The organism is Ferrimonas lipolytica, assembly GCF_012295575.1.
GTDB classification, from domain to species: Bacteria; Pseudomonadota; Gammaproteobacteria; order Enterobacterales; family Shewanellaceae; genus Ferrimonas; species Ferrimonas lipolytica.
Genome location: NZ_CP051180.1, coordinates 2,998,243 through 3,920,988, shown reverse-complemented (window position 1 = coordinate 3,920,988; position 922,746 = coordinate 2,998,243). Strand labels below are relative to the sequence as shown.

770 protein-coding genes, 13 tRNA genes, 25 rRNA genes, 1 other RNA gene, 4 pseudogenes and 3 riboswitches (1 of these 816 only partly in view) are annotated in these 922,746 nt (G+C 49.7%); of the genes and pseudogenes, 383 read left to right on the top strand and 430 right to left on the bottom strand.

Annotation, left to right across the window (positions count from 1 at the left end):
* The first annotated feature begins 52 nt into the window (after positions 1-52).
* A complete protein-coding gene (locus tag HER31_RS17780; protein WP_168662694.1) occupies positions 53-709 on the top strand; it encodes a YiaD family glycine zipper/OmpA-like lipoprotein in 657 nt (218 codons plus the stop codon).
* Between the two features lie 174 nt (positions 710-883).
* On the opposite strand, the gene HER31_RS17775 is transcribed toward HER31_RS17780, so the two are convergent.
* Positions 884-2,224 (bottom strand): DEAD/DEAH box helicase, encoded by a 1,341-nt coding sequence (locus HER31_RS17775; RefSeq protein WP_168662692.1) that lies wholly within the window; start codon positions 2,222-2,224, stop codon positions 884-886.
* A 225-nt stretch (positions 2,225-2,449) separates the two neighbouring features.
* Between HER31_RS17775 and HER31_RS17770 the strand changes: the two genes are divergently transcribed.
* Positions 2,450-2,647 carry a TIGR02922 family protein gene (locus HER31_RS17770; protein WP_168662690.1) on the top strand — a complete coding sequence of 66 codons (198 nt, stop codon included), beginning with the start codon at positions 2,450-2,452 and terminating at the stop codon, positions 2,645-2,647.
* Positions 2,648-2,666: 19 nt separating this feature from the next.
* On the opposite strand, the gene HER31_RS17765 is transcribed toward HER31_RS17770, so the two are convergent.
* Positions 2,667-3,017, bottom strand: a complete 351-nt coding sequence (locus HER31_RS17765) for a glutaredoxin family protein (RefSeq protein WP_168662689.1) — start codon at positions 3,015-3,017, stop codon at positions 2,667-2,669.
* An 82-nt stretch (positions 3,018-3,099) separates the two neighbouring features.
* Here HER31_RS17765 and HER31_RS17760 point away from each other — a divergent pair, with 82 nt between their 5' ends.
* Positions 3,100-3,993 carry a LysO family transporter gene (locus tag HER31_RS17760; RefSeq protein WP_168662687.1) on the top strand — a complete coding sequence of 298 codons (894 nt, stop codon included), beginning with the start codon at positions 3,100-3,102 and terminating at the stop codon, positions 3,991-3,993.
* A gap of 24 nt (positions 3,994-4,017) precedes the next feature.
* Here HER31_RS17760 and HER31_RS17755 read toward each other — a convergent pair whose 3' ends face one another.
* The 3 genes from HER31_RS17755 to zntR form a co-directional block, all read right to left on the bottom strand.
* Positions 4,018-4,332 carry a hypothetical protein gene (locus HER31_RS17755; protein WP_168662685.1) on the bottom strand — a complete coding sequence of 105 codons (315 nt, stop codon included), beginning with the start codon at positions 4,330-4,332 and terminating at the stop codon, positions 4,018-4,020.
* A gap of 324 nt (positions 4,333-4,656) precedes the next feature.
* On the bottom strand, positions 4,657-5,976 hold the full coding sequence (locus HER31_RS17750) for an SO_0444 family Cu/Zn efflux transporter (protein WP_168662683.1): 1,320 nt from the start codon (positions 5,974-5,976) through the stop codon (positions 4,657-4,659).
* The gene (gene zntR / locus HER31_RS17745) at positions 5,973-6,377 is read right to left on the bottom strand and encodes a Zn(2+)-responsive transcriptional regulator (protein ID WP_168662681.1); all 405 of its coding nucleotides are present in this window, start codon (positions 6,375-6,377) and stop codon (positions 5,973-5,975) included. Before zntR ends, HER31_RS17750 begins: the two co-directional genes overlap by 4 nt.
* A 290-nt stretch (positions 6,378-6,667) precedes the next feature.
* Here zntR and purH point away from each other — a divergent pair, with 290 nt between their 5' ends.
* Complete coding sequence (gene purH / locus HER31_RS17740) at positions 6,668-8,260, top strand: bifunctional phosphoribosylaminoimidazolecarboxamide formyltransferase/IMP cyclohydrolase (RefSeq protein ID WP_168662678.1); 1,593 nt, start codon at positions 6,668-6,670, stop codon at positions 8,258-8,260.
* A 266-nt stretch (positions 8,261-8,526) separates the two neighbouring features.
* Positions 8,527-9,807: a phosphoribosylamine--glycine ligase gene (gene purD / locus HER31_RS17735; RefSeq protein ID WP_168662676.1), complete on the top strand. Its 1,281-nt coding sequence runs from the start codon at positions 8,527-8,529 to the stop codon at positions 9,805-9,807.
* Positions 9,808-9,880: 73 nt separating this feature from the next.
* Here the strand turns inward: purD and HER31_RS17730 are convergent, their stop codons facing one another.
* Positions 9,881-10,408 carry a hypothetical protein gene (locus tag HER31_RS17730; protein WP_168662674.1) on the bottom strand — a complete coding sequence of 176 codons (528 nt, stop codon included), beginning with the start codon at positions 10,406-10,408 and terminating at the stop codon, positions 9,881-9,883.
* A 459-nt stretch (positions 10,409-10,867) separates the two neighbouring features.
* Here HER31_RS17730 and HER31_RS17725 point away from each other — a divergent pair, with 459 nt between their 5' ends.
* Complete coding sequence (locus HER31_RS17725) at positions 10,868-11,113, top strand: DUF2960 family protein (RefSeq protein ID WP_168662672.1); 246 nt, start codon at positions 10,868-10,870, stop codon at positions 11,111-11,113.
* Positions 11,114-11,128: 15 nt separating this feature from the next.
* On the opposite strand, the gene HER31_RS17720 is transcribed toward HER31_RS17725, so the two are convergent.
* Positions 11,129-11,290: a hypothetical protein gene (locus HER31_RS17720; RefSeq protein ID WP_168662670.1), complete on the bottom strand. Its 162-nt coding sequence runs from the start codon at positions 11,288-11,290 to the stop codon at positions 11,129-11,131.
* A gap of 74 nt (positions 11,291-11,364) precedes the next feature.
* The gene (locus HER31_RS17715; protein ID WP_168662668.1) at positions 11,365-12,234 is read right to left on the bottom strand and encodes a DUF1684 domain-containing protein; all 870 of its coding nucleotides are present in this window, start codon (positions 12,232-12,234) and stop codon (positions 11,365-11,367) included.
* 162 nt (positions 12,235-12,396) lie between these two features.
* Here HER31_RS17715 and HER31_RS17710 point away from each other — a divergent pair, with 162 nt between their 5' ends.
* On the top strand, positions 12,397-12,942 hold the full coding sequence (locus tag HER31_RS17710) for a DUF4136 domain-containing protein (protein ID WP_168662666.1): 546 nt from the start codon (positions 12,397-12,399) through the stop codon (positions 12,940-12,942).
* Here the strand turns inward: HER31_RS17710 and HER31_RS17705 are convergent.
* Positions 12,939-15,320 (bottom strand): helicase-related protein, encoded by a 2,382-nt coding sequence (locus HER31_RS17705; protein ID WP_238786860.1) that lies wholly within the window; start codon positions 15,318-15,320, stop codon positions 12,939-12,941. The genes HER31_RS17710 and HER31_RS17705 overlap by 4 nt on opposite strands.
* 135 nt (positions 15,321-15,455) lie before the next feature.
* On the opposite strand from HER31_RS17705, the gene HER31_RS17700 reads away from it, so the two are divergent.
* The gene (locus tag HER31_RS17700; RefSeq protein ID WP_168662664.1) at positions 15,456-16,526 is read left to right on the top strand and encodes an HAD hydrolase-like protein; all 1,071 of its coding nucleotides are present in this window, start codon (positions 15,456-15,458) and stop codon (positions 16,524-16,526) included.
* A gap of 382 nt (positions 16,527-16,908) precedes the next feature.
* Here HER31_RS17700 and arsJ read toward each other — a convergent pair whose 3' ends face one another.
* The 3 genes from arsJ to HER31_RS17685 all read right to left on the bottom strand — a co-directional run bounded on the left by arsJ (position 16,909) and on the right by HER31_RS17685 (position 22,294).
* Positions 16,909-18,147 (bottom strand): organoarsenical effux MFS transporter ArsJ, encoded by a 1,239-nt coding sequence (gene arsJ, locus HER31_RS17695; RefSeq protein WP_168662662.1) that lies wholly within the window; start codon positions 18,145-18,147, stop codon positions 16,909-16,911.
* 259 nt (positions 18,148-18,406) lie between these two features.
* Positions 18,407-19,414, bottom strand: a complete 1,008-nt coding sequence (locus HER31_RS17690; RefSeq protein ID WP_168662660.1) for an ArsJ-associated glyceraldehyde-3-phosphate dehydrogenase — start codon at positions 19,412-19,414, stop codon at positions 18,407-18,409.
* 579 nt (positions 19,415-19,993) lie between these two features.
* Complete coding sequence (locus tag HER31_RS17685; protein WP_168662658.1) at positions 19,994-22,294, bottom strand: YgiQ family radical SAM protein; 2,301 nt, start codon at positions 22,292-22,294, stop codon at positions 19,994-19,996.
* A 232-nt stretch (positions 22,295-22,526) separates the two neighbouring features.
* On the opposite strand from HER31_RS17685, the gene HER31_RS17680 reads away from it, so the two are divergent.
* Positions 22,527-23,378: a patatin-like phospholipase family protein gene (locus HER31_RS17680; protein WP_168662656.1), complete on the top strand. Its 852-nt coding sequence runs from the start codon at positions 22,527-22,529 to the stop codon at positions 23,376-23,378.
* Between the two features lie 302 nt (positions 23,379-23,680).
* Here the strand turns inward: HER31_RS17680 and HER31_RS17675 are convergent, their stop codons facing one another.
* Positions 23,681-26,266: a putative bifunctional diguanylate cyclase/phosphodiesterase gene (locus HER31_RS17675; RefSeq protein ID WP_168662655.1), complete on the bottom strand. Its 2,586-nt coding sequence runs from the start codon at positions 26,264-26,266 to the stop codon at positions 23,681-23,683.
* A 127-nt stretch (positions 26,267-26,393) separates the two neighbouring features.
* Between HER31_RS17675 and HER31_RS17670 the strand changes: the two genes are divergently transcribed.
* Entirely contained in the window at positions 26,394-26,948 is a 555-nt protein-coding gene (locus HER31_RS17670) for a uracil-DNA glycosylase family protein (RefSeq protein ID WP_168662653.1), read from the top strand.
* A 3-nt stretch (positions 26,949-26,951) separates the two neighbouring features.
* On the opposite strand, the gene HER31_RS17665 is transcribed toward HER31_RS17670, so the two are convergent.
* The 4 genes from HER31_RS17665 to hemE form a co-directional block, all read right to left on the bottom strand.
* Positions 26,952-27,866, bottom strand: a complete 915-nt coding sequence (locus tag HER31_RS17665) for a pseudouridine-5'-phosphate glycosidase (RefSeq protein WP_168662651.1) — start codon at positions 27,864-27,866, stop codon at positions 26,952-26,954.
* On the bottom strand, positions 27,860-28,966 hold the full coding sequence (locus HER31_RS17660) for a PfkB family carbohydrate kinase (protein WP_168662649.1): 1,107 nt from the start codon (positions 28,964-28,966) through the stop codon (positions 27,860-27,862). The genes HER31_RS17665 and HER31_RS17660 overlap by 7 nt, the downstream gene beginning before the upstream one ends.
* Positions 28,967-29,148: 182 nt before the next feature.
* Positions 29,149-29,748, bottom strand: coding sequence for a chromophore lyase CpcT/CpeT (locus HER31_RS17655; protein WP_168662648.1), 600 nt, complete (start codon positions 29,746-29,748; stop codon positions 29,149-29,151).
* A 111-nt stretch (positions 29,749-29,859) separates the two neighbouring features.
* The gene (gene hemE / locus HER31_RS17650) at positions 29,860-30,924 is read right to left on the bottom strand and encodes a uroporphyrinogen decarboxylase (protein WP_168662646.1); all 1,065 of its coding nucleotides are present in this window, start codon (positions 30,922-30,924) and stop codon (positions 29,860-29,862) included.
* A 432-nt stretch (positions 30,925-31,356) separates the two neighbouring features.
* On the opposite strand from hemE, the gene rsd reads away from it, so the two are divergent.
* Positions 31,357-31,836, top strand: a complete 480-nt coding sequence (gene rsd / locus HER31_RS17645) for a sigma D regulator (protein WP_168662644.1) — start codon at positions 31,357-31,359, stop codon at positions 31,834-31,836.
* Between the two features lie 187 nt (positions 31,837-32,023).
* Here the strand turns inward: rsd and acnB are convergent, their stop codons facing one another.
* The gene (gene acnB / locus HER31_RS17640; RefSeq protein ID WP_168662642.1) at positions 32,024-34,618 is read right to left on the bottom strand and encodes a bifunctional aconitate hydratase 2/2-methylisocitrate dehydratase; all 2,595 of its coding nucleotides are present in this window, start codon (positions 34,616-34,618) and stop codon (positions 32,024-32,026) included.
* Between the two features lie 271 nt (positions 34,619-34,889).
* Here acnB and hxpB point away from each other — a divergent pair, with 271 nt between their 5' ends.
* Complete coding sequence (gene hxpB / locus HER31_RS17635; protein WP_168662640.1) at positions 34,890-35,573, top strand: hexitol phosphatase HxpB; 684 nt, start codon at positions 34,890-34,892, stop codon at positions 35,571-35,573.
* Positions 35,574-35,582: 9 nt separating this feature from the next.
* Here hxpB and HER31_RS17630 read toward each other — a convergent pair whose 3' ends face one another.
* The 7 genes from HER31_RS17630 to ampD form a co-directional block, all read right to left on the bottom strand.
* Complete coding sequence (locus HER31_RS17630) at positions 35,583-39,974, bottom strand: EAL domain-containing protein (protein ID WP_168662638.1); 4,392 nt, start codon at positions 39,972-39,974, stop codon at positions 35,583-35,585.
* Between the two features lie 116 nt (positions 39,975-40,090).
* Complete coding sequence (gene lpdA, locus HER31_RS17625) at positions 40,091-41,518, bottom strand: dihydrolipoyl dehydrogenase (RefSeq protein WP_168662636.1); 1,428 nt, start codon at positions 41,516-41,518, stop codon at positions 40,091-40,093.
* 104 nt (positions 41,519-41,622) lie between these two features.
* The gene (gene aceF, locus HER31_RS17620) at positions 41,623-43,200 is read right to left on the bottom strand and encodes a pyruvate dehydrogenase complex dihydrolipoyllysine-residue acetyltransferase (RefSeq protein WP_168662634.1); all 1,578 of its coding nucleotides are present in this window, start codon (positions 43,198-43,200) and stop codon (positions 41,623-41,625) included.
* A gap of 13 nt (positions 43,201-43,213) precedes the next feature.
* Complete coding sequence (gene aceE, locus HER31_RS17615) at positions 43,214-45,880, bottom strand: pyruvate dehydrogenase (acetyl-transferring), homodimeric type (protein ID WP_168662632.1); 2,667 nt, start codon at positions 45,878-45,880, stop codon at positions 43,214-43,216.
* Between the two features lie 60 nt (positions 45,881-45,940).
* A complete protein-coding gene (pdhR, locus tag HER31_RS17610) occupies positions 45,941-46,699 on the bottom strand; it encodes a pyruvate dehydrogenase complex transcriptional repressor PdhR (RefSeq protein WP_168662630.1) in 759 nt (252 codons plus the stop codon).
* Between the two features lie 288 nt (positions 46,700-46,987).
* Positions 46,988-47,827: a beta-lactamase regulator AmpE gene (ampE, locus tag HER31_RS17605; protein ID WP_168662628.1), complete on the bottom strand. Its 840-nt coding sequence runs from the start codon at positions 47,825-47,827 to the stop codon at positions 46,988-46,990.
* Entirely contained in the window at positions 47,824-48,390 is a 567-nt protein-coding gene (gene ampD / locus HER31_RS17600) for a 1,6-anhydro-N-acetylmuramyl-L-alanine amidase AmpD (RefSeq protein ID WP_168662626.1), read from the bottom strand. The genes ampE and ampD overlap by 4 nt, the downstream gene beginning before the upstream one ends.
* Positions 48,391-48,451: 61 nt before the next feature.
* Between ampD and HER31_RS17595 the strand changes: the two genes are divergently transcribed.
* From HER31_RS17595 to HER31_RS17550, 10 genes and pseudogenes are all read left to right on the top strand, one after another.
* The gene (locus tag HER31_RS17595; protein WP_168662624.1) at positions 48,452-48,961 is read left to right on the top strand and encodes a retropepsin-like aspartic protease family protein; all 510 of its coding nucleotides are present in this window, start codon (positions 48,452-48,454) and stop codon (positions 48,959-48,961) included.
* 4 nt (positions 48,962-48,965) lie between these two features.
* A complete protein-coding gene (nadC, locus tag HER31_RS17590; protein WP_168662622.1) occupies positions 48,966-49,814 on the top strand; it encodes a carboxylating nicotinate-nucleotide diphosphorylase in 849 nt (282 codons plus the stop codon).
* Between the two features lie 277 nt (positions 49,815-50,091).
* Positions 50,092-50,511 (top strand): pilin, encoded by a 420-nt coding sequence (locus HER31_RS18945; protein WP_168662620.1) that lies wholly within the window; start codon positions 50,092-50,094, stop codon positions 50,509-50,511.
* 68 nt (positions 50,512-50,579) lie between these two features.
* Positions 50,580-52,100, top strand: a pseudogene (gene pilB, locus HER31_RS17580) (type IV-A pilus assembly ATPase PilB); the annotation flags it as partial.
* 23 nt (positions 52,101-52,123) lie between these two features.
* Positions 52,124-53,407: a type II secretion system F family protein gene (locus tag HER31_RS17575; protein ID WP_168662616.1), complete on the top strand. Its 1,284-nt coding sequence runs from the start codon at positions 52,124-52,126 to the stop codon at positions 53,405-53,407.
* Positions 53,408-53,440: 33 nt separating this feature from the next.
* Positions 53,441-54,322, top strand: a complete 882-nt coding sequence (locus HER31_RS17570; RefSeq protein WP_168662614.1) for a prepilin peptidase — start codon at positions 53,441-53,443, stop codon at positions 54,320-54,322.
* Positions 54,319-54,921 carry a dephospho-CoA kinase gene (gene coaE, locus HER31_RS17565; RefSeq protein ID WP_168662612.1) on the top strand — a complete coding sequence of 201 codons (603 nt, stop codon included), beginning with the start codon at positions 54,319-54,321 and terminating at the stop codon, positions 54,919-54,921. Before HER31_RS17570 ends, coaE begins: the two co-directional genes overlap by 4 nt.
* Before the next feature lie 4 nt (positions 54,922-54,925).
* On the top strand, positions 54,926-55,675 hold the full coding sequence (gene zapD, locus HER31_RS17560) for a cell division protein ZapD (protein WP_168662610.1): 750 nt from the start codon (positions 54,926-54,928) through the stop codon (positions 55,673-55,675).
* A complete protein-coding gene (yacG, locus tag HER31_RS17555) occupies positions 55,672-55,881 on the top strand; it encodes a DNA gyrase inhibitor YacG (protein ID WP_168662608.1) in 210 nt (69 codons plus the stop codon). The genes zapD and yacG overlap by 4 nt, the downstream gene beginning before the upstream one ends.
* Before the next feature lie 5 nt (positions 55,882-55,886).
* Positions 55,887-57,554, top strand: coding sequence for a PglL family O-oligosaccharyltransferase (locus HER31_RS17550; protein ID WP_168662606.1), 1,668 nt, complete (start codon positions 55,887-55,889; stop codon positions 57,552-57,554).
* On the opposite strand, the gene HER31_RS17545 is transcribed toward HER31_RS17550, so the two are convergent.
* The 3 genes from HER31_RS17545 to HER31_RS17535 form a co-directional block, all read right to left on the bottom strand.
* Complete coding sequence (locus tag HER31_RS17545; RefSeq protein WP_168662604.1) at positions 57,493-57,879, bottom strand: (deoxy)nucleoside triphosphate pyrophosphohydrolase; 387 nt, start codon at positions 57,877-57,879, stop codon at positions 57,493-57,495. The genes HER31_RS17550 and HER31_RS17545 overlap by 62 nt on opposite strands.
* A gap of 390 nt (positions 57,880-58,269) precedes the next feature.
* Positions 58,270-61,014 carry a preprotein translocase subunit SecA gene (gene secA, locus HER31_RS17540; protein WP_168662602.1) on the bottom strand — a complete coding sequence of 915 codons (2,745 nt, stop codon included), beginning with the start codon at positions 61,012-61,014 and terminating at the stop codon, positions 58,270-58,272.
* Between the two features lie 64 nt (positions 61,015-61,078).
* Complete coding sequence (locus tag HER31_RS17535) at positions 61,079-61,987, bottom strand: M23 family metallopeptidase (protein ID WP_168662600.1); 909 nt, start codon at positions 61,985-61,987, stop codon at positions 61,079-61,081.
* A 30-nt stretch (positions 61,988-62,017) separates the two neighbouring features.
* Here HER31_RS17535 and HER31_RS17530 point away from each other — a divergent pair, with 30 nt between their 5' ends.
* Positions 62,018-62,455, top strand: coding sequence for a DUF721 domain-containing protein (locus HER31_RS17530; RefSeq protein ID WP_168662598.1), 438 nt, complete (start codon positions 62,018-62,020; stop codon positions 62,453-62,455).
* A 27-nt stretch (positions 62,456-62,482) separates the two neighbouring features.
* On the opposite strand, the gene lpxC is transcribed toward HER31_RS17530, so the two are convergent.
* The 19 genes from lpxC to rsmI all read right to left on the bottom strand — a co-directional run bounded on the left by lpxC (position 62,483) and on the right by rsmI (position 83,006).
* Positions 62,483-63,394, bottom strand: a complete 912-nt coding sequence (lpxC, locus tag HER31_RS17525; RefSeq protein WP_168662596.1) for a UDP-3-O-acyl-N-acetylglucosamine deacetylase — start codon at positions 63,392-63,394, stop codon at positions 62,483-62,485.
* Positions 63,395-63,506: 112 nt separating this feature from the next.
* Positions 63,507-64,727 carry a cell division protein FtsZ gene (gene ftsZ / locus HER31_RS17520; protein WP_168662594.1) on the bottom strand — a complete coding sequence of 407 codons (1,221 nt, stop codon included), beginning with the start codon at positions 64,725-64,727 and terminating at the stop codon, positions 63,507-63,509.
* Between the two features lie 30 nt (positions 64,728-64,757).
* The gene (gene ftsA / locus HER31_RS17515) at positions 64,758-65,993 is read right to left on the bottom strand and encodes a cell division protein FtsA (RefSeq protein WP_168662592.1); all 1,236 of its coding nucleotides are present in this window, start codon (positions 65,991-65,993) and stop codon (positions 64,758-64,760) included.
* Positions 65,990-66,718: a cell division protein FtsQ/DivIB gene (locus tag HER31_RS17510; protein WP_168662590.1), complete on the bottom strand. Its 729-nt coding sequence runs from the start codon at positions 66,716-66,718 to the stop codon at positions 65,990-65,992. Before HER31_RS17510 ends, ftsA begins: the two co-directional genes overlap by 4 nt.
* 13 nt (positions 66,719-66,731) lie before the next feature.
* Positions 66,732-67,649, bottom strand: a complete 918-nt coding sequence (locus tag HER31_RS17505) for a D-alanine--D-alanine ligase (protein WP_168662588.1) — start codon at positions 67,647-67,649, stop codon at positions 66,732-66,734.
* Positions 67,639-69,105, bottom strand: coding sequence for a UDP-N-acetylmuramate--L-alanine ligase (murC, locus tag HER31_RS17500; RefSeq protein WP_168662586.1), 1,467 nt, complete (start codon positions 69,103-69,105; stop codon positions 67,639-67,641). The genes HER31_RS17505 and murC overlap by 11 nt, the downstream gene beginning before the upstream one ends.
* Entirely contained in the window at positions 69,102-70,184 is a 1,083-nt protein-coding gene (gene murG / locus HER31_RS17495) for an undecaprenyldiphospho-muramoylpentapeptide beta-N-acetylglucosaminyltransferase (protein WP_168662584.1), read from the bottom strand. Before murG ends, murC begins: the two co-directional genes overlap by 4 nt.
* A complete protein-coding gene (gene ftsW, locus HER31_RS17490; protein WP_168662582.1) occupies positions 70,174-71,400 on the bottom strand; it encodes a putative lipid II flippase FtsW in 1,227 nt (408 codons plus the stop codon). Before ftsW ends, murG begins: the two co-directional genes overlap by 11 nt.
* On the bottom strand, positions 71,394-72,680 hold the full coding sequence (gene murD, locus HER31_RS17485) for a UDP-N-acetylmuramoyl-L-alanine--D-glutamate ligase (RefSeq protein WP_168663438.1): 1,287 nt from the start codon (positions 72,678-72,680) through the stop codon (positions 71,394-71,396). The genes ftsW and murD overlap by 7 nt, the downstream gene beginning before the upstream one ends.
* Positions 72,681-72,699: 19 nt before the next feature.
* Positions 72,700-73,779, bottom strand: coding sequence for a phospho-N-acetylmuramoyl-pentapeptide-transferase (gene mraY, locus HER31_RS17480; protein WP_168662580.1), 1,080 nt, complete (start codon positions 73,777-73,779; stop codon positions 72,700-72,702).
* Positions 73,779-75,149, bottom strand: coding sequence for a UDP-N-acetylmuramoyl-tripeptide--D-alanyl-D-alanine ligase (locus HER31_RS17475; RefSeq protein WP_168662578.1), 1,371 nt, complete (start codon positions 75,147-75,149; stop codon positions 73,779-73,781). Before HER31_RS17475 ends, mraY begins: the two co-directional genes overlap by 1 nt.
* Positions 75,146-76,612 (bottom strand): UDP-N-acetylmuramoyl-L-alanyl-D-glutamate--2,6-diaminopimelate ligase, encoded by a 1,467-nt coding sequence (gene murE / locus HER31_RS17470; protein ID WP_168662576.1) that lies wholly within the window; start codon positions 76,610-76,612, stop codon positions 75,146-75,148. Before murE ends, HER31_RS17475 begins: the two co-directional genes overlap by 4 nt.
* On the bottom strand, positions 76,599-78,335 hold the full coding sequence (locus HER31_RS17465; RefSeq protein WP_168662574.1) for a peptidoglycan D,D-transpeptidase FtsI family protein: 1,737 nt from the start codon (positions 78,333-78,335) through the stop codon (positions 76,599-76,601). Before HER31_RS17465 ends, murE begins: the two co-directional genes overlap by 14 nt.
* Positions 78,332-78,640 (bottom strand): cell division protein FtsL, encoded by a 309-nt coding sequence (ftsL, locus tag HER31_RS17460; RefSeq protein WP_168662572.1) that lies wholly within the window; start codon positions 78,638-78,640, stop codon positions 78,332-78,334. Before ftsL ends, HER31_RS17465 begins: the two co-directional genes overlap by 4 nt.
* A 3-nt stretch (positions 78,641-78,643) precedes the next feature.
* Positions 78,644-79,591: a 16S rRNA (cytosine(1402)-N(4))-methyltransferase RsmH gene (gene rsmH / locus HER31_RS17455; RefSeq protein WP_168662570.1), complete on the bottom strand. Its 948-nt coding sequence runs from the start codon at positions 79,589-79,591 to the stop codon at positions 78,644-78,646.
* Entirely contained in the window at positions 79,591-80,049 is a 459-nt protein-coding gene (mraZ, locus tag HER31_RS17450; RefSeq protein ID WP_168662568.1) for a division/cell wall cluster transcriptional repressor MraZ, read from the bottom strand. Before mraZ ends, rsmH begins: the two co-directional genes overlap by 1 nt.
* Positions 80,050-80,406: 357 nt before the next feature.
* On the bottom strand, positions 80,407-81,105 hold the full coding sequence (locus tag HER31_RS17445) for a hypothetical protein (RefSeq protein WP_168662566.1): 699 nt from the start codon (positions 81,103-81,105) through the stop codon (positions 80,407-80,409).
* 640 nt (positions 81,106-81,745) lie between these two features.
* Positions 81,746-82,134: RNase P RNA component class A (gene rnpB, locus HER31_RS17440), an RNA gene on the bottom strand.
* A gap of 32 nt (positions 82,135-82,166) precedes the next feature.
* The gene (gene rsmI / locus HER31_RS17435) at positions 82,167-83,006 is read right to left on the bottom strand and encodes a 16S rRNA (cytidine(1402)-2'-O)-methyltransferase (RefSeq protein ID WP_168662564.1); all 840 of its coding nucleotides are present in this window, start codon (positions 83,004-83,006) and stop codon (positions 82,167-82,169) included.
* Between the two features lie 90 nt (positions 83,007-83,096).
* Here rsmI and HER31_RS17430 point away from each other — a divergent pair, with 90 nt between their 5' ends.
* The 4 genes from HER31_RS17430 to dolP are packed head-to-tail and all read left to right on the top strand — an operon-like array spanning position 83,097 to position 86,421.
* Complete coding sequence (locus tag HER31_RS17430) at positions 83,097-84,917, top strand: penicillin-binding protein activator (protein WP_168662562.1); 1,821 nt, start codon at positions 83,097-83,099, stop codon at positions 84,915-84,917.
* The gene (locus HER31_RS17425; RefSeq protein WP_168662560.1) at positions 84,918-85,250 is read left to right on the top strand and encodes a YraN family protein; all 333 of its coding nucleotides are present in this window, start codon (positions 84,918-84,920) and stop codon (positions 85,248-85,250) included.
* 16 nt (positions 85,251-85,266) lie between these two features.
* Positions 85,267-85,854 (top strand): phosphoheptose isomerase, encoded by a 588-nt coding sequence (locus HER31_RS17420; RefSeq protein ID WP_168662558.1) that lies wholly within the window; start codon positions 85,267-85,269, stop codon positions 85,852-85,854.
* A gap of 3 nt (positions 85,855-85,857) precedes the next feature.
* Positions 85,858-86,421, top strand: a complete 564-nt coding sequence (gene dolP / locus HER31_RS17415; RefSeq protein WP_168662556.1) for a division/outer membrane stress-associated lipid-binding lipoprotein — start codon at positions 85,858-85,860, stop codon at positions 86,419-86,421.
* A gap of 73 nt (positions 86,422-86,494) precedes the next feature.
* Here dolP and trpS read toward each other — a convergent pair whose 3' ends face one another.
* From trpS to rpe, 3 genes are read right to left on the bottom strand one after another with little or no spacing between them, the layout of a single operon-like run.
* Positions 86,495-87,502, bottom strand: coding sequence for a tryptophan--tRNA ligase (gene trpS / locus HER31_RS17410; RefSeq protein ID WP_168662554.1), 1,008 nt, complete (start codon positions 87,500-87,502; stop codon positions 86,495-86,497).
* Positions 87,502-88,200, bottom strand: a complete 699-nt coding sequence (locus HER31_RS17405) for a phosphoglycolate phosphatase (RefSeq protein ID WP_168662552.1) — start codon at positions 88,198-88,200, stop codon at positions 87,502-87,504. The genes trpS and HER31_RS17405 overlap by 1 nt, the downstream gene beginning before the upstream one ends.
* Entirely contained in the window at positions 88,200-88,868 is a 669-nt protein-coding gene (rpe, locus tag HER31_RS17400; RefSeq protein ID WP_168662550.1) for a ribulose-phosphate 3-epimerase, read from the bottom strand. The genes HER31_RS17405 and rpe overlap by 1 nt, the downstream gene beginning before the upstream one ends.
* 190 nt (positions 88,869-89,058) lie before the next feature.
* On the opposite strand from rpe, the gene HER31_RS17395 reads away from it, so the two are divergent.
* On the top strand, positions 89,059-89,703 hold the full coding sequence (locus HER31_RS17395) for a TorF family putative porin (protein WP_168662548.1): 645 nt from the start codon (positions 89,059-89,061) through the stop codon (positions 89,701-89,703).
* A gap of 313 nt (positions 89,704-90,016) precedes the next feature.
* Complete coding sequence (locus HER31_RS17390; protein WP_168662546.1) at positions 90,017-90,187, top strand: DUF2970 domain-containing protein; 171 nt, start codon at positions 90,017-90,019, stop codon at positions 90,185-90,187.
* A 30-nt stretch (positions 90,188-90,217) separates the two neighbouring features.
* Here HER31_RS17390 and HER31_RS17385 read toward each other — a convergent pair whose 3' ends face one another.
* The 9 genes from HER31_RS17385 to HER31_RS17345 all read right to left on the bottom strand — a co-directional run bounded on the left by HER31_RS17385 (position 90,218) and on the right by HER31_RS17345 (position 99,127).
* Positions 90,218-91,027 carry a Dam family site-specific DNA-(adenine-N6)-methyltransferase gene (locus HER31_RS17385; RefSeq protein ID WP_168662544.1) on the bottom strand — a complete coding sequence of 270 codons (810 nt, stop codon included), beginning with the start codon at positions 91,025-91,027 and terminating at the stop codon, positions 90,218-90,220.
* A 34-nt stretch (positions 91,028-91,061) separates the two neighbouring features.
* Positions 91,062-92,522: an SPOR domain-containing protein gene (locus HER31_RS17380; protein WP_168662542.1), complete on the bottom strand. Its 1,461-nt coding sequence runs from the start codon at positions 92,520-92,522 to the stop codon at positions 91,062-91,064.
* Positions 92,519-93,598: a 3-dehydroquinate synthase gene (gene aroB / locus HER31_RS17375; RefSeq protein ID WP_168662540.1), complete on the bottom strand. Its 1,080-nt coding sequence runs from the start codon at positions 93,596-93,598 to the stop codon at positions 92,519-92,521. The genes HER31_RS17380 and aroB overlap by 4 nt, the downstream gene beginning before the upstream one ends.
* Positions 93,599-93,619: 21 nt before the next feature.
* Positions 93,620-94,135 carry a shikimate kinase AroK gene (aroK, locus tag HER31_RS17370; protein ID WP_168662538.1) on the bottom strand — a complete coding sequence of 172 codons (516 nt, stop codon included), beginning with the start codon at positions 94,133-94,135 and terminating at the stop codon, positions 93,620-93,622.
* 154 nt (positions 94,136-94,289) lie between these two features.
* On the bottom strand, positions 94,290-96,326 hold the full coding sequence (locus tag HER31_RS17365; protein ID WP_168662536.1) for a type IV pilus secretin PilQ: 2,037 nt from the start codon (positions 96,324-96,326) through the stop codon (positions 94,290-94,292).
* A 23-nt stretch (positions 96,327-96,349) separates the two neighbouring features.
* Positions 96,350-96,865 (bottom strand): pilus assembly protein PilP, encoded by a 516-nt coding sequence (locus tag HER31_RS17360; protein ID WP_168662534.1) that lies wholly within the window; start codon positions 96,863-96,865, stop codon positions 96,350-96,352.
* Positions 96,862-97,464, bottom strand: coding sequence for a type IV pilus inner membrane component PilO (locus HER31_RS17355; protein ID WP_168662532.1), 603 nt, complete (start codon positions 97,462-97,464; stop codon positions 96,862-96,864). Before HER31_RS17355 ends, HER31_RS17360 begins: the two co-directional genes overlap by 4 nt.
* Positions 97,465-97,466: 2 nt before the next feature.
* Complete coding sequence (locus tag HER31_RS17350; protein ID WP_168662530.1) at positions 97,467-98,063, bottom strand: PilN domain-containing protein; 597 nt, start codon at positions 98,061-98,063, stop codon at positions 97,467-97,469.
* A complete protein-coding gene (locus HER31_RS17345; protein WP_168662528.1) occupies positions 98,051-99,127 on the bottom strand; it encodes a pilus assembly protein PilM in 1,077 nt (358 codons plus the stop codon). Before HER31_RS17345 ends, HER31_RS17350 begins: the two co-directional genes overlap by 13 nt.
* Positions 99,128-99,299: 172 nt before the next feature.
* On the opposite strand from HER31_RS17345, the gene HER31_RS17340 reads away from it, so the two are divergent.
* The gene (locus tag HER31_RS17340) at positions 99,300-101,837 is read left to right on the top strand and encodes a penicillin-binding protein 1A (protein ID WP_168662526.1); all 2,538 of its coding nucleotides are present in this window, start codon (positions 99,300-99,302) and stop codon (positions 101,835-101,837) included.
* A gap of 233 nt (positions 101,838-102,070) precedes the next feature.
* Here HER31_RS17340 and argH read toward each other — a convergent pair whose 3' ends face one another.
* The 5 genes from argH to argC are packed head-to-tail and all read right to left on the bottom strand — an operon-like array spanning position 102,071 to position 107,861.
* On the bottom strand, positions 102,071-103,957 hold the full coding sequence (argH, locus tag HER31_RS17335) for an argininosuccinate lyase (RefSeq protein WP_168662524.1): 1,887 nt from the start codon (positions 103,955-103,957) through the stop codon (positions 102,071-102,073).
* A 4-nt stretch (positions 103,958-103,961) separates the two neighbouring features.
* Positions 103,962-105,164, bottom strand: a complete 1,203-nt coding sequence (locus HER31_RS17330; protein ID WP_168662523.1) for an argininosuccinate synthase — start codon at positions 105,162-105,164, stop codon at positions 103,962-103,964.
* A gap of 3 nt (positions 105,165-105,167) precedes the next feature.
* The gene (locus HER31_RS17325) at positions 105,168-106,076 is read right to left on the bottom strand and encodes an ornithine carbamoyltransferase (protein ID WP_168662521.1); all 909 of its coding nucleotides are present in this window, start codon (positions 106,074-106,076) and stop codon (positions 105,168-105,170) included.
* 10 nt (positions 106,077-106,086) lie between these two features.
* Entirely contained in the window at positions 106,087-106,857 is a 771-nt protein-coding gene (argB, locus tag HER31_RS17320; RefSeq protein ID WP_168662519.1) for an acetylglutamate kinase, read from the bottom strand.
* Entirely contained in the window at positions 106,854-107,861 is a 1,008-nt protein-coding gene (gene argC, locus HER31_RS17315; protein ID WP_168662517.1) for an N-acetyl-gamma-glutamyl-phosphate reductase, read from the bottom strand. The genes argB and argC overlap by 4 nt, the downstream gene beginning before the upstream one ends.
* Before the next feature lie 368 nt (positions 107,862-108,229).
* Between argC and ppc the strand changes: the two genes are divergently transcribed.
* Both ppc and HER31_RS17305 read left to right on the top strand, forming a co-directional pair.
* Positions 108,230-110,869, top strand: coding sequence for a phosphoenolpyruvate carboxylase (ppc, locus tag HER31_RS17310; RefSeq protein WP_168662515.1), 2,640 nt, complete (start codon positions 108,230-108,232; stop codon positions 110,867-110,869).
* Positions 110,870-110,871: 2 nt separating this feature from the next.
* Positions 110,872-111,417: a YceB family lipoprotein gene (locus HER31_RS17305; protein WP_168662513.1), complete on the top strand. Its 546-nt coding sequence runs from the start codon at positions 110,872-110,874 to the stop codon at positions 111,415-111,417.
* On the opposite strand, the gene HER31_RS17300 is transcribed toward HER31_RS17305, so the two are convergent.
* The 11 genes from HER31_RS17300 to HER31_RS17250 form a co-directional block, all read right to left on the bottom strand.
* Positions 111,408-112,697 carry a CinA family nicotinamide mononucleotide deamidase-related protein gene (locus tag HER31_RS17300; RefSeq protein WP_168662511.1) on the bottom strand — a complete coding sequence of 430 codons (1,290 nt, stop codon included), beginning with the start codon at positions 112,695-112,697 and terminating at the stop codon, positions 111,408-111,410. The genes HER31_RS17305 and HER31_RS17300 overlap by 10 nt on opposite strands.
* A 227-nt stretch (positions 112,698-112,924) precedes the next feature.
* A 5S ribosomal RNA gene (rrf, locus tag HER31_RS17295) occupies positions 112,925-113,039 on the bottom strand.
* An 81-nt stretch (positions 113,040-113,120) separates the two neighbouring features.
* Positions 113,121-116,009 (bottom strand): 23S ribosomal RNA (locus HER31_RS17290).
* Between the two features lie 316 nt (positions 116,010-116,325).
* Positions 116,326-117,881, bottom strand: a 16S ribosomal RNA gene (locus tag HER31_RS17285).
* Between the two features lie 1,103 nt (positions 117,882-118,984).
* A 5S ribosomal RNA gene (rrf, locus tag HER31_RS17280) occupies positions 118,985-119,099 on the bottom strand.
* An 81-nt stretch (positions 119,100-119,180) separates the two neighbouring features.
* Positions 119,181-122,069 (bottom strand): 23S ribosomal RNA (locus HER31_RS17275).
* Between the two features lie 423 nt (positions 122,070-122,492).
* Positions 122,493-124,049, bottom strand: a 16S ribosomal RNA gene (locus HER31_RS17270).
* A gap of 517 nt (positions 124,050-124,566) precedes the next feature.
* Positions 124,567-125,112 (bottom strand): TlpA family protein disulfide reductase, encoded by a 546-nt coding sequence (locus tag HER31_RS17265; protein WP_168662509.1) that lies wholly within the window; start codon positions 125,110-125,112, stop codon positions 124,567-124,569.
* Complete coding sequence (locus tag HER31_RS17260; RefSeq protein WP_168662507.1) at positions 125,109-125,576, bottom strand: cytochrome c-type biogenesis protein; 468 nt, start codon at positions 125,574-125,576, stop codon at positions 125,109-125,111. Before HER31_RS17260 ends, HER31_RS17265 begins: the two co-directional genes overlap by 4 nt.
* Complete coding sequence (locus HER31_RS17255; protein WP_168662506.1) at positions 125,576-126,124, bottom strand: DsbE family thiol:disulfide interchange protein; 549 nt, start codon at positions 126,122-126,124, stop codon at positions 125,576-125,578. The genes HER31_RS17260 and HER31_RS17255 overlap by 1 nt, the downstream gene beginning before the upstream one ends.
* Before the next feature lie 13 nt (positions 126,125-126,137).
* Entirely contained in the window at positions 126,138-128,102 is a 1,965-nt protein-coding gene (locus HER31_RS17250; protein WP_168662504.1) for a heme lyase CcmF/NrfE family subunit, read from the bottom strand.
* Positions 128,103-128,523: 421 nt separating this feature from the next.
* Between HER31_RS17250 and ccmI the strand changes: the two genes are divergently transcribed.
* Positions 128,524-129,762 carry a c-type cytochrome biogenesis protein CcmI gene (gene ccmI, locus HER31_RS17245; protein ID WP_168662502.1) on the top strand — a complete coding sequence of 413 codons (1,239 nt, stop codon included), beginning with the start codon at positions 128,524-128,526 and terminating at the stop codon, positions 129,760-129,762.
* Positions 129,763-129,827: 65 nt separating this feature from the next.
* Here the strand turns inward: ccmI and HER31_RS17240 are convergent, their stop codons facing one another.
* The gene (locus HER31_RS17240) at positions 129,828-130,124 is read right to left on the bottom strand and encodes a c-type cytochrome (protein ID WP_168662500.1); all 297 of its coding nucleotides are present in this window, start codon (positions 130,122-130,124) and stop codon (positions 129,828-129,830) included.
* A 327-nt stretch (positions 130,125-130,451) separates the two neighbouring features.
* Between HER31_RS17240 and ccmA the strand changes: the two genes are divergently transcribed.
* The 5 genes from ccmA to ccmE are packed head-to-tail and all read left to right on the top strand — an operon-like array spanning position 130,452 to position 133,228.
* Positions 130,452-131,108, top strand: coding sequence for a cytochrome c biogenesis heme-transporting ATPase CcmA (ccmA, locus tag HER31_RS17235; RefSeq protein WP_168662498.1), 657 nt, complete (start codon positions 130,452-130,454; stop codon positions 131,106-131,108).
* Between the two features lie 3 nt (positions 131,109-131,111).
* Entirely contained in the window at positions 131,112-131,795 is a 684-nt protein-coding gene (ccmB, locus tag HER31_RS17230) for a heme exporter protein CcmB (protein WP_168662496.1), read from the top strand.
* 1 nt (position 131,796) lies between these two features.
* Entirely contained in the window at positions 131,797-132,540 is a 744-nt protein-coding gene (locus HER31_RS17225; protein WP_168662494.1) for a heme ABC transporter permease, read from the top strand.
* Entirely contained in the window at positions 132,540-132,752 is a 213-nt protein-coding gene (ccmD, locus tag HER31_RS17220) for a heme exporter protein CcmD (protein WP_168662492.1), read from the top strand. Before HER31_RS17225 ends, ccmD begins: the two co-directional genes overlap by 1 nt.
* A complete protein-coding gene (gene ccmE, locus HER31_RS17215) occupies positions 132,749-133,228 on the top strand; it encodes a cytochrome c maturation protein CcmE (RefSeq protein ID WP_168662490.1) in 480 nt (159 codons plus the stop codon). Before ccmD ends, ccmE begins: the two co-directional genes overlap by 4 nt.
* A 474-nt stretch (positions 133,229-133,702) precedes the next feature.
* Here the strand turns inward: ccmE and HER31_RS17210 are convergent, their stop codons facing one another.
* The 35 genes from HER31_RS17210 to HER31_RS17040 all read right to left on the bottom strand — a co-directional run bounded on the left by HER31_RS17210 (position 133,703) and on the right by HER31_RS17040 (position 157,803).
* A complete protein-coding gene (locus tag HER31_RS17210) occupies positions 133,703-133,852 on the bottom strand; it encodes a hypothetical protein (RefSeq protein ID WP_168662488.1) in 150 nt (49 codons plus the stop codon).
* Between the two features lie 1,713 nt (positions 133,853-135,565).
* Positions 135,566-135,955 carry a 50S ribosomal protein L17 gene (rplQ, locus tag HER31_RS17205; RefSeq protein WP_168662486.1) on the bottom strand — a complete coding sequence of 130 codons (390 nt, stop codon included), beginning with the start codon at positions 135,953-135,955 and terminating at the stop codon, positions 135,566-135,568.
* Positions 135,956-135,992: 37 nt separating this feature from the next.
* A complete protein-coding gene (locus HER31_RS17200) occupies positions 135,993-136,985 on the bottom strand; it encodes a DNA-directed RNA polymerase subunit alpha (protein ID WP_168662484.1) in 993 nt (330 codons plus the stop codon).
* A 25-nt stretch (positions 136,986-137,010) separates the two neighbouring features.
* Positions 137,011-137,631 (bottom strand): 30S ribosomal protein S4, encoded by a 621-nt coding sequence (rpsD, locus tag HER31_RS17195; RefSeq protein ID WP_168662482.1) that lies wholly within the window; start codon positions 137,629-137,631, stop codon positions 137,011-137,013.
* A gap of 25 nt (positions 137,632-137,656) precedes the next feature.
* On the bottom strand, positions 137,657-138,046 hold the full coding sequence (rpsK, locus tag HER31_RS17190) for a 30S ribosomal protein S11 (protein WP_028117124.1): 390 nt from the start codon (positions 138,044-138,046) through the stop codon (positions 137,657-137,659).
* A 14-nt stretch (positions 138,047-138,060) separates the two neighbouring features.
* The gene (gene rpsM, locus HER31_RS17185; protein WP_168662480.1) at positions 138,061-138,417 is read right to left on the bottom strand and encodes a 30S ribosomal protein S13; all 357 of its coding nucleotides are present in this window, start codon (positions 138,415-138,417) and stop codon (positions 138,061-138,063) included.
* Between the two features lie 137 nt (positions 138,418-138,554).
* Complete coding sequence (rpmJ, locus tag HER31_RS17180) at positions 138,555-138,668, bottom strand: 50S ribosomal protein L36 (RefSeq protein ID WP_073326189.1); 114 nt, start codon at positions 138,666-138,668, stop codon at positions 138,555-138,557.
* Between the two features lie 25 nt (positions 138,669-138,693).
* Complete coding sequence (gene secY, locus HER31_RS17175) at positions 138,694-140,013, bottom strand: preprotein translocase subunit SecY (RefSeq protein WP_168662478.1); 1,320 nt, start codon at positions 140,011-140,013, stop codon at positions 138,694-138,696.
* Between the two features lie 16 nt (positions 140,014-140,029).
* Positions 140,030-140,464, bottom strand: coding sequence for a 50S ribosomal protein L15 (gene rplO / locus HER31_RS17170; protein ID WP_168662476.1), 435 nt, complete (start codon positions 140,462-140,464; stop codon positions 140,030-140,032).
* A gap of 3 nt (positions 140,465-140,467) precedes the next feature.
* Complete coding sequence (gene rpmD / locus HER31_RS17165) at positions 140,468-140,647, bottom strand: 50S ribosomal protein L30 (protein ID WP_168662475.1); 180 nt, start codon at positions 140,645-140,647, stop codon at positions 140,468-140,470.
* A 5-nt stretch (positions 140,648-140,652) separates the two neighbouring features.
* Complete coding sequence (gene rpsE / locus HER31_RS17160; RefSeq protein ID WP_168662473.1) at positions 140,653-141,153, bottom strand: 30S ribosomal protein S5; 501 nt, start codon at positions 141,151-141,153, stop codon at positions 140,653-140,655.
* Positions 141,154-141,167: 14 nt separating this feature from the next.
* Complete coding sequence (rplR, locus tag HER31_RS17155; protein ID WP_168662471.1) at positions 141,168-141,518, bottom strand: 50S ribosomal protein L18; 351 nt, start codon at positions 141,516-141,518, stop codon at positions 141,168-141,170.
* Positions 141,519-141,527: 9 nt separating this feature from the next.
* Entirely contained in the window at positions 141,528-142,061 is a 534-nt protein-coding gene (rplF, locus tag HER31_RS17150) for a 50S ribosomal protein L6 (RefSeq protein WP_168662469.1), read from the bottom strand.
* Between the two features lie 13 nt (positions 142,062-142,074).
* Positions 142,075-142,467 (bottom strand): 30S ribosomal protein S8, encoded by a 393-nt coding sequence (rpsH, locus tag HER31_RS17145; protein WP_168662467.1) that lies wholly within the window; start codon positions 142,465-142,467, stop codon positions 142,075-142,077.
* Positions 142,468-142,487: 20 nt separating this feature from the next.
* Complete coding sequence (rpsN, locus tag HER31_RS17140) at positions 142,488-142,793, bottom strand: 30S ribosomal protein S14 (protein ID WP_168662465.1); 306 nt, start codon at positions 142,791-142,793, stop codon at positions 142,488-142,490.
* Positions 142,794-142,804: 11 nt separating this feature from the next.
* Complete coding sequence (gene rplE, locus HER31_RS17135; protein WP_168662463.1) at positions 142,805-143,344, bottom strand: 50S ribosomal protein L5; 540 nt, start codon at positions 143,342-143,344, stop codon at positions 142,805-142,807.
* 11 nt (positions 143,345-143,355) lie between these two features.
* A complete protein-coding gene (gene rplX / locus HER31_RS17130) occupies positions 143,356-143,670 on the bottom strand; it encodes a 50S ribosomal protein L24 (RefSeq protein ID WP_168662461.1) in 315 nt (104 codons plus the stop codon).
* A gap of 10 nt (positions 143,671-143,680) precedes the next feature.
* On the bottom strand, positions 143,681-144,049 hold the full coding sequence (gene rplN, locus HER31_RS17125; RefSeq protein ID WP_168662459.1) for a 50S ribosomal protein L14: 369 nt from the start codon (positions 144,047-144,049) through the stop codon (positions 143,681-143,683).
* A 172-nt stretch (positions 144,050-144,221) separates the two neighbouring features.
* Complete coding sequence (rpsQ, locus tag HER31_RS17120; protein ID WP_168662457.1) at positions 144,222-144,470, bottom strand: 30S ribosomal protein S17; 249 nt, start codon at positions 144,468-144,470, stop codon at positions 144,222-144,224.
* The gene (gene rpmC / locus HER31_RS17115; RefSeq protein ID WP_168662455.1) at positions 144,470-144,661 is read right to left on the bottom strand and encodes a 50S ribosomal protein L29; all 192 of its coding nucleotides are present in this window, start codon (positions 144,659-144,661) and stop codon (positions 144,470-144,472) included. Before rpmC ends, rpsQ begins: the two co-directional genes overlap by 1 nt.
* A complete protein-coding gene (gene rplP / locus HER31_RS17110; RefSeq protein WP_168662453.1) occupies positions 144,661-145,074 on the bottom strand; it encodes a 50S ribosomal protein L16 in 414 nt (137 codons plus the stop codon). The genes rpmC and rplP overlap by 1 nt, the downstream gene beginning before the upstream one ends.
* Before the next feature lie 11 nt (positions 145,075-145,085).
* Positions 145,086-145,775 carry a 30S ribosomal protein S3 gene (gene rpsC, locus HER31_RS17105; protein ID WP_168662451.1) on the bottom strand — a complete coding sequence of 230 codons (690 nt, stop codon included), beginning with the start codon at positions 145,773-145,775 and terminating at the stop codon, positions 145,086-145,088.
* A gap of 11 nt (positions 145,776-145,786) precedes the next feature.
* The gene (gene rplV, locus HER31_RS17100; RefSeq protein WP_168662449.1) at positions 145,787-146,119 is read right to left on the bottom strand and encodes a 50S ribosomal protein L22; all 333 of its coding nucleotides are present in this window, start codon (positions 146,117-146,119) and stop codon (positions 145,787-145,789) included.
* Between the two features lie 10 nt (positions 146,120-146,129).
* Positions 146,130-146,408 (bottom strand): 30S ribosomal protein S19, encoded by a 279-nt coding sequence (rpsS, locus tag HER31_RS17095; protein ID WP_168662447.1) that lies wholly within the window; start codon positions 146,406-146,408, stop codon positions 146,130-146,132.
* Positions 146,409-146,423: 15 nt separating this feature from the next.
* Positions 146,424-147,248: a 50S ribosomal protein L2 gene (rplB, locus tag HER31_RS17090; RefSeq protein WP_168662445.1), complete on the bottom strand. Its 825-nt coding sequence runs from the start codon at positions 147,246-147,248 to the stop codon at positions 146,424-146,426.
* 17 nt (positions 147,249-147,265) lie between these two features.
* Positions 147,266-147,568, bottom strand: a complete 303-nt coding sequence (gene rplW / locus HER31_RS17085; RefSeq protein WP_168662443.1) for a 50S ribosomal protein L23 — start codon at positions 147,566-147,568, stop codon at positions 147,266-147,268.
* Positions 147,565-148,170, bottom strand: a complete 606-nt coding sequence (gene rplD, locus HER31_RS17080; RefSeq protein ID WP_168662441.1) for a 50S ribosomal protein L4 — start codon at positions 148,168-148,170, stop codon at positions 147,565-147,567. Before rplD ends, rplW begins: the two co-directional genes overlap by 4 nt.
* A 17-nt stretch (positions 148,171-148,187) precedes the next feature.
* Positions 148,188-148,826 (bottom strand): 50S ribosomal protein L3, encoded by a 639-nt coding sequence (rplC, locus tag HER31_RS17075; RefSeq protein WP_168662439.1) that lies wholly within the window; start codon positions 148,824-148,826, stop codon positions 148,188-148,190.
* Positions 148,827-148,857: 31 nt separating this feature from the next.
* Complete coding sequence (gene rpsJ / locus HER31_RS17070) at positions 148,858-149,169, bottom strand: 30S ribosomal protein S10 (RefSeq protein WP_013343788.1); 312 nt, start codon at positions 149,167-149,169, stop codon at positions 148,858-148,860.
* Between the two features lie 336 nt (positions 149,170-149,505).
* The gene (locus tag HER31_RS17065) at positions 149,506-151,752 is read right to left on the bottom strand and encodes a GumC family protein (RefSeq protein ID WP_168662437.1); all 2,247 of its coding nucleotides are present in this window, start codon (positions 151,750-151,752) and stop codon (positions 149,506-149,508) included.
* Between the two features lie 9 nt (positions 151,753-151,761).
* Complete coding sequence (locus tag HER31_RS17060) at positions 151,762-152,316, bottom strand: polysaccharide biosynthesis/export family protein (RefSeq protein WP_168662435.1); 555 nt, start codon at positions 152,314-152,316, stop codon at positions 151,762-151,764.
* Positions 152,273-153,460, bottom strand: coding sequence for an outer membrane beta-barrel protein (locus HER31_RS17055; RefSeq protein WP_168662433.1), 1,188 nt, complete (start codon positions 153,458-153,460; stop codon positions 152,273-152,275). Before HER31_RS17055 ends, HER31_RS17060 begins: the two co-directional genes overlap by 44 nt.
* A gap of 15 nt (positions 153,461-153,475) precedes the next feature.
* Positions 153,476-154,897: an undecaprenyl-phosphate glucose phosphotransferase gene (locus HER31_RS17050; RefSeq protein WP_168662431.1), complete on the bottom strand. Its 1,422-nt coding sequence runs from the start codon at positions 154,895-154,897 to the stop codon at positions 153,476-153,478.
* Positions 154,898-155,023: 126 nt separating this feature from the next.
* On the bottom strand, positions 155,024-156,397 hold the full coding sequence (locus HER31_RS17045) for a phosphohexomutase domain-containing protein (protein WP_168663436.1): 1,374 nt from the start codon (positions 156,395-156,397) through the stop codon (positions 155,024-155,026).
* Positions 156,397-157,803, bottom strand: coding sequence for a mannose-1-phosphate guanylyltransferase/mannose-6-phosphate isomerase (locus HER31_RS17040; RefSeq protein WP_168662429.1), 1,407 nt, complete (start codon positions 157,801-157,803; stop codon positions 156,397-156,399). Before HER31_RS17040 ends, HER31_RS17045 begins: the two co-directional genes overlap by 1 nt.
* 162 nt (positions 157,804-157,965) lie before the next feature.
* Between HER31_RS17040 and HER31_RS17035 the strand changes: the two genes are divergently transcribed.
* Genes HER31_RS17035 through HER31_RS17015 form a run of 5 tightly spaced genes read left to right on the top strand, consistent with a single transcriptional unit; the run spans position 157,966 to position 164,413 of the window.
* The gene (locus HER31_RS17035; protein WP_168662427.1) at positions 157,966-159,213 is read left to right on the top strand and encodes a lipopolysaccharide biosynthesis protein; all 1,248 of its coding nucleotides are present in this window, start codon (positions 157,966-157,968) and stop codon (positions 159,211-159,213) included.
* Complete coding sequence (locus tag HER31_RS17030; protein WP_168662425.1) at positions 159,207-160,532, top strand: O-antigen ligase family protein; 1,326 nt, start codon at positions 159,207-159,209, stop codon at positions 160,530-160,532. Before HER31_RS17035 ends, HER31_RS17030 begins: the two co-directional genes overlap by 7 nt.
* A complete protein-coding gene (locus HER31_RS17025) occupies positions 160,517-161,419 on the top strand; it encodes a glycosyltransferase family 2 protein (protein WP_168662423.1) in 903 nt (300 codons plus the stop codon). Before HER31_RS17030 ends, HER31_RS17025 begins: the two co-directional genes overlap by 16 nt.
* A 10-nt stretch (positions 161,420-161,429) precedes the next feature.
* The gene (locus tag HER31_RS17020; RefSeq protein ID WP_168662421.1) at positions 161,430-163,253 is read left to right on the top strand and encodes a WecB/TagA/CpsF family glycosyltransferase; all 1,824 of its coding nucleotides are present in this window, start codon (positions 161,430-161,432) and stop codon (positions 163,251-163,253) included.
* The gene (locus HER31_RS17015; RefSeq protein WP_168662419.1) at positions 163,250-164,413 is read left to right on the top strand and encodes a glycosyltransferase; all 1,164 of its coding nucleotides are present in this window, start codon (positions 163,250-163,252) and stop codon (positions 164,411-164,413) included. The genes HER31_RS17020 and HER31_RS17015 overlap by 4 nt, the downstream gene beginning before the upstream one ends.
* Positions 164,414-164,511: 98 nt before the next feature.
* Here the strand turns inward: HER31_RS17015 and HER31_RS17010 are convergent, their stop codons facing one another.
* On the bottom strand, positions 164,512-165,648 hold the full coding sequence (locus tag HER31_RS17010) for an acyltransferase family protein (RefSeq protein WP_168662416.1): 1,137 nt from the start codon (positions 165,646-165,648) through the stop codon (positions 164,512-164,514).
* 596 nt (positions 165,649-166,244) lie between these two features.
* Positions 166,245-166,329: riboswitch (cyclic di-GMP riboswitch) on the top strand.
* Between the two features lie 103 nt (positions 166,330-166,432).
* Here HER31_RS17010 and HER31_RS18940 point away from each other — a divergent pair.
* From HER31_RS18940 to HER31_RS16995, 3 genes are all read left to right on the top strand, one after another.
* Entirely contained in the window at positions 166,433-170,395 is a 3,963-nt protein-coding gene (locus HER31_RS18940) for a hypothetical protein (RefSeq protein WP_202983573.1), read from the top strand.
* Positions 170,396-170,957: 562 nt separating this feature from the next.
* Positions 170,958-171,048: riboswitch (cyclic di-GMP riboswitch) on the top strand.
* 54 nt (positions 171,049-171,102) lie between these two features.
* Positions 171,103-173,085: a hypothetical protein gene (locus HER31_RS18755; RefSeq protein WP_202983572.1), complete on the top strand. Its 1,983-nt coding sequence runs from the start codon at positions 171,103-171,105 to the stop codon at positions 173,083-173,085.
* Positions 173,086-173,654: 569 nt separating this feature from the next.
* Entirely contained in the window at positions 173,655-174,725 is a 1,071-nt protein-coding gene (locus HER31_RS16995) for an acyltransferase family protein (RefSeq protein WP_168662414.1), read from the top strand.
* Between the two features lie 67 nt (positions 174,726-174,792).
* Here HER31_RS16995 and tuf (HER31_RS16990) read toward each other — a convergent pair whose 3' ends face one another.
* The 17 genes from tuf (HER31_RS16990) to HER31_RS16910 all read right to left on the bottom strand — a co-directional run bounded on the left by tuf (HER31_RS16990) (position 174,793) and on the right by HER31_RS16910 (position 193,316).
* Complete coding sequence (gene tuf, locus HER31_RS16990; protein ID WP_168662391.1) at positions 174,793-175,977, bottom strand: elongation factor Tu; 1,185 nt, start codon at positions 175,975-175,977, stop codon at positions 174,793-174,795.
* A 67-nt stretch (positions 175,978-176,044) separates the two neighbouring features.
* A complete protein-coding gene (fusA, locus tag HER31_RS16985; RefSeq protein WP_168662412.1) occupies positions 176,045-178,144 on the bottom strand; it encodes an elongation factor G in 2,100 nt (699 codons plus the stop codon).
* A gap of 135 nt (positions 178,145-178,279) precedes the next feature.
* Positions 178,280-178,750, bottom strand: coding sequence for a 30S ribosomal protein S7 (gene rpsG, locus HER31_RS16980; RefSeq protein ID WP_168662410.1), 471 nt, complete (start codon positions 178,748-178,750; stop codon positions 178,280-178,282).
* 82 nt (positions 178,751-178,832) lie between these two features.
* Positions 178,833-179,207, bottom strand: coding sequence for a 30S ribosomal protein S12 (rpsL, locus tag HER31_RS16975; RefSeq protein ID WP_067666107.1), 375 nt, complete (start codon positions 179,205-179,207; stop codon positions 178,833-178,835).
* Positions 179,208-179,421: 214 nt separating this feature from the next.
* Positions 179,422-183,633: a DNA-directed RNA polymerase subunit beta' gene (gene rpoC, locus HER31_RS16970; protein WP_168662407.1), complete on the bottom strand. Its 4,212-nt coding sequence runs from the start codon at positions 183,631-183,633 to the stop codon at positions 179,422-179,424.
* Between the two features lie 87 nt (positions 183,634-183,720).
* On the bottom strand, positions 183,721-187,746 hold the full coding sequence (gene rpoB, locus HER31_RS16965) for a DNA-directed RNA polymerase subunit beta (protein ID WP_168662405.1): 4,026 nt from the start codon (positions 187,744-187,746) through the stop codon (positions 183,721-183,723).
* A gap of 225 nt (positions 187,747-187,971) precedes the next feature.
* The gene (gene rplL, locus HER31_RS16960) at positions 187,972-188,337 is read right to left on the bottom strand and encodes a 50S ribosomal protein L7/L12 (protein WP_168662403.1); all 366 of its coding nucleotides are present in this window, start codon (positions 188,335-188,337) and stop codon (positions 187,972-187,974) included.
* A gap of 50 nt (positions 188,338-188,387) precedes the next feature.
* Positions 188,388-188,891, bottom strand: a complete 504-nt coding sequence (rplJ, locus tag HER31_RS16955; protein ID WP_168662401.1) for a 50S ribosomal protein L10 — start codon at positions 188,889-188,891, stop codon at positions 188,388-188,390.
* A 247-nt stretch (positions 188,892-189,138) separates the two neighbouring features.
* Positions 189,139-189,840 (bottom strand): 50S ribosomal protein L1, encoded by a 702-nt coding sequence (gene rplA / locus HER31_RS16950; RefSeq protein WP_168662399.1) that lies wholly within the window; start codon positions 189,838-189,840, stop codon positions 189,139-189,141.
* Positions 189,841-189,845: 5 nt separating this feature from the next.
* On the bottom strand, positions 189,846-190,274 hold the full coding sequence (gene rplK / locus HER31_RS16945; RefSeq protein WP_168662397.1) for a 50S ribosomal protein L11: 429 nt from the start codon (positions 190,272-190,274) through the stop codon (positions 189,846-189,848).
* 125 nt (positions 190,275-190,399) lie between these two features.
* Complete coding sequence (gene nusG / locus HER31_RS16940; RefSeq protein WP_168662395.1) at positions 190,400-190,945, bottom strand: transcription termination/antitermination protein NusG; 546 nt, start codon at positions 190,943-190,945, stop codon at positions 190,400-190,402.
* Between the two features lie 4 nt (positions 190,946-190,949).
* The gene (secE, locus tag HER31_RS16935; RefSeq protein ID WP_168662393.1) at positions 190,950-191,321 is read right to left on the bottom strand and encodes a preprotein translocase subunit SecE; all 372 of its coding nucleotides are present in this window, start codon (positions 191,319-191,321) and stop codon (positions 190,950-190,952) included.
* Between the two features lie 217 nt (positions 191,322-191,538).
* On the bottom strand, positions 191,539-192,723 hold the full coding sequence (tuf, locus tag HER31_RS16930; RefSeq protein ID WP_168662391.1) for an elongation factor Tu: 1,185 nt from the start codon (positions 192,721-192,723) through the stop codon (positions 191,539-191,541).
* A gap of 232 nt (positions 192,724-192,955) precedes the next feature.
* A tRNA-Thr gene (locus HER31_RS16925) sits at positions 192,956-193,031 on the bottom strand.
* A gap of 9 nt (positions 193,032-193,040) precedes the next feature.
* Positions 193,041-193,115, bottom strand: a tRNA-Gly gene (locus HER31_RS16920).
* A 35-nt stretch (positions 193,116-193,150) separates the two neighbouring features.
* A tRNA-Tyr gene (locus HER31_RS16915) sits at positions 193,151-193,235 on the bottom strand.
* 5 nt (positions 193,236-193,240) lie between these two features.
* Positions 193,241-193,316, bottom strand: a tRNA-Thr gene (locus tag HER31_RS16910).
* A gap of 216 nt (positions 193,317-193,532) precedes the next feature.
* Between HER31_RS16910 and coaA the strand changes: the two genes are divergently transcribed.
* Entirely contained in the window at positions 193,533-194,477 is a 945-nt protein-coding gene (gene coaA / locus HER31_RS16905; RefSeq protein ID WP_168663434.1) for a type I pantothenate kinase, read from the top strand.
* On the opposite strand, the gene birA is transcribed toward coaA, so the two are convergent.
* The 7 genes from birA to murI all read right to left on the bottom strand — a co-directional run bounded on the left by birA (position 194,474) and on the right by murI (position 203,690).
* Entirely contained in the window at positions 194,474-195,430 is a 957-nt protein-coding gene (birA, locus tag HER31_RS16900) for a bifunctional biotin--[acetyl-CoA-carboxylase] ligase/biotin operon repressor BirA (RefSeq protein WP_168662389.1), read from the bottom strand. The two genes, coaA and birA, sit on opposite strands and share 4 nt — an antisense overlap.
* Positions 195,427-196,455, bottom strand: coding sequence for a UDP-N-acetylmuramate dehydrogenase (gene murB / locus HER31_RS16895; RefSeq protein WP_202983570.1), 1,029 nt, complete (start codon positions 196,453-196,455; stop codon positions 195,427-195,429). The genes birA and murB overlap by 4 nt, the downstream gene beginning before the upstream one ends.
* Positions 196,456-197,201: 746 nt before the next feature.
* Positions 197,202-197,278: transfer RNA gene (locus tag HER31_RS16890), tRNA-Asp, on the bottom strand.
* 47 nt (positions 197,279-197,325) lie between these two features.
* Positions 197,326-197,440: ribosomal RNA gene (rrf, locus tag HER31_RS16885) — 5S ribosomal RNA — on the bottom strand.
* An 81-nt stretch (positions 197,441-197,521) separates the two neighbouring features.
* Positions 197,522-200,407, bottom strand: a 23S ribosomal RNA gene (locus tag HER31_RS16880).
* A 422-nt stretch (positions 200,408-200,829) separates the two neighbouring features.
* Positions 200,830-202,386: ribosomal RNA gene (locus HER31_RS16875) — 16S ribosomal RNA — on the bottom strand.
* A gap of 515 nt (positions 202,387-202,901) precedes the next feature.
* A complete protein-coding gene (gene murI, locus HER31_RS16870; RefSeq protein WP_168662387.1) occupies positions 202,902-203,690 on the bottom strand; it encodes a glutamate racemase in 789 nt (262 codons plus the stop codon).
* Between the two features lie 178 nt (positions 203,691-203,868).
* Between murI and trmA the strand changes: the two genes are divergently transcribed.
* Both trmA and HER31_RS16860 read left to right on the top strand, forming a co-directional pair.
* Positions 203,869-204,960, top strand: a complete 1,092-nt coding sequence (trmA, locus tag HER31_RS16865) for a tRNA (uridine(54)-C5)-methyltransferase TrmA (RefSeq protein WP_168662386.1) — start codon at positions 203,869-203,871, stop codon at positions 204,958-204,960.
* A 176-nt stretch (positions 204,961-205,136) separates the two neighbouring features.
* Positions 205,137-206,528 (top strand): cytochrome C biosynthesis protein, encoded by a 1,392-nt coding sequence (locus tag HER31_RS16860; protein ID WP_168662383.1) that lies wholly within the window; start codon positions 205,137-205,139, stop codon positions 206,526-206,528.
* Positions 206,529-206,606: 78 nt separating this feature from the next.
* On the opposite strand, the gene HER31_RS16855 is transcribed toward HER31_RS16860, so the two are convergent.
* Together HER31_RS16855 and fabR are read right to left on the bottom strand one after the other, a co-directional pair.
* Positions 206,607-207,818: an NnrS family protein gene (locus tag HER31_RS16855; RefSeq protein ID WP_168662381.1), complete on the bottom strand. Its 1,212-nt coding sequence runs from the start codon at positions 207,816-207,818 to the stop codon at positions 206,607-206,609.
* 168 nt (positions 207,819-207,986) lie between these two features.
* On the bottom strand, positions 207,987-208,622 hold the full coding sequence (gene fabR / locus HER31_RS16850) for an HTH-type transcriptional repressor FabR (RefSeq protein WP_168662379.1): 636 nt from the start codon (positions 208,620-208,622) through the stop codon (positions 207,987-207,989).
* Between the two features lie 137 nt (positions 208,623-208,759).
* Here fabR and HER31_RS16845 point away from each other — a divergent pair, with 137 nt between their 5' ends.
* Positions 208,760-209,872 carry an acyl-CoA desaturase gene (locus tag HER31_RS16845; RefSeq protein WP_168662377.1) on the top strand — a complete coding sequence of 371 codons (1,113 nt, stop codon included), beginning with the start codon at positions 208,760-208,762 and terminating at the stop codon, positions 209,870-209,872.
* A gap of 85 nt (positions 209,873-209,957) precedes the next feature.
* The gene (gene mnmH / locus HER31_RS16840; RefSeq protein ID WP_168663431.1) at positions 209,958-211,058 is read left to right on the top strand and encodes a tRNA 2-selenouridine(34) synthase MnmH; all 1,101 of its coding nucleotides are present in this window, start codon (positions 209,958-209,960) and stop codon (positions 211,056-211,058) included.
* Between the two features lie 288 nt (positions 211,059-211,346).
* On the opposite strand, the gene cysQ is transcribed toward mnmH, so the two are convergent.
* The 14 genes from cysQ to gspC are packed head-to-tail and all read right to left on the bottom strand — an operon-like array spanning position 211,347 to position 224,144.
* Positions 211,347-212,156: a 3'(2'),5'-bisphosphate nucleotidase CysQ gene (gene cysQ, locus HER31_RS16835; protein ID WP_168662375.1), complete on the bottom strand. Its 810-nt coding sequence runs from the start codon at positions 212,154-212,156 to the stop codon at positions 211,347-211,349.
* A gap of 29 nt (positions 212,157-212,185) precedes the next feature.
* On the bottom strand, positions 212,186-212,731 hold the full coding sequence (nudE, locus tag HER31_RS16830) for an ADP compounds hydrolase NudE (protein WP_168662373.1): 546 nt from the start codon (positions 212,729-212,731) through the stop codon (positions 212,186-212,188).
* A 23-nt stretch (positions 212,732-212,754) separates the two neighbouring features.
* The gene (locus HER31_RS16825) at positions 212,755-213,516 is read right to left on the bottom strand and encodes a type II secretion system protein N (protein WP_238786859.1); all 762 of its coding nucleotides are present in this window, start codon (positions 213,514-213,516) and stop codon (positions 212,755-212,757) included.
* A 12-nt stretch (positions 213,517-213,528) separates the two neighbouring features.
* A complete protein-coding gene (locus HER31_RS16820; protein WP_168662371.1) occupies positions 213,529-214,017 on the bottom strand; it encodes a type II secretion system protein M in 489 nt (162 codons plus the stop codon).
* Positions 214,014-215,204 carry a type II secretion system protein GspL gene (gene gspL / locus HER31_RS16815; RefSeq protein ID WP_168662369.1) on the bottom strand — a complete coding sequence of 397 codons (1,191 nt, stop codon included), beginning with the start codon at positions 215,202-215,204 and terminating at the stop codon, positions 214,014-214,016. The genes HER31_RS16820 and gspL overlap by 4 nt, the downstream gene beginning before the upstream one ends.
* Positions 215,201-216,196 (bottom strand): type II secretion system minor pseudopilin GspK, encoded by a 996-nt coding sequence (gspK, locus tag HER31_RS16810; protein WP_168662367.1) that lies wholly within the window; start codon positions 216,194-216,196, stop codon positions 215,201-215,203. Before gspK ends, gspL begins: the two co-directional genes overlap by 4 nt.
* Entirely contained in the window at positions 216,193-216,903 is a 711-nt protein-coding gene (gene gspJ, locus HER31_RS16805) for a type II secretion system minor pseudopilin GspJ (protein ID WP_168662365.1), read from the bottom strand. The genes gspK and gspJ overlap by 4 nt, the downstream gene beginning before the upstream one ends.
* Positions 216,884-217,252, bottom strand: a complete 369-nt coding sequence (gene gspI / locus HER31_RS16800; protein ID WP_168662363.1) for a type II secretion system minor pseudopilin GspI — start codon at positions 217,250-217,252, stop codon at positions 216,884-216,886. The genes gspJ and gspI overlap by 20 nt, the downstream gene beginning before the upstream one ends.
* Positions 217,252-217,857, bottom strand: coding sequence for a type II secretion system minor pseudopilin GspH (gene gspH, locus HER31_RS16795; RefSeq protein WP_168662361.1), 606 nt, complete (start codon positions 217,855-217,857; stop codon positions 217,252-217,254). Before gspH ends, gspI begins: the two co-directional genes overlap by 1 nt.
* A complete protein-coding gene (gspG, locus tag HER31_RS16790) occupies positions 217,857-218,300 on the bottom strand; it encodes a type II secretion system major pseudopilin GspG (protein ID WP_168662359.1) in 444 nt (147 codons plus the stop codon). Before gspG ends, gspH begins: the two co-directional genes overlap by 1 nt.
* A gap of 28 nt (positions 218,301-218,328) precedes the next feature.
* Complete coding sequence (gene gspF / locus HER31_RS16785; protein WP_168662357.1) at positions 218,329-219,549, bottom strand: type II secretion system inner membrane protein GspF; 1,221 nt, start codon at positions 219,547-219,549, stop codon at positions 218,329-218,331.
* A 3-nt stretch (positions 219,550-219,552) separates the two neighbouring features.
* Positions 219,553-221,079, bottom strand: coding sequence for a type II secretion system ATPase GspE (gene gspE / locus HER31_RS16780; protein WP_202983569.1), 1,527 nt, complete (start codon positions 221,077-221,079; stop codon positions 219,553-219,555).
* Entirely contained in the window at positions 221,072-223,195 is a 2,124-nt protein-coding gene (gene gspD / locus HER31_RS16775) for a type II secretion system secretin GspD (protein ID WP_168662353.1), read from the bottom strand. Before gspD ends, gspE begins: the two co-directional genes overlap by 8 nt.
* Positions 223,196-223,220: 25 nt before the next feature.
* A complete protein-coding gene (gene gspC / locus HER31_RS16770) occupies positions 223,221-224,144 on the bottom strand; it encodes a type II secretion system protein GspC (protein ID WP_168662351.1) in 924 nt (307 codons plus the stop codon).
* A 220-nt stretch (positions 224,145-224,364) separates the two neighbouring features.
* Here gspC and hslR point away from each other — a divergent pair, with 220 nt between their 5' ends.
* From hslR to HER31_RS16755, 3 genes are all read left to right on the top strand, one after another.
* The gene (hslR, locus tag HER31_RS16765) at positions 224,365-224,775 is read left to right on the top strand and encodes a ribosome-associated heat shock protein Hsp15 (protein WP_168662349.1); all 411 of its coding nucleotides are present in this window, start codon (positions 224,365-224,367) and stop codon (positions 224,773-224,775) included.
* Between the two features lie 4 nt (positions 224,776-224,779).
* Positions 224,780-225,643 carry an Hsp33 family molecular chaperone HslO gene (hslO, locus tag HER31_RS16760; protein WP_238786858.1) on the top strand — a complete coding sequence of 288 codons (864 nt, stop codon included), beginning with the start codon at positions 224,780-224,782 and terminating at the stop codon, positions 225,641-225,643.
* A 222-nt stretch (positions 225,644-225,865) separates the two neighbouring features.
* The gene (locus HER31_RS16755) at positions 225,866-227,395 is read left to right on the top strand and encodes a phosphoenolpyruvate carboxykinase (RefSeq protein WP_168662345.1); all 1,530 of its coding nucleotides are present in this window, start codon (positions 225,866-225,868) and stop codon (positions 227,393-227,395) included.
* Here HER31_RS16755 and envZ read toward each other — a convergent pair.
* From envZ to greB, 3 genes are all read right to left on the bottom strand, one after another.
* Positions 227,392-228,717: a two-component system sensor histidine kinase EnvZ gene (gene envZ / locus HER31_RS16750; protein WP_168662343.1), complete on the bottom strand. Its 1,326-nt coding sequence runs from the start codon at positions 228,715-228,717 to the stop codon at positions 227,392-227,394. The genes HER31_RS16755 and envZ overlap by 4 nt on opposite strands.
* The gene (gene ompR / locus HER31_RS16745) at positions 228,717-229,439 is read right to left on the bottom strand and encodes an osmolarity response regulator transcription factor OmpR (RefSeq protein WP_168662341.1); all 723 of its coding nucleotides are present in this window, start codon (positions 229,437-229,439) and stop codon (positions 228,717-228,719) included. Before ompR ends, envZ begins: the two co-directional genes overlap by 1 nt.
* A gap of 96 nt (positions 229,440-229,535) precedes the next feature.
* On the bottom strand, positions 229,536-230,021 hold the full coding sequence (gene greB / locus HER31_RS16740) for a transcription elongation factor GreB (protein WP_168662339.1): 486 nt from the start codon (positions 230,019-230,021) through the stop codon (positions 229,536-229,538).
* Positions 230,022-230,110: 89 nt separating this feature from the next.
* Here greB and HER31_RS16735 point away from each other — a divergent pair, with 89 nt between their 5' ends.
* Positions 230,111-232,417, top strand: coding sequence for a Tex family protein (locus HER31_RS16735; RefSeq protein WP_168662337.1), 2,307 nt, complete (start codon positions 230,111-230,113; stop codon positions 232,415-232,417).
* Here the strand turns inward: HER31_RS16735 and HER31_RS16730 are convergent.
* Positions 232,414-232,878 (bottom strand): hypothetical protein, encoded by a 465-nt coding sequence (locus HER31_RS16730; RefSeq protein WP_168662335.1) that lies wholly within the window; start codon positions 232,876-232,878, stop codon positions 232,414-232,416. The two genes, HER31_RS16735 and HER31_RS16730, sit on opposite strands and share 4 nt — an antisense overlap.
* A 121-nt stretch (positions 232,879-232,999) precedes the next feature.
* A complete protein-coding gene (gene bioH / locus HER31_RS16725) occupies positions 233,000-233,782 on the bottom strand; it encodes a pimeloyl-ACP methyl ester esterase BioH (RefSeq protein WP_168662333.1) in 783 nt (260 codons plus the stop codon).
* Between bioH and HER31_RS16720 the strand changes: the two genes are divergently transcribed.
* Positions 233,781-234,503, top strand: coding sequence for a ComF family protein (locus HER31_RS16720; RefSeq protein WP_168662331.1), 723 nt, complete (start codon positions 233,781-233,783; stop codon positions 234,501-234,503). The genes bioH and HER31_RS16720 overlap by 2 nt on opposite strands.
* 446 nt (positions 234,504-234,949) lie before the next feature.
* A complete protein-coding gene (nfuA, locus tag HER31_RS16715) occupies positions 234,950-235,528 on the top strand; it encodes a Fe-S biogenesis protein NfuA (RefSeq protein WP_168662329.1) in 579 nt (192 codons plus the stop codon).
* A 372-nt stretch (positions 235,529-235,900) separates the two neighbouring features.
* Here nfuA and HER31_RS16710 read toward each other — a convergent pair whose 3' ends face one another.
* Both HER31_RS16710 and dinF read right to left on the bottom strand, forming a co-directional pair.
* Positions 235,901-237,151 (bottom strand): sensor domain-containing diguanylate cyclase, encoded by a 1,251-nt coding sequence (locus tag HER31_RS16710; RefSeq protein ID WP_168662327.1) that lies wholly within the window; start codon positions 237,149-237,151, stop codon positions 235,901-235,903.
* 46 nt (positions 237,152-237,197) lie between these two features.
* Positions 237,198-238,523, bottom strand: a complete 1,326-nt coding sequence (dinF, locus tag HER31_RS16705) for an MATE family efflux transporter DinF (protein WP_168662325.1) — start codon at positions 238,521-238,523, stop codon at positions 237,198-237,200.
* 19 nt (positions 238,524-238,542) lie between these two features.
* Here dinF and HER31_RS16700 point away from each other — a divergent pair, with 19 nt between their 5' ends.
* Entirely contained in the window at positions 238,543-239,595 is a 1,053-nt protein-coding gene (locus HER31_RS16700; RefSeq protein ID WP_168662323.1) for a polysaccharide deacetylase family protein, read from the top strand.
* Between the two features lie 34 nt (positions 239,596-239,629).
* Here HER31_RS16700 and HER31_RS16695 read toward each other — a convergent pair whose 3' ends face one another.
* The 5 genes from HER31_RS16695 to HER31_RS16675 form a co-directional block, all read right to left on the bottom strand.
* The gene (locus tag HER31_RS16695; protein WP_168662321.1) at positions 239,630-240,271 is read right to left on the bottom strand and encodes an SCO family protein; all 642 of its coding nucleotides are present in this window, start codon (positions 240,269-240,271) and stop codon (positions 239,630-239,632) included.
* Entirely contained in the window at positions 240,268-241,167 is a 900-nt protein-coding gene (gene cyoE / locus HER31_RS16690; protein ID WP_168662319.1) for a heme o synthase, read from the bottom strand. Before cyoE ends, HER31_RS16695 begins: the two co-directional genes overlap by 4 nt.
* Positions 241,160-242,122: a COX15/CtaA family protein gene (locus tag HER31_RS16685; protein WP_168662316.1), complete on the bottom strand. Its 963-nt coding sequence runs from the start codon at positions 242,120-242,122 to the stop codon at positions 241,160-241,162. The genes cyoE and HER31_RS16685 overlap by 8 nt, the downstream gene beginning before the upstream one ends.
* Before the next feature lie 7 nt (positions 242,123-242,129).
* On the bottom strand, positions 242,130-242,639 hold the full coding sequence (locus HER31_RS16680; protein ID WP_168662314.1) for a hypothetical protein: 510 nt from the start codon (positions 242,637-242,639) through the stop codon (positions 242,130-242,132).
* 84 nt (positions 242,640-242,723) lie between these two features.
* A complete protein-coding gene (locus HER31_RS16675; RefSeq protein ID WP_168662312.1) occupies positions 242,724-243,446 on the bottom strand; it encodes an SURF1 family protein in 723 nt (240 codons plus the stop codon).
* Between the two features lie 15 nt (positions 243,447-243,461).
* Between HER31_RS16675 and HER31_RS16670 the strand changes: the two genes are divergently transcribed.
* Positions 243,462-243,668, top strand: coding sequence for a DUF2909 domain-containing protein (locus HER31_RS16670; RefSeq protein WP_168662310.1), 207 nt, complete (start codon positions 243,462-243,464; stop codon positions 243,666-243,668).
* 14 nt (positions 243,669-243,682) lie between these two features.
* On the opposite strand, the gene HER31_RS16665 is transcribed toward HER31_RS16670, so the two are convergent.
* The 6 genes from HER31_RS16665 to lexA all read right to left on the bottom strand — a co-directional run bounded on the left by HER31_RS16665 (position 243,683) and on the right by lexA (position 249,152).
* Positions 243,683-244,558, bottom strand: coding sequence for a cytochrome c oxidase subunit 3 (locus tag HER31_RS16665; RefSeq protein ID WP_168662308.1), 876 nt, complete (start codon positions 244,556-244,558; stop codon positions 243,683-243,685).
* A gap of 13 nt (positions 244,559-244,571) precedes the next feature.
* A complete protein-coding gene (locus tag HER31_RS16660; protein ID WP_168662306.1) occupies positions 244,572-245,102 on the bottom strand; it encodes a cytochrome c oxidase assembly protein in 531 nt (176 codons plus the stop codon).
* A gap of 3 nt (positions 245,103-245,105) precedes the next feature.
* Positions 245,106-246,734, bottom strand: a complete 1,629-nt coding sequence (ctaD, locus tag HER31_RS16655) for a cytochrome c oxidase subunit I (RefSeq protein WP_168662304.1) — start codon at positions 246,732-246,734, stop codon at positions 245,106-245,108.
* On the bottom strand, positions 246,734-247,864 hold the full coding sequence (coxB, locus tag HER31_RS16650; protein WP_420811004.1) for a cytochrome c oxidase subunit II: 1,131 nt from the start codon (positions 247,862-247,864) through the stop codon (positions 246,734-246,736). Before coxB ends, ctaD begins: the two co-directional genes overlap by 1 nt.
* A gap of 215 nt (positions 247,865-248,079) precedes the next feature.
* Positions 248,080-248,529, bottom strand: coding sequence for a SulA-like leucine-rich domain-containing protein (locus tag HER31_RS16645; protein ID WP_168662302.1), 450 nt, complete (start codon positions 248,527-248,529; stop codon positions 248,080-248,082).
* Positions 248,529-249,152: a transcriptional repressor LexA gene (gene lexA, locus HER31_RS16640; RefSeq protein WP_168662300.1), complete on the bottom strand. Its 624-nt coding sequence runs from the start codon at positions 249,150-249,152 to the stop codon at positions 248,529-248,531. The genes HER31_RS16645 and lexA overlap by 1 nt, the downstream gene beginning before the upstream one ends.
* A 247-nt stretch (positions 249,153-249,399) precedes the next feature.
* Between lexA and plsB the strand changes: the two genes are divergently transcribed.
* A complete protein-coding gene (gene plsB, locus HER31_RS16635) occupies positions 249,400-251,811 on the top strand; it encodes a glycerol-3-phosphate 1-O-acyltransferase PlsB (protein WP_238786856.1) in 2,412 nt (803 codons plus the stop codon).
* Between the two features lie 52 nt (positions 251,812-251,863).
* Positions 251,864-252,589, top strand: a complete 726-nt coding sequence (locus tag HER31_RS16630; RefSeq protein WP_168662299.1) for a tRNA-uridine aminocarboxypropyltransferase — start codon at positions 251,864-251,866, stop codon at positions 252,587-252,589.
* Here the strand turns inward: HER31_RS16630 and HER31_RS16625 are convergent.
* The 5 genes from HER31_RS16625 to HER31_RS16605 are packed head-to-tail and all read right to left on the bottom strand — an operon-like array spanning position 252,584 to position 257,161.
* Positions 252,584-253,171, bottom strand: a complete 588-nt coding sequence (locus tag HER31_RS16625) for a hypothetical protein (RefSeq protein WP_168662297.1) — start codon at positions 253,169-253,171, stop codon at positions 252,584-252,586. The two genes, HER31_RS16630 and HER31_RS16625, sit on opposite strands and share 6 nt — an antisense overlap.
* 30 nt (positions 253,172-253,201) lie before the next feature.
* Positions 253,202-254,503, bottom strand: a complete 1,302-nt coding sequence (locus HER31_RS16620) for a hypothetical protein (RefSeq protein WP_168662295.1) — start codon at positions 254,501-254,503, stop codon at positions 253,202-253,204.
* A complete protein-coding gene (locus HER31_RS16615; protein ID WP_168662293.1) occupies positions 254,503-255,621 on the bottom strand; it encodes a hypothetical protein in 1,119 nt (372 codons plus the stop codon). The genes HER31_RS16620 and HER31_RS16615 overlap by 1 nt, the downstream gene beginning before the upstream one ends.
* An 11-nt stretch (positions 255,622-255,632) precedes the next feature.
* A complete protein-coding gene (locus HER31_RS16610; protein WP_168662291.1) occupies positions 255,633-256,316 on the bottom strand; it encodes a hypothetical protein in 684 nt (227 codons plus the stop codon).
* Between the two features lie 26 nt (positions 256,317-256,342).
* Entirely contained in the window at positions 256,343-257,161 is an 819-nt protein-coding gene (locus HER31_RS16605; RefSeq protein WP_168662289.1) for a hypothetical protein, read from the bottom strand.
* Between the two features lie 383 nt (positions 257,162-257,544).
* Here HER31_RS16605 and HER31_RS16600 point away from each other — a divergent pair, with 383 nt between their 5' ends.
* Complete coding sequence (locus HER31_RS16600; protein WP_168662287.1) at positions 257,545-258,321, top strand: ETEC_3214 domain-containing protein; 777 nt, start codon at positions 257,545-257,547, stop codon at positions 258,319-258,321.
* A 25-nt stretch (positions 258,322-258,346) separates the two neighbouring features.
* Positions 258,347-259,678 carry a transglycosylase SLT domain-containing protein gene (locus tag HER31_RS16595; RefSeq protein WP_168662285.1) on the top strand — a complete coding sequence of 444 codons (1,332 nt, stop codon included), beginning with the start codon at positions 258,347-258,349 and terminating at the stop codon, positions 259,676-259,678.
* Here the strand turns inward: HER31_RS16595 and HER31_RS16590 are convergent.
* Together HER31_RS16590 and HER31_RS16585 are read right to left on the bottom strand one after the other, a co-directional pair.
* Positions 259,668-260,123, bottom strand: a complete 456-nt coding sequence (locus HER31_RS16590; RefSeq protein WP_168662283.1) for an NfeD family protein — start codon at positions 260,121-260,123, stop codon at positions 259,668-259,670. The genes HER31_RS16595 and HER31_RS16590 overlap by 11 nt on opposite strands.
* Positions 260,123-261,040, bottom strand: a complete 918-nt coding sequence (locus HER31_RS16585; RefSeq protein ID WP_168662281.1) for an SPFH domain-containing protein — start codon at positions 261,038-261,040, stop codon at positions 260,123-260,125. The genes HER31_RS16590 and HER31_RS16585 overlap by 1 nt, the downstream gene beginning before the upstream one ends.
* Before the next feature lie 232 nt (positions 261,041-261,272).
* Here HER31_RS16585 and HER31_RS16580 point away from each other — a divergent pair, with 232 nt between their 5' ends.
* A complete protein-coding gene (locus HER31_RS16580; RefSeq protein ID WP_168662279.1) occupies positions 261,273-261,785 on the top strand; it encodes a hypothetical protein in 513 nt (170 codons plus the stop codon).
* 67 nt (positions 261,786-261,852) lie between these two features.
* Here the strand turns inward: HER31_RS16580 and HER31_RS16575 are convergent, their stop codons facing one another.
* The 6 genes from HER31_RS16575 to HER31_RS16550 form a co-directional block, all read right to left on the bottom strand.
* Positions 261,853-262,542 carry a glutathione binding-like protein gene (locus tag HER31_RS16575; RefSeq protein ID WP_168662277.1) on the bottom strand — a complete coding sequence of 230 codons (690 nt, stop codon included), beginning with the start codon at positions 262,540-262,542 and terminating at the stop codon, positions 261,853-261,855.
* 364 nt (positions 262,543-262,906) lie between these two features.
* Positions 262,907-266,041 (bottom strand): efflux RND transporter permease subunit, encoded by a 3,135-nt coding sequence (locus HER31_RS16570; protein ID WP_168662275.1) that lies wholly within the window; start codon positions 266,039-266,041, stop codon positions 262,907-262,909.
* Positions 266,042-266,051: 10 nt separating this feature from the next.
* Entirely contained in the window at positions 266,052-267,653 is a 1,602-nt protein-coding gene (locus HER31_RS16565) for an efflux RND transporter periplasmic adaptor subunit (protein ID WP_168662273.1), read from the bottom strand.
* A 37-nt stretch (positions 267,654-267,690) separates the two neighbouring features.
* Positions 267,691-268,182 (bottom strand): heavy metal-binding domain-containing protein, encoded by a 492-nt coding sequence (locus HER31_RS16560; RefSeq protein ID WP_168662272.1) that lies wholly within the window; start codon positions 268,180-268,182, stop codon positions 267,691-267,693.
* A gap of 84 nt (positions 268,183-268,266) precedes the next feature.
* Positions 268,267-268,575: a hypothetical protein gene (locus HER31_RS16555; protein WP_168662270.1), complete on the bottom strand. Its 309-nt coding sequence runs from the start codon at positions 268,573-268,575 to the stop codon at positions 268,267-268,269.
* 107 nt (positions 268,576-268,682) lie between these two features.
* Entirely contained in the window at positions 268,683-269,204 is a 522-nt protein-coding gene (locus tag HER31_RS16550; protein WP_168662267.1) for a chorismate--pyruvate lyase family protein, read from the bottom strand.
* 126 nt (positions 269,205-269,330) lie between these two features.
* On the opposite strand from HER31_RS16550, the gene HER31_RS16545 reads away from it, so the two are divergent.
* Positions 269,331-269,732, top strand: a complete 402-nt coding sequence (locus tag HER31_RS16545) for a flagellar basal body-associated protein FliL (protein WP_168662265.1) — start codon at positions 269,331-269,333, stop codon at positions 269,730-269,732.
* A gap of 20 nt (positions 269,733-269,752) precedes the next feature.
* Here the strand turns inward: HER31_RS16545 and glpG are convergent, their stop codons facing one another.
* From glpG to HER31_RS16520, 5 genes are all read right to left on the bottom strand, one after another.
* Positions 269,753-270,580: a rhomboid family intramembrane serine protease GlpG gene (gene glpG / locus HER31_RS16540; protein ID WP_168662263.1), complete on the bottom strand. Its 828-nt coding sequence runs from the start codon at positions 270,578-270,580 to the stop codon at positions 269,753-269,755.
* On the bottom strand, positions 270,577-270,894 hold the full coding sequence (glpE, locus tag HER31_RS16535; RefSeq protein WP_168662261.1) for a thiosulfate sulfurtransferase GlpE: 318 nt from the start codon (positions 270,892-270,894) through the stop codon (positions 270,577-270,579). Before glpE ends, glpG begins: the two co-directional genes overlap by 4 nt.
* Before the next feature lie 97 nt (positions 270,895-270,991).
* Positions 270,992-272,017 (bottom strand): L-threonine 3-dehydrogenase, encoded by a 1,026-nt coding sequence (gene tdh, locus HER31_RS16530; protein WP_168662259.1) that lies wholly within the window; start codon positions 272,015-272,017, stop codon positions 270,992-270,994.
* A gap of 8 nt (positions 272,018-272,025) precedes the next feature.
* The gene (locus HER31_RS16525; protein WP_168662257.1) at positions 272,026-273,222 is read right to left on the bottom strand and encodes a glycine C-acetyltransferase; all 1,197 of its coding nucleotides are present in this window, start codon (positions 273,220-273,222) and stop codon (positions 272,026-272,028) included.
* 137 nt (positions 273,223-273,359) lie between these two features.
* Positions 273,360-274,010, bottom strand: a complete 651-nt coding sequence (locus HER31_RS16520; protein ID WP_168662255.1) for a TetR/AcrR family transcriptional regulator — start codon at positions 274,008-274,010, stop codon at positions 273,360-273,362.
* Positions 274,011-274,386: 376 nt separating this feature from the next.
* Here HER31_RS16520 and HER31_RS16515 point away from each other — a divergent pair, with 376 nt between their 5' ends.
* On the top strand, positions 274,387-275,376 hold the full coding sequence (locus HER31_RS16515; RefSeq protein WP_168662253.1) for an NAD-dependent epimerase: 990 nt from the start codon (positions 274,387-274,389) through the stop codon (positions 275,374-275,376).
* A 54-nt stretch (positions 275,377-275,430) separates the two neighbouring features.
* Positions 275,431-276,687 (top strand): lipid IV(A) 3-deoxy-D-manno-octulosonic acid transferase, encoded by a 1,257-nt coding sequence (gene waaA / locus HER31_RS16510; protein ID WP_168662251.1) that lies wholly within the window; start codon positions 275,431-275,433, stop codon positions 276,685-276,687.
* 48 nt (positions 276,688-276,735) lie between these two features.
* Here waaA and HER31_RS16505 read toward each other — a convergent pair whose 3' ends face one another.
* On the bottom strand, positions 276,736-277,449 hold the full coding sequence (locus HER31_RS16505; RefSeq protein ID WP_168662249.1) for a 3-deoxy-D-manno-octulosonic acid kinase: 714 nt from the start codon (positions 277,447-277,449) through the stop codon (positions 276,736-276,738).
* 136 nt (positions 277,450-277,585) lie between these two features.
* Between HER31_RS16505 and HER31_RS16500 the strand changes: the two genes are divergently transcribed.
* Both HER31_RS16500 and HER31_RS16495 read left to right on the top strand, forming a co-directional pair.
* Positions 277,586-278,638, top strand: a complete 1,053-nt coding sequence (locus tag HER31_RS16500) for a glycosyltransferase family 9 protein (RefSeq protein ID WP_168662247.1) — start codon at positions 277,586-277,588, stop codon at positions 278,636-278,638.
* On the top strand, positions 278,628-279,410 hold the full coding sequence (locus HER31_RS16495) for a lipopolysaccharide kinase InaA family protein (RefSeq protein ID WP_168662245.1): 783 nt from the start codon (positions 278,628-278,630) through the stop codon (positions 279,408-279,410). Before HER31_RS16500 ends, HER31_RS16495 begins: the two co-directional genes overlap by 11 nt.
* Positions 279,411-279,443: 33 nt before the next feature.
* Here HER31_RS16495 and lpcA read toward each other — a convergent pair whose 3' ends face one another.
* Together lpcA and HER31_RS16485 are read right to left on the bottom strand one after the other, a co-directional pair.
* The gene (lpcA, locus tag HER31_RS16490; RefSeq protein WP_168662243.1) at positions 279,444-280,016 is read right to left on the bottom strand and encodes a D-sedoheptulose 7-phosphate isomerase; all 573 of its coding nucleotides are present in this window, start codon (positions 280,014-280,016) and stop codon (positions 279,444-279,446) included.
* Positions 280,017-280,091: 75 nt separating this feature from the next.
* Entirely contained in the window at positions 280,092-281,123 is a 1,032-nt protein-coding gene (locus tag HER31_RS16485) for a glycosyltransferase family 4 protein (RefSeq protein ID WP_168662241.1), read from the bottom strand.
* 193 nt (positions 281,124-281,316) lie between these two features.
* Between HER31_RS16485 and HER31_RS16480 the strand changes: the two genes are divergently transcribed.
* Together HER31_RS16480 and HER31_RS16475 are read left to right on the top strand one after the other, a co-directional pair.
* Positions 281,317-282,414 carry a glycosyltransferase family 4 protein gene (locus tag HER31_RS16480; RefSeq protein ID WP_168662239.1) on the top strand — a complete coding sequence of 366 codons (1,098 nt, stop codon included), beginning with the start codon at positions 281,317-281,319 and terminating at the stop codon, positions 282,412-282,414.
* 54 nt (positions 282,415-282,468) lie between these two features.
* Positions 282,469-283,422, top strand: a pseudogene (locus HER31_RS16475) (IS1595 family transposase).
* Between the two features lie 36 nt (positions 283,423-283,458).
* Here HER31_RS16475 and HER31_RS16470 read toward each other — a convergent pair.
* On the bottom strand, positions 283,459-284,334 hold the full coding sequence (locus tag HER31_RS16470) for a glycosyltransferase family 2 protein (RefSeq protein WP_238786855.1): 876 nt from the start codon (positions 284,332-284,334) through the stop codon (positions 283,459-283,461).
* Between the two features lie 193 nt (positions 284,335-284,527).
* On the opposite strand from HER31_RS16470, the gene HER31_RS16465 reads away from it, so the two are divergent.
* From HER31_RS16465 to HER31_RS16455, 3 genes are read left to right on the top strand one after another with little or no spacing between them, the layout of a single operon-like run.
* Positions 284,528-285,670, top strand: a complete 1,143-nt coding sequence (locus HER31_RS16465; RefSeq protein ID WP_168662237.1) for a glycosyltransferase family 4 protein — start codon at positions 284,528-284,530, stop codon at positions 285,668-285,670.
* The gene (locus tag HER31_RS16460) at positions 285,667-286,758 is read left to right on the top strand and encodes a glycosyltransferase (protein ID WP_168662235.1); all 1,092 of its coding nucleotides are present in this window, start codon (positions 285,667-285,669) and stop codon (positions 286,756-286,758) included. Before HER31_RS16465 ends, HER31_RS16460 begins: the two co-directional genes overlap by 4 nt.
* A gap of 18 nt (positions 286,759-286,776) precedes the next feature.
* Positions 286,777-287,592: a lipopolysaccharide kinase InaA family protein gene (locus tag HER31_RS16455; RefSeq protein ID WP_168662233.1), complete on the top strand. Its 816-nt coding sequence runs from the start codon at positions 286,777-286,779 to the stop codon at positions 287,590-287,592.
* 17 nt (positions 287,593-287,609) lie between these two features.
* Here the strand turns inward: HER31_RS16455 and waaF are convergent, their stop codons facing one another.
* Positions 287,610-288,623: a lipopolysaccharide heptosyltransferase II gene (waaF, locus tag HER31_RS16450; RefSeq protein ID WP_168662231.1), complete on the bottom strand. Its 1,014-nt coding sequence runs from the start codon at positions 288,621-288,623 to the stop codon at positions 287,610-287,612.
* Complete coding sequence (gene rfaD, locus HER31_RS16445; protein ID WP_168662229.1) at positions 288,624-289,574, bottom strand: ADP-glyceromanno-heptose 6-epimerase; 951 nt, start codon at positions 289,572-289,574, stop codon at positions 288,624-288,626.
* A gap of 184 nt (positions 289,575-289,758) precedes the next feature.
* Between rfaD and coaD the strand changes: the two genes are divergently transcribed.
* On the top strand, positions 289,759-290,241 hold the full coding sequence (coaD, locus tag HER31_RS16440; RefSeq protein ID WP_168662227.1) for a pantetheine-phosphate adenylyltransferase: 483 nt from the start codon (positions 289,759-289,761) through the stop codon (positions 290,239-290,241).
* On the opposite strand, the gene mutM is transcribed toward coaD, so the two are convergent.
* The 6 genes from mutM to radC all read right to left on the bottom strand — a co-directional run bounded on the left by mutM (position 290,242) and on the right by radC (position 294,888).
* Positions 290,242-291,054, bottom strand: a complete 813-nt coding sequence (gene mutM, locus HER31_RS16435) for a bifunctional DNA-formamidopyrimidine glycosylase/DNA-(apurinic or apyrimidinic site) lyase (protein ID WP_168662224.1) — start codon at positions 291,052-291,054, stop codon at positions 290,242-290,244. It lies immediately after the preceding gene.
* 11 nt (positions 291,055-291,065) lie between these two features.
* Positions 291,066-291,500: a hypothetical protein gene (locus tag HER31_RS16430; RefSeq protein WP_168662222.1), complete on the bottom strand. Its 435-nt coding sequence runs from the start codon at positions 291,498-291,500 to the stop codon at positions 291,066-291,068.
* A gap of 59 nt (positions 291,501-291,559) precedes the next feature.
* Positions 291,560-293,518 carry an acyltransferase family protein gene (locus tag HER31_RS16425; protein ID WP_168662220.1) on the bottom strand — a complete coding sequence of 653 codons (1,959 nt, stop codon included), beginning with the start codon at positions 293,516-293,518 and terminating at the stop codon, positions 291,560-291,562.
* A gap of 142 nt (positions 293,519-293,660) precedes the next feature.
* Positions 293,661-293,831, bottom strand: coding sequence for a 50S ribosomal protein L33 (gene rpmG / locus HER31_RS16420; protein WP_168662218.1), 171 nt, complete (start codon positions 293,829-293,831; stop codon positions 293,661-293,663).
* A gap of 11 nt (positions 293,832-293,842) precedes the next feature.
* Positions 293,843-294,079: a 50S ribosomal protein L28 gene (gene rpmB / locus HER31_RS16415; RefSeq protein WP_168662216.1), complete on the bottom strand. Its 237-nt coding sequence runs from the start codon at positions 294,077-294,079 to the stop codon at positions 293,843-293,845.
* Positions 294,080-294,213: 134 nt separating this feature from the next.
* The gene (radC, locus tag HER31_RS16410; protein WP_168662214.1) at positions 294,214-294,888 is read right to left on the bottom strand and encodes a RadC family protein; all 675 of its coding nucleotides are present in this window, start codon (positions 294,886-294,888) and stop codon (positions 294,214-294,216) included.
* An 81-nt stretch (positions 294,889-294,969) separates the two neighbouring features.
* Here radC and coaBC point away from each other — a divergent pair, with 81 nt between their 5' ends.
* From coaBC to slmA, 3 genes are read left to right on the top strand one after another with little or no spacing between them, the layout of a single operon-like run.
* Positions 294,970-296,178 carry a bifunctional phosphopantothenoylcysteine decarboxylase/phosphopantothenate--cysteine ligase CoaBC gene (gene coaBC / locus HER31_RS16405; RefSeq protein WP_168662212.1) on the top strand — a complete coding sequence of 403 codons (1,209 nt, stop codon included), beginning with the start codon at positions 294,970-294,972 and terminating at the stop codon, positions 296,176-296,178.
* Positions 296,162-296,620 carry a dUTP diphosphatase gene (gene dut / locus HER31_RS16400; protein ID WP_168662210.1) on the top strand — a complete coding sequence of 153 codons (459 nt, stop codon included), beginning with the start codon at positions 296,162-296,164 and terminating at the stop codon, positions 296,618-296,620. The genes coaBC and dut overlap by 17 nt, the downstream gene beginning before the upstream one ends.
* Before the next feature lie 14 nt (positions 296,621-296,634).
* Positions 296,635-297,228 carry a nucleoid occlusion factor SlmA gene (gene slmA / locus HER31_RS16395; RefSeq protein ID WP_168662208.1) on the top strand — a complete coding sequence of 198 codons (594 nt, stop codon included), beginning with the start codon at positions 296,635-296,637 and terminating at the stop codon, positions 297,226-297,228.
* Between the two features lie 72 nt (positions 297,229-297,300).
* On the opposite strand, the gene pyrE is transcribed toward slmA, so the two are convergent.
* Together pyrE and rph are read right to left on the bottom strand one after the other, a co-directional pair.
* Positions 297,301-297,945, bottom strand: a complete 645-nt coding sequence (gene pyrE / locus HER31_RS16390) for an orotate phosphoribosyltransferase (RefSeq protein ID WP_168662206.1) — start codon at positions 297,943-297,945, stop codon at positions 297,301-297,303.
* A gap of 69 nt (positions 297,946-298,014) precedes the next feature.
* Positions 298,015-298,734, bottom strand: coding sequence for a ribonuclease PH (gene rph / locus HER31_RS16385; protein ID WP_168662204.1), 720 nt, complete (start codon positions 298,732-298,734; stop codon positions 298,015-298,017).
* 196 nt (positions 298,735-298,930) lie between these two features.
* Between rph and HER31_RS16380 the strand changes: the two genes are divergently transcribed.
* Positions 298,931-299,791, top strand: a complete 861-nt coding sequence (locus HER31_RS16380; protein WP_168662201.1) for a YicC/YloC family endoribonuclease — start codon at positions 298,931-298,933, stop codon at positions 299,789-299,791.
* A 440-nt stretch (positions 299,792-300,231) separates the two neighbouring features.
* On the opposite strand, the gene HER31_RS16375 is transcribed toward HER31_RS16380, so the two are convergent.
* The 3 genes from HER31_RS16375 to HER31_RS16365 form a co-directional block, all read right to left on the bottom strand.
* Entirely contained in the window at positions 300,232-300,489 is a 258-nt protein-coding gene (locus HER31_RS16375; RefSeq protein ID WP_168662199.1) for a hypothetical protein, read from the bottom strand.
* A 20-nt stretch (positions 300,490-300,509) separates the two neighbouring features.
* On the bottom strand, positions 300,510-300,644 hold the full coding sequence (locus HER31_RS16370; RefSeq protein WP_168662197.1) for a precorrin-8X methylmutase: 135 nt from the start codon (positions 300,642-300,644) through the stop codon (positions 300,510-300,512).
* A 134-nt stretch (positions 300,645-300,778) separates the two neighbouring features.
* Positions 300,779-301,015, bottom strand: coding sequence for a hypothetical protein (locus HER31_RS16365; RefSeq protein ID WP_168662195.1), 237 nt, complete (start codon positions 301,013-301,015; stop codon positions 300,779-300,781).
* Between the two features lie 154 nt (positions 301,016-301,169).
* Here HER31_RS16365 and HER31_RS16360 point away from each other — a divergent pair, with 154 nt between their 5' ends.
* Entirely contained in the window at positions 301,170-303,059 is a 1,890-nt protein-coding gene (locus HER31_RS16360) for a hypothetical protein (RefSeq protein WP_168662193.1), read from the top strand.
* Positions 303,060-303,430: 371 nt separating this feature from the next.
* Here the strand turns inward: HER31_RS16360 and HER31_RS16355 are convergent, their stop codons facing one another.
* Positions 303,431-305,485, bottom strand: coding sequence for a hypothetical protein (locus HER31_RS16355; RefSeq protein WP_168662191.1), 2,055 nt, complete (start codon positions 305,483-305,485; stop codon positions 303,431-303,433).
* A gap of 293 nt (positions 305,486-305,778) precedes the next feature.
* Between HER31_RS16355 and HER31_RS16350 the strand changes: the two genes are divergently transcribed.
* The 3 genes from HER31_RS16350 (at position 305,779) to arsB (ending at position 308,595) form a co-directional block, all read left to right on the top strand.
* Entirely contained in the window at positions 305,779-306,495 is a 717-nt protein-coding gene (locus HER31_RS16350) for a hypothetical protein (RefSeq protein WP_168662189.1), read from the top strand.
* A 629-nt stretch (positions 306,496-307,124) separates the two neighbouring features.
* Complete coding sequence (locus HER31_RS16345; protein WP_168662188.1) at positions 307,125-307,466, top strand: ArsR/SmtB family transcription factor; 342 nt, start codon at positions 307,125-307,127, stop codon at positions 307,464-307,466.
* Positions 307,467-307,545: 79 nt separating this feature from the next.
* A complete protein-coding gene (gene arsB, locus HER31_RS16340) occupies positions 307,546-308,595 on the top strand; it encodes an ACR3 family arsenite efflux transporter (protein ID WP_168662186.1) in 1,050 nt (349 codons plus the stop codon).
* A gap of 62 nt (positions 308,596-308,657) precedes the next feature.
* On the opposite strand, the gene rihA is transcribed toward arsB, so the two are convergent.
* Positions 308,658-309,593, bottom strand: coding sequence for a pyrimidine-specific ribonucleoside hydrolase RihA (rihA, locus tag HER31_RS16335; RefSeq protein WP_168662184.1), 936 nt, complete (start codon positions 309,591-309,593; stop codon positions 308,658-308,660).
* A 294-nt stretch (positions 309,594-309,887) separates the two neighbouring features.
* Here rihA and HER31_RS16330 point away from each other — a divergent pair, with 294 nt between their 5' ends.
* The 9 genes from HER31_RS16330 to HER31_RS16290 all read left to right on the top strand — a co-directional run bounded on the left by HER31_RS16330 (position 309,888) and on the right by HER31_RS16290 (position 321,368).
* Positions 309,888-311,594 (top strand): DNA recombination protein RmuC, encoded by a 1,707-nt coding sequence (locus HER31_RS16330; protein ID WP_238786854.1) that lies wholly within the window; start codon positions 309,888-309,890, stop codon positions 311,592-311,594.
* A gap of 421 nt (positions 311,595-312,015) precedes the next feature.
* The gene (gene gmk / locus HER31_RS16325) at positions 312,016-312,639 is read left to right on the top strand and encodes a guanylate kinase (protein WP_168662182.1); all 624 of its coding nucleotides are present in this window, start codon (positions 312,016-312,018) and stop codon (positions 312,637-312,639) included.
* Positions 312,640-312,703: 64 nt separating this feature from the next.
* Positions 312,704-312,982, top strand: coding sequence for a DNA-directed RNA polymerase subunit omega (gene rpoZ, locus HER31_RS16320; RefSeq protein ID WP_168662180.1), 279 nt, complete (start codon positions 312,704-312,706; stop codon positions 312,980-312,982).
* A gap of 16 nt (positions 312,983-312,998) precedes the next feature.
* A complete protein-coding gene (gene spoT, locus HER31_RS16315; RefSeq protein WP_168662178.1) occupies positions 312,999-315,110 on the top strand; it encodes a bifunctional GTP diphosphokinase/guanosine-3',5'-bis pyrophosphate 3'-pyrophosphohydrolase in 2,112 nt (703 codons plus the stop codon).
* Positions 315,111-315,120: 10 nt separating this feature from the next.
* The gene (locus tag HER31_RS16310) at positions 315,121-315,504 is read left to right on the top strand and encodes a RidA family protein (protein ID WP_168662176.1); all 384 of its coding nucleotides are present in this window, start codon (positions 315,121-315,123) and stop codon (positions 315,502-315,504) included.
* A 64-nt stretch (positions 315,505-315,568) separates the two neighbouring features.
* Positions 315,569-316,279 carry a tRNA (guanosine(18)-2'-O)-methyltransferase TrmH gene (gene trmH / locus HER31_RS16305; RefSeq protein WP_168662174.1) on the top strand — a complete coding sequence of 237 codons (711 nt, stop codon included), beginning with the start codon at positions 315,569-315,571 and terminating at the stop codon, positions 316,277-316,279.
* A gap of 288 nt (positions 316,280-316,567) precedes the next feature.
* Entirely contained in the window at positions 316,568-318,217 is a 1,650-nt protein-coding gene (locus HER31_RS16300) for an AMP-binding protein (protein WP_238786853.1), read from the top strand.
* 72 nt (positions 318,218-318,289) lie between these two features.
* Positions 318,290-320,377 carry an ATP-dependent DNA helicase RecG gene (recG, locus tag HER31_RS16295; RefSeq protein WP_202983568.1) on the top strand — a complete coding sequence of 696 codons (2,088 nt, stop codon included), beginning with the start codon at positions 318,290-318,292 and terminating at the stop codon, positions 320,375-320,377.
* Positions 320,378-320,465: 88 nt separating this feature from the next.
* On the top strand, positions 320,466-321,368 hold the full coding sequence (locus HER31_RS16290; protein WP_168662170.1) for a DUF3014 domain-containing protein: 903 nt from the start codon (positions 320,466-320,468) through the stop codon (positions 321,366-321,368).
* Between the two features lie 396 nt (positions 321,369-321,764).
* On the opposite strand, the gene dtd is transcribed toward HER31_RS16290, so the two are convergent.
* Both dtd and HER31_RS16280 read right to left on the bottom strand, forming a co-directional pair.
* Entirely contained in the window at positions 321,765-322,202 is a 438-nt protein-coding gene (dtd, locus tag HER31_RS16285; protein WP_168662168.1) for a D-aminoacyl-tRNA deacylase, read from the bottom strand.
* Between the two features lie 37 nt (positions 322,203-322,239).
* A complete protein-coding gene (locus HER31_RS16280) occupies positions 322,240-323,133 on the bottom strand; it encodes a virulence factor BrkB family protein (RefSeq protein ID WP_168662166.1) in 894 nt (297 codons plus the stop codon).
* A 126-nt stretch (positions 323,134-323,259) separates the two neighbouring features.
* On the opposite strand from HER31_RS16280, the gene HER31_RS16275 reads away from it, so the two are divergent.
* The 4 genes from HER31_RS16275 to HER31_RS16260 all read left to right on the top strand — a co-directional run bounded on the left by HER31_RS16275 (position 323,260) and on the right by HER31_RS16260 (position 326,601).
* Positions 323,260-323,484 carry a hypothetical protein gene (locus tag HER31_RS16275; protein WP_168662164.1) on the top strand — a complete coding sequence of 75 codons (225 nt, stop codon included), beginning with the start codon at positions 323,260-323,262 and terminating at the stop codon, positions 323,482-323,484.
* A gap of 11 nt (positions 323,485-323,495) precedes the next feature.
* Entirely contained in the window at positions 323,496-324,125 is a 630-nt protein-coding gene (locus HER31_RS16270) for a DUF2959 domain-containing protein (RefSeq protein ID WP_168662162.1), read from the top strand.
* Between the two features lie 109 nt (positions 324,126-324,234).
* A complete protein-coding gene (rluF, locus tag HER31_RS16265; RefSeq protein ID WP_168662160.1) occupies positions 324,235-325,242 on the top strand; it encodes a 23S rRNA pseudouridine(2604) synthase RluF in 1,008 nt (335 codons plus the stop codon).
* A gap of 294 nt (positions 325,243-325,536) precedes the next feature.
* A complete protein-coding gene (locus HER31_RS16260) occupies positions 325,537-326,601 on the top strand; it encodes a class I SAM-dependent methyltransferase (RefSeq protein ID WP_168662158.1) in 1,065 nt (354 codons plus the stop codon).
* Between the two features lie 68 nt (positions 326,602-326,669).
* Here the strand turns inward: HER31_RS16260 and typA are convergent, their stop codons facing one another.
* On the bottom strand, positions 326,670-328,493 hold the full coding sequence (gene typA / locus HER31_RS16255; RefSeq protein WP_168662157.1) for a translational GTPase TypA: 1,824 nt from the start codon (positions 328,491-328,493) through the stop codon (positions 326,670-326,672).
* A 513-nt stretch (positions 328,494-329,006) separates the two neighbouring features.
* Between typA and glnA the strand changes: the two genes are divergently transcribed.
* From glnA to HER31_RS16175, 16 genes are all read left to right on the top strand, one after another.
* Positions 329,007-330,416: a glutamate--ammonia ligase gene (gene glnA / locus HER31_RS16250; protein WP_168662155.1), complete on the top strand. Its 1,410-nt coding sequence runs from the start codon at positions 329,007-329,009 to the stop codon at positions 330,414-330,416.
* 150 nt (positions 330,417-330,566) lie between these two features.
* Positions 330,567-331,121: a DUF4124 domain-containing protein gene (locus HER31_RS16245; protein WP_168662153.1), complete on the top strand. Its 555-nt coding sequence runs from the start codon at positions 330,567-330,569 to the stop codon at positions 331,119-331,121.
* A 69-nt stretch (positions 331,122-331,190) separates the two neighbouring features.
* On the top strand, positions 331,191-332,240 hold the full coding sequence (gene glnL / locus HER31_RS16240) for a nitrogen regulation protein NR(II) (protein ID WP_168662151.1): 1,050 nt from the start codon (positions 331,191-331,193) through the stop codon (positions 332,238-332,240).
* Complete coding sequence (gene glnG / locus HER31_RS16235) at positions 332,237-333,637, top strand: nitrogen regulation protein NR(I) (RefSeq protein ID WP_168662149.1); 1,401 nt, start codon at positions 332,237-332,239, stop codon at positions 333,635-333,637. Before glnL ends, glnG begins: the two co-directional genes overlap by 4 nt.
* Before the next feature lie 559 nt (positions 333,638-334,196).
* Positions 334,197-334,388 carry a formate dehydrogenase gene (locus tag HER31_RS16230; RefSeq protein ID WP_168662147.1) on the top strand — a complete coding sequence of 64 codons (192 nt, stop codon included), beginning with the start codon at positions 334,197-334,199 and terminating at the stop codon, positions 334,386-334,388.
* 15 nt (positions 334,389-334,403) lie between these two features.
* Positions 334,404-337,262 carry a formate dehydrogenase subunit alpha gene (locus tag HER31_RS16225; RefSeq protein ID WP_168662146.1) on the top strand — a complete coding sequence of 953 codons (2,859 nt, stop codon included), beginning with the start codon at positions 334,404-334,406 and terminating at the stop codon, positions 337,260-337,262.
* Positions 337,263-337,284: 22 nt separating this feature from the next.
* Entirely contained in the window at positions 337,285-337,860 is a 576-nt protein-coding gene (gene fdh3B / locus HER31_RS16220) for a formate dehydrogenase FDH3 subunit beta (protein ID WP_168662144.1), read from the top strand.
* A 51-nt stretch (positions 337,861-337,911) separates the two neighbouring features.
* On the top strand, positions 337,912-338,898 hold the full coding sequence (locus tag HER31_RS16215; RefSeq protein ID WP_168662142.1) for a formate dehydrogenase subunit gamma: 987 nt from the start codon (positions 337,912-337,914) through the stop codon (positions 338,896-338,898).
* Positions 338,899-339,161: 263 nt separating this feature from the next.
* Positions 339,162-339,311 carry a hypothetical protein gene (locus HER31_RS16210; RefSeq protein ID WP_168662140.1) on the top strand — a complete coding sequence of 50 codons (150 nt, stop codon included), beginning with the start codon at positions 339,162-339,164 and terminating at the stop codon, positions 339,309-339,311.
* Between the two features lie 298 nt (positions 339,312-339,609).
* Complete coding sequence (locus tag HER31_RS16205; RefSeq protein WP_168662138.1) at positions 339,610-340,962, top strand: coproporphyrinogen III oxidase family protein; 1,353 nt, start codon at positions 339,610-339,612, stop codon at positions 340,960-340,962.
* A 97-nt stretch (positions 340,963-341,059) separates the two neighbouring features.
* Positions 341,060-341,902, top strand: coding sequence for a PfkB family carbohydrate kinase (locus HER31_RS16200; RefSeq protein ID WP_168662136.1), 843 nt, complete (start codon positions 341,060-341,062; stop codon positions 341,900-341,902).
* 36 nt (positions 341,903-341,938) lie between these two features.
* On the top strand, positions 341,939-342,928 hold the full coding sequence (locus HER31_RS16195) for a GGDEF domain-containing protein (RefSeq protein WP_168662134.1): 990 nt from the start codon (positions 341,939-341,941) through the stop codon (positions 342,926-342,928).
* Between the two features lie 300 nt (positions 342,929-343,228).
* Positions 343,229-343,831: a thiol:disulfide interchange protein DsbA/DsbL gene (locus HER31_RS16190; protein ID WP_168662132.1), complete on the top strand. Its 603-nt coding sequence runs from the start codon at positions 343,229-343,231 to the stop codon at positions 343,829-343,831.
* 10 nt (positions 343,832-343,841) lie between these two features.
* Positions 343,842-344,456, top strand: coding sequence for a disulfide bond formation protein B (locus HER31_RS16185; RefSeq protein ID WP_168662131.1), 615 nt, complete (start codon positions 343,842-343,844; stop codon positions 344,454-344,456).
* A 449-nt stretch (positions 344,457-344,905) separates the two neighbouring features.
* Positions 344,906-346,696: an aryl-sulfate sulfotransferase gene (locus HER31_RS16180; RefSeq protein ID WP_168662129.1), complete on the top strand. Its 1,791-nt coding sequence runs from the start codon at positions 344,906-344,908 to the stop codon at positions 346,694-346,696.
* Between the two features lie 249 nt (positions 346,697-346,945).
* A complete protein-coding gene (locus HER31_RS16175; RefSeq protein ID WP_168662127.1) occupies positions 346,946-347,929 on the top strand; it encodes a LysR family transcriptional regulator in 984 nt (327 codons plus the stop codon).
* Positions 347,930-347,978: 49 nt separating this feature from the next.
* Here HER31_RS16175 and HER31_RS16170 read toward each other — a convergent pair whose 3' ends face one another.
* Positions 347,979-349,616 carry an electron transfer flavoprotein-ubiquinone oxidoreductase gene (locus HER31_RS16170; protein WP_168662125.1) on the bottom strand — a complete coding sequence of 546 codons (1,638 nt, stop codon included), beginning with the start codon at positions 349,614-349,616 and terminating at the stop codon, positions 347,979-347,981.
* Between the two features lie 207 nt (positions 349,617-349,823).
* Positions 349,824-349,962, top strand: a riboswitch (molybdenum cofactor riboswitch).
* Between HER31_RS16170 and moaA (HER31_RS16165) the strand changes: the two genes are divergently transcribed.
* The 7 genes from moaA (HER31_RS16165) (at position 349,951) to HER31_RS16135 (ending at position 353,947) form a co-directional block, all read left to right on the top strand.
* Complete coding sequence (gene moaA / locus HER31_RS16165; protein WP_168662123.1) at positions 349,951-350,931, top strand: GTP 3',8-cyclase MoaA; 981 nt, start codon at positions 349,951-349,953, stop codon at positions 350,929-350,931. It overlaps the preceding riboswitch by 12 nt.
* A gap of 29 nt (positions 350,932-350,960) precedes the next feature.
* Positions 350,961-351,485 carry a molybdenum cofactor biosynthesis protein B gene (gene moaB / locus HER31_RS16160; RefSeq protein WP_168662121.1) on the top strand — a complete coding sequence of 175 codons (525 nt, stop codon included), beginning with the start codon at positions 350,961-350,963 and terminating at the stop codon, positions 351,483-351,485.
* A complete protein-coding gene (gene moaC / locus HER31_RS16155; protein WP_168662119.1) occupies positions 351,482-351,955 on the top strand; it encodes a cyclic pyranopterin monophosphate synthase MoaC in 474 nt (157 codons plus the stop codon). The genes moaB and moaC overlap by 4 nt, the downstream gene beginning before the upstream one ends.
* A 3-nt stretch (positions 351,956-351,958) precedes the next feature.
* Entirely contained in the window at positions 351,959-352,207 is a 249-nt protein-coding gene (gene moaD, locus HER31_RS16150) for a molybdopterin synthase sulfur carrier subunit (RefSeq protein ID WP_168662117.1), read from the top strand.
* A 2-nt stretch (positions 352,208-352,209) separates the two neighbouring features.
* Positions 352,210-352,656 carry a molybdopterin synthase catalytic subunit MoaE gene (gene moaE, locus HER31_RS16145; RefSeq protein ID WP_168662115.1) on the top strand — a complete coding sequence of 149 codons (447 nt, stop codon included), beginning with the start codon at positions 352,210-352,212 and terminating at the stop codon, positions 352,654-352,656.
* A 53-nt stretch (positions 352,657-352,709) separates the two neighbouring features.
* A complete protein-coding gene (locus HER31_RS16140) occupies positions 352,710-353,384 on the top strand; it encodes a TIGR01621 family pseudouridine synthase (RefSeq protein ID WP_168662113.1) in 675 nt (224 codons plus the stop codon).
* Between the two features lie 26 nt (positions 353,385-353,410).
* The gene (locus HER31_RS16135) at positions 353,411-353,947 is read left to right on the top strand and encodes a GNAT family N-acetyltransferase (RefSeq protein WP_168662111.1); all 537 of its coding nucleotides are present in this window, start codon (positions 353,411-353,413) and stop codon (positions 353,945-353,947) included.
* A 363-nt stretch (positions 353,948-354,310) separates the two neighbouring features.
* On the opposite strand, the gene HER31_RS16130 is transcribed toward HER31_RS16135, so the two are convergent.
* The 3 genes from HER31_RS16130 to moeA all read right to left on the bottom strand — a co-directional run bounded on the left by HER31_RS16130 (position 354,311) and on the right by moeA (position 356,627).
* Positions 354,311-354,559 (bottom strand): GlsB/YeaQ/YmgE family stress response membrane protein, encoded by a 249-nt coding sequence (locus HER31_RS16130; RefSeq protein ID WP_168662109.1) that lies wholly within the window; start codon positions 354,557-354,559, stop codon positions 354,311-354,313.
* A 104-nt stretch (positions 354,560-354,663) separates the two neighbouring features.
* Positions 354,664-355,416: a molybdopterin-synthase adenylyltransferase MoeB gene (gene moeB / locus HER31_RS16125; RefSeq protein WP_168662107.1), complete on the bottom strand. Its 753-nt coding sequence runs from the start codon at positions 355,414-355,416 to the stop codon at positions 354,664-354,666.
* Positions 355,416-356,627, bottom strand: coding sequence for a molybdopterin molybdotransferase MoeA (gene moeA / locus HER31_RS16120; protein WP_168663417.1), 1,212 nt, complete (start codon positions 356,625-356,627; stop codon positions 355,416-355,418). Before moeA ends, moeB begins: the two co-directional genes overlap by 1 nt.
* A gap of 224 nt (positions 356,628-356,851) precedes the next feature.
* Here moeA and HER31_RS16115 point away from each other — a divergent pair, with 224 nt between their 5' ends.
* From HER31_RS16115 to HER31_RS16105, 3 genes are read left to right on the top strand one after another with little or no spacing between them, the layout of a single operon-like run.
* The gene (locus tag HER31_RS16115; protein WP_168662105.1) at positions 356,852-357,514 is read left to right on the top strand and encodes a 7-cyano-7-deazaguanine/7-aminomethyl-7-deazaguanine transporter; all 663 of its coding nucleotides are present in this window, start codon (positions 356,852-356,854) and stop codon (positions 357,512-357,514) included.
* The gene (locus tag HER31_RS16110; protein ID WP_168662103.1) at positions 357,514-358,158 is read left to right on the top strand and encodes an HD domain-containing protein; all 645 of its coding nucleotides are present in this window, start codon (positions 357,514-357,516) and stop codon (positions 358,156-358,158) included. The genes HER31_RS16115 and HER31_RS16110 overlap by 1 nt, the downstream gene beginning before the upstream one ends.
* On the top strand, positions 358,151-358,597 hold the full coding sequence (locus HER31_RS16105; protein ID WP_168662101.1) for a GNAT family N-acetyltransferase: 447 nt from the start codon (positions 358,151-358,153) through the stop codon (positions 358,595-358,597). The genes HER31_RS16110 and HER31_RS16105 overlap by 8 nt, the downstream gene beginning before the upstream one ends.
* Before the next feature lie 316 nt (positions 358,598-358,913).
* On the opposite strand, the gene elbB is transcribed toward HER31_RS16105, so the two are convergent.
* Positions 358,914-359,564, bottom strand: a complete 651-nt coding sequence (elbB, locus tag HER31_RS16100) for an isoprenoid biosynthesis glyoxalase ElbB (protein ID WP_168662099.1) — start codon at positions 359,562-359,564, stop codon at positions 358,914-358,916.
* Between the two features lie 418 nt (positions 359,565-359,982).
* Between elbB and polA the strand changes: the two genes are divergently transcribed.
* Positions 359,983-362,733 (top strand): DNA polymerase I, encoded by a 2,751-nt coding sequence (gene polA / locus HER31_RS16095; RefSeq protein WP_168662097.1) that lies wholly within the window; start codon positions 359,983-359,985, stop codon positions 362,731-362,733.
* A gap of 490 nt (positions 362,734-363,223) precedes the next feature.
* Here polA and yihA read toward each other — a convergent pair whose 3' ends face one another.
* Positions 363,224-363,859, bottom strand: coding sequence for a ribosome biogenesis GTP-binding protein YihA/YsxC (yihA, locus tag HER31_RS16090; RefSeq protein WP_168662095.1), 636 nt, complete (start codon positions 363,857-363,859; stop codon positions 363,224-363,226).
* A 175-nt stretch (positions 363,860-364,034) separates the two neighbouring features.
* Here yihA and HER31_RS16085 point away from each other — a divergent pair, with 175 nt between their 5' ends.
* The 8 genes from HER31_RS16085 (at position 364,035) to HER31_RS16050 (ending at position 372,049) form a co-directional block, all read left to right on the top strand.
* Positions 364,035-364,661 carry a c-type cytochrome gene (locus tag HER31_RS16085; protein ID WP_168662093.1) on the top strand — a complete coding sequence of 209 codons (627 nt, stop codon included), beginning with the start codon at positions 364,035-364,037 and terminating at the stop codon, positions 364,659-364,661.
* A gap of 1,012 nt (positions 364,662-365,673) precedes the next feature.
* Positions 365,674-366,360, top strand: coding sequence for a class I SAM-dependent methyltransferase (locus HER31_RS16080; protein ID WP_338030605.1), 687 nt, complete (start codon positions 365,674-365,676; stop codon positions 366,358-366,360).
* A 37-nt stretch (positions 366,361-366,397) separates the two neighbouring features.
* Complete coding sequence (gene yihI, locus HER31_RS16075; RefSeq protein ID WP_168662091.1) at positions 366,398-366,934, top strand: Der GTPase-activating protein YihI; 537 nt, start codon at positions 366,398-366,400, stop codon at positions 366,932-366,934.
* 28 nt (positions 366,935-366,962) lie between these two features.
* On the top strand, positions 366,963-367,430 hold the full coding sequence (locus HER31_RS16070; RefSeq protein ID WP_168662089.1) for a DUF2489 domain-containing protein: 468 nt from the start codon (positions 366,963-366,965) through the stop codon (positions 367,428-367,430).
* A gap of 131 nt (positions 367,431-367,561) precedes the next feature.
* On the top strand, positions 367,562-368,932 hold the full coding sequence (gene hemN / locus HER31_RS16065) for an oxygen-independent coproporphyrinogen III oxidase (RefSeq protein WP_168662087.1): 1,371 nt from the start codon (positions 367,562-367,564) through the stop codon (positions 368,930-368,932).
* A 122-nt stretch (positions 368,933-369,054) separates the two neighbouring features.
* Positions 369,055-370,788, top strand: coding sequence for a DUF885 domain-containing protein (locus HER31_RS16060; RefSeq protein WP_168662085.1), 1,734 nt, complete (start codon positions 369,055-369,057; stop codon positions 370,786-370,788).
* Between the two features lie 2 nt (positions 370,789-370,790).
* Positions 370,791-371,087 (top strand): DUF1244 domain-containing protein, encoded by a 297-nt coding sequence (locus HER31_RS16055; protein WP_168662083.1) that lies wholly within the window; start codon positions 370,791-370,793, stop codon positions 371,085-371,087.
* On the top strand, positions 371,084-372,049 hold the full coding sequence (locus HER31_RS16050; RefSeq protein ID WP_168662081.1) for an alpha/beta fold hydrolase: 966 nt from the start codon (positions 371,084-371,086) through the stop codon (positions 372,047-372,049). The genes HER31_RS16055 and HER31_RS16050 overlap by 4 nt, the downstream gene beginning before the upstream one ends.
* On the opposite strand, the gene HER31_RS16045 is transcribed toward HER31_RS16050, so the two are convergent.
* Both HER31_RS16045 and focA read right to left on the bottom strand, forming a co-directional pair.
* On the bottom strand, positions 371,955-374,444 hold the full coding sequence (locus tag HER31_RS16045) for a bifunctional diguanylate cyclase/phosphodiesterase (RefSeq protein WP_168662079.1): 2,490 nt from the start codon (positions 374,442-374,444) through the stop codon (positions 371,955-371,957). The two genes, HER31_RS16050 and HER31_RS16045, sit on opposite strands and share 95 nt — an antisense overlap.
* Positions 374,445-374,590: 146 nt before the next feature.
* Positions 374,591-376,027 (bottom strand): formate transporter FocA, encoded by a 1,437-nt coding sequence (focA, locus tag HER31_RS16040; RefSeq protein WP_168662077.1) that lies wholly within the window; start codon positions 376,025-376,027, stop codon positions 374,591-374,593.
* A gap of 179 nt (positions 376,028-376,206) precedes the next feature.
* Between focA and HER31_RS16035 the strand changes: the two genes are divergently transcribed.
* Positions 376,207-377,121, top strand: coding sequence for a LysR substrate-binding domain-containing protein (locus HER31_RS16035; RefSeq protein WP_168662075.1), 915 nt, complete (start codon positions 376,207-376,209; stop codon positions 377,119-377,121).
* Between the two features lie 59 nt (positions 377,122-377,180).
* Here the strand turns inward: HER31_RS16035 and HER31_RS16030 are convergent, their stop codons facing one another.
* Positions 377,181-377,723, bottom strand: a complete 543-nt coding sequence (locus HER31_RS16030; protein WP_168662073.1) for a CBS domain-containing protein — start codon at positions 377,721-377,723, stop codon at positions 377,181-377,183.
* Between the two features lie 221 nt (positions 377,724-377,944).
* Between HER31_RS16030 and HER31_RS16025 the strand changes: the two genes are divergently transcribed.
* Positions 377,945-378,850, top strand: a complete 906-nt coding sequence (locus HER31_RS16025; RefSeq protein ID WP_168662071.1) for a LysR substrate-binding domain-containing protein — start codon at positions 377,945-377,947, stop codon at positions 378,848-378,850.
* Between the two features lie 38 nt (positions 378,851-378,888).
* Here the strand turns inward: HER31_RS16025 and HER31_RS16020 are convergent, their stop codons facing one another.
* The 5 genes from HER31_RS16020 to HER31_RS16000 all read right to left on the bottom strand — a co-directional run bounded on the left by HER31_RS16020 (position 378,889) and on the right by HER31_RS16000 (position 383,315).
* Positions 378,889-379,932 carry a murein transglycosylase domain-containing protein gene (locus HER31_RS16020; RefSeq protein ID WP_168662069.1) on the bottom strand — a complete coding sequence of 348 codons (1,044 nt, stop codon included), beginning with the start codon at positions 379,930-379,932 and terminating at the stop codon, positions 378,889-378,891.
* 21 nt (positions 379,933-379,953) lie between these two features.
* Positions 379,954-381,135: a BaiN/RdsA family NAD(P)/FAD-dependent oxidoreductase gene (locus HER31_RS16015; RefSeq protein ID WP_168662067.1), complete on the bottom strand. Its 1,182-nt coding sequence runs from the start codon at positions 381,133-381,135 to the stop codon at positions 379,954-379,956.
* Positions 381,136-381,245: 110 nt separating this feature from the next.
* Positions 381,246-382,250, bottom strand: coding sequence for an NAD(P)H-dependent glycerol-3-phosphate dehydrogenase (gene gpsA, locus HER31_RS16010; RefSeq protein ID WP_168662065.1), 1,005 nt, complete (start codon positions 382,248-382,250; stop codon positions 381,246-381,248).
* Positions 382,251-382,267: 17 nt separating this feature from the next.
* Positions 382,268-382,744 (bottom strand): protein-export chaperone SecB, encoded by a 477-nt coding sequence (gene secB, locus HER31_RS16005; protein ID WP_168662063.1) that lies wholly within the window; start codon positions 382,742-382,744, stop codon positions 382,268-382,270.
* A 136-nt stretch (positions 382,745-382,880) separates the two neighbouring features.
* Positions 382,881-383,315, bottom strand: coding sequence for a rhodanese-like domain-containing protein (locus HER31_RS16000; protein WP_168662061.1), 435 nt, complete (start codon positions 383,313-383,315; stop codon positions 382,881-382,883).
* A 239-nt stretch (positions 383,316-383,554) separates the two neighbouring features.
* On the opposite strand from HER31_RS16000, the gene gpmI reads away from it, so the two are divergent.
* Genes gpmI through HER31_RS15980 form a run of 4 tightly spaced genes read left to right on the top strand, consistent with a single transcriptional unit; the run spans position 383,555 to position 388,195 of the window.
* On the top strand, positions 383,555-385,090 hold the full coding sequence (gpmI, locus tag HER31_RS15995) for a 2,3-bisphosphoglycerate-independent phosphoglycerate mutase (protein ID WP_168662059.1): 1,536 nt from the start codon (positions 383,555-383,557) through the stop codon (positions 385,088-385,090).
* Positions 385,090-386,223 carry a murein hydrolase activator EnvC family protein gene (locus HER31_RS15990; RefSeq protein ID WP_168662057.1) on the top strand — a complete coding sequence of 378 codons (1,134 nt, stop codon included), beginning with the start codon at positions 385,090-385,092 and terminating at the stop codon, positions 386,221-386,223. Before gpmI ends, HER31_RS15990 begins: the two co-directional genes overlap by 1 nt.
* 39 nt (positions 386,224-386,262) lie before the next feature.
* The gene (locus HER31_RS15985) at positions 386,263-387,462 is read left to right on the top strand and encodes a S41 family peptidase (RefSeq protein ID WP_168662055.1); all 1,200 of its coding nucleotides are present in this window, start codon (positions 386,263-386,265) and stop codon (positions 387,460-387,462) included.
* Positions 387,407-388,195, top strand: a complete 789-nt coding sequence (locus HER31_RS15980; RefSeq protein WP_168662053.1) for a divergent polysaccharide deacetylase family protein — start codon at positions 387,407-387,409, stop codon at positions 388,193-388,195. Before HER31_RS15985 ends, HER31_RS15980 begins: the two co-directional genes overlap by 56 nt.
* Positions 388,196-388,239: 44 nt before the next feature.
* Here the strand turns inward: HER31_RS15980 and HER31_RS15975 are convergent, their stop codons facing one another.
* The 10 genes from HER31_RS15975 to ftsY form a co-directional block, all read right to left on the bottom strand.
* Positions 388,240-388,860 carry a TorD/DmsD family molecular chaperone gene (locus HER31_RS15975; protein ID WP_168662051.1) on the bottom strand — a complete coding sequence of 207 codons (621 nt, stop codon included), beginning with the start codon at positions 388,858-388,860 and terminating at the stop codon, positions 388,240-388,242.
* An 80-nt stretch (positions 388,861-388,940) separates the two neighbouring features.
* The gene (locus HER31_RS15970) at positions 388,941-389,645 is read right to left on the bottom strand and encodes a 4Fe-4S dicluster domain-containing protein (protein WP_168662049.1); all 705 of its coding nucleotides are present in this window, start codon (positions 389,643-389,645) and stop codon (positions 388,941-388,943) included.
* Between the two features lie 19 nt (positions 389,646-389,664).
* The gene (locus HER31_RS15965; RefSeq protein ID WP_168662047.1) at positions 389,665-392,301 is read right to left on the bottom strand and encodes a DMSO/selenate family reductase complex A subunit; all 2,637 of its coding nucleotides are present in this window, start codon (positions 392,299-392,301) and stop codon (positions 389,665-389,667) included.
* A 20-nt stretch (positions 392,302-392,321) separates the two neighbouring features.
* Positions 392,322-394,310 carry an MtrB/PioB family decaheme-associated outer membrane protein gene (locus HER31_RS15960; RefSeq protein WP_168662045.1) on the bottom strand — a complete coding sequence of 663 codons (1,989 nt, stop codon included), beginning with the start codon at positions 394,308-394,310 and terminating at the stop codon, positions 392,322-392,324.
* A gap of 12 nt (positions 394,311-394,322) precedes the next feature.
* Positions 394,323-395,267 (bottom strand): DmsE family decaheme c-type cytochrome, encoded by a 945-nt coding sequence (locus HER31_RS15955; protein WP_168662043.1) that lies wholly within the window; start codon positions 395,265-395,267, stop codon positions 394,323-394,325.
* Positions 395,268-395,685: 418 nt separating this feature from the next.
* Entirely contained in the window at positions 395,686-395,934 is a 249-nt protein-coding gene (locus HER31_RS15950; RefSeq protein ID WP_168662041.1) for a YkgJ family cysteine cluster protein, read from the bottom strand.
* 4 nt (positions 395,935-395,938) lie between these two features.
* The gene (rpoH, locus tag HER31_RS15945; protein ID WP_168662039.1) at positions 395,939-396,799 is read right to left on the bottom strand and encodes an RNA polymerase sigma factor RpoH; all 861 of its coding nucleotides are present in this window, start codon (positions 396,797-396,799) and stop codon (positions 395,939-395,941) included.
* A gap of 140 nt (positions 396,800-396,939) precedes the next feature.
* Entirely contained in the window at positions 396,940-397,893 is a 954-nt protein-coding gene (gene ftsX, locus HER31_RS15940) for a permease-like cell division protein FtsX (RefSeq protein ID WP_168662037.1), read from the bottom strand.
* On the bottom strand, positions 397,890-398,558 hold the full coding sequence (ftsE, locus tag HER31_RS15935) for a cell division ATP-binding protein FtsE (RefSeq protein ID WP_168662035.1): 669 nt from the start codon (positions 398,556-398,558) through the stop codon (positions 397,890-397,892). Before ftsE ends, ftsX begins: the two co-directional genes overlap by 4 nt.
* 8 nt (positions 398,559-398,566) lie before the next feature.
* Complete coding sequence (gene ftsY / locus HER31_RS15930; RefSeq protein ID WP_168662033.1) at positions 398,567-400,342, bottom strand: signal recognition particle-docking protein FtsY; 1,776 nt, start codon at positions 400,340-400,342, stop codon at positions 398,567-398,569.
* Between the two features lie 115 nt (positions 400,343-400,457).
* Here ftsY and rsmD point away from each other — a divergent pair, with 115 nt between their 5' ends.
* Both rsmD and HER31_RS15920 read left to right on the top strand, forming a co-directional pair.
* On the top strand, positions 400,458-401,063 hold the full coding sequence (gene rsmD, locus HER31_RS15925; protein ID WP_168662031.1) for a 16S rRNA (guanine(966)-N(2))-methyltransferase RsmD: 606 nt from the start codon (positions 400,458-400,460) through the stop codon (positions 401,061-401,063).
* A 155-nt stretch (positions 401,064-401,218) separates the two neighbouring features.
* Complete coding sequence (locus HER31_RS15920) at positions 401,219-401,485, top strand: DUF1145 domain-containing protein (protein ID WP_168662029.1); 267 nt, start codon at positions 401,219-401,221, stop codon at positions 401,483-401,485.
* A 75-nt stretch (positions 401,486-401,560) separates the two neighbouring features.
* Here HER31_RS15920 and HER31_RS15915 read toward each other — a convergent pair whose 3' ends face one another.
* Entirely contained in the window at positions 401,561-402,145 is a 585-nt protein-coding gene (locus HER31_RS15915) for a YhgN family NAAT transporter (protein WP_168662027.1), read from the bottom strand.
* A gap of 406 nt (positions 402,146-402,551) precedes the next feature.
* On the opposite strand from HER31_RS15915, the gene HER31_RS15910 reads away from it, so the two are divergent.
* Together HER31_RS15910 and HER31_RS15905 are read left to right on the top strand one after the other, a co-directional pair.
* A complete protein-coding gene (locus HER31_RS15910; RefSeq protein WP_168662025.1) occupies positions 402,552-403,709 on the top strand; it encodes an HD-GYP domain-containing protein in 1,158 nt (385 codons plus the stop codon).
* A 4-nt stretch (positions 403,710-403,713) separates the two neighbouring features.
* Positions 403,714-404,508, top strand: coding sequence for a ZIP family metal transporter (locus HER31_RS15905; protein ID WP_168662023.1), 795 nt, complete (start codon positions 403,714-403,716; stop codon positions 404,506-404,508).
* A 43-nt stretch (positions 404,509-404,551) separates the two neighbouring features.
* Here the strand turns inward: HER31_RS15905 and HER31_RS15900 are convergent, their stop codons facing one another.
* Positions 404,552-405,817, bottom strand: a complete 1,266-nt coding sequence (locus HER31_RS15900; protein ID WP_168662021.1) for a mechanosensitive ion channel family protein — start codon at positions 405,815-405,817, stop codon at positions 404,552-404,554.
* A 289-nt stretch (positions 405,818-406,106) separates the two neighbouring features.
* Here HER31_RS15900 and mtnC point away from each other — a divergent pair, with 289 nt between their 5' ends.
* Complete coding sequence (gene mtnC / locus HER31_RS15895; protein WP_168662019.1) at positions 406,107-406,784, top strand: acireductone synthase; 678 nt, start codon at positions 406,107-406,109, stop codon at positions 406,782-406,784.
* A gap of 56 nt (positions 406,785-406,840) precedes the next feature.
* Here mtnC and HER31_RS15890 read toward each other — a convergent pair whose 3' ends face one another.
* The 10 genes from HER31_RS15890 to ccoG form a co-directional block, all read right to left on the bottom strand.
* Positions 406,841-407,236 carry an acyl-CoA thioesterase gene (locus HER31_RS15890; RefSeq protein ID WP_168662017.1) on the bottom strand — a complete coding sequence of 132 codons (396 nt, stop codon included), beginning with the start codon at positions 407,234-407,236 and terminating at the stop codon, positions 406,841-406,843.
* An 88-nt stretch (positions 407,237-407,324) separates the two neighbouring features.
* On the bottom strand, positions 407,325-409,091 hold the full coding sequence (locus HER31_RS15885; RefSeq protein WP_168663413.1) for an AMP-dependent synthetase/ligase: 1,767 nt from the start codon (positions 409,089-409,091) through the stop codon (positions 407,325-407,327).
* A gap of 547 nt (positions 409,092-409,638) precedes the next feature.
* Positions 409,639-409,753 (bottom strand): 5S ribosomal RNA (gene rrf / locus HER31_RS15880).
* A gap of 81 nt (positions 409,754-409,834) precedes the next feature.
* Positions 409,835-412,723, bottom strand: a 23S ribosomal RNA gene (locus tag HER31_RS15875).
* A 316-nt stretch (positions 412,724-413,039) separates the two neighbouring features.
* Positions 413,040-414,596 (bottom strand): 16S ribosomal RNA (locus HER31_RS15870).
* 947 nt (positions 414,597-415,543) lie between these two features.
* A 5S ribosomal RNA gene (gene rrf, locus HER31_RS15865) occupies positions 415,544-415,658 on the bottom strand.
* A 60-nt stretch (positions 415,659-415,718) separates the two neighbouring features.
* Positions 415,719-415,833, bottom strand: a 5S ribosomal RNA gene (gene rrf / locus HER31_RS15860).
* Between the two features lie 81 nt (positions 415,834-415,914).
* Positions 415,915-418,801 (bottom strand): 23S ribosomal RNA (locus HER31_RS15855).
* 316 nt (positions 418,802-419,117) lie between these two features.
* Positions 419,118-420,674, bottom strand: a 16S ribosomal RNA gene (locus tag HER31_RS15850).
* A gap of 402 nt (positions 420,675-421,076) precedes the next feature.
* Positions 421,077-422,495: a cytochrome c oxidase accessory protein CcoG gene (ccoG, locus tag HER31_RS15845; protein ID WP_168662015.1), complete on the bottom strand. Its 1,419-nt coding sequence runs from the start codon at positions 422,493-422,495 to the stop codon at positions 421,077-421,079.
* 305 nt (positions 422,496-422,800) lie between these two features.
* Here ccoG and HER31_RS15840 point away from each other — a divergent pair, with 305 nt between their 5' ends.
* Entirely contained in the window at positions 422,801-423,490 is a 690-nt protein-coding gene (locus HER31_RS15840) for a DUF3313 domain-containing protein (RefSeq protein ID WP_168662012.1), read from the top strand.
* A 132-nt stretch (positions 423,491-423,622) separates the two neighbouring features.
* On the opposite strand, the gene glmS is transcribed toward HER31_RS15840, so the two are convergent.
* Both glmS and HER31_RS15830 read right to left on the bottom strand, forming a co-directional pair.
* Entirely contained in the window at positions 423,623-425,455 is a 1,833-nt protein-coding gene (gene glmS, locus HER31_RS15835) for a glutamine--fructose-6-phosphate transaminase (isomerizing) (protein ID WP_168662010.1), read from the bottom strand.
* A 13-nt stretch (positions 425,456-425,468) separates the two neighbouring features.
* The gene (locus tag HER31_RS15830; RefSeq protein ID WP_168662008.1) at positions 425,469-426,242 is read right to left on the bottom strand and encodes a DeoR/GlpR family DNA-binding transcription regulator; all 774 of its coding nucleotides are present in this window, start codon (positions 426,240-426,242) and stop codon (positions 425,469-425,471) included.
* Positions 426,243-426,604: 362 nt separating this feature from the next.
* Between HER31_RS15830 and HER31_RS15825 the strand changes: the two genes are divergently transcribed.
* A complete protein-coding gene (locus HER31_RS15825; RefSeq protein ID WP_168662006.1) occupies positions 426,605-427,219 on the top strand; it encodes a YitT family protein in 615 nt (204 codons plus the stop codon).
* Between the two features lie 62 nt (positions 427,220-427,281).
* Here HER31_RS15825 and glmU read toward each other — a convergent pair whose 3' ends face one another.
* Positions 427,282-428,640 (bottom strand): bifunctional UDP-N-acetylglucosamine diphosphorylase/glucosamine-1-phosphate N-acetyltransferase GlmU, encoded by a 1,359-nt coding sequence (glmU, locus tag HER31_RS15820; RefSeq protein ID WP_168662004.1) that lies wholly within the window; start codon positions 428,638-428,640, stop codon positions 427,282-427,284.
* Positions 428,641-428,795: 155 nt separating this feature from the next.
* Between glmU and HER31_RS15815 the strand changes: the two genes are divergently transcribed.
* Positions 428,796-429,683: a DMT family transporter gene (locus tag HER31_RS15815; protein WP_168662002.1), complete on the top strand. Its 888-nt coding sequence runs from the start codon at positions 428,796-428,798 to the stop codon at positions 429,681-429,683.
* Positions 429,684-429,938: 255 nt separating this feature from the next.
* On the opposite strand, the gene HER31_RS15810 is transcribed toward HER31_RS15815, so the two are convergent.
* The 19 genes from HER31_RS15810 to rpmH form a co-directional block, all read right to left on the bottom strand.
* Positions 429,939-430,364: a F0F1 ATP synthase subunit epsilon gene (locus HER31_RS15810; protein ID WP_168662000.1), complete on the bottom strand. Its 426-nt coding sequence runs from the start codon at positions 430,362-430,364 to the stop codon at positions 429,939-429,941.
* 14 nt (positions 430,365-430,378) lie between these two features.
* Positions 430,379-431,782, bottom strand: a complete 1,404-nt coding sequence (gene atpD, locus HER31_RS15805) for a F0F1 ATP synthase subunit beta (protein WP_168661998.1) — start codon at positions 431,780-431,782, stop codon at positions 430,379-430,381.
* A 33-nt stretch (positions 431,783-431,815) separates the two neighbouring features.
* On the bottom strand, positions 431,816-432,679 hold the full coding sequence (gene atpG, locus HER31_RS15800; RefSeq protein ID WP_168661996.1) for a F0F1 ATP synthase subunit gamma: 864 nt from the start codon (positions 432,677-432,679) through the stop codon (positions 431,816-431,818).
* 19 nt (positions 432,680-432,698) lie between these two features.
* Positions 432,699-434,240, bottom strand: a complete 1,542-nt coding sequence (gene atpA, locus HER31_RS15795; protein WP_168661994.1) for a F0F1 ATP synthase subunit alpha — start codon at positions 434,238-434,240, stop codon at positions 432,699-432,701.
* Positions 434,241-434,254: 14 nt separating this feature from the next.
* A complete protein-coding gene (atpH, locus tag HER31_RS15790; protein WP_168661992.1) occupies positions 434,255-434,788 on the bottom strand; it encodes a F0F1 ATP synthase subunit delta in 534 nt (177 codons plus the stop codon).
* An 18-nt stretch (positions 434,789-434,806) separates the two neighbouring features.
* Positions 434,807-435,277, bottom strand: coding sequence for a F0F1 ATP synthase subunit B (gene atpF / locus HER31_RS15785; protein ID WP_168661990.1), 471 nt, complete (start codon positions 435,275-435,277; stop codon positions 434,807-434,809).
* Between the two features lie 61 nt (positions 435,278-435,338).
* Positions 435,339-435,554, bottom strand: a complete 216-nt coding sequence (gene atpE, locus HER31_RS15780; protein WP_168661988.1) for a F0F1 ATP synthase subunit C — start codon at positions 435,552-435,554, stop codon at positions 435,339-435,341.
* Positions 435,555-435,609: 55 nt separating this feature from the next.
* Positions 435,610-436,419, bottom strand: coding sequence for a F0F1 ATP synthase subunit A (atpB, locus tag HER31_RS15775; RefSeq protein WP_168661986.1), 810 nt, complete (start codon positions 436,417-436,419; stop codon positions 435,610-435,612).
* A 3-nt stretch (positions 436,420-436,422) separates the two neighbouring features.
* Complete coding sequence (locus HER31_RS15770) at positions 436,423-436,815, bottom strand: ATP synthase subunit I (protein ID WP_168661984.1); 393 nt, start codon at positions 436,813-436,815, stop codon at positions 436,423-436,425.
* Between the two features lie 712 nt (positions 436,816-437,527).
* On the bottom strand, positions 437,528-438,442 hold the full coding sequence (locus HER31_RS15765; RefSeq protein ID WP_168661982.1) for a ParB/RepB/Spo0J family partition protein: 915 nt from the start codon (positions 438,440-438,442) through the stop codon (positions 437,528-437,530).
* A gap of 16 nt (positions 438,443-438,458) precedes the next feature.
* Positions 438,459-439,253: a ParA family protein gene (locus HER31_RS15760; protein WP_168661980.1), complete on the bottom strand. Its 795-nt coding sequence runs from the start codon at positions 439,251-439,253 to the stop codon at positions 438,459-438,461.
* Between the two features lie 21 nt (positions 439,254-439,274).
* A complete protein-coding gene (rsmG, locus tag HER31_RS15755; RefSeq protein WP_238786852.1) occupies positions 439,275-439,895 on the bottom strand; it encodes a 16S rRNA (guanine(527)-N(7))-methyltransferase RsmG in 621 nt (206 codons plus the stop codon).
* 269 nt (positions 439,896-440,164) lie between these two features.
* Positions 440,165-442,054, bottom strand: coding sequence for a tRNA uridine-5-carboxymethylaminomethyl(34) synthesis enzyme MnmG (mnmG, locus tag HER31_RS15750; RefSeq protein ID WP_168661978.1), 1,890 nt, complete (start codon positions 442,052-442,054; stop codon positions 440,165-440,167).
* 437 nt (positions 442,055-442,491) lie between these two features.
* A complete protein-coding gene (gene mioC / locus HER31_RS15745) occupies positions 442,492-442,935 on the bottom strand; it encodes an FMN-binding protein MioC (protein ID WP_168661975.1) in 444 nt (147 codons plus the stop codon).
* Positions 442,936-443,022: 87 nt separating this feature from the next.
* Positions 443,023-444,390, bottom strand: coding sequence for a tRNA uridine-5-carboxymethylaminomethyl(34) synthesis GTPase MnmE (gene mnmE, locus HER31_RS15740; RefSeq protein ID WP_168661974.1), 1,368 nt, complete (start codon positions 444,388-444,390; stop codon positions 443,023-443,025).
* Between the two features lie 515 nt (positions 444,391-444,905).
* Positions 444,906-446,510, bottom strand: a complete 1,605-nt coding sequence (yidC, locus tag HER31_RS15735) for a membrane protein insertase YidC (protein WP_168661972.1) — start codon at positions 446,508-446,510, stop codon at positions 444,906-444,908.
* Positions 446,511-446,513: 3 nt separating this feature from the next.
* Positions 446,514-446,768, bottom strand: coding sequence for a membrane protein insertion efficiency factor YidD (gene yidD, locus HER31_RS15730; RefSeq protein WP_168661970.1), 255 nt, complete (start codon positions 446,766-446,768; stop codon positions 446,514-446,516).
* Entirely contained in the window at positions 446,732-447,109 is a 378-nt protein-coding gene (gene rnpA, locus HER31_RS15725) for a ribonuclease P protein component (RefSeq protein WP_168661968.1), read from the bottom strand. Before rnpA ends, yidD begins: the two co-directional genes overlap by 37 nt.
* Before the next feature lie 6 nt (positions 447,110-447,115).
* Positions 447,116-447,250: a 50S ribosomal protein L34 gene (rpmH, locus tag HER31_RS15720; RefSeq protein WP_013347301.1), complete on the bottom strand. Its 135-nt coding sequence runs from the start codon at positions 447,248-447,250 to the stop codon at positions 447,116-447,118.
* Positions 447,251-447,698: 448 nt separating this feature from the next.
* On the opposite strand from rpmH, the gene dnaA reads away from it, so the two are divergent.
* From dnaA to gyrB, 4 genes are read left to right on the top strand one after another with little or no spacing between them, the layout of a single operon-like run.
* The gene (gene dnaA / locus HER31_RS15715) at positions 447,699-449,093 is read left to right on the top strand and encodes a chromosomal replication initiator protein DnaA (RefSeq protein WP_168661966.1); all 1,395 of its coding nucleotides are present in this window, start codon (positions 447,699-447,701) and stop codon (positions 449,091-449,093) included.
* A gap of 11 nt (positions 449,094-449,104) precedes the next feature.
* Positions 449,105-450,205, top strand: coding sequence for a DNA polymerase III subunit beta (dnaN, locus tag HER31_RS15710; RefSeq protein ID WP_168661964.1), 1,101 nt, complete (start codon positions 449,105-449,107; stop codon positions 450,203-450,205).
* On the top strand, positions 450,202-451,269 hold the full coding sequence (gene recF, locus HER31_RS15705) for a DNA replication/repair protein RecF (protein ID WP_168663409.1): 1,068 nt from the start codon (positions 450,202-450,204) through the stop codon (positions 451,267-451,269). The genes dnaN and recF overlap by 4 nt, the downstream gene beginning before the upstream one ends.
* 13 nt (positions 451,270-451,282) lie before the next feature.
* Positions 451,283-453,700, top strand: coding sequence for a DNA topoisomerase (ATP-hydrolyzing) subunit B (gene gyrB, locus HER31_RS15700; RefSeq protein WP_168661962.1), 2,418 nt, complete (start codon positions 451,283-451,285; stop codon positions 453,698-453,700).
* Positions 453,701-453,821: 121 nt separating this feature from the next.
* Here gyrB and HER31_RS15695 read toward each other — a convergent pair whose 3' ends face one another.
* From HER31_RS15695 to glyQ, 4 genes are all read right to left on the bottom strand, one after another.
* A complete protein-coding gene (locus HER31_RS15695; RefSeq protein WP_168661960.1) occupies positions 453,822-454,898 on the bottom strand; it encodes a YbjQ family protein in 1,077 nt (358 codons plus the stop codon).
* Positions 454,899-455,194: 296 nt separating this feature from the next.
* Positions 455,195-456,229, bottom strand: a complete 1,035-nt coding sequence (locus tag HER31_RS15690) for a GMP reductase (RefSeq protein WP_168661959.1) — start codon at positions 456,227-456,229, stop codon at positions 455,195-455,197.
* Positions 456,230-456,461: 232 nt separating this feature from the next.
* Complete coding sequence (gene glyS, locus HER31_RS15685; protein WP_168661957.1) at positions 456,462-458,546, bottom strand: glycine--tRNA ligase subunit beta; 2,085 nt, start codon at positions 458,544-458,546, stop codon at positions 456,462-456,464.
* 8 nt (positions 458,547-458,554) lie between these two features.
* Positions 458,555-459,463, bottom strand: a complete 909-nt coding sequence (glyQ, locus tag HER31_RS15680; protein ID WP_168661955.1) for a glycine--tRNA ligase subunit alpha — start codon at positions 459,461-459,463, stop codon at positions 458,555-458,557.
* A 120-nt stretch (positions 459,464-459,583) separates the two neighbouring features.
* On the opposite strand from glyQ, the gene HER31_RS15675 reads away from it, so the two are divergent.
* Complete coding sequence (locus HER31_RS15675; protein WP_168661953.1) at positions 459,584-460,162, top strand: DNA-3-methyladenine glycosylase I; 579 nt, start codon at positions 459,584-459,586, stop codon at positions 460,160-460,162.
* Positions 460,163-460,548: 386 nt separating this feature from the next.
* Here HER31_RS15675 and HER31_RS15670 read toward each other — a convergent pair whose 3' ends face one another.
* The 4 genes from HER31_RS15670 to fadB form a co-directional block, all read right to left on the bottom strand.
* Positions 460,549-463,734 (bottom strand): amidohydrolase family protein, encoded by a 3,186-nt coding sequence (locus HER31_RS15670; protein WP_420811022.1) that lies wholly within the window; start codon positions 463,732-463,734, stop codon positions 460,549-460,551.
* A gap of 123 nt (positions 463,735-463,857) precedes the next feature.
* The gene (gene tusA, locus HER31_RS15665) at positions 463,858-464,100 is read right to left on the bottom strand and encodes a sulfurtransferase TusA (RefSeq protein WP_168661949.1); all 243 of its coding nucleotides are present in this window, start codon (positions 464,098-464,100) and stop codon (positions 463,858-463,860) included.
* Positions 464,101-464,267: 167 nt separating this feature from the next.
* Positions 464,268-465,431: an acetyl-CoA C-acyltransferase FadA gene (fadA, locus tag HER31_RS15660; protein WP_168663407.1), complete on the bottom strand. Its 1,164-nt coding sequence runs from the start codon at positions 465,429-465,431 to the stop codon at positions 464,268-464,270.
* Between the two features lie 9 nt (positions 465,432-465,440).
* Positions 465,441-467,591, bottom strand: a complete 2,151-nt coding sequence (gene fadB / locus HER31_RS15655) for a fatty acid oxidation complex subunit alpha FadB (protein WP_168661947.1) — start codon at positions 467,589-467,591, stop codon at positions 465,441-465,443.
* 270 nt (positions 467,592-467,861) lie between these two features.
* Between fadB and pepQ the strand changes: the two genes are divergently transcribed.
* The 4 genes from pepQ to hemG (HER31_RS15635) all read left to right on the top strand — a co-directional run bounded on the left by pepQ (position 467,862) and on the right by hemG (HER31_RS15635) (position 471,875).
* The gene (gene pepQ / locus HER31_RS15650; RefSeq protein WP_168661945.1) at positions 467,862-469,178 is read left to right on the top strand and encodes a Xaa-Pro dipeptidase; all 1,317 of its coding nucleotides are present in this window, start codon (positions 467,862-467,864) and stop codon (positions 469,176-469,178) included.
* Complete coding sequence (locus HER31_RS15645) at positions 469,178-469,792, top strand: YigZ family protein (protein WP_168661943.1); 615 nt, start codon at positions 469,178-469,180, stop codon at positions 469,790-469,792. The genes pepQ and HER31_RS15645 overlap by 1 nt, the downstream gene beginning before the upstream one ends.
* A gap of 72 nt (positions 469,793-469,864) precedes the next feature.
* The gene (locus HER31_RS15640) at positions 469,865-471,322 is read left to right on the top strand and encodes a TrkH family potassium uptake protein (protein WP_168661941.1); all 1,458 of its coding nucleotides are present in this window, start codon (positions 469,865-469,867) and stop codon (positions 471,320-471,322) included.
* 10 nt (positions 471,323-471,332) lie between these two features.
* The gene (gene hemG / locus HER31_RS15635; RefSeq protein ID WP_168661939.1) at positions 471,333-471,875 is read left to right on the top strand and encodes a menaquinone-dependent protoporphyrinogen IX dehydrogenase; all 543 of its coding nucleotides are present in this window, start codon (positions 471,333-471,335) and stop codon (positions 471,873-471,875) included.
* Here the strand turns inward: hemG (HER31_RS15635) and HER31_RS15630 are convergent.
* Entirely contained in the window at positions 471,839-472,150 is a 312-nt protein-coding gene (locus HER31_RS15630; RefSeq protein WP_420811021.1) for an ArsR/SmtB family transcription factor, read from the bottom strand. The genes hemG (HER31_RS15635) and HER31_RS15630 overlap by 37 nt on opposite strands.
* Positions 472,151-472,355: 205 nt before the next feature.
* Between HER31_RS15630 and hemG (HER31_RS15625) the strand changes: the two genes are divergently transcribed.
* Together hemG (HER31_RS15625) and HER31_RS15620 are read left to right on the top strand one after the other, a co-directional pair.
* Positions 472,356-472,904 (top strand): menaquinone-dependent protoporphyrinogen IX dehydrogenase, encoded by a 549-nt coding sequence (gene hemG / locus HER31_RS15625; protein ID WP_168661937.1) that lies wholly within the window; start codon positions 472,356-472,358, stop codon positions 472,902-472,904.
* A 202-nt stretch (positions 472,905-473,106) separates the two neighbouring features.
* Positions 473,107-473,685: a hypothetical protein gene (locus HER31_RS15620; RefSeq protein WP_168661935.1), complete on the top strand. Its 579-nt coding sequence runs from the start codon at positions 473,107-473,109 to the stop codon at positions 473,683-473,685.
* 320 nt (positions 473,686-474,005) lie between these two features.
* Here the strand turns inward: HER31_RS15620 and trkA are convergent, their stop codons facing one another.
* From trkA to def, 4 genes are read right to left on the bottom strand one after another with little or no spacing between them, the layout of a single operon-like run.
* Positions 474,006-475,406 carry a Trk system potassium transporter TrkA gene (gene trkA, locus HER31_RS15615; RefSeq protein ID WP_168661933.1) on the bottom strand — a complete coding sequence of 467 codons (1,401 nt, stop codon included), beginning with the start codon at positions 475,404-475,406 and terminating at the stop codon, positions 474,006-474,008.
* A 10-nt stretch (positions 475,407-475,416) separates the two neighbouring features.
* A complete protein-coding gene (rsmB, locus tag HER31_RS15610; protein ID WP_168661931.1) occupies positions 475,417-476,721 on the bottom strand; it encodes a 16S rRNA (cytosine(967)-C(5))-methyltransferase RsmB in 1,305 nt (434 codons plus the stop codon).
* Positions 476,718-477,662 carry a methionyl-tRNA formyltransferase gene (gene fmt, locus HER31_RS15605; protein WP_168661929.1) on the bottom strand — a complete coding sequence of 315 codons (945 nt, stop codon included), beginning with the start codon at positions 477,660-477,662 and terminating at the stop codon, positions 476,718-476,720. Before fmt ends, rsmB begins: the two co-directional genes overlap by 4 nt.
* A gap of 8 nt (positions 477,663-477,670) precedes the next feature.
* The gene (gene def / locus HER31_RS15600; RefSeq protein WP_168661927.1) at positions 477,671-478,183 is read right to left on the bottom strand and encodes a peptide deformylase; all 513 of its coding nucleotides are present in this window, start codon (positions 478,181-478,183) and stop codon (positions 477,671-477,673) included.
* A gap of 134 nt (positions 478,184-478,317) precedes the next feature.
* Between def and HER31_RS15595 the strand changes: the two genes are divergently transcribed.
* The 9 genes from HER31_RS15595 to HER31_RS15555 all read left to right on the top strand — a co-directional run bounded on the left by HER31_RS15595 (position 478,318) and on the right by HER31_RS15555 (position 485,394).
* Complete coding sequence (locus HER31_RS15595; protein WP_168661925.1) at positions 478,318-479,433, top strand: LysM peptidoglycan-binding domain-containing protein; 1,116 nt, start codon at positions 478,318-478,320, stop codon at positions 479,431-479,433.
* Entirely contained in the window at positions 479,426-480,493 is a 1,068-nt protein-coding gene (dprA, locus tag HER31_RS15590) for a DNA-processing protein DprA (RefSeq protein WP_238786851.1), read from the top strand. The genes HER31_RS15595 and dprA overlap by 8 nt, the downstream gene beginning before the upstream one ends.
* Positions 480,494-480,495: 2 nt before the next feature.
* Positions 480,496-480,969, top strand: a complete 474-nt coding sequence (locus HER31_RS15585) for a DUF494 family protein (RefSeq protein ID WP_168661923.1) — start codon at positions 480,496-480,498, stop codon at positions 480,967-480,969.
* A gap of 402 nt (positions 480,970-481,371) precedes the next feature.
* A complete protein-coding gene (locus HER31_RS15580) occupies positions 481,372-481,941 on the top strand; it encodes a DNA topoisomerase family protein (RefSeq protein ID WP_168661921.1) in 570 nt (189 codons plus the stop codon).
* A 54-nt stretch (positions 481,942-481,995) separates the two neighbouring features.
* Positions 481,996-482,502 carry a 5-(carboxyamino)imidazole ribonucleotide mutase gene (gene purE, locus HER31_RS15575; RefSeq protein ID WP_168661919.1) on the top strand — a complete coding sequence of 169 codons (507 nt, stop codon included), beginning with the start codon at positions 481,996-481,998 and terminating at the stop codon, positions 482,500-482,502.
* 4 nt (positions 482,503-482,506) lie between these two features.
* A complete protein-coding gene (gene tsaC, locus HER31_RS15570; protein WP_168661917.1) occupies positions 482,507-483,070 on the top strand; it encodes an L-threonylcarbamoyladenylate synthase type 1 TsaC in 564 nt (187 codons plus the stop codon).
* 25 nt (positions 483,071-483,095) lie between these two features.
* Positions 483,096-484,010 (top strand): oxygen-dependent coproporphyrinogen oxidase, encoded by a 915-nt coding sequence (hemF, locus tag HER31_RS15565; protein ID WP_168661915.1) that lies wholly within the window; start codon positions 483,096-483,098, stop codon positions 484,008-484,010.
* Positions 484,011-484,297: 287 nt separating this feature from the next.
* The gene (gene aroE, locus HER31_RS15560) at positions 484,298-485,122 is read left to right on the top strand and encodes a shikimate dehydrogenase (RefSeq protein ID WP_168661913.1); all 825 of its coding nucleotides are present in this window, start codon (positions 484,298-484,300) and stop codon (positions 485,120-485,122) included.
* Positions 485,119-485,394: a DUF1488 family protein gene (locus HER31_RS15555; protein WP_168661911.1), complete on the top strand. Its 276-nt coding sequence runs from the start codon at positions 485,119-485,121 to the stop codon at positions 485,392-485,394. Before aroE ends, HER31_RS15555 begins: the two co-directional genes overlap by 4 nt.
* Here HER31_RS15555 and HER31_RS15550 read toward each other — a convergent pair.
* Positions 485,391-485,927 carry a gamma carbonic anhydrase family protein gene (locus tag HER31_RS15550; RefSeq protein WP_168661909.1) on the bottom strand — a complete coding sequence of 179 codons (537 nt, stop codon included), beginning with the start codon at positions 485,925-485,927 and terminating at the stop codon, positions 485,391-485,393. The genes HER31_RS15555 and HER31_RS15550 overlap by 4 nt on opposite strands.
* Positions 485,928-486,442: 515 nt before the next feature.
* On the opposite strand from HER31_RS15550, the gene HER31_RS15545 reads away from it, so the two are divergent.
* From HER31_RS15545 to HER31_RS15520, 6 genes are all read left to right on the top strand, one after another.
* Positions 486,443-487,999: ribosomal RNA gene (locus HER31_RS15545) — 16S ribosomal RNA — on the top strand.
* 95 nt (positions 488,000-488,094) lie between these two features.
* Positions 488,095-488,171 (top strand) — tRNA-Ile (locus tag HER31_RS15540).
* A 34-nt stretch (positions 488,172-488,205) separates the two neighbouring features.
* A tRNA-Ala gene (locus HER31_RS15535) sits at positions 488,206-488,281 on the top strand.
* Between the two features lie 422 nt (positions 488,282-488,703).
* Positions 488,704-491,591 (top strand): 23S ribosomal RNA (locus tag HER31_RS15530).
* An 81-nt stretch (positions 491,592-491,672) separates the two neighbouring features.
* Positions 491,673-491,787 (top strand): 5S ribosomal RNA (gene rrf / locus HER31_RS15525).
* Between the two features lie 56 nt (positions 491,788-491,843).
* Positions 491,844-491,919, top strand: a tRNA-Thr gene (locus HER31_RS15520).
* Positions 491,920-492,066: 147 nt separating this feature from the next.
* On the opposite strand, the gene menE is transcribed toward HER31_RS15520, so the two are convergent.
* The 7 genes from menE to glpK form a co-directional block, all read right to left on the bottom strand.
* Positions 492,067-493,434 (bottom strand): o-succinylbenzoate--CoA ligase, encoded by a 1,368-nt coding sequence (gene menE, locus HER31_RS15515; RefSeq protein ID WP_168661907.1) that lies wholly within the window; start codon positions 493,432-493,434, stop codon positions 492,067-492,069.
* On the bottom strand, positions 493,425-494,372 hold the full coding sequence (gene menC, locus HER31_RS15510; protein WP_168661905.1) for an o-succinylbenzoate synthase: 948 nt from the start codon (positions 494,370-494,372) through the stop codon (positions 493,425-493,427). The genes menE and menC overlap by 10 nt, the downstream gene beginning before the upstream one ends.
* A complete protein-coding gene (locus HER31_RS15505) occupies positions 494,369-494,617 on the bottom strand; it encodes a DUF2164 domain-containing protein (RefSeq protein WP_168661903.1) in 249 nt (82 codons plus the stop codon). The genes menC and HER31_RS15505 overlap by 4 nt, the downstream gene beginning before the upstream one ends.
* 24 nt (positions 494,618-494,641) lie before the next feature.
* Entirely contained in the window at positions 494,642-495,400 is a 759-nt protein-coding gene (gene menH, locus HER31_RS15500) for a 2-succinyl-6-hydroxy-2,4-cyclohexadiene-1-carboxylate synthase (RefSeq protein ID WP_168661901.1), read from the bottom strand.
* Complete coding sequence (gene menD / locus HER31_RS15495) at positions 495,393-497,090, bottom strand: 2-succinyl-5-enolpyruvyl-6-hydroxy-3-cyclohexene-1-carboxylic-acid synthase (RefSeq protein WP_168661899.1); 1,698 nt, start codon at positions 497,088-497,090, stop codon at positions 495,393-495,395. The genes menH and menD overlap by 8 nt, the downstream gene beginning before the upstream one ends.
* Entirely contained in the window at positions 497,087-498,442 is a 1,356-nt protein-coding gene (locus HER31_RS15490; protein ID WP_168661897.1) for an isochorismate synthase, read from the bottom strand. The genes menD and HER31_RS15490 overlap by 4 nt, the downstream gene beginning before the upstream one ends.
* A gap of 240 nt (positions 498,443-498,682) precedes the next feature.
* Positions 498,683-500,167, bottom strand: coding sequence for a glycerol kinase GlpK (gene glpK / locus HER31_RS15485; protein ID WP_168661895.1), 1,485 nt, complete (start codon positions 500,165-500,167; stop codon positions 498,683-498,685).
* 149 nt (positions 500,168-500,316) lie between these two features.
* On the opposite strand from glpK, the gene HER31_RS15480 reads away from it, so the two are divergent.
* Positions 500,317-501,063 carry a S1C family serine protease gene (locus HER31_RS15480; RefSeq protein ID WP_168661893.1) on the top strand — a complete coding sequence of 249 codons (747 nt, stop codon included), beginning with the start codon at positions 500,317-500,319 and terminating at the stop codon, positions 501,061-501,063.
* Positions 501,064-501,142: 79 nt separating this feature from the next.
* On the opposite strand, the gene HER31_RS15475 is transcribed toward HER31_RS15480, so the two are convergent.
* Positions 501,143-501,607: an Lrp/AsnC family transcriptional regulator gene (locus HER31_RS15475; RefSeq protein WP_168661891.1), complete on the bottom strand. Its 465-nt coding sequence runs from the start codon at positions 501,605-501,607 to the stop codon at positions 501,143-501,145.
* A 155-nt stretch (positions 501,608-501,762) separates the two neighbouring features.
* On the opposite strand from HER31_RS15475, the gene HER31_RS15470 reads away from it, so the two are divergent.
* Positions 501,763-502,725, top strand: coding sequence for a nucleoside recognition domain-containing protein (locus HER31_RS15470; RefSeq protein ID WP_168661889.1), 963 nt, complete (start codon positions 501,763-501,765; stop codon positions 502,723-502,725).
* Between the two features lie 90 nt (positions 502,726-502,815).
* Here the strand turns inward: HER31_RS15470 and HER31_RS15465 are convergent, their stop codons facing one another.
* The 4 genes from HER31_RS15465 to HER31_RS15450 form a co-directional block, all read right to left on the bottom strand.
* Complete coding sequence (locus HER31_RS15465; protein ID WP_168661887.1) at positions 502,816-503,334, bottom strand: protein tyrosine phosphatase family protein; 519 nt, start codon at positions 503,332-503,334, stop codon at positions 502,816-502,818.
* 169 nt (positions 503,335-503,503) lie between these two features.
* The gene (locus HER31_RS15460; RefSeq protein WP_168661886.1) at positions 503,504-504,235 is read right to left on the bottom strand and encodes a cupin domain-containing protein; all 732 of its coding nucleotides are present in this window, start codon (positions 504,233-504,235) and stop codon (positions 503,504-503,506) included.
* A 124-nt stretch (positions 504,236-504,359) separates the two neighbouring features.
* A complete protein-coding gene (locus HER31_RS15455; RefSeq protein WP_168661884.1) occupies positions 504,360-504,722 on the bottom strand; it encodes a cytochrome c3 family protein in 363 nt (120 codons plus the stop codon).
* A gap of 13 nt (positions 504,723-504,735) precedes the next feature.
* On the bottom strand, positions 504,736-506,250 hold the full coding sequence (locus HER31_RS15450) for a flavocytochrome c (RefSeq protein ID WP_168661882.1): 1,515 nt from the start codon (positions 506,248-506,250) through the stop codon (positions 504,736-504,738).
* A gap of 359 nt (positions 506,251-506,609) precedes the next feature.
* Here HER31_RS15450 and HER31_RS15445 point away from each other — a divergent pair, with 359 nt between their 5' ends.
* Positions 506,610-507,353 carry a TetR/AcrR family transcriptional regulator gene (locus tag HER31_RS15445; protein WP_168661880.1) on the top strand — a complete coding sequence of 248 codons (744 nt, stop codon included), beginning with the start codon at positions 506,610-506,612 and terminating at the stop codon, positions 507,351-507,353.
* 90 nt (positions 507,354-507,443) lie between these two features.
* Entirely contained in the window at positions 507,444-508,229 is a 786-nt protein-coding gene (locus tag HER31_RS15440; protein WP_238786850.1) for an MBL fold metallo-hydrolase, read from the top strand.
* A gap of 45 nt (positions 508,230-508,274) precedes the next feature.
* On the opposite strand, the gene HER31_RS15435 is transcribed toward HER31_RS15440, so the two are convergent.
* The 4 genes from HER31_RS15435 to arrA all read right to left on the bottom strand — a co-directional run bounded on the left by HER31_RS15435 (position 508,275) and on the right by arrA (position 513,826).
* Positions 508,275-508,850, bottom strand: coding sequence for a hypothetical protein (locus tag HER31_RS15435; protein WP_168661878.1), 576 nt, complete (start codon positions 508,848-508,850; stop codon positions 508,275-508,277).
* 755 nt (positions 508,851-509,605) lie between these two features.
* The gene (locus HER31_RS15430) at positions 509,606-510,319 is read right to left on the bottom strand and encodes a metalloregulator ArsR/SmtB family transcription factor (protein ID WP_168661876.1); all 714 of its coding nucleotides are present in this window, start codon (positions 510,317-510,319) and stop codon (positions 509,606-509,608) included.
* A gap of 235 nt (positions 510,320-510,554) precedes the next feature.
* The gene (arrB, locus tag HER31_RS15425; protein ID WP_168661873.1) at positions 510,555-511,256 is read right to left on the bottom strand and encodes an arsenate respiratory reductase iron-sulfur subunit ArrB; all 702 of its coding nucleotides are present in this window, start codon (positions 511,254-511,256) and stop codon (positions 510,555-510,557) included.
* Positions 511,257-511,261: 5 nt separating this feature from the next.
* A complete protein-coding gene (gene arrA / locus HER31_RS15420) occupies positions 511,262-513,826 on the bottom strand; it encodes an arsenate respiratory reductase molybdopterin-containing subunit ArrA (protein ID WP_168661871.1) in 2,565 nt (854 codons plus the stop codon).
* 521 nt (positions 513,827-514,347) lie between these two features.
* Between arrA and HER31_RS15415 the strand changes: the two genes are divergently transcribed.
* On the top strand, positions 514,348-514,743 hold the full coding sequence (locus HER31_RS15415) for a MoaF N-terminal domain-containing protein (protein ID WP_168661869.1): 396 nt from the start codon (positions 514,348-514,350) through the stop codon (positions 514,741-514,743).
* A gap of 105 nt (positions 514,744-514,848) precedes the next feature.
* On the opposite strand, the gene gorA is transcribed toward HER31_RS15415, so the two are convergent.
* Positions 514,849-516,204 (bottom strand): glutathione-disulfide reductase, encoded by a 1,356-nt coding sequence (gorA, locus tag HER31_RS15410; RefSeq protein ID WP_168661867.1) that lies wholly within the window; start codon positions 516,202-516,204, stop codon positions 514,849-514,851.
* A 275-nt stretch (positions 516,205-516,479) separates the two neighbouring features.
* Between gorA and HER31_RS15405 the strand changes: the two genes are divergently transcribed.
* The 7 genes from HER31_RS15405 (at position 516,480) to HER31_RS15375 (ending at position 523,701) form a co-directional block, all read left to right on the top strand.
* On the top strand, positions 516,480-517,190 hold the full coding sequence (locus HER31_RS15405) for a hypothetical protein (RefSeq protein WP_168661865.1): 711 nt from the start codon (positions 516,480-516,482) through the stop codon (positions 517,188-517,190).
* 152 nt (positions 517,191-517,342) lie between these two features.
* Positions 517,343-519,385, top strand: a complete 2,043-nt coding sequence (gene prlC, locus HER31_RS15400) for an oligopeptidase A (protein WP_168661863.1) — start codon at positions 517,343-517,345, stop codon at positions 519,383-519,385.
* Between the two features lie 245 nt (positions 519,386-519,630).
* On the top strand, positions 519,631-520,407 hold the full coding sequence (locus HER31_RS15395; protein ID WP_168661861.1) for a TetR/AcrR family transcriptional regulator: 777 nt from the start codon (positions 519,631-519,633) through the stop codon (positions 520,405-520,407).
* Positions 520,408-520,531: 124 nt separating this feature from the next.
* Positions 520,532-521,287, top strand: coding sequence for a class I SAM-dependent methyltransferase (locus tag HER31_RS15390; RefSeq protein ID WP_168661859.1), 756 nt, complete (start codon positions 520,532-520,534; stop codon positions 521,285-521,287).
* A gap of 13 nt (positions 521,288-521,300) precedes the next feature.
* The gene (locus tag HER31_RS15385; protein ID WP_168661857.1) at positions 521,301-521,708 is read left to right on the top strand and encodes a GNAT family N-acetyltransferase; all 408 of its coding nucleotides are present in this window, start codon (positions 521,301-521,303) and stop codon (positions 521,706-521,708) included.
* A gap of 53 nt (positions 521,709-521,761) precedes the next feature.
* On the top strand, positions 521,762-522,292 hold the full coding sequence (gene ftnA / locus HER31_RS15380) for a non-heme ferritin (protein WP_168661855.1): 531 nt from the start codon (positions 521,762-521,764) through the stop codon (positions 522,290-522,292).
* A gap of 86 nt (positions 522,293-522,378) precedes the next feature.
* Positions 522,379-523,701 carry an MFS transporter gene (locus HER31_RS15375; protein WP_168661853.1) on the top strand — a complete coding sequence of 441 codons (1,323 nt, stop codon included), beginning with the start codon at positions 522,379-522,381 and terminating at the stop codon, positions 523,699-523,701.
* A 246-nt stretch (positions 523,702-523,947) separates the two neighbouring features.
* Here the strand turns inward: HER31_RS15375 and HER31_RS15370 are convergent, their stop codons facing one another.
* Positions 523,948-524,817, bottom strand: a complete 870-nt coding sequence (locus HER31_RS15370) for a nuclear transport factor 2 family protein (RefSeq protein WP_168661851.1) — start codon at positions 524,815-524,817, stop codon at positions 523,948-523,950.
* A 356-nt stretch (positions 524,818-525,173) separates the two neighbouring features.
* Between HER31_RS15370 and HER31_RS15365 the strand changes: the two genes are divergently transcribed.
* The 4 genes from HER31_RS15365 to HER31_RS15350 all read left to right on the top strand — a co-directional run bounded on the left by HER31_RS15365 (position 525,174) and on the right by HER31_RS15350 (position 530,038).
* On the top strand, positions 525,174-526,610 hold the full coding sequence (locus tag HER31_RS15365; RefSeq protein WP_168661850.1) for a tetratricopeptide repeat protein: 1,437 nt from the start codon (positions 525,174-525,176) through the stop codon (positions 526,608-526,610).
* Positions 526,611-526,620: 10 nt separating this feature from the next.
* Positions 526,621-527,151, top strand: coding sequence for a GNAT family N-acetyltransferase (locus HER31_RS15360; RefSeq protein ID WP_168661848.1), 531 nt, complete (start codon positions 526,621-526,623; stop codon positions 527,149-527,151).
* Positions 527,152-527,252: 101 nt separating this feature from the next.
* Positions 527,253-528,575: a M16 family metallopeptidase gene (locus HER31_RS15355; protein WP_168661846.1), complete on the top strand. Its 1,323-nt coding sequence runs from the start codon at positions 527,253-527,255 to the stop codon at positions 528,573-528,575.
* Positions 528,572-530,038 carry a M16 family metallopeptidase gene (locus HER31_RS15350; protein ID WP_168661844.1) on the top strand — a complete coding sequence of 489 codons (1,467 nt, stop codon included), beginning with the start codon at positions 528,572-528,574 and terminating at the stop codon, positions 530,036-530,038. The genes HER31_RS15355 and HER31_RS15350 overlap by 4 nt, the downstream gene beginning before the upstream one ends.
* Positions 530,039-530,442: 404 nt before the next feature.
* Here HER31_RS15350 and HER31_RS15345 read toward each other — a convergent pair whose 3' ends face one another.
* The gene (locus HER31_RS15345; RefSeq protein WP_168661842.1) at positions 530,443-531,351 is read right to left on the bottom strand and encodes a LysR family transcriptional regulator; all 909 of its coding nucleotides are present in this window, start codon (positions 531,349-531,351) and stop codon (positions 530,443-530,445) included.
* A 276-nt stretch (positions 531,352-531,627) separates the two neighbouring features.
* Here HER31_RS15345 and HER31_RS15340 point away from each other — a divergent pair, with 276 nt between their 5' ends.
* The 4 genes from HER31_RS15340 to HER31_RS15325 all read left to right on the top strand — a co-directional run bounded on the left by HER31_RS15340 (position 531,628) and on the right by HER31_RS15325 (position 535,496).
* Entirely contained in the window at positions 531,628-533,403 is a 1,776-nt protein-coding gene (locus HER31_RS15340) for an aryl-sulfate sulfotransferase (protein ID WP_238786848.1), read from the top strand.
* A gap of 51 nt (positions 533,404-533,454) precedes the next feature.
* Entirely contained in the window at positions 533,455-534,207 is a 753-nt protein-coding gene (locus HER31_RS15335) for a nucleoside-specific channel-forming Tsx family protein (RefSeq protein WP_168661841.1), read from the top strand.
* Between the two features lie 62 nt (positions 534,208-534,269).
* Positions 534,270-534,872 (top strand): thiol:disulfide interchange protein DsbA/DsbL, encoded by a 603-nt coding sequence (locus HER31_RS15330; RefSeq protein WP_168661839.1) that lies wholly within the window; start codon positions 534,270-534,272, stop codon positions 534,870-534,872.
* Between the two features lie 9 nt (positions 534,873-534,881).
* Positions 534,882-535,496 (top strand): disulfide bond formation protein B, encoded by a 615-nt coding sequence (locus HER31_RS15325; protein WP_168661837.1) that lies wholly within the window; start codon positions 534,882-534,884, stop codon positions 535,494-535,496.
* Positions 535,497-536,529: 1,033 nt separating this feature from the next.
* On the opposite strand, the gene HER31_RS15320 is transcribed toward HER31_RS15325, so the two are convergent.
* Together HER31_RS15320 and HER31_RS19020 are read right to left on the bottom strand one after the other, a co-directional pair.
* Entirely contained in the window at positions 536,530-546,834 is a 10,305-nt protein-coding gene (locus tag HER31_RS15320) for an Ig-like domain-containing protein (RefSeq protein WP_168661835.1), read from the bottom strand.
* A gap of 540 nt (positions 546,835-547,374) precedes the next feature.
* Positions 547,375-547,639, bottom strand: a pseudogene (locus HER31_RS19020) (transposase); the annotation flags it as partial.
* 412 nt (positions 547,640-548,051) lie between these two features.
* On the opposite strand from HER31_RS19020, the gene HER31_RS15315 reads away from it, so the two are divergent.
* The 4 genes from HER31_RS15315 (at position 548,052) to HER31_RS15300 (ending at position 552,078) form a co-directional block, all read left to right on the top strand.
* Positions 548,052-548,957 carry an SDR family oxidoreductase gene (locus HER31_RS15315; protein ID WP_238786847.1) on the top strand — a complete coding sequence of 302 codons (906 nt, stop codon included), beginning with the start codon at positions 548,052-548,054 and terminating at the stop codon, positions 548,955-548,957.
* Positions 548,958-549,046: 89 nt separating this feature from the next.
* Positions 549,047-550,561: a BCCT family transporter gene (locus HER31_RS15310; RefSeq protein WP_238786846.1), complete on the top strand. Its 1,515-nt coding sequence runs from the start codon at positions 549,047-549,049 to the stop codon at positions 550,559-550,561.
* Positions 550,562-550,847: 286 nt separating this feature from the next.
* A complete protein-coding gene (locus tag HER31_RS15305) occupies positions 550,848-551,453 on the top strand; it encodes a thiol:disulfide interchange protein DsbA/DsbL (protein ID WP_238786845.1) in 606 nt (201 codons plus the stop codon).
* A 10-nt stretch (positions 551,454-551,463) separates the two neighbouring features.
* Positions 551,464-552,078, top strand: a complete 615-nt coding sequence (locus tag HER31_RS15300) for a disulfide bond formation protein B (RefSeq protein WP_168661833.1) — start codon at positions 551,464-551,466, stop codon at positions 552,076-552,078.
* Positions 552,079-552,109: 31 nt separating this feature from the next.
* Here the strand turns inward: HER31_RS15300 and HER31_RS15295 are convergent, their stop codons facing one another.
* On the bottom strand, positions 552,110-552,886 hold the full coding sequence (locus HER31_RS15295; protein ID WP_168661831.1) for a TetR family transcriptional regulator: 777 nt from the start codon (positions 552,884-552,886) through the stop codon (positions 552,110-552,112).
* A gap of 285 nt (positions 552,887-553,171) precedes the next feature.
* Here HER31_RS15295 and HER31_RS15290 point away from each other — a divergent pair, with 285 nt between their 5' ends.
* The 4 genes from HER31_RS15290 (at position 553,172) to HER31_RS15275 (ending at position 557,401) form a co-directional block, all read left to right on the top strand.
* Entirely contained in the window at positions 553,172-554,977 is a 1,806-nt protein-coding gene (locus HER31_RS15290) for an aryl-sulfate sulfotransferase (RefSeq protein ID WP_238786844.1), read from the top strand.
* 199 nt (positions 554,978-555,176) lie between these two features.
* Positions 555,177-555,779 carry a thiol:disulfide interchange protein DsbA/DsbL gene (locus HER31_RS15285; protein WP_168661829.1) on the top strand — a complete coding sequence of 201 codons (603 nt, stop codon included), beginning with the start codon at positions 555,177-555,179 and terminating at the stop codon, positions 555,777-555,779.
* A 9-nt stretch (positions 555,780-555,788) separates the two neighbouring features.
* Entirely contained in the window at positions 555,789-556,403 is a 615-nt protein-coding gene (locus HER31_RS15280) for a disulfide bond formation protein B (RefSeq protein ID WP_168661827.1), read from the top strand.
* A gap of 215 nt (positions 556,404-556,618) precedes the next feature.
* On the top strand, positions 556,619-557,401 hold the full coding sequence (locus HER31_RS15275; RefSeq protein ID WP_168661825.1) for an MBL fold metallo-hydrolase: 783 nt from the start codon (positions 556,619-556,621) through the stop codon (positions 557,399-557,401).
* 75 nt (positions 557,402-557,476) lie between these two features.
* Here the strand turns inward: HER31_RS15275 and HER31_RS15270 are convergent, their stop codons facing one another.
* From HER31_RS15270 to HER31_RS15260, 3 genes are all read right to left on the bottom strand, one after another.
* A complete protein-coding gene (locus tag HER31_RS15270) occupies positions 557,477-558,667 on the bottom strand; it encodes an aromatic amino acid transport family protein (protein ID WP_168661822.1) in 1,191 nt (396 codons plus the stop codon).
* Positions 558,668-558,990: 323 nt separating this feature from the next.
* Positions 558,991-560,700, bottom strand: a complete 1,710-nt coding sequence (locus HER31_RS15265) for an aryl-sulfate sulfotransferase (protein WP_168661820.1) — start codon at positions 560,698-560,700, stop codon at positions 558,991-558,993.
* 27 nt (positions 560,701-560,727) lie between these two features.
* Positions 560,728-561,456, bottom strand: a complete 729-nt coding sequence (locus HER31_RS15260) for a nucleoside-specific channel-forming Tsx family protein (protein ID WP_168661818.1) — start codon at positions 561,454-561,456, stop codon at positions 560,728-560,730.
* A gap of 397 nt (positions 561,457-561,853) precedes the next feature.
* Here HER31_RS15260 and HER31_RS15255 point away from each other — a divergent pair, with 397 nt between their 5' ends.
* The gene (locus HER31_RS15255; protein WP_168661816.1) at positions 561,854-562,594 is read left to right on the top strand and encodes a TetR/AcrR family transcriptional regulator; all 741 of its coding nucleotides are present in this window, start codon (positions 561,854-561,856) and stop codon (positions 562,592-562,594) included.
* 322 nt (positions 562,595-562,916) lie between these two features.
* Here HER31_RS15255 and HER31_RS15250 read toward each other — a convergent pair whose 3' ends face one another.
* The gene (locus HER31_RS15250) at positions 562,917-564,626 is read right to left on the bottom strand and encodes an aryl-sulfate sulfotransferase (RefSeq protein ID WP_168661814.1); all 1,710 of its coding nucleotides are present in this window, start codon (positions 564,624-564,626) and stop codon (positions 562,917-562,919) included.
* 47 nt (positions 564,627-564,673) lie between these two features.
* On the bottom strand, positions 564,674-565,417 hold the full coding sequence (locus HER31_RS15245) for a nucleoside-specific channel-forming Tsx family protein (RefSeq protein WP_168661812.1): 744 nt from the start codon (positions 565,415-565,417) through the stop codon (positions 564,674-564,676).
* 364 nt (positions 565,418-565,781) lie between these two features.
* Here HER31_RS15245 and HER31_RS15240 point away from each other — a divergent pair, with 364 nt between their 5' ends.
* The 4 genes from HER31_RS15240 (at position 565,782) to HER31_RS19015 (ending at position 569,581) form a co-directional block, all read left to right on the top strand.
* Positions 565,782-566,567, top strand: coding sequence for a TetR/AcrR family transcriptional regulator (locus HER31_RS15240; protein WP_238786843.1), 786 nt, complete (start codon positions 565,782-565,784; stop codon positions 566,565-566,567).
* Positions 566,568-566,990: 423 nt separating this feature from the next.
* Entirely contained in the window at positions 566,991-567,503 is a 513-nt protein-coding gene (locus HER31_RS15235; protein WP_168661808.1) for a hypothetical protein, read from the top strand.
* Between the two features lie 251 nt (positions 567,504-567,754).
* A complete protein-coding gene (locus tag HER31_RS15230; RefSeq protein WP_168661806.1) occupies positions 567,755-568,708 on the top strand; it encodes a LysR family transcriptional regulator in 954 nt (317 codons plus the stop codon).
* 603 nt (positions 568,709-569,311) lie between these two features.
* Positions 569,312-569,581, top strand: coding sequence for a hypothetical protein (locus tag HER31_RS19015; protein WP_168661804.1), 270 nt, complete (start codon positions 569,312-569,314; stop codon positions 569,579-569,581).
* Here HER31_RS19015 and HER31_RS18860 read toward each other — a convergent pair.
* Together HER31_RS18860 and HER31_RS15220 are read right to left on the bottom strand one after the other, a co-directional pair.
* Positions 569,504-569,692 (bottom strand): annotated as a pseudogene (locus tag HER31_RS18860) (IS1595 family transposase); the annotation flags it as partial. The gene HER31_RS19015 and the pseudogene HER31_RS18860 overlap by 78 nt on opposite strands.
* Positions 569,604-569,867 (bottom strand): hypothetical protein, encoded by a 264-nt coding sequence (locus HER31_RS15220; protein WP_168661802.1) that lies wholly within the window; start codon positions 569,865-569,867, stop codon positions 569,604-569,606. The gene HER31_RS15220 and the pseudogene HER31_RS18860, both read right to left, overlap by 89 nt.
* A 415-nt stretch (positions 569,868-570,282) precedes the next feature.
* Here HER31_RS15220 and HER31_RS15215 point away from each other — a divergent pair, with 415 nt between their 5' ends.
* Both HER31_RS15215 and HER31_RS15210 read left to right on the top strand, forming a co-directional pair.
* Complete coding sequence (locus tag HER31_RS15215; protein ID WP_168661800.1) at positions 570,283-572,073, top strand: aryl-sulfate sulfotransferase; 1,791 nt, start codon at positions 570,283-570,285, stop codon at positions 572,071-572,073.
* 83 nt (positions 572,074-572,156) lie between these two features.
* Positions 572,157-572,555, top strand: coding sequence for a hypothetical protein (locus HER31_RS15210; RefSeq protein ID WP_168661799.1), 399 nt, complete (start codon positions 572,157-572,159; stop codon positions 572,553-572,555).
* An 11-nt stretch (positions 572,556-572,566) separates the two neighbouring features.
* Here the strand turns inward: HER31_RS15210 and HER31_RS15205 are convergent, their stop codons facing one another.
* From HER31_RS15205 to fusA (HER31_RS15195), 3 genes are all read right to left on the bottom strand, one after another.
* On the bottom strand, positions 572,567-573,046 hold the full coding sequence (locus tag HER31_RS15205) for a hypothetical protein (RefSeq protein WP_168661797.1): 480 nt from the start codon (positions 573,044-573,046) through the stop codon (positions 572,567-572,569).
* A gap of 96 nt (positions 573,047-573,142) precedes the next feature.
* Positions 573,143-574,162, bottom strand: coding sequence for a P1 family peptidase (locus HER31_RS15200; protein WP_168661795.1), 1,020 nt, complete (start codon positions 574,160-574,162; stop codon positions 573,143-573,145).
* A 103-nt stretch (positions 574,163-574,265) separates the two neighbouring features.
* Positions 574,266-576,287, bottom strand: coding sequence for an elongation factor G (gene fusA / locus HER31_RS15195; protein ID WP_168661794.1), 2,022 nt, complete (start codon positions 576,285-576,287; stop codon positions 574,266-574,268).
* A 375-nt stretch (positions 576,288-576,662) separates the two neighbouring features.
* Between fusA (HER31_RS15195) and HER31_RS15190 the strand changes: the two genes are divergently transcribed.
* Complete coding sequence (locus HER31_RS15190; RefSeq protein WP_168661792.1) at positions 576,663-577,022, top strand: YbaY family lipoprotein; 360 nt, start codon at positions 576,663-576,665, stop codon at positions 577,020-577,022.
* Positions 577,023-577,371: 349 nt separating this feature from the next.
* On the opposite strand, the gene HER31_RS15185 is transcribed toward HER31_RS15190, so the two are convergent.
* Complete coding sequence (locus tag HER31_RS15185) at positions 577,372-577,899, bottom strand: DUF2058 domain-containing protein (RefSeq protein ID WP_168661790.1); 528 nt, start codon at positions 577,897-577,899, stop codon at positions 577,372-577,374.
* 121 nt (positions 577,900-578,020) lie between these two features.
* Between HER31_RS15185 and HER31_RS15180 the strand changes: the two genes are divergently transcribed.
* The 3 genes from HER31_RS15180 (at position 578,021) to HER31_RS15170 (ending at position 581,396) form a co-directional block, all read left to right on the top strand.
* Positions 578,021-578,485: a tRNA (cytidine(34)-2'-O)-methyltransferase gene (locus HER31_RS15180; RefSeq protein WP_168661788.1), complete on the top strand. Its 465-nt coding sequence runs from the start codon at positions 578,021-578,023 to the stop codon at positions 578,483-578,485.
* Between the two features lie 28 nt (positions 578,486-578,513).
* Positions 578,514-579,368: a sulfurtransferase gene (locus HER31_RS15175; protein ID WP_168661787.1), complete on the top strand. Its 855-nt coding sequence runs from the start codon at positions 578,514-578,516 to the stop codon at positions 579,366-579,368.
* A 567-nt stretch (positions 579,369-579,935) separates the two neighbouring features.
* Positions 579,936-581,396: a glutathione synthase gene (locus tag HER31_RS15170; RefSeq protein WP_168661785.1), complete on the top strand. Its 1,461-nt coding sequence runs from the start codon at positions 579,936-579,938 to the stop codon at positions 581,394-581,396.
* 53 nt (positions 581,397-581,449) lie between these two features.
* Here HER31_RS15170 and HER31_RS15165 read toward each other — a convergent pair whose 3' ends face one another.
* The gene (locus tag HER31_RS15165; RefSeq protein ID WP_168661783.1) at positions 581,450-582,760 is read right to left on the bottom strand and encodes a BamA/TamA family outer membrane protein; all 1,311 of its coding nucleotides are present in this window, start codon (positions 582,758-582,760) and stop codon (positions 581,450-581,452) included.
* Positions 582,761-582,960: 200 nt separating this feature from the next.
* On the opposite strand from HER31_RS15165, the gene HER31_RS15160 reads away from it, so the two are divergent.
* Positions 582,961-583,116 (top strand): hypothetical protein, encoded by a 156-nt coding sequence (locus HER31_RS15160; RefSeq protein ID WP_168661781.1) that lies wholly within the window; start codon positions 582,961-582,963, stop codon positions 583,114-583,116.
* A 19-nt stretch (positions 583,117-583,135) separates the two neighbouring features.
* On the opposite strand, the gene HER31_RS15155 is transcribed toward HER31_RS15160, so the two are convergent.
* Positions 583,136-584,554, bottom strand: a complete 1,419-nt coding sequence (locus HER31_RS15155; RefSeq protein ID WP_168661779.1) for an ATP-binding protein — start codon at positions 584,552-584,554, stop codon at positions 583,136-583,138.
* Positions 584,542-585,231, bottom strand: a complete 690-nt coding sequence (locus HER31_RS15150; RefSeq protein WP_168661776.1) for a response regulator — start codon at positions 585,229-585,231, stop codon at positions 584,542-584,544. Before HER31_RS15150 ends, HER31_RS15155 begins: the two co-directional genes overlap by 13 nt.
* A gap of 149 nt (positions 585,232-585,380) precedes the next feature.
* Between HER31_RS15150 and HER31_RS15145 the strand changes: the two genes are divergently transcribed.
* Both HER31_RS15145 and HER31_RS15140 read left to right on the top strand, forming a co-directional pair.
* Positions 585,381-585,866 carry a Spy/CpxP family protein refolding chaperone gene (locus HER31_RS15145; protein WP_168661774.1) on the top strand — a complete coding sequence of 162 codons (486 nt, stop codon included), beginning with the start codon at positions 585,381-585,383 and terminating at the stop codon, positions 585,864-585,866.
* Between the two features lie 55 nt (positions 585,867-585,921).
* Positions 585,922-586,809: a cation diffusion facilitator family transporter gene (locus tag HER31_RS15140; protein WP_168661772.1), complete on the top strand. Its 888-nt coding sequence runs from the start codon at positions 585,922-585,924 to the stop codon at positions 586,807-586,809.
* Between the two features lie 279 nt (positions 586,810-587,088).
* Here the strand turns inward: HER31_RS15140 and uvrD are convergent, their stop codons facing one another.
* The 3 genes from uvrD to HER31_RS15125 all read right to left on the bottom strand — a co-directional run bounded on the left by uvrD (position 587,089) and on the right by HER31_RS15125 (position 593,986).
* Positions 587,089-589,263, bottom strand: a complete 2,175-nt coding sequence (gene uvrD / locus HER31_RS15135; protein ID WP_168661771.1) for a DNA helicase II — start codon at positions 589,261-589,263, stop codon at positions 587,089-587,091.
* A 28-nt stretch (positions 589,264-589,291) separates the two neighbouring features.
* Positions 589,292-589,999: an HAD-IA family hydrolase gene (locus HER31_RS15130; RefSeq protein WP_168661769.1), complete on the bottom strand. Its 708-nt coding sequence runs from the start codon at positions 589,997-589,999 to the stop codon at positions 589,292-589,294.
* A gap of 84 nt (positions 590,000-590,083) precedes the next feature.
* Positions 590,084-593,986 carry an EAL domain-containing protein gene (locus tag HER31_RS15125; RefSeq protein ID WP_168661767.1) on the bottom strand — a complete coding sequence of 1,301 codons (3,903 nt, stop codon included), beginning with the start codon at positions 593,984-593,986 and terminating at the stop codon, positions 590,084-590,086.
* 209 nt (positions 593,987-594,195) lie between these two features.
* On the opposite strand from HER31_RS15125, the gene HER31_RS15120 reads away from it, so the two are divergent.
* The gene (locus HER31_RS15120) at positions 594,196-594,474 is read left to right on the top strand and encodes a DUF2956 family protein (RefSeq protein ID WP_168663389.1); all 279 of its coding nucleotides are present in this window, start codon (positions 594,196-594,198) and stop codon (positions 594,472-594,474) included.
* Here the strand turns inward: HER31_RS15120 and HER31_RS15115 are convergent.
* The 8 genes from HER31_RS15115 to lptM all read right to left on the bottom strand — a co-directional run bounded on the left by HER31_RS15115 (position 594,467) and on the right by lptM (position 605,096).
* A complete protein-coding gene (locus HER31_RS15115) occupies positions 594,467-598,333 on the bottom strand; it encodes an EAL domain-containing protein (protein ID WP_168661765.1) in 3,867 nt (1,288 codons plus the stop codon). The two genes, HER31_RS15120 and HER31_RS15115, sit on opposite strands and share 8 nt — an antisense overlap.
* A 428-nt stretch (positions 598,334-598,761) precedes the next feature.
* Positions 598,762-599,979, bottom strand: coding sequence for a hypothetical protein (locus HER31_RS15110; RefSeq protein WP_168661763.1), 1,218 nt, complete (start codon positions 599,977-599,979; stop codon positions 598,762-598,764).
* 43 nt (positions 599,980-600,022) lie between these two features.
* Positions 600,023-601,042, bottom strand: a complete 1,020-nt coding sequence (locus HER31_RS15105; protein ID WP_168661761.1) for an FAD:protein FMN transferase — start codon at positions 601,040-601,042, stop codon at positions 600,023-600,025.
* 275 nt (positions 601,043-601,317) lie between these two features.
* Positions 601,318-602,229, bottom strand: a complete 912-nt coding sequence (gene xerC / locus HER31_RS15100) for a tyrosine recombinase XerC (protein ID WP_420811020.1) — start codon at positions 602,227-602,229, stop codon at positions 601,318-601,320.
* Positions 602,210-602,854 (bottom strand): DUF484 family protein, encoded by a 645-nt coding sequence (locus tag HER31_RS15095; RefSeq protein ID WP_168661757.1) that lies wholly within the window; start codon positions 602,852-602,854, stop codon positions 602,210-602,212. The genes xerC and HER31_RS15095 overlap by 20 nt, the downstream gene beginning before the upstream one ends.
* Positions 602,851-603,678 (bottom strand): diaminopimelate epimerase, encoded by an 828-nt coding sequence (gene dapF, locus HER31_RS15090; RefSeq protein ID WP_338030604.1) that lies wholly within the window; start codon positions 603,676-603,678, stop codon positions 602,851-602,853. The genes HER31_RS15095 and dapF overlap by 4 nt, the downstream gene beginning before the upstream one ends.
* A gap of 33 nt (positions 603,679-603,711) precedes the next feature.
* The gene (gene lysA, locus HER31_RS15085) at positions 603,712-604,956 is read right to left on the bottom strand and encodes a diaminopimelate decarboxylase (protein WP_168661755.1); all 1,245 of its coding nucleotides are present in this window, start codon (positions 604,954-604,956) and stop codon (positions 603,712-603,714) included.
* Between the two features lie 29 nt (positions 604,957-604,985).
* Entirely contained in the window at positions 604,986-605,096 is a 111-nt protein-coding gene (gene lptM / locus HER31_RS15080; RefSeq protein ID WP_168661753.1) for an LPS translocon maturation chaperone LptM, read from the bottom strand.
* Between the two features lie 142 nt (positions 605,097-605,238).
* On the opposite strand from lptM, the gene cyaY reads away from it, so the two are divergent.
* Positions 605,239-605,559 (top strand): iron donor protein CyaY, encoded by a 321-nt coding sequence (cyaY, locus tag HER31_RS15075; RefSeq protein ID WP_168661751.1) that lies wholly within the window; start codon positions 605,239-605,241, stop codon positions 605,557-605,559.
* 6 nt (positions 605,560-605,565) lie between these two features.
* Here cyaY and HER31_RS15070 read toward each other — a convergent pair whose 3' ends face one another.
* A complete protein-coding gene (locus tag HER31_RS15070; protein WP_168661749.1) occupies positions 605,566-607,887 on the bottom strand; it encodes a class I adenylate cyclase in 2,322 nt (773 codons plus the stop codon).
* Between the two features lie 226 nt (positions 607,888-608,113).
* On the opposite strand from HER31_RS15070, the gene hemC reads away from it, so the two are divergent.
* Genes hemC through HER31_RS15050 form a run of 4 tightly spaced genes read left to right on the top strand, consistent with a single transcriptional unit; the run spans position 608,114 to position 612,237 of the window.
* Positions 608,114-609,046 (top strand): hydroxymethylbilane synthase, encoded by a 933-nt coding sequence (gene hemC, locus HER31_RS15065; RefSeq protein WP_168661747.1) that lies wholly within the window; start codon positions 608,114-608,116, stop codon positions 609,044-609,046.
* Positions 609,046-609,801 carry a uroporphyrinogen-III synthase gene (locus HER31_RS15060; protein ID WP_168661745.1) on the top strand — a complete coding sequence of 252 codons (756 nt, stop codon included), beginning with the start codon at positions 609,046-609,048 and terminating at the stop codon, positions 609,799-609,801. The genes hemC and HER31_RS15060 overlap by 1 nt, the downstream gene beginning before the upstream one ends.
* Positions 609,764-611,071 carry a uroporphyrinogen-III C-methyltransferase gene (locus HER31_RS15055; RefSeq protein ID WP_168661743.1) on the top strand — a complete coding sequence of 436 codons (1,308 nt, stop codon included), beginning with the start codon at positions 609,764-609,766 and terminating at the stop codon, positions 611,069-611,071. Before HER31_RS15060 ends, HER31_RS15055 begins: the two co-directional genes overlap by 38 nt.
* Positions 611,068-612,237, top strand: coding sequence for a heme biosynthesis HemY N-terminal domain-containing protein (locus HER31_RS15050; RefSeq protein ID WP_168661741.1), 1,170 nt, complete (start codon positions 611,068-611,070; stop codon positions 612,235-612,237). Before HER31_RS15055 ends, HER31_RS15050 begins: the two co-directional genes overlap by 4 nt.
* Here the strand turns inward: HER31_RS15050 and rarD (HER31_RS15045) are convergent.
* Both rarD (HER31_RS15045) and HER31_RS15040 read right to left on the bottom strand, forming a co-directional pair.
* The gene (rarD, locus tag HER31_RS15045) at positions 612,234-613,142 is read right to left on the bottom strand and encodes an EamA family transporter RarD (RefSeq protein WP_168661739.1); all 909 of its coding nucleotides are present in this window, start codon (positions 613,140-613,142) and stop codon (positions 612,234-612,236) included. The two genes, HER31_RS15050 and rarD (HER31_RS15045), sit on opposite strands and share 4 nt — an antisense overlap.
* Before the next feature lie 64 nt (positions 613,143-613,206).
* Positions 613,207-613,677 carry a thioesterase family protein gene (locus HER31_RS15040; RefSeq protein WP_168661737.1) on the bottom strand — a complete coding sequence of 157 codons (471 nt, stop codon included), beginning with the start codon at positions 613,675-613,677 and terminating at the stop codon, positions 613,207-613,209.
* A 226-nt stretch (positions 613,678-613,903) separates the two neighbouring features.
* Between HER31_RS15040 and recQ the strand changes: the two genes are divergently transcribed.
* The gene (gene recQ, locus HER31_RS15035) at positions 613,904-615,733 is read left to right on the top strand and encodes a DNA helicase RecQ (protein ID WP_168661735.1); all 1,830 of its coding nucleotides are present in this window, start codon (positions 613,904-613,906) and stop codon (positions 615,731-615,733) included.
* Here the strand turns inward: recQ and HER31_RS15030 are convergent.
* Positions 615,715-617,421, bottom strand: coding sequence for a hypothetical protein (locus HER31_RS15030; protein WP_238786842.1), 1,707 nt, complete (start codon positions 617,419-617,421; stop codon positions 615,715-615,717). The genes recQ and HER31_RS15030 overlap by 19 nt on opposite strands.
* Positions 617,422-617,778: 357 nt before the next feature.
* Between HER31_RS15030 and leuA the strand changes: the two genes are divergently transcribed.
* The 5 genes from leuA to HER31_RS15005 all read left to right on the top strand — a co-directional run bounded on the left by leuA (position 617,779) and on the right by HER31_RS15005 (position 624,347).
* Positions 617,779-619,329: a 2-isopropylmalate synthase gene (gene leuA / locus HER31_RS15025; protein ID WP_168663385.1), complete on the top strand. Its 1,551-nt coding sequence runs from the start codon at positions 617,779-617,781 to the stop codon at positions 619,327-619,329.
* Entirely contained in the window at positions 619,326-620,420 is a 1,095-nt protein-coding gene (gene leuB / locus HER31_RS15020; protein ID WP_168661732.1) for a 3-isopropylmalate dehydrogenase, read from the top strand. Before leuA ends, leuB begins: the two co-directional genes overlap by 4 nt.
* Positions 620,420-621,844, top strand: coding sequence for a 3-isopropylmalate dehydratase large subunit (gene leuC / locus HER31_RS15015; protein ID WP_168661730.1), 1,425 nt, complete (start codon positions 620,420-620,422; stop codon positions 621,842-621,844). Before leuB ends, leuC begins: the two co-directional genes overlap by 1 nt.
* Positions 621,844-622,431, top strand: coding sequence for a 3-isopropylmalate dehydratase small subunit (gene leuD, locus HER31_RS15010; protein ID WP_168661728.1), 588 nt, complete (start codon positions 621,844-621,846; stop codon positions 622,429-622,431). Before leuC ends, leuD begins: the two co-directional genes overlap by 1 nt.
* Before the next feature lie 611 nt (positions 622,432-623,042).
* Positions 623,043-624,347 carry an outer membrane protein transport protein gene (locus tag HER31_RS15005; RefSeq protein ID WP_168661726.1) on the top strand — a complete coding sequence of 435 codons (1,305 nt, stop codon included), beginning with the start codon at positions 623,043-623,045 and terminating at the stop codon, positions 624,345-624,347.
* Between the two features lie 58 nt (positions 624,348-624,405).
* On the opposite strand, the gene HER31_RS15000 is transcribed toward HER31_RS15005, so the two are convergent.
* Positions 624,406-626,457, bottom strand: coding sequence for a S9 family peptidase (locus tag HER31_RS15000; RefSeq protein ID WP_168661724.1), 2,052 nt, complete (start codon positions 626,455-626,457; stop codon positions 624,406-624,408).
* Between the two features lie 111 nt (positions 626,458-626,568).
* Here HER31_RS15000 and HER31_RS14995 point away from each other — a divergent pair, with 111 nt between their 5' ends.
* The 5 genes from HER31_RS14995 (at position 626,569) to HER31_RS14975 (ending at position 630,241) form a co-directional block, all read left to right on the top strand.
* Positions 626,569-627,975: a protein adenylyltransferase SelO gene (locus HER31_RS14995; RefSeq protein ID WP_168661722.1), complete on the top strand. Its 1,407-nt coding sequence runs from the start codon at positions 626,569-626,571 to the stop codon at positions 627,973-627,975.
* Positions 627,939-628,244 carry a DUF3630 family protein gene (locus HER31_RS14990; protein WP_168661720.1) on the top strand — a complete coding sequence of 102 codons (306 nt, stop codon included), beginning with the start codon at positions 627,939-627,941 and terminating at the stop codon, positions 628,242-628,244. The genes HER31_RS14995 and HER31_RS14990 overlap by 37 nt, the downstream gene beginning before the upstream one ends.
* A complete protein-coding gene (locus HER31_RS14985) occupies positions 628,241-629,236 on the top strand; it encodes a serine/threonine protein kinase (RefSeq protein ID WP_168661718.1) in 996 nt (331 codons plus the stop codon). Before HER31_RS14990 ends, HER31_RS14985 begins: the two co-directional genes overlap by 4 nt.
* Positions 629,237-629,301: 65 nt before the next feature.
* Positions 629,302-629,919, top strand: coding sequence for a thiol:disulfide interchange protein DsbA/DsbL (locus HER31_RS14980; RefSeq protein ID WP_168661716.1), 618 nt, complete (start codon positions 629,302-629,304; stop codon positions 629,917-629,919).
* A 115-nt stretch (positions 629,920-630,034) separates the two neighbouring features.
* Positions 630,035-630,241, top strand: a complete 207-nt coding sequence (locus HER31_RS14975; RefSeq protein WP_168661714.1) for a DUF1107 family protein — start codon at positions 630,035-630,037, stop codon at positions 630,239-630,241.
* A 90-nt stretch (positions 630,242-630,331) separates the two neighbouring features.
* Here HER31_RS14975 and HER31_RS14970 read toward each other — a convergent pair whose 3' ends face one another.
* On the bottom strand, positions 630,332-630,556 hold the full coding sequence (locus HER31_RS14970; protein ID WP_168661712.1) for a cell division protein ZapB: 225 nt from the start codon (positions 630,554-630,556) through the stop codon (positions 630,332-630,334).
* Between the two features lie 528 nt (positions 630,557-631,084).
* On the opposite strand from HER31_RS14970, the gene HER31_RS14965 reads away from it, so the two are divergent.
* Together HER31_RS14965 and HER31_RS14960 are read left to right on the top strand one after the other, a co-directional pair.
* The gene (locus tag HER31_RS14965) at positions 631,085-631,738 is read left to right on the top strand and encodes a glutathione S-transferase family protein (protein ID WP_168661710.1); all 654 of its coding nucleotides are present in this window, start codon (positions 631,085-631,087) and stop codon (positions 631,736-631,738) included.
* 61 nt (positions 631,739-631,799) lie between these two features.
* Positions 631,800-632,201 (top strand): hypothetical protein, encoded by a 402-nt coding sequence (locus HER31_RS14960; RefSeq protein WP_168661708.1) that lies wholly within the window; start codon positions 631,800-631,802, stop codon positions 632,199-632,201.
* A 23-nt stretch (positions 632,202-632,224) separates the two neighbouring features.
* On the opposite strand, the gene HER31_RS18935 is transcribed toward HER31_RS14960, so the two are convergent.
* The 8 genes from HER31_RS18935 to HER31_RS14920 all read right to left on the bottom strand — a co-directional run bounded on the left by HER31_RS18935 (position 632,225) and on the right by HER31_RS14920 (position 642,021).
* Entirely contained in the window at positions 632,225-632,734 is a 510-nt protein-coding gene (locus HER31_RS18935; protein WP_168661706.1) for a type II secretion system protein, read from the bottom strand.
* Between the two features lie 122 nt (positions 632,735-632,856).
* Complete coding sequence (gene prpF / locus HER31_RS14950) at positions 632,857-634,023, bottom strand: 2-methylaconitate cis-trans isomerase PrpF (protein WP_168661704.1); 1,167 nt, start codon at positions 634,021-634,023, stop codon at positions 632,857-632,859.
* Positions 634,024-634,104: 81 nt separating this feature from the next.
* The gene (gene acnD / locus HER31_RS14945) at positions 634,105-636,711 is read right to left on the bottom strand and encodes a Fe/S-dependent 2-methylisocitrate dehydratase AcnD (RefSeq protein WP_168661703.1); all 2,607 of its coding nucleotides are present in this window, start codon (positions 636,709-636,711) and stop codon (positions 634,105-634,107) included.
* Between the two features lie 34 nt (positions 636,712-636,745).
* Positions 636,746-637,867: a bifunctional 2-methylcitrate synthase/citrate synthase gene (prpC, locus tag HER31_RS14940; RefSeq protein WP_168661700.1), complete on the bottom strand. Its 1,122-nt coding sequence runs from the start codon at positions 637,865-637,867 to the stop codon at positions 636,746-636,748.
* 166 nt (positions 637,868-638,033) lie between these two features.
* The gene (prpB, locus tag HER31_RS14935) at positions 638,034-638,915 is read right to left on the bottom strand and encodes a methylisocitrate lyase (protein ID WP_168661697.1); all 882 of its coding nucleotides are present in this window, start codon (positions 638,913-638,915) and stop codon (positions 638,034-638,036) included.
* Positions 638,912-639,574, bottom strand: a complete 663-nt coding sequence (locus tag HER31_RS14930; protein WP_168661695.1) for a GntR family transcriptional regulator — start codon at positions 639,572-639,574, stop codon at positions 638,912-638,914. The genes prpB and HER31_RS14930 overlap by 4 nt, the downstream gene beginning before the upstream one ends.
* Before the next feature lie 602 nt (positions 639,575-640,176).
* Complete coding sequence (locus HER31_RS14925) at positions 640,177-641,118, bottom strand: acyltransferase (RefSeq protein WP_168661693.1); 942 nt, start codon at positions 641,116-641,118, stop codon at positions 640,177-640,179.
* A gap of 15 nt (positions 641,119-641,133) precedes the next feature.
* Positions 641,134-642,021 carry an acyltransferase gene (locus tag HER31_RS14920; RefSeq protein ID WP_168661691.1) on the bottom strand — a complete coding sequence of 296 codons (888 nt, stop codon included), beginning with the start codon at positions 642,019-642,021 and terminating at the stop codon, positions 641,134-641,136.
* Positions 642,022-642,351: 330 nt separating this feature from the next.
* On the opposite strand from HER31_RS14920, the gene HER31_RS14915 reads away from it, so the two are divergent.
* Complete coding sequence (locus HER31_RS14915) at positions 642,352-643,674, top strand: hypothetical protein (RefSeq protein WP_168661689.1); 1,323 nt, start codon at positions 642,352-642,354, stop codon at positions 643,672-643,674.
* 314 nt (positions 643,675-643,988) lie between these two features.
* Here the strand turns inward: HER31_RS14915 and HER31_RS14910 are convergent, their stop codons facing one another.
* Together HER31_RS14910 and HER31_RS14905 are read right to left on the bottom strand one after the other, a co-directional pair.
* Entirely contained in the window at positions 643,989-644,864 is an 876-nt protein-coding gene (locus tag HER31_RS14910; protein WP_275060715.1) for a YifB family Mg chelatase-like AAA ATPase, read from the bottom strand.
* 304 nt (positions 644,865-645,168) lie between these two features.
* Positions 645,169-645,570, bottom strand: coding sequence for a hypothetical protein (locus HER31_RS14905; protein WP_168661685.1), 402 nt, complete (start codon positions 645,568-645,570; stop codon positions 645,169-645,171).
* 337 nt (positions 645,571-645,907) lie between these two features.
* Here HER31_RS14905 and HER31_RS14900 point away from each other — a divergent pair, with 337 nt between their 5' ends.
* From HER31_RS14900 to HER31_RS14870, 7 genes are all read left to right on the top strand, one after another.
* Positions 645,908-646,216, top strand: coding sequence for a hypothetical protein (locus tag HER31_RS14900; protein ID WP_168661683.1), 309 nt, complete (start codon positions 645,908-645,910; stop codon positions 646,214-646,216).
* Complete coding sequence (locus tag HER31_RS14895; protein WP_168661681.1) at positions 646,213-647,184, top strand: hypothetical protein; 972 nt, start codon at positions 646,213-646,215, stop codon at positions 647,182-647,184. Before HER31_RS14900 ends, HER31_RS14895 begins: the two co-directional genes overlap by 4 nt.
* A gap of 163 nt (positions 647,185-647,347) precedes the next feature.
* The gene (locus HER31_RS14890; protein WP_168661679.1) at positions 647,348-648,655 is read left to right on the top strand and encodes a hypothetical protein; all 1,308 of its coding nucleotides are present in this window, start codon (positions 647,348-647,350) and stop codon (positions 648,653-648,655) included.
* Positions 648,655-649,356 carry a hypothetical protein gene (locus HER31_RS14885; protein WP_168661677.1) on the top strand — a complete coding sequence of 234 codons (702 nt, stop codon included), beginning with the start codon at positions 648,655-648,657 and terminating at the stop codon, positions 649,354-649,356. Before HER31_RS14890 ends, HER31_RS14885 begins: the two co-directional genes overlap by 1 nt.
* 271 nt (positions 649,357-649,627) lie before the next feature.
* Entirely contained in the window at positions 649,628-649,825 is a 198-nt protein-coding gene (locus HER31_RS14880) for a hypothetical protein (RefSeq protein WP_168661675.1), read from the top strand.
* Positions 649,800-651,728 carry a hypothetical protein gene (locus tag HER31_RS14875; protein ID WP_168661673.1) on the top strand — a complete coding sequence of 643 codons (1,929 nt, stop codon included), beginning with the start codon at positions 649,800-649,802 and terminating at the stop codon, positions 651,726-651,728. The genes HER31_RS14880 and HER31_RS14875 overlap by 26 nt, the downstream gene beginning before the upstream one ends.
* A gap of 802 nt (positions 651,729-652,530) precedes the next feature.
* The gene (locus HER31_RS14870; protein ID WP_168661671.1) at positions 652,531-654,957 is read left to right on the top strand and encodes a DNA methyltransferase; all 2,427 of its coding nucleotides are present in this window, start codon (positions 652,531-652,533) and stop codon (positions 654,955-654,957) included.
* A gap of 39 nt (positions 654,958-654,996) precedes the next feature.
* On the opposite strand, the gene HER31_RS14865 is transcribed toward HER31_RS14870, so the two are convergent.
* Positions 654,997-656,427 carry an HNH endonuclease gene (locus tag HER31_RS14865; RefSeq protein ID WP_168661669.1) on the bottom strand — a complete coding sequence of 477 codons (1,431 nt, stop codon included), beginning with the start codon at positions 656,425-656,427 and terminating at the stop codon, positions 654,997-654,999.
* A gap of 158 nt (positions 656,428-656,585) precedes the next feature.
* Between HER31_RS14865 and HER31_RS14860 the strand changes: the two genes are divergently transcribed.
* The 6 genes from HER31_RS14860 (at position 656,586) to HER31_RS14835 (ending at position 660,884) form a co-directional block, all read left to right on the top strand.
* Complete coding sequence (locus HER31_RS14860) at positions 656,586-656,786, top strand: hypothetical protein (protein ID WP_168661667.1); 201 nt, start codon at positions 656,586-656,588, stop codon at positions 656,784-656,786.
* Positions 656,779-657,156: a hypothetical protein gene (locus tag HER31_RS14855; RefSeq protein ID WP_168661665.1), complete on the top strand. Its 378-nt coding sequence runs from the start codon at positions 656,779-656,781 to the stop codon at positions 657,154-657,156. The genes HER31_RS14860 and HER31_RS14855 overlap by 8 nt, the downstream gene beginning before the upstream one ends.
* A gap of 112 nt (positions 657,157-657,268) precedes the next feature.
* Positions 657,269-657,772 carry a hypothetical protein gene (locus tag HER31_RS14850; RefSeq protein ID WP_168661663.1) on the top strand — a complete coding sequence of 168 codons (504 nt, stop codon included), beginning with the start codon at positions 657,269-657,271 and terminating at the stop codon, positions 657,770-657,772.
* Between the two features lie 673 nt (positions 657,773-658,445).
* Complete coding sequence (locus HER31_RS14845; protein ID WP_168661661.1) at positions 658,446-659,015, top strand: hypothetical protein; 570 nt, start codon at positions 658,446-658,448, stop codon at positions 659,013-659,015.
* A 416-nt stretch (positions 659,016-659,431) separates the two neighbouring features.
* A complete protein-coding gene (locus HER31_RS14840; protein WP_168661659.1) occupies positions 659,432-660,136 on the top strand; it encodes a recombinase family protein in 705 nt (234 codons plus the stop codon).
* A 346-nt stretch (positions 660,137-660,482) separates the two neighbouring features.
* The gene (locus tag HER31_RS14835; RefSeq protein ID WP_202983566.1) at positions 660,483-660,884 is read left to right on the top strand and encodes a thermonuclease family protein; all 402 of its coding nucleotides are present in this window, start codon (positions 660,483-660,485) and stop codon (positions 660,882-660,884) included.
* Positions 660,885-661,248: 364 nt separating this feature from the next.
* Here HER31_RS14835 and HER31_RS14830 read toward each other — a convergent pair whose 3' ends face one another.
* Positions 661,249-662,793 carry a recombinase family protein gene (locus tag HER31_RS14830; protein WP_168661655.1) on the bottom strand — a complete coding sequence of 515 codons (1,545 nt, stop codon included), beginning with the start codon at positions 662,791-662,793 and terminating at the stop codon, positions 661,249-661,251.
* Positions 662,794-662,852: 59 nt separating this feature from the next.
* Positions 662,853-663,524, bottom strand: a complete 672-nt coding sequence (locus tag HER31_RS14825; protein ID WP_168661653.1) for a magnesium chelatase domain-containing protein — start codon at positions 663,522-663,524, stop codon at positions 662,853-662,855.
* A 407-nt stretch (positions 663,525-663,931) separates the two neighbouring features.
* Here HER31_RS14825 and ilvC point away from each other — a divergent pair, with 407 nt between their 5' ends.
* Genes ilvC through ilvA form a run of 6 tightly spaced genes read left to right on the top strand, consistent with a single transcriptional unit; the run spans position 663,932 to position 671,270 of the window.
* On the top strand, positions 663,932-664,930 hold the full coding sequence (gene ilvC / locus HER31_RS14820; RefSeq protein ID WP_168661651.1) for a ketol-acid reductoisomerase: 999 nt from the start codon (positions 663,932-663,934) through the stop codon (positions 664,928-664,930).
* Between the two features lie 4 nt (positions 664,931-664,934).
* Positions 664,935-666,587, top strand: a complete 1,653-nt coding sequence (gene ilvG / locus HER31_RS14815) for an acetolactate synthase 2 catalytic subunit (RefSeq protein WP_168661649.1) — start codon at positions 664,935-664,937, stop codon at positions 666,585-666,587.
* On the top strand, positions 666,584-666,850 hold the full coding sequence (ilvM, locus tag HER31_RS14810) for an acetolactate synthase 2 small subunit (RefSeq protein WP_168661647.1): 267 nt from the start codon (positions 666,584-666,586) through the stop codon (positions 666,848-666,850). The genes ilvG and ilvM overlap by 4 nt, the downstream gene beginning before the upstream one ends.
* Positions 666,851-666,874: 24 nt before the next feature.
* The gene (locus tag HER31_RS14805) at positions 666,875-667,849 is read left to right on the top strand and encodes a branched-chain amino acid transaminase (protein WP_168661645.1); all 975 of its coding nucleotides are present in this window, start codon (positions 666,875-666,877) and stop codon (positions 667,847-667,849) included.
* 38 nt (positions 667,850-667,887) lie between these two features.
* Positions 667,888-669,708 carry a dihydroxy-acid dehydratase gene (gene ilvD / locus HER31_RS14800; RefSeq protein WP_168661643.1) on the top strand — a complete coding sequence of 607 codons (1,821 nt, stop codon included), beginning with the start codon at positions 667,888-667,890 and terminating at the stop codon, positions 669,706-669,708.
* The gene (gene ilvA, locus HER31_RS14795; protein WP_168661641.1) at positions 669,705-671,270 is read left to right on the top strand and encodes a threonine ammonia-lyase, biosynthetic; all 1,566 of its coding nucleotides are present in this window, start codon (positions 669,705-669,707) and stop codon (positions 671,268-671,270) included. Before ilvD ends, ilvA begins: the two co-directional genes overlap by 4 nt.
* A gap of 1,902 nt (positions 671,271-673,172) precedes the next feature.
* Here ilvA and HER31_RS14790 read toward each other — a convergent pair.
* On the bottom strand, positions 673,173-674,768 hold the full coding sequence (locus HER31_RS14790) for a cation:proton antiporter family protein (protein ID WP_168661639.1): 1,596 nt from the start codon (positions 674,766-674,768) through the stop codon (positions 673,173-673,175).
* A 757-nt stretch (positions 674,769-675,525) separates the two neighbouring features.
* Between HER31_RS14790 and HER31_RS14785 the strand changes: the two genes are divergently transcribed.
* On the top strand, positions 675,526-676,608 hold the full coding sequence (locus HER31_RS14785; protein WP_168661637.1) for an efflux RND transporter periplasmic adaptor subunit: 1,083 nt from the start codon (positions 675,526-675,528) through the stop codon (positions 676,606-676,608).
* A gap of 8 nt (positions 676,609-676,616) precedes the next feature.
* Positions 676,617-679,688 carry an efflux RND transporter permease subunit gene (locus HER31_RS14780; RefSeq protein WP_168661635.1) on the top strand — a complete coding sequence of 1,024 codons (3,072 nt, stop codon included), beginning with the start codon at positions 676,617-676,619 and terminating at the stop codon, positions 679,686-679,688.
* 573 nt (positions 679,689-680,261) lie between these two features.
* Here HER31_RS14780 and HER31_RS14775 read toward each other — a convergent pair.
* Positions 680,262-681,290: a hypothetical protein gene (locus tag HER31_RS14775; protein ID WP_168661633.1), complete on the bottom strand. Its 1,029-nt coding sequence runs from the start codon at positions 681,288-681,290 to the stop codon at positions 680,262-680,264.
* 582 nt (positions 681,291-681,872) lie between these two features.
* Here HER31_RS14775 and ardA point away from each other — a divergent pair.
* The gene (gene ardA / locus HER31_RS14770) at positions 681,873-683,402 is read left to right on the top strand and encodes an acrylate reductase flavoprotein subunit ArdA (protein ID WP_168661631.1); all 1,530 of its coding nucleotides are present in this window, start codon (positions 681,873-681,875) and stop codon (positions 683,400-683,402) included.
* Between the two features lie 114 nt (positions 683,403-683,516).
* Entirely contained in the window at positions 683,517-683,813 is a 297-nt protein-coding gene (locus tag HER31_RS14765) for a cytochrome c3 family protein (protein WP_168663383.1), read from the top strand.
* Between the two features lie 121 nt (positions 683,814-683,934).
* Here HER31_RS14765 and HER31_RS14760 read toward each other — a convergent pair whose 3' ends face one another.
* Complete coding sequence (locus tag HER31_RS14760; RefSeq protein WP_168661629.1) at positions 683,935-684,795, bottom strand: LysR family transcriptional regulator; 861 nt, start codon at positions 684,793-684,795, stop codon at positions 683,935-683,937.
* A gap of 104 nt (positions 684,796-684,899) precedes the next feature.
* Between HER31_RS14760 and HER31_RS14755 the strand changes: the two genes are divergently transcribed.
* The 3 genes from HER31_RS14755 (at position 684,900) to modA (ending at position 687,968) form a co-directional block, all read left to right on the top strand.
* On the top strand, positions 684,900-685,529 hold the full coding sequence (locus HER31_RS14755) for a TetR/AcrR family transcriptional regulator (RefSeq protein WP_238786841.1): 630 nt from the start codon (positions 684,900-684,902) through the stop codon (positions 685,527-685,529).
* A 143-nt stretch (positions 685,530-685,672) separates the two neighbouring features.
* A complete protein-coding gene (locus HER31_RS14750; RefSeq protein ID WP_168661627.1) occupies positions 685,673-686,791 on the top strand; it encodes a pyridoxal-phosphate-dependent aminotransferase family protein in 1,119 nt (372 codons plus the stop codon).
* 400 nt (positions 686,792-687,191) lie between these two features.
* Complete coding sequence (gene modA, locus HER31_RS14745) at positions 687,192-687,968, top strand: molybdate ABC transporter substrate-binding protein (RefSeq protein WP_168661625.1); 777 nt, start codon at positions 687,192-687,194, stop codon at positions 687,966-687,968.
* 9 nt (positions 687,969-687,977) lie between these two features.
* On the opposite strand, the gene HER31_RS14740 is transcribed toward modA, so the two are convergent.
* Positions 687,978-688,433, bottom strand: coding sequence for a hypothetical protein (locus tag HER31_RS14740; RefSeq protein WP_168661623.1), 456 nt, complete (start codon positions 688,431-688,433; stop codon positions 687,978-687,980).
* Positions 688,434-689,357: 924 nt separating this feature from the next.
* Here HER31_RS14740 and HER31_RS19010 point away from each other — a divergent pair.
* The 4 genes from HER31_RS19010 (at position 689,358) to HER31_RS14720 (ending at position 693,902) form a co-directional block, all read left to right on the top strand.
* Entirely contained in the window at positions 689,358-689,444 is an 87-nt protein-coding gene (locus tag HER31_RS19010; protein ID WP_168663379.1) for a cytochrome c3 family protein, read from the top strand.
* Positions 689,445-689,993: 549 nt separating this feature from the next.
* Entirely contained in the window at positions 689,994-691,772 is a 1,779-nt protein-coding gene (locus HER31_RS14730; RefSeq protein ID WP_168661621.1) for an aryl-sulfate sulfotransferase, read from the top strand.
* Positions 691,773-691,877: 105 nt separating this feature from the next.
* A complete protein-coding gene (locus HER31_RS14725) occupies positions 691,878-692,639 on the top strand; it encodes a hypothetical protein (protein ID WP_168661619.1) in 762 nt (253 codons plus the stop codon).
* Between the two features lie 234 nt (positions 692,640-692,873).
* A complete protein-coding gene (locus HER31_RS14720; protein ID WP_168661617.1) occupies positions 692,874-693,902 on the top strand; it encodes a LysR family transcriptional regulator in 1,029 nt (342 codons plus the stop codon).
* Positions 693,903-694,019: 117 nt separating this feature from the next.
* On the opposite strand, the gene HER31_RS14715 is transcribed toward HER31_RS14720, so the two are convergent.
* A complete protein-coding gene (locus HER31_RS14715; protein WP_168661615.1) occupies positions 694,020-694,751 on the bottom strand; it encodes a Crp/Fnr family transcriptional regulator in 732 nt (243 codons plus the stop codon).
* Between the two features lie 536 nt (positions 694,752-695,287).
* On the opposite strand from HER31_RS14715, the gene HER31_RS14710 reads away from it, so the two are divergent.
* The 11 genes from HER31_RS14710 to HER31_RS14660 all read left to right on the top strand — a co-directional run bounded on the left by HER31_RS14710 (position 695,288) and on the right by HER31_RS14660 (position 710,820).
* On the top strand, positions 695,288-697,885 hold the full coding sequence (locus tag HER31_RS14710; protein WP_168661612.1) for a DMSO/selenate family reductase complex A subunit: 2,598 nt from the start codon (positions 695,288-695,290) through the stop codon (positions 697,883-697,885).
* Between the two features lie 13 nt (positions 697,886-697,898).
* A complete protein-coding gene (locus HER31_RS14705) occupies positions 697,899-698,597 on the top strand; it encodes a 4Fe-4S dicluster domain-containing protein (RefSeq protein WP_168661610.1) in 699 nt (232 codons plus the stop codon).
* 1,098 nt (positions 698,598-699,695) lie between these two features.
* Complete coding sequence (locus HER31_RS14700) at positions 699,696-700,553, top strand: DmsE family decaheme c-type cytochrome (RefSeq protein WP_238786942.1); 858 nt, start codon at positions 699,696-699,698, stop codon at positions 700,551-700,553.
* Positions 700,554-700,566: 13 nt separating this feature from the next.
* Positions 700,567-702,558, top strand: a complete 1,992-nt coding sequence (locus HER31_RS14695; protein ID WP_168661607.1) for an MtrB/PioB family decaheme-associated outer membrane protein — start codon at positions 700,567-700,569, stop codon at positions 702,556-702,558.
* A gap of 21 nt (positions 702,559-702,579) precedes the next feature.
* A complete protein-coding gene (locus HER31_RS14690) occupies positions 702,580-704,961 on the top strand; it encodes a DMSO/selenate family reductase complex A subunit (RefSeq protein WP_168661605.1) in 2,382 nt (793 codons plus the stop codon).
* A 21-nt stretch (positions 704,962-704,982) separates the two neighbouring features.
* Positions 704,983-705,600 (top strand): DMSO/selenate family reductase complex B subunit, encoded by a 618-nt coding sequence (locus tag HER31_RS14685; protein WP_168661603.1) that lies wholly within the window; start codon positions 704,983-704,985, stop codon positions 705,598-705,600.
* A 72-nt stretch (positions 705,601-705,672) separates the two neighbouring features.
* Positions 705,673-706,293 carry a TorD/DmsD family molecular chaperone gene (locus HER31_RS14680; protein WP_168661601.1) on the top strand — a complete coding sequence of 207 codons (621 nt, stop codon included), beginning with the start codon at positions 705,673-705,675 and terminating at the stop codon, positions 706,291-706,293.
* 51 nt (positions 706,294-706,344) lie between these two features.
* Positions 706,345-707,118: a molybdate ABC transporter permease subunit gene (gene modB, locus HER31_RS14675; RefSeq protein WP_420811003.1), complete on the top strand. Its 774-nt coding sequence runs from the start codon at positions 706,345-706,347 to the stop codon at positions 707,116-707,118.
* Positions 707,115-707,927, top strand: coding sequence for an ATP-binding cassette domain-containing protein (locus HER31_RS14670; protein WP_168661599.1), 813 nt, complete (start codon positions 707,115-707,117; stop codon positions 707,925-707,927). The genes modB and HER31_RS14670 overlap by 4 nt, the downstream gene beginning before the upstream one ends.
* 290 nt (positions 707,928-708,217) lie before the next feature.
* Positions 708,218-710,104 (top strand): DUF294 nucleotidyltransferase-like domain-containing protein, encoded by a 1,887-nt coding sequence (locus HER31_RS14665; RefSeq protein WP_168661596.1) that lies wholly within the window; start codon positions 708,218-708,220, stop codon positions 710,102-710,104.
* On the top strand, positions 710,104-710,820 hold the full coding sequence (locus HER31_RS14660) for a 3'-5' exonuclease (protein ID WP_168663374.1): 717 nt from the start codon (positions 710,104-710,106) through the stop codon (positions 710,818-710,820). The genes HER31_RS14665 and HER31_RS14660 overlap by 1 nt, the downstream gene beginning before the upstream one ends.
* 205 nt (positions 710,821-711,025) lie before the next feature.
* Here the strand turns inward: HER31_RS14660 and HER31_RS14655 are convergent, their stop codons facing one another.
* Positions 711,026-712,603, bottom strand: coding sequence for a BCCT family transporter (locus HER31_RS14655; protein WP_168661594.1), 1,578 nt, complete (start codon positions 712,601-712,603; stop codon positions 711,026-711,028).
* 220 nt (positions 712,604-712,823) lie between these two features.
* Here HER31_RS14655 and HER31_RS14650 point away from each other — a divergent pair, with 220 nt between their 5' ends.
* Positions 712,824-714,806: a BCCT family transporter gene (locus HER31_RS14650; RefSeq protein ID WP_168661592.1), complete on the top strand. Its 1,983-nt coding sequence runs from the start codon at positions 712,824-712,826 to the stop codon at positions 714,804-714,806.
* 69 nt (positions 714,807-714,875) lie between these two features.
* Here the strand turns inward: HER31_RS14650 and HER31_RS14645 are convergent, their stop codons facing one another.
* The gene (locus tag HER31_RS14645; protein WP_168661590.1) at positions 714,876-715,115 is read right to left on the bottom strand and encodes an accessory factor UbiK family protein; all 240 of its coding nucleotides are present in this window, start codon (positions 715,113-715,115) and stop codon (positions 714,876-714,878) included.
* Positions 715,116-715,236: 121 nt separating this feature from the next.
* On the opposite strand from HER31_RS14645, the gene rep reads away from it, so the two are divergent.
* The 3 genes from rep to HER31_RS14630 all read left to right on the top strand — a co-directional run bounded on the left by rep (position 715,237) and on the right by HER31_RS14630 (position 717,595).
* Positions 715,237-717,249, top strand: a complete 2,013-nt coding sequence (gene rep, locus HER31_RS14640; RefSeq protein ID WP_168661588.1) for a DNA helicase Rep — start codon at positions 715,237-715,239, stop codon at positions 717,247-717,249.
* 158 nt (positions 717,250-717,407) lie between these two features.
* A tRNA-Arg gene (locus HER31_RS14635) sits at positions 717,408-717,484 on the top strand.
* Between the two features lie 35 nt (positions 717,485-717,519).
* Positions 717,520-717,595, top strand: a tRNA-His gene (locus tag HER31_RS14630).
* A 153-nt stretch (positions 717,596-717,748) separates the two neighbouring features.
* On the opposite strand, the gene HER31_RS14625 is transcribed toward HER31_RS14630, so the two are convergent.
* The 13 genes from HER31_RS14625 to HER31_RS14565 form a co-directional block, all read right to left on the bottom strand.
* Positions 717,749-719,677: a bifunctional diguanylate cyclase/phosphodiesterase gene (locus HER31_RS14625; protein WP_168661586.1), complete on the bottom strand. Its 1,929-nt coding sequence runs from the start codon at positions 719,675-719,677 to the stop codon at positions 717,749-717,751.
* 1 nt (position 719,678) lies between these two features.
* Entirely contained in the window at positions 719,679-720,302 is a 624-nt protein-coding gene (locus tag HER31_RS14620) for a transglutaminase-like cysteine peptidase (RefSeq protein WP_168661584.1), read from the bottom strand.
* A gap of 71 nt (positions 720,303-720,373) precedes the next feature.
* Entirely contained in the window at positions 720,374-720,967 is a 594-nt protein-coding gene (locus HER31_RS14615) for an OmpA family protein (RefSeq protein ID WP_168661582.1), read from the bottom strand.
* A gap of 12 nt (positions 720,968-720,979) precedes the next feature.
* On the bottom strand, positions 720,980-722,302 hold the full coding sequence (locus tag HER31_RS14610) for a TolC family outer membrane protein (protein ID WP_168661580.1): 1,323 nt from the start codon (positions 722,300-722,302) through the stop codon (positions 720,980-720,982).
* A 31-nt stretch (positions 722,303-722,333) separates the two neighbouring features.
* Positions 722,334-723,704, bottom strand: coding sequence for an HlyD family type I secretion periplasmic adaptor subunit (locus HER31_RS14605; protein WP_238786840.1), 1,371 nt, complete (start codon positions 723,702-723,704; stop codon positions 722,334-722,336).
* Complete coding sequence (locus HER31_RS14600) at positions 723,701-725,842, bottom strand: type I secretion system permease/ATPase (protein WP_168661577.1); 2,142 nt, start codon at positions 725,840-725,842, stop codon at positions 723,701-723,703. Before HER31_RS14600 ends, HER31_RS14605 begins: the two co-directional genes overlap by 4 nt.
* A gap of 10 nt (positions 725,843-725,852) precedes the next feature.
* Positions 725,853-738,419, bottom strand: a complete 12,567-nt coding sequence (locus tag HER31_RS14595) for an Ig-like domain-containing protein (RefSeq protein ID WP_168661575.1) — start codon at positions 738,417-738,419, stop codon at positions 725,853-725,855.
* A 444-nt stretch (positions 738,420-738,863) separates the two neighbouring features.
* Positions 738,864-739,850: a GTP 3',8-cyclase MoaA gene (moaA, locus tag HER31_RS14590; RefSeq protein ID WP_168661573.1), complete on the bottom strand. Its 987-nt coding sequence runs from the start codon at positions 739,848-739,850 to the stop codon at positions 738,864-738,866.
* A gap of 14 nt (positions 739,851-739,864) precedes the next feature.
* Positions 739,865-741,661: a bifunctional molybdopterin-guanine dinucleotide biosynthesis adaptor protein MobB/molybdopterin molybdotransferase MoeA gene (locus HER31_RS14585; RefSeq protein ID WP_168661571.1), complete on the bottom strand. Its 1,797-nt coding sequence runs from the start codon at positions 741,659-741,661 to the stop codon at positions 739,865-739,867.
* A 12-nt stretch (positions 741,662-741,673) separates the two neighbouring features.
* The gene (mobA, locus tag HER31_RS14580) at positions 741,674-742,276 is read right to left on the bottom strand and encodes a molybdenum cofactor guanylyltransferase MobA (RefSeq protein WP_168661569.1); all 603 of its coding nucleotides are present in this window, start codon (positions 742,274-742,276) and stop codon (positions 741,674-741,676) included.
* A 17-nt stretch (positions 742,277-742,293) separates the two neighbouring features.
* Positions 742,294-742,917: an ATP-binding cassette domain-containing protein gene (locus HER31_RS14575; protein ID WP_168661567.1), complete on the bottom strand. Its 624-nt coding sequence runs from the start codon at positions 742,915-742,917 to the stop codon at positions 742,294-742,296.
* Positions 742,918-742,920: 3 nt separating this feature from the next.
* On the bottom strand, positions 742,921-743,631 hold the full coding sequence (locus tag HER31_RS14570) for an ABC transporter permease (protein ID WP_168661565.1): 711 nt from the start codon (positions 743,629-743,631) through the stop codon (positions 742,921-742,923).
* Entirely contained in the window at positions 743,628-744,443 is an 816-nt protein-coding gene (locus HER31_RS14565; protein WP_168661563.1) for an ABC transporter substrate-binding protein, read from the bottom strand. The genes HER31_RS14570 and HER31_RS14565 overlap by 4 nt, the downstream gene beginning before the upstream one ends.
* A gap of 248 nt (positions 744,444-744,691) precedes the next feature.
* Here HER31_RS14565 and HER31_RS14560 point away from each other — a divergent pair, with 248 nt between their 5' ends.
* A complete protein-coding gene (locus tag HER31_RS14560) occupies positions 744,692-746,050 on the top strand; it encodes a sigma-54-dependent transcriptional regulator (RefSeq protein ID WP_238786839.1) in 1,359 nt (452 codons plus the stop codon).
* Positions 746,051-746,052: 2 nt separating this feature from the next.
* Entirely contained in the window at positions 746,053-748,110 is a 2,058-nt protein-coding gene (locus HER31_RS14555) for a sensor histidine kinase (RefSeq protein ID WP_168661559.1), read from the top strand.
* Positions 748,111-748,158: 48 nt separating this feature from the next.
* On the opposite strand, the gene HER31_RS14550 is transcribed toward HER31_RS14555, so the two are convergent.
* Together HER31_RS14550 and HER31_RS14545 are read right to left on the bottom strand one after the other, a co-directional pair.
* Positions 748,159-749,058 (bottom strand): helix-turn-helix transcriptional regulator, encoded by a 900-nt coding sequence (locus HER31_RS14550; RefSeq protein WP_168661557.1) that lies wholly within the window; start codon positions 749,056-749,058, stop codon positions 748,159-748,161.
* Entirely contained in the window at positions 749,058-749,888 is an 831-nt protein-coding gene (locus HER31_RS14545; protein ID WP_168661555.1) for a formate dehydrogenase accessory sulfurtransferase FdhD, read from the bottom strand. The genes HER31_RS14550 and HER31_RS14545 overlap by 1 nt, the downstream gene beginning before the upstream one ends.
* 296 nt (positions 749,889-750,184) lie before the next feature.
* Here HER31_RS14545 and HER31_RS14540 point away from each other — a divergent pair, with 296 nt between their 5' ends.
* From HER31_RS14540 to ubiA, 9 genes are all read left to right on the top strand, one after another.
* The gene (locus HER31_RS14540) at positions 750,185-750,640 is read left to right on the top strand and encodes a DUF3305 domain-containing protein (protein WP_168661553.1); all 456 of its coding nucleotides are present in this window, start codon (positions 750,185-750,187) and stop codon (positions 750,638-750,640) included.
* A complete protein-coding gene (locus HER31_RS14535) occupies positions 750,637-751,173 on the top strand; it encodes a DUF3306 domain-containing protein (protein WP_168661551.1) in 537 nt (178 codons plus the stop codon). The genes HER31_RS14540 and HER31_RS14535 overlap by 4 nt, the downstream gene beginning before the upstream one ends.
* Positions 751,174-751,187: 14 nt before the next feature.
* Positions 751,188-752,879: a 4Fe-4S binding protein gene (locus HER31_RS14530; RefSeq protein WP_168661549.1), complete on the top strand. Its 1,692-nt coding sequence runs from the start codon at positions 751,188-751,190 to the stop codon at positions 752,877-752,879.
* 2 nt (positions 752,880-752,881) lie between these two features.
* Positions 752,882-753,505 (top strand): TorD/DmsD family molecular chaperone, encoded by a 624-nt coding sequence (locus tag HER31_RS14525; RefSeq protein WP_168661547.1) that lies wholly within the window; start codon positions 752,882-752,884, stop codon positions 753,503-753,505.
* Between the two features lie 155 nt (positions 753,506-753,660).
* A complete protein-coding gene (locus HER31_RS14520; RefSeq protein ID WP_168661545.1) occupies positions 753,661-753,864 on the top strand; it encodes a twin-arginine translocation signal domain-containing protein in 204 nt (67 codons plus the stop codon).
* Position 753,865: 1 nt separating this feature from the next.
* Entirely contained in the window at positions 753,866-756,727 is a 2,862-nt protein-coding gene (locus HER31_RS14515) for a formate dehydrogenase subunit alpha (protein WP_168661543.1), read from the top strand.
* Between the two features lie 12 nt (positions 756,728-756,739).
* Complete coding sequence (gene fdh3B / locus HER31_RS14510) at positions 756,740-757,318, top strand: formate dehydrogenase FDH3 subunit beta (protein WP_168661541.1); 579 nt, start codon at positions 756,740-756,742, stop codon at positions 757,316-757,318.
* 8 nt (positions 757,319-757,326) lie between these two features.
* Positions 757,327-758,382: a formate dehydrogenase subunit gamma gene (locus tag HER31_RS14505; RefSeq protein ID WP_168661539.1), complete on the top strand. Its 1,056-nt coding sequence runs from the start codon at positions 757,327-757,329 to the stop codon at positions 758,380-758,382.
* A 402-nt stretch (positions 758,383-758,784) separates the two neighbouring features.
* Complete coding sequence (ubiA, locus tag HER31_RS14500) at positions 758,785-759,657, top strand: 4-hydroxybenzoate octaprenyltransferase (protein WP_168661537.1); 873 nt, start codon at positions 758,785-758,787, stop codon at positions 759,655-759,657.
* Here the strand turns inward: ubiA and HER31_RS14495 are convergent.
* From HER31_RS14495 to trxA, 7 genes are all read right to left on the bottom strand, one after another.
* A complete protein-coding gene (locus HER31_RS14495; protein ID WP_168661535.1) occupies positions 759,654-760,238 on the bottom strand; it encodes a GNAT family N-acetyltransferase in 585 nt (194 codons plus the stop codon). The genes ubiA and HER31_RS14495 overlap by 4 nt on opposite strands.
* Positions 760,239-760,366: 128 nt before the next feature.
* On the bottom strand, positions 760,367-761,059 hold the full coding sequence (gene fre, locus HER31_RS14490) for an NAD(P)H-flavin reductase (RefSeq protein WP_168661533.1): 693 nt from the start codon (positions 761,057-761,059) through the stop codon (positions 760,367-760,369).
* 23 nt (positions 761,060-761,082) lie between these two features.
* Complete coding sequence (gene ubiD / locus HER31_RS14485) at positions 761,083-762,555, bottom strand: 4-hydroxy-3-polyprenylbenzoate decarboxylase (protein WP_168661531.1); 1,473 nt, start codon at positions 762,553-762,555, stop codon at positions 761,083-761,085.
* A 514-nt stretch (positions 762,556-763,069) separates the two neighbouring features.
* On the bottom strand, positions 763,070-763,534 hold the full coding sequence (locus HER31_RS14480; protein ID WP_168661529.1) for a hypothetical protein: 465 nt from the start codon (positions 763,532-763,534) through the stop codon (positions 763,070-763,072).
* A 152-nt stretch (positions 763,535-763,686) separates the two neighbouring features.
* Positions 763,687-763,977 (bottom strand): putative quinol monooxygenase, encoded by a 291-nt coding sequence (locus HER31_RS14475; RefSeq protein WP_168661527.1) that lies wholly within the window; start codon positions 763,975-763,977, stop codon positions 763,687-763,689.
* A gap of 291 nt (positions 763,978-764,268) precedes the next feature.
* A complete protein-coding gene (gene rho / locus HER31_RS14470) occupies positions 764,269-765,537 on the bottom strand; it encodes a transcription termination factor Rho (protein ID WP_168661525.1) in 1,269 nt (422 codons plus the stop codon).
* 204 nt (positions 765,538-765,741) lie between these two features.
* A complete protein-coding gene (gene trxA, locus HER31_RS14465; RefSeq protein ID WP_168661523.1) occupies positions 765,742-766,068 on the bottom strand; it encodes a thioredoxin TrxA in 327 nt (108 codons plus the stop codon).
* Between the two features lie 212 nt (positions 766,069-766,280).
* Between trxA and rhlB the strand changes: the two genes are divergently transcribed.
* From rhlB to HER31_RS14450, 3 genes are all read left to right on the top strand, one after another.
* A complete protein-coding gene (rhlB, locus tag HER31_RS14460; RefSeq protein ID WP_168661520.1) occupies positions 766,281-767,549 on the top strand; it encodes an ATP-dependent RNA helicase RhlB in 1,269 nt (422 codons plus the stop codon).
* Positions 767,518-768,471 carry a Ppx/GppA phosphatase family protein gene (locus HER31_RS14455; RefSeq protein ID WP_168661518.1) on the top strand — a complete coding sequence of 318 codons (954 nt, stop codon included), beginning with the start codon at positions 767,518-767,520 and terminating at the stop codon, positions 768,469-768,471. Before rhlB ends, HER31_RS14455 begins: the two co-directional genes overlap by 32 nt.
* Positions 768,472-768,935: 464 nt before the next feature.
* Positions 768,936-770,333 (top strand): L-cystine transporter, encoded by a 1,398-nt coding sequence (locus HER31_RS14450; protein ID WP_168661516.1) that lies wholly within the window; start codon positions 768,936-768,938, stop codon positions 770,331-770,333.
* A gap of 81 nt (positions 770,334-770,414) precedes the next feature.
* On the opposite strand, the gene HER31_RS14445 is transcribed toward HER31_RS14450, so the two are convergent.
* Positions 770,415-770,765 (bottom strand): hypothetical protein, encoded by a 351-nt coding sequence (locus HER31_RS14445; RefSeq protein WP_168661514.1) that lies wholly within the window; start codon positions 770,763-770,765, stop codon positions 770,415-770,417.
* A gap of 32 nt (positions 770,766-770,797) precedes the next feature.
* Here HER31_RS14445 and HER31_RS14440 point away from each other — a divergent pair, with 32 nt between their 5' ends.
* Positions 770,798-772,132 carry a CoA-disulfide reductase gene (locus tag HER31_RS14440; RefSeq protein WP_168661512.1) on the top strand — a complete coding sequence of 445 codons (1,335 nt, stop codon included), beginning with the start codon at positions 770,798-770,800 and terminating at the stop codon, positions 772,130-772,132.
* A 51-nt stretch (positions 772,133-772,183) separates the two neighbouring features.
* On the opposite strand, the gene rarD (HER31_RS14435) is transcribed toward HER31_RS14440, so the two are convergent.
* From rarD (HER31_RS14435) to ubiE, 11 genes are all read right to left on the bottom strand, one after another.
* Complete coding sequence (gene rarD / locus HER31_RS14435; protein ID WP_168661510.1) at positions 772,184-773,035, bottom strand: EamA family transporter RarD; 852 nt, start codon at positions 773,033-773,035, stop codon at positions 772,184-772,186.
* Positions 773,036-773,132: 97 nt separating this feature from the next.
* Complete coding sequence (locus tag HER31_RS14430; RefSeq protein WP_168661508.1) at positions 773,133-773,672, bottom strand: thioredoxin family protein; 540 nt, start codon at positions 773,670-773,672, stop codon at positions 773,133-773,135.
* 426 nt (positions 773,673-774,098) lie between these two features.
* Positions 774,099-775,109, bottom strand: a complete 1,011-nt coding sequence (hemB, locus tag HER31_RS14425) for a porphobilinogen synthase (RefSeq protein WP_168661506.1) — start codon at positions 775,107-775,109, stop codon at positions 774,099-774,101.
* Between the two features lie 109 nt (positions 775,110-775,218).
* The gene (locus tag HER31_RS14420) at positions 775,219-776,025 is read right to left on the bottom strand and encodes a TatD family hydrolase (protein WP_168661504.1); all 807 of its coding nucleotides are present in this window, start codon (positions 776,023-776,025) and stop codon (positions 775,219-775,221) included.
* Positions 776,025-776,612, bottom strand: a complete 588-nt coding sequence (locus HER31_RS14415; protein ID WP_168661502.1) for a hypothetical protein — start codon at positions 776,610-776,612, stop codon at positions 776,025-776,027. The genes HER31_RS14420 and HER31_RS14415 overlap by 1 nt, the downstream gene beginning before the upstream one ends.
* A 34-nt stretch (positions 776,613-776,646) precedes the next feature.
* Entirely contained in the window at positions 776,647-777,387 is a 741-nt protein-coding gene (tatC, locus tag HER31_RS14410; RefSeq protein ID WP_168661500.1) for a twin-arginine translocase subunit TatC, read from the bottom strand.
* Between the two features lie 3 nt (positions 777,388-777,390).
* On the bottom strand, positions 777,391-777,798 hold the full coding sequence (tatB, locus tag HER31_RS14405; protein WP_168661498.1) for a Sec-independent protein translocase protein TatB: 408 nt from the start codon (positions 777,796-777,798) through the stop codon (positions 777,391-777,393).
* Positions 777,799-777,803: 5 nt separating this feature from the next.
* Complete coding sequence (tatA, locus tag HER31_RS14400) at positions 777,804-778,058, bottom strand: Sec-independent protein translocase subunit TatA (protein ID WP_168661496.1); 255 nt, start codon at positions 778,056-778,058, stop codon at positions 777,804-777,806.
* Between the two features lie 75 nt (positions 778,059-778,133).
* The gene (ubiB, locus tag HER31_RS14395) at positions 778,134-779,768 is read right to left on the bottom strand and encodes a 2-polyprenylphenol 6-hydroxylase (RefSeq protein WP_168661494.1); all 1,635 of its coding nucleotides are present in this window, start codon (positions 779,766-779,768) and stop codon (positions 778,134-778,136) included.
* Positions 779,765-780,367 (bottom strand): ubiquinone biosynthesis accessory factor UbiJ, encoded by a 603-nt coding sequence (locus HER31_RS14390; RefSeq protein ID WP_168661492.1) that lies wholly within the window; start codon positions 780,365-780,367, stop codon positions 779,765-779,767. Before HER31_RS14390 ends, ubiB begins: the two co-directional genes overlap by 4 nt.
* Before the next feature lie 25 nt (positions 780,368-780,392).
* Positions 780,393-781,148: a bifunctional demethylmenaquinone methyltransferase/2-methoxy-6-polyprenyl-1,4-benzoquinol methylase UbiE gene (gene ubiE / locus HER31_RS14385; RefSeq protein WP_168661490.1), complete on the bottom strand. Its 756-nt coding sequence runs from the start codon at positions 781,146-781,148 to the stop codon at positions 780,393-780,395.
* 150 nt (positions 781,149-781,298) lie between these two features.
* Here ubiE and HER31_RS14380 point away from each other — a divergent pair, with 150 nt between their 5' ends.
* Together HER31_RS14380 and HER31_RS14375 are read left to right on the top strand one after the other, a co-directional pair.
* Positions 781,299-781,943, top strand: coding sequence for a transglutaminase-like cysteine peptidase (locus HER31_RS14380; protein ID WP_168661488.1), 645 nt, complete (start codon positions 781,299-781,301; stop codon positions 781,941-781,943).
* Entirely contained in the window at positions 781,940-783,847 is a 1,908-nt protein-coding gene (locus HER31_RS14375) for an EAL domain-containing protein (RefSeq protein ID WP_168661486.1), read from the top strand. The genes HER31_RS14380 and HER31_RS14375 overlap by 4 nt, the downstream gene beginning before the upstream one ends.
* 1 nt (position 783,848) lies before the next feature.
* On the opposite strand, the gene rraA is transcribed toward HER31_RS14375, so the two are convergent.
* The gene (gene rraA / locus HER31_RS14370; protein ID WP_168661484.1) at positions 783,849-784,334 is read right to left on the bottom strand and encodes a ribonuclease E activity regulator RraA; all 486 of its coding nucleotides are present in this window, start codon (positions 784,332-784,334) and stop codon (positions 783,849-783,851) included.
* A 244-nt stretch (positions 784,335-784,578) separates the two neighbouring features.
* Here rraA and HER31_RS14365 point away from each other — a divergent pair, with 244 nt between their 5' ends.
* From HER31_RS14365 to HER31_RS14345, 5 genes are all read left to right on the top strand, one after another.
* Positions 784,579-784,824, top strand: a complete 246-nt coding sequence (locus tag HER31_RS14365) for a YgjV family protein (protein WP_168663372.1) — start codon at positions 784,579-784,581, stop codon at positions 784,822-784,824.
* A 420-nt stretch (positions 784,825-785,244) separates the two neighbouring features.
* Positions 785,245-785,850, top strand: a complete 606-nt coding sequence (locus tag HER31_RS14360; RefSeq protein ID WP_238786838.1) for a phosphatase PAP2 family protein — start codon at positions 785,245-785,247, stop codon at positions 785,848-785,850.
* Between the two features lie 24 nt (positions 785,851-785,874).
* Positions 785,875-786,933, top strand: coding sequence for an MJ1255/VC2487 family glycosyltransferase (locus HER31_RS14355; protein WP_168661482.1), 1,059 nt, complete (start codon positions 785,875-785,877; stop codon positions 786,931-786,933).
* Between the two features lie 54 nt (positions 786,934-786,987).
* The gene (locus HER31_RS14350) at positions 786,988-788,445 is read left to right on the top strand and encodes a DUF2867 domain-containing protein (RefSeq protein ID WP_168661480.1); all 1,458 of its coding nucleotides are present in this window, start codon (positions 786,988-786,990) and stop codon (positions 788,443-788,445) included.
* A gap of 77 nt (positions 788,446-788,522) precedes the next feature.
* A complete protein-coding gene (locus tag HER31_RS14345; protein WP_168661478.1) occupies positions 788,523-789,221 on the top strand; it encodes a rhomboid family intramembrane serine protease in 699 nt (232 codons plus the stop codon).
* Between the two features lie 363 nt (positions 789,222-789,584).
* On the opposite strand, the gene HER31_RS14340 is transcribed toward HER31_RS14345, so the two are convergent.
* The 9 genes from HER31_RS14340 to priA form a co-directional block, all read right to left on the bottom strand.
* Positions 789,585-789,977, bottom strand: coding sequence for a gamma-butyrobetaine hydroxylase family protein (locus HER31_RS14340; protein WP_168661476.1), 393 nt, complete (start codon positions 789,975-789,977; stop codon positions 789,585-789,587).
* A gap of 35 nt (positions 789,978-790,012) precedes the next feature.
* Positions 790,013-791,341: an HslU--HslV peptidase ATPase subunit gene (hslU, locus tag HER31_RS14335; protein WP_168661474.1), complete on the bottom strand. Its 1,329-nt coding sequence runs from the start codon at positions 791,339-791,341 to the stop codon at positions 790,013-790,015.
* On the bottom strand, positions 791,341-791,883 hold the full coding sequence (gene hslV / locus HER31_RS14330) for an ATP-dependent protease subunit HslV (protein WP_168661472.1): 543 nt from the start codon (positions 791,881-791,883) through the stop codon (positions 791,341-791,343). The genes hslU and hslV overlap by 1 nt, the downstream gene beginning before the upstream one ends.
* A 105-nt stretch (positions 791,884-791,988) precedes the next feature.
* Entirely contained in the window at positions 791,989-794,013 is a 2,025-nt protein-coding gene (locus HER31_RS14325; protein ID WP_168661470.1) for a methyl-accepting chemotaxis protein, read from the bottom strand.
* 149 nt (positions 794,014-794,162) lie between these two features.
* Entirely contained in the window at positions 794,163-794,387 is a 225-nt protein-coding gene (locus tag HER31_RS14320; protein WP_168661468.1) for a hypothetical protein, read from the bottom strand.
* 80 nt (positions 794,388-794,467) lie between these two features.
* Positions 794,468-795,064, bottom strand: a complete 597-nt coding sequence (locus HER31_RS14315; protein WP_168661465.1) for a tRNA-uridine aminocarboxypropyltransferase — start codon at positions 795,062-795,064, stop codon at positions 794,468-794,470.
* Between the two features lie 62 nt (positions 795,065-795,126).
* Positions 795,127-795,693, bottom strand: a complete 567-nt coding sequence (locus tag HER31_RS14310) for an SPOR domain-containing protein (RefSeq protein WP_168661463.1) — start codon at positions 795,691-795,693, stop codon at positions 795,127-795,129.
* A 3-nt stretch (positions 795,694-795,696) separates the two neighbouring features.
* A complete protein-coding gene (gene argS / locus HER31_RS14305) occupies positions 795,697-797,445 on the bottom strand; it encodes an arginine--tRNA ligase (RefSeq protein WP_168661461.1) in 1,749 nt (582 codons plus the stop codon).
* 87 nt (positions 797,446-797,532) lie between these two features.
* The gene (gene priA, locus HER31_RS14300) at positions 797,533-799,719 is read right to left on the bottom strand and encodes a primosomal protein N' (RefSeq protein ID WP_168661459.1); all 2,187 of its coding nucleotides are present in this window, start codon (positions 799,717-799,719) and stop codon (positions 797,533-797,535) included.
* A gap of 256 nt (positions 799,720-799,975) precedes the next feature.
* Here priA and rpmE point away from each other — a divergent pair, with 256 nt between their 5' ends.
* Positions 799,976-800,188 (top strand): 50S ribosomal protein L31, encoded by a 213-nt coding sequence (rpmE, locus tag HER31_RS14295; RefSeq protein WP_168661457.1) that lies wholly within the window; start codon positions 799,976-799,978, stop codon positions 800,186-800,188.
* Positions 800,189-800,604: 416 nt separating this feature from the next.
* On the opposite strand, the gene HER31_RS14290 is transcribed toward rpmE, so the two are convergent.
* A complete protein-coding gene (locus HER31_RS14290) occupies positions 800,605-801,612 on the bottom strand; it encodes an OmpA family protein (RefSeq protein WP_168661455.1) in 1,008 nt (335 codons plus the stop codon).
* Between the two features lie 333 nt (positions 801,613-801,945).
* Between HER31_RS14290 and HER31_RS14285 the strand changes: the two genes are divergently transcribed.
* On the top strand, positions 801,946-803,193 hold the full coding sequence (locus HER31_RS14285) for a malic enzyme-like NAD(P)-binding protein (protein ID WP_168661453.1): 1,248 nt from the start codon (positions 801,946-801,948) through the stop codon (positions 803,191-803,193).
* Positions 803,194-803,517: 324 nt separating this feature from the next.
* On the opposite strand, the gene HER31_RS14280 is transcribed toward HER31_RS14285, so the two are convergent.
* Complete coding sequence (locus HER31_RS14280) at positions 803,518-805,308, bottom strand: aryl-sulfate sulfotransferase (RefSeq protein WP_168661451.1); 1,791 nt, start codon at positions 805,306-805,308, stop codon at positions 803,518-803,520.
* Positions 805,309-805,426: 118 nt separating this feature from the next.
* Between HER31_RS14280 and HER31_RS14275 the strand changes: the two genes are divergently transcribed.
* Both HER31_RS14275 and HER31_RS14270 read left to right on the top strand, forming a co-directional pair.
* Positions 805,427-806,020 (top strand): YeeE/YedE family protein, encoded by a 594-nt coding sequence (locus tag HER31_RS14275; RefSeq protein WP_238786837.1) that lies wholly within the window; start codon positions 805,427-805,429, stop codon positions 806,018-806,020.
* A 1-nt stretch (position 806,021) separates the two neighbouring features.
* Positions 806,022-806,495 (top strand): YeeE/YedE family protein, encoded by a 474-nt coding sequence (locus tag HER31_RS14270; RefSeq protein WP_202983565.1) that lies wholly within the window; start codon positions 806,022-806,024, stop codon positions 806,493-806,495.
* Between the two features lie 7 nt (positions 806,496-806,502).
* Here the strand turns inward: HER31_RS14270 and metJ are convergent, their stop codons facing one another.
* Positions 806,503-806,823 (bottom strand): met regulon transcriptional regulator MetJ, encoded by a 321-nt coding sequence (metJ, locus tag HER31_RS14265; protein ID WP_168661449.1) that lies wholly within the window; start codon positions 806,821-806,823, stop codon positions 806,503-806,505.
* A 180-nt stretch (positions 806,824-807,003) separates the two neighbouring features.
* Between metJ and metB the strand changes: the two genes are divergently transcribed.
* The 9 genes from metB to HER31_RS14220 all read left to right on the top strand — a co-directional run bounded on the left by metB (position 807,004) and on the right by HER31_RS14220 (position 818,462).
* Entirely contained in the window at positions 807,004-808,149 is a 1,146-nt protein-coding gene (gene metB / locus HER31_RS14260; protein ID WP_168661447.1) for a cystathionine gamma-synthase, read from the top strand.
* 13 nt (positions 808,150-808,162) lie between these two features.
* A complete protein-coding gene (gene metL, locus HER31_RS14255) occupies positions 808,163-810,520 on the top strand; it encodes a bifunctional aspartate kinase/homoserine dehydrogenase II (protein WP_168661445.1) in 2,358 nt (785 codons plus the stop codon).
* Between the two features lie 12 nt (positions 810,521-810,532).
* Positions 810,533-811,423 carry a methylenetetrahydrofolate reductase gene (gene metF, locus HER31_RS14250; protein WP_168661443.1) on the top strand — a complete coding sequence of 297 codons (891 nt, stop codon included), beginning with the start codon at positions 810,533-810,535 and terminating at the stop codon, positions 811,421-811,423.
* Between the two features lie 105 nt (positions 811,424-811,528).
* On the top strand, positions 811,529-813,118 hold the full coding sequence (locus HER31_RS14245; protein WP_168661441.1) for a methyl-accepting chemotaxis protein: 1,590 nt from the start codon (positions 811,529-811,531) through the stop codon (positions 813,116-813,118).
* 76 nt (positions 813,119-813,194) lie between these two features.
* Complete coding sequence (locus HER31_RS14240; RefSeq protein WP_168661439.1) at positions 813,195-813,686, top strand: DUF6515 family protein; 492 nt, start codon at positions 813,195-813,197, stop codon at positions 813,684-813,686.
* A 132-nt stretch (positions 813,687-813,818) separates the two neighbouring features.
* On the top strand, positions 813,819-814,997 hold the full coding sequence (locus tag HER31_RS14235) for a PrnB family protein (RefSeq protein ID WP_168661437.1): 1,179 nt from the start codon (positions 813,819-813,821) through the stop codon (positions 814,995-814,997).
* Positions 814,997-816,106, top strand: a complete 1,110-nt coding sequence (locus HER31_RS14230; RefSeq protein WP_168661435.1) for an aminotransferase class V-fold PLP-dependent enzyme — start codon at positions 814,997-814,999, stop codon at positions 816,104-816,106. Before HER31_RS14235 ends, HER31_RS14230 begins: the two co-directional genes overlap by 1 nt.
* A 53-nt stretch (positions 816,107-816,159) precedes the next feature.
* Complete coding sequence (locus tag HER31_RS14225; protein ID WP_168661433.1) at positions 816,160-817,728, top strand: phospholipase D family protein; 1,569 nt, start codon at positions 816,160-816,162, stop codon at positions 817,726-817,728.
* 128 nt (positions 817,729-817,856) lie between these two features.
* A complete protein-coding gene (locus HER31_RS14220; RefSeq protein ID WP_168661431.1) occupies positions 817,857-818,462 on the top strand; it encodes a LysE family translocator in 606 nt (201 codons plus the stop codon).
* 72 nt (positions 818,463-818,534) lie between these two features.
* Here HER31_RS14220 and HER31_RS14215 read toward each other — a convergent pair whose 3' ends face one another.
* Entirely contained in the window at positions 818,535-818,882 is a 348-nt protein-coding gene (locus tag HER31_RS14215; RefSeq protein ID WP_168661429.1) for a cytochrome c3 family protein, read from the bottom strand.
* A gap of 2 nt (positions 818,883-818,884) precedes the next feature.
* Positions 818,885-820,387 (bottom strand): flavocytochrome c, encoded by a 1,503-nt coding sequence (locus HER31_RS14210; RefSeq protein ID WP_168661427.1) that lies wholly within the window; start codon positions 820,385-820,387, stop codon positions 818,885-818,887.
* A gap of 208 nt (positions 820,388-820,595) precedes the next feature.
* Here HER31_RS14210 and HER31_RS14205 point away from each other — a divergent pair, with 208 nt between their 5' ends.
* A complete protein-coding gene (locus tag HER31_RS14205; RefSeq protein ID WP_168661425.1) occupies positions 820,596-821,378 on the top strand; it encodes a TetR/AcrR family transcriptional regulator in 783 nt (260 codons plus the stop codon).
* A 115-nt stretch (positions 821,379-821,493) separates the two neighbouring features.
* Here the strand turns inward: HER31_RS14205 and uvrA are convergent, their stop codons facing one another.
* On the bottom strand, positions 821,494-824,322 hold the full coding sequence (gene uvrA, locus HER31_RS14200; protein ID WP_168661423.1) for an excinuclease ABC subunit UvrA: 2,829 nt from the start codon (positions 824,320-824,322) through the stop codon (positions 821,494-821,496).
* 209 nt (positions 824,323-824,531) lie between these two features.
* Between uvrA and HER31_RS14195 the strand changes: the two genes are divergently transcribed.
* The 3 genes from HER31_RS14195 (at position 824,532) to ssb (ending at position 827,442) form a co-directional block, all read left to right on the top strand.
* The gene (locus HER31_RS14195; RefSeq protein ID WP_238786836.1) at positions 824,532-825,911 is read left to right on the top strand and encodes an MFS transporter; all 1,380 of its coding nucleotides are present in this window, start codon (positions 824,532-824,534) and stop codon (positions 825,909-825,911) included.
* Between the two features lie 113 nt (positions 825,912-826,024).
* Positions 826,025-826,711, top strand: a complete 687-nt coding sequence (locus tag HER31_RS14190) for a type IV pilus assembly protein FimV (protein WP_168661421.1) — start codon at positions 826,025-826,027, stop codon at positions 826,709-826,711.
* Positions 826,712-826,770: 59 nt separating this feature from the next.
* Positions 826,771-827,442, top strand: a complete 672-nt coding sequence (gene ssb, locus HER31_RS14185) for a single-stranded DNA-binding protein (protein ID WP_168661419.1) — start codon at positions 826,771-826,773, stop codon at positions 827,440-827,442.
* Positions 827,443-827,845: 403 nt separating this feature from the next.
* Here the strand turns inward: ssb and HER31_RS14180 are convergent, their stop codons facing one another.
* Entirely contained in the window at positions 827,846-828,571 is a 726-nt protein-coding gene (locus HER31_RS14180; protein ID WP_168661417.1) for a helix-turn-helix transcriptional regulator, read from the bottom strand.
* Positions 828,572-828,821: 250 nt separating this feature from the next.
* Here HER31_RS14180 and HER31_RS14175 point away from each other — a divergent pair, with 250 nt between their 5' ends.
* Entirely contained in the window at positions 828,822-830,936 is a 2,115-nt protein-coding gene (locus HER31_RS14175) for a hypothetical protein (RefSeq protein WP_168661415.1), read from the top strand.
* Between the two features lie 107 nt (positions 830,937-831,043).
* On the opposite strand, the gene HER31_RS14170 is transcribed toward HER31_RS14175, so the two are convergent.
* From HER31_RS14170 to HER31_RS14135, 8 genes are all read right to left on the bottom strand, one after another.
* Positions 831,044-831,682, bottom strand: a complete 639-nt coding sequence (locus tag HER31_RS14170) for a GntR family transcriptional regulator (protein WP_202983564.1) — start codon at positions 831,680-831,682, stop codon at positions 831,044-831,046.
* A 233-nt stretch (positions 831,683-831,915) separates the two neighbouring features.
* Complete coding sequence (locus tag HER31_RS14165) at positions 831,916-832,212, bottom strand: CBU_0592 family membrane protein (RefSeq protein WP_168661413.1); 297 nt, start codon at positions 832,210-832,212, stop codon at positions 831,916-831,918.
* Positions 832,213-832,286: 74 nt separating this feature from the next.
* Complete coding sequence (locus tag HER31_RS14160; RefSeq protein WP_168661411.1) at positions 832,287-833,903, bottom strand: BCCT family transporter; 1,617 nt, start codon at positions 833,901-833,903, stop codon at positions 832,287-832,289.
* Positions 833,904-833,981: 78 nt separating this feature from the next.
* Complete coding sequence (locus HER31_RS14155; RefSeq protein ID WP_168661409.1) at positions 833,982-835,109, bottom strand: mandelate racemase/muconate lactonizing enzyme family protein; 1,128 nt, start codon at positions 835,107-835,109, stop codon at positions 833,982-833,984.
* A gap of 59 nt (positions 835,110-835,168) precedes the next feature.
* On the bottom strand, positions 835,169-836,527 hold the full coding sequence (locus HER31_RS14150) for an FAD-dependent oxidoreductase (protein ID WP_168661407.1): 1,359 nt from the start codon (positions 836,525-836,527) through the stop codon (positions 835,169-835,171).
* A gap of 324 nt (positions 836,528-836,851) precedes the next feature.
* Positions 836,852-837,142, bottom strand: coding sequence for a hypothetical protein (locus HER31_RS14145; RefSeq protein WP_168661405.1), 291 nt, complete (start codon positions 837,140-837,142; stop codon positions 836,852-836,854).
* Positions 837,139-837,609, bottom strand: a complete 471-nt coding sequence (locus HER31_RS14140; protein ID WP_168661403.1) for a DUF4405 domain-containing protein — start codon at positions 837,607-837,609, stop codon at positions 837,139-837,141. The genes HER31_RS14145 and HER31_RS14140 overlap by 4 nt, the downstream gene beginning before the upstream one ends.
* Before the next feature lie 149 nt (positions 837,610-837,758).
* A complete protein-coding gene (locus tag HER31_RS14135) occupies positions 837,759-839,786 on the bottom strand; it encodes a TonB-dependent receptor domain-containing protein (RefSeq protein ID WP_168661401.1) in 2,028 nt (675 codons plus the stop codon).
* A 666-nt stretch (positions 839,787-840,452) separates the two neighbouring features.
* On the opposite strand from HER31_RS14135, the gene HER31_RS14130 reads away from it, so the two are divergent.
* The 35 genes from HER31_RS14130 to HER31_RS13960 all read left to right on the top strand — a co-directional run bounded on the left by HER31_RS14130 (position 840,453) and on the right by HER31_RS13960 (position 881,824).
* Complete coding sequence (locus HER31_RS14130) at positions 840,453-840,815, top strand: RidA family protein (RefSeq protein ID WP_202983647.1); 363 nt, start codon at positions 840,453-840,455, stop codon at positions 840,813-840,815.
* 700 nt (positions 840,816-841,515) lie between these two features.
* Complete coding sequence (locus tag HER31_RS14125) at positions 841,516-841,845, top strand: c-type cytochrome (protein ID WP_168661398.1); 330 nt, start codon at positions 841,516-841,518, stop codon at positions 841,843-841,845.
* 33 nt (positions 841,846-841,878) lie between these two features.
* Positions 841,879-843,588 carry a DUF3373 family protein gene (locus HER31_RS14120; RefSeq protein ID WP_168661396.1) on the top strand — a complete coding sequence of 570 codons (1,710 nt, stop codon included), beginning with the start codon at positions 841,879-841,881 and terminating at the stop codon, positions 843,586-843,588.
* Between the two features lie 41 nt (positions 843,589-843,629).
* Complete coding sequence (locus tag HER31_RS14115; protein WP_168661394.1) at positions 843,630-845,060, top strand: tetrathionate reductase family octaheme c-type cytochrome; 1,431 nt, start codon at positions 843,630-843,632, stop codon at positions 845,058-845,060.
* 402 nt (positions 845,061-845,462) lie between these two features.
* A complete protein-coding gene (locus tag HER31_RS14110; protein WP_168661392.1) occupies positions 845,463-846,365 on the top strand; it encodes a LysR family transcriptional regulator in 903 nt (300 codons plus the stop codon).
* Positions 846,366-846,881: 516 nt separating this feature from the next.
* The gene (locus HER31_RS14105) at positions 846,882-848,768 is read left to right on the top strand and encodes an EAL domain-containing protein (protein WP_168661390.1); all 1,887 of its coding nucleotides are present in this window, start codon (positions 846,882-846,884) and stop codon (positions 848,766-848,768) included.
* Between the two features lie 127 nt (positions 848,769-848,895).
* Positions 848,896-849,753, top strand: a complete 858-nt coding sequence (locus tag HER31_RS14100) for a hypothetical protein (RefSeq protein WP_168661388.1) — start codon at positions 848,896-848,898, stop codon at positions 849,751-849,753.
* Positions 849,737-850,345, top strand: a complete 609-nt coding sequence (locus HER31_RS14095; protein ID WP_168661386.1) for a PilN domain-containing protein — start codon at positions 849,737-849,739, stop codon at positions 850,343-850,345. Before HER31_RS14100 ends, HER31_RS14095 begins: the two co-directional genes overlap by 17 nt.
* On the top strand, positions 850,342-851,022 hold the full coding sequence (gene gspM / locus HER31_RS14090; protein ID WP_168661384.1) for a type II secretion system protein GspM: 681 nt from the start codon (positions 850,342-850,344) through the stop codon (positions 851,020-851,022). Before HER31_RS14095 ends, gspM begins: the two co-directional genes overlap by 4 nt.
* Complete coding sequence (locus tag HER31_RS14085) at positions 850,967-851,275, top strand: general secretion pathway protein GspB (protein WP_168661382.1); 309 nt, start codon at positions 850,967-850,969, stop codon at positions 851,273-851,275. The genes gspM and HER31_RS14085 overlap by 56 nt, the downstream gene beginning before the upstream one ends.
* Positions 851,275-852,912 carry a pilus (MSHA type) biogenesis protein MshL gene (gene mshL / locus HER31_RS14080; RefSeq protein WP_238786835.1) on the top strand — a complete coding sequence of 546 codons (1,638 nt, stop codon included), beginning with the start codon at positions 851,275-851,277 and terminating at the stop codon, positions 852,910-852,912. The genes HER31_RS14085 and mshL overlap by 1 nt, the downstream gene beginning before the upstream one ends.
* 7 nt (positions 852,913-852,919) lie before the next feature.
* Positions 852,920-853,834 carry an ExeA family protein gene (locus tag HER31_RS14075; RefSeq protein WP_168661380.1) on the top strand — a complete coding sequence of 305 codons (915 nt, stop codon included), beginning with the start codon at positions 852,920-852,922 and terminating at the stop codon, positions 853,832-853,834.
* Entirely contained in the window at positions 853,831-854,985 is a 1,155-nt protein-coding gene (locus tag HER31_RS18850; protein WP_238786834.1) for a tetratricopeptide repeat protein, read from the top strand. The genes HER31_RS14075 and HER31_RS18850 overlap by 4 nt, the downstream gene beginning before the upstream one ends.
* On the top strand, positions 854,982-856,727 hold the full coding sequence (locus HER31_RS14065) for a GspE/PulE family protein (RefSeq protein WP_168661378.1): 1,746 nt from the start codon (positions 854,982-854,984) through the stop codon (positions 856,725-856,727). Before HER31_RS18850 ends, HER31_RS14065 begins: the two co-directional genes overlap by 4 nt.
* Position 856,728: 1 nt before the next feature.
* A complete protein-coding gene (locus tag HER31_RS14060) occupies positions 856,729-857,946 on the top strand; it encodes a type II secretion system F family protein (RefSeq protein ID WP_168661376.1) in 1,218 nt (405 codons plus the stop codon).
* Positions 857,946-858,383 (top strand): hypothetical protein, encoded by a 438-nt coding sequence (locus HER31_RS14055; RefSeq protein WP_168661374.1) that lies wholly within the window; start codon positions 857,946-857,948, stop codon positions 858,381-858,383. The genes HER31_RS14060 and HER31_RS14055 overlap by 1 nt, the downstream gene beginning before the upstream one ends.
* Positions 858,384-858,496: 113 nt before the next feature.
* Complete coding sequence (locus HER31_RS14050; RefSeq protein ID WP_168661372.1) at positions 858,497-859,102, top strand: prepilin-type N-terminal cleavage/methylation domain-containing protein; 606 nt, start codon at positions 858,497-858,499, stop codon at positions 859,100-859,102.
* Positions 859,103-859,140: 38 nt separating this feature from the next.
* On the top strand, positions 859,141-859,629 hold the full coding sequence (locus HER31_RS18930) for a prepilin-type N-terminal cleavage/methylation domain-containing protein (RefSeq protein ID WP_168661370.1): 489 nt from the start codon (positions 859,141-859,143) through the stop codon (positions 859,627-859,629).
* A gap of 13 nt (positions 859,630-859,642) precedes the next feature.
* On the top strand, positions 859,643-860,080 hold the full coding sequence (locus tag HER31_RS14040) for a type II secretion system protein (protein WP_168661368.1): 438 nt from the start codon (positions 859,643-859,645) through the stop codon (positions 860,078-860,080).
* Complete coding sequence (locus HER31_RS14035) at positions 860,070-860,561, top strand: type IV pilus modification PilV family protein (protein ID WP_168661366.1); 492 nt, start codon at positions 860,070-860,072, stop codon at positions 860,559-860,561. The genes HER31_RS14040 and HER31_RS14035 overlap by 11 nt, the downstream gene beginning before the upstream one ends.
* Positions 860,561-861,355 (top strand): PulJ/GspJ family protein, encoded by a 795-nt coding sequence (locus tag HER31_RS14030; protein ID WP_168661364.1) that lies wholly within the window; start codon positions 860,561-860,563, stop codon positions 861,353-861,355. The genes HER31_RS14035 and HER31_RS14030 overlap by 1 nt, the downstream gene beginning before the upstream one ends.
* Positions 861,345-861,800, top strand: coding sequence for a hypothetical protein (locus HER31_RS14025; RefSeq protein ID WP_168661362.1), 456 nt, complete (start codon positions 861,345-861,347; stop codon positions 861,798-861,800). The genes HER31_RS14030 and HER31_RS14025 overlap by 11 nt, the downstream gene beginning before the upstream one ends.
* A 211-nt stretch (positions 861,801-862,011) precedes the next feature.
* Positions 862,012-865,980, top strand: a complete 3,969-nt coding sequence (locus HER31_RS14020; RefSeq protein WP_202983563.1) for a DUF6701 domain-containing protein — start codon at positions 862,012-862,014, stop codon at positions 865,978-865,980.
* Positions 865,981-866,108: 128 nt separating this feature from the next.
* A complete protein-coding gene (locus HER31_RS14015) occupies positions 866,109-867,152 on the top strand; it encodes a rod shape-determining protein (RefSeq protein WP_168661358.1) in 1,044 nt (347 codons plus the stop codon).
* A gap of 14 nt (positions 867,153-867,166) precedes the next feature.
* Complete coding sequence (gene mreC, locus HER31_RS14010) at positions 867,167-867,997, top strand: rod shape-determining protein MreC (RefSeq protein WP_168661356.1); 831 nt, start codon at positions 867,167-867,169, stop codon at positions 867,995-867,997.
* Positions 867,987-868,484 carry a rod shape-determining protein MreD gene (gene mreD / locus HER31_RS14005; RefSeq protein WP_168661354.1) on the top strand — a complete coding sequence of 166 codons (498 nt, stop codon included), beginning with the start codon at positions 867,987-867,989 and terminating at the stop codon, positions 868,482-868,484. Before mreC ends, mreD begins: the two co-directional genes overlap by 11 nt.
* A gap of 2 nt (positions 868,485-868,486) precedes the next feature.
* The gene (locus tag HER31_RS14000; protein WP_168661352.1) at positions 868,487-869,065 is read left to right on the top strand and encodes a Maf family protein; all 579 of its coding nucleotides are present in this window, start codon (positions 868,487-868,489) and stop codon (positions 869,063-869,065) included.
* An 18-nt stretch (positions 869,066-869,083) separates the two neighbouring features.
* Positions 869,084-870,589, top strand: a complete 1,506-nt coding sequence (rng, locus tag HER31_RS13995) for a ribonuclease G (protein WP_168661350.1) — start codon at positions 869,084-869,086, stop codon at positions 870,587-870,589.
* Positions 870,586-874,701, top strand: a complete 4,116-nt coding sequence (locus tag HER31_RS13990) for a YhdP family protein (RefSeq protein ID WP_168661348.1) — start codon at positions 870,586-870,588, stop codon at positions 874,699-874,701. The genes rng and HER31_RS13990 overlap by 4 nt, the downstream gene beginning before the upstream one ends.
* Positions 874,598-875,431 (top strand): carbon-nitrogen hydrolase family protein, encoded by an 834-nt coding sequence (locus tag HER31_RS13985; protein ID WP_238786833.1) that lies wholly within the window; start codon positions 874,598-874,600, stop codon positions 875,429-875,431. Before HER31_RS13990 ends, HER31_RS13985 begins: the two co-directional genes overlap by 104 nt.
* A complete protein-coding gene (gene tldD / locus HER31_RS13980) occupies positions 875,428-876,876 on the top strand; it encodes a metalloprotease TldD (protein ID WP_168661346.1) in 1,449 nt (482 codons plus the stop codon). Before HER31_RS13985 ends, tldD begins: the two co-directional genes overlap by 4 nt.
* A 457-nt stretch (positions 876,877-877,333) precedes the next feature.
* Positions 877,334-878,668 (top strand): TolC family protein, encoded by a 1,335-nt coding sequence (locus HER31_RS13975; RefSeq protein WP_168661344.1) that lies wholly within the window; start codon positions 877,334-877,336, stop codon positions 878,666-878,668.
* Positions 878,665-879,642, top strand: coding sequence for an HlyD family secretion protein (locus HER31_RS13970; protein ID WP_420811002.1), 978 nt, complete (start codon positions 878,665-878,667; stop codon positions 879,640-879,642). Before HER31_RS13975 ends, HER31_RS13970 begins: the two co-directional genes overlap by 4 nt.
* Complete coding sequence (locus HER31_RS13965) at positions 879,642-880,685, top strand: ABC transporter permease (RefSeq protein WP_168661342.1); 1,044 nt, start codon at positions 879,642-879,644, stop codon at positions 880,683-880,685. Before HER31_RS13970 ends, HER31_RS13965 begins: the two co-directional genes overlap by 1 nt.
* Positions 880,667-881,824 (top strand): ABC transporter permease, encoded by a 1,158-nt coding sequence (locus HER31_RS13960; protein WP_168661340.1) that lies wholly within the window; start codon positions 880,667-880,669, stop codon positions 881,822-881,824. Before HER31_RS13965 ends, HER31_RS13960 begins: the two co-directional genes overlap by 19 nt.
* Here HER31_RS13960 and yjgA read toward each other — a convergent pair.
* A complete protein-coding gene (gene yjgA, locus HER31_RS13955; protein ID WP_168661338.1) occupies positions 881,793-882,305 on the bottom strand; it encodes a ribosome biogenesis factor YjgA in 513 nt (170 codons plus the stop codon). The two genes, HER31_RS13960 and yjgA, sit on opposite strands and share 32 nt — an antisense overlap.
* Before the next feature lie 176 nt (positions 882,306-882,481).
* Here yjgA and pmbA point away from each other — a divergent pair, with 176 nt between their 5' ends.
* Both pmbA and HER31_RS13945 read left to right on the top strand, forming a co-directional pair.
* Positions 882,482-883,822, top strand: coding sequence for a metalloprotease PmbA (gene pmbA, locus HER31_RS13950; RefSeq protein WP_420811019.1), 1,341 nt, complete (start codon positions 882,482-882,484; stop codon positions 883,820-883,822).
* Positions 883,822-884,319 (top strand): hypothetical protein, encoded by a 498-nt coding sequence (locus tag HER31_RS13945; protein WP_168661334.1) that lies wholly within the window; start codon positions 883,822-883,824, stop codon positions 884,317-884,319. Before pmbA ends, HER31_RS13945 begins: the two co-directional genes overlap by 1 nt.
* A 20-nt stretch (positions 884,320-884,339) precedes the next feature.
* Here HER31_RS13945 and HER31_RS13940 read toward each other — a convergent pair whose 3' ends face one another.
* Positions 884,340-885,341 carry an adenosine deaminase gene (locus HER31_RS13940; protein ID WP_168661332.1) on the bottom strand — a complete coding sequence of 334 codons (1,002 nt, stop codon included), beginning with the start codon at positions 885,339-885,341 and terminating at the stop codon, positions 884,340-884,342.
* A gap of 229 nt (positions 885,342-885,570) precedes the next feature.
* Here HER31_RS13940 and HER31_RS13935 point away from each other — a divergent pair, with 229 nt between their 5' ends.
* A complete protein-coding gene (locus tag HER31_RS13935; RefSeq protein WP_168661330.1) occupies positions 885,571-886,053 on the top strand; it encodes a DM13 domain-containing protein in 483 nt (160 codons plus the stop codon).
* On the opposite strand, the gene HER31_RS13930 is transcribed toward HER31_RS13935, so the two are convergent.
* From HER31_RS13930 to HER31_RS13880, 11 genes are read right to left on the bottom strand one after another with little or no spacing between them, the layout of a single operon-like run.
* On the bottom strand, positions 886,028-886,312 hold the full coding sequence (locus HER31_RS13930) for an HPr family phosphocarrier protein (protein WP_168661328.1): 285 nt from the start codon (positions 886,310-886,312) through the stop codon (positions 886,028-886,030). The genes HER31_RS13935 and HER31_RS13930 overlap by 26 nt on opposite strands.
* A complete protein-coding gene (gene rapZ / locus HER31_RS13925; RefSeq protein WP_168661326.1) occupies positions 886,302-887,150 on the bottom strand; it encodes an RNase adapter RapZ in 849 nt (282 codons plus the stop codon). Before rapZ ends, HER31_RS13930 begins: the two co-directional genes overlap by 11 nt.
* Positions 887,147-887,593, bottom strand: coding sequence for a PTS IIA-like nitrogen regulatory protein PtsN (gene ptsN / locus HER31_RS13920; RefSeq protein WP_168661324.1), 447 nt, complete (start codon positions 887,591-887,593; stop codon positions 887,147-887,149). Before ptsN ends, rapZ begins: the two co-directional genes overlap by 4 nt.
* The gene (hpf, locus tag HER31_RS13915; protein WP_168661322.1) at positions 887,593-887,880 is read right to left on the bottom strand and encodes a ribosome hibernation promoting factor; all 288 of its coding nucleotides are present in this window, start codon (positions 887,878-887,880) and stop codon (positions 887,593-887,595) included. Before hpf ends, ptsN begins: the two co-directional genes overlap by 1 nt.
* Positions 887,881-887,902: 22 nt before the next feature.
* On the bottom strand, positions 887,903-889,363 hold the full coding sequence (locus HER31_RS13910; protein ID WP_168661320.1) for an RNA polymerase factor sigma-54: 1,461 nt from the start codon (positions 889,361-889,363) through the stop codon (positions 887,903-887,905).
* Positions 889,364-889,403: 40 nt separating this feature from the next.
* The gene (gene lptB, locus HER31_RS13905; RefSeq protein ID WP_168661318.1) at positions 889,404-890,135 is read right to left on the bottom strand and encodes an LPS export ABC transporter ATP-binding protein; all 732 of its coding nucleotides are present in this window, start codon (positions 890,133-890,135) and stop codon (positions 889,404-889,406) included.
* The gene (gene lptA, locus HER31_RS13900; protein WP_168661315.1) at positions 890,132-890,698 is read right to left on the bottom strand and encodes a lipopolysaccharide transport periplasmic protein LptA; all 567 of its coding nucleotides are present in this window, start codon (positions 890,696-890,698) and stop codon (positions 890,132-890,134) included. Before lptA ends, lptB begins: the two co-directional genes overlap by 4 nt.
* The gene (gene lptC, locus HER31_RS13895) at positions 890,685-891,236 is read right to left on the bottom strand and encodes an LPS export ABC transporter periplasmic protein LptC (RefSeq protein ID WP_168661313.1); all 552 of its coding nucleotides are present in this window, start codon (positions 891,234-891,236) and stop codon (positions 890,685-890,687) included. The genes lptA and lptC overlap by 14 nt, the downstream gene beginning before the upstream one ends.
* The gene (gene kdsC, locus HER31_RS13890; protein WP_168661310.1) at positions 891,233-891,787 is read right to left on the bottom strand and encodes a 3-deoxy-manno-octulosonate-8-phosphatase KdsC; all 555 of its coding nucleotides are present in this window, start codon (positions 891,785-891,787) and stop codon (positions 891,233-891,235) included. Before kdsC ends, lptC begins: the two co-directional genes overlap by 4 nt.
* Positions 891,787-892,761 (bottom strand): KpsF/GutQ family sugar-phosphate isomerase, encoded by a 975-nt coding sequence (locus HER31_RS13885; protein WP_202983562.1) that lies wholly within the window; start codon positions 892,759-892,761, stop codon positions 891,787-891,789. Before HER31_RS13885 ends, kdsC begins: the two co-directional genes overlap by 1 nt.
* A gap of 17 nt (positions 892,762-892,778) precedes the next feature.
* Complete coding sequence (locus HER31_RS13880; RefSeq protein ID WP_168661308.1) at positions 892,779-893,738, bottom strand: calcium/sodium antiporter; 960 nt, start codon at positions 893,736-893,738, stop codon at positions 892,779-892,781.
* A gap of 151 nt (positions 893,739-893,889) precedes the next feature.
* Between HER31_RS13880 and HER31_RS13875 the strand changes: the two genes are divergently transcribed.
* Genes HER31_RS13875 through murA form a run of 7 tightly spaced genes read left to right on the top strand, consistent with a single transcriptional unit; the run spans position 893,890 to position 898,444 of the window.
* Positions 893,890-894,705, top strand: coding sequence for an ATP-binding cassette domain-containing protein (locus HER31_RS13875; protein ID WP_168661306.1), 816 nt, complete (start codon positions 893,890-893,892; stop codon positions 894,703-894,705).
* Complete coding sequence (mlaE, locus tag HER31_RS13870; protein ID WP_168661304.1) at positions 894,705-895,481, top strand: lipid asymmetry maintenance ABC transporter permease subunit MlaE; 777 nt, start codon at positions 894,705-894,707, stop codon at positions 895,479-895,481. The genes HER31_RS13875 and mlaE overlap by 1 nt, the downstream gene beginning before the upstream one ends.
* A gap of 1 nt (position 895,482) precedes the next feature.
* Positions 895,483-895,953 (top strand): outer membrane lipid asymmetry maintenance protein MlaD, encoded by a 471-nt coding sequence (gene mlaD / locus HER31_RS13865; RefSeq protein WP_168661302.1) that lies wholly within the window; start codon positions 895,483-895,485, stop codon positions 895,951-895,953.
* A gap of 4 nt (positions 895,954-895,957) precedes the next feature.
* On the top strand, positions 895,958-896,599 hold the full coding sequence (locus HER31_RS13860) for an MlaC/ttg2D family ABC transporter substrate-binding protein (protein WP_168661300.1): 642 nt from the start codon (positions 895,958-895,960) through the stop codon (positions 896,597-896,599).
* Positions 896,596-896,904, top strand: coding sequence for an STAS domain-containing protein (locus tag HER31_RS13855; RefSeq protein WP_168661298.1), 309 nt, complete (start codon positions 896,596-896,598; stop codon positions 896,902-896,904). The genes HER31_RS13860 and HER31_RS13855 overlap by 4 nt, the downstream gene beginning before the upstream one ends.
* 10 nt (positions 896,905-896,914) lie before the next feature.
* Positions 896,915-897,163 carry a BolA family protein gene (locus HER31_RS13850; RefSeq protein WP_168661297.1) on the top strand — a complete coding sequence of 83 codons (249 nt, stop codon included), beginning with the start codon at positions 896,915-896,917 and terminating at the stop codon, positions 897,161-897,163.
* Between the two features lie 21 nt (positions 897,164-897,184).
* Positions 897,185-898,444: a UDP-N-acetylglucosamine 1-carboxyvinyltransferase gene (gene murA, locus HER31_RS13845; RefSeq protein ID WP_168661295.1), complete on the top strand. Its 1,260-nt coding sequence runs from the start codon at positions 897,185-897,187 to the stop codon at positions 898,442-898,444.
* Positions 898,445-898,524: 80 nt separating this feature from the next.
* Here the strand turns inward: murA and degS are convergent, their stop codons facing one another.
* The 3 genes from degS to HER31_RS13830 form a co-directional block, all read right to left on the bottom strand.
* A complete protein-coding gene (degS, locus tag HER31_RS13840; protein WP_168661293.1) occupies positions 898,525-899,580 on the bottom strand; it encodes an outer membrane-stress sensor serine endopeptidase DegS in 1,056 nt (351 codons plus the stop codon).
* 99 nt (positions 899,581-899,679) lie between these two features.
* Positions 899,680-901,053, bottom strand: coding sequence for a DegQ family serine endoprotease (locus HER31_RS13835; RefSeq protein WP_420811018.1), 1,374 nt, complete (start codon positions 901,051-901,053; stop codon positions 899,680-899,682).
* Between the two features lie 197 nt (positions 901,054-901,250).
* Positions 901,251-901,637 carry a ZapG family protein gene (locus HER31_RS13830; RefSeq protein ID WP_168661289.1) on the bottom strand — a complete coding sequence of 129 codons (387 nt, stop codon included), beginning with the start codon at positions 901,635-901,637 and terminating at the stop codon, positions 901,251-901,253.
* A gap of 212 nt (positions 901,638-901,849) precedes the next feature.
* Between HER31_RS13830 and zapE the strand changes: the two genes are divergently transcribed.
* From zapE to HER31_RS13730, 20 genes are all read left to right on the top strand, one after another.
* On the top strand, positions 901,850-902,956 hold the full coding sequence (gene zapE / locus HER31_RS13825) for a cell division protein ZapE (RefSeq protein WP_168661287.1): 1,107 nt from the start codon (positions 901,850-901,852) through the stop codon (positions 902,954-902,956).
* 206 nt (positions 902,957-903,162) lie between these two features.
* Complete coding sequence (rplM, locus tag HER31_RS13820; RefSeq protein ID WP_168661285.1) at positions 903,163-903,591, top strand: 50S ribosomal protein L13; 429 nt, start codon at positions 903,163-903,165, stop codon at positions 903,589-903,591.
* Positions 903,592-903,605: 14 nt separating this feature from the next.
* Entirely contained in the window at positions 903,606-903,992 is a 387-nt protein-coding gene (gene rpsI, locus HER31_RS13815; RefSeq protein WP_168661283.1) for a 30S ribosomal protein S9, read from the top strand.
* Positions 903,993-904,299: 307 nt separating this feature from the next.
* Positions 904,300-904,890: a ubiquinol-cytochrome c reductase iron-sulfur subunit gene (petA, locus tag HER31_RS13810; RefSeq protein ID WP_168661281.1), complete on the top strand. Its 591-nt coding sequence runs from the start codon at positions 904,300-904,302 to the stop codon at positions 904,888-904,890.
* 1 nt (position 904,891) lies between these two features.
* Complete coding sequence (locus HER31_RS13805) at positions 904,892-906,103, top strand: cytochrome b (protein WP_168661279.1); 1,212 nt, start codon at positions 904,892-904,894, stop codon at positions 906,101-906,103.
* Positions 906,103-906,798 (top strand): cytochrome c1, encoded by a 696-nt coding sequence (locus HER31_RS13800; protein WP_168661277.1) that lies wholly within the window; start codon positions 906,103-906,105, stop codon positions 906,796-906,798. The genes HER31_RS13805 and HER31_RS13800 overlap by 1 nt, the downstream gene beginning before the upstream one ends.
* A gap of 96 nt (positions 906,799-906,894) precedes the next feature.
* On the top strand, positions 906,895-907,524 hold the full coding sequence (gene sspA, locus HER31_RS13795; RefSeq protein WP_168661275.1) for a stringent starvation protein SspA: 630 nt from the start codon (positions 906,895-906,897) through the stop codon (positions 907,522-907,524).
* Entirely contained in the window at positions 907,521-907,922 is a 402-nt protein-coding gene (locus HER31_RS13790; protein WP_168661273.1) for a ClpXP protease specificity-enhancing factor, read from the top strand. Before sspA ends, HER31_RS13790 begins: the two co-directional genes overlap by 4 nt.
* A gap of 249 nt (positions 907,923-908,171) precedes the next feature.
* Positions 908,172-908,600: an autonomous glycyl radical cofactor GrcA gene (locus tag HER31_RS13785; protein ID WP_168661271.1), complete on the top strand. Its 429-nt coding sequence runs from the start codon at positions 908,172-908,174 to the stop codon at positions 908,598-908,600.
* 536 nt (positions 908,601-909,136) lie between these two features.
* Positions 909,137-910,693, top strand: a 16S ribosomal RNA gene (locus tag HER31_RS13780).
* Between the two features lie 95 nt (positions 910,694-910,788).
* Positions 910,789-910,865, top strand: a tRNA-Ile gene (locus HER31_RS13775).
* Between the two features lie 34 nt (positions 910,866-910,899).
* A tRNA-Ala gene (locus HER31_RS13770) sits at positions 910,900-910,975 on the top strand.
* 422 nt (positions 910,976-911,397) lie between these two features.
* Positions 911,398-914,284: ribosomal RNA gene (locus HER31_RS13765) — 23S ribosomal RNA — on the top strand.
* 81 nt (positions 914,285-914,365) lie between these two features.
* Positions 914,366-914,480: ribosomal RNA gene (gene rrf, locus HER31_RS13760) — 5S ribosomal RNA — on the top strand.
* Between the two features lie 1,103 nt (positions 914,481-915,583).
* Positions 915,584-917,139 (top strand): 16S ribosomal RNA (locus HER31_RS13755).
* A 316-nt stretch (positions 917,140-917,455) separates the two neighbouring features.
* Positions 917,456-920,344, top strand: a 23S ribosomal RNA gene (locus HER31_RS13750).
* A gap of 81 nt (positions 920,345-920,425) precedes the next feature.
* Positions 920,426-920,540: ribosomal RNA gene (gene rrf / locus HER31_RS13745) — 5S ribosomal RNA — on the top strand.
* Between the two features lie 131 nt (positions 920,541-920,671).
* Positions 920,672-920,747, top strand: a tRNA-Thr gene (locus tag HER31_RS13740).
* 235 nt (positions 920,748-920,982) lie between these two features.
* Positions 920,983-921,981: a phosphotransferase gene (locus HER31_RS13735; protein WP_168661269.1), complete on the top strand. Its 999-nt coding sequence runs from the start codon at positions 920,983-920,985 to the stop codon at positions 921,979-921,981.
* A protein-coding gene (locus tag HER31_RS13730) for an AraC family transcriptional regulator (RefSeq protein WP_168661267.1) crosses the window boundary here: on the top strand, positions 921,974-922,746 show its 5' portion. It continues 265 nt past the right edge of the window; only the first 773 of its 1,038 coding nucleotides appear in the window; it begins with the start codon at positions 921,974-921,976; the stop codon falls past the right edge of the window. The genes HER31_RS13735 and HER31_RS13730 overlap by 8 nt, the downstream gene beginning before the upstream one ends.

Below are 922,746 nucleotides of genomic sequence, written 5' to 3'. Positions count from 1 at the left end.
TTTTTGTGTTCGCTGGCACAATGCATTTTTGTTCAATTAGGGTTACCTACCAATGAAGTTACGTACTACTGCAGCCATGTTATGTGTGGCGATGCTGGCCGGTTGTGCCACTACCGATCCATACACTGGCGAACAGAAAACATCGAATACCACTAAAGGAGCCGTTGGTGGCGCTCTGGCCGGTGCGGTAATTGGCATGGCAACCTCATCTAAAAGCGACCGTGGTAAAGGCGCTTTGATTGGTGCAGTAGCCGGTGGCGCTATTGGTGGCGGTGTCGGCAATTACATGGATAAGCAAGAAACCGAGCTACGGAATAAGCTGGCAGGCACTGGTGTAAGCGTTAAGCGTACCGGTGACAACATCCAGTTGGTGCTGCCAAACACCCTCACCTTCGCTTCTGGCCAATCGGATCTACAGTACGCCGCAGTTAACACTCTGTCTGGGGTTGCTATGGTACTGGCGGAATACGACAAGACTCGTTTAGAGATCTCTGGTCACACCGACAGCACCGGTGGCGCCGATCTAAACCAGCGGTTGTCTATCGCACGCGCTGAATCAGTCGCTGCTGAGCTCACTCGCCAAGGCGTTGCAAGCTATCGTGTAAGCACTGCTGGTTACGGCCCACTACGCCCAGTAGCAACTAATGACACTACAGCCGGTCGCGCTGCTAACCGTCGTGTTGAGATCCTGTTGATCCCAACGCCATAATCGCTTTTAGCGAAACCCAAAAGGCGAGCTAAGGCTCGCCTTTGCTGTCTCTGTTCTAGGTAAATTGCAGCTACAAAAACGCCACCTCGCGGTGGCGTTGTCTTTATCGCTGTTGCGAACATCATTGTTCGCTATCGGCTTACGCTTCGTTAACCACAATCGTCAGCCATAAGCTTAATCGTCGAGATCTTTACTGGTATCCAGATCTGGCTTCATTGGGCGTTTGCGTACCATCATTGGCGCATCCCCCACCTCTTTCAAGATCTTCTTCTGCACCTTCTTCGGCCCAGTCTTCACTTTCGCCATCGCTTTTGCTTTTGGTGCAGCCTTTGCTTTCGGAGCCGCTTTCTCTTTTTTGATCTTAAAGCCTTTAAACTTGGCCTGCAGATCTGGGATAGCTTCAAATGCTAAGGTTTGGCTCAAGAAGCCTTCCAATGCCTTAAAGTTAAGCCAATCTTTTGGGCCCACCAAAGACAGCGCGTCACCTTTAGCACCGGCACGACCGGTACGACCAACACGGTGAACGTACTCTTCAGAGTGCTTTGGCAAATCAAAGTTAATGACATGCGATACCCGCGCGATATCTAAACCACGACTAGCAACATCAGTGGTGATCAGGATCTGGGCTTTACCAGCAGCAAAGTCCTGCATGATACCGTTACGTTGGCCCTGATTCAGATCACCTGAAAGCGCTAAGGTAGTGTAACCCCACTCCGCAATTTTGGTTGCCAAGCGATCGGTATCACCGCGTGTGGCAGTAAATACGATCAACTGAGTGAAGTCTTGCCGCTCAAACAACGCTTTTAACTGCGCTTCTTTATGATCGAGGTGATCGGAGAAGATAAAGCGATGGTTGATGTCTGCGTGCACCTGCGCTTCGTTATCAATACGGATCCGCAGCGGCGAATCAAGCATATCAGCGGCGAAGTTGTTTACTTGGGCATGATCCAAGGTCGCTGAAAACAACAAGGTTTGGCGCTTACGGTGATCAGCGGCTTTGCTAATCGCTTTAAGCTGCTTGTCAAAACCCAGGTCCAGCATTCGATCTGCTTCATCGAGAATCAGCAGTTCGAGTCCTTTTAGGTACAGGTGACCGTGCTCAAGGTGATCAGCTAAACGGCCAGGAGTCGCTACCACAAAGTGAGGGTCTCGAGCTAACGCTTTGCTCTGCAGGTTGAAATCCTCACCGCCAAGGATGAGCTCAGATTTGTACGGGGTGTTCGACACCACCAAGCGCAACTGACCATAAACCTGCTTCGCCAGCTCTCGCGTCGGCGCGAGGATCAACACTCGCGGGTCTTTCTTTGATAGCGCTCTGGACTTAATAACCCGTTGCAACGCCGGCAGTAAGTACGCCAACGTTTTACCGGAGCCGGTACGAGATGAGGCCAGCAGATCTTTACCTGCAACAGCGGCAGGAATGGCTTTTTGCTGAATTTCAGTCGCCTGAGTAAAACCCAAGTGCTCAACGGTAGTTAACAGGCGTTTGTCTAACGCCAGCTCAGAAAAGTGCAAGGCAGGCTCCAATGCGGGAATAAAAAACAATTATACCTCGAAAAGATCGTTTCAAGGCATCGATAAGTTCGATTAAAGTGCGTCAATATTTTGACAAAAAGGGTGCTAGACTTCACTTTAACAAAGCTGGTTAATGTTTTAAGCGAAAACAATACGTTAAGAGAAAAAAACAGTAACGAGTACGACCAGCTAAAGCTGAAGCCCGAAGTAATGGAGTGCAACAATATGAATTCAGTTGATGTAAGTGTGCTGTATTACAACGAAAACTCCCTAGTTATGGAGAAAGCGCTGCTGAAAGACTTAGCCATGGGACCATCAGGACGAGTCTCTATTCCCAATGCATTTCGGCGTGGTAAGTCGATCATTGCGGTACTTGGCGGTGACGTCGATGTACTCAATCTGGTTGGTGAACGTCAGGCTTAACACCGCAGTAAGGGCCGGCTTAATTCGGCTCCGACACCCACTCGCTAATTCGATTGGGTTCAAACCCTCGCATTACTTTGCCTTTAACCACAATAAGTGGCACGCCCAAGCCACCGAGTTGACGAAACTCATCATTATTGCTGGTATCCGTTTCCACATCGATCTCAACGTAATCGATGTCGTTACGCGCAAAGTATCGTCGAGCGGAGGCACAGACCGAACACCAGCTAGCGCTATATAACAACACTTCGGAGTCGTATTTGGCTTGCATCTGGTTAGCGTAGCGCCCCGCTGCCGACAACTGATAACCAGCAAAGCCAAATAACACCACCACCACCGCAAACACCGACCACTTAACTCGCTTATTCAATTATTAACTCCTACTTGTTGCTAGCTATAGCGACTGTTAGCCTGTCCAACCTAGATTTTAGCCTAGTCCGTTGGAGCGCCGCTTGGACACCCTGATAATTCTGTCGCCATTAGCCGTCGGCTATCTGATAAAACTGTCGAAACCTCAATGGTTACAGCAGATTGACCGCAGTTTAACCGCTTTGGTTTATCTTATTTTAGCCATAATGGGCATGAACTTAGCGGGGATAGACAACCTCAGTGATGAACTTAACACCATCACTGCCGTGGTCGCGACCTTAGTTGGTCTAACTCTCGTTGCGAACCTCGCCCTATTGCCATTAATTGACAGAATCTGGCCGCTGCCAATTAAGACCAACAACACTGTAGGCCACCCGCTTAAAATGGCGGCGGAATCATTGCAGTTAGCATTAGTTGTGCTGGCAGGCTTCGTCTTGGGGTTGTTCGTTAAGATGAGTCCTACCCACCTCGACCAAATCGCCATGAGTATCTTGATGCTGTTACTGCTGTTGATCGGTATTCAAATGCGCGCCAGCGGCATGAGCTGGCGGCAAATCCTACTTAACCCTCGAGGCTTAGCCATTGCTGCCATTGTGCTGCTGACCAGTTTGCTCGCCGGTGCCATAACCGCGCTATGCTATTCGATGCCGATCCACCACGGTTTGGCGCTAGCCGCCGGAGTGGGTTGGTACTCGCTTTCTGGTGCCATGATAAGTCAGGAGCTTGGGCCAATAATGGGCTCAATTGCCTTCCTGTCGGATCTGGCTCGAGAGCTGATAGCAATTATTTTAATTCCGGTGCTGATGCAACGCAGTCCTGCCAGCGCCATTGGTTACGGCGGCGCCACTGCTATGGACTTTACCCTACCCGTAATCCAGCGCAGTGGTGGCCCAAACACTGTGCCAGTAGCCATTGTTGCAGGCTTTTTATTGTCTCTGGCGGGGCCAATTTTAATTCCACTGTTCTTAAACTGGTAGAGTCGTTGTAACTGCGTTCGGTGACTATTGGGTCACCGAATGAGCCGCTTTGATCTCAACCTCAGCAGCTTGCTGTTCGCACTGCCACCCCCAGCCTCGGTGCTTCTCAACCAACTCTAACGCCCGCACAAAACAATAACCCTCAGTATTGTGAGCGGTCCATAGGGTTTCAACACCGCCATACTTTTGATAACTCACTTCACAAGGCAAGCTCTCACCACTGGGGTATTGCACCTCAATCCGTCGCTCTTCACCACCTTTGCTGCAAACAAAGGTGTCGGGCTCAACCGCCACTGCAGCGGTTGCCGTAAGTGCCAATAACGCGATTATCGATTTCATTATCTACTCCATATAAAAAAGGCTGTGTCGTAGTTAAGTGTCGAGGTTTATATCAAGCCTTCGGCTTAACCGATTTCGGTGCTTTAGGGGAGGATGTCGCGGTGGCGACGGCCCCCAAAGGGGGAGCTCCCTTGCCTTAGGTCGCAGTCCAAAACGCTTCGCTGGACTGCTCCAATGCGGCAGAAGATCAACGGCGGTAGTGCTTTGCCCCTAGTATTGGGACTCACCTAGCCGGTGCTTTAACAGCATTGGAGAGAACAACACTTAGTTGCTACACAGCCATAAAAAAGGCGACCCACGGCCGCCTTATTATTCCTATCTCGATTAATGTGCGGTTGCGCCTAACCGCGCAGGAAGCTTAGTAAGCATCCCTTTGATCATCAACACGGCCAGTAACATTCCGCTACCGTATACCAGCGGGCCAGGCAACATACGGTGCTCTTCACCCACCATCGGCATGACTTCGAAGCCAAATTGCAGTACTGCCCAGTCAACGGCAAAACCAAACACCATGGCGGTACCGATAACACCACCAAGATAAGCCCACAGAGCACGTTTACCTAACTCGTTGCGAACAACACCCAAGGTTGCGATATTAGTAGCAGGACCCGCCATCATAAACACCAGCACCGCCCCTGGAGACACACCAGCGAGCAGCAGGCCCGCTGCAATTGGGGTTGATGCGGTGGCACAGATATACATCGGAATAGAAACCAACACCATCACCAACATCGCTACGATGCCAGTACCCCATTGGGCCAAAAAAGTCGCCGGCACAAAGGTATTCACCAGAGCGGCGAAGAACAGGCCAACCATCAACCAGAGGGTTGTATCTTTAACCAGATCATCAGCAGCGTACTTAATGCCCGCCACCAATTTTTGCACCACGTTTAATCCCTTTGGAACCTCTTTCTTACTGCCACAGCAGCCACCGGCTTTCTTTACCTTCGTATCGGCAGCCGTACTTGCGCAGCAACTGCTGGTTTTAGCTTTAGTTGGTTTTGGTGATGGTGCTGGTGCTGGTGCTGGTGCCACCATAGCCATTGGCGCTAATGATGGCTCCTTCGCCGCCATCGGCGTAAACGTAGGCTTAGCTTTGCTGGAGCAACAGCTGCTTTGTTCAGGCTTTGAGGCTTCAGCTTTGCTCGCGCAGCAGCCACTTGATTTTTCAACCGTTGCCGCTTCGGTTTTACTCGAACAGCAGCTTTTAGGAGCCGGTCCAGATTTTGGTGGTTCGTCGTCACGACCAACCAGCAGTCCTGCCACAATCGCAGAGGTCACCGCTGCAACTGGCCGTACTACTGCCATAAAAGGCCCAAGCAGTACGTATGAAACCGACACCGAATCAACGCCGGTTTCCGGGGTGGCCACTAAGAACGAGGTGGTGGCACTTTTGGATGCGCCGGAGCGACGTAATCCAACAGCGGCTGGGATAACGCCACAGGAGCACAATGGCAATGGCGCACCAAACAGCGCTGCTTTAATGGTTGGCTTAAAGCCGTTACCACCAAGCTGTTTTTCCATCCAACTCATCGGTACGAACATCTTGATCATGCCGGCCATAAACAGACCCAGCAGCAACCAAGGGGCTGAGTCTAGAAACAGATCAAGGAAGTTACTGGCTAATGCCAAGAGGGTGTTCATACGTTTGCCTCCAAGGCATCAAGAATAGAGCAGTGCTCAGCACTCTCTGAACCACCACAACAAGCCTTAGCTAATCCCTGCAGCGAGTCTCTAAATTGAATCAATTCATCAATCTTGGATTGAATAACATCGGCCTTCAATTCGACCATCCCTTTCACATCCTGACAAGCCCACTGCGAGCGGTTGTGGTCAATATTTATCAATTCTTGGATCTCGGTTAAAGAAAATCCGACCGACTTAGCACGAAGGATAAAACGCAGCTGTTTAGCGTCCTCTTCATTGTAAGAACGATAACCACTGTCGCTGCGACTGCTCGGCACCAGCAAACCATTTTTTTCGTAGTAACGAAGCGTATCGGTGTTGATCTGGTACTGCTTCGCTAACTCGCCAATTCGATACATAACCGACTCTCAACTCTAGTAATGGCTGAATTATAAACCTTAGAGTTAGGTCTAAGGTCAATAGCCATTGCGCCAATAACTAGAACAAACTGTTTTATAAATGATTTAGCCCAGATTTTGGTGACGCTATTGAGTAGAATACGCGCGCATCAGCACAGGGAGATTTTGTGAGGGTATTTCGCCAAACGCCGCTTGTAACAACGGCCGTTGCCGAAATGTCTTCCTTGCTCATAAAGCGTCACTAAGAGCGCCGTAATGAGCACCACCTTTAACAAGGATTCTGTACCCCTATGAACGCACCTCGTCCAATCCGCCGCGCCCTGCTGAGCGTGTCTGATAAAACTGGCATCAAAGAGTTTGCCCAAGCGCTAAGCGCACGTGGCGTTGAACTGCTTTCCACTGGTGGTACCGCCCGCCTGCTGGCTGATGCAGGCCTGCCTGTCACCGAAGTCTCTGACTACACCGGTTTCCCAGAGATGATGGATGGCCGCGTTAAAACCCTGCACCCAAAAGTTCATGGTGGCATTTTAGGCCGTCGTGACCAAGACGATGCCATCATGGCAGAGCACGGCATCAAGCCTATCGATATGGTCGTAGTTAACCTCTATCCGTTTGCCCAAACCGTTGCTAAGCCTGATTGCAGCCGCGAAGACGCCATCGAAAATATCGATATCGGCGGTCCAACCATGGTGCGCTCCGCTGCCAAAAACCATAAAGACGTTGCCATCGTAGTTAATGCTAACGATTACGACCGCGTTATTGCAGAGATGGACGCTGGCGAAGGCTCGCTGAGCTACAACACCCGTTTCGATCTGGCTATCGCAGCCTTTGAACATACCTCTGGCTACGACGGCATGATAGCCAACTACTTTGGTACCATGGTGCCAAGTTACGGCGATAATAAAGAGGGCGACGCTGAGTCGGTATTCCCGCGCACCGTTAACATGCAGTTCGAAAAGAAGCAGGATATGCGTTACGGTGAAAACAGCCACCAACGTGCTGCTTTCTATGTCGAAAACAATGTACAGGAAGCATCGGTAGCAACCGCGATCCAGCTGCAAGGTAAAGCGCTGTCTTACAATAACATCGCCGATACTGATGCCGCCCTTGAGTGCGTAAAAGAGTTCACCGCCCCAGCTTGCGTTATCGTTAAGCATGCCAATCCTTGTGGCGTTGCCTTAGGCGAAAACCTGCTTGAAGCCTACGACCGTGCCTTTAAGACCGATCCAACCTCAGCCTTCGGAGGCATCATCGCCTTTAACCGCGAGCTTGATGCAGCAACCGCCAGCGCCATTGTTGCACGTCAATTTGTCGAGGTGATTATCGCCCCAAGCATCGCTGACGAAGCCAAAGCCATTGTCGCCGAGAAGAAAAACGTGCGTTTGCTTGAGTGTGGCCAGTGGGACAACAGAACCACCGAATTTGATATCAAGCGCGTTAACGGTGGCTTGCTGGTGCAAGACCGCGACCAAGGTATGGTTGAACTGGATGACGTTAAGGTTGTATCCAAGCGCCAACCAACCGCCGAACAACTAACCGATCTGATGTTCTGCTGGAAGGTTGCTAAATACGTTAAATCAAATGCCATCGTCTACGCCAAAGGTGGCATGACCGTCGGTGTTGGTGCCGGCCAAATGAGCCGCGTTTACTCCGCTAAGATCGCTGGCATTAAAGCTGCCGACGAAGGCCTGACTGTACCGGGTTCAGTAATGGCATCGGACGCCTTCTTCCCATTCCGTGATGGCATTGATGCGGCCGCTGAGGCCGGCATTAGCTGCGTGATTCAGCCTGGTGGTTCAATGCGCGACGAAGAAGTGATTGCGGCAGCGGATGAACATGACATGGTTATGGTGTTCACTGGCATGCGCCACTTTAAACACTAAGGCCTTGGCTAGTCGATTGGACGCTGTGCTCAGATAAATAATTGGCTTCGCGTAGGGGCGGACACGTCCGACCGATTATGGCGACACGTCCGACCGGTTGTGGCAACACGTCCGACCGATTATGAGCGACACGTCCGACCGATTGTGAGCGACACGTCCGACCGGTTGTGGCGACGTTTATTGCAACATTGGCGAAGGTCACTCATGAGTGCCCCTACAAACAGAAAACTTCACGGCATGATGCCGCGATTTAAAGGATATCGAACATGAACGTGTTAATTATTGGCAGTGGCGGTCGTGAGCACGCACTGGGCTGGAAAGCGGCGCAGAATCCAGCGGTTGAAACCGTGTTTATCGCCCCGGGTAACGCCGGTACAGCAACTGAGCCAAAGCTTAAAAATGTCGCACTAAGCGGCAATGATGCCTTGGTTGCGTTTGCCCAACAGAACAACATTGAGCTGACTATTGTCGGCCCAGAGCAGCCGCTGGTTGATGGCGTAGTAGATGCCTTTCAAGCAGCGGGATTAACTATCTTTGGCCCGACGGCGGCAGCAGCGCAACTGGAGGGTTCAAAGGCCTTTACCAAAGACTTCTTAGCTCGTCATCAGATCCCAACTGGCGCTTACCAGAACTTTACCGAAATCGAACCGGCACTGGCTTATCTCCAGCAAATGGGCGCACCTATTGTAGTTAAAGCCGATGGCTTAGCGGCAGGCAAAGGGGTGATCGTGGCGATGACCTTGGCTGAAGCGGAAGCGGCCGTGCGCGACATGCTAGCTGGTAATGCCTTTGGCGATGCTGGCCACCGTGTTGTGATTGAAGAGTTTCTTGAAGGCGAAGAAGCCTCCTTTATCGTCATGGTAGATGGCGACAACATTGTGCCGATGGCCACCAGCCAGGATCACAAACGTGTCGGCGACGGCGATACCGGCCCAAACACCGGTGGCATGGGGGCCTACTCCCCAGCTCCAGTGGTAACCAGCGCGATCCACAACCGTATTATGGCCGAAGTGATTCGCCCAACCGTAACAGGCATGAAAGCGGAAGGTCACGCCTACACCGGCTTCCTCTACGCGGGCTTAATGATTGCTGCCGATGGCACCCCGAAGGTAATTGAATACAACTGTCGCTTTGGTGACCCTGAGACCCAGCCAATCATGTTACGGATGCAATCAGACTTAGTTGAGCTGTGCCTCGCTGGTGCTAACGGTGAGCTGGCTGGCAAAGAGGCCAAGTTTGACCCCCGCGCAGCGGTTGGGGTGGTATTGGCTTCCGGCGGTTACCCAGCAAGTTACGACAAAGGCTTTGCCATTTCCGGTTTGCGGAGCAACTATGTTGAAGGTGAAAAGGTGTTCCACGCTGGAACCGCCACACAAGATGACACCATCGTTAACGTTGGTGGTCGGGTACTGTGTGCAACCGCATTAGGTAGCAGCGTAACCGCAGCCCAGCAACGGGCGTACCTATTGGCTGATGAGATCAGCTGGAATGGCATGTTCACCCGCCGTGATATCGCTTACCGCGCTATCGCCCGAGAGCAAAGTTAACGTTGTTGCACACCTCAGATAGCAAAAACGGGCCAATCGGCCCGTTTTTCTTTAGCGGTTTAAACCCAACGAGTTATGCCGACGCGTGGTTTAACTCAGCATTTTGTTTCACAATCAGGTTGGCTTTGCTGTTGTGGTACAAACCAATTAGCAGCAGTTTAATACCAACAATCACACCAACAACGGTAGGTGTTGCTTCGCCCCATTGCCACAGCGCCACCACACCTAGGAGCAATGTACAGATGCCGTTAAAGCGCAACCAAGCGCTCTCTTCGTTGCCTTCGCTCTTCTTGTAAGCGGTAAAGCCAGAGTAAGCAAAGTACAAGCCCAACGCCAAGGTTAAGATCGCCATGCCAGCGCCGCCGTTAACCAGCAAGTTACCACCTGCTAGCGCTAGCAGAATCCCGCCAATGACCTTCAAAGCACCGCTAGAGGTGGTCATCAAGTAAACGCCGCCCCCCATCAACCCAAGCGCAAATGCCTTTTCCAGCAGCATGCTACTAAACAGCGGGAATAACATAGAAATGCCGCCGAGCACCAACAGTGCAACCCCAGCAAAACGATCAAACGAATGGTCCTGACGACCAGCCGGCTTATTCATATCACACTCCACATCCACAGTGTAAAAACAGATGTTACTGCCACCAGCAGATCATAACTGCGACGACAGCGGCGGCCAGTGCTACCGGCTCGCGCTTCAATACCCTGTTCCATTCGAGTTAGTTTTTAGCGCTAAGTTCCAAGGTAGGCAGAGATCATTATCGCCGCTGGAGCCTGCGTCATTGTCACACTTTCAGTTTATACCACCGGAGTCGTCATCGACAGAACCCCTTACAATTGTGATTGCTCACAAAAAAGTGAATTAACCGAATTTATTTCAATCAATTGAAAAAAAACAGCCATTGCTGCTAGCTGGCAACCAATTCACCAACTGCCCGCTAATATTGTGGTACAGCAAACGCTAAGCGGTTGATGAGGCCTGTCGATTTTTATGGCATCATTCGCCGCCGCTATAAAGATAGCACCACCTTTTGTTCCCTTGGATCCACCGGAGGCCTTCGTGGCACTGAAACTGCAATACACCTTTAAGGGTGAAACCAAAACCACCGGCTATGCCAACGACAAACACTTCAGCATGTTTGAGGCTGCCGCCAAGGCTGAAGGCTTTGATATTCGTCAGTATCAAGAGATGGAACACCAAGTACAGATGAGCACCCGCGATAAAAAGTCCCATCGCGATTTTCGTGACAACTATTTTAAAAATCTTGGCTTCAGCGAAGTTAAAGTAGTCCGCGAAGAAGACTAACCGCTATGGCGCGGCTCAGTGGTGTGCTTTTTTGTGGCGCTTACGCTTATGCCGCGTTTTGGTCGCACTGTTGGCGTGCCGTTTAACCGTGGATGGTTTGTTCGAAAACAATAGATAGGCGATCACGGCTAAGCCGATAATGATCAATAACGGGAACGCGAGTGACGAACTGGTCATGTTTCTTCCTTCAACACGAGAGCCAATACTGAGCTTGCCAGCAGTAGTAGCGACAAACCTTAGTTGAGATCACGTTATTGATGTTTCTCATAGGTTTCGCCAGCAGTGATGGCCACCGTTAGGGTGGGGTCTCGTAGTATTGGGCAATTCCAAAAGGTCGAACGGGCGCAATAGAAATTGCCACTGTAGTTAAAGTCCAACGCAAACGGTTTATCTAGCCCTTGGGGTACCTCAACATAAAGCTCTCGCCCACCACCATAGGTTTGTTCGCCATTGGTTTGATCTTTAAAGAATAGCATCAGTGATTGGTACGGCGGCTCAGCTTCACTATGATAAGCCGGCATCGACACCTGCGTCCCTTGCCATTTGAAACTGACCTGACCAATACGATAGAAGCGATTCTTCAGCCCTTGCACGGTTTGAAACATCACCGCTTCTGGTGTCGCCGCGGTAAAGTTGGCATCGACCTTAGCGTCTGGGTTGTAAGGGAAGAAATCATAGCCATCAAAACTGGCTACCTTGGGGTGCTGATTATCTCGAATAAAGGCGCGCATGCCGCCTTGGTACAACTCACCAACGGTAACCGATAAGCGCTCACTCAGCGCTAACTCTCCACCGGGGTTGAGGGTGTGACTGCTATGGTTCCAGACAATCTCGGCATGATCACCACTGTGGGTTAAACCAAAATCCAAACCAACCATCTTGTCACGCCAGCGGATCTCCTCGGGGCTTTGTTGACTCTGCAACCAAGTCGATTCGCCAACAGCTAGATATTTGGCATCTCGAATATTCAAAAACGATTTGTGCGGATCTCGCGCATGCTGATCGTTATCAGCACGCCAATCTAGCCACTGTTGTTTATCTTGTTGTTGGCTTTCACTTAAACCGCCTAGGCAACCACCTAGCAACAGCACTGACGCCACTATCCCTGCTACTCGCATCATGTTCTCCCTCAACGATGATTGCTACCAACGGCACTAAGTGTCTGCTGCTATTGATATTAACATCCACTCTAGCCTAAACCGACTAAGCCGCGCTACTGTATTGGTACGCACTCTATCCCTGAACCGTATCCAGCGACTTAACGCTGACGCCGAGGAGATTATATGAATCACATTACACGGTTGGCCCTGTTGCTCGCCCCACTTATTATTGCTGGTTGCAGCAGCAATAAGATCGACATCGACTATCAAACCGATGTCGACTTCAATCAACTTAACAGCTTTGTCGTTGCCTCCAGCGGTGACGCTCAAGAACCATTAATGATGGCGCGGTTGATTGAAGCTGCTACTGCTAACTTGGCGAACCGCGGTTGGCAACAAACCGACAGCGAACAAAGTAATGGCGTTACCGTCTACATCAGTACCAACAAAGAGTTACGCGCTAAAGATCCGGATATGAAGATTGGTGTTGGCGGCGGCAGTTTTGGCAGTAGTGGCGGAGTCAGCGGTGGCGTAAACATCCCCATTGGCGCCAGTGAAGAGCAGATTTTACTGCTCCGTCTGGACCTCGTTCAACAGGGAGAATTGCTCTGGCGTGGTAACAACGAGATGCGGCTAAGAGGTAATGACTCACCACAGAAGCGCAATAGCAAACTAACCACACTGGTCGAGCAGCTACTTGGTCAGTTTCCGCCGCAGCCAGTCAACTAACGAACGTCTACCACGCGGCTAGCTTTACGGTATTTCACCCGCCAGCCGCTCCATTTGGGTAGCTCCCATCGCTTTGGATCCATTTTGCGTCGGCCACTCGCGTATACCACGGTTACCAGCTTGCCTCGAGGTTGATACTCCACCGTCAGCTTTAACTCTGCCAAAGTGAGTTGCTGCGGAAAACGCTGCTCAAACTCCGCTCGCTGCCACTCAGGCACTCCGTCAAATTTGAGATCGTCCACCTCCAACAGCAACAGATCTTCCGCGCTTTCTACCCCTAAGTCTTGCAGCTGCTGCAGTAACCATTGCTGTGGCTCGATCGGCTCACCATCAGCCTCGCCTAATGCAAGATAGAGCGCCCACGCCTGAGCATCGGCCTGTAGTCGTGCTCCAACCGGAGTCATCTTTTTACCGGTCAGGATTTGCTCCACCAGTAACTCAATACCAAGCTCGCCCTCGACCGTTCGCCACTGCGAGCCAATAACCCGGCCAGCGTAGATGCGCTCATGCAATCGCTGCCCCTGTTCATCGGCACGGCGCTCACTTAGTTGTTCATGTCCAAGTTGAGCTTCGCATAATTGTGCTAACGAAATTGGCATCATACAGGTGGCTAAATTAAGGGTTTGGCGTACGCCCCGACCGGGCAATGCGAATTGGTCCAGCACCAACGCCGCTTCAGCCTCGTCATTAAAGCGGGTATCGCGACTGGGGCTAACCTCAACGCTGCCATTACCCAATGCCTCCCGCCTTTTAGTACGGCGAACAAAGGCCAACTCAGGCATCGCCGCAAGGATCGCGGCCAACCATGACGGCCTATCTAAATAGGATGCCGCCTGCAATTGCGGCAAATTTAATGTGGAGCGGATCTGCTGCGCCATCTGCCGCGCTTCGGCGCGCATATTAGCATCAACCGTTAATGCCTCTGGTGCCGATTCGCGGACGATCTTAACCAAGGTGGTGGCATCGCAAGGTATTGGTTGCCATTGCTGCAACGCCTTCATTGCTTCTTCACCTTTGGGCGCCTGCCATAAGCGCTGACCAATAGATAACGCCGCCACCAAATCAACCATCGCCTCTTGGTTGGTTTTGTTCTCCATCGCGCTAATAAGATGGGCAAACTGAGTATCTATAGGCAACCGATAGAGCCGACGACCATGCGCCGTTACCTTGCCATCAACATCGATTGCCTGCATCTGCTGCAGCTTTGCTGCCGCCAGCTGCAGCGATTTGGGCGGCAGGGTGTCGACAAAGGTAAGCTGGCCGAGCGCTTGCTCAGCGCAGGCAGCAGCTAGCATCGGCTCAACCAACTCTTCTCGCTGTAACTCCGGTGGCGTTAACGCCTCAAGCGGCGCAAATTGGCCCCACAGTCGCACACAACGTCCGGCGGCAATACGGCCAGCACGACCCGCGCGCTGCTGAGCCGACGCTTTGGAGATACGAGTCAACCCGAGCACGGTGCGGCCATTGCGCTGGCTGGTACGACGCTCCAAACCGGAATCAATCACTAAGGTCACTCCAGGGATGGTTAGTGAAGTCTCCGCCACGTTGGTCGCCAATACGATTCGCCGTTGTTTGTTTGGCGCGAGCGCCAGCTGCTGTTCGGCCTTAGTTACACCTGCATGCAGTGCCAACAACAAACAATTAGGTAGGGCCGACGTTAAACTTGCTTGGGCTTGGGTTATCTCTTTGCGCCCCGGCAGAAACACCAACACATCACCGTGGTCGTTATCGATGTGACTGAGCAGCGCAGACTTCAACCGTGATACTAAGTCGCGGTCACTTGGCAGGCTTTGGCTATCTTTAGCCTGATAGCTAATATCTACATCGAAACGACGCCCCTCGGCGTATAAGCGCTCGCCACCAAGATAGTTCGCCAAGCGCTCACCATCGACCGTGGCTGACGTCAGTACCAAACGATGCCCAGCCCCCTTTTGCAGCAATGCCAACAGCAGATCAGTATCCCAGCGCCGCTCATGAAACTCATCAATAATGACGGTGGTGAAATCCGCTAAACGATTCTCGTTGTACCACGATAGCGCTACCCCTGGAGTGACAAAGGCGACCCGAGTGTTGTCGTCCACCTGATTATCAAAACGAATCGAATAACCGACATCGGCTCGCCCTTGCCCCACGAACTCGGCGAGGGCGGTACAAGCAATTCGTCGCGGCTCAACCACCAATACTTTGCCCTGCTCTGCCGCCCACAGCGGTAATCGAGTTGATTTGCCCGAGCCGGTTTCCGCTTCAACCACCAAATGGTTTTGCGTTAATGCGGTAACAAAGTGAGAGTGAAGTGAATCGATAGGTAACAACAGCGACATAACAACAACGATAGATGAGCAGTGCCACCATTGTGGCAGAGCCAGTACCTGAGGCAACCTTAAACCCTGCTAAATACACGCTATTGCGCTAGTTAACTAAGCGGTCTGGCTCACGTCAGCACCGGTTGGTTTAGACCAAGGCCAGCTGCAATGGTATAACTTCAGCTCTTTGTTTGCCGACAGACCAACTCTATGCAACTCTCCTTCTCCGCGTGGCCAGCACCAAGCCACTCCTCATTGAAATACGTTGTTGTAATGGCACGTTATCAAGGGCAATGGATCCTAAGTCGGCATCACCAACGCCAGAGCTGGGATATTCCCGGTGGCAAAATTGACGCTGGCGAAACGGCAGAGCAAGCTGCCGCTAGAGAGTTAGTAGAGGAAACCGGCGCCAGCCAATTTACCCTAGAGCCGATTGAGCTATACCACGTGACCGACAATGCCGGTCACAGCGCGTCTGGGCTGCTTTGTGTTGCTGAAATTAGCGAGCTGGGGCCATTGCCAATCGGCAGCGAGATGGCAGAAATACAACAGGTTGGTGCTGCCCCCAATGCGACACAATTCACCCATCCATTGATCCAACCGCACCTGTTTGCCCAAGTAGAACTGCGCATGGCGTTATTACAACGGTTAAAGAGCTATAAACATGTAGTGTGGGATTGGAACGGAACCCTAGTCGATGATGCGCCACTGGCGGTGGATATCGTTAATCAGATGCTCACTAAGCAGCAACTGCCCACCACCACCCTAGAACATTATCGCGACCAGTTCTGCCATCCGGTCAGCGACTATTACGCCGCAGCCGGTTTCGACTTTGACCGCATTAGTTTTGATGAAATCTGTAGCTACTTTGGCAAGGCCTATCAGGCCAACCGCGATAAGCTTCAGCTCCACCCTGGCTGTTTGTTTTTGCTGCGGCAGCTAGCGACGGATCATCGTCAATCGATCCTATCGGCGGCGTCACAGTCGAGCCTTGAACATTGCCTTGAACATCATCAGATAACGCCATTGTTCGATTCGGTTTTTGGCCTCGATAACCATCATGCCGTCAGTAAAGTTGAACGAGGGCACGAGCTGTTAACACTGGCCAAGATAGCCAAATCCGACACCATTATGATCGGCGATACCGATCATGATCTCGAGGTTGCCCACGCACTCGGTATAGATTGTTTGTTGATTGCTTGTGGCCATCAATCAACCGCAACACTGCGCCAATTACATACGCAGGTGTTGCCTAACTGGCATGCACAGATCCACAACTAAAGGTTGGTGATAGGCAAACAAAAAGGCTGTGTAGCAACTAAGTGTTGTTCTTGCCAATGCTGTTAAAGCACCGGCTAGGCGCGTTTTGATACAAGGGGATAACACTACCGCTGTTGATCTTTTGCCGCATTGAAGCAGTCCAGCGAAGCGTTTGGGACTGCGTTCTAAGGCAAGGGGAGTTCCAAAGGGGGCGAAGCTCCCCCTTAATGCATACAAGAATGTGCTGTCGCCACCGCGACATAACCCTTTAAGAGTTCTGCAATCGGTAGAGCCGAAGGCTTGATATAAACCTAACCACTTAACTGTGACACAGCCAACAAATAAGCAGAGCCGCTGACCTATCATCAGCGGCTCTGCTTATTTCAACGTTACAGTTTAGCGATTAAGCCACTGCAGAAAGCCGCTTATTGCGCGGTAAGCCAATAGAGATGAGTACTGTCAGCGCTAAAAAGGCCACCGAGATCCACAAACACGCCGCCAAGCCAGCCATTTGGTAAACCCAGCCAGATAAGACTGTGCCAACCAAGCGTCCCATGGCATTGGCCATGTAATAGAAGCCGACATCCATCGACACTCCATCTTCGCCAGCGTAATGGACAATAAGAAAGGAGTGCAGACTGGAGTTAATGGCAAAAACTACCCCAAACAACATTAACCCGCCAACAATGGTGAACTGTTGCTGCCACTGATGGTGAATGCCCAACGCAACGGTTGCAGTAACTATCACCAGCGCACCGGCCCACAGCATGGCTGTACGACCATCCGGTGTATGTGCTTTACCAGCCGCACCAGTACCGGTGATTTTCGGGGCAAACCCCTGCACAATGCCGTAGCCAATCACCCACAATGCCAAGAAGCCGCCAACCCAGAGATGATCCCAGCCGAAGGTGCTACCAAGAAATACCGGTAGCGCCACCACAAACCACACATCGCGTGCGGCGAACAGAAACATACGCGCCGCCGATAGAATGTTAACGCTGCCGGATTTGGAGAAAATCTCAGTAAACTTTGGCTTGGTTTTAGCCTTACCAATATCACTACCAAGCAAACGAGCGCTCAGTACCAATACCAACGCCAGTAGCGCCGCCATAATAATCATCGATTGTTGGAAACCCACCGCCATCAGCAACAAGCCGCCAAGGAAGAAGCCCGCCCCTTTCAGGGCGTTCTTTGAGCCGGTGAGAATCGCCACCCACTTGTACAGGGTGCCGCTCTCGCCGCTAGGAACCAGCGTCTTAATGGCGCTTTTGGCGCTCATCTTGTTTAGATCTTTAGCGATACCAGACAGAGCTTGCGCCGCCATCACGTAGGGTACACTCAACATTGATGAAGGCACCGCCAGCATCAGCAGTGCCAACACTTGCATGCCAAGGCCAACATTCATGGTTTTGTTCAACCCCAGCCTGGCCCCCAAATAGCCGCCAACCAAGTTGGTGATAACCCCAAAGATCTCGTAAAACAGGAACAGCATCGCAATCGCCAACGGCGTATAACCAAGCTGATGAAAGTGCAGAACCACCAACATGCGCAAGGCACCATCGGTTAGGGTGAAGTTCCAATAATTGAACGTCACCAACAGGTATTGTTTTAGCTCACGACTGAGGTTAGCAAAGGCGTTCACAGTGGCTCTCTTTCCGGTAAATAGTGGTAATAATAAAATGGTTGGGAGCAGCGCTCAGGCGATAATCGCAGCTGCCTGAGCCAACGCTGCTTAGAGCACACCGCAAAAACGCCGTAGAATTACGCCATGGTTACCAAAACGTAGGGGAAACCGATAAGATGCTAGCAACCATTTGCACCGAGCCCTTGGGTTTGCCGCTCCAAATGATGGGCTCAAGGAATTAGCCACGCCCCCAGCTCACGGTTTCCACAAACGCCGTTTATAACCCTTGGGCGCAGACGTACTTGGCTAGCTCCATCGTACGATTAACATAACCCCATTCATTGTCATACCACAGGTACATCTTCACCTGAGTGTCGTTAACCACCATGGTCGATGGTGCATCAACAATGGAACTGCGCGGATCAGTGCGGTAATCGATGGACACCAACGGGCGCTCTTCAAAACCAAGTACGCCTTTCAGTTCGCCTTCAGATGCCTCTTTCAGCAGTGCATTAACTTCGGCTACCGAGGTTGGGCGTTCTACTTCAAATACACAGTCAGTTAACGAAGCATTACACAACGGTACTCGAACTGCATGGCCATTCAAACGCCCCTTCAGATCCGGAAAAATATGAGTAATGGCCGTGGCTGAACCAGTGGTTGTTGGAATCAAGCTTTCACCACAGGCGCGAGAGCGACGAAGATCTTTATGCGGTGCATCAAGAATGGTCTGGGTGTTAGTGATGGAGTGGATGGTGGTCATCGAGCCATGCTTGATGCCTAACTTCTCGTGGATAACTTTAACCGCTGGCGCCAGACAGTTGGTGGTACAAGAAGCAGCAGTCACAATATCGTGCTCGAATTTGTCGTACCAATCGTGGTTAACGCCAAACACCGCATCCAATACGCCCGCTTGCTTAACCGGCGCAGTCACGATGACCTTCTTAACGCCTTGATCAAGGTAAGCTTGCAGCTTCTCTTTGGTCTTAAATTTACCAGAAGCCTCAATCACGATGTCACAACCTGACCAATCGGTTTGCTCTAATTTTTTGTTAGCCGTAACCACAATTTTTTTATCGCCGATAGCGATACCATCGCCGTCGACACGGGCGTCGTAAGCCCAACGGCCATGAACAGAGTCAAAGGTCAGTAAATGCGCAGCTGTTTCAGCGTTACCAGCTGGATCGTTGATCTGCACAAACTCAAACTCTGGCCAGTCCCAGGCCGCACGCAATACCAATCTTCCCATCCGGCCAAAGCCATTAATGCCAACTTTTACAGTCATCGTTGCTCTCTCGCTTGTTCAATTGCCGCCACTATCAAATGCAAATATTACAGTTTGATGAAAGTGAAAAAATAAAACATACACTTTTTGATATATATTAAGTTTAGCCGCTTTCATCGACAAATAAAATCACTTTGGCAAAAAATACAATCACTACCGTAAACGGTAGCAAGGAGGGTGGCCTAAAACACTGACTACAACTATCGGTAAACACAAAAAAGGCTGCGTACCAACTAAGTGTTGTTGTTTCCAATGCTGTTAAAGCACCGGCTAGGCTAGTTTTGGTACAAGGGGATAGCACTACCGCCGTTGATCTTCTGCCGCATTGGAGCAGTCCAGCGAAGCGTTTTGGACGGCGACCTAAGGCAAGGGGGGGCTCCAAAGGGGGCGGAGCCTCCCCTAATGCATACAAGAATGTGCCGTCGCTACCGCAACATAACCCCTTAAGAGTACTGCAATAGGTAGAGCCGAAGGCTTGATATCAACTTCAACATTTAACTACGACACAGCCCCAAAAAAAGCGAGCGCGGTGGCTACCGGGCTCGCCTAGGGGTAGGGTAGTGCGAAACCTCTAACTGTTTACGCTTTGGCGCGTTTAGGCCGGATTGGTTTGGCCGGTTTGCCATTCCAATTGCCTTGAGACTTAGCTTTCTGTCCCGGCCGGCCTCGCCCCTGCTCCGAGCGATTATCGCCTTTTCGACCGTCACCTCGTTCATCACTGCGGCCTTTATCGCCACGGCTAGACTCAGCTGCTGCACGTTTGGTCTTATCAAACTGCTTCAGGCCAGTATGCCGACTTAATGCCGGTTTTCCTTTGCCACCGGAGCGCGCCCCATGACGGCCGCCACTGCTGCCTTCAGCAGGAACTAAGCAATTAGGTCCGTTACCAATCAACTTCCCCAAACCGGCTTTCTTCAAGCCTTCACGCACAATTGGCCAGCCCTCGGGATCATGGTAGCGCAGAATCGCTTTGTGGATGCGTCGCTCACGCCCCCCCTTCGCTACCGCTACTTTCTCCTTAATCGAAGACTTGGTGACGTTACGCAACGAATCGAACTCGGTATGCCAGATAGTGGTGGCATTGGCGAGCGGCGACGGGTAGAAATTCTGGACCTGGTCCAACTTGAAGTCGTTCTCTTTCAACCACAGCGCTAGGTTAGCCATATCTTTGATGGTGGTGCCTGGGTGCGCCGAGATGAAGTACGGGATCAAGTATTGTTTCTTTCCAGCTTCCTTCGAGTACTTATCAAACAGCTGCTTGAACTTGTGATAACTGCCCATACCCGGTTTCATCATCTTCGATAGTGGGCCCTCTTCGGTGTGCTCAGGCGCAATCTTCAAGTAACCGCCAACGTGATGGCTGGCTAGCTCTTTAACGTAGCGAGGATCTTCCACCGCTAAGTCGTAGCGCACCCCCGAGGCGATAAGCACCTTCTTAATGCCCGGCACTGCACGCGCCTTGCGATACAGATCGATGGTTGGGGTGTGATCGGTATCCATGTGGCCACAGATATCTGGGTAGATACAGCTGTAACGACGACAAGTCGCTTCCGCCTTCGGGCTCTTACAGCGCAACTTATACATATTGGCTGTAGGTCCGCCCAGATCGGAGATCACCCCGGTAAAACCAGGCACCTTATCTTTAATATCTTCGATCTCACTGATGATCGATTCATGCGAGCGACTTTGGATGATCCGCCCTTCGTGCTCGGTAATGGAGCAGAAGGTACAGCCGCCATAACAGCCACGCATGATGTTGATCGAGGTTTTGATCATGTCATATGCTGGGATCTTCTTTCCGGTGTATTTCGGGTGTGGTACCCGCGCATACGGCAAACCGAAGACCCAATCCATCTCGTCGGTTTCCAGCGGGATCGCAGGCGGCGTTAACCACACAAAACGGTCACCATGACGTTGCATTAACGCCCGCGCACAACCGGGATTGGTCTCTTGGTGGAACACTCGTGAACTGTGAGCGTAGAGGATCTTATCTGCCTTCACCTGATCATAGGCCGGTAGCAAGATGTACTGCTTATCCCATGGCTTTGGCTTCGGTGGCTGCACCGTAATAGCACCCTCTGCCGGACTGTTATCAAACTTACTGCCCAGCTCACAGCCCATATCATCGGCACCGTAAGGGTTTGGAATAGGGTCGATTTTGCCCGGGCTATCCAAAGTGGTGGAATCAAGCCCAGACCATTCTGGCAATGCATCTTTAGTTAAGAAGCCGGTACCCCGGATATCATGCATATCCTTGATGTTTTCACCAGCTGCGGCCCGATGTGCCACCTCAATAATTGGTCGTTCAGCATTACCGTATATCAACAGATCCGCTTTGGCATCAAACAATATGGAGCGACGAACCTTGTCCTGCCAATAATCATAATGAGCAATACGGCGCAAACTCGCTTCGATAGAACCGATGGTTACCGGCACATCTTTGTAGGCTTCTTTACAACGCTGGGTGTAAACCACCACCGCCCGATCGGGCCGTTTGCCGTGCAGGTTATCTGGGGTGTAGGCATCGTCGTGACGCAAGCGACGATCAGCCGTGTAATGGTTGATCATTGAGTCCATGTTGCCAGCGCCAACCGCAAAGAATAGGTTGGGTTTACCCAACGCCATAAAATCCTCTTTGCTGTGCCAGTCTGGCTGATCGATGATGCCAACACGGAAGCCTTGCGCTTCCAACATACGACCAACAATCCCCATACCAAAGGAGGGATGATCCACATAGGCATCGCCAGTAACGACAATAATATCGCAGCTGTCCCAACCCAGCTTACGCATCTCTTTGCGGCTGGTTGGTAAAAACGGGGCCGGCTTTTCGTCACGATACTTCGGATAACTGAAAAGCTTATTTTTAGGGGTTTGGATCATCGGGTTTCCTCAGGCTCAGTCCCCCCACGGCGGTAGCCGGGGCGAATGGACGCGCGATTGTAGCAAAGCCAAGGCTTAGGTGCGACGGTTAAGTTTTAACCATAAATTTACTATGGGATTAATCCACAACTCGCCCCATCAGTTTAGCGTGGCCCAACTGAAGCGCCGCTTTGGCGTTGCTCCGGTAGCGATAAATTGGCTACATTGAGGCCGACAATAACAAGGAGTCGTTATGGATCAGCAACAAACCGCACTAGTGGTCGAAGGCGGCGCTCTGCGCGCGGTATTTTCCTGTGGCGTGTTAGATGGCTTTATGGACGCCAACTTTAAGCCGTTTGATAGCCTCTGGGGGGTTTCTGCGGGGGCAACAAATGTGGCGGCCTATCAAGCTCAGATGCGCGGCCGTAATCAGAAAATCTACACCGACTTAGCGCAGCGGCCACAATTTATGCAGCCTTTGGCGCTGTTGCGTGGTGGTGATGTCATGGATCTCGACTGGTTATGGCAGGTCAGCATGGCTGAGCTAGGGTTTGATAACGACACCTTCGCCCAGCAGCCGCAACCGGTATTTGTGGCCGTCACCCACCGCGACCAAGGCACACCGCACTATCTACGCGCGAACACCAGCAACATCGTCGAACTGATTAAGGCCTCCAGCGCCTTACCGCTATTATATCGGGCTGGGGTCGAACTCGAGGGTGAGCGCTATGTTGATGGCGGTGTGGCTGATTCAATCCCAGTTCAAGCGGCCATCGCCCACGGCGCTACCAAGATCATGGTGTTGCGCAGCCGCAGCGCCAACTATCGCAAACCCGCGCCTAACGCCCCTCGATTACTCAAGCGCTTGTTACGGAACACGCCGGGATTGATAGAGCCAATGCTCAGCCGAGCTCAACATTATAACTTCAGTGTTGAGCTGATCCGCAATCCACCGGCAGGGATTGAGATAATAGAAATTTGCCCACCAAAATCGTTCCAGCCGAGTCGCTTTAGCCGCCAAACCAAACTAATGGAACAGGGTTACCAGCTCGGCTTAGATGCGGCTGCTAGTGCGATGCAACGCTGGCAAACCAATGCCAAATAGCCGCAAATATTGGCTCTGTCGTAGTTAGCTGTTGAAGTTTACCTTAAGCCTTCGGCTTCACCGATTTCGGTGCTTTGGGGGGGGGAGGATGTCGCGGTGGCGACGGCACCCAAAGGGGAGCTTCGCCCCCTTTGGAATCCCCCTTTGCCTTAGATCGCAGTCCAAAGCGCTTCGCTGAACTGCTCCAATGCGGCAGAAGATCGACGACGGCAGTGCTTAACCCTTTGTATCGGGGCTCGCCTAGCCGAGCTGTAACTGTATTAGAAAGAACAACAACACTTAGCTGGTAGACAGCTCAAAAATTACCCTTCGAGAGCTCCGAGTAATGCATCCTCTTCGCTCTCTTCCGATTGGTAAGTGGCTAGATCCTGTGGCCGCGCAATACCATAGCCTTGAGCATAGGTAATGCCAATTTCGCGCAAACGCTGCAAGATCTCTTGGTCTTCAACAAACTCAGCAACAGTCTGAATGCCCATCACTTCACAGACGTCATAGATCGATTTCACAATGGCGTAATCTTTACTGTTGGTGGCGAGGTTCTTAACGAAAATGCCATCGATTTTAACGTAGTCAACGGGCAATCGACGCAGATAGCCATAGGAAGCAAAGCCAGAGCCAAAATCATCCAACGCAAAGGAGAAGCCCCGCTGACGGAGCTCATGTAAGATCTCCAAGGCGTGGTTTTCGTTGGTCAACGCTGCGGTTTCAGTAACTTCAAAACAGACCGTATGGGTTGGTACTCGATAGATGCTGCACATCTGATCGACATAGCGCACCAAACCATCGCTATTAAGAGTGGTACCTGAAAGGTTAATCGAAACGACTAAACGTCCCCACAACTGCTGGTTGCGAGCCAACCATTCGAAACTCTTACGAATAACCGCCCTATCGACCTGTGGCATCAAGTTAAAGCGTTCAGCGGCAGCAATAAACTGGCCCGGCGCAATGATGCGGCCATCCTCTTCCTTGATCCGCAATAGGATCTCGAACTTATGCTTACCACGCGTATCGCCGTTGCAAGGCTCAATCGGCTGGTAGAACAACACCAAGTCATCGTTGACGATGGCGTCGTTAATCCTCATTGCCCACAGCGGCGCATTACGCTGATTGGCCAGATCCTGATCCAGCGAGTCAAAGAAGCTGATCTGCCCTTCTCCGCCCTGGGAGCGGGTCATGGTGCAAGCAATCTCGGCATCTTTAAAGGTTTCATAGGGGGTTTGTTCGCCCCTAAAGAATGCCACCCCGATGCTGATACCAATCTTGTAACTGCCGCTGTCCCAGTACAAAGTAATGCCTTGGACTCGGTCGCTCAGCTCCTTCAATAGCTTGGAGATCTCCATTGCAGAGCTGTCTTTCATTATCAACCCAAACTCGTCCCCACCAATCCGTGCCAGCATATCTTGCGAGCGGATCGTTGCACTCATTTCGGTTGCAACATCAAGCAGCATGCGGTCGCCAGCGGCATGGCCACAGCTGTCATTGATAAGCTTAAAGCGGTTGAGGTTCATGTAACAGATCGCATGCTGGCCAGGTTTGTTGCCCAGCTCCTCCAGCGCTTGTTCAAACACCTGCCGATTAAACAAATTGGTGGTGCGGTCGCGTTGCGAACGTTGCCGTAACTGCTGTTTGAGCAGCAGCGAATTGGTCAAGTCTGATAGCACCATCACCGCCCCCAAGGTATTGCCTTGGCCGTCGAGGGTGCGCATTACGCTGTAGCGAAGGGTTTCTTGGCTCTGGTGCAACACCACTTCGCCATCATGACTTACTCGGCTGGAGTTAAACAACAATTGCAGCGCATCGTTTAGCTGTTCGCCGGCTTCATCGGTAATCAGATCAACCAACGAACAACGTTGCACCGGCCCATGCTCTAATCGCAGTAACCGTTCTGCCGCTGGGTTAACCAGTTCAACCCGCGTATCAGTATCCACCACTACCACGGCGTCATCTACCGCTCGCAGCAGAGAGTCTCGAAGCTGACGTTGATGGTGGTTTTTCAGCAACAGGACGTTGCAGTTTTGGGCAATGTAGCTCAGCTCATTAACTCGAGGAAACTTGAGCGGGTGGTGCAGCTCATGTTGCTCCGATTGCTGCAGTAATTTCGACATTTCGCGAATCGGGCTAAGCACAAAGTGATGCTGTAACAGGAATAAGCCAATTAAGATCACCGCCGCCAACACAACGAATATTGCAAACAGCGTGACCACCTGGCCGCCGAAAGAGTCGACCGATTTGCTATTAAAGGTAATATCGAGCATCAACGGTTTACCAAACAGCATCGGTAAGGTTGGTGCGCTCGAGTGCATCGGAGCACGGACGATAGCGGCACCAACGACCTCATCATAGGTTTGCGACAGCAGTTGCACCCGTTTATTACTGAGGTTGTTTACCTGCATGACGGCACGCCATTGCGGGTGTTTCAGCGGTAAGATAACCGCTAAGAAGTTCTGTTGCTCCAACTGGAAAAAGCCATTGCGTTCGAGCTGGTAGGTTTCATTGGCTAGGGGGCGTTGCAACTGCTCTAAAAGCCGCGCTAGGGTGCCATCCACCTGACGGTTACGCGCGAGCAACGGCCGCAATTCGCCATAATGATTGACCACCATCAGATGCGCACCCTGTTGCCGAGCATTGCGTAGCAAATACTGCAGTAGATCGTCTTGGGAAGATTCAAGGGCGGCACGAACCTGCTGGGTTTGGTCACCCAGGTTCGCTAAGCTCTTCTCCAACCGGAGCTGAGCACGGTTAAATTTAGCACTTTGTTGTTGTTTCGTTAGACCATCTAGATGCCATTCCAGTTGCATTAAAGACAGTCCTGACACTACCACCATGGCTGGTAGCGCGAACACAAACACCAAAAGCATCAAACGGCGAGATAAACTGATTGCTGGCACTGCACCCTAACCCTGTTGTTGGCCTATATTGGCAGCGATATTGCCACCTGAGTTCCTTCTCAAGAAGACCGCTTCAGACGTCTACATTGATAGCGTTATTGAATAGCGCACAACATAAAGGACAATTATGCTGAGCTCTCCTAGGTTATGTCGGCACTGCGACGATAAACTTGAGCCCAATCCCGTGCTGCAGTTTTCCGCTAACGCGACCCTATTAATTATTGGCCAAGCCCCTGGTCTGGCGGCACATCAAAGCGGTATCGCTTTTAATGATCCCAGTGGGCGTCGGTTAAGGCAATGGCTTGGGATCACTAACGGCTGTTTTTATGATCCGCAACAGGTTGCCATCGTACCGATGGGCTTCTGTTATCCAGGCAAGGGAAAGAGTGGCGATAATCCGCCGGATCCACGCTGTGCACCGCGGTGGCACCATCAGCTGCTCGAACAGATGTCGCAGTTGAAGTTGACGATATTGTTAGGCCAGCATGCTCAGCGTCATTATTTACAGGGGTTTAGCACTACAACTGCGGCGGTGCAGCAATGGCAGCAACATTTAGCCGTTGGGGTGATGCCATTGCCGCACCCATCGCCACGCAATAACATCTGGCTTAAGCGTAACCCTTGGTTTGAGCAACAGCTGTTACCACCGCTGCAACAAGCTGTTGCAGCGGCATTAGGCTAACGCTTATTGGCAGTAAGCCTTAGCGATCTGAGCGCCTAAACGGGCGTTATTCAGTACCAGTTGGATGTTGGAGTCCAAGCTGTTACCACCGGTCAGTTCACATACTCGAGCTAACAGGAATGGGGTAGAAGCCTTGCCAGCAATACCCTGTTCATCCGCTTCAGTCAGTGCTTGCTCGACCGCATTAGTAATGGTTTCAAGTGGCATAGCGTATTCCGCTGGAATTGGATTAGCCACAACCACACCACCGTTCAACTCTAATGCCCACTTGGCCTGCAGTGCAGTCGCAATCTGCTCTGGCGTATCCAAACGGTAATCGATGCTGTGTTCGCTTTCACGGGTGTAGAACGCTGGCAGAGTGTCAGTCTGGTAACCAATCACTGGTACACCTTGAGTTTCTAAATACTCGCGGGTCAGTGCCAAATCCAGAATTGACTTAGCGCCAGCACAAACAACCGCAACATTGGTGTTTGCCAGCTCTTGCAGATCAGCAGAGATATCCATGGTTTGCTGGGCGCCGCGGTGAACACCACCGATACCGCCTGTCGCAAAGACCTTGATGTCAGCCATAGCCGCTAGGATCATCGTTGCAGCAACTGTAGTCGCGCCGTCTTTCTCAGCTGCAACCACAAACGGAATATCACGACGGCTTACCTTAGTTACCGCTTGACCCGCTTGACCTAAGTGGCGGATTTGCGCTTCATCTAAACCCACCTTTAGACGGCCACCAATAATGGCGATAGTTGCTGGTACTGCACCTTGATCACGGATGGTTTGCTCAACCAATAATGCCGTCTCAACGTTACGTGGATAAGGCATGCCGTGGGAGATGATGGTGGATTCCAATGCAACTACCGGCTTGTTCGCTGCTAATGCTGCGGCGACTTCTGGTTGGATATCTAAGTACTGCTCTAACATGATGTTTCCTCTTGCTGGCTTAGCTCTAACTGACGTAGAACCGACAGCTCTGACATGGTTGAATTAATGGTGTTGGCAGCGGCAAGCGCTAAGCGAGCGGCTCCCAACGCAAAATCGACGCAGTGAGCCCAATCCCACTGACTTAGATGACCGTGTACCAAACCTGCCATTAAGGCATCGCCAGCACCGGTTACGTTGTTAACGCAGGTCGCCGAAGCTGGGATAAAGCGTTGTCCCTGCTCATCGCTGGCAAAGGCCCCTTCATGACCCAAGCTGATCAGCAACCGCGTAATGCCCTGCTGATGCAGTGCCATGGCAACTTTAGGCAAATCGTCACGATCATTGATGGTTAGCCCGCTCAATAGCTCAGCTTCCAACTTATTCGGTTTTAATGTGTGAATATGGCGCAGGTAAGGTTTGAGCTTTACCGCCTTTACGCTGGAGACGGGATCGACAAATATTGGCTTATCGCTGTGACAATGGAACAGATATTCCAAGGCACTGGCACTCAGGTTGGCATCAATCACTAATACTGAGGCTCGGTTTAACACCCCTTCCCGCTGAGCTAATTGCTCCGCGTTAAGTTGTTCCAGCAACGCCATATCGTTGAGCGCCAATTGCAGCTCGCCACTGGCGTCATGAATCGAGAGGTAGCTGGACGAGGTAGCACCACTAACACAAAGGCAATGTTCAACCTCAACGCCAGCTTCGCGACAACACTGTTTGAGCTGCTCGCCCCAGCTATCGTCACCAATGGCACCGATAAACTGCACTGAACTGCCAAGGCGGGCGAGGTTGTCAGCGATGTTACGACCAACACCGCCTGCACTGCTGCGCAACTGCCCTGGGTTGGAGTCGGCACTGATCAGCTCACCATCAGCACGGCCGCATAGATCCATGTTGGCACCACCAATTACTGCGGCATAGCGATGGGCTGCCAAGATATAGCCCTTGCCTTGGATCTCGCCTTTACGGGTGAGATTCATTATGTGGCCAGCAGCAGCACTGCGGCTGATCCCAAGCAGATCAGCCAACTGTTGTTGCTGTATCATTGGATCTTGGCGCAGCAGCGCCAGTATTTGTTGTTCTCGATCAGTCATAAACTTTTGTTTGCCCCACAAACATTTGTTTGATGATTGATCGTAATCGTGAATTTGCAAAGCTTTTTCTCACGATTTCTCAGCCACTTTGTGACTCACTGTGATTCAGCACAACAATCCCGCCTGTTAAAATGAAAAATGGCACCCACAAAGGTGCCATTAAGCAGCGTTTATCCCTGAGTTTAGTAACCAAGTTTATCGAAACGATAACCGCCTTTAGTGGCGCCCCACTTGTGCTTACCCTCACTATCAAAGCCACGATCCCAACTGACCAGCTGGTTAGCGGTTATTACGGTAGTAGCGGTGGCATAACTCGCGCCATAGAGTTTACTTTTGCAGTTATCGTCCTCGGTTGCACCAGTAAAGCGCTGTTGCTGTGGTTGCCACAACAAGGTAATTTCGCAACCAGCTTTCAGGTTGATCTGCGCAAACTCCAGTTGCTGTAGCTGCGCTTCATCTTCCCAAGCACCAACCATACGACTGGGTTCATCAATGGTGTATACCGCACTGATAAAGTGCCCGTCGGAGGTCTCAGTGAGCTGGTATACCCGTTGTCGATAGGGAGTTTTGCTCTTTAACGCTTGCTCGACATACAGCCACAAACCGTCTTTACGCTCAGTCCAGATAGGGGCCATATGCAATAAGATAGGGTGATAATCATCGTCTCGTTGTGCTTGCGTTTCACTACTGAAAGATCCTTGCATCCATTGATATAGGGTTGGTAAGTCCTGCGCCAATGCCAAGCTTGGTAGCAAGCAGATCGCAGCGAGTAATGGCTTCATCGTTAATCCTTTAACTGGTTAGGTTGGTATCGACCGTTGCTTATGCTAGCAAAGAGTGCATAAAAACAAAAAAGGCCACCCGAAGGTGGCCTTTTCAACAAGTAGCTAAGCTTACTTGTGGTATTTGGCAGACTGAGCGTGAACAGCCTTGATGAACGCGCCCGCGTGCTCAGGGTCAGCAAACTGGTGAATGCCGTGGCCCAAGTTGAAGACGTGGCCTTCACCGTGACCGAACTCACCCAAGATACGCTCAACTTCTTCCTCAATGCGAGGAACCGGTGCGTATAACATCGATGGGTCCATGTTGCCCTGCAGAGCAACCTTATGACCAACGCGCTGACGAGCTTCGTGCATGTTGGTGGTCCAATCCAGACCCAGTGCATCACAGCCGGTGTCTGCAATAGCTTCTAACCACTGACCGCCACCTTTGGTGAACAGCACTACTGGTACTTTCTTACCTTCGTAGGTGCGGATTAGGCCATCAACGATTTTGTGCATGTAACGCAGCGAGAACTCTTCGTAAGCTGGGCCAGACAGTACACCGCCCCAAGAATCAAAGATCTGGACCGCTTGTGCGCCCGCTTTGATCTGGGCGTTCAGGTACAGGATTACTGAATCAGCAAGCTTGTCCAACAACATGTGCAGCATCTGTGGTTCAGCAAAGGCCATTTTCTTGGTCTTAGCGAAATCTTTCGAGCTGCCGCCCTCAACCATGTAGGTAGCCAAAGTCCATGGAGAACCAGAGAAACCGATCAGTGGTACTTCACCTTTCAGTTCACGACGGATAGTGCGAACCGCATCCATCACGTAACCCAGCTCTTGTTCTGGATCTGGGATTGGCAGAGCTTCGATTGCTTCTTTGTTGTCAGCCAGCTTCTTGAAACGTGGGCCTTCGCCGGTTTCGAAGTACAGGCCCAGACCCATAGCATCAGGGATGGTCAGGATGTCAGAGAACAGGATAGCCGCATCCAGCTCGTAACGACGCAGAGGTTGCAGTGTTACTTCACAAGCCAATTCTGGGTTTTTACACAGGCTCATGAAATCGCCAGCTTCGGCGCGAGTAGCACGGTACTCAGGTAGGTAACGGCCAGCTTGGCGCATCATCCATACAGGGGTTACATCAACAGGCTGACGCAACAAGGCGCGCAGGTAGCGATCATTCTTCAGTTCTGACATCTGTATCTTCCAAAAACAGCAAACGAATCAAAATAAGTGGCAACATTGTAGCACCGCAAAGTTGAATTGATACGAGCGGGGCGTGAACCACTGCACAATTTGGCAACAGGAAAACCATATTCATCAACTGATAACAATTTGCAGTGAAAATTGCTCATTGTTCCGACAACATTCGTATTTCGTTAGTATCAAACGTTTAAAAAGCCAAGAACAATATTCACTATGCATATAGAAAAATCTTTTGATTCATTAATTTAGTCGCGAACAGTCGCCACTGCATGCAAATCGCTTATATAACATACCTGTTTAACCGTAACTGATCGGAACAGCACACTGATTTTCACAGATAAGCAACAAAACCATTGATCCAACCCACAACTCCGACTTAAATTGGAATATCAGAGGGCCGAGCGAAAATAAGAGGACAGTTGCATGCTGACCAAATTAGAAAAAGCCATAGACACTTGGGGTGGTTCGAGCAAGATTGTGGACCAGTGGTTGGACAATAGACGGCAGTTGCTCATTAACTACTGTCAGTTGGCTGGTTTACCGCCTTACAGCAACGACACCGGTACCCTACCGGAAGAGGCACACATCAAACATTTCTGCGGTTTACTGATGGATTATGTTTCTGCTGGCCATTTCGAGGTGTACGACCAAGTAGCCAGCGCCTGTGAAAAAAGCGGTGAAAAGAGCCGTCAGCTGGCCAAGGAGCTGCTGCCCAAAATCAATCTCAGTACCGATTTAGCGCTCGACTTTAATGACCAATACACCAATGGCATTGATGACGAGCAGATGTTGAGACTGGATCAAGACCTATCCAAACTTGGCCAGGCGATGGAAGAACGCTTTGAACTTGAGGACCGGCTACTCGATACGCTTCACCAAGGTTTAGAAACCACCGCAACATAAGCTTATTGTTATACCGGCCCTATTGGTTGTTGCTATCGTGCCGGCAAGTCGCATTAACCTAGGCATCGGGTGCCACTGTTCGTCGCTCAAGCAGTAGCTCCGATAACGCAACAACACTAAACAGCTCTACTCCTCAACAAAAAAGGCCCTGCTCATTGAGCAGGGCCTTTTAGTTTACTGCGCCAACTTACGCTGGCTGCTGTAAAATCACCTCACCAGCTGGCTTGGTATATTGCTCCATCAAATGGAAATTCAAGTAACGGTAGGTGTCCGCAGCTTGCGCATCGATGGTTTTAGCGTATTCCAGATACTCAGCAACCGTTGGCAACTTACCGATAATAGAAGCCACTGCAGCTAGCTCTGCCGATGCCAGGTAGACGTTCGCGCCGGTACCCAAACGGTTCGGGAAGTTACGGGTTGAGGTTGACACCACGGTGGAGTTGTCCGCGACCCGGGCTTGGTTACCCATACACAGTGAACAACCCGGCATCTCAGTGCGTGCACCAACCTTACCAAAGATGCCGTAATAGCCCTCGTCAGTTAGCTGCTGCGCGTCCATCTTGGTTGGTGGCGCAACCCATAGCCGAGTCGGTAACGCGCCCTTGTGTTGATCCAGTAACTTACCTGCGGCACGGAAGTGACCGATGTTGGTCATACAAGAGCCGATAAACACTTCGTCGATGGTTTCGCCTTGCACCTCTGACAGCAAGCGAGCGTCGTCAGGATCATTCGGGGCGCATAGGATTGGCTGGTTGATCTCGGCCAGATCGATTTCGATCACTTCACAGTACTCGGCATCCGCATCAGCTTTCATTAACTGTGGGTTATCCAGCCAGTCTTGCATCGCTTGAATACGACGCTCGATGGTACGACGATCGCCATAGCCTTCAGCAATCATCCACTTCAGCATAACGATGTTGGACTCAAGATATTCGGCGATAGGTTCTTGGCCTAAGTTAATGGTACAACCCGCAGCGGATCGCTCGGCCGACGCATCGGATAACTCGAACGCCTGTTCAACGGTCAAGCTTTCCAACCCTTCAATTTCTAGCACGCGACCGGAGAAGATGTTCTTCTTGCCCTTCTTCTCCACCGTCAGCAAACCTTGCTGAATCGCGTAATACGGAATGGCATGAACCAAATCGCGCAAGGTAATACCCGGCTGCATCTCGCCTTTAAAGCGAACTAGTACTGACTCGGGCATATCCAGCGGCATTACGCCAGTTGCGGCGGCAAAGGCCACTAAACCAGAACCCGCAGGGAAGGAGATCCCTAATGGGAAACGGGTATGCGAGTCACCGCCGGTACCAACGGTATCTGGCAGCAACATGCGGTTCAGCCAAGAGTGAATAACACCATCACCAGGGCGAAGTGATACACCACCGCGGTTCATGATGAAATCAGGCAAGGTCGCATGCGTGTTCACATCCACTGGCTTAGGATAAGCGGCGGTGTGACAGAACGACTGCATGGTTAAATCGGCAGAGAAGCCCAAACAAGCCAGATCTTTGAGCTCATCACGGGTCATTGGGCCAGTCGTATCTTGCGAGCCTACGGTGGTCATCTTCGGCTCGCAGTATTGACCAGGGCGAACCCCATCAACACCACAGGCTTTACCAACCATCTTCTGCGCCAAGGTGAAACCGTTGCTACTCGCAGCAACATCTTGTGGGCGACGGAACACATCCGACGGTGCCAGAGATAGGGTCTCACGAGCGCGGTCGGTCAAGCCTCGTCCAATGATCAATGGAATACGGCCGCCAGCACGCACTTCATCAAGCAGTACGTCGGTTTTGAGGCTGAACTCTGAGATAACTTCGCCAGCGTCGTTCTTTACTACGCCTTCGTATGGGTGGACGTGAATAACATCACCCATCGCCATCGCATCAACCGGCATCTCAATTGGCAGCGCGCCGGCATCTTCCATGGTGTTGAAGAAGATAGGCGCAATCTTGCCACCGAAACAGAAACCACCAGCACGCTTATTAGGTACGTTGGGGATATCATCGCCCATAAACCACAGCACCGAGTTGGTGGCAGATTTACGGGAAGAGCCGGTGCCGACAACGTCGCCAACATAAACCACTGGGTGGCCTTTGGCTTTCAGTTCTTCAATCAGTTTTACTGGGCCAACTTCACCGGCCACATCTGGCACAATGCCATCACGAGCGTTCTTCAGCATCGCTAAGGCATGTAATGGGATATCTGGGCGTGACCACGCGTCCGGTGCCGGCGACAGATCATCGGTGTTGGTTTCGCCGGTAACCTTAAAGACGGTAAGGGTGATCTTTTCCGCCAAGGTTGGCTTGGAGGTGAACCATTCGGCTTCTGCCCAAGATTCAACAACCTGCTTAGCAAAGGCATTACCGCTATTGCTCAACTCAACCACATCGTGGAAGGAATCAAACATCAATAGCGTATGCGACAGAGCCTTGGCAGCGATTGGCGCCAAGGTGTCGTTAGTCAGTGCAGCGATCAGCGGCTCAATGTTGTAGCCACCCTGCATGGTGCCAAGCAGTTCTACCGCTTTCTCTGCACTTACTAATGGGCTTGCGATGTCGCCTTTGGCGATAGCCGCTAAAAAGCTGGCTTTAACGTAAGCCGCTTCATCCACACCAGGTGGAATGCGATTTTCGAGTAGGTCTAGCAGGACGGCTTCTTCGCCTGCTGGTGGGGTTTTGATGAGCTCAATAAGCTCGGCAGTTTGTTGCGCATCGAGGGGTTTAGCAACGATACCCTGGGCGGCACGCTCTGCGACGTGTTCACGATAGGCTTTTAACACAACGTAATTCCTCTTCATCCTGGCAAGCTCACGACAAGCTGCACATCCTGTGAACCGATTGGCATAATCACTCGATTTGTGAGTTATGCCACATCTTGCTTAGGTGCGGGCAGTATAGCGAGGTTATGTTCAGTTTTAAATCGATTCACAACCTGCTAACGATAATGTTTATAGATATTTAATTATTTACACTAACCATACTCACAAGCGGCTTTTCCCTGCACGTTTGCTGCATTACCATCTCGTTTCTATTCCAATCAAATAAGCAGTCATGACTCAACAACAGCAAGCGCTCGCTTTGGCCGCAGTGATCTTCGATATGGACGGCGTTTTAGTCGATTCCGAACCGATGTGGCAAAGAGCTGAGCTCGCCGTCTTACCTCGCTATGGTGTGCCGTTAACCCTTGCAGACACGGTTGCGACCAAGGGTCTGCGTATCGACCAGGTGGTGGCGCTATGGTATAGCCGCCACCCATGGCAAGGCGCTAGCATTGACCAAGTTGCCGCCGAGATTGTCGATCAGGTGGCTGCATTGGTGCGAACCGAAGGACAACCCTTACCCGGTGTAGAGCAAGCATTTGCGGTTATCAAAGCAAACGGCTTACCTATCGCTCTAGCAACCTCCTCGCCGACGCAACTGATTAACGCTACCCTCGAGCGATTGCAGCTAACCGAGCATTTTCAGGCAATCTGCTCCGCCGAAGCCTTGGCTTACGGTAAACCGCACCCTCAGGTTTATCTCAATGCTGCCACAGCACTCGGGGTTGCTCCAGAGCAATGCCTCGCCATTGAAGATTCGGTCAATGGTGTTATCGCGGCTAAGGCTGCCAATATGGCTGTGGTCGCCATCCCTGAAGTCGCGCAACAACAAGACCCTCGTTTTAGTATCGCTAACTTCAACCTAGCCACGTTGCATGAATTAAACCAAGATTGGTGGCGCCAACACTGCTGCTAAGCGGTGGCGTTAGTAATCCTCAGCAGGAACACCTTGCCATTGCTGAATAAAGCTAAGGCACAATGGCGCACTCATCGGCCGCGCATAACGAAAACCCTGTACAAGGCTGCAGCCTTGCTCTTGTAAAAACTGTTGTTGGGTAGCGGTTTCTACCCCCTCAGCCAGTACTTCAAGGTTAAGGTTGCGACCCAAGTCGATAATGGTGCGGATAATGGCAGCATTAACCTCAGACTGCGGTAACGACAAGACAAAGGAGCGGTCAATCTTAACTTGATCAACCGCAAATTGGCTTAGGTAGGCCAAGCTGGAGTAACCGGTACCAAAGTCATCAATGGCAACCCGTACGCCTAATTGTTGCAGGGCATGCAGATGGTGTTGTACCAATTTAACTTCATGCATCAACACCCCTTCAGTGATCTCGATACACAATGATTGCGGTTTCATCTGCGTTTGTTGCAGCACCTGCTCGACGTAATCGACAAACTCCGCTTGGCGAAAGTTGGTGGCTGACACGTTAACCGATAGCACCAAGTTTGCATCCACCCCATCCCAGCGCACAAACTCACGACACGCCTGTTTCAAAGCCCACCGATCCAACTGAATGATAAAACCATTCGACTCGGCAATGGCGATAAACTCCTCGGGGTGAATGGCACCACCGGCAACATCAAACCAGCGCAGTAGTGCTTCAATCCCAAGAATACGGCCGCTATCAAGATCAATCTGCGGCTGGTAGTACAGCTGCAACCGCTCATTCAATAGCGCCTCCCGCAGGGCACTATCGAGGGCCAGTTGGTGGTGCATCTGATCGTTGCGTTGCTTGGTATAAAAACAGAAGCGCCCGCGCCCCTCCTCTTTAGCTTGATACATCGCTAAATCGGCGTTCTTAACCAGAAACTCCAGTTGTTCGCCATCCTCAGGACAACGTGAAATGCCAATACTGGTACTGATGTAAAACACCTGCGAGCCCACTTCAAACGGTTGGCTAAATGCATGCAGCAACCGATCTGCCAATTGCTCCAGCTTTTTAGTGCTCAGCGCATCCGGCACAAACACCACAAACTCATCGCCACCAAAACGACACAACATATCGGCAGGGCCGATGTACTGTTGCAAGCGCCGAGCCGCCTCCACCAGCAGCTCATCACCACTTGAGTGACCAAAGCTGTCATTGATGTTCTTAAATCGATCAAGATCTAAGAACAACAACGCTGACGGCTGTGACAACAGCGCATTTTTTTCCAGTAGCTGCGCTACCTGTTTATTAAAATTGGAGCGATTTAGCAGCCCTGTAAGAGGATCAAAATTAGCGAGTCGCTGCAGCTCGGCTTCGGTCTGCTTGCGGATTGAGATATCACTGAACAGGAAGATCCAGCGCTGTTCTGAGCCGCTGTGCATGGTGCTCAAGCTCACCTGCATCGGCAAAGCATTGCCTTGCCGATTGAATAGGAAGACTTCCCCTTGCCATGGTGTCGGTTGCTGCAGCAGCTCATTGACCGACATCGATTGCTCATGCAGCCAAAAGTGCATCAATTCACCGTTGTGCAGATCCGTTGGGCTGCAGCCCAATATGCTGGCCGCCGCAGGGTTGGCACCAACGATCTGAAGATCGCGATCGAGAATGAACACCCCCTCTGCTGCATGCTCAAACGCTAACGCGTAGAGTGTGTGTTCCTGTTCTAAGCGGCGGTTCTCGGTGATATCGGTGTAGATCCCAGCGATCGAGATCGGTTTGTTGGTATTGGGCTCACGGGTAACAACCTTCCCCATGGTGTGGATCCAGCGCCACTGCCCACTGTAATCGGTTTGTCGGTAGATCACATCGTAGCGATCGTTGGTGTTACTGATATGATTTTGCCACGCAGTTTTCACCCGCAAGCGGTCATCCGGATGGATACTATTGGTATCAGGTTCGGCAATCAGTACGTCCCCACTGGCACTGAAAATCTTCTTACGATCGCTGATCCGAATTAGATTATCTTCTCGGTGCCACTCCCAGCTATCTGAATCACTGGCATCCAGCGCAATATGCAACCGCTGTTGGCTACTAGATAACTGCTTTAACGCCTTATTACCACGGCGGAGCTTAGAGCGGAGCAACAGTATTAACAGCACTAACAGAATTACAGCGAGGGTGAGGGTAGCAAACTGGGCTGCACTGTATTGCCACCAAGCTTGATTAACCGTAAAGCGAACTCGACTGGGAATACTTTGCCAAGAGGCGTTACTGCTGCCGAACAGCAGTAGCTCATAATCGCCGGCTTTGAGGTGGCTAAAAGTGAGTCGGTCAGAGGCGTTAATGGTAATCAGCTCCCCTTCGTTACCGTTGTAATTCAACTTGTAACGATAGCGCTTGGGGTTCGGATCCAGTAGGCGATTGCTGGCAAACTGAAAGGTAACTAATTGGGCTGAAGCATCCAATTCAATCTTGCTGAGTTCAGGTCGGAGCCACACCTGGCTAGTGCCATCATTCAGCTGCAGCTCGAGTGATTCAAACAGTGCCCGTTGACGCCGCTCTACCACAAACATCTGGTCGGGCTGCAACACCGCCATGCCGTTACTGCTACCCACCATGAATCCCAAAGACTCATCGTAAAACATCGCGCCTTCATTGAAGTTCGCGATCGGTAAGCCATCGTAACGGTCGATACCGATCACCTCATCTACGGCAGGATCAATTCGATATAAGCTGCGATCACATCCCAATAGGATCGATTGATTATGGGTTGTGGCAAAATTGGGATTATCACAATTCAACCCTAGATGTTCCGAGATCGATACCACCTCATTCCAGCGGCTGTCATATTGCCACAAGCCATGGCCATAGTTGCCAAACCATAAACGTTGTTCGGAGATAGGCAGCAGCATGCTGAAGCTATTCAGGCGATATTGTTGCGGCAGCAATGGCAGCAATGAATGATATTGATCGCTATGATCCAGATAGCCCAGTACTCCTTCCCCCGCCAACCACAATCGTTGCTGTTCATCCTCATGGGCATTACGCACTCCAATCACCGCTTCACCGTCGATCAACAGGTGTTCGATATCCCGCCCCGGTTTCCAGCGGAAGGTCTGCAAATCGGTGATCAGCAATAACGCATCGCCACTAGGAACAATCACATAGATACTGCGTTTTGCGAGCTCTGGCGCACCTACGGGGATCAGCGGTTTCGCTTGCAGTGTGGTTCGGTCAACTTCATATAAACCATTACTGCTACCAATTAACCATCGTTGTGGGTCCAAAGGCCAAATCGCCCATGCCGCACCACTGTCATCCAAGCCGGGTAGCTCGATGTGGCGATAGCTATTAGTGGCTACATCGAACCACTGCAAGCCACCATCAGTGGCCAACAGCCGTTGTTCGTCATCGGCCCAGATATGCCAAACCGCCCCTGCTGGCATCTGCGGGTAGTGCTTAGGGGTATAGGACTCCGCCACAAAGTTCATCGGTGGTCGCATGCCCACCAAGCCATGGTAGCCACTCATAAACCACAACCGTTGATTAGAATCGAGCATCAGCTTTAGCACCAACACCGGATCAAAGTTTTCAACGGTTGGCATCGGTACTTCAGTAGGGGCAACAGCGCCTATCGACCAAAGCCAAAGTTTGCCTCTGCCTAACAGCCAAACATTGCCACGGGGATCCATCTCAAGATCCCGAATTGAGGCAGTTAACAGGGTCTTAAACGAGTCTTTACCGACATGGACATCCATCGACACCAACCCTTGGGTGCTGGCTATCCAAAGGGTATCGCGGTCAACATCCAACAACGTAGTGAGTTCGCCGCCGGCGTCATCCCACACCTCGCTATCCAGCACCACACCTTGCTCATTAAGATGCCAAAGTTGGTGCGGTGCCATGACCCAGATGCCACCATCAGCATGGTGGTAGATCTGCCGATAACGTTGCCCAGCTGGGAGCTTTCCAACCAAGGTTAATGCGTTCAGGTCGGAGCGCAGTTTGTAGATGTGGCCATTGTTGGTAATAAACCAAATGTCACGCTGGTGATCTTGATAAAAGAAGCCGGTGCTGCTGTTGGCATCGAGATTTGGGAAACGCTCGGATAGCGGCAAAAATTGATTGTTAGCGATATCGAATAACGCAATCTGGCCTGCGGTACTAAGTAACAGTTGTTGATCTGGCAGGCGCTGTAATGCACGAAATACACTGTTGCTGAGCTGCCCAGCAACATTCAGGTCATCCACACGTCGAACCACCCTATCGCTCATGCGATAGAGTCCATCCTCAGTGCCTATCCATAACAAGCCCTCTTGATCCTCAAGCGTGCTCAGTACGATTTGGCTTTGTAGACCCTGCTCAAACCCAACCACCCGAACTGCTTCGGCAACGCTACTATTGGTCCACAGCAATAATGCGAAGCACCACAATCTCAGCCACATAAACTCTACTGTACGTTATTCATTTTTATGGCAGCCAAGCTACGCTAATTTATTGCAGAATTCATCCATAAAAAAGGCAGCCATAAAGGCTGCCTTTTATAATTAACTATTGAATTTTATTTCTTTTTTGCCTTGGCGTTGGGCAAATCAGTAATGCTACCTTCATACACTTCCGCAGCTAGACCAACGGATTCATGCAGAGTTGGGTGAGCGTGAATGGTGAGCGCGAGATCCTCAGCATCACAACCCATTTCAATCGCCAAGCCTAGCTCACCAAGCAGTTCACCACCGTTAGAACCAGCGACAGCGCCACCAATAATACGGTTGCTCTCTTTATCAAAGATAAGCTTGGTCATACCATCGGAGGCACCTTGAGCAATAGCACGGCCGGAAGCGCCCCATGGGAACACCGCGGTCTCGTAACTGATGCCCTGCTCTTTGGCTTCTTTCTCGGTTAAGCCAACCCAAGCGATCTCAGGATCGGTGTAAGCGATGGATGGAATCACCTTAGGATCGAAATAGTGCTTCTTACCGGCAATCACCTCAGCGGCAACATGGCCTTCATGCACACCTTTGTGCGCTAACATCGGTTGACCCACGATGTCGCCAATCGCGCTAATGTGCGGCACGTTCGTGCGCATCTGCTTATCAACATTGATAAAGCCGCGCTCATCAACGGCGATGCCGGCTGCTTCAGCGTTAATTAGCTTACCGTTTGGTAGACGACCAATAGCCACCAGTACCGCATCGTAACGCTGTGGCTCTGCTGGGGCTTTCTTACCTTCCATGGAGACGTAAATGCCATCTTCTTTGGCTTCAACAGCAGTCACCTTGGTTTGCAGCATAAACTTAAATTTCTTGCTCATGCGCTTAGTAAACACCCGCACCACATCTTTATCCGCGGCAGGGATCACTTGATCGAGCATCTCAACCACTTCAACGTTAGAACCAAGCGCGTCATAGACTGTGCCCATCTCTAAACCGATGATGCCGCCGCCCATAATCAATAGCTTCTCTGGAATACTCTTCAGCTCTAGCGCGTCTGTAGAATCCCAGATACGAGGATCTTCATGAGGAATAAATGGCAGTTCAATTGGACGAGAGCCCGCTGCAACGATGGCGTTATCAAAGGTGATGGTAGTGACCTGTCCATCATCGCCAGTTACGTCAATACTGTTGGCACCGGTGAATTGGGCGTGGCCGTTAACCACGTTGACCTTACGCATCTTGGCCATGCCACCCAGACCACCGGTAAGCTGACCGACCACCTTCTCTTTATGAGCGCGGATCTTATCTAAGTCGATGGTTGGTGCGCAGAAGCTAACGCCATGGCTATCCATCTGTTTGGCTTCGTCGATAACCTTCGCTACGTGTAGCAACGCTTTGGAAGGGATACAACCTACGTTCAAGCATACTCCACCGAGACTGCTGTAACGTTCAATCATAACGGTTTCCAGACCTAAGTCAGCGGCGCGAAACGCTGCAGAATAACCGGCTGGTCCTGCACCCAAGACAACAACTTGGGTTTTGATCTGTTGGCTCATGATGTTCCTCTGATTCTAATGCATTCCATTGAGAGCACGGCCATTGTACGTGGCCGCACTCAGGAACAGAAGCCAGATCACAAAGTTCTGGCTTACTGCGACCTTTACAGTACGAGTTTGCGAATATCGCCTAAGTAACTCGCCAAGGTTGAGCTAAAGCGAGCACCGTCGGCGCCATCGATAACCCGGTGGTCATAAGACAACGACAGCGGCAGCATCAGCCGTGGCTCAAACTCGCTGCCATTCCATTTGGGCTTCATCTCAGATTTGGATACGCCCAAGATGGCCACTTCCGGAGCGTTCACGATTGGTGTAAACGCGGTTCCACCAATACCACCGAGACTAGAGATAGTGAAACAACCGCCCTGCATATCAGCGGAGCTCAGCTTGCCTGCTCGGGCTTTCTTAGAGATTGCCATCAACTCTTGCGACAACTCATAGATGCCCTTCTTATCAACATCGCGCACTACTGGAACCACCAACCCGTTTGGTGTATCAACAGCAACACCGATGTGGATGTACTTTTTCAACACCACACTTTCGCCATCTTCACCGATACTGGCGCAGAATTGCGGCAAATCCGCGAGGGTTTTGGCCACGGCTTTAAGGATGAACACCAGCGGGGTGATCTTGAAACCAAGATCTTGCTTGGCCACATCAACGTTCTGCGCCTTGCGGAACGCCTCGACTTCGGTGATATCGGCTTCATCGAACTGGGTTACGTGCGGAATGACCGCCCAATTACGGGCGAGGTTCGCGCCGGAGATCTTCTTGATCTTCGACATTTTCTGCACTTCAATTTCACCAAACTTAGCAAAATCGACTTTCGGCCACGGTAGCAGCTCCAAGCCGTTGCCAGAGCTGACTTGGCCAGATTGAACCTTAGCCAAAGCGCCCTTAACGTAGCTTTGCACATCCTCTTTAATGATGCGCTTCTTACGGCCAGTACCAGTCACCTTACTCAGGTCGACACCAAACTCACGCGCCAAACGGCGGATCAGCGGCGTCGCGTAGGCATAAGCGCTGTTTTCCGAGAAGTCGCTGGCTGGCGCGTTAGCCACTGGAACCACAGCCGTAGGCTGAGCCGGAGCAGCTGTTGGCGCTTCAACCGATGCGACAGGGGCTTGCGTAGGAGCTGCTGGAGCAGCACCAGCCACTTCAAACACCATAATATCGGCACCGGTGGTGACTGAATCACCCAGATTAACACTGATGGATTTAACCACACCGGCAACCGGTGCCGGTACTTCCATAGAAGCCTTGTCACCCTCTACCGTTAATAACGATTGCTCTTCGGTAACGCTATCGCCAACCTTAACCAAGATCTCGGTAACCTCTACCGCATCGCCGCCAATATCTGGTACTGCAATAACCTGCTCGCTGGTAACAGCGGGAGCAGCTGTAGTGATTGCTTCAGCTTCGGCACTTGCTGGGGCAACAGGCGTTGCTGCAACGTCGTCAAAGAGCATAATTAAGCTGCCGGTAGTGACGTTATCGCCGACGGTTACTTTTATCTCTTTAACAACACCAGCACTTGCTGCTGGCACTTCCATTGAAGCCTTATCACCTTCAACGGTCAGCAGTGATTGTTCCAGCTCAACGGTATCACCCACTTGAACTAGGATTTCAGTCACTTCGACTTCATCTGCACCGATATCCGGTACGGTAATTTCAATAGTCATGTGATGATTTCCCTTAAGCAAACAGTGGGTTGGTTTTATCTGGGTTGATGCCAAACTTGGCAATCGCATCGGCAACTACCTGCTTATCTATCTGGCCCTGTTTAGCCAGCTCAGTCAGGGTTGCTACGACGACGTAATCAGCATTGACTTCGAAATGGCGGCGCAAGTTAACGCGACTGTCTGAACGACCAAAGCCGTCGGTACCAAGCACGCGGTAGCTTGAGGTCGGTAGGAAGGCACGAACCTGCTCTGCGTAGTTTTTCATGTAATCCGTTGCAGCGATGGTAGGCAGATCGCCCAACACCTGCGCCACATAAGGGGTTTTCGCCTCAGCGGTTGGGTGGAGCATGTTCCAACGTTCAACATCTTGACCGTCTCGGGTCAGTTCGTTGAACGAGGTAACGGAGAAGATATCTGAACCGATGCCGTATTGTTCTGATAGCACCTTAGCGGCCTGTTGCACCTGCAGCATAATGGTGCCGGATGACAACAGCTGTACCTTGGCTTTATCGCCAGAGTAGCTTTCTAAACCGTAGATGCCACGGCGAATACCCTCTTCGCTTCCTTCAGGCATTGCTGGCTGAGCGTAGTTCTCGTTGAGCAACGTTAGGTAGTAGTAGATGTTCTCTTGCTCTGGACCGTACATACGCTTAATGCCGTCTTGCAGAATAACCGCAACTTCATAGGCGTAGGTAGGATCGTAAGAGACACAGTTTGGCACGGTGTTAGCCAAGATATGGCTGTGACCATCTTCGTGCTGTAACCCTTCACCATTCAATGTGGTACGGCCTGCAGTGGCGCCGAGCAAGAAGCCACGGGCTTGTTGATCTCCGGCCATGTAAGCCATATCACCAACACGCTGAAAACCAAACATCGAGTAGTAGATATAGAATGGGATCATCGGCAGATCGTTGGTGCTGTATGAGGTTGCTGCTGCAACCCAAGATGACATAGCACCAAGTTCGTTAATGCCTTCCTGGAGAACCTGACCGGAGGTCGATTCTTTGTAGTAGGACACCACGTCACGGTCTTGGGGGGTGTACGTTTGGCCGTGCGGGTTGTAGATGCCGATTTGACGGAATAAGCCTTCCATACCAAAGGTACGTGCTTCATCAGCAACAATTGGCACCACGTTTTTACCGATCCCTTGGTCTTTCAGCAGCACATTTAATGCACGAACGAACGCCATGGTGGTGGAGATCTCGCGCTTTTGCTCATCTAACAAGCCACGGAATGTTTCTAAGGTCGGAACTTGCAACTTTTCAGTGAAGTTAGGCAAACGCTGCGGGGTATAACCATGCAAAGCCTGACGACGCTCGTGCAGATACTTGTGTTCCGCAGTGCCTTCTTCCAGCTTCAAATAAGGCAATTCGTTTACCTGTTCATCGCTGAGTAAATCGCTCAAACCTAAGCGGTTACGCAACTGTAAGATGGTGCTCATGTCCATCTTTTTAACTTGGTGGGCAATGTTCTTACCCTCTGCTGCATCACCCATGCCGTAACCTTTGACGGTTTTAGCAAGGATAACTGTTGGCTTATCGGTGCACTGCATCGCATTTTGATAAGCAGCATACAACTTCGATGGGCTGTGGCCGCCACGTTGCAGAGCAAAGATCTCAGCGTCAGTCATGTCAGCCACCAACGCTGCGGTTTCTGGGTAGCGACCAAAGAAGTGCTCACGCACGTAAGCGCCATTCTTGGATTTGTAGGTTTGGTAATCGCCGTCGACGGTTTCATTCATCAATTGCAGCAGTTTACCGCTGGTGTCTTTCGCCAACAGTTTGTCCCAACCGTTCCCCCAGATCACCTTAACTACGTTCCAGCCAGCGCCCTTAAATAGGCCTTCTAGCTCTTGAATGATCTTGCCGTTACCCATTACTGGGCCATCTAAACGCTGCAGGTTACAGTTAATCAAGAAACACAGGTTGTGCAGTTTCTCACGAGCCGCAAAGGAGATAGCACCGCGGGATTCTGGCTCGTCCATTTCGCCATCGCCAAGATAGGCGTATACCCGCTGCTCGGAGGTGTCTTTCAGACCACGGCCATTGAGGTACTTAAGGAAACGAGCCTGATAGATGGCGCTGATTGGGCCAAGACCCATAGAAACCGTTGGGAACTGCCAAAACTCTGGCATTAGCTTAGGGTGTGGGTAGGAGGAGATACCTTCACCATCAACCTCTTGGCGGAAGTTATCTAATTGCTGTTCGGTTAGGCGGCCTTCCATAAAGGCGCGAGCGTAAATGCCGGGAGAGATATGGCCTTGGTAATAGACCAAGTCGCCACCGTCTTTAGCATTCTTGGCGCGGAACAGGTGGTTAAAGCCCACTTCGTAAAACGCCGCAGCGGATTGATAAGAAGCCATGTGACCGCCAAGATCCAACCCTTTTTTTGAGGCGCGCAACACGATCATAATCGCGTTCCAACGTACGATAGAGCGAATTCGGCGCTCAAGGCTGATGTCGCCGGGATAAGCCGGCTCACTCTGTGGGTCAATCGTGTTCAGGTAGTTAGTGGTGATCCCTGTTGGTAGTTCAACACCAGAACTGCGCGCTTTGGTGATCATCTCGTCCAAAAGAAACTTCGCGCGTTCAATACCGTCTTCCTGCATCACCGCTTCAAGGGCTTGTAGCCACTCGTTGGTTTCCTGCTGGTCAACATCCTGCACAATAGAACCTGACATTTACACTCCTAACTCTCTGTAGTTGCACACCCTAGTAATTGAGGGTGATACCGCATGCAATTAAATAAGTTCGTTTCTCATTCGACGCAGGCTACGCTGCTGTCGGCTGTCTTCCCTACGAACCTCTAACGTCACCTCTTCAATGTAAGCGAGGTGGTCGTTTGAGGCGCGGCGAGCCATCTCTGGATCGCGCTTTAAAATGGCGTCTAACAGCGCTTCACGGTGGATATTTGCCACATCTGATGAGCCCTCTCGACGGTAGAGCAGCTGCAGGTTTTCCGCCACGTTGCGTTCCAGCAACGGCGCGAGACTTAGGACTAGGTGCAACATCGCAACATTATGACAAGCCTCTGCCACACTGCGATGGAACTCGACAATAGCCTGCGCTTCGCGTTTTGGATCTCCTTGAACCTGTTTGATGTAATCCATCTGGGTTCGAAGCTGTTCTTGATCAGAATCGGTGCCACGTAACGCGGCGTAATAAGCCATCATGCCTTCAGTTGCATGACGAAATTCCAATAAGTCGTACTGTGATTCTGGATTATTGGCGAGCAACTCAACCAGCGGATCAGACAAGCTATTCCACAGCTGATCCTTCACATAAGTACCACCGCCCTGTCGGCGATTTAACACCCCTTTAGCTTCGAGCTTTTGAATCGCTTCTCGCAACGACGGTCGTGAAACCTCAAAGCGGACTGCCAACTCTCGTTCTGGCGGCAGTTTTTGCCCAGGTTTCAAGCTGCCCTCAAGAATCATCTTCTCGAGTTCCTTCATGATTACGTCGGACAATTTAGGCTGGTTAATTCGTCGATAAGACATGTCGTGTCACATCCATTGATATTTCGGGATTGTAAATTGGTATTACCAATATCCGTTGCCGCAGGATACTACAAGTATCAGATGCTCAGTGCAATTTATTTGATGCCGATCACATCATGCGGGGGAAATTTGAATAAGGGCTAGTTCATGCTCAACTTTAGCTTGATGCAGCTCTCAGCTTGAGCCCCATCGAATCAAGTTCGAGATAAAGTCACCCACAGAGTACTAAGAAAAGGTCGAAACAGAGTAATGCTGGTAAGGCATATTTTCATCTTTGTCAGTGTGTTATTACTGTAAAAAGCCAAAAATGGTCAAAAAAGAAACCACTACTAAAAGCAGTACCAAATTGCGCTTTACCAACTTTAGCATTGCCAAGGTTGAGAGGATGCAGATCGGTTGCTTAGTTTGCGATGGCATCTCCTCGGCGGCGATGGCTACATCAACCACAACCTTTCGAGCAGGAACGCGAAGATTGATAAGGTTTGGCAGCAGTACTTGCATCGATTGTTGAAAGTGGCCAGCAAAGGCAAAACTGACGCTGACAATACGTGCAGGTAACCAGTCAAGCAGATGTAAGGTTGTCGATAACCGTGGCCGACCTAGACGGGAGTGATGGTCGTGTAGATCTCGCACCAATGAATAAAACATGGCAAAAGCTGGCCCAAGCACCACAAAATAGAGTGCCACGGCGGCGTAATAGCGAAAGTTGATCCACGCCGCCAGCTCCCCCATATGCTGCCCGAGTGAATATTCATCCGCATCTTTTCGATGGCAGGCGTCCATTTGCTGCACTAACTGATGGCAGGCGTCGATATCGTCACTGCTCGCAAAGTGCAAAAACTGCCGAAAGCGCTGGCGAATTGAGCTGTGGCCAAACAGCAGTAAGCCGATAACCAACCACACAATGAGATTGGGCACACCAAACCACCAGCCACTTAGCCGCTCGGTCGCTGTGCCAACGACCAGCGCAGGGAGCAAGGCCGCTACCAGTAAAATAATACTGGGTCGACCTCTATCTACGCCAACCAAAGCGAAATAACGGCGACTGAACGATTCAAACTGAAATGTCTGCTGCCACAGTTTTAAGCGCTCCGCCAACATCACCAAGAGAAGAGAGAACAGTGTCATAATCTGATGGACTCCAGTTCTGTGGTCAATCGTTGCCAGTCAAAGGCTGGGCCAGGATCAGTCTTGCGGCCGGGAGCTATATCACTGTGGCCAACGATTCGTGCCGGTGTAATTAATGGGTACACTGCCATTATGGCGCTAATTACTGCCGCCAAACTTTGATACTGGTTATCGCTATAAGGAATATTGTCCGCTCCCTCCAGCTCAATCCCAATCGAATAGTCGTTGCAGTTTGCTTCGTTTGCAAAGCAGCTTACCCCGGCATGCCATGCCCTGCGATCAAACGGAACATATTGCACTACGCCACCATTTCGGCGGATCAACAAGTGCGCTGATACCTCAACCTGATGCAGCTGCTTCAGCACCTCGTAATCCGATTGAACACAACCCAAAAACAGCTGGTCTATATAGGGTGCGCCGAATAACCCAGACGGCAGACTAATATTGTGGATAACCACCATCGAAATAGGCTTTGGCCGCACCCCGTGAAAGCTGCAAAAGCGATGTTGAACGGACTCAAGCCAGCGCCCTTTCGGTTCAACATGATATTGCAGTTTAGTCATGGTAATTCCTTGTTTACTAGCAAATAATAGTAATAATTATTCGAAGAGTGTATCAAACCTTATGCCCTCAACAGCGACTTCTCAGACCCGAACCGGCAAGCTGATGTTTGTGATGGCATGGCTGATCCTAGCCGCTCTGCTGTACTTTTACTTCGATCAAAAAATAGAACGGCAATACAATCCAAATCAAAACGTTAGCACTGATGCGGCCAACACCATTACGCTGCAGCAGAATCGACAAGGCCACTATGTCACTTCAGCGCTACTCAACGAACAAGCGGTAGTGATGCTGTTGGATACCGGTGCCACTGAAATATCTATCCCCGCCGCTGTGGCTGACAAATTACAATTACCCCGAGGTAGGCCGTTTCAAGTAAATACCGCAAATGGCAGCATTAGAGTGTGGCAAACCCACATTGAATCGCTCTCCATTGGCGGACTTACCCTATATAATCTGTCTGCACACATTAATCCCGGCTTGGACGGCCACACCATTTTGCTCGGCATGAACGCCTTACGCGATCTGGAGCTGGTTCAACGGGGCAAAAGATTGACGCTAAGGAAGTACTAAGCCAATGCTGGAAAATGATATTCGCCTGTCGGTTGCGACAGCGTTGCATGAAGATTTAGGCGGACTATCCGCAAACGATGGCGACATTACCGCCCAACTGATCCCCGCCGAACGTTATGCCGAAGCCACCATCATTACCCGTGAAGACGCGGTATTCTGCGGCAAGGCATGGGTGGAGCAGGTGTTTAACCAACTTGGTGGCGAAGTTGCACTGCACTGGCACGTCGATGACGGAGACCTGATTGTGGCTGGGCAAACCCTAGTCGAGTTGGCTGGTCCAGCACGACTTCTGCTTACCGGCGAACGTACCGCCCTTAATTTTGTGCAGACCCTGTCTGGCGTGGCCACCATTGTGCACCACTACACAGCCAAGCTGGAAGGCACCCATTGTCGCCTGCTCGATACCCGTAAAACCTTACCGGGGTTACGTACCGCACAAAAGTACGCGGTGACCTGTGGTGGTGGGAAGAACCACCGTATTGGCCTATTCGATGCGTTTTTGATTAAAGAGAATCACATTGCTGCTTGTGGTGGCATCGACGCCGCTATCAGCTCCGCCCGAACACTCAAGCCAGAAGCACCGGTTGAGGTTGAGGTTGAGTCAATTGAAGAGTTAACGGCGGCACTGCAAGCTGGTGCCGACATTATCATGCTCGATAACTTCGACATCACCATGATGGTTCAGGCAGTGCAGCTTAACCAAGCGCTTCCGTCACCCGCCAAGCTCGAGGTGTCTGGTAATGTCACCATCGATACCATCGCCGATTTCGCCCGCACTGGAGTCGATTTCATCTCAGTTGGCGCACTGACCAAGCATGTTCGAGCACTTGATTTATCAATGCGCTTTAACTAATAGCTAACAACTCGGAGCTTCACCGCTCCGAGCCTCAACCCTCTATGATTCACAAGATCAACACCAGCCGTACACTCACCAGCCACACTGCCTCAATAACGTACTATTTTATCTATAGCGTTCCAAAGAAATTACAGTAAGTAGCTATTGTGTTAGCGATTCTTGTTGCTTAGACTGCGATTAGCACTACTTTTCTACGGAGTAGCTGTCGGTAGCCAGGAGGGCCACCCGGCCTGCCGCTTTCGGGCTGATATTATTGTTTTTGGGAGATACACGGATGAAACGGAACTTACAACAAGGCTTTACCCTGATTGAATTGATGATCGTGGTAGCCATTATCGGTATTTTGGCAGCAATCGCGATTCCTGCTTATCAGGATTACACAGTGAAGTCGCAAGTTAATGCTGCGCTTGCTGAAGTCACTCCATATAAAACTGCATATGAAATTGCAGTAAATGAGGGTGAAACTGTAACCACCACTCTTGGAAACACTATTAGTGGAACCTACTGCACAATTACAGTCGCTGCTCCTAGTACAACAAGTGCCGCAGCAAACTCGTTAGATTGTAAGCTAGATTCAGGAACTGTGAACGCTTTAGTTAAAGATAAAAATATCACTCTAACTAGAGATGGCGATGGTGTTTGGGATTGCACTTCTACAATCCCAGCTGAATTTAAGCCAAAAAATTGTAGTTGATAGTAGAAAGTACAGCTCCTTGAAGAGGAGCTGTACTTCATCTCACGATGTCTAATATAGCAGGTACATTTGGCCTTCCGTCTCTTGATATATCATGGCTTGATATATCTACAATTCCTGACGATATAAAAAACTCAAAACTAATAGAAAAACATCGTTGCCTGCCTCTTTGTAAACGTAACAATCGGCTTATTCTGGCCACCTCAAATCCCAACAATTTAGTTGCCCTTGAAGAGTTTCAATTCAGCTTAGGGCTGCACGTTGAGCCGATCATCGTGGTTCAGCAGGCGCTCGATAAGATTATCGATAAGGTGCTAGAGGCTGACCTAGATCAACTTGATATCAGCGAAGACGATGAAAATCGCCTCGCTGGCATTGATACCGATAACAGTGACGATAGCGACCATACTGACGTCAGCGCCGATGACGCCCCCGTAGTAGTATTTATCAACAAGCTGATGACCGAAGCGATCCGTAAAGGCGCCTCGGATCTGCACTTTGAGCCCTACGAGAACCAATACCGGGTTCGTTTTCGTATTGATGGCATGCTCAGCACCATCACCGCGCCGCCTCAGGGCTTAGGGCCACGTATCTCCGCCCGCATCAAGGTAATGGCCAAACTGGATATCGCCGAGCGCCGTTTACCGCAAGATGGTCGAATCAAGTTGCGGGTTGGCAATAAAAAGATGGTCGATTTTCGCGTATCGGTATTGCCAACGCTGTTTGGCGAAAAGGTGGTAATGCGGATCTTGGACTCCTCCGCTGCCAACTTAAATATCGATATCCTCGGTTTTAGCGAACAACAAAAAGCGCTGTACCAACAAAACCTGCAGCGACCACAGGGGATGATCTTAGTAACCGGCCCTACCGGTTCTGGCAAGACGGTATCGCTATATACTGGCCTTAATATCCTTAATACCGAAGAGCGTAATATCTCCACCGCTGAAGATCCGGTTGAAATCAACCTTCCTGGCATCAACCAAGTACAGATCCACCCAAAGGCCGGCCTTACCTTTGCTGGCGCGCTACGATCTTTCCTTCGGCAGGATCCCGATATTGTTATGGTTGGTGAGATCCGCGATCTAGAAACCGCTGAGATTGCAGTAAAGGCAGCGCAAACCGGGCATATGGTGATGAGCACGTTGCACACCAACTCGGCGCCAGAAACACTTACTCGTTTGCTCAACATGGGCGTTCCAGCCTACAACATCGCCAGCTCGGTAAGCCTAATTATTGCCCAACGTTTAGGCCGTAAGTTGTGCCCTAACTGCAAGCAACCGGAGCAGATCCCGTCGATTGAGTTGCTGCAAGCAGGCTTTAGCCACCAACAGATTGACGCTGGCATTACCCTGTTTAAACCTAAGGGGTGCGATAACTGCAATGGTGGCTATAAAGGGCGAATAGGTCTGTATGAGATGTTAACCATGACCACCGAGATGGCGGCGCTGATCATGGATGGTGGCAGCGCCTTGGATCTGGCCAAACAGGCTAAAAAAGATGGCATGGTAACGTTAAGACAGTCAGCACTGGAAAAAGTGATTGACGGAACCACTTCACTAGCGGAAGTTAACCGAGTAACCAGTCACTAACATAAAGCATAAGGATTTGCTCGATGGCTAAGGTTTTTCAGGCGCGCAGCAGTGCCGATCAACGGCAACAAAAAAAAGCAAAACTGGATAAGTCGAAGAAAGCCGAAGTCAGCGATTTCGTATGGTCTGGCAAAAACCAAAAGGGCAATCCGCTCAAAGGCGAGCTGCGCGGCGCCTCCATTAATGAAGTTAAAGCGATATTACGCTCCCAAGGCGTCACTCCGCTCAAGGTCGCCCGCAAACCCCGTTCGCTATTTCAAAAAAAATCTAAGATCACCTCTAAAGATATCGCCGTAGTTACCCGCCAGATAGCAACCATGTTGATGGCCGGTGTACCACTGGTTACCGGCCTCGATATGGTCGCCAAAGGCCATGAAAATGAAGCGATGCGGAAACTGCTGGGCAAGATTTTAGAAGAGATCCAAGCGGGCACTCCAGTTGCGCAAGCATTGCGGCCCCACCGCGAGCACTTTGATGAGCTTTACTGTGACTTAGTTTCGGCCGGTGAACAGTCCGGTACCTTGGACAGCGTATTTGACCGTATCGCCACCTATCGAGAAAAGTCGGAAGCGCTCAAATCCAAAATTAAAAAGGCGATGTTTTATCCGGTTGCGGTGGTTACCGTTGCCATTATCGTTACCTTAATCCTATTGATATTTGTGGTACCTCAATTTGAGGCGATATTTAACGACTTTGGTGCTGAGCTGCCTGCCTTTACCCAGATGGTTATCGGTTTATCCAAATTCATTCAAAGCAGTTGGTATTACTTCCTTGGGGTAGCAATGATCATCGTATGGCTCTACAAACGGGCCTATCATAACTCGCCAGAGTTTCGCGATAAGGTCGATGTGGTGCTATTAAAAATTCCAGTGGTTGGTAATATTTTACATAAAGGGGCAATGGCAAAGTTTGCCCGAACTCTGGCGACTACCTTTGCTGCTGGTGTCCCTCTAGTAGAAGGTTTAGACGCCTCTGCTGGTGCCTCGGGTAATGCGGTCTACCGCAAAGGGATCCTCAAAATGAAAGAGGAAGTAGTCTCCGGCTTACAAATGAACATTGCCATGCGTACCGTAAACCTGTTCCCCGATATGGTTACTCAGATGGTGATGATTGGTGAAGAGTCTGGTGCCTTAGACGATATGCTCAATAAGGTCGCTAACATATTTGAAATGGAAGTAGATGATGCTGTTGATGGCTTATCAACCTTGATCGAACCGCTATTAATGGTTGTCCTGGGAGTATTGGTCGGCGGCCTTATTATCGCTATGTACCTGCCGATATTCGAATTAGGTAACGTAGTCGGTTAACATCCCGCATAAATCATTTAATCGGCGGTAGTAATGGCGATGTGGCTAGAGCTTTTTGCTCAATACAATTGGCTCTTTTTAGGTGTAATTGGCACCGTTAGTTTGCTTATTGGCAGTTTTCTCAATGTGGTTATCCATCGTTTACCTATTATGATGGAGCGACAATGGCTACAAGAGTGCGCCGAAGGGCTTGCAACCACCCCTGCCAAAGATGAATGGCCAGAGCGATACAATCTCATCACTCCAGGTAGTAATTGCCCTAAATGCCAAGCTGACATACCAGCTTGGCGTAACATCCCCTTAATCAGCTACCTATCGCAACGGGGCAAATGCCACAATTGCCATAGCCCAATCTCGATTCGCTACCCGTTAGTAGAACTTCTCACGGCACTGCTGTGTGTTGCTGTTGCCGCGAAACTTGGCCCAACGGGACTGTTTCTAGGTACTTGGTTACTGTGCTTTGGCTTGATTGCTGCTGCTGCCATCGACTTTGACAAGATGTTGCTTCCAGACAGCATCACCTTGCCACTGCTTTGGCTGGGGTTGTTGCTCAATATAGACACGGGCTTTGTAACACTCGCTGATGCGGTATTAGGGGCTGCATTTGGTTACCTATCGCTCTGGTCTATCTTTCAAGGCTTTAAACTACTCACTGGCAAAGAGGGCATGGGATATGGCGACTTTAAGCTATTAGCCTTGTTCGGCGCCTGGTTTGGCTGGCAGGCACTATTACCGATTATTCTGATTTCATCCATCGGCGGTGCTGTTGTTGGAATTGCTCTAACCGTAACCAGCAAACTTGACCAAGGTAAGCCGATGCCGTTTGGACCATGGATTATTATTGGCGGATTAAGTTACCTATTTTACGGCCCAGAGTTGGTTAACTGGTATCTGCATAGCGTGGTTGGCTTATGAACAAACTGCTCGTCGGCCTAACCGGTGGTATCGGCGCAGGTAAAACTCAGGTAAGTGACCGCTTTGCGGACTTAGGGGTAACCATTGTCGATACCGATGTGATTGCGCGTCATGTCGTAGCCAAAGGCAGTGATGGGCTTGCTGCCATCACTGAACATTTCGGCACCAAGGTATTAACAGCAGATGGTCAACTTGACCGAGCACAGCTGCGTGAGCTGGTTTTTAACCAACCTGAGCAGCGACAGTGGCTTAATCGATTAACCCACCCTATGATCCGCGCCGAGATGTTAGTTCAGTGCCAGCAGGCTGCCTCTGCTTATGTGGTAGTAGTGGTGCCATTGCTGCTCGAGGGCGACATGCACCAGCTGGTTGATCGTATTTTAGTGGTTGATGTTGATGAACAAACACAGCTCAAACGTACCATTGCCCGAGACAACAATAACCCCGAGCTGGTAAAAAAGATCATTGCCAGCCAAATTGATCGCCCGAGCCGCCTAGCTAAAGCGGACGATATCATCGACAATAGTGCTCAGCTTTGCGACTTACAGCATCAAGTAGTAAAGCTTCACCAGTATTACCTCAGTCTTACCGAGAAATAACCCCATGTGGCTGCTGTTCGAACAACCGCTTAACGAAAAAGTCCGCAGTTACTTGCGGGTTGAAGCGGTTTTTAATCAAGTTAACTCACATCAGCAATTTCAATTGCCCCATGGCGAACTGGCATTTTTTCACTGCTTGTTTGAATTAATGGAGCTTATCGATAGAGCGGATCTGCGCTCAGAGTTACTTAAAGATATTGATAGACAACTCTCAAATATTGAGCGCTGGCGCCAATACCCCAACGTCGATCAGCAACAACTGGATCTATTAGCCAACGATTTTAAACGCTGGCAACAACAGCTGTATAAACTCACTAAGCCCACCTCAGAGTTGAAAGCCGATCGCTTTTTAGCAGCGGTCAGGCAACGGTTAACGATTCCTGGCGGTTGCGGTAGCTTTGATCTGCCACAGCTGCACTTTTGGTTAGCTCGTCCGCTAGAATGGCGACAACAGCAAGCTCAGCAATGGCTGGCGCTGCTCACGCCATTTACCGCCAGTATCGAGCAGCTACTGGCGATACTGCGTGGCAGTAGCCAATGGCAAGACTCCATTGCAATGGCTGGAAGCTATCAAGCCGCTTCTGAGAAGACTATTGACCTGCTGCGTTTGCGCATCAAGCAGGAACATGGGGTCTATCCAGCAATCAGCGCCCACCGCAACCGTTTTACTATTCATCTGGTTAATAACGACACCGGCAAAGCCGATCATCGTAACTTACCACTGCAACTGTGTTTATCCATGGAACAACAATGACCCTATCCGTACAATGCCCAACCTGCTCAACCCCAGTTGAATGGACTGAACAAGCCACATTCCGCCCATTTTGCAGTGAACGCTGCAAACTTATCGATTTAGGCGAATGGGCCGAAGAGCGGCACGCTATTCCCGGCAAGATTGAACTTCCAGATGAGTTTGATATTAGCGAACCGGATTTCTTTCTAAACGACGACCAAGAGTAAAGCCATTGAATCTAGCCAAGGATGGTTACGCGAATAAGGCGATGGTGTTTTTCTGCGGCAGTTTGTTTCTGTTCTCGATGCACTACTTTCAGCCCAATGCCGGTGGTTCGGGCTTATCTGTTGCCAACAATAATATGGTCTGGATCTCCATTGCCCTGATCTGTGCCACAGGATTTAGCAAAATAATCCAAAATGAACAGATCCACTGGAGCCCGATACTGACCGGACTGGCCACTGTTATCGGCTTATTGCTGTTGCCCTATTGCTGGTCTTCGCAACCCTGGGTGGGTGAGGCTAGCGCCCGTGCCTGTGGGTTAATCGCTTGGCTATTGCTCGCCATTGCAATCACTCAAATCCGCTGTAAGTCTGCGCTAGATAACACCTTGTGGTTGGTTGTTATCGGCTCGATGATTCAAGCACTGATATGCCTTGCGCAATTCCTACAACCTGACTGGTTTATTGGCATTCGTAACCACCGCCCCGTTGGTAGTTTTTATCAGCCTAATGTGGTCTCCAGCCTCCTTTCCACCGCATTAGCATTGGCCATCTGGTTACATCACAATGCTAAGCCTGCGATAAGGTTGGTACTGCTAGCCTGCATGGCGCTTATTGCCTGCGTTTCTATCCTCATTATGTCCCGTACTGGGGTTTTGGCAGCCATTGCAATAACTGTGGCAATGCTTTGCCTGCTAAAGAATCGCAACAACGCCATTAAAATCGTCTTTGCACTTATCCTCGGTGCCGTATTAGCGCCACTGTTACAAAGCACCCTCGACACTGAAGGTCGACAAGGCCTAAGTAACCCCGGCTATCGCACCACTCTTTACGGACAGTCACTGCAGCTTATTACTGAAAAGCCAGTACTTGGGCATGGTATCGGCTCCTTCAGTAAGGTCTACACCGAACGCCTAGCGCAGCTATATCAGCAGGACAGTTCCGTGCCAATGTTGACTACGTCAACCACTCATCCACATAACGAATTGCTTTTCTGGTGGGTTGAAGGTGGTGCTATTCCGGTACTTGCCATTATCCTATTCGCGCTTTTCTTCTCCATTGCAGTCTGGCGTAGGGGCAATTTGTTTAATAAGGCGATGTGGATTAGCACCATCCCTATTATTCTTCACACTCAAACCGAATATCCGCTTTATCATTCCGCCACGCATCTGGCGTTATTAACGCTACTGATCATCGCCGCAGTGCCAACAACATCAATTACAGCAAAACGGTTCAAAAACAAATTAGAGATTTTACCCAAATTTTTTATTGGGCTCGGCGTAGTTGCAACCTGCTTTTTAATGCTAACCAATCTGCACACTACCTCACTAATTCATGATTACGTTAAAAGCGCTAAACATGAATATCTACAGCAGGTCGTTAATCCATTTCTGCAGACGAAGTTGATCAATATGCAGCTTGGTACTGCCTTGCTCCGAAGCCAAGACCCAGAAGCACTAAAAATGGTCGATATCATGATGGAAGAGGAAGCGACTGTTCGCCCATCAGTCGGTGCTTATCTGCTGTGGTATCACGCTAATCTCGCGATGAAAGATAACATCAAGGCTGCCACTATCCTTGCTCAAGCAGCCTACCTTTTCCCTAAATCTAAGCAATTTATGCCGAAGCCAGCTGAAGATTTAACGGCTGATTCGCCGCCGGCATCGGCAACGCCATAAGTTGGTCAAGGGCAACCCATTGGGTCTGGTTGCCCTCTTTGCTTACTGCAGTTCCATGCCACTTGATCACCTTAAACGCCTTTAAGTTGATAATACGGTCGCCGTAGTCGTGCTGAGTCTGCCAAAACAGCTCTGCAGCAGTAGCATGTACGTCAACCTCCTCAGCAAGCTCCCTAATAAGCGCCTCATCAAAGGTTTCGTTCAATTCCACCTTGCCACCTGGATATTCCCACAAGCCACCCTGGTGTTGATTCTGCTGCCTTAGAGCAACCAGTACTTTGTCATCATGCAATACTAAACCTATCGCGACATTGATTACTTTCACGGCCTAACCTCTTTGGGGAACAAGGATCTTTGCAGCGTACATTATTGCAATAACGGCCAGTTCTCCAGCGATAAAAAAGGCTGTGTACCAACTAAGTGTTGTTCTTTCCAATGCTGTTAAAGCACCGGCTAGGCAAGTTTTGATACAAAGGGTAAAGCAGTACCGTCGTTGATCTGCTGCCGCTTTTAACTGTGACCTAAGACAAAGCGGATTCCAGAGGTGGCGAAGCTCCCCGCTAATGCATACAAGAATATGCCGTCGCCACGGCGACATACCCCCTTAAGAGTACTGCAACCGATAGAGCCGAAGGCTTGATATAAACCTCAACACTTGACTGTGACACAGCCATAAAAAAGGCGACCCTAAGGTCGCCTCTATATGCACTGCCAGTTAGCTTAACTTGCCGTGACACTGTTTAAACTTCTTACCTGAACCACAAGGGCATGGATCGTTACGACCGACCTTTGGTCCTTCACGGGTTTGAGTTTCTTGACCCAACTGACCTTCAGTAGCTAAGTGCTCTTGCGCTTGCTGATGCTCAAAGGCACGTTGACGAGCCAACGCTTCCTCTTCACGACGGCGCTTGGCTTCCATCTCATCAACGTCGGCTTGGGCTTGAACTTGGATCTTAGACAACAAACTGATCACATCAGTTTTCAGGCTTTCCAACATCGACTGGAACAGCTCAAATGACTCACGCTTATACTCTTGCTTCGGGTTCTTCTGAGCATAGCCACGCAAATGGATACCTTGACGCAGGTGATCCATCGCCGCTAAATGCTCTTTCCACAGGTTGTCGAGAGTCTGTAACATCACCATCTTCTCGAACTGACGCAGCACACTGGCGCCAACCTGCTCCTCTTTCAACTTATAGGCTTCATCCCACGCAGTCACGATGCGTTCTCGCAGCGTTTCTTCGTGCAACTCTTCCTCTTCCTCAAGCCACTTAGCTACTGGCAGCTTCAGATCAAAATCTGCGGCCAAGCGATCTTCAAGGCCCGAGACGTCCCACATCTCTTCCAGAGACTGTGGTGGGATGTATTGCGATACAATGTCATCCAATACGCTGCTACGAACCGCTTCAATGGTTTCAAAGATGTCATCGCCATCCATCAACTCGTTACGCTGAGCGTATACAACCTGACGTTGATCGTTAGCTACATCATCATACTCAAGCAGCTGCTTACGAATATCAAAGTTACGTGCTTCTACTTTACGCTGGGCGTTTTCAATAGCACGGTTAACCCAAGGATGCTCAATCGCTTCACCACGCTCCATACCCAGCTTTTTCATCATGCCTGAAACACGGTCAGAGGCGAAGATACGCATCAAGCTGTCTTCCATCGACAGGTAGAAACGGGTTGAACCGGCATCACCCTGACGGCCAGAACGACCACGCAGCTGGTTATCAATACGACGAGATTCATGACGCTCGGTTGCAATGATGTGCAACCCGCCGGACTCCAGTACGGTTTCGTGACGCTGCTGCCAATCGGCTTTAATTGCTGCAATTTTATCTTCAGCAGTGCCCTCTGGCAGTGCATCCAACTCAGCCTGCAACGAGCCGCCCAAAACGATATCGGTACCACGACCCGCCATGTTGGTAGCGATGGTTACCGCACCAGTGCGGCCGGCATCGGCAACAATCTGTGCTTCTTGCTCGTGGAACTTGGCGTTTAGGACGTTGTGCTTAATCTTTTCTTTGCGCAGCAACGCCGACAGGAACTCGGAAGTCTCAATTGAGATGGTACCCACCAATGCTGGCTGGCCACGCTCCATACAATCGCGGATATCAGCGATAATGGCTTCGTATTTCTCTTCAGCAGTTAAGAAGACTAAATCGGCGTTGTCTTTACGGATCATTGGCCGGTTAGTTGGGATAACCACCGTATCTAGGCCGTAGATGCTTTGGAATTCAAATGCTTCTGTATCAGCAGTACCGGTCATACCAGCAAGGCTTGAGTACATACGGAAGTAGTTCTGGAAGGTGATCGAGGCCAGTGTCTGGTTCTCGTTCTGGATCTTCACTCCCTCTTTGGCTTCCACCGCTTGGTGTAAACCATCGGACCAACGACGACCAGGCATGGTACGGCCGGTATGTTCATCAACAATCACTACCTGACCTTCGTCATCGATAATGTAGTCAACGTCGCGCTCAAACAATTTATGGGCACGTAGTGCCGCTGTTACGTGGTGCAGTAGCGAGATATTACCAGCATTGTAGAGCGAGTCGCCCTCTTGCAGCAGCTCGATATCAACCAACAGTTGTTCGATTTTTTCTTGGCCACGCTCAGTTAGGTGAACCTGCTTGCCCTTTTCGTCGACGGTGTAATCACCATCGCCAATCTCTTCTTCGGTGTCTTCTTTATCCTGCTTAACCAGCTTAGGAATAAGGGTGTTGACGCGGATGTAGTGATCAGAACCGTCTTCAGCGGCGCCAGAGATAATCAGCGGGGTGCGGGCTTCATCGATTAGAATCGAGTCGACTTCATCAATTACGGCGTAGTTTAGTTCACGTTGAACACGCTCAGGCGCAGAGAACGCCATATTGTCACGCAAGTAATCGAAACCAAACTCGTTATTGGTGCCGTAGGTGATATCACAGCCGTAGGCGTCTTTCTTATCTTGTGGGCTCATGCCGGACAAGTTGATGCCAACGGTCATGCCAAGGAATTCAAACAGAGGGCGGTTCCACTCAGCATCACGGCGAGCCAAGTAGTCGTTCACGGTAATAACGTGTACGCCTTTGCCACTCAAGGCATTCAAGTAAGCTGGCAAGGTACCCGTTAAGGTTTTACCTTCACCAGTACGCATCTCCGCGATGCGGCCAGACTGCAACACCATGCCGCCAACCAGCTGCACGTCAAAGTGACGCATGCCAAATACGCGCTTAGAAGCTTCGCGAACGGTAGCGAACGCTTCCGGCAGAATAGCATCTAAGGACTCACCCTTACCGCCATCTTCTTGAGCAGCAACACGTTGTTTTAGCTCCTCAGTGATTTGACGCAACTGTTCATCTGACAGTGCCTCCCACTCAGCTTCCATGTTGTTGATGCTAACCGCGGTTTTCTGCAGTTGCTTTAGGGTTCTGTCGTTCTTGCTGCCAAATACTTTTGTGAGGAGTTTCGTTAACATTGTCTTACATCGCTACTGAACACATGAGCGCCATCATTGGCTCCCAAAATAAATCGTTAAGATCCTATTCGCTACGTGGTTGTCGATATACGTAACGGGCCGGATCCACCTGTTTGTCGTTTTGCAGTACCTCATAGTGAACGTGAGGGCCGGTCGAACGACCGGTATTGCCAATCAATGCGATCAGCTCTCCCTTCTTCACTAATTGGCCTAACTCCACCAAATTCTCTTTATTATGCCCATATCGGGTTTTTAAACCGTTGCCATGATCAATCTCTACCAGATTGCCATAACCAGACAGTTTGCCAGAATAGGAGATAACTCCTGCCCCAGTAGCAATCACTTCTCCCCCTTCGCTACCCGCGAAGTCCAAACCACGGTGTTTTGCACGCCGACCGGTAAATGGATCATTCCGATAACCGTAAGAGGAAGATTGCCAACCATTAACCAGTGGGCGGCCACTTAAATAACGGTCTAAATCGATATGGTGATTGCGATCGAGGCTTTCAAGTAGGGGCAATTGATTATCTGCACGATCGAGCCGCTTTACTAACTGATCCATCTGTTCAATGAGCAAACTGAGATCAATCTCTTGTTGGCTTGGACTTGCAACGCCCCCCAGGCCCACTTCTGATTCAAAATCGAACTGTTCAGATAGGTCGGCCTGTGCAGCCATCGTCGCCGCAACGGCCTCGACACGATTCATCCGAGCTTGAATACGGCCAACCTTAGAAGCTAACAGTGATAACTGGACATCGGTTTGATCGCGCAGCTGAGAAAACTGCTGCTGTTGCTGCTGTAATAACTCATTGGCTTGCGATACCTGCAGCTGTTGTTGCGCCGAGTTCTGCAACTGCCCATGCCACCATGTGGCACCAATAGCGGCAATAAAGAGTGGCAACGATAACCAACGTTTACCGGGTTCCCAGCGCCGCATTCCGTGTTTTGTACGGATAAAGACTGATACACTCATAAGGTTGGTTTTTCTTAGACACTCTTAATAATGAAATCGAAACCGCAAGACCTCGCTCAGTTGGCGGGACAACGATTTGCTCAACTACAACAGCAGACCAGCCAAACTAGCGAACTGCAACAAGCGGTGTTAAATGCTACCGATCCCGCCATCCACTCTCAAATTCGAGTGGCAAACATGCGCGGAGGAACGCTGGTTATTGAGATCGCATCTGCAACCTGGGTGACGCGATTGCAATATCAGCGATTAGAATTACTGTCTCAGCTCCGCCGAGATGGGTTTCCTATGCTGTCCAGTATCGAATTTAAAGTCAACCCGAAGCTGGCCCAGATAACCAGAGAAAAACCAAAAGCAACCAAACAGTTAAGCGCTAACGCTAGTGACCACATCAACGCTCTAGCAGAGCGTTTAGATGGCGAATTAGCCGCGAAGCTCAAAAAGTTGGCCGCCCATAGGGGCGGCCAATAACGTTATTTTTGCAAAGCAGCGAGACGCTTACGCCAAGCTGGGTGCCAAGTAATCCATCGGCACTTGCTGTGGTTTGTCAAAGCTGACCAACTCATAACTTTCTGCCTCTGCCAGTACCGCTCGAACTAACATGTTGTTCAAAGCATGGCCCGACTTATGGGCACGAAACTCACCTAAAATGGCATGACCAGCAAGGTAAAGATCGCCAACAGCATCCAAAATTTTGTGCTTAACAAACTCATCTGGGTCACGCAGGCCATCTGGATTGAGGATGCGGTATTCATCCAATACAATCGCATTTTCCATGCTGCCACCTAAACATAGGTTGTTGGCACGCAGGAATTCGATGTCCTTCATAAAACCAAAGGTACGAGCGCGGCTGATTTGACGATTGAAGTTTTCCGCCGAGAAATCCAACACCATGCGCTGGGCGCTACGGCTGATCTCAGGGTGTTGGAAATCGATTGAGAAATCCAAACGGAAACCATGGTGTGGACGAAACTCAGCCCACTTGTCGCCATCCTCTACTCGAATCGTTTTGCGGATACGCAGATATTTTTTGGACGCGGACTGTTCCGCAATACCGGCACTTTGCAATAAAAACAAGTAAGGGGTGGCACTACCGTCCATGATTGGCACTTCAGGCGCATCCACTTCAATGTAGGCGTTGTCGACACCCAAGCTGGCTAATGCCGCCATTAGGTGCTCAATGGTCAACACTTTTACGCCCTGATCATTGCTCAGGCCGGTACAAAGCGTGGTTTCTTTAACCAATTCCGCATGGGCAGGCAGTTCCACCACCGGATCAAGGTCGACCCGACGGAAGATAATCCCAGTATTTACTGGGGCGGGCTTAATCGCCATCGTCACCTTGTTGCCTGAGTGTAAACCTACACCAGACGACTGGATCGGACGCTGAAGAGTCATTTGTTTACTCATTTTGCCAGCTCCTCCTGCTACCACTTCGTTAATTAGGGCGCACATACTACCACAAAGTCACCAGTGACCAAAGTCCGTACGATCACAAACTCCGATCAAGGTAACGATTATGTTAATCGGCTTGACGACGCAAGAACGCAGGCACATCCAGAATGTTCTCTGGCGCAGTCTGTTGTTGTTGCTGTTGTGCCGCCGCACCGGTTGGGCTTGCTGGCGTTGTCGGGCGATTAACATCACTCGTTGCCGCACCAAACGCAGGCATATTCTCGACTGCTTGTTTAGCTGCGCTGTAACCAGCGGGCTCTACATCTTGGCGAGGTGCCGGTTCTGCTTGCTTAACCGCAGGTTTGCTAACCAACTGAATGTCAGGCTTCTTCTCTGCACCGATACCGGTCGCAACCACGGTTACTCGAATCTCATCAGTCATCTCTGGGTCGCAGGCGATACCAACAACAACGTTCGCGTTGTCAGAAGCATAGGCGCGAACGTGGTGACCAACAGTTTCGAACTCTTCAATCGTCAAATCCAAACCGGCAGTAACGTTGACTAGCACACCACGGGCACCTGACAGATCGATATCTTCAAGCAACGGACTAGCTACCGCCGCTTCTGCAGCTTCTTCAGCGCGGTCTTCACCACGAGCCACACCTGTCCCCATCATGGCGTTGCCCATTTCAGACATAACGGTTTTGACATCGGCGAAATCGACGTTCATCAGGCCAGGGCGAGTGATCAGCTCTGCGATCCCTTGTACTGCACCTAACAATACATTGTTAGCCGCTTTAAAGGCGTCCAGTAAGGTGGTACGACCGCCCAATACCTTCATTAGCTTGTCGTTCGGTACGGTAATCAAAGAATCAACATGTTGTGCCAGTTGATCGATACCTTGCTCAGCGTAGAAGCTACGCTTCTTGCCTTCAAAGGAGAACGGCTTAGTAACCACCGCAACGGTCAGAATACCTTCTTCTTTAGCAACCTCGGCCACAACTGGTGCCGCACCGGTACCGGTACCGCCACCCATGCCTGCTGCAATAAAGACCATGTCGGAACCGGTGATAGCGGCGCGAATAGCTTCACGATCCTCTAGCGCGGCTTCACGACCAACCTCTGGGTTGGCGCCAGCGCCAAGACCTTTGGTCACGTCCTGTCCTAGCTGAATGGTGGTTTGCGCTGACGATTTTCGTAACGCCTGCAGATCAGTGTTGGTACAGATAAAATCTACACCTTCAATGGTTTGCTCTACCATGTGCTCAACCGCGTTACCGCCGCCACCGCCTACTCCGACAACCTTAATGACAGCATCGCCGTTATTACTGTCTAATATCTCGAACATCTCTTATCTCCGTTCAGCCCGCGTCCAAAATTAAAATGCTTCCTTAAACCAGTTCCGCATCCTGCGGATCGACTGGCCGATTCCGTTTTCTGACGCTTTCGCCTCAACTTTTTTGTCGAGTTGTGCCACGCCAAAATGAAGTAACCCGACCGCAGTTGCGAATCCAGGTTCCTCCACGTATTGATGTAATCCCTTAAGCGGCAATGGCGGTGCTAAACGCACCGGCATGCCAAAAATTTCTTCGGCGACGGTTTCCGCCCCCTCAATTTGAGCCGTTCCGCCGGTCAATACGATTCCCGCTGGTACCTGACCATCAAAGCCGCTGTTACGCAGTGCTTCAGCGACGAGCTCAAACAGCTCTTGATAGCGAGGTTCAACCACCTCAGCTAACGTTTGTCGTGACATAGTCCGAGCAGGGCGACCACCAACCGATGGTACCTCTATGCTCTCTTCTTTACCGACCAACGCCGCTCGAGCACAAGCAAAGTCGACCTTGATCTGCTCAGCATGGCTTAGTGGCGTGCGGAAGATCTTCGCGATATCGCTGGTTACCTGATTACCGGCCACTGGCAATACCGCACAGTGGCGTAATGAACCACCTGCGTATACGGCTATATCTGTAGTTCCTGCACCGATATCAACCAAACAGACACCGAGGTCTTTCTCATCTTCAGTCAGTACCGCTTCCGCCGACGCAATGCCAGAGAACACTAAGCTATCCACTCGGACATCGCAGCGTTCAACACACTTGGTGATATTACGAGCCCAATCAGCGGAACACGTTACCATATGCACATTCGCTTCCATCCGTACCCCCGACATGCCGACCGGACTTTTTATCCCTTCCAGCTCATCAATGATGTAATCCTGAGGTAGCACATGCAGCGTTTGACGCTCGGTTGGGATCTTAACCGAGCGGGCGGTATGGATAACGTGGTCGACATCTTCTTGAGTTACCTCATGGCCGTCAATCGATACCATCCCTTTTTCGTTCTGACTGTGGATATGACGACCGGATATGCTCAGATAGACCGAAGAAACGTCACATTCGGCTATGGTGGCGGCTTGGTTCAGGGCCAGCTTGACGCTACGCATCACCGAGTCCAGATCGTTCACGCCACCTTTATCCATGCCACGAGACGGCTGGTTAGCAACACCAATGATGCTGATTTCGCCGTTAGGTAAGGTTTCACCAATTACTGCTGTGGTTTGAGCGGTGCCCACATCCAAGCCAACAATCAGGTTTGCCTCATGGCCGTTTGTCATTGTTCTAATCCCTGCCATTGCACGGCCAATCCCGTGTCATATCGTAAATCTACTCGCGCTACTGCGCGTTCTGTTTGTTGTAATCGTGGCCACACATCAATAAAGCGCTGCACCCGTTGAACGGTATTATTACGTCCTAATACCAGCTCGAGGCCATTATTCAGCACTAACGTCCATGCGTGCCGAGTACTTAACACTAAAGATTGCCCTTGATGTCCATTTAACACCAGTAATTCCGAGAGTTGTTGCCACATTTGCCACACCTTCTGCTCACTGGCTTGCGGCCCGCGCAGTAGTGGCAAAGAGTTCAACTCTTGTCGTTTGGGCGCGCTGAATGATTCAGCCCGGTCATTCAGCCAACCGTAGTCACCCCACTGGGCAACTGGATTTTGCTCCAAGACAAACACCCGCATGCGATTCGGCCATTCACGGCGAACCAGTGCTCTATCCACCCAAGGCAGTGCCGACAGGGTATCACTGACAGCAGCGACATCAGCACTAAACAGTGAATAACTCGAAAATTGTTTCACCGCCTGCTGGACATCGGTATCGCTGGTGAATCGTCTTTCGCCAAGCAGCGCCAACTCTTCAATCGGCACCTGATCGGCATCATTACCTAACTCAAACAGCCAGTAACCCAGGCGACTAAGACCAGTTAGGGTAAACAGCAAAAAGCCGATCCCTAACCACATCTCCCATCTCACCTCGCGCCACGCCACAGCCATCTATAGTTATCCGTTATTTCGCCATCGATAAGACATTAACTACCAGCTCATCAAAACTGTAACCAGCAACCTTCGCTGCCTTGGGCACCAAACTGGTTTCGGTCATGCCTGGTACCGTGTTGACCTCAAGCAATTGCCACTGGCCGTGACTGTCGCGCATTACGTCCACACGGCCCCAGCCTTGGCAACCCAATGATTTAAATGCCCGCAGGGCCAACTGCCGCAACTCGTTTTCATCTTGTTCCGATAGCGCACACGGGCAGTGATAGCGAGTTGTACTCGACTGGTACTTGGCTTGGTAATCGTAAAATTCGTTGTCGGTTTCCATTTGGATCGCCGGCATCACTTCATCACCAATAATGGCAACGGTGTATTCTGGGCCGTCAATCCACGCCTCAATCAAGATGCTATCGTCAAACTGCAATGCATTAGTTATCGCCGCCAGCAAAGATTCAGAATCAGTGGCCTTAGCCATGCCGACTGAAGAACCTTCATTGGCTGGTTTTACCATCAGCGGTAGCCCGAGGCTGTTAACGATGTTGTCACAGTCGCTGGGTTGAAACTGTGACTTATCCACCACCGCAAATGGCGCAGTAGGCAAACCAACGCCGGCCCACATCCATTTGGTACGCACCTTGTCCATGGCTACAGCGCACGCCAATACACCACTGCCGGTGTAGGGCAGTTGCAGCTGCTGCAACGCCCCCTGCATGCTGCCATCTTCGCCACCGCGACCGTGCAACACGATAAAAGCACGATCGTAATTAGCTAATGCAGTTAACGGCTGCTCAGCAGGATCAAACTTATGGGCATCAACGCCGCTGCGACGCAGCCCTGCCAATACCGCAGCGCCGGAGTTTAATGAGACTTCTCGTTCGGCACTGGTGCCACCAAACAATACCGCCACCTTGCCAAAGCGACTACTGCTCATGCTTTGGTTCCTGCTTCATTAGTTCAACGGACAGTTGCAGCTGCGCTAATTGCTTAGCCAAGACACCTACGTTACCAGCCCCTTGGGTCAGCACCACGTCGCCATCTTGCAGCTGCTCCGCCAGCAAGGCTGGCAACTCTGCTGGACCTGGGACGTAAACCGGATCAATCCCTCGTTGACGCAGCGAGCGACACAAGGCGCGGCTGTCGGCTCCAGGGATCGGATCCTCTCCAGCGCTGTATACCTCCATCAGCAACAGGCAATCTACCTCCGCCAATACCGAGCAGAAATCCTCATACAAATCACGAGTTCGACTGTAGCGATGTGGCTGGTAAATCATTACCAAGCGACGCTCTGGCCAGCTAGCTCTTGCCGCTTTGATGGTGCAAGCTACTTCGGACGGGTGATGACCGTAATCATCAACCAAGAGTACCTTGCCCACTTCAGTGTTAAACTCACCGTACTGCTGAAAACGGCGGCCGATGCCTTCAAACTGCAGCAGCGCCTTATAGATCTCTTCGTCAGCTACACCTTCTTCGACCGCAGTTGCGATCGCCGCCAATGCATTTTGGACGTTATGACGTCCAGGTAGATTTAATACCAATGGCAATGGCGCGTGACCAGCACGCACTAGGGTAAATTCAGTTTGAGTACCTATTTGACGATAATCTTCGGCACGGATATCCGCTTCTGGGTGGAAGCCGTAGGTCACCATACGGCGCGCTACCCGCGGCATAATCGCCTGAACCCCTTCGTCGTCCAGACACATTACCGCAGTTCCGTAAAACGGTAGGTTATGGAGGAAATCGACAAAGGTGTCGTATAACTTGTTCAGATCACCACCGTAGGTATCCATGTGATCCGGTTCGATGTTGGTTACCACAGCCAACATCGGTTGCAGATGCAAGAAGCTCGCATCGGACTCATCCGCTTCCGCGACTAGGTAATGGCTTTGTCCTAACCGCGCATTAGTGCCAGCGCTATTTAGCTTGCCACCAATCACAAAAGTTGGGTCTAAGCCCGCCCCCGCGAACAAGCTGGCAGCTAAGCTCGTGGTGGTGGTTTTACCGTGAGTGCCAGCCACCGCGATGCCATGGCGAAAACGCATCAACTCCGCCAACATCTCTGCGCGGCGTACAACCGGAATACGCGCCTTCTGCGCAGCGACCAATTCCGGGTTTTTGGCGGCAATAGCAGTAGAGACCACCACTACATCAACACCATCAACCCAGTCGGCATGATGGCCCTTGTGCACCACTGCACCCAGTTCACTGAGACGCTGGGTTACCGCATTGCTGCCCAAGTCAGAACCGCTGACTTGATAGCCTTCATTGGCCAATACTTCCGCGATGCCGCCCATACCGGCGCCACCGATGCCCACAAAGTGGATTCGTTTAACTCGCCCCATTACGCCATGAGGAATCGGCTTAGACCCAGAGGGTTGTGTCGGCTTCATTGACCGCGTCTCCGTGTCAGTTGGTCACAGATGGATGCAACCTTGTTGGTTGCATCCGGCACCGCGGCAGCTCGAGCCGCTTGTGCCATCGTATTAATTCGCTGTGGGTCTTGGCTTAAGCCCAACAGTAATTCAGCTAGCCCAGCAGCAGTTAACTCACTCTGCTGGATCAACACCGCCGCACCACCATCCACCAACGCTTGCGCGTTCTGAGTTTGATGGTCGTCCACCGCGTGGGGGAATGGCACTAAGATGGCCGGTCGGCCGGTAGCGGCTAGCTCAGCAACGGTCAGCGCACCAGCACGACTGATAACCACATCAGCCCAGGCGTAAGCCGCTGCCATATCGTCAATAAACTCGGTAACCTGAGCGCCCACACCCGGGGCCTTCTGCTGCCACAACTGTTCGGTTGTTGCACTGTTATTGCGGCCAACCTGGTGCCAAACGGTGATACTGGTTTCTGCGGCAATCCGCCCTACAGCAGCAGGAACAGTATCGTTCAGTGCCTTTGCACCTAAACTTCCACCAACCACCAGAACCTTCATCTGCTCGCCGGCTTGTACTGGTTGCGCCGCGCCGATATCGATCAACTCTTGTCGAACTGGGTTGCCAACGCGCTGTTCATTAGGTAATACATCGGCAAAAGCCACCAGTACTTTACTAGCAAACTTGGCTAATATTCTGTTGGTTGCCCCTGCTACTGCATTTTGTTCGTGCAAAACCAGCGGTGTCCGACGTAACCACGCCGCAATACCGCCAGGACCTGAGGCATAACCTCCCATCCCTAACACCACATCTGGCTTAAACTGACGTTGAATCTGCAGCGCTTGCCATACGGCCTTAGTGATCTGCCACGGTGCCATTAACTTACGTAACAAGCCGTTACCACGGACACCTTTAATATCGATAAATTGGATCTCAAAACCGTGCTGTGGCACCAGTCGAGACTCCATCCGTTCGGCGGTGCCAAGCCATTGCACTTGCCAACCTTGCTCACGCAATTGACGGGCTACCGCAAGGGCTGGAAAAACATGACCGCCGGTACCTCCGGCCATCACAAGAAGTCGTTTATTCGTCATCGCTGTTCCTTTTGGTCGCACGCGATCGACGCGGTTTGGCTTGCTCTTGCTGAGCCACCCGTCGTTCGTGATCGATACGCACCAATACTGCGGCGGCTGCACTCATAACCCACAAGCTACTGCCACCATAGGATACCAGCGGTAGAGTCAGCCCTTTGGTGGGTAAAGCGCCCACGCTAGCACCGATATTTACCGCGGTTTGAAAACTAAACCAGATACCGATGCTGTAAGCCCAGTATCCTGCAAAAGGTTGCTGTTGTTTCAGCGCTAGGTGACCAATCCACAGCGCCCGCAAGGCCAAGCCCAGCTGCAAGCACAGCAATGAGGCAATACCAATAAAACCAAGCTCTTCACCAACCACCGCAGCAATAAAGTCGGTGTGTGCTTCTGGTAAGTAATCCAACTTTTGGATGCTGTTGCCAAGGCCTTCGCCGAACCAATCTCCACGGCCATATGCCATCAAGCTCTGGGTCAATTGATAGCCGTTACCGAACGGGTCTTGCCATGGATCAAGAAAGTTCTGCACCCGTGCCAGTCGATATGGTGAGCCCGCCACTAGTGCAACAACCCCCACAAGAGCGGCAATGATCAACACCGCAAACTCAACCAGCCGCGCACCGGCCAAAAATAGCATGCCGGCGGTGGTCACCAGCATCACCACCACAGTACCGAAATCAGGCTGCATCAGCAGCAACAGCGCGAATAAGGCAAACACTAAGCCTGCTTTAAAGAAGCCAAGCCAGTGCTCTCGCACCTCTTGGTTTCGGCGCACCAGATAACCAGACAGAAATACAAATAGGGCAAATTTGGCGACCTCAGCCACCTGCAGGTTAAAGATCCCTAAGGGGATCCAACGCTGAGCACCATTTACCGTTTTACCGACAAACAGCACCGCAATAAGCATTAACAGCGCCACCACGGCAATGGGCAAACTCATTTTGCTCCATACTTCGATGCGGATGGTCATCACCACCGTCATGATCATCAACGCCACTGTTACAAAGAACCCTTGGCGCCAAATAAAGTGCATCGGATTGCCAGTGAGACGAGTGGCCTCCGGCATCGATGCCGAGGTCACCATCATCAAACCAAACAACAGCAAGGTGCCAATCAACACCAGCAGCAAGCGATCATGCAGTGGTTCATCTACTGTCGGTTTTGCGGCAGCAAAGCCCGGAAACTTAAATGAGATCCGCTGTTTGATGGCCGTTAACATGGCAACGCCTCAACTGCAGCAATAAAGTGATCGCCCCGTTGTTCGAAGTTACGAAACATATCGAGACTGGCACAGGCTGGCGATAGCAACACGATATCGCCATGCTTGGCTTGCTCTGCAGCTAACTGGACAGCTTCGTCGATGGAAGTAACGGCGATAGCATCAGTAACTAACGCCTGAATTTCAGGGCCATCTTTGCCTAGGGTAAACACTCCAGCCAAAGGCTGTAACAACGGCTTTAGCTCGGTTAAATCGGCACCTTTGGCATCGCCGCCGGCGATCAAAAAAACCTGACCTTTTTCATCAGTTAATCCAGCTAAGGCCGCAACAGTTGCACCGACATTGGTGGCTTTAGAGTCATTGACGTACCGAACACCAGCTTTGGTTGCCACTAACTGGCAGCGGTGCGCCAAGCCAACAAAGTCAATTAGTGCTTGTTTACTAGCAGCGGCAGGAATATCCGCCGCATCCGCCAAAGCCAGTGCAGCAAGCGCATTGGCGTAGTTATGGCTACCAACCAGTGGCAGCTGTGTTAACTCAAGACGTTTGTGCTCACCACAGCACAGGGCCTGTTGATACAAACCATAATGGCCAGCATTGGGTTTAGCCAATCCAAACCGAATCGCGTTATCGCACCCACTATAAGTGAGCGGATTGTCGCTATTCTCAATACAACATTGAGTCTGTTGATATAAAGCGAGTTTGGTCTGACGATAGCCTTCAAAACCGTCGTAACGATCAAGGTGATCGGCGCTAATATTGAGCACAGTCGCCGCCACCGCATTGAGACTGCGCGTAGTCTCAAGCTGGAAGCTAGATAACTCCAACACATACAACTGATGGCCTTGTTCAAGCAGATCAAGCGCCGGTAAACCAATGTTGCCACCAACCCCTACGGACCAACCAGCGGCACGCGCCATGTCACCAACCATGGTGGTAACCGTCGATTTGCCGTTAGAGCCAGTAATGGCCACCACAGGAGCATCAACGTGACGGGCAAACAATTCGATATCACCAATCACCTCAACACCTGCTGCAATTGCCGCTGCGACCGCTGGGGTCGACAGTGCAATGCCAGGAGAGATCACGATGGTACTCACTTGCGCTAATTGCTCCGCATCAAGCGGGCCGGTACGAAGTTGCACCTGAGGAAACTGTTGGCTAAGCAGCTCAGCGCCTGGCGGTGTAGTGCGAGTATCCCATACTGAAACGGCTACCCCGTGACGACGAAGAAAACGCACACAGGATAAGCCAGTTAGGCCTAACCCGAGGATTAACATATCCGCCAACGGCTTCACGCTAGCGCACCTTCAAGGTCGCAAGACCCAGCAGGACTAGACACACAGAGATAATCCAAAAACGCACGATAACTCGTGGTTCTGGCCAGCCTTTCAATTCAAAGTGGTGATGGATGGGCGCCATGCGGAAGATGCGTTTTTTACGCAGCTTAAATGAGCCAACCTGTAGGATCACCGATACCGTTTCGAGCACGAAGATCCCACCCATGATAACCAGTAGGAACTCTTGCCGAGTAAGTACTGCCATGGCACCAAGACCTGCACCTAAGGCCAATGAGCCAACATCGCCCATAAATACTTGAGCTGGGTAGGTGTTAAACCATAAGAACCCTAGGCCAGCACCCACCATCGCAGTACAGACCACGGCCATCTCACCAACACCTGGTAGGTATGGAATATGCAGATAGTCGGCGAAGTTCACGTTACCGGACAGATAAGCCACAATTGCAAAAGCGGCGGAAACCAGAACCGTCGGCACAATGGCCAAACCGTCTAAGCCGTCGGTTAGGTTAACCGCATTTGAGGCGCCGACAATAGTGAAATAAGCCAGTACAATGAACATCAAGCCTAGCTGAGGCATCACCTCTTTGAAGAACGGCACCACCAGTACCTGCCCTTCCGGCTGGCCTTGCCAGTACAGATAAACGGCAACAATCAACGCTGCAGCGGATTGCCAGAAGTACTTCCAGCGCGCAATCAGCCCTTTAGGATCCTTACGAATCACTTTACGGTAATCGTCAATGTAACCAATGAGGCCAAAGGCCCCTAAAACAAACAGCAATACCAACACATAATGGTTGGTCAAATCACCCCACAACAAGGTAGCGACAAAGATCCCCGCAAGGATCATCAGCCCCCCCATGGTCGGGGTACCTCGCTTACTAAAGTGGGACTCTGGGCCATCGTTTCGAACTACCTGACCAATCTGCATGCGCTGCAACTGGCGAATCAGTTTCGGCCCTGCCCATAGGCAGAATACCAGCGCAGTCAGCAAGCTGATGATGGCCCGAAAAGTAAGGTATGACACCACATTAAAGGCGCTGAAATACTGAGTTAGGTATTCCGCGAGCAGAACTAACATTAGGGAGTAACCTCAAATTGCTGGCGCAGAGCATCGACGACGTTTTCCATTCGCGCGCTGCGTGAGCCTTTAACTAATATGGTCACCGGTGGTGGCAACTGCCCCAACCAAGTGAACAGGTGATCAACCATCGCCGGTTGATCAGCAAAATGTACCCCGGAGCCAAAGGCTTCCGCGGTAAGGGCGCTTACTGTACCGACTGAAATCAGGTGGTCAATCCCTTTATCTAGGGCATATTGACCAACTGCGCGATGATGCGCCGCTGCGCTATCCCCTAACTCCCCCATATCCGCAAACAACAATACTGAAGTACCGCTTATTTCAGCCAGCAGATCGATACCCGCCTTGGTTGAAGCCAAGTTGGCGTTGTAGCTGTCGTCAATCACCGTCAACTGTGGGGTAAGGCGATAATATTGGGTTCGGCCTGGGACACTTGGCGCCTGTGATAAGCCTTTGGCAATAAGCGCTAAAGACAGTTCCGCACAATGCGCTAAGCTAGCCGCAGCTAAAGCATTATCAACCTGGTGACGTCCTGGCAGTGGCAGTGTTACCAGCGCTCGATGTTCACCACAACACAGCTGGAATTGGTAGCATCCATTGCTCAGGCGTGTGAGCTGCTCCGCCCAAATATCAGCGATCTGACGACTGGAAAAGCGCAATACCGGCTGCTGCTCTAACTTGGCCAACATAAACTCGGCGTAATCATCGTCGAGATTAACCACCGCAATGCCCTGCGGTTGCAGCGCTTCGAAGATTTCACTTTTCGCTTCGGCGACACCATCTATGCCACCAAAACCCTCTAAATGAGCCGGTTGCACGTTATTAATTAACGCCGCATCTGCCTGCACTAAGCTGCTGGTATAGCGGATCTCACCAGGAGCATTGGCACCGAGTTCCAGTACCGCGTATTGCTCATCACCACTAAGATCTAACAGTGTTAATGGTACACCTATGGTGTTATTCAAGTTGCCCTTAGTCGCTAAAGTCGTGCCCGCCAAGCTAAAGATCGCCGCGGTCATCTCTTTTACTGAAGTCTTACCAACCGAACCGGTTAAGGCCACACTATATGGGGTTACTTGCCGCTTAAGCCATGCAGCCAACTGCCCGAGTCCGAGCGTGGTGTCTTGCACCAGCAGTTGTGGCAACGAAGTGTCCAGCTGGCGGCTAACCATTACCGCAGCCGCACCAGCTTGTTCTGCTTGTTCGATAAAGTCATGAGCATCAAAACGTTCGCCCACCAATGCCACGAACAGATCTCCGCTTGCAAGTTCACGACTGTTGGTGCTTACCCGAGTGATGGTGACATCCTGCCTGCCGTGAATCTCAGCCCCTAAGGCAGAGGCGATAGTGTCCAATGATGCACTGATCATGATGACTCCTGACACAGTTGTTGCGCCAAGGCGCGTTCATTGTAATTGAGCCGCTCACCCGCCACGATTTGATAATCTTCATGACCCTTGCCCGCCAGCAAAATCACATCATTGGCAGACGCCATGGTAAAGGTCTGTCGCACGGCACTGGCTCGATCCGCTTCAATCAACCGTGGGGTTACATCAACACCACGTTGCATATCGGTCGAGATATCGTCGAACTGTTCGCTACGGGGATTGTCAGCGGTGATAACCAAGTAATCGGCAGATCGTGCAGCGGCGGCGGTCATTAGCGGGCGTTTACCCTTATCCCGTTCACCACCGCAGCCAAATAGGCACCAAAGCTTGCCGCTGCAATGGCGGCGAAGCGCTGTGAGCGCTTGTTCTATCGCATCTGGAGTATGAGCGTAATCAACCACTAGAGTAGGTTTTCCGACAGCGGTAAAGCACTCCATCCGACCATCTGCAGGCTTTAAGCTTGTGACCGCACTCAACACTGTAGCGAGTTGATGCCCTTGGGCGAGCAAAGCCGCAACCGCCGCAAGTACGTTGGCTAGATTGAACTGACCGAGTAGCGGGCTGTGTAACTGGCCATCACCGAAACTGCTGTGTATTGTCGCGTTGACGCCGTTGGCGTGGTATTGGATAGCTGTTGCTTGGACAAAGTCACCACGACATTGAGCTCCATCAATACTGTAACCAATGGTGTTCACCTTATCCTGTAACTGCCGATGCCACAGCGCACCATACTGATCATCAAGATTAAGCACCGCATGGGTTACCCCAGTGTGGTTAAACAGCGCCCGCTTGGCCGCTGCATAGCTTTCCATATCGCCGTGATAATCCAAATGATCGCGGCTCAGATTGGTGTACACCGCTACATCTATTGGTAACGCCTTAATTCGATGCTGACTTAAACCATGGCTGGAGACCTCCAGCGCCACCGTTTGCGCGCCGCTCAGTGCTTGCTGAGCAACGGTTTTACTTACGGTAAAGGCATCGGAGGTGGTATTAATCGATGGTTTGAGCTCACCCCACAAACCATTGCCTACCGTCCCCATAACGCCGGCACGCAGGCCGATGGTGGTAAGTAATTGGGCGCACAGTTGGCTAACCGTAGTTTTGCCGTTGGTGCCGGTTACCCCAATCACGCTAGGAGTAGCCGCCGCAGGATAAACCCGCATAGCAATATGAGACAGCTTGTCGTTCAGTTGCGGTAGCCCAATCACTACAACACCATCTCGACTCGGTAGTTGCTTAGCGGTTTCCGCTTCAGTCAGTACCGCTACGGCACCATTAGCAATGGCACTATCAATAAACTTACGGCCATCAAGCTGATGGCCAACCACAGCCACAAAAAGAGCGCCTGCAGTTACACTGCGGCTGTCTAATGTCGCTTGGTTAAATTCAATCTGAGTATCAAGGTTTATCCAAGGGGATAGCACCTGATCAATTAACGGCATTGTCGCTCCCGAAAAGCCCTGCCAATTTAGGGGGTTGTGTGGTTGGCTCGACGTTAAGCAACTGCAGCGCACCGGCCATCACTTCTGCAAACACCGGCGCTGCAACGGTACCACCGTAGTAGCTTTCACCTTTAGGTTCGTTCACTACCACTGCCATCGCTAAGCGTGGGTTGTCTGCAGGAGCCAATCCCGCAAACAGGGTAACGTAATCTTCACCGTAACCACCGGCTACGGCTTTCCGACTGGTACCAGTTTTACCGGCAACCTCATAGCCATCAATGGCCGCTTGTAACGCAGTACCGCCCTTCTTGGTTACCCCAGTAAGCATCTGTACTACCGCATCGGCGGTTTTCTCTGACAAGACTCGGGTGCCCTCTGGCACCTGTTTACGCTTTAGAATGGAGGCAGGACGACTGATCCCACCTGCCCCCAAAATAGCGTAAACCCGGGCTAACTGCAGTGGCGTGGCCGTTAGGCCATAACCAAATGCTAAGGTCGCACGTTCATGTTCAGACCAGCGGCTGCGATTAGGCACATTACCGGTATATTCACCGTCCATACTGATGCCACTGTATGTACCCAACCCAAAGTCGGCGTAGAAGGCCAACAACTCATCTACTTCCATCTGCAATGCCATCTTGGTCATACCGATGTTGGACGATTTAACCAACAATGTGCCGATATCTTTAGTACCAAGGTTTTTGCCGTCACGGACGGTTCCACCGCGAACGCGCATATAGCCCGGTGAGGTATTGATGGTGTCATGTTCGCTCACGATGCCTTTATCTAAGGCCGCCGCAACGACCAACGGTTTCACCACTGAGCCCGGCTCGTAGGCATCGGTAATCGCACGGTTACGCATTTGGTAAGGCTTAATACCACGCCGTTGGTTCGGGTTAAAACTCGGGGTATTGGCCATGGTTAGGATCTCCCCTGTAGGGATATCGATGATCACCAACGATGCCGAGGTAGCCATGTGGTATGCGGTTGCTTCTTTCAATGCGGTGTATGCCAAGCTCTGCAAACGCATATCGAGGCTCAACACCAGATCATTAGGGTTCTCCCCCTCTTCAATCACCGACAGATTCTCAACCACTTCACCACGGCGATCCTTACGCACCTTATATTTGGCTGGGCTACCAGTTAACCAATCATGATAGTTGCGTTCTAAGCCCTCAATACCATGATCATCAATATTGGTAATGCCCACCAGTTGAGCCGAAATCTCCCCCGCTGGATAGTAGCGACGAGACTCGGGCTTCAGTGCGATCCCTGGGATCTTTAGCTTACGAATATACTCGGCAACCGCAGGAGTCACTTGCCGCTTTAGATAGACAAAGCGGCCTTTGTTATCGCGGACACGACTGACTAACTTGTCTTCATTGACCTCAAGCACATTAGCTAAAGCGCTCCAGCGGCGAATGTCATCAAAACCATTACCGTCACGCACCATCTTCGGGTCCGCGTAGGCGGCCATCACCGGTACACTGACCGCCAGCATCTCACCGTTACGATCGGTCACCATTCCACGCTGCACATCCGTGGTCGTGGTGCGCAAGGTGCGCATATCCGCCTCATAGCGTAATCGCTCAGGTTCAATGACCTGAATCCAAGCGGCGCGGCTGGTGATAACCCCGAAAACCAATAAAATCAAAAACACAGCGATTTTTAGGCGCCAGTCATTGGCTTCCGGTTTAAGCTTCTTCTTTCCTTGACGGCTCATGGTAATTTCACCACTTGTTCTTGTGCTGGTTTAGGGCGTTGCATCTGCAATTGTTTTCGGGCCAGACGGTCGATGCGGCTGTGCTCAGCCAGCGTCTGCTCCTCTAATAGCAAGTGACGCCACTGCACATCCAGTTGGTCTCGTTGTTGTAAAAGCCCGTTGTATTGGGCGGTCAACTTTCGCGCATCCTGCGCAGTAAAGATCACCCAAAAGGCACTGCCTATCGCTAACCAAGCTACAAACAGCACTAGCCAATATCGGCGTAGATCGCTGCCTATCAGTTTGAGCAACTCAAGGCCAAGCATAACTTAGCGTTTCTCAGCCACGCGCAGTACTGAACTGCGAGAGCGAGTGTTATCACCAACTTCAACATCGCTAGGTTTTAGCGCTTTACCAATCAACTTTAGGGTGCGGGTTTTATCCAGCTCCGCTTCGGTCATTGGTAAGCCACGAGGGGCTTCAACCCCTTGGCTCATCTTACGCATAAAGCGTTTAACCATGCGATCCTCCAGCGAGTGGAAGCTGATGATCGACAACCGCCCCTCTGGGGCCAATACTTCAGTACCGCCTTTTAAGGCAGCTTCGATCTCATCCAATTCACTATTGATGTAGATCCGAATCGCTTGGAAACTACGCGTGGCAGGGTGCTTACCCATGTCACGCTTATGCTGTGGGGTCATGTCATTGATTAACCCTGCAAGATGCACGGTGCGATCCATCGGTTCGCCCGCGGCAATATGCTCTTTAATCTTGCGCGCGATCGGACGGGAAAACTTCTCTTCGCCAAAGGTTTTCAATACCCAAGCGATGTCATTGGCTTCAGCCCGCTCTAACCACTGCGCCGCGGTTTCACCGGTGCTGTTGTCCATACGCATATCAAGCGGCCCGTCACGCAGGAAGCTAAAGCCTCGTTCGGCGTCGTCCAACTGTGGCGACGATACGCCAAGATCCAACAACACACCGTCGATTTTACCCATCAAGCCCAGATCAGCGATGTACTCGGCAATGCCAGAAAATGGCCCGTGTACGATCTGAAAACGTGGGTCTTGTTGTTGCAATTCTTTAGCAACGGCGATCGCTTGCGGATCACGATCGATGCCGATCAAGCGGCCATTGGGCCCTAGTTTGGACAAGATATGGCGGGAGTGGCCACCACGACCAAAGGTACCGTCGACATAGATACCATCTGGCTTAAGGTTCAGCCCATCTACCGCTTCATCCAACAGTACGGTGATATGACGAAATTGCTCGCTCATCAGAGTGTGAGTTCCTGTAGCCGGAGGTGATTATCGAAATTGTTTTGGCTCGTTTGTTCACGCGCCAGTTCGATCTGCTGTTGCCAATTGGCCTCAGACCAGACCTCAAATTTGTTCAATTGGCCGACTAGCATGAGTGACTTCTCCAATTGCGCAAATTCCCGCAATGGGCCACTCAATAGCAGTCGTCCCGCTTTATCCATTTCGCCTTCAGTGGCATAACCCAGGAGCAGGCGCTTCACTTGTCGCTCCGCCGGCACGGTATCGGACAAGGTCAGTAATTTTTTTTCAACCTGTTCCCATTCTGGCAAGGGATAGAGCAAAAGGCAGGGGGATCTTAGATCCACGGTGCAGATCATCTGGCAATCACAACGCGTACGAAGACCGTCACGGTACCTTGTTGGCATCGTTATACGGCCTTTACTATCGAGTGATATCGCATTGGCACCACGGAACATGCCTGGTTATCCTTGCCTCAGAGATCCATTTTGATCCACAAAAATACACTTTATCCCACAAGAGAGCCAGTTTATGAACAGGGCACAAACCTTGTCAAGGACAGTCGCGTGTGGATGGGCGCAGTACACCAATGGATATCGCTCGATATCCACATTGAGCTAATTCAATGAGGAAAACGTTTGCTCAACGGGATAAATGCTTAAAGAGCAAGCAATGCGGAGGGTCAGCCTAGAATCGTGACCAGATCATATATCGCCGAAACGATCCAATTCGATCCAACGACAGCTATTGCAGCTGTCGTTGGCTAAAATAATAAATTTAGGAATCTGTGTTTTGATCGTTGCTCAAAAAGTGTGCTAGTTACCTTTGGCCAGATATTGGCATAACGGTCGGTAAGCGTTATGCAATTTGGCCCACTTCTCTTGTTGGGTATTTATCAGCAATTCCGAGTTGAAGCCATTGAGCAGTTTCAACAGCGCATCAATATGATCATTCTGATCGGATTTCCAGCGGCCACTCAACGCTTGCAGTTGTCGCAACTGCAATGCCACTCCCTCCATAATTGCGACGTGCTTGGCAAAGTTATCAGCCATATCGATACGAATCGGAAGCGATAGTTTACCGGCTGTCGATGGTATCTGAGGTTGATTATCGACAAACGGTGCTTCAGCTATGTTGTCTAACATCATCCCATAACAAACCTTTGGGTTTTGTGGGTGTTGCGAGTCCAGCAACAATAACGACTCCAGCAGCTGTTCTAAGCGGTAGACGCTAAGCTGCAACTGCTTACTCACCAATGAATCGAAGCGGATCTTCTGACTCATACGGGCCAAAATATGGAATACATAGCCGATACAAATACTGCCACCTAAAGTTAGTGCTGTTGAGAGGACTTCACCCTGTTGCCAAAAATCAGATTGCCATGGCCGATCAGCCGAAGAAGACAGTATGACGTCGATGACAGCAACAGAGAATATAAAAAGAGAAACTGAAAAAAAGATAAAAAATAGCTTTTCCAACCGGCTGTGGCTTAATTGTCGAATAAAGTGACTCATATATTCATCCTTGGCAGTTTAGCTAAGTGATTCGAGTTGACGTTATTACATCCATGTAGATACAGAAACAACACCAATAATCTCTAGTGATAACAGTTTTAGACAAAAAATAAAATATAACTTTGGTTGAGTAAACCTAAGTCGGTCTAACCATCTGGGCTAAAAGTGCGGAGACTATAGAGCGTGGCAGCGACAACACCCATCTCATCGAAATTTATGTTCCACCTGCATTATTTAAGATGCACAGATGCCACCGAACTGGACGCCGAATAAATAACTGCATAAATCCAAATAACCACAACGATACATCAAGTAACGGTATATTTATGGCGGTATCGATTAACATCTAGTTTATCAAGCAATGGAATAAGCTAGATCTATTCTGGGCAGACGAGCAACAGGGTAATTAGTAAAAATGAAACAAATCGGATCCGCCCTCACAACACTTATCTCTGTGAGGGTGGTAATAACGATTGAGCTCTAACGGGCTATGTCGTGCGGGCGACGGTAGCTAAAGGAAAGCTTCGCCTCTGGGTAATCCAGCTAGCCGCTGCTTTAACAATATTGGAAACCACAATTAGTAATGCTTAGACAAAGAAAAGCCCGCAGTATCAACAGATACTGCGGGCTTCCTAAAATAGGTTGGAGTCGGCCGATAAGCCGGGTTTTGTCGTGGACAATCATTCCTCTAGGCCTAGGATCGCTCCTAGGCTCCAGCAACCTACCCGCCCCCAACGCGGGCCGCGCCAATGGGGGCCTATTTGGTCTTGCTCCGGGTGGAGTTTACCGTGCCACGAACTATTACTAGCCGCGCGGTGCGCTCTTACCGCACCCTTTCACCCTTACCTGTGCCAATCCGAAGACGGCCATCGGCGGTATACTCTCTGCTGCACTGGTCGTAAGCTTTCGCTCCCCAGGCGTTACCTGGCACCCTGCCCTATGGAGCCCGGACTTTCCTCCCCTCCGCCCGTCTGCTTACTCCGAAAAGTCACAGCACTACGACGAAGCAGCGATTGCCTAGCCAACTCCAAGGCGCGGAGTATAGCGATTGTTTGCCCACTCTACCAGCCCTGTTCGAGCCCATGCTTGTAGAGTGCGTTCTTTTTAACCCCATGGATCTGAGCAGCCAATGCCGATGCCTTCTTCAGTGGCAACTCTTGGCACAATAATTCTGTTGTTCGCAACGCATCCGCAGGGATGGTTTCACCATCGGCACGAAACGGGGCGATCATCATCACCATCTCTCCGCGGGTGCGATTATCATCCTCTTTTAACCACTCAATTAACTCCCCTACCGGCAAGCCTTTAATGGTTTCAAAGCTTTTAGTGATCTCCCGTGCCAACACAACCTTACGCTCAGCACCCATTACCTCAGCTACACTGGCTAAGCTATCGAGTACTCGTCGAGGCGATTCATAAAAAATCATGGTACGTGGCTCTTGTACCAACGCCTGCAATACATCAGTACGACCTTTGGCCTTAGCGGGTAAGAAGCCTTCAAAGGTAAATCGGTCGGACGGCAGGCCTGAAGCACACAATGCTGTGGTTGCCGCACATGGGCCAGGCAGTGGCACCACAGTAAAGCCCGCATCACGAACCTGGCTAACTAAGTGGTAACCGGGATCGGAGATCAACGGAGTACCCGCATCAGATACTAATGCGATAGCTTCACCCGCTTGTAGCTTGTTGATAATGGTACCAGCACGCTGACGTTCATTATGATCATGTACCGACATAGTGCGAGTAGTAATGCCAAAATGGCTAAATAATTTACCGCTGTGACGAGTGTCTTCGCAGCAAATCAGACTGACTTGCTCCAGTACTTGTAGCGCCCGGTGAGTGATGTCGGCTAAGTTACCGATAGGGGTTGGCACGATATAAAGTGCAACTTCCAGAGACATAAAGGGGAATACCTTAGGGCAAGCCAATTGGTTTACGACAGACAGAGAGTTAAACTAAGCCTAATTAGTTTATCAGAGTGGATCCCACTGGTGAAAAGCCTTTCTGTACAGACCGGACGTCATCTTTTACTTACCTTAGCGATTTGTGGCTTGGTGAGCTGCTCATCCGCACCCACAACTCAGCCAGAATCCTCCTTACCTGCGCTGGTCTTGGGCACGGCACCGGAGACTGCTAATGTGTACCTGCAGCAAGCAGAAACCGCTGAGGGCGAGCGCCAGCTAAGTTACCTATTATTGGCCGCCAGAGCTTATCTGAATCAAAATCAGCCGTTGCAAGCACAGCAATTATTGGCTGGGTTAGAGGATCGGCTTCCAAACACTGGTACCTTGGCGGCAGAGCACCGACTGTTGCAGGCGAAACTCGCGTTACGACAGGCAGACCGCCAAACGGCAAAAGCGTTGTTAGATTGGCCACGCTCTTGGATCTTACCCGCTGCCCAATGGCGGGATGCTCTGGTCACCGAAATCAACTTGCATCAGCAAACCGGTGACAAACTCAACGAAGCCTTTACTCACTATCGCTTAGCGCAATACCTGCCGCAGGATCTGCAGCAATCGAATTGGAATGCCTTATGGCAGGCTCTAAGCTCAGTTGAACTAGAGCAGCTACAAGCACAACAAGGCGGCAGCTCCGATTTCGTCTGGAATGGCTGGCTAGAGCTGGCAATCGTTGCTCAACGTTACTCGATGGACCCACCGACGATGCTACAGCAGTTGGCGTTTTGGCAGCAGCAAAATGCCACTCACCCAGCAGCTCGTCAGCTACCATCGGCATTAGAGCGAATCATCAATGTCCAACCTTACCGCCCCGGCAAGATCTCGATATTGTTGCCATTAACCGGTCGCATTAGTCAGCAAGCGCAGGCGTTGCAGGATGGGATCTTAACCAATGCGTTGGCTAAGACGGATCCACGTACTATTGAATTTATCGATACCAATAAAATTGATGCCGCCACCGCTTATGTCCAAGCAGTAGAGCAAGGCAGCGAATTTATTATCGGCCCTCTGTTAAAGCAGAACGTTGAACAGGTTCTGGCAATTTACGAGGGCGAAGTACCGTTACTGGCGCTAAACCAAGGAGAGCAAGAGAACAGCAACGCCGATCTCTACTTCTTCTCACTCGATCCGGAAGATGAGGCCAAACAAGCAGCCATTCAGATGCAACAGCGAGGATTGCAGCAGCCATTAGTTTTGGCTTCGGGCAACGCCATCGGCAAACGCATGGCAGAGAGCTTTACAGAGCAATGGCTGGAGCTCACTGAAGAGGAAGCTGAGATCCACTTCTTTGCATCCAATACGCAGATGCGTCAGTCAGTAAAACAAGCGCTACATGTTGATCAAAGTGAGGCTCGAATCAAAGCGATGAAGCGCCTGTTTGGTGCCAAGATGGAAGCCGATTTCCGCTCTCGTCGTGACATCGACAGCATCTACGTCGTTGCAACACCAAGCGAAGTCCGTTTGCTTAAACCCTTTATCGACGTAAGCCAAGCTGTGTTTGCCGATCCACTTACGCTCTACACCAGCAGCCGCGCTCACGCTGATCTAAAATCCGATCAACAATCCGCAGAGCTACAAGGGTTGCACCTTAGTGACATGCCTTGGCTGTTGGGCGACAATGAGCAGTTACAGCAAGCGACGACACTGTGGCCAGAGCGCAGCCTGGCACAACAACGATTGTTTGCCATGGGTTACGACAGCTGGGATCTGATCGATCGCTTAGCGCAAATGCGAGCCTTTACCGGTTACCGTATGCCTGGCCTGTCAGGCCAACTGACGGTTGCTCCGAACGGCAACCTGCAGCGTGCGTTAGACTGGGCCCAATATGGCCGTGCTGGTCTTGTTGAGCAGTAGATGCGCTGGCTAGGCAATAAAGCAGAAGACCAAGCCCGCCGCTATCTGCAACGGCAGGGGCTGCGCTTTGTTGCCGCCAACGTACAGTGTCGTTTCGGTGAAATTGACCTGATAATGCAGCAGCAAGATATCTTGGTGTTTGTCGAGGTCAAGTTTCGTCAACGCGATGACTTTGGTGGTGCACTGGCAGCGATTACCGCCGGTAAACAACAGAAATTGCGGCGCACCGCCCAATGGTATTTACAGCAACAGGGGTCATTAGAATGCCCCTGTCGCTTCGATGTTGTCGCCATTACTGGCGCTGACATCCAATGGATAGAAAACGCATTTTAAGAGGATTGTCCCCCCCATGCTTGAGCGGATCAAAGAGAGTTTTACTGAGAGCATTCAAACCAAGATTGATGCTCTTGAAGCCTTACCAGAGCCTCTAGAAAAAGCCTCAATGACGATGGTGCAGTGCTTGCTAGGTGGCAACAAAATTTTAGCCTGTGGTAATGGCGGTAGTGCCGGTGACGCCCAGCATTTTTCCTCAGAACTGTTAAACCGATTTGAGACCGAACGCCCAAGCTTACCGGCCATCGCGCTGACGACCGATACCTCCACCATCACCTCTATTGCCAACGACTACAGCTACGACGAGATCTTTTCCAAGCAGGTTCGTGCCTTAGGTCAACCTGGTGATGTGCTGTTGGCTATCTCCACCAGTGGTAACTCCAACAATGTAATTAAAGCGATGGAAGCTGCGGTAAACCGGGATATGTCGATCATCGCCTTAACTGGCAAAGATGGCGGCGCTATGGCGGGGTTGCTCAGCGATAACGATGTCGAGATCCGCGTACCAAGCAATCGTACTGCCCGGATCCAAGAGGTACACCTGTTGGCCGTTCATTGTTTGTGCGATAGCATCGACAGAACCTTATTCCCGCAAGAGGATTAAGTGATGACTCGAATTATTCTTGCCTGCCTGCTGGTTAGCCAATTGGCCGGCTGTGCCGGTGCATTACTGGTAGGTACAGTTGGCACCGCGGTAATGGTAAATGATCGTCGCAGTATGGGCAGCCAGATTGACGACAACACCATTGAAGTCGAGATCATGGCGGCATTGGCAAAGCACGAAGATCTGAGTAATCAAACCCGGATCAGTGCTGTAAGCATGAACCAACAGGTACTGTTGGTTGGCCAAGTGCCAAACCAAATGCTGCACGACAAAGCCCTTAAGGCAATCCGTGAGATCAATGGCATCGAACGCCTGCATGATCAGCTTCGTACTGGCAACCCTCTGGGGTTTACCAGCCGCTCTAATGACAGCTGGATCACCACTAAAGTTAAGTCACGTATGGTGTCTGATGACGATCTCAGTGCGATTCGAATCAAGGTGGTTACGGAAAACAAAGAGGTGTTTTTACTCGGCGTAGTAAGCCAAGCAGAAGCTGCAGCGGCAGTTGAAGTAGCACGAAATACCGATGGGGTTAACAAGGTAGTTAAGGTATTTGAGTACCAATAACCTGCATATTTTACCCATAAAAAAACCGGCTTAAGCCGGTTTTTTTATGTATTGGTATGCCCAATCAAATGACTTAGCGTGGCATCGCTGGCAAACCAAGTACATCATGCACCCGAGCTAGGGTTTTAGCTGCACGCTCACGAGCACCTTCTGCGCCGGCTTTCATTACTTGATCTAAGTAACCTTGATCGGCACGAAGCTGCTTGTAGCGCTGCTGCATTGGCTCCAGCATGGCACAAACAGACTCGGCAGTGGCTACCTTCAAGTGACCATACATCTTGCCTTCGAACTCCGCTTCCAACTGCGCGACAGTCTTGCCACTGGTGGCAGACATAATGCTCAATAAGTTAGACACGCCAGCTTTGTTTTCCCAATCAAAGCGGATTTCCGCTGGATCATCAGAGTCGGTCAACGCCTTCTTAAACTTCTTGGTGATCACCTTAGGATCTTCCAATAAGCCAATGCGGTTGTTAGCGTTGTCATCCGACTTAGACATCTTCTTGTTCGGTTCTTGCAGGCTCATTACCCGCGCCCCTTGTTGAGGGATGTGCGGCTCTGGGATAGCAAAGGTTTGCCCGTAAACGTTGTTAAAGCGATTACCGATGTCGCGGCTTAACTCTAAGTGTTGTTTCTGATCTTCACCAACTGGCACTTCGTTGGTTTGATACAACAGGATGTCAGCGGCCATAAGTACCGGGTAGTCATACAAGCCAACGTTAATGTTAGAGGCATGACGCTGAGATTTATCTTTAAACTGGGTCATTCGATTTAGCTCACCCATCTGGGTGTAGCAGTTTAGGATCCAGCTTAACTGTGAATGCTCAGGTACGTGAGACTGAACAAAGATGGTGCTCTTAGCAGGATCAATTCCCAAGGCTAAGTATAGCGCTAGGGTATCCATGCAGGCTTCACGCAGTTTGGCTGGGTCTTGGCGCACGGTAATGGCGTGCAGATCGACCACACAATAAAGGGCATCATGAGTCTCTTGTAAGTTTACCCATTGACGCAACGCCCCCATGTAGTTGCCCAGCGTTAGGCCACCCGAAGGTTGGGCGCCACTAAATACAATCGGTTTACTCATTATGCACAGGTCTCTGTTTGTGCCGGCAAAGCTGCCAGCAGATGTTGAAAATGGTCGAGCACTAAGTCAGGGTTTAGCTCAGAAATATTTTGGCCATAGTTATAGCCATAACTTAAACCAACGCAACGACAGCCTGCGGCCTTGGCCGCCAAAACGTCGTTACGTGAATCACCAACCATCAATAGTTGCTGAGGTTCAAGCTGCCAATGTTGCAACAATGTATGCAGTGGCAATGGGCTCGGCTTTTTCTCCGCCAAACAGTCGCCACCAAACCACAACTCAAAATAGGCAGCGATACCAGCGCCTTCAAGAATATCAGCAACGAATTCGCTTGGTTTATTGGTCACCAATGCAATCTTATAACCGCGCTGGTGTAATGATTTAAGGGTTGCCGCAACATTGGGGTAAAGCAGGTCTGGGCCTGGTTGGTGCTTGGCATAGGCACTAGCAAAGTGAGCTAATGTTTGCTCAACCAACGCGGCCGATAAGTTTGGATCTGGCTCAACGCTGTTGCTGAGCGCCCGCTTAACCAACATTGGCGCACCGTTGCCAATCCAACCAAGGGCGTCGGTCAACTGACAAGGCGGGTGACCGACTGCAACTAAAGCCTCGGCAACAGCTGTGGCGAGGCTTGGGCCAGAATCGACTAAAGTACCATCAAGATCGAAGGCGATCGCTTGAACGTCAGAAAATACCATTACGCTTGCGCCAATTCAGCACGCATCTGATCAATCACCGCTTTGTAGTCCGGTTGATTGAAGATGGCAGAGCCGGCCACAAACATGTCAGCACCGGCAGCGGCGATCTCTCGAATGTTATCGACTTTAACCCCACCGTCGATCTCTAAACGGATATCGCGACCACTAGCGTCGATGCGTTTACGCACCTCTCGGGTCTTGTCTAAGGTGTTCGGAATAAACGACTGGCCACCAAAGCCCGGGTTAACCGACATCAACAAAATGACATCAAGTTTATCCATTACGTAATCGAGATAGTGCAATGGGGTGGCCGGGTTAAACACCAAGCCAGCCTGACAACCGTGGTCTTTGATCAATTGGATGGTTCTATCCAAGTGTTCACTGGCTTCTGGGTGGAAGGTAATAATGGATGCGCCAGCTTTAGCAAAATCAGGGATCAGTCGGTCCACAGGTTTAACCATCAAATGCACATCGATGGGTGCGGTAATGCCGTAATCACGTAACGCTTGGCACACCATAGGACCAATGGTGAGATTGGGAACATAATGGTTATCCATCACATCAAAGTGAACTACATCGGCACCACTGGCGAGTACCTGCGCTACGTCTTCGCCTAAACGAGCGAAGTCTGCAGACAAAATGGATGGAGCAATTAAGTGCTTAGTCATTTCCCAGTCTCTAATCCTTTTCTGAAAGTGGAGATATTCTATCGCTTTGAGTTATCAGACCCCAATAGCTTTTTATGGTTACTTTGCACCCAGAGCAAAACTTGAGTAACTTTATAACCACTCCCCCAGTTTCATCCCCACTATTGGACGATATAACGGGCCGAAGCCCATATAACCAACAAAGGGATTGATGATGAAAAACTATATAAACTCTGGCCTTGCAGCCGTTTTACTCGCTAGTACTGGCTCTGTTGCCGCAGTGGAATTGGGCAATGGCACCAGCCTTAGTTTCAATGCCGCCTTAGTTAGCAACTACCTATTCCGTGGCGTGACTCTGTCTGATGATGACTTCGCTGGTCAGGCCGGTGCCGATCTTGAACACGAATCTGGTCTTTACGCCGGCATTTGGGGTTCAAGCTATGACAACGGCGGTGACACCGAGTACGAGATTGACTGGTGGGCCGGTTACGGTTTCGACGTTAACGAAAATGTCTCTCTCGACTTTGGCGTGACTCGCTACTACTACGCTGATGTAGGTGGTCACACTACCGAGTACTACGCTGGCGCTGGTGTGTACGGTTTAGGCTTAGGCGTGTTCTACGATGAAACCTTAGAGTCATGGTACTTCGAAGGTAACTATGACTTTGATATTGCAGAAAATACTACCCTTAGCACTCACGCCGGTTATGCCGAACCAGACGAAGGCGATGGCGCCTATGATCTTGGCGTAACGGTGGCATACAGCTTTAACGATTACGCCGAAGCCTTTGGCGGTGTGGTTTATCATGAAGATGAAGATGAAGCCTTCGTTATTGGCGTAAACTTCTACTACTAATAAACCCCTACTGGTCGTTTTATAGTCAAACAAATAACGAACTGTTATAATCGCCTCTATGCTCACGCAGGAGGCGATTTTGTCTATTCTAGGATCGAAAAAAGCTTGGTTGGTAACACTCGTTGTAACCGCCCTAATCATTGGGTCGGTGGTAACGACTCGCGAGTCATGCCTGTTCAATAATCAATGCGAAATGCAAAAAAACCAAGTTGGCTGGATCAGCTGGTTGGTAAATGGTGGCAATGGGCAGCTGCACTTCTTTAACCTGCTTGAGCTGTTCCACAATCCAAGTCAAGACAACCATTTCTAACTGATGCAAACGCTGCTGAGCGTTCTTGCGGCCCTATTTGGGGTTCAAACAGAAGCCAACCGCCAGCGGGATTTCAAACGAGTCTCACCACTACCGTTTATCGCTACTGGTATCATCGCCATCATCATCTTTGTAATTAGCCTGATCGCGCTCGTACAGTGGGTATTGTCCTAATATCTGCAGCTTAAATTACGGCTCACAATGTTACCGATACAGCGCAAATAACTCATCCACCTTTTTACGACCAGTCGCCGTTTGGCTAATCGAGCGTTGCACCTGAATGGTTTCCATCTTTGACTCATGATAAAGCTTACGAGCCAACGGCGTATCATGATTACTGATCAGCACCGGTACACCGCGAGTTGCTGCATCCGCGGCACAGTCCGCCAGCAACGCCTGATCATCCAGCGAAAATCCACCGGTGGCATAACTGGTGAAGTTGGCAGTGGTTGAAAGTGGCAAATACGGTGGATCGCAATAAACCACATCACCCGCTTTGGCACGTGCAAATGACTGTGCGTAGCCTTCACAAACAAAGTTGGCGCGTTGAGCTTTCTCAGCAAAGAAGTACAACTCTTTCTCTGGGAAGTATGGCTTTTTATAGGAACCAAACGGTACGTTAAAGCCGCCCTTCTTGTTGTAACGGCATAGGCCGTTATAACCAAATCGGTTCATATAGAGAAACAGCAACGAACGTTCCCACACATCGGTAGTTTGATTAAACTCCGAGCGTAGGTGGTAATACACCTGTTTATCATTGTTTTCTGGGACAAAGAACTTGCGGGCATCATCGATGAAGGCATCTGGGCGCTGCTTCAACGAGTTATAAAGGCCAATCAGATCCGGGTTAATGTCGCTCAACTGATAGGAGTCAAAATCGGTATTTAGGAACACCGAACCCGCCCCAACAAACGGCTCAACCAAGCGCGTAGCAGCAGGCAAACGAGTGGCAATCTGGTCCACTAGCTTGTATTTACCCCCTGCCCATTTCAAAAACGCTCTGGATTTGGTCATCTACTGATCTTCATTTGCCGTAAAGGCGGTGATTTTACCCGTGTTTGCGCAGGAACTCAGCCAATTGTTGCTCTTCGACTAACTCTTTTTTCACTGCAGATATTGGCTTTGCATAAGGTTTTATCTGTTGCAGCGCTTGCGGCAACGCTTTTACCCCAGCTAAGGCGCTGGCTTTGTCGGAATAACCACCAATAACAACAATAAACCACGGTTTAGGCTGACGGCTGTTGCGATAAACGCGGACGTCATTACGCTGCAGTTGGTGGGCATTTATAAAGCTGGTAACTAAGTTAGGCTCAGAATATACCGCTAATTGCAGCACATAACTGCTGTTAGGGCGAGCCTTGAGCGGCTGTTGCATCAGCGTCAACGGCTCTGGCTCTGGCTCTGGCTCTGGCTCTGGCTCTGGCTCTGGCTCTGGCTCTGGCTCTGGCTCTGGCTCTGGCTCTGGCTCTGGCTCTGGCAGGGATGATGGCACATCTTCAAGCGAACCAACTTCGATAATCTGAACGGGGGTGGGAGTCGCTATTACGATTGGCTCAAGCTGTTGTTGAGTTTTAGTCTTGGCTGGCCATTCACCAGCCAACTCGGTCGTTACGGTTTCAACCGGCTGCTCAATCACCAGCGGTCGAGGTTGTTGCGCTACCGCAGGTTTCGCTATTGAAGCTTGCTGTTGCGGTAATGCCACCTCTATCCGTTCACCGGGGCGGTTTACCGCTTCGCTTGGTTGATCTAGCCACCACCACAGCAACAGCAGCACCATCATTATCGCAATAGTACCTATTGCCCGTTGGTGCAAAGTACTCAAACCATAATAACTTTCAGCGTCGGCGACTTGCTCACTGGCAATTTCAACCACAGCAGCGGCGGTACCGTCGCTATCACGCAACTGTTGCTCGATACCTTGCTCATTGCTTAGGCGCCTTTTAGCGACACTTCCGGTAAGCTGGTTGTAGAGCAGTTGCCGCTCTCGGTTGGATAAGCCTAGCACCTCAATCGGCAACAGTCGCTCAGTGTAGTGCTCAGGAAGTTCATGGTGGAGGCGGTCGACAAGATCGGTTTGGGTGGCAATCACCAGGGTGATAGACAATTCAGGCAGGCGTAGGTCATCGATCAGACTTAGTAATTCAGCTAAGAGCGTATCCGCTAAATTATGGCCATTATCTACCACCAGCAGCACACGCCCCTGCGAGCCTGCAAACAGCCTTTCTAGGGTATCGGGTAAGGGCTCTTTACTATCAAAAACCGGGTTTTGGACCAATTGAGCAATGACATCGCTGCGCAATTGAGCTGGATCGGTCTCGAGTGAGACTTCAACGTAAGCCTGATTAAACTCTTCACAGCCTTCGAGCATCGTTTGTGCGAGTAGAGTTTTCCCCACGCCAGAGCAACCGTGCAACAGAATAAGGTGATCACCGTATTCAATCAGGTAGCGTAACCGTTCGAGTAAACTGCGTTGGCTTGGAAGAAGGGCGAAGGATGAGCCCTTGGTCATAACGTATCGAACAACTGGCGCAATTGGTCTTCGGTAACTGAGCTAACCACTTCAGTTGTTCCGATCGCCGTAGGAAGAATAAGTCGAACGATGCCCTGCAACGCTTTTTTATCGCGACGCATATGTGGCATAAACTGCTCGAAACCCATTTCTTGCGGTGGATTTAGTGGCAAATCAAACGCGCTAATCAGTGCGCTGATCCGGTCTACCTGAACTTGCTCAAGCCAACCTAATTGTTGCGCTAGCTGCGCAGCCAACACAATGCCGGTTGCCACCGCTTCACCGTGCAACCAATTACCATAGCCTTGCTCAGCTTCGATAGCATGGCCAAAGGTATGGCCAAGATTTAACAGCGCCCGAACACCGCGCTCTGTTTCATCTTCTGCCACCACTTCTGCCTTAATTTGACAACAGCGACCGATGGCATAAGACAGAGCATCAACTTGTAGCGCTTTAAGCTCTGCCTGATGTTGTTCAAGCCACGCAAAGAAGTCACCATCCCATAAGATGCCATACTTGATCACCTCAGCCATCCCCGCAGCAAACTCTCTTGCTGGCAAGGTCGACAAGGTGTCCATATCCATCAGCACTAACTGTGGTTGATGAAAAGCACCGATCATATTCTTGCCAAGAGGGTGATTCACTGCGGTCTTACCACCAACTGAAGAATCAACTTGGGCAAGCAACGTGGTTGGGAACTGGCAAAACTGTACCCCGCGCTGATAGCTCGCGGCGGCATAACCCACCATATCACCGATAACTCCACCACCAAGAGCAACAAAGCTACAATCTCGTCCGAGACCCAGCTCAAGTGCCTTAGTAAAGATAAGATTCAGTGTATCGAAGGTTTTATAGCGCTCACCATCGGGTAGCACCAAGGTATCTATTTGACAGCCGCAACGGCTTAATAATGCCGTTGCAGACTCAAGATAGAGTGGCGCTACCACCTCATTGCTAATGAGCAGCACTCGAGGTGGTAACAACTCACGAATTAATCCATCGCCATTTTGCAGCAGCCCAGAGCCGATATGGATCGGATAGCTACGTTGGCCTAGATGTACATCAATTCGTTCCATCTCTTGTTCCTGACAGCCAGATTAAAACCCTAAGCGTTCGATGATGATGTTAGCAACCACTTTGGCGCTCTGATCATCAGTTCGTACCACGATGTCTGATACTTCTTCGTACAGAGGGTTGCGTTCGCCAGCCAAGCCCTCAAGTACGTCGCGTGGCTCATCTACTTGTAACAGTGGACGACGCTTATCGCGTTGAGTACGAGCCACTTGCTTATCGATGGTAGTTTCTAAGTACACCACGATACCGCGAGCAGACAAACGGTTACGAACCTCTTTACTTAACACCGAACCACCACCAGTGGCGAGTACGATGCCTTGCTTTTCGGTTAAATCGTCAATTACTTTGGCTTCGCGCTTACGGAAACCCTCTTCTCCTTCGACGTCAAAAACCCATGAGATATCGGCACCACTACGGGCTTCGATCTCATGATCTGAGTCAAAAAAGTCAAGGTGCAGCATTTGAGCCAGGTGTCTACCAATGGTGCTTTTACCAGCGCCCATTGGACCTACTAGGAAGATATTTCTTTTTTCAGCCATTTCTACAGTCGAATTAGTAAAACACTAACTTAGCGACCACCGTACACGGCGGCGGAAAAGTACCCACTTTGACGCTAATTTTGGTGGCAGATTATCGCAGGGAATGACACAACAACGCAATAGAGGGCGGCAGAAGATACCGCCCTCTACGTAATTAGAATTGGTCGATAACGATTTTCGGGGTCACAAAAATCAATAATTCAGACTTTTCCGAGAAATCGCTAGTGGTACGGAACAACCAACCCATAAACGGGATGTCACCCAAAATCGGCACTTTAGTAACCACATTCTGATTCTGCTGCTGGTAGATACCACCTAATACAATGGTTTCACCATTTTTAGCCAGAACCTGAGTAGTAATACGTTGAGTATCAATCGCTGTCGCTGGTCCTGTCCCTGTTTGCACTGTATCACCACGGGTATCTTGGGTGACCGTCAAATCCAATACAATCCGGTTATCAGGAGTGATCTGTGGGGTAACCGTTAAGCTCAGTACCGCCTTCTTAAACTCAACGGAGGTAGCACCACTAGAGCTCGATTCGACAAATGGAATCTCAACACCCTGCTCAATAGAAGCCGTGAACTGGTTGGCCGTGGTTAAGCGTGGGCTGGCGATAACTTCACCGTTGTTTTCCAGCTCCAACGCGGACAATTCCAAGTCTAAGATAGTGCCATCGCTCAACTTTGCCAGCTGGAAAGCAATGGTACCGGCCGGATCGGCAACCGGTAGGTTAACATTTAACCGATCATCTAAGCTCACTTCATCGCCGTCAGGCAGCAAACCATCTAGGCCATCCAAGCTACCACTGGTCCCTCTGGTGCCGTTATCGGCCACATCAGTAATGCCCCAACGCACCCCAAGCTCTTCTTTGATGTTATCGCGAATCGTCACCATCCGAGATTCGATGATCACCTGCTTGATTGGCACATCTAGTACATCGACTAAGCGCTGGATATCTTCAAGACGCTCAGCAGTATCTTGAATCAATAGAGTATTGGTACGTTCATCAACAGACACAGTACCGCGGTCCGATAACAGCGTACCGCCATCACTGGACATCAATGCTGCTAAATCTGTCGCCTTCGCGTAGTTGACCTGAATATACTCGGAGAATAACGGCGCTACTTCGGTACTTTCTTGCTGTTGACGAAGTTTCTCGGTTTCTTGGGCAATCAACTCTTGTCGAGGCGCAACCAACAGGATATTGCCCTCAATACGTTTATCTAAGCCATTGATACGAAGTATCATCTCTAGCGCTTGATCCCAAGGCACATCATCTAGATTAAGGGTTAGGTTGCCATTAACGTTATCTGTGGTGACCAAGTTGAAGTTGTTGTGATCGGCAATGATCTGCAGCACCGTCCGTACTGGGATATCCTGGAAGTTCATCGACAACTTACTGCCGCTGTAGGACTTCTCAGGATCGACACGCTGCTCTGGTTCGCTCACCACCACATAGAATTTGTCACCCTCTTGGTGATAATCGTACTCGAACGAACTCCCCCCCATATCTAGACGAATCTGACTATTGTTGCCCTTTTGAAAGGTTTCAAACCCTTTAACGTGGGTATTAAAGTCTTCAACGTTAACCACATAAAGTAGGTCTGTCGGGATATCGGCGTTATACAGCGTCACTAACAGATCGGCACCACTGCGCTCAAGGTGAACTGCAGTTGATGCACTAGATAGGTCCAACACCAGTTCACCTGCGGATCCTTCACTGCGATGAAAATCTATCGCTTCAACCTGCACGCGTTTTGAATCAGTGCTGGCCACTTCAGAGGTATCGTTTAAGACGATGTAAAACTTTTCGCCTTCAACTCGCGTCTGGTATGGGGTGATTTGATCCAACCAGATATTGGCATAGACCCCGTCAACAGTGTCGCTGATGGAGATTTTTTCAACACCGTTAGCATCTACCGGAACCGTATTAACCGCCAACGCCGAATCATGGCCACTAAAGTTGAGCTTTATCTGCGCGGGATCTGCTGCCAACAACAGTTCTGGCTCAGCGACCGGTTCAGAAAACGTAAACTCAAGCTCTACCTGTGTACCCACCTGACTGTGATATTTAAGATCGGTTAATTCGCCTGCCCAAGCTGTTGATTGCATCCCGCACAACAACCCTAATGCCAACATTTTGTTCGTCAAAGTGCTGGCCTGACCGCAAAACCATTTATGTCCTTGCATGGTTTCTACCTTTTGGAAAAAATTTAGTTATTCGCCATCGCCAATTGCGTTTCACGCTTGGTCCAGCAGCCTCGGCCATCAGGGATCCATTCCGCTACAACCAGTTCAACCTGTCCGATTGACTCAACTTGGCCGTGGAACATCCCTAAATAGTCACCCTGTTTTACTGAGTAAACGGTACCGTCACTGCTTTGCAACAATGCCCATTGCTCGATGTCATCCCGCATTACACCGCGAAGGCGGAAGCTATCCACACCGTAAGCCTCAAGCGGACCGCGTTCTCGCTCCAGATCCGGTTGCGGACAATCGTTACGGTTATCCCCTTCACGTTCATCTAAACGCACTCGTTGATAGCGAAATGGGCTACGCAAATCGGCCACGCTGTAAGGAACGACGGTGATCTCTGGCGGTTCAGGGGTGGTTTCATTAAACACAACAGGATCTGCTTGCACCTCAGCAACGTACTGATGTAAATCGTTAAGGTTGTTGGTACAAGCGCTCAAAAACATGCTCGATACTACGACTGCAAGTTTCTTCATTTTGCCCCCTTAGCATTCTCTGGTTTAGGCTCAGAGAAGCGATAGGTTTTTGCCGTAACACTCATTTGCAGCAGTTCATCATCGCTGCGCACCATCGTGAAGTCATGCAAGCTAACGATACGAGGTAGCCCTGCAACACCAGAGGCAAAGGAACCAAAGTCGTGGTAACCGCCGGTTAGCTTCATCTCAATTGGCATCTCGACATAGAACTCTTTCTTACCTTCAGGCCGCCAGTTTAGGCTTTGGATCTGCAGGCTGGAGTCTGTTGCAAGGTAAGTAACGGAGTCGAGCAAGCCAGGCATCTCAGTGGCAGTCGGCAACATGGTCAACAAGTCGGAGAACTGCTGTTCCATTAACGCCAATTGCTCGCGATACTTGGGCAGGTTAGCGGCGAGTTTATATTTGCGCTCAAACTCGTTTTTTAGTTCAACCTCTTTGGTTTTTAAATTATCAAGCTGCTTAATCGAGTCTTGGATAACGGCGTAGTAACCAAGCACTCCAAGTAACACTACCATCACCAGCGCTAGCACAACCTTGGCGGGTTTAGGCCAGGAACCGACGTTTTCGAGTTCAAGCTCATTGATTTGGTTAAAATCCATGATTAACTGTCCCCCGCAATGGCAACAAGTTCATCCTCAAGTACCAGCGGGCCATCACCCAGTGGCAATACAACCATATCGAGTTTGAAAGCGTTCTCACGCAGATCGCTATCTTTGGAGGCCACAATCTGATGCACTCGTGGCTCGGACAGCCAACGTGCACTTTCAACTTGCCGCATCATACTGGCTAAATGGTTGTTGGAATCACAGTAGCCTTGGATAGAAACATTGGAACCGCGTACCTGCACCTGAGTAAGGTACACCCCAGGCACCATCACTCGCGCCAGCTCATTCATTACCTGTACCGGCACGTGTCGCTGCTGCTGCAGCTGGCGAATCACGTCGATACGAGTTAAGAGTTGCTGTTTTTGATCCTTAATGGAGCGGATCTCTTTGATTTGGCGATCTAACTTAACGATTTCCGACTTCAGATACTGGTTACGTTTATTTTGATCTTGTTGCAGCTGGGTCAACCACATGGTGGCACCAACCATTACCATCACGGTGATCCCTGCAACAACCCCCAAGATAACCAGATATTGTTGCTTCAACCGTGCTCGTTGCGCCTCACGCCAGGGCAGTAGGTTTATATGTGCCATGATTCAAAGCTCCTTAATGCCAAGCCACACGCCACCATATAGCGTGAGATCTCACCACCAACACGTTGCTGAATTTGTTCATTGGCACGCAAGCGACCAATAAAGGGATCGGCAATGTGTACTGGGATCCCTAACTCGGTACTAAGCATGCTAGCTAAGCCTTCAATCTGGGCGCTGCCACCGCATAAGATGAGGCTATCCATATTTTCATAGCTGGTGGAATTAGCGCAAATCTGCATGGTGCGACGAATTTGTTGCAGTAATTGGGTTTGAAACGGTGCCAATACCTCGAAGATATAGTTACGAGGCAACTCACCACTGACCTTCGCTCGTTCAGCTTCTTCGTAGCTCATGCCGTAGTAGGCCAGAATCGACTGAGTAAATTGTTCGCCGCCAAATGCCTGTTCACGAGTAAAGACGGTTTCACCATCAGCAACGACCGCAAAGGTGGTAATGCTGGCTCCCAAATCAACCACACCAACCACTTGGCCAATGCCAGCGGTTGGTAATTGGTCAGCAATCAATTTAAAGCTGCGCCCAAGGGCATAACCTTCAACATCAATAACTCGGCTTTCAAGACCTGCGGCATCCAGTGCATCTACGCGAGAGTCGACGTTATCCGCACGGCAAGCCGCCAATAAGATCTCGACCTTATTGGTCTCTTCATTGGTACGGAGAGATTCAAAATCGATATTAACGTCATCAAGAGGGTATGGAATGAGGCTATCGGCCTCTATCACAATCTGAGCTTCGAGCTCTTCATCGGATAGGTTGGCATCCATAAAGATGACTTTAGTCATGACGGTCGAACCAGAAACGGAAGCGGCGCCATATTTGGCGCTTTTGGGCATTTCGTTACGAACTTGACGCATGGCAGCAGCAACGGCTCCAGCATCACGGATCTCGCGATCAACCACTGCACCTTTAGGCAATGGTACACGAGCAACCCCTTCTAGCTCGTAGCCCTCCGCAGTCTCAGCAAGCAATACTGCCTTTACTTCCTGAGTACCGATGTCCACTCCGACCATATTCGGGGTACTAGGTTTAAACCAGTCAGCCAACATTCTTCATCCCTGCCTGTTGGTTAATTGTGCATTATCAATTAATGAACATATCACATAATTTAAACAAATCATTGATTATCTTAAATAGTATTACTGGTGACTGCTTTGGTTAGGCAAAGCTATCTCACAATGTATAATGCACCCATTACATCGGTTTGCGGGTATTTGTTGAGTGAAGTGGTTTAAACGCTTTCTAGCGCTGTGTTGCTTATTAGCCATCGTTGGCGCACTAGGGCTAGTGGGCCTCTATTATAAAATTGCGCCTGAACTACCAGATGTTGATTCACTCAAAACGGTGCAACTGCAAACGCCAATGCGAGTATTTAGCGCCGACGGCAAACTGATCTCGCAATTCGGTGAAAAACGTCGGATCCCTGTCCGCTACGATGAAGTACCTCAGACCCTTATCGACGCCATATTGGCAACCGAAGACGCGCGTTTCTTTGAGCACAAAGGGATCGATCCTATTGGCATCGTTCGCGCCGCATTTGTGTTGGTCACCACTGGCCGTAAGGCTCAAGGGGCATCAACCATCACCATGCAGGTAGCCCGTAACTTCTTCCTGACTCGTGAAAAAACCTACATTCGTAAAGTAAAAGAGATCTTTATTGCACTCGAAATCGAGCGTTTACTTGATAAAGAAGAGATCCTTGAGCTTTACTTGAATCGCAGCTTTTTAGGTAACCGCTCTTATGGTGTCGGCGCTGCTGCTCAAGTGTATTACGGTAAAGATATCAACCAACTTACCTTGGCTCAGATGGCTATGATTGCCGGTTTGCCTCAGGCACCATCGGCAGCAAACCCGATTCGTAATCCAGAGCGAGCAAAAAACCGACGTAACGTTGTGCTCGGCCGAATGATGGCCGTCGGGGCCATTAGTCAGGATGAATTCAATTCTGCCTCTGCAGCAGCAATTACTGCCAAATATCATGGCGCTGAGATTGAATTATATGCTCCCCACCTCGCCGAAATGGCCCGAGATCAATTGGTGGCACAATATGGAGAGGAAGCGGCGTACACCCAAGGGTTTAATGTTTACCTAACAGTCGATTCCACCACCCAGATACAAGCTGAAAAAGCGGTACTAGATAACCTGTTCGCATACGACATGCGCCACGGCTACCGTGGTCCAGAAGCCTTACTATGGCAACCCGCTAGTGCCGATACCGATGCAACGGTTGTGGCAGCCGATAATGACCCTTGGCCAGAGCAGCAGATCGTTGCACACCTTAAAACAGTCAATACTCATCGCGAGTTGCTGGCCGCTGTTATTACCCAAGTGGATGAGAAAACCGCTATTGCGATGGTGGCTGATGGCAGCAGTATCGAACTGAGCTGGGATGGCATCAAATGGGCCCGAGCATTCATCAGCGATACCCGCCAAGGTCGTGCCCCTAAAGTCGCAGCAGATGTCTTGGCTACTGGCATGCAAGTCTGGCTGCGCCAGCAGGACGACCAGTGGATGTTGGCTCAGATCCCACAAGCAAGTAACGCGTTTGTCGCTATCGATCCGTTTGATGGTGCTATCCAAGCATTGATTGGTGGTTATGACTTTGGTCAGAGCCAATACAACCGCATTACTCAGGCTAAACGTCAGTTAGGCTCTAACATCAAGCCGTTCCTCTATTCTGCTGCGCTGAACAATGGCTTTACTTTGGCCTCACTAGTCAACAATGCCCCTATCACCAAGTGGGACCGTAGCCAAGGCACAGCATGGCGCCCGCGTAACTCGCCAGATGTGTATACCGGCCCAACCCGAGTGCGTCAGGGCTTAGCGCAGTCTATCAACGTGATGGCAGTGCGAACCATACGTCAAATCGGAATAGATACCTTTATCGACCACCTTGCTAAGTTTGGGTTCGAGCGCAATGAACTACCTCGTAACGAATCACTGTCGTTGGGTTCTGCCTCAGCAACGCCATTAGAGAACGTACGCGGGTTTGCCACGTTCAAAAATGGTGGCTTTCTGATTGAGCCATACTTTATTGAGCGTATTGAAGGGCGTAATGAGATCATCCTCGAGATGGCTCAACCGCAGATCGCCTGCCGTGAGTGTGAGCAAGCCTTAGCGAATCAGAGTCAGCAGACTGACAACGCCGCAGCGCCGTTACTGCAGCAATGTTTATGGCCGCAAGAATTACTGGCACCACGAGTGATCAGTGAGCAGAACGCCTTCCTGATCCGGCAAACCATGCAATCTGTTATCTGGGGCGGTGGCGATTGGGCTAAAGGTACTGGTTGGAATGGTACCGCATGGCGTGCGGCGCGATTACTGCAACGTCGAGACATTGGTGGCAAAACCGGTACCACCAACGATGCCGGCGATACCTGGTTCTCTGGTTACGCTCCGGGGATAGTAGCTACTTCATGGATGGGCTTCGACAATCACGGTCGTAAGCTCGGTCGCACCAGCTGGAACGCTAACGCACCGCAAAATCAAATCACCAATGCTGAATCCGGCGCGAAGTCCGCTGGCCCAGCGTGGAACCACTTTATGGCCAGCTACCTAGTGGATATTCCCAAAGAACACAGCGAGATCCCACAGGGGATCGTTACCGCTCGCATCGATATGGCCACCGGCAAGCTATCTAACCGTAACGACGATAGCTCGATGTTTGAGTACTTTATGGAAGGTACCGCACCGACGGAGTTAATCGAAACGGTGCAACCTGAGGATCCAGTATTCGAACAAGAACAGGAGCTGTTTTAACAGCCACTGCGCCAATACAAAAACACCGCCAAATGGCGGTGTTTTTTATGGTTGTGTCGTAGTTAGCTGTTGAAGTTTATCTTAAGCCTTCGGCTTCACCGATTTCGGTGCTTTTAGGGGACTATATCGCGGTGGCGACATCACCATAACCTATTCCAGCCGTTCTAGTATCTATCCCCCGCTAACCAGAGAAGAACCTTTTTTATTGTATAAAGCCTATTCCTAACAAGCAATTAGACGAAATGGTATTCCATCGCTTCTTCATCACAGGCGTGTTTGCGTGGGCACAACTCGCAATCCTTCATCACCTTTTCAGGCAAGCTTTCTTTGCTGGTATCGGTAAAGCCAACCTTACCAAAGAAGCCTGGTACTCGGGTCAAAACAATCACCTTCTCCAGCTCGAGATCACGCGCGCGTTTAAGCATGTAATCCACCAAGGCACGGCCCTGCCCCTGGCTGTGATGATTAGGGCTGATCCCAACACTGCGAAGCTCTGCTAAGCCAGTTTCATAGATATAGAGCGAGGCACAACCCACCACTTCACCATCCAGCTCGGCAACAGAGAAGTCTAGAATATCTTGCAAGATCTGATCTCGGCTGCGCGGTAGGGTATCTCCCTTCTGTGCCCAGAAATCATTGATAACCTTAATTTGGTCAACATCGGACAGTTTAGCTGGGCGAACCGATAGTAACTCCGCCTTGTGAGCATTAAGGCGCTCTTGGATCTGATCCAAGGCAACATTAACGTTGTCTGCTGGCTCTTGTGATTGCTGGTTACCCAACGCCTTAGCGATTTGATCCAACGAGGTACCACCCTGCGCTACCCGCTTAGCTAAGGTGGCATCGATAGTCAGGTGCTGATACACGTCGCTGTCGATGATACTGCTAAAGCTTTGCATCTGCTCAAGGGTAAACTCCTCCAGCGCTTTGCCTGCTTCAATGGCCGCCAGCACGACCTCACCAACAACATGGTGCGCTTCACGAAATGGCATTCCTTTGGAGACTAAGTAATCCGCCAGCTCTGTGGCATTCGCATAACCTTGTTGTGCTGCAGCCAGACTACGAGCCTTGTTAACCTTAACCCCTTCCAGTACTAGGGCCGTCATATCAAGACACATCAGCCAAGTATCTACAGCGTCAAATAAGCCTTCTTTGTCTTCCTGCATATCCTTGTTATAGGCCATTGGTAGGGCTTTCATAGTGGTCAAAATACCAACCAATGACCCATACACACGGCCAGACTTGCCCCGTATCAGCTCCAGCGCATCAGGATTTTTCTTCTGCGGCATCAACGAGGAGCCAGAGGTAACGGCGTCAGCCAATTCAATGAAGCCCGCCTCGCCACTGTTATAGAAGATCATATCTTCCGCTAACCGAGAGAGGTGCATCATCGAAGTCGCTGCGGCACTGCACAGTTCGATAACGTGGTCACGATCGGAAACCGAATCCAAGCTGTTGTTACTGGCACGAGCAAAACCAAGTGCTTGGGCCAGTGCCTGACGGTCGACGTTATAAGCTGTACCTGCCAGAGCACCACTGCCCAACGGACAAGTATCCAATCTTTTGAGGGCGTCGCTAACACGAGTAAGGTCACGCTCAACCATCTCAACATAAGCCAAACACCAATGGCCGAAGGTTACCGGTTGCGCCCGTTGCAGGTGAGTGTACCCCGGCAACACCGTTTGCGCTTCTTGGCTCGCTAGCACCAATAACTGTTGTTGCACCTTTAGCAGCGCTGCCAGCACCTCTTCGCCCTGCTCTTTGCACCACAGCTTAAGATCGGTGGCAACCTGATCATTACGCGAGCGGCCGGTATGCAGTTTCTTACCTAAGTCGCCAACTTTGGCGATCAACGATCCCTCAACAAAGCTGTGAATATCTTCCGCACCAGAGGCTAAGATCTGCTCTTCGGTAACATTCTCAGCTAAGTCATTAAGGGCATGCACCAATGAGCCATACTCAAGCTCATCCAGCACACCCACCTGCTTAAGCGCTCCTGCCCAAGCGATGGAGCCGGTAATATCTTGCTGTACTAAGCGAAAATCCACTGGCAACGAATCATTAAACAACTTAAACCGCTGATCCGCGGCACCGGCGAACCGGCCTCCCCATAATGACATGCTGTTACTCCTTCGCCGTCGCAGCGATCCGGCTTGAAAGACTAAACAGACGGATGAATCCCTCTGCGTGTTTCTGGTTATACACTTCGTCCTCTTCAAAGGTAGAGAAGGCTTCAGAATAGAGCGAATTAACGCTTTGACGCTGAGTTACTGTTGCCTGCCCCTTATAGAGCTTAACCACTACCTCACCAGTCAAAGGTTCTGCCAAACTTTGCGAAGCCGCCAACAGTGCCTTAGCTACCGGCGTAAACCAGCGACCATCATAAAGAACGTGGGAAAACTCGAGTCCAAGCTGTTCACGCAGCTTGAATGACGCCTTATCAAGCACCATGGTCTCCAAGCCACGAAGACCAGCGTTTATCACGGTTCCGCCTGGGGTTTCGTAACAACCGCGAGACTTCATCCCCACCAAGCGATTCTCAACAATATCGATACGGCCGACGCCATGCTCAGCGGCAATCTCATTCAACTGGTTTAACGCGTCGTACGGCGATAGCTGCTGGCCGTCGACACTGGTCAATACACCAGCCTGATAACCGAGGGATACATATTGTGCCTTGTCCGGTGCCAGCTCCGGCGACTTGCTCCAAGTCCACACCTGCTCCGTTGGTTCACACCACGGATCTTCCAGCTCTCCGCCTTCATGGGAGATATGCCAAGCGTTGGCATCACGACTGTAGATTTTCTCGGCACTAGCGCTGCAAGGAATGTTCTTGCTGGCTAGGTAGTTAAGCAGATCAGTCCGAGATTGCATGGTCCACTCCCGCCACGGGGCGATAACACTAAGCTGTGGAGCCAAAGCGGCATAGGTCGATTCAAACCGAACCTGATCGTTCCCCTTACCAGTACAGCCGTGGGAAACCGCATCGGCACCAATCTCCAGCGCTAACTCAACCTGCGCTTTGGCGATGATTGGCCGCGCCATGGCAGTGCCTAGCAAATAGGTTCCTTCATACAATGCGCCGGTCTGCAGAATAGGATTAACGTAATCAGCGACAAAGGCTTCTTTAAGGTCAACCACGTAACACGCGGACGCACCAGACTGCTTGGCCTTGTCTTCCACCCCAATCAACTCTTCTGCCCCCTGGCCAACATCAGCAACGAAGGCAACTACTTCACAATCGTATTGTTCTTTTAACCATGGAATGATCGCCGATGTGTCCAATCCGCCTGAATAAGCCAGTACAACCTTTTTAATCTGAGTCATTGTCTAATCCTTAAGAAGTGTTAATAAAATGGCGTTTTGGATATGCATCCGGTTCTCTGCTTGGTCAAAGATCAGTGATTGAGGGCCGTCCATCACTTCCGAACTTATCTCATATTCCCGATGCGCGGGCTGACAATGCAGCACCGAGGTTGCTCCAGTTTGATCCAATAATTGTTGGTTAATTTGGTAAGGCATAAATTTCTGTTTTACTTGTGCCAACGGCGTGTCATCACCCATCGATACCCAAGTATCGGCATAGAGGCAGTCCACTCCTTCAAGAGCACTAACCTCATTCGACAACAACAGCTCTCCACCGTGTTGCTTTGCTAGTTGTTGACATTGCTGAACGACAGCGCCATCGGGGAAACAACCGGGAGGGCAAACCACCACCATCTTCGCACCCAATTTGGCAGCGGCAATCATTAATGAATGGGTAACATTGTTGCCATCACCGACATAACCCAGCGCAACTTTGCTTAAATCATGGTGATGTTCAGACAGGGTCATAAAATCGGCCATGCCCTGGCAAGGGTGGTACAGATCGGACAACGAGTTCACTACCGGTACCGTGGCATACTCAGCTAACTGCTCTAGGCTACGGTGGCTAAAGACTCGTGCCACAATGCCATCACACCAACGGGACAGATTCAGGGCAAAATCTTTCACCGACTCACGCTCACCGAGCGCGCCATTTTGTTGATCAAGATAAAGGCTGTGACCGCCCAATTTATTGATGCCAATATCAAAGCTAACCCGAGTACGCAGGCTCGGTTTTTCAAACAGAGTTACGATGCTTTTGCCAGCCAATGCCTGACTGTGAGGCTGGTAGTCTTTTTTGAGCTGCTTTCCCAGCGCAATCAACTCTAGGATCTGCGCTTGGGAGATATCATTAATGGTTAAAAAATGGTTCATGGTCATCTCCTTATGCCTCAACCACAGTGCCGACCGGTTCACCTCGAACCAATCCGGCTAATTGCTCTGGGTAACGCCAACTGGCTACCAATACCCGGTTATTAATGGCTTTAGCCGCTGCCAAGGCGGAATCAACTTTAACCTGCATACCACCTTCGATAATGCCTTGCTCAATTAGCGTTGCCGCAAGCTCTGGGCCCAAGTTCGGTATCAACTTGCCTTTACCATCCAGCACACCAGAAACGTCTGACAACAACACTAATGGCGCCTTTAACAATTGGCACAACGCGGTAGCAGCCTGATCGGCATTGACGTTGAGGCGCTGCCCGTTGTTATTCACCGCAATCGAACAGATGATTGGCATCATCCCAAGTGCAAGTAAGTTTTCAGGTAAAGCTGCATTCGCAGGCTCAACCTCACCAACCATGCCCAACACCTCATTCATTTGTACCGCAGTAGTCATGCCACCGTCAGCCAACGATAGACCTACCGGCGTTAAGCCTGCTGCGATAGCTGCTGCAACCAAAGTAGAGTTTGCGCCGCCGGCGAGCGCTGCTGCAACCACGGGGATCTGCTCAGCAGGTGTAACCCGCAAGCCTTGGTGTTTGCTGGTGGTGAAGCCATGTGCAGTTAAGTGCTGATCCACCAACAAGCCACCACCATGCACTAAGACTGGTTGCCAGTCCGCCTGCTTAAGTTCAACTAGAGTCGTAAACAACCGTTCGATGCCGACATCACAATCCAACAATGCTCCGCCAACCTTAATAATTATCGGTTTCATAACCCACTCTCCACAGCAAAGCGAATATTCATGCACTGGAGCGCTTGGCTTGCCGCGCCCTTAAGTAAGTTATCTATTGCACTAACTACAACCAATACGCCACGCTCTGCATCCAGTTTCCAGCTCAGCAAACAGTTGGGAGTATTAGCTACATCATCGATTTTCGGCCACTGCCCAGTTGGCAGTAGTTGTACTACTGAGCTGTCGTTGTAACAGCTGTATGCAGCGTCGATATCAGCGGCTGTTGTGCCGTTCGGCACCTGTACAGTAATAGTGGCTAGAATGCCGCGTTTGAACGCCCCCAAATGAGGGGTGAACACCACTTCATGATCGAGTTGCAACTCAATTTCAGGCTGATGGCGATGCCCAAGCACGCCATAGGGAGTAAGGCTTACTTGGCAAAAACTGTTGTTAATAGTTGCCTTACGTCCTGCACCAGTTACACCACTAACCGCATTAATCACTGGACGGCTGCCATCACTAATTAATCCGGCCTGTTTCAGTGGCTTTAAAGCCGATAGCGATGCTGTTGGATAACAACCAGCCACCGCAATCAAATTGGCAGCGCTAATGCGTTCTGCTTGCCATTCAGCCAAGCCGTAGGCTGCAGTGGTAAGGAGTTCTGGTGCTGGATGCTCAAAACCATAGAAGTTTGAGTACACACTGGCGTCAGCAAAACGATGACCACCGGAGAGATCGAAAACCACCAACCCTAGCGCTAATAACTTGGGTGCAAGCTCCGCGCTAATCAGGTGATCCAGTGCTAGGCAAACCGCGTCGGTTTGGTTACCTAACTGCGCCAGAGCCATTTCATCCAATGGCAACAGTGGTAGGTCAACCGTGCCAATCAGGTTTGGATAAAGCTGCGCTAACGGCTTACCTTTATCAACACTCCCTGCGGAGACATACAAATGCGTTAGCTCAAATTGGGGATGCAGTTGAATCAGGCGTGCCAATTCTGCGCCGGTGTACCCAGATGCACCAATTACCGCGACCTTAACCATGGTCGTACTCCTTGCGGAAAATTCGGTTTGAAGATTAAACGTAGAGAAAGAATCGCTTTGAACCATTGACCCAAAGCAAGAAAGGCGGGGATTATCGTCGTCGCAGTTTGGAAGTAGATAAAATAAAAATCATATTCAACATCTGGTTCATCAAAAGACACAGGTGCAGATTATTTGATAATGACTATCCATGCAAGCCTTGTGAATAGTTATATTTCAATCGGCGAGGTTTTTTAGTTTCATTTCTGTATCAAAATTACATGTGCGGGCCGAGTTAATCTTGGTTATTTACCCGATACGACTTGACCATAAGTTGCTCAGGCCACAGTATCGGTTAGTTGAATCTCAAGTTTAGGGAAGAGGAAAAGATGGCGGATATGTATACGCAGCTTCGTTCTAACGTACATTTATTGGGTACGATTCTTGGTGATACCATGGAAGCGGAACTGGGCAGTGAGTTTCTAAATCGTATCGAAACTGTTCGTAAACTTTCGAAAGCCTCGCGTAATGGTGATGAACACGCCCGTGACCAGTTGCTTAAAATGTTAGGTGACCTCCACGACGATGAACTCATTCCTTTTGCTAGCGCATTCAACCAGTTCCTCAATCTGGCTAACATCGCTGAGCAGTTCCACTCCGTCTCCCGTAACTGCGACGAACTAGTTTGCGTACCAGATCCGGTCGAGCTGCTATTGGGCCGACTCCTCAACGGCAAGTTAAAGTTAGCGCCTGAACAGTTAATCTCGGAACTAGAAAAGCTCGAAGTTGATCTGGTGCTCACCGCCCACCCGACTGAGATCACCCGTCGTACGCTCATTAATAAATACATGTCGCTCATCGCCAGCCTAGGTGAACAAGAAAACACGCAGCTGACCGAACAAGAAGTGGCTCGCAACAAATTGCGGATCCGACAGCTGGTTGCGCAGATTTGGCACACTAACGAGATGCGTGATGAGCGACCGACGCCTGTCAATGAAGCCCAATGGGGTATGGCAACCGTAGAAGCGAGCCTGTGGCATGCGATTCCAGAGTTTTTGCGCCAATTCAGCGAGCAGCTAGAGCAGCAAACCGGCCAACAGTTACCCCCACATATCGCGCCGGTACGCTTTTCGAGCTGGATGGGGGGCGATCGCGATGGCAACCCATTCGTTACTGCTCGCATCACTGAAGAGGTACTACTGCGCAACCGTATTACTGCGGCCAACCTTTATATGGATGATCTCAATGAGCTTATCCGAGAGTTGTCGATGTCTAAGGCGACTCAAGCACTGCTGGTACAAACCGGCGAGTGTCGCGAACCCTATCGTGAACTACTGCGTCAGTTACGCAGCCGTCTCCAGGCGACCATTAACTACCTTGAGCAACGAGTAGACGGACACAATCCAGAGATCCATCAAAGTGCACTGATCTGGACCAAGAGCGATTTGCTTGAGCCACTACTGTTGGCATACAACAGTCTCAATGATTGTGGCATGCACCTAATTGCTAACGGCCTACTGTTGGATACCGTCCGTCGCGTCCACAGCTTTGGCTGTACCCTAGTTAAAGTCGACATTCGTCAAAGCTCTGATCGTCACGCCGATACGCTAGCCGAAGTGACTCGTTACCTCGGCCTAGGTGATTACAACCACTGGCAAGAGGAGGAGAAACAGAGTTTCTTGCTGCGGGAGCTATCATGTAAGCGCCCACTCTTCCCACACAACTGGAATGCCAGCGCGGACGCACAAGAAGTAATTGATACCTGCAAGATGATTGCCGAACAGAGTGAAGAAGCACTTGGTTCCTACGTTATCTCCATGGCAACCACCCCGTCCGATGTACTGGCGGTGGCACTGTTGCTCAGAGAGTGTCATTGCACCTTCCCAATCGGCATCGTGCCATTGTTCGAAACCCTAAGCGATCTTGATAACGCCCGTGACGCAATGGCGAAACTGTTTAGCATCGATTGGTACCGCGGTTATTGCCGCGGCCGTCAACAGGTGATGATTGGCTATTCTGACTCAGCCAAAGATGCGGGAGTAATGGCGGCATCATGGGCTCAATACCGTGCTCAAGAGGCCTTGGTTGAAGTGGCTCAACAAGCTGATATCGCCTTGACGCTATTCCATGGCCGCGGCGGCAGCATAGGTCGAGGTGGCGGCCCAGCACACGAAGCAATCTTATCGCAACCACCGGGCTCAGTAGACAGTCGCCTCCGGGTAACCGAACAGGGCGAAATGATCCGCTTCAAATTTGGCGTGCCAAAGGTAGCGGTACAAAGTCTGGCTCTGTACACCTCTGCAGTACTAGAAGCTACATTGCTACCACCGCCGGTACCCAAAGCCGAGTGGCGTACGATGATGGACGAGATCGCCGCTCACTCCGTTGCGGCATATCGTCAGATGGTATGGCAAGAACCGGACTTTGTGCCTTACTTCCGCGCCGCGACACCTGAACAAGAGCTATCGGCACTGCCACTGGGAAGCCGGCCAGCCAAACGTAAAGCCGATGGTGGTGTTGAGTCCCTGCGCGCGATACCGTGGATCTTTGCGTGGACCCAAAACCGCCTCAACCTCCCGGCTTGGTTAGGTGCAGGGGAAGGGTTAACCGTCTTGCTTGAACAGGGACATCGCGACACCTTACGTGAGATGTTCAACCAGTGGCCACTATTCCGCACACGTTTATCGATGCTCGAGATGGTATACGCCAAGGCAGAACCAAACCTAGCCCGTTACTATGAACAGTTGCTGGTTAGCGAGGACTTACATCACCTCGGTGAAAAACTACGGGAACGGCTGCAATTAGGCATAGAGTGCGTATTGGATATAACCCAAGCACAAGGATTAATGGACTCGACACCATGGAACAAAGAGTCAGTTGCACTGCGTCACCCCTACATCGATCCACTAAACTTCCTACAGGCAGAACTTTTGTTACGAGTTCGGAAAGAACAGGATAGTGAACACTTACGCCAGGCATTAATGCTAACCATGGCAGGTATTGCCGCTGGATTGCGTAATACGGGATAATGATGAAACGAACCAGAGCACTACTCATTGCTGCCAGTGCCTTGCTGGCAGCATGTTCAACCAGTTACAGCATTACTGAAGGCGAACTGGAAGGTTACCTAAATAAACAGCTTCGCCAGCAGCATGTCAGCGAGGGTAATAAGGATCTCGGGGTTGATCTGGTACTCGGTGATACTGAGGTTAATATCGGTGACGAAGCCGATACTGTGTCAGTTACCAGTAGCGCACGGCTCAAACTCAATACCCCCATTATCCCATTGCGGGCTGGGATCAGCCTTAGCTTCAAAGCGCGGCCTTATTACGACCCAGTTGAGCAAGCTATCTACCTAAAGGATGTAGAGCTTGCTGATATCTCAGCAAGCCCAAGTCAGGTCGAGAGCATCCTCAAACCTATCGGAATGCAAACCGGAGAGTGGGTGGGCGCAATCTTACAAAACCAACCAATCTACAGCTTGGATAACACCGATTGGCGCCAAGAACTCATTGGCAAGTTTGGTCGTGAACTAAAGGTATCACCCGGTAAACTTGAGTTTGTACTTCAGCCCTGATTGCTATCAATCCGCTTAAAGAAACCGTAATCGGCAAGTAACGGCTCATCGCGAAGGTGGCGCCTGATCATATCCAGCGCCACCGTTGCCGATAACTTACGGATCCCGTCACGTCCATGGCGCTTGGTACCTACCCGAAGTATTTGCGCAACATAGCCACCCCGGTGCGCTAGAGCAAATGCTACCGTGCCTACCGGTTTATCCTCAGTGCCACCATCTGGCCCAGCAATGCCGGTAATGCTAATAGCTATGTCACTATCAAGCTTCTGCAGCGCTCCCTGAGCCATCTCTACCGCAACCTGCATCGAAACAGCCCCATACTCTGCCAAGGTATTAGCGCCAACACCAAGCTCTTGCTGCTTAGCCTGATTGCTATAAGTAACCCAACCGCCAAGTAAGTAAGCCGAGCTACCAGCGATATCAACAAGGTTGCTCGCTACCATACCACCGGTACAGGACTCTGCGGTTACAACTGTCTTACCTTGTTCGAGTAATAGCTGATGGCATGCCTCAGCAACGTTATAAACATTGTCCCCTAACCATGAGTCGCCTAACGCCACACGAATATCATCAATAAGTTTGAGCCAGCGTTCCTCGCTGATCTCACCGCGACGCATCAACTTAATCTCGATATACGGCAACGAGGCGCGATAGCCAAGATCGACGCCATCTGGCAAAGCCACTTGCCCAAGCTGTTCAGCAAGCGCTGATTCACCCCGTCCGGTAGTAAGTAGGCGGTATAACTGCGAAGGCGATGTGATAGAAAAATCTCGCACTAGCCACGGCAAAATTTCATCATCAACCATCTTTTTAAGCTCCGATGGCACACCCGGTGTAAACACAAACCACGTGCCTTGCCACAGCACACGAAACCCACATGCCGTACCAACAGGATTATCAATCATCACTGCACCGGCAGGCAGCATCGCCTGTTTAATATTACTGTCTGGCATTACTCGACCATTTTTCTCGAACCAATCGGTCATGGTCTTAAGCCAGCCTTGATGCAGAACTAATTCAGCTCCCATTGCTATGGCCATAGCCTCACTAGATAGATCATCAATGGTGGGGCCTAGACCACCATTGACTAACACCACATCAGCACGCCCTGCGCGGTTCGAAAAAGCAGCGACCAGATCATCCATACGGTCACCTACCGTGATCCTCGAATGAAACTCAAGCCCAGTATCAAGCAAACGTTGAGCGACCCATGCCGCATTAGTATCAACGATCTGCCCTGATAACACCTCTTCGCCGGTGCAAATCATTTCTATATGCATGCCTTTCCCTGTCTTCATTATGTTCAACTTGGACTAGCATACGTGTTGGCGCAGCAAAGCGGTTACTTCTGCTCAACTTTTTCCACTATATAAATGACAAAAGCCCGCTCCTTTCGGGGCGGGCTTTGAGCTAACTGCAGCCTGCCTCATGTCGTGGCAGCCTCAATTATTTTGGCGCAGATACGAAAAAGCCCGTTCCTTTCGGAACGGGCTTTCTCTAAATAAGTGTCTGACGATGACCTACTCTCACATGGGAACTCCCACACTACCATCGGCGCAACTGCGTTTCACTACTGAGTTCGGCATGGGATCAGGTGGGGCCACAGCGCTATTGTCATCAGACAAAAAACGTAAATTTGGTAAGCTGACTTTCTCTACAATCTCACAAGCTCTGCGATATCCGCAAAACCACTTGGGTGTTGTATGGTTAAGCCTCACGGGTCATTAGTACAGGTTAGCTCAACGCCTCACAACGCTTACACACCCTGCCTATCAACGTCGTAGTCTTCGACGGCCCTTTAGGGAACTTATAGTTCCAGTGAGAACTCATCTCGAGGCTCGCTTCCCGCTTAGATGCTTTCAGCGGTTATCGATTCCGAACTTAGCTACCCGGCAATGCATCTGGCGATACAACCGGAACACCAGAGGTTCGTCCACTCCGGTCCTCTCGTACTAGGAGCAGCCCCTCTCAATTCTCAAACGCCCACGGCAGATAGGGACCGAACTGTCTCACGACGTTCTGAACCCAGCTCGCGTACCACTTTAAATGGCGAACAGCCATACCCTTGGGACCGACTTCAGCCCCAGGATGTGATGAGCCGACATCGAGGTGCCAAACACCGCCGTCGATATGAACTCTTGGGCGGTATCAGCCTGTTATCCCCGGAGTACCTTTTATCCGTTGAGCGATGGCCCTTCCATTCAGAACCACCGGATCACTAAGACCTACTTTCGTACCTGCTCGACGTGTCTGTCTCGCAGTTAAGCTGGCTTCTGCCTTTGCACTAACCTCACGATGTCCAACCGTGATTAGCCAACCTTCGTGCTCCTCCGTTACTCTTTGGGAGGAGACCGCCCCAGTCAAACTACCCACCAGGCACTGTCCGCAATCCCGATAAGGGACCTACGTTAGAACATCAAACGTACAAGGGTGGTATTTCAAGATTGACTCCACTTCAACTAGCGTCAAAGTTTCATAGTCTCCCACCTATCCTACACATGTAGGTTCAATGTTCAGTGCCAAGCTGTAGTAAAGGTTCACGGGGTCTTTCCGTCTAGCCGCGGGTACACAGCATCTTCACTGCGATTTCAATTTCACTGAGTCTCGGGTGGAGACAGCGTGGCCATCATTACGCCATTCGTGCAGGTCGGAACTTACCCGACAAGGAATTTCGCTACCTTAGGACCGTTATAGTTACGGCCGCCGTTTACCGGGGCTTCGATCAAGAGCTTCGACCGAAGTCTAACCCCATCAATTAACCTTCCGGCACCGGGCAGGCGTCACACCGTATACGTCCTCTTACGAGTTTGCACAGTGCTGTGTTTTTGATAAACAGTTGCAGCCACCTGGTATCTGCGACCGCCAATAGCTTAGGGAGCAAGTCCCATCACCGTCAGCGGCGTACCTTCTCCCGAAGTTACGGTACCATTTTGCCTAGTTCCTTCACCCGAGTTCTCTCAAGCGCCTTGGTATTCTCTACCTGACCACCAGTGTTGGTTTGGGGTACGATCTCTAATTACCTGAAGCTTAGAAGATTTTCCTGGAAGCATGGCATCAACTACTTCAGTGCCGTAGCACCTCGTCATCGGCTCTCAGCCTAATGTTCACCCGGATTTGCCTAAGTGAACAGCCTACTACCTTAAACGCGGACAACCATCGCCGCGCTAGCCTAGCCTTCTCCGTCTCTCCATCGCAGTAATTAGCGGTACGGGAATATTAACCCGTTTCCCATCGACTACGCCTTTCGGCCTCGCCTTAGGGGTCGACTCACCCTGCCCCGATTAACGTTGGACAGGAACCCTTGGTCTTCCGGCGAGGGAGTTTTTCACTCCCTTTAACGTTACTCATGTCAGCATTCGCACTTCTGATACCTCCAGCAGACTTCTCAATCCACCTTCAACGGCTTACAGAACGCTCCTCTACCATGCTTATAAATAAGCATTCGCAGCTTCGGTGACTAGCTTAGCCCCGTTACATCTTCCGCGCAGACCGACTCGACCAGTGAGCTATTACGCTTTCTTTAAATGATGGCTGCTTCTAAGCCAACATCCTGGCTGTCTAAGCCTTTCCACATCGTTTCCCACTTAGCTAGTACTTTGGGACCTTAGCTGGCGATCTGGGTTGTTTCCCTCTCCACGACGGACGTTAGCACCCGCCGTGTGTCTCCCGTGATTGTACTCATTGGTATTCGGAGTTTGCATGGAGTTGGTAAGTCGGGATGACCCCCTAGTCCAAACAGTGCTCTACCCCCAATGGTAAGACACGAGGCGCTACCTAAATAGCTTTCGAGGAGAACCAGCTATCTCCCGGTTTGATTGGCCTTTCACCCCTAACCACAGGTCATCTCCTAATTTTGCAACATTAGTGAGTTCGGTCCTCCAGTACCTGTTACGGCACCTTCAACCTGCCCATGGCTAGATCACCGGGTTTCGGGTCTACACCCTGCAACTACGACGCCCAGTTAAGACTCGCTTTCGCTACGGCTCCCCTATTCGGTTAACCTCGCTACAGAATGTAAGTCGCTGACCCATTATACAAAAGGTACGCAGTCACCCAACAAGTGGGCTCCTACTGCTTGTACGTACACGGTTTCAGGTTCTATTTCACTCCCCTCACAGGGGTTCTTTTCGCCTTTCCCTCACGGTACTGGTTCACTATCGGTCAGTCAGGAGTATTTAGCCTTGGAGGATGGTCCCCCCATATTCAGACAGGATATCACGTGTCCCGTCCTACTCGATTTCACACTAAAGTCGTTTTCGTGTACGGGGCTATCACCCTGTATCGCCAAGCTTTCCAGCTTGTTCCACTAACTTCTAAAATGCTTAAGGGCTAACCCCCGTTCGCTCGCCGCTACTAGGGGGATCTCGGTTGATTTCTTTTCCTCTGGGTACTTAGATGTTTCAGTTCCCCAGGTTCGCCTCATTAACCTATGTATTCAGTTAATGATACTTGCTTATGCAAGTGGGTTTCCCCATTCGGAAATCGTAGACTCAACGGTTGTTACTACCTAATCTACGCTTATCGCAAGTTACTACGTCCTTCATCGCCTCTGACTGCCAAGGCATCCACCGTGTACGCTTAGTCACTTAACCATACAACCCCAAGGGGTCTTGCTTTCGCAATACTGACAACAACTTGCAAGTCATTGTTAGTAATATGCCGCAACCAAATGTTTTCGTTAGTTACACGCTCCGGGTAGGAGGTGTAACGCCGGATATCTTTAGACACTTGTAAGATTGTTTATTTAGAAACTCTTACAGTTTCTCGAGAAAATTTTATCAGCTTTCCAAATTTTTAAAGAGCATGTCATTCATAAATGAACAACGAGCCAAAATCATTAAGTCAAAGACTTAATGATTTCAGACAATCTGTGTGAACACTCAGCGCAAAACAAGTAATCATGTCGTTTAAGGAGGTGATCCAGCCCCAGGTTCCCCTAGGGCTACCTTGTTACGACTTCACCCCAGTCATGAACCACAAAGTGGTGAGCGTCCTCCCCGAAAGGTTAAACTACCCACTTCTTTTGCAGCCCACTCCCATGGTGTGACGGGCGGTGTGTACAAGGCCCGGGAACGTATTCACCGTAGCATTCTGATCTACGATTACTAGCGATTCCGACTTCATGGGGTCGAGTTGCAGACCCCAATCCGGACTACGACCAGCTTTATGGGATTAGCGCACTATTGCTAGTTGGCAACCCTTTGTACTGACCATTGTAGCACGTGTGTAGCCCTACTCGTAAGGGCCATGATGACTTGACGTCGTCCCCACCTTCCTCCGGTTTATCACCGGCAGTCTCCCATGAGTTCCCACCATTACGTGCTGGCAACATAGGACAAGGGTTGCGCTCGTTGCGGGACTTAACCCAACATTTCACAACACGAGCTGACGACAGCCATGCAGCACCTGTCTCAGAGTTCCCGAAGGCACACGTCCATCTCTGGTCGCTTCTCTGGATGTCAAGAGTAGGTAAGGTTCTTCGCGTTGCATCGAATTAAACCACATGCTCCACCGCTTGTGCGGGCCCCCGTCAATTCATTTGAGTTTTAACCTTGCGGCCGTACTCCCCAGGCGGTCTATTTAATGCGTTAGCTTTGGAAGCCACTCCTCAAGGGAACAACCTCCTAATAGACATCGTTTACGGCGTGGACTACCAGGGTATCTAATCCTGTTTGCTCCCCACGCTTTCGCATCTGAGTGTCAGTCTCTTGCCAGGGGGCCGCCTTCGCCACTGGTATTCCTTCGGATCTCTACGCATTTCACCGCTACACCCGAAATTCTACCCCCTCTCAAGGACTCTAGTTTGGCAGTATCAAATGCAGTTCCCAGGTTGAGCCCGGGGCTTTCACATCTGACTGACCAAACCACCTGCATGCGCTTTACGCCCAGTAATTCCGATTAACGCTTGCACCCCTCGTATTACCGCGGCTGCTGGCACGAAGTTAGCCGGTGCTTCTTCTGCGAGTAACGTCACAGCCAACGGGTATTAACCGTTGACCTTTCCTCCTCGCTGAAAGTGCTTTACAACCCGAAGGCCTTCTTCACACACGCGGCATGGCTGCATCAGGCTTTCGCCCATTGTGCAATATTCCCCACTGCTGCCTCCCGTAGGAGTCTGGGCCGTGTCTCAGTCCCAGTGTGGCTGATCATCCTCTCAAACCAGCTAGAGATCGTCGCCTTGGTGAGCTCTTACCTCACCAACTAGCTAATCTCACTTAGGCTTATCCAATCGCGGAAGGTGCCGAAGCGTCCCCTCCTTTCCCCCGTAGGGCGTATGCGGTATTAGCAGTCGTTTCCAACTGTTGTCCCCCTCGACTGGGCAAATTCCTAAGCATTACTCACCCGTCCGCCGCTCGACGCCTAATGAATCCCCCGAAGGTTCATCATCATCGTTTCCGCTCGACTTGCATGTGTTAGGCCTGCCGCCAGCGTTCAATCTGAGCCATGATCAAACTCTTCAATTAAAGATTTGATTTTTTGTCCAACTCCTAAGAGCTAGACACTCAATGAATACTGAATTTCGTATAGTCACTCAGTAAATATCGAGAAAATGATGATTTCTCAATTCTACGTGAGTGCCCACACAGATTGTCTGACAAATTGTTAAAGAGCAGTTCTTACGAACTTGGCTTCGTTGCCGAAGCAGGAGGCGTATAATACGCTTTCCTATTTCCCCGTCAAGCTCTATTTCTCAAGGCTTTTCCGAGTGTCGATTTAATGCTCAGCGACTTACTTGGTAAGTGACTGTGCCCCGTCGACAGATGCGCATTATAGGGAGATTCTTTGCTGCCGCAAGCGCTTATTTGAATTAAATAACCGACTGGGCAACAACACAGCAAACACACAAGAATCCACAGAGTTATCCACAGATATCGCGCATTCTAGAGAAGAATAACGAGAACTGTCAGCGAACTGATGGCCAGTCGCAACAGCTTTTTATGGTAAGTGATCACTTACAAGCCCAAGGCGGAGTTGTAAACAATGAAAATAAAGTGCTGGATTGTTACTTTAATAATCGATCCTTTGCCGTGTTATCCCACTAAAAACAAAAAGTGAACCGATAAAGCAGCAAAAAAATATACCGAGTTACTTATTAGCACGTTAAAACGGTAAGAATACCCGACTCCATCAGCGACTATTTTCTGCCTTACTCAGTTCTAATTCACCGTTTATTCGACCCGAGCTTGAAAATAACCCTCATAATTCAAGTTGGCGAGAGATGACTAACTCCAACCTGAGCGAATTGGCGATATAGCGCCTCAATTTTCAAATAGCGCTCTTGTGCCTGGTTCAGACTGAGATCACAGCCTAAGTACCGCTTAACTAACTACTTAACAACTGTCGAAATGCAAAAAAGCCGCCTTTTCGGGGCGGGCTTCGAGCTAACTGTAGCCCAGCTGATGTCGTGGCGGCCTCAACTATTTTGGCGCAGATACGAAAAAGCCCGCTCCTTTCGGGGCGGGCTTCGAGCTAACTGCAGTCTGCCTCATGTCGTGGCAGCTTCAATCATTTTGGTGCAGATACGAAAAAGCCCGTTCCTTTCGGAACGGGCTTTCTCTAAATAAGTGTCTGACGATGACCTACTCTCACATGGGAACTCCCACACTACCATCGGCGCAACTGCGTTTCACTACTGAGTTCGGCATGGGATCAGGTGGGGCCACAGCGCTATTGTCATCAGACAAAAAACGTAAATTTGGTAAGCTGACTTTCTCTACAATCTCACAAGCTCTGCGATATCCGCAAAACCACTTGGGTGTTGTATGGTTAAGCCTCACGGGTCATTAGTACAGGTTAGCTCAACGCCTCACAACGCTTACACACCCTGCCTATCAACGTCGTAGTCTTCGACGGCCCTTTAGGGAACTTATAGTTCCAGTGAGAACTCATCTCGAGGCTCGCTTCCCGCTTAGATGCTTTCAGCGGTTATCGATTCCGAACTTAGCTACCCGGCAATGCATCTGGCGATACAACCGGAACACCAGAGGTTCGTCCACTCCGGTCCTCTCGTACTAGGAGCAGCCCCTCTCAATTCTCAAACGCCCACGGCAGATAGGGACCGAACTGTCTCACGACGTTCTGAACCCAGCTCGCGTACCACTTTAAATGGCGAACAGCCATACCCTTGGGACCGACTTCAGCCCCAGGATGTGATGAGCCGACATCGAGGTGCCAAACACCGCCGTCGATATGAACTCTTGGGCGGTATCAGCCTGTTATCCCCGGAGTACCTTTTATCCGTTGAGCGATGGCCCTTCCATTCAGAACCACCGGATCACTAAGACCTACTTTCGTACCTGCTCGACGTGTCTGTCTCGCAGTTAAGCTGGCTTCTGCCTTTGCACTAACCTCACGATGTCCAACCGTGATTAGCCAACCTTCGTGCTCCTCCGTTACTCTTTGGGAGGAGACCGCCCCAGTCAAACTACCCACCAGGCACTGTCCGCAATCCCGATAAGGGACCTACGTTAGAACATCAAACGTACAAGGGTGGTATTTCAAGATTGACTCCACTTCAACTAGCGTCAAAGTTTCATAGTCTCCCACCTATCCTACACATGTAGGTTCAATGTTCAGTGCCAAGCTGTAGTAAAGGTTCACGGGGTCTTTCCGTCTAGCCGCGGGTACACAGCATCTTCACTGCGATTTCAATTTCACTGAGTCTCGGGTGGAGACAGCGTGGCCATCATTACGCCATTCGTGCAGGTCGGAACTTACCCGACAAGGAATTTCGCTACCTTAGGACCGTTATAGTTACGGCCGCCGTTTACCGGGGCTTCGATCAAGAGCTTCGACCGAAGTCTAACCCCATCAATTAACCTTCCGGCACCGGGCAGGCGTCACACCGTATACGTCCTCTTACGAGTTTGCACAGTGCTGTGTTTTTGATAAACAGTTGCAGCCACCTGGTATCTGCGACCGCCAATAGCTTAGGAAGCAAGTTCCATCACCGTCAGCGGCGTACCTTCTCCCGAAGTTACGGTACCATTTTGCCTAGTTCCTTCACCCGAGTTCTCTCAAGCGCCTTGGTATTCTCTACCTGACCACCAGTGTTGGTTTGGGGTACGATCTCTAATTACCTGAAGCTTAGAAGATTTTCCTGGAAGCATGGCATCAACTACTTCAGTGCCGTAGCACCTCGTCATCGGCTCTCAGCCTAATGTTCACCCGGATTTGCCTAAGTGAACAGCCTACTACCTTAAACGCGGACAACCATCGCCGCGCTAGCCTAGCCTTCTCCGTCTCTCCATCGCAGTAATTAGCGGTACGGGAATATTAACCCGTTTCCCATCGACTACGCCTTTCGGCCTCGCCTTAGGGGTCGACTCACCCTGCCCCGATTAACGTTGGACAGGAACCCTTGGTCTTCCGGCGAGGGAGTTTTTCACTCCCTTTAACGTTACTCATGTCAGCATTCGCACTTCTGATACCTCCAGCAGACTTCTCAATCCACCTTCAACGGCTTACAGAACGCTCCTCTACCATGCTTATAAATAAGCATTCGCAGCTTCGGTGACTAGCTTAGCCCCGTTACATCTTCCGCGCAGACCGACTCGACCAGTGAGCTATTACGCTTTCTTTAAATGATGGCTGCTTCTAAGCCAACATCCTGGCTGTCTAAGCCTTTCCACATCGTTTCCCACTTAGCTAGTACTTTGGGACCTTAGCTGGCGATCTGGGTTGTTTCCCTCTCCACGACGGACGTTAGCACCCGCCGTGTGTCTCCCGTGATTGTACTCATTGGTATTCGGAGTTTGCATGGAGTTGGTAAGTCGGGATGACCCCCTAGTCCAAACAGTGCTCTACCCCCAATGGTAAGACACGAGGCGCTACCTAAATAGCTTTCGAGGAGAACCAGCTATCTCCCGGTTTGATTGGCCTTTCACCCCTAACCACAGGTCATCTCCTAATTTTGCAACATTAGTGAGTTCGGTCCTCCAGTACCTGTTACGGCACCTTCAACCTGCCCATGGCTAGATCACCGGGTTTCGGGTCTACACCCTGCAACTACGACGCCCAGTTAAGACTCGCTTTCGCTACGGCTCCCCTATTCGGTTAACCTCGCTACAGAATGTAAGTCGCTGACCCATTATACAAAAGGTACGCAGTCACCCAACAAGTGGGCTCCTACTGCTTGTACGTACACGGTTTCAGGTTCTATTTCACTCCCCTCACAGGGGTTCTTTTCGCCTTTCCCTCACGGTACTGGTTCACTATCGGTCAGTCAGGAGTATTTAGCCTTGGAGGATGGTCCCCCCATATTCAGACAGGATATCACGTGTCCCGTCCTACTCGATTTCACACTAAAGTCGTTTTCGTGTACGGGGCTATCACCCTGTATCGCCAAGCTTTCCAGCTTGTTCCACTAACTTCTAAAATGCTTAAGGGCTAACCCCCGTTCGCTCGCCGCTACTAGGGGGATCTCGGTTGATTTCTTTTCCTCTGGGTACTTAGATGTTTCAGTTCCCCAGGTTCGCCTCATTAACCTATGTATTCAGTTAATGATACTTGCTTATGCAAGTGGGTTTCCCCATTCGGAAATCGTAGACTCAACGGTTGTTACTACCTAATCTACGCTTATCGCAAGTTACTACGTCCTTCATCGCCTCTGACTGCCAAGGCATCCACCGTGTACGCTTAGTCACTTAACCATACAACCCCAAGGGGTCTTGCTTGGTCTTTGAATCTCACTCTTTGTTGAACCGTTCGTTCACTTCGGTCATTAGCAAAAGCTAACTTCCTCGCTCACTCTCGTTTCTCCGCGATTGAGAACCAAATACCTGCGCAATACGCTTCTGAGTATGCAAACTCAGCATCGTAATATGCCGCAACCAAATGTTTTCGTTAGTTACACGCTCCGGGTAGGAGGTGTAACGCCGGATATCTTTAGACACTTGTAAGATTGTTTATTTAGAAACTCTTACAGTTTCTCGAGAAAATTTTATCAGCTTTCCAAATTTTTAAAGAGCATGTCGTTCGTAAACGAACAACGAGCCAAAATCATCAAGTCAAAGACTTAATGATTTCAGACAATCTGTGTGAACACTCAGCGCAAAACAAGTAATCATGTCGTTTAAGGAGGTGATCCAGCCCCAGGTTCCCCTAGGGCTACCTTGTTACGACTTCACCCCAGTCATGAACCACAAAGTGGTGAGCGTCCTCCCCGAAAGGTTAAACTACCCACTTCTTTTGCAGCCCACTCCCATGGTGTGACGGGCGGTGTGTACAAGGCCCGGGAACGTATTCACCGTAGCATTCTGATCTACGATTACTAGCGATTCCGACTTCATGGGGTCGAGTTGCAGACCCCAATCCGGACTACGACCAGCTTTATGGGATTAGCGCACTATTGCTAGTTGGCAACCCTTTGTACTGACCATTGTAGCACGTGTGTAGCCCTACTCGTAAGGGCCATGATGACTTGACGTCGTCCCCACCTTCCTCCGGTTTATCACCGGCAGTCTCCCATGAGTTCCCGCCATTACGCGCTGGCAACATAGGACAAGGGTTGCGCTCGTTGCGGGACTTAACCCAACATTTCACAACACGAGCTGACGACAGCCATGCAGCACCTGTCTCAGAGTTCCCGAAGGCACACGTCCATCTCTGGTCGCTTCTCTGGATGTCAAGAGTAGGTAAGGTTCTTCGCGTTGCATCGAATTAAACCACATGCTCCACCGCTTGTGCGGGCCCCCGTCAATTCATTTGAGTTTTAACCTTGCGGCCGTACTCCCCAGGCGGTCTATTTAATGCGTTAGCTTTGGAAGCCACTCCTCAAGGGAACAACCTCCTAATAGACATCGTTTACGGCGTGGACTACCAGGGTATCTAATCCTGTTTGCTCCCCACGCTTTCGCATCTGAGTGTCAGTCTCTTGCCAGGGGGCCGCCTTCGCCACTGGTATTCCTTCGGATCTCTACGCATTTCACCGCTACACCCGAAATTCTACCCCCCTCTCAAGGACTCTAGTTTGGCAGTATCAAATGCAGTTCCCAGGTTGAGCCCGGGGCTTTCACATCTGACTGACCAAACCACCTGCATGCGCTTTACGCCCAGTAATTCCGATTAACGCTTGCACCCCTCGTATTACCGCGGCTGCTGGCACGAAGTTAGCCGGTGCTTCTTCTGCGAGTAACGTCACAGCCAACGGGTATTAACCGTTGACCTTTCCTCCTCGCTGAAAGTGCTTTACAACCCGAAGGCCTTCTTCACACACGCGGCATGGCTGCATCAGGCTTTCGCCCATTGTGCAATATTCCCCACTGCTGCCTCCCGTAGGAGTCTGGGCCGTGTCTCAGTCCCAGTGTGGCTGATCATCCTCTCAAACCAGCTAGAGATCGTCGCCTTGGTGAGCTCTTACCTCACCAACTAGCTAATCTCACTTAGGCTTATCCAATCGCGGAAGGTGCCGAAGCGTCCCCTCCTTTCCCCCGTAGGGCGTATGCGGTATTAGCAGTCGTTTCCAACTGTTGTCCCCCTCGACTGGGCAAATTCCTAAGCATTACTCACCCGTCCGCCGCTCGACGCCTAATGAATCCCCCGAAGGTTCATCATCATCGTTTCCGCTCGACTTGCATGTGTTAGGCCTGCCGCCAGCGTTCAATCTGAGCCATGATCAAACTCTTCAATTAAAGATTTGATTTTTTGTCCAACTCCTAAGAGCTAGACACTCAATGAATACTGAATTTCGTATAGTCACTCAGTAAATATCGAGAAAATGATGATTTCTCAATTCTACGTGAGTGCCCACACAGATTATCTGACAAATTGTTAAAGAGCAGTTCTTACGAACTTGGCTTCGTTGCCGAAGCAGGAGGCGTATAATACGCTTTCCTTTGTCAGCGTCAAGCAGAAAGTTGAATTTCTTTTTGAGGCTAAACTTCGTATTTTAAGCGTTTCGGCTTAAGGTTCGAAGCAGAGCGCCATTTTAACCAGTTAACTTACCAAGTCAAGGACTTATATGAAAAGTTAACGTAGTGGCTGACGCCATATCAACCGTTGCTACATCAGCGTTTGCTGCGTTGCCCCGTCGACAGGAAGCGCATTATAGGGTGTGATTAAAGTTACACAACCCTTAAATAGAAAAAGCAGATTGAACGGTCATTAATCCATCCAATCTGCTTTATATTGTTTAAATCTCAACCAGCGTTAGGACTTTGGTTTTAGATAGCCGTCTAACATCTGCCGAACTGCTGGATTATCCCAGTCAACAAAGCTACGTACGAATGCCACCAATTGACCATTTTCATCAAGGATGTAGGTTGCTGGAATCAAATCCGTAGGCAGGATTTGCCCGAAGCTATTACGGTTGTCGTAATAGGTACTCATATCGGCCATACCAAGCTGTTTCAAAAACGGCGCAACAACACCAGGATCTTGATCAGTGGCGATAGGAACAACAACTATACCTTTGTCTGCATACTCAGCACGGAAACGTTCTAGGGAAGGCAACTCACGTACACACGGTGGGCACCAAGTAGCCCACAGATTGATCATCGTGACCTGACCTTGAAAATCCGACAACTGTACCGGCTGCCCGTGGGGCCCTAGGAACCCAACACTTTCTAGACTCTGTGGTCGCGACAGCTGAATAAAGTTTTTAAGCGCAGGATCGGTACCGGCAGCACCTGCGCCTGGAAAGGCGGAGACACTGCTGGTAAATAGCGCGATAGCGATCAGAAACTGACGAATCACTGTTGTTGATCCTTTAGCAGCTTGTCTAACTTCTCTTTATCAATAGAAGAAACTTCAACTGAGCCTGCGGTTTGTGCACGCTGACGACGAATAAAGACAAAGCCACCAATGGCACCAATAATCAGGAATGCTACTGGCCCCATCCACAACACTGCAGTACGAGCGTCAAACGCTGGACGGTAACGCACGAAATCACCATAACGATCGGTAAAGTAAGTGATGATTTCATCATTACTCTTTCCTTCGCCAACCATTTCGTAAACCTGTAAGCGCATATCCATCGCGATTGGCGAGTTGGAATCATGCAGGTTCTGGTTCTGACATTGCGGGCAGCGAAGTTCAGCCGCTAAGCTTTGTCCGCGTTCGCGGTGTTCTTCATCATTAAATTCGTAGGTGTCGATAGGCGCGGCATGGATCGCCGCGGCCATCATGACCCCTACAACTAATGTAAGGATGCGTTTCATTAAGAGATTCCCTTTGCTTCTTGACGCAATTGCTTAATCAGCGGCATAAAATCTCGCGCCCATACGCCTGGCTCAAGTACTCCAGCAAAACGGTAGCGAACAATACCTTTGGCATCGACAACGAAGGTTTCCGGAGCGCCATAAACCCCTAGGTCAAACGCAAAGCTACCTTCCGGATCGAACAGGTTGATGCTGTACGGATCGCCACTTTTATTAAGGTAGCGAACAGCCGGCATGCGTTCATCACGATAGTTAATGCCATAGATTGGCATCTCTCCGCGTTGCTTTAACTTGTTCAAGAACGGGTGCTCATACTTACAAGATGGACACCATGTCGCCCAGACATTGATTAGGTAAACTTCACCAGCCAAATCCTTGTTAGTGATAGTAACCGCTGGATCTTCCAATTGAGTTAATTGGAATTGCGGTACCGGCTTACCTACCAGTGCTGAGTCCAGCTCTTTCGGATTCAGGTACAACCCCTGAAACAAAAATGCTGCCACCCCAAGAAAAATAACTAATGGGACGAATAATACCAAACGCTTCATTACTACTCCTCGCTTAAGCGTTGGCCAACTGCTTAGCAGTGGCTTTCTTCTTACGGCGACCTGCTGAACGCTTATCGGTAGCCGCGACGGCACCACCAACCATCATGAAGATCGAACCAATCCAGATCCAACGAACCATTGGTTTGTAGTTCAGACGCACCGCATAGTGAGTTGCATCTAACGGATCACCCATGGTCACGTAAAGGTCACGGCCAAAGCCCCAATCGATACCGGCTTCGGTCATGTTCATGGTGCGAACATTATACTTACGACGGTCTGGGTACAAAGTGGTTACGTACTCACCGTCTTTTTCGACAGTAATAACGGCTTGCTCGGCGGTGTAGTTAGGACCTTGCACCATCTGAGTTTCGACGTAGGTGTACTTGTAACCTTCCAGTTCCGCTGAAATCCCTGGCCCCATACGTACGGATTGTTCAATCTCGTAGTTAGAAACCACGGTGCCGCCAAGAATTGACATAACGATACCGGCGTGCGCCAACACCATACCCATATAGCTACGAGTAATACGACGGGTATTGAAGCTACCATCAACATCACGCAAATTGCGGAAAATGTCTTGGATTAGGGTACAAGCAACCCAAACCGCAGTGAATACCCCGGCGATAACCCAACCGTTGGTCTTGCCACCAATAACGTAAGGGGCAATCAGAGCAACTGCCAATGCGATAACTGCAGACGGCAACAACTTCTTGAGTTCACCCTGCTTGGATTTCTTCCAGCGAATGAACGGGCCAACACCCATGAACATGAACAACAGCAATACGATTGGTACGAATACGGTGTTGAAGTATGGAGGTCCTACGGAAATCTGTCCCAGACCCAATGCGTCACCCAACAGTGGGTAAAGGGTACCCAGCAATACCGAACCGGTGGCAACGACTAACAATACATTACATAGCAATAGCATGGTTTCTTTCGACAGCAACTCAAATCGAGCTGGCGATTTGAGTTCGGTCGCACGGAACGCAAACAACGTTAACGAACCACCGACAGCTAAACCAAGTAAGAGCAGAATAAATAGACCACGTGAAGGATCGGCTGCAAACGAGTGCACTGATGTCAGTACGCCGGAACGAACTAGGAAAGTACCTAAAAGGCTCAAGCTAAAGGAGAAGATAGCCAGCAGAATGGTCCAGTTACGGAAGGTACCGCGCTTCTCAGTTACGATCAGGGAGTGCACTAAAGCAGTACCAACTAACCAAGGCATAAAGGAAGCGTTTTCAACTGGATCCCAGAACCACCAACCACCCCAGCCAAGCTCGTAATATGCCCACCAAGAACCGAGGGAAATGCCCGCAGTTAGGAATGCCCAAGCAGCGAGGTTCCAAGGACGAGACCAACGTGCCCATGCAGAGTCCAAGCGGCCAGACATCAGCGCTGCGATAGCGAACGCAAATGCAACGGAGAAGCCTACGTAGCCTAAGTAAAGCAGAGGTGGGTGGAAGATAAGACCAACGTCCTGCAGCATTGGGTTCAGGTCACGCCCTTCCATCGGTACGTTTGGCAACAAGCGCTCAAACGGGCTCGAGGTGAATAGCATGAATAGGGAGAAGCCGACGGTGATCATGCCCAGTACAGCCAGAACTCGGGCGACAAAAGCGTCTTCCAATGGCTTACTGAACAATGCTACCGATACTGCCCACACTGCGATGGAGAATACCCAAAACAGGAGAGAGCCTTCGTGTCCGCCCCAGATTGCAGCAATCTTGAAGTAAACCGGCAATTGGCTATTTGAATTTGATGCAACATACATGACGGAGAAGTCATCAGTTGCAAAAGCGTAGCCCAAACAAATCACAGCGATGCTCATAAATGCGAACATGCCGTAGGTTAACGGACGGGCGAAACTCACTAAGTAGGCATCCTTGCGCACAACACCAATCAGTGGAACCACTGATAACAGCGCAGCAAAAGCCAAACCAATAATGAGAGAATAATGTCCAAGTTCCGGAATCATTAGCTTACCTCAGAGGAAAAGGGTCTCATTCATTCTACTATCTCGAGTTGAATGAGGGTCATTTGTTGCCATTTTAGGCACTATCTGTCGCAATGTCTGCTGTCGATTTTAGTTTTAGCAACCAAGCTCACAGCATCGAATTTTTCGCGGCAAACGTACAATCTACAACAACAAAAATTAAAAGGTTGTGGTTAAGACGATGATAGTTCAACAAAGTTGCGTACAATTGACAGGTTATTGGCCGAATTGTGATTACCACCCCATAACGAAATCAGAATGAAATTCTGTTGCCATGAGGGTCTGTTCAACTATTTGGCTTGCCGTATAATCCATCGTTAATTTGAAATTTTGCGTTCAGTGATTCGACTGAGCTTCGCGTTACCTCGCTTGTGAAGGTGACGTTCACCACCATGAGACTGCTATGACGAACTTTTGGATTGCTATCGCCGCCCTTACGGTATTGGCACTGGGCTTGATTTGGCTACCGTTCTTACGCCGCAATAAGCTAGACGACAAGAAAAACGACACCGAGATCCGTAAGCAGGCTAACTTAGGCCTCTACAACGAACGCTTAGAGGATCTGAATACCGAATTAACCGATGGTCGCATCAACCAAGATGAGTTCACTGCGTTAGAACAAGAACTGCAGGTGAACTTACTGCAAAACGTTGAACAGGAAGAAGACAAGCTTGTTCAGCGAAATAATAGTGTAGTTTGGCCGGTCTCAATGAGCGTTGTATTGCTTGCCATCAGTGGTTACATCTACAACGATCTTGGCCGCGCTAATGATTGGAACTTCCAAAGCGCAGGCAGCCAAGCCCCACATCAGGGCCAAACCATGACCCCTGATCAGATGATGGCGATGCAGATTGAACAGATTGAAGCGGAATTGGCTAATGATCCAAACAACAGCCAAGGCTGGTTTAACCTAGGTCACGCTTACATCAGCGCAAGCCGTTACTCTCAGGCAGTAAAAGCATTTGATAAAGCAATTGAACTAGTAGGTGCTCACGCAGACTTGCTTGGTCCAAAAGCAACCGCAATGTACTACCAAGCCGATGAGAATATCACCCCAGAAGTACGAGCTGTTATCGACCAAGCGCTAGCTGACGACGACAAAGACCCTTCAGTTCGCTTATTACTTGGTATGGACGCGTTCTTTAGCGCCAACTATGAAGAAGCCATCATGAACTGGGAGATTATCCTTACTAGCCCGCAGCAGGGAATCGATCGCGAAGGCATCATGAATGCGATTGCTCAGGCGCAGATGTTCATCGACTCAGCCAACAAGAAAGAACAAGCTAAAGCTTCAGTTGATAGCAGCAAAGCGGTAACCGTTACCGTTGAACTGGCCGCCGATCTGGTAGGTAAAGCAAAGCCAACTGACACCGTATTTGTTTACGCCAACGCCACTGGCGGTAACATGCCAGTAGCGATTGCTCGTATCGAAGTGAAAGAGTTGCCAAGTACTGTTGTACTCGATGACAGCTTCGCTATGACCGCAGACTCAACTATCAGCTCATTTGAGCAGGTAAACATTATTGCTGCGATTAATCTAAATAACAGCAAGGCGCCAACTGCCGGTGACATGCAGGGCGAACAAGCTCAAGTGAAACTGGGTCAGGCTGTAACGGTAACCATTGATACCGTTATCCAATAAGCCTTAGTGCGGGATCAAAAAAGCCTCTTCAATTGAAGAGGCTTTTTTATTAGCTCGACCGACGACTATTTGCCGGCCATGTAGTTAATCGCAGCTTTGTAATCTTCATCACTACAGTCGATACAGGCCCCTTTCGAAGGCATTGCGTTCATACCGTTGTTAACGCTCTTCAGCATTGCATCCATCCCTTTTTCAAAACGCGGCGCCCAATCCGCAGCATTTTGAAACTTTGGTGCACCAGCTAAGCCAATCGAGTGACAGGTTTTACACGCTTTCTCGTAAACCGCTTTTCCGTCTTGAGCCATCGCGTTTGTGCTAAGCGCAAAGCTGGCAACAGCTGCAAGCATTACAATTTTCTTCATCGTATTTTCCCAATCCATAGACACATCAAAAAGGCACTCATGGTGAACCAAACCAATTTTGGTCTAGATCGCTGCCACTGAAGTCTAATTCTTGCATAATTTTAGAGGTATGTCACAACCACACTCGCCCGTGCAATTCAGGAAACATCATTCGACAGTTAATCGCTCATAACAACTAGCCGTTATGTTAGTTAACTCACAACTCCAGTTTATTTTCATTTATTCAGCAACACTTACTTCACTTCTGTGAGTTGATTACGTGACCCATGTTACCGCTGTGATAACATGCCCCTAGTGTAATGACCCATAGAGAGTCAAGAGGATACGGTGACACAACCTAGCCCACAGCCATTACTGCAAGCCAAGCAGCTAACCTGTATTCGTGAAGAGCGAATCCTATTTGATGATTTGAGTTTTGATGTCTATCCAGGCGATATCATTCAGATTGAAGGACCCAATGGAGCCGGCAAAACCAGCTTACTGCGGATCCTTGCAGGCTTATCACGCCCATACAGTGGCGAGGTGTATTTTAATAACTCCGCAATCACTCAAGCCCGCGACGAGTATCATCAAGCACTGCTTTATCTTGGCCACTTGCCAGGTGTTAAAAGCGAGCTGACAGCTGAAGAAAATCTCAACTTTAATTTGAAGATGGCTGGCTATAACGATGTCCCTCTAAGTGAAATCTTAGCTCGAGTGAATCTGACTGGCTTCGAAGACCATACCGCTGGACACCTTTCCGCCGGACAGCATCGACGCATCGCCCTAGCCCGCCTCTGGCATACCGAAGCCAAGATCTGGATTGTTGATGAGCCACTTACAGCAATCGATAAACGCGGTGTTGCCGAACTGGAACAACTATTCCTGCGTCATGCTGATAACGGCGGCTGCGTGATCCTCACTACACACCAAGATCTTCAGCTAGTTGGGCCTGACCGCCTGCAGAAGCTTCGTCTTGAATATCAGTTCTCGGCAGAGGTTTAGTCAATGCGAGAAATTAGCTATTACCAAGCGTTTTCAACGGTACTTAAACGCGACCTGCAGATCGCCTTTCGCCATCGTGGTGACATATTTAACCCATTGATGTTTTTCGTGATGGTAGTGACGCTATTCCCATTAGGCATCGGCCCAGAGCCAAATACGCTTATGGAGATCGCGCCGGGAATCATCTGGGTTGCTGCACTACTGTCTTCAATGTTGTCACTCGAACGCCTGTTTAAGTCGGACTATAGTGACGGTACCCTTGAGCAGATGATGCTAAGCCCGCAACCATTATCACTTATGGTGTTAGCTAAAGTATTAGCGCATTGGATTGTGACCGGTGTGCCACTGATCCTACTTTCGCCATTATTAGCGGTTTTATTGAACCTAGATGAGAACGCTTACAGCGCTCTAATGTCTACCTTAGCAGTAGGAACGCCGATCCTATCTCTATTAGGTGCGATTGGCGTTGCGCTTACAGTCGGTCTGCCAAAAGGCGGCGTGCTACTAAGCCTGTTGATCCTACCTTTATACATTCCGGTATTAATCTTCGCTACTAGCGCAATTGATGCCGCATCAATGAACTTACCCTTTTTAGGTCACCTTGCTATCTTAGCGGCCCTACTAGTAGGTTCTTTAGTCCTAGCGCCAGTTGCGATTAGCGCTTCATTACGAGTGAGTACAAACTGATATGTGGAAGTGGTTACATCCTTATGCCAATCCTGAGCGAGCCTACCAACTCGCAGGTACAATGCTGCCTTGGTTTGCAGTATTAGCCACCTTATTAATCGCTACCGGCACCATCTGGGGCTTAGGTTTTGCCCCAGTTGATTATCAGCAGGGTGACTCTTATCGCATCATTTTTGTCCACGTACCAGCAGCATCGATGTCGATGTCCGCTTACATGGCCATGGCCGTATGTGCCTTTATTGGGTTGGTATGGCAGATTAAAATGGCAGACATTGCCGCTGCTGCGATCGCACCGGTTGGCGCAATCTTAACGGTTATTGCCTTGGTTACTGGTGCAGCTTGGGGTAAACCAATGTGGGGCGCGTGGTGGGTGTGGGATGCTCGTCTGACTTCCGAGTTAGTATTGCTGTTCCTATACTTGGGCGTAATCGCGCTTTATGCCTCGTTTGAAGACAAGGTTATGGCAGCTAAGGCTGCCGGCATATTGGCAATTGTTGGCGTTATCAACCTGCCAATTATCAAGTACTCCGTTGAGTGGTGGAATACCCTACACCAGCCGAACGCTATCACCGTAGGCAAGAGCAACGCCATGCCTCCAGAGATGTTGATTCCACTGCTGTGCAATATCTTTGGCTTTGCAATGCTTATCGCAACCTTAAGTACACTTCGCTTCCGCGCTGAAGTGTTAGCCCGAAACAGCATGCGCCCATGGGTTCGTGCCCTTGTTGCCAAGGAGTGCAAATAATGGATTTAAGCTTTCAGTTTTCCTCTTTAGGTGAATTTTTGCAAATGGGTGGCTATGCACAATATGTATGGCTATCCTACGGAATCGCATTCATCGGGTTAGGTAGCATTACTATCGCATCTATCCGTAAACGCAAAGCCGTACTACAACAGATTGCCAGCAAGCAGATTCGTGAAGAACGTTTGCGTCAACACAGGAGTCAAAATCAATGAATCCACGCCGTAAAAAGCGCCTCTTGTTCGCCACCGTTTTAATTGGTGGCGTTGCTGCCGTAGCTTCACTGTTACTGTTTGCACTGAATTCGAACTTGGACCTGTTCTACACTCCAACCGAAGTGGTTCAAGGCAGAAACGATGGCGGTGCTAAACCTGATGTAGGCCAACGGATCCGCGTTGGTGGCATGGTAGTAGAAGGCTCAGTAGAGCGTGATCCAACCAGCCTTAAGATCGCTTTCCAGGTAGCAGACACTGGCCCAGCCATTACCGTACTCTACGATGGCATGCTGCCGGATCTATTTCGCGAAGGTCAAGGCATCGTAGCCCAAGGCACCTTGGTTGAACCTGGCGTGCTAGAAGCCTCTGAAGTTCTTGCTAAACACGATGAGAACTACATGCCGCCAGAGGTTGCTGAAGCCATGGGTAAAGAGCATAAAAAGATGGAATATAGCGAAGGACAAAGCGGGTACTAAGCGCTAGACGTCTCAGCAAATCTAAAAAAAGCTTCCAATATGGAAGCTTTTTTTATGACTGCCATTTCCTTAACCCAACCATATGAAATAACAATTTGTAGTGATGTGATTGACGCACCTCTCACAGCCGGCATCGCAATGCTCCAGAATGAGTCAAGCAATGCTATTCGCTAGAAGGAGTGTCCATCATGAATATTAAGGCAGTCGGCATTGACCTGAAGAGAATGTTTTCTAAGTTTGTGCAGCTTGATGATGGCAGCATCAACTGGAACTGAAAGGCACTGTAATCGCGATGTAAACCTGATCACTGGGACGGACATGACTTGGAGATGGGCTTAACCACTATTATTGCCTGCTCAGGCAGCCAAGCGCATACGCGTCAGCAGAAGAACGATAGCTACCTGCAATAGTAGCGCCAGAGCATTGATGCGGTGTCAGCTCTATAGTGCTTGCGCAACGCACAGCCACCTCCAATCAGATACAGGCATTAGCAATGCCATACAGTGTTGTTTCCCCTAAAGGCATTACAACGATGCTAGAGGCCGTACCTGATGCTATTGCAGCGCCGACCAATGGGCTGACAGCAACAATGCGTAGTTTGTTGGCTGGTTTGGTTGACGACATTCGGTTGCTAAATAGTGATATAGAAAAACTGGCCTACCATCGTAGTCGGCTGCAATCAGCAAGATAGTTACCAGTCACTACTTGGGGCACTAGGATTCGGCCCTATTTGTGCATTAGCAATGATCAACGAAGCTGGTGATGGTAAACAGTTTCAAAAAGACCAACGGCAGTCTACCGGCGATATAGCTTAGTACCTAGTCAGCACCGTTCTAGTGGAGAATCGATACTCGGTTCCATCACGAAGTATGAGAGCAAAGATCTGCGTGTTCTGCTCATGCATGATGCGGGGCACTCATCAGATTTATCGACTAACGGGATGCCTACTTGACTGTTGGGTTCGCCAACTCATTGAGCTTAGAGGAGAGCACAAAACTACGGTCGCTCTAACGAACGAACTGGCTCGAATCGCTTGCTGCATTCTGGCCCAAAGTGTCGGTCTGATGCGACCTTAGCGTTTGCTAATGTCTCCTCTGAACCAGTATTTAGTTAACAGGTAAAACACTACACCACAAGGATTGCTAATACTGATGAACAAACAGTTAACGTCCCTAGTTGAACCTAGTCCTAACCAAGGAACAAAATTGATACCGATATAATTATCAGGAGCTAAAGTTCCGATTACATCAAGGCAATCGGAAGACCGTTAAGACGCCGAATATATGGTCAATTAACAGCATATAGTTCGTTAAGTCAGCATTAGGCAGCTACTACGACTGTTTCACCGATTGAATTACACCTCGACATTCTTATCTGCTTCACCCTTACTAGCAAGGTGCTAACACCCGGGTCCAAGTCAGACTTGCAAATAGCTTTATCAAGCGCATTGCTCCTTCTGCTCCTAGATCTCCTGCGATCTGGGACTCACAGCCCACACCTATAGCACCGGCCGAGCTGCGATAATCATTACCTTAGTCTGGATCGAATAAGCCGCCAACAACTCGTCCTAGCTCCAGCAAAATGGCTCCTTTGGAAGCAGAGGATATGTAACTAACATCGCCAATCAAAGCTAACTAAGTGCAGTATCTGACATTGTCGTTTCAGAAGGTTGGGGTAATTGCCGGCGCAGTCTTAGCCACCTTATACCGATGAGAATACATCTCTGTATTGGTTAGATTAGCCAATTGAATCGATCCGCCTTACTCGTCTAACCGTCCGCCACGTATCTAAGCTCACCAGCAAGCAGAGCCGATACTAGTAACAACAAGTCGCATAGATCATTGTCCGCACCATGCAACCTAGATTGGATAATCTACGATAGTTTCACGCCAATACCCTGACTGTTTTAACTAACACATATCAACGTTCTAAAAGTATTCTCGTTGCAGCCCATTTGGACACCGCAGAAAATGTACGCCGTTGTACTTTAGCCATTGAAGGCGTTTGTGCGCGCACTGTATCGCTCAGTTGAACCTCTAAGGGTTTAGGGACGGCGGAGGGCTGAGGGCTGAGGGCTGAGGGCGGAGGGCTGAGGGCGGAGGGCTGAGGGCTGAGGGCTGAGGGCTGAGGGCTGAGGGCTGAGGGCTGAGGGCTGAGGGCTGAGGGCTGAGGGCTGAGGGCTGAGGGCTGAGGGCTGAGGGCTGAGGGCTGAGGGCTGAGGGCTGAGGGCTGAGGGCTGAGGGCTGAGGGCTGAGGGCTGAGCAGCAAAATGAGGACAGCTATATTGCAGATACAAAAAAAGCGAGCCGAAGCTCGCTTTTTTCTTATCCGATAGAATTACTCAGCTTCAGCTGGTGCTTCTTCAGATACTGGACGCTCTACCAACTCGATGAATGCCATAGGAGCATTATCACCGGTACGGAAGCCACATTTTAGGATGCGGGTGTAACCACCAGCGCGCTCCAGGTAACGTGGACCCAGTTCATTAAACAGTTTGCCTACAGCCGCTTTATCACGGGTACGGGCGAATGCCAGACGGCGGTTAGCAACGCTGTCAGTCTTAGCCAAAGTGATCAGTGGCTCTACTACACGGCGCAGCTCTTTTGCCTTAGGCAGGGTCGTTTTAATAACTTCGTGGCTAACCAACGACACAGCCATGTTGCGGAACATAGCTTGACGATGGCTGCTGTTACGATTCAGTTGACGACCGCTCTTACGATGGCGCATGACCTTATCCTTCTAACCTAAATCTCTTACGACTGGGTTACATGTTGTCGACTAATGAAGCTGGTGGCCAGTTCTCAAGGCGCATGCCCAAAGATAGACCACGGGAAGCCAATACGTCTTTGATCTCAGTGAGAGACTTCTTACCCAAGTTAGGGGTCTTCAGTAGCTCAACTTCGGTACGTTGTACCAGATCGCCAATGTAGTGAATGGCTTCTGCTTTCAAACAGTTAGCCGAACGAACTGTCAGTTCCAGATCGTCGACAGGACGCAGCAGAATCGGATCGAATTCCGGCTTCTCTTCTTTCTCTTCCGGCTCACTTACATCGCGCAAGTCAACGAAGGCCTCTAATTGCTCAGCCAAAATAGTGGCTGAACGACGGATCGCTTCTTCAGGATCCAGAGTACCATCGGTGTGCATGTCGATGATCAGTTTGTCTAGGTTAGTACGCTGTTCAACACGAGCAGCTTCAACATTGTAAGCAATGCGAACTACTGGGCTGAATGACGCATCAACCAACAGACGGCCAATCGGACGTTCATCCTCTTCAGCCTGAGCACGAGCGGACGCAGGCATGTAGCCGCGGCCGATCTCTACCTTGATGCGCATGCTGATTTCAGCATCGGCACCGGTCAGAGTACAGATAAGATGATCGGGATTAACGATCTCTACATCACCATCATGGGTGATATCTGCTGCAGTGACAGGGCCCGCACCGGACTTGCTCAGGGTCAGAGTAGCTTCCTCTTTGCCTTCGAGCTTCACTGCTAAACCTTTAAGGTTCAACAGGATCTCGAGCACGTCCTCTTGGACACCCTCTTTGCTGCTGTACTCGTGCAATACACCGTCGATTTCAACTTCGGTAACTGCACAACCAGGCATGGAAGAGAGCAGAATGCGACGAAGAGCGTTGCCTAAAGTGTGGCCAAAACCACGCTCAAGGGGCTCCAAAGTCACTTTAGCTCGATTAGAACTAACCTGATCAATATCAACAAGTCGTGGCTTTAGAAATTCGGTAACAGAACCCTGCATTTTGTCCTCTCTTTACGGTTAAGCTTTACTTAGAGTAAAGCTCTACGATCAGCTGTTCGTTGATTTCAGCAGACAAGTCGCTACGTTCTGGGAAGCGCTTGAAAGTGCCTTCCATTTTAGCGCCGTCAACTTCAACCCAAGTCGGCTTCTCACGTTGTCCAGCAACTTCCAATGCACCTTTGATGCGGGCTTGCTTCTGAGACTTCTCACGAACAGATACAATATCGTTCGGAGATACGCGGAAAGACGGGATGTTTACAACACGACCGTTAACCTTGATGGCTTTGTGGCTTACCAGCTGACGTGCTTCAGCGCGAGTAGCACCAAAACCCATGCGGTAAACTACGTTGTCTAGACGAGACTCCAGCAGAACCAACAGGTTCTCACCGGTGTTGCCCTTCTGACGAGCCGCGTCCTTGTAGTAGTTCCGGAATTGCTTTTCCAGAATGCCGTAAATACGACGAACTTTTTGTTTTTCGCGCAGCTGGACACCGTAGTCGGACAAACGCGAGCGACGAGCGCCGTGTTGACCAGGAACGGTATCGATCTTGCACTTAGAATCGATCGCTCGCACACCGCTTTTCAGGAACAGATCTGTTCCTTCACGACGGCTCAGCTTGAGCTTAGGACCTAAATATCTTGCCATGTTACTTCTCCAACTGTCCTAAAGGTTAAACGCGACGCTTTTTAGGCGGGCGACAACCGTTGTGTGGGATCGGAGTCACATCGGTGATGTTGGTGATACGGAAACCCGCAGCATTCAACGCACGAATGGATGATTCACGACCAGGACCAGGACCTTTCACCTCTACTTCCAGGTTCTTCAGGCCATACTCTTTTGCGATTTCAGCGCAACGCTCAGCAGCAACCTGTGCAGCGAACGGAGTAGACTTACGAGAACCACGGAAACCAGAACCACCTGCGGTGGCCCATGCCAGAGCGTTGCCCTGACGGTCAGTGATAGTCACAATGGTGTTGTTGAAGGAAGCATGAACGTGTGCAATACCGTCTGCGACCTGCTTACGTACCTTCTTACGAGTACGAGAAGGAGCTTTAGCCATTGGTTAAATTCCCCTTACTTCTTAATCGGTTTACGTGGACCCTTACGGGTACGCGCGTTAGTCTTGGTACGTTGTCCACGAAGTGGCAAGCTGCGACGGTGACGCAGGCCGCGGTAGCAACCTAGGTCCATCAGACGCTTGATGTTCATGGAGATCTCACGACGCAAGTCACCTTCTACGGTGAATTGGCCAACGACTTCACGCACTTTATCAATGGTGGACTCGTCCAGATCTTTAAACTTTACATCTTCAGCGATGCCAGCAGCCGCGCAAACTTCGATTGCGCGAGTACGGCCGATGCCGAAAATGGCGGTTAGAGCGATCACCGCGTGTTTATGCTCTGGAATGTTAATGCCAGCGATACGGGCCACTATAGCACTCCTACATTATTATGGTTGACCGTGAAAAGCCCGGTAGGATACTCGACAGCCAACTCGATTGCAACAACACAGGGGCTGACCTGTTGGTCAGCCCTGTGCACTTTTGTCGGTTTCTCGACTATTGTCGATTAACCTTGACGCTGTTTGTGCTTCGGCTCAGAGCAGATAACACGAACAACGCCATTACGTTTGATAACTTTACAGTTGCGGCACATGGCCTTAACTGATGCACGAACTTTCATTTTGATACTCCGTGGATTGGTTCGCTTAACGGCCGTAGCCCTTAAGGTTGGCTTTCTTCAAGACTGACTCATACTGAGAAGACATCAGGTGAGTCTGAACTTGCGCCATGAAATCCATAATTACAACCACCATAATCAACAGTGAGGTTCCACCTAAGTAGAACGGCACGTTGGTGGTGATCATCATGAACTCCGGAACCAGACAGATAAAGGTGATATAAGCCGCACCAACCAAAGTTAGGCGAGTCATCACTTTATCGATATAGCGGGCAGTCTGCTCGCCTGGACGAATTCCAGGGATAAACGCACCACTCTTCTTCAAGTTGTCGGCTGTTTCACGCGGGTTGAAAACCAACGCCGTGTAAAAGAAACAGAAGAACACGATTGCTACAGCGTAAATCAACACGTAAAGCGGTTGACCCGGAGACAATGCCAGAGAAATATCCGACAAGATGCCACCAGAGCTTTTATCAAACCACTGGGCTAGCGTACCTGGAAACAGGATTAAGCTAGACGCGAAGATAGGCGGAATCACACCGGCCATATTAACTTTTAGAGGTAAATGAGTGCTTTGTGCGGCAAACACTTTACGACCTTGCTGACGCTTGGCGTAGTTTACCACAATACGGCGTTGACCGCGCTCCATAAATACCACAAAAGCTGTTACCAGACCAACAAGAACCACGATACCGAGCAATAAGAGCAAGTGCAGTTCACCTTGACGTGCTTGCTCTGCCGTTTGGCCAATCGCAGACGGTAAGCCAGCTACAATACCTGTAAAAATCAGGATTGAGATGCCATTACCAATGCCACGTTCGGTGATCTGTTCACCCAACCACATTAGGAACATGGTACCGGTCACTAGGGAAACGATTGCTACAAAGTAGAAACCGAAACCTGGATTAGCAACCAGCCCTGGAACCATTGAAGGTAGGCCAGTCGCTACACCGATAGACTGGAAGAAAGCTAGGCCCAATGTGCCGTAACGAGTCCACTGGTTAATCTTACGACGACCAGTCTCCCCTTCTTTCTTCCACTCTGCCAAGGTTGGGTGAACTACCGTTAATAACTGCATAATAATCGATGCAGAGATGTACGGCATGATACCCAACGCAAACACAGAAGCACGCTCCAAGGCGCCACCGGAGAACATGTTAAACATCTCCACGATGGTGCCCTGTTGCTGATTGAACAGCTCGGCAAGAACAGCAGCGTCAATACCAGGAATTGGCACGAAAGAACCAGCTCGGAACACAATAATGGCTCCAAGGACAAACAACAGGCGCGCTTTCAGTTCAGAAAGGCCCCCTTTCGCACTTTTTAACTCAAGTCCTGGCTTTGCCATTGCTTACTCTTTCCCGTTACTCTTCGATCTTGCCGCCCGCGGCCTCAATGGCTTCACGAGCACCCTTGGTCACTTTAAGACCAGAGATTGTTACTGGGCGCTCGATTTTACCTGAAAGGACAACTTTCGCAAACTGAATGTTTGCAGTAATGATGCCAGCTTCTTTCAGAGTTGCCAGTGAAACTACGTCGCCTTCTACTTTCGCTACTTCGTGCAGACGCACTTCAGAGGAAACCAGAGACTTACGAGAAGTAAAACCAAACTTAGGTAGACGCTGTTTCAAAGGCATCTGACCGCCTTCAAAACCAGGACGAATGCCGCCGCCGGAGCGAGACTTCTGACCTTTATGACCACGACCACCAGTTTTACCCAGGCCTGAACCGATACCACGGCCAACGCGCTTAGCGTCGGTCTTGGCACCAGGAGCTGGAGACAAAGTATTTAAACGCATATCTTAGTCCTCAACCTTAACCATGTAGTAAACCTTGTTGATCATACCACGTACAGCAGGAGTATCTTCCAGCTCTACGGTGTGACCGATTTTGCGCAGACCTAGGCCAGTCAAAGTAGCCTTGTGCTTCGGCAAACGACCGATAGCAGATTTAGTCTGAGTAACCTTAACAGTTTTAGCCATTGTGATTACCCTCGCAATTCTTCAACACGCAAACCACGCTTGGCTGCCACTTGCTCCGGAGAGTTCATGGAAGTCAGAGCATCTACGGTTGAACGTACGATGTTGATCGGGTTAGTAGAACCGTAAGCTTTGGCAAGTACGTTATGTACACCAGCAACTTCCAGTACGGCGCGCATTGCACCACCGGCAATAATACCAGTACCGTCAGAAGCAGGCTGCATGTAAACCTTAGAACCAGAGTGACGACCTTTTACCGGGTGGAATAAGGTGCCTTTGTTCAGGTCAACAGTCAGCATGTTGCGACGTGCTTTTTCCATTGCTTTTTGAATAGCAGCTGGAACTTCACGTGCTTTACCGTAGCCGAAGCCTACTTTACCGTTACCGTCACCAACTACAGTCAGTGCGGTGAAGCTAAAGATGCGACCACCTTTAACAACTTTAGAAACGCGGTTTACTGCAATCAATTTCTCTTGCAGATCACCGGCTTGATTATCATGATTCGCCATTTTCCACTCCCAACTTAGAACTGGAGGCCAGCTTCACGAGCAGCGTCAGCCAAAGCTTGTACGCGACCGTGATACTTAAAGCCACTGCGATCAAAGGCCAAGGTAGTGATACCTTTTTCCTGAGCGCGCTCAGCTACCGCTTTACCAACTACCTTAGCGGCGTCGATGTTACCGGTGCCCTTCAGTTGCTCAGCAATTGCTTTCTCAACGGTAGAGGCAGCAGCCACTACGGTAGCGTCAGCAGTAATAACCTGAGCGTAGATGTGGCGCGGAGTACGGAATACGACCAGACGAGTCGCACCCATTTCCTGAATTTGTTTGCGTGCGCGAGTTGCGCGACGCGTACGAGCTGCTTTCTTGTCCATCGTATTACCTTACTTCTTCTTGGCCTCTTTACGACGCACGTTCTCATCTGCGTAACGTACACCTTTGCCTTTGTATGGCTCTGGTTTACGGTATGCGCGGATGTTCGCAGCAGCTTGACCTACAACCTGCTTGTCGGCGCCTGTGAGGACGATTTCAGTTTGGCTTGGGCACTCAGCCTTCACACCTTCTGGCAACTCGTAGTTGACAGGGTGAGAGAAACCAAGAGTCAAGTTAACAACATTACCTTTAACGTTGGCACGGTAACCAACACCGTTTAGCTGCAGCTTCTTAGTGAAGCCAGCAGTAACGCCAGTAACCATGTTGTTAACCAAAGCGCGTACGGTACCAGCTTGAGCCCATGCGTTGGCAAAGCCTTCACGTGGACCGAAAGTGATTTCGTTATCGCCTTTAACTACTTCAACTGCAGCGTGAAATACGCGAGTCAGAGTACCCTTACCACCTTTAATGGTGATTTCTTGACCGTTAACGGTCACTTCTACGCCTGAAGGGATAGCAACAGGTGCCTTAGCTACACGAGACATTAGTGCTCCTCCCTTACGCTACGTAGCAGATGATCTCGCCACCCATACCCAAATTACGGGCTGCGCGGTCGGTCATCACACCTTGTGAGGTGGATACGATAGCAATACCAAGTCCACCCATAACTTTAGGTAACGCATCTTTTTTCTTATAGATACGTAGACCTGGGCGACTGGCACGCTCGATAGATTCAACTACCGGCTTACCTTGGAAGTACTTCAAAGTTACTTCCAGAGTAGGTTTAACGTCACCTGAGACGGCGAAGTCAGCAATAAAACCTTCTGCTTTTAATACAGAAGCAATTGCTTTCTTCAGCTTTGAGGACGGCATGGTCACTGCAACTTTGTTGGCAGCCTGGCCGTTGCGGATGCGCGTCAGCATATCCGCGATCGGATCTTGCATGCTCATATTCGCTTACTCCCGAATGCTTACCAAGAGGCCTTTTTAAGACCAGGAACTTCACCACGCATGGCTGCTTCACGCAATTTGATACGGCTCAGGCCGAATTTGCGTAAAAAGCCGTGTGGGCGACCAGTGATGTTGCAGCGGTTACGCTGACGAGATGCACTGGAGTCACGAGGGAGTTGCTGCAGTTTGAGCACTGCATTCCAACGATCTTCTTCAGATGCGTTAACATCCTTAATGATAGCTTTTAGCGCCGCACGCTTTTCAGCGTACTGTGCTACCAGCTTGGTGCGCTTTGCATCGCGCGCCTTCATTGATAGTTTAGCCATAACCCTACACCTTACTTACGGAACGGGAAGTTAAAGGCAGCCAACAGAGCGTGACCTTCTTCATCAGAACCCGCAGAAGTGGTAATGGTGATATCCATACCGCGGATCTTATCGATTTTATCGTAATCGATTTCTGGGAAGATGATCTGCTCACGAACGCCCATGGAGTAGTTACCACGACCATCGAACGCTTTCGGGTTCAGGCCGCGGAAGTCACGGATACGTGGAACCGCGATACATACCAGACGTTCGAAAAACTCCCACATACGCTCGCCGCGTAGGGTTACTTTACAACCAATCGGGTAACCTTCACGGATCTTAAAGCCAGCAACAGATTTACGGGCTTTAGTGATCAGAGGTTTCTGACCAGAAACAGCAGCCATATCAGCTACAGCATTTTCTAGCACCTTCTTGTCCGCAACGGCTTCACCGACACCCATGTTCAGGGTAATCTTTTCGATCCGTGGGACTTGCATGATGCTTTTGTAGCCGAACTGCTGCATCAGTTCTTTTACTACAGCTTCTTTGTAGTAATCATGCAGTTTCGCCATGTTAACTCCAATTACTTAACGAGTTCGTTGTTGGATTTGAAGAAACGTACTTTCGCACCATCTTCAACACGGAAACCTACGCGGTCAGCCTTGCCAGTAGCAGGGTTAACCAGAGCCACGTTGGAGGCGTGGATAGGGGCTTCTTTCTCAACAATTCCACCTTGAACACCTAACTGTGGGTTAGGTTTCTGGTGTTTCTTTACCAGGTTTACGCCTTCGACCAGTAACTTACCTGTGGTCAAAACTTGGGAAACTTTACCGCGTTTGCCCTTGTCTTTACCGGTCAGTACGATTACTTCGTCATTGCGACGGATTTTTGCTGCCATGGTTCGCTCCTTACAGTACTTCAGGCGCTAGTGACACAATTTTCATGAACTGTTCATTACGAAGTTCACGAGTCACAGGGCCAAAGATACGAGTTCCGATCGGCTGGTTGCTTGCGTTAAGCAAAACAGCAGCGTTACGGTCAAAGCGAATGACAGAACCGTCAGGACGACGTACGCCCTTCTTGGTGCGTACTACCACCGCGTTAAATACATCACCTTTCTTCGCTTTACCGCGAGGAATAGATTCCTTAACAGAAACCTTGATGATATCGCCAATATGGGCGTAACGACGGTGAGAGCCACCCAAGACCTTAATACACTGTACGCTGCGCGCACCGGAATTATCGGCAACGTCCAGCACAGATTGCATTTGGATCATTTCAATGCTCCGCTTACTTTTTTTACTTCAAATACCCTTACGGGCTAAGTTGGCTGCCCTTCGAAAAGGCGCGCCATTATAACCACGAAAAAATAAAAAGGGTAGATAAAAATTAACCGGCCCAGGCGAACCTGGGCCGGCTTCATCGTGTCACAGAATAAAGCTCAGATAATTAAGCTTTTTCTACAACGCTAACCAACATCCAAGACTTAGTCTTAGACAGTGGACGACACTCTTTGATCTCAACGAGATCGCCGATGCCACACTGGTTGGTTTCATCATGAGCGTGTACTTTAGTAGTACGGTTCATGAATTTACCGTAGATCGGGTGCTTAACTTTGCGCTCGATGGCTACGGTGATGGACTTGTCCATCTTGTCGCTGATTACACGACCCTGAAGAGTACGTTTAGTATCAGACATTACGCACCTGCCTTCTGAGTAAGAATGGTTTTCACGCGCGCAATGTTACGGCGTACCTTCTTCATTTCGTGGGTCGCTTTCAACTGACCAGTCGCGTTCTGCATACGCAGGTTGAACTGTTCACGCAGCAGGTTTAACAGCTCCGCATTCAGTTCTTCAACGCTTTTTTCACGCAGATCTTGTGCTTTCATCACATCACCTTACGAGTTACAAAGGTGGTCTGGATAGGCAGCTTGGCAGCAGCCAGAGCGAAAGCTTCACGAGCTAGCTCTTCTGGCACGCCTTCCATTTCGTACAGGACACGACCCGGTTGGATCTGTGCTACCCAGTACTCAACGTTACCTTTACCTTTACCCTGACGAACTTCAAGCGGTTTAGCAGTAATTGGCTTGTCTGGGAACACACGGATCCAGATTTTGCCCTGACGCTTGACGTGACGGGTCATGGCACGACGAGCCGCTTCGATTTGACGAGCGGTCATACGGCCACGGGTGGTCGCTTTCAGACCGAAAGAGCCAAAGGATACCTTATCACCAGTGGTTGCGACACCACGGTTACGGCCCTTATGCATCTTACGGAACTTCATACGTTTAGGTTGCAGCATCTCGGTTCCCCTTACTTACCACGACCTTTGCGCTTCGGCTGCGGCTTCGGTTGCTCTTCAACAACCGGCATGCCGCCCAGAACTTCACCTTTGAAGATCCAAACTTTAATGCCGATTACACCATAAGTGGTGTGAGCTTCCGAAGTTGCGTAGTCGATATCTGCGCGAAGGGTGTGTAGTGGCACGCGACCTTCACGGTACCATTCGGTACGTGCGATCTCAGCGCCACCCAGACGACCAGAAACTTCAATCTTGATGCCTTTGGCACCTAGACGCATAGCATTCTGAACCGCACGCTTCATAGCGCGACGGAACATTACGCGGCGCTCTAGCTGAGAAGCGATAGAATCACCAACCAGTTGAGCATCAAGTTCCGGCTTGCGTACTTCAGAGATGTTGATCTGTGCAGGAACACCAGCCAATTTGGCTACTTTCTGACGCAGTTTTTCAACATCTTCACCTTTCTTACCAATTACAACGCCAGGGCGAGCAGTGTGAATAGTCACACGAACACTCTTAGCTGGACGCTCAATGGTGATTCGGGATAAAGAAGCGTTTTTAAGTTCTTTTTTCAAGAACTCACGCACTTCGTGGTCGCTGAACAAGTTGTCAGCGTAATCTTTTTTCTCCGCATACCAGGTCGAAGACCAAGGCTTGGTAATACCAAGGCGGATACCATTAGGATGTACTTTCTGTCCCATAGCGGCTTCCCTTACTTGTCGGCCACAACCACAGTGATGTGGCTAGAGCGTTTCAGGATGCGGTCAGCACGGCCTTTGGCACGCGGCATGATGCGCTTCATGGTTGGACCTTCGTCAACGAAGATTTTAGTAATCTTCAGGTTGTCGATGTCCAGACCTTCGTTGTGTTCTGCGTTTGCGATTGCAGACTCCAGAACCTTCTTAACCAAAGATCCAGCTTTTTTATTGCTGAAGGTTAAGATGTCCAGAGCGCGATCTACAGGCAGACCACGAATTTGGTCAGCAACCAGACGTGCCTTCTGAGGAGAGGTACGGGCAAAACGGTGTTTAGCTAAAACTTCCATCTTCTACCCCTTAGCGTTTCTTCGCTTTCTTATCCGCAGCATGGCCGCGGTAAGTGCGAGTCGGCGCGAATTCGCCCAGTTTGTGACCAATCATGTCTTCAGTAACGAATACTGGGACGTGCTGGCGACCATTATGGACAGCGATGGTGAGACCAATCATGTTAGGAATGATCATCGAACGACGGGACCAAGTCTTAACAGGCTTTTTGTCTCCGTTTTCCACCGCTTTCTCTACCTTCTTCAGCAAGTGCAGGTCAATAAAAGGACCTTTCTTGAGAGAACGTGGCATGGTGAATCCTCTATATTACTTCGTACGACGACGTACGATGAATTTATCGGTACGCTTGTTGCTGCGAGTCTTCTTACCCTTAGTTGGTACGCCCCATGGGGATACCGGGTGACGACCGCCTGAGGTTTTACCCTCACCACCACCGTGCGGGTGATCCACCGGGTTCATGGCAACACCACGAACTGTAGGGCGGATACCGCGCCAGCGGTTAGCACCAGCTTTACCAAGCTGACGCAGCATGTGCTCGGAGTTACCAACTTCACCCAAAGTAGCGCGGCCTTCGGCCTGTACTTTGCGCATCTCGCCAGAGCGAAGACGCAGGGTTACGTAAACACCGTCACGAGCAACGATTTGCGCGTAGGCACCAGCGGAACGAGCCAGCTGACCACCTTTACCCGGTTGAAGTTCTACGTTATGAACGGTAGAACCAACTGGGATGTTGCGCATAGGCAATGCGTTACCCACTTTGATATCTGCATCTTGACCAGACTTGATGCTGTCACCAGCATGCAAACCTTTAGGGGACAAGATGTAACGACGCTCGCCATCTGCGTACAAAACCAGAGCGATATTCGCGCTGCGGTTTGGATCGTACTCGATGCGCTCTACCTTGGCTGGGATGCCATCTTTGTTGCGTTTAAAGTCAACAATACGGTAGTGCTGCTTATGACCACCGCCAATATGGCGAGTGGTGATGCGACCAGCGTTGTTACGACCACCAGACTTAGACTTTTTGTCTAGCAAGGCGGCGTGAGGCTTACCTTTGTGCAGTTCAGCGTTAACCACTTTGGTTACGTGACGACGACCTGCAGAGGTAGGCTTACACTTAACAATAGCCATTATTAAACTCCTACTGCTTACTCAGCGCCGTCGACGAAATCGATTTCAGCGCCTTCAGCCAAGGTTACGTAAGCTTTCTTCCAGTCGCTACGACGACCGAAACGAGCGCCAGTACGCTTAACCTTGCCCTTAACTACGCTGGTGCGAACGCCAGTGACTTCCACTTCGAAAAGCTTCTGAACCGCTGCTTTAATTTCAGCTTTGGTTGCGTCCAGTGCTACTTTGAAAACAACAGTGTTGTTCAGTTCAGCAGCCATGGTGCTCTTTTCAGAGATGTGTGGAGCCAGCAGCACTTTCAGCAAACGTTCTTCACGGATCATGCTAGCTTCTCCTCAATCTGTTTAACTGCATCAGCAGTAATCAGCACCTTGTCGAACGCGATCAGGCTAACCGGATCGATACCGTCTGCGTCGCGAACGTCAACTTTGTACAAGTTACGAGAAGCCAGGAATAGGTTCTCATCAACTTCACCAGTTACGATCAGCACGTCGCTCAGTTCCATCTCTTTCAACTTCGCAGCCAATTCTTTGGTCTTCGGAGCTTCAACAGAGAAGTTCTCAACAACGATCAGACGATCTTGACGTACCAGCTCAGACAGAATGCTGCGTAGAGCGGCGCGGTACATCTTCTTGTTCACTTTTTGGCCGTGATCTTGCGGCTTAGCGGCGAATGTTACGCCACCAGAACGCCAGATTGGGCTCTTTACGGTACCGGCACGTGCACGGCCTGTACCTTTCTGACGCCATGGCTTTTTGCCAGTGCCAGTAACTTCAGCGCGGGTCTTCTGAGCGCGGGTACCTTGACGGGCATTAGCAGCAAACGCTACTACTACCTGGTGTACCAGTGCTTCATTGAATTCACGCCCGAAGGTAGTTTCGGAAACTTCAAGAGCGCTTGAAGCGCCTTTCATTGCCAATTCCATTACTATCTCCTCAGACGTTACGCTTTAACGGCAGGCTTAACGATAACGTCACCGCCGTTGGCACCAGGGACAGCGCCCTTGATCAACAGAAGGTTACGCTCAGCGTCAATACGAACCACGTCTAGGTTGTGAGTAGTTACCTGCTCAGCGCCCATGTGGCCAGCCATTTTCTTGCCCTTGAATACCTTGCCTGGGGATTGGTTTTGACCAATCGAACCAGGAGCACGGTGGCTCAAGGAGTTACCGTGAGTCATATCTTGGGTGCGGAAGTTCCAACGCTTAACAGCGCCCTGGAAACCTTTACCTTTTGATTGACCGGTAACGTCTACTTTTGCAACATCAGCAAAGATGTCGACTTTCAGCTCAGCACCTAATTCGATGCCTTCACCTTCACCTGTACCCAGACGGTGTTCCCACAATCCGCGGCCGGCTTCTACACCAGCTTTGGCAAAGTGGCCCGCGTCAGGCTTGTTAACGTGAGATGCTTTTTTAGCACCTACGGTAACCTGGATAGCGCGGTAACCGTCGCTCTCCAAACCTTTAACCTGGGTTACACGGTTCGGTTCTACTTCGATAACGGTCACAGGGATAGAAACGCCTTCTTCAGTGAAGATGCGAGTCATACCAACTTTGCGACCTACAAGACCGATAGCCATTCTAAAAAACCTCTATTCCAAGTCCGGGGACTTAACCCAGACTGATCTGCACGTCTACGCCTGCAGCTAGATCCAGACGCATTAATGCGTCAACAGTCTTGTCGGTAGGCTCAACAATGTCCACCAAACGCTTGTGAGTACGGATTTCATATTGATCACGCGCGTCTTTGTTAACGTGCGGAGAAATCAGTACTGTGTAGCGTTCTTTACGGGTGGGCAGCGGGATAGGACCGCGAACTTGAGCACCTGTACGCTTAGCAGTCTCAACGATTTCCGCTGTGGACTGATCGATCAGACGATGATCGAACGCCTTCAAACGGATACGGATTCTTTGGTTCTGCATTGACCAGAGCTCCAACTCTAAGAAACACACAAACCAAACACTCCACCACTCCTTTATAAAAATGGAGGGAGAACGATGATTCACCAGTCATTCGACTCCCAATCGGAGTCGCTGTATATGCAACACTAATTGCGTTGCTATTTATGCCACCTAAGTGGCTGCTTGAAACTTATTGCCTCGAGCCGGATGAATTATACGCATCTACGAAGAGGAAGCAAGCCTTGTTAGTCATTAAATCCTAGATTCTAGCAAAGGCCTTGAACGATATAGGTTATTTATACAGCAGTAATGATGGCACCATTTTCATGATGCCATCATTACTAGCATTACTTACATTCAGCTTGATTTGCCAGTACCGTAATAGCTCTTATAGCGTTTATAGGTTTGATTGTTTTTGGGCACTGCATTTAACACTACCCCATCGACTTTAGCGTGTACGGCAAACAGGCGCGCCAAAGAACGTTTTATCAATGAACGCCGAGCCTTACCAAACTTCACTAAGTAAATAACACTGTCGACCAAGCGCGAAACAACCAAAGCATCGCTTACAACGTCAACAGGGGCCGTATCAACAATCACTCGGTCATAATGCTCCGGCAGTCGCTCTAACAGTTGCTTAAACTCTTTTGATTCCAACAGTTCCAATGGGTTGGAAACAGGCGTCCCCGCCACCATCACATCAAGACTGGTATCAGGTACGGTATAGATGCTGTCAGCCTTATTGTGAGTACCACTAATAAGATTAGATAGCCCTGGTTGATAGCTTGGTAGGTTTAATGCACCAGCTAACACCGGCTTACGCAAATCCGCTTCAATCAGTAGCACCCTTTCAAGTTGGGATAGCGCCAGTGCAAAGTTGAAGGAAGAGGTACTCTTGCCCTCCCCTGGCACGGTCGAGGTAATACATATCCGCTTGGCCCCATCATCGAGGTGGGCCAACAAATAGCTGGTTCGCACCGTGCGCCATGACTCAGCAAAACTCGCAGCGGTGTTGTCGAAAAAGTGATTCGCATCAAGACGTCCTTTCGACTTTTGCAACGGAATTGTACCCAGTAACTTAGAGGCCAGTTTGTTTTCAACTTGATCAGTGGTAGTGATGGTGTCTGTAATAGCGCTGTGAATAAGTGCTATCGCACAGGCAAACACTGCCGCGATAGCCGTCGCCAGCACTAATATCAGTTTCTTTTTCGGCTTAGCTGGGTATAAAGAGGGCTCTGCCATATCAGTGAAGCGAGCATGAGCTGCATTAAAATCGGCTACCGCACCGGTTTCCTTCATGCGATTAAGGAAGGTTTCATAGATACGACGGTTTGATTCCACCTCACGTTGAATTTCTCGATATTCCACTTCAACCCGGCTTTGTTCTTGGTACTGTGTCTTGGCCTTGTTCAATTGACGCTCTAATGCCGCTGCTGATGAGTTGAGGGTTTGGTACTCTTGCTCAATGCCCTGCACTAACTTTCTCACTTGACTGCGCATATTCGCTCGCACTTCGGCCAGTTGGGCCTTAGCGGCAATCATTTTATTGTGCTTAGGACCATAGCGCTTAGAGAGCTCAGCAACGCTTGATGCGGCGTCCACTTCGGACTTTTGCATCTCTTGAATAAATCTGTGACCACTTATCTCTGCGAGTCCATCAAGGTCTTCAATACTACCTGCGCCCTTTCTCCGTACTAGGCTCAACAACGCATTGGCATCGTCACGGCGCTGCCTTGCAAGTGATAATTGTGAGGTTAGTTCGTTCATCTCGACACTAACCAGGCCAACGGTACCGTCTATTTCCAATAAGCCATTAGCTTCACGAAACAGTTGCAGCTTTTCTTCCGAAATTCGCAATCCAACTAACAGTTCATCTAAACGAGCACTTAACCATTCCGAGGCTTTGCGCGTAACATTCAATTTCGCGTCTAAGTGGTTCTCGATATAGATATCGCCCATGGTATTGGCAACGAGTGCCGCTAACTCTGGGCTTTTGGCATAAAAACCGATATCTACTAATTGGGTGTTTGGTACTGGAGCCACAACTAACCGTGATGAAAACTCCTGAACCAATAACGTGTGTTGGTATGCTAACTCGGCAGCAGGATCGGTCGGCTGCGATGACCAATCGATAGGGAGCCAATCCAGATAATGGCTCAAATTACCTCGAACCACTTCCATCGGGTCTTGATTTGGTGCGGTTTCAACCGTTGATAATAACCACGCCTGCCACTTGCCGTATTTGGGTTTAACAAACTCCGGGTGAACCACCAAGTTCAATCGTTCAATTGCTCTTTCAACCAGTCTTCTGCTTTTGATGATCTCAAACTGGGTCTGGAGATACTCCTTTCTGGAAGAATCTAAACCATAGAAGTCATCGATCGAGACCGCCTTAGCCTGATCAGACTCGATCAATAACCTTCCTTTAGAAAGGTAATAAGGGGGAGTGTTGTACAACGTGATAACAACCAGGCTGGCAACTAAAGTGACAAAAATAACGATTCGCCACTTATAGCGCCAAAGAATCTCAAAGTATTGACCGAGTTCGATATCCTTCTCTCTCGAAAACAGCTCATTATCCATTTTAATGGCCATATTTGACATTCCAGCCCCTTAGAAAAAGCTTTCTTTGATAACAATTGAATCGTCTGGATAAACCGATGCTGACATCCTTACATTCAATGTATTTTTCTTAGTTCCAACTTGACGATTCACTACAATCCCACTGGTGGAAGCTCGCTCTGTTAATCCGCCAGCTAAAGCGACTGCGCGCTCGACGGTTAATCCAGGCTGATAAGGGTAGCCTCCAGGACGATTAACTTCACCGTAGATGTAGAAAGGTCGATACTCGGTAACGCTGACATGAACGCTGGGATTAATCAGGTAATCACCTTTAAGACCTCGATTAATTGATAGCTCTAGCTCAGCTACGCTCATGCCCTTAGCCTTAATTAATCCAAGGTAAGGGTAATTAATCATCCCGGACTCCCCTAGCCTTGTTTCTAAGGTAAGGTCGTCCTCGCCGTAGACTAGTATTGAGATCTGATCACCAGCACTTAAGCGATAGTCTGCATTACTCCAGCTGGGCGCAGACCACAACAGGACAACAGCTAGGCACAGCGCCTTACAAAGAGATGCGGAGTGACGCCAAGAAGATGTTCTTGTCATACTTAGCTACCTCAATATTGGAATCTTGATCCACAAACTCATAGCTGAAATCACTCGCTAACCAGCGTTTCCATGCCATCGATACCCCAACCTTGGCTTTATACATGTCGTCATCTCGATCAAAACCTGTGAACTCCTCACCGACGTATTGCACGGAGGTGAAGGTTGACAGTCGAGGACGCCATTGATGGTTCCACGCTAGACCTAAGGTCGTTTCTTCGATGTAGTCACCAAAGGTATCCGGATCTTTTGCTCGGCCACCACTGGTGAGGGTAAAGGTTGAGTAGGTTCGTGGTTGATAGTCAACGCTGGCTTGCCACGCAAGTCCATCAAAATCTTCTCGTTCGCTGGAGTCAAAGTCGCGCTCTTCGTAACCGAGCTTAATAGTACCGGAGGTCTTACTGGTTGCTTCCCATGTAACACCAGCGAATAATCGGTAGCTCTTACTGCCTCGTTCTGGCGCGTTAATTGGGTCATCATCGTATTCGGTGTCATAACCGTTCCATTCGCCCAGCAAACGCGTTCTTGAACCTAAGCGCCAATACATAGTTACTCGGGCACGCTCAGTTGAGTAATCGCTGTACTGCGAAATATTCTTGAGGTTATCGTAGTCCTTGTCGTAATAACCCAATTCAAAATCTAAATTGATACGGGCCGCCTCACGACCAAAGCCGTAAACCAGAGCCGCATCTTGCACATCCATTTCTGCCACTTCATCGACAGCAAGCCCCTGCCCTTCAGTGATGCCTTCGCCACGGGATTCATGCTCACGTCGATACTGATAATGAGCATCAATGCGATGACGGCGGGTAAAGTGATGCTCAACCGCAAACTTCAATGAATGATCAGTAAAGTCATCTTCACTGCTGGAAAAATAGTTACCATCGACCATACGGTAGTCAATTTGGTAGTTGTTATTGTCATCACCGGCGTGCAGTAACAACTCAGGTGCAATACGCCAAAACCAACTGTCTATCTCACCACTATTCGAGTTAGCGGTATTGTCATCAAAACCCAAACCGACGGCTACTTTAGGCGTTAAGTCCCAACTATCTGAAAGGTGTATCGGAGCCGGTTGGTAGACGTCGGCAGCATGAACTATCGAGGTGGTTGTCAATAACACTACGGGTAGCATTCGTTTCATAGTCGTATTCCTTCCCTAGTAAGCATTTGAATCGTTGAAGCCCTTAAAGATGGTCTTAAAGACAATTTTAATGTCAAACCACAATGACCAATTTCTTATGTACGCCAAGTCAAACTCGAGGCGTTTTTCCATTTTTTCTAATGTGTCGGTCTCGCCACGCCAGCCATTGATCTGCGCCCACCCAGTGATCCCCGGTTTCATATGGTGTCGAAGCATATAGCCACCAATTAAGGTGCGGTATTGTTCGTTGTGGGCAACCGCATGAGGCCGAGGCCCAACCACTGACATCTGCCCTTGTAAAACATTGAAGAATTGAGGGAGCTCATCCAATGAGGTCCGACGTAGAAACTGACCTAAAGGGGTAACTCGAGGGTCATTTCTGGTTGCCTGCGTTACTACTGCACCATTTTCCTGAGTGCTCATTGACCTGAATTTCCATACACTAATTTGCCGACCATCCATGCCATAACGAAACTGTTTGAAAATAATCGGCCCAGGTGATGTCAGTTTAATGGCCAAGGCAATAGCCAACATTGGCAACAACACAACTGCTAGAATCAGCGTCGCTAAGACAATATCTTCAACTCGCTTAGACCAACTCGCTAGATCATCGAGTGGGCTGTCATAAACACTAAGTGACTGAACTTCTCCCACTTCGTGCCAGCGTGCATGTAATAAGTTATAGACAAAAAAATCAGGAATGATGTGAACAGCGGCAGTGCTGTCACCACAGAGCATCAATATCTCAGTGATCCTCTTCTCTGCACGCATAGGCATGGCGATGTAAATAACATCGATGTCGTTGCTCTTAGCTAGCTCAATCGCCTGATCAAGATTTCCCAATGCCGCAACTTCGGAACCTTCAATCTCTTCGATTCGTTCAGGAGAGCGATCATCAAAGAAGCCGACGAAGTTGATCCCGAGCTGTGGGTTTTCAACAATATTCTTTGCCATCGCTTTCCCTGAGTTGGTTACTCCCAGGATGGCTGCTCGTTGAGTATTAAAGCCACGCCTACGTAGCGAAAATATAATTTGCCTCGCCGCAACCCTTAGTACTGTAAATAGTACTAAGCCTATACCGGCCCACCACAACACCGTAAAGCGATCGACGGTTACCTTCTCCGGAAACAAGAAGGTGCATGCTTCAACAAAGCAACATGCCAATATCCAGCTGACCCAATTGGTCATCAACATTTCATTGAGTCGTGTGGATCGCCAAGAACGATAGAGATCAAGCGACTCAGCAAAGAAGGCAAAGCCTAACGAAGCGAAGATTGCAGTGAGCAGCTGATCGCCTGCTATCTCAATACCTTTAATCCACAATGCCAGTTGCAATGCCCATTGCACCACCGCGATATCAAGTAGGCGAAATAGAATTGCAAAACCATGAGACCGAGAGAAGGTTAATCCTCGATGTTGCCCCTGTTCATGCTGCATAGAATGCCCATCCATACTTTGGCATTACCGCCACACTGTTAAACAGAGAATTCACCACATTCATCATGTACCGTTCCGCCATGTTTCGTGTTTCATCATCTTTCATTGTTGCGCACCTGAGCACTTCTATTGTTTTAACAGTTGAATAACGCTGTCGGTCTGCTGCGCCATTAAACAGCGATTACCACGTGACTCCACATTCAACCGAACAACGGGCTCGGTATTAGAACAACGGAGGTTAAAGCGCCATTGGTTCAAACCATCATCAAAACTCATACTCAGTCCATCGGTTCGATCTACCGCTAGTGCACTGCTATCAAAATGTTGTTCAACTAGACTGATCGCCCGCTTTGGGTCATCGATATGAAAATTGAGTTCCCCAGAAGAGGGGTAACGCTCAATCATCTGCGCGACTAACAACGACAAACTCTGTTGGCTTTGTACCAAAAGCTCACACACTAAGAGCCAGGGGATCATGCCGCTATCGCAATAGCCAAAGTCTCGAAAATAATGATGTGCACTCATCTCGCCACCATAAATGGCGTCCTCTTGACGCATTCGCTCCTTAATAAAAGCGTGCCCAGTTTTCGACATCACGGCGGTGCCATTACAGTTGTTGACGATATCTTGGGTGTTCCAAATCAACCGAGGGTCGTGAATGACTTTCGAACCAGGGTGCTTGCTGGTAAAGACTTCCGCCAGCAAGCCGACAATGTAATATCCCTCAATAAACGCACCTGTCTCATCAAAGAGAAAACAGCGGTCAAAATCCCCATCCCAAGCAATCCCCATATCAGCACCATGCTTAATAACTGCATCTTGAGTTGACTGACGCCTTTCTGGTAAAAGCGGATTTGGGATGCCATTGGGGAAGTTGCCATCAGCTTCGTGGTGAATTTTTATGAAGGAGATAGGTACGTTGAGGGCCTTGAATTTCTGCTCGAGGGCATCAACGACATGTCCAGCTGCACCATTGCCTGAGTTGACGACTAAGCGGAGTGGTTTTAGTGCCGTCATGTCAATATAGCCGCACAAATGTTCAATATAGGCGGGTAAGACATCCTGAGTGCTATAGCGACCAAACACGACATCATCAAAACGATTGCTTTCAGCCAGCTGCCGGATCTCATTTAAGCCAGTGTCACCAGAGATTGGCTTGCTGTGCTCACGCACCAACTTCATGCCGTTATAGTCCATGGGGTTATGTGAAGCCGTTACCTCGATTCCACCATCCACCTCAAGAAACTGAGTAGCAAAATAGACCTCTTCAGTACCGACCATACCGATATCGATAACATCAGCCCCACTGGCCATTAGCCCTTTGGCCAAGGCGTGTTTGAGAGACGATGAAGATAATCTAACGTCACCGCCTATCACTACGCGTTTTGCCCGAAGGTACTGAGCAAAAGCACGTCCAATGCGATAGGCAATATCTTCATTCAACTCCTCTCCTAGCCGGCCACGGATGTCATACGCTTTAAAGCATGTAAGTGTAGTCATCATTTACACCGACCGTAATTGTCTTCAAAACGAATAATGTCATCCTCACCGAGGTAAGAACCTGACTGCACCTCTATTAACTCCAAGGGGACTTTGCCTGGATTCTCAAGGGCGTGAACCACCCCGATCGGAATGTAAGTCGATTCGTTTTCGGCCACCAAAAAGGTTTTATCGCCATTGGTCACTTTGGCTGTACCGGATACCACGACCCAGTGCTCTGCTCGATGGTGATGCATCTGTACGCTCAGCTTTGCTCCTGGCTTAACGGTGATGTGTTTGACCTGATAGCGATTGCCGGTATCAATGGAGTCGTAATAGCCCCAAGGGCGGAAAACTTTACGGTGACAATTTAGTTCTTGTCGCTCCTGCCCTTTTAACTGCTCAACAAGGTGCTTTACCTCTTGTGCTCGCTCTCGATCAGAGACCAACAACACATCAGGGGTGTCAATCACGACTAAGTCGGTTATACCAACAGCAGCAATAAGGCGTTCTTCACCATGGAGAAAACAGCCACTAACGTCATGCAATAGGTTATCCCCTCGGACGACGTTACCCTCATCAGACTTGGCTGAAACCTGCCATAATGCAGACCACGCTCCAATGTCATTCCAACCAACATTCAGTGGTACCACGACCGCATCTTTAGTTCGCTCCATTACTGCAAAGTCGATAGATTCTGCAGGGCATGCGCGAAAGGCGTCGTTATCTAAACGGAGAAAATCTAAGTCACTCTCAGTTGTGGCTACGGCGGCTTCACAAGCCGAAGCAATATCACTTCGATATTGATTGAGTTCTGCTAAATAACGACTGGCACGAAACAAAAACATGCCGCTATTCCATAGATATTCACCACTATCGAGGTATTGTTGCGCAACAGTAGCACTTGGTTTCTCAACGAACTGAGCGACCTCATGACCAGCGTCAATCACCGCTCCTGTTCGGATATAGCCATAACCGGTATGAGCCGAATCAGGCACTATGCCAAAGGTGACTAACTTGCCACTGTTGGCCATCGGAATGGCACGTTGAATGCTGTCGACAAAAGCAGTCGTATCCTCAATAACATGATCGGCTGCCAATACTAACAACAGCGGGTCGTCATCTTGACTGCTAAGCAAAGAGGCAATGGCTAGTGCTGGGGCAGTATTCCGACCGCAGGGCTCCAATACGATGGTTGCCGGCGTATCAATTGCCCGCAACTGCTCCGCAGCAATAAAGCGATGTTCTTCATTGCAAATCACCATCGGAGTCGATGTCGACAACGTGTTGAGACGCAAAATAGTTTGCTGCAACATCGTTTGCTCACCAACCAGTGACAAAAACTGCTTTGGAAACTGGGTGCGAGACAGCGGCCACAGTCGCGTCCCACTGCCGCCAGCAAGCACTACCGGAACTACTTTTACCATACCATTTACACTCCCTGTCGAATGATCCTCGGCATTACCCACTGAAAGTAAACATAGTCTGCAACGGACTCTTTAGCTGGCAATTTTTTAACCATTTTTCTACGGCTTACACCTATACTGAGCGAAGTTACCAGTTAAAGTTTGGGTCAAGGGAGAGGGCTGTTGAGGGAAAAAGTAACGATCTCTTTGATCGACCAAGGGATTATGAGCGCCTTCAACTTCGCATTAAATATTGCGCTGCTTAAATGGTGGTCCGCCGCCGATTTTGGGGTCTATTCCATCGTATTTGCGGTGAGCTTCATGTTACTCAGCCTGCAGAATGCATTGGTTAATACGCCCTACTCCGTTTTGGTACCCGCCAGCAATGATCCACAGTCAATCCGCAAGACATTGGCGCAAACCAACCTATTGCTACTGACTGTTTTAACATTGCTCATGCTTTTAGTGCTGCAGCTGCCGATATTAACTAACCTCCATCACCTAACGGGGCCAGTTACGGCTTACCTCAGTTCACGACTAATTAGAGAGTATCTTCGCAATCGCTGGGCTTCAGAGCTCAATCTACTACCGATATTGAGCACTGATCTGATCGGCATTGTCATCTTTGTTGGAGGCGTCGGTGTTTGGGTCGCCATAAATAGCTGGGAGGCTGTAGGTGTGGCGACCGTATTATGGTGGCTAGCAATATCAAATCTACTTTGCTCCATCACCATGCTCTATCACGAGTCGCGTTTACTCAACCAAGCCAAATGGCGAGCACTTTATCGTAACTATCAACCGATTTGGCAGCAGGCTCGTTGGTCATTGGTGGGGGTGATTACCACCGAAATGCAAAATCGAGGCTATGTGATTCTTATCGGCGCAGTATTTGGCTCTGCTACGGTTGGCTTCATTCAAGCTGGACGGGTTTTCTTCGGCCCTCTGAACGTGATTACCTCAGCATGGACTCGGGTAGCTAAGCCAACTATGGCGAGAATGCTGGGCAACAAACAACTTGATGAGTTTCGCTCGCTCACCCATATGGGAGCTACTGGCTTCCTGATCTTCAATATTATCTTTGCCGCAATACTATGGTGGTTATGGCCACTACTGCAGCAGCACTTATTTGCTGATCAATACCCTGACATCGCCATTGTTGTTGCCCAGTGGGCAGTGATTAATCTGCTATTCCACGTACGTAGCAGCTACAGCACCGCCATTCAGGTACAGAACCGATTCAAAGAGTTAGCGATGGCTACTATTTGGGGTGCCGCAGTCTCATTATCGGTTTTATCTCTTATTAGCCTACTAAACCAACCAGATTGGGTGATTGCTGGGGTCCTAATCGGCGAGGCATTTGTTCTACTTTATGTGATTAACCTATTTCGACCAGAACGCCTAGCAATTAGCGCAGGAGCGAAGCCATGTTAACTCCGTGGTTAAATTGGTTTGTTGCCGACAACACCTCGCAATATACAACAAACAATAGACTCGCAGTGGTGATCCTAACCTTAATCTGCGCTCTGAGTTTTGATGTGCTAACTCCACAGATTGCTGCCGTTGGCAACTTCTCTGAAATGGAACTCGCTGCCCATACTAGTGGTACCTCATCAGGCAATGCATTTAACCAAGTATTTTGGATTAGCATGATGCTGTTAGCGATTTGGTCAATCTTGCGCAGCCCTTGGCGCTTCAAACAGTTGATGTTGACCCAATGGCCGCTGGCGCTGCTGACCATCATGGTACTGGTCAGTACACTTTGGGCACTAAACTCCAGCATATCGTTACGCCGAGCTATATTATTTTTGTTTATTATTACCTCCGTCTGCAGCGGAGTTTGCTATATCCGTAATCCGAACCAACTGCTACTCATCCTTTACCGAGTTTGCGCTATCGCAATGATGCTCAATCTATTGACCTTACTCAGCGGTAACTTCGATATCGATGGCTACTTTTACGGTATTCATCGAAGTAAAAACAGCTTGGGAGCCATGGCATTATTAGCCATCTGTTTTGGCGCTTCGGTAAGGCTGTTGTTTCAACAACAGATCAATCGCAACTACAACAGTGCCTATATTCTCCTGTGGCTGACGATGCTGATTCTATCAGTATCAAAGACCTCCATTGCGCTATTGATTGTTGTTCCGAGTCTCGTGTTCGTCATCAATTTGTTAGCGCGGCAATACAAGTTCAACTTCGGGGTGTTGTTACTAGCAACCACTTTAGTTATCACCATGCTTACTCAGATTACCCTTGGCTGGCAAAACTGGCACATCAAAGAGTTTTTAGGCCAGTTCATGACAGATCCTGGATTTACGGGACGAGACTATGTTTGGGCATTTTTGCTCGAACAGATCGACAAGCATTGGCTATTAGGGCACGGCTACGGCTCATTTTGGGGCATTGGCGCTCAATCTCCCAATGTGCTTTACGGCAAAAGCTACCTTCAGTTACTCAACCAGGGTCACAACGGCTATCTGGATCTCCTCGCCATTCTGGGAGTCACCGGCCTTACCGTTTACTTGCTCGTACTGGCTCAGTTTTCAATCTTGTCAGGTAAGATCAGGGAGCAACACCCACAAATATTTTTTCTGCTGTGGATCTTGGTCGTGCTCACCCTGATGCACAACATTACTGAAAGCAGCATTATGCGTGGCAGCCATGGGATGTGGATTATTCAATTGCTTGCCTTTGTTGGAGTTGCACGTGTAGTTATTGATCAGAGGATTATGAGATGCGCACCAGAGTAACGGTATGCCTATGTACTTATCGCCGACCTCAACTGGCCGCAACCTTAAATAGTATTGCTGCCCTACAACTGCCTAGTGACGTCGACATCAATATCTCGATCGCCGACAACGATCCGCTGGGCTCTGGCAAACCCATTGTCGATGCATTTTGTGCCAACAACGACATCGAGGTTCATTATCAAATTCAACCTGAGAAAAATATCTCACTAACGCGCAATATGACGGTAGCCAATGCCAATGGTGATTACTTAGCGTTTATTGATGACGATGAAGAGGCTGACTCACAATGGTTATTAAGGCTGTTGGAGTGTGCACAGACCTATCAAGCCGCAGCAGTTGTTGGTCAAGTGGATACCATTTACCCACCGGAATCACCGGCCTGGATCCGCGAAGGTAATTTTTTAGGACGGCAAACCGAGGCAACTGGTAGTCAACTCTCCGTCGGTTTAACAGGCAACTCATTAGTGAGACGGGATGCGCTGCCACACCCTAGCAGCCCTTTTGACAAAAAAATGGGGACTACCGGCGGTGAAGACAGCGCATTTTTCAGCGCTATCGCGCAAAACGGGGGTAAGATTATCGCTTGCCGAGAAGCCGTGGTAACAGAGACTGCGGAGCCCCATCGCCTTAACGCAGCCTACTTGTTGGCACAAGCTACCCGCATTGGCGAGACCTATGCCTGTACCTTCATCGCGCCAAAATCACTTATTAGTCGTAGCTTTCATTGCCTGCGAGCAATGCTGCAATCCTGGGTAGGTGCCATTGCGGCACTAGCCTGTAAACCATTCAGTAAAAAATACAGCTTTCAATATCAGATGTTGATGCAGAAAAACATGGGAAAGGTGCGCTATCTGATGAAAAGGCCACCAGTCGAACTGTACAAGTAGGGATACTTAAATGCGGGTTTTACATATCGTACGCCAATTCTCCCCTGCAATGGGAGGCCTGGAAAACTTCGTTAAATCACTAGTGTTAGAGCAACGCAGTAACGGCATAGACGCCGAAGTGTTAACGCTTAATCGGGTATTTCACCAACAGGCGGAAACATTACCGGCCGCGGATTGCATCGATGGCATCCCCGTGACTCGAATTGGTTACCGCGGTAGTTACAAATACCCTATTGCACCGACGATTAGCTCGTACCTTAGTAGCTACGACCTTATCCACGTACACGGTGTTGATTTCTTTGTTGACTATTTAGCGCTCACCGCGCCATTTCATGGCAAACCGTTATTGTTATCAACCCATGGTGGTTTTTTTCATACCCCCTTTGCCAGTACAACCAAAAAGCTGCTGTTTAACACCGTTACTCGTTTGTCGTTGAAGGCATATCGGCAGGTTTACGCATGCAGTAATAACGACTATCAGCGCTTCAAACCTATCTGTGCACCTAAACTCCTTTTGATTGAAAACGGAGTAGATACCGCTAAATTTGCCAATGCAGGTCAACAGCAGCATCAGCCTAATATGATTTTCATCGGTCGTTTCTCTGATAACAAACGCATCGACAAACTTGTGGCGATGATGGCCGAACTGATGAAGTTGGATATCGATGCCACTTTGCGAATTGTAGGCAAAGATTGGGATGGCAACGAGCTACGCTTACGCCAGCAGATCGACAGGCTCAAACTCAATAGCCAAGTAACGCTTCATACCGACCTTTCTGATCAACAAGTAAAAGCACAAGTTAGTAATGCTAACTTCATCATTAGCGCATCAGAATATGAAGGATTTGGGTTAACACTGATCGAAGGGATGGCAGCTGGCCTTCTGCCGCTAGCTTCCAACATCCCGAGTTTCAGTCGGATCGTCGAACAAGCCCAACTTGGCCAAATTATCAATTTTGATGACCCTACTCAAGCAGCCAAGTCTATTGCAAACTACTTCACTTCGGTAGAACCGCATTATCCTCAATTGCGGCGTGCCGCCATTGAGAGAGCTGCACATTATGCTTGGCCTACGGTTGCTAAAACCTTTATTGCTCAATACCAACAACTAGGTTTGCAACCAAAAACCTTGCAAGGGGTGCAGATGGATAGTCGTGATGGTGAAGCCGTTATTGCCAGCCTAGATAACGCCATCAAGCTCCAACAGCCATTAGTGGTTGCCTACGCCAACGCTCATACCATCAACCTTGCCCGTAACGATAGTAACTATCGACAACTGCTCAATCGCTGCTTAGTACTTAACGATGGTGTTGGGGTTTCGATGGCAAGTCGACTCAAGTATGGCCAAAGTTTCTCTGAAAACCTCAATGGCACCGACTTTACCCCGCGTTATTTTGCCAACAGCCAACAATCACTGCGGATCTTTCTGCTCGGTGCGAAGCCCAACAACGTCCAGCGATGCTTCGCTACTTGGCAACAACAATATCCGCAGCATCAATGGGTTGGTTATCATCATGGGTTCTTCGACGACGATCAGCAGATCTGTAAGCAGATAGCTGACGCCAAGGCGAATGTGGTTATTGTCGCCATGGGCAATCCACTACAAGAACGCTGGTTAGACCGCAACCTAAGTCAAACCGGTGCAGTGGTAGGTATTGGGGTCGGCGCCTTGTTTGACTTTACCGCAGGTGACGTAAGCCGTGCACCATCCTGGTTACGCAAGATGAAACTTGAGTGGTTGTATCGTCTAATCCAAGAACCTAAGCGCATGTGGCGGCGCTACTTACTAGGCAACCTCACCTTTCTTTATAACGCACTGGGAGACAACTCATGAGTAAGGTGACACCAGCTCGACGCTGTGTACTGCACCTTGCCGTAGAGTACCCCTCGCTAAACCGCAGCACTAACACCCCGGCGGTACGTAACTTTATTCGCGCCAACCCTGAAGTCGACTATCGCGTTTTTGCCCTACGGCGAACTGCTAACCCTAGCGCCTGCAATGCGCTCGTTGGCGATGATCAAGGCGATAATAAAGTTACATCAATGAAATACTGGGGCCTACCCTACGGAATACTGCTGTTTTTAAGTATGACCATTGTGGCATGGCGGATATACCGGACAGTACAAAGCGAACGCCTTAGCATTGCCTCAATTCATGCCCACAAGTTTAGCTTTGAAGGGATCGCCGGTTGGTGGCTTTCACGCTGGCTTAATGTGCCATTAGCGTTATCTGTTCGAGGTGAGGCCGAACAAAAAATCCTCCGCTATAAACCCCATTACAAGCCGTTCTACCGCCGCCAGCTCAATGACGCCACCAAGATTTATTACGTTTCTGCGTGGTTCAAAGCTCAAATGGTACGCCACTTCAACATTGACCCGCACAAAGAATCGTTGCTGCCTAACTTTGTGGCCGAGCGAGATTGGTCTCCCGTAGTCACATTTCAGCACAACCACCTTGTAAGCATCATGGACCTAAATGTACAGGAAAAGAAAGGGTTTGTTCCGTTACTACAAGCGGTGGCACAACTCACAACCAGCTACCCCGATTTGCGCTTAGATATCATTGGCGGAGGCTTCCCAAAGTCGATGAAAAAGGCCCAACAACATATCGACCAGCTTGGGTTAGCTGCTAACGTCACCTTGCTGGGTCAAACCGATAATCAACAACTGCTGCAAACCCTGCCAAATTATGCTGGCATGGTGTTGCCTAGCCGCAATGAAACCTTTGGCATGGCTTATGTAGAGTCGCTGCTAAGTGGAGTACCGATAATGTACTCAAACGCAACCGGAATAGATGGGTTTCTCGACGGCATCGAAGCTGGTATCGGTGCGGATCCTAACAGCGTCGACAGCATTGCTGTGGCGATTCAGCAGTTGTTATTACACCAACAACCGTGGCGACAATGGCTAAAGCTGAATCATAAAATCGTAGTGGAACGTTTTAGCCGTGCTGAATACATCAAACAGTACAATCTCACCTTTGGTTTATCGTAGCCCGTTTAGCCAATAAGCAGACTTAACGCAACCTCATAGAAGCATTAGCTGAGGTTGCAAATCAATGACAAAGGCAACATAACACCCTACGTTGAAAGCTATTTTGCTGGTGAAGCGCACTTCACTGGCACTTTCTTCGCATGTCCATTTCTGATGGTAAGTGAGAACCGATGCTCAACCGCAACATACAGTACAAAAGAAACTATTACCGAAAAAATGAATAAAGGGATCCAAAGCCAATAATAAATATGATGACTAGAATAATCAGCACTAATGAATCGTTCCAATATCAAAAATGAAAAACTAAGAGTTAACGAATGCACTAAATAATAAGAATAACTAATGTTCCCCAACCAGCGTAACCAAGTCACAGTGAAAAATTTATAAACGGTTGAACTTTTGTTAAAAGAGCAAAGGCAAAGGTAGATGAATAGATAGGATGCCGACATCACTGCGATAACATTATTAATATCATAAATGGACTTAAATCCATATAAAGACAATGCTATAAGAAAGCAAAGCCCACCACCACGATAAACCTTTAGGCTACTAGTAGAAAATTCAAAAAGCAGTATTCCTGAAATAAACATCAACAATCTAATGTGGCTATCAGAGATAAAGCTCAAGCCAAAGCCGACAATGGAAACCGTTAACCACATCGCAACCCTTGATGAGCGCTGCCACCCTTTTAATCGCAATGAAAATACAATTAGTGGGATAATGGCGTAGTAAAACACTTCATAACTCAATGACCACGAAACGGTAATCATTGGAACAATATCAAACAGGCCTGGCAGCAAGAGTAAGTTCTGAATAAGGTATAAAATAGCGCTATAGGTATCGGCTGGTATTTTGCTTTCACTAGGGAAGATGAAAGAGAGAATAATGTAAATTATAAATACGCAAAGGAATGTCGGGTATATCCGCTTAACTCGTTTCCGAACGTATTTTGTTGGGTCAAAAACTTTCCCTTTTAAGATTGATCCATAAATAAGGTAACCACTTAAAACAAAAAATAGGTCAACCCCTAAGTGACCAAAATGCATAACGAATGACAATATATCGCTAGAGATGCCGGCGGTAAATTTTTCAACGAAAGAAGAGTAGTGAACTAAAAAAACAAGAAATACCGCAATTCCTCGTAACCCCTCCATTGACAGTAGCATGTCATGGCCACCATGGGATATCTCCAGTTTTCCTACCAACCAATGCTTGATACTGTGTCGTTTTTTCATGGCATTCTCTATCTCTAAATTTTATCTATTACCATCTGTAGCACCCTATTTTATCGTTTCACCTAACCAAGGCGCATCGCACCTCAACTCTAGTGAGCAGAGGTTATTACCTCTTACGTAGTGCGATTTTTGCTATGTGCACCCATGCCATAACCGATAGCGCCCAACTCAGGCCTCCCTGATAAAATCGCACTAGTTTTCATTATCTCTTAGCAGAAGCTATTGATTAGCTTAAGCGTAGTTCAGATATCTCGATTTTTGGTATTGACGCTAACCTCAACCTAAAACCAATTGTTGCTTGCCTAACGAGTGCTTAATCTCGTTCATCTAAAGACGTCCAATAGACCTAATGAAACTCCATAACCCCAGCGCGCCCTTATAACTAAGAATGATCAACTTCACAGATTTATCATTCACCTCAATCGACAAAAGTTACTGTTTTATCTAAAAAATGACCAGCAAGACAGTCGAAAACCAGATACTGCATCCGAACTTAATGATTGAATCAGGCTCATCTGTGCGGCAGTCTGCCCCCGATCATAAAATAGGCAAACTGCCAACCGATGCGTTGTGCAGTGTGAAATTTAATCCAAGACAGCAGAAAAAGGCATAACCAGCGAAAGCTGGTGACGCAAAGTCTCCGGTCTAAGAGCGCGAGCTTAAGATAGCGGAACTACCTCATGTCGATGATGACTCAATAACTTGGCTCTTATCCCCAGGAGCCCCGATGTTGCTTCTTCCATCTACTGCGGCCATCTCGCTGCCTGATGTATTGAGGCACATTATGAATATCAGACACCCACTTAGTTCCACTCGAATAAAACCGATCGCACTCGCTATCGCGGCATTAGCCTTTACTACTACAAACAATCAAGCACTTGCAGCAGATAGAGTTGTCTTTAATGGGGCAGACAACTACGCTCAAATGGACTCATGGCAGCCAAAAGGGAATTTTAAGGTGATCGCATGGTTGGGCGACTTGAACCCCAACGAAGATGTTCAAACGGTATTGATCAGCAACAAGCAAACCTCTGAATACATCTCTGTTTCTCACAATACAGTTAAAGCGCAATGGGATAAAAACTACCCGGGAATCTACAACCAATTTGACTTCGCCAAAACAAAATACGTAGAGATAGAGGTTCGCGATGGCGTATTAATTGCGTCAGATGGCTTAACCAAAGGCGAAGTGTATAACGTTGGCATCACCCCTACGGATACCAGCTTTGACTGGTTGTTTCGCCGTGGCGGCGGCCACTACTCTGGTGAAATAGAAGGCATTGCGCTGATTGACCTGGATAATCCAGCGAACTCCCGTGCCTACGCCTTCGACCAAACACTGGGGATGGTTGAGGTGGGAGGCCATGCTTCAACAGCACCGCTTATTAACGTCAATGACGACGACTGGCAATCAAGTACGCACACCATAACTAACCCAGACCCGAGTCACTTTAGTGATAGCGATTGGCAAGCCGCATTTGGCTCTGACGAGGGTCAACCAACGCCAGATCCCATTCCAGACCCTACTCCGGATCCAACCCCAGCTCCCGCCCCTGAAGCCAACCAAACTGCGGTTCGATTTGATGGCAGTACTAGCTATGGTTCGTTTTCTGCTTGGATACCAAGCGGCAAGTTCCGTTTAATCGCACACTTAGCTGAAATCGCATCAGATTCCGGCGCCAAAACGATGTTGCTGAGCAGCTCCAATAGTTCGGAATACCTAAGCTTTAGTCACAATAATCTGCAAGGGCAATGGGGCAGCGATTATCCCGGCATATGGGGTAAATTCGACTTCAATAAGAGCAAATATATCGATATAACCATCGATCACGGCAGCTTAACTGCGTCCGACGGCACCAATGAAGCGACCGCTTTAGCAAGTGCCATTGATCCAACTCGAGTAGCCTACGATTGGGTTTACCGACGAGGCAATGGCTACTCCACTGGTGCATTACAATCGCTCACCTTGATCGATTACAACAACCCAGCTAACTCGCGTTCGTACGCCTTTGACAACGACCATGGCATGATCGAAGTCAATGGCTACGACGGTCGCCTACTCAACATCAATAACTCAAGCTGGATTGAGGGTGACCACATTGTCAGCAATCCAGCAGAAACACACTTTGACCAGCAACTATGGGACCAAGTCTACGGTAGCGAAGATACCACTACGCCAATTGAGCCGGTCGACCCAGAGCCTACCCCAGTAGATCCAGATCCAACGCCAATAGAGCCAGAAGATCCTACTCCTGTGGATCCTACTCCGGTAGACCCAGTAGACCCGATTGAGCCTGTACCAAGCCAACAATATAGTTTGGATTTTGATGGCAAAGGTGCCTATGCCTCCATCCCTTCATGGCAACCGACAGGTAAATTCAAAGTCATTGCTCATCTGTCGAAAATCAGCAACGATGAAGGTTATAAGACGATGTTGTTAACCGACTCAAGTAGTAACAAATACTTGAGTTTCAGCCATCACAACGTGCAAGGACAATGGGGCAGTTCCTACCCTGGGATCTACGGTAAGTTTGATTTCGAACAGAGCAAATACGTTGAGTACACCATTGATCACGGTGCCATGACAGTCACCGATGGCAGCGAGAGTGCCACAGTAAAGGATGGTGCAATTGACCCAACCGCTATCAGCTACGAATGGATTTATCGTCGCAGCAATGGTTACTCTGAGGGTGGTTTACAGTCGTTATCTCTAATCGATATCAACACCCCAAGCAACTCACGTTCATACGCATTTAGCCCAGAGCGTGGCATGATCGAAGTCAATGGCAATGACGGTCAGTTACACAGCATCGACTCTGCTGCGTGGCAAGAAAGTAACAACGCTATTGAGAATCCAGCCCCTGAACATTTCCCGAGTGACAAATGGGATGCGATCTATTCAGGCGGTGACAACAACACTCCAGATCCTACCATTCCAGTAGACCCAGTAGACCCAGTAGACCCAGTAGACCCAGTAGACCCAGTAGACCCAGTAGACCCAGTAGACCCAGTAGACCCAGTAGACCCAGTAGATCCTGATCCAACAGATCCGGTTACACCAACGCCGATTAATGGCGATTTACTACTAGGTGATAATGCGCGAGCTATTAGCTTTAACGGCACCAATGCGTACTTCGACTTTGCCTCGTGGCAGGCGCAAAGCGAGCACCGTGTCGTGGCTTGGATCCGTGACTTAAGTGATGACAAAGCCTACTTGGCCAGCGGTTCAAATGCCTATTTAGCGGTAACCGAAGATTCATTTATTGGCCTGTTTAATGGCAAAGAGATCCGCTTAGACAATCGCTTTGATTTTGGCACAACCGGTTACGCTGAAGTAAACATTAGCAGCGGTAAAGTCACCGTATCAGATGGCCAAATTACCGAGTCGGTGAGCGATAGCGCGATTGGTTACCAAAGTTACAACTCGGCGATGCACTACGGTCACGATTACAGTCAGGCAAACCTGCAAGCATTAGCCTTTATTGACTACGGTAACAACGATCGGCTGCGTGCTTATAGCTTTGACGACAACCAGAACATCATTGAGAACAGCAGTGCCCCAAGTAGCGCTAACCGACTGTATAACGTTGCTAGCAGCGACTGGAAAGTGATTGATGAAGGCATCACTGCACCAGCAGCTACTATTGCAACCCAAGCAGAATGGGACGCCAGCTTTGAACATTTCTCACGTAATGGGCGCCCGTTGATGAATACCACCAACGCCAACGATAATGGCGAATACGCGTGGCACGGTCACTACTGGTTACGCGCGTACCTCACCATGGCTGAAACCTATAACGACGATAAGTACCTAGATTATGCAGTTGAGCTGGCTCAACGCATGCTCGACTACACCGATGCCAATCGTGCTAAACGTGGCGAGTTAAACATCTATTCAGAACCGTATTCGGTAGCACCAAAACTGTATCTGAATGACCGCAGCAAGATTGGTGATGGCTGGCGTCGCCCATACGGCGGGCATCGCTTGGCAGTATTGTCCGATGGCCAGATCCTTAATCCAATTATGCGTATTGTTGATTACATCAAGAGTAACAACAAATCCGGTTACATGAACCAAGCTGATGCTTTCTTAGCAAGCGCTACGACAATCATCAATAACCATAACACCTCGTACAGTACCAGTAAGAACGCCGCTATTCAGGGCTCCTACTTTTACGTTAATGACAAAAATGACCTATATGGTGACAGTGGCTTGTACTCCAATCCATTACCGTATAACCACAACATGACTTTTGCTGTAGCTATGATCTATGTGGATAAGTGGACCAGTGGTGGTGACAGTCAGATGAGCCAACGAGTACACGATATCGTTGGCTTCTTTGGCGACAACCTGCAGTTCAACAGCGATGGTACCTGTACTTGGAACTACGCTTACGATGTAAACGGTAACACCAAGATTGAAGACACCAGCCATGGTCACATGGATGTCGGTTTCTTGTTAACGGCACATAATGAAGGTTACGTTGCTGCCGAGACAATCAACTGTGCAACCAAAACCCTAACCGATAAGGTCTTTGGTGCTCCTGGTGTGTTGGCGTACGACGTAAGTGGTACCGGAGTGGCTACCATCATGGATCAAGTAGCAAGTACCTACGATTGGGCTGACTTAGCGGAATATGATGCTCGCATCAGTCAAATGAACAGCTATGTGCTGCGCCACTTTGGTGATCCAGACTGGTCACGCGCCTACTTAGGTTGGGCAACCCACTTGAAGTGGAAACAGTAATTCCCTCCAACCCGTTGGGATAACTTTTAGAGCAAAGCCAGTTGCATTCGCAGCTGGTTTTTTCACATCTACAGCCTCGAATTAAAGCGCTTAACAACTCACCGAAAACTAGTTGGCTAGCCACTCATTACTTACAAGCTGTATCGCAGGGTAAATAGATGCCAAGTAGAGAAGTAGTAGCGCTGAAATGGTGGTTTTCACCTAAATAAAGAGCAATTGGCTAAGTTAGCCGCTAACAATGGTGGATAAAAATCAGCCTAATTCACATTATTTCAGTCGATGGTGTGATCAGTACCGCGAAACCAGTAGTCACCATGTAAAAATATTGTTTCTATTTTGGCCGGCAATTAACTGCCTCAAGGTGCTGATATATAAATCAAAATTCAAATTTTGAACAATTTTACTAGCCATCGGCAAAAACTAAAAATTTCACTTAAAAATCAGATCGATGTCGTTTATCAAATCGATTTTTTAGCCAATTTGAAGCACCTGATTGTTGCCAGTAAGATGCACCCCATCAAATCGAGTCGCAGATGATTTATATTGCGACGACATTCACGACAGCAGACAAAGGCAAAGTCAGTGTGAACTGATGACGCAAAGTCTCCGGTCTCAAGCGAAGTAACACAGCTTGAGATAGCGGGACTACCACATGTCGGACCGTTTTAGGCCCCATGCCACCTTGTCTGCCGATATTGGAGTATATTATGACCAATCGGCACTTATCGAACACTTCGAAATTAAAACGTATTTTCGCCCTTAGCGCGCTTACTGTCGCCCTGACAGCATGCGGCGGCGGTAGTAGCAGTTCGGATCCTATTGATGAAACTCCACCTGTAGACAACGCGCCTATTACTGATCCAGTTGACCCAACTCCGGTTGAGCCTGATCCAGTAGAGCCGGTTGAGCCAGAGCCTGTTGACCCGGATCCAGTAGTACCGGTTGAACCAGAGCCAGAACCAGAGCCAGAGCCAGAACCAGAGCCAGAACCGGAGCCAGAGCCAGAGCCAATTGAAAACGACCTGCTATTAGGTGAAGACGCTCGAGCTATTAGCTTTAACGGCACCGACGCGTACTTTGACTTTGATGCATGGCAGGCGCAAAGCGAACACCGTATTGTGGCCTGGGTCCGTGACTTAAGTGATGACAAAGCCTACTTGGCCAGCGGTTCAAATGCCTATTTAGCGGTAACTGAAGACTCGTTTATTGGCCTGTTTAATGGCAAAGAGATCCGTTTAGACAATCGCTTTGATTTTGGCACAACCGGTTACGCTGAAGTAAACATCAATAATGGCATTGTCACTGTCTCAGATGGTCAGACTACTGAGTCAGTGAGCGATAGCTCAATTGGTTACCAAAGTTACAACTCGGCGATGCACTACGGTAATGACTACAGTCAAGCGAGCCTGCAAGCTTTAGCTTTTATTGACTACGGTAACAACGATCATCTGCGCGCATATAGCTTTGACGACAACCAGAACATCATTGAGAACAGCAGTGCCCCAAGTAGCGCTAACCGACTGTATAACGTTGCTAGCAGTGACTGGAAAGTGATTGATGAAGGAATCACTGCGCCAGAAGCTACTATTGCAACCCAAGCAGAGTGGGACGCCAGCTTTGAGCATTTCTCACGTAATGGTCGTCCGATGATGAATACCACCAACGCCAACGATAATGGCGAATACGCGTGGCACGGACACTATTGGTTACGTGCATACTTAACCATGGCTGAAACCTATAACGATGATAAGTACTTAGATTACGCAGTAGAGCTGGCTCAGCGTATGCTTGACTACACTGACACTAACCGTGCTCAGCGGGGCGAGCTAAATATCTCGGCGGAACCGTACTCGGTAGCACCGAAGCTGTTCCTGAATGATCGTAGCCAGATTGGTGATGGCTGGCGTCGTCCTTACGGTGGATACCGTTTAGCGGTATTGTCTGATGGTCAGATCCTTAACCCAATCATGCGTATTGTTGATTACATCAAGAGTAACGACAAAACAGGTTACATGACTCAGGCTGATGCTTTCTTAGCAAGCGCTACGACAATCATCAACAACCATAACTCATCCTACAGTGTGAGTAAGAACGCGGCGATTCAGGGTTCATACTTCTACGTAAACGAACAGAATGACGCCTACGGTGATAACGGCTTGTACTCTAATCCAGTACCGTACAACCACAATATGACCATGGCCGTTGCAATGATCTACGTAGACAAGTGGACCAGCGGTGGCGACAGCGTAATGGAGCAACGAGTAAATGATATTGTTGGCTTCTTTGGCGACAACTTACAGTTTAACAGCGATGGTACCTGTACTTGGAACTACGCTTACGACGTAAACGGTAACACCAAGATTGAAGACACAAGCCATGGTCACATGGATGTCGGTTTCTTATTGACCGCTCATAATGAAGGTTACGTAGAGAGTGACATCATTGAGTGTGCAACCAAGACCTTAACCGACAAGGTATTTGGTGCCCCAGGTGTGTTAGCGTACGACGTAAGTGGTACCGGTACTGCATCCATTATGGATCAGGTAGCAAGTACCTACGACTGGGCTGACTTAGCAGAATACGATGCCCGCGTAAGCGAAATGAACACTTACGTATTACGCAACTTTGGTGACCCTGATTGGTCACGAGCATACTTAGGTTGGGCAACCCACCTGAAGTGGAAACAGTAATTCCCTCCAACCCGTTGGGATAACTTTTAGAGCAAAGCCAGTTGCAACCGCAACTGGCTTTTTTGTGTCAGGGGCCATATGTAGTGCCGTAACTGCAACAAAAAGGCTGTGTCACAGCCAAGTGTTGAGGTTTATATCAAACCTTCGGCTCTACCGATTGCAGTACTCTTAAGGGGTTATGTCACGGTGGCGACAGTACATTTTTGTATGCATTAGGGGGGAGCTTCGCCCCCTTTGCAATCCCCCTTGCCTTAGGTCGCAGTCCAAAACGCTTCGCTGGACTGTTCCAATGCGGCAAAAGATCAACGGCGGTAGTGCTTTCCTCTTGTATCAAAACTCGCCTAGCCGGGGCTTTAACAGCATTGAAAAGAACAGCACTTAATTGGTATACAGCCAACAAAAAGCAATGCTAATAAGTTTATTTTGGCAACCAAAATTTAAAATTTATTCAAATATATCAACTACTAATGCAATTGCCACAGGCTTAATAAACTTAATTACCCCCCCAATACCCAAGCCATTAACTACCATTTAAGCCTTCGGAGTAACAATTTTTGGGTCAGTAGTAGATGTTTTATAAGCTCGAAAGCCTAAGAGGAATCGCAGCACTGTTAGTCGTGCTTTATCACTCGCCATATCACTTTGACACCTCGTCGACGCTCTTCATCCACAACAGCTACCTATTTGTTGATCTGTTTTTTATCTTATCCGGCTTTGTGATGTCCTACGCCTATGGTGACCGAATAGGGCGCAATATTACCTTTGGCGACTACCTAATACTTCGTTTGGGGCGAATGTACCCACTGCACCTTATTAGCCTCTTGCTGATGCTCGCCTATTTCTGCCTCAAATCGGTGCTATTTCACTGGGAGGTTGCCGGAGGGGGCGCATTACTCTCCTCTGACGGTCAAATCTCATCCTTCATTGGCAATCTCTTACTGTTGCAGTCAGTGGGGATATTTGATCACCTAACCTGGAACACTCCAAGTTGGAGCGTCAGTGCAGAAATACTCACTTACGTGGTGTTCTTCGCGACAACATTCTTTATCGATAGGCATAAATCACTATGGTTACCACCATTAATTGCCTTTAGCTGCTACCTATTTCTATTTACTTTAGGTCGTGACAACCTCGACATTACCTATGATTTTGGCTTTGTCCGGTGTATTGCCGCGTTCTACCTCGGGGTAGGGATCAATCGTTTACGTCGGTTCGAGTCTCTGACAAAAAAGATCGCGCAGCGTATTGAATTGTTGGAGTGGTTAACCGTTATCGGAATAGTAATCGCAATCTTCAATGCCGAAGTTTACCCAGCGATGTGGATCGGTGTCGTTACCACCTTTACTCTGGCTATTATCGTCTTTAGCAGCGACCATAACGGCACATTAGGACGGTTATTACTAGCCCAAGTGTTGCAGCTTAGTGGACGCTGGTCCTACTCAATTTATATGCTCCATCTGCTCATCATTCTTCTGCTCAGCAACCTATTCGGGAATACATACCAAGGTTGGTCAGCAATAGCGCTAAACAGCACAATCGTTGCCATCACCGTCGTGGTTTCAGCTATGAGTTTTGAGAAGATTGAGAAACCGTGGCGAGATAGAGCCAAGAGGCTAATAGCTAACAGACCCCCAAGCTAGGTCAATAGACACAAAAAAGGCGCCCCTAGGGACGCCTTTTTCAAAGTGTAGTGTTAACTACCGTTGATTACTCAACGATGGTAGCAACAACACCAGCACCTACAGTACGGCCACCTTCACGGATAGCGAAACGTAGGCCTTCTTCCATCGCGATTGGTGCGATCAAAGTAACATCCATTTGGATGTTGTCACCAGGCATTACCATTTCAACGCCTTCTGGCAGTTCGATGGTACCGGTGATGTCAGTAGTACGGAAGTAGAACTGTGGACGGTAGCCCTTGAAGAAAGGAGTGTGACGACCACCCTCTTCTTTAGACAGTACGTATACTTCTGAAGTGAAACGAGTGTGTGGGTTAATGGTGCCTGGGTGTGCCAGTACCTGACCACGTTCTACGTCTTCACGCTTAGTACCACGCAGAAGAACACCACAGTTCTCACCAGCGCGACCTTCGTCAAGCAGCTTGCGGAACATTTCAACACCAGTACAGGTAGTCTTAGTGGTTTCTTTAACGCCTACGATTTCTACATCGTCGCCTACACGTACGATACCGCGCTCTACACGACCAGTTACTACAGTACCACGGCCTTGGATAGAGAATACGTCTTCGATTGGCAGCAAGAATGCACCATCTACTGCACGCTCTGGCTCTGGAATGTAAGTATCCAGGGCTTCAGCTAGTTCGATGATCTTAGCTTCCCACTCAGCTTCGCCTTCTAGGGCTTTCAGAGCAGAACCCTGAATTACTGGAGTGTCATCACCTGGGAAATCGTACTCAGACAGAAGTTCACGAACTTCCATTTCTACCAGCTCAAGCAGCTCTTCGTCATCTACCATGTCACACTTGTTCAGGAACACGATGATGTAAGGTACGCCTACCTGACGAGACAGCAGGATGTGCTCACGAGTCTGTGGCATTGGGCCATCAGTTGCTGCACAAACCAGGATAGCGCCGTCCATTTGAGCAGCACCGGTGATCATGTTTTTAACGTAATCAGCGTGTCCTGGGCAATCTACGTGTGCGTAGTGACGGATCTCAGTGTCGTACTCAACGTGAGAAGCTGCGATGGTGATACCACGCTCGCGCTCTTCTGGAGCGTTATCGATCTGATCAAAAGCTTTAGCTTCGCCACCCATGTGCTTTGCCAGCACGTTGGTGATTGCAGCGGTCAGAGTGGTTTTACCGTGGTCAACGTGGCCAATAGTACCAACGTTAACGTGCGGTTTCGTACGTTCAAACTTTTCTTTAGACACGACGTCTTTCCTTTCAATATGCGACCCGGCCGCATGCGACCGGATCTGTTAACGAACTGGTGTTCGATTAGCCCATACGGGCATCAATAATAGACTTAGCTACGCTCGCAGGGGTTTCATTATACTCAACAAATTCCATTGAGTAAGAAGCACGACCCTGTGTTGCGGAGCGCAAGTCTGTGGCATAGCCAAACATTTCAGATAATGGCACTTTGGCATGTACGATCTTAAGACCGGCCACACCATCGTCCATACCTTCGATCAAGCCACGACGGCGGTTCAAGTCGCCTACAACATCACCCATCCAGTCTTCTGGAGTCGTTACTTCAACCTTCATCATTGGTTCAAGCAACACAGGTGATGCATCCAAGGCTCCGTTCCGGAAGCCTATGGCACCAGCCACTTTAAACGCCATTTCGTTCGAATCCACATCGTGGAAGGAACCGTCGTACAGAGTAACTTTAACGTCAAGCACAGGGAAGCCTGCGATGACACCTTGTCCCATCTGTTCTTGGATACCTTTATCTACAGCAGGGATAAATTCACGAGGAACTGTCCCGCCGACGATTTCGTTTACGAACTCGTAGCCAAATCCCGCCTCCTGTGGTTCTAGCTTCAGCCAGACGTGACCATATTGGCCCTTACCACCGGATTGACGGATAAACTTACCTTCACAGTTAACGCTTTGGCGAATCGTTTCGCGGTATGCCACCTGTGGCTTACCAACGTTACAATCAACGCTAAATTCACGTTTCATGCGATCAACAATAATGTCGAGGTGTAATTCGCCCATTCCAGAGATCAACGTTTGTCCTGACTCTTGGTCAGTTTCAACGCGGAAGGATGGATCCTCTGCAGCCAGTTTACCCAGTGCAACGCCCATCTTCTCTTGATCGGCCTTGGTTCGCGGCTCAACTGCGATCTGGATCACAGGTTCCGGAAATTCCATCCGCTCAAGTATCACTTTATGGTCCTGATCACAAAGGGTATCACCAGTAGTGACATCTTTTAGACCAACGGCAGCGGCGATATCGCCAGCCCGAACCTCTTTAATTTCTTTACGATCATTTGAGTGCATTTGCACCATACGACCGAAGCGTTCACGCTTTTGCTTTACTGAGTTATAAACCGCTTGGCCAGTTTCGGCCACACCAGAATATACCCGCATAAAGGTTAAGGTGCCCACAAATGGGTCGGTTGCGATCTTGAAAGCCAATGCCGCAAACGGAGCAGCATCATCAGACTCACGCGATACCTCGTTGTCATCCATATCCACACCGGTGATAGCCGGTACTTCTGGTGGTGACGGCAGGTATTCTACAACTGCATCCAAAACCGCTTGTACGCCTTTGTTCTTAAATGCAGAACCACAGGTTGCCAATACGATTTCGTTGTTAAGAGTACGTTGACGCAGACCAGCTTTGATCTCCGCTTCAGAGAGCTCGCCCTCTTCTAAGTACTTCTCCATTAACTCTTCAGTCGCTTCTGCAGCCGACTCAACCATGTACTCGCGCCACTCCTCAGCCTGATCAACCAGATCATCTGGGATCGCTAAGTAGTCGAAAGTCATGCCCTGATCGGCTTCATTCCAGCTGATGTACTTCATCTTAAGCAGATCAATAACGCCGGCGAACTCTTCTTCGGTACCGACATTGAGCTGGATAGGCACACAGTTTGCGCCCAAACGGTCGCGAATCTGTTCAACCACACGTTCAAAGTCAGCGCCGGCACGATCCATCTTATTGACGAAGACCAGTCGAGGTACATGATATTTATCAGCTTGACGCCATACGGTCTCAGACTGAGGCTCAACGCCAGAAGCGCCACAGAAAACCACCACAGCACCATCAAGTACGCGTAGCGAACGTTCTACTTCAATGGTGAAGTCAACGTGCCCTGGAGTATCGATGATGTTGATGCGATGCTCAGGGTATTGCGCTTCCATACCGCGCCAAAAGGTGGTGGTAGCAGCTGAAGTGATAGTAATACCACGCTCCTGCTCCTGCTCCATCCAATCCATGGTCGCAGCGCCGTCGTGTACTTCACCGATCTTATGAGATAGACCCGTGTAGAACAATACGCGCTCAGAAGTAGTAGTTTTACCAGCGTCTACGTGAGCCACAATACCGATGTTACGGTAGCGCTCGAGCGGGGTTGTACGAGCCAAAATAGTTTCCTCTAGCTAACGCCTTACGCGTTATACCAATCAATAATGATATAGGGCTATGCTCTGGGTAGAGTCCTATATCGCTAGTGACTAGAATGAAAAGTGGCGTGGCACATACGTGCCACGCCAAAGTCATTACCAGCGGTAATGTGCGAACGCTTTGTTCGCGTCAGCCATACGGTGAACGTCTTCACGTTTCTTAACCGCAGTGCCTTTATTTTCGCTTGCATCTAACAGTTCACCTGCCAGGCGCAGAGCCATCGATTTTTCGCTACGCTTACGGGCGGCTTCAACCAACCAGCGCATAGCTAGTGCGTTACGACGCACTGGGCGAACTTCTACCGGCACCTGGTAAGTAGAACCACCAACACGGCGGGACTTAACTTCCACAGATGGACGGATGTTGTCCAGAGCGGCTTCAAAAATATCTAAATGAGCTTTGCTTGATTTCTCAGCAGCTACGTCCAGACCACCATAGATGATCTTTTCAGCAGTGGACTTTTTACCGTCCAGCATCATTACGTTTACGAACTTTGCCAGAAGCTCTGATCCGAACTTAGGATCTGGCAGGATTTTACGTTGACCTACGACGCGACGTCTTGGCATGGGAATTCTCCGAATATATTCAGGTTAATCCAAAACTGGATAAACAAATTAAAAAAGTTTGGCCTTACTTAACGGAGGACCATTAAGACTTAGGACGCTTAGCACCGTACTTAGAGCGACCTTGGCGACGGTCAGAAACACCAGCGGTGTCCAGAGCGCCACGAACAGTGTGGTAACGAACACCTGGCAAATCTTTTACACGACCGCCACGGATAAGTACTACAGAGTGCTCTTGCAGGTTGTGACCTTCACCACCGATGTAAGAAGTAACTTCAAAACCGTTGGTCAGGCGAACACGACATACTTTACGCAGTGCAGAGTTCGGTTTTTTAGGGGTAGTGGTGTATACACGAGTACATACGCCACGCTTTTGTGGGCACGCAGCCAGTGCAGGAACGTTGGTCTTTTGAACCTTGTCCTTGCGAGGCTTACGAACCAGCTGATTAACAGTAGCCATTCATATCTCCTGATTGACTGAGGCAAACTCAGCAATCCAGTATTAGTTGCGAAAAATCGATGCCCCACAGAATGGGGACGCGAAATTTTAAGCACCTTGGGGGTACGTGTCAAGAATTAGCCAAAGAAGATCGCAAAGATCGCCAATGATCGTGACCCAAAACAAAAAGGGCATCCATGCGGATGCCCTTCTATATCAACGCTGAACTAGGATTTTACTGATTGCCGCCGGTTAGGGAAGCATTCAACAAATCAGCCAAGTTCTGCTCAGCTTCAGACGCAGATACAGCTGGTGCTGCTTCAACGTTTGCTGCTTTAGCCTTGTTGCGGTGGTAAGCGAAACCGGTACCTGCTGGGATCAGACGACCCACGGTAACGTTCTCTTTCAAGCCACGCAAATCATCACGCTTACCGTAAGTGGCAGCGTCAGTCAGTACGCGAGTTGTTTCCTGGAACGATGCCGCCGAGATAAACGATTCGGTCGCCAAGGAAGCCTTGGTAATACCCAACAGTTCACGCTCGAAGGTTGCCGGACGTTGGCCTTCAGCTAACTCACGGTTAGCTTGGCTAACGCGAGCAACTTCAGCCTGTTCGCCTGGCAGCAGATCGGTATCGCCACCGTCAACGATGATGCACTTACGCAACATCTGACGAATAACAACTTCGATGTGCTTGTCGTTGATCTTAACGCCCTGCAGACGGTATACGTCCTGCACTTCGTTAACGATGTAGTTTGCAACAGCGTGGATGCCACGTAGACGTAGAATGTCATGTGGAGCCTCTGGGCCATCAGCAATTACTTCACCGCGTTCAACTTTTTCACCTTCGAACACGTTCAGGTTACGCCACTTAGGAATCATCTCTTCGTACTGTGCAGCACCATCGTGTGGAGTGATTACCAGACGACGCTTGCCTTTAGTTTCTTTACCGAACGAGATGGTACCGGTGATTTCGGCCAGAATTGCAGGTTCTTTCGGCTTACGCGCTTCGAACAAGTCAGCAACTCGTGGCAGACCACCAGTAATATCCTTAGTACCGCCAGATTCCTGCGGGATACGCGCAACCGCATCACCCACGTTCACTGAAGCACCATCTTCCAGGTTTACAATCGCGTTGCCAGACAGGAAGTACTGTGCCGCAACTTCAGTGCCTGGAATCAGGATATCTTTACCGGATGCATCAACCAATTTCACCATTGGACGCATCTCTTTACCTGCAGCCGGACGTTGTGCCGGATCCAGTACCAAGATGCTAGACAGACCAGTCAGTTCATCGGTCTGTTTGGTCATGGTTACGCCGTCGATCATGTCAACAAACTTAACCATACCTTCTACTTCGGTGATGATTGGGTGAGTGTGCGGATCCCAGTTAGCAACGATATCGCCAGCGTTAACTGCATCGCCTTCTTTGATCTCAAGTACTGCACCGTAAGGGAGCTTGTAACGCTCTTTCTCACGACCCAGGTCATCGATAACGGCCAGTTCGGTAGAACGGGAGGTTACAACGATCTTGCCATCAGCGTTGATAACGAACTTCTCGTTATGTAGCTTGATGGAGCCGCTGTTCTTAACCTGAACATTGGTTTCTGCAGACGCACGAGATGCCGCACCACCAATGTGGAACGTACGCATCGTAAGCTGGGTACCCGGCTCACCAATAGACTGTGCCGCAACAACACCAACCGCTTCACCTTCAGCCACCATGTGACCTCGAGCCAAGTCACGGCCGTAACAGTTCTTACAAACACCGAAATCGGTGTTACAAGTAATTACCGAACGAACCACGATTTCATCAACAGAAGCTTTGTCGATAACGTCACACAGTTTCTCATCCAGCAAAGTGTTGCGTGGAATCAGAACTTCGTCTTCGGTACCAGGCTTAATGATGTCTTTGCCAACAACACGGCCCAATACGCGTTCGCGTAACGGCTCAACTACATCACCACCTTCAATCAGCGGCTTAACAATCAAACCTTCCTCTGAACCACAGTCATCTTCAACGATAACCAGATCCTGAGATACGTCTACCAGACGACGAGTCAAGTAACCGGAGTTAGCGGTCTTCAGTGCGGTATCGGCCAAACCTTTACGAGCACCGTGAGTCGAGATGAAGTACTGCTGTACGTTCAGACCTTCTTTAAAGTTCGCCTTAATTGGCGTCTCGATGATGGAGCCATCCGGCTTAGCCATCAGACCACGCATACCCGCCAACTGACGAATCTGAGCGGCACTACCACGAGCGCCTGAATCGGCCATCATGAAGATGCTGTTGAACGACTTCTGTTCCTCATTTACGCCATCGCGGTTAACCACGGTGTCGGTAGACAAGTTTTCCATCATAGCCTTAGCAACTTGTTCGTTGGCAGAGGCCCAGATATCGATCACTTTGTTGTAACGTTCGCCCGCGGTCACAAGACCGGCTTGGAACTGTTCGGTGATCTCTGCTACTTCCGCTTCCGCGTCAGCAATGATGGTCTTCTTCTCGTCCGGTACAACCATGTCGTTAATACCAACAGAGGTACCAGACACAGTGGCGTATGCGAAACCGGTGTACATCAATTGGTCAGCGAAGATAACAGTATCTTTCAGACCACACTTACGGTAGCAAGTGTTCAGTACGTTAGAGATAGGCTTCTTACCCATGTCTTGGTTGATCAGTTCAAAGTGCAAGCCCTTTGGAAGGATCTGAGACAGGATAGAGCGACCAACAGTGGTATCGATGATCTTGGTTTCTTCGATAACGTTACCGTCTTCGTCGGTAAAGCTGTCGTTGATACGAACCTTAACGCGAGCGTGCAGTTCAGCTTGACCAGTACGGTACGCTTTTTCTGCTTCTTCAACGTTAGCGAAAGCCATGCCTTCGCCTTTGGCGTTCACCTTTTCACGGGTCATGTAGTACAGACCCAATACCACATCCTGAGACGGGGTGATTACAGGATCACCAGACGCCGGGGACAAGATGTTGTTGGTGGACATCATCAGGGCACGCGCTTCAAGCTGAGCTTCCAGAGTCAACGGTACGTGTACCGCCATCTGGTCACCATCGAAGTCAGCGTTGTACGCAGCACAAACCAATGGGTGCAGCTGAATCGCTTTACCTTCAATCAGTACCGGTTCAAATGCCTGGATACCCAAACGGTGAAGAGTAGGTGCACGGTTCAACAGTACTGGGTGTTCACGAATCACTTCGTCCAGTACATCCCAAACCTCAGCCTGCTCGCGCTCAACCATCTTCTTAGCAGCTTTAATGGTGGTCGCTAAACCACGTGCTTCCAGCTTGCCGTAGATGAATGGCTTGAACAGCTCCAGAGCCATCTTCTTAGGAAGACCACACTGATGCAAACGCAGGGTAGGACCTACAGTAATTACCGAACGACCAGAGTAATCTACGCGTTTACCCAGCAAGTTCTGACGGAAACGACCCTGCTTACCTTTAATCATGTCAGCCAGAGATTTCAGCGGACGACGGTTGGAGCCAGTGATGGCGCGACCGCGACGGCCGTTATCCAACAACGCATCTACAGATTCCTGCAGCATACGTTTTTCATTGCGTACGATGATGTCTGGTGCAGCTAGATCAAGCAGACGCTTCAGACGGTTGTTACGGTTGATCACACGGCGGTACAGATCGTTCAGATCAGAAGTCGCAAAACGACCACCATCCAATGGTACCAACGGACGCAGATCTGGCGGCAGAACCGGCAGAACGCCCATGATCATCCACTCAGGCTTGTTGCCAGAGTGGTAGAAAGCTTCCATCAGCTTCAAACGCTTGGTCAGCTTCTTACGCTTAGTTTCAGAGTTGGTTTGTGGCAACTCCTCACGCATAACGCCAATTTCTGCTTCCAGATCGATGTCTTTCAACAGCTCTTGAACAGCTTCAGCACCCATGCGAGCGTCAAACTCGTCACCGTGCTCTTCCAAGGCGTCTAAGTACTCTTCTTCGGTCAGCATTTGGCCGCGCTCAAGCGCAGTCATGCCTGGTTCGATAACCACGTAGGACTCGAAGTACAGTACGCGCTCGATGTCGCGTAAAGTCATATCCAGCAACAAACCGATGCGCGATGGCAGCGACTTGAGGAACCAGATGTGTGCTACTGGAGAAGCCAGCTCGATGTGACCCATACGCTCACGACGTACTTTAGTTTGGGTTACTTCAACGCCACACTTTTCACAAATAACACCACGGTGCTTCAGGCGCTTGTACTTGCCACACAGACACTCATAGTCCTTAACTGGACCAAAGATACGGGCACAGAACAAGCCGTCGCGTTCTGGCTTGAACGTACGGTAGTTAATGGTTTCCGGCTTTTTAACTTCACCGAACGACCAAGAACGGATCATGTCCGGCGCAGCCAGACCAATCTTGATGCCGTTGAATTCTTCGGACGTATTCTGTTTCTTTAGAAACTGAAGTAAGTCTTTCACATTCGTCTCCCAAATTGGGTTTTAGATGCGCAGTTCCGCAAACGGAACTGCGCCCTTAGCCATGCCACCTATTGGTGACAGCGACGCTTATTCCTGGTCCAACTCGATGTTGATACCCAGTGAGCGGATCTCTTTCAACACTACGTTGAAGGATTCTGGCAAGCCTGGCTGCATTGAGTAGTTTCCGTCCACGATGCTCTTATACATCTGAGTACGGCCGTTCACGTCATCGGACTTCACGGTTAACATCTCTTGCAGGGTGTAGGCTGCACCGTAGGCCTGTAGGGCCCACACTTCCATCTCACCGAAACGCTGACCACCGAACTGTGCTTTACCACCCAGCGGCTGCTGAGTAACCAAGCTGTAAGAACCGGTAGAACGCGCGTGCATCTTGTCATCAACCAAGTGGTTCAACTTCAGCATGTACATGTAACCAACGGTTACCGGACGTTCGAAGGTGTTACCAGTACGGCCATCGTACAAAGTGAACTGACCGGAATCCGGCAGGTCACCTAGGGTCAACAGCTCTTTGATTTCAGACTCAGCAGCACCGTCGAACGCAGGGGTAGCCATTGGCATACCGCCCTTCAGGTTTTTAGCCAGACGCAGCACTTCGGCGTCAGAGAAGGTAGACAGGTCTACTTTCTGCTGCGACTCACCGATGTCGTATGCTTTCTGGATAAACTGGCGCATCTCTTCAACTTCACGCTGTTGTTCCAGCATGGCGTTGATCTTGTCACCAATTCCCTTAGCGGCCATACCCAAGTGAACTTCAAGGATCTGACCGATGTTCATACGCGACGGTACACCCAGCGGGTTAAGTACGATGTCGACCGGCTGGCCGAACTCATCGTGTGGCATGTCTTCAACAGGAACGATGGTGGAAATTACACCTTTGTTACCGTGACGACCGGCCATCTTATCGCCTGGCTGGATGCGACGTTTAACCGCAAGGTAAACCTTAACAATCTTCTGAACACCTGGGTTCAGATCATCGCCTTGGGTGATCTTGCGACGCTTGGTTTCAAACTTCTTATCGAAGTCAGCTTTCAGCTCATCGTGCTGGCCAGCCAACTGCTCAAGTTCGGTTTGCTTAGCTTCGTCGTCTAGTGGCAGTTCTAACCACTTAGCGCGATCCATACCGTCCAGCTGAGCTTCGCTCATACCGGTAGACAGCAGCAGGTTGCGAGCACGAGCGTAAACGCCGTTCTCAAGGATGCTGAACTCTTCAGTCAGATCCTTCTTCGCTTCACGCAGCTGCATGTTCTCGATATCAACCGCACGTTTGTCTTTTTCTACGCCATCGCGAGTAAAGACTTGAACGTCGATAACGGTACCGTAAACAGAGTTAGGTACACGCAGAGAGGAATCCTTAACATCGGACGCCTTCTCACCGAAGATGGCACGCAATAGCTTCTCTTCTGGAGTCAGCTGGGTTTCGCCTTTCGGAGTTACCTTACCTACCAGAATGTCGCCAGGTTTCATTTCAGCGCCAACGTAAACGATGCCAGACTCGTCCAATTTAGACAGAGCAGACTCACCTACGTTAGGGATATCAGCAGTGATCTCTTCAGAGCCAAGCTTGGTATCACGAGCAATACAGGAAAGTTCCTGAATGTGAATGGTCGTCAGGCGATCTTCCTGAACCACTCGCTCGGACAGCAAGATGGAATCCTCAAAGTTGAAACCGTTCCAAGTCATGAATGCTACGCGCAAGTTCTGACCCAAAGCCAAATCACCCAAGTCGGTAGACGGGCCATCGGCCAATACGTCACCGCGAGTTGCAATTTCACCAACGTTACAAACTGGACGCTGGTTAATGCAGGTGTTTTGGTTAGAACGGGTGTACTTGGTCAAGTTGTAGATGTCGATGCCGGCTTCGCCTGCAACCAACTCATCTTCGTGTACCTTAACCACGATGCGAGAAGCATCGACGTAATCAATTACACCACCACGCTTAGCAACAACGGTTACACCGGAGTCAACAGCTACTGCACGTTCAATACCGGTACCTACCAATGGCTTATCAGCCTTCAAAGTAGGAACGGCCTGACGCTGCATGTTCGCACCCATCAAGGCTCGGTTAGCATCATCGTGTTCCAAGAACGGAATCAAAGACGCTGCCACAGAGATGATCTGCTGTGGAGAGATGTCCATGAACTGAACTTGATCAGGAGTAACGAATGAAGATTCACCCTTGTGACGTGCTGCAACCAACTCATCAGACAACATGCTGTTGCTGTCGATGATAGCGTTAGCCTGAGCCACCACATAGTGACCTTCTTCGATAGCAGAAAGGTATTCTACTTCTTCAGTCACTTTGCCATCGATAACACGACGGTAAGGGGTCTCTAGGAAACCGTACTCGTTAGTACGAGCAAAGGTTGCCAAAGAGTTGATCAAACCAATGTTTGGACCTTCAGGGGTCTCAATTGGACACAGACGACCGTAGTGAGTTACGTGTACATCTCGAACTTCGAAACCAGCACGCTCACGGGTCAAGCCGCCAGGACCCAAGGCCGAAATACGACGCTTGTGGGTCACTTCTGACAACGGGTTGTTCTGATCCATAAACTGCGACAGCTGAGAAGAACCGAAGAACTCTTTAACTGCTGCAGAGATAGGCTTGGCGTTGATCAGATCCTGAGGCATCAGGGAATCCAGATCGCCCAAAGACAGACGCTCACGTACTGCACGCTCAACACGTACCAGACCTACACGGAACTGGTTTTCGGCCATTTCGCCAACAGAACGGATACGACGGTTGCCCAAGTGATCGATATCATCGACTTCATCACCGCCATTGCGGATCTCGATGATCTTCTTCATCACGTCAACGATGTCTTCTTTGGTCAGAATGCCAACACCGGTGGACTCATCACGGCCCAGACGACGGTTGAACTTCATGCGACCAACAGTAGACAGATCGTAACGATCTTCACTGAAGAACAGATTTTGGAACAGCGCTTCGGCAGCATCGCGGGTTGGCGGCTCGCCTGGGCGCATCATGCGGTAGATCTCTACCAACGCTTCCATACGATCGTTGGTTGAATCAACGCCGATGGTAGTGGACATGTACGGGCCATTGTCCAACTCGTTGAAGTACAGAGTATCAAACGCTTTGATATCAGCTTGAGACAGCTTAGCTACGTCTTCCAGAGTTAACTCTTGGTTAGCCGCAACGATCAGCTCGCCAGTTGCTTCGTCAACGTAGTCTTGACCACTTACTTTGCCCTGCAAGTACTCAACAGGTACTTCCAGTTCAGTCACGCCACCTTTTTCAAGTTGACGGATATGACGAGCAGTAATACGACGTCCGGTTTCAACTAAAACCTTGCCATCGTTGTCTTTGATATCAAATACCGCAGTTTCGCCACGCAGACGCTCTGGGATCAGATCCATCACCAGCTTGTCTTTCTTCAAGGTGAAGGTCACCTTGTCGAAGAACATGTCTAGGATCTCTTGAGTAGAGTAATCCAGAGCACGCAGAATGATAGACGCTGGCAATTTACGACGACGGTCGATACGAACAAACAAGTTGTCTTTCGGATCGAACTCGAAGTCCAGCCAAGAACCACGGTAAGGGATAACGCGAGCGTTATATAAAACTTTACCAGATGAGTGAGTCTTACCACGGTCGTGGTCGAAGAACACACCTGGAGAACGGTGCAACTGAGATACGATTACGCGCTCAGTACCGTTAATTACGAAAGTACCGTTTTCGGTCATGAGCGGCATATCGCCCATGTAGACTTCCTGCTCTTTAATATCCTTTACAGCGCCACCGTTCTCTTTGTCCAGTGTCACCATGCGCAGCTTAACGCGCAGAGGAGCAGAATAAGTAATGCCACGGATCTGACACTCTTTTACGTCAAATACTGGTTCGCCTAGCTTGTAGCTAACGTAATCCAGTGAAGCATAACCAGAGAAGGACTTGATCGGGAAAACACTGCGGAATGCAGCTTCCAGACCACGCTCACCTTCTGGGTCTTGCTCTAGGAAGTTTTGGAACGAGTCCAGCTGGATTGACAGCAGGTAAGGTACGTCTAGTACTTTTGGACGCTTACCAAAATCCTTGCGGATGCGTTTTTTCTCGAAATCGGAGTAAACCATGGGGTTCCTCTGTTCGTGATTGGAGACCAAAAATATCTGAATTTACAGATATTTCGCCCTAAATTGGCGCAAGAACCTAACCAATAATCTCTGCCAGGCCCGCGTTCCTAGATGGTTCGTGATCAATAGAAAGATCACTAGCGCATATAGCGCAAAAAGGCCGGTGGTTATTTAACCACCAGCCCAACCTGATTTTTACATCAGGCGCATAAGCTATAGGATAGCTTACTTAAGCTCAACTTTACAGCCAGCTTCTTCCAGTTGCTTCTGCAAACCTTCAGCTTCGTCTTTTGCAATAGCTTCTTTAACAGCTACTGGTACAGACTCAACCATAGCTTTGGCTTCTTTCAGGCCAAGGCCGGTAGCGCCACGAACTGCTTTAATAGCAGCAACTTTGTTGCCACCGAAGTCAGTCAGAACTACGTCAAATTCGGTTTTCTCTTCAACAGCAGCTGCATCGCCACCGCCAGATACTACTGCAGCAGCAGCAGATACGCCGAATTTTTCTTCCATAGCTTCGATCAGTTCAACAACGTCCATTACGGACATTTCAGCTACAGCTTCGATGATTTGGTCTTTAGTGATAGACATTTTTAAATCCTACAATTATTTCTGAAAAAAAGTTTAAGCAGCTAGCCGAATTAGGCAGCTTGCTCTTCTTTTTGGTCGCGCAGAGCAGCCAGAGTACGAACCAGCTTGCCAGCAGATGCTTCTTTCATAGTCATCATCAACTGTGCAATCGCTTCGTCGTAAGTTGGCAGCTTAGCCAGACGGTCAATTTGCTCGGCAGGGATCAGCTCCCCTTCGTATGCCAGTGCTTTAACCTCAAACGCGTTCTCTTGTTTAGCAAAGTCTTTGAAAAGACGTGCTGCAGCACCTGGGTGCTCGTTAGAGAATGCGATCAGGGTTGGACCGGTGAAAGCAGTAGACAGACACTCGTAAGAGGTTCCTTCTACAGCACGCTTTGCCAAGGTGTTACGCACTACGCGCATAGATACACCGGCTTCGCGAGCTTGCTTACGCAATTCGGTCATTGCGCCTACAGTTACGCCACGTGAATCGGCAACAACTGCGGACAGAGCACCTTTGGCAGCTTCGTTGACTTCAGCAACAATTGCTTTTTTGCCTTCGAGGTTTAATGCCATTGGGCTTTACTCCTGGATTCCACCTAGGTTTTGACACCTAGAAACTAATAACCCCATTACTGGGGGACTTTACGGTGGGAGGTTCCAGAAGAATAAAAATTCTTCTTAGGTCCATCACCGTCTACACAGGCGAATATTAAGAAACTTGCGTTCCACCTATGGTCTTGGACGAGAGCTCGATTAGATCAAGCTTCGGCCTATAGGGCGCGGAATTATACAGATAATCCCCCGCCCTGTAAATCAAGATTTAAGCAACAGTTTCCAGGGAACCCTGGTCAACTGAAACACCTGCACCCATAGTGGTGGAGATGGAAACTTTCTTGATGAAAGTGCCTTTAGCAGAAGCAGGCTTAGCCTTCTTCAGAGCTACCAGCAGAGACTCTAAGTTCTCTTTCAACTTATCAGCGTCAAAGTCCACTTTACCGATGGTAGTGTGGATGATGCCGTTCTTGTCGTTACGGTAACGAACCTGACCAGCTTTAGCGTTCTTAACCGCTTCAGCAACGTTAGGAGTTACAGTGCCGGTCTTAGGGTTAGGCATCAGACCGCGAGGGCCCAAGATTTGACCCAACTGACCAACTACGCGCATTGCATCTGGAGATGCAACAACTACGTCGAAGTTCATTTCGCCAGCTTTAATCTGAGCAGCCAGATCGTCCATGCCGATCAGATCTGCACCAGCTTCTTTAGCTGCTTCAGCGTTAGCGCCTTGAGTAAATACTGCAACGCGAACGTCACGACCAGTACCGTGTGGCAGTACAGTTGCACCGCGTACGTTTTGGTCAGATTTACGTGGGTCAACGCCCAAGTTTACAGCTACGTCTACAGACTCAACGAACTTGGCAGTAGCCAGTTCCTTCAGCAATGCAACCGCTTCGTTCATTTCGTACTCGCGAGTAGCTTCTACTTTCTCGCGGATAACGCGCATGCGCTTAGAGATTTTAGCCATCGTTATTAACCCTCAACTACCAGACCCATGGAACGGGCAGTACCAGCAATTGAACGCTTCATAGCTTCAATGTCAGCACCAGTCATATCAGCAGCTTTAGTCTCAGCAATTTCTTGCAGCTGAGCGTCAGTTACTGTACCTACCTTCTCGGTGTTTGGACGACCGGAACCAGACTTAACGCCAGCAGCTTTCTTCAGCAAGATAGCAGCAGGTGGAGTCTTGGTTACGAAGGTAAAGGAGCGATCTGCGTAAACAGTGATCACTACTGGAATTGGCAGACCTTTCTCAACCTTGTCTGTACGAGCGTTAAACGCCTTACAGAATTCCATGATGTTAACACCGTGCTGACCTAGAGCAGGACCAACTGGTGGTGACGGGTTAGCTGCACCAGCTGCAACCTGCAGCTTGATGTAAGCAGTGACTTTCTTAGCCATGAGTTATTACCTCTGTATGGGTTCAAACGTCTAAACCGACGGATTTAGACTCCCCGTGAAAAAAGGAGCGGCGAATTATATACAAATCCGCCGCACCATCTCAATCGTTTTTGACGATCTTTTGATCAGCTCTTTTCAACCTGACCAAAATCCAGCTCTACCGGAGTAGAACGGCCAAAGATCATTACCGAAACCTTCACACGAGACTTCTCGTAATCCACCTCTTCAACGGTACCGTTGAAGTCAGCGAATGGACCATCGTTAACACGAACCACTTCACCTGGTTCGAACAGGGTGCGGTGACGTGGCGATTCAGCGGCCTCTTGCAGACGATTCAAGATAGAGTCGGCTTCACGCTGTGAAATTGGTGCAGGACGGTCGGAAGTACCACCGATAAAGCCCAATACGCGTGGGATATTACGCACTAAGTGCCAAGATTGGTCGTTCATAACCATCTGTACCAGTACGTAACCTGGGAAGAATTTGCGTTCGCTCTTGCGACGCTGGCCAGCACGCATCTCAACCACTTCTTCAGTCGGAACCAGAACTTCACCGAAGAACTCTTCCATCTCGTGCATCTTGATATGCTCTTTTAAGGACTGCGATACGCGCCCTTCAAAGCCAGAGAAAGCCTGCACGACGTACCAGCGCATTTTAGGTTGTTCGGACATGCAGTTATACCCCTGTAATCAGGTTTACGATTTTCACCAAACCCATATCTAGCAGCCATACACAGAAAGCAACTAGAGCGGTAACAGCGAAAACAATCAGCGTAGTTTGGGTGGTCTCTTGACGAGATGGCCACACCACTTTACGCACTTCTAAACGAGCTTCCTGAGTGAAAGCCCATGCTGCCTTACCTTTGACGGTTTGCGCAGCAACGAACAATGCAACAGCCATCGCTACAACAACGGCGATCGCACGATACAGTACCGAGTACGTATCAAAATATTGGTTGCCAATCACGGCTGCCGCAACTAAAACGACAACCAAACCCCATTTAACGATGTCCATGGAGTTGCCTTGGTCTTCTGTATTGGTACTCATTACTGCAATCCCGTATCGAGTCTGTGCTTGTGGAGTGTTCCACATTGTGCCCACGCCGGCAGCAAAAAATTGGCGTAGACCAACAATGGACCGCCAACCGGCAAAAAAGTAGCCCTAGATTCTATTGCATTAGACCATCTGCTTACAAGCTAGATGGTCACTTCCACAACAAAAAGGGCGCCTTTCGGCGCCCTTGGGGGATAATTACTACTGTTGATTACTCAACGATGGTAGCAACAACACCAGCACCTACAGTACGGCCACCTTCACGGATAGCGAAACGTAGGCCTTCTTCCATCGCGATTGGTGCGATCAAAGTAACATCCATTTGGATGTTGTCACCAGGCATTACCATTTCAACGCCTTCTGGCAGTTCGATGGTACCGGTGATGTCAGTAGTACGGAAGTAGAACTGTGGACGGTAGCCCTTGAAGAAAGGAGTGTGACGACCACCCTCTTCTTTAGACAGTACGTATACTTCTGAAGTGAAACGAGTGTGTGGGTTAATGGTGCCTGGGTGTGCCAGTACCTGACCACGTTCTACGTCTTCACGCTTAGTACCACGCAGAAGAACACCACAGTTCTCACCAGCGCGACCTTCGTCAAGCAGCTTGCGGAACATTTCAACACCAGTACAGGTAGTCTTAGTGGTTTCTTTAACGCCTACGATTTCTACATCGTCGCCTACACGTACGATACCGCGCTCTACACGACCAGTTACTACAGTACCACGGCCTTGGATAGAGAATACGTCTTCGATTGGCAGCAAGAATGCACCATCTACTGCACGCTCTGGCTCTGGAATGTAAGTATCCAGGGCTTCAGCTAGTTCGATGATCTTAGCTTCCCACTCAGCTTCGCCTTCTAGGGCTTTCAGAGCAGAACCCTGAATTACTGGAGTGTCATCACCTGGGAAATCGTACTCAGACAGAAGTTCACGAACTTCCATTTCTACCAGCTCAAGCAGCTCTTCGTCATCTACCATGTCACACTTGTTCAGGAACACGATGATGTAAGGTACGCCTACCTGACGAGACAGCAGGATGTGCTCACGAGTCTGTGGCATTGGGCCATCAGTTGCTGCACAAACCAGGATAGCGCCGTCCATTTGAGCAGCACCGGTGATCATGTTTTTAACGTAATCAGCGTGTCCTGGGCAATCTACGTGTGCGTAGTGACGGATCTCAGTGTCGTACTCAACGTGAGAAGCTGCGATGGTGATACCACGCTCGCGCTCTTCTGGAGCGTTATCGATCTGATCAAAAGCTTTAGCTTCGCCACCCATGTGCTTTGCCAGCACGTTGGTGATTGCAGCGGTCAGAGTGGTTTTACCGTGGTCAACGTGGCCAATAGTACCAACGTTAACGTGCGGTTTCGTACGTTCAAACTTTTCTTTAGACATGTTGTGCCTCGGTCAAACTAAGCGGACTTGCCACTTTGGTCTTGGTTTATTTGGAAGAAAGTATAATACCGACTTCCGCCATACGCTTGGTTAATCATTAACATCCACCGAAAAACAGTGGTGTTAAACCAGCGAAATTAAAACTAGGGTTTCACTTATTGCGCAGACACGACAAAACCTCTTGGTTAGCACTTAGCTAAATCAAGAGGAAACGTATTTTTTTGCGAAAGAATGGTGCTAATACCCAGAGTCGAACTGGGGACCTCACCCTTACCAAGGGTGCGCTCTACCAACTGAGCTATATCAGCACATCAATTTGGAGCGGGCAGCGGGAATCGAACCCGCATCTCTAGCTTGGAAGGCTAGGGTAATAGCCATTATACGATGCCCGCGATTCCTGATGATGAATATCACCTAGGAAGTAATATGGTGGAGGGAGGTGGATTCGAACCACCGAAGGCAGTGCCATCAGATTTACAATCTGGTCCCTTTGGCCACTCGGGAACCCCTCCAAATTTGGTGCCGTCACCAAGAGTCGAACTCGGGACCTACTGATTACAAGTCAGTTGCTCTACCTACTGAGCTATAACGGCGATGCATCTCGTCGATGCGGAGCGCATGATAGAAAATGCCTTGGGTTAGCGCAATAGTTAATTTAAAAAAAAACGCAGATATTGCCCGTTTGCGCAGCTTTTAAACGATCATTTGCTAAAGTGCAGGCAAAATATACGATGCCTCTTGCCACCGGTTAAGTTGCTGTACCTTTAGCGGTTCCAATTGTATAGTCGCGATCGCATTAGCAGGAGAAAATCAACGTGAATCAATCCACTAAAGACTACGCCTACCAAGCCTTTAGTCGCGACCAATGGGCTACATTACGCGCCGCTGTGCCGTTACCATTGAGCGAAGCAGAGTTGCAGCAACTGCGTGGTATTAATGAGAATATCTCATTAGAAGAAGTTGAGACGATCTACCTGCCGTTATCCCGTTTACTTAACTTGTATGTAAACGCAAAACAACGTCGCGGTGATGTACTTGAACAATTTCTCGGCCGTAAGCCAAGCCATAGTCCATACATAATTAGTGTTGCTGGCTCGGTTGCCGTTGGCAAAAGTACCTCGGCACGTATTCTGCAGGCCTTATTACAACGTTGGCCCGAACACCCCAAGGTCGAATTAGTCACCACCGACGGTTTTCTGATGCCATTGGCAGAACTCAAACAGAAAAATCTGCTGAGTAGAAAGGGCTTTCCAGAAAGTTACGATATCCGCATGCTGCTGGATTTTGTTCGTAACGTCCGTTGTGGGGAAGATGCTGAAGCACCGATCTACTCGCACTTAGAATACGACCGCATCAAAGAAACTCAACCGATTCGGCAACCAGATATTCTGATTCTCGAAGGGCTCAATGTATTGCAGAGTGCCATCGATTATCCGCAATTCTCAGAGCGTCCATTTGTCTCCGATTACGTCGACTTTTCCATCTACGTTGACGCTGAAGAATCTCTGTTAAAACAGTGGTATGTAAATCGCTTCCAAAGCTTTAGGAAGGGCTCATTTCAGGACCCGCGCAGCTACTTCAATCACTACGCTAAACTGACTGAAACTGAAGCGGAGAAGACTGCCGACAAGATCTGGGAACAGATTAACGGCACCAACCTACGCAACAACATCGAACCAACAAGAGAGCGGGCTCGATTGATCCTAACCAAGGGCAAAGACCACTTAATCCAACAGATCCGACTGCGGGGTTAATCAGCCCGCATTGATATTTCGCCTGCTGCGAAGGCTTTGATCTCGCCATCAATATTGAGCAGCAAATTACCCTGCAGATCGATACCTGCTGCTGTACCTCGTATCGTATTCTCGCCGACTAACAACTTCACGGCTCTACCTGCAAATTGATCCCGCTGCTGCCATCGCACCACAAACGGCGCCAATCCACTGTGTTCAAACTCGGTAAGCCCAGCATCTAAATGTCGCAGTATCGTCGATGCCAAACGACTACGATCGATCAAGCCTTCTTGTAGGAATTGCAACTCTTGCCATGGCTGATCAATCGCAGTAGCAACACCACTTGGCATGCTGACATTAACCCCACAACCAACCACAACCTCAGCTGGTTCGCCAAACTGACCGTTTAACTCAACCAAAATCCCGGCCAATTTTTTGTTATCAAGGTAGAGATCGTTTGGCCACTTCAATCCGACTCCGTCAAAACCAGCTTGTTCCAATGCCTCTACTAACATCACCCCAACAGCCAAACTCAATCCGGCTGCCGCCGCCATTCCTTGTTCCAGTCGATGGAAATAGGACAAGTAAATATGGCAAGCCAAAGGTGACACCCACTCTCTCCCCCGACGCCCACGCCCCGCGGTTTGCATCTCGGCCAAACACGCTTCGCCATTAGTACATAGATGCTTACGCTTCATCAGGTAAGCGTTGGTCGAGTCAATTTGCCAAAAGAGGTGCAAAGGTGCTTGTCGTTGTTGATTCACAACCGCTCCATCCAGCAAGCTTAATGGCCGTTCCAATCGATAGCCCTTGCCTTTAACTCGGTAGATCTCTAAACCAAGCTCGGCCAGCGCCTCAATATTGTTATGGATGGCAGCACGGCTTAACCCTAAATGCTCCGCTAACCATTCACCAGAGCGAAATTCACCATCTGCTAACAGTTGGATTAAGCGTTGTCTGGTCTCACTTATCATCGCTTAAAGCCCTTATTGCCGTGGCTATCTAATATCCTAACCTCGGGCTCAAGCTCAATGCCATAACGTTGCTCAACCGAATCGATAACAAGGCGAGCAAGCGCTAAAACATCCTCAGCAACAGCATTACCGATATTAACTAATACCAGCGCCTGCAACTGATGAACAGCAGCCCCCCCAATCTGGTGCCCTTTCAAGCCGCATTTATCGATAAGCCAACCTGCGGGGACCTTAACTGCGTTATCGTCACCATAACCTGGAATATCGCCAAATTGCTGTTGCAACAACTGATACTGTTGTTTGCTGATCAGTGGATTTTTAAAGAAGCTACCGGCATTACCTAATTGATCAGGGTCAGGCAGTTTACTTTGTCGTACCGCAACCACCTCGTCATAGATCTGCTGCGGAGTAGGCTGTTGTAGCTGCTGTAATGGGCCGTAGCGTAGCTGTGGTTGCCACTGCTTGGGGATAGTCAAGCCTACCGCGCAGATCACGGCATTTCCGAGTAATTCTCGCTTAAAGATCGAATCGCGATAGCCGAAATTACAACTGGCTGCATCAACTCGTATCAAAGTCATTAATTCTAGATCCAAGTAATCGACGTAGCTGCAATAATCAGCAAGTTCAACGCCGTAGGCGCCGATATTTTGAATAGGCGCCGCGCCCATGGTTCCGGGAATCAACCCCAAGTTTTCTAATCCAGCAATCCCTTGGTCTAGACACCAACGAACCAAAGGATCCCACTCCTCGCCCGCACCAATATGCAGTTCGAAGTTATCATCATGTGATTCAACGCGCTTACCCATGATCCGGTTCCGGATAAGTAGCCCTGTAAAAGATTCGGTAAATAAGACATTACTGCCACCACCCAAAATCAACTTAGGCAGTGAGCGGTACTGCTCGAGCTGCAATGCCTGTTTCAGTTCCTCAATAGAGGTAACAGTGACAGCATGATTAGCTTGCGCAGGAAGGCCAAAAGTATGCCATTGAGACAGGTCTTGGGAGGTAGAAACAGACAGCGACATAACACCACTTCATCAAAGGGATTTGCAGTGCAGAATAGTAAGGGATAACAGCTGATATTGGTAGAAAGATACCCTTCGAGAACCTGGCTAGATTCACCATAGCCTGCTTTAGTGAGCACTCAATTTGCGGAAGCCTACAATGCCGTCGATTTGTCCTGCGTATTAAGCTTTTCAGATACCAGAATCAAACCAACAGAACTGGTGTTTCACCACTATCGACTCGTTCATCCTTCACTCCCGCAACGACGCATATATCGCAACCGCCATTTTCCCAAACGCCAGAAACGAAAAAAGCCCTGTCCAAAGGACAGGGCTTATTCGAAATAATGGCCCAGTGGACGGGACTCGAACCCGCGCCCCCCGGCGTGACAGGCCGCTGAGTTGTAAATAAGGAGTCAACTAACTGAACTGACGCTTCACCACTATCGACTCGTTCATCCTTCACTCTCGCAACGACGCATATATCGCAACTGCCATTTTCCCAAACGCCAGAAACGAAAAAAGCCCTGTCCAAAGGACAGGGCTTATTCGAAATAATGGCGGAGTGGACGGGACTCGAACCCGCGACCCCGGCGTGACAGGCCGCTGAGTTGTAAATGAGGAGTCAACTAACTGAACTGACGCTTCACCACTATCGGCTCGCTCATCCTTCACTCCCGCAACGACGCATATATCGCAACTGCCATTTTCCCAAACGCCAGAAACGAAAAAAGCCCTGTCCAAAGGACAGGGCTTATTCGAAATAATGGCGGAGTGGACGGGACTCGAACCCGCGACCCCCGGCGTGACAGGCCGGTATTCTAACCAACTGAACTACCACTCCGCACTATTCTGTGCAGATAATTGCATTCAGCCATTATCTAAAAAGGTGTCTGACGATGACCTACTCTCACATGGGAACTCCCACACTACCATCGGCGCAACTGCGTTTCACTACTGAGTTCGGCATGGGATCAGGTGGGGCCACAGCGCTATTGTCATCAGACAAAAAACGTAAATTTGGTAAGCTGACTTTCTCTACAATCTCACAAGCTCTGCGATATCCGCAAAACCACTTGGGTGTTGTATGGTTAAGCCTCACGGGTCATTAGTACAGGTTAGCTCAACGCCTCACAACGCTTACACACCCTGCCTATCAACGTCGTAGTCTTCGACGGCCCTTTAGGGAACTTATAGTTCCAGTGAGAACTCATCTCGAGGCTCGCTTCCCGCTTAGATGCTTTCAGCGGTTATCGATTCCGAACTTAGCTACCCGGCAATGCATCTGGCGATACAACCGGAACACCAGAGGTTCGTCCACTCCGGTCCTCTCGTACTAGGAGCAGCCCCTCTCAATTCTCAAACGCCCACGGCAGATAGGGACCGAACTGTCTCACGACGTTCTGAACCCAGCTCGCGTACCACTTTAAATGGCGAACAGCCATACCCTTGGGACCGACTTCAGCCCCAGGATGTGATGAGCCGACATCGAGGTGCCAAACACCGCCGTCGATATGAACTCTTGGGCGGTATCAGCCTGTTATCCCCGGAGTACCTTTTATCCGTTGAGCGATGGCCCTTCCATTCAGAACCACCGGATCACTAAGACCTACTTTCGTACCTGCTCGACGTGTCTGTCTCGCAGTTAAGCTGGCTTCTGCCTTTGCACTAACCTCACGATGTCCAACCGTGATTAGCCAACCTTCGTGCTCCTCCGTTACTCTTTGGGAGGAGACCGCCCCAGTCAAACTACCCACCAGGCACTGTCCGCAACCCCGATAAGGGCCTACGTTAGAACATCAAACGTACAAGGGTGGTATTTCAAGATTGACTCCACTTCAACTAGCGTCAAAGTTTCATAGTCTCCCACCTATCCTACACATGTAGGTTCAATGTTCAGTGCCAAGCTGTAGTAAAGGTTCACGGGGTCTTTCCGTCTAGCCGCGGGTACACAGCATCTTCACTGCGATTTCAATTTCACTGAGTCTCGGGTGGAGACAGCGTGGCCATCATTACGCCATTCGTGCAGGTCGGAACTTACCCGACAAGGAATTTCGCTACCTTAGGACCGTTATAGTTACGGCCGCCGTTTACCGGGGCTTCGATCAAGAGCTTCGACCGAAGTCTAACCCCATCAATTAACCTTCCGGCACCGGGCAGGCGTCACACCGTATACGTCCTCTTACGAGTTTGCACAGTGCTGTGTTTTTGATAAACAGTTGCAGCCACCTGGTATCTGCGACCGCCAATAGCTTAGGGAGCAAGTCCCATCACCGTCAGCGGCGTACCTTCTCCCGAAGTTACGGTACCATTTTGCCTAGTTCCTTCACCCGAGTTCTCTCAAGCGCCTTGGTATTCTCTACCTGACCACCAGTGTTGGTTTGGGGTACGATCTCTAATTACCTGAAGCTTAGAAGATTTTCCTGGAAGCATGGCATCAACTACTTCAGTGCCGTAGCACCTCGTCATCGGCTCTCAGCCTAATGTTCACCCGGATTTGCCTAAGTGAACAGCCTACTACCTTAAACGCGGACAACCATCGCCGCGCTAGCCTAGCCTTCTCCGTCTCTCCATCGCAGTAATTAGCGGTACGGGAATATTAACCCGTTTCCCATCGACTACGCCTTTCGGCCTCGCCTTAGGGGTCGACTCACCCTGCCCCGATTAACGTTGGACAGGAACCCTTGGTCTTCCGGCGAGGGAGTTTTTCACTCCCTTTAACGTTACTCATGTCAGCATTCGCACTTCTGATACCTCCAGCAGACTTCTCAATCCACCTTCAACGGCTTACAGAACGCTCCTCTACCATGCTTATAAATAAGCATTCGCAGCTTCGGTGACTAGCTTAGCCCCGTTACATCTTCCGCGCAGACCGACTCGACCAGTGAGCTATTACGCTTTCTTTAAATGATGGCTGCTTCTAAGCCAACATCCTGGCTGTCTAAGCCTTTCCACATCGTTTCCCACTTAGCTAGTACTTTGGGACCTTAGCTGGCGATCTGGGTTGTTTCCCTCTCCACGACGGACGTTAGCACCCGCCGTGTGTCTCCCGTGATTGTACTCATTGGTATTCGGAGTTTGCATGGAGTTGGTAAGTCGGGATGACCCCCTAGTCCAAACAGTGCTCTACCCCCAATGGTAAGACACGAGGCGCTACCTAAATAGCTTTCGAGGAGAACCAGCTATCTCCCGGTTTGATTGGCCTTTCACCCCTAACCACAGGTCATCTCCTAATTTTGCAACATTAGTGAGTTCGGTCCTCCAGTACCTGTTACGGCACCTTCAACCTGCCCATGGCTAGATCACCGGGTTTCGGGTCTACACCCTGCAACTACGACGCCCAGTTAAGACTCGCTTTCGCTACGGCTCCCCTATTCGGTTAACCTCGCTACAGAATGTAAGTCGCTGACCCATTATACAAAAGGTACGCAGTCACCCAACAAGTGGGCTCCTACTGCTTGTACGTACACGGTTTCAGGTTCTATTTCACTCCCCTCACAGGGGTTCTTTTCGCCTTTCCCTCACGGTACTGGTTCACTATCGGTCAGTCAGGAGTATTTAGCCTTGGAGGATGGTCCCCCATGTTCAGACAGGATATCACGTGTCCCGTCCTACTCGATTTCACACTAAAGTCGTTTTCGTGTACGGGGCTATCACCCTGTATCGCCAAGCTTTCCAGCTTGTTCCACTAACTTCTAAAATGCTTAAGGGCTAACCCCGTTCGCTCGCCGCTACTAGGGGGATCTCGGTTGATTTCTTTTCCTCTGGGTACTTAGATGTTTCAGTTCCCCAGGTTCGCCTCATTAACCTATGTATTCAGTTAATGATACTTGCTTATGCAAGTGGGTTTCCCCATTCGGAAATCGTAGACTCAACGGTTGTTACTACCTAATCTACGCTTATCGCAAGTTACTACGTCCTTCATCGCCTCTGACTGCCAAGGCATCCACCGTGTACGCTTAGTCACTTAACCATACAACCCCAAGGGGTCTTGCTTGGTCTTTGAATCTCACTCTTTGTTGAACCGTTCGTTCACTTCGGTCATTAGCAAAAGCTAACTTCCTCGCTCACTCTCGTTTCTCCGCGATTGAGAACCAAATACCTGCGCAATACGCTTCTGAGTATGCAAACTCAGCATCGTAATATGCCGCAACCAAATGTTTTCGTTAGTTACACGCTCCGGGTAGGAGGTGTAACGCCGGATATCTTTAGACACTTGTAAGATTGTTTATTTAGAAACTCTTACAGTTTCTCGAGAAAATTTTATCAGCTTTCCAAATTTTTAAAGAGCATGTCGTTCGTAAAGAACAACGAGCCAAAATCATCAAGTCAAAGACTTAATGATTTCAGACAATCTGTGTGAACACTCAGCGCAAAACAAGTAATCATGTCGTTTAAGGAGGTGATCCAGCCCCAGGTTCCCCTAGGGCTACCTTGTTACGACTTCACCCCAGTCATGAACCACAAAGTGGTGAGCGTCCTCCCCGAAAGGTTAAACTACCCACTTCTTTTGCAGCCCACTCCCATGGTGTGACGGGCGGTGTGTACAAGGCCCGGGAACGTATTCACCGTAGCATTCTGATCTACGATTACTAGCGATTCCGACTTCATGGGGTCGAGTTGCAGACCCCAATCCGGACTACGACCAGCTTTATGGGATTAGCGCACTATTGCTAGTTGGCAACCCTTTGTACTGACCATTGTAGCACGTGTGTAGCCCTACTCGTAAGGGCCATGATGACTTGACGTCGTCCCCACCTTCCTCCGGTTTATCACCGGCAGTCTCCCATGAGTTCCCACCATTACGTGCTGGCAACATAGGACAAGGGTTGCGCTCGTTGCGGGACTTAACCCAACATTTCACAACACGAGCTGACGACAGCCATGCAGCACCTGTCTCAGAGTTCCCGAAGGCACACGTCCATCTCTGGTCGCTTCTCTGGATGTCAAGAGTAGGTAAGGTTCTTCGCGTTGCATCGAATTAAACCACATGCTCCACCGCTTGTGCGGGCCCCCGTCAATTCATTTGAGTTTTAACCTTGCGGCCGTACTCCCCAGGCGGTCTATTTAATGCGTTAGCTTTGGAAGCCACTCCTCAAGGGAACAACCTCCTAATAGACATCGTTTACGGCGTGGACTACCAGGGTATCTAATCCTGTTTGCTCCCCACGCTTTCGCATCTGAGTGTCAGTCTCTTGCCAGGGGGCCGCCTTCGCCACTGGTATTCCTTCGGATCTCTACGCATTTCACCGCTACACCCGAAATTCTACCCCCCTCTCAAGGACTCTAGTTTGGCAGTATCAAATGCAGTTCCCAGGTTGAGCCCGGGGCTTTCACATCTGACTGACCAAACCACCTGCATGCGCTTTACGCCCAGTAATTCCGATTAACGCTTGCACCCCTCGTATTACCGCGGCTGCTGGCACGAAGTTAGCCGGTGCTTCTTCTGCGAGTAACGTCACAGCCAACGGGTATTAACCGTTGACCTTTCCTCCTCGCTGAAAGTGCTTTACAACCCGAAGGCCTTCTTCACACACGCGGCATGGCTGCATCAGGCTTTCGCCCATTGTGCAATATTCCCCACTGCTGCCTCCCGTAGGAGTCTGGGCCGTGTCTCAGTCCCAGTGTGGCTGATCATCCTCTCAAACCAGCTAGAGATCGTCGCCTTGGTGAGCTCTTACCTCACCAACTAGCTAATCTCACTTAGGCTTATCCAATCGCGGAAGGTGCCGAAGCGTCCCCTCCTTTCCCCCGTAGGGCGTATGCGGTATTAGCAGTCGTTTCCAACTGTTGTCCCCCTCGACTGGGCAAATTCCTAAGCATTACTCACCCGTCCGCCGCTCGACGCCTAATGAATCCCCCGAAGGTTCATCATCATCGTTTCCGCTCGACTTGCATGTGTTAGGCCTGCCGCCAGCGTTCAATCTGAGCCATGATCAAACTCTTCAATTAAAGATTTGATTTTTTGTCCAACTCCTAAGAGCTAGACACTCAATGAATACTGAATTTCGTATAGTCACTCAGTAAATATCGAGAAAATGATGATTTCTCAATTCTACGTGAGTGCCCACACAGATTGTCTGACAAATTGTTAAAGAGCAGCTCTTGCGAACTTGGCTTCGTTGCCGAAGCAGGAGGCGTATAATACGCTTTCCTTTGTCAGCGTCAAGCAGAAAGTTGAATTTCTTTTTGAGGCTAAACTTCGTGTTTTAAGCGTTTCGGCTTAAGGTTCGAAGCAGAGCGCCATTTTAACCAGTTAACTTACCAAGTCAAGGACTTATATGAAAAGTTAACGTAGTGGCTGACGCCATATCAACCGTTGCTACATCAGCGTTTGCTGCGTTGCCCCGTCGACAGGAAGCGCATTATAGGGACTGTTCGCTCAGGCGCAAGGGGCTTTTTGAAATATCTAAACGACCGCTCAGATTAACACCAGCCCGTCTAGATATTAGTCGGTTCTGACTGTTTTAGCCGCTGAATAGACGACATTGCTGAAAGCCTAACTTAGTAACGACTTGTAAAAGGGTTCGATTAGGGGCACTTCCTGTATAAAAGAAGCCATTGTTGTCGTTATTGTGAAGATTTATCTGATGCTGTTCGAGTTGATGCTCCACTCGGCGAGCTACCGCAGCTCCAGAATCGATCAAAGCAACCCTATCTCCTAATACGTTATGCAGCTCTTCGGCCAATAAAGGGAAGTGTGTGCATCCGAGGATCACTGTATCTGGCACCGCATCGGCCTTAATGAATGGCTGAAGAATCTGCTGCAGTGATTGCAGCGGAACTTCTAGTCCTGACAGCTTATCTTCAGCTAGTTGTACCAAACGGCTACTGCCAATACGAATCACCTCTTTGTCTGCGGCAAAGGTTGTAATTAGCTCATCAGTATACCGGCGCTGAACGGTTCCCGGTGTTGCTAACAGGCCAATGACGTTATTTTGCGTAGTCTGCGCAGCGGGTTTAATCGCGGGAACGACACCGACAACAGGAACCGTTAATGCTGCTCGCAGGCTATCAAGGGCAATGGTACTAGCACTGTTACAGGCAACAACAACTAAACCTACCGCTTGTTGTTGCACAAACTTATCGATGAGAGTAACGCAACCGCAGGTAAGGTCGTGTTCAATCAGTTCACCGTATGGGAACCGAGCATTGTCCGCAAGGTAGTGAATTGCGGCGTCAGGAAACTGTTTGGCAATATGCTTATATATAGTTAAGCCACCAATGCCTGAATCAAACAATAATATAGACGCCATAACCCTCGAACTGTCTTTACTTGGTACCTAGTTACGCATTGCGCTGCTAGGATCATAAATAGGAGATAATGGGTTAATTCTCACATACGCATCGGTTTAGGCCAAGAGAACTGGACAAGTGCGTTTCGCTGGTTAGAATTTGCCCCCCTTTAAAGATTACCCTGCTTCGGAGAATTTCATGGATCTGTCAGCCCTCGATCCCAGCCAATATGAATCGCAGTTAGCGACTAAGTGCGATCGTATGCGTGAACTGTTTGCTGCTCACGCCACCCCAGAACTGCAGGTGTTCCGCTCCGAGCCCAAGCACTACCGCATGCGTGCCGAATTTCGCATTTGGCACGATGGTGATGATCTTAACTACATCATGTTTGATCAGCAGACTAAGCAACGTATTGCGATCACCCAGTTTCTGCCAGCCAGCACGCTAATCAATGAATATATGATTAAACTGCGGGAAGCATTGCTACCGAACCCTACTCTGCGCTTCAAACTGTTCCAGGTTGATTTTCTCTCAACACTAAGTGGTGAGCTGGTGATCAGCCTGCTATACCACCGTCAGCTAGACCAAGAGTGGGAAACTGAGATCAATAAGCTCAAGCAACTGTGGGGCGATAAGGTTTCATTTATCGGCCGCGCGAAGAAACAGAAGCTGGTTATTGATCGGGACTATGCAGATGAACTACTGCACGTACACGGGCAACCGTTAAACTACCGCCAGATCGAAAACAGCTTCACCCAACCTAATGGTAAGGTGGCAGTAAAGATGTTGGAGTGGGCTATCGACGCAACTCGTAACAGTAGCGGCGACTTACTGGAACTATACTGTGGCAACGGTAACTTCTCGTTGGCGTTAGCGCAAAACTTCGAGCGGGTACTCGCAACCGAGCTAGCTAAGCCATCGGTTCAAGCAGCGCAACACAACATCGCAGCAAACAACATCAACAACGTCACCATCATTCGTATGTCAGCAGAAGATTTTACTGATGCTATGAATGGCGTGCGTGAGTTCAACCGCCTTAAAGGGATCGATCTGACCGCCTTTAACTGCAACACTATCTTCGTCGATCCGCCGCGTTCTGGCCTAGACAGCGAAACCGAAAAGATGGTGCAGGGCTATGAGCGAATTCTATATATCTCGTGCAACCCAGAAACCCTACTGGAGAACCTGAAGACCTTGGGCCAAACCCATAAGATCACCCAGTTCGCGTTGTTCGATCAGTTCCCATACACCCACCATATGGAAGCGGGTGTACTACTAGAGCGCAAGTAGTGTTTATCGCTTCAAAAGAAACCTGCCATATGGCGGGTTTCTTTTTACTCTATCGTAAGCAGCTGATTTCACTGCAGCAACAACAAACCAAAGTTGATCACAGTTTGCTCGCTCCGTTGTGGTGTACAACAGTCATACAAATATTGTTGATTAAATGTGACACCAGAGGAATGGCAATGGATAGTCGATTCACCCTATGGCGCCGCAGCATATTGCTGCTGTTACTGCTTCCGTTCAGTTTGTTTGCGCAGCCCACAATTGAGTGGGTAAAGCAAAATAGCGACGGCAGCCAGTCGGTTACGCTTTACTTTTTTTGGTCTGAAACCTGTCCCCATTGTGCCGAAGCACACCCCTTCATCGATAAGCTTCCTGAACGTTTCCCTTGGATCCGCCTCGAATCCCATCGTGTCCAAGACAGTGGCACTATTGAACTCTTGCAAAGTGTTGCCGCTGAAACCTCTGTTGCCGCCAGCTCGGTGCCCTATTTCGCCAGCTGTGGTAATGCCAGTGTCGGTTACAGCGGCGAGTCTATTACCGGTCAATTCCTACTAAAACAACTCGCCAGCTGTTACCAACATAATGGCGGCCAGTTATCACAACAAGCTCTCTCTGAGATCAATTCGGTGGCGATTGATGCAGACGCGCCATTGTTATTTGAAACCTGTGATGACGGCGGCAGCGGTGCTGGTACCTGTGGTTTGAGTACTTTACCCACTCAACCAGCAGTACAACCGGTAGAGTTGCCATTTATTGGTGTGGTAGCTCCCGAGCAGATGTCATTGCCTTTACTTACTGTTGTGCTTGGTGGCGTTGATGCATTCAACCCTTGCGCCTTCTTCGTGTTGTTGTTCTTACTATCGATTATGGTCAACGCTAAAAGTCGCAGTCGCATGTTGATAGTTGGCGGGATCTTTGTGTTCTTCTCTGGTGCCATCTACTTCATGTTTATGAGTGCTTGGCTCAATATATTTGAGCTACTCGGTGGCAGCGACGGTGGCTGGATTATGATGGCCGCCGGTGCAATGGCATTAACGGCCGGCGCTATTAATATGAAGGAGTACTTCACCACCAAAGGTGAGGTGTCGTTATCAATGTCGGCAGAGAATCGCACTGGGTTGATCAAACGAATGGGGCAACTCACCAAAGCCAGCAGCATGCCCACCATGATTGCCGGTACCGTGGTGTTATCCATATTAGCGAATGCCTACGAGCTACTCTGTACCGCAGGGTTCCCAATGATCTACACCAGCGTCCTGACCATGCATGATCTGCCGGACACTACCCGCTACCTATACCTATTGTTCTACAACGTGGTTTACGTGATCCCACTATTGGCCATCGTTATCGTTTTCGCCATGACCATGGGTAAACGCAAGCTCACCGAGAAAGAGGGGCAAACCCTTAAGTTACTGTCAGGCATTATGATGATGGGCATGGGTACCATGTTGGTGATTGATCCCACCGCGCTACAACAAGCATCCTTAGCCATTGGGCTAATTTTCGGGTCGATGGTGGTCACCGCCATTATTGCCTTAATCCGCAACTGGCGCGAACGGCGCATGGCGTAACTAGCTCGAACACTCGAGACAACAACGGCACCCACTTGGCTTCAAGTTAGGTGCCGTTTTAGTATTGTGCCACCATGGCTAACCGGGACGACCGTCCAATCGCGGCCTAGCTAGGATCTTGGTGTAATGCCACACAAACATTCCAAAGGCACCACACCATAATGCCGCTGCGAGCCAGTGCCACGTATAGCTATCAGCTGGCTGCTCTAACGGCAAAATGGTTCGTACTATCGCTGCAACTGCCAGCATCAAAAAAGCGGGTGCCATATTCGGCCCCTGATAGATATTTCGACCCGTGTGCCCCAACGAGACACGGCTAATCATCGATAAACACACACCGGCCATAGTGCCAATCGCAAACAGGTGCAGTAATTGCCGCTCTAATAGCGGATTATTGGCATAGTAGGCCATTGCCAATAAGCTGATCGGTAGGAATAAATACCCTAGATGTAACGACCATAACAACGGAATCTTAACTGTTTTAAGTGGGTACCAGCGAGCCAGTCGCACTAGCTGCAGTACACCCGCGACCGTTAATACAATGACCTTAGCGACATACGGCAGAAACGGCACCAATGAGTTGACGAGCATGAGCGCCAATAATGAAGGGGTGGTCCACTCTATCCACGTAATCGGTTCACGTTTGGTAAGCTTAAGCCGCGCTGCGGTAAAGAATGGAATAACTCGCCCCCCCATTACGGTGATGATCAATGCCAACCACCAGATCATCGCTTGCCAAATCTGCAAGCTCAGTGACAGGTTGTGATTAGCCAAGGTCCAATAACTTAGTAGGTTGATGGCCGCAGCAACAAACAGCAATACAGGGAACACCATATTGCGCCACTGTCGCACCTTGAGCATAACCACAGTTAGTTTGACGGCCACCGCCAGTAAAAAGGCGCAGTCAAACGAGGCAGGCAACCAGATGGGTAGATCCCACGGCAACATCAACGTCAACCGTGCCATAGCCCATAAGCCAACCACCAACCCAAGTTGGCCCCCCTTTATGCCCGGTTGATTAGTCCAGTTTTGCGATGCGGTTAGCAGAAAACCGGCCACCACCGCCATCGCAAAGCCAAACAGCATCTCATGCGGGTGCCACCATAGCGGCACTACGTTACTCCAAAATTTTTGCGCAAAAGGGCTAAATTCTGGGTGGTACCACGCCAACAGCCATAATGGGATAGCAATACAAGCCCACACGGCAGCGAGTAAAAAGAAGGGGCGAAAGGCCAATCGCAGCAGCGCCGGTGTGCGATCAATAACTTTTGGATCGTCGATGTTCAACATAAGAGGCATCCTAAATGCATCATTTGGTGCGAACTTTACTGTTATCCTAAAGATAGATCCATCACTACGTTCGAAGTTAGGTGTTGTTATTGATTTTTAACCTTATCAAAAACGAAAATCCCCAAATTGAGTGAACAACTTGGGGATTCAACTAACGGTATGTCGACATTATTGCGAAGCCAGCATATGTGCTTCGAAGCGTTTACTGTTGGGTAAAGCCTCGCCACCTATCGACAGCATTGCAACCTGAAGGATCAGACGATCGGTTTGCAGTTTACGTTCCTTTTTACTCATATCAAGCACTTCAGAGCCAGACGCAAACACCAGAACCACCATCGCTTCAGCCTGTGCATAGGCTAAGCGCGGATCCGTATTTGATCGACTAATTAAATAATCAGTTAACTCATCAGTGAAATGGCGGATCTCACGGTTTACTGCAGAACGAAACGCTGCAGAAGTGCCACTGCGCTCTCGTAACAACAAGCGAAACACGTTTGGGTGCTCGTCGATAAACTCCATAAAGATCTGCATTGAAGCAAAAATAATGCTGCCACCTTGCTCCGCACGTTGTCGGCCTTTGCGCATCAATTGACGCAAAGTCAGGCCGCCTTCATCCACCATGGTTAAGCCAAGCTCTTCCATATCTTTAAAGTGGCGATAAAACGACGTCGGCGCGATGCCGGCCTCCCGCGCGACTTCACGCAAACTCAAGCTAGAAAAGCTTCGTTCTGCACTCAGTTGGTTGAATGCCGCATCCACCAAGGCGCGGCGGGTTTTTTCTTTTTGTTGTGCTCGGATCCCCATGGGCCACCACCTAAACTAAAATCAGCCAGATAGTATCGTTATCTTGATAAATTTTCAGCTAAGGGCTCTATCGGGGTTGCAAATTTAATCAATTTATCCAAAATGGCTCACAGTTGTAAGCTGAAAAGTAATCACGGATGAACAAAGACAAACCAATTTTGTGGCTAAATAACATCGTCTTATTCGGCACATTTATCATTACCATCACTGCTGTACCTTGGTACGGCATCACCCATGGTTATTCTGGCTCGTTATGGCTGGCCGCCTTTCTATTTTGGGCGTGGAGCGGCTTATCGATTACCGCCGGCTATCATCGCTTGTGGTCGCACCGCGCTTGGCAAGCTCACCCAGCTCTGCAATGGGTATTCGCTATCGGCGGTGCCATGGCGATGCAAAACACCATTATCCATTGGTGTTCAGATCACCGTATTCACCACAAACATGTTGATAACGATCACCAAGACCCCTATTCAGCAGGTAAAGGTTTCTGGTACAGCCATATGGGTTGGCTTATGCGTGATCATGGCATCTCCCAAACCGAACCCAATAATGTCCGTGATCTACAGAAAAACCCTATCGTGATGTTTCAACATCGCCACTATAACGCCATTGCAGTGTTCACTAACTTAGGGATGCCAGCATTACTTGGGTTGGCGTTAGGCGATGTAATCGGTGCCGTGTTGCTGGTTGGTTTTTTACGGGTCGTCACCGTTCACCACGGTACCTTTTTCATTAACTCTTTGGCGCATATCTGGGGGCGTCAGCCCTACAGCGACGCCCACAGTTCCAAAGACAACGGCATCTTAGCGCTATTCACCTTTGGTGAGGGTTATCACAACTTCCACCACACCTTTGAGTATGACTACCGCAATGGTATTAAGTGGTGGCAATTTGATCCAACCAAATGGCTGATCCAACTATCCAGCTTAACTGGCTTGGCAAACGGTCTGCGCAAAGCGCCACAAGATCGCATCGAAACCGCCAAATTGAAGATGCAACTAAGAGCAAGCCAATTGCGATGTGCCAGCAGCAAACAAGCAGCGGAGATGTTAGCAACCTTGGAGCAGGAATATGAACAGCTGATGTTGCGCGTGCAAGGTTACTACAGCGAACAACAACGACTGTTAAAGCTGCATAAATATAAGTTGGACAAGAAGGCACGTAAGCAACTGGATGAGCTACGCCAAACCGTGCGAGAGCACCAAAGCCAATGGCAGCAATTACGCCAACAAGTGCACGCCATGGCATGATGCAGGCGACACCAGCAACCTAGCTGAAGTAGTATACTGGCGACGAATTGAAGATTCGTCGCCTTTTTCTTTGCTTGAGAACACCATGCCCAACACCATTGCCCCATCCGACTATCTAACGCTGTTACTCAATAAAACGCCGATTATCGATCTGCGCGCACCGGTTGAATACCGCAAAGGCACCTTACCCGGTGGTATCAGCCTACCGTTAATGAACGACAGCGAGCGTGGCAAGGTTGGCCACTGTTACAAACACAAAGGCCAACAAGCGGCGGTTGAATTAGGGCATCAACTGGTTAGTGGTGACATCAAGGCTGAGCGCATTAATGCTTGGATGGCTCAAATCGAAAAGCAGCCAGAAACAGTATTGTGTTGTTTCCGTGGCGGCATGCGTAGCCAAATAAGCCAAGCTTGGCTTAAAGAAGCAGGCTCTAACCGCCCCTACATTCAGGGTGGCTATAAAGCGGTTCGACAGTATCTGATTGGCGAAACGGAGCGAGTTGCCTCGCAAAGTGATCTCATTATCTTGTCGGGCATGACCGGCAGCGGTAAAACCGACTTCCTCAACGAGCGCAGCGACAGTGTTGATCTTGAAGGAATCGCTAATCACCGTGGCTCCAGCTTTGGCCGAATGCTCACCGAGCAGCCCTCTCAAATTGATTTTGAAAACCAATTGGCGCTGGCGTTGATCCGTCATAACCAGCAGCAAAATACATTGTTGTTAGAAGACGAAAGTCGCTTGATTGGACGTGAATCACTGCCGCTTGAACTCTACAACCTAATGATGCTCGCACCGCGGGTTGTGCTAGTTCGCAGTACAGCGGAGCGAGTGGAACAAACGCTGAAAGACTATGTGGTAACGAAATTTCAGGCCTACCGAGAACGAGACGGCGAAGAACAAGGTTGGCAGGCGTTTAGCGACTACCTCTTGAGCAGTCTTGAACGGGTACAAAAGCGCTTAGGCCAGCAACGATACGATAAACTTAAACAGCAAATGTTAGCTGCATTAGCAGCGCAACAGAGCCGTAATGATTTGGACCAACATCGAGTGTGGATTGAAGCGATGCTACTGGATTACTACGACCCGATGTACCACTATCAGCGCAGTAAACTTGAAGCCCCAATCTTATATCAGGGCTCCTGGCAGGAAGTACATCAATTCTTAAATGGGCTATCTACCAATTAAGTGTTGCTCTTTCCAAGGCTGTTAAAGCACTGGCTAGGCGAGTTGCGATACAAGGGTAAAGCACTACCGCTATTGATCTTCTGCCGCATTGGAACAGTTCAGCGAAGCGTTTTGGACTGCGACCTAAGGCAAAAGGGGATTCCAAAGGGGGCGAAACTCCCCCCTAATGCATACAAGAATGTGCCGTCGCCACCGTGACATTGTCCCCCTAAAAGCACCGAAATCGGTGAAGCCAAAGGCTTAAGATAAACTTCAACAGCTAACTACGACACAGCCCTTAAATACCCGTTAAGCTGGCGGCAAAACCTGTTGCCATGGCAACTGTTGCGAGCCCAACACCATATAATTGGGGTTCTCTAAGCTTTCCCGCTGATTGTAGCTGAGAGGCTGATAGAGGGTATCGACAATGATGCCTCCAGCCTCTACCACCACGCATTGGGATGCACCGGTATCCCACTCACCAGTTGGGCCTAAGCGTAAGTAACAGTCCGCCTCCCCCTCTGCCACCATGCAGCTTTTCAGCGACGCACTGCCAAAGGGCACCAGATCGTACTGCCACTGATCGCTCAGGCGATCCAATATGCTCTGCTTGCGCTGTCGACGTGATACCGCAATTTTCAGCTTATCATTGGCCGCTACCACGCGACTGTGAATCGATTTGGTGACCCCAGCTTCGCGTTTAAAGGCACCATTGCCACGGGTGGCAAAATAGCAGACCTCACTGATTGGTGCGTAGATAACTCCCATTGCCGGTACGCCCGCTTCAATCAAAGCGATATTGACCGCAAAGTCACCACTGCCGGCAATGAATTCTTGGGTACCGTCGAGTGGATCGATCAACCAATATCGTTGCCACTGGACTCGTTCATCAAGGGGGATGTTGGCGTCTTCTTCAGACAGAATCGGGATATCAGGGGTAAGCAGCGTTAGCGCATCAACAATATAATGGTGTGCGGCCAGATCGGCGCTGGTCACAGGGGTATTGTCTGACTTAGTCAACTCTTCAAACTGACCGGCGTCATATATGTCTCGGATCTTATTACCAGCGATAACCGCAATATCGATTACCGGCTCAAGCAAGGATTGCAGGCGACTCACTCCACACCACCTTAAAACTACAGCGACTTCTATCTGTCCAGTTTTAAACTCTTGCGCGCTAAAAACAAGGCCGTTATTGATCTAGATTCAGAAAAATCCACTCGAGCCAGTAATCCATCGACATCGGCAATGGGCCATTTGACGATCTCAAGCGGCTCTGGCTCATCACCTTCAAGCTGACTCGGATAGAGATCCAGAGCTAAAAAAATGTCCATGTTACTGGCAAAGTAACTTGGCGCTAACGCAACTTGCATCAACGGTTGTAACGTTCTAGCGGCAAAGCCGATCTCTTCCTGCAGCTCGCGATTGGCGGCAGCAGCCGCCTCTTCACCAAGATCAATTAACCCTTTAGGAAATCCCAGTTCATAACGGTGCGTACCAGCGGCGTACTCCCGCACCAGCAGCATATGCTCAGCGTCGATCATCGGCACCACCATCACTGCACCGGTGCGTCCGCCGCGCATACGCTCGTAGGTACGTAGCTCACCATTACTAAAGCGAAGCTCCAACTGTTCCACTTTAAACAAGCGGCTTTCAGCCACCAACTCATTGCTTAAAATTTCAGGTTTCTTCACTCTGCATTTCCTGCATTAATGGGTTATAACCCCGGAATTGGGCCACTGTAGTTGACCGGATAAGCTCCAGTACTATCAGGCTTACCAATAAATTGCAGTGCTTGAACAAGGCTCTGGGGCTGTTGCTCGGTTTGGCGGATCTTAGCGTTCACTTCAACTTGATTATTGGCCTTAAGCAGCAACTCACCATTTAGACCAATCACGTTTTCTGATTCATCAATTTTCAGCTGCACTTGACCCTGCTGGCACGCCAATGAGCCGGCAATATTTCCCAATGGATAAGCGCCGAACTGATTATTTACGTCTAAGCGTTCAACCAATAGGCGGCCTTGCAGCTGTTCACACCATGGTTGCCCTTGCTCTAGAGTACGCACGTTAAGGGTTGCATGACCGTCTAAGCGCGTGCGCAGTGGCAACCGTTGTTTGCCCACCATCCACGGCAACGGGGCGCTAAGACGCAGGCCTTCAGCTTTTAGACCGGCAAGGCCGTAGCTGATATCGCCTTTACCCTGAACTAAGCCACCATCCATGCTAAAACTGGCAGCGAGATGACCACTTAACAAGGCACTCGGATGCAGCTGCCATTGCAGCTGTTCGATGTCACGGCCAGCAATACGCGCATGAGCAATTCGCCCCTGCCACACAGAGCCGTTAATCCCACTCAACTGCACCTGCTTAGGTTTGTTAGGCATAAGGTGCCATACCCATGCGGCCGGTACGGTGACAATTAAACATAAGCCAAATACCACGGCCCCAACTAGGCCGTATTTTACTGCTGATTTCACCAACGCTCTCCGTTATGGCTTACTAAGTTGTAATCGGCGCACTTGAACCATACCGGCTTCATCTGCAACGCTCAGATCCAAGGCATTGATCTGTACGCCTTGCTGGTTTATCTCATTCAGCCAACTGATTAGGCGATCGAAATTAGCGTCTTCTAACCACAGTTGCAGCTTATCGCCTTGTGGTTGCATCCGCTCAATCACCAAGTTGTTCTCTTTGGCGCTTTGACTGGCGACTTGGCTCAGGCTGCCAAGTGTGCGTTTGGGCCCCGCTTGGCCATCTTGGCTCGCGTAAAGGTTGGCGTTATGCTTTACCTGCGCTAAGGCAACCGTTTCCGCCTTCACTTGCGCTTGCGCTTGCGCCAACGACTCCTGCACCGGTTGCCATAAACCCCAATAAATAATGCCAAGCAACAGCAGTGGGCCAGCAATCACCATCAAACGACGCTCTTGATCACTTCGATCCAACCACAGCTGTTGTAGTTGTTGCAGATATGCGTTCATCCTTTTGCCCTTACCGTTAAGGTGCCACTAACGCCATTATCGTCGTTGTTTAATGCGCCGGTTTGTACCGAGAACTGTTGTTTAACGCTGTCGCTAAACTTCTCAATCTGGGCAAAGTCCTTGCCAGAAAGTTGCAACCGGATCTCGCCGCGACTGGCGTCAAATTTGATTCCCTGAGGCTTTACCCCTGGTAATGCCTGAAAGCTCGGCTGTAGCTGCTTCAGCATGGCAAACAGTTCGCCGCTGCTACCCCCAGCGCCTAAGGCACGAACCTTTGCTTGCAGCTGGCTACGCGCGTTAACCACCCGTTTCTCGTTAGGAAACAAACTGCGGTAGATTAGCTCTTGCTCAGTGCGTAGATCATCTCGTTGTGCCTGCAGTTGATTCACCTGTAGACCATCGTTAATCAGCGTCAGTACAAATAATACCGATGCAGCGATACCAACTTTAGCCCACAACTTTATCGCATTACCCAACTCTTTGGAGGGTGCGTATGGGCCCGTAAGTAAGCTCAGAGGGGCTTTCATAAAACCAGCGGCTAACTGCTCCATCGGCAGCTCAAGTGGCTGCTGAATGGATTCTACGCCGGCTGGCAGCTCAAGAGGGGTAAACAGTGCCCATGGCTGTGCAGCATTAGCATATTGGCCGACAGCCAATGACAACCAGTCGACATCCATCACCTGACCGGCCACGGTACCACTGCGCAGCAGCAGCTGCTCTTCAAGTTGTAATACTGAAACACAACTGCCGTCGACCAATGGTAACGCCAAAATATCTGGCACCATGCGCGTGCATGGCAGCCCGGCCTCAGCTAACCAATGTTGCCAGAGCTGCACCTGAGCGTGGCTAACAATGGCCACAGGCACTGTGTCTCCTTGGCGCGGGCCCGGCACAAAATGTAGTAACTCCACGTCTTGCGCTAAGCCATCTTCAAGCATAAACGGCAAAGCCTTCAATGCTTGGCGCTGAGCCTTGGCTGGCACAGTTACCGAGGTAAAAGTGATCGCGCTACTGTCGACCAATACTTCTACTGGGCGGCCACCGGCACGCTCTGCCAAACTGACTAGCGCCTCAGCATTAGGTAATACCCCAGAGCTAATAACGCCCTGCTGTTGTTCCGACCAAGTTACCCATGGGATCGGTTGCTGAGCTTGGCTGCCCAGTCGTACCACCAATCGTTCGCTCACTGTTGGCCTCCAAATTGCCGGCTGACAACGGTCAATGTATCGCCGCCTCCGCGCTGTAATACGGTTTCTAATCTAAATACGGCAGTATCAACCTGCGCACCGCCACGTAATCGAAAGTAGTCACTGTCGACCACTATTGTGGATTTTAATGCGTCGTCGATATCGCTTAAGCGCTGCATGTTTGCCTCTGCCCAAAAGTCTTCTATGGTTTCCCAGCCATCTTCAGGACGGTTGTTTAACACCTCTTGAGCTTCGCTGTTACTGAGTTTACCTTCGACCATCCCCACTAATAACTGAGGCTGCTCAATGGCGAGGGTGTTGACGTTCAGTAGTTGTCGGTCATCCCCTGGGATCGCACAAATGCGATCCTCTAAAAATTGGTAGTGCTGAGCTGATACACCTAACACAGCGCGCAACTCGCTATGGTGAAACATCAGCTGATTAGGCGCTTGATATGGAAACTCCCGCGCTTCATATTCTGCGCTCTCGGCACCATAGCTACCGGCATTATCACTGTCTGCATCAACAAAATCTCGAACCCGATCTGCAATCATCTCGGCGGTGTAGCTATCGACGTCATAAGCTTCAAGCATTGCAACTAGTTGCCGCACGGCCAGCGGCGACTGATAGGGATCTTGCTGCTTTTCTGCGTCGCTCAATGGCAACGACAGTGCATTCAAATTAAAGCAGCTGCGCATGTCATCGATGGTGCCCGCAATGGTTCCGTTCTCAACTGGGTATACCACATCAGCTAAGGCCCAATACTGTTGCAGATGGACGGTGCCGTCAGCGTCCTCAAAATCTTGTTTTAGCGCTCGTTTAGCCAAGGCCTCAGACGCCATCGCATACCAGTAGGCTTGCTCATGGTTATTGAGGTTAATACTGCGCCGAGCTGACAAGTAACTGCGGTTAGTCATGCCTGCAGCAATGGTTACCATCACCGTCAATACCAGCAATACGGTTAACAGCGCGACGCCTCGTTGCTTCTTCACGTGTCACCACCGTTAGCTGAATCACCATCACCTAAGTTGCTGTCATCGTTAGAGCCGCTATCACTGTTCTCATCGCTGTCATCAGCGCCACTTTGAAGACCATCGGCCAACAAGATATGGCGACGAATGGTGCCAAGATCGTCCATCTCAATCTCTACTGCGACCGCTCGGGGCATGGTTTCACCGTCAGTTTGGGTAACCCAGCTTTCATCAATATAAAACGCAAATTTAAGATCCAGTACGCCATCCATCAACGTCAGCTCAAGCGGCTCTTCGCCTTCAACTGGATCAGGATAAAGGGTGTACAGTCGCTCTAACTTTTCGTCACGAACGCGATAGATAACCTGCTGCAGCGACCCACGTGGCAAGCGCCCTTGTGGATTAAGCCAACCTAAGCGGTGAAAGCGTATCCCTTGTCCATCGGAGTCAGCAAAGTTATCACCGTACTCAAACAACTTGGTGCTCACATCACCAAAGCCATCGCGACCAGCTCGGGCCACCATCTGACCGAAGTCTCGCTCAATGATGCTCATTGTCCGTTGCAACGACTTCAAACGTTGTTGACTGTCACGGCTAATCTCATCAGATTGAATGGTCTGACGCAGTACCGTAGCACTGGCTAACGCCAGCATCGCGAACACCACCATTGCCATCAATACTTCGAGCAGTGTAAACCCGTGCTGACGTTTAGCTTGGGTTAGAGACATAGGTCTGCACCTCAGCTAGCACGTTATCAAAGCTGCGATCCAAGGCGACTTTCACCTCAATCATCCGCAGCTCCTCATCGCTGGCTTTAACTACTCGTTGCTGCCAATACCACGTGCGTCCAGCCAGTTCGCTGTCGCCTTTCTTGGTACCGATATCAGGAAAGTCATTCTCAAGCTGAATATCGACCATGCGATTGTGAACAACGTAGTTGGCCAACGATCGTTCCGTCAAAATAGGGGCATTACCCAATTGAATCGAAGCGGTATTGATGAGAGCTAGAGCAGCGGTGGCGAAGATGGCCAAAGCCACCATCACCTCTAATAGGGTAAAGCCTTTACTGGAGCGCATTACTCAACCTCAAGCTCATGTAACCAGCGGATCTGACCCAGTGGATTACCCACCAGTTCAACCGGCTCAGTCTTATTACCTCGCTCAGATGAACTGAGTTGCAAGTTAAACGCCGTCATCTCTCCGGAAGGCAACAACAGTAATTGCGGCTCTGGCCGCTCCTCTTTTTCCTCATCGCTCTTTTCAAACAAGGACTCATCCAAACCAAATTCAGACTCTTCTGGTTCGTCCCCCTGCGCAAGCGGAAGCCCTTCGAGTTGCAATGACATCTCAATACCGTTTGGCAATTGGCGCTCTCGGTAAAGCGGGTCAATACCGGTAACCATTTCCCAATCTTTATCATCAAGATTCCAGCGAGCAAAGAAATAGCGTTGCTCTTCAACCACTACCCCAAGTAACTCGCCGGTAAGCTCAGCATCTTCCAATGCTGTGCCCAACACCACCGTGAATTCATTACCGCTTTCAAGCAAGGCTTCACGGGTTTTATCGCCACTGAGCACCATGGCTACTGAGGTCGCCATGATCCCAATTAGGGTGATCACCAGCAGTAATTCCAACAAGGTAAAGCCCCGCTGCTGCGAGGCGATGTGGCGACAGTGCAGCATTACTGGTAGTCGTTAAGGTTGTAGTTACAGATGTCATCTTCACTGCCAACCTGCAGATCTGGGCCAGCAGTACACAGATCGTAACGACCCATTTCACCTGGGCTTAATAGCACATAGTCATTGCCCCAAGGGTCGGTTGGCAAACGTTGGATGTAGCCGCCTTCTTGGTAATTGCGCGGCTCAGGTGAGCTGGTTGGACGCTGAACCAGAGACTCCAGCCCCTGCTCGGTGGTTGGCATTACGCTGTTGTGGGCGTAGTACATCTGCAATGCATTCTCTAAACCAGAGATATCCGCTACTGCTTTTTGCAGGTTAGCGCGATCGCGGTTGCCAAGAATATTTGGCGCAACCAACGATGCCAACACACCGATGATAACCAGTACCATCATCACTTCAAGCAAAGTAAAACCGCGTTGGCGACGGTTACGAGTAGTGTGTTTCATTATGCTGTTTCCTCAAAATACATCGGGGTTAAATCATGGTGTTAAGCGCCAGCATCGGCTGCAAAATGGCGATAACAATAAACATTACAATCCCAGCCATCACCACCACGATCAGCGGTTGTAAAACCGCTAATGCCACGGTAAGCAGGGACTCAAATTCACGATCTTGGTTATCCGCAGCGCGACCAAGCATGTTGTCGAGCTCGCCAGACTTTTCACCAGAGGCAATCATGTGCAGCATCATTGGTGGAAATAATTTGGTTTGCTGTAGCGAACCACGGAGCGAAGCACCTTCGCGTACCTTAGCTGTTGCTTCTGCCACCGCATTCTTTACCCGCAGGTTCAGCAATACATCAGAGGCGATTTTCATCGCTTCCAGCATCGGCACACCGGAGGAGGTTAAGGTGCTGAGCGTACGAGCAAATCGAGCAGTATTGAGGCCGCGGGAGATCTTACCGATCAACGGTAGTTTCAATAACAGCTCATGCCAGCGCAGCTTAAATGCTGGCTTACGTAAGCCTTGTTGGAACAACACCAAAGCGACAACGATGGCACCAAGCAGGTAGAGACCGTAATTGAACAGAAAATCGGAGGTGTCGATAAGAAACTGAGTCGTCGCTGGCAGTGCTTGGCCCATATGCTCGAACTGCGATACCACCTTTGGTACCACCGAGGTCAGCAAATAAACCACAACTGCAACCGCCACAATGGTCAGAATAACCGGATACACCAACGCTTGAGTCATCTTAGAGTTTAGCTCTTGTCGACCCTCGGTGTAGTCCGCTAAACGCTCAAGTACCACCTCAAGATGACCGGACTTTTCACCGGATGCCACCATCGCGACAAAAAGCTCGTCAAAGATATGCGGAAACTCCGCCATCGACTCGGCCAGCCCATAGCCTTCCACGACTTTAGCCCGCACTGCCATCAGCATCCCTTTCAGTCGTGGCTGTTCATTCTGTTCAGCCACAGCCTTAAGACACTCCTCCAGCGGCAAACCACCGGCAACCAATGTCGCCAACTGTCGAGTAATCAGCGCCAACGCTGTCGCGCTGATTTTCGGCTGAAACAGTGAAAAGCCTTTATTTGATGCGGTTTTCTGCTCACTTTTGGCTGCTTCTTGCAGTTCCAGTGGCATCAGCTTTTGCTCGCGCAGTTGCACCCGCGCTTGCTTAGCGCTGTCCGCCTCAATAACCCCTTTGACCTGTTTGCCAGCGGAGTTTAAGGCTTGATATTCAAACGCAGCCATCGGTTATTCCTCTCGCGTAACTCGCATCACTTCTTCCAAAGTGGTGCGGCCAGCAAGTACCTTGCTGAAGCCATCCTCTCGGATAGATGGAGTCACGGTGCGTAGGTATTTTTCAATCGCCAATTCGCCACGACCGGTGTGGATCAACTCGCGGATCTCATCATCAACTTCCAGCAACTCATGAATACCAGTACGCCCTTTGTAACCACCATGATTACAGGTTTCACAGCCGGCCGGTTTATAAAGGGTGACTTGCTCATCCGGTTGACGAGCAAGTAACTCCAATTCACGAGCATTGGCATGATATGGCTGCTTACAATCTGGACACAGGGTTCGCACCAAGCGCTGCGCTAGCACGCCCAGCAGCGATGAGGAAACCAAGAAAGGTTCAACGCCCATATCCTGCAAACGGGTAACGGCACCGGAGGCGGTATTAGTGTGCAATGTCGACATTACCAAGTGACCGGTCAACGACGCTTGCACCGCAATCTGGCCCGTTTCTAAGTCACGGATCTCACCGACCATTACAACATCAGGATCTTGACGCAAAATAGCACGCAAGCCTCGGGCAAAGGTCATATCTACCTTAGCGTTAACCTGCGTTTGGCCAATCCCCTCAAGCTCATATTCAATCGGATCTTCAACGGTAAGAATGTTGCGATCGCGGCTATTAATGTCAGTAAGGCCAGCATATAGCGTGGTCGACTTACCGGAACCGGTTGGGCCAGTTACCAATAGAATTCCATGAGGACGACGGATCAGCACGTTGTAACGATCGCGGATCGATTGCGACATCCCCAACTGCTCAAGATTAAGCACCGATTGGTTTTTATCGAGCAGACGCATCACCACTCGCTCACCACGGGATGACGGCATAGTAGATACACGAACGTCGACGGCACGGCCACCGATTCGCAGTGAAATACGACCATCCTGAGGAACCCGCTTCTCGGCGATATCCAATTTAGCCATTACCTTGATACGAGAGACCAGCAAACTGGCGATCTTACGCTGTTGCTTCAACACCTCTCGCAAAACGCCATCCACACGGAAGCGAACTACCAGTTCTTTCTCGTAGGTTTCAACGTGAATATCTGAGGCACCTAGCTTGATCGATTCCGACAACAGAGCGTTAATCAAACGGATGATCGGCGCATCATCATCGGCATCGAGTAAGTCTTCGGTTTCCGGCAACTCATCGGCCAGCGAGGTCAAGTCGTCGTCTTTACCAATGTCTTCCATCAGCTGCTGTGCCTCTGAGGAGTCTTGCTGGTAAAGCTCCGTGAGTTGCAAGTCAAACTGGCTCTGTTCTAGCAGCTTCAACGGCAATGGTTGACCATAAAACCGGCGCGCTTCTAATATCGCGTCCATGGTTGCGGTTGGGGTATGGCATAACAGCGGCGATGCGCGGTCATCAATCATTACCCCTAGACGGCGAGCAAAGGCGAAGGGAAGACGCTGGGTTGATAGCTCATCAACAATGGCGTCGTTCTCTTCGGTTAGCTCTGCTGAGGAGGGTTGCTCACTCATCAACGGACTCCGCATCGTTGTCGTTACTCAGTGCTTCCGACATCCACTCGCTTTCATCGCGCATTGGTGTCTTCATATCTTCGCCATTTTGGTGTTGCTGCAGCAGCTCCATGATCTCAGGGCTCATGCCATCTGGCACTACCCACTCGTCCATCACTGGCACGTCAACGCTTGGCATCAGGTTGATACCCTCTTCGCGCTGTTTCAACTGTTCACCGCGGAAGTAATTGTACTTGCGGCTAGAGATGGCGTTCATGGTAGCGTCATCGCGGATGATGGTTGGCTTAATGAAGATCATCAGGTTGCGCTTGCTCTTCTTGGACGAGCTGGAGCGGAACAGGTTACCAATCCACGGCAGATCGCCCAGAATTGGCACCTTAGAAACAGACTCTTGTACGTCTTCGTTAAGCAGGCCACCCAACACAACTGTTTCGCCGGAGTCAGCTAGTACGGTGGTGGTTAAGGTGCGCTTACCAAAGGTGACATCAACCGAGGTACGGCCGTTAACATTGGAGACTTCCTGCTCGATCTCCAGCTGTACTGCATTACCTTCGTTGATCTGAGGGGTCACGGTCAGTTTGATACCAACCTCTTTACGTTCAACCGTCGTAAACGGGTTGTCGTTCGAGGAGCCGGTTGCCGAACCGGTAATTACTGGCACCTCATCACCCACCACAAATGACGCTTCTTGGTTATCCAAGGTGGTGATACTCGGGGTAGCCAGTACGTTGGAATTGGAGTCAGCAGCGACGGCCTGAATCAAGGCACCAAAGTCACCAAAGGTTACGCCCCACGCCATGCCGTTAACTTTCGACAGTGCCGCAGCCAGAGTAGAGATGTCACCATCGGTGTCAGGGTTTTCGGTACAGGTACCGTTATCTGAACAGACGGTGGTTCCCGGAGTTTCTCGCGCATCCCATAAACCAGCACCAATCTCACTGATGTTGGTACCAAAACTGGAGTTGTACTGCACCATACCGCCGGATTCGGAAGCAAACTGGACATCAAAGCCAACCTCATCGCCTTCTGATATCTCAACGATGATCGCCTCTACCAATACCTGCGCACGGCGGATATCAAGCTGACGAATAACATTATCTAAGGTTTGAATTTGGTCTGGCTGAGCGTTAATCACCAAGGCATTAGAGTCTTCATGCGCCATGATGGTAATGCCTTTGCTATTACGGCTTTGCGTTGTAGCTGCACCCTCCTCATTCTCTAGGCTTTCAGCAAAACCAGACAACACCTCTTGCAGCTCGTCCGCTTTAGCATACTTGAGGTAAACCACCTTGGTGTTACCAGAGCTTTGCATGTCTTTATCAAGATCGCGTACCAGCTCAGCAGCACGGGTACGAGCACGTTCGTCACCGCTAATTACCACGGAGTTGGTGCGCTCGTCGGCAACCACTTTAGGGGCACTGCCGGCCCCCGCTGCGCCTTGAGCACTGCCACCACGGTACAATGCATCAATAATGCGCACTAACTCAGCAGCACTGGCATACTTTAGCCGCACCACTTCAACCTTAGTATCGCCCTGCAGATCGACCCGTTTAACGATCTCAACCAGCTTATTTACCGTAGCTGCACGGCCGGTGATCATCAATACGTTGGATGGGTCGTAGTTAACTACGTTACCGCCACCGGCGTTGTTGTTGAGCTGACGCAACAGTGGCGCAAGCTGCTTCGCTTCAACGTTGTACAACGGCACGATGCGGGTAACCATCTCGTCACCGGCACCTGGATCGCGGTCATCAGCAACGCGGATGTTTGCGTCTTTTGAATCTTTATCTTTCAACACCTTAATGATGTTGCTGTCAGGCATCTCAACTACGGCATAACCATATACTTGCAATACCGACAGGAAGAACTGGTAGTACTGTTCTTCACTGAGCAGATCGTAACTGCGTACGTTAATCTTGCCACGCACGGTAGGATCAACCACGATGGTCTTATTCAAGTTTTTACCAACGATATTGATAAACTCTTGAATGTCAGTGCCTTTAAAGTTGGCGGCGTATTGGGCCGGTTCAGCGACGGCAAACACTGAAATGCCCGCCAACATCCCCGCAAGGATCTGCTTGTTCAACCACGGCAGTCTGCGCTGCATATTGCTCATTTTTATTCCCTTGCTGTATACGCTTTTATTCGGTCGGTAGGGAGAACAGGACTTCTGTCAACTGCCCTTCACGCTCTACCATCACGGATGCTTCTGTTAATTCTGACAGTTCACCCATCAGTTGGGCTGCTTGGCCCAAATCAGTTAGATCGTAACCATTAATGGACACTGCCAAGTCGTTCGGCTTTAAGCCAGCATCCACAAATAACTCTCGCCCCTTCTTACCAGGGTTGAGCCGATAACCTTTCATCCCACCCTCTTCACGATTACGCACTGGGGAGATGCTAATAAAATCAGTTAATTTGCCTGGATCGCTGAGCATCGCTTGGCGCGCATCAGCAACCGCTTGGCTTACTTCGGCATCATCGCGCACATCGGTTACCGGCGCTTTACGAAGTCGTTGCGTCTCTTGCGTCATTTCGCGGCTGTACTCAACCCCGTCCAGCATCAAGGTTTCGTAACGCCCCTGATTCAAAATAATGGCGCGGTCAGCATAGACCTCATGCAAACTGGCATTGGTACTCTTGATTCGATCACCGATACCGTAGGTTTCTTGGCTACCACTACTTTCAATAATGGCAATACCTCGGTCTTCTTGCGAACTTGCAACTAATCCAGTGAGCAGGATTCGAAGGGTGGTTTTAGGCGCATCACTGATAAGGTTGCGATCAACCGCCTCAGCTGCCTTGGCTGCGGCCGCCTTGGGATCCGCTTTGCCAAATAGCTTCAATGCCAATAACGGTTCAATAGAACCGCTATCTCTGCCTGACGGGGCTTGAGCCGAAGGGCTCCAGCGCGGGGCTGCTTCATTAGGTTGAGGCAGTAACTGCCACACTATCTGCGCCGCAACATACAGAGTCAACAAAACCAAAAGTGCAGTAATAGCACTTGCAACAGGTGCTTGTGGCACGCGCATCATGGCGCGTTGAAAAGGTGCAATAAAGTCCATGTATTGACTAGCCGAAGCGTGCACGCTGCAATGAATCAGCGCCACTTAATAAAAAGAAAATTCTGTACGGATAACTTACGTTATTGCCGTCCAACAAACCAGCGTTTAGCCACAAGGGCAAAATGGTACACAAACGGGCTTTATGCTAACGTCCCCCGCCTTGATATGCACGGTACAAACCCCCACATATATCTCAAATTTGCTTTATCGCGAGTAATGAATGCGTAAAGACACACTAAAAACCTCCGAATTAGAATCGGTAAGACTTGATAAGTGGTTGTGGGCTTGTCGTTTTTACAAGACCCGCGTAGTTGCACAAGAGATGATTAACGGTGGTAAAGTCCACGTAAACGGCCAACGTAGTAAGCCCAGTCGCAAGGTCGAAGTGGGTGCCACTATTACTCTTTGGCAGGGCTTTGACGAAAAAGAAATTCTGGTTGAAGGACTATCAGAAAAGCGGCTAAGCGCCCCGTTAGCGCAAGCGCTTTATGTTGAGACGGAGCAAAGCCTGCAACGCCGCGAACAACGAGCCGAGCAGCGCCGACTAAAAGCCGATGCGGACCACTCCGCCGGCCGACCAGATAAGAAGCAGCGACGACAGTTACTGCGCTTCAAAAACCAGGATGACTAAAGAGATGAAACACACAGATACACTACAGCGCTACCTATTCGATAAAGCCGATGTCCGTGGAGAATTGGTTCAACTGGAACAGAGTTACCAACAGATCCTCACCAATCACAACTATCCAGCAACAGTGCAACGTCTGTTGGGGGAACTGCAAGCCGCCACAGCGATGCTTACCGCGACATTGAAGTTCGAAGGTGAAATTGCAGTACAGATGCAAGGTGATGGCCCATTGCGTCTGGCGGTAATCAACGGTAATCACCAGCACATTATGCGCGGTGTTGCCCGCTTTGAAGGCGAAGTACCTGAAGGCAATCTGCAGCAGCAGCTTGGTAAAGGTCACTTAGCGATTACCATTAGCCCGACCAATGGTGAGCGCTACCAAGGGATTGTTGCACTTGATAAGCCAACCTTGGCGGAAAACATTGAGCAATACTTCGCCCAGTCAGAGCAGTTGAACACTCGCTTATGGCTACACGCTGACGGTAAACACGCTTGCGGTATGCTGTTGCAGCAGATGCCAGCCAGTAATGTGATTGCCACGGTTCCGTTTGAGCACCTAGAAGCACTAACCGAAACCATTAAGGCTGATGAACTGTTCACCTTGGCTGCCAACGAAGTGTTATACCGCCTCTACCATGAAGAGTCGATTCAGGTATTCGAACCTGCCAGCATCAGCTTCCGCTGCGGTTGTTCCCGTGAACGCAGTATGGCTGCGTTGCGCAGCATCGATAAGAACGAACTGAAGTCGCTGCTCGAAGAACAAGGCAAGATCCAAATGCATTGTGACTACTGCAACAGCAACTACAGCTTTGATGCACTCGATGTCGCGGCCATGCAGCAATCGCAACCCGGTAACGACACGCGCCACTAAAAATTGTCAATGCATTGATAACTAGCTGCCTTTGGGCAGCTTTTTTTACACCTAAAAAGTGTGATTTGCTGCACGTTTTTTCATTACACTAATAATATTGATTACACTCTAATCAATAGCAGGGTGTCATTTTTAGTTAAACGGACGCAGTTCTGTGCGATGCCTTTGCCCCTATATAGAGCCATTTATGGCCATGAGATTCCAAGGACCGAGGAACACGCTATGTCAGCAATTTGGCAGGATATGAGCAGCGCTGCACTGGTTGAAGCCGCTATCGAGCGCAACGAAGGCCATTTGGCCAATAATGGTGCATTAGTAGTGCACACCGGAGCCCGTACGGGTCGCTCGCCTAAAGATCGCTTTATCGTTAAGGAAGCTTCCACCGAACACGACATCGAATGGGGCACCGTCAACCAACCGTTCGAATCGCAACAGTTCACTGCGCTATGGCAACGGGTTGAGGAATACCTTAATGGCCGTGACCATTTCCGTTCTCAGTTGCAAGTTGGCGCTGATGATGCTCACTATCTGCCACTCGACGTACGCACTGAAACCGCTTGGCAGCAATTATTTGCTCGAAATCTATTCATTGTACCAACCACCATAAACCCAGCCAAAAAATCGGTATGGCAGATCCTTAATGCCCCTGGTTTTGCTTGTCAGCCTGAGCGCGACGGCACCAATTCCGATGGCGTAGTAATCATCAACTTTGCCGAGCAAAAGGTGCTGCTTGCCGGTATGCGCTACGCCGGCGAGATGAAAAAGGCGATGTTCTCGGTACAGAACTTCTTGCTGCCGGCCAAAGGAGTGCTGCCAATGCACTGCTCAGCTAACGTAGGCGAACAGGGCGACACCACCCTATTCTTCGGTTTATCTGGCACCGGTAAGACCACCCTCTCTGCCGATCCTAAACGTGCGCTGATTGGCGATGACGAACACGGCTGGGCTCCCGGTGGCGTTTTCAATATCGAAGGTGGTTGCTACGCTAAATGCATCGACCTGTCACAACAGAACGAACCGGTGATTTGGGATGCTATTCGCTTCGGTAGCGTGCTGGAAAACGTAGTATTGGATGATAGTCGTACACCAGACTACACCGATGACTCCCTGACCCAAAACAGCCGTGCCGCCTATCCGCTAGAGCACATTGAGCGACGCATCGCCAGCAACAACGGGGCTGAGCCAAGCGCGGTGGTCTTCCTAACCTGCGATGTTTCTGGGGTATTACCACCCGTTGCTAAACTGAGTAAACAAGCGGCGGCGTACCATTTCCTCTCTGGTTACACCGCTAAGGTAGGCTCGACCGAGATCGGTTCTACTGCGGCGATTGAATCCACCTTCTCAACCTGCTTTGGCGCACCATTCTTCCCTCGCCCAGCTGGGGTATACGCGGAGTTGCTAATGGAGCGGATTGAATCCTTTGGCAGTCAAGTATATCTGGTGAATACCGGTTGGACCGGTGGCCCCTACGGCGAAGGTAAGCGTTTTGATATTCCGACCACTCGAGCCATTATTGATGCGATTGTTAGTGGCGACTTGGCTAAGGTCGAGACACGCCATATTGAACAGTTAAATCTGGATGTGCCAGTGGCAATTGATGGGGTTGATAGTACGCTGTTAGATCCACGTCAAACTTGGCAAGACAGCACTAAATACAATCAGTATGCCAAACAATTAGCGCAACAATTTCGCGCTAACTTTGCCAAGTACAAGGTATCTGACGCCATCGTTAATGCTGGCCCACGAGACTAGTTGGACATAAATTGGTTCGGCTGCACTGGCAGTCGAACCCGTACCCGTAAACCGCCAGTGGTGCGGTTTGAAACCTGTAGCTGCCCTGCTAGCCCTTCAACAATGCGACTGATGATTGCTAATCCAAGGCCAGAACCAGCACCGCCACGGGCTTCATCCCCTTGCTTAAACGGTTCAAACATCTCATCCAATTTACCAGCTGGGATCCCCGGGCCATTATCTTCAACCTGAAACCAGATCCAGTTCGAGTCTTCACCGCTGCTTAAGCGGATCCAGCCGTCACCATAGCGCAACGCGTTTTCCAATAAATTACCTAGCACCCGCTTGATCGCCACTGGCGGCAACAAGCACTCTCGGCTGTCGCCAAGGGCAAGCTCGATGGTGGCACCGCGTAGCCCCTCTTTCTCGGCGGTTTCTTGCAGCAATTCATTGAGTGATAACGGCAGCAGATCTTCATTCTGATGACCACGAATAAAGGCTATGAACTGATCGATGATGTCGTTCATATCATCGATATCGTGCTCAATCCCCTCTTTGAGAAAGCTATCGCTGTTGTTCATCATCTCTGCCGCCAAACGGATCCGCGTTAACGGCGTACGCAGATCGTGAGAGACCCCTGCCAGTAGCACTTGCCGGTCGCTTTCGAGCTTGGCCATCGAGTGGGACATGCGGTTAAAGGCTTGAGTAACCTCCTCTACCTCAACCGAGCCTGAAAGTGGTATCGGCTTAGGAAAATTGCCGCGAGATACCGACAATGCTGCCCGCTGCAAACGCTGCAGTGGGCGACTTTGGCGACGAGCAAACCACCAGCCACCGAGAATAGATAGGGTGCCGATCCCAATTAAGTAGATGGTCAGTGGCGAAATCGTAGTTTGATCGAAATCAGACAGCGGGATCCGCAGCCACACCTGAGGCGCTTGCGGCGGTCGTACCCACACTTGATAGGCGCCTCCAGTAGCTAATCGCACCTCAGCAGGGCCACCAAGATACTCGCTCATTTGATCAGAGAAGAGACTGTAATAGGTCGCTTGGTTGAGGCCATTTTTCTCAGCTTGTTCGATGGTGAACGCCTCCATATAGAGGTTTTCTTCCAATCGTACCTGCAGTGCATCCAATGGCGTCAAATGGTTGATATCGAGTTGCAAATCGCGAAAGGCAAAATCCACCTGGCGTGCCATCAACTCAATGATCTGTTGTGTGGTCGGCTTAACTACATACATGGTTAGCGACCAATAAGAGAGAATTTGACTGATAAGCAGCAAACAACCAATCAACGAAACCGTTTGGCCGAAGTTACTCCGAGGCAGCCGCGTCCATCCCATTACTGCGCTGCACCGTCAGGCACAAACACGTACCCCAGACCCCACACGGTTTGTATATAACGGGGGCTGGAAGGATCCTCTTCAATTAAACGGCGTAGGCGCGACACCTGCACATCAATAGAGCGCTCCAATGCGCTGTAATCGCGGCCTCGGGCTTGATTCATAAGCTTATCGCGACTCATCGGCTCACGCGGATTGCTCACCAGTACCTTCAGCACTGCAAACTCACCAGAGGTAAGCGCTATCGACTCACCGGCTTTGGTCATTTCACGCGTGGCTAAATTGAGGGTATGTTCACCAAACTCAACCACCGCTTCTTTATGAGCAGGCGCACCGGGCAATTCACTCGGTCGCCGGCGCAACACCGCTTTGATCCGCGCCAACAATTCACGCGGGTTAAATGGCTTGGGCAAGTAATCGTCAGCCCCAAGCTCTAACCCGAATATCCGATCTGACTCATCCCCTTTGGCGGTGAGCATGACAATCGGAATGCTGTTGTCTTTGGCCCGTAAGCGTCGGCAAATAGACAGGCCATCTTCACCGGGCAGCATCAGATCCAACACCAATAGATGGAAGTTCTCTCGCTCTAAAAAGCGATCCATCTGCTCTGCATTCGCAGCTGCACGGACCTGAAATCCCTGCTCAACCAGATAGCGTTCCAACAGGCCGCGTAATCGAATGTCGTCATCGACAACCAATACTTTGGTGGTTTCCTGTTCCATTTTGTGCCCTCACCGAATAATTAACCCGTTGATATTAACCGTTATCTGCCATGCTGCGTATGCTTTGATGTTGCAAACTGTGTCAGCCTCCCGGATTCAATCAGAAAATGGTTGGTAGCTGATCTTATTGATGTACCAGATTTTCGCACCCGCGGGAGTAGGAACCAATACTTCATCGTCCACCTGCTTGCCTATCATGGCCCGCGCTAACGGCGAATCGATACTGATTTTGCCTTCGCTTATTTTAAACTCATCCGGCCCAACCAACTGATAGCGCTGAATTTCACCATCGTCAGACTCTAGCTCCAACCAAGCACCAAAAAACGCTTTACCCTCTTGGCGAAGATCGGGCTCAACCACCCGCAATACCTCCATCCGTTTCGATAAGAAACGCACTCGACGGTCGATTTCGCGCAAGCGTTTCTTACCGTAGATGTATTCTGCATTTTCGCTACGGTCGCCTAGGGCTGCGGCGTCAGACACCGCCTGAGTTACCATCGGCCGTTCCTCTTTCCATAGGAAACGTAACTCAGCTTCCAAAGCATTCCATCCCGCTTTGGTTATTAAATTGGCTTTTTTCAAAACAGAGGGTCACTCGCTATGGCTTACTGCAGAGCAATATAACAACTGTGTTATCGTGCCTGCTAGCCGTACATTTTATCCGACCTATTATGACTCAAATCGTAACCAGTATTGCCCAAGAGTTGGGCGTTAATCCAAAACAAGTCGACGCCGCGATCAATCTGCTTGATGGCGGCGCCACAGTGCCTTTTATTGCCCGCTATCGTAAAGAGGTTACCGGCAGTTTGGACGACACCCAGCTGCGTACCTTGGAGCAACGCTTGGGCTACTTGCGAGAATTGAATGATCGCCGCGCCACCATTTTGGCCAACATCGATGAACAGGGCCAACTGACCGATAAGCTCCGTCGCGCCATTGCCACCGCCAGCAGCAAAACCACGCTGGAAGATCTGTATCTGCCATTCAAATCGAAGCGTCGCACCAAGGGACAACTGGCTATAGAAGCGGGGCTAGAGCCGCTAGCGACTAAGCTACTGACTGAGCCACAACAATCACCCAAAGCATTAGCGCATCAGTATCGCAACCAGAACTACCCCACTATCGACACGGTATTGGAAGGAGCGCAAGCCATACTGTCGGATCGTTTCGGCAATGACCCCAGCGCCATTGCTACACTGCGCCAAGCGCTGCAGCAGGGGTGGTTGTGCAGTAAAGCTGGGCGTGGCAAAGCCCATGATGACAGTAAATTTCGCGATTACTATGATCACCAAGAGCGTTATGGGAAAACCCCATCTCATCGCGCTTTAGCGATGCTCCGCGGCCGCAATCTGGGTGAGCTATCGCTAAGCTTACGCATTGAAGCCGACGCCATACCTCGTGGCCAGTTAAGCCGTGCCGAGCAACTTTTAGCGGGCCACGTTGGTGTGCAGCAGCGGGGGCGTAGCGGTGATGCTTGGTTACTGCAAACAGTACAACATTGCTGGAAAACCAAACTCGGTCCCAGCCTCGAGAATGAGCTATTGAGCCAGCTGCAACAGCGAGCCGAAACGGACGCTATCGAGGTGTTTGCTGCCAACATGGTGGATCTACTGATGGCCGCCCCTGCAGGACTACGGCCAACACTTGCGCTGGATCCGGGCTTACGCACCGGCTGTAAGGTCGCCGTGATCGATGCCACCGGCAAGGTGCTCGCAACCGATACTATCTATCCCCATGCACCCCAGAAAAAATGGGACCAAGCCCTAATTAGCTTGGCAGCCTTAGCAAAGCGCCATCAGGTCGAATTGATTGCCATTGGCAACGGTACCGCCAGCCGCGAAACCGACAAGTTAGCCGCAGAACTCATCAAGGCCGTAACCCAACCACTAACCAAAGTGATGGTGTCGGAAGCCGGTGCCTCGGTGTACTCCGCCTCAGAACTGGCCGCCAAAGAGTTTCCACAGATGGACGTGAGCCTTCGTGGCGCAGTATCCATTGGCCGGCGCTTACAGGACCCTTTGGCCGAATTAGTGAAGATCGAGCCAAAGGCAATCGGCGTTGGTCAGTATCAGCACGACGTTAACCAAACTCAGCTAGCGAAGACACTCGACATTGTCGTGGAGGATTGTGTTAACCGTGTTGGGGTTGATCTCAACAGTGCCTCGGCGGCGTTACTTAGTCGCGTAGCCGGCCTCACTCCAACTCTTGCCAAGAACGTTATCGAATTTCGCGATGCTAATGGTCAGTTTCAATCTCGAGCGCAGCTCAAGAAGGTGCCACGTTTGGGGCCTAAGGCGTTTGAGCAGTGTGCCGGTTTCTTGCGGATCAGCCACGGTGACAACCCATTGGACGGCTCTGGAGTGCACCCCGAAGCCTACAGCGTAGTTGAGCAGATGGGTAAATCGGTCGGGCTCAAGACCGCAACACTAATCGGCAATACGTCGGTATTGCAGCAGCTACAGCCGCAGCAATTCATCAACGCTCAGTTTGGCCTGCCTACGGTTACCGATATTCTCACCGAGCTGGCAAAGCCGGGGCGAGATCCCCGCGGCGAGTTCACCACCGCCAGCTTTGCGGATGGAGTGGAGAAGATCAGTGATCTTGAAGCGGGCATGATCCTCGAGGGGGTTGTCACTAACGTTACTCACTTCGGCGCCTTTATTGATATCGGAGTAAAACAGGATGGCTTAGTGCATATCTCCGCACTGGCAAACAAGTTTGTCGACGACCCTCGCTCCATAGTCAAAGCCGGTGATGTGGTCCGCGTTAAGGTGATGGAGATAGATCAAGCTCGCAAACGTATCGGCTTGTCGATGAAGCTGCAAGATGAAGTAACAAGCGCAGCCAATAACCGCGCAGGCATGGCTAAAACTCAAACGTCGAACGCCAATCAAGCACAACCTAAACCAGCGCCATCCAAATCAGTGCCAACAAACGGTATTTTTGCGGATGCGTTTGCCAAGGCGAAACGACGTTAGGTTGAGGCCAGTAGCCGCGGTTGCTGTTGCGGCAGCCCGCTGCCATTGTAAAACTGACAGATGATCTTACCGAAGCGATTGTAATCGGCGTCAGCAATCACTTGGTGAGCATTGGTTTCAGCTAAACCACTGCTTGTACGTGCCTGACTAGGCCGGTCAATGGTTGGCCGAGCCTGAGCCAATAGTGCTTTAAGTGACTCTTTGCCGTAACTCTGTTGCGCTGATTCTGAGTCATCTTGTTGTTGCGAAGACTGCTGTTGCTGCTGCTCCTTATCCGAGCCTTTTTGCTGTATTAACTCTGCTTTGTCTCGCTCGGTATCCAACGAGCGTTCCGCTGCCGCCTTTGCCAACGCTTCCGGCGCAGGCAAAGGTTGGCGTAGCTGTTGCTCGCGTGCCGCCCCCTCCGTTGCAGGATTAGTGGTAGCAAGCGGCACCTGAGGAAAGTTAGATACCAAAAACATGAATAGGTCCGACTCGATGGGGCTGATAGCTATCGCCACACGTAAGCAATAGCGACGCAAACCTCAATTGTTTATGTCAATTTCTTGACCAATTATCCATCAAAAAGTAACCAAGGTAAAACTACCCCCGCAAAAATCGGACTATTTCTGAGCAAACTGAGTCTAAATGAGAGATAAACGGCGCGTGCCCGGCCTTATCGACAATTATTTGACGAGAAGCTGGTGCCAGCTCAGCCACTAAGCCAATGCTGGCTCGGGGTACTAAAGCATCATTATTGCCATAGATCCGTAACCACGGCAGCTGAGGCAACGACTGGCGCAAATCAACCTGCGCTAACATCGTTAACCCACCCGCAAGCGCGCTAGGTTGTGCCGCTGGCAGCTGCATCACCGCCTGCTTCAATTGACGTATATCCTCTCTGGCACTGCTTGAACCCATACCCTGCAATGAAAAAAAACCGCTAATGGTCTTCTCTACATTCAGCAACAGTTGCTCAGAAAAACGCTGTAACACCTGAGGCTCTATTCCTGGCCAGCTTGCTTGTGCCTGAAAGCACGGCGAACTGGCGATAGTACAAAGCGACAATGCTCGTTGTGGTTGTTGTGTCGCCATTTTCATTGCCACCAAGCCGCCTAAGGACCAACCAAGCAAATGACATTGTGGTGGTATTTGCTGCCATAAATGCACAGCTATGGCCTCGATATCACCACTGGGCTCGAGCGCACTGGTACCACCAAAACCTGGCAGCTGCGCGACACCAACACTAAATCCTGCAGCAACCAGCTGCGGCACCATATGACCGAAAACGGCCCCATTCATACCCCAGCCATGCAATAACACGATGGCTGGGCCATTGCCGCACCAGTGGATATTCTCGGTTGCACTCGGTAATGTCGAACTCATGGCAATATATTCATCTATTTGGCAAACATTGCTCGGCAGTTTACCTAACCGCTGTCTTCTCTGTCAGCAACACGTCACCCACGGGCGAGCGTTGTGCTCTGTGTGTTTGGCCGACGCCAAGCCCGAAGGGCTATGTTTACGCTGCACCAAACCGTTGCCGCCATATAGCCAGGTTACGCGTTGCGGCGCTTGTCTATCCAAACGTCATTGGCGCCCGCTGCATGTGGCTTTTCCCTACAACAACGATGTCGGTAAATTAGTGGCGCAAATGAAGATGAAGCAACAATGGAGTCTATTGGAGCCATTGTGTAACGCTCTGATTGAACGGTTGGACACAACCACCTTGCCCTCAGCACTGGTGCCAATACCAATGCATCGCCAACGCCTTCGTCAACAAGGCTGTAACCATGCGTTGTTGATTGCTGATGAACTGGGTCGGCAGTTAAACATACCGGTAAAACCTGAGCTAATTACTAAGTCCAAGCCAAGCTTAAGTCAGCATCAGTTAGGTGGCACTCAACGTCGTAGTAATCTTAAGCACAGCTTCAGCTGTCCTAAGCATCTGCCTCAAACTAATATCGCCTTGGTGGACGATATCATTACCACTGGCACTACCTTGGCTGTCGCTGCAACCGCGCTACAGCAACATAGTCATCAAGTTAGTCAATACTGGGCCTTAGCCAGTGCCATGCACCGTAAAGAAAGGCTGTGTCGTAGTTAGCTGTTGAAGTTTATCTTGAGCCTTCGGCTTCATCGACTTCGGTGCTTTAGGGGAGGATGTCGCGGTGGCGACAGCACCCAAAGGGGAGCTTCGCCCCTTTTGAAATCCCCCTTGCCTTAGGTCGCCGTCCAAAACGCTTCGCTGAACTGCTTCAATGCGGCAGAAGATCAATAGCGGTTGTGCTTTATACTTTATATCGCCACTCGCCTAGCCAGTGCTTTAACAGCCTTGGAAAGAACAACAGTTAGTTGGTACACAGCCTAAAGAAAGGCGTTAATCCCATATATAAAGAGTGGTCTTTATGGTGCGTATCCCATCTTGCCAATCGATTTGTTCGTTTAGCCACCAAAGCGTGATCCGTTTAACATTCAGCTACTATAAATCCTTGTCCATCTAGGGTTATCATGAAGTATCCGAGTTAATTACTCAGGTTTAAGAGAGCCGATATGATCAACATTACCGAAGCCGCTCAGGCACACTTCGTAAAATTGCTTGAGCAGCAGCCAGAAGGCACCCACATTCGTGTGTTTGTTATCAACCCGGGTACCCCCCAAGCAGAATGTGGTGTGTCTTACTGTCCACCAGATTCGGTTGAAGCAGATGACACTGAGTTAGAGTTCAGCGGCTTCAACGCCATGATCGATAGCAAAAGTGCGCCATTCTTAGATGACGCTAACATCGACTTCGTTACCGATCAGCTTGGTAGCCAACTCACGCTAAAGGCGCCTAATGCCAAAATGCGTAAGGTTGAAGACGATGCCCCGTTGAAAGAACGCGTTGAATACAAGATCCAATCTGAAGTAAACCCTCAGTTAGCGGGCCACGGTGGTTTTATTACCCTGATGGAACTAACTGAAGATGGCATTGCGGTAATTCAGTTTGGTGGCGGCTGTAACGGTTGTTCGATGGTCGATGTAACTCTCAAAGATGGCATCGAGAAGCAGTTGCTTGAAGCCTTTGCTGGCGAGTTAACCGCGGTTAAGGACATCACTGAGCACCAAGCGGGCGAGCACTCTTACTTCTAAGAGCTTGCTGCTAGCTTCAGATACGAAAATGCCGGTAAGTTTACTTACCGGCATTTTTTGTGAGCCCGCGATCGCCAAGGTTAGGTACGTGGCCTGAGCCGGATGATGATACGGCGAATAAAAACGACGCAGAACCGCTGCAACAGCGTATCAATTAGCCATTAATTAGGCTGTGTCGTAGTTAGCTGTTGAAGCTTATCTTAAGCCTTCGGCTTCACCGGTTTCGCTGCTTTTAGGCGACTATGTCGCGGTGGCGACGGCACATTCTTGTATGCATTAGGGGGGGAGCTCCGCCCCCTTTGCAATCCCCCTTGCCTTAGGTCACTGTCCAGAACGCTTCGCTGAACTGCTCCAATGCGGCAAAAGAGCAATTCAACCGTTAGTACAGACGCGGTTTTTACCATTGGCTTTGGCCAAATACAGACAGCTATCAGCCGCTTTGATTAAGTTTTCGGTTTTATCGAGCCCGTTACAGTCCTGTAGCACGCTAATCCCAATGCTAACCGTTGCGCTAAATTGACGTGGCTCATATTGGTGAACAATCTCAGCAAACTCAATGCGAATATTGTCAGCGATCAATCCCGCTTCAACTGCGTTCATATTAGAGATAAAGACAATAAACTCCTCTCCCCCCCAACGCCCAACGGCACCTTCAATAGGGTTAATGAACTTCTTGATGGTGTCCGCTAATGCTTGAATCACCTTGTCACCGCTGTGGTGGCCGTAATCATCATTAACCATCTTAAAGTCATCGATATCGAGTAACATGCACGTCATCTGCAGATCGTTACCACAGTGGTCGTTTAGCTGAGTATCAAGCCAATCATATATGGCTCTACGGTTGTATAGATCGGTCAATTCATCGTGGGAGGCACGGTACTTAACGATCTGTTCGAGCCGCACCTTTTCGGTAACGTCTTCAAGCACCACTTGCACTGCCGGTTGATTGTCCCACTCGATGACATTGTCGTAGATATTAAAAAAACGTTTTATGCCATCAAAGCAGTGATTTTCAACCACATTACTTTGACCCACGATCTTACCGCTAATAATGTCTTGGTACCGAGCAAGCGACGCTTCCCGAGCAGCTTCAGGAACGATCTCAATCAGTGAGTCCAGAGCTAACACTTGTTCCACTGAGTCCGCGTGCATAATCTCTACCCAGGCTTGGTTGACCATCAATGGCTTAAAGTTGCGATGCACCATAACGCCTTGACCAGACTGGGTAATCAACCGTTTATACATGAGATCTTTTTCGCGAATGCGCTGGTTTGACTTAACAATCGCCGACATGTCGATAACGGTGACTTGTAGCGCCGGTTTACCGTTCCATTCAATCAGGTGGTCGACGGAGAAAACGGTGAATTCACGACCATTTCGATCGACATTACTAAAGGTATGGCCCCGCGGCACCAAATTGCCGGCAACAATCTGATTGTAATTTTCGCGAGCGAGGCGGTGCATATCTTCCGCAATCAAATCCAAAAAGGAGTCGATATTATTCAACAAATCAGCGGGGGAGTCGTAGCCATAGATGTGGGCATAATTTTCGTCGACGTGCACTGCATTCATGTCTTGGACGATGATGACACCGTACGTCGAATCAACATTAATCTCAGTCATTAAACTACTTTAATTAGTAATTGAGAAAAAACAAAACCTTTAACGTCTAACTTAACCGAACTGACCAGAACGATTGTCGGTAAAAGTACACTATTAAGGTGATACTACGCAAAACCGCAAAACCGCAAAAGGCGAACCATAAGCCGTGATTGTGCCAGCTTTGAGTCAACCACCAGAATAGAAAAAAGCCCGAAGCTGACAGCAACATGCTGTTGCGCATCGCCCGTCCTTTGGCAGCCCCAATGTAGACACCATCGAATAAAAAGCAGGTAAAAGAGACCAGTGGATAGAGTACCAACCACGGTAAATACTGTTGTGCATTGGATTGTACTGATGGCAGATCGGTTAACAAGCCTATTAGGTTATCTCCGGCACATAGAAACACACCACTGAACGCCACAGCGGTTACCCCAGACCATACCCAACACAAGGACACCACACGCTGCGCCTCGGGTTTATCATCTGCGCCTATGGCTTGCCCTACTTGAGCCTCGGCAGAGTAAGCGAAACCATCGAGTGCATAGGCAATCAGTAGGGTGAAGTTCATCAACACCGAATTTGCAGCAACGATGCTGTCACCCATGCGCGCTCCTTGGGCCGTCACAAAGGCGATGCACAATTGCAGGCATAAGGAGCGTAGAAAAATATCTCGGTTCAGCGCAATCAACTTGCCGATACCGTTGAGATTGAGCAAGGCTAGGTGACGATAGTTGATTGGGATCTGTCGCCAGCTAAGGAACAAAGCCAGTGCAAGCGCGCAATAATCGGCGATCACCGTTGCTGCGGCAGCACCCGTTACACCCCATTCAAAGCCAATAACCAACCATAGGTCCAGCACAATATTGAAACTGTTGGCGCAGACAAGTAGCCACATCGCTGCCTTGGCTTGTTGTCGTCCGAGCAGAAACCCCAACAGGACTAAGTTCATCAATGCGGCCGGCGCACCCCAAATCCTGATCTGCGCATACTCAAGTGCATAGTGCTGTACTTCGACACTGCCACCAATCAACCACAGCGCCATCTCCAACAACGGCGTTTGCACCAATAACAGCAGCGTTGCCAGCGTCAATGCGCAACACAACCCTTGCCATAATACCGCCAGTTGTTGCGGCCAATCCTGTTTGCCATAACCCTGTGCGACCAAACCGGTGGTCGCCATTCTTAAAAAACCTAATAACCAGAATAAAAGGGTTATAATCATCGCGCCAACGGCAACACCCCCTAAATAATACACTTCACTTAAGTGACCAATGACGGCGGTATCGACCAGCCCCAACAACGGCGTCGTTACGTTTGAAAAGATCATTGGTAGTGCTAACGCTAATGTGCGCTTATGTGCAGGCCATTGACGTAGCACCGATAGGGAGGTCATAAACTATGGATATCCAGCAATGAAGAAAATATGTTTGGCTTTGCTTTGCGGTGCTTTACTGCAATTTAGCTCGTTAGCCCAAGCCGTAGTGATTCTACAGTATCATCACGTCAGTGAGACTACCCCAGAGACCACTTCTGTTACCCCGGCCCAATTTACCGAGCAGATGACCTACCTCGCCGATCATGGCTTTACCGTTGTACCGCTGCAGCTAGCGCTTAACGCCATTGCCGAAAAGCGGCCTTTGGCGGAAAAGTCGGTGGTTATCAGCTTCGATGATGGCTATCAAAACGTGGCCGACAATGCCCACCCATTGTTACGCCAGCTTGGTTTTCCCTATACCGTGTTTATTAACGTTAAGGCCGTTGAACAGCAGCGCCGCAACGTAATGAGCTGGCAAACGCTCCGCCAATTGGCAAACGAAGGAGCCACTATTGCCAACCATAGCTTCCAGCACGACCACTTAATTCGCCTCCAAGTTGATGAAGATCTGGCCAGCTGGCAGGTTCGAGTTCAGCAAGATATCGAAAACAGCCAAAACAAAATTGTCGAAGAGATCGGCCACAACGTGAAGGTGCTGGCTTACCCTTACGGTGAGTTTAACCCTCCATTGCGTGAGCTACTTACATCAATGGGGTACGCAGGTTTAGGCCAACACAGTGGCGCTGCTGGCCCCTATTCCGATATCACCGCATTGCCGCGTTATCCAGTTGCCGGACCATATGCCGACATCAACACGCTTAAGGTAAAGATGCATAGCCTCAATATGCCAGTTCTCGCATTAGATGGTGCTGGTTCGCAGTTACTCAATCGCGCCCAACCTAGTTTGACGGTCACACTGGACAGCAGCGACGTGCGAACTCAAGAATTGATGTGCTATATCCAAGGGCAAGGAGCCAAGGTTCCAACTTGGTTAGACGACAGTACCTTTACCATTCAAGCCGACATGCCTCTGCCGGTAGGCCGCTCTCGCTACAACTGCACAGCTCCAAGCAAGAGTAAGAATGGTTATTACTGGTTCTCCCAACCGTGGATTCAGGCCAACAGCGATGGCAGTTGGCCAGCGGAGTAATCAACAACAAGGAGGTGTCGCCTCCTTGTTCGCTTCAACCGCCTACATAGGCGGTTATGTTGGGCAGATCCTGCGCCAAATCCTGCATCGATACCGTTCGGACCTGTCCTAGCTCTCCCTGAGGACGAAAGATCGCTTCTAACTGCCCTTGAGGGTTAATCAAGACGATATCAGCACTGTGATCGACTAGGTAGTCACTGCCCGAGGGACTATCAACTAGCGCATAAACCAAGCCTAAGCTTTGGGTGAATGGGTAGAGCTCGGTGTGTGGCCCAGTTACTGCTTTGAAGTTGGGATTAAAAAACTGCACATAGCTATTTAGCTTACTGGGTTGATCCCGTTGCGGATCGACCGACAACAACACCACTTGTAGATCCAGTTGTGCTACTCGAGGGTAGAGTCGAGCCAGATCGGACATGGTGGTTGGGCACACATCGGGACAAGAGGTATACCCAACAAACATTAGGGTCCATTTCCCCGCTAATTGCTGTTGTCCAAAGGGTTGGCCATTATTATCGGTCAAGGTAACCGCTGCTAATGATCGAGGTTGCTGCAACCACAATGCTGAAACCTGCGGTCGTGGTTGTATTTGCTGCGATTGCTGCCACGACACCCACACCCCAACAATCAGTGCACCAATCGCCGCAAGTAGTACCAATAACGTCCTCAGGTTCATGACAACAACCCTAAATAGTGATCAACCAGCAACAGCAAAAACAGAGCCATTAACTGCCATATCGACAGCAGGAACAATTTCATCGGTGGGTATTGCTCTGGCTGAAATTTTAACTGCCAGGCACGATAGACGAACCACATACTTAACCCGGTAGAACCGATTAGGTATACCGCACCACTCATACCAACTATCACCGGCAATAAACACGATAATGCGAAGAGAAAACTATACAGCAGGATCTGAGTTTTGGTGTAATCGACACCATGAGTGACAGGCAACATCGGCAACCCCACTTTGGCGTAATCCTCTTTGCGGGCAATCGCCAGAGCCCAGAAATGAGGGGGGGTCCATGCAAAGATTATGATCACCAGTAGCATGCCATAACCATGGAAGTCTCCAGTGATAGCCGTCCAACCTAATAACGGCGGCATCGCCCCTGCCAAGCCGCCAATCACGATATTCTGAGGCGTGGCACGTTTGAGAAAGCCGGTATAAATCACTGCGTAACCCACCAGTGAAGCGAAGGTCAGCCACGCCGTTAACGGGTTAACCAGCCCATACAGCAATACGAAACCAAAACCCCCAAGTACAACCGCAAACGTCAATGCTTGTTTGGCACTGACCCGCCCTTTGGGTAGCGGTCGGTTATGGGTACGAGCCATAAGGTTATCAATACGACGATCGACTAGATGGTTAATTGCAGCAGCAGCACCAGCCATCATGCCAATGCCAACTAAACCCGCCAACAGTGGTTGTAATGGCAGCAGTCCTGGTGTCGACAAACACATGCCGACCAAAGCGGTCAGTAGCATTAATGCCACCACTTTGGGTTTGGTCATCTCCAAGTAATCGCGCCAAGGCAATGCAGTAGCAGTTATCGATAGTACTTTATCCATGTGCAGTCTCTCCTTGCCATGCTCGAACGTTGCAGGCGACAACCGCCAACAACAACAGTGCAGCTACGCCGTTATGTGCCACTGCTACCAGTAGCGGTAAGCCAGCAACCACATTGCTGATCCCTAATGCCAATTGCAGTGCCAGTATCAATCCGACAGCAGTGGCTTCTCGATGGGCATGGTGTTGTCGCAACCGCCACCAAAGAAACAATAAAACCAAGGTGGTTATCCCCGCCCAAAGACGATGGCTGATGTGGATAGTCATACGGGCGGGATGATCCAGAACCCCAAATTCATAACTTTTGGCCGGTGGTTGCAGTGGAGTAAAAGCTTCGCTCGGCTGCAGTTTACTAATCCAATCGCCCTCACAGATTGGCAATTGGGTACAGGCTAACGAAGCATAATTAGCCGAGGTCCAGCCACCTAATGCGATCTGCCCGACCAACACCAGCAGCGCGATAGCGGCGATGCCTTGCAATGGCAGTCTTGGTTTAGGAGAAGTAAGTTGATGCTGTCGCAACCACCATACCCACAGCAGCGCGACGATACTGAAACCACCAAGCAGATGGCCCATTACAATAATTGGCATAAGATTTAGCGTCACCGTCCACATCCCCAACGCCCCTTGGAACAGCACTAACCCCACCAGCGCATAAGGCAACTTACTACCGCCACCACTGCGCCAGTGCAGCGCCGCTATCGCCACAATAAACAGTCCTAAACTCGCGGCGATATAGCGGTGTATCATCTCTGCCCACGCTTTAGCGGCATCAACTGGTCGCTGTGGAAAACGAACTTCCGCAGTAGCTACCTGCTCTGCGGTTGGTACACTCAAAAAACCGTAGCAACCAGGCCAGTCAGGGCAGCCTAAGCCCGCATCAGTCAACCGCGTAAACGCCCCCAGCAAGATAACCACGAGCGCCAGGCACATGGAAAATAGGGTGAGTTTTTTCATATAAGTCTCACCCTATTCTCGATAATTTCAGTAGTTTGCGAAGATCTATCAACATCTCGCGGGTTTGATCTGCTTGGTAACCCAAAACCCACTGCCCCATCGGATCGACCACCACGACGGCGTATGAGGCTAATGATTGTTCGATAACATCATCAGTCGTGACCGTAGTGAAAGGTTTGGGCAACGACAATGGCGCAAGACTATAGGCAATGGGAATTACTCGGTCTTGATAACGCCCAAGCGCAATATGGGCCCGCCCCAACTCCTGCAGGTGTGCTTCACATGTGGCGTCGCACTGGGAGGGGACAAAGGTGATCATCTGCCACTTTTGCGCCTGCGGATTATCTTGCTGCAGTTGTTGATAGCTTATATCGGTCAGCAGTTGGCCATTATTGGTTGAACCGCCGGTGTACCAGCCCATGTTGAGAACCAATGCCGCTAATAAAACTGGCAATGAAAATAACGTTAACAGCAGCAATAAAGTGCGTTTTGATGTACCGGTTGTTGTCGCCGACATGCAGCTCTCCTTGGTAACTTCACCGGTACAGCAGGTGATATTTGTTGTTATAAACGTCTTGTCGTTTCTACAACAAGTTGAGACTTATTCCCCAATAAGCGAAGCGTTTGCCATCCCCTCTTTACCATTCGCGGTTTTGCGCCATAACAGCGCAACCGTAATCAACCACGCTAACGCTAGGCCAAACCACTGTGCCGCGTAAGCTTGATGCTTCTCAGGAGCCATATTGATTGGCTGCCACGGCCTGACAAAGCCTAACTGCTGTGGTTGCTCTAACCACAATAAACCGGCAACAACGGAGTGTTGGAAATGGGCTTCAAGTTGCTGCCAATTCAGCGCTTGCACGCGTGTAGCAACGCCTACTTCTGGCCACAATTGATCAGACATGCGATTTGGCTGAGGCTGTAACAACCGCCCAACCACGACACTCGCATTGGGCAGTGGCGGCAACGTCGGTAACTCATCTCGCTGTGTTGGCGCTACAACAAAACCTAAATCGACCAGCAACCACGGCTCTGTTGGGCTCATTTGCAATGGTACTAACCAGCGATAACCCACCCGCCCTTGAAACACTTGGTTATCGAGCAATAAACTACGTTCAGACAACCATTTCCCCGCAGTCTCCAACCGGTAACCACGCCAATCTTGCTGTGGTGGCAATGGCCATTGAATGGTCTCATTCGCCCGCTGTTGATATTGCAGCTGCAGTTGCTGCTTCTCGCTCGCTCGCTGTAACTGCCACCAGCCTAACTTGACCAACAGTGCCAGCACCGCCACAGTAACCATCACCCACAGCACGTTTTTCATCGGCACGGAGTCATCATGGTCACCATCATAAAAACAGCGTTAGTGCTCATTTTGTTGTACATCCTCGTCAACTTAGCGCTGGCCGGTGTGGCGATGGTGCGCGACAAACAGTCAATGACTCAATATCTTGGACGTCGGGTCGGGTTTTCCGCCTTGGTACTGGTCATCATTATCCTTTCCATGGCAATGGGCTGGTTACCGATGAACCCTCGCCCTTATTGATAATGCAACTGTGGCTATAACACATAAACAAAAACAAACAGACACAACCACACCACATCGACAAAATGCCAATACCAACTAGACGCTTGGAACGCGAAGTGATTCTGCGGAGTAAAGTGGCCCTTGAGCACTCGGAAGAACATCACAATCAACATAACGGTACCTAACGTAACGTGCAGCCCGTGGAACCCGGTGAGCAAAAAGAACGTATTGCCGTACACCCCGGAGTTCAGCATCAAGCCCATCTCACGATAAGCATGGATATACTCCTCCACTTGCAACGTTAAGAAGCCAATGCCGAGCAAGATAGTCAGGCCTAACCAAGCGGTAAGCTGTTTGCGTTTTTCCTGCTCGAGTCCAGTGTGAGCAATGTGTAGCGTTACCGACGAGATCACCAAAATAATGGTGTTGTATAACGGTAGCCCTTGCCAACCCATTGCTTCGGTGGTGGTGCCGTCAGGGGTCGTTAACAACGGCCATACGGCTTCAAAAGTTGGCCACAATACCTCATTGGTCATCAGGTTGTTGGAGGCGCCACCTAACCACGGAATGGCAATCATTCTGGTGTAGAACAGGGCACCAAAAAAGGCGGCAAAAAACATCACCTCAGAGAAGATAAACCACGCCATGCCCTGCTTAAAGGAACGGTCCATCTGGCCGGAATACATACCAGACATCGACTCATCGATAACATTACGGAACCAACCAACCAACATGTAGATAAGCACGGCAACTCCTGCAAGCAGCAGGTAACCACCGTAGCCACCGCCTTCCGGTAAGCTGATAACGTAGTTACCCGCACCAACGGCAATCATAAATAGCGCCACCGCGCCGACAATAGGCCATGGGCTTTGAGCAGGAACGTAATAGCGTTGATACTGTTGACTCATCGTTGCACTCTCCTTAGCCACGCTCGGTCACCGAGTCGGTGATGTTGTAGAGCGTGTAAGATAGGGTCAGGGTTTGTATGGACTCGGGCAGCTCTGGATCAACAAAGAACACCAAGCCCATCTCCGCTGTTTCTCCGGCTGGCAGCGGTTGATGATTGAAACAAAAGCATTCGATTTTAGAAAAGTAGAGCGCGCCTTGGCCCGGACTAACCGAGGGTATGGCTTGGCCAATGGTGTCTCGCCCCGAGTTGTTGGTCGCGGTAAAGGCGACCTGAGTGGTTTCACCAGGGTGAACCTCAATTCGTTCAACCACCGGCTCAAATTGCCATGGCATGTCTTTGCGCACGTAGGTAATAAATTCAACCGTAACGGTTCGTTGGCTATCGACAACAGTGGCCGCTGCTACAGCGGTATTACTGGTCTTGCCATTGATGCCGGTAATTTCACAAAACACGTCATACAACGGCACCAAAGCAAAACCAAAGCCAAACATACCAACCACCACTAGCAGTAGGGTCGTGAGCAAACGCTTGTGCTCAGCCATAAGCTATTTCACAACCGGTGGCGTGCTGAAGGTATGCAGCGGCGCTGGTGATGGTACAGTCCACTCAAGCCCTTCTGCCCCATCCCACACCTTGGCTTCTGCTTTCTTTCCGCCTCGTACGCACTTGATAACCAAGGCAAGGAAGATCAGCTGCGATAAACCAAAGGCAAAGCCGCCGATTGAGACCACTTGATTCACATCCGCAAACTGCAGCGCATAATCTGGGATCCTTCGTGGCATCCCTGCTAGACCTAAGAAATGCATTGGGAAAAACAAGACGTTGACTGACACGAGAGAGCACCAGAAGTGCCATTTAGCGAGCGTCTCCGAATACATGTGCCCGGTCCATTTAGGTAACCAATAATAGGCGCCGGCCATAATCGAGAAAATGGCACCAGTTACCAGCACATAGTGAAAGTGTGCCACGACAAAATAGGTGTCGTGATACTGAAAATCGACGGGGGTGATAGCAAGCATCAACCCAGACAGACCACCAATGGTAAACAAGACAATAAACGCCAGCGCAAACAGCATTGGTGCCTCAAAACTGATGGAGCCACGCCACATAGTCGCCACCCAGTTAAACACCTTCACCCCAGTTGGCACAGATATCAGCATAGTGCAGTACATAAAGAACAACTCAGCGGCGACCGGCATGCCCGTAGTAAACATGTGGTGTGCCCACACCAAAAACGACAGGCCCGCAATCGACGCGGTGGCGTACACCATCGAAGCGTAACCAAACAGTCGCTTGCGACTGAATGCCGGCACAATGGCGGAGATGATGCCAAAGGCTGGCAGGATCATGATGTACACCTCTGGATGACCAAAGAACCAAAAGATGTGCTGAAACATCACCGGATCACCACCACCGGCAGCATCAAAGAAACTGGTGCCAAAGAACTTGTCGGTGAGAATCATCGTTACTGCACCGGCTAACACCGGCATTACAGCAATCAATAAAAACGCCGTGATCAACCATGTCCAAACGAACAATGGCAACTTCATCCAAGTCATACCCGGAGCACGCAAGTTCATAATGGTGACCACAACGTTGATCGCGCCCATGATCGAGCTGATCCCCATAATATGCACCGAGAACACAAACAGTGCGGTGGAGTCTCCACTGTAGGTAGTGGACAGAGGGGCGTAAAAGGTCCAACCGAACGCTGGGCCACCGCCTTCCATAAAGAGGCTACCAAGCAGCATTGCAAAGGCGAACGGCAGGATCCAAAAACTCCAGTTGTTCATCCGTGGCAACGCCATATCAGGAGCGCCAATCATTAGCGGAATCATCCAGTTAGCCAAACCAGTAAAGGCTGGCATTACCGCCCCGAAGACCATAATCAAACCGTGGACGGTGGTCATTTGATTGAAGAAGTGAGGATCGACTAACTGTAATCCAGGCTGGAACAGCTCGGCGCGAATCACCATTGCCATGGCTCCGCCGACCAAAAACATAATAAAGCTGAACCAAAGATAGAGGCTACCGATCTCTTTATGGTTGGTGGTGTACAGCCAACGCTTTATGCCAGTTGCTGGTTGTTCGTGGTGATCATGTTCACCATGATCTGAGCTATCGAGAAGTGGTTCAGCAGCTTCTGTTTTTGCGTCATTAACGATGCTATTCATTATTGCTCTCCCTGCATCACGGCATCCACTTCAGTGGTTTGAATCACTTCACCGGTGTTGTTATCCCAAGCGTTGCGTTGATAAGTCACTACGGCTGCAAGCTCCCTTAGGCTCAGCTGAGCCCCAAATGCCTGCATCGCGGTTCCTCCCCGGCCATTAACCACCACATCAATATGTTCAGTCACATCTCCCGCGGCGATGGCGCTGCCATTAATCGCGGGGAAAACACCAGCAAGCCCCATGCCATTAGGCTGATGACAAGCAGCACAGCGACCAATGTAGACCGACTCACCTAATGCCATCGCCTCTGCCATGGTCATCTGCTGCTCAAGCGATGCTTGCTCCGCTGCTGCTGCATCGGTTGCCGCTTGCTGCTGGGCCACTAACCATTGGTCAAACTCCTCCTCCGGAAGCACCTCAACCACTACAGGCATAAAGCCATGGTCTTTCCCACACAATTCAGCACATTGACCGCGATAAGTGCCTGGTTCGTTAACCTTGGTCCAAGCTTCATTAATAAAGCCTGGATTCGCGTCTTTCTTCACCGCGAAGGCTGGCACCCACCAACTATGAATCACATCATCGGAGGTCATCAAAAAGCGCACCTTGCGATTGGTGGGCAACACCAGCGGCTTATCCACTTCCAACAAATAGTTATCGCTCTTTTCTTGCTGATTGCGGATCTGATCAGTTGGAGTAGAGAGGAGGCTATAAAACTCAATATCGTGGCCAAAATACTTGTAGTGCCACTTCCACTGCGATCCGGTGACCTGAATGGTCAATGCTGACTCCGACGGATCTTCCATCGCAATCAAGGTGCTGGTTGCAGGCACGGCCATGCCGATCAGGATGAGGAATGGCACCACAGTCCAAGCGATCTCAACTTTAGTGCTTTCATGGAAATTGGCCGGCTTTGCGCCTTTAGACTTGCGGTGATAGATCAAGGAATAAAGCATTATTCCGAACACTATCAGGGCGATAACACAGCAGATATAGAAGATTGTCATGTGCAGGCTGTAGACCTGCTCACTGATATCGGTAACGCCGGGGGTAAGGTTCCATGGCATTTCTACGGCCACGGTTGGCCAACAGAGTAAGGTGGCACTCATGCCAAACAGCTTCAACTTCACAAACACTTCTCCTGTCAACGTTGCAAAAGCAACGTCTCGAAGAAAGCTCGCACAGTAAGTCTCTGCTCTATGTAAGCTCCCTGATCCCTAAAGGGGCATGGGCATACGCTTTAACGGCTCACGTAAATACTGCCAGTACTGCTGCCAGTTATTTTTTGAGTTACTCCATTAAAACTACAACCTCATTTTAGGTTGATCAAGGGTTTGAGCACGCTTCATTGGTGAATTGGGGTGAATAGTGCGTTTGCGCTGTAAGTTTCCGAATGGAACAAAAAAGCTGGGCAATGAGCGCGTTTTTGTACTAAATCCAAACGCCTTCTATCTCGCGGATCTAATGGCTCAACCCAAGCCAAAACCGAAGCACAGGTGCCAGTGGTGAGCGCCTGCTCTAACGCCACCATGGCACCAATATCGTCGTCACAATTTATCCGTAACAGGCGATTACTATCAATCCCAGATTGGCGCACAAAGCCTTTCCAATCGCACTCTGGTGCGTTGATAAGTAAGATCCAACCCGCTTGTTGAGCTTGTTGTTTCAATTGAGGGGCAATCGCCAGCAAACCATTACCACGCTGACAACAGTGCTGAGTGACACTTGGGCGCTGACGCACCTGTGTTTGCCAAATCCCTGGATGACGATGTTGTAGGTTTGCTGATGATTTCATTATTGCCAATCTCCGTTGCGCACAACGCCGACGGCTAGCCCTTCGATGGCTAATGGCGTTTCAGTTAAATCAACTACGATAGGATCGTATTCGCTATTTTCTGCGTGCAGGTATACGACGTTGCCCTGTTTTTGGAAGCGCTTCACTGTTACTTCATCTTCACCGACGCGAGCCACTACTACCTGACCATTGCGGGCGGTTTGGGTTTGATGAACCGCCAGTAGATCGCCATCAAGGATGCCAATCTCTTTCATTGAATCGCCGCGAACTCGAAGCAAGTAATTAGCCTCCGGACGAAACAGCGATGCATCCATTTGATAGTGAGATTCAATGTGTTCAGCCGCGAGAATTGGTTCACCAGCGGCAACTCGGCCAATCAGTGGCAGCCCTAGTTGCTCTGGGTCAGGCTCATCAAAAAGAATGCGGATCCCACGTGAGGTACCCGGAACAATCTGGATATACTCTTTGCGAGCAAGTGCTTTTAAATGCTCTTCAGCGGCATTGGCACTACGGAACCCTAATTGACGGGCAATCTCAGCGCGAGTAGGTGGCATTCCAGTATCTTGCATGTGCTGCCTGATTAAATCGAACACTTCAGACTGGCGCGGAGTTAACGGCTTCATTTAAATACCTGTTTATTCATACAGTGAATATACTGTAATCATATACAGGCTGCTGATGATTTCAACAGCAAAGTCGATTTTCTCTTCGTTTTAACCACTTTAAGAAGGCTCTTGGCCGATAATCAGTGGCTTTTCATCCGCTGGATAGGTCCAACAAGTGACTGTTTGGATGCTGACTGCTGCCTCTTTTGGCTAATGGGTGTAAACTCTTCCGCCTATTTGTTAATTCTGTAGAGAAGAGAGTCGAGTGAGTAGTTCTAACCTGAGCCATTGGCAAAAGTCTGTGAACGGCCTTCAGCGGTTGATGGTAACCAGCCAACCGATCCCTGAACAGCCGATCCAAGAGCTAGATATCGATCTTAGCCGACCTATCGTTTACGTCTTACCACAAGACTCCTTCTCTGATCGTTTAGCCCTGCACGAGTGCTGCCTCAAGCTTGACCTGCCAAGCCCTTTTGCTCCCCTAGAGATCGATGGCGAAGAGGTACCGCGCTGGGTTGCACTGTCCGCAGCGAAGATGCTAACTGGTCTGTCGAAACGTCGTAATGACTTCCAAGCGAAGTTTGAACACCTGCTGGGGTTACACAAAACCAACCCGCAACTTGATGTGCAGGTGATCCCGGTGAGCTTACTGTGGGGACGTGATCCTGGTAAGGAGCAAAGCGTCAGCGCTACTATTTTGGCAGACGACAGACCAACCTGGCTCCGCAAGTCGCTCATTATTGCCATGCTTGGCCGCGATAACTTCATCCGCTTTTCCCGCGCAGTTTCACTGCGTTACATGGCCGAACAGCGAGGCAGCGACAGCGATATCGCCAGCAAACTTGCCCGCGTAGCTCGAGTTCATTTTGGCCGCCAGCGCACCGTTGCCACCGGCCCCAAACTGCCTGATCGTAACGTTTTGTTCCGTACCCTGCTTAATTCAGAGGTACTTAAAGATGCGATCGAAGAGGAAGCTCGTAGCAAAGGTATCTCGATCGAAAAGGCACGCCAGAACGCCCATAAGATCCTCGATGAGATCGCCGCAAACTACTCCGATAAGCTATTTCGTGTTGGTGATCGAGTGCTTGGTTGGCTGTGGACCAAGCTCTACAACGGCATCAATGTCCGCGGTGCCGAGCAGGTACGTCAACTAAGCCAAGACGGCCATGAACTGGTATTTGTTCCTTGCCACCGTTCCCATATGGATTATCTACTGCTTAGCTACGTGATCTACAAGCAGGGTATGGTGGCGCCACACATTGCCGCTGGAGTTAACCTGAATTTCTGGCCGGCAGGACCGATTTTCCGTCGTGGTGGTGCTTTCTTTATCCGTCGCTCGTTTAAGGGCAACAAACTTTACTCCACCATTTTCCGCGAGTACCTCGACCAGTTGTTTAAACGTGGTTATTCCGTTGAATACTTTTGCGAAGGTGGTCGTTCGCGTACCGGTCGGTTGTTGCCAGCTAAAACCGGCATGATTGCGATGACGGTAAACAGCGTAATGCGCGGCTTGGAACGGCCGGTATCGCTGGTTCCAGTCTATCTTGGTTACGATCACGTGATGGAAGTAAACTCGTACCACAAAGAGTTGAAGGGCAAGAAGAAGGAAAAAGAGAGTGCCTGGCAGGTATTCTCGGCGATCCGTAAACTACGTAACTATGGCCAAAGCTACGTCAACTTCGGCGAGCCGATATCGGTACACCAATTTATCAACCACAGTCAGCCAGATTGGCGAGAGCAGGTTGCCGACGGCAACTTCCGTCAAAAGTGGATGACACCGATGGTGAACCAATTAGCGAATCGTTTGATGTGCAACATTAACGATGCCGCAGCTGCCAGCGCCATGACGCTAACCGCATCAATCTTACTTGCCACCGAACAACACGCGATGAACCGCACCGCGCTCGAACGCCAGCTCGATATCTACCTCGATCTGCTTCGCGCGGTACCTTATACCAGTCGTGCCACCGTGCCTGAAGGCGATGGCAAAGCGGTACTGCAGCAAGTGCTCGATCTCGACAAGTTTGAGGTTGAGTCGGATAGCATGAGTGAGATCATCCGTATTTTCGACGGCACTGCAGTAACCATGACGTACTATCGCAACAACTCGCTGCACCTACTGGCGTTACCAGCCTTGATTGCGAGCTTGCTGTTACGCCAAGGTGAGCAACCACGTCAACAATTGGTCAATAACATTCATAGCATCTATCCATTGTTGCAAGCTGAGTTGTTTATTGGCTTAGCCGATAATGACTTAGATAACTATCTCGACGGCATCATCAACGAGATGTCCCATCAAGGGTTGCTGCAACAGCGCAATGACAACGTAGCACCGAACGGCAAGCATCGGGCTGAGTTACTGAACCTTGCTAACCAAGCGCAGGAAACCCTGCAGCGTTACGCCATGGTGCTATCTCGCCTTCAGCAAGAGCCAGATATCGAACGCTCAACTCTAGAGCGAGAGAGCCAAGCATTGGCCGAGCATATGTCTAAATTGCATGGGATCAGTGCACCAGAGTTCTTCGACAAGAAGCTCTTTAATACCTTAACTAATAAGCTTAAAGAGCTAGGATTGTTAGGGGAAGATGCCGATCACGCCAAGGTTGCTCAGATGTCAGGCTTGGTTTTGTCGTTGCTGACTGCACCGGTCTACAACAGCATTATCTCAGCAAAATAATCACTTTCTGACCCAATAAGTTAAGGCGGGGTAACCCGCCTTTTTTATAGCTATGTTGCAACCAAATAACGCCGTTCTCGAACTACGCCAACAACGTTTGGCCGTATCAACTCGCCCTTTTAACGCCCGCGGCGCGACAGTCGAGCGCTGCCCAAGGTGCCAAGTAGCGAAAACTCACTGCTGCTGCCAGTGGGCCCGCCCACAACAGTCCAAGATTCGATTTTGCTTATTGATGCACCCCAAGGAACCACTAAAGCCAACCAATACCGGCCGTATTATTGCTGAGATCCTGCCTAGTACTAGTGCCTTTTGTTGGCAACGAGTTGAGCCAGATCCAGCCTTCTTAGCACTGATACAGGATCCGACATTACAGCCATTTATTGTTTTTCCCGGTCAGTACAGTGAACCAGAGCGGGTGTGCGAGCAGGTTGAAATAGCGGCGGGGAAAACGCCACTATTGATCCTATTGGATGGCACATGGAAACAAGCCAGAAAGATGTTCCAAAGTAACTACCTTAATGACTTACCCGTGCTATCAATCAATCCAGAACAGCTGAGCCGTTATAAGCTACGCAGCGCGGCGCATGATCATCAGCTGGCCACTGCCGAAGTTGCAGCGCAGGTCTTAGCGGTTGCTGGTGAACCCTACAACGCCCAAGTGTTGGACGCCTATTTCCAAGTATTTTCGCAGCGTTACAATGCCGGAAAAATGAAAAAGCTCGCCGTCAGTGACAGCGAGCCTTTCCAATTTTTGCAACAGGTTAACGCTGAATTATAGATTCAAACGCTGCAATTCCGCTTCCAATTCTTGTTGCGCTTTTTGTGCTTTAAACTCTTCAAACATGGCCGCTTTGCTTTGTGGATCCACATCTGCTTTTGCACTAATTAACAGTGCATCGAACAACTCTTGGGTTTTGGTTGGGTTCATCGTTACCAGTGCACATAATTGCTTGGCACTGTCGATGGTAGCAAAGCTAACATGCTTGGCCATTGCCCCATTTAGGCGTTGCGCCGTCACCGTTTTTACTACGTTTTCAAAGGTTCCAGCGGTTTCAATCCCAGCCGTTGTATCGCTCTTTCGAGCGTAATTTTTATCCATTACAGAAACACGTAATTCAATCTGTTGCGCCAAATCAGCACGGGCAGCAGTCACAGCTTGAGATTTATCGATCTGCATATTGCCAGACCACGGTACACAGGTAGCGGAAGCCAAACCATTCTCTTCAGCTGGGCTAAACACCCACTCTGGTACATTATCTGTCTTATTAAACTGTTCTTGGATGTCCGCTTTTTCGTTGCTAGTAGAGCTACAACCGCTCACGGCGACAGCTACTAAAGCTGCAATACATAACTGTTTCATTATCATTCCTTTATAAAAATTTTTTAGGCATTAGAGCCGCTGTACCACAATGTGATTCGCATCCTGCGCATGGAGTGAAACCGTTTCTTGCTTCAATTTCAGCGTCAGATAATTCATTAAGTCGGTAATGCTGCCCATAAAGCGCAGTTGCACTAGGTGCTGATCGGCATCGGTTTGTAATGAAACCAAGGTGACCCCGGGTACCTGCTGTAGTCGTTGTTGCAGCTCTGCACGCGCAAGCAACGCGCTAGGAACCTGTATCTGTCGCTGAGGCCCACCAAGCTGTACCTGATGCATCATCGCATCAAGCAACGATTGCCTAATCGTTGTTTGATTTTTAGGTAGTGAGGTGTGCGCTTGAAGTAGCTCACGCTCAAGGTTCGGCATTCCGACTGGTAGGGTTAGTAGTTCTGGTTCATTGCTCCACTGAGCAAATTGCTGTCCCCACAAATCCCTTAAACCGATATCTAATCGCAATTGGGCTGTGTCCGGCTTTACGTTATGTATCGCAGATGTGACATCAAGAATAAGATCGGCAGCATCTGGCGTGAGAACACTGGCCATACCCCAATTTAGCAAACGATCAGAAAGTTCTGACTTCAACCATTGCTGCTCGCAATTGATGTAAACCGAAGGCGAACCCAGCATCATCACAATACGGTCAATCTGCTCAGACATATTAAGCGCCGTGACTTGAACCTGTGCAGTCAACTCTAAGCCTTGATTATCCAGTGGCCGTTGCGCCAATTGTTGCCACTGTTTAACGAAACCCTGAGATTGGGTAATCAACATAGTGGCGGCTGCATCGGCAAACCGCTGCTGCTCAACCACACCTCCTTGGCTGTACTGTTGGCTGTTTACCAGTACCCCAACCACCTGTCGAACCGCACGAGTAAGTGCATCGTTTTCAGCGGCTTGTCGTGCTGTTAATTCGCCTTTAGGCCAGCCTTCACCGACCACTGTTACGCTGTGAACCTCCGGTACGTCGTCGTCCCAATCGACCGCCCATTGGTCATCAGCGTGCGACTGCATTGCCGTTAGTGTGCCTTTAATACAGGTGTCATTACCGCTAACTTGGGCAGGTTCAAACTGAAACTGTTGCTGTTCCAATCCCAATTTAAGGTTTTTCAGGCCAAGTTCGTTCAGGCTTTGCTGGCTTAGTTGCTGCTTAATCTGTTGTTGCCATTGCTGCTTGGCTGCCTCAACCGCTTGGCTACCACGACCATAGCTGCACGCTCGATCGGTTAAGGTCGGCATCACTTCAGTACCACCAAGTTCAAGCGCGTCAACTGAAGTCGAAATACTAAGAACGAGCGCTAATCTCCACATCATCAGGTTCGACTCTTAAGGAAGTTGTTTGGTGTGCCCACCGAAATCGCAAAGATTTTAGCGTCGTTGCCTGGCCGAAAAATGCCATCTTCAGCTTGGCTTTTAATACTCTTAGCCGTTTTGCTGCGTTTCCAGCGTTTGATCATGCCATTAGCACTATGCTTCGACGGCACCACGTCAACTACTCCAATCGGATCGACAAAACCCGCTTCATACTGGAAGATGATCATTGTTTCATGGGGCAGTAAACCGGCATTTTGACCACGGTCTAGGGACACCTGATCCCCTTTAATCCCCAACACTTGTGCGGTTGACGGCATCTCTGACAGCATGCGCGTAAGCATCAGGTCGAAACCACGAGACGCCATGTCATTCAATACTGACGTCACGACAGTCTTATTGGTGTAATCGAAACCGGTGTAATAGCGGCCATTCACTTCAGCAAATGTAGTGGTTTTAGGATCGCGAACTTCGTTTGAATGAACCCGGATCTTGCCCAGATTTGGCGCGCTCATTTTCTCTTTGGTAAAAGGGTCAATAACTGCCGAAGTGAGTTCTAAACCATAGGTGGCTTGACCATTATATTCGCCGTAAAACGTATTGGCCGTTTTAACCGTATCGATCTTAAAGATATAGTCAGTCTTAATGACTCGATTTACCGCTGCCTGTTGAATAACCTCAGCAGCCCCTTGTTCAGCTAAACGCTGAGCTTGCTCAGAAACGACAACCTGATCATCGCGAGTTAAGATCCGAAAGCGGCTAAGTCCTGCAACTTGGTTTTCGAACATCTTACTAAGCTGTAAGTTATCGAGTGACTGCAGTGCTTCAACGCCTTTACCGTCGCCTTCCACCCGATTGCCTTCAAAATAAACGCGAATAATCGGTTTCTTCAACGGGCAACCGTCAACTTCATTTTCAGGGTCAAAGGTACATCGCTCCAACCCCTGCGTATCAAAATAAGGCGGCACCTCAATATCGGCATCGCTAAAGTCGCTTGCATCACGACTTACCGAAGCAGTCGAGCTTCGATTCACAACGGAAACCTCCTCAGTTTGGATCTGGGTTGAATTACATCCCGCCAACGCTAAGGCAATACTGGTAACTACTAGGTGCCGCATCATCAACTCGTTCCTTAAAGCTTAATGGTTTGCATCTGTTTCGCGATCTCAACCACCGCTTGGTCTTGTTCAATCAGCTCATTAGCTTTTTGAGCTAGGTCAACTCGGGTTTGAATGTTGCTCCACTCAGTTTTAATGGCGCCAACTTTGGTAAAGGAGGTCGCTGTCTCAGCGGTCAAGAATTGGCTGTAGCCACCGGACATCAGCTGCGATAACACATAAGCCTGTTCAGCAATCTCAATTGCCAATTCAACGTTCTTAGCAAAGATTTTGTCATTAGCAGCCTCATAAGCCGCTAAACGAGGAGCGATCTTTTCCTCTTGAGTCTTAGCCTGTGCATCAAAAGCTAAAATCGCCGCTTCTAAGCCCGCAGCATCCTTGTCTTTATTCGCATGTAAAAATGACTGAACATCACGATGATTTTCAGCGATGGTGCGGTACTCACTCATCAACTCATACTGGTGCTTAAATACTTCGTTAACTGATTCAGTTCCACGGTCTAAAACACTGTGCACAGGGGTAACTTCAAAGCCTACCGCTTCCATTTCGGCACGAACCATTTCGGTGTACTCAAATCGGTCCATCGTAGCGATCTGTTCGTTGCTCAATTCAGCTGCAGCAGACTCATCACCGGTAGATACACAGCCACCTAAGGCCAGAGCAGCAGTCATTGCTAATACGAGTGGCAGTTTTTTCATCATCATTCCTAGATTGATTTCATTGCTTAGAGTTGTTGGAGCTGGTTAACCAGCTCGGTTGTTAAATTGATTTCAGCGTTGGCGTAGGCATCCTCTAAAGCAGCGTTCCGATCGCCACCAATGCCGTTGTATTTGAGTGGAACATGGATACCGGGGAGGTGTAATGCGTCTTTATCTTTGAGCCTCAGATCCAGCTGTAATTGCGCGACTGTCTGCTGTTGGCGCTTGCCAAAGCGACTCTTGCTTTCGAGCAGCAATAAGTATTGATGTGGTGCGTGCGCCCGTTGGCTTAAACCTGATTGAGCCAATGCTAGATTGAGGCTCGACACTAAGGGAGCTGGTACCCCAGTTGCAATTAGGGCCACTGAATAGTTGTTTTGCTGGCTCGCAAGTTGCTTACGAAGCAACTGAAGTCGTTCGCCATCATCAATTCGTGCTTGTGATGCGAGTATTCGTTGGTTGTGACTGACTGCCGTAGCTTGATGTTCAAGTTCAGCTAGTTTGAGTAGTGCCGCAATACCATCCAGTGTCACCAGATCTTTTAATCCACTATCTAACTGAGCGATACCATAATTAATACGGTCCTGATATTGTTGATAAAAAGAGTATTTATCCACTGCAAGTAGTAAATACATCTGGCCATCAATACGTTGCTGCTCAACGACTTTTGGTTCAACAAAAGTAAGATCTTCGCTTTTCAATAGAATGCTCTGCTGAAAGCTGCTGTGGGTATCACCATTTAGTTTTCTGTCAACCTGAATAACTTTGCTACTCACCGTCGAGACAATCTGGTTACCGATATTTGCCAAGGCTCGCTGTTGCGCCTTTTGCTGATCAATACCCACTCCTACCCCGAACCATTGGTTGGGCTCTGATAATGGAGGATTAACAAACCAAGGCGGAACTTCATTTGCTGAAAGTTCATTCGAATAAACTATCACCAGCGTAAAAATAAGCAGCAGAATTTTTGACAAAGTAATCTTATCTCTTTATTAACATTTACACTGAGTTCACTCAAAAATACGAGCATTAGCCACTGGAGATTAACAAAGCATATAAAGTTAATCCAACAATGCACGGCAAAAAAATCGACATAGTTATAATCATCGACCGTAACAACAGCAACTTTAGTTAATATTCAACTGATAAATTTACAATCAAACCTTGTGTGTTAATCTTGTCGTAACAAGAATTTTTATTTTTTTAGTAATGGACTATTTAAAAAGGTATGAACGAGTCAGTCGGCGTACAAAATTCAAACAAATCTTTTAGGGAAAAAACTCGAGCGGCATTTGTCGGAGTAGTCGGCACAATGATCGGCTTTGGTGCCTGGAATGACACCAAAGATTTGAGTATCAATCTATATGAAGGGGCGTTGGCCCACTTTACCCACAAGCACGAATTTAACCATTTAAATCAGCTACATATAGGTAATTATCTACCCTATGCTGAAACAATATTTGGCACGCCATTAATGGTAAAGGACTCACAACAAGATCCTGCCATTCAGTTTCGTTATTATCCAAAAGATAAGTATTTATTGATTCTTATGACCAAACAGAATCGTATTGAAGGCTATCTTGTCCAATCCAATGAAATTGCAGATGACTTTAAATTAACAGGTCCATTTAATCCGCAATTACCATTTTTGGATAAAGCGTTAGGTGAGCAACCATTTTCCAGTTTTGAATTTCAAGATAATGGCTTTCAATTTGATAGCCATAATCTTACATATTTTATGGAAAAACGCGCACTTGGCGCACAAGGTTTAGATCTCAATCTCTATTTGGGAGTTAGCGACTACCCACAGTCCAACCAAAATTTATTAAGCTCCATCGGCGCGTTAGATAAAGCTGTGATGCTTGATGAAGAAACCGAAACACTTGCTACGATAAATACACTTCGTGCCGATTTTTCTCCCAATTTCTATGGTTTATCCAAGCTTAGCGATCAAGTAGTAGCGGAATCGTTACTAACCAAATATGAATTCAACACTTACCTTTAACGCACACTTGCAAAGGGCTTTCCAAATGCGCTTATCTTGGTTGATCGCTGGTGCTTGTCTTACCGCTGCCACTCCTATCTCCGCCACTGACGACGAGTTCGAACAGTTCAGTGCTAACTATATGCAAGAATTCGAACAATTTAGCATGAGCTATATGGATGAGTTTGAGCAGTACCAACAACAATATCTCGCCGCACTCGACCAATACCGTGGCACAGTACTGAGTAATTGGGACGATGGCGCCTTGAGCGATAACAAGGCCTATGTCAGCTACAGTGACGATCAAAACATTCGTACTCAAGTCGACTTTGATCAGCAACAGGTGGTTATCTCGGTTGTTCATGAGCCAGGACAGACGCCCAGTCCACAACAAATCCAGCAACAGCTAGATAAGCTAACTCAGTTAACGGTTGCACAAGCCGCAGCTAATGATCCCATTGAGTCTACCAAAGGCAGTGTTAGCGCTTCTCAACAAGCTGTGGTGCCATCGTTAAACCAAGCCAGTAAAAGCGACCTCGACAAGATGTTCGCGTTAGCCACTGTGGCAACTCGGGAGCGTCATTACGATAAAGCGAGATTGGCAACGCTAGAAAAGCAGATTGAACAACAAGAGCAGGCTAGCGCCATCGCTTTAGAACAACAGCTAGCAGATAACCAACAAGATGGTGAGCTACGACAAGCTCAAGCTCGAATCACCCAACGAGCCAAACAACGCCAGACCAAATTGGCGCAAGAGTATGCTAAAAGAATCAATGATCCAGCGAAGAAGCAGATTACCAGTTACACCATCAGCCTGCCCAAGGATAAATTGGAACAGCAGGTACAACCGTATTTGGCTGATGCGGTAACACAAGCAGAAAAATGGCAGATCGATCTATCACTCGTGCTGGCAATTATGCGGGCCGAAAGCAGCTTCAATCCGATGGCCCGATCGCATATCCCTGCTTTTGGTTTAATGCAGATTGTCCCAGCCAGCGCTGGCCTTGATGTCAACCAAACCCTCTTCAACATCAAGCAAAAACCATCATCAACACAGCTATATCAAGCGCCATACAATACCCAAATAGGCAGTGCCTATTTGCATATTCTGAATAGCCGTTACCTTAAAGGTATTACCAACCCCAAAAGCCGACGTTACTGTGTCATTGCCGCTTATAACACCGGCGCAGGTAATGTGGCTAAAGCATTTAATAGTGACCATAGCCGCAGTGTTAAAAAGGCGCTAACCGCAATCAATAACATGCAGCCTGACGAGGTCTATCAACACCTACTCGGTAACTTGCCGTACTCAGAAACCCAAAACTACTTGGCCAAAGTAACCAAGTACGACAGAGAGTTTCAGCAACTTAGGTTATAACTTGCCGCACCAGCAACACCATGCCATCACGGTCGATAACCTCGACCCTGATGCCTTGCTGCAGTTGTTGCTCAGTTCGAACGCGCCATAGGGTATCGCCAATCTGAACTCGGCTTTCACCACTTGGTAATGACTGTTGCAGTACCCAACTACGGCCAATTAATTGGGCTGCCCGATCATTAAGCTGAGGTTGTTCGGTGTGGTCATTGTAACTGCGAAAGAAGCGCCAGTAAGCCACTGTGAATATCACAGCCGCGATTGCGAACAGGATTAATTGATTGGCCCAACTGGTGTCAGGCCAAAAAAACAGGAATCCAGCAATAGCTGCAGCTGCCGCTGCCGCCCCCAATAAAAAACCGCCAATGCCGATGGCCTCGGCACCAAGTAACAATAAACATAGAATGATCCAATGCCATGGCTGCAATTGCGATAACCATTCATTCATCACTTGTTCTGCTCCTGGTGTTTAAACAGCTCTGCAATTCCTGCTACTGAGCCGATCACATTACTCGCTTCCAGTGGCATCATCACCACCTTGCTGTTTTCAGCGCTACCGACGGTTTGCAGCGCTTCAACATACTTTTGGGCAACGAAATAGTTAATGGCACGACTATCTCCTTCACTGATCGCAGCAGATACCACCCGGGTGGCATTCGCTTCAGCTTCAGCCAAACGTTCACGCGCTTCCGCTTCCCGTTTTGCCGCTTCCAGCTGCCCTTCCGCTTTGAGGATCTCAGATTGTTTTTGACCCTCAGCGACCTTAATAGCTGCTTCACGTTCCCCTTCTGCTTCTAAGATTGAAGCCCGCTTTTCTCGTTCCGCTTTCATCTGTCTAGCCATCGCATCAACAAGATCTTTTGGCGGGCTGATATCTCGGATCTCAATACGGGTCACCTTTACTCCCCACGGGTCGGTAGCCTCATCAACCTTAATAAGCAACTGAGCATTGATGCTATCTCGATTTGAGAGCATCTCATCCAACTCCATTGAGCCGAGCACAGCACGAATGTTGGTCATCACTAGGTTTTGCATTGCCAACGGCAGATTATTGACCTCATAAGAGGCTCTAACAGGATCTTGAACCTGAAAGAAGCAGACGGCATCGGTGGTTACTTGGGCATTATCAGAGGAGATCACCTCTTGCGGGATGATATCCAACACCTGTTCCATCATATTCTGCTTTCGACCAATGTTATCCACAAATGGAATAATGACCGTTAATCCTGGCTGCAGAACCCGAGTAAACTTACCAAAACGCTCTACGGTGTAATGGTAGCCCTGCGGTACCATCTTCACCCCTGTAAGCACCAGAATCACCGCAAAAGCTACTAATACAAGGGCAATTACATCTAATCCGAACATGAGTTTATCCTTTTCTCATTTATGTACTACTGCAGAATCTAAAATTGGCGTTCAATATTTCAGCAACTATCATTCCATTGTTGTTCGAATTAACAGCAACTTAATTTCCTATAATTCGAACAAAAAAAAGTTTTCAACACATTTACCCACAGGTGATACGTTGCAACAGCTCATGCAGTTCTTTAGATAAAGTTACACTAACTGCTTCATTAAACTAGGAGGCTTTTACAAAATGAAACGAATAATCCTAATGACTTTGTGTTTATTCGCACTTGGTGCATGTTCCGAACAGAAAGAGGATCTTCAACAAGCAGGTCAGGATGCTAAGGCAGCAACCAAAGATGTGATGGAAAGCGCCAAGGATGCCATGGCTGAAGCGAAAGACGATGCCACTACCGCGATGCAAGACGCCAAAGAAGCAACTGGTGAAGTTTATAACAGCGCTAAAGACTCCGCCTCTGATGCAATGTCTGACGCGAAAGACGCAACCAGCGATGCTTATGACAGCGTTAAAGAATCCGCCTCTGATGCAATGTCTGACGCTAAAGATGCAACTAGCGACGCTTATAACAGCGCCAAAGACTCCGCCTCTGATGCCATGGAGGATGCAAAAGATGCGACCAGTGACGCATACGACAGCGTCAAAGACTCTGCCTCTGATGCCATGGGTGACGCCTCTGAGGTAGCTGAAGACGCTTATGACGACGGCAAACAGAAAGCTTCTGAACTGCTCAACAACGATTAACTCGGCACTTCCCCACTGCAGCTATAAAAACGGCAGCCCCTTCGCTGCCGTTTTGTCGTCTTAATCCCTAATCTAAATTAAACAGACGCTTCTTATCTTCTGGTGACAACTCAGTAAGCGCAGTGGTGCCATCAAAAGCCGTCGCCAGTGAATAAGCTCGTTGTATTGCTGGCCGCCCTTCCAAGCGGTGAAACCACGCTGCTAGATTAGGAAAGTCCTCCAGTTGCTGACTCTGCTTTTGCCACGAGCGAACCCAAGGATGGCAGGCAAAATCGGCAATCGACAACTCACCGCAAATATAATCTTTGTGCTCTAACTGCCGTTCTAATACACCGTATAATCGAGTGGTTTCATTGATGTAGCGCTGTTGAGCGTAGGCGATCGGCTCAGGAGCATAGTGATTAAAGTGATGGTTTTGCCCTGCCATTGGCCCTAACCCACCTATCTGCCAATGTAACCACTGCAAGGTATTGCTGCGTAAACGTGGTTGTTGCGGTAGAAACTGGCCAACCTTATCCGCCAAGTATTCGAGTATCGCGCCAGACTCAAACACCGACAGTGGTCCAGCACCATCATTAGGCGCATGATCAATGATCGCTGGCATGCGATTGTTTGGCGAGATAGCCAAAAACTCCGGCTCAAATTGCGCACCGGCACCAATATTGACTGGCGTGATCTTATACTCCAACCCCGCTTCCTCTAAAAACAGGGGGATCTTATGGCCATTCGGTGTTGGCCAATAGAACAGTTCAATCATTTTCAACGCCTCTTTTTAAAACGATGTTTTACTTCAATAGCTTCACTCACTGTAGCGCACTGAGGTCGGCATACAACCTAGCACTGCGACAACAACCTGAGATGTAAGTGGTTACTTATGACTGTTGAGGTTTACATCAAGCCTTCGGCTCTATCGATTACAGTACTCTTAAGGGGTTATGTCGCGATGGCGACGGCACATTCTTGTATGCATTAGGGGGGAGCTCCGCCCCCATTTGGAGCCCCCCTTGCCTTAGGTCGCAGTCCAAAACGCTTCGCTGAACTGCTCCAATGCGGCAGAAGATCAATCGCGGTAGTGCTTTACCCTTTGTATCGCGACTCGCCTAGCCAGTGCGTTAACAGCCTTACTTATTGGCCAGCCCCTTGCCATACAGCAATAGGTAGACTGCAGGGATCACGAACAACGATAATAGTGGTGCAGTTATCATGCCTCCCACCATCGGCGCCGCGATCTTTTGCATCACCTCATTGCCCGTACCTGCGCCCCAAAGGATCGGCAGCAAGCCAAAGAAGATGGTCGCCACCGTCATCGCTTTGGGGCGGATCCGTTGCACCGCACCATCGAGCAGGGCCTCCCGTAGATCGTTACGATTATTGAGCTGCCCGAGCTGTGTGCGCCTATTAATGGCATTATTAAGATATACCTGCATTACTACCCCAAACTCGGCAGCAACCCCCGCCAGCGCGATCATGCCTACAGCAACGGCAACAGAAAGGTTTATCCCCATCTGCCAAAGCAGCCAAGCGCTGCCCACCAACGCAAACGGTAGACTCAGCATAATAACCAACGCCTGCGTCAATGAGTTGAAGGTCAGCATCAGCAGCAACAAAATCACCGCCAGCATCACTGGGATAACCAGCTCCAACTTTGCTTGTACCCGCTGCATATATTCATACTGACCAGCAAAGCTAATGCTGTAGCGCGGCGGCAAGCTCAGTTGTTGATCCAACGCTGCGCGTGCAGTGGTAATGTATTCACCGATCGAAACACCATCAATATCAACAAAGACCCACGAGATCAGCCGGCCATTCTCACTGGTCAGCATCGGCGCACCATCACGTAACGCTATCTCAGCCAGATTCTGCAACGGTACATACTTACCGGACGAGGTGAGCACCGGTAATTGATTCAATTTGTGCAGATCATCCCGCAGCTCCCGAGGATAACGAATATTGATAGGGTAGCGCTCCTGCCCCTGCACTGATTCCCCTACTGTCATGCCACCAATCGCCAACTGCACGACATCCTGCACTTGAGCTAAGGTCATGCCATATCGCGCCGCAGCGGTAAGATCAGGGTTGATATCTATATAACGGCCGCCTCCGGTTCTTTGCGCGAACGCCGAACGAGTACCTTCAATACGACTGACTATCGATTCAACTTCAGCTCCAATACGCTCAAGCTCCTGCACATTGGCACCGGAGATCTTAATCCCAACCGGAGTGCGTACCCCAGTAGAGAGCATATCGATGCGCGTTTTTATCGGTTGAACCCATGCGTTGGTTATCCCCGGCACCTTCACAGTGCGCTGCAGATCCGCAATCACGTCGTCGATGGTTCGGCCTTCACCCCACTCGCTTGTTGGGGTCAACATGATGGTGGTTTCCAGCATGGTTAATGGCGCTGGATCGGTTGCCGTATCGGCACGGCCAACCTTACCAAACACCCGCGCAACCTCTGGTACGGTCTTAATCAATCTGTCGGTTTGTTGCAGCAGCTCCGCCGCCTTGCCAGCACTTAATCCCGGTAAAGTGGTTGGCATATAAAGCAGATCCCCCTCTTCCAGCTCCGGCATAAACTCTGAACCAAGATTAGCGATGGGGTAATAAGCCGACACCATCGTCAGTAATGCCGCAGCAACGGTGATCTTAGGGAAGCGCAATACCAGTTTGAGACTCGGTTGATACAGACCAATGAGCAATCGACTCAGGGGATTATTACGCTCAGCGGGAATCTTGCCCCGAATGAAGTAACCCATCAGCACCGGAATAAGCGTTATCGCGAGTAAAGCAGACGCTGCCATGGCAAAGGTTTTGGTAAACGCCAACGGATGGAACAGCCTGCCCTCCTGCGCCTCTAATGCAAACACCGGCATAAAGCTCAAGGTAATGATCAACAAGCTGAAGAAGAGCGCTGGCCCAACCTCAATTGCCGCCGTTTCAATCAGCTTCCAATGGGCTTTCCCCTGGGGGGCGTGGCCATGTTGATCGCGATAATGTTCAAGGTGTTTATGGGCGTTCTCAACCATAACGATGGCCGCATCAACGACCGCACCAATGGCGATAGCAATTCCCCCTAAACTCATGATGTTGGCATTAACGCCGATCAACCGCATCGCAATAAAGCTGATTAAAATAGCCAACGGCAGTGAGATAACCGCAACTAAAGTTGAGCGGGCGTGTAATAAAAACAGTAAGCACACCAGCGCTACTACTGCCATCTCTTCGATCACCTTGGTTTTAAGGTTATCGACGGAGCGGAGGATCAACTGCGACCGATCATAGGTGATCCGCAGCTCGACCCCCGTCGGTAAGCCCGACTCAATCTCTGCCAGCTTGGTCTTAATGTTATCGATGGTAGTCAACGCATTCTCACCGAAGCGCATCACCACAATACCGCCGACCACTTCACCTTCGCCGTCGAGCTCTGCTATCCCGCGCCGTGCTGCAGGGCCGGTACGTAAGGTAGCGATATCTTTCATCAATACCGGAGTACCTGAGGCGGAGACGATCCCCAGTGGGATCTCGGCGAAATCGGCCAACGTTTGCCGATAGCCGGTAGAAGTGATCATGTACTCCGCCTCGGCCATCTCTATCACTGAGCCTCCAACGGCGGCATTGGCACTGGCAAGCGCATTCTTTACCGCCAACAGATCCAATTGGTAGAGCGCTAATTTATGCGGGTCCACCACAATCTGATAGGCCAGCTCTGTGCCGCCAACAGTCGCTACCTCCGACACCCCAGCGACACTTTGCAGCTCCAACTTCAAGAACCAGTCTTGCAACGATCGCAGCTGTGCCAGATCGTGCGAACCATTGGTATCAACCAAAGCGTATTGAAAAACCCAGCCCACTCCCGAAGCGTCTGGCCCAAGTGCCGGCGTAACTCCAGTGGGCAATTGCGATTGGGTCTGCGACAGGTACTCCAATACCCGTGAACGAGCCCAATAGATATCGGTACCGTCTTCAAAGATCACATACACAAATGAATCGCCAAACATCGAAAAGCCGCGCACAGTTTTGGCTCCGGGCACAGCAAGCATGGCGCTGGATAGCGGGTAGGTGATCTGATCCTCAACCAGTTGTGGCGCTTGGCCTGGATAAGCGGTTTTAACAATAACCTGTACATCCGACAGATCTGGTAACGCATCCAGCGGCGTGGTTCGCATTGCCTGCCAACCGAGTAGCCCAATCAAAGCAGTAAGCGCCAACACCAACATCCGTTGGCGTAACGAGGCGCGAATAATGGCAGCTAACATCCGTTACCTCCTAGTGGTTGTGGCCAGTATTGGCGCCGCTTAGACGACGTAAACTGCCCTGAATACTGGCTTCCGAGTCCAACAGGAACTGACCCGAAACCACCACCTTGTCACCAGCTTGCAACCCAGCCAACACCTCAGCCTTGCCTTGGCTAATCATGCCCAGTTTGACCGTTACCGATGTAAAACTTTGATCGTCCCGCTGCACCACAACTCGATTATCTCGACCGGTGAGGATCAACGCTTCGGTTGGTACGATAAGTAGGTCCCGACGCGCGCCACCATACAGTTCCACTTCAACCAACGAGCCAGGGCGGAGCACTTCGTCAGCATTATCCAGTTTGACCCGCACCTGCATTGCCCGAGTCACCGGATCAAGCTCGGGATAGATGTAATCGATTATTCCTTCTCGAGAAAATACCCCTTGTGAGGCGGCAGAAACATCCGCATAACGGCCAGCCTCCAACCACGACTGCTCGTTCTCGAAGACATCTGCTATCACCCACACCGTTGCTAGGTCTACCAGTTCAATCTGAGTGTCTCCCGGCTGAATGTACATGCCATCGCGCAAATTTAATTGGCTAACAACGCCATCGGCCGGGGCATAAAAAGGGACCCGATAGAGGCTTGATTTGGTTCGTTCTAGCCGCCTGACAAGCTGCTCATCTAATCCCAATAGTTGCAGCCGCAATCGCGCCTTTCGCAGCAACTCTTGCCCTTGTTCACCACTGCGTTTACTTAAATAATCAAGCGCTTGCAGGTAATCGTCTTGAGCAGTTACCAACTCTGGAGAATAGAGCTGATAGAGCAGGTCGCCTTTCTTCACTCGTTGGCCGACGTTGTGTACCTCCACCTGTTCGACCCAGCCGGTAACGCGAGTATGGATATGCGAGATCGCGTCTTGATTGTATTCAACTGTGCCCAAGGTTTTCAGGTAGCGCCACAATGTCCCATACTCAATCACTTCTGTACGCATCCCTAATGCCTGTTGCATCTGGCCAGAAACATTCACCTTTATCTCATCGCCTGCCGTACCACCAACCTGCACCGCCTCGAGGTCCATGCCGCATATAGGGCAAGTATCACCAGCCTCACCAACAACATGCGGATGCATCGGGCAAATATATTGAGTTACCGAGGCGGCCGTAGCAGCCGAGCTTTTGTCTGTTAGTGAATGCGGGAGGGTCGCCAAAGTTGATGCCGTTGTTGGCTGATGGTTATGACCTGCATGGACATCAAGCGCTGGGTTCGGCTCATTAATAAACATGTTACAGATGGGGCAACGGTCATTGAGCTCACCGGTCTGTTCTGGATGCATCGGGCAACGGTACGGCGCCGCTGGCTCTTTGCCAAGAAGTTGGTCCGCGGTTGTAGCTTGCTTTATCGCTGCAGCAGCTGGGTTAGGCTCATTGATAAACATATTACAGATGGGGCAACGGTCATTGAGCTCACCGGTCTGCTCTGGATGCATCGGGCACCGGTACGGCGCCGCTGGCTCGTTGGCGCTAGTCGCTGTTGTTGCTGCTGTTGTTGCTACCACGGCAACAGGCATCATCGTCCCTATGGCTAGCACTACGATGAGTATGCTCTTGAGCAAAATAGTTATATTCATAGTGTGACTCCCCCCGAAGTCGTTTTCGATTCCGGTGTTAGTGCTGGTGTGCGTGTTTTTGCTCTAACTTCATGCCGCATTTAGGGCACTCGTCATCCGCATTGCCAGTGACTTTCGAATGCATCGGGCAAGCGTGTGTCGCAGCAATTGGCTCTAGGTTCATACCACACTTTGGACAGGTATCGCCGGCCTTACCGGTGATCTTTGGGTTCATCGGACAGGCGTGAGTATCCACCCCCATATGCTGATGTTTCATCTTGCCTTGGTTTGGGCAGTTGTTGCAGCTTTCACCATGGGGACAGCGCTGGCCGTCGGCCTTAGTAGCCTCTAACTTCATGCCGCACTTGTTACAGTCGTCCCCGGCGTGACCGGTCACTTCAGGGTGCATAGGACAAGCATAAGATGCTGCAGTAGCCGCATGTTCAGCGTGCTGAGCATGGGAACTATTATGGTGCTGATGCTCACTGGCTTGAGTACCAAAGGACATCATTAAAACGGCCGCTAAGGCCAAGGAGTACAACTTATTCATGGATCTCTCCGTTATTGCGACGCGAGGCCGCCAAAAGCTCAGTCACAAGTGACTGCTGATAATTACTTTGGGGGTGTTACTGCACTAAACCGACGGAGGGGGGGAGTCAGGAAACAGGTAAACCGAAGTAAAAGAAAAATCAGAATGGCGAGCGGGGATCGCTTCAAATTGAGGTAGATCGGGCAGCAGCGGCATAATAGCGATTTGAGCTAAGCTGATAACATCACATTGACCACAATCACCAGAACAATATTGCGAACTGTCGTGGCAAGGTTCTGGGGTTGCAGCCATCGAATGGCAATCCATCTCAGCCATTGCCGCAGTGGCTGGAAGCTCAGCAATAATATGTACGCGCGCAACAGCACCCTGACAGAGCAGAGTAATGATCAGCATAATTAAACTGACTGTGCGCATCATTGCCTAATAATTAAAGTGTGTGATTTAAGTGTGGCGACAACTTCTGTCTTTGTCTAGTACATGACCAAACCGCTGTGATCCGACTAACGTAACCGTTGTTCGGCAACAGGAAGGAAAACTTCGTTTACACGCAAAGGCTTACCAGCCAAAGCAAAGTCACGACTGCGGCCCCACAGAGGGCTATTAGGCGCTTGCCCAAGCTCTGCAGCAAGTTGTGCTGGACGGCTATGGGCATCGTAGTGATTCACGGTTAACTGTCCAGCTCGCATCTGTTGGTGACTAAAAAGCACCTCACCGAGGGGTCGGTTTCCTAACGCGGTAAAGTCGACTTCAGTGTGATTAAGTGTGCTCAATGGGATCTCCGTTAAGGCATACACCCACGGAACCCCATCCAAACACAGTAGGACTTCACGCAGCCACAATGGGTCACCGCAACACCAACCCACCCCATCTTGTTGGGCCGGTTGTTGCCACTCGCCTAGCAGCGTCACCTCAAAACGACGACACAACGCCTTTAAGCGTAATGTCAGCGACGATTTATCAGTTAACCAATGGTCCATGTGCGATGGCGACATCGGTTGTTGAGCGAGTTCAACGGCAAACATAACCATCCTAAGCGAGCATATTGTGCCAATAGTAACAAAGCCCCAAAGCGGCTAAAAGAGTAGTCGTCAGCAGCACTGTTTTTCAGATAGTATGACAATGAAAATAAACTATTTTTTGGTGTGAAAATGAAATCCCGTCTGTGGCCGTTACTGCTGTTTATTGTTGCTTTTTCTACCCAAGCAGAAGAAACATCTCCAATCCAAGATAATTACGGTTACTACGGCCTAGAACCTGAGATCATTACCAATTACATCACTACCGGCCGTCAACTAGGCTACATCCGCGTAACCGTTGAGTTGATGCTAAAAGATGCGTCGACGATGGCGTTGGTAGAGCACCATGCACCGTTAATCCGTTCCACCATCATCGAAATACTGGGTGAACAACCGGCAGAAAAGATAAAATCCTTAGCCGGACGCGAGGAGATCCGCCGTCAATGCTACGACAAAATAACCACCCTACTAGAAGAAGAAACCGGTAAGGATCTGATCTCCAATCTGCTGTTTACCAAATACCTTTATAGCTAAGGTTGAGCCAAGTAACCGCCCTAATCTTTAGGGCGAGTTTGCAGCCACCATAGCCCCTGCACTATGCCAACAATCAATCCACCGAGGTGGGCGCCGTTGGCCATATTCATAAAGCCGCTAAAGCCCATAACCAACCACACTAACAACATCACTACATAGGGCTTAGGCAACGCTAGTGGCGAACTGGGATCGCGCCAGCCAATAATCCAGCAATAGCCAACTAAGGCGTAAACCACCCCAGATAAGCCGCCAAAGTTAGGCCCCGCCAACAGGTATTGCGCGATATTTGGTAGCGTCCCGGCAACCAATAGCAAAGTCAGCAAGGTACTAACGCCGTGATGACGTTCTACTTTGCCACCGAGCTGCCACCACCACAGTAAATTGAATACCACATGTGCAGCGCTAAAGTGGATCAAGCTTGGCGTAAACAACCGCCACCACTGACCGTTATCCAATCCAGACAAGGTTTCTGGGAAATGAGTTAGAGCGAAAATTGACTGCGCAAAACCAATATTCCAACCAATCCAAATCGCAACGCAAAGCGCCAATATCAGCAAGGTTAAAGGCCCAGCATTGGCTTTAATGGATTGAATGAAATCGCTGCGACCGTAGTTAAAACCAACCGCTTGATCACCACTGTGCCAAGAGGCCTCAAGGTAGCGATCGTGTTCTGGGTTCTCTACGAATCGCTCAAACTCAAGCAACGCCGCCTCAAAGTGCTGTTCATCAGTAACAACCGCATAACCGTTTTCGTCCGCTTGCAACTGCAGTGGTAACCCCTGGCCACGACAGTAATCAATCAAGGCCTGAGCAAGGCGCGGGTTTGCAAATGTCCCGACAATCTTCATGCGCTGGCAGAGGCTTGCTGTTTCGCCCAATCTTCAAAGCCACCGTTCAGGCTATAAACCTGCTCAAAGCCTTGCTCAACCAAATACTGGGCGGCATTCTGACTGCTAATACCGTGATAGCAGACCACCACAACCGGCTCGTCATACTCGCCTTCAAGCAGGAAGCGATCAACGTTGCCCTGGTGCAGGTTCAATGAGCCCGGAATATTGCCTGCGGCAAACACATCTGGTTGACGGATGTCGACAACCTGAACTAAAGACTGTTGTTGCAGCTGGGCAAATTGCGCCAGCGAGATACATTGATATTGGCTCATACAGTTATCCTTTAACGAGTATCAGCATTGTACGGTTTCCCGGCGAACAAGCACAAAAAAAGCGCCGATTAAGGCGCTTTAGAATAACGATTAGGGCTTAATCCCAGTTAAGGATAACCTTGCCCGACAGCCCAGATGCCATCGCATCAAAACCTTGCTGAAACTCATCAACTGGGAATTGATGAGTAATGATTGGGCTGATGTCTAAACCAGACTGCAACAAGCTCGCCATCTTGTACCAGGTTTCAAACATCTCACGACCATAGATCCCTTTGATCACCAGGCCTTTAAAGATCACCTGATTCCAATCAACCCCCATATCACCAGGTGGAATACCCAGCATGGCAATCTTACCGCCATGGTTCATGGTCGATAGCATTGAGTTAAATGCCGAAGGTACACCAGACATCTCGAGGCCAACGTCGAAGCCTTCGGTCATTCCCAGATCGGTCATCACCTCATTCAATGACTCGTTCATCACGTTAACCACCCGAGTGGCGCCCATCTTCTTAGCTAGGTCAAGCCGGTACTGGTTCACATCGGTGATCACCACATGACGGGCACCAACGTGCTTACAGACCGCTGCGGCCATAATGCCAATCGGGCCAGCGCCGGTGATCAACACATCCTCACCGACCAAATCAAATGACAGCGCCGTATGCACCGCATTACCAAATGGGTCGAAGATAGCCGCCATCTCATCGGAGATATCCGCTGGGATCTTAAAGGCATTAAAGGCAGGGAGAACCAAGTATTCGGCAAAGCTGCCTTGACGGTTAACACCAACCCCAACAGTATTGCGACATAGATGAGTCCGACCGGCACGGCAGTTACGGCAATGGCCACAAGTAATATGGCCTTCACCAGAAACTCGGTCGCCGACAGCAAAGCCACGTACCTCTTGGCCCACTGCCACCACTTCACCAACGTATTCGTGCCCCACGACCATCGGCACAGGAATGGTCTTTTGCGACCACTCATCCCAATGGTAGATGTGCATATCGGTGCCACAGATCGCCGTTTTGCGGATCTTAATCAGTAGATCGTTATGCCCCATCTCTGGCATAGGTACATCAACCTGCCAGATCCCCTTTTCTGGGTGAAGTTTGGAAAGTGCTTTCATGGGAATCCTTAAATAATGCCAAGCTCACGACCGATGCGAATAAAGGCTTCGATGGCGTAATCAATTTGTTCACTGCTGTGGGCGGCGGACATCTGCGTGCGGATGCGAGCTGCACCTTTTGGCACCACCGGGAAAGAGAAGCCGATAACGTAGATCCCTTCCGCCAGCAGGCGATTTGCGAATTCAGATGCCAAGGCAGCATCACCAATCATCACCGGAATAATGGCATGATCGGCACCGGCAAGTTCAAACCCAGCAGCGCTCATTTTGCTGCGGAACTGATTAGCGTTGTCCCATAATTTGGAACGTAGGGCATCACCGTCGGCCATCATATCGATAACACGAATAGAAGCGCTCACAATCGCCGGTGCCAATGAGTTGGAGAATAGGTATGGACGCGAACGCTGACGCAACCAATCAATCACCTCTTTCTTACCCGCAGTAAAGCCACCAGATGCGCCACCTAGAGCCTTACCCAAGGTACCGGTGATGATGTCAACGCGATCCATCACTTGGCAATACTCATGAGTACCCCGACCACCTTGACCAACAAAACCAACGGCGTGAGAGTCATCAACCATCACCAAGGCGCCGTATTTATCGGCTAAGTCGCAGATAGCAGCTAGGTTGGCGATAACTCCATCCATCGAGAATACGCCGTCGGTGGCAATCATGATGTTACGCGCACCAGCTTCCTTGGCTTGTTGCAGGCAGTGTTCAAGTTCGGCCATATCATTATTGGCGTAACGGAAGCGCTTAGCCTTACACAGGCGCACGCCATCAATAATAGAAGCGTGATTTAAGGCGTCGGAAATAATGGCATCTTCGGCACTAAGCAGAGTTTCAAATAGGCCTGCGTTGGCATCAAAACAAGAGGAGTAGAGGATGGTGTCTTCCGTACCTAGGAACTGTGACAACTTAGCTTCTAAGGTTTTGTGGTTATCTTGAGTACCACAAATAAACCGAACTGACGCCATACCAAAGCCGTGGCTATCCAGGCCACTGTGGGCGGCAGCGATCAGTTCTGGGTGGTTGGCTAGCCCAAGGTAGTTGTTGGCGCAAAAGTTAACTACCTGCTCACCAGACGTGACTTCAATAGAAGGCTGCTGCGCAGTAGTAATGATACGTTCCTGCTTGTACAGGCCATCGGCTTTAACGTCTTTTAGTTGTTGTTGTATCTGTTGATAAAAAGCTGAGGTCGACATGATGTTCCTTGTAACGTCTAGGGGACGAGAATGGGAATCATCATAGCGTTGCCATTGCCCCAATGCAGCAGCAAAGTGATAGCTGCCGCGGCTTTGGCTGTATCACTTTGCTTACTTTGTGAGGTAAAGCAGGTTAATTATTCAGCTTGAGGCTGGCTAATATCAGATGCTAAATCAGAGTAGTGGGCAACGATGCGGTCAAATTCAGGTTTGAATTGCGGCGTAATATAACCGTGGAACATAGCTAAGATCTGCACCACCCCCTGGTACACCATCGATTCAGTGATCGGCTTATCTAGGTTCTGGGTATACAGGTGACTGATCCAAAAGGTCACCACCATCTTAATGCCTTCCGCAAAAGGAGTAAGCATAGCGGGATCAATCTTCATCGCACCATGATCAATCATCTGCTGTAGATTCTCGATAGCGGTGTTCATTACCTGATGGTGCGACTTAAGGTAGCGCTTGTGCAGCTCCGGATCCCGGGCGAGAATGTCCGATAAACTGGCGTAAACAAAGCGGAAACGCCACATCCCTTGAAACATCTTATCAAGGTAATCCTGCATCAACCCTTCGGTTTGATTATCAGGCCCGTAAGCTGCCGACAAATACTCTTCATATTGATCAAAGATGGCACGGATAATCTGCTCTTTATTACGGAAGTAATAATACAAATTACCTGGGCTTATTCCTAAATGGGAAGCGATGTGGTTAGTGGTTATCGCACGCTCGCCATGTTCGTTAAACAGCTCGCAGGCAGCAGCAATTATGCGATCTTTGGTTTTCATCGATGGTCATCCTTGTCGCAAGCGAATCAAACGCTTACCACGCGCAAAAGGCGAAGTTGTTGGCTAAGTTCAAGCGACTAGGTTAGCACCGCCCTAGCCACAGTTTCCAGTTGTCGAGGTTTTACTGTCATTAACGGGCGAGATTGTATGCGGCTTGGCTATTAACAACTCACAAATTTTCGACATAACCCTTCAAACCTTAGGCCATTTACAGCAATAAACCCCATAACGCCAAATCAGTGCCAATATTTATGGTTTATCACTCACTTTGTCATCGCATCGATTCGGTATGGCGGAGTCATTGGGATACAATTACTCTTTTAGGTCTTGCAGCGTTTAAGTTGCACGATGGGTTACAGCACTTGGACAGATCATTATGAAAATCCTTGTTACCGGCGCTGCCGGCTTTATTGGCAACTTTGTTGCTGAACGCCTACTACAACAAGGCCACCAGGTTGTTGGATTAGATAACCTCAATGACTACTACGAAGTAAGCCTCAAAGAAGCGCGCTTAGCTCGGATTAACTCCCAACCTAACTTTGAATTTGTGCAGTTGGATCTAGCCGACAAAACCGGTATGGCCGAGTTGTTTGCGCAACACCAATTTCAACGTGTTGTTCACCTAGCCGCGCAAGCTGGGGTGCGTTACTCCATCGACAACCCGATGGCTTATCACGACTCGAATCTGACCGGCATGATGACCATCCTTGAAGGGTGTCGTCATAACAAGGTTGAGCATTTGGTCTACGCCAGCTCATCATCGGTCTATGGCATGAACAAAAAGGTGCCATTTGCGGAAAGCGACCGTGTTGACCATCCAATCAGCCTGTATGCCGCCACCAAAAAAGCCAATGAGCTTATGGCGCACTCATACAGCCACCTGTTCCAGATGCCAGTCACCGGCCTGCGCTTCTTCACCGTCTATGGCCCATGGGGCCGGCCTGATATGGCAGTGTTTAAGTTTGCTAAGAAGATCTTGGCTGGAGAGCAGATTGACGTCTATAACTACGGTGATCTTAGCCGCGACTTTACCTATATCGACGACATCGTCGAAGGGGTACTACGCACATTAGATAACGTGCCTACAGCCACTACCGGTAATGCCGCTTACGATAGCGAAGCAGGTACTCCATACGCGCTGTATAACATTGGTAATCATCAGCCAGTGAAGTTGCTCGACTTCATTCAATCACTAGAGAAAGCATTGGGGGTCAAGGCCAAGCTCAACATGATGCCAATGCAACCTGGTGACGTATACACCACCTACGCCGACACCGAACAGCTACAACAAGCTGTTGGCTTTAAACCAAGCACCAGCCTTGATGACGGGCTACAGCAATTTGCAGATTGGTACAAAGCGTTTTAACTGCTGGCCAAGCTCTACTATGATGCGGGTAATTAACTATTTTATTGCCCGCACATGAACCGAATCAGCTACAGCTTACTACTTCTACTACTCACCCCTCTGATCCTGCTCTATTTGGGCTATCGTGCGACAAAAAGCATCGATTATCGGGGTCGCATTGGTGAGCGTTTCAGCTTTGGCCTTCCTAAGCTAGACCAGCCAATTATTATCCACTGTGCGTCTATGGGCGAAACCCTCGCAGCGTTACCGTTGATTCAACGTTTACAGCAACAATACCCTACCTCACCGCTACTGGTAACCACCACTACTCCTACAGGCTCTGCTCAAGTAAAACAGCACCTTGGTACCAGCGTTTATCATTGTTATCTGCCACTCGACTTCAGCTGGGCAACGCGTCGTTTTGTGGCGAAACTAAAACCGAAAGCAGTGATCTTAATGGAAACCGAGCTGTGGCCAAATCTGGTGCATCACTGCTCACGCGCCAATGTGCCAGTGATTGTTGCCAATGCCCGCTTATCCGAGCGCTCTGCGGCAAGCTATCAAAAACTCACCAAAGTGGTGACGCCGATGTTGCAACAGCTAACGGCGGTAGCAGTACAACACGCCGATGACGGCAACCGCTTCGTCGACTTAGGACTAGCGGCGAATAAGATCACCGAATGCGGTAGTCTCAAATTTGATATTCATATTGATGCCACTGCTCGGCAGCAGGGATTGGATGCAGCTGAACAGCTTGGCAATCGTCCCAAGTGGATTGCAGCATCAACTCATCCGGGCGAGTTTGAACAAGCGCTTGCAGCTCATCAACAGCTATTATCTCAATACCCCGATCTGTTACTTATCATCGTGCCCCGTCACCCTGAACAGTTCGACCACGCTGCAGCACTGGCACAAAAAGCAGAGTTCAAGATCCAACGTCGCAGTGAAACCTTGGTGGTAGATAACAGTACTCAGGTGCTGATTGGCGACACCATGGGAGAGCTAAAAACCCTCTACGGTGCAAGTGATATTGCCTTTGTCGGCGGTAGCATGATCGAACGTGGTGGCCACAACCCTTTAGAGCCTGCGGCCTTTGGTAAGCCAGTCTTAATGGGACCGCACTATTATAACTTTCAACAGATTGGTGACGCACTAAAGGCACAAGGGGTGATGAGCACCGTCGATACCGTGGAGGCACTGCAGCTGCAAGTCGACGACTTGATTCAATGTAAAACCGCTCGGGAAGGGATCGCTGCACTAGCACTGGAGTTTGTAGCGCAAAATAGCGGCGCAACCGATAGACAGCTTGAAGTGATTCAAGCCGCTATCTAACCCATTAGAAATTATGGATTGCTGTGGTGACGATTATGGCGAAAATCATCACACAAGCTCAGCTTGGTAACCTTTAAGCAAATGTTGCCAATCACTCTCTTGCCAGTGGATCCCTTTAACTCGCAACGCTTCCTTTTGCAGGGAGCGTTGCAACCGAGCTAGGTTAGCCTGTTGCCACTTTTCGTCTGGGATCCGTAGCTTGCCTTGATCGAAATCGATCAAGTAGAACTGCTGCTCATTAAGAAGGATATTGCGAGCATTAAGATCCGCATGGAATACGCCTTTGTTATGGAAGCGTGCGATAACCCTGCCGAGCTCTTGCCAACGCTCTGAGGTCAGAGGTGCAGTTTTCAATGCCCCAACCAGATCGTTGCAACCCATCAAGCGCTCAGTGATCAAGTCAGCACGGTAGCTAAAACCTTGGCGATCGAGCTTAGCAGCAATCGGTTTACACACTGGCAACTCCAATGCCACCATCTGTTCCAGTAGCATCAGTTCTTTATAGGCACGAGTCGTTTCTAAGCCCGACCACAGGTACACATCTTCAATAACTTTACCCGGCAAACCACCACGGTAGTAATGCCTCAACACGTACTGGCCACCATCAATGGCGAGGAAGTTGGCCGGTTTACGACCACTAGCATCCGAACTGCCGACGATCTTACCATTGCGCTTAAGCCAATCTCGGTCAAACCATTCAAGTTTTGCAGGGCTACCATCAGCCAAAATTAGGGTGGCATCTGAGTGCTCGGAAATGTGCATTGGTGATCCTGTAACGCGGGGCTAAAGTGCGGGAAATTGTCGTCATTGTGGCGTTAGCCTAGCGCGAACGCAATACACTTGGTGTGTTGCACAAATTTAATTACACTTGCGCCATCACGTTATAAGAAACCTCAGCATGTCGATTCCAGCCAATCCCAGCTCCATCTGTATTATGCGCCTCTCTGCCATTGGCGATGTTTGTCACGCGGTGGCGATGGTACAGGCAATACAACGCCGACATCCTCAAGCCCAAATCACCTGGATTATCGGCAAGGTCGAGGCCCAGTTATTGGCAGGTCTAGATGGCGTTGAACTGGTTGTGTTTGATAAACGACTTGGCTGGAAAGGTTATAAGGTGCTTTGGCAACAATTGAAAGGAAAGCGATATGACGTGTTGTTGCACATGCAGGTGGCACTGCGAGCATCTATTGCGACGCTCGGCATTAAGGCCAATGTGAAGGTTGGCTTCGATAAAGCGCGCGCTAAAGAAGGGCAGTGGCTGTTTACCAATCATCAGATCCAGCCCCAGCTTCAGCCACACGTACTCGATGGCTTTATGAACTTTGCCCGCGAATTGGATGTGGAACCTACGACTCCAAGCTGGAATATGCCACTTTCCGCAGAGGATTTGGTGTTTGCCGAGCAGCAAATTACTACTGAGACGCCGACGTTAATCATCTGCCCTGCCGCCAGCAAAGCTGAACGTAACTGGTTGCCGGAGCGCTATGCCGCCATCGCTGATTTTGCCAGCTCACAAGGCCTGCAAGTATTACTTTGTGGTGGCCCGACCAAGAGCGAACAACAACTAGCTAAGCAGATCTGCAATCACAGTAACGTTAACATCAACAATATGGTGGGGCAGACCACGCTAAAGCAGTTATTAGCGCTGTTAAAGTCTGCTTCGATGGTATTGGCACCAGATACCGGTCCGGCGCATATGGCAACCACCCAAGGTACACCAGTAATCGGCCTTTACGCCCATTCAAATCCACTACGCACTGGGCCTTATCTATCTCAACAATTCATCATTAGTTGTTACCAACAGCACATTGAAAAACAGCAAAATAAACCACTAAAACAAATCACATTTGGTGCCAGAGCTAAAGGAAATAACTTAATGGATTCATTAAAGGTTTCTGATGTTAAATATATTCTAGAAAAGATGGTAAAATATAAAAATGAAGAATAACAACCTTAAATTTTTTAAAAAAGATAGCTGGCACGTATGGTATGACGTGTCTATAGCCGACTCCATACCTAGTTTATTATTAAATTTATCAGGACAACATATGGTCGAGCCTGACATGATCATTAAAAATGATAATTTAAAAACCATTTTTCGACATCAAAGTAATATAAATTTAATTATAAAGCATCAAAAATATATAAAATTAAAATATCTTATTAGGGCAAATCTTAATAAAAACAAAAAATTAACAGTAAAGAACGAAGGTATGTTGAGGACAGAATGGGCTAACAATCTACATTTACAATCTAAAGGTATACCAATTGCAAAACCTATAGCTTTTGTAGAGAAAAAAACTGCTGGAATAATAACTGAACAAGCTTATATTGCTGAAGAGATAAAAACCATAGCTAATATAAAAAATTATAACCAAAGCATATATAATGACAATTTTCTTCAGCAACTAGCAACTCTATCTAAAAAAATGCACTCACTAGGTATTTACCATTTGGATTTTCACCCCGGAAATATAATAACAAATAAATTTGGAATTAATTTAATCGATAATGAAAGTATTTACCAGTCATCTAAACCGAATACAGAGATACTTGCTCTTATGCTCGGGATGGTTATTACCGACAAAAAAGATAAAGTCCGCTCTGAATATTTCTGGCAAATTTGCAAATCAACAATTAATATAGACGAAAAATATAAGAGCATATTTGTTTCTTCGTCATGTAAAAAATCAAGAAAAAAAATAAAAAATAAATATTAAAGGTAGTTAACTACCTTTAATATTTTTTAACTTTCACATCATTTTCTTTTCAATTAACATAATTAAAATATGAATTACCTTGATGTGGATTTCTTGAATGCGGTCGGCGTAGCCAAAGTGAGGAACTCGGATTTCAACATCAGCAATATCGGCCATCTTACCGCCGTCTTTACCTGTTAACACTACAGTTTTCATGCCTTGGGCTTTAGCTGCATCAATGGCATTTAAGATGTTTTGTGAATTGCCGCTGGTACTGATCCCAAACATCACATCGCCATCACGGCCGACCCCCTCGATGTAACGAGAAAATACGTGGTCGTAGCCAAAGTCATTACTAACGCAAGATAGGTGGCTAGGATCAGAGATGGCGATAGCACCGTAGGCTGGGCGATTATCACGGTAGCGACCGGTCAGTTCTTCAGCAAAATGCATCGCATCGCAATGGGAGCCACCATTACCACAGGATAGTACTTTACCTTTCGCCTTCAACGAAGCAGCAATAGTTTCTGCCGCTGCTTCAATCTGAGCTAGTTGGTTATCGTCAGCCAGAAATCGATTAAGTACGTCAGCAGCTTCGCTGAGCTCTTGGCGGATTATTTGTTTCATTTAAGACATCCTGTGTGCGGGATTGCCGCAATCTATTGACCTCGAGCGTAAGGCTCGGTCACTAAAAATTTGTTGCTATGATAGCGTTTGATAAAGTTGATAATAACGCTGTTCTACACTTTCTGGCGTAAACTGTGTCAATTTTTGTGTCGCCCGTTGAACAATATCTTTGCTCAATTGCGGCGATTGCAGTAACTGCAACAACCCTTGTTGTAGGGCAATAACATCCCCAGCAGCAACCAATATCCCCGTCTTCTGATGCTCAATCATATCAGGAATACCGCCGGCATCACTGCCAATCACTGGGGTTTGATGTTGCCATGCTTCTAATATCGTAGAGCCTAAACCCTCATTCAACGATGGAAATAGCATCACTTCCATCGCAGCTAAATAGTGACCAATCTCATCCTGATGCCCCATAAACGTCACGTTCGACAAGCCGCTGGCTTGTTGTTGTAACGCTTGCTCATCAGCACCACTGCCAAACAATAAAAACTGCAGTTGTTGGTGACTCAGCTCAAGGTTACGAGCGACCTCTATAGTAAGCTGATACCCCTTGTGGTGAATCAGCTTGCCTACTTGGCCAATAATGGTTTTACCTGCAAACTGTTGTTTGATAGCGGCAACTTTGATTGGATCTGCAGCAAACTTGGAGTAACTGCTGGGAATAATCTGCGTTGGAATTTCTGCCGATAGCTTGGCAACTTGAGTTGCGATAGCGTTACTTAGGCACACTACCTTGGTCGCTTTAGCGTAACCGCGACGAGTTAATCGTTTATTTTTTAACGGATTATCAACTCGGCGCGTAATAATATAACGATTGCCATAAAGCGCATTCTGTAGCGCACACCAATAAACCGCTTTACCATCATGGGCATGCAGTAGTGCATCTCGAGGTAAGGTGCTGCCCAGCCAATGTCCCAATAGGTGGTGGTTGACATGGATAATCTCCACATCGAAACCAACAAGATGCTGATTCAACGGAGAGTCCGCTCGCAACACCATGGTCTGCTTAAGCTTACGCAGGCTAAGGGATTTAATGAGATTCAAGGTTTGGCGTTCACCACCACTGAACCCCTTCGCTAAATTGACGTGGCAAATGTGCATAGCTATCTGTATTTCATTCCGAATAAGCGAACATCAAGTTTACTCTGCTGCTTTAGCTGTGACTAAACTTTTTATCCTGATAAAAAATAATTACCTGGCGTAATTCGCAGCGTATCGATCCAGCCTCACGCTTGTTTGATGCCAGGCAGGTTATACTCTAGGCCAAACCGTAACCAACCCACTTTGAGGCCGTATGTCATTCAAATTACTCATTATCAGCTCCTACAAAGACACTTGGAACAGTGTTCGCCCTGAGGCTGAAATCTTCATCGGCATGGCTAAACTTGGGGTTGATATTACCTTGATGACTCAAGGAGACGCCGATTATGTACCGCGCTTTAAAGAGCACGGCATCAACATCATCGACTATCACCCAAAGAAGAAGTTTCAATGGAGTGCCATCAAGCGGATCCGAGCTGAACTCAAAAGCGGCGCTTACGATGCGGTGTATATGTTTAACAATCGGGCGATCACTAATGCGTTATTCGCAGCGATTGGCCTCTCCCCAAAGATGGTCAGTTACCGTGGCCAAACCGGCAACATTAGCCGTTGGGACCCAACCTGTTATTTAACTCACCTGCACCCACGCTTGGACGGGATCTTATGTGTCGCCAATGCGGTACGTGATGATCTACGTCAGCATGCCTATCTTGCTGATGAGCGCGTGGCTACCGTTTATAAAGGTCATGACTTAGCGTGGTATCAAGATACCCCAGCCGATCTCAGCCAGTTCGGTATTCCTAGCGACGCCTTTGTGTTTGGTTGCGTTGCCAACGCCAGACCACGTAAAGGCCTGCCAGTATTACTGGCAGCCAGCAAAGCGTTACCGGCTGACAGCAACATCCACATATTGCTGGTCGGCGGCGGTATGGATAGCGACGAAGTGCAACAGCAAATTGCAGCGAGCCCAATGGCAGAACGAATTCATTTGGCCGGCTTCCGAACTGACGCACCAGCACTTATCGCCGCATGTAATGCATCTGTATTACCTTCAACCAAACGTGAAGGGCTGCCAAAAACCGTTATTGAAGCGATGGTATATGAAGTAGCACCGATTGTTTCGGATACAGGGGGCAGTGCCGAATTAATTATTCACGGCGAAACTGGCTTGGTGGTTCCACCAAGTGATGCAGCAGCTTTGGCAGCGGCGATGACGACTTTGTGGCAACAACCGGAACGTACGATCACAATGGGCAAACGCGCCAAGCTGCATATCGAACACTCGTTTCATACCCGTCTATCTGCTAAACAAACTAAGTGCTATTTCGCCACTTTAATAGGCTGTGTTTGAGTTAACTGTTGAAAGTCTATACTTAGAGTGTCTCCGGCTTCGGAGGGCTCAGACATGAAACGGCATGATTTTGCAGAACTGCAGCATCACGTTGAGGAGTTGTCGCCCAGTCAGCGTGAACAACTCCTCAATCGTCTGCACTTTGACGGCTCTTCTGCCAGTAAATTTCTCATAGAAAATTATCCAGAAACTTGTCCTCACTGCCGCTCAGCCGAATTGCGCCCATGGGGGTTCAAGCCATGGCTTACCTCGACACCGTTGCAAAGAAAGACTGGGGTAAAGCCTTCAACCCACTAACAGGAACACCACTAGCTCACTTAAGGAAGAAAGAGCATTGGTTGGCATACGCGCAGTGTTTGATTGATGGATTTCCCATTCGGCGTTCAGCTAAAGAGTGCTAAGTGAATAAAAGCACTGCTTTTCTCTGGCGCCATAAATTTCTCAAGTTCATCGCCCATAAACAGCCTCGTCAAGAAAGCAGCATCGTCGAAGCTGACGAAACCTTCTTTTTGAAATCGAACAAAGGTCAAAGGGCGCTCACTAGAGCCGCTCGAGTCCGTGGCGGAGTGAGTAAAACTAAAGGTGGAGGCAGTGCGGACCAAGTCTCCGTACTTATTGTCCGAGATAGAGCAGGCCAAACTGCTGATTTTATGTTGAAAAAAACTCGATACTAGACACGTGGGAGCAGCACTAGGCACGGTGTTAGCAAGAGATGCTTGCCTATGTACAGACAGAGCATCTGTCTATTCGTCATATGCAAATAAAACAGGGATAAGGCATGAAACCATCAAAGCGTCTGGGTCACGGAGCCGCGGTCCGTTCCACATCCAAAATGTGAACGCTTACGACAGTCGCTTGAAAAGTTGAATAGCTCGATTTCAGGGCGTCGCGACCAAATACCTGCATAACTACTTGAGGTGGCAACGAATGTTAGAACGGTATCGGTACCAATTGGACCAAAGGCAGTGCCTTAAAGAAGTTGTTGGATGGGATGCAACAGCTAATTAAGACACAGCCTTTTAATAGGCAATAACAACTAGCAGATTAAGCCGTATTTTGTTGCGTATTATGGCTAACTTCTGCCACAACAAGGCCTGATTTAACTGATTTCGAGGCTTGTTGCTGCTTAACCCACAGACCGAAATATTTGTTAAATACGTAATGGCTTGATTGCACTGCTAACATAAAGCCGTGCTTGCCATCGGCGAAACCCAGCTGAAAGATATATTTGCGAATAAACATCCAGATACTGCTGCAAACGAGCCTCATGATTGATGTACGCCTCCCTCGAGCATGCATCTCTTCAGCCCAGTCATTGGCATAACGCAGTGATTTTCTCATGTATTCGTAATAGTTATCCGACGTGTAGTGCAACATATCGCCGTCTAAAGTTTTAACGTGATGTTCTGCTACCTCTATTTTTTCATGCACCATGGCATTGTTATATTGATAACTATCACGCGCATGCAAGCGTACTACCGCATCAGGATACCAGCCGCTGTGGCGAATAAACTTGCCAAAGAAGTCCGTTAAACGATTAATTCGATATGCCAATTGAGGATCATCATCGACTAATGCTGCCTCAATGGATTGGCGCAGTTCAGCGGTAACGATCTCGTCGGTATCCACCCACAAAATCCAATCAGCACTAACGAAGGTTTGTGCCTGCTGTCTTTGTGGGCCAAAACCGGGCCAATCTTGACTCTGATAAACCTTGGCACCCGCCTTGCGTGCCAGTTCAATAGTGTTATCGGTACTTCCACTGTCTAAAATAACCAGTTCATCGACCCAGTCGACACTTGCTAGACATTGGGAGAAACGAACACCCGCATTCTTAGTTATCATCACACAGGCTAATTTGGGGCGCCCCACCATTGCTCTGTTCTCCAGTTTATTATTGTTCATGGTGTTGGCTAACATTCTCGATCTTATAAGTGCAGAGTAGTGCTGCCTAGCTTGGTTTAAGCTAGTTAAATCAGTAAACTTGCGGCTTGCAGTTCGTGATTGATGTCCCCTTGCAACGGAACTCGTCGGAACTAGCCTATCATTCAAACCAGCGGCACTATCCCGTGTCACCCGCAACCCAGTCTAACTCCATGGTTATGAAAATTAGATGAAAATTGCTATTTCCCATATTCGACATGCCGATACTGGCGGTACCGAGCAGTTTTTAAACCAAATAGCTCATCAACTTGCCGTTGAAGGCCATCATGTGTCGATACTATGCCGAACTCATGCTAACGCTAGCCATCCTAACATTAAATTTGTTGCATTTAACAACTGGGCTCTAGGCCGAGGCCATCGCTTATGGCGATTTGCCAAAGACGTTGAACGTCATATAGGACAACACAGTTACGATGTAGTATTGGGGTTAGGGCGAACATGGTCGCAGGATATTATCCGTGTTGGCGGTGGCTTATATCGCGAACAGATTGGGCAGGGGCAAGGGAAGTCACGGTGGTGGCCCAAAGATATCATCGCACGCCTAATTGAAAAGCGCAGCTTCACCCCATCGAACTACCAACTGGTACTGGCCAACTCTGAACAAACTCGTCACTCATTGGCCAACGAATATCAGATCCCTACCGATAAAATGGTAACCATTCACAATGCGGTAGATATCAGTCGATTTAGTGACAGTATACGATCTGATGCTGGGTTAGCTTTGCGCCAACAATGTGGTTTTAGCGAATCAAACAATGTATTTCTCTTTCTCGGCTCGGGCTATCAACGCAAAGGGTTAGATAGATTACTGCCTGCATTTGCTGAGATAGCCAAAACAGACTCGAATGCCAGATTGATTGTGGTTGGCTTTGAAAGTAGCCAAGCCAGTTATCAGCGGTTGGCAGAAACGCTAAATATCGACCAACAGGTAACATTTTTAGGTGGCCGCAAAGACGTCGAAGTCTGCTACAACGCCGCGGATTGTTACGTTATGCCAACCCGTTTTGACGCCTTTGGTTATAGCGCGATTGAAGCCTTGGCTTGTGGCCTTCCGGTAATTATTACCGATAGTGCTGGCGCCGCTGAAGTGATGCCTAAGGCTCTTACTACCATAGTTAGCAACAATGAAGACACCATTCAAGCTGAACTGGTTACGGCGATGCAGCAACACAGCGGCAAAGCCAAACAAGTCCAATTCCGGCAGCAGGCAATTGCTGCAGCAGCAAATAACTCTATTCATGTGGTGATGCAGAAAAACATCGATCAGCTGTTACGCATCGCCGCAGCCAAAAAGCAGAAGGCCGCACAATGAAACTACTTTGGATTAGTCGCTACGTCGGTAACCTAAACGGTTATCGCCCAGAAGGTGAAATTCTTATCGACCTAAAAAAAGCGGGCGTCGATGTTACCTTCATGGGCCATGCGGATGACACCTATTTAGAGCGAATCACAAAACATGGGATCGCAGTTGTCGATTATCAAACCCCTGAAAGCAAATTAAGCTGGGATGCCATTAAGCAGATCCGGGCAGAGTTAAAACGCGGCAAGTACGATGTGGTTCACGCATTCCAAGGCAAAACCATCTCTGCAATGTTAATGGCCGCAATTGGCATCAAGGTGAAAACTGTCGCCTACCGCGGTCAAACGGGTAATATTTTCCGTCACGACCCAAGCAGTTACCTCACTATGTTAAGCCCACGCTTAGATGCTATTACCTGTGTAGCCCAAGCGATCGAAGATGATCTGCGTGTGCGCGTATGGAATCAAAACAACCCTAAAATCACCACTATTTACAAAGGTCATAACGTTGATTGGTATCAACGTCAACCGAAAGACCGCGCCAAAATGGGGATCCCAGAAGACGCCTTTGTTCTAGGTTTCTCTGCTAACGTTCGGCCTCGAAAAGGGATCCATGTGCTGATCGAAGCGGCCAATTATCTGCCAAAAGACGCCAACATTCACATCTTATTGATGGGGCACGGCACCGATGGCGATGATATCCGCCAATTGTGCGATGCTACTCATTTAGGCGCGAAGCTACACACATTGGGCTTCCGCAAAGACATCATAGAGCTTACCTCAATGTGTGATGCCACCACTCTGCCAACTACCAAACGAGAAGGCTTCTCTCGTTCTATCGTAGAATCACAATCGATGGAGATCCCTGCGGTTGTATCGGATACCGGTGGTAACGCCGAGATCGTCGCCGATGGCAAAACTGGCTTCGTTGTGCCACCAAGTGACGCTAAAGCGTTGGCCGAGGCTATTGAAAAGCTCTATAACGACCGAGAGATGTGCAAACAATTTGGCCGTAACTCACGCCAGCGCATAGCCACCCATTTTAACCATGACTTAACCGTAGAGCGTTACTTAGCGTTTTACCATGAGTTGATGGTTTAACTGCAGTAAGCAATGTAGATGCATTATCCCTTTAAGTACAGTGTCCAAAATTTGCACGAGTCCAATGATAACAATTGGACGTTATGGCTCGCCCCCTCAATTGCAGACCAACAAAAAGCGATATTCGAACAACTCAAGCAGCCCAGTTTAAGTGCCGATGAAGAGCTAAAACGTGAACCGCATAAACGCGTTATCCGGCTTGGTAATTCCGTAATAAAATGGCAGCGTTATCGAGACCCACGTCGTTTAATCAAAGCCAATGTACACGCCAACGAGCGCTTAACTCGTAAAGAGGGCGGGATACTACGGACAGAGTGGTTGAACAACCTTTACCTGCAAGAGGTAGGTGTCGCGATTCCTGCTCCAACTGGCTTTGCCGAGCAACGGCATCTTGGTTTGATTACAGCACAAGCGACAATTACCGAATACCTGCCTGACGTTTTGCGCTTGAAGGATCATATTGACGACATTGAGCTGATGGCAGAGAAAGAGCCATGGATGATTGAAGCGATCAATTTAGCGCGGCAGTTGCATGAACTGCGCCTTTACCACTTAGATTTCCATCATCAAAATATCTTGTTTCAAGGCCAGCAGCGTCTGCTCATCGACAATGAAAAGTTGCTTCATACTGAATCACCAAACGTAGCGTTGCACGCAGCAATGCTAGGACGATTAGGCTATGGATTAAGGTACGATCCCGCAGAGCAAAGCCGATATACGGAATTGGCACTTCCTGAAATCGATGTCTGCGCAGTGGAAACATTCCGCCTAGCATTACTGGGAAAAATTACTGGCAAGGTATTAACCGCTTTAGTCGAGCGCTCAGGCCTCTGAGCGCTACATTAAACAGACTAATCTATTGACTGCAGCACCTGTGTCACCGAGATTTCGGTTAAACAACGGTAGTGACCAAACGGGCATTCACGCTTAAAACAGGGGGCACAGTCGATTGGCTGAGAGACAACCACAGAATTGTCAGACAGCGGCGGAGTAAATTCGGGGCTGGAGGACCCATAGATGCCAATGGTTTTGGCGCCGGTCGCGGCGGCAACGTGCATTAAGCCCGAGTCATGGCTTACAACCGCTGTAGCAGCACCAAACAGATCGACAGTATCCACCAGAGCGGTTTTACCGCAAAGGTTGTGGATATCAGCGTGACCACTTACGGCGATCTCATCGCCCGCCGTGGCCTCCTTCGGAGAGCCAATAACCCACACTTGATAGCCTTGCTCAACCAATTGCTCCGCTAAGGCTTGATGGGATGTCATCGGCCATTGCTTAGCGGGCCCGTACTCCGCACCAGGGCAAATACAGACTACTGGCTTATCTAGCGTTAAGCCAAGCTTAGCCAAAGCCTGATCGCGATTAGCTTCATTAAGCTGTAGTTCTGGGTTAAGGATCTCGAATGGTTGTTCAGCGTCGCTGCGGCTCAACCCCAAGGAGATAAATCGCTTTACCGTCATATCAACAATCTTGCCGTCGATCTCTCGCGGTTTACGCTTACGCGCATCGGTTAGCATCCAACTGCGCAGCTCCCCAGAAAAGCCAACTCGGGTAGGGATCCCGGCGAAGAAGGGCGCTACCGCGGCTTTAAGCGCTCGAGGCAGAATCAACGCTTTATCATAACCGTTGCGCTTTAACTGCTGTCCTAGCTGGCGACGGCCTTTAAGGTCAAAATCACCATGCTTAAAAGGCAGATCGATCACCTCATTCACTTCAGCCATACGGCGTACCACTGGCAAAGAGAATGTTGGCGCAAGCACATCGATAATGGCTGCAGGATCATCTTGTTTAATGCGGCGCAACAGGCTGTGCGCCATCACCATGTCGCCAATCCAAGCTGGCCCGACTACCAGATATTTCATTTACGCGTCAGCCCGATTAAGCCACTGCATGTACTCAGACACACCTTCAGCAACGGTTTTGAATGGCTGGTCGTACCCCGCCGCTCGCAGGTTATCCATGCTCGCTTCGGTAAAGCTCTGGTAGCGACCTTTAAGGTGCTCAGGGAACTCAATGTATTCGATCTCACCTTTACCGTGGAAATCGATTACTGCTTCGGCCACGTGGCGGAAAGGTTCAGCTGCACCAGTACCTAAGTTGTATACCCCAGAAGCGGCTTTATCCTGCCATGCCCATAGGTTTACTGCGCACACGTCACCAACGTAAATAAAGTCACGGGTTTGGCCGCCAGGCTCATAGCCTTCATAGGCACCAAATAACTTCGGATTTTCGCCTTTATGCAGTTGGGTATTGAGGTGGTATGCAACGCTGGCCATCGAGCCTTTATGCTGCTCCCGTGGGCCGTATACGTTGAAGTAGCGAAAGCCCACTACCTGGCTTTTCGCCGTTGGTAGAATGCGACGCACGTATTGATCAAACTGGAATTTAGAGTAGCCATATACGTTCAGCGGCTTCTCATTTGCCCGGTCTTCCTTAAACACTGGGCCCATGCCGTATACCGACGCTGACGACGCGTACATAAACGGAATAGCGCGGTCTAAGCAATAATGTAGCAAGGTTTTGGAGTACTGATAGTTAACTTCCATCATGTACTTACCGTTCCATTCGGTGGTGGCAGAACACGCACCTTGGTGGAATACCGCATCGATTGGACCAAAGTCATGATCCGCTTTTACCATTGCCAAGAAATCGTCTTTATCAAGGTAATCAGCGATATCAAGATCCGCTAAGTTCACAAACTTAGTGCCATCTTCGAGATCGTCCACTACTAGGATGTCGGTACGCCCTTGAGCGTTGAGTGCTTTCACCAAGTTGCTGCCGATAAAGCCAGCGCCGCCAGTTACGATAATCATGATAAGTCGTCCAAATCGTTACAGAGTCATCACCCCTTTTAGCAGAGTAATGACAACAGAGCGTGAATACGCCTAATCCCGCCAGTATACCTCGTTGCTTTTTTTCACTCCAAGCATTGCCGCCAATACGTTCAAGTAATATTTTGGATACACTAGATAAAATTTGAAAATTGGTACGACAACAGTGACTCAAAAAGCGATTTATCCCGGCACCTTCGATCCCGTGACCAACGGCCACCTAGATCTGATTACCCGCGCCAGTAAGATGTTTGACCAGGTGATCGTAGGTATCGCCGCCAGTCCATCCAAACAGCCGCTTTTCACCCTAGAGGAGCGGGTTCAATTGCTTGAACAGGCCTGTTCAGAGCTCAATAACATCACTGTAGTGGGTTTTTCAGGATTGCTGGTCGACTTTGCCAAACAGCATGACGCCCGGGTGTTAGTGCGTGGCTTACGTGCAGTCTCGGACTTTGAGTATGAGTTTCAGCTCGCCAATATGAACCGGCGGCTCGACCCCAACTTAGAGAGTGTCTTTCTCACCCCTGCTGAAGAGTTCAGCTTTATCTCATCGTCCCTGGTGAAAGAGGTGGCTCGACATGGTGGCGACGTAAGCCAGTTTGTGCCGACTCACGTAGAACAGCAGTTGTTAAAGAAGCTTGGTAAGTAACTACCGCTGGCATTTACCACAGAATACGGTAGCGCGTTGCCCCAATTTTATCTCTTGCAGCGAACTACCACAGCTATCACACGGTAAGCCTCCGCGCCCATACACATGCAGTTGTTGCACAAAGTAGCCCGGCTTACCGTCGGCATTGGTAAAGTCTTTAAGGGTGGTACCACCCTGCTCTATCGCCTTCGCCAAAACCAGTTTTACCTCTTCGACGAGCTTAGTCAGTCGCGCTTTGCTGACGCTGCCACACGCTCGTTTTGGATTAATGCCGGCAGCAAACAACGCCTCATTGGCGTAGATATTGCCCACACCAACAACAATTTTGTTGTCCATCAACGCCAGTTTGATTGCCCGCGTTTTACCTTTAAGCGCTTGCACTAAGTGCTCGACATTAAAATCATCAGTTAATGGCTCTGGCCCTAACTGCTTAAGTAGCGGCTGCGCCTCAATCGGTAACGCCCACCATATGGCCGCGCCAAAACGCCGTGGATCATTTAGCCGTAACACCGCTCCACTGCTAAGCACAATATCGAGATGGTCATGTTTTTCTGCTGTTGGCGCTGGGTTGAGCACCCGCAAGCTGCCGGACATACCAAGATGCAGGATAAGTGTGCCCGCTTCGGTATCGAGCAGTAAATACTTAGCTCTGCGCGTAACCGAGCGAATGGTTTGTCCTTCTAGGTGGCTGATGGTTGGGTCAATTGGCCAACGTAACTTGGGGTTACGCACTATGACCTTATCAACTACAGCTCCAATAAGGTGAGGGCTGATCCCCTGTCTAGTAACTTCAACTTCCGGTAACTCTGGCACTGTCGTACTCCTTAAGGCAGCAAGGTTTCCATCTCTTGATTCACTAAGCGCCACCACTGATCTTGGCCGTGGATCTTGATCGCCGCGATATGAGGATAGAGCAAGGCAGTCTGTGGGTAAGACCCATCATCAAGGTAGACATCAACAATAATTGGCTTCGGTGGCAACGGCGATGGTGGGGCAATCGGCACCATCTGTGCATTGCGCCATGCCATTACTAGCTGTTGAATGTGCTCGGTTGGCGCTTCTGGGTTACTTTGCCACTGGTTGTTATCCCGTTCGATAACAAGCTTGGCAAACACCAACGATTGCAACGTCGCCTCTTGTGGCAGCAAAGGGAAGCTATTGTTGTTTTGAGTGAGCTTCCCTGTCGCTAGTAACAGAAAGCCTAAGCCAACGATCAGCAAAATAAGCATGTTGTTGTACTTTTTACGCTTTATACTCATTCGCGATCCCGTCTAGGTTATTTCGAAACCATATATAATTCCCAAATACTTTGCTACGACTACCGCTTGCTAGCGAAAACCTTTTGGAACATTGGCACTAATATCTTGTTACCGGACTCACTCAGATGATCATCGTCCTGATAGATCGGAAACCCATTCTGGCTGGCTGCACAATGTCCATCAGCACACAGATAGGGTAAAGGATCCAAGATGGTGACATCACATTGCTGCGCTGCTTTGTCTTGCGCTGACCATATGAATGCATGCCGCTGATGATAATCTTCCAGCGCTATTGAGATGGCTTCAGGCTTAGTGCCAAACATCATTTCAAGTGTCAAAGCACGACTCATGGTATCCGGTACGTGAGATGGCATCTCTGGGATTGGTCTGACGGTATAAACTGGCCGTTCATCAGCCATGCGACAAAGGCTATCGACTAACTTACCTTCAAACTCAGTCAGAAATGCCTCTGTAGGCGTCTCGTACTTTTCACTAAAATATACGACCGGTCTTTGATAGTAATCATGGCCTATCTGTTGGTCACCAAAGGCGTAGTACGACCCTCGATTAATAACCACAAACGGAACATCCGAATCGATTGCAGCGGTTTGCCCAAACAACCATTGGTTAAACTCACCGCAGGCGAGTTCTGTTCTGCTTTTAGCAACTTTCACATCGAACAAGGTTGGACACATAGAGAAGGTGCGCCCCAATATGCCCATGCCTGTTGTTGGCAATGCGTGTTCGACCGCTGTGGTTAACGCACTGGCATGACTATCACCGACGACAATAGCTTGAATATTATCACCACCATACTGGCACAACGGATGCTCGAGCCCCAACGGCGCATGACATTCACGGCGTCGCGGATTGATATTCACCCGCTCTTTAGCAATCAGCTCAATCTGTTCTGTCAGGTTGGAGCTAGCTTGTTGATAGTAGCCCCACAAAAACACTGCTAATACAGCGGAGAACGTCGCGGCTCTTAGCATAAAAGTAGTCTTATTCGAACCTAAACGGACGCCATTTTCAATCAAACGATACGATAGATGCCCAAGCAACGCAGAGAGAGTAAGTCCAGCCACAATAAACAATGGCTCTTGCAGTGCATCAGCATAAAACAAGGCAACACAAACCGGCCAATGCCACAGGTATATTGAATAGGATCGAGAGCCTAGCCACTGCACCACAGGATTGGCAGAAAAAGGAGAGTTCTGACGTTGCGCAGACATCACCAACATCGTGCCGATAATGGGCAGCAACGCATTGTACGACGGCCACAAATCCGCATCATCGAACAGGAAGATACTAACCACAATACATGCGAAACCAGCAGACTCCATCAGCTTTGGATGACGTGGAACTAATTGCATCTTAACGCTAAACCACCACACCAAGCCGCCAGCTAACATCTCCCATGCTCTTGTTGGCAACAGGTAATAACCTGCCTCTACCCAAGGTTTAACTGCTAACGAAGACAGCACCAAAGAACCGAAGAAACCAACAATCAATAGGTTTTTGATGCCTGCATTGCCCCACAGCCGATGGGCTAGCATTAGCAGTAACGGCAGCAGTAGATAGAATTGCCATTCGACAGACAACGACCACGTATGCAGCAGCCATTTCCCCTGCGAAGCTGAATCAAAATAGCCTGCTTCTTGCCAAAATTGGAAATTCGACCAAAACCCCATTGCACTCAAGGCATGCGCTTTAAGTTGATCGTAATCGATTTCTGGCAGCCATATCGAGCCAACAACAAGCAAAGTAATGCAAAGCCCAAACAAGGCAGGGATAATCCGCTTCGCTCGCGCCTTATAGAATTTTAATAAAGAAAACTGCTTTCGCTCAAGAGCCGTCGCAATGATCCCAGTCATTAGAAAACCGGAAATCACAAAGAAGACATCCACCCCAACAAGGCCACCATCGACCAGTGGCACGCCGAAATGAAAGAGTACGACAGAGATAACTGCCCAAGCTCGAAGCCCATTGATGTCGTAACGAAAAAGTTTGGTGTTCACTGCAGACCTATAAAATAGCTCATGTAGTGCCAAGCGAAAGCACTTGTATTGCCCCGAAGCTAATGGCAATCATCATCTTTTTACTAAAAAAAAGTCAAAAAAAACCGGCCCAAAGGCCGGTTTTTTAAGAGTCCAAAACCAATTACTTGATTTTAGCTTCTTTGTACAAAACGTGCTGACGAACAACTGGATCAAATTTCTTGATCTCAAATTTTTCAGGCATTTCACGCTTGTTTTTGTCAGTTGTGTAGAAGTGACCAGTACCAGCAGAAGATACTAGACGGATTTTCTCACGAACACCTTTCTTAGCCATCGTTTAACTCCTTAAACCTTTTCGCCACGGGCACGCAGTTCTTGCAGAACTACTTCAATACCCTTCTTGTCGATGATACGCATGCCTTTAGCAGACAGGCGCAGCTTAACGAAACGCTTTTCGCCTTCAACCCAAAAACGATGGGTGTGCAGGTTAGGCAGGAAACGACGCTTGGTGTGGTTCTTTGCGTGGGAAACGTTGTTCCCGGTTACCGGACGTTTGCCGGTAACTTGACATACTTTAGACATTTCAGTCTCCAATTCTTTAGCTCGAGCATCATTGTGCCTCGTATGGCCGTCGCCCGAGGACACACGAAGGGCGCATTTTATACAAGATTGATAGGCAAAGATCAAGCCGCCCGAAGCAAAAAGATGCTTCAGGACTATAACCAACCTCGTTCGGCAAATGAGCAGCTTTGTCCACTGCCCACTACCAAATGATCTAAAACCGGCACATCAATTAGCGCGAGCGCTTGTTGGATACGACCAGTGATCTGACGGTCTGCATTACTCGGTTCACATACCCCAGAAGGGTGGTTATGAGCCAAAATAACTGCAGCCGCATTTGCAGCCAAAGTGGTTTTCACCACTTCACGTGGATGAACCGTGGCTGCATTTATTGTCCCGATAGACAGGGTATTCAACTCGATCACTCGATGCTGACTGTCCAACAACAAAAGTAAAAACCTTTCTTGTTCAAGACCTTGCAGTTGAATCTGAAGGTAATCACGAACCGTTTGGGGCGAGCTCAAAACCGAGCTACGAGCCACCTCACAGGCCAGATATCTCCGAGCCAACTCCAATGTGGCCTGCAATTGTACGTATTTAGCTTGCCCAAGGCCACGATATGAGCAAAATTCCTGTTCAGAAGCTGAAAGTAATTGAGCTAGGCCACCAAATTGTTGCAATAAGTTGCGTGCTAATTGGACCGCACTGCAACCGGCAACGCCGGTGCGAAGAAAAATGGCCAAAAGTTCAGCGTCACTTAATGCGGTGGCACCCTGTTGCAGTAATCGTTCTCGCGGGCGCTCTTGTTGTGGCCATTGAGATATCGGCATAACCAATCCTTATTTCCATATTGCCGACTGCAAACGGCGCTGTGGTATCGTATCAACCACTAAACGAAAAACGGCATAAACATGAGTCAAGTAAAGACAAGAATCCTACTTGGGATCAGCGGTGGCATTGCCGCCTACAAAGCCCCTAATTTGGTCCGTAGACTGCGAGAGCAAGGCGCAGACGTACGCGTCGTGCTAACTCAAGGTGCAAAGGCGTTTGTCACCGAAATGTCACTACAGGCCGTTTCTGGTTACCCCGTAGTAGCTGATGTTTTAGACCCAGCCACGGAGTCGGCAATGGGCCACATCGATTTAGCTCGCTGGGCCGATCAGATCATCATCGCTCCAGCTAGCGCCAACTTGATTGCTCGCCTAGCACAAGGCATGGCAGACGATCTGCTGACCACCTGCGTATTAGCCACAGAAGCACCGGTAATGCTTTGCCCAGCAATGAACAAGGTGATGTATCAACACCCTGCCACCCAAGCTAATTTAGCGCTGTTGGCTCAGCGAGGTGTCGAACTCTACGGCCCTGCCAGTGGCGACCAAGCCTGTGGCGACGTAGGTCCTGGACGCATGCCTGAGCCAGAAGAGATCGCCTCTCATTGGGCCCAGTCACAGCAACCGCAAAGATTAGCAGGCAAGAAAGTGTTACTCACCGCAGGTCCAACCCGCGAAGCATTAGACCCGGTTCGTTACATCTCGAATCACAGCTCCGGCAAAATGGGCTTCGCTATTGCGGCCCAAGCAGCAAAAATGGGTGCCGAAGTAACCGTGGTGGCCGGCCCAGTTTCGTTACCAACGCCAACTGGGGTTACCCGGATTAACGTTGAATCAGCTGAACAGATGCTCAACGCGGTTATGGCAGAAGTGGTCAACAATGATGTGTTTATTGGTTGTGCCGCCGTGGCTGACTACCGAGCCGCCACTGTTGCAGCAGGCAAGATAAAAAAATCCAACGACAACATGACCGTTGAACTTATTCGCAACCCTGACATATTGGCTACGGTTGCAGCACATCAAAGCCGCCCATATACCGTTGGATTTGCAGCAGAAACTAACAATGTGGAACAATACGCTCGCGATAAACTGAGCCGAAAAAAGCTCGATCTTATTGCCGCTAACGATGTTTCAAAATCAGGGCAAGGTTTTAATGCCGACAGCAATGCGCTAACCCTGTACTGGCACGATGGCGAACGCGACTTGGGCTACAGCAGCAAAACTGAGCAAGCCCAACTACTACTCTCCACCATAGCGGAACGACTGCCTGCCGATGAAAACGCCAATTGAACTGAAGATCCTTGACCCTCGTTTAGGAACAGAATGGCCACTGCCAGATTACGCGACTCCTGGCTCTGCTGGTATGGATCTACGCGCCATGTTGGATAGCTCGTTAACCCTACAACCGGGCCAAACTGAGTTGGTACCAACCGGCATGGCCATCCATATTGGTGATACTGGCTTAGCCGCAACCATCTTGCCACGCTCTGGCCTTGGCCATAAAAAAGGCATTGTGTTGGGCAACCTCGTTGGCCTTATTGATTCTGACTACCAAGGGCAGCTATTTGTCTCTTGTTGGAACCGCGGTAACGAAGCCTTCACCATGGAACCGGGCGAGCGCATCGCCCAGCTGATGTTCGTTCCTGTGGTTCAAGCACAGTTTAATATCGTTGCGGAGTTTGACGCGTCTGACCGCGGCGAAGGTGGCTTCGGCCACTCTGGCACCAAATAATAACGAGATAAAAAATGGCCACTAATAACAAAAAAAGCCGTCGCGACCACATTCTCGAGTGCCTAGCTAAAATGCTAGAAACCTCGCCAGGCAAGCGCATTACTACTGCTGCGTTAGCCAAAGAAGTTGGCGTTTCAGAAGCGGCGCTATATCGCCACTTCCCTTCAAAAGCACGTATGTTTGAAGGCTTAATTGAGTTTATCGAAGACTCGTTGCTGTCTCGTATTAACCTGATTTTGGTGGATGAGCGTGACACCATGGTGCGTATTCAGCTGATCCTACAACTGCTGCTAACCTTCTCGGAACGCAACCCCGGCATCACCCGCATCATGACTGGCGATGCTCTGGTTAACGAACAGGAGCGTCTACGGGATCGTATTCATCACCTGTTCAACAAGATTGAGACTCAGCTGAAACAAACCCTGCGCGAGAAAAGTCTGCGTGAAGGCCAAGGCTTCTACCTTGAAGAAGGCATGCTAGCTAACCTCCTACTCGCATGGGCTGAAGGTCGCATTGCTCAGTTTGTTCGCAGTGACTTCAACGACCTGCCAACCGCTAACTTCTCTGAACAGTGGGCCTTTATCCGCAAGCAATTGCTGCAAAGCTAATCGCTTGAATGCCCCGTAGAGATAAAAAAGGCGCTCAATTGAGCGCCTTAGTTTTATCAGTTAGTTAACCGTTTACGCGATGCCATACTGATCTCGATACGCCTGTACCGACGCCAATTCCTGCTCACGTCCCGGTTGAGTTGCCAAATAGTTGATCAGCTCTTTCAGAGTAATAATAGAGATAACCGCACAGCCAAAATCACGCTCAACTTCTTGGATGGCAGACAGCTCTCCTTGGCCTTTTTCTTGACGGTCTAGTGCAATCAATACACCCGCCAGCTCAGCGCCATTGGCTTGGATTATCTCCATCGACTCACGGATAGCAGTACCGGCAGTGATCACATCATCAACCAGCATCACCTTGCCGGTTAGCTCTGAACCAACCAAGTTGCCGCCTTCGCCGTGATCCTTTTTTTCCTTGCGGTTAAAGCAGTACGGCAGATCCATATCGTGTTGATCCGCCAGTGCTACTGCCGTAGTAGTTGCAATGGGAATGCCCTTGTAGGCAGGACCAAACAACAGATCGAAATCGATGTTGGCATCCACTAATGCTTCAGCGTAAAAACGACCCAACTTGGCCAAGTCACTACCGCGGTTAAACAAGCCAGCATTAAAAAAGTAAGGGCTGGTACGGCCAGATTTCAGCGTGAACTCACCAAAGCGCAGTACATTACGTTCCAGTGCGAACTCGATAAATTGTTGTTGGTAGGCTTTCACTTTCGCTCCTGCTAGTTATTGTTATGGTAATCAAAAAGAAGCGGCCAATTGGCCGCTTCATAATTCAAATTAATTGTCGTTGTACGCCGCTTTCTGCGCGGCAATTAGCTGCTCAATGCCTTCTTTAGCAAGGGCCATCATCGCGTTCATCTCATCAAAGCTGAACGGTTCGCCCTCGGCGGTGCCCTGCACCTCAATGAAGCGACCATCTTCTGCCATCACCACGTTCATGTCAGTTTCAGCGTTTGAGTCTTCGTTGTAATCCAAATCACACACTGGCTTACCATCAACAATACCCACCGACACCGCAGCAATCTGCTGCTTCAATGGTGATACCTTCAACTTACCTTTGGCTTTCAACGAATCGATTGCATCCATCAGTGCCACACAAGCGCCGGTGATTGACGCGGTGCGAGTGCCACCATCGGCCTGAATCACATCACAATCGATGGTAATAGTGAATTCACCAAGGGCCTTTAGATCAACCGCGGTACGTAAGCTACGACCAATCAAACGTTGGATCTCTTGGGTGCGACCAGATTGCTTACCACGGGCTGCTTCACGGCCATTACGGGTGTGGGTAGCACGAGGCAACATGCCGTACTCAGCGGTAATCCAGCCTTGGCCTTGGCCGCGCAGAAAGCGTGGTACGCCATCTTCAACACTGGCGGTACAGATAACCTTAGTGTTGCCAAATTCAATCAGGACCGAGCCTTCAGCGTGTGCAGTAAAGTTTCGGGTAATGGTAACCGGGCGTGCTTGAGCCGCCGTTCTGCCGTTAGAGCGCATAATATTTAACCTGATTGCGGAAATTGGCAGGCATTATAACGATAAATAGCATCCGATTGCTCAGCAATACCGTTAAATCCCAATTGATTGAAACAGAACCATCTCCAAAACGAGAACCAGCGACTGCGGTGTGACTACCCCCCATCGCCACAGCCCGATATACTTGCCCCAACTTAACGAGTTAGAGCGCACAACTATGATCCACTCAATGACCGCCTATGGTCGCGGCGAACTACAAGCCGATTGGGGCACCGCCTCATGGGAAATCCGTTCCGTAAACCAACGCTACCTAGAAACCTACCTACGTCTGCCAGAGCAGCTGCGCAGCCTAGAGCCGGTATTGCGTGAACGTCTGCGTAAGCGTTTAGCGCGCGGTAAAGTGGAAGTAAACCTGCGTTTTGAGTTGGCTCAAAAGACCGACACACTGCAAATGAACGAAGCTTTGGTTGAGCAGCTCATCGACAAAGCTCACCAGCTACATACCATGGCTGGCATCGGCCAGATCCAACTGGTTGATCTGATGAAGTGGCCTGGTGTACTTGAAGGCGGCAGCCAAGACATGGGCGAGGTGAGCAAACAGCTACTGGTTAAGTTTGACGCAGTAGTTGACGACTTCCTTGCGGCTCGTGGCTCTGAAGGCGATGCGCTTGAAGCGATGATCCAACAGCGCTTAACAGCCATTACCGAGCAAGCGGCTTACGTTCGCGAGCGCATGCCAGAAGTGATGGCGTGGCAACGTCAACGACTCACCGACAAGTTAGCAGAAGTAAAGGAAACCCTTGATCCTGCTCGCATCGAACAAGAGATGATTTTGTTGGCGCAAAAGCTTGATGTAGCTGAAGAACTAGACCGTTTAGATGCTCACGTAGCAGAAACCAAGAAAGTACTGAAAAAAGGCGGCGCCTGTGGCCGTCGCTTGGACTTTATGATGCAAGAGTTTAACCGCGAAGCGAACACTCTAGCCTCTAAATCCATCAGTGCTGATATCACCACCGCAGCAGTAGAGCTTAAAGTGTTGATTGAGCAAATGCGTGAGCAGATCCAGAACATCGAGTGATGTTCGCCAGCGCCACAATGTTACAACAAGTAACTGAAAGCCATCAATTTTGATGGCTTTTCTGTTTGTAAGTGTTCGGGAGTTATTGCTACAGCCAGGCAATAAACAGTGACTAGAACCATATCTAGGCACAGCACAAAGAGAGTTGCGCCAATCTAGTCACCCGTCTAGGCATGACTTATGAACGACAAGCAGATAAAGGCTTTCTTACGATCTAGCGAGTGCGGAAGGAAGCGAGTAGGCAACTGCCTGTACTTACGGGTACAGACATCAAACTCAGCGAGTTGAGAGTTTCGCTGTAGCCTCAACGGGAAGCAACGCGCCCTTGCATTGGAAGGGGGCGGATACCCCGCTGTGACTCTGGCAGATGCCATAAAACAGAGGGTCACCACTGGCGAGGATGGTGATGTTCTGGCCCTTGGTATCCTTTAGCAGCTGCGTCAGCCAAGGCTTGAGTGGCATCTGCAGTTGACGGCATTCACCGCGTGGCTGGTCAGACTTAGGCAACCATCGTCACCCATGCCGACCACATAGAGGGTTGATTGGAGGCCGTTGTGCGTTAGCGCGCCCTCCAGCAACCCTCGCTCAGCGGCTTGGTGGGCAGCTTCGATGGCACGGGTACGGCCGCTCGCTTTGGCCGTGTCAATAACGCTAGGCTCGCTGATTAAGCAGCGTGGGGTTACGCCAAACGGCCGCATACGACGCTAACTTAAGCCGGTCACATCATATTGACGTTGGTGACGATGTTGGCACCGTTCTTTAGCGCCTCAATAACGCGTTCGGTAGCGTGGTCGCTGAAACGAAACAGCTTGGCAAATTCAAAGTCGCCGCTGGAATGGCTGGCCCAACGCACCACGTTTCACTGCGCCGGAGTAAAGTTGTTACCACCGTGCTGGCTGACGATCTCGCGATCAATTTGTGCAAAGAAGTCGCCCTCAATCTGGCGTCCCTGCTAAGTGATTAGCTTCATGATATCCATAACAGACTCTAGGCTTTGGCCACCGCAAGGCATTCACCGTCGAAGTCCAATAGCTGAACCTCGATGGCGACCTCTTGGTGGGCATAGGAAAAACAGTTGTCAGCGGCCTGTTGACACAGGCACTGAAAGAAAGTGAATTGCAGTGGGGCCGGCACCAACTCAAACAGATGACGGCCGGTATTAGAGTTGGCGACACGCTGGCAACTCGCGTCGTCACCGCCGACCTCGGCGAGTGATTGCGCCACCTGGATAAAGCCGAAGTTAACTCAAGCGATGATCTCGTTCTCACCTGCTTGAAAAATTGCGCTTTACCGTGTTTTTTCACCGCTTAACTTTGTAAAACCTCATCAATATAGGCGACAAACCAAAGCAACAAATCATCCCCACTTGGAGGAAAAGATGATGAAAAAATGCCATTTGGCGCTTATAGTCACTGCCGCAATGCTCGCAGGCTGTGGCAATGATTCCGACAACACTGCGCTCCCGCAGCCAACTCCCGAACCGGTGATCGAAGATCCCACTCCGACTCCCGATCCCACGGAGGAAAACCTCAACGACTACAACAGCATCAATATCGCAGTAGCTCCAGATCAGCAACTCGGGGGCTCCATTACCGTCAAGATTGGTAAATGGGTCCCTTGCGACAGTGACTACCCGACGTTTTGTACCGATGATGGCAAAAACAAAGAGACCGAATTCGATTATCAAAAATACCAGGTAGAAACCGCGGATTTGGCTCGAGTGCTTGGCAAGAGCATTCGCCCAGATATTATGGCTGATGGTCAATTTTCACTACTAGACATGGCGCTTTATCTCGGTAAAACGCGCGAAGATCTTGAGGTGACCCTAGGTGAATTTAACCCGCAATTGGACACCTATGAATTCACTGTCTCTTACGACTACAACCGAGATGGCAAATTCTCCGTCGATGATGGCAGTGAAAACTTCCAAAGCCCCGATTGGTGGCCAGCCAACCACTACTCCAACGGCGAGTTCCTGCGTGACGTCAACGACGCCCCAATGGAAGCCTATTACAATCGCGCCGATACCATGCCGGTACAGGTGGACCAGAACTTCCGTTTACGTCCCTACAGTAAATACATGACCGAGCGCCGCCAATATGTGCAGCGGGCAGAAGTAGAACGCCGTGAGGCTGCAGGCGGTAAGGTTATCGTACCAAGGATTGAGGTCGACTTCCTTGATGGTCGCGGCTACGTCACTATTGCCACTAACGTTGAGGTCAATAACTACAACCTGCGTCCCGACACCTATCAAGATGGCGTTACCACCATCGCCGATGCCTTGATGACTCTGGCAGAAGATATGGATATGGACGTCGGCCTAACCTGGTGGCCTGTTACCACCAACGATGCTCCGATCTACTCCTATGCGTTGTCGCGGGTCAACAACCAAGTGGCTCACGGCTATTGGGGCTGGTTGATGTTTGTTGATGGCAGCCCAAATGGCGAAGCCACCGCAGACCAAATAGCGGGCTTCAAGAGCGGCGACTTCAACGCTTCCATGAACTACATGAGCATTGCCGACATCACGGCTGCGCCTGAGGGCAGTTTCTGCCCCTGGCTAGGCAAGCTTGACGAAAAGAAGGCTCGCGCGTGTAAGGAAGACTTTGCCCAGAGCTTTGGCGGCAACTTCGTCCACATCATGCCGGACAATTGGGTGATTGATAATCCACCAGAAGTCATCAGTTTTAAGTGGGATTATCAAAATACGCTTTGGCATACTCCGGAGTTCTTCTGGGACGATGGCCAACTACCTTGGTATGACATCAGCCAAGCCGTAAAACCGATGGACGACAGTCACTTTGGTTGGGGGATCGCCGACTGCGCTGTATGCCACAGCCAAGAAAATACTCACGTCACCGGCGACTCACCGGCGTTGAGCGACACCACTCGCCCCTACTACTGCGCCTCCTGTCACGGCAGCAATGGAGCACCACAAGGCCATGGTGAAATGTCGCGTTGCCATTGGTGTCACACTAAGGAATACGCGCCCAAACAGCATGGTGCCGCAAGCCTTAGGGTTTCAGCCGAGGAGGTAGAGTGCTGGCAGAATTCGAGCCAATCCACGCCATGCGCCAACGCCGCCACAATGATGATGAAGCCCACCGATAAAGCCGATAATGTCATTGAATACAGTAGCGACCGCATGTTCCCAGTGAACTCAGACTGGTCCCAGAGTGCGGACTTCCCTGACCCATACTCTTGCCTAACCTGCCACCCCAATGAGGTAATGGTGCCGACTTCCGATAGCCATCACCAAGGCTATTAATCTCGCAAGGCTCTAACTAATTAACGGCCACCCGTGAACTCGGATGGCCGTTTTTTTGTACCCGCAAATCGAGTGCTTCCCTAGCCTCTCTACGAGCCAACGTCTCATTCCACCACCGCTTTTGCTCCCACGGGCTTTTACCTGCTCACGATGGATTAGATCACCACCGTTTCGCTCTTGCCCCCTCTTCAACGAATGGATAGCTAGATAGCACCACCTAGCGGTATACGTAGCTGGCTGTCCGTGGTGCCTTCGAACATCAGCGAACTCTGAGCTTCCGATGTCGCAGTTAACAAGCACAAAATACGGACACAAAAAGGCCTGCTACGTTGCCGCAGCAGGCCTTAGATTAAGAAATATAAAACGGTTAGTTAGTCTTTGTTCGGGTGACAGGTCATACAGGAGTACGGATCCGGATACTGCGCATCGGTAAACCAATCGCTGTTAGTGCGCACCTTCATCTCATCAGGGTAGAAACCCCAGTTCCCTTGCCAAGACACGCCTTCGTGCGGAGCCAACATATCGAAGCGAATGTTCTCAGCATACGGAAGATAGAAATACTTTGCCTGAAGCTCCCTTTCCAACTCGGCAACCGCATCGGCATCCGTGGTCGGCACATCAATCGACTCGGCGGCACCAATGAACAACATCGGGTCGTTGCCTCCAGGCTGCGCTTCGGATGCAATCTCACCATAGGTGGTGTGCACCGAAATTGGACCATGGTTTGGCGGCACCACGTCTTCAGAGTGACACCAGAAACAGCGAGCGATTTCTCCATGACCTTCAGGTGCACCATTACTACCATGACACTGCGCACACTGATAAGGCGCGACCACTAACTGAGAGTTGTCATCAACGGTGTAGCTGGTGACGTCATCTCGGATGTAGATTGGGGTTGGATTAACACCTAGGGTTCCCATATCGCCATCAGAGTGGATGCCTTGCAACGAGTGACAATTACCACAGTCGGCAATTCCCCAGCCAAAATGAGTCTCGGTAAGAGGCTTCTTAGCCTCATTGATGTCATGGATAGGGAACTTCTCGTCTCCGCCCACTCGTTTGGAGTCATTTTCGGCATACAAGCCGTACATATCTGTGTTGAACACCTCAAACGAATCACCGGGGTAGTTCACCACCCATACATCGGTAAAGATGTGAGATTCTTTGTCCACAAACCAGTCGGAGATATCGATATCAACCCCGGTTAGCTCAGGGTTACACTCAGGGTTGTCCAAATCCAATTTGCCATCAGGCACTTGTAACGGATTCCCGTTCGCATCCTTTTGGCCGTAAGGGTCATCCTGCCCGGTCCAGTCGCAGTATGAGGGCTTGGTGCCAGCACCAAGCGTGACCATTGCAGTAATGTACTTAGCGTTAAAGTCATTGGCAGACCAACTGGTTCGAGTATTAAACGTATACCCAACCGAGCCGTAGGCTTTTTGCCCATTGACCTCGTTCAAATAGAAATGCTGTACATCAACGTCCGTCGCCAAACGCCCCCAGAAGGTGTAACCAATATCGATCAGTCCTTGAGCATCCATGCTTAGCAGCACATCGGCGAGAGTGATTACCTTATCCTTTTTATAGATGTCCGGACGCAAGTTATGCGGAGTGGCAACGACGTCCTCAAACACCATCATCTCCTGACCTATGGGGGTTACCTCAACCCTTGGGAAAACCACGGTGTTAGCCCCGTATTGCGCCTCAGCCTCATGGCGACGCGTCGCTTCCTCTTTATGGATAGCTTCTCGACGTTTGGTCATCGCCGCACTATTAGGTCGCAACAACACCCCGGAATCGGGTTGAATATGCGCTAGGTCCAAACGCATATACAGCGCTTCACCGCGAGAGTCATACATCACCTCTCGGCGAAACTCACCGAAGTTAATCATGTAACTGGCATACCAATCTGGGTCGGCTTTGTAATCGCCTTCGTCATCAAAATCGCCGTCACCGTTCTTGTCATAAGACACCCAATAACGGTAGGTGGCGATGTCTTCTCCCCACTGATAGTCCACATGAAAATCATCCCGTGTGGCCCCCATGTACAACAGCACATCAGCAAAGTTGATCTGGTTGTCATTAAACACCCGTTGCTCAAATTCTTCCGCCGTCCACAAGGTTGGCAGTAATTCGCGAATATGAGCGGGATCAAGCTGAATTGCATTAGGTGGCGTGCCGCCTTGGAACTGCTGCAGCATGTCTTCACGAGTATTGGTTTCTAGATAGACGTAAATCGGGGTGTTGAGCTCGAACTGCACATCCGGCCCCCACACATTATCGAATACTTCGGAGCCCGTTTGTGGCAGTTGCTCCGCTGGTGGCGTGATAACCGGTTGAGTAACATCTTCATTAGAATTATCACTACCACAGCCGGTGATTAATACCGCGCCGATCAATAGCGGTAGATATTTTAGCTTCATCATTACCTCACAAATTACACAAAAATAAGTGCAATAACGAAGGTATGGCGAAACCTACGCCGAGTTACGGTGAAAATTCACACAGACTGCCGATATAATTCAAGACTTAGCGCTGCTTCAAAGCGGCGTTACTTGCCACTACGTACATTAGAAAACCAACAAGTACTATGACTTTACGAACCATATTGATTTTTATGAACTGCGCCCCAGTTGAAAGCTCGAGAATTGCTACCATTCACCAATGAACATCGAGTTACCAAGCCTCAATACAGCGATGGCACATGGATGAGACACACATGAGCATGAATGCGACCAGCCCTCTTTTGGCTACTTATCAAGACCAATTAAATACCATAATTCAAAGAGCTGGAGCTTGTGATGCTGCTTTTTTACTCGACTTCTCTGAGCCGGAATTCTGGCTAGGTAAAGGATGGTTGAAAGGGATCAAAAACCGAAAATCACTGCTTTACACCAGCCCTGAGCTAGAGCGGTTTATGCACCGAGTTCGTTCTGAATTAACCAAGTTAGACCATGATTTAATGAGGTCGGTAGAGCGCGAGCGTTATGTGTGGAGTCCAGAAGCAACGTCATTCCATGGATATGCGCAGCCATATCGAGAGTATGAAAAGCAGATCACCTTATCCTTCGAACTTCCCGGCTTTCCCCACGTTAAAGCCGGTTGCAACCTATTTTTCGAACTTGGTTTTTGTCAAGATGAAGCCTCAATACTCAGCCACATTAATTCAATAGAAAAAGATCTTCAGATCTTAGCCATCAACATCGCATCACAGCGACTATTGGCAAGCCCTTTGGAAGACTATCAATTACTAAAACCTGCCACGGTAGGTATTATCCGCGATATTGCCAATGGTCTTTCCCGCAAGCAGTTATCCGAAACCCACTTTATGACTTCACGAGGGATTGATTATCACGTGGAAAAGGCAAAGCTAACTCTAGGTGCTAAGAATACATCACAGTTAATTCACCTTTCCCACCAAATGCTAATTATATAAAAATACTCAACCCTGCTGGGGCAAAGCTTAGGGCGAGATCGCGAACATTTATTGAGTTGCGACGGCTAGATTTGACCAGCAAATTCAGAATATCGAATAATTGCTAACGCTCTAATCGCCAGTGTTACCAGTGGGGTTACGACATCGTAGCCCCATTTATTGGCTGTGTCGTAGTTAGCTGTTGAAGTTTATCTTAAGCCTTCGGCTTCACCGATTTCGGTGCTTTTAGGGGACTATGTCGCGGTGGCGACGGCACATTCTTGTATGCATTAGCGGGGAGCTTCGCCCCCTTTGGAATCCCCCTTTGCCTTAGGTCGCAGTCCAAAACGCTTCGCTGAACTGCTCCAATGCGGCAGAAGATCAATAGCGGTAGTGCTTTATCCTTGTATCGCGACTCGCCAAGCTAGCGCTTTAACAGCCTTGGAAAGAGCAACACTTAATTGGTACACAGCCCATTTATTTAATAACCTTGATGACAGTAATGGTGGCAGCACCTTCCCGCCGTTAAGTAACAATCAGCCAACCACATCGAACGTGGCTACCTAGCTCAGTAACAATAAAAGCTTGCGTGTATAGCCATCGTCGAATTATCATAATCGTAATTCGACGATTAACTATAGTGCAGTGTGATGACAACTTCTTGTACAACAGTAAATGTCACAGCCTTTTCAGCGTCAGCGCAGCAGTTGGCCAACGAGCAGAAGTTTGCCGCTTTAGCTAAGGCACTGTCGCACCCAGCTCGAGTCAGAATCATCAAGATTTTGCTCACTCTGGACAATCTTAATGGTTGCCTTAACAGCGATTTGGTCTCCCAACTCGGTTTGGCACAGTCAACCGTGTCAGAGCATCTGCGCATCTTGAAACAAGCGGAGCTGATTAGCGCCGAGCCGATCCCGCCACGGATGTGCTACCGAGTAAATCGCAACAAATTAGAAGAATTTTCCAACCTTTTCAGCGCAATTGTTGACTAAGTCCTAGCCGTTAGTGCTATCACACGGTACAACTAACGCCAAAACAATCGCCTTTCGACGATAAACGAAGATTATAATTATGAACTTTGAAGCAACACAGCCCAAGCTTGGCTTTCTCGATCGCTATCTCACCGTCTGGATCTTCGTGGCAATGGCCGTTGGCGTTGCCATCGGCGTAGCATTTCCACAGGTCGAACAGTGGAACGAATCGATGTCAGTTGGTAGCACCAACATTCCATTGGCTATCGGTTTAATTTTAATGATGTACCCGCCACTGGCTAAGGTGAACTACCACCTACTGGGTGAAGTCACCAAAGATAAGCAAGCGCTGACGCTGTCACTGTTAATGAACTGGGTTGTTGGCCCTATCTTGATGTTTGTATTGGCGATGATCTTTCTTGGCGATCAGCCTGGTTACATGGTTGGCATCATTCTCATCGGCTTGGCTCGGTGCATCGCCATGGTATTAGTATGGAACGACATCGGCGGTGGTAACAAGGAATATGGGGCGGCATTGGTTGCCATCAACAGTGTGTTTCAAATTGTCACCTACAGCTTTATGGCTTGGCTATTTATTACCGTGCTGCCACCAATCTTTGGCTACGAGGGCATGGTGGTTGATATCTCCATGGCCGAGATTGCCCAAAGTGTTGCCATCTATTTAGGTATTCCGTTTCTATTGGGTTTTGCTAGCCGCGAAATATTGGTCAAGCTGAAAGGCGAACAGTGGTACAACAGCGAGTTTATTCCCCGTATTTCACCTATTACCCTGATTGCCCTGCTGGCAACCATCGTGCTGATGTTCAGCCTTAAAGGCGAGATGATTGTTGAGCTGCCAATGGACGTCTTCCAGATAGCCATTCCACTGGCTATCTACTTTGTACTGATGTTCTTCGCCAGCTTTATGGTGGGTAAGAAGATGGGCATTCCCTACGATAAGAACGCTTCCATCGCCTACACCGCTACCGGTAACAACTTTGAGCTAGCAATCGCCGTATCTATCGCCGTGTTTGGCATCAACTCCGATCAAGCCTTTGCCGGTGTAATTGGCCCACTGATTGAAGTGCCAGTCCTGATTGCATTGGTTAATGTAGCACTGCGGATGAAGCGACGTTACGCCATCGTATAAGCCACGCAATACACTATAAAGCCGCTCACTCGAGCGGCTTTTTGCTTGTTATCTCTACTACCTCAACCGTAGAAGCGCAGGCGCTCAACCAACAGATCAACAAAGCCTTGTCGGTCTAGCCCTAACGCCACCGTGGCGTTGGCTGGTTTACCGGTTAATTGATAGCGATCCACTACCGTCATCCCTTGGGTATGTTCACCTTTGGTTTCAATGCCAACCCAGCAATCAACGGTTTCAAACAGCTCTGGGGCTAACAGCCAAGCAATGGTGCAAGGGTCATGCAGCGGCGCACCGGTAAAGCCCCATTTCGGATCTCGGTGGTAGATCATAAAGAAGTCCAACAGCTCCGCGGTTACTTGGGCTACCGGATTATTGATAGCACGGATCCGGTCAATATCTTCATCCATGATCTGCGCTTGATGAGTCACCTCTAAACCACACATGGTGATTGGAATACCGGCCTTAAACACCACCTCGGCCGCTTCAGGATCAACGTAGATATTAAACTCCGCTGCTGGGGTCCAATTACCCAACGTCGCCGCTCCTCCCATCAACACAATTCGCTCAATGTTTTGGTGCAATTCAGGGTGGCTAGCCAACAATAGCGCGATGTTGGTGAGCGGCCCAGTTGGCACAAGCGTAACCGGCTGTGCAGATTGGCGGATCTTCGCTGCCATCAACTCAACCGCAGTTAGCGGTTGCGGCGCAAAGCTCGGTTGTGGCAATGCTGGGCCGTCTAACCCGGTCTCGCCATGTACGTTATCTGCAATTATAAGCTCTCGCGCCAACGGCTTAATCGCCCCACCAGCAACGGCAACATCACTGCGTCCAAGCAACGTTAGTATGCGCAGTGCATTATTGAGCGTCTTATCTGGGGTTTGATTACCAGCACTGGTGGTAACCGCCAGCGGCTTTAGCTCTGGGCTTGCCATGGCAAGAATTAACGCAATTGCGTCATCATGGCCTGGGTCGCAATCAACAATAATCGGGCGAGGCATAAGTTTTCCTTAACAAAAGACATAATCAATCTAGGGGGTAGCTCAGCAGTGTCGCATGTTGATTCGCTTCGCAGGTTGATCAAGGTGGAAGATTTTGCCAGCGCCTAAAAGTTATCGAGATGCCCCCAATCGAATTGTGATTGCATATAGATAAATGTTACTTGGCCGACATAAAAGAAGTAACAGTCTGAACCAAATACGCTTTTACGAATCATCACAATTGGAACCCCAGTCTATATTCGTTATGGTTCAGCTATAACCTGCTCACCCCCTATGATCGAGAACCCTGCGCAAATGGATATTTCTGCACTACTGACCATCCCGGTTGAAATCAAACTTTTACTCTCCGGCATCGGCTTGGTCGTTGCGGCTGTGGGCTATGGTTTGGGGCGACGTTCATTATCGTCATTACAGCAACAACTGACCCAACATCAACAAGAGTTGCAGCAGCAACAGACGCATGAAAATAAGCTCAGCCAACAGTATTTTATGCTGCAAAAGGAGCATGCTCGGTTAAATGGCATAGAGCAAAAATATGAGGATCTGCGCACTGAGTTGGTTCGATTAAAAACCCTATTTGCCACCGCCGACGCTGAACTTAACCATGCTAAAAACAATTTGTTGAGCAGCCATCAACAGGCGGAACAGCTGCAGCGCAGCAACACCGCCAGTAGCGAAGCCAATGTTGAGTTAAAGACTCAGCTACAGCAGGCACAAACCGCGCTTGAAGAGAAACAAACCAGTTTCCGCACCCAAGCAAACAGTGCTCAACAGCGCGAGCAAGAGTTAAAAGCAGAGTTAACCCAAGCCCGAATCAAGTTGGAGCAGGCACAGATTGAGCAACTGGCATTAACCACCGAAAATCAAGAGATCAAAACCTCGCTGCAAGAAAAGCAGCTGCACTTCGCTGAGCAAATGAAATTGCTTGAGCAAAGCAAAGCCGAGCTCAGCAAACAGTTCGAGCAATTGGCCAATGAAGTCCTCGATAAAAAGGGCCAAGCGTTTAGCCTGATGAACAAGGAGAGCATGGCCAACATACTTTCACCTATTCACGCCGAGCTAAAAGGCTTCAAAGAGAAGGTGGAAACAATCCATACCCAAGAAACCGAGCAACGGACAAAATTGCGTACCGAGCTAGAGAACCTGCAAAGCCTCAATCAAGCCATCAATGAACAGGCAGATCGCCTCACCAATGCCCTGCAAGGACAGAAAAAGATACAGGGCAACTGGGGCGAACTGATGCTCGAAAACGTATTGGATAATGCCGGTCTCCGTCTTGGTAGCGATTATCAGCGTGAGCAAAGTTTCAATACCGAAGATGGCCGCTTGCGCCCCGACGCTGTGGTGTATCTGCCCCACGGTAAGCACTTAGTTATCGATGCTAAAACCTCGCTCAATGCCTATACCCGCTTTGTTAACGCCAACGATGAACTGGAACGCGCCGGCGCCATAAAGCAGCACACCATAGCGGTGCAAGAGCGCATCAACGAACTCGCCAGCAAGAACTACGACAAGCTACCCGGGCTAAACTCGCCGGAAGTGGTCATTATGTTTATCCCAATCGAGTCTGCCTACGTTGAAGCATTGAAGGCCGATGAAACCCTGTTCCAACGCGCGTTAGAACAAAATATCTTAGTGGCTACTCCAACCACCCTGCTAACCAGCCTTAACATCGTCCGCCAGTTATGGCGCTTTGAAGATCAAAATAAACACACCGCCGAGTTGGCTAACCGAGCAGAAAAGTTTTACGACAAGCTGCGGCTATTTTTGACCTCAATGGAGGCGGTAGGCAAGCAGATGGATAACGCTAAAAGCAGCTACGACAAAGCATTAGGGCAACTGTACCACGGTCGCGGCAACCTGATTAAACAGGCGTCGGAATTCAAAGATCTTGGGGTTTCAGTGCAGAAGGAGCTACCGGCTGAGCTAGTAGAGAAAGCCCACTTAGAGCTGGATAACGGCGAAACACCGCCACGGCTGGTGCCAGCACCATCAGCTTAAGTCATAAAAAACAGACAAAAAAATATCAGCCAATTGGCTGATATTTTTTTACGGAGGATGATGAGTCTAGACTCGATTAAGTTGCTCTTACGAGCCCGCTGCTGACGTGTTACCTAATCTTGTTTCGACAATTTGAGAATACCTCTGTTTGAGCTCAATGCCAATAAGACAATATCAATCACAGTTATCGATTTTTTAGCTCGCCAGCTCACGAACGGCATTCGCTCCACCAAAGCCAACATAGGGGCGAACCAGCGACCTATAATGAACAATTGTGTTGGCACGAATTTTTTGCAAAAGTTGGTCAAATCGCTGCTGCGTGGTAGAGTTGCCCGCTTTATTTTATTCCACGCCTTTTGCGCTTGGAATGGGACTTAGTACGGCTTGTAGTTGAGCCAATAACGTCAGGATCGCATTCACCATGGCTCGTCGTGGCAATCTGTTTATTCTCGCTGCCCCAAGTGGTGCAGGAAAATCCTCTTTAATCAGTGCACTACTGCAAGATGAACCGGCCGACATGCAGGTTTCGGTATCACACACCACCCGTTTACCGCGTCCCGGTGAAGAGGATGGCGTGCACTACCACTTTATTACGGTAGAGCAGTTTAAAGATCAGATTAACCAAGGGCACTTCTTCGAATACGCTGAAGTGTTTGGCAATTTCTATGGTACTTCTAAAGTTACCATCGAGCAGACCTTACAAAACGGTATCGACGTATTTCTCGATATCGATTGGCAGGGCGCTCGCCAAGTCAAAGCGCAGATCCCTGATGCCCTTGGAGTGTTTATCTTGCCGCCGTCACGACAAGAGCTTGAACGCCGACTCAACAGTCGCGGCCAAGACAGTGCCGAAGTGATTGCCGATCGGATGGCGGAAGCCGTTGCTGAAATGTCCCATTACGATGAGTTTGACTACCTCATCGTAAATGATAATTTTGATGATTCGCTCGCCCAGTTGCAGGCCATCGTTAAAACTCAACGTAACCGCTTGTCTAGGCAGGCAGAAGCGCACAGTGTTATGCTTGCAGGGTTATTGTCGCAATAACGCTTTTCATGTACACTTTTGCGTCATTTTTTAAATCGTTTTTTAGACACAGGAGTTCCTCGTAATGGCACGGGTTACTGTAGAAGACGCCGTAGAACAAATCGGCAACCGTTTTGACCTGATCCTGGTCGCTGCTCGTCGCGCCCGCCAACTGTCTGTACAAGGCAAAGAAGCGCTGGTTGACGAGGAAAACGACAAGTCCACCGTCGTGGCGCTGCGTGAAATCGAGCAAGGCTTGATCACCTCTAGCACTCTGGATGACCAAGAACGTCAAGCTGAGCGCGAAAAAGAAGCCGCCGAATTGGCTGCTGTAGCTGCAATTGCAGAGGGTCGCACCCTGTAATTTTGGGAGGTCGCCGTTGTACCTGTTTGAAAGCTTAAAGGAACTGGCTGCCAGTTATCTTAATCCGGAGCAGGTGGAGCAGCTTACCCAAGCTTACATCACTGCTCGGGATGCCCACGATGGGCAGATGCGCTCCAGTGGCGATCCCTACATCACTCACCCAGTTGCGGTTGCCCGTATACTGGGTGAAATGCGTTTAGACCACGAAACGTTGATGGCGGCGCTGCTACACGATGTCATCGAAGATACACCGACTACCAAGGAAGATCTGGCCGAGCTGTTCGGTGAAGATGTTGCTGAGTTAGTGGAAGGCGTATCCAAACTCGACAAACTCAAATTCCGCGATCGCGAAGAAGCTCAAGCCGAAAACTTCCGCAAAATGGTTATGGCCATGGTGCAGGACATTCGGGTTATCTTGATCAAACTCGCCGACCGCACCCACAACATGCGCACCTTGGGCTCTCTCCGCCCAGACAAAATGCGCCGAATCGCCCGCGAAACCCTCGAAATCTATGTACCACTGGCTAACCGCCTTGGTATCCACAACGTTAAAAACGAACTGGAAGATCTCGGTTTCCGTGCGCTTTATCCAATGCGTTATCGCGTTCTTAAGAGCGTGGTTGCCGCTGCCCGTGGTAATCGCAAAGAGTTGATGCATAGCATCGAGACCGCCATTCAAGGCCGCCTCGAAGACGCCAACATCCCTGCGACCGTGCAAGGGCGAGAAAAAAACTTATTCTCCATCTACAACAAGATGGTGAACAAGGAGATCCAGTTCCAACAGGTCATGGATATCTACGCTTTCCGTATTACGGTGAAGAACATCGATACCTGTTATCGTGTCTTAGGCGCCATGCACACCCTATATAAACCACGTCCAGGCCGCTTCAAAGATTACATTGCTATTCCCAAAGCCAATGGCTACCAAAGTCTGCATACCTCACTATTTGGTCCCCACCAGTTACCGGTTGAGATCCAGATCCGTACTGAAGATATGGATCAGATGGCAGATCGCGGTGTCGCTGCGCACTGGCTCTACAAAGACGATGATGATTCCAATGCCGTTACTGCAACCACCACCCAGATCCGCGCCAGAAAATGGATGCAGACGCTGCTGGAGTTGCAACAAAGTGCCGGTAATTCATTTGAGTTTATCGAGAGTGTAAAGAACGACATGTTCCCGGACGAGATCTACGTATTTAGCCCTAAAGGCCGAATTCTAGAACTACCAACCGGGGCCACGGCGGTCGATTTTGCTTACGCGGTTCATACCGATGTTGGCAACGAATGTGTCGGTGCACGAGTTAACCGCCAAGCCTACCCATTATCGAAGCCGTTGATCTCAGGCCAAACCGTCGAAATTATTACCGCACCGGGTGCTCGCCCGAATGCCGCTTGGCTCAATTTTGCCGTTACCGGTAAGGCTCGTGCCAAGATCCGTCAAGTGCTAAAGAACGTAGCTCAAACCGAATCGGTTACCTTGGGTCGACGTCTGCTCAACCATGCTCTTGGTGACGTGCGTTTAGAGGAGATCGATCAGGAGCGGCTCAATCAACTGATTGAAGAGTCGAACTTCAATACACTCGACGATTTACTTTCTGCGATTGGTCTTGGCGACATCATGAGCTTGGTCGTAGCACAACGTCTGCGCGATGAGTTTGAGCTGCCAACCAGCAGCAAAGATAAGCTACCGATCAAAGGCGCTGATGGCATGCTGGTTACCTTTGCCAAATGTTGTCGACCTATCGAGGGCGATGACGTTGTTGCCCACGTCAGCCCAGGCAAAGGCTTGGTGGTCCATATTGACACCTGCCGTAATATAGCCAAAAACTTGGAAAGTGAACCGGAGAAATTCCTACCGGTGCAGTGGACGGACGGGGCAGATACCGAATACCTTACGGAATTGCGGGTTGAGATTGTAAACCACCAAGGCGTGCTTGCTAAGCTAACCTCGGTCGTTGCCAGCGCGAAAGCGAACATCCAACACCTTAATACTGAAGATCGAGATGGCCGAACCTATCTGATCACCATGACCCTTACCGTAACCAGCCGGGTTCATTTGGCGAATGTGTTGCGTAAGATCCGGGTGATGCCAGATGTCATTAAAGCCGCTCGCAGCCGAAACTAAAGGAAGCCACATGGCAGAAAAAGTGATCATCGCCACCGAGAACGCCCCAGCGGCCATCGGTACGTACTCTCAAGCAGTTCGAGTTGATAACACCGTTTATTTATCCGGTCAGATCCCGCTGGATCCTAAGACCATGGAAAAGTGCGGCGAAGACTTTGATAGCCAAGTAGTACAAGTGTTTGAAAACCTAAAAGCAGTTTGCGAAGCCGCCGGTGGCTCTTTGCAAGATGTGGTAAAACTGCAAATCTACATGCTCGACCTAGCTAACTTTGCCAAGGTTAACGAAGTGATGGCACAGTACTTCCAGCAGCCTTACCCTGCTCGCGCTGCTATTGGCGTCAAGCAGCTACCAAAAGACGTATTGGTAGAGATGGACGGTGTGATGGTGTTGTAACACCACTAATCCAGTTTGAAAGAAACGGGGGCTTAGGCCCCCGTTGTTGTAGGAGAAAGCCTCAATGAGCCCAGAACGTTTAGCCCGCATTAACGCGATGCTCGATAACCGTCAGATCGACCTCACTATCTGCCTTGAAAATATCCATAAACCCCATAACTTATCAGCGGTAATCCGTACCGCCGATGCCGTTGGGATTGGTGATGTGCATGCGATTTGGGCTGCCGACGCTGGCCGCATTTCCAACCACAAAGCCTCTGGATCCGGTCAATGGGTGGATATCCATAAACACCCATCAACTGCGGAAGCCATTGCTAACTTCCGCGCCCAAGGAATGCAAGTGGTGGTAACCAACCTATCCGCTACCGCCAAGGATTACCGACAGGTCGATTACAGCAAACCAACCGTATTGATGATGGGCAACGAGCGTGACGGCATCACTGCAGAAGCCGTTGCATTAGCTGACCATGAAGTGGTGGTGCCGATGGTTGGCATGGTGCAATCCCTTAACGTTTCCGTTGCCGCTGCCCTTATCTTGTATGAAGCTCAACGACAACGCAGCGAAGCCGGTATGTATGGTAGCCGTAAGATCGATGAGCAAAAATGTCAGCGGATCCTGTTTGAAGGTGGCCACCCGATCTTTGCCCAAATCTGCCGACAGAAACAGATGCCGTACCCTAAAGTAAATAAATTAGGCGAGATTGAAGCGGATGATGCTTGGTGGCAACAGGTGCAGATGAGCAAAGAAGCGTGGCAACACTTGGACGATGAATAGCATTACCCTCAGTGCTGAATTAGATTCGAAATTGACTTAAACTATTGTATTTACTGATATGTTTTATAATCAGAACACGCTGTGCTGTTTTTAAAACCATTATTTGACCTAAATCAATAAGTTCTAATGTAGCGACCTCAAGGTCGCTTTTTTGTTTCCAAAGAAACAATAATCAGGCAAAAATGAAAAAAGGGTGTCCATTGGTGTAAGTTCTGTGCACCGAATCACGACAACAAATTAAAGAGCACAGTGAAGTGCCTACAAGCAACCTCAGGAATGGATAACACGATGAGCATAAAACCGAAACTGCCACTAGAGCACCTAATTCACTGGGAGCAACAGCAAGGAAGCACCATCTGGTTGCGCCAACCGCGTGAGCGTAAACTGCACGACACCACCTGGACAGAAGCTTTAAAACAAGTAACGGCTCTGGCCGGCGCACTGCGCCATCTCGGCCTCCAGCCAGGTGATAAGGTAGCCATCCTATCCAAGAACTGCGCGGAGTGGTTCATTACCGATTTAGCTCTGCAAGCCGGTGGTTTCATCAGTGTGCCAATCTACCCAACCGCCAGCGAAGACACCGTCCGCTATGTGCTCAACCACTCCGGTGCCAAAGCGGTTTTCATTGGTAAGCTCGATAACCCCGAAGCAATCAATGGTGCCATTGCTGACACCTTGCTCCGTTTTGGCATGAACTATCAATCGCTGCATACCCAATACGACTGGCAACGACTGCTTACAATGGCCGAGCCCATTGAGATCGAATTAGCTCAACCTGAGCAGATCATGACGTTAATCTACACCTCGGGCAGCACCGGCAATCCCAAAGGTGCACTGCTGAGTTACGGCGCATACTCCTACGCCGCCGATATCATTCAGAATGAGCTTAATGCTAACCCTGATGATCGCGTAATCAGCTACCTGCCGCTAGCACACATTACCGAACGAACCTACGTCGAAGGTTCAGCTATCGCCTCTGGTGCTACTGTCTATTTCCTTGAGAACCTGCAAACCTTTGTCGATGACGTCAAAGTAGCCGCGCCAACCCTATTCCTATCAGTACCACGGCTGTGGACGCTATTCCGACAAAACATCATCGATAAGGTGGGTCATTCAAAGCTCAACTTGTTGCTGAGCTTGCCTCTCATCAATAAGTTGGTTGCAGCGAAGATCCGCAAGCAGCTTGGGCTCGATAGTGCCCGGATGCTTGGTTGCGGCTCAGCGCCAGTGTCACCATCGTTACTGCAGTGGTATCGCCGTATTGGCATGGATATCGCTGAAGCTTGGGGTATGACCGAAACCGCAGGTCTGGGTACCATGAACACCCCATATCGATTCGACAAACTGGGCACCGTCGGCCGCGTTCCCCTCAACTGTGAAGTAAAGCTAGGCGACAACAACGAACTGCTGTTCAAAAGCCCTTCATTGATCGACGGTTACTACAATAATGACGCAGCAACGGCGGAAGTATTCGATGCCGATGGCTACTTTAAAACCGGCGATCAGGCTCAAATCGACGACGATGGCTACGTCAGCATCACTGGGCGTATCAAAGATAACTTCAAAACCGCCAAAGGGAAGTTTGTCTGCCCAGTGCCGATTGAACGTAAGTTATCGCAGAACCCGCATATCGAATTAGTGTGTGTTATTGGTTCGGGACAACCCTACCCTGCTGCAGTTGTTCAGTTAACCGAAGGAGCGAAGTTACTGCCCAAAACAGAGGTCGAGCAATCTCTCACGGACACTATGACCGAGATAAATGTCTTGATGGAAAGTCATGCTACGTTAGGCGGAGCGCTGTTGATTGCAGAGCCGTGGACGGTTGAGAATGATGTGATGACGCCCACGCTAAAAATCAAGCGTCATGTAGTGGAGCAGCGCTTCAACGAGAAGATTGGATCGTTGCGTAATGAACAAATCCAGTGGCAACAGCAATAACATAAGAGGCTGATCTGTTGGGGTGGTGGTGCTATTATCTGGATAAATACACAGTATATTTGGAACAGCTAAGTGACCATCGCCACCCACGACACCTTGTCGGAATTGCCGATCACCAGCCTTAAAGGGGTGGGTGATAAGCTGGCTGAAAAGTTAGCACGGATTGGTGTGCGCACTGTGCAGGATCTGCTGTTTCATCTGCCTATGCGCTACGAAGACCGTACCCAACTGTGGCCTGTAGCTTCGGTTTTGCCAGGGCAACATGCTACCGTCGAAGGGGAAGTGGCAGACGCTCACGTCAGTTACGGCCGCAAACGGATGCTGAGCGTTACCCTCGTAGAAAACAGCGGTACCGTAGTGCTGCGCTTCTTCAATTTTGCAGCCGCCCAGAAAGATGGCTTCAAAGTTGGCACTCGGGTGCGCGCCTTTGGCGAGATCCGCGCTGGGATGAAAGGGGCTGAGATCATCCATCCGGAGTATCATATCCTTGGGGAGCGAACCCACCCATTGCTGGAGGATGCATTAACGCCAATCTACCCCAGCACCGAAGGCCTCAAGCAAGCCGGTTTACGCAAGCTCACCACCGAGGCGTTATTGCTACTGAAGCATCACAACCTGCCAGAGCTGCTGCCTGATGGCCTCTATCCCAATCAATTGTCGCTAACCGCAGCACTTCATTATGTCCATCGTCCGGATCCTGACGCAAATCAACAGCAGCTGCTCGACGGGCAACATCCAGCCCAGCAACGATTGGTCATGGAGGAGCTACTGGCACAAAACCTATCCATGTTACAGCTGCGCCAACAATGCGGCGGCCAACATGCACTACCACAGCAGGTCGACCCCCAACTTGAGCATCGCTTTTTAGCGCAATTGCCGTTCACCCCCACCAATGCCCAAACCCGAGTTTTAGCAGATATCCGTCAAGATCTGGCTCAGAGCGAGCCGATGATGCGCTTGGTCCAAGGTGATGTCGGCTCAGGTAAAACCTTAGTGGCAGCCCTTGCGGCGCTCACCGCCATCAGCAACGGCCATCAGGTCGCGCTCATGGCTCCAACCGAGTTATTGGCTGAGCAACACGCCATCGCCTTTCGCAATTGGCTTGAACCACTTGGCGTCGAAGTCGCTTGGTTAGCAGGCAAACTGAAAGGTAAAGCACGCCAAACCTCATTGGGTGCCATCGCTTCGGGTGAAGCGAAGATGGTGATAGGAACCCATGCCATCTTCCAAGCACAGGTTGAATTTGATCATCTCGCTCTTGCCATCGTCGATGAGCAACACCGCTTCGGTGTCCATCAACGGTTGGAGCTGCGTGAAAAAGGCCATAAAGAGGGCCGCTATCCACATCAGTTAATTATGACCGCCACGCCGATCCCGCGCACCTTGGCGATGACCGCCTATGCCGATTTGGATGTCTCAGTTATCGACGAGCTGCCACCAGGACGCACGCCAATCACAACCGTCGCCATTGGCGATACCCGCCGCGACGACGTCATCGAGCGGGTTCGCCAAGCCTGTACCGAAGGTCGCCAAGCCTATTGGGTCTGCACTTTGATTGATGAATCCGAGGTGCTGCAGTGTCAGGCAGCAGAAGACACCGCGACCGAGTTGGCAGAGCGCTTACCACAATTAAGTATCGGCTTAGTGCATGGGCGAATGAAAGCCAGCGAAAAGCAGGAAGTGATGCAACGCTTTAAAGCGGGTGAACTGCACCTGCTCGTAGCAACCACCGTAATTGAGGTTGGCGTAGACGTGCCCAACGCCAGCCTGATGATCATCGAAAACCCCGAGCGACTAGGTTTAGCTCAGTTACACCAGCTGCGCGGTCGAGTTGGCCGTGGTCGAGTCGCCAGTCATTGTGTTTTGCTCTATCACGGTCCATTGTCGAAGACCGCACAAGCGCGACTCGGGGTGTTACGCCAAAGTAACGATGGCTTTCTTATCGCCCAGAGAGACTTAGAAATTCGTGGCCCAGGCGAAGTATTGGGTACCCGTCAAACCGGTTTAGCGGAACTTAAAATCGCCGATCTGGTCCGAGATTCAGAGCTGATTCCACAAGTCCAACGTTTGGCTGGCCATATCATGCAACATTTCCCGGAACGCGTGCCCGCCATCATCAATCGTTGGCTCGCAGGCAAAGAGATCTACTCTCAAGCATGATCCGGATCGATTAAGCTGTGATCTATCCTAGACTCTTAATCAAAGTCGGACACAATGGACGTTCACCAAGGCAACGGTAGCCACAGGTATGTATTCAAGTAAAAAAAGTAACAACATCAATAAAATCGCAGTCGGACTTTTGGCACTTACCGTCATCGTATGTGCTATTGGTTGGTACTTTCTTAGTCGCCACCCGCAATCCGAACCCATTGTAGAAGTGGAGCCTATTGCGCCAGTGGAGATCGTTGAACCCACTTTGCCAATCGAGCCGTTACCTGTCGAACCGGTAATAGAACCTATCCCAGAGCCGGAGCCGGAACCAATCCTCGAGCCAGAACCGGTGGCCGAGCCAGAACCAGTTATTGAGCCGGAACCAGAGGTAGTAGTGCCGGAGCCAGAGCCGGAACCACTGCCGCCGCTCAACAGTTCCGACGATATGGCCACATCGCTGCTTAACGACATCTCTGATGGCATGCGAATCAACGGTACCTTACGTCAAGACAACCTGTTGCGTCGGCTAACCATGTTTGTTGATAACTTAACTTCTGGTGAGGTAATGCGCAGTCAAGGGCCGCTGCTGCCGCTCATCGACTCCTTCCCAGTGATTGAGTTAAACAACCGCATCTTCCTCGATCCAGACGGCTATCGTCGCTTTGATCAGATGGCGGACTTTTTGTATCGCTTAGATGAAGAGAAGACCAGTGACGCCTATTTATTGATCGAGCCGTTACTGGAAGAGGCGTACCAAGAGTTAGGCTACGAACAGGGCCAGTTCCGTAGCACTTTGTTTACCGCTATCGATCAGATTTTGGCGGCACCAGAAACTGACAGCCCACTGGCGTTAACCAGCCCCAGCGTAAACTACAAATTTGAGGATGAATCGCTCGAATCGCTGCCTGACGCGCAAAAGGTGATGTTGCGAATGGGCTCGACCAACACCCGCAAGGTGAAGTCGTTCCTGAAGCGATTTAAGGTTGCACTAAACAACTAGTCTTAGTTGTTAACCAACAAACCAAACAATGCCACTCGCTCAACCGCCAGTGGCATTGTTTGGCTGTGTACCAATTAAGTGTTGTTCTTTCTAATACAGTTAAAGCAACGGCTAGACGAGCGCCGATACAAGGGGTTAAGCACTACCGCCGTTGACCTTCTGCCGCATTGGAGCAGTCCAGCGAAGGGCGTTGGACTGCGACCTAAGGTAAGGGGGATTCCAAAGGGAGCGAAGCTCCCCGCTAATGCATACAAGAATGTGCCGTCGCCACCGCGACACCCTCCCCCAAAGCACCGAAATCGGTGAAGCCGAAGGCTTAAGATAAACTTCAACAGCTAACTACGACACAGCCCATTTTTTGTTGCGGTATCGTAGTGGTGGCAGCGCGTTATGACGTTAAACCTGCAGATTGAAGGTAACCGGGCCATCATTGACTAACGATACCTGCATATCGGCCCCAAATTCACCGGTTGCCACTAGCATATCGCTGTCGCGGCAATAGCCGACAAACTTCTCATACATCAGCTCGGCTTCGGCGGGGTGAGCTGCGCTAGAAAAGCTCGGCCGTAAGCCTTTATCGGTATCTGCAGCCAAGGTGAACTGGCTTACCACCAGCAAACTACCACCGGCTTGGCGTACATTTAGGTTCATCTTATCGTCAGCGTCAGCGAAGATGCGGTACTTCATCACCTTGTCAGCCAGCTTCTTCAGCTTGGCGTCATCGTCGCCCTTTTCAACACCCAACAACACCAGTAAGCCGCCGTCGATCTGACCAACAATTTTATCTTCCACTTCTACCTTGGCGCGGCGCACCCGCTGGATCAACGCAATCATTGAACTCTCCTAACGCTAAAAAGCGCTTATGGTGCAATCATTGATGAACCGCTGTCGAGGGGGCGTCCTCATCTTCAACGAAATCTGCAGGGTGAGTAGTAAAATATTCTGGGCAAGCCGCGGTTACCGTGGCGCCAAATAACACGATGAGCCATGACAGATAGATCCACACAAACAGGATTGGAATCACCGCCAGCGCACCGTAAATCGCTTCATAAGAGGGAAAGGTCGTGACGTACCAAGCAAAGCCCTTCTTACCAGCCTCAAACAGTAATGCGGCAATGGCACCACCGGCAGCAGCGTGAAGTAACCGTACCTGAGTATTGGGCACCAATAGATACAGCAACGTGAAGGCCACCACTGACAGTAAAAACGGCAACTTGGACAACAACATGGTCGAGAGCGTGGAGACATTAGGATCAGCAAACATCTGCAGCGACAGCACATAGGTGGTCATCGCTAGACTGGCACCAATCAAGATTGGCCCCATGGTGAGGATCATCCAGTAAAGTGAAAACGAGAACACCCAGCGACGCGCTTCTTTGATAGCAAATATTCGGTTCAGCGACTTGTCGATATTGGCAATCAGCAAAATGGCGATTACCGCCAGCGATAGAATCCCGACGGCAGTCATCTTTGAAGCGTTATCAACAAATTGTCCCATATATTGCTGCACTACATCGCCCGCAGCAGGAATGAAGTTATTAAAGACAAAACCTTCGAGCTTAGCGCGGGTTCCAGCAAAACCGGGGAACGCCGAAAACACCGCCAGCCCCACCGACACCATCGGCACAATACTCAGCAGAGTTACGTACGCTAAGTGGCCGGCGGTGATCTGCAATCCGTGATTATGACAACGCTTGCCGACATACACCACAAAGCCCAAGCTCTTGCGCCAACGCCATTGTTGTAATCGTGCCAATAAATCCATTTTTCTCTCCGATATTAAGGCGTTGAAATCTATGCTACTGATAACAGTAATGCTATGGCGCATCTTACAACAATAAGGCAACATAACAGCCTATAGTTTCTATCTAGTTTTAAGGAAGTGAGTACCATGGCAGAGCAAGGTTCCGCTGGTAATGTTATTGCCGCATTAGCGAGTTTCTTTTTTCCCGGCTTGGGACAGCTGATCCAAGGCAGGATTCTGCCTGCGTTGCTGTTCTTTATCTTTGTTGCCGGTGGTTATGGTGTCGGTCCATTTCTACTTTTCATTCCCTACATCATCGTGATCCCACTGCACATCTGGTGCATCATCGATGCAGCTAAATATAAGCCATAAGGAGTTTGGCCATGAGAGTTCTATTGTTAGCGATGGCAATGATGCTGTCTGGTTGCCAAAGTGCTTACTATGCTGCGGCAGAACAGGTTGGCTACCACAAGCGTGAAATTTTAGTCGACCGAGTTGAAGCGACCCAAGAAAACCAGCAAGAAGCTCAAGAAGAGTTCAGTTCCGCCCTTGAGCAGCTGAAAACCTTGGTCGACTTTGATGGTGGCGATTTAGAAGCGGTCTACGATAAGGTTAAAGGCGAGTACGATGACGCCCAAGCTGCCGCCGATGACGTAAGTGACAGCATCGACGCTGTCGATGGTGTAGCTGAAGCGATGTTTGCCGAATGGCAGGATGAGCTAGAACAGTACGAATCAGCAAACCTACGCCGCAACAGTGAAAAACAGCTGCGTGATACTCGCCGCCGCTACGACAACATGCTAAAAGCGATGCGTCGCGCTGAATCAAAGATGGAGCCGGTACTGAAGCGCCTTAATGACAATCAGCTCTACCTAAAGCATAACCTCAACGCCTCTGCGGTAAGTGCTATTGGTGGTGAGTTTACCAATCTTCAAACTGAGATTAATCGCTTAATCAAAGAGATGAATAGCGCCATTGCTGAGTCAGACCAATTTATCGCAACCCTAAAGTAATGCGAATAGGGTAACGATATTAAGGCGCCTACGGGCGCCTTTGTTGTCTTATACTGCCAGTGGTATACACTGCGCCGCCTAGCGCCTAACAACCCAATGCAAAGAAGTGATGACCATGGAAAAACGCCTTAATAAGTTTATTAGTGAATCTGGCTTCTGCTCCCGTCGTGAAGCAGACAAACTGATTGAACAAAGCCGCGTTACCATCAATGGTCAGATCCCAGAGCTGGGCACCAAAGTGGGCCCGGGCGATCGGGTTGCCGTCGATGGTCGTACCATCAAAGCCAGCGCCAGTGACAAAGCCGATCGGGTTTACATCGCTTACAACAAACCGATTGGCATTACCTGTACCACCGAACGCGATGTATACGGCAATATCATCGATGCCATTGGCCATAAGCAACGCATCTTTCCTATTGGTCGTTTGGATAAGCCCTCTGAAGGCTTGATCTTTCTTACCTCCGACGGCGACATCGTTAACAAGATTCTACGCGCCGAAAATGCCCACGATAAAGAGTACATTGTTACCGTTGATAAGCCGGTCAGCGAACGCTTTATTGAACGCATGAGCCGTGGAGTCCCAATTCTGGGAACGGTAACTAAACCATGTAAATGTGAAGTGGTGAGCCGCTTTGTGTTTAAAATCATCCTCACTCAAGGCTTAAACCGTCAGATCCGCCGTATGTGTGAGTATTTGGATTACGACGTAGTAAAGCTGAAGCGCAGCCGCATCATGAATGTTGGCCTCGATGGACTAAAGCCTGGGGCATGGCGTAACTTAACCGAGCAAGAGATGGCTGAGATCAACAGCGCTGTGGCCGGTTCCAGTAAAACCGCCGCCAACACCACGCAACCAAGCGCCGACTACAACTCACCACGCCGAATCAAACCACAGCAGGATAAGCCACGCTCTGGTAACCCGCGGCGCCCAAGTGGACAAGGTGAAGGTCGTGGGGTATTGGATAAGCCTAGCGGACGCTCAGGCGGTGACAACCGCCCTTCTGGCAGCAAACCCAAGGTGTATGTCAACCCAAATGCCCCAAAGGGTTCACACAAGCCAAACAAGCCGGCCAAACCGAAAGCTGGCGGCAGTACGCTTAAATTGAAGCGCAAGTAACGTATCAATACATAGCAACGGACAACCATCAGGTTGTCCGTTTTAGTTTATGCCACCCCAAATAGATATCGCTCTGCTCCCGCTCGCATAATATCAACACCCACTTGTGGCGCCGCGCAGATAGTCAGTGAAAGCCATTATTGTTAGCTAGACTTCACGCCAAGGTGTGATTGCAGCAAAGAGCAGAATCATACCTAGCGAGCTAAAGCCTCTTCTCAAAAACACCTCATCACACACCGTAGCAACGTTCAGATTGGCGTTTAGTTCTGTTATTCACCAACCCAAGGAAGAATAATGAATACTCAACCACTTAATGAACAATCGTTGATGGAGTTACAGGGTAAGGTCATCGGCGATGTTAGCGGCGCCATGGGCCTGTTGATGGCTTACATTGGCGACCAAGCTGGCGTCTATACCGAATTAGAAAGGGCGGGTGCTTGCAGTAGCAATGAGTTAGCACGACGAACCGGGCTAAATGTACGCTACTTGCACGAATGGCTATGTGCCAACGCGGCTGCTGGTTACATCAATTACAACGCCACCGAGCAAACCTTTTCTCTCTCGCCCGAACAAGCCGCCATCTTCGCGCACGAGGGCGAACCCACCTGCATGCAGGGCTTCTTTCAATCGGTGCTGTCTCAATTTGAAAGTCATGAAGACGCTGTCGAGGTATTTAAAACCGGCAGAGGCCGTGCTTGGAGTGAACAAACCCCTTGCTGCTTCTGTGGTACCGATCGCTTCTTCCGCCCCGGCTACGATGCCAATTTGGTATCAAATTGGATCCCGTCGTTGGCTGGCGTTGAAGCCAAACTAAAGGCAGGAGCAAAAGTAGCAGACATCGGCTGTGGCCATGGCTCGTCAACGATCCTTATGGCGCAGTCCTACCCCAACTCCACCATCATCGGCATCGACTTTCATGGCCCTTCCATTACTACCGCCAAAGCAAAAGCAGCCGCTGCAGGGCTGACCAACGTCGAGTTTCACCAAGTGGCAGCCAAGGACTTTACCCATAAGGACTTTGACCTAGCTTGCATCTTTGATGCCTTGCACGACATGGGGGATCCAGTTGGTGCCGCTAAACATATTAAAGAGAGTCTTAAACCTGATGGCAGCTTTATGGTGGTCGAACCCGCAGCAGGCAATAAGCTAGAGGATAATTTGCACCCTCTTGGAGGGATCTACTATGGCTTCTCAACCACCGTATGTATACCGACATCTATGGCGCAAGAGGTAGGGCTTGGTCTTGGCGCGCAAGCTGGGCAACAACGACTTACCGAAGTGCTTCATGCTGCCGGTTTTAGCACCGTTCGTCGCGCCAATGAAACACCAACCAACATGGTTTTAGAAGCGGTGCGATAAGCAATACCGATTTGCTAGATACAAAAAAGGCACCCGAAGGTGCCTTTTCTTATATTCGCAGCAGAAGATTACTTCTTAGCTAGACGGTTATCGCGCTTACGCTCGTTTTCAGTCAGTAGCTTCTTACGAATACGGATGTTTTCTGGGGTAACTTCAACCAATTCATCGTTATCGATGAATTCCAGTGCTTGTTCCAGAGTCATCTTAAGCGCTGGGGTCAGAGTCTGAGCTTCGTCAGTACCGGAAGCACGTACGTTGGTCAGCTGCTTGCCTTTCAGGGCGTTTACAGTCAGATCGTTATCACGGCTGTGAATACCAATGATCATGCCTTCGTATACTTCGGTACCGTGACCGATCATCATACGGCCGCGCTCTTGCAGGTTGAAGATGGCGTTAGTCAGTGCTTTACCAGTTGCGTTAGCAATCAGTACACCGTTCATACGTTGGCCAATTTCACCGCCCTTGTGAGGGCCGTACTGCAGGAATGAGTGGTAGATCAGGCCAGAACCAGAGGTCAAAGTCATGAACTCAGTCTGGAAGCCAATCAGGCCACGAGAAGGCATGATGAAGTCCATACGAATACGGCCTTTACCATCTGGAGCCATATCGGTCAGTTCAGCTTTACGCAGACCCATTTTCTCCATGATGGAACCCTGATGCTGCTCTTCAACATCGATGGTTACGGTTTCGTACGGTTCTTCAACCTGACCATCCACTTCACGCATGATTACTTCTGGGCGAGATACCGCCAGTTCGAAGCCTTCACGACGCATGTTTTCAATCAAGATACCTAGGTGTAGTTCACCACGGCCAGATACTTTGAACTGATCTGGGTTAGCGGTTTCTTCAACGCGCAGAGCAACGTTGTGCACCAGTTCTTTTTGCAGACGCTCAAGGATGTTACGGGAAGTAACGTACTTGCCTTCTTGGCCACAGAAAGGAGAGGTGTTTACCTGGAAAGTCATGGTTACGGTTGGCTCGTCAACAGACAGGGCCGGCAACGCTTCGACTTCGCTTGGGCAGCAAATGGTGTCAGAGATCTTCAGCTCGCCCAGACCGGTGATAGCGATGATGTCGCCCGCTTCCGCTTCTGGCACTTCGTGACGCTCTAGGCCCATGTAGCCCATTACCTTGCCAACTTTACCGTTGCGCAGGTTACCGCCAGCACATTCGATGGTTACTTGCTGGTTTACCGCAACTTTACCACGAGATACACGGCCAACACCGATCACGCCCAAGTAAGAGTTGTAGTCCAACTGAGAAACCTGCATCTGGAAAGAACCCTCTGGGTCACCAGCTGGTGCTTCTACTTCATCAACGATGGTTTGGAACAACGCCGTCATGTCTTCTGCGGTTTCGCCTTCTTCAACAGAAGCCCAACCGTTCAGCGCAGAAGCGTAAACTACTTTAAAATCCAACTGTTCGTCGGTCGCACCCAGGTTGTCAAACAGGTCAAATACCTGATCCATAACCCACTCAGGACGAGCACCAGGCTTATCAATCTTGTTGATAACTACGATTGGCTTCAGACCCTGCGCAAACGCTTTTTGGGTCACGAAACGAGTCTGTGGCATTGGGCCTTCTTGGGCATCAACCAACAGCAGTACGGAGTCAACCATAGACAGTACGCGTTCTACTTCGCCACCGAAGTCAGCGTGTCCAGGGGTGTCAACGATGTTGATGCGGTAGTCATTCCACTTAATGGCGGTGTTCTTCGCCAAAATGGTAATGCCACGCTCTTTCTCGATGTCGTTGGAGTCCATTACTCGCTCATCTAGATCGACGCGTGCGTCTAGGGTGCCAGACTGGGACAGAAGTTTATCAACCAGGGTTGTTTTGCCGTGGTCAACGTGGGCGATGATCGCCACGTTACGTAGGTTTTGGATGCTCAAAGTGCTCTCTCCGGGCAAAGGGGTAAGAAACGCTAGACCCAGTTTAGGTCATCACGCCGAGACAACCCCTTCGTGGGGTAACCATAATTTAACCAATACAAAACTCCCTTATCGTTGACGAAATAGGACGAAAACAATAAAGGATCAAGATTGGCAGGCTATTTTGGGCGGCAAGTGTAAAGGAATAGGGGCGAAACTGCGACATTTAACCGCCAATTGACGATTATTTTTTAATCGGTCACAGTGATAGACTTATTTACGGAGCGAGTTTGCTCCGTCTTTACCCCTTTTTAACGTCGCATCGATATCGTTGCACCATAAAAGCCACAAGCACCAACTTGGTGCAACAGCAGTTAAAACCAGCACCATATTAGTGCGAATGGATTTTTAATTACATCAGGGATAGAGGCAAACAGATAAAAATCAACAACTTAACTTTTTGGCACGGTAATCGCTTTAACGTGTTCAACAAGTTGGTTTGCCAAAAGAATTATGCCATTGGAGGCACTAAGTATGTCTGTCGAAAACGTCTTGCAACTCATTGAAGAAAACGAAGTGAAATTTGTGGATCTGCGCTTCACCGATACCAAAGGTAAAGAGCAGCACGTGTCTATCCCGACCAACCAGATCGACGCTGACTTCTTTGAAGAAGGTAAAATGTTCGATGGTTCCTCTATCCAAGGTTGGAAAGGCATCAACGAGTCCGACATGATTCTAATGCCTGACGCGACAACTGCAGTGCTTTGTCCTTTCACTGACGAAGCAACCCTAAACGTACGTTGTGACATCATCGAGCCAGCCACCATGGAAGGTTACGACCGTGACCCGCGCTCTATCGCTAAGCGTGCTAAAGCATTCATGCAGTCTACCGGCATTGCTGACGACGTATTCTTCGGTCCTGAGCCAGAGTTCTTCCTATTTGATGACGTGAAGTACAAGACCGACATGTCAGGCTCTATGTACAAAATTGACGCTGAAGAAGCAGCTTGGAACTCCGACAAGGATTACGAAGGCGGTAACAAAGGTCACCGTCCTGGTGTTAAAGGCGGCTACTTCCCAGTATCACCTGTAGACTCCTCACAAGACATCCGTTCAGCCATGTGTCTAGTACTAGAAGAGATGGGGCAAGTTGTTGAAGCGCACCACCACGAAGTAGCGACAGCTGGTCAGAACGAGATTGCCACCCAATTTAACAGCATTGTTGAAAAAGCTGATGAGATTCAGGTGATGAAGTACGTTATCCATAACGTTGCTCATGTATACGGTAAGTCTGCCACCTTTATGCCTAAGCCAGTAGTTGGTGATAACGGCTCGGGCATGCACTGTCACCAATCACTAAGCAAAGATGGCGTAAACCTGTTTGCTGGCGATAAGTACGGCGGCCTGTCTGAAACAGCCTTGTTCTACATTGGTGGTATCATCAAGCACGCTCGAGCTATCAACGCTTTTGCTAACGCTTCTACTAACTCCTACAAGCGTTTGGTTCCTGGATTTGAAGCTCCAGTAATGCTGGCTTACTCTGCCCGTAACCGCTCTGCCTCTATCCGCATCCCAGTGGTACCAAGCCCGAAAGGCCGTCGTATTGAGGTGCGCTTCCCAGATCCAACCGCTAACCCATACTTGGCATTCTCGGCTATGTTGATGGCAGGCCTAGACGGTATCCAGAACAAGATCCACCCAGGCGAAGCGATGGACAAGGATCTGTACGACTTGCCGGCAGAAGAAGCAGCTGAGATCCCAACCGTAGCGTCAAGCTTCGAACAAGCGCTGGATTGCTTGGATGCTGACCGTGAGTTCCTGACCGCCGGTGGCGTATTCTCTAATGACTTTATCGATTCTTACATCGAGCTGAAGAGCGCTGAGATTGAGCGCTTGAACATGACCACTCACCCGGTTGAGTTCGAGATGTACTACAGCGTTTAATGACGCTGTAAGAGAGGTTAGGCTTCGCGGGTAATCAAATAACAATAATAGCCCGCAACGCCATAACAGAAACCCACTCCATTGCGAGTGGGTTTTTTTTAACCACTAAAACCTCTACACTAAAAGCTGACTAACTATCGGAGTTTACGAATGAAACTGCGGGTTCTAATGCTTTTACTACTGGCACTTCCTGCCAGTGCAGAGATCTATAAGTGGGTCGATGCTGATGGCAAGATTCACTACGGTGACAAGCCAGTCGCTGGGGCGGAAAAGGTAGTACCAAAAGAGCCGATGACCGCAACGTTATCGCGTGCCCCGACTACACCAACTCAAACACAGCAACCGCAAACTTCTCCTGCGCAACAACGTATCTCCTACAAGGTCAAATTCACCGCACCAGATAACAACGCCACCGTGCGTAACAACAACGGTCAAGTGCCCGTCAGCATCTTTCTCAAACCAGAGCTGGCCAGTAATCATAGATTGCAGCTGTTCTTGGATGGATCAGTTATACGTACCCTCGGCGGTGGCGGCAATTTTGTCCTAGATGACATTGACCGCGGTGAACACCAACTGCAAGTTAAGGTAATTGATAAAAGCGGCAAAATACTTGCATATAGTTCTAAACGAACCCTGTTTATGCACCGCCAATCACTGCTGATGCCTAGCGGCAGTAAGCCTATAGTGAAAATCCCACATAATTAGTGTGGCCGCCATTGCACCATTTGGGTGCAATGGCTATGGTGGGGCAATAAGCCTTTGGAAGGAACCACCATGGATCTGGCCGTCGCAATTACTGACAATCTATCTACTGCGGTATTAGTGCTCGATGCTAACCGCACCGTAGAGTACGCCAATAGCGCCGCCGAGCAGCTGTTGGCACTCGGCCAGCGTCGCATGCAAGGGTGTGCGATCACCGATCTCTATCAGCACCTTTCGGTCGAGCATTCAACACTAATGGCGGCTTTAACCGGCGACCAAAGCCAAACCCTCTATGCACTTTCTCTAGCCACCCTTGATGGCCGACACCACACCATCGATCTCAGCTTCAGCCCGTTGCCCGATGGCAATACCATCATCGAAGCACGCTCCATCGATCAGCAACATCGCATCAGCCAAGAGCTACAGCAGTATGCGCAACACCATGCAGCCCAGTTGTTAGTTCGAGGCCTAGCCCACGAAATCAAAAACCCTCTTGGCGGTTTACGCGGTGCGGCTCAGTTACTGCAGATGGAGTTGGAAGGGAACGAGCTGCAGGAGTTTACCGGCATCATCATCGAACAGGCCGATCGGCTGCGAAACTTGGTCGATCGCTTATTAGGGCCACAGTATCCAGGGCAATGGCAGAGCACCAACGTTCACCGTTTGCTCGAGTCCAGCAGTCAATTATGTATCTTAGAAGGTGAAGGTAGTATTGAGGTGGAACGAGATTACGATCCCTCCATCCCCGACTTTCTGATGGATGCCGAGCAGCTCGAACAGGCGATCCTCAATATTATGCGCAATGGCTGCCAAGCCATGCACAATCGTGGCACCTTAACCGTACGAACCCGCAGCAAAGGGGCAATGACCATCGCCGGAACTCGCCATCGCCAGATCGTTGCGGTCACGATTGCCGACACCGGCCCGGGGATCTCCTCGGAAGTGCGTGACACCCTTTTCTACCCGATGGTAACCGATAAGGCCGATGGCAGCGGTTTAGGGCTATCGATCGCACAAAACATTGTTAGCCAACATCAGGGCCGGATTGACGTCGAAAGCTGGCCAGGTCATACCGAATTCACCATCTACCTTCCACTGCGATCAACCAAGGAGCACGTATGAGCGAACAAGTCTGGATCCTTGATGATGACAGTTCCATCCGTTGGGTATTGGAACGAGCGCTAAAACGCGCAGAGATTAGCAGTGCCAGTTTTGCCGCCGCCGACTCCTTAGCCGAGGCCTTGCTTACCGATCAACCCCAGGTGATCATATCCGATATCCGCATGCCAGGAACCGATGGCTTAACCCTGTTGTCGCGGATTAAGCAGACCCAGCCCGACCTACCAGTGATCATCATGACCGCCCATTCTGATCTGGACAGTGCGGTTGGTGCCTATCAGGCTGGGGCCTTTGAGTACCTGCCCAAACCGTTTGATATCGACGAGGCGATCGCATTGATCCGCCGTGCCATAGAACACAGTATCGCCCGCCAACCAACCAAACGTGTTAAGCACACCCCACTGCCAGAGATTATTGGTGAAGCGCCGGCAATGCAGGAGGTGTTCCGCGCTATCGGTCGACTCGCTCGCTCCTCCATCAGTGTGTTGATTAATGGTCAATCTGGTACCGGTAAAGAGTTGGTCGCCAGTGCCCTGCACAAACACAGCCCCCGCGCCGATCACCCCTTTGTGGCGTTAAATATGGCTGCAATTCCAAAAGATTTGATTGAGTCAGAGTTGTTTGGTCACGAAAAAGGGGCCTTTACCGGTGCTGGTGGTCAGCGGACTGGCCGCTTCGAACAAGCCAACGGCGGCACCCTATTCTTGGATGAGATTGGGGATATGCCATTGGATGTGCAAACACGATTGTTGCGGGTACTGTCCGACGGTCAGTTCTATCGGGTTGGCGGCCATTCACCAGTAAAAGTAGATGTGCGTATCGTTGCTGCGACCCACCAGAATTTAGAGAGTCGAGTTAAAGACGGTCAGTTCCGTGAGGATCTGTTTCACCGCCTCAACGTGATTCGTATCCAGCTACCGGCTCTGAATGAACGGCGGGAAGATATCCCCGCGCTCGCCCACCACTTCTTACGTGGCGCTGCCAAAGAGTTAGGTGGCGAGCCAAAACAACTTAGTGCTGAAGCACTGCAACAGCTGAAGCTATTTGCGTGGCCGGGCAATGTCCGTCAACTCGAAAACGCCTGCCGCTGGATGACGGTAATGGCCTCCGGACAAGAGATCCTAGTTCAAGATCTGCCACCAGAGATCCACACCAAAGCCACGTCGGGCTTTCATGGTGAGCAATTGGACTGGACCGAAGAGCTGGCAAACTGGATGGACTCGACCTTGGCCAATGGTGATTCCAACCTACTCAAGCAAGCACTGCCAGCATTCGAACGCACCATGCTCACAGTTGCGTTGCGCCATAGCGGAGGCCATAAACAAGATGCCGCCAAGCTGTTGGGGTGGGGACGAAATACGCTAACGCGCAAACTGAAAGAGTTAGATGTAAAAGCCTGACATTTTTATTCCATTAACCTGCATAAAAAGTCATTCGTCAGGTGCCAGCAAATGCACCATAAACAGCCCTTAGCAAAATGCTGTTTATGGTGAGAACTGCTGAAATAAATTACTGCATTTGCTCACGAAAAGAACCATTGGACAAAATGACCCAAAGTTATCGACCCAAGCTAGGCAAATTAGGATACAAAGATTCGGATAAACACAATTATCCATAAACCCCCGCTAAACCAACAACAACCTCGTAAGTTACGCGCACTAAAGCCAAAAAGTCCCAACGAAGCGTTTATTAAGCAGCCAAATGCAACGCAATGGCCACTTTTGCAACACATTAATTTAACGAGCGCATTGTTGTTTGAATCAGAATTCTGATCGAGATCATATTTGTGCTCTCTTTCAAATTTCCCCCATCAGAAAAACGATCTAGATCACATTTCGCCCCCTCAGCGCATGGAGAATGGCCTCATTCCTTCCAGTTTTGGACGGTAAATCAGTGGCTAACTTATGCAATAAAGTGCATAGATTAGCTTTTGTAGTCAGGTATCCCCAAGGAGATACGATGAAATCCCATACCCCTGCGCGTGACCGCCGCGATCTGTTGAAGCTACTAGTTAGTGCTCCGATCGCAGCTACCGCCGTTGCGGCGGCTCCAGCCCAAGCACAGGCAACTGTTGCTAGCGAGAGCAAAACCGCTAACTACAGCGAAACCGACCACGTACGTCGCTACTACGCGACCCTACGCGGCCAATAACGGAGTATTCACGCGATGAAATTGACTCGTAATATCACTGCGAAAGTTGAAGGTTTAGGCCTTAACCGTCGTCAGTTTTTGAAAAACGCTGGTGTAACCAGTGGCGGTATCGCTGCAGCTTCTATGCTGGGCACCGGCATGATCAAGAAAGCTCATGCATCTACCGCAGTAAACCCGAACGCACCAGTTGAAATCAAACGCACCATCTGTTCCGGCTGTGCCGTGGGCTGTGGATTGTACGCTGAAGTACAAAACGGCGTTTGGACTGGACAAGAGCCGGCCTTCGACCATCCCTTCAACCGTGGCGGACACTGTGCAAAAGGTGCCGCGCTACGTGAGCATGGCCACTCTAAAAAACGCGTTAAGTACCCAATGAAGCTGGAAGGCGGTAAGTGGAAGAAACTATCTTGGGACGATGCTATCGCTCAAGTTGGTGATCTGATGCTGAACATCCGCGAAGAGTCTGGCCCAGACGCGTTGTACTTCATGGGTTCCGCAAAGTTCTCTAACGAAGGCTGTTACATGTACCGCAAATTTGCGGCTATGTGGGGCACCAACAACGTTGACCACTCTGCACGTATCTGTCACTCCACTACTGTAGCCGGTGTTGCTAACACTTGGGGTTACGGTGCAATGACGAACTCGTTCAACGACATTCGTCACGCACAGGCTATGTTCTTCATCGGTGCAAACCCTGCAGAAGCTCACCCTGTTGCGATGCAGCACATCCTGACGGCTAAAGAGCGCGGTGCTAAGATCGTAGTTATCGATCCACGCTTCTCTCGCACAGCTGCTCACTCTGATCACCACGTTGGCATCCGCCCTGGTACCGATATCCCATTCATCTACGGTATGTTGAATGTGATCTTCGAAAACAACTGGCAGGATCAGACTTTCATCGACCAACGCGTTTGGGGCATGGAAGACATCGCTCAAGAAGCGAAGAAATTCCCTCTTGCAGAAGCGGCACAGATTTGTGGCGTAACTGAAGACTCTATCTTCCAAGCTGCTAAGATCATGGCTGATAACCGCCCTGGTTCTGTTGTTTGGTGTATGGGTGGTACTCAGCACACCGTTGGTAACGCCAACACCCGTGCTTACTGTCTGCTGCAGCTGGCCCTAGGTAACATGGGTAAGTCTGGCGGCGGTACTAACATCTTCCGTGGCCACGATAACGTACAGGGCGCAACCGATTTAGGTCTGTTGTTTGACACCCTACCTGGTTACTACGGCCTGTCTACCGGCGCTTGGACTCACTGGAGCCACGTTTGGGATCTAGACAAGAGCTGGGTTGACGGTCGTTTCGATCAAGGCGAATACCTTGGTAAGAAGCCACAAACCACTCCTGGTTTGCCATGTTCTCGCTGGCACGATGGTGTACTGGAAGACAAGAAGAAACTGGGCCAGCGCGACAACGTTCGCATGGCGTTCTTCTGGGGTCAGTCAGTAAACACTGAAACTCGTCAGCGTGACGTACGTGACGCACTGGACAAAATGGATGCGGTAGTGGTTGTTGACCCTTACCCAACTATGGCTGGTGTAATGCACCGTCGTAGCGACAACGTATTCCTGTTACCAGCATGTACTCAGTTCGAAGCTGAAGGTTCCCTGTCTAACTCTGGTCGCTCTGCACAGTGGCGTCAGCAGGTAGTTGAGCCTCTGTTCGAATCTAAGAACGACTTGGAAATCATGTACTTGCTATCTAAGAAGCTGGGCTTCGCAGAGCAGTTCACCAAGCGTATCAAGGTGGTAAACAACCTGCCAGTAGTTGAAGACGTAACTCGCGAAATCAACCGCGGTATGCTGACCATCGGTATGTCTGGTCAAGGTCCTGAGCGTATCAAGGATCACACCATGAACTGGGGTAAGTTCTCTGTTGAGAACCTGCAAGCCATGGGTAACGACTTCAAGGGCGAAACCTACGGTCTGCCTTGGCCTTGTTGGGGTACTCCAGAGCAGAAGCACCCTGGTACTCACATCCTGTACGATACGTCTAAGCACGTATTACAAGGTGGTGGTAACTTCCGTGCTCGCTTCGGTGTTGAACGTAACGGCGAAAACCTGTTGGCTGAAGGTTCAGCTCCAGTAGGTAACGAGCTAGGTGACGGTCACCCAGAATTTACTGCCGACATGCTGAAACAGCTGGGTTGGTGGGACGAGCTGACTGCTGCTGAGAAGAAAGAAGCAGAAGGCAAGAACTGGAAAACCGATTTGTCCGGCGGTATCCACCGCATCGCGATGAAGCACGGTTGTATCCCATTTGGTAACGCCAAAGCCCGTTGTAAGGTTTGGACCTTCCCAGATCCAATGCCAGTACACCGTGAGCCGCTGTACACCCCACGCCGTGATCTGATCGCGAAGTACCCTACTTACAACGATATGCAAGTACACCGTCTACCGACCCTGTACAAGTCTATCCAAGACAAGGTTATTTCCGACAACCTAGATAAGAAGTACCCACTAGCAATGACCTCTGGTCGTCTGGTTGAGTACGAAGGTGGTGGTGAAGAGTCTCGTTCTAACCCTTGGTTGGCCGAACTGCAGCAGAACATGTTCATCGAAATTAACCCAGTAGACGCGGCTGACCGTGGTTTACGTGACGGTGATACCGTTTGGGTTGAAGGCGCTGAAGGTGGTCGCATTAAGGTTCAAGCTATGGTTACTCCTCGCGTTAAAGAGGGTGTTACCTGGATGCCTTACCACTTTGCCGGTGTGATGCACGGCGTTGATCTGGATTACCCAGAAAGCGGCGATATCAGCACTAAGCCTTACGTTGTTGGCGAATCTGCTAACACTGCCCTGACCTATGGTTACGACCCAATCACTCAGATGCAAGAGACTAAGTCTTCCCTGTGTCAGATTGAAAAAGCGTAAGCTAGCTAGGAGATAAGCCGAAATGGCCACAATGAAATTTATGTGTGACACCAAGCGCTGCATTGAATGTAACGGTTGTGTCGTAGCTTGTAAGAACGAAAACGACTCTGCTCTGGAATGGGGCATTCAACGTCGTCGCGTAGTAACCATCAACGATGGTCAACCAAGCGAAGCGTCCATCTCTGTAGCTTGTATGCACTGCTCTGATGCGCCGTGTATGGAAGTTTGCCCAGTGAACGTATTCAGCAAGACCGAAGACGGCATTGTCCAACACGACAAGTCTCGTTGCATCGGTTGTGGTTACTGCTTGTACGCCTGCCCATTTGGCGCACCGCAGTTCCCTAAACAGTCTGCGTTTGGCTCTAAAGGCAAGATGGACAAGTGTACTTTCTGTGCCGGTGGTCCAAACACCGAAGCTGGCTCTGCTGAAGAGAAAGCTCAGTACGGTGCAAACCGTATCGCAGAAGGCAAACTGCCAATGTGTGCTGAGCTTTGCTCAACTAAAGCACTGCTTGGCGGCGACGCTGGCATGGTTTCTGACATCTACCGCGAGCGTGTAGTTGCCCGAGGCCACAAAAACGCCGGTTGGTCTAAGTAAGACAGGTAACGGGTGGGCCTAGGCCCACCCGTTCTTTTCGGAGTTTTTAAGATGTTATCAAAGACTTTTAAACCGCTACTGATGTTGGCGGCTTTGTTGTTTTCGGGCTTAGCGCTAGCAGATGCTGCTAACGTTCCAGAGCAAGCTGGCAACCAAGCTGAAGTAGTATGGCAAGCACTGCAACAGGGCGCAGAAGGTCGTACGACCAGCACCGCCCCATTCGCTAAGCAAGCCATCAACAGCTACGATCCAGCGCTGCTGGAAGTGCGTAACAACTACCTGAGCTACGGCATCTTTGCTGCATTCTTCGGTATGATTGGCGCGTTCATCGTATTCATCGCAGTGAACGGTATATCCAAACTTTCCGACGGTTTCTCCGGCAAGCTGGTATACCGCTGGAGCAAGTTTGACCTGTTCATCCACTGGCTGGGTGCTATCCCATGTTTGCTGCTGATCATCACCGGTCTGACCCTGCTTGCAGGTAAATTCCTGATTGAACCATTCTTGGGTCAAGCGGTATTTGCTCAAATGGGCGCACTGGCTAAACCAATCCACGACTACATGGCGATTCCGTTCATGTTGGGTTGGTTGCTGATGAGCGTTAAGTGGGCAAAGAACCAGATGCCAGAGAAAGCCGATATCGGTTGGATGCTGGTTGTTGGTGGTTACATCAACTTTGGTCCTTTCAAAGGCAAGCACCCGCACGCGGGCTTTGCGAACGCCGGTGAAAAGATGTGGTTCTGGACCTTCGCTCTGGGCGGCGCTGTAATCAGTGCAACTGGTGTGATTCTGCTGTTCCCTGATCTAGTAGAACCGAGCCGAACCCTCAGCTTGATCTCGCTGGTTATCCACGGCATCACCGCTATCGTACTGACGGCATTTGCCGTTATCCATATCTTCATGGCTACCGTTATGTCTGAAGGTGGTATGGAGTGTATGGTTTCTGGTTACTGTGATGAGAACTGGGCTATCCAGCACCACGATCTGTGGTATGACGAAATCAAAGCGAACGGCACCCTAAAATACAAAGGTGAGTAACCCTCACCGGCGTTAGCCTGTCGCAATATCATTAAGCCTCGACCTTGGTCGGGGCTTTTTTTGTAATAAGTAAATGACTTACGGCACCAACCCCGACGTGCTAAAACGTGAACCAACGGCGCTGGTAATTTTAATCTGAGCTACAACCTCACCTATGTGCTGAGCTTTGACGAGGTATTGGCCGACGGCAGCGAGCTCGAGTTAACCACATTGGTGAGGTTGACGACGATAAAGATGCTGCTGCCACCGGCAGCATCGATTCGATGACCTCTCTTGCTCTTAATCCCAGCTACCTCGTTATCCACTGGCACTTCACCCTCGGGGCTAACAACGTCCTTGATGAAGAGCTGCCATTCTCAGCAGCCAGCTTCCAAGGTTACGACACCACCACTTACTCTGCTCAAGGTCGTTGAGTCTATGGTGAGATCGGCTACTGATTATAAGCTAATGAATAAAGGTCATATTTGGTAATTAAAGCTAAACCATCTCAAACAGGAGGGCCTTGCCCTTCTGTTTTTGCGTTCAAAAAACAACCTATTCTGCAATTGTGATCGCAATTTTAACAATCAAATCTGGCGGCGGTCACATTACCCTACACCAAGCCTGCGCAGCGACGGCGGCTAACGATAAGATGTATTCATCAGTCGACTATCAAACCAATGCTTGTGTTTGAGCTCTCGGCAACCGAACAATCGTGAGAAAGAGCCCCCTATGTCTATTGCAGAACGCGCCATCAATAATGCTGCTATCAATAAAGCTGCCGAGATCACCACTCCGAACTGGATGTTGCGTGGTATGGAAGGCTTGATGAAGCACTACACCAAGCGTCACTTATGCATGGATACTCGCTCTTGCGAAAGCATCCCCGCGCCACGAGAGGGGCATAACTACACCCTCTACATTCATATTCCTTTTTGTCACACCCTGTGTAGCTTCTGTACCTTCCACCGTTTTCTATTTAAGGAAGAAAAGGCACGCGCTTACTTCAAGGCGCTGCGCCAAGAGATGCATATGGCTAAGACGTTGGGTTACGACTTCCACGAACTGTACGTTGGTGGCGGCACTACCACGGTCTTAGTGGATGAGCTTGCGAAAACCATTGAATTGGCAAAAACCCTATTCCCATCGATCAAAGAAGTATCAGTTGAGTCCGATCCACTGCACTTAACTTCAATGGAGTTCACCCAACTACACGGCTTAGTTGACCGTCTGTCTGTCGGGGTGCAGAGCTTTGACCGCGGCATCTTGGAAAAAACCGACCGCCTGAAAAAATTCGGCGAACCAGAAGTAGTGTTTGAAAAATTGGCCCGTGCCAATGAAAACTTCCCAATACTGAACTGCGACATGATCTTTGGCTTTGAAGGCCAAACCCCTGAGGTGTTAGCAAATGACATCGCCACCTTAAAAAAATTGGGGCCACGCCAGATCACCACCTACCCATTGATGGTATCTGATCTCACCAAGCGTCATGCACAAACCAAAGGTGTTACCAAGGCCCAGTTAGCGAACCAAAACCAAGATATTCGCAGCGACTACGAACTGATCTTGAACGAGCTGCGCGGTGAATACGAACAGTTAACGGCATGGTCATTCGGTAAGAGTAGCGAAGAGGCCTTCGATGAGTATGTAGTAAACTGCGACGATTACTTGGGTCTGGGCTCAGGCAGCTTTTCGTTCCTGCACGATAACCTATACGTAAACAGTTTCTCCTTGCGTCGCTACCAAGAGAAGATTGAAAACGGCCTGATGGGCGTTGAGGCCACCAAGGCTTACTCCAAACACGCGACCTTACAATACCGCTTCCTGCTCAGTGTATTCGGCGGCCGTTTGAACAAGCAGTACTTCAAAGAGAAGTACGACAGTAACGTTTACACCAGCCTAACCAAAGAGATGGCGTTTATGCACGGCATCGGCGGTTTTGAAAAAGACGCCAACAACCCAGACGTACTGCAAGCCACACCAAACGGCTTAATGATGGGCTTAATGATGATGAAAAACTTCTATACCGGAATGGATAACGTGCGCGCAGAATTGCGCCGTCCGCTCAAAAAAGAAGACATGTAATCTTTTCTACAAATTAACAACAGGCACCCTCGAGGTGCCTTTTTTCTTTTATACTCAGGTTCATACTTGTTTATTGCCGCCGCGGCAGAGAGTTTTTATGGCCAACACCCTGATCATCGCTAACGTAAACTGCGATCAGATCCTTCGCCTGTCACGCCCACTACAAAGTGGCGCTCGTATCCACTACGAAGCGCAGGGCCATCGACTTGGCGGTGGAGCAGTAAATACTGGTTTAGGCCTAGTTTGGGCCCAACATCAGGTAACGTTACTGAGTCAGGTTGGCGAAGATAAGCTGGGTGACTGGCTGATTGAACAAGCAACCGAGCTGGGATTTAACTGCAACCTAGTCCATCGCCATGTTGGAGATACTCAGGCGTTGCAATTGTTGATGGAGCCAAACGGTGAGCGGACTATCTTACGTCCAAACCGACCTCGCCTCATTCTCCCCAATAGCTTTGACCCCAGTCCGTACGACTGCATCTACGTCAATTTGTCTGCTGAAGGGTTGCCACGCTTACTCCGTCACGCCATCAACAGCAACGCCTTAGTGGTGTCGCAGCTGCCCAAAGATTTGGCCCAGCGCCCTTGTCACTACCTACTCACCAGCGCTGATGACTTAGCCCAACACAACGTCGACGACCCATGGCAGTTTGGCCTGCAAATTGGGGGGCCACAGTTGCGAGCATTTATCGTAACTCAGGGAAAAAACGGCGCTATCGCCTACACTTCCCAAGGGCAACGACATTGCAGCGCGGTCGCAACCAAAGTGGTCGACAGTACCGGTGCTGGTGATTGTTATGCTGGTGGGTTGATCCATGCACTGACAAAGGGTCTACCATTACAGCAAGCGATGGAGTACGGCGCACAGTGGGCTGCCTATGCGGTAAACAGCAACAGCTCCCTGCCAGATCACAGCTTACAGCTATATTTACAGTCTTAACGACGTCATCGTTGCGTCGACACCAAGGAAGGTGAAATGACGTACACCCAACATCCACCTCATCATCAAGCTCTACCGGCACTGCTTAGCGCAATGACGGTAGCACTCATGTTGCAGCTACTTAGTGTCGAGCCCAGTCGCCCCTATCTTGGTTGGTTGATTAGCGCCATTATCATTACCCCAATTACGGCATGGATCACTTGGCGACGTTCCACAACTAACGCCCTTGGTTACCTAATCTGTGCCTGCTCGATCACCTTAGCACTGTCGCTCATCGCGCAACCCTACCCCGAAGCCAGCCTGATTATGTTGTTGATGGTGATCCCAACCTTCGCCCACCAACCTTATTTGATAGTACTGTGGGTATTGCCGTCGCTGCTGGTCTACTCGATAACCATTGAGCTCAATATCTGGCTGCCGGTATGGGCCATTGGTGCAACATTACTATGGTATCAAAGCGGTTTATGGCAGCGATTTGCTAAGCTCAAGCAGATCGAGCAGCACCGCCTTAAAAGACAACTGCAGCGTCACAATAATTACGATGCCATCACCGGACTACGTAATAAGCAGTACTTCGAAAAAAGGCTACGGCAATCGGTGTCGGAAGCCAAACGCAGTAAAACCCCACTCAGTCTCATCGTGCTTGATATCGACTACTTCCGCGCTTACAACGAACACTACGGGAACGAGTATGGCAACAGCTGCCTTGAGCAAGTGGCTCGTCTCATCAAAAGCGACTCACAGCGCCAATCCGATCTGATTGCACGGCTTAATGGCGGCAACTATGTACTATTGCTACCTGGCACCGATAAACACGGTGCCAATCGGCTGGCCATGCAGATCTTAGATCACCTTGCGCGCACTAAGTTGGAGAATCAAGGTTCTCCAATAAGTCGATATGTCACGCTAACCCAAGGTATCAGCCAATGGCAGCCAGGGGTCAACGCTGAGCAGTTATTACACCGAGCACAACTGGCAATGTTCCAGGCGAAACATTCCGAAACCGGCCGCACCACTGTGGCTTAGCGTTGTCAGTAATGCCACTCCAGGTCACTAAGCCACTACTCACCAGCGAGAGCGCTTTATTTTGATATCTTTATTCTAAACCTGCGAAAAACAAGGCCGTAAACATCATCTAACTTGGTTAATTAAAAATACCAATATACTATTTTAATTTTTTAATAATCTTAGATTTTTTATGTCTTGGATAGCAGAATAATAAATCACCACACCCCGTGAACACCACTCACCACACTGATCACATTTAGTTGTGATTTTTTACTTAAAATGGCTACCAAATAGAATTTAATTTAGTCAGGAATATTTATGAAAAAGCTTATTTCAGCAATGGCATTAGTTTTATCTTTTGGTGCATCAGCTTATGACGAAGGTAAGCATTACATCGACCTAAAAGACGGTGGTTTCGACGCTCCCAACCAAGTGGTTAAGGTGTACTCCACTAACTGCCCGTTCTGTTACAAGTACGAAAAAGCGGTTATCCCTAACTACGTTAAAAATTTGCCAGATGGCATCAGCTACGACGCCTACCACATCACCACTAAGCCTCCATTTGGGCTAGAAAAAGCCACTGCCGTGGCCGTAGGTAAAGTACTGGGCGACAAGCAGTACAAGAAAGTGAAGATGGCTTACTACAAGCAAATTCACGCTCTAAAGAAAAAGTTCAGCTCAAGCGAAGAAGCGACTCAGTTTGGTATCGATCAGCTGGGGATATCTAAAGCAGAATTCGACAAGCACGCTGCCTCGCCAGAAGTGGCTAAATTGCTGAAAAAGTGGGACCAAGGCTTAGAAGTTGCCAAGATTAAAGGCATTCCTGCCATCGTCGTTAACGGCAAATACCTGATCAATACCCAGTCGGTCACCAGCATGAAGATGTTGGACGAGTTGACTGCTGAACTGCTGGCTAAGTAAGGGCACCTTGATGAATCCAATTAAAGAGGGCTTTGGCGCGCTAAAAGGCGCCCCAGCTCAAACCTTAGCACAATGGCAAAACCAGCGTTGGCTGTGGTTTGTAATGAGCGGCGCGGCACTGTTTTTGATTCTATCTGCGATGGGCTACTTCCAGTGGTTCCTAGAGATGGACCCATGTGAAATCTGCGTTTACATTCGCTTTAGCCAGTGTTGCATCTTGTTTGCCGGCCTAATCATCGCGATCCAACCTGGCAACAACATCCTTAAAGTTGTTGGCATGGCACTGGCGTGGTACGGCGTATTGCAGGGCATGGCGTGGTCGATTGAACTAAATGCACTGCATGACTCTTCCCATGCACTGGATGACGTAATGGCAACTGGTGGTGACTTGTTCGCAGCGGGTGGCGGTGGCGGTGCTTGTTCGACTGAACCTCACTTCCCACTGGGCTTGCCACTGCATGAGTGGTTCCCGTACGAGTTCCAGCCATCTGGTATCTGTGGTGAAGACGATTGGTCACTACTGGGCTTGAACATGGCACAGTACTGCATTATTGCGTACAGCTTCTTTACCATCGGTTTGGGTGCAGCCACCTTTGGTTGGGTGCGTAACTTACTGAACAAATAGTTCGCACAAGCTTCATCGTCACAGCAAAACGCAGCCAATTGGCTGCGTTTTTTGTTGGTACCGATTAACTCCGTCTAAACCGGGCATATGCTGCGCCAGCACTAACTGCATCAGTATCGGCACAATAGTCCACTAGTCACCAAGCCGACTAAGAAAATCAAATTTGAATTGATGCTAAAAAACTGAGCTTGGCTCGAAACAGCCAATTATTTTGTATTCCGATAGATATACTTCACATAGTAAATCAAAAATAAGTAGATAATTATCATTTTTTAAAAATGGTATTTTGATTATTTAAATAGCTTTATTTTATATTTGAGTTACTCGCTAATTTAAATAATTAATAAGTGAGGTTAAAAATTGTGTGACCGATGCCTAATTCATTATTAAACAATCCAACTAATATCCATTTCGAATTAACAAATAATAAGTTTATTTCGGAGAATATAATGAAAAAAACTCTTCTTTCCTCTGCGATTGTCGCAGGCCTTACGTTGGCAAGCATCGCCTTACCTGCACAAGCCGCTGGCTTTAAGCCTGCCCCAGCAGTGGGGCAATTAGGCGCTATCCTGGTTAACCCATACGGCAACTCACCACTAACTGCGATTTTAGACTTGGGCTCTAAGCGCCCAACCAATGTCACCGTTACGGTGCACGGCAAAGGTAAGAACGGCGTTGACATCTCCTACCCAGTTGGCCAACAAACCATCAACAGTCACGATGGCATACCGCTATTTGGCCTCTACGCCAGCCACAACAACGCGGTAACAATTGATTATGTGCTCGATGGTAAAAAAATCTCCGAGCAACATAAAGTACTGACCTCCAGCATCAATAACCGTTACATGGACAACCGCTCCATCAGTGAGATGCAAGTAGCCGACGTTAAAACCGTCGCAAAAGGCTTCGAGGAACGCCTCTACCTAGTCAACACCCATACTTACAATCAGCAAGGTTCCGATCTGCACTGGTCTGGTCAAAAAGCCAAAGATGCCGGCATCTTTGAAGGCTCGCCAGCAACCGGCTCTATGCCGTTTGATAACGCCCCAATGACCTACGTTGTAGATACCAACGGCGATGTTCGCTGGTGGTTAAATCAAGACGCAACCTACGATGGCACTGCATTAGATGTAGAGAAGCGTGGCTACTTTATGGGCTTCCACGACAACGGCAACGGCAAGTACACCTTCGTACAGGGTCAACGCTGGGGTACCTTCGATCTGCTCGGCCGCATTGATGATCAGCGTTTACCGCGGGGCTACATTGATGCATCTCACGAAGCCAACGTAATGCCAAATGGCCATACCCTCGTGCGTGCAGCCAAAGCCAACTACGTTAACGCCGAAGGCAATATCGTCCACACCGTACGTGACCACATTCTGGAGCTGGACAAAGACGGTAATCTGGCTGATGTCTGGAACCTAGCCGAAATCATGGATCCATATCGTGATGCTTTGTTAGAAGCGCTTGATATGGGCGCAGTATGTTTGAACGTTGATATCGATCACCAAGGCGAAACCGGCGTAATGGAAATCAACGCCCCATACGGAGATATCCCTGGCATTGGCGCCGGTCGAAACTGGGCTCACATCAACTCGGTAGAATACGATCCAAAGGACGACTCCATCATCCTGTCGTTCCGCCACCAAGGTGTTGCTAAAGTAACTCGCGATAAAGAAGTGAAATGGATTCTGGCTCCAGCTGAAGGTTGGAATACAGAACTGTCTGCTAAGTTGCTCAAGCCGGTTGATGCCAAAGGAAAAGCGATTGAATGCTCTGAAAAAGGCGTATGCGAGGGAGATTTCGACTTCTCCTACACCCAACACACTGCTTGGTTGAACAACACCACCGGCAACCTAACCGTGTTTGATAATGGTGATGGCCGCGGCCACGAACAGCCAGCAATGCCTACCATGAAATACTCACGCTTTGTTGAGTACAAGATTGACGAAGACAACATGACCGTCGAGCAAACTTGGGAATACGGTAAAGAGCGTGGTTACGATTGGTACTCACCAATTACCTCCAACGTCGAATACTTCGAAGATAAGAACACCATGTTTGGCTTTGGTGGCTCCATTCACCTGTACTCGCCAGGCCAACCAACGGTGGGTAAAATCAATGAGATCGACTACGACACCAAAAAGGTGATGGTTGAAATCGACATGCTGTCCGATAAACACAACTCCCCACACTACCGCGCTAGCATAGTCAATCTAACCAGCCAGTTTGGTAAGTAACCGCAACGGTTGACGATAAAGCCTCCCAGCGGAGGCTTTATTTTATTTAAAGACAGTACCTCATGTACTGTCGTCGCCGCGAAAAGAATATCAAAAGGTATTTTTTTTCGTTATCAGCACACATTTTCGCAGCCATCATCACAGCCCATTCATCTACTTTACGGCCATCTTTTATTACCCGATATACCGCACTACAACATTTGAGTGATCTCGTTACTGTGTGATTATTTCGTCCCAACCGAGACTCGAATGACCGTTAAAGACTGTGTTAAAGACCTCTCCGTTGCCCACCTAGAGTTGATCATTTGTTTGATTCAACATGGCAATGCCAGTGCAGCTGCAGACGAACTGGGCATGAGCCAGTCGACCATCAGCTACCATTTACGGCGGCTGCGTACCATATTCGACGACGAGATGTTCATTCGAACTGGCACCGGGTTGAAGCCAACAGAGCGCTGCAAGCAGATTGGCCTTATCGCTACCGAGCTGGTTACTCGAGTGCACGAAGAGCTGCTCCATGCTGGCCATTTCGAACCAAGCTTAATCAGCAAAGAGATCTTTATTGTTGCCGATGACACCGTATGCAATTGGTACGGACAACTGCTGCGTGAGATCCAGCAAACCATGCCTAATACACAGCTGTGCGCACGCCCATGGAATCTGCACTCGATGTTCGATCTCGACAACGGTTCCATTCACTTCGGCATCCATGTGATGCCAATCGGCAACAAAGGCATCTACGAAGTCGAACTCGCGCCCTGCTTGCGTACCATTGTGGTTCATAAAGATCACCCATTGGCCAGAAAAGGCTATGTCGAGTTAACCGATCTTGGCCACTACCCAGTAGTACTCAACGACCTTGCTGGCTGGAACAACAACGGTAACTCCATCCTTGAAAAGGTTACCGCCGAGCATAATATCAATATGCGTATCGTCGCCCGCATCGGTTACGTCGGCAGCATCTATGACGCCATTGCCGACAACCACACCATTACCTACACTAGCCTAGCTGCACTGCCAGACAGTCTAGAAAACCATGTCGTGTTACTGCCACCGGATGAACTAAACCGCCATAAAGCCAGCTATCGTTTGTACACCAGCCGTGCCCGTTATGGTTCGCAAGAGACCACCTATTTGGTTGAGTTTATCTCCAAATCCTTTAACCAATTCATTCAACGAAAATTCAATCGTCCTGAACTGGCTGAGATCCTGCCGGTGCTATTAGCATCCTAGCGACGAGGACAACAAAAAGGACGCCGCAGCGTCCTTTGATTGTTGGCCGTTACATATTTGGATAGTTGGGGCCATTGCCCCCCTCTGGCACTACCCAAGTGATGTTCTGGCTTGGATCCTTAATATCACAGGTTTTACAATGAACGCAGTTAGCAAAGTTTATCTGTAACTTCGGCTCACTGCTCTCCTCACCAACGATCTCATAGACCCCTGCAGGACAATAGCGCTGCGCCGGCTCGGCAAATTGGGCCAAGTTAACCGCCACCGGGATAGCCTTATCGGTTAAACGCAAATGACAGGGCTGATCCTCTTCGTGGGAGGTATTGGAGACAAACACAGAAGAGAGACGGTCAAAGCTGACCTTACCATCAGGCTTAGGGTAACTAATCGGCGTTGCGTCAGCCGCTAAGGTCATCGCCTCATGGTCGTAAGTCTCATCTTGTAGGGTCAGCGGCAGCTTACCGCCAAACCAATTCTGTTCGATGTAGTTGAACGCGCCGCCCCCCATGGTGCCAAACTTGTGCAATGCCGGACCAAAGTTACGGCTACGGTAGAGTTCGTCATACAGCCACGAAGCCTTAAAGTGGCTGGTAATTTGGGTAAGATCCAAACCGCCAGCAGCATTACCCGCCAACGACTCAGCCACCACATCAGCTGCCAACATGCCGCTCTTCATCGCAGTATGGCTACCTTTGATCTTGGCAAAGTTAAGAGTGCCGGCGTCACAACCAATCAACAAACCACCGGGGAAGTGCATGTCTGGTAGTGAATTAAAGCCACCTTTGGCGATGGCTCGGGCACCATAGGCAATGCGTTCACCGCCCTCAAGGTACTGCCGGATCTGCGGGTGGGTCTTAAAGCGCTGAAACTCTTCAAACGGACTAAGGTGTGGGTTTTTGTAGTTCAAATCGGTGATCAAACCAACCAACAGTTGGCCATCGTCGCCGTGATACAGGAAACCACCGCCGGTGGCGTCGTGTTCGGCTAACGGGTAACCAGCTGTGTGGATCACTAACCCTGGCTGATGCTTGCCTTCCGGTGCCTGCCATACCTCTTTAATACCGAGGCCGTAGTGCTGTGGTGACTTATCTTTATCTAAGCCAAACTGTTCGATCAGCTGTTTGCCTAGATGACCACGGCAACCTTCGGCAAATAAGGTGTAACCGGCACGTAGTTCCATCCCGAGCATATGGCCATCTTTGGGCTCACCGTTATGATCAAGTCCCATATCACCGGTGATAACGCCTTTGACGATACCCTGTTCGTGAATAATCTCAGCAGCGGCAAAGCCAGGGTAGATCTCAACGCCAAGTCCTTCGGCCTGCTCAGCTAACCAGCGACACAGATTACCGAGGCTAATAATGTAATTGCCGTCGTTATGCATGGTTTTAGGGACAAAAGCGTTGTTGAATTTGGTTTGGCCATTGGCCTTCAACATATATATTTCATCGCCACTAACGGCGGTTTTCAGCGGTGCGCCAAGATCTTTCCAGTCAGGAAGCAGCTCATCCAAAGCACGTGTTTCAAACACCGCACCAGATAAAATGTGAGCACCCACTTCGGAGCCTTTCTCGACCACACATACGTTCAACTCTGAATTGAGTTGTTTTAAGCGAATAGCACTGGATAAACCGGCAGGGCCGGCTCCTACCACCAGTACGTCAAATTCCATTGACTCACGTTCCATAGCAACCTCTACGTCATCGCCGCGTAACCGCGGCCACTGCTTATATATGCAGCCATCAGCTTACTGAAAAAGTGATTAAGATCACAGGGGTAGTAGTGTCATACTAAGGTAATAGCTCAGCCATCTGCGAAAGCTGAAAAACAAGCCGCACAGGCGGACAAACTGTGATCTAAGTAGATTGTGAACCGTACTGGCTATACTTTACACTACGTCTTTGTGAACCGAGCTAATGCCCCTACGTCACTCATGATAAGGAGCATTAGCCGTGGCCTCGAGCCACCAGGGCCGACAGCGAAAGCCACCGAGCCTCCCGTAACTATTGGAAAGGTGACACATGCAACAACTGGAAGATCGGTTCGGCCGGAGGTTTCACTATCTCCGTTTATCGATTACCGACGCCTGTAACTTCAAATGCGAGTACTGCCTCCCCGACGGTTATAAACCCGAAGGTAAGCCACGCCATTTGCAATTGGACGAACTGCGCCGAGTAATGACAGCATTTGCTCACTGTGGCACCCGTAAAATCCGTATTACCGGTGGTGAGCCAAGTCTGCGTAAAGACTTTGAGCAAGTGATTGAAGCAGCAGCGAATACCCCCTTAATCGAAACCGTAGCTACCACAACCAATGGCTACCGTTTGGCCGAGCACGCAGCCGAATGGCAACGCCGAGGCCTACAACAGATAAATGTATCCGCTGACAGCCTAGATGGTCGTGATTTTGAGCGAATAACCGGCGACAGTCGCTTCGATTTAGTGATGAGAGGGATCGATCGGGCGCTTGAACTTGACTACCGTCGAGTCAAGATCAACGCGGTACTATTGAAAGGCCACAATGCCGATCAACTGCCGCTGTTTTTGAACTATATCCGCGATCGTAAGGTCGATATTCGCTTCATCGAATTGATGGAGACAGGCCTACATCACGATTACTTCAAACAGCACCATCTAGCCGGTGCCGTTATTCAACAGCAATTACTGCAGCAAGGGTGGCAGCTGGATCCCGCTGATAAAGATGCTGGGCCAGCACTGAATTACAGTCACCCAGATTACGCTGGGCGGATCGGCTTAATCATGCCGTACGCTAAAGACTTCTGCGCCAGCTGCAACCGCTTACGGGTTTCCTCCACCGGCAAACTGCACCTGTGCTTGTTTGGCGAAGCTGGCATTGAACTGCGCGACCTGCTCGGCAGTGACAACCATATTCCAGAGCTGCAGCAACGCCTCCATCGCGCGCTGATCAGCAAACATGAAACACACCACCTGCACGATGGTGATGCCGGTGCCACGCCGCATCTGGCCTCCATCGGTGGTTGATAAATTACAGCAAGAGACTGAGACACATTATGGGACACCTTTCACAAGCGAACTTTGTACCACTGAACGTGGCCGTACTAACCCTATCTGATACCCGTACCTTGGAAAACGACAAATCAGGTCAGTTCTTAGTAGATGGTTTAATTGAAGCGGGCCACAACGTGGTTGAGCGGAAGATCATCAAAGACGACAAGTACACCATCCGTGCAGTAATGTCTGATTGGATCGCCTCTGAGCACGTCCAAGTAATTATCTCTACTGGCGGTACCGGCTTCACCGATCGAGACTCCACGCCTGAATCAGTAGCGCCACTATTTGATAAAGAAATTGAAGGGTTTGGTGAGCTGTTCCGCCACATCACCTTCCTTGAGCTAGGCACCAGCACCGTCCAGTCACGCGCTATTGGTGGCATGGCCAATCGCACTGCAATCTTCTGCTTGCCTGGTTCTACTGGCGCCTGCCGTACCGGTTGGACCAAGATCCTGAAAGAGCAGCTGGACTCAACTCACCGTCCATGTAACTTCGTTACCCACCTGAAACCAATTGCCAAATGAGCGAATTTACTCACATCAATGAGCAGGGCCAAGCACACATGGTCGACGTTACTGAAAAGGTAGCAACCGAGCGTGAAGCCCGAGCTGAAGCGATCATCAAGATGGCGCCAGACACCTTAGCGATGATAATGAACGGCGAACACCACAAAGGTGACGTATTCGCGACGGCTCGCATCGCTGGCATCATGGCAGCAAAGAAGACGTCCGATCTGATCCCATTGTGCCACCCACTGATGCTAACCAAGGTTACCGTTGATCTGATCCCAGAGCCGGAACATAGCCAAGTTCGCATTCAGAGCCTATGTAAGCTGGCTGGCCAAACCGGTGTTGAGATGGAGGCGTTAACCGCTGCCAGCACCGCCGCACTAACCATCTACGACATGTGCAAAGCAGTACAGAAAGATATGCTGATTGAAGGCGTTCGTCTGCTTGAGAAAAAGGGCGGCAAGTCCGGCCACTTTAAGGTTTAACAAATGATCAAAGTACTATTTTTCGCTCAGATCCGTGAAGTGATTGGCTGCGATAAGGTTGAGATTGAAGCCACTACCGGTTTAACCGCTGATGCCCTGCGCAAGCAATTGGTTGAACGTGGCGATAAATGGCAGCTTACCCTTGGTGAAGCCAACGTCTTGGTTGCCGTTAACCAAACCCTATCTGGCTGGGAAACCGAATTGTCTGACGGCGATGAAGTCGCTTTCTTCCCACCGGTTACCGGAGGCTAGTTATGGGTGTGGTGCAAACCAAAGATTTTGACGTTGCAGCGGAGTACGCCAAGCTGGCCAACAACCCAGCCTGTGGCGCTGTGGTCACCTTCGTCGGTAAGGTACGTGACTTTGGCGACAGCAAAAACGTCTCAGCGATGACGCTTGAACACTACCCTGGCATGACCGAGGCAGTACTCGAGCAGATCGAGGTTGAGGCTCGTGCCCGCTGGCCCTTGGATGATGTCACTATCATCCATCGTGTTGGCGATCTGCAACTGACCGATCAGATCGTATTTATCGGTGTCTCCAGCGCCCACCGCAAGGCCGCCTTTGCTGCCTGCGAATACCTAATCGACTTTTTGAAAACCCGTGCACCGTTCTGGAAGAAAGAAACCAGTAACGAAGGCACCGTTTGGGTAGACGCCAAGGATGCCGATCAACAAGCGGCGGAGCAGTGGCAACGCTAACGCTTAGTTGTAGTTATCGCTATAATCGGGCTCCCATCTAGGAGCCCTTTTTTATGCCCGCATACCAGCTTGTTGCCGAACATCCCAACTTTATCGTTATCAATAAAAGCGCCGGGGTGCATTTTCATAGCCAAGATGGCAGCGCTGGTGTCGTTGCTCAGGTTGAAGCAGACCGCAACGAGAAGCTCTATAGCGTACATCGGCTCGATACCCCAACCTCTGGTTTGTTGCTATTGGCACGCAGCAGTGCAGTAGCTGCCACGTTAAGCCAGCAGTTTGCTGAGCACAGCATCGAGAAACGTTATTTAGCACTGTCGACCGATAAGCCCAAGAAGAAACAGGGGACTATCGAAGGTGGCATGGCTAAGGCTCGTCGCAGCCAATGGAAACTTACTCGGGCCAAAGACAACTACGCCACTACCCAGTTCGTCAGTGCGTCGGTTAAGCCGGGGTTACGCGCCTTTTTGTTACGCCCTTTATCGGGTAAAACCCACCAAATCCGGGTCGCACTCAAATCCATCGGTGCACCAATTCTAGGGGATGCGCTATATGGTGGTGTCGAGTCTGATCGCACCTACCTCCATGCCTATCAATTGGTTTTTTCGCTCAATGGTGAGCAGCATGAGTTTACCCAAGCACCAAGCTGTGGTGAGCACTACCTTAGCGACGAGTTAACGGCATTACTGCAACAGTGGCAACAACAGCAACCAAGCTGGCCGAAGCGTTAAGCATTACTAAAGATGGAAGTAAGCATATGATTGAAGCAACCCAATGCCGATTACGCCCACTGGAAACCACCGATGTGGAGGTGTTCTACCACTGGTTACAGGATCGGGATGTTACCCGCTACAGCGTTACCCAGTTTACCAAGCCACAATCAAAGGGAGCGTTGATACAGTGGCTGGCCAGCATTAATGAACAACGTAATGCGGTATCGTTAGGGATTGAATGCAAGCACAGCAACCGACTAATTGGCTATGCCGGCTTGGTTGGGATCAGTGACATTAACCACAGCGCAGAGTATTTCATTCTCATTGGTGACAAGCAGTACTGGGGCCGAGGCATTGCCACCGAGGTTACTCGGATGGTGACCCAATACGGTTTTAGTAGCCTCAACCTACATCGTGTCGAACTAACTGCCTTTACCACTAACCCCGCGGCACAACGAGCCTATGAGAAGGCCGGTTTCCAGCACGAAGGCGTATTACGTCAATCCGGATATCGAGATGGTGCTTATCACGACAAGGTGATGATGGCGGCGCTAGCCAACGAATGGAACAACGACCAATAAAATAGGCTGTGTACCAACTAAGTGTTGTTCTTGCCAATGTTGTTAAATCACTGGCTAGGCGAGTGTTGATACCAGGGGAAAGCACTGCCGTCGTTGATCTTCTGCCGCATTGGAGCACTCCAGCGAAGCGTTTTTGACTGTGACCTAAGGCAAAGGGGGATTCCAAAGGGGGCGAAGCTCCCCCTAATGCATACAAGAATGTGCCGTCGCCACCGCGACATAACCCCTTAAGAGTACTGCAATAGGTCCAGCCGAAGGCTTGATATAAACCTCAACACTTAACTGTGACAAAGCCATAAAAAATGCCCTGCGCAACTGGCAGGGCATCATCTTGTCACCGATAGGCAACGGCTGTTCAACCAGCTATCGGATAAATTTGTTGTAGATAAACAGCACTATCAATGCACCGACAGTGGCGGTGAATAAGCTACCGATATTGATGCCGTTGACGTTACTAAAACCAACAAACCCCCCGACAAAGCCGCCAACAAATGCGCCAACGATGCCAAGCAACATCGTCATAAACCAACCACCACCATCATTGCCCGGCATCAACCATTTAGCCAATGCGCCTGCGATTAATCCTAAGATCACCCAAGATAAAAATCCCATACTGTCGCTCCATAATAATCAACTCATCATCAAGCATAGCCAGCGCAAACAAAAACGCCCTACGTAAATGCAGGGCGTTTTTCTTCTTAGATCAACATCTAGAGCTAGCCAGAGCAAACTGGACAATTGAGTCGTTTAGGCAGCTTCATCTCGCGAAACTCCATGGTCATGGCGTCGATCATTAAGATACGGCCAGAGAGGGTTTTACCCATGCCACTGAGCTGCTTCACTGCTTCGGTGGCCTGCAAGCAGCCAACCATGCCCACTACTGGTGCTAGAATGCCGGATTCAACGCAACTTAACTGCTGATCACCAAACATTGCAGAGAAACATTGGTAGCACGGCTTATCCGCAGCATAATCTAATACCGTCACCAACCCTTCCATGCGGATAGCCGCTGCGCTGATCAACGGCGTCTTGCTGGCAAAACAGCATTTATTCAACATTTCGCGAGTGTTGACGTTGTCGGTGCAATCCAGCACTACCTCATGCTGCTGCACCTGCTCCGCCAGTTCAGGCTGTTCCAGCAGGCGATCAATCACATTAACGGTAACGTGTGGATTAAGCTGACGCAGCTCAATCGCCGCAGATTCCGCTTTATTGACGTTGATGCGAGCATCGCGATGCAATACCTGACGCTGCAGGTTGGACAACTCAACGTGGTCGAAATCCACTAAGGTGATCTCACCAATTCCGGCGGTCACTAGATATTGAGTTGCAGCACAGCCCAAACCGCCGGCACCGATTACCAATACCTTGGCTTGCTTTAACGCTTCTTGGCCATCCATATCAAAGGCACGGATAACAATTTGACGGTTATAACGCAGCAGCTCCTGATCAGAAAGAATATCCTCCATCAGTGACCCCCAAGGACGCCATTGAATGGTTCTACTTGAACCGTTTCGCCCGCCTGCGGATCCTGCTTGTTTTGTGGGATCACAATAAAGCAGTTCCCTTTGGCCATTGAGGTGGTCATGTCAGAGCTCTGTGCACCGGTAGCTGCAACTTGGAGGCTGCCATCCGCCGCTTGGCTTAACACGCCACGTTGGTACTCCTGACGGCCTGGGCCTTTGCGCAATGACGTTGTTAGCGTGGCATTGAGCAGCAGCTTGGTTCGCTCGGATTCACCACCAAGATGAGACAGCATCGGTTGCACTAGCTGGTAACAAGTCACCATCGACGAAACCGGGTTACCCGGTAAGCCGAAGAACCAGCTGTTGGCGAGCTGACCAAAAGCAAATGGTTTACCCGGCTTAATGGCGAGCTTCCAGAAGTTCACCTGCCCCAACTCATCAAGCACGATTTTGATGTAATCCGCTTCACCAACAGAAACACCGCCAGAGGTGATCACCGCATCCGCCAGCTCATCGCCTTTGGCAAAAGCCGCTCGAACCAGATCAAGATCATCAGGGATAACGCCCAGATCGATCACCTCAACATCCATGGCTGTAAGCATGGTGCGCAGTGCATGACGGTTAGAGTCATAGATTTCGCCAGCTGCCAGCTCAGTGCCCGGCGCCTTTAGCTCATCACCGGTAGAAAATAGTGCCACCTTCAACTGACGATAAACCGGCACCTGAGCAACGCCAACGGTCGCCAATACGCCAATGGCGCCAGCATCAACTCGTTGCCCTTTGGACAACACTTGCGTGCCCGCGTTGAGCTCACTACCGCGGCCGCGAACAAATTGAGCATGACGAACGTCAGCCATAAAGGTGACTTGATCGCCAGCGGCTTCGGTTTGCTCCTGCATCACAATGGTATCAAGCCCTTCAGGCAACAAGGCACCGGTCATGATCCGCACGCATTCACCCACTCCACATTCCCCCGTAAACGGGATCCCGGCAAAAGACTTACCAGCAACCGTTAGCGTGGCGCCGGCAGCAACTTCACTGCTTCGAACCGCATAGCCGTCCATCGCGGAATTGGCGAACGGCGGCAGATCGATAGCACAGTAGATATCGTCCGCTAAAATCCGCCCCGCAGCTTGCTCTAAAGCAACGGACTCAACCTGTTGAATGGGAGTTATCTGCTCGCGCATCAGCTCCAACGCTTGTGCCGGCAACATTAGGCCTGGCTGACTACAACAATCGCTCACTTGTCTGAGATCCTATTGCTAAAGAGAAAGTGATGACGATTATGCCACCACCGAATGAGATTTATCTTATGAAGATCACGAAAGACTTGCACCAAAAAAAGATCTGCCTATAATTTCGCCCTCGCTCGCCAACAGGTAGCGTAAACAAGAAGTCTGGGTTCCCTCACCCCAGTAAACTAAAAAGGTACAACTTGATGCTTCAACTCTCAGCCGCGCAACAACAGCGCGCACTGCTGATCTTAGTCAGCTTTCACGTCGTTATTATTGCTGCCAGTAACTACTTGGTGCAGCTGCCATTCCAACTGTTTGGCATGCACACCACTTGGGGCGCTTTCAGTTTTCCCTTTGTGTACCTCGCGACTGACCTAACGGTTCGGATCTTTGGTACCCAGTCAGCTCGTAAGATTATCTTCGGCGCCATGATGCCTGCATTGGTGATCTCTTATCTGATATCAGTAATGTGGTTTGAAGGTAACTTTGTCGGCCTGTCCGCCCTGTCTGAATTTAACACCTTTGTCGCTCGTATCGCCTTTGCGAGCTTTGCAGCCTACTTATTTGGCCAGTTAATGGACATCAAGGTGTTTGCTCGCTTGCGCGCTAACAAGCGTTGGTGGCTCGCCCCAGCAGGCTCAACCATCTTTGGTAACTTTATCGATACCTTGGTGTTTTTCTCCATCGCATTTTACGCCAGCAATGATGCCTTTATGGCCTCCCACTGGCCGGAGATAGCAACCGTAGATTATGGATTCAAGCTTCTGATCAGTTTGTTTCTATTTTTGCCGGTCTATGGCGTATTTTTAAAAATTCTGACTGATAAGATTCTGGTTTCGAACAAGCATCGTTTTCAGGAGAATTAATGAACCATCCATTCGACGCCTCATGGCAGCAACTTTGCCATGCTTGGGCCGAAGCGGCAGGACGCGACGGAGCCCATGATGTAAGCCACATCGAACGAGTTGCCGTGGCTGCCAAGCAATTAGCCCAAGCCGAAGGTGCCGATTTAGCGGTGGTGTTACCGGCAGCATGGCTACACGACGTGGTATTGGTTGATAAGCGTGATGAGCGTCGCGATCAAGCCTCTAAGCTGAGCGCCGATAAGGCCATTAAGCTGTTGGATGAGTACGGTTACCCATCTCAACACTTGGATGCGATTCACCACGCTATCGTGTCGCATAGCTGGTCAGCTGGCGTACCGTGCGAAACCATTGAAGCTAAGGTGGTTCAGGATGCCGATCGATTAGACGCGCTCGGCGCCATCGGTTTGTCTCGCTGCTTAATGCTTGGTGGTCAGTGGGAGCGAGATCTTTACCACCCAACAGATCCACTAGCTAAGCTACGCTCCCTGGACGATGACAACTTCAACATCGACCACTTCTTCGTCAAACTGCAACACCTGCCTGGATCTATGACCACCGAAGCCGGTAAAGCTGAGGGTCAGCGTCGTTGGCAGTTTATGCAGCAATATCTAGATCAGCTGATGCTGGAACTTGGCCATGGGTGAATTGGCGTGGCGTCACGGCTCGATTGATGAAGTGGTGGCGCTAAGCCTACAGATCCCTGAGTTCGATAACCCCTATGGCGCCGACGAATACCATCGTCGGTTGCAAGAGGGGCGTTATCTAATTCAGATTGCTGAGGTAGATGGGGAGGCCGCAGGTTTCTACGCCTCTTACGCCAACTCTCCACAAGAGCTCTACCTGTGGATGAGTGGGGTTGTGCCACAGTTTCGCGGCCTTAAGTTAGCCTCAATGTTGTTAGAGGGACTACAACATTGGGCCAAACAGCAGGGCTTCGAACGGATTACGGTAAAAAGCCGCAACCGCTATCCTGCCAAGTTGCGGCTATTACTCGGCAATGGATTTCATATTGTCGAGCTGATGAAGAAAGGCGACAGCTCTCTCGATTATCGCATTCGATTTGCCAAACACATTGGTGCGTAATTACAGCTTCGATAACTGCTGCAACAGGCATCATCGACCAACCAAAGGCTAGCGTTACGCTAGCTTTTTAGGCTGTGTTGCAGTTAGCTGTTGAGATGTATTTCAAGCCTTCAGCTTTACCGATTATGGCGTTTGAGAGGGCTATGTCGCAGTAGCGACGGCACCCAAAGGTGAGCTTCTCGGGACCACTCCAATGCGGCAGAAGATCAATAGCGCTAGTGCTTTATCGCTCGTATCGGAACACACCTAGTCGATGCTTTAACCGTATTGGTTAGCACAACACTTCGTTGGTACACAGCCCTTTTTATGGCTGTTACTAGGCTAGCTGCAGCACCTTATCAACCAGTGCATCAACGCTCTGAGCTGCTTCACCGATGTCACCGGCCAGCATATAAGCAGGGGATGAGACCACTTTATTGGTGGTATCGACCGCCACTTGTGCCACGCTGCAGCTTTGGTGTTGTCCGCCCATCAGCGTATACGCTGCCGCCGTATCGACATCGTCACCAATGGTGCCGACCGTGCCTGCCCCCACAATCTGCGGCAACATAATCGGTGCAATACACAGATAACCACTCACCTTACCGGCATCGACAAAGGCACGACATACCTGCTTCACATCGTCGGCCACATGCATCCCAGTACCAGCATGGGCAAAGTCACAGAGATTCTTTGCTGCACCAAAGCCGCCTGGAACAATCAATGCGTCAAACTCAGCCACATTCAATTCAGCAATCGCTTTAACCTCGCCGCGAGCAATACGGGCAGACTCAACCAGTATATTGCGCATCTCCGCCATTACCTCTCCGGTAAGATGATTAATAACGTGCATCTGATTTCTGTCTGGCGCAAAGCACTGCACCTGTGTCCCAGCTCGCTGCAGGGCCAGCAGGGTAAGTACCGCCTCATGTACCTCAGTGCCGTCATACACCCCACAACCACTTAAAATTACCGCGATTCGTTTCATGGCAGACTCCTTGTTATTCCACAAATTTTGCGTTTTTAGTGCGGTTAGAAAAAATCGTTTTAACAATTTTATGTTACCACTATAGAACTGATGTTTTTTTGTGCTAAGTTACATCTCGACATAACCTAAGCTGCTTAATAGTTGTTCCTTTATCCGCTCGTTACTGTCAAGGATGACACGCAATATCCACAGTTGTAGTTGTCGTATTATCCAAATCCGATATCTCTTAGATTTAAACCGGTAATCCGCATGGTTACTGGACTTCAATCCTGCTTGGCGATCAAGATCACAAAAATAAAAATCGTTATCCACAGTGACTGTTCACAAAGTTATCCACAGATTTTCACCAATTCAATCACTGGCTTGGAAGTGATGGTCGTGGCATCCTAGTCCTTTACTCAATAACTCAGTCCTGACCATGTCCGACCAACCCCTGATCCTCGTCGATGGCTCCTCCTATTTATACCGCGCCTTCCATGCGCCACCACACCTAACCAACTCAGCAGGAGAGCCGACTGGAGCGGTTTATGGCGTGGTAAACATGTTGCGCAGCTTAGTGCGCCAATATAAGCCTACTCATATGGCGGTCGTGTTTGACGCCAAAGGCAAAACCTTTCGCGATGAGATGTACAGCGACTACAAGGCTCAGCGTCCACCGATGCCTGACGATTTGCGCAGCCAAATCGCACCGCTGCACGCCATTATCGACGCCATGGGGCTGCCGATGATTGTTCACTCTGGCGTCGAAGCCGATGACGTTATTGGTACCTTGGCGCGCCAAGGGGAAGCCGCTGGCTACGACGTATTGATCAGCACTGGCGATAAGGACATGGCTCAGCTGGTGACCGATAAGATCACTTTGGTCAATACCATGACCGACACCGTGCTCGATCCAGCTGGTGTGGTAGAGAAGTTTGGTGTCGGCCCCGATCTAATCATCGATCTGTTGGCGATGATGGGCGACAAAGTCGACAATATCCCGGGCTTACCCGGTGTCGGTGAGAAAACCGCCTTGGCAATGTTGCAAGGGATCGGCAGCTTAGAGCAGATCTATCAAGACATTGATGCTGTGGTACCACTAGGTTTCCGGGGCAGCAAAACCATGCCTAAAAAGCTGGCTGAGCACAAAGATGCGGCATTCCTATCTTACCAATTAGCCACCATTAAGATTGACGTTGAGCTCGAACAGGGCCCCAATGATCTTGATATCAAAGCGGCCAACAATGATGAACTGGCCAAACTGTATGGTCAGATGGAGTTCCGTCGCTTATTAGCTGAAGTGCTCGATAACGGTGCGGCGGCACCTGCTGCTACCAAAGTGGATGTGCAAACCGGTGAAGTGGCAACGGTTGAAGCGATCGAGGTCGACTATCAAACCATTTTGACCGAAGCTCAGCTAGATCAGTGGATAGCCAAACTGACAGACGCCGAGCTGTACGCCGTTGATACCGAAACCACCAGCATCGACTACATGGCAGCCAAACTGGTTGGTTTATCATTTTCGGTAAAAGCCGGTGAAGCAGCTTACCTGCCATTGGCCCACGATTATGACGGCGCCCCAGTACAACTAGATTTCGACGCCACTTTAGCTAAGCTCAAGCCGCTGCTGGAGGATGACTCTCCGAAAAAGATTGGCCAAAACTTAAAGTACGATATGTCAGTACTGGCCAATTATGGCATCACCCTACGCGGCGTTGCCTTCGATACCATGTTGGAGAGTTACTGCTACAACTCCACCGCCGGTAAACACAACATGGATGACTTGGCGCTGAAGTACCTCGGCCATAAGACCATCAAGTTTGAAGAGATAGCCGGTAAAGGGGTTAAACAGAAAACCTTCAACCAGATCGAGCTGGAACAAGCGGCGCCTTATGCTGCAGAAGACGCTGACATCACCCTACGTCTCCACCAAACCCTGCAACCACTGCTGGCCAGTGTGCCAAGCTGTGAAGCGGTATTTAATGAGATTGAGCTGCCACTAGTTACTGCCATGTCAACGATGGAACGTAATGGGGTTATGGTTGATGGCGATATGCTCCATCAACAAAGCAGCACCATTGCGATGCGTTTAAATGAGCTTGAAGCCGAAGCCCATAACATTGCCGGTGAAGTCTTTAATCTGGCCTCGACCAAGCAATTGCAAACCATTCTGTTTGAAAAGCTCGAGTACCCAGTACTAAAGAAAACCCCTAAGGGAGCCCCCTCTACCGCAGAAGAGGTGCTGCAGGAGTTAGCGCTGGATTACCCACTGCCCAAACTGCTATTGGAACATCGCTCACTGGCCAAGCTGAAAAACACTTATACCGATAAGTTACCTGAGCTGATCACTGCTGCGGGACGGATCCACACCAGTTATCATCAAGCGGTAACTGCCACCGGCAGGCTTTCGAGTTCAAACCCAAACCTGCAGAACATTCCAATCCGTACCGAAGAAGGACGCCGTATTCGGCAAGCTTTTATTGCCCCAGCAGGCTATAAGCTACTGGCTATCGATTACTCTCAAATCGAACTGCGGATCATGGCCCATCTCTCTGCAGACAAAGGGCTGTTGGATGCCTTTGCTCATGGCAAAGATATCCATCGCGCCACTGCTGCTGAAGTGTTTGATGTCGAATTTGATGACGTAACCACAGATATGCGTCGCAAGGCCAAAGCGGTTAACTTTGGTTTGATCTATGGCATGTCCGCCTTTGGTTTAGCCAAAGAATTGAATATTCCACGTTATGAAGCGCAGGAGTACATCGATAAATACTTCGATCGCTACCCTGGGGTACTGAAATACATGGATGACACCCGTGCCCAAGCACACGATCAGCAGTTTGTTGAAACCCTGTTTGGCCGTCGCTTGCATCTGCCTGAGATCAACGCCCGCAACAAGATGCGCCAACAGGCAGCCGAGCGGACAGCCATCAACGCGCCAATGCAAGGAACCGCGGCTGATATCATCAAAAAAGCGATGTTGCTAGTACACCAATACATCAACAACCAAGAACCCGCTGAGATTAAGCTATTGATGCAGGTACACGATGAATTGGTGTTCGAGATTGAAGAGGGTGTGATTGAAAAACACCAAGCTCATTTGGTTAAGTTGATGGAATCAGCGGCGGAATTAGCAGTCCCACTGATCGCAGAAGCGGGCCTAGGCGACAACTGGGACGAAGCTCACTAACAGTGAGCACTTTGCGACCCAAACCGCAGATTTATTCAGTTGCTAGTGAAAGCGCTTTACCCTCAACAACAGGCTTGGTTAAGCTTCGGGGGTAGGGTACAGAGGTAAGATGTTCTATTGCTGAACAAATTGCACTTCGGTGTAATGAACTTCGGTTAATCTTTCAAACCTGTTTTTGATTGACCCCTTGGGTCAGTCGCCAGAATTGGCACCTCAGTCTTCTTTGAAGACTGGGGTTTTTTTGACTCTAAAATTCACCAAAGGAAGTCGTTAGTAAGTTTAAATAACGATTTTTCAGACCAATACAGTGCACTCAAAAATTTAGAGCAAAAACTTTAACTCGGCTAAATGTTGCGCTATAGTTAACACGTCAAGTCGCCCAATGGGTTAGTTGATATTGTTATCGTTTTTTAAAAAGCTTCTCCCCAAATTAGCTTTTAATGTTCCGGTGTTGAGCCTTCTCAACACCGGTTTTTTTTGTCTTTTTTCGCTACTCAGACAATCCAGCTTCAATATCACTGTGACGCTGGAACCAACCATTAAGTACTCGCAGAGCAGGCTCGCGACCGGTACCCTTCAACGAAGAGAACAGCTGAATGGTGATCTCACCGCCAAGCTCAGACAGGTTTTCTTTTACCTTTCTTAAGACCTTGTTCTTCTCTGCCTGTTTTAATTTGTCTGCTTTAGTTAGCAGTACCAGTACCGGCATTTCAGCAGCAACCCCCCAAGCAATCATATTTGAATCGAGATCTTTCAATGGGTGACGTACGTCCATCATCACCACTAAACCACGTAAGCACTGACGCTCTTCAAGGTACTGAGCGAGCTTCTCTTGCCACTGCAGTTTCATCTCTAGCGGAACCTTGGCAAAACCATAGCCCGGCAGATCGATTAGGCGACGTTCATCGTCTAAGCGAAACACGTTGATCAGCTGAGTACGACCTGGGGTTTTACTGGTGTGTGCCAGACCTTTGTGATCGGTCAAGGTATTAAGGGCACTGGACTTGCCAGCATTAGAGCGACCGGCAAACGCGATCTCCATACCCACATCTTCAGGTAGGTGGGTAATGTCTGGGGCACTAGTTACAAAACTGGCCCGACGAAAATCAACAATTTGATCAGTCACTGTGTTCTCCATTGATCCAGATCGACCGCCATTCCGTTTTAAGTCACAGAATTAAGTAGCTATTCGATCTGGATCTAAATTTGTGTAAAATGCGATGCGCATGCTCCCTCTAGTTTATCAGGCGAGCGATGCAGCAGGGAATCAAATCGCTCGCGATAATACAAGTTGGAACGTTATGAAAAAGTTTGCAGTAGTTCTGGCCGCAGTAGCGGCAATCTCCACCCCAGCCTTAGCCGCTGGTGACGCCGAAGCTGGCAAAGCCAAAGTTGCAACCTGTACGGCCTGTCACGGTGCCGACGGCAACAGCCCGATCGACCTCTATCCGAAACTTGCAGGACAGCATGAAGGGTACCTGCTAAAACAACTTATCGATCTAAAAAAAGCGGCCACCAGCGGTGGTAAAGAGGGTCGCAATGATCCGGTAATGAGCCCAATGGCGATGATGCTTGCAACCGAGCAAGATATGGCTGACGTTGCGGCCTACTACGCAGGCCAACTAACCAGTGCCGGCAACAGCGATGACGCTGAATTAATTGCCGCTGGCGAGAAACTCTACTTAGGTGGCGATCCAGAGCGTCAGGTTACCGCCTGTGTTGCCTGCCACGGCGTCACTGGCCAAGGTATGCAACTAGCAGGTTATCCATCACTAGCTGGACAACACACTTCATACCTCAAAGCTCAACTTGAGAAGTTCCGCAGTGGTGCTCGTAATAACGACATGAACGGTATGATGAGCGACATCAGCAAACGTCTCAGTGACGATGACATCAACGCCTTGTCTCATTACCTCAACGCCCAATAGCGTTTTGCTTAACAATAACAAAGGGAGCCTCAGGCTCCCTTTTTAGTTTGCTGTAGCGCTAATTTAGTTTGCAGAACTACGCTTGCGATCAATGACAGTAACCCCATCAATCTCGACTATCCATCGATCGCTAACCAAGTAACAACAAAGCCACTCAACCGTAATTTCATTAGAATATCCTTACTCCAGTCAGGTGGAGAAACGAGACACTTTTGCTCCCCAATAGTGGTAAGCACTAAATGTGGTTAGCTATTTTGGTCAAAATAGCAATGAATCGCAGTCGGCCTCCCATTTAGCCTAAATATCAACCCAAAAATCATGTAAGACATTGACCATTAACAAGTTAAGGGTTTCCCCCTTTTATTTGTTAACATTTGAGCATTAATTTAACTTTTTTAGTGACTTAGAAAAATGACACTCGCACGTGACACAAATCACCCTGCAAAAAAAGTTGCGATCTAAGTCAAAGCAGGTAAAGTGAGCTCCAACAAGAGTTGGTACCACTGCTGCGAAAGCACAGGCACACAGGATGTGAGCACGGCAACCGACCTGTCAGGAGTTAGACCAGATCGTAAGATCTGCCCCCAACGGACTGGGACAACACGGAAGTGTTACTCATAATCGTCAGGATGACGAGCTCGCCGGATTGGCTGAGTAGTAAAGGAAGACATCCATCAAGGATGAATAAGAAAGTGTCAGGATTGACCAAAAACAACATTTATTGCACGGAAGCTCAATTCAATAAATGGACTAGACTGGGAACGTCTCTTCGCGGGTAAGGATGCTCGGATAATAAATTGGAGGGGTGTCAGCTGACACCAATAGGCGACAGAGCAATCTGTCGCCTTTTTTATTTCCTGCTGGTGCCAATTCCATTACGTATTTAAGCTGTTATTGCGACGAACAGATCGCATCAAACAAACCACCCGCTCCAACTGCTAGTCGCGCTAACCGTGCACTCGTAAACGCAGTTTGGGGGTGATTTAAACCAGCAACAATGATCAAAGATTTAGTGGAATTGGTATTATATACTCGCCTAACCACCGTTATGTTAGGAATGTCCATGCTCTGCCCGCTGTGCCAGCACATTGATCCGCAACACTATCATCAAGATAAACGCCGCCATTACTTTCAATGCCCGCAATGTAAGTTAGTGTTTGCCGATCCTGCAGCATTGCTGCCTGCATCAGCAGAAAAGCAGATCTACGACCAACACCAAAATAACCCAGATGATCTAGGCTACCGCAAATTCTTAAACCGCTTAGCTGCGCCACTGCTGCTACGCCTGCCGTTGCAGCAACAAGGCTTAGACTTTGGCTGTGGTCCAGGCCCAACCTTATCGCTAATGCTTGCTGACGCGGGGCACGAAATGGCCCTCTATGATCCCTATTTCGTTCCAGACCGCTCGCCACTCAAGCAGCAATATGACTTTGTTACCTGCACCGAGGCCATTGAACACTTTTACCAACCGCGCCGAGAATGGCATCTGCTACTCAATTTGATCCGCCCCGGTGGTTACCTTGGCATAATGACCAAACTGGTGCGCAATAAGGACGCGTTTGCACAGTGGCACTATAAGAACGATCCGACTCACGTCAGCTTCTTCAGCGAAGCAACCTTTCGTTATTTAGCCAAACAACACAACTTACGCTTAGAAATCCTCGGCAACGACATCATTCTGCTGCAAAAATCAGCATAATCTGGTAGAGTCGCCCGCCCAAACGGAGACAGACCCTATGACTCGAGCTAAACGATCTCGCAAAGTGAACACCAATGGCCCCGCTCGCCCACCAAGGGAAAAGAAGCAAGCCAATGTTAAATTCAGCAAAAAAGCCGGTAAAGGCCAAGCTACTGGCAGTCGCCACAGCGGCGCTGAAGTACGTGCCGCCGTTACTGGTGCCAACGTAGAAAAGAAAGACCCACGCCATGGCAGCAAAAAGCCTATTGCTTTAGTTATGGATGCAGCGCAAGCATCTGTAGTTAAACCCGCGATGAAGCCAGAGCAAGAGCTCGCCAAACTTGAGCAGAGCCCACGTCTGAGCCAGTTATTGGATCAGGTTGAAGGTGGTGAACTGCTAAGCCAAGCGGATCAGTTCTGGTTAGACAGCACCTTAGCGCGCATTGCCGTGCTGATGGATCAGCTTGGGATCAGCGATGATCTGCCAGCAGAAGAGCCAGCGGCTCCAGTAAAATCGAGTACTACCGATAGCGAACTCGACCTATTCGAGCAATTCGAACAAGGCAGCGACCTACTCGACCAATTTAAAGACTAACGGTTTAAGGTCTACGGGAATTATAGGCATGTCCGTACAGGGAAGTTTAATTGTTGCGGCTATCGCCATTGTGGTGGCGTTGGCCGTATACGCGGCCATTTTGTGGCGCAAAGTAGCACAGCAACAACAACAGCGTAGTACCAAAATCGCAGCGCGACAGCTGCACCTGCAAGAGCAGATTCAGCAAATCGCCAAAGCGGCGCTAGCAGAACAGTGCCAGCCAGCAGAAGCGGCGCTGCGGTTAGTTAACCTACTCCGTGCCGTGCCCGGGGCCGACTCTGAGCGATTAGCTCAGCAATTCCCCCACCTCCAAGCCCTTTATGATGCCATCAGCACACAGCCAATCTTAGAACAACGCAAAGCGTTGCCTAAGCTGGAGCGCCGTAAGCTGGACATGGAATTGGAGCATCACCAAGCAGTTCTTGGTCCTGCAATTAGCACAGATGTAGCTATTTTGGCGGATAGTAGTTGGCGCGCACAGTCCCTCTCAAAATAGAGATCTTGAACAAATCCATTCACTTGTGATTTTTTGAGCTTGATCCCATCCTGTTAAAGCCCGTCAGTCATAACGTGGCGAGATTGCGTAAAAGGTGCATAATTACTGCAACCTGAAAGAGGAGAGCTTAGGTGCAGGACAAGATCAGTTGGAACCAAGCGTTGATTGAGAAGTATAACTACTCCGGTCCACGCTACACTTCCTACCCAACCGCGGTAGAGTTTCATAAAGAGTTTAGCGAGAATGATTTAGCACAAGCGATCGTCGGCTCAGATAAGCAGAACCTGTCTCTGTACATCCACGTGCCGTTCTGTCACAAGCTGTGTTACTACTGTGGCTGTAACAAGATCATCACACGTCATGCCCATAAGGCCGATCAGTACCTTGATTACCTAGAGCGTGAAATCAAAGCTCGTGCTCCTCACTTTCAACAGTACAACGTTACCCAGATGCACTGGGGCGGTGGTACACCTACCTTCTTAAACCCAGAGCAGATCCGTCGTTTGACCAACCTGCTAAAAGAGCAATTTAACTTTGCTGACGAAGGTGAATTCTCAATCGAGATTGATCCTCGTGAGATTGAGATCTCAACCCTGGACGTATTGGCAGAGGTTGGTTTTAACCGCATCTCTGTTGGCGTACAGGACTTCAACAAGAAGGTTCAGCAAGCGGTTAACCGCGAGCAGGACGAACAATTTATCTTTGACCTGCTCAAAGCAGCCAAAGAAAAAGGCTTCAGCTCAACCAACGTCGATCTGATCTACGGTCTGCCACACCAGACTCCAGAGAGCTTCAACGAAACCCTTGAGCGCATTAAGGCCTTGGCTCCAGACCGTCTAAGTGTATTTAACTACGCTCACCTGCCGCATCGTTTTGCTGCACAGCGTAAGATCCACGACGAAGATCTGCCAACCCCAATGCAAAAGCTGAAGATCTTAGAAAATAGCATCAACATCCTGACTGAAGATGGCTACCAATTTATCGGTATGGACCACTTCGCTAAGCCAGATGATGAACTCGCTAAGCTGCAACGCGCCGGTAAGTTACACCGTAACTTCCAAGGCTACACCACTCAGCCAGATGCGGATCTGCTGGGACTTGGTGCTTCGGCTATCTCGAGCATTGGCAACGCCTACGCTCAGAATGCAGTAGATCTGAAAGACTACTACAACACTATCGATGCTCAAGGCACCGCCTTGATCAAAGGTTGCTCACTAGAACGCGATGACTTTATCCGCCGTGCCGTGATCAAACAGCTGATCTGTCACTTTGAAATGGATAAAACCGTTATTGAACAAGAGTGGGATATTAACTTCGATGAATACTTCGCTACCGATATTGAGCTGCTTAAGCCATTTATCGACGACGAACTGGTTCAACACGAAGGTAATATTATCCGCGTTACCGCTACCGGCAACTTGCTGATCCGCAACATCTGCATGTGTTTTGACCGCTACATGCGTGAAAAAGCCCGCCAGCAGCAGTTCAGTCGCGTGATCTAAACGCTCGCACTAAACATTGCGATAACAACGGCGCCCCTTGGGCGCCGTTTTTGTGTTCAGCGATAGCCTCTCGTACACTAGCAGTAACTAGGACTACCGTACCAAACCTAAGGAACAGGTTGATGAGAGTCGCGCTACTACTGCTAACCGCACTGCTTTGCAGCTGTGCTAATTCCCCCGCACCTCAATATCAAGTTGAACAACTATTGGATGATAGCTGGCAGCTACAGCTAGCTAGCCAACCGACGCTGGCACAGCGATATGGTAATGTCGCAGCTGCCAGTCAATTGGCGAATCTCAGCCCGGAAAACCTTAGCGCCATCGCCACTAAGCAACAGCTACTGCTCGACCAAGCCAACGCCATTGATGTTGCCCAGCTCAACTTGGAGCAACAAGCCAATCTCGCCATCGTTAAACATCAGCTGCAAAATGGCGTCGATAGTTATCGCTATCATGAACACTATCGACCAATCTCTGCCGAGGGTGGCTTTCATACCTACCTAGCGCAAATGGCGCGAGGTCAGCAGCTGAAAAATGAAACCCAAGCGGCAGCTTATCTTGCTCGTTTAGAGCAAATACCACGCTATTTCACAGAGCAAACCCACTGGCTACAGCAAGGGATCAACAGTGGCAACACGGTGCCTAAGGCGGTACTAATAGGGTTTGAGCAGAGTATCGATGCATTTATTACGGCCCCGGTAGACAACATCTACTATCAACCATTTGCCAACCTCAGCGACGACTTCCCCAATCGCAGTCAATGGCAGCAACGAGGCTTAGATGCAGTAACCACCAAGGTCGTGCCAAGTTATCAGCGCTTTGCAGCGTTCTATCAAAACCACTACTACCCTGCAGCAAGAAGCAGCATTGCCGCCAGTGCATTAGTAGATGGCAACGACTATTACGCCAATCGCGTCCGCCACTTCACCACTTTAAATATGACCGCCGAGCAGGTGCATCAACTTGGACTTACCGAGGTAGCACGGATCCGCAGCGAAATGGCGGCGGTCATTGAGGAGTTGGATTTTCATGGCAGCTTCGCTGAGTTTCTAACTTACCTACGCACCGACCCACGCTTCTATCCACAAACGGCCAATGAACTGCTGTATTACGCCGCCCACCTGTCCAAGCAAGCCGATGCGATGCTACCAAAGTTCTTCGCTACACTCCCCCGCACTCCCTATGGGGTGAAAGCTGTACCAACCGAGATAGCCCCTAAGTACACCACTGGCCGCTATTCAGGTTCCAGCGGTAATGACCAACCAGGATACTATTGGGTCAATACCTATGCTCTGGATAAGCGACCACTGTACGAGATGGAAGCACTAACTCTGCATGAAGCGGTTCCTGGCCACCATCTGCAGATCTCCCTTGCCTCAGAGTTAGCGTTGCATCCACTACGCCGTAACTACTACATCAGTGCCTTTGGTGAGGGTTGGGGTTTATATTCGGAAAAACTAGGACTAGAAGGGGGGTTCTACCGCGATCCCTACAGCAATTTTGGACGTTTAACCTATGAAATGTGGCGGGCCTGCCGTTTGGTGGTTGATACCGGTATGCACGCGCAAGGGTGGAGCCGTCAACAAGCCATCGACTATCTAGCCAGCAACACTGCATTGTCACTACACAACGTCACCACCGAAGTCGACCGCTACATTGGTTGGCCTGGGCAGGCCCTTTCATACAAAATTGGCGAATTGACTCTATGGCGTTTACGTCACCATGCAGAACAACAGCTTGGCGAGGATTTCGACATCCGCCAGTTTCATGATCAGATACTCAAAGGTGGATCACTACCAATGACTCAACTAGAACAACAAATTAATGCGTGGATAGCCGCGCGGCAAGGAGCATAACCATGGATAAAAAAACCGAAGTAGAAGCGGCGGTATTACGCCGTTTGTTGGCTCACCTCGATGCCAACAAAGATGTGCAAAATATCGATTTGATGATTTTGTCCGGCTTTTGCCGTAACTGCCTATCTAAATGGTACAAAGCCGCTGCCGACGATCACGGCCTAGACGTAAGCGATGATGATGCCCGTGAAGCCATCTATGGTATGCCTTACAGCGAATGGAAGGCCAACCACCAACCTAAGGCGACCGATGAGCAACTGACAGCTTACAACGCCCGTCAGCATAACCTAACCACATGACCGATAGCGTTACTGTTACCGAGCTCTGGCAACAGGCTGAGCATGGCAACTTTGCTGGCGTAAAAGGGGTAAACATCCGCTACTGCATTGTGCGCGCGCCCCAAAGCCGTGGAGCTATCGTATTGTGCAGTGGCCGTATTGAAAGCTACATGAAGTACTGGCCATTGGTGCAGTGGTTATATGACCAAGGCTATAGCCTCTATTTGTGGGATCATCGCGGCCAAGGGTTATCAGAGCGGATGCTTACCAACCGGCACATTGGCCATGTACATCATTTCCGTGATTACGTGGCGGATATGGTTAAGTTCGTCCGCGAACGCGTTACTCCAGACAAACCGGCCCAACGCTACTTACTAGCGCACTCGATGGGTGGCGCCATTGCCGCATTATATCTGCATCAATACCCGCACCACTTCGATAAGGCACTATTGTCGTCGCCAATGTTTGGGGTACAACTACCGGCGCCAAGTTGGGTGATTTCACCACTACTAAGCGTGTTGCATCAGCTCAGGCCGGAAGGGTATGCCGTTGGTGGCCATAACTACCGAGCCATCCCCTTTGCTGACAATGACAACACCCATGACGAAAACCAATACCGTGCATTTCGACAGCTTTACCAAGATAGGCCTGAGCTGCAATTGGGGGCACCAAGTGTACAGTGGATCCGGCAAGCGTTAGCGCTTGAGCAGCAATGGCCTCAAATTCAAATAGAAACTCCGACGGTAGTGGCGATTGCCGGTGCCGATACAGTGGTAAATAACAAGGCGGCTAGGCTCTTTGCACAGCGTGGTCAACATGAACTTATCTGCATTGATGATGCCATGCATGAGCTATTGATGGAGAGTGACGACTATCGTCAGCCACTACTTAATCGGTTGTTGGAGTGGTTTGCGCCCCAGCCCCTGCACGACCTCGATGACGCAACAGCACCAGCAACTCATCCAGTGAGCGAGGAGCGCTAAGCAGATGCCCTTGAAAGCGTTGGCAACCATGTTGGCGTAGCATCTGGTAGCAAGACTCTTCATCAACACCACTGGCCATCCATTCCAGCGATAAGGTTTTGGCAACATTAGCTTGCGCCAGTAGCAGTGCTTCGCTGCTGCTGTCGCCTTGGTGACGCAGATAGCGGGCATCCAGTTTAATCTGACTTATTGGTAACTGTTGTAACTGCGATAGCATCAAATAACCGGCTCCAAAGTGATCAATGGCAATGCGCACATTCAATGCCTTGATCTTCTCCAACACTGAAATAGTTTCTGGTGTCAGTTGCGGCAAATAGTACTCAGAAATCTCCAGTACCAGCATTTGTGGCGCCAGCCCTTGCAGTTCTAAATGGTATTCAAGTCGAGATACAAACTGCGGCCATGACAACTGGCGTAAGCTGACATTCAACATCACCTCATCCAAACCATAACGACGCAACACCGCCAAATCACGACAGGCGGTAGCCAGTTGCAACTCCGCCAGCGCCTCAGCTAAACCGTAGCGCTCAGCCACCGGTAAGAACTGCCCTGGGGGGATCTCACCGCGCTCAGGGTGGTACCAACGGATCAATGCCTCAGCCGCATGCAGTTCACCACTGCTATCGAGCACAGGCTGGTAGTGCATATTTAACTCACCTTGTGCTAAGCCACGGCTAAGGGAGTCACGCAACCAATAACGCTGGCGCGTCTTTTGTTGCACCTCATTGGAAAACAAACGATAGCTGCCTCGACCCAGTTCTTTACATTGGTATACCGCTAACTCCGCCTGAGACAGCAGCACCTCGGGATCGAGCTTGGAGCTTGGTTGAAACACGCTGATGCCGATGCAGGTACCAAGATAAACTTGGGTGCCGTTAACGACCCACGGTCGCTCAAAACACTTCATCAACTGCTCAGCAAATAGGTTTACCTGTGCGACCACCGGTTGCTGGTGTGGATCGATGCCGCCAATCAACACCACAAACTCATCGCCATGAAGGCGATGGATTAAACTGGCGTGACCAAAACGTTTCTTGATCCGAACCAGTACCTGCTTTAGCAACTGATCGCCATCAAGGTGGCTGAAGCTGTCATTAACCAGCTTAAAGTCATCAATATCGAGGAAGAATAAAGCACTATAACCAACCCCATCGTCGGTTCGAACCAGTGGAATGAGGCTATTAACCAACCCTAATCGTGCCACCGCCTGATCATCATCGGCACCCTGTAACTTACGATTCATCTCATCGGTGATATCAACATGGCTGCCAACCATGCGACTGGCTTTGCCGGAGCTATCCCAATCAACCACCATGCCGCGATCCATAACCCAGATATAGTGACCATCACGATGGCGGAGACGGATCACGCTCTCCATGATGCCGGACTGTCCATCCAGATGTTGTTTTAGCAAAGCTAAGGTGCGGTCTTTGTCTTCTGGGTGGATCCGTTGCTCCCAAGCGTCATAGCTGGATGACAGTTCATCATCGCGGTAACCAAGCATCGCCTTCCAGTGGTGTGACAGGTAAACATGGCCATCACGAACATGCCAATCCCACACCCCTACCTTCATCCCTTCAATGGCATACAACCATCGTTGCTCACTGGTTACCAGCTGCAAATAGCCTTTACGCACGCGATTGTTGGACTTATACAGCTGATGCCAAAACTTGTGCAGTTCGGCAATCGGCCCCAACTGTGGCGGCGGTAGATCCGCTTCACCAAGACGACGAGAGGCTTCGGTTATTTGTTTAAGTGGCACGATGATGGTGCGATAGCTTAGCCACACCATGCCGCCAACCAACACCAAGCCTATGCTCCACAACTTAACCAGTCGTTCGATAAACAGATGCTTACTGATGCTATTGAGGCCAGTGAGATCTTGTTCTAGATAGATTAATCGTGGTTCAAGGTGAAGTTTTAATTGCTGCAAGGGGTAATAGATCTGCACGCTGGCGCGCTCAGGTTTTGATTCAATCACGTAGTGGCCACTGAGCAGCGACTGTCGCGCCAGCTCTGATTCAAACCCATCCAAGAGGTTTTGCGCTTGGCCGCCGCGCCAAGCCGAACTAGAGCCAAGGTAGATCCGTTGTTCGCGGTCGATAATCGCCGCTTCGAGCAACTCCTTATCTTGCGACCACGACAATAAACTCTGCTCGGCAACATCGCGGATCCGTGCGGTTCCCGATGCCGCCAACAACTGTTCAATCTGCCGAGCCTGCTGTAACAGCAATCGCTGCTGAGCCTGATGCAGGTGGTTGCGCATCATGTCTCGGCCTTGGAGAAAATCAACCAACACCAGTGCAGATAGACACAGCATCAAAGCCAACGGCAAGCACACCAATAGCGAAAGCTTTGGCGACAAATATTTGCTTATACGATGGTCTGAAGCCACTTAATATCCTTATTTTTGTTCGGCGTTGGGCATCATACTCCGTTATTGATGTTGCTCCAAAGTCTTCGCCGCTCGTCGCGACCAAAAACGATGGAGCACAATAGTAGCCAATTACATCGGTGACTATCACCAATCTAAGCGTCCTGTTAAGCAGATTCAAGCGAACGCTGAGTCTCGTTATTTTCAAACAGGGTTTGCATCACGCTGGCAATATGCAGACGGCTGATGCGACCAACAACCTGTTGGTTTACTACAACCGGATAATCCTGATACTGACTAAGGTGTGGTGCCTGCTTATTACCGTTAGGGTTGATAAGAGCACCTTGCTGATTCACCGGATACAGCTGCTGTGGAGCAATGCAGATCTGCTCAGCGACGGTAAGCACCATCTCATTACCATTAATGCTGGTTACCTCGGTAGACATCACATGCTGTACCAACCGACCCTCATCGCGACGTTGATAATTATTGCGCCACAGATCCACCATCACGTCGTGGTGGGAAAAATAGCCAATCACAGCTAGGTTAGCATCAACCACGACGGCCCCCTCAAGTTGCAGCCGTTGCAATTCTGCGCAGGCGGCAGCAACGGTTTGATCGCCACGCAGTAGCAACGGCTTAGCATCCATTATGTCGCTGATCCGACGTTGTCCTAGCGGTAAGGCAAAAGCTCTGAATTTCTGTGAGAAGTCGATAACGGTGGCGGTTGAGGTTGCCGTAGCTTTTGGTAATGTCCGGAAGATAGTGCGGTAACCTAACCCAACAACCACTGCGCCACCAACGATGTTACCGATGGTTACTGGAATCAGGTTGTTAACGATAAAGTGGCCCCAAGTAAGGTCGGCATAAACGCTACTATCAACTCCCAAAGTTAACCAGAATTCCGGCCCAGCAGTTGATTGAATCGCAATCCCCAGTGGCACCATAAACAGGTTAGCAATGCAGTGTTCAAAACCAGAGCTAACGAACAACGCCACCGGCATCATCATCAACATCGCTTTGGTGCCAATATTCTTGGTGCTGAAGGTCATCCAGATAGCCAAACACACCAACATGTTACACAACACCCCCAAGCTAAACGCTTGCAGCGGTGAATGGTGCAGTTTGTGTTGGGCAATATTCAGCGCGTTTAACCCCCACTGGCCAGCGCCATTGGCGTACAGCTGCGCGCCCATCACCAAAGCTACCAAAAAGGCGGCACCTATAAAGTTACCGACAAAAACCTTGGCCCAAGTACTTACCAGTTTACTGGTTGAGATCTGGCCATTAACTCGGTTAATTAACGACAGTACCGTGCTGGTGAACAGCTCTCCGCCACAGACCACAATCAAGATCAATCCCAAGCTAAACGCCAAACCACCAATCAGGCGATTAAGACCCCAACCTAAACTGGCGTTACCGGTAGTTACTGTGGTGTAAAACACAAAAGCCAAACTGATGAATATCCCTGCCATGATAGCCAAGCCCATCGCAACCCCGGTCGGTTTTGACGTTTTGCTCATGGCAAATATCTCCGCCTGCTCCATCATTTGCGGTGGAGAAAACTGACTTGGTTCCGGTTTCCCTAGTGCGGGTATAGACATGGCTACCTCTGAGTGACACATTCACAATTGAATTGGATTACTGAACAGTGAAAAACCTCGGCAGCTTACGCGTGCAAGCACTTACATATGAAATTGATAATGCTGAGGATAGCTATCAAGGGAATTGATGGTGGATAATGACTGACAGTAATCTTCCTTGATATCGACGAGTGCCTCCCATGACGTTTTCATTCAAACAGCTAGCTGTATTCGAGGCGATTGCCAAAACCGGCAACGTAAGCCAAGCCGCCGACGAACTCGCGCTAACCCAATCTGCAACCTCAATGGCACTGATGCAGTTAGAGAAAAGCCTTGGTAAACCGCTGTTTGAGCGCAAAAGTAAGCGCATGGCGCTAACCACTTGGGGCCACTGGTTGCGACCTAAATGCAAAACCATATTGCATGATATCAATCAGATTGAAGCCAGCTTTGCGGAACAACAGATCCTCAATGGCGACATTCGCGTGGCGGTAAGCCAAACCGCTGCCGAGCATATTTTCCCATCTGTTATCAAAAATATTGATGCTGATTACCCTCAACTACGCATCGCCTTGTCGGTGAAGAATTCAGAGCAGGTGATAGAGGGAATCCGCAACTATCAATATGACCTCGGGGTCATCGAAGGCAATTGCGACGACAGCCAGATAGCCCAACAGATCTGGTGTCGGGATCACTTGATGATTGTTGCCAGCAAAAACCACCCTTATGCCCGCTTTAAACGCGTTAGCTTAAGTCAGCTGGAGCAAGCAGAATGGGTCCTACGGGAACAGGGCTCTGGAATCCGTGCGATATTTGAAGAGGCGATTGAGGGCCATCTCGATCAACTTAATGTACGCCGAGAATTTGAACAGATAAGAGTGATTAAAAGCTTGGTAGCCAGTGGCACCTACCTGTCGTGCTTGCCTTACTTCGATGTAAAGCACGCGATTGAGAATGGAAACCTGATTGAGTTAAAGGTACCGGCGCTAAACATGAGACGGTCAATGACCTTTATTTGGCGCGCCGATGCTATCGATAACCCACTACGAGACTGCATTAAATCGGAATCGCTGCGATGGATTAAGTCGATGCAGATCGAACCGGTAAATAGTTAAAAACAAAAAACGCTGACTTAGGCCAGCGTTCTTTTTATCAAGCAATACAACTCTATGTATTACGCCACTTGGTTGGCATCTGTTGCTTCTTGCTCAGCGCTGCCACGGTAACACAGGCCCTGCATTAGGTTAGCGATGTGACCACGGTTAACCAAACCAATAACGATGCCATCTGCCACAACTGGGTACTGCTTAGGTCGTGAGACCTTCATGTTGCGGATGCGCTGCTCTAAATCAGCGTCAGACATATTCAGCATCATGCCGCTGCTATTAACTGGATATAGCTGATCGTGATCGATGCTCATGTACTCTGCCAGTTGCAGCACGCTATCGCTCCCACGAACGGTGTGCACTTCAGTCGTCATCAAAGAAGCTACGCTCACCGCTTGTTGCTGCTTGGCGTAATCAAGGCGCCATAGATTTACCAGCAGATCGTGCACCGAGAAGAAACCGAGCAAACGCTTGTCGGCATCAACAACTGGCGCGCCCTGCACATTAGCTTGTTCAAACTGTGCTAATGCTTCAGCAACAGACATATCTGCAAGTAAAGTTAGCGGGTTACGCTCCATTACATCAATAATCAAATGGTCATCTAATACCATAACGTACCCCTTAACGAGCCTAGGTTGCGGTGAGGTGTTCGCACCTCAACAAATCAATTCAAGAGAAGTAACCGGCGTTTATCACTAAATGACTCTCGTCGCCCTCCTCAACTTGGCTCTACGGTATATTTCGCCTTCACATAAATGAAATTGATTATGTTGAACATCATCATCAAGTTATATGATGAAGGTTCAGCAGCTTTTTTATCCCCGGAGGAACCATGCGGTTCTCGCTTAAACAACTGTCCATCTTCGAAGCGGTCGCTCGTACCGGTAGCGTCAGCCTCGCAGCTGAAGAGCTAGCTCAGAGCCAGTCAGCCGCCAGTATGGCACTGGCTCAGCTAGAGAGGATGTTGGGACACCCGTTGTTTGAGCGCCAAAATAAACGCATGGCACTAACCGCTTGGGGCAATTGGCTCCGCCCTAAAGCCCGAAAAATATTGTTGGATATAGGCCAGATAGAGTCAGGCTTTGCGCAGCAGGAGATCATCAGTGGCGAAATCAATGTGGGCGTTAGTCAAACCGCTGCCGAGCATCTATTCCCCGAGGTAATCCGCGATCTCGACCGTGACTTTCCAGCACTCAAAATCAACATGGGCGTTCAGAACACCGATCAGGTGATCGAGGGAGTACGTTCTTTCCAATACGATTTTGGCATCATTGAGGGACGTTGCGACGATAACCAGATCCAGCAAGAGATCTGGTGCTACGACCACCTCGCTATTGTCGCCAGCAGCAATCACCCCTATGCGCGCTTTAAGCAGGTAAGTTACGCTCAATTAGAGCGAGCTCAGTGGGTGCTTCGCGAACGCGGATCAGGGATTCGCTCCAGTTTTGAAAGCGCGCTGCATGGTCACATCGAGGATCTTGATGTATGGCGCGAGTATGAACAGGTGCGGGTGTTAAAGAAGCTGGTAGCAGAGGGGTTATACCTGTCCTGCCTGCCCTACTTTGATATTCGCGACTGCGTTAAAAGCGGTGAGCTTATCGAGCTGAACGTACCCGAGCTCAATATGAAACGGCCACTAACCTTTATCTGGCGGCGTGATTCGCAAGTAAATCCGCTACGAGAGTGCATCACCCTGCAGGCTCGACGTCTAGCGAAAGAGCTGCAAGAGAACAGCTAACTGATCACATTATCAGTAAAGTTGATGTTGCTAATGATTCAAAGCTGAAGGTATTTACGCTGTTTGGCTGTCACCTTTTTAACGTAGTTTTGAGTCTCTTTGCGGTTGTGGCGATTGGTTAAAAACCAATAGAAGTCGGTGCTCGACATCCGATTGATACGAGCAATGGCGTTGCGTTTATTGCCTTGTGGGTTCAGGCTCTTCCAAAGGTTGCCACTGCCACCGTTGTAACTCGCTATCACCGCATATTCGAGCTTGAGCGGATCATCGATCCCCTTAAGATAACGCTGCTGCAAGATCCGCAGATAACCAGCTCCCAAGTCGATATTACTTTCGGGTTGATAGAGATAAGCTGCAGATGGTGTGTGTTGATAACCCTTAATCAAAGCGAAGTAGTCTCGCCCAGCGGTATTGGCTTTAACTTGCATCAAACCAAGAGCATTAGAGCGAGAACGTGCCATTGGATTAAAGGAGCTTTCGGTCTCCATAATCGCCATCACTAATGATACCGGCACCTGATGCCGAACGCTGGCACTCTGAGCAAAAGCAACGTACTTGCCACCGGCGATCTGAGTATGATTGGCACTCATGGGGATAGTCACCCAATAGCGTCCATTCTCGTAGCGACTGCGCTGCAACAGATGCTTCGCATAGCGTTGGGCACGCCATTCAAACTCTATCGGCTTGCCATCGGTATCGAGGATCTGATTATAAAAAAATGGCTTTTTGCTGCTATTAACCAAACCAAAATCATTAGCGGTTTGGATATCGATTTCGTTCGGATCAAATTGGGTTAACAGCAGCCGCACTATCGATTGCTGCAGGGCGGCTTGAGAAACCGCATCGATGTTGATTTCACCACGAGCGAAGTCGGCCTTAACTTGTCCGCCCTGTTCGTCGTGCATCTGCAGTAAGCTCGGCTCAACCCCGCGGTCAAACTGGAAGCCGCTATATTGATCGCGCCGATACTCTTGCAGCAGTGTCGCTACGTCGTCTTCGTAATGCGTAAACTCAGTAGCTAAAGTTGTTGGGCTTAACGCCCACAGCAACATTATCGTTAATTGCGCCTGCAACACCTTCATGGTTAAGCCGATAACGCTTATTTACGCGTTGCTTCCTGCTACATAGCCAGATGCCCAAGCCCACTGGAAATTGTAGCCCCCAAGCCAACCGGTAACGTCCATCACCTCGCCAGCAAAGTACAGGCCATTAACGGTTTTACACTCCATTGTTTTGGACGAGATCTGATCAGTGTCGACCCCTCCTAGGGTGACCTCGGCGGTACGATAACCTTCGTCACCTGCTGGCTTCAATTGCCATCCATTAAGCGTTGAAGCGATGTTATCCAGCTGCATCTTGTTGAGCTGGCACAGCTGCTCGTTCGGCCACTGTTGCTTAGCCATCAAGGCTTCAGCTAGTCGTCCGGGTAACCATTCGCTCAGTACCGTTTGTAACAACCGTTTCGGATGTTTCTCTCTGGCTTGAGTAAGTTTGTCGCTAACGTCGTCGCTCGGCAATAGATCAACGGTAACAGGCTCACCCACACCACGATAGTTGGAGGCTTGCAGCACTGAAGGGCCAGAGATACCACGGTGGGTAAACAGCAGTTGCTCAGTAAAGCTTGGGCCTTGGTTCGCGCTCACGGTGGTGGTCAGTGATATACCGGACAGTGGCTCAAAGTGCTGCTTATCTTCCGGCTGCAATGTTAGCGGTACTAAACCCGCTCGGGTTGGCATCACGGTTAAGCCAAATTGCTGCGCTAATTGATAGCCGTATGGAGTTGCTCCCAGCTTTGGCATCGACAACCCCCCGCTGGCAACAATCAACGACTGACACTCAAACAAACCATTGCTGGTTTGCACGCGAAAACCAAACTCGGTGTTGACCACATCATTAATATTGGTACGCAAGCGAATGCTGGCTTGGCCTTTATCGCATTCCGCTAGCAGCATCTTAACGATATCTTTTGCGGAGTCGTCGCAGAACAGCTGGCCATGATCCCGCTCGTGGTAGCTGATGCCGTGCTCACACACCATCGAGATAAAATCCCAGTTGCTGTACTGCGCTAAGGCCGACTTTACAAAGTGAGGATTTGTGCAGAGGAAGTTGCTTGGAAGCACTTCCATATTGGTAAAGTTACAACGGCCGCCGCCACTGATGAGGATCTTCTTACCCGCCTGTTTGGCGTGATCAAGCACCACTACACTGCGGCCACGTTTCGCTGCGGTTGCTGCCGCCATCAATCCGGCCGCGCCAGCGCCAATTACCACTACATCGCACTTCATTAACTCAAAACCTCTGTTCTACTCTCGATGCCAACGCCATTATTCAGAAACAACAAAGGAGCGCCGAAGCACTCCTCATATTCCATCAAACCGAGTTACTGCGGCGCAGTTTACTCTTGTTTCATGTCGCGGCCAAGCAATGCCATCGCAGCTTCTTTTACCGGCTTGTGTTGATAAAGCACATGGTAAAGCTGCTCGGAGATCGGCATTTCGACCCCCTGACGTTTGGCTAACTCGTAAACCTCTTCTGCATTGCGATACCCCTCAACCACTTGGCCAATATCGGTCATCGCTTGCTCAATCGCTTTGCCCTGCCCTAAGGCCATACCAAAGCGACGGTTACGGGATTGATTATCGGTACAGGTTAGTACCAGATCACCCAAACCAGCCATGCCCATAAAGGTCTCTTTATCGGCACCTAACGAGCAGCCTAAGCGACACATCTCTTGCAGACCACGGGTGATCAAGGCGGTGCGCGCATTAGCACCAAAACCGATGCCGTCGGACATACCAGCGGCAATTGCAATCACGTTTTTAACCGCACCACCCAATTGCATGCTGACAAAGTCTGGGTTGATGTAAACCCGCATCCAACTTGGGTTATGCAGTAAGCCAGCAATGTCTTCAGCAAAACTCTGTTCCGTTGCAGCGAGCGAGATAGCAGTAGGCATACCAACCGCCATCTCTTTAGCGAAGGTAGGTCCTGAAAGTACCGCTAACGGTACCTCATCTCCCAATACCTCACGCGCAACCTCTTGCAGCAGGCGACCGGTTTTCGGTTCAAGGCCTTTGGTTGCCCACACCAAGCGGGTGTCCGCCCGCATCAATGGCTTGGCACGGCGAAGCACCTCACCAAATACGTGGCTTGGTACTACCACTAAGACATTCTTAGCAGCCGCTAATGCCGCTGCCAGATCCGATTCAATCACCAGTGGTTCAGGAAAAGGAGCGCCAGGCAGAAACTCTTCATTGCTGCGATCGGCTGCCAATCTCTGCATATGATCCATTTCATGGCCCCACAACATAGTGCGGTGACCATTACGGGCAAGAGAAATAGCAAGAGCGGTGCCATAAGACCCCGCCCCTAATACCGTAATTTCGGTTTTTTCAGTCAACGGAAAACTCCGGTTGATTAAGCGTCAGCTTGTTCTGCTGCAGCTTCTTCTTGACGCTTTTGCATGTACTGAGCAAACAGCGCGTCGAAGTTAACTGGAGCCAGGTTCAGTGGTGGGAAAGTACCACGGTTAACCAGGCTAGCTACTGCTTCGCGAGCGTACGGGAACAAGATGTTCGGGCAACCAGCGCCCAGAGCGTGTGCAAGTTGCTGCTCTGGCAAGTTAGATACAGTAAAGATACCAGCCTGCTGAACTTCTGCCAGGAACGCAGTTTCTTCTTCAACCTTAACGGTTACGGTGATAGAGATAATCACTTCGTAAGTATCGTCAGCCAACTTGTTGCTACGAGTATCCAGATCCAATTTAACTTCTGGCTTCCACTCTTTCTGGAAGATCGCTGGCGAGTTAGGCGTTTCGAAAGACACGTCTTTGGTGTAAACGCGTTGGATTTGGAATACTGGTGCTGCTTGTTCGTTGTTTGCTGCTTCAGACATTGTCTTAACCTTTACTATAGTTGTCGTTTTATCGGGCAGTCCATCGCCGATCTAGTCCGTAATGACCAAAACCGCGGTGACTCTAGTTTCAAGGCATTTACCCTACCTCGAAACCGAAACAAAAATAAAACTGGAATTACCGTTTTGAGGTTACGGTTGGCAAATTGGCATTATTCCATTCGGTCATGCCGCCCTGCAGGTTGTACACCTTCTCAAAACCAGCTTGCACCAGCATTTTTGCTGCTTGGCTTGAGCTGATCCCAGCGTTACATACAACAATGATGGGGGTGTTCTTAAGGTTTTCAACCTTGCCAAGTTGATTATTTTTGATTTGCGCCAGCTCGTGGTGAATGGCATTAACGATGTGCCCTTTTTTGAACTCATCTTTCGAACGAACGTCAACAATCTTGGCATCTTCACGGTTAATCAGTGCTGTCGCCTTAGCGTGATTAACAGTAACAACGTTGTTCAATTTCCCTTGTACGAAAGAGACTATCACCATCACAAACAACGCTAACCAAATGGCGCTCATCAGAGCATTGTTAGCTATAAAATCGGTATATTCTTGCATCGTAGTGCCTATCTCTGCGGTCTAACTGAATCGAATTAAGGTCGCTAGTATACTCAAAGGAAAAATCGCTGTGTGATGAAATGCTCAACCACATGCGACTTAATTCTCATTTTTTTGGCCAGCTCATCCAATATGTCTTAGCGTTGAACTGGTTCAATTGAGCTTGCTCGTTATACACTAACGTTTTGTGCCTGTAACGAAGTATCCCCTAAGACTTCTAAGTTGCCCAAGGACTTACAATGACCATCGCCAAGAAAACGCTCGCTTTACTGATTCTCGACGGCTGGGGCCACCGCGCACCAACCGACGATAACGCGATCACCACTGCCAACACCCCAAATTTAGATGCCTTGTGGCAAAACAACGCCGCTGGGCTGATCTCAGGCTCAGGATTGGATGTGGGCCTACCGGATGGTCAGATGGGTAACTCTGAGGTTGGCCATATCAACATTGGCGCAGGCCGCATCGTCTACCAAGAGCTTACCCGCATAGGTAAGGCGATTAACGATGGTGACTTCGACCACAACCAAGCGTTAGTTAAGGCCGTCGATGGTGCCATTGCCAATAACGGCACCGTGCACGTAATGGGCTTACTCTCCCCAGGTGGGGTACACAGTCATCAAGATCACATCAAGGCGATGATCAAGATGGCCGTTGCTCGTGGCGCCAAAGAGGTCATCCTGCATGGTTTCTTAGATGGTCGCGATACGCCACCGCGCAGCGCCGATGCTTATATCGATGAACTAGAAACGCTGTTTACTCAACTAGGCAAAGGTCGTTTTGGCTCCATCATCGGCCGCTACTACGCCATGGATCGAGATCAGCGCTGGGATCGTGTCGAGAAAGCCTACCGGCTGCTGACAGAAGCTTACAGTGAAGCTCGTTATGAAACTGCCTACGAGGCACTAGCCGCAGCTTATGAACGCGATGAAAACGATGAGTTTGTAGCGCCATCGGTGATTGGTGAAAATGCCCCTATCGTAGATGGCGATGCCCTGATCTTTATGAACTTCCGCGCGGACCGCGCTCGACAGCTCACCCGTACCTTCACCGACCCTGCTTTTGATGGTTTCGTCCGCCAGCAAACACCGGCATTAGCCAGTATGGTAATGCTGACGCAATATGCTGCCGACATCGATACCACCTGTGCCTTTCCGCCAAACTCATTGGTCAATACCTTAGGTGAAGTGTTGGCGAAGGCCGGCCGGACACAACTGCGCATCAGTGAAACCGAAAAATACGCCCACGTTACCTTCTTTTTTAACGGCGGCATCGAAGCGGAATTCCCCGGAGAACAACGCATCCTGATCAATTCACCAAAGGTGGCTACTTACGATTTAGCACCAGCGATGAGCAGTGCCGAACTCACCCACAGTTTGATCGGTGCCATCGATGGCGGTGAATACGACGTCATCATCTGTAACTATCCTAACGGCGATATGGTTGGCCATACCGGTGACTTCGATGCTGCAGTTAAAGCCTGCGAAGCGGTCGATAGCTGTGTTGGTGAAGTCATCAGCGCACTGCAACGCAATGGTGGCGAGTGCATCATTACCGCCGATCACGGCAATGCCGAGCAGATGAAAGACGCCAACACTGGACAAGCGCATACCGCTCACACCAGCGAGCCGGTACCGTTTATCTACGTTGGCCGCGAAGCAACCGTGCGTGCCGATGGTGTTCTCTCTGATATAGCTCCAACCATGTTGGAACTTATCGGCGAAGAAATACCGACAGAGATGTCTGGCAGCAGCTTGTTAAAACTGAGTAGCTGATGTCCGTACGTCGCGCCTTTACTGTATCCCTGACGGCTCTGTGGTTAGCGTATAGCCCATCGCTGTTCGCTGATGCCACCAAGCAAGAGCAGCAGCTACAACAGCTTACCGAGCAGATCCAGCGTCAACAGACGGCGCTATCGCAAGGGCAAGTAAACAAAAATAAGCAGTTAAAGGCGCTGCGAAATTCCGAAAAGGCCGTTAGTAACAGCACCAAAGCATTGCGCCAAAGTGCCAGCAAAGTGGCCGCGGCAGATGCCCAACTGAGTAAGCTGAAAGCAAAACAAACCGAGCTTGAACAGCAGCGCCAAGCGCAACAGCAGCAGTTGGCAGTGCAGATCCGCAGTGCTTGGATGAGCGGCAATAATGATGGTACCGCTATCCTATTGGGTAACGATGACCCGGCGCAGCTAGAGCGGATGATGGTCTATTACCAATACCTCAATGACGCACGAATAGATGCTATTGAGGTGGTTAAAAGCACCGAAATTGAGCTGGCCGAGGTCGCCCAAGAGCAACAACTGGTTCGCGATAAACAAGCGGCGCTGCACGAACAACGGCAACGGCAACAGCAGCAATTAAAGAAAGATTTAGCGCAGCGTGAAGCCGTACTAAAGGATCTACAAAAACAGCTTAATCAGCAGCAACAACAGTTGGTCAACATGCAAGAAAACCGCGACGTTCTTGCCGCGGCGATTGAACAGGCTCTGCAACTGTTAGCCCAAAGCCAATCGTACAATGGCCTTAGTAACAATGGTTCATTGCCATGGCCAATCAGGGCTAAGTTAAGTAAGCGTTTTGGTAGCCACCGTCAGGGCCAATTAAAATGGAATGGTTGGCTACTAACGACCTCATCCGGCAAAGAGGTGAAAGCAATCAGTAGCGGTCAGGTGATCTTTGCCGACTGGCTCCGTGGCTTTGGTTTGGTTGTGGTCGTCGATCATGGCGAGGAATACCTTAGCCTTTATGGCCACGCCCAAGCGCTATTAAAACAAGTAGGCGATCCCGTCAGCGGCGGTGAAGTATTGGCATTAAGCGGCAATTCCGGTGGCTTAGACCAACCAGGTCTATACTTCGAAATACGTCATCGCGGGCGCGCTATCGATCCCAAGCCATTCTTAAAGAAAGGCTAATTAATCACAGCCCCCGCTACAGTTCAGTGGGGAGCCGTGATGCAAAAACTCAATACCTTACTGGCCGGCATACTGTTATCAGCCTCGTTCGCATGGGCTGAACAGACAATTCAGACGGAACTGACAGCGCCGACATCGGAATCTACCCAACAACTTATGGCTCAAGTTGAGCAGCTTATCGACAGCTATTACGTCGACGAGGTAGACAAGAGAAAGCTACTTGACGGTGCTATTAAGGGCATGTTGAGCACGCTCGATCCAAATTCGACCTACCTTACCGAGCAATCATTGGAGATGCTACGCAGCAGTAATCGCGGCCACTACTACGGTTACGGCATTGAGGTTTCGACCAGCGGCGATCAGGTCGAGATTGTCACCCCACTGGAGGGTTCATCCGCCGCCGCCGCGGGAATACTGCCCGGTGACATACTGTTGCGGGTGGATGAGCTAGTGGCTGATCCCAGCGACATGGAACCGTTGATCAGCTATATCAAACAGGCCAGTACCGCCGACCGTTCACTGCTATTGACCCTGCAACGCCACAGCAATCTACAACCACTGCAATTTGAGTTAGCTCCATCGCCAATTACGGTCAGCAGTAGTCGCAGTCTAGTACTTGCAGATCAGGTGGGTTACTTGCGGATCTCCAGCTTCAACAGACGTACCGCTATCGAGGTGCGTCGCTCCGCCTTTGCGCTAAGTAAATTACCGCTCAAGGGGTTAGTGCTGGATCTGCGTAACAACCCTGGAGGATTGCTTGATTCAGCGGTACGTATCGCCGACATTTTTATCGATGACGGCACCATCGTTACTACCCATGGGCGCTTTAATGCCGCTAACAGTGACTATCAAGCTACCTCATTTCATCTGTTTGCCCAGCTGCCGATGGTCGTTCTAATTAACCAAGGCAGCGCCAGCGCCGCCGAGATTGTCGCCGGTGCATTGCAGGATCATGGCCGTGCCCAGCTAATGGGACAACGTTCGTTTGGCAAAGGGACGGTGCAGAGTTTAATTCCACTTGTTGACGACGGTGGCGCCATTAAGCTCACCACCGCTCACTATGCCACCCCAAACGGTACCTTTATTGATCAAAAAGGAATTGAACCTGACTTTTCAATCACTTTGGCAGATGAACAGCAAGAGGATATAGTGATCGGTCTAAACTTGGAGAATCAATGGACCGATGACCCTCAAATTTTCGCTGCTTACGACTACATTATGGATAACCAAAGCCGTTAAATGGTTGGTTTTATCACTGCTTTTAGTTGGGAGTGCCACCGCTGCGCAGATGGCGTTGATTATCGATGATGTCGGTGAGCGCGCCCTAGATAAGCAAACCCTAGCGCTACCACACAAAGTCACCCTATCGTTTTTACCCCACAGCCGCTTCGGCCGCGATTTCGCCATGTTAGGGTGGCTGCAGCAGCGAGAACTGATGCTGCATCTGCCGATGGCCACCGTAGGTGTGAAAGATCCTGGGCCATGGGCAATCACCCCAAACCAAGATAAATGGCAGGTACAGTATCGGGTAAAAAAAGCATTGGCAGACATTCCCTTCGTTACTGGCATCAATAACCACATGGGCAGCGCCGTCACGCCAGATCCAGAACGGATGGCTTGGGTTATGGAAGAGATTGCAAAAAAGCCGATGTTTTTTGTCGATAGCCTCACCACCAGTGATAGCCAAGCCCATGCACAAGCCCTACGTTATGGCATTGACTCGATTAAACGCCATGTGTTCCTCGATCCCCAACCGGGGATTGAGGTGTTAGAGCAGCAATGGTTACGGGCACAAACCATCGCCCTAAAATATGGCAAGGTGGTGGTGATCGGTCACCCCTACCCGGACACCATGGCTTTTTTGCAGCACAAAATTCCGCAATTGGATCAAATAGAGTTGGTGTCGGTCGCTGAGCTCATTAGCAACGAGCGTTTAGCTCAGTCACAAGTTCAGCAACCAGCAACACAGTAACATTACTGGTGTGCACACAACTTACTGCCGAGCCCAAAGCGGGGTTACTTAAATAGCTGTACTTTATGTGCCGTAAGCTCGCGCTCGGCCATTAACCGATTCAATAACGCCTGAGTCAACATGCCGAAGCCACGGTAAAAGCCACTATTGGCCCCCATATCGATGCACTCCAGCAAACGGGGAGCCCACGGCATCAGGTGTTGTTGCAACAACTCATCCACGGCAACCAGCTGTTCATTCGCCAATAGCTGCCCCAATACCCCCAGCAGTAGCCCAATGTGATCGTGGGGTTGATGGCTATCTAAGTTCACCTCAACCTGCCAGCGCTGTAAGAAGGTCAACAATGCCTGCGTAGAGGCACCAAACAGCAAGTTTTCACGGTCAGTGTATACGCTACCCCATGGGTATGCCTGCATCTCACCAGGGCCGATAAATAAGCGGTAATAGTCACGCTCAATCTGCTCATCGGTCAACTCATTAAGTGAGGATTGGATCAACTCAATCGCGTGCTGATGCGTTGTCGCATCACCGAGTTGAGGCCAACTACGCAACAGCGTTCCCGCGCGAAAATCCGCTAAGAACTCCGTCGTTGGCTTATTAAAGTAAAGGTTGTGCAGTACACCACTGATGGCACTGGCGTACGGTAATAAATCGGTCTGAGTCATACGTTCCTCGTCAACGAAAAGGCCGGTATGCGCTAGCATCCGGCCTTAATAATTACAGTATCGTGGCAGCTATTAGCTGATCACACCTCAAATGGGTTGAGGTGACTAGCAGTGCCTTTACCTGATACCGGGTTAACCTTAATAATTAGGTTAGGATCAGTAATGCTGGAGCTTGGCAGACCTTGAATGTCGGCGTTACTACCATACAGAGCACGCAACTCGTCGATAGTGCCAAAGTCGATAGCACGCAATGGGCAAGACTCGACACAGTGTGGCTTACGACGGCTGGCCAATGGGATGCTTAAATCGGTATCGATGTGATCGTAACAACCATCACACTTGGTCATCACACCACGGTCGTTATCAAACTGTGGAGCATCGTACGGACAGGCACGCTCACAGCTTTGACAGCCAATACATACGTTCTGATCAATGTGAACCAAACCATCTTTCTGGCGCTTATGACAAGCACCGGTTGGACAAGCCTGTACACATACGGGGTGCGAACAGTGGTTACAACCAATCGACGCGTAATAGCTGAATACACCACTAAAGCCTGTGAATGCGCCCTTACCGTTGGTACCCATGGTACCGCCGCCAAATTCATACACACGACGCCACTTACCTTCAACCGGCATCAGATTGGTTGGCTCGTTGCTACCATCTGGCAGAATACTGCCAGTGGCTAAACGGGAGTTGTCGTCCTTACACGCCACGTGGCAGGTCTTACAGCCAGTGCACTTGGTGGTATCGATGAAGAAACCAAATTGTACTTGTTCAGTCATATTCTAAATTCCCACTAAATTAAGCGTTGGCTTTGTAAAGTTTCACGCGGATGGTGTGCTGAGTGTTACCACGGCTAACCGGACATGGGTGGTACTTGGTTAGGGTGTTTACACAACCGCCCGAATCAACCTCACCGGCAGCACTGGCTTTGTACCAAGCACCTTCTGGCAATGCGACAACACCAGGGGCAACGCGTGGGGTAATACGCATACGGATCTGCAGCTTGCCGCGCGGGCTTTCCATGATGACTTCATCACCGCTGTTAAATTCGCCGGCATCAGCTGGGTTAACCCAAACGCAATCCTCAACCGCGTCACGCAGCCACTTAACGTTGTGGTACGAAGAGTGAGCACGCCCTTTGGTGTGATAGCCACAAACCTGCAATGGGTAGTTTTCTACTTCCTCTTTGCCTTGAGGGGTATCGTCATCCTCAAAGCCTTGCCAGTGCGGCACATACTTTGGCGTTGGGTCGATCATATCGACGTGAGTAGACGCATCGCGGTCATCAGCAACAAAGGTGTCACGGCGAGGGTTATCAATCGCCCACTTGAACGAGAAGATCTCAATCTTACCGGTGGTGGTGCTCAGCGCCGCCCCTTCATTAACAAAGCTTTCCAGTGTTAAAGGGCCACGATCCGGCGCATGGCCACGGAAGAAGCCTTTCGCCTGCGCTTCAGCGTAGGTTGCTGGCAGGTTCAAGGTTGCATTCTGCGATTTGGCTTTGGTTTGCTCGTACAGCTCGTCTAACCACTCGCTAGCGTCGGCTTTGCCATCGGTATAGGTGCTAACGTCACCACCGGAAGCCTTAACAATGCCCAAACCAATGTCGTACATAGACTTAGTTGATTCAAAGAATGGCTTCAACGAAGACGACATGTAGGTCTGGTAGCCAGTCTCGCCAGAAGAGTACGAGTCATCCGCGATATCGTTAGACTCCATCCAGGTCGAATCTGGCAATACGTAGTCAGCGATCTCTGCGGACGGGGTTAACCAACAGTCAGTTACCACAATCAGCTCAGCCTTAGATTCATCTTCTAAGATTGGGCGAGTGTAGTTAATGTCACAGTGCTGGTTGATCAGGCCGTTACCCGCCGAACAGAATACTGCTTTGATGTCAGTACCCAGTTTCTCGTCGCGTTGCAGCTCGCCGTCTTTGTTGTAGATTTTGACGCCATGAGAGCGGTAGTCCATATCTTTACCGTCTTTAACTGCTTCAACCCAGTCAAAGAAACACAGTGAGGCTTTGCTGCCGTCTTTGTCAGCGTAGCTGTAACCCATGCCAGCGGTGTTGTGGCGGAAGTTGCTTGGCAACTCACCAGTGTTAGTACCCGCTTGGCCAAGCTTACCGGCTAGGATAGACAGCATGTACAGCGAACGCATGGTTTGCTCACCAGCCGCTTGACGGTTTGGACCAGCACCGATCTGAATGTATGGGTTGCTTGAAGCCATCAACTCGGAGGCAATCTCACGCAGCTTATCCGCTGGGATACCACAAATCGCTTCAGCCCATTCGGCGTCTTTAGCGCCTTTTTCGTAGTCTGGTGCAGTGCCGGTAATCGCATCAAACTTACCGCTACCAAGGATGTAATCCTTGTAGTTGTTCGCCGCCATCTCATCAACGGTAATAGCAATAGTGCCATCGTCATGCTTAGGCTGCAGGGTTGGATCGGCTGCAATCGCGGCACGGATAGACGCGGCATCGTAACCAACGGTGTAGCTGTTCAAGAAGTCACGAGAGTTCAGTTCAACCCAGCTGTCGCTGTGGTCTTCATCACTGCCCTTCATCATCTCGTAAGCGATAGCTGCAGCCATGGCACCATCGGTACCCGGACGAATTGGCAGCCACTCATCTTCCTTACCTAGGTTCGAGTCGGTGTAGCGTGGGTCGATCATGATGGCTTTGAACTTCTGACCGTTAGCACGACGCTCTTCGACCGCCTTCATAAAGTCGATCTGCTCACCGGAGCCAGACATGCGCATCTCAAACGGGTTAAAACCAATGCCCAAGAAGAAGTCCGCATCGCGGATGTGGCTATGGCGAGTACCTGAGGTTGCACCGTGACCAAAGGTCGCGCCGGCGGTTTCAGTTAATGCAGCCCAAGAGTAGTTGGAGTAGTACGCCAAGAAACCGCGCTCGCCACCAGCACAATCCAATGCACGACGGATACAGTTACCGGAAGCGAACGAGTAGTACGCACCAGAAACGTAGTGGTGGTAGATAGAACGTGGACCGTGATCGGCTTTCAGCTGAGCCAGCTTAGTACCAATTTCGCTAAATGCGGTTTCCCACGAGATCTGCTCCCATTGGCCTGCACCACGTTTAGTACCAGCGACACGACGCAGTGGAGTTTTCAAACGATCTGGCGCGTAGTTGCGTTGACGCAGTGAACGACCGCGCAAACAAGCACGCACTTGGTGGTTACCGTAATCGTCGCTCTCAGCCCAGTCGGTTTCAACTCGAGTACATACACCATCTACTGAGTACACTTTCAGTGGACAGTTAGATCCACAGTTAACCAGACAGGCAGTCCAGTTCAGCTGCTCTTCAGCTGGCGCCACTGGCGCTGGGGAGTCAGAACTTTTGCTGCCACAGGCTGTGATGCAGCTTACGGCGCCAGCGGTGGCGCTCAATTTCAGAAAATCACGTCTTTGCATGATAAAACCTCAAATAAATATTACAGGGCGTAGCTGAAGGTCAGCATTACTGTGTGGGCAACGTAGTTGCTGTCCATCTCGCCTAGGGTGGTGTAACTGCTGCTCGCCACGCTGCCGTAATCGGTGTCGTAGTAGCGTTCGTAGCCGTAGCTCGCTTTCACCTTGGTGTTAGCGCTTAACTGATATTCCGCGTAAACATCAACGTTGTGTGACCACGCGATATAGTCGCCATACAGGTTGTTGCCACTGATCTCGGTCTCTGATTCGGACTCGTTAAAGCCGTAATCCAAACCGATAACCAACTTGTCTTGCAGCAAGCCGTGGTAACGACCGCCAAAACCGGCGTGGCTGAAGGTGTCGTTGCTATCAGTGCCGTAGCGGCTTGAGCTGTTGCGATCACTCTGTTGCGAATCAATCCACTGCTGCCCGGCAAACAGGTGCAGGCTCAGCTGCGGCAACGGTTGGTAGTTGACGCTCAAATCGAAGCTGCTATCGCGAGACTCTTTTAAACCGAGATCGGTGTCGCTGTAGTCGTCTAAGGCGTAACGCACATTAAGATCGACACTGAGGTTATCCAGCGGAGTGTGGCTGGCGCCAAAACGCAGCTGTTGACGGTCGCGATCGGCCAAGTGGTATTTGCGCAGCACGGCGTTGTCTTCGTCACTGGTGGCTTCATCCGCTTGGTAGTCAGAACCGTCACGACGGCTGAATTCCGCATCTAGGCTTAAATCCCACTGGGTTAAGCGGTCGTAGCGCACACCGGCAAAGAAGCGATCTTCTTTGGTTTCTTCCTTAACGGAATCGGTTTGCTCTTTATCGATGCCTTGGTAGCCACCATTGAACTTGATCCCTTTGGCCAAGCGGTAATCTGCAGCCACTTGGTAGGCCAAGCGTTCGCTATCCATCGCCACGTTCTCAACCGCTCGGCCTTTGTTGGCGTCGTAATCGAGTGATTGGTACAAACGGATTGGGGTTTTGTTGTCGCGATCGCGGTAGTCGATCTTAGTTTTGATGCGTAGATCGGCACTGGCGCGGTGGTTCCAGCGGGCGTTGATATCTAAGGTTTCCACCTCAGCGTCGGCGCTGTGGATCCCCGCTGGCACACCTGCGGTGCTGACGAAATCCTGATCTTGGCTCATCCAGCCTTTGACGATACGGCCGCTAACGATGTCGCGCTCAAAGCGATACTGGCCATTGACGATCACTTGGTGTGATTCGTTTTCTGGTTCGTAGGCTTGGATGCTGCCGCCGCTCATGGCGTCGATGCCGTTGTGATCGTTGTCGAACTGGCTGCCTTGGTATTTCACCCCGGCCAACCAACGTTCACCCATCAACTCACCACCCGCCACTAGGGTTTGGGTATTGTGATCAATTGGTGCCACGTAGTTGATTGGCAAACCACTGCTGTCGCCACTTGGTAAGCCGATAAACTGGCTCGACTTCACCTGTTGGCCGCTCTTGTCTTCGTTTCGGTATTCAACAAAGCCACGCCAAAAATCGCCTTTGAGCTCGCCGCCCAACAGCCATTTTTCACGTTTCGTTTCAAGGGTTTCGCCGTTCAGGTTACCGCTGTTGATGATAACGCCTTGGTTAATGCCGTACATGGTTTGCGCTTTGTCGCTGCTCACCTGCAGGTTGCTTTGGTAACCGGCATGCACACCAAACTGGTCGTTATCGAAACGTCCATCGACGCGGCCGGTCTCAAGACCAAAGTCGGTGGCGTGCAGCTGGATCCGGTCACCGTTATTCTGCGACACAAGATCTGCTTGCAGCGCTGCCGCAGTGCCGTCTTCGTCGCCACTGCGGTTGGCTGCACGAGCGTCGTCGGCGTCAACGCTGAGCAATGACACCCCAACGCTACCGCTGTCGTGATTTGTATCGCAACGCTTACAAGCCCACTTATCGGTGTTGAGGTTGGCGGTATTGGCCTGGTTTAGGTTGAAGCTGGCTGCCTGTAGCGCCCCCACATTAAGCATCGCCAGAGCGACCAGACTGAGTTTCATCTTCATCGTCTCTCTCCTTTACTTACGCAGGTAGTTGCCACTTGGGTGGTTAGACCCGTGGATCTGGTTGTGGCAGTTGAGGCAGCTTTGGCCTGAGGTGAATACCCCGTCTGGCTGCTCAACATTAAACTGGTGACCGTCCGGCTGGTGACAGTTCTGACACAGCTGTGGCGCTTTGCGCTTAAGCAGGTTGTCATTCACACTACCGTGCACGTCGTGGCAGCTGCTGCAGTCATCAATCACGCTTTCGTGTTCCCACAGGAATGGGCCGCGTTTTTCCGCGTGACAGTCGTAACAACTGTCATTGATGGTGGTTTGCTTGAGCGCAGCATCAGACAGAGAGCCGTGCGGGGCGTGACAGTCGCTACAGACCATATTGCCGCCATCGCGACCGGTGCCCAGGATTGGGTGAGCACTGCGCTTGTGCATATCGGCCCGCTGCTCGCTGTGGCATTCCACACAGGTGGCCACTTGATTGCTGCGGTTCATGATTGGGTCTTGCGCAGTGTGAACGCTATGACAGCTGACACAGCTAACCTCTTCCTGCACGTGCAGGGAGTCATGCCACGCCATGCGTTCACTGTCTTGGTGACAGGAGAGACAGACGCTGTCTTGCAGCTCAGCAGAGACGTTACCGTTGGCAGCAAAGCTGATCATCGGTTCGTTTTTGCCACGATGCTTGCCTTGGGGGCCATGACAGGATTCGCACTGCAGCTTAGCCATTGGGCTGTTGCTGTGGTTCAAATCGCCGTGCACGCCAGCAAAGATTGCAGTAACGCTGTCATTCTTTTTGTGACACATCAGGCAGCCATCGGCGCCTTTATTGGAGTAGTGGCCTGCTTGGAATTTATCCAACAGTAGGGCTTGAACACTATTACCCTCGGTAGCCAATGCAGACATCGGGACACTGATTAGCACCCCTAAAGTAAGCACTCGCATTAACTTATTTAACTTCGCCATCATCGATCCACTAGGTTGTAATACAACAATTTGGGCATGGCGATTCTGTCAAGAAAGCAGCTTAGAAAAAGTAAACTATGTGCCTTTTCCCATTGAAAAATCCCCCACTTTGGAGGTATTGACGAATATTTTTTTCGAAAAAAATGACTTTTAATATCGAGAAGATGCCTTTGGCGTGAAGAACAGCACAATTGTGGTGCAAGTTGATCCATAGTCACGAAAAAACGGCTTACGTCTTCAACTCGCAAAGGCATCGAACTGCGGTAAGCAATAGCAATCAGCACCACATCAACTTGAACTGAAGTCAGTTACAAATTAATGCAAATTGTGTAACGAGTTCGACACTTAACCAACAGACAAAAAGGGCAAAATAAGGGATAACGGGTGAGGACGGGTAGCGCCTTAACGGTAACAGCGACGACTACGTGGAAGCAGAAGGTGCGGTAGTCGTTTCCAAATCGGTCAATATCTGCAGCGCGACCGCGTTGTTGTTGCCGCAAATCCAATCACAAGCTTTAAAGTCACTGCATACCTGCGGCCGTTCTGGCTTACCAAAGATGGAACAGAGGTTATCGGTATTGAGATATTTACAACGCTCCCCTGCGGGTTTGTTGAGAGAGCTGATTGACGGGGCGATGCAGCAGGCGCCGCAACCGAGGCGGCATTCCATACGGTTACCCTTCCATCGCAATTTTCAGCTTCTTGATGGCATTTTTCTCTAGCTGCCGGATCCGCTCAGCAGAAACACCGTAGTGAGCAGCAAGCTCATGTAATGTTTGCTTCGGTTCGTCTAACCAACGCGCGGTGAGGATCTCTCGAGAGCGATCATCCAGAGTATTTAACGCATCGCGCAAACTGCGTTGCGACTGTGCTTGATGATCCTCCGCTTCAATCACATCGGCGTGATTAGAGTTGTCATCTTGCAGATATAAGGCCGGAGCATAGCTGCTGTTGTCATCATCGTCGTCGTTACCAAGATCAAAGGCAGCATCTTGGGCGGCAAGACGAGCTTCCATCTCCATCACCTCTTTCGGTGATACACCAAGCTCTTCAGCAACGGTATGAACCTCTTCGTTACTGAACCAACCCAAACGTTTTTTTGCCTTTCGCAGGTTGAAGAACAACTTACGTTGCGCCTTAGTGGTGGCCACCTTAACGATACGCCAGTTTTTCAGCACATATTCGTGGATTTCAGCCTTGATCCAATGCACTGCAAATGACACCAAACGCACACCAACATCCGGATCAAAGCGTTTTACCGCCTTCATTAAACCGATGTTGCCTTCTTGGATAAGATCCGCTTGCGGCAAGCCATAGCCAGAGTAGCCACGGGCAATATGTACCACAAAGCGAAGGTGCGCCATGATCAACAACTTGGCACCGTCGATATCACCGCCCACCACTTGGCGGGCAAGGTATTGCTCCTCCTCGACCGATAGCATCGGGATGGCATTGACCGCTTGGATATAACTTTCCAAGCTGCCGTGTCCCTGTGGGACCACCATTAATGCCATATTCGGTTTGGATTCGCTCATTTGTTACCTCAGATACCTGCTAGGGAACGCAGTTTAACAGACTGTCAGGTGCAAGTTAATGCACCAACCACCAGAGCCCTTCTGACTCTCTTAACGAGCGTAGGTTCCCACTGGGATTAAGTAACAGATGTAAGAAAAGATTATTGCGGTTCGATGGCCCGTAAATGACGGCGTACCGAAACATAGGCTCCTAACCAGCCCAGCCCACAGGCACAACCGAGTAACCATGCAACCTGAGAACCAGTTAAACCATCGAGGCGCAGTTGGCTATCGTAAAGGCTTAATAGTTGCGCTACGGCGCTATCAAGCCACAGCAATAAACCATTAACCAACACCAGTGCCAGCATTGCTGACATCAACCCAAGCCAAAGACCACTATAGAGAAACGGTCGACGGATAAAAGCTTCGGTAGCACCAACCAACTTCATCACTTTGATCTCGTGAAAACGCTGCATGATACCCATACGAATGGTGTTAGCAGTGATCAGCACCACCGCCACAATCAGCAGCAAACTTAACGCCGAGCTCGCCCTCTTGGCGGTGTCAGAGAACGCCTGCAATCGTTCCAACCAGTCTAGATCCAAACGAGCTAGGCTTACCTCCGGCATCGATTGCAGCTGTTGTTGCAATACCTTTACCGCCTCACCGCTGCGATAGTTAAGTGAAGGAACCACCTTAACCACGGCCGGTAACGGATTATCGTCGAGATATTGCAGTGCATCAGCAAAGCGGCTGTGAGCTTGAAACTCCGCCAGCGCCTGCTGTGACGATTGATGCTCAACTTCTATTAATTCCGCCATCCCCCGTAACTTGCTAAGCAGGCGTTGTTCGCTTGCAGCCGGTAGATCCAGTTGCAGGAATAGATTGATCTGCGAGCTATGCTGCCATTGTTGTTCAACCTTAGCGGCGTTGTTTGATAACGCTAGCAACAGCGTCGGTAGACTTAGACTGAACCCTAACACCAGCATAGTCATTACCGATGTCATTGGTGTTTGCCACAATTCACCTAAGCTGGCCACCAGCTGTTTGGCATGTTGCCCTAAAAAGCTACTGAAGCGCCGCCCAGTCGATACCTTTGACTTAGTTCGCTTCATGCCACCGCCTCTGTAGACAATAACCGACCTTGTCCCAGAGTCAGGGTGCGGTAGCGCATGCGAGCGATAAGACCGAGATCGTGGGTTGCGATTAACACGGTGGTGCCGGCACGATTAAAGGTTTCAAACAAACGCAGGATCTCCATCGACAATTTAGGGTCAAGATTGCCGGTGGGCTCATCCGCCAGCAATAGTGGCGGTCGAGCAACGACAGCTCGGGCAATACCGACCCGCTGTTGTTCACCACCAGAAAGCTGCATCGGCGCAAAATTGGTTTTGTCGCCGAGGCCAACCATCTCCAGCGCCGCCTCAACTCGTTTGTTGATTTCGCGGTCGTGGAACCCTTCAATCAATAATGGTAAAGCGACGTTGTCGTAGACACTGCGGTCCATCAACAGGTTGTGATCTTGAAAGATGATGCCGATGTTACGACGCAGGTAAGGGACAGCACTGCGGCTTAAGGTGCCGATGTCGTGATCATTAACCAACACCTTCCCCATTGTTGGCTTTTCAATCGCTGTGATTAGCTTGAGCAGGGTACTTTTACCTGCACCACTGTGGCCGGTTAGAAATGCCATCTCTCCCCGTTGAAGGTGAAAATCGACATTTTCTAACGCGGTTTGACCACCGGGGTAGATTTTACTGACCTGCTCAAACCGGATCATAGGGGCGCTTATTCCTGTTCGCTAAAGAGGGCGTCGATAAAGGTATCGGCTTCAAAAGGTCGAAGATCATCAATACCTTCGCCAACACCTATGTACCGTACTGGGATCTTAAACTTGTCCGCAAGTGCAAAGATCACTCCACCTTTGGCGGTGCCGTCTAATTTGGTCAAAGTTAAGCCGGTAAGGCCAACCGCCTCATCAAACAGTTGCGCTTGACTGATGGCGTTCTGGCCAGTGCTGGCATCTAACGTCAGCATCACTTCGTGCGGTGCATTTTCATCCACCTTCTTCATCACCCGGACGATCTTCTTCAACTCTTCCATCAGGTGAGATTTATTCTGTAGGCGACCAGCAGTATCGGCGATCAGTACATCAACATTGCGGGCTTTCGCCGCTTGGATGGCGTCAAAGATAACCGAGGCGCTATCGGCACCAGTGTGCTGTGCAATAACTGGAATATCATTCCGTTCGCCCCAAACCTGCAACTGCTCAACTGCAGCGGCACGGAAGGTATCACCGGCAGCCAACATGACCGATTTGCCTTCAGCCTGGAACTGTTTTGCCAACTTACCAATGGTGGTGGTTTTACCCACGCCATTTACGCCAACCATCAGCATCACGTAAGGGCCATTAGCATTATCAATTTGCAGTGGCTTATTTACCGGTTCAAGGGTGGTCGAAAGCTCTTGGCGCAGATACTGGAACAGTGCATCAGAATCTTTCAACTCACCAAACTCAGCGCGCTTGGTTAGGCTATCGATAATGCGGGTGGTGGTTTCCACGCCAACATCGGCCAACAACAGTTGTGTTTCTAATTCTTCAAACAGCTCTTCATCAATCTTTTTGCCGCGAAATAACGCCACAAAACCACCACCAATATTGGCACTGGTGCGGCGTAGGCCAGCCTTCAGTCGCGCAAAAAAGCCCTGCTTTTCTGGACGTTCTGCAGTGTGACTAGCTCCATCTTGCTTAGCTTCTACTTCTTCCGCCAGACGTTTCGCTTCGGCCTCTTCCGCCAAACGTTTCGCTTCGGCCTCTTCCGCCAGACGTTTCGCTTCAGCCTCTTCCGCCAGACGTTTCGCTTCAGCCTCTTCCGCCAGACGTTTCGCTTCGGCCTCTTCCGCCAGACGTTTCGCTTCGGCCTCTTCCGCCAGGCGTTTCGCTTCGGCCTCTTCCGCCAGGCGTTTCGCTTCGGCCTCTTCCGCTAGCCGTTTCGCTTCGGCCTCTTCCGCCAGGCGTTTCGCTTCAACCTCTTCCGCCAGGCGTTTCGCTTCGGCCTCTTCCGCCAGGCGTTTCGCTTCGGCCTCTTCCGCCAGGCGTTTCGCTTCGGCCTCTTCCGCCAGGCGTTTCGCTTCGGCCTCTTCCGCCAGGCGTTTCGCTTCGGCCTCTTCCGCCAGGCGTTTCGCTTCGGCCTCTTCCGCCAAACGTTTCGCTTCGGCCTCTTCCGCCAGACGTTTTGCTTCGGCCTCTTCCGCCAAACGTTTCGCTTCGGCCTCTTCCGCTAGCCGTTTCGCTGCTTCATCGGCGTGGCGCTGAGTCTCCGCTGCAGCGGCAGCCTGTTGCTGTATTTGTGCAGTTTGTTCAGTTTGGCGTTTTTCAGCCGCAGCAGTTTCAGCCTGACGTAACGCTTCGGCATCAGCGATGGCCTTTTGCTGCGCCGCTTCGTCAACGGTGGAGGTTACATCGGTCGGTGATGCAGTTTCATCAACAGTGGCTTGTGCCTCTGCAGTTTGCTCTGCCGCTTTTTTGTCGCGGCGGAACCAAGAAAAGAAGCTCTTGGCCATATTTTATGTCCTTTACCTTGGTCGAGGCTGCCCACATTGGCCCTCGCCCTGCTAAAATAGCGAATTTTTCTGGGAACATAGTTTACCCAGAAATAGGTCAGGATCCGAGGTCATCATGGCAAGAGTGCGCCGTTCCAGTAATAAAAATGACAGCGCCAGTCGCAAAGGCAATGGTCAGATCCGCATAATTGCGGGCCAATGGCGTGGGCGACGCCTACCGGTAGCCTGCGTAGAAGGGTTGCGACCAACCACAGATCGTGTTCGCGAAACCCTGTTTAACTGGTTAATGAACGATATCGATGGCGCCCGTATCCTCGATTGCTTTAGCGGCAGTGGTGCGCTTGGGCTTGAAGCATTATCACGTTATGCCAGTCATGCCACCTTGTTGGAGCTCAACAAAGACGCAGCCAGACAGTTACAGAAGAACCTGGCCGATCTCAACGTAGATCACGCCGAGGTGATCCATGGCGACTCGCTCAGTTACCTCGCTAAGAGCGCTTCACAGTCGTTTGATGTGGTTTTTCTTGATCCGCCGTTTCGCCAAGACCTATACGATAGATCCATTGCCGCCCTAGAAGCTAACGGCTACCTTGCGGAGCAATGCTGGATCTACGTCGAATCGGAAGCGGAGTTGGCACAGCTTGAAGTGCCGTCAACCTGGCTACTGCATCGTGAGAAAAAGAGTGGCCAAGTACTCAGTCGCCTCTACCGAAGAGGTTAACGATACCAATCCGATCGATAACTAATTACTAGACGTTTTAATCGTTTGAGAACGTGCTATCGAGTTTGCAGCTAGAGCTAATAGCAGCAAACTCAATCTCTTGTTTGATACAATTCCCCGGCGCACTAAAAGCCCAAATACTCAATAGGACTGGTATGAATACGTTGTTATACCTAGCTAAAACTTCGATGGCGGTAGTATGGTTTCTGCTACTGGCAAACTTAATCTGGCCTTGGCCGGATCCCTATGAACAGCTGCTTCAACTGTTGTTGCAGTTAACCATTGTTGGCCACATCGCTTGTTGTGCAGGTTTTCGGGTACGGCAGAAAAAACCGCTCACCTGGCTTATCTATCAAGATATATTGCTGTTTGGCGTTTTCGCCATACTTAGCTGGCGTTACGCTGAGCCACAAGACAGCTAGTTTGTGCCAGTTATGCCACGCTAAGATCAACAAAGCCGCCCAATGGACGGCTTTGTTGTAACAGGCTAACGCTCGTTACTTGAGATATTCAGCGACGCCATCAAGGAACATCTGTACTGAGATCATAACCAGCACCATCCCCATCAATCGTTCAATTGCAATCAAGCCGCGCTCACCCAAGATGCGGTGGAATACGCCAGAGAACAACAAGATGGCTGAACTGGCTGCCCACGCTCCAAACAGTGCAAATGACCAATCTGTCATGCGAGTTGGATCCGTATGAGCCAGCAGCAATAACGCCGCCAATACCGATGGACCAGCGATTAACGGAATAGCCAGTGGTACCACAAATGGCTCTTGCCCGCCGTCATGTCCCAACACCCCACCTTCCGTTGGGAAGATCATCTTAATCGCAATTAAGAACAGAATGATGCCACCGGCAATAGACACGCTTTCTGCACGCAGGTTCAAGAAGCTAAGAATCGCTTCGCCAGTGAACAAAAACAGGAACATGATAACCAAGGCGACAATTAACTCTCGGATCAACACGTTACGTCGACGTTTCGGCTCAACATGACGCAATACCGACATAAAAATAGGCAGGTTGCCTAGCGGATCCATAATCAAAAACAGCATTACTGCCGCAGATAACGTTTCCATTCTATTCCTTCACTTATAGCTAGTGTGGATGACAATAAACTCACCCACAAGGTTAATGGTGTAGCGTAGTTAGCTACCAATTGTTCGATTAAACCTTCGATTATTTCCACTAATTCAGTGTCTGAATAATCTGGGTATATTTATTCGGTAAGAATTGGGCGACACACTATCAGTAAGGGTAGAGAACTCAAGCCATTCTTAACCTGATTCAACGTAAATCGAGATAACCAGCACTACATCCCTGTTATACAAGATTAAGGGGGTAGGGTAATGAGTGGCGAAAAGCTGAACGAACAAGAAAAAAACACCAATTTACCGTTGCCCTTATGCCATTTTTGATTGGTTCTTATGCAGAAATGCGCGATTATACGGTGGTGTTACTCTTTCTAGTGATATCTGCAATTCAATGATTAAAACCGTCCCACTTCACCAAGTGACCATCGGCATGTATATCACCGATATACCCGGCCATGATGAGCTTGGGATCCGGCAAAAAGGTCTCATTAAAGATCCACGTATTTTGCGTGTGATGCAGCAACGAGGTGTTATGTCGGTAGTTGTTGATTTGAGCCAATCAACCATCAATCCAACGTTGAATATGGCCGCCAAGGTCAAGGCCAAAAAAGTTACGGTACGGAAAAAAACATTCGAAGAGCTTCCTCAAGCTCGTAAGCTTTATCGACAAGCACGTAAGTTACAACAACAGACGATGGAGAGCCTATTTAAAGGTGATGCCATCAACCTGGATGAAGTTGGTGCTACAGCGGATGAATTCATTGAAAGTGTGTTTCGCAATCCAAGCGCACTTAGCTGCTTAAGACTGATCAAACAAAAAGACGACTACCTACTAGAACACTCCATCGGCGTCGCGATTTTGATGGTGATGTTTGGTCGTCAGCTCGGCTTTAGTGGTCAAGAACTGCACCACCTTTGTGTTGGTTCACTGCTGCACGATATAGGCAAGATCAAGGTACCGGAAAAGATCCTCAACAAGCCGGGAAAACTGTCTGAGCCCGAGTTTATTATTATGCGCTCTCACGCGGCCTACAGCCGTGACATCATGAAAGCCACCCCAGGTCTTAATCAAATCAGCCTTGATGTAGCCGCTCAGCACCACGAGAAGATAGACGGTAGTGGTTATCCTGCTGGTCTGTCAGGCAATCAGATCAGTAAGTACGGCAGAATGATTGCCATCTGTGACATCTACGACGCCCTGACTGCAGACCGTGTTTACCGAGATGGCATGACGGGGCCACAAGCGATGAAAATCCTACGCAATATGACCCCAAATCAGCTCGATGAGGCGTTGTTGCATCAGTTCATTAACTGCGTTGGGGTATACCCTCCAGGAAGCTTTGTTGAACTATCCAACGGCATGATCGCAATCGTTATCGATGCAACCACGACACCATTACTGCCAATCGTGAAAGTTATCTACAGCACTCGCAGTAATACACACGTAATGAATGAAGAGCTCGACCTTGCCCTCGCTGGTACTAACGAGAAAATTGTACGAGCGGTGAAACCGGAAGAGTACCGACTAGACCCGAGAAATTACCTATAACTCTATGCATTACTTAATCGCCAGCCTGTTGGTTTTAGCCTTCGGACCATTGCTCTATCACGGTCTACGTCAACACACTCGGTTCCTAAATGGGATCAGCGCATTTGTGCTGGTGGCATTAAGCGGCTTGGTGCTGTTCGATATCTTGCCGCATCTGTGGCAACAGGCGGGTTGGTCGATAATACCCTTTGTATTATTGGGGATAGCCGGCCCTTCAATCGCAGAAAAACTATTTAGCAAGGTATCCAACTACACCCATAACATCACCTTGGTATTGGGTCTAGTCGGACTGCTGATCCACACCATCACCGATGGCAGTGCTGTCGCCCTAGCACAAGAAGAAACCAATGGCATGTTGGCGCTCGGGGTTGTCCTCCATCGCTTGCCGGCGGGGTTAGCGATTTGGTGGCTACTGCGCCCTGCCTTTGGCCGCATGGTTGCTGCAACCGTGCTATTGATGATGATGGTGCTAACGGTAATTGGCTTCCTCGCTGGCGATGAATTACACCACCTATTTGCTGCAGACCAATTAGTCTGGCTGCAAGCCTTTGTAACTGGTTCAATAATGCATGTGCTGCTCCATCGTCCTCATGAACATCACCACGATGGTGAACACGACCATAGTCACAGTCAGCGCTCTAAATTAAGTTCCGGCCACTACATTGGTGCCGCCATTGGGGTGCTATTTTTATCTTCAATGATGCTGTTCTTTGGACACAGTCATCATGATCACGACGATCCAAGTGGGCATGTTGAAGAACATCAACTGCACCTGCACGAAGGCGAACACGCCCACTGATCAGTGGGCACTAGCCATCAGTGCAGATGGCTAGTGCTTCCCTTTAATCCACTGCAACATTGGCGCGAGTTAGCTGACGCATATCTGCCCCTGTGGGTTGTTGCATAGTGCGTAGCTCGAACTGCGGTAAAATCGCCAAGGCGTGATCGAATATATCTGCCTGCAGATCTTCATATTGTTCCCAACGGGTGTCGTTACTAAAGCAGTAGATCTCAATAGGTAGCCCCTCTGCCGAAGGTGCTAACTGACGTACCAATAACGTCAATTGTTGATGCACCATAGGGTGGTGTTTCAGATAAGCCACCAGATAAGCGCGCAGACAGCCGATATTTGTTAACCGGCGACCATTGGTTAGCTGCTGTGGGTTTGGCAGCGCCGCATTGGCTAGGTCAAGCTCGACATGTTTTGAATCTAAGTAGGGCTTTAATAGGTTTATCTCTGCTAACCGAACTAACAGTTTTTCATCAACAAATGCCACCGAGTGTTGGTCGAGCAGTAATGACCTTTTTATGCGGCGCCCGCCGCTTTCTGACATACCGCGCCAGTTACGAAACGCATTGGAAACCATCGCATAGGCCGGCACCATAGTGATGGTTTTATCCCAGTTCTGTACCTTAACCGTAGTTAGGCTCACCTCTATAACATCACCGTCGGCACCAAACTGATCGATCTGAACCCAATCACCACGGCTAACCATGCCATTGATGGAGAGTTGAATCCCAGCCACAAAGCCGAGAATAGTGTCTCTAAAGATCAGTAATAACAGACCAGTAGCAACACCAAGACCAGACAATAGATATAGAGGCGACCGCCCCATTAACGCTGACAGTGCTAAAATAAGGCAGATCAACACCAGAAACAGTTTGCTCAGCTGCACCATGCTTTGCAGTGGTAAACGCCGGCTTAAACTGTGATTAACTAAGGCATCAAAAGCGGTGTCCAATACAGAAAACAGTAACATGGCTACAACCACTAACAACCATAGCTGCAGCAGCTTGTCGGTTTGCTGGTGCAACCATGGCCACGGCTGCGCAGTTAACGGTAGCCCCCAACCAAACACCACGACAGGCACCAACCGAGCAGCTTTATGTAGAACACGATACTTTTTGAGCCCACGCTGCCATGGTCCTGTGAGTCGAAGACTTAACTTGGTCATTAGACCGCTGGCTATCGCCAAACTGATTCGCTGTGAGAGCCAAGCAACAACCATCAATACCGAAACCAATAGTAATGCTAACAATGGCCCGTCGGCACTAACAGGTATACCAAGACCGGTTAACCATTGGCTAAACTGCTGTTGCAATACCATCCCCACCCCACCCTTAGAAACAAAATGCTCAAATCAGAATACAAATTCACCAGCAAAAAGATAGCGATGAACCGTTTTCGATTGATATTAATCAGTTAAATCAAATAGGGGTTTTCCAACTGTCACATTCAACTTACAATTGCAGCATAATCACTACTGATTATCGCGCTTCGATGGTAGGTAACACTGACACGTCGACGATCGATCAGAGCAGCATATGGCAGCACATTACCGTTAACAGTGTTGTTTCAGCTATTTAGTCTTTACTGCGCCAACTAGGAAGTAACACATGGGAATTCAAGCAATTATTGTCGACACCGCCGGTACGACTACCGATTTTTCCTTCATCAAGGAGGTGTTGTTTCAATACTCTGCCGAGGCCTTACCTACTTTTTTGCAAGAGCATCATAACGATTTTACTGTTGCCGCATTACTGCAAGACGTGCGTCGGATCAGCAACCAAAACAACGCCGATTTAGCGCAAATCACATCGTTGCTGTTAGAGTGGATTGAGCACGATAACAAAGCGACGCCACTTAAAACCTTGCAAGGACTGATCTGGCAGCAAGGTTACCTGAAGGGTGACTATCAGGGGCATATCTTTGCGGATGCCGCAACGGCACTGCAACAGTGGCAGCAACAGGGTAAACGCCTTTACAGCTATTCATCTAGCTCAGCAGACGCACAGGAACTGCTGTTCCGTTACAGCGAGCAAGGTGATCTCAGCAACCTGTTTTACGGTCACTTTGACACTAACTTAGGTCAGAAAAAAACCGTACAAGCCTACAAGAACATTCTCAATACCATCTCGTTATGGCCACGTCAGGTGTTGTTTGTATCTGATGACCTAGAAGAGCTTAATGCCGCCGCTGAAGCCGGTATCCAAACCTTACAAATGGTTCGTAAGGATGGTCTGTTTACCGGTAAGCACAGCGTTCACAACAGCTTCGATACCATCAAACTGTAACCGATTAATCGTTACAACAGGGGCGCCCATTAGTGGCGCCCTTATTTGTTTCAGATTTATGCCAGTTGCAGGTGTTCTGTCATCTTAGTGCGAATATCTGTAGGTATTGGCGCTGCACGTTGATGCTCGTAGTCGAAGTGCACCATTACCGCCAAACCTTGAGCAACGACCTTATCGTCTTGCACCACCTGCTGGGCAACCTCAAATGAACTGTTTCCGATCTTACTGATGCTGGTTTGTATCAAGACCGGTGAGCCGTAATAAATCTGAGCCACAAAATCGACGCTGATCTTAGCCAAAATAAGGTTCCAACGTTTTAGATCAAGCGTAGGAACAAACAGCTCAAAGATCGGCGTCCGCCCCTCTTCAAACCACACTGGTATCACCGTGTTGTTGATGTGCCCCAACGCATCGGTTTCCATGAATCGCGGGGTTAGCTGTAACTCGAACATCAAGCCGTCCTTACCTTATATGTCGATATGTTGTTCAAGCTACATCAAAAAAGGCTCCACTTGGGAGCCTTTTAGTTAGATGTGAAGATTACTCTGGTCGAACGACCTTCTTATACATCTGTTCAATCTCAGCAGCAAAACGCTGATTGATCACTTTCCGGCGTAGTTTCATCGTCGGTGTGATTTCACCAAGCTTCATTGAAAACTCACGGTTCATCAGGGTAAATTTCTTAACCTGCTCGAATTTAGCCAGTTCGTGTTGAACCTCTTTAAGGCGTTCCTCAAACAGTGCGATAACCTTACTATTTTCGAGCAGCTCTAACTTATCTTTGTAGGTGATGTTACGTTCTTTAGCCCAGTGCTCCAACGCCTCAAAGGCAGGCACAATCAATGCGGAAACGTAGTTACGAGCGTCAGCAATAATAGCTACTTGCTCTACCATCGGCTCACGGGCAACCATGCCTTCAACTCGCTGCGGCGCAATATACTTGCCGTTCGAGGTTTTCATTAGCTCTTTGATGCGATCGGTAATCACCAACCGACCACGCTCGTCTAAACGACCGCAATCACCGGTTCGTAACCAACCATCTTCAGTAAAAGCTTCAGCATCAGCGTCGGGACGATTGTAATAACCCCGCATGACCGTATCACCACGAACCTGAATCTCATCGTTATCGCTTATTCTAACTTCGACATCTGCTAATGGGGTACCGTTGGCACCGATACCAATATTACCCGGACGACTGGCAGAGATCGTCGCAGTAGTTTCGGTCATGCCGTAACCACAGATTACAGTCAAGCCAACCGATTGGAAGAAGCGGTCAACCTGAGGATCCAATGCCGCACCGCCACAGGGCATCATATTTAACCGCCCACCTAAGTTATTGCGGATCTTCGACAACACCAGTCGGTCAGCCAATATCCACTTAAGTGTTCGCCACGGACCAAAGCGCATCTCGCCTTGATCCTTGAGGAAGTGATTTAAGCCCTGCTGTAATGCCCAATGAAACAGACGTTGTCGTGATTTAGGTGCTTGATTGACCTTATCCATTACCGCCGAGTAGATCTTCTCATACAGACGCGGTACTGCAGCCATCGCATGAGGCCGAACCTCAGTTAATGCGCCTTGAACATCACCAGGGTTAAGCAAATATGCATTGGTTCCACCTTGGCTTAGTGCATATACCGTCCATGCACGTTCAAAGACATGAGACAGAGGTAGGAACGCTAGTGAAACATCACCTTTATGGAACGGAATAAACTCGCAGTGCTGACGAATAGCGCTGGCAAAGTTACGCGAGTCCAGCATTACCCCTTTGGGTTCACCTGTAGTACCTGAGGTGTAGATAAGGGTAAACAGATCATCAAGGTGCACGTCATCAATACGAGCGTCCAAGCCAGCTTGGAGATGGTGGTGATCACCATCCAACAACTCCTGCCAACCGTGAATTGCGATAGCACAGTCTACCTTCGCTAACTCTTTATCCATCAACACGATGTGTTGTAGCTGCGGACAATCAGCGACAATAGCTAGCGCTTTTTGATATTGCTCTTGCCCTGCAACAAAAAGTACTTTAGCCCCAGAGTCATTGATAATGTACGCACTCTGTTCAGTGGTATTGGTTGGGTAAATTGGCGCACTGACCGCACGAATTTGTGCCGCAGCGATATCGGCAATGGTCCATTGAGGGCTATTCTGTGCAAAGATCGCGATCTTGTCTTGTACCTCAAGTCCTAACGCTAACAGTGCACGTGAGATCCCATCAGCAAATAGACCGAACTGCTGCCAGCTAATATCTTGCCACTGGTTATCAGATTGATAACGCAACGCTGGGGCATCGGGCATCTCCTGCATCCGTTGACGCAACAAGGTCACCAGATGAAACTGCTCTAATGGTGTTTTCACACTAACTCCTGAGGGTTTGTTAAGATTGAGCGTACAAGCGTTCGCTTTATAACATGAATATCAGCGAAAACAGAGCAGATCAGCACTGTTGCTGCCAAATAGTAACGCCACAGTTCACGAAATCAGCAAATAGCATTGAAAGCAGCCAACAACAAATTAGGACAAGTCCGACTTAAGAAAAATAGACACTGTTGATATGTGACTTTATGCTCATCTAAAGGCTTATGCCAAAGAGTGTTCGCAGTTTAAGTAACCGCTTGAGCAAGTATCAAAACACGAAGAAGCCCGCCCCTTTCGGCGCGGGCTTCGAGCTAACTGTAGCCTAGCTGATGTCGTGGCGGCCTCAACTATTTTGGCGCAGATACGAAAAAGCCCGCTCCTTTCGGGGCGGGCTTTGAGCTAACTGCAGTCTGCCTCATGTCGTGGCAGCTTCAATCATTTTGGTGCAGATACGAAAAAGCCCGTTCCTTTCGGAACGGGCTTTCTCTAAATAAGTGTCTGACGATGACCTACTCTCACATGGGAACTCCCACACTACCATCGGCGCAACTGCGTTTCACTACTGAGTTCGGCATGGGATCAGGTGGGGCCACAGCGCTATTGTCATCAGACAAAAAACATAAATTTGGTAAGCTGACTTTCTCTACAATCTCACAAGCTCTGCGATATCCGCAAAACCACTTGGGTGTTGTATGGTTAAGCCTCACGGGTCATTAGTACAGGTTAGCTCAACGCCTCACAACGCTTACACACCCTGCCTATCAACGTCGTAGTCTTCGACGGCCCTTTAGGGAACTTATAGTTCCAGTGAGAACTCATCTCGAGGCTCGCTTCCCGCTTAGATGCTTTCAGCGGTTATCGATTCCGAACTTAGCTACCCGGCAATGCATCTGGCGATACAACCGGAACACCAGAGGTTCGTCCACTCCGGTCCTCTCGTACTAGGAGCAGCCCCTCTCAATTCTCAAACGCCCACGGCAGATAGGGACCGAACTGTCTCACGACGTTCTGAACCCAGCTCGCGTACCACTTTAAATGGCGAACAGCCATACCCTTGGGACCGACTTCAGCCCCAGGATGTGATGAGCCGACATCGAGGTGCCAAACACCGCCGTCGATATGAACTCTTGGGCGGTATCAGCCTGTTATCCCCGGAGTACCTTTTATCCGTTGAGCGATGGCCCTTCCATTCAGAACCACCGGATCACTAAGACCTACTTTCGTACCTGCTCGACGTGTCTGTCTCGCAGTTAAGCTGGCTTCTGCCTTTGCACTAACCTCACGATGTCCAACCGTGATTAGCCAACCTTCGTGCTCCTCCGTTACTCTTTGGGAGGAGACCGCCCCAGTCAAACTACCCACCAGGCACTGTCCGCAATCCCGATAAGGGACCTACGTTAGAACATCAAACGTACAAGGGTGGTATTTCAAGATTGACTCCACTTCAACTAGCGTCAAAGTTTCATAGTCTCCCACCTATCCTACACATGTAGGTTCAATGTTCAGTGCCAAGCTGTAGTAAAGGTTCACGGGGTCTTTCCGTCTAGCCGCGGGTACACAGCATCTTCACTGCGATTTCAATTTCACTGAGTCTCGGGTGGAGACAGCGTGGCCATCATTACGCCATTCGTGCAGGTCGGAACTTACCCGACAAGGAATTTCGCTACCTTAGGACCGTTATAGTTACGGCCGCCGTTTACCGGGGCTTCGATCAAGAGCTTCGACCGAAGTCTAACCCCATCAATTAACCTTCCGGCACCGGGCAGGCGTCACACCGTATACGTCCTCTTACGAGTTTGCACAGTGCTGTGTTTTTGATAAACAGTTGCAGCCACCTGGTATCTGCGACCGCCAATAGCTTAGGGAGCAAGTCCCATCACCGTCAGCGGCGTACCTTCTCCCGAAGTTACGGTACCATTTTGCCTAGTTCCTTCACCCGAGTTCTCTCAAGCGCCTTGGTATTCTCTACCTGACCACCAGTGTTGGTTTGGGGTACGATCTCTAATTACCTGAAGCTTAGAAGATTTTCCTGGAAGCATGGCATCAACTACTTCAGTGCCGTAGCACCTCGTCATCGGCTCTCAGCCTAATGTTCACCCGGATTTGCCTAAGTGAACAGCCTACTACCTTAAACGCGGACAACCATCGCCGCGCTAGCCTAGCCTTCTCCGTCTCTCCATCGCAGTAATTAGCGGTACGGGAATATTAACCCGTTTCCCATCGACTACGCCTTTCGGCCTCGCCTTAGGGGTCGACTCACCCTGCCCCGATTAACGTTGGACAGGAACCCTTGGTCTTCCGGCGAGGGAGTTTTTCACTCCCTTTAACGTTACTCATGTCAGCATTCGCACTTCTGATACCTCCAGCAGACTTCTCAATCCACCTTCAACGGCTTACAGAACGCTCCTCTACCATGCTTATAAATAAGCATTCGCAGCTTCGGTGACTAGCTTAGCCCCGTTACATCTTCCGCGCAGACCGACTCGACCAGTGAGCTATTACGCTTTCTTTAAATGATGGCTGCTTCTAAGCCAACATCCTGGCTGTCTAAGCCTTTCCACATCGTTTCCCACTTAGCTAGTACTTTGGGACCTTAGCTGGCGATCTGGGTTGTTTCCCTCTCCACGACGGACGTTAGCACCCGCCGTGTGTCTCCCGTGATTGTACTCATTGGTATTCGGAGTTTGCATGGAGTTGGTAAGTCGGGATGACCCCCTAGTCCAAACAGTGCTCTACCCCCAATGGTAAGACACGAGGCGCTACCTAAATAGCTTTCGAGGAGAACCAGCTATCTCCCGGTTTGATTGGCCTTTCACCCCTAACCACAGGTCATCTCCTAATTTTGCAACATTAGTGAGTTCGGTCCTCCAGTACCTGTTACGGCACCTTCAACCTGCCCATGGCTAGATCACCGGGTTTCGGGTCTACACCCTGCAACTACGACGCCCAGTTAAGACTCGCTTTCGCTACGGCTCCCCTATTCGGTTAACCTCGCTACAGAATGTAAGTCGCTGACCCATTATACAAAAGGTACGCAGTCACCCAACAAGTGGGCTCCTACTGCTTGTACGTACACGGTTTCAGGTTCTATTTCACTCCCCTCACAGGGGTTCTTTTCGCCTTTCCCTCACGGTACTGGTTCACTATCGGTCAGTCAGGAGTATTTAGCCTTGGAGGATGGTCCCCCCATATTCAGACAGGATATCACGTGTCCCGTCCTACTCGATTTCACACTAAAGTCGTTTTCGTGTACGGGGCTATCACCCTGTATCGCCAAGCTTTCCAGCTTGTTCCACTAACTTCTAAAATGCTTAAGGGCTAACCCCCGTTCGCTCGCCGCTACTAGGGGGATCTCGGTTGATTTCTTTTCCTCTGGGTACTTAGATGTTTCAGTTCCCCAGGTTCGCCTCATTAACCTATGTATTCAGTTAATGATACTTGCTTATGCAAGTGGGTTTCCCCATTCGGAAATCGTAGACTCAACGGTTGTTACTACCTAATCTACGCTTATCGCAAGTTACTACGTCCTTCATCGCCTCTGACTGCCAAGGCATCCACCGTGTACGCTTAGTCACTTAACCATACAACCCCAAGGGGTCTTGCTTTCGCAATACTGACAACAACTTGCAAGTCATTGTTAGTAATATGCCGCAACCAAATGTTTTCGTTAGTTACACGCTCCGGGTAGGAGGTGTAACGCCGGATATCTTTAGACACTTGTAAGATTGTTTATTTAGAAACTCTTACAGTTTCTCGAGAAAATTTTATCAGCTTTCCAAATTTTTAAAGAGCATGTCATTCATAAATGAACAACGAGCCAAAATCATTAAGTCAAAGACTTAATGATTTCAGACAATCTGTGTGAACACTCAGCGCAAAACAAGTAATCATGTCGTTTAAGGAGGTGATCCAGCCCCAGGTTCCCCTAGGGCTACCTTGTTACGACTTCACCCCAGTCATGAACCACAAAGTGGTGAGCGTCCTCCCCGAAAGGTTAAACTACCCACTTCTTTTGCAGCCCACTCCCATGGTGTGACGGGCGGTGTGTACAAGGCCCGGGAACGTATTCACCGTAGCATTCTGATCTACGATTACTAGCGATTCCGACTTCATGGGGTCGAGTTGCAGACCCCAATCCGGACTACGACCAGCTTTATGGGATTAGCGCACTATTGCTAGTTGGCAACCCTTTGTACTGACCATTGTAGCACGTGTGTAGCCCTACTCGTAAGGGCCATGATGACTTGACGTCGTCCCCACCTTCCTCCGGTTTATCACCGGCAGTCTCCCATGAGTTCCCACCATTACGTGCTGGCAACATAGGACAAGGGTTGCGCTCGTTGCGGGACTTAACCCAACATTTCACAACACGAGCTGACGACAGCCATGCAGCACCTGTCTCAGAGTTCCCGAAGGCACACGTCCATCTCTGGTCGCTTCTCTGGATGTCAAGAGTAGGTAAGGTTCTTCGCGTTGCATCGAATTAAACCACATGCTCCACCGCTTGTGCGGGCCCCCGTCAATTCATTTGAGTTTTAACCTTGCGGCCGTACTCCCCAGGCGGTCTATTTAATGCGTTAGCTTTGGAAGCCACTCCTCAAGGGAACAACCTCCTAATAGACATCGTTTACGGCGTGGACTACCAGGGTATCTAATCCTGTTTGCTCCCCACGCTTTCGCATCTGAGTGTCAGTCTCTTGCCAGGGGGCCGCCTTCGCCACTGGTATTCCTTCGGATCTCTACGCATTTCACCGCTACACCCGAAATTCTACCCCCCTCTCAAGGACTCTAGTTTGGCAGTATCAAATGCAGTTCCCAGGTTGAGCCCGGGGCTTTCACATCTGACTGACCAAACCACCTGCATGCGCTTTACGCCCAGTAATTCCGATTAACGCTTGCACCCCTCGTATTACCGCGGCTGCTGGCACGAAGTTAGCCGGTGCTTCTTCTGCGAGTAACGTCACAGCCAACGGGTATTAACCGTTGACCTTTCCTCCTCGCTGAAAGTGCTTTACAACCCGAAGGCCTTCTTCACACACGCGGCATGGCTGCATCAGGCTTTCGCCCATTGTGCAATATTCCCCACTGCTGCCTCCCGTAGGAGTCTGGGCCGTGTCTCAGTCCCAGTGTGGCTGATCATCCTCTCAAACCAGCTAGAGATCGTCGCCTTGGTGAGCTCTTACCTCACCAACTAGCTAATCTCACTTAGGCTTATCCAATCGCGGAAGGTGCCGAAGCGTCCCCTCCTTTCCCCCGTAGGGCGTATGCGGTATTAGCAGTCGTTTCCAACTGTTGTCCCCCTCGACTAGGCAAATTCCTAAGCATTACTCACCCGTCCGCCGCTCGACGCCTAATGAATCCCCCGAAGGTTCATCATCATCGTTTCCGCTCGACTTGCATGTGTTAGGCCTGCCGCCAGCGTTCAATCTGAGCCATGATCAAACTCTTCAATTAAAGATTTGATTTTTTGTCCAACTCCTAAGAGCTAGACACTCAATGAATACTGAATTTCGTATAGTCACTCAGTAAATATCGAGAAAATGATGATTTCTCAATTCTACGTGAGTGCCCACACAGATTGTCTGACAAATTGTTAAAGAGCAGTTCTTGCGAACTTGGCTTCGTTGCCGAAGCAGGAGGCGTATAATACGCTTTCCTATTTCCCCGTCAAGCTCTATTTTTAAAGGCTTTTCCGAGTGTCGATTTAATGCTCAGCAGCTTACTTGGTAAGTGACTGTGCCCCGTCGACAGATGCGCATTATAGGGAGATTCTTTGCTGCCGCAAGCGCTTATTTAAATAAAGCTTTCAAGCGGATGATTTATGAGCTGAATGTAGTTTATTACAGCAATAATAAATGAAATATGTGTTTGAAAGGCTATAAATAACTTCACTAGCGGTGCATCAGCTGGCGAGAGTAAGTAGTAGTAATTAAAAAACAATCACAGTAAAAATAGATGATGTACAGTAAGTAAGCAGTTACAAACCAAAGATCTTGCGCGCAATTCAAAGTCACTATCTGCTGAAATCATAAATCAAACTAAAACTTCGATACCCCAACGTTACTACTGCTAGATATGAAAGTGGCCCGTTAGCTAATAATTCAAATATTCTCACTGCCATTGTTTCGTTCAATATACATTAGGTGAGAAGCGTTGATTTTATTAGTAGAAATATTGGCCGCAACAATCAAATGAGACGCTCACTATTCAAGCAAAAAAATAACACTACAGCCTTATATCACGACATTATTAAATAACGGGTTTAATTAACAATAAATAGCAGGAGCCAATAGCAACAATCTAATTTAGAACAATCAATTTAATAGCAATAATATTAACATATATTTTGAACGAGCACGAAAAAGCCCGTTCCTTTCGGAACGGGCTTAATCTAAATTCGAGTCTGGCGATGACCTACTCTCACATGGGAACTCCCACACTACCATCGGCGCAACTGCGTTTCACTACTGAGTTCGGCATGGGATCAGGTGGGGCCACAGCGCTATTGTCACCAGACAAAACTGGGTGATGTATTGCAACATCGCTACCGCTCTAGGAGCCGTAACTTAAATTGGAGTCTGACGATGACCTACTCTCACATGGGAACTCCCACACTACCATCGGCGCAACTGCGTTTCACTACTGAGTTCGGCATGGGATCAGGTGGGGCCACAGCGCTATTGTCATCAGACAAAAAACGTAAATTTGGTAAGCTGACTTTCTCTACAATCTCACAAGCTCTGCGATATCCGCAAAACCACTTGGGTGTTGTATGGTTAAGCCTCACGGGTCATTAGTACAGGTTAGCTCAACGCCTCACAACGCTTACACACCCTGCCTATCAACGTCGTAGTCTTCGACGGCCCTTTAGGGAACTTATAGTTCCAGTGAGAACTCATCTCGAGGCTCGCTTCCCGCTTAGATGCTTTCAGCGGTTATCGATTCCGAACTTAGCTACCCGGCAATGCATCTGGCGATACAACCGGAACACCAGAGGTTCGTCCACTCCGGTCCTCTCGTACTAGGAGCAGCCCCTCTCAATTCTCAAACGCCCACGGCAGATAGGGACCGAACTGTCTCACGACGTTCTGAACCCAGCTCGCGTACCACTTTAAATGGCGAACAGCCATACCCTTGGGACCGACTTCAGCCCCAGGATGTGATGAGCCGACATCGAGGTGCCAAACACCGCCGTCGATATGAACTCTTGGGCGGTATCAGCCTGTTATCCCCGGAGTACCTTTTATCCGTTGAGCGATGGCCCTTCCATTCAGAACCACCGGATCACTAAGACCTACTTTCGTACCTGCTCGACGTGTCTGTCTCGCAGTTAAGCTGGCTTCTGCCTTTGCACTAACCTCACGATGTCCAACCGTGATTAGCCAACCTTCGTGCTCCTCCGTTACTCTTTGGGAGGAGACCGCCCCAGTCAAACTACCCACCAGGCACTGTCCGCAATCCCGATAAGGGACCTACGTTAGAACATCAAACGTACAAGGGTGGTATTTCAAGATTGACTCCACTTCAACTAGCGTCAAAGTTTCATAGTCTCCCACCTATCCTACACATGTAGGTTCAATGTTCAGTGCCAAGCTGTAGTAAAGGTTCACGGGGTCTTTCCGTCTAGCCGCGGGTACACAGCATCTTCACTGCGATTTCAATTTCACTGAGTCTCGGGTGGAGACAGCGTGGCCATCATTACGCCATTCGTGCAGGTCGGAACTTACCCGACAAGGAATTTCGCTACCTTAGGACCGTTATAGTTACGGCCGCCGTTTACCGGGGCTTCGATCAAGAGCTTCGACCGAAGTCTAACCCCATCAATTAACCTTCCGGCACCGGGCAGGCGTCACACCGTATACGTCCTCTTACGAGTTTGCACAGTGCTGTGTTTTTGATAAACAGTTGCAGCCACCTGGTATCTGCGACCGCCAATAGCTTAGGGAGCAAGTCCCATCACCGTCAGCGGCGTACCTTCTCCCGAAGTTACGGTACCATTTTGCCTAGTTCCTTCACCCGAGTTCTCTCAAGCGCCTTGGTATTCTCTACCTGACCACCAGTGTTGGTTTGGGGTACGATCTCTAATTACCTGAAGCTTAGAAGATTTTCCTGGAAGCATGGCATCAACTACTTCAGTGCCGTAGCACCTCGTCATCGGCTCTCAGCCTAATGTTCACCCGGATTTGCCTAAGTGAACAGCCTACTACCTTAAACGCGGACAACCATCGCCGCGCTAGCCTAGCCTTCTCCGTCTCTCCATCGCAGTAATTAGCGGTACGGGAATATTAACCCGTTTCCCATCGACTACGCCTTTCGGCCTCGCCTTAGGGGTCGACTCACCCTGCCCCGATTAACGTTGGACAGGAACCCTTGGTCTTCCGGCGAGGGAGTTTTTCACTCCCTTTAACGTTACTCATGTCAGCATTCGCACTTCTGATACCTCCAGCAGACTTCTCAATCCACCTTCAACGGCTTACAGAACGCTCCTCTACCATGCTTATAAATAAGCATTCGCAGCTTCGGTGACTAGCTTAGCCCCGTTACATCTTCCGCGCAGACCGACTCGACCAGTGAGCTATTACGCTTTCTTTAAATGATGGCTGCTTCTAAGCCAACATCCTGGCTGTCTAAGCCTTTCCACATCGTTTCCCACTTAGCTAGTACTTTGGGACCTTAGCTGGCGATCTGGGTTGTTTCCCTCTCCACGACGGACGTTAGCACCCGCCGTGTGTCTCCCGTGATTGTACTCATTGGTATTCGGAGTTTGCATGGAGTTGGTAAGTCGGGATGACCCCCTAGTCCAAACAGTGCTCTACCCCCAATGGTAAGACACGAGGCGCTACCTAAATAGCTTTCGAGGAGAACCAGCTATCTCCCGGTTTGATTGGCCTTTCACCCCTAACCACAGGTCATCTCCTAATTTTGCAACATTAGTGAGTTCGGTCCTCCAGTACCTGTTACGGCACCTTCAACCTGCCCATGGCTAGATCACCGGGTTTCGGGTCTACACCCTGCAACTACGACGCCCAGTTAAGACTCGCTTTCGCTACGGCTCCCCTATTCGGTTAACCTCGCTACAGAATGTAAGTCGCTGACCCATTATACAAAAGGTACGCAGTCACCCAACAAGTGGGCTCCTACTGCTTGTACGTACACGGTTTCAGGTTCTATTTCACTCCCCTCACAGGGGTTCTTTTCGCCTTTCCCTCACGGTACTGGTTCACTATCGGTCAGTCAGGAGTATTTAGCCTTGGAGGATGGTCCCCCATATTCAGACAGGATATCACGTGTCCCGTCCTACTCGATTTCACACTAAAGTCGTTTTCGTGTACGGGGCTATCACCCTGTATCGCCAAGCTTTCCAGCTTGTTCCACTAACTTCTAAAATGCTTAAGGGCTAACCCCCGTTCGCTCGCCGCTACTAGGGGATCTCGGTTGATTTCTTTTCCTCTGGGTACTTAGATGTTTCAGTTCCCCAGGTTCGCCTCATTAACCTATGTATTCAGTTAATGATACTTGCTTATGCAAGTGGGTTTCCCCATTCGGAAATCGTAGACTCAACGGTTGTTACTACCTAATCTACGCTTATCGCAAGTTACTACGTCCTTCATCGCCTCTGACTGCCAAGGCATCCACCGTGTACGCTTAGTCACTTAACCATACAACCCCAAGGGGTCTTGCTTTCGCAATACTGACAACAACTTGCAAGTCATTGTTAGTAATATGCCGCAACCAAATGTTTTCGTTAGTTACACGCTCCGGGTAGGAGGTGTAACGCCGGATATCTTTAGACACTTGTAAGATTGTTTATTTAGAAACTCTTACAGTTTCTCGAGAAAATTTTATCAGCTTTCCAAATTTTTAAAGAGCATGTCATTCATAAATGAACAACGAGCCAAAATCATTAAGTCAAAGACTTAATGATTTCAGACAATCTGTGTGAACACTCAGCGCAAAACAAGTAATCATGTCGTTTAAGGAGGTGATCCAGCCCCAGGTTCCCCTAGGGCTACCTTGTTACGACTTCACCCCAGTCATGAACCACAAAGTGGTGAGCGTCCTCCCCGAAAGGTTAAACTACCCACTTCTTTTGCAGCCCACTCCCATGGTGTGACGGGCGGTGTGTACAAGGCCCGGGAACGTATTCACCGTAGCATTCTGATCTACGATTACTAGCGATTCCGACTTCATGGGGTCGAGTTGCAGACCCCAATCCGGACTACGACCAGCTTTATGGGATTAGCGCACTATTGCTAGTTGGCAACCCTTTGTACTGACCATTGTAGCACGTGTGTAGCCCTACTCGTAAGGGCCATGATGACTTGACGTCGTCCCCACCTTCCTCCGGTTTATCACCGGCAGTCTCCCATGAGTTCCCACCATTACGTGCTGGCAACATAGGACAAGGGTTGCGCTCGTTGCGGGACTTAACCCAACATTTCACAACACGAGCTGACGACAGCCATGCAGCACCTGTCTCAGAGTTCCCGAAGGCACACGTCCATCTCTGGTCGCTTCTCTGGATGTCAAGAGTAGGTAAGGTTCTTCGCGTTGCATCGAATTAAACCACATGCTCCACCGCTTGTGCGGGCCCCCGTCAATTCATTTGAGTTTTAACCTTGCGGCCGTACTCCCCAGGCGGTCTATTTAATGCGTTAGCTTTGGAAGCCACTCCTCAAGGGAACAACCTCCTAATAGACATCGTTTACGGCGTGGACTACCAGGGTATCTAATCCTGTTTGCTCCCCACGCTTTCGCATCTGAGTGTCAGTCTCTTGCCAGGGGGCCGCCTTCGCCACTGGTATTCCTTCGGATCTCTACGCATTTCACCGCTACACCCGAAATTCTACCCCCCTCTCAAGGACTCTAGTTTGGCAGTATCAAATGCAGTTCCCAGGTTGAGCCCGGGGCTTTCACATCTGACTGACCAAACCACCTGCATGCGCTTTACGCCCAGTAATTCCGATTAACGCTTGCACCCCTCGTATTACCGCGGCTGCTGGCACGAAGTTAGCCGGTGCTTCTTCTGCGAGTAACGTCACAGCCAACGGGTATTAACCGTTGACCTTTCCTCCTCGCTGAAAGTGCTTTACAACCCGAAGGCCTTCTTCACACACGCGGCATGGCTGCATCAGGCTTTCGCCCATTGTGCAATATTCCCCACTGCTGCCTCCCGTAGGAGTCTGGGCCGTGTCTCAGTCCCAGTGTGGCTGATCATCCTCTCAAACCAGCTAGAGATCGTCGCCTTGGTGAGCTCTTACCTCACCAACTAGCTAATCTCACTTAGGCTTATCCAATCGCGGAAGGTGCCGAAGCGTCCCCTCCTTTCCCCCGTAGGGCGTATGCGGTATTAGCAGTCGTTTCCAACTGTTGTCCCCCTCGACTGGGCAAATTCCTAAGCATTACTCACCCGTCCGCCGCTCGACGCCTAATGAATCCCCCGAAGGTTCATCATCATCGTTTCCGCTCGACTTGCATGTGTTAGGCCTGCCGCCAGCGTTCAATCTGAGCCATGATCAAACTCTTCAATTAAAGATTTGATTTTTTGTCCAACTCCTAAGAGCTAGACACTCAATGAATACTGAATTTCGTATAGTCACTCAGTAAATATCGAGAAAATGATGATTTCTCAATTCTACGTGAGTGCCCACACAGATTGTCTGACAAATTGTTAAAGAGCAGTTCTTGCGAACTTGGCTTCGTTGCCGAAGCAGGAGGCGTATAATACGCTTTCCTATTTCCCCGTCAAGCTCTATTTTTAAAGGCTTTTCCGAGTGTCGATTTAATGCTCAGCGACTTACTTGGTAAGTGGCTGTGCCCCGTCGACAGATGCGCATTATAGGGAGATTCAGATCAGCTGCAACCCCTATTTCGGCAAGATTGCACTGACCGAACGGAATTCAATCACAATGGAGTTTTGTTGGCCGATATAGGTTAAATACGGCTAAAGAATCGAGACTCTTGTTCAACTGTCGCATTGGTAGTTGGATTGGTTAGCTTAAATATGACGGTTACTACCGGTTTAGTTAAGCTACCTGGTTCGATAGCGATGCTGATTGGTACCGTTAGCACCTCACCACCATTAATTACTACTTGTTGCGGCCCTTGCCACTGGTGACCATCAAGTTGTAGCAGCGATAGGTTAAAGATCTGCTGCTGTTCACTCTTATTAATCAACTTCAAAGTGTAGACGTTTTCAATCAGTCCGGATGCATTCTCTCGATAGAGACTGTTACGATCTCGCAGTACATCTAACTGCAGTGGCGATAGGTTTACCAACATATAGAAGAAGGCAGCCAGTATCACCGCAAAGGCAACGCCGTATCCGATCAACTTAGGTCGAGCCACATTACTCTTGCCGCCATTTAGATTTCGTTCGGTGGTATAACTAATCAGCCCCTTAGGGTAGTGCATCTTAGTCATCACTTCGTCACAAGCATCAATACAAGCACCGCAGTTAATGCACTCATATTGCAGTCCATTACGGATGTCGATTCCTGTAGGGCACACCTGAACACAAAGGTTGCAGTCTATACAGTCTCCCAGACCCAACGCTTTATGGTCTTGTTTACGACCGCGAGGACCGCGAGTTTCACCTCGATCGGTGTTATAGCCAACAATAAAGGTATCGGTATCGAACATTACCGATTGGAAGCGCGCGTACGGGCACATGTGTAAGCACATGATTTCACGCATCCAACCAGCATTTCCGTAAGTCGCTCCGGTAAAGAACAGAGCCCAGAAGTAGACGGTAAAGGTCGCGCTACCGCTAAAGAAATCGATATAGAGATCGCTAGTGCTATTGAAATAGGAAAGGAACGTTAATGATGTTAGTAGTGAAACTCCAATCCATGCACTATGTTTGGCGGTTTTACGCCACAGTTTATCCCAGCTCCATGGAGCTTTATCCATCTTGATGCGTTTATTACGCGCACCTTCAATCTTCTCTTCGAACCAAATGAATATAAAAGTCCAAACCGACTGTGGACACATGTAGCCACACCAAACTCGACCAAGAAAGGTGGTAACAAAGAATAGACCGAAGGCAGCCATCATTAAGATGAACGCTAGGAGAATGAGGTCTTGTGGCCAGATAGTAAGCCCAAACACATGGAATTTGCGCTCAGCCAGATCAAACAGCACTGCTTGCCGCTCACCCCAAGGAATCCACGGTAATACAAGAAACAACAACATCATTACCCACCCCATGCGACGACGCAGTTGAGTCCAGATCCCATCGGTTTTGCGGACGTAGATGCGATTGCGCGGATTAAAACGGTCGACATCTCCAACGTCTACGGTTTTCACCTTGATCGTTTGCGACTTTTTTTGAGGGTGTTGTTGCTGGCCCATACTGACGAACCTTCCTAGTTACTGCTCAGAAATCGCAGTATATCAGTCAAGGTTGTGCAAAAGCGTTGAATTCACATTCAATTTGATAGGTATCAAACGTGCGAACAACTTTTCTACGCCTAAATTGAACCTCAATCACCCCCGTTCTTATCAGCGGCAACGGCATTTTTTTCATTGGTGCTTCGATACACTAAGGTAAACAACAATCCATATACTCTGGCTATTATTAATTGCGGTTGTGAACAGACACCAATTAATTCATAATCAATTACAAATTACGTAAATTTAAACCTTACTGCAGACTCATGGCGTTTCGATTACTGTTGATTAGCACACTCATTTTTTTTAGCGGCTGTACCAGCCTAAATCAAAACTTACGACCGCAATCTTTTAACAGCTATGAAGACTTTTGGCCGGGACCTGAAGGCGGTGTTGATCTAGTCTGGGCTACTCGTGATCTCAGAACCAAAACAGCGGTAACACAGAAACTACTTAGCTATGACAACGTCATTATTGATCGTGTTTGGCTGGTGCTCGATAAAGAAGCCAATTACGACAACATTAGCCACGGTGAAGTTAAAGCGTTAGCTGATTACTTAATCGAACAGCTGGAAAGACGTATATCCAAAAGCTTTACCGTTGTTAAGCAACCTACCGAGAAAACCTTCAGGATAAGTTTAGCGATAACCAATATTGAAACTCCTAACCCGATATTGACAGTAACCAGCAGTATCCTGCCGTTTGGTATTGGTATATCTGCAGTATCGGAGGTTGTTACTGGCGAGCCCACTAATGTCGGCGCCGCAACTATTGAGTTGAAGGTCAGTGATGCCATTAGTGATAAACCACTGTTTGCTGCAATCGATAATAAATCTGGTGAGAAAAGGTTGTCAGGAATTTTTGACTCAACCAGCGATGTGCGGGATGCCATCGATTTCTGGGTAGATCGATTAGGTCATACCCTCAAAGATGAAGCGCCTAAATGGCATCGGTAATAGTAATGTGATCAACAGCCTGCCACCGAGAGTAAGCAGATCCCCCAATGCTACCAACACTCAAATTAAAGCCATTAAAAAAGCGACCTAATGGTCGCTCTTTTAGAATATTGTTAGCTTTTACCAGCAAACTTATTCAACAGTAACTGACTTAGCTAAGTTACGTGGTTGGTCAACATCGGTACCCTTAATAAGAGCAACGTAGTATGACAACAGCTGCAGTGGCAGGGTGTAGATGATTGGCGCAATGAACTCATCGCAATGAGGTACTTGGATTACCTTCATGGTGTCATCGGATTCAAACTTGGCATCGATATCAGCAAAGACATACATCAGGCCTCCACGAGCACGAACCTCTTCCACGTTGGAGTGCAACTTTTCCAATAACTCATTGTTCGGTGCCACAACGATCACCGGCATATCAGCGTCGATAAGTGCCAGTGGACCATGTTTCAGTTCACCAGAGGCGTAGGCTTCAGCGTGAATGTAGGAGATCTCTTTAAGCTTCAATGCACCTTCCATCGCGATGGGGTACTGATCGCCACGACCAAGGAATAGAGCATGCTGCTTATCGGCAAAGTCTTCTGCTAAAGCTTCGATCTCATCATTCAGCGCCAGCGTTTGCTCCACCTTACTTGGCAAGGTTTGCAGGCTCTGAACCAGCTGTGATTGGGTTTCAACCGACATACCGTTGTATGCGCCAATAGCACCTGTGAGCATAGCCAGCGCAGCTAACTGCACAGTAAAGGCCTTAGTAGAGGCAACCCCAATCTCAGCACCGGCTTTCATCATATAAGCCATATCAGATTCACGTACTAACGATGAACCTGGCGCATTACAGATGGTCAACGATGCCATGTAACCCATCTCTTTAGCTAAGCGTAGCGCAGCCAAGGTATCGGCTGTTTCACCGGATTGAGAGATGGTTACCAGCAGTGAGTTAGGGAACACATGACTTCGGCGGTAGCGGAACTCAGAGGCTATCTCAACGTTACAAGAAACATTAGCGTGTTGCTCAAGCCAGTACCGAGCAGTCATGCCAGCGTGATAGCTAGTGCCACAAGCAATAATCTGTACGTGCTTAACCTTCGCCAGCAGCTCAGCAGCGTTGTCACCAAATGCTTCATCGATCACTTTACCAGCAGCTAATCGTCCCTCGAGGGTGCGCTGCAGAGCCGTTGGCTGTTCGTAAATCTCTTTCATCATGTAGTGACGGTATTGGCCTTTGTCACCGGCGTCATGGGTTACGGTCGATTCGGTGATCTCACGCTCAACAGCATTGCCATCAACGTCATAGATGTTAACGTCACGGCGAGTTACTTCAGCGACATCCCCCTCTTCTAAGAAGGCAAAACGACGGGTTACTGACAGCAGTGCCAGCTGATCAGAGGCAACAAAGTGCTCACCGACGCCATAACCGATAACCAGTGGGGAGCCGGAGCGAGCAACAACCAAACGCTCAGGTTGACGACGATCCACCACCACGGTGCCATAAGCGCCTTCCAGCTGCTTTACTGTCAGCTGAACGGCAGCTAAAAGCGAGTCAGCGGATTTCATCTCATGGTGCACCAAGTGAGCAATCACTTCGGTATCAGTATCTGAGCTGAATACGTATCCCAAAGCTTTTAATTGAGCACGGAGTTCGTTGTGGTTTTCAATAATACCATTGTGTACCACCGCTATCTCATCATGAGATACATGCGGGTGAGCATTGCGTTCTGAAGGCTCACCGTGCGTAGCCCAACGAGTGTGGGCGATACCAGTGCCACCAGACAACGGCTGTTCAACCAGAGCGTTGTCCAGCTCCTGTACCTTACCAACACGGCGAGAACGACCTAGATTGCCAGCATCATCCAAGATAGCAACCCCAGCAGAATCGTAGCCGCGGTACTCCAAGCGCTTTAACCCTTCAACTAGGATCTCCGCTACATCACGTTGTGCTACTGCACCAACAATTCCACACATAAACCCTATACTCCTAAGCTTTTACAGCAGCGCAGATCACCTGCACTCCTTGATATTCTATTTGCTTGCGAACGTCAGCCGCCAAGCGAGTGTCGGTGATCAATCGCGTCACCTTAGCCCACGGCAGTTCAAGATTAGGAATACGTCGCCCAATCTTGTCCGCTTCAACCATCACATTTACCTCACGTGCGACTTCTGCCATCACTCGAGATAAACCAATTAATTCGTTAAAGGTGGTGGTACCACGCTCAACATCAATGCCATCAGCGCCAATAAACAGCTGATCAAAATCGTACGAGCGCAACACCTGCTCAGCCACCTGACCTTGAAACGATCCCGAATGGGGATCCCAAGTGCCACCGGTCATCAAAATGGTTGGCTCTGGTTCCAATCCTCGCAACGCTTCGGCACCGTTAAGGGAGTTGGTCATCACCACCAAACCGCGTTTGTGTTGCAGCTCTGGCACCAAGGCTGCTGTGGTGCGGCCACTATCGATTACGATGCGCTGATAATCACCGATCTGGGCCGCTGCAGCTTGACCAATAGCCAGTTTGTATTGCGACACTTTATGGAGCGGGTCGTCGCTGATCACCTCTTGCGGCATCGCCACTGCACCGCCAAACCGACGCAGTAACAACCCTGCGGTTTCCAGTGCGGTTAGATCTTTACGTACAGTCACTTCCGAAGTCGCAAACTCACGCGCCAGCTGATCAACGCTAACTTCGCCTAGTTGATTAACCAGATTGACGATATTGTGGCGGCGCTGTTGAGTGTTACGTTTCGACATCGGCACTAAGTTTCATTTTGAAAGTTGTGTAAGTATATATCGAAACTTAAAGGGTGCAAGCGAAGCCAGATAAGTGGCGTCAACAAAATTACTGCAATGTTTGGAATTCAACCGCCACATATCTATAGCTTTAGGTTATTTATCGATAGGTTACCGCTAGAGTCTGGCAGGCAATACAGCGTAATAAATCAAAAGCTAAGCTTCATACCAATGAATACTCTATAAACACTCTATAGATAAGAGCACCAATACTAATGAGCACAACAAGACAGCCACATAAGCTTTTGGGTTAAGTTGAGTATTTAGTCAAAATAACTAGCATTAGCGTCAAAATTCGAACAACAAAAGCAATAGAGGCCAGTGTGAAAACTTCCCACGCGTTACATGAAGACCTATTTTCTCTAAGTATTGGGGTATTGGTATTGTCCGTTGCGCTAGTGATATTAAAACAAGCTGGGGTGTTAGTTGGTGGGGTAGCAGGCTTGGGATTGCTAATCAGTCAACTCACCGATGTTAGCTTTGGTTTACTATTCTTTGCCCTAAGCGCGCCATTTTATCTAATGTCGTGGTTTCAGATGAGCCGCAGCTTTACCGCTAAAAGTCTGATGTGTGTTGGTGCTATTTCAATGCTATCAGAGCAACTGCAACACAGCGTCGTCATCCAAGGATTAACTCCATTAGCCGCAGCAACCATTGGTGGAGTGTTATGTGGTTTGGGGATATTGGTATTATTCCGTCACAACGGCAGTGCCGGTGGTTTTAACGTATTAGCTATCTTCTGTCAGGAACGGTTCGGAATCCGTGCTGGTTACCTACTGATGGGCTTAGATCTGTGTATCTTAGTGGCAACCATGATCTGCTTCGGGGTTAAAACCCTACTGGCTTCGGCATTGTGTATCGTCTTAATGAACTTAGTGATAGGCCTAAATCACCGCCCTGGCCGTTATGTCGCCAAGCGACAGCTTGCTACCGGTTAACCGCTTCAGTCGTCACAAAAAGAGCAGCCTTGGGCTGCTCTTTTTGTCGATGCGGAGAGAAACTACTTCTTCACTTTTACCGGTCGCACCCAATTAGCTAGGTGTTTTTGCTTAGTCCGTGTAAGCACTAACTCATTTTCACCAACGTCCTTGGTTACGGTTGACCCCGCTGCGACAGTCGCTCCTTTGCCGATGGTTACCGGCGCAACCAATTGGCTGTCGGAGCCAACGAAGACGTTGTCTTCAATAGTAGTTAGGTGTTTGTTGGCACCATCGTAGTTACAGGTAATGGTACCGGCACCGATATTCACCATGCTGCCAACCTCAGCGTCGCCGATGTAACTTAAGTGACTTGCTTTTGAACCTTTACCCAAGCGGGCTTTTTTCATCTCAACGAAGTTACCTATGTGGCTGTCTTGTACCAACTCAGCCCCAGGGCGTAGACGGGCAAACGGGCCGGCACTACACGCTGGCCCCATCACCGCACCTTCAACAATGGTCATCGGCTTAACTACAGCGTTGTCACCAATGGTGCAGTCTTTAAGGACACAACCGGCTCCAATAACGGCGCCATTTCCGATGCTCACTTTGCCTTCAATCACCACGTTAACGTCGATAAATACATCTTCACCAACATTCAGTTCACCACGAACATCAAAGCGTGCGGGATCCGCTAAGGTGGCACCACTGAGCATCGCCTGTTCCGCTGCTCGAGCTTGAAAGGCACGCTCCAGTTGCGCCAATTGAACGCGATTATTAGCGCCTTCAACCTCAATGGCAGTATGTGGTTGCGCGGTGGCAACGCCACCTGCAGCGGCGGCCATAGCAATTACATCAGTAAGGTAATACTCACCCTGTGCATTGTCGTTAGATAAGTTAGCCAACCACTGTTTCAATGCCTTACCCGGCGCCACCAAGATACCGGTGTTCACTTCGGAGATCTGACGTTGGCTATCGCTAGCATCTTTATGTTCTACAATCGCCTGAACCACACCGCTATCATCTCGGACGATGCGACCATAACCGTTTGGATCATCAAGATTTACCGTCAACAAACCAATGCCATTGTTTGGCTGTACCGCCAACAAACGTTGCAGGGTTTCGGTCTGAATTAATGGCACATCACCGTACAACACTAAAACTTGGCTGTCATCATTCCAGCAGGCTTGGTCAACCGCATGGCCGGTACCAAGTTGTTCCGCTTGCAATGCCCATTCGACGGTATTTTTGCGCAGCGCTTGTTGCAACTGTTCACCACCATGACCATAAACCAGATGGGTTTGGATAGGCTGAAGCGCTGCTGCTGCATCAATAACATGCTGCACCATTGGCTTGCCGGCAATGCCATGCAATACCTTAGGTAGGGCGGAGCGCATGCGGGTGCCTTTACCCGCCGCTAGAATTACAATTTCCAGTGTCATCTTAACTATCCAAATTTAAAAGCTGGCCGAATTATACGCATAGCATCAATATAGGTAAGCCTATTATTAAAAATTAGCGATATCTTACACACTAAGCTTTCGTCTTAAGGCGATAATAACGACCATGCACCTCATTCCTAAAACACGGCTTATCAATGAATTCCCCTTCGGTTGTCCGCGCGCACCTTTACCTATTGCTATACGCCGTACTGATCGCCACTTCATTTCCACTGGCCAGTTACTTAGGACAGAGCTATTCGCCATTACTAACGACCTTGGCCCGATTTAGCTTAGCTGCAATAGGGTTTGTGGTTCTGTTGCAAAAGCAGCGGTTGCTGCGAGGTATTTCAGTATCACAGTTGCTTCGATACAGCGCGATCAGCTTGCCGTTGACGGGATTCTTTTTACTGATGTTTATCGCCGGCGAAAGTGCTTCTGCTATTGATATGAGTAGCATATCTACCACGGTGCCATTATTCAGCGTGTTGTTTGCTTACTTTGGGTGGCGGCAACGCAGCAGTGCTGTTCGTGTTATGGCGCTGCTGCTTGGGGTCTTCGGGGCCTTATGGCTGATAAGCAACGCCAACATTAGCAGTTTAGGGCAGGGTGGTTGGCCAATTGGAAACAGCATATTCTTGGCCGCTTGTGCCTTAATGGGGCTATATCCGTTGATATTAAAGCAGCTGCATCGAGGTGAGCCGATGCTGGTTATTACCGGGTGGTCGTTAATTACCGGTTGTGGCTGGTTAGGGTTAGCCGTTGCTGCAATTCAACCAGCATGGCAACTGCCTACCTCAACGCAAATGGCAGCGATTCTATGGCTGGCGGTTGCCACCACTATGGTGACCTTTTTTCTGTTTCAAAGCGCCAGCATGGTGGTCGGTGGTAGTAGCGCTAACGCCTATTCCCTGTTAACTCCTGCTGCAGTGTTACTACTCAATGTAGGCATGGGTGGTGGGTGGCCACAGCCATTGGTAGCTGTCGGTGTAGTGCCCATCATCGTCGCGCTATTGTGGTTACTGTTGCAGGATAGACAGACATAAAAGGCAATGTCGTAGTTAAGTATTAAGGTTTATATCAAGCCTTCGGCCCTACCGATTGCAGTACTCTTAAGAGGTTATGTCGCGGTGGCGACGGCACCCAAAGGGGGAAGAAGATCAATAGCGATAGTGCTTTATCCTTTGTACCTCGACTCGCCTAGCCAGTGCTTTAACTGCATTAGGAAGAACAACACTTAATTGGTACACAGCCATAAAAAAACGCCGCAAAAGCGGCGTTTTTTATGTGGCTCTGTAAGTTTACTTACCCAGGCCCTTGCGGATAGTTTCAACAACACGAAGCTGCGCCAGTGCTTTTTCAAGCTCCAGTACCACTTTGTCGTGATCCATATCAGCTGCTGGTTTGGCGAGTTGCTCTTGAGCAGCGCGCTTAGCGGCTTCCGCCGCATCAGCATCAATGTCTTCCGCACGAACGGCTACGTCAGCCATCACGGTAAGAAGATCCGGTTGTACCTCAAGGATACCGCCAGAAAGGTAAATTACCTCTTCTTCACCGTGCTGCTTAACCAGTCGAACCATACCGGGTTTGATGGCAGTCAGCAGCGGCATGTGACCAGGGAAAATACCCAACTCACCCATACTACCGGTGATTTGAATCTTCTCAACTAGTCCCGAGAACATCTTCTCTTGCGCGCTAACAACATCCAGATGAACAGTAATTGCCATCTTATCCTCCGGGATTAAACTTTCTTGGCTTTCTCAACCGCTTCTTCGATAGAACCAACCATGTAGAAGGCCTGCTCTGGAAGGTGATCGAATTCACCGGCCAGAATTGCCTTAAAGCCTTGGATGGTTTCTTTCAGCGATACGTACTTACCAGGAGAACCGGTAAATACTTCTGCTACGAAGAAAGGCTGGGACAGGAAGCGTTCAATCTTACGAGCACGAGATACGGTTTGCTTATCTTCTTCAGATAGCTCATCCATACCTAGGATCGCAATGATGTCTTTCAACTCTTTGTAACGCTGCAGGTTAGTCTGTACGCCACGAGCCACTTCATAGTGCTCTTCACCGATTACCAGTGGGTCCAACTGACGAGAGGTGGAATCCAGTGGGTCGATCGCTGGGTAAATACCACGGCCAGCAATCTCACGGCTCAGTACCACGGTCGCGTCTAAGTGAGCGAAGGTGGTTGCAGGAGATGGATCGGTCAAGTCATCCGCAGGTACGTATACCGCCTGTACCGAAGTAATGGAACCGCTCTTAGTGGAGGTAATACGCTCCTGCAGAACACCCATCTCTTCAGCCAGAGTCGGCTGGTAACCTACCGCTGAAGGCATACGGCCTAGCAGTGCAGATACTTCAGTACCGGCCAAGGTGTAACGGTAGATGTTGTCCACGAACAACAGTACGTCACGACCTTCGTCACGGAACTTCTCAGCCATGGTTAGACCGGTCAACGCTACGCGCAGACGGTTACCTGGTGGCTCGTTCATCTGGCCGTAAACCATGGCTACTTTTGACTGTACTTTGTCATCTAGGTTTACAACACCAGATTCAGCCATTTCGTAGTAGAAGTCGTTACCTTCACGGGTACGCTCACCAACACCTGCGAATACAGACAAACCGGAGTGTGCCTTCGCGATGTTGTTGATCAACTCCATCATGTTTACGGTTTTACCAACACCAGCACCACCGAACAGACCGATTTTACCACCCTTAGCGAATGGACAAACCAAGTCGATTACCTTGATACCAGTTTCCAGCAGCTCGGTAGCGCTGGATTGGTCTTCGTAGCTAGGCGCTTCACGGTGGATTTCCCAACGCTCTTCTTCACCCACATCGCCACATTCGTCGATAGGGTCGCCCAGTACGTTCATGATACGGCCAAGAGTAGCAGTACCCACTGGCACCTTAATGGCGCTACCAGTGTTGGTTGCAACTAGACCGCGACGCAGACCTTCTGACGCGCCCATTGCAATGGTACGTACTACGCCGCCACCCAACTGTTGCTGTACTTCAAGCACTAACTTAGAGCCTTCAGTTGCAACGTTTAGGGCGTCGTATACTTTCGGCACGGCATCTTGTGGAAATTCCACATCGACAACCGCACCAATCACTTGAACAACAGTACCTGTGCTCATGATTAATCCTCTGATTCTGTCTTAACCGTTGCGTTAAACCGCTGCAGCACCGGCACAAATCTCACCCAGTTCCTGCGTAATCGCAGCCTGACGAGCTTTGTTGTATACCAGTTGCAGACCGTCGATAAGGTCGCCAGCATTGTCGGTTGCGGCTTTCATCGCAACCATACGGGCAGCCTGCTCAGACGCGGCGTTCTCAACCACACCTTGATAGACCAATGACTCAACATAACGCTTCAGCAGCATGTCGAGCAGTGGCTTAGGATCGTCTGGTTCATAGACGTAATCCCACACCTTTGGTGCATCCTGAGTATCGCCTTTCGGCAACGGCAGAAGTTGATCGATCACTGGCTCCTGCTTCATGGTGTTTACAAACTCGTTGTAAACCACAAAAAGACGGTCCAGTTTGCCCTCGTCATAGGCATCCAACATAACTTTGACAGAGCCGATCAAGTCGTTCAGTTCTGGCGCATCGCCAAAACCAGACGCCTGAGCGACAACGTTACCGCCAAAGCTAGGGAAGAACCCGGCACCTTTGGTGCCGAGGGTGGCCAGCTGCACATCTACGCCTTTCTTCTGCCATTCGGCAGAGGCTTTCAGTACTTGCTTGAACGCATTAATGTTCAAGCCGCCACACAGACCGCGATCGGTAGAAATGACGATGTAACCCACCGCCTTAACTTCGCGCTCTTCCATGTACGGATGCGTGTATTCGAGAGAGCCCTGCGCGATGTGACCGATCACCTTACGCATGCTTTCTGCGTAGGGACGGCTGGCGTGCATACGATCCTGCGCTTTACGCATTTTCGAAGCAGCTACCATCTCCATAGCAGAAGTGATCTTCTGAGTGTTTTTCACACTCGCGATCTTGGTACGGATCTCTTTAGCGCCGGACATCTCTTACTCTCCTATCCTGTTACCAGGTTTGAGTGGCAACGAATTTATCCAATGCAGCCTGCAGCTGACCTTCGATGTCGGAGTTGTAGTTTCCGGTCTCGTTGATGGTCTTCAGCAGATCAGCGTGGTCGTTGTTCACGTAGGAAAGCAGAGCATCCTCAAACGCGCCAATCTTGGCTACTTCAACAGACTTCAGGAAGCCTTTTTCAGCAGCAAAGATGACAACAGCTTGGTCAGCAACGCTCATTGGCGCGTACTGCTTCTGCTTCATCAGCTCGGTTACACGCTCACCGTGATCCAGCTGAGCCTTAGTGGCTTCATCCAAATCAGAGGAGAACTGAGCAAATGCAGCAAGTTCGCGGTACTGTGCCAGAGCGGTACGAATACCACCGGACAGCTTCTTGATGATCTTGGTCTGTGCTGCACCACCTACACGGGATACAGAGATACCTGGGTTAACAGCAGGACGTAAGCCAGCGTTAAACAGGTCGGTTTCCAAGAAGATCTGACCGTCGGTAATAGAAATTACGTTGGTCGGTACGAACGCTGATACGTCACCCGCTTGGGTTTCAATGATTGGCAGTGCGGTCAAAGAACCGGTCTGACCTTTCACTTCACCATTGGTGAACTTTTCTACGTACGCCGCGTTTACGCGAGCAGCACGCTCAAGCAGACGGGAGTGGAGGTAGAAAACGTCGCCAGGGAATGCTTCACGACCTGGTGGGCGTTTCAGCAACAGTGAGATCTGACGGTATGCAACAGCCTGCTTAGACAGGTCATCGTATACGATCAATGCATCTTCACCGCGGTCACGGAAGTATTCACCCATGGCACAACCAGAGTATGGTGCCAGGTATTGCAGTGCGGCCGCTTCAGAAGCAGATGCAACAACAACAATGGTGTTCTTCAGTGCGTCATGTTCTTCCAGCTTACGTACCACGTTAGCGATGGTAGAGGCCTTCTGGCCAATCGCTACGTATACGGAGTAGATGCCAGAATCTTTCTGGTTGATGATCGCATCGATCGCCATCGCGGTTTTACCGGTCTGACGGTCACCAATGATCAGCTCACGCTGGCCACGGCCGATTGGAATCATCGCATCAACAGACTTGTAGCCTGTTTGTACTGGCTGGGATACACCTTCACGTTCAATTACGCCAGGGGCGATAACTTCAACAGGAGAGAATGTATCGGTCTCAATAGGACCTTTACCATCGATAGGTTCACCCAAGGTGTTAACCACACGACCCAACAGGGCACGGCCAACTGGAACTTCCAGAATACGACCGGTGGATTTAACTTTTGCGCCCTCTGCCAAATCGGCATATGGGCCCATCACTACTGCACCAACGGAGTCACGCTCCAGGTTCAGTGCGATGGCGAAACGGTTGCCAGGTAGCTCGATCATTTCACCCTGCATCACATCGGCTAAGCCGTGGATGCGGATAATACCGTCGCTTACAGAAACGATGGTACCTTCGTTACGAGCTTCACTAACAACATTGAACTGTTCAATACGACTCTTGATCAGTTCACTGATTTCAGTGGAATTCAGTTGCATGCTCAAATCCCCAATTAGGATTGCAGCTTGTCAGCAAGGCGATTTAGCTTGCCACGTACAGATCCATCGATAACGGTGTCACCAGCGCGGATAACCACACCAGCCACCAAATCGGAATCAATACGGCAATCTAACTTAACCTTACGTGCCAAACGTTGTTCCAGAGACGCGGCTATAGCTTCTAGCTGCTGTGCAGATAATTCAGTAGCAGACGTTACTTCAGCAGTAACCTCTTTTTGCCACTCTTCACGCATTAACGTGAACTGCTCAGCAACCGCTGGTAGCGCGACTAGGCGTCCATTTTCTGCCATTACTTTAATAAAGTTCTGGCCTTGCTCATCGATCTGCTCGCCGCCAATCTTGATAAAGATGTCGGCCAATTGCCCGGCACTTGTGTAACCAGTCAGCATTGCAGCTACGGTCTTATCCCGTGCTACTTCGGCCAAAAAGGCCAGCATCTCAGTCCACTTATCTACCGCTTGCTTCTCGACAGCAAAATCGAAAGCCGCTTTGGCATAAGGGCGAGCAACAGTGGTCAGTTCAGACATTTAGCCCTCTCCCTTTGCTTACAGCTCAGCGGCAAGCTTATCGATGATGTCAGCGTGAGCTTCAGCATCGATAGTGCGCTCGATGATCTTCTCCGCACCAGCTACTGCCAAAACAGCAACTTGAGAGCGCAATTGCTCTTTAGCACGGTTACGTTCCGCTTCAATTTCCACTTCACCTTGGGCGATGATCTTGTCACGCACCAATACAGCTTCATTTTTAGCTTCTTCGATCATCAACGAGCTACGCTTGTTAGCTTGCTCAATGATTTCAGCTGCTTGCAGCTTTGCTTCAGTCAACTTCTCGGTCGCGGCTTGTTGCGCCAGCTTCAGATCGTTGCCTGCGCGTTCGGCGCTAGCCAAACCATCTGCAATCGCTTTTTGACGCTCTTCGATGGCACCTAATAATGGTGGCCAAACATACTTCATGCAGAACCACACGAAGATGATGAAGGCGATACTTTGACCGATTAGGGTCGCGTTCATATTCACGACGAATCCTCCTCAAAAACCCATTAGTTACTGCACTTTTGCAGCAACAAAAGTTATTGGATTAAAGGGCGAACAGCATGTATAGACTGATACCAACGCCGATCATAGGTACTGCATCAATCAGACCCATCATTACGAAGAAGTTAGTACGCAGTACAGGGATAAGCTCTGGCTGACGAGCAGCACCTTCCAAGAACTTGCCACCCAGGATTGCGATACCGATAGCCGCGCCCATAGCAGACAGGCCCAGCATCAATGCAACAGCGATGTATAACATAGTGAACTCCAGTTGTAGCTAACTTATAAAAGTTAAATTATTGAATTTTATATTCTTAGTGATCTTCACTAGCCATGCTTAGATACACGATCGTAAGCACCATGAAGATAAATGCCTGCAAGGTAATAATCAGGATGTGGAAGATAGCCCAGACCAGCTGCAATGTGCCGCCCATGGTGCCAGCGAACCAACCTAACGAGTACATTAAGGCAATCAGGATAAAGATCACTTCCCCTGCGTACATGTTGCCGAACAATCGCAAACCAAGAGAAACCGGTTTAGAGATAAGTCCAATCAATTCAAGCACAAGGTTGAATGGGATCATTGCCCAGTGATTAAAAGGATTTAGCGTCAGTTCTTTAGCAAAACCACCGATGCCCTTCACTTTGATGCTGTAGTAAATCACCAAAGCAAATACACATAGAGCCATCGCCATTGTGATGTTCAGGTCAGTGGTTGGAACCACTTTAAAGTACGGAACACCAATAGCGGCAGCAGCGGAAGGTAACCAATCGATCGCGATTAAATCCATAAAGTTCATCAACCAGATCCAAACGAAAATGGTTAATGCTAATGGGGCGATGACTGGGTTTCTGCCGTGGAAGGATTCCTTCACGCTCGAATCAACAAATTCCACGATCATCTCGACAAAACACTGAAGCTTGCCAGGAACACCTGTGGTGGAGTTAATCGCTACGCGACGGAAAAGCCAAAGAAAGAAAACGCCGATTCCAATCGAAAACAGCAATGAATCCAGGTTCCAAGTCCAAAAGCAGTACTCACTGGCATCAGCGCTACATGTAGAACTCCGATACTGTAAGTTTTGCAAGTGGTGCAGAATATATTCCTGCGGATTTGCAGCCATGATTCATTCCAATTGTTTTGGTTGAAACAACAATGATGCTATCCAATGCGCAATAAGAGCGACGATAAAACCCCCAATCAGAAAAGAACCTTCTGCTTCGAGAGTGATAAAGGCCGCAGCAAACATCAACGCGGTTAACATCAGTTTGAACGCTTCAGCTAGGAAAAAGAGCAGTACTACTTTTCCAGCGTCCTGAGAGCGCGAACGCCAAAAGACAAATGAAGCGAAGACGTAGTTAGGAACAACTGCAATGGCGCCACCAATAAAGATAAGCCGTCCATGCTCTTGGTCCTGAATTACAGTGCCGAGGATGCTGATTAAGACCACCACCAAGGCTTGGAAGGAGATATAGCGAAAGGCCATTTCCTTGCCAGAACGAGTTGGTTGACTAACCAAAATCTGAAGACTCCATAATCTCACTTAAACGACAGTTTAGTTAACGCATTGTGCGTTAGGACTGTCGTCGCCGTTACATCTCTAAAGCTCGAATAATTTTTCACTCGAACCTCAAAAATCAAGCGAAAGTATACCGCTTAGGCATAAGGATGCAAATTACGGAAGCGTTGATAATTGGGAGCTGTACAGAACAGTTTATAGGCTTGTTAATAGTTTATAAATTTCAAACAGTTGCTGATATAATTTTAGTGCCCACTGGCATTCGTTAACCTTTAATATCATATACTTATTAGACATTTTAAAGGTGAACTACTAGCAGCATAAATTGTGTTTCTCAGTTACGAATTAGCCGCTTATTGGTAAGACTAGGTCATGCCAGCGAGGGAGGGTAGGTATAAGGTTTACTTATTCGACAAGGAATCAACCAATTCCCCCACGATTGAAGTGATTAATAGTTGTTCGCATTTGCGTCAGAAAAAAACAAAAGACAACTACAATAACGATCTTGTGCACAATAACCTTTCACAGCAATGACAATTTGGTAAATTTAGTACGAAAGAAACCCAAGATTGCGCCAGATCTCACCTCCTCCAAAAGTGACAATTGCCACCACTGAAAAATGAACAAAACTTTGAAGCCAATCACTGTTTGCGCCAAAAAAAAACCCACAAACTTTCGCTCGTGGGTTCAAAACAGTTCGATTTTTAGTTAATCAGTCGAGTGGCGGCGCCAACTTGGCGGTTATTTCATCAAGTTGATCGAGACTAGCGTAGCTAATCACCAGCTTACCGGAGCCTCGCTTACCGCTATTGATGGCCACTTCAGCCCCAAGGGTTTGACCAATATGCTGCGTTAATCGTGCAATATCCGGATCAGCCATCAACTTTGGCTTAGTTTCTGGTGGATGTTGTAAACGATTCACCAACTTCTCAGTATCACGAACGGTCATCCCTTTGGCGACAACTTGGCGCGCAGCTAAGGTTTGCTCGTCGCCTTCAAGACCCAACAAAGATCGTGCATGCCCCATCTCGATATCACCGTGCTCTAGCAGAGTTTTAACCTCTTCATTGAGCAGGTTTAAACGCAGCAAGTTAGTCACGGTAGTACGGGACTTACCTACAGCTTCAGCAACTTGCGCGTGGGTTAATTCAAATTCATCAGCTAAGCGCTTAAGTGCAATCGCCTCTTCCATTGAATTAAGATCTTCACGCTGAATGTTCTCAATCAAAGCGATGGCGATAGCAGCGTTATCATCAACCTGTTTAATGATGCATGGCACCGTTGTCAGCTCAGCCAATTGAGCCGCACGCCAGCGGCGTTCACCGGCAATGATCTCATAGCGGTCACCGCTAAGCTGGCGAACTACGATCGGTTGAATAACCCCTTGGGTTTTGATCGATGCAGCCAACTCATCCAACGCATCGTGGGACATATCACGGCGAGGCTGGTATTTACCACGACGTAAACTCTCCACCGGAAGCTGAACTAATCCATGCCCAACCACAGCTTGCGCTGTGGCAACTGGCGCTACTGCAACCTGTTGTTGTTGTAGTTGTTCACTTGCTGCCTGACTGCTGCCAAGCAGGGCATCTAGCCCTTTTCCTAAGCCTCGTTTTTTCACCGTCATCGGTTCCTCTTAACTCTTATTCGGTGACCAGCTGCGTAATGGCCCCAGACTCTTGTCGACGCAGCATCTCACCAGCTAAGGCCAGATAAGCTTTGGCGCCGGCGCTGCTCTTGTCGTAATACATCGCTGGCGAGCCGAAGCTAGGAGCTTCAGCCAAACGCACATTGCGTGGAATAACAGTGCGATAAACTTGATCGCCAAAATGGGTTTTCAATTGATCTGATACATCATTAGCGAGGCGATTACGGGGATCGTACATGGTACGTAAGATCCCTTCGACTTGAAGGCTAGGATTAACCAGCTGCGCCAGTTTGCCGATGGTATCCATCAGGGCGGTTAAGCCCTCTAAGGCAAAATATTCGCACTGCATTGGGATCAATACGGCATCGGATGCCCCCAACGCGTTCACCGTCAGCATGTTGAGTGACGGCGGGCAATCAATAAAGATGTAATCGTAATTATCGCGAATCGGTGCCAACGCATTGCGCAAGCGAACTTCGCGGGCAAACACTTCCATTAGTTTGATTTCAGCGGCGGTCACATCAGCATTGGCTGCAATTAGATGATATTTGCCGCTAGTTTCGGTTTGAATCACCTCTTCAGCAGACAGTTCATCAACCAACAAATCATACGCGGTATGTGCTACCTCATACTTGTCGACGCCGCTGCCCATGGTGGCATTGCCCTGTGGATCGAGATCGATCAACAGCACTTTACGTCGAGTCGCGGCCATCGAAGCCGCAATGTTCACGCTGGTGGTGGTTTTGCCTACGCCGCCTTTCTGGTTGGCAATGGCGATAATCTTAGCCACAGAGTCTCTCCGGATCAGTGGTTATTGGGCACGAACGATAACAAGGTGTCGCTGAGCATTCAGCTCAGGCACGATCAGTTCATGCTGGTCTTCGATGCTAAATCCCTCTGGCATCTGCCCCATTTCCGCTTCATCAAGTTGACCCTTTAACGCGTAAAACAGGCCATCTTGTGCTGGTAGGTGGTGGCACCAGCTCAGCATATCGTTTAATGAAGCAAAAGCGCGACTTAAAACACCATCAAAGCCTTGTTCTGGCTGGTATGCTTCAACTCGGCTTTCTACTGCTACCACATTAGTGAGTCCCAATTTGTGGATCACAGTGCGGATGAAACGGATACGCTTGCCAAGGCTATCGAGCAGTACAAATTGTTTGTCCGGATTACAGATCGCCAACGGCAATCCAGGTAAGCCTGGGCCGGTACCCACATCAATAAACCGCTTTCCTTGCAGGTGTGGGCCAACCACAATGCTGTCGACGATATGACGAACCAGCATATCCTCCGGCTTGCGAACCGAAGTTAGGTTGTAGGCTTTGTTCCATTTATCCAGCAGCTCAACAAGCTCAATTAGCTGTTGTTGCTGTGAAGCAGGGACATCAAGCTCAGTACGGTTGATTAGGGAAGTAAGGCGTTGCGCCAGCACAGACAGTTCCTCGGAAATTGTTAATTTAGTAATACCAATCCTAATTGCCTTGTTCGTTCTCAGTTGCCTAAGCTAACAGGCACATCATTATTACAACATGGCTGAAATTATGATTGCTCTAATGGAAAAGCCATTGGTTGCAACCCAGTTTGCAGCATAAACACTGAACAAACAAAGCAGAGGCGACGTCAGACCAATTAGGATTGGTGTGGTCATTATGAAGGCGACAACGGGGCATGGAAAGCCCCGTGACTAGGTTCTAACGAGAGTTAAGCGCTTTTTCGCAGTAAACCGTGCTTTTTCAAGTAAACCAGCAGTAGTGAAATAGCCGCTGGTGTTACTCCAGAGATCCGCGAAGCACTGCCGACGGTTTCCGGTTTATGTTCGTTTAGCTTGGCCATCACTTCATTGGATAAACCTTTCACTTCGTTGTAGTTCAACTCCAACGGCAGCTTCGTTGCCTCATGGCGTTGGGCTTTAGCAATCTCATCTTTTTGGCGCTCAATGTAACCGGCGTATTTGATCTGGATCTCCACCTGCTCTGCAGCGCGAGGATCTTCAACCGCAGGACCAAGCTCTGCAACAGCCATTAACTGCTCGTAGGTCATCTCCGGACGGCGGATCAGATCCTCAAGGTTAGCTTCGCGCGCCAGCGGTGTTTTTAGATTTGGATTCAGCTTGGCAGCGACGTCGCTGTCTTTCTGTACCCATGTTCCTCGTAAACGTTGACGCTCAAGTTCGATGGTATCGATCTTGTGGTTGAACTTAGCCCAACGTTCGTCATCCACCAATCCTAGTTCGCGACCGATGCTGGTCAAACGGATGTCAGCATTATCTTCACGGAGCAACAAACGGTATTCCGCCCGTGAGGTGAACATACGGTACGGCTCTTGGGTTCCTAAAGTGGAAAGATCATCAACCAACACGCCTAGGTAAGCTTCATCACGACGAGGGGCCCAGCTAGCTTGACCACGACCATAGCGAGCAGCATTCAACCCAGCAAGTAACCCTTGAGCACCAGCTTCTTCATAGCCGGTGGTGCCGTTGATCTGACCCGCAAAGAATAGGCCGTTGAGCAGTTTGCTCTCCAGTGACGACTTAAGATCGCGTGGATCAAAATAATCATATTCAATGGCATAGCCCGGACGGAGAATCTTAGCTTGCTCGAATCCTGTAATGGATTGGATCAGCTCAACCTGAACATCAAATGGCAATGAGGTCGAGATCCCATTGGGGTAGATCTCAAAGCTATTCAGGCCTTCCGGCTCAACAAAGATCTGGTGCGAATTTTTATCCGCAAAACGCATGATTTTATCTTCCACCGATGGGCAATAGCGTGGGCCAATGCCATCAATCACCCCGGTGTACATCGGGCTGCGATCCAAACCACGACGAATGATTTCGTGAGTGCGTTCGTTGGTGTGGGTGATGTAACAGGAGATCTGACGTGGTTGGCGTGACCGATCTCCGATATAGGAGAAGATCGGTGTTGGATTATCGCCAGCCTGCTCCTGCATCACACTGTAATTCAAACTACGGGCGTCTAAACGAGCCGGTGTGCCAGTTTTAAGACGATCAATACGCAATGGCATCTCTCGCAGCTTATGAGCCAGCACAGAGGCGTTGGTGTCGCCAATACGACCGCCCTCATAATTGTTTAGACCGATATGAATCTTGCCATCAAGGAAGGTGCCTACGGTCAATACCACTGCATCGGCATTAAAACGGATGCCAGCGTCGGTGATAACACCAGTAACACGATCCTGATCCAAGATCAGATCGTTAACCCCTTGTTGAAAGATCTCAAGGTTTGGTTGGTTGAATAGGATCTGCTGGATCGCTTGACGGTAGAGCGCGCGATCCGCTTGGGCTCGGGTTGCTCGAACCGCTGGCCCTTTAGACGCATTGAGCGTGCGAAACTGAATACCAGCGCTGTCGGTTGCCAACGCCATTGCACCACCAAGGGCATCGATCTCTTTCACCAGGTGGCCTTTACCAATTCCACCGATGGCTGGATTACAGGACATCTGTCCGAGCGTATCAAGGTTATGCGTTAGCAGCAGGGTGCGACTGCCGGTACGGGCACTGGCAAGTGCCGCTTCTGTGCCAGCGTGACCTCCGCCAACGACGATAACGTCATAGTGTTGTTGTGCCTGCATGCTTACCTACCTATTAACTCAAACCACTTGGGGCCAAAAAAGCGGTGCATTCTAGCACTGCTAAGCCGCTTTACAAAAGCTCACTTTTTACGCGTGAGATCTTAAGATCTAGATCTTAATTAAATAAGATCTTTTTAAAGATCCTTTATTTTTATTTCTATTAGGGAAGGCCATTTCTGTTGATAACTCATTGTAGCCCTTTACTGGCAAGGTTTTGCGGAGGATCGTAAGCTGTGATCTTCACGGGATCTATCGGATCTAAACCGGTGTATAGATCGCGATCTTATACACAGGGGCGGATCTGTTTGGATCCGACCTCTGAATAATCCAAGGTTTGATCACAGATAGATCCAAAGATATACACATGGTGATGTTATTAACTACTTATATTGTGAATAACTACGATTAAGCTGTGATCAATGGATCGTAAATTGCGATCATCTGATCATAATTGGCCACTGTTCTAACCAGCTTAATGCTTGATCTTCTGGGAGATCTAACTGTTGTACATCAATTTCGATCTTATCCACAAATGGGATCATGCCGCAGGATCGTAACTGCGGATCTATCTGTTTTAAGGCGCCACAAAAAGTATCGTAGCTGGAATCACCAATGCCACAAAGTGCGAACTTCTTCCCATTTAGTGACGGTTTTTGTTGGATCCAATCGAACCAAGGGTGCAGATTATCGGGCAGATCACCGGCTCCGTGAGTGGAGCAGACCACCAACCAGTGCGAACAATCAGCCAATAACTCCGCTGTTGGGGCTAGGCTGTAGGTCACCTCAAACTGACGTTTCTCTAATTCTGGCAGCAGTTCATCAGCAACGGCTTCGGCATTGCCCATGGTCGTTCCTACGATCAACGCGAGCTTAATGGTCATGTTTTCTCTCTTAGTTAGGCGTTATTTGAAGGGTATTTTGCAATTTCAGCGCTAAAAAAGCCCACCGAATGGTGGGCTCAGGCAGTGCTATTTACCAATACAGAAGGAGGAGAATATCCTCCCTAGTAGATCATCAGAGCTGAATTCACCGGTGATCTCGGTCAGATCTTGTTGTGCTAAGCGCAACTCTTCTGCCAGCAGTTCGCCGGCATGGAACATCTCTAACTGCTCCGCCCCTAGCGCCAGTCTATCTTGGGCACTGTGCAGCGCTTCTAAATGTCGTTGGCGCGCCATAAAGCCACCTTCGCTGCCTCCTTGGTAACCCATACAGGCTTGTAAGTGTTGGGTGATTTGCTCAACACCGGCACCGGTTTTGGCTGATAAGCGGAACACTGGTGTGCCTTGATTGAGGCTCTGCCCCATTGATTCACCAGTGAGATCGGCTTTGTTACGAATAACGGTTAAGCCCATTCCCGCAGGGAGACGATGAATAAACTCCGGCCAGATCTGTTCTGGGTCGGTGGCATCGGTATCGGTGCCATCCACCATAAACAACACTCGGTCCGCCTGTTCTATTTCATCCCAGGCACGCTCAATACCAATGCGTTCTACTTCATCGGAGGCTTCACGTAGGCCGGCAGTATCGATGATATGCAGCGGCATACCATCTATATGAATGTGTTCACGCAGGACATCACGGGTGGTTCCTGCGATATCAGTAACGATGGCGGATTCTCTGCCTGCTAAGGCATTCAATAGACTTGATTTACCAGCGTTAGGGCGGCCGGCAATTACCACCTTCATGCCTTCACGCATCAATGCCCCTTGTTGGGCACTCTGCAGTACGCTACTGAGCTGGTTTTGTACCTTAACCAAAGCGGCGGCAATCTTACCATCGGCGAGGAAATCAACCTCCTCTTCAGGGAAGTCGATGGCGGCCTCTACGTAAATACGCAGATGGGTAAGTTGCTCGACCAGATCATTTACTTGGGCTGAAAAATCCCCTTGTAGTGAACTTAAGGCGCTGCGAACCGCTTGTTCCGAGCTGGCTTCTATCAAGTCAGCGATAGCTTCTGCTTGGGTTAGATCCATCTTATCGTTGAGGAAAGCGCGCTCTGAGAATTCACCAGGACGGGCTGTGCGCACACCTGGTAGTGTCAAGATGGCCTTAATGAGCATGTCGATAACCACCGGACCACCATGGCCTTGTAGCTCCAATACGTCTTCACCAGTAAAAGAGTGGGGTGCTTTAAACATCAAGGCGATGCCTTGATCGAGCACAGCCCCTTGGCTGTCTTTAAACGGTAGGTATTCGGCGTAGCGGGTTTTAGGTACGCGGCCGAGCAGGGCGGTTGCAACGGTTTCGGCCAGCTTGCCGGAGACTCGTACAATGCCTACACCGCCACGACCGGTTGCCGTGGCTTGGGCAACAATGGTATCGCTGTGATCGGTCATAAATAATTGGCTTATTGGGATTACTGCCGCTAATGATATCAATAGTCGACCCTAGGTGGACAATCTATCCATCAGTGGTGCAGATAATTTATTGTATTGATTTGGCGCCAGTGCCGTGGTTGAGGCACAGCTTATGGCATTACTCGGTGTTAGCACAGACAAAAAAAGGCTGTGTCGTAGTTAACTGTTGAAGTTTATCTTAAGCCTTCGGCTTCATCGATTTCGGTGCTTTTAGGGGACTATGTCGCGGTGGCGGCAGCACATTCTTGTATGCATTAGCGAGGAGCTTCGCCCCCTTTGGAATCCCCCTTTGCCTTAGGTCGCTGTCCAAAACGCTTCGCTGAACTGCTCCAATGCGGCAGAAGATCAATAATGGTAGTGCTTTACCCTTGTATCGCGACTCGCCTAGCCAGTGCTTTAACTACCTTGGAAAGAGCAACACTTAATTGGTACACAGCCCAAAAAAATGGCCCCAACGCCAAAGCGGTGGGGCCATTGTTAGCTCGATTAGCAGGTTACTTTAATCCTTGCTTCTCTAAGCTCTTGTAGATGATCAGCTGCTGAGTGATAGCAACCAAGTTACCCACCAACCAGTACAGAACCAGACCGGATGGGAACCATAGGAAGAACACAGTAAACATCACTGGCAGGTATTGCATGATCTTCGCCTGCATCGGATCCATGTTAGCCATGGTTGGTTGCAGCTTCTGCATCGCAAACATCGACAGACCCATCAGCACTGGCAGTACGTAGTACGGATCCTGTGCGGACAAATCTTGAATCCAGCCAAAGAACGGCGCGTGACGCAACTCAACGCTTTCTAGAAGTACCCAGTAGAACGAGATGAAGATAGGGAACTGAAGCAGCATCGGGAAACAGCCGCCCATTGGGTTCACTTTCTCTTTCTGGTACAGCTCCATAGTTGCTTGGCTTAGGCGTTGACGGTCATCGCCAAAGCGGTCTTTCAGCTCTTGCATCTTGGGCTGCAGATTACGCATCTTCGCCATGGAGGTGTACTGCGCTTTGGTTAGCGGGTACATGATACCGCGGATGATCAACGTCATTACGATGATGGCCATACCCCAGTTACCTACCAAACTGTGCAGGAACATCAGTAATGAGTACAACGGCTCAGCTAGGAACCACAACCAACCGTAATCAACTACCAAGTTTAGCGTTTCTGACAGGGCTGACAGTGCTTCTTGGTCTTTAGGACCTACGTAGAAGTCGGCACCCATGGTGGCAGCTGTGCCGGCGGCGATAACCACGGAAGGCTGCTTAGCACCGATAATGGCGTAGTTACCAACGTGACGAGTGTATAACTCGTTGTTGTTGGTTGCTGAAGGTACCCATGCAGACACGAAGTAGTGTTGTAGCATGGCAATCCAACCGCCTTGAGTTAACTCATTCAGGTTAGCATCGGCGATGTCATCAAAGCTGTACTTTTCGTAGCGTTCGTCAGCCGTACTGAAGGCGGCACCACGGTAAGTAGGCATAAACATGCTGCCTTCTTCAACGGAGGTGGTTTGCTTCAGTTGGGTGTACATCTGAACCTGAGCATTTTGGTTGCTGTTGTTATTTACAACATATTCAACCGCTACGTCGTAGCTGCCCTTGATAAAGGTAAAACGCTTTTCAAATGAGATGCCGTTGGCGTCGGTGTAGCTTAATGGCACTACCAGTTGTTCGCCTGTCATTGTGAATGAGGTAGCGGTGGTCTGATATTGTGGGCGTTCGCCTTGGCCGTCAGGACCTTGGGCGCCGATTAAACCACTTTGAGCAACATAGTGTTCAGACAGGATGGTTAGTGCTTCTGCACCATCTTGCTCGACTTTGTGTTGAGGCAGCGATGCTGCAACGATGTCACCACCGTTGGTGTCGATGCTGATCGACAGAGTATCGGTAGATACGGTGATCAACTGAGCCGATACGTCGGCGTTGCTGTTAGGCACTGCCGCCGACACTGAACTCGGCACGTCAGCTTGGGAAGCACTTGGTGCACCCGACTGAGATTGAGCAGTTGGCTCTGGTTGTGGTTGCTGATCAAGTGTCCACTGTTGAAACAGCAAAAAGCTGACAAACAGCAACCCAATCAGAAGTAAATTGCGTTGAGATTCCATAGATTAACAGTCTCTGCCTTGTTTGGCTTTGGGGACCGGATCGTGACCCCCTTCATTCAAAGGGTGACATCTTATAATGCGCGCGATAGTTAACCAACATCCGTAGAGCACACCGTGCGAAGAAATTGCTTCCACCGCATAATGTGAACAGCTTGGCGTAAACCGACAATTGGGGCCCAGTAACGGACTTATCCATTTTTGATAGAAACGAACGACGCCGATTAGGACTCGTTGCAACGGCGAGCAAGTTTGCGCCATAACTTTTCTACCAATTTGTGAATCGCTGCGTTATCTAGCTCATCTACGCCTTTCTTCGCTATCACTACAATATCCACGTTAGGTAGATCATGTTGATGAAGGCGAAAGCTGTCGCGCACGACGCGTTTAATGCGGTTGCGTTGGCATGCTTTTTTGACGTGTTTTTTAGCCACAGTAAGGCCAATTCTTGGGTGTTCTGTGCCATTAGGCAAAGCAAGAAGAGTTAGATGAGGAGAGGCGGCGCGAGTCGGTTTAGCGAAGACGGATTTAAAATCGCCGGGAGTTAACAGACGTAACTCCCGGCCGAAGGTATATCGCACCTGGTTTGAGGCGCTATGCATAATAAATTATGCAGACAGGCGAGCGCGGCCTTTAGCGCGACGACGGGCCAGTACCTGACGACCATTTTTGGTGGCCATACGGGCACGGAAACCGTGGTTACGCTTACGCTTCAATACGCTCGGTTGAAAAGTACGTTTCATAGCTTTTTACCGTAATTCAGTTAACTGTACAGATTAACTTTAGCAGCTGCTTTTGCTCAATTCAGACGAAAAGAGTTCCGGCGGCTTAAAAAGAGGCCGAATTCTAATAAAAAACGACCACCAACGTCAATCTCAAATATGTTCTTTTCTACTCTTTTAGTAAATACACCAGCTGTTGTGGATAAAACTGTGTATCGACCACAAGATATAGACAGGGCGATCCGGGATCGGATCGTGCTGGGGGGATTATAGAGATCATTGCGATCGCTTTCTAGCCCCCGATCTATCTATGTTTTAACTTCTGATCGGAATGTTGATCTGGCGATCCTTTGCGAGATCAGGATCTAGGATCGGCGCTGGGGATAACCTTGTTTAGTTATGGCGATTAAGCGGTAACATAGGTAAAATCAACGCCAATTAAATAAAATAATTTTTCGGGGTTGATGCGGTGAGTGTACCGATTTGGCAGCGTTGTGTGGCTTGGCTCCAGCAGGAGTTACCAGCGCAGCAGTTCAGCATGTGGATACGTCCACTGCAATCAGAGATGCTTGGCGACACCTTAGTGCTGTATGCACCAAACCGGTTTGTACTGGATTGGGTTCGTGATAAGTATTTAGATAAAATCACCGAATACCTTCATAGTGAATTAGGCGACCAATCGCCTACGTTACGTTTTGATATCGGCAGCAAGCCAGAAGCGCGCCCTAAAGTCGCGATGGCTGAACATACCCGTCCAGTCAGTGCTCCTGTGGCGCCGATTACGGCTGTACCAAGCTTTGCTGCTGAACCCACTCGAGTTGCAACGCCAAACAGCGGCAGTGCCCGCAGCAACATCAACTTGACCTACCAGTTTGATAACTTCGTTGAAGGTAAGTCGAACCAATTAGCTCGTGCAGCTGCCACTCAGGTAGCGGATAACCCTGGCGGCGCCTACAACCCATTGTTCCTTTATGGTGGTACCGGCTTAGGTAAAACCCACTTATTGCATGCGGTCGGCAACGGCATCATGAAGAATAAGCCCAACGCCAAAGTGGTTTACATGCACTCTGAGCGCTTTGTGCAGGACATGGTTAAAGCGCTACAAAATAATGCTATTGCTGAATTTAAGCGTTATTACCGTAGCGTTGATGCTTTGCTTATCGATGATATTCAGTTCTTTGCCAACAAAGATCGATCCCAAGAAGAGTTCTTTCATACCTTTAACGCGCTGCTTGAAGGTAACCATCAGATCATTCTTACGTCTGATCGCTACCCGAAAGAGATTGATGGGGTAGAGGATCGATTGAAGTCGCGCTTTGGCTGGGGTCTGACCGTGGCGATTGAGCCGCCAGAGTTGGAAACCCGTGTCGCGATCTTGATGCGTAAGGCGGAAGAGTCAGATATTCACCTTCCTCATGAAGTCGCGTTCTTTATTGCTAAGCGCTTGCGCTCCAACGTACGTGAACTGGAAGGGGCGTTAAATCGTGTTATCGCCAATGCCAACTTTACCGGCCGACCGATCACTATCGATTTTGTTCGTGAAGCACTACGGGATCTTCTAGCACTACAAGAAAAGCTGGTTACCGTTGATAATATTCAGAAAACAGTGGCAGAGTATTACAAGATTAAGGTCGCTGATCTGTTATCAAAACGTCGTTCTCGCTCTGTTGCACGTCCTCGCCAGGTTGCAATGGCGTTAGCCAAAGAGCTAACCAACCACAGTTTGCCTGAGATTGGCGATGCCTTTGGTGGCCGCGACCACACTACCGTATTGCATGCTTGTCGTAAGATTGAACAGCTACGGGAAGAGAGTCACGACATAAAAGAAGACTACGCTAACCTGATCCGCACGTTATCGTCCTGATAGGAGCCTAAATGCTTTTTACCATCACGCGGGATGCGCTGTTTAAGCCACTGCAATTGGTTTCTGGCGCGGTAGAGCGCCGCCACAATCTACCTATTCTTTCCAACGTATTGATGGAAGTGAATGGTGACATATTGAAGATCACCGGTACCGATCTCGAAGTTGAGCTTATCGGCCAAGTGCAGCTTAACGGCGAAATTTTGCCGGGACGTACCACCGTACCTGCGCGTAAGTTTTTAGATATCTGTAAAAGCTTACCTGACTCAGCTGAGATTAAGATTGAGCAGCAGGACAATCGCTTACTGATTCGATCTGGTCGCAGTCGTTTCTCACTGGCAACCTTGCCTGCGGATGAGTTCCCTAATCTGGGTGACTGGGATGGCGAATTGCAATTTACCCTACCTCAGGGCACCTTAAAGTCGTTAATTGAATCAACCCAATTCTCGATGGCACACCAAGATGTACGTTACTACCTTAACGGCATGCTGTTTGAAACCGAAAGTAATGTATTACGTACCGTCTCAACCGATGGCCACCGTTTAGCGGTTAGTCATCGAGTAATTGAAGCATCATTGCCGGAAAAACAGGTGATTGTGCCGCGTAAAGGGGTGGTTGAGTTAAGCCGTTTGTTTGAGGACGACAACGACTCCATCACCATCTGTATTGGTGATAGCTCAATTCGCGCGGTAACCCCAAACGCTATCTTCACCTCGAAGTTGGTAGATGGTCGTTTTCCTGATTACCGTCGGGTATTGCCAAAAGATGGCGACAAAGAGATCGTTACCGATCGAGCTACTTTGAAGCAAGCCTTTGCCCGGGCCTCTATTCTCTCCAACGAGAAATTTCGAGGGGTACGACTGCAGCTAGAAACCGATAAGCTCACCATCACCGCCAACAACCCGGAGCAGGAAGAAGCGGAAGAGGTATTGGATATTCAATACCCGCACGCGGATCTTGAGATCGGCTTTAACGTGGCGTACGTCTTGGATGTGCTCAATGCGTTGAAAATGGATAGCGTTAAGATCACCTTAGGTGGCCCTAACAGCAGTGCGCTATTTGAAAATGCTGAAAATAGCGAATCGGTATATGTGGTTATGCCGATGCGGCTCTGATGATCAACAAGCTTCAACTTAATCATTTCCGTAATGTTCAGGCCGCTAGCGTTTCTCCCGCTGGCGGCCTGAATCTTATCTACGGTGCTAATGGCAGTGGCAAAACCAGCTTCTTGGAAGCAATCTGGTTTCTCAGTGTTGGCCGCTCTTTTCGGAGCCATTTATCGCAGCGTATCATTCAATATGAACAACCTAACTTCACCCTGTTTGCCAAGCTGAGCAATGACGACAAGATTGGTATACAGCGGCAACGCAGCGGCGATCATCAGGTTCGCATTAATGGTGAACCAGCTAAACGTTTAGCTGATCTTGCGTCGATGTTGCCACTGCAGTTGATCAGCCCAGAAAGCTTTACGTTGTTATTGGATGGGCCAAAAGCTCGACGAGAATTTATCGACTGGGGGGCTTTCCATAGTGACCCCAATTTCTTTGGAATTTGGAGTCGCTTTCGACGCTTGTTAAAGCAACGCAATCAATTGCTCCGACAGCAAGCCTCAGCGCGCCAGATAGCCGTTTGGGATAAACAACTTGTCCAGTATGGCCAATGGCTTACCGATGCGCGAAAAGCGTGGGTAAACTCGTTAAATGAGGCGTTGGAGGGTATAATAAGTCAGTTTTTACCTGATGTGCCGATCCAAATCAGCTTTAGTCAGGGATGGGACAGTAAAACTGAATTAGATCAAATATATAGCTCTAGCTTAGAGCGTGATCTTCAATTAGGTTATACCGTCTCAGGTCCCCATAAAGCCGATCTTCGTCTTAGGGTTAACAAACTGCCGGCTCAAGACAGTCTGTCTAGAGGACAACTCAAACTGTTGATATGTGCACTTAAGATTGCGCAAGGCGTAGTTTTGAGTCGACAGCAGCAACGACAATGCATATTTTTGGTGGATGACTTGGCTTCAGAATTAGACCAAGCGCGCCGAACGTTGCTGCTAGAACAATTACAACAAACCGGCGGCCAAGTGTTTGTTACGGCGATTGAGCCAGAACAGTTGGCCATGGTGCCCTGGGATAAAAAGTTCCACGTGGAACAGGGTCGGATAACGGAACAGCAAGATTAACAGAGACAGGTATATGTCAGAAAATAGCTACGATTCCTCAAGTATTAAGGTCCTTAAGGGCCTAGACGCGGTGCGCAAGCGCCCGGGCATGTATATTGGTGACACCGATGATGGCACCGGTTTGCACCACATGGTGTTTGAGGTGGTGGATAACTCCATCGATGAAGCCTTAGCTGGCCACTGTAGCGATATCATCATCACCATCCACTCCGATGGTTCCATGTCTGTAAAAGATGATGGTCGTGGTATTCCAGTTGATATGCACCCAGAAGAGGGCGTATCCGCTGCTGAAGTTATTATGACTGTACTGCACGCTGGCGGTAAGTTCGATGATAACTCTTACAAGGTATCAGGTGGTTTGCACGGTGTAGGTGTTTCCGTAGTAAACGCCCTTTCCAATAAGCTGGAACTAACTGTTCGTCGTCAAGGTAAAATCCACGAACAGGAGTACCACTTAGGTGATCCTGTCGCACCATTGGCTGCCATTGGTGACAGTGATAAAACCGGTACCATGATCCGCTTCTGGCCTAGCCCAGAAATTTTCTCTGATGTGACCTTCCACTTCGATATTTTAGCTAAACGTGTTCGTGAACTGTCGTTCTTGAACTCTGGTGTATCCATCCGTTTGCTTGACGAGCGTGATGGCAAAGAGGAACACTTCTGTTACGAAGGTGGTATCCAAGCCTTCGTTGATTACCTCAATACCAACAAAACCCCAATTAACCCAGCGCCATTTTACTTCAATACTGAACGTGATGATGGAACTACGGTTGAAGTGGCGATGCAGTGGAACGATGGTTTCCAAGAGAACATCTTCTGTTTCACTAACAACATCCCACAGAAAGACGGCGGTACACACTTAGCCGGTTTCCGCTCTGCGTTAACCCGGACATTGAATACCTACATGGACAAAGAGGGTTACTCCAAGAAAGCGAAAACGTCCGCTTCTGGTGATGACGCTCGTGAAGGTTTGACTGCCGTTATTTCGGTAAAAGTACCGGATCCAAAATTCTCCTCGCAGACCAAAGATAAACTGGTTTCTTCCGAAGTGAAGACCGCGGTTGAACAAGCTATGGGTGAAAAACTAGCGGAGTATCTGCTAGAAAACCCTGCCGAAGCTAAGCAGGTTGTTACCAAGATCATTGATGCTGCCCGCGCTCGTGAAGCGGCTCGTAAAGCACGTGAAATGACTCGTCGTAAAGGCGCGTTAGATCTGGCTGGTCTACCGGGTAAACTGGCAGATTGTCAGGAAAAAGATCCGGCGATGTCTGAACTGTACATTGTGGAGGGTGACTCTGCTGGCGGTTCCGCTAAACAGGGTCGTAACCGTAAGAACCAAGCTATTTTGCCGTTGAAGGGTAAGATCCTTAACGTTGAGAAAGCGCGTTTCGATAAGATGTTGTCTTCTCAAGAAGTAGCAACGCTGATCACCGCTATGGGCTGTGGTATTGGCCGCGACGAATACAACCCAGACAAGACCCGTTACCACAACATCATCATCATGACCGATGCTGATGTCGATGGCTCGCACATTCGTACGCTGCTATTGACCTTCTTCTTCCGTCAGATGCCAGAGCTAATTGAACGCGGTTACATCTACATTGCACAGCCACCACTGTACAAAGTGAAGAAGGGTAAGCAAGAGCGCTACATCAAAGACGATGAAGTGCTGACAGAATACCTAACCACCTTGGCATTGGATAATGCTGGCTTACACGTTAACGCTCAAGCGCCTGCCATCAACGGTGAAGTATTGGAACGTCTTGTTAACCAGTACCGCGACGTAGAAGCAGTGGTTGAACGTCAAAGTCGTCGTTTCCCTGTGACCTTACTGAAGCATCTGGTTTATGTTTCACCATTGGTTGAAGATAATCTTAGCGACAAATCATTCGTTGAGGCTTGGGCCGATAAAGTTGTTAGTGCTCTTAACGAACAAGATCTTGAAGGTGCATCGTATCGCTTTGAACTGGTTCAGGACGAAGAGCGTAACCTATGGTTACCTCAATTGGTTCTGCGTCAGCATGGGGTAGAGAGCGATTACCTACTGACTTATGACTTCCTTCACTCCAGTGATTACAAACGCATTATCTCCCTTGGCGAAGCGTTGATTGGCCTACTGGAAGAGGGTGCTTATGTTAGCCGTGGTGAACGTCGTCTATCGGTAGACAGTTTTGAGCAGGCACTGGAGTGGCTGATTAAAGAGTCCAAACGCGGCCTTTACATTCAGCGCTACAAAGGATTGGGTGAGATGAACCCTGGCCAGTTGTGGGAAACCACCATGGATCCTGAGAGTCGCCGTATGCTGCAGGTAACGATCGAAGACGCCATCGGTGCTGATCAGTTGTTCAATACCCTAATGGGTGATCAGGTTGAGCCTCGTCGTGACTTCATCGAGCGCAATGCTTTGGCTGTGGCTAACCTAGACGTATAATCACGTATGGAATTAGCTTAACAAGCTCTAATAGAAAAGCAGCCTTCGGGCTGCTTTTTTTGTCACTGAAATTTGGTATTTGATCAGTGTTTCACGTGGAACATAAAATCGGTATGGCTAGTTAGTTCTGGTGCTGAAACATAGTTTGTAAAACTAATAATCTGTTACTAAGATTTATCCTTACTTGCTCAGGGGTTAAATCTTTTTTAGAAAAACCATAAGAATTACTCAAACAATGTTCGCAGTAATCTCGTTCTGCTTTAACTTCTTTTCCACAGATACACTTCCAAACGTATTTTTCGCCCATTATTGATTTAACTGAATAGGTGGGGAATGGTTTAAAATTTTTTTCAATAGAATTTAGTAATGTCGTAATTGATTTTATATCCTCTTTTTCGTATTTAAGCTTATCCATCATTATTAATTTGAGAGCTGACTTTCTGACGAAAATATTGTCATTAGATAGAAGTTTTTCTATGCGTATGTAGTCGATTAAGAAATTATTTTTAGCAATTATCAGTAATGATTGGGATTCGGGGTAATCTAAAAACGCGTTATAAATAGCATCTACGACAAATGGACTTTTTTCGATGCTAGAAAAATATTCAATAGCTAGTTCAGGTATGTAAGAAGAGTTCTGACTTTCATCTTTATAGAATGTTGCCAATTGTTCGATTACAAAAGAAACAATCTCTGGATGATTACAGTTGAGAATAGGTAACAAAGTGTCGTTATTGAGGTAATAACTTTTGTGTCCTATTTTTTGCTTTGCCTGCATTAACAGCAACTGAGTCTTCATTTCATTTGCTGAAACACTATTCAATGATGCATTACCTTTGTGTGGTATTTCTGCTTTTGATGATTTATTTAGACTAACGACAGTTCCCATAGCTGTAACCATAAACATGGATTTACCACCGCCAGATACTTCATCTACATCAATTGTTACACCGACGAGTGCATCGCCACCTTCTAAGTCTGCCTTAAACTTTAACTCTTCTAATGCTGAGTATTTGATATCTTCTAGCTTTGACTGATAGCCAGTTACTTGCCCTCCAAATATGTCAGACAAGGATGCAAGTGCATCTCTAAATACGTTTGCTCCAGCTACAACATGTGAGGATACAATCCCTATATGAGAATCTATTTGTTCACCATAAATTTCATTGGTGGTTGAAATTTGTATAGTCCGTTTCAAAGTACTTTTTCCTAAACGTTATTTCTACAAATACCGTATAGGAAAATGAATAAACAAAGGTTGTGATAGATCCATTTTGTAGTCACTGACTCAATAATGCTTTCGGTTCGGTTCGGTTCGGTTCGGTTCGGTTTGGATAAATAAGCTACAAAAAACGTTATGTAGATTTTTGATTAGTTGGTTATAGCGGACAGTTAGAAATGTTTTAAAGGTTCCATGTGAAACATTGATCAGCGTAATCAACAAGAGGTTCCACGTGGAACCTCTTGTGCCAGAGCGATACTAGCTACGACGACTTAGCCGAATATACGATTCTCTTGCTCCTGTACCCGGATAAAGGTGGTGCGCTTACTGAGCTCTTTTAGTTTGGCCGCACCTACATAGGTGCAGGTTGAGCGAACACCACCAAGTACGTCGAGGATGGTATTCTCTACTGGGCCACGATAAGGCAGCAGTACTGTTTTACCTTCGGATGCACGGTAGTTTGCCACACCTCCATTGTGCTTATTCATGGCAGTATCGGAGCTCATACCGTAGAACTTAACCATGGTTTTACCGTTGATCTCTTCTCGCTCACCACCGGACTCATCGTGACCGGCAAACATACCACCGATCATCACAAAGTCGGCACCGGCGCCAAAGGCCTTGGATACGTCACCGGCGCAGGAGCAACCGCCATCAGAAACGATTTGACCACCTAGGCCGTGCGCGGCATCTGCGGATTCAATAACAGCAGAAAGTTGTGGGTAACCAACACCGGTTTTAACGCGAGTTGTACACACTGAACCTGGACCAATGCCAACCTTTACAATATCTGCACCGCTTAGAATTAACTCCTCAACCATCTCTCCAGTCACGACATTACCTGCGACGATAACGTGGTTAGGAAATTGGCCTCGTGCCTCGCGGACGAAATCAACAAAGGCTTGTTGGTAACCATTGGCAACGTCGATGCAGATAAAGCGTAGCTTCGGCTCTGCTTGTATTAGCGCCGTAAGCTTTTCCATATCGGTGTTAGAGGTACCGGTGGAAACCATTACATGATCGTAGATGGTTTCTGGTTGAGTAGCTAACCACTGCTGCCATTGCTCGATGCTGTAGTGTTTGTGAACGGCGACCAGCATTTCATGCTTGGCAAACTCTTCAGCCATTTGGAAGGTACCAACTGTATCCATATTGGCAGCAATTACTGGAACTCCGGTCCATTCACCGCCGTAACGGAAGGTGAAGGTTCGGCGAATATCGACTTCGGAACGGCTTTTAAGAGTGGAACGTTTCGGGCGAAATAGAACGTCTTTAAAGCCAAGTTTGATGTCGGATTCGATATGCATGGTATTACCCCGTGTTACAACTTCAGGAAAAAGCAATATGGGGACTGGATGGGATACAACGAAGTGAGGTTGTAACCGATACAGCTCACCCGTAGAAAAAAGCGTGCGCACCGGTTTTGGGCATTCTATACAGAAGTAGCTTAGCGACAATTAAAAAATAAAAAACAGATTGTTCTTTATTTGGGATAATAAAAAGGCCACCTTGCGGTGGCCTTGATTTTATAAGATTAACTTACTGTTGCAGAACAGAAATATCACCAACCTGCATAAACAGTTGGCGTAATTTCAGTAGCAATGCTTGACGGTTTGCACGCAGTGCAGCGTCTTCAGCGTTAACCATTACGTTTTCGAAGAAGGCATCAACTGGCTCGCGTAGCTCAGCCAGCATATGTAATCCTTGTTGGTAATCGCCAGCTTGGTACAGCGGCATGATCTGGGCGGTAATGGTTTCTACCTTGGCTGCCAGCGCTTTTTCTGCTTGCTCTTGCAGCAGTGCAACATCAACCTGAGCTGGAATGTCACCGTCAACCTTGGCGAGAATATTACCTACACGTTTGTTGGCCGCGGCCAATGCTTCAGCTGCATCCAAGGCCCGGAAGCTTTGTACCGCCTTAACGCGACGATCAAAATCAACCGGACGAGTAGGGCGAACCGCTAATACTGCTTGGATTACGTCTACTGGGAAGCCCGCTTCTTGATACCAAGCACGGAAGCGTGCCAGCATAAAATCGACTACCTGGGTACAGGTTTGTGCACACTTAGCTGCATCGTCTTCCAGTTTTCCTTGGGCAGCAAAACGACCGTAAGCAAACTCGGCTAACTGATTTAGATCCAGTGGTAGGTCTTTTTCTACAGCTATACGCAGGACACCAATGGCGGCACGACGCAGTGCAAATGGGTCGCGGTCGGCCTTTGGTGGCTGGCCGATACCAAAGATCCCAACCAGTGAATCCATCTTGTCTGCAATGGCCAGAGCTTGAGCAACACCAGAGGCAGGCAGATCATCGCCGGCGTAACGCGGTTGGTATTGCTCGTTTAGCGCAACGGCAACCTCTTCCGCTTCACCGTCATGGCGAGCGTAGTGCATGCCCATGATCCCTTGGGTATCGGTAAATTCGAATACCATTGAGGTCATTAAGTCACACTTGGATAGCAGGCCAGCACGAGCGGCGTTTTCTTGGTTTGCACCAATCAAACCAGCAATGTGCTGCGACATCTCTTGGATACGGTCAGTCTTATCTTTCAAGCTGCCAAGCTGCTTTTGAAACAGGACGCTGTCTAGGCGTGGTAACTGCTCTTCCAGCTTTTGCTTACGGTCTGTGTTGAAGAAGAACTCGGCATCGGCCAAACGGGGGCGAACTACCTTTTCGTTACCGGAGATAACAACCGCAGGATCCTTCGATTCGATGTTCGAAACAAAGATAAACTTGTTCATCAAGTTGCCATCGTTGTCGTATACCGGGAAGTACTTTTGGTCGCCCTTCATGGTGTATACCAGCGCTTCAGCCGGTACATTCAAGAAGTCGTTTTCAAAGCTTGCAGTCAGTACTACTGGCCATTCAACCAAAGAGGTAACCTCTTCGAGTAACTCATCTTCTAGATCTGCAATACCATTGATTGCTGCAGCTGCGGCTTCAACGTCAGCTTTGATCTTGGCTTTACGGGCTTCGTAATCGACCATCACATGAGTAAACAGCTTTGGGTATTGCTCAGCGTGGCTGATCTCCAAGAACTGCTCACCCATAAAGCGGTGGCCTTGAATAGTGGTGGCCGAACGCTTACCTAAAATGGTTGCGTCGATGCTTTGCTCACCTAACAACATGGTGAGCGTTTTCACTGGGCGGATAAATTGGGTGTCGTAATCGCCCCAACGCATCGGCTTAGGAATTGGTAATTTGGCCAGCGCTTGGCTTACTAACTCTGGCAACAGTTCGGTCGCTGCTTTACCGGCAACTTGTGCCTTGTAAAGTAACCACTCACCTTTGTCAGTCTTTAGGCGCTCAGCTTGGTCAACGGTGATACCGCAACCACGAGCCCAGCCTTGTGCTGCTTTGGTGGCGTTACCGTCGGCATCGAAACAAGCCTTGATCGCCGGACCACGTTTCTCTACCACTTTATCTGGCTGCTGTGCAGCCAGCTCCGCAACCTTGATTGCCATCCGGCGTGGTGAGGCAAACCATTCGATCTTACCGTGTGGTAACTCAACCTTGGTTAGACCTTCGGTGAAGTTACTGCAGAAGGCTTCGGCCAAAGTGCGAAGTGCCTTTGGTGGTAACTCTTCAGTACCCAGTTCAACTAAAAATGTTTGTGCTTGCATCTGGGCCCTCACTTGGTTTTACACATAGGGAAGCCTAGGGCTTCACGGGAGGCGTAGTAGGCTTCCGACACGGCTTTGGTCAGTGAACGGATACGCAGGATGTAACGCTGACGCTCAGTTACAGAGATTGCTTTACGAGCGTCCAATAGGTTGAAGGCGTGGCCTGCATCCAGAATGCGTTCGTAAGCTGGTAACGGCAGCGGGTTTTCTAGTGATAGTAAGTGCTGACACTCTTTTTCACACTGTTCAAAATAGCTGAACAGGAAATCCACATCGGCGTGTTCGAAGTTGTAGGTGGATTGCTCCACTTCGTTCTGATGGAACACATCACCGTAAGTGATGCGACCAAATGGACCGTCGGCCCAAACCAGATCGTAAACGCTATCAACGCCCTGTACGTACATTGCCAAACGCTCAAGGCCGTAAGTGATCTCACCGGTTACCGGTTTACACTCTAAGCCACCAACGGCTTGGAAGTAGGTAAACTGGGTGATTTCCATCCCGTCCATCCATACTTCCCAACCTAGGCCCCAGGCTCCCAAAGTTGGGTTTTCCCAGTTGTCTTCAACGAAGCGGACATCGTGCACCTCCGGATCCATACCGATGGCACGGAGAGAGCCAAGGTACAGCTCTTGGATGTTGTCCGGGGATGGTTTCATCATCACCTGGAACTGGTAGTAGTGCTGCAAGCGGTTCGGGTTTTCACCATAGCGACCGTCAGTCGGACGACGCGAAGGCTGCACGTAAGCGGCAGCAAATGGCTCTGGCCCCAAGGCGCGCAGACAGGTTAATGGGTGTGAGGTGCCAGCACCCACTTCCATATCGAGTGGCTGAACAACGGCACAACCGTGCTGAGCCCAGTAATCCTGCAGGGCTAAAATCAGCCCTTGGAAAGTATTAGTATCGTACTTGTTCATGGAGTCTCACCTGAATGCGGTGTGAATTTCGGAAAATAGCCGCAATTATACCCTGTGCGGCACGGTGAATGTAGGTTAAATTTTGGCGACCATCTATGAAAAACAAAGCGATATGGTGTTATGACGGATATTAAGCGGTGTGATTGGTGTGGGGTTGATCCTCAGTATGTGCATTATCACGATACGCAGTGGGGGCGACCGGAGCACGACAGCATTAAGTTGTTTGAAAAGTTGTGCCTTGATGGCCAACAGGCTGGACTCTCGTGGTTGATTATTTTGCGTAAAACCGAAAACTACCGTGCTGCCTTTGATAACTTCGATCCTCAAAAAATTGCCCAGTATGATGACGCCAAAGTAGCGTTACTGTTGCAAGATGCGGGCATTGTTCGCAATAAGCTTAAGGTTAATTCAATTATAAAAAATGCGCGGGCTTATATGAAACTCAAAGAGCAGGGGATCGACTTCGCCGATTACATCTGGAGCTTTGTTAATTATCAGCAGATCGTCAACAGTCCAAAAACCATGGCGGATATTCCGGCTACCTCGCCGGAGTCTGATGCGATGAGCAAGGCGCTAAAAAAGGCCGGCTTTAACTTCGTCGGTAGCACCATTGTCTATGCGTTCATGCAAGCCTGTGGTTTGGTTAATGATCATATTATGGCTTGCCCTAGCCGCAACGGCTGTATTGAGAGCAGGTAATTTTTAGGCTGTGTCACAATTAAGGATTGAGGTTTATATCAAGCCTTGGACTCTACCGATTGTGGCGTTTGAAAGGGGCTATGTCGCGGTGGCGACGGCACATTATTGTCTGCATTAGGGAGGAGCTCCGTCCGCTTTGGAATCCCCATTTTGCCTTAGGTCGCCATCCAAAACGCTTCGCTGGACTGCTCCAATGCGGCAGAAGATCAACGGCGGTTGTGCTTTCCCCTTGTATCAAAAATCGCCTAGCCGGTGCTTTAATGGATTGGAAAGAACAACACTTAGTTGGTACACAGCCAATTTTTTAGCAGCAATAAAAAGGGAGCCAATGGCTCCCTTTTTAGTTACTCAGTAATTACTATCCCTGTTGCAAGCATTGTAAGTGGTTACTTACCTTCAAAATAGAATGGCTTGCGTTTAGCCTTCTCCCCATTGAGACGGTTCATAGTTGCGGCGTCATAGAGACGCCCATTTACCATAGTGTATTGAACCTTGTCGGTATCGCGAATATCAGCCAGAGGATCGCCATCGATAACAATGATGTCTGCTAGCTTTCCTGCTTCAAGGGTGCCAAGTTGGTGATCCATACCAAAGTGTTTGGCTGGATTAATGGTTGCGGTTTTTAGTGCTGCTAGGTTGTTCATGCCACCTTGTGAAAACATCCACATCTCCCAATGGGCGCCGAGTCCCTCACGCTGGCCATGGCCACCAATGTTGCTCATTACTCCGAGTTCACGCATCTCGTTAGCAACGCGCGCAACATTAAAGTGGTTGTAGTGTTCATCAGGCGCCGTTGGTCGGCGCATGGCGCGATTGCGGAGAATGTCTTGCGGCACAAACTGAGACAGGCGAGGATGGTTCCATACTTCTGTTTTATCGTACCAATAGTTTTCGCCCCAAATCCCACCGTAGGCAACCACTAAGGTTGGGGTATAGCCAACCTTGGTTTGTGACCAGAACTGTTTAATGTCGTCATAGATGTTAGCTGCTGGTAGGGAGTGCTCAATGCTGGTGTGGCCATCGGCAATCATGGTTAGGTTATGTTGCAGCAATGAGCCACCTTCTGGCACCACCATCATTTCCAATTCTCGGGCGGCGCTGATCACCTGCTGGCGTTGGTTACGACGAGGTTGGTTGTAGCTCTTAACGCTGAAAGCACCTACGGCTTTGAGCCGCTCAAGGTGGAATTTTGCGTCGTCGAGGCTATCGATGTGGGCGGTATAACCAGGGCCATTAGCACCATATAATATGGTGCCGGTCGAGAAGATCCGTGGCCCGGTGATCACTCCGGCTTTTTGCATCTCACTAGCAGCGAATATCTCAGTGGTATCGTTGGATGGATCATGAATGCTGGTTACCCCAAGTGCAAGGCCAGCATAGTTGATCCAATTTTGCTCTGGAATTATTTCGTTAGAACCTTGGCTGCCGTGGGCGTGGGCATCAAACAACCCCGGCATAATAGTTTTACCTTCGATATTAATGATGGTCGCGCCAGCAGGAACCGTGATGTCTCGACCTACTTCAACAATCTTGTTGTCGGTTACCAGCACCGTACCGTTATTGATCACTTGGTTGCCATTCATGGTGATCACTTGGCCGCCAACAAAGGCAACGGTTCCACGTGGAACATCGGCAGCGGTGTTGAAACCAATGGTGGTGACCGTTGGTTCCAATTCAACTTTTTTACCCGGCACAAATAGTTGCTCAGCGCTCACTTGAAACAGTTCAGCCCCTAAACTCCAATAGAGCTTGTCGCTAGCGGGGCTCCAACTAATGTTTTCACCGGCGCGTTGGGACAGCTGTGCCACTGGCAGGTCGCCGCCGTTTGGACCAATACTTATGGTCTCGCCGTGTTGGGTCAGTGGGGTTACGAATACCTTAAATCGTTCGGCGAAGGCCAAATGTTTGCCGTTAGGCGCCACGTGAAATTCGGTGGCGTGTTCAGAGGTGTAATGAATTCGTTCTTCAAAACCATGGATGCCAATACTACCAAGAGCTGGCTTTTTATTTTCCATAGTGGAGAAGAATATGCGGTCGTTATCGGCACCAAAATGAGGGTGATGACCACGCTTGGTAACCCAAACTGGAGCTGGTTCGACAGCGGTGAGATCGATGTAGTAGATGCCTGTTTCTCGGTTCCAACTGCGAGGGGTAATGTAACCCCCTTGGGCTTTACGGTATACCAAGGCGTTGCCATCGGCGGAGAAGGCGGGCTCAACAAACTTACCTGGTTCTAAAGTGACAACCTTTTCCTTACCGCTAACCATGTCACGGATCAGTACTTGTCCCTGCTGTTGATCATCCCACGTAACGTAAGCCAGTTTGGTACCATCTCGAGACCAACTTGGGAACAACTCAAATCGTTCGGTTTGGCTGCTTAGTCGCTGTGGTTTGTCATCGCCGTTGCGTAACCAAATTTTGCCTAAAGCCTCAAATACTACCTGCTGTCCATCGGGAGAGGTCTGTACCTGACGAAGCATCTTTAGCTTGATTTGATCATGGTCGAGATCTTGTTGAAAACGAACTGCCGGTTGGATCTGCTTGTCAGTGCTAACGTGAAAATCGATCGCTTCAACCTCACCACTATCGATCGCAACTCGTTGGATCTTACCGTCGGCCCAGAATAAAACGGCGCTGTTGTCTGGTGTCCAAGCCATAGTTGGGTAGACACCATGGATGGCCCAAGTCTCTTGCATATCACGATCGAGGTCGGCGTAGATTTTGCGCTTTTCACCGGACTTTAGGTCGTATAAATAGAGGCTGGATTGGAAACCATCTCGGCTGATGTAAGCTAAATAGCGACCGTCTGGACTTGGCGTTGGGCGAATGGCACCTCCGGTACCTTCAAGTAAAACTTCGATATCACCGGTTTCACGGTCATAGCGTTTGATTTTATAGATTCCTTTGACTGAATCTTTTGAATAGTGAAAGGTTTTGCCGGGAGTCGCATCGTGGGAGAAATAGATGTACTTACCATCTGGTGAAAACGCCGGTTCGCCAAGATCTTTTTGATCGTCGGCGCGTTCGGTTAGTTTAACCCCCTTACCACCACTGACGTGGTAGAGCCACACCTCACCAGCGCCCAAGCTGCGTTGAGCGGTAAAGTGTTTGCGGCCAATCAGGTATTGGCCATCAGGACTCCACGCCGGACTGTTTAGTAAGCGAAAGGTCTCTTTAGTTACCGGCTGAGCATTGCTGCCATCAATATTTATGGTCCAAATATTATCGCCACCATCCTGATCTGAGGTAAAGGCGATACGTTTACCGTCTGGGCTAAAGCGCGGCTGCATGTGCCACGCAATTCCCTGAACTAAGGGAGTCGCTTCGCCGCCGCTAACTGGTATGGTGTAGATGTCGCCAAGTAGATCGAAGACGATGGTGCTGCCATCGGGGCTGATATCAACGTTCATCCAGGTGCCTTGGCGTACATCGATGCTGATAGTCTCAAGTGGTGCTGAGGTCGGCGCGTTAACGTCCCATGTCGGTTGCTCTTCCGCTAAGGCTGGTGTTGTGGCAACTAGGCCGGTACTTAACAACGCGACGATTAACGCCGATAATTTGGTAGGGCGAATATACATAACTGTCCTTGTTTCATTTTTGTTATCAGAAACGAGGATACCAATACCAAAACGCCGCTGAAAGTCAGCGGCGGTTAGCAAGTATTACAGAGTGTAAATCGTTGGAGGCGAAAAGGATCATCCACCTTTGCGGATCAAGTAACGGTAGGGGATATCCGCAACTTCACTGGCGACGAGGGTGTGATCCATAAAGGTACAGAAGCTCGGGATATCACGAGTTGTGGATGGATCATCAGCGGTCACCAGCAGGGTTTCGCCATCGGCCATCTTGCGCACAGTTTTGCGTACCATCATTACTGGCTCGGGGCAGCGCAGACCGATGGCATCAAGTTGGTGTTGGGCGTTTTGAAACTCTGGCATGGCTCAGTTCCGATTAAAAATAAGGCGGCTATCATACGCTGCTTCGCTGCCAGATCAATTAGTACGGGATGGAGCTTGTGATCCGGTCATCAAAAAGGGCAGCTCTATTATGCATAGAAGCTGCCCTTAAAGTGTAAATCACAATGGCTCAGTTGAACCAATTGCACTTAAACTCGTTCGAATACGGTGGCAATACCCTGACCCATGCCGATACACATGGTTGCCAGACCAAGTTCGACATCCTTGTGTTCCATCATGTTGATCAAGGTGGTGGAGATGCGCGCGCCAGAACAACCCAGAGGGTGACCTAGAGCAATAGCGCCGCCGTTAAGGTTAACCATATCGTCTGCTTTATCCAGTAAGCCCAGCTCTTGCAGACAAGGCATTGCCTGCGCTGCGAAGGCTTCGTTGAATTCAGCGTATTGAATATCACCAATGGTTAGTCCAGCACGTTTCAGTGCCTTTTGCGTTGCTGGTACTGGGCCGTAACCCATGATGGATGCATCGCACCCAGAGACTGCCATTGAACGAATACGAGCGCGGATAGGTAGACCCAAGGCTTTCGCTTTGGCTTCGCTCATCATCAACATACCTGCAGCACCGTCAGACAACGCTGATGAGGTACCGGCGGTAACGGTGCCATTAACTGGATCGAATACCGGACGTAAACCCGCTAAGGTTTCGACGGTGGTCTCTGGCCGAATCACTTCGTCGTGCTTCACCTTGATTAAGCGACCTTCGGCGTCGTGGCCTTCAATCGGCATAATCTCATTGTCGAAACGACCGCTAATGGTGGCTTCGTGGGCCAGACGATGAGAGCGGGCGCCAAAGGCGTCTTGCTGCTCACGGCTGATGCCGTGCATCTTACCCAGCATTTCGGCGGTTAAGCCCATCATGCCTGAGGCCTTTGCTACGGTTTTAGCTATACCAGGGTGGAAATCAACACCGTGCATCATCGGTACATGACCCATGTGCTCAACACCACCAATGATGAAGGCATCGCCGTCGCCAGTCATGATAGCGCGAGCGCCGTCATGCAGTGCTTGCATGGAAGAACCACACAAACGGTTAACGGTAACGCCGCCAACGCTTTTTGGCAGACCTGCCATCAGTGATGCGTTACGGGCTATGTTGAAGCCCTGTTCGAGGGTCTGCTGTACACAACCCCAAATTACGTCTTCGATTTCGTTTGGATCCAGTGCGCTGTTACGTTCAACCAGTGAACGCATAAGATGAGCGGACAGATCTTCTGCACGTACATTACGGAATACGCCATTCTTTGAACGGCCCATTGGGGTACGGATGCAATCGACAATTACTGCTTGGTTCATCATGCGCTCCTATCCTTGGAAGAAACGTTCGCCATTGGCGGCCATTTCACGAAGTTTGTCGGTCACTTGGTACATCGCTCCCAAGTGGGCATATTGGTCAGCCATCGCCACGAAGCGATCCAGACCAATGGTATCGAGGTAACGGAACACACCGCCGCGGAACGGTGGGAAACCGATGCCATACAGCAGAGCCATATCCGCTTCTGCTGGTGTGGCAACAATACCCTCTTCCAAGCAGCGAACGGTTTCGTTGATCAGCGGCACCATGGTGCGAGCGATGATCTCTTCCGCTTCAAATGGTTTGGCTTGGCCATATTCCGCTGCCAATAATGCAATGGCATCGGCATCAACGGCTTTCTTTGGCTTACCCTTGCGATCAGGGGCGTACTGATAGAAGCCCTTACTGTTCTTCTGGCCCAAGCGATCCGCTTGGTACATGATGTCGACCGCACTCTTGAAGTCGAACTTCATCCGCTCAGGGAAGCCTTCTACCATGGTGTCGTTACCGTGGTGCGCGGTATCCATGCCAACTACATCCAACAGGTAAGCTGGGCCCATTGGCCAGCCAAACTGTTTCGACATCACTTTGTCGATCTGTTGGAAGTCAGCGCCGTCTTTCAACAGCAGGTTGAAACCAGCGAAGTAAGGGAACAATACGCGGTTTACCAAGAACCCTGGGCAGTCGTTTACCACAATTGGGGTCTTGCCCATCTTTGCGGCGTAGGCTACTACAGAAGCGATGGTTTCATCGGAGGTTTTAGCACCACGGATGATCTCAACCAATGGCATCTTGTGCACTGGGTTGAAGAAGTGCATGCCACAGAAGTTTTCTGGACGTTTAACACTTTGTGCCAGCAGATCGATGGAGATGGTCGAGGTGTTGGAGGTAACAATGGCGTCTTCAGCAACGTGAGACTCCACCTCTGCCAGCACGATCCCCTTAACTTTAGGGTTCTCAACAACCGCTTCAACGACCACGTCTGCATGTTTCACAGCGGTGTAGTCCAAGCTTGGCACGATGCTGTTTAGTACGGCTGCCATCTTGTCTGCCTTCATGCGGCCACGAGATACCTGTGCACCCAACAGTTTGGCGGCTTCGTTTAAGCCCAGATCCAATGCCGGTTGGTTGATATCTTTCATTACCGCTGGCACACCTCGGCTGGCGGACTGGTAGGCGATACCGCCCCCCATAATACCAGCACCTAAAACGGCGGCTTGTTTGGTATCTTTGGCTGATTTGGTGGCTTTCTTGGCTAGCCCTTTCACGTATTGGTCGTTAAGGAATATGCCAATCAGTGCTTGCGCCGCTTCGGATTTAGCCAGCTTTAAGAAAGCTTGGTTTTCGATCAGAATTGCTTCGTCACGACTGGCGCGAGCTGCAGCCTCTAATGTGGCGACAGCGGCGTGCGGCGCGGGGTAATGTGGGCCAGCTTTTTGGAACACCATGCCTTTGGCCGCGCCAAACGACATCATTGCTTCAATCTTATTGAGCTTCAGTGGTGCTTTCTTTTCAGCACGGCGGCCCTGCCAATCGATATCTTCGTTGATGGCGCTCTTCAACATATCAACGGCGGCTTGTTGCAGTAACTCTGGTGCGACAATCGCATTAACCAGACCAACTTTTTGCGCCGCAGGCGCTTTATGTTGCTTGCCGGTGGTGATCCACTCTAAGGCGTTATCGGCGCCGATAACACGAGGTAGGCGAACGGTACCACCGAAGCCAGGGATCAGGCCCAATTTTACTTCTGGTAGACCAATCTGTGCAGTGGTATCGGCCACGCGCAGATCACAAGCTAGGATCGCTTCACAGCCACCGCCCAACGCAAAGCCATTAACGGCTGCGATGGTTGGTACTGGTAGATCTTCCAGTTTATTGAAAATGCTGTTGGTGTGCTTTAACCAGTGCAATACCTCTTCATCCGGCTTGGCAAAGCTGGTGAGGAATTCAGTGATGTCAGCACCAACGATAAACGTTGATTTTGATGAAGATACGACAACACCCTGCAAACCTTCGGCTGTCGCGAGGGCATCTAGGGCTTGGTCGAATTGTTCTAGGGTAGAGCGGTCGAATTTATTGACGGAGCCTTGCGCATCAAAGCTCAGTTGAGCGATGCCAGCTTCCAGCCAATCGACACGAAGATCAGTACTCTGATAGATCATGGTCGGGTTCCTTAGTTACCACGTCAGTTAACACGTCCGTGTTGTCGAATTTATCTCGACACCAACTCTCAGTGTGACTTGGGTCACAATAACTTGCAACTCGTTTTTAAACGAGCGTTTAACCTCGATTAATCGATGATTTCGATTCAGTTGACGTTGTGAATAAACTAACAGCATATTCATGTTGCTGCTGGCACCGCATGACGCTCTGTGCTGCCGGTGATACACTCGATGCTCTACTTATTTCAGTCGGATCTTAAAGAGTCTTTAATGGAAGCGATCAGTAAGCATTATCCCCTGCATATTCATACCTTACGCCAACGCACCGATGCCATCTTAGAAGAGCATCAACTAGCGGGTTTAGTGATTGATGCGGGTTACCCTGCGGGGATCTTTTTAGATGATATGGAGTACCCATTTAAGGTGAACCCTCACTTTAAACACTGGGTACCACTGACCGACAACCCACACTGTATGATGATCATTCGTGCCGGTGAAAAGCCAACATTACTGTATTACCGTCCGGTAGATTTTTGGCACAAGGTGGCACCGCTTCCAACCGAATCGTGGGTAGAACAAATTGATTTAATTGAGTTCTCTCGTTTGGAGCAGTTACTCGAATTGATGCCTGCTGATAAGCAAAACTACGCCTACATAGGTGCCCATGCCGATCACGCCGAAAAATTGGGTTTAAGTCGTGTTAACCCGCAAGAGTTGTTGAATGCCATCCACTTTGGTCGCAGCATCAAAACTCAATACGAAATTGAGTGCATGCGGGAAGCCAACCGTATAGCGGTACTAGGGCACGAAGCCGCTCGTGATGCCTTTATGGCTGGTGCGACTGAATTTGAGATCCAGCAAGCGTACTTGGCAGCAACAGGCCATGGTGAAAATGAGGTGCCGTATGGCAACATCATCGCCATCAACCAAAATAGCGCCATCTTGCACTACACCAAGCTAGAGCGTATCGCGCCGCAGCAACGCTTAAGCTTCCTCATTGATGCTGGTGCATCAGTTAATGGTTATGCGGCTGACATTACCCGTACCTATGCCTACCAACAGGACAACCTATTCGCACAATTGGTTGCCACAATGAACCAACATCAGCAACAGATCCTGACCTTGATTAAGCCGGGGCTGAGCTACACCGATCTGCACATCGAGATGCACAAGCGTGTTGCGCAGATGTTGAATCAGTTTGAGCTGGCAAGTGGTGACGAACAGACCTTGATCGATCTTGGTGTGACCAAAGCGTTTTATCCACACGGTTTGGGCCACCCAATTGGCTTGCAGGTGCATGATGTTGCTGGCTTTATGCAGGACGCGGATGGCACTGAACTTGCTGCCCCAGAGGGTATGACTCTGCGTTGTACACGGGTATTGGAAGAGGGCATGGTGATCACCATTGAGCCTGGCTTATACGTTATCGATAGTTTATTGAGCGATCTGTCTGATGAAGCGAAAGCGCTGTTGAATCCAGTTCGAATCGATGAGTTACGGCCATATGGCGGGGTTCGTATCGAAGATGACGTTGTGGTGTTGGCCGATGGCATCGATAACCTTACTCGTGGCTTTAATCTCGCTTAATGGCCACTTCGTTTTTGGTGCCGGCGGCGCCGGCATCAACTGAAGAGGTTATTAAACGCAGTCGCTTTATCACGGTGATTGAAGCGGTTAGTTCGGGCGCGGAGGCAAGGGCATTTCATGCTCGTATGCGCGCTGAACACCCCGATGCTCGCCATCACTGTTTGGCTTTTAATGCCGGCCCGCCAGGATGCAGCCGTGACATTGGCTGTAGCGACGATGGCGAACCTTCGGGCTCCGCTGGACGGCCAATGCTGGCGGTGGTGCAAGGGGCGGATGTAGGTCAGTTTGCGGCGGTGGTAATCCGTTACTCTGGTGGGATAAAACTCGGTGTCGGCGGCTTGGTTCGGGCCTATGCTGGCGGCGTTAAACAAGCGCTCGAAGTCCTGCAAACCAAAGCTTACGTGGCGCAGATCTCGGTAACATTGCGGTGTGATTACGCCGATATGCCGTTGCTTGAATACCTGCTTGAGCTGCATCAAGGCAAAGTGTTGGAGCAGAGCTTCGCCCAGCAGGTTGAGCTGATTTTGCAGCTGCCGCTAACCCAGCGACAACCCTTTCAACAAACGCTCGCCGATCGCTCTTCTGGTCGACTAAACCTAGATAGTGGCGACTAATCTCTTGCATCGGTGGTGAAACATCCATCGTTGTTGGAGTATGCTAGCGCCAAATGACATTAAGTTAACCCCATGGAATATCGTACGATAATTCGCATCACCGGCATTCTGGTGACGCTATTCAGTACCACAATGCTGCCTCCAGCTATTATTGCGGCTATCTATAACGATGGCGGCGGTACTGCATTTATTGAAGCTTTTGGGCTCTCTTGCCTGATTGGTGGCCTGCTGTGGTACCCGAACCGTCGTGCTAAAGAGGAGCTTCGTACTCGCGAGGGCTTCCTAATTGTGGTGATGTTCTGGACGGTGCTAGGCAGTATCGGTGCCATTCCGTTTATTCTGTCGGAAATGCCGGATCTGAGCTTCACCGACGCCATGTTCGAGTCCTTCTCTGCGCTGACTACCACTGGTGCTACGGTGATCACGGGGCTTGAGCATCTACCCAAGGCAATTTTGTTCTATCGCCACCTGCTGCAATGGCTTGGCGGCATGGGGATCATTGTCTTGGCGGTAGCGGTATTGCCAATGCTCGGTGTTGGTGGAATGCAGCTGTATCGCTGTGAAACGCCGGGGCCGGTGAAAGACAATAAGATGACGCCCCGAATAGCCGAAACCGCCAAGGCGTTGTGGTATATCTATCTAACCCTAACGGTAGTTTGTGCCACCGCGTATTATTTTGCCGGTATGAATCTCTTTGATGCTGTCGGCCACGCCTTTTCAACCATCGCCATTGGCGGCTTCTCCAGTTACGACGCCTCAATGGGCCACTTTGATAGCCCGTTGATTAACGCCATTTGTGTGGTGTTTTTGCTGATATCGTCAATCAACTTTGCGCTCCACTTTACCGCCTTTAACAAGCAAGGGGTGTGGCTCAAGGCATATTGGCATGATGCCGAAGTACGTACCTTTATCGCCTTTCAATTGGCGTTAGTGGCGATAGTGTTTGTCATTTTGTTAACTCAAAGCAGTGGCGAAAGCACAGAAGTGGTATTGGATAAAGCGCTGTTCCAAGCTGTTTCTATGTCGACCACCGCTGGTTTTACCACCGACAACTTTGCCGGCTGGCCGCTGTTTTTGCCAATGTTATTAGTGTTTTCCAGCTTTATCGGTGGTTGTGCTGGCTCTACCGGTGGCGGTATTAAGGTAGTCCGTATTGCGCTGCTGTTTTTGCAAGGGGTACGTGAACTTAAACGTCTGGTACACCCGCGGGCGATGTTCTCGATTCGTTTGAATAACAAGGCAGTTAATGACCGTATCATTGATGCGGTATGGGGCTTTTTCGCCGCCTATGCGATGGTGTTTGTATTGATTATGACGGCGCTAATGGGCACTGGTTTAGATAGTATCTCTTCCTTTACCGCCACCGCAGCCAGTCTTAATAACCTTGGTCCTGGTTTAGGTGACGTTGCCGCACACTATGGCACGGTAAATGATCCGGCCAAATGGATTTTGATCTTAGGGATGCTGTTTGGTCGCTTAGAGATCTTTACTTTATTAGTGCTGTTTACTCCCACATTTTGGCGTAACTAGGACGTAACCGATGCAACGAACCTTACTGCTGTACTCCACCGTTGATGGCCACACCAAGAAGATCATCGAGCGCATCAAAGACAGACTTGAGGCGCTCGATCATTGGGTGCAGTTGGCTGAGCTTGAACGTTGCCAACTGGACCTGACGCAATTTGATTCAGTGGTGGTGGGGGCGTCGATCCGTTACGGCAAGTATCGGCCTGCTCTATTTGAATTTATCGAAGAGAATCAGGTTACACTGCAGGAGCGGCCCTGTGCCTTCTTCAGCGTTAATCTAGTAGCCCGCAAACCCAATAAGAACACGCCTGAGACCAATAGCTATGTGGGTAAGTTTTTGCAGCAAAGTAGCTGGCGGCCAGCGTTAGTTGGGGTGTTCGCCGGCAAGTTGAATTACTCAATTTATGGCTGGCGCGACCGCTGGGTGATTCGTTTCATTATGTGGCTGACCAAAGGGCCAACCAATCCAGATACCAACAAAGAGTTTACCGACTGGGGGAAAGTCGAGCTCTTTGCTGATCAGTTGGCCTCACTCGGCTCGGCACAGAAGAGTTGATGCAGGGTCGATAAGATAGCTTCCACTTCTGGACTGGCCAAGCTGTACCACACTAATAATGAGTCCTTACGGGTTTCAACTAATCCTTCACGACGTAAAACCGCTAAGTGTTGAGACAGCGCGGATTGGCTGAGTGGCACCAATTTATTTAATTCAGTTACAGTCATCTCTCGCTGCAGCAGTGAGCAGAGAATTACTAATCGGTTGGTGTTTGCTATCGACTTGAGTAACTGCGCGGCTTGACCGGCATTCGTTACCATATCGTCTAAAGTCATATCTGCTGGAATAGACACTTTTGTTCTCAATAATGGTCGTAGCGCTATGATATCGCGAATACAGGATAGATCCAGATCCCGTTTTATACTCTGTGATAATTGCTTGTTGTTAAGATTGTGAACACAAAGCTGGACAGTACTAATGCAGACCACCATATTGCATGCAGCAAATTGAATTTATACCGTTATCGTTCCAGGGGGAGCAATGTCAGGCACGCTAATTGTGTACCAAAGTCGTGGTGGTCATACGTCACGAGTAACCCGTCGCTTGATGGAAACCCTGCATGCCGCAGGCAGTGCTTGTGAAATGATGGATATTGTCGAAGCACAACAAGAGGGCTTCGATTGGGATAAGTACGATACCGTTATCGTCGGTTGTCCGGTGCTATATGGTGATTTCGATAAGCGTATTAAGGCATTTATCGCTGAAAACCAAGACAAGCTAGAAGCTCGGACAAATGGCTTCTTCTGCTTATCTGTTGTTGCACGTAATCCGGTTAAAGCAACCGTAGAAGGCAACCGCTACATTCAGAAGTTCTTGGCTGAGCAAACGTGGAAACCACAGAACTTGAAGGTGTTCGCCGGTAAAGTTGATTACCCGTCATGGGGCTTCTTCGATAGCCTTTCTATCAAACTGATTATGAAGATGACCAAGGGCCCAACGGCCTCTGATACTGTTATCGACTACACCGATTGGAACGAAGTGGAAGCGTTTGGGTTACAGATCCACCAAGCGCGCACAGGCGACGAGTAGTCTTTCGTCGCCGCGAACGCGAAGCGGTATTATCGTATTGCGATGAGTTTTGCGTCTAACTGAACGAATAAAACGGGTTGCCTAATGGCAACCCGTTTGGTTTTATCTATCGGTTATAGAGTGTTTTGCCGATGCCAGTAGTAACCAATTGAAAGAGTCTATAACCTACCTATCATTAACAACTTACGGTAAATCATTGGTAATGAAAGGATTCAATATATTGGCAGCTATGGTGATAGCTATAAGCTCGACCGCTGCCCATGCAGTTACCGCAGAACAAAATGCGTTTTTCGATAACTTAGCTGCCCATTGTGGCCAAGCTTTTGCGGGCGAAATCACCGCTGGTGGCAGTGCTGATTCCACGTTTAGTGGTAAACGGTTGGTAATGCACGTTCGTGAGTGCAGCGATGATGTCATCAAGGTGCCGTTTCATGTAGGTGATGACCATTCCCGTACTTGGGTGATCAGCAAAACCTCTTACGGATTGCACCTTGCGCATGATCATCGCCATAAGGATGGCAGCGAAGATAAGATCACCATGTATGGCGGCATGACCGCTACCATGGGTAGCGCTACTCAACAATCGTTTCCAGTTGATGCACGTTCGATCAATAACTTTCGTGCTAATGACCTTGATGTGTCGGTCACCAATGTATGGCATCTCTATGTGGAAGAGAACAGCGCGACCTATCGCTTAACTCGAGACGAACGTGATTTTCGGGTCGACTTTGACCTGACCAAGCCGGTGGCGTTGCCACCAGTGCCGTGGGGACATCAGTGATCTCATCTATATAAAAAAGGCTGTGTACCAACTCAGTGTTGTTCTTTCCAATACTGTAAAAGCACTACCGCCGTTGATCTTCTGCCGCATTGGAGCGGTCCTGCGAAGCGTTTTGGACTGCGACCTAAGCCAAGGGGGGATTCCAAAGGGGGCGAAGCTCCCCCTAATGCATACAAGAATGTGCCGTCGCCACCGCGACATAGCCCCGTTTAAGCGCCACAATCGGTAGAGCCCAAGGCTTGATATAACCCTCAACACTTAACAGTGACGCAGCCATAAAAAAGCCTCGCGACTGCGAGGCTTTTGGGATCTTGGCTAAGCTAGAAGAACAACGCCGATGGTTGGAACAGCTTCTCCACTTCACCAATGTACTTCTTATCCACCAAGAACAGAATGACGTGATCGTCTTGCTCAATGACGGTTTTGTCGTGTGCCATCATCACCTCGTCTTTACGAACGATGGCACCAATGGTAGTGCCCGGCGGTAGCTTGATCTCCTGTATTTGGCGACCAACTACCTTGGAGGTGTTGGGATCTCCGTGGGCAATCGCCTCAATCGCCTCTGCAGCACCACGGCGCAGTGAGTACACGTTGTTAATGTCACCTTGGCGCACGTGGGTAAGCAAGGCTGAGATAGTGGCTTGCTGCGGTGATATGGCGATGTCGATATTGGCGTCCTGCACCAGATCTACATAGGCTTCACGCTGGATCAGTACCATTACCTTCTTGGCACCCATTCGCTTCGCTAGCAGTGCCGACATGATGTTGGCTTCATCATCATTGGTTACAGCGATAAACACATCTTGTTGATCGATCTGCTCTTCGTTAAGCAGTTCGTGATCCGATGCATCACCGTGGAAAACAGTAGTGTCTTCAAGGTATTCCGACAGTAAGGTAGCGCGGTCGCGGTCTCGCTCAATCAGTTTCACATCGTGAAACGGTTCCAACGCACGAGCCAGACCCATGCCGATGTTGCCGCCACCGGCGATAAGGATATTGCGGTAGCTGGACTCCAGCTTCTGCATCTCACTCATTACCGCACGAATGTGCTTGGAGTCGGCAACGAAGAACACTTCATCGTCGGCTTCAATTACGGTAGTGCCACGGGGGTGGATAGGTCGACCTTGGCGGAAAATCGCCGCTACTCGAGTATCGATGTTGGGCATATGCTCTTTCAGGGCTGAAAGGGCATTACCCACCAAGGAGCCACCATAGTATGCCTTTACCGCCACTAAGCTGGCCTTGCCACCGGCAAACTCTAATACCTGTAACGCACCTGGGTACTCGACCAGCCGGTGAATGTAATTGGTCACTAACTGCTCAGGGGCGATAATCTCGTCGATAAAGAAGCGGCCACGGGCATCCGGATCGGCGCTGCCGTTGTGGAACAGTTTATCGCGATTATTGATGAACTCCGGTGAGCGGATCCGAGCAATCTTAGTTGGGGTGCCATACAAGGTATACGCTAAGTGGCAAGCAACCATATTGGTATCATCGGAGTTAGTTACTGCGATCACCATGTCGGCGTCTTCAGCTCCGGCGTCTCGAAGCACGTAGGGATAACCGGCGTGACCATGTACTACCCGTAAATCGAGCTTGTCCTGCAGTGCCGAAAGCGCTTGCATGTCGTTGTCGACTACGGTGATGTCGTTGTTCTCGCCGACGAGGTTTTCGGCCAAGGTTCCACCGACCTGACCGGCCCCTAAAATGATGATCTTCATAAAGTGCTTATTACGCTTTTTTAATCAAACGAGCGTAGTAGAAGCCGTCTCCACCATCTTGCTGTGGAAGCAGTTGCCAACCCGGTTGTTCTGCGCTTTCTTGTGGTTGAATAGGGCTGAGCATAGCATCGCCAGTTTTGTTAAGAAACGCTTTGATCTGCTCGGCGTTTTCTTCTGGTAGTACTGAACACGTGGCGTAAAGTAAGGTGCCGCCCGGCTTAAGAATGGCCCACATCGCATCTAGGATCTCGCGCTGCACTTCAGCCAGTTGGGCGATATCAGCATCACGACGTAGCCACTTGCTGTCTGGGTTACGGCGGATCACGCCGGTGGCAGAGCAGGGGGCGTCGAGTAAGATCCGGTCGAATTGTTGCCCCGGAGCCCACTGCACAGGATAACGAGCATCGCCGTCGCGCAGCTCGGCATCAAGGCCGATGCGGTCAAGGTTTTGTTGCACTCGTTTGAGGCGTTCTTTGCTCAGATCTACCGCTACCATCTTGGCTATTTTCGGCTGACGCTCGAGCATGTGGCAGGTTTTACCACCTGGGGCTGCACACACATCCAATACTTCATCGCCGGCTTGGCAATCTAGCAGTTGAGCACTGCGTTGAGCGGACAGGTCTTGCACTGATACTGCACCGATTTTGAAGCCCGGTAGCTTGGTAACATCAGTGGCCTGGAGTAAACGGAAGGCGTCATCGCTGTCACCCACAACCGCATCAATGCCTTCTTCTTCCAGTTCTTCTAAGTAATCACTGCGACTTTGGCTACTGATGTTATTGCGCAGCCACAGTGGTGGCTGTTGGTTATTAGCTTCAACGACTTGTTGCCACTGCTGTGGGTAGGCGGCTTGTAAGCGTTTTAGTAACCAGCTTGGGTGTAGGGTCTGTACCGTTTCAGCTTCGAACTGTTCGTCCATCAGCTGGTCGATATTACGCTGTAGACTGCGTAGTACCCCATTAACCAAACCTGTCATGCCTGGGGCGCGCAGTTCACGGCATGCTTCTACGGTTTCAGAGATCACTGCGTGGCTGGCTACCCGGGTGTGCTTGAGTTGGTATAGACCCGCAAGTAAGACACAGTGGATTATCCGTTTTTTGCCGCTTAGAGGTTTCTCTAGCTGCCGACGCAGTTGCGTATCCAGCTGGGGCAGGGTGCGCATCACCCCATAACAGATCTCTGCCAGCAGACCTTTATCTCGGCCATCGACGTAGTGGCGCTGGGCACGTGGCAGTGCTTGTCCCATCGATTGGCCTTGGTCAATAACCGCTAAAATTACGCGGGCAGCGTCAGCGCGCAGATTGGAGTTGCTCATGACAGTTGGGCACCTTGGGCGAACCACTCTTTACGAGCGTTTAATACGTCCGCAGCGGCCATCGCTTTCTTGTTAGGGATTTGGATTGATTCAAGCAACAGAGCGCCGTTACCACAGGCAACGACGATACCTTGTTTATCGGCTCTAAGGATGGTGCCAGCCACGCTGTCGTGGGCTTCATTCAATGGTTGGCATTGCCATAATTTAATGGTGTTGCCAGCGCACTGGAAATGACTTACTGGCCATGGGTTGAATGCTCGTACTTCGCGCCACAATACCACCGCTGATTTACTCCAATCTATCGCCGCTTCCTCTTTCGAAAGCTTGTCGGCATAGTTAGCTAGCGCGTCGTCTTGTACTTCCGCTACGGCAGTGCCATTGGCCAGTTGTGCTAGTGCCTCAATCAACCCTTGTGGACCAAGCTTGGCCAGCTTGTTATATAAGCTGGCGGAGGTGTCGGTAGCCTCAATTGAACAACTGACTTTGTGCAGCATTGCGCCGGTATCCAGACCAACATCCATCTGCATAATGGTTACACCGGTTTCGGCATCACCGGCCCAGATCGATCGCTGAATCGGGGCTGCACCACGCCAGCGCGGTAACAGTGAACCGTGCACGTTAATGCAGCCTAGGCGCGGCATATCGAGTACAACTTTTGGTAAAATCAGGCCGTAAGCGACCACCACCATAATGTCGAAGTCGATCGTATCCAGCTCTTGCTGGGCTTCTTCGGCACGCAAACTCTTTGGCTGATAAACTGGTAACTGGTGCTGCAGAGCTAACTCTTTTACTGGGCTAGCAGTCAGTTTTTTGCCGCGACCAGCAGGACGATCTGGTTGGGTATAAACACCAACTACGTCGTGTTTGCTATCGAGCAGGGCTTGTAGGTGATCCGCTGCAAAGGCCGGAGTACCGGCAAAAACGATTTTCAATTGAGACACTGTCACTCCTAGCCGTGCTTCGCATCAAGGCGAGCGGCTTTTTCTAGCTTTTGTTTGATGCGCTGACGCTTGAGTGGCGACAGGTAATCAACAAACAGCTTACCTTGTAGGTGATCCATTTCATGCTGGATGCAGATGGACAACAGTTCGTCTGCTTCAACGGTGAAGGTTTTACCGTTGCGATCAAGAGCTTCTGCAGTTACTTTTTCGGCACGTTCGACCTTGGCGTAGATCCCTGGAACGGACAAACAGCCTTCATCGTTGATGAAATGACCGCTTTGTTCGAGTATCTTTGGGTTAATAAATACACGAGGTTCGCTTTTATCTTCAGTCAGATCCATCACAATCAATTGGATGTGTTGGTCAATCTGTGAGGCAGCTAGGCCAACGCCACGTTCTTCGTACATGGTTTCGAACATATCATCGATCAGCAGCTGAAGATCAGCGCCAAAATCGGTAACTGGTTGGGCTACGGTGCGTAAACGTTCGTCGGGGAAACGGAGTACTTCTCTGATGGCCATTGCGTATCTCGTTAATTGTTAATTGGAAATTAGTAGCTGCAAGGGTTAAGTTTGACAGCTGATGGGTAATTTTAACCCGTTGCTGGTGGTAATGACAAAATGACCTGCAACAACCTTATACACAAGGAAGTGGTATGAACAAATTGGTGGTTTTTCTCGCGGCCGCAATAACGTGCTGCGCATGGGCAGACACGCTAACGCTGAAGCCGGGCCATCCCGACGCCTACGTTGTGAAAAAAGGCGACACGTTGTGGGATATCTCAGCCATGTTTTTGGACGATCCTTGGCGCTGGCCAACATTGTGGGGGGCAAACCCACAAATTGCCAACCCCCATTTGATCTATCCCGGCGATGAACTGACCTTAGTCTTCATCGATGGCGTGCCACGCTTGGTCCGCAAGGGCGGCAAAGCTAAGGTTCGCTTGAGCCCTGGGATGAACACTACCGCCAAAGGCGGCCCAGTACCACCAGTGCCATTGTCGTTGATCGAACCCTACCTGTCTTTCCAACAAGTTATCTCTCCTGAGCAGCTTGAAGGGATCCCGCGGGTTATGGGCGGCGAACGCGACGCAGTTGGCTACGTTAAGAATGATGTGGTGTTTGTTCATGAAGAGCTTGAGATTGGCGCACGCTACGGCTTATATAAGAAAGGCCGTCCGTTAGTCGATATCGACGGTAAAACCCTATTGGGGTTGGAAGTTGAACTGGCTGCGACCGGTCAGGTTATTGAGAGTGGTGAAATCTCTAAGGTGAAGCTATTGAACTCACGCCAAGAGATAGTTGCCGGTGAGTATGTGATGCCGATTACCGATGCATCGCTATTGCCATCTTACTTCTTACCGCATCCTGCACCGGATGAGATTCACGGCAATATCATTGCTTCGAATTCCAAGAACACTGAGATCGGGGTTTCCCAAGTCGCGATTGTTAATAAAGGCAGTGTTGATGGGGTTAAAGAGGGACAGGTTTACGCCATTCATCGCCAAGGTGACCAGATTGCCATTGATAAGAATAACGAAAATCGCCCTTACCGTGAAAAAGAGGATCTGCGAGCTTATGACAAGGTGGTAACCCTTTTGGGTGATGGTCGCAGCGTCGTATTGCCAAAGGTCTACAGCGGAGAGTTGATGGTATTTAAAGCGTACGACAAAGTTAGCTTAGCGCTAATTGTTAATGGTCGCCGTCCAGCCCGCCTAGGCAATGAAATCATGGCGCCAGTGCCAATGGTGCTTGGCACTAAGCGTGACTGAATTAAGTCACTGGTTGAGCTTCGCGCTATGGCGTGGGCTCAACCGGCGCGATAAGCGCAGGCTGTTACAACACGCCGACGTAAGCGCCATTATCGACCAACTAGAAGCCGGGGATCGCCCCGGCTTTTCTATGAGCAATTGTGAACAAATGTATCAACCACAGCCTCGTCTGGTTGAGGCTGCCCTATCTTGGTTACAGGATGGGGCCGAGCGACATATTATTCCCATCACTGCTAACTCATATCCTGAATCGCTCCTTAATATTGATGACGCGCCGTTGTTATTGTTTGCTCAGGGCAACATCGATTGCATAGCTCAGCCTAGTATTGCCATGGTGGGGGCACGTAATGCCTCCGCCGCTGGGCGAGAGCTAGCATATAGTTGGGCCAATCAGTTGGCCGGTGCCGGTTGGGGGGTAACATCGGGGTTGGCACTTGGTATCGATGGCGCTTGTCACCAAGGCGCACTGGATAGTGGTGGTAGTACCATTGCGGTACTTGGTAGTGGCCTTAGCAATATATACCCGAAACGGCATCAAGCGTTGGCTCAACGTATTATTGATCAGGGCGTGCTGCTTTCTGAGTATTGGCCTGCTCAGGGGCCGCTAAAGCATCATTTTCCCCAACGTAATCGTATTGTCAGCGGCTTAAGCTATGGTTTGGTGGTGGTCGAGGCAGGTTTGAAAAGTGGTTCATTGATTAGCGCTCGTTTGGCTGCAGAGCAAGGCCGTGAGGTGTTTGCTGTTCCTGGTAGTGTGCATGACAATGGACGCCATGGTTGCCATTGGTTGATCCAACAGGGTGCTAAATTGGTGACTGATCCGGTCGATATTATTGAGGAGCTAGCGCCACAGTGGCGCTTTCAACCTTCGTTACTGGCAACACAGTTGCCACCATCCACTTTGTTGGATAGTGTGGGTTATGAAGTCACACCGGTTGATATTGTGGTACAGCGCAGTGAATTACCGGTTGAGGTTGTGATAACACAACTGATAGAGATGGAACTGGATGGTTTGGTGGTAGCTGTACCCGGTGGCTATGTAAGGCGAAAGGGAGGCTGATTATGTTCGATATTCTGATGTATCTGTTTGAAACATATGTGCAGAGCGAGGTCGAGTTACTGTTTGACCGTGAAGAGTTAACGGACGAATTAAATCGTGCTGGTTTTCGTTCTGAAGATATTGGTAAAGCGTTAATTTGGATTGAAAAGTTAGCTGAACTGCAAGGTTCTGATCGCAAACCTTACCTAAATGGCGCTAAACCCAACAGTGTCCGTATCTACCATGCTACGGAACTGCAGCGCTTGGATACTGAATCACGCGGATTCCTGCTATTTTTGGAGAATATCCAAGTATTAACGGCCGCAACACGAGAAATGGTGATCGACCGTATCATGGAGCTCGACGGTGAGCCGTTATCGCTCGATGACCTGAAGTGGGTGGTGTTAATGGTACTGTTCAATGTACCTGGAAATGAGCACGCTTATAGCCAGATGGAAGATCTGGTGTTTGAACAACCCGAAGGGCTGCTTCATTAGGAGCCACTCCAACAGGCGCTACGGCGCCTTTTGGGGACTGTGTACCAATTAAGTGTTGTTCTTTCCAATGCTGTTAAAGCACCGGCTAGGCGAGTTTTAATACAAGGGGAAGGCACTACCGCCGTTGAGTTTCTGCCGCATTGGAGCAGTCCGGCGAAGCGTTTTGGACTGCGACTTAAGGCAAGGGGGATTCCAAAGGGGGCGGAGCTCCACTTTGGGTGCCGTCGCCACCGCGACATCCTCCCCGAAAGCACCAAATCGGTGAAGCCGAAGGCTTAAGATAAACTTCAACAGCTAACTACGACACAGCCCTTTTTGTTGCCTATTGCCTTCACAATCAGTTGCCATCTACGGCAACTTACCTGATAAAATTGATCTAATTACCTTTTTGGCGGACGGGCCATGTCTAAGATTGATCAGCAACTATTTACTACCCATGAGCACGCACTCGAACGTGATCAGGGAGACTGCCCGAACTGTGGCAAACCGTTGCAACTTAAACATGGTAAACACGGCGCCTTTATTGGCTGCAGTGATTATCCTCAGTGTGAATATCATCGCCCTTTGGTGGAGAAGGCCCAAAGCGAAGATGAGATCATGGAAGGTACCCAATGCCCTAAATGCAGTCGACCATTGGCGCTCAAATCGGGTCGTTATGGCTTTTATATCGGTTGTAGTGGTTACCCTGAATGCGACCATATTGTCCGTCAGGATGAAACGGAAGTCACTGAATTACTACCTGTTTGTCCCCAATGTAAAAAAGCAGAATTGACTGCCCGAACCAACCGCTTTGGTAAAAAGTTCTATGCGTGTAGCGATTATCCGAGCTGCAAATATCTATTGAATGAAAAACCAGTTGCTGAGACCTGCCCAGATTGTGGTTGGGGGGTGCTAGTGGAAAAAAAAGTGCGCGGTAAGAGGACGCTGTGTTGTCCCCAGCGTACCTGCAAACATCAACAAGAACGGATATAATCCGATCCGCAAAATAACAATAAATATCCCTACTTAACAAAAGGAATTACCTCAATGACCACCCCATTTGTTGCGGTATTGATGGGCTCAGACTCAGATCTGCCTATCATGCAAGCCACTCTAGATGTTCTAAGAAAGCTTGAGATCCGCTTTGAAGCCAAAGTAACTTCTGCTCACCGTACCCCAGCTGCAACCCACGCTTACGTTACCGATGCTGAAGCGCGCGGTTGTAAGGTGTTTATCTGTGCTGCAGGACTAGCGGCTCACCTTGCTGGTGCTGTTGCTGGTATCACCACTCGTCCAGTGATTGGTGTGCCTATCGATAATGGTCCACTGCAAGGTCATGATGCACTGTTATCCACGGTGATGATGCCTGGTGGTGTTCCGGTTGCGACCGTTGCTATTGGCAGCGCAGGCGCGAAAAACGCAGGTTACTTGGCTGCACAGATGCTGGCTGTAGGTGATGACGACCTAGCGTTAAAAGTAAAACAAGAGCGTCAACAAGCGGCTGAAGCGGTTCAAGCTAAAGACGCAAAACTGCAAGCTAAGCTGGCGGAGTAAGCCAATGAGTCGCTTCATTACCGTAGCCGAAGCGGGAGAGATCATCGGCCAGGGTGGGGTAGTCGCCTATCCCACTGAGGCTGTTTATGGCCTTGGCTGTGCTCCCATGAATCAAGCGGCAGTGGAGCGACTACTGCAGATCAAACAGCGCCCTGTCGATAAAGGACTTATCTTGGTAGCGGCCAGCTATGGTCAGCTATTACCCTTTGTTGACGATGAGGCGCTGACTCGTGCCCAGCGCGATAACATACTTGCTCGCTGGCCTGGACCCTATACATGGGTGATGCCGGCGCGCAGCTCAGTGCCTAAATGGCTTACTGGCAAGTTTGGCACCATCGCCGTGCGTGTGTCTGCTCACCCAGTGGTACAGGATCTTTGTACCGCCGCAGGGATGCCGGTGGTTTCCACCAGTGCTAACCTTTCTGGTCAACCGTCATTAACTCAAGGGCACGACGTTACGGAACAACTTGGTGAGCACCTTGATGGTGTGGTGATGGGGCTGGTCGGCGGCAACGTCACCCCATCAACCATACTTGACGCTCTAAGTGGCAACGTACTTCGCAGTTAATCTCTTCCTATATAGAAAGGAATCTATGCCAATCCAATACGATGCGGTAAGAGCCTACCTAACCGCTTTGCAAGATCAGATCTGCCACCGTTTAGAGCAGCTCGACGGCCAAGCACAATTCGTGGTCGACAGTTGGCAGCGCCCAGAGGGCGGCGGCGGTCAAAGTCGTGTGCTCACTAAGGGACGGGTATTTGAGCAGGCGGGCGTTAACTTTTCTGAAGTTGCCGGTAGCCAATTACCAGCGTCTGCAACAGCCCATCGGCCAGAATTAGCTGGGCGCCATTGGCGTGCGATGGGCGTTTCTTTGGTTATCCACCCCAATAACCCGTACGTCCCAACCAGCCACGCGAATGTGCGCTTCTTTGTTGCTGAAAAAGAGGGAGAGCAACCGGTTTGGTGGTTTGGCGGTGGCTTTGATCTTACCCCGTTTTACCCATTCGATGATGATGTCCGGCATTGGCATCAGGTTGCATCCGATCTCTGTGCCTCATTTGGGCCAGATCACTACAATAAGTACAAAGCATGGTGCGATGACTACTTCCTCCTGAAGCACCGTAATGAAACTCGTGGAGTCGGAGGATTGTTTTTCGATGATCTCAATGATGCGGGTTTTGAACAGAGCTTTGCCTTTATGCAAGCGGTAGGCAATGGTTTTATTGATGCCTACGCACCGATTGTCGAACGTCGTCATGACACGCCTTATGGCGAGCGAGAACGGCAGTTCCAGCTGTACCGTCGCGGCCGTTATGTCGAATTTAACCTGGTGTTCGATCGTGGCACCCTATTCGGGCTGCAATCTGGTGGTCGAACCGAGTCGATCTTGATGTCGATGCCGCCATTAGCGCGGTGGGAATACCAATACCAACCGGAGCAGAACAGCGCCGAAGCGAAGTTAACCGATTACCTACGCCCGCGAGACTGGCTGCAAGAGTTGGATTAATTTGCCGCGCGATAGTCAGTAATTTGCGTCGATATTGGGTACCAGCGTATAACACTGGTACCCTTTTTTAGGCTGTGTCGCGGTGGCGACGGCACCCAAAGGGGAGCTTCGCCCCCTTTGCCTTAGGTCGCAGTCCAACTTCGCTGAACTGCTCCAATGCGGTAGAAGCTCAACGACGGCAGTGCTTAACCCTTTGTATCGGGGCTCGCCTAGCCGGTGCTTTAACTGTATTACAAAGAACAACAACACTTAATTGGTACACAGCCCTTTTTTATTGGAACCAACGTATGGATCGTTATACTGTTTTTGGTAACCCTATTAGCCAAAGCAAGTCCCCTTTTATCCACCAACGTTTTGCTGAGCAAACGTCGCAGCGTCTTGTCTACGATACGCAGTTGGCGCCAATCGATGGGTTTGTTGAAGCGGTATCTGCGTTTCGTCGTGCTGGCGGCTGTGGCGCCAATATTACGGTTCCCTTTAAGCAGCAAGCTGCTGCGCTATGCGATCAATTGAGCGAGCGTGCCAAACGTGCTGGTGCCGTTAATACCTTACACTGGCTCGAAGATGGGCAATTGCTCGGGGATAATACCGACGGCGCTGGGCTAGTGGCCGATCTCTATCGACTGGGGATTACTCTGGCAGGCAAGCGGATACTTATACTTGGTGCCGGTGGGGCAGTTCGCGGAGTTCTGGCTCCACTTCTGTCTGAATCGCCACAAGAGATAGTTATTGCCAACCGCACTGCCGCAAAGGCGGCACAATTGGCGCTAGCGTTTCATGATATGGGCACCATCAGTGGTGGTGGCTTCGAGCAGATCCACGGTAACTTTGATCTGATTATCAATGGTACTTCAGCCTCACTTACAGGTGAAATGCCACCTCTACCTTCTATAGAGGTTAACCAAGGATGTGCCAGCTACGACATGGTATATGGTATCGACCAAACCGTGTTTCAAAAATGGGGACAATCCATTGGTATCAACGATAATTACAGTGGCGTTGGTATGCTAGTACAGCAGGCGGCGGTTAGCTTTGGCTTGTGGCGTGGGGTTGAGCCCAATGTTGAGTCGGTATTGTCTGCATTGATAGAAGAAACTGGGGTAGCACCATGAATCAACAGATCCTATTTAACGACCTGCTCGATATCAAATGGCAACAAGGTACTGTTGCATTTTCAGCGCAGTGGGGCGGAAGTTCGGTCTTGTGCCTTATTGGAATAGATCAGCTGGCTAAGCGCAGCGGTCAAACCATCGGTAACGCCGAACAAGCCGGAGTGGTGTTTGAGCAGCTGCGGTTTGAGCTGGAAGAGGAGGCTGAAATCCTCATTGAGGATGAAGCGTTTGATGCCCAAGGGCGAATCTGGCTTGGGCATCCAGCCTGTTAATCTTGTTGGGCGAGGTAAGCGTCTTTCAATTTAACGTAGTTTTGGGCCGATTCTGTTAAGAAAGCCAATTCAGCAGGCTTAAGTGGTCGTGCCTGCTTTACCGGGCTACCTATATAGAGGAAGCCTGACTCCAACCGCTTGCCCGGTGGTACCAAACTTCCAGCACCGATCATCACATCGTGTTCGACGACAGCACCATCTAAAACAATGGCCCCCATACCAACCAGTACACGGTCGCCGATCTGACAGCCATGCAGTAATGCTTTGTGACCAACGGTAACGTCATCGCCAATCAATAGCGGGAAACCATCGGGCTGAGCGTCATGTTTACGAGTAACGTGTAACACGCTGCCATCCTGAATGTTGGAGCGTTTACCTATACGAATGTAATTAACGTCGCCCCGAGCAGCAACCAATGGCCACACGTTGGCATCTTCCGCTAATTCAATATCGCCATAAAGCACCGCACTTTCTTCGACATAGCAACGTTCACCAAGTACTGGAGAGTGTTGTTTGAATGCTTTTGTTGTCATTGTTTGCTCCTTAAATTACGGCAATTGACCTAATGCTAAGCGGATCGTTGTTATATTGAGCGTACAGTTGCCAACTAGCAAGGTAATGCTTGTGTCACTCCGACTTATGTCTATAATGCGCTTCCTGTCGACGAGGCAACACAGCAATGCTGATGTAGCAACGATTGATATAGCGTCAGTCACCACGTTAACTTCTCATATAAGTCCTTGACTTGATAAGTTAACTGGTTAAAATGACGCTCTGCTTCGAACCTTAAGCTGAAACGCTTAAAACACGAAGTTTGGCTTCAAAAAGAAATTCAAATTTCTGCTTGACGGCCGCTGAGGAAAGCGTATTATACGCACCTCGCTTCGGTAACGAAGCAACGCTCTTTAACAATTTGTCAGACAATCTGTGTGGGCACTCACGTAGAATTGAGAAATCATCATTTTCTCGATATTTACTGAGTGACTATACGAAATTCAGTATTCATTGAGTGTCTAGCTCTTAGGAGTTGGACAAAAAATCAAATCTTTAATTGAAGAGTTTGATCATGGCTCAGATTGAACGCTGGCGGCAGGCCTAACACATGCAAGTCGAGCGGAAACGATGATGATGAACCTTCGGGGGATTCATTAGGCGTCGAGCGGCGGACGGGTGAGTAATGCTTAGGAATTTGCCCAGTCGAGGGGGACAACAGTTGGAAACGACTGCTAATACCGCATACGCCCTACGGGGGAAAGGAGGGGACGCTTCGGCACCTTCCGCGATTGGATAAGCCTAAGTGAGATTAGCTAGTTGGTGAGGTAAGAGCTCACCAAGGCGACGATCTCTAGCTGGTTTGAGAGGATGATCAGCCACACTGGGACTGAGACACGGCCCAGACTCCTACGGGAGGCAGCAGTGGGGAATATTGCACAATGGGCGAAAGCCTGATGCAGCCATGCCGCGTGTGTGAAGAAGGCCTTCGGGTTGTAAAGCACTTTCAGCGAGGAGGAAAGGTCAACGGTTAATACCCGTTGGCTGTGACGTTACTCGCAGAAGAAGCACCGGCTAACTTCGTGCCAGCAGCCGCGGTAATACGAGGGGTGCAAGCGTTAATCGGAATTACTGGGCGTAAAGCGCATGCAGGTGGTTTGGTCAGTCAGATGTGAAAGCCCCGGGCTCAACCTGGGAACTGCATTTGATACTGCCAAACTAGAGTCCTTGAGAGGGGGGTAGAATTTCGGGTGTAGCGGTGAAATGCGTAGAGATCCGAAGGAATACCAGTGGCGAAGGCGGCCCCCTGGCAAGAGACTGACACTCAGATGCGAAAGCGTGGGGAGCAAACAGGATTAGATACCCTGGTAGTCCACGCCGTAAACGATGTCTATTAGGAGGTTGTTCCCTTGAGGAGTGGCTTCCAAAGCTAACGCATTAAATAGACCGCCTGGGGAGTACGGCCGCAAGGTTAAAACTCAAATGAATTGACGGGGGCCCGCACAAGCGGTGGAGCATGTGGTTTAATTCGATGCAACGCGAAGAACCTTACCTACTCTTGACATCCAGAGAAGCGACCAGAGATGGACGTGTGCCTTCGGGAACTCTGAGACAGGTGCTGCATGGCTGTCGTCAGCTCGTGTTGTGAAATGTTGGGTTAAGTCCCGCAACGAGCGCAACCCTTGTCCTATGTTGCCAGCACGTAATGGTGGGAACTCATGGGAGACTGCCGGTGATAAACCGGAGGAAGGTGGGGACGACGTCAAGTCATCATGGCCCTTACGAGTAGGGCTACACACGTGCTACAATGGTCAGTACAAAGGGTTGCCAACTAGCAATAGTGCGCTAATCCCATAAAGCTGGTCGTAGTCCGGATTGGGGTCTGCAACTCGACCCCATGAAGTCGGAATCGCTAGTAATCGTAGATCAGAATGCTACGGTGAATACGTTCCCGGGCCTTGTACACACCGCCCGTCACACCATGGGAGTGGGCTGCAAAAGAAGTGGGTAGTTTAACCTTTCGGGGAGGACGCTCACCACTTTGTGGTTCATGACTGGGGTGAAGTCGTAACAAGGTAGCCCTAGGGGAACCTGGGGCTGGATCACCTCCTTAAACGACATGATTACTTGTTTTGCGCTGAGTGTTCACACAGATTGTCTGATGAAATGTAAAGAGTGATTGAGAACCCATTCTCAATCAACGGTGACGGGTCTGTAGCTCAGCTGGTTAGAGCGCTCGCCTGATAAGCGGGAGGTCGGTGGTTCAAGTCCACTCAGACCCACCAACTTCTTTGAAGTTGTCACCAGGAAAAACTCGATGGGGCTATAGCTCAGCTGGGAGAGCGCCTGCCTTGCACGCAGGAGGTCTGCGGTTCGATCCCGCATAGCTCCACCATCTTCCTCCCCTAGTTTGGGGATGAGAAGCCAAAGCTAATTGCTTCTAGATAATAGAACAATTTACCTTTGGCTTTTTTTAGGCCTAGGCCTAATGAAAACCTTGCTCTTTAAAAATTTGGAAAGCTGATAAAATTTTCTCGAGAAACTGTAAGAGTTTCTAAATAAACAATCTTACAAGTGTCTAAAGATATCCGGCGTTACACCTCCTACCCGGAGCGTGTAACTAACGAAAACATTTGGTTGCGGCATATTACGATGCTGAGTTTGCATACTCAGAAGCGTATTGCGCAGGTATTTGGTTCTCAATCGCGGAGAAACGAGAGTGAGCGAGGAAGTTAGCTTTTGCTAATGACCGAAGTGAACGAACGGTTCAACAAAGAGTGAGATTCAAAGACCAAGCAAGACCCCTTGGGGTTGTATGGTTAAGTGACTAAGCGTACACGGTGGATGCCTTGGCAGTCAGAGGCGATGAAGGACGTAGTAACTTGCGATAAGCGTAGATTAGGTAGTAACAACCGTTGAGTCTACGATTTCCGAATGGGGAAACCCACTTGCATAAGCAAGTATCATTAACTGAATACATAGGTTAATGAGGCGAACCTGGGGAACTGAAACATCTAAGTACCCAGAGGAAAAGAAATCAACCGAGATCCCCCTAGTAGCGGCGAGCGAACGGGGGTTAGCCCTTAAGCATTTTAGAAGTTAGTGGAACAAGCTGGAAAGCTTGGCGATACAGGGTGATAGCCCCGTACACGAAAACGACTTTAGTGTGAAATCGAGTAGGACGGGACACGTGATATCCTGTCTGAACATGGGGGGACCATCCTCCAAGGCTAAATACTCCTGACTGACCGATAGTGAACCAGTACCGTGAGGGAAAGGCGAAAAGAACCCCTGTGAGGGGAGTGAAATAGAACCTGAAACCGTGTACGTACAAGCAGTAGGAGCCCACTTGTTGGGTGACTGCGTACCTTTTGTATAATGGGTCAGCGACTTACATTCTGTAGCGAGGTTAACCGAATAGGGGAGCCGTAGCGAAAGCGAGTCTTAACTGGGCGTCGTAGTTGCAGGGTGTAGACCCGAAACCCGGTGATCTAGCCATGGGCAGGTTGAAGGTGCCGTAACAGGTACTGGAGGACCGAACTCACTAATGTTGCAAAATTAGGAGATGACCTGTGGTTAGGGGTGAAAGGCCAATCAAACCGGGAGATAGCTGGTTCTCCTCGAAAGCTATTTAGGTAGCGCCTCGTGTCTTACCATTGGGGGTAGAGCACTGTTTGGACTAGGGGGTCATCCCGACTTACCAACTCCATGCAAACTCCGAATACCAATGAGTACAATCACGGGAGACACACGGCGGGTGCTAACGTCCGTCGTGGAGAGGGAAACAACCCAGATCGCCAGCTAAGGTCCCAAAGTACTAGCTAAGTGGGAAACGATGTGGAAAGGCTTAGACAGCCAGGATGTTGGCTTAGAAGCAGCCATCATTTAAAGAAAGCGTAATAGCTCACTGGTCGAGTCGGTCTGCGCGGAAGATGTAACGGGGCTAAGCTAGTCACCGAAGCTGCGAATGCTTATTTATAAGCATGGTAGAGGAGCGTTCTGTAAGCCGTTGAAGGTGGATTGAGAAGTCTGCTGGAGGTATCAGAAGTGCGAATGCTGACATGAGTAACGTTAAAGGGAGTGAAAAACTCCCTCGCCGGAAGACCAAGGGTTCCTGTCCAACGTTAATCGGGCAGGGTGAGTCGACCCCTAAGGCGAGGCCGAAAGGCGTAGTCGATGGGAAACGGGTTAATATTCCCGTACCGCTAATTACTGCGATGGAGAGACGGAGAAGGCTAGGCTAGCGCGGCGATGGTTGTCCGCGTTTAAGGTAGTAGGCTGTTCACTTAGGCAAATCCGGGTGAACGTTAGGCTGAGAGCCGATGACGAGGTGCTACGGCACTGAAGTAGTTGATGCCATGCTTCCAGGAAAATCTTCTAAGCTTCAGGTAATTAGAGATCGTACCCCAAACCAACACTGGTGGTCAGGTAGAGAATACCAAGGCGCTTGAGAGAACTCGGGTGAAGGAACTAGGCAAAATGGTACCGTAACTTCGGGAGAAGGTACGCCGCTGACGGTGATGGAACTTGCTTCCTAAGCTATTGGCGGTCGCAGATACCAGGTGGCTGCAACTGTTTATCAAAAACACAGCACTGTGCAAACTCGTAAGAGGACGTATACGGTGTGACGCCTGCCCGGTGCCGGAAGGTTAATTGATGGGGTTAGACTTCGGTCGAAGCTCTTGATCGAAGCCCCGGTAAACGGCGGCCGTAACTATAACGGTCCTAAGGTAGCGAAATTCCTTGTCGGGTAAGTTCCGACCTGCACGAATGGCGTAATGATGGCCACGCTGTCTCCACCCGAGACTCAGTGAAATTGAAATCGCAGTGAAGATGCTGTGTACCCGCGGCTAGACGGAAAGACCCCGTGAACCTTTACTACAGCTTGGCACTGAACATTGAACCTACATGTGTAGGATAGGTGGGAGACTATGAAACTTTGACGCTAGTTGAAGTGGAGTCAATCTTGAAATACCACCCTTGTACGTTTGATGTTCTAACGTAGGTCCCTTATCGGGATTGCGGACAGTGCCTGGTGGGTAGTTTGACTGGGGCGGTCTCCTCCCAAAGAGTAACGGAGGAGCACGAAGGTTGGCTAATCACGGTTGGACATCGTGAGGTTAGTGCAAAGGCAGAAGCCAGCTTAACTGCGAGACAGACACGTCGAGCAGGTACGAAAGTAGGTCTTAGTGATCCGGTGGTTCTGAATGGAAGGGCCATCGCTCAACGGATAAAAGGTACTCCGGGGATAACAGGCTGATACCGCCCAAGAGTTCATATCGACGGCGGTGTTTGGCACCTCGATGTCGGCTCATCACATCCTGGGGCTGAAGTCGGTCCCAAGGGTATGGCTGTTCGCCATTTAAAGTGGTACGCGAGCTGGGTTCAGAACGTCGTGAGACAGTTCGGTCCCTATCTGCCGTGGGCGTTTGAGAATTGAGAGGGGCTGCTCCTAGTACGAGAGGACCGGAGTGGACGAACCTCTGGTGTTCCGGTTGTATCGCCAGATGCATTGCCGGGTAGCTAAGTTCGGAATCGATAACCGCTGAAAGCATCTAAGCGGGAAGCGAGCCTCGAGATGAGTTCTCACTGGAACTATAAGTTCCCTAAAGGGCCGTCGAAGACTACGACGTTGATAGGCAGGGTGTGTAAGCGTTGTGAGGCGTTGAGCTAACCTGTACTAATGACCCGTGAGGCTTAACCATACAACACCCAAGTGGTTTTGCGGATATCGCAGAGCTTGTGAGATTGTAGAGAAAGTCAGCTTACCAAATTTACGTTTTTTGTCTGATGACAATAGCGCTGTGGCCCCACCTGATCCCATGCCGAACTCAGTAGTGAAACGCAGTTGCGCCGATGGTAGTGTGGGAGTTCCCATGTGAGAGTAGGTCATCGTCAGACTCCAATTTAGATTAAAGCTCGTCTCTTTGAGACGAGCTTTTTTCATTCAAATTAGTGCTGATATAGCTCAGTTGGTAGAGCGCACCCTTGGTAAGGGTGAGGTCCCCAGTTCGACTCTGGGTATTAGCACCATTATTTCGATTAAGCCCTGTCCTTTGGACAGGGCTTTTTTCGTTTCTGGCGTGTGTAAGTGATGGGGCGAGATAGTAACAATGGAAGCGCTGTTGTTGCGCTTCCCTGCGCATCGAACCCAGTTACATTAATAATGCCTTGAGTCTGCTACTGATGTTGTTGAGCATAACGGATAAGCGCTTGGCGATTTACCTTGATGCCATTACTGCTATGGTCGCTAGGCCATGCTAAGAAGCGGCGGGGGCGCATAAACCGTGCAAGCTTCTTATTAAGACGTTTCTCGACTGTGGCTTGATCGTAGTCGCCTTTAATTATAGCGACTGGTAGTTGGCCAAACTCACTGTCATCCACCGGCGCTACGATTACCTGTTCTACCCCTTCGCAACGACTGATAACTGCTTCAATCGCTTCAGGTTGAACGTTTTCACCGCCGCTGATAAACATATTATCGGCACGGCCAAGGATCTTAAGTTGCTCGCTGATCCATTGACCTCTATCTCGTGTGGCAAACCAGCCTTCTGCATCCGTCGCAGCTTCGATTTTACCGTTTAGGTAGTAACCCATAAACAAGCATTCACCCTTTACGTGGATGATGCCGTCAATGATCTCAATCTGGCGGCCAGCCAATGGGAAGCCGGCTAAGCCCTGAATGTTCGCTGGACCGGTGGTGATCTGGGAACCCATCTCAGTCATACCATAGCTAGTCAAAGCCCGAAGCGGAAACTGCGCTAATTGTTCTGCCAAACGAGTTGGGATAGCCCCGCCACCGAGTAAAATGACTTTAACCGTTCCTAGTATGCTCGTTGCATCATCTTTGGCAATCAGCCGTTGCGCCTGAGTCGCGACCATAGACACATGGGTTATCTGTTGGGGTTGCAGACATGCTTCAGCCGCTTTGTTGTCTGGCAGAACTGCAGTTGCTCCGCTGAGTAGGCAGCGGAATAGGATAGCCAAGCCACCTATATGGTACATCGGCAATGATAGCAACCAGCGGTCGCCTGCAACCAACGGAGTTTGGTCGAAGCTGCCTTCTGCTGCAGCAAGTTGCTGCAGCAAACTGTGGACTGCTGCTTTAGGTGTGCCACTAGAGCCAGAGGTTAATACCATGGTTGCTGGCAGGTCGGTATCCAGCTGCCACAGACGTTCACCTTCATTCTCTAAGATGGTTAGTGGTTTAACGTTGTTAAAGGTCGAGTGGTCAGCAAAGATGAATTTAATGTTCAGCTGGTCGATTAACTGTTGCTGCTGCTCCGGCGGAAAGCGAGTTGATAGGGGAATAAACACCGCTCCGAGACGAAAACAGGCATACATCAACACGATTGCTTCTATCTGGTTAGCACCGCAGTAACCTACGTGGTCACCATTTTGTACCTGCTGCTTACGCAGATCGTTGCACAGGCCTGTTACTCGGCTATCAAGTTGAGCGTAATTGAGTTGCTGTGCTTGGCCATCGATTGCGATGGCTTCACCCCAACGACGGGCAGCGCTTTGCAGCGGGCATAAGATCATTGCCATAGTGGCTCCAATTGGGATTCGGTTAACAGTGGCCGCTTTGGCAGCCACGGGTTCGGTTGGCACAGATCGTAGGTAAGTGGACTCAATGTATCCAGGCCGGGTGTTTCGGCTGGAGTCAGTTGTTGCGCTAGGGTGGCTAGCGCCAATAGGCCCAGATTGCTTTCGAAGCTAGAGGATAGCACACAGGCTACACCATCCTTATGGGCAGCGGAGATGAGATGCTGTAGACGGTCGATGCTACCGATGATTGTTGGTTTGAGTACCAGCGCAACTACACCGGAATGTAATTGATATTGGTAGTTAGGTGCTTGAGTGCTTTCGTCGAGTGCTAACGGCAAACCGGTTTGTTGGTGGACAGCTAAGCTATCGCTGAGGTGAAGGCATGGTTCTTCTACATAATCGATACGTTTAACGTCGATCTGCTTGGCAAATTGCATCGCTTGGCTGCGTTGCCAGCCTTGATTTGCATCAATCCTAAGGCGCAGATCTGGCCGTGCTTGTTGCAACTGTTGAACCAATGAAATCTCGTCAGTAAGCGCGTTTCTAGCTAGCTTAAGTTTCATGGTGGTGTTAGCACTCACTAGCGCTTGCCTTAACATTTGCTCAACGTTCCCAACCAATAACGGCACTGTTTTTGTGACTTGTTTTGACTGCTGGTTTCGAGCCATAAAGCGACCAGAGCTGATTGCAAATTGGGCTGCAGGGGGAAGCTTATCAATTGCTTGTTGTTGACAACACCAAGCTAACAACGCCTGTTGGTTTTGCTCAATAGTATCGTTGGAAAATCCTGGTAGTGGCGCGCAATCGCCCCAACTTATCTGACGTTTATGTTCAAATTTGAGCAGTAAACCGTGACGATATCGGAGCTGTTTGCCGGCAAAGCGCAGTGGGGTCTGAAGCGGGTTTCGATATCGGTAGAGCGCGGTCGCGACAATCACAAGGCGCTGGTTTGTTCTAGCTGATAGAGATCATCGTGAAGATCAGCGAGTCGTTGCTCCGCTAATTTATGGCAGTGCTCGAGGGCGTGGTTGTAGATCTCCGGTTCGACCTGCTTCACCACAAACTGCAGCAGAAATTCCGCTTCAAATTGACCAAGGTCTACATCGAATTCATCACTGCAGTATCGTTGCACCTTGAGGGCCAGCGCCTCCTCCTGTTCACGGCTGAATTTAACTATAGGCATGGATATCGTCCTTGAATGTCGCAACTAACTGAGCTGGCCGAGCAGCGTAGCAATAAATTCAGCGGGTTGGCTGGCGTGAATGTTATGGCCCGCGTGCTCAATCAAGCGATGGTCGAGTTGAGTTGATGGCCATTGCTTGGCCATTTCGGTGTATTTACTGTCCCGATCGCCGGTCATTAGTACGGTTGGAACTGCTAAGTCGGCCATATCCTGTTGGTGGCCCATGCTGGTGCCAAGGAACATAGCAGCGAGGGCTTTGGGATCATTACCGAGCCTCTGAACTATCATGGTTTGCCGGCGCTCTTCGCTCATCTCTGCAAATACAGGCTGGCGATACCACTTGTTGAGGAAGGCGCGCATTCCTTGCTGCTCCATCAGCTGTTGCCAACTTGCATCATCCTTCAGCCGGACGGTTTTACCCAATTCAGTTAGGATGCCGCGATTGGCGGACTCAAGGGTCAAGCTGAGTATTCTGTGGGGGTATCGTTTTGCGATGTGCATTGCGATGCGTCCACCTAGGGAGTAGCCAAACAGGTTAAAACGCTCGGCCGGGACTTGCGTCAAGATGAGATCCATTACTTCATCAAAGGCGGGTATGGTCTCGACTTGGACTTTATCGCTCTTGCCATGACCAGGGAGATCAAAGGCTAAGCAATGGCAGCGTTTACCCAAGGACTCAGCAAATGGCATCCATTCTAAGCTGCTGCCCATAAAGCCATGCAGCAGTACCAGCGTTGGTTTGGTTTTATCGCCCCATTGGCGGCAGTGCAGTTGTTTATCCACGGATCTGCTTCGCTGTGGCCACAATCAGATCGGCAGATTCACCGGCAGGAACCACGACTTCAACGAGGGTGGTGCCGTTGCGTGATAATGCTTGCGCCATCTGAGTTTGCAGCTCAGTTAGGGTGGTCGGTTGCTTATATTCTAACTCAAATTGGGCGGCGATATGTTTAAAGTTTAACCCATGGCCAAGCCGATAGTAGTTCTCGCGTAGCTGCTCATTTGGCACCGGTAGCATATTGAAGATACTGCCACCGTCGTTATTGAGTGCCATGATTACAATCGGTTGCTGAGTCTGGCGCGCTAATGCCAATGAGTTGAGGTCATGCAGCGCTGAGATATCGCCAATGGCCATCAATGTGGCTTTGCCATTGCCCCGCGCGACGCCACAGCAGGTAGCAAACAAGCCATCAATACCTGAGGCGCCACGATTGGTGAACACTGCTGCTGGCTGTGCCTGTGGTTTTGCCAGCATATCGAACAAACGAATTGGCAGGCTGTTACCGATAAACAGGTTGTTATTGGCATTGGCGAGCGCAGATAGCGAGCGTATTGCTGATAGCTCAGTTAGTTTGCCGTATTCATGTTCAGCAAACTGTTGTTCCAGTTGTTGATTAAAGCGAGCCAATGGCTTGGCCCAATTCGCTTGGGTTGAGGTTGGCCATGGCAGTTGACAGAAGCTATTGATGCTACCAACAAAGCTGCTCTTACGCAGATGGCTAGGATCGAGATTTCGACGTACCGGTAAACAGTGCCATAACGCTTGCCACTGGTGGTTGTCGATAAAGTTAATGAGCCGTTTTGACAGTAAGCGGCCACCAAACCACAGCAAGGTGTCTGCCTGTTGCAGCAGCAGCTTAGCATCGTCGTGGTGGAACAGTTGGTCAATGTGGTTGATAGCGTCTGGGTGCTGGCGCAACTGTGATTGCGCATCCGCTAGGATTGGCCAACCGAGCCGTTTGGCTAATGCCAAGATCTGCTCTGGTTGTTGCTCTGGGCCTATGGTTGCAGCAACGATAACGCCCTTGCCTTGGGCTAATTGTTCAATCTCAACGGTGGTTGGCAATGCTTGCTGCTGCATGGCTGGCAGTGATAACCACGGAGTTGTCTCTTGTCGCCATGATTTTATTGGCGCTAGGTAGTGGCTGAAGTCAGTGCGGCTGCCATCCGGATACAACGGCTCACGGAACATGCAGTTGATGTGCAGTGGGTGCTGTAGATCTGCCATGGCATGATCAAGTTGAGCCAGTAAGGCCTGTGGTTGAATGTTGAGATCCGCAGCCGGTAAATCGAGTCGCTTAGCGTAGTCCGCAAAAATTGCTGGTTGCACTATCGCTTGGTTAGCACCGCAATCGATCAGCTCTGGCGGTCGATCTCCAGACAACACGATTAGCGGTACATTGGTTTGGGCTGCTTCCACTAGCGCAGGATAAAGGTTGGCTACCGCAGTGCCAGAGGTGGTAATGATGGCCACTGGCGAATCAGTGGATTTGGCTAACCCCAATGCCATAAAGGCGAGGCCACGTTCATCAAAGTGGGTGTGGCGCTGGAGGCTTGGGTGGTCGGCGGCTGCCAGTGTTAATGGGGTAGAGCGAGAACCGGGGGCGAGGCAGATATGCTGTACACCTAAGCGGTGTAACTCTTCAACAATCAGCCGCGCCCAAGTTAGATTTAGATCGGCGCTGTGGGTCATAGTCCGTTGAGGATCCCAAGTACGGTAGTTAATTTGTTATTCAGCTCTTGCCACTCGTCGTCGGCAATGGAATCGCTAACGATACCTGCTCCAGCGAAAAGGGTGACTTGACCCGGCTGAAAGCGGGCGCTGCGAATGGCGACCGAAAATTCTGTGTCGTTGGCACCTAAGTAACCACAAGCACCAGCGTACCAGCCGCGTTCAAACCCTTCCCGCTGGCGAATGAAATTCATTGCCGCTGCCCGTGGTAATCCACCGACGGCAGGAGTTGGGTGTAGTGCTTGCAGCAGTTGCAGATCGTTAACCCCAGCCTTCAATTCGGCCCGAATGTTGCGGTGCAGGTGCTGGATATGATTAAGCTTGAGAATACTTGGTGATTCTTCTGCTCCAACGTATTCGGATAACGGTGAAAGCTGCTGTTCGATATGTTCACGCACCAGCTGATTTTCGTGGCTATTCTTACCGTCGTTGAGTAGCGCCTGTGCTAATGCGTCATCTTCGCTGTCGGTAAAGCCACGTATGGTAGTCCCGGCCAGCGCTTCCGTTGATAGCTCACGCCCTAACCGCTGGTACAATCGCTCAGGGGAACAGCTAATAAAGGTTTGTTCTGGACTGAACTGGAAGCCATATTGATAGCTGGTTGGGTTGAGTAATCCCCAGCTGTGCAACACTGTCCATGGGTTAGGCAGGGTGTTGCTGTGCAGTTGGGTTTCTCGAGCCAATACCACCTTAGGGGTGTTGGCAATAAAATTAGGGTTGGTTACCTGCTCAATCAGATCCTGCCAGCGACCTCGACTTGGCAGTTCGCTGCGGTTGATTACATGGGCTGGGGCCAAAGGTGGCAATGGTTTGGCTGGAAGTAGTGTAGCCAGCGTTGCACGTGCCGCTGCTAAGTCATCATTCCAGTCGTCGGCTGTGACTGACAGTATCAGTCGGCTTTGCTCACCTATCTGACGGATCTCTACTCGTGGTAATACGAACCGTGCTTGGCCATAGCCTTGCCAAGCGGGTTGTTCTGGATCGAACGATACGCCGCCATACAGACGCATGAGGCTGTCAGGTGTGGCGCGCAGATAGTTGTTGTAGAGTTGATCCAGCTTTTCGGTAGCAGGGATCTCTTCCAGCAGATAATCTTTGGCGGCGCCAATGGCAGCCACCTGCTCGCCGTCTCGACGACCTCGCCAATAGATTTTGGGGTAAGCCGTTTGATTCGCTAGCCAAGCCAGCAATGGCAACTCCTCTAGGTTCTCCACAAGCTGAACGCAACGTTCAGGTGGATTACCAAGAGCCAATTGCTCCAGTCTGAGCTGTAAGCGCGCAATGGCACTGCTCAAATTGTTCTGTTGTGTCACTAGTGACCCACCCTAAAATCCGAAAATTAACCTAACCGGCTGAAATTAAGAGTCTGTTCTTATACCGTCAAGTCTAGACTGTCAGCCTGTGACCGACTCAGCATCCTTAAAAGTTGATACTAAGTTGGCGGTTTACATTGCCCAGGTTGTTCCGTCAATCGGTGGCGTATCCGGCAAAAAATCAATTTTATCTCAGCTTTACGGTACGGAATGCGAGATAGCTCAATCTTTGTGCACATGTTAACGGTGATGACGGCACTGGCCAACGGCTTGCTGCCAACCTTGTTGTAGTTGCTGTTGCTGATCGCTATCCATCTTAGGTAGAAACTGCTGCTGTGGTGGGTTAAGACCGGCTAGAGCTTCTCTATTTGGCCAGAAACCCACTTGCAGGCCAGCTAAGTAAGCCGCACCAGCGGCGGTGGTCTCATTATTACTTGGACGCGTAACAGGGGTTGCGCTGATGTCGGCTTGAAACTGCATTAAGAAGTCGTTGGCCACGGCGCCACCATCGACCTTCAGCTCGGTAAGTGTCATCTGTGCGTCTTGTTGCATTGCATCCAGCAGGTCATGGCTTTGATAGGCGATGGCTTCGAGTGCGGCACGGGCAATGTGGTTGCGGTTGCAGCCACGGGTTAATCCAACCAGTGCGCCGCGTGCGTCAGGATCCCAATAGGGGGCACCTAAACCCGTGAACGCCGGTACCAAGTAAGCGCCGCCATTGTCCTCGACTGATTCTGCCATTGCTTGGGTTTCACTGGCGTCTCGAATTAGTCCCAATTCATCCCGCAGCCATTGGATACAGGCACCGCCCATAAACACCGAACCTTCTAAGGCATAAGGGGTTTCATTCTTGTCGCTGCAGGCGAGGGTGGTGATTAAGCCATGTGTTGAGGCTACTGGCTTGGTGCCCGTATGCATCAATAAAAAACAGCCAGTGCCATAGGTGTTTTTGGCCATACCTGGGCGAATACATTGTTGGCCGAATAATGCGGCCTGTTGATCTCCGGCCATTCCCGCAATCGGCACCTGAGTCGGCCCTAATTGAGCGTGGCCAAATAGTGACTGACTTGGCTTAACTTGCGGTAACAGGCTGGCTGGAATATCTAAAGCCTCAAGTAGCTTCACATCCCAGCAGCGATTATGAATGTCATACAGCATGGTACGAGCCGCATTGGTATGGTCAGTGGCATGCACCCGTCCTTCGGTTAGGTTCCATAGGAGCCAGCAGTCGATGGTACCAAAGCGTAATTCGCCTCGCTCAGCCCGCTCTCGTGCGCCCTCTACATGCTCTAACAACCAAGCTATCTTAGTGGCTGAAAAATAGGGATCAATTACTAGTCCGGTAGTTTGTTGAATATACTCTTCCAAACCTTGCTGTTTGAGCTGCTGGCACTGCTTACTGGTGCGGCGACATTGCCACACGATAGCGTTGTGAATTGGCTCGCCGCTAATGGCATCCCAGATCACTGTGGTTTCGCGCTGATTGGTGATGCCAATGGCAGTCACTTGCTCATGTTTTACTTTACTGCGCGCCAAAACTTCGGTCATCACAGCCCGCTGTCCAGCCCAGATCTCCATCGCATCATGCTCAACCCAACCCGCTTCTGGGTAATGTTGACCAAACTCCCGTTGGGCGGTACCAACAATTTTTCCATTGACGTTAAATAACACCGCGCGGCTGGATGTAGTGCCTTGGTCTAAAGCGAGAATATATTGGTCTGTCATAGTCGGTTGAGTCTGTGTTTTGTAACGTTATCTTATGGTTATAGCACTATGTTAATCCAGCCTCGAGAACACTTACGTGCGAGTAGATGATTAAGTGTGTCAAATTGATCGGCTAATCTATTCATAGTAAAGGGATTAGCGAGGTATTGATGATGCGCGCAGTGTTATGGATAGCGGTGGCAACGGTAGTCGGTATACTGCTTGGGTGGCTGTTATTTCGCTCACCAGAGTGCCCCACTTGTCCGCCGCAGCAACATAACAATTCTGAGGAGTTGGCAATGTTGCGGATGGAAAATAAGATGCTGGTGGCAATGGTACGGGCTGGACTATCTGGTGATATATCTAGTCATATCAAAAGTTTTCAATCGATGAATCGGCTGCCCAACAGCACCTCAGAAGTGCAGTCGCAACAAGCAGTCACCACGCTTCAACCTGAATCATTTGCCAATCGGGAGCATGCCAATCAACTGTTTGCTCGGCTTGATCGTGCCGACAAAAAATTGCAGAAACAGGCTCTGGCTGAAGGCTGGGCCAGCGGCGAGCGTTTGGTACGCGAACGGCAAATCCTGTGGCAACAAGCACGGCGACAGCTATCGCCCTTTGATTACATGGCTGCGCTACACCAAGCTGGCCGGCCCAACATTTTGATTATTGACTCGTTGGGCGGCCAATCTGCGGCGATAAAACAGGGCATGCAGCCCGGTGACATTATTTGGCGTATTGATGGCGAACGAGTGCTGACACGACAGGAATACCGCGCGCAACTGGGCTCGATGGCGGATGATGTCGAGCGGGTGTTTGAGTTACGCCGGGGAGATCAAACTGTCACTGTTACGGTGGCTAATCCGAATAAAACGGTTGCTGTTATTGCACAAACGGTGGAAGCGTTTGAGTAGCGCCTTGATCAGGTACCGGCTGCGACTTCAACTGCACCAGAAGCGGTTAATACACTAGCCTAAATTCGGCTGAGTCGAGCTACTCAGCAAAGTGATATTCGGTTGAAAACTTTACTGTGCGCATGCAGACCGCGGTGTGAAATTTTCGAATATTGAAATCGCTACGTAGTGAACGCTCAACAAAGGTTTCGTAAGTCTGAATATCGGCCACACAGACAATCAGCATAAAGTCGTACGACCCTGAAATCTGATAGCACTGGGTTACTTCCGGTGTCTGCATTACCGATTTACGAAATTGCTGATAGATATCGCCACGGTCGCGATCCATCTCTACCGATACAATCAAGGTAAGCTTGTTGCCGATTAACTCCGGATTGAGTAGTGACTTGTCACCAACTATTACCCCTTCATCCCGCAACCGCTTCACCCGCTTTAGACAGGCTGGTGGCGACAGCCCTACCTCTGCCGCCAAATCAATGTTGGCGATGCGATTATTGTGTTGCAGCTTAATTAAGATACGGCGATCAATTCTATCTAATTGCATGTTGATTCTAAAACTTTTCAATATTTCTTGCTGAGAGAATATACGAAATTATTGGTTGGTACACGGCCAATAACAGCAAATAAATTTCGTCTTCGTTGTTTAGTATTTGTCTCTCATTTTTACCCCCCTACCTTTGTCGTTTTTTGGAGCCGAGCTTGGCCGCGTTAGTCCACTTTTTTAAACAACTGTTCATCGATGTTTTCACCGTTTGTCGCAACCTTTTTCGGGTGATGATCCCGATCTTAATCATCATCAAAGTGGCAACCGAGTTCGGCGCAATTGAGCTGTTTGCTGAGGCGATTTCGCCATTAATGGGCAGCATCGGCTTACCCGGTGAGATGGGCTTAGTGTGGGCAACAACACTATTAACCAATATGTATGGCGGTATGGTGGTATTGGTTACGGCCGAGGCGCAGTTAACCGTAGCGCAGATGACCACCCTATTTGCTCTGTCGTTGGTGGCCCATGGTTTACCAATTGAAGGAGCGATTGCCCGTCAAGCGGGAATGCGTTGGGGCATGATCTTGCTCAGCCGCATCGGTGGAGGATTTTTGTTAGCGTGGTTTACCATGCATTACTACCAAAGCATGGGCATCGGTCAAGAGGTAGCTCAATTGATGTGGCATGCCACGCCGCCACCAGCCACCCTGATGGAATGGGCGCAACAGCAGATAGAAAACCTAGCGATGATAGCGGTGATCATCTTTGTCTTGCTGTTAGCATTGCGGGTATTGAGCCTGCTTGGCGTTGATCTGCTTATGGCTAAGTTTCTTAGTCCAATGCTGCGCCTAATGGGGATCAGCAAGCAGGCTACCAATCTGGCGATGATCGGTATTACCGTCGGCTTGGCTTATGGTGGTGCACTGCTGGTGCAAGATGCGCGTTCTGGCAAGGTAAGTAAACGTGACCTGTTTTCAGTAGTACTGTTGCTTAATCTGATGCACGGCATCATCGAAGATCTGCTGCTAGTGGCAGTAACCGGTGCTGATGTTGGTTATCTGTTCTGGTCGCGATTGATTATGGCGATGACCATTACCGGCGTAGTGAGCCATTCATTACGGCTTACCAGTGAAAGCTTTCGTAATCGCTGGTTGTATCGCGATGTGGGTGCCACGTAACGTGGCTTGATGTGGGTTAACTGCGAAAACAAAGGATGGCTGCGGCCATCCTTTGTTGTATTCAGCGCTGTGTTTTTGAGGCTGTGAGGGCTAGTTTATGTCGGCTTTTACCGAGTCGATCAACTCCTGCCATTGCGGGTATTTAGCCAAACTTTGTTGCAGATCGCCCCAAGGCGCCATGATGGTCAGATCATCTTCGCCATGCTCAGTCAGTTGGTACAGATACACAAAGGCGGAAGCGCGATAGTTCGCTTGGCAATGTACCAAAACATCAGCGGCGTTATGTTGCTTCATTATCTGCCGAAATTGCTCAAAGTTAGCCTTGGTTGGGTTGTTCCAATCAACCTCAATCTGGTAATAGTTTTTGTCTGCTTGGTGCACTAGTTGCGCTTCGTTCTCAAGGCCATTGGCTACAGGAATCAGATCAATAACCACATCAACACCGGCTGCAATGAGTTGTGGGATCTCCGCCGCTTGCGGTAAGCCTGCACTCAGTAGCGAAGCATTGTGTTGTTGTAACGCTTTGACCGGTGGCAGTTGGGTGCTGTCGATGGCGGCTGAGGCGGTAAAGCTAAACGCTACCAGTGCTAGCGGGATTAGGAGTTTCATCTAAGATGTTCCTTAGTTATTGAGCCATTTTGTTTTGGTAAAAGGTGGATAGCCTGAGAATAAGTTAGTTCATTTTGTATTGTCGTCACGGTGGTTAGATCACACTCGTGGCAACGTAAAACGCCCGCAATGGCGGGCGTTAATGATTTTAAGTTTAGCGATGTGGTGATTACTTAAAACGTTCTTCGTTTTCGCCGTATGGTTTTAAGCTCATTGCGGCTTTACGCAAGCGGTTAACTCGCTCGAATGCGTCTTCGGCGGGGCGGAGATATTTCACATCGTCCTTCCAATAGTATTTAAAGCCATCAAAGTGAGCGTTTTTCGGGTACCAATACATCACTCCAAAGCCTTCATCTTCGGTGATTGGGGTGTTGTGAATGGTATGGCCAGGGATGTAGAAGTAGCTGCCTGTCTCCATCCATTTGTACTCGCCATCGGCCAAGGTACGTGCACGGCCAGAAACCGCGTAGTAACACTCAGGTTGACCGTGGAAATGAGGATTGTGATCGGACTTGCCACCGTTGGTAATGCCGATAACCACTGGCGAGTCAGACAACTCTTTCCACAGGTAACCTACCGGCGCGTTTTCTAGTTTACAGTCGGTTGCTTCAACAATGTTGCCGGCATCATCCATCGACTTACAAAAGCGCTGATCGACAGCGATGCTGTCGTTGGCTTGAATGCTGTTGAAGTCGATCTTACCCGCTTCCCAGTCAGCGATGTATTGCTCTACTAGTGGATCTCGACACTGCTCTGGCATGGTGTCTTGAGGCGAGAACGGTGATGCATCGAATGGGATGATGGTGGCTTGCTGGTAAGGTAGTTGAACGTGCTCTAAATGGGCGTTGGCTTGAGCGCCCGCAGACATGAGCAGCGCAACAGTGAAGGCAATCTTTTTCATAACTTTAATCCACAACTCACCACACTCACTGAGTTATTAGGATTGGCTCACGAGCGCAGCGCAAAAATTGATTTATACAAAGGGGAAAGTAAGAGGAGGCCGGCTAGCGACCTCCTATTAAGCATTACATCTCATCAAACCAAGTGCGGTGGCACTCAGAGCAAACCGGTTTTTTGGTTTGGTGCTCGGCGTGACAAGCTAGGCAGCTTGCGCCTTGATTGTAGTGCACGCTCTTATGCGGATTCGCCTCTGGCATTACCAGCTTTTCGGTATCAAGCTCAATCTCGTTGATCTCGCCGTGACAAGCAATACAAGAGCTGTCATCAACGAACTTCTTGGCATCGCCGGTGTGGCAAGCTTCACAATCGTCGGCGTACAACATTTCGTGGTTCATGCGGCCTTGCATGCCTTTATCTACATCTACCAGTTCGCCAGCGTACGCGGAGGTGGACAGGGCCATAGCCAAAATCAGTGCTAATTTTTTCATGATTAGGGTTCCCTTAAGCGTCAGCTTTGATCGATTTAGGAAGGATGAAGCCCATTGCTAGGCCTTCAAGACAAGCACAAGAGCTCAAGCGAGCGTGGCCGTGTACGCCACCAATAACTTCGCCAGCAGCGTAAAGGCTCTTGATTGGTTTCATGGTGCGAGCATTAACAACGCGACCATCGATATCGGTTTTTAAACCGCCCATGCAGTAGTGCACTTTTGGCCACACACGGGAAACCACAAAAGGGGCTTTGAGCTTAACGGCGGTATCCATTTTACGGTTGAAGTCAGGATCTTCGCTCTTCGCTACATAGTCGTTCCACTGTTTAACGGTGGCTTTTAACTGCGCCAGAGGCACATTGAACTTGTCTGCCATCTGTTCCAGAGAATCCATCTCCCATGCCATTTCATCACGTACCGCGCGAGTGACGCGGGCATCGCCTAGGTGGTCATTCTTATTGAAGAATACCAATGGGTAAGCTGGCGAACCGTCTTTATGGCGACAGGCCATGATCGCGGTAGAACACGTTAAGCGGTCAGCACGCTCATCCATGATGCGGGTACCGGTAGTTGGGTTAACTGCGATACCTTTGTGCCAGCCAATAGACAGCAAAGCGTTAGACCAACCAAAACCGCCTTCATCTGGTGAACCCCAGTGACCGGTTTGGATCATGTTCATATGAACTGGTAAAGCACCGTGGGCCATCGCCGTTAGCGTGGCTTCGCCGGTAGCACCTAAGTGGTTGGTGCAATCCAATGACGGATCCAGTGACGGGTCAACTGCTGCGCGCAGCTCCATGTTGCGAGTGAAGCCACCTGTCGCCAGCACCACACCTTTGTTGGCGCGGATATTGATAAGTTCACCGGTGCTTTCATCTGGGAAGCGGTAACCACGACGAACCACAACGCCTTCGATCTCGTTGCCATTCATGATGAAATCTTCCACCTTGTACTGCAGGCGGTAATCAACCCCTTCACGTACACCCGCTTCGTAAAGCTTGGTAACGATGTCGCCACCGGTACCGTGCTCTACACGAACCGCACGCGCTTTGTTGTGGCCACCAACCTGAATGTTAAAGTCTTTCTTAAACTTTACACCGGCATCAAGACACATGTTGTAAGCGTTCAGCGCTTCATTAGCGATCTTGGTGAGCATCTGTTCGTTGCCCATACCACGAGCGGCGATCATCTGATCTTTTACCAATTCTGCAGGGCTATCGTCGTTAATGCCTTGAGCTAACTGAACGGGGTTCTTTGGTACCGCGAACCAACCGCCGTTGATGGCGGAGTTACCACCAATTACCTGCATCTTTTCCAGAACTAGTACTTTACCCAAGCCTTCACGGTTGGCATTTACTGCAACCGATTGACCCGCAAAGCCAGAACCGATAACGAGAAGATCAACCTCTTCGTGCCACTTGATGTCGGCAACGCATTCAGAGGCGTTAGCGGTGGATGATAGGCCAGCGGCTAAACCACCTGCGGCGAGGCCAGCAGATAGCTTTAGAAATGAACGTCTGTTAGACATAACGGTACCCTGCAATTTATTTTGAGTTCGAAATCAAGGTTACGCGTTAGCGCTGAGGGCAACAGTGACCACCACGAAGAACAAATTTTCTGGTATAGCCTCGGGATTGAGGGTGAATGTGGGTCAGAGAGCTAAAACAATCGGCAATGGCAGCGTAAGTCGCGATCAAGATCGCAGTTGTTGTGGTGATTGCGATCCATTCGGGCGTGATCAGCTGCAAGATAAATTATCTTGCAGCTGATCGATTGTCGTCTTTTTTGCAGGGGAAGTCGTGGTGTCTCACAAAAGCTTGCAGAATAACTAAAGCGCTAATTGATTCAGGCATAATGTCGATTCACTCCTAGGCGGTTATATCTCAAATGCATTGTCCTCAAACGTCTTGCCAGCTGACTCGCTGTAATCACCTGCTTGATACTGCAGAACGATTAATTGAAACCCAAGGGATTGTGTCGTTTAAGTTTTCGCAGGTAGCCAAAGAAGCCGAAGTAGCCAATGCTTCTTTCTATAAGCTATTTGAAAGCAAAGAAGATCTGCTGGTTTGCAGTTTTTTGCGTAACGCCACCTCCAACCATATTGGTGGCTTCTTGCAGGAATACCCCAATTTAAATGCCCTAGAAAAGGTGCTACTGCCGATAATCTTCACCTTTGAAACCATCCATTTTGCGCCAACTTTTTTTATGGTGCGGCAGGTGGCGGTAAATCCTATGGTGTGGTCGTTGGCCAGCCCAGAGAAAATCACCGTATTTAAACAGCGCATCAATCAATACTGGGGCTGGATAACCCAGTTTTTGGAAGAGTCGGTAACCGGTGGCGACTTAATCGCAACCGAGCAAGAGGTACTAGAGCTGACACAAGGGATCACCTTCTACCTCAGTGGTGCCTTATCTGCGTTACAAAGCCAATTGATTGAGAAAAACTATCTGCGTGAGGCGCGGGTGATGTTGTTTCGTCAATTAGAGCTGTTGTTCTCGCGTTATCAATGGCAAACGCCATTAACGCTGAGTACGTTTGAACGTATCGGCATGCGGGTGCACCTGTACTATAAGCAAAATCGAGCCCGCCACAACAGCTGCCAAGGCTGTATCGAGCAACAACAGGCCTAATGCTTAGCATGTAAGTGGTCGCTGATGGCTCCAGCCTGAAGAATCGCATTTGTGATCTGGGTGTTTTTTCTGCACTATCGATTTAAACAAATGTTTGAATTGATAGTGCAGATGCAGTTACATACGGTAAAAGGCTATATCCAATCGATCTACATCGCAGAGTACGCTCAAGGGGTGATGTTGCTTGATGGTTGCTGCCGAGCTGATGTTGGTACAGTGCTGCGTTTTGTTCGCGATGAGCTGAAGCGCCCCGTTACCGATCTTCGACTGGTGATGGTGACTCATATGCACCCAGATCATGCTGGCGGCGCTCATCGATTACGCCAACTTACTGGTTGTGTCGTGGCTACCGGTTATACCGAGCGTAGCTGGTATCAGGGGGTTGATGGCTGGCTGATGCACCTAAGTGACATATTCTTAGGGCTGTGGATGGCCAATCGAATGGGGCGTCCATTAAAGAACATCTGGTACGAGCGCACGCTACGGCCTGATCTGGTTGTCGCTGATGGCGACAACTTGCCGCAATTTCCTGAGTGGAGTGTGGTTGCTACTCCAGGGCACACCAATGGCGATATTTCGTTGTGGCATCAGCCGAGCCATCGTATCTATGTGGCCGATCTTATTATTAAGGTGCGTGATGACTATCGTACCCCATGGCCCATCTTCTATCCCAATCGCTACCGCGATTCCGTGGCCAAAGTGGAACAGATGCAACCGGCCGCGGTACTGCTAGCCCATGGCGGTGAAATCGCTACTGAACCCCATCATCGCTGCTTTGCTGTTGAAACGCCCAAGGTGCCTAAAACTCATTGGCGAGCAATCAAGTTAAAGTTTCAGAACTCCCTAAGTCGCAGTGAACACGCTGAGCACAAATAGCACAACACCCTCAGTTGACGGTGCCTGCCGGGGCTTGGAAGGTTACTACTTAAAAATCAGGTGGTAATGAGCCAGTGCCATTATCACACCGACGCTGCCACCACTGAACAGTAAGTAACGACGTTTAACCGCAATCGTGCCCTCTTTGGGCCACTTTTTGTATAACAGATACATCACTGATGTGAGGTGGATAGCAACCACTTGTGACGTTAGCAAGATAATCATCTGTGAGCTTTGTGACGTAAAGGCGTGAGCTGCTGCGGCCATCGGACTTTCAATGGCAGATACAATTATAGAAACGGCCAAGCGAGAGGTATAGATAGTGACCATCATCATGCCTGTTAAACAGCACAGCCCTTGAGCCAATTTTACGCCGTTCCAGGTTTCGCCCAGTCGGGAGGCATGATTGCCGTTCTTTTGTAGAAAGTGCCAGATCACCGGAGCCTTTACCCAACAGTGATGGATTAAAAATAGAATAACTGCAGCCGCTAACGTCCATGCGGCGGCAACACTTTGGACTGGTTCACCAAGAATACTCTCGCCAGCAAATGCCATTGATAATGTATTTGGACCAATTACAACACCATCAACAATGCGCACCGCGAATGTCCAATAGGTCATAAACGCGAGCGAAGTGATGATAGACAGAGTTCTTTTTATTTTATTAACTTGCATTGATCTATTTTTAATTATGTTTGGAGATAACGTAAGTGCTTAGAGAAATAATCTTCACTCAAAAATGAACTTAGAACAGTGAGTGTCATCTCAGTTCTGCGGCTGTTACCTAAATGTTGCCTACCTGTTGTGCGAAACTGTGACCGTCATCCGCATGTTAAATAATGCGCGATCGAAAGTATTTCACTGGCGGTTAAAACCCCCGTTTAGTTATTTCCAAGTAAGCTTTGTTCATGCTTAAAATAGTCTGTTATTAGGCTCGATTCATTGTATTTAATTCAGTTTCGAAGCGATTTTTGATGACATTTGATTAAATGGTTTTATTACTATCAATAGCCATTGTATTTGCTGCAACGTTAATTCGCTTGCCGTTGTTGCAACGGCACCATGTTAAAGTAGTCATCAGTGGTTGCATGTGTTGTAACGAATGATTAACTCACATGCTTTGCATGACGGTCGCTTTTGGGGCTACCGAATGCGGTTAAATTTGTAGACTTGTCTAGGTAAATTAGACCGTTGTGTAGTCTTTTAACCAAACTTAGTCTGCGCAAAATGCATGGGTTTAAGCTGCTATAGGGAAACCCAAAGCCAAGATTATCTGTGTTCACAAACGGCAGTTGCAGCGGCACCCTTAATCATTGTTGATGCCGGACTGACAGTTAACGAACTAGTGCCACCAGCATGGTAAACACCAAGTTAATTTAGCACTGCTGTGGGCGCAGGCTGACGGCATGGCTGTTGGCCAAGACCTTGATGATATCTCGCTGCCACTGCTCTAACTCTGGGGCTAAACGATAGAAGATTTTTTGACCCTGACGGCGGTCAATAACCACCTTTTGTTGCTTCAATTGCGCTAAGCAGCGGGAGATTTTGGGTTGTACCTGTTGCAGCGCATTGACGAAATCGCTGACACATAGTTCTTCTTGCTGGTGCAGCATCAATACACAGCTAAGGCGCAATGCTTCCCCTAGGGTTTTTTGGAAGCGAACGACCGTTTGCAGATCTTTGGCTTGGTAGCAGTGGATCTGACAAAAGCGTTGTACACGTTGTTCAATCTCAGTGAGTGCTTGCTCAAACAGGGCAATACCGGGCTGATCTTTAGGGTCTGCTAGGTTCCACGCTAAGGTTTGTTCCGCATTAGGAAAACTGCCGCATTCAGCGCTAGCCTGCTCACACAAGGTAATAACGAAATCGAATGTTCGATCAGCAAATTGGTCGATGTGTTTCGCGTTTAAGCCGCTGCTGTCGTAACCCGCATTAGCCAACACTTCGAGGGTTCTTGAATCGACCGACTCAGGCCGAGTACCAGCACTGGCGATATCAAATTTGCTGCCTAACTTTTGTCGAGCCACGGCTTCCGCCAATTGTGAACGGGCAGAGTTTCCGGTACATAAAAATAGAATGCTTTGGCTCATGAGCTTGGGTACTTGATTGCTATCGATAAGGTGAAATAGTGCAAACCTAAAGGCTAACCTGACGAGGTTTTATCATCTCTCACGTGGTCAAATTGGGGTAGGAGTGCTGTTATCTAGATGATTGTAACACGAAATAAAAAGTCCAAGCGCTAGCAGGCAGCTCGGACTTATCTGACCGTTGCTTTAGACAACCAGATACCAATGGTATGGCATCTGATTGTATCGTTCCGCGCGGTTAAGCGTTGCGTACACCGAAGCTACGAATGTAATACACGTTCGGTTTGGTACCCGCTTCTGGTTGCAATACCTTAGCGTTGTGCAACTTAATCAAGCGGTTTACTTCGCTGTTTGGATCGTTCAAATCACCAATAATGCGGGCGCCCGATGGGCATGCATCAACACAAGCTGGGTTGAGCCCAACCGCTTGGCGGTGATCACAACCGGTGCACTTTTCCACAGTACGACGACGTCGCTGTACTGGGTAGGTGTCACCCCGCTCAGGGTTGGCGTGCGGCGAAGACTTGGCGCCGGTTTGTCGCAGAACTTCGTATGGTGACGAGGTTCCTTTGGCGATTAATGCCGAGTCATCTTGCCAATTGCGGTGGGGTTTGCTCTTGTTAAAGCTTATCACCCCATAAGGACACGCTTTCATACAGCGCTTACAGCCGATGCATTTGTCAGCGTCATGTAATGTTAGGCCATTATCTGCCTTGTACATCGCTTGCTTGGGGCAGACCTCAACACAGGCGGCGTTGTCACAGTGGTTGCACAACGTAGGGGTGTAGTTGTAACTCACGTTCGGAAAAGTGCCGACGGTTTCGCTGCTGTGATGCGACCATTGTATTCCATCGGGCGTATTGTTCTCGGTTTTACAACCTAGATTACAGCCGCCGCAACCCACGCATTTCTGTAGGTCGATTACCATGCCAAATTTCATAATAGTTATACCTTCTCAACGCGGATGCGGATGTGACCGTAGAATGCGGATGCGCCACTGAAGCGATCGAAACGGGTCGGGATAATGGTGTTGTTGTTGCCACCGCGGGCGGTTTTACCAAACTCTTTGGATGCGGTGCGACCGTAAGCCCAGTGACCTTGGCCGAAACATTTAGCAACAGAGCCTGGGCGAATGCCCTCCCACAGGGCGATGGTGCATTCGATGCTGCCAACGGTAGAGGTAATACGAACGCGATCGCCGGTTTTCAAGCCAAGTTTCTTGCCATCAATTGGGTTGATCTTAGCGGTGTCTTCACCTGCGATGTCGCCAGGGTCAACGTCCTTAAATTCGTAGTACCACGACGAGTTGGCCGAGCGACCTTCGTGGTTTAAGCGAGACTTTTGATCAACAAACAGCAGTGGGAACTCTTTAGCGCTACCGTCACGGATAGGTGCTTGATAGTTCGGTACAAAGGCAACTTTATCGTAGCCGCTGTATTCACAGGCATCGACCACCGTGTTTACATCGACATGGTGTTTTTTAGCGTGTTTGGTTAGTGCTTTTTCAAAGCTCTTAGAGTAAAACTCGAACTTATGAGTTTCGGTCTTGAACTTGCTCCAACGGGACTTGAGCTGGTATTCGTGGGTGTTCCAAACGCCTTTCTCTTTTAGTTCGTCCCAACCAGAAAGTTGCTCACCGTATTTATGGCCATCTTCGCCCCAGATAGGCGCAGTAACGTACTTGGCCAGTAACTCTGGGAATTCATCAATGCTCTTAGCCGGCTTGCCCGTTTCTGGATCAAGCAGCTGTTCGTTGATGTAGCGCCATGGCAGATCGAAACCCTTTTCAGCCAATTTCTGCGCCAGCAGGTAAGGCACCTCACTTTCGTCTTGACGAGTGTCGTACATACGCTTGATAGATGGTTTCTGCAGCGAAACATGGCTAACGCCATTGCCGGCAGCGTTCAGTACGCCCCATTTTTCAAACATATGGTGAGTGGACGGCAACAGCAAATCAGCGAACCAGCTGAACTCACTGATGTTAGTGGTGATATGCGCCATAAAGTTGATGTTTGATAGCGCCTTCTCCCATTGCTTGCTCTCTGGTGAAGAGAACGCGAAGTTGTTGAAATAGGCCAACATCACTTCAATGTTATACGGATCAGCGGCGTTTAGGGCAGTAGCCACGTTGCCGGTTACTACGCCTTTACCGGATTTGCCTTTCTTCAGCGCCGGTAGTTCCAAACGGCCACGTTGATCGATCTTCTCGTGCTTCTTACCCTTCTTGGCAATCGCATCCATGTACGCGTCTGGGTCAGGAAAGTTCTTGTTTAGTGGAGCCTTGTTGTACGGGAACACACCGCCTTCGTTATCGATGGAGCCGAAGATGCCGTTCAGGGCGTGACATGCCATTGAGGTGTAAGTACCGCGGGTTTGCATTACTGCGCCGCGCGCGTTCCATACTTGGACGTTAGGTGCGACGGCCCCCATCTCTTCGGCGATGGTGCGAATATCAGCGGCTGCGATACCAGCGGTCTGCTCAGCCCATTCTGGGGTGTAGTCTTTAAGCGCCAGATTCCACCATTTTACGATGCCGTAGGTGTGGGTTTCACTGAAGCTGCTGTCATCAACCTCTTGGCCAGCAACAAAGCGATTTTTACCGTCATTAAAGTCGCCAACGAATGGCTTGTGCCATAGACCTTTAACCAAGGCATGGTGAGCAATGGCTAGTGCTAAAGCACTGTCTTGGCCGGTCTCAATTGGGATCCATTTGTGTGCTTTAGCGGCAGAAGCAGACAGGCGTGGATCGACAATTACAACCTTGGCCTGATCTAAGGTGTTACCCCATTCGCTGGAGTAGAAGCTTACCTGACGGTTAGACGCGATGGGGTCAGCACCGAAGCTCAAGATGTACTTGGTGTTCTTCACGTCGTACTGCATGTAGCCCCAGTTCCCATCCATGTAGTAGTGCCCCATTTTATGGGCTTCGGCACAGATAGAGGAGTGAGATATGTTATTTGGCGAGCCGATCATTGCGGTCATCTTGCTGTACAGCAAGTCATTACACAGGGAGTAACGGCCACGCATCAGTGCGTATTTATGGGTTTCGTTTTTCTCACGCAGCGCCATGATCTTGTCGGCTAATAGATCCATCGCCTTATCCCAGCTGATCGGCTGAAACATCGGATCTTCGTCGCGTCCCTTGTTCGGGTTTGTACGGATCATTGGCGATTGCAGACGATCTGGATCGTATACTTGCTGTAAGCCTAAGAATTGGCGCGGACAACTCGAGGTGTCGTGGATCTTTGAGTGTGGGTTGCCGCGCACTTTAATTGCCCGACCGTCCATGATGTAGACCTGTTTGGCACACCAAGAAGTACAGCCCTGACAAGTCGTAGGCACCCACTGGCCAGTGCCAGTACGCAGGTCTACTTTAGGTAGATCGGCCGCCATGGCCTCGAGCATTGGGTTGAAGGCAAAGCCACCGGTCAAACCCAGTAAAGTCGTCCCACCAAGGGAGCGCTTTAACAGCTGGCGTCGGCTGGCGTTAAATTGGTCACTGTTATTCATATTATCCACTCAGATATGCGGTTAAAGACATATGTCTAAAAATACATATATCACTTTATGGATAGTAAAGGAGCAACCACATTCCGTATGTGACATTGATCAATCAGCCCTGACTAATGTTTCATTTTTATTAACTGGACATAAAGAATGCCGAAAGTGAGCTCTGAGTAGTGATTTATTGCGATTTGTATTACTCGATCACGCTAATTGTTGTTGCGGCGGTAAGTTTTTTGACGCTGGTGTTTGCTTGGTGTGAGTCACTTTGCAAATTGTAGCTAGAGAGCCTAATGACCTAGTCGCACTGATTGCGGCCTGAGCATTGGACTGTGGTCAAATTTTTAATTTTGGCGGGTGAGTGGTGTGCTGTGAGCAAATTCGGTTAGGTCTTGTGCATTATTGAATTGTTCGGTTTTGCCTCTGGTCGAGACAAGCAGCTCTACTATGCTAGATCTTTACAGTGGCGATTTCGGCGCGATGATTTCTTGCCAATTTCCTGTTAACCAACGAAAGGGTGCATCGATATGAAAGCGTTCAAGTTATTTTTGTTTCTTACGGCGTTGATGGCGCCAACTGCGTTTGCCGTCGAATTAGCTCAGGAAACACGAATGCTCGACGGGGTAAGCATCACTTATAAATACACTAATGACCGCGCATACAACGTTCGGTTTGAACCGCAAGGGCTGAGTTATCGCTACCTAACTGGTTCTAAGCCGGATAAGTGGTGGGGGCCTTTTCCCTATACGGCATTTGAAGTAGAGCCGAACCAATATTTGGCTTCGTGGTTTGAGAAGGACTATGGCGATTACGTCACTTTGTTGATCAACTTTGACAATAATCTGCTCTATGGCAGCGCCATCATTGCTGGTGCAGAGGTTCACTTCCATGGAGCTAAAATTAGCCAAATTATCGGCCGCTAGTTTTTGTGTTTGAGCTGGCAGTGCATCGATACGAGGTTGCTTTAAGATCAGCAAAAGGCCGAGCAGTGCTCGGCCTTACAATTCATACTGCTAACAACTCATGCTTCAGCGCATAGTTACAAACTCTTCTGCCGAAGTTGGGTGCAATGCTACGGTGGCGTCAAAGTCGGCTTTGGTGGCGCCCATCTTCATGGCTACCGCAAAACCTTGCAGGATCTCATCCATACCTAGGCCAATACCGTGCAAACCAACCACCTTCTCGTCTGGCCCAGCGCAGACCAGCTTCATCTTCGTGGCTTGGCGGTGGGCGGTTACGGCAGTGTACATAGCGCCGAAGCTAGAGGTGTATACCTTGATATTGTCGTCGCCGTACTGTTCCCGTGCCTGTGGCTCAGTTAAGCCGATGGTACCGATGGCTGGGTGGCTGAATACTACAGTTGGTACCAGTGAGTAATCCATCTTGGCTTGTGGTTGGCCACCGAATAGACGCTCAGACAGAGCTCGACCAGCTTTTACTGCCACAGGCGTCAGCTCAATACCGCCTTCCATAATGTCGCCGACGGTGTAGATCCCGGCCACATTGGTATTTTGGTATTCGTCCACTGGGATAAAACCGCGTTCGTTGACCTTAACACCGGCCGCTTCAATGTTGATCTTATCGGTGCTTGGCTCGCGACCAATAGCCCAGATCAAGCAATCGACCTCAACGCTGTGGCCGTTTTCCAGTTTCAGGGTCAGACTGCCGTCGGCGTTCTTTACCAATTGTTTTGGAGTTGAGTGGGTGTGCAGGGTTGGGCCGTCTTCGGCCATCAACTCAACTAAGGTTTCGGTCATCAATGGATCGAAGTTACGCAGTGGTGCGTGTTTACGTACTAATAGATGGGTTTCACTACCCAGTGAGTGCAAAACGCCAGCTAGTTCAACCGCAATGTAACCAGCACCGACTACCGCAACGCGCTTAGGTTGCTCCTGTAAGGCAAAGAAACCGTTGGAATCGATGCCGTATTCTGCACCTGGAATCGCAGGAATGGTGGGGCGACCGCCAGTGGCGATAAGGATGTTTTCAGCGAAGTACTGTTCGCCATTTACCTCAACGGTGTTTTTGTCGACGAATTTACCGAAACCACGCACCAAGGTAACGCCGTTCGACGCTAGGCCGCGGTTGTAACCACCATGAATACGCTCGATGTAGGCTTCTCGGCTGGCAACCAACTTGCTCCATTCGAATTTTTTCAGTTCTACATCAAAGCCGTAATCTTCGCTGTAAAGATTAATGGCTTCGGCCACTTGAGCACCAAACCACATCACCTTCTTTGGCACACAGCCAACGTTTACACAGGTGCCGCCCAGGTGTTGCGCTTCAATTAGCAACACCTTGGCGCCACGCATAGCGGCACGGTTAGCGGAAGCAATGCCGCCAGAGCCGGCGCCTAGAACGATGTAGTCATACTGTTGTGCCATGGGAATTCCTTAATTAGTGACCGCGACGCGTTCGCACGAGTGGCTATGTTGTAAACCGATGTGGGGTCAAGCTCAACCTAAAACAAGAGATAGCGCTAATCGATTGCACCTAATAGCGGTGATTTGAACCATGTAAATGCCGGTTTTGTGTGATCGTGGTGGCAATTACTTTTGTCGCTAATTGTTTGTTATCAAATAGTTGATGTAGATCAGTTCTTCTAGTGACAATAGAAACAATAATGAGTCGCAATTAGGTTTTGACAAGAGTACTCAGCATGAATAAGCGTAATATATTGGCGTTGTCGTTAGTAACTGCAGCGATTTTTTCCGGTTCAGTCATGGCTGCTGAGATCGAAGGCTATCTGAGTTATGACAGCGATTATGTGTCTGAGGGGCGTTCCAACCTTGATGGCGCTGGCATCACTTGGGCCGGTGCGGCAGTTGGTTTTGATAACGGTATCGCCCTTGCGGTCGATTACGGTTACTCCGATGAAAAAGCAGATTATGACGAACTTGGATTAACCCTAGAATATGGCGTTAGTGTAGCTGATTTTGCTATCTCAGCGGCTTATACCCGTCTCGAGATGTTCGAAGACGACGAGCACGATAACGAGATCGCGGTCGCTGTTGCATACGAAGGCCTCGAATACCTTATCCCTAGCGTTGATGCCGTCTATAGCACCGAAGCCAATGGCCAGTTTGTTGAGTTCGGCTTAACCGCACCTTACGACATCAACGAGCGCCTATCGGTGGAAGCTTACGCTGTAGCCGCTTTTGACTTTGGTTACGCCACTGCCGCAAACGATGGTTACAACCACACCACCTTGGGCGTTGCGGCCAGCTACGCCATCAACGACCAGTTCGCGTTGGGTCTGGGCTACAGCTACCACATCGCTGGCAGCGACATTGACGATGAGATGGCCGCCGAAGGCGAAAGTGCCGACAACGAATCACTGCTCAGCGTAGGGATCTCTGTGGCGTTCTAAGTCGCTCCTTGTTCATGCCGTTAAAACCGCAGCTTAGCTGCGGTTTTTTGTTTTTAGCGCAGAGATTACTCAGCGTGGTTGAAGTTGCCTTGACGCGCCCCCACGTCTTTACTCAGATAAACGCCATCCATACCGTAGTGTCAGGAGCTGTTATGCCAAACCCATTGCTGGAACCTCAAGCGCTTCCAGAGTTTTCTAAGATCCGCGCTGAACACATTCAACCAGCGGTTGAGGCCGCGTTGCAGCACTGCCGTGATACTGTTGAGCATACCTTAGCGCAAGGTGGCCCATGGACATGGGAAAAGCTGGAAACCCCACTAGAAGAAGCGGAAGACAAACTGTCGCGATTATGGTCACCAGTTGGACATATGAATTCGGTGGTCAGCACTGATGAGTGGCGTGCTGCCCATGATGCTTGCTTACCTATGTTATCCGAATACAGTACCTGGCTGGGCCAGCACAAAGGCTTATACCAAGCCTATAAAGAGCTGGCGGAAGGCGAACAGTTTGCTGAGCTGACCCAAGCGCAACAAAAAGTTATCTCTAATGCCTTGCGTGATTTCGAACTGTCAGGCATCGGTTTGGACGACGATAAGCAGAAGCGCTACGGCGAGATTGTTAGCCGTCTGTCCGATCTCTCGAGCCAATATTCCAACAACGTATTGGATGCGACTAACGCATGGACTAAGCAGATTGATGATGTCGCGGTACTGCAAGGGTTGCCGGAATACGCCATCGCCGCAGCCAAACAAGCGGCCGAGCTGCGCGAACAGCAAGGTTATATGCTGACGTTGGAGTTTCCATCCTACTTAGCGGTAATGACTTACGCTGACGACGCTGAGCTGCGTCGAGAGGCCTACACCGCTTTTACTACTCGCGCCTCTGATCAAGGCCCGAATGCAGGCGAGTTCGATAACAGCCAACTGATGACCGAAACCCTCGCACTGCGTCATGAGCTCGCTAACCTGCTTGGCTTTGACAGCTACGCCGATAAATCGCTGGCCACCAAGATGGCACAGACACCGGATCAGGTAATCAGCTTTTTGAACGAATTGGCATTGGCGTCGAAGGCACAAGGCGAGCAAGAGTTTAAAACCTTGGCGAAATACGCGGCTGACAAATATAGCCACGCTGATTTGCAGCCATGGGACGTGACCTACTTTGCGGAGAAGCAGAAGCAAGATCTGTATCAGATCTCCGATGAGGCGCTGAAGCCCTACTTCCCAGAAGACAAAGTCCTGTCTGGTTTGTTCTATACCGTCGAGCGTTTGTTTGGCGTTAAGGTGCAAGAGCGCAGTGAGTTCGATAGTTGGCACGACGATGTACGCTTCTTCGATATCCTCGAAGCCGATGGCAGCGTTCGCGGTAGCTTCTTCTTAGATATGTACGCCCGTCAGCACAAACGTGGTGGCGCTTGGATGGACGACTGCCAAGGTCGTCGCATCAAAGCGAACGGTGAACTGCAACAGCCCGTGGCTTACCTCACGTGTAACTTCACCGCGCCGGTAGGCGATCAACCCGCCCTATTTACCCACGATGAAGTGGTTACCCTGTTCCATGAATTTGGCCATGGTATTCACCATATGCTTACCCGCGTTGATGCCAGCGGTGTTGCCGGTATCAATGGTGTGCCTTGGGATGCGGTTGAGTTACCAAGTCAGTTTCTAGAGAACTGGTGTTGGGAAGAGCAAGCGCTGGCGCAGATCTCTGGCCATTTCGAAACCGCTGAGCCTTTGCCAAAAGCGATGCTGGATAAGATGCTGGCGGCCAAGAACTACCAAAGCGCGATGATGATGCTGCGTCAGCTGGAATTCTCATTATTCGATTTCCGTATGCACCTTGAGTTTGATGCCGACAAAGCCGATTGGGTCCAAACCATTCTCAATGAAGTGCGTGGCCAAGTTGCCGTAGTGCCTGTGGTTGAGTTCAACCGTTTCCAGCACGGCTTTAGTCATATTTTTGCTGGTGGCTATGCGGCGGGTTACTACAGCTACAAGTGGGCCGAAGTATTGTCCGCTGATGCGTTTAGCCGTTTCGAAGAGGAGGGCATCTTCTCGGAGCAAGCCGGTGCTGATTTCGCTCAAAATGTGCTTGAGCGTGGTGGCAGTGATGAGCCAATGAATCTGTTTGTGGCATTCCGCGGACGCGAACCAAGTACTGATGCATTGCTGAGACATAGTGGCATCCGAGTGTGATTAAGGTGTTTTAAGTAAGTCTTTACCATGTCAATAGCGCCCATGTTACCACATGGGCGTTTTTGTAATATTTTTTCGAGTTATGTTTGCGACTTGTTTAAATTTAGTGCAGGGAAATGGTAAAACAGCACTTAGAACATGGTTTTTACATGCAACATACTGTTATTAAAAGATAAAAGTGCATTGTTGTGTGATCGCTATCTCAGATAGAACCGGCTGAATCTGATTTTATGGAGTTTGTAACGATGACTTCGCTCAATCGCGAGGATCACCGATTGTTTGAGTCTGAGGGAGTAAACGCAATGAACAAATCGGAACTGTTCAAATCACGAGAACGTCGAATTCTGGCTGCGGCATTAAGTACTGCGCGCAGCAAGGGAGCATTGGATTTTCGCATGGCAGATGTTGCCCGCGTTGCAGAATGTTCCGTTGGTACTCTGTATGGTCACTTCCTCAGCAAAGAGGACATGATGGCTGCTTTGGTTCAGCTGGCCGTACAACGTCGTACCGAATGGTTTGAGTTAGTGCAGTTGATGCCAATCAGTTCGGCTGAAAAATTCATTGTATTGTTGCTGTCTGATCGCCGCCGCTTAGTGCAGGATGATGTGCTGGCGCAATTAGAAGTACTGGTGAATAACACTGAGCTATGGTGTCGTGCCGCTGATCAACGCCAAATTGCACTGCGTAATACCAACCGTGAGTTATCTGAGGTGCTGCAAAGCGTACTGAAGACAGCTGTGGAAGTGGGTGAAGTACAACTGGATGTGGTTGAAGTTGAGCGCACTGCTGAATTAGGTCGCGCACTGATGCTTGGTGTGCAACTGCAAGCTTCTCGCCAAACCTTAGGGCCGGTGAAGTTGCTACAAGACGAAGCTATTATGATGGATGCATTATTGGTGCTGCTGGAAAAAGCGGGCTTGAATGCACCTGTGGGCAACTGGCATGAGCGTTGCTTTGAAGTATTAAGCCAAAACCAACAGCAGCTGGAAGGCTTGGTATTGAGCGAAGTGGGCGTCGCATAAGCTTAATTAGCAATTTATTGCTACTAAGGCTTTGCTAAACAAGAGTCGGCTTCGGTCGGCTCTTGCTGATCTAGGCGCTATCTTTTACTCTGCCGAGCAGATTTTTTAGAGTTCTTGTCACGCCATGATCGCCATCTACCTAGATTTTACTCGAGAGCAACCTCAGCAGCTGCAAACCATTGCCGCACGTTGGGACTTAGTGCATTCCGAACAAGCGCCATTTTTGCTGTGTTTTGAACAAGACCGACTGCGCCTGTATCTGCGGGATGAACCCAAACTCGGCGCCATTGAGGTCGATCTGGTGAGTGGGGCGGTGGCGCATCGACGCAAGTTTGGCGGTGGCCGTGGTCAGGCGATTGCCAAAGCCGTGGGCTTAAAGGGTGGGGTAATGCCAACTGTGGTTGATGGCACCGCTGGATTGGGGCGTGATGCGTTTGTGTTGGCCACGTTAGGTTGCACCGTCACTATGGTTGAGCGTCATCCCGTTGTGGCCGCGCTACTGGACGATGGCTTGCGCCGTGCCTATCAAGACAGCGAGATTGGCTCTTGGGTACAACAACGTTTGCATCTGCACCACGGCAACAGCGTCGAGCAGCTCAGTGAGCTGACACTCAAACCTGACGTGGTTTACCTTGATCCGATGTACCCCCACCGAGCGAAGTCTGCTTTAGTTAAAAAGGAGATGCGGGTATTCCAGCAATTGGTTGGTGCCGATATCGATGCCGATGGCTTGTTTGCCCCAGCATACGCCTTGGCTACTAAGCGCGTGGTGGTAAAGCGCCCTGATTACGCTGAGGATTTGGCTGGGCAAAAGCCGAGCACAGTGATTGCCACTAAGAAGAATCGCTTTGACGTCTACGTGAAGGCGGCTATGGCCTGATTAGGGCAACGACATGACCCCGCAGTGGTTAACTTCCATTCAAACGCCGTTGGCTAGCGCGTTTTACAAACGTTGTGGCAGTAAAGAAAAAGCTAAGGCAGACGAACGGGTAGCGGTGATCCGCGATAACAGTCAACAGATTGTGGCGTCATTACGGTTGCGCCGTATTGGTGGCCATTGGTTGTTAAGAGCGCTGTTGGTTGATCCGCAGCGGCGTCAGCAAGGTATAGCATTACAGTTGCTGCAGTTTGTCGGGGCGCAGAATCCTGAACCCATTTGGTGTTTTCCCTATCCACATCTGCAGTCGCTTTATCATCAAGCCGATTACCAACTCGTTGCAGAGGCGCCAGAGCCAATCTTAACCGCCTACAACGTTTATCTTAATCGGCAACCTTTGCTGTTGATGTGTTGCAACCGCTAGAGAGCCGTAGCAACATAGCGGACAGTAGAGGCTTTTAAACAAGGAGTTTATTTATGCTGGCCGAAGCGATGACCGCACGACTCAACGAACAGATTAATTTGGAATTTTTCTCCTCTAATCTGTATCTACAGATGAGCGCGTGGTGCGAAGATAAAGGATTTGAGGGCGCGGCAGTATTCCTGCGGGCTCACGCGGATGAGGAGATGGAGCATATGCGCCGTTTGTTCACCTATGTGTCAGAGGCCGGTGGTATGCCACTGTTGGGGGCAATCGATGCTCCGGATTCACAGTTCGAGTCGTTAAAAGATGTGTTTGTGAAGACCTTTGAACACGAACAGCTGATCACTCAAAAGATCAACGATCTGGCCCATACCGCATTTGCTAACCAAGACTACTCTACCTTTAATTTCCTGCAGTGGTACGTGGCTGAGCAACATGAAGAAGAGAAGCTATTCAAAGGCATTCTCGACCGCATCGATCTAGTTGGTAACGATGGCGCTAGCCTGTACCTTATCGACAAGGAGCTGGGGCAACTGGCTACGGAAGAGAGTGGCAGCGTGATGAAAGAAAGCAGCGCCGAATAACGCCATACCATTTTTGCCAAAAGCAGTGTCCTAAGGCACTGCTTTTTTGTTGCTTAACTTTATATCGGGATACTCGGTTTCTGCGCATGAAACGTTTCTCTACTTTGCAGCTGATAGCTTTCAGCTTAATTAACATGCCGTTGTCGATGTTAATGTCGCCGACCGCCTCGATATTACCCAACTATTATCTGGAATATACAGCCGTTACTGCCGCGGCATTGGCCAGCGTGACCCTAATTGCACGAATGTTCGATGCGCTAACCGATCCCCTAATTGGTTATCTGAGCGATCGCTCCGGCAAGCGCAAACCGTGGATGTTGTTGGGGGTGTTGTTATTGATGGCATCGACATACCCGCTCTATCAACCGCCTGCGCACGCTGACATCACTTACCTACTGGGGTGGTATATGTTGGTGACGTTAGGCTGGACCCTAATCGAAATTCCCCACAGTACACTTACTGCGTCACTCTCTGATGATTATCAAGAACGTAACCGAGTGGTGTTGTGGCGCCAGCTGCTTGGCTTTGGCGGTGGGGTGTTGTTTATGGCGATGCCTTTGCTGTTATTAGGGAAAAACGACTTTTCTCCGGATGTATTTCACGCCATTGCGTTGTTTATCCTGATCTCTTTGCCACTGACCTTACTCGTCATGTGGCGGACGGTGCCAGAATTTGAGCCACAACAACAACGACCTCGTTTCGCTGATCTTTGGCGATTGTGGGGGCAACTGCCCATACTGCGATATTTTATCGTGACACAAGTTTTGTTTGGCTTAGCGATCGGTGGGATCTCCGGCATGTTTGTTATCTATGCCCGTTATTACTTACAGCTGGGCGATAAGATTGTACAGGTGGCAATGCCAATGACGCTGATGATGGTGCTATCGATACCAGGCTGGGCGCAGCTTCTTAAGCGAGTTGAAAAGCATCGAGCCTGGGCCGCATCGGCGCTGCTGTTAATAGCGCTATTGTTGTGGATAGCAACGATAGCTCCTGGTGATTCGGCACTAATGCAGATGCAGATTGCTATGGGCGGGGTTGGTCTGTGTGTCGGCTTGGTAGCGATTGTGTTGCCGTCGATGATGGCCGATATCGTTGATTACGACCGTTGGCGTAACCGCCGCGATCGGGCCGCCACCCTGTTTTCGATTCAGGCGTTTGCGGTCAAGCTCAATCAGGGCTTTGGCAGCGCATTAGCGCTGGGTATTGCTGCCTTCTTTGGCTTTTCTGGCAAAGGTGAGTTAAGTGAATCGGCGAGCGTTGGCTTGAAGCTTGGTTTTATTGTTTGGCCGTCGTTGTTATTGCTGCCGATGTTATGGCTGGTGTGGCATTACCGACTGGGTAAAACCAGTCAACGTGCGCTGCAGCGTCGTTTGGCCAGCCGAATCGCCAGCGTTGCGGACAAATAAAAAGACTGTGTCGTAGTTAGCTGTTGAAGTTTATCTTAAGCCTGCGGCTGTATCGGTTGCAGTACTCTTAAGGGGTTATGTCGCGGTAGCGACGGCACATTCTTGTATGCATTAGGGGGGGGGGAGCTCTGCCCCCTTTGGAATTCCCCTTTGTATCAGGACGTGCCTAGCCGGTGCTTTAACCGTATTCAGCCTTAAAAGCCGCACCAATCGATTGATGCGACCTGTGAATAAACGCCATTGGGTTTAGTTAAAGCCGAACTTGCCGTTATCGTTGGCCCATTTCGAAGTCGCTGGAATCACCTCAACGGTATCCCAGTGCTCAACAATCATGCCGTTATCGAGGCGGAATAGATCATAGATGGCCACCGGCTTGCTGTTGAATGAACCTTCGCTGATGGCTAACACAAAGTTACCTTCACCCAAAATTTTGTGATTGGTTTGGTAGCTTGGGGCGGTGCCGTCGGCAGTAACAGCAGCAATAACCGCAACGGCACCATCGGCCATGCTTGGGTTGTGTTGTAGATAATCAGCCGCCGCGGTACCGATAAATTGGTTGATGTTATCGACATCACGGCCGATGAGCACCGTGGTGACGAAGTCGCTTACCAGCGCTTTGTTAGCGTCGGTTTTATCCAGATCGGTGATGGCGGCAATACCATCTGTTTGGCTGCGACCGCTGGCGTTGTTGCCCTGTCGCTTTTGGAAGTTATCCCAATGTTCTACCGCTTTGCCTTCTTCAAAGCGGAACACTTCGAAGCCAACCTTAGGGCCGAGGTAGTTGTACTCGCCGTGCGTTATTACGAAGTCATCATCCTGAATTACTCGGGTAACACTGGCCTTAGTTGTATCTGCCGGCAGCATGTGCCAGGTGGTACCAAAACCAACCAGTCCATCTTCAATCGCGGGATTATGTTGAATGAACTGACGACGGTTGATGTGTTTAATGGCTGCGGAGTCACGAGTTTCGATACTGGTGACGATAGCTTCGGCTTTCTCTTTGATGGACAGCGTATTCGCCTGTGCGAAAGTGCTAGTAGAGTAAAGCGCCATAGCTAGAGCACCGGTTGATAGCAACGTTTTGGTCACCGTGCTGATCAGCGTTTGCGTCGTCATGAAGGTTTGTCCCTGTGAGCAAATTAAATGATTGGTGAAACGTACCTCGAGGCTAGCCTGCGTCATTTTCGCAGTACAGTAATCCATCGGTATTGGCAGAGATTTCAATGTGGTTGTAATCATAGCAAAGCGAATTATGGTGTTGGTGAGCACAGCAATAGAGTCAGATATAGGTCACTACTTAAGCGGCTTAACTGTGAACTAACAATAGAAAAATCAGCACTAAGACAACCTTCGCGGCCTTGTTATTGGTCGCTACTGGTTATTTTTACTTTGCGCTATCAACATCATGCTTTGCTGGGTTATTCCGGTGGTATGATGAAAAATAGTGTTTTTGATTATGGTATATCAGCAATATGAACGATCTAGAGCTAGTTCGACGGCTCAACCGCGAGTTGATTGACGACTATCAGCTGGCCCGGAATTACTGTCTTGATGTACCGACCTATGCGCTGGTGCACCTGCGTAGCGTTGCTCATCGGTTGGTTGAGCAGATAGCGGCACTGAAACAGATCGAGTTTCGCTCTAAAAACCTCTACGACCGCATTGATCAGCTGGGCAAAACTCGGCTTATTGATATGCGCCTTACCCGTAAGTTGCATAAACTTCGTAATGACGGCAACAAAGGTGCTCACCCAGAGAAATACCAATTATCGCAACAGCAGCTGGTTCTGCTGGCAACCAAAAGCGTTAAGGATTGCGCCAACCTCTGTGCTGATCTCTATCCGCTCCTCGCAGAGACCGATGAGGTGCCTGAATGGCAGTTTGCTCCGGTTGATGCTGAGGCCGGTCGAGAGCTGTGTTATCGAGCGGTAATGGACGACGACGCCGAGGCGCAATATTTGGTTGGGCTGTCACTGAAAGCCCGAGCAGCGGCACGACATGAGCAAGAGCTGTCGTTCGCTGAAGCTAACGAAACGCAGCTGCAAAGTGACTCCAGTGACGAACTGACTCAAGCGGCTTATTGGTTTGAACGTGCCGCTTTGCGTCACGCTGGTGCTCGCTTTGAGCACGGCGTGGCGCTGTTGCACGGCTACGGCGGTGAGATGGATGAAGCACTGGCGTTAGAGCTTATCCAAGCCGCGGCGGAGGAAAAAAACGCCGATGCACAGGCATTGGTGGGCTACTTTCACCTCACCGGCAGTCATGGCTTTAGTGCCGATCCACAATTGGCCGAGCACTATTTATTGGCAGGGGCGGAGCAAGAGCAGCCAGAGGCGTTAGCCAATCTCGCTGTGCTGTATTACAAGGGGCTACTTGGCCAAGCGGATTACCAGCAGGCGCGTCGCTGTGCCGAACAAGGTGCGCAAGCGGGTTATCCCCACGCGCAATACCAGCTAGCGGTTATGCTGTTTGCTGGTGAGGGCGGCACCGTCGATGCGTTATCTGGCATGCAGTGGCTGCAAAGTGCTGCCGAACAGCACTACCCTGAAGCGCTGGCGGATTTGGCTCAGCGTCGATTGGATGGCGATGGTATCGAGGCCAATGCCGCGGCAGCGGAAGCGCTATATCAGCAAGCCATTGAGTATGGTGCCTTGCCACGGGCGATGTTTGAGCTGGCATTGGCCCACTTTGAGCAAGAGCTGCCGCAGCCAGATTTAAACCTTGGTGCGCAACTGTTGTGGCAGGCCTATCAACGAGTATTGCCGCAATCTGAGCTAGGCTTGGCTATTCATCAGCTGGCACCAGAGCTGGTCGCGCAGTTAGACAGCGCCATTGAGGCTGGCAATAGTGAACTGCAGGCAGTGCGTAGGCGTTTTAGTGTGGATGGCTATCCACAATCAGAATCCTAAGGAGGGATAGATGCCCGGATTAGAGGTTGCACGTTCAAGTACATTGTCGCTGCATCAGTTTGACGACAGCGATGCCGCTGCATTTAAACTGATGAACGATCAGCCAAAGGTGCTTGAATTTACCGGCGATAAGCCCTTTGCTTCTGAGGCTGAAGCGGCACTATTTCTGCGCAATTACGACCACTATCAACAGCATGGTTTTGGCCGGTGGAGCATCTATCTGCACGATGGTCGCTACGGCGGATTTTGCGGCCTTCGGCAAACCATTAACAGCGGAGGTAGCTCAGAAATTGACTTGGGTTATCGCGTGCCATTAGAGCTGTGGGGTAGAGGCATCGCCACCGATGCGGGGCGGTTGGCACTGCAGCTTGGCTTCGAGCAATTCAAACTGCCGCAGATTGTGGCGCATGCTATGCCAGCTAACCCAGGCTCAGTGCAGGTGTTGCGAAAGCTCGGTATGCACCCCATCAGCGAATTTTCCGATGAGCACGGCCATTGGCAAACTTTTTGCCTAACCCATGCACAGTGGAGCAGTCGCTAAGTAACAAACTCTGACATATCTTTTGCGCAATGCCCTTGTTCGTAATCTGGCCTAGGGCCAAACTTAGGTCACTGTTTCTACAAGGATCTAAGGAGACCAAGATGGCAATGCGTAGCCTCTGGATTGGGCTGCTGCTTTCTACAACTGGATTGGCACAAGCCACCACCGTTGAAGATGTGCAGAGCTTCACCCTCGACAATGGCATGAAGATAATGGTGATGGAAGACAACACCATCCCTAATGCCAACATGTACCTATTCTGGAAAGTCGGCTCTCGTAATGAGGTGCCAGGCATTACCGGTTTATCCCACTTTTTCGAACATATGATGTTTAACGGCTCGGAACATTACGCGCCGAAGATGTTCGATCGCACGATGGAAGCTGCTGGCGGCGCCAACAACGCATACACCACCGAAGATCTCACGGTTTACACCGATTGGTTCCCAGCGGAAGCGATGGAGGTGATCTTCTCACTGGAAGCGGATCGCATCAGTTCACTAACCATCGATCCAAAAATGGTTGATAGCGAACGTGGGGTCGTTTCCTCTGAGCGTCGCACCGGTTTGGAAAACTCCAACTGGCGCATGCTCAGCGAAGAAGTAAAAGGCGCAGCTTTTCGCGCTCACCCGTACAGCTGGTCGGTTATTGGCCATGAGTCAGACATTAATGCGTGGACCTTGGATGATCTCAAGCAGTATCACAAAACCTATTACGCGCCGAATAATGCGGTGGTAGTGATCTCCGGTGCCGTTAAGTTTGCTGAAGTTAAGCAGATGGCAGAGCAATACTTTGGGGTAATTCCTGCTCAACCTACGCCAGCAGTAGTTCGTACCATTGAGCCGGAGCAGAAGGGTGAAAAACGGGTATACGTACAGAAACCGTCGGTCTCCAGCACCAACTTAATGGTCGCTTATAAAATTCCAGCCAGTAGCGATGCCGACTTCTATGCATTGGACCTGTTGTCCGATCTGTTGTTAAAAGGGAAATCCAGCCGTCTCAACCGTGCATTAGTGGACGAACAGTTGGCGTTAGCGGTTGATGGCTACCTACCCAAAAGCTTTGACCCTAACCTGTTCTATCTATACGCGATTGCTAATCCGCAGGGGGATCCTTCCAAGCTGGAACACACCCTTATTCAGGAAGTAAATCGTCTGAGCACTGAGTTAGTTTCACAGGCTGAACTGGATAAGGTGAAGAACCATAAGTTGATGGAGTTCTATAAACAGATGCAAACCATCAACGGCCGCTCCAACACCGTTGGCACTTACGAGCTCTATTTTGGTGATTACAGCAAGCTGTTCAATGCGCCAGAGGCTTACCAAGCGGTTACCCCCGCAGATATTCAACGTGTAGCACAAACCTACCTTACCAAAGCGCGTCGTACCGTAGGTGTGCTGGCGGCCGAGGAGGATAAGGACCTATGAAAAAGCTAATACTTGCCTTAGCCGTAGCTAGTCTCAGTGGTTGTATGAGTACTACGCCCACGCTAGAAGGGAATCCATCGACTACCAATGCCGTGGCGCCTACACCTTTTGTGGTGCCAACCGTGGCCAAATCTGGTGCCAAGTTTACTTTGCCTGCATACGAGCAGATGGAACTGGATAATGGTCTAACCGTTTATTTGCTGCAGCGAGATACGGTACCGCTGATCACCGTCAATGCTGTTGTCCGCGCTGGTGCCGTGAACGATGCCGAGCCGGGCACCGCTAAGCTAACTAGCCAAGCGATGCTGCTGGGGACCAGCTCGTTGAGCAAAAACAAGCTTGAAAGTACGGTTGAAAACCTTGGTGCTAGCCTCAATGCCTCTGCGGGCAAAGAGGGCACTTCCCTCCACAGCCAGTTTCAGAGTAAAGATCTGCAGGTGATGTTACCGCTGATTGCCGAGGTCTTAACCAAACCAAGCTTTCCGGCGGACGAAGTGATGAAAGCGCGCGACCGCTATGTGGCGCAGTTATCGCAGCAAAAAGAGAGTCCACGTCAGGTCATCAATAACTACTTTGATCGGTTGTTGTACGGCAATCACCCCTACGGCAATGCTGCAGTAGGTAACGCCGATGCAATTGCTCAACTGGATGAGTTTGACCTGAAAATCTTTCATGGTAGCTGGTATCAGCCGCGCAACACGGCGTTAGTGATTGCTGGGGACTTCAATCGTGCCGACGTCTTGGCTCTGGTGAAGCAACAATTTGGCCAGTGGGCGGATCGCAAAACCCCAACGCCACCGAACTTAGAGGTTGCAGTAGCGCAACCTAGCAGTGCTAGAGTGTTGTTGGTGGATAAGGCCGATGCCCGCGAAACCACCTTTTTAATTGGTGGCCCAGGTGTCGCGCGGGATAACCCTGATTACGTTGGTCTGCAGGTATTAAACACCATCTTAGGTGGTCGTTTTACCTCATGGTTGAACGATGAATTGCGAGTGAATGCAGGATTAACCTATGGTGCGCGCTCCCACTTCAATGCTTTGGGTGAACATGGTGGCTTTACTATCAGCACCTTTACCGCAACGGAAACCACCGCAGCAGCGATGGATTTAGCCCTGAAAACCTACACTCGTCTGTGGGAACAAGGGATAGACCAAGCCACTTTAGACAGTGCCAAAGCATATGTGAAAGGGCAGTTCCCGCCGAAGTATGAAACCGCTGATCAGCTTGCCGGTTTGCTGGGGCAGATGCATCTTATGAAGATGGATCCGAAGCAGTTGGATAACTTTAGCCAACAAGTGGACAAGTTAACGGTAGCGGATGCTCAGCAGCTGGTTGCCAAGCACTTCCCTAAGGACAACCTACAGTTTGTTTTGGTCGGTAAAGCGGATGATATCCGTGGCCTTGCTGCTAACTATGGTGATGTGACTGAAGTAAGTATCAATCAAGCTGGCTTTCGCTTCTAAGCGGAGCAACTAACGCTAAATCAACGGCCAATCATTGCGGTGATTGGCCGTTTTTATTGGTTTGTCACAGTTAAGTGTTGAGGTTTATATCAAGCCTTCGGCTCTATCGGTTGCAGTAATCTTAAGGGGTTATGTCGCGGTGGCGACGGCACATTCTTGTGTGCATTAGGGGGGAGTTCCGCCCCCTTTGGAGTCCCCTTTTGCCTTAGGTCGCAGTCCAAAACGCTTCGCTGGAGTGCTCCAATGCGGCAGAAGATCAACGGCGGCGGTGCTTTCCCCTTGTACCAAAACTCGCCTAGCCGGTGCTTTAACAGCATTGGAAACAACAACACTTAATTGGTACACAGCCATTTAATCGAGTCTTGGTAAAGGGGAGTTTGCTAGACCTAAGCTGAAAGCAGGTGTTACTGCGCTGGCGGGGTAGAGCTCCACTGTCGAATGTTCTCAACGAGTTCGTCGATAAGCAGACGTACTCTGGGCAGTTGATAGCGACGAGACGAATAGATGATGTATAGATCGTTGATATCGAGAATTTCGCCATTAAATAGCAGTTGAAACTGGTCTTGTGGCAGCTCGGCCAGCACCATTTCAGGCAAACAAGCGATGCCTTTATCTGCCAGCATCATCTGCGCCAAGACTGCGGGAGAATCTGATGAGGCATAGCTTGTTATCGGCACTTGGCCGCTTTTGCCTTTACCGTTGTTCCAATGCAGCTCCCCTTTGGCCAAATTAGAGTGAGCCAGTGATAGAAATGGGTAAAGATTCAATTGCTCTGGGCTGGTTGGTTCCCCAAAAGTGGCGATAAAACGTTTGCTGGCACAGAAGTAGCGTTTCACCTTACAGATAGGGCTGGCAATCAATGATTGGTCACGGGGTTGGTTGGGGCTTATGGCAAAGTCACAGTCGAGCAACTCGTCCAATTGACGCCCTTGAGTCGACTGAATCGACAGTTGGATTTGTGGGTAACGCTGTTGAAATGGAATAAAGAAGCTTGTCGTTAATATTGACGCTAAGCTTGGTGGCGTGGCGATTCGGATCTCACCCGTAATGGAATCATCATGGCAGCTGATCTCTTGTTTGATCTGCGCTATTTCTGCGGTAATGACTTCTGCGCGCTGCAATAACAGCTCACCTTGGTGGGTTAAGGTGATGCGCTTACCGCCACGGTGAAATAACTCTGCTCCCAGCTCTTGCTCTAATGCACGGATCTTACGGCTGATCGACGAAGTCGGAATGTCTAACACTTCTGCCGCTCTGGATATGCTTAGAAGATTTGCAACGCTCTGGAAAACTGTTACCGCTTCGAGGTTCATATACGCACTGCCTATGAGGAAACGGTAGTTACATTAACCAGCCCTGAAATAAAATAGTAACCGTAAGACCAAATATGGAAGGAGGGGGGCGAACCTCAGTCGAAAAAAGTATCGAGCACTTGAGAGCAAGTTGTATGGTGATCACAGTCTTCAATTAAGCCGTGATTGGCATAAAGATAATGGTGTCACAAACTGCAATGCCGCATCCCATTATGTTGAGAGTTAAATTATTTTTTTCACGATAGCCTTTATTCACTAACACAAATAAAGGCTTTGATGATGAAAACCAACTCGTTACTAAAAATGTCTCTGTTGAGCTTCTGCGTGTGCAGTGGTGTTCATGCTGGCGCGTTTCCTCCAGCTCCTGCCGTTGGTGAATTGGGCTCGGTAATTATGGACCCCTATCGGATGTCACCGCTAACTGCAGTTATTGGACTTGATACCCATACTGTCAGCGATATTAGTGTGCTGGTTCATGGTAAAGGTAAGAATGGGGTAGACATTAAGTACAAGGTTAGTGATACCGCGATGAATTCTCACGATGGTATTCCAGTATTTGGTCTCTACGCTGATTACAAAAATACGGTGACGGTAAAATTTACTAAAAACGGCAAGGCACACGAGGAACAATATAAAATCATTACCGGTGCTATCACCAACGATTACATCGATAGTCGTAACTTAACAGCACTGCCGCAAATCAAGGTAAAACAAGTAAGTAAAGGCTTCGAAGATCGCCTCTATTTTGTTAACTCCAATACCTATAACCCCAATGGTGCCAACCTAAACTGGGCAACTCCGAAAGCAGTGGGGGCAGCCAAAACCGATCCTGCCCCTGGCGGTGGTGCGATGCCATTTGATGAAGTACCGATGAACTATGTAGTCGATACGCAGGGAGAGATCCGCTGGTGGATGGATCCAAATAAGGTTTATGACGGCTTTGATATTGATGCCAATAAGCGTGGCGTATTCATGGGCTTAAACCCAACCGATCACGGCACCTACACTTGGTTGCAGGGGCAGCACTATGGAGAGTTCGATCTTATCGGTCGTATGACCGACTTTAAACTTCCTCGTGGTTATGTTGATGCTTCGCACGAGATTAACCAAACCAGCAGTGGTAATTACCTCATTCGAGTTGGTAAGCAAAATTATCGTCGCGCTGATGGCAGCTACGTAAATACCGTCCGTGACCATATTATTGAAGTTACCCCAACCGGCAACCTCGTTGAGGTGTGGGACTTGAATAAAATCCTTGAGAACTCACGAGAAGAAGTGTTGTTGGCGTTGGATGCGGGGGCGGTATGCATGAACGTTGACGTTGATCATCAAGGAGAGACTGTTGAGATTGAGCAAGATGCACCATTTGGAGACATTGTTGGGGTTGGTGCTGGCCGTAACTGGGCTCACGTTAACTCTATTGAATACGATCCAAGTGATGACTCACTGATCCTGTCGGTACGACATCAAGGTGTGGTGAAAGTGGGGCGCGATAAAGAGGTTAAGTGGGTACTGGCACCAAATGTTGGTTGGAACAAACTCAAAGACAAAGTGCTTACACCGGTTGATAGCAAAGGCCGTAAGTTGGACTGCCACAATGCCAGTTGCAATAACACCGATTTTGATTGGCCGTTCTCACAACACGACGCCAAGCTGACAGGCAAAGGCACCATTACCGTTTATGACAACGGCGGCACTCGTAATTACGAGCAACCAGCAATGCCAACCATGAAGTACAGTCGCTTCGTTGAATACAAGATCAACGAAGACAAAGGCACCGTTGAGCAGGTATGGGAATACGGTAAAGACCGCGGATACGATTGGTTCTCTACCGTTACGTCAAATACTGAATACCGTGGTGATCGCAACACCATGTTTGGTTTTGGTGGTTCAGCCAATATGTTTTCTAAAGATGGCGTTATCGGACGTATCAACGAAATCGACTACAAAACCAAAGATATTAAAGTGGAAATTGACGTAACCAGCGATAAACCACACGCACCACATTACCGCGCTTTGATTCTTGATCTAACCCAAATGTTTAACTACTAAAAAATAAGTAGGAGGCCTAAATTAATTGGGCCTCCTACACTAGGAGTTGTTATGAAAAAAATTGCATTGGCGCTTGCTGTTCTAGCTCCATTTTCAATTGCACAAGCCGAAATAATAAAACAAACAAATAGTGTCGGCGTTGGTTATCGTGCGCACTTAGGTGATGATGCCGATAAATCCAATAAAAATGATTACGTGGTGTTAACCGCTAAACATAAAACTATTACTGATTGGGGATTAGTTAGTCTGGCCGCAAGGTATGAAAACCCATTCACACTCGAAGCAGACAAACCTAATGGTAAATCGGCGGTTGAAACGTTTAAAACCTTTGCTGATGTTTATTATAAGTTAGGTGATGGTAGTACGCAGTTATGGTGGGATTGGTATTCATCAGCAAACCAAAACATTACTGAAGTTACCAATACACTTGGCCTTGCTTATAGTGCAAAAATTGGCAAATTAAAACTTAAAGCAGGAGCGGGTTTGCCTTACTCAGTCGGGCACTCACCACTTCGCTCCTATGATGTAATGCTGGGGGCAGCAATTACTCGTTTTGAGTTCGCTTATCCATTGGCAGCTAATGCCACTGTATTTGGTTTAGCTGATTCTCGATGGGACCGCGATGAGGACTTTAAGGAGACCTTTAACCATAGTGAAGATAACGGCCATCACATATTGTTGGGTGGTAAATACCAAATAAACAAATCCATAAACATCGCCATGGTATATCACGATTACAGTGATTGGGGTGGTTATGCTAAAGATGGGCAAGCTATAGAAACTTCAGTAAATTTTGTTTTCTAAATATTTACAGTTACGAAGAGTCGTATTTATCCTGTTTACTAATTTAATTTAAGAATGACAAAATGAAAAAATTACTATCAGTATTAGCCCTAACTCTTTCTTTTGGTGCAGCGGCCTACGATGAAGGTAAGCATTACATCGACCTAAAAGACGGTGGTTTCGAGGCTCCAAATCAAGTGGTAAAGGTTTATTCCACTAACTGCCCGTTCTGCTACAAGTATGAAAAAGCGGTTATCCCTAATTACGTTAAAAACTTGCCTGATGGCATCAGTTACGATGCCTACCATATAACCACCAAGCCACCATTTGGACTAGAAAAAGCCACTGCGGTTGCAGTGGGTAAAGTGTTGGGCGATAAGCAGTACAAGAAAGTGAAGATGGCCTACTACAAGCAAATTCACGATCTGAAGAAGAAGTTCAGCTCAAGCGAAGAAGCGACTCAGTTCGGTATCGATCAATTGGGGATCTCCAAAGCAGAGTTCGATAAGCGTGCAGCCTCAGCAGAAGTTGCCAAGTTGCTGAAGAAGTGGGACCAAGGCTTAGAAGTAGCCAAGATTAAAGGTATTCCAGCCATCGTGGTTAACGGCAAATACCTGATCATCACCCAAAGCGTGACCAGCATGAAGATGCTGGACGAGTTAACTGCTGAACTGCTGGCTAAGTAGGGGTATCTGATGAATCCAATTACAGCGGGCTTTAGTTCACTGAAAAGTGCCCCAGCCCAAACCTTATCTGAGTGGCAAAACCAACGCTGGCTATGGTTGGTGATGAGCGGAGCGGCACTATTTCTGATTCTATCTGCGATGGGTTACTTCCAGTGGTTCCTCGAGATGGACCCTTGTGAGAAGTGCGTTTACATCCGTTACAGCCAGTTTTGTATCCTGTTTGCAGGACTGATTATTGCCATAAAGCCGAGCAATAATGTCTTGAAAGTGATTGGTCTATTGTTGGCTTGGTATGGCGTTGTGCAAGGCATGGCTTGGTCGATTCAATTAAACGATATCCACCACGCCGCACATGAATTGGATGATGTGTTATCCAGCGGTGGTGATCTGTTTGCTGCTGGTGGTGGTGCCGGCTCTTGCTCTACCGATCCGAAGTTCCCACTGGGCTTGCCACTGCATGAGTGGTTTCCGTATGAGTTCCAGCCCTCTGGTATTTGTGGTGAAGACGATTGGTCACTGCTGGGCTTAAATATGGCCGAGTACTGCATCATTGCTTACAGCATTTTTGGTATCTGTTTGGGAGCGGCAACCTTTGGTTGGGTATCAAAGCTATTGAAAAAGTAATATTAAAGTAATAAGAAACGGGCTCTTTTGAGCCCATTTTTTTATGGATAGAAATTTATATTGATGTTTGACATTGAAATCAACAATATTAAGTCACAAACTATATTATTTTAATTAAATTTAATCTTGTTGATTGGGTAAATAATACTCCATTTTTTGAGTTGTATATCTTAATAATTTTTATTCGAGTAATATGCTAAAACTTTTTATATTTATCTGAGATACCTAATTTTTATAATGCTATGGTAAATATGACATAGCTTATAAATTAATTATATTATCAATAAGCATCTGTAGGGCGGGGAGATAGCACGTGTATTCAGTTTTAATCGAGCTCGTTGAGACCCGCAAAATCACCTGTTCTAAGTAACCTATATTAATTGCTGCTCGCTTCTGTTTTCAGGGCATACTGGCCTTTTTACTGGTTTCTATACGCAACATGTTAAGTGCCATAGAGCGGACTCTGGCCAGTATCTCGGCGGCATTGCCTCGGTAAATTTGGCATGCGTCTTCATTCATAGTGACATCGAACACCCAACGCCCCCGAACCGCATCGGCAAATCGTTCGGGAGTTAGTTCTGCTGAGCTGATGTAATAGCGATAGTCCAGCGATTCTCTGCCATCCGAATCCAACGGATAGCCAATGGCGACACCAATCGTTTTTGCCCTTTCCAAGCTGACAATTCGGCTGCAATATCATTAGTAGGCAAGCATGGTATTCGCGGGCTTCGACACGCCCATGGCCTCGCTCGATAGTGCTTGTATGGATCTGCTTTGTTACCGATTTAAAAGCCTTTTTAACTGCCTTAGCGCCCTTAACAGCCAATAGGTAGTTCGTCCTCTAGGTCGATAATCTGACTGCTTGCACTCACTTTATACAACAGTCCTGAACCAGTGGTGATTGACCTCAGTCCTTAACTAGAGCGATGGTAAAACACCAAAAAACCGTCATTACCAAGGTAATGACGGCTTTTACTGTGTTTAAGGTTACAGGCTTAAGCGGTGGTAGTTTAACGCCGGACAGCCTTCAACCTTACTGCCGTTTCAGTGCATTCTTCTCGGGAAAAGAAAGCTCAATCTCAACCCGGCGATTCTGCGCATGGTGTGCTTCGCTATCGCCTGATACCTTGAGTTCACTTTCTCCCTTGGCCTGTACATCTAACTGTTCCGGTAACAGCTGGTAATGCTCGACCAAAATGGTTTTCACTGCTTCAGCTCGACGTTCAGACAACTCCTGATTGTAGGCACGGCCTGCAGGTGAAGAGCTATGGCCGCTGATGGGCACATGTTGCAAGTTGTGCGCTGTAATTATTTCAGCTGCCTCTGCTAAAGCCGGATCATATTCAGCGGCAACGACGTCACTGTCGTTGGCAAACAAGATCTGTAACTTCAGCTTGGTCGAAGTTTTTTGCCAACGAGTACAGCCGAACTCATCCACCGCATCAGTAACCGGTGTTTGCGCACATTGGTCCATTCGATCCTGCACGCCATCACCATCACCATCACCATCTGCCACAACTACAGGCTTTGCTGTGATCGGTTTAGTCACGGTAGATGCCGGTTGCTTTGCTGCACCAAAGTGGTAAGCCAGATTCAGGCCAATCATATGGGTTGGGTAGTTATCAAACTCAATCCGCTGCGCTTGCATTGAAGCCACCCAGTTATCAGCAAATCGATAATCAGCACTGATGCCATAAAGCAGATCGGTGCCGCTCGGTGCATCCGAGCCCCTACCGTTTCCTGATAGTGAGAAGCTATCGTAGTCCCCTTGCCAGAAGAAGGCCCCGACTTTGCCGCTCAACGAGAATTGCGGCGAAAGCTGATAGCGATAACCCAATTGCGCGTATGGACCACTGCCTGATTCTGGGTAGATGTGTTCAACCGTATCGAAAAACTGCTCGGTATCATCGAAGATCCCTTGCAGGGTGAGCTCTACCTCGCCGGTATCCAGGTAACCCGCCTCAACGAACCAGTTATCGGTTACGAAGTAGCCCAGCCCTAATCCCCAACCCAGGCGTGCTTCATCCAGCGACAGCACCGAGGCATTGATGCCTGCATCGGTAAAGTCTCCGTTAAGATCTGACTCATCCACCTGGCTGGCCGCCCAGTTCAACTGGCCGCTGACGAACCAAGACTTAAGCGCCTTGGACTCCTTACCCTCTGGCCCGGCCGCATTGGCTGCCGAGCTCATCAGGGCGATGGCAGCCAGCACGGCCGCTCCCATCCGCTGCTGTGACAAGCGACGCCACGCCGCCGCGAACATCAGCAGTACTATCCAACCATGGCTCATACTACCGCCACTGCCTCCTTCAGTTTTAACAACTTGATTCGCTGTGACCGTTACGATGACCGTTGCAGTAGCAAGGCCTCCGGCCCCATCCGATACGCTATATTCAATCACCACATTACCCACAAAGCCTTCTGGCGCCTCAAAGCGCAGCTTGCCATCGTCAATAATGCTGACACTCCCAGCTGATGCGGTTACATCGACGATGCGAAGCACATCATCATCGGCGTCGCTGTCGTTCGCTAACACTGGTAAATCGATCTGTTCGCCGTCGAACATCTGTGCAGTATCATCTTCGGCCACAGGTGCACGGTTAACGTACACCGTAACCGCTACCTCGGCATAGGCACTGCCACCTTGGCCATCACTGATGCCGTAACGGATGTTGTCGCTGCCCAGATAGTTTTCCGGAGCCAGATAGCTGACGGAACCATCGTCATTAATGGTTACCTCACCAAAAGACGCGGAAGCGGATACCACGGTCAATGCGTCACCATCGGCATCGCTGTCGTTGTCCAGCACCCAGATCTCGGTCTGCTCACCGGCACGCAGGGTAATGCTGTCATCGAGTGCCACCGGAATAGTGTTATCACTCAGCAGCACCGCAACGCCCCCCGGATCGACCACAGTACCGTTAACCATACCGTCGGCATCGTAACGACCACCATCCACCAAGGTCAGCTGCACACACCAGTGTCCTTCGGTTAGCCCTGGCGTCCATACATCTCCACCTGGTGGGGGACAGAAGCCCGGCTCCCCTGGTGCAGAGTGAACTAGGTTAAACAGATCCTCTACCAGAGTTATCCAGCCTTCGTTCGGCAGGAACTTGCGGTACACCGCATCAGCTGGAATGGCCAAGCGTTGTGGCATCACCACCTGCAACTGCTGACCAGACTCCGGTAGGTTGTAGGCGATAAAGTCGAAGATGCCGCCGATGTTCTGCGCCTCGGTATCAACACCCAGCTCATCACCCTCGACAGCAATATCCTCATCGACGATCTGAGCACCACCGGTTACGCCTTGAGCACTGTAAGCCCCAGTTCGAAGACATACCGCTGGATCACCTTCAACGATGTAACCGTCCCAGTTATCAACTGTTTCCGGCAAGACATTGCATTCGTCGGTCATCTGGTCCAAGTAATCAGGAATACCGTCGTAGTCACTATCGACATAGCCCTCTTGCGCATCTGGGATCAGATCGCCATCGCTGTCTTGGTTTGGCATCAGCGCCACAGCACTGCTACGCACCTCGATATAGAGAGCAGAGGTATCTGACAGGCCACCGTTATCAGTTACAGTCAGCGACAATGGGTACAAGCCGACTTCCATCTTGCTCGGCTCGAAACTAACGCGGTAGTCGTCGGCATCAAGATCGACGACGGCATCATCCAACTGCCATACCAACTGATGACTGTCGCCGAGATTCGGATCAACCAGTTGCGCCTCAACCTCCATCATCCCTTGCTGTTGGAATGCGATTAGCCGAGGCTCACCGGCCTGATAGGCTGCCAAGGTAAGCTCTGGCGCTAGGTTGGACTCAGAGATCACAATCTCATGGTTGTGCTTGTTACCTCGGTTGATGCCTTCTGCTAACTCAATAAGCAGGGTTTCGTCACCTTCAAGCAGTTCATCTTGAACAACGCGGAAACGGATCGAAGCTGAGGAGCCGGACTCGATTATCACTTCACCCGCTTGCAGATCATGGTCGGCATTATCTGCATCGCCAGACACAGTAAATGGAACGGTAACCGGGTACTCGAAGTGTGCTCCGTTCATCACCACTGCCACCTCTACCTCGTCGCCTTCAAGCACCACCTGATCCTTGGCGATGGAGATCAGCGGTCGTACATACACCTTTTGCGGTGCGGTGGCACAGCGGCCCTCGTCATCGCAGGCTTGCCAGAAGGCGGTGTTGTCTCCAGGTTGGAAGAACGGCAGGCCGTCAATCAGGCTTACCGGCAACGGATTGCCGTAACGATCCTCTGCGGTTGCGGTTCCTAGGTTTACCTTGGTAAAGAGGCCACTGGCATCAACGTAAGCGGAATCAGGTACGGTGATCACCGGCTTGAGTGCGTCTTCGTCGATAACCGTAACCACGGCGGAATCTTCGCCGCCAAAGCCGTCACTGATGCGGTAGCTGATGCTAGCGAAGCCACTGAAGTTATCGCCTGTCACGAAGCGCAATTGATTGCTGGCAATGGTTACCGAGCCTTCACTGGCCGCCGCGCCAATCAAGGCTAAGCTATCGCCATCAGCATCGATGTCGTTAACCAGTACGTCGATCTGCGCTTCAGTCTGACCACTGGCCAGTACCAACTCGTCGTCGTTGGCTACCGGTGGAGCATTGTTGCTCACCACGGTAACGGTAACTAAGGCGTTAGCCAGGCCACCGTTACCATCACTGATCTGATAGGAGATCGGCATTTCACCGAGCACCTCAGGATCTGGTTGATAACTCAGGGTCTGATCTGGATTGATGAGCACCTGCCCCACAGCCACTTCAGCACTCACCAGCGTTAGGGTGTCGCCATCTGCGTCGCTGTCGTTGGCTAACACATCTACCATCACCCCAGTGCGGTTGTCGGTCACGGCGCTGTCGTCCATCGCGACTGGCGCATCATTGACGCCGCCGATGGTAATGGCGACCTTGGCATTGGCAATGCCACCGTTACCGTCGTTGATCTGATAGTTAAAGCTATCGCCACCGTTGAGGTTTGGCCAAGGCTGGTACAGCACCGAGCCGGAATCCAGCACCGTAGCTTGTCCCAGGGTTGGTTGACTCAGCAAGGTTACGCTCAGGGCGTCGCCATCGGCATCGCTGTCATTTGCTAACACCATGATGGTTACAGGCAGTTCTTCCAGAGTGGTTTGGCTGTCATCGTTGGCCAACGGCGCGTCGTTAACATTGCTGATCGTCAGGCTAACGTTGGCATTATCAGACACCGCTTCACCGTCGCTGACGCGATAGCTGAAGCTGTCACTGCGCTGCTCGCTGCCGTCGTGCTGGTAGCTGAAGCTACCGTCGCTGTTTAGGATCAGCTCACCGTAGCTCGGCTTGGTAACCAGCTCCGCAGTTATGGGGTCTGCATCGGCGTCACTGTCATTCAGCAGTACACCATCGTTGATGCTGAGCAACTCGCCTTCCGCCAAGGTGTAGCTGTCATCTTTGGCAACGGGTATGCCATTATTGGATATCACGGTAATCGCCACCTGAGCGATGTTCGACAGTTCACCGATTTCATCAGCGATCTGGTAGCTAAATTTATCCGCGCCGTAGTAGTCTGGCTGCGGGGTATAACGAATGCTACCGTCAGCATTAAGCTCAACCTCACCATGGCTCGGCGCTGCCATCACGGTTACGCTTTGTGGCATCAACTCACCATCGGTATCGAAGTCATTGGTCAATACCGCAATGATAACGCTGTCGCTCTCAATTACCGTTGCCACATCATCGACCGCCTCGGGAGCGTCATTGACCGCAGCGATATTGAGCTCAACCACCGCAGTGTTAGACCACGCCCCAAGGTCATCCTGAACTCGGTAGACAAAGCTGTCACTGCCATAGTGGTTGGCTGCAGCTTGATAACGAACCAAGCCGGAAGTCCTATCGAGGGTCACTTCGCCATATTGCGGTGCAGTGACGATATCGATACTCGATAGCACCAATTCACCATCGACGTCGCTGTCGTTACCCAGAACGTTGATACTGACATCACCATCCTCCAACAATTGGGCACTGTCATCCTGCGCTATTGGCGCATCGTTGACAGCCAGCACCTCGACGGTCACCGTGGCAGGTTGAGAGGCCAGTTCATTGTCATCGATCAGCAAGTACTGGAACTCGAAGTTGCCATTGACATGCGTCTCTGAGAGGAATTGCCAGTTGCCCGCCTCATCCTGCGACACGCTGGCGTTGTCAGGCTGAGTCAGGATACGCACCGATTCATTGCCAAGCACGCTGTCGACATCTTCGTCGTTAGCTAGCAGCGTGAGAACAAGCGGTGTATCTTCATCAATTTCAAAGCTGTCGTCGCGAGCAACTGGGGCGTCATTCAGGCCGCTAATTGCCACAACCACTAAGGCTGCTTCGGAGTAAAGGCCAAAGCTATCAGCCACTCGATAACTCAGCTGGGCAGCTGCGGTTTGGTTTAGCGCTGGGGTATACCACAATTTACCATCGACAATAGCCACCGTACCGTGGTTCGGCTCGGTGACGATCTCCAAGCTGGATGCATCAATGCTGTCTTCGCTATCAATCTCACTGTCGTTGGCCAACACGTCGACTTCAACTGCAACATCCTCTTCTGTCATGGCTGAGTCATTCACCACCAGCGGTGCATCGTTAAGCTCACGAATGGTCAGTGATACGGTTGCAATGTTTGACTGGGCACCATCAGCATCGGTAAAGCGATATTGGAAGCTGTCAGAACCGGCGTAGTTGGCGTCTGGCTGATAGTTAATGCTGCCATTGTTGACGTTAACCTCGACACTGCCATTCTCAGGCTTAGTCGTTACCATCACGCTAGCTGGATCGATGCTGTGTTCGGCGTCGATATCATTACTCAGCACCTCGATAACAGTCAGCGCATCCTCGTCCAACTCTGAGGAGTCGTCTACCGCTAACGGTTCATCATTGATGCCAGTAACCGTAATATTGATATGGGTTGCGCTGTCGTCATTTAGGGCAACAACAAAGCCATCAAGCTCCTGTTGATCTTGTCCCAGCACCTCGGCACGCTCATCAAGCTGATACTCCCAGTTACCATCGGCGTTAACCACTAGGTCGCCAAAGGTGCCCTCAAACTCAGCGGCGATAAAGCTCAGCTCAGGGTTATCAGCATCGGTGGCAGTCAATTGGCCTGACGCTTGGATTTGGGTATTCTCCACCACAGATCCGACACCCTCGGAGATCACTGGAACATCATCAATACCGCTAATAGCGATGGTCACCTTGGTGGCTTCACCACTGGTCAGGTTAACGGTAAACACCTTGGTCAGCGACTGTCCCTCAGTGAGGGCATCGGCTCGTTCGTCCAGCTGGTAAGTCCAACTGCCGTCAACGGCAATTGTGAAGCTGCCATAATCCCCGAGAATAACGGCGGCAACTGGCTTTAGGGTTGGATCATCGGCATCAAAGGCGACCAAGGTGCCGGAAGTCGTAGGCTTAGAGTCCTCCACCACGCTGCCGCTGCCCTCTTCAATCACAGGCTTATCATCGGTGCCAGTGATGCTGATGGTTACCGTGGTAGTGGATTGGTTATCATTTAGGGTTAAGGTCAACTGGTCAGTGGCCGCCTGATCTTGAGCCAGCGCATCGGCGCGCTCGTCCAAGAGGTAGCCCCAGCTGCCGTCCGCGCTCACGGTAAGCTTGCCATAGCTGCCGTTCAGCTCAGCAGCCTTGAAGGCCAACGATGGACTATCTACATCGGTGGCGACCAATAGGCCAGAAGTCGCAGGTTGGCTGTCCTCGACAACAGCGCCAACACCAGCGCTGATCTCAGCTGGGTCATCGGTGCCATGGATCACGATCTTCAACTCAGAGGTGGAACCGTCACTCAACTCAACCGGATAAGTCTCTGTTTCTGAGTCACCCTTTGCGAAATGATTGACTTTGTCATTATCAAGCAAGTAGTTCCAACGCCCATCCTCTTCGAGGTTGACCTCGCCATAGGCACTGGTCTTACTGAAAGTATCGAAGGTTGGCAACGGGCTATCTGGGTCGCTGACCCTGAATTGGCCACTGGCTTGCAATCGAGTATCTTCATAAACGTATTGCAACTCCGAGTATATAACTGCGGGATCATCGCTACCCATCACATCAATGGTCACCTTGGTAGTCATTGCGTTGCTTAGCGTTGCGGTAAACAGCTCCTGTATCGTTTCATCCTGAGCTAACGGGTTCGCCAGTTGCTCATCTAGGTTATAGGACCAGCTGCCATCTAACTTAATAAAGAAGGTGCCATAGCTACCTTTCAAAACTTGTTCAGTAAAGCTGAGCTTAGGACCGTCAACATCGGTCACTATCAGGGTACCTGACGTCCTTGGCTGAGTATCTTCAACCACGCTGCCCTGGCCCTCAGATACTTCCGGTGCATCATCAACACCGGTAATGTAGATCACTACTGTGGTGGTGCGGCCGTCGGCCAGACTCACCGTTAGCAGATCGGAGTCTTTTTCACCCTCACCAAGAGGGTTAGCCTTGTCGTTATCAAGGGTGTATTCCCAGCTACCATCGCTGTCTATCGACAAGCTACCAAAATCGCCGTTAACGATTTCAGTCTTGAACTCAACTGCATCGATGTTGTTATCAGGGTCGGTCACCGTCAACTGGCCAGAGCTTGTCAATTGGGTATCCTCCACCACACTACCCTGACCACGGCTTATCTTGGAGGGGTCATCGGTACCAGTGATGTTGATGGTGACGGTGGTAGTATAATCATCGCTTAATAGGATGGTGAATTGTTCGACAACTTGTTCGTCCTGCTGCAGAGGATCGGCTTTGTCCGAGTCAAGTCTATAGTTCCACGTACCGCTATAGCCGCTACCATTGCTAACCGTCAAGGCTCCATAGGTACCTTGATAAACCTTGTCGATGAACTGTGGATGACCATCATCTAAATCTTTGGCGGTCAGCGAACCTGAGGCATAGGTGCGTTCATCCTCGATTACACTCCCCTCTCCGGTGGTAATCTCCGGTGGGGTATCAACCCCGACGATGTCGATGATGATCTGAGATGGCCAACCCGAGGCAAGCTTAGCCTGAAACTGCAAGGTTTTCGTCTCACCCTCTTTTAGCGAGGCTGCAGTGGAACTATTGAGCAAAAACTGCCATTTGCCGTCTTCGAAAAGTTCAAAATACCCATAGTAATAAGGTGCTTGCTGAGGAACATACAACTGCGGGCCAGTTTCTTCATCGAAGGCATTCACCTGGCCGGAGGCCACGGTGTCCACCGACTCGACCATTCTAGCGTAGTCATCGGTTAACACCGGGTCGTCATCAACGGCAGCAATGGTAATAAGCAGCTCACCTTCATCAGTACTGTTGCTCATGTCTTGCTGGTCATCTACCAAATAGGCAAAGCGGGTCGAAGCGCTGTTCTCGCTCAGGACCGTAGGTGCCTGATAACGCAGCGCAGTGAACTCCTGCTCACTGATTACCTGCCCCAACTGCACTGCGATACCATTAAGGGTTACCGAACCCAGATCAGGAACGGAGAATACGGTAATCAGCAGACTGTCATTATCGGCATCAGTCGGTGTTTCAAGCCCTGGAACAACGTCGACATCGTCTTCGTCGACATAGATGGAGGCACTGTCGGCTTTAGGGGCGTCGTTAATGGGCAACACCTGAATATCTAGGACCCCAATGGCCTCAGTAAAACCATCGTTTACCGCATAACTAAGCTGGCCCGGGTTCTGCTCATGCAAGTAATCTTCAGGCGCATCGTACTTGAGTTGCGCAAAGGCCTCTGCGCTCAAGTTTTGGTTGATAACCAAAGGAGTGCCAGTACCGTCAACGATGGTGCCCATCAACGGCAACTCGCGGATATTCATCTCCAGTGGGTCACCGTCAACATCAGAAACCGCTAGGCTAACTGGAGTGCCTAGCGACTCCTCAGCTACCACCAAGGTGCGACTCTCAGCCAGCGGCGGAGTGTTATCAACAACCTCGATATTGAGCTTGCCCGCCTTTAGGCCAAAGTTGAAGTGCTGTGGAGTGACGAAGAAAGCTCTCTCCCCTGGGGTCGGGTTAGCACTGGTGTTGATGTAGCGGATGTCCTCAATTAAATCCTCCATTTCATCTGGATGAAGGCGACGATTGTCCGGAATATGACCGTTCATCTCCACGGTCTTATAAATGTCGATGAGGACCATGTTATCCATCGGGTCATAAAAAGTGACATCAACTCGATCCGAACCTGCGCGAACCGAGTTCTGGTTTTCACCGTCGACTAAACTAAATTCATGTTCCCCAACACGCAGTTTCTCGGCGCTACCATCAAGAATTTGCCTCGCATCGTAGCTGAGCCAAAGGTGGTAATAACCGTCGTAGAGCTCACTGTAGGAATCACCGACGATGCCAAAGTTCTTGACCAGTTCACCATCGGCAATCAGCGGCACCTCAGCATCATCGACTCGCACCGCTCGGGCGTTATCTGTGCTGCCATCCAAGCTGCCATCCAAGCTGAATGTCAGCGAACTCACATCCAACTCTACGGCATCGTATGGAGCACCATTGGGTCCGATGTACCAATCCTGATAACCACCGAAACGAATTAACGAATAGTCGCTAATAGCGTATGCCGAATTTATGGACATGCTAAAGGTGGATAGGTTGTCGTAGAACAGTGCATATCGCCCATTAGTGCCACCTTTTCCCCTAAAACGAGTAAATCCAGTGGCAATGTGGTACTCATCAACTACAGGACTAGTAGACGTAGCGTTGTCATACCGAGAAATCCATAGGCGATCGAACCCGGTAAAATCCATGTAGTCCCCAAATCCTGATCCACGAGTGGTTGCTTGCACATTTTGCAGGTTCACCGGCTCCCAAGTCATACTATCGAGGTCAAAACTGCCACCGAGGATAAAATGGATGTCATACTGAATATCACCAATATAAACCGGACAAAAATCTCCATCATCATCGGAGCTCGCTTCCACGTCATAGTCGGCTTGTTTCGTAGGATTATGCTCTCCAAAGCTCGTGCGTAGCATCACCGCGTCGACCTGCACCCCATCGATGGTGATCACGTTCTCATATAGGTGGACAATATCGTCAACCCAGATAGCATCCTCAACTGACTCTGGATTCGGACAATCGAAACTCGGGCCATTCTGACAAACACTCCAGTCACGATACCGCTCAGTGACTTCCAGTTTAGAGGGAAACTGGGTAATGGTTACGCCTTCGCCACCAATGTTGATGCGCTGGAAGTTGACGTCCAAATTCAATAGCGGCTCTGATGCTGATACCGATACCGAAACTATCATCATCGACGTTAATAACCATAACTTCGCTAATGAAGCCAACTTTAGCCTACTGCTCATCCATTAATCCTTTATGTTTTGCAAACTATCCCGAATGCCTATTTAAGCTGACAATTAGGATCAGATAATTGACACTCTATTTGTTAGAAACAGGCAACTAATCGTTACCATCGAGAGCAATCATCATTGTGAGTTTCGAACGGTAAAAATTACGCTTACCTTTACCGAAACTGAATGGGTGAGAAAGTACTATAGTGTGATTTTCATTTCTATGATGTATGAGTTAAAGGTTCTATTTTTCAACGCTTTATTGTTATTTCTGCATTGGTTGATCAACTTTCAAACAAAGTAGTGTTTATTTTTCTATGTGAACCCAATGAGACTTATAGTCTTGAGTGATTGCGTCGGGCTTAAATATATTATTGCCTAACAATTTGGCAAAGGTATGCTTCTAACTTATCTACTTTACTTAACAAGTATCTTTATTAATTAGTCGGGAATGACACAACCTGCCGCTAGTGAATATGTTTGCCGGTTAATTAAAAAGCCTTTAACAAAGAGCGGCGGCGGTTATAGCTACTCACCTGAGTAGCACGATTGTCAGCCAGGGCGATAGCACGTGTATTCAGTTTTAATCGAGCTCGTTGATACCCGCAAAATCACCTGTTCCAAGTAACTTATATTAATTGCTGCTCGCTTCTGTTTTCGGGGGCATACTGGCCTTTTTCTATACGCAACATGTTAAGTGCCATAGATCGGACTCTGGCCAGTATCTCGGCGGCATTGCCTCGGTAAATTTGGCATGCGTCTTCATTCATAATGACATCGAACATCCAATGCAGTCGGTTTCGATCTGCCAATGCCCATTCCATAAAATCAACGTAAATTAAGTTGTACTAGTCGCTCTATTAATTGGTGAGGGCCCCAGCGATAAACCCTATCTTGGCTTGCAATAGTTAGACTTCTAACCTCGATAATTGCGTGTAATCTCAATTGCTGCTCTTAACTATTTGCTTACTTTAAGGAACAGTCTATCGCGACTTGTCTCTCTAATCAGCGCAGTCGATTCTTTGTAAAGTGAATGCAGTTCTCCCCAATTGAACGAGACTGATATCTGCCCCCTCTTAACGACTGGTGGGTTAGTGGTCGATTTTTAGTGATTTTTGTATGCATTGCGGCCGTTGCTGTCATGTGGGACTATTTTGTTGCTGATAGTTTGCTGTTATTAATTGGTTTGGGGGGACAGTAGAACAGGTGGTTACGTAGTAATTGGGTCGGTGTCTCAATCGCAATTGGTTCGATTAGGGGCAACCCAGCAGATGGAGATCGCAATGAAGATTGGTATTACCGCGGCGAGCGGGCAATTAGGCGCTTCGATTGTTCGAGCAACATTGGCATTGTTGCCTAAAGAGGATGTAGTTGCGCTGGCGAGGAATCAACAAAAGGCGCAACAGTTAGGGGTTGAGGTGCGCCCTGGTGATTATGGTAACCCTGAGCAATTAGAACAATCGCTGCAGGGAATCGACGTATTGCTATTGGTTTCTGGCATGGATAAGCCAGAAAATCGCATTGGCCAGCATCGCAATGTCATGGCTGCGGCCAAAAAAGCGGGGGTACGGAAAATTGTCTATACCAGCGTGCAAGGCGCCGAGGAGGGCACCGCATTCTCGCCAGTGATTCAGAGTAATCGTCAAACCGAGCTCGATCTGCAGCGTAGCGGCCTTGAGTGGGTTATTGGCCGCAATGGCATCTACATTGAGCCGGATATTGAGTACATCGAGCAGTACCAACAGGCCGGCTGTATCTTCAATAGTGCCGGTGATGGTAAGTGCGGCTACACCACTCGCGCAGAGTTGGCTTACGCGTATGCAAGAATGCTCATTGAAGATAAGCATCATGGTCAAATCTATAACCTTAACGGCGAGCCAATTACTCAGACTCAATTAACCCATTATATGAATCTTACCTTTGCGACGGAGCTGGTGTATAAGCCGATGGCCGTTGAAGAGTACCGCCTTCATTGTATGCAGGAGTTAGGTGATTTTATCGGTAATGTTGTTGGCGGAATATACCAAGGGATCCGGGCCGGTAAATCCAATAATCCAAGCGATTTTGAACAAGCCGCTGGGCGTCCTCACCAAAGCTGGTCGGCGTATTTTTCTGAGTTAAAAATCGAACCTTAACGGTTTTGTTCGTTGGCTAAATGCCACCTAATGATGACGAACGCCAGAATGGATCGCTTTAACGGTAATGATGAGACTGAGGCGCTGCAATGTTAGCAGTGTCCCCCTCTAAAAAGGCAATGGATTTGATTCAATCTATCACTATAACTACTGCGGCTACTCAGCCTGCGTACCGCAGTAAGAGCTTCTTTGTTATCACCAGCCTGATTGCGCTAGTGATATTTTTCCCTCGCTACAGTATCAATGTGATTGCAGACTATACCCAGAGCTTTATTGAACAGTTTGGGTTGGCGCTGTTGTTGTTTTCAACGGTAATGGTTTTGCTCACCCTTGCTATTAGCGTTAGTCCGCTGGGTAAGTTACGGCTGGGGGGAGCACAAGCCAAAACCGAGTTCAGTACTCTCAGTTGGTTGGCGATGTTGTTTACTGCTGGGATGGGCTCAGGCCTGATTTTCTGGGGAATTGCTGAGCCACTGTTCCATTTTGCTAACCCGCCGGCCTTTGTTGACGCTGGCAACAATAGTAAAGATACGGCTCTGGCGATAACCTACTTTCACTGGGGGATCCACGCCTGGAGCATCTATGCGATGGCAGGCTTAGCAGTGGCTTGGTTTAGCTTTAATCGCGGTCGTTCGATGCATATTTCCTCCAGCTTTAGCGCTAAGTCCAACCAGAGTCGTTATCGCTTTGTTGATTGGATGGCGATAATCGCCATCCTGTTTGGGGTTGCCGGTACCTTTGCCAATACTATTGCGTTAGTGCAAACCGGACTGCAGCAAACGGTTTCTGCTGAGATCGGTTCAGTGCTGTTCCGCTACGGCTTGATATTGTTAATTGCACTGTTGTTTACTGGTTCATCGATTCTGGGTCTGCACCGTGGTATTAAGCGGCTGAGCCTGTTTAATACCATGCTTATGCTGGTTTTGGTCTCGGTTGTGTTTGTCTCTTTCAGCCCGTTAGAGACACTCAATACTATTGTCTCGTCTACAACCAGTTATCTGTCGTTGTTGCCAGAGGTGTCGTTCAGCATAAATGACGAGTCGCGACAATGGAGCTTAGGCTGGACCATTATCTATCTGGTGTGGTGGGTAGCTTGGGCACCGTTTGTTGGCCCCTTTATTGCTCGGATAAGTAAAGGGCGTAGCATTCGTCAGTTCTTACTTAGTGCAGTTTGGGTACCAACAATAGCCTCAATTGTCTGGTTTAGCGCCTTTGGTGGCAGCGCCTTGGAACAGCCGTTTGCGCAACAGGTTATCGATGCCGTTAATCAAGACTATACTCAAGGGTTGTTTCGCTTCTTCCAGCAAATCAGCTTTGGTGAAGTGCTATCTATCGCGGCAATTGTGTTGTTGATCACCTTCATTATTACCAGCGCCGATTCAGCCCTATTGGTGTGCTGTATGCTCGGTGGTGACGAAGGCAACAAAAGTAAAATCGTGTGGGCGGCTTTGTTGGTTAGCCTTTCAATGGCACTGATCTACATTAACGATGTTGATCTGAATAAACAGGTGGCGATTGCCGGAGCACTGCCGTTTACCCTTGTGATGATTGGCCAAGTCATCTCAATGGCGGTTGATATGGTGCGTTATCAACGACAGCAATAGTGGCAACACCGTGATTTTAGATGAGCAAATGAAGGTCGCTATCGCCTTAGGTCGCAGTTGGATGAGCGGGTAAGCGATAGCGTATTTGCTGTGTTTTCGCTGCAATTTCCCCAGTATGTCTAGTCACCACCATTATTCCTGAAAACTTTCCCAGCTTCTTTTGTGACCCTTTTCGATAAAAAGCCGACATATATTCCCGCAACATTTCAGTGTGAGCTAGCTCATGAAAATCGCTAAGCCAGCGCAGTAGTTTAGCTATCGAAATCACTCAAATTTGTGGAATAGCATGATGAAAAAATTACTCACGGCCTTAGCGTTGACCCTCTCTTTTGGTGCTGCTGCCTACGATGAAGGCAAGCATTATATCGACCTAAAAGATGGTGGTTTCGATGCTCCCAACCAAGTAGTTAAGGTGTACTCCACCAACTGCCCGTTCTGCTACAAGTATGAAAAAGCGGTTATCCCTAACTACGTTAAAAACTTGCCAGATGGTATCAAGTACGACGCCTACCACATCACCACTAAGCCTCCATTTGGGCTAGAAAAAGCTACTGCCGTGGCAGTAGGTAAAGTACTGGGCGACAAGCAGTACAAGAAAGTGAAGATGGCTTACTACAAGCAAATTCACGATCTGAAGAAGAAGTTCAGCTCAAGCGAAGAAGCGACTCAGTTCGGTATTGATCAACTGGAGATCTCTAAAGCAGAATTCGACAAGCACGCTGCCTCGCCAGAAGTGGCTAAGTTGCTGAAAAAGTGGGACCAAGGCTTAGAAGTTGCCAAGATTAAAGGCATTCCTGCCATCGTCGTTAACGGCAAATACCTGATCAACACCCAGTCGGTCACCAGCATGAAGATGTTGGACGAGTTGACTGCAGAACTGCTGGCTAAGTAAGGGCGCCTTGATGAATCCAATTAAAGAAGGCTTTGGCGCGCTAAAAGGCGCCCCAGCTCAAACCTTAGCACAATGGCAAAACCAGCGTTGGCTGTGGTTTGTAATGAGCGGCGCGGCACTGTTTTTGATTCTATCTGCGATGGGCTACTTCCAGTGGTTCCTAGAGATGGACCCATGTGAAATCTGCGTTTACATTCGCTTTAGCCAGTGTTGCATCTTGTTTGCCGGCCTAATCATCGCGATTCAACCTGGCAACAACATCCTTAAAGTTGTTGGCATGGCACTGGCGTGGTACGGCGTATTGCAGGGCATGGCGTGGTCGATTGAACTAAATGCACTGCATGACTCTTCCCATGCACTGGATGACGTAATGGCAACTGGTGGCGACTTGTTCGCAGCGGGTGGTGGTGGCGGTGCTTGTTCGACTGAACCTCACTTCCCACTGGGCTTGCCACTGCATGAGTGGTTCCCGTACGAGTTCCAGCCATCTGGTATCTGTGGTGAAGACGATTGGTCACTACTGGGCTTGAACATGGCACAGTACTGCATTATTGCGTACAGCTTCTTTACCATCGGTTTGGGTGCAGCCACCTTTGGTTGGGTACGAAGCCTGCTGAAGAAGTAACAATGTTGTTCTAACAAACAGCGGCTATTACCTATGGGTGATCAGTCGCTGTTTTTGCTTTTTTGCGGCTAATGTTTTCTAGTTTGAACGATGCGCATTGCTGTCCACCATGGGGTGGCGGTTTTTGGACATTGTCAGCTTTTTTTACACAACTCCACTTTGGCGGGTTACTGAGAAAGTTATGAGTCCACAGCAATATTTTTTCTCTATCAATCACGCCCGCTTCCAGTTTTAAGTCGGATTCTATTTCTGTTGAAAAGAGATTCGCTATGTATTGGTCAGATACGTTTTCACTCGGATGAAAGACATTTAAAATAGAATTTACCATCCCTCTCTCAATAAAGCTTAATTTTTGTGATAAATTTTTCTGAATATCTTTTTTAATCTTTATTTTTGGGCTGTCAGCAATGACTCGCTGCGAGTACTCCACATAGTCAAAATATAGCTTTTTCAATACTGAAAATTTATCCGGTGGTACTTTATTCCATAGATTTTTATTGTGAAATAAAAATAGCACTCCTGATTCACTCGAGTCCCAACGACAGCGCATAACACCATATATGTAATAGCATGCGATTTTTTCGTATGAGTTGAGGTTGTTGTCGTTGACTATAGATGCACCAAGATTGATCCGATCGCGTATAATATGTGACAGAATGTCGGCAATCATGCCCTCTTTACTGACAAACTCTCGATATAGTGCACGTTTGCTCAATCCTAAACTAGCAGACAATGAACTCAGGCTTACATCATTAATCCCAACGCGAGTTACTTCTCTCATGATGTTTTCTAAGTCAGTCTTAAGCATTGCACTGCACTCCTACAATTTGAGATAGAATAAAGTTCTGTCGTTATTGCTTACTTTGCGGTAATTACTGTCTCATTGTGCGTGAACTAGATCACGTTATTTTAAATTGCAATCATTTCCGTTGATTATTTTTGCGTGATATTTATCGGGCGAATGTTATTCCTGCGGGTTTAGTCACTGTTGTTGAAATTCGCTGGAACAGTTAATACCAGCCAGATATCAGTTTCAAAATTCCTCATTTTTTATAGTAGGTGATGACAACAAAATAAAAATGTAGTGAGGGTGATGATGTTTAAGAAAACAGTATTAGCAACGGTAGTCGCAGGCTTAGCAATGGCCTCTATCAACGCACATTCTGCTGGTTTGTATGGTATGAAACCAAAAGTAGGGCCAAATGCTCCACTGGGTTATATCGTACATGATCCTTACGGTAATGCGCCTCTTACGGCGCTGGTTACCCTAAACAATCATAAAATCTCAGATGTTACTGTTACCGTTCACGCCGATGACAAAGACGGTGTGCCTATTACTTATGACGTTGGTGACATGCGCCTTTATAGTGAAGGTGGTGTGCCCATTTTTGGTTTATACCCAGACTTCAACAATACCTTTACCGTTTCTTACTCTGAGGGCGGTGAGAAAAAATCGGCAGAATACCGATTCTATGCTCCAGACGTAGATGTTGGCATCAACCAAAACCAGTGGGCTAAGGCTCCAACCGCTGAAGTGCACCATGTTGATCCTGAATTTAAAGATCGCCTCTACTTCGTTAACTTCACTACTGCAACTACCAAAGAAGCAAAGCTGACGCACAACAACGTGACAGCGCAAGGTGCCTTTAACTGGGATGGGACTCCAGCGTTCTTGATTTACGATACCGCCGGCGACATTCGTTGGTTTATGAATCCCCACACCACTCACGATCCTAGCCACTTCGAGAAGGCCGGTTATGCCATGGGCATGAACGTAACCGCAGAAGGTAACATGGCGTGGGTTCAAGGGCAGGGTTGGAAAGAGATGACGCTGATGGGGCGGATGATCTCGGAACACTCACTGCCTGGTGACTTTATTGATGCCTCGCACGAAGGGATGCCAATCGAAAATGGTAACTATCTACTACGAGTGGCTAAAAAAGACTACAAGCGCCGGGATGGCAAAATCGTTAACACCATTCGAGACCACATTATCGAGGTGGACGCCCGCGGTGAGTTGGTTGATTTCTGGGATTTGAATGAAATCCTCGATCCAATGCGTGATGCGGCGCTGTTGTCATTAGATGCTGGTGCGGTTTGCCTGAATATCGATGTTGATAAAGCGGGCCACCAAGCTACGGCAGAAGATATCCACGAAGCACCATACGGTGATATTCACGGCGTTGAAACCGGCCGTAACTGGGTACACGTTAACTCAGTAGATTATGATCCAGAAGATGACTCGATCATCCTATCTTCACGCCACCAATCGGCGGTATTTAAGATTACTCGTGATAAGAAAGTGAAATGGATTCTTGGTGCGCCACGTGGTTGGAAAGGTGAGTTAGCCGATAAGGTTCTGACCCCAGTTGATAAGCGCGGCAAGAAACTGAACTGTGATGACGCCCGTTGTTACGACACCGACTTTGATTACTCTTGGACTTCGCATACCGCTTACAAGGTGGATGAAAAAGGCACGTTAACCGTGTTCGATAATGGCGACGGCCGTTATTTAGAGCAGCCTACCTTCCCAACAGATAAGTACTCCCGTGCAGTGGAATACAAAATCGATGAGGACAAAATGACTGTTCAGCAGGTGTGGGAATACGGTAAAGACGAGTTGGGTTACGAGGGGTATTCCCCAGTAACGTCGATTGTGAAATATCAAGCGGATAAAGACTCTGTGATGACTCACTTTGCGTCAGCTGGTTTGTTTGGCGTTGGAGGTGGCTACGGCAACCTGAAGATGGATGAAACTACCGGTAAGGTGAAGTCGATCATTACTGAGCACCGCTATGGAGAAACCAAGCCAGCGGTTCGTATCGACATTGATAGCCACCGTCTATTTGCCACCGGTTACCGTGCGCAAGTCATTCGCCCATCAGAAATGATGCAGTAATACCCCCGACATTGAAGGGGAGTACGCTCCCCTTCAATTTCCTTATTATTTAATTACCATCAATTTTGTGCTGTCGCTTTCGATACTGCATATGCCTATTGAAGTGTACGATTTGTACTCTAATTCTTTGCTATGGCTCCGCGTATCACTTTGAGTGAATCCATAAAATCTATGGCAATAAGTCAATTGGAGCTCTCTCATGAAAAAACTGATCACAGCCTTAGCATTAACCCTTTCTTTCAGCGCAGCCGCTTACGATGAAGGTAAGCATTACATCGACCTAAAAGACGGTGGTTTCGAGGCTCCAAATCAAGTGGTAAAGGTTTATTCCACTAACTGCCCGTTCTGCTACAAGTATGAAAAAGCGGTTATCCCTAATTACGTTAAAAACTTGCCTGATGGCATCAGTTACGATGCCTACCATATAACCACCAAGCCACCATTTGGACTAGAAAAAGCCACTGCGGTTGCAGTGGGTAAAGTGTTGGGCGATAAGCAGTACAAGAAAGTGAAGATGGCCTACTACAAGCAAATTCACGATCTGAAGAAGAAGTTCAGCTCAAGCGAAGAAGCGACTCAGTTCGGTATCGATCAATTGGGGATCTCCAAAGCAGAGTTCGATAAGCGTGCAGCCTCAGCAGAAGTTGCCAAGTTGCTGAAGAAGTGGGACCAAGGCTTAGAAGTAGCCAAGATTAAAGGTATTCCAGCCATCGTGGTTAACGGCAAATACCTGATCATCACCCAAAGCGTGACCAGCATGAAGATGCTGGACGAGTTAACTGCTGAACTGCTGGCTAAGTAGGGGTATCTGATGAATCCAATTACAGCGGGCTTTAGTTCACTGAAAAGTGCCCCAGCCCAAACCTTATCTGAGTGGCAAAACCAACGCTGGCTATGGTTGGTGATGAGCGGAGCGGCACTATTTCTGATTCTATCTGCGATGGGTTACTTCCAGTGGTTCCTCGAGATGGACCCTTGTGAGAAGTGCGTTTACATCCGTTACAGCCAGTTTTGTATCCTATTTGCAGGACTGATTATTGCCATAAAGCCGAGCAATAATGTCTTGAAAGTGATTGGTCTATTGTTGGCTTGGTATGGCGTTGTGCAAGGCATGGCTTGGTCGATTCAATTAAACGACATCCACCACGCCGCACATGAATTGGATGATGTGTTATCCAGCGGTGGTGATCTGTTTGCTGCTGGTGGTGGTGCCGGTTCTTGCTCTACCGATCCGAAGTTCCCACTGGGCTTGCCACTGCATGAGTGGTTTCCGTATGAGTTCCAGCCCTCTGGTATTTGTGGTGAAGACGATTGGTCACTGCTGGGCTTAAATATGGCCGAGTACTGCATCATTGCTTACAGCATTTTTGGTATCTGTTTGGGAGCGGCAACCTTTGGTTGGCTAAAGAAGCTAATCACTAAATAAGCTGCAATAACACCTTTAGTTTGAATCAAATACGCCACCCAATGGGTGGCGTATTTGATCACTTCCAGGAACAGTTTATCGTGATTTTTCACTCTAATCAGGACGGTATATTCCTTGTAAATTAGTCTCTTAACTTTGGCGGTGAAAAACATAAGTCTCTGTGTGACTTGGTTTTATTTCCCACTTTTTATGCTAATCAATTCAGGGGCTTTACGATGTTTAAACAACTAGCCGTTACTGCAACCACGGTAGCCGTTATGCTTAGTGCGCCGGCGCAGGCGGGCAGCTTTTCAATCAACCCACTTAAGACTGTTACCGTCCACAGCTACACCTCAAACCATGGCTCGAACTCCCATATCATTGAGTCTGCAGATAGCTTAACTTTGCTTGATTTCAGCTCAGATCCACAGTCAGCGCAAGAGCTCTCTGATTACCTCGATAGATTAGATAAGCCGATTACTAAAGTGATTGTGTCGCACGTTCATGGCGATGGTCAGCACCATACTGCGGTTCCAGCTGCGGCAGCTAAGGCGCCGATTTACACCTTTGCTAACACTAAGTCTGAGTTAGAGCAGCTTGGGTTATATCCAAAGGCACAGATCAATGTACTTAAGCCCGGTGAACAACTCACCAATGGCATCAAGGCCAACTTCTCTGTTGGTGCTGGCGATACAGTTACCTTATCAATGCCAACCGAAGGGTTGCTTTGGAGCCACCACAGCATGTACATCGGTTTCCACCTGCCGGATCTAAGTGGTCAATATCTCGCTATGGTTGAGAACTACAGCAACAATGGCTATCAGCTTTACATTGGTGGCCACGGTAAGGTTGGTGGGCCTAAAGCACCGCAAGTTTTCGCTAACTACCAGCGCTTCTGTGCTGAAGCGGTTAAGAGTTCAGTGGATGCCGCTGAAGCCAAAGCGAAAATTGTGGCGCAATACCCAGATTGGCAAGGTGATTTCATGTTGGATATGATTTTGCCGCACGCTTATAAGTAAGTTTGGTATAAATACCAACAATAAAAACGCAGCCAATGGCTGCGTTTTTTGATCGTTAAGACATGATGTAGAACATCAATTTAGTGAGTGATGAGCCACGTTAATCAGAATCGACACGCCACCGAATAACATCATCGATAGCAGCAGTTTGTTATGCCCAAAGCGATAACTGTCGCTACATATTTGGCGGCTTCGCCATGCGATTAGGCTAGGTAAAATAATGGCGATAAACGATGAGCCATAAACCGACAGTTGCATGCCATAAATAAAACCATCACTGTTGCTGTTTTGCATCAATAACGGCACAAAAAAGATAACTACGGCAGCTTGGATGTTACCTACCCAATTGTCGTTGAGCTTGAGTTGATCCTTAACGAAATCCGATGCGGCCAGTGCTAACCCTTGCAGTGAGGTAAGTACCGCAATAAAGAACAGTAGGATAAGGATTTCACTGAAGTGGTTGTCTAACAGTTGCGATAACTTCATCACCAACTGGACGGTACTTTCGCTGTTGTTAGCTAGGCGAGTTAACGCGGCTTCATCGAGACGTGAACGGATGGCAATAAGGTAACCGGCATAGGCGAGCCAAATCAGCGGCATCGCGAGATAGACCGAATGGACCATCACTTGCCGATTGAACTGAGTCCGCTTAGCCAAGCTTGGCAAGATCGCGTGAAAACTAAAGCAGGCCTGACACAAGGGTAAAACCATCAACCATTGCGGTGCTATTGCCATGGCTTCGATGTTAACGAAATCGGTTGCTACGGTATTGTTAGAGGAGTCAAACAAGCCAAACAGCGATAGGCTGAGCAGCGGGATCCATAGTGCGCTCGCTAATCCACTAAGTGCCCCTAAGCGACCTAAAATCAACGTACTCAACGACAAACTGGTTAACATCGCCATGATATAAGTTAGCAGTTGGTGGTCTTGTTGTAATATCCCAAATAGCTGTTTTAAGCCGCAAAATTGCGAGTAAAATACCGTCGTAAAGACCAGTGTAAAGGCTAATCCAGCGACAAAGGCAGAGCCTCTTCCTAACCCCTGAGATGCGATGGCGCGAATGTTGGCACCTTGTGGAAATCGTAATGAAATCTCAACCATAACTTGAGCGGCGATGGTCATTACCGCGCAGTAGGCGGCCATGATTGTTAACGACTCAAATAAGGTTAAGCCCGTAAGCACCACTGGCAGCACAAATACCCCAGCGCCAATGGCAGAGGTTGTAATACAAGCTGTGACAATGGTGACGGAACGAAAGTGCGACAACGGCAGCTCAACCAATAAATTGACGATATCCAGAGATAATATGGCAATGGTTCAGGTGAGATCGAACTGAGCATTAGCTTTGTTAACTGCAACCTTACTAGAGCACTAAACTGTAGATGTGGTCACACTTTATTTGACTTGAAGGTAGATGTGCTCGACAGCTATCGGTGGAGAGTTTATCGCTGGGCCCGATGAATGCCGTCGCCCCAAATTGCCCAAGCCTAGATCAACTAGCGCCAACATTAGCAAACGCCATAACCAACAAACCGGACACGAGGTCCGGCTTGCTGGGTTAGGTTGTGGTTGTTGCGTTTACGCTGGGGTTAGTTGAACAGTTTGCCCGGCTCAACAATCAGCGCTCGGTAAGATGGCTCGGTCTTAGCCATTGAGTTAACGGTAAGCTCTACCTTCACTTTACCGTTCTCGGCAACTTCGTTGATGAAGTGCTTACCTGGTTCGCCAGTGAACAGGCCAGCTGACGCGGAGTACATGAAGAAGGTGTCTTTGTCTTCACGCCATTCGATGTTGGAGGTGATTGGAGAGTACCACTCGTAGCCACGCTCTTTACCGTATTCGAAAGTCTGCTCAACGGTCATGTTGTCTTCGTTGATGTTGTATTCCACACCACGAGAGTACTTCATTGTTGGCATTGCAGGCTGTTCGAAGTAGCGGCCATCGCCGTTATCGAAGGAAACCAAGGTGCCACGGCTGGTCAGCCATGAGGTGTGCTGGGTCCAAGGGAAGTCGAAGTCGCTGCCTGCACAACGGCCATTGTCATCACAGTCTAGCTTATTACCTTTGCTATCTACCGGCGTCAGTACCTTGTCAGATAGGTCGCCCCAGCCTTTATCTGCGGCCAGAATCCACTTAACTTCACCGTCGCGACCGACTTTAGCGGTGCCTTGGTGACGCATCGAAACGATGATGCTGTCGTCGCTAGCATCGTAGTCAATTGAGTTGATGTGCGCCCAGTTACGTCCTGCCGCAACCCCAGGCAAATCGCCATAAGCCGCATCCGGTTCGATGTCCATGGTTTCGCCAGCGTGGCTTTCATCAACGTTGAGGCAAACGGCACCAGAGTCGAGGCCAGCTAAAAGATCGTCGCGCATGTTGTCAAAGATCTTGTTGAAGTCCCAAGTGTGGACCACGTTGCCGGTGGTATCGACCTCAATCACGTGATCTCGCCAGGTATCAAGACGTTTTCCGTCTTCGCGCAGGTATTTTTCTTTGGCAACGCGGAGCAAGTAGTGGCCGTTTGGCATCTCTTGGATCTCGTGAGAGAAGCCGGTGAATCCTCGAGGGATCTCGCGATTAAAGACCTTGCGGCCCAGCATGTCATAGCGAGCGTAGTAATGGTCTTGACCCCAGTACAGTTCGCCGTTTTCAGACAGGTGGAAACCCATGGCAACCCCAGGAGTAGTGTCTTGGTCGTACACCGCGTCCCAATCCATAAACCAACGAACTTCACCAGCGGTGTCGGTTACGAAGATCATTGGGTAGCTATCCCACCCTTTGGTACTTTCATCAGCCCCCATGTGATTTACTAGGTACAGACGATCTCTGAATTTCTTATCAACCTTTACTGATTTTACCTCAGGGAAACTGCGCACTTGGCCATCAAACAACAGTTGTTTGACTGGGGCGGTTTTGATCTTGTAGTTTTCTTTTACCTTCTTGCCATTCTTAACGTATTCCACCATTACGGTATTGTCGTAGTCGGCATACAAACCAAATACCGGAATACCATTGTGGGTAGTCAGCGACACTTGGTCGACTGGGTATTCGATCACCGCGCCGCCTTTTTTCGGCTCAATACGTACCTTAACGTCAGAGATGGAAAAGCCGTTTAGATCGATGATGGCCGTCAGTGGAGCAAAGTCGTATGGGTTAACCTTAACGATGCCAATCTCACCTTGGGTTTGTACGGTAGTAAGGTATTTGTCCGCCCAATCATCACCATTGCTGGCAAGAGTGACATTACTAAAGCCTAGGGTGGCGAGTGCTAAAGAGGTCGCTAATAGAGTTTTTTTCATAATTATTGTCCTGCTAAATTGGATTGATCAGAAGTTGTATTGCATGGAATAGAACAGAGCGTCGTGGTAGCCCTGAATACCGAGGTTGTTATCCGCATAGCGGTAAGCGAGCGCTGCAGTTAAGTTGTTATCGATGTGCCATTTAGCAGTCAGCTTGCCGTTGAAACCATGAGACTCGCCGTACATGGCGAACTCTTTATAATCGTCGTTGAAGCCAAACATATGCTCTTGCCACCAATTGATGGAGAACTGCTGTCCGCCAATCTCAAGGCCTTTATTAAGAGTCATGTAGAAGTAGCCGCCGTTAAAACCGTTGGCGTCTTGGTTGTAGATTTCGTAATCAGAGGTAACGACATGTGCAGCAAGGGCAACTTGAGCATATACGCCGTTGTCGAACCCTTTATCCCAACTGCCGCCTAAGAAGGTATTGGTTTCTGACCATGTAGGCTTTTGTTTGTTGAATACCTGCCCATACCAGTTAAAGTCAGTGGCACCGATGTTGATTTGACCAATAATGTTGATCTCACTACCAAGGAGGTCGTTGTCGTCGACATCCTCTAGTACTAAGTGCGCATAGACGTCACCAAATTCTGAGCCAGTAGCTCCCTTAATTTTTACAAATGGACTTTCGCCCTTACTTTGTTCGGCTTTACCATCCCAATCCATGACACCGGCTTCTACAGCAACCATACCAGCGTTTGCTGAGGCACTAAGTAGGAGCATACTTAGTGTGATAGCGAGTTTGTTCTTTTTCATTTTCATCTCGTTATTTTTAGGTTCGACGTGATGATGAAAATGGTATGGCTTGTAGCTCGCTTTAGGCGTGATGCACCAACAGTTATAAATGCGATAAACAACGACTGTTATGGAATAAATGGCAAAATAAAGAGAGATAAATGGATAGTAGGAATACAAACATGAAATAAGTTTCCATTTATTTGTGATGTAACTCAAATAATTGTCTTGTAGTTGAGCTTAGTTATATTTCTACGGGAATTGAAAGGTATTCATGTTTACGGGTTTGTTTCTTGATTAAGGTCGCAATTTGTGCTGCTTTAAAGTACGTTTTCACAAAGGCAGATGGTTATCACAATTGTTATTCACAGCTAAAGCAATAATCGTCAACTCTATAATGGTTACCGAAAATAATAATATGAATAGATTTGAGTTACGGCGAGAGCGTAATAAGCGAATTCTAGATTGTGCTGAGCAATTGGTGTCACAGAAAGGCCTGTACTCATTAAGCTTACCTGAGTTGGCCAAACTCGCAGCATGTCCAGTAAACACACTCTATAGTCACTTTCCAAATCGAGAAGATGTGGCCATTAGCTTGTTTGATCGCTGGGTAAGCCGTTGGTATCTACACTCTATCCAACTACTTAGTCAATCTCCTGCAGGTTTTGTCGAACGCTTACTAGCGATGATGCTCTGTGCCGCTTCGGTTCATCAAAATGAGATGCATCAGAGTGGCGTCGCTTTTGTTGGCTCAAACCCTAAGGTTTGGGATAACGCCAGTCATGATAAAAATGCAGTAACTCGACGTATTATGAAAATGAGTAATAACAAAATTGTTGAGTTCGTAAAAAAGGGACGCCAACTAGGTTATTTTCATGGTGATAATGAGCAGATTGACCGAATGCTCCGGAAAATGTATGTGTTAGAGCGAGGCTATTGTGTTCTTAGTAACAATAAGGCTTTTCGGGATGCGGTAGTTGAGGCGCCACTAAAGGATCTATTTGAAGATCTACTTGATTGCTTTCCAATTTTGGATTGGAAAATTGATATTGAAAATATTAATTTTTGTACCGTAATTGATTTGATCGATAGCGTAATGCCAGAGTTGTTAGCCTTTGATGTTGACCAATTTATTTGCCAGCTAAGTAATGAGTCTTAAGTTTTCTGCTCTCCGCCTACTGCAATCACTTCTTTAGCTATCAATACCTGAATAGTCTTCCAGCTTGTTGTCAGCGTTGCGACGTAGAGGCTAAGTTGGAGGCAATTCGCAGCCGTGCTAGTTCTTGGCTCGAAAACCAGCTACTCAAATAGCGCTCGTTAATAGACTGGCTATCAGTTGTTCTCTCCTGTGCACTGTTATGCTTAACTCAAGATACGATAGATGGCTTAATCGCGTTAGGTAACAGCGTCATTAACCCAACAAACCGGACACGAGGTCCGGCTTGCTGGGTTAGGTTGTGGTTGTTGCGTTTACGCTGGGGTTAGTTGAACAGTTTGCCCGGCTCAACAATCAGCGCTCGGTAAGATGGCTCGGTCTTAGCCATTGAGTTAACGGTAAGCTCTACCTTCACTTTACCGTTCTCGGCAACTTCGTTGATGAAGTGCTTACCTGGTTCGCCAGTGAACAGGCCAGCTGACGCGGAGTACATGAAGAAGGTGTCTTTGTCTTCACGCCATTCGATGTTGGAGGTGATTGGAGAGTACCACTCGTAACCACGCTCTTTACCGTATTCGAAAGTCTGCTCAACGGTCATGTTGTCTTCGTTGATGTTGTATTCCACACCACGAGAGTACTTCATTGTTGGCATTGCAGGCTGTTCGAAGTGGCGGCCATCGCCGTTATCGAAGGAAACCAAGGTGCCACGGCTGGTCAGCCATGAGGTGTGCTGGGTCCAAGGGAAGTCGAAGTCGCTGCCTGCACAACGGCCATTGTCATCACAGTCTAGCTTATTACCTTTGCTATCTACCGGCGTCAGTACCTTGTCAGATAGGTCGCCCCAGCCTTTATCTGCGGCCAGAATCCACTTAACTTCACCGTCGCGACCGACTTTAGCGGTGCCTTGGTGGCGCATCGAAACAATAACGGAGTCGTCAGATGGGTCGTAATCAACTGAGTTGATGTGCGCCCAGTTACGTCCTGCCGCAACCCCAGGAAGGTCACCGAATGGGGCATCAGGCTCGATGTCCATGGTTTCGCCAGCGTGGCCTTCATCAACGTTCAGACAAACGGCGCCAGCATCCAAACCAGATAGCAGGTCATCACGCATGTTGTCGAAGATCTTGTTGAAATCCCAAACGTGTACCACGTTACCGGTGGCGTCTACTTCAATTACGTGGTCACGGACGGTGTCGACACGCTTGCCGTCTTCGCGCAGGTATTTTTCTTTGGCAACGCGGAGCAAGTAGTGGCCGTTTGGCATCTCTTTCATTGCATGGGAGAAACCGGTGAAGCCCCGTGGCATATCACGCTTGAACACTTTACGACCCAGCATGTCATAGCGAGCGTAGTAATGGTCTTGACCCCAGTACAGTTCGCCGTTTTCAGCTAAGTGGAACCCCATGGCGATGCCTTTGGTGGTGTCTTGGTCGTAGACCTTATCCCAATCCATAAACCAACGGATTTCACCGGTGGTGTCGGCCACGAATACGACTGGATAGTTATCCCAACCAATGGTGCCTTCATCGGCTCCTAGGTGGTTAACCATGTAGAGGCGGTCTTTGAATTTCTTATCAACCTTAACTGGTTTTACTTCTGGGAAGGTACGTACCTGACCATCAAACAACAGTGGCTTTAGCGGTGCAGTGTGAATGGTGTAATCTTCTTTGATCTTCTTACCATTTTTAACGTACTCCACCTCTACGGTGTTTTTGTAATCGGGATACAAACCAAATACTGGAATGCCGTTGTGGGTAGTCAGTGCTACTTTGTCCACTGGGTAAGCGATCTCGGCGCCACCTTTCTTTGGTACAACACGTACGCTTACGTCAGAGATCTCAAAGCCGTTGAGGTCGATGATAGCCGTCAGGGGGGCAAAGTCGTATGGGTTAACCTTAACGATGCCAATCTCACCTTGGGTTTGTACGGTAGTTAGGTATTTATCTGCCCAATCATCACCGCCGCCAGCCATTGCAGTACCAGTAAATCCAACCACAGCCAATGCTAATGAGGTTGCTAGAATTGTCTTTTTCATAACGTTAATTCCTATATATCTCTATTTAATTCGGTCGAAGTAATCAGTTAAAAGTTGTACTGCATGGAGTAGAAGATGGCGTCGTGGTAACCCTGCTTACCCATGTTATTTTCGGCGTAGCGGTAAGCCAGAGCCGCCGACAAACCGGTATCGCCAATGAAGTAACGGGCTTCTAGCTTGCCATTGAAGCCGTGGTCTTCACCGTCACCAGCGACTATCAAGTAGTCGTCGTCGCGACCAAAGTAGTGCTCTTGCCACCACAATAATTTGAGTGCGCTGTCAGCAATGGCAAAGGTCTTATCGATGCCGAAGTAGGCGTAACCGCCGTTAAAGCCATTAACATCGAAGCCAAAATGTTGGTAATCAGAGGTAACGATGTGGCCAGCAACAGCAACTTGGGTGTAGATACCGTTGTCCCAGGTTTTATCGTGGCTAAAGCCTAATAAGGTGTTGGTTTCAGACCAGTTAGGTTTGGTCTTACTGAAGATCTGGCCGTACCAATTGAAATCGGTTTGGCCCATGTTGATCTGGCCAATTACATTGATTTCACTACCCATCAAGTCGCTATCGTCGAAATCCTCGAGAACGAAGTGGCCATAGATGTCGCCAAACTCCGAGCCGGTAGCGGCCTTAATTTTGATGAATGGGTTGCTGCTTTTAGCGTCGCCAAAGTAGTTTTCGGCTTTGCTGCCCCAATCCATTACCCCAGCTTCGACTGCAAGCATGGCGGCATTTGCACCGGGCAGCGCCAGCAAGCTTGCAACTAAAGTGGCAGTTTGTAGTGATTTCATTCTTTCTCCTTGGCCGCTTCTTCGGGCCATAACTCAGACTCTAGGGCGCCTTGGATTAGCCACTGCTCCCTGTATTCGTTGCAGAGCAGAATAGAAATTTGATGCCGATAAGAATGTGATTAGAAGAATGTTAGTCACCGTTATAAATGTCAGCTTGGTTTGTAAAATAGTGATATTTATAGGCTTAATTTATGAGCCGTGGCTTTGCTCAAAGAAGTTTCCGTTATTTATTTCAGTAATTATCATTTGGGTGAGTAATTTTTTTCACTTTCGTGACGTAAATAAGAGATCTGTGAACCAGATACTATTAGTCGCGGCTTGAATTGGCTTCAGTTAACAGAAATTTCGGTGTCTTTGATAAACAATGCTTCAATACTTTTTAAATAAGGACATTGCCATGGGCCGGGTTGAGCAGAAGAAACAGCGAGACAGAATGATTCTAGATAAAGCGGAGGAAGCGATCGTTGAGAGAGGGTTGTTCTCACTGAGCTTACTAGAGTTAGCGCGCCAAGCTGAGTGCTCCGTCAATACCCTTTATGGCAGCTTTGCTAAACGAGAAGATATCGCGGTTGGCTTGTTTAATCGGGTGATGGCAACCTTTGGGGTTAAAGCCTGCCAAGAGATTGCATTGCGGCAGGAGTCTATAGCAGAGCGGTTTATGGCGATGCAGATGATCTGGATTCGGCGCCAACATAAGCAAAGTGATTTGGGGGGTGTACAGTTTTTGGCCGCCATGCCGAGCGTATGGAAACATGCGTCGCATAGCCGTATTGCTATTACTCGCAAACTGCTGGATAGCTGGTACCAAAGTAACCTGAACTTCCTGCAGATGGCACGCGCTAATGGCGAGCTGGTGGCCGATGACGATCACCTTCATCAGTGTCTCAATGAAGTTACTTGCGTTGAGCGAGGCTTCTCGCTGTTCAGTAATAATTACAGCTTCCGCGATGAGGCGATAAGTTTGCCTATGGAACGTGTGTTTAAGGTGATGTCATTTAGCTTGGAAGAATTAAGCTGGCAGACGCCATTAACTAACGACAGCTTTAAGCGAGTAATGAATATATGTGATGAAGTTGAAACTTCATTACGAAACTTTGATGTTGATGAACATATTTGGGCGGTAGAGATGAACGCCCAAGAGTTGCAGTAATAATCTGCTTACTTGTCAATTGTCGCTTATTAATGCCACTTGCTATCAGCTATTTTTAATATCAAGTGGCGCCTGACTTGGATGCACTGGCGAATCATTGGCCTCGGTGTGCTAGCTAAGCCATGTATGCCACTGATAAAGGTATCATCGTAGTCGACATCTAGATGCATTAACGCCGCAGTGTCGATTAGGCCTAAGCCATACCGAATAAAAGTAAGTATATAAAGATAAAGGTTTTTTAGATTTTTTTATAACTTCCCACCACTGCCTTTGCTCTTAAAAGTGCTTAAATCGCCTGAATAATTACCTTAAACCTTCACTTATTCGTTAACCCCACTTGTGCCCTCAGCAGTGCTGCTTGCAAAAATTCACAATGTCACCGTTCGCTGCGGCCCATGTCGCAGCAGTTGATGATGAGGATAGATGATGACTTTTGCAGTGAATCGAATCACCGCGATATTGGCGTCCACGTTACTGTTAGGCCTAGTGGGTTGCTCAGACGGCGATGATGGTAAAGATGGTGCTCCTGGGGCTCCGGGGATCCCTGGTGATGCTGCTCCATTGGTTACCGATGAAGCAAAAACCGTTGATGTTGAGATAACCGCAAGTACAGTGGTTGATGGCCGTTTAACTATTGAATTTGCCGCTTACAATGAATTGGCTTTGCCGCTAGTGCGTATCGACGGGTTAAAGGTGCAAGCAGCCCAGCTACAAGCCGAAAACGAAGGTGAGCGCTCGCAATGGCAAGTGTTAGGGTATGAAAAGTGCAAAGTTGATAGCTGTGCTGGTGAGCTAGAGGATCGTAACGATGGCACCTATCGCTACACTTTTAGTGGCGCCGTTGACAGCGCTTACGATCTAACACTGCCTCAACGGTCGCTGTTCGGCCAGTTCCTGACACTCAGATTCGGTTCACCAATGACCGTTGTAGGGTAAAAGCTGACATGAGATCTCTATGGATTGGGCAGTTATGTAGTCGCTGCCCACTACTTGCACTTGCGAAAACGAGATGAAGGCGATTGTTTTAATTGGGATATCTTTCACACCGAACAAAGCTATCTCTTCTTGGCTTCGATATAGAATACCTTGGCCTAGCTCTTGCCTATCGTTGAAAAGTCGGCAAGGTAATTTGACAAACTTGATTCCAAATAATTACAGCTTCGTTACTGACCAAGGAGGAATTTGCTTTGCCGAACCTTAATGATTTGAAAGTGGGATCTCTACGATTACTGAAGGTATTAGTGGAGGAAGGTTCTACCCAGAAAGCTGCTACGAAGCTGAATCTGTCTCAGTCGGGAGTGAGTTACGAATTGAAGAAGCTCAGGGAAATCTTTGATGATTCTCTGTTCATTCGTAGCAGAGAAGGATTAGTGCCTAATGACAAGACTCTAAGGCTCTATCCTCAAATTTCTGAAGTATTAGGGGCCGTTGAGCATCTCTACAACTCCAAGGAGGAGTTTAATCCTACCGACTATGTTGGTCAGGTTAACATTGCAGTGATTGAACCAATGGCAGTGGGCCTGATTCCACGGCTGTTCGAACGATTACACCATCAGGCTCCCGGCCTGGAGTTGAGCTTCAGTACCTGGACGTCGGAAACTCTGGACAAGCTAAGGCAAGATGACCTCGACTTCGCCGTGCACAACTTCGTACCGGATGACCCCATGATCACTTCAGAAGCTCTTGGGCCTGCACAGCGATTGATGGCTTGCCGCCCCCACCACCCCATCTTGAGACGACGTAACATTACTCTGATGGACCTATGCCAATATCCTTGGGTAGTGCAACAGGTGTACAACCCGAACCGGAGTAAAAACATTATCGAAGTTGTATCGGAACAGAAGCGACTCTTCCCCAAGGTAGTTGCACGAGCAGACTATTTGCCAGCCTTGGTGAATATAATAGAGCGAGGAAATGCACTGCTTTACACCTCCCAGGTTGGTTTATCGGCGTTCCAAGATAGGTTGGTTTTGTTTCACGGCCCCAAGGAATTGGAACAGGTCAAGTCCATTCATTACGGCATCTACCCAGCTTCGCACCAGAATTCTGCTTTTCACCAATGGCTGTGCCAGGAGGTCAAAGCGACCTTGGAACAAGTGCAAGCTGAAGCCGAACATATGGTCATGCCCAGACAAAACTGAGCGACAACACTGCACCCTTTTCACACACCGCATTGCGGTTTTTTGGGTGAGAAGTAGTCACGTGTGGATATTGAAAGGTTGGGTAACGGACAGGGAGAATTTGCTACGTCGAAGCGAAATCTATGTGGACTCAAAAATGTCCAGTTCCTCCATGCTAAAGGGGAATGGTAGGTGATGTGGATCTTATTTTTGCCTCGGAAAGGGACGTATTGTGGCGGCCAACAGCGGTATAGGGCCGCGTTGAAGCCCTAACTTTTCCGAGGTCAACATCATGAAATTCTCTCTCGCCAAACTGACTGCCACCGCAGCCCGAGTTCTCTCCGCCTCCGGTTTCGCTGCTGATTACGAGGAAGGTACCCATTACATCACCTTAGGTAACGAAGCATTCTAGGCGAGAGATAGCGTGGTCAAGGTGTACTCCACTAACTGCCCATTCTGCTACAAGTACGAAAAGGTTGTTATTCCCGGTTACACCAAGAATCTGCCTTCTAGCGTGGAGTACAATGCCTACCGCATCACTAATAAGCCTCTGTTCGGTAAAGAAAAACCAACTTTGCTAGTTGTCGCCAAGGCCACGGGTGACAAGCAGTACAAGCAAGCCAGATGGCTTACTACAAGCATATCCACGACGACAAGATTAAATTCAAAACCTCCGAAGAGGCCGTTTCCTTCGGTCTAGATGCTGCCGGTATTTCCAAAGCGGATTACAACGCCAAGAAGGACTCTTCCGAAGTCCGGAAACTGCTGGCCAAGTGGGATCGCGGCGTAGCCATCGCCAAAATTAAGGGCTGTGTCTTAATTAGCTGTTGCATCCCATCCAACAACTTCTTTAAGGCGCTGCCTTTGGTCGAATTGGTACCGATACCGGTCTAACATTCGGTGCCACCTCAAGTAGTTATGCAGGTATTTGGTCGTGACGCCCCGAAATCGAGCTATCCAACTTTTCAAGAGACTGTCGTAAGCGTTCACATTTTGGATGTGGAACCCCAAAGTCGCATTCGGCTGAGCGGCAGTGAGGACAAGTGTCTGGGTGATTTTCTATGAGAAATTTACTGGCAGAAGAGCCGTCAAAGCGCAGAAGATTGAGGAGTTGTTCACGCTGACTGGGCGACAACTCCTCAACGTGATGCAGCAGTTCTGCAAAATCATGCTGTTTCATGTCTGAGCCCCCCGAAGCAGGAGACACTCTAAGTATAGACTTGCAACAGTTAACTGCGACACAGCCTTTTTATTAGCTTCTTTGCCAGTTAATAATTCAACATCTGATAAATAGAATAATTTTTTATCTTAATAATTAGGAAGTAATGCTCACCAATGAATATCAAGAAAATAATTACGATTATTAAAAATTTAATTATCCATATCGAATCATATCAGTAGTCATAAAAAGCAGGATTGCTACCTCGCCACATCATTTGAGAGTGATCTCTGTCTCATTTTATCTAGAGGCTTACGGAGATAGTGACCTCAAGGCAAGCTCGCGCTGATTATTTGTAGTTCTGAGTTGGCGAAATACAGACGAGCACCAGCCACTTTATTAACTGCTATCATACAAAACCAATAGGGTATTAATAATGAAAAAATCCGTTGTTTCTCTGGTCACTGTAGCCACTTTGGCAGGCTTGGGCCTAACTGCCACCGTAAACGCCGCCGGATACCCGCCAGCCCCTGCCGTAGGCGAACTGGGTGCGGTGATCGTCAACCCTTACGACAATGCCCCGCTGACAGCAGTGATCTTGCGTGACGGAGCCGAGTTGAGCGACGTGCACGTTACTGTTCAAGGCAAAGGACATAAGGGCGTGGACATTGAATACGATGTGGGTAAAACCTCCATTCTGACTCACGATGGCATCCCGGTGTGGGGGATGTATGCCAACCACGAAAACAAGGTGACCATTGAGTTCACTAAAGACGGTAAGAAGTTTGAAGAGAATTACAAAATTCTGACGGGCAGCCTGACCAACCACTACATTGATAATCGCTCCCAATCCATCATGCAACCAGTCGACGTTAAAAAAGTCGACAAGCAGTTTAAAGATCGTCTGTACTTGGTGAACTCTTCTACCAATACTTTCCACGGTTCCGACATGCATTGGTCCGGTCAAAAACCCCAGAACGCCCACCCGCTTGACCCCTCGCCAGCAACCGGCTCCGCCTCTTTCGAAGCGGCTCCTATGACCTACATGATCGACACTCAGGGTGAATACCGCTGGTGGCTGAACCAAGATGCCACCTATGAGGGCTACGATCGTAATATGGACAGTCGAGGTTACTTGATGGGCCTCAGCGAAACCAAAGACGGTACCTTTGTCTTCGTACAAGGTCAGAGCTGGGGTGAGGTCGACATGCTTGGTCGCGTTATCACCTTCAAGCGTCTGCCCGGAGGATACGTGGACGGTTCTCACGAGGCCCGTTACACTGCAAACGATACCATTCTGATCCGCGCCGGTAAGGCCAATTATAAGCGGGAAGACGGGCAGCACGTGCACACGGTGCGTGACCAAGTGATAGAAATCGATCGTCAGGGCAACCTGATTGAAGCTTGGGATTTCAACAAGATATTGGATCCCCTGCGTGACGATTTGCTAGGTGCCTTGGACCAAGGCGCGGTGTGCCTAAACGTGGACCTAAACCACGTTGGTGAAACCGCCGAACTGGAGCCTGACACCCCCTTCGGTGATGCTCTGGGTGTTGGTCCTGGCCGTAACTGGGCCCACATCAACTCTATTGAGTACGATCCTAAGGACGACGCTATCATCGTCTCCCTACGTCATCAGGGCGTAGTAAAAGTGGGCCGCGATATGGAAGTGAAGTGGATTCAGGCACCCGACGTGGGTTGGGGCGAACTGTCCGATAAGGTACTGACCCCGGTTGATAACGAGGGCAACAAGCTGAACTGTAAGGGCGCGACCTGTGAAGGCACCGATTTCGACTGGACCTACACTCAGCACACCGCTTGGTTATCTCCCAAGGGTACTCTGACCGTGTTCGATAACGGTGATGGCCGCAACTTGGAACAGCCGGCTATGCCAACCATGAAATACTCCCGTTTCGTTGAATATAAAATCGACGAAGATAAGGGTACTATTGAGCAGATCTGGGAATACGGGAAAGAGAAAGGCTACGATTGGTACAGCCCCGTGACTTCCATTACTGAGTACAGGGCTGACCGCAACACCATGTTTAACTTCTCCGGGTCTATTGACCTATTCAAGCCAGGGCCAACCCCGACTGTAGGTAAGCTCACCGAGATTGACTACGACTCTAAGGAAATCATGGTTGAGATTGATGTACGCACCGACAAGCCGCACAAACCCCACTACCGTGCTCTGATCATCAATCCCAACAGCGTGTTTGCCAAGTAAAGTAAATTGTCTGCAGAGTACATTTTCATGACAGACCTGGCTTTCGAGTCCGGTCTGTTTTTGTAACTTCGTCTGTGGTTGGAATGACACTCGTCATTGCGCGAGCCGATATGCGGATCTCCGCGGTGCCGCAAGAAGATAATAGTGGCCTCTTCTATTTTGCCGCCTGCGTGACTGACGAAGATTGCTTTACCACACCATTGAAATATCGAGTTCATGGCCGCTATATCGAAACTCAAGAATACTGGGGCGAGCGACCAGTAAGCCGTTTTACCGTCGATTTGACTTCGGTCGACCTCAGTTCACCCAATCGACTGTCGAAAATGGCGAATAAGCTCTATCGCTCATTTAGGAAAAGTGAACTTAGCTTGGCAGAGCTGGTGTTTTTCCGTGTCTATCAAGATGATAATACCGCAGTATGGATGATTCCATTCACCAATAACTCCTTGGTGTGGATGCAAAAAAGAACATTGCACCTGTAGTTCGGAGCCGCTTAATCTAGCATAGCGGTTGTTTGGGTACATTCGCCTAGCATCACTGCGCCATTTTGAGTTGGCCGCTGTTCGGTGACCTTATAGCCAGCGATGCACAGTTGGCGTTGTTCGAGCTCATTATCCAACAGCTGCATGAGAAAATGCTCGCTTTCAATCCCTTCATATTGGGGCACTGGTCGTTCCGACTCATTCTTGGCGGTTTCACCTCGGGCACCTTTACCGCCTCCTGGTGGTGGACCACCTTTGCCACCGCCGCCTTTGCCACCGCCACCTTTTCCGCCTCGTTCCGATTTGTCTTGCTTGGCTGTTGGCTGCTCTTCCTTGCTGCCATTACCAAAGTAGTTGAGCTGAAAATGGGTGATCCCAGCGGCATCAACATAGCTCTGAAACAGGTGGTTTGGACGTTCTGGCTTGCTACTGCAACCACTAACACCCAACAGCAGTGCCAACGAGCAACAGCTTAAGATTTTATTCAGCACGACAAATCCTATCCGACAGTGGTGTCTTCAGTGTGCCTATAAGAGTGCTTTAGGCCGAGTTGCTTTACCTTTTTTTGCAAAAACTTACTTTTGTATTCAAGAGCTTGGTTTACCTATCTGGTTAGCTGCTGGAAAACCAGCCACAGTGCGAGCATGGGTAATCGCATTGCGGATCGCTTGCTCCATCACTTCGGCAGCAATTACCCCTAAGGTGTTGATGTCCATTGCCGCAACCTCAGCAGTTGCTGCGGCAAAGATGGCATCGCCGTCGTACATCGAGTGCACCGGCCGAATTGCTCGAGCGTAACCATCGTGCGCCATCTGTGCGACCTTCAGTGCCTCAACTTTGGTGAGTGTGGCGTTGGTGATAATGGCGCCGATGGTGGTGTTGCGACCGGCAAAACCTTGGGCGTTAAAACCCGATAAGAGCAGGTCCGTGCCATTGATAAAGCCGTTTCTGTTATCGCGGCTGGCGGCGAGCAGCGCTCCGTTGCGCGCGATTACGTCGCCCCAGGCATTAACAGCCACCACTGCCGCAATAACAACGCCGTTATCTAAGCTAACGACGGCGCGACCAATCCCAGCTTTAGTAGCGTGTTCCATGCCACGAATTTTGCCCACGGTTGCGCCCATGCCGGCACCGGCATTGCCCTGAGTAAAGACGCTGCGTTGAGCCAATTTGGTGGCGGCTTGACCCATGGCAAAATCTGGCCGTGCCTTGGCATCACCAATCGCCAGATCAAATAAGACTGCGCCAGTAACGATAGGCACCTTGGCGATGCCAACATCAAAACCGACGCCTTCACTTTCAAGTTGTGCCGCCACGCCACTCATGGCATCTAACCCAAAGGCACTGCCGCCGGACAGGACAATTGCGTGAACCTTATCAACCAAGTTTTCAGGCTTGAGGAGATCGGTTTCACGGGTTCCAGGAGCAGCTCCACGAACATCGACGGCGGCGGTTGCGCCTTGATCAAAGCGCAGTACGGTGACACCGGTTAAGCCTTGAGAGTCCGCTTGCTGGCCGACTCTAAGGCCATTAATAGCAAAAATGGGATCGGCGGCGAAGGCGTGAAAGCTTAGCAGTATAGCGACAATACCAAGGCGTAGGTTCATATCGAGATCTTCAATGGCAACAGTAGGAACATGGTAAGGTAAAAGGTGAGTTGCAGCGGCACAAGCGGCGACCGAAGCCGCCGCGTCTATTGTGGTATGTACTTTAGTGACTGATTAACCGTTCAGTTACCAGCTCTGGCGCGACTTCGTAACGGGCAAACTCCATGCTCATTTCACCTTCGCCACCGGTCATCGCCTTTAAGCGTACGGCGTAGTCGTCTAATTCGGCTAACGGTGCCTCGGCGCTAATATCAACCTGATTATTGGCAACGGCAACAGTGCCACAAACCATGGCGCGATGAGCGCTTAAGTCACCGGTAATATCACCGACCTTGTCTTGGGCGACTACCACGTGCAGATCAACAATTGGCTCCAACAGAGCCGGTTGTGCCATCTGGACCGCTTCGAGAAAGGCCTTTTTACCGGCAGTAAAGAAGGCGATCTCTTTGGAGTCAACCGGGTGGTGCTTACCATCCATCACCACTACTCGCAAATCTTGCATGGTGAAGCCCGCTAATACGCCTTCGGTCATCGCCTCACGGACACCTTTCTCGATGGCAGGAATAAACTGGCTCGGAATCGCACCACCAACCACTTCTGAGGCGAACTGGAAACCACTGCCACGAGGCAGCGTTTCAACGCGTAACTCAACTTCCCCAAACTGGCCGGCGCCGCCGCTCTGTTTCTTATGACGGTAGCGAGACACACCATTGCCACAAATGGTTTCGCGATAGGCAATTGCTGGGGTTTCGGTGGTCATATCAACGTTGAAGAGTTGTTGTGCTTTCTCCAATGCAATCTGGACGTGGGTGTCGCCAAGGCCTTGCAGTACCGTTTGGTTTTCGGTTTTGGCGTGATGGATGTGCAAACTTGGGTCTTCAGTAACCAACTTTTGTAATGCTTCCGCCAGTTTCTGCTCATCGCCGCGTTTCTTCGGCGCCACTGCTAAGCCAAACAATGGTTGTGGCAGTTCTGGAGCGAGCATACGGAACTCATCTTCCTCATGGTGATCGTGCAATATGGCGCCAACCATCAGATTATCTACTTTGGCTAGGGCGCAAATATCACCAGGCAGTGCCTCATTAACGGCGATCTGCTCGCCCCCTTGCAACTTGAATAGGTGAGTTACCTTAACTGGCTTACGACCGGCACCAACAAAGATCTTCTGGCCATTGAACATCCGCCCTTGATGGATGCGGAATACTCCCAGTTTGCCGACATAGGGATCGATTGTGACCTTAAATACGTTGGCTAATAAGTGTGCGTCTGGCTCGGCACTGATCGATATCGATTTGTCGTTAGCATTAACAAATTCAGCGTCAGAACCTTCCAGTGGATTTGGCATCGCTTGGCATAACACATTGAGCAAATGGCCAATACCAACTTGCGCTTCGGCATCGGTAAAGCACACTGGCACTAACTCGCCTTGGCGTAACGCTGCTTCAAGCGGGGCGTGTAGCTGTGCTGGGGTAACCGACTCTTCCTGCTCTAAATAGAGCTCCATTAACGCTTCATCTTGTTCAACAACCACATCGACTAAGGCATCGTGGCAGTCCTTAACATCACCAAAGAGCGGAATGTCGTCTTGCTGGGGAGTGAAGTAACAGTCGAGGACACTAGAGCCATCGACATTCGGAATATTGACTGGCAAACAGCCGTGGCCAAACTGCTCTTGGATCTGTTCCAGCAGCATCTCTAAAGCGGGCAAGTTATTGCTGATTTGGTTAACCACAATCAACACCGCTTTGCCGTGATGGCGGGCTTCTTGAAACGCTCGCCGAGTGATCTGCTCAATGCCGCGGTTGGCGTTAATGACCAACATTACCGATTCCGCCGCAGGCAGCGTTAACTGGGCGCGACCAAACAGATCGGGCAATCCGGGGCTGTCGATAAAGTTGATGTGTTGTTGCTGGTAATCTACTGAGAGGAGCGAGGGTTCGAGGCTGTGGTGATGCTGAATCTCTTGAGGGGTGAAGTCGGCATGGTTGGTGCCGTCCGCGACCCTGCCTTTGCTAGGGATCTCCTTCGCGCGGAAAAGTAGTGCCTCAATGAGGCTAGATTTGCCACTGCCGGCATGGCCAAGCAGGGCGATGTTCCTTATCTGTTCTGTGCGTTTTGCGGGCATAGAAACCTCCTTGGTGAGCTGTCCCGACTCATCAACTGTAGGCCGGTATTTGTCGATAAACATTGACTCCGATCAGGGTTTTGGTTGGTGTGTATTGGTGCCGTACCCAACGCCGGCGCTCTGCCTTGAACGGCCAGCGGATGTAAATCCCAATGGCGGCATTTAGGTCGATGGCTGTGGCAATAAAATGAGCCATTTACAGTTTGGCATGGAGGTTGTAGTTCAATGGTTATGCGGACAAGCTACTGGTTGTGACAGGGCTACGCAGCACTGCACGGCAATAGGTGGGTGTAGTGCATGCTATCGCGTATGATTCGCTGTAACAGCTAGCGAGGTAGTCGCTTAGTTTCAAGCTTAAATAGCATGGAGATCAGGATGCATCGAATAGTCACAGCAGTAGCGTTGACACTGGTAATGGTTGGTTGCGGTAACGATCAACCCGCACCAATAAAGGATCAGCAAGTGAGCGGCGAAGTGGTTTATCGCGAGCGGATCTTAACGCCACCGGGCTCACAGCTCACGGTTCAAGTGTCTGATGCCGATGGCAATCTGCTCGGTGAGCAACAGCAAGAGGTACAGGGCGGACCGCCGTTCCCATATCAGGTTGATTACGCTCAGGCCGATAGCGTTACCATCAGCGCCAGTTTGTATTTTGATGGCAAGTTGAGATTCGAGTTTGTGCCACAACCTATTGCGGTAGCTGCTAGCCCACTGTTGTTGCGCGGAGCGCAGTAATTGCATGGACAAAAAAGTTGTGTACCAACTAAGTGCTGTTCTTTCCAATGTTGTTAAAGCATCGGCTAGGCGAGTTCTGATATAAGGGAAAAGCACTACCGCCGTTGCTCTTCTGCCGCATTGGAACAGCCCAGCGAAGCGTTTTGGGCTGCGACCTAAGGCAAAGGGGGACTCTAAAGGGCGGCGAAGCTCGCCCCTAATGCATATAAGAATGTGCTGTCGCCACCGCGACATAATCCCTTAAGAGTACTGCAATCGGTAGAGCCGAAGAGTTGATATAAACCTCAACACTTAACGGCGACACAGCCTAAAAAAACCGGCTTGGCGGCCGGTTTTTTAGTTAGGGGGCTTACCACATTAGATCATCTGGGATCTGGAAGTCCGCGTACGGATCTTCTTCATCGACGCTGGTGTCAGCTTTGCGGTCGTTTACTAGCACAATGTAGCTGTCGTCGCGCTGCTTCACCTTATCGGCGATGCCGGTTGGGATGAGGTGGTAGCTGTCTTCCAGTTTAGCGATTGCTAACTGGCCATTAACCAAACCATTTTGCAGAGCTTCAGTAACGAACACCTTAGTAATGGTGCCTTTGTCTGAGAAGTTGTAAGCGATCTCGCCACGGCTGCGATCTTGGCTATTAGTGCTGATCAGTTGTTTGATCTGGGCAATGAGCGCCTTTTTATCTGCTTCTGCCTTACGCTGGGCGTTTAGCTCGCGATCGCGCTTGGCTTGTTCTTCGCGTTTTTCAACCGCGGTTTGCTTGGCTTCGTTGATCACCTTTTTGCCTGATTTTAGGGCGCGGTGCTTGGATTTATTGGCTTTCTTAGCGTCGTGTTTCGACACCAAACCGGCCTTCATCAGTTGGTCTTGCAGTGACATAGGGTGACCTTTTTATTCGGAATTAAGACTAGTTTATCAAATGCGCTGGAATCGGGGCAAAACTCCGATCAAAGGCTGAGGTACAATAGCCACATTCCTGATTTCGTAGAGCCTTATCATCATGTTTCACATCGCTTTGTATGAACCTGTGATGCCGCAAAATACCGGCGCCATCATTCGTCTAGCTGCTAATTGCGGCGCTGATCTGCACCTGATTGAGCCGTTAGGGTTCAGCATGGATGAGAAGAGCCTACGTCGCGCTTCATTGGATTACCGCGACCTAGCTAATGTGACTATTCACCCAAGCTACGATGCTTTTTTAGAAGCGATGACGGGCAAACGGATCTTCGCCTTAACCACCAAAGGTAGCCGCCCTCATACTGAGCCGACTTATCTGCAAGACGATGTGCTGCTGTTTGGCCCCGAAACCCGTGGCTTGCCAGATGAGGTGCGTAGTGTGTTTGAACCGGATTGTCGTATTCGTATTCCGATGAAACCAGAGGCGCGCAGCTTGAATTTGGCCAATGCGGTATCTATCTGTGCCTATGAAACCTGGCGTCAGCTTGGTTTTGATGGTGCGTTGTAACCGCTTTTGCTGAGACAAGGAGCCGCTCATGAGCGCTTTAAAACTAAAAACCAATGTGGTGACCGCCAAGTGGTTATCGGAACGTTTACACAACCCACAACTGGTATTGCTCGATGCTAGCTGGCATATGCAGGGCAGTGGCCGTGATGGTCTTACTGAGTACGTGGAACAGCATATTGCTCAAGCGCATTTTTTCGATTTCGATAACGAGATTGCTGCGGATTCTGAGTTACCTCATATGCTGCCTGATGCCGCTAAGTTTGAGCAGGCAGTGCGTCAATTTGGTATCAATAACGACAGCATTATTGTTGTATACGACAGCCATGGTTTATTCACTGCCGCACGGGTGTGGTGGATGTTTAAAGCGATGGGACATGACAAGGTGGCGGTGCTAAATGGCGGCTTACCGGCATGGCTTGCCATCGACGGTGAACTGGCGGCCGGCAATGCACCGGCAGTTAAACCCGGCCTGTTCATCGCTAAATATCAGCCACAACGAGTGGCGGACAAGCGCGAAGTACAGTTATCGCTTAATGCTGCCGGACGAGTGATTGTCGATTCCCGTGGCAAGGCGCGTTTTAGTGGTGTTGAGGCCGATCCAAACCCACAGGTTGCGTCTGGCCATATGCCGGGCGCGATTAATCTGCACTACGCCAGCTTGATTGAGTCAGGCAAGTTGGTGCCGCCATTTATATTGCACCAACAGTTTGTGGATGCAGGAATCGATGGTAACAGCCGTCACATCTACAGCTGTGGTTCTGGCGTTACCGCCTGCATTGTCGCCTTGGCAGCCGCGGAGATTGGGGTGCAAAATTGGGCCGTCTACGATGGCAGCTGGAGTGAGTGGGGCAGCGCAGCTGATACCGTCAAGGTTATCGACTAAGTTCGACCTAGCCACACCAAACTAAGCGCCCATCGGTATTGTCGATGGGCGTTTTTTTTGCTGTGTCGTAATTAGCTGTTGAAGTTTATCTTAATCCTTCGGTTCTACCGACTTCGGTGCTTTTAGGGGACGATGTCGCGTGGCGACGGCACATTCTTGTATGCATTAGGGGGGAGCTCCGCCCCCTTGCATTAGGTCGCTGCCCTAAACGCTTCGCTAGACTGCTCCAATGCGGCAGAAACTCAACGGCGGTAGTGCTTTCCCTTTGTATCAACACTCGCCTAGCCGGTGCTTTAACAGCATTGGCAAGAACAACACTTAGTTGGTACACAGCCTTTTTTGTGATTGCTACGTGGGTAGCTAGCGAGGTCTCGTTTAAGCCTACGGCTCGAACAATTGTTGTACTTTTGCGGGCTTGCACCATCTTAAACGCATCGGTGTGAATTCATTTGCGTCTTTTTCTGCTTGGCTGCGTCTTATCAGTACAGCTGAGTGAAATTGGCTGAGTAAGCCAATTTATCGAACCATTATTACCCACCCTATAGGTGGGCTACCGGAGTCGTACACATGACCATCATATCTACTACCCAAGCTAGCAGTCTTGCAATTGAGCAACAGTTGATCGATGACGCCAGCGAGTGGGCGTTGATGCATGGGGTCGGGATAAAAAATCGCGACGGTAGTGCTCGTCACTGCCCTTATAGTCTCGCTCCGGTCAGCTTCCCTCGCGCCACCTTTGAACGGCTGCAGCGGACGACGCCATTACTGGGCAAACTTATCCATGCGCTATCAGAGGATCATCACTATCTGCAACAGAGCTTAAACAGCATGGGCAAAGCCGACCCATTTTTTGCGCGTCTGTTGGAGCTGCATCGCCAGATCCACGACGGTAAAGTGGCACCGCGGCAACCATTACTGATCATGCGCACCGATTATATGGATGATCGCAGCCATGGCGCTCAGGTGATCGAGTTTAATGGGATTGCCGCCGGCATGGGGCCATTTGGCCAGTTGGCGCATCAGTTGCACAAGTATATCCAAGATCAATGGCCCGAGGCTTACCAGCAGTGGGGGGACCAACCGCAGGCGCGCTTGGCTGAAAATCACGGGTTAGAACAGATGGCTCGCGGTATCGCGACCACAGCTCGTAAGGTGCGTAACGACGCCTTGGATCATGGCCAACCGGTGTTTGTGATGGTGGTGCAGGAGCAAGAGGATAACGTCTACGATCAACATTTGTTAGCGGTGGCGTTGCAGCAACATGGGGTGCGAACCATACGCCGTACCTTTGCTCAACTGGCTGATCAGCTTTCCAGTGGCCCGAATCAGCGCTTGCTGCTTGACGGCGTTGGTGGGGTTGATGTGGTCTACTTACGTGCTGGTTATCAGTATATCGATTACTACCTAGAGCATCGCAGCGAGACTCGCTGTTGTCATACTCTCAGTCAAACTCGAGTGTTTATCGAGCAGCATAAGGTGGCACTGAACGCGACCGTTAGCCAGCAATTGGCGACCAGCAAAACCATGCAAATGTTGGTTACCGCAATGTCAGCTACTGAGATGGCTCGCTGGGGAATAACTGAAACCGAAGCGAAGCAGATAAAAGCGGTATTGGCACAGATGAAGCCGATAACGCCAGCCAACATTGCTTGGCTAGCAGAACACGGCAACGCTGATGAATGGGTATTAAAGAACCAAGGTGAAGGCGGTGGTCATGCGGTATTTGGTGACGATATCTTTACCAAATTGGCCTCGTTGAATGAGTCGGAATATGATGCCTGGGCCTTGATGCGCCGCCTTTACCCCCACGAACGGGAACGCCCGGCGTTAACCGTACGAGACAATCAACCGGCAGTGGTGGAAAACCTCATTAGTGAAATTGGCTTATTCACGCTGCATTTTCGTGGTGAAGCGATAACCGATCATGGTGGCTATGCGGGTTATTTGATCCGCAGTAAACCGGCATCAGAGAATGAAGGTGGTATTCACAGTGGGCGCGGGGTGTTGGATTCGTTAGTGCTAGTGTAGCGATGACTTGTTACGCTCCCGCCACCGATGGCGAGAGCGTTTGGCACAGCGGATTAGAACGGGTGTTTGGCCATAACCCAGAAGTTGGTGGTTTCGTCTGACTTGGCCAGATCGAAACGCACTACCATGCCTGCTAGCATCGTCCGCACGGACATGCCGTAATCGACGTGCAGATCCTGCAATAGTTCATCCGAAGTGTAAGCCTCACCCACTCGTCCAGCCTCTACAAAACCAACCAATTGAACCCAATCCATGCGGATCTTACGGAACCAGGCCACGTGGTCAGCGGGGTTATACTTGAGGGTATGGCGATATTCGGCGGTGGTGTAGATCGACGCCTTATCGTGGAAGCGATTGTTATCGTAACCACGCATGCGGAAGAAGCCTCCTAAGCGTGCCCCTTCGTTATATGGTGCACCACCGACAACCTTGCGGGAATTGCTGGCGGCATCTTCCTCAACCTCCCAGCTCGGGGTGTAGCCAGTCCAGAAGTTTAACGCCACGACGCGCTGGTGAGCGGTAGCCGATTCGCCCAGCGAGAAGAATTTACTGGCTTCAAAGTTAAGGAAGGTCCATTGCTCTTCAGAGTCGAGCCAGCCGTTATCGTGAGAGACAGACAGGTATTGGCGGCTACCAAAGCTTGGGTTCAGAGTGAAATCGGTGTTGTCGTACAACAAACCCAGTTCTAACCCGTGCACGGTACCCTCGAGGTTACCTGAGTCTAAATTGAAGTCTTGGTAGCGGTTAAACTGACGCAATATTGCAACCGTAGCGCCGCTCTCTAATGGGTTCCAGACTTTGCCGCCAGTGGGTTCAGACACCAACAAACCATTGCGAACCTCATAACGAAGTAATGCGTCATCACGGGTAGCACCAATTGGCAGAGCGTACTCTAACTTTACATCCCAGAAGTTGGATGCCCCTTGGCCCTCAATGTAATCATTGGGGCTAGAGTTGTGGCTGCCAGGCAGCGCGTGGTCATTTGCGATAGGCACAAGTGAGGCGCCGCCGTAAGCTCGCTGATTTGGGAAGTCGCCGACAAAACCGATAAAGCTGGCAAACCATCGCTCGGTTGTTGGTAAGCGGTAGTTCCATACGCCGGCCAAGGCACCGTAGCTGTCATCACCGCCGTAAACGGTGCCACCAATGCTCATCTGATCTTGCAACAAACCTTTGCGGATTGCTCCCACACCAACGTTAAAGCCCATGCTGTCAGGACTAAAAAAGTAGGGCAGAACTAGCTGTTCGACGCCGGGGTTCGGGTTTTCGAGTCGTTTGACTGAATATTTGGCATTGGCTCGAGGTAGTGCATTCGCTGCACCACAAAGGAGCAAAGAAACAAGAATGACAGATAAATAGCGCATAGAGACGTCCTGATGGGGCGTGTGGTGGCGAAGCTTTGGATATTCGGTGGATTATGGCGTAAATATTGCAAAGTAAGTAGTTAAGGTGGTGGTTTGGTAAAGTTTCATACAGCTTACTGTGGCAATGGCCACAAACTGTTTGGTAATACCGCCGGCACACATTGAGTTCACGTTTGATTAGCTAAGCAGAGAGGCGAAATATGTATCGAGCACAAGTGATTAGTGGCAGCGTCATGGTGCTGACATGCGGTATGGGGATCATGTTATTGCCAGATTTTCCCTTAGGTGCCTTTTTTTCCTTCTTTGCTGGCGGTGTGCTGCTGTGGGTTACCTTAGGGGGATTGAGCGGCCGCTAAATCAGGCAGCCGCGTTCAATTACTGCAGTAGTGGTAGCTTGATTGTTACCCGTAAGCCTGCGCCTTGTTGGTTATGGGCGCTGATGGTGCCTTGATGCGCTTCGGCCGCCCCAAAGCTGATTGCCAGTCCCAGGCCCCAACCGCCACTGCTGCGGTCGCGGGCATCATCAACCCGATGAAATGGTCGAAAAATCGATTCCAGCTCATGCTCTGGTACCCCGTTACCGTCGTCGACAATATCGATCTCTACCCCAGTCAGCGACTTCCGCAGCGTCACCTGAACCTTATGGTTAGCGTAGTGCAGTGCATTGCGCAGTGGATTTTCTAGCATCCGCTGCAACAGGGTGTCGACGCCGTAATAGGGCAGCGATTGAGGCTGCGTTACCACCACCATCTTGTTGAGCTCTTGCGCTTCAAACTGGGCTCCATCAATCACTGGCTGTAATATCGAAATTAGATCGATGTCGATTTTGCGATCGGTCGCTTGTAGGTTTAGTCTCGACAGCGCCAGCAACTCATGCAACATCGCTTCGAGTTGATCCGCTTCGGTCCCAATGCGGGTCAATTCGTCACTCTGTTGGCCTTTGCGCTGGGCGATAGCCAAACTTAATTTTAATCGGGTGAGCGGAGTTCTTAACTCGTGGGAGATGTCCGACAATAGCCGCTGCTGGCTGGTGACCATGGTACTGACCGAGTCTGCCATTAGGTTAAAACTGCGGCCGAGCTGGCCAATCTCATCGCTGCGCTTGCTGATGCGGCCATCGATCCGGGCGTCAAGTTCTCCTCGGGCAACCGCAGTGGTGGCCTGACGTAACTGCCGCAGTGGATTGCTGAGGTTCCACGCCAAAAGACCAAAGACGATGGTTGAGACAATGGTGGCTAAGATCAGTAATAACCAAGGTCGTTGTAATAGCTCAAACAACCACGGTTTATTGTGTTGGTCTAAGCGACCAACCAAGCTACTACCGTCAGCTAACCGCTTCGGCCCAAACACTAAACTGTTGCCAAATTGGCGTTGGTGCATCGGACCATTTTGCTCAAAGTCGAGTAAAAACTGACGTACTGAGCGGGGGATCCTGCGGCGATTTTCTTCGGAAGGAGAGCCATCAGTATCGATTAAATAGAGTTGAACCTGAGGTATCTCAGGGCGATTTTTGTCGTCTTGCTTGTCATGACGGCGCGGTTGTTCGTGCTCCAAGTTACCGGTGCGACGCAGCAGTTTATTAACTTGATTGATAGTGAGTTCTGGATTGCTGTCCATCCGCATCGCCACTCGCTGGAGCAGGTTGGCAAAGTGGGGCGCCAATGGCTCGTTGTCCCACTTTTCTTGCAGCAGTGGCAAACCGATGACTACCCCAATGGTGAGAGTAGAAGTGATCCAAAATGCCAGTAATAGTTTCGGTAGCAGTTGGCTAAACTTATTTGTTAGTCCAACCATATGTAGCCTTTACCACGTACGGTTTTTACTCGTGCTGAACCATCGGCGCGCCCTGGCAATTTTTTGCGGAGATTAGATAGGTGCATATCAAGGCTGCGGTCAAACGGCATCAAGCGTTTACCCAGTACTTCTTGGGATAGCATCTCTTTGCTTGCGACTTCGCCGCTGTGGGTAATTAATGACGATAACAGGGCGTATTCGGTGCTGGTAAGCTCGACTAATTCACCGCTAACTCGAACCTCTTGTCGGCGCGGTAGCAATGTAATGTCGATGTGGTTGATTTGTTCAATCTGGGCTGGTGTTTCGGCATTGTCTTGACTGCGCCGCAAGATAGCGCGGATCCGTGCGAGCAGTTCACGGTCGTTGAAGGGCTTAGGTAGGTAGTCATCGGCCCCTAGCTCTAATCCGGTTACTCGGGCCATGTCGTCCCCTTGGGCCGTGAGCATCAGTACCGGTAATTTGCTGCCATGTTCCCGCAGGGTTTTCAGCAGATCAAAGCCATTCATGCCCGGCAACATTACATCGAGTAGTAATATGTCGTGCTTACCTTCGCGCGCAGCCAAAAGCCCAGAAGGCCCATCTTGGCGAATACACACCTCAAATCCTTCTAGTTGTAATAACTGCGATAAAAGCTCGCTTAAGCCTTGATCATCTTCAACTAATAATACTCGATTCATCTGTTACCACCTGCTCGTTTGGAGTGCATAGATTAACCGCAATAATTATCAACACAAGGCTAGCTTTACACAGCTTTACGCTGTTATCACCCAAGCTTACATTGCGGCTGGTATCGTTGCTACATCTACTGAATATGAGGAGTTCTACTATGAAACGTTCCACTAAAATGGGTTTGGCAGCATTAGTTATGATCACGTCGGCGACTGCGTTTGCAGACCACCATGGTGAGCGTTCTGGCCCTCAAGGTGATCGTCACCACGCAGAGAAACGTGGCGGCCACGGTAACATCCATAAGATGTTGTTCAACTTGGATCTAACCGACGAGCAGCGCGATCAGGTTAAAGCCCTATTGAAAGCGGCCAAGCAGCCTAAAGATGAGCGCCCAAGCGCCGAAGAACGCCAAGCAAAACGTGAAGCTAAGCGCGCCGCGATGCAGGAGCTAATGAATGCAGACAGCTTCGATGAAACCGCCGCTAAAGCGATCATCGCTGAACGTCAGCAGCGTCAAACTGAACGCGAGCTGCAACAGATGAAAACCCACTACGAGTTGATGCAGATCCTAACTCAAGAACAACGCGATGAGTTGGCTGCGAAGCAACAAGAGCGAATGGAGCGTCGTCAATCTCGCAAGTAATGCTAAACTGCGCGCATCATCAGCCGCTTAGGCTCTGCTTATAACAGGTATTTCGATGGCGCGCGCAACCCCCGAACAATATGAATCTTGGATAAAGCTGGCCACTCGCGCTTCCATCGCGGTGGCCACTTTGTTGATCATCACCAAGCTAATGGCGTGGTTAATGTCTGGCTCAGCCAGCCTATTAGGATCGTTAACCGACTCATTGATGGACGCTGCGGCGTCATTGATCAACTTCTATGCCTTACGAGTGGCGCTGCGTCCGGCGGATGATCACCATCGTTGGGGGCATGGCAAGGCGGAACCATTAGCGACGCTGGTACAGGCCGGCTTTATTTTGGGCTCAGCACTGCTGCTATTGTTTGCTGGGACTGAGCGACTTATCTCACCGGTGCCACCAAGTGCTACCGGTTGGGGCGTAGGCGTGTCGATATTTGCCATCGTCGCCACATTGGCGCTGTTAACTATTCAAAAGAAAGCGGTTGCTGCAACCGGCTCTACCGCTATTGCGGCTGATGCCCTGCATTACCGTTCTGATCTGTTAATGAATGTGGCGGTAATCATCGCGTTAATTATGGCAGCGTATGGCTTCTGGTGGGTTGATGGCGCCGCGGCCGTCGGCATCGCCTTTTATATCGGTTTCGGTGCCTGGGGTTTGGGTAAAGAAGCGGTCAATTTGTTGCTCGACCGTGAAGCGGATGCTGAGGTTCAGCAACAGGTGCAAGCGCTGATACTGGCCGATGATAATGTGCTGGGGTTACACGACTTCCGTACTCGCATGGCTGGCAACACCTTGTTTGTGCAGATGCACATCGATCTCGACAGTAATCTATCGCTGCTCAAGGCTCATGACATCGCCCATGCGGTGGAAGACCGCATACAATCCCAGTTTCCTGGTGCCGACGTGATAGTGCACCAAGACCCGCATACGGTTGAAGCGTAGTTACCATAAAAATCCCGAGCACAAGCTCGGGATTTTTGTAGGCTGTGTCACAGTTAAGTGTTGGGTTTATATCAAGCCTTGGGCTCTACTGATTGTGGCGTTTGAACGGGGCTATGTCGCGGTGGCGACGGCACATTCTTGTATGCATTAGGGGGAGCTCCGCCCCCTTTGGAATCCCCCTTTGCCTTAGGACGAGCCTAGCCAGTGCTTTAACAGCATTGAAAAGAACAACACTTAATTGGTACACAGCCCTTTTATATGGAGGAAGGGGGGGATTGACTATCTCGGCTCCAACCGAGCATAAGCGACCACTAACCACTTCACTCCTTGGCCATCAAAGGCAACTTGTACCCGAGCCTGTGGCCCTGAGCCTTCGAAGTTAAGGATAACGCCATCGCCAAACTTAGGGTGATGTACCCGTTGTCCTAAGGTGAAGCCGGTTTCATTAAAGCGCTGTTCCGACTGGTTAAAGCGTCCCTTTTGCTGCGGCTGTGAAACCTGAGTAGTGAGGCGAACCTCATCGAGGTATTGCGCAGGGATCTCACCGACAAAGCGGCTTACCCGAGCTAGGGTCTCACGGCCATAGATCCGTCGTGACTCCGCGTGGGTTAGAGTGAGCTTTTTCATTGCTCGGGTCATGCCGACGTAACAAAGGCGACGCTCCTCTTCGAGGCGGTTGCCCTCATCAAGTGCCATCTGCGATGGGAACAATCCTTCTTCAACGCCGCAGATAAACACCTGCGGGAACTCCAAACCTTTAGCGGTGTGCAGGGTCATCATCTGTACCGCATCTTCCGACTCACCGGCTTGGCGTTCACCGGCTTCCAGCGCGGCGTTGGCTAAGAAAGCGTTAAGATCGTCCATCTCTTCGGCGTCATCGGGCTTGATAAATGAACCTGCGGCGGTAACCAATTCCTTTAAGTTTTCTACGCGTGCTTCCGCCTTTTCGCCCTTTTCCGCTTGGTACATTGCCAGTAAACCGGAATGCTGAATAACGTGATCGGCGGTGTTTTTCAGGTTGGCCTGTTCCGTTTCCGCTTCCAGTGTGCTGATCAGCTCCATAAAGTTACGGACCGCGCTGGCGGCACGACCGGCCAAGCCGCTGTCAGCCAATAGTCGCTGACATGATTGCCACAAGGTAACCCCTTCGCTGCGGGCAGTGGAGCGGATGATGTCGATGGTTCGAGTGCCGATCCCTCGGGTCGGGGTATTGATAACCCGCTCGAAAGCGGCGTCGTCATCACGGTTGGTCATCAAACGCAGGTAGCCGAGGGAGTCTTTGATCTCTTGGCGCTCGAAGAAACGCAAGCCACCGTAGATCCGGTACGGCACACTACGGTGCAGCAACGCTTCTTCCATAACCCGCGATTGGGCATTGGAACGGTATAGGATGGCGCAGTCAGACAGGTTTCCGCCTTCATCTTGATACTTACGGATCTGGCCAACGATGTAGCGCGCCTCTTCCAGTTCGTTGAAGGCGGTATAGAGGCTGATGGTGTCGCCATCAACATCGTCGGTCCACAGCTCCTTGCCCATGCGATCGCTGTTCTTGTCGATCAGGGCGTTGGCGGCTTTCAATATGGTGCCGGTAGAGCGGTAATTTTGCTCCAAGCGGACCGTTTCTGCACCAGGGAAGTCCTTCAAAAACTGCGCTAGGTTCTCCACCTTGGCGCCACGCCAGCCATAGATAGATTGATCGTCGTCGCCAACAATCATTACGTTGTTTTGGTTACCCGCCAACATACGGATCCACGCGTATTGGATGGTGTTGGTATCCTGGAACTCGTCCACCAGAATATGGCGGAAACGGTTTTGGTAGTGGCGCAGCAGCGCAGGGTGGTTAAGCCATAATTCGTGGGCGCGCAATAGCAACTCGGCAAAGTCGACTAAACCAGCTCGGTCACAGGCTTCTTGGTAAGCAACGTAGATCTTTAACCAGGTGCGCTCCACCGGATGAAAGCTGGCATCAATGTGTTGTGGCCGTAGGCCTTCATCTTTTTTGGCGTTGATGTAACCCATCGCCTGACGTGGTGGCCATTTCTTTTCATCCAGCTCTAGGCTGCGGATGATCCGCTTCAGTAGCCGTTGTTGATCGTCACTATCAAGGATCTGGAAGCCTTCAGGTAGCTTGGCTTCTTTGTGGTGAGCGCGTAATAAGCGGTGAGCAAGGCCGTGGAAGGTGCCGATCCACATCCGTCCCATCGGTGCATTGGATAGCTCTTCGATACGTTGACGCATCTCTTTGGCTGCTTTATTGGTAAAGGTTACCGCTAAGATGGCGTAAGGGCTTTCTCCCTGCTCTTGTAGCAGCCACGAGATGCGATGGGTCAGTACCCGAGTTTTGCCTGAGCCGGCACCAGCTAACACCAGCAACGCCCCCGGTGCGGCTTCAACGGCCGCGCGCTGTTTGTCGTTAAGCTTGGCCAAAAGTGGCGAGGTGGAGGTATCTGACATGGGGCGTCCAATCAACAAAAAGAAAGGATTATACCAGCTGTCGCAAGCTCTCCAATGAGGAAATAGTAACGGTCGGCAGAGTGGGGCCCGCTGGCCGTAACTTGCCACTGTATTGGGGACTTAACCAGACCGCTTGGCAGCCTGCCTGTATCGCGCCAGCAACGTCACTGCGAGGGTGGTCGCCAATGTGCAGCAGCTGTTGTGGGGCGATATTGAGTTGCTGGCAGCATTGATTAAACAGATCCGCAGCTGGTTTCATTGCGCCATCGATACCGGCGGCAAGCACCACCTTAAAGGGAATTTGCGGTAGAAATTGGTTAACCTCGGCATTGCCATTGGTGATTACCGCCAACGGATATTTAGCGGCTAACTGCTGTAGCAAAGTGATTACCTCGGGGGCGACGGTTATCTCGCTGCGCCAACGCAGAAATTGTGCCATTGCTTGTGTTGCAACGGCATCACTGTCGTTGATTCTGAGGCTGTTTAGGCCTAATTTCAGTGCCGCCAAGCGGCAGGCGGTGGTGTCGTGAATCAGCTCGGGGTTGTGCTGCAACGCTTTGTTTTTTTGCGTCAACCAAAAGTGGTCATCGCTTAACTGCGGTGCATCACTTAATTGCCTTAGATGTTGCCACAATCGTTGCTGCGCTTTAATCAACACCGGCTTATTGTCATAGAGGGTGTCGTCAAGATCGAAGCTGATGGCGGAGAAGGGCTGCAAGCGCCGCGAAAACTGCATGGGAAACTCCTAAGGTCAGGTTAGCTCATGCTGGCGTTCAATCGCAGTGGTTGCAAGTGTTGTTCGCTCTGGTTTAGCTATTGTTCACGGCAGCGCTGGTTGCAGCGGTTGAACGTTAGTTGGCGACTGGTTGTTGCGATAGTGGCTGCTGGCTGCCTGTTCACTACGCAGATAATCGATAAAATCGGCCGCACTCTGTGGCTTGTTAAACAGGAAGCCTTGCGCTTGTTGGCAGTGGTGGCGTTGCAGGTAGTGCCACTGTAATTCGGTTTCAACGCCCTCGGCAACCACACTGAGCTGCAGCCGTTTGGCGATATCCAGCACCCCGGCCAAGATCAAGTTGTTGTCATTTTCAGGGGTGATTTTCTTGATAAAGCTGCGGTCGATTTTTAACGTGTCTAACGGCAATTCATCGAGATAGTTGAGTGATGAGTAACCAGTACCGAAATCATCGAGTGAAATACCGATGCCAAGAGCACGCAATTGGGTCAGCGTAGTTCGGGCCTCCCCGATATTCTCAACCAATAGGGTTTCTGTTAGCTCTAATTCTAACATTGGCGCTGGCAAGCCGGTTTGTTGCAATACCTGTTGTACCGAGGCCACGAAGTTGTCTTGATGTAACTCCTTAGCGGAAACATTGACGGCGATTCGGCCATCAAATAGGCCATTTTGATGCCAAAGTAAGGCTTGCTGACAAGCGCGAGTGAGTACACATTGGCCAATTTGAATGATGGCGCCATTGGCCTCTGCTACAGGAATAAATTCTACCGGTGAGATCATCCCTTTTTGTGGGTGGACCCAACGGGCGAGCGCTTCAGCACCGACAACCTTGCCGGTATTGCAACACACCTTGGCTTGGTAATAGACCTGAATCTGTTGTTGGTCGATGGCGTGAAATATCTCACTGGATAGATTGAACTGCTGGTGCAGCTGTTGGCTTTCTAAGCCGCAGTAGTAGCTGCACACATTCTTACCGCGTCGCTTGGAGGCGTACATAGCTGTATCGGCATTCTTTAACAGCGTGTTGCTGTCCTGACCATCGTGCGGGTATACCGCCACCCCAACACTTGCTGAGCCTTTGAGGAGATGGTTACCAAGGTGATGCTCGGAGTTGATAACCCGCAGTAGCCGATCCATCAATGCGTCTGATTGGTTGAAGCTCAGTTTACCTTCAATGATCAATGCAAACTCATCGCCCCCTAGCCGAGCTAGCTTATCCGATGGCCGCAACGACAAGTTTATCCGCTTTGCCACACTGGTGATGTATTCGTCGCCAATGTCATGGCCAAAGGTATCGTTGATGTGCTTAAAGTCATCAAGGTCGATAAATATCACTCGAAATGCGTTGTCTTTGCCAGTGCATAACTTGCCGAGCCAGTCGTTCAATTTACGCCGGTTGGCAAGCCCGGTAAGGGGATCGGTGAAAGCGATGTTATTCAAAAAACTAAGGCGTTTACTTCGCCCCCAAATCAATATCGATCCAAAAATAATCAGCAGCACTATCAATACGGTTAAGGTCCAAGCCCACCATGCCCAACGCACCGTAAAGTGCCAATTACCTTCAATGTTACTCCAATGGCCATCGCTATTACTGCCTTGGACCACGAACTGATAGTAATCCGAACGCAGGTTGGTATAGGTCACTGAGGTGCGGTTATCGGCCTCTATCCAGTCTTGATCTGCACCAATTAGGCGGTAGCGATAGCGGTTTTTCTGCGGGCTAGTGTAATCCAGCGCGGAAAACTGAAACTCAATGGTATTGTCCTCGTAGTCAAAGCGAATGGGATCCGCTGGCGAGGAAGACTTAACGCTTACGGCTTTCCCATTGACTTTTACACCGGTGACATGCACCGGCGCATCAAAGCGATTGGTTTGTAGCTTGCGGGTATCGATCTCAAGTAAACCGACATTGCTGCCTATATAGATAAGATGATCAAGCTGAGTCATGGCTCCGTTGATGAGGCTGAGATTATTGATTTCGAAGAGGCTAGGGTACGACACCAGTTGCTGAGTTTTGATGTGGTAACGATACAGCTCATTGTCAGAGATAAACCAGACTAAGTTTGGATCAATGGGATCAATGGTCAGTGCTTTGAAGCTGTTGTTTTCAAGCCCTAGCTGCTGGCTTATGTGCAGTAGTTGGTAGTGTTGTCCGCTGGACTCGCCAGGCTGGTGGCTTAATCGAATCAGTCCAGCTCCTTGAGAGGTGGCCCAGATATCACCGGTTGGGTGGACAGCTATGTCGGTGGCGCGCATAAACGGACGGTCGCCATCGAGCGGAAAGTTGATCGCTTCGCCATTGTTAGGATCAACCCGATAGATACTGTCTGTAGTTGCCATCCAAATGGCGCCGTCTTGGCCCCAAACGGTATCGAAGGAGAAGTTTCCCATCTTAGTGTAGCGATGCTCGCCATCCATATAGCGCTTGCCTAAACCATGCTCTGGGTGAAAGTAGACCAGTCCGGTGTTGTAGTAGCCGGTGATCCAGGCGCCGCCTTGTTGATCTGGCAACACCGTGTAGATATCAACATGCTCAAGGCCATGCTCGTTACCCGGTTGGTTGCTGTAATGTTGTTGCTCACCAGTGCTGCGATCGATGGTGCCAAGGCCGTTACTTGCGGCATACCATAGAGTGCCGTCATCACTGGCAGCCATTGACCAGATATCGAGGTTACGGAGTGCATCGCTGCTTTGGAAATTGCTGAACTGCTGAGGTTGACTGATTTTGGTTAACCCGTTGGGTGAGGATAACCAGACCTCTTGCTCAGCTACTTGAGCGACGTAGCTAATGCTGTTGGCAATGATTCCTTGGCCAGTTTCACTATGACGGTGTAAGCGAGATGGACTGCGTAGATAAGAGAACTGGGAGATCCCATTGCTGGTGGCAACCCATATCAATCCAGAGTCATCTTGCGCGATATGGGTAATGCTGTCGGAGGCGATGGAGGTGTCACTAAACTCATCAAAATGCACGTCGCTGAGATGGTTACCGTGATGATCTAAGATGCGAATGCCGCCGACATGAGCAAACCAGATATCACCGTTATCCATTTGGGTAATCGCGGTAATGGTGCCAGCATGCTCCAGTGAGATTGGAGTCAGTTGGTGCGTGTTGGGGTCGTACCAATGGGTACCAAACCTGTCGGTATTAACCAGCAGTCGACCATCCTGAGTTGCGGTCACAATATTGATGTGATCGGCAATAATCGGTTGCTGATTGCTATTCGCCGCCGTCAGCTTGGTTAAGCTTTGCTTGTTTTGATCGATCTGCAGTAACCCTTCGCTCGATGCCACAAACAGATCGCCGCTGCTGGTTTGGGCAATTTTGAAGAAACCGAAGTCGCCGTCTTGTACTGCTTCATTATTGATTATCAGCGGGTAGGGGATGAAGCTGTTGGTATGGTGTTCGTAACGGCTGAGGCCAGCGTCACCGCCAATCCACAGCTGCTCTTTACTATCGGTAAAAAGGGCTAAGATCCATGCTGAATTAAGGCCATCTGGAGCAGTATCATCAGTGCCGTAGATAGTTACCGTATCGTCGGCATTGATGCGGTTTAATCCATACTCTGTGCCTACCCAGATATTACCGAGCGTATCTTCACTAATATCGGTGATCATATTATTGGAGATGTGTTGCGGGCTTTTAGGATTGTAATTGTAGTGCTTGAAGTGGTGGCCATCGTAACGACTGATGCCGTTATCGGTACCGATCCAGATAAAGCCGTTGCGTTGTTGGTAGGTATTTTGCGTTAGATTAGATTGCAGACCATCACCGGTTTGTAGAGCGGTAAATCGGTAATCAGTGGCATGGGCAACAACAGCAAAGCACAGTAGAGTGAGCGTCAATAATCTGGTGATGATGCACAGCAAACGGTGATTGGAAATATCACCTGAATCCCGTTGAGCGTTTCGGCATAATGGTTGGTCGTTAGGTAACACCGCTTGGTGTCGCACTAGCTCTGTGGTGGTCATGAATACTGCTGGCATGATCTATCGGCTTTCTTATTGTTGGTTTATCCGACGCTGAAGGAATTTTTCTTCCCTCTTTGTTATCGACCGTAACCAATAAATCTTAAAAATGAAACAAACAAGTAAACATTGTTCGAACTTTAATATATTTATCAATTATATGGGTGGGTGATTTTTTGAGCGCGAATGACAAAGTATCAGAACGGGTGCAACAAGATGCCGCTGCAATGGCCAAAGCGACGCAAAAACCGGGGCAAACTAAAGAGCAGACTCGGTTGATAGCCAAAGGGATAGAGAAGGGGATTGCTGAGTACAAGAAGCAGCAAAAAATAAAAGCGCGGGCAGCGGACAAAGCCAAGAAACAACAGCAGCGGCAGCAACTCAAGTCGAGTAATGTCGAGCCTGAGGTTGTGCCTGAGCCAAAGCAGCAAAATAGCTCGATGGTGCCATGGGCATTGCTACTGTTGTCGTGGGGGCTGTTCAGCGCCTATATATTCGTTAACTAACAACAGCAATGGCTGCGTTTGGCGACGTTTTTTTGGAACCATTTGGGTAATCGGCGCGGGCTTGTAAGAATTGGTTGAAGGCATCACGATCGATGGGTTTACAGATCAGAAACCCTTGCGCCTGTTGGCATTGATATTGATGCAATTGCTGTAGCTGTTGTTCGGTTTCAACGCCTTCTGCAACCACATCAAGCCCTAGCTCTTTTGCTAACCGCAATACGCCACGTAATACCTTGTTCTCATTGCCGTCTGTAGACATTTTTCTGATAAAACTGCGGTCGATTTTAAGGGTATCCAACGGCAACTTTTCTAAATAGCTGAGTGACGAATAACCGGTGCCAAAATCATCCAAAGAGACTCGAATACCGTGCTGGCGGAGCCTGTTGATAATGTCGCTGGCTACATGAATATTTTCTACTAGCAGCGATTCAGTCAGCTCCAGCTCCAACATTGCTGCTGGTAGTTTGGTTTTTTCTAACGTATTTAGAACCGACTCAACAAAGCGTTCGCTACGCAACTCTAATGCCGATACGTTTACTGACATAGGGCCGGTTAGCAGTCCCGAATCATGCCACTCTTTGGCACTTTTACAGGCGTTATAAAGTACCTGTTGTCCCATCGGGACTATGGTGCCATTGGATTCAGCCACTGGAATAAAATCAACTGGTGAAATCATCCCTCGTAATGGGTGGAGCCAACGAGCCAGCGCTTCGGCCCCACTAATCTTGCCGGTTACAACACAGATTTTAGCCTGATAATAGACGTGAATCTGTTGCTTTGAGATGGCTAGATGGATCTCACTGCTAAGGTTAAATTCGTGGTGCATCTGCTGACTTTGGCTGTCACTGAAAAAGTTGTAGATGTTCTTGCCACGCCGCTTGGCGGCGTACATGGCAGTGTCAGCATTTTTCAGCAAAGTCATGCTATCGGCGCCATCGCCTGGGTAGCAGGCGATCCCGATGCTGGCGGACCCTTGGATGTTTTGACCATTGAGTTGATGTTTGATGGCAATCCGATTGAGTAAGCGCGCGATTAGACCGTCTGAATCTTGTTTATTTAACTGGCCGTCGACAATGATGGCAAATTCGTCGCCCCCAAGACGTGCGAGTCTATCCGTAGGACGTACGGTGCGTTTGATCTTGGTGGCAATGGTATGGATATACAGATCGCCGACGTTGTGACCAAAGCTGTCGTTGATGTATTTAAAGTTATCTAGATCGATGTAGAGCACACTGAAGGGGGTATTGCTGTTGGCGCACTTTTTGTCGAGCCATGCGATAAATTTGGCCCGATTGGCCAAACCAGTGAGACTGTCAGTAAAGGCCATGCTCCTCAGCATATCGATTCGGGCGATGCGGTGTTTGGCAAAAACATAGCCCAATAGTGTGATAACTAAACACAGCCCCGCGAGGGTATAAGCCCACCATGGTGGGGCAATATTGAAGTACCAATGACCAATGTGGCTGCTCCAACGACCATCGCTGTTGCTGCCTTCGACCATAAAATGGTAATCGCCGCTGCCAAGATTGGTATAGGTAACTGAAGTCTCCCCTTGAGCCTCAATCCAATCGTCGTCTGCACCAACTAGGCGATACCTAAGTTGGTTGCGTTTGGGGGCAGTAAAGTCCAGTGCAGCGAAACTGAATTCAAGTGTATTGTCTTGATACGGTAATGCTATGCGCTCTTTTGTCGATGCCGCATTAGCAACGACCTTACGTCCATTAGCTTTAACATGGGTGATGAGCACCGGTGGTTCAAAGGTATTTGGTTGTAGCTGCTCGGTATCTATTTCTATCAGGCCAATATTGCTAGCGATGTAGAGGTTGTCGCCGTTATGAGCTAGGCCGGTATCAACAAAAGAGAGATTGCGCGACTCAATCAGGCTTGGGAAAGAGTTGAATCGCTGCTGCTGAATGTCGTAACGATATAAGTGGTACGGTGAGATAAGCCACAATAGATTAGCGTTGTTGGTATCGGCAGCTATTGCTTTAAAGCTTGGCAACTCGGCATTGGGCAATGGCTGAATGTGATTAACGCGGTAGTGCTCCTCGCCATGCTGGTGTTGCAGTTGCACTAAGCCAGCGCCCTGTGACGATACCCAAATATCGCCTGAGGGGTGCAAGGTGATGTCTGTTGCTCGAGCAGACTCACTCTGGTTGGAGAGGGGGTAGTGTTGTGACTCACCAGTGTTTGGATCAACGCGATAAACGCCATTGGTGGTGGCCATCCAGATCTCACCCTGCGCTCCCCAGATTGTGTTATAGGTGAAATGATCCATGGCTGAGTATGGATGCGCTGCGTCTAAGTAGCGCGCCCCCATACCATCATCAGGATGAAAATATTGCAGTCCAGTTTGATGTTGACCAGTAAACCACACCCCGCCGTGCTCATCCGGTAATACGGTAAAGATGTCGACGTTTGGCAAAACACTAGAGCCACTGCTGCGATTACTAAAGTGGCGGCTTATACCTTGGTTTTTGTCAATAAAGCCAATGCCGTCCGAAGCGGCATACCATAAGCGGTTATCGACCGACTGTCGCACCTGCCAGATATGACGTGAAGGTGGATTATCGGCAAATGAAAACTGCTCGAGTGGGGTGTGCTTTGAAGACAAGTAGGCGATAGCATTATCGGTAGCAATCCATAACTGTTGGTTACCTGAGCTACTGATGGCATTGACGTCATTAGAGGAGAGACTATTTGCTGTTGTCCCCCGCTGATACAAGGTGGTTGACGCACGCAGGTAGGAATAGGTAGATACACCATTGGTGTTGGCCACCCAAATTAAGCCGGAGCGATCTTGGAGCAGGTGAAAGACAGTGTTACCGGGGAGCGAATAGCGGTTAAGTTCGTCCGATTTAATGGTTGAAACGAACTGCAATTGGCTATCTAAAACGGCAATGCCGTTACTGTAGCCAAGCCATACATCGCCGTTGCTAATTTCGAGTACAGCATGGAGTTCACGTCCTTCGATAACAACATCGCTAGAGTTATTAAAAAGCGCAGAGGCATGGCCATTGTTCTGATCAAATAGGTGGATCCCAAATGGAGTGCTAGCGACAATCAGTCGGTTGCCTGACAGTGACTGAATGTAGCTGATTGGGCTTTGCAGTATTTCGCTCGAGTGGTCATCAGTCACAATGGAGTTGAATTCACTACGGCTATTATTGGCTTGCAGCAAGCCAGAATCAGAAGCAATAAATAGTTCACCATTATCCAGTTGTACAAACTGATTGAATTCACCAGAATTTATTATATGTCCATGTTTATCAAATGCTTTAATAGTGACAAAACTGTCACTGCTTGGATGGTAATACTGAATGCCATTTTCGCCGCTGATCCATATTCGCTGGGAATCGTCAGCGAAGATACTCATGATAAATGATGATGCGATGGCATTGGAATTGGTTGGAGCAGGAAGGTAATGTTTAACCCTGCCATCGGGGCTGATTTTATTCAGGCCAAATTCGGTACTTACCCAAACGTTGCCGCTACTGTCCTCAGCAAATCCAGTGATTATATTGTTGGATAAGTGGTGAATATGCCCAGGATTGTGGCGGTAGTGCTCAAAGCGATGGCCGTCATAGCGGCTAGCGCCTTGGTCGCTGGCGAGCCATACATAGCCGTTGCTCTGTTGAAAGATGACATTGGTATAGTTAGACAGTAAGCCATTTTCTACCTGTAGTGTATCGAAGCGGTAGTCGATGGCGGTTACAGTAAAGCTGCAACAGAGCAAAAACAGGGGAAAGGTAACTGCGGTTATGCACCGCCTGAGCCAACTAAACCGCTGTGTTATTGTCGCGTCAAACCCACTTAAGTGGCGATCAATCTGCAAGTGTGATGGTGCATATTTGAACATCCAGGTTCTCTTTCATTAAGTCGGATTTAAAGTGCCCTTCTATCCTAAATTTAGCAATTCACAACAATTTAATCATTAGATTAACTGTCTTAACGTTTTTTTAGAGATATTAACTGCATCTGTACTTTATAACTTATTATTCCGCTTTTTTCTTGCTTTTGCTGATTATTTAATTTCGAATTTTGTCTTTTACTAGCGATAGTTGTTTGAGGGGAGGGGAACATATTTGCTCAAAATTTTATAATCGCTAGTGAGATATATGGACGTTTTTACGAGAAATAACCGAATGCTGACGTTTGTCAAAAAATAGGCGGCGTTAATTATGTATTACTATTTATTGGCTGTTGTTAATGATTTTTTACGAGTGAATCGACGTTATTAGATTAAAAAACGGCGCCGTATTGGCGCCGTTTAATGCAGTGAATTAATTATCCTAAAGGAATAATACTTTTCACTTTAAAGTGCAGGTCACACCAGGTCACGGTGCCAGCATTGCTCTCATAGGCTGCTTTGAACTCTTCAGCAGATAAGGTTTCGCCCACTTGTGCGCCAAATACTGGAGTCAGGGTCCAACCTTCTGCACGCATCATCGATGATTTGGCGTAATCGGTCTCTACCAAAATACGTGCACCGCGGTTTCGGGCTGGTTGCGTGAGGTCGGTCTTAACGCTTTGAGTTGGATCGTACTCGTACCACTCCAGACGTGCATCGCCATTCATAAAGGCGTTGTGGCAGGTGTTGTTCAAGTTGATGGTCATGCTGGTGCTGTACATCTCACCCAACTCAGTGGCGCTGGCGTCTTTTTCGATGGCATAACCAAAGGTAGCAACGTTCGCCTGTGGTGCGTCAATCAGCTGGAAGTCGGCGTCGTACAGTGACACGGTAGAAACGGTCTTAGCTGCAAGGCTGTTACTCTTGCTGGTTAGCTCATAGGCTTTACCGTCGTTAGGGAACATCTCTTCAACGTGTTGACGATCTTCGGTGCTACAAGCTTGAGCTAAGCTCGTTAATGGAGTTTCGGTGTCATCGCCCGCTTCAATCCATTCGTAGCGCGTTACACTCTTATCGCCTTGGGCAACCAAGTAGTCTGCGTTCAGGTAAGAGCCGTTGGTGTAATAATCAGGGCCTGATGCACCGGTTTCGGCGTCAACAACACCAGAACCAAACTCCGGTTGTGGGAAGGTTGGGTCGGTTGGGTTGCCCTCAATCGGCTCCTGCTCTACGTGTGGGTTGCTGTGGCAGCTTTCACAGTTATCACCTGCACCGTGGTTCGTTGGTGCGCCCAGATCGTTATCAGCGTAGTGACAATCGCTGCATGCAACCTCAGCTGATACGGTAGAGAATGCCGCTACCGATGCGCCACGGAAATCACCATCGCCCGGCTGAACATAGTCGAAGTTAATGCCGATAGAGGCACATTGCTCAGAGAAGTTAGAAACGAAGGTGCTGGTCTGCTCTTCCAGAACTGCGTTATCCGCCGCCAAGGTCTTATTGGCCTTTTCGAGTGCTTCAACTTCAGCAGTTAACAGATCAACCTCTTGTTGTAACGCTGGATCCTGAACGTACTCTTTATCTTCGCTACAGCCAGTCACGGCTAGAACGGAAGCGCAAACTGCACTAAGTACAAACGCTTTTTTGATCATCATAATAATATATCCCTGCTAGGATGGTGTGATTGGTAGCGAATAGCTACCGGTGTATAAACTGATTTAAATGACTGCTGCGGTGCAGTGTGAACTGCCCCTCTTTCGCGGCAATGAGCAGCACTGGCAGTTGCTGTTGTTCGGCAAAGGCCAACGCCTTATCGATTCCCATCACCATCAACGCTGTCGCTAACCCATCAGCACTGGTGCAGTCATCGGCAATCACAGTGGCGGAGGCAACATCGCGCACCTTGGCGCTGCCGCTGACTGGATCGATAATGTGGGAGTAACGTTGGCCGTTAGCGTCGCTAAAGAATTGGCGATAGTCGCCTGAGGTGGCAATAGAGTGGCCGCTCAGGTTCAACGTTAATGCTGATTCATCGCTGAATATCGCTGGCTGGGAGATAGATACTTGCCAATCTTGGCCGGGTATCGGTTGTCCTTTCGTGCGAATCTCACCACCAACTTCAATCATGTAGTGGTTAATGCCGTAGCGCTCCAGCACCTTACCGACCATATCGACGCCATAACCTTTGGCGATCGAGGAGAGATCCAGTTGTACCCGCTTATCGCGCTTTTTGAGCTGGTTGTGGTCTAGTTCGATCTTATCCAGGCCGGTGTATTCCAATACCTGCAGCTGTTGTTGCCGTGTTGGTGCTTGGGTACTGTTATTGGCGCCAAATCCCCACAGCTTCATTAGAGGAGCAACGGTGATGTCTAAGGCACCACTAGTAAGTTGGCCAAGCTCTAAAGCGCGTTCAATAACGGTGGCGGTATGGTCGCTGATACTGACTTGGTTGACGTGCTCAAGCTGATTAAAACGGCTCAATTCTGACTGTTGTCGCCAGGTCGACATGGTGCCGTCTATGCCGTTGAAGGTGCCTTTGATGGATTGTTTAAGTTGCTTTAATTGTTGTTGTTCCAGCCCGTTGTCGCGCCAATTAATTTCATATTCCTGCCCCATGGTATAGCCCTGAAACTGGCGCAGTGGTTGCTCGTTCGCTAGCGCTGGTTGAGCTGATACAACCAACGCAAAAAGTTGAACAAACCCTGTTAGAACTCTCATTGACTGTGACTGCATATAGCTCTAAACAACTGAAATTTCCGCCACTGTAGAGCAGTGAAGCGGATTCGGCGTTGCTTTAAGTCACAGTTATTATTCTATTTTTTCATGCGTTGAACTTATTGTGACCGTCGTTTTAAGAAACACTTAACTTAAAGTAAATTTATTCTGACTAAGGTTCAATTAACGAGATCGTGGTGATCTAAGTGAGATTCGCTGCCAGCTGCTGACTGAGTCAAACCGGTGTTACTCCGACCGAATTTGGTGCAGGGAGACGGTTATTTGTTCCGGCGTTTTTTTGATCTTGGATGGGCTTGATCGTAGACGGTCGCCAGATGCTTAAAATCGAGATGGGTATAGATTTGGGTGGTGGACAGATCGGCGTGGCCTAATAACTCTTGTACTGCGCGCAGATCGCCACTGGCTTCGAGCATGTGTGTGGCAAAGCTATGTCGCAGCTTGTGAGGGTGCACTCGAGCATCAAGCCCTTGTTGCTGGCCCCATTGGCTCAAGCGAGCCTGTACGTTGCGATGACTGATGCGACGCCCTTGTTGTGATAGAAACAGCGCCGTTTCGGTGGTGGCATTGGTAAAGTTGGGTCGCAGTTGCAGATAACGCTGTAACCACTGGCATGCAAGCTTACCTACCGGTAGCAATCGCTCTTTATTGCCTTTGCCCAAAACCTTTACCTGCCCAGCGACGAGGTCGAGCCGATTGAGATCGAGCCCAACCAGTTCGTCTAAGCGTAACCCTGATGAATAGAATAGCTCCATCATCGCCCGATCTCGCACAGCTAAGGGATCGTTGCTGGTTAACTCAAGCAGATGACTCACCTGATCGGCATCTAGATTCTTTGGGAGGGGGCGGCCCTGCTTAGGCGCCCGCACACCATGGCATGGGTCATGTTGTAGTTGGTTGGTACGCTGTAGGTGGGCGATGAGTTGGCGCAACGACGATAGCGCCAATGCAATGGAACGAGGAGAAAGCCCCTGTCGATGCAACTTGGCGAGCGCTGCTTGGCAGTGTTCTGGGGTAAGTTCAGACCACTGCTGTACCTCTTGTTGCTGTAACAACGGCAATAGCCGCAGCAGCTCTCGCTGATAATTATTAATCGTATGGTTTGATAGCTGCCGTTCGTAGCGTAAGTAATCTAAGAACGGCGCTAGGCTGCTATCCATGCTGGAGGCGATGGCTGAGTAACTGTTGCAGGTTGTCGATCAACATGGTGCCCATCTCGGGAGAGAAATGACTTGGTTCATGGGAAGCGATAGCCAGTACGCCGAGCCAGTTGTCGCTGCCGCCAAGCCCAATTAAGGCGACTGACCCGGTTTCTATTCCCACCAGTAACCTTGCTTCTTGTGCCGGCAGACGGCCCAAGTAGTAGCCACGACCGTCGAGTCGGTGTTTGATTATCGCTTCCAGTTCCGTTTTGCTGAACTGTTGGTCGTCTCCACGTTGGTACAGCTTAACACTGGTAAAGCGGAATTTGGTTTGCAGCTGGCGACACAATCGAGTGGTCATCTTATCGATATCTTTGATGGCCAATAATTCAAATAGTAACTTGCTGAAGAAGTTATGGATGTCATCGTTACGAGTGGCAATAGCTAGCAATGAGGTAATCTCTTGCTCTTGTTCTTGCACCCGTTGCCGCAGCAATTGTTGTTGGCGCTCTACTAATGAGATGGCACCCCGTTGGTGGTGATTGATCCGCAACGAGTTGAGCAACTCAGGAAAATGTTCAAAGAACTGCGGGTTGTCACGCAGATAGTCTCGAACCAAAAGCGGATCGAGATCGGAAGGCTGTGGTTGGCTCATATCTGGATCTGTCCATCGTATACGTGGGCGGCTGGGCCGGTCATTTGCACTGCTTGGCCGGGGCCACGCCAGCGGATCAGCAGGCTACCCCCGGGCAGATCAACCTTAACTCGATCGCTCAGCAAACCTTGGTGTTGGCCAATGACAGCTGCGGCACAAGCGCCGGTGCCGCAGGCCTTGGTTTCGCCAACGCCCCGTTCGAAGACCCGCAATTTGATGTGGTCTCGGCTCAGCACCTGCATAAAGCCAACGTTCACCCCTTTACCGAAGCGTTCATGCTTTTCAAGCAGCGGCCCTAAGGTCTCTACCGGTGCGGTATTGATGTCGTCGACTTGAATAACGCAATGGGGATTGCCCACCGACACGGCGCCAGCCAATACGGCTTGCTTATCGGCCTGCAGTAGATAGGTCTTTTCCGTTTTATTAGCGCGGAATGGTAATGAAGCTGGCTCGAAGTTAGGAACGCCCATATTAACGGTAACGCGATCGTTCTCTTCCAACGTCAGAGTCAGGTTACCGCCTTGGGTCGATACCTTAATGACATCTTTGTGAATCAAGCCTTTGCGTTTTACAAAGCGTGCAAAGCAACGGGCACCGTTGCCACACTGCTCAACTTCGCTGCCATCGGCGTTGTAGATGCGGTAGTGAAAGTCGAGGTCGGGATCGTAAGGCGGCTCGACCATTAGCAGTTGGTCAAAACCAACCCCTAAGTTGCGATCTGCTAAGCGACGGATAGCTCCGGGAGACAGATACAGGTGTTGGGTAACGCCATCTATCACCATAAAGTCGTTGCCGAGCCCATGCATTTTGGAAAACTGTATCAACGGATTGCCTTACTTTTCGATATTATAATTAGTCTACGGGAGAAGGGCTTCGCCTTGCCACAGTTGTTGTAGTGTCTCGCGTTGGCGGATCAAAAATGGCTGCGAGCCATCAACCATTACCTCGGCTACCCGTGGCCGGCTGTTGTAATTTGATGCCATAGTAAAGCCATAGGCGCCACTGCTGCGTACCGCTAGGAGATCCTCGGGTTGCAACACTAGCTGGCGGTCTTTGCCAAGAAAATCCCCAGTTTCACAAACCGGGCCCACCACATCGTAAGCTTTGCTTGTGCCATGGCGTGGTGTCACCGCGACTATCTCTTGCCAGGCACTGTAGAGTGCTGGACGCAACAGATCATTCATCGCGGCGTCGACAATGGCGAAATCGCGATCGTCGCCTTGCTTGAGGAACTCGACCTTGGTCAGCATCACCCCAGCATTAGCCATAATGGCACGGCCGGGCTCCATAATCAGGGTTAACTTGCGACCGCTTAAGCGCTGCTTGATGGCGGTCGCATAGTCTGCTGGAAGTGGTGGTTGCTCATCTTGGTAGTTCACCCCAAGGCCACCACCGACATCCAAATGCTTTAGCTTGATGCCATGCTCAGCTAAGCGGTCTACCAGTGCCAGTAATCGATCCAATGCATCGATAAAGGGCTCTAAGCTGGTGAGCTGACTACCGATATGACAATCGGCGCCAATCACCTCTAGGTGAGGCAACTGCTGTGCGTGCAGATAAGCTGTTTCAGCGCGCTCCATGGCGATGCCAAATTTATTCTGCTTTAGGCCTGTCGAGATATAGGGATGGGTTTGCGCATCAACATCAGGATTAACTCGTAGCGAGACCGGGGCGGTCATATCCAGCTGCCTAGCAACCTCGTTGATGCGATCCAGCTCTGGCTCGGACTCAACGTTAAAGCAGTGGATCCCTGCTTTGAGTGCGGTGGCGATCTCTTCGGCTGTCTTTGCCACCCCGGAGAAAACCACTTTAGTCGGATCTCCACCGGCCTCTATCACTCGTGCTAACTCGCCGCCTGACACAATATCAAAGCCACTGCCGAGCCGCGCCAATACATTAAGTACCGCCAAGTTGCTGTTGGCTTTTACGGCATAACAGATCAGGTGTGGATGACCAGATAGCGCTGCGGTAAAGGCTTGATAATGACGCTCGATAGTCGCCCGGGAGTACACATAGCAAGGTGTACCGAATTGAGCTGCAATATCGGTGAGCGCAACTTGTTCGGCGTGTAGGGCGTTGTTGTGATAGTTGAAGTGGTCCAACGTATGTCCTTATTCGTTGCGGCAGTAAATTAGCCCTGTTGTTGGTTATCTTGCTCTGGTTCCGGCATGTATAACGGCCCAGTTTGGCCGCAGGCAGTTAGGGTGAGGGCAAGTGCTATTAGTAATGAGATACGGCGCATTGGAATGCTCTTAGATCAACAATAATCGACCTATCATAGCAATGGCGAGGGGTTTGTCGCTATCGCCATCGTTTATTGGTTCCGCAGCTTGTTATACTGGCTTAACCTAATCCGGTAGTTATTGAATTTAGAGAGCGAATTTATGTCGATCGACACCAGCCGTTACCACCAATTAGCCGACGCTGTGATGGAGCAGATCACCGAGCGTATCGACGACGCTGAACTGGAGCTTGATTACGAGCAAGCCGGTAATGTGGTCGATCTAGAGTGTGTTGATGGCAGCCATATCGTTATCAATAAACAGGAAGCACTGCATCAACTGTGGGTTGCGACCAAACAAAATGGCCACCACTTTGTATTTAATGGCGAGCAGTGGATAGACGACCGCAGTGGTGTTGAACTGTACGCCCTACTTAATGAAGCGGTGGCATTGCAGGGCGGCGAAAGCATCGATTTTAGCTAAATGCTGCTACCTATCCAGTGGCGCTAACTGCCACTGGTTGCTTTGATCGCGCTGCAAGCGGTAAAACTGTGGCCGTTCGAAACCGGGGCTACTTACTCCTAGCTCATTGGCCTGCAGAGGCATGCCCAACTGTGGGCTAAAGCGCTCTATGGTTTCGTCCAGTCGCGCCTGCTCTATCTGCAATGATTGCAGTCGATTATCTACATCTAACATAAACACCTGCACCAACTCCGCGGAATCATCGATAAAGATCTGGGTAATACCCCGCCGTGCATTATTTCGTACCACCTCGGGCAGATGAATATCCGGCTCAGGGGCGGGCATTTGTAGTTCTCGTAGTAGCTGCGGAACTGCATCAAATCGGCGCCAACGTAGCTGTCGCCGTGATACCACCACCGCATAACGATGTTCGGCAATATCAATAAACCACGGCGTTTCGGTCGGCAATTGGCGTTGAATTTCAGCGCTGCGAACCAGTTCGGTTAATGTCCGTTCTATATTGGCGGTTTGATGCTTAGCACAACATAAGAACTCGATGTCGAGTTTGCGACCTAAGCCGCTAAAGAGCTGATTGAGTAACTGCAGTGGGGCCTCCTCACCACGAAATTGAAAGCAGTGGCGCTCTCCCCAAGTGTTAGTGGTGATCAGGTGTAAATCTCCCAACATGCTCCGTGCCGGTGTACCAAGTGCCAGCGGATTATTGTTACGTTGCAGGTGCCATTGTGATGCCTGCGGGTGCAGCTTGGTCGGGTCGAGATCGAGGTTGGCAACTACAAAGGCACGTTGGTACTGCCACGGCTCTCCCAAGGCTGAAAAGCTGCTCTGTTCGGTACGGCGATACCATTGCCCTAACTGCTGACCAATTCTCGACAAGCGGTCGCTGTGCCAGCATTGGCTCTCTTGATAGCAATTGATCTCGCACTCGGGGCCGATTAAGCCGTTGGATGCTGCCCATAAAACGCAATTAAGGCGATTGCTGCTTTGATACAACGGGCTTTCACCAAATAGGTTATTGCCCTCAGGCGGACGCCGGTACAGGTACCAGCCGGGTTCCAAATTGTTCTTCGATTGCACTGCAACAAGTGTTAATGAAGTTTCCCCCAGTTCGTAACTCCATAACCGGTTAAGTTTAGGAATCTTGTTGGGTGCCGCTTCATATTGCGCCGATAGCTTGCGGGTTAACACCGTCAACTCATCGAGCCGCAACCGACTAGGTAATCGCAATGTTTTGGCTAGATGGGTTAAACGCTGATAGCTGGTTAACATCGAATGATTTAGGCGCTCATTAAACCAATGCAACTGGCCCGAATGCCAATGATGTGCATTGTCGAGGTGTTGAAGCATTTGTCGGGTGAATTGCCACCGCTCAACCCCATCGCGGAGGTAACTGTAGCGCCAATCTTGCTGGCTTAGTGGTTGGCTTAACGGCAAACCGCACTTTAGGTAGAAGCAGCGTCGAGCCAAGGATAAGCGTTGATGATCGCGCAATTTGATTAGGAACTCTTCAATTCGCTCGAACATCATCCGATAGTGATCAAGCTCCGGCAATGGTCTACCGGCTTTAAGGCGGATCCATAATTCATCACGAAGAATGCGCAGATCTGGAATATCAGCAACGTAGCTTTCCAGCAGGAGGATCTTCAACAGCGCTTTGTGGGGGCGATCTAACCCCTTAAATAGGTGCCATAATACGCCGCCAAAGATCTCTGCTGAGGGCAGGTGGCGCAGTTCACCCAAGCTGAGCAACTGCGGGTGATCCTGAGGTGCATGGGGCCACCATGCCAAAGGCTTACCAGCAAGGTGAATTTGGCTGCGATAAAACTCTTCTAATAGCAGCCACGACTGGGCGCTGCCACTATGTTCTTTACTGAGCTTGCCGCGTTGACCTCGCTCCATCCAATCCGGCGTCAGCAAGAAGATATGCAATTCGATGCCGTTGTGGAGGTAGAAGTCGCTGAGCAAGCGACACTTAAGTTCCAGAGCTTCGAGGCTGGCATTGTCCAATTGCGGCGGATAGATAAGCCAGCAATCGAAATCAGACTCTGGCCCCTGGCCGACGCTGCCGCTGCTGCCCATGGTGTAGAAACCAAGCAGTGGACCACTTTGCGCGTTCAGGTGGGCAACATCGCCAACGGTGATCGGCGGTTCGACAAAACCGAATGGGGCATTAAATACAAAACCGGGCTGACCGGGTTGGTTACTGTGTAAAAACCAAGGCAGTTGTTGCAGCAATGCCGACCGCTCAGGGCCTAGCTGAGTCAGAGCGAAGCCCAATCTACTGGTATTAAGCGTGGCACTGAGAGCGATGTCGTGAGCGATGTTAGGCAAAGCGAAAATCCAAAAACGGCTAAACTGTGATTAGCTTAACATTTTTTGTGGTCCTTAAGATAAATGTGATCAACATCAACTTTTTGATGGTCGGAGCAAAACCAGATCGCTAATGTGTTGTCGCTCCACCTTTTTCGTAGATTGTATCGGTGGCACCATAATGACATTCGACTGATTAATCACTCTCTAGACCCAACCCGGTCTTTAGCCAAGGAAACATACCGCAATGGCGCGTACAGAAATTCGCATCGCAACTCGTAAAAGCCCACTTGCTCTATGGCAAGCTGAATTCGTAAAAGCTGAGCTAGAACAGGCTCACCCGGGCTTAAAGGTTACCCTGCTTACCATGACCACCAAAGGCGATATCATTCTTGATACCCCATTGGCAAAAGTGGGTGGTAAAGGCCTATTCGTAAAAGAGCTGGAAGTGGCTATGTTGGAAAACCGAGCCGACATTGCAGTGCACTCAATGAAAGATGTACCGGTTGAGTTCCCAGAGGGACTGGGTTTAAGCGTTATCTGTGAGCGTGAAGATCCGCGCGATGCTTTCGTATCTAACACCTACAAGACTCTGGAAGAGCTGCCACAAGGCGCCATTGTTGGCTCTTCGTCGCTGCGTCGTCAGTGTCAGTTGCGTGCTATGCGTCCTGATCTGGAAATCCGCGATCTGCGCGGCAACGTAGGTACTCGTTTAGGCAAGCTTGATAACGGCGATTACGATGCCATTATCCTTGCAGCTGCTGGCCTGAAGCGCCTAGAGCTGGAAGAGCGTATCGCTTCTTTCATCGAACCAGAGCAGTCACTGCCGGCAAACGGTCAAGGTGCGGTAGGCATCGAGTGTCGTTTAGATGACGTTGAACTTGTGCAGATGCTGAAGGTGCTAGAGCACGTTCCAACCCGTGCTCGCGTTATTGCAGAGCGTGCGATGAATACTGCACTGGAAGGCGGTTGTCAGGTGCCAATCGGTGCTTACGCTGAAATCCAAGGGGACAACCTGTGGCTGCGTGGCCTAGTTGGTGACCCAGATGGCACTAAAGTACTGACCGACGAAGTCACTGGTAAAGTCGACGATGCCGAGGCCATTGGTCTGGAACTGGCGGCTAAGCTACGTGCCCAAGGCGCTGCTGAGATTTTAGAAAAGGTATACGGAAGCAAGTAATGCACCTGCTGTTAACTCGACCTGCTGGGCGCAATGAAGCGCTGGCGAGTCGGTTGCACGCACTGGGTCATCAAACCACCATCGCGCCGATGGTGGTTATTGATGCGCTGCCGAGCTTAGATGAAACGCCGCTTCAGCACGCTGATGCGGCGTTTTTTGTATCTAAGACAGCGGTCCAGTTTGCTGATCAACAACTCGCCGGCCGCTGGCCAGACATTCCTTGTTTTGCGGTTGGTGCTGCCACTGCTAATGCCCTAAAAGCCTGTGGTGCTCGGGTGTTTCATCCTGCTCCAGAGGCGGAAACTAGCGAAGGGGTATTGGCGCTGCCACAATGGCGTACTATTAAAAATGCGAATGTGACTATTGTTCGCGGCGAGGGTGGACGCACATTGGTCGCTGATTCTCTTCAACAACAAGGTCATAAAGTCTACTCTTGGGTGTTATATCGTCGATCTTATCCCGTGTTATCGCCGCTACAATTGCAACAGTGGCAACAAACGGGAGTTACCGCCATACTGGCAACCAGTGGCGAAATTCTAGAGAACTTCTTTCAACAGGTGCCGATCGCCGCACACCCGTGGCTTTGCCAACAACGCTGGCTTGTGCCAGTAGAGCGCATTGCCCAGCTGGCTCGACAACGTGGTTGTCGTGACATTAGCGTGATTGGGGGTGCAGGAGATGACGCCATCATTGGCATGATAGGAACACTGGATTCATATGGAGCAGACCCCAAAGGACCCGCAACGTCCGTCTAAAACTAGCCCTGCGGGCAAGAGCCGCGCTGCGCGCCAACGTAAGCGCAATAATCCAGCGGCACAGAACGCAGAATCAACATCCCCAGTAGAGGCTAATGAAGCGTCTACTGCCGCGGTTGTCGACACCAAACCTGTCGTGGAGAGCGATACCCCTGTGAGCAACAACACCGGTGCAGCTGCGCCTACCCCAAAAGCGGTTCAGGTGGATCCAGCCAACGGCAATACCCAGGCTGAGCCCGTCCGCGACAAACAGGGCGGCGGTGCCGCAATTACCATCTCTTTGATTGCACTGGTTATCGGTTTAGGCTCAGCCGTTTTTACCGGTTGGCATTTTCTCCAAGGCCAACAAGAGCGGCAAACCAATGCGTTGCTAAGCAACGACATCGCCGATCTCAAATCGCAACTGGCGCAACAAAGTAGCCGTGCTCAGGGTAGCCTTGAACAGCTGCAACAGCAGCAACAGGGTAATGCGGAAAAGATGGGCGCGTTGATCAGCAACGTCAAGCAAGCTGAGCTGCGGATCCAAGCTGAGCAAGAAAAGGTGCGCAATGCCCAGCCACAAGATTGGTTGCTAGCGGAAGCTAACTACCTGCTGCAGATGGCCGAACGTAAGTTGATTCTAGAGCAAGATCCTGACACTGCGATGATGTTGCTAAAGGATGCGGACGCACGTTTAGCGCTGCTTTCTAGCCCGCAACTCAAGCCAATTCGCCAAGCGCTGCAGAACGATTTAGCCAAGGTGCAAAACCTGCCACGGGTTGATCGTGATGGTATCGGCATGGCGATGGAAGCGCTGGTACAAGAGATCGATAACCTGCCGCTGAATCGGGTCGAGTTACCAGAGGTAATCGAACAACCACAAAGCAGCGAAGTCTCGACCGATATGACCCAATGGCGAGCTAACTTAGTGGCCAGTTGGCGTGCATTGATGGATGACTTCATTACCGTACGCCGTCGTCAAGAACAGGTGCAACCGTTATTGGCTCCGGCGCAAGAGTGGTACCTGCGTGAGCATTTGCGCGGCAAGCTATCACAAGCGCAATTGGCGTTGTACTTGGGTGATGAAGCGGCGATGGATCAAGCGCTCAAAACCGCCCAAGGCTGGGTGCGTGATTACTTCAACTTAGAAACGCCACAAGTTGAGTCAGCTCTGAAGCGCATGGCCACGTGGCAAAACGCTGATTTAGCCAAGGTGCAATCAATTCAGTTTAGCGCCGCTGAGCCGCTGCACGAATTGGTGGCGAAAAGCTTGCTGAAGGAGGCGCCATGATCCGCTTATTGATATATGCGGTACTGGTGATCGCGGGGTTGATTGCTGGCCCACAGTTGGTTGAGTATAAAGGCTATGTGATGATCTCCGTGGCCGACTACACCGTCGAAACGTCACTGGTGGCATTGGTGATTATCGCTTTGGTGTTATTTGCTGGTTTGCAGTTACTTGAGTGGCTAGTGATCAAACTAATCAACACTACCGGTGCCACTATGTTGATGCCAAAACGCTGGCGCCAGCGCCGTGCTAAGCAGCATACTTTGAGTGGTTTCTTGGCACTGGCTGAGCAAGATTGGAGCAAAGCTGAGAAAGCGATGGCCAAAGGCGCTAAGGCTGGTGAGGCACCGATGATTAACTACTTTGCTGCCGCCCGAGCAGCTCACCAACGTGGTGATAGTGAAGCATGGCAAGGTTACCTCACTCAGGCCGAGAAACAGCCAGATGCGATAACCACCGCCGCCATTACTCGCGTACGTTACCTGCTTGAAGATGGCGAGTTTGAACAGGCTCGCACCCAGCTTGATGGGCTTGATGCTGGGGTTAAATCTAAGCCGACAGTACGCCGTTTGGCTCTAGCACTGTATCGCAAGCAGCAGGATTGGGATGCTCTGGCTGAGTTGATCCCGCTGATCAGCAAAGATAAGGCTCTACCAGCGGCGGAACTGGCGCAACTGCCTATTGAGGTAGAGCAAGCGCGCTTCGCCATTTGCGAGACCGTTGATGGGGTTAAGAATCGCTGGGATGCATTGCCGCGTCAGTTGAAAAAACGGCAGGACTTGCAGGTACTCTATGCTCAGCAGTTGGTGCGTTTAGGGGCTAATGACAAAGCCCGTGCGTTCCTACTCGATAAGTTGCCTAAGGGGCAACCTGAAGAAGCGATGCTGAATGTTCTGTTGGATGCCTCTGCTGGCGCCGAAGAGGAGTTGGGCAACGTATTACGACGTAAATACCCGAATGCTGATGTGGCGGCACTAGAGGATTGTTACGGCACCTTGGCGGAACGCCATAAAAGCTATGACAAGGCCTTGAACCACCGCCAACAGGCGTTAGCTAATGAAGCTACCGTCGCTCGTTATCAGGGGGTTATTACCCTGCAAGAGCAACTTGGCCAGCGCGATCGAGCGCTGACCAATTACCGCAAGATGCTGGAGTTGATGCAGGCCTAAGCGGCCGAACTCCGCTTCGCTTTACGTCGAGCCCTAGCTTTGGTTAGGGCCTCGGCGCTCATCAAAATCAGTGCTAACCAGATGCAACCAAAGGTAACGGTTTGCTCTGGGTTAAACTGCTCGCCAAAGATGGTTAGCGCCATCACCAGCATCAAGCTTGGGCCGATGTACTGCAACATCCCCAATAGATAAAAGGGTATCCTGACCGCGGCGGCACTGAATGCCAATAACGGTAGGGTAGTGACCACGCCTGACAGCACCAGCAGTAGATTGATGTTTAATGGGTTACTGCTCATGTCGCCGCTGGCAGTATCAATCAAACTCCAATAGAGCAGCGCAAACGGTAATAACAACGCGGTTTCAATCAGCAGTCCGGTGGTGGCTTGCACCTTGATCTGTTTGCGGATTAGACCGTAGATGCCGAAGCTGGACGCAAGAAAAAGCGATACATAAGGCACAGAGCCGAACTGTACCAACTGGTACAACACCCCAATCGCAGCTAATGCCACCGCAACCAGTGACAGCTTACCTGGGCGCTCGCTTAGCAACATCACTCCAAGGGCAACATTCAATAGTGGGTTGATGAAGTAGCCAAGGCTAGCATCGATAACGTGATCGTTGGTTACTGCCCAGATGAACACCAACCAGTTACAGGCTATAACCGAGGCGCTGAGAAACAATAAACCGATTATTTTAGGGCGACGTAACAGCGTTCGCACCTGGCCCCACTGTTTCTGTAGTAGCACTAACGCCAATACCAACCCAAACGACCAGATAACACGATGCATCACTATTTCGTCGGCAGGAATCGATTTTACCGCGGCGAAATAGAGCGGGGCGATTCCCCACATAACGTAGGCGGCGATAGCATATAACGTGCCGGTACGCTGCTCTTGTTGTGGCATAGTTGGTTACTCAAATTTAAAAAGTGCCGCATTATGCCATTAGCTACCGTTGGGTGTAGTGGTATTACCCAACTAAATAGGTGCCGGTGCCAGCTGCGATGTGATCGCCTTGATGGTTGTGTAGCTCCATCCGCACCACCGCGACCTTGTTGCCGGTCCTAATCACCTTACCGGTTGCGATAAATTGCTTGCCACGGCCGGGGCGTAAATAATCGATTCGCAAATCGATGGTGCCGAGATTGGCTAGACGAGCCATGATCTCATCGGCCTGCGCTTCTGGGTGACGTTCAATAACGCCGGCGAATGCGGTCATGCCTCCGGCGACGTCGAGTAAGGTTGCGGTAACCCCACCGTGCAGAATTTGATGACCTGGGTTTCCGATAAGTTCTGGCCGCATGGTCAGGGCAACCTCAAGACCATTGAGGTCGTAGTGATTGATTTCCACCTGCAGCAACTGATGGAAGGGGATCTCCTTGGCAAACAGTGTTTGTATCTGCGCCAGAAGCCGCCGTTGCTGTGCATTGCTGTCGTTCATCCGTTGAACCTCTTCGCTAATATTTAAGCCATCCGTGCTGGCTATTGCTGCCCATATCAGTATTGAAGTCGATGCCGAATCCCAACATTTGAGCTTGCAACAAGCGGATCTCACAGCAAATTCAATAACGTAGTTGTGGCTGACGTAAACTGGCAATAATGAGCAGCTATTTGGTGTAATTGGTATAAAATAGCGCCCCAATTCATTAACGCCAACTGATTAATTGATGACCTCTGCTTGCATAGATGCTCCATCCCAATCCAGTACTGCTGATCATGCCAAGGCGCTGCTGCAGCAGATCTATGGTTATCGAGATTTCCGTACAGGACAGCTAGAGGTCATAGAACAGGTTGTCTCTGGTCAGGATTGTTTGGTGATCATGCCAACCGGTGGTGGCAAGAGTTTGTGCTATCAATTGCCAGCGTTAATGCTACCTGGGTTAACTATTGTCATCTCACCGTTGATCTCGTTGATGAAGGATCAGGTTGATGCGTTGCGACAAAGCGGCGTTGCCGCGGCAGCGCTCAATTCCAGCCTTGATCGAGAGCAGGTAAGTCAGCTATTCGCTGCCATCCACCAAGGTGAGATCAAGCTGCTGTATGTGTCGCCGGAACGGTTGATGTCCTTGCAACACAGCCTCGAGCAGTGGCAATTGTCGATGGTTGCGGTGGACGAAGCTCACTGCATTAGTCAGTGGGGCCATGATTTCCGCCCTGAATACGCCCAGATGGGGTGGATAAAACAGCGCTTTCCTAATGTACCGGTAATGGCACTGACTGCCACCGCCGATGAAGCAACCCGCCACGACATCGTTGAGCGCCTCAGTCTCAATGCACCGTTGCGTCATCTATCGAGTTTCGACCGTCCCAACATTCGCTATACCGTGGTTGAAAAGCTGCGGCCGTTGGCGCAGTTGATGACCTACCTTGAACAGCAAAAGGGCAACGCTGGCATCATCTACTGTGGCAGTCGGCGTCGGGTTGATGAAGTAGCTGAGAAGCTGCGTAAAAAGGGCTATGCGGCGGCGGGTTATCACGCCGGTATGAGTAGTGATGAGCGTGCCCATACCCAAGAGGCGTTCTTGCGTGAGCGTCTGGACATTGTGGTGGCGACCGTGGCGTTTGGTATGGGCATCAATAAATCCAATGTCCGCTTTGTGGTGCATTGGGATCTGCCGAAATCGATAGAGAGCTACTACCAAGAAACTGGCCGCGCCGGGCGAGATGGCCTTGAGGCGGAAGCATTATTGCTGTTTGACCCTGCTGATATTGCCCGGGTTAGACATCTGCTCGAGCAAGGTGAGAACGGCGCTAATCCGGTCGATCTACACAAGCTAAATGCGATGGCGGCATTTGCTGAGGCGCAGATCTGTCGGCGCCAAGTGCTGTTAAATTACTTCAATGAGCCCAGTCATGAACCTTGTGGCAACTGCGATATCTGTACCGATCCGCCCAAGCAGTACGATGGCAGCCAAGATGCACAAAAGGCGTTGTCCTGCGTTTATCGAGTGGGACAACGCTTTGGGGTTGGCCATGTTATCGAGGTGCTGCGCGGCAGTGCAGCACAAACGGTGCAAGATCGTGGTCACCATAAGTTGACCACTTGGGGGATTGGTAAAGATAAGAGTCATGAACATTGGCTATCGGTAATCCGGCAGCTGATCCATCATGGCTTGTTATTGCAGGATATCACCCGCCATTCGGTATTGGTGCTTACCTCCGCCGCCCGCGCCGTGCTCAAGGGTGAGCGACAGCTGCAATTGGCAGAACCCCGCTTGACCCTAACCAAGAGTAGCGGTCGTAAAAGCCGAGCATTGCCGCAACAATACGATCGCCGTCTGTTTGCTAAGCTGAAGAACCTCCGCCGTACCTTAGCGGATGAAGCCGGTGTGCCGCCTTATGTGGTCTTCAACGATGCTACGTTGGCAGAAATGGCCGCTGACATGCCGACTAAACCAAGTGAACTGTTAGCCATTAATGGCGTTGGGGAGCGCAAGCTGGATCGCTTTGGTGCGCCGTTCTTAACCTTGATTAGCGATTATATCGACAATGGCTGAGTACGACTGCGGGCATGACTACTAGTGAGTTCGTACTCCAGCCGTAGCATGATGCTCTTCTCATCATCAAACTGATTTAGGCGTCCCTGAGCGACCTGATAAGCACGGATAGATATCGCTTCTAACTGCAATGCTATCCGCTCATGACGCCACTGCAGTTCACCGTCACTGGCGAACGGGAACATCAATAGGTAATCAAGCTCATTGAGCTGGAGACAGTGATCCTGCGGGCGCAGATCTTGGGTCAGCTGTAATCGTATTCGCTCCGAGCTAGCAGCTACGTTAGTCAATCGTAGCAACAGCATCGGCAGTGGGTCTGATTCATCCTTAGCCTGTTGTATCGCTACCGTAAGCTTGGCTTCCGGCGTTTGGTTTTGCTCAACCTTGTGGCCGATGCGGTTAGCTGCACGCCATACCGCAACAATAATAACTAGCATGGTTAAACCTAATGCATAGCCCTGCCACCGTAATAGTGATTGCTGGCCACGATAGTGGGCTTCTGCGGTTGCAGCGAGCCGCTGTCGATGACCATCTAACTGTTCGTTAAGTAGTTGTTGTTGTTCGAGCAAGACCTGTTTTTGTTGATCGGCGTTGATGATTTTTTGTAGATCGGTGTACTGCGCTAGTGATTGATACGCTTTGATAAACTCTTCAGCGGCGAGGTGATAACCGGCGCTCCAGCGTTCCACGGCAGCAACCGGCTCAAGCCGATAGTCTTGCTTGAGCAGCCGTTTAGCAATATTGATGTGTTCCCAACCAGATTGGTCACCGGATTGTATTTTAGCCTTCCCCAGCATGATTAGTGCTAAATCCACTTGGTAAGGCTGTGCAGCAGCTGTATAGATAGCAATGGCCGTATTGGCGTGGTTAATAGCCGCAGGGTAATCCTCTACTTGATAGGCGACACTGGCACGAAAATCGGCAATCTTGCCGTGGTTGATGATTTGCTCATCCGGCAGATGTGTTGATAACTGTTGCAGTTGTTGGTGCGCTCGTTGCAGTAAGCCTTGATGTTCCAACATCACCGCATAATTGAATTGGATAAACCATTGCAGCACGGAGTCGGGGCGGACATTGAGTAACGCCTGCTCTACAGCATGCTGTGCTTTGGGGAAGTTGTTGGGGCTATCAAACGCCCTAGCAATACCATAGTGCATCATCGCTTGCGGAACACCTATCCAAGGGGATGGAGGTGACTTTTGGCTTATCACTAATGCTTCGGAAAGGTTATCAACGATGACCAGTGGGCCCTGATCAAGTGGCTGATTTAGTGCCAATTTCATCAATAAGGCAGCTTTAAGCTGCGGGTCGTTCCAGCTTTTCGTGTTGTTGATGAGCTGAAAAGTAAGTTGCTGTTGGGCAGCAAACTCGTTGTTAGCGGCGTGGAGGTTGGACTGACACAGAGCGATGATGGAAGTTGCATCGACACTGGTACGACTAAATGCTTTTAGTTCTTGCAGCTGCTGCTCCATGGTATTGATATCGTTAACCAGCGAAGCTTGTTCACAGCGCAACAGGTGCCAGCGCATCTGCCACGGCGAGGTAGCATAGGGATATTGCTCTTGCTTAAGCTGTAACAGCAGCGCTACGACAGAGAGATCTAATTCACTGGTTTTCAGTGCTATATCGTCAAGTGGATCGCTCTGGGCGGCAACGCCGCTAATGCTTAAACATGCACTTATTACCATGGCAATAAGCCATTTGAGCACAATAATCACCTTACTAATCTGTTGGTTGAACGGAAACTATCGTTACTGTATCAGCTTAGCAAGTCACAATGTTTTAAGTGTTATTTAGTCGAGAAAGTAAACAGAAAGCGGTTGACAAAGCGCCGATAACTCGGCAAAGATGACTCATACCATTTGTGAAATTCACATTAACTGGAAACGACTTAAATGTTATTACGTGACCGACTTCTACTAAGCCTACTACCGCCGGGACGCTGCGTGGGGTGAGGCTGTGGGTTGACGTAACAATGACTCGAGCAAACACAAAACCCGCGCACTGCGCGGGTTTTTTTATGCCTAAAAAGGATGGAGGTAATGATGTCGGATAGGGTGATTTTGTTGGACACCACCTTGCGCGATGGTGAGCAGGCGCTGGCGGCCAGTTTGTCAACTAGCGCCAAGCTGCAGATTGCTGTGGCATTAGAGCGGTTGGGGATCGACATTATCGAAGCGGGTTTTCCGGTGTCATCGCCGGGGGATTTTGATTCGGTGCGGCAGATTGCTGCAACCATTAAGAACAGCCGTATCTGTGCGTTATCGCGCGCAGTTCAAGGAGACATTGATGCGGCAGCTCAGGCACTGAATATTGCCGATCAGTTTCGTATCCACACCTTTATCTCTACCTCAGATATTCATGTTGAAAGTAAGCTGAAACGCAGCTTTGAGCAGGTGTTAGAGATGGCCACCGGTGCCATTAAGTACGCCCGCAACTTTACCGACGACGTTGAGTTCTCTTGTGAAGACGCTGGCCGAACTCCTATTGATAACCTTTGCCGTATGGTAGAAGCCGCCATTAAGGCTGGTGCTCGCACCATTAATATCCCGGACACCGTTGGTTACACCACTCCAACGGAGTTCGGCGGTATCATCACCAACATCTATAACCGTGTACCAAATATCGACCAAGCGATCATCTCGGTTCATTGCCATGATGATTTGGGCTTATCGGTGGCCAACTCCATTGCGGCGGTTGAAGCCGGTGCTCGTCAGGTTGAAGGCACCATCAATGGCATTGGTGAACGAGCGGGTAACGCTGCGCTTGAGGAGATCATCATGATCTTAAAAACTCGCGCCGCTCATTTTGGAGTTGATTGTAATGCCGATGCTACCGAGTTGTATCGTACCAGCACTCAAGTGAGTCAGTTGTGCAATATGCCGGTACAGTCCAACAAAGCGATTGTGGGCGCTAACGCCTTTAGCCACAGCTCCGGTATCCATCAAGATGGGGTGCTCAAATCACAGAATACCTACGAGATCATGACCCCGGAATCCGTTGGGGTACCACGTACTACCTTGAATATGACCTCCCGTTCCGGTCGCCATGTGATTAAGCATCGGATGGGCGAGCTTGGCTATCAGGAGAGTGACTTCGATCTGGATAGTCTCTATCAACGCTTCTTGAAGCTGGCAGATAAAAAGGGCCAGGTGTTTGATTACGATCTGGAAGCATTGCTGTTTATGCAGAACCAGCAGACGGAAAACCATTATCAACTGCGTCAATTGAATGTGCAGGCGGGTACCAACCATTTCGCCACTGGTTCAGTAGAGCTGCAAATTGGTGAGCAGATCGTGACCGAAGCCGCCACCGGTAACGGTCCGGTCGACTCAGTTTATCGCGCTATTGAACGGGCTACTGGCCAACAGATGAGTATCCAAAGCTTTGATATTGGCGCTAAGGGGGGCGGTCACGATGCTTTAGGGCAAGTGGACATTACCGCGGAGTTTAATGGCCGCACCTTCCATGGTATGGGGCTGTCCACCGACATTATTGAAGCCGCCGCTGAAGCTCTGTTGTATGTGCATAATTTGATATGGCGCCAGCAACAGATTGATCAGCAGAAACAACAGCACAGTAAGGAAGCAGTATGACTCAGCATCGGATTGCCGTGTTAGCCGGCGATGGTATCGGTCCAGAGGTGATGGCAGAGGCGCAAAAGGTGGTTGATGCCGTGGCCGCACAGTTTGAGTTTGGGATTGATTGGCATAGTTATTTGGTTGGTGGTGCTGCCATTGATGCCACTGGTGCGCCATTACCGGAGGCCACAATGAGTGGTTGTGAAGCGGCGGATGCGATCTTGTTTGGTAGCGTTGGCGGCCCTAAATGGGAAGGCTTACCACCCAATAGTCAGCCCGAGCGCGGCTCACTGCTGCCACTACGTAAGCATTTTGAACTGTTCTGCAACCTGCGGCCGGCTCAGATCCATCCGGGCTTAGAGGGGCTGTCGCCATTGCGCGCCGACATCGCCGCCAAGGGGATGGATCTATTGGTGGTGCGGGAGCTGACTGGTGACATCTATTTTGGTGAGCCCCGCGGTCGTCACGGCGAGGGTGAGCAAGAATACGGCTACGACACCATGCGCTACAGTCGTGGTGAGATCCGTCGTATCGCCCGTTTGGCCTTTGAAGCTGCACGTAAACGTCGTGGCAAGGTCTGCTCGGTAGATAAGGCTAACGTATTACAAACGTCGATGCTGTGGCGTGAAGAGGTAACAACCATTGCAGCTGATTACCCTGATGTTGAGTTGGAGCATATCTATATCGATAACGCCGCTATGCAGATGCTGCGCCGAGCCAGTGAGTTTGATGTGATGCTCTGCGGCAATCTATTTGGTGACATTCTTTCCGACGAGGCGGCAATGATCACCGGTTCTATGGGGTTGTTGCCGTCGGCCAGTTTGAACGCGGCAGGCTTTGGTATGTATGAGCCTGCTGGCGGCAGTGCTCCTGATATAGCGGGGCAAGGCATTGCTAATCCAGTGGCGCAGATCTTGTCCGCCAGTTTGATGTTACGCCACAGCTTGAATGAGATAGCGGCAGCAGATGCGATTGATGCCGCAGTCAGCCAAGCGTTAGCTGATGGCTGCTTAACCAACGAATTAACCCCAGCGGGCCAGGCTGGCTTATCTACCGCTGCTATGGGCGACGCAATCGTTGCTCGTCTGTCACAAGGAGTAAAGTGATGGCACAAACCCTATATGACAAGATTTGGGCGGCACATCAAATCGATACCCCAGCAGAGCAAACGCCACTGCTTTATATCGATCGTCACTTGGTGCACGAGGTAACCTCGCCACAAGCCTTTGACGGCTTGCGCCAAGCTGGGCGTAAGGTCGCTCGCCCGGAGCGTACTACCGCCACCATGGATCACAACACCTCCACCACAACCGCTTCTATTGACGCACTGCCACTTTTGGCACGTACGCAAGTGCAAACCTTGCAAAAGAACTGCGCCGAATTTGGGGTTGAGCTGTTTGATATCCATCATCATAACCAAGGCATCGTTCATGTGATTGGACCTGAGTTAGGTCTAACCCTACCCGGCAGCACCATCGTTTGTGGCGACTCCCACACCGCGACTCATGGTGCCTTTGGTGCCTTGGCGTTTGGTATCGGTACCAGCGAGGTTGAGCACGTATTGGCTACCCAAACTTTGCGCCAACGTAAAGCCAAAACCATGAAAATTGAGGTGTTTGGTGAGGTGGGGCAAGGCATCAGTGCTAAGGACATTGTCCTGGCGATCATTGGTACCGTTGGTCACGGCGGCGGTACCGGCTTTGTGGTCGAGTTCTGTGGCACTGCCATTGAAGCTCTGAGCATGGAGGGGCGGATGACCCTGTGCAATATGGCAATTGAGTTGGGGGCGAAAGCGGGCTTGGTTGCACCGGATAAAACCACTATTGATTACCTTGCTGGCCGACCATACGCACCGACAGGAGGGCCGTGGCAACAAGCCATTGCCGATTGGACAGAGCTACGTAGCGATGATGATGCAGATTTCGATGCCACTGTTTGCATTGATGGCAGTAAGATTGCGCCGCAAGTCAGTTGGGGCACCAACCCAGGCCAAGTGATGGCCGTCGATGACGTTATTCCAGATCCACAAACCATGACCGATCTTATTGAACAAAGTGCGGCCAATAAGGCACTGGGGTACATGGACCTTACTCCAAACCAAGCGATAGCTGAGGTTGCGGTGGATGTGGTGTTTATCGGCTCTTGTACCAATTCTCGTATCGAAGATCTTCGTGCTGCGGCCAGCATTGCCAAGGGGCGCGAGGTCGCAAGTACGGTGCAGGCGATTGTAGTGCCGGGCTCACAGCGAGTGAAGCAGCAAGCAGAGCAGGAGGGCCTCGATAAAGTCTTTACTGCGGCTGGGTTTGAATGGCGCCTGCCTGGTTGTTCGATGTGTTTGGGCATGAACGAAGACCGCTTAACCGCTGGGCAGCGTTGTGCCTCAACCTCTAATCGTAATTTTGAAGGGCGGCAGGGACGCGGCAGCCGCACTCATCTAGTTAGCCCTGCGATGGCCGCTGCAGCCGCAGTGGCAGGCCACTTTGTTGATGTACGCACCATGACCGCCCAGCCATTACAGGAGGCCAACTGATGCAAGCCTTTACTCAACACACCGGTATTGCAGCGCCGTTGCTGCACGCTAACATCGACACCGACCAACTTATCCCGAAGCAGTTTTTAGCTAAGGTAAGCCGTGAAGGGTTTGGTGTGCATCTGTTTCACGATTGGCGCTACTTGGATGATGCCGGCGAGCAACTGAATCCTGAGTTCATTTTGAACCAAGCCCCGTTCAATGGTGCCACTATCCTGCTGGCAGGAGAGAATTTTGGTTGTGGTTCCAGCCGTGAACATGCCCCTTGGGCGCTGGAAGACTTTGGATTTCGAGCGGTGATTGCCCCAAGCTTTGCCGACATTTTCTATCAAAACTCGATCAACAATGGGTTGTTACCGGTAGTGCTACCGGTACAGCAAGTTGAGCAACTGGCTAGCTCAATGGCACCGATTCAGATCGATTTGGTGGATAAGGTGGTGATCAGCAGTCAAGGCGACCGCTTTGCTTTTGAGCTGGATGAAGCCGCGCGACAAAACTTGTTGCAGGGCTTGGATGCTATCGGTGAAACCTTAGCGTTGCAGCAACAGATATCGGCGTTCGAGCAGCAACAACCAAGTTGGCGTTAATGGCATGTAAGCCCGTTTAGCAACGGGCTTCTTGTTCGCTTTTTTCATTTTTCTGCCTAATTGTGTGGCTTTTAATCTGCTTTTAATTCGTATCGCCATTCGTTAATTCCGCTGCATTCGGTCACTTTTAGCGCCTTATAGCGATTAATATCCGCTTTAAAGGGCTGTGTACCAATTAAGTGTTGATCTTTCCAATACTGGTAAAGCACTACCGTCGTTGATCTTCTACCGCTTTGGACTGCGACCTAAGGCAAGGGGGGCAAAGGGGGCGAAGCTCCCCCCTAATGCATCCAAGAATGTGCCGTCGCCACCGCGCCCCCCCTAAAAGCACCGCAATCGGTGAAGCCGAAGGCTTAAGATAAACTTCAACAGCTAATTACGACACAGCCCTTTAAAGCCTAAATTAGAGTATTTACTCTTATTTGGCGGTGATTGAAACTCGCTTCAGTTTGAAGTTATTACTCTAAGTTGAGCTGGAAAGCGCTACAGATCCTCTAGGGATAATGTGATCTGACGCATATAAAGGCGAACTTGTTTTAAATGCTTGTTTCAAATTTGTAACTTCTTAATATTCTTACAACAATAATAACGCCAATGGATATGGAGTAGTTATGCAGTTCCGTAAACTATCTTTACTGGTCGCTGCGCTGGTTAGCGGTCATGTCTCAGCTGCTGGATTCCAGCTTTCTGAAACCTCAGCGACTGGCCTTGGTCGTGCTTTTGCTGGTGCCGCTGCTGTTGCCGACAACGCCTCAAGCCAAGGTCGCAACGCAGCAATGTTGCTTGCCCTTGATGGCATACAATTCTCTGCTGGTGCGGTCTATATTGATCCCGAAGTTGATACCGATGGTACCGTCACCTATTTCAACCCAGTTACTGGACAGATGCAGCAAGCCAATGCGGATTTGAACGATTATGTTCCTAGTGCCGTGGTGCCGAACTTTTATTTCAGCCATAAGGTCGACAATACTTGGGCTTATGGGATCGGTGTTACCTCAAACTATGGCTTGACCAGCGAAACCCCAAGTGACGATCATGCTGCGGCATTCTTGGGCTCTAAGACCGAAGTGATCACCGTAGAGCTGAACCCGAACGTTGCTTACGCTATCGATGAGAACTACAGCATCGGTTTCGGTATTCGTGCTCTTTACGCCGACGGCGAGATCATCGCCCATGCGCCGAGTTGGACCGATGGTCTAAATCAACAATTGGTTGCGGTTGGCGCAGCACCTGCCTACCCACCCGGCGGCACTCTGCTTAGCAAGGTCTCCGGCGATGATATCGCTTGGGGCTATAACTTTGGGGTCCATTGGCAGTCGAATAAAGGTCACTCGCTTGGTTTTGCATACCACAGTGCCATCGATTTGGAGTTAGAAGGGGACTACAACGTGTTTGCTGGAGAAGCGGGCTATGTGAAGCGCTCGGCTTCGATGGACGTTACGCTCCCGGCATTTGCTGAATTCGCTGGTGCCCATCAGTTAACCCCGGCTCTGCGCATGAGCGCCTCAATTAAGTGGACCCAATGGAGTGAATTTGACGATCTGATCGTTGATTACGACGGCGGTTCCGATCTGCTTAAAGAAGAGAAGTTCGATGATAGCTGGCGTTTTGCGCTTGGTGCTGATTACCGCATTAACTCCAACTGGTTAATGCGTACCGGTGTGGCTTATGATCAAGCAGCAGTCGATAACGAGCATCGTACCCTGAGTATTCCAGATTCCGATCGGATCTGGCTTAGCGGTGGTGTGGCGTACGAGTTTAGCCCACAGTTAACTCTAGATTTCTCGGCAACCTACATTGCTGCGACTGGCGATGGTGACATCACTGAAGAGCAGCCGGCATTAGGTGCACTGTATGAAGGTGAAGTAGACGGCGATGTATGGCTATTGGGCGTGCAAGCCAGTTACCGCTTCTAGGCTGTTGTTCGTTTGATAAAACGGCCTCGCGATTGCGAGGCCGTTTTGGTTGGCTGGGCTACGATTGCGACGTTGCTTTGCCCAAAACATAGTGGTTAAACCAAGCCAGATCCCAGTTCATCTTGGCGGACTTGTGTTGATAGGTGCTCAGTCCGTGACCTTCGCCAGGGTAGATCAGCAACTCGGTCGGCACATTGAGATACTGTTTCAAGGTGCGATAGAGCGCTTTAGCATGAGGTGCTGGCACCCGTTCGTCGTTTTCACCCATGTGGATCACCGTGGGGGTGGTGATATCCGCAGCGTGACTTAAGCTCGATGCGTTGTGGTACGCCTCGGTTTGCTCCCACGGCAGGCCTTGCATGTAGTTGATTACGTGTCCTGGGGTGTCTTCTAACATCCACTGTAACCGTTGATCCCACACCCCGGCCCCAGAGCTGGCGGCTTTATAGCGATTATTGGTGCTGATCAGGGCATTGGTAAGATAGCCACCGTTACTCCAGCCCATCACAGCCAGTTTCTCGCCGTCAACGATGCCGTCAGCAATGAGCTTATCGACCCCAGCTTCAATATCAGCAACCTCAATCAGGTGCTCTTTACCGATCAGATCGACCAAGAACTGATCGCCATAGCCGGTAGAACCGCGGTAGTTCGGTGACAACAACGCATAACCATTAGCGGCGAACACACTGCGGCCATAGCTGCGGTGCTCCAACGAATAGGAGGTTGCCGCCGTTGGCCCACCATGGATCTGCACCACCAGTGGTAACGGTTGGTCGCCTTTTTTATAGCCAGCTGGTAGCTCCAGAATTCCCTCTACCGTGCTGCCATCAGGAGCCTGCCAGCGGACTGTTGAGATCTGTGGCAGTAACCAATTATCGACCTGGGGGTTGATATTAGTACGTCGAACCGGCGGCTTGCCAACCTTACCACTGTAAAGTTCGTAGAAGTGGTCAAGGCCGTTATGGCTAAGAGCAAGTTGTTTGCCGTTAGCGCTAAACTGAAAGCCACCGACCACATAATCAGCTGGAGTTAGGGTACGGGTTTTTCCCTGTTTGGCGTCACGTACGGTGGTGCAGCGCAGCGGCACGCGACCGTGGTCATAGACGCGGTAACACAGCTCATTACTATTTGGACGCCACAGGATGTTGCTGCCATTGAGGGTATCGTCCCCTTGGCGGGCTATATCGAGCTGATTGGTGACCTTGCCGCTGTTATCGATGCGGCTGACAAATAACTGGCCTGGGTAGCCATCGTAGTCGATACGAAACGCCAGTTGATTGCCGTCATTGCTCCAACGCGGTTGCATTAACCAGCCATAGGGTGACGGTGCTTGAGCGCGCCAAGCGTCATCAGCTAACACGGTATTGCGCTTGGCGTCGACATCATAAACCTCCACCTCGCTCCACCCCTCAAGGTGAACCAGCTCGTTATCTAAGGTGGTGACTCGAGCTATCCGTTTACCGTCACGGCTGACATCAAAGTCCCACACCACCTTATCGTCATCGAGAACCAATTCAGTGCGGTAGTTGTTTAGATCTAACCGATACAAGGGATTTACGCTAACCGTACCGTGGCCGTACTGCGGTTTGTCATGGTTGGCACGCAATGTTGCAAACGGACCTGACTCTTTGTGCTCCCGTTCGCTCAGAAACCAGAGACTATCGCCCTGAAGCTGAAACTTACTGATACCTGCTTTTACTGAGGTAATTGGTACTGTTTCACCGCTGGTGAGGCTAAGCCGAAAAATCTGCGTCTTGCCATTGAATGGTGGGTTATCCGCCTCGTCCTTTTTCTGCGCTTTGCTGAAAAAGAGGTAGCGCCCGTCAGCGCTGAAAACGGGTGAGCTTTCGTTTTCGCTGGTGAAGGTTAAACGCTCTGGAGTGCCATCTGGCAGGGTGATACGCCATAGATCCTTCAGGATTTTATCGGCCTCTTTATCCCAGTGTGATTGAACCCAAGCCGCTTGTTTGCCGTTATCACTGAGGACAAGTTGGCTTAGGCCTTGGATGGTAAAGTAATCATCGATGGTGATGGCGTGATTGCGCTCGCCGGCATTAACGCCAACGCTAGTTGCTGCCAACAGTGACAGCGTAAATAGTCCATGCTTCATAAGTTAACTCCCTGTGAACTGTGGCAGAGTATAAGAAAGCAGCAGTAAGCGAAAGACAACGCCATAACCCGGCGATGATGATTGCGGTCAAGATCAACAACAGGAGCGCCGATGGAACTGCAAGGATGGCAACAAGGTATTGGTTTAAGGCTACCGTGGCTCGGCAGTGAAGTCAGCGCGCAGCCGTTACAGCAACCCCGTTGGTTGGGCTGGAGCGAATCGGTGGCACAACAACTCGGCTTGAAGCCAGATGAGCAGCTGCTACAGCTGTTTAGTGGCCATAACCAGCTGCCGTGGGCTGGCTTTGCGCAGGTCTATAGCGGCCACCAATTTGGTGGCTATACTCCGCAGCTAGGGGATGGGCGTGGCATGTTATTGGGGATGCGTAATGGCTATGAGCTGTTCGCCAAAGGCAGTGGTATTACCCCATACAGTCGCGGTGGCGATGGTCGGGCGGTATTGCGCAGCGCCGTGCGCGAGTTTCTGGCCAGCGAAGCGTTGCATCACCTTGGTATTGCCACTTCTCGGGCACTTGCTGTGGTTGGTTCATCCACTCCGGTGTACCGAGAAGAGGTTGAGACCGGGGCAATCACCATTCGGGTAACCTCATCGCATCTGCGCTTTGGTCATTTTGAGTATTTCTATTACACCGGGCAGCAACAGCAGCTTGAAGCATTGTTACAAGACTGCATCGAGCAACAGTTTTCACACCTAAAAGACGCGCCAGATGCACGGGCGCAGTGGTTGGCCGAGGTAGTGAAGCGCACCGCCACCACTGTGGCTGATTGGCAGGCGTTTGGGTTCTGCCATGGCGTACTGAACAGCGACAACATGTCGATCCTCGGGGAAACCTTCGATTACGGCCCGTTTGCGTTTCTAAATCAGTTTAACAGCGGCTATGTTTGCAATCATTCTGATCACAGTGGTCGCTATGCCTTTGATCAACAGCCTGGCGTAGCAATGTGGAATTTGACCAAATTGGCTACGGCACTTAGTGGACTTATTCCAGCCGAGCAACTAGAAGCAGCACTGGCGAGCTATGAACCGGCCTTGGTACAGCGTTACTTGGAGCGCATGGGGGCACGACTGGGACTGGTTGAGCCTACTCCAGCGGATTTGGGACTGCTGGCGGATCTGTTATCGCAGTTGCAAAGCCAGCAGGCGGATTATCACCTTACCCTGCGGCAGTTTAGTCAGCTCGACCCCAATGCCGAGCGTTGTCCGCTGCTTGGCGGCGATGAGATGCAGTTGTGGTGGCAGCAGTATCAGCAGCGAATTGGGGTCATTACAGATGTAGATGGGTGGCAACAACAACGAGCAGCGGCTAATCCAGTCATTATCTTACGCACCCATCTAGCTCAAGCGGCGATTGAAGCGGCAGAGCTGGGTGACAATGGTCCATTAGAACGCTTGCACCTCGCCTTAACTCGCCCCTATGATCCTCAGCCACAAGATCATATCTATTGTCAGGAAGCCCCCGCATGGAGCCAAACGCTAACTCTCTCTTGCAGCAGTTAACGATACAGTCATCCGCACCAGAGCAACTGTTGTGGCATTGCCCGCTAACCCAAGAGCAAACGTTGCTAATGGTACCAACGTTACTGCAACGATTGGATTGTCAGTTAGGGGAGCTGCAACAGGGCGCCGACCGCTTGTTTTGGTTGGTAACCTTTGAGGGTGAACCGCTGGAGCTGCATTTTGAGTCGCTGTGCGACAGCCTGTGGCTTCAAGGTAACGTTGATGATATCCAATTCCTCCGCACACTTGCAGCTAAGGTGACCGAATGAGCCACGCTCAGTTTGACTTTCAATCCCTCGGGCCAGATTTGCTTCTTGATGCCATTGAAACCCTTGGGATCTACCCTGAAAGTGGTTTGTTGGCGCTGAATAGCTACGAGAACCGGGTGTATCAGTTTCGTGCTGATGACGGCCATCGCTACGTCACCAAATTTTACCGGCCGCAACGCTGGAGCGAAGCGCAGATCAAAGAGGAGCATCAATTTGCGCAAGAACTGGCGGACGAAGAGGTGCCGGTTGCCGCCCCGTTACAGTTTGATGGTGAAACCCTATTTAGCCACCAAGGTTACCAATTTGCGCTGTGGCGCAGCGTTGGTGGACGTCAGTTTGAGGTCGACAACCTCGATCAGTTGGAGCAAGTAGGGCGATTCTTAGGGCGCCTGCATCAGCAAGGGCAGAAGCAAGCGTTCCAGCATAGGCCAACGCTAAGCATCCAAGAGTTCGGTTATGAAGCGAAAACAATATTGCAGCAACAGGCGCAAATGGGCAGTTATCTGGAAACCGCGTTTTATACGGTACTGGAACAATTGTTACAGCGTATTGCAGCGCCGTTGAACCATAGTCAATCCATTTTGCGGCTGCACGGCGATATGCACCCGGGCAATATTCTTTATATGGATGACGGCCCAAGTTTTGTCGATCTAGACGATGCCCGCATGGGACCGGCTGTTCAAGACTTATGGATGATGCTTAATGGCGACCGACAACAGCGCTTATTACAACTAGACATTCTGCTTGAAGGGTATGAAACCTTTGCCAGTTTACCGACTAGCCAGCTTGCCTTGATTGAGCCTTTACGTGCATTACGAATGATCAATTATCTAGCGTGGTTGACCAAACGCTGGCAAGATCCAGCTTTCCCACGGAACTTTCCATGGTATGGAACGGACAAATTCTGGGAAGAGCAGGTTCTTGCGATGAAAGAACAGTTAGCCGCGCTGGATGAGGCGCCGCTTTCTTTAGCTCCAGGTCAGGGCTACTGATTGGAATTTTTATCGATGCTGCGGCACAGTGTTCGCAGCACATTTGTAATGGAACGAGCATAAATATGAAAAAATTGATGGGTATTGTATTCGCATTGATGTTGGCGCCAATGGCGTGGGCTGCGGATTATCAGGAAGGCGTTCACTATGAAGTAGTGAGCTCAGCTCCAGTGAATGGCACTCCAACCGTGACTGAATACTTTTCGTTTTACTGTCCGCATTGTTACAGCTTCGCTCAGACCTACGTTGGTCCGATTAAGCAAGGCTTGGCTGACGGCGTTAAGTTCCAACAAGCCCACGCTGATTTTATCAACGGCAATGGTCCGGGCAGTGGCATGCGCATGAGCCGTGCTTTAGCAATTGCTAAAGTGCTGAAGGTTGAAGAGAGCATCGAGCTGCCATTGTTTGCCGCTATTCAAGATTCTGGCCGTCAATTTACTACCGATGCCTCTATCAAGCAGTTCTTTGTGGATGCAGGTGTTAACGCTGACGATTACGACAAGGCAGCTAAAAGCTTCCCTGTAAATGCGATGGTGAAGAAGTGGCAGAAAGATCTGAGCGCTACCGGTGTTCGTGGCGTTCCAGCATTGATCGTCAACAATAAATATAAAGTTGAGATGGGAAGCATTAAGTCGCTAAACGACCTACACGGCCTGCTCAACTACTTAGCTGCAAAGCAGTAACAAGGTTTTTGACTGAGGCAGCGGAACCGTTGCCTTGGTTTCATTAATCTGAACCTTGATGGATAAGTTGTGTCTGACTTCATGGTTGAAGCAGGAGATCGAAAAGGAATTACCGATGAGAATATTTCCTCTATATGCGCCCCGGCTTATTGCCAAACACGCCAAGATCTTCCGTGACGGTGTGGTGCGGGTGCAAGAAGATGAACTTGGTGAAATCGAATTTAGAGATGGGCGTTTTGTAATGCCTAGCCGCTGTACCAATAAGATGCGCAGTGTTGTTCGAGAACTAAATAAGCTGTTAAGTATCCCTAAGACAGCGTAATAACGACTTTATTGGTTTCAGATTGCCATCAAAAAAGCGCCGCTATCATAGCGGCGCTTTTTGTTGGTAATCTCACCAGCGGAAAGTGGCTTAAGCCACATCAACGGTCAGCTTACCCAGTAACCCTTCAACCTTCTGGTGCCATTCTGCCAGTTCATTTTTTAGACGCTGGTTTTCCGACTGCAGGTTGTCACGTTGTTGTTCTAGTTCAACACCACGTAGCTTCTCTTCTTCCAACTCAAGCTGAGTGATTTCTAGAGTTTCTAGGGCGTTATTTACTCGAGATTCTAATTTTTCTAGTAGCTCTAAGCTCATGAGGGTCAGTCCTTACTTCGTTGATGTCGTTGATTCTAGCAACCCTTAGCAGCAGCGGATATCAATTGAGCAAGTAATTCTGCCGGTTTGTTTAATCTTTGCGCGATTGTGGCGAAATAACTGACGACGCCCCAGATTCCTTAGGGATTCGAAGCGGTGAACCCCCCATTTTTTAGCCGCTCCGAGTTGAGGAAGCGCTATTCGACATATAGGCTGCAGTGATTGTTCGAGCCTCATTCATCCATGCTCTGAACCAAGATGTGGGAGACTTCACATATTGGTCGTTATGAATCGGCGTAAGCCTTGGGGTCAGAGCGCTGTCGATGAAGGCGTTATCGCGGTTGTCTTTATTGACGACTAATGTTGCTAAAGCGATGCTGTTTTTCACACCCTAAGGGGAAACCCGATTGAGTTAGCGATGCTGCTATTGGCTGACGTTTTGTTGCGCCCAGCGTACGCAGTAAGAGTTGCTATTAAACCAATAGCATTTGTGGTTTCAGATGTATCATCAACAGGGACGTAAATGATATGAACAGCCTCTACGGTATTCCGCTGTCGCCGTTTGTGCGCAAGGTAATGCTGACACTGGAATACAAACGGATCGATTTCACTTCACAGCCGTTGTTTCCGCGAGATCCCTCTCCTGAGTTTCGCGCCATCAGCCCGCTAGGCAAGATCCCCGCCTTTGCTGATGCAACGTTAGCTCAACCGCTATTAGAGTCAGCAGTTATCTGTGATTATCTTGAGTGTCGTTATCCACAACCGTCTATCTACCCAGCACTGCCTGAGCAGCGCGCTCAGTGCCTTTGGCTTCAGAGTTACGCCGACACCAGCCTAATGAGCGTTACTGCCTCAGTATTTTTTGAGATAGTGGCACGACGATTACTACGTAAAGGCGATACCGATACAGCACGAGTAGCGCAGATTGTAGCGGCAGAGCAGCCGCCGGTGTTTGATTATTTGGAGACTCAGTTGGCGCCGGCTGAATTTGCAGTGGGGACTGAGGTTTCGATAGCGGATTTCGCCATTGCCACCCAGTTTATTAACGCTAAATACGCTGGCATAGAGCCTAATCCACAGCGATGGCCTAGGCTTAGCAGTTATCTGCAGCGGCTTTATCAGCTACCAGTAATCAACGCGCGGATGGGGGCTGATCAACCACTGTTAATCGCTTATGATTAATGGCTAGCGACTCCGATTAAGCGGGGCTGCGTTAGTATTAGCCTTGCAAGGAGTAGGACAGATGGACTTAATTAAGGCACTACCGTTGTTGTTGCCACTGGCGGTGATGGCAGATGAGACGATGTCACAACAGCAGTTGGAACAGATGGCCAAGCAAGCATTAGAGCAAGCTCAGCAGCATATGCAGATGCCGACCAAAGAGCAGATTGTTGAGTCTGCTCAGCAACAGGCCAAACAGGACTGCAGCGCCAGCGAATTCTTAAGCTGTATCAATTTGAATGAGTCGCAGTGTATAACGATGGCCAGCCGTATGGTTGACGATTGCTTAAAACCGATGGATTTACAGAAGATGTTAACCGATTCCGTCTATCAGCAATCGATGGAAAGCTGCTTTAGCGATATTGCTAACGATAATGGCATCGACACAAGCACTTGGGATAGGTGTAGTGAGCAACAACCGTAGTAACGAGGTTGGCATAGCTTCGATTAGCAGCCGCTGGTGTTGAGTAGATAGGTTGGAGTAACGCCATCGGGGCAGCTATTGGTTGTGCCGTTTGCTTGGCGGTAACCAAAGTAACAAGCGCTGGCCTCAATACTGTTTTGTTCGGCGTAGCCAAAGAATACGTAGTCGACGCCGCGGTACTCAAAATTGAGTTGGTCGTCGCTGTAATCTAGGCGCTTAACGACATCGGTGTTATCTAAGTAACCGCACTTTAGGCGAGTGTTGAAATTGCCATCGCCGTCGATGTCGACATCGGTAAGATCATCACGGCGGGAGACCGCTTTGGCTCGGTAGCTGCTCATCTTAGAGAGGATCAGCATCTGTTCATTGGCGCTTTCTACTGCGGCAGCAAAGGTGGTTAGCACCGAGTCACGGGCGTTATTCTGCAGGTTAATAAAACGCGGAGCAGCAATGGCTGCCAGGATCGACAAGATAACAATCACCATGACTAACTCTATCAGCGTAAATCCACTTTTCGCTGTTGTCGCTCGCATAGAACCTAAACTTCCTTCGTATTAGAGGTTCATCTTAAGCTATCGAGATAACTACGAAAAGTGGCATATTTTCAGTGCTGATCCAGCTCAATGAGTTTCCACTAACGGCTGTTTTTAATGCATTATTTTGCTATTAAAGCCTGTTGTGGTACCCGCACCCAGCCCTCCATTAGTACCCGTGCGCTGCGGCTCATGATTACTGCCTTGGCTTGCCACTGCTGATTATGCTGCACAACATCAGCACCTACCTTCAACGTGCCGGATGGGTGGCCGAAGGTTATGGTATTACGCAAGCCTCCACCGGCGGCCAAGTTGACCACAGTTCCCGGTACGGCGGCGGCAACGCCGATGGCAACGGCGGCAGTGCCCATCATGGCATGATGCAGTTTGCCCATAGATAGAGCACGTACATTGAGATCGATATCAGCTTGGTTTACCGCTTTATCGCTGGAACTGCGATACGCCTTAGGCGGTGCAACAAAGGCAATTTTAGGAGTGTGTTGACGCTGCTGTGCTGCGGCTAAATCGCTGATCAGGCCCATCTTTATTGCGCCGTGGGCGCGGATGGTTTCGAACTTGGCTAATGTATTTGGGTGGTCATTAATCACCGCTTGTAGCTCGGTGCCGTCGTACCCTAGTGCCTCGGCGTTAACAAAGATGGTTGGAATACCGGCGTTGATAAAGGTTGCCTCAAAGCGGCCTATGCCCGGAACCTCTAACTGATCAATTAGGTTGCCAGTGGGAAACAGCTCGCCGTCGCTGGGATTTGCGAAGGCCACTGCTACCTCAGCGGCGGGAAAGGTAACCCCGTCCAGTTCAAAATCTCCAGTCTCTTGCACTTCACCGTTGTTGATTGGCACATCGGCGGTGATGGTTTTACCTATGTTTGCCTGCCAGATCCGCACGGTTTTGATGCCATTTTCTGGCAGATCCGCCACCATACCTTGGCTAATGGCGAAGGCACCAACCGCGGCGGTTAAGTTGCCACAGTTACCGCTCCAATCAATGAAAGGTTTGTCGATGGCGACCTGGCCAAAAAGGTAGTCGACGTCGTGACCGGTTTGGCTGGAAGGGCTAATAATCGCCGTTTTGCTGGTGCTGGAAGTGGCGCCGCCCATGCCGTCGGTGTGTTTGCCGTAGGGGTCGGGGCTGCCTATTACCCGCAGTAACAGATTGTCGCGGATTGGCCCCGCCTGTTGGGCTGCGGTGGGAAGATCCTTAAGGGCAAAGAATACTCCCTTAGAGGTGCCACCACGCATATAAGTGGCGGGAATCTTAATTTGAGTCATTGGGTTACATCCATTAATTGGCATCGATATGTCGGTTGGCTTAGGCATTTGGGAGCTAAGCCAACACGGCCATAGCTGTTTTTACGAAGCGCCAGCTAGGAAGTCTTTGGCGAAACGCTGCAATACCCCACCGGCATCGTAAACGTCGATCTCTTCAGCGGTATCTAGGCGGCAGACCACTGGCACATCAATGGTGCTGCCGTTGCTACGGTGGATCAGCAGGGTGACAGTGGCACCCGGAGTGCGCTCGCCAATAACGTCGTAACTTTCGCTGCCATCCAAACCAAGGGTCAAACGGGTGGTACCCGGTTGGAACTGCAACGGCAAGACCCCCATACCAACCAAGTTGGTGCGGTGAATACGCTCAAAACCTTCGGCGACAATCGCCTCTACCCCTGCTAAGCGAACGCCCTTGGCGGCCCAATCGCGGGATGAACCTTGGCCATAGTCCGCACCGGCAACGATGATCAGTGGTTGTTTGCGCTCCATGTAGGTCTCAATCGCTTCCCACATCCGGACTGGTTTCCCCTCTGGCTCAATCCGAGCCAGTGAGCCTTGAATGACCTCACCGTTGTCGGCCCGAACCATCTCGTTGAGCAGTTTCGGGTTGGCAAAGGTCGCCCGTTGGGCGGTGAGGTGATCACCCCGGTGGGTGGCGTAGGAGTTAAAGTCCTCTTCCGGCAACCCCATCTTGGCGAGGTATTCTCCAGCGGCGCTGCTGGCCATAATGGCGTTGGATGGTGACAGGTGGTCGGTAGTGATGTTGTCCCCCAGCACTGCTAACGGTCGCATCCCTTTGAGGGTACGTTCTCCTGCCAGTGCCCCTTCCCAATAGGGAGGACGACGGATGTAGGTCGACATCTCGCGCCAGTCATATAGTGGGTTTTGCTCGTCACCGAAATCGACCTTGAGATCAAACATTGGCTCATACACTTGGCGGAACTGTTCTGGCTTCACCGAGGCGCTAACGATAGCATCGATCTCTTCGTCGCTCGGCCAGACATCCTTAAGGGTGATGGCGTTGCCGTTGCTATCAAAGCCAAGCGCGTCTTGCTCGATATCGAAACGCATGGTGCCGGCGATGGCATAGGCCACGACTAATGGCGGCGAGGCCAAAAATGCCTGCTTGGCATAAGGGTGAATACGCCCATCGAAGTTACGGTTGCCGGACAACACCGCAGTGGAGTAAAGGTCGCGATCGATGATCTCTTGCTGGATAGCTGGATCAAGTGCACCGGACATACCGTTACAGGTGGTGCAGGCAAAAGCTACGATGCCAAAGCCGAGTTTCTCTAGCTCCGTTAGTAAGCCAGAATCGTTGAGGTATAGCTCCGCCACTTTAGAACCCGGTGCAAATGATGATTTAACCCACGGCTTACGAATCAGCCCCAGCTCATTCGCTTTCTTGGCAACCAATCCGGCGGCAACGACGTTGCGAGGATTAGAGGTGTTGGTACAGCTGGTGATGGCGGCGATGATTACCGCCCCATCGGGGATCTGGCCGTCGGCTTCTTGCGCTAACGCTGAGCCGAGGTTGGTCGCGATCCCGCTCTGGGCTAAATCTGCTGTTGCTAGGCGCCGGTGGGGGTTTGATGGCCCTGCCATGTTGCGACTGACATTGGACAGATCGAACCTAAGTACTCGTTCGTACTGGGCTTGACTCATCGCGTCTGCCCACAGGCCGGTGGTTTTAGCGTATTGCTCTACCAAGGCCACCTGCTCTGGCTCTCGCCCGGTCAGTTTTAGATAATCGATGGTCTGTTCATCGATATAGAACATGCCGGCTGAAGCCCCATATTCTGGGGTCATGTTGGAGATGGTGGCACGATCGCCAATAGTGAGGCTGCGGGCTCCTTCACCATAGAATTCAAGGTAGGTGGAGACCACCTTCTGCGCTCGCAAAAATTCGGTAAGGGCCAATACAATATCGGTGGCGGTAATGCCTGGCTGGCGTTTGCCGGTGAGTTCGACTCCAACGATATCAGGCAGGCGCATCATCGATGGCCGCCCCAGCATCACCGTTTCCGCTTCAAGGCCACCGACACCAAGGGCGATAACCCCGAGCGCATCGACGTGGGGAGTATGGGAATCGGTGCCGACACAGGTATCCGGGAAGGCGACGCCGTCACGAGCCTGGATCACTGGCGACATCTTCTCCAGGTTGATCTGGTGCATGATGCCGTTGCCGGCGGGGATCACATCAACGTTATTGAAGGCGGTTTTACACCAATCAATAAAGTGAAAACGGTCCTCGTTGCGGCGCTCCTCTACTGCTCGGTTTTTCTCAAAGGCTGCTGGGTCGAAACCCGCATGCTCGACCGCAAGGGAGTGATCGACAATCAGCTGGGTAGGCACTACCGGATTAACGCGACTAGGGTCACCGCCCTGATCGGCAATGGCATCACGTAGACCGGCTAAATCCACCAAGGCGGTTTGGCCGAGGATATCGTGGCAGACTACTCGGGCGGGGTACCAAGGGAAATCCAGATCCTGTTTGCGCTCAATCAGTTGGCTTAAGCTGGCGGTTAAGTCCGCTGGCTCACAGCGACGCACCAGTTGTTCGGCCAGAATCTTAGAGGTGTAGGGCAGGCCAGCGTAGGCGCCGGGCCTAATCGCTTCGATGGCAGCTCGGGTATCGAAATAGTCGAGGTTGGTGCCGGCCAATGGCTTACGAAATTGGGTATTCATACTAATCCTTTAACGTCATGAACCCTGATAGTTGTTAACGCTCGCTAATGTCCGGTACTGAGCGAGGCTCTGGGCCGGTGTAATCGGCGCTTGGGCGGATAATGCGGTTGTTTGCACGCTGTTCGAATACGTGTGCGGCCCAGCCAGTGAGGCGGCTGCAGACAAAGATCGGGGTGAACAATTTGGTGGGAATACCCATGTAGTGGTAAGCCGATGCATGGAAGAAATCGGCGTTACAGAACAACTTCTTCTGTTCCCACATAAAGCTTTCACAGGCCACCGATACGCGGTACAAACGGTCGTCGCCAAACTCGGCCGCCAGTTTTTCAGACCAGCCTTTGATGATGCCGTTACGAGGATCGGATTCGCGGTAGATGGCGTGGCCAAAGCCCATGATCTTTTCTTTGTGTTCCAGCTTGTAGGCCAAGGTCGCACGGGCGTGTTGCTCATCGCGTAACTCTTCAATCAGCTCCATCGCTGCTTCGTTGGCGCCGCCGTGTAGTGGTCCGCGCAGCGAGCCGATAGCACCGGTGACACAGGACACCAAGTCACTCAAGGTCGAGGCACATACCCGTGCGGTAAAGGTGGAGGCGTTGAACTCATGCTCGGCGTATAGAATTAATGACACGTCCATCACCTTTGCGTGCAGCTCTGACGGTTTTTTATCGTGCAGTAAGTGGAGGAAGTGAGCGCCAATTTGATCGTCGTCGGTTTCGGTATGAATGCGGACGCCGTCGTGGCTATAGCGATACCAGTAACAGATGATTGACGGAAAGGCAGCTAATAGGCGGTCGGTTTTCTCATACTGATCAGCAAAGGTGGCTTCCGGCTCAAGGTTGCCAAGCATTGACGCACCGGTACGCATCACGTCCATCGGGTGGGCGTCAGCGGGGATCTGCTCCAATACAGTTTTAAGCGGTTGTGGCAGACCACGTAAGCCTTTTAGCTTGGTGCGGTAATTTGCTAACTGCTCGGAGTTAGGCAGCTCGCCTTTGAGGAGCAGGTAGGCGACCTCTTCAAAGCTGACCTTATCGGCTAACTCGGCGATGTCGTAGCCGCGGTAAGTTAAGCCAGTGCCCGATTGACCAACGGTACACAGTGCAGTTGAACCGGCGCTTTGGCCACGTAAACCGGCGCCACCTATTGCTTTAGTCATCTCAACATTCCTTTTGTTGGGGATGGGCTCCAATACCGCCAACTCAGATTGACGTAGCTGCGGCGGAGCGCCACTGTTCTCTCTAAATCCAAATGCCGGATCACGCGGGGTCTATCCGGGTTATGCCTATTTACGGTAGGACGGACCTGCCGCCCCAACGCTGACCCTATTTGTCTTGAGTAAACAGGGTGTCTAACTTGTCTTCGTAACTGTGGTAGTTAAGGAAGTCGTACAGCTCGGTACGGGTCTGCATTGCGTCTACTTGGCTACGTTGGTGGCCATCGTTTTTCATCGCTTCAAATACCTTTAACGCTGCGGCATTGGCAGCGCGGAAAGCACCGAGAGGGTATAGCACCATGTCGGCACCCGCTTCGAACAGTTCATCTTTATGGAACAGCTCGGTTTTGCCGAATTCGGTCATGTTGGCCAAGATGGGGGCGTTAACTGCGGCTTTGAACTGGCGATAATGCTCCAGCTCGGTTAACGCCTCAGCGAAGATCATATCGGCGCCAGCTTCGAGGTAAGCTTGAGCGCGTTTAATTCCAGCTTCTAAACCCTCGACCGCCACTGCATCGGTTCGAGCCATGATGACGAACGATGGGTCGGTGCGGGCATCAACGGCGGCCTTAATTCGATCACACATTTCGTCGATGCTCACTACGGCCTTGTTAGGGCGGTGACCACAGCGCTTTTGCGCTACTTGGTCTTCCATATGCACGGCAGCAACCCCAACCTTTTCAAACTCGCGGATGGTACGAGCGATGTTAAAGGCGCCCCCCCAACCGGTGTCGATGTCGACCAGTAACGGCAGAGCGGTGGCTGAGGTGATGCGGCCAGCGTCGATGATCACATCGTTCATGCTGGTCATGCCAAGATCAGGTAGGCCATAAGAGGCGTTGGCCACACCAGCGCCGGAAAGATATAGCGCTTGGTGGCCAGTGCGTTCCGCCATTAAGGCGAAATAGGCGTTAATGGTGCCGACAATCTGTAGCGGCTTGGCGTTGGCAACAGCGTCACGAAAACGCTGTCCGGGAGTGGTGGTGGTCATGCTTGAAACTCCTCCATGTTGGCGCTTAACACCTTGGCTGTGTTGGCGGCGCCAGCTTCAATGTGGCGCCGCATTAATAGCGCGGCAAGTTCGCCATCGCGGTTAGCGAGGGCGGCTAAAATTTGGCGGTGTTGAGCCAGTGCCCGCAATGGGCGGCGGCTGCTAATACACTGATGTCGGTAGATCTGCAGCTGATGGTAAAGATCGCCGGTTAGGGTAGTGATTAAGGTTTGGTTACCGCTGGCGTGGATTACCCCAACGTGAAAATCGATGTCGTCCTGCAGGCTGGTTAACTCTTCCGAGCTAAATACCTGCTCTTGTCGATCGAGTAGATTTTCGAGCTGGTATAGCTCGACGGTGCTGATCCGCGCTGCGGCCAGTTGGCATGCCATCGCTTCCAGCTCCGCTCGAACCTGATAGAGATCGGTAAGGTGTTGCGGGGTGAGATTGATTACCCGCGCTCCAACGTGGGGGATCCGCTCAATCAGGCGGCGTTGTTCTAGGCGCTGTAATGCTTCACGTAACGGGCCTCGACTAATGCCATAACGGGCGGCAATCTCTTGCTCATTAATCTTACTGCCAGGGGCTAGATCTCCGCAGATTATCCCCTGCTGCAACTGCTCGAAGGTCTGATCTGCAAGAGTATGTTTGGCTTCCATGGAGCATCGTCCGCTGTTGCTTAAGTGTGGACAAATGTGCGCTACGTCACATTTGTTGTCAACAATAGTCGCAGGTAGACCTTAGTCGCAGCTGTATCTTGTTGTTGCCACTTTTAGCATAAATCTTTGGTGGGCAGACCTATAAAGGCGAGTTGGTGCGGTTCTTTCAAATTTTAATTGTTGACAATGTCGAGCGGGGTTCAACGATTGTTGACAATAAAATATTGTTAGGTTGACCTAAAACAAGGCTGTGTCACAGTTAAGTGTTGAGGTTTATATCAAGCCTTCGGCTGTACCGGTTGCAGCACTCTTAAAGGGTTATGTCGCGGTGGCGACGGCACATTCTTGTATGCATTAGGGGGCGCTTCGCCCCCTTTGGAATTCCCCTTGCCTTAGGTCGCAGTCCAAAACGCTTCGCTGAACTGCTCCAATACGGCAGAAGATCAATAGCGGTAGTGATTTACCCTTTGTCTCGCGATTCGCCTAGCCAGTGCTTTAACAGCCTTAGAAAGAACAACACTTAATTGGTACACAGCCTAAAACAAGCACGCCCAGCAGGCGTGAAACACCGAGCCGAGCGTGAGATTTGACTGAACTTACTGTTATTTAGAGGCGATGGCTTGATAGAAACCTTGCACGGCTTTGTTTGGTTGATACTGCATGAGTAACTGGCCAATTAAGCGATCTTTTCGTTGCCACACCTGATTTAGCCACGCTTGAAACTCAACTCGGTAGGCTTTGTCTTTATCGTAGTTACCCTGCGGCAGCTCCGACATCGGGATAACGTTGATATCGACGGCAACATGTTCCACCTTGCCGGAAACAAATGATGCCATTATCCCATCTGGCGTGCCGGGGTAGACCACGGTTAAGTCCAACACATGGTCAAACTGATCGCCAAGGGTCGACATCGCAAAGGCGATCCCCCCAGCTTTGGGCTTAAGCAAGTAGGTAAATGGGCTGTTTTGGCGCTGATGTTTCTCTAAGGTTAGCCGCGACCCTTCGACGTAGTTGATGACGCACGTGGGGATATTAAGAAACTTTTCGCAGGAGCGACGGGTAGTGTCGATATCGCTGCCTTTGAGTTTGGGATTCTTGGCTATCTGGCTTTTGGTGTAGCGCTGCATAAATGGCATATCCAGTGCCCAACATGCCGCGCCAAGAAAGGGCACATACAGTAGCTGCTGTTTCAAAAAGAATTTAAGCATTGGCACATGGCGACGCAGGGCGATGGTTACAACCGCAATATCCATACCGCTGAGATGGTTGCATACGATGAGATAGGAACCGTTTTTATCCAACTGTTGCTCTAAGCCTTGGATATGCCATTGAGTCGGGGTAAATGTTTTTAGCAGCGCTTCGTTACAGGCAACCCACCCCGCCATCAATTGATTCGATAGCTCGCTTATTGGTTGGCGAGCAAACGGCAACAGCGCTTTAAAGGGGCTGAGCAGTACGATTAGCGTGCCCCAAAATGCAATATTGATTGAGGCCGTACTAAGCACTAGAGCGGCGATTAGCGGCGCGGGTAAACATGACAACATTTGCAATCCGTTTGGTTAGTTCTTGTTGTGATAGTGATGGTGAAGTTGGGCGATATAATCCGATTTCTTTTGCCAAAGATCATTCAACCAAGTTTGAATAATAAGTCGTTGTTCCGTCTGATGGTAATTTAATTCGTTTAGGTGGTTGAGTGTACAGTGTTCTACGTGCAGTTCGACGCGCGGTACCTGTCCAGACAAAAATTGCCAAAATGAAGGAGTGCCATCTGGATAATAGATGGTGACATTGAGCAGTTGTTGAATCTTGCCCCCCATGGCATCCAAAGACATCGCTAAGCCACCTGCTTTAGGAGTTAATAATCTTGGATAGCGGCTCTGCTGGCGATCATATTTGGCAGGGGTAAAGCGGGTCCCTTCTACAAAGTTCATTACCGCTACGGGCTTAATCTGAAACTTCTCGCAACTCTTGCGAGTTGCCTCTTGGTCTTTGCCCTTAAGGTGAGGCTTTTTGGCCAACGTGCCTTTGCTGTAGCGGCGCATAAAAGGGAAGTCGAGTGCCCACCATGCAAGGCCAATCACCGGAACGTATATAAGCTCTTGTTTCAAAAAAAACTTAAGCATTGGAATTTTTCGATTGAAGACACGTTGCAGTAACAGAATATCTACCCACGATTGGTGGTTAGATATCACCATGTACCACTGTTTAGGGCTTAGCTGAGGCAACTCATTAACAATAATCGTGGTGCGACTAAATATCTGCTGATTAAGGTTGTTGATGCTGATCCATGTGGTGGCGATGCCATCAATTAGGTAGGTACATAAACGCCGCAATACCGAGATTGGCAGCAGCTTTATTAGCCCTAACACGATGATGCATGGGCCCCAGAACAGTGTGTTAACGAGGTAGCCTAAAAATGCCAAGCTGCCTCGTAGCAGAGTAACCATCTGTAATAATCCTTGGGCTTCGATCCTTGAACGTCCTATGGCTATGGTACTCAGGCTAAAGTCGAATAGGCAAGTTACCTTTGATAAGAAGATTACTGGTCAACCGGCTAACTCAACATTTAGCCCCAATTATATATTTTAATAATATATATCAAATGTATAACTACAAAATTAGCGACATTAAGGTGGTTGTTATTTGTACTGATTATGCGAATTACTGTCTATTTATTGAGCGTCAATTGTTCTTGGTCAAAGTTATATCTAACCGAATTGCTAGCATCACTGTGGATTGAAGCTAATGCCTTAATTTCAATGAGCAAGGAGCCGCACATGAAAAAAGCATTATTGTCTGCCGTGATCTCTGCTGCCTTACTAGTGGGTTGTGGTTCAGATTCGAATTCAAGTAGTCCTGTGGTTGAGCCAACGCCAACTGTGCCAGACGGTGCCCTGCAAGGAACGTTTATTGATGCTGCAGTGGTAAACATCGGCTACACCACTGAAACCATATCGGGTGTTACTGACGCAAACGGTAATTACAATTACATGCTGGGTGAGACCGTCACCTTTGCTATCGGTGCAATCGAGTTGCCACCAGTTTTGGCTAAAGGGGTTGTTACGCCGCTCGATCTTGTTGACACCCACGATGTTGAAGATGATCAGGTATCTAATATTATCCGTTTACTGCAATCACTTGATGATGATGGTGATGCAAGTAATGGCATCACCATTACTGATGACGCTATTGCGGCAGCAACGGTAGCCGTTGATTTTGATGTGCCAACTGCTGAATTTGAGGCGAACGACGAAGTGCTCGCTTTAGTGGCAGCGGAAGGTTCAAACGATGGTTCTTTAGTTTCTGCTGAACAGGCGCAATTGCATTTAGAAACGACACTCAATGACGAAGATATAATATTTGGTCAGTTTGTTGGTACTTGGGCAATTACCGAGGAGACCGAGAATGACTATGAATTGCTAATGTTTACGTTCTTCGATGACGGTACCTACCTGCATTATGAAGTGCAGCCAATGGATGAAGATGATCTAGACGGCTTCGCAGGTGCTGAATGGGGTCATTACACTGTCGATGATGCGGATTACCTGCTGCAAGATGGTGACACTATGCACGACAGTAATGGTAACTGGGGCTTGGGTGATTTGATTACTGGTGCAGCTCCGATTCCCAGTGATTTTGGCGGGGAAACCGTGAAGCTTTCTTTTGAAAATGATGGTGCCATTACTTTCCATGTAACCGGTTATGAGATGGGCATCGCTGATGGCGAAGAGGAGGGTGATACTCAATCGTTCGACATAGCCGCAATCGCTAACAACGGCTTACTGGGAACTTGGGTTCTTGCTGATAGCATCGAAGGTGTAGATTTATTGACGTTCACCTTCTTAGATGACGGTCGCTATGTGCATGTTGAAGTAGCTGATGGTGAAGAAGGTGGTATGGAAGTTGGTAACTATGAGGTTGATAGTGATACCAATGAACTGACCGTAACCATGGTGCACGATCTGAACGGTGATATCGGTTTAACCAGTTTTGTTGGTAACCCTGGTAACCTGTTCGTTGAGGTAAACGGCGATTCAATGACCCTAACAGTCAACGAAGATGGAGCAGAACAACAACTGATGTTCAGTCGTCACGACTAAGCACGTTGTCTGCTTTTGTACTGGCTTTGCAGCATTTGCATGGCTTCTCTGAATAGCCACACTAAATCCAGTGTGGCTATTTTATGGCTATGTCGTAGTTAAGTGTTGAGGTTTATCTCAAGCCTTCGGCTTCACCGATTGCAGTACTCTTTAGGGGAGGATGTCGCGGTGGCGACGGCACATTCTTGTATGTATTAGGGGGGAGCCCTGCCCCCTTTGGAGTTCCCCTTGCATTAGGTCGCAGTCCAAAATGCTTCGCTGGACTGCTTTAACAGCATTGGAGATAACAAAACTTAGTTGGTACACAGCCTATTTTATTGTACCTGTCGTGCTAACTCCGACAGCAGTTTATCCATCGCTCGATATCCCAGAGCTTCGGCGATATGGTGTTTCTCTACTGCAGCTGAACTCTCTAAATCTGCAATGGTACGAGCCACCCGTAAGATGCGGTGATAGGCACGCACTGACAGTTGGAGTTTGTTGATTGCTCGTTCGGTAAACTCCAACAATGACTGACTTATTCCCAGATTTGGCCCCAACTTATGGCCTGAGATCAGTGCATTGAGATAACCTTGGCGCTCTATCGCGACCGTCTGGGCTCTGAGAATTTGAGCGCCGGCTTCAGCGCTAGAGATCCCGCTAGTATCCGGCTTACTCAGACTGCCGGCAGGCAAACGACTGACCTCTACGCTGAGATCAAAGCGATCGAGTAACGGTCCAGACAATCGAGCGAGGTAGCGACGGATCTGCTCGGGGCTATCACGGCTATTGCTGCCCACCTCGCCACTGGGCGAAGGGTTCATAGCTGCCACTAGTTGAAAGCGAGCAGGGAAGGTTAGCTTGGCGCTGGCCCGTGAAATAACCACCTGCCCTGACTCTAGTGGTTCTCGTAGGTTATCTAGCACCACCCGCGAATATTCCGGCAATTCATCCAGAAACAACACGCCATGGTGGGCTAGGGATATCTCCCCAGGTTGCGGCACGGAGCCACCACCAACCAAAGAGGCGGCGGAACTGGAATGGTGGGGGGCTCGAAAAGGGCGCCGTCGTAGTTGCTGGCTATCGCGGCTTAACCCTGCGATGGAATGGATGGCGGCTACCTCTAAGCCTTGCGTTAACGACAGTGGCGGCAATAAGTTAGCAAGGCGTGACGCTAGCATGGTTTTGCCAGTACCCGGCGGGCCTACCAGTAAAATATAATTACCATCATATTACATGGTTTTTCTATGAGTTTCTGGCACTTTAACTTAACGGTTAGAGTGCTATTTTTCGTTAATCCGCAGTAACGTGAAATTATCCAGTTCTTCCAGAGTTACGATTTCATAAAAATAAAGTGTAACAGGGGTAATAACTTAGGAACTTACGATTTTGCTCTAGAATGCCCAGAAGTCACTTGTGTATAACTATATTGCAGGAGTTTTATGGATGATGAGGACTATCAGAAGGAAATGAAGGCCCATCGACTGGTTGTATCCCAATCAACGAGCCTAGGCGTTAACTCAAATCAAAATTGAACAGCACATCACCATCGTAAGCACTAGGCTCAAGACCCATTTCGCAATGAATCGCTAAACCCCATTCTAGTGTATGAGCATCGCTATTGAGCTTAACAGTCATGGTCTCGCAGTCTGCATCGTTGCAGTTGTAAGACCAATCGTGAAGTTCAGTCAATCGAGCGCTATGCTCAGTGTCTGCAGACTCAACAGCAAATACTGTATTGTGAAGTCGAGATAATGCGTCAAGACGGCTTTCGCTATCTGTTCTCATCAACTCGATTAGCTCACTTAGAGCAGAGTAAATTTCGCCATCATCAAGAAAGAATTCCTTGACTCGGTCAAGTTCAGTCTTGTTGAAATGAGCTGCGACGGTTTTTGCTGTGTTCGTTTCGTTTTTCATGTGTTGCCTCCTGGTGGCATTGACTGAGCGATAGTGCTCTCTCAAGCCTCAGCAACTCATACCATCAGGTCAGAACAAATTATCGCATTTCGGTCGGTAAATGTACAGTCGTCAAGATACTAGATACAGGCGGAAACCGTACACGATTATAACCAAAGGTTATCAATACCACCTCCGTTATAACCACGAATTAAAAGTAGATAATGGATAACCAAGACAGAGTAGGAGTGCGATGTAAGAAATTAATTAGGCTACCTATAACAAGAGGAACATATAGGGAACCCATCGCCAGAGCAAAATCAACCACCAATGTCATCAAACACTAAGGAGACTCAAAATGTCCGAAACCACAAAAACCATTAAGCGTACCCGCACGATACAGGCAGCAATGATTCTGTCCATGATGTATATGGGCTTCGAACGCACCGAATATCAAGAATTCCAAGAAGCGATTAAGCCATCTCATCGAGACTTTGCGGATGTAGTATTCGCTGTCATTGGCTACAAGACGCCATATTCAGCATTCGAAATTGTCATCACTGACAACCGATATGACCCATCACCAATCCTATGGATTCAGGCTAACAAAGTGCTCGATGGTCATAACGGCGATTACAAAGCGGCATATCAGGAGTTGACGTCATGAACCACATTGCCAACCTGCCACAATTCGATGTGCCAGCAGGAACCGATATCTTCGGCCAGCCACTAGCCAGTTTCAATGAGTTACTAGTCGACATTCGAACGCATTCGGAACCAGACGCTGGGCCTAATGGATTCGTTTACGCGCATCACAGTCCATCAGGGAATTGTTATTACATCGGTGGTGGTACTGACCCAGAACGACCATACAACTTCGACGCTGGATGTAGGTCCAAGACGTACTACGAGCATACCGATTGGGTTCTAGCAGGATTAGTGACAGATTTGCCGTCTAATTGCGCATTGTTCGACGTAACGTGCTGGAGCCTAGAGCAGCTACTATACGACCGAATGGGTGCATTACATTTCAAATTAGCAAACGATGGGCGTCCGTATGCATCAAAGGCCACGAACGCTGAGCCATGGGCTCATCCGATGTGCCGGAAGTTCCATCAGCGACTTCAGTGGTTTCTGGTACCAGTGCTATTCAGAATCTACAACGAAGTACCAGTACGCCATGGTCGTGACGCCGCCATTTCAGAGGGCTCTAATCCAAGTTACCTGAAACGTGTCGTGACGATGGCGGAATCTGCACCTAACAATTACCGCCAAATAAACCGGGTTACGAACTGGCTCTTAGCGGCAATGGGCCTCGAAGGGCGAGTTAACACCGTTGGCAACATCGGCCTAGTAGGCTACTTCAACCGTAACGACGTTAACGAACTATTCCAAATGCATGACCAAGCCGACTGGGCAACGCTACTAGACGATCGAGTACCAACGGATGCTCAAATCGAGGAACTGTATCAGGCTTTCGAACGGTCAGTGGCCACCAACGATGGTGAAATTGTGTATCCAGACACCGCTTTAGTAGACCTGAACTCTGCTGAAACTACCGAAACGCAATTGACTGCAATTCTAAATCGGCAACAGTCGAACCGCTCCGGTATTGCGAACGTTCATAACCACTAAGTCGTTCTGACTTAATTCACAATTTTACAAACTGTATAGCAATTATGGGAGCAATCCTAGGCGTTGCTGTGCCCAAAAACAAAGGAGGACTTTATGTCCCACAACCAAGGTGGCCATGACATCTACTCAACAGCCATCAACATTTCGATCATGGAGGTATAACATGACTCATAGAAAAATAGATATTGAACCGCTAGCACTAGATGTAGAATTATTGCCCGACCCAGCTCCCTCATTGAATGTGAGCCAGCTTGGCACGACTACTGACTTACATGGCGATACATTCGTCCAAGTTTATGAGTCGAACGGTAATTTTATTGTATCTGTAATGACCTACGATGGTTCCAATTGGTCTCTGGAGCAAGCCTTTAGTTTTTCTGGTGAATATGGTGATACTGGAGTTCTTGCCAACCATATACGCGTACGCGGCGACACTATTGCTGTATCCTCATACGATACAGTTAATGCGCCAGATAAAAACGCTGGTGTAGTTTATATTTACCGCAGGGTATCTGTAGGGAATTGGGTGCATGAACAAACCTTACAAAGCCCGATTGACCCATCATTTGATTATCCTCGATATTTCGGTTCATCTATAGCTATAGGGCAAGACATCATATTTGTTGGCCTTAGCGACTCCAACAACGACACCGGTATTATTTCGTATAAGCGTTCAGGGTCCATTTGGACACGTGATGCTGATTTAGTTATGACTGATGGCACTACTGAGATCGGTGAATCAATGACGATTTCTCCCGATGGAGCACTACTGGTAGCATCTGATGGAACAAATAGTGATTATGCTGCAGTGTTCGAAGATGTAGCTGGAACTTGGACACAAACTCACTATATCCGTTTAGTAACAGGAGCTTTCAGTATATCTTACAGTACTGAATCTTTTGCATGGAGTCCAGATAGTAAAAATCTTGTGGTTCATGACTGGTCATATGATCAGTTAGGCATTCATCATTATGACGGCACAAGTTGGTCAAAAACGACGACACGAAGTTACATATACGACCAAACTAATTCGAGCTATATTCGAATGTTTGCAACTAATGATGGGCTAATTGGAATTGGCGACAGAATAAATGCCAACCCGAACGGTGGTGGAATACTTCGGTCATTTAAGTTTGATGCTGATACCAATTACTGGGAATTCTTAGGCGACATTCATCATCCAAATTCGCCCAATAATTCTAGTGGATGGTGTGGCTCAGTACACGCCCACCAGAGTGGACTAGTAATCACTGCGACTGGTGATGATGTTTACGGTAGCGATGATGGTGCAGCATATCTTATTAAAAGTAATGCAGGTTCGTTCGCAAATCTAACCTACAAAGTCAGTGACGGTTCTTACGCCATTCCGACAGATATTCAGGCTCGTCAATCAGGTTCCTTGACCTCAGTACAACGAGCATTTACGAAAGGCTCAAGTGGTACTTACGTTCAAGTATGGGAGCGCAGCTAATGATTAACCGTAATATCCAACGTTCAACCAAGAAGATTGCGCTCGATTATGTCGCAATAATTTCTAAGTTTGAACAGTCAATTCCACAGACGTTTGAGTCACTAGAGTCAGTCAAAATCGCGTTCTACCCGAACTGTGACTTTACCGTGCAAAATATCTCTGATGGTTTAACTGAGCTTCGTAATACATGGATTGCGGAGTCATTTTCCAATCCTAATATTCCGAAATCAGATGAAATTGAAACACTTGTGAACGTACTGATTACGCAGGGCAATACGCTAATTCAGTTCAGTCTACCAGATGACACATTACTGCCAACATTATGTGTTCAACCAGTAGAAAGTCGCGCTGGTGCTAACTCTATCAGTGCTGACGGTGGCGTAGTTGTGTTGAGTAATGGTGTTGAAGCATCAAGCATATCACTTACGAAAGGTTTTATCGGCGGTGAAGTGCCAGACGTGAGTCGAATGACTGATGGCGATGTTGCTTGTGTGGTAGATGCCCCAGTAGGCTCAATTCGCACATTACCAGAGCATCATTATTCAGTTGGTGTAGATGTTCCTGATGCAGCGGTTTCTCAAGTTATCGTCTCAGGATTGGATAGGGCTTTTAAGGTTACATCGCCAGAATATGTCGTGAGCAGTAGTGATCCTGTCGATTCTGACGGTAAACCTGCGGGCACAATTGTATTCGTCGTATAGCCGTAGTTTAAACCCTCCCTGATTAATTCTGGTGTAACGGAAATCTTAGTTAAATAATTATTATATTAACTGCAATTCCGTTCATCAGAGTTTACCTCAGAAACTAGAACATATACCCAGAAGTTAATTCATTAAATATCCTACTCAATATCTGAATCTTAATTACTCCCCCTGAACTTCGGTACATCGTTGTACGCTGAAATTTACTCAATTTAAGATAACAACAATACAGAAGATACAGAATATTCACCCTATTTATGGAGGCTTATCAATGGCCAAGACAGACAAGCGTGTAAGAGCGCGCATTGACCATGCAGTCGTTAGAGAACTATTCAAGCAATACCCTGATGCAAGCAGTTTAGATGTCGCGCTGAAGCATCATCTATCACGCACATTATTTGACAACTTCAACCATGCGGCACCAGATGCCCAAGGACAGCAAAATGAAATTCAACCAAGCAAGACATAAAGTCTTCGATATATCGCCAGCAGTATTGGCATCTGTTCAAACTCCATCAGTTAGTGCCCGAAACTGGCTAGGACTTATGGCGACAGCTCAACACACGACAGCAGGACAATCTCATTCCGAGCACCCAGATTACACCGCGTTTAATGGCACATACGTTCGCCAGTTTTTTGGTTCGTCAAAAGATGGCGGTTTAACTGCGATGTCTGACGAGTTCACTCAAATGTTCGATAAGTTCAGTGCCAGTAAAACCGGTGGTTGGTGCCTCGGAATTAAATTGTCTGACGATAATGCCTCCCGCTTAGGCGAGGCAACGCTGGCTTATGATGGAGTAGAGAGAATACGACTTACCGCTGAACAGCCATATTTGGTGCAGCTTAACGGTCTAAGACCACGAGCATTTCTGTCATTCAAGGAAGTGGCTGATTGGTTGGCAAAGCGAATGGATAAAGCACCAGCGCTAGCGTCGTTAAAGCGTATGAACGCTGACGTTCTAAGTGATACTTTTGGAACATCTACCCAGTATATTACTGGTGCTGCTAGTCCTGTTAACGCTGACGCTCTAAGTGATACTTTTGGAACATCTACCCAGTATATTACTGGTGCTGCTAGTCCTGTTAACGCTGACGCTCTAAGTGATACTTTTGGAACATCTACCCAGTATATTACTGGTGCTGCTAGTCCTGTTAACGCTGACGCTCTAAGTGATACTTTTGGAACATCTACCCAGTATATTACTGGTGCTGCTGGTCCTGTTCTGTCAGTTAAAGGCGTCGAGCTGCTGCCTGAACGTACTAGGAACGGTCACCTCAAACGCGGCAATGAACTATCAATCATCAAACTTGAACCGTTCATGCACATTAATGGCGAACCGATATTCCAATCACCGTATTTGATGTTCAGTAGCTACCGCTCAGTTAAAGTACCATCCGACAATGTTCGATATCCAGCGGAGCAACCCGTCGAAATAACTGCAATGTTCGATGTTGATTATCTCAAGCGTGAACGCCAAAATGTAGTTAGACACTTCAATGATGTACTACCTCCAGTCAAGGCAAGTTCATACATTGAATGCTACGATTATCATGTTCGATTACTAGCTGAAAATGATGGTAAATGGTCTTGGACTTATTGGCGGCACATGTACGGCAGACTTAATCTGCTTGGAAGTGACTTTAATCTTCAGATATTGCCACGTTTAGTACGTAAATCTCTAACTTCATGTCCGAATATGTCAAGCTATGACTTATCATCATGTCACCCTCGATTGTTTGTCGCCATTTGCCGTCATTACGGTGTTAGGTTGCCACATTGCGAGCAATTAATTCGAAATAAACATGGTGTCAGACGTCACGTAGCGCACATGCTGAATATAACCGAAGATGAGGCCAAGCCAATAATTACCTCATTTGTATTTGGTAAAGGATTTTCGAAAGACATTAAATCAGGTCGAATAAAGCTAGTTAATGAGCCTGATTACTACAGTGATAATGTCATTTACGGTGATATTGAACACACTAATGATATTCTGAGCAGTATTTCAACCGAGCTAAGCAATTGGCTCATAGATTTCGCTGTCGAGCTAAAAAATGCACGTCACTTAATCATCCAGTGGTGGAACGAAGTCGTAAATGTAGATGGAAGCTGCCCAATGCCTTCACACATCACCGGCTATTATGGAAATACACACCAGAAAGCCATGCAACAGGTATCTTTCGTACTAACTCAAATCGAAGCGTCATTTGTCACGTCTATACTCCAAAGAGAGCATCAGGTTGTTGCGATAATTCATGATGGGCTAACAGTGACTAACAGAGATATTTCACCTGAAGAATTGAAGTCGATTGAAATGGAAATAGACCGTCAATGGAGTTTGACCGACGCAATTCTCATCGAGAAGGAGTAGGCTCAATCAGCTAGAACAAACCAAGGACAGTGTAGCTCTAGCTGAAAGCACGGTTGGACTTACTTAACCGTCATTGTAACCGCCTGACAGTCCGGAACCATTTTGGTACTCAGGTGACACCATTATATAGAAGCATTATTGGTTATTGTTTGGTATGACTTGGACTTACTTAACCGATATTCCAATCACCACACCTGAACTTCCGTCAGTATCGTTCGATCAAGCAGCCTGACACAAAAGGTACTTCAGGGAACAATAATATCTAGTACCGTTCCATCAATGTTCTCTGCGGTTGCTGACAACTCAACATCACTATCGACAGGGATTAACTGTTACGACGTCCAAACACAATATCAAACCAACAAACCAGTGATACCCAGATTTACAGTAATGACTTGTTAATAATAAATTATTAGCAAGCCCATCCTGTTTCCCAGATTTATCGACAGGGCTTAGTAGGTATATCTACGTGCTATTAGTTGACCCTCTATGATCATAAACAGAACCTACCATCAGCTCACGAATGGCTGACTTATCATCACCAAGCTAGTGGGTTAATTTTATGGACACTTTACAGTTATTGTACATGCCATAAGCTAACATTTAACGGATGAAAATACAGAGTCAATATGATAGAGTTACGGCCAAATAAGTACGCCGCAAACCAGCGGCTACAGCGAATTCCGTAACACTTTGACAATCATAAGTAACATTCAAAGATCGCACTGCGAACTGTATGAATGTACAGCTCTTAATTTTCGAGTTATACTGGATATATGTACAGCTCTTTAAGGTTCGACAAATGAATAATCCACAGCTAAGTTTTGAGAAGGAGTTATCAGTCGCTCCAAAGCACGTCACACATTCTGGCGGTAAAGGAGAGTTTCTCCATGATTGGTACGCATACTTAGAAGGATATTCATCAGAGTTTGTGCACTCTGTTTTAGATACTTACATGCCTAATGCCCAAAAGGTTCTTGAGCCATTTGCAGGAGTAGGAACAACGCCATTAACGCTTGGGTTTAGAGGAATCAAAACTTTCTATAGCGAGATTAACCCAGCCATGCGCAAGGTTATCAACGCAAAGCTGACGATCGCTGCACTCCCAAAAGATAAGAAATTACAGCTATTCAACGAAATCAAATCGCTATCTGCTGAGTTACCGAGCCTGTATATCCAACATTCTGAAAAATCAGAGCTCAGAAAGTATTATGAAGCTGCATTCAAAGCGAGTGTATATTTCGATGATAGTATGTTTTCAAAAATACTGAAAATTCGTTCTTTAAATGATGAGCTTCTATTAAAAAATCCAACACTTGGACTTGCATTAGAAGTCGCTGTTATTTCAAAGCTTATTATTTGTTCTAGATTGAAGCGAGCTGGCGACGTTCGTTTTAAGACGCAAAAGGAATTGGATAAAGGTCTTCCCGAATTTATTTTATCAGTTCAGGAGCAATTATTATTGTTAGCTGAAGACTGCTTACGTTGTCCGAAATCCATAGCAGAAGCACAATTAGTCGCTCATAATGCAAAGCAGTTACATGAACTTAAGCCTTTAGGTGTCGATGGTGTTATCACTTCTCCACCGTATTTGAATGGAACAAATTATTTCCGAAATACTAAGCTTGAGCTTTGGTATATGGGATTCATTACTACAGCTACTTGTTTAAGAGGCTTCCGAGATCAAGTGGTTACTTCAGGCATTAACGATGTAACAAAGAACAAAGGGAATATTATTCATCCCTCAGCTCAGGATGTAGTTACAGAGTTGGCTGAGAATGCTTACGATGGTCGAATTTCCAAAATGGCTGCTGGATATTTTGAAGAAATGGGGTTGGTGTTTAATGGATTATCTAAGCACTTAAAAGATGGTGGCATCGCTTGTATAGACATTGGTGATTCATTGTATGGTGGAATACACGTTCCAACTCATGACATTTTGAGTGAAATAGCAAAAGACTCATCACTTAACACCTTGGAGATCGTTAAGTTACGTGAGAGAAGATCAAAGTCAGGAGCACCATTAACTCAGTCCCTTATTGTACTTGAGAAAGCTAAGTCCGATAAAGTAATGGTTAGTATGAGTGGGTTACAAAAGTGCGATATACCAACCAAATGGGATATGTTTAAAGAAGCTTTACCTCATTTACAACACCCATACTCAAAGAGAAATTGGGGTAGCACTTTACACTCTGTATGTTCATACCAAGGTAAGATGAAGCCTGCGTTAGCATATAAACTTGTTGAAGCATTTTCTAGTGTTGGTGATAAAGTCTTAGACCCATTTAGCGGTTCAGGAACTATTCCGTTTGAGGCTGCATTAAATGGTCGAGAGTCTTACGGTTTAGATATTGGGTTGTTAGCTACAACCTTAAGTAATGCCAAGATGAAACGTCCAAATCGCGAGAATGTAACTCAAATTATCGAGTCTCTTGAAGCTTACATTGCTAATTCAGAGCCGAGCGAAGCTTCAATCAAAGACGCAAATGAGGTTAAGTTCAATAAGTCAATTCCTGAATACTTCCATGAAGACACATTCAAGGAGATTTTATGTGCTCGTGATTTCTTTATCGAGAACCATGATTCGCAATCCGCTGATTGGGCTCTGGTGATGTCTTGTATGATGCACATTTTACATGGTAATCGCCCGTATGCCCTAAGCAGAAACAGTCATCCAATTACACCGTATGCTCCAACTGGTGATTTCATCTACAAGAACCTGATTGAGAAATTGTGGGCTAAGGTGAATAAGTCACTTGATACTGAAGTTGAAGGTGGTTTCGTTAATGGACACTGCTTCCAAGCTGATATCCTTGCGAAATGGCCCGAAGAAATCCAAGAAATTGACGCGATTATCACATCACCGCCATTCTTTGATAGTACGAAGTTTTATATGACTAACTGGATGCGCTATTGGTTCTGTGGCTGGACGAGAGAAGACTTTGACACTCAACCAAAGAGTTTTGTTGAGGTTATCCAGAAGAAATCGTTCGATGCATACGACTTTATATTCAACGAGTGTCATGAAAGACTAAAAGTTGGTGGATATGCAGTATTTCACCTTGGTCATTCTGATAAATGCAATATGGCTGAATCTCTTAAGTCGTATGCTGAAAAATACTTTGAGGTTGTCGATATATTCACTGAATCTGTTGAGCACTGTGAGAAGCATGGTATTGCTGATAAAGGTGGAGTTAAAGGCCACCAATACTTGGTTCTTCGTAAGTAAGGCTAAAAAATAGGGTAGGAACGATCCTACCCTTTATGTTTAAACCACTGAATCGGTATCTTCGTTGATATCGAACGTGATGTGACTATCTCGACGTCGGTTATATTCATTAACGAATGAGAAGTCATATTCCACTTGCTGAGAACGTCTAAGCACCTTATCAAGAGCTTTAACAACTAACTCTGCTGTTATTTTTCCATCTCGTTCCATTAACAATGCTGGTTTTGTCAGGAAATCTTCATAAAGCCAATCTAGTCGTGCAAGAAGCTCTTTGATTACCTCATGATTTGGTTCTGGAACAGTCAGTTCTTCAACAGATAAACCAGTAAGTAAAGATAACTGGTTCAGCTGTTGAGGGCTGTAAAACTGCGATGGTGGTCTATCTCTTTTGCTTGTATTACACGTTGCGCATAAAGCGGTCGCTGTCCCATCTAAAGGCCATAAAAGTGCTAGTGGTCGCGTATGGTCAAGATGCATTTTTCGCTTATTTTGGATTGGGTTGTTGCAATTGAAACATTGCCCCTTGAATCTGCTCCAAACATCGTCAAGTAGTTCACGACCAGTTTGGGTTCGGTAACTCAATTGAGGTGACTGTTGGTAAATTTCAGCAATTAATAGCTCAAAGTTGCGTCGACGCTGGCCATCCTCTTTCATTTGAGCAGCTGTTCTTTGCCAATTCAATGGCATGTTCACGAAGTACTTCTTACAGAATCTACATTCAAGTTGATATCCGTAGTGAAGATCAACAGCCTCACCTGTATCAATGTTTGTTAGCAGTCCAAAGCCTTTATGGGTGCACGGTGCTTTAGCGACGCAATGATTTGAAAATGCTAAAGTTTCTCTTTCATTATTTAGATTAATTGGTAAAAATCTGGCACATCTATTACACGATTTTAGGTGTAAATTGATATTAGGGTTAATATACTTTAGCGGACTTTCGTAATTGAACGATACTTGACCGTCTTCTGTATAGAATCCAGCTTCAGGCATTATTGAGTGCATGCTATTTAAATAGCCTGTTTGATCGTTCTCTCTTGCAGCATCAAATGCTTCATGCCAGATAAGTCCGCACTCAAAATTGTAAATTGCAAGATAGGTATCAACTTCTGAATTGAAAGAAATTGTAACGGGCTCAGATAGCCCATTGGCAATCCACATTGAGCCAAACTTGGAAGTATCAGGTGGTGTTCTGCGAGAGAACTCGTTCTTTGATGAGTTGGGGTTGTTGAATGTTATTTGAACGAAGTCCTCACACTGATAAAACCCTCCAAAACCTACATATGTCTGTCCGTCGCTTCGAGGGAAGTTAAATACAAACGTCAGAGTTTTACCGGCTTCTAGTAATATTGGCGTAACTGATTCTGTTTTGTACTCGCCACCAGTACTGTCGGGATGGCTTTTGAAGCCTGATTTTCTTGTAGTAGTTCTTCGCACACCTGAATATGCTGTCTTGCCCGGTAATTTAGCCATTAGCTCTCCAATTTCGAACGTAGTATCCATGCTGATATTACGTGTATTGGGTTTAACTTAGCAAAATTCAAGGCATATCAACAAGATAATTAACGAATAGTTGTACATGTGATCACGGTTGTTATACCCCTAAATAAACTAACTTAGGAGTAATAACGATGCTGAAACACATCACACTTGCCGAGTACAGAGCCAGTAAATCAAAAGATTACCAAGACGTTAAATCTGTCGAACTTGGAACTGGATTTATCAAGAAGCAGCAAATAAACGCAGCCGTTCGATATTTCGGTAACAGACAAATCCAAGTTCATCTTACAGCTCACCAACAATCAATCATCACAGGAGGTCAAAATGACTGATGCTGATGAAATGGCTTTCTGGCACAAAGTTATTAGAAAACACTTCGGTAAATCACCAATCAGTATACCAACAGATTTCACAATTCGATTCGCAGAGAAGATACAAGAATCGACAGCTGTAATTGTTACAGCAGCTGAAAGCTCTACTGACCCAAAGTGGCTTGTTGGAACACAAATATCGGATTATGAACGCAAAGAGTTTATGTACAGAGATTGCAAAATTTGGTATCAAGCGAATCGTAAAAATACAGGCTTACAATTCGTCGATAAGAATTCAAACTCTAAGTTCAGTCGGATACTGACGAGAATGGCGAATACTTATCGTCATCATATCGAGCACCTCACCGAAATATATGAATTAGACGACTGACCGTCTAGCCAAAACCACTACTCATAACAACTACTCATAACCAAAGGCTTATTCGTAAACAGCGAATGAGCCTTTGTCGTTTCTAATCTCAAAAATCCACAAGGAGACACCAATGCCATCACCAAAACGAGCCGTAAACCGACAACGAGCCATTCATCAATTACAATCGTCACCGACATATACTGAACTTCACATCACTCCAGCCGAAGCGATGAAAGCGGTCAGTCAAGTCGTCAACATTAACGGTGCATATATTTTAGATAAGCGACCATCAACAATCGCAGCGATGTCAATTCAGTACATTAATCAATGGCGAGACGCAGCTAAGGCACAACGCAAAGAGCAACGACGTGTTGAGCGTACAGAACGCAATTCAATCGCGACCATCGCATTCCACCCAGACAACATCGAACGTAAACGCTACGAAGTCACATTTGAGCGAACTAACGAAACCTACTTTGTCGACCGTCTTATTGACATCCAGAACCGAGGTATTCGATACAACTCACTTCCAGCAATGAAGGATTACGTCCGATATCCGTCTAGGCGTCATACGCACGACTTCATAATCTGCGACAATTATCCTGAGCATCCGCGACATAAGTTCGAACGCTAAACCAAGGTTAATCTGAGGCACTAAAACGGTTAGATGATATATATTATTAACTAACTAATTTCGTTCACTAGAGTTCACCTAAGGTACATCAATTGATACCAGGGTCTTTAATTTAGCAATGCAGTGAATGTTTCTGTTAGTGCTACGTTGTGCAACTGTCGGTGGTAGCGTTAGCCCATTTTACGTTTTGAGCGTACCCAAATAATTTAAAGCATTTAACGCACAGGCATCTCACTCAACTGCTGATAATGTCACTTACATACCCGCTAATACGACTTCTTATACTCAATCTATTAACCCTATCTATAACCAACATCATCAACATCATCACAATGCCTAGCCGTACGTTATAACCGTCAAATCAAATCACCAAGTCCCCATGTATTACCACGGTTAACCTTCAAGTCAATTACTGAGCAATCCTATGCCCAGACGTACGCATACTAGCAAACTCAGGTGTAGAAGCTGTCTATTACCACCGATGAACGTCCTAGGACCAACAGTTAGTTCCGACAATGCCATTTACTGAGCAATCCTATGCCCAGACGTACGCTCAATCAGTAAATTCAACAATCCCAAACCGTCTTAAGCCCTAAGGGCGGACGTACTAGAACGCGTACGTACAGTACGGTACTAAAGAGAGCGTATACGCCCACAAACGAGGAATTACCCCATGATTAACCTTTCACGTCACCAAAGACAGCACCAACCGATAACTGGACTTGACGGAGACTTACGCGCCACCTTCAACGACAAGAGTCCATTGCCGCCAGTCACGTCACCAGAACTAAGTCCACCACCAAGCGACGTCATACCAACTGAAAAACCAAAGCCGAAACCATTCCAACCAGCTAACCGACTCGAAGCAGATATCCATGGCGAAGCAATTCAAGCAGAACATAGACGTTTCGAAGCCGAACGAGGCATTCCGTTGCCAACTAGCAGAGCCGAAACCAATGCCCTAATCGGGCAAACAGTCAATATCCATTCTCGATTGCCAGTAGGAACCGAAATAGTCGCAAGGAAATTGAAGCTACTGAACGGTACTTACCATACGATTTCCGAGCACTCAACGACAGTGACCCAGATTACGCCATTCAAGGCAAATGGTGCAGTATTTCCTAAAATGACAGGAGAGTTTCCATTTGAACAATCACAAAATTACTTTACTGCAACAGTCCATGTACCTGATACCGATGACAGTACATTGACGTACCAAGTGACATACAAATACCCAGAATAGATGGGTTCATAAAAAACCAAACATGGACCTTATCCCGTTATTACCAAATGTGATAAGCCTCACCAGCTCCGTTCTAACATCGCCAGTATTCCTATTCAGGATGCTGGCTTTTATTTGCTTTGAAGTTACTGAACCCTGCGTGACCCTGCGTAGAATAGTAAATGATATATAAGAATATCCAGAACCGTGAAACCTGGTTAACCTTCTAAGGCGTTGCTGGTGGTAGCTAATTGAGCGGCTGCGCTTGCGATGTAAGTAATTGATATTAAAGTAAAATAATTCCAGTATCGTTGTACGTTCAGAGACCTCTGATATACAATGTTTATATCAACTAAATGTTTATAACAATCGAACAAAACTCCAGTAATCAAAACTGGTACTTGGTTATAGAGCAGAATAGGAGCAGGACATCGAACATGGCATATCGCAAGCATCAAACACCAAAGCAGAAGTACGTAATCTACAAACGGTTGTCGACTACCAAAGAGCGTCAGACTCATTCGTTTGAAGTGCAGGACCGCATTATCAAGTCGTACCTCAACGACAATCCACACCATATTCTGGCAACGTTTGAAGAAGAACTATCTGGTGCTAAGAATGACCGTCCAATGTTGGCGAAGGCACTCGAAATGTGCAAAGCCCATGACGCAACGTTGTTAGTTGCCAAACTTGACCGTCTTAGTCGTGATGTTGGTATGGTCGATAAAGTCGTCAAGAACTACGACCTAATCTGTGCTGACATGCCGAAGGCTGACAAGACTATGCTTCAAATGTTATCTGTCATGGCTGAATGGGAACGAGACGCTATTGCCAAACGTATCAGTGACGGTGTTCTTGCTGCTATCGCTCGTGGTAAGCGACCAGGTAATCGAACTAATCATAAGCGCAAATTGACTACTGAAGACAGCGATAAAGGCCGTCAGACTCGTACCAACCAGAAGCAGCAACGTATGGCTCAATTACAACCGCAAGTGAAGTCACTGTACAACAATGGCGAACGTACTATGGCGCAAGTCGCTGATATGCTGAATGGATTAGGAGTACCGACTACAGGTAAGGGTAAGTGGTACGCTAATACAGTCAAGCGCATCCTCGATTTTGATGTTGCTGTAGCAGCATAACTGTTGAGCGAATCGAGTCAATGACGCCTTGCGGCCATCATCAACCGTCAAATTTATTACCAGTACCGAATAACGCCCAGAAAGAAACGCATTATCCACGCGCAGTGGGTTAACCCGATGGGGCCCTCAACCGCTCTAATCTATCCAAATACCCGCCGAAGAAAATGATATAGTGGCTCCGAAGCGATCTTAAAAGGAGTTAACGATCATCAATACCAAGACCAATACCAAGACATACAAAGTCACAAATAAAGTCACAAATAAAGTCACATGCATAGCCATTAGCTACCAAGTAAGCAACAAAGCTATTTCTCTAGCGATCCTGTTATTTCTGGCAATGGCTCTAATGATAAGCACACCTAAGGCATTGGCTTCAGAGAAGAATTACGGTATAGCGACTGTTTCAGAGGTTACTTCAATTTATGACGCCGATACATTCCGAGTATCCATCAATGGTTGGCCTCCGATTATCGGTGAGCGAATTTCAATTAGAGCCAATGGCTTCGATGCACCTGAAATACGAGGCAAATGCGAATCAGAAAAAATAGCTGCTAGACAAGCGAAGCAACTAACTGTCGAATTGCTCCGTGGCGCTAAAGTAATTGAGCTTCGGAATATGAAACGAGGGAAGTATTTTAGGATAGTTGCTGATGTCTATTTAGATGGTAAACCCCTAGCAGATATTCAAATCCGTTCTGGTTTATCAAGGCCATACAGTGGTGGTAAGCGTCTAAGTTGGTGTGAGTAGAGAGGTTAATTCAAAGCGCATTGGGTTGAAGGCTGGGTGAACCAGATAACCCCATCGAAATTGCGATAACAGACGCCTTGACCCAACGCAACATTTTGGTTTTCTTACTAATCGACTTTCGTTTCATAGGCTTACTCCTCTCAGTTGGTGTTTTCAGGCTAATCGTTTTTTCACTCTTGCGAGTGTTCGTTTTTTCGGGAAGATTTGAACTTCCAAGTAGACAAACTTCGGCTTTCACGTTTTCATTGCTGTACGTTAGGCAGACGCTGCTACCGCCTTCATGCCAATGCGCTTTGACATAAGACTATATTACCCTGAATATTCAGCGTTATAAACAAAACTCAGAATAATTTCGCATTTCAGCCTAAACTAGCCAGTTTCCAATATCAGGATTATCCAAGTCATTTACACTCAGTGTCACTGTCCTTACGTCTCCATTTCTAAGGTTCACATTCACAAAGATACCAGTCGAATGCACCGTGAGCTTAAAACTTTCCACTACATCTAAGACTCTCTGAGCCACCAACATTCGGGTTTCAAAGTTTGAGTCCGTAACATCAGCTAATTCTTCAATACCGCCAATTAGGTCATCAGCACCTAAGTTAATGGTAGCCAATTCAAGCTCTTGCTTCTTATTTCGAAGCATCTCCTTTCGCTGATTAAGTTCATTAAGTCGAGCGACTACAGGTGTTGGATCATCCAACATAGGAATCGTGGCCGATGTCCTTTGAATTTGAGTATTAGTAACTTCTAACTCTGCGATTGTATCAGCCAATTCAATATCTGTAGTGCCTGTATCTTTATCAACAGACCAGTCCATTTCAAGTAACGCCGCTAGAACCCGTCGTTCAAATTGCTGAAGCTTAATATCTTTTGAAGTGCATACTCCGATATCAACACCAGAACATCGGTAGCGTGCATTTGATTTATGTGTTGCCTTAACAAATCGGAATGCACGATTACAATGACCGCAACTTAGCTTGCTGAACAGATTTGGCTTCGAACTTCCTTCAAGGTCTCCGACGTGTTTTAACGTGTGCTTTGTAGTATCAGGAGTAGCCTTACGAACATCAATCGCCTTCTGCGCTCTAAGCCATGTCGACATATTCACTACTGCTGGGAAGTAACCTTCTAGTACCGTGCCTTTGAATTCCCATTCACCAAATGCGGCTCGTGAACGTAATATCTTACGAATGCTAGTCTTGTTCCATGCTTTCCCTGATGTTGACAAGATGCCTTCATTGTTGAGCTCTTTGCAGATTGCTAAAACTCCGTAACCTGCAATGCATAGGTTGAACATTCGCTTTATCGTTGGAGCATGATCATTCAGTACATACTTTGCTGAGTCACCATTTCCTTGAACTGAAATCCACTTTGGAACTTGTCGAGTTACGACCTTACCATTTCGAGCATCTTCAAGTTTCTTTGTCCAAACTGCACTCAAACGCATCGACTTGGCTTCAGATTCGCTGTGAGCCCTTGATAGGTGCAATATCGACACCATTAACTGAATCATATCAGGAGGGTTAGTGAAAACCATTCTGTCGTTCAGAGTGATGATATTGATGCCAGTTGCTAGGATATCTAGAAGCAACCTAACTGCATCTGCTACTTGATTTCGACTTAGGCGGTCGAAGCCCTCAATACAGACTAGATCGTCATCCGAAATAAGTCCTTTAGCTCTGTCATCAAGAAGTTGGTTCAATGCAGGACGATGCTCAATACCAGATTTAAAGGCAGATGTGCCGTCATCGACATAAACATTGCCAATCGACATATTGGTCTCTGCCACATATGAATGGAACGACTGGAGCTGTCGTTGTTTCGAGTGACCCTTTGCTTGTATCTTAGTTGAATATCGAGCGTATAAATGCGCAGTTTTATGTTTTGTTATGATGGACTCTGACAATGGCAATTCCTTAATGATTTGATATTGTCGATAATATCATCAAAGTTCATAACTTAACATCATGGAAATAATATCAGCAGATTATGGTTACCGCTGGCAGCAATGACCAGCGCTCGCTTAGCCTGTTGTTGGCCGATGATTTGGTTTAAATCAAGGCTGTCATCGCCATTGTCGCTATCAATAGGTGGCCCAGCATCGGCCAACACTTGCGCAGGTTCAGGTTGGCCATGCAGCTGGGCAACCAGCGACACCAAATCGGTAACTAGGCTTATCTTAGCGTGGGGTAATAGCGCCGCCTCATGACGATTTGCCAATGGAATATAGAGGGTCTTATTGGCACGTTCTCCTGCCACCAATGCCGGGAGGAGTCCGGTAACGTGTTGCAACTCGCCGGTTAAGCTTAATTCACCGTAAAATTCACAATTGTGTAGTGATTGTGGCGGAACTTGGGCTGAAGCAGCAAGGATCCCTAGGGCGATCGGAAGATCGAAGCGTCCCCCTTGTTTTGGTAGGTCAGCGGGCGCAAGATTGATGGTGATCCGCGATACTGGAAAATTGAAACCTGCGGTTTGCAACGCCGCCCGTACTCGCTCTCGTGATTCCCGCACAGAGGTCTCTGGGAGGCCAACTACAGTAAAGCTGGGTAGGCCACCACCAAGGTGGGTTTCTACGGTAACGCAGGGGGCATCGATGCCAAGTTGACCTCGGCTTCGTACGCGTGAAAGACCCATATTGCCTCCAAGGCGCTGTTAGCCGCCGGGTTAATTAGTGAATAACAATCGCTGCAGTAAACGGGAACAGTCACAGGTGCATATCAGAAACATATTGTTACATTCTTGTTTTGGAGCTGTTGCAAATAAATCTTTGCAGGGGATGAATCCTTGTGTTAGAAATAAAGGGCGCTCAAGAAATGAGCTAAACTTTTTACCTAATTACTGTTGCGAGAGACTTATGTTCCCGACTTTGCCAAGCCTACTCCTAGTCCTAATTACCGTGGTGATTAACGTCACCGGCGGGGGACGCGATTGGGTAGGCAGCAAACGACGAACAAGCTAGCAACCACCAAATCGCTAAAAACCCCGCCTCGAAAGACGCGGGGTTTTTTGTTTTTTAGGTCATCACGAATGGAGACACCACAATGACCCAGATGTATCACCAGGCAGACGCCAATCCGAGCTTGTTGGAAGGAAAGACCATCGCCGTACTCGGTTACGGCAGTCAGGGCCGCGGCCAGTCACTGAACTTGCGTGACAGCGGTGCCAATGTGGTGATCGGGCTTCGTCCCGGCGGTGCTAGTTGGCAACAGGCTGAGCAAGAAGGCTGGCAACCAGTTGGCTTTACCGATGCAGTACGAGACGCCGACATCGTGATGATGCTAACGCCAGACATGGTGCAGGCAGAGATCTACAGCGAGCATGTAGAGCCAAACATCAAGCCCGGCGCAATGCTGATGTTCAGTCATGGTTTGAACATCATCTACGACTTGATCAAACCCTCCGCTGAAATCGATGTAACCATGGTGGCACCGAAAGGACCTGGTTTCTTAGTTCGCACCGAGTATGAAAAGGGAGCTGGAGTACCGTGTTTGATGGCGGTACATCAGGATGCCAGCGGTAATGCTCACGCTAAAGCACTGGCCTACGCCGATGCCATCGGCGGTACCCGCGGTGGCGTGTTAACTACCAACTTCAAAGAAGAAACCGAAACCGATCTGTTTGGCGAACAAGCGGTACTGTGTGGCGGTGCTATTTCGTTGGTACAGGCGGGTTGGGAAACCTTGACCGAAGCTGGATACCAACCGGAGTTGGCGTACTTCGAGTGTTTGCACGAGCTGAAACTGATTGTGGATCTGTTGTATGAAGGTGGCGTATCCAGAATGCACGAATTTGTATCAGATACAGCTGCTTATGGTGCAGTAACCCGTGGCCCACGTGTGGTTGATGGGCGCGCGAAAGAGGAGATGAAGAAGGTACTGGCAGAGATCCAATCCGGTGAATTTGCTCGCGAGTGGATTGCTGAGCATAAGTCCGGTAGCGAAAATTACCGTCGCTTACAGAAAGCGGATTGTGACCACCCAATCGAAGCCGTAGGCGCAGATTTGCGTGCTCGGATGCCATGGTTGAATCGAGGAGAGTAAACCAATGAGTAGTGGAGCAGAGGCAGTAGTACACGCATTAACAGAGCACGGAGTAACTAAAGTCTTTGGTTACCCTGGTGGAGCCATCATGCCGGTATACGACGCATTGCTGGATTCACCAGTAGAGCATCTGTTATGTCGCCATGAACAAGGTGCTGCCTTTGCTGCCATTGGTTATGCCCGTTCTTCTGGCAAAGTGGGGGCATGTATTGCCACCTCAGGTCCAGGTGCGACCAACCTAATCACCGCCTTGGCAGATGCGATGATGGATTCTGTTCCGGTGGTAGCTATCACCGGTCAGGTTCCTCGCGCCGCCATTGGTACTGATGCCTTCCAAGAGATCGACTTGTTGGGTTTATCGTTGGCTTGCACCAAGCACAGTTTTTTGGTGCAAAAACCGGAAGAGCTGTGTGAAATCCTGCACAAGGCGTTTGCTATCGCTCAAGAGGGCCGTCCTGGGCCAGTATTGGTTGATATCCCAAAAGATGTGCAGCAAGCCTTGGTGAGTTATCAAGCGGCCAAGCCAAATTTAGCTGAAGCGGCTAACGACACCTTTGAGTTAGAGCAAGCGCAACAGATGTTACAGCAGGCGCAGCGGCCTCTTTTATATATTGGCGGTGGCGTTGGCATGGCCGATGCGGTGGCAGAGCTGCGTGAGTTTATTCGCCAAACTGGGATCCCATCGGTAGTGACCTTAAAGGGAATTGGTTCAGTGCCAAAAAACACGTCAGGTTACTTAGGCATGTTGGGCATGCATGGCAACAAAGCCGCCAATGGTGCCGTACAGCAGTGTGACTTGTTGATTGTATTAGGGGCACGCTTTGACGACCGTGTAACCGGCAAGTTAGATGCCTTTGCACCAAACGCCAAGGTTATCCATCTGGATATCGATCCCGCGGAGATTGGCAAACGTCGTGAAGCATTGGTTTCTTGCAGTGGTGACCTACGCAAGCTGTTACCGACGATGAGCAACCCGTTACCACACGACATCAGTGATTGGCGTGCGACCTGCGAGCAGATGGCGGCGGATTGTGCTCCTCGTTACGACTACCCAGGGGAAAACATCTTTGCGCCAGCATTATTGAAACGATTAGCGGAAACCATGCCAGAACACAGTGTCGTGTCTTGCGATGTTGGCCAGCATCAGATGTGGGTAGCGCAGCACATGTGGTTTGATTCGCCTAATAATCACCTATCTTCGGCGGGATTAGGAACCATGGGATTCGGCCTGCCAGTGGCGATTGGTGCCCAGTTAGCCCGTCCTGACGATACCTCTATTTTGGTGAGTGGTGATGGCTCATTCATGATGAATGTGCAGGAGTTGACCACCATCAAACGCGCGAAGGTACCGGTAAAGATCATTATCTTAGACAACCAGCGCTTAGGCATGGTGAAGCAGTGGCAAGAGCTGTTCTTTGAAGAGCGCTACAGCGAAACCAACCTGTCTGATAACCCCGATTTTGTTGCCATGGCGGCAGCATTCGATATTCCCGGTCGCCATATTTGGCATCGTGATCAAGTAGAACCTGCGTTGCAGCAGTTGTTAGCAGCCGAAGGGCCGTTTTTACTGCACGTGTCGATTTCAGAGAAAGAAAACGTTTGGCCTTTGGTGCCGCCTGGCGCCTCCAATGACGAGATGATGGAGCAACAACAATGACACAGCATACTTTGTACATCGAGATGAACCCCAGCGCAGAAGTAATGGAGCGCGTGTTGCGTGTAACTCGTCACCGTGGTTTTACCGTGGCTAACATGCAGATGGAGTTAGGTAACGCTATCAGCAGCATGGAAGTGACCGTAAATAGTGAGCGACCAATTGACCAATTGACCCGCCAACTTGATAAGCTGATCGACGTAAATACTTGTCGACTGGCCACGATGGCCGATACGCAGCACACCAAAGCTGCGGCACATGGATAAGCAGTACGCTGCGAGGAGTTTTCAGTGAATCAAGCCGAACAGATCTGGTTTAACGGCGAGTTTATGCCGTTCGCCGATGCCAAAATCCACGTTATGAGCCACGCGCTGCATTACGGTTCATCCGTTTTTGAAGGGATCCGCGCTTACCATACCCCTAAGGGCAGTGCGATTTTCCGCTTGGAAGAGCACATCCAGCGTTTGTTCGATTCGGCCAAAATCTACCGTATGCCGATCCCTTACAACCAAGACACCATCAATCAAGCTTGTCGTGATGCGGTTTACAACAACGGCTTGGACAGCGCTTACATTCGCCCACTGGCGTTCTATGGCAACGTTGGTTTAGGCCTGAATGTGCCATTGGGCAGCGAAGCGGAAGTGATGATTGCCGCTTTCCCATGGAATGCCTATTTAGGTGCTGACAGCATCGAGCAGGGCGTTGACGTGTGTATCTCTAGCTGGAATCGTCTGGCTGCCAATACCATGCCGACCGGCGCCAAAGCAGGTGGTAACTACTTATCTTCGCAACTGATTTCTGGCGAAGCTAAGCGCCACGGCTACGCCGAAGGGATTGCACTGGATATCAACGGTCAGATCTCCGAAGGCGCTGGTGAAAACTTGTTTGTAGTTAAAAACGGTGTATTGATTACCCCACCTACCACCGCTGCGATTTTACCGGGGATCACCCGCGACACCATCATCACCCTTGCTCGCGATAACGGCTTGGAAGTGAAAGAGGAGTCGATCGCTCGTGAAGCTCTCTATCTAGCTGACGAGCTGTTTATGACCGGCACCGCCGCTGAGATTGTTCCGGTACGCAGTGTTGATGGTATCGAGCTGGGCGATGGCCAACGAGGCCCGATCACCGCGCAGATTCAGCAGCTGTTCTTTGGCCTGTTTGATGGCAGTACTGAAGACAAATGGGGTTGGCTCGATTACGTCGCGCCACAGCAAGATTGTGAACAAAGCTTTGAAGCGCACACCGCCGCTACGGTGTTGTAGTAGCCACTGTTGATGTCATTGCGCAAAGGAAACTAAAGATGCCGAAGTACCGCTCAGCCACCTCCACCGCCGGCCGTAATATGGCCGGCGCTCGCGCCTTGTGGCGTGCCACCGGCATGACCGACGATGATTTTGGCAAGCCGATCATCGCCATTGCTAACTCCTACACCCAGTTTGTGCCGGGGCATGTGCACTTAAAAGATATGGGTGATCTCGTGGCCGGAGCCATTGCTGAAGCGGGTGGTGTCTCCAAGGAATTCAACACTATTGCGGTGGACGATGGTATTGCCATGGGTCACGGCGGCATGCTGTATTCGCTGCCAAGCCGAGAACTGATTGCTGATTCAGTGGAGTACATGGTTAATGCCCACTGTGCTGATGCATTAGTGTGTATCTCTAACTGTGACAAGATTACTCCAGGCATGTTGATGGCGGCGTTGCGGCTTAATATTCCAGTGATCTTCGTCTCTGGCGGACCAATGGAAGCGGGTAAAACCAAGCTGTCGGATCAGATCATTAAGCTCGATCTGGTTGATGCGATGGTGCAAGCAGCCGATCCTAATGTTTCTGATGAGCAGTCGGATCAGGTTGAGCGCAGCGCTTGCCCGACATGTGGCAGCTGCTCTGGCATGTTTACCGCCAACTCAATGAACTGCCTAACAGAAGCGCTGGGTTTATCGCTGCCAGGTAACGGCTCGATGTTGGCGACTCACTCAGATCGCAAAGGGCTGTTCTTGGAAGCCGGTACGCGTATTGTCGATCTGTGCCAGCGTTGGTATCAGCAGGAAGACGCCACTGCTTTGCCCCGTAACATTGCCACTAAACAAGCGTTCCAGAATGCGATGACCTTGGATATCGCCATGGGCGGTTCAACCAATACTATTTTGCATCTGCTGGCTGCAGCACAAGAAGCTGAAGTCGATTTTGACATGGCTGACATCGATGCTCTGTCCCGTGAAGTGCCAAACCTGTGCAAGGTGGCGCCGGCAACACCGAAATACCATATGGAAGATGTACACCGTGCTGGTGGTGTAATGGCGTTGCTGGGGCAGTTAGCTCGAGGTAGCTTGATTCATACCGGCGTGCCTCATGTCGCCGGAACGTCGCTGGCGGATGTGTTAAGCCGCTGGGATGTGGATCAAAACTCCCAAGCCGCGGATTTTTTCCGAGCTGGTCCTGCGGGCATACGAACCACTAAGGCGTTCAGTCAAAGTTGCCGCTGGGATAGCCTCGATCAAGATCGTGCTGAAGGTTGTATCCGCAGTATGGACAACGCCTACAGCCAGGAGGGGGGCTTAGCGGTATTGTCGGGTAATCTGGCGCCAAACGGCTCGGTAGTAAAAACCGCCGGTGTACCGGACAGTTGCTTAACCTTTAAAGGCCCAGCGCGGGTGTTCGATAGTCAGGATGATGCGGTTAACGCCATTTTGTCGAAACAGATCAACGCCGGTGATGTGTTGATCATCCGCTACGAAGGTCCAAAAGGCGGACCTGGCATGCAAGAGATGCTCTATCCAACCAGCTACCTGAAATCGATGGGGTTAGGGCAAGAGTGTGCCTTGATCACCGATGGCCGTTTCTCCGGCGGTACCTCGGGCTTATCTATCGGCCACGTTTCGCCGGAAGCCGCCAGTGGTGGTCCTTTGGCGTTGGTTGAGGATGGTGACATTATCGATATCGATATCCCTAACCGCAGTATCAAACACTGTGTTGCGGCTGAGGTATTGGCAGAGCGTAAGCGGGTTTGCACCTACTTACCTAAGCGTGATCGTCAGGTCTCGCCCGCATTGAAAGCTTATGCGTTGCTGGCCACCAGTGCCGATAAAGGCGCGGTGCGCAATCAGGATATGCTCAAATGAACGCCTTAGCGCTGTCGAACGTGAAACCGGAACGCACTGCGCAAGAGTTGATGCAGGATATGCTGAGGCAGATCTTGCTGGCACCGGTGTACGATGTGGCCAAACGCACCAGTTTAGACCCATTGCCAAAGCTCTCTGCTCGACTTGGTCATCAGGTACTACTTAAACGAGAAGATCAGCAGCCGGTCCATTCGTTTAAGTTGCGTGGTGCCTACAACAAACTGCATGGCCTGACTACGGCGCAACGGCAGGCGGGGGTAGTAGCAGCATCGGCAGGTAATCATGCCCAAGGGCTAGCCTTGGCCGCGCAGCAAGCTGGGATTCGTGCCATCATCGTCATGCCGACCACCACACCAGAGATTAAGGTGGGGGCGGTTCGAGGTTATGGTGGTGAAGTTGTGCTGCATGGCGACAGCTTTGATCGAGCATATAGCCACGCGCAAAGCTTGGCAGCGGAGCAAGGCTACACCATGGTACCGCCTTTCGATGATGAAGCGGTTATTGCTGGCCAAGGCACCATTGGCCAAGAGTTGTTGCAACAAAAGCGCGACCTTGACGCGGTGTTTATTCCGGTGGGTGGCGGTGGCTTAATTGCCGGTGTCGCTGCGTGCATTAAGGCGTTAGCGCCGCACATTAAGATCATCGGTGTGGAACCAGAGGATGCGGCTTGCCTAAAGGCGGCGCTGGCGGCGGGACATCCGGTTGACCTCGATCGTGTTGGCTTGTTTGCTGATGGTGTGGCGGTGAAGCGGATTGGTACCCACACCTTCGATTTAGCTAAGCACTGCGTCGATGCAGTGGTGACCGTGAATTCTGATGAGATCTGTGCTGCCATCCAAGATATCTACCAAGACACTCGCGCCATCGCCGAGCCTGCCGGAGCACTGAGCTTGGCTGGGATGAAACGCTATGCTCAGCAGCATAGTGAGTTACCATCACAGCAATGGGCGGCGATCCTTTCCGGTGCCAATATCAACTTCCATACCTTGCGTTATATCTCTGAGCGCTGTGAATTAGGTGAAGGCAAAGAGGCAGTACTAGCGGTCACCATTCCAGAACGCAAAGGGGCATTCTTAGAGTTTTGTCGTTTGCTCGGCAAGCGTGCCATTACTGAGTTTAACTACCGCTTAAGTAGCCGTGAACAAGCCAATGTGTTTGTTGGATTGCGACTAGGCGAACCCTCTGAGTTGGCAGCGTTGAGCGATAGCCTAACTAGCGCCGGTTATCATCATCAAGATCTGTCTAAAGATGAAACCGCCAAGCTACATGTTCGCTATATGGTGGGCGGAGTGCCGCCGCAGAACCTCAACGAACGTCTATTCCACGTTCATTTCCCCGAACACCCCGGTGCCTTGGAGCAATTTTTGAGTAAGCTTGGCGGCCGCTGGAATATTTCGTTGTTCCACTACCGCAATCATGGCGCCGCTACAGGGCGGGTGTTGTTGGGGATGGAACTTGGTGATCTCGATGGCGCCAGCTTTGCCGAGTGCTTAACCACTATTGATCCTGATTGGCGCGAAGTGACTGACAGTCCGGCGTACCAGTTCTTTCTGCGAGGCTAGTGTGTTTGATCGCTGAACACTCGGGGGATTGGTTCTCCCCCTTTTTTTGGCTGTGTACCAATTAAGTGTTGCTCTTTCCAAGGCTGTTAAAGCACTGGCTAGGCGAATCGCGATACAAGAGTAAAGCACTAGCGCTATTGATCTTCTGCCGCATTGGAGCAGTTCAGCGAAGCGTTTTGGACTGCGACCTAAGGCAAAGGGGGATTCCAAAGGGGCGAAGATCCCCCTCTAATGCATACAAGAATCGCGACATAGTCTCCTAAAAGCACCGAAATCGGTGAAGCCGAAGGCTTAAGATAAACTTCAACAGCTAACTACGACACAGCCCTTTTTTGTGTTGGCTTTGGGCAAAGTAGTGACGACAGACAGTGACAGTAAGATTTTTTGAAAAAGTTTGAACTTTTATCATCGGTTCGCGTCTTACTTTACAGATTCATCATCATCTCCTTTGTTTTACTGAACAATGTTTGCCATCTCTTTTAGAGGTGGTTTTTTTTTGCCTGTGTATCAACTGAGTGTTGTTCTGTCCAATGTTGTTAAAGCACCGGTTAGGCGAGTTTTGATACAAGGGCAAAGCACTACCGTGGTCGACCTTTTGCCCCTTTGGGGGCCGTCGCCACCGCGACATAACCCCTTAAGAGTACTGCAATCGGTAGAGCCGAAGGCTTGATATAAACCTCAACACTTAACTGTGACACAGCTTTTTTTGCCGGTAAGCATAGTGCAATACAAATATGCCTTGGTGAACGAGCTGAAGATAATTAGAAAACTAGCTAATTTAGTTGGTTATCTTCATGTCGAAAAATTAGAGAAATTTTTTTCCTGGGGTTGGAACTTTCTGGAGTGGACAGCGTCTTACTTAATAGATTCATCATCATCTCCTTTGTTTTACTGAACATTGTTTGCCATCTCTTTTAGAGGTGGCTTTTTTTTGCCAGCAACAAAGTGACTGCAGTAATCCTCACGGAGCTAGAACGCTGCGTTATGCAACCACGCTTCGTTGCTAAAATCTGCGGTAGCACGCGGCAATACGCCCAAATCAGGTAGTAATACGACGGCATCGATAAACAGTTCCGCTTTGTTTGAGTGATAGCCTAAGGCGATCAGGCCTCCCTATAATCCCCAAAAATCTGGCTGAACAACGATCAGTCCGTCACCATGGATTTTTTCGCTGTGATGATAATGGCTAGATTGTTGAGCATTGGGACAGCATTTAAGGGGGGAGCCAGCACAACCCCAAATCGCAGCAGTATGTACTAGCGGAAACGGGCGAGTGTTGATGATGAGTGATACCAGTTTGAAACCGGCTAATTATTTAAATAATCGCAAAATCGTTGGAACTTTTTCAACAGCAGGTCGTCTTATTTTACAGATTCATCATCATCATCTACCTTGCTTAACTGAATTTAGTTTGCCACTTCTCTGAAGTGGCTTTTTTTTGGCTGAAATTCATAGTCTGAAAAGTTTTAGAAAAAATCACTGGCGAGGGAACTAACCCTAATTAGGGGCGTCTTATTAACTAGATTCATCATCTCCCTGCAAGAAAGATTCTTTTTCCGCTTCTGTTTAGAGGCGGTTTTTTTTGGCTTTGTATCAACTAAGTGTTGTTCTTCCAATACTGTTAAAGCACCGGTTAGACGAGCTCCGATACAAGGGGCTAAGCACTACCGTCGTTGATCTTCTGCCCCTTTGGGTGCCGTCGCGGCGAGGTTTACTGCCACATCTTTCGTGCCGCTCTCGGCTAAATAACCACATTAATTAGCGGATAGAATATTTTGCTAGACTGGTGTGGCTTTGGGAGCAGTGCAAAGCGATGCTAACAGGTATCTCTGTGTCTAAAGGGTGCTCGAAAGAGGGAGCATAGAGTGACAGCGTAAGTTACAAAGGCTGTCACTCTAGCGACTACATCGAACGAGTGTATTGCAGCGATGGTGGTAAGGTCTCAATAATCGAATCGGCCAAACCGGTACCGGCAGCATGGTAGATGTTGTAGACGTTATGTACTCCCATCTCTAGCAGCGCATCTTGCTCATCGTGATAACGAACCACTGCGGAGATCTTACCCTTGTAATGACTTTGGCTGATGAGCTCGGCGGTACTGAGATTACCGTGGTGTGACGGCATCGCTAATACAATTAGGTGAACGCTGTCTACTGGCAGCAGCTTGTCCCAAAAGTCGGTGTCTGTACCATCACCAAGTATCGCTTTGCGGCCATCATTGGTATGACGATCGATAATCGAGGATTTGTGGTCAACTCCCAATACCACGTCGCCATATTGTTCCTTAAAGGCGTCGTAAGCGGCTGAACCAATACGGCCCATGCCAAAAATGATGATCTTCGGTGTCCCTAGGTCAATGGGTTGATCTTCAGGATGCAGCGGGGTTCTTTCGACGTTGGTTAAGCGCAGCTGTAACCAGTGATAGAGCGGTTGGGCGTATTTAACCAACGGTGCCGAAACCAAGAAACTAAGCGAAACCATCAAGGCGATGATCCGTAACCAACTGTCAGTTAATGCGCCGGTGGCTAAGGCGGCCGTCATGACAATCAGGCCAAACTCGCTGAAGTTGGTAAGGCTAAATGAAGTCATCATCGCTGAACGTAAACGGAATCGCGCTCGTAATAGCAGGGCGACAAACAACCCTAGTTTTAACGGCAACAGCAGTAACAGCGCCAAGGCAGTGTATAGCTCATCGATGGTGGGGAAGCCCTGCAAGCCAATGCTGAGGAAGAATGCCACCAGAAACAGTTCTTTGAACAGAAACAGCGATTTTGCCAGTTCAGATGATTTACTGTGGCCAGCGAGTAATATCCCCATAATCAGTGCGCCAAGATCGGGCTTGAGCCCAACGGCTTCGAACAGCGCCGCCCCTGGAACCAAGGTCATGACCAAACCAAACAACACCAGCATTTCACCGTGTCCACAGCGATCCATCACCTTAGTGAGCAAAGGGCGTACTGGTATTAGCAGCAACAACGACAGTGCCCACGGTGAAGGTAAAACTCCTTTGCTGAAAGTTAGATAAAGCACCGCAAACAGATCCTGCATGATCAGAATGCCGATGGCTGTACGGCCATATAGCGATTCGGTATCGCCACTTTGCTCAAGGGACTTAATTACAAATACTGTACTAGAGAAGCTGAGGGCGAAGCTGACCAATATCGCTTGGGACAAATCGAGTTGCGGTAGCAAACCGATCCCAGCAAAGGCCATGAGTTTTATTAGCGCGGTAAACAGTCCAATCGTGATCAGCAAGTGGCCACTAGCGCCAGCCCAAATCTCCGTTTTCAACAGGCTACGCAGATCCAGCTTCAAGCCGATGGCGAACAACAGCAGTAGTACGCCGAGATCGGCAAACTGAGTGATCAATTCGGCTTGATTGGTGCCGACGGCAAATAGGGCAAATCCGGCACCGAGGTAGCCTAATAACGGTGGTAAGCCAACAGTGGCGACCAACAACCCAAAAAGTAATGGCAGAGCTAAAGTAATCGGTTCCATTTGATGCTTTTGTTGTAGCCCTTAGGGCAATGAATTAATGGCGTTACCGGTGTGGTGTTTGCAGAGGCAGCCAAACTACAATGCATGTTTGCTATTTGTTCCCTTAAACCCCCTTCATGATATCGGTGGTGAACCGAGATCGTAACCATTTCTGCAGTAATTTTATTCCTGTTTGTGTCGGTCGATTGTGGTTATCTCGATGTTGAATTCACAAATTGTAGCCACCTTCTGCGTTAGTCTAGATCCCAGTTTTAGTTATTGCGCAATGGCGTATACAGCGGTGCAGTGATGCTGTTTTAGTTAAATTTTTTGGTTGTGTACTAACTAAGTGTTGCTCCTTCCAAGGCTGTTAAAGCACCGGCTAGGCGAGTTTTGGTGCAAGGGGAAGGCACTACCGCCGTTGATCTTCTGCCGCATTGGAGCAGTCCAGCGAAGCGCTGTGGACTGCGACCTAAGGCAAAGGGGGATTCCAAAGGGGGCGAAGCTCCCCCTAATGCACATAAGAATGTGCCGTCGCCACCGTTCCCTAAAAGCACTGAAATCGGTAGAGCCGAAGGCCTGATATAAACCTCAACACTTAACTGTGACACAGCCAATTTTTTGATGTGTTTGTAATGATTTTTGGTGACTTGTTTGCGATTGGTTAACGCTTACAAGTTTGCTCATAAGAATAGATTGGTATTTGTGTGTATCTGTTTAGAATTGCTCACCAAATTTGTTTTTCAATATGTGCCGAAATCGGTTTGAAGGATCGTTGATGTTTAAGCGAATTATGTTGGTATTGGGCATAGTCCTAATTGTGTTAGTGATGTTGGGCGCGGTGAAGTACCAACAGATCAAAGAGAGTATGGCTCATTTTGATAACTTTACTCCACCGCCAGTAACCGTATCAGCGGTACCGGTTGAGCAGGTTGAATGGCGGCCGATGATTGCTACTGTGGGTTCATTGCATTCAATTGAAGATATTGAGGTAGCGGCTGAAGTTTCCGGTATCGTCGAAAGTATTCAGTTTGAAAGTGGTCAAAAAGTTGAAGCAGGACAATTACTGCTGACTTTGAATGATGAAGTGGAGCAGGCCAATCTCGAAAGTTACTTGGCTCAAGCGGAATTGGCCCAGATTAAATACCAGCGTAACGCCAATTTGTTTAAAAAGAAGAACGTTTCTGAAACTGACTTAGACCAAGCCAGTGCGGATTTGAAAGTGGCTAATGCCATGGTTGCTCAAACTCGCGCCACCATTGCTAAGAAGAACATCAAAGCACCATTTACCGGTACTTTAGGCATCCGTCAGTTCTCTCTTGGTGAGTTTATTGATAACGGCCAAGCCCTTGTAACACTGCAGGACTCACGAATTTTGTACGCAGATTTTGCGGTGCCAGAGCAGTACTTCCCATCCTTGTATCAAGGTCAGGACGTGCAGTTCACCGTAAGTGCTGTACCAGCAAAAACCTTTACCGGTAAAGTGATTGCGATCGAATCCAAGATTGATGAAGCCACTCGTAACATCGAAATCCGTGCTCAGCTACCAAACCTAAGTGGCGAGCTACATCCTGGTATGTACGCCGACATTCGCTTGTTGATGAAAGAGATGACTTCACCACTGGTGGTTCCTTCGACAGCGATTGCATTCAGCCCATTTGGTGATGCGGTATTTGAAGTGTTGAAAAACGATGCTGGCGAACAAATCGTTAAGCGTCGTTACGTTGAAGTGGGTGAGCGCCGTGGCGATCAGGTCGCCATCTTAAGCGGTCTTGAATCAACCGCCTTGGTTGTGAATGCTGGCATCACTAAGCTAGAAAACGACACCAAAGTAACCCTATCTGACGCAGTTAAGCTGTAGAGGCGTAGATGAAATTTACTGATGTATTTATCCGGCGCCCGGTATTGGCCATTGTGCTTAATATCTTGGTGCTAGTGTTTGGTGCCCGCGCCTACATGGATATGCAGGTACGCGAATACCCAGATATGGAGATTGGTCAAGTTGATGTCACTACCGTCTATCCAGGTGCCGACGCCGATCTAGTACAGGGCTTTGTAACCAACCCAATTCAGGAGGTTATCTCCTCCGCTGAGGGTATTGATTACGTCACTGCCAGCTCCAGTGCTGGCGTCTCCACCATTTCGGTCTTCCTGAACCTTGGTTACGACGCTAACACTGCCATGGCAGAGATTCTCACCAAGCTAAATGAGGTGAAGAGCCAGCTGCCACAAGATATCGATGAGCCGGTGATCTCTAAGAGCACCGCTGGTGGCGACGCCATTATGTACTTGGCGTACATGAGTGAATCGATGAGTGGTGTTGAGATCACCGATTATCTTAAGCGCGTGGTACAGCCAAAGTTCACCGAAGTGGATGGGGTTGCGGAAGCTGAGCTCTATGGTGCCAAAGAGTTCTCGATGCGTATTTGGCTGGACCCAGTGCGGATGCAAGCGAATGGGATCTCTACCAACGACATTAACAGCGCCCTAACCACCAACAACTTCCAGTCGGCGGCCGGTGAGGTAAGCGACAGCTACACCGTAACCACCGTACGTGCATCAACCTCTTTGCAGGATGAACAAGCGTTCGGCAACATCACCGTTAAAACCGATGGCGTTAACGTGGTGCGTCTACGCGATGTGGCACGGATTGAGTTGGCGGCCAAAGATAACTCGGTGTATGCCATGTTAAGTGGTCGACCATCGATCATGGTGGGAATTAAAACCACGCCAGACGCGAACCCGTTGGACGTATCCAAGCGAATCTACGAGGTGTTGCCTGAGATTGAGCGCAACCTTCCCGATGTGCTAGAGCAGCAGATGAACTACGACAGTACTGAGTACATTCAGGAGTCGATCGACGAGGTAATTACTACCTTGGGCGAAGCGGTGGCAATTGTAGTAGTAGTGGTATTCCTGTTCTTAGGTTCGCTTCGTAGCGTGATGATCCCAATCGTAACTGTACCTCTTTCGCTGCTCGGCGTAGGTATGTTTATGTTGGGCTTTGGCTTCTCTATCAACCTATTAACCCTGTTGGCGTTGGTAATGGCCATCTCTTTGGTAGTAGATGATGCCATCGTCGTGGTTGAGAACGTTCACCGTCACATCGAAGAGGGGTTAACCCCAATTCGAGCTGCTGTGGTTGGAGCTCGTGAGATTGCGATGCCAGTGATTGCCATGACCATCACCTTAGCTGCGGTATACGCGCCAATCGGCTTTATGGGCGGTATTACTGGGTCTTTGTTTACTGAGTTCGCCTTTACCCTAGCAGCAGCGGTACTGATCTCTGGCTTCATCGCCTTGACTCTGTCGCCAATGATGAGCTCGAAGCTGCTTAACAAAGAAGATTTGCACAAACCGTTTCCGCAGATGCTGGACCGTCACTTTGATACCGTGCGCGGCGTTTACAAAAAGATGTTGTTCCAAGTGGTTGCGCACTACAAAACCGCGATTGCTTTGGCTGCGGTGCTGCTGTTCTTAGCCATTGGTATCATGTTTACCATGACCAAGTCTGAACTGGCACCAACCGAAGACCGTGGCTTTATCTTCAACATCGCTTCTGGCCCAGATAACGCTAACATCAACTTCAGTTCGGCCTTTGCTAAGCAGTTTGTTGAGGTTGGTGAGTCGCTGCCAGAATATGACATGAGCTTTATGTTCGCTGGCTTCCCGACGGAAGGCGGCTTTATGTCTGGTATCGGTTTGAAGCCATGGAGTGAGCGTGAGCGCAGCCAGATGGAGATCCAACCACAGCTGCAGAATATGGTGAAAGGCATTGCCGGTGTTGAAGTGTTTTCTATCAACCCACCTTCACTACCTGGGGTAGCCATGGGCTTACCTATTGCGTTCGTCGTTACCTCTACCGCTGATCACAACACCCTGTTTGAGGTGATGGAAGAGCTCAAGCGTGAAGCTCAGCAAAGTGGCATGTTTATGGTGGTTAACTCCACCCTGAAACTCAACAAGCCGCAGGTACATATCGCCATCGATCGTGAAAAAGCTGGTCAGCTCGGCATTTCAATGCAGAGCATTGGCAGTGTACTGGCGACCCATTTAGGTGAGTTCCGGACCAACTACTTCGATATCGGCGGCCGTAGCTATGAGGTTATTCCTCAGGCGCAAGCGAGCTACCGTAGCACCGCTGAACGCATTGCTGAGCTGTACGTTCCTACTGGCGAAGGTAAGTCGATTCCACTGTCTACTGTGGTTACCGTGAGCAATGAGGTTATCCCAAACTCACTGACCCAGTTCCAGCAGTTGAACTCGGCCACCATCGAGGCGATGCCAATGCCGGGCAGTGTAACCGTTGCTGACGCGCACCAATTCTTGGTGGCTAAGCTGCAAGAGATTGCACCAAAGGGCTTCGCTTACGACTTCTCAGGTCAAAGCCGACAGTTTGAAGATGAGGGTAACGCCCTGTACGTCACCTTTGCCTTAGCATTGATGATCATCTTTTTAGTATTGGCTGCACAGTTTGAAAGTTGGCGCGATCCAATCGTGGTATTGACCACGGTACCGCTGTCGATCTTCGGTGCGATGATCCCACTGTTCTTAGGGGTCGCCACGTTGAACATCTACACTCAGGTGGGTCTGATTACCTTGGTTGGTTTGATCTCCAAACACGGCATCTTGATTGTTGAATTTGCTAACCAGCTGCAACGTGAAGGCCGCTCTAAAGTGGAAGCGGTGGTGGAATCCGCCAGCTTGCGTTTGCGTCCTATCTTGATGACCACAGCAGCGATGGTATTGGGCGTAATGCCACTGGTACTGGCTTCCGGTGCCGGTTCGGTCTCACGCTTCAATATTGGCCTGGTGATTACCGTTGGTTTGTCGGTAGGTACGTTGTTTACCCTGTTTGTGGTACCAGTGTTCTATACCCTACTGGCTAAGACAGTAGACAACGAACGTGAAGCCGCCTTGTTGGCTGCAACCAGCAGCTAGCCACAAGCGTGGTAAACAAAAACGGCTTCAACCTAGGTGGTTGAAGCCGTTTTTTTTGGCTGTGTACTAACTAAGTGTTGTTCTTTCAATACTGTTAAAGCACCGGCTGGGCGAGCTCGGATACAAGGGGTTAAGCACTGCCGTCGTTGATCTTCTGCTGCTTTGGACTGCGACCTAAGGCAAGGGGGGATTCCAAAGGGGGCGAAGCTCCCCGCTAATGCATACAAGAATGTGTCGTCGCCACCGCGACATCCTCCCCCAAAAGCACCGAAATCAGTGAAGCCGAAGGCTTAAGATAAACTTCAACAGCTAACTACGACACAGCCCTTTCAAACGCCACAATCGGTAGAGCCGAAGGCTTGATATAACCCTTATCTGTGGCACCGCCATTCCAAAGGCGGTGTACCAACTAAGTGTTGTTCTTCCAATACTGTTAAAGCACCGGCTAGGCGAGTTGCGATACAAGGGGGAAAACACTACCGCGGCTGATCTTTCTCCGCATTGAAGCTGTCCAGCGCAGCGTTTTGAACTGGGACCTGCATGAGCGACAACTGCAGCATCAATCTGTTTTGTTTACACCACTAACAACAGCAACATAGTGAGCAAATGAACTAGGCTAAAAGCGAGTAAAAATGCGGCCGGCATCAGCTTCAGAATGGGCCAGCTGGCGCGGCCAAACATCGCTAATAGATTTAATGAGATCACTACCAAGGCGCACAGACAAACGATATTAACCAGCAGCACAATTGCGGCCAGCTGAGTCGAGGTACTGAGCAGAGAAAAGATTTGGTAGTCATGTAGGGCCACCATGGTAACGTCACGACTGATGAAGGTTTTCGCTAACCAAAACTCAGCCAGTTGAGCGCTTGCTTCAGCAGGAAAACCGAGGATGTCGAGCCACCATTGAGCTACTGCAGTGATGCCATCGCCAAAGGGCAACTCGCCGTTAGCGCTGATCAAAAATGTTTCGATAAAGGCGATGATCAGTAAACGGTTAGCCACCATTTTATAAGCGCCTTCGAAGTAACTGCTGACGCGTTGGTACAGTGACATGGGGGAGATGTGCAGAGTGAGCGGCTCTGGGTTTGGGTCGCGTCCGAGGATCCATGGCAGCACCAAGGCAGCAAACATCGGCAGGGCAATGGTTGCCGCAAACAGTTGCCAAGCTGAGTAACCCAGACTTGCCAGTGATAGACAGGTGATGCCACCACTAGAGCAGAAACCGATGGTGAGCATAGTGAAACGTTGACGAGTCGACAGTTTAGCGAGCACTGGGAAGAGTATAAGCAGTACCTTTGTGTTGCCAAACAGCGAACTCAGGGTACCGAAGAATAAGCTCGACTGGTAACGAGAGCCGCCATTAAAACATACGTTCGGTAGGTAACAGGTGATGGCGTGGTGTAGCAGTGCCAACAACAGCACTAACAGTAAGATTCCCGGCGCGACCTTGCCGAGAAAGTCGCAGGTCATGTGCAGATTGTTGGCTACCCAGTCGTGACCGAACTCGGCATTGACTAACATGGCATACGCCGATAATAAAAACAGTACGGTGATCTGTACTGTTTTAGGGGCGCTAAATTTCTTATAGATTGAGATATTCAAATGACCATTTGCCCAGTTATAAAAACGTAGCCAGTTACTAATAACTTAGTTTCCGATAAAAACGTCACTTGAATAGTGTAAATATAAACATAGAGTGAGGTTGTGATCTGCTGCTTAATATATTGTCTGACTTCATACCTTTGAACAGTAATAACCCTCACTGTGAAATAATTTCATTTGGTTGGAGGTGATTTCCTATCGGGTTAACACTATTTGGTGAAAGCGTTTATAGTTGGCCTTTACGATTTATTAATAAATTGCGCTTTAGTTACCCTTCCGGTAGCTACAACCATCATTGAGTTTGGTTTAATCGATCAATTTGTGGGGTGTAACTCAAGCTTATCGATAATGTTAAGTGTTGCTGTGCTCGGCTATAAGTTTTTGAATTAAATTCTATTAATGACAATGTAACTCTATCGGTATTCACAGTTTGGAATGGCTTCCATCGCCACAATAAGTTGAATGCGAATTCGAGTTGTGCTCACCACTAGCTTTAGTTTTGTTTCTGTTAAACGCTACGCATTTTGGAACAGGTTCCAAGCCTAACATCTTATTGAGTTCACCAAATAAGGTAGTTATCCGATGAGCAACGTAGACCTGTTAGGCCGCCGCAAGTTTATTACCGGCCTTGGTATTGCAGGAGCCGCAGCAGCGACTCCATTCGCTATGCCAGCCCTCGCTTCCTCCGTCAGTGCCGAAGGGGTTAAGTGGGACAAAACCATTGATATCGCAATTATTGGTTCCGGTTTTGCGGGACTAGCCGCAGGCATTGAAGCCAAGCGACAAGGCGCTAAAGACGTCACTATTTTTGAAAAGATGCCAGTGTTTGGTGGTAACTCCGCCATTAATGGTGGCTTGTTTGCTGCACCGGGTACACCGATGCAACAAGAGAAAGGCGTAACAGACTCTGTTGAAACCATGGTTGCCGATCAGATGAAATCCGGCCGAGGCATTGCTGATGAAGGGCTGTTACGCCATGTGGCAGAGCATGCCATGGAAGCGTTGCAGATGACCCTTGATGCCGGTTCTGTGTATCACCCGTACTTGCAACAGTTAGGTGGTCACTCGGTACCACGTACCTACCAAACCACGGTGTCTTGTGGTGCAGGTATTACTCAGCCGCTGTTGAAACAGTGCCGCAAAGAGGGTGTTGAGACCGAAAACCGCGTTAAGTTTGCTGGTTTTGTGCTGGATAAAACCGGCAAGGTTGAAGGTGTTAAGCTGATTAAAGGCTATTACTTCGGCGAAGAGGACAGTGGTAAACCGTACTACGTTCGCACTAATCGCGGGGTGATCATGGCCACCGGTGGCTTTGCGCAAAACGTCAATCTGCGGATGGCTCAGGATCCAACCCTAACTGCCGAAGTTGGTTGTACCAATGCTAAGGGTGCTACCGGCGAAGGCATGTTTGAGATGTTCCGCCTCGGTGCTGTGCCGGTACATATGGCTCACATCCAGTCTGGCCCATGGGCATCACCTGATGAAGGTGGTTTCGGCTACGTATCCAACTACTCGATCTTCAACTTCCCGCACTCAATCGCGATTAATCGTATGACGGGCCAGCGCTTTATGAATGAGATTGCTGACCGTAAGACTCGTGCAGATGCCGAATTGAACTGTCGTGATGGCAACGGTGATCCACTACCACCCATCATGATCACCAGCTGGGAGCACGCTAAACAGCACCCGAACGCGAAGAAAGTACTTAAGTATGGGGTTGGTTGGAAGTTCGACACCCTAGAAGAACTGGCGAAGCACTTTGATGTACCTGTAAAAGCCCTGAAACAGCAAATTGAAGAGTACAACGGCTACGTTAAGGCCGGCGTTGATAAGCAGTTTGGTAAGAACATGGGTAAAGCTAAAGGCAAATACATCGAAGCACCATACGGTGTGGTTCGCTTATGGCCGAAGGTACACTACTGCCAAGGCGGTGTGCAGATCACCAAGAAAGCTGAAGTGTTAGACAGCTTTAGTGGTGCACCAATCCAGGGACTGTATGCCGCTGGTGAAGTGACCGGTGGTGTGCATGGGATCAGCCGTTTAGGTAGCTGTTCAATCCCAGAGTGCATGGTGATGGGCATGACCGCTGCACGCAGCATTATGGGCGCATAAGCGACTGACAACGAGGATATAATTATGAAAAAACTTATTGCGCTAGCCATTGCTGCCACCTTCTCTGTTGGTTGTTTTGCTGCTGAACCTGCTGCGGATGAATCACTGATCAAAATGGGCGTTAAAGACGGTCGTAGCTTCCACGAGATGAACTACGAAAGTGGCTGTGATTCCTGCCACGATAATGGCATCAGAGTGCGTCCGTCTGACGATGCCTGTGAAGCCTGTCATGACGTTGATGATTTGGCTGAAGCGACTACTCGTGAAGGTGAGGAAGCACTGCAAAACCCGCATGACAACTTACATTACGGCAAGGAAACCCCTTGTACCGAATGTCATGGTGAGCACGAAGCGAAAGCGCCGCTGTGTAGCGAATGTCACACCTTTAAGTTTGACGCGCACAAACGCTAATTCACATCGATTGAGTTAGCGAACTCCCTGCTTTTAACCCCTGTTCAGCTGTGCTGGCAGGGGTTTGTTACTTTTAGCAGGGCGGAGCGAAGGGAGTAACCTGTAACCATTGTGAGTGCGATTATTTGTGCACCATGCTGTTGAGGTTGGCCTTAATCAGTGCCACCAGCTGTCGCACTGTGTGTTTATCGGCGTTGGGATTGATATAGATTGACTCGTTGAAGGCCGGCAGTTGCGGTAGGTTGTGCTCGGCCGCATCTAATTGTTCCATATGCTCGTTAACCCGGAACTCCGCAATAGGAGCAATGGCTAAGTCTGCTTCGACCGCTGAACACAGCGCATAAGGGCAAGGGGTCGATAAGGTCAGGTGGATTGGACGCATTGAGATACTGTGGTTGGCGAACACCTGAGTGCGGATCGGGCAGTTTTCTGGATACAGCGCCATCGGGATCTGTTGCGCCAACTTGGCTTGACCATTTTTAGCACCAACCCAAACAAAATTGCGCTCGAACAATAGCTCTGCTTGTGGTTGCGGCTGCCAATGGGTAGCGATGATGGCATCAAATTCGCCGTTATTGAGGCGACTAATAAGATTTCCACTAACGTCAGTATCAATGACCAATTGGATACTGGTGAACTCGCGAATAAACTCAATCAAGCCGCTTTCTAGGTACCATTTGACGTAATCAGTAGGTACGCCAATCCGCAGCAAGGTTGGCTTTGGTTGCTCGGTCATGGCATCGAAGGCTTGGTTGTTTAGCGCAACCAATTGGTAGGCGTAGTTCAGCAGCTTTTCGCCAGCGTCGGTAAGAGTAACCCCTCGATTGTCCCGCTCTAACAGCGTTTGGCCTACGCTCTCTTCTAACCGTTTAATCTTAAGGCTTAATGCTGATTGCGTGCGACACATTCGTTGCGCTGCTTTTGACAGGTTGCCAGTTTCGGCGACAGCAATGAAACTGTTGAGTAGTTCAATCTTCAGCATCTGGCATTTAACTTTATTAATGATGCTAACAGTATTACTCACTTCGGAGTATGGCAAAAGGCTGGTACTGTCTAGGCGTGATTTAGCACAACAATGTAGGTGGGATGATGAGTACATGGCAGCAACGTGGAGATTATTTGGTGTCGATTGCACAGCATTGTTTGCAAGGCCATAGCCATTTCGACCTGTGTCGTTCCCATCTGGTTAAAGCCAGTCAGATCTCCCGTGGTACCATCTACAACCATTTCCCTTGTGAAGCGGATCTGAAACTGGCGGTGATCACCGCTGAACTTAGCCATCAACTCGCGCAAACTAAGTTAGTTGAAGCCCACTTTACCGATTCGCTGCACCAATTCTTGTACCACCACTGCAACCGGCTTCATGAAGTGGTTTGCAAGCGTCGCTTTAGCTACGTCCGTGATCTGCCGGACGAAGCGATGCTGGAGCAAGCCAGTGAGCAGTATCGAAATACTTACCTGCGGGTGGAGCAACAATACTCCCGTTGGAACTCTCAATGCGTTGATGCCATTGGCATTGTGCCGGGTTTTGATCGTAAGGCATTGGTGAAAAGCTATATTCGGGGCTGCATGATTGAAGCGTTAGATAATGTCCATCAATGTGGCAACATCATGCTGTATCAACAGTTCAGTTTTGCGGTGGCACAGCTGTTGGGCCACTCCGATAAACGCCTGCCGGCGGGGCAAGCTATGCTCGATTGGTTTGATAGTCAATAACCCCTCAACGGTTGAGCTAGATTCAACGCCATCGCTACCGTCAATCACAGCATCAGCAATGCACAGTTTTGATCTGGTTGACCCTTTTACTCTTTGTGAAGTGTGGTAGCGTAACTGCATTCTAATATGCAGGAGCTACCACCATGTCTATCAACGCCTTTAACCCAACCCCGCGTACATTGATGGGGCCAGGCCCTTCCGATGTTCACCCGCAGGTACTGCAGGCACTGTCTAAACCAACTATTGGTCACTTAGACCCGCAGTTTGTGGCAATGATGGACGAGGTCAAAGCGCTGATCCAATACGCCTTCCAAACCGAAAACCCGTTTACCATTGCCGTCTCAGCCCCGGGCAGTGCAGGCATGGAAACCTGTTTTGTTAACTTGGTTGAGCCGGGTGATAAGGTGATTGTGTGTCGCAACGGCGTGTTTGGCGAGCGGATGCGCCAAAACGTGGTGCGTGTTGGCGGTGAAGCCATTTTGGTGGAAGACAGCTGGGGTGCTCCAGTCAGTGTTGATAAAGTGGCAGCAGCATTAGCGGCTCACCCAGACGCCAAGTTCCTCGCGTTCGTCCATGCGGAAACCTCAACCGGAGCTTGCTCCGATGCCAAAGCGCTATGTGCTCTTGCACAGCAGCATGACGTATTGTCCATTGTTGATGCGGTAACCTCTCTAGGTGGGGTGGAGCTACGGGTTGATGAGTGGGGTATTGATGCCATCTATTCTGGCAGCCAAAAGTGCCTATCTTGTGTCCCAGGTTTGTCGCCGGTGTCGTTCTCAGCCAAAGCGGTAGCGAAGCTGGAAGCGCGGCAAACACCGGTACCAAGCTGGTTCCTCGACCAAACCCTAGTGATGGGCTATTGGGCCGGCGACGGTAAGCGCAGCTACCACCATACTGCGCCAGTGAATAGCCTCTATGCGCTGCATGAATCACTGCGCCTGCTGCAAAACGAAGGGCTAGAAAACGCTTGGGCTCGCCACCGAGCGATGCATGAGCAACTTAAAGCCGGGTTAACTGAGCTGGGGTTGGAGTTTGTGGTTGAGGAGCAATACCGATTGCCGCAACTGAATACTGTTTATATCCCACAAGGGATTGATGACGCCAAGGTTCGTACGGATCTGTTGAATAATTTCAACCTAGAGATTGGTGCTGGCTTAGGTGACCTAGCGGGCAAAGCATGGCGGATCGGTTTGATGGGTTACGCGGCACGGCAAGAGAACGTGTTGCTGTGTTTGGCCGCACTGAAGCAAGCAATCAAGTGAGTTATCAACATCGCGATGGTTAACAGCGCGAGTGACAACGAAAACAAAGGGCGCCTTTACGGCGCCCTTTGCCTTAGGTCGCAGTCCAAAACGCTTCGCTGAACTGCTCCACTGCGGCAGAAGATCAATAGCGGTAGTGCTTTACCCTTGTATCGCGACTCGCCAAGCTAGCGCTTTAACAGCCTTGGAAAGAGCAACACTTAATTGGTACACAGCCAAATAGAGGGTGCTGGACTTACCAATTGCAATCTCGAAAATTGCTGGCACAGCGCCATACATAGTCAATGTCGTTGTGGTGACAGTATTAAGCGACAGGTCGCAAAGTTTTCCGGTATGGCGCTAGTGCCATTGCTGTGGTGTGATTACACTAACGACTGATTTGGATGAGGAATATGCTCTGATGGATAGATTGGCTGTAAAAGGGCTACTACTAAGTACTTTGCTTGGTATTACCACCACCACCACCGCGGCTGAACTGCGAGTGGCTGTAGCTGCAAACTTCAAGCATACGTTGGAACTCATTGCCGCGGATTATCAGCAGCAAACCGGAGTTAAGGTGCGCCTTTCAGCTGGCTCGACCGGTGCGTTATACACCCAAATTCGTCACGGTGCTCCTTATGATCTTTATTTTGCCGCTGATATTGAGCGCCCTAAGCTACTCGAGCAACAACAGCTGATCCGCAATGGCAGCCGCATAACCTATGCCGTGGGTGTACTTGCGTTTTGGACACCAGGTCAATTGGCCAGTAATGAGCTGCTTGCGCAGTGGCAGCCGCGTTTATCTATTGCCAATCCTCGCACCGCCCCCTATGGCGTGGCAGCTGAGCAGTCATTGCAACAAGTTAGGCCGAATGATTTTCCACCGTTGGTGCGTGGCAGTAACATCTTGCAGGCATTTCAGTATGTGCAAAGTGGCAATGCCACCGGTGGTCTAGTTGCGATGTCCCACCTTAAAGCGGAACAGGTTGCTACGGATGAGTTCTGGCCCATCCCTCCAAACTGGCACGATCCTATTGAACAGCAAGGGGTGGTATTAAGCCGGACGACTCAAGTTAAAGAGGCTTGCAGCTTTTTACGTTACGTAGCCCAAGCTAATGCTCAGTTAGAGCACAGTGGATACCTTACCCATAGCATTGATGGAGTGGCACTAGAGCAGCAATGCCTTAGTGCCGAATAGGGAACGCAATTAACGTCCCATGCTGCGGTGGCTATCGCGTCGCTGCGCTAACATCTTTTGCCAGTGCTGATGCAGATTAAGTAGCTGTTGCTGCAGCTGTTGCAGCTCAGGTGACAATTCAGGATCGTATTGCTTCGAAGCAAAATGCTTACTCACGCTGAGTACCAGCATCGAAATTTGTGATGGTTGCGGTTGGTCCAGTGCCTGCAATACCGTTGCTTGAGCCGCGACTGCCAACATCTGTAACAACACCCCATTATCGATCTGCTCGTTATCCAGCAGCTCTGGCTGCTGTGCTAGCACCATCTCGGTGATCTTATTGGCTACCTGGTCGATCCCGGTTGCACCGCGAAAGTAGTTATGTACCTCGGCTTCTGTGGCAATCGCTAATTCAACCGCTTTGGCGCGTTCGGCCATCTGCCATTTGCCGCTCATAGCGCGACGGTAGTGAAATTTATCAGTCATAGTGAAGCTTTAAAAAAATCGATAGGAATAGCGTAACAACCCTTGACGTGGGTTGCTGTGGTAATTGCGTAAGTTGTTAAGGGAGATTTATAACAGCTTACGTAACGAGTAATAAACTCCAACAGCTTCGGGTCGAGCTTAGCAGCCAGTTTTTCCTTATTTAGGATGTCGATAGCGCCATACTGTTTCACTACAATATCGTCTTGCTGAAGCTGCTTAATCACACCACGGGTAATTCGAACAACTCGACCAAGCAACCGCTGCGAATGCAGAACGGCACTTGGCTGAAAAGGTTCGCCTTTTTTAGCGCTATCGCATAGCTCGCCGGTAACCGTTCATCAACCACCGTGGGGTCAATATTGGCGCTGAGCCGCTGCACAGAGAGACTAAGTATCGGTCCGTTTGGCTTAAAAAGTATTTACTGTCTGAGTCAATTATATCGCTTGGCGGAGTCACTCGCTGAGGTTTTCAACAGGCTGCGTCACAGTTAAGTGTTATATCAAGCCTTCGGCTCTACCGATTGCAGTACTCTTAAGGGGTTATGTCGCGATGGCAGCACCCCAAAGGGGGCTTCGCCCCCCATTTGGAGTCCCCCTTGCCTTAGAACGCCGTCCAAAACGCTTCGCTGGGCTGCTCCAATGTGGCAGAAGAACAATACTTAGTTGGTACACATCCTTTCAACAAGGCTTAGTGTTTAGCAAAATGCTCTGGTCGTTTAGATCCTAATTGCCTTTTCAATGCTGAGCCTTTAAAACATCTATTTCGTCGGAAAATTCGTTCCAGTGGCTCCTTTTAAGTAAATAAATACTTAAAAAATGTGAACGGTTGGCAATGGAAATATCATCCAGATTCCATGTTGTGACCAGCCACTATGCCACCATCACGGCCGCTCGATTTACTGTTCAATGTTGAACTGAACCAGCGATGGCTAAGTTGCAGTGCGAATCCTGCCATGCCCCACACAGTTCCTTGTTTGATGCCGTGGGCACCGTGTTTGCTAGAGGGCGTTGATATTAATGCTAACAGTGGCTTTTACCATGGCTTTGCCTAGCTCACTGAGATGGTGCTGATTCGTCTTATGGCAGAGCGATAGCCTAGCGCCCCTTGCTACTATTTGCTCAGTGGCATCCATTGCTCTAATTACGTCACCGTGTCGACATTGAGCTGACGGTGACTTAGGTGCTGTCTACTATGTCGATATAGCCGTATTTTTCCCAGCCCTCATTTGTTGCAGCGGCTTTAGCGCGTCAGCGTAATACTGTTGAGTAGCCTAGCTTCAGTTTATTGTGAACAGGTTTATTTAGATTCGCTGGTGAAAATATATAGATAGTACAGGCTACTCCTTGATAATTAGGTTCAGATACACTCGCAAGTTACATTTTAATAAATTTAAAATTTGTATTTGTCATTATTAAATTTGGTTTGATGTTTGTGTAACTGTTCTTAAAAATATATTTGTTATAATTCGTTTACTACAAAGTGATAAATCGATCACAAAACATATAGCCATTTATTTCTAACTTTACCTCGAAAGCCATATATTTAATTCAAGGTAATAAAATGAAAAAACAGATAATTGCTTCAATGGTAACGCTTGCTCTATTGGGATGTAACAGTGCAATGGCGGCGGGCTTTAAACCGGCTCCAGCGGCGGGTAAGTTAGGGGCAATGTTAGTTGACCCTTATGGGAACTCACCACTAACTGCACTGCTTGATCTGGGAAGCAAGCGACCGACGGATGTCAGTGTAGTAGTACACGGTAAGGGCCGTAATGGCGTTGATATCAGTTATGAGGTTGGACCTGAAACAGTAATGCATAATGATGGTGTACCAATCTTTGGTTTATACGCTGATTACACGAACAAAGTAACGGTTGAATATATTCTCGATGGCAAAAAAATAAAGGAAGACTATCAGGTAATTACCTCTCCTATTGTTAATAAATACATCGACAACCGTAACGTTTCACGTATGCAAGATGTGAAAGTTCAAAAGGTGGCGAAAGGGTTTGAAGACCGTTTATATATGGTTAACTCTCACACCTTGACCCAGCAGGGCTCACAGATGCATTGGTCTGGGCCAAAGGCAAAAGATGCTGTGCTGCAAGCAACTTCACCGTCTACTGGTGCACTGCCTTTTGATGCCGCACCAATGACTTATGTGGTTGATACTCAAGGTGAGTACCGCTGGTGGTTAAATCAAGATGCGGTTTACGATGCAACGGTTCTGGACATTAAGAAGCGCGGCTACTTAATGGGCTTGAAAGACACCGGAAAGGGCAATATCTCCTTTGTACAAGGTCAGCGTTGGGGTAATTTCGATCTGCTTGGCAAGGTGACTGCACATGATTTACCACGGGGCTATGTGGATTTGTCCCACGCCACTGAAATTATGGACAATGGCCATCGTCTGGTTCGTGCAGCAAAAGCAAACTACGTAAATAAGGCTGGTGATACTGTCCACACCCTACGTGATCACATCCTTGAATTGGATGAAAGCGGCCACCTAGTGGATGTATGGAACATTGGTACCATCATGGACCCATTCCGCGATGCTTTGATGAAAGCGTTGGATATTGGCGCAGTATGCGTCAACGTCGATATGGACCACGTTGGTAAAACGGCAGAGCTCGAAGTTGATGGCCCTTACGGCGACCTTCCAGGGGTAGGGCAGGGCCGAAACTGGGCTCATATCAACTCCATTGATTATGATCCGAAAGATGACAGCATCATTCTATCGTTCCGTCACCAAGGCGTTGCCAAGATCACTCGAGATAAGAAAGTGAAGTGGATTTTGGCTCCGAGCGAAGGCTGGCGAGCAGGTTGGAAGGAAAAGCTGCTGACTCCAGTTGATGCCAATAACAAGCCAATTAAGTGTACATCTAAGGGGGTGTGTGAAGGTGATTTCGACTTCTCCTACACGCAGCACACTGCGTGGCTGTCTAGCAAAGGGACGTTAACGGTATTTGATAACGGCGATGGTCGTGGTCTTGAGCAGCCAGCAATGCCAACCATGAAATACTCGCGCTTTGTTGAGTACAAGATTGATGAAGAAAAGGGAACCGTTGAACAGGTTTGGGAATACGGCAAGGAGCGTGGTTATGATTGGTACTCTCCGATCACCTCAGTGGTGGAATACCAAGCTGACCGTAACACCATGTTCGGCTTTGGTGGCTCGGTACACCTATTTGAAAGAGGTGAGCGCAACATCGGTAAGATTAATGAAATTGATTACGATACCAAAGAAGTTAAGGTTGAGATTGATGTCTTATCTGATAAGCCGAATACACCGCATTATCGTGCTCTGTTAATTGATCCAAGCAGCATGTTTGGTCGCTAAAGCCAATATCAACACCGAGGGAACCAAGGTTCCCTTGGTTTTCCCTATCAAGGCGGTGAGTTAACAGATAATTGTTCTAGCCACCTAAAAATAATAGGCTGCACCATGAAATATAGTCCTACTTATATCGCTATAGCGATGTTGCCGCTGTGCGTAGCATTCAATACACAAGCAAAAATTCTTAATCAAAATACGAGTATAGGTTTTGGGGGGCGAGCCCATATTGGCAATGACCACGTTGCCTCAAATAAAAACAGCTTCGTTGCAATTTTTGCTAAGCATTCACTTAAGGCCGATTGGGGCCAATTGAGTGTTAAAGCTAAATATGAGAATCCTTTTAGTTTAAAAGAGACTCGTTACGAAGGTAAATCAGCCATAACGGCCTTTAAAACTTATGCCGACCTTTATTATAACATCGGTGATTACGGTTCCTCGCTGTGGTGGGAGGAGTTTTCGGTCTCAACTAATTCGATGGTTGAAGTTACCAACATGCTCGGTGGAGCCTATGCCTATCGCTTTGGCAAGTTGAATACGCGGTTTGGGTTTGGCTTAGGACACAGTATGGGGCATACACCAAAGGATGAGTTTGATGGGTTAGCATTCTATGGCACTAAAGTTGAGCTTTCCTATCCGCTAAATCCCAATATCAGTACCTTTGTTATGGTTGAGTCCCGCTGGGATCGAGATCAAGATTGGCAAAATACTTATGGCTGGGATGAAGACCATGGCCATCACGGCCTCATTGGTGCAGCTTACAAAGTAACGCCAAATGTTAATGTAAGTTTGGCCTACCATAAGTTGATCGAATGGGGGGGATATGAGGAAGATGGCGATGCGATAGATTTAAATATTAGTTATCGTTTCTAGTATAACTGGAGTAAATATATTCATATTTATCTTAAGCTAACAAGGTTATTAATCTTGTTAGCTGATTCTTGTAGTCTGCATGTGATAATAAGTAAAGTTGGCGCTGTCACATTTTATTATGTTGCAGCCTGCCGGATTAATTGTCACTGCCATTGTTGTGATATATATCATGATATATATGCCGTAGGCGATGATAGCCTTTATTGGTCTTAATCACTATATTTCGGAGTTAAAGTGAAAGTAGCACAGTCTGACATAAATAAATTGTCGATATTTCATTTGAACACCCTGAGAAAGGTAGTGCAGACAGGTAGCGCTGGTGAGGCGGCCGAAGAGTTAGGCATTAGTCAACCTTCGGTTTCATACCATCTCAATAAAATGCGTGCGATATTTAATGATGAGCTGTTTGTTAGAACAGCCGAGGGGTTAAAGCCCACAGATTACTGTTCGCGCCTTGTGCGTCACATTCATGAAATCTTGACTCATATAGAAGATGAGCTACTTCACGCTGATGGCTTCGAGCCGATGCAAATTAACCGCAGTCTTACGGTGCATTGTGACATTACCACTATGGGATGGTTTCCTAGGCTTTTTTCTAAATTGAACCAGCAGGCACCACAGGTAAGCCTAACGTGCCATAGCTGGAATCACCACTCTCTCGAAGACTTAGTTAGGGGGCAGATAGACTTCGGAGTACATATGCTCCCCAGTGACTTGAAGGGAGTTTACGACGTTGAATTAGGGGCATGCCGTCGGGTTTTTGTGGTACATCAAAACCATCCGTTAGCGAAGTTGGGCGTTGTCACGCTCAAGGACCTGTCTCAGTATCAGGTCTTGATGACCGATCTCAGTGGTTGGAATAGCCACGGTCAATCAACTATGGAGCGGGTTATGTCAGAGCGCGGTTACCGATTAAATGTCAAAGGCCGGTTTGGTGATTGCGGGGCGCTGTTTGATACGTTGCGTGTTAGTAATTGCATTACTTACACGTCAACGCTGGCCCTTCCAGATGATTTGTCTGGGTTGGTGGTTCTCCCTGCTCCGAGCGAATTAATGCAACGGCGCTCAGCCTATAGGTTAAAAGTTTCTAATCAACGTTATGGTTCACAAGAATACTCTTGGTTTATCGAAGTGCTTACCGCCTCTTTTCAAGAGTTCTTAAACGAGAAAAATGGCAGACCGGAGTTAGAGCACGTAATGGAGTTGGAGCATCAGGTTGAGTTGATGCTTTCTGGCCAACACTTTCTTGCAGCAAAACTGTGATTACTCAGATAACGATTAGCACAGCTCTTAACCTGCGCTGTTCCCGCTGTAATGAATGCAGTGACCAGCAGCAACAGTCGGTGTTACTGAAGTAAAAGCAACTACGAACACCCTTCGCTATTTTTTGGTCAGAGGCATGTATTGGCTTAAAAATTTCACCGTGTCGGCATCTATCTGTGCGGTGAGTTTGGCGCTGTCTACTATGTCGATATAGCCATAGCGTTTCTCCAAAACCCCATCTTTTTGCAGCTGTTTTAGAACGTCGCCACAATATTGGCGAGTGGTATTAGATAGCCAACACAGCTCATCAATGGTCAGTGGTAAGCGATTGCCCGCGGTGCGGATATGCAGGATCAATAGCCGTAAACTGATGTTCTCTCTCTTATCTAAGGTGTAGCGCAAAAGTGCCATGTCTCGGCAGGTGTAGAGGTACTCACTGGCACGACGCAGCACGTAATTCTCGAGTGCTTTGGAGCGGGCCTTAAGCTTATTCACTACCGCTTCCGGGATGATGGTTAGTTCCGCATTGAACAGACAGTGATAATGACTGGCTTGATTCTCAAAGCGGTTGTATTCACTTGGTAGGGACAGGGTTATGTAGCCTGCGGTCCATACCGATGACGGACTGTTACGGTCGTCAGAGATAGTCATCACTTCAACGGTACAGCCAGAGCGGAAATAGATAAGCAGCGCGTCTTCAGTACTGGGATTGAAGGTATCGCCTTTCTTCAATGAGATGGCGTAACTGGATTTCAGTAATTCCTCGACCACATCAGGTTCAATCCCAGCACTAAGCAACTGCTGAGACAAACTTAAGATGGCGCTGGAGGGGTAGTTTACTGTTGTCATTTGTGGCCTTCATTTGATCATCGGTTCGAGAATATCACGCCGTTGCTGCAACGCAATAGAGCGAGTGATAAGACGAAAAAGATGCTGGGTTGGTTCAAATTAGCAGCGTTGAACGTCACTTTTTTCCGAACTAGTTATCCAGATCGTGAACTAAATTCGGATGAATTGCCAACTATCTTGCTTTTTGTTGTTGGGGTTTTTGACACTATCACCTTCGAGTTAGTTGTGTTGGTGGTTCGCTAAACCACCAAGGTGTAAAAACTCGCTTTGCTGCAAGAGTGGCTTGGGTGATTTGGCTAAGGCTAAGCCCCGATAAATTCAAACGACAATCGGCTGCCTCGTAACAAGCGACGGCCGTTCCCCCGTCTGCACTAGCAAAAATCGATATCGACAACATGGACGTCGTTGTTTCCACACCAACATCGACTCAGGCAATTTTTTAGCGATACGCACCTCCATTCGAAACTACGAATGTCCTCCCACTTAAGAGGGTGCGTTACCGCCTTGCCCCGAATTTTCAATATTGAGGTTTTGTCATGCAAAGACGTGATTTTATTAAGTTGAGTGCCGCTGCCGGTGCAGTGGGTTGTATCTCAGCTTGTGGTAAGAAAAGCGACAGCACTCAGGCGCTAGCCCCAGCTCCAGTAGCGTTGTCTGAAGAGAAGCTTAACTGGACCGCGTGTTTGGTTAACTGTGGCTCTAACTGCCCACTGAAAGTGTACTCCCGTGATGGTATCGCAACCCGTGTTGAAACCGATTGGTCAGAAACCGACGAGTACGGCAACCACCAAGTACGCGCCTGTTTACGTGGCCGCTCTCTGCGTCAACGTAACTACGCCCCAGACCGTATCAAGCAGCCATTGAAGCGTGTTGCTGGTACTAAACGTGGTGATGGCCAATGGGAAGAGATCTCTTGGGAACAGGCGTTCAATGAAATTGGCGGTAAAGTGGCGCAGCTAAAGCAAGACTTTGGCCCAACCTCTATCTACCACCACTACGTTTCTGGTGCGTACTACTCATTCGCTTCTGGTAACTGTATCCGCCGTGCTTTGGTTAACGCTGGTGCCAAAGAGCACAAGGGTTACATGAGCTACTACTCAAACTACTCATGGGCGGCATTGAATGTGGCGGGCCCTGCTACCTTCGCTACCGGCGGTACCGGCGGTACTCGCTTTAGTCATGTTGAAGATTCTGATTTCTTCTTGGGCTTTGGTTTTAACCCGTTTGAGATCCGTATGTCTGGTGCTGGCGAACAGCACGACTTCCATGAGGCGATTCAACGCCGTCGCGCTGCTGGTAAAAAGTTTGCGGCAGTATTGATTGATCCTCGTTACACCGACTCCGCGTTGGGTAAAGAGGACAAGTGGTTGCCAATCCGTCCCGGTACCGATGCCGCGATGGCAGCTGCGGTTGCTTACGAAATGATGAAAGGCGGCAAAGACAGCTGGGTTGAAAACAACTCCCGCGCCTTCTTGGATAAACATACTGTTGGTTACGACGCCGCGTCTATTATGGCAGCGATCACTGCAAATCCAGCGTTGGTGCCGGCGGGTATGTCTGCCACTGAGATGGTGAAAAACAACTACCACGATTACATTCTGGGCTTAGGTGAGTTTGCTGCCGATGGTGCCAGAACCCCACAGTGGGCAGAAAAAATCTGTGGTATCCCAGCGGCAGAGATCAGCAAGGTTGCTCAGCAGCTGATGGACTCGAGTAATCCGTACATCTCGATTGGTGCTGGCCCGAACCGTCACGCCAACGGCGAGCAGAACATGCGCTCGATGTACATGCTGTCGATCCTTGCCGGTAAGTTAGGTCAAGCAGGCACCAACACTGGTGAACTGCCAACCAACTTCCGTCATCGAAGTACCGGTCTTGGCGACGGTAACCCGATCACTACCAAGGTGTGTTTCTTCGATTGGCTGGAAGCAGTTGAGCGCGGTGACCAGATGTCATTTCGTAGCCACGCGGTAAAAGGGCTGGGCGACGATATTGACGCAACCTTGCCAACCAAAGTGAAAGCGGTGTTCTGTTCAGGCGGTAACGGCCTTATTAACCAGCATGCTGATATCAACAAAACCCGTAAAGTACTTGAGCGTGTGGGTCAAACCCCTGAAGGTCATGGTCCAGAGTTGATTGTTGTCACCGATTGCTGGATGACCTCATCTGCCAAGATGGCGGATTACGTCTTGCCAGACAGCAGCTGGTTAGAGTCGAACGATATCGCAGATGACTCCTACGCTTCCGGCGAAACCGGTTACCAAACTTACATGTCGACCTCGTTGAAGCCATTCTTTGGTGCCACTTTGTCTATGTACGAGATCGGTTTGGGCATCGTTAAAGCTTCTGGTGGTGATGTTGAAGGCTACACCGAAGGTCGTGCTAACGCTCAAGAGTGGTTGGATCACCTGTACGAAAGCACGCGTACCAATGCCGCCAACGCGCCGTTGAACCTGCCAAAAACCTACACAGAAGCGCAGAAAATTGGCTTCTTCCGTAGCTTCGCACCGGATCGCGGCCCAATCGCAATGGATGGTTTGGTAAATAAAGGCCAAGCGATTAATACCCCAACCGGCAAGATCGAGATCTTCTCATTCGATTGGGCCAAGCAGAAAACCATGCGTACCGCGTTCGTAGCCGATGACCGTGATAGCGCGACTGCGGTTGATCACATCGACCCAACCCCTAAATACGTGAAGACGTGGGAAGGGTACGAATCTGACGGAACCAAGCAGGGTGATGGCGAGCGTGATGCCTTCCCATTACAGGTTGTGGGTTACCACACCAAGGGTCGTGCTCATTCCTCTTACCATAATGTTAAGTGGCTGCGTGATGCGGTTGAAGATGCGGTGTGGGTACACCCAATCGACGCCAAAGAGTACGGCATTGAGAACGAGAAAGAGATCATCATGGAAAGTGCGCGCGGCAAGATCCAATTGCGTGCGCGAGTTACTCCTCGTGTTGCACCGGGCTGTGTTGCCATCGGTGAAGGGGCTTGGTACGACGCCGCTGGCGTTGGTGAAGTTGATAAGGGCGGTTGTTCTAACACCCTAACTAAGTACCACCCAGGCGCTGTTGGGCGTGGCAATACCCAGCACACCATTCGCGTTAAATTAACTAACGTTGCAGGATAATCGGAGCCTTATCATGACTGACAAAATTCAATTTGGTTTCTTTATTGATACCACCAAGTGCACCGGCTGCAAAACCTGCCATGTAGCATGTAAAGACGATAACTCACGCCTAGCCGATGGCAGCATCGTACCGGGTAACGAACCGGACAAATCAATGCCAGTTGATGGCAAATGGCGTCGCGTTTACGAGCTTGGCGGCGGCAACATGACCGTAAACAGTGATGGCGTATTCGGCGGTTACGACAACGTCTTTGCTTACTACACATCTATTGGTTGTAACCACTGCTCTAAGCCGGTATGTGTTGAAAAGTGCCCAACTGGCGCTTGTCACAAGCGTGAAAAGGATGGCTTGGTACATATTGATGCGAACGAATGTATTGGTTGTGGCATGTGTGCAGCGAAATGCCCATACGATGCGCCTCAGTATGATGACGCTCGCGGCATCATGACCAAGTGTGACGGTTGTTACGACCACATCGATTACGATCTGACTATCCCACTGGAAAGTCGTCGCAAGCCACACTGTGTAGAGGCCTGCCCACTACGCGCTATCGACTTCGGCACCATCGAAGAGTTGCGTGCTAAGTACGGTGACAACTCAGACATTGAAGGCTTGCCATCGTCGTCGATTACTCAACCTAACCTAGTAGTGAAGATCAACGACATCGCTAAAAAAGGCAAAGCTAGCCTGCTGAATCCATTTGAGGTTTAAGCGTTAGCGAAAGTCGCACTAGATGCTGGAGTACCCTTGGTGCTCCAGCATTTTTATTGGTTTTGTCGTAGTTAGCTGCTGCAGTTTATCTTAAGCCTTCGGCTTCACCGATTTCGGTGCTTTTAGGGGGCTATGTCGCTGTGGTGACGGCACATTCTTGTATGCATTAGGGGGAGCTTCGCCCCCTTTGGAATCCCCCTTGCCTTAGGTCGCAGTCCAAAGCGCTTCGCTGGACTGCTCCAATGCGGCAGAAGATCAATAGTGATGGTGCTTTACCCCTTGTACCAAAACTCGCCTAGCCGGTGCTTTAACAGCATTGGAAAGAACAACACTTAGTTGGTATACAGCCTTTTTATTTTGGATTAATAAGACTAATGCAGCGATTAAAGCTAACCGCCAACTTTAATATTAAACGTAAAAGTTGTTTTACTATTTTTATTTTTGGTGTTTAGGTTGATAACTATAATTCCGACGAAAAAGGCACTACTAAACAGCAATTCATATTCATTTTGTGGGGAATGAAAATATAAATATTGGCTATGTGTAGGGTACTGGTTAGAGTTTTTATGTGGCTATGTTAGCCTTTAATTTTTCCATCATTTCATCTTTGTTTAACAGATGGATGTAGGTGGATCTTAGGTGGCCTAGTTAAATTTAATGGTTAATCACCACCTTGGAGCTAGGGAGTTTCTCTTTAATTTAGCGGTATTGCATATTGTTTCTTTATCCTTTGCTGCACCGCTACGAATAGAAATAACAACCATTGCCATCTTTGTTTGGTGCTGGTTGTGGTATTTTTATATTTGGTGTAATTCAACCTTAAATTTATGATTTTGGTTCGATAAATACTTCTTGTTTGGTTGGAGTTATGTGACTGGGCTGCAGATATATAATTTAGTTCTGCAATCAGTCACAAGGTGCGAAATTTAAAATGTTATTTACATTACATTCCTGACAATAATTATCTGCCAGTAATTAAATGGCACTGCTCGTTGAATCTTGACGAGGATAATTAATTAAAGTTGCGGATTAAATATGAGTTCAACAAATCAATTACTGCGAAGCTGTGTCTTTATTGCCATCAGTTCCTGTATTGGGATGAACGCGTACGCTAACGAGGTCGAAACTCAACTGCTCACTAAGTTTGAAGCAGGGCAGTATTCGAGCAAAGGTGCTGACAGTTGCCTAATGTGTCACAAGAAAGACGACACCGTAACGGCAATCTTTAGCGGTGTACATGGTGACACGGGGCGCAGCGACGGGCCGATGGCTCAGCTGCAGTGCGAATCCTGTCACGGCCCCCAAGGCAAACACAAAGGCAAAAACGAACCCATGATCCAGTTTGGCGCCGACGGTAACGTCTCAGCCGAACTGCAAGATAGCGTTTGTCTCTCTTGTCACCAAGACAGTGAACGGATGGCCTGGCATGACTCGTTGCATACCCAAGAAGAGATCTCCTGTGTCAGTTGTCATAGCGTTCACACTGCCGCCGATCCGATCCTCAAGCGCGGCAATGAAGTAGCGAGCTGTACCGAGTGTCATACCGAGCAGAAGCTGGACATGCATAAGCGCAGTTCACACCCGCTTGCGCAGGGCGCTATGGTCTGTAGCGACTGTCACGCGCCACATGGCTCTCTCTCTGATGCCAGCCTCAAACAAACTACTGTCAACGAAAGCTGCTACGACTGCCATGCCGAAAAGCGTGGTCCGTTTTTGTGGGAGCATGAAGCGGTTATCGACGATTGTAGCAACTGCCACAACCCTCATGGTGCCGTTAACGACAACATGCTTAAGCGCAAGGCGCCGCAGCTGTGTCAGAACTGCCACCAACCGGATGGCCACCAGTTTAATGTTGAACAACCAGAGGGTGTCTTTACTAGCGGTCAAAGCTGTATGAATTGCCACAGTAAAGTGCATGGTTCGAACCACCCAAGCGGCAACTACTTGCGTAAGTAAAGGGATAGACACGATGAAGATGAAGTTAAGTCTGGTCGCGCTAGCACTGTTAAACGTAGGTGCTGCTCACGCTGTCAGTTTCAACCTAAACGATGCCAATACTGCCAATATCAACAAGTCCAAGTGGAGCTGTAAGCGTTGTGATAACAACGTAAGCAGCGGCACTGTAGGTTTGTCGGTATTGGCGATTGATAGCGACGACAAGCGTGCCGTTAATACCTTCGGTGATGAAGATGGTACTGCGGTGGCAGTGCAAGCAGATGCCGTCATGCAAGACAGCAGTCAAGGCCGATTAGCACTGGATGCCGATAACCTTGGAGCGGAAACAGGCTATGGCCAAGCGAAATTTGATAACGACTTGCTGGGGTTCACCTTTGGCTATCGCAGCAATCTGCATGTTGATAGTGATAAGGGACAAACCCAATACGGAATTTATAACGGCGTTATTCAAGATATCGAAGAGCGGCGCGACGTAGAACTGTCGAAAAAGCGCGAACAGTTCCTGTTGGGCACCGAGCTTAAAGGCGACAACTGGCGCGGTTTTATCGATTACAACCACATGGAAAGAACCGGCAAACAGGTAAGTTCAAGCCAGTTTATTGGAGTGCCGGACGCCAACCGCAGTGGTGCGCCGATCAACTACGTAGCGCCAATCGAACAAACCACCCAAACCCTAATTGCGGGTGGTGAATTGCTCGGCGAGCGTTGGTTGGCTGGGTTGAAGTATCAAGGCAGTTTATTTGAGAACGATTATGACGGAATAAACTCGTTCGCCGGCGGCAGCATTGAGTCGTATGAGCCTGAGAATGAAGCACATCAGTTGATCGCCAATGGTCAGTATCGATTTGAACGTCACAGCATCAGTGGCTGCGTAGTAAAAGGTTGGATGTATCAAGACCAAGCCTTTACCACTACCGAAGGGGTGCCCGCCGGGGTGGTCGATTTGGATGGTGAAGTCCAGACCCTCGATGTGAATGCGCGCTGGAATTACCGTGCCAGTAGCCAATTACGAGTGAAGGCCAAATTTGATTATCGAGATCGCGACAATAAAACCGATCTGCGCTTATTTGAATCACTTGATTACGATCCCAACACTGGCCGCGCGGTAGAAAACGTGGCATTGGATAGTGAACGAACCGCCTACCAGTTGGATGCCAACTACCGCATAGCTAAGGGCTTTAAGATTAACGGTGGTTACCAGCGCATCGATAAAGAGCAAACCGATACGGTGCGTGACGAAACCAACGAGGATCGCTTTTATGCTGGCGTTCGTTACGACCAATTAGCAATGTGGAACTTCCATTTGAATGGCGAGTTCAGCAGCCGAGATGGTTCGAGCTATCAAGCGGATGAAGCCACCTCAAACGAAGATAACGCTCTATTACGTAAGTACCACCTTGCGGATCGCGACCGTAACGAAGTGACCCTCAAAGTTAGCCATACGCCGATGATAAATCTCGTTATCGACGCCAATGTGCGCTACGCCAACGATGATTATGACAGTACCGATATTGGACTGACGGAAGCGACGGACAGCGGCTACGACATCAGCCTTAACTACCAGCCAATGGCCAACCTGAATGTGTATCTATTCGGTGGTCAACAGTGGATAGAGTCAGACCAAACCGATCTAAACAGTGCCGGGCGTTACAGCGGTCAGGTTGAAGACACGTTTAGTCACATAGGCGTGGGCAGTCGTTACGACGGTTTATGGCAAGACAAGTTAGCAATTGGTGTGGATTACAGTTTTAGCGAATCGGAATCCGACACAGAAGTTGGTGGTAGCAACGTTTACGGTGACTACAACGCGTGGTCTCACAACGTAGATTTATACGCTGAATATCAGCTGACGGCGAAGGCCAGCGTTAAGGCTAACTATGGCTATGAGCGTTACTACGACACGAACTACGGCAGTGTGAATTCAAGCAGCTACACCACCTTAGGCAATTTGGACAGCAACTACGTCGCCCACTTGGTGATGTTGACGTTCAATTACGCCCTGTAATTGAGAGAAAGAGGTTAAATCATGGAAAGACGTAATTTTCTAAAGTTAAGCGCGACTGCAGGTGCGGTTAGTTGTATCACTGCCTGTGGTAGTAAGAGCTCGAATTCGTCCACGCCGACAGTGCCAGAGGTAAGTGAAGAGCAGGTCAATTGGGCTGCTTGTACCTGTAACTGTGGCGCTTCTTGTCCGATAAAAATCGTTACTCAAGATGGGACAATTACCAGAGTTGAAACCGATGACATGGGTGACGACAGTTGGGCAGAACACCAATCTCGAGCATGTGCTCGCGGCCGCTCCTTCAAGCGCAAAGTTTATGCAGCGGATCGTTTAAAGGTACCGATGAAGAGAGTAGGGAAACGTGGAGAAGGGAACTTTGAGGAAATTTCTTGGGAAGAAGCGTATGACACCATTGCTGACAACCTGAAACGGATCATTGATACCTACGGTAATGAGTCGGTTTATTGTCAATATGCAACCGGTCGTTTGTACTCATTTTTCTCCGGTGGCCACTGGATTAATGCAGGACAATGGGGGGGAAGGTTACTCAACTTACTAGGTGGTTATACTCGTCAACATAATACGTATAGTAGTGGACAGTTAGCTAATGCTGGCAGTCTCATGTTTGGTACTACGTCATCTAGTAGTTATGCGGAGATGGGGAAGAGTGACTTCATTTTGACCTTTGGTTTTAACCCAGCGGAAATGCGAGCTAGCGGTGCCGGTGGGACCTACGACTATAGTGTATTTACTCAAAATGTTGAGACAGTTGTGGTCGACCCCCGTTGCTCAGATTCAGCGTTAGGTGATCAACATAGTTGGATGGCAATCCGTCCAGGTACTGATGCTGCTTTATGTGAGGCTTTAGCGCATGAAATTATCAGTCGTGGTGCCGCGGATGATGCCTTCCTTGCAAAATACTGCGTAGGCTACGATCAAAGTACGCTGCCTGATTCTGCAGCTGAGTTTAGCGATTTTAAATCTCATATTTTAGGCTTAGCACCCGATGATGTACCTAAAGATGTTGCTTACGCTTCTGCAATTACTGGTATTAGTGAAGCTAAAATCACTGAACTGGCTGATAAGTTAATTGCAGCGGATAAACCATTCGTAACTCAGGGGCTTGGGCCTCAGCGTCACGCGTGTGGTGAGCAAACCGTTCGCGCTATTACCATGTTACCTCTGCTTTTAGGAAAGGTTGGTAAAGAGGGCACCAATACCGGCTTTATGCCGAGTACTAATACTGGTGCTTTCTGGCTGTCACCTACCGGTACTAATCCTGTTGAAACTTCGATTCCTTGTTTTTTATGGACCGAAGCAATTATAAATGGCGAAAACATGACTGCGGAAGAACATGGAATCCGTGGATCTGACAAGCTGTCTGCTAATTTCAAATTCATTTGGAACTACGCGGGTAATGCCATGATTAATCAACACTCAGATACTGTTGAAACCGATAAGATTTTGCAGGATGACACTCTGTGTGAATTTATTTTGGTTCATGACGTTCAAATGACTCCCAGTGCAAAATATGCAGATATTTTGTTGCCTGATTTTACCGACGCTGAAGTGAACGATATTAGTGCTAACTCTGGCACTGATAGTGGTGTTCTTACGGCCATGACGACCTCCATCGATACACCATTTGATCCGAAAGGGTGTTTTGAGGTCGCCAATGAAGTTGCTAAGCGATTAGGTGTAGAAGCTGCTTTCAATGAGGGACGAACCTATCAGGAATGGCTCGAATATCTATATGCTGCAAGCACAGCAGGCGGTGATTACCCAACGTATGAAGAACTAGTAGAGCAGGGGATTTATCGCCTTAAAAACCCAGTTCAGGTTATTGGTTTGAAATCATTCATTGATGACCCTGATATAAATCCACTATCAACACCATCAGGTAAAGTGGAGGTGTATTCTGAAACGATGCAAACCATGGCCGATACTTGGATCCTGCCTGATGGCGATGAGATCCCAGCGATCCCCAAATATATTAGTACTTGGGAAGGCTATGAAGATAAGGAAACGAAAGAGAAGGGTTATCCAATCCAGCTGATTGGTCATCACACCAAAGGCCGAGTTCATTCAAGTTTCCATAGTAACGATTGGATGCGAGAAGCTGTTGAAGATGCAGTGTGGATGAACCCTAAAGATGCCCAAGAGCGTGGAATAAGCCAAGGCGATACCGTTTTGATTGAAAGTTTACGTGGAACCGTAAAAGTACGGGCACGGGTTACACCACGCATCATGCCTGGAGTGGCTTCACTCCCTCAAGGTGCTTGGTTAGATATGAAAGACGGTATTGATGAAGGCGGTTGTGTGAATACTCTAACTTCCCTGCGCCCAACGGCAATTGGTAAATGTAATCCACAACATACCAACCTTGTTGAAATTAGCCTGTCTTGAACAGTAAAAGGATATTAGAAAATGACTGATTCAACCCAATACGGTTTCTTCATTGATACGGCTAAATGCACCGGGTGTAAAACTTGCCATATCGCCTGTAAAGACCGAAAGGATTTACCACTAGGAATCAAGTGGCGTCGAGTTTATGAATTTGGTGGTGGTCAATGGACGGAAAATGAAAACGGAAGTTTCGACCAAGATGTATATAGTTACTACGTCTCTTTAGGTTGTAACCACTGTTCAAATCCCGTTTGTGTCAAGGCTTGCCCAACAGGAGCATGTTACAAACGCAGTCAAGATGGACTTGTACTAATTGACGATAGCGTATGTATTGGTTGTGAAAGCTGTTCTCGCGCTTGTCCATACGATGCCCCGCAAATTGATGCCGACCGAGGTGTAATGACTAAATGTGATGGTTGTTATGAGCGCTTGGCGGAAGGTAAACAACCTACATGTATCGAATCATGCCCATTACGAGCAATGGAGTTTGGGCCAATTGATGAGTTACGTGCAAAATATGGTGAAGCGGCGGACATTAATCCACTGCCATCGTCATCCACGACTAACCCTAACTTAGTTATCAAGGTTAATAGCCGTAATGACCCAAATGCTCAACACCTGAATGCATTTGAAGTATAATTTTTTGAGAAAATAAGAAAAATAAGGGTCGAATTCCGTAACAGTGGTCGACCCTTTTTGTTGAGAATTATTATGAATGAAATTGAGCTACTTCCTCTTGCCGCGGCTACTTCCGGTGTATTACACAACCTTTACTTTGCTAAGCCTACTGAAGCGTTTGTAAATCAATTTTCTGATGGCGAACTGCTTCAATCGTGGCCGCAATTTGGTGATGAGCAAGCCCATCGTTTGGCTATCAAACTGATAACTGATTCAATAGTGAACGACTCAGCATATGAGATTGAGCGTGACTATTACCAACTTTTTGTTGGCCCTGGCGCAATGACAGCTTATCCATGGGGGAGCGTCTACACCGACAAGGAAAACCTACTGTTTGGGGCTACTGCAGTTGCCTTCAAAGAGTTTTGCCAGCGTTATGGCATTGAGCTTACGCTTGATCATCATCAGCCGCTGGATCACATTGGCCTAGTTGTCGGTGTATTAGGCTCATTACTGCAAAATGAACAGCTGCAGGCGACAGATGAACTGCTGGTTGAGCACTTGATGCCATGGGCACCACGTTTACTTGAGTGCGTTAACGGCAACGCTAAGACAGGTTTTTATCGTGGTTTTGCCATGCTAACTGAGCAGATGTTGGCTCGATTAATGGCTGCCAGAGAACTCAACCCGAAAGAACTCACCCTCTACAAGTGACTACTTTGCAGGAGTGACTCACACTCTTGGGGTTAGTGATGTTATTGATGGATGCCATTGCGTATACGCTATGGCATCATTCAACCCCATTTGGGCGCATTTTTTCCCGACATTGTTAATGAGAGCATCGCTGCAAGCATGTTGAGTTCCTCCGATTTCGAAGCACTATTCCTCACCCTCAAACTGGCTGCGGTCAGTACTGCATTGTTGCTGCTGTTAACGCCTCCTTTGGCGTGGTGGTTGGCTCATAGCCGTGCTCGTTTTCGGCCGTTGGTTGAGGCGCTAGTGTCGTTACCACTGATCCTGCCGCCGACGGTATTGGGTTTTTATCTGCTGCTGCTGTTTTCACCGCTGTACGCACCGGGAGCCTTCTATCAAGAGCTAACCGGCTCTACGTTGGCATTCTCCTTTAGCGGTTTGATTATCGGTTCGATGATCTATTCCTTACCGTTTGTGGTGCAGCCGTTGCAATCAAGTTTTGCGACCTTAGGAAAAGGCGAACTAGAAGCCGCTTCCACCCTAGGCATGGGGGCAATTAAGCGTTTTCACCATGTGGTTTTCCCGATGACGCGTCACAGCTTTGTGTTGGCTGGGTTACTTGGGTTTGCCCATACCCTTGGCGAGTTTGGAGTGGTGTTGATGATTGGTGGCAACATTCCCGGCGAGACTCAGGTTATCGCTATTACCCTGTTTGAACACGTTGAGGCATTGGATTATGCCAGCGCCCACATTCTGGCTGGCGGCTTGCTGCTGATGTCGTTAACCATGTTGCTGTTTCTCTATGTTGGCATGGACCAGCGCCGCCGTAAGTGGGGCGCAGTATGAGCCTGCATATCGATCTGCACGGCCGCCTGGGTGACTTTGTATTTAACTTCGAACTGTCGCTCCCGCTGCAAGGAGCAATTGGGATCTTTGGCCCTTCTGGGGTCGGAAAAACCAGTATATTGCGCGCCATTTGTGGCCTTGAACGCGAGCTTGATGGCACTGTTGTGCTTGGCGATGATGTGCTGCAAGACAGCAACCACCGTTTGTTCGTTAAGGCGGAAAAACGTGGCATCGGCATGGTGTTTCAAGACAGCCGCTTGTTCCCGCACTTGACGGTGCGTAAGAACCTGCAACTGGCGCTAAATCAAACCAACAATCCTATCTTTGGCATTGATGAGTTGGCCCGCGAGTGTGATTTTGAAGTGCTACTGGATCAGCCTGCACCGTCGTTGTCTGCTGGGCAACGGCAGCGGGTTGCCATTGCTCGGGCGCTCATTGCGGCGCCGCGTCTATTGCTGATGGATGAGCCGTTAGCCGCATTGGATGTAGATTCACGGCAACGAATCCTCGATTTTTTACATCGGGTAAGTCAGCGGTTGCCAATTATCTTTATCAGTCACTCTGTCGCCGAAACCTTATCGTTATGTGACCCTATTGTGGTGATGGCGCCAGGGCGAGTTGAGGCAGTAGGTAATGCACAGCAGGTTGATCACCTCCTACCTCGTCGTCGCGGTACCGGTACCGTGGTTAACTTTGATGCTGAGCGTGGTGAGGTAACACTACGATTGGATGAGTTCGCCCCTGACTTCACCCTAGAGCAAGTCGTGGGTCTAGTGAGTGAACCAAACTGGTTAAGAGGGCGAGAATAACAGCTAGTGCATAGGTGCAGATTACTATGGTGACTGCGCCCGTGCAGTCGAGGTTACCGCTGATGATCTAACCTAGGTTGGTTGCCACCTGCTTATTCAGCCAGTAAGAAGTTCGTCGCAATGCCTTTCTCAGCGGCACCATTGTTCGCTTAGCTTATCAAAAAATATCCTTGTTCTACTGACGTTTACCATGAGCACAATAGACGAGTTGTGGTTGGCTGAAACTCCGGCTCAGATCCCATATACTGTGGTTAATCTACTTCCGCAACATCACCCATATCGAGCGCATAATGGACGTCGAGTTACTCGAAATTCGCAACTTCATCCGCCAACACCCGCCGTTTGAGCAACTGCCTGAGGAAGCGCTTACAGAAGTCTCTCAGAGTGTAGAGATCTCTTACTATCGTGCGGACAGCATGATTATTGAGTTCGCAGATAAGATCCACGACCTGTTTATGATCCGCAGTGGGGTGGTTGAGATCTACCGTCGTAATGGCGAACTCTATAACCGCATCGATCAGGGTGAAATCTTTGGCCAGATGGGATTGTTGACCAACAACAAGGTGCGCTTTCCTGCTAAGGCGGTAAAGGACACGCTGTTGTACTGCATTCCTGAAGCGATTTTCGAGGACTTTTGCGAACGCTATGAAGGCTTTGCTGAATTTGTCGAAGTTGAGGGCAGTGTGCGGCTGCAGCAAGCGGTTGAGGAGAATAGTGATGACGCTAATTCACTGACAACCTCCAAGGTCAAAACGCTGCTCAGTGGTGCTCCAGTGATGTTGCCTATCACTACCACGATTCAGAACGTGGCCCAGATCATGTCTGATGAAAACGTATCGGCGGCAATCATCAACGATCCCAGTGTCGCAGACGAGCGGGGTAACAGCTTTGTTGGTCTCATTACTGAGCGCGATCTTTGCACCAAGGTTATTGCCCAAGGCATCGATGTGAATACCGAGGTGGCCGAGGTGATGTCGACTGAGCTTATCTCGTTGGATCACAACGCCTACATCTTTGAAGCGATGCTACTGATGCTGCGCTATAACGTACACCACCTGCCAATCCTCAAAAACAAGCAGCCAATCGGCATGATTGAGGTCAGTGACATTATTCGCTATGAATCGCAAAACAGTCTATTGATTGTTAGCAGCATCTTTCAGCAAAACAGTGTTGAAGATTTGGTTGTGCTTTCTAGCCAGATCAAAGATTGCTTCGTACGGATGATTAATGAGGACGCCAATTCACATATGGTGGGGCGGGCGATGTCGGAGATTGGTCGCAGCTTTAAGCAGCGCTTACTGGAGCTAGCGGAGGAAAAATTGGGGCCACCACCGGTACCTTATTGTTTCTTGGCTTTGGGGTCGATGGCTCGTGATGAACAGTTAATTGTAACTGATCAGGACAACGCCATTATCCTTGATAACGACTATCAAGAGTCGTTGCACGGTGCCTACTTTAGTGAGTTGGCTCGTTACGTTTGTGATGGCCTCGCGGCCTGTGGTTACACTTACTGTAGCGGTGACATCATGGCCACTAATCCAGAATATCGTCAGACTCAATCTCAGTGGGAGGCGTTGTTCTCGGACTGGATTGAAAACCCCAACCCAAAGGCGCTGTTGAACAGCTCTATCTTCTTTGACCTGTATGGTGTCTATGGTCGCCCCAAGTGGGCTGAGCAGCTTAATGCCTTTATCTTGCGCAAGGCCAAAAAGAACAATCGATTCCTCGCCTGTTTGGCTAGGAATGCATTGAACCGCACGCCGCCATTAGGGTTCTTTAAAGACTTTGTGATGGAGCAAGATGGTCAGCACAACAACTCGATCAACCTAAAACGGCGGGGAACAGCGCCGCTGGCGGATCTGATCCGAGTGCATGCGTTGGCTATTGGCTCGCAATCGCAAAACTCATTTGACCGGTTGGAAGATATTATTGAAGCGGGGATTTTACCGCCATCCAAGGGCAAGGATCTTCAGCATGCAATGGAGTTTATCTCACTGGTGCGGATCCGCCACCAAGCGCTCGATATCGAGGCGGAGCAAGAGCCGGATAACAATATCGAGCCGGAAAATATGTCTGACTTTGAACGTCGCAACCTCAAGGATGCATTTTTGGTATTAAGTCGTGCTCAGAACTTCTTAAAGTTTCGCTACAGTGCCAATAGTATGCAGGGGAAATGATGCAGAATTTCACCAATCAAGAGGTATTAAACTGGCAAGCGTTTATGCAGGTTAAAGCACAGGCTTGCAAAGACAGTCGGTTAACTAATTTTTATAGTACCGGTGCCTACCATGGTGAAACTAAGCTCAAAGATATCGATTTCGTCGCCTTGGACTTTGAGACCACAGGTTTGGACGCTAATAAAAATAGCATCATTAGTATCGGCCTAGTGCCATTTACCTTGCAGCGTATTGCCTGCCGACAGGCTAAGCATTGGTTCGTCGCCCCGAAAGATAAGCTGCATGAGGACTCCATTATTATTCATGGTATTACTCATTCTGATTTGAAAGGAGCGCCGGATCTGTTGCGAATTTTAGAGCAGCTTTTGGATGAGTTGGCCGGCAAGATTGTGGTGGTGCATTATCGGCGGATTGAGCGTGATTTCTTTGATGCAGCGCTGCGTACGCTGATTAATGAAGGCATTGTTTTTCCTATCGTTGATACCATGCAGATTGAAGCAGATATCGAACAAGAACGACCAAGAAGTTTTTGGAATTGGCTTAAGAATACTCGCCCAATTTCAATTCGACTCGCCAGTAGTCGCAGTCGTTATAATTTACCCAATTACCCCCCGCACGATGCACTCACCGATGCTATTGCTACGGCAGAGTTGTTACAAGCGCAAATTCATCATCACTTTAGTCCAGACACACCAATTAAGAAGTTGTGGCTATAATTATTCGAAGTTTATTCTCGGGTCGTTCATTAACTTGATTTTCAAGTCACTATCGACTTGAAAATAATTGCGCTGCCTTGGTTTATCTCTGTACAGCACAATGAAATTTGCGCTGATATTTTTTGCTTAACGACAAAAAACCGAGTGCTGCAATATTTAATAATATGCATCACTCGGCTTCGATTAATCGCTAATTAATGGGTTATCAACGAATGCGTTTCTCGGTTCTTAGTCCCATCAGCAAGCTGACACACATTACCAATAACACAACGGTAAATGGTAGGGCGGTAGAGATCGCACCGGCTTGCAACGCTTCGATAGCCTTGGTGCCGCCAACCCATACCAGTCCTGCTGCAATAGCGCCTTCAATGAAGGCCCAGAATATCCGCTGGATCATTGGTGCATCGACTTTGCCACCGGAGGTGATGCTATCGATAACCAGTGAGCCAGAGTCAGAGGAGGTAACAAAGAATACCAGTACCAATACTACAGCCAACAGCGATAAGAAGTTACCGAATGGCAAGGCGTCGAACATCTGGAACATCGCCAGTGGTACATCGGTTAACCCCTGTTGGCCTAAAGTACCAATCTTATTAACCACCTGGTCAATCGCAATACCGCCAAATACAGACATCCATAGGATGGTAACAGCAGTAGGCACCAGCAGTACTGCGGTCATGAACTCACGGATAGTGCGACCACGGGAGATACGAGCGATGAACATGCCAACGAATGGGGACCATGAGATCCACCAAGCCCAGTAGAATACAGTCCAACCGTGCATCCAGGCTTCGTCTTCGCGACCTGACGGGTTACTCAGTGGAATAATGTTCTCGATGTAGCCCATAACAGTCGTTGGAATAGTACCCATGGAAACCGCAAAGGAGACTAGTGCGACAAAGACCATTAACGCAACGGCCATCAGCATGTTGATGTTACTGATAACCTTTACGCCACCGTGGATCCCACGCATTACCGAAATCACCGCCAGTAGTGTAACCGCAAAGATGATGGCGATCTGCATGCCTAAGCCACTGTCGGTGCCAAACACGTGGCCAAAACCACTTGCAGCTTGTTGTGCACCTAACCCCAACGAGGTCGCCAGACCAAACAGGGTTGCGATTACTGCGAGGATATCGACTAAGTGACCAGGCCAGCCCCAGGTGCGATCGCCCAAGATTGGGTAGAACACTGAACGCATGGAAAGCGGTAAGCCTTTGTTGTAGGCGAAGAAGGCGAGTGATAGCGACACCACGCCGTAGATTGCCCATGGGTGTAATCCCCAGTGGAACATGGTGGCACCAAGAGCCATTCTGGCTGCTTCAGGTGTATTAGCAGCAACGTTTAATGGGGTTTCATACCAGCCGGTAAAGTAGGCCACGGGCTCAGCCACCGCCCAAAACATCAGGCCAATGCCCATGCCAGCAGCAAACAGCATTGCCACCCAAGATTTTACCGAATAATCGCTTTTGGCTTCGTCGCCACCCAAACGGATTTTTCCGAATGGGGAAACAATCATGGCTAGACAGAACAATACAAAAATATTGGCAGACCACATAAACAGACCATCAAAGGCACCGATGATCTTCCATTTTATGCCATCTAATACTGATTTTGATGTTTCAGGATCGACCAGCAATATGGCGACAAGGAATACTCCAATTAATGACGCGCTAATTCCAAAAACCGGGTTGTGGACGTCGAAACCCCATTTTTGAATGTTATCTTGACCGATTGTATAATCGGTATTGTCGATACTGTATTTATCTTTTCTATTATTCATCTAAACTCATTTTGAATAAACTTCAATCGGCATATGAACTTATATTTTACTTTATTCGGTAATATTTTGCAGCAGAACAGTGCAACTATTGTTCTGATACTGTTACCATTCCGGCTAAGTTTCGACCTCGTCAAAGCAAATTCAACTACTTATCTATGGAAAAGTAGTGAGTTGGTTATTGCACATTATGAGGCTCGTGTAGTTAAACTTTGGAGGATCTATGAGTGATGCGCCAGCATCTCCCCTTAAGAAACAAACGTTAAACCTTCCCGTTTTTGGCGGTGCCACCGCCCTCATCTTAGCCATCGTAGGATACGCGGCGCTCTTCCCTGAAACGGCAGCTAGCCAAGTTACAGATCTTCAAAACAGTATTATTACCAATGCCGGCTGGTTCTATGTGTTAGCTGTGGCATTGATATTGATGTTGGTAGCCTTCCTCGGCTTATCTCGTTACGGCGAAATCAAGCTTGGCCCGGATCACGCCGATCCGGATTTTAGCTATGGCTCTTGGTTTGCCATGCTTTTCTCTGCTGGGATGGGCATCGGTTTGATGTTCTTCGGTGTCGCAGAGCCGGTGATGCACTTTATGTCGCCACCTGTTGGTGAGGCGGGAACAGTAGAAGCTGCTCGCGAAGCGATGAAGCTCACTTTCTTTCACTGGGGTCTGCATGCTTGGGCAATCTACGCGATTGTGGCATTGATCTTAGCCTTCTTTAGTTATCGCCACGGTTTGCCGCTAACCCTCCGCTCTGCGCTATATCCATTGATAGGGGAACGCATCTACGGCTGGCCGGGGCATGCGGTTGATATCTTCGCTATTTTGGGTACCGTTTTTGGGGTGGCAACCTCGTTAGGTTACGGCGTGCTGCAGGTTAACTCCGGCCTTAACTACCTATTTGGTATTGAGGTGAGCTCGTCGGTACAGGTGATGCTGATTATCGGCATTACCGCTTTGGCGACCCTGTCAGTGATGTCTGGTTTGGACAAAGGCATTCGCCGTTTGTCTGAATTGAATCTTGGCTTGGCAATTATCTTGATGCTACTGATCCTGGTGATTGGGCCAACGGTGTTGTTGCTGCAATCCTATGTGCAGAATATCGGTGGTTACCTGTCCGATATCGTTGAAAAGACCTTTAACCTTTATGCCTACGAGCCAAAAAGCTGGTTAGGTGGTTGGACCTTGTTGTACTGGGGTTGGTGGATGTCTTGGTCCCCATTCGTTGGCATGTTTATCGCTCGGATTTCCCGTGGCCGTACCATTCGTCAGTTTGTTTCTGGGGTTCTATTTGTTCCTGCCGGCTTTACGATGGCGTGGATGACGGTGTTTGGTAATACCGCTATCGATATGATTCTTAACCAAGGTTTGAATCAGGTTGCTGAGGTGATCACCAATGATTCGTCATTGGCACTGTTTGTGTTCCTAGAGCAGTTCCCAATGTCCACTGTGTTGTCGATGATTGCCATGCTAATGGTGGTGGTGTTCTTCGTTACGTCGGCGGACTCAGGCTCAATGGTGGTTGATATGCTGGCGTCTGGCGGTAACGATAAAACCCCGGTATGGCAGCGGATCTACTGGGCCGGCTCGATTGGCTTAGTTGCGGTAGTACTGTTGATGGCAGGCGGTCTAACTGCGCTGCAAACCGCAACCATTGCCAGCGCCCTGCCGTTCTCGATTGTGCTGTTAACGGCGAGCTGGGGACTACTCAAAGCGTTGCAGGTGGACGTACAGAAGAAAGACAGTCTGTCGCAAACCAACTTAGCTCCGCGCGTTACCCGTAACCCGGTAGCTTGGGATCGTCGCTTGCGCAACATGATGCAGTTCTCGCGCCGTGGTCATGTAAATCGCTTTATCGATGAAACCGTTATTGGTGCAATGGAGTTGGTTGCCACTGAGCTACGTAAGCAGAGCGTTATCGTTGAAGTGGAGCTGGATGCAGAGCAGCATCGTATCGCCTTGCGAGTTGAGCTGGGTGACGAGCATGACTTTGAATATCAAGTTCGACCGCAAGCATACTCCCGTCCGGCATTTACTATGAATGATAATGAGGATGATGATGACAGTAAGTATTTCCGTGCTGAGGTTCACCTAACCGAAGGCGGGCAAGACTACGACATCATGGGTTGGAGTCGGGAACAGGTTCTTGGTGATATTCTTGATCAATATGAGAAGCATCTGCACTTCTTACACTTAGTGCGTGAGTAGACTCGCTTAAGTAAGCCATAAAAAACGGCGCCCCTTGGGGCGCCGTTTTTGTTACTGCTTGAGCAGGCCTTACTTATCTTCGAGCTGGCTCAAGCGTGCTTCAAGCTGTTCAACCATGGCACGAGTCTTGGCCAGTACTGCGGTTTGGCGGTCAAACTCTTCCCGTGAAACCAAATCCAATTTCATTAGTTGGCTTTGCAGGACGGTACGAGCTTTTTGTTCAAACTCATCAGCGCCTGCCTTAAGGCCCGGTGGTAAGTTATCTGCCAGTTGGCGTGCCAGTTGTTCTAGCTTTTGTGGAGGTAGCATCAGTCCGTCCTTTGTGTGATTTTTGATTATAGTATCAAGTTAGTGAACCGAATAGGACGTGCGTTAGAGCAGATTTTGGTTAAAATGCGCCTCCTTCAGTGGTAATCAGTTAGGAATCTCGATGAAACTTAATCCCGCCCAAGAGCAAGCGGTTACATACGTCTCTGGCCCCTGCCTTGTGTTGGCCGGTGCGGGCAGTGGCAAAACCCGAGTGATCATCAACAAGATTGCCTACCTCATTAAGAAGTGTGATTACCAAGCTCGGCATATTGCGGCGGTCACCTTTACCAACAAAGCGGCTCGAGAGATGCGTGAACGTATCGCTCAGAGCTTAGGGAAAGGAGAAGCACGTGGGTTGCGGATCTCGACTTTCCACACCTTGGGCCTCGATATTATTCGTCGTGAGCACAAGATCCTTGGCCTCAAGCCGGGCTTTTCGTTGTTTGATGATCAAGACAGTCTCGCGCTGCTCAAAGAGCTGACTGAAGATGAGTACGATGGTGATAAGGATCTGTTGCAACAGCTTATCCGTCGCATCAGTGATTGGAAGAATGATCTGATCACCCCAGATAAAGCCATTGGCCTAGCGCAGGATCCCGCTGAGCGAGAACAGGCAGAGCTGTACGGTCGCTATCGCGAACATATGATCGCTTATAACGCCTTGGATTTTGATGACTTAATCATGCTGCCAACGCTGCTGTTTGCCACCAATCAAGAGGTGCGTGAACGCTGGCAAAATCGTATTCGCTATTTGTTAGTGGATGAGTATCAAGACACCAACACCAGTCAGTATCAATTGGTAAAACTGTTGGTTGGTGAGCGTGCGCGTTTTACCGTAGTAGGGGATGACGATCAGTCTATCTACTCTTGGCGTGGCGCCAAACCACAGAACTTGGTGCTGCTGGGCAAGGACTTTCCGCAGCTGCAATTGATTAAGCTGGAAGAGAATTACCGCTCCAGCGGCCGTATTCTGAAGGCGGCGAATATCTTGATTGCCAATAACCCGCACGTCTATGACAAAACCCTGCGCTCTAATCTGAGCTATGGCGAGTCGATTAAGGTGATCAGCGCTAACAACGACGAACATGAAGCTGAGCGGGTTGTTGCGACCTTAATCCGTCACAAGTTTATGAATCACGCCAAGTATAAAGATTACGCCATCTTGTACCGCGGGAACCACCAGTCACGCTTGTTTGAAAAGGCGTTGATGACCAACCGTATCCCTTACAAGATTTCCGGTGGCACCAGCTTCTTCTCCCGCGCTGAGATTAAAGACATCATGGCCTACCTGCGGGTATTGGTGAACCCTGAAGATGACAACGCCTTCTTGCGGATCTGTAACGTGCCAAAGCGTGGCATGGGACCGGCCACGTTGGAAAAGGTCGGTCATCTGGCGAATCGCAAGAACATAAGCATGTTCGCCGCATGTTTTGATAGTGAAATAGAACAGCGGCTACCACCGCAAGCGGCAGAGACGGCAATGGTGTTTGCCCGTTGGTTGGTTGAGCTAGGCGATCGTGCCGAGCGCGGCGATACCATTGCCGCGCTGCGTGATTTGGTGCGGGAGATCAACTATGAAGATTTCCTGTACGACACCTCGCCAAGCCCGAAAGCGGCAGAGATGCGGATGAAAAACGTCTCTGAGCTGTATAAATGGATCACCGCGATGGTCGAAGGGGACGAGCTGGAAGATCCGATGACTCTGAAAGAGGTGGTTACTCGCCTAACGTTGCGCGACATGATGGAGCGTAATAATGAGGATGAGGAACTGGACCAGGTACAGATGATGACGCTGCATGCCTCCAAAGGACTCGAGTTTCCTTATGTGTTTCTCGTTGGCGCCGAAGAGGGTTTATTGCCACATCAATCCAGTTTGGATGAGGGCAACGTCGAGGAGGAGCGTCGTCTTGCCTACGTTGGCATCACTCGTGCTCAGCAGGAGCTGATGTTTACCCTATGTAAGGAACGACGCCAGTATGGTGAGTTGAATCGCTGTGAACCGAGCCGATTCTTGCTGGAATTACCGCAAGATGATCTCGAATGGGAGGAGCGAAAAGCACCACCAACGGCACAGGAACGTAATACCAAAGGCAAAACCAACATCGCTGCATTACGAGCAATGCTAAATAAATAATGTTGATTGTATTAATTGTGTGCGGTCGATAGGGGGAATACTACGGTTATTGGTGATAGAGTGTCCGTCTTAGCTAAAAAAACGGCAACCGAACAAGTTATCGTGTTTTTACATAGACGCTGAGGGTCGGAATAAGTATTATAGCGGCCGTCAAGGAAGCGCCCATAGCTCAGCTGGATAGAGCGCACCCCTCCGGAGGGTGAGGCCGGGGGTTCGAATCCCTCTGGGCGCGCCATTTGCTCAGGCATTCGGTAGACAAAAAATACAGTGGTGGCTATAGCTCAGTTGGTAGAGTCCCGGATTGTGATTCCGGTTGTCGCGGGTTCAAGTCCCGTTAGCCACCCCACTATTCAGAAAAAGCCGCTCTTTTAGAGCGGCTTTTTCGCATCTGCAGTTCAACAAATTCGCCAGCTTCAGCTGCCGTTTGAAGTTGACGAAAAACAAAGCCGCTGATATCTCAGCGGCTTTGTTGTATCTGCAGTAGTGCGCTTCTCTATAGTTACTCGGTAACTAGCGCTACTGGCTTGGCTTCATTGACACGCTTTGGTGGCTGAATAAAGCCTTGATAGCCGGTGAGTGAGAACTGTTCGAATGGGGTAAGTTGCCGTTGCTCTTGCACCCCAGCCAGATAAACGTCGATCTGTAATCCTTGTGCCGTTAGGCAGAGAGCCCGACATAACTGAGTGGTTTGCTCACTGGTGTCTCCGGCAAAGGCGTGATCGAGACGAACAAAGTCTGGGGCCAACTTCTGAAGGTAATCTAACGACGCTAGCTCACGGCCAAAGTGATCAACCCCCAGTGGGCAATGCACGGCGGCCAGTTGCTGTCGTAGGGTGAGTAGATCGTCGCTTAAATCGACCGCCAGTAACTCGCTCACCTCAAACTGCAACTTCGTTTTAGTCTGCTTGATGTGCTCAATCAGCCACAGTCGGAACGAGGTGTTATTTACCGCTGCTGCGGTGAGGTTAATCGACAGTCGCTGGTCACTAGAGGTGAGTGCCTCATTGGCGGTAACGGTTTCAATGAGGGCGCGATCGAAGGCTTCGCCTTTGTTGATCATATTGAGATATGGCAAGAATTGACCAGCGTGGTACTCATTACCCTCATAGTTAAGGCGACCAAACAGTTCCCACTGGACTGGCTTGTGCGACTGCCAATCGAGTACCGGTTGACGGTAGAGTTCGATATGCTGGCGCAGATCGCCATTGAGCATGGTGCGCCACTGCTCGATGCTCAGCGGTTGGCTAGCGAGTTGGGCAAACCACTTTAGTTGCTGTTCGCTTTGCTGCGCTTGGCGCATGGCATGATCTGACTCAGATAAGATCTGTTGTACCTGGTGTTGTGGTGTTCGTGAAACAGCGCCCATGGCACAGATAGGTGGGTCCATCAGACCACAGCTTTGTTCGAAGCGTTGCAGGATTACCTGCAGTTGCTCGGTGGTTTTATGCTGCTGGGTGGAGTCGACTCCCTCAACCAAGATCAACAACTCATTAGCACTAATGCGACTTGAGATAACATTCTGTGGCAACGCTTGCAGCTGCTGCCCCAAACGACCTATCAACTCATCACGCAGTTGGTAGCCAAATTGCTCACGTACTTGTTCAAGTAACGGTAACTGCACCATTACTACACACCCATCGGCTGGTTCGTGCAGCCATGATTTGAGGCGGCCAATCATGTAGCTTCGATTCGGTAGGCCAGACACAGCATCGGTCAGCAGTGACTTCTGTAATGTATTCACGTGCTCTTTATGCGCCTCAAATTGCAGTTTCAACTGCGCTTCCATCGTATTGATGCTGCGTACCAGTAGCGCGAGCTCAATGGTTTTAGGCTCTGCCATTGGGGTGGAAAACTGCTTTTGAGCAACGTTCTCAGCACGTTGCTGTACGTGTTGCAGCGGCTTCAGTAGTTGACGAAGCCACCACTTAACTACCGTTAGCATCAGCACCAACATCAGTGCTGTAATAAACAGTGAGGTGACGAAACTTTGCCAGATCTGACGATAGCCATAGCCTGGGTGCGAGACAATCTCAATCTCACCCAACTGCAACCAACCGCTGACAATAGTGGTTGTTTTAGCTTGCTCTTCAAACAGCGGCAGTCGGTAGAACCACGCCGGGATATAGGCATCAGTGCGGTTGTTAACCCAGGTTTGTTGACTGCCGTCCGCGAGCCACTTCAATGTGATGCTTTGGTACAAGCCACCATCAAACATGGCGGTGATCAGCGTCTCTGCCGCGACTTTATCCGCTTGTTCCATCGATGGTTGCAGCATCAATGATAACGCTTGGCTGCTGTTATCCAGTTCAGATTGCATTTGTTGGTAGAGGAAACCGCGAGTTTCGTTCAACTGACCCGTGCTTAATCCTGCTACTACTAAGAGGAAAACGGTAAACACAAAGGTGGATAGTTGTTTATAAAGCGTCATGTCACGATCCCTTGAGATAAGACGGAAGATTCATGGTTCCGTCCATTCGACGGCGATTGAATTGAGTCCATTGAGTTAGTGCTGGTCTATCAGTAAGTTGCTGACTGCCCGCGGCACCATCGAGCCACAACTTGTCACCGGAGAAACTAAAGATCGGTTTAAGATCAGGTCGCTTACTCGCCTTGGTGATATTGCCATTGATGTTATCCAGCAGTAACGGTTCGCTCGCTGGGGTGGGGTAATACGCCACCACCATATGAAATTGGTTCAACTGAACCGCTTTTACGTACACCAGCCGAAGGCTCTCGGTAGGAAAGCCGAGCATCTGTAAGGTGATGTATTTTGCTAGAGCAAAGTCTTCACAGTCGCCATTGGCGATGCCGATAAACTCCATTGGCGTGGCCCAATAGTTCTTTTTATTCCAGATATCGATGTCGTTGCCGAAGCGAAACTGATTAAAGAAGTTGTTGACTGCTGTTGCCTGATCTAGCGGTAAGTTCTGCTGTTGTTGCTCGAGTAGATTGCGCCAAGCGCGGTAACGCAGAGCAGCTTGGTCGCCATAATTGAAGACCAATTGCTCTTGTTGCCGCGCTTGCATCTCTGGTGGCGCGCTCGTACCAGCCATAACTGACAGCGACAATGCCGCAAGGATTGCAAGCTTGGTAATACTACGCCTCAAGCATTAGTTATCGGCGCTTAACGGCCAACACTCCATACGGTCCAGCGCATAGCGGCGGTGCTTTCCTTGGTTGCCATCTCGGCGACTACTCGGCGATTACGACTGTGTGCTAAAGCGTCGTCGTTGGTGTCGATAGGGCGATCAAAACCATAACCAACCGCAGTAACACGCTCGGCGTCAATGCCAAACTGAGTAATCAAAACTTGCCGTACCGCATTCGCTCGGCGTTGGGACAGCTGCAGATTATAGTTAGCGCTGCCTACCTTGCTGCTATGACCTTCGATGGTGACGATACTGCCTGGATACTGTTGCAGGAACTCGGCAACAGATTCGATCTCTGGATAGTAGCGACTGTTGATCTCATTGCTGTCGTTAGGGAACAACACCTTGAGGTTACGTCGAGCGGTAAATTGGTCGACAGCACCGCAGCCAACGTTATCGACATTGGCACCGGTAAGGGTATCAATACAGTTTTCACGGGCAGAGATAACGCCGTCGTGGTCGTGATCTTGTAAGTCATGCTGTTGGGTTGTGTTTTCCCAGTCTACCAGTGGCTCTGAAGCGCAGCCGCTAAGCAGTGAAAAAGCGACAACCAAGAGTAATTTATTCATGGTCAGTTCTTCTTATTGGTAGTCACGTTCGGCCGACCACTCCGGTGGCCGTGTTACTCGAAGTGAGTCGAGTAGGCGACCACTGGCGTTCAACACTCGATACTTAGCGAGTAACTCTTGCATCTCGCTATTGACGTAGTCTTGACGCGCTTGGAATAGCTCATTTTCGGTATCGAGTAGATCCAATAACGTTCGTTGGCCTAAACGAAATTGTTCACTGTACGCTAGCTGGGCCTCTTTGCTTGCCTCAACATGCTGGCGGATATAGTCCTTTTGTATCCCCAGTTGTTCATAGGCACTCCAAGATAGGCGCATTCCTTCGATAACATCGCGGTTGGCACGTTCTCGAACCGATTTGGCCGAGCCCAGTTGGTAGGCGGCGCTGCGGATCCGAGCTTTGGTTGCGCCGCCGGCGAACAGGTTGTAACGCATCTCTAAGGTGGCACTGAGATCGTTGTTGTGGCCGTACTGGTTGTCTAACTCTTCGCCCCAGGTACCATCTAAGCGCAGTTCCAATGTTGGATAGTTATCGGCTTTAGCGACATCTCGCTGCTGCTTGGCTGCGTCGACATCAAAGGCGGCACTTTTTAATAATGGGTGACCATCGGTAAGCAATATTGCTTCAGCCAGATCCTTTGGCAACATGTCGTGATCCGGTACCGGTGTTACGAGGTTATCTGGATCAAGATTGACCACATTGCGGTATTGGGCTTGAGCATCAAGCAGGTTGTTGTAGGCCGCAATGCGATTAGAGTTAGCACGGGCAAGACGACCAGCGCTTTGCGCTATATCGGCGTTAGAGCCAAGACCCGAGTCAGAGCGCTGGCGGATCTTCTCATGAATCATCTGGTGGTTTTGCAGGTTGTGATCGGTTAGCTCCAGCTGTTGTTCAGCGGTCAGCATCTCGATGTAGCGCTGCACCACAGTCAGGGCCAGATCTTCAGCTGAGGAAAATAATGCCCATTGTTCCGCGGATGCCTCAAAGCCCAGGCGCTTTACTTCGCCAGGGGTGCGGAAACCATCAAAGATCAATTGCGTTAGCGAGATCCCGGACTGACGTGGGTCGTGCTCAAGGTCGTGATCTCCGCCTAGGCGACCTGTTGGGTTATCGGCGTTGGTGTAACCGTAATTAGCAAACAGATCTACCTGAGGAAGGTAATCTGCGCGAGCTTCGTTAACCTGCTCTTCACGGGCTTTAAAGCTATTAAAGCTCAACCGGATTTGCGGGTTGGTATCCAATGTGTAAGCAACGGCTTGCTCCAGCGTTGCAGCATTGGCGGCGGTTGCTAGCAACATACTGCTAGTTAACACCACAATTGGTGCAATGGTTTTCATTCTATTCCATCCTTTGGAAGACAATTCACTGTTAACGCTCTCGTAGCGCATTATCTTTAGCGCGTAAGATTGGCTTCATTAAATATGCCAACACGCTTTTTTCCCCGGTCAGTACGTCAACTGACGTAACCATGCCAGGGATTATTGGCATTGGTTCACCGGCTTTGCCGAGCCGATTACTCTCCGTGCGAACTCGCACGACATAAAAACTGTTGCCTTCTTCGTCGGTAATGGTATCGGCACTGATTTGCTCTACCTTGCCGGAGAGCCCGCCGTAGCGGGTAAAATCGTAGGCAGTTACCTTTACGGTGGCTGGTAATCCAGGACGGAGAAAAGCGATATCTTTGGGGGCGATCTGCACTTCGACCAATAGGTTGTCTTCAGAGGGAACGATCTCAATCAACTCTTGACCCGGCTGCACAACACCGCCAAGGGTATTAATGTTGAGTGATTTAATCGTTCCTGCCACCGGCGAAACGATAAGGGTGCGATCGACCTTGTCTTGCGCGCCCACGTTAGCCTCATTGAGTCGCGCCAGTTGGGCACTTATCTCATTCAGCTCCGCTTGAGTTTCGCTCTGGAATACCAGTACCACTTCACGACGCTTCAATACCGCCTCATCGCGCTCCAGTAACAGTGAGGGGCGCAGGTGTCGTAACGAGGTTAGTTCGCCTTCAACATCATTTGCGGCGCGCTGTAGTTTAATCAGTTCAACCTCGGATACGATACCACGCTCTTCCAGTGGTTTAGTGATCTCAAGCTCGCGCCGAACCAGCTGATAACTCATGCCTAGTGTCTTTAAACGACTTGCCAGATCTCTGAGTTCATTTTCTTTTTTATTAATAACTTGCGCTTGTATCTTGAGCTGGTTTTGCAGCTGTTCGAGCTGGTTTTTATAATCCGCTTGGTGTTGCTTTGCCAAGTTAGGCCATGCTTCAGTAAGTGTTTTTGGCAGTTCCAGTGGCTGCTGGGTTACGTTTATCTGTTGTTGCCAGCCACCTTGGGAGTCGCTGCTGGAGATAGATACGCTAGCCAACTGTGCCTCAAGTCGATATACCCCAAACTGTAGGTTTAAGGTTTCTTGCTGGCGTTGAGCCAGGTCAGATGCAAAGCGGGTAGCATCGATACGCAGTAGCGGCGTCCCTTTCTCTACTAGCATCCCTTCTCGTACCATCAATGCTTCAACCACACCGCCGTCCAGACTTTGAATTATCTGTACTTGCGACGATGGCACTACTTTACCTTGGCCACGCGTTACCTCATCTAAGGTGCTCAGGCTGGCCCATGTTAAAAAGCTCACCACCAATGCGATCAGAATCCATATCACCTTGCGTTTGTAGCTTGGTGGGTGGAACAGCAGTTGATCGTCCCAGTCGTAGCGGTTGGCTTGCAAGGTGCTCATTGCTCACCTCGCTTGGCGCCATTATTACGCAGCTTGTCTAATACTTGTTGCCGTGGCCCTTGGGCAATTAAGCGGCCGCGCTCTAATACCATTAGCCTGTCAACCAAATCCATTAGCGGCTGCTTGTGGGTAACCAGCAAGATGGTTTTGTCTCGCGGTAACTGTTGAATGGTACGCATGAATTGCAACTCTGCGCGGGCATCGAGGCTGGCCGTTGGTTCGTCGAGCACTAAGATAGGCGGGTCGGTGAGCAGTGCTCGAGCTAATGCGATTGCCTGACGTTGCCCAACAGACAGCGCTAATCCAGATTCTCCCACCTGTCGGTTGATTCCTTCGGAATCTAGGTTAGTGAACAGGCTGACCCCAGAGCGTTCAATTGCTTGTTGCAGCTGCTGGTTGCTGATGTTACGACACCCAAGCACGATATTTTCGTGGATGGTACCGCTGAACAGGCGAATGTCTTGCGGTACGTAACCAATTTGGCGCCGTAACGCATTGCTGTGTAGCTGGTTGATGTTGCTGTTATCCAGACGAAGGCTGCCTTGCTCGGTGCGGAATAGGCCTAATACCATCTTGATTAAGGTGCTTTTACCTGAGCCATTACGACCGATAACGGCCACACGTTGGCCAGGTTCGATGTTGAAATTAAGCTCTTTTAGGCTAGGTGACTCTTGATTTGGGTAAGTAAACGATAACTCAGTTGCACTGATCTTACCGCTTAATTTGCCGATGTCGGGATAGTGGCGTTTGTTGTCGATCTCTTGTGGCAGTTGCATTAATGAATCGAGTTGATTCAGTGTCGCCCGAACATTATGAGCTCGGCTGAGCAGACCAATAAGTTGCGACATTGGGCTGATGGCACGACTACTTAAAATAACCGCAGCGATGATCCCCCCCATAGACAACAAACCTGCCTCTAAGCTGTAGACCCCCAAGATGATGGTAACCACCGCAGTGAACTGCATGATAAAGGCGGAAAAGTTGCTGGCTAAGTTGGTTAGCTTGCGGCTTTCCATCTGCCACTTAGCGCTATGCGCTTGCATTTGCTCCCAGGTGTATTGGATCGCCCCTTCAGCGCCGCTGCTTTTGATGGTCTCAAGACCAGTGATCGACTCAAACAGGTGGGAGTGGCGCAGATCCGCGAAGCGTTGTGCCTCTTGGCTGGCGTGGGCCATTTTTTTTTGAAGTAGTGCGGTGACAATAATCATAATGACGATAGCGGCAATGGGCGGCCACACTAACGGGCCACTGACCCAACCGATGATCAAAATGAACAGTATCGAGAAGGGCAGATCCACCAAGGTGGTGATGGTTGTTGAAGCGATAAACTCGCGCACTGAGTCGAAGTCACTGAACTGTCGTGCTAACGCTCCTGTCGAGGCAGGGCGATGGTGCATCTGCATGCCCATTACACGGCTGAATAACGAGCGCGATACCGACAGATCGGTTTGCTTACCGGCGTAATCAATTAAGCTTCCGCGCACTTGTTTGAGAATCAGATCAAATAGGTAGGCGATACCTGCGCCGGTTGCTAGAACCCATAGCGAGTCGTAGGCTAGGTTGGGCAGAATACGGTCGTAAACATTCATCACAAATAGCGGCGACACCAACGCAAACAGGTTGATGATAAGTGACGCGGCGACAATATCTCGATAGAGCGTACGTGACCGTTTTATCGGCCCCCAAAACCAATGGCTTTCAGGTGCAGAGTTGTTGTCGGCTTCCCTATTAGGTTGATAGTCAGGTTTAACAAAGATGGCATTGCCCTGATAGCGATTGTCTAACTCAGCTCGAGACCAAGTGAGTTCGCCATGGGACATTGGATCAAGCAGGGTAGCGCTGTTGTTATCCAGTTTTAGCAAGATGGTGGGTGGCATGCCCTCAATCGCCAATAAACAGGGTAGTGCGGTTGCATCCAGCTCGGTTAAAGCGATTTGTAAGCGACGGCTATGCAGCCCAGCACGGGTGGCTGCATCAGCAAAATGCGCCAAGGATAAATCGCCACCGGGCAATGGCAACCCGGCGGTAATACTTTCCCTGTTGTTGCTCAACTCAAAGAAGTTGGCTAACCATAACACCCCATCAATTAACGGTGTGTTAATGGCGGCGCTTTCTTGCGCCGCACTACTATCTGTCATCACATCCTTCCTATGGCAGATCAGTGTCTAATTGTTGCGGTGGAGTAATGTTACTAACTGCGGCAGTTGCCGTGCCCGCATTATCACTACCATCAGCGAAGATAAGCGATCCTTCACCAAGTAAGGTTGAGAGGTCAGTATCTACCCCTTGCAACACAATGGTTTGGCTATCGCCGCCTGTTGCAGTGCCATTGGTATCAATAATATTAATGGTGGTGTTAGTACCGTCGCTGCTGACTGACAAGTACTCACCGATGTTATCGGCGGTTGCACCGATCAACAGTTCAGACAGCTCTAGCCGCTCAAACTGTTCAAAGTCTGTAATAACATCTTCGCCACCATTGGCGTCACCATCTTGCCACATAAAGGTGTCGCTGCCTGCGCCACCTGTCAATATATCGCTCCCTAAACCACCAATGAGTAAATCATCACCGCCGCCACCGAGCAGTAAATCATTACCGTTATCTGCAATCAGTACATCATCGCCTGCTTGGCCATCAAGAATACTGTCGAATAAACGGGCGGTAGCACCTGAGTTGCCATCAGATTCATAGGTACCTTGCATTGTCGAGCCATCGCTTAGGGTGACAGTGAAGGAAACGCCGACCAGATCAGCTCCGTAGTCCCTGCCAAAGTAATCGCTGCCTAAGTAATCGGTATCGAAGGAGAACCAAAACTGATCGCCATTGGTGAAATCACCGGCAACAAAGTTGGCAGTCAAGACGGGACTATCGTTCGTCATGTCATCAAAAATATTTGAGGCTTGATCAATACCTGTGGAGTTACTGCCCAAACTTAAATTACTGTCATCAATGTCGAAGTAGGCGTTGCTATCTTTGCTTGCTAAATCTATCTCAATTTTCGCAACCGATAGCCCTGCTGCTAATGCAGAAACGGTAAAGCCAAATTGGTTTGAGGTGCGGTAAGTATCGCCACTACGTACGGTTGCGGTGATTTCTGCCATAGAAGGCGTAGCTGAAGCCGAGTGACTCATGATGATGTCATTTTCATGAGTACCGACCAGTTTAGTGGAGTCACGGTAATCCAGTGAAACTTCAGCGCTGTCGGAGGTATTATTACCTGCCAAGACATACTCAAAGCTATCGCCATCGGAGCCATCAGCAATGGTGATAAGGCCATTGTCGAGGGAAACACCGTCGCCATTAACTGCACTGATTTGTGAGTCTTCTGGTGTCGCATCACCATGGGTAAGATAGGCAGCATCAAGGGTTAATGAGCCTCCCTCAGTGCCATTGGTGATGATGTTGTTGACGTTAGCATCAAGCCCAGCGTAATAGTCGATATGCAGCTCGAGCAATAAGCTATCGGTATCGCCGTCGCCATCAATGACATCGACGCTGATAGATTCGGTTTCGTTGAGGACATTGCGATCCACATCGATGGTGTAGCTGTAGGTTCCGGTTACGAAGTCGAGGGTAAATAACCCACCAAGAGTGGTGGTGACAGCTAGTTCAGCGGTATTGCCATCGTAAGTATATGTTGTTCCATCGATAGTTACTGCTTGGATATTGCCGCCATCAGCGCCTATGCTAATACCACCATTTGCCGTGAGCAGATTAAGCTCTCCTTCAATACTATTGTTGTCGAAATACTCGACCACCGTTGCGGTTAAATCTGCAGCATCATCAACGACAACGGCGTAGTTGTTATTGTCGTCGTTCGGATCTTTTGAGTGTGCTATAGGCAGTAGTTCATTTAGCGGTGCATCACCAATACCGATTGCAAAGGCGATATCGTAGTAGCCATCTTGGTCGAGGTAGGCCTCCCAGGCATCTTGTTGACTTTCGTTTACTTGATAACCGTCGTTTGGAGCACCGTCCGAGATAAAGTACACAAAACTTTGGTCTGCAACGGGGAGAGGACCACTGCCCATTATGGTATCTAATGCCGTGCTATAGCGGGTTCCATCGTCTGCAGACAAGCCGTTTAAGTGGTTTATGGCTCCGTCAATATCGTCTAGTAACCAAGTGGAGTTACCCATGGTGCTGCCAGAGAAGGTGATAATCTGAATATTGACGTCGCCAGTATCATCGACAGTATTGATAAGAGCCGTTAACGATTCCACTGCGGTTTCTAGGTAGCTTTTACCGTTGCCGGCTGGATCATCCATACTACCTGACAGATCGAGCACGAAGCTCAAGTTGGTGGTCATTGGGGCCGAATCGGACATTAGGTTCTGACTGATATCTTTGACTACTGGAGCGTCATCAATAATATCGATTGTTAGGTTGGCACTTGAGGATTCCCCGAGACCATTCTCAACCGTGTAGTTGATTGTTTCGGATGCATCATCTGTGCTCGCTGGTGAGGTTAATTCATATTCATAATAACCCGCGCGCTGGCCGTTACTGTCATCTACATGAACGGTTAATACGCCATAAGTGGTAGTGACGGTAATGATGCCGTTGATTGCAACTTCACCCTCAACACTGGTTATTTGGGTTGAGCTGCTTATTCCGGTGTCGTTATCCAATAGATTACCGAAGGCAGTATTGGTACCGCTACCCTCGTCGTTGCCGCCATTTAAACCCGATTCAGCCACGTTGCCTGAATCATTAATGGCAGTAGGAGTTGAGTCTTGGTTAACGATCAAGGTGGCTGAATCGGTATCGCCATCGGCGTCGATTAAGGTGTAATCGAAACTGTCGCTGGTGGGAATACCTTGCTCAGAATTGATGGTTACATCAACTAGCGTAAAACCATTTTGCCCGCGGGCATCTTCTTGGTATAAGACGATGGCATGAACCGCAGAAGTGGGAGCGATAGATATGTCGTTACCATTGGTGTACCCACTATCTACCAGTTGATTGTTAATATCGTAGGCTTGCCAGAATACGGTTTCGGAGCCGTTAGATTTCATATCATTCAGTTGCAACTCGACGCTGTTGGCAGCTTGATCAAGCTGAATAACGAGCGCCTCCGAGTCTCTAATCTGACTATTGTTTAGCGGTGAAGTGACCCCGATAACTGAATTAGAATTATTTACCGAAGCACCGGTATTAGCCAGAGCGGTAATATTGATGTCGGTTTTATTTGCGTATGCAAACAACTGCGCACCAATTCCGGAAAATAGATCGGAGCTGGATAATGTTTGACTGCCGCTTTCGGCTTGCGTTGACTCGTAGCTGTAACTGCCGTCCCTGTTGATTACCAAGATGCCGTTATCGGTGTTAATGGTGAGGTTACCCTGCACATCCCAGTTGCTGTAGGTAGTGTTATCAAAGCTCACGTCTTGCAACTGAGTGTCGTCGGCACCAATTGAATCAATACCGCTGCCGTCAGTGCCGGCCCCGGTGATGACATTACCGTATGCGGTGCCGCCAAAGCCGATACTATCTGTGTCATCGTTAGCGTCCGGCGCAGTGTCACCTAAGTCGATTGCAACCCTTGTCCATGCAGATGTATCGGTGCCGTCACCTGCCTGGTAATAGAAGCTATCAGTAACCGCACCGCTGCTGTGATCAACGCTTGCCGGAGCGGTATACTCATAAGTGCCATCGGCATTGATGGTTACGATACCACCAAGTGCAGTTGTGACCGTTGCACCTACAGTCGCTGCTGAAATCTCGCCATTCCCGCTACTGTCGCTCGCAATATTGATTACCGTGAGTGCATCACCGTCAACATCACTATCGTTAGTAACTAACTGAGCTGCGCTTAGCGTTAGGCTTGCGCCCTCAACGACATCGAATTGATCCGGCTGACCGATCGGAGCGTCTTTGAGTGGGGTTACCGTAATCTCAACCTTGGCGCTGCCAGAGCCACCGTTACCATCGCTGATGGTGTAGTCGAAGCTGACTTCGCCATTGAAGTTGGCCACTGGGACAAAGGTGATGGTGCCATCGGCGGCCACTTGGACGGTGCCACTGCCATCATTGAGGGTGATGGTTTGTTCCGCGCCGGTTAAGTCCTCACCAGCGATGCTGGTGACGCTCAGCGTATCGCCATCAATATCAGTGTCGTTGCCAAGCAGGTTTAGCTCGAGGCTGCCGTCTTCAGCGACGCTGAGGCCGCTGTCGTCGTTGGCCACCGGGGCGTCGTTTACGGCGCCGACGTTGATGGTCAAGGTGCCGGTGTCGGTTAAGTTGCCGTCGCTGACGGTGTACTCGACGCTATCGGTGCCGTTGAAGTTCGGCGCTGGGGTGTAGCTGTAACTGCCGTCGGCAGCAATAACGATGGTGCCGCCTTGGGTGGTGGTGAAGGTGCCTGCAACGACGGTTAGGGTGTCGCTATCGGCATCGGTATCGTTGGCGTCCAGCTCAATAACTGAATTGAATTGGGTGTCTTCGGTTGCGTTGACGCTGTCGTCGTTGGCCACCGGGGCGTCGTTTACGGCGCCGACGTTGATGGTCAAGGTGCCGGTGTCGGTTAAGTTGCCGTCGCTGACGGTGTACTCGACGCTATCGGTGCCGTTGAAGTTCGGCGCTGGGGTGTAGCTGTAACTGCCGTCGGCAGCAATAACGATGGTGCCGCCTTGGGTGGTGGTGAAGGTGCCTGCAACGACGGTTAGGGTGTCGCTATCGACATCGGTATCGTTGGCGTCCAGCTCAATAACTGAATTGAATTGGGTGTCTTCGGTTGCGTTGACGCTGTCGTCGTTGGCCACCGGGGCGTCGTTTACGGCGCCGACGTTGATGGTCAAGGTGCCGGTGTCGGTTAAGTTGCCGTCGCTGACGGTGTACTCGACGCTATCGGTGCCGTTGAAGTTCGGCGCTGGGGTGTAGCTGTAACTGCCGTCGGCAGCAATAACGATGGTGCCGCCTTGGGTGGTGGTGAAGGTGCCTGCAACGACGGTTAGGGTGTCGCTATCGGCATCGGTATCGTTGGCGTCCAGCTCAATAACTGAATTGAATTGGGTGTCTTCGGTTGCGTTGACGCTGTCGTCGTTGGCCACCGGGGCGTCGTTTACGGCGCCGACGTTGATGGTCAAGGTGCCGGTGTCGGTTAAGTTGCCGTCGCTGACGGTGTACTCGACGCTATCGGTGCCGTTGAAGTTCGGCGCTGGGGTGTAGCTGTAACTGCCGTCGGCAGCAATAACGATGGTGCCGCCTTGGGTGGTGGTGAAGGTGCCTGCAACGACGGTTAGGGTGTCGCTATCGGCATCGGTATCGTTGGCGTCCAGCTCAATAACTGAATTGAATTGGGTGTCTTCGGTTGCGTTGACGCTGTCGTCGTTGGCCACCGGGGCGTCGTTTACGGCGCCGACGTTGATGGTCAAGGTGCCGGTGTCGGTTAAGTTGCCGTCGCTGACGGTGTACTCGACGCTATCGGTGCCGTTGAAGTTCGGCGCTGGGGTGTAGCTGTAACTGCCGTCGGCAGCAATAACGATGGTGCCGCCTTGGGTGGTGGTGAAGGTGCCTGCAACGACGGTTAGGGTGTCGCTATCGACATCGGTATCGTTGGCGTCCAGCTCAATAACTGAATTGAATTGGGTGTCTTCGGTTGCGTTGACGCTGTCGTCGTTGGCCACCGGGGCGTCGTTTACGGCGCCGACGTTGATGGTCAAGGTGCCGGTGTCGGTTAAGTTGCCGTCGCTGACGGTGTACTCGACGCTATCGGTGCCGTTGAAGTTCGGCGCTGGGGTGTAGCTGTAACTGCCGTCGGCAGCAATAACGATGGTGCCGCCTTGGGTGGTGGTGAAGGTGCCTGCAACGACGGTTAGGGTGTCGCTATCGGCATCGGTATCGTTGGCGTCCAGCTCAATAACTGAATTGAATTGGGTGTCTTCGGTTGCGTTGACGCTGTCGTCGTTGGCCACCGGGGCGTCGTTTACGGCGCCGACGTTGATGGTCAAGGTGCCGGTGTCGGTTAAGTTGCCGTCGCTGACGGTGTACTCGACGCTATCGGTGCCGTTGAAGTTCGGCGCTGGGGTGTAGCTGTAACTGCCGTCGGCAGCAATAACGATGGTGCCGCCTTGGGTGGTGGTGAAGGTGCCTGCAACGACGGTTAGGGTGTCGCTATCGGCATCGGTATCGTTGGCGTCCAGCTCAATAACTGAATTGAATTGGGTGTCTTCGGTTGCGTTGACGCTGTCGTCGTTGGCCACCGGGGCGTCGTTTACGGCGCCGACGTTGATGGTCAAGGTGCCGGTGTCGGTTAAGTTGCCGTCGCTGACGGTGTACTCGACGCTATCGGTGCCGTTGAAGTTCGGCGCTGGGGTGTAGCTGTAACTGCCGTCGGCAGCAATAACGATGGTGCCGCCTTGGGTGGTGGTGAAGGTGCCTGCAACGACGGTTAGGGTGTCGCTATCGGCATCGGTATCGTTGGCGTCCAGCTCAATAACTGAATTGAATTGGGTGTCTTCGGTTGCGTTGACGCTGTCGTCGTTGGCCACCGGGGCGTCGTTTACGGCGCCGACGTTGATGGTCAAGGTGCCGGTGTCGGTTAAGTTGCCGTCGCTGACGGTGTACTCGACGCTATCGGTGCCGTTGAAGTTCGGCGCTGGGGTGTAGCTGTAACTGCCGTCGGCAGCAATAACGATGGTGCCGCCTTGGGTGGTGGTGAAGGTGCCTGCAACGACGGTTAGGGTGTCGCTATCGGCATCGGTATCGTTGGCGTCCAGCTCAATAACTGAATTGAATTGGGTGTCTTCGGTTGCGTTGACGCTGTCGTCGTTGGCCACCGGGGCGTCGTTTACGGCGCCGACGTTGATGGTCAAGGTGCCGGTGTCGGTTAAGTTGCCGTCGCTGACGGTGTACTCGACGCTATCGGTGCCGTTGAAGTTCGGCGCTGGGGTGTAGCTGTAACTGCCGTCGGCAGCAATAACGATGGTGCCGCCTTGGGTGGTGGTGAAGGTGCCTGCAACGACGGTTAGGGTGTCGCTATCGGCATCGGTATCGTTGGCGTCCAGCTCAATAACTGAATTGAATTGGGTGTCTTCGGTTGCGTTGACGCTGTCGTCGTTGGCCACCGGGGCGTCGTTTACGGCGCCGACGTTGATGGTCAAGGTGCCGGTGTCGGTTAAGTTGCCGTCGCTGACGGTGTACTCGACGCTATCGGTGCCGTTGAAGTTCGGCGCTGGGGTGTAGCTGTAACTGCCGTCGGCAGCAATAACGATGGTGCCGCCTTGGGTGGTGGTGAAGGTGCCTGCAACGACGGTTAGGGTGTCGCTATCGACATCGGTATCGTTGGCGTCCAGCTCAATAACTGAATTGAATTGGGTGTCTTCGGTTGCGTTGACGCTGTCGTCGTTGGCCACCGGGGCGTCGTTTACGGCGCCGACGTTGATGGTCAAGGTGCCGGTGTCGGTTAAGTTGCCGTCGCTGACGGTGTACTCGACGCTATCGGTGCCGTTGAAGTTCGGCGCTGGGGTGTAGCTGTAACTGCCGTCGGCAGCAATAACGATGGTGCCGCCTTGGGTGGTGGTGAAGGTGCCTGCAACGACGGTTAGGGTGTCGCTATCGGCATCGGTATCGTTGGCGTCCAGCTCAATAACTGAATTGAATTGGGTGTCTTCGGTTGCGTTGACGCTGTCGTCGTTGGCCACCGGGGCGTCGTTTACGGCGCCGACGTTGATGGTCAAGGTGCCGGTGTCGGTTAAGTTGCCGTCGCTGACGGTGTACTCGACGCTATCGGTGCCGTTGAAGTTCGGCGCTGGGGTGTAGCTGTAACTGCCGTCGGCAGCAATAACGATGGTGCCGCCTTGGGTGGTGGTGAAGGTGCCTGCAACGACGGTTAGGGTGTCGCTATCGGCATCGGTATCGTTGGCGTCCAGCTCAATAACTGAATTGAATTGGGTGTCTTCGGTTGCGTTGACGCTGTCGTCGTTGGCCACCGGGGCGTCGTTTACGGCGCCGACGTTGATGGTCAAGGTGCCGGTGTCGGTTAAGTTGCCGTCGCTGACGGTGTACTCGACGCTATCGGTGCCGTTGAAGTTCGGCGCTGGGGTGTAGCTGTAACTGCCGTCGGCAGCAATAACGATGGTGCCGCCTTGGGTGGTGGTGAAGGTGCCTGCAACGACGGTTAGGGTGTCGCTATCGACATCGGTATCGTTGGCGTCCAGCTCAATAACTGAATTGAATTGGGTGTCTTCGGTTGCGTTGACGCTGTCGTCGTTGGCCACCGGGGCGTCGTTTACGGCGCCGACGTTGATGGTCAAGGTGCCGGTGTCGGTTAAGTTGCCGTCGCTGACGGTGTACTCGACGCTATCGGTGCCGTTGAAGTTCGGCGCTGGGGTGTAGCTGTAACTGCCGTCGGCAGCAATAACGATGGTGCCGCCTTGGGTGGTGGTGAAGGTGCCTGCAACGACGGTTAGGGTGTCGCTATCGGCATCGGTATCGTTGGCGTCCAGCTCAATAACTGAATTGAATTGGGTGTCTTCGGTTGCGTTGACGCTGTCGTCGTTGGCCACCGGGGCGTCGTTTACGGCGCCGACGTTGATGGTCAAGGTGCCGGTGTCGGTTAAGTTGCCGTCGCTGACGGTGTACTCGACGCTATCGGTGCCGTTGAAGTTCGGCGCTGGGGTGTAGCTGTAACTGCCGTCGGCAGCAATAACGATGGTGCCGCCTTGGGTGGTGGTGAAGGTGCCTGCAACGACGGTTAGGGTGTCGCTATCGGCATCGGTATCGTTGGCGTCCAGCTCAATAACTGAATTGAATTGGGTGTCTTCGGTTGCGTTGACGCTGTCGTCGTTGGCCACCGGGGCGTCGTTTACGGCGCCGACGTTGATGGTCAAGGTGCCGGTGTCGGTTAAGTTGCCGTCGCTGACGGTGTACTCGACGCTATCGGTGCCGTTGAAGTTCGGCGCTGGGGTGTAGCTGTAACTGCCGTCGGCAGCAATAACGATGGTGCCGCCTTGGGTGGTGGTGAAGGTGCCTGCAACGACGGTTAGGGTGTCGCTATCGACATCGGTATCGTTGGCGTCCAGCTCAATAACTGAATTGAATTGGGTGTCTTCGGTTGCGTTGACGCTGTCGTCGTTGGCCACCGGGGCGTCGTTTACGGCGCCGACGTTGATGGTCAAGGTGCCGGTGTCGGTTAAGTTGCCGTCGCTGACGGTGTACTCGACGCTATCGGTGCCGTTGAAGTTCGGCGCTGGGGTGTAGCTGTAACTGCCGTCGGCAGCAATAACGATGGTGCCGCCTTGGGTGGTGGTGAAGGTGCCTGCAACGACGGTTAGGGTGTCGCTATCGGCATCGGTATCGTTGGCGTCCAGCTCAATAACTGAATTGAATTGGGTGTCTTCGGTTGCGTTGACGCTGTCGTCGTTGGCCACCGGGGCGTCGTTTACGGCGCCGACGTTGATGGTCAAGGTGCCGGTGTCGGTTAAGTTGCCGTCGCTGACGGTGTACTCGACGCTATCGGTGCCGTTGAAGTTCGGCGCTGGGGTGTAGCTGTAACTGCCGTCGGCAGCAATAACGATGGTGCCGCCTTGGGTGGTGGTGAAGGTGCCTGCAACGACGGTTAGGGTGTCGCTATCGGCATCGGTATCGTTGGCGTCCAGCTCAATAACTGAATTGAATTGGGTGTCTTCGGTTGCGTTGACGCTGTCGTCGTTGGCCACCGGGGCGTCGTTTACGGCGCCGACGTTGATGGTCAAGGTGCCGGTGTCGGTTAAGTTGCCGTCGCTGACGGTGTACTCGACGCTATCGGTGCCGTTGAAGTTCGGCGCTGGGGTGTAGCTGTAACTGCCGTCGGCAGCAATAACGATGGTGCCGCCTTGGGTGGTGGTGAAGGTGCCTGCAACGACGGTTAGGGTGTCGCTATCGGCATCGGTATCGTTGGCGTCCAGCTCAATAACTGAATTGAATTGGGTGTCTTCGGTTGCGTTGACGCTGTCGTCGTTGGCCACCGGGGCGTCGTTTACGGCGCCGACGTTGATGGTCAAGGTGCCGGTGTCGGTTAAGTTGCCGTCGCTGACGGTGTACTCGACGCTATCGGTGCCGTTGAAGTTCGGCGCTGGGGTGTAGCTGTAACTGCCGTCGGCAGCAATAACGATGGTGCCGCCTTGGGTGGTGGTGAAGGTGCCTGCAACGACGGTTAGGGTGTCGCTATCGGCATCGGTATCGTTGGCGTCCAGCTCAATAACTGAATTGAATTGGGTGTCTTCGGTTGCGTTGACGCTGTCGTCGTTGGCCACCGGGGCGTCGTTTACGGCGCCGACGTTGATGGTCAAGGTGCCGGTGTCGGTTAAGTTGCCGTCGCTGACGGTGTACTCGACGCTATCGGTGCCGTTGAAGTTCGGCGCTGGGGTGTAGCTGTAACTGCCGTCGGCAGCAATAACGATGGTGCCGCCTTGGGTGGTGGTGAAGGTGCCTGCAACGACGGTTAGGGTGTCGCTATCGGCATCGGTATCGTTGGCGTCCAGCTCAATAACTGAATTGAATTGGGTGTCTTCGGTTGCGTTGACGCTGTCGTCGTTGGCCACCGGGGCGTCGTTTACGGCGCCGACGTTGATGGTCAAGGTGCCGGTGTCGGTTAAGTTGCCGTCGCTGACGGTGTACTCGACGCTATCGGTGCCGTTGAAGTTCGGCGCTGGGGTGTAGCTGTAACTGCCGTCGGCAGCAATAACGATGGTGCCGCCTTGGGTGGTGGTGAAGGTGCCTGCAACGACGGTTAGGGTGTCGCTATCGACATCGGTATCGTTGGCGTCCAGCTCAATAACTGAATTGAATTGGGTGTCTTCGGTTGCGTTGACGCTGTCGTCGTTGGCCACCGGGGCGTCGTTTACGGCGCCGACGTTGATGGTCAAGGTGCCGGTGTCGGTTAAGTTGCCGTCGCTGACGGTGTACTCGACGCTATCGGTGCCGTTGAAGTTCGGCGCTGGGGTGTAGCTGTAACTGCCGTCGGCAGCAATAACGATGGTGCCGCCTTGGGTGGTGGTGAAGGTGCCTGCAACGACGGTTAGGGTGTCGCTATCGGCATCGGTATCGTTGGCGTCCAGCTCAATAACTGAATTGAATTGGGTGTCTTCGGTTGCGTTGACGCTGTCGTCGTTGGCCACCGGGGCGTCGTTTACGGCGCCGACGTTGATGGTCAAGGTGCCGGTGTCGGTTAAGTTGCCGTCGCTGACGGTGTACTCGACGCTATCGGTGCCGTTGAAGTTCGGCGCTGGGGTGTAGCTGTAACTGCCGTCGGCAGCAATAACGATGGTGCCGCCTTGGGTGGTGGTGAAGGTGCCTGCAACGACGGTTAGGGTGTCGCTATCGGCATCGGTATCGTTGGCGTCCAGCTCAATAACTGAATTGAATTGGGTGTCTTCGGTTGCGTTGACGCTGTCGTCGTTGGCCACCGGGGCGTCGTTTACGGCGCCGACGTTGATGGTCAAGGTGCCGGTGTCGGTTAAGTTGCCGTCGCTGACGGTGTACTCGACGCTATCGGTGCCGTTGAAGTTCGGCGCTGGGGTGTAGCTGTAACTGCCGTCGGCAGCAATAACGATGGTGCCGCCTTGGGTGGTGGTGAAGGTGCCTGCAACGACGGTTAGGGTGTCGCTATCGACATCGGTATCGTTGGCGTCCAGCTCAATAACTGAATTGAATTGGGTGTCTTCGGTTGCGTTGACGCTGTCGTCGTTGGCCACCGGGGCGTCGTTTACGGCGCCGACGTTGATGGTCAAGGTGCCGGTGTCGGTTAAGTTGCCGTCGCTGACGGTGTACTCGACGCTATCGGTGCCGTTGAAGTTCGGCGCTGGGGTGTAGCTGTAACTGCCGTCGGCAGCAATAACGATGGTGCCGCCTTGGGTGGTGGTGAAGGTGCCTGCAACGACGGTTAGGGTGTCGCTATCGGCATCGGTATCGTTGGCGTCCAGCTCAATAACTGAATTGAATTGGGTGTCTTCGGTTGCGTTGACGCTGTCGTCGTTGGCCACCGGGGCGTCGTTTACGGCGCCGACGTTGATGGTCAAGGTGCCGGTGTCGGTTAAGTTGCCGTCGCTGACGGTGTACTCGACGCTATCGGTGCCGTTGAAGTTCGGCGCTGGGGTGTAGCTGTAACTGCCGTCGGCAGCAATAACGATGGTGCCGCCTTGGGTGGTGGTGAAGGTGCCTGCAACGACGGTTAGGGTGTCGCTATCGGCATCGGTATCGTTGGCGTCCAGCTCAATAACTGAATTGAATTGGGTGTCTTCGGTTGCGTTGACGCTGTCGTCGTTGGCCACCGGGGCGTCGTTGGGCGTAAGAACGCTGAATGCTGTGGCAGTGTCGTTGTCGGAATCGCGCTCGAGGAGATCTATGGCTTTGGGGCCGCTGGTATCGAATTGTGCCTCAGCGATGGTCTCTGCTCCGACACGAGCAATGTTAATGTAGCTATCGCTGCCCTCAGCTTCGCTGTTGCCTGCAGCGGTTTCAGGTAACTCTTCCAAATCACCACCGTCCAACAATAGCTGTTGAATAGCATCGATTTCAGTATCAATGTCTTGGTTAGTCGGTGGGATCACATCTGCAGTGAGGGAGGCAGTTTCAATCGCGCTGGCTTCAGGTAATTGCACGGTTTCACCGGCGAATACTATATCACCAATGTGAACTAGGCGTTCAGAACCATCGAGTCCTGTAACAACAAGTTCCGTTGCCCCTAGAATGTTGCTAATTTTAACAGTCGTAGCTAATACTTGTGAACGCACGATATTCCCTCTTGCCCCAAAAAATCCATTTCTTACAACATTTACTGCTGCCAGTAACGCTTGCTGTTATAGACTATTGCATACTAATAATATCTAGATTGAGATCTATTTACTACAGTTGTGACTTTTTGATGGCGGTGAGATTACTTGGGTTATCAGGTTGATATTTTGTGAATTACCTTCGGGTTAGAGGTGGCAAGACTTAGTTAGTTATGCCGCTTTGTTTTAGGCCGTAAATACTATTGTTGAAGTGGATTAGTATTTGTCTAACGTGAATTGCATTTGCTGGTGAGAATAACTTGCTAGCGGTAGATTGTCGGCATTAAATATCGACTTAGTTAATCAATAAAGGTTTATAAATTTTATTGCTGAATTTATTTCTCATGGCTAATCAAAATAAAAAGACCCAGCACTTGGCTGGGTCTTTTTAATGGTACAGAGTATTTATCCGCCGGTATGGCTCATAAAGCGGAGGATTTGGGTTTCTGCCCCTGTCGAAAAGTGGTGTTTCTCGGGTTTATTGCCCATGGCCTCGCAAATAACTCGCTTGAGGTGCTCAATGTCATTGGGTTTATTACGCACGGCTTGGCGCAGATCTACCGAGTTTTCGTTACCCAAACACAGCAGCAGCTCTCCGGTTGTGGTTACACGCACGCGGTTACACTCTTGGCAGAAGTTATTGCTGTGAGGGCTGATAAAACCGACGCGGGTATTGCTGTCGGCCATACGATAATAACGGGCAGGGCCGCCACTGCGTTCGGTGGTTGAAATGAGCGAATGAGCGGGCTCAATCTTCGCTTTAACTTCGTCGCTGGTAAGCAACGAATGTTCACGGCGGTTGTCGCTTAGTACGCCCAGCGGCATCTCTTCAATGAAGGTGATGTCGATTTGCTTGCTACGAGCGTAATTAACCAGATCGACAATTTCATCATCGTTGTTGCCTTTGATGGCAACTGCGTTGAGTTTAATCTGCTTGTAACCCGCTTCTCGAGCAGCATCAATGCCGGCAAGTACGCGATTCAGTTGACCGTTACGGGTGGTCGCTTTAAATCGTTCTTCATCAAGAGTATCGAGACTGATGTTGAGTCGCATCAGGCCGGCGTCGGCCAACGGTTTGGCAAATTTGGTTAGGCGCGAGCCGTTGGTGGTCATGCACAGATCATCAAGGCCGGGAAGGGCCGATAGTTTACTGACCAAGGACACTAAATCAGATTTAACTAGTGGTTCGCCGCCGGTTAAACGGATTTTGCGTACACCGAGTTCGGTGAAGGCTTGGGCAATTTGCTGAATCTCTTCCAGCGTTAGTACTTGTGAACGAGGTAAGAAGGTTGGATCTTCGTCCATGCAGTAGATGCAGCGAAAATCACATCGATCTGTGACGGAAAGGCGCAGATAATCGATTTTTCGTCCAAATCCGTCAGTAAGACTCATTTACAGCATTCCCGTTAAAGCAAATCAGAAAATGGTTGAACCCATACGGTATCGCCTACTGCGACATGCTCTTGGGGTTCTTCAATAACAATTAGGCAGTTAGCTTCAGTCATCGAGCTAAGCATACCGCTGCCTTGAGCGCCGGTAGAGCTAACTTCAAGTTGTCCCCCAGCACCAATTTGCATTATACCGCGAATGAATTCTGTTCGACCAATACGGCTGCGCAAAGGTGTGGCCGAGGTCGCACGCAGCAGCCTTGGTTGCCAATCAGATTCGCCTGCCATTTTGCGGATAGTAGGTTGCACAAATTGCAAAAATGACACAACGGTGGCCACCGGATTACCTGGCAAACCAAAGAACAGGGTGCCATTGATGGTACCAAACGCCAGCGGTCGCCCTGGGCGTTGGGCGATTTTCCAGAAGTTGATTTCACCGGTTTGTTCCAGCGCATCTTTAATGAAGTCGGCATCACCGACAGAAACACCACCAGAGGTTAAGACGATGTCGGCTTTGGCGGCAGCATTAAGTAGTGCTTGTTCCATCGCTGCTTGGTTATCTTCAATCACGCCAAGATCAAGAATATCGCAATCGAGTTTGGTTAGCAGACCATGCAGCGAGTAACGGTTGGAATCGTAGATGCAGTTTGGTTTTAGCGGTTCGTCCGGTGAACAAACCTCATCACCAGTTGAGAAGATGGCAATCGTAGGACGGCGATAAACCACCGGATTGGCAAGGCCAAGTGAAGCCAATAAGCCGACAGCGGCGGGGGTGATCCGCTCACCGGCAGGCAGAGCCTGTTCGCCAACGGCGATGTCTTCACCGGCTTGGCGAACGTGTTGGCCGGTTACTACGCCATCTTCAAAGCGAACGTTGGCGTCGGTTTCAGTAGCCAATTCACGCATGATAACTGTGTCGGCACCTTGAGGCATCGGTGCACCAGTCATGATCTTAACCGCTTCACCTGGCTGCAACTCTCCTTGATAAGCGTGGCCGGCAAACACCGTATCCATCACTTGGTAGGAAGCAATATCTGTGTCGAAATTACAGGCATAGCCATCCATCGCCGAGTTGGTATGTTGTGGTACGTTGATTGGCGATACCGCTGGCTCGGCAAGAACGCGATTGATACTTTGGGTTAGCGGCACTGTTTCGGTTTCGGTTAATGGATTAACCATCGCAAGGATCCGCTCAATCCCCTGCTTAACCGACAACTGTTTGCGCTCGAAACTGTCGCAGCTTGGCCCGAACGGTTGATTGCCTACCGGCTGCCATTGTGCCATAAAGCTCTGGATGTAATCGGCAATGTCGTCAACGGCGTTGATGTCGATGCGCTTAAGGTTTGCTTCTGCGGGCAGCTCGGTGGCGTTATCGCAGGCAATGGCTTGGATTAGGTTGTCGCTTTCAAACACAAATGGCTTACCAAGCTCGGCACGGTGCAGTTCCAGCTTTGGTAGGGGTAAGCGTTTAAAGCCTTCCACCAAGATCAGGTCAACCCGATCTTGATCAATCATACCTAACAATTCTTTAAGACTTGGGTCACCTTCAACTGGTCGCTCCATCATCAGCGCGCGCCGTTGTGACGAGGCAATCAAGATCTGATCAGCACCGGACTTACGAATCTCAAAACTGTCTTTGCCGGGCTTATCAACCTCAAAGTTGTGGTGGGCGTGTTTTAGCACTGCTACTTTCAGGTTGCGTCCGGCTAGGTTTGGTAACAGCTTTTTCAACAGCGTGGTTTTTCCTGTACCACTAAAAGCACAGATCCCAAGGACCGGTACACGGCAATCGGCAAGGAGTTGATCCAAAGTCATGCAAAAACCTCGTTAGGTATTCTGTTCGAGCAACTGCTGTTCCAATTGCTGTTTTTGTTCGGGGGTGTTGATGTTGGCAAACGCTGCAGCGCGATCGCCAAAATCACAATATGCCATTTTGTGTTTGTTGTACCACAGTGCAACCTTACGGTCGCCGCCGGCTAAATATTCGTGAAGTGAGTCCAGTAACGTGCATTTTAAAAGCATGATGACCGGGTGATCACGTTCGTTATCTCGAGCGATAACGATCTCGGCATCATGCTCAATGAGAGTCGCCATCATATCTTCAGCTAACGTTGCCGGTAACATCGGTGTATCGCACGGTACCACCAACATGTAGTCGGTATTAGAATGTTGCAATGCGCTGCAAACCCCAGCTAATGGCCCAGCGTAATCAGGGATTTCGTCGCTGAATACGGGGTAGCCAAGTTTGCTGTATTCCGCTTGGTTACGGTTTGAGATTAATACCGTTGACTCTGGTTGTGCCTGTAGACGTTGCAACACGTGTTGCACCATTGGCTTACCAGCGACGGCGATTAATCCCTTATCTTCACCAAGCATTCGGCGGGCCTGACCGCCTGCTAATACGGCCAACGTGAGGTTTGCGATAGTCATGCAATCTGTTCCTATGGTTATGGACACTGTAGCCGTTTCTGCTCAAGCAACCAGCGATGCTGGCACAGCTCGGTTAACGGTGTCTGCTGATGACTGGTTACCATAATCGAACAGCCCTGATGTTGCAGCTGTTTCACCATATGAGTAATCAATTTCAGAGATATAGGGTCAAGATTAGCAGTCGGTTCGTCCAATAACAGCAACTTAGGCTGCATCACCCAAGCGCGAGCGAGGGCTAAACGCTGGCGTTCACCCCCAGATAATACTTGGGCACTGCGGTTGGTTAGATGGCTGAGTTGGGCCAGTTCCAATGCTTCAGCACAGGCGCTCCGCCGTTGCGCCGAGGACATTTTTAGTGACTTAAGGCCAAATTCAAGGTTGTCCAATACCGAACCAGAAAACAGATAAGGTTGCTGGTGTAGGTAGATAACCGCACCCGTTTTGGTTGCCACCCCATGGTGAGTGACGTTGCCATTGCTTGGTTTAGTTAGCTTGGCCAACAGCTTTAACAGGGTGGTTTTACCGGCGCCATTGACTCCTTGGAGCCATACGGACTGCCCCTGTTTCAACTCGATATTGATGTTGCTGAACAGCTCCGTTTGGGCAAAAGAGATCGCCAGATTGTGACTGGTGAGTAGCATTGATTATCCTCGTGCCAAACTGTCGCGTTGATGACGCAGGCTACCGACGGTGAAGTTCAAAATAAGCGCCAGTAGCAATAGCACGGTACCCAGCGCAATTGCTTGAGCAAACGAGCCTTTGCTGGTTTCCAGAGCGATAGCAGTGGGAATATTTCGAGTTACGTGTTGGATGTTACCACCCACCAACATTGAGGCGCCCACTTCCGTAATAACGCGACTGAATCCACTGATAACGGCAACCCAAAGTGGTGCTCTGAGCTCATGACACAAGACGAGAAAGGCGCGGAACTTGCCAGCTCCTAAGGTGCGGGCCGTTTCCCATGCGCGCCAATCTGCACTGGCAAAGGCGCCATAACAGAGTGAAACCAAAAGGGGGAAGGCGAGCATAAACTGCGCCATAATCATCGCCGGTTGGCTAAACAGCCAGCGGAGATCACCAAGGGGGCCTTGGCGGTAAAGCAGTAAATAGACCAGCAAACCAACCACAACGGTAGGGACAGCTTGCAGAGTTTGAAAAAGAGAAACACAGATCCAGCGGCCAGGAAAGCGAGTGGTCGCTAGCAGAAACCCGATGCAGATTGCACCGGGTAAGGCTAGTAGCAACGCTTGGCTGGAAACGGTAAAGGAGACGCCGATGACATCCCATACATCGGCATCAAAAGTAACGAGTAACCTAAGCCCTTCCAGAACATTGGCTAGAAAGCCTTGGTTCATTCAGCTGTGGCCTTGTAAGTTGCTTTGAACAGCTGTTTACCATTAACGCGGAAGTCATTAATCATAGTTTGCGCTTTGTCGGTGATTAACCAGTCGCTCAGTGCTTGAGCGCCGTCGTGGTTCAGGTCTGGGTAACGTTGCTTGTTAATCAAAACAATTTGGTAAGGGTTAGCCAGCTTGTCTGCGCCTTCGAAAACGACTTCAGAATCCAGTTTGTTGGAAAACGCTAAGTAGGTACCGCGGTCAGCCAGAAGATAGGCGCCCATTTGGTCGGCAGTCAATAGTGCAGGGCCCATGCCTTGACCGATGGCGTTGTAACCAGTGAAGTCAGTGGTGATATCGGCGTGTTTCCACAACGCCAGTTCCTTCATATGGGTGCCAGACTCATCACCACGTGAAACGAATTTGCTACCGGAAGAAGCGATGCGGCTCATGGCATCATCCAGATCTTTTGCTTGGTTCAGCTTGGCTGGGTCAGCCTTAGGGCCAACGATGACGAAGTCATTCATCATTATTTGGCGAGGCTGGTGGCCGTAACCGTCAGCAACAAACTTGGCTTCTGCTGCTGGAGCATGCGTCATTACTACATCAACATCGCCGTTACGTCCGTGGCGAAGGGCTTTGCCGGTACCGGTGGCAATTACTTGGATTTGAAAGCCACTTTGCTGTTCAAATTCAGGTAATAGATAGGCTAACAAACCCGTGTTATCGGTGCTGGTAGTGGTAGCCAGTTTTACCACGTTGTCTGCTGCAACGGTTGGCAATGCTAGTACCATAGCGGCCGAAGCCAACAAGATGCGTAACTTTTTCATTGAATGAGTCCTTATTATTTAGCGAAAAATATCCATAAATGTTGGCTGAGTAAAGTTCAGCAAACCGGGGATAACCGCGACGCAGCGATAATGCCAGAATGCTATGCTCTCTTTTTTGCACTGAATCACATTATTTATGGCTTATAGTGAGCCAAAATGACACAGTTTTTAAATTTAGTTGTCAAAATGACCCAAAGTGGACATTTTGGTGCAACCTTGACGAGTGAGACCGCCGAAACATGGTTGAAATGAATACCCCAAATACCGTTATGTCGGTGCTGGTTGTCGATGATGAATCGGGCATGCGCTCTTTCTTGAAAAAGGCGCTGTCACGAACTTTCAGCCTGGTTGAAACGGCGGGCTCCGTTGAAGAAGCAGAGCAATTACGCAGTCGCTGTCACTTCGATCTGTTGATTGTCGACATCAATCTCCCGGGACGGGACGGGATTGAATGGCATGAAGCGTTAGATGAAGATACTCGTCGTTCTGATGTGATCTTTATGACCGGCTTTGCTGACATGGACACCGCCATTCGTGCCCTGCGCGCGGGAGCATCAGATTTTATTCTCAAGCCGTTTCGTTTGGATCAGATGATGCAATCGGTGCAGCGTTGCGTTGAACGTCGAGTGCTGCGTCGAGAAAACCTGTTGTTGAAGCGGGAGATCGCTCAAAGCCACCCGCACACCATTATCGGTAAAAGCGCCAATATCGTTGAGATGAAAAATGTGATCCGTCGGGTCGCTGCTACCTCATCAGTTGTGTTGATTGAGGGTGAATCGGGTACAGGCAAAGAGCTGGTTGCTCGCAGTTTGCATCAGCTGTCTAACCGCAACGGCGCCTTTGTGCCGGTAAATTGTGGCGCGATCGCTCCAGAGTTACTGGAAAGCGAACTGTTTGGTCATGTAGCGGATGCTTTTGCCGGTGGCCGCAATGGCCGTGAAGGGCTGTTTAGCTTTGCTAATGGCGGCACCATCTTCTTAGATGAGATTGGCGAGATGCCGATGCAAATGCAGATGGCACTGTTGCGAGTATTGGAGCAACGTACCATTCGTCCGGTTGGCTCTGAGAAAGAGATTCCTGTGAATGTGCGGGTGCTTGCTGCCACTAACCGTGAGTTGATGGCGGAAGTGGAAGCCGGTCGTTTCCGGCGCGATCTATTCTACCGCCTCAACGTACTGAATATTGTTATTCCGCCACTGCGTGAGCGACCAGACGATGTGGTTGATTTAGTGCATCATTTTACTCGTCAGTTAGCCACCGAATTGGGCGTGCGCGAGGTTACTTGGAGCCACGAAGATCTCCTCGTAATGCAGCGTTATGACTGGCCGGGCAACATCCGCGAGCTGCGTAACATGGTTGAGCGTTGTTTGTTGTTAGGTAAGCCACCAGCAGAGTATTGGCGTAGTCAGATCGAGCCAGTGGTTGAGATGGTTGCGGTTGGTGAGGCAGGTTATCCAAGCCAAATGGCGCTGAAAGAGGTTGAGCGATTGCATGTGCTTAAGGTGATTGAAGAGCATAAAGGCAACAAATCCGCTGCTGCTCGTGTGCTTGGGGTCAGCCGAAAAACGTTGGACCGGAAGTTTAAAGAATGGGGCTTGGTAGAGTAACCATGTTTAACCGGGGACGAACGCTGCTGCTGCGCGATTGGCAGCTAGCGACCAGCACCGTGCGCTACCGTTTGGTAGTGTTGCTGTTATTACCGGTCTTATTGACCTTGGCCAGCTTGGTATTCATTACTATCTACTGGAACGTCACCTATACCGGTACACAGTTGTACATGAAGGTGCGTGGTGATCTATCCGTTGCTCAGGGTGTGCTTGAAGCTCAGAGTTCGCAGCGTAAGCGGGCGTTAATTCAATTGCAACGCAGTTGGGAATTCAGAGAGTTATTGAACCAAAATAAACTTACCGAATTAGACCGGTTCTTGACACAGCGGCAGCAACGTTTAGGACTCACTTTTCTCCGCTACCTAAGCCCCGCTGAAATTCGTCAAGATCAGGAATTGCTTGCGCTTAAAGTCAGTCCCACCAACTCAGGTTTGCAAGTACTCAGTGCCTCCCAGTTGGATCGGTTGGTCCCGGAGCTATCTAAGCAAGCAGAACTGCGCATTGTCCCTACGCTGATGGCGGCTGAGCCTGAAAGCTCAGGTGAGTATCGTGGCTTAGTCTCGCGCTCGTTAGTGCCGGTGATGGATGAAAACGGCTACATTTTAGGTGCGTTAGATGGCGGTATGTTGCTCAACCACGAGAGCGCCTATGTTGATGAGGTGCGTGACTTGGTTTACACCGACGATGCTTTGCCATACGACGTGGTGGGTTCGGTAAGCCTTTTTTTAGATAACACTCGAATCAGCACCAATGCTCGCGACTCCGATAGCGGTAAACGTATTGTTGGTAGTCAGGTGTCCGAAGCGGTTAGACAGAAAGTATTAAGGCAAGGGGAGATCTGGGTCGGTCGCTCATACGAATATGACGCTTGGAATGTGTCGGCCTATATGCCATTGAACGACATTAGTGGCAATCGCATTGGCATGTTGTATACCGGGTTCGTTGAAAAGGCATTCATTGATACCTATCTGCGCAACATCATTGAGCTCGGTGGCGCCTTACTGGTTATTTTAATTATCTCCAGTTGGGCGGTTCATCGCGGTGCTGCTGGATTGTTGAAACCGATTAAACAGATATCGACGGTGGTGAATGCGGTTGAGAAAGGTGAGGATCTGCGCATTGGCGATCTTGGCCTAGGCCAACGCAACGAGCTGTCGGTGTTGGCGCAACAGTTTGACCAGATGCTTGATCAGTTACAGCAGCGTAATCGCCAGATCCAGTTGGCCAATGACCAGCTGGAGCAGAAGGTTCGCGAACGAACTCAGAGCCTACAAGATCTGACTCACGAGCTGAAACAAAATATCGATCTGCTCAATACCACCCGCAGCCAGATGGTAACTAATGAAAAGTTGGTGGCCTTAGGTGAGATGACCGCTGGTATTGCTCATGAGATCAACAACCCTACCGCGGTTATCCTCGGCAATATCGAACTGATTAAATGGGAACTGGGTGACAACGCTAGCCATGTGGAAGAGGAGATTGAGCTGATCTTCCAGCAGGTGCAACGTATCAAGATGATCATTCAATCGCTGCTGCAATATGCGCGTCCTGGCGATATGGATATGCCCATTAAGCGCCAAGCCATTAATCCTATTATTGACGAGATGCTGGTGTTAGTACGTCACTCTCTCAGTCGCCAATCGGTGGTGGTGACACTCGATCTGCAAGCGACCTCGGAAGCGGCAGTAAATCGCCAACAGCTATTGCAGGTGTTGATTAATTTAGTGGTTAATGCAGCCCATGCGATGGATGGTAACGGCGAGGTGCGGGTTATCACTAAAGATTGGGTTGAAGCCGATGGCAGTACCAAAGGGGTGGAGGTCCGCGTCGAAGATGATGGCTGTGGTATTCCCAAGGAGCTGCAATCGCGGATCTTTGACCCGTTCTTTACCACTCGTAAACAGGGTACCGGCCTCGGCTTATCCCTTAGCTATGGCATTATTCGCCGCTTCGGCGGTGGTTTCGAACTGGAGTCTGAGCCAGATAAAGGTACTGTCTTTACGGTGAAGCTGCCAACGGAGAGCCCGGAGCTCGACGCCCCAGTCAACACCATTAGCTAACGCTTTGCGGCTGATATCAATCTGACTAAGCCGTTACTCAGGTTGATATCAGGACGCACTCCAAATTATTTTGCCACAATCACTTAGATCGTATCCGCCCAACATATTGGCATGGATGTTGGTATCTGGAGATTGCAATGAAGTGAATAACGCTTGCAGGTGTTGACGGAAAAACACCCCTTGTGGCATCACTAAGTCGAACGATTCGGTGCCCAACGGCAGAAACGCTAGACCAAATTCCCCTGCAATGCCTTGGCAACCGATACCAAAATCGGCTTCGCCACGAGCAATGGTCGCTGCCAATTCGTGTTCAGATAGTGCTTCAGGTTGCAGGTTTAGATCACTGGCGGTCAAGCCTTGGCTAGTCAAGAAGTTATCCATTTGATGACGCGAACCAGAGCCCAACTGACGTGGCACCCAGCGGTAGCGTAGACTTACGGCTTCTTGCAGATCTTGCCCCAGGTGATGATGTTCATTACGCATCAATAAACCAAAGTCACGGTTGGCTCCGTGCACCAGTACCCATTGTTTGTGGACATTATGGTGTTTGAGTAGTGCCGGGTGGCGAACATCTCGCTCGTGCGATTCACTCCAATGGATACAACATACGTCGGTATAGCCATTGGATAGGTGAGTTAAGCCTGAGCGGGTATCACTGGGACTGTAATTAATAAGCCCTGATCTGCCTATTCGTTGGCTAACTCGACGAACCACATGGTGCAATAATGGGTCGTCACTGCCACCGATAATCAATCGGTCAGATAAGGTTCCGCCATGACAGGAGTCGATAATCCATCGATCGATTAATGCCTTAGGAAAAAGCCATTTACCGGTAACTTTGGTGCCGGGCAATTGGCGTTCGTTCGCCATTGCATAGACCTTCTTCTCATTAAGATCGAGGTAGTCTGCAACTTGGCGAGCGTTTAAAAATAAGCTGTCGTTGGTCATTATTTGTTTCCATCGAAGGTGATGGTGTCTGCACCGTGGTACACCAAGAAGTGGCGGCCTTTAGCTCGAGCGATGGTGGTTATCCCCAACTGCTTAGCCAGCGTTAAACCCATCTCAGTAATGCCAGAGCGGGACAACAGAACCGGAATGCCCATCTTAGCAACTTTAATCACCATCTCCGAGGTTAATCGACCGGTGGTATAGAACACCTTATCGCCACCATCCGTGCCATCTAGCCACATCTCGCCAGCCAAGGTATCTACCGCATTATGGCGACCAACATCCTCAACAAAGCTGAGGATTTTATCGTTATGGCAAACCCCGCATCCGTGCACTGCACCGGCATTTTTGTAAGTTTCATTGTACTGATTCAAATTCTTCAGCAGCGCGTAGATCCCGCTTTGAGTAAGGGTTGGTGTTGGCAATTCAATCTCATCAATGCCAGCGGTAAAGCTGCCAAATACCGTGCCTTGGCCACAGCCTGTGGTAACGGTTTTCTCTTCCATCTTCTTCGCCACGTGGTCGGTATCTTCGTTGGTGATGATGGCAGCCGAGTTTACATCCCAATCCACGATAACCGACTTTACCTCGTTGATATCAGTAATGAAGCCTTGGTTTTTTAGGTAGCCTAACGACAACGTTTCTGGCCGTGCACCTAAGGTCATTAAGGTGACGATTGGTTTCCAGTTGAGGTACAGGGTTAACGGGCGTTCGCAGGCGATACTTTTATCAACCGTTTCGCCTTGTTCATTTACCGCGGTTACGGCAATGGTTAATGGAGCTTCTGCATGGGTGCGAGATAGGCGAGGGCGGTGCGAGGCTGTGGTCATATTTGGCACTACTCTTCTAATTAGGTAATGGATTAATCAGAATAAATCTGTACATTTGCTGCTGACATAACAGATTTAACCTTGGTAACTACCGAAGGTTGGATTTCAGTCACTAAACTAGACTAGGTTAAGATATGGTTCACCCTCGGTGCACCAAATAGTGTGTCCTTGTCTCACGGTTACAGAACAATTTGTTTTAGGCCGTGTCAAAAGTGTGATCATCATCGTTAAAACAAACCAACGATACTTGAATAATTGATCATTGCGAAGAATGTTCATTTCCAGATGGAAGACCCATGTCCCGAAGCGAATCTTATTGGTCATTTTATGTGACCCTGCGTTCCAAACAAGTCAGTATTGGCCGATGGTCACAAACCCAGTGGGAAATTGACCAATTAGTACCGGATAGCGGTGACAAACCAGAAGGCGCCTACCCTGTTGGGATGGAACTTTTCCTCGATGAACGCGCAAATTACCGTCTCAACCTTGACCTGCCAGAACCCAAAATGTTTCTGATCTGCGATGACCGTGGTGACGGCATTCCAATTCCGCAAAGCTTAACCGCCAATCAAAATATTGCCGCAGGTGCCTTAGAAGGTGATACGCCAGTATTGACGATGCCTATCCCAGAGGCCATTGGTTGTTGGTTAGAAGCTTTCATCACCCGCCATGGTGAAATGGCCATTCAAGCGAAGCGGCGTAAGCACATCGACGTACGTGATGAGATGAAGGGTCGAGGAAAGAAGGGATGAGCGACCTATTCAAGCGCTGGCAAAAACGACGCGAGGAGGTTGCTGTTGAAGATAAACAACAGCAAACCGCCGCTGAACTCGAACAGATTGAGCAGCAACTGGCACAGCAAAAAGCTGAAGAACTGGAAGCTGTTGAAGAACAGGGCGAGCTGGAACCGCTGCCTGACCCTGACGAAATTGAAGAAGGCGGCAGCTTCGCCGACTTTTTGAAAGAGGGCGTTGACCCATTACAGCGTCAGAAAGCGTTAAAAGCGCTGTGGTCACAACCGCAGTATAATGTGACCGACGGATTGAGCGAATACAGCTTAGACTATGCGGCGCAACCACTACTTGATAGTGATGTGGCGGCAGAGTTAACCCAAAAAGTCTTCCGCTTTGCTAACGAAGCAAAAGAAGCGCTAGAAAAACTGGACGAAAAGCAACGTGAATTAGAGCAATCAGAGCCGCAGCTGCTCACCGATAGCGACCACGATGAAAATACTGAAGCGGGTGAGTCGTCCACACCTGAACGACCAACCGATCCAACCATTTAAATTAGGAACCTCTCGTGAGCCAAAACTCTATCACGTTGGACCCAATCAGTGCTGATGCGCTGCAACAAACAACACTATTGGCGAATCTGATCCCGGCAACGGTTTCTTTTCAAACCGCCGGCAATCTGTTGCTTGTTGGCCCTGAAGATCGCATTCGTATCGCTGCGGCCAAGTTGCCCCAGATGGCCAGTCGTACCCTGCTGATTAGCGAAGCCATTAGCGACCAGAGTGATGCACACCTAGAGCAAGTAATGGCAGCGGCTGAAGCCACTGAGTCATTACCGTGTTTCCATGCTGAGCACCTGCAAATTCGTGGTTTTCTTGGTCAATTCCAAGTGGCCATTGTGCAGCCACAACAACAGCAACCGATCGCCTTGGCGAAAGAGGCGATTAACCTACCTCATTTCGACTTGATCTTAGATCTTGGCAACGAAGCGAGTATCACCTTAGAGTTGCTTCCTGCTGGTTACTTTCATGTTGGTGACAACCAAACCAAGCTGGTTGATGCATTAGCGCAGTTACCGGAGCTGGTTGGTAAGTTTGATAAACCTCGCTACGTGCAAGTGAATCAAGACGTTTGTGCTCACTACAGCAGTGGCATAGCGGGTTGTCAACGTTGCTTGAGCGTGTGTCCTGCGGACGCAATTCAAAGTGAAAATAACCAGATCAGCATCGACCCATTCCTGTGTCACGGCGCTGGCTCTTGTGCCAGTGCTTGCCCTACTGGGGCAATTCAATATGACCAACCAACGGCGCCAATCCTGCGTGACTACATGCAGCGTTTGTTGGCTCGTTATAATGAGCTGAGTGAGCAACAGCCGGTTGTGTTGTTCCACGATGGCATGGGCGGCACTGAGTTACTGCAGCAGCTGCAACAGTTACCAGCGGGCGTGGTGCCGGTTGAGCTGGAAGAGATTGGTGTGGCTGGCGCTGAGTTGTGGTTGGCGTCGTTGGCTTGGGGGGCACGCCAAGTGTTGGTGTTAACCCATGAGCAAACTCCAGAAACTCTGGCGACCTTAGTAACCAGTGAATACAGCAGTGTCGCTAAGTTGCTGCTAGCCAGCGGCGTTGACGCCCAACGCTTACAGATCATCGACGCTGCTGAATTGGCGAAGATTGATGAGCTCGTTGCCGTTAGCGCGACCCTTGAGGTATTGCCAGTAGCGGCCTTTGGTACTGAACTGCCAAAGCGCGATACCTTCTACAATGCGCTTGACCACCTCAACGGTTGTCATCTAGGCACTACCGATACCATCGCGGTGGCCAACGTCCCGTACGGTCAAGTGGTGCTCGATACTGACAAATGTACCCTGTGCATGAGCTGTGCGGCGTTATGCCCTGCTATGGCGCTTCAAGATGGTGGCGATACACCAGCGCTGAAATTCACTGAGCAGAACTGTGTGCAGTGTGGTTTGTGTCAGCAAGCCTGCCCAGAGCAAGCTCTGAGCTTAGCGGCGCAATTCAACTTAGATCGAGATTCTCGTCAGCAACAACAAGTGCTGAAAGAGGAAGACCCGTTCGAATGCATTACCTGTGGTAAAGCGTTTGCCACTAAAGCGGTGGTTGAAAAAATGACGACTGCTTTGGCTGGCCACAGTGCCTTTGCTGGCGACGCTATCCAGCGCTTAAAGATGTGTGAAGACTGTCGAGTAAAAGACATGTTTGGCACGATTCTCGACGATCCAGAACAACAACTGCGGGTATAACCATGACCGAGTCTACCGAAGCCTTGAGCGGCAACGAACAACAACAGCTGCGCGCTGACGTGTACCAACTGATTGCGGCGCTTTTGCGTGCCACTCCTAGCCCTGAGTTATTGCAGTTTCTGTCAGAGCTGGATCTCGACGCGGATCAGGACGGCGATATCATTCGCGCTTGGCATGCACTTAAACTGAGTGCATCCACCGTTGCAGCCGATCAGCTGGAAGATGAGTACTTTAAGCTGTTTATTGGTTTAGGCCACGGCGAAGTGATTCCATACACCAGCTGGTATCTGACCGGTTCATTAATGGACCAGCCATTGGCGTTGTTGCGTCAAGATCTGCTGCAGCTTGGCTTTAGCCGTGAAGAGGATGTTAAGGAGCCAGAGGATCATCTCGCTGCTTTGTGCGAAGTGATGGCATATTTGTTACTTGAGGGGCGTTCATCTGAACAAATGAGCTTCTATAACCGTCATTTAGATACATGGGTGGATAAGTTTTTTGCCGATTTAGCTAAGGCTCCAAGTTCAAGCTTCTATACTGCAGTAGCAGCACTAGGACAAAGTTTCTTCAAACTAGAGCAAGCAACATTCGGCGCATTAACGTTGGAGACTGATGTAACCCAAGCCTAGCCAAGGATTGGGACCAACGTTGCCGAAAGAACCGTACGTTGTTATTTGACGTAATAGTTACTCGGCGGTGAGACAGATGGTTGTCGTCTCACCTAAAACAATGGTCCCATTCTTTATTCGCTATGGATAAGGATGGGCGGCACCTAGGAGGTGTTATGACCCATCGACAATCGAAATTGGATCGTCGTCAAGCCATCAAAGCGATAGGCTTAGGCGTCGGCGCTGCCGCGATAAGCGGTCAGACTGTTCAAGCTGCACCGGCGCAAGCCGACGTACCATCTTCCGCGGATTCAACCGAATACCGCGAGACCCAACACGTTTTAACCTACTACGACACACTTAGTGAGAAGGGGGGTTAGAATGAAGTTAACTCGCAGAACGACCTCATCAACCGCCTCAGCTAAGAATCCACTAGGGCTAAATCGCCGTCAGTTTTTAAAGCAAGCAGGAATCACCTCAGGTGGTGTTGCCGCTGCTTCAATGTTGGGTACTGGCATGATTAAAAAAGCCAGCGCTAGTACCGCCGCGGGCAGTGGCCCGACCGAAACCGTTAAAACCATCTGTTCCCACTGCTCTGTTGGTTGTGGCGTATACGCCGAAACCCGTAATGGCGTTTGGGTTGGCCATGAACCGGCGTTTGACCATCCGATTAACCGTGGTGGTCACTGTGCTAAAGGTGCGTCGTTGATCCACCATACCCACAGTGAAAAACGGGTTAAGTACCCAATGAAACTGGCGGGCGGGAAATGGCAGCGACTGAGTTGGGAGCAAGCCATTAACGAAGTCGGTGATCAGATGCTCAAGATCCGTGAGGAATCTGGCCCTGACTCAATCTACTTTATGGGCTCCGCCAAGTTCAGCAATGAGCAATGTTATCTGTACCGTAAATTGGCAGCGATGTGGGGCACCAACAACGTCGACCACTCAGCGCGGATCTGTCACTCCACTACCGTTGCCGGGGTAGCTAATACCTGGGGCTATGGTGCGATGACTAACTCCTACAACGACATGCACAATTCCAAATGCATGATCTTCGTTGGCTCTAACCCTGCGGAAGCGCACCCAGTAGCGATGCAACACATCCTTATTGCCAAGGAGCGTGGCGCTAAGATGATTGTGGTTGATCCACGCATGACTCGGACTGCGGCGCATTCTGATGAGTATGTGCATATTCGTCCGGGCACCGACATTCCATTTATCTACGGTCTGTTGTGGCACATCTTCGAAAACGGTTGGGAAGATGAAGACTTTATTTCGCGCCGTGCCTGGGGCATGGACGACGTGCGTGAGGCAGTGAAAGATTACCCACCAGCGGAAGTTGAAAACATCACTAGTGTCTCTCCAGAGCAGATGTACCGCACCGCGAAGATGTTGGCTGACAATCGCCCAGGCACCATTGTTTGGTGTATGGGGGGAACCCAGCATACCGTGGGTAATGCCAACACCCGTGCTTACTGTATCTTACAGCTTGCCCTAGGCAACATGGGTAAGTCCGGTGGTGGTGCAAATATCTTCCGTGGTCACGATAACGTACAGGGCGCTACCGACTTTGGTTTGCTGTTCGATAACCTACCAGGTTACTACGGCTTATCTGAAGGTGCGTGGCAACATTGGTCACGAGTTTGGGACTTGGATTACGACTGGGTTAAAGGCCAGTTTGATCAGGGTACTTACCTTGGTAAGCAACCAATGACCAGCGCTGGGATCCCATGTTCTCGTTGGCACGATGGTGTTCGCGAAGACAAAGATAAGATCGGTCAGCGCGATAACATCCGTTTAGCGTTCTTTGCTGGGCAATCGGTTAACACCGAAACCCGTGGTCGCGAGGTGCGTGATGCCCTCGATAAGATGGATACCATTGTGGTTATCGATCCTTACCCAACCATGGCAGGGGTGATGCACAACCGCAAAGATGGGGTTTACCTATTGCCGGCTTGTTCGCAGTTTGAAACCTATGGTTCTGTATCTGCTTCGAACCGGTCGCTGCAATGGCGTGACCGCGTCGTTGAGCCGGTGTTCGAATCTAAGCCTGATCACGAGATCATGTATCTGCTTGCTAAGAAACTAGGCATTGCTGATCAGATGTTTAAGAACATCAAGATCAACGGTACTGAACCGCTGGTGGAAGACATTACCCGTGAATTCAACAAAGGTATGTGGACCGTTGGTTACACCGGTCAGTCACCGGAGCGTTTGAAGGCCCACCAGAAGAACTGGCACCAGTTTGACTTTGAGGATCTGCTCTCCAAGGGCGGCGATCTCAAAGGCGAGGTTTATGGTTTGCCATGGCCTTGTTGGGGGACTCCAGAGCAGAAACACCCAGGCACTCATATTCTCTACGATACCTCCAAGCACGTACTTGAGGGCGGCGGCAACTTCCGTGCTCGATTTGGTGTGGAGTTTGAAGGAGAGAACCTACTTGCTGCAGATCCCGGCTCCAAGGGGAACGAGCTTGGCGATGGTCACCCTGAGTTCTCTGCCGACATGCTTAAGCAGTTAGGTTGGTGGGACGAGCTCACCGCCGATGAGAAAAAACTGGCGGAGGGACGCAACTGGAAAACCGATATCTCCGGCGGTATTCAACGTATTGCCATGAAACACGGTTGTATCCCTTACGGTAATGCCCGTGCCCGTTGTCGTGTCTGGACCTTCCCTGATCAGGTGCCGATCCACCGTGAACCACTCTACACCCCACGTCGTGATCTTGTTGCCAAGTACCCGAGTTACGAAGACCGTCAGGTTGCTCGACTGCCAACCCTGTATAAATCGATTCAGGACAAGGTGATTGCCGAGAACTTAGACAAAACTCACCCATTGGTGGTGACGACTGGTCGTTTGGTGGAATACGAAGGCGGTGGTGAGGAGACCCGTTCGAACCCATGGTTGGCGGAGCTGCAACAAACCATGTTTGTCGAGATCAACCCTGTTGATGCCAGTGCTCGCAGTATTCTTGATGGTGATGCGGTGACCCTGCACTCTCCAGAGGGAGCGATATTGCATATCCACGCATTGGTGACCGAGCGGGTTAAGCCAGGCGAATGTTTCATGCCGTACCACTTTGCCGGTGTATTTGAGGGTAAGTCGCTAGATGCCAATTACCCAGAAGGTACCGTGCCTTACATCTCTGGCGAGTCGGCCAATACCGCAATGACTTACGGTTACGATATCGTTACTCAGATGCAGGAAACCAAGTCCTCTATCTGTGAAGTGCGCAAGGCCTAAGGAGCGTTTGATATGGCAACAATGAAGTTCTTATGCGACACCAAGCGCTGCATCGAATGCAACGGCTGTGTGGTCGCTTGTAAAAGTAAGCACGATGCTTCGCTTGAGTGGGGCATTCAGCGTCGTCGCGTGGTGACCTTGAACGATGGGGTTGAGGGCAAAGAGGCTTCTATCTCAGTCGCCTGTATGCATTGCTCAGATGCACCATGCATGGCAGTTTGTCCGGCCGATTGTTTTGAGCGTACTGCTGACGGCATCATTCGTCACAGTAAGGACAAGTGTATTGGTTGTGGTTACTGTCTCTACGCTTGCCCGTTCGGCGCTCCTCAGTTCCCTAAGCAGACCGCATTCGGTGCACGAGGCAAGATGGATAAGTGCACCTATTGTGCTGGTGGTCCAGATGCAGAGGTTGGCTCTGATAAAGAGATGCAGCTGTATGGTGCTAACCGTATTGCCGAAGGCAAACTGCCATTCTGTGCTGAGGTTTGCGCGACTAAGTCGCTGCTAGCCGGTGATGCAGAGGTGATCTCTAAGGTGTTCCGTGCTCGTGTTGGTGTTCGTGGTGCGACTAACGCTGGCTGGGCCGGATAGGAGGCAGCATGAAGGTTTGGACTCGACTGGTTGTACTACTTCTTTGCTGTTGGCAAGGAGCGGTGCTTGCCGCATCGGCCCCGACTCAACAGCAGGAAGCGGAAACCTTAGTTCCATTCATTATGGCGGCGCAAGCCGCCGAGGTTGAAGGCAAGGTGCAGACCCAAGACTCAGCCGATCTCGAGTTAATGCCCTTATGGGTACAGGCTCGTGATGGTGAGGTTGGCCGCACATCTTCGCAAGATGTGTTTCATAACAACTTGATCAACCAATATGATCTATCGCTGTTTGAGCACCGCGCCACATGGTTGAGTATGACTTTGGCATTGGCGCTGTTTGGCATGATTGTGATCTTCGCATTGTTTGTGATGATTAACGGCGCAGCCAAACTCGAGCATGGTTATTCTGGCAAAGAGGTATTGCGCTGGAGCAAGCTCGATGTGGTGTTGCATTGGATAATGGCAATCCCATGCCTATTGCTTATCTTCACTGGATTAGCATTGATGGCTGGGCGCTTTGTGTTCGGAGATTTGCTGGGCCCGGAAGGGGTGGCAGCACTGGCAGCCTTTGCTAAGCCGGTGCATGACTACATGGCCATTCCGTTTGCGATCTCGGCAATCATCGTAATGTTTAGGTGGCTCAAGCACAATTGGCTGGCTAGCTATGATCTAAAGTGGTTCTTGGTTGTGGGTGGTTATATCAACTTTGGGCCATTTAAGGGCAAGCACCCCGATGCGGGCTTCTCCAATGCCGGTGAAAAACTGTGGTTCTGGTGTTTCACTATCTTTGGCTTGGCAATAATCGCTTCTGGCGCATTCTTGCTCTTCCCTGAGATGTTGGCCACCTCAAGAACCGGTGCGCTGCAGGCATTGCTTATCCATGGCATGTCAGCGGTGATCATTACTGGTTTCACTGTGGTTCATATCTTTATGGCAACAGTGTTATCTGAAGGCGGCATGGTCAATATGGTCAGCGGTTATTGCGATGAGAACTGGGCGAAGCAGCACCACAACGTGTGGTATGACGATATTAAAGCCGATGGCAGTATCGAATATAAAACCTAGCCTCGCTTGTTAACAATTCATTAAGCCTCACCTGCTGGTGGGGCTTTTTTGTTTGGCTATGTTGCCAGCTCATCTCTACCTATTGCTACTGGTTGCGAATAGCTAAACCTCAGGCTTGAAGCAAAGCTTCACTGCTTACGGTTACTGCATCTTATTTACTTATCTTCGATAACCTTTTGCTTAAAGGTAATCGCTTGCCCCCTTAAAACTGACCATCTTGTTGATAAGGATAAATATTTTCATTTATCTGTGACGCTAGCATGCTGATGGCGTTTAGCCATCAGCATGCTTAGCTACGTAGAATGCTGCGATCCGGCGATGGAGCACAATGCTAGGCATTGCTCAGCAGCGAGGCGCGGCGCATAATGGCCTTAATTTATGTGATGTTGTAGGGCAAGGAAGATGCTCGCTGTGATGCAAGGTAAAGCGGATGCCTACCGCCGATTAGCCCGATTAGATCGCCCCATCGGCACTTTATTGCTGTTGTGGCCAACCATGGCGGCGTTGTGGTTCGCCGCTGATGGTGTACCTGACCCATTCGTCTTGGGGGTGTTTTTTGTCGGGGTGTGGTTGATGCGCGCCGAAGGCTGCATCATCAACGATTACGCAGATCGAAACCTAGATAAGCACGTCGCCCGTACCCAGATGCGGCCACTGGCTAATGGTGAAATCCAAAGCTGGGAAGCGCTATTGCTGTTTGGGATCTTGGGGGCGGTGTGCTTTGCCTTGGTATCGTTACTCAACCCGTTAACTGTGCAGATGGCCTATGCTGGCATTGTTTTAACGGTGATATATCCCTTTACTAAACGTTTCTTGCCCGCGCCGCAGATGTTCTTAGGGATAGTTTGGAGCTGGTCGATTCCGATGGCGTTTGCTGCGCAAACTGGAGAGGTCGCACCACTTGCGTGGCTACTGTTTCTGGCTAATTGGTGCTGGACTGTGGCATACGACACCATGTACGGCATGGTCGATCGTGAGGACGATCTAAAGGTTGGGATCCGTTCTAGTGCCATTTGGTTTGGCCGCTGGGATCGTCACATCATTGGCTTACTGCAACTTGTTACCTTGGGGTTGTTGGCTGCGATCGGTATTGTGATGGGCCTTGGGTGGATCTTCTATGCCGCCATCGCGATTGTTGCACTGCTGTTTGGCTATCAACAGTGCCTCATTATTGGCCGCGATCGCGAAGCTTGTTTCCAAGCGTTTCTCAACAACAATTGGGCCGGTGCCGCCTTGTTCCTTGGGGTAGTGTTGGACTATGCGCTGATCGTCTAGCCTGCTATTTGTCTTGAGCGCAACCACTGCGCTTTATCGATAGCAAACCAGCTTTGATCGATACCCCCTTCAAAATGGCCGTAGATCTTATGGGTGCGGCCTAAGCCACTTTTCTCCAGCACCCGCTTACTGCCATTGTTGCTATCGTAGGCATCTGCTTGAACGCGCTCAGCCTGATAGTGCTTGAAAGCAAAATCCACTAACAAGCGACAAGCTGCGGTTGCTAAGCCATGACCCCAGCTGTTTGCGGGTAGTTGATATCCCACATCATAGGTACCGGGCTTACCCTCAGTGGCCATCAACGCTGCCATTCCGGCAAATTCTCCCTGCTCGGTACGGATCGCTACCATTAGCGGTTGTGGTAGTTCTCCGGCGGCAAGATTCTGTTCCATTGCATCAAACTGTGGCCCAAAGTAGCTGTGATAGGTCGACTCTGGTGCTGGGGCAAAGTACAGGTATTGGTTTACCCGTTCATCATTGAGCATGGTGCATATGGCGGCCATATCGGTGCGGTTAAGCAGTGATAATTGATGCTGTTGACTGAATGGAATGGTCTGTTGCTGGCGGAGTTGTTGAAGCATGGCGGTGAGCTCGCTGAAAAAAATTCGGCGGATTATCGCTGCCAACTCAAATAATTGCTGTGATCTAGTGGACGTTAAACCAACAAAGCGGAGCATGATGCACCGCTTTGTGATCGCGAGCGAGTGGATTACTTTAGAAAGGCAAAAGCATCACCAATGAGGTGCTCGGTAAGCGCGCCATTAGCGGTAAACTTATCCCGCGCGACGGCAGCCATTTCAAAGCGACCGGCAACATAGATGTCGTAGCCACTGAGGTCACTAAAATCATCGCATACCGCTTCAATTACCGAGCCTTGACGGTAGCCTTCAACCATCTCATCAAACACCGGAATAAAGCTTAGGTGTGGGTGCAGTTGTGAAAATTTATCTGCTACCGATTTAAGGTACATGCCGTTGAGATCACGGCAACCCCAGTACAGGAACGTAGTGCGCTTATCGCTCTCGGCAAGCAGTTGTTGCAGCATGGAATGGATATAGGAAAAGCCGGTGCCCCCAGCAACCATAATCCGTGAGCGTTTGTTATCAGGGCGCAAACTGGCATTACCTAAAGGAGCCTCGATTTCGATAGCGCTATGGGTGCGGAGGTGCTCCATCACCTGCATTGCGTAACTTTCAGCGACGAAGGCACCGATGTGCAGTTCGAGCTGACGCTCCCCTGGCTTTGAGGCGATAGAGAAGGGGCGTTTATCCTCTTCGCTCAGTACAATCGTTAGATACTGGCCAGCCACAAAATCAAAGCTGTGCTCTGGCGTTAATACCACTTTAAATACGGTTTCAGTTAGCGGAGTTATGCTTTCCACTTGGCACAAAGTACGACTCATAGCATCCATTCTTCGTTTTATTATTATTCTGACTCAAAGCCGTATTCTGCCCAACGGGCATCAACTTTGGCTTTAACTTCGTCATCCATGACAATGGGTTCACCCCATTCTCGTGTCGTTTCTCCGGGCCACTTGTTGGTGGCATCCATCCCGATCTTAGAACCCAAACTTGGCACTGGTGAGGCAAAGTCGAGGTAGTCGATTGGAGTATTCTCAACCATCAAGGTATCGCGAGCGGGGTCCATTCGAGTGGTCATCGCCCAAATTACATCGTTCCAGTCGCGAGCGTTTATATCATCATCGCAGACGATAATAAACTTGGTATACATAAACTGACGGAGGAAACTCCAGGCTCCCATCATTACCCGCTTTGCGTGCCCAGGATACTGTTTTTTAATGGTTATTACCGCCATCCGGTAGGAGCAACCCTCAGGTGGTAAATAGAAATCTTCGATCTCTGGGTACTGTTTTTTCAGGATCGGCACAAACACTTCGTTTAATGCCACTCCCAGCATTGCAGGTTCATCTGGCGGACGACCGGTATAGGTGCTGTGGTAAATAGCATCCTTACGCATGGTCATGTGGGTCACGGTAAATACTGGGAAGGTTTCCACTTCGTTGTAGTAACCAGTGTGGTCACCGTATGGCCCTTCCGGCGCTTCTAGGCCTGGCTCTAGGTAACCTTCAAGGATGATTTCTGAGGTCGCTGGCACCTGCAGGTCGCAACTTAGTGCCTTAGCTACTTCGGTACGCTCGCCACGTAACAACCCGGCAAAGGCGTACTCACTCATGGAGTCGGGCACTGGAGTTACTGCACCAAGAATGGTGACTGGATCCGCCCCTAGAGCAACAACCACTGGGTAGCGTTCACCCGGGTTAAGTTTTTGAAATTCTTGATAATCTAAGGCGCCGCCACGGTGGGCCAACCAACGCATGATCAGCTGGTTTTTGTTGAGTAGCTGCTGGCGGTAGATACCGAGGTTTTGTCGTTTTTTGTTTGGTCCCTGAGTGATGGTTAAGCCCCAGGTAACCAGTGGCGCCACATCGCCAGGCCAGCAGTGTTGCACTGGTAGGGCGGTGAGATCGACATCATCGCCCTCAAAGACAATTTGTTGGCACTGCGGACGCTTAACCTCTTTCGGTGGCATGTTGAGCGCCTGCTTAAACATCGGCACCTTGGCAATAGCATCTTTAAAGCCAGATGGTGGCTCAGGCTCTTTAAGGAATGCCAGCAGTTCGCCGACTTGTCGAAGCGCTTTAGGGTCTTCATGACCTAACGCCATCGCCACTCGTTTCGGCGTGCCGAATAGATTGGCCAACACCGGCATGGTGCTGCCTTTGGGATTTTCAAACAGGATTGCTGGACCGCCGGCGCGAAGAATTCGATCACAAATCTCGGTCATTTCAAGGTGAGGATCAACTTCGGTGCTGATCCGCTTTAATTCACCTTTGGCCTCAAGGTGATCGACGAATGAACGTAAGTCCCTAAACTTCATTGTTATTATTCTCTACCTTGGTCGCATTCAATGCGTGGGTAGCCATTATAGCCAGCGTCGCCAGCGATCTCCTATACCTAGGCGAATTACAATTTACTGTGATTGTATCCGACCGCGACCGGCAGCTGCTATGAAGCGTCAGCGCCAGTCGGCTAAGAGGGAAATTTAGACAATTTGGATTTGAGGTTAGTTCTACTGCTACCGCTGCTGGCAGCGGCAAGTAAGCTGACTTTTTTGTCTGCGCTTAAGGTATAGCTCGCGTTAGTGTTGCGTCTGACGGCTATAGCCTCACTACGGCAACCACGGCGCTGCTGAGCGGTTTAGATGAAATCAAAATTTTTACCGGCAATCTGGAGCGGATTTAATCGCTCCAGATGACGACAAAGTGGTTGGGCAATTGTCGTTTGGGGTGACGCGCTCGTATTGATGCGACTTGCTATGAGCGGTGATATTATCAAGCAGTTTGAGTACAAAAACGCTCATTGAGACAGCTTGCCGATGGCTCACCTTGGTGTTACTGCGGGCAAGGACGTTGCTGATAACGAAAGCTGTCCTGATCCAGCTGGTAACACTGTTGCTGCCAATGATAGACAATTCCATTGGCGGTTTTCTCAAGGCGAGCATTAGCCGGTAGGCTCGCTAGGGAAGCTGGCTTAACTTGTTCAGAACGCACCGTGATTGAGCTGACCGGCGCCACTTGCACGACTGTGCTATGAGCTTGTGGAGTAGGGCGAAGATAGCGGTCGTGAGTGTTATAGCGATAGTCGTTATGACGCCAGTAATCGTGACGGCCCAACCAAGCGCGGCGATAGCCGTAGTAGGGGAATCGATTGCGGTAACGCCAATCGTCATGCCAGCTATTGTGGTGGCTACGGTAGTTATCCCAGCCAACCGAAAGGCCAACAGACTGTAGTGCTGTCGAGGCTTGAATTGCAGTGGGCACTGCAACCATCAATAGGAAAATGCTAAGCCGCTTCATAAGACAACCTCCACCAATGACTGGGTTAAGTTTAGCTAATTGAACCCAATGCGAACAGCAAAACTGGGTCATGTTGATGGTATCGCAGTAACAGGAACCGGCGTTAGCACAAGCAGACAGAGGCTGGGGCTGCCTCAATGTTGTGGGAGGCGTTAGGCGATTTGGGTCATCTCATTAAGGGTGAACTGCTCTACGCATCCTTCAGTTGCCACCATGTATTGTGCTAAGTGTTCATTGCCCATATGTGCTTGCCACAGCTCGCGGGAGGTCCAGTTTTCGTAAAACATAAAGTGCGCAGGGTTTTCATTATCTTGGTGCAGATCATAGTTGATGCAACCCTCTTCAGCACGAGTCACTTCAATCAGTTTTAGCAGCTCAGCTTTTACTAGATCAATGGTATCGGCTTTGGCAATGATGTTGGCCACAATGGTTAGTTTAGACATTATTCAATTCTCTCTGTGTGTGTCGTTTTGATGAAACAATAGTAGGTGTTATCGCCTAATACTTAAACGGCTTAAAAATTGAATTATTCTCCAATTGTTTTTGATAATCATTGAAGATTAACAACGATTACGTGCGGGTAGCTGGGATCCTTTAATAACATCGGTCGTGACGGTTACATGTGGTTGGCTACCAAGTTGAAACGCGGAACCGCTGGTTAGCCAACAAAAAAGGACCTGAATATTCAGGTCCTTTCGGTTTTTATCAATGGCTGCGCGTTATTGCAGCGGCGCTTATTTTGATTTTGCGCGCTTCATTGCATCGAAGAATTCGTTGTTGGTTTTGGTCATTGCCAACTTGTCGATTAAGAACTCCATCGCTTCAACTTCTTGCATTGGGTTCAAAATCTTACGCAGGATCCACATCTTTTGCAGTTCATCAGCGTTAGCCAGCAACTCTTCACGACGGGTACCAGAGCGGTTGAAATCAATCGCAGGGAAGACGCGACGCTCAGCGATCTTGCGGCTTAAGTGCAGTTCCATGTTACCGGTGCCCTTAAACTCTTCGTAGATCACTTCGTCCATCTTCGAACCAGTATCAACCAATGCGGTCGCGATGATGGTTAGTGAGCCACCCTCTTCGACGTTACGGGCGGCACCAAAGAAGCGCTTTGGACGGTGCAGGGCGTTGGCATCAACACCACCAGTCAGTACCTTGCCTGAGCTTGGCACCACGGTGTTGTAAGCACGGGCCAGACGAGTAATAGAATCCAATAGGATTACCACGTCTTTCTTGTGCTCAACCAGGCGCTTGGCCTTTTCGATAACCATCTCGGCTACTTGAACGTGGCGAGATGCAGGCTCATCAAAGGTAGAAGCAACCACTTCACCTTTAACCAAGCGCTGCATTTCGGTTACTTCTTCTGGGCGTTCATCGATCAGCAGTACCATCAGTTCACAATCTGGGTGGTTGTGAGCGATGGATTGGGCGATGTTCTGCAACAGTAAGGTTTTACCCGCTTTTGGCGGGGCTACGATCAAACCACGTTGGCCTTTACCGATTGGGCTAGCCAAATCTAGTACGCGAGCGGTGATGTCTTCGGTTGAGCCGTTACCACGTTCCATCCGCAGACGGTCGTTCGCATGCAGTGGGGTTAAGTTCTCGAATAAGATCTTGTTACGTGAGTTCTCTGGGCGATCGTAGTTAACTTGATTAACTTTCAACAACGCAAAGTAACGCTCGCCGTCTTTTGGCGGACGAATTTTGCCAGCAATTGAATCACCGGTACGCAGGTTGAATCGACGGATTTGACTTGGAGAGACGTAGATATCGTCTGGGCCAGCCAAGTATGAAGAGTCTGCACTGCGCAGGAAACCAAACCCATCCTGCAAAATTTCCAATACGCCGTCGCCGAAGATATCTTCGCCGCTCTTAGCGTGTGCTTTTAGGATGGCAAACAGAATGTCTTGCTTACGGACGCGGGCAAGATTTTCCAATCCCATGGCTTCGGCCAGAGCTACCAGCTCGGAAACCGGTTTCTGTTTTAATTCGGTAAGATTCATAGGTGGGTCTTTTTGATCGTTATGCACGGCAATAGGCGGCGCTGACGTGTCGTAGTTGAGTTAATTTTAGGGGGATGCAGTCGAATATTTCGACTGAAATATCGTATTGGTTAAGAAGTTAGCACCAATAAAGGGGGTCGTCCAGTGCTTTCTGTAGCCGGATTGAGCTAGGCCATAGGAATCCTAAGGCCTAGCCTTAACAGCTTATAAGTGGCCGTCGATAAACTCTTTCAATTGAGTCTTAGATGCGGCACCTACTTTAGTGCCTACCAGCTCACCGCCTTTGAACAGCAGCAGCGTAGGGATGCCGCGAATACCGTATTTGGCTGGAGTACCATTATTCTGGTCAACGTTCATTTTACCGATGGTCAATTGACCATCGTAATCGTCTGCCAATTCGTTCAAAACCGGTGCGATCATCTTACATGGACCACACCACTCAGCCCAAAAATCAACCAGAACAGGTTGTGCTGCATTTACTACATCGGTATCAAAGCTGTCATCAGACAGGGTTAAAATTTTGTCGCTCATGATTTGCTCCAGATTAAAGGTCCCATTTGGGCTATGTCCTTATATGGGATCGAGCTTGCCTATTTTCAAGCCGCTCTGCCAATCACAATTATCGCTTGGCTTAATCGAGATTAGGCAAATATTTGCCTGAATAAGGCTCATATAAAGAAGTGGCGATAATTTGGCTCATATTGGTTCCCAATGGCAAGCGCTTCCGATATGCTCCTGAAGTTATGACAAAGACCCATCTTACAGACTCAAAATTTGCCGATTTTCCATTGGCATCATCGGTGGTAACCGCGCTTGAAGGCGTCGGTTTTACTCACTGTACTCACATTCAGGCGTTGACCCTGCCAATCCTGCTTAGCGGCAAGGATATCGCAGGACAAGCGCAAACCGGTACCGGCAAAACGCTGGCCTTTCTGGTTGCCACTTTTCATGAGCTGTTAAGCCGCGAGGTGCCTGCGCACCACGATGGTCATAGCCCACGTGCCATCATTATGGCGCCAACTCGTGAACTGGCTATTCAGATCTGGAAAGACGCCGAACCCCTCGCTCAAGCTACTGGCTTGAAGATGGGCCTCGCCTACGGCGGAGAGAATTATGAACAACAGCGCGAAGCCATCGCCGCTGGGGTTGATATTCTGGTTGGTACTACCGGTCGCCTGATCGATTATTACAAGCAAGGCGTGTATAAACTTGATGCGATTCAAGTAATGGTCTTGGATGAAGCGGATCGTATGTTTGATCTGGGCTTTATTCGAGATATCCGTTACATGTTCCGCCGCATGCCTGCGCCAGCAGAACGCCGTAATATGCTGTTCTCCGCCACTTTGTCGTTCAAGGTGCAGGAGTTGGCCTACGAACACATGAATGAACCTGAGCATGTGCAAGTTGAGCCAGAGCGTAAAACCGCGAAGCACATTAAAGAAGAGCTTTTCTACCCTTCTAACCAAGACAAGATGAAGCTGTTGCTGACTTTGCTTGAAGAGGAATGGCCAGAAAAGGGTATCGTTTTCTCCAACACCAAGCATCGCTGTGAAGAGATCCACAACTGGATGGCCGCTGATGGTCATCGTGTTGGTTTGTTGACTGGCGATGTTCATCAGAAAAAACGCTTGAAGATCCTTGAGCAGTTTAAGAGCGGTGAAATTGATTTCCTAGTTGCAACTGACGTTGCCGCTCGTGGTTTGCACATCCCCGATGTGACCCACGTGTTCAACTACGATCTGCCGGACGACTGTGAAGACTACGTACACCGCATTGGTCGTACCGGTCGCGCTGGAGCCAAAGGCAGTTCTATCAGTTTTGCTTGTGAGCAATATGCGATGAATCTGCCGGCGATTGAAGAGTACATTCAACACAGCATTCCGATGACCAGTTACGATGCTTCTGCGTTATTGAGCGATCTAACCACGCCCAAACGCACTGCACCACGTCGCCGTCCGGGTGATCGTCAGGGAGGCTCCCGTGGCGGGCGCCCACCACGTCGACACAACTGATGCGATAAAGAATGGCGGCCTTATGGTCGCCATTACTTTAGGCTCTAACAGCTTCAATATGCTGGTTGCTAAACCGGGCCAGTCATTTCCACTAGTCATTGCAAAGCATAAGCGTAAGGTTCGTCTTGCGACCGGTCTGGTTGTTGGTGGCTGTCTTGCCCCAGCGGCAAAACGCGAAGCGCTCGATTGTCTGCAATGGTTTGGTGAGTTAATTCAACAATACCAGCCTGAACAAACCGCAATCTACGCCACGGCTGCATTGCGTCAAGCGGCGGATGCCGAGTTGTTCTGTCAGCAAGCCTTGCCGTTGCTTGGCCAGCGCATCGAAATTATTTCTGGCGAACAGGAAGCGGAATTTATCTTTCACGGTATGCGTGCTACTACCGCAACCGACGGCCAGGTAATGATGCTGGATATCGGCGGTGCTAGCACTGAGCTGGTGATTGGCGATGAGCACATTGATTTCAAGCATTCGCTACCGCTGGGGGCAGTGCTTTTTAACCAACGTCATTTTGCCACCGGCATTAGTGCTGCTGCTTTTGCTGCCGCTCACACTGATGTAGAACAAGCTTTAACGCCTTTGCTACCACAGCTGTCGTCATTGCAATGGCAACATGCGATGGGGATCTCTGGAACATTCCGGAGCTTGTTTGAATTGGCTCAAAACCGCGGTTTGGGGTTCGAATCGATCAGCCGAACCTGGCTAAATCAGATTAGAGAGGAGCTGCTGCAACACGGTAGTGCCGAGCTTGCTGGTGTTGAAACAGAACGTGTACCAACCTTTGCTGCCGGGGTCGCTATTCTATTGGCGCTAATGAACCTGCTCGATATTAGCGATATTTATCCTGCTGGTGGTGCTCTTCGAGAAGGGGTACTGGTGCAACTGGCGTTGCAACAGCGGTTAGCGCATAACCAATATTAAAGGCGGTGTCACAGTTAAGTGTTGAGGCTTATATCAAGCCTTGGGCTCTACCGATTGTGGCGTTTGAACGGGGCTATGTCGCGGTGGCGACGGCACATTCTTGTATGCATTAGGGGGCAGCTCCGCCCCCTTTGGAATCCCCCTTTGCCTTAGGTCGCAGTCTATAACGCTTCGCTGGACTGCTCCAATGCGGCAGAAGATCAGCGGCGGTAGTGCTTTTCCCTTGTATCAAAACTCGCCTAGCCGGTGCTTTAACAGTATTGGAACAACAACACTTAGTTGGTACACAGCCATATTAAATGCCTTTCGAACATTGGGATCTTCCATATTCCTTTTGAGAATATGCTTAGAACATCTGCCTGGGTTAAGCTGCGAACTTATGAAGTAGTATCGATCAAAGTGGATCGAGTTTCTGTCGACATTGGATAAACTAACTAGTGTCGAATAGCGCAAGGTAAGTACCCATGAATTTGTACGTTATTATCAACATCGCCGTGATGTTGGGTCTGTTCTTCTGGCTGTATCGTCTACAGCAACAACACGTTAAGTTTACTCGCCGCGTATTCCTAGCATTAGGGTTAGGCGTTGGTTTTGGTGCCTTGTTGCAGTTTGGCTATGGCTCTGGATCAGAGGTAATCAACCAGTCGGTTGAGTACTTTAATATTGCCGGTAAAGGCTATGTGCAGCTGTTGAAGATGATCATCGTGCCGTTGGTCATGGTGTCTATCATCTCCGCTATCCTCAAACTCAAAGATGGTGAATCACTCGGCAAAATCAGTGGCTTAACCATCGGTATCCTACTGGTTACTGTAGCAATCTCGGCGATCATTGGTCTGATGGTGGCACAGCTATTCGGCTTAAGCGCAGAAGGTTTGGTTGAGGGAACTCGTGAAGCAGAGCGAGCGGCCTCGTTGCTGGCGAATCAGGGCACGGCAGAGCAGCTTTCTATTGCTCGTACCTTGGTGGATTTGATCCCCGCTAACCCGTTTCTAGATATGACCGGAGCCCGTGATACTTCCATTATTTCCGTGGTTATCTTTTCTACCTTCATCGGTATTGCGGGCTTAGGCGTACATCGCAAGCAGCCGGAGCTCGGTGATAAGTTCGACAGCTTTATGCAGGTTGCTTACGCTATTGTGATGCGCATTGTTACCTTGGTACTGCGTCTTACCCCATTTGGGGTGTTGGCATTGATGACCAAGGTTCTAGCTACCAGCAACTTTGCTGACATCCTCAGCCTATTCAACTTCGTTTTGGCTTCCTATACCGCCTTAGCATTGATGTTCGGTGTGCACCTGCTGTTTATCACCTTAGCTGGTGGTAACCCATTGCAGTTCGTTAAGAAGGTATGGCCGGTACTGACCTTTGCCTTTACCAGTCGTTCTAGCGCCGCCACTATCCCACTAACGGTACAGACCCAGACGCGCCAGTTAGGGGTTCCCGATGGTGTCGCTAACTTTGCTGCCTCCTTTGGTGCCACCATTGGTCAGAACGGTTGCGCTGGGATCTACCCTGCAATGATGGTTGCGATGATTGCGCCGACTATTGGCATTGATGTGATGGATCCGATGTTTATGGCCACCATGTTGGCAACCATCGTGGTTGGTTCCTTTGGTGTGGCAGGCGTTGGCGGCGGTGCCACCTTTGCAGCGCTTATTGTGTTGTCTGCACTGGATATGCCGGTCGCCTTGGTGGGTTTGTTGATCTCCATCGAGCCATTAATTGATATGGGTCGTACCGCGTTGAACGTAAACGGTGCCATCACATCAGGCTTTATTACCAGCCGTCTGCTTGGTGAAACTGATATGGACACCTTTAACGGCAAACAAGAGTTGGAACTGGATATGGAATCAGTATCCTAAACGAATCGTGACGATCAGATTTGGAGGGCCGCCATTGAGGCGGCCCTTTTGTTTGGCTGTGTCACAGTTAAGTGTTGAGGTTTATATCAAGCCTTCGGCTTCACCGATTTCGGTGCTTAAGGGGAGGATGTCGCGGTGGCGACAGAACCCAAAGAGGAGCTCCGCCCCCTTTGGAATCCCCCTTGCCTTAGGTCGCAATTCAAAGCGCTTCGCTGAACTGCTCCAATGCGGCAGAAGATCAACGGCGGTAGTGCTTTGCCCTTGTATCAACACTCGCCAAGTCGGTGCTTTATCAGTATTAGAAAGAACAACACTTAGTTGGTACACAGCCTTTTGTTTTCTATAAATGCATGGATTTGAGATATTGCAGCTGATCAAGCGTGATGGCATTACAGCAGTAAGCGCCGGTCCATCGGCGGTAATAAAACGCATCCATGCAATACTAATTGTTGAGTAACAAGCTTATGAATATCGTAATTATTGGTGCAGAAGCCGCAGGCATGAGCGCCGCAGCTAAGGCGCGTCGTAGTGCCAAAGACGCCACCATTACCGTGTTTGAGCAAAGCCAAGTGGTAAGTTTCGGCGCGTGCGGTTTGCCCTATTTTGTTGGTGGCTTTTTCGATCAGCCAAGCTACATGGCCGAGCGTTCAGTTGAGCAATTTCAAGCCAGTGGCATCGACTTACGCACGGGACATCAGGTGTTGAAGATTGATACCTCGACTCAGCAGGTACGGGTAAAGGAGCTAGCGACTGGACAAGAGTTTAGCCAGCCTTATGATAAATTGATGATAGCCACCGGAGCCTCGGTAGTACGGCCACCAATCAAGGGGCTCGATCTCGCTAACGTTCACTTTGTTAAAACCATGGACGATGGCCTTAAGCTACGCCAGCTGGCGGAGCAAAGTGACATCAATGACGTTGTTGTGATCGGCGCCGGTTACATCGGTTTAGAGATGGTTGAAGCGCTGCACAAGCAGGGCAAGCGGGTGCGCTTAGTCGAACTGGGTGAGCGAGTGTTGTCTGAATCCTTCGACACCGAAGTCTCGGAGGCGATTCAAGCTGAATTGCTGCGTCACGATGTCGATGTGCATCTAGGTGAAATGGTGCAGGCGCTGCAAGGAGATGACAAGGTTGCGACAGTGGTAACCAACCAAGGGCAATACAACGCTGATCTGGTTATTGTTGCCACAGGGGTTAGGCCAACCACAGAGTTTGTGGCCGATACCGGCATCGAGCGCTTGGCCAATGGCGCCATTGTTATCGATGCTCAGGGCAGAACCAGTTTGCCTAACGTCTATGCTGCCGGCGACTGCGCGACCGTATGGCATCGCATAAGCCAACAAGCGGTGTACATTCCGTTGGCGACCACCGCTAATAAGATTGGCCGCATCATTGGTGAGAACCTCGCTGGGGCTTCGCGTGCCTTTGCTGGCACCTTAGGCAGTGCCGCAGTTAAGGTGATGGATGTTGAGGCGGGCCGAACCGGCATTAGTACCAAGGAAGCGGAACAACTTGGGCTGCACACCAAGACCGTGTTTATCCGTGATAAGAACACCACCAACTACGTACCATGGCAGCAAGATATTGCAGTAAAACTTATCTACGAAGCTGACAGCAAGGTTATTGTTGGTGGCCAGCTGGTTGGTGGCGCAGGCGCGGTATTGCGAGTTGATACCTTAGCGGCGGCAATCCACAGCGGCATGACCACCGAAGATCTCGGTATGCTTGATCTGTGTTATGCCCCACCGTTCGCCCGTACCTGGGACGCGCTGAATGTTGCTGGCAACGTTGCGAAATAGCTGAAGTACACAATTAGCGGATTAGGCCGGAGTTAACTCTGGCCTTGTGCATTAGCATGGTAATTGCCGCCGAAGTGTTGTGCTGGTATCCAACATTACTATAACGGTCGCAATTCCAATCAGACCATAGCTGGCTATCTGCGCCAGTGCCATCGGTTCTTGCAACACCACAATCGCCACCAGAAACAACAATGTAGGCTCAAGGTAACTGAGCAAACCAAACAGAGAAATTGGCAGGCGCTGACTGGCGGCCAGATAACTGAGCATCGAGCCAGAGGCTAACAGGGCAAATCCCACTAACCATAACAAAAAGCTGGGCTGGGTAAGGTTCAGGGCAATTTGTGGGGTTGTAGCTAAGCCGTAGAGCGCGAGGGGGGTGAACAACGAGACTTCAATAAACAACCCGGTACAGGCACTGATCCCTAAACTACGACGTAATAAGAAATAGACTGGAAACACCAGCGCCGGTGATAACGTTACCCACGACAGTTCCCCCTGGCAGAAGAGTTCAACAGCAACGCCGAGAATCGCAATTGCAATAGCGTAGCGCTGCAGTTGGGAAAGCGACTCCTTAAGCCACATTCGTCCCGCTAGAGCCATAGTCAATGGCAATAAAAAGAACCCCAATGACAACTCTTTGGTCAAGCCATTAACTGGTGCCCATACGAACAGCCACCATTGCGAAGCGTTGAGTACCCCTCCAAGCAGAACCAATGCTAGCACTTTGGGGTTGGCAATCACGCGAGCCAGCTCATTAAAGCCGCGCTGAAAGACCATTAATGAGGCTAAGCACGCAAACACTAATGTCACTCGGCAATAGAAAAGTGCGGTGCCATCCAGCACCACAAAGGCGGTGACGTACCAAGGGATGATGCCGTACATCAATGAGGATAAGAGTGACAACCTCACTCCCAGGGGATTTATTGCAGCTTGAGACATTCCATTTCCAACACAAAAACGACGGCACCTTGGCCGTCGTTGGTATATCCATTACACCGATTTAGTTAGTGATGATATCGAGCAGATCTTGTTCGGTACTCACCTTGGTTGACTCAATAATTCGGCCAACTTCAGCACCATTTTGGTTGATGATAAAGGTCGGGATACGAGTGAATTCGTAGTTGGCAGATAGGCCTTGTTCATCGCTTTTGTTACGGTCAACGCCGATGTATTTGACGCTGATGTTCGGGTTGTTCGCCTCGGCTAACACCTTTACTAAACGTGGTGTTTCGCGGTGACAGTCTGGGCACCAGGTTCCCAAAATGACCACAATCTCGGTTGGCGTGGTGATCTGTTGTAGCGCCGCTAGTGGAGCTGCGGCTGGGGTGTAAGCTGCGACGTTATCGCTGAAGTGGGGTTGCTGAGCCAAGCCAGCCAGATCCAATGCGCCAGTCAAAATAACCTCTTTCTTCTCATCATCTTGATCACAAGTGGCGAACAGGCCACCGGAATTATCTTGGTCGAAACCACAGCCACTATTGGCTTGGGCTGGGGAAAACCATATTGGCGCCAGTAGCGCCACTAATGCTATTGCTCGCATGTTAGAACCTTTGCTTGAGTTAACGCGAAGTTATCATTCTGAACGTTATTCCCTCGAAAAATTCCGTTGTCTTAGCGGAAGTGTGATCGAACGCATTCAGTAGTAGCCAAAAAAGGCTGTGTCACAGTTAAGTGTTGAGGTTTATATCAAGTCTTCGGCTGTACCGATTGCAATAATCTTAAGGGGTTATGTCGCGGTGGCGACAGCACCCAAAGGGGGAGCTTTGCCCCCCTTGCCTTAGGTCGCAGTCCAAAACGCTTCGCTGGACTGCTCCAATGCGGCAGAAGAGCAACGGCGGTAGTGCTTCCCCTTGTATTAAAACTTGCCTAGCCGGTGCTTTAACAGCATTGGAAAGAACAACACTTAGTTGCTTCACAGCCCAAAAAAAACGGCAGGATAAACCTACCGTTGTTATCAGACTCGCGGTTAACCTTGTTGTTTGAGGTAACGTGCGATGTCTTTGGCGAAATAGGTTAGTACGCCGTCGGCGCCAGCGCGCTTGAAGCACATCAACGCTTCCATTACTACTTTCTCTTCAGCCAACCAACCGTTCTGGGCAGCCGCTTTCAGCATGGCGTATTCGCCACTTACTTGATAAGCGAAGGTAGGTACCTTGAGTTCGGTCTTGACGCGACGAACGATGTCCAAGTACGGCATACCTGGCTTCACCATCACGTAATCGGCACCTTCTTGGATATCCATGGCAACTTCGTGAATCGCTTCGTCAGAGTTAGCTGGATCCATCTGGTAGGTGTGCTTATTGCCACCAGCCAAGTTGCCGGCAGAGCCGACGGCATCACGGAACGGGCCGTAGAAGCTCGAGGAGTACTTAGCGGAGTAAGCCATGATTTGGGTATTAACGTGACCAGCCGCTTCCAGAGCATCACGGATCTCGCCGATACGACCGTCCATCATGTCAGATGGAGCAACGATGTCAGCACCAGCTTCAGCGTGAGACAGCGCCTGCTGTACCAATACTTCAGTGGTGATGTCGTTCAGGATGTAGCCTTCGTCATCAATGATGCCATCTTGACCGTGAGTGGTGAACGGGTCTAGTGCAACGTCAGTGATCACGCCCAGCTCAGGGAACTCACGCTTAAGTGCACGGACGGCCTTTTGTGCTAAGCCTTCTGGGTTAAATGCTTCTTCAGCACCCAGCGACTTTTTGTCAGCCGGGGTTACTGGGAACAGGGCAATGGCAGGAACGCCTAACTCAACCAGTTCTTTAGCTTCTTCCAGCAACAAATCAATCGATTTGCGCTCTACGCCAGGCATCGATTCAACCTTTTCGATGCGGTTGTTGCCTTCCAATACGAATACTGGATAGATCAAATCCGCAGCAGTAATGGTGTTCTCTGCCATCATGCGGCGGGAGAACTCTTGCTTGCGAATACGACGTGGACGGCTACGTGGGAAAGCTCCGGTTACTGGGCTCACTATCGGCTCCTTGTGGGTAATATTGGCAACTCTATCGCTGCGATGAACTTATGTTAGCAAACAGGCTTAGTATTGAAATGCGATCGTTCACAAACTAATACCAATCTAACTAAGTATTTATGAGTAGATGGGCAGGGATCAGCGCTGCCGCTGCATTTTGTTGGCAGAGTTGGCTCACCGTGTCGACGCTTTGGCCTCTGAGCTGAGCTACCGTTTGCGCAATGTGCGGTAAGTAGGCCGGTTCATTACGGCGCGATTTCGGCTTAGGTCTGAGATCTCGCGGCAGCAAATAGGGAGCATCCGTTTCGAGCAGCAAGCGGTTGTCGGGGATGGTTTTCACCAATTGCCGTAGCAACGTGCCGCGACGTTCGTCGCAAATCCAGCCGGTGATGCCGATGTAGCAATCAAGCTCGAGTGCTTGGCCTAACTCCTCGGCTGAACCAGTAAAACAGTGCAATATTGCCGCGGGCAGCTGCGGACGAACCGCCGCCACCAGCGGCACAAAGTCTTGGTAGGCTTCACGACAATGCATCAACACCGGCAGGTTCAGTTCGACTGCCAATTGCAGTTGCTCGGCAAAGGCGGCCCGTTGCGCTGGTCGTGGTGAAAAATCGCGATTGTAGTCGAGCCCACATTCGCCCACAGCTACCATCTTGGGAGCGCTCAGCAGTGATCGTAAAGTCGCGCCACTATGTTGATTCCACTCACTGGCGTTATGTGGGTGCACTCCGGCGGTGCTAAAGACCTGTGGGTAGCGTTGACTCAACTCCAGTCCTTGTTGGGCTTCGGCAACGGTACTGGAGAGGTTCAATAGCGAGGTTACCCCAGCAGTGGCAGCACGAGCGACAACCACGTCGATATCGCCTTTAAACTGACTCGAGCTGAGGTTAACGGCGATGTCGGTGAGTGGCTGCATTACTGACGTTTAACGCGAATTTGCTTGTTGCTGCCTGCGCGCTTTAACAGGAATGAACCGAATGAGGCGCGGCTGATTATCACGGTATCGCCATTGCCTACTTTGAAGCGACCGCTTTCGGTTTGGCGCCAGCGCTGGCTATTGTCCAAGGTTAGGGTGAACTTGCCGTAAGGATCGGTAGAGATGCTAGTGACGGTAGCAGAGATAGAGTCGATAGCTTCCGCTTGCTCTTCTTTCTTCTTATTCTCATGGCCGAAAAGTCCAACCGGATCAACTGGGGTTGCAACCGGGGTTGGTGCGGCAACGACGGCTGCGGTGGTGGCCGCCGCAGCTGCCGGTACAGCCGGAGTCACTGTGCTGCTCTTGTTGGCGCCGAGTACGGTCTTGATTGCTTCAGAGATATTATCGAAGCAAACCAAACGGTCGAGTTTGTCGGTTTTGCTTTGGCACTCATCGATAGTGGAGGCCATCGAGTCGTAGCAGGCTAAACGAGAGCTTGGATCTGCGTCAGCTTGGCAGCCAGCAGTAGATGCAAAGGCGGCGCTGCTAAAAAGCAGCGCCGCAATAGTAGTTGTAGTTCGACGCATGGTTTGCCTCCCTGGGCGGTTAAGTGCTCCTAACCTATGCGTCGCTTACCTCTTCTTCATCGTCAGCAGGTTTGTATAGACGAGCAAATATCAAACCGCCTTCGAACAACAGGAGCATCGGCACCGCGAGCATGGTCTGAGAGATCACGTCTGGCGGGGTTAGAGCCATGCCGATGATAAAAGCACCGACAACAATATATGGGCGTTTTTCCTTAAGGCTGGCAACATCAGTTGCACCAGTCCAGCACAGCAACACTACCGCGATTGGTATCTCGAATGCCAGTCCGAAAGCAAAGAATAGCTTTAACACAAAATTAAGGTAGCTATTGATATCGGTAGCAATTTCCACCCCGTCTGGGGCAACGCTGGTGAAGAAGCCAAACACAACCGGGAACACCAAGTAGTAGGCGAACGCGATACCAGCATAAAACAGAATGGTTGACGAAAACAGCAGTGGCGTAACCAAGCGTTTTTCGTGCTTATACAGCCCCGGCGCGATAAACGCCCAAGCCTGAAAGAGGACATAAGGAATGGCAATAAAGAATGCCAAAACCAAGGTTAACTTGAACGGGGCAAAGAACGGTGACGCGACATCGGTCGCAATCATCGATGCAGAATCTGGCAGTACCGATAGCAAAGGCTGCGATAAGTAGTGATAGATGTCGTTGGCCCAGTAGGCAATTGAGAAAAACACCACAAATACCGCGCCAACGGCGTGCATCAGGCGATTTCTCAGCTCCATCAAGTGGCTGATTAACGGTTGTTGCTCAGACATAAATTAATCTTTTGCTGCGGAACTAGGGGAGGCCGGTTTGGCGTCAGACGCTGCAGCTGGCTCGGCACTAACTTCGGCCTTAGGCGCAGCTGCGGTGTCTGCATCAGAACTAGGCGCGGCGTATGGTCGGGTTACCGAGGACGCCGCATCGCGCAATTGTTCAATGGATTTTTGCAAGTCAGGATCAAGATCCTTTAGACCGCGAGACTCCGCTGTCTTGAGATCTGTCTGAAGTTGTTCAATTTTCAGCTCTTGTTCCAGTTCGGTACGAACGGAGGTTGCCATACGCTTAGCGGTAGTAAACCAACGTGATACTGAACGAACAGCCACAGGTAAACGTTCAGGCCCCAAAACAACCAGGCCAATTACGCAAACAATGATAATTTCAAAGAAGCCGAATCCATCGAACATACGACTTAGGCCTGTTCTTTAGTTTTTTGATCTGCAGTTTCGCTGGTTTTTGCAGCGGTAGTGCTCTCAGCTGCAGGCTTTTCTGCAGCGACTTTCTCTTCAACAGCTTTCTTATCGCCGTCTTCGTCAGAAATCGCTTTCTTAAAGCCCTTAACCGCACCGCCTAAGTCGCCGCCAATACCGCGCAGTTTCTTAGTTCCGAACAGTAACACGACGATAAGCGCGACAATCAGAAGTTGCCAGATACCAAAATTGCCCATTGATGGCTCCATCTATAGATAGTTGTACCGGTGAAACAGTCACCAGTGAAAATAACTTAAGTGTACCGCGCGATGCTACGGTTTTCTAATTTGCCAGCCGATAATCCATGCCACAAAACCTAGGCTTGCGAGAATGGCGGAGGGCCAGATTGTAACTGTTTTATCCAATAAGATTGTGCTTGAGATCACTAAAACACTGCCGCTATTAAAGAACAAACTGCTTTTGTGGTGTTGCTGCCGTTGTTCGATATAGTTGGATAGAATTTGATTCGGTTCTTTTAAGAACTCACGAGTTAAAGTCAGGTTTTGGTGAACCAGTTCTGGGATCTCCGGCAGTTTTTCCAATGCGTCAGGCGCAGAGTCGAGGAATCGTTGCCATTGACTTTGAGGGCTGAGACGTTGTGCATGCCACTCTTCTAAATAGGGCTTTGCGGTCTCCCACAGATCCAATTCGGGATAGAGCTGTCGTCCTAAGCCTTCAACATAAAGCAGTGTTTTTTCCAGCAGCACCAGCTGCGGTTTCACCACCATGCCAAATTGATGGGCGGTGCGAAACAGGCTTACCAGCACGTGACCGAAACTGATTTTACCCAAAGGCTGGTTCTGTAGCGGTTGGAATACTTGCCGTAATGCAAATTCGAAATCGTTCATGTTGGCGCTGGCATCAACCCAGCCGGTTGCCAGAAAAACCTCGGCTAAACGATGATAATCGTGGCGAAAAAAGGCCAAGAAGATGGCCGCCATATCGCGCTTATCTTGCTCCGACAACTCACCGACTATACCGTAATCGATGCCAATGTAGTGCGGGTTGTCTGGATTGGTAACATCAATAAAAATGTTGCCAGGATGCATGTCGGCATGGAAGAAGTTGTCGCGAAATACTTGGGTAAAGAATACCTCGACGCCACGTTCGGCCAACAATTTCATGTTAGTGCCGTGAGCACTTAATGATTCCACATCGGACACAGGAATACCGCGTACCAACTCCATCACCATCAGGTTTCGGTGGCTATATTGGTCATAGACCTTAGGTACATAGAGCGCGTCAGAACCCTCAAACGCAGTGCCAACACGAATAGCGTTATTGGCTTCACGGGTGAGATCAAGTTCGGCGAGGATGGTGCGGCGGTAGTCTTCGATAACCTCTATTGGGTGTAATCGTTGTCCCACCTTGGTGCTAGCCAACAACTTAGCGCCCATCTCCATCAACTGCAGATCAGATCGGATCTGTACATCGATATCAGGCCTGATCACCTTGAGTACCACTTCATCGCCGCTCTCTTTTAAACGGGCGCTGTGCACCTGAGCAACGGAAGCGGAAGCCAAAGGCTCGATACTGAAGTCATCGAAAAACTGCTCTACTGGGCCACCCAACGCCGCTTCGATACGTGCTTTAGCTTGCAGTGGGTCGAACGGTGGTACCTGATCCTGCAGTTGTTCTAATGAGTCAGCGAGATCGTCCGGAAGCAGATCGCGGCGGGTTGAGAGCATCTGCCCAAGCTTAATGTACACCGGTCCCAGCTCTTGGAACGCCAGTTTTACTCGCTCTGGCAGTGGTCGTTCGATGTTGTCGCGCCCCATCCAGAACAGTGCTTTATCAAACCAACGTAATGTCTTAGGCACCTGCTGCTGTGGCAACGCATCGATTAAACGGTATTTTCGAAAGGTTTTGGTGATCACATAGCCACGAACTATGGCTCCCAAACTCATTGCGCCGTTCCGTTGTTATCAAGGGCGGCGGCGATTGCAGCAACCCGGTGTTCTAGATCACTGAGCGCATCACTGAACTGGGTCATCTCTGCTTGGGTTGGGCCCAATTGCAGTTCATCGCGAATAAAGGCGGCACTGTGGCCACTAAGACGACTGAGATCGTTGCTGGCTTTATTGAGCAAGCTGCGGCCAAAGTTGTCTATGCGATAGGCCATGGCCCCACCGACAACCTTACTCAAAGGCTCTGCAAGATCCGGTTCAACCGCAGCCAGCAAGTTAGCTAGTTGGCCAGCTAACTTAATATCGCCCTCAATCTCCAGTTCACCGCCTTGACTTAATTCGGTCAAATTGGCGCTCTGCTTGAGCTTGGCCAGAGTGGTAATCGACAGCGATAAGCTGCAATCACACTGATCATCGTAATGGCTGTAGACCTGGATCGGATCTGACATGATCAGATACAGCGGAAACGGTAATGGGTTCAGCTGCACCCGCACCACTTGCCCCTGCCATTGGGCTAACGGAGTTGGGTTAGGGTGCTGCTTTAACAGGCGCTCGAGTGCGGTTTCGAGTGCGCCTGCAAGTAAAGTCGATAGTTGCATACCTTCCTACTTGGTTTAGCGCCAGTTAGTACTTGTAGCCGCGGTGCAGTGCAACCACACCATTGGTCATGTTGATGTAATCGGCTTGGTCGAAGCCAGACTCTATCATCATCTCTTTGAGCGTTTCTTGGTCTGGGTGCATGCGAATCGATTCAGACAGGTAACGGTACGACTCGGCATCGCCAGCGATCATCGAACCCATGCGGGGGATAATTTGGAAGCTGTAGAAGTCGTAGGCTTTCTGCATCGCGGCGTTTTGCGGCTTAGAGAATTCCAATACCAACAGCTTGCCACCAGGCTTAAGGATGCGCTGCATTGAACGTAAAGCTTTAGCTTTATCAGTGACATTACGCAAACCAAATGCGATGGTGATAACATCGAAGTGGTTATCTGGGAACGGTAGAGCTTCGGCGTTCGCTTGCACGTAGTTAACGTTACCAACGATGCCACGGTCTTGCAGTTTAGCGCGGCCGACTTTAAGCATCGATTCGTTGATATCAGCAAGAACCACTTCGCCAGTTTCGCCCACAAGGTGAGAGAACTTAGCGGTTAGATCGCCAGTACCACCGGCCAGATCTAAGATCCGCATGCCGGGGCGAACTGCAGCGCATTCAATGGTAAAGCGCTTCCAGTAGCGATGAACACCGAACGACATAACGTCGTTCATCAAGTCGTACTTCGAAGCAACAGAGTGGAACACCTCGGCGACCATGTCAGCCTTTTGGGTTGCTTCTACATCTTTGTACCCAAAATGGGTCTTATCTTCGCCATGGTCGGCCATGTTACGTAATCCTGTGTTGACGTCTACAAACTCGCCACAGTCTACACTCAATATGCAACCAACAAAAACGACACTGTACCAATCCTTTGAGATTGAACAGGTTAACCAAAGAAGGAAGAGTTGCCGTTGCGATGTTTATGGTTGTTGGGAATGGTTTGCTCATTCGCTGCTGTCGCAGAGCCAACTGAGAAAGCACGTTGGCATCGATTTTTTAGTGAACCTGCCTTATCTGCAGTAGAGCAGCAGTATGGGCAGCCGGCTCGTGTGCGCGTATCCGAGCTATACCAATGGCTGCAGCAAGAGCTCGCCCAAGCCCATTCGGTACCGGTTCAACTCGACCGGGTTAATCGCTATCTCAATCAACTGCAGTTTGTGGCCGATTCCGAGCATTGGCAGCAAGCAGATTATTGGGCCACACCGGTTGAGATGGTGGCCACTGGAGGTGGTGATTGTGAAGATTTCACTATCGCAAAATATTTCATTTTGCGGATCTTAGGAGTGCCGTCTGAGCAACTTAGGTTGATGTATGTGAAAGCGGTTGAGTTAAATCAGGCCCATATGGTGCTGCTGTATTTATCTTCGCCAGATGCGATGCCACTGGTATTGGATAACCTCCAGAATGAGATAAAAACCGGAGCAGAGCGGGCAGATTTGGTGCCGGTATATAGCTTTAATGCCGAAGGGTTGTGGCGTGCGCGGGCATTCGATCAAGGGGTGCTGCTTAAATCCGGTGATAATGGCGTCGATCTGTGGGGCGATCTCCTGCAGCGGATGAATCGGGAGGAGCAGGGATGAGTCTATTTCGGGTGTTGTTGTTGGGATTATTGCTATTGGTTGGTGCAATTAGCGTTACCAGTGCCAGTTTGTACCTGCGTGGTAGCCAGCAGTTCTTATCGCAGCAGTTGGCCGTTTATAGCCAAGATACGGCTACTTCTCTGGGGTTGAGCTTAGCGCCGGTACTGCGCCAGCATGACTGGGTGTTAGCGGAATCGATGCTAGATAGCATCTTTGATCAAGGCGACTATGCACTGATTCGCTTGACCAGCCTTGATGGGGCGCAGGAGCTACTGCGACAACGCACTACAGGGGCTGTCGCTGCTGACGGTTGGTTCGAGCGATTGTTGCCGCTGCGGGCGCCAGTGGTAAGCAGCCAGATCAATAGTCAATGGCAACTGGTGGCCACGGTTGAGGTACAAGCCAGTGCGGCATCATCGCAACAGTTGTTGTGGCAAACCGGGCGGCAGGCGTTACTCGTTACGCTGTTCATCGCCATTATTGCCATCGTCGTTGCCAGTTGGCTGTTAACTCGTGTACTCAAACCGTTGGCATTGGCGGAACAACAGGCCAATGGTTTACGGCGTCACCACTACATTCGACAAGAGCAGATCCCCTCCATTCGCGAGATGGCGTCACTGGTACGGACCATGAACCTAATGGTGGATAACTCGGAAGCGATGGTTAAGCAGCAGGTTGTGAGGATGGAACGGTTGCGGCGCCAAACTTTGGTGGATGACGATACAGGTCTTGGTAATCTTAGCCGCTATCAACAACGTGTGGGGCAAGCACTGAAAGATCGTGAGCATCAAGGTGGCACGCTATTAAAATTGCACCTGACTGGGATTGATCGAATTGAACTGCAGCATGGCAGTGGTAGCAGTAAAACGCTGCTGCAGCAGGTAGCGGCAACACTCACCAAATTTGCGTTGCAGTTACCTTTAGGCCGACTGTATCGCACCGGCTTTGCCGAGTTTACGCTGTTGTTTCCTGGGTTGCAGCTATCACAACTGTCAGCTGAAGAGATGGCTTTGCGAGGCGAGTTGTCGTCGTTGGTGCATCAAGCCGGCGCTGATAGAGTATTGCTGGCAGCCTGTGAATACCATCTTAATGATCAACCTAATGAGGTTGAGCAGCAACTGGAGTTGTTGCTGTCTGAAGCGATTGCATTGCCGGACTCCAGTGTATTTAAGGGCTCAGCAAGTGCGACGGAGGAAGTGCCACTGGCACAGCAACAGCAGTTGTTACAGCGGCTCTTGAACACCGCACCGTCTCTGTTGGTACAGTCGGTTGAAAACGCCAATAACCATGTATTGCATCGTGAGATCCTCACGCGCTTCAATGATGGTGAGCAACACTATAATCCTGGCCCAGTGATGGCGATGGCGGCCCGCCAACAGAGCTATCGGCAATTGGATCTGTTGGTACTGAATACGTTGAAGTCAGAGCTGGGTAACGGCGTTGAGGGCAGCTTGAGCTGTAACTTGACCGCTGAGTCGGTACTGGATCCGCAATTGCCAGCGATGTTGCAACGTATCTTAGACGGTTACTGGCAGCAGTTGTTGCTTGAGATCCCGGAGCGGGCACTGTTACTTGATGCCGATGCGACTGTTCGTTTTATTGAACGGATGGCTTTGCTTGGGGCGCGAATATGGTTGGATCACACCACTCCGGCAGGGATGGTATTGATGTCCCAGCATGGACTGGAGGGGATAAAGCTGGATCCGGGCTATACCCGCGCCTTGCTGACCGATGGCAGCCATAGTGATCTGATTGAGATGATGATCGCCGCTGCCCATAGTCGTGGCATCAGCGTAGTAGCTCAGCAAGTTGAAGAACCAGAGCTGGCCAACGCCCTATGGCAACTTGGAATTGACGGGGTACAAGGCTTCGCCGTAGCGAAGCCGGTGCCACTAAATGAGTGAACTACTCGGTTTCTAGCGGCTCCTGTGACAGCACTACGCCGGTACTGTCGGCATAGATATAATCTTCAGGCCAGAAGGTAACGCCGGCAAAGTTCACCGCGACATCGCTTTGACCTTCATTATTTTGACAAGCCCCAACGGGTATTGAAGCCAACGCCATAATGCCAAGATCTAACTCTTCGAGCTGATCTACATCGCGCACGGCACCAAAGATTATCACCCCTTCCCACTGCTGCTGTAATGCCAGCTCCGCTAGGGGCGAGTCGAACAGTGCCCGCCGCATCGAACCGCCACCATCGATAACCAACACCTTGCCGCGGCCATCTTGATCGAGTGACGCAGCGATGGCGCTGTTGTCCTCGAAACATTTGACTGTATGGATCTGACCACCAAAGGAAAGTAATCCACCGAAGTTACTAAACAGTGGTTCCAGTACATCGATTTGATCGCCATAGAGATCGCACAGAGCAGAAGTGTTGTAGTCCATTAGTCAGTCCAGTTGTGGGTACTTTCTCGAAAATAGCGAACCTACATGGCAATGCAATGTTGAACAGCAAATTCGTGACATTAATTGTTCACTATAGCGAACTCTTTGTTTACACTTGGCTGCAAGTCACAAAATGAACAAGCAACAATGGAGTCACAAGTGAAACCATTGTTAGTATGCACCCCTAACTTTCGGGCACGAATAGATTGATTGATATGCTATTCGCGCCCAGCACTAATGAGGCATTCCGGTGGAATTTAATTTAATTGAGTTTGTTGGTTACGCAGCGTCATTGTTTGTCGCAATCTCGTTGATGATGAAAAATATCGTCAAGCTGCGCTGGATCAACATGACCGGTTGTATCTTGTTTGTTATCTACGGTGCCAGCATCGGTGCGTGGCCAGTAGCGTTAATGAATGGCTTCTGTGTCGGCATTAATGTGTTCTACCTAATTAAAATGGGTCGAGAGCAAAGCCAACAACCGGCTTAACTCCCCAATAAAGACAAACCCCAACAGTGCCGCGCGTTGTTGGGGTTTCTTTTGGCTGTGTCGTAGTTAGCTGTTGAAGTTTATCTTAAGCCTTCGGCTGTACCGATTGCAGTACTCTTAAGGGGTTATGTCGCGGTGGCGACGGCACATTCTTGTATGCATTCGGGCGAGCTTCGCCCATTAGGAATTCCCCTTGCATTAGGTCACAGTCCAATACATTTCGTTGAACTGCTCCAATGCGGCAGAAACTCAACGGCGGTAGTACTTTCCCCAGGTATCAAAACTCGCCTAGCCGGTGCTTTAACAGCATTGGCAACAACACTTAATTGGTACACAGCCTTTCTTTTTGTCTAGGCCACCATCCATCCGCTTATCGCTATTGTGAAACTATCAGTTCAAGAGGCGCCGTTACGCTGACCGGTGTCACTGTTATTTCTTGCCTTTGTAACCGAGCTGTCATTGCCTCTCGTCACTGTTAAGCCAGTTAACTCTGGTGAGCATAAGCTGATGTGGCATTTCCTCGACAGTCATGACCGTGCATTGATGATGCGCTTGCAAACTCTTCCTAACCCCCACTACTGGCAACGGAGCGCGCGACTATTTTCGTTGAGTGGCGATGGTGCTGGCTATCTTGTATTTGCCTTGTTAATGGCGAGTTTCGACGGCGTTTCTGGGCGGCAGTTTTTGTGGTCTGGCTTAGCCAGTTTTGCCATTGAGCTACCGCTCTATTGGCTGTTGAAGAACGGCCTCAAGCGTAATCGCCCTTGCCATGCGGTATTAGGCATTGCAGCCATAGTTCAGCCTCACGATAAGTTCAGTTTGCCGTCGGGCCATAGTGCAGCAGCGTTTGTGTTTGCGACGTTGTTGACGTGGTATTGGCCACCATTGGCACCGATTGTCTATCTGTGGGCAGGGCTGGTGGGGTGTTCACGAGTGATTCTTGGGGTTCATTATCTTGGTGACGTCGTTGCTGGCGCGGCATTGGGGTATTGGGCTGCAAAGTTAGGTATTTATTGGCTCAATTGATGCCAGCCAGGATTAAGGATAACGATGCGGATCCTCTACGGTGTACAGGGCACAGGTAATGGCCATTTAACTCGAGCCAGAGTGCTGGCAAAGGCGTTTAAAAGAGCTGGAGTACAGGTTGATTACCTGTTTTCAGGGCGTGCGTCGGATCAGTTCTTTGATATGGATGACTTTGGTGCCTACCAGTGGCGGCAAGGACTCACTTTTTGCACTGCTAATGGCAAGGTGCAGGTCGGAAAAACCGCGAGACATAACAACCTGTGGCGCTGTTGGCGAGATATCAAACAACTGGATCTGCAGCCGTACGATTTAGTTGTTAATGACTTTGAACCCATTAGTGCTTGGGCAGCTAAACAGCAGCGGGTTGCGTGCATTGGAGTTAGTCACCAAAAAGCGTTTCTGCAGCCGGTGCCAGTGGCTGGCGATGGTTTTATCAACCAAGTGGTGATGAAGTACTTCGCCCCATCAACCACCAGCCTTGGTTGCCATTGGCACCATTTCGACTGCAACCTACTACCGCCGATTATTGAGCCTATTACTGCTACCGCAGAGCAACACAACCGCGTGCTGGTGTATTTGCCGTTTGAGAGTGCGGATGAGATTGCTCAGCAGCTAGCAGGTATGCCACATCAACACTTCTCAGTATTTCATGGTCAACCGCCAGTGGCGATTCCACCCAATGTGAGTTGGCACAGCTTTAGCCGTGATGCCTTTCAACATGAGTTAGCTGGTTGCAGTGGCGTCATTTGCTCTGCTGGTTTTGGTTTGGTTTCAGAAGCACTGGTGCTGGGGAAGAAGCTATTATTAAAGCCATTACATGGCCAATTTGAACAACTATCCAATGCGTTAGCATTGGAGTTGCTTGGGGCCGCTAGCGTAATGAAGCAGCTCGATAAAGCCGACATTGAGCGTTGGCTACCACAGCCCCAAGGCGTGCCGGTTGGTTACCCTCCAATGGGTGATGCCATTGTCGAGTGGTTGCTGGCGGGACGCTGGGATGATGTTAGCTCACTGTGCCAACGGTCATGGCAACGAAGCCAACTGCCGGAAGCATGGTTGCACAAATGGGTCACCGCATACTGATCGCTATTGAATCGGTATGGTGATCGACCGTACCGGCTTAACCGTAGGGATTAGATGGAAAAAAATAAGCGTAACATCTTAGTTTTAGGTGCCAGCGGCTTCGTCGGTAACCACTTGGTAAGCCATTTACTCCGTGCTGGGCATCAGGTGCGATTAGCCAGTCGTGATTTAGCTCGACTGGCCAGGCCGCAATGGCAGCAGTGCCAGCACGTGCAAGCGGATGTATTGGATGTCGAAGCGTTGCAATTGGCACTGGAACAAATTGATGTAGTTTACTTTTTAGTGCATGCAATGACTGAAGGGGCGAATTACCACCTGCGTGAACAACAGGGGGCTTTCAATCTCGCTCAGGCCGCCGCTGCCGCCGGGGTAAAACGCATTATCTACCTCGGCGCGGTTTGCCCGCCCGGTGCCCAGTCTGCCCATCTCACTAGCCGCATCGATACTGGCAATATTCTTCGCCAAGGCTCTGTTGCTGTAGTGGAGTTGCGCTCACCGGTGGTTATCGGGCCGGGCTCGGCGGCGTTTGAGGTAATGCGAGATCTCGTTGCGAATCTGCCGGTGATGATCACGCCACGTTGGGTGCGTTCGAAGATGGCGCCGATTGCACTGGATGACTTGTTATTTTATCTGCTATCGGTATTGGACGCTGATGATTGCGAACAGAAAATCTATGATATTGCTGGGCCGCAAATACTCACCTATGAACAGCAGATGCATCGATTGGCGAGTATCCTTAATCGACGTATTCACATCATCCCAGTTCCGTTACTTAGCCCAGACCTGTCTTCGCATTGGCTACGCTTTATTACCTCAGTGCCTGAAGGCATTGCCAAGGCGCTGATTGGTGGCTTGAAGCACGATTTGGTTAGTGACGCCAGTGCTATCCAAGCCCGTTTCCCCCGCCAACTGTTGAACTTTGACGCTGCAGTAAAGCAAACCTTGGCGCAGGAGCAAACGCAACTTGTGGCGCAAGATCCGAGTATGGCGGCACTGCTGAAGCGGCGTTGGCAAAGTAGCTACAGCTTCTATCCCAAACAGGAGCAAGCTACGGTTTATATCGATGCATCGCCACAACGGGTGTGGCGGGAAATTTGTCAGATCGGTGGCCGCCATCGTTACTTCGCGATGGACCCGCTGTGGCGTATTCGCGAATTTATTGATGCGCTAATCGGTGGTGATGGGATGCGCTATTATCGGCGCGATCCCCACCACCTCCAGATCGGCGATAGAATCGATTCATGGCGGGTGGCTGAATGCCTTGAAGCGCAACAGTTGACCCTCCACTTCGGCATGAAAGCCCCCGGCATGGGTGGTTTAACCTTTGCCTTAGAGCCTGAAGGGCATGGTTGCACCCTGTTGGTTAAGTGTTGGTGGTATCCCTCTGGCGCGCCCGGTTTGTTGTATTGGTGGGCGATGTTGCCAGCTCATGCAGTGATCTTTCAACGCATGGGCGACAACATACGTCGCCTGAGCAGCCAACCAACCTTCAATCCAAGTATCGTTAAGTGATTGTAAAACCGTATAACGACCCAAGGTAATAGTTAACGGCCAACCCCGGTCTACTGTTTAGGCAACCGAGGAGATGAATGAAGCGGATATCCGATGCACTCGCACCATTAAAACAAAGCATTAAGCTCAGCCTTGGCTTTGCTGGGTTACTGTGGGCCATTTGGTTGTTTGAGGTGTTGTCGGGATATTCCCTGCACCAATACGGTATTTATCCCCGTGAATGGTTTGGCGTCTGGGGGATCCTAGCTGCCCCGTTTATTCATGGTTCAGCAGCGCATTTAGCGGCCAATAGTACTGGCATAGTGATCCTCGGCGCGGCGTTACTGTATGGCTACCCTAAGTCACGTTGGAAGGTGTTGCTGACGATCTATCTTATCGCTGGTTGCGGGGTGTGGTTGGTTGGCCGCAGCAGTTATCACTTTGGTGCCAGTGGTATTACTTATGGTCTGTTTTTTTACCTACTGGTAGTTAGTTTGATTCGGTTGGACCTGCGTTCAATTGGGTTGATGATGTTGGCCTTCTTTATGTTTGGCAGTATGGTTTACGGCATTCTGCCACGGGATCCCTCCATCTCATTTGAATCCCATCTATTTGGCGCTGCTGGCGGGGTACTTGCGGCCTTATGGTTTGGCCGTGATGATCCGGTGCCCCGCCGTAAGCGCTATCAGTGGGAGCAGGAGGATGACGATCCCACCGAAGGGTTGTGGCAACAGGAGCCAGAACAACTGGAGTCGAGAGAACAATACCGACAATCGCAACGAGAACATCTGCGGTAATGCTGTTTGATTGTTTGTTGTATATAAAAAGGCCGTGTACCAACTAAGTGTTGCTCTTACCAATGCAGTTAAAGCACCGGCTAGACGAGTTTTGATATAAAGGGAAAGGACTACCGCCGTTGATCTTGAGCTGTCCAGCGAAGCGTTTGGGACGGCGACCTAAGGCAAGGGGGATTCCAAAGGGTGCGAACCTCCCTGCTAATGCATACAAGAATGTGCTGTCGCCACCGCGACATAATCCCTTGAGAGTACTGCAATCGGTAGAGCTGAAGGCTTGATATAAACCTCAACACTTAACTGTGACACCGCCATAAAAAAGCCACACTCGATTGAGTGTGGCTGGTTGGCAACAACAGTTAGCCGTTAGTCCTTACTGGCATCGTGAAACTGCACATTAAGTGGAATTAGCGGCTCACGACTGGCCTTAGCGGCTTTAATGCGAGCGAGATAATCTTCCCAGTGGGTCGCTTGGTTGCGGCCTAATTCGTGCAGAACATCCCAACTGAAGATACCGCTGTCATGGCCATCATCGAAGTGAAGCTTTACCGCGTAGTTGCCCACTGGGGTGATCTTATCGATGTTGACCATGCGCTTGTTGGTCATTAGCTTGGGATTGCCGTGACCATGTACCTCAGCCGATGGAGAGTAGACCCGCAGTAACTCGCAGGCGATGTTGAAGTGGTTGTTATTGGAAAAAGTCACTTCCAATACGCGGGACTGACGCTTCAACTTTAACGCGGTAACTTTCGGGCCCATAGGTACTCCTAGCTCGTGACGTAATGGCGGTTCAATTACAGAATGAAGCGCGCCAAATCTTCGTTTTCAACCAGTACATCTAGGTGGTCGTTAACGTAGTCTGCATCGATAACAATTGATTGGCCGGACTTATCAGAGGCCTCAAAGGAGATCTCTTCCATTAGCCGTTCCATTACGGTGTGCAAACGACGGGCGCCGATGTTCTCAGTGCGCTCGTTTACCTGCCAAGCTGCTTCTGCAATACGTTCGATACCATCTTGCTTGAACTCAATAGTAACGCCTTCGGTACCCATCAGTGCGATCTGTTGCTCGGTCAGGCTGGCGTTAGGTTCAGTGAGGATCCGCACGAAGTCGTGTGCAGATAGTGCGTCTAGTTCAACTCGGATCGGCAAACGCCCCTGCAGTTCAGGGATAAGATCTGATGGTTTAGCCAGCTGGAATGCGCCAGAGGCAATAAATAGGATGTGGTCAGTTTTAACCATGCCGTGCTTGGTGTTGACGGTGCAACCTTCAACTAATGGTAACAAGTCACGCTGTACTCCTTCGCGGGATACATCTGGGCCGGAGGCCTCACCACGTTTACAGATTTTGTCAATTTCGTCTAAGAAGACGATGCCGTTCTGCTCAACTGATTCGATCGCTTTCTCTTTCAGCTCTTCTGGGTTTACCAGCTTAGCGGCTTCCTCTTCGATCAGTGCTTTAAAGGCATCTTTCACCTTCATTTTGCGACGATCCTTTTGTTGGCCACCCATGTTCTGGAACATGCTTTGCAACTGGTTGGTCATCTCCTCCATGCCCGGTGGGGTCATGATCTCAACACCCATTTGCGCTTGAGCAACTTCGATCTCAATCTCTTTGTCGTCTAGCTTGCCTTCGCGCAGTTTCTTGCGGAATACCTGGCGGGTGGAGTCACCACTGCTTTTCTCGTCGTTACCCCACTGATCCTTAGGCTTAGGCAGCAATGCATCAAGGATACGCTCTTCTGCCGCTTCCTCAGCGCGGAACTTGTTACGTTCTACTTCGCGGTCGCGAGTCATCTTGATAGCAGAATCGGTTAGATCGCGGATGATCTGCTCAACCTCTTTACCAACGTAACCGACTTCGGTGAACTTGGTGGCTTCAACCTTGATGAAGGGCGCCTGAGCTAGCTTAGCCAAGCGGCGCGCAATCTCGGTTTTACCAACACCGGTTGGACCGATCATCAGGATGTTCTTTGGAGTCACCTCTTGGCGCAGCTCTGGGTTTAGCTGCATCCGGCGCCAGCGGTTACGCAGGGCGATAGCAACAGCTTTCTTAGCACCAGACTGACCAATGATGTGGCTGTCCAGCTCGGATACAATTTCGCGTGGAGTCATAGCAGACATCAGTTGGTCTCCTTGGCTTTGGTGGCCAGTTCTTCAATGGTGTGGGAATGGTTGGTGAATACACAGATATCGCCGGCGATGGTCAGGGCTTCAGCACAGATAGTGCGAGCGTCCATATCAGTGTTCTTCAGTAGTGCCATGGCTGCGGCTTGGGCGTAGTTTCCGCCAGAGCCGATGGCAACCAGATCGTGCTCTGGTTCAACCACGTCGCCGTTACCGGAGATCACCAAGCTGGTTTCTGCGTCGGCAACGATCAACATCGCTTCTAATTTTTGCAGCGAGCGTTCGGTACGCCACGCTTTTGCCAACTCCACGGCAGCACGCAATAGGTGACCTTGGTGGGCATTTAATTTGGACTCAAGCAGTTCAAATAAGGTGAACGCATCAGCAGTGGCACCGGCGAAGCCAGCAATGACTTTGCCACCAGACAGTAGGCGTACTTTGCGGGCATTGCCCTTCATCACGGTGTTACCAAGTGATACTTGGCCATCTCCGGCAACAACTACTTTGTCGCCGCGGCGAACAGACACAATGGTGGTCATCTCGAACCCTTCATCTAAACAGCGGCCCGACGGGCGCTTTATCTCATTGAGATAGATGTGGGGTTAACTTGGCAGGGTTCAACCCCAAAATGGCAATTTGGCTGGTCACACCACGAAATTTCGCAATTTTTGTCGTTGTTCGGTGGCGATTGCAGCGACCTGATTTGATTGTACTGACAATTCATCCAGCTGCTGCTGACGTTGACTTGATTGCTCAGCTAAGTGAGTGATGTTCTGGTTTATCTGGTGACAATGCTCAGTTTGGATCTGGGTTGCTGTAGCGATGGTTTCGGTCCGGTTTTTCACCTCGTCGATGGAGTTGTGGATCTGCTGGTTAGCATCGGCAAGGTGTTGGCGTAATTGGGTGGTTTTGTCCATCTCCTGACGGCAGACGGTGGTGCTATTTCTTGCTTTGCTGGCGGCCTGATGCAAGCCTGCCAACATGGTTTCGATGGAATCGGTCTGCAGCCCAGTTTGTTTAGCCAGCTCCCGTACTTCAGCGGCTACAACGGCAAAACCGCGGCCTTGTGTGCCTGCTCGAGCGGCTTCAATGGCGGCATTGAGTGCCAATAGGTTAGTGCGCTGAGCAATGCTGGTAATCACCTCGGCTACTGCGCCAATCTCCATCACCTGTTGCTCTAACTGATCCATACAAAGTTGGTTTTCATTGAGATGGTGGGACAGGCTTTCAAAGTGAGTACTGGTATGGCTTAGTGCGCTTTGACCCTGCTCAATCAGGTCGGCATTGAGCTGGTTCTGTGCCACCGTAGCAGCACAGTCGTCGATGATGCTTTGCATGCTGCAATTTAGCTGTTGTACCGCAATGGCAATCTGAGTGGTCTTAGTGGACTGGTTATTGAGTTGTTGTCGTTGTAGCTCGGTAATTTGCGAACTAACGGTTGCCGCTTGGTCGAGTTCGCGCCCGCCTTGGCGTAACGACGCCATCAAGTTGCGGTTGCTAGTGCTCGCTTGATTGAGCCATGTGGCTAAACGAGCAAATTCAGCCGGTAGATTGGTATCGATTTGCTGCGAGAAGTCACCATGTGCTATCGCTTTTATGCCGCAGGTTAAGGTGGTTAAGCTACGTTTTAGGGTAGCCAGTAAATTAACTAACATGGCCACAAGCAATAGGATACAAAGCCCCGCCAGTAGCAGTAATTGCTGCATACTGCTATCGATCTTGGCGGCGGTGTGTTGTTCAGTTTGCTTAATCTGTTGTTCCGCCAATTGCACTACGGTGGCGATGTCGGTAGAGATCTGATCCAGTAGTGGGGTCATGGTATCCCGTTGGCTGGCGATGGTGGTATCAAGCTCAACCCGCTGCAGTTGTTGTTGAAAACTGCCATCGCCCTTGATAGCAGTAGACAACGTCTCAAGCGGCATCAACAACGATGGAAATTGTGCCAGCTCAGGGTTTGCTCGGAGTAGTGCCTGATATTGAAACTCCATTCGTGAGACCAGCAGCGTCAGTTGCTTGATTTGCTGTTGTGCTTGGTCGACGTTGTTGGTACTCATTAGGAACATCTGTGCCGTCATTACGCTGGCGGCATCGGCAATAAAGCTGTTGTAGGCCATATCAGCATCGACGATGTCGGCAAACAACAGCGGTACTAGTCGAGTCATTTCATCCCGCGCCGCGCCAATGGAGTACAGTAGGTAACCTAAGCTGTCGTTGATGCTGGCGCTGAGTTTGAGTTTGGTTTCGACTAACCGCAGCAATAATTGCATCTGTTCACTGGCGTGCTGGGTTTGAGTAAGCAGCGGTTCCACCGCAGCGGCTAGTTGTGGCTCAGATTGACTCAGGCTTTGTAGCTGTTGCAACGACTGCTTGGCGATACTTTCAGTCAGCAAGAAGGCGTTTAAGCGTTGGCTAAATTGCTTGCTATTGTGGCTATTAATGGCGTGGCGTAAGCGCTGATCAAGCTGAAGTATGCTGCGTTCACTGTTGCTAGCACCGGTTGCTAAAGGCAGTACCTGCTGACCCAGTTGCCGATTTTGGTGCTCAAGTTGGAATAAGGCATAGAACGCCGAACAGAGCAGAGCAGAGAGGATAATGACCTGCAAAATGGTGCTGTAAACAACCCGTTGGATAACGGTGAAACGGCGGATAAAGTTAATATTAGCAAGCATTACAAACCATGTATCGACAGAAATATTAGTAGTCGGTATACGTTGGCTATGTGACAGTTAGATTACCTTATGCAGAGGCGACTGTGGTTTGGCATATTCAATGTAAATTATTGATAAAAAATAGTTAAAATAAGATTTTTGCGCCGCTATTAAGTATCAGTACGACGGTTTTCGTTTTCAACATAGGGCTTGAAGTGCAGTGCCTGTTGCTCGGTGTTATCAAAACGATTGTCGCAGCTGCACTCTAGGCACAGTTGCCATAGAGCCGACTTACTTTGCTGGTCTAAGGCAGATAGTTGCGCCACGCACAGGTGCCCATCGCGAATAAGTTGCTGTAAAAGGTTTTGGTCTAAGGCGATGTTAATGGCAGGCATGGTCCAACTCCACAAATGCAAATGATAATGGTTATCATTCTATCGTGGGTTTATTAAGGACGCCAGTATTGATTAATAATTTATCGGTAACGAGCTCGAACGTCGGCGGGCATGTATGCCAGTTGGGCCTGCTTAATGGCGTCAAAACTTCGGTACAGCGGAGCTGTGTCACATTGTTCTATCTGCTCCAATGCGTAGGCAACCGCCTCTAAGGTTGACAGGCTATCGTCCCGATTGGCCTTACGAATTTGGTAATCCCCCTGCGGGGCGTTACTAAAACTAACGGTCGGCAGCTGTTGTAACCATGGATTGAGCTGCAGCATCTTATGGGTTTTGCGCCAGGTGCCGTCTAGCACCACCAGTTGACCAATCGCGGTCGCTTCAGTCAATTGCTCGATTGCAGTGGCGTTGTCGTCTGGGTAGAGCAGCATTGCTGGCTGTGGCCCCAACGCTAATTGCTGTTGCAGCTCGCTAAAGTCACTGGGTTGTTCACCTACCCATAAATTCCCCTGTTCAAGCCCTAAACACAGTACGACGGCGGTGCCTTTAGCATTGCCCTGTTCGCTCGGGTGCATCAACACATGCACCGGCGTGCGATGGGAGACTGCGCTGATCTGATTGCACAAACATACCTTTGTCGGGCGCTGGCAGTTGCGGCATTGTTGTCTTTTGGTCATTGGCTTATTGATAGCAGTGATACAGAGTAACAAGGCGCCCTCAGGCGCCTTGTTATATTGGTTTAGTCAGTCCACTTCCACATCTGACAGCCGTTGATGCCGGCGCGTTGGATATCGTGTCGCATCGCTTCACCGGTGCGCTTGCTGTCGATTGGGCCTAACACCACTCGGAACCACACCCCATTTTTGCCGGTAGTACGCCGAACCTGAGATTCGTGTCCTGCCGATAGAGCGATGGTCGCCTTCATCCGATCCGCCTGATCTTGAGTTCGGAATGAGCCACATTGCATCTGGTACGGGCCAGCGCTTTTCTGTTGTTCAACGTCGATCTCAACGGTTTTCTCTGGCAATGCTTTTTCGTATTCCCAGCGATTTTTTTCAGGGGCTTCTGGCAGTGGTTTTTGTGGCTTTGGCTTGGCTTTTTTAGGCTCGGCCTCAACCACATCTTCCGCTGCAGTTTGTTCGCTGGCACCTTGAATGCTCAATAAACCGTAACCAAACAGCGATACTAACAGCGCTGCGGTTAAGGCAATAACCCAAGGGAATGGCTTCTTCGCCGGTTGTTTACCCCGACGAGGTTTAGCGCCTCTACGCCCGGTACTGCGATTGCCGGCGTAATCTTTTGCCATCGGTTACATCCGCTCTAGAGTGTTGATACCCAACAGGTTAAGACCAACTTTCAGGGTGTTAGCCGTCGCTAAACACAGACGTAGACGGCTGGCTTTTGCTTCGGCACTGACGCCATCTTTATTGATAGGGCAGGCTTCGTAGAAGCTCATGAAGGCACCGGCCAATTCAAATAGGTAGGTACACATAAGGTGCGGCATACCTTTGTTGGCAACGCCGTGCACCGCGTCGTTTAACTGAGCCAGTTTCTGCGCCAGCGCTTCCTCTTTGTCGTGTTCGAGTACGATGTTGCCATCGAGTTCAGCAGCGGTAACGCCGGCTTTGCGGAAAATCGATTGGATACGGCTGTAGGCGTACAGCATGTAAGGTGCGGTGTTGCCTTCGAAGGTCAACATGTTGTCCCAGTCGAAGACGTAGTCGGTGGTACGGTTCTTGGATAGATCCGAGTATTTAACCGAGGCCATCGCAACGGTGGTCGCGATGTTATCAAGCTCTGCACCTTGCAGATCTGGGTTCTTATCGCCAATCAGCTTAATGGCACGCTGGTGTGCCTCTTCCAGCAGATCAGCCAACTTCACGGTGCCGCCAGAGCGGGTCTTGAATGGCTTACCATCTTTACCTAGCATCATGCCGAAGGCACAGTGCTCAGTGGTGGTGTTGTCGTCGATGTAACCGGCTTTACGTGCAATCAACCATGCTTGCTGCAGGTGCTGAGCTTGACGCGAGTCGATGAAGTAAAGGATACGTTCGGCATTGAAGGTGTCTTTACGGTATTTGGCCGCAGCAATGTCAGTGGTGGTGTAGAGGAAACCGCCGTCGCGTTTACGGATAATAACGCCCATCGGGTTGCCATCTTTGCCTTTGTATTCGTCGAGGAATACTACGGTAGCGCCGTCGTCTTCTACAGCCAGACCTTGCTCGGTCAGATCTGCAACCACCTCAGGAAGCAATGGGTTGTATAGTGACTCGCCCATTACGTTTTCTTCGGTTAACGATACGTTCAAACGGTCGTAAATCGCTTGGTTTTGCGCCATGGTGATGTCGACCAGCTTCTTCCACATGGTGCGGCAGAACTCGTCGCCACCTTGCAGCTTCACTACGTAGCCACGAGCACGCAGGGCAAACTCTTCATCTTCGTCGTAGCACTTCTTAGCTTCACGGTAGAAAGCCTCTAAGTCGGACAGATCCATATCAGCAGCGCTGTCGTTTTCCATCTTTTCGAGGTAAGCGATTAACATGCCGAACTGAGTGCCCCAGTCACCGATGTGGTTGGCACGAACGACCTTATGGCCAAGGAACTCAAGGGTACGAGTTACGGAATCACCAATCACGGTAGAACGGATGTGGTGAACTGCCATCTCTTTGGCTACGTTAGGCGCGGAATAATCGGTAACGATGGTTTGTGGCGCGGTAACCGGTTTAATGTTGGCTCGTTCGCTATCGGCAACCGCTTCGATCTGCTTGCCTAACCAGCTGCTATCGAGGAAGAAGTTGATGAAACCAGGGCCTGCGATCTCAGCCTTAGCCACCAGCTCGGAGGCTGGTAGGTTGTCGATTAGCAGTTGCGCTAATTCACGTGGGTTCTTTTTTGCAGGCTTAGCCAGCATCATCGCCAAGTTGGTGGCTAGATCACCGTGACTCTTGTCGCGAGTACGATCAACCTGAACTCGAGGGGCCAGTTCAGCGGGGATCACATCCTGTGCTTTTAACTGACTTACTGTTTGTTCTAGTAACTGTTGAATATGCTCTTTCATCGCGACACCAAAAATAGGGGGATAGTGTATTGACCGTAACAGGTCGATTATCGAACCTTGTATTTTAACCTTCCGAGCCAACAAAAACTACAGCAGATCTTGTGGATCTCGTTCTAAATTCCAGCGACATTTTCGGCCGCTTTCAAGTTGTTGCAGCTGTTGTAGCCAAGGTTCGAGCGTTGTTTGCAATATCGGGCGTGTTGGCGCCAATATCAGCGCTTGGAAACGATACTTACCGGCTTTGCGCTCCAGCGGCGATGGCATTGGCCCAATCATCTGTACTTCGTTGTCCGGCAGCAGCGACTTGGCCTGCAAGATAAAGCCCTTAGCTTGTTCAGCATAGGTTGATTCCGCCCGTAATAGAGCCAATTGCCAAAATGGTGGCAACTGCGCTTGGCTGCGCTCGGTAAGGGCGTCGTCAGCAAAACCGGCGTAACCGGACGCCATCAGTTGGTGTAAAAGCGGATGCTCTGGTTGGTGGGTCTGGAGCATCACCTCGCCAGGTTTGCTGGCGCGTCCAGCACGGCCAGACACCTGTACATAAAGCTGGGCAAGGCGCTCAGCAGCGCGAAAATCGGCACTGAACAGGGCGGAGTCGACATCGAGTAAGCCGACAAAGGTGACATCGGGGAAGTGGTGGCCTTTGGCCAGCATCTGTGTGCCTACCAATATCTTCACCTCACCCTTGCGGATCTGCTCTAGTTTGGCGTCGAGGCTGCCTTTACGGCTGGTGCTGTCGCGATCGATGCGCACGGCGGGGTAGTCTGGGAACAGTCGAGTCAGCGCTTGCTCTAGCTGCTCGGTGCCAACTCCACGAGTGAAAAGCTGAGTTGAACCGCAGTCTGGGCATTGGCGCGGTATGCCGCGCATGCTGCCACAGTGGTGGCATTGCACCATGTTGGCCCCTTGATGAACCGTATAGAAGGCGTCGCAGTTGTTGCATTCGTGCAGGTGGCCACATTCGTGGCATAGCAACGCTGGGGCAAAGCCGCGACGGTTGAGGAACAGCATCACCTGATTGCCCGCCTTAAGATGGGTCTTCATGCGTTCGATCATCGCTGGCGACATGCCAGCATCGAGGTAACAGGTGCGGATATCCTGCAGCAGCTGTTTCACTGGTCGGCCGGCACCGGCACGTTTATTGAGTTTCAGGTGGCGATAGCGCCCCCGCTTAACGTTAGCGAGGGTCTCCAGCGCTGGGGTGGCACTGCCAAGGATGATCGGGATCGATTGCAGTTGGGCACGCATTACCGCTAAGTCACGGCCATGGTAGCGAAAGCCCTCTTGTTGCTTAAAGCTGGAGTCGTGCTCCTCATCGATGATGATCATGCCCAGTTTCGGCATATCGGTAAACAGCGCCGAGCGGGTGCCCAGCACAATGGCGGCACCACCGGCGCGGGCGTGCTGCCAGCTGGCGAGGCGTTGATTGTCGTTGACGCCGCTGTGGAGCACTTCCATCGGTAACGGGAAGCGTTGACGGAAGCGGCTAATGGTTTGCGGGGTTAGGCCAATCTCTGGCACCAGCACTAAGATGCTTTGTCCTTGGCGCAGCAGCTTATCCATAATGGTCAGATAGACCTCGGTTTTACCTGAACCGGTTACTCCATCAAGCAAGAAGCAGTTGAAGCCTTCGCTGTTGTTGATGGCACTGACCGCCACCGCTTGCTCTTTATTGAGAGTAGGGATGTGATCGTCACTTTGCCATTGGGTTGGCCAGTCGGTTCCAAGCTGAGGTTGCTTATCGATGGCGCTGATAAGCTCCTTTTCGGTTAATGCTTTGAGTGCTGGCCGGCTTAGCTCCAACAGATTGACGTCGCTGTCAGCCAGCAGCGGTGTCCGCTGCAATTGGGCGACCACCCGGGCTTGCTGGGCGGCCCTTTTCAAGCTGTTGGGGTCGGTTTGTTTGCCTTGGTCAGTCAGTTGCCAATACTTCTGTGGTGTCGGTGCGGCTGACTCGCCTTTGCGTAGCTTTACCGGCAGCAGTTGCGGCAATACCATTCCGAGTGGGGTGAAGTAGTAACGGGCAGCCGTATTGGCCAGCTTCCAAAGCGGTTTGCTTAACAGCGATTGCTCATCAAGTACGCTGATAAGTGGCTTTAGCTTGTTTGCTGGTACATCGCACTCTTCGCTTAGCTTAACCACTACGCCAACTTGCTTTCCTTGGCCAAACGGCACCAGCACCCGCGCGCCAATCGGCGGCAGCGGCGCATTTTCAATAGGAAGGTAGCTAAACAACCGCGGTAACGGCACGGGAAGGGCAACTTGAATAAACACTGGCGCTCACAACTTAGGGATCTACGCTATACCCTATCAAAGCAGAGCCAATTCCACAGTGGTAATACCGAGTTAACTTAGTGATAGCTAACGGCTTAGCCAGGCATTTTCGGCACTTGGTGCAGAAAATGCGCAATGATCATTGCCCTTATGGGGGCTTTACTATAAACTCTCGCGCCCTGAACCTATCTGTAAACTACGTGTGGTGTCCGGCTTAGAATCGGATAGCGACACGGCCTTAATTGAGGTTTTTCCCATGAAAGACGGTATCCACCCAAATTACGCTGAAATCACTGCTAACTGCTCTTGCGGTAACGTGATCAAAACCCGCTCAACCGTAGGTAAGGACCTACACTTGGACGTATGTTCTGAGTGTCACCCTTTCTACACCGGTAAGCAGAAAGTTGCTGACACTGGCGGTCGCGTAGAAAAGTTCAAGAACCGTTTTGGTGCTCTGAAGTCCAAGTAATTGGCTGCAGAACCGAACGGAAAAAAGGCGCCCATTGGGCGCCTTTTTTGTTGCTGTGTCGTAGTTCGCTGTTGAAGTTTATCTTAAGCCTTCGGCTTTACCGATTTCGGTGCTTTTAGGAGGCTATGTCGCGGTGGCGACGGCACATACTTGTATGCATTAGGGGGGAGCTTCGCCCCCTTTGGAATCCCCTCCTTGCCTTAGGTCGCCGTCCAAAACGCTTCGCTGAACTGCTCCAATGCGGCAGAAGATCAACGACGGCAGCGCTTTACCCTTGTATCAACACTCGCCTAGCCGGTGCTTTAACAGCATTGGCAACAACAACACTTAATTGGTACACATCCCAAAAAAGCCAGTTACCCATTGGGGAACTGGCTTAAGCTGTTAACCAAATCTAGCGGGTAGGGTTGGTTTATTTACATACCAAAAAGGTTAACTGTAACTTTGCGCTCGCTGCGGCTCTCTTGTGCGCTAGCAGTGCTCTCGCCTTTCGATTGCACTACAACGCGGTCAGCGCTGATATCAACAAGCTGCAATAGCTGCTGTTGAACCGCTTGGGCACGACGCATGCCTAAAGCGCGGTTATAGTCTGGATCGCCCATTTTGTCGGTATGGCCAATTAACTCAGCGCGTACTTTAGGGTTGGCTTCCATGTACCGAGCGATATCGGTCAGCTTATTCAGTTCAGCGCCAGTAACTTCAGAGGAGTTAAAGTCAAAGTAAAGGGCAGTCGATGGGGCAACTTCAACGGCTTTTGGCTTTGGTGGTGGCGGTACAACTAGCGGTGCTGGGGCTGGTTCAGGTTTGGCGACCGGCTGCGGGGCTGGGGTCGCTGCAGCTTTGGCTTTAGCGCCAAAGTGATAGCTTAACTGAATGCCCCAGTAATTAACGCTATGGCGGTTAAACAGCTTGGTATCTGTCTTCATCTCGCGGAAGTGGCGGTAGCGAATCCCCACCTCTAGATTCTTATCGATTAGATAGTTTAGACCCACGCCCACATAGGGTTGTACCCCACTATCATCAGCATCGATGGTGGTAGTTTCGATCTCAGCATCGTAGTAAAAACCGCCTAATTCGGCGTTTACTGCGAACTGCTCATTAACCGGCAGGGTACCAATCAATCCTAAGCGAACACCATTGGCATTGCTTTGGCGACGGTTGATATCGTCATTCCAATCGGATTCACCTAAATCAACGTAACCCAGCTCTAGGCCAAAATTTTGGTTGAAGCGGTAACCACCAAATAGGTCAAAGGCGAAGTCGGTATCGTCACAATCGGTTGAGCCAACACCGGTATCAGGGCAAACCCCTTGCCAGTTCGCGTGGCCTAAGCCGACACCAGCGTACCAAGGGTTAATGTCGTTAGTGGCCATCGCTGGCACAGCTAACAGTAATAGAGCAGAAGCAACTGCGTGTTTCATCATTGTACGTCTCCTTGTACAAAATGGATAAATCACTACTTTTTCAGCGAGTGTGGTAACAGTAGCGGTCAAACATCGCGCATGATCGAACGATTACAACGTTTTTGCAACAGTTAACAGGACGCAACTCCCATAAGAATAGATGTAAGTTATTTAAAGTGGATCGAATGGTCTTACCATTTTCCAACTAAGGCTGTGATTTCAATGCAAAAATATGATTGCCATAAGTAAATTGCATAGGTTGCGTTACTGTGGTTGCAATCCCTTCTTAACGGAGTATGTTTCGATGTTATTACTGACCCGATATTAATAAAAAGATAACAAAGAGATCTCCCGATGACCGATCTGCGCCAGCAAGCCCTCGATTACCACTCTGAGCCGGTTCCCGGAAAAATCAGCATTACCTTAACCAAGCCAGCTGAAACGCAGCACGATCTAGCGTTGGCATACAGCCCAGGGGTGGCTGAGCCAGTCCGTGAGATCGCCGCTGATCCAGAAGAGGCTTACCGCTACACCAACAAGGGTAACTTGGTGGCGGTGATCACCAATGGCAGCGCTATCTTAGGCTTAGGTAACCTTGGTCCGTTGGCATCTAAACCGGTAATGGAAGGCAAGGCCCTATTGTTTAAGCGTTTCGCAAACATTGACTCGATTGATATTGAGGTAACTCATCGTACGGCCGATGAGTTTATCGATACGGTAGCCAACATTGCAGATACCTTTGGCGGCATCAATCTTGAAGACATCAAGGCCCCAGAGTGTTTTGAAATCGAGCGCCGCTTAAAAGAACGCTGTAAGGTCCCGGTATTCCACGACGATCAACATGGCACCGCCATTGTTACTGCTGCGGGCATGCTTAACGCATTGGAAATTCAAGGTAAACAGCTCGATGAAAGCACCATTGTTTGTTTGGGCGCAGGGGCGGCGGCTATCGCCTGTATGGAGCTGCTGATTAAGTGCGGCGCCATGCGCGAGAAAATCTACATGCTCGATCGTCAGGGGGTTATTCATACCCGTAGAGAAGACCTGAACCAATACAAAAAGCTGTTTGCCAACAATACCGATAAACGGACGCTGCAGGATGTCATTGTTGACGCGGACGTATTTGTGGGGGTATCTGGCCCTGATCTATTGAGTGCCGATGACGTGAAGCTGATGGCCGATAAGCCGGTGATCTTCGCTTGCTCAAACCCAGATCCCGAGATCCACCCAGAGCTAGCAAAAGCGGCTCGAGCTGATGTGATTATGGGGACCGGGCGCTCAGACTTTCCTAATCAGATTAACAACGTGCTCTGTTTCCCATTCATCTTCCGCGGTGCCTTAGATGTGCGTGCTAATGCCATCAACGATGAGATGAAAGTCGCTGCAGTCCATGCCTTACGCAGCTTGGCGAAAGAGCCGGTTACCCAGAGTGTATTGGACAGTTACGGTCTTGAGTCTTTAGCGTTTGGCGCTGATTACGTACTGCCAAAGCCAACCGATGCGCGGCTACTACCACGTATTGCCGCAGCGGTAGCGCAAGCGGCCATCGATTCCGGTGCGACTTCATTGACTGAGCTGCCAAGTGGCTATTCGCAGGATTAACAGCGTGTTTGCTTAAACGGTCAGCGCGGGATGACAGATATAAAAACGGCTGCATTAATTGCAGCCGTTTTTTATGGTTGTGTACCAACTAAGTATTGTTGTTGCCAATGCTGTTAAAGCACCGACTTGGCGAGTGTTGATACAAGGGGGGGATTCCAAAGGGGGGGCGAAGCTCCCCCCCCTAATGCATACCAGAATGTGCCGTCGCCACCGCGACATCGTCCGCTAACAGCACCGAAATCGGTAGAGCCGAAGGCTTGATATAAACCTCAACACTTAACTACGACCCAGCCTTTTTTATGATGTATCGAAAGCGAAGCTAGCCTACTTCAGCATATCTGCCGGACGGATAACCTGAGCGCGGTATCCGGTAGCAAACAGCTGGTGGCTGTCGATGTCGATACGAACCGCAGGCTCTTGTTCACCGTAACGGTGTTCAACCAAGATAGACTTCACTTTGCCGGTAGTGTCATCCATTTTGGTGTTGCCATAACCACCACCGACACCAAATAAGCCTGCCGACGCGAAGTAGCTCATCATTGAGTCTTTATCTTGCTGATACTTAACGATAGAGGTTACTGGCGAATAGCCGGCGTATTTCAATTCATCTTTACCGTAAGCCCACAACTGTTTCACAGTCATGTTGGTTTCGTCGATGTCGTACTCCACTGCACGGGAGTATTTCTCTTTGGCAAAGAAGGGTTGGCGCAAGTTACGGCCATCGCCGTTATCAAATACGGTCCAGGTGCCTTTCTCGTCGACCTTGTAGGCGGTGTGTGAGGTCCAGCTAAACTCGAAATCGCTGTCCTTACACTCTCCGCGAATAGTGCAGCTTAGTGCTTTGCCATCGGCACCAATCGGTTGCAGCAGTTTGTCTTGGTATTGTTCACTCCAGCCCTTGGCTGCGGATAGGATCCATTTAACTTCTTTGTCCCGACCAATCTTAATTACAGCAGACTGGTGGCGTGAAGATATGATGATTGAGTCATCGGTAGGATCGTAATCGATGGAGTTGATGTGGGCCCAGTTACGGCCAACGTCGATACCGTGGATATCCCCAAGTGGTGCACTAGCAACCTCTTCGGCGGTGGTTTGGTGGCCAGCTTTGTTGATGTTGATGTTTAGGCAAACGGCGCCAGCATCGAGTGAAATCAACGCCGCATCGCGCATTGGGTCAAGGATTTCATTGAGATCCCAAAAGTCGACCAGCTGACCATTCATGTCTACTTCGATGATCTGATCGCGGACGGTATTAACCAGCTTACCATCTGCGCGGCGGTAGTTTTTGCGGGCGGCGCGAATCAGCATATTACCGTTTTCAACCTGAATGCCTTCGTGGGAGGCATCGATAAAGTCGCCGGGCAAGCTGTGTTCGCTGACCATGCGACCCATCAAGGTCATCTGCTTCCAACCTTGCCCCTGCACCCACACCATGTTGCCTTTGTCGGTGAGGTTCATGCCCATGGCGTAGCCAGCGTTTTCGTAGCTTTTGGAATCATGGGTAGTGTATGGATTCATGTACCAACGGATATCGCCGGCGGTATCGACAATCATAAAGCCCGGAACACCATCCCAGTTAAATGTGCCTGGGCCTTCAATGTTGTTGTGGTTAAGTTGCGCCACCTTGCCGTCGGCTTTGGTCCAGTTGATGAAGTACAGGCGATCCTTGAAGTCGGGATCAACCGTTATTGGCTTGATTAGTGGGGTATGGGCCCACTGATCATTGGTGTAGCCCAAATCTACCGCTGGAGCGAGCATTTGGTAGTCGTGGCTGCGCTGTTCGCCAGCTTCGGTCCAAGTGACGGTGAAGGTATTCATGTGATTAGGGTAGAGGCCAAAGATGGGTACCCCACCTTCATCCATTATTCGAATATCGCCCACCGGGTAGCTGATTGGCACGCCACCCTCTTTCGCGTGAACGGTAACCGAGACATCGGAAATGCTGTGGCCGTTCAACGTTACCAGTGCGGTTAATGGTGCATTTTCGTAAGGGTTGTGGATCAGGTAACCCAGCGGTTGATCTGGTCCAACAATAGGTTTCATCCCTTCCAATGACGCCGATGCCGTCATCGATGCAGCTACGAGAGATAGCGCTAACAAGCCTTTTTTAATCATCAACAATACCAATGCAAGTTAATTTGGAGTCATCACTGAATAGGTAATTCAGAGCATATGGCCGCAGTGTGGCAAATCGTGGTTATAAAAAAGGTGAGTCAGCTATGAGTTTGGGCGATTGATTGTCACAACAAGCGGTTTATCTGAACGTAAACATGGAGTTGGTAAAGGTTGCGGAAAATACCGAGCTGTTTTTCATTGCAACAATCAATCAATCCCAATAGCATTAGATAAATCTAAATTAATGCTTGCTAACTTTGTTGGCACGACAATAACTGACCTTGGAGGAAATATGGTTGTGTCGATAAATGCGGTGACTGGTGGATTATTATTAGGGATTTCAGCCGTCTTATTGCTGTTGTTCACTGGTAAAATTGCAGGGGTCAGCGGCATTGTAGGGGGCCTATTCAATAAACCTACTGTCGATGTCATTTGGCGGATATTGTTCCTTTGTGGGCTTATTTTTGGTGGTTGGCTGGGGGCTAGCTATTTTGGCGGAAGTATTGCGACAGAATATGCCAATAGTCCTTGGCAACTTGGACTAGCAGGGCTTTTCGTAGGCATCGGCAGTACCATTGGCAACGGTTGCACCAGTGGCCATGGGATCTGTGGTATTGGTCGATTTTCAGGACGATCTATCATGGCAACGTTAACCTTTATGTCCGTTGCCATCGTTACCGTATTTGTTCTGCGCCATGTGGTGGGAGTGTAGGGTGAATAAATATTTGGCGAACCTGCTGATTACCCTCATTGCCGGTGTACTGTTTGGGTTGGCAATGGTGATATCGCAAATGACGATGCCGGAAAAGGTGTTGGGTTTTTTGGATATGCACGACGCGTGGGACATTGATTTGATGTTCGTTATGGGGAGTGGTGTCAGCGTTTTTACACTGGGTTACCTATGGCTTATTAAACCACGTCAACGCAGCGTGCTTGGTCAAGAATTTGCCTTGCCACTGCACGACTCGATTGATCTTAAGTTGATTAGTGGTGCTGGGTTGTTCGGGCTTGGATGGGGTATTGCTGGGATCTGTCCTGGGCCGGCCATTGCATCATTATCAATGGCGGCACCAGAACTGTATTGGTTTATCGTACCAATGTGTTTGGGTATGACGTTGCCGCGTTTATTTCAACGTGAATTATGGGTGCCCAAAACAAAAATCCGCCGCAGCGGATTTTTTTCTTAATATCTACTTAGTCGTCGAGGCTTTCCCAGTCGATTCCCATTTCGTCCATCATTTCGCGGGCGATAGCGGGAATGCTGTCGGTTTTATCTTTACCAAGATCGTCGTCGACTGGCAGCGGCTGGCCAGTATAAGCGTGTAAAAACGCTTCACACAGCAGCTCACTGTTGGTGGCGTGGCGCAAGTTGTTAACCTGACGGCGGGTCCGTTCGTCGGTAAGGATCTTCAATACTTTTAATGGGATAGAAACGGTGATCTTCTTCACCTGTTCATTTTTCTTCCCGTGTTCGGCGTATGGGCTGATGTATTCGCCGTTCCACTCGATACTCATCGATGCACCTATAAATTTTGATTACGGTGCAAATTCTAACGCTCTAAAAGTTATAGTCAAATAATTGCCATCTCCACTTTTATACGTTTAGACGTCTAAACATCTTGACGCCCCACTGGTGTGAAGATAATGTAAATAATCATTTTGTCACCTGTTGCATCAAGTTGGAGGATGCCACCGATGAGTAAACATCAATTTGCTACCATCGCCGCCCGAGAAGGGATTGATACGGACACTCAGCACGGGGCTGTCGTTGCGCCAATTTACTTATCTAGCAATTACACCTTTGCTGATTTTGGCGAGCCACGCCAATACGACTATGCGCGCAGTGGTAACCCTACTCGCACCACGTTAGCCGAGGCATTGGCGAAGCTTGAGGGCGGTGCTGGCGCGGTGGTGACCTCAACAGGTATGTCGGCCATTACTCTATGCACGGCATTACTGGGGCCAGATGATCTGCTCGTGGTTCCGCACGATTGCTACGGTGGCAGCTATCGCTTGTTTACCTCACTGGCAGCCAAGCGCGCCTTTAAACTGGCGGTGGTCGATCAGAACGATGAGCAAGCGTTGGCACAAGCATTAGCGCAGAAACCCAAGTTGGTATGGTTGGAAACCCCGTCTAACCCATTACTGCGTTTGGTGGACGTAGCTAAAATCGCAACTCAAGCACACGACGCCGGCGCTCTCGTTGTCGCAGATAACACCTTCTTATCGCCAGTATTGCAGCAACCTATCGGTCTTGGGGCTGACATTGTTATTCACTCGACCACTAAGTACATCAATGGCCATTCCGATGTCGTTGGTGGTGCTGTAATCGCCAACACGACTGAGCTGGCGGAGCAATTAGCTTGGTGGGCCAATTGTTTAGGGATCACCGGTGCACCGTTTGATTCATTTCTTACTCTGCGTGGCCTGCGTACCCTGCCGCTGCGGATTGAACAACACCAGCGCAATGCTGAGGCCGTAGCAGAGCTGCTCAATTCGCATCCAGCCATTGCCAAAGTGAATTACCCCGGTTTGCCTTCTCACCCACAACATCAATTGGCTCAACAGCAGCAACTGGGCTTCGGCGCCATGCTCAGCTTTGAACTCAACGGTGGTGAGGCGGAAGTACGGCAGTTCTTGGCTAAGCTCGAGCTGTTCTCATTGGCAGAAAGCCTCGGCGGAGTGGAATCACTGGTGGCTCACCCTGCGACCATGACTCACGCGGCGATGGCGCCAGAAGCGCGGGCGACAGCAGGGATAAGCGATACTCTGATCCGCCTTTCGGTGGGGATTGAAGCCACAGAAGATCTTATCGCTGACTTACAACAAGCATTGGTTTAAAGGAGTAGTACCCGTGTCTGAACAATCTCGGTGTGTGCATAAATTTGGTGGTTCGAGCTTAGCGGATGCGGATTGTTACCGGCGCGTAGCGCACATACTGCTTACCCAAGGAAAAAGTGACGATCTGGTAGTGGTGTCCGCCGCTGGTAAAACCACTAATCAGCTGATTGAATTGCTTAGCTTGGCTCACAACGGCCGCAGCTACAGTGCCGAGCTGGCGCGCCTGCAGAGTTTGCAACTTGGGCTGATTGAACGTCTTTTGCTTGGGCCAGAGGCCTTGCAACTGGCGGATAAGCTAAATAAAGATATCGATAAACTACCGGCTTGGTTAGCGGATGCCAGCCATCATCGTGCTCAAGTTCAGGCGTTAGGTGAACTGTGGTCTAGCCGTTTGCTGGCGGCACTGTTGGGGCAGCTTGGTGTGAATGCCCATGCCATTGATGCACGTGATTTTTTGGTGGTTAATCAACAATCACAACCGAATTACCGCCGTAGCCGCGAAGCACTTAATGCGCTGTGTGTCCGTTACCCCAGCAGTCGCTTGGTGATTACCGGTTATGTCGCCTGTAATGAGCAAGGACAAGCGCAGTTACTGGGCCGTAACGGCTCCGATTACTCTGCTACCGCCATTGGTGCCATTGCGCAAGCCGACTGCTGCACCATCTGGACTGATGTCGAGGGGGTCTTTAACGCTGATCCAAACCTGCTGGTCGATGCTCGACTGCAGCAACAACTGTCGTTGGCGGAAGCGAACCGTTTAGCGCAGTTAGGCTCACCGGTATTACACCGCCGGACCTTAGAGCCGTTGCAGCAACACGCGATGGCGTTGCAGGTGCGCTCGAGCTTTACTCCAGAGCGGCCGTATACCCGTATTCTAGCCGGTGAAACGACGGCAGAGCCGGTTATTACCAGTGTTGATTCGGTGGTGGTGCTGCATTGCCCAAGTGATGCGGATGCTACCGCCCAAGCCGCGGAAGCGTTGGAAGAGCAGGGGATCGCGGTATTAGTGTCCTATCTGCAAGAGCGCGCCATTGTGGTTACTGAAGAGAACGCCAGTGCCGCCGCTGATGCACTCGAGCGCCAGTTTATGCAGCCGATCCGAGTCGAGCGTGGTTTGGGCTTGGTTGGTTTAATCAGCAACCATGCCCAACGCCTGAGCGGTGCTTTTGCTCGTTTACTCAGTCGTCGTGCGTGGCCTCTACAAGCCGACGAGTTGGCGTTGATAACCCTAGTGCCAATGGAGCAGGTGGCGGATCTCACTGCCAGAGTGCATCGCCGCTGTGCCGGACCATTGAAAACCTTTGGTTTGATCGTGGCGGGCAAGGGCAATATTGGCGGTGCTTGGCTACAACAGTTCGCTGAATACCAGCGCCAGATCAGCGACCAACTTGAAGCGGAATTAACCCTAGTGGCCATTTTAGGCCAAAACCGAGCTTGGCTAGAGCCGCAAGGGATTGAAGTATCCCAGTGGCAGCAAGGATTTGCCGAACACGGTTGCGATTATCAATTGAGCGAGATCATCACTCGGGCAGCGGCGTTGCCATACGATGAATTGATCCTGCTCGATATCACCGCCAGTGGCGATCTGGCCTTGGGCTATCCGCAGTTGCTTGAGCAAGGTATTCACCTGATCAGTGCCAATAAGCAAGCGGGCAGTGGCCCATTAGGGTTCTATCAGCACTTAAAGAAGAGCCTTGCTAAGCGCCACCTCTATTGGCGTTATAACGCTACTGTCGGCGCGGGCTTGCCGGTGTTTTATGCCATTGACGATCTGCGCCGAAGTGGCGACACCATCAGCCAAATTGATGGCGTGTTCTCGGGCACCTTGAGTTGGCTGTTTCACCATTTTGATGGCAGCAAACCGTTCTCACAGCTGGTGCTGGAGGCGAAAGCGAAGGGCTTTACTGAGCCGGACCCTCGTGACGACCTCTCCGGCGTGGATATGCAGCGTAAGTTACTAATCGTTGCACGGGAATTAGGGTTAGAGCTGGAGCTCGTTGATGTAGAGCTGGAGTCATTGGTACCGGAACAACTGCAGAACCTAACAGTGGAGCAGTTCTTAGCCCGTATTGATGAACTTGATGAGCCGATGGCGCAAGCATTGGCCAGCGCACAACAGCACAATCAGGCGCTGCGTTACATCGCCGCATTTGAGCAACATGGTGGCGAAGTGAAAGCCAAGGTTAGCACCGCGGCTGTGGCTCAGGATCACTCATTAGCGACCCTGCCACCGGGGGATAACCAATTCTTGTTACGCAGTGAGCACTACCCTAATGGCTTGGTGATCCAAGGCCCTGGGGCTGGAAGGGAAGTTACCGCAGCGGCGGTACAGTCGGATTTGGTGGCGATATGCCGTCGTCTATTGCATTAATCGGAGGGAACCATGTCATTTCATCACGCCCAACAAATTGAAGCGCTGAATGAGCGCCTAAGCAGCTTGAAAGACATCAATGTCTCGTTTGAGTTTTTCCCACCGAACTCAGAAACGATGGAGCAAACCCTGTGGCAGTCGATTGAGCGCTTGGCACCACTTAAGCCGAAATTTGTATCGGTTACCTACGGTGCCAATTCTGGGGTACGCGACCGTACCCACAGCGTGATTGAACGCATTCATCAACAAACAGACTTGCAAGCTGCGCCGCACCTTACTCTGGTGGATGCCAGTGACGAGGAGCTGCGCCAGTTAGCCCGGCAGTATTGGCAGCAAGGGGTGCGTCATATTGTGGCGCTGCGTGGAGACGTGCCGGACGGGCAACCAAACCCGAATCGTTATGCTGCTGACTTGGTGCGTTTGCTCAAACAGGAGCACGACTTTGAGATCTCAGTAGCGGCCTATCCTGAAGTGCACCCAGAAGCCTCTTGTGGGCAGTCGGATCTAGTTAACCTCAAGCGCAAGGTTGATGCCGGTGCCACTCGGGCAATCACCCAGTTCTTTTTCGATATTGAGGCGTACCTGCGCTTTAGGGACCGCTGTGCCGCAACCGGCATTGATGTCGAAATTGTGCCGGGGATCTTACCGGTCACCAACTATCAACAGCTGCTCAAGTTTTCCCAGTTTGCCAAGGTGCGAGTGCCAAACTGGCTTCATCACATGTTTGATGGTTTGGAAGACGATGCGGCCACTCGGAAGTTGGTTGGTGCCAATGTAGCGATTGAAATGAGTAAGGTGTTGGCTAAGGAAGGGGTTTCGGATTTCCATTTCTACACCCTGAATCGTGCCGAACTTTCTTACGCTATTTGTCATGCGCTCGGAGTGCGATCTGGATTGAATTAACATCAAAAAAGCTATTTTTTCGGATGATTAAGTAACTATCGCCACTTTTCTTTAAGGGTTTTTAGGGTAGATTACAGTTTCTAAGATGCAGGGATAATTGGCACAATGGAAAGCAGTAACTACCGAAACCAAACCGTTACGCAGAAAGAGCGGGTGTATCCAGAAGACAGCATCATCATCTCGACCACGGATGTTGATGGCGTTATTAAGTTCTCCAACCAAGACTTTAGCGACGTCAGTGGTTATTCGCAGCAAGAACTGCGAGGGCAAGCGCACAACATGTTGCGCCATCCGGATATGCCTAAAGAGGCATTTGAGTCACTGTGGGCCACTATCAAAGGCGGTGAGCCTTGGTTTGGGGTAGTGAAAAATCGTTGTGCCAATGGCGACCATTATTGGGTTAATGCCTACGTTAACCCGGTGCTGGAAAACGGTCAGATCCATGAGTATCAATCGGTTCGCCGGCGGCCTCAGCGTCAGCACGTTGAACGCGCGGAAGCGCTTTACCAACAGCTTAATCAAGGTAAAAAGCCAGCGGCACTGCGTCCGGCTCGTGTTGGCTTTATCGGTCGAGTGATGTTAGCTGCCGGTTTTGGTGCTGCTGTTACCGGCTACCTTGCGTCATTGCTGCCGGTTTGGGGCAGTGTCGCTGGGGCGTTGCTTACCTTGGCTTTGGTCGCTTGGCTGCTCCAACCGTTGCGCAACATGGTTAACCGTTCCAAGCAGATCATTGACGAGCCACTGGCCAAAGCGGTCTTTACCGGACGTAGGGATGAACTTGGCCAACTTGAACTCGCCATGACCTTCCTCAGCTCTGAGCTTGGTGGGGTGATGGGGCGCGTGGCCGATTCCGCTAACTCGTTGCAAAGCCTTGGTGACCAACTTAACCACACCGTTGATCAAACCCAACTCCGCACCGAGCAGCAATCGGCTCAGACTGCGACAGCAGCAACGGCGGTGGAAGAGATGACCGTTAGCTTTAGTGAAGTAGCCGATAACGCCCATGCGGTTGCTGAAGCACTGAAAGACAGCAAAACCATTGCGGCTCAGGGCAGCACCGTTCTTAACCAAGTAACTGAATCGATTGAAGCGTTAAGTAAAGAAGTGGCTGAAATTGCCGGCTCAGTTGCGACTATCGAGCGCGATAGCCAGTCGATTGGCCAGGTGTTGGATGTGATCCGTGGTATTGCTGATCAAACCAATCTATTGGCACTTAACGCGGCCATTGAAGCGGCACGAGCAGGGGAGTCTGGCCGTGGCTTTGCGGTGGTTGCCGATGAAGTGCGGAGCCTAGCGCAGCGTACTGCCGAATCAACAGTCGAGATTGAGAAAATCATCGGTAAATTTCAGTTAACTAGCCATACCGCAGCTGCGGCGATGAGCGATGGTCAAGCGGCGGCGGCGAAGTCAGTTGATATGACCAAAGAAGCAGATCGAGCCTTTAATGAACTCACCTCTGCGGTTAGTAAAATTGATGAAATGAGCGAGCAAATTGCCACTGCGATGCATCAACAGCGAGTGGTAACCAAAGATATTTCTGAGGCGATTCAGACGGTCACCGATTTAGCTCACGACAGCCATCAACAGGCGCAAGACACAGTGCAAAAAGGCCGAAATATGGCACGCTTAGCAGCAAAACAAGCGGAGTTATCGCATCAGTTTTGGGAGATGGGGATCAAGCGCGGCAACTACTGATCCACCACACGAACTGCAACCGCCAAGACCCCTTGGCGGTTGTTTTATAATAGGCTCAATGAAGTAGGAGGCACCTATGTCGATATCGTCGTTGGGCTTGTTGTTACGGCCACTGGCATTACTTATCTCGTTTACTTTGGCGCTAGCACCAGTAGCGGCGACAGCTGCGCAAGCTGGGTTGAGTAAGTCACCCCACCGTCCGCCAAGCCATAAGCCGCCGCACTTTGGCTATGATCGTCACCACCTACCAGACTTGGTTCGCTATGAAGTGGTGCGCGGGATCAGCTACGCTATCATTGATGGCTTTTACTACCAGCAATCCGGCAACAGCTACCTGTTTGTGCCACCGCCTCATCCAGACAATAAAATCGTTATCAACACCGGTGGCTTTGGCAAAAATAGCAGTGCCGGGAACAGCGCATCAGCACTGGGTAAGGTCGTTGCCGAGCTCCCGCCACAACACCAACAGGTGGTTATCGATGGGGTCGAGTTCGCCGTTGCTGCCGGGGTTTGGTATGCGGCTATTACAGGCAGCGATCGTTATGTCATTATCCCCGCGCAACTGTAGTTGTTGGCAACAATAGTGAACAGTTCCGTTATCAGTTCTTGCCGCTGAGTTCAGTTCAAAGCCAATCGAGTCGATAGCCAAAATAGGCGGACACTGCAATGCTGGGGTAACAGCAGCACTCGGAGTAGTGGTATGAACGATACAGTTGCAGCGTTTGATGATTGGATCCGCACAGATTTTATTGAATTAAACAGCGAGCTTGAACGGCGTTACCGGCAGCAGCAGGACCGCGCTAATGTGGTTGGTGTCGGGGATGAGGTTAAAGCACAGCTGGAAGCCGTTGGTTGTGAGCACACCAAGTTACTGTTGGCGCAAGGTAATACCGATGAAGGCTTTGAGCAAGCGTTTGATCTGCTCGGCAACGTCGGCCTCTATTTGGCGGCGTGTCGACGCCACGGGCTTTCCGACCCCGATAACGATCGTACATCGCCACAGGCGGAAGCCTCAGCACTTGCAATGCATATCGCCGCCTCTATTGGGGTGGTGCCTCGTTTCGCAACAGCCCATCTTTGTACCCATAATCGCGCCGTTAATGGTCACTACAAACGCTTCACTAATCTTGCTGCCGAGCAGTGTTTTATTGATTACAACAGCAAGGGTATTTTAGCGTTTAAGCGCGCTGCCGAAGCCTTGTTGAAAGTGTTGTCGTTGGGGATCTCCCACCCGATTAGTCTTAACCTCTTTGATGCCGCCAAGCATGCCTTAGAAGAGGTTTACCACAGCAATGACACGCTGTTTACTCAGCTTGACCCGGATGATTTTTTTTATGGGGTTCGACCCTATTACAAGCCCCACCATGTAGGTAGCCAAGTCTATCGCGGTGCCAATGCTGGGGACTTCGCCGGTATCAACGTCATCGATATGCTGTTAGGGCTGTGCAAAGCCAATGAGCCAGCCTATGGCCGCATGCTGGTAGAGAAATTCCTCTATATGATGCCGCAAGAGCAACGCATTCTACGTGACTGCATGCGTCAGCAAAGCCTGATGACCGAGTTCTTAGAGGTTGCTCCTAAGCAGCACCACAGCCGGTGGTATCAACAGCACTTGCAGGCGTTTTTAAAGTTATGTCAGTTGCATGGCGAGATTGCCAATCAGCATCACCAGCAGCTGGTGCAGCGCTACATAGTGCAGCCAGCGGCACAGATGGAGCAGCAGCATTTGCAGCAACTGACTGCCAGCGGACCTCAGCTGGCTGGGCTGTTGCAATCCCTAACGGATCTACGCGACCGACGGGCGGGCTATCAGCGCGATGACATCGTAACCAGTTACCGTGAATTGTCACTCCTTCGTCGAACTTTAGGGGAGGATTAATGAATCGAGACGACTTCCTATTACCTTGCGGCTACTACTTTGGCAGCCACTCTGCTGGGCGACCGCTGCGGCGCACGGCAGCGACTATTCAACAGCATTATTTGCAGCCATGGGGTGGTGATAATAGCGACCCTTGGGGCGAATGGTTGGGGCAGATTGAGCGCTTTCGGAGCGCGCTAGCGACATTGTTTAATGCTGATGTTGCCGGCTTTTGCCCGCAAAGTAACGTCAGCAGCGGCTTGGTTAAGGTGGCGATGGCGTTACCAGCACTGCAAGCAGGTAAGCCTGTATTGCTGAGCGAATGTGACTTCCCCAGCATTGGCTTTGCGTTGCAGCAAGCGCTGCCATTGGGCACTGCACAGATCCGCTTTATCCCAAAGGGCGAGGATGTTGCCGATCCGCAGGTGTGGCGTAAATATCTCGACGATGAGTTGGCGCTGGTGTGGATCAGTCACGGTTTTTCCAATTCCGGAGTGCAGGCACCGTTAGCTGAGGTCACGGCGATGGCTCAGGCCAAAGGGATCCTTACCGCTATCGATGTGGCGCAAACCGCGGGGGTGATTCCAATTGATGTTAGCGCCTTAGGGGTTGATCTGATGTTTGGCTCTTGCCTTAAATGGCTGTGCGCTGGCACAGGGGCTGGGTTTATGTGGATTAGGCCGCAGTTGTTGCCACAGTGTCAACCTAAGGACGTGGGCTGGTTCTCTCATCAGAACCCGTTTGAGTTTGATATCCACAACTTTCGTTATCACGATGAAGCGCTCCGGTTTTGGGGAGGAACGCCATCGGTACTGCCGTTTGTGATTGCTGCCGCCAGCATTGAATACTTCAACTCCATTGGTATATCGCGGATCCGAGCGCATAACCTTCAGCTGCAACAGCAGCTGATTGATGCACTTGGCGCTAGGGTCGTGTCGCCCCATGTCCCGAGCCAACGCAGTGGTACCGTAGTGGTGCATCTTGGCCGCGGGCACTCGCACTTGGTTGCGGCGTTACCAGCGGCTCAAATCCATGCCGATGAACGGCCGTTGGGGGTGCGATTATCCCCTCATTGGTACAACGATAATGACGATGTTGATGCGGTGATTACCCTCGTGCGTTCGCTGTGAATTACGGCTAATTCTGGCTACTATGGCGTTAACTATCTCGTTAAGCTACTGCCATGAAACGGATTTTAAATGTACTAATGCTGCTGTCTGGAGTGCTGCTTACTGTTGGCTGTAGCAGCATACCTATTGAGCAGCATGCTCAACCTAGTTTTGCTCGCAATCAACACCAGCCTAGCCATCTGAAAGATGTGTTGGCAGCCTCACTGCAACAACACTCCGGCCAATCCGGTTTCGCTATAATCAGCGAGGCGCAACAAGCATTACAAAGCCGTTTAGCGATGGCAAATGTGGCTGAACACAGCCTCGATATGCAGTATTACATCTGGCACGACGATCTCAGTGGGGTGGCGCTGCTCAGTGCCATTTATCGGGCGGCCGAGCGTGGTGTGCGGGTCCGAACACTGCTGGATGATTACACCGTGCTTACGGCGGATGCGGATCTTGCTCGAATCGCCAACCACCCAAACATTGAAATCAAACTGTATAACCCTTACGGCAAACGTCGCTCAGGCAGTTTTGCCCGAACCTTGGCGTTCTTTGGTGAGTTTGGCCGCTTAAATCACCGCATGCATAACAAGCTGATGGTGGCCGATAATCAACTGGCGATAACTGGCGGCCGTAATATCGGCGATGAGTATTTTGGTCTTAGCGACCGTAAAAATTTCGTCGATATTGATATGTTTGCGGTCGGCCCTGTGGTGCACGATCTCTCCAACAGTTTCGATCGCTATTGGAACTCTGACTGGGCGGTCAGTATCGATAGTATTCGCAGCTTTGACCCTTTCAGTGGTGAGCTTGAGATCCTCTCGGCGGCGGAGATTGAGCAAGTGCTGCAGCAACGGATGCAAGGTTATCCTACCGCCCCTTACACTATTGAGATGGATCGGCAGCAGTTGTTAGCTCAAGTCGAGACCATCCCGAGTTTATTGCGCTGGAGCCACGCCACGGTGACGGCGGATCCGCCCCGTAAAGATTTAGAGCAGCAACTCGAGCCGTTGGCAGTGATTGAGCTGCTGACTCAACTGGGTGCCAATGCAGAGCATGAAATACTGATCAGTTCGCCCTATTTTATTCCCGGAACCATCATGGTTGACGGACTTAGCCAGTTAAACCAACGCGGGGTGGAAGTGAAGGTGTTAACCAATAGCCTTCGCACCAACGATGTTGCTGCTGCACATTATGGGTATGCCAATATTCGCGAACAGGTATTAGCAACCGGAACCAAAGTATATGAGTTACGTACCGACTCCGCGCCGGGCAGCCTCACCCAACCTCAATCAAAACGAGGAGTTGAGTTAGGTTTGCACGCCAAGGTCGCGGTGTATGATCGCCGTTGGGTTTATATCGGCACTGCCAATCTCGATCCGCGTTCACAGTTGCTCAATACCGAGATGGGGGTGGTGGTTGACGATCCTATTTTGGCGCAGCAATTAGCCAAGCAGTTGTTGGGGTTAATGACTCAAAAGTCAGCATATCGGCTCCATCATCAGCAGGCCGCAACCTGTTGGTTTTGGATAGATAACAATAACTTTGAGCAACAATGTTCGGAGCCAAATGTTGGTTGGGGTGACGCGCTGATGATGAAGTTAGTGGAACTACTGCCGATAGAGGAGCAACTTTAGCGCCGTTATTGAAGGCTATGTCGCCTTACTCTTTGTGCCTGAGCCAGCCTAGCCTGTGCTTTGACAGTATTGGAATGAACAACGCTTACTTGGTACACAGCCTATTGTAACGGGGAGAGGCGGTCACAATGTCATTGGATATCTTGGCGGCACTGATGATGTTTGCGTTGGTGTCCACCATCACACCGGGACCGAACAACATGATGTTATTGGCTTCTGGAGCTAACTGGGGGGTACGTCGCAGTATTCCCCATTTGCTCGGGGTTGCTATCGGCTTCAGCGTGATGGTGTTGATGGTTGGTATTGGGATCATGCAGTTGTTTGAGCGTTACCCGTTGAGTAACACCTTACTCAAGTACGGCAGTGGCAGTTATATGGTATTCCTCGCTTATAAGATAGCGACGGCCAGTGCCCCCAAACTGGATGAGGTGAGCACCAGTAAGCCGATAAGCTTCATTCAAGCAGCAATGTTTCAATGGGTTAATCCCAAAGCGTGGGCGATGGCAATTGGTGCTATCAGCCTATACGCCCCCAATCGGGAACTCAGCTCCATCGGCATCATCGCTTTGGTTTATGGCGTGGTAAACCTCCCTTCAATTAGCTTATGGACAATATTGGGGCAGCAACTGCAACGGGTGTTAACGAATGAACGGCGCTTGCGGATATTTAATAGGACCATGGCATTGTTACTGGTGCTGTCACTGTGGCCAATGTTGGGCGGCATGGTTGGCTAAGCCGGCGGAGGGATCTTTGATGCAGAGACAAAAACGGCACCTCAAGGTGCCGTTGTATTTTCAATGCTTACCTTAATCGTTGAACTTAGGATAATTGAAGTTATGACACTCTTGGCACAATGCTTTTTTCGGCGAGTGCTCACCGTGACAATCCTGACACGGCGCTTCCTTACCGTAATGCATGCTGTCGTGAGGGTTTTGTTTCGCGTCTTCGCCTTCCCGAGCGGTTTGTTCCGCTAGGTCATCTACGTCGTGACACTGCAGGCAGGCTTGGTCACTTGGAAAACGATCCATGCCTTGGTCATGACAGCTTTCACAGCCAGACTCGTAAGCCATCTCATGATGAGGTTGTTGGTTTTGTTGGGCATATGCGCTAGTAGACAACACTAAGCCCAGTAATAATGCAGTTAATGATTTCATGATTATGCCTCCATCATTGAACGAGCGGCAGTGATGCCAAAAGCCAAACACTCTGGTGTAGAGCAGCCTCCTAAACGGCTGACACCGTGGATCCCACCGGTTACTTCCCCTGCGGCATAAAGACCTTTAATTGGTACACCGGTTTTTGCAGCCATTACTTCAGCCTTGGTATTGATTTGAATTCCGCCCTGACAGTAGTGCACCTTTGGCCATAATCGTTGCACGATAAATGGGGCGGTAAGTTTGATGCCTCGGCCGGCATCCATACGTTTACCAAACTGTGGATCGGTGCCATTCGCTACGTAGCCGTTCCAATCCTTTATCTGTTGCTGCAGCGGTTTCAACGGCACCTTAAAGTGAGCAGCAATCGCCTCTACGGAGTCGAACTCCCAGGCGACGTTGTACTTCAGTACTTTCTTCATTGATGGATCTTTTTGTGCTTCGGCCTTCGGTGCAATCAATAGTGCCGGTTGTGGATTGCCATCTTTGTCGCGGCGTTGCAGTTCGAGATCAGCACGGGTTTTACGGTCAGCAATCTCATTCATAAAGCGCTGACCGGTATTACGATCGATGGCGATTGAATGGGGGAAGTTATACAGCGAGAAACCTGCACCGTAGCCAAAGCCACCTTCATCAGGGGAGGCCCATGGACCAGATTGGATATGGGCTAAGTGCACCGGGGTCGCGCCAGCAGCCAACATCTCAATAAGCCCATCGCCGGTAGCCCCTTTAGCATTGGTACAGCCTACTTCGGCAGTTAAGGTTGGGTCTTGAGCCATGCGGAAGTTAACGTTGAAACCAAAACCACCGGTGGCGATTAACACCCCTTTGTTACAGCGAACATTGATCAGCTCGCCACTGTCTTCATGGCCAAAGTGGTAACCACGACGGATCTGAACCCCAAGTACATCGCCGTTGTCGTTGCGGATTAGGTGTTCAAACTTATGGCGGTTGTGGGTTTCCACCCCAAGTTCTCGTGCGGTTTTAAGCATTGGTTGGATAAAGCCAGCACCAGAGCGCTCGATGGTTTGGTGACTACGGGTGGCACTGGTGCCGCCGGTGGTGATGATGTGATCACGGTATTTTACGCCGCAATCTTGAGTCATTTGATAGACGTAAGGGCCAAGTTCGGCACTGTGGCGTAATAGCGATTCGCTGGCGATGCCTCGACCGGCTTTAAGCTGATCCTTTACCATCAGCTCAGCACTGTCGGTAATGCCTAACTTAGTTTGCAGCTCGGTGCCAGCAAAGCAGGATTGGCCTGCATTGAGGGTGCTGTTGCCGCCGTAAACCCCCATCTTCTCAAATACCACTACTGACTTGGCATTAAGGCGCTTAGCTTCCACTGCAGCGGCAAGGCCGGCGAAGCCAGAGCCGACAATAATAATGTCGTACTCTTGGTCCCATTTGGTGTCGCCATTGCTGGCTTGGCTAGAGATTGGAAACAGTGCGCCTGCTGCGGCAGCACCTGCGCCGAATTTTAGAAATGAACGTCTGTCTGTCATGAGTATTCTCACTATTAGTTAATTCATATTCATCTTGGGGTAAACACCCCCGGTGCTATTGTGAAGTGTGTCACACTGATATTTGGTTAGAAAAAATGTTTGTGGTAGCGGTTTGAAATAATTATTTGGTGATGTCTCATAAATAATGTTTGTGACAAGACAACAACAAATTAAACTGACAAAGTTAAGGTTTTATTGGGGTAACAATATGCGCTGTCCTAATACCAACAGTGAACGTTTACATTGTGATCAACTATTGAATGCGGCTGAAGATTTAGTCGACGAGAATGGGTTGGTGTCATTTCGATTCGCTGAAATGGCAAAACTGGCCAGTTGCTCTAATCACGTGCTGTATAAACACTTTAAGTCTAAAGAAGATGTTCTAGTGTGCCTGTTTTTACGCAATTGCACTTCCAATTTTATGCCGGTTTTTTTAGAGAAAAACAAAGATATAGAGCCAAGGTTGCTGGCGGCATTTGCAGCGGTGTTCTCGTTTGTCGCAGTGCAACGAAGTCCGACCTTTAACACCTTGCGTAGTGTATCGATTAACAGCCTCTGCTGGCAGCTTGCCAGTGATGATAAGGTCAATGCGTTCCGGCAGCGAGTAAACCTATTTTGGCATCGCAACTACTACCACATTGAGCAGGCGCAACAGCAACAGATATTACTGGAGCCTGCAGATAAAGTTTTAGAAGTTACCCAATCAATCTACTTTTTCTTAGCGGGTATATTGTCGAGCTTTGAAAGCGGCCTAATGGATGAAAAATATTTAGGTAAACACGACGAGACTTTTTTTAACTTACTGTGTGGCCAATTAAATAAATATAAATGGATCCAACGGTTTACTGCCAGCGAGCTACGTCAACTAGCGGATAAAATAAACTTATTTTTTGATAAGTATTATCAACAGAATAAAAGCTGCAAATTTTGTCAGCGACTAAATGGCTTGCAACAGTGCGATAAAATTAGCGCTGAAATTGCCCTTGGTTGAATGGATTTCACTAGTGCTAATGTTTGCATTGCCGCGTTGGTGGTAACTATTACAGCAGCTACAACAACGGCGCCTAAAGGCGCCGTTGTTGTTCGCATTGGATAGCCTGCAGTTATTAGCCCCTAAGCAGCGGCTTTAAGAATCGTGCGGTATGAGACTCTTTACACTCGGCTACTTCCTCTGGGGTGCCAGTTACTAAGATCTGGCCGCCGCCGGAGCCACCTTCTGGGCCTAAATCGACGATCCAGTCGGCGGTTTTTATCACATCGAGGTTGTGTTCAATTACCACTACAGTATTGCCATGATCACGCAGCCGATGCAGTACGTCCAACAACATTTGGATATCTTTAAAGTGCAGGCCAGTGGTTGGCTCATCCAAAATGTAGAGGGTTTTACCGGTATCGCGTTTTGACAGCTCTTTCGCCAGCTTAACTCGTTGCGCCTCACCGCCGGAGAGGGTGGTTGCCGCTTGACCTAAGCGGATGTACGACAGGCCAACATCCATTAGGGTACTGAGCTTGCGGGCAATGGCTGGCACTGGTTGGAAGAACTCATTGGCCTCTTCAACTGTCATCTCTAACACTTGATGAATCGACTTGCCTTTATACATCACCTCAAGGGTCTCGCGGTTGTAGCGTTTGCCCTTACATTGGTCACAAGGCACGTACACATCTGGTAGGAAATGCATCTCTACCTTAATCACGCCATCGCCCTGACAGGCTTCACAACGACCGCCTTTAACGTTGAACGAGAACCGACCCGGTTTGTAACCGCGGGAGCGCGATTCATGGGTGGCGGCAAACAGTTCTCGAATTGGGGTGAAGATCCCCGTGTAGGTGGCGGGGTTGGAGCGCGGGGTACGACCAATCGGGCTTTGATCGATGTCGACCACTTTGTCGCATAAATCCATCCCCTCTATCTTGTTGTAAGGCGCTGGTTCATCGACGGTGGCGCCATTGAGATCGATATGGGCAATCTTGTAGAACGTATCGTTAATTAGCGTCGACTTACCGGAACCGGAAACACCAGTTACGCAGGTCATCAAACCACAAGGGATGCTCAGATCGACATTCTTTAGGTTGTTACCACTGGCGCCAAATAGCTTGATCTGTTGCTCTGGGTTATTCGGCGTTCGCGCCGCGGGGATCTCAATCTGTTTACGGCCAGATAGGTATTGGCCAGTAAGTGATTCCTCACTTGCGAGGATATCTTGCAAGCTACCTTCGGCCACCACCTCACCACCGTGAACCCCAGCGCCAGGGCCAATGTCGATGATATGATCGGCGGCGCGGATGGCGTCTTCGTCGTGCTCAACCACCAGCACGGTGTTGCCCAAATCGCGCAGATGTTCGAGGGTGCCAAGTAAGCGCTCATTATCGCGCTGATGCAGACCAATAGAGGGTTCGTCTAAGACATACATTACCCCGACTAAGCCGGCACCAATCTGACTGGCTAAGCGAATACGCTGTGCCTCACCGCCAGAGAGGGTGTCCGCCGAACGGGAGAGGGTGAGGTAGTTCAAGCCAACGTTAACCAAGAAACCCAAGCGGTCTTGGATCTCTTTTAAGATTTTGTCGGCAATCTTGGCCTTTTGCCCTTCGAACTCTAATGCGGCAAACCAATCGCTGGCGGCGCCAATTGACCACTCAGTTAACTGTGGCAGTGGGGTTTCACCAACAAAGACGTTGCGGGCTTCCTCGCGCAGGCGGGAACCACCACAACTGCGACAGGAGCTGGTCGAAATGTATTTCGATAACTCTTCACGCACAGTGTTGGATTCGGTGTCTTTGTAGCGGCGGTTGAGGTTATTGAGAATGCCCTCAAACGGGTGTTTGCGGATCACCGTATCGCCACGGTCGTTGTTGTATTTAAAGCTGATGCTTTCGCGCCCAGAGCCCTCTAACACCAATTTTTGGATCTTCTTTGGCAACTCATGCCACGGTGTTTCAATATCGAAGCTGTAGTGCTCAGCCAAACTCAATAGCATCTGGTAGTAGTAGAAGTTGCGCCGGTCCCAACCGCGAATACACCCGCCTGCCAGAGATAGATCAGAGTTTGTAACCACTCGCTCTTCATCGAAGAACTGCTGAATACCAAGACCATCACAGGTGGCGCAGGCACCGGCAGGGTTGTTGAACGAAAATATCCGTGGCTCTAGCTCGGCCATTGAGTAACCACAGATTGGGCAGGCGAAGTTAGCTGAGAACAGCAGCGGTTCGCTACCATCGTCATCCATTGATGCCACCGTGGCGACCCCACCTGACATCTCTAGTGCGGTTTCAAATGACTCGGCCAAACGTTGGTGGAGATCATCACGCACCTTAAACCGATCGATCACTACCTCGATGGTGTGCTTAACGTGTAGCTCAAGCGTAGGTGGATCGGACAGATCGCACACTTCGCCATCAATACGGGCGCGGATATAACCTTGCGCAGCCAAGCTTTCTAATAACTTAAGGTGTTCACCTTTACGGTCGTTGATGACCGGTGCCAGCAACATCTGTTTGCTGCCTTGGGGTAGGTTCAACACCTTATCTACCATCTGACTAACGGTTTGCGCTGCTAACGGCTCGTGGTGGGTTGGGCAACGAGGCTCACCGACGCGAGCGTAGAGTAAGCGCAGGTAATCATAGATCTCAGTAATGGTTCCGACGGTAGAGCGCGGGTTATGCGAGGTCGACTTCTGCTCGATGGAGATTGCCGGCGACAGCCCCTCGATGTGGTCGACATCAGGCTTTTCCATTAAGGAGAGAAACTGCCTTGCGTAGGCAGATAATGATTCAACGTAACGCCGCTGACCCTCCGCGTAGAGCGTGTCGAACGCCAGCGATGATTTACCCGAACCAGACAGACCGGTAATCACCGTCATCTTGTCGCGAGGGATAGTAAGGTTGACGTTTTTTAGGTTGTGGGTACGAGCACCACGAACTTCTATGTTTTCCATCGAGCCGCATTAATGAGATCAAAGTCTTATCAGTATCGCACAACTATTCAGTTGCGGCACCGTTGTCAAAACTCAGATCCAGATCGCAATAATACCTGACTGATTACGTAAGGTTCACGGCACCAATAATATTAGCGACAGTAGTCTGGGCGGTTTTGATACACTGCCGTCCATAATTGAATGTGATTGCTACGTGTTAGGAGCGATGGGTGAGTCAGGGACTAAATCCAACCGAAAAGAAAACGGCATTCTCTCTTGCCGGAGTATACGGGCTGCGGATGTTTGGCCTGTTTTTGATCATGCCGGTGTTGGCGACCTATGGCCAAGATCTGCAGGGTTTTTCACCGCTGTGGGTGGGTCTGGCGATTGGCGCTTACGGTTTAACCCAAGCGCTGTTGCAGATCCCTGCTGGTTTAGCGTCTGACCGCTTCGGCCGTAAAAAGGTGATTACTGTTGGATTGATTGTTTTCGCCATCGGTTCGGTCGTCGCGGCAATGGCAGACTCCATCTACATGGTGGCCGTTGGTCGAGCCTTGCAAGGGGCCGGAGCCATTGCCTCGGCGGTACTGGCACTCGCTTCCGACCTGACCCGAGATGAACAACGGCCCAAAGTGATGGCAGTTATCGGCTCCTTTATTGGTTTGTCGTTTACGGTTGCGCTGGTAGCAGGTCCGTTGTTGGCGGAAAGCTTAGGGATTAATGGCTTATTTGCACTGACGTCAGTATTGGCGCTGGCGGCATTGGCAGTGGTGCATCTGTTGGTGCCAAACGCGGTTCAGCGTGCGCCTTCTGGCGATCTGGTGGCGGCACCAAAGCGGTTAGCTGCGATGCTCAAAAACCCGCATTTGCTGCGCTTAGATTTCAGCATTATGGTGTTGCACATGCTCATCACCGCACTGTTTGTAGCCCTGCCACTAGCACTACTTGATGCTGGCATGATGGCGGATGAACACTGGCAGATGTATCTACCGTGCATGTTGATTGCATTTGTATTGATGGTGCCCATCATCATCTTTGGGGTGAAGAAAAAGACCACGCGTGGACCAATGTTGTTTGCTATCGGTTTGCAACTACTTGCGACCCTAGTGATGGGCGTTGCAACGTTGGCCTTTGGCGCCGGTAGCAGCCAGGTCTGGGCACTTGCCATCGGTACCGTGTTGTTCTTCACTGGCCTAAATTACCTAGAAGCTGCTTTGCCTAGCCTGATATCCCGCATTAGCCCGCCGGGCGACAAAGGTTCAGCGATGGGGATCTACTCTACGGCGCAGTTTGGTGGTGCCTTTGCTGGTGGTGTCTTGGGTGGAGTTTTGTTCCAAACCATGGGCGCTGCTGGTGTGTTTTTCCTTTGTGCAGCCATTATCGCCATCTGGTTTGTGCTGATGCTGAAGATGGAAAACCCGCAAGAGGTGAAGAGCCTTACTTTAGAGGTGCCTCATGCAGAAGCAAACCAAATCGATGCTATTGTGACTCGGCTAACGGCTTTGCCGGGGGTGGTTGAGGTGATTTTAGTACCCGAGCAGCACGCGGCCTTTTTGAAGGTCGCGGACGGTTTTGATGTTGCCGAAGCTCGTTCTGCCATTAGCGGTTAAATATTTGTTTTACGATAAATAAATGCTGCGTTAGATTGTCTCTCTAACGTGACCAAACAGCCCAGTTAATCACTGGGCTGTTTTCGTTTTATTATCGGTTAAGGAGAGACAAAATGCGGTGCTTGTGGTTGCTGCTATTGCTGTTCAGTAGTGTCGCGATTGCCAAGGTCGATCACCTTAGTGTGAATCGCATCGAGCAGTCTGGACAGCGAATGACATGGATCTACGTCAATGTGGTGGCGGACCAAGCCAGCTTTGGCAAACTGCGCTTCTATCTGGTGCAGCAAGGCACGGTAAAACCGTTAACGGGCCGGCCCGAAGGTCAGTTTATGATGCGCTTAGATAGCGAGGGAGCCTTAACCGGCGACGCTGAATTACTGGTGAGCACCTTATTGGACAGTAAAGACGATGCCCTTGGTCGCTTTAAGCTTACCGCCGCTCATGTCATTCAATCGGTGCAGCCATTGAGCCATGCTGCTTCGGCTAAGCAGGTGCCTGTTACTAACAGCAAAGCCACAGCTGTTGTTGTGGCTCAACCAGCTGTGGCAACTAAGTCCGAGCAGTGCCACCTAGCGGCCGGAGAAAGCTTGTGGCGCGGGGCGAACCGCTTAGCTGTACCATATGGTTTAGGTCGTTATGGCATGATGATGGCGCTGTTTGACGCCAACCCCAAACACTTCAACAGCAATCCGCAACGGCTAGTTAATGCCGAGTTGAGTTGTCCTAGTAGTGACATCACAGCGCGGTGGAAAGATGAAGCGCATGCGAAAAAACAGTTTGAATTGAACACCAGCCAATGAGTGTGCTGAGCAACAGCATGTGGTAAATTGAGCGGATCAAATTAAGTGTGGAGAGAACGATGGCCGGCGGCATCAACAAAGTTATCTTGGTAGGTAATCTGGGTAAGGATCCAGAAGTACGTTACATGCCAAATGGTAAAGCAGTAGCAAACCTGACATTGGCAACTTCTGAGTCTTGGAAAGATCAGCAGGGTCAACGTCAAGAGCGTACTGAGTGGCACAATGTATCAATGTTTGGTGGCTTGGCCGAAGTTGCAGGTAACTACCTGAAAAAAGGTTCTAAAGTTTACCTGGAAGGCAAACTGCAAACCCGTAAGTGGCAAGATCAAAACGGTAACGACCGTTACACCACTGAAGTGATTGTTGATATGCGTGGCACCATGGAGATGCTGGATTCTCGCGGTGGTCAACAAGGTGGTGGCTTCCAAGGCGGTCAGCAGCAAGGTGGCAGCTTTAATCAGAACCAAAACCAAGGCGGCTTCCAAGGCGGTCAACAGCAGCAAGGCGGTGGTTTTAATCAGAACCAAGGTGGCCAGCAGCAAGGTGGTGGTTTTAATCAAAACCAAAACCAGGGTGGTTTTCAACAGCAAGCGCCAGCTCAACAGTCTGCTCCACAGCAGCAACAGCAGTCTCGTCCAGCGCCGGCTCAGCAACAAGCGCCAGCACAGCAGCCAGCGAAAAGCTTCACTCCTGAAATGGATGAAGGCTGGGACGACGATATCCCGTTTTAGCACTTACCTGCGCCTGAACAGGTCAATTAATGACATTGAAGCCCAGCATTGCTGGGCTTTTCTTTGGCTGTGTCACAGTTAAGTGTTGAGGTTTCTATCAAGCCTTCGGCGTCACCGATTGCGGTGCTTTTAAGGGGTTATGTCGCGGTGGCGACGGTACATTCTTGTATGCATTAGGGTGAGCTTCGCTCCCTTTGGAATCCCCCTTGCCTTAGCTCGCAGTCCAAAACGCTTGGCTGGACTGCTCCAATGCGGCAACAGATCAACGGCAGTAGTGCTTTACCCTTTGTATCAACACTCACCTAGCCGGTGCTTTAGCAGCATTGGAAAGAACAACACTTAGTTGGTACACAGCCTTTTCTTTAATAAATTATCGACGTTGGAGGGGGCAGTGCTGATGCTGTCAAATCAGCATCATTTCATGCGCTTTATCTACCAAGCTCGCACTATTGTTGGCACCGAGAGTTAATCTGGCTTTTTCGATGTGATAATCGATACCACGAGCTGACATTGAGTGGATTGTAGATAATTGATTTCGAGAATATCCTTTCGCTACGTTACGAATAACGGCCACTGTTGGTGCTTTTAACAAGCCATAGTCTTCAACCGGGCTATTAAGAACACCTAACATACTAAGGTGAGATGACAATAGCTCTAAGTCCAACATTGAGTTCTGCAACAACGCTAATCGTTCCGTTTCCGGCATATTACAATCCGAACCATAAAAGACACAGAATGAGCTTCGTAATTGACTAAACTTGGGTGAATCAAAACCAATCGATATTTGTTTTTCGTATCCTAATTCATTAAACAGTCCGGTTTTAAATTTGTTCGCTGATAAAGTTTCATTCTGTGACCATACATGAACGGGATTCTTTGTAGCCCTAATTATATCGGGGTTCATTGTGACCATACTTTTACGCATTTTTGTCACTAGGTGGTTCAGTTTTTCTGAGCTAAACATCAAAGATGAACGCGACTTTACGCCATGCATCCAGCGTCTTCCAAGCCAATCCTGTGGGTTAGTAAAGTCAAAGTGAAAGACGATATCTTCAGCTGCTAACTTCTTGGTTGTTGCTTTCAAAATACTTTGGCAGTGTTTGACCTTTTGTTTGGCCTTGTTATCCATATTTAACACCTCGAATGATTCGATTTATCTTTTTAGCCACGCTTTACTGAGTCGAAAAAACGAATGTTTGTATTGTTGTTTTGTTAATTCTGTAAATAGGGTTTTAATTTATTGGTGGAAATAAAGTTAGGTAATGGCTCACATTTTTGCGAATCATCAGAAAAGTAGTGTGATTTAGTGAAGTCTAACTTTACTTGTTTGCTCCCATTATTCCGGTAAGCACCCACTTTCGGGGGCTGATAAGGAATGAATGATGAATGCAAAATTACTATTAGTGACGGCATTAGTCGGCTCATTGGTGGTTGGCTGTAGCGATGATGACGATGACAAAACCGTTTCCGTCCCCGAAGTTAACCCGCCGGAAACGAGCACGCCGGAATCTACGCCTGAGCCGGCCACTGGCACCGGCGTTTTCGAAAATGTTTGGGGCCCTGACGTTAAGTTTGAACTTAATACCACCTTATACGCGTACTTAGACGGTCAACTAGATCGGCAAGACATGGTGGATCAGTTCCAGCGTAAAACTCCGGCAAATGGTATCGCCATTGATCCGGAAAAGCTGCGGCAAGCTAAGTCGGCTTCGCTTGAAGCTGAAGACGGCCTTTATATCGTTAGCGAAATGTTTAATGATAATCAGATTACGTTCGCTGATGCGCTGATGTATCTGTCGCAAACCCGCACCGACTTCCATGTTGATTACGAGTGGGATGACAGTTTAAAGACTTACCTGTGGGAGGTCTCTTACGATAAAAATGGTGACGGTGATTTCGACGATGAAGGAGACTCTAAGGCCGATCCTAACTGGTATGCCACCTATATGATCGACTTCGGTGAATTTCGTCGAGAGTTATTCTATGAGCCATCCGGTGAAGCACTCTATATGCGCCTAGAGACGGTATTGATACAGCCAAACTCTGGTCTCCACTTCCGCTCTTACAGTCCGATGATGACCAAACGTCGCCAGTCAGTTCATAAGTTTCAGGCCGAGTTGAAGGCTGCAAGTAAACCTTCGTACTATGATGACGATACTGACGTGATTGTGGTGCCGATGGTGAGCGTGACGCCGATCGAAACCCTTGGTGATGAAACCATGTCTGGCGAGATGTTGATGTTCCAAAACGTTGAAGCTCGCAGCCACAATCTACGTCCAGATATTTTTAAGAAAGACAAAGCGATCACTCGTGCCGACGTGCTATTGAGTATGCGTGAACAGGGGCTTATCGATGTCGGTTATAGCTTCTGGGGTACTTTGGAATCAGGCGTCGATATTCAACACTTTTTGCTAAATGAGATTAATGGTGTTCGTGGTTCCGGTGTTCATGGTTACGGAGGTAACACTGGAGTGAGTTGGGCTATGGCGGACTTTGCTGCCAAATACCTAGTGAGCCAACAAACCGAGTTGAATAATTCAACCGGCGCGCTTACCTCGGTTGAGTCTACACAGGCGACCTACTGTGATCACGTCGGTCAATCCAACCCGTATGACCCGAGTGACAACAGCTTAGATCATCCAGATGGCATTATTGATGAAGTAGGTATTGCAGCGCTGTTTGAGGACTGTGATCCTGAATTAACCGACATCACCGATTGGTATGCTGACCAAGAGGCGCACATATTTGGTGATGTATGGGTAATGAATTATCCAGGTGACATGATGTGGGTAGGTCATATCAATATGTATGGTATGTACGCCCCAGCTGAATCTCAACGTTGGGCCGGCGACGAAAAATGGCCAATCTACGATACCAAAGATGCCGTTAAACCATTGGATGAACAGCATTTCGGTTGGGGCGTTGCTGATTGTGGAAACTGCCACTCTTTGGACGGGATTCACGTTGATGGCGACATTGCCGACGGTTTAGGGGTAAACCCAACGCCAGTCTCGATATTAGACACAGGTGTGCAAAGCTACCCAGAAAGCGATCGCAGCAAATTGGTTGTGGCACCATTCCAATGTGCCGAATGTCACGGCGGCAATGGCGCACCTGCTGGCCATGGTGAAACCGGCCGCTGTTTCTGGTGTCACTCAGAAGACTTCGAACCAACGGGGCACGGCACCATAAATAGTTATATCACCAAGATGTACGAAGGTGGAAATACACCAACTATCCCTAATCGCACCTATGAGGTAGTTGATGTTGATAGTAACGATGCCGATGCGGTGGCTGCGCTAGAAGCGAAGTTACAGCAAGATCTTGTTCCTTGGATGGATCTTAGTATTTATCCTGGTACGGAAGGGGTTTCATGGCAGGGCTACTGGGGCTATTACCCAGATGATATGAAAGTACGTACCAATAGCGATTGGACTACCGATCCGGTATATCCAGACCCTTATGCTTGTGTCACTTGCCACGCTAACGATTAGTCGTCGAGCTGAACAGTAGGCAGAGGCTTTAAGCCTTGAGATGTCAGCCAGTTAATCTGGCTGACATTTTTTATGGAGTGGTTATTTTCCTACGGGGGCACTTATGTCTAGCGAGTTAGTCGCGCGATAGCAAACTGGTGCAGGTAGTCGATTACTTGGTTGGCGGCATGCTCGGCTTGCTGCACATCACCGGCGGCGACGGCACGCATTACTTCAGCGTGCAATTTAGCTGGATGCACTCCTTCAGTACCTTTATAGGCAAACCAGAAGCGGCGAGATAACCCTTGCAGTGGCAGCATAGCCTGGCGGATGTATTCATTGCCAGAGGCTTCAATTAGTAACGCATGGACTTGGCGCAACAGTAAAAAGAACTGTTGATCATCGCCGTTATCGGCACAAATAAGAATGGCATCGGCAAGCTCGAGCATCTGTTGCTTTTGCTGTTCGGTGCCGCGCTCAGCGGCTAGGTTGGCACACAACGATTCCAGCGCTCGGCGGATCTCAAGCAGCTTAAGCTGACTCTCAACCTTAACTTCTGGGATCTGGATACCACGCCGTGGGTGGATAATCACTAGTTGTTCCCAGGCTAACTTTTGTAGGGCTTCACGCACCGGTGTACGGCCGGCCTCTACCATCTCACCTAACTGCTTTTCCGAATACATAGCACCCGGTTGCAGTTGTTGGAAGATAATCATCTGTTCCAGCTTTAGGTAAGCGGAATCGGTTTGGGAGGCCTCTTTTATCACAGGGAAACAATCCAGTTAGGTTGGTGCCAGTAGCAATTGATAGTTCGACCAAATGGTGGTCAGCTAGCTTGTGAGTTTATCAGAACCGGTAAGGATTTAGCGCAATGTCGTGCGGTTATGCTCTGATGGCGTTGTGCATTTGTGAGCTAATACCTAGGCATTAACGTCATTGGAATAAAAATGCCGGTACCGTTCGACCCGGCACCAGCACTGCTGACAAAATGGTTGGCGGCTTATGCCGTGCTTTGCGCTGCCGTTTCAGTACGCTTTGATTTGGCACGAGCCTTAAGCGTTCGCTGCAATCCAAATAGGCTGAACACTAGCCAGACACTATTGGTGAGTAGCGATGCTAAATTATATTGGTAGGTCATAGTGACCAAAATGAGCCCGGCACCAACGATATTCAACACCGAGTAAAGCGGATTATCTGCAGCCATTCGCCCGGTCTGCAACAAAATAAAAGGCGCTAGGTAACCAGTAACGGCAATTAAGCTGATAATGGTTTTCCAATCAAATTCAAACGGAATCATTGCGAACAGTCGTTGTATCGTAAGTAAGCTGGAGCTGACATTGCTGCCAGCCCCTATGTTTAGTGCATCGCGTCTTAGGCTGCGGTTGCTGCCGCTTTCGCTTGCTCGGCAACTGATGATTGGCTGGTCGCAGGCGCTGTTTCCAGCTTATGCATTGCCTCAATCTCAGCTGCACTTAGGTGGCCGTAATCCTCACGGATGTAGCCAAAGGTCTTGGTGATCATAAAGGTCAACAGAACCAATAGCGGTGCAGCGAAAATCAAAATGGCAGACTGCATTGAACCAACCGGTGCGTCAACGATGATGAATACCGCAGGAATGGCGATGATAACCAAACACCAGAAGATCTTTAGTGCGGTGGCTGGGTTCTTATTGCGGTCAAGTACACGCTGGGTTTGGCAAGCAACGGTGAATACCGAGCCATCTAGGGTAGTTACCAGCAGCAGGAAGGTTGCCACAATAAACACCGCCAGAATCACTGAGGGGAACGGTAAGGTGTTCAATGCTGCAACGATGGATTGGCTGGCGCTGCCATCTGCAACCATTTGGCTGATGTTTACTTTGTCGTCCAGCTGAGTCTTCATCATGAACGAGCCAACTACAGCGAACAGCGTTGCGGTACCAGCAGTACCACCACCCAGCATGCAAGCAATTACTTCACGTAGGGTGCGACCTTTAGAAACCTTGGTTACGAAGACACACATCATTGGGATGTAGATCATCCAGTAAGCCCAAAAGTAAGCGGTCCAGTTTTGTGGAAACTTAGCTTGGTCGATCGCGTCGGTGTACAGACTCATGTGGATGAAGTTAGACGCCCACATACCCAGCGAGGTGCTGGTGTTTTCCAGAATGAATAGGGTTGGGCCGAAGATCAGGATGTACGCCACCAAACCGATCAAGCAGTAAGTGCCGTAGCTGGAGATGTTCTGCATGCCCTTTTCGATACCAACGAAAGAGCTAATGATCAGCAGTGCCGCAACCACAGCTAGCATGGCGAGTTTCAAGCTTAAGCCATCGGTTACACCGACCAGTTGAGCTACCGAGGCAGACACGATTGGCACGCCCAGCGCAAGTACGATGATGAGGCCAAATACCACCGCGATTGGGTAGGTGATATCGATGATACGACCGATAACCTTGCCGGCGGTTTCATTCTTGATCATGCCTTTAACTACGTCGCTGATCTTCAGTGACGGGTTCTTACGCACGTAGTAAGAGTACATGATTGGCACTGCGCTAATGGCATATAGCGCCCAAGCGGTTACGCCCCAGTGGTGCAGCGAGTAAGTTACCGCCCACTCGTGAGCTAGAGTTGAGCCAGCTTCAATAGCGAATGGTGGAGTCTTAATGTAGTAAGACCACTCCAAGAAGGCCCAGTACACGGTACCAGAACCGACACCAGCTAACGCCATCATGGTGATGTAAGAGAAAGTTGAGTATTCCGGCTTCTCATTGCCCATACGGATGCTGCCGTATTTACTGAGCATAAAGTAGAAACCAATAACAACCATGGCAAAACCAAACCACAGGATTGGGGTGCCAAGGTTGTAGGCAATTAGGCTGAAGATGTCGCCAGCAACGGCAATAGCTCTTTCTGTGTCGGTCAGAAAGAATGCCGATAGCGCGGCCACAATGATCAATGAGATCGCAACGGTGGTGCGGTCAAAGTTACTTGGGTGACTATTTTGCATTTGGGATTCCTAATGCTCTCAGCCTGTTAGCGTAACTGAGAGCGATGGTGTCGGTGTCGTGGTAGTGCTAAAGCGAACTTATTCGATGATGTAGCTTAGGATTGAAGCGGCGCGCACTTTATCCCAGTCCATCTCAACGCCTAGGCCAGGCGCGTCTGGTACGGTAACGAAGCCCTCTTTATTGGTGCGGATTACGTTCTTAGCGCCGTATTCAAAGTTTTCGTACGGGTAGGCTTGTTCGAAGAACTTGCCGTTGTTGTGGGCCAGTGCCACATGCAGGTTAGCGGCTTGGGTAATGGTGTAGCCCCAGCTTTGCACTTCTAACGGTTTGCCGAAGGCTTCTGCCAATGCAAAACACTTCACTAGTGGGGTGATGCCGCCGCAAACGGTGGCATCCTGACGAACATCGGACCAAACCTCATTGGCCAGAGCGTTGGCTACTTCCGGTAGGGTTAGCAGGCAGTTGCCGTGGCTGGAGATCTCTAAGTTGGTTTCACGAACCAGTCGTTGATAACCCTTAGTGTCGTAATCGGAGATCGGGGCTTCAAACCACATCCAGCCATATTCATCGAGGCGCTTGGCCATCTTCAATGCATCTTGTTGGTTGTAGTACATGGCGGTATCCAACATAAATGCGACGCCACTGTCGCCGTAATGCTCCTGTACCGCTTCAACCAGCTTGTAATCACGTTCAAATACACATGGGCAGTGCATTTTCACCGCCTTAAAGCCGTGCTTGATGCAGTCGTCAATGAACGGAATGTACTCTTCAACTGTTTCGAACATCGGAGTAGATGCGTACGACAACATCTTGTCGCGGCATCCACCGAGCATTTGATAGATAGGCATGTTGGCTTTACGGCCTTTGATATCCCAACAAGCGATATCAAATGGCGATTTGGCCACTAGGCCTCCCCAGTTACAGCGGTTGGCTAACCAAGCGTTGATGGCTCCGGTATTGATGGCATTCTTGCCGATCATGCCCGGAGCGATATTGCGCATCGCTTCAACGATGCACTTATCAAAGTCGTTTTCGGTGTAACTGATGGTTGCGCCAACGCCTTCTGTACCGTCTTCACAGATGATGCGAACGATATTGTTGGTATGCAGTAACGGTTCCTGATCAGCGGCCCACGGCAGGGTATCAGCGTGATCGTCAGCAACGGCATACAGTTCAATACGTTTGATCTTGGCTTCAGTATTCATAATTGGTCTCTCTACGTCTGTGGCGGAGACCCTGTTGTCAGGGCCCCAGCTAAATTCGATTAAAGGGCGCTACCGGCCAGCTTCATTTGCGCTGCAACCTCACGACCTTGTAGCTGGCGTAATGGCTTGTCATCTTTTAGTGATAAGACACAAGCAGTGCCTGCAGCGTGGCCATATTCGAAGGTTTGCGCCGTTACGCGCGCTGAAGCCAAGGCTTCGTGTTCCGCTGATAAGCAACGGCCAGCAACAATGATGTTCTCACCGACTTTGGGTACCAAGGTGTTGTATGGCACGTCGTAATAATCGTTTAGCAACCAGTGCAGCTTAGGCGCGGTACCAGAGTGCAACTCAATTGGCCACGGTGTACGGCAGATCCCGTCTTGGTCTTTATGGCACTCCACAACGTGGTCGTTTGAAAGCTTGCTGACCCCTTCGATAGAACGGGTTTGACGAATACCAACTTCGACACCAGTATCAACGACGTAAGCATTTTCACAGCCGGGAACAAAGTGGTTAAGGAACTTGGCGTAATCACGTACTTGGCGACGACCAAACACTTCTGCTTCGGTGAAGTCGACAGGATCGATAACGTTTAAAACGCGACCGTCTTGGCCAGCCAAACGAGTGGCGTTAACCATGAGTTCGCCAGGGCGTGTTGTTGGGAAGATCCAGATTTTATGGCGTGGCAAGTTGTACTCACCAGAGGCGTTTAACTCGAGGATTTTGGCAGTCATTTTGGGCGGACAGATGGTGTCTTCGCCGTAGTATTCTAGGTACTGCTCCATATCTACTCCGCCGAAGCGGAAGAACATCGATGGGTTTTGGATAACGCCGTTGTCACCAAAGAAGTATTCACCACCAGCACGGGCAATCACTGCTGCGTCACCAGAGGCATCGATGATGCGCTTCGCCAGAATAACGCTCTTGCCAGCATTGGATTCAACAACAACACCACAGTAGTTATCACCATCCATTACCACACCGTCTACAGCAGTGTGGAATAGGGTTTCTACTCCAGCGTCTTCGAGAAAGTCATCAGCCACTTCACGCCATACCAACGGATCGTGGGTTACGGTGTAGGTTTTACCGTAACGCTGAGGCTCGGTTACGCCGCCTTTGTCGGCCAATGCCTGACGGAACTCCTCGGTAAAGCCAAATACCACCTGCTCAGGCTCGTCTGCAATGTTATCGCTGGCCATGTACATGCCGCAGATGGTGCCTGACATACCGGCTACCGCGCTGCCACCGCAAAAACCGTACTTCTCAATCATTACGGTGCTCAAGCCATTACGGCCACAGGTTGTCGCTGCCGCGACGCCCGCGCTGCCACCACCTACTACCACTACATCAACCTCACGCAGGATCGGCAACTGTTGTTGCTGCTGAGGGATGGTGTTGTTGAGTTTCCAGTTTTGCATTATTTGCTGTCTCTCAAGTCTGATATATCAGTTGTATGCGCGCAGTATGTCTATTGTCGGCGAGGCTGGCAGTGAAGCTGATCACATTTTGCCGATCAACTATAGTCAGAGCCGAATTAAATCATGGCAAATGGAGCCCAGTGGAGAGCGGTCATTACTGGATAGAACAAAGTCGCCAAGAAAATGGTGGTGGTGCTAGCTGAGCTGCTAAGAGGTGAAAAGTGGCAGTAGGGCAGGGTGAGCGGATGCAATAACCGCTGTAGAGCATGGCGCTAAGTGAAGAGCAGCAACATCAACACTGTCTGTTGATGTTGCTGCTGAGATTTACTTGCGGCGCAGCCAGCGCTTTATGGTGTTGGTTACCTTTAACACGATGAGAGTTATTAGCAGCGGTACGCCGGTTAATACCAGCACTTTTACAAAGGGCAGGATGTAGATCAGCGCCGAGTCCATCGATTTCTTCCCCTCCTTGCCGCCACCATGCTCATACCCTTGCAGGTTTATTTGTTCAGCCCAGGGGGTGAGCTCCAATGCGATCATGGCAATACTGATCACCACCGAAACCAACACGATTATGGCTGTGCGCGCTTGCCAATCTTGTTGTAAGTACTTCATCGCGTCACTCCTTTAGCTCTCATCCGTTTTGTTAGTTTTACTACCCAACTCCAGTTCAGGGCTAGATGGATACCGGTCATTGGCATCAACAGAACCGACGAGCTGTGGTGTAACTTGGACCAGAAGTCGAGAATATTAATCTCAATATTGAGGGCTGGTAGCAGTGCCTCGGAGATTAAAAAACCACTAACAAAAGCAAGCAGCATGGTGAGGTAGATGACGTAGTTCCAAACAATATTAATGCGCTCTTTAAGTGAGATATTAGCGATTAAGCGGCTGAAGCTTTTCTTAAACCAACTCCAATGCAGCAGCAAATGAATGAGAAAAGGAATAACAAACAATAGGCTCAACCATTCATGTAAGGGGATGCCGGTGGCTTTAGGGGCAGAGATGATGATGAAGCTGACAAGCAATAACACATCCATGACGTAACGTGTTTTTTGCAGACTTTGTTTCCAATCGGACATTGCTGGCAAACCTTATAGAGCAGCGTTAACAGGAATAATGGCGAGCGTATACGGTGGCAGGAGTGACAGTCACCGTGGTTAGTTACAGCACCAGACACAACAAAGGGCCGATAAGGCCCTTTGTTTTTGGTGCTTAGCTACTGCAGTGCTTAGAACTGGTAAGCCACGGTAACTTTAACGTTACGGCCTGGCTCGTAGTCGGTGAAGCCCATGTCGTGAGAAGCGTGCGAAGCGTATTGCTCGTCGAACAGGTTCTCAACACCAGCGGTAATGGTTAGGCGGTCAAGCTGGGTTGGGGTCCAAGCCGCGCTGATGTTATGAACGTCGTAGCTGTCTTTCTCGGTACCATCGGCGTCATCGACTTCAACATCCATAGTTACCAAGCTGGTCCAGCTTAGGTTCAAACCGATGCTGTCAACGGTGTAGCCTAAGTTGAAGGAGATGCTGTCACCCACTTCGTCAGGCAGTGATTCACCTTTGATAAGGCCGCTGTCGGCTTCAACGCGAGTGAACTCAGAATCAGACGCAGAGTAAGTTAGACGGCTGCTTAGGTTGCCTTTACTGGCGTTGAATACGATTTCGTAACCGCTGTTCTCGTAGTCACCAAGGTTGCTGTATAGCGAAGCCTTACCGCTCATAGCATCATCGATGTAATCATCAACATTGGTTTGGAACACGGTAGTGGAGAAACCAAAGCGGTCTAATCCAATAAATTGCTCTTGCTGGAACGCTGCACCTACTTCGTAGTTGACGCCGGTTTCAGGCTTAAGATCTGGGTTTAGCGCAGAACCAGAGGTTAGGAAAGAACCAGTCAATGCAGGGCCTTTGAATAGCTCGGTTGCTGCAGCGCGTAAGGTCCACGCTTCGGTCAGTTCATACTTAGTCGACAAGCCAAAAGTGGTATCAGTAAAGGTGTCGTTTGACGCCGCCATATCGAGTTTGTAGCTGTTGTAGCGAATACCAGGAGTAACGAACCAGCCTGTTGCCACCTCTACCTCATCTTCAGCGTACACGGCCCAGCTATCAGCGGTTTCTTCTTCGCCAGAGGTGGAACCGTTAACCAGCAATTTCGACTCTTGGGTGTTGTATTCAGCACCGTAGCGCACGGTGTGCCACATATCGGCGAGGTTTAGTTCGGTTTCCGCTAGGGTCTTAATGCCGATGTTAACGACGTTACCTTCACTTAAGGTACCAACGAAGCAGTCACTGCCGTTTGGTGTGCATGGCTCGTCCAGTCGCTGTCTAAAGTTAGCATCACCGAAGTAGGTGCTGCTCTTATCGGTCGCGTAGTTCATCTCGTTGTAGTATACCGAGGTATGAACGTTGGTATTGTCTAGCGTTAACTCGTGGTTCAGTGACACTGAATCACGGGTGTACTCGATTGGGTAGATTAAATTTTCGTGATCGTAGTAACCAAAGTTAGACTTCTGGGTGTAGTCGCCAGCGTCTTCGTAGTAGTCGTAGGCCAGTTCAAGGCGGTTATTGGCATTGGCGTTCCAACCGAATTTAACTAAGTAGTTTTTGGTTTCGCCCTCTTGGCCTTCCCGTTCTACGCCATCGCCATCTTCTGGGTTATTGCGATCGATGGTGCTGAAGTAAGCCAACACATCAACGGTGTCAGTTAATTGGCCGTAAGCGGTGGTCGAGTAGTTGTAGTAATCGTTGCTGGCTACGCCTGCCATTACTCGTGCGCCAAACTTCTCATCTGCGCGCAACATGTCTGCGCCATCCTTGGTTTCGAAGGCGATGCCACCACCGATACCGCCAGTCAATACAGAGTTGTTACCAACCTGTAGGTCAACCGTTTTAAGGATGTCTGGGTTGACCAGTAGGTTACCAGCGTGGTGGAACACGTTGTTGGCTTGGTTTACGCCGTCGATGGTGATCTCAAGATCCAGCTCGCTTACGCCACGGATGTTGATGCCTTGGTTCATTGAGTGACTGCCACCGATATCAACCCCGGCTTGGTCGCGCAGTAGATCTGATAGGTGATCGGCCTGCTTTAGGGCAATATCTTCACTAAACAAGGAGTTATCGTTGCTAACCTGTGTGCCCCAAACCACCATTTTGTCGTCTTGAGCATCTTGTTCAGTTTGGGCCTGTGCAGACATAGCACAGCACAAAGCGGCGACTGCAATAGCAACGGGAGTTAGTGAGTAGCGTGAACGGGAAGTCATCGGTCATCAATCCATTTTTAGTCGAAATTTACGGCGCTTAACCAGACGATTAAGCAAACTTGCGCTCACTTTAACCAGATTCATTTTTCGATCAATATTGCAGATGCAAATCATTACCATTTAGATTGTGTTTTGTGATCTTACGCAGGTAATTGTGTTGATTATTAATCACTTGGCGTGCTAGTGATTAATAACGACGGTGTCACAGTTAAGTGTTGAGGTTTATATCAAGCCTTTGGCTCTGCCGGTTGCAGTACTCTTAAGGGGTTATGTCGCGGTGGCGACGGCACATTCTTGTATGCATTAGCGGGGAGCTTCGCCCCCTTTGGAATCCCCCCCTTGCCTTAGGTCGCAGTCCAAAACGCTTCGCTGGACTGCTCCAATGCGGCACAAGAGCAACTGCGGTAGTGCCTTCCCCTTGTATCAATACTCGCCTAGCCGGTGCTTTAACAGCCTTGGCAAGAACAACACTTAGTTGGTGCACAGCCATTAATAATGGCGGGGTAAATCAGGTTAGTTTTTTTTGCTACGGTAAGCGCAACCATTTGGGATAGTTGTGGTTTCAACTCGCTGGCGCAGAACCATTGCCACAAATGAATTGGGTTGGGGTATCCTTGCTATCAATATCTTTCCCCCCACAATTAACCCTATTCGTTGAGACCAATGATGATTGAACGTTATGAAACCAAGCCGCGCATGAGTCGTGCGGTTGTGCACAACAATACCCTGTACCTTTGTGGCCAAGTGGCTGCCGACGCCAGCAAAGATATTACTGAACAGACGCAAACCATGCTGGATAAGGTGGATGAACTATTAAATCGTTACGGCTCTAGCCGTAGTGACATGTTGTCGGCCACCATTTATGTAAAAACGATGGGTGATTTTGCCGCCATGAATGCAGTGTGGGATGCGTGGATTCCAGCTGGCGATGCTCCAGCTCGCGCCTGTGTGCAAGCGGCGATGGCAAGGCCTGAGCTGTTGGTGGAGATCTCGGTGGTTGCGGCGGTGACCAAAACAGACTTAGCCTAATCGCTTAGATTATCCAGTTACCGGTAACGATTTAGACAGAGCGTTATTGGTAATTACCCTAGCGAATTTAAGCTAATAGCGATGGCTCATTTCGTTCAATCTCTGCCCTGTTTAACCCCATCTTTGCGCGGTGTCGTAGTTAGCTGTTGAAGTTTATCTTAAGCCTTTGGCTTCACCGATTTCGGTGCTTTGGGGGAGGATGTCGCGGTGGCGACGGCACATTCTTGTATGCATTAGAGGGGAGCTTCGCCCCCTTTGGAATCCCCCTTGCCTTAGGTCGCAGTCCTAAGCGCTTCGCTGGACTGCTCCAATGCGGCAGAAGGTCAACGGCGGTAGTGCTTAACCCCTTGTATCGGCGCTAGTCTAGCCGGTGCTGTAACTGTATTAGAAAGAACAACACTTAATTGGTACACAGCCCTTCTTTGCGCTCGGTTGTTGATGTTATCAAGCTCACAAATTTGGCCTATATATTGCCGCTCTATTTCATCATCTTTTTTTAGAAAGCAGCGCTATTCAGTGCTATTCCATTCAATTTAATCCGAATTTAATTCATTTTGTCGGGTTCAATCGGCTTATCTGAGCCGATATTAAGTGACGCTAATGGGGGTATAAGAATTCGTCGTTACTAAATATAAGATTCTGCTAATACCCTTTGGGTTAGAAGGTCGCCATAAGGCACCGATAAAGCCTTCAGGAGTAGATGATGAAAAAGCACAGCACTTTGGCATTAGTCGCATTAGTTGCAACTGTTATTGCCGGTGGCGCCTTAGCCGCAGAAGGGGGCAACCCTAAAAAGGGTAAGTACCTCTATAAAAAACACTGCAAAGCGTGTCATAGCGCCGGCGCTGAGGCGCCAGAGTTGACGCCTCTATCGAAAACAATGAAGCAGTGGGATCGATACTTCAAACGCAATAAACACAAGCACAACCCCGATGCATGGCAGGCGTTATCCGATCAGGAAAAGTTAGATATTAACCAGTTTCTATTCGATCACGCCTTGGACTCCGATCAGCCTCAAACCTGCGGCTAATCATCCACTTTCACGCACAGGGAGATATGTGTGATGCGTAAATCAATCATTGCTTTATGTGTGGCCCAATTATTAGCGGCCCCTATTTGCTTAGCAGCAGAAATCAGTCAAGACAAAGTATCCGATCTGCAACGTCAGGTTGAGAGCCTTAACAGCCAAGTCATTGAGCTGACGGAGTGGTTAGAGGAAAACGATGAACGGCTTGATGATACCGAGCGGCATACCGCATTAGATAGAATTCAGATCAGTGGCGACTTCCGTACCAAGGTGCACACGTTGAGCTACGACGACGTTACCTATGCCCCCGGCGCCAATGTTGATTTTGATGATTTTGCTGCCAAGGCGATGCAAGGGGTGTTTGGCGATCCAATGAGTGCCGATTCGCCTATTGGTAAAATGATGCAGGCCTACCCGGATTTAGCACAAGCCTTTATGGCTGGGCAGTTGCAGGGGGTTGGAGCCTTTGCCAGTGGCGCACCGCAGCAATACGATATCGATAACGACATGTTCTATACCACCCGTTTGCGCCTGAATCTGCGCGCCGAGGTGTGGGACAACGTTAGCTTCTCTGGTCGATTGACCATGTTCAAAAACTGGGGGGATGACACCGACGTTCAAGTATTTGATTCATGGCGTTCATTCAATATGGATGGCACCAGCAGTGGCAACCCCTCTGGCGACGACTTGTTTGTCGAGCGTGCTTACTTCGATTGGAAAAATGTTGCTGGTTCACCGCTTTACATCTCCTTCGGTCGGCGGCCATCGACCTACGGCGTGCCGACCAACTTCCGCGAAAATGAGAAGCGTGGCGGAACACCATCAGGCCACGTGGTTAACTTCAATTTTGATGGCGCGACCTTTGGTTACCACATGGATGAGATCACCGGTACAGAAGGTCAAGTCGTGCGCCTGTGTTTAGGCCAAGGTTATGAATCGGAATATGGTAACGGTGAGCTATACAACGAAATTGTGACCAAAGATACCTACCTTGGTGGCTTCAATATTGATCTACTGAATGACGACAACAACTTCCTCCAGTTCATTCTGTTTGGCGCTAAAGACATCAATGATGGTTTTAAAGGCACCTTTGCCATGCCCGACATGATGCTGCCTGAAGATCAACAAGGAACCGGGATTAGCCCTGTTGTCCGTTACCAGCCGGGTAATGTGATTGGCGATATGCTGCTTGGTGGGCTGACCTTCGCTCGTGAAGAGGACAACGACATTAAGTGGTTCACCTCAGTTGGTTGGACACGCAGCATGCCAAATGGTGAAGCCGGTATGTTTGGAGGTTTCCACTCGGATGCGGTTTATCAGGTGACTGATATCGACGCCACCGGCATGCCGGTAATGGCAGTGAGTGGTGCCACTAGCAGCAAAGATCGCGATGGGTACTCTCTCTATGCCGGCATTCAGGTGCCCGTTGGTAACGGTAAGTTTGGTTTGGAATATAACTACGGCTCGAAGTATTGGACTCCATTTACCCAAGCTCAAGATGACCCTATTGGCAGCAAGCTCGCCACTCGTGGTCATGTTGGCGAACTGTATTACATGTACGACATCAATCCGAACATGTTTATTAAGCTCGCTGGCTTGTACTACGACTACGAATACTCCGGCAGCGGTACTCCAGTCGGAGAACCACAAAGTATCGATGAACTGCAAGATGGTACGGCGGTGTCGTTACTGCCGGTTATCGATAAAGCCTACGACATCAATGCGTCGATTACGGTCAAGTTCTAACTGTTAATGAGGAGCGGCTACAGCCGCTCCAAGGAGATCCTATGTCCCTTCGATTTTCACCTGTGGTGCGCGGCTGGCGCAAATCACACCTCGCGTTGGCGGTATCAACACTGTTAGTTGGGTTACCGGCGTTAGGCGAAACGCCTCACCAAGATATGATTCATGGCCCCTTTACTAGCGGCTCACAAGTGACCGAGACCTGTTTAGCTTGCCATGAAGAGCAGGCCCACGATGTAATGAAAACCGTGCATTGGAACTGGTCTAAAGAGCAATTGATTGACGGTAAGTTGGTTGAACACGGTAAGAAAACTGCAATTAACAACTACTGCATCGCCATTGGTGGCGGCAATCAGCAAAGCTGTACCCGTTGCCACTCTGGCTACGGTTGGAAAGACAATCAGTTTGATTTTAAAGATGCCACCAACATCGACTGCTTAGTATGCCATGACACCACGGGCAGCTATGTGAAAAGTGGCCAAGCGGGTGAGCCAACAGCCAGCACCATTGGTAAGTTGGAACGGATTGCTCGTAACGTGGGTAAGCCTGTCCGTGATAACTGTGGCAGTTGCCACTTCTTTGGGGGCGGTGGTGATGCAATTAAACACGGTGATCTGGATTCCAGTATGGGCTATCCCGATCGCGATACCGATGTTCATATGGACGTTGATGGCAACGACATGCAATGTCAGGCCTGCCATATCACCGAAAAGCATGACATCCCTGGCCACTCTATGGGGGTGTCACCAAAAGGCAGCAGTACCTTAGGTTGTGAGAGTTGCCATGATGCGGCACCGCATGAAAAAGCACAGCTTAATAACCATACTGCATCGGTGGCTTGTCAAACTTGCCATATCCCAACGTTTGCCAAGATAGAACCAACCAAGATGAGCTGGGATTGGTCTACTGCTGGCCAAGACTTGCCAGCACCTAAGGATAAGTATGGCAAAGCCAGTTTCAATAAGAAGAAGGGTCACTTTACCTTTGCTCAAAACGTAGAGCCTGAATACGCTTGGTTCAACGGTAAGGCCGGCGCTTACGTTACGGGAGAGCAGATGATTCCAGAAACGGTGACTAAATTGGCCTGGCCACTGGGTGACATCAACGATTCTAGTGCCAAAATTTATCCCTTTAAGGTACATCGTGGCAGTCAACCTTATGACGTTAAACATCGGGTGTTTATTCCGCCGCAGACCACCGGCAAAGATGGCTTTTGGAGCACCTTTGATTGGGATCTTGCTGCTGAGCTAGGCATGGACAAACATGTGGTTATGCAAGCTAAAGGGCTAAGCTACAGCGGTAAGTTGGACTTCGCTGAGACCGAAATGTGGTGGCGATTAAACCATATGGTGGCACCTAAAGAGCAAAGCTTAGGTTGCATGGATTGTCATGGAAAATCTGGCCGAATGGACTGGCAGGCGCTTGGGTTCCCTGCAGACCCAATGAAAAACCGAGAGGCTGCTGCTATTAGATAGGCTGTGTACCAACTAAGTGTTGTTCTTGCCAATGCTGTTAAAGCAACGGTTAGGCGAGTTTTGATACAAGGGGAAAGCACTGCCGCCGTTGCTCTTCTGCCGCATTGGAGCAGTCCAGCGAAGCGTTCTGGACTGCGACCTAAGGCAAGGGAGACTCCAAAGGGGCGAAGCTCCCCGCTAATACATACAAGAATGTGCCGTCGCCTAACAGTACCGAAATCAGTAGAGCCGAAGGCTTGATATAAACCTCAACACTTAACTGCGACACAGCTATTAGATAACGCTTAGCCGACGGCATCAAAGCAACCGCATCAGGTCGATGAATGTGGTTTCTTTGATATCTATCAATGTAGAATTAGATTTTTCTAATATACTTGAGGAGGTTACACTCTTTGAGGTCTCATGATGAGAACGGTAGATCTGGAAACGCTAATCAAAGTGATGGAGTACGGTAGCTTGTCGCAAGCGGCTAAAGCACTGCATTTAACTCAATCCGCGGTATCGCAACGACTTAAAAATCTAGAGAGCTACTTTGGGCAGCCGCTGTTGTATCGCAGTTCGCCATTGCAACTCACCGACAAAGGCGAGCAGGTGATCAATTGTGGCCGCCAGATTTTAGCGTTAGAACAGCAGATGCAGGGGGCACCTTCGGTGCAAACTAACTCTTTGAATGTGTTTTGTACCCCAGTGTTTGGCTATTCCCGTTTGCCGCGCGTAATGCACGACTTTAATCAAATGATGGGAGATACCTCCAGTTTAAGTGTGCTGCAGGGGGTTCCTCAGGATGCGATCAAAGGGATTAACGAACAGACCTTAGATCTTGCTGTGCTTGAACACCACCACGCCCTGCCGCTGCACCAAGGGCAACAGCGCTGTTTGACGCCAGAACATACGTTATTTGTCGCCAAAGCTGGGACGCAGGTACCCACCTCGCTCCAACAACTGCTGCAATATCGTTTGTATACCGCACGCTGCGGTTGCAGTTCGCGCGATCTGCTCGAAGATAACCTTAAGAAAAATGATTGCAGCGTCGGTGATTTTCCGTCGGTAGTGGTGATGGACGATCTCAATTTGGCGTTGGATGCCATTCTTAGTGGCCAAGGTATCGCCTTTATCGCACACAGTTTAGTGCAGCCTTTACTTGCCAGTGGGCAAGCGGTTGGTTTTGAGATTCCTGAGTTCAATCACTTCCTGCATCGAAGCTTAATTACCCAAAATAACCTCAGCCCGATGGCCAGTCGCTTCATCGGCATGATTGAGCAATCACTACAATCCTCCCGGCTAACTGTTGTGCCAGCGGCATAACTATCTGAACTAGAGCCATTATATAGATGAACATCACTGGTGCCTTTGCGACGCTGGTGAACTTTTTGCTTGGCCGCGAAGGTCGTCTTTGCCAGCTGTAACCGTTGGAGTGAGACTAGTTGTACGGTGCCACAAGCGCTGAATCCATCAACCTTAATCTAGAAGTGGGCTCACAACCTAAATGTTGGCAAGCAGGTTAAGACCGACCAGTAGGCCAAGCAGCAACGAAAGGGAAGATTCAGTTAGGGAGGCGCACTGGGAATGAGCTATAGCGCTGATACAAATGTATGTCTTTGGTTGTTTTGGCGACCATTCTGATCTGTTTTTCTTATCTAGCCTAAAAAAGTGAGCCAAGGGGGGCACTTCTGCTGTTAAGGTTGTGGCAATGTGTCGCCATCTATACTTATCGCCGTATGCAACTGTGCTAATTGTCCGGCGTCAGTGATGCGTGCGTTTGGTTAATAATTTAACGCTAAGCAGGGTCGCATTAGCAGGTTTTAAAAGGCAGGAGCCACATTGAAACGTAACCGAGAACAAACTCAACGGCTAGTCCTATTTTGGGGCGTGTCACTATTATTCATCTCCCTCAGTTTGCTGTTTAGCAGCTTTAGTGCCGTTTTCTCCGCGGCAATGAATTACCGTACCCACGGGATTGGACAGCTGGTCAATATCGTTGAGGTGCAAGTCGAACACGACCCCCAAGCAACTGAGATGCAGCAGTGGTTGCCCGAAATCCTGACCTCATTTCGCGCTAAAAGCTTCAAGCTAGAGCGCAACAATCAGGTGTTGATGGATTGGAACAGCGTCAAGATTACCTCAACGTCGGTTATCACCACTGTTCGCCAAATCCATGATGATTATACCCTAACCCTAGTTGTCCCAAGTCCACGTTTGTTTCAGCAGTTTTCTTGGCCGGAGTGGGTGATGATTGGTGGTGGGTTCATGGTGGCGTTATTGATGGTGCTCTATGGGCGTCGATGGTTAAGGCAGGAGATGCATGGCATTGAATTGTTAGCCAGTCATGGTGCTCGAATTAACCAAGGCGACGTTGCAGCAGCAGCAGAGTCGACCAAAGCGATGCGACCATTATCGGCCGCGCGAGCTTATAACACCCTGTACGACCTATGGCGCCAAGAACGACAATCGAAACTCGAGCTAGACCGACAAGTACGTACCAATGCCTTCCAAGATAAAGAGTCTGGCTTAGGCAACCGCTTGTTCTTCGAGCGTCGGCTGATGTCGATGTCTGAAGATGGCCAATTTACAACTAATGGAGTTATCTGTTTATTACAATTTGCCGGTTTAGAAGATCTGCCGGTGGAGATCCGCCTGCCGGTATTGAAGCAGTTTATCGATCTGGCTGAGCCTATTCTCACGGAGCACAGCAAGTCAGTATTTGCTCGACTGCATTGGTTGCAACTGGGTTTGGTTATTCCGGGGTTGCCGCTCAAAGAGGCGGAAAGCTTAGCGTTAAAACTGCATCGATTGGGGGAGCGACTGCATCTGCCCGACGAAGCCGATAGCGAGCACTTTTTAAATATCGGTGTGACCTACTTCTGCCGCAATGAGTTCTATGAACAAGCGATTGATGATGCCGAACAGGCACTGCGCGCGGCGCAGTTACAGGGACAGAGTAACTGGTTCATGTATGAAAAAGGCAATGTTGACCGGCAACTCGCGCAAGGGACGGTACGCTGGCGCAGCATCATCGAAGCTGCGCTCAGTAAAAATCGATTACAAACCCACTATCAGCCATTGTACGACGACACCGGAGCGGTGGTTAAGCGCGAGCAATTTAGTCAGTTGTTGGACCAGAACGGCAAGGTGTTACCGGCTTCGCTGTATTTACCAATGGCTCAGCGTTGTGGCTTACGCCCGCGGATTGAACGTGACTTGATAGCCATGGCGTTGCAACAGATGCAGCAGCAGGGCTGGGAAGAACCGGTATCGGTAAACCTGTCGGCTGAGTCGGTGATGCATCCGCGCTTTGGCAAATCGGTGGCAATGTTATTGGCCAATTATCAGGTACGGCGAACCCAATTGGTGGTGGAGATCAACGAACGTCAGTTGGTTCACTACGGTGCCAAGATGTCTTCGGTGTTAACCGAACTGAAGAAGATGGGGTTGCAGTTGGCTGTCGACGGCGTCGGTTATACGGTTGAACACACCCGCTACATTGAAGACTTTTCTGTTGATTGGCTCAAGCTTCACCCTAGTTTAGTGCGGCACATTGATCGTCGTCCAGATTGCCAGCTAGTGGTAACCAGCCTGTGCCAAGCTTCAGCTCATCACCACCTGCGGATCATTGCCGAAGGAGTAGAGGAGCAGGTTGAATGGAGTTACTTGCAGGAGCTGGGGATCAAGGTAGGGCAAGGGCGATTTTTCAACACTGAAGGCGACTAATTATATTGATATAATCTAGTGCTGGTAAGCGTATGAAGTAATGCGCATAATTGCTGATTATTATATAAAAATATGCGCAGTGTTAGTCGCAACCGTAAATCAAATTTACGGTTTTCAGGGGGTTCTAGTGTTCGAATGGACTCGTAAAAAAACAGTAAACCGGGTGACCGGTGCCTGTTTGCTTGGTGACAACACCATTTGGGTGATGGACGAGCAAGGGGGTTTCGGCTTCAATAGCACAGATCCAACCGCTTGGCATGATGCGGCGAAACGCATTGGCCCGAGTCGAATGCAGCTGGCATTAACCGCCAGTCACTACCAAATGATCGCCATTGACCGACCACCAGTGCCGGAAGAGGAACTGGTGCAAGCGCTGCCGTTTACCGTACGGGATTTAGCGACCCTGCCACTAGCGCGAATGCAGCTGGATTACTTTCAATTAGCCGTTAACCCGGCCGACCGCGATATGCTGCAGGTCGTCGTTAGCGATCGCGATGTGTTGACTAAAATGGTCACCCACGCGGATAACAATGATCTGCAGCTTGATATGGTAACCATCGAAGAGTTGGTGTTGTTAGAACTGCTGGCGGCCAACCCTAGACCACAAATCCTGTTATGGCATCAACCCGAGCAACCATTAAAGCTATTGATTACCAGCGATGGTAAGTTGCTATTTTCTCGTTCCTTTCGTGGCTTTAATCAACTCGATAGCATGAGTGAACAAGAGCTGGAGATGGGCTTATTCGACGCTCTTCAACTGGAGTTGCAGCGGTCCATGGATTATCTCGAGCGGCAGTTACGCCAACCACCAGCCGATAGTATTTCATTGATTGTACCGCCCCAGCATCAAGCATTTTTGGCAACTAGGCTGGAACAGGCCTTTGGCTTGCCGGTACAAAATTTGGCCGATTCAGGGCAAACACCTGCACAGTTGATGGCACATGCCGCAGCAATGGTTCGGGGGCACGATGAAGACAAGAATTAACCTTTATTCAGCAACTATGCTGCCGGTGAAGCCACGGTTGACCTTGCCACTAGTGTTGGGGGCGTCATTACTGTTGCTCGTGTTAATGCTGTTGTTGGGTGTTTACCACAACTGGCAGTTGCAACAGTTACAGCAACAACAGCAACAACTGACGCTTCAAAAACAGGCCCTTACTGCTGATGTGGCACAGTACAGCGCTGAGCTGGCTAAGCTAACCCCTTCATTGCAGTTGCAAGCGGACGTTGCTCAAGCGCAATCAAAGTTACAGGGGCTGCAACAGATCCAGTCGCTGCTTGAGCATGATAAGTTTCTGATTGAACCGGGCTTCTCCAACCTGATGCAAGATCTGTCCAAGGCGGCAGATAAGCAGGTGTGGTTGCAAGAGTTTGCGGTTTCTAGTGGCCATATGCGTTTAGCAGGATTAGCCCAACGCGCAGCAGCGGTACCAGCATGGATCGACAAGCTAGGCAGCCAAGAGTCGTTGCGCGGCCGAGCGCTAAGTAACCTCACCATCAATGGTGAAGAGGGTGGGCCGGTGAAGTTTGAGGCCAGCCATCAGCCACAGGCATTAACGACTAAGGAGGGCCAATGAAGCAGCAATGGCAGCATTACGTCAAACTCTTTAGTGGCCTAAACCAGCGTGAGCGAGTACTTATTGGTGTTTCAGCTTGGTTTGCTATCGTGCTGTTGGGTTACACCTTTGGTATCGAGCCAGCGCTTAAAATCACAACCAAGGCTGACAATCAAAACACCCAACTGGTGCGTGAAAATAAGCAACTAGAACAGCAAATTGAATTGCTGTTGGCACAGTTACAGCAAGATCCTAACCAACAGCTAACGCAGCAATCACAGCAATTGCAGCAACAGATCGAGTCGATTGAAGGGGCGCTGCAGCAAGAGCTGGTAGATTTAGTGGTACCGGAACAGATGGCGGCTTCGTTGGCCCTTCTGCTTGCCAAAGCCGAAGGGGTCGATTTGATTAAATTGGAGATTCTGAGCAGTGAAGCGATGACCGAGCAGGGCGGTTTATATCGTCATGGGGTGTTATTGGAGCTGGAAGGCAGTTACTTCGCATTACAGTCAGCACTGGCGCGGATGGAGCAGATGGAACGCCGTTTTTATTGGCGCCAGTTTAGTTACAAGGTAACGGACTTTCCGTTGGCTCGATTGCAACTGCACTTAGATACATTGGGGACTGAACAGGAGCCTATCCGTGTTGGATATCATCAAGGTGATGATGCTAATGCTGGCGTTGCCAGCAGCCGCTAACAGCATCGACCCTACTGAGCCTCCAAGTTGGAGTATCCCAGTAGTGAAACAGCAACAAGCCAAGGGCGAACTGGAATCCATTGTGATTCAAGGTAAGCAACGCTTGGTGATTATTGGTGGTAAAAGTTACCGCGAAGGCGATAGGTGGGGGCAACAAAGGATCCGCACCATTCATCGAGATCAAGTCGTACTGAGTGATGGCAGCAAACTAAGCCTATTTCCTCAGATCAGTGAGATGAGTCAGGAGCATTGATGGAACGTGTAATGAAAGGCTGCTGGACGGCAGCGCTGCTGCTAGGGATTAGCGGTTGTCAAAATATGCCATCAGAGCATATTGAACCCACTGATTCGCTCAATGCGTTAGATGAAGCCATGCAGGCAAGCGAAAGAGCCAACACCACACCGCCACCATTGCCGCTGTCAGTACAGCAGCAGATTCAACGCAGCGCACTAACACCAACGGCACCTACCGAGCCGTTGATCGACATTGCCGCCAACGGTGTTGATGCACAGGTGTTTTTTGCCAGCTTAGCGGGCAATAGTGATTACAATGTTGCCGTTCACCCAAGTGTTCAGGGCACTATTTCACTCAATTTACGCCGAGTGACTCTAAAGCAAGCGTTGGTGACCGTGCAAGACATGTACGGTTACGAGATTCGCCGCAGCGGCAGTGTTATACAGATTTACCCAGCCGGTCTACGCAGTGAAACCATCCCCGTTAACTATCTGCTGATGCAACGTAACGGCTTGAGTGTGACTTCAGTAAACTCTGGTCGTATTAGTGATGAAAATGATTCCAGTTCGGACTCTAGCTCGGATGATAACGATTCTGATTCCTCCAGATCCTCGAGCGACAGTGACAGCAGCGACTCCACCAACGGCACCTTTATCACTAGCCGCACCGATACCGATTTTTGGACTCAACTTGAGCAAGTCCTACAGCAGATGGTTGGCAACGGTCCAGGACGTAACGTGATTGTGCTGCCGCAAGCTGGGCTCGTCACGGTGAAAGGCTCACCAAGTGAATTGCGTGAAGTGAAGGAGTTCCTCAAGCGTGCTGAAACCAACCTCACCCGTCAGGTTGTGCTAGAAGCGCGGATCCTCGAAGTCAAACTAAGTGATGGCTACCAGCAGGGTATCGATTGGTCTGATGTCACCGCCAGCATAGGTAACTCAGGTAACATTGATGTTAGAGGCGATACCACCTCAGGTAGCTTTGGCGATACAGTAACCGATGCAATTGGCGGCATTACCGGCTTAACCTTTTCTGGTACTGACTTCTCAGCCGTGGTGACCTTGCTTGATACCCAAGGTGACGTGGATACGTTATCTAGCCCTCGTGTGACTGCGGTGAATAACCAAAAGGCGGTTATTAAAGTGGGAACCGATGAGTACTTCGTCACGGACTACAGCTCGTTCTCAACCGGTACAGACAACGACAACGTTGAGTCAGACATTGAACTAACGCCATTTTTCTCAGGAATTGCGCTGGATGTGACGCCACAGATCAGTGCCGATGGTGACGTACTACTCCATGTACACCCTTCAGTTACCGAGATCTCTGAGCAAAATAAATCCATCAGCGGCGGTTCAGAACCAACCATTTTGCCATTGGCACAAAGTGAGATTCGTGAGTCGGATACCTTGGTTCGAGCTCGCAGCGGTGATGTGGTGGTGATTGGTGGTTTGATGAAGACCAGCAACTATCAGTACGAATCTAAGGTGCCAATTTTAGGTGATATCCCAATCTTAGGTGAGCTGTTTACCAACCGCGCTCAACAAACCGATAAGACCGAACTGGTGATCTTGTTACGGCCAACAATCGTTGGCAAAAATACCTGGAGCGAGCAACTTAAACGTACCCAGAGTAAAATCACTGACTGGTATTAATTTGTAGATGTACCTGTACCATTTTGGCCTAAAAAAACTGCCGTTTACGCTTACCCCTAATACGCAGTTTTATTATCAGTTGCCTCCCCATCAGGAGGCGCTACAGGTACTTCATACTGCCTTGGCTGCTGGGGAAGGCTTCATCAAGGTGACTGGTGAGGTTGGCACTGGCAAAACCATGATCTGCCGCAAACTCATTAACGAGTTAGCGGATAAGTATCAATTCGCCTGGCTACCGAACCCTTATCTTAATGGCGATGAGCTGCGCCGTGCTCTAGCGGCTGAGTTAGGGCTACCAGTACAACAAGACGCGCTACTGCTCACTCAAACCATTGGCAATAAGCTGATGCGTAGTGCCATGAAAAACAAGCCAGTGGTGGTGGTGGTTGATGAGGCACAGGCGTTACCAAATGACAGTTTGGAAGCGTTGCGGTTGTTTACTAACCTCGAGACCGAAAGCTTTAAGTTATTGCAGGTGGTGTTGTTGGGACAACCGGAGTTGGATCACCGTCTTGCTCAGCCGGAGTTGCGTCAATTACGGCAACGAATCACCTTTTCCTATCGCTTACGGGGCCTCTCTGTTGACGAGTGCTATGGCTATCTGCAGCACCGCTTACAGATCGCAGGCTTCACTCAACAATCGCTATTTAGCCCAGCGCTGACCAAGTTGCTATGGCGTGCCAGTGGCGGTATTCCTCGCTTACTCAATGTATTGGCTCACAAATCATTAATGCTGGGCTTTGGTTCTGGCCAAGCCAATCTCGATAAGAGCATTGTTCGCAAAGCCATTGTCGATACTGAAGCGGCACATCAGCCTCAGTTTTGGGACAACTGGCCGCGTAGTACACCGCTGTGGTTAGCGCTATGCGGGTTATTGGTAGCAGGTGTGTGGCTGCGCTTTTTTGCGGAGTTGGCTATATGAGTATTATCAACGATACCTTAAAGCAGCTCGAGCGCTCAGGCCGCAACCCCAGTGCCATTGCTCCAACATTCAGTGCCAGCCAAGTGGTTACAGCGGCGAAACCCAGAGCAAAACACAAATGGTTGGTTGTTGTGTTGCTGCTGGCCATAGTGCTGTGGCTGTGGTGGCCAACGTTAACGCCATTGCTCGCCAACATGAGTGCCGATAATAACAAGCTGTTGACACCCAGTGAACCTGACGTGGCCATTGAAACATCATTACCGGTAGCGCTTGAGCCACAAGCACAAACGATCGCCTCGGTAGCGCTGCCCGATACACAACTTACACCAGTACCTGTTGAGGAAGCTGCTGTGATTGAGCCTAATGCACCCGATCTGGCTGAGGTTGAATCCAATGCGGTTCAAGCTGTCGCTAAAACCATGATTGAAGTTGAACAGCCTCAGCCGATAAGGCGAGATGAAGCGACTCCAGTGCTGGCTAATATCAATCAGCAGCCGACGTTCTCAGCGCCAGTAAAGAGCGCTGAATCGACTCCGAAACGAGTAGGGAAAGTTACTCAGCCCCAACCTGTTGCGACCTTACAAGTTCAACCTTCGCCGTTGTCACCGCAACAACTAGCACAACAGTTGTGGCAGCAGGCCCAGACTGAAACCGATCCCCGCGCAACACTGCAACGGGCATTAGAGCTTGATCCCGAGCTCCATCAAGCACGTGTTGCACTGATTTCGCTGATGCCAGTTGATGAAGCGGAGCGTTTGTTGCAGCGGGCGCTAGCGCAATATCCACGATACGCCGGTTACGCCATTGTTGCGGCCCAGCGTGCCATAAACCGAGATGAGCACACGCTGGCGCAACAGTGGCTGCAGTTTAGTCAGTCGTTATCAGTTGAACCGGTGCAGTTAGCGCAGCGAGCAACCTTGTTGCAGCAACTGCAACAGCACGAGATGGCCGCACAGGATTGGCAACAGCTGGCACAACTGCAACCCAATAACCCGAATTGGTGGGTCAGTTTGGCTTACAACCTTGAATTTATCGCAAGCAGTGATCAAGCCATTAATGCGTATCAACAGGCGTTGTTGCTACCGGGATTAGATGCCAGTGCAACCGACTATGCGCAGCAACGTCTGCAGCAGTTAAGAGGCAGTAAATGAAACCACAATTAAAACAACGCTTAGGTGATTTGCTGGTAGCCGAAGGCGCCGTAACCGAAGAGCAGGTAATGGCGGCGTTAACCGCGCAAAAAAGTGGTGGGCGTAAGCTCGGTCGTACCCTGATTGATATGGGAGCGATTACCGAGGAGCAGCTGCTGACCATTTTGTCGCAGCAGATGGCAATTCCATTCCTTGATATCAGTCGCCGTCGTATTGCCCCTGCGTTGGTGCAGTTATTACCCGAGGTTCACGCTCGTCGTTACCGCGCTTTAGTGGTTGAAGCCGATGAAGATGGGGTGTTGCTCGCTATGAGCGATCCCGCTGATCTGGCCGCGTTGGATACCCTAGAAACGCTGTTGGCTCCGCGCCAGATCCGCCTAGCGGTTGCGACAGAAGGGCAGCTGCTGGACGCGTTTGACAACCTTTACCGCCACACAGAAAAGATCGCCTCAATTGCTGGTGAGTTGCAAGAAGAGTATGGCGACGAGCAAGACTTCACTCTGTCTGGATTGATGGCCGATGACGACGGTGGTGACGCGACCGTAGTGCGGCTACTGCAATCGATTTTTGAAGATGCGATGCAGGTACGTGCATCGGATATTCACATTGAGCCGGATGAGAACGTATTGCGGATTCGCTACCGGGTTGATGGTCAGTTGATGGAGAACACCTTAACCGAGTTCCGAGTCGCTAATGCCTTGGTGCTGCGGATTAAGTTGATGTCTGGGCTCGATATTTCGGAGAAGCGCTTACCGCAAGATGGTCGTTTCCAGTTTACCATCGCCCAGCATGAGGTTGATGTGCGAGTATCCACCATGCCGGTCCAAAATGGCGAAGCAGTGGTGATGCGTTTGCTGGACCAATCGGCGGGCCTGCTCGATATTGCCAAAACCGGTATGCCCGATGCGATTCAACGTCGCTTACGAGCACAGATTAATCGTCCCCACGGCATGATTTTGGTTACCGGCCCAACTGGTTCAGGTAAAACCACCACGCTGTATGGTTTGTTGAATGAGCTTAACCAGCCGAGCAATAAGATCATCACCGTTGAGGATCCTGTCGAATATCGCCTCGACCGCATTAACCAAGTACAGGTAAACCAGAAGATCGGCTTAACCTTTTCGCAAGTGCTGCGTACCACCTTACGTCAGGATCCGGACATCATCATGGTTGGTGAGATGCGTGATCAAGAGACCGTTGAAATTGGCCTGCGAGCCGCCCTAACCGGTCATTTGGTGTTATCAACCTTGCACACCAACGACGCCATTAGCTCGACCTTGCGCTTAATCGATATGGGCGCCGCACCTTACTTGGTTTCATCGGCACTGCGGGCTATTCTGGCCCAGCGTTTGGTGCGTCGGATCTGCAATCATTGCGCCACTGAGGTTGAGGCAGAACCAGCTGAAAAAGCCTGGTTAACCCACGTTGCAGATGCTCAAGTAGCGGCACGAACCTTCCATCGCGGTGTTGGTTGTCAGCGCTGTAACCAAACCGGCTTCCGCGGTCGTATCGGGGTATATGAACTGCTTGAGCTTGATGAACCGATGATTGATGCCCTGCGCGACGGCGACCCACTTGCCTTTGCCAAAGCGGCGCGCCGTAACCCAAGCTTCCAGCCGTTGGCTTTAGCTGCGCTTGATTACGCCAGCCAAGGTTTAACTACGCTGTCAGAGGCGATGCGCTTAGCTGAAGACATCAGCGAACTCAGCCAGAGTCTGGCTCAACGAATAGACGAGTCTTGATATGCCTCAATATCAATATCAAGGACGAGGTCCCGGTGGCAACAAAGTGGATGGCACTTTAGAGGCCAATAGCGAAAGTGCGGCGATGGAACAGCTGATGCGGCGGTCGATAATCCCGCTCGAGCTTAAGCCAATCAGTGAGCGCAAAGGGCTTGAGTTTAAGGCGCTGTTTCAATCGAAGATTCCGACAACAGCCTTGCTGTTATTTACGCGACAGATGCAGTCGCTGGCTAAATCGGGGATCCCATTGCTGCAAGCTTTAACGGGCTTGGCTGAAGGACAAGATAACGAGTTAATGAAGGAAACCTTGCTCGATCTGCGTGATCAGTTAGTGCAAGGGCACCCGCTGTCTGCGGCGATGAACCAACATCCGCGAGTGTTTAGCGCCATGTATGTGGCGATGATCCACGTTGGTGAAAATACCGGTAACTTGGATGAGGCTTTTGGCCGTTTGCATCAGCACATCGAGCAAGACTCTGAGACCAAACGCCAAGTCAAAGCAGCGATGCGCTATCCGACGATTGTGGTCGCGGTGATTGCCGTAGCAATGGTGGTATTGAATATCTTTGTGATCCCCCAGTTTGCCAGCATGTTTGCCAAGTTCGGTGCTGAATTGCCGCTGCCTACCCGAATCCTTATCGGTACGTCTGATTTTTTTGTCAACTATTGGTGGCTGCTAACTATTGGCGTCATTGCCGCCTTTTTTGGGATCCGTGCTTATCTGTTGTCGGCAGCTGGTGCCTATAACTGGGATAAATTCAAACTGCGGATGCCGTTGCTTGGCAGCTTGATCCGTCGTGCCACCTTGAGCCGGTTTAGCCGCAGCCTAGCGATGATGTTGCGCGGTGGGGTGCCGATCCATCAATCGTTGCAATTGGTTTCCGAAGCAGTCGACAACACTTACATGCAGCAAAGCATTGTTACCATGCGCCGAGGGATTGAAGGTGGTGATAGTTTGCAGCGGGTTGCTGGTCAAAGTGGCTTGTTTACTGCGCTGGTGATGCAGATGATTTCGGTAGGCGAAGAAACAGGCCGTTTGGATGAGCTGTTGGATGATGCTGCCGAGTTTTACGATCGTGAGGTTGAACACGAGCTAAAAGGCTTAACCGCCAAGCTTGAACCAATCTTACTGGTGATTGTGGCGTGTATGTTAGCGGTATTGGCATTGGGTATCTATCTGCCGATGTGGGATATGTTCAGCGCAGTACAGGGACACTGATGAGCCGTCAACAACGTGCTGACACTCGGCAACAACGACTGTTTATGTTGCTGTTATCATTGTTGATTATGTTGGTGTTGTGGTGGCGGTTACCCATTGGTGAGATAGAGAAGACGATTCCAGCAACGGTAGTGCAACAGCGTTTTATTGATTCATTGCTGATTGTCCGAGGAAACTGGTTGGTTAAAAATAAACCTGTATCACTCTCTTCTTCATCACCCGATGGTAATGTATATACACTTACGGTTATGTCTGCTCAAGGTTGGCCACAACCGCAACATGGCTGTCAGCTGCTGTGGCAACAATTGATGGGTAAGCCCGCTGAAGCGTTGCTGGTTCGCCAGCAGCAGCGAGCGGATTATTGCAGTTATCTGTTAACGACAGGGGGTGAGCTTCATTACTACCCGAGTACTGGCAGTGTGTTGTTATATAATTGATTTTATGAAGTTATTAACTCGGCTCTAAGTAGATAATATTTAATAGCTGTGTCAATCTAGGCGGTAATCGACTTTGTTTGTTAAACCGCTTCATTCTTGCGTGGAAGAGTAATATGAATACACAAAAACAACGAGGCTTTACCTTCGTCGAATTGGTTATCGTCGTGGTGATTTTAGGCTTACTGGCAGCTGTTGCCCTACCACGCTTTATTAACTTAACCGATGAAGCTGAAGTCGCTGCTGCAGAGGGTGTTGGCGGTGGTTTTGCCGCAGCAGTTGGTTTGGTTCGCGCCCAGTGGGAAGTGGATGGTCGTCGCAACGACAACATCTTACTGAACGGTAGTACCGTTAATGTTAACCAGTTTGGTTACCCTACTAACGATAGCAACCGTGACAGTAGCAATATGTCTAGTGCCGATTGCGGTGGCGTGTTTGACGATATCCTGCAAAGCACCCCGTCTTACCTGACCTCGGCAAACGATGATCTTCGTGATGCACGTTATTACGTTCGAGTGGAGACCAATGGTGTTGGTACTGTTAAGGATTTAGAGGGTAACGACGTTGCCAACGTTGATATGTGCCATTACTTCTTAACCTCTGCCCTAGAGCTTGATGCGAGTACTGGCCGTCCTGAAACTGCTGACCCAGTTGACGCAGCCGGTACCGTTGGCTTCAGCTACAACCCGGGCACTGGCCAGATCATTAGCTTTGATAACTAATTAAAAAATAAAATATTATTTGTATTTGGAGTACAAAAATGCAGAAACAAAAAGGCTTTACCCTAATTGAACTGGTCGTAGTGATCGTAATTTTAGGCATTCTTGCAGCAGTTGCTGCACCAAAGTTTATCGATATATCTTCTGATGCGCGTATTGCGACTTTGAATGGTGTTGAAGGTGCTCTTAAAAGTGGTAATGAGTTAGTGCATTCAAAAGCTCTCGTTGCTGGTCAAGAAGATAATGACAGCTATAAAGTTGATGCTGATGGTAACGGTGTCGATTCAGGTCAAGTTACTTCTTTGGTGAACGGTTACGTTCCGCATACTGAAGCTGGAATCAATCTGATTTTCGACAACTCTGGAGATTGGAGTGTTATTGCTGTTGATGGTGATACTTCTGTGCGCATTTATCCTGAAGATATCGTGGTTACTGATGAGACGGATTCGCCTGCTTGCTACGTTGATTATGTTCAGTCTGCTGGAGATGGAGTTAAGCCGACTTATACTCTCGAAGGTGACGGCTGTTAATAAGCCCTAGCACATGATGCAGTCAAAACTGCGCGGTTTCACCCTTATCGAACTGGTGGTTACTATCTTGTTGATAGCCATCTTAGCGGTAACGGTGGCACCGCGCTTTTTTAGTTCTAATGCCTTTGATGCCACAATTACTCGTGATGCATTGATCACCCAACTGCGCGCCGCGCAGCAAGCGAGTATGGCGGGGCAAACTTGTGCCCTAGCGGTAACCAGTGCCCAATTTCAGCTCAGTGGCGACTGTGCTGCTGAGGCGTTTTTACTTGAGAAGACTCAAGTCGTTCTTGACCGAATTCCAACCTTCTCAGTTACCTTTAACCGCGAAGGGACGCCACTAGCAACTGGGGCCGGCAATAACTGCAGCACTGGCTGCGATATCTATGTTAGTGCCGATGAGCTGTTGAAGTTACGTATTGAATCCCAAGGCTATGTGCATGCAGACTGAGCGCGGCTTTACCCTGATTGAAGCCGTTATCGGCATGGTGGTGTTGGCGATATCATTAACGCTGCTCAGTACGCTGTTATACCCCTTAGCGGAACGCTCCGCCGATGCTTTTATCCGTGCTCAAAATGCTCAAGTTGGTAAAGCAGTGCTAGCCGAACTTAACGGGCGTCACTTTGATCGAACCACCCCAGCAGGTGGTGGTACCGTCACTTCGATAACTTGCTGTGGCGATGATGGCAATTTGTGCCCCGGTGCAGATAGTGATCCACGCGAGTGGCAGTTACTCGATAACTTCCATAACTATCAAGGTAATGCTGAGGAGTTATTGGGCGGCGATCACTATGACCGATTTGAGGTTGGTATTAGCGTTAATTGCCAACGCAGTGCCGGCTGGCAGGGAGACGCTAAGTCGATAACCGTAACGGTAACCAGCCCCAGTGGTGAAGCGATGAAGTTTAGCCAAATGCGGGGTAACTTCTGATGAAGCAAGTGGGTTATCGTGGGTTTACCTTAGTCGAGATGGTGGTCACTATTGTGGTGATTGCGGTGTTGGCGCTTGGGGTTACCAGTTTTATTACCTACGGGATGCAGATCTATAAGACCAGTACCGCGTGGCAACAGCAGATGAGCCAGTTGCGATTGGCCTCGCAGCGCTTTACTGCTGAGGTAGGGCAAGCCGTTCCCGGTACCGTAAGAGTTTGGCCTGAAACTGATGTTAATGGTGACTCAATTGCACTGGGTTGCATCACCTTTAGGCCGCTTGAATCGGCGGAGCGTTTATTGGCTAATCCTCTAGTTGGGACGACGGATCATATCGTCAGTTACCTTCCTAACTGCTGTTCAACTTCAGATTGTAGCGGTTGCAGCGCGACAGAAGTGGCGCTGTTCGATGGTTATCAGCCCTATTTCTATTCGATTAATAGTGCCAACATCTCCAGTTGCGGTACCGACTGCAGTCTCGCTGAGCTGGAGCTCAGTGGCACAATTGAGCCAGCCACATATTCATCCAATGACCGCTTTTTTATGGCCAGACCAATGGTGGAATGGTGCGTTGTCGGTGAACAGATTCGGCGCAACAATGTATTGATGGGTGAGGGGCTTACTAACGATCTCGGTGTTTGTGCCAACTCAGTGGCAGGTGATCCACAGTGCCCATTTGTTTCAGAACCACCAGCCCTGGGCCGTAATAACCTAGTGCGCTTGCAATGGTGGTTTGCGGTTGATGGTCAACAACAACGCTGGGTACAGGAGGTACAACTTGCGAATGTACCTTAGCACTGGCGCTGGCACACAACGTCAACAGGGGTCGGCGCTTTTTATTGCCGTATTCGTTATTGTGGTGATGTCTTCCCTTGCCTTAGTTTTGCTTAATAACCTTCGTCAGGAAGACAGTAATCTGGGTTTAGATGTAAACCAAACGCGAGCGCTAGCCGTGGCTAACACCGGCGTTGAATGGGCTTTAGCAAGGGTGCTCAATCGCAACGCCAGCGAAAGCCCAGCTGCGGCCTGCAGTAACGTGGAGGCGAAGGCGCTCGCCGCCGGCAACGGTTTAGTGGGCGACGGCTTTGTAAACTGCACTGCTACCCCAATATCATGCAACGCTTCCGATGCCGCTCCGGGGGATGCGGCGGCAACCCGCTTTTTGATATCGGTTGAAGGGAACTGCGGTAGTGGCGCCGCCACCGCCAAGGAAGTAATAGAGGTATTGGCGTATGACTAAGCATTATGAATTGGGATCTTGGAGGCTGTTACTTGTTTTTTTGTCTCTTGTATTTTTGTCCTTTTCAGCAAAAGCCGATGAGCCGGGCAGTTGCGAATGGGCCGGTAACTCCTCGAATCTAAAATGTGAGAATAAAACAACATATCGTTCATGCCAGTCATCTTTGTTCGGAATTGTTGTTGAATGCCCCAATCCTGAGCCGATATATTGTGTGCGTGATCCAGTATTAGATTTTGACTCGGATACTTACAACTGTGTATTTGCTGATGATCGCACTGATACTGATGGTGACGGTATCATTGATGAGTTGGATAACTGTCCGTTAACCGCAAATACCGACCAACTAGACAGCGATGGTGATGGTATTGGTGATGTGTGTGATAACTGCCCGTCAACCGCAAATACCGACCAACTAGACAGCGATGCTGATGGTATTGGTGATGTGTGTGATAACTGCCCGTCAACCGCAAATACCGACCAACTAGACAGCGATGCTGATGGTATTGGTGATGTGTGTGATAACTGCCCGTTAACCGCAAATACCGACCAACTAGACAGCGATGCTGATGGTATTGGTGATGTGTGTGATAACTGCCCGTTAACCGCAAATGACGACCAACTGGACAGCGATGGTGATGGTATTGGGGATGTATGTGACAACTGCCCATCAACCTCTAATGCCGATCAATCAGATAGAGATTCTGATGGTATTGGTGATGTATGTGAGGTCGTTACTATTCCTGTTTGTAATTCTGGAGAGTCGCTTCAACAAGGTTTGATATTTAGCACTTTCGATACTGAAGGCTATGAAGATATTCCGTCTGGTGCGGTAGAGTATCAACTTCTGGTAAACAATTATTCGGTGCCTAATAAGTTATTGGGAAAATCAATAACGTCGAGTCTTTACCAAGAGCAAGCATATAATATAAATCCTCATTTTGACTCCATACCCCACGATGATTATTTGAGCCTATTTCAAGGGTATTTATACATTGATAGTGCCGGCTATTATGATTTTGCTGTTGATGGTAACAATGCCATCGAAGTACTCATAGATGGTGACGTTGTTACCGGTGATTACCGCACATCAGGGATGTTAGGTTACGCCCACGAGCAGCAGCAGATATGGCTAGCTGAAGGGTACCATCCGGTAGAGTTTAGACATCAAGAGTGGTACAACTCCGAGGGGTATGCCTTTTACTTAAAAAGTCAGGACAGTAGCCTTTTTTCTATTGTTCCAAGCGATGATTTATATAGTTGCCAACCGGAACCAATAGAGCCCGAACAACTTCTCGAAGTTGGACAGTTTTCATTAGGGGCTCAAACCAGCCACACCATTAAGTTTGAGAATACTTACACAACACCACCTTTAGTGTTGGTGATGCCGACCATCAATCGACCCCAATTCGGCGACGATTTTACCGACAATGCTGCAACGGCTTTAGTTACGTCAGTTTCAACCACTGAAGCGACTGTGGTGCAGGACTCGCCTACTGGCAATGCCGATGAAACGATGGATAAACTATCATACTTGGTGGTAGCACAAGGTAAGCACATACTGCGAGCTGATAATGGGCAGAGCAAGGTTTGGCTTCAGGCAGGTACACTAAATAGCCAAAAGCTGGTTCGAAACAATGGTTCTAATACCAGTGCCAATTATGAGGCTGTCGATTGGGACAGCGGCCATTTCCCACAAACTCCAGTGATGTTGACCCAGCGGCAGACCAAAAATAATAATGAGTTTGTTACCAGTTTTAGTCGGCCCAGTAATGGGAATCCAGGCTATATAACCTTGGATGGTAACGTTGATGTTTACAGTGTCCCGAATGAAGAGACCATTGGTTGGTTAGCGATCTATACCGATGGCGGCAGTGCCGAAGTCAGCTTTGGGGATAGTGGATTAAAAATCGAGTCGGGCAGTACCTTCAATTTCCAGAGTGGCGGTTCAAGCTTAAGTAACCAATGTAATAGTGTTGATGATTACATCACCAACGATTTCTCCACCGCCCCTTATGTTTTTGCTTCTAAGCAGAGCCGAAATGGTGGCCAAGGTGGTTGGGCTAGGTTGTGCCAAAACAACGCCGATTCATTTTCGATTGTTATTGACGAAACCCAAGATCGTAAACATACGATTGAGTCTATTGCTTATGTGGCAATCGAGGTCGATAAGCCGGAGAGCGGAGCAGTCTATTACCGGATTACCCACGATGGGGAAGGTGTAACCTGTGAACCTGAATCGATTACTATCGAAGCTTTTGCCGACGCCGATTACACTTCACTGTTAACGAGTGACACTACAGTAACGTTAGTTCCTGACGACGGTTGGGTTGATGGACAATTGCTAACTTTCACAGGTGCAACCGAACAGTCATTATGGGGAGTGACGGCGCCGACTACGCTTGGGTTAACGGCCACAAATGCAGCTGAAGTAAGTTGTGTAAATACTGGGGCAGGTGATGATTCATGCGTGATTAACTTTGCTGAAAGTGGTTGGTCGTTACAGGCACAAAGTCATGTGCAAGGGTGTGCAACGCAAAATAACGGTTTGCAATTAAAAGCAGTTCGTACCAGTGCTAGTGATTCAAAGGTCTGCGAGCCATTTTTTAGTGAGCAGGGTGTCTCGGTATTGTGGACAATTGACCCAATTATTCCCATCAACCGCAAAGGTGATCCAGAGTTTTCTATTCAGGCAAATGAAATAACTGAATATCAAGGTAACCCGGCCTTAGGGACAGCACTACTAGTCTCTTTTGATAGCAATGGTATTGCCAATTTAAACTATAAGTATACCGATGTCGGCCAACTCAACCTTCGAGCCTACTATCAAGAGTCCAATCAAGGGGTCAATCAACAGCTCAATGGTTATGTCACCTTGAACTTTATGCCCGCTGGGTTTGAAATCGCTGCTGAGGCGCATTGTATAAACGGTGATAGTAGCTGTAATGTTTTTAAACAAGCGGGTGAGTCATTTGAGTTAAATATAGCGGCTAAGTGCTCCGCCGATGGTGACCCTCGTAATGGCAGTGTTGCCAAGAACTTCCGTCATGATGGCATCGATTTCACTTCGTCGTTGCTATCGCCTTTGCCGGGGAAGGCTAATAACTGGGAGAAAAGCGTAGCGTTCACACAAGCCACTATTGATAACGATGGTAGCGTAACGGTTTCTGCATTTAGCAGCGAAGTTGGCGTATTTAATTGGCAACCAAAACAAAGTGCCGACATCAGCTACTTAAGTGGCACTATTGCCAAAGAAAGTTATTACACCCTTCCCATTGGACGTTTTACTCCAGCTTACTTAAGGGTTACTCAAAACTCACCGGCATTAGAACCATTTTGTGGCAGCATGAGCTATTTGGGGCAACCTCGGGGGTTTGCATCAGGCTTAGCTCCATCGTTAACCATCGAAGGGTTTAGCCGTAATGATGCTGAAACCGAAAACTACTCTGGTGATTATTGGGTATTTAATAATGCAGTTGATGTGTCGGTCTATGATTCCGGAGCCTCAGCTGCGGTAACTCGGCAGCTCAATTACAATTTAATTGCTTCATCGCAAACGATGAATTTTATTGATACAACGGTTACCTACGACAGAGCAGCAACGCCAGTGATTCCATTTGATGCCAATTTAGGTTTTGAGATCGATGCAGATTCGGTTACCGATAGAGATGCAATCTGTGTCAAAACGGATGCCAATGGCAGTTGCCAAACGGTTGTTTTCTCAAATATAACGGGGACCGAGTGGCGAGACGGTCGCATTCAGTTGCAGTCGGTATACGGCACTGAAACCCAGGCGTTAACCATTCCCGCAGAAGTGCAGTATTTTAATACCGCAGGGCGTTATCAGCGTAATGTTGAAGACAGCTGTACTGTCATCGATTCTAGCGATGCTGTGGTTTCCAATAGCATGGTTGCCATTTCTGGTGGTGGCACCGTGAGTGCGGGACTGAGTGAGTTAAATGCTTCTGCATTAGGGCAAGCGAGCGTAGTTACCTTAGAGCAGCGATTAGAGTCGACCTTGCCTCACTTGCGTTGGTGGTGGGATCGTCCTATCAGTGAGGACGACATCGGTCGCCAGTGTTTTGCCGGTTCGACCGCGACTGTGTGCAACCCTAAAGCAACGCTCACCTATGGCCGTTATCGAGGCAATGATCGAGTGATCTACCGCCGAAGTGTGCCATAACCTCAAAATATACCCCTATATCGCTGTTTCAACCCCATGGTGACCACAAGCGCCTTGTGCCACCATGGGGGCGTTGGTAAAGTGAGCCAACTTTCTTATTCCTACAGTTTGATTCACGGGCTCGGTACATGTTTAAAAAATTTCGTGGTCTGTTTTCCAATGACCTCTCCATCGATTTGGGTACAGCGAACACTCTTATCTACGTAAAAGAGCAAGGCATTGTGCTGAACGAGCCTTCTGTAGTAGCAATTCGTCAAGAACGTGCTTCAGGCCCGAAAAGTGTTGCCGCTGTTGGGCATGACGCCAAGCAGATGCTTGGTCGTACTCCAGGTAACATCAGCGCAATTCGCCCAATGAAAGACGGCGTAATCGCTGACTTTTACGTGACTGAAAAGATGTTGCAGCACTTTATTAAGCAAGTGCATGACAACAGCATCTTCCGTCCAAGCCCGCGGGTTTTGGTTTGTATTCCGTGTGGTTCAACTCAGGTTGAGCGTCGTGCCATTAAAGAATCGGCAATGGGTGCCGGTGCCCGCGAGGTTTACCTGATTGATGAGCCGATGGCGGCTGCAATTGGTGCGGGCCTGCCGGTTTCCGAAGCTACCGGTTCGATGGTGGTTGATATCGGTGGTGGTACTACAGAAGTGGCAATCATCTCCTTGAACGGCGTGGTTTACTCATCTTCCGTTCGTATCGGTGGTGATAAGTTTGATGAAGCGATCATCAACTATGTACGCCGTAACTATGGCAGCCTAATTGGTGAAGCGACCTCTGAGCGCATTAAGCATGAGATCGGCTCTGCTTACCCTGGCGACGAAGTACGTGAAATCGAAGTTCGTGGCCGTAACTTAGCAGAGGGGGTGCCACGCAGTTTCACGCTGAACTCCAACGAAATTCTGGAAGCGCTGCAAGAGCCACTGTCGGGGATTGTATCTGCAGTAATGACGGCCCTTGAACAGTCACCGCCTGAGCTGGCGTCCGATATCTCTGAACGTGGCATGGTACTTACCGGCGGTGGTGCCTTGATTAAAGATCTTGATCGTTTGCTGCAGGAAGAAACTGGTATTCCAGTGGTTGTAGCTGATGATCCGCTGACCTGTGTTGCTCGTGGCGGCGGTAAAGCGCTGGAGATGATCGACATGCACGGCGGCGACGTTTTCGCTGACGAGTAAAGGTTGGCGCGGCAATGAAGCCATTTTTCCTCAGGGGAATTGCATTAGAGTACCGCCTTGCTATGGCGGTGCTGTTCTGTTTGGGGCTGATTTTTTTTAATCAGCAGCTTGCCCCTGTGCGCTCCACCTTGGCCACGTTGGTTAGTCCAATTCAATATTTGGCAGCAATGCCCTCCAACTTCTTTGATGGCCTAAGCGATAACTTCGCAACCCGGGCCAACTTGCTCGATGACAATAAGCGTTTGCAACAACAACAACTGTTGAACAGCGAACGGTTGCTGCGCCTACGTCACCTTGAACAAGAGAACCAACGCCTGCGTGCGCTACTTGATTCGCCAACTCAGGTTGACTCGCGCCGAGTCGTGGCGGAAGTAATTGAGGTTGATCAGGACCCATTTAAGCATCAAGTGATGATTAATAAGGGCTCCAGCGATCGGGTTTATCTTGGCCAGCCGGTGCTTGATAGCAATGGTGTGGTTGGTCAGGTGATTGAAGTAGGACAGACCGCGTCGCGGGTGTTGCTTATCTCTGATCTCACCCACGCTATTCCGGTGCGAAACAGTCGTAATGACGTCCGCGCAATCGCTCATGGCGGTGGTCAAACCGATATCCTAGAATTGCCCAACGTTGCGATGAATACTGATCTGCAAGAGGGCGATGTGTTAATGACATCTGGCCTTGGTGGACGTTTTCCAGAGGGGTACCCGGTTGCCCAAATCACTTCGGTGGTGCGAGCAGAAGGGCAGACCTTTGCTGAAATTACTGCTGCCCCAGAAGCGAAACTAGCGCGGATCCGTTATCTCCTATTATTGTGGCACAACGAAGAGGCTGCTAATGACCGGTGAACGCGCCTCTGGCCGAGGCATAATGTGGCTAACGGTGCTGATCGCCCTGTTATTACAGGTAATGCCATTACCCCATGCATTACAAGCTTTTCGCCCAGACTGGGTGCTGCTAACCCTGTTTTACTGGGTGCTGACGTTACCGCATCGCTTTAATATTATCTCTGCCTGTCTGGTCGGGGTGATCCTCGATGTATTGATGGGCGGCACCATGGGGGTACGTGGCTTAGGCTTCGCTCTGGTCGCCTTTGTGGTGGCAGTCCAATATCAGAAGTTGCGTCACTTCACCGTGGTGCAACAACTACTATTGGTTGGCTTGTTAGCGGCTCTGGCACATTTAGTGGTGTTCTTGGTTGAGTATCTTACCTCGCCGGAGCTTAGTGTCGCTTTCAGTCCAGCCTACCTGCAACCGGCAGTGTTTACCGCGATACTGTGGCCGTGGGCATTTTGGTTATTAGGCCGAATTCGGCGCCGTTTTAAGATCCGTTAATCATGAACACACTCTATTTAGCTTCCACCTCGCCAAGACGTCAGCAGTTGTTGGCGCAGTTAGGCTATGAGTTCTCGCTAATAAAACCTGAGCTTGATGAAACCCCATTGCCGGATGAGCTGGCGCCAGAGTTGGTGATCCGCTTGGCGCGAGGCAAGGCGCAAGCCGGGCTGTCGCTGCTAACTGACGGAGCCGCTGACGCTTATGTGCTTGGCTCGGACACTATCGTGGTGGTTGATGGTCATATCTTAGGTAAGCCGAAGGACAGTGGTGATGCCAAGCGGATGCTGCAGACCTTAAGTAACCGCGGACATCAGGTCATGACGGCGATTGCCGTGGCTTCTGCGGCAGGCACTGAGCACACCTTGGTGGTTACTGATGTCCAATTTTGTGAGCTGAGCGACAGCGACATAGAGCAGTATTGGCATACCGGTGAGCCAGCCGATAAGGCGGGAAGCTATGGCATTCAGGGCATCGGTGGCAATTTTGTCAGCAGTATTAGTGGCAGCTATTCGGCGGTAGTCGGGTTACCTTTGGTAGAAACCAAACAGTTGCTTGAGGCGACGTTCGCCCAACAGTAAGAATTAATGGCGTAATTGATGGCACATAAACAGAACAATAGCACCAGCACTGAACTGCTGATCAACAGCTCGCCAACGGAAACTCGCGTCGCCTTAGTAGAGCACGGTATGTTGCAAGAGGTGCACATAGAACGACGCTCTCGTCGTGGCATCGTTGGTAACATATATCGCGGTAAGGTAACCCGAGTCTTGCCCGGTATGCAGGCGGCATTTGTTGATATTGGGCAAGAGCGTGCAGCATTCCTGCACGCCTCTGATATCGTGCCGCATACCGAATGTGTCGATGATGCAGAAGCCAAAAACTTCCGCAGTGAAGACATCGCTGCACTGGTACGCCAAGGCCAGGACATCGTGGTGCAAGTGGTTAAAGACCCACTAGGCACTAAAGGCGCCCGCTTAACGACTGACATCACCATCCCGTCGCGCTACTTAGTATTTATGCCGGGTTCTGCCCATGTTGGTGTATCGCAACGGGTTGAAGACGCGCGTGAGCGCGATCGTCTTAAAACCATTGTCGGCCAGTTTGTTGATAGCGACGGTGGCTTTATCATTCGCACTGCCGCAGACAGTGCTTCGGAAATTGAGCTTGCTCACGATGCCGCATTTTTACGTCGGATCTGGCGTAAGGTTAGTGAGCGCAGTAAGCGCCCGCAAAGTAAGAAGGGCGGAGTGTCGTTGCTGTACGAAGAGCCATCGCTGCCGTTGCGTGTGGTTCGAGATTTGGCTGTCTGTCAGCTAGATCGGGTACAGATTGACTCAGCTACTGAATATGAAGAGCTAAAAGAGTTTGTTGCTGAGTTTATGCCGGAGGTTAGCGCCGCGTTAGAGCTGTATCGTGGTAAGGCACCAATCTTCGATCTGTTTGATGTAGAAAACGAAGTGCAGCGAGCGCTGCAACGTAAGGTTGAGCTGAAGTCCGGTGGATATTTGATCATCGACCAAACCGAAGCGATGACCACCATCGACATCAATACTGGCGCCTTTGTTGGTCATCGCAACCTAGAAGAGACCATCTTTAATACCAACCAAGAAGCGACTCAGGCGATCGCACGCCAACTGAGATTGCGTAACTTGGGTGGTATCATCATTATCGACTTTATCGATATGATCTCCCACGATCACAAACAGCGGGTGCTGCACGGTTTAGAGCTGGCACTGGCGCAAGATAGAGTTAAAACCAGTATCAGTGGCTTGTCGCAGCTGGGATTGGTGGAGATGACCCGCAAACGCACCCGCGAAAGCCTTGAACACGTGCTGTGTGGCGAATGCCCATCGTGTCGCGGCACTGGCCAATTGAAAACAGCCGAGACCGTCTGCAACGAGATCTTCCGCGAGATCATGCGGGTGGATAAAGCCTACGATGTGGATGAATTTGTCGTTTATGTGTCACCTACGGTAGAAGATCTGCTTGGCGGTGAAGAGTCCCACAGCGTTGCCGAGCTTGAAGTCTTCTTGAGCAAGCGGGTTCGCATTAAAGCCGAGCCAATGTACAGCCAAGATAAGTTCGACGTGGTGATGATGTGAGTCTCACCCGTTTTAGTCAGCTGGCCGGGCGTTTCTGTTGGAACGTGCTGGCGCTGGCTTTGGTGCTATTGGCGTTAGCCGTTAGCCTAGTTCGTTCGTTGTTGCCGCAACTCGATGGTGCTCGGGAGCAACTGACCGAGACCCTGCAACAACGTTATGGCATTGAGCTCAGCATTGATGAGCTTGGTGCGCAGTGGTACCACAATGGCCCTCACCTTGTGGTTAAAGGCGTCTCACTACCGGCACAGGCGGCAATGCCGTTGCAGCTGTCCATTACGCAATTAGAGTTAAAGCTGGATTTCTGGCAAACCCTAATTGAGTGGAGCCCGCAGTTCGACACGATTTCAATTAACGGGGTTGAGCTGGAGTTGCATCTAACTAGCGACAGCAGCGATAAAGGTTTCGATTATCAAAAGTTGAAGCCGCTGCAAACGGCTTTACTGCAACAAGTACGACAACTCTCCTTCAATAATATTGCCGTCGATATCCGTCGCGATCAGCAACACTTTGCGCCAATCTATTTGGCCGAATTCCATTGGCGTAACCTACAACAGCGCCACCTAGGTCAGGGTAAGATTTATCTCGACCAAGCGCGACAGGACAATGAACAGTTGCTGCTGACCATGGAGGTTGAGCAACGCGATAAAGATGGGTTTCAAGGCCGTGCCTACCTGCAAGCGCAACAGTTGGATTTAGGTGAATGGATTCAGCGTCATCTTAACGAGGAATTACAACCAGTGGTCGATGGCATCGACTACTCCGGTGTTTTAAATCTAGAAAGCTGGATTAGCTTTAATCAGAGTGGATTACTGCAAGCGCAGTGGCAGTTGGATGGCAGTCGCTTTAGCTGGCAGGACAACAACAAGCATGAGCTTAGCCTTGATAGTGGCAGCTTCTTATGGCGACCAACAGTGCGAGGTTGGGAGCTAAATAGCAGTGCGTTGGCGTTGTCAAATGATGGTAATGCATGGCCGCTAACCAGTATTCAAGGTAGTAAAGTCGATCGACAACTGAGCCTGCAGTTGGGGGAATTGCCGCTGGATGGATTAAAGCCGCTGCTTGGTTTTATTCCTAGCTTGAACAACGCCTTGATTACAGAACTATCCAACAGTGAAGCGCAAGGGCAGATTGGTCCGCTAGTAGCGCAACGCCGTGACGAAGGGTGGTTCGCCCAGCTGAGCTTTAATGGCTTAGGCTGGCAACAACAGGGACAACTGCCGGGGTTCGATGGCTTGTCTGGACAGATTGATTGGCAAGCAGGCTGGGCCAATATCCGCATTAGCGGCGACCAGTTGAGTGTCGATTGGCCAAGTCAACTTGCGAGTGTTGCTGAATTGCCAACACTAGAACTCAATCTGCAATGGGTTCCGCAATCGCTTGGCAGTGTATTGCGAGTCACCCAAGCGCAGATCGGTAATGATGATGTTAGCGTTGATGCACAAGCGGCACTGCAATTTACTCCACAGCAATCACCGCGACTGCAGCTCGGAGCTACCTTACAGTTAGCCCAAGCCTCTGAACTTAAACATTACCTGCCCTCTGTGATGGGGCAGAGCTTAGCCGATTATCTTGGTAAAGCGATTCAGCACGGCCATTTTGATGATGGCCGCCTCATCTGGCATGGCGATCTTGATCAATACCCCTACCAGCAACAGCAAGGTCGCTTCCTTGCTGGCTTTAGCATGCAACAATTGCAGTTTAACTATCTGCCACAATGGCCAGCGGCCAAAGAGGGTTATGTCGACGCTCGGTTTGAAAATGCCCGGATGGATCTGTTGGTAGAGCGCGCTTTGCTGGCAGGGGTTGCGGTGGCCGATGTCGATATCATCATTCCATCCCTTGGTCCTGCAAGCCAGTTGCAGATACTCGGCGCGTTAACAGCGCAGCCTGATCAAGTGCAAGCGGTACTAGCTGGTACTTTTCTCGAAGATTCGGTTGGCGGCACATTAGATATCATCCAGCCACAGCAGGCACTGCCATTAAGCCTAGATATGAGCTTCAACCTTGGTAGCCAAGTTAAGCACCTACAGAACCAAGTGAATGGTGTTATCACCTTGTGGGATCATGATATCTATATCGCCCCATTGCAGTTACCGCTAGAGCAGGTTCGTGGTGAGATCCGCTTCAACAACAATATCATCAGCGCCAACAACTTGATGACCAAATTACTGGCGCAGCCAACGGAGCTTTCGATCTTGGCGGAACCACAGCAGCAGGGATACGGCATTGATATTGATCTGTCGAGCCACTGGCAAGTCAGTCGTTTGCCAGAGCAGCTGGATACTCCCCTTACCCCATTCTTCCAAGGTGGCGCCGCCATCAGTGGCGAGATTGATCTGCTGGTAGATGAACAACTGCACTATACCGGTGAGTTGAATTCCACCCTTGCGGGAATGGCCATCGATCTGCCAGCGCCGTTAGGTAAGAACGCTATCGGCGAAAGCCCGCTGCAGCTTCGAATTCAAGGTGACAGCAAACAAGCACAGCTGGAATTAGAGCTGGGCACTGGGTTTGGTATGGTTGGAGAGCTTGGGTTTGACAACACATCGCTGTTTGAGCGCTATCTGTTGGCGCTAGGTGAAGCGCCATTGCTGCTACCGCAACAACATGGTGGCAAAGTACACTGGATAGGCGATGAACTGCTGCTGGAGTCGTGGTTACCGTTAATCGATAGCTTTAGTAGCAAATCCGTAATGGATGCTCCGGACACCACTGCGACCAATGCAGCTGCAGCGGATGAAAAAGATGGCAGCACGCGCGGATGGTTCGCGGGCATCGATAATGTTGTGCTGGAAGGGCAACAGCTGCAGCTATATCAAATTCCGCTAGGTAGTGGCCAGATAAGTGCTGTGCCGCAAACTGGCGCGGGCTGGAAGCTGCAGCTGGATACCGATCGAACCCAAAGCATCGTTTATGTTGGCGAAGAGAATGATCAGCTTAAGGTTGAAGTTGATGCGGCGCACTTTTACGTTGCTGAACTCGTTCAAGCAGGTGCGGAACAACTACCACCTAACTTGCCAACCGAGCCACCAACCAAACAAGCGAGCACTGATACAATTGAAGCGTCGTTATTTGCTGCTGCAACGTCTGCAGATATTGATAGCATGCCTGCACTAACCATCAATATTGATGACTTTAGAGTTGGGCCGAAGCGATTTGGTCAGGCTAAGTTGGTTGGTTACCATGAAGACGAACATTACCGATTAGAGACCTTTGAGTTTGGTTACGATAAGCACAAAGTGCGCGGTCAAGGGATCTGGCTTGCTCAAGGCAACACCACCCGTACCCGTATTAGCGGTAACCTGAACTCCCAAAAAGTCGATAAGATGACCGAATACATGGCGGTTGAACCATCGATTGAAGACGCCAAAGCCAATGTCGATTTTCAGTTCAGTTGGCAGGGTGCACCATGGCAGGTGCAGTTGACTCACCTGGATGGCAATGTCGCTTTTAAGATGACCGAAGGACGGTTGCGCCAAGTCTCAGATAAGGGCGCTCGGTTGTTATCGGTATTCAGCCTAGAGTCGCTGGCGCGCAAGCTGGCTTTGGATTTCTCTGATGTGTTTGGTAGCGGCATGCATTTTAGCGAATTCGGCGGCAACATCAGCTTGGCTGATGGTGTGGCAACGACCAAAGATGGCCGCATGGATGGCAGTGCTGGGGTTTTGAAGGTCGACGGTTGGACTAACCTGCATACCCGTGAGCTCGACTATCAACTTAGCTTTTCACCGGCGTTAGCTTCGAGTGTACCGGCGGTGATGTACCTCAGTACTGGCACCTTAGCCATCGGCCTCAGTGTGTTTGCGGTGACTAAGCTGCTAGAGCCGGTGATTGAGGTTGTCACCCAGCTAAAATATCACTTAACCGGTACATTGGATGAACCCGAATTGATTGAGGTTGAGCGACTCAAGCGGGAAGTTGAGATCCGTGACCCAGAAACCAGCAGCGAAAGCCAATCGCTGGGCACGAATGACAATGGCCCCTCAACGGTGGAGCACAAGGAGAACGATGATGAAGTGCCACCTGCTGCAGCTAACCAGCCAACACAGCCCGCAATACAACTTCAGTCGGATCCAGCAGTATCTGCAGCAACTGGGGAGCGACAGCCATAACGCCTTAGTGGTGTTACCGGAGGCGTGTTTGCATTTCGGCCAAGGTTCGCGCTGGAATCAACAGGCCGAGCCCTGTAACGGCGGCTATTGGCAACTACAGTTGGCGCAGCTTGCGCAAACACACCATTGTTACCTTGTCGCCGGCACATTGCCGGTCTCAGCTGAGGATGGCCGCGCCTATGCTAGCAGCTGGTTGTTCGGCCCTAATGGTCAGGGCTTGGCACGTTACGATAAAGTTCATCTGTTTGATGCTGAAGTGAATGATGGCAGCCGCTACCAAGAGAGCCGTGATACCCACCCTGGTCAATACCTGCGGGTAATCGATACCGCAATCGGTCGAATCGGCATGGCGGTATGCTACGATGTTCGTTTTCCGCTGTTGTTTCAGCAGCTGGCAGCAGAACAGGTTGATGTGGTGGTGTTACCCAGTGCCTTTACTGCCACAACAGGCGCAGCCCATTGGCAAACGCTGTTGCGAGCCAGAGCGATAGAAAACCAGATTTTTATGGTTGCCGCCAATCAATGGGGCTGCCATGGCGATGGTCGTCAAACCTGGGGACAATCAATGATTGTGGACCCATGGGGACAGATTGTCGCTCAATTACCACAGGGTGAGGGTTGGGTTAGTGCCGAGCTCCCCTTGCAAGATATTGCGCAGCTTCGCATTGATATGCCGGTGCTGCACCACCGTCGAGTCGCGACGGTTGAGCGAATAAAAGAGGATTCATGAGTTTTAATACTGTTGCTGCATCACTACTCACTCCAGCCAATCTAACCTGCGACAGCCTAGAACAGGCGTTAGCGCAGATGCATCACCACAAGTTGGATTACTCAGACGTATACCTGCAAGCCAGCAAGCACGAAACCTGGGTGCTGGAAGATGGCATCGTTAAAGAGGGTAGCTTTAACATTGAGCAGGGACTTGGCGTGCGCGCGGTCAGTGGTGAGAAAACCGGTTTCGCTTACGCTGATGAGATCAGCCCATTGGCATTAAAACAATCGGCAGAGGCCGCTCGTGGGATCTCTGTTGCAGGTGCCAACGGCAAGGTGCAAGGTTTAGCACGGCAACAGATGACCGCGCGTTATCAACCAACTGATCCCATCGACGCGTTGGCAGCCGAAGCCAAGCTAAACCTGCTACGTGAACTCGACAGCTACGTCCGTCAGCTCGATCAGCGTGTTACCCAAGTAGTGGTTAGCTTAAGCGGCGTCTATGAAGAGATCTTGGTAGCGGCCTCTGACGGTACCCTTGCAACTGACATTCGCCCACTGGTGCGTTTGAACTGCTCGGTTATCATGACCGAAGGTGAGCTACGCGAACGCGGCGCCGCTGGTATGGGTGGTCGCTACGGTTACGACTCGCTATTAGAGCTTGGCACCGACGGTAAGCTGAAAGCGTTTGAGCTGTGCCGTGAAGCGGTACGCCAAGCGGCTGTGAATTTAGAAGCCGTTGACGCACCTGCCGGTGAGATGCCAGTGGTATTGGGTTCTGGTTGGCCCGGTGTACTGCTGCATGAAGCGGTAGGACATGGCCTTGAAGGTGACTTCAACCGTAAAGGCTCGTCGTTGTTTGCTGGACGTGTCGGCGAGCAAGTCTGCTCTGAGCTATGTACCATTGTCGATGACGGCACCATGGCCGATCGTCGTGGTAGCTTATCGGTTGACGATGAGGGCACACCAGGTCAGTACAATGTGCTAATCGAAAATGGTGTCCTTAAGGGTTACATGCAGGACAAGCTCAATGCCCGCTTGATGGGTGTTAACCCAACCGGTAACGGTAGACGTGAGTCCTATGCACACCTGCCGATGCCACGGATGACCAACACTTACATGCTGGCCGGTGAACACAACCCTAATGACATTATTGCCTCGGTAGAGCGTGGGATCTACGCCCCTAACTTTGGTGGTGGTCAGGTTGATATTACCAGCGGTAAATTTGTGTTCTCGGCTTCCGAGGCCTACCTAATTGAGAATGGGGAACTTACTACCCCAGTCAAAGGTGCCACCCTTATCGGCAATGGCCCTGAGGCGATGAAAACCATCTCTATGGTGGGTAACGATCTTGCCTTAGACAACGGTGTTGGGGTTTGTGGCAAAGAGGGCCAAAGCGTGCCAGTGGGAGTGGGCCAGCCAAGCTTAAAGTTAGATCGTTTAACGGTTGGTGGCACAGCTTAACTTATCCATTCGATAAAAAAGCGAGCTCTGAGCTCGCTTTTTTAGGCTCTGTCGTAGTTAGCTGTTGAAGTTTATCTTAAGCCTTCGGCTTCACCGAACCCGGTGCTTTTTGGGGAGAATGTCGCGGTGGCGACGGCACATTCTTGTATGCATTAGCGGGGAGCTTCGCCCCCGTTGGAAACCCCCTTGCCTTAGGCCGCAGTCCAAAGCGCTTCGCTGGACTGCGCCAATGCGGCAGAAGGTCAACGGCGGTAGTGCTAAACCCCTTGTATCGACGCTGGCCTAGCCGGTGCTTTAACTGTATTAGAAAGAACAACACTTAATTGGTACACAGCCCTTTTTATCGCTTTTGTTTAGGCGTTGCTGATCCGATGAGTAGCGTAGGCGAGCAACAGTCATGGTTGTGATGCAGACATACTGTTAGAATTTATTGAGTTTTTACTCTAAAGAGATTGCTATGGATTGGCGAAGGCTGGCTGTGCTGGCATGTTTTCCCGCGATGCTAATGGCTAAACCGCTGAGCTTAGATGAAGCGTGGCAGCAGTTAGATAACGACAGTGCGTTGTTGGCTGCAGAGCGACAAGCAAGTAAGCGTGCTGAAGGTGCTCGTGATGCTGCGGCGGATCTTGGTCTGCCTAGTTTGGATTTGAGCGGCAGCTACGTCCAGCTGGAAAAACCGTTGCGACTTGAAATTGATGAGCAGTTGGCAACCCCGATTGGTGCACTTCCTATCGATATCGCCCTCGATTTAACCGAGCGGCAGATCTATCGCACCTCGTTGACAGGTGCTTTTCCTATCTATGCTGGCGGTCGTATTGAAGCGGCGCAAAAGATCAAACAGGCTGAGCTAGAAGCCAGTATGCAACAGGTTGAAATCCGCCGCCGAGAACGCTTTAACCTGCTGGTTCAGCGTTATTACGGGGTGGTATTAACCAAGCAAAACCTTGATTTACGCCAGCAACAGGTTGACGCTAGAAAAACCCATTTTGACCACGCGACCTTGCTAGAACAGCAAGGGCAGATAGCTGCGGTTGAGCGACTCAACGCTCAGGTAGCGCTCGACAATGCCAAGGTCGAAGCCAAGTCTGCGCAACACCAAGTAAAGCTGGCCCAGTACGCGCTCAACAGCCTGCTGCAACAAGCAGTTGAACCCACGCCATACCAACGAGCATTGGTGGTACCGCCGTTGGCACCGTTAGAGCAGCGAGTTGGGAATGAACACCCGGCGCTGCTGTTGTTTGATGCTAAGCAACGCCAAGCTAAAGGGGCGATCGCCGCGGAAAAGGGGCGTTACAAACCTTCGTTGGGGCTGTTTGGTAGCTACACCTTGGCTGAAGACAACAGTATCTTGTCGCACCTTGAGCCCGAATGGTTTGTCGGGATTCGTTTCTCTATGCCTATTTTTGCTAACGATGGTCGCAGTGGCCGTCTCCGAGCGGCCCGCAGCGCTGAACTTGAAGCCCGTTATCGCCGTCAGCAAACCAAACAAGATCTGTTGTTGCTGCTGCAATCGCAGCACCAAGCGGTAGAGCAAGCCGCTTATGAATATCAGGCGTATGCCAGCACGGTTGAACTGGCTACTGAAAACCGTCGCTTACGTCAGTTGGCCTTCCAGCAGGGGCTAGCCACCTCATTGCAGTTGGTAGATGCCGATCAAAGCTTAACCGCGGCTCAGCTCGCGCGGGCGCAGGCGCAATACCACTATTTGGTGGCCTTGGCTCAAGTGGTCAGTCTTGGTGGCAACTTTGAGCCACTGTTAATCGGTACGAATTGGGAGAGCAGCAACGGATGAACGTGCGTAATTTGGTAATGGGCGGGGTTGCGCTGGTCATTCTGGCAGGGCTGAGTTTGTTTGCACTAAAACAGGCTTATCAGCCACGCCCTGTGATTATACAAGGACAGATTGAGGCGCGGCAGTATCAGATCTCCTCAAAAGCTGCGGGTCGAATTGACAGCCTATCTGTCCGTCGCGGTGACGTTGTGCAAGCGGGTGAAGAGCTGTTTCGGCTCGACAGCCCGGAATTAGAGGCTCGATTTCAACAAGCCCAGGCAGGGGTAAATGCTGCTGCGGCAATGCAGCAACAAGCCGATACCGGCGCACGTAAACAGCAAATCCAAGCAGCGCAAGACGATTGGCAACGAGCCCAAGCAGCAGAAAAGCTTGCAGCAGCGACCTTCGAGCGGATTAAGGTGTTGTATCAAGAAGGTGTTATGGCGCAACAGAAACGCGATGAAGCCTATGCCCAATGGCAAGCGTCATTGCATCAATCCAGCGCTGCTAAGGCCCTGTTTGATATGGCGTCGGAAGGTGCACGAGTTGAAGAGCGCCAAGCAGCCAAAGGCCAAACCGATGCCGCAATAGCCCAGCTTGATGAAGTTAAAGCGGTGCTGGCAGATATGCAGATCTTAGCGCCTCGACATGCTGAAGTAAGCGCAGTGATGTTGCATCAAGGCGAGTTGGTTCCGCGGGGATTCCCAGTTCTGACATTAACCGACATGGACGACGCTTGGGCGCTGTTTCAGGTGCGTGAAGACAAACTTAACCAATTTGCTGATGGTGCAGTGGTGGAGGTCTATCTGCCTGCGTTACAACAGCGCTTCCCGTTTACTGTTGCGTATAAAGCGGTGCAGGGCGACTTTGCTACTTGGCGAGCGACCGAAAGTGGCCGTGACTTTGACCTACGAACCTTTGAAGTCGAACTGCGCCCGAATGTTGCTATTGATGGCCTCCGCGCTGGCATGACAGCGATTATTGAGCCAATTTGATGTTGCAGTGGTTGCGCGGTGATCCGTGGCAGGCGTTTGTATTGTTGCTTGCTCCAGCGTTACTGGTAGGGATGCTTTACAGCATCTTTGCCCCACGCAGTCCTACCGATTTAGCGGTCGCCATTGTTGATCTTGATAACAGCAGTTTGAGCCGCCGGCTGGGGCGTGCGCTGCAGGCGACGCCTGCGGCGACGTTGCGAAGCTACCCTACGCTAGCGGCCGCAGCAGACTCACTGCGCTCTGGTGATAGTTACGCGATGGTGGTGATCCCGACGGAGTTCTCGGCGGATCTGCAACATAACCTCAGCCCCAGTATCGAGCTGCGTTACAACGGCACTTACCTGTTGATGGCAAGGCGTTTATTAAGCCCGCTGCAGCAAGCGATTGGCTCCATCTTGACCGATGCAGCAGGGATGTCGCTAGCAGCTAAAGGCGTGCCGCTGGTGGCCGTGGCTGCTCAATTGGCGCCGGTTAAAGTACAGGTATCGGCACTCAATAATATTGGTTTGGATTACGCCCAGTTCCTAATGCCGCCACTGGCACTGGCTATCTGGCAACTGTGTGCGATGTTGTCGATGATAAACCTACTACAGCGACCTCCTCCCGGGGTAAGCAAGCGCCGTGCGTTGCTGCCTTTAGTATGTTGGCAGTGGGCTTGGGCTGGATTGGGTTTACTCTTACTGCGTCCGTTGTTAGCCATCCCCGTCGAGGCGTCGTTATGGCCACTGTGGTTGGCCTCAGCACCAATGCTGTTGCCACTTCTAGCATTGGCCTTGCTGTTAAACACCAGCGGCCGAGAGGGAACTCAGCAAGCCAGTAGTGCCGCCGCGCTGCTTAGCCCTGCCTTTGCCTTTATGGGAGTGACTATGCCTGTTGGGGATATGCCTGCGGCAGCACAGTGGTGGGGCCAACTGATTCCCTCTACTCATTTCCTACCGCTGCTACAAAGCTATCGCGCTGGCGCCAGTGCTGATTGGTTGCAGCTGTGGCCTCTATTTATTGTTGTTCCTATTGTGGTGGTGCTATGGCGCAAACTAACCTAAGGCGTTGGCTACAGCTGTGGCAGCAATTAGGGCAGCAAATCCTGTCCGATAAAGCGGTGCGACTAACCTTCGTTGCCGGGTTGTTGCTGTATGCAGTCTTGTACCCCTTGCCTTATCTCAATCAGGTGGCCGTATCGCAATCGGTGGTGTTGGTGGACTTAGACAACAGCGGTGCCAGTCGGCAGTTGATCCGTGCAGTGCAAGCCAGCCCCGGACTTACCATTAGCGGTCAGCTCGCTTCAGAAGCAGAGGCGCTGACGGCAGTACATCAAGGACAGGCTGCGGGTTTGGTTCTGATCCCGCAGGGCTTTGGCAAACAGCTTCGTCTTGGTACGCAAGCAACTGTTGCCGTTGCAGCCGATGCGCATTACTTCTTAGCGTACGGGGTAATTGCTGAAAGCGTAATTAAAGCCAGCCAAGTCCTTAGTGGTGAGGTGCGATTGGCACGGCAACTTATGGTTGGGCAAGCAGTAGCTAGTGGCGGTGTCCGACTTAATGCAGCGCCATCAAGTAACCTTAAGATGGGTTACCTTGATTACATGTTGCCGGGGTTATTCGTGCTGATCTTGCATCAGTTGTTATTGCTGTGCGGCGGCTTAACCACGGTGCGGCTGCTGCAGATAGATGGCTTGTGGTTGCACACTGGTTCTGGGCAGTTGTGGAGTGTTTTAGCTGCTATTGCGCTGCCACCATTTGTGTTAGCTGGGGTGTGGTATTTAGGGCCGCTGTTACTGCACTATGACGTCGCTCTATTGGGAACTTGGCTTAATCTGATGGGATTGATGATCCCATTTTGGTTAGCCACTTTTAGCTTATCCATTGTGCTGGGGTGTGTCTTTCAACGTCGAGACAGTTTGGCGCAGTTAATCTTATTTAGCGCCATGCCGCTGCTGTTTAGTGCGGGGTACGTATGGCCTACCAGTAACTTGGCGTGGCCGTGGCTAACGCTATGGGGGTTGATCCCATCGCAACCGATGATGCAGGGGATGATCTTGTTAAATCAGTTGGGGGCGCCAGCTCAGGCGTTGCAATGGCACCACTTGACCCTATGGGGCCAAGCGGTGGGCTGGAGCTTACTGGCAATGCAATTGCTGCGTAAGCGTCGACTTAGTCGAGCAGCAGTTCTCGCAGCAGTTTAAACAGTTCTCGGCTCGCTTTGGGTGGCTTGTTCTGTGATTGCTCTTTGGCTGCTTGGCGGATCAATTGACGTAAACGCTGCAGCTCCGCATTCAGATTTGGATGCTCAGCCAATGCCTGTTGCAAGGCGTCATTACCGCCACCAATTAGGTTGTCTCGTAACTGCTCGAGTTGGTGGAAACGCTGGTTAGCAAGCGCGCTTTCATTGCGGAAAATGTTCATTGCCGCTTCGATTGGCTCGATATCACGGCTGCGCATCAGTTTACCGATGTATTGACGCTGACGACGATAAGCCTCGTTCTTATTGCGGATCTTGTGCGCCAGTTCCAGCGCAGCGATGAGATCCTCGTCTAAAGGCACTTTCGCCAACTGACCAGGGTTAAGAGCCAGTAACTCCTCACCAATTTTCTGGATCTGCTCCGCATCCCGCTTCAGCTGAGATTTACTGATCCAATCATCTTCAAAGTCTTGATTATTGACCATCTTGGGCGGCTCCGAGGCTAAAAGCGGGGAGTGTAGCAAAAACCGGCGGTGATTGTGACTGTGATGGTAGGACAATCGGCATTTGTGCGCTATTGGTCGACTGAAATTGCTATAGGGTGGGCGAGGGCAGGGCTCTTTGCTATGCTGTGCCTTTGATATTTATTCAGAGCAACCCACTGATGAGTGAGCGTTTAGCGCTGCAGCGCGCAGAGTTGGAGCAGGCCGTAGAGCGTGCATTAGAGGTAGCCACTGGGCTGGGTTTAGATGGCGCCGAAGTCGCCTTGCAAAAACAGCAGGGGTTATCGGTTTCAACGCGCCTAGGCGAAGTTGAAACGGTGGAGTTCAATAAAGACGGTGCCCTAGGGATCTCGGTCTTTCGCGATGGTTGTAAAGGCAACGCCTCTACCTCTGATCTGTCTGATGACGCAATTCGTGCTGCGGTTAAGGCGGCGGCAACCATCGCCAGTCAAACCAGCGCTGATCAATACAACGGTTTGGCAGAAGCTAATCAGATGGCGACTGAGTTGACCGATCTCGAATTGTACCACCCGTACGATCTCGACCCGCAGCAAGCGGTGGCCTTGGCTGCGCGTGCTGAGCAAGCGGCGATGGCAGCAGACTCACGCATTGTTAACTCCGACGGAGCCAGCATCAATAGCCATGAAAGCGTTAAGGTCTACGGCAACAGTCACGGCTTTATCGGCAGCAGCTGTAGCTCTCGTCATAGCCTCTCGTGCGTTGCGATTGGTCAAGACGAACACGGCATGGAGCGTGACTACGATTACACCGTTGCTCGTGATTTCAACAACCTGCTTAGCCCAGAGCAAGTCGGCAAGCAGGCCGGAATCGACACAGCTTCACGCTTAGGCGCACAGAAAATCGATACCTGCCAGGTACCGGTGTTGTTCAGTGCAGCACAATCGGTTGGTCTGATTGGCCACCTAATTGGTGCCATTAGTGGCGCTAGCCTATATCGCAATGCTAGCTTTTTGAAAGACAGCCTTGGTGAGCAGTTGTTTCCTGACTGGTTCTCTATCAATGAAGATCCGCACCGCAAGGGGGCATTAGCCTCAGCCATGTTTGACGGTGAGGGGGTTGCTACTCGGCAGCGCAGTATCGTTACTGCTGGTGTACTCGATACCTACCTGCTTACGGCATACTCCGCTCGCCGCTTAGGAATCAATAATACCGGACATGCTGGCGGGATCTACAACTGGGATCTGAACCGTAATGGTGGCGATCTCAAAGCGATGCTGAAACAACTTGGTACTGGCTTATACGTTACCGAAATGATGGGCCAAGGCGTTAATGGCGTCACTGGTGATTACTCTCGTGGTGCGGCTGGTTTTTGGGTTGAGAATGGTGAGATTAAGTACCCAGTACATGAGATCACCATTGCCGGTAACTTGAAGCATATGTATCGCAATATGGTTGCGATGGGCAGTGATGTCGATTCGCGTCATTCTCTTGCGGCCGGACCTATACTATTAGAGTCGATGATGGTGGCGGGTAACTGATGCGTAAATGGGTGATGGTTAGTAGCGCACTGTTGATTAGCGGTTGTGAGCTGACCTCACCCAAGCCGAGCGCGACTCTGGCCCACTTTCAGGTGGAACAACATTCGTTTCATTTGGTGGTGGGGCAGCAGCAACAGTTCGGTGCTGATACGATCAAACTTAAGCATCAATATCAAAGCGATCTGGATGGTGATGGGCAAGCGGAGCGTATTGGTGTAATCACGCTCAATGGCGGCGGCAGTGGTACCTTTTACTACCTTGCCTTAAGTCGTTGGCATCAAGGGAGTTGGTTTCCTGCTGGCAATATGCTTCTCGGCGACCGTATTAAGTTAGATGGCGTTAAGTTGCCGCAATATGGCGATGTTGATGCCGGTAGCTTTTATCTTTCCTATTGGGTGCATGGCCCCGAGCAGGCTATGGCCGAAGCGCCGAAGTTCTACCTATCAAAGCAGTTCACCATGCGCGACGGCGAACTGCTTTACCTAGAAGCAAACTGAGTGTTTTTAGTTTGCGGGCATTAGCGCTGCGGTAACTGTTCCAGCAGTTCAGCTTTACGCTCTGGACTTGCGAAACTTGCTTCAATAGCATTGCGGCTTAACTGCAACCATTGGGCTGTGGATAGCCCTAAAGCGGCTTCAACCTGGCGATAGTTCTCCATCATATAACCACCAAAGTAGGCTGGGTCATCGGAGTTGATGGTGACTTTAAGGCCACGCTCTAGCAGTTGCTTGAGGTTGTGCTCGCTCATCTGTTCAAACACCTTCAAACGAACATTAGATGTTGGGCATACCGTCAATGGAATCTGCTCATTTACCAATAGTGCCACCAACTCTTCATCATCAACGCAGCGCACGCCATGATCGATTCGTTCGACACTCAGCTGTTGCAATGCTTCCCAGATATATTCTGCTGGGCCCTCTTCACCAGCGTGCGCGACCAGTCGATAGCCTTGCTGTTTGGCAGCGGCAAAGGCGCGTGCAAACTTTTGTGGTGGGTGGCCAACCTCAGAACTATCGAGGCCAATGCCGATGATGTGCTGTTTGAACGGCTCCGCTTGAGCCAGTGTGGCTAGGGCTTGCTCTTCGCTTAAGTGGCGGAGAAAACACAAAATGATGCCGTAGCTGATCTGCCACTGCTGTTGGGCATCATGTAACGCTCGTTTGATGCCATTAATAACAGTGGCAAAGGCGATGCCACGATCGGTGTGGGTTTGCGGATCAAAAAATATTTCTACGTGCTGGACGTTGTCTTGCTGGCAACGTTCTAGGTAGGCCCAGGTAAGATCGTAGAAGTCTTGCTCGGTTAAAAGTACCGAAGCGCCTTGGTAGTAGAGATCGAGAAACGACTGTAAGTCATTGAACTGGTAAGCGGCTCTAAGTTGATCTACAGAGTCAAAAGGTAGGGCAACGTTATTGCGCTGCGCCAATTCAAACATCAGCTCTGGTTCGAGTGTGCCTTCAATATGAAGGTGTAGTTCGACCTTGGGCAGGGATTGTAAAAAAGCGTGGTCAATCGTCATAAGGTCCTCACTCTGGCTGTGGTCGCATCAAATACCCATGGCATCGATACATTCAACAAATAATCTGGTTGTTGGGTGCGGTTCCTGCTCACCCTATGCTCAACCACTCGAGCGCATATCCTTTGCCTATTTGGTCAATTTTATTGCTACTGGATGGATAAATTTGAGAAACAGTATAACGTGATAAAGTCTAGTTCAATTAATGGTTTGCATTGCTAATGGAGAGGCTATGAAGGCGTTACGAACAATACTGACCCATGGGGTTGCTATGCTGGTTGGGATCGCGCTTGGAATCTATCTGTTACCACTGTTAACGGAGACGCCAGCGCCGTCGTCAGCAACAATGGCGTTGGTCCAAGCTGAAGCGCAATATGTGGCTCAGTTTGAGCGCGAGCGAACCGACAGTGATTTACTGCACTGGGGCGAAGGACAATTGCTGTTGGGCGAGGGTAGCATCGGCTTTCGTGGTGAATTGGCGCCGGGGCCAGATTACCGTCTCTATCTTTCCCCACGATTTGTTGAGACCGAGCATGAATTTTTAGCGCTGCAGGGAGAAATGGTCGCAATAGGCAGCATAAGCAGCTTTGATGGCTTTGCTTTGCCCGTACCCAACGGAGTTGAAGTTGGCAGCTATCAGGCGGCGATCGTCTGGTGTGAGAGCTTTCAGCAGTTTATTACCTCTGGGGTTATTCGTCCTCGTCAAAGCGACTAGCAAATAGCTCACATATCGCATCGAGTGCAGCTAAGGCATCGGGCCCGTAGCTGCACACTGTGATCTCTTTGCCTTGGCAACCTTGCAACATCAAGATCCCAAGGATGCTATTGGCGTTGGCTTGTTGTTGCTCAAGTTGTAGCTCGATTTGTGCATCGAAGGTTGTCGCGAGTTGGGTTAAGCGGGTCGCCGCACGAGCATGTAGCCCTAGTCGGTTAATAACCACTACTTGTCGACAAACTCTCTGCTCAATCGACATCAAGCTCTCGGTGACGAACTGAGATCCCATCGCGATGGAGCTTAAAGCGTTGAGTCAGTTGTTCGACGACATAAACACTGCGGTGCTTACCACCGGTACAACCTATGGCGATGGTAAGGTAGGCGCGATTATTACGCTCTAGCATCGGCAACCAGTTCAGAATAAAACGTTCGGTTGAATCGATAAATCGAGTCACACTGCTGTGCTGTAAGAAAAAATCGGCAACCGGTTTGTCTTTGCCGGTAAACGGTCTTAGCTCTGGTTCCCAGTGCGGGTTGGCAAGAAAGCGTACATCAAACATAAAGTCCGCTTGTTGTGGCATACCATGTTTAAAGCCAAAGGATTCAAACACCACCATCATTTCGTTTGGAGCTTCGCCGAGCAGCAAGGTTCGGACTTCGTTGGCGAGGTCGTAGACGGAGAGGTTATCGGTGTTGATAAGATGATCGGCGTCTTGGGCTAATGGTTGCAGTAAGCTTCGCTCTTGGCCAATAGCCTCTGCTAGCGGCGCGCCGTCGTTGGACAATGGGTGGCGACGGCGAGTCTCGCTGTAACGGCGCATTAGCGTATCGTCAGAGGCATCAAGGAAGTAGATCTGCGCATCGATACCGGCGGGGATCCGTTCTCGCAGCTTGGTTATCGCCAGTTCCTGATCCGGTAGGTTACGGATATCTAAACTAACCGCGACTAATTCCCGCTGATTTTCGAGGCTTTGCAGCAGTTGCAGTAGCAATGGCATCGGCAGATTATCAACGCAGTAGTAACCAAGATCTTCTAATACGTGCAAGGCAACGGTTTTACCGGCTCCAGAGCGCCCCGAAAGAATAACTAGCTTCATGCAGTGATCACTTGATACAGATGTTGATTATCAGAGGCTTTGCGCATCGCTCGGCAAAGCTCTTTTTGGCTCAATTTCTCTGCCACCGTGGCGAGCATTGATAAAAACTCTTGATGTTGTTGCTCCGGTACGAACAACGCAAATAACAAATCAACAGGCTTCTGATCGACGGCATCAAATTCGATGGGAGAGTCGCTTTTGAGTAACACCGCCAGCGGCCTATCTAATCGGTTCAGCCGACCGTGCGGAAGCGCGATGCCCTTTCCGATGCCCGTACTGCCCATTTTTTCCCGAGCCATAAGGCTCTCGAACAACTCGTGTTGGGGGAGTTCAGGGCACTGAGAGGCAGCCAATTCACTGATCATCTCAAGTGCCCGTTTTTTGCTTAACTCAGAGTCGACACATAGGGTGCGCTCGAGTGTCAGTAGTTCATTGATTTCCATTAGTGCCGGGAAATTTTCTCTTTGTGTTTGATTACCTGTCGATCGAGTTTATCGACCAACCCGTCAATTGCTGCGTACATATTGTCGTGCTCGTGGGTAGCAAACACTTCACCGCCGTTTAAGTGCAGCTTAGCTTCGGCAATCTGTTGTAATTTCTGCACTTCCAGTATTACATGAACGTTGTTGATGTGGTCGAAATGCCGCTCCAAACGTTCAAATTTTTCGTTAATGTAGTTGCGTAGTGCGTCTGTTATATCAACATGATGACCGGTTAAGTTGATCTGCATAGCTTACCTCCGTAGGTGCGCGTTACAGCATTTTGCGCTGGTTTGATGGTGGAATCGTTAAGGCTTCGCGATATTTAGCCACGGTGCGTCGGGCTACTTGGATGCCTTGTTCCGCCAGAATTTGAGCCATTTTACTGTCGCTAAGAGGTTTCTTTGGATTCTCTGCCGCCACGAGCTTTTTGATGAGCGCGCGGATAGCAGTAGAAGAGGCTTCGCCGCCGCTGTCAGTGCTCACATGGCTGGAGAAGAAGTACTTCAGTTCAAAGATCCCTCTTGGGGTATGTAGATATTTTTGAGTAGTCACTCGAGATATCGTCGATTCGTGCATCTCGACCACCTCGGCCACATCATTGAGCACCATTGGCTTCATGGCTTCTTCGCCGAACTCGAGGAACCCTTGCTGGAATTGCACGATGCAGTTGGTAACCTTCATCAGTGTTTCGTTACGGCTTTCAAGGCTTTTGATAAACCACTTAGCCTCCTGCAGATGTCCGCGAACGAACTGACCGTCACCGCTACCGCGGGCGCCGTTACCGATGGCGGCGTACTGTTGATTGATGCGAATCTTGGGCATGGCGTTAGGATTGAGCTCAACCACCCAGCGTCCCTGTTTTTTACTTACTGAAACATCAGGAATCACGTATTCACTTGGTGTTGCTGCGATTTGCCCGCCTGGTCTTGGGTTCAGTGACTGAATCAGATCCATGGTGTCCTTAAGCTCAGTTTCACTGAGCTTAGTACGCCTTATCAGGGTGCGAAAGTCTCTATTGGCCAACAGATCCATATGTTCATCAAGGAGATTGATAGCCTGATCTCGCCAAGGGGTGTCAGCGTTGTGCTGCAACAGTTGTACCTTGAGGCATTCAGATAGGTCGATGCTGACACAGCCGACCGGATCAAATTGTTGAATGCGTTTGCGGACCGCCTCGACTTCATCTAATTCAATGTCGTCCCGGCCGACAGCAGTTAGTACATCAGCCACGGGAATAGTGAGATAGCCGTATTCATCGATGGCATCGATAAGGGTCGTGGCGATGGCCTGGTCGGTATCGCTCATTGGGGTGAGACCCATTTGCCAAAGTAGATGGCTTTGCAGATCGTCACTGGTTTCGCCCTGATAGCTGTCATCGTCATCGCGTGGACCACTGGCCGCAGCGGCAGGGGCTGCGCTGTAAACGTCGTCCCAGGTGCTATCAAGGGGTAAATTATCGCCTAAGTCAGTTTGGCTTAGGGCTTCGCTGGTATCTAACGCGGCTTGCTCGGTCACCGAAGCACTTGGGCTGTCCTGACTTTCCGGAGATGCTTCTTGGTCTTGGTTATTGAAGTCGTCGTCGCTCTGCTCCAACAGCGGGTTAGAGTCGAGGGCTTCTTGGATCTCTTGTTGCAGATCTAACGTCGACAGTTGCAGCAGTCGGATAGCCTGCTGCAACTGAGGTGTCATCGTTAGCTGTTGTCCAAGTTTTAGCTGTAGCGAGGTTTTCATTTAATGCCCTAATCCTTGTACTGCCCGATGGAAGGGGGCACTAGAGTCTGAATTGATCACCCAAGTAAACAGAGCGTACTAATTGGTCTTCCAATACCGCTTCTGGTGCCCCTTGAGCAATCATTTCACCATGACTGACAATGTAGGCGTATTCACATACGTCCAAGGTTTCTCGGACGTTGTGATCGGTGATCAACACCCCGAGACCGCGTTGTTTCAAGTGTTGGATGATCTTCTTAATGTCGATAACCGAGATCGGGTCGACACCGGCAAAGGGTTCATCCAATAAAATAAATTGTGGATCTGCTGCTAGCGCTCGGGCTATTTCTACACGGCGACGTTCGCCACCAGATAGAGCCATCCCTAAACTGTCACGTATGTGAGTAATATTAAACTCTTCGAGCAGCTGTTCCAGTTTTTCTATACGTTGCTCTTTACTGAGCTCTTTTCTGATCTGCAGTACCGCCATCAAGTTGTCATGAACAGTGAGCTTGCGGAAGATCGACGACTCTTGCGGTAAATAACCAATGCCTTTGCGAGCACGACTGTGCATTGGCAGATAAGTGATCTCTTCACCATTGATATGAATGCTACCTTGGTCGTTTTGGACCAAGCCAACCACCATATAAAAGGTGGTGGTTTTACCTGCGCCGTTTGGACCTAATAAGCCTACGATTTGTCCCTTTTCAACTTTAAGGCCGACATTCTTAACCACTTGGCGACCGTTGTAGCTCTTGGCTAACTGCTGCGCTTCAAGAACCACTGGCTTCATGGTTTAGGCTCGCTTTTAGGTTGTTCTTGTAGTTCTGGCGCTGGCAATACTATCGGTTGGTTTTCCGTTGGAGTTGTTGTTTTCGGTGCTGGCATAAAAATGGTGGTGATCTGGCTCTCGTCGGAGCCTTCCGCACTGAGTTTCTGTTGCTCGGCGTTGTAGCTAATACGTGAGCCTTTGACAACGCTGCCTTCTTGACTCATCTGGGCTTCGCCAATGAGGATCAATTCGCGGTTACTTACGCTATAGCGAATCTCTAATGCGTTGGCTTCCGCCTTCATGCCATTTTCTTGTACTTGTTCGTACGTAGCTGGATTGCCAGTGGCAACAAAGATCTGTTCGGACTTGTCTTCAGTGGCAATGAGAGTCAGCTTGTCAGCTTCGATTCGCAATGTACCTTGGGTAACTACTACGTTGTCGATGTAGCTTAGGGTGCGACTTTGGAGATCGCCTTCAGAACGGTCAGCGGTGACGCTAACCGCTTGCAAAAAGTCGGCTTGCAGTGCCTGTGTTTGCGGCGCCAGTAACGCCAGCGCAATTAGGAGTGGCTTACTGAGTTTCATAAGTAGCACTAACCTTTTGTTTCAAAATAATGTGATTTTGCTTGAGATCAGCCCAAAGGCCGAGACCAGTCATTTGGAATTGCTCGCCAAAGGCCTGCAGCTGTCGATCAGTTTCCATCTCCATCGTGGATAGGTCCAGGTTCAGCTGTTCAGTATGGATGGTTCTGATTGGCTTATACGGCTCAATAGCTTCAACAATAACGCTGTGTTCTAGCGTTAGGAAGCGATTGTCGCGCAGCTCACCCACCTTGGCTTTGACTTTCCATACGGTGTTGCCGTCTTCTGGGTAAACCAGATAAACGGGGTTTTCAAATTCAGTTAGCTGCTTTTGCTGATAGTGGAACATGGTGTCAGCAGCTATCTCGGCATTAAGGCGGCCATTGGCATCATAAGAGCGGGTTTTCATTTCTCGAGCTACGTAATCGGGCTCACTCTCAGAGAGTGAATCCACTACCGGAGGCTCAATCGAAATGTTGCGCAGATATAGGCCGCCAGCCATTGCGAGTAGCAGCAAGCCAGCAAGCAGCTCACGCTTCATACTGACATGCCCTTAGCATCCATCAGTTTACCTTGCGCTTGCAATAGAAGGTCGCACAGCTCACGGACGGCACCAAAGCCGCCGCCAATAGTAGTGCGATAATGTGCCTGAGGCAGCAATGCTGGATGAGCGTCGTGGACGGCAACCGCAAGAGCGACCTTCTCCATTACTGGCAGGTCAACTAGATCATCGCCAATGTATGCGCATTGATCGGCTTCAAGTCCGAGCTCAGAGCGAATCTGTTCAAACGCGGTGAGCTTATCTTCGCAGCCTTGGACGATGTGTTTCACCCCAAGGTTAGTCATCCGTTTTTCGACAATAGCAGAGCGCCTACCGGTGATCACTGCTACCGCAATACCGGCATTTTGAACCGCCTTGATGCCAAAACCGTCGCGGGTATGAAACGCTTTCAGTTCTTCACCGTCGTTACCGATGTAGATACGACCGTCGGAGAATACACCGTCAACGTCACACAGTAGCAGTTTAATATTGCTAGCACGCTCGATTACGTCGGCATTTACTGCGCCATACAACGTTAAGATTGCGTCCATTAGAGTACTCCTGCCTTTAGCATATCCATCATGTTGAGGGCGCCAGCAGGGCAACCGTCACCGTCGACGCTGATTAAGCCGTTAATATTGTTATCTTCCATCAATTTGAGTGCTTGTGCAGCCAATAAGTTGCAATCGATAGTAATTGGTTTTTGGGTCATCACCGTACCGATGGTGGTCTGGTGAATATCAACCCGGGCATCGAGAACTCGGCGCAGGTCGCCATCGGTAAATAGCCCAGTCAGAACACCACTATTATCAACTACAGCAGTCATTCCCAGCCCCTTGGCTGAGATCTCCAACAGTGCTTCACTTACGGTCACCTGTTCATTAACTATAGGTAGACGCTCACCACGGTGCATGATGTCAGCAACCTTTAATAACAGCCGCCGTCCGAGCGCGCCGCCAGGATGTGATAAGGCAAAGTCATTGGCGGTGAAATCCCGAGCCTGCAGCAGTGCTACCGCAAGGGCATCACCCATGACTAAGGTGGCGGTGGTGGAAGAGGTTGGTGCTAAACCCAGCGGGCAGGCCTCCTCGCCGACGGCAATACACAGGTGATGTTGTGCTAGCTCCGCCAAGGTTGAGTTGGGTTTGCCGGTCATCGCGATAATCGGCAAACCCATCCGTTTGATTACCGGCATCAATGTCAGGATCTCGTGGGCTTCACCAGAGTTGGAGATAGTAATAACGATGTCCTGCTTGCTCAACATGCCAAGATCGCCATGGCTAGCTTCACCAGGGTGTACGAAGAAAGCTGGTGTACCTGTGCTGGCAAGTGTCGCCGCGATCTTGTTACCGATGTGACCAGACTTGCCCATACCCATAACTATCACTTTGCCTTTACAGGCGATAATAGCGGCGCACGCGGCTTCAAACTGATCGTCGATGTAGTTACTGACATTGCGAACGGCATCCGCTTCTATCTCAACTACTTGACGACCCCAGCGGCGCCATTGCATTGGTACAGACATCTCTTAACTCCACAAGCTTATGCTAATTGGCTAAATAAACTGATTTGGTAGGCAATAAAACAAGCCAGTAATAACGCGCCTTCAATACGGCCAATGGTCTTGTTCTTTTTCAGTATTAGGATCGCAAGTGGCGCCAAGCTGGTCGCCAACATAATGAAGAAATCACGGCCAGCGGCAGCGGCATCAATGGCGCCGGGAGCGATAAAGGTCGGAATTGCTAATACTGCCAAGATATTGAATAGATTAGAGCCAACTACATTGCCAATAACGAGATCATCTTCACCTTTCGCCAATCCGGCTACGCAAGCGGCAAGCTCGGGTAAGCTGGTACCGACAGCAATAATAGTGAGACCAATAACCAGATCGGACATGCCAAACAGCTTGGCGATGCCAACTGCGTTATCGACCATTAGATCAGCTGAGATTGGCAATACAATCATACCGACAATCAACCACAGTGCCGCTTTGCCCATCGGCACATTATCGGGCACGTCATCACTGCTTTGCTGCGTGAGTTGGTCATCACGGTTGCGGAAGGCGTTGAAAATCAAAAAGCCCATTACGCCAATGAAGGCAGCGGCAAGAAGGATACCGTCGGTACGAGACAGGGTGAGATCGTGCATCAGATAGCCGGCCAGTACGGTTGCCATAATCATCATTGGCATCTCTTTCACTAAAGTGGAAGAGCCAACGATGAGTGGCTTCAATAGCGCGCACAAACCAAGGATCAGGGTGATGTTGGCAATGTTAGAGCCAATCACGTTACCGACTGCCGTATCGAGTTTTCCCTCCATTGCTGCGCTGGCGGCCACCATGGCTTCAGGAGCGGAGGAACCCATCGATACGATGGTTAAACCGATGATCATCGGAGCGATGCCTAAATTGCGAGCTACAGCAGCTGCGCCAAAGACAAAGCGATCTGCGCTCCAAACTAATAGGCCTAAGCCGAAGAAAAGTAATAATAAGTGTATGATCATAGTATTATAGGGACAGATAATTGGCGCGCATTGTCGCCCGATCCGAATCAAATTGAAAGTATTCGGCCACTGATAGCACTCGGTTACATTAGGTAACCAAATACCGTTATGTGGATAACAAGGAGATCGGTGGTACCACCACGATTAAGTTATGCTAAAAAATCAGACTCAGCCACCTGTCGGGCTGATTGAAGTGAAAGGGTTGCACTTTTCACGAGGGCAACGGGCGATCTTTACGGATCTCAACCTGACTATCCCCGCCGGAAAGATCACCGCCATTATGGGTCCCAGCGGTATCGGTAAAACGACCCTGTTAAAGTTAATTGGTGGGCAGCTAATGCCTAGCCAAGGCCAAGTGTTGTTTGATGGCGTGGATGTACACCAGCTGCCACGAAAAGAACTGTATCAACTGCGACGGCGGATGAGCATGCTGTTCCAATCTGGAGCACTGTTTACCGACATGTCGGTGTTCGACAACGTCGCCTTCCCTCTGCGAGAGCACACCAAACTATCTGAACCGATGATCCGTCGTGTGGTCCTAATGAAGTTGCAAGCGGTGGGGTTGCGCGGTGCAACGGAATTGATGCCGAGTGAACTCTCTGGCGGAATGCAACGTCGGGCGGCTTTGGCTCGAGCAATCGCGTTAGAACCCGATTTAGTCATGTACGATGAGCCCTTTGCCGGGCAGGACCCTATTTCTATGGGAGTAGTGGTTCAGCTCATTCGCCAGCTCGGGCAAGCACTTAATCTCACCTCCGTGGTTGTAAGCCATGATGTTGAAGATGTCCTAAGCATTGCTGATCAGGTTTATGTCATCGCTGCCGGTAAAGTGATTGGTTCCGGCACACCGGAGCAGATTAAAGCGCTTGACGATCCGCAGCTGCAACAGTTCTTAGAGGGAGCTCCAGATGGGCCGGTTCGCTTTCATTATCCCGCCGAACATTATCAGGAGGCGTTGCTGAAGTAATGGATGCAATTGCCAAACTAGGCCGTTATGGCATCGATTGGCTTGCTCGGTTAGGGCAGGCTGGTTTGATGTTGTTTGGGGCCATATTCACAATAACCTCAGTAAAACAGCTGTGGCCGTTAGTGATAAAGCAGCTCTACCATATTGGGGTGCTATCACTGCTAATTATTACCGTTTCTGGTTTGTTTATCGGCATGGTGCTTGGGTTACAGGGTTACACCATCTTGGTCGACTTTGGTACCGAGGACAGCCTTGGGCCGATGGTGGCATTGTCGCTGCTGCGTGAGCTTGGACCAGTGGTTACCGCCTTGCTATTTGCAGGGCGAGCCGGCTCTGCGGTTGCCGCTGAAATAGGCTTAATGAAAACCACCGAGCAGCTAGCGTCAATGGAGATGATGGCGGTCGATCCGCTTAAACGTGTGGTGGCGCCGCGCTTTTGGGCTGGGATGATCTCGATGCCACTGCTTACCTTTATCTTTTGTGCGGTAGGCATATGGGGTGGTCATCTGGTTGGCGTGGTGTGGAAGGGGATCGATGCCGGTGCGTTTTGGTCGATTCTTAATGCCAGTGTTGAATGGCAACAAGATATTGTTAATTGTGTAATTAAATCAGTTGTTTTTGCTCTAGTGGTAATGTGGATAGCGCTGTTTAAAGGTTACAGTGCTTTCCCTACTGCAGAGGGAGTAAGCAAGGCGACAACGGAAACCGTTGTTCACAGCTCGCTGGCGGTGCTGGCGTTAGATTTTTTGCTTACGGCATGGATGTTTGGGAGCTAGGATGAATTCAAGAAAAATTGAGTTGTTGGTGGGTGGTTTTATCTTGGCCGGGCTCATCGCGTTTGCAGTATTAGTCATTAAGGTTGCTGATATTGATCCAACACAACAGGCGCAGCAGTACCAACTTACCGCTTACTTCGACAACATTGGTGGATTGAAGGTGCGAGCGCCAATTAAGGTCGGCGGCGTTGTGGTTGGCCGAGTAGCTAAAGTTGAATTGGATGTAACCGAGTTGGTGCCGAAGGTGACGATGTCGATCGACAGCCGTTTCAATCAATTTACCGATACCAGCAGTGTTTCGATACTAACCTCAGGGTTATTGGGTGAGCAGTACATTGGGCTGACTCCAGGGTTTATTCTTGATGAAGAGAACTACCTCGCCGATGGTGATGTAGTTGAAGACACTCGCAGTGCGGTGGTGTTGGAAGAGTTAATTGGTCAGTTTTTGTATAGCTCAGATGAAGGAGAGTAGGTCGATGTTGTCACGCTGGTTGTTGTTAGGGCTATTGAGCATTGGTTGGGTAAGTACAGCGCAAGCGACAGTGGATCAAAGTAACCCATATTCGATGGTTGAAGAGGTTGCCGCGGTGTTGCTGTCTCACTATCGCTCTGAGCAAGAGTTACTGCAACGCGAACCACAGCAGTTAAGGCCATTGGTCGAAGAGCACCTGATGCCTTACGTGAACCACACTTATGCGTCTTACAAGGTGATGGGCAAAGCGGTACGAAAAGCCTCACCAGAGCAGCGACAAAGGTTCACTGACGAGTTTAGGCAGTATATGATTGGGATCTTTGCTAATGCCTTTACCATCTATACCGATCAAACTATCAGCTATGAGCCTAAAAAACCATTAGGCGACCGCGGCATCGTTAATGTCGGGGTAACCTTTGATGATGGGAAGCGAGCGCCAATTGAAGTGAAGTTCAAGATGCGTCTCAATAAAAAGTCGGGCCAATGGCAAGCGATCGATCTTATCGCCGAAGGTGCCAGCATTCTGGCGGCTAAAGAGAGTGAGTTTGATGGCTTGATTCGTAAGCAAGGTCTCGACGAAGTGATCAATATGCTAGCGGAGAAAAACCGTCAGGCTGTTCAACCTGCAGAAGCGCCAGCCTCATGAGCTTACAAGTAAGTCTACAAGGCTCCAGTTTGAAGCTGGTAGGGCAGCTTACTGTAGCTGAGGTTGAGCAACACTGGCCAGTGCCAGAGCACTGGTTTGGCGGCAAGGCACAACAACTGGATTTGGCTTTAGTAGATAACGTTGATAGTGCGGGTTTAGCGTGGCTACTCGAGCTTGAGTCTCGGCAACAGGCGGCTCAAGGTGAGTTTGAATGGCTGCATTGTTCGCCCAAGCTGACACAATTGATGACGTTGTACGATTTGAGCTTAAAACAACAACGCTTAGTAGCGAAAACCACAAGTTAGGAGTAAAGCGATGGAGCTCAACGAAATTGAACAGCGCCTCAATGAGGCGCTACAACTAACTGAAATTAAGGTTAGCTCTGAAGGTACCCACTACAAAATTATTGCAGTTGGGGAAAGCTTTGATGGCTTGTCTCGGGTTAAGCGCCAACAAGCAATCTACGCCCCATTAGCAGACAAGATTACTGATGGAACGCTTCATGCTTTGACCATCAAAGCATTTACGCCAGCGGAATGGCAGCGCGAAAAACTATTTAACTAGCCTACAGCTGGCGGAGTATCAGTGGATAAATTGCAAGTAAGGGCTGCTGGCCCATTGGCTGGAGAAGTTACCATCTCTGGCGCTAAGAATGCCGCATTGCCAATTTTAATGGCGGCGGTACTCGCTCAAGACACCATGACATTGCGTAACGTTCCTGAGTTGCGCGACGTTAAGACCACCATTGAATTGCTGCGCCAACTGGGTGCAGAGGTGAGTGATCTGAACGATGGGGTGTTGACTATTAACCCTGCCACCATCAATAACTACGTTGCTGCTTACGAGCTGGTTAAAACCATGCGAGCGTCAATTATGTTATTGGGACCACTGGCGGCGAAATATGGCCATGCCGATGTTTCCCTGCCCGGCGGTTGTGCTATTGGCGCACGCCCAGTCAACCTCCACATCCATGGTCTACAGGCTATGGGGGCCGATGTTGATGTGGTTGAAGGCTACATCAAAGCGCGCGTAAATGGTCGCTTAAAAGGCGCTACCATCCTGATGGATGTGGTATCGGTAACGGGGACAGAAAACCTTATGGCGGCTGCCGCATTGGCTGATGGCATAACGGTAATTGAAAACGCTGCCCGCGAGCCAGAGGTTATCGATCTTGCTAACTGTTTGAATGCCATGGGCGCGAAAGTAGAAGGTGCAGGTACTGATGTTATTCGCATCGAAGGGGTTGAGCGCCTGCATGGCTGTGAATACAGTGTAATGCCGGATCGTATTGAAACCGGTACCTACCTTGTTGCTGCGGCAGCAACCCGTGGCCAGGTGAAGTGTTTGAGCGCCGCTCCCGCGACCCTTGAGCCAGTATTGCTTAAGCTTGAGGAAGCCGGTGCAATTATTGAGCGTGGCGACGATTGGGTAAGCCTTGATATGCAAGGGCAACAACCCAAACCGGTGTCAATCAAGACCGCTCCACATCCTGCCTTCCCTACCGATATGCAGGCACAGTTCTGCACCATGAATGCGCTGTCTAGCGGCAGTGCTCATGTTACTGAGACCATCTTTGAGAATCGCTTTATGCACGTGCCTGAGCTGCAGCGCATGGGCGCAAAGATTGAACAGGAAGGGAACACCTGCATTATTGAAGGGTGTGAAGATCTTCAAGGAGCTCAGGTGATGGCAACGGATCTGCGTGCCTCTGCTTGTTTGGTAATTGCAGGCCTAGTGGCCACTGGAACCACTGTGGTCGATCGCATCTATCATTTAGACCGTGGTTATGAGCAGATCGAAACCAAGCTGGCCGGACTTGGTGGCAACGTGGTTCGAGTTAAGTAACAACGACTCAACCTTCAATAAAAAAGGAGAAGCATGATGCTTCTCCTTTTTTATACCCAGCGTTGGCTAGCGAATCCCCGTTATTGGATGGGGGGCCGCTCTTCAATAGTTACCGGTACGTTATAGCGCTCTCCTTGGCGGATGAGGATGATGTTTACTTCGGTGCCTGGCGGCGTTTCGGCAATCACATCCATCAGCATATCAATCCCTCGAATAGGTTCACCATTGACCGAGATAAGTACATCATGAGCACGAAGGCCGGCTTTTGCCGCCGGACCCGTTGGGTCGACTTCGGTCACTGCCATGCCCATTGGCTCGAGTAAGCGCAGCTGACGGGCGATGGTTTGGTTCACTGGAGTACCGGTTAAGCCTAGGTGACCGCGGATGACACGACCATCGCGGATCAACTTACCCATAATGGTGTGGGCAAGCTCAATTGGAATAGCAAAGTTGAGGCCGACACCGGCTTCACCTAACTGCTGATAGTTGGCGGTGTTTACGCCGATAAGATTGCCATCAGCATTGACCAGCGCACCGCCAGAGTTGCCTTGGTTAATGGCCGCATCTGTTTGGATGAAATCCTGAAAATTTGAGCTCAAGCCGGTACGACCGGTGGCACTGATGATCCCCTGAGTAATGGTCTGGCCGAGGTTATAGGGGTTACCTATCGCCAGTACCATGTCGCCAATGCGAGTTTCCCGCTCTAGATCCAGTGAAATTACTGGCAGATCGGATAGAGATATCTTCAGTACCGCCAGATCGGTGTATGGATCAGAGCCGATGAGAGACGCGTCGGCTACTCGACCATCCTGTAAGGCGATAAAGATTTGGTCTGCTTGTCGCACTACATGGTAGTTAGTCAGGATATAGCCGTCGGCGCGCATGATGATGCCGCTGCCCAAACCTTGCGGTAGCAGTTGACTGAAATTGTTTGGCCCTTGGCGGTGGGAATAGACATTTACTACCGCAGGGGCTGCGCGGCCGACCGCATAGGAGAAACTATTGCGATCAACTCGGCTTATCGACTGATTTAACTCAGGTAGGTAACTGCGTAAATTGGGGTGAATAACCACAATAATGGCAGCTAGTACTAACCCAGCGAGTATCGGTTTTAATAGGTAACGCAGTAATGACATTTGTGACTCTTGGTTACATAAGGCGTTAACGGTGACGCTGTTGGCGCTACAGTAGCAAAAAAGGCGGCCGGTTGGCCGCCTCAATATTGTGACACGAGGTTACCGCATAATCACCATTAGCGGATTCCCGTCGCGAATGACGGTGGCGGCGAAGGCACCATCATAATCACTCAATAACTCGCGCAGTTGACCGAGGTCTTTAATATCAACTCGGGCGCGGTTCATGAGACTGATGCTAATCAACACGTCATTCTCCTGTAACCCTTGCTGGGCTGCGCGTGAGCGGTCAGCTAATTCAGTTACCTTCACGCCGCGTAATCCATCGTCGTTAAAGGTGGAGAGCTTAGCTCCCTCTAATGCAGGGTGGATGACCGCCGCTTGAATATTTTCACCAGGCGCTTCATTTAAGGTCACCTTGACGGTTTTCGAGTCGCCGTCGCGGATTAAATCAAGCTTAACGGTAGCACCAGCGCCCATGGTGGCAATCTTAGCGCGCAGCTCTTGGAAGGTACGGATTTTCTTGCCATTAAGGCTAGTAATGATGTCACCGGCCAATAACCCAGCGTCGTCGGCGGCCGATTCTGGTACGACTTGGCTAATGTAGGCGCCATGCTTGGTGTCTAGACCAAATAGCTTGGCGGTTTCATTGGTTAGCTCACCGCCGATGATCCCTAATACGCCGCGGCGTACTTCACCATACTCAAGGATTTGGTCGGTTAGGTTCTGAACCATGTTAACTGGGATAGCAAAGCCGATACCGACGTTACCGCCACCAGGGGCGATAATGGCAGTATTAATGCCGATAAGCTCACCTTTGAGGTTGACTAGAGCACCACCGGAGTTACCGGAGTTAATTGCTGCGTCGGTTTGAATGAAGTTTTGGTAGCCTTCATTATCTAGGCCGCGGGAGAGGGCGCTGACAATACCAGAGGTCACGGTTTGGCCTAGTCCAAATGGGTTGCCAATAGCCACTGTAAAGTCGCCGACGTTGAGCTTATCGGAGTCCGCGAGCTTCACCTCGGTGAGCTTGTCGGCATCAATCTCGATAACCGCAACGTCAGTAGCGGGATCGGAGCCGATAAGTTTAGCCTCAAATTCACGACCATCACTGAGATTGATCAAGATTTTATCGGCGTTCTCGATAACATGATGGTTAGTAATAATATGGCCTTTACTGGCGTCAATGATGACTCCAGAACCAAGGCTGCGGAATGGACGTTGTTGTTCACCGCCGCGAGGCCCTTGTGGACCAAAGAAAAAGCGGAACTGCTCTGGCAGGCTGCTGTGCGCTGTTTGAGTTCCTTCAACTGAAACCGAGACAACCGCCGGAGATATCTGCTCTACCATTGGTGCCAAGCTAGGCAATGCTTGCCCATCAACTGTGCTCGGCCAAGCTGCAGCAACAGGGCCAGACATCACGGCGAGGCTGCTACATAACAGCGCAGCGGAAAGTAATGGGGCCGATTTCTTTATCATTGATCAATCTCCTACTTACACAACATGAGTATTCTCATTACTGATAGTGACCGTGACCTAGCGCCAAAGTTCCTACTATTTTTAACCATATTAGTTAGTTGCGGTTTAGTCCTATGATTAAAGTATAAAAAAAGCAGCGCACCTGTGGGTTAACGCTGCTTTCCTAGGCCAAGATCAACTAACGCTTGTCGTTGTCATTGATTGGCAACCCTAGTCTCTGGGTTGATGATACCGTGAGAGCCCTGAACGTAATCGTTGGGCGGCAGTGAGGTGACGTTGCTGGTTTCGACTACTTCATCATTCTCTGCCACCATTGCTGGCTCGTCGGTTAGCTCTTTAGCTGATTCCTGCCAAAAGCGATTGGTCTTCTCAAACTGCTGCGACAACGATGTCATCAGTTCCTGCGATTGAGCAAAATAATCGGCCACACCTTGACGCTGCTGCTCCAAATCGAACCGCGCTTGAGCGAGCTCCTGCTGCAATCTGTCGGTATTATCCCTGCTTCCGCCGCTGCGCTTGCCAGCCAGGAATCCCAGTCCAAGGCCTACCAGTAAACACACAATTGCTAATGCCCAATTCATAACTTCTCCCTAAAATATTACTTCATTCTTCAGCATATCTAAGGGGGCTACCCAAACTGAAAGATGGTTACTCAATATACTGTGGCTATGGACGACATGATACACTCTATTAGTCTAATTATAGGGCAAGCCAGTGCCCCAAAACTTATGTTCTATCAGAACTTTTAATATTGCAGTGGATAATGCTGCATCGATTGCCGATGGATTGGATAATGGCGACTCCCAAGGAAATATATCAGCAGGATTTGATTCGCCCTGAGTTTCAACATGACCCTGCTCAAGCTGCTGCAGTAGAGCAGCTGCAACGCTTATACCTACAAATGACCGAGCCGCAGAGTGAGTCAAGGCCACGTTCATGGTGGCAAAAATTTCGTCCACAACCTCAAAGCCAACGTTCACCTCAAGGGCTCTATTTTTGGGGAGGAGTGGGCCGCGGTAAAACCTACTTAGTGGATACTTTTTTCCATTGTTTGCCTACCGAGCGCAAGATGCGCATCCACTTTCATCGCATGATGCAACGGGTCCACCATGAGTTAAACGAACTGAAAGGCCAACAGGATCCATTAATGTTGGTTGCCGATCGTCTCGCCGCCGAAACTGAGATCATCTGCTTTGACGAGTTCTTTGTCTCTGACATCACTGATGCAATGTTATTGGCCGGTCTACTCGAACATCTATTTGCTCGTGGGGTTGTGTTGGTGGCTACCTCCAACATTCCACCGCATCTGCTATATCGCAATGGCTTACAACGGCAGCGTTTCTTACCAGCCATTGCGCTAATAGAGCAACATTGCGACATATTTGAATTAGATAGTGGTATTGATTATCGCTTGCGCACCCTAGAGCAAGCAGAGATCTTCCATTACCCGTTAGACCAACGAGCGGATGAAAATCTCCAGCATTACTTTTCTCAACTTGGCCAGGACGAGGCAACGCCACAATCTACGATTGAGATCCTTGGGCGCGCCATCAGCGTTGTTCGTGAAGGGGAGGGCGTGTTGATGGTGACCTTTAGTTCTCTGTGTGATGGCCCACGAGGCCAAGCGGATTACATCGAACTGGCTCGGTTGTACCACACTGTATTGCTTAAAGACGTGCGTGTTATGGGCAGTAACAATAGTGGTGACGATGTGGCCCGGCGCTTTATTGCCATGGTGGATGAGTTTTATGAGCGCGGAGTAAAGCTGATCATCTCTGCCGAAGCCGCGCTCGAACAGCTTTATGGTGGCGGTCAGCTGTCGTTTGAGTTTAAGCGATGCCAGAGTCGCTTAACCGAGATGCAAAGCCATGACTATTTGGCAAAACCACATTTACCCTAGTGATCGTGAATTTGGTTAAAAAAGCAGGTGATTTTTACACCGAACTCCCTTATAATTCGCGCCCTGCCCACGTTACGGTAGAACGCCTGGCGTTCAAAACCAGCGTCTTGTCCCGCTCGAAGGGGTGGGTGGAAGACCACTAAAGGTTGTTTAGCTCATTGTGAGTTAGGCGAAATTTGTAACAGATAAATTGGGTTTTTAATCTAATGAAAACTTTTTCTGCTAAGCCAGAGTCCGTTCAACGCGACTGGTTTATCATTGATGCCGAGGGTAAAACCTTGGGTCGTATGGCTACCGAAGTAGCTACTCGTCTGCGCGGTAAGCACAAGCCGGAGTACACTCCGCACGTTGACACCGGCGATTACATCGTAATCATCAACGCTGACAAAGTTACCGTTACCGGTAACAAAGCCAACGACAAGATGTACTACAGCCACTCTGGTTACCCAGGTGGTATTAAGGAAATCAACTTCGCTGATCTTCAAGCTCGCAAGCCTGAAATGATCATCGAAAAAGCCGTTAAGGGCATGCTGCCAAAAGGTCCTCTGGGTCGCGCCATGTTCCGTAAGCTGAAAGTGTACGCTGGTGCTGAGCACAAGCATGCTGCACAGCAGCCACAGGTTCTGGACATCTAAGGGGATATAGGCAAATGACTCAATACTACGGTACTGGCCGCCGCAAGACCTCAACTGCTCGAGTATTCATCAAGCAGGGTTCTGGCGAGATCACAGTAAACAAGCGCACTCTAGAGCAATTCTTCGGCCGCGAAACTGCCCGCATGGTAGTTCGTCAGCCACTGGAATTGGTTGAGATGATGGGCAAATTAGACATCTACGTAACTGTTGCTGGTGGTGGTATCACCGGTCAATCAGGCGCTATCCGTCACGGTATCACCCGTGCACTGATGCAGTATGATGAAACTCTACGTCCTGCACTTCGTGAAGCTGGCTTCGTTACTCGCGATGCTCGTGAAGTTGAACGTAAGAAAGTCGGCCTGCGTAAAGCACGTCGTAAGCCACAGTTCTCTAAGCGTTAATTCGCAAAGAGACCTTGGTCTTCAGAAAACCCAGCCTTATGGCTGGGTTTTTTTATGGCTGAGATTCGGTGAAGGCGAAACCAACTCACCAGTTACTTTTTTCTGAAACTATTTTCTCTTACCAAATGCTAACAAAGTGGAAAAAATCGTTGTGATTTAGCTCTGTAATGACCTTCGAGGTGTGAACTGTGTCGCCTTTTATATATAATGGCGTCGCAACGTTCTCGGAACAAAAGGAATTGGACATCTGAGCCGAATCTGCTTCTGGGGCATAAGAAAAGCAACACCCTTTCGGGAGAATATGTAGATGAGCAATGCGCCTGTCGATACTGGACGTCGCAGATTCCTGACTCTTACCACCGCTGTGGTTGGTGGAGTCGGCGCGGTCGCTACTGCGGTTCCCTTTGTTAAGTCATGGAACCCCAGCGCAAAGGCAAAAGCTGCCGGAGCACCAGTAGAAGTAAACATTGGTAAAGTTGAACCCGGTCAAATGCTCCGCGTGGAATGGCGTGGTAAACCGGTCTGGGTTGTTCGCCGCACACCGGCTGTGCTGCAACAATTGTCTGAGTTGGATGACCAACTACGAGACCCAAAGTCATTAGAGCCTCAGCAACCGACCTATGCAGCCAACCCAACTCGTTCAATCAAAGATGAGTTCTTTATTGCCGTTGGTTTGTGTACTCACCTTGGGTGTTCACCCACATACTTGCCAGATTCGTTCCAAGAGAAAGTTGAAGGTGTCCCATCAGGTTTCTTCTGTCCATGTCACGGATCCAAATTTGACATGGCTGGCCGGGTATTTGCCGGCGTACCTGCTCCGTTGAACTTGGTGGTACCACCACACCAATACACCAGCGATAGCACCGTAGTGATCGGTGTTGATGAGGGAGCCGCATAAGATGAGTAAGCTGATTGAATGGATTGACGCTCGAATTCCAATGACGGCAACCTACAACAAGCACGTAGGTGAGTATCCAGCTCCGAAAAACTTTAATTTTTGGTACTTCTTTGGCTCATTGGCCATGTTGGTTTTAGTAAACCAAATCCTTACTGGGATTTGGTTAACCATGAATTACGTACCTTCAGCGGAAGGTGCTTTCGCCTCAATTGAATATATCATGCGCGATGTCGAGTACGGTTGGTTGTTGCGTTACATGCACTCCACCGGTGCTTCGGCCTTTTTCGTCGTTATCTACATGCACATGTTCCGCGGTATGATTTATGGTTCATACCAGAAACCACGGGAACTGCTGTGGATCTTCGGTATGTTGATCTTCCTTATCTTAATGGCTGAAGCCTTTATGGGCTACTTGCTGCCATGGGGACAGATGTCTTACTGGGGCGCGCAGGTAATTATCTCGCTGTTTGGTGCCATCCCAGTTATTGGTGATGATCTTACTTTGTGGATCCGTGGCGATTATGTCGTCTCTGGTGCCACCTTGAACCGCTTCTTCGCTCTTCATGTAATCGCCTTGCCTTTGGTGCTAGTGGTATTGGTCTTCCTGCACATTATTGCGTTGCATGAAGTCGGCTCAAACAATCCAGACGGCATCGAAGTGAAGAAAAACAAGGACGAGAATGGTTGGCCTAAAGACGCTATCCCATTCCACCCGTATTACACCGTTAAAGACATTGTTGGTGTCGCCGGCTTCTTAATATTCTTCTGTTACGTCATCTTCTTTATGCCTGAGGGCGGCGGTTACTTCCTTGAAGCGCCAAACTTTGAAGCGGCTAACCCGATGAAAACTCCAGAGCATATCGCTCCGGTATGGTACTTCACACCGTTTTACGCAATCTTGCGCGCAGTCCCAGATAAACTGATGGGCGTAATTGGTATGGGCGCGGCGATTGTGGTGCTGTTTTTCCTACCGTGGCTTGATCGTTGTCAGGTGAAATCAGTTCGCTACCGCAGCATGATCCACAAAGCCAATATCACTCAATTTGTTGTGTGCTTTATTGCCCTAGGTATCCTTGGTGCACTACCGGCTGGTGAGATCGAAACTTTGATGGCACGTATTTTCTCTGTCGGCTACTTCGGCTTCTTTGTTGCACTGTGGATCTACAGCAAGAATGAAACGACGAAACCGCTTCCAGAAAGGGTGACAGGCTAATGAAGAAGTTTTTGATTACAGTATTGGCCTGCTTGCCAACCCTAGTGTTTGCAGCCGGTGGCCATAATCCTCACGTTGTGCCAGCCGATGTGGATTTGCACAATCAAGCGTCACTGCAAAATGGCGCTAAGGCGTTCATGGAAAACTGCATGGGCTGTCACTCTACTCAGTATCAGCGTTATGAGCGCGTTGCCACTGATTTGGGTATTAGCCTAGATGACATGAACTCGATGATTAAGACTGACGCTAAGATCGGTGATCTGATGGTGAGTGCAATGCCAGCAGAACAAGCGGCTAAATGGTTTGGTGCACCGCCACCAGATCTAACCTTGGTTGCCAGAGTGCGCGGTTCTGACTGGTTGTACTCATACCTAACCACCTTTTACCACGACGACAGCCGTCCGTTTGGTGTAAACAACCTGGTATTCCCGTCAGTTGGTATGCCCCATGTATTGGAGCCGTTGCAAGGTAAACCTGTACTTCAAGAGGATGGTAGTATTATTGCCAGCGGTGGCACCATGTCTGATGAGGAGTACAAACAATTCGCTCTGGATCTAACCAACTTTCTCACTTATTCGGCTGAACCAATCCGAACTACACGAGAGGCGATGGGCGTTTGGGTGCTGGCTTTCCTCGCGGTGTTCTTCGTAATTGCCTATCTATTGAAGCGTGAATATTGGCGAGATGTACACTAATCGCCAATAACAGGTTACAATCTACCGCTTGGGTAAGTGGGGGCTCATGCTCCCACTTACTATTTCAGTGATAAAAATTCTTCTCGGAGGGTATCAATGGCTGTCGCTGCCAACAAACGCTCTGTCATGGCCCTATATTCTGGTGCCAGCGATCTGTATAGCCATCAAGTACGCATTGTTCTTGCGGAAAAAGGTGTGGGTGTTGAAGTACTGCAAGTCGATCCGAATCAGCTGCCACAAGATCTGGCAGAACTGAACCCGTACAACAGCGTACCAACTCTGGTTGATCGCGAATTGGTGTTGTACAACGCGCGTATCATCATGGAGTACTTGGATGAGCGTTTTCCTCATCCGCCATTGATGCCGGTATATCCAGTATCTCGTGGTCAAAGTCGCTTGATGATGCATCGCATCGAAAACGATTGGTATGAGCTGGTTGCTCGTATCGAGCGTGGTGAGAAAGCTGATGCAGCTCGTAAAGAGTTGGCAGAAAGCATTCTTGCATTAGGCCCAATCTTTGCTGAGTCAGCTTACTTCATGAGTGAAGAGTTCACCTTGGTGGATTGCTACCTAGCACCGCTGTTCTGGCGCTTGCCTGCGTTGAACATCGAGTTGAATGGCCGTGGCTCTGCTGAAGTTAAAGCTTACATGACTCGTATCTTCGAACGTGAGTCCTTTAAGGCTTCACTGACCGAAGCTGAACGCGAACTGCGTATCGGCGCATGAGTGCAAAAGTAACGCCTACTCGTCCGTACTTGTTACGGGGCTTTTACGAGTGGATGCTTGATAACGAGCTAACGCCACACTTAGTTGTAAACGCTAATGCTGTTGGAGTTCAGGTACCAACTCAGTTTGTTGAAGATGGACAGATTGTATTGAATATCGCTCCGCACGCCATTGGCAACTTGCAATTGGGCAACGATGTTGTTCAGTTCAATGCACGCTTTGGTGGTAAGCCACACGCTATCTATGTTCCATTAGCTGCCGTTGAAGCGATCTACGCTCGCGAAAATGGTGCTGGAACAGCTTTTGCTCCAGAAGAAGCTTACGAGATACCGGATGAAGAGGTACCTGAAGTGCCGCCTCGCCCGAGTGGGCGACCAAGCCTGAAGGTAATCAAGTAAGTTACTTAACTAAACCGTCTCCTAGAGGCGGTTTTTGTTTTTCTAGGTTTTTGTTAGAACCTTTACTGCTACGACTTTCAACACACTCGTCATCAATCATCTATACGTCACTCTTATTTCGCATTAACTCCGCTTGCTGTCGCATTACGTAATGTCGCTGTTGCAATACCCATGCAAGTGGTAGGGTTAGTGACGTAGATCACATTAAGATCAAATCTGCATCAAATTAGACGATATATCGAGGTAGTCATGATTCAAGGTATCCAAATTACTCAAACTAATAACGCCGATCTGCTTAACTCCATCTGGATGATCGATGAAAGTAACGATCAAGCTCGTTGTCTAGCTGCTGCAGGTGGATATCAAGCTGATCAAGTGGTTGCTATCGCGGAGTTGGGTGAGTACCAATCTCGTCCAGTTAATATTGAAGGTGCAGAGCCGATTCGTGAAGGTGGTCAGCACTTAAACGTAAACGTATTGGATCGCCAGACCCTGGTGCGCATTATGGAAGCCCGTGAGCGTATCGAAGCTGGAACGGCCAGCAACGATGATCTTGAAGTGGTTGCTGATAATTCACAGCTGACTATTCGCGTATCCGGTTATGCCGTTCGCTTCAATGCACTTACGCTAGAACAGCAGAAAGACGTGATTACCCGTACCTTTACCCAATCTCTGTAAAGTCCGATAGCGTTCCCCCCAAAGGGCCACTTATATAGGTGGCCTTTTTTGTTTATTGCTCAGTTCAATCGACTTAGTTAGCTATATAGCTAGTAAAATTCCAGAGGAAATTGAGCGTAAATACCATTTTCTGTGGGTAACTCTGTGGAAATCTCGGTATTGGCTGTGTCTTTAACCAAACGGTAAGAAAAGCACAAATAAGCGCTTGCGGCAGCAAAGAATCTCCCTATAATGCGCATCTGTCGACGGGGCACAGCCACTTACCAAGTAAGCCGCTGAGCATTAAATCGACACTCGGAAAAGCCTTGAGAAATAGAGCTTGACGGGGAAATAGGAAAGCGTATTATACGCCTCCTGCTTCGGCAACGAAGCCAAGTTCGCAAGAACTGCTCTTTAACAATTTGTCAGACAATCTGTGTGGACACTCACGTAGAATTGAGAAATCATCATTTTCTCGATATTTACTGAGTGACTATACGAAATTCAGTATTCATTGAGTGTCTAGCTCTTAGGAGTTGGACAAAAAATCAAATCTTTAATTGAAGAGTTTGATCATGGCTCAGATTGAACGCTGGCGGCAGGCCTAACACATGCAAGTCGAGCGGAAACGATGATGATGATCCTTCGGGGAATTCATTAGGCGTCGAGCGGCGGACGGGTGAGTAATGCTTAGGAATTTGCCCAGTCGAGGGGGACAACAGTTGGAAACGACTGCTAATACCGCATACGCCCTACGGGGGAAAGGAGGGGACGCTTCGGCACCTTCCGCGATTGGATAAGCCTAAGTGAGATTAGCTAGTTGGTGAGGTAAGAGCTCACCAAGGCGACGATCTCTAGCTGGTTTGAGAGGATGATCAGCCACACTGGGACTGAGACACGGCCCAGACTCCTACGGGAGGCAGCAGTGGGGAATATTGCACAATGGGCGAAAGCCTGATGCAGCCATGCCGCGTGTGTGAAGAAGGCCTTCGGGTTGTAAAGCACTTTCAGCGAGGAGGAAAGGCCAACGGTTAATACCCGTTGGCTGTGACGTTACTCGCAGAAGAAGCACCGGCTAACTTCGTGCCAGCAGCCGCGGTAATACGAGGGGTGCAAGCGTTAATCGGAATTACTGGGCGTAAAGCGCATGCAGGTGGTTTGGTCAGTCAGATGTGAAAGCCCCGGGCTCAACCTGGGAACTGCATTTGATACTGCCAAACTAGAGTCCTTGAGAGGGGGGTAGAATTTCGGGTGTAGCGGTGAAATGCGTAGAGATCCGAAGGAATACCAGTGGCGAAGGCGGCCCCCTGGCAAGAGACTGACACTCAGATGCGAAAGCGTGGGGAGCAAACAGGATTAGATACCCTGGTAGTCCACGCCGTAAACGATGTCTATTAGGAGGTTGTTCCCTTGAGGAGTGGCTTCCAAAGCTAACGCATTAAATAGACCGCCTGGGGAGTACGGCCGCAAGGTTAAAACTCAAATGAATTGACGGGGGCCCGCACAAGCGGTGGAGCATGTGGTTTAATTCGATGCAACGCGAAGAACCTTACCTACTCTTGACATCCAGAGAAGCGACCAGAGATGGACGTGTGCCTTCGGGAACTCTGAGACAGGTGCTGCATGGCTGTCGTCAGCTCGTGTTGTGAAATGTTGGGTTAAGTCCCGCAACGAGCGCAACCCTTGTCCTATGTTGCCAGCACGTAATGGTGGGAACTCATGGGAGACTGCCGGTGATAAACCGGAGGAAGGTGGGGACGACGTCAAGTCATCATGGCCCTTACGAGTAGGGCTACACACGTGCTACAATGGTCAGTACAAAGGGTTGCCAACTAGCAATAGTGCGCTAATCCCATAAAGCTGGTCGTAGTCCGGATTGGGGTCTGCAACTCGACCCCATGAAGTCGGAATCGCTAGTAATCGTAGATCAGAATGCTACGGTGAATACGTTCCCGGGCCTTGTACACACCGCCCGTCACACCATGGGAGTGGGCTGCAAAAGAAGTGGGTAGTTTAACCTTTCGGGGAGGACGCTCACCACTTTGTGGTTCATGACTGGGGTGAAGTCGTAACAAGGTAGCCCTAGGGGAACCTGGGGCTGGATCACCTCCTTAAACGACATGATTACTTGTTTTGCGCTGAGTGTTCACACAGATTGTCTGATGAAATGTAAAGAGTGATTGAGAACCCATTCTCAATCAACGGTGACGGGTCTGTAGCTCAGCTGGTTAGAGCGCTCGCCTGATAAGCGGGAGGTCGGTGGTTCAAGTCCACTCAGACCCACCAACTTCTTTGAAGTTGTCACCAGGAAAAACTCGATGGGGCTATAGCTCAGCTGGGAGAGCGCCTGCCTTGCACGCAGGAGGTCTGCGGTTCGATCCCGCATAGCTCCACCATCTTCCTCCCCTAATTTGGGGATGAGAAGCCAAAGCTAATTGCTTCTAGATAATAGAACAATTTACCTTTGGCTTTTTTTAGGCCTAGGCCTAATGAAAACCTTGCTCTTTAAAAATTTGGAAAGCTGATAAAATTTTCTCGAGAAACTGTAAGAGTTTCTAAATAAACAATCTTACAAGTGTCTAAAGATATCCGGCGTTACACCTCCTACCCGGAGCGTGTAACTAACGAAAACATTTGGTTGCGGCATATTACGATGCTGAGTTTGCATACTCAGAAGCGTATTGCGCAGGTATTTGGTTCTCAATCGCGGAGAAACGAGAGTGAGCGAGGAAGTTAGTTTTTGCTAATGACCGAAGTGAACGAACGGTTCAACAAAGAGTGAGATTCAAAGACCAAGCAAGACCCCTTGGGGTTGTATGGTTAAGTGACTAAGCGTACACGGTGGATGCCTTGGCAGTCAGAGGCGATGAAGGACGTAGTAACTTGCGATAAGCGTAGATTAGGTAGTAACAACCGTTGAGTCTACGATTTCCGAATGGGGAAACCCACTTGCATAAGCAAGTATCATTAACTGAATACATAGGTTAATGAGGCGAACCTGGGGAACTGAAACATCTAAGTACCCAGAGGAAAAGAAATCAACCGAGATCCCCTAGTAGCGGCGAGCGAACGGGGGTTAGCCCTTAAGCATTTTAGAAGTTAGTGGAACAAGCTGGAAAGCTTGGCGATACAGGGTGATAGCCCCGTACACGAAAACGACTTTAGTGTGAAATCGAGTAGGACGGGACACGTGATATCCTGTCTGAACATGGGGGGACCATCCTCCAAGGCTAAATACTCCTGACTGACCGATAGTGAACCAGTACCGTGAGGGAAAGGCGAAAAGAACCCCTGTGAGGGGAGTGAAATAGAACCTGAAACCGTGTACGTACAAGCAGTAGGAGCCCACTTGTTGGGTGACTGCGTACCTTTTGTATAATGGGTCAGCGACTTACATTCTGTAGCGAGGTTAACCGAATAGGGGAGCCGTAGCGAAAGCGAGTCTTAACTGGGCGTCGTAGTTGCAGGGTGTAGACCCGAAACCCGGTGATCTAGCCATGGGCAGGTTGAAGGTGCCGTAACAGGTACTGGAGGACCGAACTCACTAATGTTGCAAAATTAGGAGATGACCTGTGGTTAGGGGTGAAAGGCCAATCAAACCGGGAGATAGCTGGTTCTCCTCGAAAGCTATTTAGGTAGCGCCTCGTGTCTTACCATTGGGGGTAGAGCACTGTTTGGACTAGGGGTCATCCCGACTTACCAACTCCATGCAAACTCCGAATACCAATGAGTACAATCACGGGAGACACACGGCGGGTGCTAACGTCCGTCGTGGAGAGGGAAACAACCCAGATCGCCAGCTAAGGTCCCAAAGTACTAGCTAAGTGGGAAACGATGTGGAAAGGCTTAGACAGCCAGGATGTTGGCTTAGAAGCAGCCATCATTTAAAGAAAGCGTAATAGCTCACTGGTCGAGTCGGTCTGCGCGGAAGATGTAACGGGGCTAAGCTAGTCACCGAAGCTGCGAATGCTTATTTATAAGCATGGTAGAGGAGCGTTCTGTAAGCCGTTGAAGGTGGATTGAGAAGTCTGCTGGAGGTATCAGAAGTGCGAATGCTGACATGAGTAACGTTAAAGGGAGTGAAAAACTCCCTCGCCGGAAGACCAAGGGTTCCTGTCCAACGTTAATCGGGGCAGGGTGAGTCGACCCCTAAGGCGAGGCCGAAAGGCGTAGTCGATGGGAAACGGGTTAATATTCCCGTACCGCTAATTACTGCGATGGAGAGACGGAGAAGGCTAGGCTAGCGCGGCGATGGTTGTCCGCGTTTAAGGTAGTAGGCTGTTCACTTAGGCAAATCCGGGTGAACGTTAGGCTGAGAGCCGATGACGAGGTGCTACGGCACTGAAGTAGTTGATGCCATGCTTCCAGGAAAATCTTCTAAGCTTCAGGTAATTAGAGATCGTACCCCAAACCAACACTGGTGGTCAGGTAGAGAATACCAAGGCGCTTGAGAGAACTCGGGTGAAGGAACTAGGCAAAATGGTACCGTAACTTCGGGAGAAGGTACGCCGCTGACGGTGATGGAACTTGCTTCCTAAGCTATTGGCGGTCGCAGATACCAGGTGGCTGCAACTGTTTATCAAAAACACAGCACTGTGCAAACTCGTAAGAGGACGTATACGGTGTGACGCCTGCCCGGTGCCGGAAGGTTAATTGATGGGGTTAGACTTCGGTCGAAGCTCTTGATCGAAGCCCCGGTAAACGGCGGCCGTAACTATAACGGTCCTAAGGTAGCGAAATTCCTTGTCGGGTAAGTTCCGACCTGCACGAATGGCGTAATGATGGCCACGCTGTCTCCACCCGAGACTCAGTGAAATTGAAATCGCAGTGAAGATGCTGTGTACCCGCGGCTAGACGGAAAGACCCCGTGAACCTTTACTACAGCTTGGCACTGAACATTGAACCTACATGTGTAGGATAGGTGGGAGACTATGAAACTTTGACGCTAGTTGAAGTGGAGTCAATCTTGAAATACCACCCTTGTACGTTTGATGTTCTAACGTAGGTCCCTTATCGGGATTGCGGACAGTGCCTGGTGGGTAGTTTGACTGGGGCGGTCTCCTCCCAAAGAGTAACGGAGGAGCACGAAGGTTGGCTAATCACGGTTGGACATCGTGAGGTTAGTGCAAAGGCAGAAGCCAGCTTAACTGCGAGACAGACACGTCGAGCAGGTACGAAAGTAGGTCTTAGTGATCCGGTGGTTCTGAATGGAAGGGCCATCGCTCAACGGATAAAAGGTACTCCGGGGATAACAGGCTGATACCGCCCAAGAGTTCATATCGACGGCGGTGTTTGGCACCTCGATGTCGGCTCATCACATCCTGGGGCTGAAGTCGGTCCCAAGGGTATGGCTGTTCGCCATTTAAAGTGGTACGCGAGCTGGGTTCAGAACGTCGTGAGACAGTTCGGTCCCTATCTGCCGTGGGCGTTTGAGAATTGAGAGGGGCTGCTCCTAGTACGAGAGGACCGGAGTGGACGAACCTCTGGTGTTCCGGTTGTATCGCCAGATGCATTGCCGGGTAGCTAAGTTCGGAATCGATAACCGCTGAAAGCATCTAAGCGGGAAGCGAGCCTCGAGATGAGTTCTCACTGGAACTATAAGTTCCCTAAAGGGCCGTCGAAGACTACGACGTTGATAGGCAGGGTGTGTAAGCGTTGTGAGGCGTTGAGCTAACCTGTACTAATGACCCGTGAGGCTTAACCATACAACACCCAAGTGGTTTTGCGGATATCGCAGAGCTTGTGAGATTGTAGAGAAAGTCAGCTTACCAAATTTACGTTTTTTGTCTGATGACAATAGCGCTGTGGCCCCACCTGATCCCATGCCGAACTCAGTAGTGAAACGCAGTTGCGCCGATGGTAGTGTGGGAGTTCCCATGTGAGAGTAGGTCATCGTCAGACACTTATTTAGAGAAAGCCCGTTCCGAAAGGAACGGGCTTTTTCGTATCTGCACCAAAATGATTGAAGCTGCCACGACATGAGGCAGACTGCAGTTAGCTCGAAGCCCGCCCCGAAAGGAGCGGGCTTTTTCGTATCTGCGCCAAAATAGTTGAGGCCGCCACGACATCAGCTGGGCTACAGTTAGCTCGAAGCCCGCCCCGAAAAGGCGGCTTTTTTGCATTTCGACAGTTGTTAAGTAGTTAGTTAAGCGGTACTTAGGCTGTGATCTCAGTCTGAACCAGGCACAAGAGCGCTATTTGAAAATTGAGGCGCTATATCGCCAATTCGCTCAGGTTGGAGTTAGTCATCTCTCGCCAACTTGAATTATGAGGGTTATTTTCAAGCTCGGGTCGAATAAACGGTGAATTAGAACTGAGTAAGGCAGAAAATAGTCGCTGATGGAGTCGGGTATTCTTACCGTTTTAACGTGCTAATAAGTAACTCGGTATATTTTTTTGCTGCTTTATCGGTTCACTTTTTGTTTTTAGTGGGATAACACGGCAAAGGATCGATTATTAAAGTAACAATCCAGCACTTTATTTTCATTGTTTACAACTCCGCCTTGGGCTTGTAAGTGATCACTTACCATAAAAAGCTGTTGCGACTGGCCATCAGTTCGCTGACAGTTCTCGTTATTCTTCTCTAGAATGCGCGATATCTGTGGATAACTCTGTGGATTCTTGTGTGTTTGCTGTGTTGTTGCCCAGTCGGTTATTTAATTCAAATAAGCGCTTGCGGCAGCAAAGAATCTCCCTATAATGCGCATCTGTCGACGGGGCACAGTCACTTACCAAGTAAGTCGCTGAGCATTAAATCGACACTCGGAAAAGCCTTGAGAAATAGAGCTTGACGGGGAAATAGGAAAGCGTATTATACGCCTCCTGCTTCGGCAACGAAGCCAAGTTCGTAAGAACTGCTCTTTAACAATTTGTCAGACAATCTGTGTGGGCACTCACGTAGAATTGAGAAATCATCATTTTCTCGATATTTACTGAGTGACTATACGAAATTCAGTATTCATTGAGTGTCTAGCTCTTAGGAGTTGGACAAAAAATCAAATCTTTAATTGAAGAGTTTGATCATGGCTCAGATTGAACGCTGGCGGCAGGCCTAACACATGCAAGTCGAGCGGAAACGATGATGATGAACCTTCGGGGATTCATTAGGCGTCGAGCGGCGGACGGGTGAGTAATGCTTAGGAATTTGCCCAGTCGAGGGGGACAACAGTTGGAAACGACTGCTAATACCGCATATGCCCTACGGGGGAAAGGAGGGGACGCTTCGGCACCTTCCGCGATTGGATAAGCCTAAGTGAGATTAGCTAGTTGGTGAGGTAAGAGCTCACCAAGGCGACGATCTCTAGCTGGTTTGAGAGGATGATCAGCCACACTGGGACTGAGACACGGCCCAGACTCCTACGGGAGGCAGCAGTGGGGAATATTGCACAATGGGCGAAAGCCTGATGCAGCCATGCCGCGTGTGTGAAGAAGGCCTTCGGGTTGTAAAGCACTTTCAGCGAGGAGGAAAGGTCAACGGTTAATACCCGTTGGCTGTGACGTTACTCGCAGAAGAAGCACCGGCTAACTTCGTGCCAGCAGCCGCGGTAATACGAGGGGTGCAAGCGTTAATCGGAATTACTGGGCGTAAAGCGCATGCAGGTGGTTTGGTCAGTCAGATGTGAAAGCCCCGGGCTCAACCTGGGAACTGCATTTGATACTGCCAAACTAGAGTCCTTGAGAGGGGGGTAGAATTTCGGGTGTAGCGGTGAAATGCGTAGAGATCCGAAGGAATACCAGTGGCGAAGGCGGCCCCCTGGCAAGAGACTGACACTCAGATGCGAAAGCGTGGGGAGCAAACAGGATTAGATACCCTGGTAGTCCACGCCGTAAACGATGTCTATTAGGAGGTTGTTCCCTTGAGGAGTGGCTTCCAAAGCTAACGCATTAAATAGACCGCCTGGGGAGTACGGCCGCAAGGTTAAAACTCAAATGAATTGACGGGGGCCCGCACAAGCGGTGGAGCATGTGGTTTAATTCGATGCAACGCGAAGAACCTTACCTACTCTTGACATCCAGAGAAGCGACCAGAGATGGACGTGTGCCTTCGGGAACTCTGAGACAGGTGCTGCATGGCTGTCGTCAGCTCGTGTTGTGAAATGTTGGGTTAAGTCCCGCAACGAGCGCAACCCTTGTCCTATGTTGCCAGCACGTAATGGTGGGAACTCATGGGAGACTGCCGGTGATAAACCGGAGGAAGGTGGGGACGACGTCAAGTCATCATGGCCCTTACGAGTAGGGCTACACACGTGCTACAATGGTCAGTACAAAGGGTTGCCAACTAGCAATAGTGCGCTAATCCCATAAAGCTGGTCGTAGTCCGGATTGGGGTCTGCAACTCGACCCCATGAAGTCGGAATCGCTAGTAATCGTAGATCAGAATGCTACGGTGAATACGTTCCCGGGCCTTGTACACACCGCCCGTCACACCATGGGAGTGGGCTGCAAAAGAAGTGGGTAGTTTAACCTTTCGGGGAGGACGCTCACCACTTTGTGGTTCATGACTGGGGTGAAGTCGTAACAAGGTAGCCCTAGGGGAACCTGGGGCTGGATCACCTCCTTAAACGACATGATTACTTGTTTTGCGCTGAGTGTTCACACAGATTGTCTGAAATCATTAAGTCTTTGACTTAATGATTTTGGCTCGTTGTTCATTTATGAATGACATGCTCTTTAAAAATTTGGAAAGCTGATAAAATTTTCTCGAGAAACTGTAAGAGTTTCTAAATAAACAATCTTACAAGTGTCTAAAGATATCCGGCGTTACACCTCCTACCCGGAGCGTGTAACTAACGAAAACATTTGGTTGCGGCATATTACTAACAATGACTTGCAAGTTGTTGTCAGTATTGCGAAAGCAAGACCCCTTGGGGTTGTATGGTTAAGTGACTAAGCGTACACGGTGGATGCCTTGGCAGTCAGAGGCGATGAAGGACGTAGTAACTTGCGATAAGCGTAGATTAGGTAGTAACAACCGTTGAGTCTACGATTTCCGAATGGGGAAACCCACTTGCATAAGCAAGTATCATTAACTGAATACATAGGTTAATGAGGCGAACCTGGGGAACTGAAACATCTAAGTACCCAGAGGAAAAGAAATCAACCGAGATCCCCCTAGTAGCGGCGAGCGAACGGGGGTTAGCCCTTAAGCATTTTAGAAGTTAGTGGAACAAGCTGGAAAGCTTGGCGATACAGGGTGATAGCCCCGTACACGAAAACGACTTTAGTGTGAAATCGAGTAGGACGGGACACGTGATATCCTGTCTGAATATGGGGGGACCATCCTCCAAGGCTAAATACTCCTGACTGACCGATAGTGAACCAGTACCGTGAGGGAAAGGCGAAAAGAACCCCTGTGAGGGGAGTGAAATAGAACCTGAAACCGTGTACGTACAAGCAGTAGGAGCCCACTTGTTGGGTGACTGCGTACCTTTTGTATAATGGGTCAGCGACTTACATTCTGTAGCGAGGTTAACCGAATAGGGGAGCCGTAGCGAAAGCGAGTCTTAACTGGGCGTCGTAGTTGCAGGGTGTAGACCCGAAACCCGGTGATCTAGCCATGGGCAGGTTGAAGGTGCCGTAACAGGTACTGGAGGACCGAACTCACTAATGTTGCAAAATTAGGAGATGACCTGTGGTTAGGGGTGAAAGGCCAATCAAACCGGGAGATAGCTGGTTCTCCTCGAAAGCTATTTAGGTAGCGCCTCGTGTCTTACCATTGGGGGTAGAGCACTGTTTGGACTAGGGGGTCATCCCGACTTACCAACTCCATGCAAACTCCGAATACCAATGAGTACAATCACGGGAGACACACGGCGGGTGCTAACGTCCGTCGTGGAGAGGGAAACAACCCAGATCGCCAGCTAAGGTCCCAAAGTACTAGCTAAGTGGGAAACGATGTGGAAAGGCTTAGACAGCCAGGATGTTGGCTTAGAAGCAGCCATCATTTAAAGAAAGCGTAATAGCTCACTGGTCGAGTCGGTCTGCGCGGAAGATGTAACGGGGCTAAGCTAGTCACCGAAGCTGCGAATGCTTATTTATAAGCATGGTAGAGGAGCGTTCTGTAAGCCGTTGAAGGTGGATTGAGAAGTCTGCTGGAGGTATCAGAAGTGCGAATGCTGACATGAGTAACGTTAAAGGGAGTGAAAAACTCCCTCGCCGGAAGACCAAGGGTTCCTGTCCAACGTTAATCGGGGCAGGGTGAGTCGACCCCTAAGGCGAGGCCGAAAGGCGTAGTCGATGGGAAACGGGTTAATATTCCCGTACCGCTAATTACTGCGATGGAGAGACGGAGAAGGCTAGGCTAGCGCGGCGATGGTTGTCCGCGTTTAAGGTAGTAGGCTGTTCACTTAGGCAAATCCGGGTGAACATTAGGCTGAGAGCCGATGACGAGGTGCTACGGCACTGAAGTAGTTGATGCCATGCTTCCAGGAAAATCTTCTAAGCTTCAGGTAATTAGAGATCGTACCCCAAACCAACACTGGTGGTCAGGTAGAGAATACCAAGGCGCTTGAGAGAACTCGGGTGAAGGAACTAGGCAAAATGGTACCGTAACTTCGGGAGAAGGTACGCCGCTGACGGTGATGGGACTTGCTCCCTAAGCTATTGGCGGTCGCAGATACCAGGTGGCTGCAACTGTTTATCAAAAACACAGCACTGTGCAAACTCGTAAGAGGACGTATACGGTGTGACGCCTGCCCGGTGCCGGAAGGTTAATTGATGGGGTTAGACTTCGGTCGAAGCTCTTGATCGAAGCCCCGGTAAACGGCGGCCGTAACTATAACGGTCCTAAGGTAGCGAAATTCCTTGTCGGGTAAGTTCCGACCTGCACGAATGGCGTAATGATGGCCACGCTGTCTCCACCCGAGACTCAGTGAAATTGAAATCGCAGTGAAGATGCTGTGTACCCGCGGCTAGACGGAAAGACCCCGTGAACCTTTACTACAGCTTGGCACTGAACATTGAACCTACATGTGTAGGATAGGTGGGAGACTATGAAACTTTGACGCTAGTTGAAGTGGAGTCAATCTTGAAATACCACCCTTGTACGTTTGATGTTCTAACGTAGGTCCCTTATCGGGATTGCGGACAGTGCCTGGTGGGTAGTTTGACTGGGGCGGTCTCCTCCCAAAGAGTAACGGAGGAGCACGAAGGTTGGCTAATCACGGTTGGACATCGTGAGGTTAGTGCAAAGGCAGAAGCCAGCTTAACTGCGAGACAGACACGTCGAGCAGGTACGAAAGTAGGTCTTAGTGATCCGGTGGTTCTGAATGGAAGGGCCATCGCTCAACGGATAAAAGGTACTCCGGGGATAACAGGCTGATACCGCCCAAGAGTTCATATCGACGGCGGTGTTTGGCACCTCGATGTCGGCTCATCACATCCTGGGGCTGAAGTCGGTCCCAAGGGTATGGCTGTTCGCCATTTAAAGTGGTACGCGAGCTGGGTTCAGAACGTCGTGAGACAGTTCGGTCCCTATCTGCCGTGGGCGTTTGAGAATTGAGAGGGGCTGCTCCTAGTACGAGAGGACCGGAGTGGACGAACCTCTGGTGTTCCGGTTGTATCGCCAGATGCATTGCCGGGTAGCTAAGTTCGGAATCGATAACCGCTGAAAGCATCTAAGCGGGAAGCGAGCCTCGAGATGAGTTCTCACTGGAACTATAAGTTCCCTAAAGGGCCGTCGAAGACTACGACGTTGATAGGCAGGGTGTGTAAGCGTTGTGAGGCGTTGAGCTAACCTGTACTAATGACCCGTGAGGCTTAACCATACAACACCCAAGTGGTTTTGCGGATATCGCAGAGCTTGTGAGATTGTAGAGAAAGTCAGCTTACCAAATTTACGTTTTTTGTCTGATGACAATAGCGCTGTGGCCCCACCTGATCCCATGCCGAACTCAGTAGTGAAACGCAGTTACGCCGATGGTAGTGTGGGAGTTCCCATGTGAGAGTAGGTCATCGTCAGACACTTATTAACTTCATGGTTGAGTCATTAAATTCAACGGTGAAGCGTCTGTAAGGGGAGCTTGTATAAGCGCTGCGTCAGACACCAATTCGTTGCTATTCTTTGATGAGAAAAGCAGCAATGAAGTTTTAGTGCTGATATAGCTCAGTTGGTAGAGCGCACCCTTGGTAAGGGTGAGGTCCCCAGTTCGACTCTGGGTATTAGCACCATTATTTCGAATAAGCCCTGTCCTTTGGACAGGGCTTTTTTCGTTTCTGGCGTTTGCGAGTTGGGGATTCAGCTCGCGTACTTCAATGGGCCATCCACCACATGCATATGGCAAATTGTTAGCCTACGACTAGAGTAAGTTTCGCACCCCAAAGTGCGATTAAGCCTAACAAACACTTCATTGTGGTTTACAGACGATGATAGATTACCGCTATCACTCTTGTTTAGCTCCGCTCGATGACCGACATAGACACGTTACTCCGTACCAAGTTAAATAGCGGCTCTGCTCAACTGATTGAAACCGTACAGTCATTGTGGAGCGGCTACGGCGCAATTGAGCGCTGGCAGCTTGATTACCGCACCGTTATCGTCAAACGTATATCGCCGCCCAATGATGTTGATCATCCGCGCGGCTGGAGCAGTGATCTCTCCCACCAGCGTAAACTGCGCAGTTACCAAGTTGAACAGCTGTGGTATCAGCAGGTCGCCTCGTCACTCCCCGATAACGTCATCATTCCCCAATTGTTGTTTGCGGTTCGTGATGGTGATCTGCAGTTACTGGTATTGGAGGACCTAGCTGCACAAGGTTTTGATTGTGCGCTTGCTAATCCATCTTTGGAGCAAATTGGCCTTTGTGTACAGTGGCTAGCACGTTTCCATGCCCACTTTATGGGGGATGTGCCTCAGGGAGTGTGGCAACAGGGCGGTTACTGGCATCTGGATACTCGCCCTGAAGAGTGGGCGGTGATGAACAATCTTGAGCTACAAGCTGCTGCTAACGCGATTGACGCACACATCCAGTCAGCGACTTATAAAACCTTGGTGCACGGTGATGCCAAGCTAGCTAATTTCTGTGGTAGCAGCGATGCAGTGGCAGCACTGGATTTCCAATATGTTGGTGCAGGTATCGGTGTACGTGATCTTGCCTACTTTCTGGGCAGCTTATTTGCGGACGATGAGTTGGCTATGCAGCAACCCCGTTGGATAGATCGCTATTTTGAAGCGTTAGCTCAGGCACTCGCATTGAAGGGGATTGATTCTGCACCGGTTGAAGCGGAATGGCGGGCCCTTTATGATTTCGAAGTGGCTGACTTTGCTCGATTTCTTGATGGTTGGGCGCCTGATCATTGGAAGATTAATGACAGCTTAACCTCATCCGTTACCTGTGTTTTGGGGTGGTACCGCCAACATTACGCTAATGTGGTGTCGTTGCAATCTAGGAAGGGTGATGAATAGAGCGCACAATATCTCAACTGAATATATTGAAAGTCTGCTAAGCCACGCCGAGCAACAAGGTTACGATGTTCCTGAATTGCTTCGAAGTGTTGGTATCAATTACCGTCAATTGAGCCAACCACAATTCCCGGTTAGCCAATTTGCACGATTATTTCAGCGTCTTACTGAACTGCTCCAAGATGAGCAGTTTGGCATGCTCACCGGAGGGAAGATGCCGTCCGGCACCTTTCGGATGATGTGCTATGCCATCGAGCACTGCGCTGATCTTGGCGATGCCTTGCGCCGCTGCAGTGAATTTTACGAGATCTGTAAAGGGCCAACCATTAAACCAGCCATTAGTGTTGAGGGGGAGCAGGTTAGATTTCATTTTTGTCCGTTAGATAGCATGCCTAACGAGACAATGGAGCAAGCGGTATTGACCCAATCGCCAGCATTGATCCGCACGTCATTGTCCATTTGGCATCACTTTATCAGTTGGATGATCGGCTCGAGGCTGCCACTGGAAGGAGCTAGCTTTACCTTTGCTCCCCAATCTAATGCGCAAGACTATCAATTATTGTTTCAGTGCCCGATCCGGTTTCGGCAGACTGACAACTGCTTTTGGTTTAAACGCAACTGGTTAGATCGACCATTAATACAAACCGCGGCTTCATGGCGTGGGTTCTTAAAGACTGCACCTCATCAATTGGTGGTGATGGTTAATGGTGATCAGTCGATTGGTGCCAGAATACGCGCTCGCTTTGGCCGAGACTTCAGCCGTGCATT

What these genes read in the sequence shown, in the direction of transcription:
- HER31_RS17780 (WP_168662694.1), top strand. Translation starts at nt 53, where the DNA reads ATGAAGTTACGTACTACTGCAGCCATGTTATGTGTGGCGATGCTGGCC.
- HER31_RS17770 (WP_168662690.1), top strand. Translation starts at nt 2,450, where the DNA reads ATGAATTCAGTTGATGTAAGTGTGCTGTATTACAACGAAAACTCCCTA.
- HER31_RS17755 (WP_168662685.1), bottom strand. Translation starts at nt 4,332, where the DNA reads ATGAAATCGATAATCGCGTTATTGGCACTTACGGCAACCGCTGCAGTG.
- HER31_RS17750 (WP_168662683.1), bottom strand. Translation starts at nt 5,976, where the DNA reads ATGAACACCCTCTTGGCATTAGCCAGTAACTTCCTTGATCTGTTTCTA.
- zntR (WP_168662681.1), bottom strand. Translation starts at nt 6,377, where the DNA reads ATGTATCGAATTGGCGAGTTAGCGAAGCAGTACCAGATCAACACCGAT.
- purH (WP_168662678.1), top strand. Translation starts at nt 6,668, where the DNA reads ATGAACGCACCTCGTCCAATCCGCCGCGCCCTGCTGAGCGTGTCTGAT.
- purD (WP_168662676.1), top strand. Translation starts at nt 8,527, where the DNA reads ATGAACGTGTTAATTATTGGCAGTGGCGGTCGTGAGCACGCACTGGGC.
- HER31_RS17730 (WP_168662674.1), bottom strand. Translation starts at nt 10,408, where the DNA reads ATGAATAAGCCGGCTGGTCGTCAGGACCATTCGTTTGATCGTTTTGCT.
- HER31_RS17720 (WP_168662670.1), bottom strand. Translation starts at nt 11,290, where the DNA reads ATGACCAGTTCGTCACTCGCGTTCCCGTTATTGATCATTATCGGCTTA.
- HER31_RS17715 (WP_168662668.1), bottom strand. Translation starts at nt 12,234, where the DNA reads ATGATGCGAGTAGCAGGGATAGTGGCGTCAGTGCTGTTGCTAGGTGGT.
- HER31_RS17710 (WP_168662666.1), top strand. Translation starts at nt 12,397, where the DNA reads ATGAATCACATTACACGGTTGGCCCTGTTGCTCGCCCCACTTATTATT.
- HER31_RS17700 (WP_168662664.1), top strand. Translation starts at nt 15,456, where the DNA reads ATGCAACTCTCCTTCTCCGCGTGGCCAGCACCAAGCCACTCCTCATTG.
- HER31_RS17690 (WP_168662660.1), bottom strand. Translation starts at nt 19,414, where the DNA reads ATGACTGTAAAAGTTGGCATTAATGGCTTTGGCCGGATGGGAAGATTG.
- HER31_RS17685 (WP_168662658.1), bottom strand. Translation starts at nt 22,294, where the DNA reads ATGATCCAAACCCCTAAAAATAAGCTTTTCAGTTATCCGAAGTATCGT.
- HER31_RS17680 (WP_168662656.1), top strand. Translation starts at nt 22,527, where the DNA reads ATGGATCAGCAACAAACCGCACTAGTGGTCGAAGGCGGCGCTCTGCGC.
- HER31_RS17670 (WP_168662653.1), top strand. Translation starts at nt 26,394, where the DNA reads ATGCTGAGCTCTCCTAGGTTATGTCGGCACTGCGACGATAAACTTGAG.
- HER31_RS17665 (WP_168662651.1), bottom strand. Translation starts at nt 27,866, where the DNA reads ATGTTAGAGCAGTACTTAGATATCCAACCAGAAGTCGCCGCAGCATTA.
- HER31_RS17660 (WP_168662649.1), bottom strand. Translation starts at nt 28,966, where the DNA reads ATGACTGATCGAGAACAACAAATACTGGCGCTGCTGCGCCAAGATCCA.
- HER31_RS17655 (WP_168662648.1), bottom strand. Translation starts at nt 29,748, where the DNA reads ATGAAGCCATTACTCGCTGCGATCTGCTTGCTACCAAGCTTGGCATTG.
- hemE (WP_168662646.1), bottom strand. Translation starts at nt 30,924, where the DNA reads ATGTCAGAACTGAAGAATGATCGCTACCTGCGCGCCTTGTTGCGTCAG.
- rsd (WP_168662644.1), top strand. Translation starts at nt 31,357, where the DNA reads ATGCTGACCAAATTAGAAAAAGCCATAGACACTTGGGGTGGTTCGAGC.
- hxpB (WP_168662640.1), top strand. Translation starts at nt 34,890, where the DNA reads ATGACTCAACAACAGCAAGCGCTCGCTTTGGCCGCAGTGATCTTCGAT.
- HER31_RS17630 (WP_168662638.1), bottom strand. Translation starts at nt 39,974, where the DNA reads ATGTGGCTGAGATTGTGGTGCTTCGCATTATTGCTGTGGACCAATAGT.
- lpdA (WP_168662636.1), bottom strand. Translation starts at nt 41,518, where the DNA reads ATGAGCCAACAGATCAAAACCCAAGTTGTTGTCTTGGGTGCAGGACCA.
- aceF (WP_168662634.1), bottom strand. Translation starts at nt 43,200, where the DNA reads ATGACTATTGAAATTACCGTACCGGATATCGGTGCAGATGAAGTCGAA.
- aceE (WP_168662632.1), bottom strand. Translation starts at nt 45,880, where the DNA reads ATGTCAGGTTCTATTGTGCAGGATGTTGACCAGCAGGAAACCAACGAG.
- pdhR (WP_168662630.1), bottom strand. Translation starts at nt 46,699, where the DNA reads ATGTCTTATCGACGAATTAACCAGCCTAAATTGTCCGACGTAATCATG.
- ampE (WP_168662628.1), bottom strand. Translation starts at nt 47,827, where the DNA reads ATGACACTGTTCTCTCTTCTCTTGGTGATGTTGGCGGAGCGCTTAAAA.
- ampD (WP_168662626.1), bottom strand. Translation starts at nt 48,390, where the DNA reads ATGACTAAACTGCAATATCATGTTGAACCGAAAGGGCGCTGGCTTGAG.
- HER31_RS17595 (WP_168662624.1), top strand. Translation starts at nt 48,452, where the DNA reads ATGCCCTCAACAGCGACTTCTCAGACCCGAACCGGCAAGCTGATGTTT.
- nadC (WP_168662622.1), top strand. Translation starts at nt 48,966, where the DNA reads ATGCTGGAAAATGATATTCGCCTGTCGGTTGCGACAGCGTTGCATGAA.
- HER31_RS18945 (WP_168662620.1), top strand. Translation starts at nt 50,092, where the DNA reads ATGAAACGGAACTTACAACAAGGCTTTACCCTGATTGAATTGATGATC.
- HER31_RS17575 (WP_168662616.1), top strand. Translation starts at nt 52,124, where the DNA reads ATGGCTAAGGTTTTTCAGGCGCGCAGCAGTGCCGATCAACGGCAACAA.
- HER31_RS17570 (WP_168662614.1), top strand. Translation starts at nt 53,441, where the DNA reads ATGGCGATGTGGCTAGAGCTTTTTGCTCAATACAATTGGCTCTTTTTA.
- coaE (WP_168662612.1), top strand. Translation starts at nt 54,319, where the DNA reads ATGAACAAACTGCTCGTCGGCCTAACCGGTGGTATCGGCGCAGGTAAA.
- zapD (WP_168662610.1), top strand. Translation starts at nt 54,926, where the DNA reads ATGTGGCTGCTGTTCGAACAACCGCTTAACGAAAAAGTCCGCAGTTAC.
- yacG (WP_168662608.1), top strand. Translation starts at nt 55,672, where the DNA reads ATGACCCTATCCGTACAATGCCCAACCTGCTCAACCCCAGTTGAATGG.
- secA (WP_168662602.1), bottom strand. Translation starts at nt 61,014, where the DNA reads ATGTTAACGAAACTCCTCACAAAAGTATTTGGCAGCAAGAACGACAGA.
- HER31_RS17535 (WP_168662600.1), bottom strand. Translation starts at nt 61,987, where the DNA reads ATGAGTGTATCAGTCTTTATCCGTACAAAACACGGAATGCGGCGCTGG.
- HER31_RS17530 (WP_168662598.1), top strand. Translation starts at nt 62,018, where the DNA reads ATGAAATCGAAACCGCAAGACCTCGCTCAGTTGGCGGGACAACGATTT.
- lpxC (WP_168662596.1), bottom strand. Translation starts at nt 63,394, where the DNA reads ATGAGTAAACAAATGACTCTTCAGCGTCCGATCCAGTCGTCTGGTGTA.
- ftsZ (WP_168662594.1), bottom strand. Translation starts at nt 64,727, where the DNA reads ATGTTCGAGATATTAGACAGTAATAACGGCGATGCTGTCATTAAGGTT.
- ftsA (WP_168662592.1), bottom strand. Translation starts at nt 65,993, where the DNA reads ATGACAAACGGCCATGAGGCAAACCTGATTGTTGGCTTGGATGTGGGC.
- HER31_RS17510 (WP_168662590.1), bottom strand. Translation starts at nt 66,718, where the DNA reads ATGGCTGTGGCGTGGCGCGAGGTGAGATGGGAGATGTGGTTAGGGATC.
- HER31_RS17505 (WP_168662588.1), bottom strand. Translation starts at nt 67,649, where the DNA reads ATGAGCAGTAGTCGCTTTGGCAAGGTGGCGGTATTGTTTGGTGGCACC.
- murC (WP_168662586.1), bottom strand. Translation starts at nt 69,105, where the DNA reads ATGAAGCCGACACAACCCTCTGGGTCTAAGCCGATTCCTCATGGCGTA.
- murG (WP_168662584.1), bottom strand. Translation starts at nt 70,184, where the DNA reads ATGACGAATAAACGACTTCTTGTGATGGCCGGAGGTACCGGCGGTCAT.
- ftsW (WP_168662582.1), bottom strand. Translation starts at nt 71,400, where the DNA reads ATGTTAACGGCCATCAAACAGCGGATCTCATTTAAGTTTCCGGGCTTT.
- murD (WP_168663438.1), bottom strand. Translation starts at nt 72,680, where the DNA reads ATGTTAATCCTCGGGTTAGGCCTAACTGGCTTATCCTGTGTGCGTTTT.
- mraY (WP_168662580.1), bottom strand. Translation starts at nt 73,779, where the DNA reads ATGTTAGTTCTGCTCGCGGAATACCTAACTCAGTATTTCAGCGCCTTT.
- HER31_RS17475 (WP_168662578.1), bottom strand. Translation starts at nt 75,149, where the DNA reads ATGATCAGTGCATCATTGGACACTATCGCCTCTGCCTTAGGGGCTGAG.
- murE (WP_168662576.1), bottom strand. Translation starts at nt 76,612, where the DNA reads ATGCCGTTAATTGATCAGGTGCTATCCCCTTGGATAAACCTTGATACT.
- HER31_RS17465 (WP_168662574.1), bottom strand. Translation starts at nt 78,335, where the DNA reads ATGAGCCGTCAAGGAAAGAAGAAGCTTAAACCGGAAGCCAATGACTGG.
- ftsL (WP_168662572.1), bottom strand. Translation starts at nt 78,640, where the DNA reads ATGCTTGGCCTTGAGTTGCTCAAACTGATAGGCAGCGATCTACGCCGA.
- rsmH (WP_168662570.1), bottom strand. Translation starts at nt 79,591, where the DNA reads ATGAGCGAGCAATTTCGTCATATCACCGTACTGTTGGATGAAGCGGTA.
- mraZ (WP_168662568.1), bottom strand. Translation starts at nt 80,049, where the DNA reads ATGTTCCGTGGTGCCAATGCGATATCACTCGATAGTAAAGGCCGTATA.
- HER31_RS17445 (WP_168662566.1), bottom strand. Translation starts at nt 81,105, where the DNA reads ATGAGTCACTTTATTCGACAATTAAGCCACAGCCGGTTGGAAAAGCTA.
- rsmI (WP_168662564.1), bottom strand. Translation starts at nt 83,006, where the DNA reads ATGTCTCTGGAAGTTGCACTTTATATCGTGCCAACCCCTATCGGTAAC.
- HER31_RS17425 (WP_168662560.1), top strand. Translation starts at nt 84,918, where the DNA reads ATGCGCTGGCTAGGCAATAAAGCAGAAGACCAAGCCCGCCGCTATCTG.
- HER31_RS17420 (WP_168662558.1), top strand. Translation starts at nt 85,267, where the DNA reads ATGCTTGAGCGGATCAAAGAGAGTTTTACTGAGAGCATTCAAACCAAG.
- dolP (WP_168662556.1), top strand. Translation starts at nt 85,858, where the DNA reads ATGACTCGAATTATTCTTGCCTGCCTGCTGGTTAGCCAATTGGCCGGC.
- trpS (WP_168662554.1), bottom strand. Translation starts at nt 87,502, where the DNA reads ATGAGTAAACCGATTGTATTTAGTGGCGCCCAACCTTCGGGTGGCCTA.
- HER31_RS17405 (WP_168662552.1), bottom strand. Translation starts at nt 88,200, where the DNA reads ATGGTATTTTCTGACGTTCAAGCGATCGCCTTCGATCTTGATGGTACT.
- rpe (WP_168662550.1), bottom strand. Translation starts at nt 88,868, where the DNA reads ATGACTAAGCACTTAATTGCTCCATCCATTTTGTCTGCAGACTTCGCT.
- HER31_RS17395 (WP_168662548.1), top strand. Translation starts at nt 89,059, where the DNA reads ATGATGAAAAACTATATAAACTCTGGCCTTGCAGCCGTTTTACTCGCT.
- HER31_RS17390 (WP_168662546.1), top strand. Translation starts at nt 90,017, where the DNA reads ATGCAAACGCTGCTGAGCGTTCTTGCGGCCCTATTTGGGGTTCAAACA.
- HER31_RS17385 (WP_168662544.1), bottom strand. Translation starts at nt 91,027, where the DNA reads ATGACCAAATCCAGAGCGTTTTTGAAATGGGCAGGGGGTAAATACAAG.
- HER31_RS17380 (WP_168662542.1), bottom strand. Translation starts at nt 92,522, where the DNA reads ATGACCAAGGGCTCATCCTTCGCCCTTCTTCCAAGCCAACGCAGTTTA.
- aroB (WP_168662540.1), bottom strand. Translation starts at nt 93,598, where the DNA reads ATGGAACGAATTGATGTACATCTAGGCCAACGTAGCTATCCGATCCAT.
- aroK (WP_168662538.1), bottom strand. Translation starts at nt 94,135, where the DNA reads ATGGCTGAAAAAAGAAATATCTTCCTAGTAGGTCCAATGGGCGCTGGT.
- HER31_RS17365 (WP_168662536.1), bottom strand. Translation starts at nt 96,326, where the DNA reads ATGCAAGGACATAAATGGTTTTGCGGTCAGGCCAGCACTTTGACGAAC.
- HER31_RS17360 (WP_168662534.1), bottom strand. Translation starts at nt 96,865, where the DNA reads ATGAAGAAACTTGCAGTCGTAGTATCGAGCATGTTTTTGAGCGCTTGT.
- HER31_RS17355 (WP_168662532.1), bottom strand. Translation starts at nt 97,464, where the DNA reads ATGGATTTTAACCAAATCAATGAGCTTGAACTCGAAAACGTCGGTTCC.
- HER31_RS17350 (WP_168662530.1), bottom strand. Translation starts at nt 98,063, where the DNA reads ATGGCACATATAAACCTACTGCCCTGGCGTGAGGCGCAACGAGCACGG.
- HER31_RS17345 (WP_168662528.1), bottom strand. Translation starts at nt 99,127, where the DNA reads ATGTTGGCTGACTGGTTTAAACCTAGTACCCCGAATATGGTCGGAGTG.
- argH (WP_168662524.1), bottom strand. Translation starts at nt 103,957, where the DNA reads ATGTCATTATGGGGAGGCCGGTTCGCCGGTGCCGCGGATCAGCGGTTT.
- HER31_RS17330 (WP_168662523.1), bottom strand. Translation starts at nt 105,164, where the DNA reads ATGACTCAGATTAAAAAGGTTGTACTGGCTTATTCAGGCGGATTGGAC.
- HER31_RS17325 (WP_168662521.1), bottom strand. Translation starts at nt 106,076, where the DNA reads ATGAACCATTTTTTAACCATTAATGATATCTCCCAAGCGCAGATCCTA.
- argB (WP_168662519.1), bottom strand. Translation starts at nt 106,857, where the DNA reads ATGAAACCGATAATTATTAAGGTTGGCGGAGCATTGTTGGATTGTGAT.
- argC (WP_168662517.1), bottom strand. Translation starts at nt 107,861, where the DNA reads ATGGTTAAGGTCGCGGTAATTGGTGCATCTGGGTACACCGGCGCAGAA.
- ppc (WP_168662515.1), top strand. Translation starts at nt 108,230, where the DNA reads ATGGCGGATATGTATACGCAGCTTCGTTCTAACGTACATTTATTGGGT.
- HER31_RS17305 (WP_168662513.1), top strand. Translation starts at nt 110,872, where the DNA reads ATGAAACGAACCAGAGCACTACTCATTGCTGCCAGTGCCTTGCTGGCA.
- HER31_RS17300 (WP_168662511.1), bottom strand. Translation starts at nt 112,697, where the DNA reads ATGCATATAGAAATGATTTGCACCGGCGAAGAGGTGTTATCAGGGCAG.
- HER31_RS17260 (WP_168662507.1), bottom strand. Translation starts at nt 125,576, where the DNA reads ATGAAACGCATCCTTACATTAGTTGTAGGGGTCATGATGGCCGCGGCG.
- HER31_RS17255 (WP_168662506.1), bottom strand. Translation starts at nt 126,124, where the DNA reads ATGAAGCGTTTGGTATTATTCGTCCCATTAGTTATTTTTCTTGGGGTG.
- HER31_RS17250 (WP_168662504.1), bottom strand. Translation starts at nt 128,102, where the DNA reads ATGATTCCGGAACTTGGACATTATTCTCTCATTATTGGTTTGGCTTTT.
- ccmI (WP_168662502.1), top strand. Translation starts at nt 128,524, where the DNA reads ATGACGAACTTTTGGATTGCTATCGCCGCCCTTACGGTATTGGCACTG.
- HER31_RS17240 (WP_168662500.1), bottom strand. Translation starts at nt 130,124, where the DNA reads ATGAAGAAAATTGTAATGCTTGCAGCTGTTGCCAGCTTTGCGCTTAGC.
- ccmB (WP_168662496.1), top strand. Translation starts at nt 131,112, where the DNA reads ATGCGAGAAATTAGCTATTACCAAGCGTTTTCAACGGTACTTAAACGC.
- HER31_RS17225 (WP_168662494.1), top strand. Translation starts at nt 131,797, where the DNA reads ATGTGGAAGTGGTTACATCCTTATGCCAATCCTGAGCGAGCCTACCAA.
- ccmD (WP_168662492.1), top strand. Translation starts at nt 132,540, where the DNA reads ATGGATTTAAGCTTTCAGTTTTCCTCTTTAGGTGAATTTTTGCAAATG.
- ccmE (WP_168662490.1), top strand. Translation starts at nt 132,749, where the DNA reads ATGAATCCACGCCGTAAAAAGCGCCTCTTGTTCGCCACCGTTTTAATT.
- HER31_RS17210 (WP_168662488.1), bottom strand. Translation starts at nt 133,852, where the DNA reads ATGTCGTCAACCAAACCAGCCAACAAACTACGCATTGTTGCTGTCAGC.
- rplQ (WP_168662486.1), bottom strand. Translation starts at nt 135,955, where the DNA reads ATGCGCCATCGTAAGAGCGGTCGTCAACTGAATCGTAACAGCAGCCAT.
- HER31_RS17200 (WP_168662484.1), bottom strand. Translation starts at nt 136,985, where the DNA reads ATGCAGGGTTCTGTTACCGAATTTCTAAAGCCACGACTTGTTGATATT.
- rpsD (WP_168662482.1), bottom strand. Translation starts at nt 137,631, where the DNA reads ATGGCAAGATATTTAGGTCCTAAGCTCAAGCTGAGCCGTCGTGAAGGA.
- rpsK (WP_028117124.1), bottom strand. Translation starts at nt 138,046, where the DNA reads ATGGCTAAAGCTCCTTCTCGTACTCGTAAGAAGGTACGTAAGCAGGTC.
- rpmJ (WP_073326189.1), bottom strand. Translation starts at nt 138,668, where the DNA reads ATGAAAGTTCGTGCATCAGTTAAGGCCATGTGCCGCAACTGTAAAGTT.
- secY (WP_168662478.1), bottom strand. Translation starts at nt 140,013, where the DNA reads ATGGCAAAGCCAGGACTTGAGTTAAAAAGTGCGAAAGGGGGCCTTTCT.
- rplO (WP_168662476.1), bottom strand. Translation starts at nt 140,464, where the DNA reads ATGCGTTTAAATACTTTGTCTCCAGCTCCTGGTGCCAAGACCGACGCT.
- rpmD (WP_168662475.1), bottom strand. Translation starts at nt 140,647, where the DNA reads ATGGCTAAAACTGTTAAGGTTACTCAGACTAAATCTGCTATCGGTCGT.
- rpsE (WP_168662473.1), bottom strand. Translation starts at nt 141,153, where the DNA reads ATGGCGAATCATGATAATCAAGCCGGTGATCTGCAAGAGAAATTGATT.
- rplR (WP_168662471.1), bottom strand. Translation starts at nt 141,518, where the DNA reads ATGGACAAGAAAGCAGCTCGTACGCGTCGCGCAACTCGCGCACGCAAA.
- rplF (WP_168662469.1), bottom strand. Translation starts at nt 142,061, where the DNA reads ATGTCTCGTGTAGCTAAGGCACCTGTTGCTATCCCTTCAGGCGTAGAA.
- rpsH (WP_168662467.1), bottom strand. Translation starts at nt 142,467, where the DNA reads ATGAGCATGCAAGATCCGATCGCGGATATGCTGACGCGCATCCGCAAC.
- rpsN (WP_168662465.1), bottom strand. Translation starts at nt 142,793, where the DNA reads ATGGCTAAACTATCAATGAAGGCGCGCGATGCAAAGCGCACCAAGCTG.
- rplE (WP_168662463.1), bottom strand. Translation starts at nt 143,344, where the DNA reads ATGGCGAAACTGCATGATTACTACAAAGAAGCTGTAGTAAAAGAACTG.
- rplX (WP_168662461.1), bottom strand. Translation starts at nt 143,670, where the DNA reads ATGGCAGCAAAAATCCGTCGCAATGACGAAGTAATCGTACTGACCGGT.
- rplN (WP_168662459.1), bottom strand. Translation starts at nt 144,049, where the DNA reads ATGATCCAAATGCAATCTGTGCTGGACGTTGCCGATAATTCCGGTGCG.
- rpsQ (WP_168662457.1), bottom strand. Translation starts at nt 144,470, where the DNA reads ATGTCTGATACTAAACGTACTCTTCAGGGTCGTGTAATCAGCGACAAG.
- rpmC (WP_168662455.1), bottom strand. Translation starts at nt 144,661, where the DNA reads ATGAAAGCACAAGATCTGCGTGAAAAAAGCGTTGAAGAACTGAATGCG.
- rplP (WP_168662453.1), bottom strand. Translation starts at nt 145,074, where the DNA reads ATGCTGCAACCTAAACGTATGAAGTTCCGTAAGATGCATAAGGGCCGT.
- rpsC (WP_168662451.1), bottom strand. Translation starts at nt 145,775, where the DNA reads ATGGGACAGAAAGTACATCCTAATGGTATCCGCCTTGGTATTACCAAG.
- rplV (WP_168662449.1), bottom strand. Translation starts at nt 146,119, where the DNA reads ATGGAAGTTTTAGCTAAACACCGTTTTGCCCGTACCTCTCCTCAGAAG.
- rpsS (WP_168662447.1), bottom strand. Translation starts at nt 146,408, where the DNA reads ATGCCACGTTCTCTCAAGAAAGGTCCTTTTATTGACCTGCACTTGCTG.
- rplB (WP_168662445.1), bottom strand. Translation starts at nt 147,248, where the DNA reads ATGGCTATTGTTAAGTGTAAGCCTACCTCTGCAGGTCGTCGTCACGTA.
- rplW (WP_168662443.1), bottom strand. Translation starts at nt 147,568, where the DNA reads ATGATCCGTGAAGAACGTTTGCTGAAAGTGCTGCTGGCTCCACACATC.
- rplD (WP_168662441.1), bottom strand. Translation starts at nt 148,170, where the DNA reads ATGGAATTGGCAATGAAAGGCGCTTCAAGCGCTCTTGAAGTTTCCGAA.
- rplC (WP_168662439.1), bottom strand. Translation starts at nt 148,826, where the DNA reads ATGGCTATCGGTCTTGTAGGTCGCAAAGTTGGTATGACTCGCATCTTC.
- rpsJ (WP_013343788.1), bottom strand. Translation starts at nt 149,169, where the DNA reads ATGCAGAACCAAAGAATCCGTATCCGTTTGAAGGCGTTCGATCATCGT.
- HER31_RS17065 (WP_168662437.1), bottom strand. Translation starts at nt 151,752, where the DNA reads ATGTCAAATATGGCCATTAAAATGGATAATGAGCTGTTTTCGAGAGAG.
- HER31_RS17060 (WP_168662435.1), bottom strand. Translation starts at nt 152,316, where the DNA reads ATGACAAGAACATCTTCTTGGCGTCACTCCGCATCTCTTTGTAAGGCG.
- HER31_RS17055 (WP_168662433.1), bottom strand. Translation starts at nt 153,460, where the DNA reads ATGAAACGAATGCTACCCGTAGTGTTATTGACAACCACCTCGATAGTT.
- HER31_RS17050 (WP_168662431.1), bottom strand. Translation starts at nt 154,897, where the DNA reads ATGCAGCATGAACAGGGGCAACATCGAGGATTAACCTTCTCTCGGTCT.
- HER31_RS17045 (WP_168663436.1), bottom strand. Translation starts at nt 156,397, where the DNA reads ATGACTACACTTACATGCTTTAAAGCGTATGACATCCGTGGCCGGCTA.
- HER31_RS17040 (WP_168662429.1), bottom strand. Translation starts at nt 157,803, where the DNA reads ATGGTAAAAGTAGTTCCGGTAGTGCTTGCTGGCGGCAGTGGGACGCGA.
- HER31_RS17030 (WP_168662425.1), top strand. Translation starts at nt 159,207, where the DNA reads ATGTTAACTCCGTGGTTAAATTGGTTTGTTGCCGACAACACCTCGCAA.
- HER31_RS17025 (WP_168662423.1), top strand. Translation starts at nt 160,517, where the DNA reads ATGCGCACCAGAGTAACGGTATGCCTATGTACTTATCGCCGACCTCAA.
- HER31_RS17020 (WP_168662421.1), top strand. Translation starts at nt 161,430, where the DNA reads ATGCGGGTTTTACATATCGTACGCCAATTCTCCCCTGCAATGGGAGGC.
- HER31_RS17015 (WP_168662419.1), top strand. Translation starts at nt 163,250, where the DNA reads ATGAGTAAGGTGACACCAGCTCGACGCTGTGTACTGCACCTTGCCGTA.
- HER31_RS17010 (WP_168662416.1), bottom strand. Translation starts at nt 165,648, where the DNA reads ATGAAAAAACGACACAGTATCAAGCATTGGTTGGTAGGAAAACTGGAG.
- HER31_RS18940 (WP_202983573.1), top strand. Translation starts at nt 166,433, where the DNA reads ATGAATATCAGACACCCACTTAGTTCCACTCGAATAAAACCGATCGCA.
- HER31_RS18755 (WP_202983572.1), top strand. Translation starts at nt 171,103, where the DNA reads ATGACCAATCGGCACTTATCGAACACTTCGAAATTAAAACGTATTTTC.
- HER31_RS16995 (WP_168662414.1), top strand. Translation starts at nt 173,655, where the DNA reads ATGTTTTATAAGCTCGAAAGCCTAAGAGGAATCGCAGCACTGTTAGTC.
- rpsG (WP_168662410.1), bottom strand. Translation starts at nt 178,750, where the DNA reads ATGCCAAGACGTCGCGTCGTAGGTCAACGTAAAATCCTGCCAGATCCT.
- rpsL (WP_067666107.1), bottom strand. Translation starts at nt 179,207, where the DNA reads ATGGCTACTGTTAATCAGCTGGTTCGTAAGCCTCGCAAGGACAAGGTT.
- rpoB (WP_168662405.1), bottom strand. Translation starts at nt 187,746, where the DNA reads ATGGTTTACTCCGATTTCGAGAAAAAACGCATCCGCAAGGATTTTGGT.
- rplL (WP_168662403.1), bottom strand. Translation starts at nt 188,337, where the DNA reads ATGTCTATCACTAAAGACCAAATCATCGAAGCTGTAGCTGAAATGTCC.
- rplJ (WP_168662401.1), bottom strand. Translation starts at nt 188,891, where the DNA reads ATGGCATTAAACCTCGAAGGCAAAAAAGCAATTGTTGCTGAAGTCAAC.
- rplA (WP_168662399.1), bottom strand. Translation starts at nt 189,840, where the DNA reads ATGGCTAAAATCTCTAAGCGCATGCGCGTTATCCGCGAGAAAGTAGAA.
- rplK (WP_168662397.1), bottom strand. Translation starts at nt 190,274, where the DNA reads ATGGCTAAGAAAGTCACTGCTTACATCAAGCTGCAGGTTGCAGCTGGT.
- nusG (WP_168662395.1), bottom strand. Translation starts at nt 190,945, where the DNA reads ATGTCCGAACAACCTAAAATGCGCTGGTACGTCGTGCAGGCTTTCTCT.
- secE (WP_168662393.1), bottom strand. Translation starts at nt 191,321, where the DNA reads ATGAGTACCAATACAGAAGACCAAGGCAACTCCATGGACATCGTTAAA.
- tuf (WP_168662391.1), bottom strand. Translation starts at nt 192,723, where the DNA reads ATGTCTAAAGAAAAGTTTGAACGTACGAAACCGCACGTTAACGTTGGT.
- birA (WP_168662389.1), bottom strand. Translation starts at nt 195,430, where the DNA reads ATGATAAGTGAGACCAGACAACGCTTAATCCAACTGTTAGCAGATGGT.
- murB (WP_202983570.1), bottom strand. Translation starts at nt 196,455, where the DNA reads ATGTCGCTGTCTGTTTCTACCTCCCAAGACCTGTCTCAATGGCATACT.
- murI (WP_168662387.1), bottom strand. Translation starts at nt 203,690, where the DNA reads ATGGCGTCTATATTATTGTTTGATTCAGGCATTGGTGGCTTAACTATA.
- trmA (WP_168662386.1), top strand. Translation starts at nt 203,869, where the DNA reads ATGGATCTGTCAGCCCTCGATCCCAGCCAATATGAATCGCAGTTAGCG.
- HER31_RS16860 (WP_168662383.1), top strand. Translation starts at nt 205,137, where the DNA reads ATGGATAGTCGATTCACCCTATGGCGCCGCAGCATATTGCTGCTGTTA.
- HER31_RS16855 (WP_168662381.1), bottom strand. Translation starts at nt 207,818, where the DNA reads ATGTTGAACATCGACGATCCAAAAGTTATTGATCGCACACCGGCGCTG.
- fabR (WP_168662379.1), bottom strand. Translation starts at nt 208,622, where the DNA reads ATGGGGATCCGAGCACAACAAAAAGAAAAAACCCGCCGCGCCTTGGTG.
- HER31_RS16845 (WP_168662377.1), top strand. Translation starts at nt 208,760, where the DNA reads ATGAACAAAGACAAACCAATTTTGTGGCTAAATAACATCGTCTTATTC.
- mnmH (WP_168663431.1), top strand. Translation starts at nt 209,958, where the DNA reads ATGCCCAACACCATTGCCCCATCCGACTATCTAACGCTGTTACTCAAT.
- HER31_RS16820 (WP_168662371.1), bottom strand. Translation starts at nt 214,017, where the DNA reads ATGAACGCATATCTGCAACAACTACAACAGCTGTGGTTGGATCGAAGT.
- gspJ (WP_168662365.1), bottom strand. Translation starts at nt 216,903, where the DNA reads ATGTCTCTAACCCAAGCTAAACGTCAGCACGGGTTTACACTGCTCGAA.
- gspI (WP_168662363.1), bottom strand. Translation starts at nt 217,252, where the DNA reads ATGCGCTCCAGTAAAGGCTTTACCCTATTAGAGGTGATGGTGGCTTTG.
- gspH (WP_168662361.1), bottom strand. Translation starts at nt 217,857, where the DNA reads ATGCTGCACTGTCGCCACATCGCCTCGCAGCAGCGGGGCTTTACCTTG.
- gspG (WP_168662359.1), bottom strand. Translation starts at nt 218,300, where the DNA reads ATGAAACACACTACTCGTAACCGTCGCCAACGCGGTTTTACTTTGCTT.
- gspF (WP_168662357.1), bottom strand. Translation starts at nt 219,549, where the DNA reads ATGGCTGCGTTTGAATATCAAGCCTTAAACTCCGCTGGCAAACAGGTC.
- gspE (WP_202983569.1), bottom strand. Translation starts at nt 221,079, where the DNA reads ATGAGTGAGCAACCCTCCTCAGCAGAGCTAACCGAAGAGAACGACGCC.
- gspD (WP_168662353.1), bottom strand. Translation starts at nt 223,195, where the DNA reads ATGAGCAATATGCAGCGCAGACTGCCGTGGTTGAACAAGCAGATCCTT.
- gspC (WP_168662351.1), bottom strand. Translation starts at nt 224,144, where the DNA reads ATGGACTTTATTGCACCTTTTCAACGCGCCATGATGCGCGTGCCACAA.
- hslR (WP_168662349.1), top strand. Translation starts at nt 224,365, where the DNA reads ATGCGTAAAGACACACTAAAAACCTCCGAATTAGAATCGGTAAGACTT.
- hslO (WP_238786858.1), top strand. Translation starts at nt 224,780, where the DNA reads ATGAAACACACAGATACACTACAGCGCTACCTATTCGATAAAGCCGAT.
- HER31_RS16755 (WP_168662345.1), top strand. Translation starts at nt 225,866, where the DNA reads ATGTCAGCAATTTGGCAGGATATGAGCAGCGCTGCACTGGTTGAAGCC.
- envZ (WP_168662343.1), bottom strand. Translation starts at nt 228,717, where the DNA reads ATGGGATGGACGCGGCTGCCTCGGAGTAACTTCGGCCAAACGGTTTCG.
- ompR (WP_168662341.1), bottom strand. Translation starts at nt 229,439, where the DNA reads ATGGAACAGGAAACCACCAAAGTATTGGTTGTCGATGACGACATTCGA.
- HER31_RS16735 (WP_168662337.1), top strand. Translation starts at nt 230,111, where the DNA reads ATGACTCAAATCGTAACCAGTATTGCCCAAGAGTTGGGCGTTAATCCA.
- HER31_RS16730 (WP_168662335.1), bottom strand. Translation starts at nt 232,878, where the DNA reads ATGTTTTTGGTATCTAACTTTCCTCAGGTGCCGCTTGCTACCACTAAT.
- HER31_RS16720 (WP_168662331.1), top strand. Translation starts at nt 233,781, where the DNA reads ATGGCAATATATTCATCTATTTGGCAAACATTGCTCGGCAGTTTACCT.
- bioH (WP_168662333.1), bottom strand. Translation starts at nt 233,782, where the DNA reads ATGAGTTCGACATTACCGAGTGCAACCGAGAATATCCACTGGTGCGGC.
- nfuA (WP_168662329.1), top strand. Translation starts at nt 234,950, where the DNA reads ATGATCAACATTACCGAAGCCGCTCAGGCACACTTCGTAAAATTGCTT.
- HER31_RS16710 (WP_168662327.1), bottom strand. Translation starts at nt 237,151, where the DNA reads ATGACTGAGATTAATGTTGATTCGACGTACGGTGTCATCATCGTCCAA.
- dinF (WP_168662325.1), bottom strand. Translation starts at nt 238,523, where the DNA reads ATGACCTCCCTATCGGTGCTACGTCAATGGCCTGCACATAAGCGCACA.
- HER31_RS16700 (WP_168662323.1), top strand. Translation starts at nt 238,543, where the DNA reads ATGAAGAAAATATGTTTGGCTTTGCTTTGCGGTGCTTTACTGCAATTT.
- HER31_RS16695 (WP_168662321.1), bottom strand. Translation starts at nt 240,271, where the DNA reads ATGAACCTGAGGACGTTATTGGTACTACTTGCGGCGATTGGTGCACTG.
- cyoE (WP_168662319.1), bottom strand. Translation starts at nt 241,167, where the DNA reads ATGGATAAAGTACTATCGATAACTGCTACTGCATTGCCTTGGCGCGAT.
- HER31_RS16685 (WP_168662316.1), bottom strand. Translation starts at nt 242,122, where the DNA reads ATGAAAAAACTCACCCTATTTTCCATGTGCCTGGCGCTCGTGGTTATC.
- HER31_RS16680 (WP_168662314.1), bottom strand. Translation starts at nt 242,639, where the DNA reads ATGTCGGCGACAACAACCGGTACATCAAAACGCACTTTATTGCTGCTG.
- HER31_RS16675 (WP_168662312.1), bottom strand. Translation starts at nt 243,446, where the DNA reads ATGAAAAACGTGCTGTGGGTGATGGTTACTGTGGCGGTGCTGGCACTG.
- HER31_RS16670 (WP_168662310.1), top strand. Translation starts at nt 243,462, where the DNA reads ATGGTCACCATCATAAAAACAGCGTTAGTGCTCATTTTGTTGTACATC.
- HER31_RS16665 (WP_168662308.1), bottom strand. Translation starts at nt 244,558, where the DNA reads ATGAGTCAACAGTATCAACGCTATTACGTTCCTGCTCAAAGCCCATGG.
- HER31_RS16660 (WP_168662306.1), bottom strand. Translation starts at nt 245,102, where the DNA reads ATGGCTGAGCACAAGCGTTTGCTCACGACCCTACTGCTAGTGGTGGTT.
- ctaD (WP_168662304.1), bottom strand. Translation starts at nt 246,734, where the DNA reads ATGAATAGCATCGTTAATGACGCAAAAACAGAAGCTGCTGAACCACTT.
- HER31_RS16645 (WP_168662302.1), bottom strand. Translation starts at nt 248,529, where the DNA reads ATGAAATCATCAGCAAACCTACAACATCGTCATCCAGGGATTTGGCAA.
- lexA (WP_168662300.1), bottom strand. Translation starts at nt 249,152, where the DNA reads ATGAAGCCGTTAACTCCGCGCCAGTCTGAAGTGTTCGATTTAATCAGG.
- HER31_RS16630 (WP_168662299.1), top strand. Translation starts at nt 251,864, where the DNA reads ATGTTGCAACCAAATAACGCCGTTCTCGAACTACGCCAACAACGTTTG.
- HER31_RS16625 (WP_168662297.1), bottom strand. Translation starts at nt 253,171, where the DNA reads ATGAAACAGTTATGTATTGCAGCTTTAGTAGCTGTCGCCGTGAGCGGT.
- HER31_RS16620 (WP_168662295.1), bottom strand. Translation starts at nt 254,503, where the DNA reads ATGATGTGGAGATTAGCGCTCGTTCTTAGTATTTCGACTTCAGTTGAC.
- HER31_RS16615 (WP_168662293.1), bottom strand. Translation starts at nt 255,621, where the DNA reads ATGATGCGGCACCTAGTAGTTACCAGTATTGCCTTAGCGTTGGCGGGA.
- HER31_RS16610 (WP_168662291.1), bottom strand. Translation starts at nt 256,316, where the DNA reads ATGAAAAAACTGCCACTCGTATTAGCAATGACTGCTGCTCTGGCCTTA.
- HER31_RS16600 (WP_168662287.1), top strand. Translation starts at nt 257,545, where the DNA reads ATGAACGAGTCAGTCGGCGTACAAAATTCAAACAAATCTTTTAGGGAA.
- HER31_RS16595 (WP_168662285.1), top strand. Translation starts at nt 258,347, where the DNA reads ATGCGCTTATCTTGGTTGATCGCTGGTGCTTGTCTTACCGCTGCCACT.
- HER31_RS16590 (WP_168662283.1), bottom strand. Translation starts at nt 260,123, where the DNA reads ATGAATGAATGGTTATCGCAATTGCAGCCATGGCATTGGATCATTCTA.
- HER31_RS16585 (WP_168662281.1), bottom strand. Translation starts at nt 261,040, where the DNA reads ATGTTCGGATTAGATGTAATTGCCCTTGTATTAGTAGCTTTTGCGGTG.
- HER31_RS16580 (WP_168662279.1), top strand. Translation starts at nt 261,273, where the DNA reads ATGAAACGAATAATCCTAATGACTTTGTGTTTATTCGCACTTGGTGCA.
- HER31_RS16575 (WP_168662277.1), bottom strand. Translation starts at nt 262,542, where the DNA reads ATGATTGAACTGTTCTATTGGCCAACACCGAATGGCCATAAGATCCCC.
- HER31_RS16570 (WP_168662275.1), bottom strand. Translation starts at nt 266,041, where the DNA reads ATGTTAGCTGCCATTATTCGCGCCTCGTTACGCCAACGGATGTTGGTG.
- HER31_RS16565 (WP_168662273.1), bottom strand. Translation starts at nt 267,653, where the DNA reads ATGAATATAACTATTTTGCTCAAGAGCATACTCATCGTAGTGCTAGCC.
- HER31_RS16560 (WP_168662272.1), bottom strand. Translation starts at nt 268,182, where the DNA reads ATGAATAAGTTGTACTCCTTGGCCTTAGCGGCCGTTTTAATGATGTCC.
- HER31_RS16555 (WP_168662270.1), bottom strand. Translation starts at nt 268,575, where the DNA reads ATGCTGATCATTACTCTGCTCTGTCAGGGTGCTGTTGCGCGCGTACAT.
- HER31_RS16550 (WP_168662267.1), bottom strand. Translation starts at nt 269,204, where the DNA reads ATGTTTGCCGTTGAACTCGCTCAACAACCGATGTCGCCATCGCACATG.
- HER31_RS16545 (WP_168662265.1), top strand. Translation starts at nt 269,331, where the DNA reads ATGAAATCCCGTCTGTGGCCGTTACTGCTGTTTATTGTTGCTTTTTCT.
- glpG (WP_168662263.1), bottom strand. Translation starts at nt 270,580, where the DNA reads ATGAAGATTGTCGGGACATTTGCAAACCCGCGCCTTGCTCAGGCCTTG.
- glpE (WP_168662261.1), bottom strand. Translation starts at nt 270,894, where the DNA reads ATGAGCCAATATCAATGTATCTCGCTGGCGCAATTTGCCCAGCTGCAA.
- tdh (WP_168662259.1), bottom strand. Translation starts at nt 272,017, where the DNA reads ATGAAAGCACTTTCCAAACTTCACCCAGAAAAGGGGATCTGGCAGGTT.
- HER31_RS16525 (WP_168662257.1), bottom strand. Translation starts at nt 273,222, where the DNA reads ATGTCGACCTCAGCTTTTTATCAACAGATACAACAACAACTAAAAGAC.
- HER31_RS16520 (WP_168662255.1), bottom strand. Translation starts at nt 274,010, where the DNA reads ATGAAAACCAAAGATCGCATAATTGCTGCTGCCTGCGAGCTGTTTAAC.
- HER31_RS16515 (WP_168662253.1), top strand. Translation starts at nt 274,387, where the DNA reads ATGAAAATCCTTGTTACCGGCGCTGCCGGCTTTATTGGCAACTTTGTT.
- waaA (WP_168662251.1), top strand. Translation starts at nt 275,431, where the DNA reads ATGAACCGAATCAGCTACAGCTTACTACTTCTACTACTCACCCCTCTG.
- HER31_RS16505 (WP_168662249.1), bottom strand. Translation starts at nt 277,449, where the DNA reads ATGCACATTTCCGAGCACTCAGATGCCACCCTAATTTTGGCTGATGGT.
- HER31_RS16500 (WP_168662247.1), top strand. Translation starts at nt 277,586, where the DNA reads ATGTCGATTCCAGCCAATCCCAGCTCCATCTGTATTATGCGCCTCTCT.
- HER31_RS16495 (WP_168662245.1), top strand. Translation starts at nt 278,628, where the DNA reads ATGAAGAATAACAACCTTAAATTTTTTAAAAAAGATAGCTGGCACGTA.
- lpcA (WP_168662243.1), bottom strand. Translation starts at nt 280,016, where the DNA reads ATGAAACAAATAATCCGCCAAGAGCTCAGCGAAGCTGCTGACGTACTT.
- HER31_RS16485 (WP_168662241.1), bottom strand. Translation starts at nt 281,123, where the DNA reads ATGCACATTTGCCACGTCAATTTAGCGAAGGGGTTCAGTGGTGGTGAA.
- HER31_RS16480 (WP_168662239.1), top strand. Translation starts at nt 281,317, where the DNA reads ATGTCATTCAAATTACTCATTATCAGCTCCTACAAAGACACTTGGAAC.
- HER31_RS16470 (WP_238786855.1), bottom strand. Translation starts at nt 284,334, where the DNA reads ATGTTAGCCAACACCATGAACAATAATAAACTGGAGAACAGAGCAATG.
- HER31_RS16465 (WP_168662237.1), top strand. Translation starts at nt 284,528, where the DNA reads ATGAAAATTGCTATTTCCCATATTCGACATGCCGATACTGGCGGTACC.
- HER31_RS16460 (WP_168662235.1), top strand. Translation starts at nt 285,667, where the DNA reads ATGAAACTACTTTGGATTAGTCGCTACGTCGGTAACCTAAACGGTTAT.
- HER31_RS16455 (WP_168662233.1), top strand. Translation starts at nt 286,777, where the DNA reads ATGCATTATCCCTTTAAGTACAGTGTCCAAAATTTGCACGAGTCCAAT.
- waaF (WP_168662231.1), bottom strand. Translation starts at nt 288,623, where the DNA reads ATGAAATATCTGGTAGTCGGGCCAGCTTGGATTGGCGACATGGTGATG.
- rfaD (WP_168662229.1), bottom strand. Translation starts at nt 289,574, where the DNA reads ATGATTATCGTAACTGGCGGCGCTGGCTTTATCGGCAGCAACTTGGTG.
- HER31_RS16430 (WP_168662222.1), bottom strand. Translation starts at nt 291,500, where the DNA reads ATGAGTATAAAGCGTAAAAAGTACAACAACATGCTTATTTTGCTGATC.
- rpmG (WP_168662218.1), bottom strand. Translation starts at nt 293,831, where the DNA reads ATGGCTAAGAAAGGTGTTCGTGAGAAAATCCGTCTAGTATCTTCTGCT.
- rpmB (WP_168662216.1), bottom strand. Translation starts at nt 294,079, where the DNA reads ATGTCTAAAGTATGTCAAGTTACCGGCAAACGTCCGGTAACCGGGAAC.
- radC (WP_168662214.1), bottom strand. Translation starts at nt 294,888, where the DNA reads ATGCCGATATCTCAATGGCCACAACAAGAGCGCCCGCGAGAACGATTA.
- coaBC (WP_168662212.1), top strand. Translation starts at nt 294,970, where the DNA reads ATGAGTCAAGTAAAGACAAGAATCCTACTTGGGATCAGCGGTGGCATT.
- dut (WP_168662210.1), top strand. Translation starts at nt 296,162, where the DNA reads ATGAAAACGCCAATTGAACTGAAGATCCTTGACCCTCGTTTAGGAACA.
- slmA (WP_168662208.1), top strand. Translation starts at nt 296,635, where the DNA reads ATGGCCACTAATAACAAAAAAAGCCGTCGCGACCACATTCTCGAGTGC.
- rph (WP_168662204.1), bottom strand. Translation starts at nt 298,734, where the DNA reads ATGCGCTCTAACGGCAGAACGGCGGCTCAAGCACGCCCGGTTACCATT.
- HER31_RS16380 (WP_168662201.1), top strand. Translation starts at nt 298,931, where the DNA reads ATGATCCACTCAATGACCGCCTATGGTCGCGGCGAACTACAAGCCGAT.
- HER31_RS16375 (WP_168662199.1), bottom strand. Translation starts at nt 300,489, where the DNA reads ATGCGGCCGTTTGGCGTAACCCCACGCTGCTTAATCAGCGAGCCTAGC.
- HER31_RS16360 (WP_168662193.1), top strand. Translation starts at nt 301,170, where the DNA reads ATGATGAAAAAATGCCATTTGGCGCTTATAGTCACTGCCGCAATGCTC.
- HER31_RS16355 (WP_168662191.1), bottom strand. Translation starts at nt 305,485, where the DNA reads ATGATGAAGCTAAAATATCTACCGCTATTGATCGGCGCGGTATTAATC.
- HER31_RS16350 (WP_168662189.1), top strand. Translation starts at nt 305,779, where the DNA reads ATGAGCATGAATGCGACCAGCCCTCTTTTGGCTACTTATCAAGACCAA.
- HER31_RS16345 (WP_168662188.1), top strand. Translation starts at nt 307,125, where the DNA reads ATGACAACTTCTTGTACAACAGTAAATGTCACAGCCTTTTCAGCGTCA.
- arsB (WP_168662186.1), top strand. Translation starts at nt 307,546, where the DNA reads ATGAACTTTGAAGCAACACAGCCCAAGCTTGGCTTTCTCGATCGCTAT.
- rihA (WP_168662184.1), bottom strand. Translation starts at nt 309,593, where the DNA reads ATGCCTCGCCCGATTATTGTTGATTGCGACCCAGGCCATGATGACGCA.
- HER31_RS16330 (WP_238786854.1), top strand. Translation starts at nt 309,888, where the DNA reads ATGGATATTTCTGCACTACTGACCATCCCGGTTGAAATCAAACTTTTA.
- gmk (WP_168662182.1), top strand. Translation starts at nt 312,016, where the DNA reads ATGGCTCGTCGTGGCAATCTGTTTATTCTCGCTGCCCCAAGTGGTGCA.
- rpoZ (WP_168662180.1), top strand. Translation starts at nt 312,704, where the DNA reads ATGGCACGGGTTACTGTAGAAGACGCCGTAGAACAAATCGGCAACCGT.
- HER31_RS16310 (WP_168662176.1), top strand. Translation starts at nt 315,121, where the DNA reads ATGGCAGAAAAAGTGATCATCGCCACCGAGAACGCCCCAGCGGCCATC.
- trmH (WP_168662174.1), top strand. Translation starts at nt 315,569, where the DNA reads ATGAGCCCAGAACGTTTAGCCCGCATTAACGCGATGCTCGATAACCGT.
- HER31_RS16300 (WP_238786853.1), top strand. Translation starts at nt 316,568, where the DNA reads ATGAGCATAAAACCGAAACTGCCACTAGAGCACCTAATTCACTGGGAG.
- HER31_RS16290 (WP_168662170.1), top strand. Translation starts at nt 320,466, where the DNA reads ATGTATTCAAGTAAAAAAAGTAACAACATCAATAAAATCGCAGTCGGA.
- dtd (WP_168662168.1), bottom strand. Translation starts at nt 322,202, where the DNA reads ATGATTGCGTTGATCCAGCGGGTGCGCCGCGCCAAGGTAGAAGTGGAA.
- HER31_RS16280 (WP_168662166.1), bottom strand. Translation starts at nt 323,133, where the DNA reads ATGGATTTATTGGCACGATTACAACAATGGCGTTGGCGCAAGAGCTTG.
- HER31_RS16275 (WP_168662164.1), top strand. Translation starts at nt 323,260, where the DNA reads ATGGCAGAGCAAGGTTCCGCTGGTAATGTTATTGCCGCATTAGCGAGT.
- HER31_RS16270 (WP_168662162.1), top strand. Translation starts at nt 323,496, where the DNA reads ATGAGAGTTCTATTGTTAGCGATGGCAATGATGCTGTCTGGTTGCCAA.
- rluF (WP_168662160.1), top strand. Translation starts at nt 324,235, where the DNA reads ATGACCATGGAAAAACGCCTTAATAAGTTTATTAGTGAATCTGGCTTC.
- HER31_RS16260 (WP_168662158.1), top strand. Translation starts at nt 325,537, where the DNA reads ATGAATACTCAACCACTTAATGAACAATCGTTGATGGAGTTACAGGGT.
- glnA (WP_168662155.1), top strand. Translation starts at nt 329,007, where the DNA reads ATGTCTGTCGAAAACGTCTTGCAACTCATTGAAGAAAACGAAGTGAAA.
- HER31_RS16245 (WP_168662153.1), top strand. Translation starts at nt 330,567, where the DNA reads ATGAAACTGCGGGTTCTAATGCTTTTACTACTGGCACTTCCTGCCAGT.
- glnL (WP_168662151.1), top strand. Translation starts at nt 331,191, where the DNA reads ATGGATCTGGCCGTCGCAATTACTGACAATCTATCTACTGCGGTATTA.
- glnG (WP_168662149.1), top strand. Translation starts at nt 332,237, where the DNA reads ATGAGCGAACAAGTCTGGATCCTTGATGATGACAGTTCCATCCGTTGG.
- HER31_RS16230 (WP_168662147.1), top strand. Translation starts at nt 334,197, where the DNA reads ATGAAATCCCATACCCCTGCGCGTGACCGCCGCGATCTGTTGAAGCTA.
- HER31_RS16225 (WP_168662146.1), top strand. Translation starts at nt 334,404, where the DNA reads ATGAAATTGACTCGTAATATCACTGCGAAAGTTGAAGGTTTAGGCCTT.
- fdh3B (WP_168662144.1), top strand. Translation starts at nt 337,285, where the DNA reads ATGGCCACAATGAAATTTATGTGTGACACCAAGCGCTGCATTGAATGT.
- HER31_RS16215 (WP_168662142.1), top strand. Translation starts at nt 337,912, where the DNA reads ATGTTATCAAAGACTTTTAAACCGCTACTGATGTTGGCGGCTTTGTTG.
- HER31_RS16210 (WP_168662140.1), top strand. Translation starts at nt 339,162, where the DNA reads ATGACCTCTCTTGCTCTTAATCCCAGCTACCTCGTTATCCACTGGCAC.
- HER31_RS16205 (WP_168662138.1), top strand. Translation starts at nt 339,610, where the DNA reads ATGTCTATTGCAGAACGCGCCATCAATAATGCTGCTATCAATAAAGCT.
- HER31_RS16200 (WP_168662136.1), top strand. Translation starts at nt 341,060, where the DNA reads ATGGCCAACACCCTGATCATCGCTAACGTAAACTGCGATCAGATCCTT.
- HER31_RS16195 (WP_168662134.1), top strand. Translation starts at nt 341,939, where the DNA reads ATGACGTACACCCAACATCCACCTCATCATCAAGCTCTACCGGCACTG.
- HER31_RS16190 (WP_168662132.1), top strand. Translation starts at nt 343,229, where the DNA reads ATGAAAAAGCTTATTTCAGCAATGGCATTAGTTTTATCTTTTGGTGCA.
- HER31_RS16185 (WP_168662131.1), top strand. Translation starts at nt 343,842, where the DNA reads ATGAATCCAATTAAAGAGGGCTTTGGCGCGCTAAAAGGCGCCCCAGCT.
- HER31_RS16180 (WP_168662129.1), top strand. Translation starts at nt 344,906, where the DNA reads ATGAAAAAAACTCTTCTTTCCTCTGCGATTGTCGCAGGCCTTACGTTG.
- HER31_RS16175 (WP_168662127.1), top strand. Translation starts at nt 346,946, where the DNA reads ATGACCGTTAAAGACTGTGTTAAAGACCTCTCCGTTGCCCACCTAGAG.
- HER31_RS16170 (WP_168662125.1), bottom strand. Translation starts at nt 349,616, where the DNA reads ATGGAACGTGAGTCAATGGAATTTGACGTACTGGTGGTAGGAGCCGGC.
- moaA (WP_168662123.1), top strand. Translation starts at nt 349,951, where the DNA reads ATGCAACAACTGGAAGATCGGTTCGGCCGGAGGTTTCACTATCTCCGT.
- moaB (WP_168662121.1), top strand. Translation starts at nt 350,961, where the DNA reads ATGGGACACCTTTCACAAGCGAACTTTGTACCACTGAACGTGGCCGTA.
- moaC (WP_168662119.1), top strand. Translation starts at nt 351,482, where the DNA reads ATGAGCGAATTTACTCACATCAATGAGCAGGGCCAAGCACACATGGTC.
- moaD (WP_168662117.1), top strand. Translation starts at nt 351,959, where the DNA reads ATGATCAAAGTACTATTTTTCGCTCAGATCCGTGAAGTGATTGGCTGC.
- moaE (WP_168662115.1), top strand. Translation starts at nt 352,210, where the DNA reads ATGGGTGTGGTGCAAACCAAAGATTTTGACGTTGCAGCGGAGTACGCC.
- HER31_RS16140 (WP_168662113.1), top strand. Translation starts at nt 352,710, where the DNA reads ATGCCCGCATACCAGCTTGTTGCCGAACATCCCAACTTTATCGTTATC.
- HER31_RS16135 (WP_168662111.1), top strand. Translation starts at nt 353,411, where the DNA reads ATGATTGAAGCAACCCAATGCCGATTACGCCCACTGGAAACCACCGAT.
- HER31_RS16130 (WP_168662109.1), bottom strand. Translation starts at nt 354,559, where the DNA reads ATGGGATTTTTATCTTGGGTGATCTTAGGATTAATCGCAGGCGCATTG.
- moeB (WP_168662107.1), bottom strand. Translation starts at nt 355,416, where the DNA reads ATGGAGGATATTCTTTCTGATCAGGAGCTGCTGCGTTATAACCGTCAA.
- moeA (WP_168663417.1), bottom strand. Translation starts at nt 356,627, where the DNA reads ATGTTGCCGGCACAAGCGTTGGAGCTGATGCGCGAGCAGATAACTCCC.
- HER31_RS16115 (WP_168662105.1), top strand. Translation starts at nt 356,852, where the DNA reads ATGCTTCAACTCTCAGCCGCGCAACAACAGCGCGCACTGCTGATCTTA.
- HER31_RS16110 (WP_168662103.1), top strand. Translation starts at nt 357,514, where the DNA reads ATGAACCATCCATTCGACGCCTCATGGCAGCAACTTTGCCATGCTTGG.
- HER31_RS16105 (WP_168662101.1), top strand. Translation starts at nt 358,151, where the DNA reads ATGGGTGAATTGGCGTGGCGTCACGGCTCGATTGATGAAGTGGTGGCG.
- elbB (WP_168662099.1), bottom strand. Translation starts at nt 359,564, where the DNA reads ATGAAACGAATCGCGGTAATTTTAAGTGGTTGTGGGGTGTATGACGGC.
- polA (WP_168662097.1), top strand. Translation starts at nt 359,983, where the DNA reads ATGTCCGACCAACCCCTGATCCTCGTCGATGGCTCCTCCTATTTATAC.
- HER31_RS16085 (WP_168662093.1), top strand. Translation starts at nt 364,035, where the DNA reads ATGAAAAAGTTTGCAGTAGTTCTGGCCGCAGTAGCGGCAATCTCCACC.
- yihI (WP_168662091.1), top strand. Translation starts at nt 366,398, where the DNA reads ATGACTCGAGCTAAACGATCTCGCAAAGTGAACACCAATGGCCCCGCT.
- HER31_RS16070 (WP_168662089.1), top strand. Translation starts at nt 366,963, where the DNA reads ATGTCCGTACAGGGAAGTTTAATTGTTGCGGCTATCGCCATTGTGGTG.
- HER31_RS16060 (WP_168662085.1), top strand. Translation starts at nt 369,055, where the DNA reads ATGAGAGTCGCGCTACTACTGCTAACCGCACTGCTTTGCAGCTGTGCT.
- HER31_RS16055 (WP_168662083.1), top strand. Translation starts at nt 370,791, where the DNA reads ATGGATAAAAAAACCGAAGTAGAAGCGGCGGTATTACGCCGTTTGTTG.
- HER31_RS16050 (WP_168662081.1), top strand. Translation starts at nt 371,084, where the DNA reads ATGACCGATAGCGTTACTGTTACCGAGCTCTGGCAACAGGCTGAGCAT.
- focA (WP_168662077.1), bottom strand. Translation starts at nt 376,027, where the DNA reads ATGTCTATACCCGCACTAGGGAAACCGGAACCAAGTCAGTTTTCTCCA.
- HER31_RS16035 (WP_168662075.1), top strand. Translation starts at nt 376,207, where the DNA reads ATGACGTTTTCATTCAAACAGCTAGCTGTATTCGAGGCGATTGCCAAA.
- HER31_RS16030 (WP_168662073.1), bottom strand. Translation starts at nt 377,723, where the DNA reads ATGGTATTAGATGACCATTTGATTATTGATGTAATGGAGCGTAACCCG.
- HER31_RS16025 (WP_168662071.1), top strand. Translation starts at nt 377,945, where the DNA reads ATGCGGTTCTCGCTTAAACAACTGTCCATCTTCGAAGCGGTCGCTCGT.
- HER31_RS16020 (WP_168662069.1), bottom strand. Translation starts at nt 379,932, where the DNA reads ATGAAGGTGTTGCAGGCGCAATTAACGATAATGTTGCTGTGGGCGTTA.
- HER31_RS16015 (WP_168662067.1), bottom strand. Translation starts at nt 381,135, where the DNA reads ATGAAGTGCGATGTAGTGGTAATTGGCGCTGGCGCGGCCGGATTGATG.
- secB (WP_168662063.1), bottom strand. Translation starts at nt 382,744, where the DNA reads ATGTCTGAAGCAGCAAACAACGAACAAGCAGCACCAGTATTCCAAATC.
- HER31_RS16000 (WP_168662061.1), bottom strand. Translation starts at nt 383,315, where the DNA reads ATGCAAGAATATACCGATTTTATAGCTAACAATGCTCTGATGAGCGCC.
- gpmI (WP_168662059.1), top strand. Translation starts at nt 383,555, where the DNA reads ATGACCATCGCCAAGAAAACGCTCGCTTTACTGATTCTCGACGGCTGG.
- HER31_RS15990 (WP_168662057.1), top strand. Translation starts at nt 385,090, where the DNA reads ATGTCCGTACGTCGCGCCTTTACTGTATCCCTGACGGCTCTGTGGTTA.
- HER31_RS15985 (WP_168662055.1), top strand. Translation starts at nt 386,263, where the DNA reads ATGCAAAAACTCAATACCTTACTGGCCGGCATACTGTTATCAGCCTCG.
- HER31_RS15980 (WP_168662053.1), top strand. Translation starts at nt 387,407, where the DNA reads ATGACCCTCAAATTTTCGCTGCTTACGACTACATTATGGATAACCAAA.
- HER31_RS15975 (WP_168662051.1), bottom strand. Translation starts at nt 388,860, where the DNA reads ATGACTCAGACCGATTTATTACCGTACGCCAGTGCCATCAGTGGTGTA.
- HER31_RS15970 (WP_168662049.1), bottom strand. Translation starts at nt 389,645, where the DNA reads ATGACTGAACAAGTACAATTTGGTTTCTTCATCGATACCACCAAGTGC.
- HER31_RS15965 (WP_168662047.1), bottom strand. Translation starts at nt 392,301, where the DNA reads ATGCAAAGACGTGATTTTCTGAAATTGAGCGCCACCGCTGGCGCCGTA.
- HER31_RS15960 (WP_168662045.1), bottom strand. Translation starts at nt 394,310, where the DNA reads ATGAAGATGAAACTCAGTCTGGTCGCTCTGGCGATGCTTAATGTGGGG.
- HER31_RS15955 (WP_168662043.1), bottom strand. Translation starts at nt 395,267, where the DNA reads ATGATGGCGAAGTTAAATAAGTTAATGCGAGTGCTTACTTTAGGGGTG.
- HER31_RS15950 (WP_168662041.1), bottom strand. Translation starts at nt 395,934, where the DNA reads ATGGAATGCCGCCTCGGTTGCGGCGCCTGCTGCATCGCCCCGTCAATC.
- rpoH (WP_168662039.1), bottom strand. Translation starts at nt 396,799, where the DNA reads ATGAGCGAATCCAAACCGAATATGGCATTAATGGTGGTCCCACAGGGA.
- ftsX (WP_168662037.1), bottom strand. Translation starts at nt 397,893, where the DNA reads ATGAAGCGAACTAAGTCAAAGGTATCGACTGGGCGGCGCTTCAGTAGC.
- ftsE (WP_168662035.1), bottom strand. Translation starts at nt 398,558, where the DNA reads ATGATCCGGTTTGAGCAGGTCAGTAAAATCTACCCCGGTGGTCAAACC.
- ftsY (WP_168662033.1), bottom strand. Translation starts at nt 400,342, where the DNA reads ATGGCCAAGAGCTTCTTTTCTTGGTTCCGCCGCGACAAAAAAGCGGCA.
- rsmD (WP_168662031.1), top strand. Translation starts at nt 400,458, where the DNA reads ATGGCAAGAGTGCGCCGTTCCAGTAATAAAAATGACAGCGCCAGTCGC.
- HER31_RS15920 (WP_168662029.1), top strand. Translation starts at nt 401,219, where the DNA reads ATGAATACGTTGTTATACCTAGCTAAAACTTCGATGGCGGTAGTATGG.
- HER31_RS15915 (WP_168662027.1), bottom strand. Translation starts at nt 402,145, where the DNA reads ATGGAAACGTTATCTGCGGCAGTAATGCTGTTTTTGATTATGGATCCG.
- HER31_RS15910 (WP_168662025.1), top strand. Translation starts at nt 402,552, where the DNA reads ATGATTAAAACCGTCCCACTTCACCAAGTGACCATCGGCATGTATATC.
- HER31_RS15905 (WP_168662023.1), top strand. Translation starts at nt 403,714, where the DNA reads ATGCATTACTTAATCGCCAGCCTGTTGGTTTTAGCCTTCGGACCATTG.
- HER31_RS15900 (WP_168662021.1), bottom strand. Translation starts at nt 405,817, where the DNA reads ATGGTATTGCAACAGCAGTTTAGCCAATGGTTAACCGGTCTTGGTATA.
- mtnC (WP_168662019.1), top strand. Translation starts at nt 406,107, where the DNA reads ATGGGAATTCAAGCAATTATTGTCGACACCGCCGGTACGACTACCGAT.
- HER31_RS15890 (WP_168662017.1), bottom strand. Translation starts at nt 407,236, where the DNA reads ATGTTCGAGTTACAGCTAACCCCGCGATTCATGGAAACCGATGCGTTG.
- HER31_RS15885 (WP_168663413.1), bottom strand. Translation starts at nt 409,091, where the DNA reads ATGCAGGAGATGCCCGATGCCCCAGCGTTGCGTTATCAATCTGATAAC.
- ccoG (WP_168662015.1), bottom strand. Translation starts at nt 422,495, where the DNA reads ATGGGCCAGCAACAACACCCTCAAAAAAAGTCGCAAACGATCAAGGTG.
- HER31_RS15840 (WP_168662012.1), top strand. Translation starts at nt 422,801, where the DNA reads ATGGCGTTTCGATTACTGTTGATTAGCACACTCATTTTTTTTAGCGGC.
- glmS (WP_168662010.1), bottom strand. Translation starts at nt 425,455, where the DNA reads ATGTGTGGAATTGTTGGTGCAGTAGCACAACGTGATGTAGCGGAGATC.
- HER31_RS15830 (WP_168662008.1), bottom strand. Translation starts at nt 426,242, where the DNA reads ATGTCGAAACGTAACACTCAACAGCGCCGCCACAATATCGTCAATCTG.
- glmU (WP_168662004.1), bottom strand. Translation starts at nt 428,640, where the DNA reads ATGACACTGGAAATTGTAATTCTAGCGGCGGGTAAAGGCACCCGCATG.
- HER31_RS15815 (WP_168662002.1), top strand. Translation starts at nt 428,796, where the DNA reads ATGAATTCCCCTTCGGTTGTCCGCGCGCACCTTTACCTATTGCTATAC.
- HER31_RS15810 (WP_168662000.1), bottom strand. Translation starts at nt 430,364, where the DNA reads ATGGCAATTACTGTTCATCTGGATGTTGTTAGCGCGCAAGAGAAGATG.
- atpD (WP_168661998.1), bottom strand. Translation starts at nt 431,782, where the DNA reads ATGAGCACAGGTACTGTTGTTCAAGTGATTGGTGCGGTTGTCGATGTG.
- atpG (WP_168661996.1), bottom strand. Translation starts at nt 432,679, where the DNA reads ATGTCCGGCGCTAAAGAGATCCGTACCAAGATCGCGAGTGTGAAAAAC.
- atpA (WP_168661994.1), bottom strand. Translation starts at nt 434,240, where the DNA reads ATGCAACTGAATTCCACTGAAATCAGTGAACTGATCAAGAGTCGTATT.
- atpH (WP_168661992.1), bottom strand. Translation starts at nt 434,788, where the DNA reads ATGTCTGAACTGACCACTGTTGCTCGCCCTTATGCCAAAGCGGCTTTC.
- atpE (WP_168661988.1), bottom strand. Translation starts at nt 435,554, where the DNA reads ATGTTATACATCGCTGTTGCATTGATGCTGGGCCTGTCTGCTATGGGC.
- atpB (WP_168661986.1), bottom strand. Translation starts at nt 436,419, where the DNA reads ATGGCTGCAAATCCGCAGGAATATATTCTGCACCACTTGCAAAACTTA.
- HER31_RS15765 (WP_168661982.1), bottom strand. Translation starts at nt 438,442, where the DNA reads ATGACGGTGAAAAAACGAGGCTTAGGAAAAGGGCTAGATGCCCTGCTT.
- mnmG (WP_168661978.1), bottom strand. Translation starts at nt 442,054, where the DNA reads ATGCAGGCACAACAACACTATGACGTTATCGTCGTTGGCGGAGGTCAC.
- mioC (WP_168661975.1), bottom strand. Translation starts at nt 442,935, where the DNA reads ATGACCATTAAGCTCGCGTTGATCGTAGGAACGACCATGGGCAATGCC.
- mnmE (WP_168661974.1), bottom strand. Translation starts at nt 444,390, where the DNA reads ATGACCGATCACAGCGATACCATTGTTGCCCAAGCCACGGCAACCGGT.
- yidC (WP_168661972.1), bottom strand. Translation starts at nt 446,510, where the DNA reads ATGGAATCTCAACGCAATTTACTTCTGATTGGGTTGCTGTTTGTCAGC.
- yidD (WP_168661970.1), bottom strand. Translation starts at nt 446,768, where the DNA reads ATGGCGCAAACTTGCTCGCCGTTGCAACGAGTCCTAATCGGCGTCGTT.
- rnpA (WP_168661968.1), bottom strand. Translation starts at nt 447,109, where the DNA reads ATGCATAGCGCCTCAAACCAGGTGCGATATACCTTCGGCCGGGAGTTA.
- rpmH (WP_013347301.1), bottom strand. Translation starts at nt 447,250, where the DNA reads ATGAAACGTACTTTTCAACCGAGCGTATTGAAGCGTAAGCGTAACCAC.
- dnaN (WP_168661964.1), top strand. Translation starts at nt 449,105, where the DNA reads ATGCTTTTTACCATCACGCGGGATGCGCTGTTTAAGCCACTGCAATTG.
- gyrB (WP_168661962.1), top strand. Translation starts at nt 451,283, where the DNA reads ATGTCAGAAAATAGCTACGATTCCTCAAGTATTAAGGTCCTTAAGGGC.
- HER31_RS15690 (WP_168661959.1), bottom strand. Translation starts at nt 456,229, where the DNA reads ATGCATATCGAATCCGACATCAAACTTGGCTTTAAAGACGTTCTATTT.
- glyS (WP_168661957.1), bottom strand. Translation starts at nt 458,546, where the DNA reads ATGCAAGCACAAACATTTTTAGTTGAACTGGGTACTGAAGAGTTACCA.
- glyQ (WP_168661955.1), bottom strand. Translation starts at nt 459,463, where the DNA reads ATGAACAAGTACGATACTAATACTTTCCAAGGGCTGATTTTAGCCCTG.
- HER31_RS15675 (WP_168661953.1), top strand. Translation starts at nt 459,584, where the DNA reads ATGACGGATATTAAGCGGTGTGATTGGTGTGGGGTTGATCCTCAGTAT.
- tusA (WP_168661949.1), bottom strand. Translation starts at nt 464,100, where the DNA reads ATGCCAGAGTTTCAAAACGCCCAACACCAACTTGATGCCATCGGTCTG.
- fadA (WP_168663407.1), bottom strand. Translation starts at nt 465,431, where the DNA reads ATGAACCAAGCAGTAATTGTCGATTGCATCCGTACCCCAATGGGCCGT.
- fadB (WP_168661947.1), bottom strand. Translation starts at nt 467,591, where the DNA reads ATGATCTATCAGAGTACTGATCTTCGTGTCGATTGGCTGGAAGCTGGC.
- pepQ (WP_168661945.1), top strand. Translation starts at nt 467,862, where the DNA reads ATGGAAGCGATCAGTAAGCATTATCCCCTGCATATTCATACCTTACGC.
- HER31_RS15645 (WP_168661943.1), top strand. Translation starts at nt 469,178, where the DNA reads ATGGCCACTTCGTTTTTGGTGCCGGCGGCGCCGGCATCAACTGAAGAG.
- HER31_RS15640 (WP_168661941.1), top strand. Translation starts at nt 469,865, where the DNA reads ATGGAATATCGTACGATAATTCGCATCACCGGCATTCTGGTGACGCTA.
- hemG (WP_168661939.1), top strand. Translation starts at nt 471,333, where the DNA reads ATGCAACGAACCTTACTGCTGTACTCCACCGTTGATGGCCACACCAAG.
- HER31_RS15630 (WP_420811021.1), bottom strand. Translation starts at nt 472,150, where the DNA reads ATGACTTTAGACGATATGGTAACGAATGCCGGTCAAGCCGCGCAGTTA.
- hemG (WP_168661937.1), top strand. Translation starts at nt 472,356, where the DNA reads ATGTCAGGCACGCTAATTGTGTACCAAAGTCGTGGTGGTCATACGTCA.
- HER31_RS15620 (WP_168661935.1), top strand. Translation starts at nt 473,107, where the DNA reads ATGAAAGGATTCAATATATTGGCAGCTATGGTGATAGCTATAAGCTCG.
- trkA (WP_168661933.1), bottom strand. Translation starts at nt 475,406, where the DNA reads ATGAAGATCATCATTTTAGGGGCCGGTCAGGTCGGTGGAACCTTGGCC.
- rsmB (WP_168661931.1), bottom strand. Translation starts at nt 476,721, where the DNA reads ATGAGCAACTCCAATCTGCGCGCTGACGCTGCCCGCGTAATTTTAGCG.
- def (WP_168661927.1), bottom strand. Translation starts at nt 478,183, where the DNA reads ATGGCCATCAGAGAAGTACTCCGTTTCCCCGACGAACGTTTACGCACC.
- HER31_RS15595 (WP_168661925.1), top strand. Translation starts at nt 478,318, where the DNA reads ATGAACAAATTGGTGGTTTTTCTCGCGGCCGCAATAACGTGCTGCGCA.
- HER31_RS15585 (WP_168661923.1), top strand. Translation starts at nt 480,496, where the DNA reads ATGTTCGATATTCTGATGTATCTGTTTGAAACATATGTGCAGAGCGAG.
- HER31_RS15580 (WP_168661921.1), top strand. Translation starts at nt 481,372, where the DNA reads ATGTCTAAGATTGATCAGCAACTATTTACTACCCATGAGCACGCACTC.
- purE (WP_168661919.1), top strand. Translation starts at nt 481,996, where the DNA reads ATGACCACCCCATTTGTTGCGGTATTGATGGGCTCAGACTCAGATCTG.
- tsaC (WP_168661917.1), top strand. Translation starts at nt 482,507, where the DNA reads ATGAGTCGCTTCATTACCGTAGCCGAAGCGGGAGAGATCATCGGCCAG.
- hemF (WP_168661915.1), top strand. Translation starts at nt 483,096, where the DNA reads ATGCCAATCCAATACGATGCGGTAAGAGCCTACCTAACCGCTTTGCAA.
- aroE (WP_168661913.1), top strand. Translation starts at nt 484,298, where the DNA reads ATGGATCGTTATACTGTTTTTGGTAACCCTATTAGCCAAAGCAAGTCC.
- HER31_RS15555 (WP_168661911.1), top strand. Translation starts at nt 485,119, where the DNA reads ATGAATCAACAGATCCTATTTAACGACCTGCTCGATATCAAATGGCAA.
- HER31_RS15550 (WP_168661909.1), bottom strand. Translation starts at nt 485,927, where the DNA reads ATGACAACAAAAGCATTCAAACAACACTCTCCAGTACTTGGTGAACGT.
- menE (WP_168661907.1), bottom strand. Translation starts at nt 493,434, where the DNA reads ATGGCAATGATCTTATGCCCGCTGCAAAGCGCTGCCCGTCGTTGGGGT.
- HER31_RS15505 (WP_168661903.1), bottom strand. Translation starts at nt 494,617, where the DNA reads ATGCCTATAGTTAAATTCAGCCGTGAACAGGAGGAGGCGCTGGCCCTC.
- menD (WP_168661899.1), bottom strand. Translation starts at nt 497,090, where the DNA reads ATGACCCACAGCGCCGATCTAAATCTAACTTGGGCGCGGCTGATTGTT.
- glpK (WP_168661895.1), bottom strand. Translation starts at nt 500,167, where the DNA reads ATGACAGACCAATATATTCTCGCTTTAGACCAAGGCACTACATCCAGC.
- HER31_RS15480 (WP_168661893.1), top strand. Translation starts at nt 500,317, where the DNA reads ATGATGCGCGCAGTGTTATGGATAGCGGTGGCAACGGTAGTCGGTATA.
- HER31_RS15475 (WP_168661891.1), bottom strand. Translation starts at nt 501,607, where the DNA reads ATGCAATTAGATAGAATTGATCGCCGTATCTTAATTAAGCTGCAACAC.
- HER31_RS15465 (WP_168661887.1), bottom strand. Translation starts at nt 503,334, where the DNA reads ATGAAACTCCTAATCCCGCTAGCACTGGTAGCGTTTAGCTTTACCGCC.
- HER31_RS15460 (WP_168661886.1), bottom strand. Translation starts at nt 504,235, where the DNA reads ATGAAAAAGATTGCCTTCACTGTTGCGCTGCTCATGTCTGCGGGCGCT.
- HER31_RS15455 (WP_168661884.1), bottom strand. Translation starts at nt 504,722, where the DNA reads ATGAAAAAATTAGCACTGATTTTGGCTATGGCCCTGTCCACCTCCGCG.
- HER31_RS15450 (WP_168661882.1), bottom strand. Translation starts at nt 506,250, where the DNA reads ATGTCTAACAGACGTTCATTTCTAAAGCTATCTGCTGGCCTCGCCGCA.
- HER31_RS15445 (WP_168661880.1), top strand. Translation starts at nt 506,610, where the DNA reads ATGCATTGTCCTCAAACGTCTTGCCAGCTGACTCGCTGTAATCACCTG.
- HER31_RS15440 (WP_238786850.1), top strand. Translation starts at nt 507,444, where the DNA reads ATGTTTGAATTGATAGTGCAGATGCAGTTACATACGGTAAAAGGCTAT.
- HER31_RS15435 (WP_168661878.1), bottom strand. Translation starts at nt 508,850, where the DNA reads ATGACCTATTGGACATTCGCGGTGCGCATTGTTGATGGTGTTGTAATT.
- HER31_RS15430 (WP_168661876.1), bottom strand. Translation starts at nt 510,319, where the DNA reads ATGAGCCAAAGCATTCTATTTTTATGTACCGGAAACTCTGCCCGTTCA.
- arrB (WP_168661873.1), bottom strand. Translation starts at nt 511,256, where the DNA reads ATGAAATTTGGCATGGTAATCGACCTACAGAAATGCGTGGGTTGCGGC.
- arrA (WP_168661871.1), bottom strand. Translation starts at nt 513,826, where the DNA reads ATGAATAACAGTGACCAATTTAACGCCAGCCGACGCCAGCTGTTAAAG.
- HER31_RS15415 (WP_168661869.1), top strand. Translation starts at nt 514,348, where the DNA reads ATGAAAGCGTTCAAGTTATTTTTGTTTCTTACGGCGTTGATGGCGCCA.
- gorA (WP_168661867.1), bottom strand. Translation starts at nt 516,204, where the DNA reads ATGGCACAACAGTATGACTACATCGTTCTAGGCGCCGGCTCTGGCGGC.
- HER31_RS15405 (WP_168661865.1), top strand. Translation starts at nt 516,480, where the DNA reads ATGAATAAGCGTAATATATTGGCGTTGTCGTTAGTAACTGCAGCGATT.
- prlC (WP_168661863.1), top strand. Translation starts at nt 517,343, where the DNA reads ATGCCAAACCCATTGCTGGAACCTCAAGCGCTTCCAGAGTTTTCTAAG.
- HER31_RS15395 (WP_168661861.1), top strand. Translation starts at nt 519,631, where the DNA reads ATGACTTCGCTCAATCGCGAGGATCACCGATTGTTTGAGTCTGAGGGA.
- HER31_RS15390 (WP_168661859.1), top strand. Translation starts at nt 520,532, where the DNA reads ATGATCGCCATCTACCTAGATTTTACTCGAGAGCAACCTCAGCAGCTG.
- HER31_RS15385 (WP_168661857.1), top strand. Translation starts at nt 521,301, where the DNA reads ATGACCCCGCAGTGGTTAACTTCCATTCAAACGCCGTTGGCTAGCGCG.
- ftnA (WP_168661855.1), top strand. Translation starts at nt 521,762, where the DNA reads ATGCTGGCCGAAGCGATGACCGCACGACTCAACGAACAGATTAATTTG.
- HER31_RS15375 (WP_168661853.1), top strand. Translation starts at nt 522,379, where the DNA reads ATGAAACGTTTCTCTACTTTGCAGCTGATAGCTTTCAGCTTAATTAAC.
- HER31_RS15370 (WP_168661851.1), bottom strand. Translation starts at nt 524,817, where the DNA reads ATGACGACGCAAACGCTGATCAGCACGGTGACCAAAACGTTGCTATCA.
- HER31_RS15365 (WP_168661850.1), top strand. Translation starts at nt 525,174, where the DNA reads ATGAACGATCTAGAGCTAGTTCGACGGCTCAACCGCGAGTTGATTGAC.
- HER31_RS15360 (WP_168661848.1), top strand. Translation starts at nt 526,621, where the DNA reads ATGCCCGGATTAGAGGTTGCACGTTCAAGTACATTGTCGCTGCATCAG.
- HER31_RS15355 (WP_168661846.1), top strand. Translation starts at nt 527,253, where the DNA reads ATGGCAATGCGTAGCCTCTGGATTGGGCTGCTGCTTTCTACAACTGGA.
- HER31_RS15350 (WP_168661844.1), top strand. Translation starts at nt 528,572, where the DNA reads ATGAAAAAGCTAATACTTGCCTTAGCCGTAGCTAGTCTCAGTGGTTGT.
- HER31_RS15345 (WP_168661842.1), bottom strand. Translation starts at nt 531,351, where the DNA reads ATGAACCTCGAAGCGGTAACAGTTTTCCAGAGCGTTGCAAATCTTCTA.
- HER31_RS15340 (WP_238786848.1), top strand. Translation starts at nt 531,628, where the DNA reads ATGATGAAAACCAACTCGTTACTAAAAATGTCTCTGTTGAGCTTCTGC.
- HER31_RS15335 (WP_168661841.1), top strand. Translation starts at nt 533,455, where the DNA reads ATGAAAAAAATTGCATTGGCGCTTGCTGTTCTAGCTCCATTTTCAATT.
- HER31_RS15330 (WP_168661839.1), top strand. Translation starts at nt 534,270, where the DNA reads ATGAAAAAATTACTATCAGTATTAGCCCTAACTCTTTCTTTTGGTGCA.
- HER31_RS15325 (WP_168661837.1), top strand. Translation starts at nt 534,882, where the DNA reads ATGAATCCAATTACAGCGGGCTTTAGTTCACTGAAAAGTGCCCCAGCC.
- HER31_RS15320 (WP_168661835.1), bottom strand. Translation starts at nt 546,834, where the DNA reads ATGAGCAGTAGGCTAAAGTTGGCTTCATTAGCGAAGTTATGGTTATTA.
- HER31_RS15310 (WP_238786846.1), top strand. Translation starts at nt 549,047, where the DNA reads ATGTTAGCAGTGTCCCCCTCTAAAAAGGCAATGGATTTGATTCAATCT.
- HER31_RS15305 (WP_238786845.1), top strand. Translation starts at nt 550,848, where the DNA reads ATGATGAAAAAATTACTCACGGCCTTAGCGTTGACCCTCTCTTTTGGT.
- HER31_RS15300 (WP_168661833.1), top strand. Translation starts at nt 551,464, where the DNA reads ATGAATCCAATTAAAGAAGGCTTTGGCGCGCTAAAAGGCGCCCCAGCT.
- HER31_RS15295 (WP_168661831.1), bottom strand. Translation starts at nt 552,886, where the DNA reads ATGCTTAAGACTGACTTAGAAAACATCATGAGAGAAGTAACTCGCGTT.
- HER31_RS15290 (WP_238786844.1), top strand. Translation starts at nt 553,172, where the DNA reads ATGATGTTTAAGAAAACAGTATTAGCAACGGTAGTCGCAGGCTTAGCA.
- HER31_RS15285 (WP_168661829.1), top strand. Translation starts at nt 555,177, where the DNA reads ATGAAAAAACTGATCACAGCCTTAGCATTAACCCTTTCTTTCAGCGCA.
- HER31_RS15280 (WP_168661827.1), top strand. Translation starts at nt 555,789, where the DNA reads ATGAATCCAATTACAGCGGGCTTTAGTTCACTGAAAAGTGCCCCAGCC.
- HER31_RS15275 (WP_168661825.1), top strand. Translation starts at nt 556,619, where the DNA reads ATGTTTAAACAACTAGCCGTTACTGCAACCACGGTAGCCGTTATGCTT.
- HER31_RS15265 (WP_168661820.1), bottom strand. Translation starts at nt 560,700, where the DNA reads ATGAAAAAAACTCTATTAGCGACCTCTTTAGCACTCGCCACCCTAGGC.
- HER31_RS15260 (WP_168661818.1), bottom strand. Translation starts at nt 561,456, where the DNA reads ATGAAAAAGAACAAACTCGCTATCACACTAAGTATGCTCCTACTTAGT.
- HER31_RS15255 (WP_168661816.1), top strand. Translation starts at nt 561,854, where the DNA reads ATGAATAGATTTGAGTTACGGCGAGAGCGTAATAAGCGAATTCTAGAT.
- HER31_RS15250 (WP_168661814.1), bottom strand. Translation starts at nt 564,626, where the DNA reads ATGAAAAAGACAATTCTAGCAACCTCATTAGCATTGGCTGTGGTTGGA.
- HER31_RS15245 (WP_168661812.1), bottom strand. Translation starts at nt 565,417, where the DNA reads ATGAAATCACTACAAACTGCCACTTTAGTTGCAAGCTTGCTGGCGCTG.
- HER31_RS15240 (WP_238786843.1), top strand. Translation starts at nt 565,782, where the DNA reads ATGCTTCAATACTTTTTAAATAAGGACATTGCCATGGGCCGGGTTGAG.
- HER31_RS15235 (WP_168661808.1), top strand. Translation starts at nt 566,991, where the DNA reads ATGATGACTTTTGCAGTGAATCGAATCACCGCGATATTGGCGTCCACG.
- HER31_RS19015 (WP_168661804.1), top strand. Translation starts at nt 569,312, where the DNA reads ATGGCTTACTACAAGCATATCCACGACGACAAGATTAAATTCAAAACC.
- HER31_RS15220 (WP_168661802.1), bottom strand. Translation starts at nt 569,867, where the DNA reads ATGAAACAGCATGATTTTGCAGAACTGCTGCATCACGTTGAGGAGTTG.
- HER31_RS15215 (WP_168661800.1), top strand. Translation starts at nt 570,283, where the DNA reads ATGAAAAAATCCGTTGTTTCTCTGGTCACTGTAGCCACTTTGGCAGGC.
- HER31_RS15210 (WP_168661799.1), top strand. Translation starts at nt 572,157, where the DNA reads ATGACACTCGTCATTGCGCGAGCCGATATGCGGATCTCCGCGGTGCCG.
- HER31_RS15200 (WP_168661795.1), bottom strand. Translation starts at nt 574,162, where the DNA reads ATGAACCTACGCCTTGGTATTGTCGCTATACTGCTAAGCTTTCACGCC.
- fusA (WP_168661794.1), bottom strand. Translation starts at nt 576,287, where the DNA reads ATGCCCGCAAAACGCACAGAACAGATAAGGAACATCGCCCTGCTTGGC.
- HER31_RS15190 (WP_168661792.1), top strand. Translation starts at nt 576,663, where the DNA reads ATGCATCGAATAGTCACAGCAGTAGCGTTGACACTGGTAATGGTTGGT.
- HER31_RS15185 (WP_168661790.1), bottom strand. Translation starts at nt 577,899, where the DNA reads ATGTCACTGCAAGACCAACTGATGAAGGCCGGTTTGGTGTCGAAACAC.
- HER31_RS15180 (WP_168661788.1), top strand. Translation starts at nt 578,021, where the DNA reads ATGTTTCACATCGCTTTGTATGAACCTGTGATGCCGCAAAATACCGGC.
- HER31_RS15175 (WP_168661787.1), top strand. Translation starts at nt 578,514, where the DNA reads ATGAGCGCTTTAAAACTAAAAACCAATGTGGTGACCGCCAAGTGGTTA.
- HER31_RS15170 (WP_168661785.1), top strand. Translation starts at nt 579,936, where the DNA reads ATGACCATCATATCTACTACCCAAGCTAGCAGTCTTGCAATTGAGCAA.
- HER31_RS15165 (WP_168661783.1), bottom strand. Translation starts at nt 582,760, where the DNA reads ATGCGCTATTTATCTGTCATTCTTGTTTCTTTGCTCCTTTGTGGTGCA.
- HER31_RS15160 (WP_168661781.1), top strand. Translation starts at nt 582,961, where the DNA reads ATGTATCGAGCACAAGTGATTAGTGGCAGCGTCATGGTGCTGACATGC.
- HER31_RS15155 (WP_168661779.1), bottom strand. Translation starts at nt 584,554, where the DNA reads ATGGTTGGACTAACAAATAAGTTTAGCCAACTGCTACCGAAACTATTA.
- HER31_RS15150 (WP_168661776.1), bottom strand. Translation starts at nt 585,231, where the DNA reads ATGAATCGAGTATTATTAGTTGAAGATGATCAAGGCTTAAGCGAGCTT.
- HER31_RS15145 (WP_168661774.1), top strand. Translation starts at nt 585,381, where the DNA reads ATGAAACGTTCCACTAAAATGGGTTTGGCAGCATTAGTTATGATCACG.
- HER31_RS15140 (WP_168661772.1), top strand. Translation starts at nt 585,922, where the DNA reads ATGGCGCGCGCAACCCCCGAACAATATGAATCTTGGATAAAGCTGGCC.
- uvrD (WP_168661771.1), bottom strand. Translation starts at nt 589,263, where the DNA reads ATGTCAGATACCTCCACCTCGCCACTTTTGGCCAAGCTTAACGACAAA.
- HER31_RS15130 (WP_168661769.1), bottom strand. Translation starts at nt 589,999, where the DNA reads ATGCAGTTTTCGCGGCGCTTGCAGCCCTTCTCCGCCATCAGCTTCGAT.
- HER31_RS15125 (WP_168661767.1), bottom strand. Translation starts at nt 593,986, where the DNA reads ATGCCAGCAGTATTCATGACCACCACAGAGCTAGTGCGACACCAAGCG.
- HER31_RS15120 (WP_168663389.1), top strand. Translation starts at nt 594,196, where the DNA reads ATGGCCAAAGCGACGCAAAAACCGGGGCAAACTAAAGAGCAGACTCGG.
- HER31_RS15115 (WP_168661765.1), bottom strand. Translation starts at nt 598,333, where the DNA reads ATGTTCAAATATGCACCATCACACTTGCAGATTGATCGCCACTTAAGT.
- HER31_RS15110 (WP_168661763.1), bottom strand. Translation starts at nt 599,979, where the DNA reads ATGATGATCAAAAAAGCGTTTGTACTTAGTGCAGTTTGCGCTTCCGTT.
- HER31_RS15105 (WP_168661761.1), bottom strand. Translation starts at nt 601,042, where the DNA reads ATGAGAGTTCTAACAGGGTTTGTTCAACTTTTTGCGTTGGTTGTATCA.
- HER31_RS15095 (WP_168661757.1), bottom strand. Translation starts at nt 602,854, where the DNA reads ATGAGCCAACCACAGCCTTCCGATCTCGATCCGCTTTTGGTTCGAGAC.
- lptM (WP_168661753.1), bottom strand. Translation starts at nt 605,096, where the DNA reads ATGCGCCGTATCTCATTACTAATAGCACTTGCCCTCACCCTAACTGCC.
- cyaY (WP_168661751.1), top strand. Translation starts at nt 605,239, where the DNA reads ATGTCGATCGACACCAGCCGTTACCACCAATTAGCCGACGCTGTGATG.
- hemC (WP_168661747.1), top strand. Translation starts at nt 608,114, where the DNA reads ATGGCGCGTACAGAAATTCGCATCGCAACTCGTAAAAGCCCACTTGCT.
- HER31_RS15060 (WP_168661745.1), top strand. Translation starts at nt 609,046, where the DNA reads ATGCACCTGCTGTTAACTCGACCTGCTGGGCGCAATGAAGCGCTGGCG.
- HER31_RS15055 (WP_168661743.1), top strand. Translation starts at nt 609,764, where the DNA reads ATGGAGCAGACCCCAAAGGACCCGCAACGTCCGTCTAAAACTAGCCCT.
- HER31_RS15050 (WP_168661741.1), top strand. Translation starts at nt 611,068, where the DNA reads ATGATCCGCTTATTGATATATGCGGTACTGGTGATCGCGGGGTTGATT.
- rarD (WP_168661739.1), bottom strand. Translation starts at nt 613,142, where the DNA reads ATGCCACAACAAGAGCAGCGTACCGGCACGTTATATGCTATCGCCGCC.
- HER31_RS15040 (WP_168661737.1), bottom strand. Translation starts at nt 613,677, where the DNA reads ATGAACGACAGCAATGCACAGCAACGGCGGCTTCTGGCGCAGATACAA.
- recQ (WP_168661735.1), top strand. Translation starts at nt 613,904, where the DNA reads ATGACCTCTGCTTGCATAGATGCTCCATCCCAATCCAGTACTGCTGAT.
- HER31_RS15030 (WP_238786842.1), bottom strand. Translation starts at nt 617,421, where the DNA reads ATGGTAATAAGTGCATGTTTAAGCATTAGCGGCGTTGCCGCCCAGAGC.
- leuA (WP_168663385.1), top strand. Translation starts at nt 617,779, where the DNA reads ATGTCGGATAGGGTGATTTTGTTGGACACCACCTTGCGCGATGGTGAG.
- leuB (WP_168661732.1), top strand. Translation starts at nt 619,326, where the DNA reads ATGACTCAGCATCGGATTGCCGTGTTAGCCGGCGATGGTATCGGTCCA.
- leuC (WP_168661730.1), top strand. Translation starts at nt 620,420, where the DNA reads ATGGCACAAACCCTATATGACAAGATTTGGGCGGCACATCAAATCGAT.
- leuD (WP_168661728.1), top strand. Translation starts at nt 621,844, where the DNA reads ATGCAAGCCTTTACTCAACACACCGGTATTGCAGCGCCGTTGCTGCAC.
- HER31_RS15005 (WP_168661726.1), top strand. Translation starts at nt 623,043, where the DNA reads ATGCAGTTCCGTAAACTATCTTTACTGGTCGCTGCGCTGGTTAGCGGT.
- HER31_RS15000 (WP_168661724.1), bottom strand. Translation starts at nt 626,457, where the DNA reads ATGAAGCATGGACTATTTACGCTGTCACTGTTGGCAGCAACTAGCGTT.
- HER31_RS14995 (WP_168661722.1), top strand. Translation starts at nt 626,569, where the DNA reads ATGGAACTGCAAGGATGGCAACAAGGTATTGGTTTAAGGCTACCGTGG.
- HER31_RS14990 (WP_168661720.1), top strand. Translation starts at nt 627,939, where the DNA reads ATGGAGCCAAACGCTAACTCTCTCTTGCAGCAGTTAACGATACAGTCA.
- HER31_RS14985 (WP_168661718.1), top strand. Translation starts at nt 628,241, where the DNA reads ATGAGCCACGCTCAGTTTGACTTTCAATCCCTCGGGCCAGATTTGCTT.
- HER31_RS14980 (WP_168661716.1), top strand. Translation starts at nt 629,302, where the DNA reads ATGAAAAAATTGATGGGTATTGTATTCGCATTGATGTTGGCGCCAATG.
- HER31_RS14975 (WP_168661714.1), top strand. Translation starts at nt 630,035, where the DNA reads ATGAGAATATTTCCTCTATATGCGCCCCGGCTTATTGCCAAACACGCC.
- HER31_RS14970 (WP_168661712.1), bottom strand. Translation starts at nt 630,556, where the DNA reads ATGAGCTTAGAGCTACTAGAAAAATTAGAATCTCGAGTAAATAACGCC.
- HER31_RS14965 (WP_168661710.1), top strand. Translation starts at nt 631,085, where the DNA reads ATGAACAGCCTCTACGGTATTCCGCTGTCGCCGTTTGTGCGCAAGGTA.
- HER31_RS14960 (WP_168661708.1), top strand. Translation starts at nt 631,800, where the DNA reads ATGGACTTAATTAAGGCACTACCGTTGTTGTTGCCACTGGCGGTGATG.
- HER31_RS18935 (WP_168661706.1), bottom strand. Translation starts at nt 632,734, where the DNA reads ATGCGAGCGACAACAGCGAAAAGTGGATTTACGCTGATAGAGTTAGTC.
- prpF (WP_168661704.1), bottom strand. Translation starts at nt 634,023, where the DNA reads ATGACTCAAATTAAGATTCCCGCCACTTATATGCGTGGTGGCACCTCT.
- acnD (WP_168661703.1), bottom strand. Translation starts at nt 636,711, where the DNA reads ATGAATACCCAATTTCGTAAGCCATTGGCCGGCACCAACCTCGACTAT.
- prpC (WP_168661700.1), bottom strand. Translation starts at nt 637,867, where the DNA reads ATGACTAAAGCAATAGGTGGCGCCGGTTTACGTGGCCAAAGCGCCGGT.
- prpB (WP_168661697.1), bottom strand. Translation starts at nt 638,915, where the DNA reads ATGACCACCACCACTCCCGGACAGCGTTTTCGTGACGCTGTTGCCAAC.
- HER31_RS14930 (WP_168661695.1), bottom strand. Translation starts at nt 639,574, where the DNA reads ATGGAAGCCAAACATACTCTTGCAGATCAGACCTTCGAGCAGTTGCAG.
- HER31_RS14925 (WP_168661693.1), bottom strand. Translation starts at nt 641,118, where the DNA reads ATGTTGTCATGTTTACCCGCGCCGCTAATCGCCGCTCTAGTGCTTAGT.
- HER31_RS14920 (WP_168661691.1), bottom strand. Translation starts at nt 642,021, where the DNA reads ATGGTTACTCTGCTACGAGGCAGCTTGGCATTTTTAGGCTACCTCGTT.
- HER31_RS14915 (WP_168661689.1), top strand. Translation starts at nt 642,352, where the DNA reads ATGAAAAAAGCATTATTGTCTGCCGTGATCTCTGCTGCCTTACTAGTG.
- HER31_RS14905 (WP_168661685.1), bottom strand. Translation starts at nt 645,570, where the DNA reads ATGAAAAACGAAACGAACACAGCAAAAACCGTCGCAGCTCATTTCAAC.
- HER31_RS14900 (WP_168661683.1), top strand. Translation starts at nt 645,908, where the DNA reads ATGTCCGAAACCACAAAAACCATTAAGCGTACCCGCACGATACAGGCA.
- HER31_RS14895 (WP_168661681.1), top strand. Translation starts at nt 646,213, where the DNA reads ATGAACCACATTGCCAACCTGCCACAATTCGATGTGCCAGCAGGAACC.
- HER31_RS14890 (WP_168661679.1), top strand. Translation starts at nt 647,348, where the DNA reads ATGACTCATAGAAAAATAGATATTGAACCGCTAGCACTAGATGTAGAA.
- HER31_RS14885 (WP_168661677.1), top strand. Translation starts at nt 648,655, where the DNA reads ATGATTAACCGTAATATCCAACGTTCAACCAAGAAGATTGCGCTCGAT.
- HER31_RS14880 (WP_168661675.1), top strand. Translation starts at nt 649,628, where the DNA reads ATGGCCAAGACAGACAAGCGTGTAAGAGCGCGCATTGACCATGCAGTC.
- HER31_RS14875 (WP_168661673.1), top strand. Translation starts at nt 649,800, where the DNA reads ATGAAATTCAACCAAGCAAGACATAAAGTCTTCGATATATCGCCAGCA.
- HER31_RS14870 (WP_168661671.1), top strand. Translation starts at nt 652,531, where the DNA reads ATGAATAATCCACAGCTAAGTTTTGAGAAGGAGTTATCAGTCGCTCCA.
- HER31_RS14865 (WP_168661669.1), bottom strand. Translation starts at nt 656,427, where the DNA reads ATGGCTAAATTACCGGGCAAGACAGCATATTCAGGTGTGCGAAGAACT.
- HER31_RS14860 (WP_168661667.1), top strand. Translation starts at nt 656,586, where the DNA reads ATGCTGAAACACATCACACTTGCCGAGTACAGAGCCAGTAAATCAAAA.
- HER31_RS14855 (WP_168661665.1), top strand. Translation starts at nt 656,779, where the DNA reads ATGACTGATGCTGATGAAATGGCTTTCTGGCACAAAGTTATTAGAAAA.
- HER31_RS14850 (WP_168661663.1), top strand. Translation starts at nt 657,269, where the DNA reads ATGCCATCACCAAAACGAGCCGTAAACCGACAACGAGCCATTCATCAA.
- HER31_RS14845 (WP_168661661.1), top strand. Translation starts at nt 658,446, where the DNA reads ATGATTAACCTTTCACGTCACCAAAGACAGCACCAACCGATAACTGGA.
- HER31_RS14840 (WP_168661659.1), top strand. Translation starts at nt 659,432, where the DNA reads ATGGCATATCGCAAGCATCAAACACCAAAGCAGAAGTACGTAATCTAC.
- HER31_RS14835 (WP_202983566.1), top strand. Translation starts at nt 660,483, where the DNA reads ATGATAAGCACACCTAAGGCATTGGCTTCAGAGAAGAATTACGGTATA.
- HER31_RS14825 (WP_168661653.1), bottom strand. Translation starts at nt 663,524, where the DNA reads ATGGGTCTTTCACGCGTACGAAGCCGAGGTCAACTTGGCATCGATGCC.
- ilvC (WP_168661651.1), top strand. Translation starts at nt 663,932, where the DNA reads ATGACCCAGATGTATCACCAGGCAGACGCCAATCCGAGCTTGTTGGAA.
- ilvG (WP_168661649.1), top strand. Translation starts at nt 664,935, where the DNA reads ATGAGTAGTGGAGCAGAGGCAGTAGTACACGCATTAACAGAGCACGGA.
- ilvM (WP_168661647.1), top strand. Translation starts at nt 666,584, where the DNA reads ATGACACAGCATACTTTGTACATCGAGATGAACCCCAGCGCAGAAGTA.
- ilvD (WP_168661643.1), top strand. Translation starts at nt 667,888, where the DNA reads ATGCCGAAGTACCGCTCAGCCACCTCCACCGCCGGCCGTAATATGGCC.
- ilvA (WP_168661641.1), top strand. Translation starts at nt 669,705, where the DNA reads ATGAACGCCTTAGCGCTGTCGAACGTGAAACCGGAACGCACTGCGCAA.
- HER31_RS14790 (WP_168661639.1), bottom strand. Translation starts at nt 674,768, where the DNA reads ATGGAACCGATTACTTTAGCTCTGCCATTACTTTTTGGGTTGTTGGTC.
- HER31_RS14785 (WP_168661637.1), top strand. Translation starts at nt 675,526, where the DNA reads ATGTTTAAGCGAATTATGTTGGTATTGGGCATAGTCCTAATTGTGTTA.
- HER31_RS14780 (WP_168661635.1), top strand. Translation starts at nt 676,617, where the DNA reads ATGAAATTTACTGATGTATTTATCCGGCGCCCGGTATTGGCCATTGTG.
- ardA (WP_168661631.1), top strand. Translation starts at nt 681,873, where the DNA reads ATGAGCAACGTAGACCTGTTAGGCCGCCGCAAGTTTATTACCGGCCTT.
- HER31_RS14765 (WP_168663383.1), top strand. Translation starts at nt 683,517, where the DNA reads ATGGGCGTTAAAGACGGTCGTAGCTTCCACGAGATGAACTACGAAAGT.
- HER31_RS14760 (WP_168661629.1), bottom strand. Translation starts at nt 684,795, where the DNA reads ATGCTGAAGATTGAACTACTCAACAGTTTCATTGCTGTCGCCGAAACT.
- HER31_RS14755 (WP_238786841.1), top strand. Translation starts at nt 684,900, where the DNA reads ATGATGAGTACATGGCAGCAACGTGGAGATTATTTGGTGTCGATTGCA.
- HER31_RS14750 (WP_168661627.1), top strand. Translation starts at nt 685,673, where the DNA reads ATGTCTATCAACGCCTTTAACCCAACCCCGCGTACATTGATGGGGCCA.
- modA (WP_168661625.1), top strand. Translation starts at nt 687,192, where the DNA reads ATGGATAGATTGGCTGTAAAAGGGCTACTACTAAGTACTTTGCTTGGT.
- HER31_RS14740 (WP_168661623.1), bottom strand. Translation starts at nt 688,433, where the DNA reads ATGACTGATAAATTTCACTACCGTCGCGCTATGAGCGGCAAATGGCAG.
- HER31_RS19010 (WP_168663379.1), top strand. Translation starts at nt 689,358, where the DNA reads ATGGCTAAGTTGCAGTGCGAATCCTGCCATGCCCCACACAGTTCCTTG.
- HER31_RS14730 (WP_168661621.1), top strand. Translation starts at nt 689,994, where the DNA reads ATGAAAAAACAGATAATTGCTTCAATGGTAACGCTTGCTCTATTGGGA.
- HER31_RS14725 (WP_168661619.1), top strand. Translation starts at nt 691,878, where the DNA reads ATGAAATATAGTCCTACTTATATCGCTATAGCGATGTTGCCGCTGTGC.
- HER31_RS14715 (WP_168661615.1), bottom strand. Translation starts at nt 694,751, where the DNA reads ATGACAACAGTAAACTACCCCTCCAGCGCCATCTTAAGTTTGTCTCAG.
- HER31_RS14710 (WP_168661612.1), top strand. Translation starts at nt 695,288, where the DNA reads ATGCAAAGACGTGATTTTATTAAGTTGAGTGCCGCTGCCGGTGCAGTG.
- HER31_RS14705 (WP_168661610.1), top strand. Translation starts at nt 697,899, where the DNA reads ATGACTGACAAAATTCAATTTGGTTTCTTTATTGATACCACCAAGTGC.
- HER31_RS14700 (WP_238786942.1), top strand. Translation starts at nt 699,696, where the DNA reads ATGAACGCGTACGCTAACGAGGTCGAAACTCAACTGCTCACTAAGTTT.
- HER31_RS14695 (WP_168661607.1), top strand. Translation starts at nt 700,567, where the DNA reads ATGAAGATGAAGTTAAGTCTGGTCGCGCTAGCACTGTTAAACGTAGGT.
- HER31_RS14690 (WP_168661605.1), top strand. Translation starts at nt 702,580, where the DNA reads ATGGAAAGACGTAATTTTCTAAAGTTAAGCGCGACTGCAGGTGCGGTT.
- HER31_RS14685 (WP_168661603.1), top strand. Translation starts at nt 704,983, where the DNA reads ATGACTGATTCAACCCAATACGGTTTCTTCATTGATACGGCTAAATGC.
- HER31_RS14680 (WP_168661601.1), top strand. Translation starts at nt 705,673, where the DNA reads ATGAATGAAATTGAGCTACTTCCTCTTGCCGCGGCTACTTCCGGTGTA.
- modB (WP_420811003.1), top strand. Translation starts at nt 706,345, where the DNA reads ATGCCATTGCGTATACGCTATGGCATCATTCAACCCCATTTGGGCGCA.
- HER31_RS14670 (WP_168661599.1), top strand. Translation starts at nt 707,115, where the DNA reads ATGAGCCTGCATATCGATCTGCACGGCCGCCTGGGTGACTTTGTATTT.
- HER31_RS14665 (WP_168661596.1), top strand. Translation starts at nt 708,218, where the DNA reads ATGGACGTCGAGTTACTCGAAATTCGCAACTTCATCCGCCAACACCCG.
- HER31_RS14660 (WP_168663374.1), top strand. Translation starts at nt 710,104, where the DNA reads ATGCAGAATTTCACCAATCAAGAGGTATTAAACTGGCAAGCGTTTATG.
- HER31_RS14655 (WP_168661594.1), bottom strand. Translation starts at nt 712,603, where the DNA reads ATGAATAATAGAAAAGATAAATACAGTATCGACAATACCGATTATACA.
- HER31_RS14650 (WP_168661592.1), top strand. Translation starts at nt 712,824, where the DNA reads ATGAGTGATGCGCCAGCATCTCCCCTTAAGAAACAAACGTTAAACCTT.
- HER31_RS14645 (WP_168661590.1), bottom strand. Translation starts at nt 715,115, where the DNA reads ATGCTACCTCCACAAAAGCTAGAACAACTGGCACGCCAACTGGCAGAT.
- rep (WP_168661588.1), top strand. Translation starts at nt 715,237, where the DNA reads ATGAAACTTAATCCCGCCCAAGAGCAAGCGGTTACATACGTCTCTGGC.
- HER31_RS14625 (WP_168661586.1), bottom strand. Translation starts at nt 719,677, where the DNA reads ATGACGCTTTATAAACAACTATCCACCTTTGTGTTTACCGTTTTCCTC.
- HER31_RS14620 (WP_168661584.1), bottom strand. Translation starts at nt 720,302, where the DNA reads ATGGCTGGTACGAGCGCGCCACCAGAGATGCAAGCGCGGCAACAAGAG.
- HER31_RS14615 (WP_168661582.1), bottom strand. Translation starts at nt 720,967, where the DNA reads ATGAATAAATTACTCTTGGTTGTCGCTTTTTCACTGCTTAGCGGCTGC.
- HER31_RS14610 (WP_168661580.1), bottom strand. Translation starts at nt 722,302, where the DNA reads ATGAAAACCATTGCACCAATTGTGGTGTTAACTAGCAGTATGTTGCTA.
- HER31_RS14605 (WP_238786840.1), bottom strand. Translation starts at nt 723,704, where the DNA reads ATGAGCACCTTGCAAGCCAACCGCTACGACTGGGACGATCAACTGCTG.
- HER31_RS14600 (WP_168661577.1), bottom strand. Translation starts at nt 725,842, where the DNA reads ATGACAGATAGTAGTGCGGCGCAAGAAAGCGCCGCCATTAACACACCG.
- moaA (WP_168661573.1), bottom strand. Translation starts at nt 739,850, where the DNA reads ATGAGTCTTACTGACGGATTTGGACGAAAAATCGATTATCTGCGCCTT.
- HER31_RS14585 (WP_168661571.1), bottom strand. Translation starts at nt 741,661, where the DNA reads ATGACTTTGGATCAACTCCTTGCCGATTGCCGTGTACCGGTCCTTGGG.
- mobA (WP_168661569.1), bottom strand. Translation starts at nt 742,276, where the DNA reads ATGACTATCGCAAACCTCACGTTGGCCGTATTAGCAGGCGGTCAGGCC.
- HER31_RS14575 (WP_168661567.1), bottom strand. Translation starts at nt 742,917, where the DNA reads ATGCTACTCACCAGTCACAATCTGGCGATCTCTTTTGCCCAAACGGAG.
- HER31_RS14570 (WP_168661565.1), bottom strand. Translation starts at nt 743,631, where the DNA reads ATGAACCAAGGCTTTCTAGCCAATGTTCTGGAAGGGCTTAGGTTACTC.
- HER31_RS14565 (WP_168661563.1), bottom strand. Translation starts at nt 744,443, where the DNA reads ATGAAAAAGTTACGCATCTTGTTGGCTTCGGCCGCTATGGTACTAGCA.
- HER31_RS14560 (WP_238786839.1), top strand. Translation starts at nt 744,692, where the DNA reads ATGAATACCCCAAATACCGTTATGTCGGTGCTGGTTGTCGATGATGAA.
- HER31_RS14555 (WP_168661559.1), top strand. Translation starts at nt 746,053, where the DNA reads ATGTTTAACCGGGGACGAACGCTGCTGCTGCGCGATTGGCAGCTAGCG.
- HER31_RS14550 (WP_168661557.1), bottom strand. Translation starts at nt 749,058, where the DNA reads ATGACCAACGACAGCTTATTTTTAAACGCTCGCCAAGTTGCAGACTAC.
- HER31_RS14545 (WP_168661555.1), bottom strand. Translation starts at nt 749,888, where the DNA reads ATGACCACAGCCTCGCACCGCCCTCGCCTATCTCGCACCCATGCAGAA.
- HER31_RS14540 (WP_168661553.1), top strand. Translation starts at nt 750,185, where the DNA reads ATGTCCCGAAGCGAATCTTATTGGTCATTTTATGTGACCCTGCGTTCC.
- HER31_RS14535 (WP_168661551.1), top strand. Translation starts at nt 750,637, where the DNA reads ATGAGCGACCTATTCAAGCGCTGGCAAAAACGACGCGAGGAGGTTGCT.
- HER31_RS14525 (WP_168661547.1), top strand. Translation starts at nt 752,882, where the DNA reads ATGACCGAGTCTACCGAAGCCTTGAGCGGCAACGAACAACAACAGCTG.
- HER31_RS14520 (WP_168661545.1), top strand. Translation starts at nt 753,661, where the DNA reads ATGACCCATCGACAATCGAAATTGGATCGTCGTCAAGCCATCAAAGCG.
- HER31_RS14515 (WP_168661543.1), top strand. Translation starts at nt 753,866, where the DNA reads ATGAAGTTAACTCGCAGAACGACCTCATCAACCGCCTCAGCTAAGAAT.
- fdh3B (WP_168661541.1), top strand. Translation starts at nt 756,740, where the DNA reads ATGGCAACAATGAAGTTCTTATGCGACACCAAGCGCTGCATCGAATGC.
- HER31_RS14505 (WP_168661539.1), top strand. Translation starts at nt 757,327, where the DNA reads ATGAAGGTTTGGACTCGACTGGTTGTACTACTTCTTTGCTGTTGGCAA.
- ubiA (WP_168661537.1), top strand. Translation starts at nt 758,785, where the DNA reads ATGCTCGCTGTGATGCAAGGTAAAGCGGATGCCTACCGCCGATTAGCC.
- HER31_RS14495 (WP_168661535.1), bottom strand. Translation starts at nt 760,238, where the DNA reads ATGCTTCAACAACTCCGCCAGCAACAGACCATTCCATTCAGTCAACAG.
- fre (WP_168661533.1), bottom strand. Translation starts at nt 761,059, where the DNA reads ATGAGTCGTACTTTGTGCCAAGTGGAAAGCATAACTCCGCTAACTGAA.
- ubiD (WP_168661531.1), bottom strand. Translation starts at nt 762,555, where the DNA reads ATGAAGTTTAGGGACTTACGTTCATTCGTCGATCACCTTGAGGCCAAA.
- HER31_RS14480 (WP_168661529.1), bottom strand. Translation starts at nt 763,534, where the DNA reads ATGAAGCGGCTTAGCATTTTCCTATTGATGGTTGCAGTGCCCACTGCA.
- HER31_RS14475 (WP_168661527.1), bottom strand. Translation starts at nt 763,977, where the DNA reads ATGTCTAAACTAACCATTGTGGCCAACATCATTGCCAAAGCCGATACC.
- rho (WP_168661525.1), bottom strand. Translation starts at nt 765,537, where the DNA reads ATGAATCTTACCGAATTAAAACAGAAACCGGTTTCCGAGCTGGTAGCT.
- trxA (WP_168661523.1), bottom strand. Translation starts at nt 766,068, where the DNA reads ATGAGCGACAAAATTTTAACCCTGTCTGATGACAGCTTTGATACCGAT.
- rhlB (WP_168661520.1), top strand. Translation starts at nt 766,281, where the DNA reads ATGACAAAGACCCATCTTACAGACTCAAAATTTGCCGATTTTCCATTG.
- HER31_RS14450 (WP_168661516.1), top strand. Translation starts at nt 768,936, where the DNA reads ATGAATTTGTACGTTATTATCAACATCGCCGTGATGTTGGGTCTGTTC.
- HER31_RS14445 (WP_168661514.1), bottom strand. Translation starts at nt 770,765, where the DNA reads ATGCGTTTTATTACCGCCGATGGACCGGCGCTTACTGCTGTAATGCCA.
- HER31_RS14440 (WP_168661512.1), top strand. Translation starts at nt 770,798, where the DNA reads ATGAATATCGTAATTATTGGTGCAGAAGCCGCAGGCATGAGCGCCGCA.
- HER31_RS14430 (WP_168661508.1), bottom strand. Translation starts at nt 773,672, where the DNA reads ATGCGAGCAATAGCATTAGTGGCGCTACTGGCGCCAATATGGTTTTCC.
- HER31_RS14420 (WP_168661504.1), bottom strand. Translation starts at nt 776,025, where the DNA reads ATGCAGCCACTCACCGACATCGCCGTTAACCTCAGCTCGAGTCAGTTT.
- HER31_RS14415 (WP_168661502.1), bottom strand. Translation starts at nt 776,612, where the DNA reads ATGCGTCGAACTACAACTACTATTGCGGCGCTGCTTTTTAGCAGCGCC.
- tatC (WP_168661500.1), bottom strand. Translation starts at nt 777,387, where the DNA reads ATGTCTGAGCAACAACCGTTAATCAGCCACTTGATGGAGCTGAGAAAT.
- tatB (WP_168661498.1), bottom strand. Translation starts at nt 777,798, where the DNA reads ATGTTCGATGGATTCGGCTTCTTTGAAATTATCATTGTTTGCGTAATT.
- tatA (WP_168661496.1), bottom strand. Translation starts at nt 778,058, where the DNA reads ATGGGCAATTTTGGTATCTGGCAACTTCTGATTGTCGCGCTTATCGTC.
- ubiB (WP_168661494.1), bottom strand. Translation starts at nt 779,768, where the DNA reads ATGAGTTTGGGAGCCATAGTTCGTGGCTATGTGATCACCAAAACCTTT.
- HER31_RS14390 (WP_168661492.1), bottom strand. Translation starts at nt 780,367, where the DNA reads ATGCAACTATCGACTTTACTTGCAGGCGCACTCGAAACCGCACTCGAG.
- ubiE (WP_168661490.1), bottom strand. Translation starts at nt 781,148, where the DNA reads ATGGCCGACCATGGCGAAGATAAGACCCATTTTGGGTACAAAGATGTA.
- HER31_RS14380 (WP_168661488.1), top strand. Translation starts at nt 781,299, where the DNA reads ATGGTTTGCTCATTCGCTGCTGTCGCAGAGCCAACTGAGAAAGCACGT.
- HER31_RS14375 (WP_168661486.1), top strand. Translation starts at nt 781,940, where the DNA reads ATGAGTCTATTTCGGGTGTTGTTGTTGGGATTATTGCTATTGGTTGGT.
- rraA (WP_168661484.1), bottom strand. Translation starts at nt 784,334, where the DNA reads ATGGACTACAACACTTCTGCTCTGTGCGATCTCTATGGCGATCAAATC.
- HER31_RS14355 (WP_168661482.1), top strand. Translation starts at nt 785,875, where the DNA reads ATGCGGATCCTCTACGGTGTACAGGGCACAGGTAATGGCCATTTAACT.
- HER31_RS14350 (WP_168661480.1), top strand. Translation starts at nt 786,988, where the DNA reads ATGGAAAAAAATAAGCGTAACATCTTAGTTTTAGGTGCCAGCGGCTTC.
- HER31_RS14345 (WP_168661478.1), top strand. Translation starts at nt 788,523, where the DNA reads ATGAAGCGGATATCCGATGCACTCGCACCATTAAAACAAAGCATTAAG.
- HER31_RS14340 (WP_168661476.1), bottom strand. Translation starts at nt 789,977, where the DNA reads ATGGGCCCGAAAGTTACCGCGTTAAAGTTGAAGCGTCAGTCCCGCGTA.
- hslU (WP_168661474.1), bottom strand. Translation starts at nt 791,341, where the DNA reads ATGTCTGCTATGACTCCACGCGAAATTGTATCCGAGCTGGACAGCCAC.
- hslV (WP_168661472.1), bottom strand. Translation starts at nt 791,883, where the DNA reads ATGACCACCATTGTGTCTGTTCGCCGCGGCGACAAAGTAGTTGTTGCC.
- HER31_RS14325 (WP_168661470.1), bottom strand. Translation starts at nt 794,013, where the DNA reads ATGCTTGCTAATATTAACTTTATCCGCCGTTTCACCGTTATCCAACGG.
- HER31_RS14320 (WP_168661468.1), bottom strand. Translation starts at nt 794,387, where the DNA reads ATGCCTGCCATTAACATCGCCTTAGACCAAAACCTTTTACAGCAACTT.
- HER31_RS14315 (WP_168661465.1), bottom strand. Translation starts at nt 795,064, where the DNA reads ATGACCAAAAGACAACAATGCCGCAACTGCCAGCGCCCGACAAAGGTA.
- HER31_RS14310 (WP_168661463.1), bottom strand. Translation starts at nt 795,693, where the DNA reads ATGGCAAAAGATTACGCCGGCAATCGCAGTACCGGGCGTAGAGGCGCT.
- argS (WP_168661461.1), bottom strand. Translation starts at nt 797,445, where the DNA reads ATGAAAGAGCATATTCAACAGTTACTAGAACAAACAGTAAGTCAGTTA.
- rpmE (WP_168661457.1), top strand. Translation starts at nt 799,976, where the DNA reads ATGAAAGACGGTATCCACCCAAATTACGCTGAAATCACTGCTAACTGC.
- HER31_RS14290 (WP_168661455.1), bottom strand. Translation starts at nt 801,612, where the DNA reads ATGATGAAACACGCAGTTGCTTCTGCTCTATTACTGTTAGCTGTGCCA.
- HER31_RS14285 (WP_168661453.1), top strand. Translation starts at nt 801,946, where the DNA reads ATGACCGATCTGCGCCAGCAAGCCCTCGATTACCACTCTGAGCCGGTT.
- HER31_RS14280 (WP_168661451.1), bottom strand. Translation starts at nt 805,308, where the DNA reads ATGATTAAAAAAGGCTTGTTAGCGCTATCTCTCGTAGCTGCATCGATG.
- metJ (WP_168661449.1), bottom strand. Translation starts at nt 806,823, where the DNA reads ATGAGTATCGAGTGGAACGGCGAATACATCAGCCCATACGCCGAACAC.
- metB (WP_168661447.1), top strand. Translation starts at nt 807,004, where the DNA reads ATGAGTAAACATCAATTTGCTACCATCGCCGCCCGAGAAGGGATTGAT.
- metF (WP_168661443.1), top strand. Translation starts at nt 810,533, where the DNA reads ATGTCATTTCATCACGCCCAACAAATTGAAGCGCTGAATGAGCGCCTA.
- HER31_RS14245 (WP_168661441.1), top strand. Translation starts at nt 811,529, where the DNA reads ATGGAAAGCAGTAACTACCGAAACCAAACCGTTACGCAGAAAGAGCGG.
- HER31_RS14240 (WP_168661439.1), top strand. Translation starts at nt 813,195, where the DNA reads ATGTCGATATCGTCGTTGGGCTTGTTGTTACGGCCACTGGCATTACTT.
- HER31_RS14235 (WP_168661437.1), top strand. Translation starts at nt 813,819, where the DNA reads ATGAACGATACAGTTGCAGCGTTTGATGATTGGATCCGCACAGATTTT.
- HER31_RS14230 (WP_168661435.1), top strand. Translation starts at nt 814,997, where the DNA reads ATGAATCGAGACGACTTCCTATTACCTTGCGGCTACTACTTTGGCAGC.
- HER31_RS14225 (WP_168661433.1), top strand. Translation starts at nt 816,160, where the DNA reads ATGAAACGGATTTTAAATGTACTAATGCTGCTGTCTGGAGTGCTGCTT.
- HER31_RS14220 (WP_168661431.1), top strand. Translation starts at nt 817,857, where the DNA reads ATGTCATTGGATATCTTGGCGGCACTGATGATGTTTGCGTTGGTGTCC.
- HER31_RS14215 (WP_168661429.1), bottom strand. Translation starts at nt 818,882, where the DNA reads ATGAAATCATTAACTGCATTATTACTGGGCTTAGTGTTGTCTACTAGC.
- HER31_RS14210 (WP_168661427.1), bottom strand. Translation starts at nt 820,387, where the DNA reads ATGACAGACAGACGTTCATTTCTAAAATTCGGCGCAGGTGCTGCCGCA.
- HER31_RS14205 (WP_168661425.1), top strand. Translation starts at nt 820,596, where the DNA reads ATGCGCTGTCCTAATACCAACAGTGAACGTTTACATTGTGATCAACTA.
- uvrA (WP_168661423.1), bottom strand. Translation starts at nt 824,322, where the DNA reads ATGGAAAACATAGAAGTTCGTGGTGCTCGTACCCACAACCTAAAAAAC.
- HER31_RS14190 (WP_168661421.1), top strand. Translation starts at nt 826,025, where the DNA reads ATGCGGTGCTTGTGGTTGCTGCTATTGCTGTTCAGTAGTGTCGCGATT.
- ssb (WP_168661419.1), top strand. Translation starts at nt 826,771, where the DNA reads ATGGCCGGCGGCATCAACAAAGTTATCTTGGTAGGTAATCTGGGTAAG.
- HER31_RS14180 (WP_168661417.1), bottom strand. Translation starts at nt 828,571, where the DNA reads ATGGATAACAAGGCCAAACAAAAGGTCAAACACTGCCAAAGTATTTTG.
- HER31_RS14175 (WP_168661415.1), top strand. Translation starts at nt 828,822, where the DNA reads ATGATGAATGCAAAATTACTATTAGTGACGGCATTAGTCGGCTCATTG.
- HER31_RS14165 (WP_168661413.1), bottom strand. Translation starts at nt 832,212, where the DNA reads ATGATTCCGTTTGAATTTGATTGGAAAACCATTATCAGCTTAATTGCC.
- HER31_RS14160 (WP_168661411.1), bottom strand. Translation starts at nt 833,903, where the DNA reads ATGCAAAATAGTCACCCAAGTAACTTTGACCGCACCACCGTTGCGATC.
- HER31_RS14155 (WP_168661409.1), bottom strand. Translation starts at nt 835,109, where the DNA reads ATGAATACTGAAGCCAAGATCAAACGTATTGAACTGTATGCCGTTGCT.
- HER31_RS14150 (WP_168661407.1), bottom strand. Translation starts at nt 836,527, where the DNA reads ATGCAAAACTGGAAACTCAACAACACCATCCCTCAGCAGCAACAACAG.
- HER31_RS14145 (WP_168661405.1), bottom strand. Translation starts at nt 837,142, where the DNA reads ATGAAGTACTTACAACAAGATTGGCAAGCGCGCACAGCCATAATCGTG.
- HER31_RS14140 (WP_168661403.1), bottom strand. Translation starts at nt 837,609, where the DNA reads ATGTCCGATTGGAAACAAAGTCTGCAAAAAACACGTTACGTCATGGAT.
- HER31_RS14135 (WP_168661401.1), bottom strand. Translation starts at nt 839,786, where the DNA reads ATGACTTCCCGTTCACGCTACTCACTAACTCCCGTTGCTATTGCAGTC.
- HER31_RS14130 (WP_202983647.1), top strand. Translation starts at nt 840,453, where the DNA reads ATGATTGAACGTTATGAAACCAAGCCGCGCATGAGTCGTGCGGTTGTG.
- HER31_RS14125 (WP_168661398.1), top strand. Translation starts at nt 841,516, where the DNA reads ATGATGAAAAAGCACAGCACTTTGGCATTAGTCGCATTAGTTGCAACT.
- HER31_RS14120 (WP_168661396.1), top strand. Translation starts at nt 841,879, where the DNA reads ATGCGTAAATCAATCATTGCTTTATGTGTGGCCCAATTATTAGCGGCC.
- HER31_RS14115 (WP_168661394.1), top strand. Translation starts at nt 843,630, where the DNA reads ATGTCCCTTCGATTTTCACCTGTGGTGCGCGGCTGGCGCAAATCACAC.
- HER31_RS14110 (WP_168661392.1), top strand. Translation starts at nt 845,463, where the DNA reads ATGATGAGAACGGTAGATCTGGAAACGCTAATCAAAGTGATGGAGTAC.
- HER31_RS14095 (WP_168661386.1), top strand. Translation starts at nt 849,737, where the DNA reads ATGAAGACAAGAATTAACCTTTATTCAGCAACTATGCTGCCGGTGAAG.
- gspM (WP_168661384.1), top strand. Translation starts at nt 850,342, where the DNA reads ATGAAGCAGCAATGGCAGCATTACGTCAAACTCTTTAGTGGCCTAAAC.
- mshL (WP_238786835.1), top strand. Translation starts at nt 851,275, where the DNA reads ATGGAACGTGTAATGAAAGGCTGCTGGACGGCAGCGCTGCTGCTAGGG.
- HER31_RS14075 (WP_168661380.1), top strand. Translation starts at nt 852,920, where the DNA reads ATGTACCTGTACCATTTTGGCCTAAAAAAACTGCCGTTTACGCTTACC.
- HER31_RS18850 (WP_238786834.1), top strand. Translation starts at nt 853,831, where the DNA reads ATGAGTATTATCAACGATACCTTAAAGCAGCTCGAGCGCTCAGGCCGC.
- HER31_RS14065 (WP_168661378.1), top strand. Translation starts at nt 854,982, where the DNA reads ATGAAACCACAATTAAAACAACGCTTAGGTGATTTGCTGGTAGCCGAA.
- HER31_RS14060 (WP_168661376.1), top strand. Translation starts at nt 856,729, where the DNA reads ATGCCTCAATATCAATATCAAGGACGAGGTCCCGGTGGCAACAAAGTG.
- HER31_RS14055 (WP_168661374.1), top strand. Translation starts at nt 857,946, where the DNA reads ATGAGCCGTCAACAACGTGCTGACACTCGGCAACAACGACTGTTTATG.
- HER31_RS14050 (WP_168661372.1), top strand. Translation starts at nt 858,497, where the DNA reads ATGAATACACAAAAACAACGAGGCTTTACCTTCGTCGAATTGGTTATC.
- HER31_RS18930 (WP_168661370.1), top strand. Translation starts at nt 859,141, where the DNA reads ATGCAGAAACAAAAAGGCTTTACCCTAATTGAACTGGTCGTAGTGATC.
- HER31_RS14040 (WP_168661368.1), top strand. Translation starts at nt 859,643, where the DNA reads ATGATGCAGTCAAAACTGCGCGGTTTCACCCTTATCGAACTGGTGGTT.
- HER31_RS14035 (WP_168661366.1), top strand. Translation starts at nt 860,070, where the DNA reads ATGCAGACTGAGCGCGGCTTTACCCTGATTGAAGCCGTTATCGGCATG.
- HER31_RS14030 (WP_168661364.1), top strand. Translation starts at nt 860,561, where the DNA reads ATGAAGCAAGTGGGTTATCGTGGGTTTACCTTAGTCGAGATGGTGGTC.
- HER31_RS14025 (WP_168661362.1), top strand. Translation starts at nt 861,345, where the DNA reads ATGTACCTTAGCACTGGCGCTGGCACACAACGTCAACAGGGGTCGGCG.
- HER31_RS14015 (WP_168661358.1), top strand. Translation starts at nt 866,109, where the DNA reads ATGTTTAAAAAATTTCGTGGTCTGTTTTCCAATGACCTCTCCATCGAT.
- mreC (WP_168661356.1), top strand. Translation starts at nt 867,167, where the DNA reads ATGAAGCCATTTTTCCTCAGGGGAATTGCATTAGAGTACCGCCTTGCT.
- mreD (WP_168661354.1), top strand. Translation starts at nt 867,987, where the DNA reads ATGACCGGTGAACGCGCCTCTGGCCGAGGCATAATGTGGCTAACGGTG.
- HER31_RS14000 (WP_168661352.1), top strand. Translation starts at nt 868,487, where the DNA reads ATGAACACACTCTATTTAGCTTCCACCTCGCCAAGACGTCAGCAGTTG.
- rng (WP_168661350.1), top strand. Translation starts at nt 869,084, where the DNA reads ATGGCACATAAACAGAACAATAGCACCAGCACTGAACTGCTGATCAAC.
- HER31_RS13985 (WP_238786833.1), top strand. Translation starts at nt 874,598, where the DNA reads ATGATGAAGTGCCACCTGCTGCAGCTAACCAGCCAACACAGCCCGCAA.
- tldD (WP_168661346.1), top strand. Translation starts at nt 875,428, where the DNA reads ATGAGTTTTAATACTGTTGCTGCATCACTACTCACTCCAGCCAATCTA.
- HER31_RS13975 (WP_168661344.1), top strand. Translation starts at nt 877,334, where the DNA reads ATGGATTGGCGAAGGCTGGCTGTGCTGGCATGTTTTCCCGCGATGCTA.
- HER31_RS13970 (WP_420811002.1), top strand. Translation starts at nt 878,665, where the DNA reads ATGAACGTGCGTAATTTGGTAATGGGCGGGGTTGCGCTGGTCATTCTG.
- HER31_RS13965 (WP_168661342.1), top strand. Translation starts at nt 879,642, where the DNA reads ATGTTGCAGTGGTTGCGCGGTGATCCGTGGCAGGCGTTTGTATTGTTG.
- HER31_RS13960 (WP_168661340.1), top strand. Translation starts at nt 880,667, where the DNA reads ATGGCGCAAACTAACCTAAGGCGTTGGCTACAGCTGTGGCAGCAATTA.
- yjgA (WP_168661338.1), bottom strand. Translation starts at nt 882,305, where the DNA reads ATGGTCAATAATCAAGACTTTGAAGATGATTGGATCAGTAAATCTCAG.
- HER31_RS13945 (WP_168661334.1), top strand. Translation starts at nt 883,822, where the DNA reads ATGCGTAAATGGGTGATGGTTAGTAGCGCACTGTTGATTAGCGGTTGT.
- HER31_RS13940 (WP_168661332.1), bottom strand. Translation starts at nt 885,341, where the DNA reads ATGACGATTGACCACGCTTTTTTACAATCCCTGCCCAAGGTCGAACTA.
- HER31_RS13935 (WP_168661330.1), top strand. Translation starts at nt 885,571, where the DNA reads ATGAAGGCGTTACGAACAATACTGACCCATGGGGTTGCTATGCTGGTT.
- HER31_RS13930 (WP_168661328.1), bottom strand. Translation starts at nt 886,312, where the DNA reads ATGTCGATTGAGCAGAGAGTTTGTCGACAAGTAGTGGTTATTAACCGA.
- rapZ (WP_168661326.1), bottom strand. Translation starts at nt 887,150, where the DNA reads ATGAAGCTAGTTATTCTTTCGGGGCGCTCTGGAGCCGGTAAAACCGTT.
- ptsN (WP_168661324.1), bottom strand. Translation starts at nt 887,593, where the DNA reads ATGGAAATCAATGAACTACTGACACTCGAGCGCACCCTATGTGTCGAC.
- hpf (WP_168661322.1), bottom strand. Translation starts at nt 887,880, where the DNA reads ATGCAGATCAACTTAACCGGTCATCATGTTGATATAACAGACGCACTA.
- HER31_RS13910 (WP_168661320.1), bottom strand. Translation starts at nt 889,363, where the DNA reads ATGAAAACCTCGCTACAGCTAAAACTTGGACAACAGCTAACGATGACA.
- lptB (WP_168661318.1), bottom strand. Translation starts at nt 890,135, where the DNA reads ATGAAGCCAGTGGTTCTTGAAGCGCAGCAGTTAGCCAAGAGCTACAAC.
- lptA (WP_168661315.1), bottom strand. Translation starts at nt 890,698, where the DNA reads ATGAAACTCAGTAAGCCACTCCTAATTGCGCTGGCGTTACTGGCGCCG.
- lptC (WP_168661313.1), bottom strand. Translation starts at nt 891,236, where the DNA reads ATGAAGCGTGAGCTGCTTGCTGGCTTGCTGCTACTCGCAATGGCTGGC.
- kdsC (WP_168661310.1), bottom strand. Translation starts at nt 891,787, where the DNA reads ATGGACGCAATCTTAACGTTGTATGGCGCAGTAAATGCCGACGTAATC.
- HER31_RS13885 (WP_202983562.1), bottom strand. Translation starts at nt 892,761, where the DNA reads ATGTCTGTACCAATGCAATGGCGCCGCTGGGGTCGTCAAGTAGTTGAG.
- HER31_RS13880 (WP_168661308.1), bottom strand. Translation starts at nt 893,738, where the DNA reads ATGATCATACACTTATTATTACTTTTCTTCGGCTTAGGCCTATTAGTT.
- HER31_RS13875 (WP_168661306.1), top strand. Translation starts at nt 893,890, where the DNA reads ATGCTAAAAAATCAGACTCAGCCACCTGTCGGGCTGATTGAAGTGAAA.
- mlaE (WP_168661304.1), top strand. Translation starts at nt 894,705, where the DNA reads ATGGATGCAATTGCCAAACTAGGCCGTTATGGCATCGATTGGCTTGCT.
- mlaD (WP_168661302.1), top strand. Translation starts at nt 895,483, where the DNA reads ATGAATTCAAGAAAAATTGAGTTGTTGGTGGGTGGTTTTATCTTGGCC.
- HER31_RS13860 (WP_168661300.1), top strand. Translation starts at nt 895,958, where the DNA reads ATGTTGTCACGCTGGTTGTTGTTAGGGCTATTGAGCATTGGTTGGGTA.
- HER31_RS13855 (WP_168661298.1), top strand. Translation starts at nt 896,596, where the DNA reads ATGAGCTTACAAGTAAGTCTACAAGGCTCCAGTTTGAAGCTGGTAGGG.
- HER31_RS13850 (WP_168661297.1), top strand. Translation starts at nt 896,915, where the DNA reads ATGGAGCTCAACGAAATTGAACAGCGCCTCAATGAGGCGCTACAACTA.
- degS (WP_168661293.1), bottom strand. Translation starts at nt 899,580, where the DNA reads ATGTCATTACTGCGTTACCTATTAAAACCGATACTCGCTGGGTTAGTA.
- HER31_RS13830 (WP_168661289.1), bottom strand. Translation starts at nt 901,637, where the DNA reads ATGAATTGGGCATTAGCAATTGTGTGTTTACTGGTAGGCCTTGGACTG.
- zapE (WP_168661287.1), top strand. Translation starts at nt 901,850, where the DNA reads ATGGCGACTCCCAAGGAAATATATCAGCAGGATTTGATTCGCCCTGAG.
- rplM (WP_168661285.1), top strand. Translation starts at nt 903,163, where the DNA reads ATGAAAACTTTTTCTGCTAAGCCAGAGTCCGTTCAACGCGACTGGTTT.
- rpsI (WP_168661283.1), top strand. Translation starts at nt 903,606, where the DNA reads ATGACTCAATACTACGGTACTGGCCGCCGCAAGACCTCAACTGCTCGA.
- petA (WP_168661281.1), top strand. Translation starts at nt 904,300, where the DNA reads ATGAGCAATGCGCCTGTCGATACTGGACGTCGCAGATTCCTGACTCTT.
- HER31_RS13805 (WP_168661279.1), top strand. Translation starts at nt 904,892, where the DNA reads ATGAGTAAGCTGATTGAATGGATTGACGCTCGAATTCCAATGACGGCA.
- HER31_RS13800 (WP_168661277.1), top strand. Translation starts at nt 906,103, where the DNA reads ATGAAGAAGTTTTTGATTACAGTATTGGCCTGCTTGCCAACCCTAGTG.
- sspA (WP_168661275.1), top strand. Translation starts at nt 906,895, where the DNA reads ATGGCTGTCGCTGCCAACAAACGCTCTGTCATGGCCCTATATTCTGGT.
- HER31_RS13790 (WP_168661273.1), top strand. Translation starts at nt 907,521, where the DNA reads ATGAGTGCAAAAGTAACGCCTACTCGTCCGTACTTGTTACGGGGCTTT.
- HER31_RS13785 (WP_168661271.1), top strand. Translation starts at nt 908,172, where the DNA reads ATGATTCAAGGTATCCAAATTACTCAAACTAATAACGCCGATCTGCTT.
- HER31_RS13735 (WP_168661269.1), top strand. Translation starts at nt 920,983, where the DNA reads ATGACCGACATAGACACGTTACTCCGTACCAAGTTAAATAGCGGCTCT.